This window comes from Streptomyces sp. JLBJ103 (assembly GCF_058215575.1).
Genome location: NZ_CM177089.1, coordinates 3758908 through 4668833, shown reverse-complemented (window position 1 = coordinate 4668833; position 909926 = coordinate 3758908). Strand labels below are relative to the sequence as shown.

Sequence of the window (909926 nt, the reverse complement as noted above, 5' to 3'; positions counted from 1 at the left end):
CTACCAGAAGAGCTCCGAGAAGGGCTTCTCCGGCGTCGACGTGGCCATCACGCCCGACAGCGACTCCGACGACAACAGCGGCAAGCCCGGTGAGGCGCCCCGGCTCGGCCAGCGGGTGCTGGACCGGGCGGCGCAGGTGCCCGGCGTCGCCTCGGCGACCGGCACCGTCTCCGGCTACACCGCCCTGTCCAAGAAGAACGGCGACCTCCTCGGCAGCGGCTTCTCCAACCTCGGCGGCAACTACTACCCGGGCAAGGACGGCAAGGACCCGCGGTACGCGCTGACCGACGGCCGGGCGCCGAAGGCCGCGGGCGAGGTGGCGCTCGACGCCAAGTCGGCCGAGCGCGGCCACTACGCGGTCGGCGACACCATCCGGGTGTCGGTGGACGGCCCGGTCCGCAAGGAGAAGGTCGTCGGCGTCTTCACCACCGACGACGGCAATGTGGCGGCGGGCGGCAGCCTCGCGCTGTTCGACACCCCCACCGCGCAGCGGCTGTTCGCCAAGCCCGGTCAGTTCGACGAGATCGATGTGAAGGCCGCGGCGGGCACCAGTCAGACCGCGCTGAAGTCCGCCCTCGACAAGGTCCTCCCCAAGGAGGCCAAGGCCGAGACCGGTCAGAAGCTGGCCGACGACCAGGCCGAGCAGATCAAGGCGAGCATGAGCGGGATGCAGACCGGCATGCTGGTCTTCGCCGGTATCGCGCTCTTCGTCGGCATCTTCATCATCGCCAACACCTTCACCATGCTGGTCGCCCAGCGCACCCGGGAGCTCGCCCTGCTGCGCGCGGTCGGTGCGACCCGCCGTCAGGTCACCCGCTCGGTGCTGATCGAGGCCACCGTCGTGGGCATCATCGCCGGCGTCACCGGTCTCGCGGCCGGTGTGGGCATCGGCGCCGGGCTGCGCTCGCTGCTCAACTCCACCGGGGCCACGGTCCCGGACGGCCCGCTCGTCGTCGACGCCAACACCGTGCTGCTCTCCATGGCCGTCGGCATCGTGGTGACCGTGCTCGCCGCCTGGCTGCCCGGCCGCCGCGCCGCGAAGATCCCGCCGGTCGCCGCGATGAACAGCGTGCACGCCCCGCCGAGCACCCGCGGTCTGGTGGTGCGCAACACCATCGGCGCGATCCTGGCCGCGGGCGGTATCGCGCTGGTGCTGGCCGGGGCCGGAATGGGTACCGACGGCAAGGGCCTGATGGGGACGGGCGCCGCTGTGCTGGTGGTCGGGGTGTTCGTGCTCACCCCGCTGCTGTCCCGGCCGCTGATCGCCGCCGCCGCGCCGGTGCTGCGGTTGTTCGGCATGCCCGGCAAGCTGGCCCGGCAGAACGCGGTGCGCAACCCGCGCCGTACCGCCGCCACCGCCTCGGCCCTGATGGTCGGCCTCACCCTGATCACCGGTATGACGGTGATCGCGGGCAGCGTCCAGAAGGGCATCGACAAGATGGCCACCGACGCGCTGAAGTCCGACTACGTGGTCAGCATGGGCGGCTTTGACGGCCAGCGGCCGCTCTCGCCGGACGTGGCCCGCACCATCGGCAAGATGCCCGAGGTCACCGCGTACAGCCCGCTGCGCCAGTCCGCCTCCCGGATCGACGGCGACACCAAGTTCCTGACCGGGGTCGACGGGAAGTCCATCACCGACCTGGTGAACGTGGACTTCACCCAGGGCTCCTTCTCCGGACTCTCCGGCAACAAGGCGGTCGTGGACGACAAGATGGCCAAGTCCCACGGCTGGAAGCTGGGCTCCTCGATCCCGGTGACCTACGAGGACGGCCGCCGCGGCACGCTCACCGTCCAGGGCATCTACACGGGCAACGAGATGATCCGCGGCATCATGCTGGACTCCGGGACGCTCACCCCGCACATGTCCACCATCACCGATATGCAGGTGATGGTGAAGACCAAGGGCGGCCCGTCGGAGGAGGCCAAGGACGCCCTGAAGAAGGCGCTCGGTGAGAACCCGGCGATCCAGGTGCAGAACAAGCAGGACATCTCCGACGGCATCGCCAAGTTCTTCACCCTGATGCTCAACATGCTCTACGGACTGCTGGGCATGGCCGTGCTCGTCGCCGTGCTGGGGGTCATCAACACCCTGGCGATGTCGGTCTTCGAACGGTCCCAGGAGATCGGGATGCTGCGGGCGATCGGCCTGGACCGGCGCGGCATCAAGCGGATGGTCCGGCTGGAGTCGCTGGTCATCTCGCTCTTCGGCGGAGTGCTGGGGCTCGGCCTCGGAGTGTTCTTCGGCTGGGCGGCCGGGGAGATGATCGCCAACGGGATGCCGACCTACGAGCTGGTGCTGCCCTGGGGCCGGATGGCGGTCTTCCTGCTGCTGGCCGCCCTCGTGGGCGTGCTGGCGGCGCTGTGGCCCGCCCGCCGCGCGGCGAAGCTCAACATGCTGGCGGCCATCAAGGCCGAGTAGCGCGGCGCCGAAAGCGGTGCCGAAGCGGTGCCGAAGCGGTGCTGAACCGGACGTCCCCGTCCGCCCTTTCATCGGGGCGGGCGGGGACGTCGCCGTCTCTCCCGCCGCGCTACTCCCGCCAGTCGCGGGCGCGCAGCGGCAGCCCGGACACCCCGTCACCGGGGGTGCGCACGGCCAGGACCTGGTTGACGCCGATCCGGTTGCGCTCGAAGGACAGCGCGCACGCGGCCATGTACAGCCGCCAGACCCGGGCCCGGCCCGGTGAGGTGAGCCGTACCGCCTCCGACCAGTGCTGCTCGAGGTTGGTCACCCAGGCGCGCAGGGTGAGCGCGTAGTGCTCGCGGATGGCCTCCATGTCGCGCACCTCGAAGCCCGCCTCCTCCAGCTGGGCGACGGTCCGGCCGACCGGGGCCAGCTCGCCGTCGGGGAAGACATAGCGGTCGATGAACTCGTCCACCCGGTACGCCTCTTCGTCCGGCTCCGGGCGCCGGGCGATCTGGTGGTTGAGCAGCCGCCCACCGGGCTTCAGCAGCCGGTGCAGGATGGCGGCGTACTCGGCGTAGCGCACGGCGCCGACGTGCTCGGCCATACCGATCGAGGAGATCGCGTCGAAGGGCCCGTCGACGACCTTGCGGTAGTCCTGGACCCGGATCTCGACCCGGTCGGTGAGCCCGGCCTCCGCGATGCGCTTGCGGGCGTACGCCGCCTGCTCCTCGGAGAGCGTGATGCCGACGGCGGTCACCCCGTACTCGCGCACCGCGTGCAGCACCATCGAGCCCCAGCCGCAGCCCACGTCCAGCAGCCGCTGCCCGGGTCGCAGGGCCAGCTTGCGGCAGACGAGGTCGAGTTTGGCGTGCTGGGCGTCCTCGAGCGTGCCATCGGGCCGGTCCCAGTAGGCGCACGAGTAGACCATGGAGGGGCCGAGCACCCGCGCGTAGAAGTCGTTGCCCACGTCGTAGTGGTGACTGATGGCCGCCTTGTCGCGGCGCAGGGTGTGCAGCGGCCCACGGCTCGGGGCGCGCACCTCCTCACCGGGCGGGGGCGGCGGCAGCCCCGGCCCGGCGAGCGCGATCAGGCCGAGGGCGGCGGAGCGCAGCGCGGGGTCGCGCAGCGCCTGGAAGGCGGCGGTGAGCCGGGACTGCCGGGGGCCAGGGCCGCGCTCCCACAGCAGCCCGGCGAGCGCGGCCAGGGCCTGGTACAGATCGCCCTCGATGTCCAGGTCACCGGCCACCCAGGCACGGGCCAGACCCAGCTCGCCGGGCCTCCACAGCAGTCGGCGCAGCGCCCGGCGGCGCCGTACGACAAGAGTGGGGGCGCCGGGCGGTCCGGTCTCGCTGTGGTCCCAGGCGCGGATCCGGAGCGGGAGCGGGGCGCCCAGCGTCTCCTCGGCCAGGGCGGCCAGTCGCCCAGCGGCGTCGGTCATGTCGCACACCTCCGTGATGGCAAGTCAGCGAAGATTTACTCACCACGTAAACACCATGGAACCATCCGTACAGTCCCGGCGACACGTCTGGAATCGGCAAAAGTCATCCCGCGCGCCGGTGGACGGCGGGGTGTGCGCATGACGAAGGGCGCCCGCCCCACGGATGGCGGACGCCCTTGGCGTCGGTTGTGCGTACGCGGACCCTCAGGTCAGGACGCGCCGGCCTTCTCGGCCGTCTCTGCCTTCTTCTCGGCCGGGGCCGGTCGCGCGGGCGCGGCGGCGGAGACCGGGGCGGCCGCCTCGTAGAACTCCTCGCGGGGGTTCTCGATGGCGCCCAGCGAGACGACCTCGCGCTTGAGGAACATCCCGAGCGTCCAGTCGGCGAGCACACGGATCTTGCGGTTGAAGGTCGGCATCGCCATACCGTGGTAGCCACGGTGCATGTACCAGGCGAGCCGGCCCTTCAGCTTGATCTTCATCTTGCCGAAGACGATCATCGCGACGCCCTTGTGGAGGCCGAGGCCCGCCACGGCGCCCTTGTTGGCGTGCTTGTACTCCCCCTGCGGGAAGCCGCGCATACCCGAGATCACGTTGTCGCCGAGCACCTTGGACTGGCGCAGCGCGTGCTGGGCGTTGGGCGGGCACCAGGCACCCTCGCCGACGGCGAGGTCCGGCACCTGGGCGTTGTCACCGGCGGCCCAGATGTAGTCGGTGCCCTTGACCTGGAGGGTGGCCTCGGTGTCCACGTGGCCGCGGGGGCCGAGCGGGAGACCGAAGCGGGCGAGGGCCGGGTTCGGCTTGACGCCGGCGGTCCACACGATGGTGTTGGAGTCGACCTCGAGACCGTTCTTGAGCACGACGTGGCCGTCGACGCAGGAGTTCATCGAGGTGTTGAGGTAGATCTCGATACCGCGCTTCTGGAGGTGCTCCAGACCCCACTGGCCGAGCTTCGGGCCGACCTCGGGGAGGATCTTGTCCGCGGCGTCGACGAGCACGAAGCGCATGTCCTCGCGCGAGACGTTGGGGTAGTACTTGGCCGCGTCGCGGGCCATGTCCTCGACCTCGCCGATGGTCTCCGCACCCGCGAAGCCACCGCCGACGAAGACGAAGGTGAGCGCCTTGCGGCGGATCTCCTCGTCGGTCGTGGAGTCGGCCTTGTCGAGCTGCTCGAGGACGTGGTTGCGCAGGCCGATGGCCTCCTCGACGCCCTTCATGCCGATGCCGTTCTCGGCGAGGCCGGGGATCGGGAAGGTACGGGAGACCGCGCCGAGCGCGACGACCAGGTAGTCGAAGGGCAGCTCGTACGCCTCACCGACGAGCGGCTGCACGATGGCGACCTTGCGGTCCTGGTCGATGGACGACACCCGACCGGTGAGGACCTCCGCCTTGGGGAGCACCCGCCGCAGCGGGACCACGACATGACGGGGGGAGATGCTGCCGGCCGCAGCTTCGGGAAGGAAGGGCTGGTACGTCATGTACGAGCGAGGGTCGACGACCGTGACAGTCGCCTCGCCGTACCGCATCTTCTTCAGGATGCGGCGCGCCGCGTACAGGCCAACGTACCCACCGCCTACTACGAGGATCCTGGGACGCTCCGTGGTGCTCATGATTCGAGTATCCAGTACCCCTTGGGGGCGGGCTCGTGAGCCCCTTCACAAGCTCCTGGGGGGTGTCTGCTACACTCCGCCGCCCCCGTGATCGACGCCATACTCCGGGAAGGGAACCGTCTGCCGATCCAGGACGTTCCCACCCCGCTGAACAGGGCTTGTGCATGAACGCGGGAGTAGCCCAGGACCCCGGGAGAGGGTCGGGCGAGATGACCGGAAGCTGCCAGGATGCGGGCAACGGCGGGACGGGCCCGCCAAAACGGCATCGGACGGCCATCGCAGGCGGCGACCGGGGCCCCTTTTCATGTGAAGGATTTCACGAACTTTCTCCCGGGCGGCATACGGAAGACCCCCGTAGGGGCCTCCGCAGCCGCTCATACGTTATTGATCCCGCTCAGGCGATGCTCCAGGCGATGCCGTCGAGGATGTCGTGTTCACTCACCACGACCTCCTGGGCGCCGGTCCTTTCCATGATCGAAAGCAGCACGAGCGCCCCGGCGGCGATCACATCGACCCGCCCCGGATGCATCACCGGAATCGCCGCCCGCTCCGCGTGGGTGGAGGTCAGCAGTTTGGTGGTGATCTCCCGGACCCGGTCGGCCGGGACCCGCGCGTGGTGGATCGCGGTGGAGTCGTACTCCGGCAGGTCCAGCGCGATCCCGGCGATGGTGGTGACGGATCCCGCGAGGCCGGTCAGCGTATGGCCGCCCGCGCCGGGGCGGCAGACACCGGTGAGCGGCACGGTCTCCTCGGCCAGGTCCAGCGCCCGGTCGATATCGGCCCGTATGGCGCTGATCTGATCCGGTGTCGGCGGATCGCTGATGGTGCCGTCGGTGACCAGATGGCGCTCGGTCATCCGGACACAGCCGATGTCGACGCTGCGGGCCGCGCGGACCGCGGTGTCCCCGGCGACGAACTCCGTGGAGCCGCCGCCGATGTCCACCACCAGATACGGGCCGCTCAGATGCTCATGCCCGGACAGCTCCTTGGTGGCGCCGGTGAAGGAGAACTCCGCCTCCTGGTCGCCGGTGATCACCTCGGGTCCGACGCCCAGGATGGCGACGACGCCGTCCACGAACTCCTGGCGGTTCTCGGCGTCGCGGGAGGCGGAGGTGGCGACGAAGCGGACCCGCTCGGCGCCCAGTTCGCATATCACCGCGGCGTACTCCCGGCAGGCCGCGAAGGTGCGCTCCAGCGCCTCGGGGGCGAGCCGTCCGGTGCGGTCCACGCCCTGGCCCAGCCGGACGATGGTCATCCGGCGGTCCAGCTCGGTCAGCTCACCGGTGGCCGGGTCGGCGTCGGCCACCAGCAGCCGGATGGAGTTGGTGCCGCAGTCCACGGCCGCGACGCGGGTCATCCGCCGTCCTCCCGCTCGCCGGGGGCACCGGACTCGGCACCGGATTCCTCCGTTCCGCAGGGTCCGACGCACGGGCCCTTGCGCCACCACTCGGGCAGCATCGCGACGGCCTCGTCGCCGAGCGGATTGATCCCGGGGCCGACCGCGAGCGCATGACCGACCAGCACGTGCAGACACTTCACCCGGTCCGGCATACCGCCCGCGCTGGGGAAGCCCTCCAGCACCTCGATGGCGTCGCGCCGGGCGATGTAGTCCTCGTGGGCGGCCCGGTAGGCGGCGGCCAGTTCGGGATCGGCGGCCAGCCGGGCCGTCATCTCCTTCATCACGCCCTCGGCCTCCAGCGTGCCGATCGCGGAGGCGGCGCGCGGACAGGTCAGGTAGTAGAGGGTCGGGAACGGCGTACCGTCCTCGAGCCGCGGCGCGGTCTCGACAACATCGGGGTTGCCGCAGGGGCAGCGGTGGGCGATCGCGCGCAGCCCGCGCGGCACCCGACCCAGCTGCTTCTTGACGGCGGCGATGTCCGCGTCGGTGGGCGCGGTGGGCTCCGTCTGCGGAGGGGGCGTATCCATGAGTGGGAGTGTTCTCTATCGATCGGTTTCGGACCGGGCGCGACCGGAGCACGAACGGTGCCGGATCAGCGGGGTGCGTGGGCCGCCTTCGGCTCGTCCGCCGTGTCCACGGCGTCCCAGAGGTTGGTGTACCAGGGGCGTCCGGCCATCCCCTGGTCGGTGGGCTGCTCGTTGTACGCGCTGCCGTCCACCACGCTGAAGCCGGTCTCCCCCGGCATCAGGAAGTGCAGCCGCTCCCGAGCCTGCTGCTCGGTGTAGGCGGGGTCCTGGAGCCGGGCCTTCTTCTCGCGCAGCTTCTTCACGTCCTTGCGCGTCTGCTGGGCCTCGCGCCGCTGGTCGGCGATCTGCGAGCGCTGGGAGATGTACTGCCGCATCGGATAGGCCAGCGCCACCACCATCGAGCAGACGACCAGCGCGAGCAGGGCGGCCCGGCCGGTGAGCCGGCCGCGGCGGCGACGGGCGCGCACCCGGTAGACCCGGGCGGCGGCGTGCTCGCCGAGCGCCCTGAGCCTGGTCGCGGTGGAGAACCGATCCGCCGGCACATCGCCTCCCCGGTGATGACTTCGCTTGAGTGACGCCGTCCCCGGCCACGGTACGGGACCGCGGCCGGGGACGTGCGTCAGACGTGTCTGCTACTCAGGTCGAACGCGCAACCGTGCCGAGCGCGTACCTCGCGTCTTCCGGCGGACGCGCGTCGGCGGTCAGCCCTTGAAGCGCGGGAAGGCGGATCGGCCCGCGTAGACCGCGGCGTCGTCCAGGATCTCCTCGATGCGCAGCAGCTGGTTGTACTTGGCGACGCGCTCGGAGCGGGCCGGGGCACCGGTCTTGATCTGGCCGCAGTTGGTGGCCACGGCCAGGTCGGCGATGGTGACGTCCTCGGTCTCGCCGGAGCGGTGGGACATCATGCACTTGAAGCCGTTGCGCTGGGCCAGCTCGACGGCGTCGAGGGTCTCGGTCAGCGAGCCGATCTGGTTGACCTTGACCAGCAGCGCGTTGGCGGTGTCGTTCTCGATGCCGCGGGCCAGGCGCTCCGGGTTGGTGACGAACAGGTCGTCGCCGACCAGCTGGACCTTGTCACCGAGCTGGTCGGTGATGGTCTTCCAGCCCTCCCAGTCCTCCTCGTTCAGCGGGTCCTCGATGGAGACCAGCGGGTACGCGGCGACCAGGTCGGCGTAGTAGGAGGTCATCTCGGCGGCGCTGCGGGACTTGCCCTCGAACTCGTAGGAGCCGTCCTTGTAGAACTCGGTGGCGGCCACGTCGAGCGCCAGCGCGATGTCCTGGCCCGGCTGGTAGCCGGCCTTCTTGATCGCCTCGACGATCAGGTCCAGGGCCTCGCGGTTGGAGTCGAGGTTCGGCGCGAAGCCGCCCTCGTCGCCGAGGCCGGTGGACAGGCCCCGCTCCTTCAGCACCGACTTCAGGGTGTGGTAGACCTCGGCGCCCCAGCGCAGGGCCTCGGAGAAGGACTCCGCGCCGATTGGAGCGATCATGAACTCCTGGATGTCCACGTTGGAGTCGGCGTGCGAGCCGCCGTTGAGGATGTTCATCATCGGGACCGGCAGCAGGTGGGCGTTGGGGCCGCCCAGGTACCGGAAGAGCGGAAGGTCGGACGCCTCGGAGGCGGCGTGCGCGACAGCGAGGGAGACACCGAGGATGGCGTTGGCACCGAGCGAGGACTTGTCCGGGGTGGCGTCCAGGTCGAACATCGCCTGGTCGATCAGGCGCTGCTCGGTGGCGTCGTAGCCGACGAGCTCGGGACCGATCTGCTCGATGACGGCGAGGACGGCCTTCTCCACGCCCTTGCCGTTGTAGCGGTTCTTGTCGCCGTCTCGGAGCTCGAGGGCCTCGAAGGCTCCGGTGGAGGCACCGGACGGAACGGCGGCACGGCCCGTGCTGCCGTCGTCGAGGCCGACCTCGACCTCGACCGTGGGGTTGCCTCGCGAGTCGAGGATCTCGCGAGCTACGACGACGTCGATGGACGGCACGAGGTTCTCCTTCGTATGTGTCTGCGGTAGCAGCACGAGCCTAACCGGACCGGAGGGCTGCACCCCCCGTTGCTCGTCCCGCGAGACAGGACGTGGCACAAAAAGGCAGATTTAGACGCGGATATCTGCATTTTCCATCAACCGATGAGCCCCGGCCGGGACACACCGCGGGGCGGCGCGCCCGGCCGGGGCTCGTGGTCGACGCGTGATCGACGGGACCCGACTCCGGCCCGTTCGGCCGGACCGGGGTCAGCTCAGCCGGACCGGGGTCAGCTCAGGTGGAGCTGCTGGCCCGGGTAGATCAGGTCGGCCTGCTCGATGATGTCCTTGTTCAGCTCGAAGAGCTTCTGCCAGCCGCCCTCGACCTTCTCGGCCTCGGCGATCTTGCCCAGGGTGTCACCGGCCTTGACCTTGTACTCGCCGTCGCCCTTCTTCACCGGCCCACGGGTCTCGTGGCGCGCGGCGCGGTCGGGCTCGGAGCGGGTCTCGGCCTTCGGCTGCGCGGGCTTGGGCTGCGCGGGCTTGGGCGCCGGGGCCTGCGACTCCTGCTGACCGGAGCCCGAGAAACCCGAGCCGGACGGGGTGCCGCCGGTGGTCAGACCCGTACCGCAGACCGGCCAGGCCCCCTTGCCCTGGCTGCCGAGAACCTTCTCGGCAATCTGTATCTGCTGGTCCTTGGTGGCCTTGTCGGCCGTGGGGGCGAACGAGGTGCCGCCGTAGGCGGCCCAGGTGGAGCTCGAGAACTGGAGTCCGCCGTAGTAGCCGTTACCGGTGTTGATGGACCAGTTGCCGCCGGACTCGCACTGCGCGACCTTGTCCCACTGGGCAGTGGTGGCGGCGGAGGCGGAGGTGGCCCCGAGGAGCGGGGCGGCCACGGCGGCGCCCGCGAGACCGGCGAGCGCGGCGATACGGGTGGCCTTGGACGGGCGGCGGTGCTTGCCGTTGGACTTGAGCATCGTTGGTTCGTTTCCTCACCGACGCCTACGAGGTGAGCTGTCGGGTTCGGACGTGAGTTGCCCGGCCGTTCACAAACGATCGACGAACGATCGACGATCGATCGCGCCCGGCTTCACCCCAAGCCGACGAGCCCGTGTCCACAGGCCATTCGGCACCTACCTTGGGTCCCCCGCTCCTGCCTTCGGCGCTGACGCGTCGGTTCCCCCCGACCGCCGGCAGGACTCGGCGTGACGATCGACGGTGCCCGCGGTGGCGAGCGGAAAGACGGTAATCACACCCACCGAGAAGGTTCAAACACCCCATTCACAGCGAGAGCTGCTGTAACTGATCTCACCCGGCCCACATCTACGCAGGTGGGACCGGGTGAGGAGAATCGGGCAGGGGGTGCGCTCCGGATTTTGCGACGAGATCTATATCTCATCGGAGCCAGATCGGGCAATTCACCCCGAACTACCGCCCCTTGGCGCTGAGATCCAGTCGCTGACCGGGGACGATCAGATCCGGATTGTCCCCGATGAGGCTTTCGTTGCCTTTGTAGAGGCCGTGCCAGCCGGTCGCGAGGTCCTGGCGCTCGGCGATGCCTGAAAGGCTGTCACCGGGCCGCACGGTGTAGCCGTCGTCCGAGGGCTCCTCGGCGCGGTCCGCGCCGTCCCGCGAGGCATGCCGTCCGGAGGGCCGCCGGGTCTCCTTGCCGCTGTCTCCCTCGTCCGGGTCCGCGGAGCCGCGGTGGCGTCCGGTGGGCGTGGGGTCGGCGCTCTCGTCCGGGGACTCCTCGCCCGGGGAATCCGAGGCGTCCGGAGACTCCGGGATGTCCGTGGAGTCGGCGCCCTTCGTGTGCGACGGGGAGGGCGACTGGGAGTCGGCGCCCTCTCCGCTGGGCGAGTCGGACGGGGAGGGCTTTCCGCGCTCCTCGTCCTGGCCGGGTGTCCGGCGCTGGTCGTCCGAAGAGCCGGAGGAGTCCGACGCGGCGCCGCGGTCCTCGGCGACGTCACCACGGTCCCCGGCGGAGTCACCGCGGTCCTCGGACGAGGAGCCGTCGCGCTCGCGGTCCTCCCCGTCGTTCCCGACGTCCCCGCGCTGACCGACGGACGGGGGCTGGGTGAAGCCGGGGTTCACCTCGGGGGCGTCACCACCGTCGGCGAGTCCCGCGTTCACCCCGCAGCTGGGCCAGGCGTCCGGGCCGCGGTCGTCCAGGATCGACTGGGCCACGGATATCTGCTGGGAGCGGCTGGCCAGATCGGGGCGCGGGGCGTAGGCGGTACCGCCGTAGCTCTTCCACATGTCCAGGGTGAGCTGGAGGCCGCCGTAGAAGCCGTTGCCCTCGTTGGCGCTCCACATCCCGCCGCTCTCGCACTCGGCGACCTTGTCCCAGGTGGCGGTGGAGGCGGCCTGGGCGCCACTGGCCCCGAAGAGGGGGATGGCGAGCCCGGCACCCGTTACGCCCGCCGCGACGACGATGGCCGGAGCCTGACGGGGGCGGCGGTGTCGACCGTTCCCGGAACGCATGTGGTGGCCTCTCGTGTCGGCGGCTGAGTTGTCGGTTGAACATAGCGACGGCACCCGATCATCACAAGCCGATGTATCCCAGGTCACGCCCCGGTCACGCCGCTGATCATTCGTCACTTATGTCGCCCGGCACGGGCCTTCGGCGGTTCAGCGGCCCGGGGAATTCCAGGTCACCGGAAGGGTGCGCAGTCCGCGCATGATCAGCCCACCGCGCCACCGCAGATCATCCGAATCCACCGCAAGCCGGATATCGGGCAGCCGCCGCAGCAGGGTGCCGATCGCGGTCTGCGCCTCCAGCCGGGCGAGCGGGGCGCCCAGACAGTAATGAATGCCGTGGCCGTAGCCCAAGTGCTGGTTGTCGGTCCGGGTGAGGTCCAGCACCTCGGGGTCGCGGAACCGCTCGGGGTCGCGGTCCGCGGCGGCCAGCACCACCAGCACCGGCTCCCCCTCGGCGATGCGCTCTCCGCCGATGGTCAGCGGCTCGGTGGCGAACCGCCAGGTGGCGATCTCCACCGGGCCGTCGTAGCGCAGCAGTTCCTCGACGCCCGCCGCGAGCAGCCGCTCGTCCCCTTCTTCCAGGGCCCGCTGGAGCCGCGCGCGTTGAACGGGATGGCGCAGCAATGCGTACATCCCGTTACCGATCAGATTGACCGTGGTCTCGAACCCGGCGAACAAGAGGATGAAGGCCATCGCCGCGGCCTCGTTCTCGGTGAGGTGCTCCCCGTGGTCGCTGGCCCGGATCAGCGCGGAAATGAGGTCCTCCTCCTCACCTTCCGCTCCGAGCGTCTCCCGCTTGCGGTGGATCAGTTCGGCGAGATACGCGCGGATGCGCTTTACCGCACGGGCCACTCCGCCGCGTGGCCCACCGCCGTGCCGGATCATGGAACCCGCCCAGTCCCGGAAGTCGTCCTGATCTTCGCGGGGCACCCCGAGCAGATCGCAGATCGCATAGATGGGAAGGGGGAAGGCGAACTCATGGATCAGATCGGCCTCCCCCCTTTCCTCGAAGGCGTCGATGAGCTGATCGGTCAACTCCCGTACCCGCGGGGCGAACGCGGCGACCCGGCGCGGGGTGAATGCCTTGGACACCAGCCGACGCAGCCGGGTGTGATCCGGCGGATCGATATTGAGCAGATGGGTCATCAGATCGGCACGCTGCTCGCCGGGGATACCCACCTTGCCCCGGGCATGCGCCGACTCACTGTGCGTCTGCGGGTTCTTGGACAACCGGGGATCGGCCAATGCCTGCCGGGCGTCGGCGTAGCGGGTCACCAGCCATGCCTCGACTCCACTGGGGAGCGTGGTCCTGCGGACCGGGGCATGTTCGCGGAGCCAGGCGTACGCGGGGTACGGATCGGCTGCGAACTCCCAGGTGAAGAGGGTGGGCTCGGGTACGTCACGGGGCTGCTCGGGCACCCCCCGACGATACCGGCCACCCCTGCCCCCTCCACCAATACTGCCCTTTTCGGCTGCATTCGGATGAACGGGCATCAATAACAATCAATGGAGATATGTCCTGAGAGCAGTCCTAGGAATATCTCCACACTCCCTCCACGAGTCGCCCGCAGACAGGGCTGATTGCCCGGATATGAGGGGGCTACGGCGGGCCTCTCTCCGATGTTGCTCCGCGCTCCGTATGACATGCCGTTACACCTGCTGACGTCGGTCAATGCGCGTAAAAAGAGCCATGGCTGAAATGGCGTCAGGTGCCGAATGGGACTGAGGCACATGCACGGGGCTACCGCTTGCTGGTGATACGATCACCGCGCTTGCCAGGCGAGCCAAGGGCGCGTAAGACACACGGCGATCCGGTAAATCAACCGGGAGGGTCCCCACTCTGAGGAGCATTATGCCGCCAGTCGGGCATACGGAGCCGTTTAGGCGCACCGCCGCCTGTGCGCTGCCGTCGGCAAGACGAGTGCGATGTCCCCGGACCCTGCGGGCGCCGTACGGGCGCTGAACCACCGCCACACGGGCGGCGGTTCACTGCCGCCCTCCGCCCCTCCGGAACCACCAGACGCGCTACCCCTCCCTTTCAGTCCCTGGCGGTCTAGTCGTTAAAGAGAGTCTCATGACGCAATACATACAGGATCCAGCACTCTGGGCCCTGATCGCAGGCACGCCTCTCGCTGCAACTGCCATATTCCGCGGGCGAAAGACGCAGGCGAAACTGCGCTCCGAGAAGGCGGAAGCGGAAAACCGCTACACGGATCTTGAGAACCATTACTCCACGGCGGTCCAGGAGGCTCAGGTCCGCGCGGAAGAGGCCACCAAGAGCGCGCTGAAATCCGCCATGCGAACGCTTCAGGGTCTCGCCAACGAGCAGCAGCTGGCCATTTCCAAGCTCCAGGACAGGTACGGCGAGCACCACATTCTCCAGGATCTGCTGGAGATCGACCACATGAACTCGCAGTTCGGCCGGCGCGCGCAGTCCATCGCCGTTCTCTGCGACGGCTGGCTGGGCCGTCAGCGGGCCGTCGCCTCGGTCTACGACGTGGTGCGTTCCGCGAAGGGCCGCATCCGCCACTACACCCGCGTCGACATCCGTTCCCAGAGCAATTTCGCGCTCACCAGCCGGGCCGTCGAGCCGGTCGCGCTGGCCCTCGCCGAACTGCTGGACAACGCGACCAGTTACTCGGCCCCGGACTCCCCGATCGACATCACCATCCGCACCGTTCCCAAGGGCGTCTGCATCATCATCGACGACGCCGGTGTCGGTATGAACGAGGAGGAGAAGAACCGGGCCGATCGGCTGCTGTCGGCACAGCGCGCGACGGGTGTGACGGGTCTGGGCAATCCGCCGCAGTTCGGCTTCGCGGTGATCGGTGTGCTGGCCAACCGGTACGGCTTCAACGTCTCCGTCGATTCGGCCTCTCCCTACGGCGGTGTGCGTGCCGTTGTGCTTCTTCCCGAGGACCTGCTGACCAATATGCCCGAGCCGGAAGAACCGCCGGTGTCCCATACGCCCACCGCAGCCGCGCCGGAGGAATCCGGTTCCACCGCCGGCGGTCTGCCGAAACGTCGCCGAAAGGGATCGATCTCCATCGTGCCGCGTGAAGATTCCGGCAATGCCTCGGTCCGGACCAGTGAGGAAACCGCGTCGATCATGGGCGCCTTCCAGCGCGGTACGCAGTCCGGTCGCTCCGCAACTCCGAACAGGGAAGGGCATGATCCTCAGTGAACAACGACCTGGCCTGGATGCTTGACAGCGCCCTGGAAGTGCCGGGTGCACGTCATGCGCTCCTGGTGTCCGCCGACGGTCTGCTGATGGCCCGCTCTCAGGACGTCCGGAAGGACGAGGCCGACACCGTGGCCGCCGCCATGAGCGGTATCCAGTCGCTGAGCCGCACCATGGGCGGCTTCTGCGGTGATCCGCAGATGAACTGGCGTCAGACCCTGGTGGAGTTCGACGGCGGCTGGGTCTTCCTCATCTCCGCCGGTGAGGGCGCGTATCTGGCGGTCTCGTCCGCCCCCGATGTCGACATGGCCGACATCACCTTCCGTATGCAGCAGCTCGTCGGGCAGCTCGGCAAGGTGCTGACCACTCCGCCTCGCGAAAACACGAGTATCCAGGCATGACAGCACCAGATGAGCAGGAGCCCGAGTCGGCCCAGTTAGTACGGCCGTATGTGATAACCAACGGCCGCGGCCGACTGGACAACGATCAGTTCAACCTGATCACTCTGGTCACCGCGTCCGACCAGGTCCGCCCGGGCCATCTCGATCCGGAGAAGCGCCGCCTGCTGGACCTATGCGCGGGAGGCTATCTCTCGGTCGCCGAGATAGCCGGGCACATGGGACTTCCGATCGGCATCGTCAAGATTCTGCTGTCCGATCTGTCGGCGGACGGCTATCTCCTGACCCGGGCCCCGGCACCTCCCGCCCAGCTTGTCGATGTTTCGCTCCTTCAGGAGGTACTGGATGGGCTCCAGGCCCGTTTCGGATGATGGCGTCTATCTCGCCGACCAGGTGCAGATCGCGGCCAAGATCCTCGTCGTGGGGCATTTCGCGGTCGGCAAGACGACCTTCATCGGCACCATGTCCGAGATTCCTCCGCTGCGCACCGAGGAGCGTATGACGCAGGCGGGTGCCCATGTGGACGACCTCATGGGCACCCGGGGCAAGACGACCACCACCGTGGCCATGGACTTCGGCCGTCTCACACTCAGCGACCGACTGGTCCTGTATCTCTTCGGAACACCGGGGCAGGAACGCTTCGTCCAGGTGTGGGAGGACATGACGCGGGGTGCGCTCGGGGCACTGATCCTGGTCGATCCGGAACGGCTGAAGGAATCCTTTCCGGTGATCGACCTGGTGGAGCAGTACGGGCTTCCCTATGCGATTTCCGTCAACCATTTCGACGGCACACCGGTCCGCCCCGATGGCGAACTGCGCGAGGCTCTGGACCTGTTGCCCGAGACCCCCATCGTCACCTGTGACGCACGTGACGAGAAGTCATCGGCCAACGCGCTGATGGCACTTGTCCGTTATCTACAGGAACGTACCCGCTAGGAGCAAGTATGGACACTCAATCGGACTTCACGGCGCCGCCGCCCGGCTGCCCCGCTCACCACACCGGGGAGCGGGTTCCGCTGTACGGGCCGGAGTTCGCGGCCGATCCGGGTGCCTTCTACGCGCATCTGCGCACGTACGGGCCGATCGCGCCGGTGGAGCTGTCCCCCGGCGTGAACGCCATGCTCGTCACCGACTATTCGGCGGCGCTTCAACTGCTCCAGAACCCCGACACCTTCCGGAAGGACGCGCGCCGCTGGCGCGAGTTCAACGAGGGCAGGGTCAGCCGGGACAACCCGGTGGTGCCACTGCTGGAGTACCGGCCGAACTGCATGTTCAGCGATGGCGCGGAGCATATGCGGCTCCGCCAGGCGGTGACGGACAGCCTGGCCCGGGTGGATTCGCACCGGCTGAGCCGGCATGTCGACCGCGTCGCCACCTACCTGATCGACCAGTTCATATCCCGCGGCTCGGTCGATCTACTCAACGACTACGCCAAGCTGCTGCCGCTCTTCGTCTTCAATGAGCTTTTCGGCTGCCCGGCGGAAATCGGTGACCGAGTCATCTTCGGCATCTCCGGAATATTCGACGGAATCAACGCCGAGAAGGCGAACGAAGTACTGACGCAGAGCGTTGGCGAACTGGTCGCGCTCAAGCGCAGCAAGCCCGGGGAGGATGTCACCTCCTGGCTTATGCAGCACCATGCCCAGCTGACCGATGAAGAGCTGGCGCATCAGCTCGTGCTGCTGCTGGGTGCTGGTGCCGAACCGCAGCGGAATCTCATCGCCAACGCCCTGCTGCTGTTGCTCTCGGACGAGCGTTACGCGGGTGGCGGCATGCTCGTCGAGGACGCCATGGACGAGGTGCTGTGGAACAGCCCGCCCATGTCCAATTACGCTCCGCACTATCCGGTGTCGGATGTGGACTTCGCCGGGACCCGACTGCATGCGGGCGACCTCGTCCTGGTCAGCATCGCGGGCGCGAATTCCGATCCGAGCCTCTCCGCCTCTCGCCAGGTGCTCAGCAAGCGCGCTCATCTGGCCTGGAGCGCCGGACCGCATGCCTGCCCGGCCAAGGACCCCGCTCAGCTCATCGGCCTGGTGGCCATCGAGAAACTCCTCAACCGGCTGCCCGACATCGAATTGGCGGTGCCCGAGTCGAGCCTGACATGGCGCCCCGGGCCTTTCAATCGCGGGCTGTCCACACTGCCTGCCCGTTTCACCCCCGTAGCGGCCCAAAAGCAGCCCTCCATGCCTTCTGTGCATGAAAGCTCTACGGCGAACGATTCCCACGGCCAACAGCGGAACAAGCCCGAAAAAGGCGGCTTGTGGAGCTCCTTCCTGGCCTGGTGGCGCGTATGACCTTTGCCACAGAGTGGTGCTGTTTTCCCACTGCATGAATGTTCTTTCGGCCGGGTATGCCATGACGCGAAATTCATGTTGGCCTAAATCCAATAAGGAGCTGTCGTGGGGCCTGTCGCCGTCGGCAACGCCGCCGATCGACGTCGTGCAGTGGTTTCACCCATATCCTGGCCGGGCGTACTGACTAATCGAACTCTCATTCCATCCATATCGCACTCCATACCAGGGGAGGCGCCGCCAGATACGAACGCCAGTGCGATAGGAATCGTCGCGGCACACCCCTTCCCCGCATCATGAGCGCCGGACTTTCCGGATTCCATCCGGACGGCCATGCGGAATCGCGGGCGCACACCGGACTGCTCGGCGACCTCGCCGCCGAGCAACTCCTCCGGCTGTGCGAAGTGGTGGAGCTGAGCGCCACGGACGCGACGGCCTACGCGCAGGTGCTGACCGACGCTCTCGGGCCGGTGGCCGAACGGCCGTTGGCGCTGCCGCCGCCCGCCCGGAGCTTCCTGTCCGACGACCACACCCCGGTCGAGTTCTCGCTCGCCTTCCTGCCCGGTGCCGCTCCGGGGCTGAGGGTGCTGCTGGAGCCGGGGTCCGGAAGCGACGACCTCGTGGAGAACGGCCGGATCGGCCTCGACTCCATCCGGGCGATGGCGGACCGCTGGGGTTTCGCCACCGACCAACTCGACCGCCTCGATGACCTGTTCTTCCCCGCTTCGCCCGAAGGGCCGCTGGCCCTGTGGTGCGCGCTGGAGCTGTGCCCCGGCGGCGTTCCCCGCGTCAAGGTGTACCTCAACCCGGCCGCCAACGGCCGGGACCGGACCGCCGAGACCGTACGCGAAGCGCTGGGCAGGCTCGGCCACCGTCAGGCGTTCTACGCCCTGCCCCCGGCCGACGCCTATCCGTTCCTCGCCCTGGACCTCGGGGACTGGGACACACCACGGGCGAAGCTCTACCTCACCCACCACGGGCTGTCCGCCGCCGAGGCCGGTGTCCTCCCCCGGAACACACCCCATCCGGGCCAGGAGCGGATCGAAGGGTTCTTCCGCACCGTCGGGGGCTTCCCCGAGGGCGGCGGGGGACGGCTGAGCGGACGCCCCGCCCTCTCCTGCCATTCCTTCACGGAGACGGCGACCGGCCTGCCCAGCGGCTTCACCATCCACGTCCCCGTCCGCGACTACGTCCGCCACGACGGACAGGCGCGGGAACGAGCGGTGGCCGTGCTGCGGTCGCACGGCATCGACAGCACCTGGCTGGACCGGGCGCTGGCCGCCGTGACCTCGCGCCAACTGGAGGACGGTGTGGGCCTGATCGCCTATGTGGCGCTGGTCCACGAACGGCACCGGCCGCCGCGGGTGACCGTCTACGTCTCCTCGGAGGCGTACGCGGTACGGCCGCCCCTCGAGGCACTTCCGTCCCACGAGCGTGCGGGCGCGGCGCTGTGACACACCACGAGCAGACTGAGCAAGAGAAAAGACAGGAGCAGAGATCAGCGTGGAACCGTACCGGATCAAGGTCGTCGAACCCATACCCGTGACGACGCGGGAACAGCGCGAAGAAGCGCTGAAGCGCGTCAACTACAACCTCTTCGACCTGCGCGCCGACGAGGTGACCATCGACCTCCTCACCGACTCGGGCACCGGTGCGCTGTCGGCCGCGCAGCTCGCCGCGGGCATGGCCGGGGATGAGTCCTACTCGGGCTCCCGCTCCTACTACCGGTTCCACGAGACCGTGACCGAGCTGACCGGCTACGCCCATGTCCTGCCCGCCCACCAGGGCCGGGCGGCCGAGCGCGTGCTCTTCTCGTCACTGCTGAAGCCGGACTCCATCGTCCTGGCCAACACGCACTTCGACACCACGCGCGCGAATGTGGAGCTCAACAACTGCGAGGCCCGGGACCTGCCGTGCCCCGAGGCCAAGAACCTGGACAGCACAGAGCCGTTCAAGGGGAACATCGACCTGGACGAGCTCCGCCGCCAATTGACCGGTCCGGACGCCTCCCGGATCGCCGTGGTGGTCATGACCATCACCAACAACGGCGGCGGCGGTCAGCCCGTCTCCATGGGCAACCTCAAGCAGACCGCGGCCCTCTGCCGCCAGTACGGCGTACCGCTGTTCCTGGACGCCGCGCGGTTCGCCGAGAACGCCTGGCTGGTGACCCGTCACGAGGAGGGCTACCGCGACCGCACCCCCCGCCAGGTCGCTGAAGAAGCGTTCCGCCTGACGGACGGCTGCATCATGAGCGCCAAGAAGGACGGCATCGTCCACATCGGCGGCTTCATCGGAATGAACGACCCCGAGCTCGCCCAGCGCTGCGAACTGCTCCTCATCGCCACCGAGGGGTTCGCGACCTACGGCGGTCTGGCCGGACGCGACCTCGACATGATGGCCCAGGGGCTGTCCGAGGTGACCGAGCCCGCCTACCTCGCGGAACGCGCCGACATCGCCGCCCACCTCGCGGATCGGGTCCGCTCCGCAGGGGTCGACATCGTCGAGCCGCCGGGCCTCCACGCGCTCTACCTCAACGCCGGGCGGCTGCTGCCGCACATCCCGCCCCACCACTACCCCGGTCACGCCCTCGCCTGCCGGATGTACCTGGAGGGCGGTATCCGCTCGGCCGAGCTGGGCTCCCTCTACCTCGGTGAGGAGGACGAAGACGGCAACCCGATCAAGAGCGCGCCGTACGAACTGGTCAGGCTCGCCCTGCCGCGCCGGGTCTACACCCGCAGCCACTACGACCACGTCGGCGAAACCCTGGCGAAGATCGCCAAGCAGCCCGATACGGTGCACGGCTTCCGTATCACGGACCAGTCGCCGATTCTGCGCCACTTCCGGGCCACCCTCGAACCGGTGCCCGCGGCGGGCTGACGTCACACTCCCGCGCAGCGCACGGGCCCGGCACCGGTGGACTCCGGTGCCGGGCCCGTAGCGTCCCGTCCGGCGGCACGTTCCACGGCGTCGGCGGACATGGCGCCCGAGTACCCTCAGGCACCCGCCGCCCGCCCGTCTCAGGCCGCCGCGGAGTCCTCCGCGGCGCGTATCGCGTCCCGGTAGGCGCGGGCCGCGGCCCGCAGGGCGGTCTCCGGCTCGATGCCCTGCTCTTCCGCACGCACCGCGAGCGCCAGCAGTTCGTAGCCGATGCCCTCGCCCTCCGGGAGCCGGACATCGAGCCCGGCCGTCCGGGCGCGGAAGGCCAGTTTGGCGGTGAGCGCCAGGGCGGGCTGACCGAGCGGCACCCCTTCGGTGACCGAAGTGCGCTGCTTCTCGGCCGCCTTGGTGCGCAGCCAGTGCGCCTTGACGTCCTCGGGGGTCTCGGCGGCCTCGTCGCCGAACACATGCGGATGGCGGTGGATCAGCTTGTCCACGATGCCGCCCGCCACATCGTCGATCGAGAACGGCGCCTCCGGGTCGTCCTCGGCGATCCGGGCGTGGAAGACGACCTGGAGCAGCACATCGCCGAGCTCCTCGCGCAGCGCCTCGCGGTCACCGTCCTCGATGGCCTCGACGAGTTCGTACGCCTCCTCGATACCGTACTTCACCAGCTCCGCGTTGGTTCGGGTGCCGCTCCACGGGCATTCGGCCCGGATCCGGTCCATGATCTGCACCAGGTCGAGCAGCCGCGCGCCCGGGAGGTCGTAGGAGCCGGGCAGCAGCTCCAGATCGGGCATGGATTCACGGCCGGAACCGGCCAGCCTCGCCAGCCCGTCGGTCAGCTCCGACTCCCCCTCCGCCGAGGTGATCACCACAACGCTCCGGCCGCCGCCGGTCCGGCAGTGGTCGACCAGCTCCCGCGCGGTCGGCACCGCCCGCTCCACCGTGATCCCCGCCTCCCGCAGATAGGGCAGCTGCGGATGGCCGGGGTCACCGCACAGCACCCGGTCCGCCTCGCGCAGCGCCTGCCACGCGGGCCAGGACAGCAGTCCGGGCGCCACCCGGTGGCTGGTGGTGAGAAGGACGATACGGCCGGTGGCGGCGGCGTCGGCCAGGGCTGCGGAGTCTGGTGCGGTCACCCTTGCAACGTAACTTACGCCTGCTCCGGGGAGCCGCCCGAGGTGCGCAGCCATGCCTCCTTGGCGATCACCGCGGTGCCCTGGTTGTCGTCCCACTTCCCGTAGCGCGGGTTGACCTGGATGTCGAGCGCCTTGGAGGTACGGGCGAAGACCGCGTTGACCTTGGTGGTGCCCAGTTTGCGCAGCAGCGCGCTGCGGGTGAGGTCCATCCGGACGGCCTGGTCGATCCGGTCCGGCGCGATGCCCTGCTCCACATAGAGGGCGCGCAGCGCGGCGGCGCCACCCGCCTGCTGCTCGGCGGCGCCGCGGGCCCGCTGCACCTCGCGGCGAGTGACGCCGACGCCGTTGTCCTTGCCCGCCCGCTCGATGACCCGGAACTGGATCATGCGGATCAGGGTGTCCTGGCTCAGCCTGCCGCCGGCCGCGAGGAGCTGGTCGGCCTTGGGTGAGCCGCGCTGCGCGTCCCGTACGTCCTTCACCTGCGCCTGGAGCTGCGAGACGGTGATCCGGCTTCCGTCCACGACGGCGGCGGCACCGGGGCGCGGGGCCTCTCCGCAGGCCGTGAGGAGCGGGGCGGAGAGCAGCAGGGCGGACGCGGCGGAGACGGAGAGCGCAGTACGGCGGCGGATCATTGAGCCTCCCGGCAGAGATCGTGCGGCGCGACAGACGATCTGGGTTTGATCGATGGTATGGAGTCGGCGCGGCCTAGGCCACTGCTTGGACAACGATTCACCGGCGTCTTGGTCAGCGCCGGGCCCGGCACCCGGTCTAACGGCCGCCGCGCACAGGCAGCCCGGTGTCCGGGCACCGGCCCAGCACCCGTGTCATCGCGTTCTTCTCCGCCCGCGTCACCCACACCCCGTACTTCTTCTTCACCGCGACCTGGTGCGCCACATAGTCACAGCGGTACGCCGTGTTGGGTGGCAGCCAGGTCGCCGCGTCCCCGTCGCCCTTGCGGCGGTTGGCGGAGGCGTCCACCGCGATCAGATTCAGCGGGTCGTTGGCGAACGCCACCCGCTTGTCCCGGTCCCACTGCCGGGCCCCCTTCTGCCAGGCGTCGGAGAGCGCCACCACATGGTCGATGTCGACCTTGCTGTGGCCGCGGACGAACCGCACGCTGCGGCCGGTGTACGGATCGTCGTCCAACGTGCCGGAGGCGACCAGGCAGTGGCCGCCGCGGAACCGCACCTTCTCCAGATCGCGCTTGAGGATGTCATCGCGCGTCCCGCAGCCGTTGTCATCGGTGTCCACCCATGAGCTGCCGAAGGCGCTGCGCTCATAACCCGTCTTCGGCGCCCGCCCCTTGACCGTGAGCGACGCCACTGCGGAGAGCGCCGGTCCCGACGGCCGGCCCCCTTCCGCCGAGCCGTCCTCGTCCCCGCCGGACCGGCAGCCGGCCACCGCGAACAGCACGGCCAGCGCCACCGCGGTGCCCCGCCCAAATCCCCCAAGCCGTCCAAGCAACCGACTCTCCCCCTTCGCGTATCTTTTCGCACAGACCGCCCACACGATAAGGACCCTGGATGGACACGGCCGCAGCAGTCCCGCCCGGCAGCACCACGGACGGGGCGACCGCCCCCACGGGCCGTACCGGGCTGCTCGCCAGGGCGAGTGCGCTGCGCGGACCGCGGCTGGACCCCTACGGGCTGGCCCTCGTCCTCTTCGCGCTCTACGCGACGCTGTCGGTCTGCCGCTACCGCCGGATGGCCAGCATGTCCTGGGACCTGGGCATCTTCGAACAGGCGATACGGGCGTACGCGCACTTCCAGGAGCCGGTGGCCGATCTCAAGGGCCCCGGCGCCAACATTCTCGGCGACCACTTCAGCCCCATCACGGCCCTGCTCGGCCCGGTCTACCGGGTCTTCCCCGGCCCCGTCACGCTGCTGGTGGCGCAGGCGGCCCTGTTCGCCGTCTCCGCCGTCCCCGTGACCCGTGTCGCCGCCCGGCTGCTGGGGCGTGGCCGCGGGCTGGCGATCGGTATCGCCTACGGGGCGTCCTGGGGCATCCAGCGCGCCGTGGACTTCGACTTCCACGAGATCTGCTTCGCCGTCCCGCTACTGGCCTTCTGTCTGGAGGCTGTGCTGCGCGAGCGCTGGTACGCGGCGATGCTGTGGGCCGCCCCGCTGGTCCTCGTCAAGGAGGACATGGGCGCCACCGTGGCCGCGATCGGCTTCGTCATCGTGGTGCGCACCTGGCGGACCCATGAGCAGCGGATCACCCCGCTCGCCGTCGGCCTCATGGTCTTCGGCATCATGGCCTCGGCCCTCGCGCTGGGCGTCATCATCCCCGGCTTCAACGGCACGGGCTCGTACGACTACTGGGACAAGGTCGGCGGCGGCGGCGACCAGACCGGCACCATCCCCCTCGGCACCGCGCTGCGCACCCTGTTGTGGATCCTGCTGCCGACCACCGGACTGCTGAGCCTGCGCTCCCCGCTGCTGCTGGTGGCCGTGCCCACGCTCGGCTGGCGCTTCCTCTCCCACGACGACCACTACTGGGGCACTGACTGGCACTACAGCGCGGTGCTGATGCCGGTGGTCTTCCTGGCTCTGGTCGACGCCGTGGCCCGGACCCGCGACAGCCGCCGGGCCTGGCTCGCCTCGTACTCCCGCCAACTGCCCGCCGCGGTGTGCGGGGCGGCCCTGGCGCTGTCGTCCGCCATGCCGCTGTACGACCTCACCAAGGGGGACACCTACGAGAAGTCCCCGTCGGTCAGCGCGGTGGAACGGCTGCTGGACCGGATACCGGACGGGGCGTCGGTGGAGGCCAACGTGGGGCCGATATCCCGGCTCACCGACCGCTGCCGGGTGCTGTGGGTGGGCGCGGCCCGCGGTGTCGAACCGGACTACATAGCCCTCCAGGAGCCGGAGCGCAGTATGGGCGAGGTGGTGCAGTACGCCCGTCAGCTGCACCCGGGCGCCACCTACGAGCCGTACGGCTCCGCCTCGGGCTACTTCGTCGTCAAGCGGCGCTGACCGCCGCCGCCCGGCCACGAGACAGCCGCGGACGAACGACGGCAGCTCGTGGCACTTCCCGCCGAGCGCTCAGCTCATCGGCTTCGGGGCGATCACGGCGAACGCCGCGCCCTGCGGATCCCGCACCACCGACATCCGGCCCGCCACCATGTCGAACGGCGGCTGAAGCACCGCCCCGCCCTCCGCGGAGAGTTTGGCCACCGTCCGGTCGACCTGCTCGACCGAGAAGTACACCATCCAGTGCGAGGGTGTGTCGGTCGACGCCCTCTCGGGCAGCGGCGCAAGCCCGCCCACCGTACGGCCGTCGACCGAGAGCGCGAAGTAGCCGTCAGCGCCCTCCATGGGGGTGGTCTCCACACCCAGCGCCTCGGCGTAGAACGCGGACGCCGCTTCCCTGTCACGGGTGTTGAGCTCGTTCCAGATCAACGCGCCCGGCTCGTTGACCAGTCCCGCACCGGCGAACCCCAGCGGCTGCCAGACACCGAAGACGGCCCCGGTGGGGTCGGCCGCCACCAGCATCCGCCCGAGGTCCATCACATCCATCACCGGCAGCAGCACGGTGCCCCCGGCGCGGCTGATCGCCTCCGAGGTGGCCTGGGCGTCGGCGGAGGAGAAGTAGGTGGTCCACACGGTCGGCGGCGGGGGCTCCTCGCCCATCGACTGGGCCGTCATGATGCCCGCCACCGGCCTGTCCTTCAGGGTGCACAGGGCATAGCCGCCGCTCTCCGGCGGGCCCACCTCCCCGGACCAGCCGAAGAGCCCGGAGTAGAAGTCCAGAGCGGCCTGCTGGTCGGGCACCATGAGATCGATCCAGCACGGTGTTCCGGGCTGGTAGGACGTGACTTCGGGCATGGCCGCCTCCCGGGTGCGCTCCGGCCGGCCCGGCGCCGGACGGGACCATCCGCTCTCCCCACCCTTCCCCCGATCCGTTCCGGCCGCCACTCGGCGCGGGCGGCCGGGACGGACGGGGCGGGAGCGGTGACAGAGCGCTTTGACAGAATTCCCTTCATGATCAATCAACGGGGGCAACAGCAGCCCTACGGCTATGGCCCAGCACCATCCGCGCCCTATGTCCCGCCGCATCCACCGCCGGTGCCCCAGCCACCACCGGCACCGCTCGTCCCCGAACCGGCCGGTGATGAGCGCCGCATGCTGGCGGCGACGGTCGACTTCCTACTCGCCTTCGGCGTCGGCACGCCGCTCGCCCTGCGGGTGCTCCCGCATTTCAAGGTCGAGGTGAACGACCTGGTCCTGTGGGTGGCCTGTGTGTTCGGGCTGTCCTTCGTCAACCAGGTCCTGGGGGCCTGGATCTTCAAGACCTCGCTCGGCAAGTGGATGCTGCGCATGCGGGTGGTGCGCGAACCGGACGCCGGGCGACCGGGCTTCTGGCGGCTGGTCCACCGCTGGCTGCTGGGGCTGACCTGGCTGCCGATGCAGCCGGTGCGCAGCCTGTGCTCCGCGGACGGCGATCCGTACGAAGACCACTGCAAGCTGGTGTATGTGCGGGTGAAGGATCTGCGGCGGCTGGGCCTCATCTGACCACGCGCCGACAACGCGCCGGGCGGCGGCCGGCCTTCGGGGCCGACCGCCGCCCGGCGGTGGTGAGGAGAGGGAGCGTCAGGCGCCGACGGCGCTGCCGGCCACCCACTCGTTCCAGTCCATGTTCCATCCGTTGAGGCCATTGTCCGGCTTGATGGTCTCGTCCGCGGAGTTCTTCACCACGACCACATCGCCGATCTGGGTGTTGTTGTAGAACCAGGCTCCGTCGGTGTTCGGGTCGCCCGCGCCCTTGGTGTCCGACAGGCCGACACAGCCGTGGCTGGTGTTCTGGTTGCCGAAGATGGACTTGGCGCCCCAGTAGTTGCCGTGGATGAAGGTGCCCGAGGTGGACAGGCGCATGGCGTGCGGCACGTCCTTGATGTCGTACTCGCCCTTGCCGTCGTCGCCCTTGAAGCCGACCGTGGCGCCGTTCATCCGGGTCTCCTTGAACTTCTCGGAGATCACCATCTGACCGTTGTAGGTCGTGTTCTCGGGGCTGCCCGCAGAGATCTTGATGGTCTTGAGGGTCTTGCCGTCGCGCACGACCTTCATCAGCTTGGTCTTGGCGTCGACCGTGCTCACCTGCGAGTGGCCGACCTTGAAGGTGACGGTCTTGTCCTGGACACCCTTGACCCCGGGCGACGCCTCGACGCCGTCCAGCTTCATCTTCATGGTGACGGTGGAGTTGGCCTTCCAGTAGTCCTTGGGCCGCAGGTCGAGCCGGGTCGGGCTGAACCAGTGGCCGACCACCTCCTGGCCGCTGCTGGAGGTGACCTTGATGTGGGACTCGATGGCCTTCTTGTTGGACACCTGCTTGTCGAAGTTGATCGACACCGGCATGCCCACACCGACCGTCGAGCCGTCCTCCGGCGTGAAGTTGCCGATGACGCTGTTGGTGGGCGAGATGGTGGTGAAGGACGAATGCTCCGTGGCCTTACGGCCCTTGGAGTCCTTGGCCGAGGCGGCGATCTTGTACTGGGTGGACCGCTCCAGCTGCCCGTTGGGCTTCCAGGTCGTCCCGTCGGGCGATATGGAGCCCGCCACGGTAGAACCGGTGGCCGCGGCGGTCATCTTGACGGAGGTGAGCTTGCCGCCGCTGACCTTGACCTGGGTGTCGCTGTTGATGCCCGCGCCGGTCTTACCGGTCTTCGGGGTGATCTTGATATGGGCGTCCGACGCGTCCTTGGCCGCCGCCTCGTCGACCTGTGACTGCGAGCCGCCGTCGTTCTTGGCGTCGTCCCCGTCGTCACCGCCGCCACACGCACCGAGCGTCAGTACACCCCCGAGCAGAGCGGCCACGGCCGCCAGCCCCCTACGGCGCTTGCCGTCCGTCATCACACGCTTCTCCATTTGACCTGGTCTTGACCTTGACCCCAGAAACCCCGGACCTAACCGACAAGAACGCCTGTACCTTTTGGCCGGTTCCTCGCACAGTAAAACTGTGCGCAAGGCCACTTAGCAAAGGCGCCGGTCAAGCCTACGACCCGCCGGTACCCATACCGGCGCACTCCAGTCCCCCCGGCGCCATATCACCGCGATCGGACCACCCACCCGCTCACAAAACCGGACAAACTACAAACTCTCGGTGTACACCCTTGCGCGGAGTGTGCGCAGCCGCCCGGACTCGCTTCCGTCCGGACCGTCGTTATCACTACGATCGGACCGACGACGGGGGTCAAGTCACCGCAGCCTCAAGGAGGATGCCGTAGTGTCCGCACGCCGACCGCTGCTGACGGCCGCCGCTGCCGGTTCGCTGCTGTGCGCCCTGTGGTTCGTCCCGTCGGCCAACGCCACGGTCGAGCGGACACAGTCGTCGGCCGCCCCCGCCGCCCAGCCCCGCACCGCGGGCCAGTCCGCGTCCGCCCCCGGGGAGAACCTCGCCGACACCGGCAGTGTGGACGTCACCCCGTATCTCGTCGGCGGTACGGCCTTTCTGGGGCTCGGGGTCGTCATGGTGACCGCCTCCGTGCGCCGGGCGCGCCCGGAGGCTTACTGATCGTCGGCCGACTCGGCCACCGTCCCTGCTACCGGCTCGTTCACCGGCCGCCGGTTCAGGCCAGCGGCCCGGTCACCTTCTCCACCGCCTCGGCCAGCTTCCCGGACCGTACGAAGACGTCGGCAGCGGCCAGGTCCGGCGCCAGATAGCGGTCCCCGCCGGGCCCCTCGACCCCGGCCGCGCGCACCGCCGCCAGCACCGCGCGGGTCGCGGGCGCGGGCTCCAGGCCCTCGCGCAGCTCGACCGCGCGGGTCGCCGCGACCAGCTCGACGGCCAGCACCCGGGAGAGGTTGTCCACCGCGGTCCGCAGCTTGCGCGCCGCGGACCAGCCCATGGAGACATGGTCCTCCTGCATCGCGGAGGACGGGATGGAATCCACCGAGGCGGGCACCGCCAGCCGCTTCAACTCGCTGACCAGCGCGGCCTGTGTGTACTGCGCGATCATCAAGCCGGAGTCCACGCCCGCGTCGCCCGCCAGGAACGGCGGCAGCCCGTGCGAGCGGTTCTTGTCCAGCAACCGGTCGGTGCGGCGTTCGGCGATCGAGGCGAGATCGGCAGCGGCCACGGCCAGGAAGTCCAGGACGTAGGCGACCGGCGCCCCATGGAAGTTGCCGTTGGACTCCACCCGGCCGTCCGCCAGCACCACCGGGTTGTCCACGGCGGCGGCGAGCTCACGGTCGGCGACCAGCCGGGCGTGTGCCAGGGTGTCCCGTCCGGCGCCCGCGACCTGCGGGGCACAGCGGATCGAGTACGCGTCCTGCACCCGCGGCGCGTCGTCCTGATGGTGTCCGGTGAGCCCCGAACCGGCCAGCACCCGCAGCATGTTGTCGGCGCTGGCGGCCTGACCCGGATGCGGGCGGATGGCGTGCAGCTCGGGCGCGAGCACCCGGTCGGTGCCGAGCAGCGCCTCCATCGAGAGCGCGGCCGTCACATCGGCGACGGTGAACAGCCGGGCCAGATCGGCACAGGCCATGACCAGCATGCCGAGCATGCCGTCGGTGCCGTTGAGCAGTGCGAGACCCTCCTTCTCCCGCAGCTCGACCGGCTCGATGCCGTGCTCGGCCAGCAGCTCGGCGGCGGGCCGCAGCGCGCCGTCGGGCCCCTCGGCCTCGCCCTCCCCCATCAGCGCCAGCGCGCAGTGGGACAGCGGCGCGAGATCGCCGGAGCAGCCCAGCGAACCGTATTCGTGCACCACCGGGGTGATCCCCGCGTTGAGCATCGCGGCCATCGTCTCGACCACGAGGGGCCGGACCCCGGTGTGGCCCGAGGCGAGGGTCTTCAGCCGCAGGAACATCAGCGCGCGCACCACCTCGCGCTCGACCCGCGGCCCCATCCCGGCGGCGTGCGAGCGGACGATGTTGCGCTGGAGCTGGACCCGGAGGTCGGGCGTGATGTGCCGGACGGCGAGCGCACCGAAACCGGTCGAGACCCCGTAGACGGGCTCGGGCTTGGCGGCCAGATCGTCAATCACCTGCCGGGCTCCGGCCACGGCGCTCAGCGCCTCGGCCGACAGCTCCACCCGGGCGCCGCCGCGCGCCACGGCTACGACGTCCTCGGCGGTTGTCCCGGACGTCCCCACCACAACAGTGTGCATATCCATATTCAGGCACCCTAGAGACTGAATCGCGACCTGTCACCTGTCGGACCGAAGGGCTTTGCGTCCGGCTTTGTGCAGGGCATTGCGTCGGGCATTGCTCGGGCATCGCGTCGGGCTGTGTGCCGGGCATTGCGTCGGGCATTGCGTCGGGCATTGCGTCGGGCATTGCTCGGGCTTTGCGTCCGCCCGTCCGGTACGGCCCCGGACCACCGCTTCACGGTCGGCGGCCACGGAAGCTGCGGCGCTCCGGGGGGTGGTCGGCGGCGGAGTCGGCCAGCCGGACCACGGGGTCGTCCGGGCCGCCGTCCCGCCCGGCGACGACCGGTTTCGCGGAACGGGCCGCCTTGGCCCGGTACTGGGCCGCGTCGGCCAGCCGGAACAGCCGCCGGGCCGACCGTATGGGGCCGATGGGATCGCCGGTGGACGCGACACCGCAGGCGACCCCCTCGCCCATCTCCAGCTCGGCGGCCCGGCGGCACAGCTCGTCCGCCACCCGCACCACCTCGTCGGCCGGGGGACCGATCCCCAGCAGACAGAACTCATCACCGCCCAGCCGGGCCACCAGGGCGCCGGGCAGCATGGCGCCGCACAGCGAGAGCACCGAGCCGAAACGTTCCAGCAGGCGGTCGCCCACGGCATGGCCGAGGGTGTCGTTGACCCGCTTGAGACCGTTGAGATCGCATACCACCAGGCTGACCACCGTGCCCTGCGCACGGTGCGCCTCCAGCGCCTGGTCCAGCCGGATGTCCACCGCGCGGCGGTTGCCGAGGCCGGTCAGCGGATCGGTGAAGGCCAGTCTGCGGACCTCCTCCAGCCGCTCGGTCTGGGCGAGACCGGCGGCGGTCACCGCGGCCAGCACGGTCGCGAAGTCGGCGTCGTCCCGACCGAACACCTCGCTCCCGGCCGGACGCGCCACATACAGCTCGCCCCACGCCCGCCCGTGCAGCACGATCGGCGCCACCACACAGCTGCCCCGCCCGCGCCGCCGCAGGGCGGCCACCCTCTGGTGGCAGTACGAGGCCGAGCCGGTGCGACGGCCCTCGGCCGTCTCCACCCAGGCGTGCGGCTCACCGCCAGAGGCCCAGCGCTCATGCAGGAACTCGGTGATCTCCGGGAACTGGTGCACCGGATACGACTCGTCCTCCGGCAGCGGCTCCTCGCCGTCCATCAGCTCGCCCACGTTCACCAGAACCCGCAGTCGGCCGCGCTCGCGCTCCCACACCGAAACCGCCGCGAACGTGCCGTCGAGGGCCCGCCGGGCGCTGTCGGCGGCGGCCCCGACCGCCTCGCGCGGGGTCTGCGCCGCCGCCATCGCCTGGGCGAGCCCCACCACGGCGCGCAGCCGCCCGTCGACACCGCCGGGACGCCGACCGGCCGCTCCGCCGGATCCGCCGTTCCCGTGGCCGCCCCCGTTGTCGCCGTAGTCGCCGTAGTCGCCGTTGTCGCTCACGACGGCCTCGCATTCTCGCCGCACCGCAGCTCTCGCTCTGCACTCCAGCGTAAGAACGTCGGAGACAATCCGCTGCGGGCCGTTCACCGCGGGTAGACGGCGGGCGGGCCGACCGGCAGGAGAGGGCCTACTCCCCCGGCCAGTCGGGGGTGCGCTTCTCGTTGAACGCGGCGACGCCCTCGGCCCGGTCCCCGGAGAATGCCACCGTGCGCCAGGCCGCGTCCTCGACCTCGAGACCGGCCTTCAGATCCAGGCCGTGGCCCAGCCGCAGGGCCCGCTTGGCGGCGCGCAGCCCGACCGGGGAGTTGGCGGCCATCCGCCGGGCCAGCTCCAGCGCCTCGGTACGGTCCTCGCCCTCCCCGGTCAGCCGGTCCACCAGGCCCAGCTCCCGGGCCTCCTCGGCGGGCACCCGGCGGGCGGAGAAGATCAGCTCGGCGGCGCGGGCGGCACCCACCCGGCGCGGCAGCAGCTGGGTGCCGCCACCGCCCGGGATCACCCCGACCGACACCTCGGGCAGCCCCACCACGGCGGTCGGATCGGCGACGATCACATCGCAGGACAGCGCCAGTTCGTAGCCGCCGCCCAGCGCATAGCCGTGCACGGCGGCGATGGTGGGCATCGGCAGCTCCAGCACCCCGGTGTAGGCGGCGCGCGAGCCCGGCCGGTGGCGCACCAGCTCGGCGTCGGTGAGGGAGTTGCGCTCCTTGAGGTCCGCGCCGACGCAGAAGGCCCGCTCATGGCTGGAGGTCAGCACCACCACCCGGGCCTCGCGGTCCTCCGAGAGGGCGGCACAGGCCGTGGCGATACAGCGCGCCATCTCGGAGGAGACGGCGTTCATGGCCTTCGGCCGGTCCAGGACCAGTTCGGCCACGAAGCCGTGCCGCCGGACCGCGACCCATTCGCCGTACCGCACCTCGTCGTGCTGCTCGCCCATCGGAAACCCTCCCGGTTAACGACCGTGAACCTGTCGCGAGCGATCATCGCAGCTCGACCCGCCATCCGGAACCCGCCCCCGGCCGCGCCCTCAGCGCGGACGGACCGACTCCAGGTAGTCCACACAGCGCCCCAGCAGCGCGACCAGCCGCTCCCGCTCCTCCTCGCTGAACTCGGCGGAGAGCCCCCGCTCCACCCGCACCGCACGGGCGTCCGCGTCGGCCAGCATCTCCTGGCCCCGCTCGGTGAGCCGGGTCTCCAGGACGTTCTTGTGCCACTCGTGCGGGGTGCGCTCGATCAGCCCGCGCTCCTGGAGGTTCTTCAGCAGCGTGTTCATCGTCGGCGGGGTCACCATGCACGCCCGCGCCAGCGCGGCGGCCGAGATACCCGGGTTCTCCGACAGGTGCAGCAGCGCCGCGTACTGCGGAACGGTCAGACCGGCGGGCTTCAGCACGGCGTGCTTGGTCGCGTTCAGCGCTTGCTCGGCTCGCTTGAGGTGGGAGCCCAGCCGCTCACTAGCGGGCATCGAGGTCATCTGCGCATCGTACGGCGGCATCAAAGATAAGTACCTTGACGATGATTAGTGTTCTAACTATGGTTCGAGTGCACCTCAAGCAGTGTGTTCAATCAACTCGAGAGGCTTCCATGCCCCGCACCCTTCCGCGCCGCACCCTGGCCGTCGCGATCACCGCCCTGGCCTCCGTACTGCCGCTGGCCCCCGCCGCCCAGGCCACCGCCCGCGCGGACACTCCGGCCGCGCGCCCGGCCGCGCACCACCCCGCCCAGCCCCGGATCTCCGCCGCGTACGAACTGCCCGGCGACCGGGTCTACCCCGAGGGCATCGCCGCCGATCCGCGCACCGGGACCCTCTACGCCGGATCGTTCGCCGACGGCACGGTCTACCGGATGACACCCGGCCGCCGGGTGGCCGAAGTCCTGCTCCCCGCGGGTACCGACGGCCGCACCACCGCCAACGGGCTGAAGGTGGACGGCGCCGGGCGGCTGTGGGTGACCGACTCCACGGCCGGAGTCTCCGTCTACGATCCGCGCACCCGCCGTCTGCTGGCCCGCTTCGACGTCCCCGGGCAGGGCGCCCGGTTCGTCAACGACCTGGCCATCGCCCCGGACGGCAGCGCGTATCTCACCGACAGCGCCCGCGCGGTGGTCTACCGGGTCACCCCGCACCAACTCGCCCACGCCCGCGCGCACGGCGGGCGCGCGGTCCTCACCCCGCGCTTCGACCTGAACGGCGCGATGGAGCCGCACGACCCGGGCACGTACACCCTCAACGGCATCGTCGCCGACCCCACCGGCCGCTATCTGCTCACCGTCGACATGACCGGCGGCGACCTCTACCGGCTGGACCTGTCCTCGGGCCGGATCCGCCGGGTGGCCCTGCACGGCGGCGATCTGCGCCTGGCCGACGGCCTCGAACTGCACCACGGCACCCTGTGGGCGGCGCACAACACCGGCAACGCGATCAGCCGCTGGCGGGTCTCGGCGGACGGCCACGCGGCCCGCCAGGAAAGCCGGTTCACCGATGAGACGCTCCAGGTCCCGACCACCCTGATACGCCGTCACGGCATGCTCTACGTGGTCCGCTCCCAGTTCGACAAGGGCGGCCCGCTGGGCGACGGCACACCGCAGACGCCGTTCACCGTCGCCGCCGTGACCGGCATCTGAACCGGAACCTGTCGCGCATCGGCGCCGGGCTCGACGGAGCCCTGCTCTAACGGAGGCGACGCCATCGCTTCAGCGCGGCCAGGACGGACGGCCTGCCCCGGGCCACGGAGGCGGCGGCCGGATCCGTCGGTTCGGCTCCCTCCAGCGGCTCCGGCGGCTCCGGCTCGGCCGCGTCGGTGTCGCCGTCGGTTCCGTCAGCAGACCGGAGGCCGAACGCCCCGTCGGCGAAGACTCCCGCCGCGTCGGCGTCGACCGAGGCCGCCGCCGTTGCCGTTGTCTCCCGATGCCCGGCCGGGCTCCCCGGCCCGGCCATCCCGCCACCGAACGCCGCCGGGCCACCGGCGGAGGCCGGTACGTCCGACTCCCCGGCCGAGGGCGACGCGGACACCGCCGGTGTCCCCGGCCCTTCGGCCGAGCCACCGTGTCCGGACGGCCCACCGGCGGGCTTGTCCACGGGGACTCCCGCCGGGCCGATCCCGGCCGGGTTCCACGGCTCGGCCGACGCGGCACCAGAGGGCTCCATCGGCCCACCGGCCGAAGCCGCCGGTGCCGCCGTGGTCCCAGTCGTTCCCGGCTCCGCCGCGGTGGGCTCGTCGCCGGGCCCGTCAGCAGGATCTTCCGCCGGAGCCGCCCCGGTCGCAGCAGATCCGGCGCCGGAAACCGCCGTTGGGCCGCCGGGCCAGGACGGTGCGGCCGGGCCCCCCGCCGGGGACTCCGGAGCCGCCGGAGTCGTCGCCTTCCGCTCACTCCCCGCGGGGGCCCGGTCTCCCGCGGGGACCGCGTCCCGGGCGGCGGACGTTTCCGCCGGTGGGAAGTGGGCCGGGAGGGCCACCAGGCCGCGCTGGTAGATGCCGGGGCGCCAGAGCAGTTCCTCCGGCGGGACGGCAAGTGCCAGGTCCGGGAGCCGGTCCAGCAGCCGTTCGATGGCCACGGCGGAGATCAGCCGGGCCGAGCTCCGCCCGGGGCACATATGCGGACCGGCGCTGAAGGCCAGATGGGCGCGGTTGCCCTGCGGGCTTCCCGCCACCCGCAGCGCGTCCTGGTTGGCCCCGGCGAAGCTGATCACGACGGGCTCGCCCTCGCGCAGCCGCACCCCGGCCAGGTCCACGTCGTGTCGGGGGAAGTGCACCGCCAGGTTGGCCAGCGGCGGGTCCGTCCACAGCACCTCGTCGAGCGCGTCCTCCACGAGGAGGCTGCCGCCGGAGAGCCCACCCGCGAACCGGTCGTCGGTCAGCAGCACCCGCAGCGCGTTGCCGATCAGGTTGATCACCGGCTCACTGCCGGAGGCCATCAGCAGGCCGAGCTGCTCGACGAGTTCCTCGTCGGTCAGCCGCTCCGGGTGGGCGATCAGCCAGGACGTGACATCGGCGGCCGGGCGGGCGCGCTTGAGGTCGATCAACTCCCGGAGGGCGTCGGCCACCAACAGGCCGGCGGAGCCGACATCCGTGCCGTCGAATATCTTCGCCATCCCCGTGAAGAGCCGGTCGGCTGCCTCGCGCGGACAGCCGAAGAGCTCGCCGAGGACCAGCAGCGGCAGCAGGGCCGCGTAGTCGCCGACCAGATCGGCTTCCCCGGTCGCGCAGAACAGGTCGATCAGGGAGTCGGCGATGCGCTCGACGTAGCCGCGCAGGGCGCCCGGGTCGATCCGGCTGGTGCTGTCGTCGATCGCCGCGCGGTAGCGGCGGTGCTCCTCGCCGTCCACCGCCGTGGCCATCGGCCGGTACCGGATCATCTGCGCGGCATGGCTGGAGTCGGGCACCCGGCCCTCGTTCCTCGCCCGCCACCGCCGGGGGTCCTTGGAGAACGTATCGGGGCGCCGCAGGATCTCCAGCGCGGTCTCGTAGCCCACGCACAGCGTCGCGGTGACGCCCGGGTCCAGCTCGACGGGGACCAGCGGGCCGTGGGTCTCCCGCAGCCGCCGGTAGACGGCGAACGGGTCCCGGCCGAACTCGGGGGTGTCCAGCGGTACCGCCCCGGTGCCGCCCTCGGCCCGCGCGGGACAGCGGGACGCCGGCACCGCTCCCGGCTGAGACTGGGGGCCGGGCTCATCGGGCTCGGTCACACATGGCTCCTGGCATCCGGGGGCGGATCGGACAGGCGGCGTACGGCGCCGGGGCGGTCAGCGCACCCGGTCCCGCCCACTCACCCAGACCCACTCGTGGATCTTGGCGCGCAGACTAGCCCACCCGGCTTCCGCGCCGGGGCCAGTTGTCATATCGGGCACGGTCAGCCGCGGCGGCTCAGCAGCCAGGGCTCCACGACCCCGAGACCACGTACCGGCCGCTGCCACATCGGCTGGAGCGCGAAGCGGTAGCCGGGGGGCTCCTCGCCCTCCTTCTCCGCGGCGGCGGCGGCCTCCGCGGCCTCCGCCTCCGACACCGGGGCCTCCCCGGTGCGGCTCAGCTCCTCCGCGAAGGCGCCGTCGACCAGGACCGCGTTCTTGGGCGCTATGGACGTGAGCCTGGCCGCCAGGTTCACCGTGGTGCCGAAGACATCGCCCATGCGCGTCGTGACGGTGCCGAAGGCGATCCCGACCCGCAGCTCGGGCATGGTCTCGTCGTGGGTGAGGGTCTCGATCAGCCGCAGCCCGATCTCGGCGGCGATGCCCGCGTCGTCGGCCGCGTACAGCACCTCGTCGCCCAGGGTCTTGATCAGCCGTCCGCCGTGGGCGGCCACCAGATCGGCGGCCGTGGTCTCGAACGCCTCGACCAGCTCGCCGAGCTCCTCCTCCTCCAGCCGCCGGGTCAGCCGGGTGAAGCTCACCAGGTCGGCGAAGCCCACCGCGAGCCGCCGGTCGACCATCTCGGCGTCGTCCGCGGCCTGGACCACCCGGCCGGTCGCCGCCGCCAGCTGCCGCCGGTAGACATAGACGAGGAACTCCTCCAGCTCCGGCAGCAACAGCTCGACCAGCGGATACGCGATCTCGGTGCGCGTCATCCCGGTCTCCTGCGGCTCGGTGAGCCCTTCCAGGAACGAGTCGATCTGCCAGTCGGCGAGCCGGGCGGTGGTCTGGCCGGTGGAACGGGCCACCTGGATCGCCATCGGCTCGCTCAGCAGCCCGGCCTCCACCAGACCGGACAGCCGCCGCAGGGCCAGGACATCGGCCTCGGTGAGCGCCTTGGCCTGGCCGATGTCGGCGAAGCCCATGGCCCGCCAGAACCGGGTGGCCAGCTCCACCGAGACGCCCGCGCTCCGGGCGGCCTGAAAGGGGGTGTAGCGCCTCTCGGCGCCGAGGATCAGCTGCTCCAGCCGGAGCGCGATCGGGTCCGGAGCGTCGGGGTCGGCTTCGGCGGTGTCCGCGGCGGCGGTGTCCGCGGCGGCGTGCTCCCGCGCCCCGGTGTCCCGTACGGCCGCGTCGGCGGCGTCGGCATTGTCGGCGGTGTCCCGCACACCGCCCTCCTCGGCCGTGCCGGAACCCGTGTCGTCGGCGGTCACCGCCCGCCCCCTGTCCGATCCCTGCGCAACTGCCTTCCGTTCCCTCTTCCGGTTCGGTTCCGGCTCGCCCACGGCCGCCCCGAACTGGACCGACCGCGACAACGATACGTCAGGTGTGCCGTAGCTCACTCTCCACTTGAGCCCTCATTCATCCCTCGGTACGGAGCGTAGATGCACGATGTCCCCGGCCGAGACCGGCTCCTGCACCCCGCCCTCGGTGGCCAGTACCAGCCGTCCGTCGCCGTCGACCGCGACCGCCTCGCCGACCGTCTCCCCGCCGCCCGGCAGTTCCGCGCGGACCCGGCGCCCCAGGGTGGCGCAGCCCGCCGCGTAGGTCTCCTGGAGTCCGCAGGGGCCGGGGTCGCCCTCGAACCGGCGCCATTCGCCGTACCACTGCTCGATGGAGCGCAGCACGGCCCGCAGCAGCGGGTCGCGGTCGGTGGAGACGGCGTTCGCCAGGGCCAGCGAGCCCGCGGTGGGCACGGGCAGTTCCTCGGCGCGCAGGGAGACGTTCAGGCCGAGCCCGATCACCACCGCGTCCCCGGCCCGCTCGGCCAGGATCCCGCCGAACTTCCGCTCCTCGCCGTCGATCGTCACCAGCAGGTCGTTCGGCCACTTCAGGGCAGTGTCCACGCCCGCCGTACGGCTCAGCGCCCCGGCGGCGGCGACCCCGGCGAGCAGCGGCAGCCACCCCCAGCGCACAGTGGGCACCCCGGCGGCCCCGGGCCGCAGCAGCACCGAGAAGAACAGCCCGGAGCGGACCGGGGCGGTCCAGGAGCGGTCCAGCCGGCCGCGCCCGGCGGTCTGCTCCTCGGCGATCAGCACGGTGCCCTCGGGAGCCCCGGCCGCGGCCTGGGTGACCAGGTCGGTGTTGGTCGAGCCGGTCGCCCGCACCACCTCAAGACCGGTCCACAGCCCGCCGGGGCGTACCAGGGCCTGACGCAGCGCGGTGGCACTCAGGGGCGGCCGTTCCAGATCGGACCAGCGGCCGTGTGGATCTTCCGGGCTCCCCGGGGTGTCAGAAGGCGTCATACGGGCCAGCCTAGGGTCAGGAGGTGTGGCCAACGACGCAGTGCCACCACGCAGTCCCGCCGATACGCTACGAGCCGGTAGCCCAGCCAGCTCAACAGCCACCGAACCGGTCCGAAACCGCTATCGACCCCGTCTATCGACCCCGTCTGTTCGCTGAATCCCCTGAATCCATCCCCAGGACGAGCAGGAGCCGCATCCCGATGTCCGAGCCGGAGATCGCCCCCGAGATTCCAGACCGTCACACCACCGCGGGGAAGCTCGCGGACCTGCAACGCCGCGTCGAAGAAGCGACCCACGCGGGCTCGGCGCGGGCGGTGGAGAAGCAGCACGCCAAGGGCAAGCTGACCGCGCGCGAGCGGATCCACCTCCTCCTCGACGAGGGGTCCTTCACCGAGCTCGACGAGTTCGCCCGGCACCGCTCCACCAATTTCGGCCTGGAGCAGAACCGGCCCTACGGCGACGGTGTGGTCACCGGCTACGGCACGGTCGACGGGCGTCCGGTGGCGGTGTTCTCCCAGGACTTCACCGTCTTCGGCGGAGCGCTCGGCGAGGTGTTCGGCCAGAAGATCGTCAAGGTCATGGACTTCGCGCTGAAGACCGGCTGCCCGGTCATCGGCATCAACGACTCCGGCGGCGCCCGTATCCAGGAGGGTGTGGCCTCGCTCGGCATGTACGGCGAGATCTTCCGCCGCAACACCCATGCCTCCGGGGTGATTCCGCAGATCAGCCTGGTCGTCGGCCCGTGTGCGGGCGGCGCGGTCTACTCCCCGGCGATCACCGACTTCACGGTGATGGTGGACCAGACCTCGCATATGTTCATCACCGGCCCGGACGTGATCAAGACCGTCACCGGTGAGGACGTGGGCTTCGAGGAGCTCGGCGGCGCCCGCACCCACAACACCACCTCCGGCGTGGCGCACTACATGGCCGGTGACGAGAAGGACGGCATCGAGTACGTCAAGACGCTGCTGTCGTACCTGCCGTCCAACAACCTCTCCGAGCCCCCGGCCTTCCCCGACGAGGCCGACCTCGAGGTCTCCGACGAGGACCGGGAGATGGACACGCTCATCCCGGACTCGGCGAACCAGCCGTACGACATGCACCAGGCGATCGAGCACGTCCTGGACGACAACGAGTTCCTGGAGACGCAGCCGCTCTTCGCGCCGAACATCATCACCGGCTTCGGCCGGGTCGAGGGCCACCCGGTGGGCATCGTGGCCAACCAGCCGATGCAGTTCGCCGGCTGTCTGGACATCGACGCCTCGGAGAAGGCCGCGCGCTTCGTGCGCACCTGCGACGCGTTCAATGTGCCGGTGCTGACCTTCGTGGACGTGCCCGGCTTCCTGCCCGGCACCGAGCAGGAGTTCAGCGGCATCATCCGGCGCGGCGCCAAGCTGATCTACGCCTACGCCGAGGCCACCGTTCCGCTGATCACCGTGATCACCCGCAAGGCGTTCGGCGGTGCCTACGACGTCATGGGCTCCAAGCACCTGGGCGCGGACCTCAACCTGGCCTGGCCGACCGCCCAGATCGCGGTCATGGGCGCCCAGGGCGCGGTCAACATCCTGCACCGGCGGACCATCGCCGCCTCCGACGATCCGGAGGCGACCCGCACCGAGCTGATCGCCGACTACGAGGACACCCTGCTCAACCCGTACATCGCGGCCGAGCGCGGCTATGTCGACGCGGTCGTGATGCCGTCCGAGACCCGCCGCCACATCGTCCGGGGCCTGCGCACCCTGCGGAACAAGCGCGAGTCGCTGCCCCCGAAGAAGCACGGCAACATCCCCCTCTAGAAGGGCTGATTCCATGATCCGAATCGTCCGTGGCAATCCCACCCCAGAGGAGTTGGCCGCCGCAGTCGCGGTGGTCCAGGCACGCGCGGCGGCCGCCGCGGCCGTCGCGCAGGGCGAAGGCGTACCGGAGGAGTGGTCCGACCCGGCGCGCACCCTCCCCAGCCGCCGGATGCCGCACCCCGGCCCCAAAGCATGGCGTACGACGTACTGGCCGGCCTGACCGAGCCGCCGGAGGGCCGGAAATAGTGTCCGAGCGCCGTGGCGCCTGAGTACGCGTACTCAGGCGCCACGGCGCTCGGCGTTCCAGTATCGGAAGCATGCTGTGGTCCGAGCCGCCCGATGAGCCGCCCGAGGAATTGCGGCGGGCGCAGGCCATGCTCCGGCGCGCCCGTGCCGTCCTGGCGATCGCTGTGATGATCGCGATGTGCATCCTGACGCTGCGGCCCTGACCGGTCCCTGAGCGGCCCCTGACCGGTCCCTGAGAGGCCCGGCCGGACGGGCTTGGGACCGCCTACTCTGGTGCGCATGACCGCACAGCGCACCCTCATTCTCGCGTCCGCCTCCCCTGCCCGGCTCGGGCTGCTGCGCCAGGCCGGGTTGGCTCCGAAGGTGATCGTCAGCGGGGTGGACGAGGACGCGCTGAGCGCGGCCACCCCCGGTGAACTGGCCCGGGTGCTCGCGGAGGCCAAGGCGGACGCGGTGGCGGCCCTTCCGGAAGCGTCACAGGCGCTGGTGGTCGGCTGTGACTCGGTGCTGGAGCTGGACGGTCAGGCGCTGGGCAAGCCCGCGGACGCCGAGGAGGCCACCGCCCGCTGGAAGGCGATGCGCGGCCGGGCGGGGGTGCTGCGCACCGGCCACTGTGTGATCGACACAGCGAGCGGACAGCGCACATCGGCCACCGCTTCCACCACCGTCCGGTTCGGCGAGCCGACCGACGCCGAGGTCGCGGCGTACGTCGCCAGCGGTGAACCCCTGCATGTGGCGGGCGCGTTCACGCTCGACGGCCGCTCGGCACCGTTCATCGACTCCATCGAGGGCGACGCGGGCACGGTGATCGGGCTGTCCCTGCCGCTGCTGCGGCGGCTGCTGGCCGAGGTCGGCGTGGGCATCACCGACCTCTGGACCGATTAGGCCCTGTCCGGCGGGTCGTTGAGGAGCAGCCCGCGGCGTCTGGTGCAGGAGGCACCTCGCGGCACTTCCCGCGGAGCGCTAGGCCCTACGCGGGGCTGGGGGCGTCCTGGCCGTTGCCCGCGGACTCGGCGGGCGCGGCCTCCTCCGCCGCCCCGTACGCCAGCAGCGTGAGCACGAGCAGCCCCAGCACCACCATCATGAAGCCGAACGCGGGCCAGCCGACCAGGCCGACCGAGAAGGCGCCCAACAACCCGTGCACCACGGCACAGGTGATGAGCAGAATGCGGCCGAAGCGGCCAGGCGCGCGGTCGCGGATCGCGACGCGCAGCAGCACCACACCGCACACCAGCAGATAGAGGCCGAAGACACCGCCCGCGACCCAGGTGCCCATGGACATCGCGTCCGTGTCGAGCCCGCCCATGGACATCTGCTGCCGGTCCACGACCAGGCCCAGGATCCAGTTCAGCAGCGCTATTCCGGCCGCTTCCAGCATCAGCGTCACGGCCGCTATCGCGGCCACTGGTCTGCGCGCCACCCCGCCCACCCTCTTCCGCTCGACACCGTGAACGCTACTAACGGGTAAGCGCGGCCGACAAGAGGCGTGCAATGGGCGGCGTCAACGGGGTGGACGAGCGAGGACCACGCGGCAAAAATTCCGCCGCTCGTTCGTAGGGATTCCACAAAGAAAGCTGAAGCGCCGCAGCAAGGCTAGGCAGAGACCTAGCCCACATCGTGTAGCGCGCCGCGGCCCCGAAAACCGGGCGTACGGTGGAGCGACGGGGGATTTGGCTTCCTGTTCGCGCCCGGGTTCACGCTCCGTGTGGTCAAGCTCACCCCCGGGGTCTTCTCGGCGCGAGGTGTTGCCAGTACCTAAACTCGGCTTGTTTCAAGGAGGGAGTCATCGTGCGCAAGGTGCTCATCGCCAATCGTGGCGAGATCGCTGTCCGTGTTGCCCGTGCCTGTCGGGATGCCGGGATCGCCAGTGTGGCCGTCTACGCCGATCCGGACCGGGACGCTATGCATGTGCGCGCGGCCGACGAAGCCTATGCGCTGGGCGGTGACACCCCGGCGGCCAGCTATCTCGACCAGGCCAAAGTCCTGACCGCCGCCGCCGAGTCCGGCGCCGACGCCATCCACCCCGGCTACGGATTCCTCTCCGAGAACGCCGACTTCGCCCAGGCCGTCCTCGACGCCGGGCTGACCTGGATCGGCCCGCCCCCGCAGGCCATCCGCGACCTCGGCGACAAGGTCGCCGCCCGCCACATCGCCCAGCGCGCCGGCGCCCCCCTCGTCGCGGGCACCCCCGACCCCGTCTCCGGCGCCGACGAGGTCCTGGACTTCGCCCGCGAACACGGCCTGCCCATCGCCATCAAAGCCGCCTTCGGCGGCGGCGGACGCGGCCTGAAGGTCGCCCGCACCCTGGAAGAAGTCCCCGAACTCTACGACTCCGCCGTCCGCGAGGCCGTCGCCGCCTTCGGCCGCGGCGAGTGCTTCGTCGAGCGCTACCTCGACAAGCCCCGCCACGTGGAGACCCAGTGCCTGGCCGACACCCACGGCAATGTCGTGGTCGTCTCCACCCGCGACTGCTCCCTCCAGCGCCGCCACCAAAAACTCGTCGAAGAGGCCCCGGCGCCGTTCCTGAGCGAGGAGCAGAACGCCGAGCTCTACCGCGCCTCCAAGGCCATCCTGAAGGAAGCCGGATACGTCGGCGCCGGAACGGTGGAGTTCCTCGTCGGCAACGACGGCACCATCTCCTTCCTGGAGGTCAACACCCGCCTCCAGGTCGAACACCCGGTCACCGAAGAGGTCACCGGCATCGACCTGGTCCGCGAGATGTTCCGCATCGCCGACGGCGAAGCCATCGGCTACGACGATCCCCCGCACCGGGGCCACTCCTTCGAGTTCCGCATCAACGGCGAGGACCCGGGCCGCAACTTCCTGCCCGCGCCGGGGGCGGTGACCACCTTCGTCCCGCCGATGGGTCCGGGGGTACGGCTGGACGCGGGAGTGGAGTCCGGCAGTGTGATCGGTCCGGCGTGGGACTCGCTGCTGGCCAAGCTGATCGTCACCGGCGCCACCCGTACCCAGGCCCTCCAGCGGGCTGCCCGTGCGCTGGCGGAGTTCCAGGTCGACGGCATGGCCACCGCCATCCCGTTCCACCAGGCCGTGGTGACGGACCCGGCGTTCACCAGTGACCCGTTCACCATCCACACCCGCTGGATCGAGACCGAGTTCAACAACACCATCGCCCCGTACGCCCCGACCGGCACCGACGAGGCCGAGGAGACCGGCGCCCGCGAGACCGTGGTCGTCGAGGTCGGCGGCAAGCGTCTTGAGGTGTCGCTGCCCGCGTCCCTGGGCGTGGTCTCGGCTCCGGCGGCCGCGGGTGCGAAGAAGCCGAAGCGCAAGGCGTCGAAGAAGTCCGGCTCCGCGGCCTCGGGCGACGCGCTGGCGTCCCCGATGCAGGGCACGATCGTCAAGGTCGCCGTCGCCGAGGGCGACACGGTGGCCGAGGGCGACCTCGTCGTGGTCCTGGAGGCCATGAAGATGGAACAGCCCCTCAACGCCCACCGCGCGGGCACCATCAAGGGCCTGAGCGCCGAGGTCGGCGCCTCCCTCACCTCGGGCGCGGTCATCTGCGAGATCAAGGACTGACACCCCGCGGAACGCCCGAGCGCCGCGGACCCGTTGACCGGGTCCGCGGCGCTCGTCGTTGTATGAGTCGTTGGGTCAGTCGTTGGGGCAGTCGTTGGGTCAGCGCACCACGTCCTGCGGAAAGGTCAGCTGGCCGCTCATCCACCGCAGGGCCGGGGACAGCTCGCGCCGCCAGGTGCGGAAGTTGTGGCTGCCCTTGTCCAGGATGATCGACTCCGCCCGCATCGGCGCCTTGACCGCCCCCAGGAACTCCCTGGTCTGCTGGTAGTTCGGCTCGCCCTTGCGGCTGGAGGTGACCAGCACCGAGACCTGCGGCCGGGGCAGGTTCCGCAGCCGCCACATCAGATCGTGCTCACGCTTGCGGCGCTCGCCCGCCTCCCCGCGGCCGAAGAGATCACCGGTGGTGGGGTCGTTGACCACCTTGTAGTCGGGCGAGAGGGCGGCTGCCGAGGAGTAGACGCGCGGATGGCGCATGGCCAGCTGGAGCGCGCAGGTGCCGCCCGAGGAGTAGCCCAGCACCCCCCAGGCGCTGGAGTCATGGCCGACCCGGTAGTGGCCCCGGAGCGCGTCGGGCAGGTCCTTGGCGAAGAACGTCTCGGCCTTCGGCCCGCCGGGCACATCCACACACTCGGTGTCGCGCGGCGGGGCGATGGTGGGCCGGACCATCACGATGATCGCCGGCTGCATGGCCCCGCTGCGGATCAGTCCGCCGGCGGTCTGCGGCACCCGCAGATGCTGCGCCAGCAGGAAGGACCCACCGGGGTAGCCGCTGATCGTCACCACGACCGGGAAGCGCTGCCGGTCGTACGCGCGCTGGAAGTACTGCGGCGGCAGATACACATACGCCGGGTTGACCACCTGGCTGCGGCGGCCCAGCAACCGCACCGACTCGACCTTGCCCACCCGGTCCGGCCGCCCCTCGGGCAGCCCGTGCACCCGGTCGAGACCCTGCGGCGGCGCGGGCTGCACCAGACCGCCCGAGACATCGGCCCGCTGTGCGCCACCGCCCTCCAGCTCGGACAGGGCCGCGGGGGCGGCGTCCTCCTCGCCCAGCAGCTCGGACCAGGAGCCGTAGAACTGGAAGTTGGCGTTGACGGCCAGGGCCAGCGCCGCCACGATCGCGGCTTGCGTCACCGCGATCGACCCGAGTCTGCCCAGCCAGGCCCGTACGCTCCGGCCCGCGAAGCGCGGCCACAGCCAGGCCGTGAGCGCGACGCAGAGCAGGGCGACGGCGATCGTCACATACTCGAGCGTTGGACTGGTCAGTTCCATTGCGATCTTCCACTCCCGCGCACCGCAACACACGGTGCTTTTGCCGTGATTGATGAGCGATGCGCCGAACGACGTTGCCTGATGCGGGAGTTGTTCGCGCTCCGTTCTCCCGATCACACCTGCCGTTGACCTCCCGGCCACCGTTCCGACATCCGGACGCAGCCGGTCCGACCGCTCATCCCGTGATGGCATGCTTGACCTACGGGCAGGTACGGCCACGGCAGGGAGGACCGCGATGGCGATCGAGACGGCCCCGGCGCAGACGCCTCCGCGCCCCATGCGCGCCGACGCACGGCGCAACTACGAGCGGCTGCTCGCCGAGGCCCGCACGGCTTTCACCCAAGCCGGCACCGATGCCTCGCTGGAGGACATCGCGCGCCGCGCGGGCGTCGGGATCGGCACCCTCTACCGCCACTTCCCCAACCGCACCGCCCTGATGGGCGCGGTCTTCCAGGGCGAGATCTGCGCCCTGCTGGCCCACTCCCGCGAGCTGGCCAAGGCCCCGCAGCCCTGCCACGCCCTGGTCGACTGGCTGCGCGCGATCGTCCACCACGCCAGCACCTACCGCGGTCTGGCCCAGGCCCTGATGGCCTGCTCGGCGGACGAGAGCTCGGAGCTGTCCCGCGGCTGCAATCTGCCGCTGCGCGAGGCGGGCAGCGAGCTGCTCGCCCGCGCCCAGCGGGCCGGGGCCGTACGGCCCGATGTGGTGATCGCCGACCTGATGCAGCTGACCAACGCCATCGCGCTCGCGGTGGAGCAGTCACCGGACGACCCCGAGCTGGTCGACCGGCTGCTGGCGCTGACCTTCACCGGTCTCAAGGCCCGCTGAGCCTCAGCGGCGGCGCGGTGCCAGATCCGCCACCCGGCCCGGCTGCTCCGACAGCGGCACCGCACTGCGCAGCGGGGGGCTGGGCGGATGCGGGTGGTTACGGCGCGGACCGGGCAGCGGCAGCCCCTCCTCACCCGCTCTGGGAGGAGGGCCCAGCCGCCCCGGGCGCCCCGGGCCACCGCCCTCACCGCCCGAGCCCGCGCCCGGTCCGGCCACGGAGATCTGCACCCCCTGGTCGGCCAGGGCCTGGAGCTCGGTCAGCGCCCGGTCGTCGTGGGCGGGCGGCTCATCGGTGACCAGCCGCGTGATCACATCGGTGGGCACCGTCTGGAACATGGTGTCGGTGCCCAGCTTGGTGTGGTCGGCGAGCACCACCACCTCCGCCGCGGCCTGGACCAGCGCCCGGTCCACGCTGGCCGAGAGCATGTTGGAGGTGGACAGCCCGCGCTCGGCCGTCAGCCCGCTGCCGGAGAGAAAGGCACGCGAGACCCTCAGCCCTTGCAGTGACTGCTCGGCACCGCTGCCGACCAGGGCGTAGTTGGAGCCGCGCAGGGTGCCGCCGGTCATCACGACCTCGACCCGGTTGGCATGCGCCAACGCCTGCGCGACCAGCAGGGAATTGGTGACCACGGTCAGCCCCGGCACCCGCGCGAGCCGGCGGGCCAGCTCCTGCGTGGTGGTACCGGCGCCGACCACGACGGCCTCGCCCTCGTCGACGAAACCGGCCGCGAGATCGGCGATCGCCGTCTTCTCCGCGGTCGCTAGATGGGATTTCTGCGGGAAGCCGGACTCCCTGGTGAAACCGCCCGGCAGCACCGCACCGCCGTGCCGGCGGTCGAGCAGTCCTTCTGCCTCCAGGGCCCGCACATCACGCCGGACGGTCACTTCGGAGGTCTGGACGACGCGGGCGAGCTCCCGGAGCGACACCGCTCCGTTCGCACGCACCATTTCAAGGATCAATTGGCGACGTTCTGCAGCGAACACGAAACTGACAGTAACGCCAACGACCGTCTGTTTTCAGCAGCTTGCACCAATTAGCAGAAGTTGTTCATCTGTGCGGCCAAGAGCTGCTATAAGGGGCCGACTACGCCTCGCCCTGCGTCTTGCGGGTGTGCAACTGCCGCGCCACCTCGGCGATCGAGCCGGACAGCGACGGGTAGACGGTGAAGGCCTTGGCGATCTGCTCGACCGTCAGATTGTTGTCCACCGCCAGCGAGATCGGGTGGATCAGCTCGCTCGCCCGCGGCGAGACCACCACACCGCCGACCACGATCCCGGTGCCCGGACGGCAGAAGATCTTCACAAAGCCGTCCCGGATGCCCTGCATCTTCGCCCGCGGGTTCCGCAGCAGCGGCAGCTTCACCACCCGGGCGTCGATCTTCCCGGCGTCCACGTCGGCCTGGGAGTAGCCGACCGTGGCGATCTCGGGGTCGGTGAACACATTGGCCGAGACCGTCTTCAGATTCAGCGGAGTGACCGCGTCCCCCAGGAAGTGGTACATCGCGATCCGGCCCTGCATGGCCGCCACCGACGCCAGCGCCAGCACCCCGGTGCAGTCACCGGCCGCGTAGACACCCGGAGCACTGGTCCGCGACACCTTGTCGGTCTTGATGTGGCCGGACTCCTTGAGCCGGACCCCGGCCTCCTCCAGGCCCATGTCGGCCGTGTTCGGGATCGACCCGACCGCCATCAGACAGTGGCTGCCGGTGATGACCCGCCCGTCCGCGAGCGTGACCTCCACCCGGTCCCCCACCCGCTTGGCGGCCTGCGCCCGCGACCGCGACATCACGTTCATCCCCCGGCGCCGGAAGACGTCCTCCAGCACCGCCGCCGCGTCCGGGTCCTCACCCGGCAGCACCCGGTCCCGGCTGGAGACCAGCGTGACCTTCGAGCCCAGCGCCTGGTACGCCCCGGCGAACTCGGCACCGGTGACACCGGATCCGACCACGATCAGCTCCTCCGGGAGCTCGTCCAGGTCGTACACCTGCGTCCAGTTCAGGATCCGCTCACCGTCCGGCTGCGCGTCCGGGATCTCCCGCGGATGGGCACCGGTCGAGATCAGCACCGCGTCCGCGACCAGCGTCTCCTCGGAGCCGTCCGCGGCCCGGACGACGACCCGGCGCGACCCGTCCAGCGACTGCGCCGGCTCCAGCCGCCCGCGCCCGCGCATCACCCGCCCGCCCGCGCGCGTGACCGACGCCGTGATGTCATGCGACTGCGCCAGCGCGAGCCGCTTCACCCGGCGGTTGACCTTGCCCAGATCCACCCCGACGACCCGGGCCGCCTGCTCCAGCGGCGGGGTGTCATCGGCCACGATGATCCCCAACTCCTCGTACGAAGAGTCGAACGTGGTCATCACCTCCGCGGTGGCGATGAGCGTCTTCGACGGCACGCAGTCGGTGAGCACCGACGCCCCGCCCAAGCCGTCGCAGTCGACGACCGTCACATCCGCGCCGAGCTGGGCAGCGACCAGCGCCGCCTCATAGCCGCCGGGTCCGCCACCTATGATCACGATCCGAGTCACATGCTCCATTGTCCCGCACCCGCCCGCCCGGCCACCCCGGGGGTAGGACACCCCTCTCCCGTACCCTCTGATCCATGTCGCTCTACGCCGCGTACGCCGGCAACCTCGACGCGCGGCTGATGTCCCGCCGCGCACCGCACTCGCCGCTGCGCGGCACCGGCTGGATCACCGGCTGGCGCCTCACCTTCGGCGGGGAGCAGATGGGCTGGGAGGGCGCTCTCGCGACCATCGTGGAGGCCCCGCGCTCCCAGGTCTTCGTCGCCCTCTACGACATCGCCCCCATGGACGAGGACTCCATGGACCGCTGGGAGGGCGTCGGCCTCGACATATACCGTCGTATGCGGATCCGCGTCCACACACTGGACGGCGACGAACCCGCCTGGCTCTACGTCCTCAACGGCTATGAGGGCGGCCTCCCCTCGGCCCGCTACCTCGGCGAGATCGCCGATGCCGCCGAGTCCGCCGGGGCACCCCACGACTACGTCATGGAGCTGCGCAAGCGCCCCTGCTAGCCGTGCGCCTAGCCGTGCGTGCGAATCACAATCCGAACACCGCGCCCGATTACGTCTACGCGCGTAGGCAGTAAGCGGCTACCCTCGACCGCGTGAACGCATCAGTTACTTGGGACAGCCAGGGCGACCCCCACGCCGCCGCCGACGCCGCCGCCGCGCGCCTGCGCGAGCTGACCGGCGCGGAGACCCACGACGTCGCCCTGGTCCTGGGCTCCGGCTGGGTCCCCGCCACCGACGCACTCGGAACGCCGGAGCACGAGTTCCCCGTCACCGAGCTGCCCGCCTTTCCGCCGCCCGCCGTCGAGGGGCACGCGGGCACGATCCGCTCGTACAAGATCAACAACAAGCGGGTTCTGGTCTTCCTCGGCCGCACACACTTCTACGAGGGCCGCGGTGTCGCCGCCGTCGCACACGGCGTCCGTACCGCCGTGGCCGCCGGCTGTAAGACCGTCGTCCTCACCAACGGCTGCGGCGGCCTCCGCGAGGGCATGCGCCCCGGTCAGCCGGTACTGATCAGCGACCACATCAACCTCACCGCCACCTCCCCGATCGTCGGCGCCAACTTCGTCGACCTCACGGACCTGTACTCCCCCCGGCTGCGCGCGCTCTGCCAGCAGATCGACCCCACTCTCGAAGAGGGCGTCTACGCGCAGTTCCCCGGCCCGCACTACGAGACCCCGGCCGAGATCCGCATGGCCCGCACCATCGGCGCGGACCTCGTCGGCATGTCCACCACCCTCGAGGCGATCGCCGCCCGTGAGGCGGGCGCGGAGGTCCTGGGCATCTCCCTGGTCACCAACCTCGCGGCGGGCATGACGGGCGAACCCCTCAACCACGAGGAGGTCCTCCAGGCGGGCCGCGACTCCGCCGCCCGTATGGGCAGCCTCCTGGCCAAGGTCCTCGACCGCGTGTGACCTCGCCGGTCGGGCGACCGGTGACCACGCTGGTCGGGCCCCTGACCTCGCCGGTCGGGCGACCGGACCACGGGCCCCGGGCCGTGCACGGGTGTCACTTGGCCTCGGCCGGGTGACTCCGGGCCGTGGGCCCTGGTGAATCCGGCACGGCCGGGGCGGCTGGGGCCGGAGCGGCAGGCACCTGCGGAGCCAGAGCGGTGCCGGGACGGTGCCCCATCGGCGGGGCCCGACGTGTCCGCCACCTCGCGGGCCGACAGGGCGCAGCCGCCACCGGGGACCCGCAGCCCGGCGTCAGCCCGCCTCCGGCGGGTACTCACGGATGAGCCAACTGCACAGCGCGAAGGCGCGCGGTCCGACCTGTCTCAGGGGTACGGCCCCGTGAGGTGCGCCCCGCCAGGGCGCCAACGGGTACACCCCACCGGGGCCGTCCCGGCGATGCACGCCAAGGCCCTGCGGGCCCCGGGGGCACGACCGCCGGTACAGCTACGCGGTTGCGCCCCGGACAAGCCGCTCTTCCAGGGCACGACCGCCGGGGCAGCGCGCCCAGGACGGAAGGCCCATCAGGATGAGGACCGCTGACCGGACGGACGCCAACCGCCCATCCACGTCCCGAACGGACGGCCCCACCCAGCCCCGGACCCACCAGCCACCGGCCACCGGCCACCGGGGGGCAGCCGCCGACGAGGCGGGAGGGGACGGGGGCGCAGGGGTGGGGTCCTGGACGCTGTCGTGCTATTTGTGGCGCCGATCTCCGGCCAGCACAACGTCCGAGGGCACCGGCGCCAAAAATAGACGGTCCAGGCCCCATCCCGGAGCCCCCGGACCCGCACCCGACAACGAACCCCCCGCGCACCCACCACGACCTCGCACCCAACCACCAGCCACCCCCAGCCACCCCCTGGAGACCTCATGGAGCCCGACCTCATCGCCCAGGCCCGCACTTGGCTCGCCGAGGACCCCGACCCCGACACCCGGGCCGAGCTCAGCGAACTCCTGCGCGCCGAGGCACTCGACGAGATCGCCGACCGCTTCTCCGGCACCCTCCAGTTCGGCACCGCCGGCCTCCGCGGTGAACTCGGCGCGGGCCCCATGCGTATGAACCGCACCGTTGTCATCCGCGCCGCCGCGGGCCTCGCCGCGTACCTCACGCACCAGAAGACAGACAGCGAAGCCGCTCCACTCGTCGTCATCGGCTACGACGCCCGCTACAAGAGCGCCGACTTCGCCCGCGACACCGCCGCCGTCATGACCGGCGCCGGCTTCCGCGCCGCCCTGCTCCCTCGCCCCCTCCCCACACCCGTTCTGGCCTTCGCCATCCGCCACCTCGGCGCCGTCGCGGGCATCGAGGTCACCGCGAGCCACAACCCGCCCCGCGACAACGGCTACAAGGTCTACCTCGGCGACGGTTCCCAGATCGTTCCGCCCGCCGACGCCGAGATCGCCGCCGAGATCGCCGCGATCGGCGGCCTCGACGACGTCCCCCGCCCGGACACCGGCTGGGAGACGCTGAACGACGACGTCCTGGACGCGTACCTCGCCCGCACCGAGGCCGTCCTCACCCCCGCCTCCCCCCGCACCGCACGCATCGTCTACACCCCGATGCACGGCGTCGGCCGCGACACCCTCACCGCCGCCTTCGCCCGCGCGGGCTTCCCGGCCCCGACCGTCGTCGCCGCGCAGGCCGACCCCGACCCGGCGTTTCCGACCGTCGCGTTCCCGAACCCGGAGGAGCCGGGCGCGATGGACCTGGCGTTCGCCACGGCCCGCGAGCTCGGCGCCGCCACCGACCCCACCGCCGGCCCCGGCGCCATCGACATCGTCATCGCCAACGACCCCGACGCCGACCGCTGCGCGGTGGCCGTACCGACCCCCGCCGGGGACTGGCGGATGCTGCGCGGCGACGAGGTCGGCGCGCTGCTCGCCACGCACCTGGTGCACAAGCGCGCCCGCGGAACCTTCGCGACGACGATCGTTTCCTCCTCCCTCCTCTCCCGGATCGCGGCCGCCGCGGACCTGCCGTATGCCGAAACGCTGACCGGCTTCAAGTGGCTCGCGCGCGTGGACGGGCTGCGCTACGCCTTCGAGGAGGCGCTCGGCTACTGCGTGGACCCGGACGGCGTACGCGACAAGGACGGCATCACGGCCGCGCTGCTGATCGCGGAGCTGACGTCGGAGCTGAAGGAGGAGGACCGCACCCTCTCCGACCTCCTGGACGACATCGCGCTCGCGCACGGTCTGCACGCGACCGACCAGCTGTCCGTACGCGTGGAGGACCTCTCCCTGATCGGCACGGCGATGAAGCGGCTGCGCGAACAACCGCCGACCGAACTGGCGGGCCTGGCCGTGACCACGACGGACGATCTGTCCCAGGGCACGGAGACACTGCCGCCGACGGATGGTCTGCGCTACTACCTGGCCGGGAACGGAACGATCCGCTCGGCCCGGGTGATCGTCCGTCCGAGCGGCACCGAGCCGAAGCTGAAGTGCTACCTGGAGGTGGTCGTGGACGTCCCGGGCGCGGATGCCCTGGACACGGCCCGCACGACGGCCGCTACGACGCTGGCGTCACTCAAGACGGACCTCGCGAAAGCGGCGGGCATCTGACAACGAACGCTGACAACAACCAAGGGCGGCCGCCCCAGCGGCCGCCCACGCACTCCACCGACCAACCAGCCATTCGTGCTTGGGTTCATCGAAATCGCCGGAGGCGGAGCCTCGGCTGTTCACATGACCTGTCCGTAGCGCGAGTGAGGTGCCTATAGGCACCCGGTCGCTTCCCGGTCCTGTTTCCGTTCTTCGGCGCGGGCGTGGATGATCTGTTCAAGCTGGATCATGTACAGCTCGACTTGTCCGGGCTTCATGACGAGGCGGGTGGGTTCGGTATGGCCGTCGTGGTGGTGGACGGTCACGGGCAGGACGGCTTGTTCGGCGTGGTGGTCGTACAGGGCGTCGTGCCGGTCGATGGTGATGTGTGAGATCACAGGGGTGGTATTCCGTTCGGTCGTTCGTGGTGGCGGGGGTGTTCGGGGTGGCTCCGGCCGTCTGCCACGGGGGAGCTCGGCGACCGGGGCTCGGGGGCCGTCCGGCCCCGTCCGCTCCTCGGGGCAAAGAGGCTCGGTGCGGACGGCCGTCTCAGGACCGCTTGAAGCGTTCGGAGTTGTTGTGGTCGCGGTGGAGGGGGCACTGGCACGGCGGCCATGCCTGTCCCAATGAGTAGGCGTCGCTGCTCTCCCCGGCGAGGACGGCCACGATCGCGCAGCGGGCGGTGACGATCCCATCGTGCGCCATGGTGTAGACGCGCATGGTCATCTTCGGCCGCTCGTCCCGGCCCGGCTGACTATCAGCGGCCATCAGCGGCCTCCCTCTCCCTTGACCGGCGCGAGGAGCTGGAGCAGGCTGCGCACGCTCCGTTTCACCGCGCCGAGGTGGTAGGCCAGTTCTTCCGGCGTGGCGTCGGCCAGGTCGAGGGCTTCGGCTCCTGCGAGGGTCTGTCCAGCGACGATCACCACCGCGTGTTCCAGACCTTCGCGGGTGGGCTTTCCGGCCGCGATACACGCGGGGCACAGGCCCGAACGCGGCACGGTGGGGTTGTGGGACCCGAAGTCGCCGGGGGTGGCGCACAAAGAACAGCCAGGCGCCGGGGCGGGCATGGTCCGGACGTTGGCGGTCACCGGATCACCAGCGCCCCGTGCGGGGCACACGCCGGCTCAACGCGGAACCCGCTGTTCTGACGCTGTTCCCGCCGCCGCTCGTGCGCGATCACGTAGGGCCGCACCAGCGCGGGCAGCTCGCCATCCGGCGGCAGGCACAGTTCGATGGTTGGGGCGTCGCCGTGCGGGCGCACGGGGGCCGGTCGTGGCCTGGCGGTCGCGGAGCTCCCGGCCCGTACCACGGGCCGGGAAGGTCCCGGATACGGCTTTGGGACGACCGAGACGGCCCGGTGACGGCCGGAGAGCCGTAAGGCACAAACCGCCCTCATCCAAACGAGTACACGGCGGGTATGGTCATGCATGTCGTCAACCTCCCGGGGTTGATGGCCATGCCCCCGGACCGTCGCCACGGTCGCGGGGGTCTGTCCTGTTCATCGGGTCAGGATTCAGCGCAGGAGGGTGTGGACCCATATCCGGGCGGTAATCTCACTGTGGGATGACTCTTCATCCCACCGCGATACCGGGGGAGGATCATGCCGACGGCACTCTTACCGATCGAACTACCCGAGTGGGCTTGGCAACGGGCTGAAGTCCGTGAAGCCTTACGGGGGCGCGACATGGGCGCCGTGTTCCGCCACGTCCAGCAATACGGCGGAGCGAGTCAAGCCCGGATCGCTACGGCGGTAGCCATGACGCAGGCACGGGTGAACGAGGTCATCAACGGACGCCGAGAGATCACACGCCTTGATGTATTCGAGCGCATCGCTGATGGGCTCAACATGCCGGACGATTCCCGGCACTTGCTCGGCCTTGCGTCTGCACGAGAGTCGCGCAGCAGCGGGCGCGCGTTCGACCTGGCTGCATTCCCGGAAGTTGTCCGGGTGTATTCCACCCAAGCCGCCGCGTCCGCGGATATCCGGCAACTGGCCGTATCGGCACAACAGTTGGATATTCTTGCGGTGCGTGGACTTGGCCTTATCGGGCTGAACGACTCCCTGCTTCGCTCGTCCCTCACTCGGCCAGAAGGACGGCAAGCGTCAAAGGTTCGCGTGTTGATGCTCGACCCTGAATCGCCCGCCCTTGCCGTGCGCGCGGCAGAAATCGGGGAATCGGCCGAATCACTCGCCGGAGGCGTCAAACTGGCCGAGGCTCGTTTGCGTGAGCTGTCGAGTGTCTGTGACCTTCAGGTATACCGCTACAGCATGCATCCAACGTGGCGAATCATCAGGCTGGACGGCACCATGTTCGTCTCTGCCTTCGACGCTGGCTGGGAGGGACATGAATCGGCTACCTACAAGGTCATGGAGACGCCGCATGGCCCGCTTTATCGAGGGTTTCGGCGAATGTTCGCGTCCATGGTTGAAACAGGAATCCGTACCGTCTGAGCGGAGGATCGTGCTTTGATCGAGGCTGAGCTGAAAGCGCGTGTACACAATCCCGAGTACGTCATGGGGCAGCTCGACCAAAAGACGGAGGGACGGGCAGAGGTATACCAAGACACCTACTACGACGCCCCGACGAGAAGTCTCGACGCGCAGGACCAAGAATTGAGGATCCGCACGATTCACGGACCGGATTCGACGCGTTCCGTTCTCACATACAAGGGTGCCCGAATTGATTCGGAGTCCGGCTCGAAGCCGGAGCACGAAACGCGCGTGGAAAACCCGGAAGCCGTTCACGCCATGCTGCGGGGCCTCGGATACGTTCCGGCGATCGCGTTCCAGAAGCGATGCCGAAACTACGAGTTCAGTTCTCGCGGGCGCAGCTTGCTCGCCACGCTGGTTCAAGTCCCAGAGATCGAAGGAACTTTCCTGGAAGTCGAGACCCTGGTTCCGGAAGAGAAGGAACTCTCTGCGGCGCTAGCCGATGTCCGGATCGTCATGGTTGAACTCGGCATCCAAGAGGACGACTTCACGTCAGAGTGCTACACGGACGCTGTAGCGGCCCGCCGTTCTCGTGGCGCGGGAGCAACCCCGCCTGCATAAGGCGCCCTGCCGCACTCCGATTCCTTGGCCCCCGTCACGGCGGGGGTCGTTGCTGTGCCGTCCACTCGGCCTACGGGCGCTCTGCCACAGTCGGGAGCTGCGTTGCGCCTGGAGTCCGAGGGCGATCGCGTCGCTTCGGCGTCCGACCACCGACGGCGATCGCAGCAGGCACCGCCGGGTCCTACGGCGCGAGCTACGAACAGATGGGAGCCGTGTGGGGCATCACCCGGCACACCTCCGGCAAGAAGTGGCCCGAAGCCGTCAGCCGCCCGGCGACCACAGCGGCGCGGACGAGCGGCGCACTCGAACTGTGCGGCGGAACGGCCGAACTGACGCAGGAGCCCTCGTCCGGCGGCCGGCGGTGGACCGGCAAAGGCGCGGACGGAATGCCTGGGGCGCCGACGCCGCCATCTGGTACGCGACGAAGGAGGAGGCCGCAGCCCATGCGGGTTCCTCAAGGAGCACGCCCTCAACCTGGCCCAGGGCCCTAGATGGCCAGCATGATCACCAGCAATACGGCCCCCGCCACCGTCGGCGCGATGACCTCGAACGCCCAGCGGACCTCCGGCGCCCCCTGCGCACCGGCCCGCGACGCCTGGATCTCGGCCATCTCGCGCAGATCGCCGATCGCCGCGTCGGAGGGCGCGCGCCGGTCCGCGTCGGTGTCGACCGTGATATGGGCGGAGGTACGGCCGTAGGGGTCTTCGGCGGCGGACCGGGCCTGCCGCCGCGCGGCCCGCTTGCGCTGCCGCAGCGAGACCGGGATCGCCCACAGCTGGTACTTGGCCCCGGCGGCCAGCACCTCGCTGGTGTAGCCCGCGCGCACTCCGTCGACCGAGGCCCACGGCAGGGTGATGGTGCGGAAGGGGTTGCGGACCAGCAGCCGGTCCGCGCCCGCGTACACCGCGGGGCGCACCGTGAAGGCGATGACAACCGGCACCGCGAACAGCAGCCCGGCCAGGGCCAGCCACGGTGTCCGCCCCTCACCCCGGATGATCGCGTCCATGCCGAGCCAGGCGCCGAGCCCGAGCAGCAGCACACCACCGGCGATACCGGCCGGGGACCGGTAGACACGGTCGGCGAAGGTGCTCTCCTGGCTGTCGTCCGAGGACAGCGAGGCGGAGTCACCGGCCACGTCACCGGCCACGTCACGGGCCGCGTCACCGGTCGCGCCACCAGCCGCGCCACCGGCGGTGTCCGGGGCGGAGTCAGGGCCTGAGTCAGGGGCTGAGTCATCCGGGCTCGTCATGGGGCCGATTCTGCACCACGCCCCCGCGACAATGGATCCGGGAGCCGAAGACCGGCCCATCCCGGCCCCGGGTCCAAGAGACCCCCGCCCAGGGGGTGACATCTGCTACGCGCGTAGATATGCTCGGCTGGTGACCATGCCCACCACAGTTCCCGCATACGGCAAAGAGGCCGCGGAGCGACTCGCGTCCATGGCGGACGTGACCGCCTCGGACGGCGCGCTGCGCCGCTTCCTGCACGGCCTGCCGGGCGTCGACGCGGTCGGCCTCCAGGCCCGTGCCGCGACCCTCGGCACCCGCTCGATCAAGACCACGGCGAAGGCGTACGCCATCGACCTGGCGATCTCGATGATCGATCTGACGACCCTGGAGGGCGCGGACACCCCGGGCAAGGTCCGGGCGCTGTGCGCGAAGGGGGTCAACCCCGACCCCACGGACCGTACGGTCCCCAAGGTCGCGGCGATCTGCGTCTACGGCGACATGGTGGCGACCGCCAAGGAGGCGCTGGCCTCCGCCGGTGGGAGCGACATCCACGTCGCCGCCGTCGCCACCGCCTTCCCCTCCGGCCGCGCCGCGATGCCGGTGAAGCTGGCCGACACCCGGGACGCGGTGGCCGCCGGGGCGGACGAGATCGACATGGTGATCGACCGCGGTGCCTTCCTCTCCGGCCGCTATCTGGAGGTCTTCGAGGAGATCAAGCAGGTGAAGGAGGCGTGCGCCCGGCCGGACGGCAGCGCCGCCCACCTCAAGGTCATCTTCGAGACCGGTGAGCTCCAGACGTACGACAACGTACGCCGGGCGTCCTGGCTGGCGATGCTCGCCGGGGCCGACTTCATCAAGACCTCCACCGGCAAGGTGGCGGTGAACGCGACCCCGCCGGTCACCCTCCTCATGCTCGAGGCGGTGCGTGACTTCCGCGCCACGACCGGCGTACAGGTCGGGGTCAAGCCCGCGGGCGGCATCCGCACCACCAAGGACGCCATCAAGTACCTGGTGATGGTCAACGAGACGCTGGGCGAAGAGTGGCTGACGGCCGACTGGTTCCGCTTCGGCGCCTCCAGCCTGCTCAACGATCTGCTGATGCAGCGCCAGAAGCTCCGCACCGGCCGCTACTCCGGTCCCGACTACGTGACGGTGGACTGAGACACCCATGGCATCCACGAACCCCATGGCCTCCACGGCCTTCGATTACGCGCCCGCGCCCGAGTCCCGCGCCGTCGTCGACATCGCCCCCTCCTACGGGCTGTTCATCAACGGCGAGTTCACCGAGGCCGCCGACGGCAAGGTCTTCAAGACCATCTCGCCCTCCTCCGAGGAGGTGCTCTCCGAGGTCGCCCAGGCCACCGCCGAGGATGTCGACCGCGCGGTCAAGGCCGCCCGTACCGCCTTCACGGCCTGGTCCGCCCTCCCGGGCTCCGAGCGCGCCAAGTACCTGTTCCGGATCGCCCGCATCATCCAGGAGCGCTCCCGCGAGCTGGCCGTCCTGGAGTCCCTGGACAACGGCAAGCCGATCCGCGAGTCCCGGGACGCCGATCTCCCGCTCGTCGCGGCGCACTTCTTCTACTACGCGGGCTGGGCCGACAAGCTGGCCCACGCCGGCTACGGCCCCGACCCCAAGCCGCTGGGCGTGGCCGGTCAGGTCATCCCGTGGAACTTCCCGCTGCTGATGCTGGCGTGGAAGATCGCCCCGGCCCTCGCCGCGGGCAACACGGTGGTGCTCAAGCCCGCCGAGACAACACCGCTCTCCGCCCTGTTCTTCGCGGACATCTGCCGCCAGGCCGGGCTGCCCAAGGGCGTGGTCAACATCGTCACCGGGGACGGCAGCACCGGCGCCGAACTGGTCGGCCACCCCGGCATCGACAAGGTGGCCTTCACCGGCTCCACCGAGGTCGGCAAGGCCATCGCCCGCACCGTGGCCGGTACGTCGAAGAAGGTCACGCTCGAACTGGGCGGCAAGGCGGCCAACATCGTCTTCGACGACGCGCCGATCGACCAGGCGGTCGAGGGCATCGTCAACGGGATCTTCTTCAACCAGGGCCATGTCTGCTGCGCGGGCTCCCGCCTCCTGGTCCAGGAGTCCGTCCAGGACGAACTGCTGGACGCCCTCAAGCGCCGGATGCGGACGCTGCGGGTGGGCGACCCGCTGGACAAGAACACCGACATCGGCGCGATCAACTCCGCCGAGCAGCTGGCCCGTATCCGCACCCTCGCCGAGGCGGGCGAGGCCGAGGGCGCCGAGCGCTGGGCCCCGGACTGCGAACTGCCCAGCTCCGGCTTCTGGTTCGCCCCGACGCTGTTCACGGGGGTCACCCAGGCCCACCGCATCGCCCGCGAGGAGATCTTCGGCCCGGTCCTGTCCGTGCTGACGTTCCGCACCCCCGAAGAGGCCGTCGCCAAGGCCAACAACACCCCCTACGGCCTCTCCGCCGGGATCTGGACGGAGAAGGGTTCGCGGATCCTGTGGATGGCGAACAAGCTCCGCGCCGGGGTGGTGTGGTCCAACACGTTCAACAAGTTCGACCCCACCTCGCCGTTCGGCGGCTACAAGGAGTCGGGCTACGGCCGCGAGGGCGGTCGCCACGGCCTGGAGGCATACCTCGATGTCTGACCGCAACGACCGACTCTCCGTGCTCAAGACCTACAAGCTGTTCGTCGGGGGTAAGTTCCCCCGGTCCGAGAGCGGGCGGGTGTACGAGGTGACCGACGCAAAGGACCGCTGGCTGGCCAACGCCCCGCAGGCGTCCCGCAAGGACGCGCGGGACGCGGTCGTCGCCGCCCGCAAGGCGTTCGGCGGCTGGTCGGGGGCCACGGCCTACAACCGCGGCCAGATCCTCTACCGCATCGCCGAGATGCTGGAGGGCCGCCGCGACCAGTTCGTCCGCGAGGTCGCCGATGCCGAGGGGCTTTCCAAGTCCAAGGCGGGCGCCCAGGTCGACGCGGCGATCGACCGCTGGGTCTGGTACGCGGGCTGGTCCGACAAGATCGCCCAGATCGCCGGATCCGCCAACCCGGTGGCCGGACCGTACTTCAACCTCTCCAGCCCCGAACCCACCGGTGTCATCGCGGTCCTGGCCCCGCAGGACTCGTCCTTCCTCGGTCTGGTCTCGGTCATCGCGCCCGCGATCGTCACCGGTAACACCGCGGTCGTCGTCAGCAGCGAGAACCACCCGCTCCCCGCCCTCTCCCTGGGCGAGGTGCTGGCCACCTCCGATCTGCCGGGCGGCGTGGTCAACGTGCTCTCCGGCCGCACCGCCGAGATCGCGGCCCCGCTCGCCGCGCACCAGGACGTGAACGCGATCGACCTCACCGGCGCGGCCCCGGAGCTCGCCACCGAACTCGAAACCGCCGCCGCGGAGAACCTGAAGCGGGTGGTCCGTCCACAGCCTGTGGACTGGTCCGCCGACCCCGGCACCGGCCGGATGCTCTCGTTCCTGGAGACCAAGACGGTCTGGCACCCCATGGGTGTATGAGCCCCTGAGCGTCCGCCCCCAACGGCCACCGCCCCCGCCCCCTTCCGTCCGAGGGGGCGGGGGCCGGTTGCACCGCGCCTTCGGCCACCGCAGCTCCGCCCACCGCGCGGCGGACCGCATTGGTCCCGACCCGGGAGGTCACAGGGGCGACACCATGCGTCACACTGCTGTTCCGTGACATTCCATCCCTCATCCGCCCGCGTCATCCTGCTCTCCGGCCCTTCCGGTTCCGGGAAGTCGTCGCTCGCGGCCCGCACCGGGCTGCCCGTGCTGAACCTCGACGACTTCTACAAGGAGGGCGACGACCCGACCCTCCCGAAGCTGGCGGAGGATGGAAGCACCGACTGGGACTCCCCGCTGTCGTGGGACGCGGACGCGGCGGTGGCGGCCGTCGAGGCGCTGTGCCGGACCTCGCGTACGGCGGTGCCGGTGTACGACATCCCGACCAGCGCTCGCGTCGGCGAAGAGGTGCTGGATCTTGGGCGTACCCCGCTGTTCATCGCGGAGGGGGTCTTCGCGGCCGACATCATCGGGCGCTGCGACGAGCTGGGGCTGCTCGCGGACGCGCTGTGTCTGCGGGGGCGGCCTTTCACCACCTTCCGGCGGCGGCTGATGCGCGATCTGCGGGAGGGCCGGAAGTCGGCGCTCTATCTGGTGCGGCGCGGCTGGCGGCTGATGCGTGCCGAGCGCGGGATCGTGGCCCGGCAGACCGCGCTGGGCGCGTACGCGTGCGGCAAGGACACCGCCATGGGGCGCGTCGCCGCAGCGGCGGCCGCCGGGCGCAGCGGTACGGCCGCGCGGTCCGCGTCCACCGTGACGGCGGGCTGACCCACCCCGCTTCCGCGCTGAAGCGCTCCGGCGCTCCCGTGCTCCCGTGCTCCCGGCGCACACAACAGCGCGGGGCCGGACGGACCCCCCGGCCCTCCGGTCCCGCGCTGTTGTTCCCCCGTATCCCCCGTGTTCCCCCGTATCCCCCGTTATCTTCCGTGGATCCCCCGATCCCCGGCTTTCCCCCGATTCCCCCCGATCCCCCGTACTTCCCCCGTATCCCCCGTTTCCCCCCGCCTTCGATCCCCCGCCGCCGTCAGGCGACCAGTTCGCCGAAGGACTCCTCTTCGTCACGGCCGAAGCTGAGGACCTCGTCCTCGCGCAGCCGCCGCAGTGAGCGCCAGATGCTGCTCTTGACCGTTCCGACACTTATGTTCAGTATGTCCGCGATCTCCGGGTCCGTACGGCCCTCGTAGTACCGCAGCACCAGCATCGTGCGCTGGAGCTCGGGGAGCCGGGCCAGCGCCTGCCACAGCACGGCGCGCAGCTCGGTGCCGCGCATCGCGTCGTGGTCGCCCGCCGTCTCCGGCAGCTCCTCCGTCGGGTACTCGTTGAGCTTGCGGCGGCGCCAGGCGCTGATGTGGAGATTGGTCATCGTGCGCCGCAGATAGCCGCCGACCGCCGCCTTGTCGCTGATCCGGTCCCAGGCCCGGTAGGTCGAGAACAGCGCGCTCTGGAGCAGGTCCTCGGCCTCGTACCGGTCACCGGTCAGGTGGTAGGCGGTGGCGTACAGGGAGGCGCGGCGCTCCTGGACATAGGCGGTGAACTCCGCCTCCGACGCAGTACGCCGCTCCCCCTTTGCCTCCCTGTACGAGCTTCCCCCGTTTCCCCCGTTCCCCCCGTTCCCCCCGAGGCCGCCGGTGCCCCCCTCGGCCCCCGTGTTCGCGTCAATGGCCACCATGTATGGAGGCCGCTGACGCCCGGCGCCGCGAGCGCACCCCCGCCCGCTCACGGCACCGGACTTCTCGCTGGTCCGGCCGGCGTCGTGAAGGCGTGTGCGAACTGCGCCGGCGTTGGTGAAGTGCAGTGTGCTCATCTCGCGCCCCCCGTCGGTGAAGCCGGTCCGTCCGGTCTGGTTCTGGTTGCTCCGGCCGGTGTTCCGCCCGGTGCACAGAAGACTTTGCCGGGCCAGTTTCATCGCGCTGTCTGTCGACTGTCACAGGCTCGTCACAGGGGATCGCACCGATAAACCCCCGGCGGTCGAACTACAGGCCCCTTGTAGGCCAGAATGACCAACGTGCCTTTCCTGTTGCTGATCGAGGACGACGACGCCATCCGCACGGCCCTCGAACTCTCACTGTCCCGCCAGGGCCACCGCGTGGCGACGGCGGCGACAGGCGAGGATGGCCTGAAACTGCTGCGTGAGCAGCGGCCGGATCTGATCGTGCTGGATGTGATGCTGCCCGGGATCGACGGCTTCGAGGTGTGCCGCCGGATCCGCCGCACCGACCAATTGCCGATCATCCTGCTGACCGCGCGCAACGACGACATCGACGTGGTGGTGGGGCTGGAGTCGGGAGCCGACGACTACGTGGTCAAGCCCGTGCAGGGGCGGGTGCTCGACGCCCGGATCCGCGCGGTGCTGCGCCGGGGCGAGCGGGAGGCGAACGACGCCGCGGCCTTCGGCAGCCTGGTGATCGACCGCGCCGCCATGACGGTGACCAAGAATGGCGAAGACCTTCAGCTCACCCCCACTGAGCTGCGGCTTCTGCTGGAGCTGAGCCGTCGGCCGGGCCAGGCGCTGTCCCGCCAGCAGCTGCTGCGGCTGGTGTGGGAGCACGACTACCTCGGCGATTCCCGGCTGGTCGACGCCTGTGTGCAGCGGCTGCGCGCCAAGGTGGAGGACGTGCCGTCGTCGCCGACGCTGATCCGTACGGTGCGCGGGGTGGGTTACCGGCTGGACGCACCACAGTGAGCGCAGGAGGGGCCCTGGACCGGGACGCGAGGCCCCGGGGCGGAGACGTAAGGAATTGAGCGCGGTGAGCGAGGAGCCCGGTCGTGCGCGGGGCTGGGCCGCGGGTCTCCTGCGGTGGCTGAGCCTGAGACTGCGGCTGATGCTGGTCTTCGGTCTGGTGGCGCTGGCCGCCGCCGTGTCCGCGTCGGCCATCGCGTACTGGCTGAACCGTGACGCGGTGCTGACCCGCACCCAGGACGCGGCGCTGGACGAGTTCCGCAAGGCGCTGAAAGAGGACACCGACCCGCTGCCCGCCCTACCGACGCGTTCCGAATTGCAGGACGCGGCGGACCGTATGTCGGACAACACCCAGAAGTACGAGGTGCTGCTGGTCTCCCGCACACGTGGCGGCGGGACCAGTGTGGTGGCCTCGGACGAGGCGCTGTTCACGCTGAAGGTGGTGCCCACGTCGCTGCGGCACGCGGTGGACGAGAAGCGCGCGGTGGACAGCTCCAACAAGGCCCCCTACCACCTCTACTGGCAGCGGATCACGCTGGACGGCACACCGTATCTGGTCGGCGGGGCGAAGGTGAACGGGGGCGGCCCGACCGGCTACCTGCTCAAGTCGCTGGACAGCGAGCGCCAGGACCTGAACTCGCTGGCCTGGTCGCTGGGGATCGCCACCGCCCTGGCGCTGATCGGTTCCGCGCTGCTGGCGCAGGCCGCGGCGGCCACGGTGCTGCGGCCGGTGCAGCGGCTCGGCGAGGCGGCGCACCGGCTGGGCGAGGGGCAGCTGGACACCCGGCTCCAGGTGTCGGGCTCCGATGAGCTGGCCAATCTCTCGCGCACCTTCAACCGCACCGCGGAGCGGCTGGAGCAGCGGGTGGCGGAGCTGAGCGCGCGGGAGGCGTCCAGCCGCCGCTTCGTCGCGGACATGTCGCACGAGCTGAGGACCCCGCTCACCGCGATCACGGCCGTCACCGAGGTGCTGGAGGAGGAGGCCGACTCGCTCGACCCGATGATCGCCCCCGCGGTGCAGCTGGTGGTGAGCGAGACCCGGCGGCTGAACGACCTGGTGGAGAACCTGATGGAGGTGACCCGCTTCGACGCGGGCACGGCCCGTCTGGTGCTGGACGACGTGGATGTGGCGGACCAGGTGACGGCGTGCATCGACGCCCGCGCCTGGCTGGACGCGGTGGAGCTGGACGCGGAGCGCGGGATCGTGGCCCGGCTCGATCCGCGGCGGCTCGATGTGATCCTGGCGAACCTGATCGGGAACGCGCTCAAGCACGGCGGCTCGCCGGTGCGGGTGTCGGTGCGGACGGACGGCGATGAAGGGGGCGAACTGCTGATCAGGGTGCGGGACCACGGTCCGGGCATCCCCGAGGACGTCCTGCCGCATGTCTTCGACCGCTTCTACAAGGCGAGCGCCTCCCGGCCCCGGTCGGAGGGGAGCGGACTCGGTCTGTCGATCGCCATGGAGAACGCGCATATCCACGGCGGTGACATCAGCGCGGCCAACTCCGAGGAGGGCGGGGCGGTCTTCACGCTCCGGCTGCCGATGGACGCCTCGCAGCTCGCCTCGGGCGAGGAGGAGCGCAAGAACGAAGGGGGCGCCCGATGAAGCGGGCGGTGAACCGGCGCCGGACCCGTCCGGCCGTCGCGCTGCTGACCGCGGCGGTCGCGCTGCTGGCCACCGGATGCGGTATCCGCGGTACGTCGGTGCCGGTGGACGCGGGGGCCGCGCCCTCGCGCGCCTCGTGCGAGGCGCCGGAGCCGGAACGGGTCGCCGAGGGCACCGGCCGGGTCTCGGTACGGATCTATCTGCTGTGCGGCTCACGGATGCTGTCGCTGAGCCGCAGCGCGCGGCTGCCGGAGAAGCAGCCGCCGCCGGAGCCGGTGCAGATCGCCCGCGCCCTGCTGGAGCAGTTGCGGCAGCCGCCCACGGCGGCCGAGACGGCGGCCGGGTTCTCCACCGCGGTGGAGGACTGGGTGCAGGTGTCCGGCCCTGCCTCGGACGATCCGGACCGGGCGCTGCGGCTGAACCGGCCGCCCGAGGAGCTCCAGTCGATGGCGCTGGCCCAGATCGTGTGCACCTTCGGGGAGTCCACTGCGGCGGACGAGCACCACCGGGTGGTGCTGGGCGGCCCGGAGAGCGACCGCGATCCGCTCAAGCGCTACACCTGCACCGAGGAGATGCGCCGCCATCCCGAGATCGCGGTCAACTCCGGGGTGCTGGTGTCCTGATCACACACCCGATCACACTCCTGATCACGCCCGCGATCACGCCTGAACGTTCCTCATCGCTCGTGATCGCGTGATGTTTCGTTACGTTTCCTCGCTCGGTCACCCCTGGTGGCGGTCCTCTCGGTAACAAGCTGCTGACCAGCGGGGTGCAGGCGGAACCGGCACCCCCGCACAGCGCGTCCTGAGATGCGTGCAGGGTCGTTCCGGCCGAAGGGCCGCCTTCCGCTACCGCGCCGCGGGCGTTGTACTCCTCGTCGCACACCTGACGTTCGTGTGCTGGCTGACCCTGCGCCCGCTCACCGTGCCGTGGGTGTCCGCCGAGACCCTGGAACCGCTGGCCACCATCCGGGCCGATCTGGCGCTCAGCCCGTGGGCCGCGATCCGCTCGATCGGGGGCGGACTGCTGCTGCTCGCGCCGCTGGGGGTGCTGCTGCCGCTGGCTGGGGGCCGGGTGGAGGCGTGTTCCCTGACCTCGCTGGCCCGTACGGCCTTCACCGGGGCGATGGCCGCCCTGGCGGTCGCGCTGCTGCGCAGCGAGGTGACCGGGCAGATCATGAACGTGGACTCGGTGCTGCTGAACACCGCCGGGGTGGCGCTCGCGCATGTGCTGGTGGTGCCGGCCGTCAGGGCCAGGATCCGCCGCCGGGCGGACCGCGAGCAGGCCGCGGCCCTCCCCCGGGAGGACGAGATGCAGACGGTGACCCCGACGATTCACAGGGTCGGGATCGCACCGTGGAGCGACGCCTCGACGGGCTGGCGACCCTAGCGTTGAAGGCATCGGGAAGAGCTTCCCGGGTACCTCGGCACCTCGGCCTTCGGTCCGCGACGGATCGCAACGGTTACGAGCGTCCGACGACACGACGAGGAGTCGCCATCATGGCCGCAAGCCTGGCCCGCCCCCGCCACCAGAAGATGATCGCCGGAGTCTGCGCGGGTCTGGCCCGCCGCTTCGGTACCACCCCGACCACGATGCGGGTGATCTTCCTGGTCTCCTGTCTGCTGCCGGGGCCGCAGTTCCTCCTCTACATCGCGCTGTGGATCCTGCTCCCGGCCGAGGACGGCCATCGCGAGGCGTATTGACGCGGACGCGAGGGGCGTGGTGACGCGGACGCGAAGTGCCCGCACCGCGCCTACAGACCCGCCTTCGCCAGCTTCTCCAGCTGCTTGTCGACGATCACCCGCGGCACCGGGAACGCGCTCAGCTTCTTGAAGTCCACACCCATGAAGAGGGCGACGGTCGAGCCGGAGCGCACCGCGACCACCCTCATCGGGATCTTCGTCCCCTGGGCGGAGGCGGTCAGCCCGTAGCCGACACTGTCGTCACCGGCCGCCTTGAGCGGCGTCGACCGCACCTCGCTGTAGCGCACGGTCCGTCCGCTGAGAGTGGTGGAGAACCCGCCCGCGCAGTCGGAGAGCGCGGCCTTCAGCTCGCGCATGAACGTCTTGGCGCCCGCCGGGCTGTAGCTGCTGATCCCGGCCGTGACGCCCTTGTACGGAGCCTTGTGACCGGTCACCCCGCGCCGCACGGTCTCCTTGGCCGCGGGGCTCGGCTCGTCACCGGTGGCGTCGGCGAGCGGCTGGCAGGCGCGATTGCGGGACTTCGGCTGGCCGCTGGCCCAGTTCTCGGCCTTGCGGCTGGTGACCCGATAGCCCTTGAGGTCGCCCTGTGCCAGGGCGACCTTCGCCAGCCGGGTCGCGGCGGGGGTGGCGGACCGGCGGTCGGCGGACGGGGTGGCCTTGGCATCGTCCGAACCGCCGCTGCACGCGGCGGTGAGGACAAGGAGGGGGCAGGCCAGGAGGGACGTCGGACCGATCGCTCGGATCCGCCCGGTCCGCCCCGCCGGTCTGCTCGTTCTTGTCAGCCCTATCCGCCTTATCCGCCTTGTCCACACGGGAGACACCCCCACAGTCGGCTGCCGGCCTGGCGCAGCGTGTCGGCAGATCCTGGCACAGGACACGGCCGGGCCGCACACCCCGGTACGGATGTGCGGCCCGGCCGTGTGCCGAGACGGAGGATCAGCCCAGCCGCAGGCCGTTGCCCAGCGCGCCCACCGGGAGCCGGCTGAACAGCCCCTGGTCGGGCTGGGCCTGGCCGGGGGCCGCGGGCTTGGCGGTGCCCTGGCCGGGGAGCTGGCCCTGCCCGGGGATCTGGCCGCCCTGTCCGGGGACCTGACCGGCGGCCGCACCGCCACTAGGCGCCGGAGCGGGACCGGCCGCGGACGCGGCGCTGCCTCCGGCAATGATGGCGACAGTACCGAGGGCAACAACGCCGAGGGTCTTGAGGGTTCCCTGCTTCATCAGAAATCTGTCCTTGAGACGGGGGCTTGTCCGATACGAGAACGTAGTCATGGATTTCGCCCGCCCGCAAACACGGGAAATCGACTTCCAGACGTGCGGAACGCATCGGACGAGCCTGTGGTCCCCGTCCGTAGAATCAGCTGTCCTTGGCGGGAGAATCGCTGGTCACGGCGGACACCGAAGCCACCTGCCGGAACAGCCATTCGGACTTCAATTCAGCATACCCAGGCTTGATCACGTCATTGATCATCGCAAGACGTTCACCAAAAGGAATGAAGGCCGATTTCATGGCATTGACCGTGAACCACTGCATGTCGTCCAGCGTGTAGTGGAATGTTGATACGAGATGCTGGAATTCAGCACTCATACTCGTCCCACTCATGAGACGATTATCCGTATTCACGGTGGCACGGAAATGCAGTCGGCGCAGCAGTCCGATGGGGTGCTCGGCGTACGAGCTGGCCGCACCCGTCTGGAGGTTGGAGCTCGGACACAGCTCCAGCGGGATGCGCTTGTCCCGGACGTAGGAGGCGAGGCGGCCGAGGGTGATGCTGCCGTCGTCCGCCACCTCGATGTCGTCGATGATGCGGACGCCGTGGCCGAGCCGGTCGGCACCGCACCACTGGAGCGCCTGCCAGATGGACGGCAGGCCGAACGCCTCGCCCGCGTGAATCGTGAAGTGGTTGTTCTCCCGCTTCAGATACTCGAAGGCGTCCAGGTGCCGGGTGGGCGGGAAGCCCGCCTCGGCTCCCGCGATGTCGAAGCCGACGACGCCGAGATCGCGGTAGCGATTGGCGAGTTCGGCGATCTCCAGGGCGCGGGCCGCGTGGCGCATCGCGGTGAGCAGCGCGCCGACGCGGATGCGGTGGCCGTTCTCCCGGGCCCGCCGCTCGCCTTCACGGAAGCCCTCGTTGACCGCCTCGACGACCTCCTCCAGGCTCAGCCCCCGCTCGAGGTGCTGCTCCGGGGCGTAGCGCACCTCGGCGTAGACGACGCCGTCCTCGGCGAGGTCCTCGGCGCACTCGGCGGCGACCCGGACCAGCGCGTCCCGGGTCTGCATGACGGCGCAGGTGTGCGAGAAGGTCTCGAGATAGCGCTCCAGCGAACCGGAGTCGGCGGCCTCGCGGAACCAGGCGCCCAGCTTGTCCGGCTCGGTCTCGGGCAGCGCGTCGTACCCCGTCTCGCGGGCGAGGTCGACGATGGTGCCGGGCCGCAGCCCGCCGTCGAGGTGGTCGTGCAACAGCACCTTGGGGGCGCGGCGGATCTGTTCGGGGGTGGGTTGGCGGGTGTGCTCGCTCGTCATCTGCGAAGCGTAGCCCCTACGCGCGTAGAACGGGGCGATAGATACGGAACAGTGACCCGCACGGGTAGTGGAGTACACCACTCCATCTGCGATCGTGTCGGCATGGCTCAGCAAGCGTTGCCCGAACGGGGCGCACGGCTGGGGCGGCCGATGGGCGCGGCCGCCGCACGGAGGACCGTACACGGTGTGGTGCTGCTGCTCCCGGGCGGGGAGCCGGTCGGCACGCGGCGCCCATCCCGGATGTCGGCGGCGTCGGTGCTGCCACTGGCCCGAAGACTGGTGCGGGCCGGTCAGGGCGAGGGCCTGGCCGCCCATGTCGTCCACTACCGGCGCCGCGGCTGGAACGGCTCGGCCGCGGACCCCGCCGCGGACGCCGAGTGGGCCGCGGACGAGGTGGGGCGGCTCTACGGCGACGTACCGGTCTGCCTCACCGGCCACGGCATGGGCGGCCGCGCCGCCCTGCGCGCCGCCGGACACCCGGCCGTCAGCACGGTGGTCGCCCTCGCCCCCTGGCTTCCGGAACCGGACGCGACCCTGACACCCGATCCGGTGAAACAGCTCGTGGGACGGCAGGTGTTGATCGCCCACGGGACCAATGACGAGCGCACCAACCCCGATCTGTCGTACCGGCTGGCGGAGCGGGCGAAGAAGGTCAACCGCGACGTGTGCCGCTTCGAGGTCCACACCGACGGCCACGGCCTGCACCAGCACCGCGCCGAAGTCCGGGCCCTCACCGCCGACTTCCTCCTCGGCTCCCTCTTCGCCACGGGCTACTCCCGCCCGGTCGCCGACGCCCTGGCGGCCCCACCGCCGCTGGGTCTGCGCATGCCGCTGGCGGTGGGGTTCGGCTCGACGCTGCGGCATTGAGGTCCGCTGCGAAAGCGCCGCGCCCCACCCGGGCGCGGCGCCGTACACCGGAGGGCGAAGGCGGAGGGGCCGCTCCGCTGGACAGGGGCGGGGCGGCCCCTCCGGGCTGGTGGGGTCAGGCTCGGGCGGGGATGCCGCGGAGGGCCCGGCGGGCCACCTCCGCGCGGCGTTCGGCCTGGGCCTTGCGGGTCGCGTAGAGCGTGATCGCCGCCGCGCCCGTCACGGCCACCAGGCCCAGCAGGACCGTGCCTGCCCATCCGGCCGCGTGGAAGGCGAGCGCGCCCAGCGTGCCGCCCGCGCTGCTGCCGATGTAGTACGACGCCTGGTAGAGCGCCGCGGCCTGGGCGCGGCCGGTCTTGGCGGTGCGGCTGACCGCCGAGGACGCCGCCGCGTGGCCCGCGAAGAAGCCCGCGGTGATCAGCACCAGACCCAGCAGCACCGCGCCGATCGAGTCCAGCAGGGACACCAGCAGTCCGGCCGCGGTGGTGGTCACGGCCACGTACAGGGTGCTGCGGCGGCCGAGGCGGCCGACCAGCTTGCCGGTCGCGGCCGAGGAAACGGTGCCCACCAGGTAGATCAGGAAGATCGAGCCGATCAGGGACTGCGAGAGGCCGAACGGTTCGGCCACCAGCCGGTAACCGATCACCGTGTAGACACCGCCGAAGACCGTCATGAACAGCGCGCCGATCGCGTACAGGCGGCACAGCAGCGGGTCGGAGAGGTGCCCGGCGACGGTACGGGCCAGGGCGCGCGGGCTCACCGCGGCCGGGGTGAAGTGCCGGGCCGGGGGCAGCAGCAGCCGGAAGGCGATCGCGCACAGCAGCGCCATGACGCCGACCGCGGCCAGCGCGGCCCGCCAGCCCCAGCCGTCGGCGACCCAGCCGGTGAGGATCCGGCCGCTCATACCACCGACGCTGTTGCCAGCCACGAACAGCCCGATCGCGCCGATCAGCGCCTTGGGCTGCACCTCCTCGGAGAGATACGCCATCGCCGAGGCCGGGATCCCGGCCAGGGCCGCGCCCTGGACCGCGCGCAGTCCGATCAGCCAGCCCAGGTCGGGGGCGAACGGCACCAGCAGGCCGAGCGCCACGGCGACCGTGAGCGAGATGGTCATCATCGCGCGGCGGCCGAACCGCTCGGACAGCGCGCTCAGCGGCAGCACCGCGAGCGCCAGGGCCGCGGTGGCCGCGGAGACGGTCCAACTGGCCTGGTCGGCCTGGACATGGAGATCGTCCGAGATCGCGGGCAGCAGCGCCTGGGTCGAGTAGAGCAGGGCGAAGGTCGCGAGCCCGGCGGTGAAGAGAGCGAACCGCATCCGTACGTAGCCGGGGCGGCCCGGACTCATCCGCTCAGGAGCGGGAGCGGGCACGGTAGCGGGCGCGGGCGCGGAAGCCGTGGAAACGGGTTCGGAGGACAGCGCGGGGGAGGCGTCCACACGGTGGTTCCCGGTGGACGCCCCGGTATCAGCAGGAGGCATGATTCGACCGTACGTACCCACGGCTGATGCGTCCAATGCACGGAATCGAGATAATCGTTCCAGCACAGCATGATCCGAGGTCAGGGGCGTACGTGTCACACATCAGTTACGAACACGACATTCCGGTGACAGCTGGAGTCGAGGAAGAGTCGTGGGCGGTGGCGCTCACCCCACGGCTCGCGCAGTTCGCCGCCGTCGCCCGTCACGAACATGTCACCCGCGCCGCGCAGGAGCTCGGAGTGCCGCAGTCGACGCTCAGCCGGGCGATCGTCCGGCTGGAGGCGGAGCTCGGCGTCGCGCTGTTCGCCCGGCGCGGCCGTACGGTGGCGCTCACCCCGGCGGGCCGGACGTTTCTGCGCTCGGTCGAACGGGCCCTCGCCGAGGTGGACCGCGCCGCCGAGACGGTACGGGCGGACGCCGACCCCGCCGCCGGGCGGGTCTCGTTCGGCTTTCTGCACACCCTCGGCTCGGAGACCGTGCCCGGACTGCTCCGCGCCTTCCGGGTGGACCATCCGCGGGTCCGGTTCCAACTGGTCCAGAACTACGGCGAGGCGATGATCGAGCGGCTGCGCGCGGGCGATCTCGATCTCTGTCTGACCTCCCCCGTCCCGGACGCCCCCGATCTTGTCGCGCGCCGTCTGGACGAACAGCGGCTGCGGCTGGTGGTGCCGGACGACCACCGGCTGGCGGGCCGCCGCCGGATCCGCCTGGCCGAGGCCGCCTCGGAGGTCTTCGTCACCCTCGAACCGGGCTACGGGCTGCGCCGGATCACCGATGCGCTGTGCGCCGAGGCGGGGTTCGCCCCGAAGATCGCGTTCGAGGGCGAGGAGGCCGAGACCATCCGCGGTCTGGTGGCCGCCGGGCTGGGGGTGGCGCTGCTGCCGCCCCCGGCGGTGCCGCGCCCCGGAGTGGCCGAGCTGACGGTCACCGCGCCGCGCGCGGTGCGGGAGATCGGCGTCGCCTGGCTGGACGGCCATCCGGACACTCCACCGGTGGCGGCCTTCAAGCGCTTCCTGCTGAGCAGGAGGGGTCAGTTGCTCGACTAACATCTGATCAACTCCCGCTTCCGACAGGTGAAGACGCGGAGTCGACAAGAGTTCTTTCTCTGAAAGGGCAAACGGGGACTTGCGATCCAACAGAAAACTGCGCATGAGCAAGAAGCGCCGGATATCCATCGTCGCGGTGTGCGCCGCGGCGGCGATCACCGGCGGAGTGCTCTCCTCCAGCGCGTTCGGCACCGACGACAAGGAACAGTCCGAGGCCGCACGGCCGTCCACGGCTTCGGCGCCGGTGACGGACAACGCCGGGACCGCCACCGACAACGCCACCTTCGACAACGGTGTGATGTCGCTCAAGGCGCCCGCCGCGCCGCACAAGGCCGCGGCCGCGGCAGCGGCACCCCACGGTGAGGGCTGGAAGCTGGCCGGTCCGGGCAAATCGCTGTCGACCGGCTACACGATCAAGTTCTATGACCAGAAGTCCGCGGACTGGCTGTCCCGTTACGCCAAGGCGTCGGCGACGGATCTCCGCCGGATCACCCATCTCCCGATCACCGTCGACACCAAGCCGGTCGGCTGGAACTACGAGCGGCCCAAGGGCGAGATCGTCATGGGCGTGCTCAAGCGTCCCTGCGTACCGCCCAAGGACGGCGGCAGCCACGGGTGGAAGGTCGTCCACGACGGCTCCGGCACCAAGAACCTCAGCTGCGGCTTCTACGCCTCGTCCGTGGCCGACACGGTGACCAGCGGCCATGCCTACATCGACAGCTCGTTCTTCACCACGGACGGCAAACCGCTGCCGTCCTGGGGTGAAACCTTCATGCGCAACCACATCAGCCATGAGATCGGGCACACGCTGGGCATGACGCACGCCAACCGCAGCGCCACCCGCGGCGACTGCGTCAAGGGCAGCGACTCCGGCGAGAAGCCGGTGATGTGCACCCCGGCCGAGGCGTACCCGGACAACCGCGCGGGCACCTACGTCCAGCAGTTCGACGTCCAGGGCCTGCGCTACCTCGCCAAGGGTGCCGGTGCCACCCTCTCGCCGCAGGGCAAGGTGACCGGCCTCGGGGGCAAGTGCCTGGACGTCAAGGGCGGCAAGGCCACCAACGGCACCCAGATCCAGCTCTTCCACTGCAACGACGGTGTCGCCCAGTCCTGGCTGCTGGAGCAGGACGGCACCTTCCGCGCGCTCGGCAAGTGCCTGGACAACGCGGGCAACGCGGCCACCAACGGCAACAAGATCCAGCTCTCCGACTGCACCGGCACGGCGTCGCAGAAGTGGTCGGTCAACGCCAAGGGCCAGATCGTCCATGTCGCCTCGGGCAAGGTGCTGGATGTGACCGGCGGTTCCACCGCCGACAGCACCAAGGTCCAGCTCCACTCGGCCAACAGCTACAAGCGCCAGGTCTGGGTCACCCCGAAGTAAGACGCGCACCCAGCGAGAGGGCCGGACGGGAAACTCCCGTCCGGCCCTCCTCTGTTGGACAGGGCCTAGGCGATGCGCTCCAGCACGATCCGCGAGGCGCTGAACTCCGTGTCCGCCGGGGCGTAGTCCACCGCGCCGTCCAGGGCCTGAAGGGCGTAGTCGAACTTTTCCGGGGTGTCGGTGTGCAGGGTCAGCAGCGGCTGACCGGCGGTGACGCGCTCACCCGGCTTGGCGTGGAGCTCGATACCGGCGCCCGCCTGCACTGGGTCCTCCTTGCGGGCGCGGCCCGCGCCCAGCCGCCAGGCGGCGACACCGACCGCGTAGGCGTCGAGACGGGTGAGCACCCCGTCGGCGGCGGCCTGGACCACCTGCCGTTCACGGGCGACCGGGAGTTGCGCGTCCGGGTCACCGCCCTGGGCGGCGATCATGCGCCGCCAGTGGTCCATCGCGGAGCCGTCCGCGAGGGCCTTGGCCGGGTCGGCGTCCGGCAGACCCGCCGCGTCGAGCATCTCCCGGGCCAGGGCGAGGGTGAGCTCGACCACATCGGCGGGGCCGCCGCCCGCCAGCACCTCGACGGATTCGCGCACCTCCAGGGCGTTGCCCGCGGTGCGGCCGAGTGGGGTGGACATGTCGGTGAGCAGGGCCACGGTGCGCACTCCGTGGTCGGTACCCAGGCCCACCATGGTGGTGGCCAGCTCCCGGGCGGCGTCGATGTCCTTCATGAAGGCGCCGGAGCCGACCTTCACATCCAGCACCAGCGAGCCGGTGCCCTCGGCGATCTTCTTGGACATGATCGACGAGGCGATGAGCGGAATGGACTCGACCGTCCCGGTCACATCGCGCAGCGCGTAGAGCTTCTTGTCGGCGGGGGCGAGACCGTCGCCCGCCGCGCAGATGACCGAGCCGACCTCGCGCAGCACGTCCATCATCTCGTCGTTGGACAGCAGCGCCCGCCAGCCGGGGATGGACTCCAGCTTGTCCAGGGTGCCGCCGGTGTGGCCGAGGCCACGGCCGGAGAGCTGCGGTACGGCGGCGCCGCAGGCGGCCACCAGGGGCGCCAGCGGCAGGGTGATCTTGTCGCCGACGCCACCGGTGGAGTGCTTGTCGGCGGTGGGGCGCGGGAGGGAGGAGAAGTCCATCCGCTCACCGGACGCGATCATGGCGGCGGTCCAGCGGGCGATCTCCGCCCGGTCCATCCCGTTGAGGAAGATCGCCATCGCGAGCGCGGACATCTGCTCGGGGTCGACCTCACCGCGGGTGTAGGCGTCGATGATCCAGTCGATCTGGCCGTCGTTGAGGCGGCCGCCGTCGCGCTTGGCTCGGATGACGGAGATGGCGTCCATGGTGGGGTGCGGCCCTTTCTCGCGTGGTGCGGGCGCCGGATGTCGGGGCGCCCGGGAAGGAGGGAGTGCGGCCCGGTGGCGGCCGGGCCGCACGCGTAGGCCCTGTCCTGCCGATCTTCGCGGGCCCGCGACGTCTGGCACCGCGCCTCGCCGCGTTGTCGGGGTCGTCCGAGTACGCCCAGTACGCGGACGACCCTCCTGCGATCCTCCCCCAGCTACCGCTGGGAGGGGCCCTCACCAGACGCCGCGGGCTGATCCACGAAGATCGACAGGACAGGACCTTAGCCTCGGGCGCCGGAGCGTCCGAGGTCGGCGGGGCCGAAGGCGTCCGGCAGCAGTTCGGCGAGCGGGCGGATGCCCGAGGCCGTGTCGACCTGGAGGCCGGGGCCGCCGTGCTCCCACAGCAGCTGGCGGCAGCGGCCGCAGGGCATCAGCACCGCGCCCTCGGCGTCGCAGCAGGTGAAGGCGGTCAGCCGGCCACCACCGGAGGCGAAGAGCGCCGAGACCAGGCCGCATTCGGCACACAGGGCGACGCCGTACGCCGCGTTCTCCACATTGCACCCGGTAACCGTGCGGCCGTCGTCGACGAGCGCCGCGGCGCCCACCGGGAAGCGGGAGTACGGGGCGTAGGCCCGGGACATCGCGTCCCGGGCCGCCGCGCGCAGCGACTCCCAGTCGGGAGCCGCCGCAGCGGGTGTGCTCATGTGCCCTGTCCCTTCCGGTAGGGCTTGTTGTTGGCCTTGGGCATCCGCAGCCGTTGTGAGGCCATCCCCATCACCAGCAGGGTGACGACGTACGGGGTACCGGCGACCAGGTCGTTGGAGACGGTGTCCGACAGCAGGTACCAGACGATCAGCAGGACGGCACCCGCACCGGCCACCGCGCCTCCGAGATAACTCTTGCGGAACAGCCGCCAGCCCGCCAGCAGAGCGAGACCGAGTGCCACCAGCAGGAGCAGTGCGTGCACGGTGGCACCGCCGTTGCGCAGCTGGAGGGCGTCGGAGTAGCCGAACAGGCCCGCGCCCATCGCCAGCCCGCCGGGCCGCCAGTTGCCGAAGAGCATCGCGGCGAGGCCGATGTAGCCGCGGCCGCCGGTCTGCCCCTCGTTGTAGATGTGCGAGCGGACCAGGGCGAGGAAGACACCGCCGAGTCCGGCCAGGGCACCGGAGGTGACCACGGCCGCGTACTTGTACAGGTAGACGTTGACGCCGAGGGACTCGGCCGCCGTCGGGTTCTCACCGCAGGACCGCAGCCGCAGTCCGAACGAGGTCTTCCACAGGACGAAGAAGCTGCCGATGACCAGCAGCACGGCCAGGATGGTCAGCACCGAGATCTCGGTGACCAGCCCGCCGAGGATGCCGGCGATGTCCGAGACCACGAACCAGTGGTGGTTCTCCAGGGTGGACAGCCAGTCGGACAGACCCGGCACGGTGAACGTCGGGAGGTCGTCGACCTGCGGGGACTGCTTGGGCGAACCGCCGATGTCGCTCAGCGGCTCGAACCAGCGCTTGGCCAGATAGGTGGTGGCGCCCAGCGCGAGGATGTTGATCGCCACACCGGAGATGATGTGGTCCACCCCGAAGGTGACGGTGGCGACGGCATGGACCAGTCCGCCGACGGCGCCGCCGAGGACGCCCGCGAGCACACCCACCCAGGGGTTGGTCTGATACCCGGCCCAGGCACCGAAGAAGGTGCCGAGGATCATCATGCCCTCGAGGCCGATGTTGACCACACCGGCCCGCTCGGCCCACAGACCGCCGAGGCCCGCGAGCCCGATGGGTACGGCCAGGCCGAGCGCGGCGCCGATCTGGCCGGCGGAGGTGACGCGGTCGAAGTCCGCCTGCTGGGCGGCGTCGACGAAGGTCCGCAGCACCGACAGGGCGACCAGTGCCCCGGCGACGATCAGCAGCACCTTGGCCAGGGACATCCGGGAGGCCGACCCCGCGGTCTTGCCCGGCGTGGTCGTGCTCTTGGTGGTGGTCACCGTGGCACTCATGCCGGCACCTCCTGCTTGTCACTCTTGGCGGCCTTGGCCTGGGCGGCGAGCTCCGCACCGACCTTCTGCTGCTGGCGCTTGAGGCCGTAGCGGCGCACCAGTTCGTATGCGATGACGACGCACAGGACGATCACGCCCTGCATGACGCCGACGATCTCCTTGTCGTAGCCCTCGAACTCCAGCCGGTTGGCACCGCGCTCCAGGAAGCCCCACAGCAGGGCGGCCAGTCCGATGCCGACCGGGTTGTTGCGGCCGAGCAGGGCGATGGCGATACCGGTGAAGCCGACACCGGTCGGGAAGTCGGCGGTGAACTGGTGGGTGTCGTTCAGCACGGTGGGCATGCCGATCAGACCGGCCATCGCGCCGGAGAGCAGCATGCTGGTGAGGACCATGCGCTTGACGTTCACACCGCTGGCCTCGGCGGCGGACTCGGAGCGGCCCACCGCGCGCAGGTCGAAGCCGAACCGGGTGCGGCCCAGCATGAACCAGAAGCCGACCCCGGCGAGGACGGCGACGACGATGAAGCCCCAGATCGGGTCCAGGTCGCCACCGGCCGGGATGGTGAAGAAGTGGCTGGACTCCGGCAGCGGCTCGGTGGCCACGATGTTGGTCTGCTTGTCCAGCACGCCCAGTCGGCCGTCCACCAGCAGATAGCTGATGAGGATGCCCGCGAGGGAGTTCAGCATGATGGTGCTGATCACCTCGCTGACGCCACGGTAGACCTTGAGCAGACCGGCGATGGACGCCCACATCGCGCCGACCAGCATGGCGACCAGGATGATCAGCGGGATCTGCACCAGACCCGGCAGCCCCATCGCGCCACCGGCGGCGGCGCCGAAGAAGGCGCCCAGCCGGTACTGGCCGTCGACACCGATGTTGAACAGGTTCATCCGGAAGCCGATGGCCACCGCGAGACCCGCCAGGTAGTACGTCGTGGCCTTGTTGAGGATGTAGACCTGGCTGTCGGCCTTCACCCCGTAGTCGAACATCACGCCGAAGGCGTCGAACGGCGCCTTGCCGGTCGCCGCCAGCACCACCGCGGTCAGCAGGAACGCGCTGACGATCGCCAGCAGCGGGGCCGCGATCGCGAGGAGCACCCGCTCCTTGTCGAACTTCTTCATCGGTCCTCTCCCCCAGCCGGGGCCGCGTCGGCCGGTTCGGCGGTCGCCGGGGCGTCGGTGTCGGCCGGAGCGTCGGTGTCGGTGCCGACCGGGGCGTCGGCGTCGGCCGCGCCCTCCAGATGGCCGGACGCCGCGCCGGTCATGGCCGAGCCCAGCTCCTCCGGGGTGATCGTGCAGGGGTCGGCGTCGGCGACCAGGCGGCCGCGGTACATCACCCGCAGGGTGTCGGACAGGCCGATCAGCTCGTCCAGGTCGGCCGAGATCAGCAGCACGGCCAGGCCCTCACGCCGGGCGGCGCGGATCTGGTCCCAGATCTGCGCCTGCGCGCCGACGTCCACACCGCGGGTGGGGTGCGCGGCGATCAGCAGCTTGGGGTGATGGCTCATCTCCCGGCCGATGATCAGCTTCTGCTGGTTGCCGCCGGAGAGGGAGGCCGCGGTGACCTCGATACCGGGGGTGCGCACGTCGTACTCGGTGACGATCCGCTCCGTGTCACGGCGCGCGGCACCCGGGTTGAGCAGCCCGCCCTTGCTGTTGGGCGCCTCGGTGACATGGCCGAGGATGCGGTTCTCCCACAGCGGGGCCTCCAGCAGCAGGGCGTGCCGGTGGCGGTCCTCGGGGATGTAACCGATGCCGTCCTCCCGCCGCTTGCGGGTGGGGGCGTGCGAGATGTCGGCGCCGTCGAGGGTGATGACGCCCGCGTCGGGGTCGCGGATACCCATGATGGCCTCGACCAGTTCGGCCTGGCCGTTGCCCTCCACACCGGCGATGCCCAGGACTTCGCCCTTGTGGATGGTGAGGTCGATGCCGTCGAGCACCGCGCGCTGCACTCCGTCCACATCGGTGGCGGTCAGCCGCAGTCCGTCGACGGTCAGCATCTTGTGGTCGGTGACGGTGGACTCGCGGGTCTCCGGGGAGGGCAGTTCACTGCCGACCATCAACTCGGCGAGCTGGCGGGGGCTGGTCTCGGAGGGGACGACGGAGGCCACCGTGGTGCCGCGCCGGATGACGGTGATGTCATCGGCCACGGTGAGGACTTCACCCAGCTTGTGGGAGATGAAGATGACGGTGAGGCCCTCGGACTTGAGCTCGCGGAGGTTGTCGAAGAGCGCGTCGACCTCCTGCGGCACGAGGACCGCGGTCGGCTCGTCGAGGATCAGCGTACGGGCGCCGCGGTAGAGGACCTTGAGGATCTCCACCCGCTGGCGGTCGGCGACGCCGAGGTCCTCCACGAGGACGTCGGGGCGGACCCCCAGCCCGTAGGCTTCGGAGATCTCCTTGATCCTGGCGCGCGCCTTGGCGCCGATGCCGTGCAGCTTCTCCGCGCCGAGGACGACGTTCTCCAGCACGGTGAAGTTGTCGGCCAGCATGAAGTGCTGGTGCACCATGCCCACGCCGCGGGATATCGCGTCCGCCGGGGAGTGCAGTTCGACCGTGGCGCCGTCGAGCGCGATGGTGCCCTCGTCCGGGCGTTGCATCCCGTAGAGGATCTTCATCAGGGTCGACTTGCCCGCGCCGTTCTCGCCGACGAGGGCGTGGACGGTACCGCGGCGCACGGTGATGTCGATGTCGTGGTTGGCGACGACTCCGGGGAACCGCTTGGTGATTCCTTGGAGTTCTACGGCGATGTCATGGACGTCACCGGCGGGGGCGCCCTTGGGTGGGCTGGCGGCTTCGATGGCGCACTCCTGAGGGGCGTGAGCGGTAGAACTGGCCAGAGCGCGCCGGGGGCGCGCCTGCGTCGGAAGCGACGGGGATGTGCCATGGACCCGGGCGGACGGCGGGTCCCCCCGGGTCCATGGCAGACGGTGATCAATCCTTGTAGGTGTCCGCCACCTTGATCTTGCCGTCGATGATCTTCTTCTTGGCTTCCTCGATCTTCGGCTTGATGTCGTTGATGAATCCGCCGGAGTACGAGAGGGAGACGCCGCCGCGCTTCAGGTCGTAGGTCTGGACGCCGCTCTCGGCCTTCTTGTCCTTGACCACGCTCTTGATGAAGTCGTAGACCGAGTTGTCCACGGTCTTGACCATGGAGGTCATGATCGTGTGCTTGTACTGGGCCAGGCCCTTGTCGTAGTACTGGTCGCCGTCGACGCCTATCGACCAGGTGCCCTTCTTCTTGGCGGTGGCCTCGATGGCGCCCGCGCCGGAGCCGCCGGCCGCCGAGAAGATCACGTCAACCTTGTTGGAGAGCATGCCCTCGGCGATGTCCTTGCCGCGGTCGGGCATGCCGAAGCCCTTGGCCGAACCGACCTGGACCCACTGGACGTCCAGCGACGCCTTGGGGTTGGTGTCCTTCAGGCCCTGCTGGAAGCCGCCCGCGAACTTCTTGATCAGCGCGCTGTCGGTGCCACCGATGAAGCCGACCTTGTTGGACTTGGTCTTCAGGCCCGCGGCCACACCGGCGAGGTAGGAGCCCTCGTGCTCGGCGGAGACCAGGCTGGCGACGTTCTTGAGGTCGACGACCGAGTCGACGATCGCGAAGTCGGTGTCCTTGTACTTCTTGGCGGCCTTGGTGAGCGAGGGGGTCCACGCGTAGCCGACGCCGACGACCGGGTTGTAGCCCTCCTCGGCGAGGCTGGCCAGCTTGTCGTAGCGGTCGGCGTCGGTGTCGCCGTCCTTCGCCGTCAGCTCGGTGCCACCGACCTTGAAGTCCTTCTTGGCCTTGTCGAAGCCCTTGGCGGCGGAGTCGTTGAAGGAGTGGTCGCCGCGGCCGCCCACGTCATAGGCGAGGCCGACGCCCTTGTCCTTCTTTCCTTCCGTCGAACTGCTTCCACAGGCGGTGGCGGAGAGTGCGAGAGCCGCGGTGGCGATGCCCACGGCAAATATCTTGGATACCCGGCGCACGAGGGTCCCCTCTTACTCGAAGCGCCTCCGTTGGCGCTGGCTCCGCGGCATCGTAACGCGCGTAGATGTCAGATAAAGCCCCCCTCCGAAGCTGTTATCGGATCGTCGCGAACGTGCCTTGACCGCAGGGTTGCGAAGGGGTCTCGGAGGGATCTACAGAAGGTTTCGGTCGAGCAGCGCAGCGGCGGTGAACAGCTCCACGCCGACGCCGATGGCGCCCTCGTCCACATCGAAGTCGCCGCAGTGCAGATCGCGCCGGGTGCTGTCGCCGGGCCGGCGGACGCCCAGCCGGGCCATGGCGCCCGGCACCCGCTCCAGGTACCAGGAGAAGTCCTCGCCGCCGAGGCTCTGTTCGGTGCCCTCGACCGCGGTGGAGCCGCGGCGGGCGACCATGGCGTCGCGCAGCAGCTCGGTGGAGCTCTCCTCGTTGACCACCGGCGGCACTCCGCGGATGTAGTTGATCTCCGACTTGGCGCGGTGCAGGGTGGCGATCTCGTCGACCGCGGCGTGCACCAGGTCCGGGGCCTCGCGCCAGGCGGGCAGGTCCAGGCAGCGGACGGTGCCGGACAGCTCGGCGTGCTGCGGGATGACGTTGCAGGCGTGGCCGGATTCCACCCGCCCCCAGGTCAGCGCGAGCCCGGAGCGGGCGTCGACCCGGCGGGCCAGCAACGCGGGCACCTCGGTGATCACCTTGGCGGCGGCGGTCACCAGGTCGGTGGTCAGATGCGGACGCGCGGTGTGGCCGCCCGGTCCGTCGAGGGAGATTTCCAGCCGGTCGCAGGCCGAGGTGATCGGCCCGGTGCGCAGCCCGATCCGGCCGGTCTCGACCTTGGGGTCGCAGTGCAGGGCCAGGATCCGGCCGACGCCGTCCAGCACACCCGCCTCGATCGCGTCGGCCGCGCCGCCGGGCAGCACCTCCTCGGCGGGCTGGAACAGCAGCCGCACCGGGCGGTGCAGCCGTCCCTCCCGGGCCAGCTCGGCCAGCACCAGACCGGCGCCGAGCACCACGGTGGTGTGCACATCGTGACCGCAGGCGTGGGCGCGGTCGGCGAAGGTCGAGCGGTAGGGGACGGTCTTGGTGTCCGGGATGGGCAGTCCGTCGATGTCGGCGCGCAGCGCCAGCAGCGGCAGCGCCGTCGACAGGCTGTCGCGCGGGCCGATGTCACAGATGAGACCGGTGCTGGAGGGGAGCACCCGCGGGGCGAGACCCGCCTGCTCCAGCCGCGCCTTGATCGCGGCGGTGGTGCGGAACTCGCAGTTTCCGAGCTCCGGGTGCATATGCAAGTCCCGCCGGAAGGAGATCAGTTCGGCACGGAGCGCATCGGGGAGCGCGCCGGGCAGTGCCGCGTCGGCGGAGGGTGTGGCATCGGTCTCATCGAGGGACATCAATTGCTTCACCTGAAGAAGCGTAGAACGGCAACCGGGTCGCCCGAATGTCGATCAACAAAACTTCAACCGGATCGGGGAGAGAAAAGTAATCCTCCCGGCGCATGATCTCCCTAGTCAGGGGGTATAACAGGCCGCTTTGTCGTGAGAAGTGCCACAGGGCCGTCCGAGCGACGTTGTCAGGAAGCTGCCATCGCGGTCCCGGGGGCCGAAGGTCTCCCCGGGGAGGACGCGGGCGGCGGCTGCGGCGCCGGAGCCGACGAGGGGCCGGGCGCCGGGGGCGTCGGCCGCGGCACCGTGGCCGACGGCGCCGGGCTCAGCCGCTGGACGTCCCGGGCGGTGCCGGTGACACCCGACAGGAACCCCTGGGCGCGCGGTGAGGCGTTGCTCGTCAGCCAGGCCGGGTCCACATCGCAGACGGCGACCTGCACCCCGGTGCCCACCAGTGCCAGCGGCAGGGTGTGCACCACGGTGGAGGGGAAGCTCACGATGGTGTGGCCGATGGGGCCCCGGCGCGCTATCAGTTCCAGCGGCAGATCCGGCCGTACGATCTCCAGCCCCACCTCGGACGAGACCCGGTGCAGCTTCTCGGTGCTCTCCCGGCGGTGGGCGAAATAGCGGGTGGCGCCGTGGGTACGGGCCAGCGCGGCGACCGCCTCCAGATAGCGCTCGAGGTCCACCACCCCGGTCTCCACCAGGGAGGTGCCCACCAGATCGGTGCCGCGGGTGAGCCGGGGCGGGCCGAAGCGGGTGCGGGTCCAGGCGAAGTCGTTGGCGATGACGGTCACTCCCGCGGGCGGCTCGACCGGCATGGAGCTGAAGACCTCGACCCGGCGCTTGGTGCCCGGGGTGAGCCGACGGCGTGCGGTGGCGGACACCGGCGCGAAGACCATGTCACGCGCCCCTCGGCTGCTGCCGCGGCGGTGCCAGCGCTCCAGCCGCTCCCCGTTGGCGAGCTGGGAGATGAACTCCATGGTGGCCGTGCCGTCGTCCACCACGACCAGGTCGCGGGCGCGGGTGAGGGTCAGCAACAGCTGGACGTAGCGCGAGAAGGGATCGCCGATGACGATCCGCCCGGCGCGACGCAGCGGTCCGCGCAGTCCGCCGATGGTCTTCAGCGGGGCGCCCGCCCCGCCGCGCGCGTTCTCCCAGCGCACCGTGATGTTCTCGTCCCGGGCGAGCTCGGCCATCCGGCGCAGCTGGCCACGGGTCATCGGATCGTGCGGGGAGAGCACCACCACGGTGAGGTCCAGGGCGTCGCCCAGCGGCGGCAGCCGGTCCGGCGCCGCGCCGGACTCGTCGGAACCACCGGAGCCACCGGAGCCGTCGGAACCACCGGCCGTGGCCGGTGCCGTACCGCGCAGCGCGTCCGCGTACGCCCACTCCAGCACGTTCAGCAGCTGGACCGGACTCTCCACGAAGGCGAGGGTGCTCAGGGGGGAGGAGGGGGCGGCGGGCATCGCACCGTCCACGGAGGGCATCGCACCGTCCAAGGGCAGGGCCCGGAACCGGCGAGCGGCCCCCGAGTGCTCGGGGCCGCCCGCCGTCTCCGGGCGCGGGCCGGTCTCACCGGCCGGTGGGTTCACGTCGAGGTGCCTCAGACCGCGACGGGCTCGCGCTCGGCGGCCTCGCCCTCGGCGATGACGCCCGGCACCCGGCGCAGCTTCTTCATCGGGCCGAGCTCGCTCTCGTAGACCTTCTTGATGCCGTCGCCCAGCGACTCCTCGACCACGCGGATGTCACGGACGAGGCGCGTCAGGCCCTGCGGCTCCACCGAAGCGGCCTGGTCCGAGCCCCACATGGCGCGGTCCAGGGTGATGTGGCGCTCGATGAAGGTCGCGCCGAGCGCGACGGCGGCCAGGGTGGTCTGGAGACCGGTCTCGTGGCCGGAGTAGCCGATCGGCACGTTGGGGTACTCGCCCTGGAGCGTGTTGATCACGCGCAGGTTGAGCTCCTCGGCCTTGGCCGGGTACGTGGAAGTGGCGTGGCAGAGCAGGATGTTGTCGCTGCCCAGCACCTCGACCGCGTGGCGGATCTGCTTGGGGGTGGACATGCCGGTCGACAGGATGATCGTGCGGCCGGTCGCCCGCAGGGCGCGCAGCAGCTCGTCGTCGGTCAGCGAGGCGGAGGCCACCTTGTGGGCCGGGACGTCGAACTTCTCCAGGAAGGCGACGGCCTCGGTGTCCCACGGGGAGGCGAACCAGTCGATACCGCGCTTCTTGCAGTGCTCGTCGATGGCGCGGTACTCGTCCTCACCGAACTCCACGCGGTGGCGGTAGTCGATGTAGGTCATCCGGCCCCAGGGGGTGTCGCGCTCGATGTCCCACTGGTCACGCGGGGTGCAGATCTCCGGGGTTCGCTTCTGGAACTTGACCGCGTCGCAGCCGGCGTCGGCGGCCACGTCGATCAGCTTGAACGCGTTCTCCAGGTCGCCGTTGTGGTTGATGCCGATCTCACCGGTGACATAGACCGGCTGGCCGGGCCCGGCGGTCTTGTCACCGAGGGTGCGGAGGCGAGAGATGGAGCTCACTAAGACAGTTCCTTTCCGAGAATCCACGAGGCGATCTCGCGGATCGCGCCGTCACCGCCGGGGGTGGAGGTGACCGCACGTGCGGCGCCGCGCACGACGTCGTGCGCACTTGCGACCGCCACGGGCCAGCCGACAAGGCCGAAGCACGGGAGGTCGTTGACGTCGTTGCCGACGTAGAGCACGCGCTCCGGCGCGATGCCCTGCTCCTCGCACCACTGCTTCAGTGCGAGATCTTTTCGGTCGATGCCGTGGAGCACGGGGACCTGGAGTTTGCGGGCCCGTGCGGCGACGACCGGGTTCTTTTCCGTGGACAGGATCAGCAGCGCCAGCTCCGCCCGGCGCAGGGCGGCGATCCCGAGCCCGTCGCCGCGGTGCACGGCGACGAGTTCGCGTCCTTCGGAGTCGATCAGCACCCTGTCGTCGGTCTGGGTGCCGTCGAAGTCGAGTACCACCGCGTCGATGTCCTCGCGGGTGGGGAGGGAGCCCGGCCGGTCCGCGTCCAGCAGCGGGGCCAGGGCACGGGCGCGGGCCAGGTCGTGCGGGTCGTCGACCTCCAGCACCCGGGCGGCGTCGGTGCGCACCAGCTCGGTGCGGCCGAAGAAGCGGTGTCCGGCCTCGCGGAAGCCGCGCGCGTCCATCGCGTAGGCGGCGCCGGTCTCCAGGAAGTCCTGGGGGCGGTCCTGACGGCGCGGGCGGTACGCCTTGTCGTGGTTCACGCCCAAGCCGCCTGCGGCGGCAGGGATCGGGTACGCGGCGCCCACCGTGGCGGCGGGGCTCGGGGCATCTCCCGCGCGCCCGGCTGCCGTCGGAACCGTGCCGCTCGGGCTGCCGGAGTCGGCCGCCGGTGCCGTCACGGCCCCCTCGTGCTCACCCTCGCGCCAGACGAAGCCGTGGAACGGGGCGACCGTCAGGGCGCTGTCGGCGCCCTTCTCCACCACCGCCGCGGCGACGCCGTCGATGTCCTCGCGCACCAGGAACGGGCTGGTGCACTGCACCAGCAGCACCACGTCCACCGGACCGCCGACGAGCGCCTCGTAGGCGTCCATCGCGTGGATCACCGCGGCCTCGCTGGTGGCGGTGTCGCCCGCGATGGCCGGGGGCCGCTGGATGACCTCGGCGCCCGCGCCACGGGCCGCGGCGGCGATCCCGGAGTCGTCGGTGGAGACGACCACGTCCGTCACCAGGCGGCTGGCCCGGCACTCCCCGACGGCGCGCGCCACCAGCGGCACGCCCCCCACGGCGGCGAGGTTCTTGGCGGGGACGCCCTTGGACCCGCCGCGGGCGGGGATCACGGCGAGTACGCGCCGGTCGGCGGAGGTGGGCATCGCGGCTCCTTCGGTGCTGATCGAGGTGGTCACAGCGCTGGTCACAGCTCCCCCATCCGACGGATGACGGGAGCCACGCGCTGTACGCCGTGGCGGTAGGCGCCGCGGGCCGCCTCGCGCATCGTGTGGCGCACCACCCGGCGCAGACCCCCTACCTGGGCCTCGTCCTCGGAGGTGGCGCCGGGGCGGGGCCGTCCGTCCGGCTCGAAGCCGTAGCGGGCGAGCCGTCCGGGCAGATAGCCGGGGGCGGTGGCGCGGGTGTAGTAGGGGTCGAGCGGCGGCAGGGTGTCCGCGGCGGCCAGTTCGGCGACCCGGTCCCGGGCGGCGTCGAACCAGGTCTCGTACGGCCCGTCGGCGGCGACGCCCTGGCGGGCCAGCCAGGCGGGGTCGGGCTCGGGCCGGTGTCCGGCGTCCAGCTGGTCCCAGGAGGCCAGGCAGCCGGAGCCGAGGAAGTGGTGGTTGCCCAGCGCCTCGCGGATCCCCAGATCGGTGAGGACGGCGGTGGGCACGCCCCGGTGCAGGGACTCCAGCGCGGCCGTGGAGCTGACCGTGACCAGCAGGTCGGCGGTGTCCAGGACCTCGCCCATGTTCCCGTACGCCAGGCGGAAGTTGGCGGGGACGCCGTCGCCGAGCCGGTCGATCAGCTTCTGGTAGGGAAGCTCCTCGATATGGGTGGTGTGCTCGCCGGGCTTGCTGCGCAGCTTGACCACCACCTCGCGGTCGGGGTGGCGGCGGGCGTGCTCCACCGCGCGGCGCAGCAGATAGGTGCGGTCGGCGCGGTTGTCGGGCACCGACGGCTGGACGGCGAAGACCACGGTGCCGCCGGGGTGGGCGCGGCCGAGCCGGGCCTTCTCGTCGTAGCGGGCGCCGCCGAGGAACGGCAGCGCGCACTCCACGACGCTGTCCGCCGAGGCGCCCACGCCCCGGTAGACCTCGCGGAACCGCTCCGCGTCATGGCGGGAGTTGGCGAGCACCACATCGGCGCCGTGGCGCAGCAGCAGACCGTCGGCCAGCTTCTCGTAGACCACGCCGACATAGCCGGTGACGACCACGGGGCGGCGGGCGGCGCCGCGCCAGGCGTGCGCCAGACCGTGCACCATGGCCTGGACGGCACCCCCGACCAGGGAGAGCACGATCACGTCGTAGTGTTCACGGTCCATCGCGCGGACGAATTCGGTGCCGGTCACCTCACGCAGCGCGTCGGCGCGCACCCCCACCTCGGCGAGCTGCCGGACGGTCGGCGTCGCGCGGCCGCGCAGCAGAAAACCGTCCAGGCGGCGGCCCGCCTCCGAGTCATCCGGGACGAGGCGCTGTGCGGTGAGCGCGCCCCATTTCCACCGGGTGTCGGAGTCGGCGAGCACGGCCACTCGCGGGGATGTAGGGATAGGTGAGGACACGTCGAAGACGCTAGGAAGCGATTTCGATTCACGGCCCAACGCAGCAGCAACAAAGGGTTAACAGCGCGTCGACGATTGGCGAATCGGCTGGCCGGAAGAGCCGGTTAACCGTTCCGACGTTCTTCGTTCACCTTCAGGTACTCCTCTGGTCAAGACGAATGCCAGACGGCGACCTAGCGTCACCCGCGTGGTTAAGCTCTCCGTCATCGTGCCGTTCTACAACGTGCAGACCTATGCCCCCGACACGCTCAGAAGCCTGCGTGCGAACGCGCGTGAGGGCTTCGAATTCATTCTCGTCGACGACTGTGCCACCGACGGGACGCCGGAGATCCTGGAGCGCGCCGAGCGCGAGCTGCCGGGGGCCGTCTACGTACGGCATGAGAAGAACGGCGGGCTCGCCACCGCGCGCAACACCGGGCTGGACGCGGCCCGCGGCGAGTACCTGACGTTCCTCGACGGCGACGACTGGCTGGCGCCCGGGTACTACGCCCAACTCCTCGCCGCCATGGAGGACTTGGAGTGCGACTTCGTCCGCACCGACCATGTCCAGTGCACCGCCCGCGCGCGTTCGATCGCCCGCGCGCCGCACGGCCGGCGCGGAGTGGTGATGAACCCGCGGGACGCGATCCTGCCCGCCGACCGCTCCACCTCCGTCGACTATCCCTACGCCTGGGCGGGCATGTACCACCGGCGGCTGCTGGACCAGGGGCTGCTGCACTTCACCCACGGGCTGCGCACCGCCGAGGACCGGCCCTGGATCTGGCGGCTGCACCGTGAGGCGCGTACGTTCGCCGTGCTCGGACTGCACGGGGTGTTCTACCGCCGCGGGGTTTCCTCGTCCCTCACGCAGATCGGCGATGTGCGACAGCTGGACTTCATTCGCGCATTCGATCAGGTCATCGAGGAAACGGCCCGGGACCGGGATGCCGACACCCTGCTTCCGAAGGCCGTGCGCACCTATTGCGCGATCATTTCCCATCACCTCGGAAACATCGAAAGATTCGAACCCCAAGTGGCCAGGAAACTCCGTTCCCTGTCGGCGGCCGCGATGAAACGCATGCCCCAGGACGTACTGAAGGACGCGCTGGATTCCATGGACTACGAGCGCGCCGCACGGCTGCGGCGAGTCAAGCGCCGCCCGGCGCCGGAGGTGGCGGCCTGATGTCCGGCTACACCCCCCGCGCCGCCCGTAAGCGCACCCAGATCTTCCTCGCCTCGACCCTCTACGGGGCGGCGACCCTCGCGGCCGCCATCGACGCGCAGAGCATCGAACCGGCCGACCGCCGGCTGCTGCTCATCAGCAACAACGCGGCCACCCCGGAGACCACCCCGGCCGTGGACGACATGCCCGGCTTCGAGCGGCTGCGCGACCGCTTCGACCGGGTGCTGTCCTGGAACGAGACGATCAGCCCGTTCCACCCCGGCGGCTGGTCCCCGCGCCCCGACGACGCCCCACTGTGGGAGCGCCATCTGCGGCTGCTGTGGAACCTCGGTGACGACGACATCGAACTGGTCCTGGAGTCCATCCAGGTCAACCCGGCGATGGCGGTCGCCAATGTCTTCCAGGGCGCGCCCATCGACGTCTACGCCGACGGTCTGATGAGCTACGGCCCGACCCGTAACAAGCTGGATCCGCTGATCGGCACCCGGATCCGGCGGCTGCTCCACCTGGACCTGGTGCCGGGGCTGCGGCCGCTGCTGCTCACCGAGTTCGGTGTGGAGCCGGAGATCCTGCCGACCGAGGTGTTCACCAAGGTGCTCGCCGAGGTCTCCGAAGCCGCCCCACGCGTTGTGGCCTCCGCCAGTGAGCAGATCGCCACCGGCGCCGGACCTGCGCTGATGCTCGGGCAGTATCTGTCCGCGCTGGACATCCTCACTCCGCAGGAGGAGGAAGAGCTCCATGTGCGGATGCTGCGCGGCATCGTGGCCCTCGGCCACCGCACGGTCGTCTTCAAACCGCACCCCACCGCCCCGGCCCGCTGGTCGCGGCTGCTGGAGAAGAAGGCGGCGGAGCTGGGCGCGGAACTGACCGTGCTGGACACCCCGGTACTGGCCGAGGTGCTGTACCAGCGGATGCGCCCGGTCCTGGTGGTCGGCTGCTTCTCCACCGCGCTGCTCACCGCGAGCGTCTTCTACGGGCTCCCCGTCGCCCGGATCGGTACCGAGGTGCTGCTGGAGCGGCTGTCGCCGTACCAGAACAGCAACCGGATGCCGGTGACCATCGTGGACGCGCTGCTGCCCGATCTGGAGGACCACCGCGCGGTGGCCGCCGGCGGGCAACCGGTCGACGAGCGCGCCGGACGGCGGCTGACCGGGCTGGTCTCCGCGGTCGGCTTCTGCATGCAGGCCAAGATCTACCCCGAGCTGCGTCCGGCCGCCGAGCGCTATCTGTCGGCCCATCTGGACGCCCACACCTGGCGCTACTTCAAGCGCCGCAGGCTCACCGCGCTCGCCCTGCCCGGCTCGGTCCCGTCCCAGCTGGCCTTCATCCCGCGCAACGAGGCGGTGCGCCGGGTCGCCCGCCGGGCCCGCGCCCTGAAGCGGTCCGCGCTGAAGCGGACGGCCACGGGATGAGCCGGATATCCCACCGGACACCCGCGCGCGACCACCATGAAGGAGTGACGGCGTGACGGCCGAGGACCGAACGCCCTCCATACGACGCCCGCGTCCGGGGGCGGACGCATGACCGCGACCACCGCCCCCGGCGCGGGCCCCGTATCCCTCGCACCCTCCCCCGCACCCCCGGCCGCACCGGGGGCGCGCCCCGCGCGCACCGCCCATCCACCGCGGCTGCGCGCCCTGGACGGACTGCGGCTGCTCGCCGCGCTCATGGTCGCCGCGTACCACTACGGCGGCCGCACCGGTGAGATCGGCCAGGCGTGGGGCACCTCGCCCCGTGAGCAGTTCCCCACCGCCTCGTCCTTCTTCGCCTACGGCTGCCTCGGCGTCCAGATCTTCTTCGTCATCAGCGGCTTCGTCATCTGTATGAGCGGATGGGGGCGGCCGCTGCGCGCGTTCTTCGCCTCCCGCGTCTCCCGGCTCTTCCCCGCCTACTGGGCCGCGATCATCCTGGTGACCGCCGTGTTCGCACTCCCCTGGGTCGCCTACGAGGCGGTCTCGCCCAGCGACGCGCTCGTCAATCTGACGATGCTGCAACAGCCGCTCGGGGTGGACCGGGTGCTGGGTGTGTGCTGGACGCTCTGGGCGGAGCTGCGCTTCTACGCGCTCTTCGCGCTGTTCGTCGTCCTCCCGGGCGCCAACCGCCGCCGCGTGGTGCTGTTCTGCGCCGTCTGGACCCTGGGCGCGGCCGTCGCCGAGGCGGCGAACCTGCCGCTGCTGGATGTGGTGCTGATGCCCGAGTACGCCTCGTACTTCATCGGCGGCATCGGCCTCTATCTGATCCACCGCTACGGCCATGACGCCGTGGCCTGGGGCATCGTGGCCATCAGCTTTCTGATCGGCCAGCACTACGCGATCGCCGGCCTCTGGCACCCGGCACATATGGACGCCTTCTCCTACCGGTCGTCCACGGGCATCATCGCCGTCGTGGCCTTCGGCTATGTGGCGGTGGCGCTGATCGCCCTCGGCAAGCTGCACTGGGCGAACTGGCGCTGGCTGACCGTGGCCGGGGCGCTGACCTACCCGTTCTATCTGGTCCATGAGCATCTGGGCTGGGTGGTGGTCGGGGTGCTGCACCGCAAGCTGGGCCTCCCCTCGTATGCCACCCTCGTCCTGACCGTGGTCCTGATGCTGGCCCTGGCCTGGCTGCTGTACCGCTTCGTGGAGCAGCGGCTGACCCCGGTGCTCAAGCGGTCGCTGTCCGCGGTCCGGATGCCGTAACCGACGTCCGGATGCGTAACCACCGTCCGGATGCGTAACCGCCGGCCGCGGTGCCGGGGCCCGTCGTCAAAGGGGCCGCCCCGGGCCTCAGCGCCAGCGCGGTGCGTCGGCACCCCAACGGCCCGGCGGACAGCGCCAGGTGAAACCCCCGCCGCCGGGCCGGGCGAGCGGTGAGCGGGCGTACCGCAGCGGGCCGTACGCGGAGTCCGTCTCCGCCAGCCACGGCGCCGGGTCATGGCCGGGCCCACTCTCCGGAACCGGGGTGACCCCGTGCATCAGCCAGGACGCGGTGCCCGCGAGCGAGAGGCGCAAGCGCCGCCCGGCGCCGCTGTCCTGGCGTGCGGTCAGCGCCCGCAGCACCGCCGCGGCGATCAGATAGCCGGTGCCGTGGTCCAGCGCCTGCGCGGGCAGCACCCCGGGACGGCCGTCCGGTCCGGCCTCCAGCGCGGCGATGCCGGTCCCCGCCTGGACCAGGCTGTCGAAGCCGCGACGGCCGGTCCACGGCCCGGACCAGCCCCAGGCGCACAGCTGGGCGGTGATCAGCCCGGGGTGGCGCTCGGCCAGGGTGTCCGGATCGAGTCCGAAGCGGTCCAGCGCACCGGGGCGGTAGCCGCTGACCACCACATCGGCGTGGGCGAGGAGTTCATCGAAGGTCCGCCGGTCCCGCGGGTCGCCGAGGTCCAGCCGGGTGGACCGTTTGCCGAACCCGGTGTCGGTGTGCGCGTCCGGGTCCTCGGGCAGCCGCGGGGTGTCCACGCGCAGGACGTCGGCGCCCAGCACGGCGAGGGTGCGGGTGGCCACGGGCCCGGCGATGACCCGGCTCAGATCGAGCACCCGGACACCCTCGGCGGGCAGTGGCGCGGCGGGCAGCGGACGCGGCCCGGCGTCCGGCCCCGGCCGGGACTCGATCAGCGGAAGTCCGTCCACCGGCATATCGGTGGCGGCGGGCTCCGCCATGGCCACGGCCAGGGCGCCCGCCGCGTACGCCGTCTCCTGTGTCTCGCGCGCCGGGCGAGCGGCCAGCTCCGCGCGCAGCCGCTCCACCAGCTGATCCGGCGTACCGCGTGCGGGGATACCGAGGGCGGCCAGCAACCGGGCGCGGTGGTGCGGGTAGTTGGCGTGGGTGCGGACCCAGCCGTCGGCCGCGCGCCAGAACCCGGACAGCGGCGCGAACGACACCGGCTGCCGTCCGGCGATCCGCAGCTCCCGCTCGCTGACGAAGGCCGTGGCCACCGCGGCCTCGGCCACCTGGATCTCGGCGAGTGACGCCACCGGCCGACCGGAGCGGCGGGCGTCCAGTTCGGCGGCGGCCAGCGAGCACACCCCCACGGTGGCGCGTGCCAGCTCCCGCACCGGCAGCCGGGCGGGCAGCGCACCGGCCGACGGCGCGTAGGTCACGGCGGCAGCCAGCTCCGGCGCTCCGCCGAGGGCGGCCCAGGCGTCCGCGGTCGTGGTGTCGGTCTCCCCGTTTCCCATGGGCAGATTCTGCGCCGGCAAGATCGCGGATATGCGGCGGCCGCGTGTGACAAAGAACGTGTGTGACAAAGGCGAGGGGCCCGCTCGCCGACCGGTGCGGTCGGCGAGCGGGCCCCTGGCCTATGCGCGGAGGGACTACTTCTTGAAGCCGTAGTCCATCAGCTTCTTGGCGTCGGAGGTGCGGGCGTCCACCGAGGTGGAGGCGAGCACCGTGCCGATGACCGTCTTGCCGTTCCGGGTGGCGGCGAAGACCAGGCAGTACTTGGCCTCGGGGCCGGAGCCGGTCTTCACGCCGATCGTGCCCGAGTAGCTGCTGAGCAGGTTGTTGGTGTTGCTCCACGACATGTAGCGGTAGCCGCCGGTCTTCGTGGTCACCTTCTGCTTGGTCGACTTGGTCTTCACGACCGACCGGAACGTCGAGTACTTCATCGCGTTGCTGGCGAGCTTGGTCAGATCGCGCGGGGTGGAGTAGTTCGCCCCGTGCCCAATGCCGTCGAACGAGTCGAAGTGGGTGTTCGTCATGCCCAGGCTCTTGGCGGTGGTGTTCATCTTGCCGATGAACGACTTCACCCGGGCCGACCGCGTGGAGCCACTGCCGAACTTGTCGGCCAGCGCGTACGCGGCGTCGCAGCCGGACGGCAGCATCAGCCCGTACAGCAGCTGACGGACGGTGACCTTGTCACCGACGATCAGCCGCGCCGAGGAGGCGTAGTTGTTGTCGACGATGTAGTCGCTGTACGCCTTCTGGACCGTCACCTTGGCGTCAAGGTTCAGGTTCGGCTGCGCGAGCACCACCCGCGCCGTCATGATCTTGGTGGTGGAGCCGGTGGAACGCCGGGTGTCGGCGGCCTTGGTGTACAGGCTCTTCCCCGTGCTGTTGTTCATCACATAGCCGCCCTTGGCGGCGATCGAGGGCGTGGCGACCGCGGCGGCCTGCGCGGTGGCGGAGAACGCCCCCGCCGCCAGCACGGCACCCGCGGTGACGACCGCCGCGGAGACGCGACGTACGCTCTTCATGCCGGTTCTCAAGATATTTTCTCCAAAATGCCCCTGCCGTACGGCGGCATAACAATGCCGCTCCCTCTGATGACGCGCGACAGGGGCCAATGGATGTGCTCCGTGCGGATGTTTTTCCAGAACTCTTCCGAACTCTTCCGCACGCTTTCGAACGCTTCAGAACACGTCAGCGCGTCAGAGCGTCAGAGCGGCAGCGCGTCAGAGCACGAGGGAGAGCAGCAGCACACAGCCGAGCCCGGTCACCGAGATGAGCGTCTCCATCACCGACCAGGTCCGCACGGTCTGTCCCACACTCATCCCGAAGTACTCCTTCACCAGCCAGAACCCCGCGTCGTTGACATGGCTGAAGAACAGCGAACCAGCACCGATGGCGAGCACCAGCAGGGCGGTGTGGGTGGTGGACATATCGGCGGCCAGCGGTGCCACCAGACCCGCGGCGGAGATGGTGGCCACCGTCGCCGAGCCGGTCGCCAGCCGGATGGCGACCGCGATCAGCCAGGCCAGCAGCAGCGCGGAGATGTTCCAGTCCTTGGAGAAGTCCAGGATCATCTGGCCGACGCCGATATCGATGAGCGTCTGCTTGAAACCGCCGCCCGCGCCGACGATCAGCAGGATCCCGGCGATCGGGGCGAGCGATATCTCCACGGTGGAGGTGATCCGGTCCCGGGTGAAGCCCGCGGCCCGGCCGAGCGTGAACATACCGACGATCACCGCCGCCAGCAGCGCGATCAGGGGCGAGCCGATGACGTCCATGGCTCGCTGGACCCCGTTCTCCGGGTCGTCCACCACGATGTCGGTGAGCGCCTTGCCCAGCATCAGCACCACCGGCAGCAGCACGGTGGCCACGGTGGCGGCGAAGCCAGGCCGCCGCTCCAGATCCTCCGACGGGCGCTGCGGGATCATCCGCTCCGGCGGGGTGACGTCCACCCAGCGGGCGGCGTACCGCGCGAACAGCGGTCCGGCGATGACCACGGTGGGCAGCGCGACCAGCACACCGAGGGCCAGCGTGACGCCCAGGTTGGCGTGGACGGCGTCGATCGCGGCCAGCGGGCCGGGGTGCGGCGGCACCAGACCGTGCATCACGGACAGGCCCGCGAGGGCCGGGATGCCGATGCGTATCAGCGAGTAGGTGCCGCGCTTGGCGACCATCAGCACCACCGGGATCAGCAGCACGATGCCGACCTCGAAGAACAGCGGCAGTCCGATCAGCCCCGCGATCAACGCCATCGCCCAGGGCATGGTGCGACCGCTCGCCTTCGCCAGGATGGTGTCGACGATCTCGTCGGCACCGCCCGAATCGGCGAGCAGCCGCCCCAGTATGGAGCCCAGCGCGATCAGCACCCCGACGCCCGCGACCGTGGTCCCGAGCCCGGCCGTGAAGCTGGCTATCGCCTTGTCCAGCGGCGCCCCCGCGGCGGCGCCCAGCACCAGCGAGCCGATGGTCAGCGACAGAAAGGCGTGCAGCTTGAACGTGGTGATGAGCAGAACGATGACGGCGATGCCGAGGAGTACGGCGATCCCCAGCTGTGCGTGACCTGCCGACGTGATCGGGTCGACGGTGTCCGCTGCCAGCATCTCAACGCTGAGTCTGGTCACGGCGGTTCCTTACGTAGCGGTACCTGACGGTGTCCTGGCGGTGTCAGTTCTGCGCGGCCCGCCGCCGCAGTTCGGCGGCGGCCCGCTCGGCGATGACCTCGGGCTCCGGGGAGATGTCCAGGGCCATGCCGTTCTCGTCCGGCTCGAGCGGTTCGAGCGTGGCGAGTTGGGAGTCGAGCATCCGGTCGGAGAAGAAATGGCCCGTGCGGGCCTTCATCCGCTCGGCGACCGTCGGGCGATCGCCGGTCAGATGAAGGAAGACGGCCTCGGGGTTTGCCGCGCGCAGCCGGTCCCGGTAGTCCCGCTTGAGGGCGGAGCAGCTGACCACACCACCGCGGTCGGCGTGGTCCCGGGCCCATGCGCCGATGGCGTCGAGCCAGGGCATGCGGTCCTCATCGTCCAGCGGGATCCCGGCCGACATCTTGGTGATGTTGGCCGGCGGGTGGAAGTCGTCGGCCTCGGCGTACGGCACGCCGAGCCGGTCGGCCAGCAGCGGCCCGACCGTGGTCTTGCCCGTGCCGGACACTCCCATGACGACAACTACCGGGGGGCTGTGCATCGCGGTGAAACCTCGCTGTCTTCGTCGACCTCGGCGCCGCGGCACACTCAACCCCACAGATACGACGTATTCAAGAGTCCGTGACTCAAAAGTCATACTTAATTGCTTCGGGCGTGGCACGTAGGCTGATCCCATGGACGATCAGGGGCCCAAGGGGCGGGGGCCGCATGCCCGGGTGCTACAGACCCTCGGGCCAGCGATCACAGCGGGTGACTATCCGCCGGGGACGGTGCTGCGCACCGATGAGCTGGAGCAGCGGTTCGAGGTCTCGCGTACGGTCGTCCGGGAGGCGGTACGGGTTCTGGAGTCCATGCATCTGGTGGAGTCCCGCCGCCGGGTCGGGGTGACGGTGCGCCCGGCCGAGGACTGGGACGTCTTCGACCCCCAGGTCATCCGCTGGCGGCTGGCCGGTCCCGACCGCCCCCGCCAGCTCCGCTCGCTGACCGCCCTGCGCTCGGCGGTCGAACCGGCCGCGGCGGCCCTGGCCGCCGAACACGCCACCCCCGAGCAGTGCGCCGAACTGACCGAGCACGCCCTCGGCATGGTGGCCACCTCACGGGGGCAGCAGCTGGCCGGATACCTGGTGCACGACATCGCCTTCCACCGGGTGATCCTGCGCGCCTCCGGCAACGAGATGTTCGCCCGGCTCGGCGATGTGGTCGCCGAGGTGCTGACCGGCCGCACCGAGCACCAGGTGATGTTCACCGACCCCGACCCCGAGGCGGTCACCCTGCATGTCCGGGTCGCCGAGGCGGTCCGGGCACAGGACTCGGAGCGGGCGGAGGCGTACACCCGCGAAATCACCGTGGGCGCGCTGCGCGAACTGGACATCCTGGCCCCGTAGATGAAACGGAACTGCCGGTTCGAGTGATTTGTTTGGCGCTCGTCACTCAGCGTGGCCGTCCGTGCCTAGGCTCATGAGGGCGGGGGTCTAGCTCGGGAGGTGGGCCGGTATGGAGGACGAGGAGAGCGCCGCTGTATTGAAGGCGGTCGGCCGTCAGATCAAGCTCTGGCGGGAGGCGGCCGGGCTGAAACAGGCGGAGTTGGGCGCGGCGATCGGGTACGGCGAGGAACAGGTCTCGGCGGTCGAGCGGGCGCGGCGGATCCCCAGTGTTGAGTTCCTGGACAAGGCGGATGAGGTGCTGGGTGCGAGCGGCAAGATCGCCGCGATGAAGACGGATGTCGCGGAGGCGCGGTATCCCAAGAAGGTGCGGGATCTGGCGAAGATCGAGGACGAGGCCGTTGAACTGGGCGCTTACGGCAACGTTGTTGTGCACGGTCTGCTGCAAACCGAGGACTACGCCCGCGCTCTGTTCGGTGAGCGACGCCCGTCGTACGGCGAAGACGAACTTGAGCGATTGGTAGCTGCACGCATGGCGCGGCAGGCGATCTTCGAACGGCGACCCGCTCCTCTGCTGACCTTTGTCCAGGAAGAAGCGGTGCTGCGGCGCCCGCTCGGCGGCAAAGTGGTATGGCAACGCCAACTCGAACGTCTGCTTGAGCTCGGGAGGTTGCCGTTCGTCGCGATCCAGGTGATGCCCACTGAGTGCCAGGATCACGCCGGACTCGGCGGCTCCCTCCAAGTACTGAAGCTCAACGACGGCGCGACGGTCGGACATAACGAAGTGCAGCTCACCAGCCGCCTGATTTCCGAGCCGAAAGAGGTCCAAGTACTAGAGATGCGCTATGGCATGATCCGGGCGCAGGCTCTCACGCCTCGGGAGTCGTTGGCCTTCATCGAGAAACTGCGGGGAGAGACATGACCCTCAAGCCCTTTGAGTGGATAAAGAGCAGCTACAGCACCAACGACGGCCCCGAGTGCGTAGAGGTCGCCTGGATGAAGAGCAGCTACAGCACAGCCGACGGACCCTCGTGCGTAGAGGTCGGCTGGGCCAAGAGCAGCCACAGCACCGACGATGGCCCGGCCTGCGTTGAGGTCGCCGCCGACCCCTGCGGCACCATCCACATCCGCGACTCCAAGCACCCCGACGGCCCCCAACTCGCCGTCTCCCCGGCCACCTGGACCGCCTTCGTCTCGTACGCCTCGACCGTTGCCTGACCTCGCCCCCTACGCCCGGAGCACCGTCCGGCTGCACCCACGGCGCGGCACCCCGGGCATCCGGGAGAGCCACATCGGCGGGCCTCTGTGGTGGCCCGCCGATGAGCCGTGGCCGGAGTGTGCCGAGCACAAGGACATCAACGGCAAGCCCCAAGGGCCGTACCCGCTGGTGGCCGTGGCTCAGCTGACCGCCACCGACTTCCCCGAGGCGCCGTTCCCCGCCGGGACGGACCTCGTCCAGCTCCTCTGGTGTCCCGACTGGCACGACCAACCCCACCCCGAGGGGTGGGGGCAGTTGTGCCAACTGCTCTGGCGGCGGGCCTCGGACGTCACCGAGCCCCTCACCGACCAGCCCGACCTCGAAGAGCACTGGGCATACGACGAGGACATGGTTCCGCGACCGTGTGTGCTGCGTCCGGAGCGCGCGGTGGAGTATCCCTGGGTGGAGGAGTTGCCCGACGCAATCCGCGAGCAGTTGGACGAGGACTGGTACCACGAGACGTTCCCACTGTCCGGCTGGAAGCTGGGCGGCAGCATGGGCTGGGCGACCACGGACATGCCGTCGTCACTGGAGTGCGGGACCTGCGGGCAACCACTCGCGCTGTTCCTCCAGTTCGACACCTATGAGGACACAGACAGCGAAAGGGACCGCGAGCCGACTGGGATGATCGTGGGGCGGGCCAGCCACGCCGGGCTGTTCCTCTGCTCCGCCGACCCCACCCACCCGCCGTCCTTCTTCACCCAGTGACCGAGGGCCAGCGCTCGTACCAGCGCTGGTCCGCCTCCAGCTGTGCGGCCAGCGAGATCAGTGTGGGCTCGCTGGCCGCCGGGCCGAGCAACTGGGCACCCAGCGGAAGGGTGTTGTCGGCGTCGGCGAACCCGGCCGGTACGTTCACCCCGGGCCAGCCCAGTACGTTCCAGGGCCAGGCGTACGGACAGGCCGCGATCATCGCGCGGTCGGTGCGCCACCCGGAGAGACCGGACATCGCCCCGATCCTCAGCGGCGGGGTGGCGGTCGTCGGGGCCAGCACCACATCGAATCCCCGCTGGTGGAAGATGGCCCCGACCCGGCGGTGCAGCCGCACCTCCGCGGCGCGCGCCCAGCGCAGCGGGCCGCCGCCCAGCAGTCGGCCGTGGCGGACGGCCGCTTGGGTGCGCACATCCAGCAGCGTCTGGTCCGGAACGCGCGCGGCCCATTCGTGAATGCCCGCGGTCGCGCGCGGCAGGAAGGCGAGCCCCACCATCCCGTAGCGCGGTTCGGCCTCCACGACGTCGTGGCCGAGGGCGGCCAGCCGCTCGGCGAGCCGCAGCACCGCGGCCTTGACCACCGGGTCCAGCTCCTTGTGCGTACCGGTGAACGCGGGCTTGAGCGAGAGCGCGATCCGCAGCCGCCCCGGATCGCGGTCCACGGCGCCCAGCAGGTCCACCGGCTCCGGCCGGTGCAGATCGCCCTGATGGTTGCCGCTGGCGGCATGCAGCAGCAGCGCGGCGTCGGCGACCGTACGGGCCAGCGGGCCGTTGCAGGTGATGCCGTTGAACGCCTCGGCGTCCGGCCAGGTGGAGATCCGCCCGCGCTGGGGCTTGATGCCCACCAGATGGGTCCAGGCGGCGGGGATACGGACCGAGCCCGCCCCGTCCGAGCCCAGCGCGCCGGGAACCACACCGGCGGCGACGGCCGCCGCGGCCCCGCCGGAGGAGCCGCCGGGGGTGTGCGCGGGGTTCCAGGGGTTGCGGGTCTCACCGAAGGCCGGGCCCTCGGTGAACGGCCACTGGCCCAGTTCGGGGGTGTTGGTCTTGCCGACGATCACCGCCCCGGCGGCCCGCAGCCGCCGTACGACCTCGCCGTCCTCGGCCTTGACGGGGAATTCCCCACAGCACCCGAAGGCGGTCGGCTCCCCCGCCACATCCGTGTCGTCCTTGATCGCGATCGGCACCCCGAGCAGCGGCAGCCGCTCCCCCGCCGCCAGCCGCCGGTCGGCCTCCTCGGCCTCCAGCAGCGCGGCCTCGGCCCGGATCCGGCGGAAGGCGTTGAGGGTGCTCTGCGTCGTGGCGATGCGCTCCAGCGACTGTTCGACCAGGACGCGGGAGGACACCTCACCATCGGCCAGCGCACGGGCCTGTTCGCCCAGACCCTTGGGAATGACGCTGGTCACCCTGGACCTCCTCGATTCGCACGGTGATCGGCGTGACCGTACTCGGCCTACGGGTGAGTTCGGCCACTCCCCCTTTACCCCACGTGGGTCGTCACGCACCCTGGGCTGCAAAGGGGGACCGATTCATCCCGTTCGTCACGATCATCTCCGAGCTCCGAGGACACCAGCATGACCGACATCGCGGCGCGCCGCATCGGCCTCCGCCGGCGCACCGGCGGCCCCACCGACGACGACCAGCTGAAGGAGCACATCGCGGGCTGGGCCCTCGTCATCGTGATCGCGATGCTCACCGTGCAGCTCGGGCTGTTCTAGGGCTGCCGCGACCGGGGTCAGCGCACGAACCGCAGCTCCGGACGGTCCGCCGACGGGCCGCGCAGGAGCCCCCCGTCGTCGCGGCCCCGCAGGCGGGCGTCGAAGAACGCCCGGACACAGGCCCGCTCCACGGCCACCGCCCGCTCCGGCTCGACCGTGCCGATCACCTTCGTGAGGGTCTTCTTCGGCAGGCCGAGCTGCCGGACGAGCTGCGGCAGCATCGCGACGACGTCGGTGTAGGCCGCATGGCGCGAACCGCGCAGCGTCAGGTCGGCGCGAGGGCCCGTGCTGTGGTCCCACAGCGCACCCCACGAGGGCACCGTGTGGTGGTCGTTGCCGTCCATGCCCATCAGCAGCACCGGCCGGTCCACACCGTCCTCGGCGGCCGTCGAGAGATTCCCCGGCTCGTGGTCCTCCCTGACGTAGGCCAGCACACCGTCCAGATTCGCGGCCGCCGCGATCCGGCGGTCATCGTGCATGGTCTGAACGGCCGCGAAGCCGCCCGCGGACTGCCCGAACATCCCGACGCCCGACACCTCCGCTCCCGCCGGGACCAGCTCCTCCAGCCGGTCGAGGACAAAGCGGGTGTCGGCCACCCGTACCGCGCAGGTCTTCTTCAGCAGTTCGACGAACGTCCCCTCGCGCTCGGCCCGCTCGTACTCCTCCGGCAGGCGGCTGGTCTCCACCCGGCCGTCCGGGAACTCGACCGCCGACGCGTCGAAGGTGTGGTCGACGCAGACCACCACGTATCCGCGCGAGGCCAGCTCATCGGTGAGGGTGGTGCCCATGGACCGCGGATCGCCGACGCCGGGCGAGTAGAGCACCACGGGGAGCCGGGCGGCGCCGCGCCGCGCGGCCGGGGCGCCCCGATGCGCGAAGGTCCGGGTCGCCGCCCAGTCGACGCGCCCCTTCGGCACGCCCTCGAAGGAGTTCAGCCGGTCGAAACCAGCCGCCTCGCCGGGCAGCATCTGCGGTGCCCGCGGGTACCCCTCGACGTCCCGGGCGGGGTAGCGGACGCTGACCATCAGTTCGCGCGACGGCCTGGACGTCACCCAGGGATCGGGCCGGGCGTGATCGACAAGATGGCGGGAGACGGTACCAACGGGGTACGGCCCGGTCGGGGCGGGCAGGGTCAGCCTGGCCCGCCCGCCGGAGCCGCGTGGTACGGCCCGCGCGGCGGGCGCGGTCACCGCCGCTCCCAGGGCGGCGAAGGCCGCGGCGGCCAGTACTCCTCGGCGGTCCGGCCCACGGCCGGAGGTGTGGGGATCCATACCGCAGAGGCTTCCGTCCGCACCGGCCGCGCCGCCATCGTGCTGGCTACCGTCCCGGGGTGGGGCCTACCCCCCCCTCAGTCCAGCATGATGCACCGCACCGTATGTCATAGTGGACCATCCGCAGACGCCAGGCGCAGGGAGAGACCATGATCACCGACGTAGCCGGCTGGCTGGAGTCCGCCGCCATCGACCCGGCCGTCCACACGCTGCGCCCCGACTACCGCGCGCTGCTGATCACCGCGGAGGGGCTGCGCCCCGGGCCGAGCGACGAGATCGGCGAACGGCTGCTGGCGGACGCCGAGTCGGCCGCCCGTGAGCGGTTCGGCGACGGGCCGGTGGAGGAGCATCCGCATCTCTCCGCCTGGCGGGAGGCGTTCCGCGGTTTCGGGGCGAAGCCGCAGCGCACCCGGCCCAGTGCGGAGGCCCTGTTGCGGCGGGTGGGCGCCGGACTGCCCCGGGTGGACCGGCTGACCGACCTCTACAACGCGATCTCGGTCGCCCATGCGCTGCCGCTGGGCGGTGAGGACCTCGACCACTACCGCGGTCCCGCGCGGCTGGTCCGGGCCACCGGTGAGGAGGTCTTCGAGACCACGGCCGGGGGCGAGGCCGCCGTGGAACACCCCGCGCCCGGCGAGGTGGTGTGGCGGGACGACGCGGGCGTCACCTGCCGCCGCTGGAACTGGCGCCAGTGCACCCGCACCCGGCTCACCCACACCACCACCCGGGCCTTCTTCGTCCTGGACGCGCTCGGTCCGCTGGACGACATCGCGCTGAAGAGCGCCGGTGATCAGCTGTCCGAGGCCCTGGCCGAGAGCAGCCCCGGGGTGCGGATCGCCTCCCGGCTGGTCACGGGCGGCTGATCCGCGGCGGCGCGCGGTGCGTCAGAACAGCGACTGCTGGCCCGGCGACGGCGGCTCGTCCGCACCGAACAGCTTCGGCGGAGTGGTGAGCAGCGGCGCGATCCGCCGCGACCCGGGGCAGGAGACCAGTTCGTAGTCCGAGCGGCGGCCTGGCGGATCGTGGCGGGCGAACCGCCCACCCACGACCGCGATCTCTCGGGTGCAGACCGGACAGGCGCGGCGGGGAGCAGACATGACCCCAGTGTCGCTCACCCGTCGCCCAGGTCGCGGGCGAGCCGCCGCGCGGACTCCCGGGTGCCCTCAGGTCGCTCAGAATGCGTCAGCGGGGACATACACGCCCCACACATCGCGCAACGCGTCACACACCTCGCCCAGCGTGGCCCGTGCCGCCAGCGCCTCCTTCATCGGATAGAGCACATTGGCCGTGCCCGGCTCGCTCTCGGCCGCCTTCTTCAGCGCCACCAGCGCCGTACGGACCGTCTCCCCGTCGCGCCCGGCGCGCAGCGCGGCCAGCCGCTCCCGCTGCCGGTCCTCGATCGCCGGGTCGACCCGCAGCGGCTGATAGGGCTCTTCCTCCGCCAGCCGGAAGCGGTTGACGCCGACCACGACCCGCTCGCCCGCGTCCTGCTCCTGCGCGATGCGATAGGCGTGGCGCTCGATCTCCTCCTTCTGAAAGCCCTGTTCGATGGCGGCCACCGCACCGCCCCGGTCCGCCACCCGCCGCATCAGGTCCAGGGCCGCGGCCTCGACGGCGTCGGTCAGCGCCTCGACGGCGTACGAGCCCGCGAACGGGTCGACGGTGGCCGTCACATCCGTCTCGTACGCCAGCACCTGCTGGGTGCGCAGCGCCAGCCGGGCGGACTTGTCGGTGGGCAGCGCGATGGCCTCGTCGAAGGCGTTGGTGTGCAGCGACTGGGTGCCGCCGAGGACGGCCGCGAGCCCCTGGACCGCGACCCGGACCAGATTGATCTCGGGCTGCTGGGCGGTGAGTTGGACACCCGCGGTCTGGGTGTGGAAGCGCAGCATCTGCGACTTGGGGTCGCGGGCACCGAACTCCTCGCGCATCACCCGCGCCCAGATCCGGCGCGCGGCACGGAACTTGGCGACCTCTTCCAGCAGGGTGGTGCGGGAGACGAAGAAGAACGACAGCCGTGGCGCGAAATCGTCGATGTCCATGCCCGCCGCGACCGCCGTCCGCACGTACGCGATGCCGTCGGCCAGGGTGAAGGCGATCTCCTGCGCGGGCGAGGCCCCGGCCTCCGCCATGTGGTAGCCGGAGATCGAGATCGTGTTCCACTTCGGCAGCTCGGCCGTGCAGTACTTGAAGGTGTCGGCGACCAGCCGCAGCGAGGGGCCGGGCGGAAAGATGTAGGTCCCGCGGGCGATGTACTCCTTGAGGACGTCGTTCTGGATGGTGCCGGTCAGCCGGTCGCCCGTCACCCCCTGTTCCTCGGCGACGAGTTGGTACAGGAGCAGCAGCAGCGCGGCGGGCGCGTTGATGGTCATCGAGGTCGAGACGCGGTCCAGCGGAATGCCGTCGAACAGCACCCGCATGTCCTCGATCGAGTCGATGGCCACGCCCACCTTGCCGACCTCGCCGTGGGCCAGGTCGGCGTCGGAGTCGTAGCCCATCTGGGTCGGCAGGTCGAAGGCGACCGAGAGCCCGGTGGTGCCGTGGTCGATCAGCTGCCGATAGCGGGCGTTGGACTCGGTGGCGGTGCCGAACCCCGCGTACTGGCGCATCGTCCAGGGGCGGGTGGTGTACATCGTCGGATAGACCCCGCGGGTGAAGGGGTACGCGCCGGGCTCGCCCAGCCGCTCGGCCGGATCCCGGTCGGTGAGCGCGTCCGGCCCGTACACCGGCTCGACGGGGAATCCCGACTCCGACTCGCGCGCCATGGGTCCACGCCTCCTGGTGGCTGATACCGGCTCTTGTGCCGGTACGGGGCCTCTCTCACAGCATGCGTCGATGTTCGCCGAACGGCAGCCCCGGGAAACATTCGGGGCGAAATATCAGTGGACCGGGTGGACTGGGGGGATGAGATGCACCGGAGGCCGGTGATCCGCGCCGCGCTCGCCACGGCCACGGCCGCGGCGCTGCTCGCGGGATGCAGGGCGGGGTCGGTGACCGCGGACGGACGGAGCCAGGACAGACCGCAGGCCAGGACGAGTGCGAGCGCGCCCGCGCGGGACGCCCCGCGGCCGCACCGCACCTTCACCCACAAGCCGCGGCACAAGGCCGAGCACAGACCGGTCCGGGCTCGTCCGGTGCGGCCCGAGCCCCGGGCGCCGGAGCGCGGTACCGCGCCCCGGGCCGCCCCGGCGGTGATCGCGGTGGGCACCAGTGGTGAGCGGGTGCGCGAGTTACAGGCGAGGCTGCGCCAGCTGGATCTGTTCGGCCGCAATCCGACCGGGTACTACGGCCCGGTCACCCGGGAGTCGGTGCTCTCCTACCAGCGCGGCCACGGGCTGGTGGCCACGGGTTCGGTCGACCGGCGCACCTGGAGCTCGCTGCGCTCCCGGAGCCGGCCGCCCGCGCGGGCCGAGCTGTATCCGCCGACCACCCTGCCGCCGGCCAAGCCCGACCGCCGCTGTCTGACCGGGCGGGTGCTGTGCATCAGCAAGAGCAGCCGCACCCTGTCCTGGATGATCGACGGGCGGGTGGTCTCGGCGATGGACGTGCGCTTCGGCTCGCAGTACACCCCGACCCGGGAGGGCCTGTTCCAGGTCAACTTCAAGAGCCGGGACCATGTCTCGACGATCTACCACACCCCGATGCCGTACGCGATGTTCTTCAGCGGCGGCCAGGCGGTGCACTACTCGGCGGACTTCGCCGCCCGCGGCTATGCCGGTGCCTCGCACGGCTGTGTCAACGTCCGGGACAAGAAGAAGATCGCCTCGGTGTTCGGCCAGGTGCGGGCCGGAGACAAGGTCGTGGTCTTCCCCTGAGACGGTCGTCTGAGACGGTCGTCACCCGAGAGAGAGTGGCGCGGGCAGGGCCGGGGGAACGTGCCCTGCCCGCGCCGGATGCGCGGAGCCGTCGGTACGGGGGGAACCTCGGCTCTCGCGCGGCCGATGACCAGTCGGCCCGTTTCTTACAGCGTCACCGCCGAAAAAAACGTCACACCTAAGACCTTGAGCGCTCAACCGGCGATCGGATCGGTCGTCTTCACGAGGCTTTCCGCTGCCCCGGAGCCGGTCGACGCCGCGCCGTCGGCCGGGGTCCCGGACGGTACGGACGGCGTCGCGGGCGGCGGCTCGGGGTGACGGTCGCCGGAGCCACCGTCCTCACCGGAGCCGCCGGGATCACCTTCGCCCGAACCACCGGACGCGTCTTCGCCGGAGCCGCCGTCGTTCTCGCCGTCGGAACCGGTGCGCGGCAACTGTGCGCCGTTGTCGATGAGGAGCTTGGTGCAGTAACCGTGGATGCTGGACCCGCCCGCGGACTTCTTCAGCTTGTACAGCGATCCGCGGTCCAGTCCGCTGCCCCCGCCGTACTCCGCGGCCAGATAGCGGCGGCAGGGGTCCAGCGCCCACGATCCGCCGTGCCGCCCGGTGCCCGGGGAACCGGTGGCGGGGTGACCCTTGTCACCCTTGCCCTTGCCATGGCCCTTGCCGCCCTCGGTCGGCGCGGTCGATCCCTGACCGCCGTTGGAGGACGGGCCGCTGGCATCGTTGTCGTCGGAGCCGCTGGGGCCGGGCGACGAAGGAGTGCCACCCTGGGAGATCTCCGGACGGACCGAACTGCTGTCCGGGGAAGGGTCACCCGGCGTGCTCACCGAGGGGGCCGGACCGCCGCCCTCACCGAACGGCGTGGGCAGTACACCCGCCGCGGCCGCTACCGCGAAACCGCTGAGCGCACAGCCCGCCAGCGCGGCCACCATGCCCGCGCGCAGCTGCCGCCGGGCACCGCCGAAGCGGCCGCCGCGCAGCATGCGCAGGACGCCGCCGGACCGCGCGGAGCCGGGCATGGCGGCTTCGGCCGCCGCCCCGGCGAACTCCTCACGGGCCGCCATGAAGGCGGCTACGGCCGCCTCCTCACCGGGAAGCGGAGACGCGCCGTCCCTGGGTCCGGCCGCGGGGCGGGTCGCCTCGGCAACGGCGGAGAGCACGGCGGCCAGCCGTTCCGCTTCGGCACAGGACTGGTCGTCCCGGTCATCTGGGACGCCGTGCTGCCCCACGACCGGTTCGCCACGAAGCAACCGCTCCGCGGCACTGTCATCCAGCCAGCTGTAGCGGTGGTCTTCGGCCATCACATGTCCTTCTGCGTTGGCGCGCACGAATCCGTCACACCCGCAGACTTCGCCACCCCCGAGTTGGTTGCGTTCCCAGGTGACTCACGTTGCACGGGAATCCCCTCGAGGATGGTCGGATCACCCCCCGCCCGGGGATCGATCAGATCGGCGAGCCTCCGCAGTCCGCGGTGGGCCGCGGTGCGCACAGCACCCGGCCGCTTGCCGAGCACCGAGGCCGCGCTTTTCGCGTCGAGGCCGAGGACCACCCGCAGCACCACGGCCTCGGCCTGGTCCTGCGGCAGCTGGGCGATGAGCCCGAGCGCGCGGCCGGTGCCCAGGGCCTCCATCGCCTCGCCCGCGGTGTCCGCCTCCGAGGCCCGGGTCTCCAGCTCCGTCTCGTCGCCGCCGATGGCCGGGCGACGACCGCGCATCCGTATGTGGTCCAGTGCGCGGTTGCGGGCTATCCGGGCCGCCCAGCCCCGGAAGCGGTCCGCGTCCCCACTGAAACGTTGCAGATCACGAGCTATCTGGAGCCACGCCTCCGAGGTGATGTCCTCCGCGTCGCCATCGCCGACCAGGGTGCGTACGTAGCCGAGGAGGCGAGGGTGTACCGACCGGTAAACGGTCCGGAAGGCGAACTCGTCCCCGTCCTGTGCCGCACGCACCGCGGCGGTCAGTTCCGCGTCGTCCCCCTGCACGCTCTCTTCCTGCCCTCGGAGGTTCTGAGGTCCGCGATCGCCCGCGATGGCCTAGCCGTGACCGTAAGGAGGGTACTGCTGGCCCGGCTGACCGGGCGGCGGCGGGGGCATCTGCGGGGCACCGTACGGCGGCTGTCCCTGCGGCGGGACGCCGTACGGCGACGGGCCGCCCGCCCCGTAGCCCGGACCGCCCATGCCCGGACCGCCCATCGGCGCCGCTTGCGGGGGCAGCGCCGCACGCTGCTCCTGCATGGCGGTGATCTGGCGGACCAGCAGCAGCGCCAGGACCGCCGCCGCCATCAGGATCACGGCCGCGAACATGTCGAAGGCGAGGATGTCATGCAGATTCTCGACGTCGTCCTTCGCCTCCGACAGGGAAGGGCGGTAGCTGTCACTCTCCACCTTGTTGCGGAGGGCGGAGTAGCGGATGTTGCCGATGCCGTTCGCGACCATGGCGACGACCCAGGTGACCCACCAGGCGTTGAGCAGCCCGCGGTTGGCCGCGGCGGGGCCCTGAGGGGAACTGGCGCGCCAGATGTCATTGGCGATCTGCTTGGGGAACCACAGGTTCACCACCGGGGTGAACCAGGCACCGGCCGCCCAGCCGGTGCTGAAGCGGTGCCCGCCCGGCGCGAAGACCTCGGCGTTCAGCCGCAGCTTCCGGAACCAGACGGCCCAGACCACGGCGATCGCGATGACGAGCAGCACAAAGATGACCCAGGTGCCGATGAAGAAGTCGTCCGCGTCGTCCAGGTCCTTCTGCGTGACCGACGTGGGGTCGTCGAGCATGTCGCCGATGACGCTCCACTGGCCTTCCCGGCCCATCAGCACCAGAATCAGCGCGGGCAGCATCAGGCTGAACAGCACGGTGAGCGTGGTCGCGAGCCCACGGCGCAGATCGACACCTCCGGCCGGCATTCCGACCGCGGGTGCGGCGGGGTAGCCTCCGGGCGCTTGCGGCTGCTGATACTGCTGCTGGAATGCGCCACATGCCGCGCAGCGTCCGTCGGGCCCGACGGCGACAGCGCGGCAGTTCCCGCACGGATACATGTTGAGTCCCCCTGGGAACGTGGCCCGCACCAGGCCACGCGCGAAGTTAAGCAATTCACCGCGCCCACGGCGCGGACCTGCACGTTACGGGCATCCGCCCGGTCGCGTCCAGAGCCGAAGGGCCCCCCGGACGCGCTCCGGGCACCCGAGGTTTCATCCCCACCACAGGTGTGACGTATTCGAGGCATGCGACGCTGTAGGGAGTGAGGGCTCCACGCGGGCCCACGCTGGACGGCGGCCGGGGCCTCTCCTGTGGGGGGTGGCGGCCCCGGCCGTCCTTCCTCCTCCCGCGTCTCAGACGCCTAGCCGATCGGCGAGCTTGGTGAAGTCAGCCCAGCTCAGCGGGGGCTTTCCGGGATCCCACAGCCGTTGGGCGAGCGCCGCGAGCGGCAGCCGGATGCCATGGGCGACCTGTGCCTGGGTCTGTGCCCCGGGCTGGTCGGACCAGACCGCGAAGCGTGCGCCGAGCACCCGGTCGGGTCGGGTCAGCTTCTTGTCGGCGACGGGCTTGGTGCCGCGCAGGGTTCCGGGCGTCCACTGTTCGTAGATGCGTTCGCCCGTGGGGTAGCGGAAGCCGTTGGGCTCACCGAGGACGTAGTAGAGGTACTCGTCGTTGAGGTTGACCAGCTTCCGGCCCTCGCCCAGATACGCCTCCGGCGGCCGGGCCGCCTCGTGCAGCCGCCCCGTCCAGTACTCGACCTGGATATCGCGGTCGGGGGTGACCACACCGCCGGGGAAGAAGCCGTCGTTCCACGCCTTGGGCTGCTTGCCCAGCGACCGCGCGACGGCCGCCCGGCCGTTCAGCCAGCCGGTGGCCAGGTCCTGGACCGTCGCCTGGGGTCCGTACTTCCGCTGAGCGGCGGCGGCCAGCTGCGGGAACGACGCCTGGGGGTCCTTGACGGTGAGCGCCAGATACTCATCGGCGCCCAGATGCCAGTAGCGGCCGGGGAACAGCGGCGCGTACTCGCGCATCAGCTCGTCCACGATCCGTGCGGCGGCCGGGTTGGAGATGTCCACGGCGCCGATGAACCGGGTCCCGGAGGCGTTGCGCAGCTGGAGCTGGGGGTGGGCGTCGATGATCGCGCCGAGGTGGCCGGGCGAGTCGATCTCGGGGATGACGGTGATGTGCAGCCGCTGGGCGAGGGCGACGATCTGCCGGACCTCGCTCTTGGTGAGATACCGCTCGGCGACGATCTCGGGGTGGGTGGTGCTCTGGAGGCGGAAAGCCTGGTCGTTCGAGAAGTGCAGCCCGAGCTGGTTGAGCTTGAGATCGGCCATCTCGCGCAGCCGTGCCTCGATCCACGCGGCGGAGTAGTACTTGCGGGCGATGTCGAGGTTGAGGCCGCGCTGGGCGCGGTCGGGCCAGTCGCGGATCACGCCCGCGGGGACGCGGTCACCGGAGCGCAGCGCCTGTTTCACGGTGCGGGTGCCGTAGAAGACGCCGGTGTCATCGGCGCCGGTGATCCGGGCGCTGCCGTTCTTGACGGTGAGGGTGTAGCCCTCGCGGCCGCCGCGCTGTCCGTGTTTCAGCGCCAGGGAGAGATCGCCGCGGTGGGGCTTGCCGGAGACGGCCTTGATGTCCAGCTCGTCGGCGATCATCCGGGCCTCGTCGGCGAGCGGGCCGTTGAGGTTGGCCACCACCCGGCTGTTGTCGCCGGGCCGCCAGCCGGATCCGGTCCCCGGGGCGAAGTCACGGACCGAGGGGATGGTGCGGGGCGGGCGGGAGTGCGTCGTGCCGGGCGCCGAGGCCGAGGGGGACTCCGTGGGCGAGACGGCCGGGGAATTGGACGGGGTGGATTCCGTGGGCTGCTGACAGCCGAGCGCTATGAGGACGAAGGTCGCGGCGGCACCGGCGACGGTGCCGCGGACACACGCGGCCCTGGTGGCTCTCCGGGGCATTCGCATGGCGCGAAACTCCTGCTTCAGGCGAAATCCGCCCGGCGCCTCGGCATCTCGTCCACTCCCTTCAACAAACGTCCCCGTACGGGTGAATTTACGCCCTCTGCGGCACACCGTCCTGTTCACCTCGTTAGCGTGTACTGCTCACACCCCCAGCACAGGCCCCTCATGCACCTCCTCAATGTCATGCCGCCCCCTTGAACCGCTCGCCTCATGTGCCCCAGCCACGCGCGTCCAAGGAGCCCACGCTGTCCAGGTCCAGGTCCCGTGACGGAGTCCACAGCCTCGACCGGCTCAACGCCGCCACCGCCGAGGCGGCCGAGGAGGCGCTGCTCGCCTGCTGTGGCAGCCGCCGCTGGGCACGGCTGATCGCGGCCCACCGCCCGTATCCGGATCTGGAGGCGCTGCTCGCCGCCGGGGACGAGGCCAGCTACGACCTGACCGCCGCCGATCTGGACGAGGCACTGGCCGACGAGGCGATGGTCGGCCATCCGCTCCCGGCCGCCGACAGCCTGGGCACCCTCGCCGCTCACACCGCGCTGCGGGCCGCTCACGCCGAGTACGAGCGCCAGTTCGGCCATGCCTTTGTGATCTGTCTGGACGGCCTGAACCCCGACGAGATGCTGGACCGGCTGCTCACCGGGATCCGCACCCGGCTCGGCAATGAGCACGAGACGGAGCGGAGCAACACCGCGGAGGAGCTGCGGCGGATCGCCCGTGGGCGGCTCGCCCGACTGATCCGGGAACAGTCGGTTTGCCGGGAATCATGCGGTTCCGGGCCCCCTGATCGGCCGTACGTGGCCCTTTGATCACACCTCCGTGCCTCTTTGATCACACCTGAGCACCCCCGGGCGGAGGAACCGACAACACGTCGCTACGATGGCCAGGGCCGGTGGACCGTACCCGGCCGGGCCAGACCGACAGTGAAGCCGGCAGGCCCCAATCCCCGCTTCCGGAGGGTTTTCCGTGCCGGCTGGAACGCTGTATCGCGGCCGGGAAGGTATGTGGTCCTGGGTGGCTCATCGAGTCACCGGCGTCCTCATCTTCTTCTTCCTGTTCGTACACGTCCTGGACACCTCGCTTGTCCGTGTGTCCCCCGAGGCGTACGACGACGTGGTCGCGACGTACAAAAATCCCATCGTCAACCTGATGGAGTACGGCCTCGTCGCCGCCATCCTGTTCCACGCCCTCAACGGCCTGCGCGTCATCGCCGTGGACTTCTGGTCGAAGGGCCCGAAGTACCAGCGCCAGATGCTGTGGTCCGTTGTCGGTATCTGGGTCGTGCTGATGGCCGGGGCCTTCTACCCCATCCTCCAGCACAGCCTGCGCGAACTGTTCGGGAGCTGACCCATGTCCGCCGAGACCACCACCCCCGCGAACGACGCGGTCAGCGCGTACGACGTGGATCACCCCGCCCCGGTCATCGAGCCGCCGCGGGCCCGCACCCGTAAGACGCCCAAGGCGACCCGCACCAACTTCGAGATGTACGGCTGGCTCTTCATGCGCCTGTCCGGCATCCTGCTGGTCGTCCTGGTCCTGGGCCACCTGCTGATCCAGCTGGTCCTCGACGGCGGCGTCTCCAAGATCGGCTTCGCCTTCGTGGCGGGCCGCTGGGCCTCGCCGTTCTGGCAGGCATGGGACCTGATCATGCTCTGGCTCGCCACGCTGCATGGCGCGAACGGTCTGCGCACGGTCATCAACGACTACGCGGAGCGGGACAACACCCGCCTGTGGCTGAAGGGGCTGCTCTACACGGCGGCAGGATTCACCATCGTGCTCGGCACTCTGGTGATCTTCACCTTCGACCCGAACATCCGCTAGGCCCCGGGGCTGAGGTATCCACTCATGAAGATCCACAAGTACGACACCGTCATCGTGGGCGCCGGCGGCGCCGGTATGCGCGCGGCCATCGAGTCGACCAAGCGCAGCCGTACGGCGGTGCTCACCAAGCTGTACCCGACCCGCTCCCACACCGGCGCCGCCCAGGGCGGTATGGCCGCCGCCCTCGCGAACGTCGAGGAGGACAACTGGGAGTGGCACACCTTCGACACGATCAAGGGCGGCGACTACCTGGTCGACCAGGACGCCGCCGAGATCCTGGCGAAGGAGGCCATCGACTCGGTCCTGGACCTCGAGAAGATGGGCCTGCCGTTCAACCGGACCCCGGACGGCACCATCGACCAGCGCCGCTTCGGCGGCCACAGCCGTAACCACGGCGAGGCCCCGGTCCGCCGGTCCTGCTACGCCTCGGACCGCACCGGCCACATGATCCTCCAGACGCTGTACCAGAACTGCGTCAAGGAGGGCGTGGAGTTCTTCAACGAGTTCTACGTCCTGGACCTGCTGCTCACCGAGGTCGACGGGGTCAAGCGCACCGCCGGTGTGGTCGCCTACGAGCTGGCCACCGGCGAGCTGCATGTCTTCCAGGCCAAGGCCGTGGTCTTCGCCTCCGGCGGCTGCGGCAAGTTCTTCAAGGTGACCTCCAACGCGCACACCCTCACCGGTGACGGCCAGGCGGTCGCCTACCGGCGCGGGCTGCCGCTGGAGGACATGGAGTTCTTCCAGTTCCACCCGACCGGCATCTGGCGGATGGGCATCCTGCTGACGGAGGGCGCCCGTGGTGAGGGCGGCATCCTCCGCAACAAGGACGGCGAGCGCTTCATGGAGAAGTACGCGCCGGTCATGAAGGACCTCGCCTCGCGTGACGTGGTCTCGCGCTCCATCTACACCGAGATCCGCGAGGGCCGCGGCTGCGGTCCCGAGGGTGACCACGTCTACCTGGACCTCACCCACCTGCCGCCGGAGCAGCTGGACGCCAAGCTGCCGGACATCACCGAGTTCGCGCGCACCTACCTGGGCATCGAGCCGTACACCGACCCGATCCCGATCCAGCCGACCGCGCACTACACGATGGGCGGCATCCCCACCAACGTCGAGGGCGAGGTGCTGTCGGACAACGACACCGTCGTCCCCGGCCTCTACGCCGCCGGCGAGGTGGCCTGTGTCTCCGTGCACGGCGCCAACCGCCTGGGCACCAACTCGCTGCTCGACATCAACGTCTTCGGCCGCCGCGCGGGCATCGCCGCCGCGGAGTACGCCGCCACGGCCGACTTCGTCGAGCTGCCGGAGGACCCGGCCGGGCTCGTCCGCGACCAGGTGGAGAACCTGCGCGACGCCACCGGCACCGAGCGGGTCACCGAGATCCGCAAGGCGCTCCAGGAGACCATGGACAAGAACGTCATGGTCTTCCGCACCGAGCAGACGCTCAAGGAGGCCGTCGAGGAGATCGGCCACCTCCGCGAGCGCTACAAGAACTGCGGCGTCCAGGACAAGGGCAAGCGGTTCAACACCGACCTGCTGGAGGCCATCGAGCTGGGCAACCTGCTCGACCTGGCCGAGGTCATGGCGATCTCCGCACTGGCCCGCAAGGAGTCGCGCGGCGGTCACTACCGCGAGGACTACCCGAACCGCGACGACGTCAACTTCATGCGTCACACCATGGCGTACCGCGAGGTGGGCGCGGACGGCGCGGAGTCCATCCGCCTCGACTACAAGCCGGTCGTGCAGACCCGCTACCAGCCGATGGAGCGTAAGTACTGATGAGCACCCCCACGCTTGAGAAGAACGCGGAGGCTCCGAAGGCGAGCGACGCCACCGCCGCGCACCTGGTCACGGTCACCTTCCGGATCCGGCGCTTCAACCCGGAGATCTCGGACCAGGCGGTCTGGGAGGACTTCCAGTTCGAGATCGACCCCAAGGAGCGCGTCCTCGACGGTCTCCACAAGATCAAGTGGGACCTGGACGGCACGCTGACGTTCCGCCGTTCCTGCGCCCATGGCATCTGCGGCTCCGACGCCATGCGGATCAACGGCCGCAACCGGCTCGCCTGCAAGACGCTGATCAAGGACATCAACCCGGAGAAGCCCATCACGATCGAGGCCATCAAGGGCCTTACGGTCCTCAAGGACCTGGTCGTGGACATGGAGCCGTTCTTCCAGGCGTACCGCGATGTGATGCCCTTCCTGATCACGACGGGCAACGAGCCGACCCGGGAGCGCCTGCAGTCCGCCGAGGACCGCGAGCGCTTCGACGACACCACCAAGTGCATCCTGTGCGCCGCGTGCACCTCCTCGTGCCCGGTGTTCTGGAACGACGGCCAGTACTTCGGCCCGGCGGCGATCGTCAACGCGCACCGCTTCATCTTCGACTCGCGTGACGAGGGCGGTGAGCAGCGGCTGGAGATCCTGAACGACAAGGACGGTGTCTGGCGCTGCCGCACCACCTTCAACTGCACGGAGGCCTGCCCGCGCGGTATCGAGGTCACCAAGGCCATCCAGGAGGTGAAGCGCGCGCTGATCACGCGTCGCTTCTGACCTCCACGGTCGCGCACCGTTCGCGGCGAGGGCCCCGCACTCCGGAAAGGGAGCGCGGGGCCCTCGCCGTTTCCGGGGCTCCGTCTGCGCCTGTCTATTTCTGGAGGCCGTCCCATCCCCAGCGCGGTGTCGGACCCGGGTCACCCAGATCCGCGTCGACGGGCTGCCCGGACACGCTCCGAGCGATCCCGGCACCCCACCGGAAGTACTCGGTCACCTGGTGGCGCAGCCGAGGATCGGGCGGCAGCTCCCGCTCCACCGCCCGGCTCATCAGCTCCACCCAGCGGTCGCGCTGCTCGGGCGTGATGGACCGCCCCACATGGCTGCGCAGCAGTCCCTGGTGGCCGCCGTGCTCCTCGGTGAACGCGGCCGGTCCGCCGAACACCTCGGCGAGCCAGACGGCGACGTGCTCGCGGTGGGTGGCGGTGAAGTCCGCGAAGACCGGCGCCAGCAGCGGGTCGGCGAGGACCTCGGCGTAGAAGGCGTCGCTCAGCCGCCGCAGCGCGGGCAGTCCGCCCACCGCCTCGTACAGGGTCGGCTCTCCCGTGCTCCCCCGTGAGCCGGTCATGGCGTCTTCTTCCCGTTCTTCCCGTTCTTCCCGGAGACCACCGCCGTGCGCTCGTAGTGCTTCATCTCCTCGATGTCGCCGATGAAGGGGCGGACCGAGTCGAGGAAGGGCCCGAAGAGCGGGCCGCCGCGGAAGCCCTGGAGATGGTCCTCGACCGAGGTCCACTCGATGCGCAGGATGTAGCGCTCCGGCTCCTCCACCCCGTGCGCCAGCTCGTAGGCCAGACACTCCGGGGACCGGTCGAGCTGTTCGGCGGCGGCCGTGTACGCCTTCTCGAACGCGGTGCGCCGTTCGGGGTCCTCGATGCGGTAGCGGATGTATTCGACGGTCACAGCCTGCTCCTTCGTCGGTTTGGTGTGGCCCCGTCACGCTAAGAGCGAGCCGTGTTGATCAACAAGCGCGGCTTGTTGTCGGTCCACAAGCCGCGCTTGTCGCCGGAGTTGGGCGGTCCCGGGGACACGGAGCGGCCGTAGCATGCGGTCCCATGGAACCCGAGCTACGGCAGATGCGGTATTTCGTGGCCGTCGCCGAGCGGCGCAACTTCACCCGCGCGGCCGATGATGTCTTCGTCGCGCAGCAGGCGCTCAGCCAGCAGATCAAGGCACTTGAGCACAGCCTCGGGGTACAGCTGCTGGAGCGCACTTCGCGTCGCGTCGAGCTCACCCCCGCCGGAGCGGCGTATCTGGCCGACTGCCGCAAGGTGCTCGCGGCCGCGGCGCGGGCCGGGCGGCGGGCCCGTGCGGTGGCGGCCGGGGAGGCGGGACGGCTGCGGGTGGCGTACACCCTGACCTCGGTGTACGAGACGGTCCCGCTGCTGGTCGGGCATCTGGCGGAGACCTGCCCCGAGTTGACGGTGGAGACGCGGGAGATCTTCGCCTCCGATGTGTGCGGTGCGCTGCGGGACGAGCGCTGCGATGTGGCGCTCGCGCCCGCGACCGCCCGGCCCCGCGGAATCGCCCATCGCACGGTGCGGTGGGAGGAGTTGATGGTCGCGGTGAGCGAGTCGCATCCGCTGGCCGGAACTCCGGCCGTGGATCCGGCGCTGCTGCGGAAGGAGACGTTTCAGCTGTGGCCCCGGGAGATGTCCCCGGGGTACTACGACACCGTGGTCGGGGTGTGCCGGGAGGCCGGGTTCGAGCCGGTGCTCGATCCGGCCGCCTCCGGCACCAACGCCTGGGCGCATATCGCCGCGGGCCGGGGCGTGAACCTGGTCGTCGCCTCCCTGGTGCGCCATCTGCCGCGCGGTATCGCGCTGGTGCCGCTCGCCGAGCCCCGGGCCGGCCTGGCCATCGAGGCGGTCTGGCGGGCCGACCCCCCGCATCCCGCGGTCGATCGCTTTCTCGACGCCCTCGCGCTGCTCGGCGAACGCCATGCATGGCTGCCGCCCGCCTCCGGCTGAGACGGCGCCTGCCAGGACTTCCGTGCTCTTCCCCGGTCGTAGCCCCGTTCCGAGGGAACCTCCCCGTTCCGAGGGAACCTCCGCGTTCCGTTCCGGCCCAGGACGACCGCACCTTTCCGGACACGGGCCGCATTCGTCGCGTCTCCCATTGAGCACATGCCGATGTCCGGGCGTACCTCCTGTGGGAAAGCCGTTGGGCGTGTTGTGGAGCAAGGGGTGAGACCATGACCAGCGCGGACCAGCCCGTTCACGGGGCGCGGGCCGTACGACCCGATACCGACCGCCGTCCGCTGAGTGAACTCCTCGACCGCGTGGGCCGTTTGGAGCCCGGCCGGGCGTCCAGGATCGGGCTGCGGCTGCTCGATGTCCTCGACGCGGCCCATACCAAGGGCATTACGCACGGCGATCTCAACCCGGCGCGGCTGCTGCTCCTGCCGGACGACGAGATCGTGCTCAGCGGCTTCGGCCCCACCGGCACGGATCCCTCCCGCCCGGTCACCGACCCCGCCTACGCCTCCCCCGAACAGGCGCGGGGCGACGGCGGAACCCCCGAATCCGATCTGTGGTCCCTGGGCGCGATCCTCTTCGTCATGGTCGAGGGCCATCCGCCGCACCCCGACTGGAGCGGGCTCGACGCGACCAAGGCCGGACCGCTCACCCAGGTGATCCAGGGGCTGCTGCGCACCGACCCGCAGGCGCGACTGACCGAACCGCTGGTCCGGCAGGCGCTGGCGCGGGTGGTGAACCACGACCAGCCCGCCGATGCGCGGACCATGGTGCGGATCCCCTGGCTGCACGGCACCTGTGAGGCGCTGTGGCCGAGAGGGCACCGTCGTGAGGGGCGAAAGGCCAGGCCCAGGGCGGCGTTGGCGGCCGGGCTGGCCCTGGTGTCGGTCGCCTCGCTGGTGGCGCTCGCCGCGAGCGGCGCGCTGACCACGGGCGACAGCCGCGCTTCCGGCCCCACCCGTTCCGCGGCCCCGCCGAACGGGGCGCAGCCGATGCTGCCGCGCGAACCTTCCCCCTCGAAGTCGTCGCCCACCGCCCCGCCGTCGCCCACTGCCCCGTCGTCGCCCTCCGCTCCGGCCGAGCCCTCCGCTCCTGCCACACCGTCCGATCCGCCCGGCACGGACGGGGGCGGGGGTGGTGGCGACGGCGAGCCCACGGGATTCGTCCGCTTCACCGCCGAGGCCGAGGGGTTCTCCATCGATCTGCCCAAGGGCTGGAAGCGGGTGGCGAGCGGCTCGCGCTTCCATGTGAAGTTCGCGTCCGAGGACGAGGACGACAGCCGGGACCTGGTCGTCACCTTCGGCAAGGGCTCCGATGACGACGACCCGGTCGAGGTCTGGAAGAGCCTGGTGCCGTCGCTGGAGAAGCTCTCCCCGGGCTTCCAGCGGGTCGACGACATCCGCAGAGTCGACTACCGCGACTGGAAGGCAGCGGACATGACCTGGTCCTCGGCCATCGGCGGTGATCCGTTCCGCACCCTCGGCCGCGGCTTCCTCGTCGGCGGCGGCCGCGGCTTCTCCATCCGGTGGACGACCCCGGCGGACGAGGCGGACTCGGCCGAGAACAAGAAGGCGCTGGACATCATCCTGAACTCCTTTGAGGAGACCAAGGACTCCAACGGCTCCAGGGACTCCGGCGACTCCAAGGACTGAGCCCCGCCGCCCCTCGGCGGGGACCAGGCATGGAGTTCTATACATGCGGTGTATACACATCGCGTATAGTGCCACGCATGCCTCAAGCGCACCTCCTGCCCATCAAGACGGCCGCCGCAGTCTTCCCGCTGCTCGCCCTGGTGTTACTGCTGCCGACCGCCGTGGTCCTCTACCGGCGCCATGGCGTCATCTCGCAGGGCCGGACGCTGTCGCTGTGCGGCTTCCTCTACTACGCGCTCACCGCCTGCTGCCTGACGCTCGTTCCGCTGCCGCGCCGGAGCGCCGACATGTGCACACGGTTCAGCGCCTTCGCCCAGCCCCAGGCGATACCGGGCAACACCTTCGCCGACATCTGGAAGGAGGCCCACCACAAGGTCACCCCCGGCGCGCTCGTCCTCCAGAACCCCGCCGTCGCCGGAGCCCTGCTCAATCTGCTGCTCCTGGTGCCGCTCGGCGTCTTCCTGCGCTACCACGTCCGCTGCGGACTGCGGGCCGCCACCGCGGTCGGCCTGGCGTCCTCGCTGTTCTTCGAGCTGACCCAGTGGTCCGGGGTGTGGGGGCTCTACGACTGCCCATACCGGCTCTTCGACGTGGACGATCTGCTCACCAACACGGCGGGCGCGGCCATCGGTTGGCTGCTCGCCGGACCGCTCGTCCGCGTACTGCCCCCGCTGGAGACCCTGGACGGCCGGGCGCTGGCGCTCCGCCCCGTGCCGTTCGGGCGGCGGCTGGTGGCGCTGATCGTCGATCTGGCGGGGTTCCTGGTGGTGGCGGGCGTGTCGGGCCAGATGCTCGCGTACGGGGACCCGGGGGTCCAACTGTGGTCGATGGCCGGGCTGTTCACGCTGTGGTTCGTCGTCCTCCCGCTGACGACGGGCGCGACACCGGGGAAGCGGCTGTTGCTGCTGCGGCTGGAATCCGCCGACGGCGGCCCGCTCACCCTCGGACGGCTGGCCGTCCGCTCGGCCCTCCTCGGGGCCGCTGCGCTGCCGCTGCTGGCGGGGATGGCGGTGGCCGCGGCGGTGCTGACGTCCGCGTCCGCCATGCCCGGAGTGACGGAGCTGACCGGCCTGTTGACGGCCACCCACCAGTTGGGCGGGGCCGAGAGCGTGGCCCGGGCGGCCTTCGCCATCGCCCCGAGCGACCTTCTGATCGCCCTGACGGCGTTCGCTCTGGCCTTGCGCTACGGTCTGAGCACCGTGCGGGACCCGGCGGGGCTGGCCCCGCACGAGCGGTTGTCGGGGGTGCGTACGGCGGCGCTGCCGCATACACGGGCGATGTTGCCGGATGCGGGGGTTATGTTGCCGGGTACGCGGGCGGTGTTGCCGGATACGGGGGCGGTGGGGGCGAAGGCGGCCGGAAGTCCGCCGCCCCGACTCCCCCTCCCCGTCACGCCTCCCCTCACAGCTCCCCTCACGCGTGACGCGATGCCAGTTCCACGACCGTGACGTCCGGCGGCGCCCCGACCCGCACCGGCGGCCCCCAGGCCCCGGCGCCACGGGTGACGTAGAGCTGAGTGTCGCCGTAGCGCTCGAGCCCGGCGACGGTCGGGTTGGCGAGCGCCGCGACCAGATCGCCGGGCCACATCTGCCCACCGTGCGTATGGCCGGAGAGCTGGAGGTCGACACCGTGGTCCACCGCGTCATGGATCACCACGGGCTGATGCGCCAGCAGCACCGAGGCCCGCGACCGGTCGCGGTCCCCGAGCGCCCTGCCGAAGTCCGGCCCCTCGCCCTCGTCCTCCCCCGCGATGTCGTTCACCCCGGCGAGATCGAAGCCGGGCAGTTCGGTCCGCTCGTTCTCCAGCGGGCGCAGCCCCAGCTCACGTACGTGATCGACCCATTGGCGGGCGCCGGAGAAGTACTCGTGGTTGCCGGTGACGAAGAACGAGCCGTGCCGGGCCCGCAGCCCCCGCAACGGCTCGGCCGCCGGCCCCAGATCCGCCACACTGCCGTCCACGAGATCGCCCACGACGGCGATGAGGTCGGGGTTGGTGCGGTTGATCGTCTCGACGACCCGCTGAGTGTGAGCGCGGCCCAGGATCGGCCCGAGGTGGATATCGCTGACCACGGCGATCCGGAACCCGTGCGCCCGCCGCGGCAGCTTGGCGAGCGGCACGGTGACCCGCTTCACCCGCGGCCCCCGCAATACGGTGGCCGTCCCGTACCCCACGGTCCCCACCGCAGCGGCAGTGGCCCCGACCGCAATCGCCCGCGCAACAAACAGCCGCCGCGAACCGGCCGGGCGCGGCGCTCGCCCGCCCCCGCCGGGTGCTCCCGGGCTTCCCGGGAAGTCGGGGGTGGTGGGGGCGTCGGGGGTTTCCGGGGCGGCGGAGGCCGCGGGGGCGCTGGGCGCGCCGGGGACGGCGAGGAGTTCTGGCGCGCCGGGGGCGTCGGGGGTTTCCGGGCGGCCGGAGGCGCTGGGCGCGCCGGAGGTTCCCGGACGGCCGGGAGCGACGGAGGTTTGCGGGCTGCCGGGGATGCTGGGCGCGCCAGAGGATCCCAGGTGACCGGGAGAGACGGATGTACCCGAGGCAGCGGGGGTGACGGAAGTCCCCGCGTGGCCCACGGCGTCGGGGCTACCGGAGGTGTTGGGGCCCTCCCCCGCGCCAAGCCCACCCGACATTCCCTCGGCACCTAGGGCACCCGAACTCCCCGAACGGCCTGGGACATCAGGACCGCCGGAAGCGGCGTGGGTTTCCGACCGGCCGGTGGCCGCGGAGGCGCTGGGCGCTCCCGCGGCAGTGAGGGCGCCAGGCGTACCGGGAGTATCCGACGCTCGGGGGCCACCGGGGACGTCGGGGGCGCCGAGGCTCTCCGGGGTGCTGAGCACCCCGTCGGCGGCGCCGGGCGTACCCGGTACGGCCGGGACACCGGACGTACCGGGGTCTCCGGGCGTGCCCGGTGGGCCGATCGGTGCGTCAATCGGTGCGTCAATCGGTGCGTCGATCTGTCTGTTGGCCCCCGCCACCGCAGACGCGCCGTCGGTCCCCTCCTCCCCGCCGGATGGCGCAACGCGCAGCAGGATCGGGCGCAGGACCTCGCCCACCAAGAGGGCGAGGGTCAGATAGAGGACCAGCGCGAGCCACAGGTAGCCGGGCCAGGCCAGCGCGCGCTGGAGCGCGAAGGGCGCTCCGGCGCGCCCCGCGATCAGCGCCCCGAACGTGGTCAGCGGCAGCACGAACGCCGCCACCGTGCCCGCCCGGCGGGCGAGCCCGCCGGGCGCCGTCGTGTCGCGGACCAGCCGCCGCCACAGATACCAGTGCACCCCGGCCAGCAGTCCGACGACGGCCAGTGCGATCAGGACGAAGACCACGACCATCCCCGGTTTTCTCCCCTTTTATCCGGACGTAACGGCTGGCGAACGACTACTCCGAGGAGTCCTTCCCGCGCAGAGCGCGCAGACCACGCAACCCGATCACCCCGATAGCCGTCCCCAAAAGAAACGAGGTGATCGCGAGCAGCAGATGCACCCAGAAGTACGCGGTGGGATCACCGGCGTCATCGAAGGCGAGTCCGCTGCTGTCCTTCCACAAATTTTTGACAAAGGTGAACCAGATGACCCAGCTCCAGACCCCGAAGGCGAGCAGGAACCAGGACACGGGGCGGCTGAGCTTCATGGTCTCCAGTATGGGCACATCCCCCGATACCTCCGCGCGGGGGTCTGCCCCCCATTCGACGGCGGTCCTGTCGCATGCGATAGCGACGGCGGGTACGTTCACCAACGTGCCGACATGTTCATATGCCTACACGCCCCCCGCGCCCCCCTCTGTCCCTGCGCGCCTCTCTGCCGCCACGGCCGCCCCCACTCCCCGGGCCGCCACACGACGCCGTACCGCCGTACCACTGACCGCCGCCGCAGCCCTCCTGCTGTCCGGCCTGCTCCCCGCCTTCCCGGCGTTCGCCGACGAACGCTCCAGCGGCGCCGAGGGCCCCGACGCCGTGAAGCCCCCTGCCCAGATGTCCACGATCGGCGGAAAGCGGCTCGGCCGCCCCGGCACCCAGGTGGATCCGAAGGCGGGCGCGCCGCAGCTGCCCAAGGAGCTCAGCGGGCGGTCCTGGATGGTGGCCGACGCCGAGTCGGGCGATGTGCTGGCGGCGCACAACGCCCACTGGCAGCTGCCGCCCGCGAGCACCCTGAAGATGCTGTTCGCCGACACCGTGCTGCCCAAGCTGCCCAAGAGCCAGACCCACAAGGTGCTGCCGTCCGACCTGGCGGGCATGGGCGAGGGCAGCAGCCTGGTCGGGGTCAAGGAGAACTACACCTACTCGGTGCACGACCTGTGGCTCGGCGTCTTCCTGCGCTCCGGCAACGACGCGGTGCACGTGCTGTCCGCGATGAACGGCGGCACGGCGAAGACCGTGCAGGAGATGCAGGCGCACGCCCGCCAGCTGAACGCCCGTGACACCCACGTCGTCACCCCGGATGGCTACGACGAGAAGGGCCAGGTCAGCAGCGCGTACGACCTCACGCTCTTCGCCCGCTCCGGACTCCAGAAGGCGGACTTCCGGGAGTACGCCTCAACGGCGACCGCGAAGTTCCCCGGTGAGTTCAAGAAGGGCAAGGCAGGCGAGAAGAAGACCCGCGAGAGCTTCGCGATCCAGAACACCAACCGGCTGCTGACCGGCTTCGGCATCCCGACCTACAAGGGCATCGCCGGGGTCAAGAACGGCTACACGACGCATGCGGGCTCCACCTTCACCGGGGTCGCCCAGCGCGGCAAGCGGGTGCTGCTGGTCACCGTGATGAATCCGCAGAAGTCCGAGCCGAACGAGGTCTACAAGGAGACCGCGAGGCTCTTCGACTGGGGGTTCAAGGCGGCCGACTCGGTGAATCCGGTCGGCACCCTCGTCCGGCCGGGCGAGGCGGGCAGCGGCCAGGACGGGACCTCCGGGCACGGGAAGGACGAGCACACCCAGGCGTCGGTCTCCTCGGGTCACGGCGGGTCGGGCAAGTGGACCGCGATCGGCATCACGGGCGGCACGCTGGCGCTGCTGGCCGCGGTGGCCTACGCGGTGCACCGCCGCTGGCCGCTGCGCCGCGGCCGCGGCTGAGCACACGGCACGGGTCAGCCCAGGGGATGGGCGGGACCGGCGGGCGGCTCGGGCTTCGGCTTGGGCGTCGCGTCGGACCCGCCGACCCCGTCGGACCCGCCGGACCCGGCTCCGTCCTCGTCGGCCCCGTCCTCGTCTTCGTTCTCGGCGTTCTCGGCGCCCGCCTCGTCGCTCTCCTCGGCTGACCCGGTGGCGGTCCAGGAGGCGCAGTACAGCGTCAGTTTGGCGGTGAAGTTGATCCACAGCAGCAGCGCGATGGGCACCCCGAACGCGCCGTACATGCTCTTGGCCGCCACGTCCCGCAGATAACTGCTCAGCAGCAGCTTGAGCAGTTCGAAGCCGATCGCGCCGATGAGCGCGGCGACCACGACGCGGCGGCGCGACGGCTCGACCCCGGGCAGCCAGGTCAGTACGTAGCACAGCAGCAGGAAGTCGGCCACGACGGCGACGAAGAATGCGGCGATCTGGAGCAGCCAGCCGCCGATGCCGCCCTCGGAGATGCCGAGCAGCCGCGCGACGTGGCCGACGGCTGTGCCCGCGAGCGTCGAGACGGCGAACGAGACGAGGGCGACGCCGCCGAGGCCGACCAGGACGACCGCGTCCTTGAGCTTGCGGGCCACCGGATTGCCCGAGTCCTCCTCCAGCTCCCAGACGGCGCGCAGGCACTCGCGCAGCGAACCCACCCAGCGCATACCGGTGAACAGCAGCAGCGCACCCGCGACGACCCCGATCGTGCCCGCGTTGTCGACCAGGCCGCCCAGGTCGAGCTGACCGGAGATACCGGGGATCTGCTCGGCCAGCTTCGTCTGGAGCTGATGCATCTGGGACTCGCTGAGCGTCGCGGCGCCGATCGCCGCGCCGACCGCGATGAGCGGGAAGAAGGCGAGAAAGCTGATGAAGGTGATCGCGGCGGCGAGCCGGGTCCAGTGGACGCGGTCCAGCCGTTCGTAGGAACGCCATGCATGGGTGCGCATCAGCTGGGCGATCGCGGGGCCGACGACTGGCAGCCGGGTCAACCATTCCATGATCAGCACCTACCCTTCTGCGCGGTCAATCCCCCTCGGCGCACACGGCGGGCGGCGCGGAAGGTCAGAGTCCGGGTTCCCCGGAACGCGGAGACATAGCGCGGCACGCCGCGGGAACGCCATGCCTCGCCAGGTCAGGACTCTCGCTCGGTCATGACTCTGGCCGCCGACGGGTCGTCAGTCGGCACACCGGCGCCCACCACACACCGTTCATCACTCGTTCCGGTGACCGGCCAGCGGTGAACGTGCTGACGCGGTGTCGGACCACCGGGTGACGGGCGGCGAACGGTCAGCGCAAGGGCGTGGCCGGGCGGGAGAGATCGGCCTGACGGGGCACCACCGGCGCACCGCCCTCCGGCGACTCACTCGCCTCGAAGGGGTACTCGCGCTCCAGCCGCCACACCCCGTCGGCGCCCTGCTCGTAGAGGGCGAAACCGGTGCTCGTCCAGGCCGCCTCGTAGTCCTTCAGCTCCGTGAACGCCCGGTCCATGGCCTCCTCGTCGATGCCGTGGGCGACCGTGACATGCGGGTGGTACGGAAACTGGAGCTCACGGGCGCACGGTCCGGACGCCGCCCGGATCCGCTCCTGGAGCGCGGCGCACTCCTCCACGCCCTCCACGATCTTGACGAAGACAACCGGCGAGAGCGGCCGGAAGGTGCCGGTCCCCTCCAGCCGCATCGGAAACGGCCGCCCTTCGGCGGCCACCCGGGCCAGATGGGCTTCGATGGCCGGCAGTGCCGAGCCGTCGACCTCGGTCGGCGGCAGCAGGGTGACATGGGTGGGGATGCCATGGGCGGCAGGGTCCCCGAAGCCCGCGCGCCGCCCCTGGAGGTAGCTGCCGTACGGCTCCGGGACCGCGATCGAAACGCCGAGCGTTACGGTCCCCACTGCGTTCTCCCTCCTGGCCCTCCCGGGCTGCTGGGCTCGATGCCACTGCACCGGTGCCAGTGTGGCGGCTGTGCCGCCTCCGCGGCTAGGTGCCTCGGTCCTTCGGCACACGGGTCCTAGGACCCCCTGGTCGGGGGCCCGTGGGCCCGGGTGTACGTCCGTGCTCGCCGTCAGGCCATCAGGGCTTGGCGGGCAGGAAGCCCACCTTGTCGTAGGCGAGGGCCAGCGTCTCGGCGGCGACGGCCCGGGCCTTCTCCGCCCCCTTGGCAAGGATCTTGTCCAACGTCCCGGGGTCCGACAGGTATTCCTGCGTCCGCTCGCGGAATGGTGTCACCCACTCGACCAGAATCTCGGAGAGTTCGGTCTTGAGCGCGCCGTAGCCCTTGCCCTCGTACTGGCGCTCCAACTCCGGGATGGCGGTGCCGGTGAGGGTGGAGTAGATGGTCAGCAGATTGCTGACGCCGGGCTTCTTCTCCTCGTCGAAGCGGATCTCGGTCTCCAGGTCGGTGACCGCGCTCTTGATCTTCTTCGCGGAGACCTTGGGCTCGTCGAGGAGGTTGACGATGCCCTTCGGGGTGGACGCCGACTTGCTCATCTTGATCGTCGGGTCCTGGAGGTCGTAGATCTTCCCGGTCTCCTTGACGATGTACGGGGCCGGGACGGTGAAGGTCTCGCCGAAGCGCCCGTTGAACCGGTCGGCGAGGTCACGGGTGAGCTCGATGTGCTGGCGCTGGTCCTCGCCGACGGGGACGTGGTTGGCCTGGTAGAGCAGGATGTCCGCGACCTGGAGGATCGGGTAGGTGAACAGGCCGACGGTGGCCCGGTCGGCGCCCTGCTTGGCCGACTTGTCCTTGAACTGCGTCATCCGCGACGCCTCGCCGAAGCCGGTGAGACAGTTCATAACCCATCCGAGCTGCGCGTGCTCGGGCACATGGCTCTGGATGAAGAGCGTGCAGCGGTCCGGGTCCAGTCCGGAGGCGAGCAGCTGGGCGGCGGCGAGCCGGGAATTGGCGCGCAGCTCGGCCGGATCCTGGGGGACGGTGATCGCGTGCAGGTCGACCACGGTGTAGAACGCGTCGTGGGTCTCCTGGAGCGCGACGTACTGCCGGATCGCACCGAGGTAGTTCCCGAGGTGGAAGGAGCCTGCGGTGGGCTGGATACCGGAGAGCGCACGGGGACGGTCGAGGGCCATGGCACCCATTCTCTCAGGTGTGGAACCCGACTCCGTCCGCCGGTGTATGAAAGGTGTGAGGACGACACAGAGGGCGCGGGAGGGGGACCTCGTCGCGCGGGACGAAGCGGGGATCATCGCGCGGGTGCGCGCCGGGGAGACCGAGGCGTACGCGGAGCTGATGCGGGCCCATGCACCGGTGGCGCATCGCACGGCGGTGCTGCTCGGTGCGGGTGCCGATGCCGAGGACGTGGTGCAGGACGCCTTTGTGAAGGCGTATCTCGCGCTGGGGAGTTTCCGCAGCGGGGCGGCGTTCCGGCCGTGGCTGCTGCGGATCGTCGCACGGGAGACCAGCAATGCGATCCGCTCGGCGCGTCGGAGGCGGACGGCGGTCGACCGGGAAGGGGCGCTGGGCGGGGCTGAGGCTGCCATACCGGAATCGGCCGGCCCGGCCGCGATGGCGATGGCGGGTGAGCGGCGGGCGCGGCTGATGACCGCACTGGACCAGCTGAGCGCACCCCAGCGGCGGGTGGTGATCCACCGCTATCTGCTGGATCTGGACGAGGCGGAGACGGCGGAGGCGCTGGGCTGGCCTCGGGGCACGGTGAAGTCCCGGCTGAGCCGTGCGCTGAGACGGCTGGAGCTGCTGCTCGGCCCGGACGACGAGGTGGAGCGGACCAGGGGAGGAGACCGAGATGTGCACGGTGTGCGTGGTGTGCGCGAGAGAGGGAGTGCGCGGGGCGTGCGGGGAGCCCGTGCCGCGCGGGGAGGCGGAGCATATGGCCGGAGTGCGGGAGGCGGGGCCGGACGGCGGCCCGGCCGGACTGCCGGAGGAGCACGGGCTGCCCGAGGAGCCCGGACTGCGCCAGGAGCACGGGCTGCCCGAGGAGCTGCGGGCACTGGGGCGCGCTCTGGACGGGCCGCCGGGCATGTCGCTCCGGGGCGCGCCGGATGAAGGCGAGACCGTGGTGGAGCGGGTGATGGCTCGGATCGTCGGCCTGCCGGTGCCGGTGCCGCCGGACCGCCGCCGGATCCGGGAGGAGCAGTGGTGGCGGGCCATACCCGGCCTGTCGGCCGGGCAGGGCACCGTCACCTCCGTCAGCCCTGGCGGCCCCGTTGCCCACTCAGCCGACTCCAGCGACTCCGGGGGCGCCGGGGGCGCCGGGGGCGCCGTCAGCCGGTCGGCAGACCCGGGGCAGGGTAGGCCGCCATCAGCTCGGCGACCTCGTTCCTGATCTTGGCGAGCCCGGCCGTGTCACCGCTCTTGGCGGCGGTCACCCCGCGGTCGATCCAGTCGGCCACGGTGGGCATGTGCTCGGTGCCCAGTCCGCGCGAGGTCAGGGAGGGGGTGCCGATACGGATGCCGGACGGGTCGAAGGGCTTGCGCGGGTCGAAGGGCACGGTGTTGTAGTTCACCACGATCCCGGCCTCGTCCAGGGCCTTGGCCGCGACCTTGCCCGGCACCTCCTTGGGCGTGAGGTCCATCAGGACCAGATGGTTGTCGGTGCCACCGGAAACCAGGTCGAAGCCGCGGGCGAGCAGCGCCTCGGCCAGGGCCTTGGCATTGCCGACCACGGCGTGGGCGTAGTCCCGGAAGGCGGGCTGGGCGGCCTCGTGGAGGGCCACGGCGATGGCGGCGGTGGTCTGGTTGTGCGGGCCGCCCTGGAGCCCGGGGAAGACGGCCTTGTCGATCGCCTTGGCATGGGCCTCGCGAGCCATCAGCATCGCGCCGCGCGGGCCGCGCAGGGTCTTGTGGGTGGTGGTGGAGACCACGTCGACATGCGGCACCGGGGAGGGGTGGGCACCGCCCGCGACCAGCCCGGCGATATGCGCGATATCGGCCACCAATACCGCGTCCACCTCGCGGGCGATCTCCGCGAAGGCGGCGAAGTCGATCGTGCGGGGCACGGCGGTGCCACCGCAGAAGATCAGCTTGGGCCGCTCCTTGCGGGCCAGGTCGCGGACCTCATCGAAGTCGATCATGCCGGTGTCCTGGCGCACCCCGTACTGGACACCGCGGAACCAGGAGCCGGTGGCGGAGACGCCCCAGCCATGGGTGAGATGGCCGCCCATCGGCAGGGACATGCCCATCACGGTGTCGCCGGGCTCGGCGAAGGCGAGATAGACGGCCAGATTGGCGGGTGAACCGGAGTAGGGCTGGACATTGGCGTGGTCGGCGCCGAAGACGGCCTTGGCCCGGTTGACCGCGAGGGTCTCGACCTGGTCGATGACCTGCTGGCCCTCGTAGTAGCGGCGGCCCGGGTAGCCCTCGCTGTACTTGTTCTGGAGCACCGTCCCCGACGCCTCGAGGACGGCCCCGGAGACATAGTTCTCGCTGGGGATCAGCCGCAGGGTCTCGGACTGGAGCTGTTCCTCGGCGCCGACGAGGGCGGCGAGTTCAGGGTCGGCCGCCGAAAGGGCGGGATGGGAGAGGGGCAGGCTCATGGCAATCCTCCGGGGCGATCGGGTGATCCGGTCGTGATCCCTTCGGTGCCCAGGCGGGCGGCACCTCGTGGCGCTGGGGCCGCGCCCCGCTTCCTCGTGGTCGGTTCCACGCTCGGCTCGCCAGTCACGGTGCGCACCCCCACTCTAGTAGGCAGCCCCTCCCTCGCCCGAAGGGAGCCCGCGTTGGCCACCCCGGATCCCCGCACCGAGCGCGCCCTGGAGGCCGCCGAGGCCCATAGCGCGCACAATTACCACCCGCTGCCGGTGGTGATCGCCTCCGCGGAGGGCGCCTGGATGACCGATATCGAGGGCCGCCGCTATCTCGATCTGCTCGCCGGATACTCCGCGCTCAACTTCGGGCACGGCAATCAGCGGCTGATCGAGGCCGCCAAGGCCCAGCTGGAGCGGGTCACCCTCACCTCACGCGCCTTCCACCACGACCGCTTCGGGGCGTTCTGCGCGCAGCTGGCCCAGCTGTGCGGTATGGAGATGGTGCTGCCGATGAACACCGGCGCGGAGGCGGTGGAAACGGCGGTCAAGACCGCCCGGAAGTGGGGCTACCGGATCAAGGGCGTTCCGGAGGGCCGGGCCAGGATCATCGCCGCGGAGAACAACTTCCACGGCCGGACGACCACCCTCATCAGCTTCTCCACCGATCCGGCGGCCCGTGCCGACTACGGCCCCTACACCCCCGGCTTCGAGATCGTCCCGTACGGCGATCTGACAGCGATGGAGGTGGCGCTCGACGCCGCGCCGGCGGACACCGTGGCCGTGCTGCTGGAGCCCATCCAGGGCGAGGCGGGGGTGCTGGTGCCGCCGCCCGGCTATCTGGCCGGGGTCCGGGAGCTGACCCGGTCACGGAAGGTGCTGTTCATCGCGGATGAGATCCAGTCCGGTCTGGGGCGCACCGGGGCGACCTTCGCCTGTGAGCAAGAGGGAGTGGTCCCGGATATCTATGTGCTGGGCAAGGCGCTCGGCGGCGGAGTGGTCCCGGTGTCGGCGGTGGTGTCCTCCGCCGAGGTGCTCGGGGTCCACCGGCCCGGGGAGCACGGTTCGACCTTCGGCGGCAATCCGCTGGCCTGCGCGGTCGCGCTGGAGGTGATCGCCGTGCTGCGGACCGGGGAGTTCCAGCGGCGGGCGGCGGAGCTGGGCGAGCGGCTCCACCATGAGCTGCGGCTGCTGCGGGAGGCGGGGCGGGTGGACGAGGTACGCGGACGGGGGCTGTGGGCGGGGGTGGACATCCCCGCCGACCGGGGCACCGCGCGGCAGATCTCCGAGCGGCTGATGGACCGCGGGGTGCTGGTCAAGGACACCCATGGCGCCACGATCCGGATCGCCCCGCCGCTGATGATCAGCGAGGAGGATCTGCTCTGGGGCCTGGCGCAGCTCACGGCGGTGCTGTCGCCATGAGACCGCGCCGACGCTCAGTCGCCATGAGACCGCGCCGAAGGCCCTGTCCGGTGGATCTCATCGGGCCCGCGACGCCTGGCACCGCACCTCGCCGCGTTGTCGAAAGTCGCCCGAGTACGCCCAGTACGAGGGCGATCCTCCCCCAGCTACCGCTGGGAGGTGTGCCCCCTCACCAGACGCCGCGGGCTGCTCCTCAAAGACCCACCGGACAGGGCCTAGAGGATCACATGCGGCAGAAAGCGGGCGTACTCATCGGTGACCAGCCCCGCGGACTCCCGGATGCCGAGCCCGGCCGCCTCGTCCTCCACGACCCACGCCCCGAGCACCACCCGGTTGCCGTCAAAGTCCGGCAGCGGCGCCAACTCCTGGTAGCAGCAGGGCTCGTCGCGGACCACGGGCTGCTCTCCCGGCCGGTGCACAGTGACCCCCGCGCCCTCCCGGCCGAGCAGCGGCTTGGCCACATAGCCCTTCGTCCGGGCCAGTTCACGAGGGCCGTCGAGATAGGCGGGCAGCAGATGCGGATGACCGGGGTAGAGCTCCCAGACCACGGCCAGCAGCGCCTTGTTGGACAGCAGCATCTTCCAGGCGGGTTCGATCCACAGGGTGGATCCGGTGCCTCCGCCGTTGTCGAGGGTGTCCAGCACCTGCGGGCCGAAACGGTCGGTGACCAGCCACTCCCAGGGGTAGAGCTTGAAACAGGCGCGGATGAAGCCGAGTTTGCGGTCCACGAAGCGCCCGGAGAGCCGCTGCCAGCCGATGTCCTCCATGGAGATCGCCTCGGTGGCCAGCCCCGCCTGTTCGGCCGTCTCGCGCAGGTAGGCCACCGTCATCAGATCCTCGCCCAGTTCGTCCCCGGCCGAGTGGGCGAAGTACAGGGGTGTGCCCGGCGGCAGCAGCGCGGCCTGTTTCCGCCAGGCGTCCACCAGCCGCTCATGCAGGGAGTTCCACTGGTCGGCGCCGGGGAACCGGTCCTCCATCCAGAACCACTGGGCGCTGGCCGCCTCCACCAGCGAGGTGGGGGTGTCGGCGTTGTACTCCAGCAGTTTCGGGCCCGAGACACCGTCGTAGCGGAGGTCGAACCGGCCGTAGACGCTGGGCTGTTCGGACCGGCGGTGCCAGGATTCGGCGATCAGCCCGGCCAGCCGGGGATCGTCGATGCCCAGCTCCTTGAAACGCTCCCGCTCCACGATGTGCCCGGCGGCCGCCAGACACATCCGGTGCAGTTCCTCGACCACCTCCTCCAGCGCCTCGACCTCGGGCAGCGAGAAGGAGTAGTAGGCGCTCTCGTCCCAGTAGGGGCGCAGCGAGCCGTCCGGGTAGCGGGTCAGCGGATAGATGACCCCCTGTTCCTCGACCGTGGACTGCCAGCCGGGGCGGGGGTCGATCGTATGGCGCTCCATGGTTCAGCCACCGCCCGAACCGGAGCAGCCGAAGCCGCCCCGGTCGGCGGCCTGGCTCTTGTCGAACGTGCCGTAGTCGGCCCAACGGCCGCTCACATCGGCGTCGTAGTACCAGTCGCCGTCCACGCTCTTCTTGCCGCGCTTCTTGGCGGTCGAGGAGCCCGAGCAGGCACCGGAGTCCACCACCCGATAGCCCTTCAGCGCGTCGTAGCTGTCGGGGTCCACACAGCGCTTGTCCGGCTCGGACCCACAGGACGTCAGGGCCGCCGCCAGCGCGCCCATGCTGCCCAGGATCACCGTGCTCGACCGCAGCCGACGTGGAATTCTGCGCTCCATCGCAATGCCTCCCCCGTGGTGTGAACCGCCCACCCTAAAGGGAGCGGTCGCACATCCGTCCGGCGGGGTCGCTCAGGGCATCGGCCCCGTCTCTTCCGGGAGACGATGGCCGCCGAGCGGACCTCGTACAACGGCCGGGCCCCGCTGCGTCCACCCGGTGGGGGAACGCAACGGGGCCCAGCCGGGAGTGCCCCAGGGGCGAGCCCGGTCAGATGCCGCCTACGGCAGCCACTTCTTCCAGACGGGCTTGTTCTCCTCGACCCACTTCTTCGCGGCCGCGTCCGCGGACATCTTGTCCCCGGCTATCATTCCGGCGACCTCGTTCTGCTGCTCGGTGGTCCACTTGAAGTTCTTCAGGAACTTCGCCGCCTTGCCGCCGTTCTTGGCGAAGTCGGCGTTGAAGTACTTCTGGAGCGGGGTCTTGGGGTACGCGCAGGTGATCTTCTTCGGGTCCGCGTCACACCCCGTCTTGTACTCCGGCAGCTTCACCTCGACCATGTCCACCTGGTTGTTCAGCCACTGCGGCGTCCACCAGTAGGTGAGGAACGGCGTCTTGTTCTTCACGTTCTGCTTGATCTGGGTGATCTGCGAGGACTCATTGCCCGCGTAGACCGTCTTCAGGTTCAGCTTCAGGTTCTTGATGATGGCGTCGTCATTGGTGACGTAGTCAGGCGAACCCTCGAGCAGCTGGCCCTTGCCCCCGCTCTCGGAGGTCTTGAAGTCCTTCGCGTACTTGTTGAGGTTCTTCCAGTCGGTGACGTCGGGGTGCTTGTCCGCGAAGTACTTCGGCACATACCACCCGATGTGGCCGGTGACGCCGAGGTCGCCGCCCTTCACCACGGTCTTCTGGTCCTTGAGGTACTGCTTCTCCTGCTTGGGATGGCCCCAGTCCTCAAGAATCCCGTCGATGTCCCCCTTGCTCAGCGCGTCCCAGGCAAGCACCTCACCCATCTGCTTGGTGTGGACCTTGTAGCCGAGCTCCTCCTCCAGGATGTACTTGGCCACGGCAACGTTGGCCTCGGCGCCGACCCAGGAGGGAACCGTCAGCGTCACGCTCTTGCCGCCGCCAACTTCGTCCTTTTTGCCCGTGTCGGCCGCACCGCACGCGCTCAGCGCGACCAAGCCGACGGCTCCGGTGGTGGCGACGAGAGTTCTGCGCACCCGCTTGCTGTTCATCATGGCGAATATGTTCCTTTTCTTCGGGGGTGTGGCACGGGGGATGACGGCATCGGCCGTCATGTTCACGGGACCTCAACTCTCCTTGCGGGTAGCGGATGTGGGCTGCGTGACCCGGTCGAGTACCAGGCCGAGACAGACGATGGCCACACCGGCCACCAGACCCACTCCGAGTTCTCCGCGCGCGAGGCCGAAGACCACGTCGTATCCGAGAGCCCCACCGCCGACCAGACCACCGACGACGACCACGGCGAGGACCAGCACCACGCCCTGGTTGACGGCGACGAGAAGCGCGGGCCGGGCCAGTGGCAACTGCACCTGACGCAGTTGCTGGGCTCCGCTGGCTCCCATGGAGCGGGCGGCTTCGAGGGCCGCCGGGTCGACCTCCTTGATCCCCTGGGTGGTGATACGGACGACGGCGGGCAGCGCGTAGGCCACCGCCGCGGTGATCGCCGCGACGCGGCCGACGCCCATCAGCGCCACGACCGGGATGAGATAGACGAACTGCGGCAGTGTCTGAAGCACATCGAGCACCAGCCGCAGCCGGCGTTCCACCCATCCGACCCGGGCCGCGAGAATGCCGATCGCGAAGCCCAGCAACAGGGTCAGCGCGAGGCCCACGAGCACCTGCGACAGCGTGTCCAGCGTCTTCGGCCAGACGCCCAGCACGCCGACCGCCGACATGGCCAGGACGGCGGTGAGCGCGGTGCCCCAGGTGCCGACCAGCAGGGCGAGAACAGCGACCAGCAGCAGCAACAGCCACCACGGGGCGTTCAGCAGCCCGTCGCGGAGCGGGTTGATCATCCACTCGGTGATGTGGTCGGCCCAGACCTTGGTACCGCCCAGGACGGGCACGTCCTGGTAGAGGTTGTCGGTGATCCACTCCTGGAACTTGTTGACCGGCGTGGAGATCTCGTAGACCCAGTCTTCCGGCCACAGCCTCGCCCCGGCCAGTCGGCCGGCCACGGTCGCCACCACCGCGCCGCCCGTCACCAGCGCCCAGGCCCGCCAGCCGTGCAGCAGCCGCCGGGCCCCGGTCGCTTCGGCCGCCGAGGTCGCGCCGAACCGTTCACCCGCAACCCCGGTCGTACGGTCCAGCCAGACGGCGATCAGGACGATCGGCAGGCCCGCGGCGAGTGCCTTGCCGACATCCGTCGTCGACAGCGCGGTGAACACCTCCTCGCCCAGACCGCCCGCACCGACGATGGACGCGATGACCACCATCGACAGCGCCATCATGATCGTCTGGTTGAGCCCGAGGAGCATCTGCTTACGGGCCAGCGGCAGTCGAGCGGTCCGCAGCCGCTGCCAGAAGCTCGCCCCCAGCGAGGACGACGCCTCCAGTACGCCCGGGTCGGCGCCGCGCAGACCGAGCGCCGTGAGCCGGGTCATCGGCGGCGCGGCGTAGATGACCGTCGAGAACAGCGCGGCCGGTGTGCCGGGTCCGAAGATCAGCACCATGGGCAGCAGGTAGGAGAAGGCCGGCATCACCTGCATGGTGTCGAGCACGGGCCGCAGCATCCGGTTGAAGCGCTCGGACAGACCGGCGGCGAGCCCGAGCAGCGCGCCGAGGACGGCCGAAACGGCGACCGCCACCACCATCAGCGCGAGGGTGATCATGGTGGGGTCCCACATCCCGAGCAGCCCGCAGACGCCGAACGCTCCGAGCGTGATGCCCGCGACCTTCAGACCGGCCCGGCCGAGACCTCCGGCCCGCCAGGCGAAGAGAACGGCGGTGGCGGTGACCCCGATCCAGCCCAGCGCGTCCAGCATGTTGTAGACCGCGTCGACCGCGTCCGTGGCCGCGTTGCTGAAGTACAGCAGGAAATACAGGAACAGCGGGTGGGAATCACGATTGTCGATGATCCACTGGTTCAAGGAGTCCAGCGGCCCCTTGACATCGTGAGTGAGCACGCTGGGCCAGGCGCCGCTGCCCCACAGCCCCGCGGCGATGGGTATCAGCACCGCGGCGAGGACGGTGAAAGGCACGAGCTTGCGCCCGAGGGGGTGGGCCAGCAACGCCTTGAGTCTTCCGGCCCGCTCGAGCGCGCCGTCCGGCTCTCTCTTCTCGAGGGACGTCTTGTCGGGGGCGGTGGTGGTCACGCTCATGCCGGGACCACCCCGGCCTCCACCCCCGCGACCACGGCGAGCAGCCGCTGGTGGTCGACGACGCCGATGCACTGGCCGTCCTCGACCACCCGGACCGGGCCACCGCTGCGGGCGGCCACCTCGATCGCCTCGGCCACGGTGACACCGGGGGCCACGGAGGCACCGTCGGTGGCCTCGTCGCCGTCCGCGGGCCGCATCGCCTTGCGCACCGTGATGACCTGCTCACGCGGCACATCGCGGACGAAGTCCCGTACATAGTCGTCGGCCGGGGAGTCGACGATCTCCTCGGGGGTGCCGAGCTGGACGATTCCGCCGTCGCGCATCAGCGCGATCCGGTCACCGAGCCGCAGCGCCTCACTGAGGTCGTGGGTGATGAAGACCATCGTGCGGCCCTCGTCGCGGTGCAGTCGGATGACCTCTTCCTGCATATCGCGCCGGATGAGCGGGTCCAGGGCGCTGAACGGCTCGTCGAACAGCAGCACCTCGGGGTCGACCGCGAGGGCGCGGGCGAGTCCGACACGCTGCTGCTGACCTCCGGAGAGCTGCCCGGGGCGGCGCCGCTCCAGACCGGTGAGGCCGACCTTCTCCACCATTTCGGCGGCCTTGGCGCGGCGTTCGACCTTGCCCACGCCCTGGATCTCCAGACCGTAGGCGACGTTGTCCAGCACCGAGCGGTGCGGCAGCAGCCCGAAGTGCTGGAAGACCATGGCGGCCCGGTGGCGGCGCAGATTGCGCAGCCGGTTCTTGTCCATGGCGAGCACATCCTCGCCGTCGATACTCAGCTCACCGGCGGTGGGCTCGATCAGCCGGGTCAGACAGCGCACCAGCGTGGACTTGCCGGAGCCGGACAGCCCCATGACCACGAAGACCTCGCCCGGCTGGACGTCGAAGGAGACATCGCGGACGGCGGCGGTACAGCCGGTGCGGGCACGCAGTTCCTCCGCCGACAGCTTCCCCTCGGCGGAGCCGGGTATGCGGTCGGCCTTCGGGCCGAAGACCTTCCACAGGCCACGGACGGAGAACACGGGTGCCGTGCCGTTGTTCTCGGACTTCTCAGGGGTTCCAGGGGTCTCGGGGACCAGGGTCGCGGACATCAGGCGTCACCTCCGGGAGCGGGTTGCGGGGCTCGTTCCCGGGATCGGTGCTGGTCCTGGGTGAGCAGTTCGGCGCACTTCTCGCCCACCATCAGAACGCCGATCATCGGGTTCACCGCGGGCATGGTGGGGAACACGGACGCGTCGGCGATGCGTACGCCGTCCAGTCCGCGAATCCTCAAGTCGGGGCCGACCACGGCGAATTCATCCGTGGTGGCGCCCATACGGCAGGTGCCCGCCGGGTGGTAGACGGTGTGCGCGACCTTACGGGCGTACTCGCTGATCTCCTCGTCCGAGGTGATCTCCGGCCCGGGGCACACTTCGCGCTTCAGCCAGCCCGCCAGCGGCTCCGCCTTGGCGATCTCACGGGCGATCCGGATGCCGTCGACCAGGGTGCGGCCGTCGTAGTCCTCCTCGTCCGTGAAGTAGCGGAAGTCCAGGGCGGGCTTCACCTCCGGATCGGCGCTGGTGAGGTAGAGCCGGCCGCGGCTGCGCGGCTTGGGGATGTTGGGGGTCATCGACACCCCGTGCTCGGGCTTCTCATAGCCCAGCCGCTCGGGGTTGTCGGTGAACGGGATCTGGTAGAAGTGGAACATCAGGTCCGGGCCCCGGGATTCGGGGTCGCGCCGGATGAACAGACCCGCGTCGGAGTCCATCGCGGAGTTGTCCGGGATCGGGCCGTCCGTCTCCCACACGATCACCGACTCGGGGTGGTCGAGCAGGTTCTCACCGACGCCCGGGAGGTCGTGGACCACCGGGATGCCCAGCGCCTCCAGGTCTGCCCTGGGGCCGATACCGGAGTGCATCAGCAGCCGCGGGGTGTCCACCGCGCCCGCGCAGACCAGCACCTCGCGCGCGGCCTCGACGAGGATCTCCTCGCCGTCCTTGGTGCGCACCCGCACCCCGGTGGCGCGGCCGGTCTCGTCCAGCTCCAGCCGGTACGCCCAGGTCTCCAGCATCAGATGGAGGTTGGGCCGGTCCAGGAAGGGATGGAGATAGGCGACCGACGCCGAGGAGCGCTTGTTGTTCTCCGGGTGGTAGGCGAGGTCGAAGAAGCCGACGCCCTCGTGGAACGGCTTCTTGTTGAAGCCCTCCACCCGCGGCACCCCGGCGGCGGCCTGAGCGGCCTCGACGAAGTCACGCGCGATGGCGTTCCGGTCCTTCTCGTCCACCGCCACGATGTTGTTGCGCAGCCGGTCGAAGTACGGGTCCATGGACGCGGCGTCCCAGCCCTCGGCACCGGCCTCGGCCCACTCGTCCCAGTCGCCGGGCAGCGGCTTGAAGGAGATCAGGGTGTTGTGCGAGGAGCATCCGCCGAGCACCCGCGCCCGGCTGTGCCGGATATGGGAGTTGCCGCGCGGCTGCTCGGTGGTGGGGTAGTCGTAGTCGAGGTCGCCGCCGAGCAGACCGAGCCAGCGGCGCAGGGTGAGCACATCGGGGCGATCGATGTCGGTGGGACCGCCCTCGATGACGGCGACGCGGATGTCCGGGTCCTCCGTGAGCCGGGAGGCGATCACCGATCCCGCGGTGCCGCCGCCGATGACGACGTAGTCGTAAGCCTCAGGTACGGGCATGGTGGGGGTTACTCCTCGCGGTCTTGCTCAGGGGCCCGCGACAGCGCGGGCCATGGGGCTGACGCCCCTTGGGGATGGTGTTTCTCGTTGTGGAACCGCCGGGCGCCCTCACCGGGCGCGGCCGGGTCCTGGCCCGGGTGGCGGGCCGGGACCGGCGGTGCCCGGAAGGGGCGCCGGCGGTGGGGTGTCAGCCGCCGAACCAGCGCACCGGGCTGGGCCGCAGGTTCTCGTAGACATGCTTGGACTCCCGGTACTCGGCCAGCCCGGACGGGCCGAGCTCGCGCCCGACCCCGGACTTGCCGAACCCACCCCATTCGGCCTGCGGGAGGTAGGGGTGGTAGTCGTTGATCCACACGGTGCCGTGCCGCAGCCGTGCGGCGACGCGGCGGGCCCGTGCGGTGTCGGCGGACCAGACGGCGCCGGCGAGTCCGTACTCCGTGTCATTGGCGAGTGTGACGGCCTCGTCCTCGGTCTGGAAAGACTCGACCGTCAAAATAGGCCCAAACGTTTCCTCACGCACCACGCGCATCTCGCGGTGGCACTGATCGAGGATGGTCGGCAGATAGAAGTAGCCGGTGGCGGGACGGACCGAGGACGCCTCGGGCTGCTTGCCGCCGCAGCGCAGCAGCGCGCCCTCCGCCAGGGCGGAGGCGACATACGCCTCGGTCTTGTCCAGCTGCTGGGCGGAGACCAGGGGGCCGCATTCGACGCCCTCCTCGGTGCCGCGGCCCAGCTTGATCTTCTCCGCGCGGCGGGCCAGCTCGGCCACGAAGCGCTCCCGCACCGACTCCTCGATGATCAGCCGGGCACCGGCGGAGCAGACCTGGCCGCTGTGGATGAACGCGGCGTTCAGCGCCTGGTCGACGGCGGTGTCAAAGCCCTCGGCAGTGGAGCAGGCGTCGGCGAAGACCACATTGGGGTTCTTGCCGCCGAGCTCGAGGGCGACCTTCTTCACGGTCGGCGCGGCTGCCTGGGCCACCTTGGTGCCGCTGATCAGGCCACCGGTGAAGGACACCAGGTCCACATCCGGGTGCTCGGACATCCGCGCGCCCACCGGGTCGCCCGGACCGGTCACCAGGTTGGCAACTCCGGCCGGAAGCCCGGCCTCGACCAGCAGCTTCACCAGGTGGACGGTGGACAGCGGGGTCACTTCGCTGGGCTTGATCACAAAGGTGTTGCCCGCCGCCAGCGCGGGGGCGATCTTCCAGCTGGCCTGGAGCAGCGGATAGTTCCAGGGGGTGATCATCGCGCAGACGCCGACCGGCTCATGGACCACGACGCTGTGCACATCGGGGGTACCGGCGTCCACTACGCGTCCGGCGGACTCGCCCACGACCAGCTCGGCGAAGTAGCGGAAGGCGTTGGTCACGTCGTCGACGTCGACCCGGCCCTCCTCCAGGGTCTTACCGGTGTCCTGGCTCTCGATGAGCGCGACGGCCTCCCGGTCGCGCTGGAGCAGATCGGCCACGCGCCGCAGCAGCGCGGCCCGCTCGGCCACCGGGGTACCGGGCCAGGGGCCCTCGTCGAAGGCCCGCCGCGCGGCGGCGATGGCCGCGTCGGTGTCTTCGGCGCCACCCTCGGCCACTACGGCGAGGGTCTTGGCGTCCGCGGGGTCGAGGACCTCCCGCTGCGCGCCGGATGCGGCCGCCCGCCACACCCCGTCCACATGAATGGTCTCGACTGCCGACACGTCGTTCTGCCTTCCGGTTCTGCGATCGTTCCCACTGGTCACACCAGCAACTTGGACCCCTAACCCGAAGGGGCGAACGTATGCGCACTTGATCAGGGAAAGTGACGGGGGTCACGTCACGTGGAGTTGCGTTCCGGTCACGGTGTAGTGCAGGAAGCGGTGGGACAGAAGGTATCCAGCGCCGCCTGGTGGATTTCCTGCTCGCTCGCCCGGTCCCCGGAAGGACCGATGACCAGCACCGCGTACATCGTGCCGCTGGGCGCGGCGAAGCGGCGGTCCATGATCCTGCGGTGGCCGTCGCTCTTGCTTTCGTAGGTGTACTCCAGCTGCGCCGGGTCCATGGCGGCGGTGCCGAGCGGAGCCAGGGTGACCTGCTCATAGCCGCGGTGGCGGGAGGCCAGCCGCTCGGCCTCTCGCGCCGACTCGTACGGGGTGGCCTCGGGGCCGTGCAGCTCAAAGATCTGGATCATGGTGCTGTCGTCGGGCGAGGTGTAGAAGACGCTGGGGCCCTCGACGGTGCGCAGCCAGCCGTCCGGGACGGCGAGGTGGAACCCGGCCGGGTCGCTCTGGGTGCTGTAGCCCGCGGGCGGATCACCGCCGGTCAGCACCGGGGACGACGGGGTCCCGAACGGGGTGGCCGACGCGGACGGCAGCCCCGGCAGATCCGTCGGCACATCCGTGGGCGCCGAGCTGGGCCCATCGGTTTCGGGGCCGGGCGTGGGCAGGTCATCGGCCGAGGGCGCGTCCGGGGCCGGTGCCCGTGAAGGGCTTTCGTCCAGCCCCGGCAGCGGAGCGGCCCGGTATCGGGTGTCCCCGTCACCGCCGAAGGCCACCCAGCCGGAGAACGCGACCCCGACGGCCAGGAAGATCGCCACGGCCAGCGCCTGGAAGACCCGACGGGTCTCGGCACCCGGCGGCGGTGGTGGCGGGGGCGGTGGCGATGCCCACTGCGGCGCACCAGCCGCGAGGGTGTCCTCCCACTGCCACGCGGCTTCCCGCTGCTGCCCCTCACCGCCGGGCCACTGCTGCCGGTCCCCCGGCCCCCCGTGCTCCATGAACGCCCCCCCATAGCGGAACTCTTCTGCCGATAAGGCGAGTTAGCCGACATACGGAGAACCCAGTATGAGGGACACCGCCCCAACTGCCACCGTCTCGATACCGGATACTTCGCCGGATGCGCGGCGGATCCCGCGCGCTGTGCTGTGCCGCGCTGCTTCGTCCTGACCTAGGGCTCCGATCCCGCCGGGCAGTACGCGGTGGGACAGAAGGCGTTGAGCACGATCTTCTGCCGCTTCCGCTGCTCCGGCCAGTCCGCGGCCGGGCCCGCCACCAGCAGCGCGTACTGCACTCCGTTCTCCTCGGAGAAGGCGCGGTCGAGAATGCGGCGCGGGCCGTACTTCTCGCTGCGGTAGCCGTATTCGAGCTCCGCGTCCGCCCCGTCGCCGGAGCCGAGCCGCTCGAGCCGGTAGCGGTGGTAGCCGGGGGTCTTCTTCCGCAGCCCCGACTCCGCCTGCCGCAGCGCCTCGTACGGGGTGATCTCCGGCTCGGTCAGCGCGAAGACCTGGATCAGACTTCCGGCGTCGGACGATTCGTAGAACACGCCCGTATCGCGCTTGACGCGCCGCCAGCCCACCGGGACATCAAGGGTGAACCCCTCCGGATCCCTGGTGCGCACATATCCCGTCGGTGCTCCGCCGCCCACGTCCGAGGAGACCGACGGCGATGCGGACGACGGCGATACGGACCACGGCGCCGACGGCGGCGCGGACGACGAGGATGCCGACGGAGACGGCACACCGTCCGCCCCGGGCCATCCCGCGCTCGGCGTGGAATCGCTCCGGGCCCGGTCCTCGCCGCCCTTCCCCTCCAGCAACTTCCAGACGCCGACGCCGATTCCACCGACCAGCAGCACGGCGAACACCGACAGCAGCACCACACCCTGATACGGCAAAGGCGGTCTGCGGCCCGGAGCCGGGGGCTCCGCACCCGCCCCCACCCAGCGCTGCGTCTCCTCGTCCCAGCGGGGGCCCTGCCCGCCGCCCGGCGTGGTCATCTCAGCCGCCCAGCAGCACGCCGACCGCCTGCCCCACGGCGACCCCCGACGCGAGCATGCCGATGCTGGCGCTGGCGTCCTGGAGCAGGGCGCGCATCCGGGCCAGCCGCCCGACCCCGGCCCGGCCGGTGCGCTGGATCTCGTCCTGAGCGGTGGCCAGTTCATTGGACAGCGCCTGGACCTCCGGACCGGGCACCACCCGCTCCAGGTCGGCGGCGAGCTGCCGGACCGCCTCCAGCAACTCCTCGTACGCCGGGTCGCACGGCGCCTCGCCCCGCGATGCGTTCACGATGTGGTTATGGTCGCCGAAGCCGACCGCGCTGCCACGCACACTGCCGATGCGGATGTCCCCGAACTTCCGCCCGCCGCCGGTGTCCGTGGCGCTGCCCGCCGTGCCGCCGGTGCCCGTGGCCCCGCCGTCCGTCGCGCTGTGCTCACCGTCCGCGTCAGCCGTCGTCATGGCCGCCTCCCGCTCCATTGCGTGGGGTGTTGCTGATCGTGTTGTGGTCGCCGAAGCCGAAGGCGCTGTTCTCGGCGGACTCGATGAAGATTCCGCCGCCGCTCACATTGATGACCTTCTGCTCGAACTCACCGGTCTCCCAACCGGCTTCGGCCAGCGCCTGCCGGACCCCGTTGGCCACCCGGTCCTCGACGCTCTTCAGATAGCGGCTGACATCCATCTCCTGGAACAGCGAGGCGCCGCTGTCACTGCCCAGCTCACGCACCGACGCCCAGGGGCCGTCGGGTATCGCGGCGTCATAAGCGCCCGCGTACATCCGCCAGAGGAAGGCGGCCGACTGGAAGAGCTGGATCAGCGCCCGGCCCGCCGCCGTGGGCGTATGCCCCAGCGCCCATAACGCCTTGCCCGGCAGCCCGCCCCGACGGTGGGAGTCGGAGATCCGGTCGACCGCGCGGAAGGACGGGCGGATCGGACGCAGCACATGAGGCGCGAACTCCAGCATCAGCATGCCGCCTTGGGTGTGCACCCGCACGAAGACGGTGACCACGACCTCTTCGCGCCATGCACCGACCCGGATCCGCAGGAAGTGGCGCCGGATCTCGCCGCCCTCCTCGACGGCCTCGGCCCGCTCCCGGGCGAAGTCCGCCTCGCCGTACGGCACGGAGGACCGGTTGCGCAATCCGGTGACCTTGAGGAACACACACTCGTCCAGCTCCAGACCGCGCAGCCGGTCGCGGACCCGGTCACCGGAGGCGCCGGGCGGCTGGGCGGGGAGCCGGGCGGGGCCAGCGGACACGCCCCCGGCGGACGGGGTGCGCAGCGCCTCCACCAGCGGCCGGATCCGCTCCAGGATCACGCGGTTGTCGAGCGGCAGGGCGGTGGTGCCCTCGCGCGGGCGGAGCTCCACGGCGAGGGTCCAGGTGGCATGGGCGGTGCCCGCGCCGAGGAAGGGATGCTGATCGTGGTAGAGGATCACCGGCGCGTGCTGCTCCCGCCGTATCAGGGCGCACACCCGCTGGAACCGGGTGCCCTCGAACCGCTCGGCCGGATCCGCGCCGGGGTCGGCGAAGGTGACCGGATCCAGCTCGGTGGCCAGCACCCGGGCCACATGCTCCCGGTGCAGGGCGACCGCACCGGCCATCGCGGCGGGGATCAGCAGCGCGAACCAGGCGTCGGTGGGATTCGCCCCGGGCAGCAGCACCGACGGCAGCACACCGGTCAGCCCGCCCGGATCAGGTTCGTCCGCGAGGGCAAGCTCAAGTGCGTCGGCCACATAGGAGATCAGCGTCAGCCATCCGGCCAGCCGCAGCACCGCGGCCGCCCGCCGCCGGTAGACCCCGACTTGGTCGGCCCCCGGATAGTCGGCACGGAAGGGGCCGGACGCGCCGCCCCTGGCCCAGGAGGCCAGCAGCAGCAGCCCGCTGGACAGCAGAAAGGCGAAGAAGAAGCTTCGGGCGAGCATGAAGTGCAGCAGCCATAACGCCGCCAGCAGCGCCGTCCAGCCCGCTTCCAGACGGCGGGCGCGCAGCGCATGGGCGAGCACTCGGGCCGCGTCGATCCCGAGGGACGGCGCCACGGAGCGCTCCTCGTGGACATACAGCTCGTCCACGACGGCATCCCGGAAGTCGTCGTCGAGATAGGTGCCCGCACACAGCAGCCGGGTCGCCTCACCTCTGGTGTGGGGTGAGTGCGATGAAGGGACGGGGCGCGCGGGCTCCGGCCGCAAGCGCGGCTGACGTACGGCATGATCGGCGCGACTGTCCCTGGCCATGCTCTCCCCCCGAGGCCGGCGTCAACTCCTCCCACGGTAGGGGAGGATGAGCCGTCATCACAGGGAATGGCCGAAGGGTCACTCTCCGGAGTGAATACCGGAGTGTGACCCTTCGGATGGCTGCCCGACGGAGAACGGGCGGGGACCAGGCGTCAGATGAGGCCCAGACCGCGCACCGCCTCGCGCTCCTCCTCGAGCTCCTTGACCGAGGCGTCGATCCGGGTGCGCGAGAACTCGTTGATGTCCAGGCCCTGGACGATCTCGAACGAGCCGCCCTTCGCGGTGACCGGGAAGGACGAGATCAGGCCCTCCGGCACACCGTAGGAGCCGTCGGAGACCACACCGGCGGAGGTCCAGTCACCGGCGTCGGTGCCGTTCACCCAGGTGTGGACGTGGTCGATGGCCGCGTTGGCGGCGGAGGCGGCCGAGGACGCGCCGCGCGCCTCGATGATCGCCGCACCGCGCTTGGCGACGGTCGGGATGAAGGTGTCGGCCAGCCACTGCTCGTCGTTGACGACCTCGGCGGCGTTCTTGCCCGCGACCTCGGCGTGGAAGACGTCCGGGTACTGGGTGGCGGAGTGGTTGCCCCAGATCGTCAGCTTCTTGATCTCGGCGACCTGGACACCGGTCTTCTTCGCCAGCTGCGACAGGGCGCGGTTGTGGTCCAGGCGGGTCATCGCGGTGAAGCGCTCGGCCGGTACGTCCGGGGCGGCGGCCTGCGCGATGAGCGCGTTGGTGTTGGCCGGGTTGCCGACCACGAGGACCTTGATGTCGTCCGCGGCGTGGTCGTTGATCGCCTTGCCCTGCGGCTTGAAGATGCCGCCGTTGGCCTCGAGCAGGTCGCCCCGCTCCATGCCCTTGGTGCGCGGACGGGCACCGACGAGCAGCGCCACGTTGGCACCGTCGAAGGCCACGTTCGGGTCGTCGGAGATGTCGATGCCGCGCAGCAGCGGGAAGGCGCAGTCGTCGAGCTCCATCGCGGTGCCCTCGGCGGCCTTCAGTCCCTGTGGGATCTCCAGGAGACGCAGCGCGACCGGCACGTCCGGGCCGAGCAGCTGACCGGAGGCGATACGGAAGAGCAGCGCGTAGCCGATCTGGCCTGCCGCGCCGGTGACGGTGACATTGACGGGAGTGCGGGTCATGGCGGTCTCCTGCGCTGTGTTTTCTGTCAAGATCTCTTGGTGTCGAGATACCTGCGTCAGGCTATCCGACGCCGTCGCGGGCCCGGTCTCCCGGGCCACTGTGTCACTGCTCACCGCACACACGCTTGGGCGGCCGCCTGCCAGGAGGGGGAGTGCAGGCGGCCGCCCATAGCCGCACCCGTGGGGGGGTCGGCCTGCGTTTTCCCCGATTCCACGGGGCCATTCCCAACGCATCCAAAATCGTCCGGACGAGTACCGAACGCCCCCGTCACCCGTTCGCGGCACGGTCCGTACAGCCGCGGACTCCGCTGGTCAGCGTGGCGCAGGCGGTGGCCTGCGCAGTGGTCTTCGCCGAAACCATCCGGGTGTACGCCTCCCCGCCGGCCTTGACCTCACCGCTCTGGCTGACCGACGCGCCGCCGCCCCCACCCGGGGCACTGACCCGTATCTGATCGCCGGTGGCCGCCCGGGTGATCCGGGCCCAGGCCGCGCCGCAGGTCTGGCTGTAGCGGACCTCGACGTAGGCGTTGCCCACGGTGAGGTTGGCGGAGGTGGTCGCCTTCGCCCCACCGCAGCCCATGACCTCCGGGTCCTTGCCGGTGCAGTCCTTCCCCGCGCACTTCACCCCGCGGGGCAGGCTGGGCGCGGTGGTGGCCGGGGCGGTCTTAGGGGCCGCGGCCGGCTTGCCGTCGTCGCCCGTGCCGACCAGGACCACGGCCCCGGCGACGAGCAGCAGCGAACTCACGGCGGCCCCGGCGAACAGCGCGATCCGTCGGCGCCCGCCCCGTCCTTCCGCGGAGGCGGCAGGGGCGGGAGCAGCGGCGGGGGCGCCAGGGGCCGAGGGGGCGGCACCCGGGTACGGCGCCGTCGGCGGGGCGGTGGCCGGGGCGGTGGGCATCCGCGGCCGCTCCGGTCCGGGCGGGGCGACCACGCGGTCGGCCTCGGCGCCATTGGCATCCTTGGCATCCTTGGCAGCCTTCGCGCCCTTCACGGTCTTATCCGAGGGATGACCGTTATTCTTCCCCTGCTCCGGGGCGAACTCCTCGATGGCCGCCCGCGCCTGGGCGACACTGATGGCCTCCATCGTCACGTCGTGCCGGTTCTCCGAACGGCTCCAGGCCCGCTCCGCCAACTCCCACAGCGTGATGAGGTGATGGGCCCCGGCGCCGGTCACCTCGGCCAGTGCCTCCACCGCGCGCTGCGGTGGCAGCAGACGCCCGTTGAGGTAGCGCTCCCATGAGCTCTTGCTGTAGCCGGTGCGGTCGGCGACGGCTACCACGCTCATCCCGCTGCGCTCGACGATCCTGCGCAGCTGACCGGTGAACTCCCGCACCTGCGGGTCGAGTTCCTCCGGCAGCTCCCTCCAGCGAGGCATTGCCTCCCCCTGTTCCCCCCGTGTGGATCTGGTGAATCTCCTGTGCTGGTACCGCGATTGGCACCCCAAGGATCCGAACTCCCTCTCCACGGGATGCCGTGGTCCAGGATGTCAGTTCCCCCGCCGGGGGCGCATTGCGGCTCTCGATATACGCCGAAAGCGCCCTCGCGCCCCAGCTCATCGTTGCGCAGCCGAGAACTCGTACCGGAATGGTCACTTCCGCGCCACAGGCCGCCCACGTCCATTGATCGCGCACAGCCAACGCACAACCCTGATGACCGGGCGGTCCGTCCTTCTTCGGGGGAGAGGGCGGACCGTCGCCGGGTCGAGGAGACCCACCACAGACGACGGCGGCCCGTCCTCCCACGGGGGAGAGGACGGGCCGCCGTATCTCAGAGCCTCGCGCAAGGGCCGCCGTACGCCCCGGCTGGGTCGTACGCCCGGCTAGGCCCTGTCCGGTGGGTCTTTGAGGAGCAGCCCGCGGCGTCTGGTGCCGTGCATGGCAAGGCGGAGGATCGCCCTCGTACTGGGCGTACTCGGGCGACTTTCGACAACGCGGCGAGGTGCGGTGCCAGGCGTCGCGGGCCCGACAAGACCCACCGGACAGGGCCTAGCGCACCGTGAAGTGCACCAGATCCTCCAGGAACGGAATCGTCACCATGGGATTCGGCTGAGCCATCAGGGACAGCAGCACGATCGCCGCGCCCAGCAGCCCGTACGTCAGCATGTCGGTGAAGCGCGACCGCACCGCGAGCATCCCGACCTCCGGCAACGCCCACCGCAGCGCCGCGCCCGCCAGCAGCGAGAGCCCGATCAGCACGGTGCCCGCCCGGAACGCGTCCAGGGCGACGATCAGCAGCCCCAGCCCCACACCGCCCATCACCGCGAGCAGCGGCCACTGGCGCACGGGCGCCGGAGCGCCGCCGGGCGCCGCCCGGCCACCGCCCTCGGGACGCGCGGTGTCCCGGGTGATCAGCGGAAACCGCCGCGACTTGCGGGCGGGCTGCCCGGTCTGCGGCTCCCCGGCCGCCGGTTCGCTCGCCTCAGCCGTCATGACCACCACCGCCGTGCGCCGCCTTTGCCGTGTGCTCGGCTGCCTCCACGACATTGACCAGCAGCTGGGCGCGGGTCATCGGGCCCACTCCGCCGGGGTTCGGCGAGATCCAGCCCGCGACCTCGGTCACCCCGGGGTGCACATCCCCGGCGATCTTGCCGTGCTCGTCCCGGCTGACGCCCACGTCGAGCACCGCGGCGCCCTGCTTGACGTCCTCCGGCTTGATCAGGTGCCGCACCCCGGCCGCCGCCACGATGATGTCGGCCTGGCGCAGCACCGAGGGCAGATCGCGGGTGCCGGTGTGGCACAGGGTGACCGTGGCGTTCTCGGAACGGCGGGTCAGCAGCAGCCCGATCGAGCGGCCGACGGTGATCCCGCGGCCGACGACCACCACATGCGCGCCATTGATCTCCACACCGTGGTGGCGCAGCAGCTGGATGACGCCCTGCGGGGTGCACGGCAGCGGGCCGGACTCGTTCAGCACCAGCCGCCCGAGGTTCATCGGGTGCAGTCCGTCGGCGTCCTTGGCGGGGTCCATCAGCTCCAGCACGCGGTTGGTGTCGATGCCCTTGGGCAGCGGCAGCTGAACGATGTACCCGGTGCACTCCGGGTCCTCGTTGAGCTCTCGGACCACCGCTTCGATCTCCTCCTGGGTGGCGGTCTCCGGCAGATCGCGCCGGATGGAGGCGATGCCCACCTCGGCGCAGTCGCGGTGCTTGCCCGCCACGTACCACTTGCTGCCGGGATCCTCGCCGACCAGGACGGTCCCGAGACCGGGGTGGACACCCTGCGCCTTCAGCGCCTCCACACGCTTGACGAGGTCGGACTTGATCGCGGCTGCGGTTGCCTTGCCATCGAGAATCTGGGCGGTCATGTCTCTTATCCTCCCGGATGCGGGGACGTCGGATCCAATCAGGTGCGGTCGGTACCGCGCAAAGGCCGCACCCCCAGGGCCCGGGAGTGCGGCCTTGCGAGGTTCACCGCTCAGTGGAAGAAGTGGCGCGTACCGGTGAAGTACATGGTCACGCCCGCCTTCTGCGCGGCCTCCACGACCAGCTCGTCACGGACCGAGCCGCCCGGCTGTACCACGGCACTGACCCCGGCGCGGGCCAGCACCTCGAAGCCGTCCGGGAAGGGGAAGAAGGCGTCGGAGGCGGCGTACGAACCGCTCGCCCGCTCCTCGCCCGCCCGCTCCACGGCCAGCTTCGCCGAGTCGACACGGTTGACCTGACCCATGCCGACGCCGACCGTGGCGCCGTCCTTGGCCAGCAGGATCGCGTTGGACTTCACCGCGCGGCAGGCACGCCAGGCGAAGGACAGCTCAGCGAGGCCGTCGGCGTCCAGCGCCTCCCCGGTGGCCAGGGTCCAGTTCGCCGGGTCGTCGCCCTCGGCCTGGAACCGGTCCTTGGCCTGGACCAGCGCGCCGCCCTCGACCGGGCGCTCCTCGACGGTCGCCTCGGGGGCGTCGGCGCAGCGCAGCACACGGATGTTCTTCTTGCGGGCGAGCACCTCGACCGCGCCGTCCTCGTAGTCCGGCGCCACGATGACCTCGGTGAAGATCTCGGCGACCTGCTCGGCCATGGCGACCGTCACCGGGCGGTTGACGGCGATGACCCCGCCGAAGGCCGACAGCGGGTCACAGGCGTGCGCCTTGCGGTGCGCCTCGGCGACATCGGCGCCGACCGCGATCCCGCAGGGGTTGGCGTGCTTGATGATCGCGACACAGGGAGCGGCGTGGTCGTAGGCGGCGCGGCGGGCGGCCTCGGTGTCGACGTAGTTGTTGTACGACATCTCCTTGCCGTGCAGCTGCTCCGCGTGCGCCAGGCCTTTGCCCGAGCCGTCGGAGTAGAGCGCGGCGGACTGGTGCGGGTTCTCGCCGTAGCGCAGCACCTGGGCGCGGGTGACGGTCGCGCCCAGGAACTCGGGGAAGCCGGAGTCGTCGGCCGCGGCGTAGTCCCGGGCGAACCAGTTGGCCACCGCGACGTCGTACGCCGCGGTGTGCTGGAACGCCTCGGCCGCCAGCCGCTTGCGTCCCTGAAGGTCGAAACCGCCCTCGGCGACGGCCTTCAGCACCTCGTCGTAACGCCCGGGGTTGACGACCACGGCCACGGACGGGTGATTCTTGGCGGCGGCGCGGACCATGGACGGCCCGCCGATGTCGATCTGCTCGACGCACTCGTCGGGCGAGGCGCCCGAGGCGACGGTCTCCCGGAACGGGTAGAGGTTGACGATCACCAGCTCGAACGGCTCGACGCCCAGCTCGGCCAGCTGGTCGCGGTGTGCCTCCAGCCGCTGGTCGGCGAGGATGCCCGCGTGGACCCGCGGATGCAGGGTCTTGACGCGGCCGTCGAGACACTCCGGGAAACCGGTCAGCTCCTCGACCTTGGTGACCGGGACACCCGCGGCGGCGATCTTCGCGGCCGTCGAGCCGGTGGAGACGAGCTGGACACCCGCCGTGTGCAGCCCGCGGGCCAGCTCCTCGAGCCCCGTCTTGTCGTAGACGCTGACCAACGCGCGGCGGATGGGCCGCTTCGTACCTTCGGCGGTCACGGGATCCTTACCTTTCGTCCCTCAATGCGGTAGCCGTGACGCGCCAGACGCCCCACGACCTCGACGAGCAGCGAGCGCTCGACTTCCTTGATCCGCTCGTGCAGAGCGGACTCGTCGTCCTCGTCCCGGACCTCGACCACGCCCTGGGCGATGATCGGGCCAGTGTCGACGCCGTCGTCGACGAAGTGGACGGTGCAGCCGGTCACCCGCACACCGTGCGCGAGCGCGTCGCGCACACCGTGGGCACCGGGAAAGCTGGGCAGCAGCGCGGGGTGGGTGTTGACGCAGCGGCCGCCGAAGCGGGCGAGGAACTCCTTGCCCAGGATCTTCATGAATCCGGCCGAGACGACGAGGTCCGGCTCGTATCCGGCGGTTGCCTCGGCCAACGCGGCATCCCACGCGGCCCGGCTGACGTGGTCCTTGACCCGGCATACGAAGGTGGGGATTCCGGCGCGCTCGGCGCGCTCCAGTCCCTCGATGCCCTCGCGGTCGGCGCCGACGGCCACCACCTCGGCGCCGTAGGAGTCCACGCCCTCCGCGGCGATGGCGTCGAGCAGCGCCTGAAGGTTGGTACCCGAGCCGGAGACGAGAACGACGAGGCGGGCGGGGCGCCCGGGGCGGGCGGAGGAAGGCGGGGAGGCCACGGCGGGGTTCTTTCTCGCGGGCGGTGCTGCCATTTGTATGGTCGTACAAGGCCGTGGACTCGAGAATTCCGGGGAACTCTACGAAGCCGCCGACCGTCAGCAACGATACCGGCACACCAAGCGGCCCCCGGGGGACGGGGGCGGGCACGGGAGGTAGCGTCTGGACTGCGAATCCAACTGACGCCGTGGGAACGACCGTCGCGCCCGCACCGCCGACCCGCCCGGCACCAGCCGACCGCGGACCCGGTGTGCAGGCGACGACACAAGGGGAAGACACACTCCAGATGCCGGACCGACGCCGCCGCGCGGCTCATCGCCTCACTCCGACTCCCGCCTCGACCGGGGGGCGGCGATGAGGCATGCCCGCACGTCGCGTACGACGCCGCTGATGCATGAGCAGCAGTCGCCGTCCTCCTCGCCTCCACCCTCCTCCCCCGGCGCGTCCGAGGGCGCTCCCGGGGCCTCCCCGGGCGGCTCCCCCGGAGCCCCGTCCGGCGGTCCGGGCGGCGGCAGGCCGGAGGACAATCCGTTCGCCCCGCCGCCGGCGGACAGGCCGGACCAGCCCTGGCAGCCGCGCCATCACCCGGACGGCGGCAGCGGCCCGAACGGCCCCGAGGGGCATAACGGCCAGAGCGGACACGACGGCCAGGGCGGCCAGGACGGTCAGGACGGTCAGAACGGCGGCCAGGACGGACAGCAGCCCCCGGCGTGGGGCAGCCAGTGGAGCAGCCGCCAGCCCGGCCGCCAGAGCGGCGGCTTCGGCAACCTCCCCGGCGCCAACCGCCCCAGCGGTCCCACCGGCCAGAGCGGCCCGCGCTGGGACCCCACCGACCCGGCCCAGCGCCGCGCGCGGTACGCCCTGCTCTCGGGTATGTGGGGATTCTTCTTCGCGCTGTTCAGCCTGCCGCAGATCGCGCTGCTGCTCGGTGCGCTGGCCCTGTACTGGGGCATCAGCGCGCTGCGGGCCAAGCCGCGGCGTCCGGCGCCGTCCCCAGCCCCCGCGCAGGCAGCGCTGAACGCACCTCCCCCGCCGCCCGGCGCCACTCCGGCCCGGCTGCCGGCGCCCGGCTCCGCCGGGTCGAAGCCGCAGTCCACGGCGGCGATCAGCGGTCTGGTGACGGGCGCGCTGGCGCTCGCCATCGTGGCCGCGACCTTCACCCTCCAGTTCGTCTACAAGGACTACTACACCTGTGTGGACGACGCCCTGACACAGACCTCCCGCCATCAGTGCGAGCGCCTGCTGCCCGAGCAGCTGCGGCCGCTGCTCAGCACCGAGGACTGACCGCACACCACGGCCCGGCAGGCGCGCTGTCCGCCTGCCGGGCCGTGATGTGTGTCCGGACGCCTTACGCGTCCCGGGCGCCGGGGGCGCTGTCCTCCGCGGCCGTCGTGGGGCGCGCGTCGCCGCCGGACGTGGGCTCCGCGCCCTCGCTCCCAGAGGTGCCGGACGCTCCCGACTCGGCCGGTGCGGTGGACGGCTCGGCCGCCACGGACGCGGTGAACTTGCGCCGGGAGGTCAGCCGATGGCGCGGGTGCGGTGCCGTGCCGAGGGCGGGCTGCGCGGGCGCCGGGCGGTCGGCCTCCATGCCGCCGTCCCCATCGTTCACACCGGTCACACCGTTCACAGCGGGAGCGCCGTTCGGACCGACGCGGCCGCCGTCTCCGTTCGTCCCGCCGATCACACCGTTCACCGGCGCGGCCGCGGCCGTGTCCTGGAGAGCGTACGCACCCGTGGGCACGCCCGCGCCCCGGCGGCGCACCCCGCGCTTCCGCTTCCCGCCCGCCGCGCGGTGCCTTCGCGGTCGCAGCCACTGCCACCACGGCTCGGACATCGCCTTGCGCAGATCGATGTCGTCCATGGGCGACGGCACATTCGGCTGTGCGGCCGCCTTCGCCACCGCCTCCGCGTGCACGGCCTCCCGCTCGGCCTTCCGGGCGGCCCGCTCCGAGGCGCGCGCCTGCCGCCTCCGCGCACGCAGCTCCGCGCTCGCCACCCGGGCCGCCTTCCACTCGTCCCACGTCGAACGCGTCGGAACGTACAGCCGGACCCAGCGCACCAGCACCGCTCCCGGCACCCCGATCAGCGCCGTCCAGCCGAGTGTGGCCCCGCCCGTACGCCACCAGTTGGGGCCCAGGTCGGAGAGGATGCCGATCCCCAGTGGGCCGCCGGAGACGGCGGCCAGCAGTGCCATCGCGGCCGCGCAGCCCAGCGCGGCCAGCCCGGCCAGCACCGTGGTCTCGGTCAGGGTCCAGGAGGGGCGGTCACCGCGGCCCAGCCGCCGCGCGGCCGCGATCCCGATGAAGAGGGCCAGCGACAGTCCCGCGGCGATACCCGTCAGCCAGATCAGCGGCACTCCCGTCCCGGCGCCGGGCAGCGCGGCGACCAGGGGGAAGTCCGGCAGCTTGGGGGTCGAGGTGACACCGAGCGGGGCGATCACACTGCCCCCGCCGACCGCGAATCCGGCGCCGACGCCGTATGCGGCGCCCCAGACGATCGCGTTCGGCAGCAGCGCCAGGCTCACCAGCAGCACCGCGAACCGCCCCGACCACACATCGCTGAGCTGGAGAAACGCCAGCTGGACCGCGCCGGAGTGGCTGAGCATCGAACCGGCGGTGAGCAGGGCCCCACAGCCCAGCAGCACCACCAGGGAACTCGCCGCGGCTCGGAGGGCGGCCATCAGCGGACGGCGTCGGCACCAGCTGCGTCCGCGCACCCACACCAGGACGCGTACGGCCGTCTCGGCACCCCGGATCCGCCGGAGCGGGGCCTTCAGCCGGGCCGGGATCCGTACCGGGAACCGACCGTCGGCCACCCACACCCCGAGGGCCGCGACGGCTCCGACGACGACCGGCAGATGCAGCAGCGCGCTGACCGCGTTGACGTGCAGCGGTCCGGACGCGGCGTAGACCACGGTCGCCACGCCCACCAGCAGATAGCCGCCGGTCACCCATCCGAAGGCGGTGCGCGGATCCCCGGCGGACTCCTCGGGCACCCACTGCCCGTCGCCCTCGGTGCCCTCCTGCTGGTAGACGGCGTGCTGTGCGGCCCGGTAGAGCAGCCAGCACGGCAGCAGGCCCACCACCAGCGGAATCAGTCCGACGGGCATCGAGTGCCCGGAGAGCGATTCGGTGCGGACGAGTTCCGAGCCATGGCCGAGCAGCCACAGGTCGGCGGCGACGTGCAGGGCCCCGTCGGGGCTGCTCACCGGGGAGGGGGAGGTGATCCACAACAGGAGTACGGCGACGGAGAGCGCGCCCAGGCCGAGCCCCGCGGCGACCACACCGCCGAGGAACCCTTCCCGGGCGGCGGCGGAGGGACGCTGGAGCGCGGCACGGCCGCGTGAGGACAACGTCGGGCTGCGATCGGTCGTCTGGGTCACGACGACCATGCTGCCAATAACAGCCGTTTCATCCCTACATCAAGCGATTAGTCGCCGTGTCGCGGTTAGTCCGCTTATGCGTCTTTTATTGACTCAAGGCCGAATGGGTGGGACCGACCCTGAGCCGAGTCGGCGGAACACCCCACCGAGGACCGATGAAAAAGCGCGGACCCGCACCACCCATGAGTGGTACGGGCCCGCGCCCGTGAGCCGTGAAACCGGCGCTACGACGGCGTCAGCCGCCCAGCGCGGCGCGCGCGAGGCGGGCGGTCTCGGACGGCGTCTTGCCGACCTTCACGCCCGCGGCCTCCAGGGCCTCCTTCTTCGCCTGCGCGGTGCCGGAGGAACCGGACACGATCGCACCCGCGTGGCCCATGGTCTTGCCCTCGGGGGCGGTGAAACCCGCCACATAGCCGACGACCGGCTTGGTGACGTTGGCCTTGATGAAGTCCGCGGCCCGCTCCTCGGCGTCGCCGCCGATCTCACCGATCATCACGATCAGGTCGGTGTCGGGGTCGGCCTCGAAGGCGGCCAGGGCGTCGATGTGGGTGGTGCCGATGATCGGGTCACCGCCGATGCCGACGCAGGACGAGAAGCCGATGTCCCGCAGCTCGTACATCATCTGGTAGGTCAGCGTGCCGGACTTCGACACCAGACCGATGCGGCCGGGCTTGGTGATGTCGGACGGGATGATGCCCGCGTTCGACTGACCCGGCGTGATCAGACCCGGGCAGTTCGGGCCGATGATGCGGGTCTTGTTGCCCTTCTTGCCCGCGTAGGCCCAGAAGTTGGCCGAGTCGTGAACGGCGATGCCCTCGGTGATCACGACAGCGAGCGGGATCTCGGCGTCGATCGCCTCGATGACCGCGTCCTTGGTGAACTTCTCCGGGACGAAGATGACCGTGACATCGGCGCCGGTGGCGCCGATGGCCTCCTTGACGGAGCCGAAGACCGGGACCTCGGTGCCGTCGAAGTCAACGGTGGTGCCGGCCTTGCGCGGGTTCACGCCGCCGACGATGTTGGTGCCCGAGGCAAGCATCCGACGGGTGTGCTTCTGACCCTCGGACCCGGTCATCCCCTGGACGATGACCTTGCTTTCCTTGGTGAGGAAGATAGCCATGGTTTCTGGTGACCTCGTCCCTTACTTCGCAGCCAGCTCGGCGGCACGCTCAGCCGCGCCGTCCATGGTGTCCACCTGCTGCACCAGCGGGTGGTTGGCGTCGGTGAGGATCTTGCGACCCAGCTCCGCGTTGTTGCCGTCGAGGCGCACGACCAGCGGCTTGCTGACGTCCTCGCCCTTGGACTTCAGCAGTTCCAGGGCCTGGACGATGCCGTTGGCCACCGCGTCGCAGGCGGTGATGCCACCGAAGACGTTGACGAAGACCGACTTGACGTCCGGGTCACCGAGGATGATCTCGAGACCGTTGGCCATCACCTCGGCGGAGGCGCCACCACCGATGTCGAGGAAGTTGGCGGGCTTCACACCGCCGTGCTCCTCACCGGCGTACGCGACGACGTCGAGGGTCGACATGACCAGACCCGCGCCGTTGCCGATGATGCCGACCTCGCCGTCGAGCTTGACGTAGTTGAGGCCCTTGGCCTTGGCCGCGGCCTCCAGCGGGTTCGCGGCGTCCTTGTCCTCGAGCGCCTCGTGCTCCGGCTGACGGAACTCGGCGTTGGCGTCCAGGGAGACCTTGCCGTCCAGCGCGATGATCTGGCCGTCGCCGGTCTTGACCAGCGGGTTCACCTCAACGAGCAGGGCGTCTTCCTTGATGAAGACGGTCCACAGCTTCTGGAGGACCTCCGTGACCTGGCCCGCGATCTCGGCCGGGAACTTCGCGGCGGCGACGATCTCGGCGGCCTTCTCGGCGGTCACACCCTCGATGGCGTCCACCGGGATCTTGGCGAGCGCCTCGGGGTTCTGCTCCGCGACGACCTCGATCTCCACGCCACCCTCGACGGAGGCCATGGCGAGGAAGGTCCGGTTGGTGCGGTCCAGCAGGAAGGAGACGTAGTACTCCTCCTTGATGTCCGCGGTCTGGGCGAGCATCACCTTGTGGACCGTGTGGCCCTTGATGTCCATACCCAGGATCTGGGTCGCCTTCTCCACGGCGTCGGCCGGGTCGGAGGCCAGCTTGACGCCGCCGGCCTTACCGCGGCCGCCGGTCTTGACCTGCGCCTTGACGACCGCGCGGCCGCCCAGTCGCTCGGTCACCTCGCGCGCCGCCTCAGGCGTGTCGATGACTTCACCGGCCAGCACCGGTACACCGTGCTTGGCGAAGAGGTCCCTCGCCTGGTACTCGAACAGGTCCACGCGCGTCCGTCCCTTTTCCTGGATATCGCGGTCGTTGTCTGCGCGGGCGTGCCGCGGGGGCAGCGTGAGGACGCGATCTTTGACGAGGGCGGCACACGTGCGCCGGGTACGCGGCATGTCCGCATCGCAGGTTATCCCTGTGAACCGGATGACCCTAAATCGCAGGTCACACTCGAGCGGTGATTACGGTCACAGATCGCTGCCATGGGTATCTATTTCGATGGTGCCTCGCCCGGCGGTGTTCTGTCGCCGTGGCGTCGGTGTTGCGCTGGGGTTGCGCTGGGGTTGCGCTGACGTCGTTCCGTCGTTCCGTCGTTCCGTCGTTGTTCCGGCGTTGTTCCGGTGGAAACGCCGCGACCGGGCAGCCCTCTCCCCAAAGAGAGCCGCCCGGTCAGCGACAGTCCCCTCCCCAAAGAGGACTGCCGTTCGGTACAGCGATCCGTACGGCCGGGCGGCCGCGCGGAGATCAGACGGTCGGCAGCTCGGCCGGAACGGTCGGGAGGTCCGCCGGGACCGTGGGCAGCTCAGCCGGAACCGTCGGCAGGCCCGCCGGGACCGTGGGCAGCTCAGCCGGAACCGTCGGCAGGCCCGCCGGGACGGTCGGGACCCCCGCCGGGACGGCGGGCAGAACCGGGAGCGCCGGGATGTTCGCGGCGTCGGTCAGGTCGGTCGGCACCGCCGGGAGCAGGCTCTTCGCGCCGGTCGTGGCGTTACCCGCCGTGACCTGGGCGTCGGCGACCGCGGAGGTGCCGAGGTCCTGGGCGAACGGCACCGTGCTGGTGGCCAGGTCCTGCGCGAACGGCACGGTGGTGACCACCACGCTGCGCACCACCGGAACGGCACCGGCGGCGGTGTCCTGCGCGAACGGAACGACGTTGGAGGCGGTGCCGAGCACGTGGCCCTGGGCGCTGCCGGTCACGTAGCCCGCGTACGGGGTCGCGTGGTCCGCCGCGTCACCGGCCAGCACACCGGCGTCACCGGCGGCGCGCTGCGCGACCGGGAGGACCTTGACCACGGTGCGGTGCACGGCGGGCGGCAGCACGTCGGAGGCGGCGCCGTCGACGGTCGGCCGGGCGGCGTCCACGGCGGCCTGCGCCTTGCCGGTCAGCTGCTCGGGACGGACACCCGCGCCGGAGAGGGCGCCCAGCAGTTCGTCGGCCGAGCCGGGGACGGCGGGCAGCTTCGGGGTGGCGGGGAGCTGGGCGGGCAGCTCGGCCGGGACGGCACCGTCGAGGGACGGCACGGAGCCCGCGGCGGGCAGCGCGGAGGTGTCGGGCACGGTCGGCAGCGAGCCGAGGGCCGGGATCTCCGGCGCCACGCCGGGGACCTCACCGGTGGGCAGGTCGACGTCGGTGGCCCGCTTGACCTTCTGCACGGCCTTGCCGGCCTTCTTGGCGACCTTGCCCGGGGTGGCGTGACCGGTCACACCGTCCACGGTCTTGGAGGCGTCCGGCACGCTTGGCAGACCGTCGGTGGCGGGCACGCCGCCCTTGACGGTGTCGGTGACCGTCGAGGTCGCGCCGTCGACGGTCTTCTTGGCGGTGTCGGTGACCTCGGAGGTGTCGGTGAGGCCGCCGGTCGCGCCCTTGACGGTGTCGGTGACCTTGTCGGTCGAGGCGGTGTCCCGGGCGGTATTGCTGACGCCGTTCACCGTGCTGGTGACACCGTCGGTGGACGGAACGGCGGGCAGCTCGTCGGCGCTGGCCGCGGCGGTGCCCAGGGCCCAGATACCGGTGGCAGCGGCGGCGACGAGGATCGAACGGCGGATGTTGTTGCGCATGGCGTGGAAGTCCTTCGAATTCACAAGGGGGTTGTCGGACGGGCAGACCTGACCCGCCCCCGCGCGGCAGGTCTTGTACAGACGGGGGTGAGGTCTGCCCTAGCCGGGGAATTCGAGGACTTCGTTGAACCGCTCGCGCGTCGGGGCCGAGCTCTCCGCGCGGATCGCACCGGGCCGCAGCCCGAAGTGGTCCGCGTCGGACGGCGGCAGAGCGGCATGGGTGTCCCCGCCACGGGGAGCGCCGCTGTCGCCGGTGTACTGGGAGACGGTCCCGAAGGGGGACCGCGGAAGGGGCAGCGGCGCCGGGGCGCCACCGTCCTCGGCCGCACCGGCGGACGCCCGGACGGCGGGACCGTGCCCGGCGTCGTCGGCGGTGCGCGGCGGGACGGTGACGGCCGATGCCGCCACGGGACCCGCCGGGGCCGTGGTGTGCGCGGACGTGTGGGCGCGCGGGGCGGAATCGCCCTGCGCGGCACGGTCCTTGCCCGAGCCGTGGCCCGTTGCCGAACCGTCGGAGCCCGCGCCGCCGGTGCTGCCCGCACCGAGGTCGGGCAGGTCCACGGGCAGGCTGTCGCCGGTGTCGCGCACCAGGTCACCGACCGGGTCGGTGACCTTCCGCGCCTCGCGCTCGACCGGCTCCCGGACGGGGCGTACGCCCTCGGCGACCGCTTCCCCGGTGGCGTCGGCCGCCTCGGCGGCCTGGTCCCGGGTGTGCTTCCCGGCCTGCTCGGCGTGGTGCCGGGCGGTATCGGCCTTGGCCTCGGAGGGGTCGAGCAGCCCGGAGGCGCTGGAGCTCTTGGCCTGATGAACCGGGGCGACCGGCTGTGCCCGCTCGGCGGCGTGAGCGGTACCGCCGAAGAGGAACGCCAGGGCCAGGAAGCCCCCGAGGAAGAACGCCGCCATCAGCGCTCGCCGCGCGGCCACGGTGCGCGGCAGGCGCACAGCGGCAGGCATGGCGAACACAGCGGACAAGAGCGGGCCTTCTCTCGGATATGAGGACGCGTCGGCTGGAGCGTAGGAGCGCACAGCCGTACAGACAGGACGAACGTGCCAACCGGACGGTCGGATTCACGTCCTGGGCGACGTGGATGATCCTTGCACGACCGCCTGGGGGCGGCGCAAGCCCCTGGTCACTGATGCATCGCCATGTCCGGTATCGGCAGTTGGCGCCGCTCGATCGCCGAGGCCATCACCTCCGGGAAGAGATCGGGAGTGCAAGCGAAGGCGGGTGCGCCGAGCGCGGCGAGCGCCGCCGCGTGCTCGCGGTCGTAGCTCGGGGCCCCCTCGTCGGACAGCGCGAGCAGTGTCACGAACTGCACCCCGGACGCCTTCATCGCCGCGACCCGCCCCAGCATCTCGTCGCGGATACCGCCCTCGTAGAGGTCGCTGATGAGCACGACGACGGTGTCGGCGGGCCGGGTGATCTGCGACTGGCAGTACGCCAGCGCCCGGTTGATGTCGGTGCCGCCGCCGAGCCGGGTGCCGAACAGGACGTCCACCGGGTCGTCGAGCTGCTCGGTGAGATCCACGACGGAGGTGTCGAAGACGACCAGGCGGGTGGCGAGCGAACGCATCGAGGCGAGCACGGCGCCGAAGACGGAGGCGTAGACGACGGAGGCGGCCATCGACCCGGACTGGTCGATACAGAGCACCACGTCCTTCTTCACTCCGCGCGCCGCGCGGCCGTGACCGATCAGCCGCTCGGGGACGACCGTGCGGTGCTCGGGGAGGTAATGGGCGAGGTTGGCCCGGATGGTGCGGTTCCAGTCGATGTCCCGGTGGCGCGGGCGGCTGATCCGCGCGGAGCGGTCGAGGGCACCGGTGAGCGTGGCGCGGGTGCGCGTCGCCAGCCGCTTCTCCAGATCCTCGACGACCTTGCGGACGACGGCCCGCGCGGTGTTCTTCGTGGTCTCCGGCATCGCCTTGTTGAGGGTGAGCAGGGTGCTCACGAGATGGACGTCCGCCTCCACCGCCTCCAGCATCTCAGGCTCCAGCAGCAGCGCCGAAAGACCGAGCCGGTCGATGGCGTCTCGCTGCATGACCTGGACCACCGAGGTGGGGAAGTACCGGCGGATGTCACCGAGCCAGCGCGCCACTTGGGGCGCGGAGCCGCCGAGCCCGGCGGACCGCGACCCGGCCGCGGCGGCCCCGCCGCCGCGCGCGGTGACGCCCGGGGCGCCGCCGGTGGAGCCGGGTCCGTCGCCGCCCCGGGCCCCGTACAGCGCTTCGAGGGTGCGGTCCATGGCGGCGTCGGTCCCGCTGAGCGAACAGCCGGTGCCGTCGGCCCCCTGCCCGCCCAGCACCAGCCGCCACCGCCGCAGCCGCTCGTGGTGGTCGGTGGCGGGTGTGTGCGTGGTCATCCGGCTGCCTCCAGCGCGTGGTGGTCGTCAGGGGCGGGGGCGGAGCCCAGGCCCAGCAGGAGCCGCACCGTCGGCTCGGCGGCCGCCGCGCGGCCCGCGTCCAGCCCCGGCCCGAACCCGGGCGCCCCGGGAGCGGCTTGACCGCGCGGCCCGCCGTCGGCGCTCCCGTCCGCCCCCGCCGGGCCGCGGCGCACCAGCTCGCCGAGGGTGCGGCGGACGCCCGTGTCGTAGGCGGAGAAGGTGCGCCGCAGCAGCGGCAGCACATCCGTGAACGCGTCGGCGGGCACGCCCGTCAGCCAGCGGTCGACGAGGCCGAGCAGCCGCCCGTCGTGGACCAGCAGCATCCCGCCGCCCGCCTCGCCGCCGAGGAACCCCTCGATCCAGGCGGCGGCTTCGGTCGGCGCGGTGCCGGGCGAGAGGGCGAGCCCCATCAGCCGGGCCGCCTCGTCCTCCGGGAGCCGCCCGTCGTCCAGCAGCAACCGGGCGGCCCGTCCCCGGAGCACCCCGGGGACACCGGGCACCCCGTCCCGCCCGGCGACCCCCCGCAACACCCCGGCCCACCGCCTCCGCAACGCAACGTCGCGGTCCGCGACGCCAAGCCCGCCCGTCGGCCCCTCGGCGGCGAGCGATTCCCGCTCCCGTACTTCTGCCGGTCCCGGGGCCGACGCGTCCTGAGCCGAATCCGGTTCCGAGACCGCTTCCGGCCCCGAGCCGGACGCAGGCGGCGATGTCGGCTCGCCCGCCGGTCCCGTCGCCGCAACACCGCCCGCCGTCGAGGCCGGTGCCGGTGCCGGAGCGGGCGCCGGTGGGTCCACCGGTCCTGGTCCGGCCGCACCGGAGGTCGCCGACGTCCGCGACGTCTCCGCCAGAAGGCCGATCGCGCGGTGGACGGCTTCCAGATGGGCGCGCATCTCGGACGCGCCGCCGGGGTCGAGGCCCACGCAGGCGGGCGGCAGGCCGACGAGGATGCGCTCGGCGAGACCGGCGGCGACCTCGGTGAGGGCGGCAGTGTCGGTGGCGCGCACATCGCCGTAGCGCACCGACCGCACCAACGAGGGCAGTGCCTGCGCGAGATGGCCGACATCGGTGTCGAGCGCCGCGCGGTCGGCGAGCGCGCGCATCACCACAGGCAGGGCGCCGGGGAGCGCGGCCAGCAGACAGCGCTCGGCCAGCTCGGTGACCTCCGCGAGCGTCGTCGCGCCGACGGCCTCCGACTCCGCCTTGGCGGTGGCCGCGGACAGCACGGTGGTGCCCCAGACACCGGCCTCCGCCACCCGCACCGCCAACTCCGGCTCCCAGCGCAGCCGCCATGTCTCGCGGAAGGTGCCGGTGCTGCCGCGGGAGGCGGCCGGGGTGCCCCACGCGACGCCGAGCAGCCGCAGCCGGTGCAGCAGACGGCTGCGCGCGGCGTCGTTCTCCTTGCGCAGGTCCAGCTCCAGTTCGCGGTCCTGGGCCTCCGGCTTGAGGCGCAGCGAACGCTGTGTCCGCGTCAGGTCGCGCTGAAGCGGTACGGCCGGTGCCGAGTCGGGCACCTCTCCGAGGACGTCCCCGACGATCAGCCGGTCCCGCACCAGCGCGAGCGGCACCTCCGCGCCCTCGCACATCACCGCCCGCACGGCGTCCATGGTCTCCGCGAGCCCCGGGAGCGGGCGTCCGCGCAGGGCCGCGAGGGTCTCGGCGAGCCGCACCGCCTCGATGACATGGGCCGACGAGACGGCCACGTCCTCATCCCGGAGCAGCCGGGCGACCTTCGTCAGCCATCGCTCCAACGGCTGGTCGGGGGCATGGAAGAGATGGCTGTACCAGCCGGGGGAGGCGATCCCGGCGCCGTAGCCGCTGTGCCGGGCCAGCCGGCGGTGGGTCCACGGCACCCAGCTGATCTCTGCCTTGACCTTCGGCAGTCCCCTGAGGAGCGTACGGTCGGCGGTCACCGTGGACCGCCGGGCGAGCGCGGGCACATGCCAGGCCCCGCAGACGACCGCGACCTCGGCACCGAACTCCCGCCGCGCGTCCCTCAGCCGAAGCCGCATATGGGCCTCCCGCACGGCGTCGTCCTCATGGCCGCCGTCGCCGTGCTCGGCCCGGAGCGCGGCCATGGCCTCGCCCACGGCGGCGAACGGCGCGGCGGGGGCAGCGGGCCCCGGGCCGGGACCGCCACCCCGGTGCTCCACGACGTCCTCCCACCAGCGCTCCGGATCGTCGTAACCGGCCGCCTCCGCGAGGGCCGCGAGCGGGTCGAGACGTACCCGCGCGGCCTGTTCGGCCTCCTCACAGGGTTCATCCGGTCCCGCATCCGCCTCCGGCTCCGGCCGCTCCTTGGCGGCCATGGCCAGGGTGTTCGCCGCCGGGAGGTCGATGAACCGGACGGGCACATCGCGGGCCAGCGCCCACTGGATCGCCGCCCATTCCGGCGAGAACCCGGCCAGCGGCCAGAAGCCCGCGCGCCCGGGGTCGTCCGCGACGTGTGCGAGCAGGGCGACGGGCGGGTGCATGGCCTCGTCGGCGGCGAGCCGGACGATCGCGTCCGCCTCCGGGGGACCCTCGATGAGCACCGCACCGGGCTCGTACGTGTCGAGCGCCGCCCGGACCGCACGCGCCGAGCCGGGCCCGTGGTGCCGCACCCCGAGCAGCAGCGGCCACACCGCGTCCCCACCGGCACCGCTCGCCGTCACGCGCTCACCTCACGGCAGGCGCGGTAGAAGTCCTTCCAGCCGTCCCGCTCGCGGACGACCGCCTCCAGATACTCCTGCCAGATGACCCGGTCGGCCGCCGGGTCGCGGACGACCGCGCCCAGGATGCCCGCCGCCACATCACCGGCGCGCAGCACACCGTCACCGAAGTGGGCGGCGAGAGCGAGACCGTTGGTGACCACGGAGATGGCCTCGGCCGTGGACAGCGTGCCTGAGGGCGACTTGACCTTCGTACGGCCGTCTGCGGTCACCCCCTGCCGCAGCTCGCGGAAGACCGTGACCACCCGGCGGATCTCGTCGATGCCCTCCGGGACCTCGGGGAGGTCCAGCGAACGGCCGATCTGGGCGACGCGCCGGGCCACGATGTCGACCTCGTCCTCCGGGGTCGCGGGCAGCGGCAGCACCACCGTGTTGAAACGGCGGCGCAGGGCGCTGGACAGCTCATTGACCCCGCGGTCGCGGTCGTTGGCGGTGGCGATGAGATTGAAGCCGCGGACCGCCTGGACCTCCTCCCCCAGCTCCGGGACCGGCAGCGTCTTCTCCGACAGGACGGTGATCAGTGTGTCCTGCACATCGGCCGGGATGCGGGTCAGCTCCTCCACCCGCGCGGTCATCCCCTCCGCCATCGCCCGCATCACCGGGCTGGGCACCAGAGCGTCCCGGCTGGGGCCGTGGGCCAGCAGCTGGGCGTAGTTCCAGCCGTAGCGGATGGCCTCCTCGGGCGTGCCCGCGGTGCCCTGGACCAGCAGGGTGGAATCCCCGCTGACGGCCGCCGCCAGATGCTCCGAGACCCAGGTCTTGGCGGTGCCGGGGACACCGAGCAGGAGCAGCGCGCGATCGGTGGCGAGCGTGGTGACGGCGACCTCGACGATACGGCGCGGGCCCACGTACTTGGGTGTGATCACGGTGCCGTCCGGCAGGGTGCCGCCGAGGAGATAGGTGGCCACCGCCCATGGGGACAGCCGCCAACGCGCCGGGCGGGGACGGTCGTCGGCGGCGGCGAGCGCGCTCAGCTCGTCCGCGAAGGTGTGCTCCGCATGCGGACGAAGGACCTCCGCGGCTCCCCCCACCACCCCGTCGGACGCGGTGGCGGTGAATTCAGTGGATTCGGTGGATTCGGTGGATTCGGTCCCGGACACAGTGACGGTCACAGCTCCCCCACAGACTCGTTCCTCGCTCCGTCTCCGGACGCGTGTTCCGGACGCTGAATCCACCCTGCACCACCCCACTGACAATTCCCCCCGGCCCAACAAAGCGGCAGGTCAAGGCAGTTGTCAGTGGGTGCTCGTACGGTCGTGGACATGAATCCGCAGGGGGAACGCTGGACGGCGGAGCAGGTGCTCGCGCTGGCTCCGGACGCCGCTTCGCGCACGGCGGGCGGCAAGCTGGCCACGGCCGGTCCGTGGTCGGGTGCGGGGGCGGGCGGCCGGGGCATATGGGGGGTGTGCGCGGGCAGTGGCAGCGCGCCGTACCGGACGGTCGTGGATCTCGACGGGCCGGGATACCGGTGCAGTTGCCCGAGCCGGAAGTTCCCGTGCAAGCACGCGCTGGGGCTGTTGCTGCTGTGGGCGTCGGGCGGCGAGGGGGTGCCGGAGGGCGGCGAGCCCCCGGAGTGGGCCGGCGGCTGGCTGAGCGAGCGGCGCGAGCGCGCGGCGGACCAGGCGGCGCGGCGACGTGCCGATGCCGGGCCGGGGGCTGGCGGGGGCACGGACGCCGGGGATCAGCGGTCCGGCGGGGGCGCGGGCGGCACCGCCGACCCCGAAGCGGCCCGGCGCCGCGCCGAGCGGCGCGCCCAGCGCATCGCCGCGGGCGCCTCGGAGTTGGAGCGGCGCCTCGCCGATCTGCTGCGCGACGGGCTCGCCGCCGCCGACCGCGCGGGATACGGGGCGTGGGACGAGACGGCGGCGCGGATGGTCGACGCCCAGGCCCCGGGCCTGGAGACGCGGGTGCGGGAGCTGGCCGCCATCCCGTCCTCCGGAGCGGGCTGGCCAGCGCGGCTGCTGGAGGAATGCGCGCTGGCTCACCTCCTCAGCCAAGGCTTCCTCCACATCGACCGGCTCCCGGCGGAGCTGGCCGCCACCACCCGCGCCCGGATCGGGATCACCCTGCCGGTGGCCGAGCTGCTGGCCACCGCCGAACCGGTCCGGGACCGGTGGCTGGTCCTGGGCCGCCAGGACAGTTCCGACGGACGGCTGACCACCCGCCGTGTCTGGCTCCGCGGGGAGCGCACCGGCCGGATGGCGCTGCTGCTGTCCTTCGGCGCGGGCGGCCGGTCCCCGGAGCCCGCCCTGCCCACGGGGCTGCTGCTGGACGCCGACCTCGTGTACTACCCGTCCACCCGCCCCCTCCGCGCGGCCCTCGCCGAGCACCGCGTCGCACCGCCGGACGCCAACACCGACACCGACAGCGACAGCGACAGCGACAGCGACAGCGACAGCGACAGCGACAGCGATCGGACGGTGCCGCCCGGCGGCGATGTGGATGCGGCCCTCGCCGCGTACGGCGAGGCGTTGGGGCAGGATCCCTGGCTGGAGGGCTGGCCGGTGGTGCTGTCCGGGGTCACCCCGGTCCCGGCGGACGAGGGCTGGCAGCTGGCGGATACGACGACCGGTCTCGCCCTGCCCGTCGATCCGCGCTGCGCCGGGCGCACCGACCTGTGGCAGCTGCTGGCGATCGCGGGCGGCCGCCCGATCACCGTCTTCGGGGAGTGCGGCCACCGCGGTTTCGTGCCGATCACCACCTGGGACCCGGAGCCGGTCCCGCTCACCGCCACCCCAGCGCGAGGAGGCCGACGTTGACGACCCGCACCGCAATCCCAGCCATGTCCTCCGACGCCTCCTGGAACGAGTCCTGGGACGACCTCGTGGCCGCCGCGCTGCTCGGCACCGAGCGCCGTACACCGCCCATCACCTCGCTGCCGGGGCAGGACACCGCCGCCGCGCTGCTGGACGCCGCCGCGCTCAGCACCGTGCGGCGGCGGGCCGGGCTGCGGCCCGCACCCGCGCGGCCCGTACCCGCGCCCGCGCCGCCCGACCCCCGCCCGGCCCTGCCGTCGGCCGCCCGCGCCCGGCTGGCGATGCTGCTCGCCGACCGTTCGGCGGCCGGGCGCGGCAGCCAGCGTTCGGCGCCCGACCTCGCCGAACTGCTTCCGCAGTGGCTCACCCTGGCCAACCACCACGGCTACCGGGCGCCGGACGCACTGCTGCCGGCGCTGCTCGACGCGGCGCGGGCCCGTACCGATCTGCGGCCCGAGGCTCTGACCCTCGGCGGGCCGCGCGCGCTGTGGCTGGCCCGGCTCAACGCCGAATGGAAGTTCGCGCTGCGCGGCGGGGCGGGCCGGGCCACCCTGCCCCCGGAGGGCACCGTCCCAGCCGTACCGCCCGACGGCCCCTCCCTCGCGGCGGGACCGGACACCCACGGCCGCTCCGAGGTCCAGCGGCTGTGGGAGGAGGGGCTGTTCGCCGAGCGGGTGTCCCTGCTCTCGGCGGCCCGCCACCGCGATCCGGCGGCCGGGCTCGCGCTGCTCAGCGGCACCTGGGCCACGGAGCGGGCCGAGGACCGGCTGATGTTCCTGGACTCGCTCCGTGACGATCTCTGCCCCTCCGACGAGCCGTTCCTCGAACAGGCCCTGTCCGACCGCAGCCGGAACGTCCGGGCGACCGCCGCCGAGCTGCTCTCCGCCCTGCCTGCCTCGGCACTGGCCGCGCGCATGGCCGAGCGGGCCCGGGGCTGTGTGTCCCTGACCGCCACCGGACGGATCGCCGTCGAGGCCCCGGCCGCATGCGACAGCGGAATGCAGCGCGACGGCATCGTGCCCAAGCCGCCCTCGGGGCGCGGCGAGCGCTCCTGGTGGCTGGGGCAGCTGGTGGAGGCGACCCCGCTGGACCGCTGGGCCGAGTGGTTCGGCGGGCTCGGCGCCGCGGAGATCGTGGCACTGCCGGTGGCGGACGGCTGGCAGGCGGATCTGCACGCGGCCTGGTGCCGGGCCGCCGTGCGGCAGCGCAGTGCGGAGTGGTCCCGCGCGCTGCTGGGGGCCCCGACCCTGCCGCCCTCCTCGGGTGACGCCGCCCCCGCCGCCTGGCGCGACCCGGCGAAGCTGCTGTCCGCGCTGCCGCCGGAGGAACGAGCCGGATGGGTCGCCGAGTTCATCGCCTCCCACGGTCTGTCCGACGCGTTCCGGCTGCTCGGGGTCTGTGCGTTGCCCTGGGCCGAGCCGCTCGGCCGGGCCGTGGTGGACGCACTCGACATCGCTCGGGACGCGGGCAGCTACCCATGGAGCTTCAGCGGGGTCATGGGCCTGGCCGAGCGCTGTCTGGACCCGGGCCAGGCGGACCGCCTGGAGGTGCTCACGGCGATACCGGACGAGGGTGAGGACGCGGCTCCGGGAGCGGGTGGCTACTGGTCGGAGGCGTTCCAGCGGCTGGTGGGCACGCTACGGCTGAGGGAAGCCATCCGCGCCGAACTCACCCCGCCCACGGGTTGAACACGCCCGCGCACCCGGTGCGTTACCGGGCCGGTGCGGCCCGGCGGATGCGTACGCCGGCGGCGTCGCGGCCGCCCGTACGGCGCGGAGGCTCAATGCAAAGGCCCGGCACGTCGGTGGCCGCGCGGTGCGAACCGCCGCGCGGAACGGCCGACCAGGCGGGGCCCGCGGCCCGGCCGCGCGGCGGCACACGGCGCGGTGAGCTACCGCCGTGCGTCGGGGCCGCGAGGCACCCGGCCCTACGAAACCGTGCGGGAGAGACGGCGCGGCGCCGAGCCATGCGGTTCCGCCGCGCGGCGAAGCGCCCTCGGACGGTCGGGCGCCGACACGGCGGGGGGAGCGGTGCGGCTCCGCACGCAACGAGATGCACCTCGGGCGGCCGGACACAGGGCCGTTGACTGGTAGTACCTACGCCGTCACACGGCGCGCGGGCCGCACAGCCGCGGCGGGGTCCCGGGGCGCGGCCCCGGGATGAGGCTCCGGCTCAGGCGGCCACCGGGCGGACGTTCTTCTGGACCCACTCCACGATGGACCCCGTCGTGGCGCCCGGCGTGAAGATCTCCGCAACGCCCTGCTCCTTCAGCGGGGCGATGTCGTCCTCGGGGATGATGCCGCCGCCGAAGACCTTGATGTCCTCCGCCTCACGCTCCCGCAACAGCTCCAGCACCTTGGCGAAGAGCGTCATATGGGCACCGGAGAGGATCGAGAGCCCGATCGCGTCGGCGTCCTCCTGGATCGCGGTGTCGACGATCTGCTCGGGGGTCTGGTGGAGCCCGGTGTAGATGACCTCCATACCCGCGTCGCGCAGCGCCCGCGCGATCACCTTCGCCCCGCGGTCATGGCCGTCCAGCCCCGGCTTGGCCACCACCACACGGATCGGACCGGTCACACCCATCACAGCCTCCAAGACCTAGCATGCGTCCGCGATCTGGCGCGCGCTCCCATGAACGCCGAACGCACCCATGTGAACGAACGTTATCTCCAGCATCCCCTACCCGGCAGTTTCGCGGCGCGCAGCGAGGGGGAAATCACACGTGGGACACGTTCACTGAAGGCCGTACCCGCATCCGCGATCGCATCAGCCGCAGAGACTTCGGACGCCGGGTCGGCCACACAAGGGGAGCCGCAGCGGGGACCGCCGCACCGCGCAGCGCCGCTCATCGCCATCGGCAGTTATGGGCATGGGCATGGCGCAGCACGGTGCGGCGGTGCGGTCATACCGCCATGACGTTCACCATGGCCATGACCTCACCCATGGGCATGGCCATGCTCACGGCCACGTCCACGGCTGCCCGTGCGGGCACACCGGGAGGTCGGCCGCCATGGGCCTCATATGCTTTCGGGCCATCACCCTCGACCTGGCGATCCTCGCCGGACATCTGGTGCTCTACCCGACCGGCATCCTGCCGGAGCGACCGCCCGTTCCGCCGCCGCCCGACGCCGCCGCCCGGCTCCCCACCGAGGGCCGGGCCCACCGCCCCGTCGTCCTGCTCCATGGCTTCATCGACAACCGCTCCGTCTTCGTCCTGCTGCGCCGCGCTCTGCACCGGCACGGCCGACAGCATGTCGAAGCGCTCAACTACTCGCCGCTCACCTGCGACCTGCGCACCGCCGCCGCGCTCCTCGCCCGCCATATCGAAGAGGTCTGCGCCCGCACCGGCCACAGCCGGGTCGATGTGATCGGCCACAGCCTGGGCGGACTGATCGCCCGCTACTACGTCCAGCGGCTCGGTGGCGATCTCCGCGTCCACTCCCTGGTGACGCTCGGTACCCCACACGCGGGAACGCGCGCGGCGCCCTTGTTGTCCGCACATCCGCTCGTGCGTCAGATGTGCCCGGACTCCGATGTGATAGCGGAGTTGCGGCAGCCTGCCCCCGAATGCCGTACGCGCATGATCTCTTTTTGGAGCGATGCGGATCAGTTGATGATCCCGGCGGAGACGGCCCGGATAGACCATCCGGATGTGATCTCCCGGAACATTCGCGTCAGAGGAATCGGACATCTCGCCCTACCAGTGCATTCCGCGGTCGCCGCCGGAGTCCTGGAGGCCCTGGACACCGCTGACGAGGCCCCGGCGGACACACCGGACACCTTCTCGGTGGCCTGACCGCGGCCCGGCCCAGGGACCCGACCGCGGCCCGACGGCGGCCCGACGACGGGAGCGCAAAGGCCGCGCGGGGACGGAAATTGCCGAACAATAATCGAACGCCCGGCCAAGGAAGCGCGTACAGTCCGCCGAAAGACGACCAAATGCCCTTTCCCATGATGCTCAAAACTTGCTGAAGATTGTCGCTGCCGCGTACCGCCGGGTACAGTCGCCGCTAATTCTCCTGCTGCCGAGGCGAAAGAGAAGTTGGTGGTGAACGACCGTCACCCGTCGGTGGGCTCCAACCCGGCCGACCCCGCTCCTGACGCCTCATATCCGTACTACGAGGCATACGGTCAGCAGCAGGACACAGCGCACGGCCACGTCGGGTACGACGGCTACTCCACCGGCAGCTTCGACCAACTCGGCGCCGCCTACGGCGACGGGGACCCGCTCTTCGGCGCGCTCCCCGGAAGCAACGGCTCCTACGACGGCTATGCCGCCGGGCACAGCGGCCAGTACGACGCCTCGCAGTGGGACGTCACCGGTCAGCAGATGACCGGTACGTACGACATGGGCCACTCCGGCCACTTCGAGACCGGCGCCTACGACACCACCACGATGTGGGCCGCCTCCGGCTATCAGCTGCCGACCGACATCCCGTCGCAGCCGACCGCGGAGACCGGTGGGCAGTGGGACATCCACGCGTGGGGCACCGACGCCACCGGCCACATCGAGATCCCCGCACAGTGGGACAACTCCGGCACGGCGTACGACACCACCGCGTTCGACGCCACCGCCCTACAGGACGCCACCGCGCTCCACGACGCCACCGGCCTCCACGACTCCGCCGCGCTCGACAACACCGGCTACGACACCGGCGCCTACGAGACCTTCGAGTCCTACGACTCCTGCGACGGCCCGGACATGACCTCGGGCGTCAACACCGGCCAGACCCAGTTCTGGGACACCACCGCCTTCGCCACCGGCGACGAGACACCGCAGGACACGCACCACGACGGGGCCCACGACGCACCCCACGACGACCACCCCGGCGTCCGCGAGGCCGAACCAGAACCCGAGGCGGCGGCCGAACACGAGCCCGCGCCCGATGCCGACGTGACGCTCCTGTCCGCGCCGTCGCCTTCGCGCACAGCGCAGTCCGCACGCCGTGGAAGCGGCGGCGGCAACGGCCGGGCCCGCCGACGCACCGTGTCGGCCCGCCCCAAACGCTCCGCGCTCCTCACCGTCGCCGTCCCGTCCGTCTGCGCCCTCGGCGTCAGCGCGGTGGCCGCCGCCTCCGTCGGGATGAGCAACGACAAGAAGGACAGTTCGGCCACCCAGGCCGCCCCCGCCGCGCCGCCCGTCAAGGCCGCCGCCGCCAACAGCAAGCTGGACAGCCAGCTCGCCGAAGTCCGCGAAGGCGCCGACGACTTCCGGGACCGCGCCAGCCGCACCCAGGAGCGCATCGACCTCCAGGCACGCCAGGCCGCCGAGAAGAAGCGCAAGGCCGTGGAGGCCGCGCGCAAGGAGGCACTGCGCCCCAAGTTCGCGCTCCCCGTCGCCGAGCACGGCCTGAGCGCCACCTACGGCCAGGCGGGCATCAACTGGATGTCCCTGCACACCGGTATCGACTTCCCGGTCAGCTACGGCACCCCCGTCATGGCCGCGACCGACGGCACCGTGCGGACCCAGTGGAACGACGCCTACGGCAACATGGTCATATTGACCAGTCCGGACGGCACGGAGACCTGGTACTGCCATCTCAGCAGCGCCAAGATCCGCTCCGGGACCGTCAAGGCGGGCGACACCATCGCCTTCTCCGGGGACTCGGGCAACTCCACCGGCCCGCACTTGCACTTCGAGGTGCACCCCGGGGGCGGGGCGGCCGTCGACCCGCTGCCCTGGCTGCGCGGCCACGGCCTCAACCCGTCGTAACCTCGACGCGCCCCCCGAACGCCCCCGTCGTCACCCCAGCCCCCGAAGTCCGCCCCTGAAGTCCGCCCCTCCAGCTACAGCTTCTCGACCGGCGCGTACCGCAGCAGCAGCCGCTTCGGCTTCTCGTCGCCAAAGTCGATCGTGGCCTCCGCGTTGTCCCCGCTGCCCTTCACCGCCACGACGGTGCCGAGCCCGAAGCTGTCATGGGTGACCCGGTCGCCGATGGCCAGGGAGACGGCTGGCCGCTCCTTCGCCCGCCGGGTGGCGAAACCGCTCGCCCCCGCGCGCGTCCGCGACGACCCACCGCCCGAGAGCCCGCCGCCCGAGAACCCGGAGCCGCCCGCGATGGCGCCCATGGACGCCGACGGGGTGGCCGGACCGGTCCGGCGCCACCGCACATACTGGTCCGGGATCTCCTCCAGGAAGCGGGAGGGCGGGTTGTACGCGGGCTGCCCCCACGCACTCCGCATCGTCGAACGCGTCAGATACAGCCGCTCGCGCGCGCGTGTGATCCCCACATAGGCGAGCCGCCGCTCCTCCTCCAGCTCCTTGGTCTGACCGAGCGCCCGCATATGCGGGAAGACGCCGTCCTCCAGACCGCTGAGGAAGACGACGGGGAACTCAAGACCCTTGGCCGTGTGCAGCGTCATCAGCGTGATGACCCCGGTGCCCTCCAGGTCCTCGTCCGGGATCTGGTCGGAGTCGGCGACCAGCGCGACCTGCTCCAGGAACTCGGCGAGCGTACCGGGGTTCTCCTCACCCCGGTCCTGCTCGAACTCCAGGGCCACGGCGGCCAGCTCCTGGAGGTTCTCGATCCGGGTCTCGTCCTGCGGGTCCGTGGACGCCTGGAGCTCCGCGAGATAGCCGGTGCGCTCGAGCACCGCCTCCAGCACCGTGGCCGGGCCCGCGCCCGACTCCACGATGGTGCGCAGCTCCTCCATCAGCGTGTTGAACCGCTTCACCGCGTTCGCCGAGCGGGCGGCCATGCCGTACGCCTCGTCGACCCGGCGCAGCGCCTGCGGGAAGGTGATCTTCTCGCGCAGCGCCAGCGCGTCGATCATCGCCTCGGCGCGCTCGCCGATACCGCGCTTGGGCACGTTCAGAATGCGGCGCAGCGGGACGTTGTCCTCGGGGTTGGCCAGCACCCGCAGATAGGCGAGGACGTCCCGGACCTCCTTGCGCTCGTAGAAGCGCACTCCGCCGACGACCTTGTACGGCAGCCCGACGCGGATGAAGATTTCCTCGAAGACACGGGACTGGGCGTTGGTGCGGTAGAAGACGGCGACATCCCCCGCCTTGGCGTCGCCCGCGTCCGTCAGCCGGTCGATCTCATCGGCGACGAACTGGGCCTCGTCGTGCTCGGTGTCGGCCACATAGCCGGTGATGGTGGCCCCGGCACCGGCCTCGGTCCACAGGTTCTTCGGGCGGCGGTTCTCATTGCGCTCGATGACCGCGTTGGCCGCGCTGAGGATGGTCTGTGTGGAGCGGTAGTTCTGCTCCAGCAGGATGGTCCGCGCGTCCGGGTAGTCCTCCTCGAACTGGAGGATGTTACGGATGGTGGCGCCGCGGAAAGCGTAGATGGACTGGTCGGCGTCGCCCACCACGCACAGCTCGCCGGCCGTGGTCTCCTCGGTGTCCGTGCCGACCAGCTCGCGCACCAGGGTGTACTGCGCGTGGTTGGTGTCCTGGTACTCGTCGACCAGCACATGGCGGAACCGGCGGCGGTAGTGCTCGGCGACATCGGGGAACGCCTGGAGCAGATTGACCGTGGTCATGATGATGTCGTCAAAGTCCAGCGCGTTGGCCTCGCGCAGCCTCGACTGGTACATCGCATACGCCTCGGCGAGCGTCTTCTCGAAGCCGTCCGCGGCCTGCCCGGCGAAGGTCTCCTCGTCGATCAGCTCGTTCTTCAGGTTGGAGATCTTGGCGCTGAAGGACTTGGGCGGGAACCGCTTGGGGTCCAGGTCCAGATCCCGGCAGACCAGCGCCATCAACCGCTTGGAATCGGCCGCGTCGTAGATCGAGAACGATGAGGTGAAGCCCAGCTTCTTGGACTCGCGGCGCAGGATGCGCACACAGGCGCTGTGGAAGGTGGAGACCCACATGGCATGCGCCCGTGGTCCGACCAGCTCCTCCACCCGCTCCTTCATCTCGCCCGCGGCCTTGTTGGTGAAGGTGATGGCGAGGATCTGGCCGGGGTGCACTCCGCGCGCGCCGAGCAGATACGCGATGCGGTGGGTGAGCACCCGGGTCTTGCCGGAACCGGCGCCCGCGACGATCAGCAGCGGTGAGCCGGTGTGCTCCACGGCGGCACGCTGCTGCTCGTTCAGCCCCTCGAGCAGGGCCGCCGGGTCCACGGCCGGCCGCGCCGCGCCGTCCCGGTAGTACGCCTCCCGGGGCACGCTCGGCACGGGCGCGTCGAAATCGCCGCTGAAGAGGTGGTGCGGTACGTCCTCACCACCGCCGGGACCGTGGTGCTCGGGGCCCTCGTGGTGCTCGTGGTCCTCGGGCGGTGGGGGCTCCTCGCCCGAGGGTCCGAGGTCCGCCAGGAAGCTGTCGTCAAAGAGGCTGCTCATCGCTCACCGAGTCTAGGCCGCGCCACTGACAGCCTACGTGCGAACATCACGAAACGGTTTCGGGCAAAAGGAACACCAGCCTTCACAGGAGCCCCACGAGTTGGCTACCGTCCTCCGTCAGGCAGTCCGAACACCTGTCGGCGAACCACGTCGGCACGGACGGCCTCCGCCGAGTCCGGCCACGTCGCGAGGCAGCCGGAGCCGGGGACCCACACGTTCCACCGGGGTGAATCGGCCCGGCGACGGCACACCGTGCCGCCCGGACGGGCCGTAGGGCAGCCTTCCGTTCCGCCCGAACCCGACAGCTAACCCGGTAGGCGGTCCACGGAAGGAGTCGCCTCCCTTGGCGTCGCACCGCAAGCCGCGGACCCGAATACCGGCAGCGCTGAACGGTCAGAGCCGCCGGACCGCCGTCGGGGTCACCACGGCCGCCCTGGCCTCGGTCACCCTGCTCTCCCAGGCGGCGAACGCCGCGCCCGGCGATCCCAAGCCCGCCACCCAGTCGATCGAAGAGGTCAAGAAGAAGGTCGACACCCTTTACCACCAGGCGGAGAGCGCCACCCAGGGCTACAACGCCGCCAAGGAGCGCACCGAGACCCAGCGCGCCAAGGTCGACAAGCTGCTGGACAGCGTCGCCAAGCGCACCGAGAAGCTCAACGAGGCCCGGCGCACGCTCGGCACCTACGCCGCGGCCCAGTACCGCAGCGGCGGCATGGCCACCAGCACCGCCGCCATGCTCTTCTCCTCCGACCCGCGCGACGTCTTCGACCAGTCGCATCTGATGGACCGGCTCACCGGCCGCCAGAAGGAGGCCGTCGAGGAGTTCCAGACGGAGCGCACCAAGGCGGCCAAGGAGCGCGCCACCGCCACCAAGAGCCTCGCCTCGCTGACCTCGTCGCAGAAGACGCTCAAGACGAAGAAGCAGGCCGTCCAGACCAAGCTGTCCGAGGCGCGGCGCCTGCTGTCGAACCTGACCGCCAAGGAGAAGGCACGGCTGGCGGCGATCGAGAAGGCGAAGCAGGAGGAGGCCCGGCGCAAGGCGGCCGCACTCGCCGAGAAGCAGCGGCAGGCGGAGGCCGAACGTCAGCGGCAGGCCGCGGCCGAACGTCAGCGGCAGCAGGAGTCCAACGACAGCTCCGGCTCGTCCACGCCGTCCGCTCCTTCCACTCCTGCCCCCTCCACCAGCACCAAGGCGGCGCAGGCGGTCGCCTTCGCCCAGGCACAGATCGGCAAGCCGTACGTCTGGGGCGCCACCGGCCCCAACTCCTTCGACTGCTCGGGGCTGACCCAGGCGGCCTGGAAGTCCGCCGGGGTGTCCCTGCCGCGCACCACCTGGGACCAGGTGAAGGTCGGGACGCGGGTGTCGACGTCCGACCTCAAACCAGGCGATCTGGTCTTCTTCTACGACGACATCAGCCATGTCGGGCTCTACATCGGCGACGGGATGATGATCCACGCGCCGAAGCCGGGTGACACCGTGAAGAAGGCGCCGATCACCGAAATGCCGATCTACGGCAGCGTGCGCCCCGCCTGACGTCCGGGCCGCGCCCCGTCGTGTGAGGGGCGGACCCTCGGCACCATGCATGGCACGCGCCCCCGTCCCAGCTGCGCAGCTGGGACGGGGGCGCGTGGCCGTACGCCGAGCGCGGGCCGCAGGCCGTTACGTGCCGGGCTTGCGGCCGTAGACGTAGACGTCGTCGCCGTTCCTCAGCAGGCTCCAGTACTTCTTGGCGTCGCCCTTACGCATGTTGACGCAGCCATGGGAGCCGGGCGGGGACCACACACTCCCCGCGATCGAGTGGAACGCCTGACCGCCGTCGAAGAACTGGCTGTACGGCATGGCGACGTCGTAGATCGTCGACCAGTGGTCGATGTCCCGCCAGTAGATCTTCTTCAGACCCGTCCGGGTCTCATAGCGGTCACGCCCCGTGCGCACCGGCACCGGTCCGTAGACCAGCCGGGAGCCGTCCTGGACCCAGCTCAGCTGGCGGGTGAGGTCAACGCAGGCGATCCGGCCCCTGTTGGTGGGGCACCTCCCCGCCGCGTTGGGGTTGTGGCCCGCCGCCCGCTGCGCGTTCTTCAGGCTCATCACCCCCCAGGTGATGGGCCCGGCATAGCCGATGGTCGGGCTGATGCCGTTGTTGATCTGGAACTTCTGGATCGCCAGGCAGTCGGTGCGCGACTGCCGTCCGTCCACCGGGCGGCCGAGGAACTTCTCGACCTTCTTCTGATACGGCCCGGCGCTCGTCGTACACGACGGTGCGGCCTGAGCCGGGGTGGCGAGGGCGACCGCGAGCGGCATCACCATCCCCGCCAGACCCAGCGCGACTCCCGTACGCCGTATCCGCCTGGTCCCGAACCGCCTGAAAAACCCTGGGCCCTTGTCGCTCGTGAGCCCTCTGTGCGCCCCCACTACCCCCATTACCCGCTCCCTCCGGCCGTCTTGTGCTCTTAAGACAGCTCGCGAGTGCAAAGGGTTGCGCACGAATTGATATGCGGTATCAAGCCGTTATTGATCGAAGTGGGCGGCGACCGGGGAAGATCAGGTCCACAGCACGGCGATGAAGATGTTCACGGTGGTGAGGGCACCGACCGCCCCGAACGCGGCCGACTCCACCTTCTCCTCGTCCCGCTTCACATAGACCAGGCACAGCACCACGATCAACAGCGCCAGCTTGACCCCGATCTTGATGTTGTTGACGGCGCCGCCGTCGGCCTGGTTGAGGCCGACCAGTGCCACTCCGGTCACCAGCATGGTCAGCGCCCCGTGCAGCATTCCGGGGGTCATCCGTGCGGTGCCCGCACTCATCTGCTTCATCTGGGAGAGAAATCCGCCCAGCAGCGCGGCTATACCGACGATGTGCAAACCGACAAAGGCATTGATGAGGACGTCCATACGCACGGACACTAGCGCCGCACATAGCACCACCTTTCACCTGGGTGGGCCCTGATCCCGGCTTCGGTCACGGCCACCACGCAGTGCCACCCACCCCGCACGTCCCGTGATCAGCCCATGGCACAGGAACGACGAAATGCGTCCATTCCCGTGCATCACCCCGCACCGCCCCCGTCCCCCGGCCTAGCTTCCTCCTCCAGATGGCAGTCCGCCTCCCGTCAACGGAGGGTCCCCGCCTCTTGGGTGGGCTGCCATCTCCCGGTCCCCGACAGACCAGCACCACCCGCTCAGCCAGGACTACCCACCCAGCCAGGACCACCAGCACCACCCACTCAGCCAGGAAGGTGTACCGCCGCCGTGGCGTCGCACAGGAAGTCGCGCAGCAAGCCCAAACGCTCGCTCGTCAGCAGCACCGCCCGGACGGCCGCGCTCCTCGCCCTCACCGGCGCCGCCTCCGCGACCACCCTCGAGGGCACCGGGCACGCCGACCCCCATCTCACCACCGCTCAGGTGAAGGCCAGGGTCGACCGGTACCAACAGGAGGCCGAAGAGGCCACCGAGAAGTACAACGGCGCCCGGGAGAAGGCCGACACGGCCCGCCGCGCACTGGGTGAACTCCGCGACGAGGCCGCCCGCAGAACCGCCCGGCTGAATACCGCGCGCAACACCCTCGGCGCGTACGCCACCGCCCAGTACCGGGCCGGTACCGTCGCCCCCACCCTCCAGCTCGCGCTGTCCTCCTCCCCCGACGAATACCTCCAGCGGGCCTCGCTCGCGGAGCGCGCGGCCGGGCGCCAGGCCGTCACCATCAGCGGCATCACCCGCCAGCAGAAGGCGCTGCGCCAGGTACGCACCGCGGCGGCCGACCGGCTGGCCGAACTGCGCGCCTCGCAGGAGGCGCTCTCCCGCCACAAACAGGCCATCGAGAAGAAACTCGCCGCCGCCGACCGGCTCCTGGACCGGCTGACCGCGGAGCAGCGCCACCGCCTCCGGGCCCAGGCCCACGAGCCCAGCACTGAGGCCACCCAAGCCGGCCACACAGCCCCGGCCCCCGCCGCCACCACCGCCACCACCGGCCGGGCCGCCCGCGCCATCGCCTTCGCCTACGGGGCCCTCGGCAAGCCGTACGTCTGGGGCGCCACCGGTCCCCACGGCTACGACTGCTCCGGACTCACCCAGGCCGCCTGGAGCGCCGCCGGGGTCTCACTGCCGCGCACCACCTACACCCAGATCAACGCGGGCCACCGGATCAGCCGCTCCCAACTGACCCCCGGCGACCTCGTCTTCTTCTATTCGGGCATCAGTCACGTCGGGATCTACATCGGCAACGGCCGCATGATCCACGCCCCTCACCCCGGCGCCCCGGTCCGCGTGGCCCCCATCGACCAGATGCCCTTCGCGGGCGCAACCCGCCCCGCGTAGCGCAGCGCCCCGGCGTGGGCTGCGGAAACGCGGCCGGTGGAGACTGGGGCCATGTGTGCCATGTCCTCTGAAGCCCCGGTGGTGCTGTCGGGTTACGGCCCGGTGGGCCGGGCCTATGCCGACCGCCTCCTGAACGCGTCCGGCGACACCCCGCTGCGGCTCGCCGCCGTCCGTACCAGCGCGGCCGAGCGCCCCGCGCCCCGGCTGGCGCCGGGCCCGCTGCCGCCGCTCGCCGAAACCCTGGAGCGTACGGGGGCGGTGGTGCTGGCGCAGGCGGTGCCGTCCTCTCCGGCGGTGCGTGAGCAGGCCGCCGCCGACGCGCTGCTCGCACTGCGCCGCGGGGTCCATGTCGTCTCCGCCACCAAGAGCCATCTGCTCAGCCACTGGGCCGAGTTGGGCCGAGCGGCGGCCGAGGGCGGCGCCCTGATCCGTATCTCGGGCGCCACCGGTGCCGCGCTGCCCGCCGCGGACATGGCCAGGACCGGGGTACGCGGCCTCGGTTGCCGTACGCTCCGCGCCTGCCCCACCGGCACCGCCACATTCGTCCTGGACCGCCTGGCCGCCGGGGACACCTTCCCCGCCGCCGTCGCCGAGGCCCGGCGCCGCGGTATCGCCGAGGCCGATCCGTCGGCCGACCTCTCCGGCGCGGACGCCGCCACCAAGGCCCGGCTGCTGGCAGCCCTGTTGTGGGGCTGGGACGCGGCGGCCGTCCGGACGGACCTCGACGGCGCGGTGATCGACGACGGTACGACAGAGGCGGCCCGCGTGGCCACCGAACGGGGCCACCGGGTGCGCGCCGTCGCGACCGCCTCGGCCGGGGAACCCCTCCTGGTCCGGGTCCGGCTGGAGGAGACCGTCCCCGGTGACCCGCTCCACGCCCTCCGGGGTCCGGAGAAGGCCGTGGTCTACGGCTGTGAGGCGGGTGACATCACGGTGAGCGGCGGGGCCTCCAGCCCTCTGGGGGCGGCCCTCGCCATGGTCAAGGACACCCTTGACGTCGCTGTGCCGAAGGGCTTCGGCTTCGGCTGATCCACCTGCGCGGCCGGCGCCTTTGGGAACGCAAGGACCCCGCCGCGACGGAAGGGCTCTTACGATGGTCAACGACCGGACAACGTAAGCAAGTTGTTCAGAGGCTGATGATTGGGGCGAACGAAGATGTCGGGCACGAACTGGATGTCATCAAAGTCGGAGTTCGCCCAGCCCCCGGTCGATCTGCGGACGGACATCCCCCACTCCGCCCGCGTCTATGACTACCTCATCGGCGGCAAGACCAACTACGCCCCCGACCGCGCCGCGGGCGACGCCTCGGCACGGGCCTGTCGCAGCCTCCCGATCTCCATGAAACAGACCCGGATCTTCATGCACCGGGTGACGCGTTACCTCGCCCGGGAACACGGCATCCGCCAGTTCCTGGACATCGGCACCGGTATCCCCACCTCGCCGAACCTCCACGAGGTCGCCCAAGAAGTGGCCCCCGAGGCGCGGGTGGTGTACGTGGACAACGACCCCATCGTGCTCACCCACGCCCGCCATCTCATGACCAGCACGCCGGAGGGCCGGACCGAATACATCGACGCGGACATCCGCAACGTCGACTCCATCCTCGGATCCCGGCAACTCCAGGAGGTCCTGGACCTCAAGCAGCCGGTCGCCCTGTCCCTCATCGCGATCATGCACTTCGTCCTCGACGAGGACGACCCCCAGGGGATCGTCCGCCGCCTGATGTCCGAGCTGGCTCCGGGAAGCTTCCTGGCCCTCACGATCTTCACCGGCGACTCCAACCCGGAGGGGGTCGCGGGGGTCGGCCGCGAGTACAACGAACGCGGTATCCCCCTCCAGATCCGCGACAAGGCGGAAACGGAACGGTTCTTCGAGGGCCTGGACCTGCTCGACCCCGGCATCACCCTCGTACACCACTGGCGCCCCGACGAGCGGGGCGCCAGTGAGGGCGTACGTGACGCGGACGTCTCGATGTACGGCGGCGTCGCCCTCAAACGCGACTGATGGCTATGAACTCGGCCCAGGCGGTGGGGGTGAGCGTCAGCTGAGGTCCGGACTCCTGCTTGGAGTCACGGACGTGGACGGTGTGGGGACAGGCGGCGACCTCTACGCAGGCGCCGCCTTCGCTGTTGCTGTGACTGGACTTGTGCCAGGAGGTGGCGACCTCGACGCAGTTGCCGCCCTGGGTGTCGCTGTAGCTGGACTTACGCCAGGACATGGCGACCTCGACGCAGGCGCCGCCGCCTGTGTCGCTGTAGCTGGACTTGAACCACACGAGTCCGTCGCTCATAGTTCCTCCGCCAACTTTCTGATGAAGTCCGACGAATCCTCAGGGCCGAGGGCCCGCCGAATGATCGTGGCATGCCGCTGCGTGACGATACTGACCTTCGCCGGGTCTGCGGACAACATGCCCGTCTCCTGAGCCTCCACGTAGGCGATGCGCTCGTGTTCCGCTGTCTCCAGCAGGACGAATGGCCCGTTAAGCCCGGGGTGAGCACCCCCGAGCCGCAGAACCTGGATGGTCACGTTCCGCCGCCCACCCATCTCCAGCAAGCGGTTCAACTGTCGAAGGTGGACATCCATCTCATCGACGGGGTAGCGCAGCGCCGCTTCCCCCATCACAAAGTTGAACGCCTTCGTCTGCTTGTCCAGCAGGGACTGGCGCTCCAACCGTGCCGCAAGTCGCTCATCGATCGTCTCGTCGTCCAGCACCGGAAGGTGTGCATGGAGCAATGCTTTGACCGTCTCCTCGGTCTGCAACAGACCCGGAATGAGCAAAGGTTCGTACCAGTTCAGCACGATCGCTTCGGCCTCGTACCGCATGAAATCCTGCGAATACGTCGGGAACTTCTCCGGCTTCAGATACTCATTCGCCGCGATCAACAACCCCCGCGCCCCAAACATCTGGTCCGCGACCTCAAGCACCCGCAAGGTCGGCTTCCGCCGCCCCTGCTCCATCGACTTGATGCTCTCGAACTCGTAGTTGGCCTCCTTCGCCAACTCCTCCCTCGTGACACCCGCCTGTGTGCGCCACATCTTGCAATGCTTCGGTGGATGTAGTTTCTGGCCACCCTCGGTGACCTGGCCGTTCGTCTCGGACTCGGCCACCGAGCGGGATGCGGTCCTACGCTTCCGGCAGGGACTGTGCCCCCGCCGCGATGTGCGCCACTTGGTCCCGGAACTCCCGGGTGATGGATTCGCGGGGGTATCGGTGATCAAGTTCATCGGCAAGTTCCCCGGCCACCGTCAGCAGGGATGGCAGGGACTTCCGGGGAGTCTCAAGGGCGCGTCCGGCGACAGTTACCGCTTCTTCCAGCTCGCCCGAGCGGGCGGCGGCGACACCGAGCGTGAGCCGGGCTTCCGCGACACGCATAGGCGAGACTTCGGTACCGTCCGGGCCCGTTCCCAGGCGTACGACTTCATCAGCATGAACGGCCGCGCGCTCGTCATTGCCGAGTAGGCGATACGCGTCCATCTCGTAGAAGTCCCACTTATCGGGGTCGATCACGAAGTGGTGCTCGCGGTGCTCCGGTCGGGGCAACCGTTCGAGGCGGGCACGTCCGGCGTCGAGCATGGCGCGGACCTGACGGGCGTCTCCCATGCGGGCATACGCCTTGGCGCCCTGGGCGTAGAGCTGCACGCCGATGCTGTGTGTCGAGTCGGCCTGGTGCCCGGCGTTGACGCAGTCGATTCCCTCTGAGTAACGCCCTTGGGTCAGCGCGAACCATGCACCGAGTTCCCACGACCATGCCGTGATCTCGCCGTGCCCGGCCTCCTGACCGATGCGCAGAGCGGCGGCGCGGCTCAGTTCTGCGGCCGGGCGCTGCCCCATGTCGTATTCGAGGCATCCGCCGAGAAGGAACAACCAGCCCGCCGACACGAGGAGTTCACGGTGCTGGGACAGGGTTGTGCGGCCTTGCAGCATGTCGGTGACATGACGGATACCCGCGCGCGTCTGGTGGTGGAGTTGATCGGCTGGCATGTAGGGGTAGGCGCGACACAACTGGTCGATCGCTTGGGCGATCGTGTCAAGGTCTGTCGGTCCCACATCGGTAGCGTGCGTGCGGCGTGCCAATTCTGCGACCTCCCACAGCGCGGGCTCTGGGGTCAGCATGCCCGACATGGCGGGGTGCCTCAACGCTGGGGTGGTGGCGTTCGGGGCGGAAGGCGCTTCCCATGGGCGGGGAGCTAAGCCGATCATCCCGCCGGGAATGCGCAAGGCATCCGCAATCTGTGGACACCGGCCTTGTCCGGCCCTACGTGGTGGCCCACGAGAGGCGGCACGGGAGCCACCGTGCGCAGGCGGTGGCGAGGTGAGCATGCGTCCCCGATTGCTGCCATGGCCGAGCCCGGCCGGGAAGCGGTGTTACCTCGTCTCGGACGAGGACGGGAGTAGTCATCTGTCCAAGCTGGCCGATGAGATGGAAGAGGTTCAGCTCAAGGTCGGCTCCGGACTCCTCGGCCACGCGGGCGAGATGCTCGCAGATCACAAGGTCGGCCAAGAGGAACTGCGGTTCCTTGTCAAGTGCCTGTCTGAGGCACTGCGTGATGCTCTCCGGGTTGCGGAGAGTCGTGGCAGGCGTCTGCCGGTGTCCGACGACGATGGATCGGCTGGAGCGAGTGAGGTGGACGAGTGAGCCCGGATCGGCGGTTCTCGTCCGGGTGGCGGCTCGAGGCCACCCGGGCGGGACTACGCGTGCGGCGTGATCTAGACGGGTGTCTCACGGTGCCATTCGGGATCGTCCGGCTGGGCAAGCATGTGGCACTCGCTCCGCTGGTGCTGTCCGTGGATGAGGCGGAACAGCTCCACGCGGGCCTGTGCTTCGCCCTCGCTCCGGAGACTCCGCCGGTGGATGCCCCCGAGTGCCGGAAGACAATCCGCTATCCCAGTGGGCGACAGCGGTACTGAGCCCTTCAGAACCGCACAGTCACAACACCCAGATACAACGCCGGACCACCCCCGCGCCTGGAAGCAAGTGGGGTGGTCCGGCTGGGGATCATGACGAACCCCGGTGCCGATGGTACCGGGGTCGTCGTCGTGTTTTCGTTCGACGCGGCCCGTGATGTTCAGTGTCAGGCGGCTTGCGAAGAAAGGGACTTGGGACGATGTGCGGCCCTGGGGACGACGGGTTCGACTGTGACGCGGCAGACCTGGACGCGGGGATGTGGGTGCGCGCAGTGGACTACATGAGCGGCTGGCGCGACGCGAGACAGTCCGCGGCCGAGCTGGACGACGCGCTACGGCTCGTCGGAGTGGACACGACTGGGGCACGACTGCGGGCCTCTGCCGGAACAGACGGGACGGGGGTGGTGCGGCTGGAGTTGTCGGCCGCGACGGCGCGTGAGATAGCGATGCTGGCGCGAGTGACGGCGGCTGGGCTGGGCAGAGCGGGGTGGCCGGTGGCGGGTCGCGCGGTGCCGTAAAGGTGCAGGTGGGCACCGCCGCCGGCCGTAGAGGCTTTGGGCGGGAGCTGCCACGGGGCGAGAGAACAGGGGCCTTACGCTGGCCCGGCGAATCGGGCGGGTCTGTGGACCTGCCCGCGTTTGCGACCGATCGGCCCCCTGTTCTTAGAGGCTCGCCCCGTGGTGGCTGCGTAAAGCCTCGGAGGCCGTCGGCCCCAGCCACAACGCCCCCAGCCCCGACGGCGGTCGGCCGTCTCCTGCGCACTCATCGCGCGATGGCGTGCGGGCGGTGGCCGCCCGACGGGACCGGCGGCCACGCCGCAGCCCGGAGAGGCGGCCGGACCGCCCGGCGCGCCGAATGGCGCGCCCTTGAGTAAGTGAAGACAAGTTTCGACACTTCGCCGGATGCCTGGCGATCGGTCGTCGGCAGCGGCGGGACCGGCTGGCCTCGCAGAGGTGTCATGACCTTCGGAGGGGGCGACCTCGATGGCTGCCCGGCGGGCCGGATGCGGGCCGTTCCTCCCGGCGTGGGTGTCGGTCCTGCCTGGGACCATGTAAGGACCAAAGACTAGCGCTCTGACCAGGGCGTCTATCGGAAAACGAACGAGAGGGGCACACATGATCGCCCGCTTGGATCCATCGGCCTACACACCCTGGAGGGTGCCCAATAACCGGCGACAACACGCCCACCCGCGCCTCCACCGAATCGTCCCTGCCCTCTGCCGGGCCGGAGAGAGACGGTCATGCGGGACAGGAAGCGAGCGACGCATCCGGCGCTTACGCGGCCCCTGCGGCCCCCTCAGACGATGCCGACGACTGGGCATGGGCCAGAGAGCACGCGCGGAAGGCTCCGAAGTGGTCTGACCGGAAGTGGCGGCGCATGAACGCGGCCATGCGGATCAACGTCTCGGAACGTGGGACCCCACGCTCTCGTCCACGCGCCTCGTGACGGGCCCTTGGCTGGCCCCGCTGTCACTCCTCGTCGGCGTACAGCGGGACCAGCCTGTCACGCAGCGGAATCCGCTTCCCCTTACCAGAAGGCAGGACAACAATGGCAGTGAAGGCGCGCTCTACGTAGGCGCGTTTCTCCGCAAGCGTGATATCAGCCCGGCTCCATTCTTTCGCCATCTCAATGGGCTTGCCCTGGGTGGCAAGCGACTTGCGTTGCCACGCGTTGCGGTTCTTGGTGAGTTGCTGCTCTTCGGCCTCGTATTCGGCGAGATCCTTGTAATAACGCTGTGCACTGATGAGTCGGTCTTTACGGGCCTGCCTCAGTTCCGCGATGTCCTCACCGATGTTCACTAGCTTCTGCTCGTCGGGCCAGACCTCCGGGGTCGTCACCGCCTCACGACTTGCCGCCTCTTCCTCGTGCTTGGCGATGACCAGCTTTCTCACCAGCTCATCGGCCTCGGGGCCGGGGATGAGTACGCCCCCGCACCCCCGCCCGGTCGCCTTCCCCGGGCACATGTAATAGAAGTAGCCCTCCGGCTTCTTCTTGGCCGGTGATGCTTTCATGGCCCGAAGTTTCGTACCGCAATCGTCCTTGCCACAGCGCAACGTGCCCGTCAGAAGGTAGGTGCGGGCATTGTGTCCCTGCCCTCTCATGGGCACCTCTTCGAAAATCGCCATGAGGGCCTGCCACTCGGAGGGGCTCAGTATTGCCTGCTGCTGCCCCACGACCGGGTTTCCCTTGTCGTCGTGGACGATGGCCGTGTGCCTGCTCTGCGTGCCTGTCTCCGCATCGACCTCGATGCAGTGCGCGAACGGTAACCGCAGATACGAGGGTTACTCAGCACCTTCCTGAGGATCTGCACGTTCCACTTCTTGCCGTTCGCCGTGATGACTCCCTCTCGGTTCCACTCGGACACGACCGCGTATCGGGGCGCACCCTCGATCAGACGGCGTGCCGCGTCGCGTAGGAACTTGGCCTCCTCCGGGTGGAGCGTGCGGCGGTCTTCCTGCCATCCGAAGGGGCGCGGCCCGCCCCCGGGGATTCCCTCTTGCTGCATGGCCTTGTGCTTCCGCTTTACTCGTCGGGCAGTGTCGGCCGACTGCTTGTTGGCCATCGCGACGATGACCCGCGCCATGGCGCGGCCGTTGTCCGTCAGGAGATCCAGCGTGCCGGTGATGTCGATGATCGGCCGGTGGTAGTGCTCCACGATCTCGATGGCGTCTTCGAGGTGTCGGGCATCACGGGTCAGGCGGTCGATGTCGTACACGATCAAGCCGTCGATGCGCTCCCCGTTGGGCGCCCGCCCCCTCTTGAGGTCCTCCAACGCCCCTTCGAAGACCGGCCGGATGACGCGGTGCACCACCCGCCCGTCAGGCAGGCGCACCGGCCTGCGCTTCCATGCGGAGGTGTCCGGTTCGGTATAGGTGTAGACGTATCGGCCCCCGCGCTCCGTGACGAACTCGCGGTTGTCCTTCTCCTGCTCGGCAGTGCTCTTGATGTCGCGTCCAGTTATGAACCGCGATGCGGCACCCTGGCCGTCCGCCTCTAACGGCTCGCCCTCCGCTTCCTCAGTCGAAAGCCGGGTCAGACCAGCCCAGTTCATGCCGTCCAGCTTGCCCCACTGCGCTCGTTGCACCAGTTCGCTCATGCGGGCGAAACTACATCCGCGAACTCACTGATTGAGCTGATTTCCGCAGTACCGCCAGGACATCGGCGGCTGGGAACTCCCTTCCATGACGGTCACCTACCTGGCCCTCCCTCCCTGAGTCACTTCACGTACGCGCACGCTCCGTACCTGCGTCGTTACTGCGCGAGCCTACGCCTGGCCAGCAGCATTCCGGCCATGAATGCCCCAACCCCCCACCTCCGAGGGACATCGAATGGCGTCTGCCCCGCCACCCCCGCAGCGTCGGTCGCGCCCGGACGCTCCTCCGCGAACAGGCGCGTTCCTGGAACCTCCCCAAGGAGCGGGCGGAGACGGCCGTACTCCTCCTCAGCGAGCTGATGACGAACGCGTGCAAACACGCCCGCGTCTCCCTAGGCCGGGAGCTCCGCGCACGCTGCGTAGTGGGTGACGAGAAGCTGCGGGTGGAGGTGTCGGACGCCAGCGACGTGATGCCTCAACCCCGACAGGCCCGGCCCGAGGACGAGTCGGGGCGCGGACTGGCGCTGCTCACCGCACTGGCGGACGGCTGGGACGCCGAGCCGCGCGCCTGCGGCATCGGCAAGACGGTGTGGTTCGAACTCAAGTTGCTCGAGGGGGCGTGAACGCGGTCGCGAGACCGTTCTCCAACAGCTCGAAGGCGCGCTCGGCGTCGCGGACCGCGTCCAGGTAGCGCGCGTCGGCGCTCTGACCGGAGGACACGCACGCGAAGTTGTCCTTGGACAGCGTCCACTGGACGGCGATGAGCTGGGCGGCGGCCACGTGGGCGACGAGGTCCGACACCTCCGTGGTGTCGCGCAGGGCCTTCGCGAGGGCTTGTTCACTGCCCACCTTGAAGCGCTGCATGCGGTCGACCAGGGTCGGGGTCTCGAAGATCAGCCCGGTCAGCGCGCGGACCGCGGGATGGTCGCAGAGACCGGTGATGGGGTCGCGGCGGCGCAGCCCGTCGAGGAAGTGCGCGCGGAGGGCGCCCGGCGGGGTGGTGTGCGGCGGACGTTCCCGCACCACCCGGGCGGGTTCGGTCTCGTGGTCGGCCAGGCGGTGCACCACGAGGTCTTCCTTGGCCGCGAAGTACGCGAAGAGCGTGCGCTTGGAGACCTCGGCGGCCTCGGCGATCTGGGCCACGGAGACCTCGGCGAAGCCGTGCTCCAGGAAGAGGGCGATCGCCGCTTCGGAGATCGCCGTACGGGTTCGCTGCTTCTTGCGCTCACGCAGTCCGGGCTGGTCGGTCACGGTGTCGACGATATCAGGTGCACTGCACTTGGTAGATTTCTGCACCTGGTATACATTCCTACTGAGTGAAGCGAACCGGGCGCTGTGATGACGGAGGCTGTGATGGAGGCTGTGATGACGGAGATCGAGACGGACGTCGTGATCGTGGGCGCGGGGCCGACGGGGCTGACGCTGGCCCACGAACTGGCGCTGGCCGGGGTCCGGGCCGTGGTGCTGGAGCGGCTGGAGGAGCGGCTGAAGCAGGTGAAGGGCGGGACCATCCAGCCGCGTACGGCCGAGATGCTGGAGCTGCGCGGGCTGCTGGCGCCGATGCTGGAGCGGGCCACGCCCCGGGACGAGACGGCGACCGGACACTTCGCGATGCTGCCGGTGGCGCTGGACTGCACCCCCTGGGACACCGCCCACCGGTACCCGATCGGGCTGCCGCAGTGGGAGATCGAGGAAGTGCTGGAGGAGCGGGCCACCGCGCTGGGCGCGGAGGTGCGGCGCGGGGTCGCGGTCATGGCGGTCGAGCAGGACGCCGACGGGGTGACGCTGACGACGTCGGACGGCGGCCGCGCCCGGGCGCGGTACGCGGTGGCGTGCGACGGCGGGCGCAGCACGGTGCGCAAGCTGCTGAATCTGGGCTTCCCGGGCCGCCCGGGAACGTACGCGGCGGTGCTGACGGACATCCGGCTGTCGTCGGCCTCCTCGCTGGTCCCGGCCACGGTGGGGCACATCAGCACGCTGACCCGGCAGACCGAGGACTACTGGTCGATGATGGTCCCGCTGGGCGAGGGGAAGTACCGGTTCACCTTCGGGAACCTGAAGACGCCGGAGACCGACCGGGACGCGCCGGTGACCGAGGAGGAGGTCGCCGAGGCGCTGCGGGCGGTGTTCGGGGAGGAGACGGTACTCGCCGGGGTGGACAACTCCTCACGGTTCACGGATGCCACCCGGCAGGTCGAGAGCTACCGAGCGGACCGGGTGCTGTTCGCCGGGGACGCGGCGCACATCCACCCGCCGCTGGGCGGGCAGGGGTTGAACCTCGGCGTGCAGGACGCGTTCAACCTGGGCTGGAAGCTGGCCGCGATGGTGCGGGGCGAGTCCACCGACGGACTGCTGGACAGCTACCACGCCGAACGGCACCCGGTGGCGGCCCGGGTGCTGCACCACACCTCGGCCCAGCGGGCGCTGTCCAACCCGTCCCCGAGCCCGGATGTGGCGGCGCTGCGCGAGATCATGACCGAACTGCTGCGACTGCCGGACGCCAACCGCCAGATGGCGGGACTGATGTCGGGGCTGTCCCTGCGCTACGAACTGCCGGGCACGCATCCGCTCACCGGCACCCGGCTGCCGGACACCGGACTGTCCGTGGCCGACCAGGAGATACGGCTGTCGGAGCTGTTCGGGGCGGGGCACGCGGTGCTGCTGGACCTGGCCGGGGTGGTCCCGGCGGAGACGCGACTCCCGGAGCGGGTGGACCTGGTCCGGGCGCGGGCCTTCGGTACGGCGCCGGATGCGGGCGTCCTGCTCATCCGCCCCGACGGCTACGTGAGTTGGGCAGCTGACAACGCCGACACCTGCCGTACGGACCTGCCCACCGCCCTGGCCGCACTCATCGGCGGAACGCCCGGCGCATAAGCGGGAGCGCACGGCACACGACATCGGATACGCTGCGGCGAATTTTCGAACGATCGTGCACTCAGGTGGGGATATACCGAAATGCGGCATGGGCGGCGGTTGGTGGCGGGGGCGGTCGGAGCCATGGTCCTGGCGGGGTCGCTGACCGGCTGTCTCTTCGAGACGGACGGCAAGGACGACAAGGCCGAGGCCCCGCCCCAGCCCAAGCTGGGCAACAAGGGCACCGCATGTGAACTGCCGGTGCGGTTCAGCCTGGAGAAGTCCTGGAAGGCCGAGGCCGTGGACGCGGCGGTCCAGGACCAGATCGGTCCGCTCGCGAAGCAGGGCCCGGTCACCCTCGTCTGCGAGGTGGACGCCAAGCCCGCGGGACACATCGGCTTCCTGCGCGTCTACACCGGCACCACGGGCGCCGCCGCCCCCGGCGGCGAACCCCGGGCCCTGCTGCGTGCGTTCGTGGCCGCCGAGAACTTCGAGAGCAAGGTCAGCTTCCGCGAGACCAAGGCCGGTGACCTGCCCGCCACCGAGGCGAGCTACTCCGTAACCGACCCGTCCGCCGGAGAGACCAGACGGCAGCGCGCCCTGGCCGTGATGACCAAGAGCGGTGGTGTGGTCATCCACCTCGGCGGACTCGACACCGACGAGCACAAGGCGATGCTGCCCGCCTTCCACCTGGCGAAGAAGTCCCTGGAGAAGACGGGCGGCAAGAGCGGCTGAGGGCTACGGACCGCTAGGTCCTGTCCTGTCGATCTTCGTGGATCAGCCTGCGGCGTCTGGTGCCGTGGATCGCAAGGCGGATGTACTGGGCGTACTCGGAAGATCCCGATAACGCGGCGAGGCAGGGTGCCAGGCGTCGCGGGCCCGCGAAGATCGACAGGACAGGGCCTAGTTGTCCACCCAGACGTGGCAGTCCGAACCCCTGGGCGACACCAAGGCGTGGATTCTCGTCACCGTCGTTCCTGAGTCTCGACGGAACCCGTAGTCCCCCTTCCGGTGTCGCCAGCCGCTCTCCTGGGCCTCAACGGCCGCGTTCGTCCCCCACATCTTCTCCATCGGCAGGCGCTCCAGCCCGTTCTTCTTGGAGAAGGCCCCCATCTCGGAACACGGAGCTTCGAACTCCAGGAAGAACGGATAGCCCTCCAACTCGCTGTTGGCCGAGTACTGCACGTCCTGCGCGCCCGCCGGAATGTCTACCCGGTGGTCGCGCAGGGCCTTTTCGAGCGAGACGTTGCACCCGCTGTCGAACCTGCCCGGCTTGATCTCCTGTCCGACCTTCGCTTTGAACTTCGGCAGATCGTTCATCACCTGGGCCGGGTTGATGGTCACGGCGTCACCACTGTTGGCGAGCCAGTGTTTGAACAAGTTGGATGCCATCGTGTTGTCCTGCACCGCCATGAAGGGAAGGGCGACGGTTGACGCCAGCCAGAAGGTGCGGCGATCGCCTGATCCGGGTTCCGCGCTTCCCCACTCGGGCCGGTAGAAGTCCTCACCCTGCACTCGGCCCTGGCCGCAGTCAGCGACGGTGAAGCCCTTCTCACCGGCGGCGTCGATCAGTCGAGTGATCTTCCGCTGTAAGCGGCGTAGTTCCCGGTTCGCGCCGTCGAGCACGTGGTAGATGCTGCTGGCTTCGGCATGCAGGTCATCGAATTCTTCTTGCTGTAGTCCAAGTGGTTGGAAATATTGGCGCACGCTTGCAAAACTGTCTTCACCTGGACCGACCAGGTCTTCAGTGCCTTGTCCAAGGCCGGCCCCATGGCGAATCCATGCTTCTTCAGACTGGCGGCCGCCTGTGTTGTGGAGCTGTCCCCGTGCTTGTCGGCCCCGATGCCGGCCAGATCGGCTTTGGCTTTCAACTCCCCGTGGAGACGGAAAGCTTCGGATCCAACAGCGCCTAAGTCATCCCCCCGCACCACGAGGTCACCGTCGACTCCCCCGGATCCGGTGGAGTCGAGGTGCATCCGGTCTGCCGCTGTCTTCTTGAGTTGGTCCCACTCCTGCCAGGTCATAGCGCCCCCGCTCCTGCAGGTTCATTCCCCCGAGCGCAGGCCGAATGGTGACCAAACTTGTCCGAGCCTGCCCCCCTTTCCGACATCGTGACATACGGGTCGATGAAACCAGCCGCACGCCGAAGAAAACCGGTCAGAGCGCTTTGCGGGCCCGCCCCGTCAGACCAGACGGCGGGCCGTCGCCCAGCGGGTCAGCTCATGGCGGTTGGAGAGCTGGAGCTTGCGGAGGACCGCCGAGACGTGGCTCTCGACCGTCTTCACCGAGATGAACAGCTGCTTGGCGATCTCCTTGTAGGCATAGCCGCGGGCGATCAGCCGCAGCACCTCGCGCTCGCGCTGGGTGAGACGGTCGAGGTCCTCGTCGATGGGTGGGGCGTCGCTGGAGGCGAAGGCGTCGAGAACGAAGCCCGCGAGGCGGGGCGAGAAGACGGCGTCGCCGTCGGAGACCCGGAAGATCGCGTTGACCAGGTCGGTGCCGGTGATGGTCTTGGTGACATAGCCGCGGGCGCCACCGCGGATGACGCCGATGACGTCCTCGGCGGCGTCCGAGACGGACAGGGCGAGGAAGCGCACCGGGCGGTCCGGGTCGGCCATCAGGGCGGCGCTGCGGCGCAGCACCTCGACGCCTCCGCCGCCGGGGAGGTGGACATCGAGCAGGACCACCTCGGGGCGGGTCGCGCCGATCACGGTGACGGCCTGGTCGACATCGGCGGCCTCGCCGACCACCTCGACACCGGTGCGGGCGGTCTCGCCGATCTCGGCCTGGACGCCGGTGCGGAACATCCGGTGGTCGTCGACGAGCACCACGCGGACGCGGCGGGCCGACGCGCTGTCGTCGGCGCCCGCGTCCGCGCCCGCCGCGCCGGTCGCGTCGCTGTTGTGGGTGCCGTCCGTCGCCTCGGTCATGTCGTCGCCCTCTCCATCTCCAGCTCCACTTCCGTGCCCCCGTCGGGCGCGGACCTCAGCCTGGCCGTGCCACCGTTGCGCTGCATCCGGCCGATGATCGACTCACGGACACCCATCCGGTCCTCCGGCACCGCGTCCACATCGAAGCCGGGGCCGCGGTCGCGCACGGAGATGAAGACCGTGGCCTCCTCAACCTCGGCGTAGACCTGGACGGCCCCGCCCTCGCCACCGTACTTGGCGGCGTTGACCATCGCCTCGCGGGCGGCCTGGATCTGCGCGCCGAGCCGCTCGTCCAGCGGGCAGTCGCCGACGACCACGACCTCGATCGGAACGCCGTGGTAGTCCTCGACCTCGGCCGCCATCTTCTTCACGGCCTCGGCCAGGGTGTCCGGCTCCTCGTCCTCGTCCTTGCCGGTGCCCTCGGGTTTGTAGAGCCAGGCGCGCAACTCGCGCTCCTGGGCGCGGGCGAGCCGGGCGACTTCGCGGGAGTCCTCCGCGTTCCGCTGGATCAGGGTGAGGGTGTGCAGCACCGAGTCATGGACATGGGCGGCCACTTCGGCCCGCTCCTGGGCGCGGATGCGCATCAGCCGCTCCTCGGAGAGGTCCTGGGTCATCCGGATCACATAGGGGCCGGCGAGCAGCGCGATGCCGACGAGCACGGCCAGAGCCGCCTGGAGCACCGCCCCCAGGTGCTTGGCCGAGCCCTGGAGCACCACGATGCCGGTCACCCCGGCCCCGACCAGCAGCACCCCCGCCGCGGCTCGGGCCAGCGGCAGCACCCGTTTGCTGCGGCTCAGCTCGACCCACTGGGCCCGGCGGGCGTTGTCCGCCTGCCGCCAGAAGAGGGCGACGCCGGCGCCGATCAGCAGCAGTGGCCAGATGTAGGTGTTGGCACGGCCCAGATGGAAGCCCTTGACGAAGATCCCCATCCCGATGAGGAGGGCGAGCAGCGCGAGGACCTGGCCCTTGTCGGGCCTGCGTGCCAGGATCCGGCGGCGGCCGTCGGGGCCCTGGGTGACCAGCGGGCGGGTGGTGGTCGTCTCCACGCCGCCGACACCGAGCGGGACGATGAACCAGAACAGGGCGTAGACCAGGGCGCCGAAGCCCTCGGCCATGAACAGGGCAACGAAGACGATCCGCACCCAGGAGACCGGCAGCCCCATGTGCCCGGCGAGCCCGCGCGCCACACCGCCCAGCAGACGCCCCTCCGCGCTGCGGTACAGCTTGCGCGGGGGCGGCTCGGCGGGGGTGGTCGGGGGCACGGCGGCGGTCATGCCCTCGATCGTCACACGGCTGGGGCGGGAGCGGTATCAGGGTCGCCCCTGATCATTCCCCGAGGCGGCACGCGGTCCGCGTTCACTTGGCGACGAAGCCCTCACGGACCACGTCGAAGATCGGGCGGTACTCCGCCCACTCCGCGTCCGGTGCGCTCAGATAGATCGCGTACTGCTTGCCGCCCTCCTCGCCGAAGCCGAGGTCGATCGCGCGGAACAACCGTGCCGTGCCCTGGAAGGTGAACTCCCACACCGCCGCGGGCTCGTCCCGGAATTTCGTCTTCTGGAGGCGCATCCGGTGGTAGATCGGATACTTCTGCTTGAACCCGACTTCGAGCTCCTCGAAGTGTGAGACCTGGTCCTTGGGCGCGAGGTCCAGGACATCGATCTCGAGCCTGGCGAGTCGCCCGGGGGCCAGGTAACGGACCTGCTGGGTCTCGTCGACGGCGCTTTCGGAGCCGGTGTCCCGGGTCCATCCGTCCGGCACCGGGAAGGAGACGCCGAGCTGCTTCTCCTTCACCAGGTGGTAGCCCTCGGGGGTCGGCGGCGGGGTGTAGGCGGGCTTCTTGGTGTTGCTGGGTGCCGAGGAGGTGCTGGCCTTGTCCCCCGAACCCTGGACGCCGGGCAGCTCCTTGTCCAGGCCGAAGACGTAGACACCGGCCGCGACCGCCACGACGGACAGTGCGGCGCCCGCCGCGATCCACTGCGGCCTGCGGCTCTTCTTCGGCAGGGGGGTGGACCCGGAATCGCCGTGCGCCGGGCCGGAGTCCGGGTGTCCGGGCCCCGGGGGCGCGCCCGGCGCTTCCTGGGCGGGCGCGTGGGCGGCGACGGCGGAGGTGGGCGGTGTGTGCGACGTGGGCGGCGTATACGACGTGGGAGGGGTGTGGGGTGTGGGCGGGGTGTGGGGCGTCGGCGGGGTGTACGGCGTGGGCGGCGTATGCGGCACCGGAGTGTGCGGTACCGGCGGCGTACCGGGCGTCGCGGTCACATGGGTGGTGGACCCCGACGGCGTCTCACCCGGCGGCGGGCCGAACCCCGGCAGCGGCAGCGCCGTCGTGTCCGCCTCCGAAGCCGGGATCCGCAGCGCCCGCTCGGTGTCCTCGGCCGACGGCCGCTGCTCCGGGTCCTTCGCGAGCAGCGCCTCGATCAGCGGGGTCAGCGGCCCGGCCTGCTTCGGCGGTTCCAGCGGGTCGACAGCGATGGCGTAACCGGTCTCGATGGCGGTGGGCTTGCGGAACGGAGCCCGCCCCTCGACCGCCTGATAGAGCGTCGCCCCCAGCGCCCAGAGGTCCGACGCGGGACCCGGTTTGCGACCGCGCACCCGCTCGGGGGCGATGTAGTCGATGGATCCCACGACCTCACCGGTCTTGGTGAGGGTGGAGGTGCCGGTGGCCATCGCGATGCCGAAGTCGGTGAGTACGACCCGGCCGTCGGGGCCCAGCAGGACGTTGCCGGGTTTGACGTCACGGTGCAGAACGCCCGCCGCGTGCGCGGCGCGCAGCGCGGCGATCATGCCGCGGCCGATACGTGCGGCGTCGGCGGGGGATATCTTCCCGCCGTCCTTGAGCAGATCGCCGAGCGTGGTGGAGGGCACGTACTCCATCACGATGCACGGCAACCCCTCGTGGTCCACGACGTCATGGACCACCACCACATTGGGGTGGGTGATGCGGGCCGCGCTGCGCGCCTCGCGCCGGGTGCGCTCGTGCAGCGTCGTCAGTTCGTCGTCGGTCAGGTGCATCGAGACGTGCAGCTGCTTGACCGCGACCTGGCGGCCCAGCAGTTCGTCCTCGGACCGCCACACCGTGCCCATCCCGCCGCGGCCGACTTTCTCGACCAGCCGGTAGCGACCGGCTATGAGCCGCCCTTCCTCCGACACCGCGTTCCCCTCCCGCTTACCCGGCCCGCTTACCCGGCCCGGCAGCCGCTACCGCGTCCCTCGTATGTTCGATGGGCCACGATAGCCGCCGCGACCTCCGGGGCGATGTCAGGGAAGCCCCAGGGTTGTGCCGGATGTCGCCGAGCGGACGGTCTTGTCACCATGGCCGTATGACCGATGCACCCACCGTGGCGGACGAGGCCGATGGCATGCCTGGTTCCCCCGATCCGCACGCGCACCCACCCTTGAGGCGCAGTCGTGACCACAAAGTGATCTCCGGGGTATGCGGCGGGCTCGGCCGGTTCTGCGATCTGGACCCGGTGATCTTCCGCGTGGTGCTGTCGGTGCTCGCCGTCGCGGGCGGTCTCGGCCTGATCGTGTATGGATTCTGCTGGCTGCTGGTCCCGCTCCACGGCGAGGAGGAGAACGAGGGGCGCAAGCTGCTCTCCGGCCGGGTGGAGGGGCCGGGGCTGACGGCGGTGCTGGTCGCGCTGGTCGGCTGCGGGCTGTTCCTGTCGATGCTCAACCAGAGCAACGTGATGTATTTCGCCGTCATGCTGTCCATCGCCGCGTCGGGCGCGGCCTATTGGTCGCACCACCGGCGCCAGGCGGAGAGCGTGGGCGCGGTCGACCCGGCCACGGCGCAGGCCGTCGCGGACGCGCCCCCCGAGACCCAGGCGCCGCCCACCCGGGGCGGCCCGGGGCCCTCCTGGTGGCGGGATCCGATCGTCAAGGACGGCACCACCGGGCCGATGGGCGCGGCCTCGGGCTATCTGTGGGGGCCGGACGACGGTCCGGACGAGGGCCCGGCGTATGCCCGTCGCAGGGAGGCGATGACCGAACGGGCACGCAGGGTGCGCGAGCGGATCTCGATCGGCGGCTGGACGTTCGTGGTCGCGGTCCTCACCGGAGTGCTGGGCGCGAAGCTGATGTGGTCCGACCATCCGCTCGGCACCAGCCTGGAGATCGGATTCGCCTGTGCGCTGGGGGTCTTCGGGCTCGCGATGGTGATCAGCTCGCGGTACGGCAGGACCGGGCCCGGCACGGTGATGCTCGCGGTGATCACCTGTGGACTGCTGGCGGGCGCGGCGGCGCTCCCCAAGTCCGTCACCCCGGACTGGTCGCGCAAGACATGGGCGCCCACCTCGGCCGCCGCTGTGGGGGACAGCTATGTGATGGGCGGCGGCGTCGGTGAGCTGAAGCTGCACCGACTGCCGTTGAAGGAGGGCCGCACGGTGACCACCAGGGCGGAGGTGGGCGCGGGCAAGCTGGCGGTCACAGTGCCGCGGGACGCCCGTGTGGAGCTCAGCATCCATGTCGGCCTCGGTGACATCCGGCTGCCGGGCGATGGCAGGAAGGACATTGACATCGAGCCGAACCGGGACCGGAAGGTGACGCTGGACCCGGCCGGAGGCGGTGAGCCCCACGGCACGCTGAAGCTGACGCTGGAGATCGGCCTGGGGAATGTGGAGGTGACGCGGTCATGAGGAAGCATCCGTTCGAACCGGCCAAGCTGGTGGCCGGGCTGGTGATGCTCGGGGTGGGGCTCGCCTATGCGATGGACGCGGCCGGGAGGTGGGACGTACGGCCGCAGGTGCTACTGCCGTTGGCGGGGGTCGGGCTCTGCCTGGCCGGGGTGGTGTCGGCCATGACGTACGCGATGCGCAGGCGGGGGCAGCGGACGGCCGAGAGAGAGGTGCCCTGACCGGCCCCCGGTCTGGCCATCCCTGGGGACCCGGCCGCCCGGACCGGCCGCCTAGGCCCTGTCCTGCCGATCTTCGCGGGTCCACGAAGATCGGCAGGACAGGACCTAGGGGAAGAGCTGCGATCCGTGCCTGCGGCGGCGCTTGGCGATCGCGACGTCCAGCGACAGATAGGGCGCACCGGCCAGCACCAGCGGCAGCCACGCCATCAGGTACATCAGGTCGTTGCCGTAGTAGTACGGCTCCGTCTGCCAGCTGACCGTCAGCCACAGGCTGAGCGAGATCATCGCCCCGCCGAACGCGGCCAGCCGGGACAGCAGACCGACCAGGGTGCCCAGTCCCACGGCCAGCTCGCCATAGGCGATGGCATAGCCGAAGGCGGAGGGATCCTTGAGACTCTGGTCGATCAGCCAGGGGATGGCCGCGGTGTCGTGGACCTGGCGCATCAGCGCACCGATCGAGCCGCTGCCGCTGTCGGCCAGGAAGGCCGAGTCGGTGATCTTGTCGATCCCGGCGTAGACGAAGGTGACGCCGAGGAAGAGACGCAGGGGCAGCAGCGCGTAGTGCGCGGCGGTGGCCCGCACCCCTACGGGCTGCCCGGCTATATCGCCGACCCCGCCCATGTCGCCGACGCCGTTGACACTGCCCGCACTGTCCGCGGGACCGCTTCCGATCGGACGCTTCGCATGGCTCATGACGACCGCCTCTTCCGGTTGACATCTCAACAATTCCATACGAAGAGGGAGGGCGACATGACTCAGACAAGAACGGTTTCGGACGGGGCCCGGTCCAGTCCGGGACGGCTTTCCGCCGAGGAATTCCGATCGGCCCGGGGCATCGGCCAGTTGAGGATGTGGATCCAGTCGGGGACGTCGATCAGTCGAGGACGTCGATCAGATAGCGGTTGGTCTCGGCGCCCGCCGCCGTGACCACCTGCACCTCCACCCGGCCCGGCTCCACATCCACCGGCACCGGCACGGTCAGCGCGGTGTCCGTCGGGTTGCCGAAGCCACCGGCCACCGGCACCAGAGGCACATGGACGTGGACCGCTCCGATCCGGACCACCATCCGGGCCAGCCCGTCCGGGTCCTGGGCGCCCGGCGGTACGAAGCCGTTGCCGCGGATCTCGATGTCGTCGCCGGTGCGGATCGGGGCGTCGCGATCGAAACCGCCCTCCTCGGGGCGGACCCGCACCACCGAAAGCACCGTGGGCCGTCCGCCCTCCGTGTACTTCCCGGCCAGGTACATCAGCGTGGAGACGATCGCCAACAGGGCCGGTCCCCACGGCAGATCGGGCAGCTGCCAGGGCTCGCGCGCCAGCCGGACGGCGGTGAAGGCGAGCGCCACGGTGTGGACGATCACGTACTGCGCGTCCGCGAAGCTGCCGCGGCCCGCGTCGTCGGTGAGCAGATCGGCGGCCCGCGGACGGACCGCGCGCACCTTCTGGAGCCGCTGCGCCCGCACCCGGGCGGCCACCACCAGCCGCGCCATCACCGCGGCGAGACAGCTCAGCCCGGTGACGGTGAGCAGCCCGGCGACGCGGCCGAGCGCGAGCCCGTCGGTCAGCTGGGGGCGGTCGCCGGGGTCGAGGGCGAGTTCGCCGCCGAGGACGAGCACCGAGAAGACGGCGAACGCGAGCCAGGCCGCGGCGACCGTACGGGAGGTGGAGAGCCGGTTGTCCTCGCCGACGAGCGGGGCGAGCAGGCCCCCGGCCGCGTGATGCAGCCGGGCGGCGAGCGTCAGCAGGACGGCCGTGACGACGGCGGCGGCGATCCCGGCGGTCCGCGCCACCGACCAACCGGTGCCGAGCGCGGTGGCCAACTGCCCGATCAGCAGCGCCGCGACCGCGCCCCACACCACCAGCAGGGTCCGCCGCCACACCGCGTCCCGCCACGCCGTGCACTCGGCGCGGCCGCTGTCGACGACCGTGCGGGCGGCCTGGGCGAGTTCGTCCGAGACCCACTGCCGGGAGGCCCCAGCGGAGTGCGCCAGCGCCGCCGGAAGGCCCTCTCCGGCCGCGAAGCGCTCCCGCATGGCCACGAAGGCGGCCACTGCCCTGCGGTGACCCTCTCGCGCACCCTGAGGACATTCACAGCCGGTGTGGCCGGGCCCGTGCGGGTGCCCCTCCACCGTCGTGGCGTTCTCCGCCGTCTCCACCGCCACGAGGGCCGCTCCGTCGTTCGCTCGTACTGTTTCGGCACCGCCGTTCGGATTCCGTACCGGGCCGAGCGGCGCCAACTGACATGTGACGAGAGGGAATTGTGCCGTACCGCGGGGGGTGTCAGCTCAACAGGTCCGGCTCGGCGCGGGTGATCTGGAGATACAGAGGTTGATAGTTGATCCACGCCACAAGATCGTTCCCAAGCTGCTCACGGAGCCGCGCGGCGCTCTCGTCGTCGATGAGGACCGGCCGGCCCGCGGCCTTCGCCGCCAGCTGAGCCCGGCACGAACGCTCCATCGTGATGAACCACCACGCGGTCGCGTCGACCGAGTCGCCCACCGTCAGCAGACCGCGATTGCGCAGGATGAGGGCCTTGTGGCCGCCGAGCGCGGCCGCGATCCGGCGTCCCTCGTCGTCGTCCACGACCACCCCGGTGGGGGCGTCGTAGAGCGCGTGGTCCTCGAAGAAGGCGCAGACCTCCTGGTTGATCGGCTCCAGCAGCTCACCGAGCGAGGACAGCGCCCGGCTGTGCACCGAGCGGCTGTGCGCGACCGCGACGGCGTCCGGCCGAGCCCGATGCACATGAGAGTGAACGACGAACGCCGCCTGGTTGACGTGATAGCGGCCCTCGACCACCTGGCCCACCTGATTGACCAGGATCAGATCGCCGACGGTGATGTGAGCGAACGGCATCCCGAAGGGGTTCACCCAGAAGCAGTCGGTCAACTCCGGGTCACGGACGGTGATATGGCCCGACACCCCCTCCTCGTAGCCGTACCGCCCGAACAGCCGCAGCGCCGCGGCGAGCCGCTCCTTGCGATAGCGCCGCTCATCGTCGGGGGAGGTGTGCTGCGGCGGCATGGTGATGTGCAGCTGGTCGGTGGGTATCGGCTCGGGCGTCGACCGGGGCATCGGCATGGGGGTATTCATGGCGGCTCGCTCACTCCTCGCGCTCCTGGGGGTGCTCGCAGCGGAAGCTACCTCCGGGTATCGCGGGAGGCCAGAGTCAGGGGTGCCGGCGATCGATCGCGGTGAGGTCGATCTCGATGGTGAACGGGACGGTCAGGGTGAGCGTGTCGTGGTAGATGCCGGTGGGTTGGTACGCCTTCGTCGTGGGGTCCAGCTCGTAGACGTAGACGCACGACATCCTCTGACCTGTACCAGGTGTTGAGGGGCCCGGCATCCGCCCCGGCCCGAAGGACCATGACATCGGGTTCCAGGCGATTCTTGTCGTCCAGCTTGACCGTCATCTCCCGCATGACGTCCAACGCTTCCGGCGCCTGGGCCAGCAAGGCATTCTCGAACAGTCGCATGGCACGTGAGTGGAATGCGGTCTGCGGACTCACGAGGACGAGACTTCCGTCGATCAGCTCCGTGTGCGGAGGAAGATTCGGAAGCCGGTCGAGGTCGTCCGCCGTCCAGCCGCCCTCGGGCGGGCGGATCCACTCGTACTGCTCGTCCAGCCCGTACTCGTGTGCGGCGCTCATGATTGCCCCCATGGGACGGAGTCTCGCCTCTGCGGTCAGAGTACCCAGCCCAGACGGCGACGCCGCCGCCCAACGAATGAGCGACGGCGTCGGCGTTGACCACGGGGAGGGAGAGGTCACTCCCACTCGATGGTGCCGGGCGGCTTGCTGGTGATGTCCAGGACGACCCGGTTCACCTCGTCCACCTCGTTGGTGATGCGGGTGGAGATCCGCGACAGGACGTCGTACGGCAGCCGCGACCAGTCGGCCGTCATGGCGTCCTCGGAGGAGACCGGGCGCAGCACGATGGGGTGGCCGTAGGTGCGGCCGTCGCCCTGGACGCCGACCGAGCGGACATCGGCGAGGAGGACGACCGGGCACTGCCAGATGTCGCGGTCGAGACCGGCGGCGGTCAGCTCCTCGCGGGCGATGGCGTCGGCCTCGCGCAGCAGGTCCAGGCGCTCCTTGGTGACCTCGCCGACGATGCGGATGCCGAGCCCGGGGCCCGGGAAGGGCTGGCGGTTGACGATCTCGCTCGGGAGGCCCAGCTCCTGGCCGACGTTGCGCACCTCGTCCTTGAACAGCCGGCGCAGCGGCTCGACGAGCTTGAACTCGAGGTCCTCGGGGAGGCCGCCCACGTTGTGGTGGGACTTGATGTTGGCGGTGCCGGTGCCGCCGCCGGACTCCACCACATCGGGGTAGAGGGTGCCCTGCACCAGGAACTCCACGGCCTCGCCCGCGGCGCCCGCCTCGGCCACCAGCTCGGCCTGGGCCTGCTCGAAGACCCGGATGAACTCCCGGCCGATGATCTTCCGCTTCTCCTCGGGGTCGGAGACCCCGGCGAGCGCGGACAGGAACCGCTCCTCGGCCTCGACGACCTTCAGCTGGATGCCGGTGGCCGCCACGAAGTCCTTCTCGACCTGCTCGGACTCACCCTTGCGCATCAGGCCGTGGTCAACGTAGACGCAGGTCAGCTGGTCGCCGATGGCCTTCTGGACGAGAGCCGCGGCGACGGCGGAGTCCACCCCGCCGGACAGCCCGCAGATCGCGCGCTTGGTTCCGACCTGCTCACGGATGGCCGCGACGGACTCCTCGACCACGTTGGAGGTGGTCCAGGTGGGCTCGAGACCGGCGCCCCGGTAGAGGAAGTGCTCCAGCACCTGCTGGCCGTGGGTGGAGTGCATCACCTCGGGGTGGTGCTGTACGCCGTAGAGCTTGCGCTCGTCGCATTCGAAGGCGGCGACCGGCACCACATCGGTGGAGGCGGTGACGGCGAAGCCCGCCGGGGCGGCCGAGCAGGCGTCGCCATGCGACATCCACACGGACTGCTCCTCGGGGGTGCCCGCGAAGAGCGTGGAGCCGGGCTTGGTCACGGTCAGCGGGGTACGGCCGTACTCCCGGGCGCCGGTGTTGTCGACCGTGCCGCCGAGCGCGACCGCCATCAGCTGGAAGCCGTAGCACATACCGAAGACGGGGATCCCGGCCTCGAAGAGCGCGCGGTCGACGCTGGGCGCGCCCTCGGCGTAGACCGACGAAGGACCGCCGGACAGGATGATCGCCTTCGGCTTCTTGGCGAGCATCTCCTCCACCGGCATGGTGGACGGGACGATCTCGCTGTAGACCCGGGCTTCGCGAACCCGGCGGGCGATGAGCTGGGCGTACTGCGCGCCGAAGTCGACGACCAGGACGGTGTCGGGGGCGGCAGCAGGGGACGCTGATGGCACTTCGGCGGCCTTCCGGCGGTGGTGATCGGGTGGTACTCGGGGCGCTCCGGTCCGCACAGGGAACCCGCACAGGGACTGTTCCGGCGCGTTGGACTTTCGATTCTAACGGGCTCATAATCGACGCCATGTCCACGCGCATGACCTTCGTCTTTACCTATGGCACCGGCCCGTCCGGCTGCCATGGTCGTGCTGCTTGAACTGACAAGCGACTTCCCAGGCGCCCCGGGCCGGCCAAGGCCCGGGGCGCTGGTGTTTCCTCCTCCGGGCTCTCCCGCCGGACTCCGGGTCCCGTCCCGACAGACCCGAGACACCCGACAGACCAGGAGATACGGATATGAGCACCACCGCGAGCAGTACGGCCGGGGCAGCGGACGCCACCGAGGTGATCCGCACCGCCCGTGAGCGGATCGACGCCCTCGACGGGCGGATCCTCGACCTCGTCCGGGAGCGGATGGATGTCTCGGCGTCCATCCAGCGGGCCCGGATCGCATCGGGCGGGCGGCGGGTGCACCTCTCCCGTGAGATGGAGATCCTCGACCGCTACCGGGAGGGGCTCGGCAAGCCCGGCACCACCCTCGCCATGACGCTGCTGGAGCTGTGCCGTGGCCGGGTCTGACGTTCCGCGCCATCACCCGTACGGCGCGTGACCGGCCCGCGAGCGGGCTCGTTGAGCCCGGTGCCGCGCCAGCCAGGAGCGGCCCGGAAAATCCACGCGTGGCTCAGATCCGCCGAAGCGATGAGACGCGCCCCCTGCGGTGATTCAGGCGGTGCGCGTCGTGGGACCTCGCTCCGGCGAGGTGACCGGTCGGCAGGGGACAGCAGCCCGGTCACCACCTCAAGGACGGTCGGTCCCGGGGACGCCTGGGACCGACCGTATCCGGTCGAAACGGTTGCGCCCGGCGCTCCGCATCCACCACGATGCAGGAAGGCGAAAAGCCCCGGGTCACCTCCCGTCATTGGTACAACCACGCGGGCGTGCGCCCCTCCACACTCCCCCCATGAAGTCCGGCCTCGAAGCCAGCGGCGCAACCCCCCGGCGCCGCTTCTCAGCACCGGCGCTGCCCTGACGCCGGTGCTGACCGCCTAGGGCCCCGGGGCGCCCGTCCCGCTCGGGCGCCCCGGGGCCCTTCGCATGCGCTGCCCCCGGATCTCGTCAGCGGTTCCGCGCCGGCTCCGATCCCTTCGTGACCGTTTCCCGGTTTCCTCCGACTGCTTTCTGACCGAGCTGCCGGATTCTGTGACCATTCTGTGAGCAAAAACGAAGGCAACCTTTCAGCCACCGAGCTGGTCATGTACGTGCAAACGCACGGCCATACCGCGCCCCCACCGCGACGGCCTTCCACCTGCGCACCGCCTACCAGCGATGCGTACGGACCCAGAAGAGGTCTTCATGAAGATTCGCCGCGTTCTGGCGACCGCCGCAGCCACGGCCGCCATCGCCCCCGCCGCGTTGCTCGCGGCTCCGGCCGCCTTCGCCGAGGAATCGCCTTCGGCCTCGCCGTCCGCGTCGGAGACCGCCACTCCCCCGGCCACGCCGACCCCGGACCCGACGGAGACCACGCAGACGCCGACCGGCGACCCCACCAGCCCCACCCCGACGGCCACCGAGAGCCAGACCACCACTCCCCCGGCCACGCCCACCGAGACGGCCACCCCCACCGGCAAGCCGACCTCCCCCACCGACGAGCCGACCGAGCCCGGTGAGTGCACGGACAACGAGGACTACAACGAGGACCCCGACCTCAGCACCACCCTCGTCGGCCTGCCCTCAAAGGTCGTGGCGGGCAGTGGGTTCCACAACTTCAGCTTCAAGGTCAAGAACGACTCCGACCGCACGTACAAGCGCGTGGACTTCGGCGTTGTCGCGGGCACCGTGCACCTCGACGACCTGGAGGGCACCGGCAAGTACCTCACCCTTCAGTACAAGGACCCGGACACCGGCGCGTGGCAGAACATCTCCACCGACGACAACGACCCGGGCGCGGGCTATGTCGGCTACACCGATGTGCGTCCGCACGAGACCCTCACCGTCGGTCTCCGGCTGAGCGTGGCCAAGAGCGCGCCCGAGGGCTTCGGTTACGCGATCAGCGTCGGTGTGTACGCGGACGACAAGGGCAACTGCGTCTACTCGACCGGTGAGTACTACGAGTTCGACGTGCTCGAGGCCGGTTCGAAGCCGGGCGAGGTGCCCCCGGCCGAGCCCAAGCCGCAGGGCGGCAAGAAGCCGCTGCCGCACAAGCCGGAGGGCAACACGGAGATCAACCCCAAGGGCAGCCTCGCCGAGACGGGTTCGTCCTCCGCGCTGCCGACGATTGCCCTGATCGGCGGTGTGGCCATGGCCGCGGGCGGTGGCGCCGTGTTCGTGGTCCGTCGTCGTCGCAGCGGCGCCGCCGCGTAACGGCCACCGGGCCGACGCGCGGGCACGGTAGTCGCAGCGAGGGGCCGCCCCCACCGTCGGGGGCGGCCCCTTCGCCGCGCGGACGTCAGCTACCGGGCCGGGCCGGGGGTACCACGGGCACCGGAAGCAGGGGCAGCTTCAGCGCCCCGAACGCGTCCGCCGGAACCGCCGGAGCGGTGGGCTCGACGGGCGACAGCCGCTGGTACGGCTCGCCCTGGGCGGGGCGCGGATCCGCCTCGCCCTTGTTCGGCCACAGCGACATGGCCCGTTCCGCCTGTGCCGTGATGGTCAGGGAGGGGTTGACGCCGAGGTTCGCCGAGACCGCGGCGCCGTCGACGACATGGATGCCCGGGTGTCCGTACAGCCGGTGGTACGGGTCGATCACCCCGTGCTCGGCGTCCGCACCGATCGGGCAGCCGCCGAGGAAGTGCGCGGTCAGCGGGGTGCCCATCAGCTCCCCGACATTGCTGCCCGCGAAGCCGTTGATCGACTCGGCGAGATGGCGGGCCGCCTCCGCGCCCTCGGGGATGTAGTCCGGGTTGGGCTCACCGTGGCCCTGCCAGGCGGTCAGCAGTCCCTTCCCGAGCCCCTTGGACTTGCGGTACGTGCGCAGCGAGTTGTCATGGGTCTGCATGACCAGGCCGATGATGGTCCGCTCGGACCAGCGCCGGTTGGACAGCGAACGCACCGCCATCGTGGGGTGCTTCAGATTGGCACCGAGGAACTGGAGCCAGCGCGGCACCCGCCCGCCGTAGGGGATCTGGAGGATGGACATCAGGCCCATCGCGTTGGACCCCTTGCCGTAGCGGACCGGCTCGATATGGGTGGTCTCGTTGGGGTGGATCGACGAGGTGATCGCCACCCCGCGGCTGAACTCGGCCTTCTGCTCCGCCGGGTTCCTGGCGCGGTAGCGGCGGTCGGTGGTCTGGGCACCCACCAGGGCCTCGGAGTTGGTGCGGGTGAGGAAACCGAGCCGTTCGGAGAGCCGGGGCAGCAGCCCCTTGTCCCGCATGGTGTGCAGCAGGGTCTGGGTGCCGTAGGTGCCCGCGGCGAGCACCACGTAACGGGCGCGCAGCGCGGTGGGCTTGCCCTTGCGCCGGTTGTCGGTGGGCACGGTGGTGACGCGGTGGCCGCCGTGCGGATCGTCGCTCACGGCCACGACCGTGGTCATGGGGTGGACGACCGCGCCGGCCTTCTCGGCGAGATAGAGGTAGTTCTCGTTGAGGGTGTTCTTGGCGCCGTGGCGGCAGCCGGTCATGCACTCACCGCATTCGGTGCACGCCTTGCGGTCCGGGCCGGCGCCGCCGAAGTACGGATCGGCCACCGTCTCGCCCGGTGCGGCCTGCGCGGCGGCGGAGCCGTCGGCGTCCTGGCCGTCTCCGAAGAAGACGCCGACCGGGGCCATGTGGAAGCTGTCCTCCACCCCCATCTTCCGCGCGGCGGACTTCAGATGGACGTCGGACGGGGTGAGCGTCGGGTTGAGCCGCACCCCGAGCATCCGCCGCGCCTGGTCGTAGTAGGGCCGCAGTTCGTCCTGCCAGTCGGTGATGTGCCCCCACTGCGGGTCCTCGAAGAACGGCGCGGGCGGTACGTACAGGGTGTTGGCGTAGTTGAGCGAACCGCCGCCGACCCCGGCGCCCGCGAGCACCATCACCTTGCCGAGCACATGGATGCGCTGGATGCCGAACAGTCCGAGGGCCGGGGCCCACAGATAGTTGCGGAGGTCCCAGGAGTTCTTGGGCAGGGTCGCGCGGGTGAAGCGGCGGCCCGCCTCCAGGACACCGACGCGGTATCCCTTCTCGGTCAGCCGGAGGGCCGACACCGAACCGCCGAAGCCCGAGCCGATGACGATGACGTCGTAGTCGTATCCGGCGTCGTCGGTGACGTCAGTGGCGTCAGTGGCACCGGCGGCGGGGCCGGTGTCGTCGGTGGCGTCAGTAGCGGAACCGGTGCTGTCGCCGTGCTCCTGGTGATGGACGGACTTGTCCCCTGACAACGGGTACCTCCGGTCGATACGTGCTGGTCAGCGCAGGCGCAGTGCCTTCATCGCGCGCAGGCTGCGGGTCATGAAGGCCGCGTACTTCTCATCCGTCATCCCGAAGGACGGGCCCAGTGGCATCAGCCGCTGGTGAGCGACCGTCTGCGCCTCGGTGAACTTGAGGATGCCCTCCGAGCCGTGTCGGCGGCCGAGTCCGGAGTCGCCCATGCCGCCCATGGGGGCGTTGACGCTGCCGTAGGCGGCCGCGTACGCCTCGTTGACGTTGACCGTTCCGGCGCGCAGCCGGGCGGCGACGGCCCGGCCGCGCCTGCCGTCCTTGGTCCAGACGCTCGCGTTGAGCCCGTACGGGGTGGCGTTGGCGCGCTGGACAGCGTCGTCCTCGTCGGTGAAGCGGTAGATCGAGACGACCGGGCCGAAGGTCTCCTCGGTGCACACGGCCATCGGCGGCTCCACACCGTCGAGGATCGTGGGCTCGTAGAAGTAGGGGCCGATATCGGGCCGGGGACGGCCGCCCGCGACGACCGTGGCGCCCTTGGCGACCGCCTCTTCCACATGGCGGGTGACGGTGTCCAGCTGGCGGTCGGAGACGAGCGAGCCCATCTCGGCGCCGTAGCCGAGGGCCTTGCCCAGCCTCATCGCCTTGGTGCGGGCGGCGAACCGCTCCAGGAAGGCGTCCGCGATCGACTCGTGGACGTACAGCCGCTCAATGGAGATGCACAGCTGCCCGGCGGAGGCGAAGCAGGCGCGCACCGCGCCCTCGGCCGCCTTCTCGATGTCGGCGTCGCGCAGCACCAGCATGGCGTTCTTGCCGCCGAGTTCGAGGGAGCAGCCCACCAGACGGGCGGCGGCGGCCTGGGCCACCCCGCGGCCGGTGCGGGTGGAGCCGGTGAACGAGACGTAGTCGGCGTGTTCGATGACGGCGGGGCCGACCACCGGTCCCTCGCCGATCACGATCTGCCACACCCCGGCGGGCATTCCGGCCTCGAGCATCAGCTCCCGCGCCCAGAGGGCGGTCAGCGAGGTCTCGGTGTCGGGTTTCATCACAACCGCGTTGCCGGAGACGAAGGCGGGTATCGCGTCGCCGACGGACAGCTCCAGCGGATAGTTCCAGGGCACGATCTGGCCCACGACCCCGCGCGGCTGGCGCAGTTCGGTGACCTTGGTCAGCGTGGGAACGACACCGACGCGGGCCTTGGGCCGCAGATAGCTGGGGGCCTTGCGGCCGTAGTGGCGGGCGGCCAGCACCACGCCCTGGATCTCCTCATGGGCGTGCAGCCGGGTCTTGCCGGTCTCCAGCTGGATGAGGTCCAGGATCTCCGACTGCCGTTCCAGCAGCAGATCGTGGAACCGGAGGAGGACGGCGGCGCGGCGGCGGACGGGCAGGGCAGCCCAGGCCCGCTGGGCCTCACGGGCCCGGGTGAAGGCGGTGGCGACGTCTTCCGGAGTGGACTCGGGCAGCTCGGCGGCGAGGACCTCGCCGGTGAACGGCGTGTGGTTGACGGTGCTTCCGCTGCCCACGACGCCCTTGGCGAGCCGGGCGACCAGCTCGGGGGTGACGACGTCGGCTGCGGTGCGGGTGCCCGGGGCCGCGACCGGATTGCCGTCGGCGGGGGCGGTGCTGGTGCCGCTCTGTGCGCGTGCGCTGTCCTGCGTCTCCGTCATGCGGCAGAGAGTAGGCTGCCGCGGCCGGTTTGGGTACCCGTCGGTAACTCGCCTTCACCGGTCACACACAATCGCGCCAGCGATTGCTGGCGCGACGTGTGTTCACAAGGCGGTCGGCCGCTCAGTCCGTGTCGATGCGGAACTTCTTGTTGATCTTGAGGTTCTTCAGGACGTCCTCGTACATCGTGTCGCCGGTCTTACGGGCATCACCCTGGGCGGGCATGCTCACCGTCAGCTGCCAGGCGATCTCTTTGTCGATGACGAACACATGGTCCCGGTACAGGTAGGGGATGCGGATGTCATCGCCGCTGGTGCCGGGCGCGAAGTAGGTGGTGTCGAAGTCCAGGGCGGGGTCACCCTCCTGGTCGGCCGTCCTCGACGGCTTCACCTTGGCCTCGTCCATCGACGACTGGGCGCCGCTCTCGTAGTACTGGCGGATCTGCCCGGCCACTCCCTTGTTGTTGGTGATCTGGTGCTGCGTATCGCTCACCGATGCCTTGAGCGTGATCGTGTAGACGCCGCTGGGGTCCGTGAAGGAGACCTCCGGAGCGGTGTCGTAGGAGTCGTTCTGAAGCCGCTTGTAGCCCTCGGGCGTGGCCAGGGTCGCGCCGACCAGGGACTGCTCATCGCGCACGGTCCAGCCGGACGGCAGCGGGCTCTCGCTCGCGAACGGCTTCGCGATCACCAGCACCAGGGCGGCGGCCACCACCAGCACCAGCGCGCCCAGACCCAATTGGGCCTTGCGGTTCTTGTGCAGGACGGGCGGCACGAAGCGGTTGCCGGAGGGCTCAGGCGCCGCGGACGGCGCCGCGCCGAATCCCGCGCCGACCGCCATCGTCGGAACGCCGCTCGCGGCCATGGTGGGCGCACCGGCCGCGGAGACGGTCGGCGTGTGCTGCGGCGGGCGGGCCGCGGTCTCCAGCGCCTGCCTGATCTCCTGGGCGGACGGACGCGCCGAGGTGTCCTTGCGCAGCATCCGCATGATGATGTCGCCCAGCGGGCCCACGGCACGCGCGGGCGTCTGCGGTTCGGCCTGCAACACGGCCTGGAGAGTGGATGGGGAGTGGCTGCGGCGGAACGGGGACATCCCCTCGACCGCCGTGTACAGCACCACACCCAGCGACCACAGGTCCGACTCGGGACCGGGCCGCTGGCCCAGCACCCGCTCGGGCGCGATGAATTCGGGCGAGCCGACAAACCCACCGGTCTCGGTGAGCCCCTGCTCGCCCTCGATCTGGGCGATACCGAAGTCGGTGAGGACCACCCGGTCGTCCCGGCCGAGCAGCACATTGTCCGGTTTGACGTCGCGGTGCAGCACACCGGCCTCATGGGCGGCGGACAGCGCGCCGAGTACCGCGAGACCGATCCGGGCCGCCTCGCGCGGGTCGAGCGTGCCCTCGGCCAGCCGACTGCCCAGCGACTGCCCGCTCACCAGCTCCATCACGATCCAGGGCCGCCCCTCCTCGACCACGACGTCGTGGACGGTGACGACGGAGGGGTGGTCGATCCGGGCGGCGGCGCGCGCCTCGCGCTCCATCCGCCGGTAGACCGTCTGCCGCTCGCTGTCCGGGAGATGGTCCGGGATCCGCGGCTCCTTGACCGCCACCTCGCGATCCATGACCTGGTCCTGAGCGCGCCAGACGGTGCCCATCCCGCCGTGGCCGAGCCGGGAGACCAGCCGGTAGCGCTCGCCGACGACCCGCCCGGCGTCCGGGTCCGAGGACCGGGCGGCGGGCGGCCGCTGCGCCGCGAGCTGGGTCGGCTCATAGGCGCTCACCGGCGACCGCGCCCCCTGGGGAGGCGTCTCCGGGGCGTCCGGCGGCCGCAGGGTGTAGCTGGTGGGCTCGTTCGCCCGTCCCCCGTCGTTCGTCATGGCCCAATCATTACCGGTCCGGTGGCTGAATTCGCCACCGGCCCCGGACTGGCGGAGGGCTCGTGACAAAGCCGTTGCGGCGGGGCTCAGTTCGCTGTGGCGGAACGTGTGAATGTGCGGACAGCGTTATCGAAATGCTGCTTTCCCACGCCTTTTTGCGCTACCGGGGCAGAGAGCCAGAGATCGACCATTACGCCGTTCTCGTCCCAGCTCAGATCGAACGTCTGCCGTGAGCCACCGTCGTCCGCGGACCCGTTCCAGATGAACGCCCAGAGGGCGGCGGGCCGTCCGTGATGGGTGGTCTCGATGACCTGGCCGCTGCGGTAGCCCGGGTAGTCCGAAGGCCCCTTGGCGTCCGCCTGCCTGCTCAGCCCCAGCGGGCCCTTGGGGTCCTGCTGCTGGATCTGCACACCGATCCGGAACTCCTTGCCCGGGGAGTAGTAGTAGATCCGGTCACCCTCGACGGAGCGGCTGTATCCCTCGGGTACGGCGAGCGAGAAGCCGAGCGGGTCCTTCACTCGCTCATAGCCCTTGGGAATGCCACCGGACGGGGATGCGCCGGGCTTCGGGGTGCGCGAGGCGCGCGAGTTCTTCCCGCCGTCATTGTGGCCGTTGTCGCTGGTGTGGCTCGAGGTGCCGCTCGCCCGCTTGTCGTCGCCGCCGTCGTTCAGCAGCGCCACCGCGCCCACGCCCGCTCCGGCGAGCGCCAGGACGGCGGCGACCGCCACCACCGCCTTGCGGCCACCGGGGAACCGGCCCCCGCGGCCCGACGTTCCAGCCTTGGCGGCCTTATCGGGCTTTCCCGACTCTCCCGACTTTTCCGTCTCTTCGGGCTTGGCAGTCTTTCCGGTGGTTCTGGACGCCGCCCCGGTGGCCGCCGCCGCACCGACCGGTACAACCCCGGAATCCGGCTCCGGAGCGGGGCCCGGCGCGGGGCCCGGCACCAGTGCCCGGCCCGGCCGCGGCTCGGTCCGCGGCAGCGGCATCTCCGGGGTGTCCGCCGACCCCACGTACGCCCGCAGCAGCCGAGCGGTCTCCTCCGTACTCAGCCGCTGCTCCGGCTCCCGCCGCAACAGCCCCTCGACGACCGGCTTCAGCCCTCCGGCCTCCTCGGGCACCGCGATCTCGTCGAAGACGACGGCGTGCAGCACCGCGGCCAGGGAGTCGCGGTGGAACGGGGACTGGCCGCTCACCAGCGTGCACAGCAGCACCCCCAGCGACCACAGATCCGACTCCGGTCCGGTCCGCCGCCCCGACATCCGCTCCGGCGCGGCGTATTCGGGCGAGCCGACGAACGAACCGGTCTCGGTGATCGTCGTGGCCCCCGAGACCTGTGCGATCCCGAAGTCCGTCAGCACCACCCGCCGGGTGCCCGACTCCATCAGCACATTGGCGGGCTTGAGGTCCCGGTGCAGCACCCCGCGGGCATGCGCCGCGCGCAGCGCGTCCAGCAGCGCCAGCACGATCCCGCCCGCCTCGCGCGGGCCGACCGGGCCCTGCGCGGCCAGCCGGTGGGCGAGCGAGACCCCGTCGACCAGCTCCATGACGATCCAGGCGCGCTCGTCCTCCTCGACCACATCGTGCAGGACGATCACATTGGGGTGCTTGATCTGGGCGACCGTACGGGCCTCGCGCAGCGTGCGCTCACCCATCAGTTGGGCGTCGAGGGCCGACAGCCCCTCGTCGTCCACATGCAGTTCCTTGACCGCGACGTCCCGGACCAGCAGTCGGTCCACCGCCCGCCATACCGTGCCCATGCCGCCGCGCCCGAGTCGCGACGCCAGTTCGTACCGGCCCGCGATCAGGTAACCCTCGCCCCCGAAGTTGCGCATGGCCTCATCTTGCCTCACGCCGGAAGCCGATCTTCAGGCACGGCCACGGCCGCCGTACCCGCCGCCATACCTGACAGAAGATGTCCGGTACGCGCTCTACCGTCGGCCCTATGACCGATGCGCACCCCTCCCGCCGTATCTCCGACGAACAGCGCCGCGCCCGGGTCGGGCGGCGCCATCTGCTGGCGCCGTCCACGCGCGCGGCCACCGTCGAGGAGGTCACGGACGCGGTGGTGGCCCTGCACGCCACCGACCCGGCCACCGTGTATCTGTCGGCGTGCGCGCGGCTGCGGGAGCCCCGGCCGGAGGCCGTGGACCGGGCGTTCTACGAGGATCTGTCGCTGGTGCGGCTGCTCTGTATGCGCCGCACCATGTTCGCGGTGACGGCCGGTCTCGCCCCCGCGGTGTACGCGGGCGCCGGGCGGGCCATCGCGGTCCGCGAGCGCGCCACCTTGGTCAAGCAGCTGCGGGAGCGTGCGACGGGCTGGGACGAGGAGCGGCTGGCCGCGGTCGAGAAGGAGGCCCTTGCGGCGCTCGCGGTACGGGGCGAGGCCACCACCTCCGAGCTGTCCCAGGACGTGCCCGCGCTGCGCGAGACGATACTGATGTCGCCGGGGAAGCCGTACGAGGCGAAGCAGAGCATCGGCAGTCGGCTGCTGCGGCTGCTGGCCGCCGACGGGCTGGTGCGCCGCTGCCGTCCGCGCACCACCTGGAACAGCAGCCTGTTCCCGTGGGCCCCGGCGGCGGCGCTGCCCGAGCTGCCGGTGCGCGAGGCGAAGGCGGAGATCGCGGGGCGCTGGCTGCGGTCCTTCGGACCCGCGACCGAGGCCGATCTGAAGTGGTGGACGGGATGGACGGTGACCGACACCCGGCGGGCGCTGGCCGACATCCGGGCGGTGGCGGTGGAGTTGGCGGCGGGGCCGGGGTTCGTGGCGGAGGGTGACGAGGAGCCGGTGGCGGAGTGCGAGCCGTGGGCCGCGCTGCTGCCGAGCCTGGATCCGACCGCCATGGGCTGGCGGATGCGCGACTGGTACCTCGACCCCGAGCAGGTGCCGGCGCTCTTCGACGGCACCGGCAACATCGGCCCCACGGTCTGGTGGAACGGCCGGATCGTCGGCGCCTGGACCCAGCGCGGCGATGGCGAGGTGGTGTGGCGGCTCTTCGCCGATGTGGGGCGGGAGGGGCGGACCGCGCTGGAGACGGAGGCGGCGCGGCTGAGCGGCTGGCTCGGCGCAACGCGGATCACCACGCGCTTCCCCACCAAGCTGGAGCGTGAGTTGACCCGCTGAGCGCTCCGCGGGGAGTGCCGTGAGGTGCCGTCGTGCGGCTGCGGCCTCGTCGTGGCCGGCCGCGCCTCGGCGGTGGCCGGGACCGGCGCGTTGTCGGATGATCGACGCGCCGCCGGAACACATGACCGGCCGCCCGCCCCGGCGGGCGATTGAGCCCGGTCACGGCGTGCGGAACTCTAGGACCTGCCGATGTCACGGGGCGGACCGCGGCCGCCCCCATCGACGCAGCGCATCGACGCGGACAGAGGACCGGCCGGACACCGGACCGGGGCGCATGAAGCCGCCCCGCGGCGGGGGTCCACGGGGCGGCGGTCCGGATGGGCGCGCAGGCGGCGCGCCACGAGACGTACGGGTCGCTAGCGGGTGACCTTCCAGGTACGCGAGTCGGTCAGCAGCTTCCGCAGCGCCGGGTCCTTCACCGCAGAGGTGGTGTCGGTCGCCCTGGCCTTCACGCGGTGGGCCTTGCCGTCGGAGGAGACGCCGAGGGACGCCGGGGTCACGGATGTCTTCCCGCGCGCGGAGCGCACCTCGTCACCGTCCACGTACCACTTCAGGGACGCCTTCTTCGGGATGTGCACCGTCGGCGTGGCCGTGCGCCGGATCGGCTTGTCGGTGGATGTCGGGCTGCTGACCACGCTCGCGTGGCGGTAGAAGCCCGCGATCATCGCCTCCCGGCCGGGCAGGCTGAACTCCCGGCCCAGGGTGCGCATGATGGAGTCCTCGGTGGGGCGGTTGATGCCCTTGGGGTAGTAACGCCCGCCCTCGTACGCGCCGACCGCGCCGCCGTCCGGCGAGGTCTGGCCCAGCCAGCGGTACCACTTCTTCTGCTGGTCGGCCATCTGGTCCGCGCTCAGCGTGGAGGCGTTGGCCTCCTCGGGCTCCGCGCCGGTGTAGGTGCCGTTGTCGGGATAGACGTACTCGTCGGCCAGCTTGCCGAGCGAGTGGCCGGTCTCATGGACGGCGACCTGGTCGGAGTCGGGGTGGTCGGAGGAGGCGGTGGCGATGCCGTCGTAGCCCACCTGCGAGCTGACGGTGTAGCCCGCGCCGCCGTACTTGGTGGAGTTGGAGAGCACGACCACCAGATCGGCCTGCGGGGCCTTGGCCGCGTAGGACTCGACCTTGTCGGTGTTGACGCACAGCAGCCGCTCGAGGTCGTCGCACCAGAAGTACGAGCCGAGAGCGGTGTCCTTGACGACGTCCTTGCCGGGGTCGCCGGAGACACCGGACTGGTTGGAGACGGCGTCCACGGACCACACGTTGAACAGGTCCCCGTAGGAGGCGTACGGCTCGACCGCGGAGATCTCCTTCCACTTGGCGCGCAGATCGGCGTGGAAGTCCTCCTGCTGGGAGGCGGTGTAGCCGTCGCCGATGAAGACGACGTCCACCTTGTCGTCGACCGGACCCTTGTTGATGACCGAGCCGACGTCCCCGTCGTCCGCCTTCTCGGCGGCGGACAGCGAACGGGCCGCGCGGGTCAGGCGCTTGGGGGTGGCGGCCGGGACCTCGGTGTGCCGGGGGTGGGCGCCGGGACGGCTGAAGTACTCGACCTCATGGGTGCGCGATGCGGGGTCGGCGGCCGCCGCGTCGGCGGAGTGCGGAGCGGAGGTGTCCTCTCCGCCCGTGGTCGCCGTCGCGGTGGCGGTGAGCGCCGCGGCCAGGGCGATACCCCCGACGGTCGCCGCGATGCGGCGAGGGACTCGTCCCCGTATGTGTCGTCGCACAGTGGCTCCCGAATTCAGTCCCGTAAGCGACCGATTAAGCACGGTTAATTAGCGGCTCAACCTACGGGGCCCGGAGGTGGGGAGCAACCAGAACGCGACAAGTCCCAGGGAAATCTGACATGGCGTCCGCCACACTTCGGCTTACCTCGATGAGCCCGCGCGGCCGCGTCACACCGCCTCGTCGCGGGCCAGCCGCAGCAGCCGGTCCAGCACCCGGCGGCCCCCGGCCCGCACCCCGTCGTGCTCGAACTCGTCCGTCACCCAGGTGCGCAGCCCCCGGATGGCGCGGGCGGTGGCGAGGGCGTGCGCGGTGTCCACATACAGGTCGTCGTGGTAGACGGCGGCGGCCACCGGCACGGTGTTGCGGGCCAGCCGCTCCGCGTCGTACAGCGGGCCCCAGCCGGTGCGCTCGGCCAGGAGTTCGGCGGTACGGCGCAGCGGGCGCAGCGCCGCGTGGGTGTCCAGCATCCAGGGGTGGACGGTCTCGGCGGTGAAGAGCACCGGACCGTCGCCCGCGGCCGCGGCTTCCGCGTCGAACCCGGGGAACTCGGTGCGGATCCGGTGCGCGGACCAGTCGGTGGCGCGGCCGTCCTGGGCGTAGATGGACTCGTGCAGCAGCGTGTAGAGGGGGCTGGCGGCGCGGGAGAGCACGGCCGCCACCCGCTCGCGGAACGCGTCGGCGAGCCGGGGTCCGTCGGGGGTCGTCGCGAACGGGTCCTCCAGCAGATGGTGGAGCTGATGGGAGCCGTCGCCGCCGCCGAGCAGTATGCCGAGCTGCTGAAAGGCGGCCGGGGTGAGCCGGGTGCCGTCCGGCAGCACCTCCTCGTGGGCGGCCAGATGCCGGACCACGGCGCGGACGGTCACCGCGTCGCCCGGGTAGCGGGCGTAGTGCGCCAGGGACGCGCGCTCCATACGCGGATACGCGGCGCGGTAGACCGTGTCGGCGTCGGCGTCGAGCGACGGCAGCCCGCCGGTGATCAGCACGGTGTCCAGCCCCTCGGGGGCGTGGGAGAGGTAACTGACCGCGCAGAAGCCGCCGTAGCTCTGCCCGAGCACGGTCCAGGGACGGCCTCCGGTGAGCCGCCGGCGTATCAGCTCGCAGTCGCGCACGATCGCGTCGGCGCGGAAGTGGGCGAGGTAGTCGGCCTGCCGCTCCGGGGCGCCGCGCAGCGGCAGGGTCTGCCGGGTGGCGGGGGTGGAGCGGCCGGTGCCGCGCTGGTCGAGCAGGAGCACGCGGTACTCGTCCAGCGCCCGGTCCAGCCAGCCGGAGCGGCCGACCGGGCGGGGTGCGCCGAAGCCCGGTCCGCCCTCGAGGTAGAGCAGCCAGGGAAGCCGGTCCCGTCCGGCGCCCGCGCGGTCCGCGGCGACGACCTCGCGTCCGTAAAGCCTGATCCGCTCGCCCTCCGGCGCCGTATGGTCGAGCGGTACCTCGAAGTGGTGGTCGGTGAGGAGCAGTCCTGGCTGACGGACGGTCGTCGTCTCGCATCCCGGACCGGCGGGAGCCAATTTCCTCGCCTCAAGCATCTTTTAATCCTCACGTAAATGGACTTAGCTCGGCGATTAAGCTACATCCGGGGAGAAGAGGGCACCGTGGCCGAAAGAAGCGCCGGGGACGGGCGGGCCGCGGCGGACGCGACCGGCGACATCGGGCGGCGGGTGCTGCGGCTGCGCACCGAGCGCGGGTTCACCCAGCGCCAGCTCGCCGAGCCCGCCTACACGGCCGCCTATGTCTCCACCCTCGAAACCGGCAAGGTCCGCCCCTCCGAGGCCGCCCTGCGCCATCTCGCCGGACGGCTCGGCGTCAGCTACGAGGAGCTGACCACTGGGCGCTCCCCGCGGGACGCCACCCGGCTGCGGGCCGGACTGACCGACGCACGGCGGGCGCTGGCCACCGGCTCCGCCGAGGACGCCGCCGCCCTCTTCCACGGGCTGCACGCCGAGGCGGAGCTGCTCGGCTTCGCCGAGGAGCGGGCGTCGGCGCTGCTGGGTCTGGGCGACTGCGCCCTGGAGACCGGTGAACTGACCGCGGCCCGTGATCACTTCGAGGCGGTGGAACGGCTGCTGGCCGAGGAGCCGCTGCCCCGGCGGGTGCCGGCCATCCGCGGCCGGGCCGTGGCCCATCTGCTGGCGGGCGAACTCCGCTACTCCTGCTATCTGCTGGAGAGCGCCATCGACGGGCTGAACGCCTCCGGGCTGCACGATCCGAACGCGCTGCTGCTGCTCTACACCGCGGCCATCGCCCCGTACATGGACATGGGGGCGCATGCCCGTGCGGTGCGCGCGGCCGAACTGGCACTCGCGCTGGCCCCCAACGTGGACGATCCGGGCCTGGTGGCGCGGATGCACCGCGGGGTGGCCCGCACCCTGATCGCCGAGGGCCGCACCGCGGAGGCCGACGCCTCGCTCGCCAAGGCCCAGGAGCTGTACGAACAGCTGCGGATCCACACCGACCTGGCGCACTGCCACTGGATGCGCGGCTATGTGCACGCCCAGGACGGCAATCTGGAGCGGGCGGAGCACGAACTGCGTACGGCGCGCGACATGCTGGCGTCCAAGCGGGCGGCGCTGTTCACCGTGCAGGTGGAGGTGGAGCTGGCGGACGTACTGCGCCGCCGGGGCCGCGCCGCCGAGGCGGAGGCCCTGCTGCTGCCGCTGCTGGACCGTTCCGCCGACGCGGAAGGGGAGGCTCCGGCCGGAACGGACGGGGCCGGGCCCACCGCCGGGCTCACCGCCGAGCGCGGCGCGGTGCACGCGGGCGGCGCCCACCGGCTGCTGGGGCTGATAGCCGACGAGCGGGGCGACGCGGACACCGCCGAGGAGCACTACTGTGCGGCGCTGTCCCTGCTGGAACGCACGGGCGCGGCCGGGGACCTGGCCGATCTGTGCCGGCTGCTGGGCGATCTGCTGCGGCGCGAGGGGCGGCTTGAGGCCGCGATGGACGCGTACCGCACGGGACTGGGCCATCGGGCGGCACCGGGCACCACGACACTGGGCCCGGCTCCGGCCGAACCGCCGGTGTGACAGGTGCGTCCTGTGCGACAGGCGCGTCCTGTGTGACAGGTACATCCTGTGCGACAGGAGCGTCAGAAAGACCGAAAGCCGGAGGCAACAGCCGGAGGAACAGCACGATGCACGGCGGCCACGCAGAACAGGAAAGCGCACCACGACGTGCGCGTGGACAGGCGCGTCACCGGGGTGATGCGCCCGCCGTCCGTGATTTCCGACCCCGGCGATGCCGGGCGAAGGCCGGTCCCTCCCCCCGCGGGGGGCCGGTCAGCGCTTGGTCTGCGCACACGGCGCGGCGGGCGGTCAAAGGGTGGACAGGCCGCCGCGTGTGGGGGTCGCGGCGGCCTGGGCGCGGCAGCGCCCCGCTGACTGGCCCTTGCCGGGACCGGTCAGGTCCGCGGCAGTCACTACGCGCCGAGAGGCCCTACGGCGCGGTGACAGGGCCGGGGTCCAGGTCGACCCCGCGGGGTGGTGCAGCATGTGCTCAAGTCTGCCCGGCGCACGGCCCGACCGGCATCCACCGCTGGTCTTCTCTCACCCCCGCCAACCGGAGGGGGTGCCTCCCCCAATCGGGCGGAGTGAAACGCTCCATTTTCCATCGGGCATACGGCAGGCTGTCCGGGCAATGGGCATGACAGCTGAGGAGAGTGAGCGGCCGGTGATCCGTGTTGCTGTAGTGGATGACGAGGCGCTCGTGCGCTCCGGCCTGCGGCTGATCCTGGGCACCGCCCCGGACATCGAGGTCGTCGCCGACTGTTCCGGCGCGGGGGCGGCCCAGACCGTACTGCGCAGCGAGGCCGATGTCGTCCTCCTCGACATCCGGATGCCGGACGCCGACGGGTTGACCGTACTGAGACAGTTGCGGGCCGCACCCCGCTCCCCCGCCGTCGCCATGCTGACGACCTTCGACGTCCAGGAGTACCTCGCCGCCGCGCTACGCGCCGGAGCGGCGGGCTTCCTCCTGAAGGACACCGATCCGGAACAACTCGTCCGCGCGGTACGGACCCTCGCCCAGGGCGGCAGCGTCCTGGACCCCGGTGTCACCCGCGCCGTGATCGGCGGCTTCCTCGCCGCCGAGGCCGAAGTGACCGCCGCCGAGGCCGTCGAGGCCCTCACCCCGCGCGAACGCGAAGTGCTCGCCCTCCTCGGCGAGGGCCTCGCCAACCCCCAGATCGCCGAGCGGATGGGGCTGGCCGCCAGCACCGTCAAGGACCATGTCCGGGCGGTGCTCGGCAAGCTCGGCGGTCTCAACCGTGTCCAGGCGGCCATCGTCGCCGACCGCGCCGGACTCATCGCCGGCCGCCCCCCTATAGGCGGGACCCGATGACAGTCTCCTCCGTCCGTCCCTCCCCCAGCCCGCTCTTCGAGGACATGCGGCCCCCGACCAGGCCGCCGCGGCGGCGGCTGCCGTCCTGGGCCACCCGCTGGGGCTCGCTGCTGATCCCGCTCGTCATGGCGGTGGCCGACGCGCTGCTCGTCAACGGCGTCACCTTCGACCTGGAGCTGAACGTCTCGCTGGTGGCCGCGGCCGCCCTGCTGCTGCGCCGCCGCTTCCCCGCGCTGGTCTTCCTCGCCACGCTGCCGGGGATCCTCATCGGCTACATCTGGTTCTCGCCGATGATCGCCCTCTACACGGTGGCCCGGTGCCGCCCGGACCGCAGACTGCTGGGCGTCCTGGCACTGCTGCTGGCCACCGCGCACTTCATACCGTGGCCGGTCTCCGACTTCGAGCCCACCGCCTACCGGGACAACACCCTCGTCCTGATCGACGCCTGTGTGACCTCGGTCGGCCCGATCGCGCTGGGGCTGCTGGTGCGCACCCGCAGCGAACTCGCCGCGCGGATCGACGACCTCACCCGCAGCCGCCGCCACGCGGACGAGCTGCTCGCCGAGCAGGTGCTGAGCACCGAACGGGCGCGGCTGGCGCGCGAGATGCACGACGTGGTGGCCCATCAGGTCAGTCTCATCAGCCTCCAGGCCGGAGCGGTGCAGATCAGCGCCGAGGACGCCAAGGCGCGGGAGGGCGCACGGACAATCCGCGAACTGTCCGTGCGCACCCTGGACGAACTGCGCCACATGGTCGGGATTCTGCGTGCGGCCGGAGGCGATCTGGAGGACCTCACCCCGCAGCCCCGGCTGGCGGATCTGCCCCGGCTGATCGAACTGAGCGCGCTGGACGTCGCCTACGAGGCGGACCCCGCCGGGGAGTCGGACGACGAGGAGGGCCGTACCGCCGAGGCGGTGGAGCGGGCCGCCTTCCGCATCGTGCAGGAGGCGCTGACCAACGTCCGCAAACACGCGCCGGGGGCGCGGGTGACGGTACGGGTCAGGGATCTGGAGAAGTCACGGGAGCTGCGCGTCGAGGTGCGCAACGGGCCGCCGGACGCGTCCGCCGCGTCGCCGGGACTGCCCGGTGGTGGACACGGGCTGGTCGGATTGCGGGAACGGGCCCAGCTGCTGGGCGGCACGCTCAAGGCGGGGCCGACGGACGACGGGGGCTTTGTGGTGCGGGCGGACTTCCCGAAATGCCCGCCGCGGGCCGGATGTTCGTGACGGCGTGAGAGCCGGGTGGTGGACGGGCGGGGCTCAGGCCGACAGGGGGCCGACCGCGTCCTCGTCGTCCTCGTCCGGCTCGGTCGCCGCGTCCAGGTCCGGGTGGACGTCGAACAGCCGCCGCACCCCGAGCGCCGCCAGCACCCGGTGGACGTGGGAACCGTGCGCGGCCCCCTGGGGCGGCAGGATCAGCCGCAGCCGGCCGGAACAGGACCGCATCAACCGACGCGCCGCGATGAGCACACCGACACCGCTGGAGTCGCAGAACCGGACCTCCGAGAGGTCCAGCACCAGCCAGTGGCGGCCCTCGGCAACCGCGTCGTGGACGTGCTGCCGGACCGCGGGCGACGTCACCAGGTCCATCTCTCCGGAGACCTGGAGTACGACCCACTCCCCCCGACGGTCCTCGATCACCTTCAACGTCACGCGCCCGAAGCCCTTCGCTCGCCGCTAACCGGAATTTTCTGTTCCCGGGCGGCTGCCCGCCCACCGCCGCATGAAACTTCCCCCTGGCACACGCCGTAGGGAATGACCCTATGCCCCGGCGAAGCGTTTCGTCTCGCCAATCCTGCGCAAAGTGAGGGGGTCAATACCATGTGCAGCCTGCTCGTGCCGCACTTTGCCGCATGGACGCTGTTGTGTCAGCTCCCGGCACTACATTCGATATGAAGGTTGGGCACAGTGCCTGGAGAGCCGGCCGGACGACGCAGGGATGGGGGCCGCATGCCGAACGACGCACCGCCCCGCTGGGACCGCAGGATGCAGCAACGACTCGCGCGCGGCGAAGCGGCCGCACTCGGTGAGCTGTACGACCGATTCGCCTCGCTTGTTCATCATCTCGCCCACCGTGTCCTGGAGGACGAGGAGGCGGCCGACCGCGTCACCCGCGAAGTCTTCGGCTACATCTGGGAGAACCCGGACGCCTATGACCCCAAGAAGGGTTCGATGCGCTCCTGGGCCGCCACCCTCGCCCACCGCCAGGCGGTGCAGCGGCTGCGCACGGCCCAGGCCGCCGCGGCCGAGGAGGGCCACGTGACCACCGAGGACATCGAGGAGCGGATCCGCGAGGCGTCCGTGGCCGCCCGCGCGGACTACATCGTCACATCGATGCCCGGCCCGCTGCGCGCCGCGCTGGAGCTGGCCTATTTCGACCGCCGTGACTACCGCCAGGCCGCGGCCGCCCTCGGGGTGAGCGAGGACGAGGCGAGACGCCGTCTGCGGCTGGGCCTCCAACTCCTCTCCACGGCCCATGTCCAGCCCCCGCGCGCCGTTCCGCCGCCCGGATACGGACGGGCGCTGTGAGCGGGTCCAGCGGTCCGGAGCCCTACGACGAGGACGCGTTCGGTGACGGCGCGTTCGGCGATCACCGCGGCGTGGGCCGTCACGGCAGGGGTTACCCCGGTGAGGGCCGCCGCCCTGAGGGCCGTTCCGGCAGCGAGGGTGACGAAGGTCACGCCCAGGGGCCAGGGGGCGGACGAGGCGGACCCGGCAGAGGCGATGAAACCGGCATTCCTCCTGAACCCACCGGACCGCCCCGGATACCGCCGCCCCGCACGGCCGCCGAGGACTGCGGCCACTGGCCGGGCACCCTGGACACCGGGATCCCCGCGCCACGGCGGCCCGGTACCGGGCCCGTGGATCCCCCGGCCGCCGTCCCCGGACCTCCGCCCGCCGCGCCCGGACCCGAGCCGGCGCCGGAGCCCGCGGCCGAACCGGCACCGGAACCTCCGCCGCAGCCCGCCGCGGTGCCGCGGCCGCCCTCACACGATCTGCTCCGCTCGCTGCTGGGCGCCTGGGCGCTGGCCGCCTGCTCCCCGGAGGAGACCGCAGCCGTCGAGGACCACCTCAACCACTGCAACTCCTGCGCCGAGGAGGCGCTGCGGCTGCGCGAGGCCGTCGGGCTGCTGCACTCCGAGCACAGCCTCGACCTCGACCCTCTGCTGCGCTCCCGGGTGCTCGCGGGCTGTCTGGGCCGCCGCCCGGCCCGGATCCCGGTGCCCGGCTGGGCTGCCGCATACGACGCCGAGGCCGCCCGGCTGGACGCGCTGCTGCGTGACATGGGCGAGGCCGAGTGGCGGGCACCGGTGCGGCTCAAGTGGTTCGACGGACAGCGGCTCACCGGGCGGGACACCACCGTCGGCGGGGTGATCGGCCATCTCATGGTGGTGGACGGCCTGATCGCCGCCGCCCTCGGCCTCCCCGACCCGCTCGGCGCCCCCGCGCCCGGCTCCCCGTTCGCGCGCACCGAGGCGTACTGGCGGACCGGGCCCGGAGCCGCCCTCGGCGCCGATCCGCCGGGGACGGTGCGGGAGTTGTGGCGTGAGCAGGGCCACGCCCTGGTCCGTACGGTGTCGTTCGCCGGGCGCGGGGTGTCCGACCTCGACGTGCCCTACGGCGACTTCACGCTGCCGCTGCGCGACGCCTTCCTGGACCGCGCCTTCGAGTGCTGGGTGCACGCGGGGGACATCGCCGAGGCCGTCGACTACCCGTACGAACCCCCGGCCTCCGCCCATCTCAAAGCCATGATCGACCTGTGCGCCCGGCTGCTACCGGGCACCCTGGCCGAGCGTCGCCGCGCCGGGCTCGCGGCCCCGCCCCGGCAGCTGGTGGCGGCGGGCTCCCCGGGCCGTACGCTCCATCTGGAGGTCGAGGGCATCGGCGGCGGCGACTGGTACATCCCGCTGGACTCCCCGGCCGCGCTGGCCTCGCCGGAGGAGGCGGTGGCGCATATCGCCCTGGACGGCGAGGCGTTCTACCAGCTGGCCGCGGGCCATGTGCCGCCCGCCGAGGCCGCCGCCGGACAGTCCGGCGACATCGAGGCCATCAGGGACGTGCTCTACGCGACCGCCTCGCTGTCCCGCCTCTGAGCGCGCGCCCCCGCGCGACCGGCCGCTCAGGCCGACCGCTCAGTCGAAGACGACTGTACGGTGGCCGTTCAGCAGCACCCGCCGCTCGCTGTGCCACTTCACGGCACGCGCCAGCGCCTGGCACTCCACATCCCGGCCGACCGCCACCAGCTGGTCCGGGGTCAGCTCATGGCCCACCCGCTCGACCTCCTGCTCGATGATCGGGCCCTCGTCCAGATCGGCGGTCACATAGTGCGCGGTGGCACCGATCAGCTTCACCCCGCGCGCATGCGCCTGGTGATACGGCTTCGCGCCCTTGAAGCTCGGCAGGAAGGAGTGGTGGATGTTGATGATCCGGCCCGAGAGCTGCTTGCACAGATCGTCCGAGAGCACCTGCATATAGCGTGCCAGCACCACCAGCTCCACCCGCTCGGTGCGCACCAGCTCCAGCAGCTCGGCCTCCGCCTGCGCCTTGGTGTCCTTCGTCACCGGGATGTGGTGGAACGGGACCCCGTAGGAGCCCACCAGCTCCTCGAAGTCGGTGTGGTTGGAGACCACCGCGGCGATCTCCACCGGCAGCGCCCCGATCCGCGACCGGAACAGCAGGTCGTTCAGACAGTGCCCGAACTTGCTGACCATGAGCAGGATGCGCATCTTCTGGTCCGCGCGGTGGATCTGCCAGTCCATCCGGAACGACTCGCCGACCGCCGCGAAGCTGGCGCGCAGATCCTCCACCCGCACTGGCGGGTCCGCGTTGAAGTGCACCCGCATGAAGAAGAGCCCGGTGTCGCGGTCCCCGAACTGCTGGCTGTCCTCGATGTTGCAGCCGGTCATGAAGAGGTAGCTGGACACGGCGTGCACGATGCCCCGCTTGTCCGGGCAGGACAGCGTCAGGACGTACTGATCGGGACTGCCGGACCGGTCGGCCCGGTCGGTGGCGGAATGCGACTCGCTCATGACTCCATAGCGTCGCACACCTGCGAAGATCCTCAGACCGCTTGCGTCATGATCGCCAGCACTTCGAGCGTCCGCGGTGGCTGGTCCGGATCCTCGCCGTCGTTGGTGGCGAGCCGTACATGGGCCTCCCGGGCCGCCCGGACCGCCTCCGGCCACCCGTGGTGGTCGAGATAGGCCGAGACCTGGGCGTCGGCACCCACCTGGTGCATGATCCTCAGCACCCGCAGCACGGCGACGTCGACGAGCGCCGCCTCCTGTGAGTCGCGGAAGATCGTCCCGACGTACTTCTCGGCGGACCAGTTGTCCAGCCAGGTGTCCTCGACCAGCCGGTAGACGGCGTCGGTGACATCCCCGTATCCATCCTGGCCGGCCAGCCAGCACTCCCGCTGGAAGACCGGATCGGCGAGCATGTGCAGCGCCGAGCGCACATTGCTGCGCCAGCGCCACCACGGCATGTCGTTGACAGGCATACCGCCCATGGTGCTCGAGCGACGGCCGCGACGGGAAGACTTCTCCGAACCTTGCACAGCCATCGATCGTACGTTCTTCACAACCACGGTCGAGCCGCCCCCCGGCTGTTCATCCTCCGGCCACCTCGCATTGGGTCGCTATAGCGGCGGAATTCCGCGCGCAAGGGCATTCTCGGTCGGTATGACCGTTCGGCGACGCCTGCACTCCCGCCCCTTCAAAGCCGCGGTCGCGGCACTGTGCATGGCGGTCGGCGCACCGCTGCTCGCCGGGTGCGGCAACCTGGCGGAGGGGGCCGAGGGCGAACCCATCACCGTGATGACCTGGGCACCGGAAGACACCAAGGCGACCAATATGCCGGGTATGCCCGCCATGGCGCAGGCATTCGCCCGCTGGGTCAACGACTCCGGCGGGATCAACGGCCGCAAGCTGAAGGTCGTCACCTGCAATGAGCGCAATGACGCGATCCAGGCCGCCCGCTGCGCCCAGCGGGCCAAGGAGGAGGACGCGGTCGCGGTCGTCGGCTCGTACAGCCAGCACGGCCGCTCTTTCATCTCCCCGCTGGAGGTCGCGGGCATCCCGTACATAGGCGGCTACGGGCTCACCCAGGAGGAGTTCGAGAGCCCGTACTCCTATCCCGTCAACGGCGGCCAGGCGGCGCTGCTGGTGGGCAACGGACGCCAGCTCGCCTCCGTCTGCAAGCGGGTCTCCCTCGTCCGCCCGGACACCATCGCGGGCGATGAACTGCCCGAGTTGCTCGACGCCGGTCTCCGGGCCGGAAATCGCCGGGCCGCGCACGACGTCCGGGCCCCCGAGGACGCGGGCGACTACACCCGGCAGGCCCGGAGCGCCCTGGAGGGCGTGGGCGCCGCGACGTCGCCGGGCGGCCTCGGCCAGGGCGCGAAGCTGGACGACGCCTGTGTCACCGCGGCGCTGGGCAACCGCACCGGCACCTTCTTCGACTCCTTCCGCCGGGTACAGGAGAACTATCCGAAGGTCCGCATCGCCTCCGTCCTGGGCAGTGTGCGGCAGTCCCTCGTCGACAGCACCGGCGGCGGCAACAGCGCCCTGGAGGGCACCTACGCCACCGGCTGGTACCCGGCCGCGGACGACCGGCGCTGGGCCACCATGAACAAGGTGATCAACAAGTACGCCTTCGACGACAACCGCATCGACCCCGCCGACCCCGGCACCCAGACCACCTGGATCGCCTACACGGTGCTGCGCTCGGTACTGAAGTCGCTGGACGGTCACAAGATCACCGCCAGTACGGTGCGCAAGGCGCTGGACCACGGCCACGCGGTCGACACCGGCGGGCTGACGCCGACGCTGCGCTGGGGCTACGCCGACATGCTGAACGTGCCCAACTACCCGCGGATCGTGAACCCGGACGTCACCTACCAGGTGGTGCGCGACGGACGGGTGGTCGCCGTGCGCAAGGGCTTCGTCAACGTGGGCAGGACGATGGAGCATTACCACCCCGCGGGCTGAAGCCCCCCGCGCGCGCAAAGGGGCGGGGCCGGTTAGCCCCGCCCCTTTGTGGCCCCTTGGTGGGTCTCACAGCTGGGTGGCGTCGTGCTTGGTGAGCCCGTACTTCGAGGCGATCGGGTTCCACAGCCCGGCCGCCTGCTTCTTGGCCGCGGTCGCCTGGCCACTGGCCCGCTCGGCCGCCGCCACATGCGGGGAGTTACGGGCCCTACCCTTGTGGCAGCCCTTCTTGCCCGCGACCTGATCGGCCCAGGCCGCGTACTGGTTGTCGGCCGCGGCCGAGGACTTCCACGCCTTGGTGAGGGACGCGGTCAGCTGCTCGTGGTTCGGCAGCTTGTCCACCGAGAGCTTGCCAAGCCGGGTCACCAGGTTGTTGCGCTGCCCCGCCGCCGTGCGCAGATTTGAGGCGGCCGTGGACAGGTTCTTGCAGGACTTGATGTTGCCGACGGCCGTGATCACCGACGCCCGGCTGTTGTTGCTGTCGGCGAGCAGCAGATCCAGCGCCTTCGCCTGCGGCTGCGCGGGGTCGGCAGCCTTGCTCGGCCCGTCGTCCCCGGCGCCCGGTCCGGCGCTGTTGAGGGTGGAGTTCTTGTCCTTCTCCTCGTCGTCACCGCCCGCGCTGAGCGCGGCCCCGGCGGCGAGCCCGGCGATACCGCAGCCCGCCACGACGATGCCGATGAGCACCGCGGGCGACAGACGGCGACGGCCGCCCCCGCCGCGGCGGCGGCCACCGCCCGGCTCCCCGCCGGAGGGCGGGAGAATCGGGCCGTGGGCGTCGAACTGCGGGAGCTGCTGGGTCTCATCGGGCGCGTCCGGGCCGGCACCGCCGTCGGAGCGGAACAGACCGTCGAACTCGGCGGGCGGCGGCCGGTCCCCGGGACGGCCCGGCCGGATGGCGAAGGGGGCAGCGGGGCGCGGCGGCTCGCCCGCCGGAACGGGCCCCGGGAGCACCTGGGTCTCCTCGGCGGCGTTCACCGGCGCCTGCGAGGGCATCGGCTGCGCCGCCCGCCCGCCGCGGTGCGCGCCCCGGTTGGGGCGTACCGCGCGCAGCTGGGTGGTGGACTCGGCGGGTGTTTCGGCCTTGGGGGCCTCGGGCGGCAGCGGTGCGCTGGCGGCCGCCTTGGGAAGCATGGTCGTCGGGGTGTCCTGGGGCGGCTGCGCCTGCCCCGGACCGCCGGGTCCCTGACCGGGACCACCGGGTATCGGGCCGGGACCGCCGGGTATCGGACCCGGGGCGCCGGGCGCCGGGCCGGAGCCGGGAATGGGGGGCAGATACTGGGTCGCCTCGGCGTCGGCTGCTGCGGGCTGGGGCGGCAGCAGCTGCGTCTCGTCGGCGGCGTCCGGGAACGGCTGCGCGGGTCTCTCCGGCGGCAGCGATCCCTGGGGCGCGGCCTGCCCCTGGGAGGGCAGCTGTGCCGAGGCCCAGCCCTGCTGCTGTCCGTACGGCTGCCCCTGCGGCGGCAGCGGCGCGGCCTGACCATAGGAGCCGCCCTCCGGCGACTGACCATAGGAGCCGCCCTCCGGCGGCAGCGGGTCCGCCGCCCACGGCTCACCAGGCGACGCGCTCTGCGCACTCTGCGCGCTCTGCGGCCCCCAGGGCTGACCCCATGCCTGGCCGCCCGCCGGGGCCGCCTGGTGCTGCTGATCCGAGGGCCGCTGGTCGCCCTGGGCAGGCAGCACGACGCCCTCGCGCACGGGTTGCGTGGGCTGGGCGGGCGGGGCCGCAGGCACCTGCGGCTCGTTCCCCTGTCCGCTCTGCGTCACCGGGACTCCTTGGCTGTGCGGAACTTACGCAATCGTCGGGTCACGCTACCGGTTCGCCGATGTGCCCGGAGCCCGCCGGAGCGCGCGGAGAGGGAGAGACTGGTCACCGCGATATCGGTCACACCGCTGTGACCAGGAACGATGCCCGGCACGCTGGCAACCAGCGGCCACCGCCGGACACCGGGCGGGACGGGACCTGCGGCACGGCGGCGAATGTCGCAATCCACCAATAAACACCGACCTGTACAGGCCCCATGCATGCCGCGCGGCCACCGCCGCGGGGAGGGTCAGGCGGCCTGCACCCCCAGCCGCGCCCCGAACTCACGCACCACCGGTTCGTCCCGGTACGGCTCCAATCGCTGCTGGAAGTCGTCCAGATACTCGGTACCGCGGCTGGACCGCAGCGTCCCCAGCAGATCCACCGCCTGGGTGCCGATCTGGCACGCCTGCTCCACCTCGCGCTCCTGTACGTGCGCCGCGGCCAGCAGCAGCAGCCCGATCGCCCGGCGCCGCACCCGCCCCTCCGGGTGGCCCTCCAGGGCCTCTTCGGCACGTCGCCGGGCCGACTCGGCCTGGCCGAGGTCGCGATGGCAGTGGGCGAGCTCATCCGCCAGATAGGCGCGGTCGAAGTGCTGGATCCACACCGGGTCGTCGCCGGACGCGCCACCGCTGCCGTCGGCCCGCTCCATGGCGTCCAGCGCCTTCCCGCCCGCGGCCTGACTGGAACGGGCGTCGCCCAGCAGGGCGTGGCCACGGGCCTCGGCGGCCAGGAACATCGCCTCGGCGCGCGGCGGCACCTGGCCGCGCGAACCTTCCTGCGCGGCCTTCGCCAACTGGGCGATCTCCCGCGGGTTTCCCAGCTGGGCGGCGAGATGGCTCATGCTGGCGGCGAGCACATAGCCGCCGTAGCCACGGTCCCCGGCGGCCTGGGCCAGCCGCAGCGCCTGGATGTAGTAGCGCTGGGCGAGTCCGGACTGGCCGGTGTCCACCGCCATATATCCGGCCAGCTCCGTCAACCGGGAGACCGCTCCGAAGAGTTCCCGGCCGACCGCCTCCCGGTAGGAACCGGCGAGCAGCCCGGAGACCACACTGTTCAGATAGTGGACAACAACGGGGCGGACATGTCCGCTGCCGTAGCGGTGGTCCAGTTCCACGAGCGCGTCGGTCGTGGCGCACACCGCCGCCACGTCGGAACGGCCCACCCGGGCCCCGGCCGTGCGCGCGACCTGGACATCGGCGCCAGTGATCAGCCAGTCGCGGCTGGGCTCGACCAGCGCGGAGGCGGCGACCGTGGACCCGCTCAGGAAGTCACGGCGGCCGACATCGCTCCGCCACAACTCACAGACCTGCTCTATGGCGCCCACGACGGTGGGCGAGAACTGGAGCCCGACACCCGACGCCAGGTTCTTGCCGTTGGCCATCCCGATCTCGTCGATGGTGACCGTACGGCCCAGTTTGCGGCCGAGCGCCTCGGCGATGATCCCCGGGGCGCGCCCCCGGGGCTGCTGTCCGCGCAGCCAGCGGGCGACCGAGGTCTTGTCGTAGCGCAGATCGAGACCGTGCTCGGCGCCGCACATGTTGACCCTGCGCGCCAAGCCGGCGTTGGAGCACGCGGCTTCCTGGATGAGCGCTTGCAGCCGTTCGTTCGGCTGTCGCGCCACAAGCGGCCTAGCGGCCATGGCTTACCCCCTGTGACTGCTGTGCGTTCTCGGCTCTTGCCGTCCCTTTTGATCAATGCCCCGCAGATATCGCGGATATACGGCGAATGCTGATGAATACGAACCTTGCCCGCATTGACCCCATCGACCGCATCGTTCGCGTACGGCACCGACACGAGACCGGGGCAGTCCCCCGGACGACGCGGCACGGCGGCCGGAAACTCGTACGCCCGTCACGGATGGTGGCTACCCGCTCACAGAGCCGCCACCGCATACGCGCCCCCGGCCGTGCACCCATGCGCCCCACATGACGTCGCCGCGCACCCCCGGCCTCCGGCCGCCCCCGCCCGGCCGGGTGCCCGGCCGTAACCCTTGTTGACGGCGGAAGTTGTCCTCTGCGTGGAAGAGACCATGGACGTGACAGGAACATCGCAGATCCCCCGGCAGCGCGGCGAGCGGCTGGTCGACACCGCGGTGCGCTATGCCGAGGAGCGGCACTGGGACGTGCTCGCCGGCGCCTGGCTGGAGCCGGTGGCCGGTGTGGAGCGCTGTTCCTGCGCGGCCGCCGACTGCCCGTCCCCCGGGGCCCATCCGCTCGGCCGGGACTGGGTGAACCAGGCGACCGGCAGCCCGGTCGTGGTCCGCCGGATGTGGGCCGCGAGCCCGCACGCGTCGATCCTGCTGCCCACCGGCCGCACCTTCGACGCCCTCGACGTCCCCGAGTCGGCGGGCTGTCTGGCGCTGGCGCGGATGGAGCGGCGGAACGTCGAGCTGGGCCCGGTCACCTCCACCGCCACCCGCCGGATGCTCTTCTTCGTCCTCCCCGGCGGCGCCGCCAAGACCCCCGAGCTGGTGCGCAATCTGGGCTGGCCGCCGGACGCCATCGATCTGGTGGCCCGCGGCGAGGGTGACTACGTGGTCGCGCCCCCGACCCGGGTCGGCCGCCACGGACCGGTGCAGTGGGCCCGCCGCCCCACCGCCGCCAACCGCTGGCTCCCCGACGCCGAGGAGCTGGTCAGCGCCCTCGCCTACGCCTGCGGACGGGACGGCCGGCGGGAGAGCGGCTGACGGACCGGATCCCTCCGGACCTCCCCCGCGTAGGGTGTTCGCCCACGGGGCACGACCGGCCCCGCACAACACATGACGTGGGAAGAACGGGGTGGAACCGGTGCCGGAGGACACAACTCGGCCGCGCCAGGAGGGCGCCGCCGCGGTACGGGTGAGTGGGCTGTGGAAGCGCTACGGCGAGCAGATCGCGGTCCACGGCATCGATCTGGAGCTGCCCGCGGGCCAGTTCATCGGCCTCGTCGGCCCCAACGGGGCGGGCAAGACCACCACCCTCTCGATGATCACCGGGCTGCTGCGGCCCGACTCCGGCACCGTCGAGGTCGCCGGACACGACGTCTGGCGCGACCCGGCCGAGGTCAAGGCCCGGATCGGGGTACTGCCCGAGGGGCTGCGGCTCTTCGAGCGGCTGTCCGGCCGCGAACTGCTGGCCTACACCGGGCGGCTGCGCGGACTGCCCGGGGCCGAGGTCGACAAGCGCGCCGCCCAGCTGCTGGACGTCCTGGACCTGGCGGGCGCCCAGAACAAGCTGGTGATCGACTACTCGACCGGTATGCGGAAGAAGATCGGCTTGGCCGCCGCACTCCTCCACAATCCGGAAGTCCTCTTCCTCGACGAGCCCTTCGAAGGCGTCGACCCGGTCTCCGCGCAGACCATCCGCGGAGTGCTGGAGCGCTACACCCGCTCCGGCGCCACCGTTGTCTTCTCCAGCCATGTGATGGAACTGGTGGAGTCGCTGTGCGACTGGGTCGCGGTGATGGCGACCGGACGGATCCGGGCACACGGACCGCTGGCCGAGGTGCGCGGCGACGCCCCCTCCCTCCAGAACGCCTTCCTGGAGCTGGTCGGCGCCCAGCGGCACGGCGCGGGCCATGACCTCGACTGGCTCGGCGGCGGTGCCCGATGACGGTCACCGATCCGCTGGGCACCACCGCCCCGGCGCCCCCGGCCGCCCCGACCGGATCGCTCACCCCGGTCTTCGTCACCCTGAAGCTGTCGCTGCTGCGCAACGGGCTGCGGCAGTCCGCGGGCCGCCGCGCGGCGTACATCACCTCGATCGTCTTCACGCTGCTCTTCGCCGCGCTGCAACTGCTCGGTCTGGTGCTGCTGCGCGGCCATGACCACGCCGCCGCGCTCGTCACCGTGCTCAGCGCGGTACTCGCCCTGGGCTGGGCGGTGGTGCCGCTGCTCTTCCCCGGCGGCGACGAAACCCTGGACCCGACCCGGCTGGTGATGCTGCCGCTGCGGCCGCGCCCGCTGATCGTCGCGCTGCTGCTGTCCTCCCTCATCGGCATCGGCCCGCTGTTCACCCTGACCCTGGCGGCGGGTTCGGCCGTGGCGCTCACGCACGGGGCGGCCGCCGCCCTGGCGGGCGTCGTGGCCGTGGTGTTGAACCTGCTGGTATGCGTGGCGCTGGCACGGGCCGTCGCCACGGCCAACATCCGGCTGCTCACCAGCCGCAAGGGCCGTGATCTGGCGCTGCTGAGCGGGCTGTTCGTGGCGGTCGGCCTCCAGTTCGTGAACGTCGGCTGGCAGCAGCTCTCCGGCAAGAACGGTCTTTCGGTGCTGGAGCCCGCCGCCGATGTGCTGCGTTGGGTGCCGCCCGCCGCGGCCGTCGACGCCGTCCAGGGGGTGAGCGACGGCGCCTACGCCACCGCCGCCGCCCAGTTCGCCCTGACCGCGGGCGCGCTGGCGCTGTTGCTGTGGTGGTGGCAGCGGAGTCTGACGCAGCTGATGACCGCGCCGGATGCCTCCACGCTCCAGGCGGACGCACCCGGGCGGGAGTCGGGGCGGCGGGACGCGGGCGGTCCGCTGGGGCGGCTGCTGCCCGCGGGCCGCACCGGCGTCGTGATGCACCAGACCCTCCGCTACGCGGTGCGGAACCCCAAGACCAAGGCCAGTTGGGCGACCTCGCTGGCGATCGGGCTGCTGCTGCCCGTCATCACCTGGCTCCAGGGCGCCGGGTCCGTCAACACCGCCCTCTGGGCCCCGGGGCTGCTGGGCATGCAGATGTACAACCAGTTCGGCCAGGACTCCTCGGCGTTCTGGATGGTCTCGCAGACGATCTCCTCGCGGCGGGACGCCTATCTGGAGCTGCGGGGGCGGGCGATGGCGATCGGCCTGGTCGCCCTGCCGTACACCACCCTCGCCCTGATCGTCGCCGCCACGGTCATGGACCGGTGGGACGCCGCGCCCGAGACGCTGGGGATGGGCCTGGGGCTGCTCGGCGCGCTGGTGGCGACCGGCGCCCTGACCTCGGCGCAGTTCCCGTACTCCATCCCCCAGGACAGCGGCTACAAGAACGTCGCGCCCGGACAGACGGGGATCGCGTGGATCAGCATCTTCGGCGGGATGATCGCGGGCGCGGTGCTCAGCGCACCGGTGCTGGGCATGACGATCTGGTTGCACCTCAGCGGTGCCCATGAACTCCTGTGGCTGGTACTGCCGGTGGGCGCGGTCTACGGCGCGTTGATCGCGGAGGCCGGGCTGCGGCTGGCCGCGCCGCGCACGCTGGCCCGGCTGCCGGAGATCCTGACGGCGGTGAGCAAGGGCTGAGGCGGTGCCGACGGCACCGCCTCAACTGGTGAAACGTCACTGCCGGTCGGGACCGGGGCCAGGGCTAGTCGAGGTACTTGCTGTAGACCCAGCCCCAGGCCCCGGCCCGGATTCCCGAGGTGGTCCGCTTCAAGATCTTTCCGTAGGACCAGCTGTTCTCGAAACCCCGGGTGCGGCAGTAGTACCGGAATGAATCCCCTCGGTAAAGGGTCCCTATCGCACGGTAACGCTGACCAGGGCCGGTACGGAATCGGGCGCCGCTGGTGTCGACCTTCAAATTGACATTCGGTGAATTGAACCGGCAGGCAGACGGCCCTACGGCCGACGCCGTGGGCGCCAGCGCCACCGAACCCCCCAACATCAGCACTGCCGAGAGTGCGACCATCGAGGCTTTACGCTTGATCTTCACGCAATCTCCCCCCGTGATCAGTTAATTCATTGCGCTCCGACGAGCGTAGCACCAGCCAATCGCGCTCCCCCGCAGCGGTAAAAGCGGGCGATTCCGGAGAAGTTGAATAACGGAAGAGGGGTGGATGAATATGAGGGAATGTCAGGCGAGGGCGTCACGAGTCAGCCTGGCGGCATCCGTATGGCCGGACAGCGCCATCGTCAGCTCGAACTCCCCCAGTACGCACCGGATGACATGCTGCACGCCCGCCTGTCCGTCCAGCCCCAGCCCGTATGCGTAGGGCCGCCCCAGCAGCACCGCGCGGGCGCCGAGCGCCAGCGCCTTGAACACGTCGTCCCCGGTGCGGATCCCGCCGTCGAAGAGCACCGTCAGCCGGTCACCGACCGCGTCCACCACTCCCGGGTGCGCCTCGGCGGCCCCGATCGACCCCGCCACCTGACGGCCGTCGTGGTTGGAGACGACCGCCCCGTCCATCCCCGCGGCCTCCGCGCGGCGGGCGTCATCGGGGTGCAGGATCCCCTTGAGCACGATCGGCCCGTCCCAGTGCTCCCGCAGAAACGCCAGATCCTCCCAAGTCTTCCCCGGATCGCCGAACATCCGCACAAAGTGCAGCACCGCCGCGTCCAGGTCCTCGTGCACCGGTTTGGCCAGTCCACCGCTCCCCGTCCCCCATCGCCTCGGCGACCTGCTCCATCGGCGTACTGGACGCCGAGGACAGCACAAACGCCCACCCCCTGCGCGGCCACCGCGCGGGCCGCGGCGGACTCCGCGTCCGGGTGCGTGATCGACAACCCCCCGATGGGCGCGAGGGCGAGAGGCGCGGCCAGCCGCGTACCCAGCAGCTCCACCGACAGATCCCGCCGACTGGTGTCCCGGAGCATCCGCGGCACGATCCGATACCGGTCCAGCGCCGCCCGGTTGGCCCGCTCGGTGGAGCCGCTGCCCGCGCTGCCCGCCACATAGCCGACCGGCCCAGGACCCAACCGCGCGGCGGCCACCGACGCCACAGCAGGCCCGATACGCACACAGGGCATGACGAATAACGTCGGGCCAACGCCCCAAGCCATTGGGGAATCCACCCGGTTCGGACACCGGCGACCTTAACGATCAGTTAAATGGCCGAGGAGCGGGCTGTCATGGACACCCCCTAAGATCTCCCTACGCGATCACGCCACGGGAGATCCGAAAAGGGGGCGTGATGGCGAAAGTTACTCGTATGGGGAGATCGACTTGTCGTTCAACAAGGTGACTTTGCTGCGCATCGGTGCGCCCGCGGCCATCCTGGCACTGGCGCTGACCGGCTGTGGATCTCATGGCAAAAAGAGCAGCTCGTCCAAGTCCAAGAAGCACAAGTCCAGCTCCTCGCACTTCAGCAGCGGACACAAGAGCGGGGCCAAGAAGAGCCGTTCGACCGCGAGCAAGCTGCTCAAGCCGGGGCAGTCGGCCTCCCGGGCGTTCCGGGAGGACACCGGCGTGAAGCCGTTCTACCGGATCGCCGCCCAGAAGGTCGCCATCGGCACCAATGCCGACGCCAAGGCGCTGGTCTCGAAGCCCGCGGACGCCAAGGGCAAGGTGCCCGCGGTGGTGTACGTGACCTACACCCACATCACCGGTGACGTCGTCCCGGAATTCCCGCGGGTCGGTGACTACGCCGATGTGCTCGTGGGCGGGCAGCGCGGGACGAAGGTCATCGGCGGCGTCAAGGAGCCGAAGGGCTGCGCGGACGCGGACGACGTCAAGAACTGGAAGGACGGCCAGAGCTACACCTTCTGCAACACCTTCCTCGTGCCCGAGCACCCGAAGTCCATCAGGGTGACCTGGACCGAAATCGGCGGCGACCCGTTCACCTGGAAGTTCTCATGACGGACCAGCCGCGGGGGCTGCTGCCGATCACCCGGAACGGTCTTGTCTCCGACCCCCGACTGGAGCGCGCGGCACGGCGGATCGGCGCCCGGCACGGGATGGACTACTTCGACGACGACGCCGTCCGCGCCATGTTCACCGAGCACAAGCGGCTGCTCGCCCGCACCGGCCGGGGCAGGGGCGTAACCGGCATCCTCGCCCTGCTCGTGGGGTTCTGCTGGCCGCTCTTCGTACAGCAGTCGCCCACCTATGTGGTGGCGTCGGACCCGTACTCGGGGCGGTCGGCCAAGGACGCGATCTCGCTGGGCGCGGCGGTGCTGCTGGTGGTGGTCGGCGTCTGTCTGGTGGTCTCCACCTACCGCGCCCATATGCGGCAGCTGCGCCACCCCCGGCTGACCGGCTACCGCCAGGTGCTGGCCGCCGCCACGGCCTACGGCGTACCGGTGGCACGGGTGCCGGACTGGCTGATCGGCAAGGACCGGAACGGCGGCCGGGCGAGGGCCCCGCTGCCCCGCTACGAAACCGGCCCCACCCCGGGAACTCCGGCGCCCGCACAGCCGGCGAACGGACAGCGGGTGCCCGAAAAGCCGGGCGCGGTCGCCGAGTACGAGCGCATCGCGGACCAGGGCGGCTGGCATGACGAGACCGGCTGGCTGCTGCTCTTCGCGGGCGGCGGCGGTCTGCTGTGGGCGGCCACCGAACTCGACTCCCTCCTGCCCGGCGTGCTGGCCCTCGGCGCCTGCACGGCGCTGGCGGTCTGGGTCTGGACGATCGGCGCCGCCCAGGGCAGGCGCAAGGACGCGCTGCGCGACCAGGCCCGCGCCTATGTCCAGGCGCTGATGACGGCCCAGGCGGCGGGCTCGGTGATCCCGGAGCTCTCACCAGAGCTCCAGGCGCTCATCGACGACTGACCCCGGCGGGAGCGCCCCGTGCGCTCCCGCCCCTCAGACCGGAAGCGCCGCGGCCAGGAAGGGCTCCACCACCCGGCGCCAGCCGTCCGGCTGGTCGTAGTGGACCAGATGGCCCGCGTCCACCACCTCCGCATACTGCCCGCGGGGCAGCACCCGCACCATCTCCTGGGCCTCGGCCCGGCCCAGCTCGCCATCCAGCCCCCGGACCACCAGCGTGGGGCACTCCACCAGCGCCAGATCTTCCCAATGGGCGTCATGGACCCAGGTCTCACGGGCCCTCAGCATCTGCCGCCGGGAGAAGACCGGCCGCCAGCCGTCCGACCGCTCGGCCATGACCTCGGCGAAGAACTCGCCCCGCGATGGACTCGGCCGCTCCAGCGCCGGATCGTCCTCGCCGAACCACTTCCGCACATCGGCCAGCGTCGCGAACGGCACCGGCCATGACCTGAACCACTCCGTCCACTCCCGCTGCGACGCCGCGCCCAGTGCCGAGGCCCGCATATCGCAGATGACCAGGGCCCGGACCAGATCGGGGCGATGCGCCGCGAGCTGCCAGGCCGTCAGGGCGCCCATCGCATGTCCGACAAGGGTGACCGGCGCCAGACCGAGCTGCTCGACGGCGGCCACCGCGTCCTCCACATAGGCGCCGCGGTCGAACGGCCCCTCAGGAGGCTTCTCACTGCGGCCGTGGCCGCGCTGATCCAGGGCGACGGGCCGATGGCGGGTGGAGAGCCAGCGGGCGGTCTCCGCCCAATGGGCGGCGCGGCCCATCAGCCCATGGAGGAGCAGCACTCCCGGCCCGCACGCTCCCGCCCGGCCGCGAGTCTTCGGCGGATCGGTGAACTCCCAGGCAGCGAGCCGGACGCCGTCGGCCCCGCTTACGTCGATGCGGCGCACCATGTGTGCTGGCACCTCCATCCCTCTCTCGAGCAAGCCCACAGTATCGAACCCTTATTCGAATGTGAGGGTGTCGCCGTGCAACACCCCTCGTTCGAGTGACCATGCTCAAGGATTGGTCGTCTCCGCCGAGGGGAGACAGCTAGCGGGAGGCGGACTGCTCGGGGAAGGGAGTCCGCGGGGGACGACCCTGGGAGCTCGGGGCTCCGGGTCACCACGGCTCCGGGTCGCACCGGCCGCGTTCGCGCGGTCCGCGCGGCCCGGGGCCCGGCGGGGGGACATGGGGAAGCGGGGCCCCGGCACCTCTCGGCGCCGGGGCCCTCGCTCAGGAATACCCGCCCGGCCCCACTGCCCGTCGGGTCCATTGGAGCCCCCTCCCCTGACCCCAGAAACGCCTCGGCGCGCGAGCATGCGCACGCATATGCGTCAGCGTCGCACGCGGCGGCGCGGCCCGCTCGGGGTTCCCTCAACTCCGGTGTCGGGAATATCCGTCGCCGCAGGTGGCGGCGGACGAACTCAGAAAAGGGGCAAAAGTGTCAGCGCTTGGCCACGAAGACGTGGGAGGCGATCTCCGACTCCAGCTCCGCCGCCTCGCCACCGCTGCCGACCAGCACACCACCCGGCGACTCGGTGACACTCACCACCGAACCCGGCTGCACCCCGGCCCGCCGCAGCGTGTACATCAGCTGGGCGTCCGTCTGAATGGGCTCGCCGATCCGGCGCACCACCACCGTCTTGCCCTCGGTGCCGGGCTCCAGCTCGCGCAGGCTCACCATGCTGTCGTCCAGGAACGGATCGGCCTCGGCCTTCTCGCCCAGCTCCTCCAGACCCGGGATCGGATTGCCGTACGGCGACTCGGTCGGATGGCGCAGCAGCTCCAGCACCCGCCGCTCCACCGCCTCGCTCATCACATGCTCCCAGCGGCACGCCTCGGCATGGACCTGCTCCCACTCCAGCCCGATCACATCCACGAGCAGGCACTCCGCGAGCCGGTGCTTGCGCATCACCCGGGTGGCCAGCCGACGCCCCTCGTCGGTGAGCTCCAGATGCCGGTCGCCCGCGACCGTCACCAGACCGTCGCGCTCCATCCGCGCCACTGTCTGGCTGACCGTGGGGCCGCTCTGATCGAGCCGCTCGGCGATCCGGGCGCGCATGGGGACCACGCCCTCCTCCTCGAGCTCGAGGATGGTGCGGAGATACATCTCCGTGGTGTCGATGAGTCCGGACATGCGTGCCCCTAGATGTGTCGTGCGGTGGCCCTGAGCCAATTCTGACGCATCCCACCGACAACGGGGCCGAGTCGACCCCTTCCATCCCGACGGAGGGGACTGCTATTGACAGCGTCATGATCCAAACCACGGACTCCGAAGCGGCCGGACGCTTCTTCGACGCCGCCATCGGCCTGCTGCGACGCGTACAGAACGAGGAATCCGAACAGATCACCGCCGCGGGCCGGCTGATCGCCGACACCGTCGTCGAAGGCGGCCGCCTCTTCGTCTTCGGCGCCGGACACTCCTCGCTCCCCGCCCAGGACGTCGTCTACCGCGCGGGCGGCCTGGCGCTGATGAATCTGCTCCCGGCCCCCGGTCTGGTCGGCGTGGACGTCATGCCGGCGACCCTCGGCAGCGCGCTGGAGCGGATCGAGGGGCTGGCCTCCACCGTCCTGGAGCAGAGCCCGCTCCGCACCGGGGACCTGCTCATCGTCATCTCGCTCTCGGGCCGCAACGTCCTGCCCGTCGAACTGGCGAGAACCGCCCGCGCACAGGGAATCACCGTGATCGGGGTGACCTCGGTCACCTACGCGACCGGCACGGCGCCCCGCAATCCGTCGGGCGACTTCCTGAAGGACCACTGCGACCTGGTCCTCGACAACAAGATCGCCGTCGGTGACGCCGAACTGACGTCGGACGGAGTCGGCGCCCCCTTCGCTCCGGCCTCCACGGTGGTGACGAGCGCCCTGATGCAGGCGGTGATCGCGACAGCGGTCGAGGAACTGGCGAAGAGCGGCAAGGAACCGCCGATGCTCAGATCAGGCAACGTGGACGGCGGCCACGAGTGGAACAAGCACGTGATGACCGACTACGCGGACCGCATCTTCTACCACCGCTGACGGGCAGCCGCCGACGAAACACGGATGGCGGGAACCCCGCCCACCGGACGGGCAGCCGCCGACGAAACGGGAGGGGACGGGGTCGCAGGGGTGGGGGCCTGGACACTCGGGGTCCCCCATGCCGAAGGCCAGGGGCGTATTTGTGGCGCCAATCTGGGGGCGGCATCACGGCCGAGGGCACCGGCGCCTGAACAGACGGTCCACGCCCCACCCCGGAGGCCCCGGCCCCGCACCCGCCACGCACCCCGGGCGCACCCGCACCCACACCCTCAGCAGCCGCCCACCCACCCAGCGAGGTCCATCGCCACAGCCACCCGCGCCGCCACATCCTCCGCGTACACCGCATCCGTACGGTCGAACGCCCGCCGCGTCGGCCCGCGCAGAAACGTGGCCACCCCCAGCGTGCGGCCGCGGCTGCGCAGCACCACGCAGAGCCCGTGCACGGTCCCGTCCGGCCATTTGCGGGTCGCCGTCCAATGCGCCAGCGCCACCTCGTCCGTCCGGGACGCACTGGTCCGTACCGCGCCGCACCGCGCCACCGCCTGGAGCGCCGGATGCCCCTCCGGGTACGCCACCGGGATCCCGCCCGGGACGGTCGGCGGACACGGCCCCGGGCTGTCGCACGGCGTCGCGACGACCCGCACCAGCCGAACGCCGTCACCTTCCGAGGGCATCCGGACCAGATCGATCAGCGCATGGTCCGCGAACCCCGCCAGCGCGAAGTCCAGGTGGACCGTGGCCGCCTCCATCGGGTCCTCGCACTCGGCCGCGGCCCGCGCCGCCCGGTGCAGCTGGCTGCTCCGGAAGCGCATCCGGGCGCTCTCCTGCTCGTGCGCCTTCACGTCCGTCACGTCCTGGAAGATCCAGGCCACCCCGAGCGGCACCGGCTCCTCGGTGAGCGGCGAGGCCAACCGCATGAAGCCACTGCGCCAGCAGCGCCGCAGCGAGGCGCCCCCGGGAGCCCCCGGGCCGACCGCCCGCACCACGGCCTCGCCCTCCTCGAGGTCCTCGATGTCCTCGTAGCGGATGGCATCCGCCATCTCCAGGTCCTCGTCCGCCTCGTGCAGCGTCACCCACAGCTCGGTGGGCGCGGGCGGGGCGCCCTCGGCCAGGACGTGCTGGAGGGCGCTCTCGACCTCCTCCACACCCTGGTCGAGAAGGTCCCCCAGCGGACGGCCGAGCACGGCCTTGCGCCCGGTGCGCAGGGCACGCGCCGCGCTGCCGTTCACCACGGCCACCCGCAGGTCGGCATCGACGAGGACCACGTTCCACGAGGCGTCCTCGAGCAGCGCCTCGCTCAGCGCGATCGACCGTTCCAGGTCGATCTGCGAGTGGACCTCGCTGAAGGCGCAGTACACCCCGCTGAAACGACCGTCCTCGCCGGACACCGGCGAGGCCTGGGTACGGACCAGGACCCGGCCGCCGTCCTTCGTCACCAGTGCGAATTCATGGACCTGGCGCGCCCCGGTGTCCAGCACCGCCATCAGCCGCCGCTGAACCTCGTCCGCGTCCGCCTCGCGGGCCGCCCACCCCGCGAGCCCCTTGCGGCCGACGGCCTCGGCCGCCGTCCAGCCGAGGACGCGTTCGGCCTCCCGGTTCCAGTGGGTCACGATGCCGTCGGCGTCGAACGCGCACAGCGCCGCGTCCATGCCGTCGAGCAGCGCGGCGAGCAGATCGGAGTCCTCCCGGTCGTCCCGGTCCTCCCGGTCGGGCCGGTCGGGGGCGGGCCCGGGGGCCGTGGACTGCGCGGGCACGGACCGCGCGGAACGCGCGGAACGGGCTGGACGCGCAGGTTCGGATCGTGGTGAAGCGGTCACCGGACACCCCCTGCTGGACGTGGCTGGCTGTGGTGATGCACGTCGGGATATTGAACTCGAACGTGACGCGCGCCACACCACAATCCACCAAATCGTTGCCTCCCAGAAATTCGCTTGTGTGTGGCACGGGAGGGTTTTTAGGGTGTGGAGTACACGAGAAGGGAGGTGGTTCGGCAGATGTATGAAATCCGGACGCGTGAGGTGGCTGCGGACTAGCGGTCCGTCGTCGCGCCCTGCGCATCGCCGGACTGGCGCACGAGTCATGTGCGCAGCCGGCCCAATCCCAAGCAGTCACCCGACCCGCGGGTCGCCGGTACGTCCGACCGGCCTTCCGGTGCCATACCGCACGGGAAGACGACCCGCGGGTCGTCTGCGTCTGCGCTCCGCGAGACGTGCCGCGAGGGGCCGTCATGCGTCTGCGGCTACGTCGTGGCTGGTCGCGCCCACGCGGCGGAGCCGCACATCGACACAGCCCCGCGCCCCTGGAGCCAGCCCCTCAGGGGCTCAGCCGCTCCACATCCCAGCGCCCGCCCTCCGCCGAGGGCCCCTCGGCCGACGGCACCCACACATACCGCAGCCGGTCGTGCAGCCGGTTCTCGCGCCCCTGCCAGAACTCCACCGTCTCCGGCACCACCCGGAAGCCGCCCCACTCCGGCGGCACCGGCACCTGCTCACCCGGCGGATAGCGGTCCGCCAGCTCCGCGTAGGAGCGGTCCAGCTCGGCGCGGGAGCCGACCACCGAGGACTGGGCGCTGGCCCACGCCCCCAGCTGTGAACCGTGCGGACGGGTCCGGAAGTAAGCCGCCGTCTCGTCCCGCCCGGTGCGCTGGACGGTGCCCAGGACGATCACCTGCCGGGCGATCGGATGCCAGGGGAAGAGCAGCGAGACCTGCGGGTTCTCGGTCAGCTCGCGGCCCTTGCGCGAGCCGTAGTTGGTGTAGAAGACGAAGCCGCGCTCGTCGAAGCTCTTCATCAGCACCGTGCGGGAGCTGGGACGGCCGGTCGCGTCCGCGGTGGCGACGACCATCGCGTTGGGCTCGAAGAGCCCGCTTGCCACGGCCTGTTCGAACCAGCGGGTGAACTGCTCGTACGGATCGCCCGCGAGATCGGCCTCGGCGAGGCCCTCGGCGCGGTAGTGCTCGCGCATGGCGGCCGGGTCGTACGTACGGGCAGACGCGGACGAACGGGCAGACGCAGCGGACGCGGCGGAAACTGACGGCTCCGGGTCAACGTGAGGCACGCGCATATCTTGCAACATCACCGGTCCGCCGCAGGGGTTACCCCGAAAGAGCTATGGCTTCCCCCACCACCGCGGGCCCATCGCGAGCCCATCGCGGGCGCTCATCGTCGCGAGCACTCTCCCCCATCGCGGGGGCCGATAACCCTCTCTCCGAGGGACGGAGGGTGTGCCGCTTCTCACGCTTCCCCATGGGTAGCGAAGCCATCAGACTGTGGCTGACCATGCGCCTGTCAGAGTGTGGTACCACACCTCTTCGGGCATGGCTGGGTGACCACCAGCCGCACGGGGCACACCACCGGATAGCAGGTACGGACCGCGAGCCGCGTCGACGCGGCCGTGGAACCGTCCCGGCGCCGGCGCCGACCACATCACGAGGAGCCGCCTGATGTCCGATTTCGTACCCGGACTCGAGGGAGTCGTCGCGTTCGAGACGGAGATCGCCGAACCCGACAGGGAGGGCGGCGCGCTCCGTTACCGAGGCGTCGACATCGAGGACCTCGTGGGCCATGTGTCCTTCGGCAACGTGTGGGGTCTGCTGGTCGACGGCGCGTTCAACCCCGGCCTGCCCGCCGCGGAGCCCTTCCCCATTCCCGTGCACTCCGGGGACGTCCGGGTCGACGTCCAGTCCGCGCTGGCCATGCTCGCGCCGGTCTGGGGTCTGAAACCGCTGCTGGACATCGACGAGGAGCAGGCCCGCGAGGACCTCGCGCGCGCCGCCGTGATGGCCCTGTCGTACGTGGCGCAGTCGGCCCGCGGCCAGGGGCGGCCGATGGTGCCGCAGCGCGAGATCGACAAGGCGGAGACCATCGTCGAGCGGTTCATGCGGCGCTGGCGCGGTGAGCCCGACCCCAAGCACGTCGCCGCCGTCGACGCCTACTGGACCTCCGCGGCCGAGCACGGCATGAACGCCTCCACCTTCACCGCCCGGGTCATCGCCTCCACCGGAGCCGATGTCGCCGCCGCGCTCTCCGGCGCGGTCGGCGCCATGTCCGGCCCGCTGCACGGCGGGGCACCCTCCCGGGTGCTGGGCATGATCGAGGAGATCGAGCGCACCGGGGACGCCGGGGCGTACGTCCGCCAGGCCCTGGACCGGGGCGAGCGGCTGATGGGCTTCGGCCACCGCGTCTACCGCGCCGAGGACCCGCGGGCACGAGTGCTGCGGCGCACCGCCAAGGAGCTGGGCGCACCGCGGTTCGAGATCGCCGAGGCCCTGGAGCGAGCCGCCCTGGACGAGCTGCACAACCGCCGCCCGGACCGGGTGCTCGCCACCAACGTGGAGTTCTGGGCGGCCATCGTGCTGGACTTCGCCGAGGTCCCGGCGCAGATGTTCACGTCGATGTTCACCTGCGCCCGCACCGCCGGGTGGAGCGCGCACATCCTGGAGCAGAAGCGGACCGGACGGCTGGTCCGGCCCTCCGCGCGCTACACCGGACCGGGCGCCCGCAGCCCGCACGACATCGAGGGCTACGGGGACATCTCGCGCTAGGCCCTGTCCTGCCCGCTCAGCACCCTGTCCAGGATGTCCGCCCACTGGGCGACGACCCGCTCCCGGCGCGCGCCGTCGTCTCTGAGCAGATTGGCCAGGCCCAGACCGCGGGCCATGTCCAGCAGGCCCTGCACGGTCTCCCGTACCCCCGGCACGGACTCGTCGGCGCCCAGCAGCTCCACCGCCATGCGGTGCGTCTCCCGGCCGAGCCGCGCCTCCAGCGCGGTCACCCGGGTGCCGAGCTGCTCCTCGTTGGCGGCCGCCACCCACAGCTGGAGGGCGGCCCGGAACAGCGGGCCGGTGTAGAGGCCGACGATCGCCCGCACCACCGCCCGGTTACGGCCCTCCCCCCGCGGAGTGGGGAGGGCCCGCAGCTCGGCCGAGCGCTCCTCGGCGACATGCTCCACCGCGGCCGTGAACAGGTCCTCCCGGGTCGGGAAGTGGTGCTGGGCCGCGCCCCGGGAGACCCCGGCCCGCTCGGCCACCACCGACACCGTGGACCCGGCCCAGCCGTACTCGGCGAGACAGGCCACCGCGGCTTCCAGCAGCCGCTGCCGGGTGGCGCGACTGCGGTCCTGCTTGGGGTCGCGCAGCACGGTACGGGGGCCGGTCGCCCGCGTCACCGCCCGGCCTCCGCCGCACCGGCCTCCGCCGCACCGGCCTCCGCCGCACCGGCGCCCGCCGTACCGGCCCCGGCCTCGTCCGCCGCACCCGGCACCCACGCCGGATCCCGGCGCTCCAGGAACGCCGTCATCCCCTCCCGCGCCTCCGCCGACCCGAACAGCCGTGCCGACAGCTCCGCCAGCGACTCGGCGTCCCGGTCGAACGTCCGCAGCACCTCCGCCGTCACCAGCCGCTTGGACTCCGCGAGGCCCTGCGGGGAGCCCCGGCGCAGGCCCTCCAGCACCGGCGCGAGCAGCGCGTCCGGGTCGCCGTCCGGGTCCGCCAGCGTCACCAGCCCGATCCGGGCCGCCTCGGCCGCGTCGAACTTCTCCCCGGTCAGGTAGTAGCGGGACGCCGCGCGGGCGTCCACCCGGGGCAGCAGCGGCAGCGAGATCACCGCCGGGGCCAGGCCCAGCCGCGCCTCCGTGAAGGCGAAGCTGGACCCCGTACCCGCCGCCGAGATGTCGCACGCCCCCAGCAGCCCGAGCCCCCCGGCCCGCACATGCCCCGCGACCCGGGCCACCACCGGCTTGGGCAGCTCCACGATCGACCGCAGCAGCGCCACCAGGCCGAGCGCGCCGGTGGTGGCCGGCGGCTCCTTCAGGTCCGCGCCCGCGCAGAACGTATTGCCGGTGTGGGTGAGCAGCACGGCCCGGGTGTCCCCGTCCCGTCCGGCCGCCGCCAGCGCCTCGTGCAGCTCGGCCACCAGCCGGGCCGAGAGCGCGTTGCGGTTGTGCGGGGAGTCGAGGGTCAGCGTGGTGATGCCGCGGGCGTCGGTACGCCGTACCAGCGGCGGAGGCGCGTCGGTCATGTCGCGGTCGAACTCCTTTCCCTGGCGCGCAGCTCGCGCCTGAGGATCTTGCCGGTGGCGGAACGCGGCACGGCGTCCGTGAACTCCACGCTGCGCACCTTCTTGTACGGGGCCACCTGTTCGGCAACGTAACGGATGAGGTCGTCGCCCGAGACGCGGGCTCCGGGCACCCGCACCACATACGCCTTGGGCAGCTCATTGCCCGCGTCGTCGGCCACCCCGATGACGGCCGCGTCGGCGACGTCGTCGTGGGTGAGCAGTACGGCCTCCAGATCGGCGGGCGCGACCTGGTAACCCTTGTACTTGATCAGCTCCTTGACCCGGTCCACCACATACAGCCAGCCATCGGCATCCACATGTCCGACGTCCCCGGTGCGTAGCCAGCCCTCCGCGTCGATCATCGCGTGAGTCTCCTCGGGCCTGCCCAGATAGCCCTTCATCGCTTGTGGGCCCTGGATGAGGATCTCCCCGTCCACCCCCACCGCCACATCCCGTCCCGACTCCGGGTCCACGATGCGCATCCGAGTGCTCGGCAGCAGCCTGCCCACCGTCCCCGGCGGGACGTTCTCCGCGCCCCGGGGCACCAGATGCGAACCCGGGGACAGCTCCGTCATCCCGAACGCCTGGAGCAGCGGCGGCACCCCTAACCGCTCGGCGCACGCCTGCGCCAGCCGCGCGTCCAGCGGCGCCGCCGCGCTCAGCACGAACCGCACCGACGACAGATCGCGGCCCTCCACCGCCGGATGCTTCGCCAGCGCCAGCACGATCGGCGGCGCCACGTACAGCGCCTGCGCCCGGTGCTTCTCGATCGCGGTGAGGAACTGCTCCAGATCGAACCGCGGCAGCACGATCACCGTGCTGCCCTTGCGCAGCGGCGCGTTCATCAGCGCCGTCAGTCCATAGCTGTGGAAGAACGGCATCACCGCCAGCACCCGTTCGTCCGGCAGCGTCGGCACCAACTTCTCCACCTGCGCCAGATTGGTCGCCACGTTCCGGTGGGTCAGCATCACCCCCTTCGGGGTGCCCGTCGTCCCCGACGAGTACGGCAGCACCGCCACGTCCTCCACCGGGTCGATCTCCACCACCGGCTCCGGCGCCGTGCACGCGAGCATCTCGCGCAGCGAACGGTGCCCGCTCGCCTCGTCGCACACAAAGATCTCGCGCACCCCACCGGCCCGCTCCGCCGCCTGGCGGGCCACCCCGAGCAGCGGCGACACGGTGATGATCCACCGTGCCTCCGCGTCCCTCAGCTGCTTGGCGAAATCCTCCGCCGTCGCCAGCGTATGCACCGTGGTGACGGCCGCGCCGGTGCGCGTCACGCCGTAGAACGCCGCCGGGTACATGATCGAGTTGGGACTGTGCAGCGCCACCATGTCGCCCTTGCCCACTCCGGTCTCGGCCAGCGCGGCGGCGATCCTCCGTGAAGCGTGATCGAGCTCGGCATAGCTCATGCTCGCCCCCGTCACCCCGTCCAGCAGCGCGGTCCGCTCACCGAACTCATCCGCCGCACGGGCCAGTACGGCCTCGTGAATGGGCAGATCGACGGGCGGGAGATCGGGATAGTCGCTGTGCAACACCATGGCGTTCCCCTCGAATCCGATTACCTTCCCGTGGGTCCTGCCCAACTCTCGTCCCGGCTGCGCGTGTTGTACGTCATCAGTACGACTTCGGCAGTCCCAGCGTCTGGTGCGAGACGAAGTTGAGGATCATCTCCCGGCTCACCGGCGCGATCCTCGCCACCCGCGACGCCGTGATCAGCCGCGCCAGCCCGTACTCCGTGCTCAGCCCGTTGCCGCCCAGCGTGTGCACCGACTGGTCCACCGCCTTCACCGCAGCCTCGGCGGCCGCGTACTTCGCCATGTTCGCCGCCTCCCCCGCGCCCGCGTCATCACCGCTGTCGTACAGATACGCCGCCTTCGCCGTCATCAGCCGCGCGAGCTCCAGCTCGATATGGGCCTGCGCCAGCGGATGCGCGATGGCCTGGTGCGCGCCGATCGGCTCCTTCCACACCTGACGGGTACGGGCGTAGTCCACCGCCTTCGCCAGCGCGAAGCGGCCCATTCCCAGCGCGAACGCCGCCGTCATGATCCGCTCCGGGTTCAGCCCCGCGAACAGCTGGAGCAGCCCCGCGTCCTCGTCGCCCACCAGCGCGTCCGCGGGCAGCCGTACGTCATCCAGCACCAGCTCGAACTGCCGCTCGTCCGCGGCCAGTTCCATCGGGATGTGGTGGTACGCGAAACCGGGGGTCTCGCGAGGGACGATGAACAGACACGGCTTGAGCTTCCCGGTCCGCGCGTCCTCGGTCCTGCCCACGATGAGGGTGGCGTCGGCGGTGTCCACCCCCGTGATGAACACCTTGCGGCCGGTGAGCACCCAGTCGTCGCCGTCGCGGCGGGCGGTGGTGGTGATCCGGTGCGAGTTCGACCCCGCGTCGGGCTCGGTGATCCCGAACGCCATCCGTACGCTGCCGTCGGCCAGACCGGGCAGCCAGCGGCGCTTCTGCTCCTCGGTGCCGAAGCGGGCGATGACCGTGCCACAGATGGCGGGCGAGACGACGAGCAGGAGCAGCGGGCAGCCCGCCGCGCCCAACTCCTCCAGCACGATGGACAGTTCGGCTATGCCGCCGCCTCCGCCGCCGTACTCCTCGGGGAGGTTGACCCCGAGATACCCCAGCTTCCCGGCCTCCTTCCACAGCTCGTCGATGTCGCCGCTGTGGCTCTGGCCGAGGGCGGCGACGGCGGCGCGGAGATCGGCGCGTTCGGGGGTGTCGGTGGGGGTGTGGTTGATGGTCATGTGCGGCTCCTCGTGGTTGCTGCCGTGTGGTTGCGGTGCGTTGTCACGGGGCGGGTCCTTGGGTCTCCGGCGCGGCGTCCTGGACCGGATATTTACGGCGCCGGTGCCCGGAGAAGTCCGGTGAGCCCCGGATTGGCGCCACAAATATCCGAAAGTGTCCAGGACACCACCCCTGCGACCCCGGCCCCTTACGTGCGCTCGTCCTCCGCCACCACCGCGAGCAGGGCGCCGACCTCGACCTGACGGCCGGTGGCCACATGCAGCGCGGTGAGTACTCCGGCGGCGGGTGCGGTGATGCGGTGCTCCATCTTCATGGCCTCCAGCCACAACAACGGCTGTCCGGCCTCGACCCGATCACCCACGGCCACTTCGGCGACCCGGACCACCGTGCCCGGCATGGGCGCCAGCAGTGAGCCCGGTTCGGTACGGGCGGTGGGGTCGGGGAAGCGGGGCAGGGCGGTGAAGGCGAAAGATCCGAGGGGCGAGTCGACATGGACGCGGTCGCCGTAGACCGCAACGTCGAACGTCCGCCGGATGCCGTCGACTTCGAGGACCACCCGGTGCGGATCGGCCCGCACGAGCCGGAGGTCCGGGAAGTGGTCGGCCACCAGACCGTCGCGGGTGAGCCGGTAGCGGACCTCGTGCTCGGTACCGTCCGGCTCGCCGCGGTAGGTCTTGATCTGCGGCTGGGAGGGGACATTGCGCCATCCGCCCAGTCGCCCGGCGATGGATGGGGGTTGGTCGGTCGCATCGGCTACTGCCGCCACCAAGGCAGCGAGCGGGGCCGACGCGTCATCCGCTTCGGTGAGCTCGTCGAGATGCCGCTCCAGGAAACCGGTATCCATCCGCCCCGCGATGAACTCCGGGTGGCGCAGGGCCCGTACGAGCAGCTCCCGGTTGGTCACCGGGCCATGGATGGAGGCACGCTCCAACTCGTGCGCCAGACGCCGCAGCGCCTCCGCACGGGTGGGCGCCCAGGCGATGACCTTGGCCAGCATCGGGTCGTAGTGGACGCCGATCTCGTCGCCGTCCACGATCCCGGAGTCGATACGCAGTCCCGGCGGAGAGCCGCCGACGAGACGGGAGGGGCCGGGGTCGCAGGGGTGGTGTCCTGGACGCTGTCGTGTATTTGTGGCGCCAATTTCGGGCCCACCCAACTTCTCGGAGGGCCGGCGCCAAAAATATACGGTCCAGGGCGCCGCCCCGGAGGCCCCGGAACCGGACCCGCCCCCGCCCCCCGGCGCACCCCCCACCAAGCCGAACCGATGCATCGCACCCGTCTGCGGCTGCCACCCCCGCCCCGGATCCTCCGCGTACAGCCGGGCCTCGACCGCGTGCCCCCGCGCCTCCGGCGGCGCCTCGCCCAGGCGTTCGCCCTCCGCGACGCGCAGTTGCAGCGCCACCAGGTCCAGGCCGTACACCTCCTCCGTCACCGGGTGCTCCACCTGGAGCCGGGTGTTCATCTCCAGGAAGTACGCGCGCTCCCCTGAGACCAGGAACTCCACCGTGCCCGCGCCCTCGTACCCGATGCTGCGTGCCGCGTTCGCCGCCGACTCGTGCAGTACGGTGCGCAGCGCGTCGCTCAGGCCCGGCGCCGGGGCCTCCTCGATGACCTTCTGGTGGCGGCGCTGAAGGGAGCAGTCGCGGGTGCCGAGGGTCCACACCGTGCCGTGGGTGTCGGCGAGGACCTGGACCTCGACATGGCGGGCGCCTTCCATATAGGGCTCGAGGAAGACCTCGCCGTCCCCGAAGGCGGAAGCCGCCTCCGCCCGCGCGGACTCGAGTTCGGCGGGGAGCGCGTCGAGGTCGCGCACCACCCGCATACCGCGTCCGCCGCCGCCCGCCGCCGCCTTGACCAGCAGGGGGAGGTCGGCGGCGGTGACGCGGTCGGGGTCGGCGGGGGCGAGAAGGGGGACACCCGCCTCGTGCATCAGCTGTTTGGCGCGGGTCTTGGACGCCATGGCCTCCATCGCGGCGGGCGGTGGCCCGACCCAGACCAGTCCGGCGTCCGCCACCGCGCGGGCGAAGTCGGCGTGTTCGGAGAGGAAGCCGTAGCCGGGGTGGACGGCGTCGGCACCGGCGGCGAGGGCGGCTTTGACGATGAGGTCGCCGCGCAGATACGTGTCGGCGGGGGCGTCGCCCGGCAGCCGTACGGCGGCATCGGCCTCGTGGACATGGGGGGCGTTGGCGTCGGCGTCGGAGTACACGGCGACGGTGACGATGCCGAGTTCTCGGCAGGTGCGGAAGATACGGCGGGCGATTTCGCCGCGGTTGGCGACCAGGAGAGAGCGGATCATTTTCCTCACATCCGGAAGACGCCGAAGCCGCGTGCGCCTTCGACCGGTGCGGTGTGGATGGCGGACAGGCAGAGGCCGAGCACGGTGCGGGTGTCACGGGGGTCGATGACGCCGTCGTCGTAGAGCCGCCCGGAGAGGAACATGGGCAGGGACTCGGACTCGATCTGCTGCTCGACCATGGCGCGCAGCCCGGCGTCGGCCTCTTCGTCGTAGGGCTGCCCCTTGGCGGCGGCGGACTGGCGGGCGACGATGGACAGGACGCCCGCGAGCTGCTGCGGCCCCATGACGGCGGATTTGGCGCTGGGCCAGGCGAAGAGGAAGCGGGGGTCGTAGGCGCGGCCGCACATGCCGTAGTGGCCGGCGCCGTAGGAGGCGCCGATGAGGACGGACAGGTGGGGGACGCGGGAGTTGGAGACCGCGTTGATCATCATGGCGCCGTGTTTGATGATCCCGCCCTGCTCGTATTCGCGGCCGACCATGTAGCCGGTGGTGTTGTGCAGGAAGAGCAGCGGGATGTCGCGCTGGTTGGCGAGCTGGATGAACTGGGCGGCCTTCTGGGACTCCTCGCTGAACAGCACGCCCTGGGCGTTGGCGAGGATGCCGAGGGGGTAGCCGTGCAGGGTGGCCCAGCCGGTGGCGAGGCTGGTGCCGTAGCGGGGCTTGAACTCGTCGAAGTCGGAGCCGTCGACGATGCGGGCGATGACCTCGCGGGGATCGAAGGGGATCTTGAGGTCGCCGGGGACGATGCCGAGGAGTTCGTCGGGGTCGTACTTCGGCGGTGCGGCGGGTCCCGGGTCGGGGTGGGCCTTGCGCCAGTTGAGGCGGGCGACGACGCGGCGGGCCTGGCGCAGCGCGTCGGGCTCGTCGGTGGCGAAGTAGTCGGCCAGTCCTGAGGTGCGGGCGTGCATCTCGGCGCCGCCGAGGGACTCGTCGTCGCTCTCCTCGCCGGTGGCCATCTTGACCAGGGGCGGACCGCCGAGGAACACCTTGGAGCGCTCCTTGACCATGATGACGTGGTCGGACATGCCGGGGATGTACGCGCCTCCGGCGGTGGAGTTGCCGAAGACCACGGAGACGGTGGGGATTCCGGCGGCGGAGAGCCGGGTGAGGTCACGGAAGAGCGCGCCGCCGGGGATGAAGATCTCCTTCTGGCTGGGGAGATCGGCGCCGCCGGACTCGACGAGGCTGACGACGGGGAGCCGGTTGAGGTGGGCGATCTCGTGGGCACGCAGGGACTTCTTGAGGGTCCAGGGGTTGCTGGCGCCGCCGCGCACGGTGGGGTCGTTGGCGCTGATCACGCACTCCACACCGGAGATCACCCCGATGCCGGTCACCAGGGAGGCCCCGACGGGGTAGTCGCTGCCCCAGGCGGCGAGCGGGGAGAGCTCGAGGAAGGGGGTGTCGGGGTCGAGGAGCATTTCGATGCGCTCGCGGGCGAGGAGTTTGCCGCGCTTGCGGTGGCGGGCGAGGTATTTCTCGCCGCCTCCGGCGAGCGCCTTGGCGTGCTCGGCATCGAGTTCACCGAGTTTGGCGAGCATCGCCTCGCGGTGGGCCGTGTAGTCGGCGCCGCCGGGGTCGAGCGCGGACGCGAGCACGGTCACAGAATTACCTCCGGTATGTCCAGGTGGCGTGAGCGCAGCCATTCGCCGACGGCTTTGGCCTGCGGGTCGAAACGGGCCTGGGCGGCGACGCCTTCGCCGAGCAGACCGTCCACGGTGAAGTTCAGGGCGTGGAGGTGGGGCAGGGCGTGGCGGGTGACGGGCAGCTCGGCCGTCTCCGGGAGCAGGGCGCGCAGCCGGTCGGCGGTGAGGGTGTGGGCCAGCCAGCGCCAGGCGTCCTCGGTGCTGGCCCAGACGCCGATGTTGGCGCTGCCGCCCTTGTCGCCGCTGCGGGCCCCGGCGACGAGGCCGAGCGGGGCGCGCCGGGTCGGGCCCGGCGGGAGCGGGGGCGGCAGGGGTGGTTCGTCGACGGGTGCGAGGAGTTGGCTGCCGGGGGCCGGGGGGATGGTGGTGCGGGTGCCGTCGGGGAGGACGGCGGTGTGGGTCACGGCGTCGGCGGGGATCGCGGCCGCCTCGAACACGCCGTAGGGGGAGGCTTTCCCGGGCGGTGCGGTGACATGGAAGCCCGGGTAGCTGGCGAGGGCCAGTTCGACGGCGGCCGAGCTGACCGCGCGGCCGACGGTGTCGGGGTCCTGGTCGCGGACGACAAGCCGCAGCAGGGCGCTGCCCTCTTCCTGTACGGCGGCGTCCGGGTGGTCGGTACGGGCCAGGGTCCAGCGCAGTTCGGCGGGGCGGCGGCGGGCGAGCGCGGCTTCCATCTGGCTCTGGACGAGCGCGGCCTTGGCCTCGATGTCGAGGCCGGTGAGGACGAACACCATCTCGTTGCGGTGGCCGCCGAGCCGGGTCAGCCCGGTCTTGAGGGTCGGGGGCGGCGCCTCGCCGCGTACACCGTGGACCCGCACCCGGTCGGGGCCGTCGGGGCTGAGCCGGACGGAGTCGAGGCGGGCGGTGACATCGGGGCCGGGGTAGCGGGCGCCCGCGGTCTCGTAGAGGAGCTGGGCGGTGACGGTGCCGGTGGTGACGGCGCCGCCGGTGCCGGGGTGTTTGGTGATCACGCAGGAGCCGTCGGCGGCGATCTCGGCGAGCGGGAAGCCGGGGCGGCGGATGTCGTGGTCGGTGAAGAAGGCGTAGTTGCCGCCGGTCGCCTGGGTGCCGCACTCCAGGATGTGCCCGGCGACCACGGCTCCGGCCAGCGCGTCCCAGTCGTCGGCGGCCCAGCCGAAGTGGGCGGCGGCGGGCCCGGTGACGAGGGCGGCGTCGGTGACGCGTCCGGTGACGACCACGTCCGCGCCGCCCTGGAGGCAGGCGACGATCCCGGCGCCGCCGAGATAGGCGTTGGCGGTGAGCACGCCGGGGCCCCAGTCGCGGGTGGTGAGCAGATCGTCGCCCTCGACATGGCCGACGCGGACGGCGATGCCCAGCTTGTCGGCGAGGGCGCGGATGGCGTCGGCGAGTCCGGCCGGGTTGAGTCCGCCCGCGTTGGTGACCAGCCGTACGCCGCGCTGGACGGCGAGGCCGAGGGTGTTCTCCAACTGCCGCAGAAAGGTGGTGGCATAGCCGCGGCCGGGGTCCTTCATCCGGTCGCGGCCGAGGATGAGCATGGTCAGCTCGGCGAGGTAGTCGCCGGTGAGGACGTCCAGCGGGCCGCCGGTGAGCATCTCGTGGACGGCGTCGAAGCGGTCGCCGTAGAAGCCGGAGGCGTTGCCGATGCGGAGCGGGGCGGGTGCGGCGGTCACGCTGCACCCCCGCCCGGGAGGCGGCCCTTTCCGGGCGGTCCGGCGAACGCCTGGGCGATGTCCAGCCAGCGGTCGGCGTCCGGGCCGTGCGCGGTCACGGCCACATCGGCGCGGTGGGCGCGCTGGGTGACCAGTAGACAGAAGCCGAGGGCGTCCCCGGTCACCCGCTGGGCCGCGTCCTCGGGACCGAAGGTCCACACCTCGCCGCCGGGGGCGGTGAGTTCGACCCGGAACTCCTCGGCGGGCGGCTCGATACCGCGCGCCGCGTACGCGTAGCCGCGCGCTCGCACCCCGATCCGGGCCACATGTCGCAGCCGGGCGGTGGGGACGCGCGTCACGCCGAGGGCGTCGGCGATGTCCTGGCCGTGCGCCCAGGTCTCCATCAGCCGTCCGGTGGCCATCGACTTCACGCTCATCGGCGGTCCGTACCAGGGCAGCCGGGCGCCCGGTGGTGCCTCGGCGAGCGTCCGGCACAGCCGCTCACGCCCTTCCCGCCAGCGCCGCAGCAGTTCCGCGGGCGGCAGCGCGGCCCCCTGCTCGGCGCCCTCGTCCACGAACCCGCCCGGTGCCGCCCGTGCCTTGCGCACCTCCGCCGCGAAGCCCTCCGGGTCGAGCGCGGCCTGTGCGGCGCGTTCGTCGGTCCAGGCGAGATGGGCGATCTGGTGGGCAACGGTCCAGCCGGGTGCGGGGGTCGGGGTCCGCCAGCCCGGGTCGTCGAGCCCGGCCACCAGGCCGTCCACCTCGTCCCCCTCGGCGCGCACTTCGCCGAGCAGGGCTTCCGTATCGGACACGCGTGGCTCCCGTCGTCGGGGGGTGTCATGCGGGCGTTGGGGGTGAGCGTGGCAGCACCGCGATAAACAATCAAGCATGCTTGCATGATTTTCGGCCGGAGATAGACGGCGACGGCCCCGCCGGGCCCGGGTGGGCGGCGGGGCCGTCGTGACGGGCTCGGGCGTCAGGGCAGATGCTCGGCGAGCACCTCGGCGAGGTGGCGGGCCGGGCGGCCGGCCAGTTGGTCGAGCTGGGTGCGGCAGGAGAAGCCGTCCGCCAGGACCTCGGCGGCGTCCCCGGCGGCCCGCACCGACGGCAGCAGCTGCTCCTCGGCGCAGGCGACCGAGATGTCGTAATGACCCGCCTCGAAGCCGAAGTTGCCCGCCAGACCGCAGCAGCCGCCGCTCAACTCACCCGTCAGCCCGGCGCGTTCGCGCAGTCTGCGCTCGGCGGCGTCGCCGAGGACGGCGTGCTGGTGGCAGTGGGTCTGGCCGACGACCGGACGGTCGACCACGGGGGGCCGCCAGTCGGGGGCGTGGTCCTCCAGGGCCTGGGCGAAGGTGGTGACGGACTCGGCGAGCCGGGCGGCGCGCGGATCGGAGCCGAGGAGTTCGGGCAGATCGGTGCGGAGCGCGGCGGTGCAGCTCGGTTCCAGGCCGACCACCGGGAGCCCGGCGTCCAGGGCGGGAGCCATGACGTCCAGGGTGCGGCGCATCACCGCGCGGGCGCGGTCGAGCTGACCGGTGGAGACCCAGGTCAGCCCGCAGCACACCGGTTTGGGCGGCACCACCACCCGCAGCCCGGCCGCCTCCAGTACGGCGACCGAGGCCCGGCCGACCGACGGGGAGAGGTGGTTGGTGAAGGTGTCCGGCCACAGCACCACGGTGCGGCCGGTGTCCGGGCGGCGGGCGGCCACGTCCCGGGCGTGCCGCCGCCACCAACGGGTGAAGGGCTCCTTCGGCAGCACCGGGAGGTCCCGTTCCGGGGCGATCCCGCCCGCCCGCTTGGCCAGGGCGGCCAGCGGGGCCACCCCGGAGGCCACGTTGGCCACCGGGGCGGCGCGCAGCAGGGACGCCGCGCGGAGCCACACCGGCAGCCAGCCCATCGAGTAGTGCGCGGCGGGCCGCACCCGCCCCTCGTAGTGGTGGTGCAGGAACTCCGCCTTGTAGGTGGCCATGTCGACCCCGACCGGGCAGTCACTGCGGCAGCCCTTGCAGGACAGACACAGGTCGAGCGCGTCGTGCACCTCCTGGGAGCGCCAGCCGTCGCGCACCACCTCGCCCGCGAGCATCTCGTGCAGCAGCCGGGCGCGGCCGCGGGTGGAGTGCTGCTCCTCCCCCGTCGCCCGGTACGAGGGGCACATCACGCCCGCGCCGGACACCGACTCATTGCGGCATTTGGCGACGCCGACACAGCGCCGCACCGCGGCCGAGAAGTCACCGCCGTCGTGCGGATAGCCGAACGCGACGTCGACCGGGCGGCGCGGAAGGGAGTCGAAGCGCAGATCCTCGTCGAGGCGCCGGGGCCGGGCGAGGACGCCGGGGTTGAGCCCGCCCTCCGGGTCCCACAGGTCCTTGAAGCGGGTGAAGAGGCCGACCATCTCCTCGCCGTACATCCGCGGCAGCAACTCGGCCCGCGCCAGCCCGTCGCCGTGCTCGCCGGAGAGCGAACCGCCGTGGGTGACGACGAGGTCGGCGAGGTCGGCGGAGAAGTCGCGGAAGACCCGCACCCCGGCCTCGCTCATCAGGTCGAAGTCGATCCGGACGTGGATACAGCCGTCGCCGAAGTGCCCGTACGGGGTGCCGCGCAGTCCGTGCTGCCCGAGCAGCGCCCGGAAGTCGCGCAGATACGCGCCCAGCCGGGCGGGCGGCACCGCGCAGTCCTCCCAGCCCGGCCATGCCTCGCTGCCGTCGGGCATCCGGGTGGCGGTCCCGGAGGCGTCCTCGCGCACCCGCCACAGCGCGCGCTGCCCGGCCGGGTCGGCCACGACGGTGTGGTCGGTGGTGGCGTCCGCGGCGGCGCGGGCGATCTCCTCGGCGCGGGCGTACGCCTCCTCCCGCGTTCCGCCGCCGACCTCCACGAACAGCCAGGCGCCGCCCTTGGGCAGCCCGGACGCCCCGGCCACCAGGTCGGCGGCCATGCCCTCGACGGTCAGCGGCCCGTACGGCAGCAGGGTGTGCGCGGCCTCGGCGGCGGCGCTCTCGTCGGGGTAGCCGAGCACGGCCAGCGCGCGGGCGGGGGGCGCCTCGACCAGCCGGACGGTGGCCTCGGTCAGCACACCGAGGGTGCCCTCGCTGCCGGTGAGGGCGCGGGCCACATCGGCGTGCTTCTCGGGCAGCAGCTCATCGAGGGCGTAGCCGGAGATCCGGCGGGGCAGCTCGGGGAAGCCGGTGCGCAACAGTGCGAGGTTCTCTCCGGCCAGCGACCGCATCCCGTCGCGCAGCCGGACGGGCAGTCCGTCCAGGCCCTGGGCGGCGCGCACCCGCTCGCCGCCGTAGGTCAGCACGTCCAGGGCGTGGACGTTGTCGGCGGTGGTGCCCCAGGCGACCGAGTGGGAACCGCAGGAGTTGTTGCCGATCATGCCGCCGAGGGTGCAGCGGCTGTGGGTGGAGGGGTCGGGGCCGAAGGTCAGTCCGTGGGCGGAGGCGGCTCCGCGTAGATCGTCGAGGATCACCCCGGGCTGGACGACGGCGGTCCGCGCCTCCGGATCCAGCGCGAGAATGCCCCGCATATGGCGGGTGAAGTCCAGGACGATGCCGAGCCCGGTCGCCTGTCCGGCGATCGAGGTGCCGGCGCCGCGGGCGACCACCGGCACTCCGCGCTCCCGGCAGGCGGCCAGCACCGCCGCCACATCGTCCGCGTCCCGGGGCGCGACCACACCGACGGGCACCCGCCGGTAGTTCGACGCGTCCATGGTCATCAGTGCCCGGCTCGCCGTGTCGAAGGAGACATCCCCGTTGACGGCTCGCCGCAAAGCATGCTCCAGTTCGCCTGCCTCATGATCAGCCATGCCCCCATGGTCCATGCCGAGGGCCCCGAAGAGAATGTCCAATTCCGATCGGATGCGGGTTCGTTCGGGGAGCGCTGCCACGGCCCGGTCGCCTCGGCGTCAACGGCATGCGGACGGGTGCGTCAATAGGGTGCGCACAACGACGTCAACAAGGCGTGGACAGATCGTCTCATTCACCGGACGGCGGGCGGGAGTGCGGGGACCGACGGACTAGGCTGCGGTCGTGGCTGAGATCCGGATTCCCGCTGACATCAAGCCCGCCGACGGTCGCTTCGGCTCGGGCCCCTCCAAGGTACGCACCGAGGCGCTCAGTGCCCTGGCCGCCACCGGCACCTCCCTGCTGGGCACCTCCCACCGCCAGCCCCCGGTCAAGAACCTGGTCGGCAAGGTGCGCGACGGAGTGCGCGAGCTGTTCCAGATCCCCGAGGGGTACGAGGTCATCCTCGGCAACGGCGGCTCCACCGCGTTCTGGGACATCGCGACGCACGGTCTGATCGACTCCCGTTCCCAGCACCTGTCCTTCGGTGAGTTCTCCTCGAAGTTCGCCAAGGCCGCGAAGCTGGCGCCGTGGCTGGACGAGCCCACCGTGATCTCCTCCGACCCCGGCACCCACCCGGAGGCCGAGGCCGAGGCCGGGGTGGATGTCTACGCCTTCACCCACAACGAGACCTCGACCGGTGTCGCCATGCCGATCCAGCGGGTGGCCGGTGCCGACGAGGGCTCGCTGGTGCTGGTCGACGCGACCTCGGGGGCGGGCGGCCTGCCGGTGGACATCGCCGAGACCGACGTCTACTACTTCGCCCCGCAGAAGTCCTTCGCCGCCGACGGCGGGCTGTGGATCGGGATCTTCTCGCCCGCCGCGCTGGAGCGCGCCGCCCGGATCCACGGGTCGGGCCGCCATGTGCCGGAGTTCTTCTCGCTGCCGACCGCGATCGACAACTCGCTGAAGAACCAGACGTACAACACCCCGGCGCTGGCCACGCTCTTCCTGCTCAACGACCAGCTGGAGTGGATGAACGGCCAGGGCGGTCTGGACTGGGCGGTGCGGCGCACCGCGACCTCCTCGCGGACGCTGTACGGCTGGGCCGAGGGGTCCAAGTTCGCCACCCCGTTCGTGACCGACCCGGCCAAGCGCTCGCAGGTCGTCGGCACGATCGACTTCAACGACGACATCGACGCCGCCGCGGTCGCCAAGGTGCTGCGGGCCAACGGCATCGTGGACACCGAGCCGTACCGCAAGCTGGGCCGCAACCAGCTGCGGGTGGCGATGTTCCCGGCGGTGGACCCGGCCGATGTCGAGGCGCTGACCGCCTGTGTGGACTACGTCATCGAGCAGCTCTGAGGCGTAGGCCCGATCCGGCGCAAAGGGGTCCGGGGTCGCTGCGGCGGCCCCGGACCCCTTTTCACGTCACACCACTCAGCGGCGGCGGAACAGCCTGCGCACTCCGAGGAACAGCACCATCGCCCCGCCGAAGGTGAGTACGGCCTTCGTCAGCGTGCTGTTCTTGTCATCCTCGCCGCGCCCGGCGTGGGAGCCGCCCTTGCCGCCGTTCTTCTTCTGCTCCTTGGCGGTCGCGTCGGGCAGCAGCTCCCCGTCGAGCGGCTCGGCGCTCACCCGGGAGTACGGACCCTCGGTGCCGTACATCAGGGTGCCGCCGTCCGGGCTGAAGGTGACGGACTCGCCCTGCCGCTGGAGCGGCAGCCCCGGCTCCTCCTTCAGCTCCTTGGGCTTTCCGTTCCGCCAGCGGTATTCGGCGGCCGTGAAGTAGCCGCGGAGCACCAGCCTGCTGCCGTCGGGGGCGAAGGCCCCGTCGGTGACCTCCATGTCGACGGGTGCGATCCGGCGGAAGACGTTCGTACCCGAGGGCGTGAGGGTGTCCGGCCCCTCGTACAGCCCGCCGTCCTCCTCGCTCTTGCTGGCGATGTAGACCTTGCCGGTCTTCGGATGGACCATCATCGCCTCGGCGTTCCGCGGCCCGCCCTGGTACTCGACGGTGAACTGGGTGGCCTTCACGGCCATATCGCGCAGCTTCTTGGGCTCGGGGAAGCGGTAGATCCACACATGGGACCACTGGCCGCCGAGGTTGTCGCCGATGTCGCCGACGTAGACATTGCCGTCCGGCCCGACCGAAACGGCCTCGACGTCCCGCGGTTTGCCCACTCCGCGCATCGTGATCCGCGCGACGGTCTTCCCCGTCCTGCTGTCCACGGCGTAGACGTACGGGCCGTCCGAGCTGTCGTTGTGCGTCCAGTAGACGCCGGGGTGGGCACGGCTCGCGGCGAGGCCGCTGGACTCGGCGATCCGAGGGTCCTTGATCTGGAAGGACGACGGTGACGAGTCGTCGGCCGCGGCGGGAGGGGCGGCGGACAGGGCCAGCAGGACGGCGGCACCGAGGAGAGACGGAAGCGGACGCATGGGCTCAAGCCTGCCATCCCGCCGGGCCGGGCCGGTCGGGAACCGGTCCGGCGGCCGGGGGCACCAGCCGCCCGCCGAGCCGCCCCGGTCCGCCGGAAGGAACCGGACGCATAACGCCACCCGTTACGGGAAGACAACGACCGGAATTCACCTGGGGAACTCAAAAGAATTCCTGAACCGCAGATAATTTGATCTGATCCCGGGATCATTTCAGCGGAAAATTTATCGGTCATTGGCGGCATAGCGGGCGGGCCCATTGCATTCAAGAAAGGGCCCGCTCTACGGTCTCTGGCCATGAGCAATTACAGCCAGTCCCCCTATGGGCAAACCGCGCCCGCATATCCGGGCGCTCCGCAGAACGGCGGTGCTGCCCCGGCGGCACCGTCCAAGAAGTTCGCGATCCTCGGGGCCGTCGGATCCGCCGTCGCGCTGGTCGGGTCCATGGTGAACTGGATCGTCTCCGGCGAGTCGGGCACGGACGGCGGCGTCAAGGGGATGGACGGCGATGGTGTCATCACGCTGATCATCGCCCTGGTCGCGGCGGTGGTCTTCCTCGCCACCCTGGCCCGCGCCAAGGCACCGCTCTACCTCGGCGGCGGACTTCTGGGCGTGGCCGCGGCGGTCGTCGCCGCCATCAACATGGCCGATCCGGCGCGTCTGCTCGCCCAGAAGCTGGAGGACAAGGGCATGCCCGCCGAGGCCGCCGAGAAGGCCGCCGAACAGGGTGTGGATCAGCTCGACATCAGCGCCGGCCCCGGAATCTACATGGTTCTGATCGGCGGTCTGCTGGCCCTCGCCATGGGTATCGTCGGATTCATGCAGGCCCGCAAGAGCAGCTGATTCACAATTCTTTCACGCTTCCGTCGCACCAGCTCGATCCGGCGGAATCCGCAGACCCGCATTTTGACCGCACGGGGGGTCAAAACGCGGGTCCTCGGGTTTTCCGGGACGGAATTCCCGCGGTGTGCTTTCCGCCGTATGCGGTCCGGGTACGTCCCCTCGCCCCCGGACCTGCCCCCTTGATTGGAGCGCACTCCAAGAGCTTGGCTGACTCCATGAAGTACACGCAGCTCGGACGCACAGGTCTCAAGGTCAGCCGACTGGTCCTCGGCACCATGAACTTCGGCCCGCAGACCGACGAGGCGCACAGCCACGCGATCATGGATGCCGCGCACGAGACGGGGATCAACTTCTTCGACACCGCCAATGTCTACGGCTGGGGCGAGAACAAGGGCCGTACCGAGGAGATCATCGGCAGCTGGTTCGCCCAGGGCGGCGGACGGCGCGAGAAGACCGTCCTCGCCACCAAGGTGTACGGGAACATGGGCGCCGGCGGCGAGGTCTGGCCCAACGACGACAAGCTCTCGGCCCTCAACATCCGCCGGGCGGTGGACGCCAGCCTCAAGCGGCTGCGCACCGACCACATCGACCTGTACCAGTTCCACCACGTGGACCGCTCCACCCCGTGGGACGAGATCTGGCAGGCGATGGACGTCCTGGTCCAGCAGGGCAAGATCCTCTACGTGGGCTCCTCCAACCACGCTGGCTGGCACATCGCCAAAGCCAACGAGACGGCGCGACGGCGTGGTTCCTATGGGCTGGTCAGTGAGCAGTGCCTGTACAACCTCGCCGAGCGGCGCGCCGAGATGGAGGTCATCCCGGCCGCACAGGACTACGGCCTCGGAGTGATCCCCTGGTCGCCGCTGCACGGCGGGCTGCTCGGCGGCGCGATCCGCAAGGAGCGGGAGGGCGGCGGCGGGCGTACCGCGTCCGGACGCAGCGCCGACGCGCTGAGCAACACCTCGGTACGCGAGCAGGTGCAGGCGTACGAGGACCTGCTCGACAAGCACGGTCTGGAGCCCGGTGAGACGGCGCTGGCCTGGCTGCTCACCCGGCCCGGGGTGACCGGCCCGATCGTCGGCCCGCGCACCGCCGAGCAGTTGGCGTCGGCGGTCCGGGCGTGCGAGCTGACGCTCGGCGAGGAGCTGCTGCGTTCGCTGGACGAGATCTTCCCGGGTCCCGGCCCGTCGCCGGAGGCGTTCGCCTGGTAGTGGCGCGGTGAACGGACCCGGCCCGGTGACCGGCGCGCGGCCGCGCCAGGGTCCGCCGTCAAAGGGGGCGTCCGGCCGCGAGCGGCGTCTTCGACGACGGGCCCTGGGGGTCAGCCCCCGAGCGCGGCCGCCACGGCGACGACGAGGAGCATCAGCACCAGCGCGCCGCTCATGATCATGTTTCTGGTCTTCGGGTCCACACCCCGAGATTAGCCGGGCCGCTCAGCGGCCGAGCGACCAGGCCACCATCACCTCGTAACGGGGCTGGCGCCCGGCGACTCCGGGGGTCGGCGGATGGCTGCGGACCAGGCTCAGTTCACGCACCGGCCACACCCGGCCCGCGAAGCCGGCCAGCTCGTCGACGTAGGGCGCGAGGCTGGTGGTGCCGCGGTTGCGGGCGATCGTCAGATGCGGGTGGTACGGCCGGTGCCGGTCCATCGGCACCCCGGCCCGGCGGGCCCCGGCCGCGGCGGAGTCGGCGAGCCCCTTCAGGGCCGCGCTGTCACCGTCCACTCCGACCCACACCACCCGGTCCGAGAACCGGCCGCCCCCCGCGAGCCGCAGCTCATGGGGCTCATGGCGATGGGCGGCGCGGGCCAGCCGGGTGTGCAGCTCGGGCAGCAGCCCCTCGTCCACCTCGCCGAAGAAGGCGAGGGTGAAGTGCCAGCCCGCCCGCTCGGTCCAGCGCAGCGCGTCAGCGCCCGGCAGCGCGCGCAGCGCGTCCACCCGGGCGGCCAGCTCGGCGACGGCCTCCTCGGGCGGCAGCACGGCGGCGAAGAGTCTCATCCGGCCAGTCTCGCGCAGTCGGCGCCGCGGCGGACGGCGCGCGGCAACCAAGTCCGGCCCGAGCCCGGCCCGAGCGCCGAGCGCCGAGGCCAGGCGTGGCCAGGGCCCTACCCCGCTGGGGCCAGCCGCTCTTCCTCGCTCCGCGGGACGAAGACCACACGAGGATGTCCCCGGCGCAGATCCAGCTTCATCCGCAGGCCCCCGGCCCGGACCAGGATCAGGCCCACCGCGACCGCGGCGGCGGCCGAGACCAGCCCGCCCGCGGCGAAGCCCACCCGGGCGCCGAAGGTGTCGGTCAGCCAGCCGACCAGGGGGCCGCCGATCGGGGTGCCGCCGACGAAGACCATCATGAACAGGCTCATCACCCGGCCCCGCATCGCGGGATCGGTCGCCAGCTGGACGCTGGAGTTCGCCGTGACGTTGAAGGTCAGGCTGAAGATGCCGATCGGCACCATCAGCGCGGCGAAGAGCCAGAAGACCGGGGTCACCGCCGCGGCCACCTCCAGCACGCCGAACATCAGCGCCGCCATGATCAGCAGCCGCCGCCGGGCCACCACCCGGCGGGCCGCCAGCAGCGCACCGGTGACCGAGCCGATCGCGATCAGCGAGTTGAGCAGGCCGTAGGTCCCGGGGCCCGCGTGGAAGACATCGTCGGCGAAGGCGCTCAGCCAGATCGGGAAGTTGAAGCCGAAGGTGCCGATGAAGCCGACGAGCACGATGGGCCAGATCAGATCGGGCTGACCGGCGACGTAGCGCAGCCCCTCACGCAGCTGCCCCTTGCCGCGCGGGGTCCGCTGATGCGTGTGCAGCTCGCTGGTGCGCATCATCAGCAGGCCGATCAGCGGGGCGGCGAAGGAGAGGCCGTTGATCAGGAATGCCCAGCCGCTGCCGACAGCGGTGATCAGCACACCGGCGATGGCCGGGCCGACCAGCCGGGCGGACTGGAAGTTCGCGGAGTTCAGACTGACCGCGTTGCGCAGGTCCTGCGGGCCCACCATCTCGTTGACGAAGACCTGGCGGGTCGGGTTGTCCACGACGGTGACCATGCCGAGCAGGAACGCGATCAGATAGACATGCCAGACCTGGACATGGCCACTGAGGGTGAGCGCGGCGAGCGCCAGACCACACAGCCCCAGCGCGGTCTGGGTGATCAGCAGCAGCCTGCGGCGCGGGTAGCGGTCGGCGATGACCCCGCCGTACAGGCCGAACAGCAGCATCGGCAGGAACTGGAGCGCGGTGGTGATACCGACTGCGGTGGAGGAGCCGGTGAGGCTCAGCACCAGCCAGTCCTGGGCGATACGGGACATCCAGGTGCCGGTGTTGGATATGACGGCGCCGGTGGCGAAGAGGCGGTAGTTGCGGACCTTCAGCGAGCGGAAGGTACCGCCCTTGGCGCGCCCTGCCACGGGGACGCCGGGGGTGCGGGAGTCGGAGTGGGGGTGCGGTGCGGGTGCGGAGTCTGCTCCGGGTCCCGTACTCAAGTGGCTTCGCCTCCTGATGGCTCGGGGTTCTTACAAATGCGCGAGCTTCTCCAGCACGGGCGCGGCGGCGCGCAGGGCGTCCCACTCCTCCTCGGACAGCTGTCCGACCAGCTCGGCCAGCCACGCATTGCGCTTGCGCCGGCTCTCTTCGAGCATGGCCTCCGCCCGCTCGGTCTGCGAGACGACCTTCTGCCGCCGGTCCTCCGGATGCGGCTCCAGCCTGACCAGCCCCTTGGCCTCCAGCAGGGCCACGATGCGGGTCATCGACGGCGGCTGGACATGCTCCTTGCGGGCCAGCTCACCGGGGGTGGCGCTACCGCACTGGGCGAGGGTGCCCAGGACCGACATCTCGGTGGGGCTGAGCGACTCGTCCACCCGCTGGTGCTTGAGCCGCCGGGACAGACGCATCACCCCGGACCGCAGGGCGTTCACGGCGGTCGCGTCGTCTGGCGGTGTCTCCGCCGAGGGCTGGAGACGGGACGGATCCGGCATGGTCTTTAGCGTAACTCATTACCTCACCTAAGGAAAATCTGGATGAAGCTTTCCCTCGCAATGTCACCCAAAAGAGTGAGGCAACTCCGAAACGTGACGTGCGGTGGGCTGCGGGGCGGCGATCCTTGGCCGTATGGGATCGAAGGTGCTCAGCCTGCGGATGGACGGTGAGCTGCTGGACCGGATCCGGCAGCATGCCGCAAAACGCGGAATGAGCGTCCAGGACTATGTCATCCGGACGCTCATTCGCGAGGACTTCGACGAGCGTTTCACGACGTCCGTCGACGAGACGGAGCGCTTCTACGGCCAGGTCGGCTGACCCGGCCGCGCCCCGGCGGCCGCCGGGGCCGCGCACTCCGGACGGGGCGGATCAGGCCGCCCCGAGCGCCTGCTCGATCGGGTGGAGCAGGAAGTAGACCAGGAAGCACAGCCCGACCACGCCCAGCAGCCACGGGATCTCCCGGGTGCGCCGGGTGGCGATCCGCAGCAGCAGGAAGGCCAGCACACCGATGCCGATCCCGTTGGTGATGCTGTAGGTGAACGGCATCGCGATCATGGTCAGGAAGGCCGGGATCGCGATGGTGAAGTCGCTCCAGTCGATCTCCTTGACGTTCGCCGCCATGATCAGGAAGCCGACGACCACCAGCGCGGGCGTCGCGGCCTGCGACGGAACCACCTGGGCCAGCGGGGTGAAGACCAGCGCGAGCAGAAAGAGCCCGCCGGTCACGATGTTGGCGAGCCCGGTCCGGGCACCCTCCCCGACACCCGCCGTGGACTCCACGAAGCAGGTGTTGGCCGAGGCCGAGCCGAAGCCGCCACCCGCGACCGCGATACCGTCCACCATCAGGATCCGGCCCATGCCCGGCAGCTGACCGTGCTCATCGGTGAGTTCGGCCTCCTCGCCGACGCCGATGATCGTGCCCATCGCGTCGAAGAAGCCGGACAGCAGCACGGTGAAGACGAAGAGACAGCCGGTGAGGATCCCCACCTCATGGAAGCCGCCGAACAGGCTGACATCACCGATCAGCCCGAAGTCCGGGGTGCCCACCACCTGCTCCGGGACATCGGGGACGGTCAGCCCCCACATGCCGTCCGGGATGTCCATGGCCGAGTTGATCACGATCGCGGCCACGGTCATGGCCACGATGCCGATCAGGATCGCCCCGCGCGTCTTGCGGACGACCAGCACGAAAGTGAGCGCCAGCCCCACCACGAAGATCAGCACCGGCCAGCCCTGGAGCTTGCCCTCGATCCCGAGCCCCATCGGCACGCTGGTCTTGGCCTTGTCCGGGTTACGGGTGACGAAGCCCGCGTCGACCAGGCCGATGAGGGCGATGAACAGCCCGATGCCGATCGCGATGGCCCGCCGTAGTCCGCCGGGGATCGCGTCCATCACCCGCTGCCGCAACCCGGAGGCCACCAGGATCATCAGCACCAGACCCGCCAGGACCACCATGCCCATCGCGTCCGGCCAGCTCATCTTGGGGGCGAGCTGGAGCGAGACCACCGCGTTGATACCGAGGCCCGCGGCGAGCGCGATGGGGACGTTGCCGATGATCCCCATGAGCAGCGTGGTCAGCCCCGCCATCAGCGCGGTGGCGGTGACCAGCTGGCCGTGGTCGAGATGCTGATGGAACTTGTCCTCGCCGGTCTGGAGGATGATCGGGTTCAGCACGACGATGTAGGCCATCGCAAAGAAGGTGGCCAGACCGCCGCGGAGCTCCCGGGAGACCGAGGAACCGCGCTCGCTGATCTTGAAGAATCTGTCGATGCCATGGGTGGGCGGTGCCGGGGTCTGCCGCTGGGCATCGGCAGGCGCGGGGGCCGAGGGAGACATGCAGGACCTCAGTGGTGCGTGAACATCAACGATGGGCCCTTGGATGATCGAACAAGAAGTGCCGACTCAGACCCGGAACGGTTCAGTATGAATCTATGAACAGCCGAACACCAAACGCCTGCTCCGAACTGCCCGGATGCGGCGGTATCCAGCCCGGATCGGCGTTTCTGCCCGGCGCTTAAGCTGTGCCCATGACGAAGTGGACCCCCAAGCACGAGGCGCCGCCGCCCCTGGAGGGCAACGTTGTGGCGACCATCACCGGCGGCACCATCGTGTGGTTCGTCCTCTTCCTCGTCCAGCTCCCCTTCTACGGCTGGTACGCCGACCACGGCCATCTGTGGTGGCTGGGGACCTGTCTGGCCGGGGGCGGCCTCGGGCTGCTCGGCATCTGGTACGTACGGGCCCGGGATGCCGCGATCCGCCGCTCCCGGAACGGCTGACGAGCTGCCGGGCCGGCGGCCGGTGTGCGACGCCCTGACAGGTGAGCGGTCCATCGCGCACGTACCGTCGAAGGCATGCCGGACCGGGCCGCCCCGGGACTGACCGCCGCCGAGGTCGCGGAGCGCGTCGCACGCGGTGAGGTCAATGACGTCCCGGTGCGCTCCTCCCGCTCGTTCACCGAGATCGTCCGCGCCAATGTCTTCACCCGCTTCAACGCGATCATCGGCGTACTGTTCCTGATCATCCTGGTCGTCGGTCCGCTCCAGGACGGGCTGTTCGGCTTTGTGATCGTGGCCAACACCCTCATCGGGATCGTCCAGGAGCTACGGGCCAAGAAGACCCTCGACTCCCTCGCCGTGATCGGCGAGGCCCGGCCCACCGTCCGCCGGGACGGGGTGGCCACCGAGATCCCCACCAGACGGATCGTCCTCGGCGACCTCATCGAGCTGGGCCCCGGCGACAAGTGCGTCGTGGACGGCGAGGTCACCGAGGCCGAGAGTCTGGAGATCGACGAATCGCTGCTCACCGGGGAGGCCGACCCGGTGCTCAAACAGCCCGGCGACACCGTGATGTCCGGCAGCTTCGTGGTCGCGGGCGGCGGCGCCTTCACCGCCACCCGGGTCGGCCGCGCGGCCTACGCCGCCCAGCTCGCCGAGGAGGCGTCCCGCTTCACCCTCGTCGCCTCCGAGCTGCGCAGCGGGATCAGCCGGATCCTGAAGTATGTGACCTGGATGATGGTCCCGGCCGCGGTCGGCCTGGTGATCAGCCAGTTCGTGGTGAAGGGGAACGACTGGCGGGGAGCGGTGCGGCGGACGGTCGCCGGAATCGTGCCGATGGTCCCCGAGGGCCTGGTGCTGCTCACCTCCGTCGCCTTCGCGATCGGGGTGATCCGGCTGGGCCGTCAGCAGTGCCTGGTGCAGGAGCTGCCCGCGATCGAGGGGCTGGCCCGGGTGGACGTGGTCTGCCTGGACAAGACCGGCACCCTCACCGAGGGCGGGATGGACGTCCGTGAGCTGCGGCTGCTGGACGGCCACGACATGACGTACGTGGGGCAGGTGCTCGGCGCGCTGGGCGCCAGTGACCCGCGTCCCAACGCCAGCCTCCAGGCGATCATCGACGCCTATCCGCGCCCGTCCGGAGCCGATGGCGACGGCTGGCGCTCCCGGGACGTGCTGCCGTTCTCCTCGGCCCGCAAGTACAGCGGCGCCACCCTCGACTCCCCCGGCGGCGAACGCACCACCTGGCTGCTCGGCGCACCGGAAGTGCTGCTGGCCGAGGGCGATCCGGCCCTGGCCCAGATCGACGAGCTGAACGCGCGCGGGCTGCGGGTGCTGCTGCTGGCCCGTACCGAGACCCGTACGGAGACCCGTACAGAGACCCGTACGGAGAGCGGCACCGAGAGCGGTGCGGGCGCGCTGAGCGGCGATGCCCCGGGCCCCCGGGCGGTCACCGCGGTCGCCCTCGTCGTCCTGGAGCAGCGGCTGCGGCCGGACGCGGCCGACACCCTGCGCTACTTCGCCGAGCAGCAGGTCGCCGCGAAGGTCATCTCCGGTGACAACGCGGTCTCCGTCGGTGCCGTCGCGGCCGAGCTCGGCCTCCCCGGCGCCGCGCGCGCCCTCGACGCGCGGCGGCTGCCCGCCGAACGGACCGGGATGGCGACGGCGCTGGAGGGCGGCACGGTCTTCGGACGGGTCACCCCGCGGCAGAAGCGGGACATGGTCGGCGCGCTCCAGTCACACGGCCACACCGTCGCCATGACCGGGGACGGCGTCAACGACGTGCTGGCGCTCAAGGACGCGGACATCGGTGTCTCGATGGGCTCGGGCAGCGAGGCCACCCGCGCGGTCGCCCAGATCGTGCTGCTCGACAACAGCTTCGCGACCCTGCCCTCGGTGGTGGCCGAGGGCCGCCGGGTGATCGGCAACATCGAGCGGGTGGCCCGGCTCTTCCTGGTGAAGACCGTCTATTCGGTGCTGCTCGCGGTGCTGGTGGTGTGCTTCCGGGTGGAGTACCCGTTTCTGCCCCGCCATCTGACGCTGCTGTCCACGCTCACCATCGGTGTCCCCGCGTTCTTCCTGGCGCTGGCCCCCAACAAGGAGCGCGCCCGGCCACACTTCGTCCGCAGGGTGATGCGGTACGCCGTCCCGGCCGGGTTGATCGCGGGCGCGGCCACCTTCGCCGCGTATCTGCTGGCCCGGCCCTACTACACGGGCCGGGGCGCGCTCCAGGCCGAGACCAGCGCGGCGACGCTGACGCTGTTCCTCATCGCGCTGTGGGTACTGGCCATCGTGGCCCGCCCGTACACCTGGTGGCGGATCGGTCTGGTGCTGGCGATGGGCGTGGGCTTCTTGATCGTGCTGGCCACGCCATGGCTCCAGCACTTCTTCGCGCTGCGCCTGGTGGGGGCGGTGATGCCGTGGGCGGCGGTGGGCATCGCCGTGGTGGCCTCGGCGGCGCTGGAGTGGGTGTGGCGCCGGATCGCCGCCGACGGTGACGGTGACGGTCGCGAGCACGACGAAGGCCATGCGAGTGCGCAGTGAGTCCCCCACCGCAATGCCGGGGCTCCACCCGCGATGTCGCGGTCTGAGCGGAACCCCACACGCTTCCCCAACTCACCAGTAATATAGGGGATATGACCGGTCCCCGCTTTCGCGCAGACGAAATCGACACCAGCAAGCCGCACTCGGCGCGCATGTACGACTACTTCCTGGGCGGCAAGACGCATTACACGGTCGACACCCAGGCCGCCGAGCAGGTCGAGGCCGTCTGGCCGGACGTCAAGCCGTGGACCCGCGCCAACCGGTCCTTCATGCACCGCGCCACACGCTGGCTCGCCGCCGAGGCCGGTATCCGGCAGTTCCTGGACATCGGCACCGGCATCCCGACCGAGCCCAACCTCCACCAGGTCGCCCAGGGCGTGGCGGCGGAGGCCCGGGTGGTCTACGCGGACAACGACCCCATCGTGCTGGCCTACGCCCAGGCCCTGCTGCTCTCCACGCCCGAGGGCCGCACCGCGTACATGCACGCCGACATCACCGAGCCCGAGGCGATACTCGCCGCGGAGGAGCTACGCGCCACGCTCGATCTGACCCAGCCGGTCGCCCTGTCGCTCAACGCGGTCATGCACTTCATCGCCAATGAACAGCAGCCGTACGACATCGTGCGGCGGCTGGTCGAGCCGCTGGCACCGGGCAGCTATCTGGTGCTCTCGCACGGCGCGCCCAACGCCCGCCCCGGGGTCTCGGACGCGGTCACCAACCTCTACCGCAGCAGCGGCATCCATGTGCAGGGCCGCACCCACGAGGAGATCCTGCCGTTCTTCGACGGCCTTGAGCTGGTCGAACCAGGTCTGGTGATGCCACATCGCTGGAAGCCGGAGAGCGAGCGGGCCCGGACCGAGGCGGAGGCCCTGGACCTGTGGATCTACGCGGGCGTGGCCCGCAAGCCCTGACGACGGCGCCGAAGCGCCGAGGTGCCGGGAAAGGCGAACGGCCCGGCCGCTGTCCCGGAGGGATGGGACGCGGCAGGGCCGTTCGCGGTATCACCGGTCAGGCCGTCAGCACTTCTTGATCTCGCCCGAGGACTCGAAGTGTCCCGAGTACGTCCACAGCGCCCCGCCGGCGTCCTGGACCGAGTACCACACGCCACCCGAGGTCTTGAGGTAGCACCAGACCCGGGCGGTCTCACCCCGCATGAACGTGCCCACCCTCCGGGAGTTGGAGGTGGCCTCCTTGTAGATCGGGGCTTCCTCGAAAGCCTTCAGCTCGATATAGCGCGACTTGGAGGCCGAGCCGCGGTCATCCGCGTGGGCCACCGGCGACACCGTCGCCGCCAGCGCGACCGCCGCTCCGACGAGCGCCGTCCCCCGTGCGAGCTTGCTCATGGGCACACTCCCTGTACGTCCGAACTGTCATCTGTCCGGACCCGGGGTCCCCGCACGGCCGGGTGTTCCCCCCGGCGCCGTGCCCCCGCGTCCTTCCGTCAGTCTGCCGGTGCGGGGGCCGGAGGGCGTTAGCGCTCGATCCACAGTTCGGTTGGCTCTGCGTCGACCCGTGTCCGCCGCGTCGGGCCCGCCCGGTCACCTGGCCCTGGGTCGTGGGTCGTGGGTCGTGGGTCGTGGACCTAGTCGAACCAGCGTGCCCGCGCCAGCTCCTCCGTACGCGTCAGATCCTCCAGCAGGGCCGCCACCTCGAAGCGGCGCGACCACTGGCCCGCGGCCCAGGCCAGCCCGGCCGCGACCCCCTCGACCGTCGAGGCGTGCAGGGTGCCGTCCACATACCGCCAGTCGAGCTCCACCCCGCTCTCCGTGTCGCCCGCGACGAGCAGTTCCTCGTGCTCGACGTACGACAGCGGGGCGGCCGGGAGGAGTTCGCGCACCGCCTCCGGGACCTCGTGCGGATCGCCGTGGGAGACCACCGGCGCCGGATAGACCTCGGTCAGCCGCCGCACCTGGAACAGTTCCGCCAGGTCCGCCGCCCGCGCGGGGCTCACCGGCAGCAGCGCCCGGCCGTCCGCCTGGGCCTGCGGCATCAGGTCCGGTGCGTCCGCGACCAGGGCCTCACCCGCGTCCACCACCCGCGGGCGGCCGTCCACCACGGCCCGCAGCTCGTCCGGCAGGGTCACCTGCTCGGGGTCCAGATCGGCCAACTGCCCGTAGAGCGCGCGCAGCTGGGCCGCGGTCACCTCGAGTTCGGGGTCGGCCAGCCGGGCCAGCAGCTCGGCCGCGCCGCCCGGCTCGTCCAGCAGGGCCGCCACCGAGGTCCGCACCCCGAGCGCCCGCAGCACCTGCTCGTCCTCGAACCCGGCCGCGTCCACCGCCTCGTAGAGCCCGGCCAGCAGCGGATCGCCGCCCGCCGCGCGCAGACCGGCGGGGCGGCGGCCGTCCAGCACCGGGTGGCCGCGCAGCCACCACGCGGTGTACGAACGCACGCTCTCCGTGGTGCCGTCCGGCAGCAGCACCCGCACCGGCGCGGTCAGCGCGTCGCGCAGCGGCGGCTCGGCGAGCATGGCCAGCGCCTGCGGCCAGGCGTCGTCGTCCACCAGGTCCAGGTCCCGTACGGCCACGATCTCGGTCGCCACCGGGGGCACCGGGGTCTCCGGCAGCCGGTCCAGCGCGTCCTCGCACCACACGTCCACCGCGTCCAGCACACCGACGTCGTCCGGCTCGGTGAAGTCGCCCTCGCGGGGCTCCAGCTCATCCGGGTCCAGCACCACATCGGTGGCTCGGGCGAGGGTGAAGTTCGCCAGCACCCCGACCGCGGTCAGCGGCTGTTCGCCCCAGCGCTCGGCCAGCTCGGCGTCGCAGGCGGCGAGTTCGCCCTCCCGCATCACCCGCTCGAAGGCGCTCCCGGGCAGGACCAGTTCCCCGGCGGGGGCCGGCTCCCCGTCCTCGTCCGGCAGCGCCAGCGCGGCCAGCCACGGTTCGTCGCCGGGCGCCAGCCGGGCCTGCTGGACGAGGCCGAGGACGGTGTCGGCCAGGGTGTCGGCGTCCAGCGCCGCGCCCAGCCCCCCGCCGTCCTCCAGATACGGGTCGTAGTCGTCCTCCGCCTCCAGCGAATGCGCCACGGCGGCGCGCACCTGGGGGGTGGTCAGTACGGCGCGCGGGGTGGCCGGGGTCGCGCCCAGCTTCTCCAGCAGCGGATGCGCGGCGTCCGGATGCGCGACCTTCAGGCCCAGCCGGGCCAGGGTGCGATGGGTTTCGGCGACGCCGTCGCCTTCTGCGATGTCGGTCTCCCCGGGCAGCGGGAGCAGCACCTGCCGGGGCCCGATCGTCGTCCGGCCGTCGGCCAGCGGCACCGGCAGCCCGCTGAGCCGGTCCGGGTCGGTTCCGGACAGCGCGTCGTACAGCCGCCGCCACCAGGACGGGTCGCGTTCCACCCCCGCCAGCCGGTCGATCACCTCGCCCAGCGGCACCCGCACCACGCCGAGCACCCGCAGCTCCGACCGCCGCTCGAGACCGGCGGGCAGCAGCGTCGGGAACAGCTCGGCCAGCACCTCGACGGTCGCGGCGCCCGCGCCCTCCACGAGCTCGGCGTCGCGGGGCCGCAGCGCGTACGGCTCGCCCTCCAGGGCACCGGGCGCGAGGACGTCGTCGTCCCAGCCGTCGAGGTCAGGGGCGGCCGGTCCCGGGGTGCCGGTGGCCGCACCCACCGCGGGCCCGCCCTCCGCCGCGTCCGGGCCGAGCGCGTCCGGCGAGCCCAGCCAGCCCGCCACCGGTTCGCGGCCGCTCTCGCCCGCCGCGGGCGCAGCCGCGCTGGGCAGGAACGGCACCCTCGGCAGCCGCTCCAGCACCCGCTGCCGCAGCTCACCGTCCAGCTCGCCCCGGCCGAGCTGTCCCGGGACCAGGCCGATCGTGCCGACCCCCACCGGATGCCAGTCGCGCAGCAGCGCCGCGTACGCCTCGGCCACGCGGTCCAGCAGGAAGTCCGTGAGCGGGCCGGGCGCGGTGTGGCGGCGGGTGGGCTCCAGCGGGAAGGAGGCGATCAGCAGCGCGGGCAGCCCCAGCGGCTCGTCCGTGGGCGTCGGCGCGTGCACGACCGGGGCCGTGGCGGGCCGCACCGGCGCGCCCTCGGCGTCCACCGGAACCGCCCAGGTCACCGACCACACCGGGCGCAGCCGCTCCTCCACCGGGCGGTCGGCGAGCAGCGCCGCGTCCAGCCGTCCGCCCGCGCTCTCGGTGCGCCAGCGCGTCGTACCGCGCTCACCGCTGTCCTCGACGACCGTGTACGGGCCCTCTGCGCGGCGCCGCAGCGTCCGTACGCCCTCGGGGGTCTCGACCACGACCTCCGCCAGGCCCGGCAGGGTCAGCAGCAGCGCGTCGTCGACCGCGGCGAGCAGCCGCTCGACGACATCCAGGGCCGCGCCGTCGCGCAGCGGCAGCACCACGACGGTGTCATAGCCGTCCGGGGCGGTGCCCTCGGCGGGCAGCGGCAGCCGCAGCAGCGGGACGTGCCCGTCCCGGCGGCGCAGCTCGTCCGCCAGACCGGGCGCGGCCTCGGCGGTGCGCAGGGTCAGCTCCCGGGCCTCGGCCAGCGACCAGCGGACCCCGCCGCTCCGGCCGACGACCGCGGGCTCGTCGCTCACCGCGAGTACCGCCGCGAACCCGACGCCGAACCGGCCCACGGCGCTCTCCGGCTCGTCCCGCTTGGCGGAGGCGCGCAGCGTGGACAGCGACTCGACGCCGGCGGCGTCCAGCGAGGCACCGGTGTTGGCGGCGGCCAGCACGGCCGGCTGGCCGTCGGTGGCCGGGTGCAGGGTGAGCCGGAGCCGTCCGGGCACCCCGGCGCGGGCGGCGGCGTCCGCCGCGTTCTGGGCCAGCTCGACGATCAGCCGGTCGCGGTGGCCGCCGAGCGCGAGGTCCTCCTCGGCGTTGGCGTCCTCCCGGAAGCGGGCGGGTGAGGCGGCCCAGGCGTCCAGCACGCCGCGCCGCAGCCGCGCGGTCCCGAACGGGTCCGCGTCCTCGGTCGCGCCTCGCACCATCGCCGTGCTGCTCACGTCTCGCCTCCGGAGTTCCTGATCCGTGCCCTGCGGTCCTGCTGACGGGTGCCCCCGCTGTCGGGTTCCCCACGAGATGCGATTCTCCACCGCCCCCGCCGGTCCGCCGGTCCGCCCACGAGGTGTCCATATCCGAACGCCCCTGGTGATGACGGACCCTAACGGCGAACGTACTCCCCCCGCGATCCACCCCACCGCCCCGGTCCCCACCGCGCCCGCCGCCGACGCGGCGGTCGGGGTCGGCAGGACGGCCGCCCGGGGCAGCCGCCCACGGGCCTCGGGGCCGGGCCCTGGGCTGGTGACATGCGGGGCCCCCACCGCGACCGATGCCGACGGCGGCGGGCGGGGCCGACGGGACGGCCCCGTGAGACTCGGCTTCTGGCCGCGCGGCGACGGACCGCGCCGTCCGCCAACGCCACCCGGCGCCGGTGGCCCGCTACCGAGACCCGGCAACGCGAAACCGGCCGGATATCGGCGTCGCGCACGGCAGCCGCCGCGCCCCGCCCCGCAGCGCAAGGCGGCACCGGACCAGTGTGAACACCCGGCCGTGGCTGCCGGGACGGCGCCGAGACACGTGACCGTGGGCTGAAAGCCATGGCCCCCTCGCCCGGGGCGGACCCGTGCGAGCCGACGCCGACCACCGGAGCCGGGCCCCAACGCGGCCAACGCCAACGGCAGCGGGCGGGGCGGCCAGGGCAGGCCCCCACGGGCCCCATGGCCAGGCCCGGCGGGCTGGCGACCGCGCCGCGACGCGAGTCCCCCGCCGGCCACCCGCGGACGGGGCGCCACACCCCACCCGCGGCGCAAGGCGGCACCGGACCAGGGCCCAGGCCGGATAGCCGACGGTCATCGCACGCCTGAGGCCATGCCCCCTCGCCCGGAGCGGACCCGTGCGAGCCGACGCCGACCACCGGGGCCGGGGCCCCCGGACCGCCGCCCGCGGAAGGCTAGGAGTGGCCCAGTTCCTCCGCCGGGGAGTCCGGCTCGACCGAGCCGCCCGTGCGGTCGGGGTGGAGGGGCAGCGGTTCGACGACCGTTTCGTCGAGGACGGGCTCGGCCGGGCGGGGCGGCTTCGGCATGACGGCGGCCTCGGAGTGCGCTCCGCAGCCGTACGCCAGGGAGACCACACGGCCGTCCGCCGGGCTGAACTCATTGGCGCACACGCCGAACGCCTGCCGCAGCGAGCCCGCAATCGGCACCAGGAAACCGCAGCTCGCGCAGGTGCCGGGGGCCGCCTGCGCCATCGGGGTCCGGGCGCCGAACGCGTCGTCCCAGCGGTCGGCGGCGACATGGAGGCCGTAGCGGGACAGCACCCGGGCGCGGCGCATGCCCAGCTCCTCGGCGACGGACGCGATCGAGCCGGTCGCGGGCGGTGCCCCCTGGGCGGCGGGCGCCCCGGGTGTCACATCGGCCTCTTCCACCGCGGCGAGCTGCTCCATCTCCTCGGAGACCAGGGAGTTGGGCGGCGGGGCGTCCTCGCCCGAAAAGCCCGCCTCCAGCCGCAGATCCTCGGCCTCGGTGGGGAGCAGATCCCCTGGCCCCATGTCGCCGGGGCGCAGCCGCTCGCTCCATGGCACCCATTCGGGCGCGAGCAGCGCGTCCGGGCCGGGCACCAGCACCGTCTCGTCCAGGGTGACGACCTTGGCCCGCGAGGCGCGGGTGACGGTGACCGCCCAGCGCCAGCCGCGGTAGCCGGGCTCGGGGCATTCGAAGAGGTGGGTGACGACGCGGTCTCCCTCCGCGACGGCGCCCACATGCTCGCCGACCGTTCCGGGCCGCGCCGCGTCCGCGGCGGCCTCGCGGGCGAGTTCGACCGCCTCGGCGCACAGACGGTCGGGGGTACGGCTTCGCATCGCAGCACTCACAGGATCGGTTCTCTCTTCCACGCCGTCGCAGCCGTCTGACGAGTGCGCCAGCCGATGGCCGGTCGGCGGGACTGCGGACGGAGCGGACCGTAGGACCGCGTCGACGTCCGCGCCCGTTCCGGCCTCGGGCGCACCTTGTACGTTCCATTCTGCGGGATGGCATCCCGGTACATGGCCAGGAACGACCGTCGGTGGCGCGCTACGCACGCTACCTTGTCCGGCCGGGCCGCCCCCACCCCCGTCCCACCCCGATCCTCCGTCATCCGCCCCATCCGAACCGCGTTTGCGCTGGACAGAGCGGGTTACCGAGGGACGACGAAAGCGTGGGACCGAACCGAACCGATCCGGAAAGCCGTCCAAGGTCTCACGTCCCGGCCGCGTTGGCTGCACCATGGTCAGGTGGCAGGCATGCGGTTCCACGGCAGCGGTCCGATCCAACGGTCGGGCCGCTGGGTCGCCCGCGCACTGCACCTCCCCTTCACCGCGACCGGCCGCGGCATCCGCCGGGCCACCCATGCGCACGGGGCCGGTGAGTCCGGGCTCGGCAAGCTGATCGAACTGCACGCGGTGAACTCGGCGGGCGACATGTTGATCACCGTCGCGCTTGCCTCCACGATCTTCTTCACGGTCCCGACCGACGAGGCACGCGGCCGGGTCGCGCTGTATCTGGCCATCACCTTGGCCCCGTTCGCCCTTCTGGCCCCTGTCATCGGCCCGCTGCTGGACCGCATTCCGCATGGCCGCCGCGCGGCGATGGCGGGCGCGATGCTCACCCGCGCGCTGCTGGCGCTGGCGATGGCGGGCGCGGTGGCGGGCGGTGGTCTGGAGCTGTATCCGGCGGCGCTGGGTGTGCTGGTGGCGTCCAAAGCGTACGGCGTGGTGCGGTCCGCGATCGTGCCACGGCTGCTGCCGCCCCGCTTCTCGCTGGTCAAGGCGAACTCCCGGGTGACCCTCGCCGGGCTGCTGGCGACCGGTGTCGCCGCGCCCGTGGGGGCCGGGCTGCATCAGCTGGGGCCGAGCTGGCCGCTGTACGGGGCGTTCGTGATCTTCATGGCGGGCGCGTTCCTGTCCTTCACGCTGCCGCACAAGGTGGACTCGTCCCTGGGCGAGGCGAGGGCACAGCTCACCTCGGGCGCGCATCATCTGCATCTGCCGGCCTCGGTGCACCGGCCCCGTCCCCGGACCACCACTCCTCCCCGACCCACGGCTCCTTCGGGCGCGCGGTTCGGACGCGGGTTCGGACGCGGGTTCGGCGGACGGTCCCGGGCGGCGCCCGGCGGGCGGTTCGGCGGTGCGTTCAGCTGGCTCTTCGGCGGGCCCTTCGGCGGACGCTCCGCTCAGCTCGGCAGTCCGCCCGGCGGCCGGGAGCGACGGCCCGGACTGCGCACCGTCGGCCCGTCCGTGCTGCACGCCCTCCAGGCGTGCGCCTCGCTCAAGGCGCTGTCCGGCTTCCTCACCCTCTTCCTCGCCTTCCTGCTGCGCGACCAGCCGGTGGGCGGGCTCAGCCCCGAACTGTCCCTCGGCCTGGTCGTGGTCGCGGCGGGCGGCGGCAACGCCTTGGGCACGGCGATCGGCGCCTGGCTGCGGGCCCGCGGCCCGGAGCGGATCATCGCGGTGGTGGTGACCTCGGCCCTCGGGGTGATCGTCGTGGCGGCCACGCTGTACGGCGCGGTGACGGTCGCCGCCGTCGCCGCCACGGCGGGCATCTCCCAGGCGCTGGGCAAGCTGTCGCTGGACGCGCTCATCCAGCGCGACGTACCGGAGGAGGTCCGCACCTCCGCCTTCTCCCGCTCGGAGACCACGCTCCAGATCGCCTGGGTCGTCGGCGGAGCCGTGGGCATCGCGCTGCCGCTCAACGGGGAGCTGGGGATGGCGGTCGCCGCGGTACTGGTGGCCCTGGGCGCCGCCGCGAGCGTACGGGGGCTGCTGTCCGCCGCCCGGCAGGGCGCGCCGCGCCCCCGGGTGGCCTGACGGGCGGGCTCGCGCGGGCCAGGAGCCGGGGCCGAACGGAAGCGGAATGGAAGGCGGAACGGAAGCGGAACGAGGGCCGGAGGCGGCGGCGAAACGCGTCGGAAGGAACCCCCGCGCGGGGTGATCGGAATGGACCGATAGCCTGCCCGCATGACCGCTGCGTTGTTTTCCAGGGGCAAGGGCCGCCGCGCCGCCACCGCCGCCTGTGCTGTTGCCCTCGGGCTCATCGCCCTCTCCGCCTGCGACAAGCCGACTCCGCTCGCGACGGTGACGGTCGGCTCGACCACCGTGACGGCCGAGGCCGCCCACGGCTGCTACAACGAGAGCGAGCAGCTCAGCAAGTCGGCGCTGGACAAGTGCCTGGCCAAGGCGCCGGAGAAGACGATCAAGGTGACCACCGGCGAGAAGGTGCGCATCGGCGTCGACCCGAAGATCGCCGAGTCCGGCTGGGCCGTGGTCGCCGGCACCCCGGTCATGAACCAGCCGAGCACGGAGACCTACCGCAGCTTCGACAGCGAGACCCTGCTGTCGCAGCAGAACCCCCAGACCGGGCAGGCGTCCCCGGTGGACAAGGTCACCCTCACCGTCGTCCAGGTGGACGAGGAGGGCAAGGGCAGCAAGCGGCCCAAGGGCCTGTGGCGCTTCAAGCTCGAGCGGGACTCCTGACGGACGACCGGCGCCGATGCGAGCGCTGATCGTCACGGCCGTCGCCGCGGAGCGGGACGCCGTGGTACGGGGCCTCGGACGCACAATCGCCGAGGCCGCCGCACCCACCGAAGTCGCCCTGCCCGGCGGCGTGCTGCACCGGCTGGAGTGGTCCGGCGCACCGGCCCTCTCCGTCGATGTCACGGCCGCCGGGGTCGGCCCGGCAGCCGCCGCGGCGGGCAGCGCCACCGCGCTGACCGCCGCCGCGCTCGCGCACGCCCCCTACGACCTCGCCGTCTCGGCCGGTATCGGCGGCGGCTTCACCGGCCCGGCCGGTGACCGGCCCGCTCCCCGCGCCCCGCTCGGCTCGGTCGTGATCGCCGATGCCGTGGTCGCCGCCGACCTCGGCGCCGAGACCGCCGACGGCTTCGCCGCCGTCACCGAGCTCGGCTTCGGCACCGTCGAACATCTGCCGCCCGCCGACCTCGTCACCGCCGCCACCGAAGCCGTGCACGCGGTCCGCGGCACCGTGCTCACCGTGTCGACCGTGACCGGCAGCGCCGAGCGGACCGCGGAGCTGCTGCGGCGTCATCCGCGGGCCGCCGCCGAGGCGATGGAGGGATTCGGCGTGGCGGAGGCGGCCGCCGCGCAGTCCGTGCCGGTCCTGGAGGTACGGGCCGTCTCCAATGCCGTCGGCCCTCGCGACCGGGCCGCCTGGCGGATCGGCGAGGCGCTCGAGGCTCTGGCGGTCGCCTTCGGGGATCTCGTCCCCGTCCTCAGAACCTGGAATCTGGAACCGGGCCCCGGCCCGGACTTCGTCGACCGGGAAGGAATCCGGCAGTGACCGAGCCCCTGAAGATCGCGTACTCCCCGTGCCCGAACGACACCTTCGTCTTCGACGCCTGGGCACACGGTCGCATTCCCGGGGCCCCACCGCTGGACGTCACCTTCGCCGACATCGACATCACCAACGGGATGGCCGAGCGCGGGGAGTTCGACGTACTGAAGGTGTCGTACGCCGAGCTGCCCTGGGTGCTGGACGAGTACGCGCTGCTGCCGTGCGGCGGGGCGCTGGGCCGTGGCTGCGGACCGCTGGTGCTGACCCGGGAGCCCGGCCGGGCGCCGGACCTGGCGGGGAAGACGGTCGCGGTGCCCAGCGAGCGTTCGACGGCGTATCTGCTGTTCCGGCTGTGGGCGGCGGCCGAAGTGCCGGAGGGCGTGGGGCAGATCCGGGTGCTGCCGTTCCACGAGATCATGCCCGCGGTGCGGGACGGCGCGGTGGACGCCGGACTCGTCATCCACGAAGCCCGGTTCACCTATCAGAACTTCGGTCTGCACTGCCTCGCCGACATGGGCGAGCACTGGGAGTTGACCACCGGGCTGCCGATCCCGCTCGGCGCGATCATCGCCAAGCGCTCACTGGGCGCCGAGCGGCTGCGCGCCATCGCCGATGCCGCCCGCACCTCGGTGCTGATGGCCTGGGACGACCCGCGGGCGTCCCGCCCGTATGTGCTGGCGCACGCCCAGGAGATGGACCCGGCCGTCGCCGACCAGCACATCGGGCTGTATGTGAACGAGTTCACCGCCGGACTGGGCGAGGACGGCTACGCCGCGGTGCGCGGGCTGCTGACCCGCGCGGCGGCCGAGGGGCTGGTACCGCCCCTCGGCCCCGATGCGCTGGCGTTCGTCTGACGTCTGCGTCCGTCTCCAGACGTCCGTCTCGATGACGTCCGTCTCCACGACGTCGCAGCGCCGCCTCTCCGGCGCCTCTTTGTCCGGAACTCGTCGCTGAACGTGTCTGATTCGTTACGCCCCGGGGTGACCTCGGGAGGTTCCGGAGTGGCTCGGGGCAGTCCCCGGGTGCCTACGCGCGGGCTCAGACGTCGAGCTGATCGGCCACCGCGCGCAGCATCCCCGCGATCTTGTGGCCATGTGCCTTGTCGGGATAGCGGCCGCGCTCCAGCTGCTGCGTCACGTTCTCCAGCAGGGTGGTCAGGTCCTGGACGATGGACGCGAGCTCATCCGGCTTGCGCCGCTGGGCCGCCGCCACCGAGGGGGCCGGGTCGAGCATCGTCACCGAAAGTGCCTGATCACCGCGGTTTCCCGCCACCACGCCGAATTCCACGCGCTGCCCCGGCTTCAGTGCGTCCACGCCTTCCGGGAGCACTGACGAGTGCACGAAGACGTCACCGCCGTCATCGCGGGAGAGAAAGCCGAAGCCCTTCTCACTGTTGAACCACTTGACCTTGCCGGTAGGCACGTCTGTCCTCGTCCTCGTCGCTCGTCGGAAAACACGGAAAAACAGCTCTGGATAGCACTACAGCGGGTCGTAGGACCCGCCACCACCAAGGCTAATGGTCCCGAGCCTGGTGACAAGACGTACCCGGATGGTTCCGGGTAGTTCGTATGGGCACTCAGGCACCGATCTACCCTGGTGCGGTGAGCAATGAAACCCCGCACCACGGAACCTCGCCCGGCCACACCGGAGACGGGCCCGGCGACCGGCTGGTACGCATCGGCGTGATCGTGTTCGCCGTCGGCGCCATCGCCACCCTCGCCACCGTCGCACCCATGTTCCTGGGCGCGGATCCGCTGCCGACGGCCGCGTACCTCATCTCCATGCTGATGGGCGTCGGCTTCGCACTCGCCGCGGCCGGAGTACTGCGGTCGATCGCGGCACAGCGGCGGGAGGCCACCCGCACCCCGGACAGCCGCGAAGCCTGACCGGGGTCAGCTCGCGGTCGACTCCCCGCTCCCGGACTCCCCGCTCCCGGACAGCTCCCCGTTGAGGTGGCGCTCCAGCCATGCCGGGAACGCCGTCAGGTCCTCGAGCACCACATCGGCCCCGGCCTGACGCAACTCCTCCGCACCGCACGGCCCGGTGGGCACCGCCACCGACAGCGCGTCCGCGACGCGCGCGCCCCGTATGTCACCGGTGTGATCGCCGACGTAGACCGTCGCCCCGTACTCGCGCAGCGCCTCCGCCTTGGCCTCGGCCCACAGCCAGCCGACGACCGCGTCCGGCACGATGCCCAGATGACTCAGGTGCAGCTTGGCGTTGGGCTCGTGCTTGGCGGTGACCACCACGCTCCGGCCCCCGGCCCGCCGCACCGCCTCGATCGCCTCGCGAGCGCCGGGCATCGCGGGCGTGGGCCCGACCGCGTACTCCGGGTACAGCTCGCGGTAGAGATCGCTGATCTCCGGGATCCGCTCGTCGGGGAACCAGTGTGCGAGCTCCTGCTCCAGCGGCGGCCCCAGCCGGGTGATGGCCAGCTCGGCGTCCACGAAGGTGCCGGTGCGGGCGGAGAGCTCTTCGTACGCCGCCTTGATACCGGGCCGGGAGTCGATGAGCGTCATGTCGAGGTCGAAGCCGACCCTCACCGTATGCGAAGCCATGCCCCTCATTGTGCCCTTCGCCCATGGACCGGTTCGTCGAGGCCGACCCGCCGCAGGGGTCAGCCCCGGCGCCGCGCCCGCCACACCAGGAACAGCACCGTGGCGACGGCCGCGGCCCGGACGACCACCGGCCAGGTGTCCGCGAGCGCGTCCTGCATCCCGTCCTTCGGGATCGGGTCACCCCACTTGCCCTTGCTGCGCCCCCAGAGCCAGGCCATACCACCGGCCGCGACCAGGCCGGGCATGACCAGCACCGCCCACTTCGCCTCGGCGCGGGAGTGCCGTCCGGTCGTGTACGCCAGCACCCAGCCGAAACCCAGCAGCAGGATGTTGCCCAGCACGGCGCCCGCGACCAGCAGCCCGATCGAGAGCAGCAGCAGGGGGCCGAGCCCCGCCAGCCACCCGGCCCCGGCCGCCGCGCCACCTCCGTCGTCCGCCGCCGCGGCCTCGCCGCGCCCGAACAGGGCACGCCGCAGCAACCCCCGGCGACGCGCCGGTGCGCTGCCGGAGTCCGCGTCCGCTTCGGCTTCCGCTTCCTCCTCGGCCGCGGCCCGCTCGGCGGCGTCCTTCGCGTACCGCTCCTGCCGTTCCCGTCGCTCCTGCTCGGCCGAGGTGCCGCCGAGCAGTTCGGGGATCTCGATCCCGCCGACGAACCCCTCCACGGCGCCGTACTGCGCGTCGTGCTGCTCGGGCTGGGCGAACGGGCCCGGCTCCACATGCCACCAGTCGGGGTTGGACTCGCGCGGGCCGAGCTCGTCCTCGCCCGCGAGGTGCGGCGGTGACGCGGCGGCCGAGCGCGGGGCCGGGATACCGGGGGTGTCGGGGGTGACGGGCGTGTGCTTGATCAGGTAGGTGCCGTCGCCCGCCCCGCCGTCCCTTCCGCTGCCGTTCCCCTCGCGCGGCGTGGGCACCTTGCCGGTCAGCCCGGTGCGTTCGGCGAGTCCGGCCAGCCTCTCCCGGGCCGCGCGGGCCGCGCCCGCCGCACCGCGCGGGGGCTCGGGGACGGCCGGGCCCGACGCGCCCGACGGGGCCGGTGCGGAGGTTCCGGAGGGGGTACCGCTCGGCGTTCCGGTTGACGCCCCCGTGGTCGCGCCCGCGCCCGGGTCGGGGGCCCGGCCGCCCGCGGCGGCCACCACGTCGGCGGGCGAGCCCAGCTTGGCGAGGATCCGCTTCACCCCGGCCGTGCTGTCCGTACCGCCGGTGGCCCGCCGGTGGTCGATATCGGCGCGGAGCCCGGAGACCAGCCGCATCCGGTCGCCCGACGACAACCCCTGCTGCTGGGCCAGGTCCCCGACGCGGCTCAGATAGTCGTAGACGAGCTTTTCGCTCTCGATCCCCACCAAGACCCCTGAGAATGCGCACGGTCGGCGTACCAAGACGGCTTCGACCGTACCGTGCGGGAGCGGTTTCCCGCCGCACCACCGGCCCCCGCCACCCCCCGGGTACTGTGGATCGAATGACCAGCTCGCGGAATCGGGAGGCGCGCGTGGCGGCAGAGACCGGCCCGGCGGACAGCGGCCGCGGCGCGCCGCGCACCCTCGCCGAGGAGTTGCGCACCCGCCCCGACGACGCCCTCGCCACGCTGCTGCGCGCCCGCCCCGACCTGCTGTCCCCGGTCCCCAACGACCTCACCCAGCTCGCCACCCGCGCCGGGACCCGCGCCTCGGTCGTACGGGCGGTGGAGCGGCTGGACCGGTTCGCGCTCCAGACCGCCGAGGCGCTGGCGGTGGCGCCCGACCCGTGCCCGTACGAGACGCTGCGCGATCTGATGACGGGGACGGACGAGCAGTCGGGCCCGCCGGCCGAGACGCCCCTGCCCGCCGAGACGCGCGCGCAGATCGCCGCCGAGCTGCCGCGCGCCGTGGCCACCCTGCGCGGCCAGGCCCTCGTCTGGGGCGGCGACGACCGGCTGCGGCTGGTCCGCACCGCCCGTGAACTGCTGGCCCCCTCCGCCGGCGCACCGTCTCCGACCGGACTCGGCCCCACCGTCCACGAGGCCGCGTCCGGGATGTCGCCGGGCCGCCTCCAGGAGCTGCTGACCACGGCCGGACTGCCGCCCACCCACGACCCGGTGACGGCCGTGGCCGCCCTGGCCGGGCTGTTCGCCGACCGCGCGCGGATGGCGGCGCTGCTGGCCCAGGCACCCGAGGGCGCCCATGCGGTGCTGGCCAAGCTGGTCTGGGGTCCGCCGTACGGCGAGGTGTCCGTGGCCTCGCCGACCCCGCCCGTCGCCTGGCTGCTGGACCGCGGGCTGCTGCTGCCGTCCGGGCTGCGCAATGTGGTGCTGCCCCGCGAGGTCGCCCTCCATCTCCGCGGCGGCCGCGCCCACCGCGCCCCCGAACCGCTGCCCCCGCCGCTGCCCCCCGCCGCCGAACACCGCCCACAGACTGTGGACAGCACCGCCGCGGGCCAGGCGTTCACCGCGCAGGCCACCGTCGAGGAGCTGATGGGGCAGTGGGAGAGCGCCCCGCCGCAGGTGCTGCGCGCGGGCGGGCTGAGCGTGCGCGACCTCAAGCGGACCGCCGCCGCCCTCGATGTGACCGAGCAGATCGCCGCCTTCTGGATCGAGCTGGCGTACGCGGCCGGACTGCTCGCCTCCGACGGCGAGACCGACGAGCGCTTCGCGCCCACCCCCGCCTACGACGAATGGCTGCGGCTGGCCCCCGAGGAGCAGTGGGCCGGGCTCGTCTCCGCCTGGCTCACCGCGACCCGTACGGCGGGCCTGGTCGGCGGCCGTGACGCCAAGGGCCGTACGCTCGCCGCGCTCGGGCCGGACCTGGACCGCTCCCCCGCCCCCGAGGTGCGCCGCCGTCTGCTCACGCTGCTCGCGACGCTCCCGGCCGGGGCCTCGGCGGACGCCGACGGGCTGCTGGCGCGGCTGCGTTGGGAGCGGCCGCCGCACCGGGGCACCGCGCCCGCTGTCCCGGCGCCCTCGGGTCCCGCGGGCTCCTCGGGCGCCTCGTCAGCATCCGCTTCCGGTTCTCCTTCCGCCGCCGGTCCGGGTTCCGGTTCTGGTGACGATCTGCGGTCACGGCTGGCCCGCTGGACCCTGGCCGAGGCCGAACTCCTCGGTGTCACCGGCCGCGCCGCTCTCTCCTCCCACGGCCGCGCACTCCTCGGCCTGCCGCCCGAGGGCCCTCCACCAAAGGGAACGGAGACCACGGCCGAGCAGCCGACCACCCCCGCCGAGACGGCCGCCGCGACCGCGAACGCCGCCCGCCTGCTCGCCCCGCTGCTCCCCGAACCCCTGGACCACGTCCTCCTCCAGGCCGATCTGACCGCCGTCGCCCCCGGCCCCTTGCAGCGACCGCTCGCCGAAACGCTGGGCGTGCTGGCCGAAGTCGAGTCCAAGGGCGGAGCCACGGTCTACCGCTTCACCCCCGCCTCCGTACGCCGTGCGCTCGACGCCGGCCTTACCGCCGACGATCTGCACACCTTCCTCGCCGCGCACTCCCGCACCCCGGTGCCCCAGCCGCTGGCGTACCTGATCGACGACGTGGCCCGTAAACACGGCCATCTGCGGATCGGCGCCGCCTCCGCGTATCTGCGCTGCGACGACGACGCGCTGCTCGCCGAGATCCTCGCCGACCGCCGATCCGCCGCGCTGCGACTGCGCCGTCTCGCCCCCACCGTGCTGGCCTCCCAGGCCCCGCCGGACGCGCTGCTCGACGGACTGCGCGCCATGGGGTACGCACCGGCGGCCGAATCCGCCGAGGGCGATGTGCTGATCACCCGCGCCGAGGCCCGCCGTACCCCGCACCGCACCGCGCCCACACCGGTGCCGGACGGCCCGCCGAGGCCCGACACCACCCTCCTCGGCGCCGCCGTGCGCGCCATCCGCGCCGGGGACCTCGCCGCCACCGCGCCCCACAAGCCGGTACCGGCGGCAGCGGGCGCGGCCACCGACGGAGCCGGGGCCGCCACCGGCCCGTCCGGCCGACTGCCGCGCACCACCTCCGCCGACACCCTCGCCACCATGCAGGCCGCGGCCCTCACCGGCTCCGCCGTCTGGATCGGCTACGTCAACGCGGACGGCGCGGCCAGTCAGCGGGTCATCGCCCCGGTCCGGGTCGAGGGCGGCTTCGTCACCGCGTACGACCACACCGCCGACGAGGTCCGCACCTATCCGCTGCACCGCATCACGGGCGTCGCCGAACTGGCCGACGAGGCCGGATAGCTCACGCCGCGGACGAGGACGAGGACGAGGGCTTGGTCCAGCGGTGCCACCAGTGGTGGCGCCGGGGGTGCAGCGCGCGGCCGAGCAGCCGTCCGATCAGGACGTAGCCCAGCAGGGCACCACTCGTATTGAGGATCACGTCGTCGACGTCGAAGGCACGGCCCTCGACGATCAGTCCCTGGGCCGTCTCGACCATCACCATCACCAGCCCGGTCACCAGCACCACCCGCACCGCACCCCGCGCCCTCGGCATCAGCATCGGCAGCAGCACCCCGAAGGGCGCGCCGAGCAGCACATTGCCGCCGATCTGCGTGACCGTGTCCTGAAAGGCGGGCTGGTCGAGGTACGCGCGCAGCGAGGCACCCGGACGCAGATTGGTGTGGACGAGGTCGGAGGAGCCCGGTGAGGGCACGAGCGTGGCCCTGGCGAGCGCCACCGCGAAACCGACCATGCAGACGAACGCCAGTAGCAGCACCAGCAGGCGTGCGGCTTGTGCCCACAGCGAATCGCGCTGAAGCGGCGGTCGCGTCGGCTCCGGCTTTGCCTCCGTCTTCGCGGACACCGCCCGCGTAGTCCTGGCCGCCGTCGCCGCCTTGGCCACTGTCTTCTCGGCCGGTGTCTTTGTCGCCGCCGCCTTCTTGGCCACCACCTTCTTGGCGGTCGTCTTCTTGGCGGTCGTCCTCTTCGCCGTGTCCGTCGGCGTCTTCTTCGCCGCCGCCGCAGCCTTCGTGTTCTTCGTCGTCGCGTTCTTCGCAGTCTTCTTCGGGGTCTTCTTCGGGGTCTTCTTCGCGCCGGTCGTCTTTGCCGCGCCGGTCTTCCGGATCTCCCACCCGGCGATCGTGACCACAGGGATCAACCTCCCACCGCTGTTCTCTGTCCCCGCTTGCCCCTGGCGGTGGGGAGTATCCCTGTGGCTCTGTGCGACCCCTCCGCTACATCCCCCACCCGTTTCCGCCCGATGAGGGACACTGGTTTTTTGGCCACCCGGCCGACCTCGCCCCCGGCCCGCCCGGCGGACCCCCAGCGACACGGAAGGATCCCGGCGCGTGAACGGACCCCTCATCGTCCAAAGCGACAAGACGCTCCTGCTCGAGGTGGACCACGAGCAGGCAGACGCCTGCCGCCGCGCCATCGCGCCCTTCGCCGAGCTGGAGCGCGCGCCCGAGCACATCCACACCTACCGGGTGACCCCGCTCGGGCTGTGGAACGCCCGAGCCGCCGGGCACGACGCCGAGCAGGTCGTCGACGCCCTCGTCGAGTACTCCCGCTACCCCGTACCGCACGCCCTGCTGGTCGACGTCGCCGAGACGATGGCCCGCTACGGCCGGCTACGGCTGCTGAAGCACCCCACCCACGGTCTGGTCCTGGAGACCAGCGACCGTCCGGTGCTGGAGGAGATCCTGCGGTCCAAGCGGATCCAGCCGCTGGTCGGCGCGCGCATCGACCCGGACACGGTGGTCGTCCACCCCTCCGAGCGCGGCCAGATCAAGCAGACGCTGCTGAAGCTGGGCTGGCCCGCCGAGGACCTGGCCGGTTACGTCGACGGCGAGGCCCACCCCATCGAGCTGCACGAGGACGGCTGGGCGCTGCGGCCGTACCAGAAGCAGGCCGTCGAGGGGTTCTGGCACGGCGGCTCCGGTGTGGTCGTCCTCCCCTGTGGCGCCGGAAAGACGCTGGTCGGGGCGGGTGCGATGGCCACCGCCAAATCGACCACGCTGATCCTGGTCACCAACACCGTCTCGGCCCGCCAGTGGAAGCACGAGCTGGTGCGCCGCACCTCGCTCACCGAGGACGAGGTCGGTGAGTACAGCGGTACGAGGAAGGAGATCCGCCCGGTCACCATCGCCACGTACCAGGTGCTGACCACCAAGCGGAAGGGCATCTATCCGCACCTGGAGCTGTTCGACTCCCGCGACTGGGGCCTGATCGTCTACGACGAGGTGCATCTGCTGCCCGCCCCCGTCTTCAAGTTCACCGCCGACCTCCAGGCACGGCGGCGGCTCGGTCTGACGGCCACACTCGTGCGCGAGGACGGCCGTGAGTCCGATGTCTTCTCCCTCATCGGACCCAAGCGCTTCGACGCACCCTGGAAGGAGATCGAGGCCCAGGGCTATATCGCGCCCGCCGACTGCGTCGAGGTCCGCGTCAATCTGACGGAGACCGAGCGGCTGGCGTACGCCACGGCCGAGGCCGAGGAGAAGTACCGCTACTGCGCCACCACCGACTCCAAGCGCCGGATCACCGAGGCGCTGGTGGCCCGGCACCGGGGGCAGCAGACGCTGGTGATCGGTCAGTACATCGATCAGCTCGATGAGTTGGGCGAGCATCTGGACGCGCCGGTCATCAAGGGCGAGACGACCAACGCCCAGCGCGAGAAGCTCTTCGACGCCTTCCGGCAGGGTGAGCTTTCGGTGCTCGTCGTCTCGAAGGTCGCCAACTTCTCGATCGACCTTCCCGAGGCCACGGTCGCCATCCAGGTGTCCGGCACCTTCGGCTCCCGCCAGGAGGAGGCCCAGCGGCTGGGCCGGGTGCTGCGTCCGAAAGCGGACGGCCATCCGGCGGTCTTCTACTCGGTGGTCGCGCGGGACACAATCGACCAGGACTTCGCCGCGCACCGTCAGCGGTTCCTGGCCGAGCAGGGGTACGCGTACCGGATCGTGGACGCGAACGAGCTGCTGGCGGACGAGGGCACGTAGGGGCGCCCGCTGTTGGGGACGCGCGCTGTGGGCGCTGTACTCAGTGTCGCTATTGGGGGCAGTGCTCAGTGTCGCTCTCGGGGCGGTGCTCAGTGCCTGGGTATCGTCACGCCCCGCGCGTCGTCCGCGTACGAGCCGAGCACGGCGACGCTGAACGCCGTGGCCGCGAAGACCCGTACCGCGCGGAGGGCTTGGCCCACCAGGTGGCGGGGGTGGGCGGCGGCGGCCGCGGCGCCGTCCTGGACAGTGCTTGCGGTGGTGCTGATGGCTGCGGTGGTCATGGTTTCAAGCATGCTCCGCCGGAGGCACGACGGCATCGACCTGCCGGTGTAATCGGCACCGTACCGACGTACGACCTCAGGCATACCGCCCCCTACGGGGGGAGGAGTCCAACCCTGAGGCGGACCCCTGCCACGGGATGACATCCGGGTGCACGAACCGGTGGCCGGCTGGTGGAAAAACCGTTCGCGACCGCGATCCGCCCTGGCTACAATCGCGCGTCTGCCGCCTCCCGATCACGGGGAGAGCCGCCGCCCGGTCGGAAACCGGTCGGCATCTCGAGCTCGTCGCACCTTTCTTCACTCGCTTTGCTGGACCCCGCCGGAGGCTACGCCGTGCCCTCGCACGCCCCTGACCCGACCGACCCGTCCGATGTATCCGATCTGCCCGACCCGACCGACGGGACCGACCCGTCCGGCCCGACCGACCCGTCCGGCCCGTCCGGCCCGCTCGCCCGGGAACGCTCCCACCTCGCCGCGTCCCGCGCGGCCCTGCGCGCCATGCGCGCCGACGTCGAGGCCCTCGACCTCCGCGACGTCACCGCCAACTGGGTCAACTCCGTAGCGCTGCAACACCAGGTCGAGGAGCGCATCAAGGCGCTTGCCGACCTCGCCGACACCCCGCTCTTCTTCGGCCGTCTGAACTATCTCCACACCCCGGGCGCGGAGGCGGCGGAGGGGACGGAGGAAACGGACGCGGCCGAGGGTGTCGACGGGGCCGTGGAGGAGCCGCCCGCCGCCGGAGACGGCTCATCGGACACGTTCTACATCGGACGGCGGCATGTGCACGACGCCGACGGCGACCCCATGGTCATCGACTGGCGCGCCCCCGTCTCCCAGCCCTTCTACCAGGCGTCGAAGAAGGCGCCGATGGACATCGCGCTGCGCCGCCGCTTCGGCTACACCGGTGGCGAGTTGACCGCCTACGAGGACGAGCGCCTCAGCGACCCGGCCGAGGCCGAGCACTCCAGCAGACTGCTCCAGGCCGAGATCGAGCGCCCGCGCGTCGGCCCGATGCGGGACATCGTCGCGACGATCCAGCCCGAGCAGGACGAGATCGTCCGCGCCGGAATCGGTGGCACCGTCTGCGTCCAGGGGGCACCGGGCACCGGGAAGACGGCGGTGGGCCTGCACCGGGTGGCGTATCTGCTCTACGCCCACCGCGAGCGGCTGGCCCGCTCCGGCACCCTCGTCATCGGCCCGAACCGCTCCTTCCTCCACTACATCGAGCAAGTCCTTCCGGCGCTGGGTGAGTTGCAGGTCGCCCAGGCGACCGTGGATGACCTGGTGGCCCATGTGGAGGTGCGCGGCACCGACACCGCCGAGGCGGCCCGCCTCAAGGGGGACGCACGGATGGCCGAGGTGCTGCGCCGCGCGCTGCGGTCGCATGTGACCACCCCGGCCGAGCCCTGTGTGGTGGTACGCGGCTCCCGCCGCTGGCGAGTGCCCGCATACGAACTGGAGGAGATCGTCCAGGAGTTGCTGGCCCGCAATATCCGCTACGGCGCGGCCCGTGACGCCCTGCCGCAGCGGATCGCCCACGCGGTGCTGGTCCGTATGGAACAGGCGGGCGAGGCACCCGACGACCGGGTCCAGGACGCGGTGGCCCGCAACACGGCGGTCAAGGCGGCGGTGAAGGCGATCTGGCCCGCCGTCGACCCGGCGAAGCTGGTCCTGCGGCTGCTCTCCGACGCCGACTTCCTGGCCGAGCACGCGGACGGGATCCTCGACGCCGATGAGCAGAAGGCCGTGCTGTGGGCCAAGCCGGCCCGCGGTGTGAAGTCGGCGAAGTGGTCCGCGGCGGATACGGTGTTGATCGACGAGGCAGCTGACCTCATCGAACGCACCCACTCCCTCGGCCATGTGGTCCTGGACGAGGCGCAGGACCTGTCCCCCATGCAGTACCGCGCGGTCGGCCGCCGCTGCACCACCGGCTCGGCCACGATCCTCGGCGACCTCGCGCAGGGCACCACCCCCTGGGCGACGGCCAGCTGGCAGGAGGCCCTGTCCCACCTCGGCAAACCGGACGCGGCGGTGGAGGAGCTGACCCAGGGCTTCCGGGTGCCGCGCGAAGTGATCGCCTACGCCTCGCGGCTGCTGCCGGACATCGCCCCCGACCTGACCGAGGCCACCTCCATCCGCGAGGCGGCAGGCGACTTCGCGGTGCGGGAGGTGGACCCGGCGGGGCTCGACGACGCGGTCGTGGCGGCTTGCCGGGAGGCGCTGACGCACGAGGGCTCGATCGGTCTGATCGCCGCGGATGCCCGGATCCCGGTGCTGGCGGAGCGACTTGCCGCGGCGGGCCTGACGTATCTCGCACCGGGCGAGGAGACCAGCGCGGAGGCCCGGCTCACCCTGGTCCCGGCGACGCTGGCGAAGGGTCTGGAGTACGACTACGTGGTACTGGACGAACCGGCGGCGGTCGTTGACGGTGAACCGGACGAACGGACCGGGCTGCGACGGCTGTACGTGGCGCTGACGCGGGCGGTGTCGGGGCTGACGGTGGTGCATGGGGCGGGGTTGCCGGAGCGGTTGCGGTAGGGGTGGGTGCGGAGCGGTTGGGGGGCGGGTGCGGGGCCGGGGCCTCCGGGGCGGGGCCTGGACCGTCTATTTAGGCGCCGGTGCCCTCGGACGTGATGCCACCCCAAGATTGGCGCCACAAATACACGTAGTGTCCAGGCTCCCGCCCCTGCGACCCCGCCCCCTCCTCGCCGTCGCCGTCTGCCCGTTCAGCCCACCGGAACGGGAACGTCCAGCGCGCTGCGCCACAGGCTGACGGTGGCGGCGTCCACGGGACCGTCCCATCCGTCGGGGCGGGCTGCACCGCCGATGTGGAAAGCGTCGATCCCTGCCGTGCGGAGGGCGGACAGATGGCCGAGGTGCAGTCCGCCACCAGCCATGATGCACGGCTCGTAGCCGGGCAGGCCGGTACGGGCTGCCTCGACGAGGAGCGTGGGCAGCCCGTCGTCGATGCCGAGGGCCGATCCGGCGGTGAGGTAGGTATCCAGACCGGGGAGGTCGGCGAGCTGTTTGCGGAGCGCGTCGCGGTCGGCGGCACGGTCGATGGCTCGGTGGAAGGTCCAGCGGCTCTCGTCGACGCCGGGCCCGGCACCGATGACGTCGGTGAGAGCGCGGACGGCGGCGAGATCAACGTCGCCGCTCTCGGTCAGGAACCCGAGAACGAACTCATCGGCCCCCTCGGAGCGGAGGGCGGCGGCGCTCCCGCAGAGGGCGTCGAGAGCTGCGGCGTCCCCGGCGGCGAAGCCGTCGGAGGCGCGGAGCATCACCCGCACCGGAATGTCCACGGCCGACCGGACGGCGGCAAAGGTCTCACGGGAAGGGGTGAGCCCATCGGCGGCCATGTCGGTGACCAGCTCGAGGCGGTCCGCCCCACCGGCCTGTGCGGCGATCGCGTCCGCCGGGTGGAGCGCGATCACCTCGAGAATTGGTCTAGACATGCTCTTCAGCTTGCCACACCCCACCTGGGACGAAACCGGTACCCCACAATTGGCTCATGTCCGCCCCTGCGCGCCACCCCGCCCATGACACCCTGCTCGCCCGCTGGACGACCCTGCTGACCAGCGCCCGCGAGGTCACCGAGCCCGCTGCGGCCCCGTACGGCGAAGACCTGCTCGCCCGCTGGGCCGAACCCCAGCGCAAGTACCACACGACGGACCACCTGATCGCGGTGCTGGACCGGATCGACGAGCTGCTGGCCCATGTCGCGGCCCCCGACCCCGACGCGATCCGCCTCGCGGCCTGGTTCCACGACGCGGTCTATCTGCCCGAGCGCTCGACGAACGAGGACCGCAGCGCGCGACTGGCCGAGCGGGCCCTCCCGGAAGCCGGCGTCCCCGACGCCCGTACCGAGGAGGTGGCCCGTTTGGTCCGCCTCACCACCGACCACGATCCGGCCACCGGCGACACCAACGCCGAAGTCCTCTGCGACGCCGATCTGGCCGTACTGGCGGGCTCCCCCGAGCAGTACGGCGCCTACGCGGCCGCGGTGCGCGAAGAGTACGGCTTCGTCCCCGACGACGCCTTCCGCGAGGGCCGCGCCAATGTGCTGCGCCATCTGCTGGGCCTGCCCCGGCTGTTCCGTACCGCGGTCGCCCACGACCGCTGGGAGGAGACGGCCCGGCGCAACATGGCGACGGAGCTGGAGCTGTTGGGGGCGTAGGTTTGCCCCCTCCCCGCTCTAGCCTCCGTCGCCATGCGACACCGGACCACCTTTCACAAAGTGGCCCTGTTCGCCACACGACTCGGCATGACGCACGAGGCGGAGGGCTGGTTCGGGTAAGAGCACCAGGGTCAGGCGACAGGGAACTCGCCGCGTATGACGGCGGAGACGAACGACGACCAGCCCTGTGCCGAGAGGATCAGCGCTGGGCCGTGCGGGGACTTGGAGTCGCGGACCGGGACGGTGCCGTGGGTCTGGGCGAAGGTGCGGGAGAACTCGACGCACTGGCCGCCGTTGGCGTCGCTGTACGAGGACTTGCTCCACTCGGCAGCGGTGAGATCCAAGTCGGCAACCATGCGCGGTACTCCTTCGCCAGGGTCTTGATCAGGGTCAGTGATCGATCCGGGGACGACGCATGCGCCCTGAGCAGCTCACTCGGTCTGACCGAAGCGCTGGAGCGGATTTAAGTGAGCGGGTGGGGTCGTCTCGTCCAACGCTGCGACCTCTCGCTATGTGATCACTGCCAGCGTCGCAGCAGGTCGCAGACTTGCACGCTGCCGTTCAAGGCGTCTCATTCTATTGGCCGTCGCGTTGCCCTGGTCACCAATTGACTACACACGGTGCCCATTTAAGGTCTCCGGGGAACAGCTGAGTGGAGCTGATGTCATGAACGGCCTACGCCTTCTGCCATGGTCCAGCCCAGAGGGCAAGCCCTGCTACTTGTCGACTGACGACGACAACAGCCGGTTGCGCCTGAAGGCAGACGAGATCGAGGCACTTCAGCTCGACATGGGCGCCCAACTGCTCGGGCACGCCAGGGCGCTGCTCGACGATGAGAAGGTAGGCGTCGGAGAACTTCGCTTCCTGGCCCGCCGACTGGTCGAGGCGCTGACGGACGCATTGCGGGTCGCCGAGAGCAGGGGTGGACGGCTCCTTGCGCCCGTCGAAAACGACACCGATGAGTTGGACAACGACCACCGCCGGGACGTTGGCTCCGCGCCTGAGATCCCTGCTGACGTCGTGGCCCCTCAGTGACAACCCGGGTAGCGGACCGGCCGACGGCACTCCGGAGCCTCAGCGGGTGGCGGCTGGCCATTGAGTGCGTAGCACAGCGCGGTGTGCAGGTGTTCAGCCGAGACAGGCGTCAAGCGGAGTTCGGCGGTGCCGACGCGGTGAATCGCATCTCGCTGTCCGTCTTCCGCTTCGATGACCAGGCGCTGGTCACCCCCCATTTGACCCGGCTCGTGGGGCATGACTCGCCACTGATGCATCTGCGGCGGAAGGCAGACGGCGGAATGTTCTCCCGGTTCGCGGAGCACGCGGAAGAGCTGTGGTCCGGTGGTGTACCGGTCTCGACGGAGCGGACACGGTAGCTGCCGGGAAACCCGCTCGGGGATGGAATGCCCGAGCCCCAGGCCGTGTTGTGCCCGGCATGTCCTCGCACGTCAGCGCTCGCGCCCCCATGCCCGTCGCCGTCTACGTCCTCGGGCTGTCCGTCTTCGCGCTCGGGACGTCCGAGTTCATGCTGTCCGGGCTGCTGCAACCCGTGGCGCGGGACATGGGGGTGTCGATTCCGACGGCCGGTCTGCTGGTGTCCGCGTTCGCGGTCGGGATGGTGGTGGGGGCGCCGGTGCTGGCGGCGGCCACGTTGCGGTTGCCTCGGCGGACCACGCTGATCGCGTTGCTCGCCGCCTTCGGGCTCGGCCAGGTGGCGGGGGCGGTGGCGCCGTCGTACGGGGTGCTGTTCGCGTCGCGGGTGGTGAGCGCGCTGGCGTGTGCTGGGTTCTGGGCGGTGGGCGCGGCGGTGGCGGTGTCGCTGGTGCCGGTGAACGCGCGGGCGCGGGCGATGGCGGTGATGGTCGGGGGCCTGAGCATCGCGAACATCGCGGGGGTGCCCGCGGGGGCGCTCCTCGGGCAACACGCCGGGTGGCGCGCCGCGTTCTGGGCGGTGGCCGGGCTGTCGGCGCTGGGTCTGGTGGGCGTGGTCGCGCTGGTGCCCCGTACGGAGGTGCCGACCGGTGAGGACACCCCGCGGCTGCGGAACGAGCTGCGGATCTACCGCGACCGGCAGGTCTGGCTCGCGCTGATCAGCACCGCGCTCAACGGCGGCGCCGTCTTCTGCCTGTTCTCGTATCTCGCGCCGCTGCTGACGGACGTGGCCGGGCTCGCGGAGAGCTGGGTGCCGACGGTGCTGGCGCTGTTCGGGGTGGGGGCGCTGATCGGTACGGCGCTCGGCGGGCGGATCGCGGACGCCCATCTGTTCGGCACGATGTACGTCGGCATAGCGGCCTCGGCCGCCGTCCTGGCCGTGCTGGCGCTCACCGCGCGGTACCCCGTCGCGGCCGTGACCCTCGCGCTGCTCCTGGGGTTCACCGCCTTCTTCACCGCGCCCGCGCTCAACGCCCGGATGTTCAACGTGGCGAACGCCGCCCCGACGCTGGCGGGGGCGACCACGACCGCCGCCTTCAACATCGGCAACACGGTCGGCCCCTGGCTGGGCGGACTCGTGATCAACGCGGGCTGGGGCTATCCGGCGGTGGCCTGGACCGGTGCGGTGATGGCCACGCTCGCCATCGGGTCGACCGCGCTCGCCTCCCGGGTCCACCAGGCGGAGAGCGCCACGCGCGTGGTCATGGGGGCGACCGCGGCGCGGGACACGGAGTCCGCGCGCGCCACGCACTGATACGCGGCGCCGTTCCCGCCAACGAGAGTCCCGCTCACCGGCGAGGTGCCCCTCCCGGCAAGGTCCTCACCACGGGTGCGCCCCCATCCCCGACGCGCCCCGTCGTGACGGGGGCCCGCGGCGGGGGCGTCCCTTACGCCCCTGCCGCGCGCCGCCGCTTCGGGCGGCGCAGACCCGCTGCCGTCAGCCGACGCAGCAGCTCCTTGCTGCCGACCTCCTCGGCCCCGGCCCGGACCGCCGCCTCGTAGAGCTCGCTCGGGATGTCGTAGTGGTCCCGTTCGAAACCGCGGCGGGGCGCGCCGATCCGGGACGCGAACGCGTGAAGCTCGTCGTATGAGACATCGCTGACCAGGTGCGACCACATCCGGCCATGGCCCGGCCAGGTCGGCGGGTCGATCAGTACGGCCATCAGAGGGTGGTTCCGAGCGAACCCACACGCGCCACCGCGACCGCCGTCTTGCCGCACACCCAGTGCGGATCCGGGCCCAACTCCGGCTCCACGTCGAGGGCGTGGAGATCTCCGCCCTCGGTGCAGACGGGGCACAGCGGCCAGCGGCCGTAACGCTCCAGCAGGGCGTCCTGGACGTCCTGGGCGACCAGTCCGGCCACATACGCGACGCCCTCGGGCCACTGCTCGACCCACCACCGCCGGTGCGCGATCGCGTCCTCGACGAGCGAGACGATGTCCGCCTGGGCGACATTTCCCGCCGCGAGATCGGCCAGGACGAGCGCACGCGCCGCGTGCAGTGCGTGTTCGAGCTTCATGGGTCCCATTGTCACCTTTGCTTCATTCTGATGCCCGCCCATCACCCTCCGTAGGCACTCCGCCAGTGGAGGGCGGAGGTGTCGTCGAAGGGTTGACGGATACCAGGAGCGGAAATAGTTTTCAGATGTGAGCAGTAAGCTGAAGGAAACTTTCACCCCGTCCGAGGCCCCCGCTCCCGCACCGGCCGCCCTCGCGGCGAAGGTCCGTACGCTGGCTCCCTCCATGACCCGCTCCATGCAGCGCGTCGCGGAGACGGTGGCGGGTGATCCGGCCGGTTGCGCCGCGCTCACCGTCACCGCGCTCGCCGAGCGGACGGGTACCAGCGAAGCCACCGTCGTACGCACCTCCCGGCTGCTCGGCTACCCCGGATACCGCGATCTGCGCCTCGCCCTCGCCGCACTGGCCGCACAGCAGGCGGCCGGACGGGCCCCGGCCGTCACGGCGGACATCGCGGTCGACGACCCGATCCCCGATGTGATCACCAAGCTGGCGCAGGAGGAGCAGCAGTGTCTGGCGGACACCGCCGCCGCACTGGACACCAGCCAGCTGGAGGCGGCCGTCTCGGCGCTCGCCACCGCCCGCCGGATCGATGTCTACGGTGTGGGCGCCTCCAGCCTGGTCGGCCAGGATCTGGTCCAGAAGCTCCTGCGCATCGGGCTGATAGCCCATGCCCACGCCGATCCGCATCTCGCGGTCACCAACGCCGTGCAGCTCCACTCGGGCGACGTGGCCATCGCGATCACCCACTCGGGCCGCACCACGGACGTCATCGAACCGCTGCGGGCCGCCTTCGAACGCGGGGCGACCACCGTCGCGATCACCGGACGGCCGGACGGCGAGGTGGCGAGTTACGCGGACTTCGTCCTCACCACCTCCACCGGCCGCGAGAGCGAGCTGCGCCCGGCGGCCATGGCCAGCCGGACCAGTCAACTGCTGGTGGTGGACTGCCTGTTCATCGGGGTCGCACAGCGTACATACGAGTCCGCGGCGCCCGCGCTGTCCGCCTCGTACGAGGCGCTCGCCCACCGGCACGACCCGCGCCCCGGCCACCGCTGACCACCGCTGACCACAGCCCGCACGGAAAGAGCCGCTTCGCATGACTTCCGCCGCCGACCAGGGCCGGAGCCAGAGCCCGGCACAGCTCCGGGCCCAGCTGGACACGCTCACCACCGAGGCGTTCCGCCCCGAACTCGCCGAGATCGACCGGCTCGAGACGCTGGAGATCGCCCGGATCATGAACGGGGAGGACGCCGCCGTCCCCACCGCCGTCGCCGCCCAGCTCCCCCGGATCGCCGCCGCCATCGACGACATCGCCGCCCGGATGTCCCGCGGCGGCCGGTTGCTGTACGCGGGCGCGGGCACCGCGGGGCGGCTCGGGGTGCTCGACGCGAGCGAGTGCCCGCCCACCTTCAACACCCCGCCGGGCCAGGTGCTCGGTGTACTCGCGGGCGGGCCGGAGGCCATGGTGAACTCCGCCGAGGGGGCGGAGGACAGCAAGGAGCTGGCCGCCGGGGACCTCGACCGGCTCGGCGTTGGCGAGGCCGACACGGTCGTCGGCATCTCGGCCTCCGGCCGCACCCCGTACGCCGTCGGCGCGGTCGAACACGCCCGCTCCAAGGGCGCGCTCACCGTCGGGCTGTCCTGCAACGCGGGCTCGGCGCTCGCCGCGGCGGCCGACCACGGCATCGAGATCGTGGTGGGGCCGGAGCTGGTCACCGGCTCGACCCGGCTGAAGTCGGGTACCGCCCAGAAGCTGGTGCTCAACATGATCTCGACGATCACCATGATCCGGCTGGGCAAGACCTTCGGGAATCTGATGGTCGATGTGCGCGCCTCCAACGAGAAGCTGCGCGCACGCTCGCGCCGGATCGTCTCACTGGCCACCGGTGCCCCGGACGAACGCGTCGAGAGCGCGCTCGCGGCCACGGACGGCGAGACCAAGAACGCCATCCTCACCATCCTGGGTGAGGTGGACGCGCCGACCGCCGAGAAGCTGCTCGGCGAGGCGGGCGGCCATCTGCGCGCGGCCCTGGAGGCAGCGCGGGCGCGCTGAGCGCTGCGCGGGAAGTGCCGCGAGGTAGAAACGCCGTCGGGGCGGCACCCCTGGGAGAGGGTGCCGCCCCGACGTACTCAGGACGGTTCGACCGACGAAGACGTCGATCAGAAGTCCATGTCACCGCCCGGCATACCGCCCGGAGCGCCCGCCGCGGCGGCCTTCTCCGGCTTGTCGGCGATGACGGCCTCGGTGGTCAGGAACAGCGCGGCGATCGACGCGGCGTTCTGGAGCGCGGAGCGCGTGACCTTGGCCGGGTCGATGATGCCCTCGGCGATGAGGTCCACGTACTCGCCGGTGGCCGCGTTGAGACCGTGGCCCGGGGTCAGGTTGCGCACCTTCTCCACCACGACGCCGCCCTCGAGGCCGGCGTTGACCGCGATCTGCTTCAGCGGGGCCTCGAGCGCCAGGCGGACGGCCTGGGCACCGGTGGCCTCATCGCCCTCGAGCTCCAGCTTCTCGAAGACCGACACGGTCTGGAGCAGGGCCACGCCGCCACCGGCGACGATGCCCTCCTCGACGGCGGCCTTGGCGTTGCGCACCGCGTCCTCGATGCGGTGCTTGCGCTCCTTGAGCTCGACCTCGGTCGCGGCACCGGCCTTGATGACGGCCACGCCGCCGGCCAGCTTCGCCAGGCGCTCCTGGAGCTTCTCGCGGTCGTAGTCCGAGTCCGAGGACTCGATCTCGGCGCGGATCTGGTTGACGCGGCCCTGCACCTGGTCGGTGTCGCCGGCACCGTCGACGATGGTGGTCTCGTCCTTGGTGACGGTGATCTTGCGGGCGCGGCCGAGCAGGTCGATGCCCGCGTTCTCCAGCTTGAGGCCGACCTCCTCGGAGATGACGGTGCCACCGGTGAGGATGGCGATGTCACCGAGCATGGCCTTGCGGCGGTCACCGAAGCCCGGAGCCTTGACGGCGACGGACTTGAAGGTGCCACGGATCTTGTTGACGACCAGGGTCGCCAGGGCCTCGCCCTCGATGTCCTCGGCGATGATCAGCAGCGGCTTGCCGGACTGCATGACCTTCTCGAGCAGCGGGAGGAGGTCCTTCACGCTGGTGATCTTCGAGTTGACGATCAGGATGTACGGGTCGTCGAGCGACGCCTCCATACGCTCCATGTCCGTCGCGAAGTACGGGGAGATGTAGCCCTTGTCGAAGCGCATGCCCTCGGTGAGCTCGAGCTCGAGCCCGAAGGTCTGCGACTCCTCGACGGTGATGACGCCTTCCTTGCCGACCTTGTCCATCGCCTCGGCGATGAGCTCGCCGATCTGGGTGTCGGCGGCGGAGATGGAGGCGGTGGAGGCGATCTGCTCCTTGGTCTCCACGTCCTTGGCCTGCTCGAGCAGCTGGGCGGAGACGGCCTCGACGGCCTTCTCGATGCCGCGCTTGAGGGCCATCGGGTTGGCGCCCGCGGCTACGTTGCGGAGGCCCTCCTTGACCAGCGCCTGGGCGAGGACGGTCGCGGTCGTCGTGCCGTCACCGGCGACGTCGTCCGTCTTCTTCGCGACCTCCTTGACCAGCTCGGCGCCGATCTTCTCGTACGCGTCCTCGAGCTCGATCTCCTTGGCGATGGATACACCATCGTTGGTGATCGTGGGGGCGCCCCACTTCTTCTCGAGGACGACGTTACGGCCCTTGGGGCCGAGGGTGACCTTGACGGCGTCGGCGAGCTGGTTCATCCCGCGCTCGAGGCCGCGCCGCGCCTCCTCGTCGAACGCGATGATCTTGGCCATGTGAAGTGGTCCTCCCAAGACTTAGGGGGTACCTCCCAGGCCGTCAGGCCGTGGGGGCGGATTGCTCCGGACCGCGCTGGCGCCCGCGACGGACGGCCTGCCTGCCGTGCGGTTCCTTGCCCCGTACAGCATTGGCGGGCCTCACCGACCCGGTCCTTCTGTCACTCTCACTCGGAGAGTGCTAACGCAATGATTAGCACTCGACCCATGAGAGTGCAAGCGCCCGCAGGGCGTCCATGGGGGGCGGTGGCCGGGTGACGGGTGGGCGCAAGCGCCCGAAGGGCGTCCATGGGGGGCGGTGGTCGGGCGACGGGTGGGCGCAAGCGCCCGCAGGGCGTCCATGGGGGGGCGGTGGCCGGGTGACGGGTGGGCGCAAGCGCCCGCAGGGCGTCCATGGGGGGATGCGGGCACCCGGAGGGGCGTCCGGAGCGCCAACGCCAGAGGGCCCGCACCCCCGTCGGGGTGCGGGCCCTCTGACACTTCAGTCAGCTGCGTCGCGTCGGCGCGTCAGCCAACGGCCACGCGGACCATGTCGGCCTGCGGGCCCTTCTGACCCTGCGAGATCTCGAACTCCACCCGCTGGCCTTCCTCGAGGGTGCGGTAGCCGTCCATCTGGATCGCGCTGTAGTGGACGAACACGTCCGCACCACCGTCGACCGCGATGAAGCCGTACCCCTTCTCCGCGTTGAACCACTTGACGGTGCCCTGAGCCATTCCTAACTCCCCTATTGCTGGCCCTTTTTGCGCAGGACCGCACTCCGCGGACCCGGGTCAGACCTCACCCACCCGGTCAGGAGGGTGTGCGCCGGAACGCGTCGACCGCCGCTGAATGTATCCGTCCCAACGCCCTGTGCAACAGGTCAATCGGACGAGAATTCTGGGCGCGGCCGATAGCCCAAAAGTGAAGGATTCTCACGAAGGGGGGACAAGTCGGGCCGGACATAGGGCACCAACCCGACAAATCATGCTCACATTTCGCGCACAACTTGACGGGTTCCGTATGCGGTTCCAGCCTTCGGCCTGTTCGGAATCAGGCCAACTGTATCGCGATTCCACACACGGAATCGCCCCGTCCGTTTTTCTCCGGACGGGGCGATTCCGATAGTGAAAAGGTGATCAGGGGTCAGCAGCCGCCCGCGACCGCCGGGATGATCGAGACCCCGGCGCCGTCCGGAGTGGCCGTCCCCAGGCCGTCCGCGAAACGCACATCGTCGTCGTTGACGTAGACGTTCACGAAGCGGCGCAGCTTGCCGGTGTCGTCCAGGACGCGTGCGGAGATGCCCTGGTGGTTCTTCTCCAGGTCCGCCAGCACCTCGGCGAGGGTCGCGCCCTCGGCGCTGACCTCGGCCTGACCGCCGGTGTAGGTGCGAAGGATGGTCGGGATTCGGACATTGACGCTCATACGAGGCCAGCCTCTCGGAACGAGTCAAGGGTGGGTCGGATGGTGGCGGAGGGGCCCGTGGTGGGGGCCACCGCGTCGAGGGTCTTGAGGCCGTCGCCGGTGTTGAGGACGACGGTCGTCAGGGCCGGGTCGAGGAGCCCGTCCTCGATCAGCTTCTTGGTCACGCCGACGGTGACCCCGCCCGCGGTCTCCGCGAAGATCCCCTCGGTGCGGGCCAGCAGCTTGATGGCGTCGACGACCTGCTCGTCGGTGACGTCCTCCACGGCCCCACCGGTGCGGCGCGCGATGTCCAGGACATACGGGCCGTCCGCCGGGTTGCCGATGGCCAGCGACTTGGCGATGGTGTTCGGCTTCTGCGGACGCACCACGTCATGACCGGCCTTGAAGGCGGCGGAGACCGGGGAGCAGCCCTCGGCCTGGGCGCCGAAGATCTTGTAGGGGCGGTCCTCGACCAGGCCGAGCTGGATCAGCTCCTTGAGCCCCTTGTCGATCTTGGTCAGCTGGGAGCCCGAGGCGATCGGGATGACGATCTGGTCCGGGAGCCGCCAGCCGAGCTGCTCGCAGATCTCGTAGGCCAGGGTCTTGGAGCCCTCGCCGTAGTACGGCCGCAGATTGACGTTGACGAAGCCCCAGCCCTCGCCCGCCGGGTCGCCGATCAGCTCGCTGCAAAAGCGGTTGACGTCGTCGTAGGTGCCCTCGATCCCGACCAGGTCACCGCCGTAGACGGCGGCCATGACGACCTTGCCCGCCTCCAGGTCGTGCGGGATGAAGACGCAGGAGCGGAAGCCCGCGCGGGCGGCCGCGGCGCCGACCGCGCCCGCGAGGTTGCCGGTGGAGGAGCAGGACAGGGTGGTGAAGCCGAAGGCGCGGGCGGCCTGGACGGCGATGGCGACGACCCGGTCCTTGAAGGAGTGGGTCGGGTTGCCGGAGTCGTCCTTGATGTGCAGCTCACCGGTGACACCGAGTTCACGGGCGAGGTTGTCGGCCTTGACCAGCTTGGTGAACCCTGGATTCAGGCTGGGTGTGTCCGCCACGTCCGCCGGGACGGGAAGGAGCGGGGCATAGCGCCAGATGTTGTTCGGACCGGCCTCGATCCGTCGGCGCAGGCCCTCCGGGTCGCCGGTCGGCAGGTCATACGCGATTTCGAGGGGGCCGAAACACGCCGTACACGCGAAGATCGGGCCAAGGTCGAAGCGCTCACCGCATTCGCGACAGGACAGCGCGACGGCGGGGCCGAAGGAGGGCGTGGGCAACTCGGAAGCCGGGGAAGCGGCGGGGGAAGTGGTCGAGCTTTCGACGGATTGCACAGCCATGGAGGCGAGGCCCTTTCTCCTCATCTTCCTCGGGACGCATTTCGCCACGAGACGGAATTGGCACCTTCCCTAGCTGGGAGCCTCGCTACGAGAACGAGACCAGCTGGAGGGTTGCCGGGGCTTCAACGGGCCGTTCCCTCTGCCCCTCTGGATGAGCGGTATGGCACCGGGCTCGGGCCCGGGCGTTTGTCCGCGCGATGGGCGCCATACAGCCGGGTCGACCCCGACATATGACGGTCCTGCGCGTTGTTCAAGACTGTAACCGAAGCCCCGGAGGGTTGAGACAGCCGTCCGAAGCGCGAGATGGATCACAGCGGCGATCACAAGTGATCACAGCAGCAGGGAGACAGACAGGTGCTGGATGAGGTGGAGCGCTGGCTGGACCGCCGCTCCTGGTCGGCCGACGACCGTCCGCTGGACCGCCTGCTGGCCGCCAAGCATGCCACGGGCAGCTCGGTGAGCGTGGTGCTGCCCGCGCTGAACGAGGAGGCGACGGTCGGGGAGATCACCGCGGTGATCCGCCGTGAGCTGATGGACGGGGCGGCGCCGCTCGTCGACGAGGTGGTCGTGCTGGACTCGGGCTCCACCGACCGCACCGCGGAGGTCGCCGCGGCGGCCGGTGCGACAGTGGTCCACCGCGACTCGCTGCTGCCGCGGCTGCCCGCGCTGCCGGGCAAGGGCGAGGTGCTGTGGCGTTCCCTGCTGGCCACCAACGGCGAGATCGTCTGCTTCATCGACGCCGACCTGCGGGAGTTCGACGCGCGCTTCGTCTTCGGGATCGTCGGTCCGCTGCTGACCGACCCGGAGGTGCAGTTGGTCAAGGGGATGTACGACCGGCCGCTGGGCGACGCGGCCGGACAGGGCGGCCGGGTCACCGAGCTGGTCGCCCGTCCGCTGCTGAATCTGCACTGGCCGCTGCTGGCCGGATTCGTACAGCCGCTGGGCGGGGAGTACGCGGCGCGGCGCTCGCTGCTGGAGCGGCTGCCGTTCCCCGTGGGGTACGGGGTGGAGCTGGGGCTGCTGGTGGACTCGCTGCACACGGTCGGCCTCGACGCGCTGGCCCAGGTGGACATCGGGGTGCGCAAACACCGCCACCAGGACGGGCAGGCGCTGGGCCGGATGGCCGCGGCCATCTACCGCACGGCGCAGCTGCGGCTGGCCCGCGGCCATCTGGTGCGGCCACGGCTGACCCAGTTCGACCGGGGCGAGAACGGCTTCGAGCCGCGTACGTCGGCCGTGGACACCGAGGAGCGGCCGCCGATGATCGAGATCCCGGAGTACGCGGAGCGGCGGGCGGCCTAAGCGCTCCGCGGGAAGTGCCGCGAGGTGCCGTCATTCGTCCGCGGCGGCGTCGTGGCCGGTCGCGCCCACGCGGCGGAGCCGCACACCGACACGGCCCCGCACCCCTTCGGGACGCAACCGAAGCGCACCGGACGTCAGCGAGGCCGCTGAGGACCGGGCCGCCAGGCGGGCCGCGCGCCCCTGCCGGACGCCGCGTACGCCCTATGGGCCGAGAGACCGCACGCACGTTTGCGCGGCGTGCTCGATGGCTAGGCTCGCGACATGGCTGCCCCGCGCACTGCCCAGATCCTCGTCGCCTCCAACCGCGGCCCGGTCTCGTATTCGCTGGGTGAGGACGGCACGATCTCCGCCAAGCGCGGCGGCGGCGGGCTGGTCTCCGGCCTCAGCGCGATCGGTCCGGACGCCGGTGCGGTGTGGGTGTGCTCGGCGCTCGGCGACGGCGACCGGGAGGCGGCCCGGCGCGCCGGGAGCGGTCATCTGGACGCCGCCGACACCGGCGGGCAGCAGGTGCGGATGCTGGACATCGCGCCGGATGTGTTCGCCGCCGCGTACAACGGCGTGGCCAACTCGGTGCTGTGGTTCGTCCACCACCTGCTCTACCAGACCCCGGTGGAGCCGGTCTTCGACGCGGAGTCCGCCGCCCAGTGGGCGGCCTTCGAGACGTACAACACGGCCTTCGCGGACGCGCTCGCCCAGGAGGCGGCCGAGGGCGCGGTGGTGCTGGTGCAGGACTACCACCTGGCGCTGGTGCCGGAGCTGTTGCGGGAGCGCCGCCCCGATCTGCGGATCGGCCACTTCTCGCACACCCCGTGGGCCCCGCCGGACTACTACCGGCTGCTGCCCGACGAGGTGGCGGAGGCGGTGCTGCGCGGCATCCTCGGCGGTGACCGCGCGGCGTTCCTCACCGAGCGCTGGGCCACGGCCTTCGCCGACTGCTGTGCGGCGGTGCTGGGCGCCGAGATCGTCCGGGACGGCGGCGGCACGGCCACGGCGGTGCGGTTCGGGGGGCGGGAGACCCGGCTCGGGGTGCACGGCCTGGGCGCGGACGCGGAGTTCCTGCGTGAGCGGTCGCGCGCGGCGGATGTGGACGAACGGCTCTCCGCGCTGCGGGCGCAGATCGGCCCCGGCCGGAAGACGATCGTCCGGGTGGACCGCACCGAGCTGTCCAAGAACATCGTGCGGGGGCTGCTGGCCTACCGGCGGCTGCTGGAGCTCCACCCCGAGTGGCGCGAGCGCGTGGTCCATGTGGCGTTCGCCTACCCCTCGCGCCAGGACCTCGCCGTCTACCGCGACTACACGGCCCGGGTGCGGACCGTGGCGGACGAGATCAACGCGGCGTTCGGCACGGAGGGCTGGCAGCCGGTCACCCTCCATGTGAAGGACGACTTCGCCCGCTCCCTCGCCGCCTACCGGCTGGCCGACGTGGCGCTGGTCAACCCCATCCGGGACGGGATGAACCTGGTCGCCAAGGAGGTGCCGGTCGTCTCCGAGCGGGGGTGCGCGCTGGTGCTGTCCCGCGAGGCGGGGGCCTACGCGGAGCTGGGCGAGGACGCGCTGGTGGTGAACCCGTACGACGTGGAGGGCACGGCGGCGGCACTGCACGAGGCCCTGCGCATGGACGACGCCGAGCGCGCCGCCCGCACCGGACGCCTCGCCGCGGCGGCCACGGCGCTGCCCCCGCAGCAGTGGTTCCTGGCCCAGCTGCGGGCGCTGGAGGCGTAGCGGCCCCACGGCCGCACGGCCGGAACGAGCGCGGCCGACCCCGGCACGGGTACCCACCGACCGCGGACGCCGCGGGCGGCACGGCCCGCCCGATCCGCGGCCGGGAGCGGAGCCGCACATCGACACAGCCCCACGCCCCTTCGGGGCGCAACCGCACCGCACCGGACGTCAGCGAGGCCGCTGAGGACCGGGCCGCCAGGCGGCCACGGCCTCCGTGACGTCCACGAGCGATACCGCGGTGCCCATGCGGCTGTCGACGACCAGGTGCGTCGAGCGTTGGTGGCAGCGCCTGGAGGAAGGAACGAGCCCGAGCCTCGCCGGAGCCGGACCCGAGCGGGATCCGGCCCGGCGGTCGGCGGCCGCCGGCCCGCCCGGATCGGTGAGCGCCGGTCCCGCGCTGCGCAGTGTGATCAGCCGCCGGTGCCGGTCGAGGTGTGCCCGGCCTCCGGCGCTCGGCGACCCGTGTGGTGCCCCCGTCCGGGGCGGTGTGCCGCGCGCCGCACCACGGACGGCCGTCGGGGCACGCGACGGGGGCGGACCGCCCCTCGTCACCGGCCGCGCGCGGCCGTCGCCAGCGCGTCCAGCAGGGACACCACGCCCGCCGGGCCGTCGACCACCAGGTCGGCGCGGTCCGCCAGTTCGGTCACCTCCGTGCTGCCGCTGCACACCAGGACGCCACGGAGGCCCTCCTCCCGCAGCCGCTCCACGGCGGCGAAGGCGGCCAGGTCGCCGAGGTCGTCGCCCGCGTAGAGGACGGTGTCGGCGCCGGTGGCGCGGATGTGGTCGGTGAGGGCGACGCCCTTGTCCATACCGGGCGGGCGCAGCTCCAGCACCAGGCGGCCCGGTTCGACGATCAGCCCGTGGCGTTCGGCCAGCGCGTACAGCGGGGCACGCAGCCGTTCGAAGGCGGCCTGGGGGTCCTCGGCGCGGCGGGTGTGGACGGCGACCGCGCGGCCCTTGTCCTCGGTCCACAGGCCCCGCCCACCGCCGTGGGCCTCGAGCACGGCGGGGAGTTCGGCCTTGACGGCGGCGACGCCCGGCGGCGGCGCGGGGGCCCTGAGCTCGCCGTCCGCCGCCTCCCAGCGCTCGGCCCCGTAGGCACCGAGCACCACCAGACCGGCCAGCTCCTCGACCCCGGCGAAGCCGCCGTAGTCCACCGCGACCCGGGCCGGGCGGCCGGTGATCACGGCGACGGAGCGCAGCAGCGGGGCGAGGCGGGCGAGCGCGGGGACCGCGCCGGGGTGGGCGCGGGCCTGGTCGGGGTCGGGCACGATCTCGGCGAGGGTGCCGTCGAAGTCGAGCCCGACGACGGCGCTGCCGGGCCGCTCGAGGAGGGCGGCGAGGCCCTCGCGCCCGGCGGCCGTGGTCGGTTCGGGAAGGGGGTGGCTGCCCATGCCGGTGACCCTACCCAGCCGGGCGCCCGGTCAGCGGCGCATCCGCCGCTCGTCCCGCACCCGGCGCAGACGGTTGACGGTGACGGGGTCGTGCTCCAGCGCCCGGGGATCGTCCAGCAGCGCGTTCAGCACCTGGTAGTAGCGGGTCGGGGAGATGCCGAGCCGCTCGCGTATCGCGCGCTCCTTGGCGCCGGGGCCCGGCCAGCCGCGCCGTTCGAGGGCGAGCACGTCCCGGTCCCGGTCCGACAGCCCGCCCGGCCCGGAGCCCGGCTCGACCTCCGGCTCCGGATCCGGCTCCGGCGCGGCGTCTCCCGTCACCTCCGTCATGCCCCCGAGTTCTCCATCGCGTCGGCCGCGCGCTGGATCTCGCCCAGCACGCTCGCCGGGTCGCCGCCCTTGGCCACCGTCGAACCGATCTTCTCCTTGATCAGCTTGCTGACGGCCGCCCAGGAGGTCTTGTCCGACGGGTAGAACTCGGCGCTCTCCAGCTCGCCCAGGAAGCGCCACAGCGACTTGTACTCCCGGTCGTGGAGCATCGTCTCCTGGACGGTGGTGGTCACGGGCAGCAGATCGTACTGGGTGGTGAAGCCCAGCACGTTTTCGTCGCTGTAGACGAAGTCGAGGAAGCTGCCGATCTGTTCACGGTGGCCGTGGGTGTTGAAGGCCATCAGCCAGTCGGCGACGCCCATCGTCGAGAGGGACTTCCCCTTGCGGCCGGGCAGCGCCGCGGTGCCGTAGCTGATGCCGTGGCCGGACGCCTGCTGCATCAGGGTGGGGTGGCCGTTGAGCATGCCGACCTCGCCGCGGGTGAAGGCGTCGAAGACGTCCTGCCGGTTGGTGCGGGCCGGGGAGCGGGGGCCGGTGAGGCCCTTGCCGACCAGCTCGTCCCGCAGCCATTCGAAGGTCGCGATGTTCTGGGCCGAGTCGATGGTGTAGCTGCCGTTGCCGTCGGTGTAGCCGCCCCCGCCGCCGAGCATCCACATCATGGTCTCGGCCTGGGTCTCCTCGGGGCCGAGGGGCAGGCCGTACGGGATGCGCACCCCGATCCCCTTGAGGGCCTCGGCGGCGTCCTTCAGCTGGGCCCAGGTGCTGGGCGCGTCGGATATCCCGGCCTGGTCGAAGAGCTTCTTGTTGTAGAAGAGCAGCCGGGCGCTGGCGACGAAGGGCAGCCCGTACTGCACCCGGTTGACCTCGCCCGCGTGGGCGATCGAGGTGATGAACCCGGCCTGGGTGGGGATGGAGAGCATCTGGTCGGCGCGGTAGAGCTTGCCGGCGGCCGCGTAGTCGGCGTACGCGCCGATCTGGGCGATGTCGGGGGCGTCACCGGCCTTGACCATCTCGGCGACGCGCTTGTCGACCTCGGTCCAGCTGTAGACCTTGACGTCGATCTTGACGTCGCTGTGCTTGCTCTCGTAGGCGCGGGCCATCTTCTCCCATGCCTTCTGGGAGCTGTTGGCGGCGCTGTCGCCGTAGTCGGCGGCGACCACCTTGAGGGTGACCTCACCCCCCGAGCCGCTGCCGCCGCCGCAACCGGTCAGCACCGGCGCCGTAGTCGCCGCCGCGACTCCAGCCGTCGTCAGACTCAAGAACCGTCGCCGCTGCACCGCTGCTTCCCACCCTGTTTGGCTTGATTCATCCTCGGGGTTGGTTCCCCGAGTACCCCCGGGGTTCGCCCCCACGGTCGAGCGAGTCTGCCTTGCAAACCTCCACAAGGTCTACACCATGGGCGTATCGCTTCGGTATCGGGGCCCCGCCTTCCCAGCTCACGCCCGTCCATGCGGATAAGTGGAATGTGTCACGCCGCCACAACTCCCTTGCGGAGCCCGGAATCAAGGGGCCGGGAGTCAAGAGGGAGAACGCGCCGAGGGCGGAAGGACCGGATCCCGGGTCCCCCTTCCGGGGAGAAGGCGGCGAGTGGACTAGACCTCTCACGGTGGATCGCGGGAGACTGTTTCCCGTGAAACACGTCATCGCCCTGGATGTGGGCGGCACCGGCATGAAAGCCGCCCTGGTCGGGGCGGACAACAGACTCCTGCACGAGGCCCGGCGGCCCACCGGACGGGAGCGCGGCCCCGAGGCCGTCGTCACCGCGATCCTGGACTTCGCCGCCGAGCTGCGCGCGGTGGGCGAGGAACGCTTCGGCGGACCGCCCGCGGCGGCGGGCGTCGGCGTACCGGGGGTGCTCGACGAGGCCCGCGGGGTGGCCCTCTTCGCCGCCAACCTCGGCTGGCGGGACGTCCCCCTGCGCGCGCTGCTCTCGGAGCGGCTGGGCGGGATCCCGGTCGCGCTGGCCCATGACGTCCGGATGGGCGGGCTGGCCGAGGGGCGGATAGGAGCGGGGGAGGGCGCCGACCGGTTCCTCTTTGTGTCGGTCGGCACCGGGATCGCGGGCGCCATCGGCATCGAGGGCCGGATCGACCCGGGGGCGCACGGCTCCTCGGCGGAGATCGGCCATGTGGTCGTACGGCCGGGCGGCCCGGTGTGCGGCTGCGGCGGGCGGGGCTGTCTGGAGACGCTCGCCTCGGCGTCCGCGGTCGGCCGCGCCTGGGCGGCCGCCAGCGGCGACCCCACCGCCGACGCCGCCGCCTGCGCCGAGGCCGTGACCTCCGGGGACCCGCGGGCCGAGGCGGTGTGGGGGGAGATGACCGGGGCACTGGCCGACGGTCTGGTGATCGCCCACACCCTGCTCGACACCGGGATGCTGATCATCGGCGGCGGACTCGCCGAGGCCGGGGAGACCCTGTTCGGCCCGCTGCGCGACGAGGTCGAGAAGCGCATCACCTTCCAGCAGTTCCCCCCCATCGTCCCCGCGGCCCTCGGGGACACCGCCGGATGCCTGGGCGCGGGCCTGCTCGCCTGGGATCTACTCGCCACGGAGGTTTCCGCCTGATGGTGCAGCGAACGGTTCTCACGGGCGCCCGGGTCGCGCTGCCGTCCGGGGTGGTCGAGAACGGACGAGTGACGGTCGAGGGCACCCGTATCGCCGCCACGGACAAGGGGCCGGAGACGGGGCCGGACACCGGGTCGGACACGGCCACCGCGCGGGCCACGGCGCGCGATCTGAGCGGCTGTTGGATCGTCCCCGGCTTCATCGACATCCATGTGCACGGCGGCGGCGGCGCGTCCTTCTCCGCGGGCACCGCCGAGGAGGCCCTCACCGCCGTACACACCCACCGGCGCCACGGCACCACGACCATGCTCGCCTCCACCGTCACCGGCGACCTGGACGACCTCGCCCGGCAGGCGTCGGTCCTCTCCGAACTGGTCCAGCAGGGCGAGCTGGCCGGGATCCACTTCGAGGGACCGTTCATCTCCCCGCACCGCTGCGGCGCCCACCAGCCCTCGCTGCTGCGCGCCCCCGACCCGGCGGACGTCCGCAAGCTGATCGACGCGGCCCGCGGCACCGCGCGGATGATGACCCTCGCGCCCGAACTGCCCGGCGGGCTGGAGTCCGTACGGCTGCTCGCCGACAGCGGCGTCATCGCGGCCGTCGGCCACACCGACTCCACCTACGAGGCGACGCGCGAGGCGGTCGAGGCGGGCGCCACCGTGGCCACCCACCTGTTCAACGCGATGCCGTCGCTGCTGCACCGCGAACCCGGCCCGGTCGCCGCGCTGCTGGAGGACGAGCGGATCACCATCGAGCTGATCGATGACGGCACCCATCTCCACCCGGCCGTGCTCCAGCTCGCCTTCCGCCGCGCGGGCGCCGATCGCGTCGCGTTCATCACCGACGCGATGGGCGCGGCGGGCATGAGCGACGGGCGCTATCCGCTCGGCCCGATGGAGGTCGAGGTCAAGGACGGGGTGGCGCGGATCAGCGACGGGCCGACGGCCGGATCGATCGCGGGCTCGACCCTCACCCTCGACCACGCCTTCCGGCGGGCTGTGACCGTCGACGGGCTGAGCGTCGGCGAGGCGGTGCGGGTGCTGTCCACCACCCCCGCGAAAGTGCTGGGCGTGGCCGGCCGGGTGGGCTCGCTGGAGCCCGGGAAGGACGCGGACCTCGTGGTCCTCGACGCGGACTTCCGGCTCCGGGGTGTGATGCGCCGCGGCACCTGGGTGGTCGATCCCGAAGTGAGCTGATATACCCCGGTGTTGAGGCACCCGGTCGCCACCGGGGGCTGGGCCGTGCGCCACGCCTTTGGCATGATCGCTGGACGGCGGGTAACACCCGCCGCACAGGACGGGCAGCGCCCGCCGCACAGCCGTACGCTTCAGCGAAGGAATCTCCGTCCGGCGGGGGGACGGGAGAGGGGATGCCAGGGTGATCCTGACGGTCACACTCAACACCGCCCTCGACATCACCTACCGGGTGCCGCAGTTGCGCCCGCACACCACCCACCGCGTCACCGACGTCGCCGAACGGCCCGGCGGCAAGGGGCTCAACGTGGCCCGGGTGCTGGCCGCGCTCGGCCATGACACCGTCGTCACGGGCTTCGCCGGCGGGGTCACCGGCACCGTGCTGCGCGACCGCCTCGCCGCGCTCACCGGGTCCGCCGCCGACGCCGGGGCCACGGCGCCCCGCGGCCGGATCACCGACGCCTTGGTTCCCATCGCCGGTACCACCCGGCGCACCATCGGCGTGGTCGACGGCTCGACGGGTGACACCACCCAGCTCAACGAGCCAGGACCAATCGTGACCACCCCCGAGTGGTCCGACTTCCTCACCGGCTACACCCGGCTGCTGCGCGAGGCCGCGGCCGTCGCGCTGTGCGGCAGTCTGCCGCCCGGCGTCCCCGTGGGCACCTACGCCCAGCTCCTCCGGGAGGCGCACGCCGCCGGGGTGCCCACCCTGCTGGACACCAGCGGGGAACCGCTGCGCCGCGGTATCGCGGCCCGTCCGCATCTGGTCAAGCCCAACGCCGCGGAGCTGGCGGGGCTCACCGGTGCCACCGATCCGCTGCGCGCCGCCCGGGACGCCCGGCGGCGCGGGGCGCGGGCGGTGGCCGCCTCTCTCGGCGCGGACGGCATGCTCGCGGTCACCTCGCAGGGCACCTGGAGGGCGCGTCCGCCGCGCCGGCTGTCGGGGAATCCGACCGGGGCCGGGGACTCCGCGGTGGCGGGGCTGCTGTCCGGCCTGGTGGAGGAGATTCCGTGGCCGGACCGGCTGGCCCGCGCGGTGGCCCTTTCGGCGGCGGCCGTACGGGCCCCGGCGGCGGGCGAGTTCGACCGCGCGGACTACGACGAGCTGCTGGAGCGGGTCGAGGTGACGGAGCACCCGGCGGCGGCGTGACCGGCCGGGTGCCCGGCGCGGGCGTCAGTCACCCGGCTTCTTGTTGGTCAGCCACATCTGGTCGAGGTTGGCGTTGCACGTGTCGCCCGCCTCGCAGGACACCGTGATCGTGTTGGTGCCCTCGCTGAGCTGGACCAGGGACCAGCTGTTGGTCCATCCCTTCTCCCAGTCGCCCTTCGGGCCGTGGGCGAAGTTGTCCATATTGACCGGGCGGGACTGCTTCTTGCCGTTGATCGTCAGCGTCATGCTCTGCTTCTCGCCAGGCACGCCGTAGCCCACGTACAGCCGGTAGGTCTTGCCCTTCTTGACGTCCACGCTCCAGCTCGCGGACGCGCCGGGGGTGTTGAGACCGGCGACGTACTGACCGCCCGCGGCCTTGGCGCCCTTGATGTCGCCAGCGACCACCGCGCCGCCCGCCAGCTTCATCTTCGCGCCGTCCTCGGTGGGCAGCTTCACGTCCGGCTTCGCGGTGGGGCCGGAGCTCTGGCGGGGCTTCTCGCTCTGCTCGGCGGTCGGCTCGCTGCTCGGCCCGGCCTGGTCGCCCTTCTTGTCGCTGTCGTCCCCATTGGTGATCATCGCGATGCCGATGCCGACGACGACCACCGCGACCACCGCGATCGCACCGATCAGCAGCCCCCGGCTGTTGGGGCCGCGACCGCCGCCACGGCCGCCGCTCGGGGCCTGGCCGGGCTGCTGCCGGGGTGCACCGCCGGGCAGGGTCTCGGGGGCGGCGTAGTGGGCGTTCTGGCGGCCGTAGCCGCCCTGCTGGCCATAGCCCTGCTGGCCGTAGCCCTGCTGCTGGCCGGGGGCCTGCCCGCCGTAGGTCCGCTCACCCACCGCGCGGACCTGGTTGTACGAAGTCCGGGGAACGCCGGGCTGAGCCGGACCGGGATAGCCGTAGCCACCGGTACGGGCACCCGGCTGCGCCGACTGGCCGGACTGCTCGCCCTCGGAGCGATACAGATAGGCGAACGGGTCGTCGTTCTCCGGCGTGTCCGAGCCGTTGTTGCCGGCCGTCATCCCTCGTCACTCCCCTGTGCATTGGCCATCGGCGTCACGATGCGTTGCGCCACGACTGCTCATACCAGGGCCGACAGGGCCTCGGCAGGTGGTGCGCTGTCCGGATGGCCAATATTCATGATCGGTTCACTGTCGGCGGCAGGGCCGCATCGGCGCAGCCTACCGTGACAGTGACGTACGGAACCGCCGCCCGGGTTCCACCAGGATGGGGCCAGGGTGGCCCCTGGGGCTACCCGGCCCGTCTGCGTTCCTTGGATCGGGAGCGCTTCTCGACATACATCCGCTGGTCAGCGGATTGCAGTACTTCCTCGGCCGTCATTCCGCACCCCGCCCAGCTGATACCGAAGCTGGCCCCGACCCGGACCGCCCGGCCGTCCACCCGGATGGGCGGGATGATCGCGTTCCGCAGGCGGACGGCGAGGTCCTGGGCGTCGGCGCGGCCGAGTCCGTCGGCGAGGACCACGAACTCGTCACCGCCGAGCCGGGCGACGGTGTCCCCGTCCCGCACGCCGTTGGTCAGCCGGCGGGCGACCTCGATCAGGACGGCGTCGCCCGCGTGGTGCCCGAACCGGTCGTTGATGGACTTGAAGCCGTCGAGGTCGCAGAAGAGCACCGCGAGCCCCTTGTGGCCGTCGTCGATGTCGCTGTCCTCGTCGGGCGGGACGGTGTGCACATGGCTGTCGAACGGGCCGCCGCCCGGAGCGGGCGGGCTGCCGAAGCTCTCGAACTCGTCGACGAAGCCGTAGCGATGGCCACCTGTGTCGGTCTGGGCGGCGACCGCGGCGGTCTCCGCCACCCCGCCCGGCAGCGGCGGGGTGCCGCACAGTCTGCTGCCGAGGCGGGCGCGCAGCTCGGCGCTGTTGGGCAGACCGGTCAGCGAGTCATGGCTGGCGCGGTGGGCGAGCTGGAGCTCATGGCGCTTGCGCTCCTCGATGTCCTCGACATGGGTGAGCAGGAACCGAGGGCCGTCGGCGGCGTCGGCGACCACCGAATTGCGCAGCGAGACCCAGACGTAGGAGCCGTCGCGCCGGAGGAGACGCAGCTCGGAGCGGCCGCCCTCGGCGGAGGTGCGCAGCAGGGTGCCGATGTCCTCGGGGTGGACGAGGTCGGAGAAGGAGCAGCGGCGCATCGCGGAGGCGTGGCGGCCCAGCAGCCGGCACAGGGCGTCGTTGATGCGCAGCAGCCGGCCGTGCTGGTCGCCGCCCATCTCGGCGATGGCCATCCCGCTCGGCGCGTACTCGAAGGCCTGCCGGAAGCTCTCCTCACTGGCGCGCAGGGCCTGCTGCTCGCGCTCCAGCCGGAGCAGGGCGCGCTGCATATTGGCGCGCAGTCGGGCGTTGCCGATCGCGATCGCGGCGTGGAAGGCGTACATCTGGAGCGCTTCGCGGCCCCAGGCGCCGGGGCGGCGGCCGTTGCTCGGGCGGTCCACCGATATCACGCCGATGAGCTCGCCACCGGAGGCGCCCGCCGCGTACAGCGGGGCGAACAGCCGGTCCATCGGATGCCATTCGTCGGCGAAGCGGGGGGCGGGGCCGGGGGTGTGCCACTGGGGGACGTCGTCGTCGTCGAGTACCCAGCCCTCGGTGTACGGAATGAAGCGCAGATCGCCCCAGCGGTCGCCCATGGACAACCTGCGGTCCCAGGAGGCGCGGGAGCCGACCCGCCCGGCCATCAGCGCCTCGGCCCCGGCACTGCCGCCGACGGCGGCGACCACGAGATCGCCGTCCGGGCGGACCAGATTGACGGCCGAGAGCTCATAACCGAGCCCGGTGATGACACCGTCCGCGACCGTTTGCAAAGTGTCAGCGAGGCTGCGCGCGGTATTCAGATCGGCGACCACCTGGTGCAGCTGCCGCATGGTCGCAAGGCGGATATAGGGCTCCGACTCGGTCTCCATCGCTCGCACTCCCCCGAGACCTCGACAGCAACTCCTGGCTTCTTGTCGTCCGATTGCCACGGCCACTGAATCACAGCGAGCTGCCCACTCGGTACACAGGGTCAACAATTACTGGCTGCTGTGACTCATGTCACAGAACGTATTCAACCCTTGGGGAGAGGGCATGGGAGCGCTCTCATCTTTCCGGTGCGCAAATTTCGAAATGACAATGCCTGGTCATCCCCGGCGTTCCCTGGTAACCGGGGCGACGACCGACGTAGAACCGAAGACCTAAGCCCGTTTTGGGTCTTGGGTCCGATGCACGGAAGAAGCACGTGACGTTAGCGTTCGGGACGTGTTTCCGACGACGCCTTCCGCCCCCGCCTCCACCCCCGCCGAGCCCTCCGTCCCCCATCCTGGTGGGGTGAGTGAGGACGATTTCCGCGCCGCGCTGTCGCGCCTCGCCGCGGGTGTGGTGCTGGTGACCGCACACGACCCGGAGGAGGGTCCACGCGGCGAGGACGTCGGCATGACGGCCACCGCGTTCATGTCGGTGTCACTCGATCCGCCGCTGGCGATGGTGAGCGTGCGCAACGGCTCCCGGATGGATGACCTGCTGGAGCGGCAGCCGCTGTGGGCGGTGTCGGTCCTGGCGGAAAACCAGCGCCATATCGCGGGACGATTCGCGATGAAGGGGCGTATCAGCGACAGACTGCTCTTCGAGGACATGCCGGTCGTACGGGGCGCGGAGAGCGGGGCGCCGCTCGCCGCCGCCGCGCTGGCCACGCTGGAGTGCCGTACCGAGCAGCGGGTGCCGGCCGGGGACCACACGCTGGTGGTGGGCCGGGTGCTGTCGGCGGCGACGCCGTCGGGGGCGGAGGGCGGCCCGCTGATGTACTTCCGGGGCCGCTACCGGACGATGGGCTGAGCGGGTGCGGCTGCATGCCGGTGGCGGCTGCGGCTGCGTGCTTGTCGCCGCTCAGTGCGGGTCCCGACTCGGCGGCGGCGGTTGGGCGCTCGTCACGACTCGGCGTGGGGCGCGGCTCCGGCCGGGTGCCGTTCGGTGCGGTGTGCCGCGAGTGCCGGTCACCGCGCGGTGGCGAGGTGCGCGGCTCAGTGCCTGGTACCGCTCGGTGCGGGCGCCGCTGAAAAAACGACCTCGCTGAAGTCCGGTGCGGTTCGGGTGCGTCCCGAAGGAGCGCGGGGCTGTGTCGATGTGCGGCTCCGCCGCGTGGGCGCGACCGGCCACGACGCGGCCGCAGACGCATGACGGCACCTCGCGGCACTTCCCGCGGAGCGCTCAGGCCCTGTCCGGTGGGTCTTTGAGGAGCAGACCGCGGCGTCTGGCGCCGTGGATCGCAAGGCGGAGGGTCGTCCTCGTACTGGGCGTACTCGGGCGACTTTCGACAACGCAGCGAGGCGCGGTGCCAGGCGTCGCGGGCCCGATAGGACCCACCGGACAGGGCCTAGTGCCAGTCGCGGCCGGAGCGGCCGCGCTTGGTGTCGCCGCGCTGCTTCTTCTCCCGCAGACGGCGCTCGTTGATACCGCGCGGAATCCGCGTAGGACGGCGCGGCCTCGGCGGTGGCGCGGTGGCCTCCGCGAGCAGCGAGGCGAGCCGGACGGCGGCCGTCTCGCGATTGCGCCACTGGGAGCGGTGCTCGGACGCCCGTACCGTCACCACCCCGTCGACGAGCCGCCCCGCAAGCCGCTCCAGCGCGCGCTGCTTCCACACCGGCGGCAGCGCGGTGGTGCGGGCGAGGTCGAAGCGCAGCTCGACCTGGCTGTCGCTGGTGTTGACGTGCTGTCCGCCGGGCCCGGAGGACCGCGAGAAACGCCACATCAGCTCGGCCTCCGGCAGGGAGACCGAGCCACGGATGACATAGGGCGCGGACATGCCCCCATGATCCCGTGCCCACCGGGGCCCCGTCACCTCGTTTTGTCCCGGCCCGCACGGGCTCGGCATCAGGATTCGGCAAAGAAAGTAAAGGGAGCTGGAACCCGACACCGCCCCGATGGCGTTGTGGAGGGTGACGGTAGCTTCGTCCGGTACGAAGCCCGACGCTCGGATCCATCGAGACCACGAAAGGGACTCCCCATGGCTGTAAGCCTGTCCAAGGGCGGCAACGTCTCGCTCACCAAGGAGGCACCGGGCCTGACCGCCGTCACGGTCGGCCTCGGCTGGGACGTCCGCACCACCACGGGCACCGACTTCGACCTGGACGCCAGCGCCATCGCGGTGAACACGAACGGCAAGGTCTACTCCGACCAGCACTTCGTGTTCTTCAACAACAAGGCCACTCCGGACCAGACCATCGTCCACACCGGTGACAACGTCACCGGCCAGGGCGAGGGCGACGACGAGCAGATCAACGTCAACCTGGCGGGTCTGCCGGCCGACATCGAGAAGATCGTCTTCCCGGTCTCGATCTACGACGCCGAGTCCCGCAGCCAGAACTTCGGCCAGGTGCGCAACGCGTTCATCCGCATCGTCAACCAGGCGGGCGGCACCGAGATCGCGCGCTACGACCTGAGCGAGGACGCCGCCACCGAGACCGCCATGGTCTTCGGCGAGCTCTACCGGAACGGCGCGGAGTGGAAGTTCCGCGCCGTCGGCCAGGGCTACGCCTCCGGCCTGGTCGGCATCGCCCAGGACTTCGGCGTCAACGTCTGACGTTCCGCCGGAACAGCCGGTGCATAACGGCATATAACGCCGAGGGCCGGATACCGTGGCAGCGGTATCCGGCCCTCAGTGTGAGCGGCCCACCGTGAGGAGAACCCCCGTGTCTCCTTGCGGTCACCGTCGGCCGTCGGCCGTCGGCCGTGACGTCCAGTATTCCGGGGCGGCTGCCGGGCGTCGTTCGCACAGCGTCCACTGTTATTGGCATGGAGTGGACAGCGAAACCGCCAACGAGGCCTGAGCGGGGCTGAGGAGGGCTCGCTGCCGGTAGTCCCGGGGCGGCATGCCGTAGGCGTTGCGGAACGCGCGGGTGAAATCGGCGGCGCGGGTGAAGCCCCAGCGGGTGGCGATGGCGTGGATGGCGATGGAGCCCAGCACCGGATCCGCGAGATCGCGGCGGGCCCGTTCCAGCCGCTCCTTGCGGATCCAGGCCGCGACGGTCTCGTGCTCACCCTGGAACAGCCGGTGCAGATAGCTGATCGAGATGTTGTGCGCGGCGGCGATCGTGGTCGGGGTCAACCTCGGGTCGTGCAGATTGTTTTGCACATGGGAGCGAATGCGCAGCACCAGACTCCGGGTGCGCGTTTCTGGCGGAAGGGCGCGGTCCGCCTCCAGTGTGTGCGCGAACAGCGAGGACAGCAGATCGACCAGGACCCTGCCCAGACGCGGGCCGTCGGACGGCAGATAGGAGTTGGTGTCCGACGTCACTTGGGTGAGGAATTGCATCAGCAAGGAGCCGAACCCCTCCCGTCCGGACATTCCGCGGCCGAACAGCCCGTCCATGGTGTGCTGCGGCAGGTGCAACAGCCTCTTGGGGATTTCGATCCCCAATCCCACGAAAGGTTCGGCCCCGTTGGAGCAATAGACGTCACAGGGCCGTGAGCTGTCGAAGGCCCGAATCTCATAGGGCCCGCACTCGCTCTTCTCGTTGCCCCAGGACGTGCGACGGGTGCCGCGCAGCGGAATTCCGATGTGGTACTGCTCGGGGTCGGACTGGCGAATGAGCTTCGCAGTCCGGCGATAGTGGAGGGCCTGGTGGGTCGTGGGCCACACATGGATCGCCCCGAGCTCCAGCACGCGCTGACGCGCCCGGTAGTCCGCCGCATCGGGGCTGTTCAGGTCCAGCGGCGCATGCGTCCGCCCGATCAGCTCGCACCAGAAGTCGAACCGGTCCGCCCCCGGCAGATCGTCCGTCCGGAACACGGTCTCGTTCAGCATCCTGTTGTCTTCTCCCCTCCTGACCTGCCGCGACGCCTTGGTCACACGCCGCACGGCAGGCTGCCACCCACCTCGGTCACGATCCATTCGAGTCCATCACAAGGCCATGACATGGCACCAACACAGCCGGGGTCGGGCCCTGTTGTCAGTGGTCAGTGCTGAACTCTCCCCATGGACGCTGAACAGCTGCTGACGAGGGTGGCCGCCCTCATATGGCCGGACGTCGGCGATCTGACCTGCGAAGAACCCGGGCACGGGGGAGGACACACCTGTCTGCCGGTCCCGGCCGGCACCCACCTGGCAGCCCTCGTGGACACCCTCGGCAGCCGCTACGGGGATCCCGTGACCGTGACCGAAGCGAGCGACCTCCCCTCGCTGCCCTCCGCCGAACGGACCAGCTGGGTCTGCGCCTGGCCGTTCGGCGGACGCTGGATCGCGTACGGCCGCCCCCCGCACGGCGAAACCACGCGCCCGGTTGTGACCGTCGCCCCGCGCACGACGCCGGGCCCGGACCGCCTGCCCGCGGAAGCGTCCTGGCTAGACCGTCTGACCGCCGTGACCGGCTGGGCGTCGGCGCGTCTCCCGGCGGTCAACTGGACCGCCATCGAGTCCCGGCTGAACACCGGCCTGCCGACCGACTACAAGCGCCTTGTAGAGACATTCGGCCACGGCCAATTCGACGGCTTCCTCGACGTCTTCTCCCCCGAGGAGATCATCCGCTACAGCGCATCCGCCGCACATCGCCCCCAGAACCCGTGGGAGCCGCATCCGCCCTTCCCCGCCCCGGGCGGTCTGCTGCCCTGGGCGGGCAATGAGCACGAGCAGTCCTTCTGCTGGATCGCCGACGGCCCCGACCCCGACCAGTGGCCCGTCTACGCCACGTACGCCGAACCCGAGGAGGGACACCGTTTCGACTGCACCGCCACGGAGTTCCTCTTCCACCAGCTCACCGACCGGCACCATCCCTTCCGTCTGCCGGTCGAATTCCAAGCCCACTGGTTCCAGAGCCACAACGCCCCGGGCGGGCCTCTGTGAACCGCCGTGGGCGGATGACGCGTTCCTACGCTCGGAGAAGAGCGGGCGCCACCGTCCGAGCCCGCTCATGCAATTCCCGCGCGGCGCGATTCTTGAGATGCGGACGGATCAGTCCCACCATCGCCCGCATGCGGTCATCCGCTCTGCCCGACTGGACGAGCGGGTAGTCGTCCAGGGCCTGGTGCCATGTCGCACAGGCCGCCTCCAGATGCCCCACCTTCAGCTGGCGCTCAGCGAGGATGGCCCGATGGCGGACCCGAGAGCGGCGATAGACGCTGTAACGCAGCTGGTCCGACTGCTCCATGGCCGCGAGTGAGCCGTGGATATCGCCCAGCTCATAGCGCACCTGACTGATGTGGTAGTTCAGGGAGGACGGGTCGTAGCGGCCGATCACCTTCCCCATGGACTCCGCCTTGTCCATGGCCGACTCCGCCTCACGAAGACGCAGGAGAGCCGTACCGCGGTCACCGATCTGCGCCGCGGCATGGGCCTGTTGACCCGCCAGGAACGCCCGCATCCTGGGACCGGCCTTGGGCGACGCCGATGCGGCGGCATCCGCCAGGCGCATGGCCTCGCGGCCGTGGCCGAGGTCAACCGCCTGGACGCTCATCCCGCGTAACGTCGTGCAGTAGGTCAGGTGGTCTTCCGAAGCACCGGCCAGCTCCAACGCTTTGACGTAATACCGCTGCGCCAGGCCGTGCAGGCCCTCGTCAACAGCCATGTATCCGGTCAGATAGCAGAGGTCGGAGGCAGCCGACATCATCGCTTTGCGAACGGTCTCGGAGGCGTCCGCCGTCAGATAGGGCGCGACGGTGTTCACCAGGAATGCCGCCGCCATGGGGCGGGTGTGACGTCCGCCGAACTGGTCGTCCACTTCGGAAATGCGCTCGGTCATGGCCGTGACCATCTCCACGTCCGCCATTCCGGCCCGCTGGATCTGCCCCTTCCCGGCGGCTTCCATCCGGCCCACGACATCGGGCCAGTGCGGCACGGTCAACGCGACGGAGAAAAGGCTCGCGCCGAGGACGCTGCGGCGTGAGGGGTCCATGTCCTGCCTCCCCAAGTCGACCAAAGTCTCCACGGTACTCAGGCAGGCGTTCGACTCGTCGGCGGTCACAGGGAACCCCGCTTCGGCGTGCGGGACCGGACGGCCCAGCTTCCGGGCGAACGCTTCCAGGATCAGCGGCCGGGTGGCCTCCTTGGGCATATGACCACGGAGCCACTGATGGGCGGAGGGTTCCCGGTACTTCTGCGGCGTACCGCGTTCGGTGCCGATGCGGTTGATCTCCTGAACCCACTGCCGCAACGTCCACCCGGTCGCCCGGAACAACCGCTCCAGACCCGCGTTGGGCTCCCGCTGGCTCATTCGCGCTCAACTCCTCGGCAAGGCGGGGCGCTTAAAGCTTTTAAAAGCTGCCGTGCACCTCACCGTACCGCGATGCGTAGCGGACCGGTTGCATAGAGCGAGAAGGGACCCCCGCGGCCGTGGCACCGGCCCGGGGGCATGGCCAACGCTGAAGAGGAGCGTCAACATGCGTGAGCGTATCGCTCGATTCATGGCGCGGTGGCGAGGGATGTTACGGCCCGTCGTCCTCAGCCACCTCACGATGCCGGAACCACCGCGGTCCACGCCGGTGCGCGTCGCCGCCCCGGCACACGTACCGGCCGCTGTCCGCCGCGCGGACCCGCCCACGCTGCGTCTGCCGCGCCTACCGGTCGGGGAACGTTTCCCCATCGTGTGGGACCCGGACCCGGTGCCGCTGTACATCCTCCAGCACGAGCGGCGGCAGACGCTGGGGGTGCGGTGAACGCCGCGCGGCCCCAACCGGGCCAGGAAGCCTACGACAGCGCCACGGGACGGGTGGGCATTCTCCAAGCCGTCTGCGACGTCAAGGAACTCATCTTCGACCCCCAGATGCCGGGCCCGCTCATCGCGTTCCTCCGCCCCGTGCAGGGCGGGCAGGAATGGACGGCTGACCCCAGGGACGTCACGTTCCCCGAGAGAGGACAACCGCGCCCCGGCTCCGACGACGAGTGCCACGAACCAGTCCGCATCAGGGAAGGAACACAACAATGACAGCAGTGGCGAACGACCAGCGAACCGGCCGATCACTGGTCAGCGAAGAACTGTTCAGCGGCATCGCCCACTTCGTGGCCGTCCACAACGAACAGCCCTGGGAACGGGCCGAGCGGATCGCCGACCAGGCGATCGCGTTCATCGCGACAGCCGCCACGGCGAGCACGGCCATGGTGCCGTCCGACGACGTGGACCTGGGCTTACACGCGTTCATCCTGCACACGGAGGAGTACGCGCGGTTCTGCCACGAGCACTCGGGACGCTTCCTGCACCACAACCCCGCTCCCGGCGGCGCCAGGCGCACTCGTGAAATGGTCACCGCCAGTGCCCATGCCATGAAGGCGGCGGGCTTCATGGTCTTCGACGCCCTGTGGACCGTAAATGGCGAGAACACGGCGCAGTGCGATTCCGACTGCGGGCGACCATACGGGCAGTCCAAGTAATCTCCGGCCGGTCACGTAAGACGGGCCGCCCCTCAGCCTGCGCCGAGGGGCGGCCCGTTTCTCGAGAGGACCGGATCCATGGCCACCGCCGAAGCGCCCTACGAGATCCCCACCAGCGTCTTAGCGGCGCTGGCTCCCGTGAGGAGGCGGTTGGTACTGAACCGTCGCGGATCAACCGTCTGGGACGTCGAGACGGAGCGGGGACGGTACGCCGTGAAGCTCGGACATCCCACCGCGCCGCACGCATGGACCGCGTTGGCTCCCGCCCGAGAGGGCGCCGTCCTACGGCAACTCGGCCGTGACGAGGTGAGTTACGGCGAGTGGGAGCACGGAACGTGGAATGTGCAGCCCTGGCACCAGGGCGTCAGCCTGTACGACGGGTGGCAACCGCACCGCGCCGAAGGGGCCTCATCAGAACCCGACCTCGGCGAAGCGCTCTCGTGCGCGGAGGTCGTGGCCGCCTTGCACACCACGGGATGGGTACACGGAGACGTCCAGCCCGCGCACTTGATCATCGGGCCGGACAGGACGGCGCTCATCGACCTCGCCCTGGCGCATGGCGGAGACATCCCTGCCCCCTACGACTTCCGCTTCCGGGGCTGTCTGGTCCACTACGAGAGCCCGGAGATCTCACGGAGCGTGCTGGCGACCGGGACGGCCACCCCAACCACGGCATCGGATGTGTACGCGCTGGGCGCCTCGTTCCTCATCAGCGCCACCGGGCTACGTCATGTCGCCTACCCCGACGACGCGAGCCGCGTGGAGCAGCGGCAGGCCATCGTGGAAGGACCGCATCGGCCGGTGGAGGTGCCCGGGGTGCTCGGCGGGCTCATCGAGGCCATGCTGAGCCCCGCCCCCGCCGACCGGCCGACGAGTGGCGAGGTCTGCGCGGAGTTGAGCGGCGGGCGGTGAGTCCGCCGTCGTGTCACTCGGTGGGGCCCGTCGCGTAGGCCAGGGGTGGGGCGATGGCCTGGGCGTCGGCGCCTTCGCCGACCCAGAGGCCGATGAAGAGGGCGGCGGTGGCCTCCAGGAGGTCCGCCCGGTCGAGGCCGCCCGCGGGGACCGGGTCGCAGCCGACGGCGCGGACCAGGTCGTGGACGAGGGCCACGGCCTCCGGGGCGTCGCCGCAGACCGGGACGGCGAGGGGGCGGCCGTCGAAGGTGGGCGGGGTCATCCGCCAGACGTCCTCGTGGCAGAGGTTGAACGCCTTGACGACATGGGCGCCCGGGGCCGCCGCGGCCAGCCGCTGGGCCGCCGAGGAGCCGCGGCCGGTCAGCAGCCGGAAGCCGGGGCCGACCGGGTTGGAGCAGTCGAGCAGCACCTTTCCGGACAGGGTCGGGCGCAGTTCGGCCGCCACTTGTTCGCCCGCGCCGTACGGGAGCGCGGCGAGGACCACCTCGCCGAACACCGCCGCCGCGGACAGTTCGCCGGATGTCGCGCCGGCTCCGACGCGGGTGGCGAGCCGTGCCGCCCGCTGGGCGTCGCGTCCGCCGATGAGCACCTCGTGTCCCGCCCGTGCCCAGTGGGTTGCGAGTGCGTCCGCCATGTTGCCCGTTCCCAGCACACCGATCTTCATCAAGCGTTCCTTTCCGTCCGTTCGTTGACCGCTTCGCAACGACAGTAGGAAGTCCGTCAGGCACCATCTGGTACGTGACGACCGATGCCTTCCTCGCCGACTGCCGGGCCCGCCTCGCGTTCGATCTGCTCTCCAACACCTGGAACGCCGTGGTGCTGTGGTCGCTGCGCGACGGCCCCGCGCGCCCCGTTGAACTGCGGGAGCGGATCGGGGGGATCAGCTCCAAGGTGCTGACCCAGACCGTGCGGCGGCTGGAGTTCAACGGGCTGGTGGAGCGGCACGCCTATGCCGAGGCACCGCCCCGGGTGGAGTACGGACTGACCGCGCTGGGGCGGACGTTGCTCGGCCCGATCGACACCTTCGGGGCGTGGGCCTTCGAGCACGGGGACGAGGTCATGGCGGCCCAGGAGCGCGGGGCCGGGTCCGTGTCCGACACCGCGTCAAGGAAATGAGCTACGGGGTCAAACGAATTGGCCATCCCGTGATTCCCGGGCCGGGCCGGGTAGATTGCCCGGGATCTGCCAGGGAGGACGGCTGGAAGCCGTCGCCGCGGCACGACGGAAGGGCGCATGTTCGCGCCAGAAGTCGCCATATTCCGGGCGCCGTTGCGCCCCAGAAGCTGACCGATTTCGCCTGCGCACCCACACTCGCGAGTCAAATTCTTGTTACGGACCTGTCAGAACCGGTCATTCAGTGACAGTCTCTGCTCGACCTCGCCACGCACATCGGCTGACACGTGGCAAGGCGCGTACCTCACGCACCACTCCTGCTGTACCGGGCGGTCCACCCACGGCCGTCCGCACCCCCTACGCAGGGCCGCGACCCGGCGGCCCCCAAGCAAGGAGACCGAGTGAGACCCAACGCTTCCTCCCCCCGCAGACGGACCGTCCGCGCGGCGGCGTTCATCGCCTCCGCCGCCATGGTGGTCATCGGTGTCCAGTCCGGCCAGGCCAGTGCCCAGCCGGACCGCGGCCGTGAGGCGGGCGCGTCCGCGCTGTCGTTGAGCGCGGCGCAGCGGACCACCGCGATCAAGGCGGCACAGGCCGACGCCTCCGCGCAGGCCGAGAGCCTCGGGCTCGGGGCGAAGGAGAAGCTCCTCGTCCGCGATGTCATCAAGGACTCGGACGGGACCGTCCACACCCGCTACGAGCGCACCTACGCGGGGCTACCCGTGCTCGGCGGGGATCTGGTCGTCCACGAGAAGAAGAGCGGCGCGCGCTCCGTCAGCAAGGCGACCGGCGCCCGGATCTCGGTGCGCAGCACGACCGCGGGGATATCGGCGGCCGACGCCGCGAAGGCCGCGCTGAAGACCGCGCAGAAGGTCACGGACAAGGCCGAGGTGAGCGACCCCCGGCGGAACCGGTCGCCGCGCAAGGTGATCTGGGCGGCCACCGGCAAGCCCGTGCTGGCCTGGGAGACCGTGGTCACCGGGACCCAGCACGATGGCACCCCCAGCGAGCTGCACGTGATCACCGACGCCGGCACCGGCAAGCGGCTGTTCCAGGACGAGGCCGTGGAGACCGGCACCGGAACCAGCCAGTACAGCGGTACGGTGCCGCTGGGCACCACCCGAAGCGGCTCCGGGTACAGCCTGACCGACGGCACCCGCGGCAACCACAAGACGTACGACCTGAAGCAGGGCACCTCGGGCACCGGCACCCTGTACACCGACGCCGATGACCGCTGGGGCGGCGGACGGCAGACCGCCGGGGTGGACGCCCACTACGGCGCCGGGCAGACCTGGGACTTCTACAAGAAGGTGCTGGGCCGCAACGGCATCCGCAACGACGGCGTCGGCTCGTACTCCCGCGTCCACTACGGGAACAACTACGTCAACGCCTTCTGGTCGGACTCCTGCTTCTGCATGACCTACGGCGACGGCTCGGGCAACACCCACCCGCTCACCTCGCTCGACGTGGCCGGTCATGAGATGACCCACGGCGTCACCGCGGCCACCGCCAAGCTCAACTACAGCGGTGAGTCCGGCGGTCTCAACGAGGCCACCTCCGACATCTTCGCGACCGCGGTGGAGTTCTACTCGGCCAACTCCGCCGACCCCGGTGACTACCTCATCGGCGAGAAGATCGACATCAACGGTGACGGCACCCCGCTGCGCTACCAGGACAAGCCCAGCAAGGACGGTGCCTCCAAGGACTACTGGTCCTCCTCGCTCGGCGGAATCGACGTCCACTACTCCTCCGGGCCCGCCAACCACTTCTTCTACCTGCTGTCCGAGGGCAGCGGCGCGAAGGTGATCAACGGCGTGAGCTACAACAGCCCGACCTACGACGGCTCGAAGGTCACCGGCATCGGCCGGGACAAGGCGGTCCGGATCTGGTACCGGGCGCTGACCACGTATCTGACCTCCACCTCGAAGTACGCCCAGGCCCGCACCGCCACCCTGAACGCGGCGCGCGACCTCTACGGCGCCACCTCCACCGAGTACAAGACGGTCGCGGCGGCCTGGACCGCCATCAACGTGCGATGACCGCGCGGTAGGACAGCACAGAGCCGTACGAAACAGACACGAAGCAGACACGAAGCAGGCAGCGGACCGCGCCGGAAACCGGTGCGGTCCGTTCCTGTTGTCGCCGCTGATCGGCACTTACGCTGCTGTCATGACTCAACAGGTACGCGGCGTGATCGCCCCCGGAAAAGGCGAGAACGTCAGGATCGAGACGATCGTGATCCCCGACCCGGGCCCCGGCGAGGCGGTGGTGCGGGTGCAGGCGTGCGGTGTCTGCCACACCGATCTGCACTACCGGGAGGGCGGTATCAACGACGACTTCCCCTTCCTGCTCGGCCATGAGGCAGCCGGGATCGTGGAGTCCGTCGGTGATGGCGTCACCGAGGTGGCGCCCGGCGACTTCGTGATCCTCAACTGGCGTGCGGTCTGCGGCCAGTGCCGCGCCTGCCGCCGCGGCCGCCCCTGGTACTGCTTCAACACCCACAACGCGTCCCAGCCCATGACGCTCACCGACGGCACCGCGCTGACACCCGCGCTCGGCATCGGCGCGTTCGCCGAAAAGACGCTGGTGGCCGCCGGACAGTGCACCAAGGTCGACCCGGAGGCGTCGGCGGCCGCGGCCGGGCTGCTCGGCTGCGGGGTGATGGCCGGAATCGGCGCCGCGATCAACACCGGCGCGGTCGGGCGCGGCGACTCGGTCGCCGTCATCGGCTGCGGCGGAGTCGGCGCCGCGGCGGTCACCGGAGCCCGGCTGGCCGCCGCCGGGAAGATCATCGCGGTGGATGTGGACGACCGGAAGCTGGAGTGGGCGCGCGGGCTCGGCGCCACCCACACCTTCAACGCCACACAGGGCGACGTCGTGGAGAAGATCCGCGAACTGACCGACGGCAACGGCGCCGATGTGGTGATCGAGGCGGTCGGCCGCCCCGAGACCTACCGGCAGGCGTTCTACGCCCGTGATCTGGCCGGCACCGTGGTGCTGGTCGGCGTCCCCACCCCGGAAATGAAGCTGGAACTTCCGCTGCTGGATGTCTTCGGCCGCGGTGGCGCGCTCAAGTCCTCCTGGTACGGCGACTGTCTGCCGTCCCGCGACTTCCCCCTGCTCATCGACCTCTACCAGCAGGGCCGGCTCGATCTGGACGCCTTCGTCAGCGAGACCATCGGCCTGGACGACATCGAGGAGGCGTTCGCCAAGATGCACCGCGGTGAAGTGCTCCGTTCGGTGGTGATGCTCTGATGACCCCGCCGCCCGTACGCATCGACCACCTCGTGACCTCCGGGACCTTCTCGCTGGACGGCGGCACCTGGGAGGTGGACAACAACGTCTGGCTCGTCGGCGACGACCACGAGGTCTATGTCATCGACGCCGCGCATGACGCGGACGCCATCGTCGAGGCCATCGGCGGCCGCAGGCTGCTCGGCATCATCTGCACCCACGGCCACGACGACCACATCGACGCCGCCCCGGCCGTCGCCGACCGCACCGGCGCGCCGATCCTGCTGCACCCGGAGGACGAGGTGCTGTGGCGGATGCGCCACCCGGACCGGGCGCCGGACAAGCCACTGGCCGACGGCGATGTGCTCACCGTCGGCGGCACCCAGCTGCGGGTGCTGCACACCCCCGGCCACTCCCCCGGTGCGGTGTGTCTGCACGCCCCCGCGCTGACCACGGTCTTCTCCGGGGACACGCTCTTCCAGGGCGGACCCGGCGCGACCGGGCGCTCGTACTCGTCCTTCCCGACGATCATCGAGTCGATCCGGGAACGGCTGCTGGCCCTGCCACCGCAGACCGTCGTCCGCACCGGGCACGGCGATACGACGACCATCGGCGACGAGGCCCCGCACCTCGACGAGTGGATCACCCGCGGGCACTGAGACCGCGGCGGACAGTGCGGACAGTGCGGACAGGGCGCCGGGGCCGGGACCCCGGCGCCCTGCGCGTCCGGTGCTGCCCCGGCCCATGACACCATCGACGGCGTGATCGACCTGGGCTACTCCCTCTCCCGCCGCTTCCCGGACCCGCCGCAGACGGACTACCGGAGCGCGGACCAGCACGCACTGCGGCACGATCTGTTCTGCGGTGATGTGTATCTCGCCGACACCCGCGACGACCGTGAACTGTCCACCGCCTGGGGCTGGGTGCCGGTGCTCGACTTCGCCTGGGCGCTGTGCGACATCGTGGAACGGCTCGACCGGGACCCGCGCGGCAGCCGCTCCTCGACCCCCGTCCACGCGGAGCTGGACTTCACCGAGTCCACCGACCGGCTGCTCTTCGAGCGGCGCTTCGGCTGGGTGGACATCACCGCCGACTGGGTTCCGGCCGGTGAGCCCCCGCTGACCTTCGACCACGCGGCGCTGCGCCGCGAGGCGCGCGACTTCCTGCACGACCTGATCGCCGACCTCGTCGATATGCACGAGGGTCTGGGAGACAACCCCGTGGTGTGGGACCTCCAGTCCCGTTTCCCCCGCGTCTGACCCCGCCGTCGGCCCCGGACCGAGGATCCGGAACTCCCCGTGCGGCGGGCGCGCTTGACCGTCACCTGCCAGCCGCAGGGCTGCACTCCTCCAGGCTTGGGCCTGTCAGCATCCTGACAGTTCGCTGAGTCTGACCGCCGCGTCGATCGTGTCGCATCCGTACTCCCGCCCGGGGTGCCGGGTGAGCCTGCCGACCGGCCCGGAGAGCGAGACGGCGGCGATCACCCGGCCGCCGGGGCCGCGGACGGGTGCGGAGACGGTGGCCACGGCGGGCTCCCAGCCGCCGAAGCTCTGGGCCCAGCCGCGACGGCGGACCTCGGAGAGCATGGACGCGCTGAACCGGGCGCCGCGCAGCGCCTCGTACAGCAGCTCGGGCTCCTCCCAGGCAAGGAGCACCTGGGCGACGGCCCCGGCCTTCAGCGGGAAGGCACTGCCGACCGGCACGGTGTCGATCCCGGTGCCATGCGCCTCCGCGGCGGCCACGCACACCCGCAGCTGACCGCGGCGACGGTAGAGCCGGGCGCCGGCGCCGGTGCGGTCGCGCAGGGCGGTGAGCACCGGTTCGGCGGCGAGCAGCAGCCGGTCGGTCCGCGCCTCGACGACCATGTCGCCCAGGCGCGGGCCGAGCGCGAACCGTCCGTCGTGGTCCCGGGCGACCAGCCGCAGCCGCTCCAGGGCGAGGGCCAGCCGGTACACGGTGGGCCGCTTGAGGCCGGTGGCGGAGACCAGGGTGGCCAGCGTGGCCGGACCACTCTCCAACACCCCCAGCAGCAGCGACGCCTTGTCGAGTACGCCGACGCCGCTTTCCAGCCGGGGCGGGCCGGCCTCGGGACCGGCCGCCCGCCGCGCCGCCGGGTCCGCTGTTGTTGTCATCGTCAAGGTGGCCATGGCAGGTGTCCTCAGCCGAGGTGGGCGGCCAGCGCGCGGAGGACGGCCTCCCGCTGCTCGGCCAGGTAGAAGTGGTCTCCGGGCAGCACCGTGAGGTCGAACCCGGCGGGGGCCACCGCGGCCCAGGCCCGCAGATCGGCCTCGGTGACATGGGGGTCGCGGTCGCCGACGAGGCCGACGACCGGGCAGCTCACAGGAAGCGGGGCGCGCGGCCCATAGGTGCCCACGGCCGTGAAGTCGGCGCGGAGCGCGGGCAGGACGAGCTCGCGCAGCTCGGCGTCCTCCAGCACCGCGGGCTCGGTGCCGCCGATCCGGCGGACCTCCTCCAGCAGGGCGCGGTCGCCGTGGAGATGGGTGTCCCCGGGCGTGACCCGGTGGGGAGCCTTGCGAGCGGAGACAGCAAGTGCGTCGAGACGGATACCGTGCCTGCTCTCCAGCCGCAGCGCCACCTCGTAGCCGACCGAGGAGCCCATGCTGTGGCCGAAGAGGATCAGCGGAACATCCGCGAACGGCAGCAGCGCGGCGCTGACTTCGTCGGCGAGCCGCTCGATGCTGTCGATGGCCGCTTCCTCCAGCCGCTCCTGGCGGCCGGGATAGCGGGTGGTGAGGAGCTCCACCCCGGGCAGCACACCTTCGGTGGCCGCCCGTCCCCAGCGGTGGAAGAAGCCCGCCGAGCCGCCCGCGTGGGGCAGACAGACCAGCCGTCTGCGGACCGCCCCTTCCGGTGCGTACCTGCGGAACCACCTGCTGTCGACACCGACGGCCATCGTCTGCTCGCCTCCCCGTGCGAGAAATCCGTGATGCACCCTACGGACCGGCCGACCCGGATTCCTCTGGTCTTGTCTAGCGGTGTGACTCGGTGTCCGGCAACGCGTCTTCATGAAGCTGCCAGCGGGGTTGCGGAAATCAAGAACGCGGTTCATCTTCGGCTGCCTGGGGGACGTACGGGTGGTGAGGTCATGCCCGGTGCGGCGACAGGCCCTGGTGCTCACCGCACGGTCGCGCTCAGCGTGGCTGCGTCCAGCCGCGGCCGGGGCCTCACGGGGAGAACGGTGACAGAGGTCATGTCCACGGGCGGGGACAGGGACAGGGACAGAGGCAGAGGTAGGGACAGCGGATCCGGAAACCGGCACGGCTCCCGGCGGCACACCGCCGCCAGGGCCGTATGCGGGGGTGCGGCGGCGCTGGCCGGAGCGGGTGGCGTGGTGTTGGGGGCCGTGACCGGGTGGGTGGCGGCCGTGTCGACGGGGGTGGCGGTCGGGGTCACGCTGCTGACGGTCGGGTGGTGGCCCCGCACCCGGGCGCGGCTCGGGGTGGCGGCCACGGTGGTGTCCGTGGTCTCCGCGGTGGCGACCGTGCTCTCGGGGGACGCGGGGGAAGACTCGCCGGTCGGGGTGCTGATGCTGGTGGAGTTCGCGGCGGTCACGGCGCTGGTGTTCCTGGTGGCCCGGTTCGCGCCCGCGCCGCAGGGGGTACCGCTGGTGCTGCTGCTGTCGGCCGCCGGGTCCACGGTGATCCTGCGGGTGGGAGCGTACGCGTCGTTCCTGGAGGCGTTCGGGCAGTGCGCGTTCATGGGGCTCGGGGCCATCGGCGCGGCCCTGGTCGCCGGGTACTTGCGGATGCTGGACACCCGGCGGCTGAACGCGGTGCGGGCCGCGCGCCGGAGCCAGCGGCTGGAACTCGCCCGGGATCTGCATGACTTCGTCGCCCATGACGTCTCCGGCATCGTGGTGCTGGCCCAGGCCGCCCAGTTGGTGGGGTCCGGGCAGCCGGAGCGGCTGATGCCACTGCTGCGGCAGATCGAGGCCGCCGGACAGCAGGCGCTGCGCTCGATGGACCGTACGGTGCACATGCTCGACGACACCGGAGCCACGGGCGGTGGGGCGGAGGCCCGGCCACGGGCGTATGGACTGGCGGACCTCACCGATGTGGTGGACCGGTTCCGCTCCTCGGGGCGGGCCGAGGTACGGCTCGAACTGGCGCTGACCGCCGAGGCCATCGCGCGAGTACCGCGCGAAGTGGCGGCCACCGCACACCGGATGGTGGTGGAGGCGCTCACCAACGTCCGTCGTCATGCCCGCACGGCCGCCACCGTACGAGTGCGGGTCGCCCTGGAGCGTTCCGGCGACGCGCTGGCCGTCAGTGTGGTCAACGGCGCCGAGGCCGTCGGCTCGGGCTCCGGCGGCCGTCTCGGCGAGGACGGCGACGGGCGCCGGGGCGGCGGGACCGGGCTGCTGATGCTGACCGAGCGGATCGAGGCGCTCGGCGGCACGCTCAGCGCGGGCCCGGACGCGGGGGGCGGCTGGCGGACGGCCGCCGTTCTGCCGCTCGCCGACGCCGGTAGTACGCCACGGTGACCACGCCCAGCAGCGGCCCCCAGGCCAGCAGGGGCGCGTAACAGGCGGTCTGGAGCCAGTACAACGGCCCGTAGGGATCGCTGATCTCCGCCAGGTTCTCCGGGGCGTTCCAGATGAACGCGCCGACGACGGTGACGCAGGTGACGGCCAGCGCGCCGAGGGACGCCGGAATCACCGCGCACAGCACGGGAATCCGCCTGCCGCCGAGTAACGGGACCCAACGCGGCACCACCTCGCCCCACGGCTGGACCAGCCCCAGCGTGAGCAGCCCGAGCCCCTCCGCGAACAGGCTGAGCGCGATGACGTACACCGTCATCCAGCCCGGGAAGTGGCTCTCGTGCAGATCCGAGGTGGGGGCGAAGCCCAGCGGCACACCGAACCCCATCGCGCACCGCCACAGTCCGGTGGGCAGCAGGGTGAACGGCACGGTGTGCGCCGCCCAACGGGCCGACCGCGAGGGGCGGGAGGACGGCGCGGTGTGGAGTGACCGGGACGACAGGTCCCGTTCGGTGCTCATCGTCATGGTGTCCCCTCCGTCGATCCGCCGGTGCGCTGCCAGCGTGACGGAGCGGGACAGGTCGCCACATCCACCGATCGGCAGGTCGTAACGGGTCCGGAGCCGGTACGGAATATGCCGTTCGGCAGAGGCTCGAACCAGCCTCGGAGCCGGATTCCCCGCCCCCGACGTTCCAGGGCTACGGTGAGCGCTGTGACCACCCGCATCCTGCTGGCCGACGACCAGGACACCGTCCGGATCGGCTTCCGGCTGATCCTCGACTCACAGCCGGACATGGAGGTCGTGGGCGAGGCCCGAGACGGCCTGGAGGCGGTCGAACTCGCCCGTGAGCTCCGCCCCGACGTGGTGCTCGCCGATATCCGGATGCCCAGGATGAACGGGCTCGAGGTCACCCGGCTGCTCACCGGGCCCGATGCCGAGGACCCGGTCAAGGTGATCGTGGTGACCACCTTCGACCTCGACGCATACGTACACACCGCGCTGCGCAACGGCGCCTGCGGCTTCCTTCTCAAACGCTCAGGGCCCACCTTGCTGGTGGAGGGGGTTCGGGCGGCGATGGCCGGGGACGCCTTGATCAGCCCCTCGGTGACGGTCCGCCTGCTGCGCCGGCTCCAGGAACCGCAGCTCCAGGAACCGCAGAAGCCGCGGCCCAAGCAGCCGGTCACAGCGCTGACCGAACGCGAGGTGGAGATCGCGAAGCTGGTCGCCCAGGGGATGACCAATGCCGAGATCGCGGCTGAGCTGTTCATCTCGGCCGGCACGGTCAAGACGCATATTGCCCACGCTCAGCGGAAGCTGGAGGTCCGTAACCGCGTCGGGATTGCCACGTGGGTCTGGGACAGCGACCACGTCGGCTGACCCCCCCCGTACGCCGCGCGCGCCCCCGTCATCCACACCCTGTGGACAACGCACCCCGGCCACTCGGACAACGGCTACTCGGACAACGGCCATTGGGACAACGGCTATTGGGACAACGGCTATTGGAACAACGGCCTTTCGGACAAAGGCCACTTGGACAAGTGGCTACTTGGACTTGGGAACGGTGGACGCCACATCGTCCAGCACCGCGTCCGTCACCAGACCGGTGTCCTCCAGGACCTCCATGTGATCGTTCACGGTGTTGTTGGCCTGCGTGGCCAGCCGCCGGATCATGGCGTTCTTGGTGGTGGCACGGACCTCGCCGATAGTGATGAAGATCTTGCCGTGCGAGGCGCGCAGCAGGTTTACGAAGGTCTGGTCGAAATCGCGCCCCTTGGCCGCCTTCAACTGGTCCACCCAGCCCTGCTGCTCGGCGCTGGCCTCATCGGGAAGCGGGACGTTGAGGGCCTTGGCGTCCTCGCGCGTGAGCTGGTCCAGCTTGCTGTGGCCGTCGAGCAGATGCATTCCGGCCCGTTTGATCGCCTCGCTGGAGGCTTGGCTCTGCGCCATCCGCCCGGCCGGTATCTCCCACAGCCCGGCCTGCCGAACCTTGACCAGGAACGTCTTGTCCAGCTCGGTGAGGCCCCCGGCCCCATCACCCGCCGCACCGCCGTTGCCCGCGGCCGGCAGGCCCCCCGCCACCGATTGCGCTTCCGAGTCATCACCACGCGACATCCAGATGGACACCCCCGCGACGATCGCCACCAGAGCGACCACGGCGGCGAGCACGCGGTTGACGGGAAAGGCGGCGCCATGGTTTCGCGCGTTCCGAGCGTTCCGGACGTTCCGGGCGTGAGATTTCATCATGCCTCCTGGGGGGCACAACGGTCCGTCACTGAGGAGCCGTGGCCGTGTGCGGAGATCGGCTGGACGACTGGAGTACGCACCACCCGGATCTTTGCACTCAGCAAAAGTCCCTCTTCGTCACGTGCGCTCAAAGCAAGCCCGAAGACGATCGACTTCCCCTACAATTCCCCGCCACAGAGAGCACTTTCGCGGCGGCCCGCCCCCGTGCACCCGCTCACCATCCCGCAACGCGGCGCCGTACCCCACCCTCGCCCATATGCCCGCCCGACGGCTCACCACCGGCTTCCGTGAACGCCCGCAACGCCTCGATCAGACCGCGCCGCTGCCCCACGGGCATGGCTTCCACGATCCCCGTGAGCTCCCCCTTGCGCCGCTGGGTGACCTCCTCCACCGTCCGCCGCCCGGTCTCCGTCAACGAGATCACACTCGCCCGGCGGTCCACCTCCGAGGCCCCGCGGGCCGCCATCCCGGCCGCCACCAGCCGGTCGATCATCCGCATCGCCGTGGACGGCTGCACCCCCAACTCCTCAGCCAGCCGGGACAGACTGAGTTCCCCGCTGTTCTCCAGCACCACCAGCATCCGGAACTGCGGCAGCGTGAGTGTCTCCTCCACCGCCGCCAACGACCGCGCCGAGACCGCAACCAGCAGCCGGGAGGCGACCAGCAAGGCGTTCACCATCGCCTCGACATCGGACTCGGGAACGGGCAGGGGCGAGCTCGTCGGCATGCGCCCTTTCTACCCCGGAGTCCCCGGAAATGTGGTGGCTCGTCGAACCAACCCGGCTGCTGGCTGCTGGGAACAGCGCGTCTGATGCCTCGCTCAGATCGGCCGATAGGCGGACGGCTCCGTGCCCGGTGGCAGCCCCCGGCTCATGGTGATGTAGACCGGACCGTACGGTGTGGGCGTCTGCAACGCCTCCCACTGATCGAGCTCGTTCGAGCAGTAGCGCTTCAACAGTTCGCGCAGAATGGCGAATTCCTCGTCCGACAGCGGTCCGTCCTCGATCGATTCCATCCCCGTACCCTCTCCTGGAAGGCCACGCCCATGCCCGCGTTCCCCGCACCCGATGGCACCGAACTCACCTATGACGTGGTCGGAGACGGACCTCCGCTGATCGTCATCCCCGGCGGCCCGATGCAGGACCCCGCCTATCTGGGCGACCTCGGCGGTCTCTCCGCCCACCGCCGGTTGATCAAACTGCACCTCCGCGGTACGGGCCGTTCGGCCACCCCGGAGGACCCCGCCACCTACCGCTGCGACCGCCTGGTCCCCGACGTGGAAGCCCTCCGCGCCCACCTCGGCCTCGACTGCGTCGACCTGCTCGCCCACTCCGGCGGCACCAACCTGGCCGTCCGCTACGCGGAACACCACCCGGACCGGGTCCGCAGACTGGCCCTGATCACACCCAGCCCCATGGCGCTGGGCATTACGATCACCCCCGACCTCCGCCGCGCAACGGCCCTCCTCCGCCAGGACGAACCCTGGTTCCCCACCGCGTTCGCCGCCCTGGAAGCGATCGTCTCCGGCACTGCCACCTCCGACTCCTGGCAGGCCATCGCCCCCTTCCGCTACGGCCACTGGGACGCCACCGCCCAGGCCCACCAGGCCGCGGAGAACACCCAGCGCAACAACGAGGCCGCCGCCGTCTACGCCTCCGAAGGCGCCTTCAGCCCTGACACCACCCGGACCGCCCTCAGCGACTTCCACCAGCCGGTGCTGCTCCTCGCCGGAGAGTACGACCTGAACTCCCCTCCCCCGTCCGTAGCCGCCCTCGCCGAACTCCTCCCCACCCCTCACTTCACCACCCAACCCGCCGCGGCCCACTTCCCCTGGCTGGACGACCCTGCCCACTTCGTGTCGACCACGACTGAGTTCCTGACCTGATCCAGGGGGAGGAGACAGCACATGACATCGACCGCGTTTCACCTCGGCGGGGATCTGACCGTACGGCGCCTCGGGTTCGGAGCCATGCACTTGCCGACGGAGCCCGGCCCGGCGCGTAAGACCTCTGTCGCGGTCGCCCGGCGGGCCGTGGAGCTGGGCATCACTCTGATCGACACCGCGTACATGTATGGCTGGGGAGCCAACGAGGAACTCCTGGCCGAGGCCCTGCACCCCTATCCGGAGGGGCTGCACATCACCACCAAGGTCGGTGTTGCCCCGTCGGGCCCGTCGGGCGAGTGGAAGCACGACGGGCGGCCCGCCGTTCTGCGCGATCAGGTCGAGCAGGCCCTGCGCCGGCTGCGCGTCGAGCGGATCGAACTGCTTCAATTGCACCGCATCGATCCGGAGACGCCACTCGCCGACCAGGTCGGCACGCTGCGGGAGCTGCGGACCGAGGGGAAGATCGGCCGGATCGGACTGTCCGAGGTCACCGTCGACGAACTCGACCAGGCACGGGAGATTGTCCCCATCGCGAGCGTGCAGAACCGCTACAACCTGCTCGACCGCGAACACGAGCCCGTGCTCGCGGCCTGTGCAGCCGCAGGCATCGCGTTCCTGCCGTGGCGCCCTGCCGCGTGGGGGGAGTCGGGGGCACGGTCCGAGGTCGCCGCCGTGGCCGCCGATGTCGACGCCACCCCCACGCAGGTTGCGCTCGCCTGGCTCCTCGGCCACTCACCGGTCGTACTCCCGATCCCGGGCACTGCCCGGATCGACCACCTGGAGGAGAACCTCGCCGCGGAAGGTCTCCACCTGCCCCAGGCCCACCGCGATCGCCTCGACCGGCTGTCCGAGCCGGGATAGGGCTCTGTCCCTGCTGCCAGCGCGCGGTGCGGTTCAGAGTTTGTCGGCGGCGCGGACCTGGTGGAGGTGGATGAGGACGTCGTAGGCCCGGCCGAGGGCGAGGGTGGGCAGGGGGTGGGAAGTGAAGGTTGAGCCGGCGTCGTAGACCGGCCGGGCGCGGTCGAGCCAGGCGCGGGCCGCGGCGGGTGCGGTCCGCAGGTCGAGGTAGAAGTCCCGGTACCCGACCCGGTCCAGGGTGTGCTCGTTCATGCCGGGGCGCGCCGCCGGGACGGTGACCGGCTTCCAGTCCCCTTCGAGGGAGGGCTTGGTGAGGAAGGAGCCACCGGCGAAGCTGAAGCCGATCGCGGCGTAGTCGCGGCCCAGGCGGTCGCGCAGCACGGCGCCCTGGGTCCGCGGGTACATGTCCGGATGGGTGGAGAGGTATCCGATGTGGCCGTTGTGGGCCGACAGCAGCATCTTGTGGCCGGTGTGGTGCTGCCACCACAGCACGTTGTCGGCCATGGCCTGGTCACGCAGGCGCTCGGCGGCGGTGACCGAGGCCGGGTCGGCGAGGTCGATGGCGGCGAAGGAGAAGGTCTGCGCGATGTTCCGGGCGTGCTGCACCGTCCACGCGTAGTCGTTGCCGCCGGCCTCCTGGTGCTCGGCGACCAGTTCAAATGCTGCCTGGGCGAGTGCGGCGTTCTCCTTGCGTTCCGCGACCGGCTTGCGCAGGTAGGCGAAGATGTCGTCGAAGGGGCGCAGCCCGGCGTACAGCTCGGTGAGCCGGGGCAGTGCCTCCGGCCGGGTTTTGCTGACGGACGACAGCACGCGCTCGAAAATGTGGTCGCCGAGCTTCGGCGCTCCGAGGTCGTCCCCCATGAAGTGGACCCGGTGGTCGGGGTGGCGGCGGTTGTGCTTGCGCATCCAGCCGATCAGACTGACGAACTCCTCGCGCTCCCAGGGGGATCCGGCCAGTGTCTCCTTCGCGATCCTTCGCGGGTCGCCGGGACCGCCTTGGAGGTACTCGTCGATCCTGAGCCCTGCCGACCAGCTCATCTCCAGGGCGAAGGTGGTGAAGCCGCACTTCTGGACAAGGTGCCGGAAGACGCGTTCCTTCATGGCGAAGAACTCGTGCGAACCGTGCGTGGCCTCGCCCAGCCCCACCACCTTGGCGTCCCCGACCATGGCGCTCAGCGCCCGCAGGTCTGCGGTCCGGCCGCCGGGCTCCGTGGAACGCAGCCGGTGCGCGGCCCGTTCCAGGGACCGCACGACGGCCGCCGCTTCCCGGTTCGCCGCGGCGGAGCCGGCGGGTACGGCCGGTGCCGCGGAAGCCACCGGGGCGGTCAGCGCCGTGGCGGCGAGCGCTGCCGTGAGTGCGAGCAGTTCTCGCCGGCCGGTCGTCTTCCGGTACCCGTGCATTCCGATCACTCCTTGCGTGCGGCGGCTCCGCGAGCCGTTGAAGTGATCTTCGCGTGCTGGGGCGCGGACCGCGCTGGGGTGCCCCACCGACTTGCTCCGGGGGTTAACCCCTGGTGCCCGGCCGGGGGTTAACCCCCGCTCCCCGCCGTTCACGCTCTCGGTGTCGGTGAGGCCGCGATCTGCGAGAGCCCCATAGGGGACGGACCGCAGGGAGCCCCCACTCGTCCGCGAGTCCCTCGGGCCACGTGGCGAGATCCAGCCAGAGGCGCCGCATCGGGGACGGGATGGGGATAGGGGGTTACCCCTACTGCACTCGGGCCCGCTACCCGGACCGTGTTCGGGCCCGCTGCCCGGATGGCCCGGTGAATCTTGAACAAGCAGGGTGGACGCATCCGGACTTACGTCCGGACTTACGTGGGAAGGAACTCTCTGTGTTCAGCTTGAAGTCGGTGCGCCGCCGCGCGGCGCGCACCACTGCCGTCGGCGCTCTTGCCGTCGCGGCGTGCGCCACCCTGATGACCGGCAGCGCCGGAGCGATCGTCAACGGGACCGATTCCACGGAGCGCTACTCGTTCATGGCGTCAATCCCGGAGTCGGCCCCGAAGCACGGGCTGTACGACGGTTCCTGCGGAGCGTCGCTGATCGATCCGCAGTGGGTGCTGACAGCGGCCCACTGCGTGCAGGGCGACGGCCTTGAGCTGGACGGCATCGTCCGGATCGGCAGCGAGCACCGGAAGTCCGGGGGCACCGTCCGGAACATCGAGCGGACCGTCGTCCACCCCGGCTATGCGAACGGCGACGGGGAGGCCGCCAACAAGGACGACATCGCTCTGGTCCGCCTCGACCGCCCGGTCACCGAGAAGCCCATCCGTATCGCGGAACGGGCCGGGCGACCGGGCACCCCGACCCGGATCCTGGGATTCGGCACCACCGTCGACACCGAGCTGAAGTTCGCGGAGCGGTTGCAGGAGCTCGAGACGCGCACCGGTGCCGACACCGAGTGCGCCCCCGGCTACGCGGACCGGACCCGGTTGTGCACGATCAGCCGCGTGCCCCAGGCCATGGCATGCTTCGGGGACTCCGGCGGACCGCAGCTCCAAAAGGGCAGGCACGGGCGGTGGGAGCTCATCGGAGCCACCTCGGGTCCCGGCGCCCCGGGGGTCGCGTGCTCGGCCGGGCCGGGCCTCTACACCAATGTGCCTGCCTACGCGGACTGGATCCGGAACACCATCAGGCACAACGCCTGATCCCTCCGCTTCTTCGTCGGGCGTTGAGACGACTCGCTCGGAGCGAAGCAAGGGTTGGAGGTCAGCGCGGCTCGCTGCCTGCCTCCTTCAGGGACAGACGGTTCATTCCTTCGGAGTGAGAGCGGCCACCTTCTCCGACACTCCTCGGTGAATGACCCACTGGCGGGCGGCCTCGGCCAGGTCATCGAGCCAGCTTGCCTCGGGGTACCGCGCTGCCTGCCGCCTGTTCATGCGCAGGGTGGCGATGGCGAACGCGTCGATCGCGACAGGGTCCGCCATCGCCCACCCCTCGCACTCAGGCGCCCACACCTCGGCTTGCTCCGCGGTGTGCCCGGCTGCGATGAGTTTGACGACAAGGCACGCGGGGTCGATAAAAGCGGCGCCCACGGTCGGCCATGACCAGTCCACGATCCAGTTCCGCCGCTCGCCGACCATGAAGTTGTCGGGGTTGACATCGGTGAACAGCAGAGTGTCGCCCAGGACCTCGCCGATCGCCGATGGAACACCTTCACCCCACACTCAGCGAGAGAGGTCATAGGGGCTGGGGCCGAGCCCCCAAGGGCGGGAAGCCGGTATTCGCCCGCAGATCAGTGCGGCCGCGGCTGATGTCGGCCCCACACAGCAAAACCCCCCTTACGAAGATCGTCCGGGGTGTTCTCGCAGCCCGCGCACAGAGCCGACTGTCAGGTTCGAACCGACGACCTTCGCCTTATAGGTTCGATCCAGATGGTGAACGGGGCCAGCGTGCTGAGCCGTATAGGGCGGTCGGATAGTTGCCGTTGCGTGCCTGGGGTCGCCGCTGTTCGCAGTCGTTGATGTCAGCGCTGGATGTCAGTCCAACCGATCCGTAGCCTCAACTTTTACGCCTCATCGGGGCTGGTAGTCCCAGAAGCAGTAGGCACACGCGCCACGTCCTTCCGCCGTGGCTTCGGCCAGCGCTACACGGCGCCGAGGATGAGTGTCCATGCCCAGACTTACCGCGTACTCCTGCCCTTCCTCCAGGGCCTTGCAAGCCGAAGAACGATGAAAGACTTCGCCCCCGGCTGTGATGTAGACGAACTTGACCAGCCCCTCGGGGGTAGGAGCGCAGTCCACGCACTGTTGGACGACTAAGTCGTGTATGCATCGCTCATCCATGCCGCCACGTTAATCAAGCGGTCTGACAAGAGCGTCGAAAGCTGAGGGAACCGGGACCGCAGCGCTCGACCGGCCCGCGCCGCGCATGCCCGAGTCGGCGGAGCGGGTTTGGGCGGTGGCCTGCCCGGTTTGGGGTCGGGCATGGTCAGGGGGCCGTACGCTGGCCCGGCAACTCGGGCAGGCTTTGCACCTTGGCGGTTGTAGATCTGCCGCTCACCATGGACGGTTCACCGCGCGAAGCCAACTCCCTCTCGCCGACGAGATGTCCAGCATGTCACCGCCGCCGGGCGGTCTGCGCTCAGACCCTCTCAGCCACCACCCGGCGATGCTTCGCCGTGAGCATCTCGACGTCTTCCACATCGGAGGTCAGGATCGTCACCCGGCCGCCCGGCTGGGCCAGTGCGGTCGCGCACAGCATCGCGTCGATGGCGTACTTGTGGCCGTGCAACCCCGCATCCCGCAACAGATCGGCAGCGGTCTGCGCGAGAGCCTGAGTGACCGGTTCCACGCGAAGGCGGGACAAGGTCCACTTCAATGCGGCGTCGTTGATCTTCGGATGGATGACCTCGACCAGGACCGCGGCGGAGGTGACGACCGGAAGGTCCGCACCGCGGGCGGCGATCAGCCACTCATGCACCTCGCGGTCACGCCGGACCGCTTTGGCCAGCCCTTCGCTGTCCAGAACGAGGGCGCCGCTCACACGGCCTCACCGGTGTCGGATACAGGAGTGGTGAGCCTGGCTCGCTTGGCCGCCACGGCCTCCGGATCGGCAGGGCCATTGACCTCGTCGAAGTCCGCGATCAGCTCGTCCAGACTGTCACGCTCGATCTGACGTTGCGCCGCCTGCTCCAGGTACGCGGAGACCCCCCGCTTGCCGACCCGTTCCCGGATCGCCCGCAGTGTCCCGGCGGACAGGGTGACGGAGATGCCGCTGCTGGGTCCGTCGCCGGGCGGGAAGTCGCTGTCATCAGCCATGGAACCCAGTATGGCATTCGCAATGCCATAGAGCATGCCCCTTGGTGACGTCCGGGTCCGAAATGTCAACGCCCCGGACGGGAGACCGTCCGGGGCGTTGTCCGTGCTCAGACACAGAGCCGACTGTCGGGTTCGAACCGACGACCTTCGCTTTACAAGTTCGATCACAAGCCGGTTCGTCCCAGGCTGAGATGGACCCAACTGGCGGGTGAGTGGTGGTCTCCGTCTACCGGATGCCGCCGACGTCCGCTGCTGTTGATGTCATCTGGTGATGTCAGAAGTCCGGCTCGGCTGCGTTCGATGGCGTTCACCGTAATTGCCGTCAGACTGTCGTCAGCTGCTCTGCCCCCCGTTGGACCCCGCCCAACGTAGATGTGCAGGCTCGGTCACTGCCGCACACGGCCGTCGCTCACCACACACCCGGTGGATTGCCGGGGCGATGGGCTCTGGGAGACAGGCTGGATCTCACGCTCTAGAAATGGTCGCCTGCGTGCTCCATACCGCTATCAATCACCGTGCAGTATCCGCCGCTTAATAGCACGGCCACGCCGAGAAGCATTCTTAATTCGAGGCATATCGTGGAATTTTCGGTGAGCTCGTTGACTGAATAGCAGGAAACGTGGTTGGAGGTCGAGCAGATTGCGCCCCAGCGGATCCTCGACAATCTTCGTTCTCATGATCTGCACATCAGTAATAACAGTTGGCATTCTCGCTACCGTAAGATCTCCAACACCCCCCTCGGTGATCAGCCGCACGACGAGATCTTGATTACGCCTAATCCTGCGTGAGCGGATCGCCACGTTTTTTCCACTCCAGGAAACTAGGTGGCGGGCGCGCTGGTCGGAGAGAATCACCCCATCTAGCTCTACCTCACAATTGAGGAATGTTGAGCCAGCGGTTTCGAAAACTATCGAGCCTTCACTGGCGTCTACGGAACTCTCATCGCGCGATTTCAGCATGAAGGCCACTAGGTGCATCTCTCGTACTGGCATTCCGTTTAGCCTGGTCGAAATGTGCGCCTCCGTAGCTGCCGGGGCGATATCGTCAAGAGGCAAAAACTTCTGAATCACCAGGGCTTTGGCTTCGATGCGGCCCGGTGCTGGCCAGTCTTCCATCCTCTCGAAGATCATGGACCTGACGTGCATTTTCAAGCGAATGCCGTCACCTTTCGGCTTCACGCGACCAAACGTCTCCACACCAGCAATCCGCCCACTGACCTCAATCCCATTGTCATCAACTGGCCCATTGAGTATTCCGGATAGAGTTACCTCATCTCCCGGATTCATCAGGAACGGCTTAATGCGCATGCAGCCATCATCAAGCTCAAAAGGGTTTTCGCCAAAGAACTCCGATATGGATCCTCGGTTCACCTTCATTGAGCCGCCAACAAAGTTGCAGCGATCCCCGAAGCGGATCGTCAGCGGGCTGGAGAAGTCACCCTTTAGGATCGGCGCTTTTCCTGTGTTAGCGAGCCTCATTTCGAACACGAGGGGTATTATGAGGCGTTGTCCATGTGGTTCGAGATTTACACTGATAGGTCCATCAATCAGACTCTCGATGGCATCTTCATCGCGCTGAAGTGTTAGCAACTCCCAATAGGCCGTGTAGTGTAGCCGTTTGAAAGTTCCGCCTCGCTTCTGCCATACGAGTGCCACCCAGGAAACAACGAGGGCCACTAATGCAATAATGGTTCCTATCGCGAATTCCACGAGTCTCCATCCCCTGGGCTGTCTCCGCCAACATTTGATCCTAGCGAGCACACTAGGTCGGTGGAGCGGGTTTGGGCGGTGGCCTGCCCGGTCTGGGGTCGGGCATGGTCAGGGGGCCGTACGCTGGCCCGGCAACTCGGGCAGGCTTTGGACCTGCCCGGAATTAGCACGAGTGGCCCCCTGGCCTTGCCCGACGCGGGACCCGGACCGGGGAGGTGCCTAAAGCCGTGGAGCCGACCCCCAGCCACGACGTACCTCTTCTCCTCAGCCAAGGTGCTTGCTGCTGGCGCGCGGCTCGGCGGTCGGGCCGGAGCGGGGCGGAGACAGGAGCGGCGGTCCGCGCCGCCGGGCCGCGCGCGGCGCGCTTGCGCGGCGCCTTGAACCCGTAGAGAAGGTTGTAACTCACCTCTTGTGCTTGGCGCGTTCGTGCTCGGCGATGGTGATGATGCGCTCGACGCCGTCGATCTGGTGACGGAGCTTGTTGAGCACGTCGATGCGGGCCGACTTGATGAGGTGGTCCGTGGTCGGCTGGGTGCCGGTGACGGTTCCGCTCGGGATCCAGAACCTCTTGTGGCTGCACTCGCGCACGATGTCCTGGCAGGTACGGATGACCCAGTTCATCGCCACGGTGATCTCGTCGCGGTGGAGCTGGTCGAGGTCCCAGCCGTCGTTGGTCTCGGGCCGGGGTGTCATTGGTCTGCCTTCTGGGGTGCGACGAGCTGGGCGGTGACGGTGCGGCCGTGCTTGCTGCCGGTGATGTCCAGGCGGCAGGCCAATGCCATGACGATGCTTAAGCCGCGGCCGTGGGTGTCGTACGGGTCGGCCTCCGTACTTCGGGGTTCTTCGGGGTGGCCGCCCTCGTCGGTTACGGAGATCGCGACGGTGCGCGGCAGCAGTGACAGGGTGAGCTGGAAGGTGCCGAAGTCGCTGCCGCTCGCGGTGTGGCTGACGGCATTGCTCCCCAGCTCGCTGACGATCAGCTCGGCATCGTCCGCACACGGATGTCCGCTCAAGATCTCCCGGGTCCAGCGGCGGGCCCGCGTCACTTCTTCTCGGAAACCTGGGCACATCAGCCCCCAAACTCGCGGGCTACTCATATACTCGTCCATACAAGTTCCTTCATGCTGGTAGGGGCGATGGATCGTGGGTTCGTGCTAGATGAGTCGCACGCCGTCGTGAGCGCGGACGGCCGGCGGGCTGGTGTTGTCGAGCGCGTCCAGGACGCGGATGGCGTATGCCTCGTCGGCGAGTTCGGTGACTTCTTCGCGGGTGGCCCAGCGCAGTGCGCGGGTTTCCTCGCCGGTGGTCGGGGCGCCGTCGATCGCTTCGCAGCGGAAGACCATGGAGACGATCAGGCCGGTCATGTTCTTGTAGACGCCGGTGAGGGTCGCGGGAAGCGCGATCTTGATCCCGGTCTCTTCGAGGACTTCGCGCTGTAGGGCGTCGGGGATGGTTTCCTCGCGTTCGAGCACGCCGCCGGGCGGCTCCCACTTACCGTTGTCCCGTCGCTTGATCAGCAGCGCTCGGCCCGCGTCGTCGACGATGACTCCGGCGACGCTCACGGAGTGCGGGCGCTCAGTGCTCACGTTCCACTGCCCTCTCGGCTGGCTAGGCTCTCCACCGTAGCAACACCGGTCAGCCGCTCGTCTAGATACCTAAAGGAGTACGCGCGAATGGCTTCTCTCACCTCTGTCCTGGGTGTATTGGACCCGACGAGCGACCGGGCCGTATTCCGGCAGATCGCCGACGCACTACGGGAAGCGATCGACAAGGGGCGCTTCCGGGAAGGCGACAAGCTGCCCTCGGAAACAGAGCTGGTCGACCACTTCGGCGTCTCGCGCATGACCGTCCGGAACTCCCTCTCCCTGCTCCAGCAGGAAGGGCTCGTGGTCTCCGAACACGGCAAGGGTGTCTTCGTCCGACCCCGGCCCCCGGTGCGACGGCTGGCCTCGGACCGTTTCGCCCGGCGCCATCGTGATCAGGGGAAGTCGGCCTTCACGGTGGAGGCCGAAGCCGCAGGGAGTCGTCCGGAGGTGGACGGCCTGGAGGTGAAGGAGGAGCGGCCGTCGCCGGACATCTCGGCCCGGCTGGGCTCGCCCCGCAAGGTGCTCGCTCGGCGGCGCCGGTATCTGCTGGACGGGCGACCGGTGGAGTTCGCCACCTCGTATCTGCCGCTCGACCTCGCCCGGAACACTCCGATCGCCCAGCCCAACCCCGGCCCCGGCGGTATCTACGCCCGGCTGGAGGAGATGGGGCACCGCCTGGACCACTTCGACGAGGAGATCCGGGCCCGGATGCCCTCTCCCCAGGAGGTGCGGACGCTCCAGCTCGCCTCCGGTGTGCCGGTGATCCACCTTGTCCGGACGGCTTACGACTCCGAAGGGCGTGCGGTTGAGGTCTGCGACACCGTGATGGCCGCTGACGCGTACGTCCTCGCGTACCAACTGCCTGCCAACTGACTGACGCCCGGGGCGTGGTGGCCCCGGAGCCACTTCTTCTGACTCGTACACACGAAGATGCATACTCGTATAGACGAGTGGGCAAGCTGTGTGGCAAGGTGGTCCTCGTTCCCGCTCGTTCGGGTTCGACCATCCCAACTCATCTAGACAACTAGGTGTGATGAAGTGCGAGGCAAGGAGAAAGTGTTGCGTTCCATCCGCGTTGAGACCTCCGGTGCCACGGTCCTGCTGACCGAGGCGCCGGAGCCGAAGATCAAGGACCGGCAGACCGGCGAGATCGCCAAGGACGCGCAGAGCGGCGAGAAGTTGATGAAGCTCGGCGTCGTCTACATCGATGGAGGGGAGTCCTCTCTCCTTCAGGTCACCGTGCCGGAGAGCGGTGTGACGGAGGGGCTGGCACTCGGTTCGCCGGTCACGCTGATCGGGCTGATCGCCCGGCCGTGGGAGACCGTGTTCAACGGGCAGCAGCGGCACGGGATCGCCTTCCGTGCCGACGCCATCGCTCCGGCCGAAATGCCGGTTGGGGCGGGGGTCTGAGCCCGATGGCCGACGTGCTGACGTTGATGGAGGTGGGTGGCCCGGTCACCGGAATGGTCGGCGGGGCTGCCTACCTCCGGGCCCGGCATCCGGCCGCGTACTGGTCCACGGTCGGCCTGCCGGTCTCCACGGCGAAGCTGCTGGGCTCGTACGGCTCCGTCATGGATGCCTGCGGGCTGACCGTCCCGCCGTCCCGGCTGCGGGCCTGGGCGACACACGCGCTCACCCACCGGGAAGTGCGCCCCGTCCCGCCCCGACGTGGGCTCATGCGCCCGACCTCGACCGGGCTGCGTGTTCGGCTGCGGCTGGCACCCGGGCAGGAACCAGCCGACGTCGCGGCCTCGGCTGAACGACTGCGGCATGCCTGGGGCGTTCACGGCGTGTACGTGGAGGTGGTGAAGCCGGGCGTCGTCGAACTGCGGCTGATCGGCTTCGACGTCCTCAGGAAGGTACGCATGCCCCGCAAGACCGGTGGTGGCTTCCTCAAGGTGCCGGTGGCGCTGAAGGAGGACGCGACACCGTTCGTGCGGGACTACCGGACCGTCCCGCACCAACTGACCCTGGGCGCGACGCTGTCGGGGAAGTCGATGTTCCTCCGGCACCTGATAGCAGGACTGGCCCGGCAACAGGTCGCACTGGTCGGAATCGACTGCAAGCGCGGCGTAGAGCTGGCGCCGTTCGCTCCCCGGCTGTCGGCGCTGGCCACCGACCCCGTACATGCGGCTGACCTTCTGCCCGTCCTCGTTGAACTGATGGATGACCGATACGACTTGATCAAAGCCCGGCAGGGCATCCCGCCCAGCACACCGGATGAAGAGATCACCTCTGACATCTGGGGCTTGCCGGAGGAGGAGCGGCCGGTGCCGGTGGTGCTGCTCGTGGACGAGGTGGCCGAGCTGTTCCTTGTCACTACGCGGAAGGATGAGGAACGGCGGGACGAGATGGTCACCCAGCTCATCCGGCTCGCCCAACTCGGCCGCGCGGCAGGCATCTATCTGGAGGTGTGCGGACAGCGCTTCGGCGCCGAGCTGGGCAAGGGCGCGACGATGCTCCGGGCTCAGCTGACCGGCCGCGTCTGCCACCGCGTGAACGATGAAGCCTCCGCCAAGATGGCGCTCGGCGACATCGCCCCCGAAGCGGTCGGCGCGGCCTGCGCCATCGCTCCTGAGCGTCCCGGTCTCGCGGTCGCCGGAGACACCTCCGGCGGCTGGTCCCGCATCCGCACCCCGTATCTCTCGCTCGCCAACGCTGCCGGAGTCTGCCGGGAGACCACACACCTCGTCCCGGACCTGCCCACGCTGGAACCGTTCCGGCCCGACACGCCGGCCGTTCCGGTGAGCGCTCTGACGTCACCGGTCCCGGCCAGCAAGTAGCCCAGCTCATCCCACGGTCGGCGCGACCACATCCGCGCCATGTCCCTACCCCTGCATGCCTGAAACCGATTGGAGTACCTGTGTCCCGTCCCTCCATCTCCGAGGTCTCCGCGCTTCTCGCTGACCTGGCCGCCTTCCGCACGTCCAGTGCCGGGAATCACGCGGAGCTGATGAGCCGCAAGGCGGACCTGCTGGAGCGCATCGCCGCCGCCCAACCCGATGACAGCGAAGCCGCCGAGGTCGCAGCGACCGCCCGTGCGCGTGCCGACGAACTCACGGCAGATGGCTGAACGGACTGAAAGGAGTCGCACCCATGCGCGCTCATCTGGCGCGGGTTGACGCGGTGCTCGTGCAAGCGGTCATCGCTGCCGCGCTGTCCTTCGCCCACCTGCACGACCTGGCCTCGGCGGCCGGACAGGATGGGTGGAAGGCGTGGGCCTATCCGGTCTCCGTGGATCTGCTGCTCGTGGCGGCCTGGAAGCGGCTGCGGTCCGGTTCGTCCAAGGCTGCGGGATGGTGCTGGTTCATCGTCGCCCTGGCCGCGTCGCTCGGCGCGAACGTCGCCACCGCTGGACTGCTCGACCTGGCCGACGTCCCCGACTGGCTGCGCATCCTCGTCGCCGGATGGCCCGCCGTCGCCTTCCTCGGCGGAACACTCCTCGCCCACACGAGTGCTCCGCTCAGCGACAGAGACAGCAGCACGACACCGCAGAAACGCGACCGGCGACCGCCCGCCATAAGGCGGACCCCCCACACAAGGCGGCAGGCTGGCGCGGTCGCCGATCTACTCGAAACCCGCACCACTCGGCCGGGTACCCAGCCGAGTGAACGGAGCGAAGCCAACGATAGCTGCAGTGGCGAAGTGCCTGACACGCAACCCGCTGTCGATGAACAAGCTGGTCCCGTAGAGGACTTGGCCGATCCACGGCTGGCAACGGTCAAGTTGCCACCCGCCCTTGTCGCCCACGCCCGAAAACTCGCCGACGAACACCACGCCCGTACCGGCTCACCCATGGACACACCGACGCTCCGCGCCCGCCTCGGCGTCCCGGCACCGCTGGCCGACGCCATCGCCGCCCACCTCTGAAAGGAGTCCTCCATGCTCCGCCGCTTCCGCAACATCCTCCGCATCGGCCCGGTCCGCATCGGCACCGCCAACGACCAACGCGGGCGCACGAAGCACACCGCCGTGTGCACCGCACCCCGCTGCGACTTCTCCGCCGACTACGACACCCGCGCCGCCGCCGAACTGGCCGCCCGCACCCACCGCTGCCCCGTCCGCTGAAAGGAGTTCGTCCGTGACCGTCAGCCTTCCCCTGGTCTTCATCCTGGGCGCCATCGCCTGGTTCGCGATCAAGTTCCTCGGCGTCCGCGTCTGGATCGCAGTCGTCATCGCACTGTTCGGGTTCTGGCTCGCCCACACCGGGCTTGCACCCCTCGTGGAGTCAGGTACGCGCTCCGGCGTCGACACCGTCAACCGCGAACACGACTAGACGAGTAGCTGAGAGGAGACCGCCGTGTTCCGACCGAAGTACCCCGAGGCCCCTACCCTGCCCACCGTCCACATGCCCGGCCCGACCACCCCGGCGACCCAGCACCACCACCCCCCGGCGGCCTGCGGGTGCCAGCACACCCCCACGCCCGCTCCCCGGACACCGCTGCTCGGACTCAACGCCGGAACCGTCGGCGCCGTGGTCACGGTCGGCATCGTCCTGACCGCGCTCCTGGCCGCCGTCGCCGTCACGGCCATCTCCGTCGCCTTGGCCGCCATCGTCATGCGCTCACTGCTGACCAGCCAGCGCCGCCGCTGACCCACACGAACACGACTGCCGGGGCGGCCTCGATACCGCCAAGCATCCGCCGCCCCGGCAGCCCAACCCCTCCCAACCACAGCCGAAAGAGGTGACACCCATCATCACCCGCACCACCCCGCCACCGCTGCCCCAACTCGGCAACCTGGCAGCCCTCGGCACCCTGCCCGCCCTACTCCGCCAACTCTCCGGCCTCGGCGGCTGCACCCACCCCATCCGCCTCGACGGCCACCGCACCGAACACGAGGTCAACCGGGAGACCGGCGAGATCGGCCGCGTCCTCCGCCACCTGGACTCCACCGACCTGACCGCCGGTCACCTCCTGGTCCGCTGCAACAACCGCCGCACCACTCGCTGCCCGGCCTGCGCCGAGACCTACCGCCGCGACACCTTCCACCTGATCACCGCCGGACTGCGCGGCGGCAAAGGCACTCCGGACACGGTCACCACCCATCCACGCGTCTTCGCGACCTTCACCGCGCCCAGCTTCGGCCCCGTCCACAACCGGCTTACCGGTCCGGCTGGCACGGTCCGTCGGTGCCGGTGCGGCGTCCGCCACGACCAGGAGGACGACGCCCTTGGAACTCCGCTCGCCCCGGACAGGTACGACTACGAATCCGCGGTGCTCTGGAACGCCCACGCGGGCATGCTCTGGCGGCGGTTCTCGATCTACCTGCGGCGGCAAGTCGCCAAGCGGGCCGGGCTCAGTCAACGATCCCTCCGCGACCACGCCCGGCTGTCCTTCGCCAAGGTCGCCGAGTACCAAAAGCGCGGCGCCGTCCACTTCCACGCCGTCATCCGACTCGACGGCCCCGGCGGAGGCGACACCCCGCCCCCGCCCTGGGCCACCGCCGAGCTGCTGACCGATGCCATCCGCGCCGCCGCGACCGACACCACGACCAGGGCACAGATCACCGGACCAGTCCTCGACGGCCGTGCCCACACCTTCGCCTTCGGTGACCAGCTCGACGTACGGCCCATCCGAGGCGCCGACCTCAACGGCGGCCAGGAGCTGACCGATCGGGCCGTGGCCGCCTACATCGCCAAGTACGCCACCAAGGGCGCCGAGACCGCGACCGGAGCCCTGGACCGGCCGATACGCCTCATCGCCGAGATCGCCGAACTTGACATCACGGACCACGCCCGGCGCCTCATCCGCACCGCCTGGGCCCTCGGCGCCCGCAAGGACCTGGAACACCTCCGGCTCCGTGCCTGGGCTCACATGCTCGGCTTCCGGGGCCACTTCTCCACCAAGTCCCGCCGCTACTCCACCACCCTCGGCGCGCTCCGCGATGCCCGCGCCGCCTGGCGGCGCGCCCAAGCCGCCGCCGGGCCGGAGCACGAGGAGAACACCCTCGTCCTCGCCCACTGGGCCTACGCCGGAACCGGCCTCACGGCCGCCGAGGAATGGCTCACCGCCACCATCACCCCCGCCCCCGGAACGGAAGGAGAACCAACCCATGCATGACGACCAGCTGTTGACCGTGCGCGAAGTAATGGCCCGGCTGCGACTCGGCCGTTCCACGATCTACGACCTCATCCGTTCCCGCCGTCTGCCCTCACTCACCATCGGCCGCTGCCGACGCATCCCAGCCCGTGCCGTCCACGACTACATCGCCAACGAACTGGAGGCGGCAGCCTGATGGCCACACAGCGCAAGCGCAACCCCAACGGCGCTGGAACGATCACCAAACGCAAGGACGGCCGGTACCAGGCAGCCGTGTACGTGCTCCAGCCGGACGGCACCCGGGCCCGCAAGTTCACGTACGGCAAGACCTGGACCGAGTGCGACAACAAGCGCCGGGAACTGCTCGCCAAAGTCGACGGCGGCATACCCGTGCCGACCCGTTCCGCCAAGCTCGCCGAGTGGCTGCCGTACTGGCTGGACAACGTGATCAAGCCGAACCGGAAGCGGACCACGTACAGCAAGTACGCGATGCACATACGGCTGTACCTGGTTCCCATGCTCGGGGCCAAACGGCTGGAATCCCTCGGCCCTCGTCACGTCCGGACGTTCCTCGCCGAGCTGGCGCGCAAGACCACGCCCGCCACGGCCAAGGAAGCCCACCGCGTGCTGCGTACGGCCCTCACCGCCGCCTGCCGCGAAGAACTCGTCACCCGCAACGTCGCGTCGCTCGTGGAGGCCCCGAAGGTGAACAGGCGCGAGACAACACCATGGTCTCTGGACGAGACGCTGAGGTTCCTGGAAGAGGCGCGCCGCGACCCGCTGTACGCGGCCTTCGTGCTCGCCATCGCGATGGGGCTGCGGCGCGGGGAGGTGCTGGGGCTGCGGTGGTCGGACGTGGACCTGGACAAGCGGGTGATCCGCGTGGGCAACCAGGTGCAGCGCATCGGCGGTGAGCTGTACCAGGACACCACCAAGACGGGAAAGATCCGGCCCGTGCCGCTCCCCCTCATCTGCCTGGCCGCTCTCCGCTGGCATCGGCTCCGCCTGGCCGGCGCTCCCGCGCCCAACGCGCTCGTCTTCACCACCCGTACCGGCCGCCCGATCGAACCGCGCAACCTCAACCGGTCCTTCTCCCGGCTCACCGCTGCCGCTGGTCTCCGGACGATCCGGCTGCACGACGCCCGGCACGGCTGCGCCACGCTGCTCACCGCAGCCGGGGTAGCTCCTCGCGTGCTGATGGAGATCCTTGGCCACAGCCAGATCAGCATGACCATGGACGTGTACACGCACGTCGCACAGGACACCCAGCGCGAAGCCATCAGCCACATGGACCGGCTGTTGAAGCGGCGGCCCAACCAAGACTGACCAGCAACGTTCACCCGCGTTGATGTCACTTGTAGATGTCAGAAGCCCCGGACGAAAGATCGTCCGGGGCTTCTTCCCTGCTCAGGCACAGAGCCGACTGTCGGGTTCGAACCGACGACCTTCGCTTTACAAGAGCGGTGCTCTACCAGCTGAGCTAAGTCGGCGTCCCCAGCAGTGTACCCATCCCGCGGGGGTGATCCGTTCGAAAATTCTGGCGCTTCGGCTAGAGACAGATCCCCCCTCCTCGGGATAGCGTCACGCCAATCCACGTCAGTGGACCAAACCACCTTTACTCGGATCGTCCGGCACGTTCCTGCCGGTGAAGGGATCAGATCGCCATGGCTACGGTCACGTACGACAAGGCCACCCGGGTGTACCCGGGGACCGACAAGCCCGCCGTCGACCAGCTCGACATCGCCATCGAGGACGGTGAATTCCTCGTCCTCGTCGGACCGTCCGGCTGTGGGAAGTCCACCTCGCTGCGGATGCTCGCCGGGCTCGAGGACGTCAACGGGGGCGCGATCCGGATCGGTGACCGGGATGTCACCCACCTGCCGCCGAAGGACCGGGACATCGCCATGGTGTTCCAGAACTACGCGCTGTACCCGCACATGACCGTCGCGCAGAACATGGGCTTCGCGCTCAAGATCGCGGGCGTCAACAAGACCGAGATCCGGCAGAAGGTCGAGGACGCGGCCAAGATCCTCGATCTCACCGAGTACCTGGAGCGCAAGCCCAAGGCGCTCTCCGGTGGTCAGCGGCAGCGTGTGGCGATGGGGCGCGCGATCGTGCGGGAGCCGCAGGTGTTCCTCATGGACGAGCCGCTGTCCAACCTGGACGCCAAGCTGCGTGTGCAGACCCGTACGCAGATCGCGAGCCTCCAGCGGCGCCTGGGGATCACCACCGTCTACGTCACCCACGACCAGGTCGAGGCCATGACGATGGGTGACCGGGTGGCCGTACTGAAGGACGGGCTGCTCCAGCAGGTCGACTCGCCGCGCAACATGTACGACCGTCCCGCCAACCTCTTCGTCGCGGGCTTCATCGGCTCCCCCGCCATGAACCTGATCGAGGTGCCGATCACCGACGGTGGTGTGAAGTTCGGCAACAGCGTGGTCCCAGTCAGCCGTGAGGCGCTCGGCGCGGCGGCCGACAAGGGCGACCGTACGGTCACCGTGGGTGTCCGGCCCGAGCACTTCGATGTGGTCGAGCAGAACGGCGCCGCCGCCAAGTCGCTGGCCAAGCAGTCCGAGGACGCCCCGGCCGGGCTCGCCGTCACCGTCAACGTCGTCGAGGAGCTCGGCGCCGACGGGTACGTCTACGGCACCGTCGAGGTCGGCGGCGAGGTCCGGGACCTGGTCGTGCGCGTCAACGGCCGCCAGGTGCCGGAGAAGGGCGCCCAGCTGCACGTTGTGCCGCGGCCGGGTGAGATCCACGTCTTCTCCACCTCGACCGGGGAGCGGCTCAGCGACTGAGGCCGCCCCTGCGGGAGTTCACGGCGCCGTTCGTCCGCTCGAGCGGACGGGCGGCGCCGTTGCTGTGGTGCGCGGCGCCATTGCTGTGGTGCGCGGCGCCGTTGGTTGTGCCGGGAGCGTGCGGCACCGCTTCGCTGGCTCGTCGCGTTGTCGATAAATTCCCCGACAATTACGGCATTTTGGACAGCGACGTCAACGCATCAGCCCCCGAGAGTGGCATTCCATCACCCACCTCAGTGACTGAATGTCGCCAAATCGTCGCTCCTCGCTACGATCACCGCGTACCGCAGTCCCGATCGACCCGCGAGGAACACCCCCGTGAAGACCCCCGTGAACTCCGCAGCCCGCCGCATCGGCAGAACTCTCGCCCTCGTCCTCCCCGTCGTCCTCGTCCTCTCCGGGACGCTCGCGGTCACCCGCGTCCCGTGGGCCTCGCCGAGTGCCGAGTCGCAGATCCTCACCGCCTCCGCCGACAGGGCCTCCACCCAGGCCGCCCATCGCGCCCCGCATGAGCTGCTGCGCGACCGGCTGCTCACCGAACTCCAGCAGAAGGACCCGGCGGTGGCCCTCACCCACCTCCAGGTGGCGACGAACGAGCGGCCCTCCCTCGCCAAGCACTGCGCCTCCATCGCCCGTGCGCTCGGCCGCGCCGCGGTGGCCAAGTACGGCGGCACCGCCCGTGCCCAGGCGTACGCCCGCCCCGTGTGCGACACCTCGTTCGCCTCCGGGATCACCCAGGCGTACCGCTGACCGCGCCCCCTCATCCCGCTCCACCTGCGACGGTCCCGGCACCGCATATGGTGCGGTCCATGACCGATGACGACGACCGCAGGCACGGGCATCACCCACCGGCCGCGCGCCCCACCCAAGCCGTCGTCCTGGCCGGAGGCCAGGGCTCGCGGCTGCGCCCGTACACCGACGACCGCCCCAAGCCGATGGTCGAGATCCCGGGCACCGGGACCCCGATCATCGGCCACCAGCTCGCCTGGCTGGCCGCCGAGGGCGTCACCGACGCCGTCGTCTCCTGCGGCCACCTCGCCGCCGTTCTCCAGGACTGGCTGGAGTCGGCGGATCTGCCGCTGCGGGTGACGACCGTCGTCGAGAAGGAACCGCTGGGCCGCGGCGGCGGGCTGAAGTTCGCCGCTGCCTCGCTTCCCCACCCCGACCGGCCCTGGTACGCCACCAACGGCGACATCTGGACCCGGTTCTCGCTTCGCGACATGGCGGACTTCCACCATGAACGCGGCGCGGTCGCCACCCTCGCGCTGGCGCGGCCGCGCATTCCGTGGGGCGTGGTCGAGACGGACGAGTTCGGCCACGTCCTCGACTTCATCGAGGCGCCGCCGTCCCCCTATCTCATCAACGCGGGTGTGTACGTCTTCTCCGCCGAGTTCATGTCCCTGCTGCCGAACCGCGGCGACCACGAGCGCACCACCTTCCCCCGCCTCGCGCGCGAACGCCGTCTGGCGGGCTTCCCGCTCCCCCACGGGGCGTACTGGCGGGCGATCGACACCGCCAAGGACCTCACCGAGGCCGCCAAGGAACTGGCCGCGGGCCCGGCCCCGCACGGCCACGGCCCCCTGAGCTCCTCCCCGCCCATCCCCCACACCTGAGTTCGGTGGTGCGCGGCCCGGCCGCGAGCGGTGTGCGGCTGGGCGGGCGCAGGGGCCCAGCCGCACCGCATACGTCAACGTCCTTTGCGGGCACGGCCGCTGACCGGTCGGCTACGGGACCTCGCCCTGCGGGAGCGCGCCGTTGCGCTCCAGTGTGGTGAGCCACTGGGTGACCACCGTGTCGATGAACTCCTCGGTGACCTGGCCGCGGTCGAGCAGGAGCCGGGCGAGGACCGGCCCGTAGAGCAGGGTGTACTCGGACTCGCTGATCTGAACGCCGGAGGGCTCCAGGAGCCCGTTGAGAGCGGCGCGGCGGTCCTGGCCGATGCGTACGAGGGCCTGGGCGCTGTCGGGGTCGTGATCGGCCTGGGCGGTGACGGCCAGTACCGCGGTGCGGGTGGCCGGGTCGCTGATGCCGTCGCGCAGGCTCGTCAGCCAGCCGGTGGCCACGGTGCGCACATCGCCGCCCCGCTCGGGATAGCCGACGTCGGGGCCTTCCAGGATCAGGTCGAAGAGGAGCGCGGCCCGGTTGGGCCAGTGGCGGTAGAGGGTCTGGCGGGTGACGTCGGCCCGCTCGGCCAGCAGGGCGTAGGTGAGCCCGGCCGGGCCGACCTCGGGCAGCAAGGCCCGTGTGACGGTCAGGACACGGTTGCGGGTGCGCTGGACGCGCGGGTTGTCCGGGGTCGGCCGGCGGCGATGGAGGGGCGGCTGCACGGCTCCCATCCTATCCAGGAATCATACGCATCGTGTGATTTGAGCCACAGCATGCATCACGCCATGCCTCACGCCATGCCTCACACACTGCGAGCGCCGCAGCGGAAAGGCGATCACAAGCCAGGAGCCCCGCCCTTCGGTGCGGGGCCCCTGCGCAAGGTCCGCGGACGTCAGCCGAGGAGGCCGCCCAGGGCGGCTTCACCGTCGTCGCTCTCGCCGTAGCCGCTGTACCCGTTGTCCTCCTCCGCCGGGGCGCCTTCCGGCTCGCCGCCGGTCATGCCGCCTCCGGCGCCGCCGCCGAGGGACGGCGGGCTCATCGTCGTCCTCGGGGCGACGGGAGCGCGATGCGGGGAGTGCGGGGTGGTGCGGAGGCCGGGCTCCGACTGGCTCGGGCTGCCCGAGCCGTCCATCGGCCCGGTGGAGCTCGGCTCTCCCGGGACCGACGGCGACGCCGAGGCGGACGGGCTCGGGCTCGTCCGCAGACGCTCGCTCGGAGACGGGGCGCCACTGGTGCCCACCGGGCCGCGCGTTCCGCCGCGCGGGCTCTCCATGGACTTCCTCGGCAGCGGCGAACCCGGCACGCTGTTCGTCGGCACATCCCTCGGCTCCGGCGCCCGCACCAACTCCGAGGACCGTACGGCGCCGCCCAGCGTCGAGCCGACCAGCAGGGTCAGCCCGGCCACGACCATCGCCATCACGGTGCCCCGGCGCAGCACCCGGCGCCGCAGGTCCCACAGCGCGGCGCGCGGGCCCAGCCGCCGCCAGGCCTCGCCCGCGAGGCGGGCATCGGCGGAGTACACCGGGGCGCCCGCGATGATCAGGGGGCTCCAGGCGGCGAGGTAGATGATGTCGGGGGCGTCGTAGACGGGGACCGTACGCCAGCTCACGGTCAGGATCAGCGCGGCGGAGAGCAGCGCGCCGAAGCCCGCCGCCAGCCGCTGCCACAGCCCCAGGATGGTGAGCACCCCCACCACGATCTGGAGGAACGCGACCGTCAGCCCGGCCCCCACCGGATGCTCGAGCGCGAGGTCGCGCAGCGGTTCGGCGATCGGCCAGGGGTGCAGCGACCGCAGCCAGGTGACCATCGAGCCGCGCTCGCCACCGTCGAAGTAGACGGGGTCGGAGAGCTTGCCCATCCCCGCGTAGACGGAGATGAAGCCGAGGAAGATGCGGAGCGGGAGGAGGACGATGCCCAGGTTCATCCGCCGCCCGGGGTAGTAGGCGTGGCGTACGGACTCGGAATGGCGGCGCTGGCGCGGAACGGCGGTCTGCCGGGTCTCGCCCGGCTCCTCGTAACGGACCCGGCCCTGAGCCGAGCTCCGGTCCCAGTCCCGGCCCCGGCCCCGGTCCCGGTCGGAGAACTCCCCCGCTCGTGGGGGGCGTTGTCCGGTCCCGCCGCCGGCTCCGGACCGCGGCACCGTCTCCGTACGCGGGCTGCGCGGCCCGATGACGGTGGGCGGGCTCTCGTCGAGCGCGATCCGCGGCAGCACTTGGGTGGCACCCACATCGTCGGCGCCCTCGGCCGACCCGGAGCGGGACCGGCCCTGGCCGACGCCGTCGGTCATGCTCTCCTCGGAGTACCGCACGGCCTGGAGGAGCCGGGTCGCCGCCGTGTCACCGCCGGGGCGGGTGCGACCGCTCCACACCACGGGCGGGCGGCGCCGGGCAGGAGCCGGGACGCGGCGGGCGAACCGGGCCGTGTCCGCCAGCGCGCTGCTCACCACCGGGGCACTGAGCTGCACCCGGAAGCTCGGGGCGTTGACGGCGACCTGCGCCGGATCGCATGGCACCTTGGCCATGGTCAGCTGCGGCTCGTCGTCGATTCCCGGCGCGCGTCCCGCCAAGGGCGTGCGGGCTTTTCTGGTCTCCACACTCAACTAACCGAGTGACTGGCGGGAAAGACACTGGCTGTGACCGTCTTGTGCTGTCCGAGGCCCGTCAAGTCAAGATCGTCGAGCGGGAGGCGCGGACGAGCGGCGCAGGCGAGCGGCGCAGGCGGGCACGCCGGAGGGAGCCGCACCGGGCGCCGCGCCGGCAGATCATCCCCTTACGCCCCGGCACACCGCGTCGCTACGCCCCGGGCGCGCATGCGCCGTTATCCGCGCCGACGCGCCGCCTCGTACAGCACCACACCCGCCGCGACACCCGCGTTCAGGGACTCCGCGCCGCCCGGCATCGGGATCCGGACGCGCAGATCACAGGTCTCGCCGACCAGTCGCGACAGTCCCTTGCCCTCGCTGCCGACGACCACCACGACCGGGCCGTCCAGCGCCTCCAGGTCCTGGAGTTCGACCTCGCCGTCGGCGGCCAGACCGATCACCGTGAGCCCGGCCTTCTGGTAGGACTCCAGCGCGCGGGTGAGGTTGGTCGCGCGGGCGACCGGGGTGCGGGCGGCGGTGCCCGCGGAGGTCTTCCAGGCGCCCGCGGTCATCCCGGCCGCGCGCCGCTCCGGCACCACCACACCGTGGCCGCCGAAGGCGGACACCGAACGCACCACCGCGCCCAGGTTCCGCGGGTCGGTGACGCCGTCGAGGGCGACGATCAGCGGGTCCTCGCCCTCGTCGAAGGCGGCGGCGCTCAGGTCCTCGGGGTGGGCGTACTCGTACGGCGGGACCTGGAGCACCAGGCCCTGGTGGTTGAGCCCGTTGGTCATCCGGTCCAACTCGGGGCGCGGGGCCTCCATCAGGTGGATACCGCCGCGGTCGGCGGCCAGCTTCAGGGCCTCGCGCACCCGGTCATCGCTGTCGATGAACTGCTGGACGTACAGCGTGGTCGCCGGAACGCCCTCGCGCAGCGCCTCGACCACCGGGTTACGGCCCACGACCAGCTCGTTGGTGCCCTTACCGGCGCCCCGGCGCGAGGTGGGGCGCCCCACGGCCTTGCGGGCGCGCGCGTTGGCCACGCGCTGCTTGACATGACCCTTGCGCATCTCGGCGGGCGGGGTGGGGCCCTTGCCCTCCAGTGCCCGGCGCCGCTTGCCGCCGCTGCCGACCGTCGCGCCCTTCTTGTTCGTCGTGCGTCGGTTCCTGCGCTGGCTGTTGCCCGCCATGAATGTCACCTATCTCTTCACTGCTCAGCGCTGCGCGGCAAGCGGGAAAACGTATGTACGGTCATCAGTGTGCCGCCCGGCGGGCCGGGCGGCACAAAGTCGGAGGTCAGAAGGGATCGAAGGGAAGCCGGGGGAGGCCGGAGCGGCCCCTCAGCGGCTGCCCAGTTCCCACCGCGGCCCCGACGGGGTGTCCTCGATCACCAGACCCGACTGCTGGAGCTGATCGCGGATCGCGTCGGCCGTCGCGTAGTCCTTGCGAGCCCGCGCGGCCTGCCGCTGCTCCAGGACCAGCCGGACGAGCGAGTCGACCACACCGTGCAGATCCTCGCCGCGGTCCGAGCCACCCGACCAGTGCTCGTCGAGCGGGTCCAGGCCCAGCACGCCGAGCATGGCCCGCACCTCTGCCAGCCGCGCGACCGCGGACTCCTTGTCGTCGGCGGTCAGGGCGGAGTTGCCCTGCCGGACTGTGGTGTGGACGATCGCGAGCGCCTGTGGCACCCCGAGGTCGTCATCCATCGCCTCGGCGAACGCGAGCGGCACCTCGGCCGCGGGCTCGACGGTGCCCGCCTTCTCCACCACGCGCTGGACGAAGCCCTCGATCCGGGCGAACGCGGACTCCGCCTCGCGCAGGGCCTCCTCGCTGTACTCGATCATGGACCGGTAGTGCGGGGTGCCCAAGTAGTAGCGGAGCACGATGGGACGCCAGCGCTTGACCATGTCGGAGACCAGCACCGAGTTGTCGAGCGACTTGCTCATCTTCTCGCCGCTCATGGTCACCCACGCGTTGTGCGCCCAGTACGCGGCGAAGTCATCGCCGAACGCCTTGGCCTGCGCGATCTCGTTCTCATGGTGCGGGAAGATCAGATCGATACCGCCGCCGTGGATGTCGAAGGCCCGGCCGAGGTACTTGTGCGCCATCGCCGAGCACTCCAGGTGCCAGCCCGGACGGCCGCGCCCCCAGGGGGTCTCCCAGCTGGGCTCCCCGGGCTTGGCCGCCTTCCACATGGCGAAGTCGCGGTGGTCGCGCTTACCGGTCTCGCCCTCGCCGGACGGCTGGCGCAGCCCGTCCAGCTCCTGGTTGGAGAGCCGGAGGTACTCCGGGAACGAGCGCACGTCGAAATAGACATTGCCCTCGGCGACATAGGCATGACCCCGGTCGATCAGGGTCCGCATCATCTCGATCATCTCGGGCACATGGCCCGTGGCCCGCGGCTCATACGTGGCGGGCAGGCAGCCGAGGATGTCGTACGCGCTGTTGAAGGCGCGCTCGTTCTCGTAGCCGATCGCCCACCACGGGCGGTTCTGCTCGACCGACTTGGCGATGATCTTGTCGTCGATGTCCGTGACATTGCGGATGAAGGTCACGTCGTAGCCGCGGTGCAGAAACCAGCGGCGCATGATGTCGAAGTTCAGGTTGGACCGGACGTGTCCGATGTGCGGAGCGGCCTGCACGGTCGCGCCACACAGGTAGATCGAGACGCAGCCCGGCATGAGCGGGGTGAAGTCACGGATCTGCCGGGCGCTGGTGTCGTACAGGCGAATAGTCACGCATCAAGGGTAGTGGGAAGCCGGGAGTGCCCTGCGACCGATCCGCCCCGGGGACACACAAGCGTGACACTCGGGGCGCTCCGGCCGATCTCCCGGCCCATCCCGGCCTCTTCCGCCGAGTCCCCGCGGCCGCCGTCCCGGCCGCCCGCGGGGCCCTTCGCTCAGAGGCCCTTCGCTCAGAGGGTGCCGACGACCTTCCTGGGCGTGATCCGCACCACGATCCGCTGGTTGTCCTGCGCGGCTGCCGGGTTGAACTCGGCGTACTTCTTTCCCGCGTACTTCAGCGACAGCTCGTCGATCAGCTCGTCGCCACCCTCGGTGGTGTACGAGGCGGCGCCGCGGATCTCGGCGTAGGTGTACGGGGAGTCGGCGGGCTGGACCAGGACCGACACCCGCGGATCCCGGTCGATGTTCCGCTGCTTCTGCCGCCCCATCGTGGTCGAGAACAGCAGCTCGTCCCCGTCACGCTTCACCCACACCGGTGACAGCTGAGGGCTGCCGTCGGGCTGGAGAGTGCCGACGATGATGAAGACGGGGCTGTCGAGGAGGCGCTTGAGGTTCTCGGAGAGTGCGGTGGCCACGGCGGATCCTTCCCTCACGACGGGTCATTCCCGGAGTCATCCCCGGGGTCAATCCCGGGGTCATTCAACTGAGCGGACCGAGCGGACGAAAAGCGGGTCGCTGGGTACCCGATTCCGTACGTACCCAACGCACCGTCAAAGCTCAGCACCCTCGCGGGGAACAGGGCCCGTACGGACCACGAGCGCCGTGGCGACCGCCGCGAGCCCCTCGGCCCGCCCGGTCAGCCCGAGGCCGTCCGTCGTGGTGCCGGACACCGATACGGGCGCGCCGACCGCCGCCGACAGCGCCTTGACCGCCTCCGCACGGCGCTTGCCGATCTTGGGACGGACGCCGATCACCTGGATCGCCACATTGCCGATCTCGAACCCCGCGGCCCGTACGATCCGGGCCGCCTCGGCGAGCAGGGTGACCCCGGCGGCGCCGGACCACTCGGGGCGGTCGGTGCCGAAGTGGGCTCCGAGGTCGCCGAGGCCGGCGGCGGAGAAGAGCGCGTCACAGGCGGCGTGGGCGGCCACATCGCCGTCGGAGTGCCCGGCCAGGCCGTATCCGCCGTACTCCGCGCTGTCCCACAGCAGACCCGCGCACCACAGCTCACGGCCCTGCTCGAAGGCGTGCACATCGGTGCCGATGCCCACCAGGGGCAGACCCACCGGGGACGGCGGGGACGGCGGGGACAATTCAGAAGCCATCGTTGGCCCTCCTGCGCGCGAGAACCGCCTCCGCCAGCACCAGGTCCAGCGGCCGGGTCACCTTGAACGCCTCTTCATGGCCGGGCACCACCACGACCTCGACACCGAGCCGCTCGACCATCCCCGCATCGTCCGTCGCCCCGTCGCCCTCCAGGGCGACCTTCTCGTGGGCCTCCACCAGCGTGGCGCGGTCGAAGCCCTGCGGGGTCTGGACGGCGCGCAGCCGGGCGCGCTCGGGGGTGCCGACGACCGGTTCGGGCTCACCGGCCCGCTCACCGGTGCGCGGCTCGACCTGCTTGACGGTGTCGGCCAGCGGCAGCGCGGGGACGACGGCGGGCGCCCCGTCCCGTACGGCGGTGATGACCGCGTCCACCGTGTCCACGGGGACCAGCGGCCGCGCGGCGTCGTGGACCAGCACGGTGGAGACGTCCTCGGGTACGGCGGCCAGGCCCAGCCGCACCGACTCCTGACGGGTCTCCCCGCCGGGGACGACCACCACATCGGCGCTGCGGCCGGTCAGCGGATAGGCGTCCAGCAGCCGCTGGACCTCGTCGGCGCCGTCCGGCGGGGCGACCACGACCACAAGGGAGACGGAGCGGGATCCGGCCATAGCCCGGACGGCGTGAACCAGCATCGGCATACCGTTCAGCGGGCGCAGCGCCTTGGGCGCGCCGGGGCCGAGCCGCACGCCACGGCCCGCGGCCGGGATCACAGCGGCGGTACGGGCGGGGCGCTCGGGCGCGCCGGAGTCGCCGGAGTCGCCGGGACTCATGGTTACGGACATTGAGTTGGCGTTCAGGTTTGCTTCCTCGACCGAAATGGGTATGGCCACAGCGTGCCGGGCGCGATGCGCCGACCAGCCCCTTCCGTGACGACTGGTCGAGCCAGTGCCCAGGGCCCGGCACACCTTCGCATCATCTGCACCGCGATCCACCTGCACTGCGACGCAAGCACATCGCGTCACCAGCACACATCGCATCACAAGCGCATACCGACACCGGCACACAGTGCAGCGGACCGGGACCCCAGAGTCCCGGTATGCACACATGCCGCAGCGCCCGGCGACAGACGGCTTAGGACATCAAGTCTGAGTCACTCGGGCACCGCGGCATTGATGTGTCAGGACGCGAGAACCTCATCAAGCAGGGCCTCGGCCTTGTCCTCATTGGTGCTCTCGGCGAGAGCCAGCTCGCTCACCAGGATCTGGCGAGCCTTGGCGAGCATGCGCTTCTCACCGGCGGAGAGTCCGCGCTCACGCTCTCGGCGCCACAGGTCACGCACAACCTCGGCGACCTTGATCACGTCGCCGGAGGCGAGCTTCTCGAGATTTGCCTTGTAACGACGGGACCAGTTCGTCGGCTCTTCCGCATAGGGTGCGCGCAGCACCTCGAAGACCCGGTCCAGCCCGTCCTGGCCGACCACATCACGCACACCGACGAACTCCGCATTGTCCGCCGGCACGCGAACCGTCAGGTCACCCTGAGCGACCTTCAGCACCAAGTAGGTCTTGTCCACGCCTTTGATCTGGCGAGTTTCGATGGCCTCGATCAGCGCGGCCCCGTGATGGGGATAGACCACGGTGTCGCCAACCTTGAACGTCATGTGACAGGTACCCCTTCCGTGGCTATCCAGGGTAACACGGGAACGCCTTCTTCTGAATGGCGTTTTCGCAGGTCAGGGCATATCTCAGGGCTTGACAACAGCGACCGGAACGTGCTGCGAGCGGTTGGCGGAACCGGGTATTCGCAGGTGGGAGCGGCTGTACGGGCGGACCGAAAGCCATGCGTTACCCGTCCCGAGAAGGTGCCACGAGCGACCGTACGTCCCGTTTTGCCGGAGTCCAGTCGATGGACTTCCGCTACTCCGTTCGGGCCAGGAGGTGTCAGATCCGGCCCCGATTCACGAATTGATCACGAGAGGACCGGATCACTCCGTTGATCAATTCCGGGACATCCACGGATTCCTTACCGATAATCTCCGGGCCGGATCAACGAACCGATATTCAGGACGGCTCCAGAAGGGCCCCCAGGCCCTGCCCCGCGTCCAGGAGGCGGGTCGGGTGCGAGGCCAAGAGGGTGGATCGGTAACCTAAGCCCGCTGATCCAACCTTTTACCTCGTCCTAGGAGATGCCGCCGCCGTGAGCAGCAGCCTTCGACGCGGCGCCCTCGCCGCCGCCGCCATCGTGGTCTCGGTCGCCCCGCTCTCCGCCTGCGCGGCCGGGAACGACGCGCAGACGCAGGAGATCAAGCCCGACAACGCCGCGACGTCCGTCGGCACCATCAAGATCCAGAACGTCAATGTGGTGACCCAGCCGGACCTCAAGGCCAAGGGCCCGGCCGTCGTCACCGGCAAGATCTTCAACGTCGGCACGCGGAACGAGACCCTCAAGGACATCACCCTTCCGGGCACCGGCGCGAGCGTGAAGCTCGCCCCCGCGAAGAAGGGCTCCGGCCCGATCGTGGTCCCGGCCGGCGGCTCGGTGATCCTCGGCGGCAAGGGCAACCCCTCCGCGGTCATCGCCAAGGGGCGGGAGGCCGCCCGGGACGGTGACGCCCAGCGCGTCGTCTTCGACTTCAACCGCACCGGCGACGTCCCGATCACCGCGTTCGTCGTCCCGGCGCGGCACTACTTCGAGGGCTGGGGCCCGTCCGAGGTGCCCACCGCCACGCCGGGCAAGCCGTCCGGCACACCGACGGGCACCCCGTCCGACGAGGCGAGCCATGGCACCAAGCCCGGGGACAAGCCGTCCGGTTCGGCCTCCACCAAGCCCGGCGGCACCACCAAGCCCGGTGGTACCGACCAGACCAGTCGCCCCGGCAACGACATCGCCTCCGGCGAGCCGACGTCGAACGCCCACTGATCTCACGGAGAGGGCCCCGGAAGCAGTCGCTTCCGGGGCCCTCTCCGCACACCTCGGCCCGCCTGGGCCGCGGTCCGGCCTACGGCTCGAACTTGTAGCCCAGACCGCGCACGGTGACCAGGTACCGCGGGGTGCCCGGGTCCGGCTCGATCTTGGCGCGCAGCCGCTTCACATGGACGTCCAGGGTCTTGGTGTCGCCCACGTAGTCCGCGCCCCAGACGCGGTCGATCAGCTGCATCCGGGTCAGTACCCGGCCCGCGTTCCGCAGCAGCATCTCCAGCAGGTCGAACTCCTTCAGCGGGAGGTCCACCTTGCCGCCGTCGACCGTGACCACATGCCGGTCCACGTCCATCCGGACCGGTCCGGCCTCCAGGGCCGCGGGGGTGACCTCCTCGGGCTCGCCGCGGCGGCGCAGCACGGCTCTGATCCGGGCCACCAGCTCGCGGGAGGAGAAAGGCTTGGTCACATAGTCGTCCGCGCCTATTTCCAGCCCGACGACCTTGTCGATCTCGCTGTCCTTGGCGGTGACCATGATCACCGGAACATTGGAGCGGCCGCGCAGCTGCCGGCACACCTCCGTACCGGGCAGCCCCGGCAGCATCAGGTCGAGCAGCACCAGATCGGCGCCGTTCCGCTCGAACTCATCGAGCCCCTCGGGGCCTGTAGCCGCGATCGCGACCTCGAATCCTTCCTTGCGGAGCATGTACGACAACGCGTCGCTGAACGATTCCTCGTCCTCGACGACCAGAACTCGGGTCACGGAAGGACCTCCGGGGCAGAAAGTGGTTCATTGGAGAAGGTCTCGTACGGCCGGTCCTGGTCCGCTTCCTCACCATCGAGGTCGGCCCCGGTCTCGTACGACTCGCTCGACGAGCGGTCCCGGTCCCGCGCCGCACCGGCTTCCGGGAGTCTCAGGGTGAAGGTGGAGCCCTGTCCTTCGGCGCTCCACACCGTGACCTCCCCGCCGTGCGAGGCGGCCACGTGTTTGACGATGGCGAGACCGAGGCCGGTCCCGCCGGTCTGCCGTGAGCGGGCGGGGTCGACGCGGTAGAAGCGTTCGAAGATCCGCTCGCGGTCCTTCTCGGAGATGCCGATGCCCTGGTCGGTGACGGCGATCTCGATCAGATCGCCCCCGGTCGCGGGGATACGGCGGGCGGCGATGCCGACGCGGGTCCGGGCCGGGCTGTAGTTCACCGCGTTCTCGACGAGGTTGCCGAGCGCGGCGGCCAGCTGGCCGCGGTTGCCCCAGACGTGCAGTTCGGCGGTGCCGCCGGTGGCCATGGTGATGTGCTTGGTGCCCGCCTGATGGCGGCAGCGGTCGATGGCCTCGGCGACCAGCTCGTCGACCCGGACCGGCTCGGCGTCCTCCAGCGGGTCGTCGTTCTGCACCCGGGAGAGATCGATCAGCTCCTGGACCAGGCTGGTCAGCCGGGTCGCCTCGACCTGCATCCGCCCGGCGAAGCGGGTGACCGCCTCGGGGTCGTCGGACGCGTCCATCACGGCCTCGGACAGCAGGGACAGCGCGCCGGTCGGGGTCTTGAGCTCATGGCTGACATTCGCCACGAAGTCGCGCCGGACCGCTTCGATCCGGCGGGCCTCGGTGAGGTCCTCCACCAGCAGCAGCACCAGCCGGGAGCCGAGCGGAGCCACTCTGGCCGATACGGCGAGGGCGTCGCCGCCCCGGCCGCCGCCGCGCCGCGCCAGATCCAGCTCGATCTGGCGGATCTCGCCGTCCCGCCGGGTCTCACGGGCCATCGCCAGCATCGGCTCGACGGCCAGCTTGCCGCCGCGCACCAGGCCCAGCGCATACGCGGCCGAGCTGGCCTTCACCACGGCGTCCGCCTCGTCGAGGACGACCGCGGACGACCGCAGGACCGAGAGGACGGTGTCCACACCGGGCGGCAGCACGGCATCCGTGTGCAGCGAGGAACGCGTAGGCTTCGCCTGTTCGCGCTCGCTCCAGCGGAACGCCAGCATGGCGATCACACCGGTGCAGAGCCCGGCGAGCGCCGCCACTGCGGCGATCGCCGCGTTCACGTTCATGCATCCAGGTTATGCGGGGCACCGGACCCCACTACAGCCCTGCGGCGATCCCCTCGAACAGACGTTGCCGAGAGTTCACCGGGGGGTCGGTGCCGGTTCACCCCGGACCGTCCGCCGAGGGGGTCGGGCACGGTGATGCGAGGGGCATGTTGCCGAGAGTTCACCGAGGGGTCCGGTGTGGTTCACCTCCGATGCCGGAGCAGGACGCGTTTCGGCCGGAACGTGGGAGTGTGGGGGCGCGGGCGCGAGTCCACGTCTGCCGGTCGGAGATCGATCAGATCTCCACGGAGATCCGTCAGCGAGAGTCAGTGAGAGAAGGTCAGTGATGCGGGACGCGTACCACGAGGAGCTGGATTCGATCGGGGAGGGCCTGGTCGACATGGCCCGGCTGGTCGGTTCGGCCATCGGCCGTGCCACCACCGCCATACTGGACGCGGATCTCAAGCTCGCCGAGAGCGTCATCGCCGCCGACGAGAAGGTCGACGATCTCCAGCGCGAACTCGAGAGCCGTGCGATAGCCCTGCTGGCCCGGCAGCAGCCGGTCGCCACCGATCTGCGGATCGTCGTCACCAGCCTGCGGATGAGCGCCGACCTCGAGCGCTCCGGCGACCTCGCCCAGCACGTCGCCAAGCTCGCCCGGCTGCGCTTCCCGAACACCGCCGTCCCCCGCGATCTGCACGCCACCATCCTGGAGATGGGCCAGCTCGCCCAGCGGCTGATGGCCAAGGCGGGCGAGGTCATCATCACCAAGGACGTCGACCTCGCGCTCCAGCTGGAGCAGGACGACGACGCGATGGACATGCTCCACCGCACCCTCTTCCAGCACCTGATGGACGACCGCTGGAAGCACGGCATCGAGACCGCCGTCGATGTGACCCTGCTGGGCCGCTACTACGAGCGGTTCGCCGACCACGCGGTCTCGGTCGCCAAGCGCGTCGTCTACCTGGTCACCGGCGAGCACGCGGACGAGCTCGCCCAGCAGCAGGACACCGTCGAAGGGGCGTGACACCGCCCCGTCCGCATGCCTCCGCGCGCCGTCCGTGCGCCCCTGCGCACGGACGGTGGAACGGCACCATGAGCAGCAGGTGACCTTCTCGAGGAGGCGACACATGGCGGACCTCGCCAAGCCCAGCGTCACGCCCATTCCCGCCGCCCGTCCGGCGGCCGACCGGCGCCCCCCGCTCCCCCCGCTCGCCGCCTGCGGCTGCGGCTCGAGCTGCGGCTGCGGCTGCCAGTCCGGCGGCCCCTGCCAGTGCGGCGGCTGCTGCGGCTGACCCATCCGTACGCGAGGAGGGCCCGGGACCGCGATGCGGTCCCGGGCCCTCCTCGTGCTCACGGCGGGAGGCTATGCCCCGGCGCTCACGGTGTCCGCGTGCGCCACGGTGTGCCGCGTGCGGGCGGGACGGTGAGAACCCGGCCACGCCGGATTCCATGGGCGGGCAACCCCGGGGCCTCGTCTCGCGGTTCTGACTGATGAAGCCATCGTCCGGCGCCTGGCAGCTGCCTGTCGGCGCCACCGCTCACCGCCCATGGAGACCGTCTGTGAAGCACAACGACACAGCCACGGCTGCCCGCGGCCGCCTGCTTCGAGCCCGCACACTCGCCGTGTCCACGGCGGTCCTCTTCCTGCCGCAGGCCATGGCGGGGAGCCTCGCGTCCGCCGCGCCCCTCGAGACGTCGGACCAGGAGCCGCGGGGCGTCGCTGCCGTCACCTACAACCTGGGTGACCAGGCCTATCGGTTGCCGGGAAGCGGGGAACCGGTCGAGATCGCCGCGACCGTGCACTACCCGAAACCGTGGCCGTATCGCGGAACGCGCCGACGAGACCGCAAGCCGCAACGCGTCAGCTTCAGCCACCACATCGACCTGAACAAGGTCGGCACCATGGGCCACTCCCGTGGCGGCGCAGGCGTGACATGGCAGGCAGCCGATCGTCACAAGGCCCAGTGGCCCGCCGGCGTCAAGGTCAGGGCGGTGATGGCGCTGGCTCCCGCCTACAACGTCATGACCGAGGACATGTCCGCGTACGAGATCACGAAGACCCCCATGGCCGTGATCCGCGGGACCTGCGACGGTCAAGTCGGCCGTGATGCCTTCTCCTTCGCCGCCGACGCGACCGCCAGGAGCTCCGCCGGGTTCCACAAGGTCGAGATACACGGCGCGAATCACAACTACTTCAACACACAGTGGTCGCCGGACAGCGGAGAGGTCGCCGCCGATGACGATGCCGGTCACGACGACGACCACCCCGGCCAGTGCACCGAACCCGGTGGCTCCACCTATGAACCCCAACTGACCGAAGCCCGTCAACGCCAGGTCGGCACCGCCCACATCGACGCCTTCTTCCGGCGGTACCTCACCGAACGACAAGCCGATCCCGGCTCGGCCGCTAGCCGTGGGGCGCTGAGGGCCCAGAGTGGGCCCAGGCCGTGAAACGCCCCCGATCTGCTCCATAGGCGCAGGTCGGGGGCGTGATCACAAACTTGCTCCTGCTACCCCTGGGTCTTGCCGGGGATCTTGGGGAGCCGGCAGAGGTTGTGGCCAGGGCAGGTGCTCGCGGTGTGGGTGACGGGTCACTTCTCGGCGCGCAGGGTACCGAGCAGCCCGTGTTCCTCGTCTTCGATTCCCGCGGCGAACCAGACGCTCTCCCTGCCGCCGGACTGGTCGGTGCCGCGTTGCAGCCCCCACAGGCCGGGGATCACGATCGGGTTCCCTTCGGGGTCCTCCAGGGTGCCCTCGAACCGGCCGGTCCTCAGGTCGAAGGCGTTGATGCGGCCGTCTCCGAAGTTGCCGACGAGCAGGTCACAGGAGAACTTCCCGAACCCCGCGGGTGCCGTTTCCAGGCCCCAGGGCGAGTTGAGCACCCCCTGGCTCGCGAAGCGCCTGAGCAGCTTGCCCTCGGTGTTGAACACGTTGATGAAGCCGTTGCCCGGACCGGGGACGTCGTCTTCCCTGTCCGCGTCCTGCAAGGCGTACGTCACGAAGATCTTCTCGCCGATCTTCTTGATGTTGAACGGCGCGAAGCCGGCGGGCAGGTTCGGGTCCTGGAACCGGTCGTCGGCAGGCAGCAGGTTGAAATCCGTGTCGAAACTGTCGACGCGGGCGTCACGGAAGTTCGCGACGAGGAGGCGTGGCTCGCGGTGGTCGCGGTGGTCGCGGCCCTTCTCGCCCGCTCTGCCCTTCCTGTGGTTCCCCCTGTCCTTCCTCTCGCCCGGCACCAGCGTCAGGCCCTTGAAAACGGCGTTCGTTCCGTCGCTGGGCTCGAACGCTACCTGGACGGCGTTCGGGCTCACGTCCGGGTTGAACGCGAACAAGGCGCCGCCCTCCCCCGCGAAGATGAACCGGGCGGGGCCGGACCTCCCGCCCGCACTGAAGCGGAAGTTGTCGGTGTCGTTGCGTACGACCCCGGTCGGAGCGGCGCCGTCGGGGAACGGCACGACCAGCGGGGAGATGTTGACCGGCTGATCGTCCACGGCGCCCGAGTACGCCGTGGCCTTGTCGGAGCCGTTGTCCGACACGAGGATCTCACCGCTGTTCTTGCGGGCCAGACCCCAGGAGTTGACCAGGTTCGGATCGAACTTCTCCGCCCTGCCCACGATGTCGGAGACGAGGTCGCGCTCCCGGAAGCCGTGATCGGCCTGGTGCGGGTGCGGCGTGTGCCCCGCGCTGGGCGGCGCCGCGGCGGCGAGCGCTCCGACCGTGCCCAGGGTCAGCATGACCGCCGTCAGCCGCCGCATGCTGGGGCGGGGTCTATGGGCCGTTGCCTGTGATGCCATGCACATGCTCCTGTTCCAGTGCGGGTCCCACTTGGGACAAACTGGTAGAAGTCATCTCATGTGCCGCAATCTGTCCGTTATCGACACGCGAAGCACGTCACCCGACACGCCCTGCAATGTGGGCTCACGCCCCATCGCTGACGTCGGCGTTCCGAGGTCTGACGACCCAGAGACGGCCCCGACCCACGCACAAGCCCCCTGCCCGCGAAGAAACCGCGGACAGGGGGCTTGATCAGTCAGGGTTACTTCTTCTTGCCCTGGTTCTTGACCGCCTCGATGGCCGCCTTCGCGGCCTCCGGGTCGAGGTAGGTGCCGCCCGGGGTGATGGGGCGGAAGTCGGTGTCGAGCTCGTAGGAGAGCGGGATGCCGGTGGGGATGTTCAGGCCCGCGATGTCGGCGTCGGAGATGCCGTCCAGGTGCTTGACCAGCGCGCGCAGCGAGTTGCCGTGGGCGGCGACCAGGACGGTGCGGCCGGTGAGCAGGTCCGGGACGATGGCGTCGAACCAGTACGGGAGCATGCGGACGACGACGTCCTTCAGGCACTCCGTCTGCGGGCGCACCTCCGGCGGGAGCGTGGCGTAGCGCGGGTCCGAGAACTGGGAGTACTCGTCGTCGCGGGGCAGCGGAGGCGGCGGGGTGTCGTAGGAGCGGCGCCAGAGCATGAACTGCTCCTCGCCGAACTCGGCGAGGGTCTGGGCCTTGTCCTTGCCCTGGAGGGCGCCGTAGTGGCGCTCGTTGAGGCGCCAGCTGCGGTGGACCGGGATCCAGTGGCGGTCGGCCGCTTCGAGGGCGAGCTGCGCGGTGCGGATGGCGCGCTTCTGGAGGGACGTGTGCACCACGTCGGGGAGCAGGCCGGCGTCCTTCAGCAGCTCACCGCCGCGGACGGCTTCCTTCTCGCCCTTCTCGTTCAGGTTGACGTCCACCCAGCCGGTGAACAGGTTCTTCGCGTTCCACTCGCTCTCGCCATGACGGAGCAGGATCAGCTTGTACGGTGCGTCGGCCATGCGCTCGAGCCTACTGGACCGGTCGGAGGGGGTCGGTGGCGTACCAGTGGGCGGACTCCGGTAATCCGGTAGCGGCTCGACGACGGGATCCGTAAGGTGCGTTCAACTAAGTAGGAACTTACATTGCGTGATGGGTGCGCATGGATCCACGGGGGGTCACCGATGTCGCCGAAGTCCGTTGTCCGGCTGCGACAGGCAGCGAAGGAGAGTGTGTCGGGGCTGCCCCGGGCGTTCTGGTGGCTGTGGACCTCCACACTGGTGAACCGGCTCGGCGGCTTTGTCGCCACCTTCCTTGCCATGTACCTGACTGTCGATCGCGGCTACTCGGCGACCTTCGCAGGACTGGTCGGAGCGCTGCACGGACTGGGCGGGACGGTGTCGGCGGTGGTCGCCGGGGTGCTGACCGACCGGCTGGGGCGGCGGCCCACCCTGCTGGTGTCCCAGCTCTCGACAGCCGTCACGGTCGCCGTGCTCGGCTTCGTCCAGAACCCGGTCGCCATCGCGGTCGTGGCCTGTCTGGTGGGCATGACGAGCAACGCGTCCCGGCCCGCGGTGCAGGCGATGATGGCCGACATCGTGGCGCCCGAGGACCGGATCCGGGCCTTCGCGCTCAACTACTGGGCGATCAACCTCGGCTTCGCCTTCTCGGCGATGGCGGCCGGGCTGATCGCCAAGCACGGCTATCTGACCCTGTTCCTGAGCGACGCGGCGATGACCCTGCTCTGCGCGGTCATCGTCTTCGTCAAGCTGCCGGAGTCCCGCCCGGAGCGGAACGCGGACGGGCCCGCCGCGGACGGGCCGGAGATCGGGCTCGGCACGGTGCTGCGCGACCGGCGGTTCATGGCCGTCGTCGCGCTGTCGTACCTGCTGGCGATGGTCTTCCTCCAGGGCTTTGTGGCCCTGCCGGTGGCGATGGGCGAGGACGGGCTGTCCAGCTCCGACTATGGGCTGGCCATCGCGACCAACGGCGTGCTGATCGTGGCCGTACAGATCCCCGTGACCCGCTTCATCGAGCACCGTGCTCCCGCGCCGCTGCTCGTCGCCTCCGCGCTGCTCACCGGATGCGGTTTCGGACTCACCGCCTTCGCCGGATCGGTGGGCATGTACGCGCTGGCCGTCACCGTCTGGACGCTCGGCGAGATCATCAACTCCCCCACCCAGATGGGTCTGGTGGCCCGGCTCTCCCCCACCCATGGCCGCGGCCGCTACCAGGGGATGCACGTACTGTCCTGGTCGCTCGCCTCGCTGACCGGTCCGCTGCTGGGCGGCACGGTCATCGACCACTTCGGCGCGGACACCCTGTGGGCGGGGACCGCGGTGGTCGGGGTCGTGGCGGCCGCCGGGTACGCGGCGCTGGGGCGCAGACTGCGGACCCGGCCGGTGGAAGCCGCGGATGAGGTGAAAGGCGGGGCGGCGGTGGTGGTGCGGGACGCCGACACCGTCGGCTGACAACCCGAGCTCGCGTGCTCCCGGGCTAGGTCCTGTCCTGTCGATCTTCGTGGATCAGCCCGCGGCGTCTGGTGAGGGGCCCCTCCCAGCGGTAGCTGGGGGAGGATCGCAGGAGGGTCGTCCTCGTACCGGGTGTACTCGGACGATCCCGACAACGTGGCGAGGCGCGGTGCCAGGCGTCGCGAGCCCGCGAAGATCGGCAGGAGGAGGGCCTAAGGCGTAGGGCGTGGCAGGAGCGAGTTGATGTCGATGCTCGGCAGCCGCGGCGACGGCAGCCGGAGGTCGGTGGGCAGCGCCGGGCCGGTCGGGAGGCTGTGCGTAGGGAATCCGGTCGGGAGGCCGTACGTGGGGAATCCCGTCGGCAGACCGTACGTGGGGACGGCGCCCGGAGCCGGGTCCGAGCTGTAGGGGCCGCCGGGCTGTTGGGTCCAACGGGTCACCGGGGTCCCCGGATACGTCACCTCGCCCCGGCCGATCCACAGCACAAACGTCAGCCCCGTCACCCCCAGCAGCACCGTGAGCGCCAGGGTCCGTACCGCGCCGATACGCCGGCGCGCGGGCGCGGACACCTGGGGGGCGATGCTGACCTCCCGCACCTCCTCCCGAGGCGCGCCGTCGGCCGCGCTGGTCCCGGCCCGGTCGGGCAGGGGGCTGCGTTCGTCCACCCCGAGGGCGGCCAGATGCAGCCCCAACCGCTGGGTCTGGCCGGGGAGTTGGACGGCGGTCTCGGCCCAGGAGCGGATCGTCTCGGGCGCGATGCCGTCGGGCGGAACGAGGGTGCCCGGCCCGGTCCAGTGCATCGCCCAGTACGCGGTGCCGCCCGCCACCAGCTGCGCCCCGATCAGTACGGCCAGCGCGGCGGCCAGCGGTTCCAGCGGCTCACGCGCCACCGACCCGGCCGGGTCAAGAGCCGGGTCAAGACGGGAGTTAAGGGCGCGGGCGAGCGGCATCCTGCGGCCGCTGTCCACCAGCCGCAGCACCCGATGGATCGTCAGGGGGCCGGGCCGCTCCCCGCCCGCCTCCTCCTTCTCGACCGTGCGCACCGCCTCCGCCAGCGGGGTCAGGATCCGAGTCGCGCGCTGGGCGGCCAGCAGGGCGAGCCAGTCGCGCCAGGGCACCGTCTCCCCCGCCCCGGAGAACAGCGACCGGCCCAACTCGGCCACGTAGCGGGCGGGTACGGCCACGGTCTCCGGACCGTCGGTGTCCGGTGCGGCCGGGCCCGGGGCCCCGGGGAGGCGTTCCAGTCGGCGGAGGCGGGTGGCCAGATCCGGGTGCGGGTCGTCGGGGTCGGCGGGCCGCCGCATCGCCTCGCTCAACAGCTCGGCCATCAGCTCCCGCAGTTCGGGCGCCTCGGCCAGCCGGGCGAAGATCCGGAACGGATCGTCCGGCACACAGCCGCGCGCCCGGCGCATCGGGATCAGGAACTCCGCGATGAACTCCGGCCACAGCCGCTCCAGTACGGCCGTGGAGCGCAGCGCGGCAGCCACCGTGTCCGCCCCGGTCACCCGGGCGGCCTCGCGGTCGGCCTCCAGCTCCTGCCGCCGCCGCACCGGCCGGGTGAGCCAACGGAAGACCCGTGCGTACAGACCGACCAGCGCCCGCGGGCCGCCCGCGTACATCCGCACCAGGTCATTGGCGGCCGAGGCGTCCAGGATCGCCTGCCGTGCGGCGTCGAGCCCGGCGGTACCGCGGTGGGCGAGGGCGCCGAAGCGGTTGTGGCGGCGGGAGTAGTGGCCCAGTTCATGGGCGAGGACGGCGCGCAGTTCGGCGGGCGGCAACCCCGCCAGCAGGGGCATCCCCAGACAGAGGGTGCGGGAGCCGGGCACCAGCCCCAGGAACGAGGCGTCCTCGGTCACGGACGCGTTGACCTCCGTGGTCAGCCGGATGTGGTCCGGGCGCCGGGTGCCCACGGCGAGGGCCAGTTCCTCGACCACGGCCCATAACCCGGGCGCCCCGCGCCTGCTGACCCACACCGTGCCCGCGGGCGGTCCGGCGGGCCGGGCGGTACGGATCACCGCCCACACCATCCCGGCGATCACCGGGGCGAACGCGGCACACAGCAGGATGATGTTGGTCGGGGGCGTGGTGGCGGCCGGCTGTCCGGCGCTCCACAACGCCACCACCAGGATGCCCACCCACAGCAGCACCATCACCGCGACCAGCGCGTAGAACCCCGCGAGCAGGGCCATGGCCAGTAGGACGCGGACGGCGGCGATCACCGGCGCCCCCGGCCGGAACCCAGTCCGCGTCCCCGATCGCGCTCCTCCGCGCACAACCCGTCCAGCAGCCATCTGGCGGCGGCCGACAGCGCCGCGCACAGTGGGTCGCGCGGGCTCAGGCTCATCAGCCGCTCGCCTTCGCGGTCGGAACCGGGCGGGATGCTCAGTAACAGGGTGAGCCGGGCGCGGGCCTTGTGCAGATTGCTGCCCACGCCCCGGGTGGTGATCCCGAGTGCGGTGGATATCTCCTGGTAGCTCATGCCCGAGGTGGCCATGACGATCACCTCGCGCTGACGCGGCGGCAGGGTGGTGAGCGCGCGCAGGGTGGCCAGCGCCTCCGAGGTCTCCTCCACCGTGGCGGTCGGGGAGGCCGGGACGGTCAGCTCGGCCGGCTTCCAGCGATTCCGCCAGCGCCGCCCGTCACGCGCCAGCTTGCGCCGCATGGTGGTGAGTACCCAGCCCTCCGGCGAGGGGCAGGACCGCACCGTGGGCCAGCGCTCCATCGCCTCGATGTACGCCTCCTGGAGGGCATCCTCGACGCCCTGCCGATCGCGGCCGAACCGCATCAGGGCGTGGGCGGTGAGCCGGCGGTTGGTGCGGGCGTAGAACGCGTCGAACTCCTCGTCGCGCGTGGTCTCCTCGGCCGTGTCGCTCATACCGGACCCCCGCCCCGCACATCCGCGCCCCGCACATCGGCTCCGACGCCCCGGCCGCTCTCCGCGTCCGGCCGGCGGACGGTCAGCGCCGCGCCGTCCGCCCGGTGGTCGGTGAGGACCGTGCCCGGCCCCGACCCGCGTACCAACTCCACCAGCAGCCGCGCCCGGATCCGTTCTCCCGAACGCGCCGCCAGCCAGCGAATGACGTCCCCCATCAGCCGCAGCACCCCCACCGTCACGACCGTTGCCACCGTGAGCCACGGATTGTCCATGAGCACCGTTGTGTCTCCCCTTCATGGTTCCCGGCTGGACGCCGGTTCACTATGAAGAGCCGTCACGGAGCGGTTTTCTTCACCGCGACTTCGAAGATTTTCAACGGCGGGCGGCGGGTGGGTCAGCCCGTCACGTCGCGCGTCAGGTTGGTGAACGCCTCGAGGTTCCGGGTGGACTCACCGCGCGCGGTACGCCATGCGTACTCCTTGCGGATCGCGGTGGCGAAGCCCATCTCCAGCAGGGTGTTGAAGCTGCCGTCCGCGTTCTCCAGGACGGTGCCGAGCAGCCGGTCCAGCTCGTCCGGGGTGACGGCGGCCAGGGGCAGCCGCCCGACCAGATAGATGTCGCCCATCGGATCGATGGCGTAACTCACCCCGTACAGCCGGGTGTTGCGCTCCAGCAGCCAGCGGTGGACGGTGTCGTGGTTCTCGTCCGGGTGCCGGATCACAAAGGCGTTGATCGAGAGGGAGTGCCTGCCGACGCGGAGCGAGCAGGTGGTCGACAGCTTGCGGGTGCCCGGGAGTGTGACGACGTACGTCCCCTCGGACGGGCTCTCCCACTCCAGCTCGGCGTCGCGCAGCGTCTGCTCGATCACGGTCCTGGCGGCGTCGGCGTCGGCTCCGCTACCGGCACCGGTGGCGTTGGTGTTGGCGTCACCCATGGGCCGATCGTAGGCGACGCCGCTCACGCATCGCCTCCATGTAGACCTCCGCCGTCGCCGCGGCGGCCGTGTCCCAGCCGAAGGCCCGCGCGTGCCGGGCCGCCGCCGCGCCCATCCGCTCCACACGCCCCGTCTCGTCCGCGAAGGGACGCAGGGCGCGGGCGTAGTCGGCCGGGTCATGGCCGCCGACCAGGGTGCCGCTGACACCGTCGCGCACGGCCACCGGCAGACCGCCCACCGAGGCCGCCACCACCGGGGTGCCACAGGCCTGCGCCTCGATCGCCACCAGTCCGAACGACTCGTTGTAGGACGGCATGACCAGCACCGACGCCGCCCGGTACCAGTCGGCCAGCTCGTCCTGGGCGACCGGCGGCTGGAACCGCACCACATCGCAGATCCCCAGCCGCGCCGCCAGCTTCTGGAGCCGCTCCGGCTTGGCAAGACCGCTGCCGCTCGGCCCGCCGACCACCGGCACCACGAGTCGCTCGCGCAGCGACGGATCCTCCTCCAGCAGGTGGGCCACCGCGCGCAGCAGGATGTCGGGGGCCTTGAGCGGCTGTATGCGTCCGGCGAAGAGCGGTATCAGCGCGTCGGGCGGCAGTCCGAGCCGGGCGCGGGCCGCCGCCCGGCCGTCCGCCGGACGGAACCGCTCCAGGTTCACCCCCGGGTGCACGATCGCCAGCCGGTCGCGCGCCGCCTGATAGTGGCGCACCAGCTCCTCCGCCTCCTCGGCGGTGTTGGCGATCAGCCGGTCGGCGGCGCTGACGATCTGCTGCTCGCCGATGACCCGGGCCGCGGGTTCGGGGGTGTCCCCGGCTGCTAGGGCGGCGTTCTTGACCTTGGCCATGGTGTGCATGGCGTGCACCAGCGGTACGCCCCAGCGCTCGGCGGCCAGCCAGCCGACATGGCCGGAGAGCCAGTAGTGGGAGTGGACCAGGTCGTAGTAGCCGGGGCGGTGGTCCGCCCACTGCCGCATCACCCCGTGGGTGAACGCGCACAGCTGCGCCGGGAGGTCCTCCTTGGCCAGCCCCTCGTACGGACCGGCGTCCACATGCCGCACCAGCACCCCGGGCGCCAGCTCGACGGAGGGCTGGAGCCCGCCGTTGGTGGCCCGGGTGAAGATCTCCACCTCGATGTCGAGGGCGGCCAGCCGCCGGGCGAGCTCCACGATGTAGACGTTCATCCCGCCCGCGTCGCCGGTGCCCGGCTGGTGCAGGGGGGAGGTGTGCACGCTGAGCATCGCGATCCGCCGTGGCCGGCGCAGCACGCGCCGGAAGCGCGCGTGGGGATGGCCGCCGAACGTCACAGAGGATCGGCCTCGCAGACCGCCGAGGCGGGAAGCGTGCTGGCTCACCGCGCGATACCTCCTACCCAGGGGCGTGCTGCCCCTTCTCACCGTTGCAACCGTCAACACCGGAACGCCTCGTTCCCATTTCCGCTTTTGCCAAAGTGTGACGTTCGAGCAGCGGGACGGGTGCGGTGCGTGACCGCCGACCGGACGGTCGGCCCTCCCGAGTCACCCCATAAGCTCTCGCCATGCCCGCCCGCGTACCGCCGCCGACCCGCCCGATCGGTTCGGCGACCCGCGGGACCACCAATCCGAACCGGCTGCGCCGCATGGACCGCTGGATCGCCGCCGCCCACGGGCCCGCCCTGCGCCGCGCCGAGGCTCCCGTCGCGGTCGACCTCGGCTACGGCGCCGCGCCCTGGACCGCCGTCGAACTGCTGGCCCGGCTGCGCACGGTACGGCCCGGCGCCCGGGTGGTCGGGGTGGAGATCGACCCGGTGCGGGTCGATGCCGCCCGGCCGTACGAGCGCGAGGGGCTCGCCTTCGCCCACGGCGGCTTCGAGGTGCCGCTGCCGGACGGCGCCCGGCCCACGCTCATCCGGGCGGCCAATGTGCTGCGGCAGTACGAGGAGGGCGAGGTCGCCGAGGTGTGGCGGCGGCTCTGCGCCCGGCTGGCCCCGGGCGGCCTGCTGGTGGAGGGGACCTGCGACGAGATCGGGCGGCGGCACGTCTGGGTCGCCCTCGCCCCGGACGGTCCGCGCACCGTGACCTTCGCGGCCCGGCTCGGCTCCCTCGAACGCCCCTCCGACCTGGCCGAACGGCTTCCCAAGGCGCTCATCCACCGCAATGTGCCGGGCGAGCCGGTGCACACCTTCCTGCGCGACTTCGACCGCGCCTGGGCGGCCGCCGCCCCGTACGCGGCGCTCAGCGCCCGGCAGCGCTGGATACGCAGCGCCCAGACGCTCCGCGCCGCGGGCTGGCCGCTGGTGGACGGGCCCCGGCGCTGGCGGCAGGGCGAGCTCACGGTCCGCTGGGACGCGCTGGCGCCGCGGCTCTGACGCTCAACGGCTCACCGAGGTCCGTGGCTACGACAGGGGCACCGCGGCCAGCAGCGCGTCTATCAGGAAGCGGTCATGGTCGTACGTCAGCCGCAGCCGGGCCGCGGAGGGCGGCAGCCAGACCAGCCGGTCGACCTCGCGGTTGGGGACGAAGGGCTCCTCGTGGACCGCCTCCGCCGCCCAGTAGCGGACCTCCTTGGGACGGCCCTTGGCCAGATAGCGGAGGGTGGGCAGCGGGGCGCCGGGTGCGCAGCCCATCCCGGTCTCCTCCGCGACCTCGCGCACCGCACCGCGCAGCGCGTCCTCACCCCGCTTGAGCTTGCCCTTCGGATGCGACCAGTCGTCGTAGCGGGGGCGGTGGACCAGCGCGATCTCCAACCGCCCGCCGTCGGGGGCGCGCCGCCAGAGCACACAGCCCGCCGCGAGGACGGGCGGGGCGGGCGCCCCCGCGCCGCCGTTGGCCGAGCCCTGGGAATTCCGCTGAGCCATCTGCTGTCCCGCCTCCCCGGTCGCCGCGGATAGCTGGTGCCTGCTCGTGCGTATTCGTGTCTGCCTGTACCTGCTCGGATCTGCTCGTGTCTGTACGTGCCTGGTCGTGCCTGGTCGTGTCCGGTCTTCAGGTCGCTCTGGTCGCCGTGCGCCGCCAGATCCGGCCGAACGCGAAGCGGGCCGCCTCCACCTCATGGCGCTGATCGGCGTGCAGCACGCCGAGCGCGTACGCCGTGGCCGGGGCGATCCGCGGGGTACGCGCCGCCGCTGCCGCGGCGGCGGCCGCCTCGGACGCGTCGCGGTGGCGCTCCAGCGCCTGTGCGGCGGCCAGCAGCCGTACGGACAGCCGGGGCTCCACCGGGCCGTTCACCAGCCCGGGTCCGGCCGCCTCGTCCGGGGCCGTCGGCGGCTTCGGCGGCTCCGCCAGCTCCAGCACCTCCAGCGCGTAGCGGCGCATCCGCAGCAGCCGGCGCACCTGGTGCCAGGGCGCGTCCTGCTCTTCGCTGGCGGGCGGGGCGTCGGCGGCGGGCGTCGCGGCGAGCCCATGGATCAGGGCCTCGGCGTTGTACGGGTGTCCGGCGCGGCCCAGCGGCAGCCCGTCCACCGCCTCGGCCAGCCGCCGGTGCGCCAGCTCGGCGAGAGGGGGCAGCACCTGCTCGGCGGGGCGCTGGGCGACGGTCTCGTCGAGCGGCACCTCGGAGGCGAGCAGCGCCACGGTGTCGGCGACCGCATGGCAGCGGGAAGAGCCGAGTGCCTGGAGGGCCGCGGTGTGGGCCCGGGTCCGGGCCAGGGTGAGCTGGCGTTCCAGCAGGGCCCCGGCGCGGGCTGCCCCCACGGTCAGCCCGGCGCCCCGGCCCCCGTCCGCACCACCGGCCCGCTGGGGGGCGGTGGGACGTCCTGTGCTGTCCGGTCCGTCGGCGCGCTGGTCGGACCGTTTGTCCGGCCGTTTGCCGACCGCCGTACCGGACGTCTCCTCGGTCCCCTCCGCCGGGTCCGCGCCGTCCGCCGTGCCCCGGCGCGGGGCGGGCGCCGGGTCCGGGGCGCCGGTGGCGAGGGAGACACTGCGGCGGGCGGCCCGTGCGGGGCGGGCCGTGGCGGCCGTGCTTCCGGCGGACGCCGTCGTCGTACCCCCGCCGCCGGCCGCCTCAGCTGCCGTACCTGCCGCGGCTCCCACCGCGGCCGCTTCCTCCGCCGGGGGCCGGTCCGGCGGGCCGCCGGTACCGGAGAGGCGGTGGAGGGCACCGCGCAGCCGGGACAGCCGCTCGGTGTACGCGTGCTCCAGCGCCAGCGTGCCGGACAGCCAGGCCAGCTCGGCGCGGAGCTCATCGGACCAGGCGGTGTCGGTGAGCGGGCGGTAGACGGACAGCGCGCCGCTGATCCGGCGGGCGGCCCGGCGCAGCAGCCGGGCGGCCTCCTCGGCCTCCTCACCGTCGGAGCCTGCCTCGCGGTGCAGCCGCAGACTCCGCAGGAAGTCCCCGGCCTGCGCGTTCAGATAGGCCGCGAGCACCTCCCCGGCCATGGGCGGGTGCGTGTCCGGGACCGGGTCCGCGATGCGCTCCGCCGTGTCGTACCCCCCGGGCCCCCCGGGGTGCGTGCCACCTCTGGTGTCCTGGGGGCCGTCCGGACCGGCGCCACGGGGCGGGGTGCCGGGCGGCCGGCCGGCGTCCGTCCTCCCGACCAGCGGCAGGTCATGTCGTTGAGCCACGCCGTCGCCTCCGGGCGTCTATGAGCATTTCCTGTACGTTCCGCAACGGCTGTCCGTCCGCGTCCGTGGCATGCCGCGTCCAGTCGCCGTCCGGGCCCAGATGCCAGGAGGCGGTGGAGTCGGACATACCGGTCTCCAGCAGGCGGTTGAGCGACGCCCGGTGGGCGGGGTCGGTGACCCGCACCAGCGCCTCTATCCGGCGGTCCAGATTCCGGTGCATCATGTCGGCGCTGCCGAGCCACACCTCCGGCTCACCACCGTTCCCGAACGCGAAGATGCGCGAATGCTCCAGAAAGCGCCCCAGGATGGAGCGGACCCGGATGTTCTCCGAGAGTCCCGGCACGCCGGGCCGCAGCGCGCAGATCCCGCGCACCCAGACGTCGACCGGCACCCCGGCGCGCGCGGCCTGGTAGAGGGCGTCGACCACGGCCTCGTCGACCATCGAGTTGACCTTGATCCGCACCGAGGCGGGGCGGCCCGCGCGGTGGTGGGTGATCTCCTTGTTGATACGGGTGATCAGCCCGTCGCGCAGCGACTTGGGGGCGACCAGCAGCCGCCGGTAGGTCTCCCGGCGGGAGTAGCCGCTCAACCGGTTGAACAGGTCGGACAGATCTGCGCCCACCTTGGGGTCGGCGGTGAGCAGCCCCAGGTCCTCGTAGAGCCGTGCCGTCTTGGGGTGGTAGTTGCCGGTGCCGACGTGGGAGTAGCGGCGCAGGGTGTCGCCCTCCTGGCGGACCACCAGCGACAGCTTGCAGTGGGTCTTCAGCCCCACCAGGCCGTAGACCACGTGGCAGCCGGCCTCCTCCAGCTTGCGCGCCCACTTGATGTTGGCCTGCTCGTCGAACCGGGCCTTGATCTCGACCAGCACCAGCACCTGCTTGCCGGACTCGGCGGCGTCGATGAGCGCGTCGACGATCGGCGACTTGCCCGAGGTGCGGTAGAGCGTCTGCTTGATCGCGAGGACGTCCGGGTCGGCCGCGGCCTGCTCCAGGAACGCCTGGACGGAGGTGGAGAAGGAGTCGTACGGGTGGTGCAGCAGTACGTCCCGCTCGCGCAGCGCGGCAAAGATGTCGGGGGCCGACGCGGACTCCACCTCGGCCAGATCACGGTGGGTGCCCGCCACGAACTTGGGGTACTTCAGCTCCGGCCGGTCCAGCGCCGCTATCCCGAAGAGCCCGGTGAGGTCGAGTGGGCCGGGCAGCGGATAGACCTCCGCATCGGAGATCTTCAGCTCGCGTACCAGCAGGTCCAGGACGTACGGGTCGATGGACTCCTCGACCTCCAGCCGCACCGGGGGCCCGAAGCGGCGCCGCAGCAGCTCCTTCTCCAGGGCCTGGAGCAGGTTCTCCGTGTCGTCCTCCTCGACCTCCAGGTCCTCGTTGCGGGTCACCCGGAACATGTGGTGCGCGAGCACCTCCATCCCCGGGAACAGCTCCTCCAGATGCGCCGCTATCACGTCCTCCAGCGGCACATAGCGCTGCGGCGACGCCTCCAGGAACCGGGAGAGCAGCGGCGGAACCTTCACACGTGCGAAGTGATCATGGCCGCTCACCGGGTTGCGCACCACGACGGCGAGGTTGAGCGAAAGCCCCGAGATGTACGGGAAGGGGTGCGCCGGGTCCACGGCCAGCGGGGTCAGCACGGGGAAGATCTGCTGCCGGAAGAGGGTGAAGAGGCGGGACTGCTCCTTCTCCGTGAGATCCGGCCAGCGGATCAGATGGATGCCCTCCTCGGCCAGCGCCGGGGCGACGTCCTGCTGGTAGCAGGCGGCGTGCCGGGCCATGAGCTCACGGGACCGGGTCCAGATCTGCTCCAGCACCTCACGCGGCTGGAGCCCGGAGGCGGAGCGGGTGGCCACACCGGTGGCGATGCGCCGCTTCAGGCCCGCGACCCGGACCATGAAGAACTCATCGAGGTTGCTGGCGAAGATCGCGAGGAAGTTGGCCCGCTCCAGCAGCGGGGTCGCGGGGTCCTCGGCGAGCTCCAGCACCCGCTCGTTGAACGCCAGCCAGCTGCGCTCACGGTCCAGGAACCGCCCCTGGGGCAGCTCACCGTTCTCCGCGTCCGGACCGGAGCCCTCGTAGACGTCCGGGTCGGCGTCGAGGTCGGGGTCGAGCGACCGCACCGGCGGGACGGCAACGGCATGCGGCCGGTGGGCCGCGATCGAACCGACCGAGGGCTGGGGCTGAGGCTGCGGGTGAACCGGTGCCTGACCGCTGGAGTGGCTCATGACCTCATTGTTCCGCGCCGGAGCGGAAGACGGCGTGGCGGACGCGGGTGCGACTGCGGCACGGAGCCTCCGGATCGACGAATGCGGCACAGCGGACTGCATTCAGTGATGCTCGCAACCGAGATTGAACCGTCGGTAACGAAGACATGGCGCGTAGGAAATCGGGACCCGACCCACAGGCAACTCGCCCCACAGGCAACTCGACTCACAGGCGACTCGTCGCACAGGCAACGCGGCCCACATGCGTCCCGCCGAAGCCCGCCCACGCGGCGGCGGGGGCTCGTCCCCGGGCTCCCGCCCGGCGGCGGGGGTCCGGTGCGGGTGCGTCGGACCCCGGCGCGGACCCCGGCCCGGCAGACGCGCGTCCGGCCGCGAGGGGCGCGGCCCGGACCCTACCCCGACTCCCGCTCCCACATGCCTCGGGGCCTCGGCCAGGGCCCAGCCAGGGACACGGCCAGGGGCGTACGGGCCCGCCCCGGAGACGGCCGAAAGGCCCCGGAGGCGTCCGGGGCCTTTCGGAAACACTCTTTCGGAAACACTCCCGGCGGGGCTCAGGTCTCCGTGCGGTACATCAGGTCCGTCTCGTGGGTGACGAAGCCCATCCGTTCGTAGACGGAGACGGCCGCGCTGTTGTCCGCGTCCACGTACAGCATCGCGGTCGGCAGCCCTTGCGCGGCCAGGTGGCGCAGGCCGATCGCGGTCAGCGCCCGGCCGAGGCCGCCGCCCTGGGCGTCCGGCCGCACCCCCAGCACGTACACCTCGCCGAGGCCCTCCTCTCCGTGCACCTTGGTCCAGTGGAAGCCGACGACCTCGCCCGCGCGCTCGGCGAGGAAGAAGCCCCGCGGGTCGAACCAGACCTCCCCCATACGGTCGTCCAGATCACGCTGGGTGAGTGAGCCCTGCTCGGGGTGGTGGGCGAAGGCCGCGGCGTTGGCCGCCAGCCAGGCGGCGTCGTCCTCGCCGGGACGGAAGGTCCGTACGGTGATCCCCTCCGGCAGCGTGGGCTCGTCGATGCCCAGCTCCGCGGGCGACCCCAGGGGCCGCCGCATCTGACGCAGCTCACGGAACAGGGTCAGCCCCAGCACCTGGGCGAGATGGCGGGCGGAGGCATGGCCGCCGTGCGCCCACACCCGCAGCCGCTTGCCGGACTCCCTCAGCAGGGTCACCCCCAGCGCCCGGCCGTGCCCCTGACCACGGCGGGCTGGGTGGACGACCAGTTCGGCGGCCGGGGCCTCCACCGGGTCGGTGTCCTCCAGCTGTGCGTAGCCGACCAGCTCCCCGCTCGGCTCGCGCAGCACCAGATGCCGTACCCCCGGCCGCTGCCCCCGCAGTTGCAGCCGACCCTGCTCGGACACCGCCTGCTGGCCGTCGGTGCGCGCGGCTTCCGCGATCAGGCGCAGCACATCCTGGACCACAGCGGGCGGGAGCTCCTCGAGGACCTCGATACGCCGGGCGCCGGCCGTCTCGTTCACCACGTCATTCATGGTGCCGAGCCTACGACTCGGCCGTGCCGCCCCGGCGTTCCCCGGCGAGGGACATTTCCCCCCAATGGGCGAACCACCGGGTAGCGGTCTTCCGTACGCAACCAGCTCGTAACCTCATCCCCCTGCCCCGCTACGCGCGTTGACCGTATGCTTCGGCCGACCGACCACCACGGGTAAGAGGGGGAGACATGCCAGCGAGACCTCAACGGCGCGGGACGGCACGCCGGTTGGCCACGGGGGTCGCGGTCCTCGCGGCCACGGCCGGCGCTCTGTCCGCCGCGAACCCGGCGGGCGCCGACACCACGGCCGCGCCGGGCCACCGGCAGGACCGCACCGTCGATGTACAGCTGCTGTCCTTCAACGATCTGCACGGCAACCTGGAGCCGCCGCAGGGCTCCTCGGGCGCCGTGACCGAGACCCAGGCCGACGGAACCACCAAGTCCGTCCCGGCGGGCGGTGTCGAATACCTCGCCGCCTCGCTGCGCAAGGCCCGTGCGGGCCATCCGTACTCGGTCACCGCGGCCGGTGGCGACATGATCGGCGCCAGCCCGCTGCTGTCCGGTCTCTTCCACGACGAGCCGACCATCGAGGCGCTCAACAAGCTGGATCTGGACGTCACCTCGGTCGGCAACCACGAGTTCGACGAGGGCCGCGCCGAGCTGACGCGGATGCAGAACGGCGGCTGCCACCCCAAGGACGGCTGCTTCGAGCAGGGCAAGAAGTTCAAGGGCGCCGACTTCCCGTATCTGGCGGCCAATGTCACCGACGAGAAGACCGGCAAGCCGCTGCTGAAGCCCTACACGGTCTGGAAGCACAAGGGCGTGAAGATCGGCTTCATCGGCGTCACGCTGGAGGGCACGCCGGACGTCGTCACCGCCGACGGCGTCAAGGGACTGAAGTTCCACGACGAGGTCAAGACGGTCAACAAGTACGCCAAGGAGCTGTACCGCAAGGGCGTGAAGTCGATCGTCGCGCTCATCCACGAGGGCGGGATGCCCGCCTCCTCCTCGTACAACTACGACTGCGACAGTCCGGGCGCGGGCGACGGGGTCTCCGGCCCGATCGTCGACATCGCCAAGCATCTGAGCCCGAAGGTCGACGCCCTGGTCACCGGCCACACCCACCAGGCGTACGCATGCACCATCCCGGACCCGTCCGGCACCCCGCGCACCGTGACCTCGGCCGCCTCCTTCGGACGGCTCTACACGGACACCACGCTCACCTACGACCGGCGCACCGGCGACATCGTCCGGACCTCCGTGAAGGGCGCCGACTCGGCCAACCACGTCGTGAGCCGTGAGCAGCCCAAGGCCCCGGACATGACCTCGCTGATCGGGCGCTGGAACAAGCTGGCCGCGCCGATCGCCAACAAGCCGGTCGGCTATGTCTCCGCGGAGATCCCCGGACGCGGCTCCACCGCCTACGAGACGCCGCTCGGCGATGTCATCACCGACGGCCAGGTGGAGGCGCTCTCCCCCGCGGACAAGGGCGGTGCGCAGCTCGCGCTGATGAACCCGGGCGGTATCCGCTCCGATCTGGCGTACGAGGCGTCGGGCAGTGAGGGGGACGGTGTGGTCACCTACGGCGAGGCGTTCACCGTGCAGCCCTTCACCAACATGATGAACGTGCTCGACCTGACCGGCGCCCAGCTGATCACCGCGCTCCAGCAGCAGGTCAGCGGTGCCAATGAGAACAGCCCGAAGATCCTTCAGGTGTCCAAGGGCTTCACCTACACCCTGGACCTCACCAAATCCGGCAAGGACCGGATCGACACCGGCTCGGTGAAGCTGAACGGTGAGCCGATCGACCCGGCCAAGACCTACCGCGTGGCGATGAACGAGTTCCTCGCGGGCGGCGGCGACGGCTTCCCGGTCTTCAAGGAGGGCAAGAACAAGCTGGTCGGCGCCTCCGACCTGGAGGCGTTCACCTCCTACCTGGGCGCCCACTCCTCGGCGTCCTCCCCGCTGGCCCCGCCGGCCGCGGACCGTATCACCGTCAAGAAGTGACCCCGGCACGACGGCTCGGCCCCCGGACGGCGGGGGCCGGGCCGTTGTCGTTTTCCCGTTCCCCCGGCTTTCCGTCCGCTCTGCCCGGCGTCGATAGATTCGCGGCATGGAGCAGATGCGCAGGACGCTGCGGTCCGACGATGTCGAGGCGAGGATCCGCGAGGACATCGACGCGGGGACGTACCGGCCGGGCGACCGGCTGCCCGACCCCGAGGAACTCGCCACCGAGCTGCGGAAACTCACCAAGGCGGTCGACTCCGCCTACCGGCGGCTCGTCGAGGACGGGGTGCTGATGGAGGGGCTGCTCGAACCCGGATTCTTCGTCGCCGACCCCGCGGCCGACCCCGCCGTACGCACCCTTCTCCAAGCGGTGCGCGGCAATCAACTCCGGCTGGAGCGGCTGGAACAGCGGCTCGGTGAGCTGACCGAGCGAGTGGTCTCCGTGGAGCGCGGGCTGCGGGCGGTCCGCCGTGAAAGCGGCGGCTACGACCAGCAGTTCTGACCGCGGCCCCACTGCGCGGGCCACCGGCGAAACCCTCGTACGGGCGCACGCACCCACCCGCCCATGCCTCTGCCCGCCCTGTGAACCCCCCGCGCCGGACCCCCGGCCCGTCCTACCCTGGAGGCTTCGAAACGGCCGACACCGCCACGGGGGGACCGGGGCTCTATGGATCCCGCAGCCAACAGAGTCCGACTCGCGCCGGACGTCGTCGTACCGCTGATCACACAGCTCTTCGCGGCCGAGGGGCCCGGCGGGCCACCGGCCGACCGTCCGGTGCGCATATCCGCCCTGGTCTCCTTCCAGGGCGATCGCCGGACACTCACCGAACGCGATCTCACCCGGATCGCCGGCGCGCTGGTCGCCGAGGCGCTGCGGGAAGCCGCTCCCGCCAAGGCGCTGCGGGAAGCAATTCCCGCCGAGGCGCGGAACGGCCGGGACGGCGAGGCGGAGCGGGTGGTCACCGATGCGCTCGCCCGCAGCCTGCACGCCCTCGGCACCGTCGACATGGACGACGTACGGGCGGTGCGGCTCGGGCCCGAGGCGTTCGCCCGGCATCTGGCGGTCGCCGCCCCGGACGCCGATCGCGAACTGCCGCCCGGCGCCGCCCGGTTGCACACCGCCGTCCTGTACGCGGTGTGCGACGAGATCCTGCGCTTCCTCGTCCGGCGGTCGGCGTTTGTCGCCCGCGGCCTCGCCGAGCGGGCGGCCGGCACGGACGCCGCGTTCGAGGAGGTCTACGCCCGCGGGATCATCGCGGGCCATGACCACCTGACGATCTACGGCATCGACCTGGCCCACTCCCCCGACACCTGGCCGCTGGACACCGCCTACCTCAGCCTGGAGACCGAGACCGACGCGGGGCCCACCGCCCCCGCGGAGCAGGCGCTCGCCAGCCACGACCGGGTGCTGCTGTGGGGGGTGGCGGGGTCGGGCAAGACCACGCTGGTGCAGTGGCTGGCGGTCTCCGTGGCCCGCGGACGGCTACCCGGTCAGCTGGCCCGGCTGCGCGGCCGGGTGCCGTTCGTCCTGCCGGTGCGCCGGTTCCGGCAGGGCGGCTTTCCACCGCCCGACCGCTTTCTGTCCGCCGTCCGCCACCCGCAGGCGGACACCCAGCCCGACGGATGGGCCGAGCGGGTGCTGTCCGCGGGCCGCGGGCTGCTGCTGGTGGACGGGATCGACGAGGCACCCGAAGGCGACCGGGAACAGCTGCGGCAGGCGCTGCGCGAACTTCCCGCGCGCTATCCGGGAAACGTCTGGCTGGTCACCTCCCGCCCGTCCGCCGTCCGCGAGAACTGGCTGGCCGCCGAGCGCTTCACGGAACTGAAGCTGGCCCCGCTCAGCTCCGAGGGCGTTACCGCTTTCATTCAGCGCTGGCACGCCGCGGCGCGCGAGGACGGCACCGATCTGGACCGGCTGGGCTCATATGAGGAAACGCTGCTGGACGCCGTGCGGATATCCCGTGAACTGGGGCGGCTGGCCACCAATCCGCTGATGTGCGGACTGATCTGCGCCCTGCACCGGGACCGCCGCGGCTATCTGCCGCGCGGCCGCAAAGCCCTCTATGACGCGGCCCTTTCCATGCTGCTGGAACGCCGGGACCGCGAGCGGGCCATGGTGCCGCCCGATGGAATCGACCTGCCGCAGGAACCGAAGATCCGGCTGCTCCAGAAGCTGGCGCACTGGATGCTGGTCAACGGACGGTCCGAAATGGACCGGGCCGTGGCCCTGGAGACCTTCGCCCAGCACCTTCCCTCCATTCCCCATGCCGCACGGCAGGGCGAGCCGGAGGAGATCTACCGGCATCTGCTCCACCGCACCGGACTATTGCGCGAGCCCACCCCCGGGTCGGTCGATTTTGTGCACCGCACCTTCCAGGACTATCTGAGTGCGAGAGCGGTGGTGGAACGGCACGATTTCGACTTCCTCATCGACCACGCCCACCTGGACGACTGGGAAGAAGTGATCAGAATGTCGGTCGCTCTGGCCCGCCCCGATGAATGCGCTTACCTCCTGGAAGGGCTGCTGGCCGCCCGAAAGGGCACCCGCCCGGTCCATGCCCGCCATCGCAAACTGCTGGCCGCCGCTTGTCTCGAACATGCGACGGAGCTGGACCCCGCGGTGCGTTCCCGAGTGCACCGCTATACCCGGGATCTGGTCCGTCCGACCTCCCTGGAGGCAGCTCGCGCACTGGGCTGGATCGGCCCTATCGCACTGGAAATGCTGCCCGATCCCACCGGCGTATCCGATGAGGAAGCCCATCGTCTGGCCGTCACCGCCACCTCGATAGCCGACGACCGCGCCATCGACTATCTGACCCGGCTGCGGGACCGTACGTCCTGGGCGGTGCGTTCACAGCTCGCGCGGGCCTGGCGGCGCTATGACACCGATCGCTACGCGGACGAAATCATCGCGCATCTCGAGGAAGGCGAACTCGACTTTCCGGTGTCCGACGCGGCCGAGCTCAGCGCGCTGCGCCGGCTCGGCGGCCGTCCCTGCGTCCAGATCGCCGGGGCCTTCACCCCGGAGCAGCTGACCGAGGGCCTGGTCGCCGAGCGGCTGACCGAGCTGTGGCTCTCCTACGACCTGGGGGACGGTCTGGACCTGAGCTGGCTGGCCGCCTTCCCCCGGCTGCACACCCTGCGGTTGAGCCCCCGCAACGCGGGGGTGACCGGAGTGCCCGCGGGCGTCCAGGTCATCGTGACGGGCAGCTGAGGGCCCTCACAGTGCCCGTACGGGCGCTCTCAGCCCCTACGGGCAGGGAAACGGGCGGGAACGCGCGAAGGGGCCGTGACGCCGTCCTGGACGGTGCCACGGCCCCTTCGCGGCCCTTGGGACAGGGCCTTGAGGTGCCGGGAGGGCTTACGCCTCCTTGCTCAGGTTCGGGCCCGCACCACCGGTGGCGGACTCGATCGGCGGGGTGTCGGGCAGCGCCGACTTCTCCTCGCCGCGGAAGGTGAACGTCTTCTCCTCACCCTCACCCTCGGTGTCCACGACCACGATGTGGCCCGGACGCAGCTCGCCGAAGAGGATCTTCTCCGAGAGCACGTCCTCGACCTCGCGCTGGATCGTCCGGCGCAGCGGCCGGGCGCCCAGGACCGGGTCGTAGCCACGCTTGGCCAGCAGCTTCTTGGCCTCGCCGCTGAGCTCGATGCCCATGTCGCGGTCCTTGAGCCGCTCGTCCACCTTGGCGATCATGAGGTCGACGATCTGGATGATGTCGTCCTCGGTGAGCTGGTGGAAGACGACGGTGTCATCGACACGGTTCAGGAACTCGGGGCGGAAGTGCTGCTTCAGCTCCTCGTTGACCTTGGCCTTCATCCGCTCGTAGCCGGTCTTCACATCGCCCTGGGCGGCGAAGCCCAGGTTGAAGCCCTTGGAGATGTCCCGGGTGCCGAGGTTGGTGGTCATGATGATCACCGTGTTCTTGAAGTCCACGACCCGGCCCTGGGAGTCGGTAAGCCGACCGTCCTCCAGGATCTGGAGCAGCGAGTTGAAGATGTCCGGGTGGGCCTTCTCGACCTCGTCGAAGAGGACCACGGAGAACGGCTTGCGGCGCACCTTCTCGGTGAGCTGGCCGCCCTCCTCGTAGCCCACATATCCGGGCGGGGAGCCGAAGAGCCGCGAGACGGTGTGCTTCTCGCTGAACTCCGACATGTCGAGCGAGATCATCGCGTCCTCGTCGCCGAAGAGGAACTCGGCGAGGGTCTTGCTGAGCTCGGTCTTACCGACACCGGACGGGCCCGCGAAGATGAAGGAGCCGCCGGGGCGCTTGGGGTCCTTGAGGCCCGCACGCGTACGCCGGATGGCCTGGGAGAGCGCCTTGATGGCGTCCTTCTGGCCAATGACGCGCTTGTGCAGCTCGTCCTCCATGCGCAGCAGCCGGGAGGACTCCTCCTCGGTCAGCTTGAAGACCGGGATGCCGGTGGCCGTGGCCAGGACCTCGGCGATCAGCTCCTCGTCGACCTCGGCGACGACGTCCATGTCGCCGGCCTTCCACTCCTTCTCCCGCTTCGCCTTGGCGGCCAGGAGCTGCTTCTCCTTGTCGCGCAGGCCCGCGGCCATCTCGAAGTCCTGCGAGTCGATCGCGGACTCCTTCTCCCGGCGCACATCGGCGATCTTCTCGTCGAACTCGCGCAGGTCCGGCGGTGCGGTCATGCGGCGGATCCGCATCCGGGAACCGGCCTCGTCGATCAGGTCGATCGCCTTGTCCGGCAGGAAGCGGTCCGAGATGTACCGGTCGGCCAGGGTGGCGGCGGCGACCAGGGCCGAGTCCGTGATCGAGACGCGGTGGTGCGCCTCGTAGCGGTCGCGCAGGCCCTTGAGGATCTCGATGGTGTGCGGCAGCGAGGGCTCGGCCACCTGGATGGGCTGGAAGCGCCGCTCCAGGGCCGCGTCCTTCTCCAGGTACTTGCGGTACTCGTCGAGCGTGGTCGCGCCGATGGTCTGGAGCTCACCGCGGGCCAGCATCGGCTTGAGGATGCTGGCGGCGTCGATCGCGCCCTCGGCGGCACCCGCACCCACCAGGGTGTGGAGCTCGTCGATGAACAGGATGATGTCGCCGCGGGTGCGGATCTCCTTGAGCACCTTCTTCAGGCGCTCCTCGAAGTCACCGCGGTAGCGGGATCCGGCGACCAGGGCACCCAGGTCGAGGGTGTAGAGGTGCTTGTCCTTGAGGGTCTCGGGCACCTCGCCCTTGACGATGGCCTGGGCCAGGCCCTCGACGACCGCCGTCTTGCCGACGCCGGGCTCGCCGATGAGGACCGGGTTGTTCTTGGTGCGGCGCGAAAGCACCTGCATGACCCGCTCGATCTCCTTCTCGCGCCCGATGACCGGGTCGAGCTTGGATTCGCGGGCGGCCTGGGTGAGGTTGCGGCCGAACTGGTCCAGGACGAGCGAGGTGGAGGGAGTGCCCTCCGCCGGGCCGCCGGCGGTGGCGGCCTCCTTGCCCTGGTAGCCGGAGAGCAGCTGGATGACCTGCTGCCGGACCCGGTTCAGATCGGCGCCCAGCTTCACCAGGACCTGGGCGGCGACGCCCTCGCCCTCGCGGATCAGGCCGAGCAGGATGTGCTCGGTGCCGATGTAGTTGTGGCCGAGCTGAAGGGCCTCGCGGAGCGACAGCTCCAGGACCTTCTTGGCACGGGGAGTGAAGGGGATGTGACCGGACGGGGCCTGCTGGCCCTGGCCGATGATCTCCTCCACCTGCTGGCGGACCGCCTCGAGCGAAATCCCGAGGCTCTCCAGGGCCTTAGCGGCGACACCCTCACCCTCGTGGATCAGGCCCAGGAGGATGTGTTCGGTGCCGATGTAGTTGTGGTTGAGCATCCGGGCTTCTTCCTGAGCCAGGACGACAACCCGCCGCGCACGGTCGGTGAACCTCTCGAACATCGTTAATCGCTCCTCAGAGCGGTCAGAAAGATCGGGGACGATCCCCTCCCTGTCCTTCCGCATGCTAGTCCCGCAACCCGGGACAGCTCATTCCAACTGCCGACAACCGTCCGGATCACCCCCGCTCGCGCGGGGTGAACAGCCACTGGCTCCTGCCCGAACAGCCGACAACTGCTCCAACCCGATGGTGCGAGACGATGTTCCCGCAGGCCAAGCGTCTACGCCCACCGCCAGTACGCCGATGGCGAACGCCGCTTCCACCCGACACGAGGACCGCCCCTCCCACTAGGGATGTCTTACCCGCAAGGACTCACACTCCATGCCGCGCGGGCTGGTTCCATCCGCTACGGGCGAACAACCTTGCGCCCTTTCACCGCTTCCGCGCCTCCCCGATCGTGCACACAGTGCATTCGTTCCCCTACGGGACGTAACCTTCACGAAAGGAGGCAGTTGCTCTGGGCATGATCTCCACCGCCCGGACCTCAGCGGTCCCGCCCGCCGCCCCGGCCACCGCCCGGTCCCGGTGGTACGAGCGCGAGCTGGGGTGGCCGACGACCGGCAGCGATCCCGTCGAACTGCTCACGGGGGTGGCGTTCGACGTGCTGGAGCTGCCGGTCGCGGCCGGTTTCGCCATGCTGCGACGGGTGCCGAGGACCGGTCCGGTCGCGGTGGAGGGCCCCTGGATGCGGCTGCTGGTGGCCGCCGGCGGCGCCGACGAGCTGCCGGGACTGCTCGACTGGCTGGAGTGGGGCGGGGTTCCCCTGGATCTGACCGCGCTCGGCGCCGGCGGCCGGATCACCGCTCCGTGCCCCACCTCTTCCTGGCCGCCGCCCGCGGCGCCGGGAGAGTGGCGCCCGCAGGAGGCCGCCGTATGGCTGCGGCCTCCCGAGCCGGGGGGCGAGGTGGAGCCGACCCTGCCGCGGACAGGTTTCGGGGGCGATGGGGGCGCCCCCGACCTCGTGCGGCTCGTGGCCGCGGCGGCTACCGAGTGCCACCGTGCCCGGTTGCTGCGCGCCCGCCCGCTGCCCAGGCAGCGACGAGCCGGGGAAGGGTGACGCGCTCAGGCGTTGGCCTTCTCGTAGGCCTCGCGCACGGTCGCCGGAACGCGGCCGCGGTCGTTGACCTCGTAGCCGTTCTCCTTCGCCCAGGCGCGGATCTTCGCGGTGTCCTGGCTGCCGCCGGCCGCCGCACGCGCCTTGCCGCGGGCGCCGGAGGCCCGGCCACCAGTGCGACGGCCGCTCTTGGTGTAGGGCTCCAGGGCATCCCGGAGCTTGTCCGCATTGGAGGTGGTGAGGTCGATCTCGTAGCTCTTGCCGTCCAGCGCGAACGTCACAGTCTCGTCCGCCTCGCCGCCGTCGAGATCGTCGACAAGAAGGACCTGAACCTTCTGTGCCATGAGGTTCCTTTCAGGGAAAGCGGGGGGTTCGGGGCGCGGCGTTGGCCGCTGATGTCTCACCCCCCAGGTAATTACACTACGGGGGAATAGCAAACCGCCTTTCCCGAAAAAACACAAACCCCCCGGGAAGGTTCGACTGATCCCACCAGCGGGAAGCCTGTATGAACCCGATGTTCCGGAGCTATGTGATAGGGGAGCGATTCGGACATAGGGCCCGCGATCACAGTTGCAGAAGCATCCGGCTGTTGCCAAGGGTGTTCGGCTTCACCCGTTCGAGACCCAGGAACTCGGCGACACCCTCGTCATAGGAACGGAGGAGCTCCGTGTAGACATCCCCGTCGACCGGCGTCTCGCCGATCTCCACGAAGCCGTGCTTGGTGAAGAAGTCGACTTCGAAGGTGAGGCAGAAAATGCGCCGTACCCCGAGCCAGCGCGCCGTCTGCAACAGCTTGTCGAGCAGCAAGTGGCCTACACCACTGCCCTTGAGAGCGGGATGCACGGCGAGAGTGCGAACCTCCGCGAGGTCTTCCCACATGACGTGGAGTGCGCCGCAGCCAATGACCTCCGCGTCCTCATCCCGCTCCGCGACCCAGAACTCCTGGATGTCCTCGTAAAGCGTCACAGTCGCTTTGTCGAGCAGGATGCGATCGCCCACGTAGGAGTCGATGAGGCGGCGCACGGCCCGCACATCGCTGGTCCGGGCTCGGCGGACGGTGACTACTTTTGATAGTGCGGAGGACATGCCCGGACGCTATCGCCCCGCGTCATCGCCCTGACTCACCGGGGCTCTCCCCGGGCTCCCCGAGTTGTGCGACGCGCATGGCATCGCGCAGTGCATCTCGCTGCTCTTCGGACATCATCCCGAAGAACGCGACGAGGGCGGCCGCCGGGTTGTCACTGGCCGACCACGCTTCGTTCATCAGTGCGGCCGAGTAGGCGGCCCGGGTGGAGACGGCCGCATATCGATAGGCGCGGCCTTGAACCTCCCTGCGGAGCCAGCCCTTCTGATGGAGGTTGTCCATTACGGTCATGACCGTCGTGTAGGCGATCGAGCGTTCCCGCTGAAGGTCTTCCAGGACTTCCCGCACGGTGACCGGGCGGTTCCACTTCCACACCCGGGTCATGACCGCGTCTTCAAGCTCTCCCAATGGCCGAGGCACACCGTGAATAATAGTGGGAAATGTCCTGAATGTCGGGAGATGCGCGCACCAAAAGGCGCACGCCCCGGGACGTGGTGCGCCCTCGGGACGTGCAGGTGAAACGTGGTGTGCGGCGGTGGACGAAGTCCGTCAGGGGGCCTTGGGCCCCGCCGCCCCGCGGTCCGCCTCGGCGCGGGCCAGCACCGCGTCCACCGCGGCGTCCTCCTTGGCCTTGTTGGCGCCGCCCTGGCTCTTCACCATCGTCACGATCAACGCGATGAAGGCCACGGCCATCACCACGGACGGGACCAGCGCGGAGACATAATCCATGGCTCCCGGCCTCCTTCTGCTCGAGACCACCAGATTACGCGGGGCTCCGTGGCCGCCCGGAGCCGGGGCGGCCACGGCGGGCGTGGATCATCCAGGAGGCTCCGGCGACGGTCAGGCCGACCGCACGGCGGACACCGGCCCGCCCTCCGCTCCGGTGCCGGGTCCGGCTCCGGCGGTGAGCCGTGAGTCCTCCTCCGGCGGCGGTGAGGGGCGGCGCCGCTTGGGCGGGAAGACCTCCGCGGGCGTCGGCACCGGGCGGCCCGGGCGCGGGGTGCCACGGGGCGGCTCCTCCCGTTTGGGTCCCTCGCGGTCGCCGCGGTCCGGTGCCGCGGGCTTCTTGCGCGGCTCCTTGGGCTCGTCGGCGCCCTCCGTGGCTCCGCCCGGCAGGGCGCGCAGCCTCGCCGCCACGGGGCGGGGGCGGGGCCGCAGCACGGCCACCGAACGCTCCGCGAGGCGGGCCCGCACACCCCGCTCGGCGATCCGTTCGCAGTGGCCCAGAAGCGCCCGCCGGCGCTCGACCTCACCACCGCCGGCGGCCGATCCGCACAGTGCGCGGAGCGCGGCCAGGTCCTCCGGGAGCGGCTCGTAACCGGCCTCCAGAGCGCCCTGGAGCTGCTCCAGGTATCCGGCGGCGGCACCGGGGAGGGCGGCGCGGTAGCGGGCGAGCTCGGCGAGCAGGAACGCTCGCAGCCGCCCGCCCTCGCGGACCGCTTCGTCCACGGCCTCGGCGAGGCGGAGAAAGTCCTGGATCTCCTCCGCCCGGTCCGGGCCGAGGGGTCCGGGAGAGGGGGTGACGGGGTGGGGTTGGAGGGCGATGGCGAGGGCGCGTCGGAGCACACGCAGCTCATCCGCGCTGAACGCCATTCCGCCGCGGGATCCGTATGGCGTGGGCATGGGGCGACTTTAAGTGCTAAGCGGACAAATTTTGCGAAGCGCAGGAAAGTGCGGCGCGTTGCGGATCCGATCCACCCCCTGGAGTGGACGCCACCGCAGGTGGGAGCGGGTGTGGGCACCGCGCGCTGCCCGGTGCCGGGTCCGGCGCGAAACGGCGCGCGGGGCGGGCGACGGGCCCGGGATCCGCCGCCGGAGCGGCCCGCGGGACAGGCCGGCGCACACCGCCGCCGGGGCCTTCCAGCGGTTCCGCTTGTCAATACGGAATTCGAAGAGTTGTGTTTCCGCCGAGCGCCGCTCGATGGATGGCCGAGAGCCGTCGAAGCCCCGGGGAATTAGCCGGAGGGGTGCCGATCCGGGCCGGAATTTCGGAATGGGTCCGAGTTCGCAGGTGACGACGGTGACGACCTATTCCACGGGCCACCGCTCCCGACCGGAGCCGGGGAGCGGCACCCGTTTACCGCTCAGCTCCGGGAGATGTTGCGCTCGTAGACCAGCCGGAGGCCGATCAGAGTCAGCCAGGGCTCATGTTCGTCGATCACCGACGATTCACCGAGCACCATCGGGGCCAGCCCACCGGTGGCGATGACCGTCACCTCCTCCGGGTCCTCCGCCAGCTCCCGCGCCATCCGCCGGACGATCCCGTCGACCTGGCCCGCGAAGCCGTAGAGGATGCCGGACTGCATCGCCTCGACCGTGTTCTTCCCGATCACGCTGCGCGGCCGGGCCAGCTCGATCTTGCGCAGCTGGGCGCCGCGTACACCAAGCGCCTCGACGGAGATCTCGATACCCGGGGCGATCACCCCGCCCACGTACTCACCGCGTGCGCTGACCGCGTCGAAGGTGGTCGCGGTGCCGAAGTCGACCACCACACACGGGCCTTCGTACAGCTCGACGGCGGCCAGCGCGTTGATGATCCGGTCGGCGCCGACCTCCTTCGGGTTGTCCATCAGGATCGGCACACCGGTTTTCACCCCCGGCTCGACCAGGACGGACGGCACATCGCCGTAGTAACGGCGGGTGACCTCGCGCAGTTCGTGCAGCACCGAGGGGACGGTGGAACAGATCGAGATCCCCTCGATGCCGTCGCCGAGTTCCTCGCCGAGCAGCGGATGCATCCCCATCAGCCCCTGGAGAAGCACGGCGAGTTCATCGGCGGTGCGGCGGGCGTCGGTGGAGATCCGCCAGTGCTCGACGATCTCGTCACCGTCGAAAAGCCCCAGGGTGGTATGCGTATTTCCGACGTCGATGGTCAGCAGCATGGCTCAGTTCACCTCGGCCTCGCGCAGGTCCAGGCCGATGTCGAGGATCGGGGACGAGTGGGTGAGCGCGCCGACCGCCAGATAGTCGATGCCGGTCTCGGCGTACGCACGGGCGTTGGCGAGCGTCAGCCGCCCGGAGGACTCCAGGGCGGCGCGGCCCGCGACCAGCTCGACGGCCTGACGGGTCTGCTCCGGTGTGAAGTTGTCGAGCAGGATCAGATCCGCGCCCGCGTCGAGAACCGGCGGGATCTGGTCGAGGGTGTCGACCTCGACCTCGATCGGCAGCTCCGGGAACTCGGTGCGCACGGCGGTGAACGCCTGCGCCACACCGCCCGCCGCGACCACGTGGTTGTCCTTGACCAGCGCGGCGTCCGACAGCGACATCCGGTGGTTGACGCCGCCGCCGCAGCGCACCGCGTACTTCTCCAGCGCGCGCAGTCCCGGGGTGGTCTTGCGGGTGTCGCGCACCTTCGCCTTCGTCCCCTCCAGGACATCCGCCCAGGCGCGGGTCGCGGTCGCGACACCGGACAGCCGGCACAGCAGGTTGAGCGCGCTGCGCTCCCCGGTGAGCAGATCGCGGGTGCGGGTGCGGACGCTCAGCAGCTTCTGCCCGGCCTCGACCCGGTCGCCGTCCTCGACATGCCGCTCGACCTCGAACGCGTCGGTGCAGACGACCGAGAGGATCGCCTCGGCGACCCGCAGCCCGGCGACGGTGCCCGCCTCCCTGGCGGTGAAGTCGCCGGTGGCGACGGCGTCCTCGGGGATGGTCGCCACGGTGGTCACATCCACCCCCTGGTCGAGGTCCTCCTCGATCGCCATATGAGCGATGTCCTCGACCTGGACCGGGTCCAGACCGGCGGCGGTCAGCAGCGCGGCGAGATCGGGGTCGAGGCCGCACTCCATCGGGTCCAACCCGTAGGCGCCGTCGCGTTCGGCGGTGGCGCTGTCGCAGCCGCACGCGTCACCGCAGCCGCCGCCCGCCCCCTCGTCGGCAAGGCCGGTCGGGAGCAGCGGGAGGGCCACTGGCAGTCGGCGGTCGTCGGAGGTGCTGCTCACGGATGGGACTCCGTCTCGGTTCGAGGGGTGGGTGGGGCGACCGCGGGGCGGACGGGATTGGGGAACGACGCGGAGTCCGTCGTACGGACGTCGAGGGAGCCGCCGGGCCGCAGGGTGACCAGCAGATGGCGGCGCCAGGCGGCGTCGTCCCGCTCGGGGCGGTCCTCGCGCCAGTGGCAGCCGCGGGTCTCCTCCCGGCGCCGGGCGGCGGCGACGAGCACCCGGGCGACGAGGAGGAGGTTGGTGGCCTCCCAGGTCTCGACGCCGGGCTCGGCCGTCTTGCCGTTGTGCCGCAGCTCGTCCACGGCCTCGTCCCGGACCTGGTCCAGCCGCTCGGCGGCACGGGCCAGGCTCTCGGCGGAACGGAGCACCCCCGCACCGTCGGTCATGATCCGCTGAATCACGTACCGCGCCTCGGAGGCCAGCAGCGGCGAGGCGGTGTCCGCGGCGGGCCGCGCGGGTGCGTCCGGCCCGGACACAGCCGGTTCGGACACGGCAGGCTCCGGCGGCGCGTCCAGGACGGCGGTGATGTCCGCCGCGATGCGCTCGGCGAAGACCAGGCCCTCCAGCAGGGAGTTGGAGGCCAGACGGTTCGCGCCGTGGACGCCGGTGCAGGCGACCTCACCGCAGGCGTAGAGACCCACGACGGAGGTACGCCCGTGCAGATCGGTGCGGACGCCGCCGCTCGCGTAGTGGGCGGCCGGGGCGACCGGAATGGGCTCGGTCACCGGGTCGATGCCGTTCGCCCGGCAGGCGGCGAGGATGGTCGGGAAGCGCTGCTCCCACATCTCCGCGCCGAAGTGCCGGGCGTCCAGGTACATATGCTCGGCGCCCTGCTCGAGCATGCGCCGCAGGATGCCCTTGGCCACGATGTCGCGCGGGGCCAGCTCGGCCAGCTCGTGCTGACCGCGCATGAAGCGCACTCCGTCGGCGTCGACGAGATACGCGCCCTCGCCCCGCACCGCCTCCGAGACCAGCGGCTGCTGGCCCTCGGCCTCCCGGCCGAGCCACAGCACCGTGGGGTGGAACTGCACGAACTCCAGGTCGGAGATCTCCGCCCCGGCGCGCAGCGCCAGCGCGACCCCGTCGCCGGTGGAGACCGCGGGGTTGGTGGTCGCGGAGAAGACCTGGCCCATGCCGCCGGTGGCGAGGACGACCGCGGGCGCGTGCACCGCGCCCACGCCGTCCCGCTGGCCCTCGCCCATCACATGCAGGGTGACGCCGGAGGCGCGGCCGTACGCGTCCTTCAGCAGATCCAGCACCAGCGCGTTCTCGACGGTGTCGATCCCGGCCGCGCGGACCGCGTCGACCAGGGCCCGGGAGATCTCCGCGCCGGTCGCGTCGCCGCCCGCGTGGGCGATCCGGCGGCGGTGGTGGCCGCCCTCGCGGGTCAGCAGGATCTCGCCGGTGGTCTCGTCGGCGTCGAAGCGGGCGCCGGTGGCGATGAGCCGGCGCACCGCGCCGGGGCCCTCGGTCACCAGGGCCCGGACCGCCTGCTCGTCACAGAGCCCGGCGCCCGCGACGAGGGTGTCGTCGAGGTGCTGCTCGGGGGTGTCGCCCTCGCCGAGCGCGGCGGCTATACCGCCCTGGGCCCAGCGGGTGGAGCCGTCGTCCAGCCGGGCCTTGGTGACCACGGTGACCTTCGCCCCGGCGGCGGCACAGCGCAGCGCGACGGTCAGCCCCGCGACCCCGGAGCCGACCACCACGACATCGGCCTCGGTGGCCCAGCCGGGGGCGGGGGCGCGCAGCGCGCCGACGGACGGGGCGGCGGCCGGGGCGGCGCCGGGGCCGCCGGGCTGCCGCGGCTCGTCGTGCCGTATGGCGTCGGCCGTCATCGGGTGCTCCACGGGGCCGCGAGGGCTCGGCTCGGGCACGCGCCGGGGGTACGCGGGCGTGCTACGGGCAGAGGGGACGTCGGGCACTTCATCAGGCTTGCCTCGCAGGGTCGCTTTCGTACGCATCCCCCGGGCCGCCGTCTCGTCGGGCGGCTCCGAACCACAGGCGGATGTTGTCGATCAGACGGGTGGTGCCGACCTTGGCGGCGACGGCCAGGACCGCCTCGCCGGTGTGGTCGTCGGGGGCCTCGGAGAAGTCCGTAGGGTCGATGAGCCCGACATAGTCGAGCGCGAGGGGCGGTTCGCAGTGGCTCGCCTCGTCGAGCACCGCGCGGGCGGCGGCCCGTACCGCCGCGGGTGAGGCGGCCGCTATGAGCCCGTCCGGCACGCCCGTACACGCGGGGGCACCGGATGGCCGCCCGGCCGCCCAGGGGCCGCGCGGCCGCTGCGGTACGTCCCGCGCGTCCGGACCGTCCGGTGCGCCGGGACCGTCCTGTGCGCCGGGGGCGGCCGGGACGTCCGCCGGGGCTTCGGCGTCCGCACCGCGTCCCGCCGCCGACCGACCCGCGTCCCGCCCGGCGAACAGCGCCCGGGACAGCGCCAGCGCGGTGCGCCGCTCGTCCTCCGAGAGGTAGCGGTTGCGGCTGGAGAGGGCGAGGCCGTCGCCCTCCCGGACGGTCGGCACGCCGACCACCTCGACCGGGAAGTTGAGGTCCTCCACCATCCGCCGGATCAGCGCGAGCTGCTGTGCGTCCTTCTCGCCGAAGAACGCCACGTCCGGGCGGGTGAGATGGAGCAGCTTGGCGACGACGGTCAGCATCCCGTCGAAGTGGCCGGGGCGGGACGCGCCCTCGTACCGCTCGCCCAGCGGCCCCGCGGCGAGCCGGATCAGCGGCTCACCGCCGGGATACACCTCGTCCAGGCGCGGGGCGAAGACGATGTCGGCGCCCGCCGCGGCCGCGACCTCCAGATCGGCGTCGAGGGTGCGCGGATAGCGGTCCAGGTCCTCGCCCGCGCCGAATTGCAGCGGGTTCACAAAGACGGTGACGGTCACCAGGCCCTTGGCGCCGACCCGGGCGCGGGCGGCGCGGATCAACGAGGCGTGTCCCTCGTGCAGCGCGCCCATGGTCATCACCACCGCGGCCCGCCCCGGTACGGCGAAGTGGGCGACCGCGACGTCGAAGTCGGCGCGGCGGGTGTACAGCTCGACATCCGGCTCACCGGGTCCGGCCCTGGTCCACAGCTTCGGGCTCATGCTCCCGTCCCTCCCCGGCCCGGCCCCGGTACGTCCGAGACATCCGACAGAACGCCCAGCAGGTCTTCCGCCAGCTCCGGCTTGAGCAGGCCGTGGGCGAGCGCGCGGTCCGCCGTCGTACGGGCCATCGCCAGATATCCGGCGACCGCCTGCGGGGCGTGCCGCCGCAGCTCGGCCACATGGGCCGCGACCGTGCCCGCGTCACCGCGCGCGACCGGGCCGGTGAGCGCTGCGTCACCGCTGCGCAGGGCGTTGTCCAGCGCGGCGCCGAGCAGCGGGCCGAGCATCCGGTCCGGGGCGCCGACTCCCGCGCCGCGCAGCAGCTCCATGGCCTGAGCGACCAGTGTGGTGAGGTGGTTGGCGCCGATGGCCAGCGACGCGTGGTAGAGCGGGCGGGCCTCCTCCTCGATCCACTCGGGCTCGCCGCCCATCTCGATCACCAGCGCCTCGGCCGCCAGCCGCAGCTCCTCGGGGGCGGTGACGCCGAAGGAGCACCCCGCCAGGCGCTGCACGTCGACCGAGGTGCCGGTGAAGGTCATCACGGGGTGCAGCGCGAGCGGCAGCGCACCGGCCCGCAGCGCGGGCTCCAGCACCCCGACTCCGTACCGCCCGGAGGTGTGCACCAGCAGCTGGCCGGGGCGCACCGCGCCGGTCTCGGCCAGCCCGGCGACCAGCTCGGGCAGGGCGTCGTCGGGGACGGTGAGGAGGACCAGCTCGGCCCGCGCCAGCACCTCGGCGGGCGGGACGACGGGAACCCCGGGAAGCAGATCGGCGGCCCGGCGCACGGAGGCGTCGGAGACACCGGAGGCGGCGACGGGGCGGTGCCCGGCCAGGCGCAGCGAGGCGGCGAGAGCCGGGCCGACGCGGCCCGCGCCGACGACCCCTACGGTGAGCCGGGCCGGGCGCTCCTGCGGCTCGGGAAGTGGATGTGCGTTCACGCGACAGCGGCCTTCCGTTCCAGTCCTCAGGGGGTACCGGACGATTCCCCGCCATGCTACGCGAGTGTCCCGGGGCGGCCCGGGTGCGTCCCCAGCCCTGTGGAAAACCCTGGTCGGGGGGACTCCGCTTGCGCCATCATCGGCCCATGGCGGACAGCGGCGGCACAGACGACGTGATCAGCGCGGACGACGAACAGCGGGCCGCGCGGGAGCGCAGACGCGCGGCCTGGCGCGGCTCCGCGCGGACGCTCGCGCGCGGTGCGGCGGAGCACCGGATCGGTGAGCGGCTGGCCCGGCTGGCGGCCGAGCCGCCCGCCGGTTACGACCTGGACGCCGGGGTGGACCTCTACGGCGACGGCATCGTGGAGGAGCTGGAGCGGCGGGTGGCCGGACTGCTCGGCATGGAGTCCGCCGCGTTCTTCCCCACCGGCACCATGGCCCAGCAGATCGCGCTGCGCTGCTGGGCGGGGCGCACCGGCAGCCCTGTGGTGGCGGTGCATCCGCAGGCGCACCTGGAGGTCCACGAGCGGGACGCCTATCTGACGGTGAGCGGACTGCGCGCGGTGCGTCCGACGACCGAGCCGCGGCTGCCCACCGCCGAGGAGATCCGCGACCTCGACGAGCCCTTCGGCACCCTCGCCCTCGAACTGCCGCTGCGCGACGCGGGCTTCGTACTGCCCGCGTGGGACGAGCTGGTGGCCGTCGTGGCCGCCGCGCGGGAGCGGGACGCGGTGGTCCACTTCGACGGGGCCCGGCTGTGGGAGTCCACCGTCCACTTCGGCCGCACGCTGCCGGAGATCGCGGGCCTGGCGGACACCGTGTACGTGTCGTTCTACAAGTCGCTCGACGGGCTCTCCGGAGCGGCCCTGGCGGGGCCCGAAAGTCTGATCGCGGAGGCGAGGGCCTGGCGGCACCGGTACGGCGGCGCGCTGTTCCAGCAGTGGCCCGCCGTGCTCAGCGCGCTGGCCGGGCTGGACCGCGAACTGCCGAGGCTGCCGTCGTACGTGGCGCACGCCCGGGTCGTGGCCGGGGCGCTGCGCGAGGCGTTCGCCGCGGCGGGGGTGGCGTGGTCGCGGATCCACCCCGAGGTGCCGCACACCCACCAGTTCCAGGTGTGGCTGCCGTATCCGGCGCCGACGCTGGACGAGGCGGGGGTGCGGCTGGCGGAGGAGACCGGGACCACGCTGTTCCACCGCTGGCACGAGCCGGGCCCGCCCGGCCTCGCCATGACGGAGGTGACGGTCGTCTCACCCGCACTGGACTGGACGGCCGACGACGTCACCGCCGCGGCGCACGCCTTCCTCGCCCGGGTCCGGGAGGTCGCCGCGGAAGCCGGCTGAACCGCCGCGGCGCAACATCCCGGCCAGCCGCTCCCGGAGGCCCGGGAACCGCGCGGCGGGGCGGGCCGCCGCGCGGTACTCGCGCAGCTCCCGCAGCGTGCGCCAGTCGTTCCGGCCCGGTGCGGGCGGGGCGGGTTCGCCGCGCTGGGCGGCCCGGTACAGATCGAGTGCGTACTGCTGAGTGATGGTCATGACCCGAGATTCCGCCCGGCCGCGGCGCCCGGTCACGCCGATTGACGATCGCCGTCAATCGACGGCCGCGACTGGCCGGAACTCCCGCACCATGGGGCCATGGCCAACGTCATCGACATCGCCGGACTGCCGCCCGAGCGCATCGTCTTCAGTCCGTCCCCGCTCGCCGAGCTGGGTGCCGCGCTCCATGTGCTCTCCGAGCCCGGCCACCACCCCGGGCTGCACGGCTGGGCCACCGCCACGGCGTCGGGCCTGAAGCCGGATCTCGCGGACCGGCTGCACGAGGCCGACTTCCTGTGGCGTTCGGCCCGCTGCGACCTGCTGCTCCCGGGGCACCCCGGGGCCACGCTCACCGAGGAGCTGGACGCGCTGGACCGGGTCGACGACGAGACGTATCTGACGGCGGCCTTCGAGATCAGCTGCTCCACCACGTACACCCGGTGCAGGCCCTCGCCCCTGGTCGACGCGGACGCGCGGGCGCGGGTCCGGGAGATGGCGGCGGCCCGCGGCCCCCGTCAGGCGGCCTTCACCGACCGGATGCTGGACGACCCGGCCGGGCTGCGGGTGTGGTTGCGGCGGCTGCTGGAGGACTGCCAGGAGGCGTTCTTCGCCGACACCTGGCAGCGGGTGCGGATCCAACTGGCCGCCGACGCCCGCCACAAGGGTGAGCTGCTTCAGCGCAAGGGGCTCACGGCGGCGCTGACGGCGGCGTCGGCCGCGCTGTCGCTGTCCGATGACGGCGACCGCGTCCTGGTCGACAAGCTGGCCGCCGGGCGGACGACAGCCTCGGGCGACGGCCTCACCCTCATCCCGACCGCCTTCGGCTGGCCGCATCTGCTCGTCGTGCACGCGCCCGGCTGGCGGCCGGTGATCCAGTACCCGGTCGCCTCGCCCGAACTCCCCGCGCCCGCGGCCCTGGAGCTCGTCCAGCACCGTATGGAGGCCCTGTCCCACCCGATGCGGATGCAGCTGTGCCGCATGCTGGCCCGCGGCCCACACACCACCGGGGAGCTGTCCGAGGCATACGGCATCACGCCGCCGGAGGTCTCCCGCCACATCTCCGTCCTCAAGAAGGCCGGTCTGCTCACCACCCGCCGCCGCGGCCGCTACGTCCTCCACCAACTGGAACTGACGGCGGTGGCCCGGCTGGGCACGGACTTCGTGGAATCGGTCCTCCGCTGAGGTGCCTGCCGGGAATCCCGGGGAACCTCCGCGTCCCCCGACGGCCCCCGCCCAACCCGGCCCGGCACCGACGGCGGCGCCCACGAGGCGGCAGACCCGCCCCGCCACGCGGGTGCCCTGGAGACCCCGGCGCCGGACCCGGCGAGCAGCCGACGACGTGGCGGCGGAGTGCCTACGCGACCCCAGCCGCCACCGGCACGGCACAACCCGCTCCCGCCATCCGCGGGGGCGGGGCCCCGCGTCCCCCGACGGCCCCGTAGTCCGGCCCGGCCCTCGAGGCACATCCCCGAGAACGCCCCGGCGGGGCCTGCCCGCCACGCCGCCGTACGCCGAGACGTGCCTCCGCCCGATCCAGCCCAGCGCCGACGGCGGCGCCCCGAGGCGGCAGACCCGCCTCGCCACGCGGGTGCCCTGGAGCCCCCGCGCCTTCCGGCGCCTCGCCCCGGCGCCAGAACCGGGTGGGGAGTTGACGTGGCTCGCGCGGGAACGCCCCGGCGGGGCCTGCCGCCACCGCGCGGGCCCCCGCAACGTGCCCAGCCCACCGGCCGCGCGGGCCGTACCTGCCCGGGGCCCGCAGCCGTGCCCCGGGCAGGTCAACGCACGGCGCCGTACGCCCAGATGCGCCCCCGCGCGGCACGCTCCCCACCGCGTCCCCCGCCCGACCCGGCCCCGGCGCGCCGACGGCGGCGCCCACGAGGCGGCAGACCCGCCCCGCCACGCGGGTGCCCTGGAGACCCCTCGGGTCAGGCGGCTGTCGTGTGGAGGAGGAGCTTGCCCGTGGTGGTGCGGGTTTCGATCAGGCGGTGTGCCTCGGCGGCCTCGGCCAGGGGGAATTCGGCCGTGACGGGGAGTTCCACCTTGCCCTCCGCCACCGGGCGGAAGGCGCGCTCCGCCAGGGTGCGCAGGGCCTGCGGGTTCTCGGCCGCTAGGTTGAGGATGGAGAAGCCGGAGACCGTACGGGCGCCCGTGTACAGCTCGCCCGGACCGGCCTGCCAGGGCGCCTGGCCGCTCGCGTTGCCGAACGAGACGAGGCGGCCGAAGACCGCGAGGGCGTCCAGGGTGCGGCGGAGGGTGTCGCCGCCGACCGGGTCGAGGGCGAGGTCCACCCCGCGTCCGTCCGTGGCCCGGCGGACGTCCTCGGGGAAGCCGTCGCCGACGAACACCTCGTCGTAGCCGTACTTCAGCGCCTCCTCGGCCTTCTCCTGGCGGGAGACCGCGCCGTAGACCTTCCCGGCCCCGGCCAGCCGGGCCATCTGTCCGGCCACCGTGCCGACGCCGCCCGCCGCGCCCTGCACCAGGACGGTCTCGCCCGCGCGGATGCGCCCCACCTCGTGCAGCAGGGCCTGGACGGTGGGCACCACGGTGGGGAGGGTGGCCGCGGTGCGCGGCGAGACGCCGTCCGGCAGGGCGAAGACGGTCTCCGCGGGTACGGCCACGACCTCGGCGTACGCCCCCGACGTCATGAACGCGGCGACCTCCTGGCCGACCCGCAGCCCGGTGACGCCCTCCCCCACCGCGCGGATCCGGCCGGACGCCTCCAGGCCCGGGGTGAACGGGAAGGCGGAGACGCGGTAGCCGACGGAGCGGGCCTTGATGTCCGCGAAGTTGATGCCCGCGTAGGCGACTTCGACGGTCACCTCGCCGGGGCCGGGCGACGGTTCCGCCACCTCGGTAAGGCGCAGTACCTCCGGCCCGCCGAGCTCCTCCACAACGACCGCACGCATGCCGGACTCCTCCGCCTAGACTGTTCAATCAATAGCGAACAGCCGCGAGTGTACGTATTTCATCGAACACTCAGCAAAGGGCGGCTCGCAGCAGACGGCAGAGCGACAGAACCGCGGAGGAGAGCGATGAGCCACCGAGCCGCGCCCGAACACACCCACCCCGACGACGTCCCCGTGCAGACCGCGCTCGCGGCGCTCGCCGATCCGGTGCGGATCCAGCTGGTCCGCGAACTGGCCGGGGCGGCCGACTGGGAGCGCACCTGCGGCACCTTCGACGTACCGGTGGGCAAGGCGGCGCTCAGCCACCACTTCTCCGTGCTCCGCGCGGCCGGGCTGATCGAGCAGCGCGACGCGGGCCCCAAGCGGGTCAACCGGCTGCGGCGGCCGGAGTTCGACGAGCGCTTCCCGGGTCTGCTCGACCTGGTCCTGCGCGACGAGGAGCGCGGGGCCTGACCGGCCGCAGGACCTCTCGGACAGGCCACCCGGACAGGCCACCCGGACAGGCGGACAGGCCACCCGCGAACAGGCCCCCTCAGGCTCGCGGTCCGCCCGCGCGGATCAGCCCCGTCTCGTACGCCATCACCACCACCTGCACCCGGTCGCGCAGCTCCAACTTGGTCAGGATGCGGCCCACATGGGTCTTCACGGTGGCCTCGGACAGCACCAGCCGCGCCGCGATCTCCCCGTTCGACAGCCCCTGCGCGACCAGCATCATCACCTCGCGCTCGCGCTCGGTCAGCCGCCCCAGCTCCGGCCGGGCCGTGCCGCCCGCCCTGCCGAGACCGCCGCCCGTCTCCCCCAGGCCCGGCAGCATCGGCGCGAAGCGGTCCAGCAGCCGCCGTGTGGTGCTGGGCGCCACGACCGCGTCCCCGCTGTGCACCGCGCGGATCGCCGCGAGCAGTTCGCCCGGCGGCACATCCTTGAGCATGAACCCCCCGGCTCCCGCCTTGAGCGCCGAGAAGGCGTACTCGTCGAGGTCGAACGTGGTCAGGATGAGCACCTTCGGCGCACCCTCCCGCTCACATATGCGCCGGGTCGCCTCCACCCCGTCCAGCTTCGGCATCCGGACGTCCATCAGGACCACGTCCACCTCGGTGGAGCGCAGCACCTCCAGGGCTTCCACACCGTCGCCCGCCTCCGCGACGACCTCCATATCGGGCTGAGCCGCCAACACCATCCGGAAGCCGGTGCGCAGCAGCACTTGGTCATCGACGAGCATGACGCGGATCGACATCCGGTCGGTCCCTTCCCTCGTGGCCTGTGACACGGCACCATCTGGTCCCGCACGGGCGAATCTATGCCGATGTGTAGTGGGGGTACGCCTGGACCTCCGCGTTCGCCCGGTCCGGCGCCCGGCGTACGGCGCCCTGCGAACGGCTGCGGGGCGTCCGGCGTCCTGCGGACCGCCGCCGCGCGGCGGCCCGCTCAGCCGGTCGGCTTCAGCGGCAGCAGGGCGCTGACCCGGAAGCCGCCGCCCGGCCGCGGACCCGCGTCGAGCGTGCCGCCCACCATGCCGATGCGCTCCCGCATCCCGATCAGCCCGTGCCCCTGGCCGTCGGCCCCGCCATCCTCGTACATCTCGCGCCGCGCGCCCCGTCCGTCGTCCTCCACCAGCAGCCCGAGCCCGTCGTCGAAGTAGGTGATGCGCACACTCGCGCCGACGTCCGGGCCGCCGTGCTTGCGGGTGTTGGTCAGCGCCTCCTGCACGATGCGGTACGCGGTCAGCTCCACACCGCTGGGCAGCTGGCGCGGGCTGCCCACGACCTTGAAGTCCACCGGCAGCCCGGCGCCGCGCACCTGCTCCACCAGCTCGTCGATCTGCTCGACGTCCGGCTGCGGCACATAGTCGCTCTCCTCGCCCGGCTCCCCGGTGCGCAGCACCCCCAGCAGCCGCCGCATCTCGGCGAGCGCCTGGCGCCCGGTGCCCGAGATCGTCTCCAGCGCCTGCCGGGCCTGCTCGGGCGAGGCGTCGAGGACATACGCGGCGCCGTCCGCCTGGACCACCATCACCGACACGTTGTGCGCGACGACGTCGTGCAGCTCACGGGCGATCCGGGCCCGCTCGGCGGCCACCGCCACCTTCGCCTGCGCCTCCCGCTCCTTCTCCAGCCGGGCGGCGCGCTCCTCCAGCTGGGCCCAGTAGGCGCGACGGGTGCGCATCGAGTCGCCGAGCACCCAGGCCAGCACGAATGGAATGGTGACGAAGATCGTCGAGACGAGGGCCTGCCATTCGGTCTCCCGCTCGTCCGGCCAGCGCAGGGTCGCCAGAGCGGTCGCGCTGAGTGCCCCGACGAGGGCGAAGCGGGAGTAGCCGCGCGACGCGCTGGCCGCCGCGGTGTAGACGATCATCAGCAGGGCGATATCGGCCGGGTTCGGCAAGATGCCCAGCGCGATCTGGAGGACCCCGCAGACGGTGGCCAGCACCAGCATCTTCTCGGGGGCGCGGCGGCGCAGCGCCATGGTCGTGCACAGGGCCGCGATCACCGGCAGCGCGCCGATCCGCGGCTCGGCCCCCAGGGACGCCTCCGCGTACCAGAGCAGACCGACGCCGAAGAGAAGGACGGCCCAGAAGGTGTCCACCCCAGTCGGGTGACGGCGGAGAAAGTCGTAGAGGCGCTGCACGTCACCCAGCGTATGCAGGTCGGATACCCCGATGGGTCAGTCCGACGGGCGATCCGTGCCGCCGCGCCCTACTCCGGAAGGTGGATACGGCTCCGTTTCGCCGTACCTCTAGCGTGGCGGTGTGGCGAACGACATGCGCGAATGGAGCGGCTGGCGCACCGCGGCCGAACGCGCCCTCTACGGAACGGAAGGCTTCTTCCGGCGCGCGGAAGGACCGGCCGGGCACTTCCGCACCTCCGTACATGCCTCGCCCCTGTACGCGCGGGCCGTCGCGGAGCTGCTGGGCCGGGTCGACGAGGCACTGGGGCGGCCGGAGGAGCTGGCGCTGGTGGACATGGGCGCGGGCCGCGGCGAACTGCTGACCTCCGTCCTCGCCCTGGCACCCGGGATGCCGCACGGGCGGGCCGCGCGGCTGCGCCTGTGCGCCGTGGAGCGGGCGCCGCGCCCCGCCGAGCTCGACGGCCGGATCGAGTGGCACGACGCCCCGCCGGACGGGGTGACGGGGCTGCTCTTCGCCAATGAGTGGCTGGACAACGTCCCGGTGGACATCGCCGAGACCGACGCCGAGGGAGGTCCGCGCCTGGTCGAGGTCCGCGCGGCGGACGGCACCGAACGGCTCGGCCCGCCGGTGCACGGCGCCGACGCCGACTGGCTTGCCCGCTGGTGGCCCCTGGACGGCGCGGAACCGGGCAGCCGCGCCGAGGTCGGCCGGCCGCGCGACGAGGCGTGGGCACGGGCCGTGGGGTCGCTGCGGGCGGGGCTCGCGGTCGCCGTCGACTACGCCCACGAGCGCGCCGCCCGTCCCCCCTTCGGCACGCTCACCGGCTTCCGTGACGGCCGCGAGGTGCGTCCCGTCCCCGACGGTTCGTGCGATCTCACGGCGCATGTGGCACTGGACGCGTGCGCGGCCGCCGCGGGCGGGGAGCGTCCCCCGCGGCTGCTGTCCCAGCGGGAGGCGCTGCACTCCCTGGGCGTCGACGGCGGCCGTCCCCCGCTCGCCCTGGCCTCCCAGGACCCCGCGGCGTACGTCCGGGCGCTCAGCGCGGCGGGCGAGGCGGCGGAGCTGACCGATCCGGCGGGGCTGGGCGCCTTCGGCTGGCTGCTCCAGCCGGTGGGTCCCGCCTGCGCGGGCCCCGGCGGACCGCTGTAGCCCCTCCCGGTGGACCGCCGGAGGCTCCCCACCGGACGGACGCGGCTCGGCGGCGGCGGACCAGGGACGGAGCCCTGGCGGGGCGCTCCGGGCGAGCTGACAGACTGGTCCCATGACGGAGACGACAGTCGGCATCGGCGGCGCCGCGGAGAGCACCGACATGGTGCTCAACATCGGTCCGCAGCACCCCTCCACCCATGGGGTGCTGCGGCTGCGACTGGTCCTGGACGGGGAGCGGATCGAGCACGCCGAGCCGGTGATCGGCTATATGCACCGCGGTGCCGAGAAGCTCTTCGAGGCGCGCGACTACCGCCAGATCATCATGCTCGCCAACCGTCACGACTGGCTCTCCGCCTTCTCCAACGAGCTGGGCGTCGTCCTCGCCGTGGAGCGGATGCTCGGCATGGAGGTCCCGGAGCGCGCGGTGTGGACACGCACCCTGCTCGCCGAGCTGAACCGGATCCTCAACCATCTGATGTTCCTCGGCTCCTACCCCCTGGAGCTGGGCGGGATCACGCCGATCTTCCACGCGTTCCGGGAACGCGAGGACCTCCAGCACGTGATGGAGGAGGTCTCCGGCGGCCGGATGCACTACATGTTCAACCGGGTCGGCGGTCTCAAGGAGGACCTCCCGGCGGGCTGGCTCGGCAGGGCCCGCCAGGCCGTGGCCGAGGTGCGTTCGCGGATGGACGTCTACGACCGTCTGGTGCTCGGAAACGAGATCTTCCGCGGCCGTACCCGCGGGATCGGCACCCTGAGCCGTGAGACGGTCCATGCCTACGGGGTCAGCGGACCGATCGCGCGCGGCGCGGGCGTGGACTTCGATCTGCGGCGTGACGAGCCGTATCTGGCCTACGGGGAGCTCCAGGACACCCTGAAGGTCGTGGTGCGCGAGGAGGGCGACTGCCTCGCCCGCTTCGAATGCCTGCTGGAGCAGACCCACAACTCCCTGGAGCTGGCCGACGCCTGTCTGGACCGGCTCGCCGAACTGCCGCCGGGGCCCATCAACCAGCGGCTGCCCAAGGTGCTCAAGGCGCCCGAGGGCCACACCTACGCCTGGACCGAGAACCCGCTCGGCATCAACGGCTACTACCTCGTCTCCAAGGGCGAGAAGACGCCCTACCGGCTGAAACTCCGCTCGGCCTCGTACAACAACATCCAGGCCCTGACGGAGCTGCTGCCGGGCACGCTAGTGGCCGACATGGTGGCGATCCTGGGCTCGATGTTCTTCGTCGTCGGCGACATCGACAAGTAACGGACGGCCGGGGGACAAGCGGCGCGGCCGCCCATAGGGGCGGCCGCCGCTCCTTCCACGATCACGAGATCGCGACGGATCACGAGATCGCGCTGCGCAGCTCCGCGATCTCGATCTGCTCGGTCTCGTCGTGCGCCGTCAGGTCGATGACCTCACCCGCGGCGCCCTTCTCCGACTCGGCCATCGTCTCCGCGCCGATCACATCGGCGAGATCCTCCTCGGCCGCCGCGTCGGCGGAGGCGTCGGAGGCGTCGGAGGCGGATCCGGCGGCCTCGGGCCCGGACTGCTCCGGCCGCCGCGCCTTCGGCTGCTTCTTCTGGGTGCCGAAGTAGTCGAAGCCGGAGTCGGTACGGGCCGCCGCGGTGCGGGCGGTGGTGTAGGGCACCACCGCCGAGGCGACCGTACGGGCGTGGCTGCGCGGCTCCGGCGGGCCGTCACGCTCGTCGGCCGCCGGGGACTTCCCCGGCGAGGCGGCACCGTCCCTGTCCCGGTCCTCGCCCCGGTCGTCCTCACCGGCCGCGGCCGTGTCGCGCTCCGTGGCCTCCTGGCCGGCGGACGGCCGTCGGCGCTCGCGCTCCTCCTGCTGGCGCCGCGCGTTGGGCACCAGCTTGCTCAGCGCCTCGTTGGCCTTGACGTACGCCTCGGGGGTGGGCGCGGAGGTGGCGGACTCGGTATCGGGCGCCTCGGGCTCGGAGGGCGCCGCCTCCAGCTCCCGCGCCGGGGTCGCGGCCTCCAGCGCGAGCTGTCGGCGGCCCTCCAGGGCGCTGGCGCGCTCGGTCTCGGCCGTGGCGTACCGGCGCAGCAGCTCGGCGTGCTCATTGCGCAGCCGGGCCAACTCGGACCGCTTGGCGCGCAGCTTGGCGTTGAGCGCGGCGCGGAGCTCGGCCGACTTCTCGGCGTCCGCCTCGAGGTCCGCGATCCGCTCCTCGTACTTGAGCTCCTGGCGTGCGGTCTCGCTCACGGCCTCCGCGACCCGGCGGCCGGCCGCGCGGTCCCAGCGGCGCATCAGCACCGCTCCGACGACCGCCGCGGCCGCCGCGGTCGCGACGAGCCCACGGATGACGACCGTATCGCCGACCAGCCAGGCACCGCCGGCGCAGGTTATTGACGCACCGGCGACCGACAGCGGAGTGAGAAGCCTGTGCAACGGTGGGGATTGGCGGTGGCGTCCACGTGGCATGGCCCGAAACTTACCTTGCATACGGGGCGTTTGGGTGCCCGCCGGGCCAGATCTGTTGTCAATCCGTTGACAAATACGGCCGGGCCGCCGGGCCTGCCCGCTCTCGGGCAGGCACTCCCGGGCGGCGGTGGTCCTACTTCACCAGCCCCTTGTCCTTGAGGTAGTCGGCGGCGACATCAGCGGGCTTGAGCCGCTCGGCATCAACCTTCTTGTTGAGTTGGGTGAGATCGGCCGTCGTCAGTACGGCGCTCAACTTGTTCAGCGTGTCGGCGATCTTCTTTGATCCCGCCGACTTCGCATTCACCACCGGAAGGACGTTGTCCGCGTTCTGGAGATTCTTGTCGTCGTCCAGCAGGACCAGACCGAACTGGTCGAGAGTGGCGTCCGTGGTGGTGGTCAGGAGCATCTGGTCCTTGCCGTCCTTGACCGCCTGCTTGGCCTGGACGCTGCCGATGTCCAGCGGGTCGATACCGGCGACATCGATGCCGTAGGTCTTCTCCAGACCCGGCTGACAGAACGGCCGCTTCGGGCATTCGTCACCCGCCGCCAGCGTCACCTTCTGCTTGGACTTCCCCAGGTCGGAGAGGGTCTTGAGCTTATGTTCCGTCGCGAAGTCCTTGGTGACCGCGAACGCGTTCTGATCCACCGCCTTACCTGGCTCGAGCACCTTCAGCCCGCGCGCCTCGGCCAGCTTCTTCAGCGCCGCCACGGTGTCGCCGACGTCCGAGGAGGCCACCGGGTCGGCATTCGGCCCGTTCTTCTTCTGGTTGAGGAATTCGGCGAGCGTCGCCGCGTACTCCGGCACCACATCCATCTGACCCTTCTCCAGGGCCGGTTCATACAGCTCGCGGGTGTCGACCGTCTTGAGCGAGGTGGAATATCCGGCGTCCTCCAGAAGCCCCGCGTACAACTCGGCGAGGATCTTCGATTCGGCGAACGAGGCGGTTCCGATCACCAGTGAGCCCTTGCCCGGTTTCCCGGAGCTGTCACCACCGCCGGACTTCTCCAGGCTCTCGCCGCCGCAGGCGGTCAGACCGGCCGCCAGCGCCATGACACCCGCCGCGGCTCCCGCCACCCGATAGATCTTGCTCATGGGTTTCCCATCCATAGATTTCCGGACGTTCTCCGTCGTGGGGCGTCATCGGCCCACCACTGCTGCTACGGCGCCCCGTCAGCGCGTTGTGAGGACCGGCGACTTCGGCGACTGGTCGGCGGGCGGCAGAAAGGCCGCCGGAGACCGCTTCCCGGTCCTGCGCCGCATCGGGTCGAGTACCAGCCCCAGCAGCACGAACACCCCCTCGACCAGCAGAGCGAGGGCCGCCACCAGCACCGCCCCGGCCACCACCTGAGGAGTGTCGGTGAGCCGGAACCCGGCCGTGATGATCCGGCCCAGACCGCCGCCGCCGGGCAGCGCCGCCAACGTCGCGGTGGCCACGACCTGCACCGCCGCGGTCCGTACGCCCGTCATGATCAGCGGGAAGGCGAGCGGCAGCTCGACCCTGCGGATCAGCTGGCCGCCCGTCATCCCCATGCCCCGGGCGGCCTCGACGACCTCCCGGTCCGCCTCGCTCACCCCCACGTAGGCATTGGTGAGCAACGGCGGAATGGCGAACAGCACCAGCGCGATGATCGTGGGCCACTGTCCGTGCGTCCCCAGCGGGCTGAGCAGGAGCAGCACCAGCACCGCGAAGGTGGGCACCGCGCGGCCCGCGTTGGAGATGTTGACCGCGATCACCCCGCCCTTGCCGAGATGCCCGAGCACCACGGCGATCGGCAGCGCGACGGCGCAGGCGATCGCCAGACAGACGAACGTCAGGAACAGATGCTGGCTCAGCCGGTGCCACACCCCGTCGGTGCCCGACCAGTGAGACCCGGTGGCCAGCCAGTCCCACGCCTCGCCCACGACGCCCATCACGCGGCCCTCCTCCTCTTGCGAGCCCAGGGCGTCAGCAGCCGCTGGACGCCGAGCAGGGCCACGTCGGCCACGACCGCCAGCGCCACGCACAGCACCGAGGCGGTGAGCACCTGCGCCTTGAAGAAGCTGCGCATCCCCTCGTAGATGAGGTTGCCGAGCCCGCCGTACCCGATGATCGCGCCGACCGTGGTCAGCGAGACCGTGGAGACGGTGGTGATCCTCAGCCCCGCCATCAGCGCGGGCAGCGCGAGGGGCAGCTCAACGCCGAACAGCAGCCGCAGCGGCCCGTATCCCATTCCGCGGGCCGCCTCCCGGGCCTCCTCGGGCACCGAGGCGAGCCCGGCCATGATGTTGCGCACCAGGATGGTCAGCGAATAGAGCACCAGACCGGCGATCACGACCGCGGCGGACACCCCGAACACGGGCAGCAGCAGCGAGAACATCGCCAGCGACGGCACCGTGTAGAGGATCGTGGTCATCCCCAGCACCGGCCCCGCCACCACCCGCCAGCGGCGGGCCAGCAGGGCGAGCGGAAAGGCGACCAGCAGTCCGATCGCGACCGAGGCGAGGGTGATCCAGACATGCTGGAGTGTCGCGTCCGTCAGCTCCTGACTGCGTGTGCGCACATACTCGCCGCATATCCACTCGTTGCTGATCAGACAGTTCCGGTCCGCCATACGCTCACCTCCCCCGTCGGGCCGCAGCCACCTGGTCGTCACAATTCCTGGTGACCCTAACCCCGGGAGATGACAATCTCGTCCGATCGCCACACAACAGCAACAATGTCTGCCACGAATGCGGCAACAATGGGGAGCCATGATCCGGTTCGAGCATGTCACCAAGCGCTACGCCGACGGCACGACGGCCGTTGACGACCTGTCCTTCGAGGTCGCGGAGGGCGAGCTGGTCACGCTCGTGGGGCCCTCGGGCTGCGGCAAGACCACCACCATGAAGATGGTCAACCGGCTGATCGAACCGACCTCGGGCCGGATTCTGGTGGAGGGCGGGGACATCGCCGAGGCGGATCCGGTCCAACTACGTCGCCGTATCGGCTACGTCATTCAGCAGATCGGTCTGTTTCCGCACAAGACCGTACTGGAGAACACCGCAACCGTTCCCCATCTGCTGGGCTGGCAGCGCAAGAAGGGTCGGGACCGCGCCGCCGAACTGCTCGACCTGGTCGGGCTCGACCCGTCCGTCTACGGCGACCGCTACCCCGACCAGCTCTCCGGCGGCCAGCGGCAGCGGGTCGGGGTGGCCCGCGCGCTCGCCGCGGATCCGCCGGTGCTGCTCATGGACGAACCGTTCGGGGCCGTCGACCCGGTCGTCCGTGAACACCTCCAGACCGAATTCCTGCGACTTCAGTCACAGGTGCGAAAGACCGTGCTCTTCGTCACCCATGACATCGAAGAGGCGGTCCGGCTCGGTGACCGGATCGCGGTCTACGGCTCGGGGAAGATCGAACAGTTCGACACCCCGGCCTCGGTGCTGGGCGCGCCCGCCACCCCGTATGTCGCCGACTTCGTCGGGGCGGACCGCGGACTGAAGCGGCTCTCGGTCACCCCCATCGAACCCGGCGACCTCGAACAGCCCCCGGTGGTCCACCTCGACGACCCGCTGTCCAAGGCCGCCGCCCGGCTGGCCGCGGACGGCGCGCGCTGGGCCGTCGTCCTGGACGACGCCGACCGGCTGCACGGCTGGATCCCCGCGGACGCGGCCGACGGCACCAGGGGGACCGTCCGGGACCACGCCCGCCGTATGGAGGCGTGGCTTCCGGTGGGGGCACCGCTGAAGCAGGCGTTCAGCCAGATGCTCCAGCACGACGCGGGCTGGGTCGCGGTCCTCGACGGCGAACGCTTCCTCGGTGTCCTCACCCCGGCCCGGCTCCATGAGGCGCTGCGCCGCTCGATCGACGCCGACGCGGGCGGGATCGCCCGCGGGGACGTGAACCTCCAGACGGTGGCGGACGCCTGAGGAGTCCTGGGCGCGTCCGGTGCCGGGCGTCCAGGGCGGTCGTCACGACCAACCCGGCGCCCGGCTCCGGCTCAGCGGTCGCTGAGCCGGCCGCCCATCCACTCCAGCGCGGCGGGGACCTCACGGCGCCAGGTGTTGAAGTTATGGCCCCCGGTCTCCAGGATCATCGACGAGATCCGGGTCGGCTCGCCACGCCGGTTCAGCGTCTCCACCTTGTTCACGAACCGCATGGTGGCCCGGTAGTTCTTCTCGCCGTGCTGGCTGCTGGAAACCAGCAGCGACACCGGCGGCGCGGGCTTGTGGTCCAGCCGCCACATCAGGTTGTTCTCGCGCTCCAGCTTCTTGCTGCCGCCGAACAGATCGCCCGTGGTCGCGTCGATCGGCGCCTTGTACATGGGCGAGAGGCCCGCGGCGGCCGAGAACGCGTCGGGGTGACGCATCGCCATCTTCAGCGCGCAGTAGCCGCCGGTGGAATTCCCGATGACACCCCAGTTACGGGCCTCCCGGCCCACCCGGTAGTGCTCGGACACCGCCTTCGGCAGGTCCTTGGTGAAATACGTCTCGGTCTGCGGACCGCCGGGCACGTCCACGCACTCGGTGTCCCGGGGCGGGGCCACGGTCGGTCGCATCATCACCAGGATGGTCGGCTGCATCCGCCCGTTCTTCGCCAACTTGTGTGCGTTCTGCGGGTACTTCAGACCGTTGATCAGCGCTTCGGTGGTGCCCGGGTATCCGGTCAGCACCAGGGCGGCGGGAAACTTCCGCTTGGCGTACTCCGGTTTGAAGTACTCCGGCGGCAGATAGATGTACGCGGAGCTGGCGATCTTCGAGACCGGCCCCTGGATGTTCACCTTCTCGATGCGCCCGGCGGCCTTCGGCGAGGAGCCCCCGTCCACCTTGACATGACGGGTTTCGGTGACCCGCACCCCGTTGCCCGGGGTGTCATGGTTCACCACCACACCGGGTGTGTCCTCTGTTCCGAACAGATCCGACCACGAACCGTAGAAGCCGAAAGACTGGTTGGCAAACAATCCGAAAGCCGCGAACACCGTGAGCTGAGTTGCCACTAGCATGCCGACTCGGCCGAGCACGACGGTCACCCCGCGCCCGGCCAGTCGGGGCCACAGCCATATCGTGGCCGCGAACAGCAGCACCGCGGTGACCACAGCAATGATCACGATGTTGTTGCTCGTGAGACCCATCACTATCTTTCTGCCGGGCGGCAGGCTCCCCCGTGCCGCGGATGGAACCCCGCCCCCTCAGGCGCCGTCTTGATGGGCGCAAATCGTGCAGATGCTGCGTCAGAGAACCAAAGATCCTCTTGACCGAAGCGACGGGAATGCAAATGTCTGACAGTCAAGATGCCGAAACGTCCGGACGGGTTCCCCTCCGGATACGGCGTGTGCTGCGCGGACCGAGGCCGGAGGCGGTACCAACCGCCGTCGGCACCGCGTGCACGCTGATCGGGCTGATGGACCTCGTCTTCCCACGGCTGCGCTACACCCGGGTGCACGCCTTCGCCGAGGTGCTGCCGGGCGCGGTCAGCTCCCTGGCCGCCGCGGCATCCATCGTGGTCGGTTTGCTCCTGCTCATGCTGGCTCACGGGCTGAAGCGGCGTAAGCGCCGGGCCTGGGTCGCGGCCGTGGGGCTGCTGCCCGTCGGCGCCGCCGCCCAGCTGCTCCACCGTCACTCGATCTGCGGTGCCGTCCTCTCGCTCGTCCTGATGGGCGTACTGCTGCGGTACCGGAAGGAGTTCGCGGCACTCCCCGACCCGCGCAGCCGCTGGCGGGCTCTCGCCAACTTCGTGATCATGGGTGCGGTCAGCATCGGTCTCGGACTGCTGATCGTCCGGTCACACCCGGACACGGTCGTAGGGAAACCGTCCTTCAGCGATCAGCTGGCGCATGTGCTGTGGGGGCTGTTCGGCTTCGAGGGACCCATCGACTACCGCGAGGGCGCCGACTACACCGTCGGCTACTCCCTTGGCGCGCTCGGCCTGCTGACCGTCGCCACCACCGCCTATCTGGCCTTCCGCCCCGAGCACCCGGCCGCCCGGCTGACCTCCGAGGACGAGGAACGGCTGCGGGCCCTGCTCACCACCCACGGCGGCCGTGACTCCCTCGGCCACTTCGCGCTCCGCCGCGACAAGGGCGTGGTCTTCTCCCCCAGCGGCAAGGCCGCCGTCTGCTACCGCGTGGTCTCCGGTGTGATGCTCGCCAGCGGTGACCCGGTCGGCGATGTCGAGGCATGGCCCGGCGCCATCGCCCGCTTCATGGACGAGGCCCGCGCCCACTCCTGGACCCCCGCGGTGATGGGGTGCAGCGAGACCGGCGGCGAGGTGTGGACCCGCGAAACCGGACTGGACGCCCTGGAGCTCGGCGACGAAGCCATCGTCGACGTCGCCGACTTCACCCTCTCCGGCCGCGCCATGCGCAACGTCCGCCAGATGGTCAAGCGCATCGAACGGGCCGGATACGAGACCCGGGTGCGCCGCGCCGCCGACCTGGAGCCGGAGGAGCTGGAGGCCATCCGGCGCGCCGCCGCCGACTGGCGCGGCACCGACACCGAGCGCGGCTTCTCCATGGCGCTGGGCCGGATCGGCGACCCCGCCGACGGCGACGCCGTCATCGCCACCGCCCACAAGGCCGCCGAGGACGGCGCCGAGGACGGCCCGTACGGGGACCTCAAGGCCGTACTGCACTTCGTGCCCTGGGGCACCGACGGAATGTCGCTGGAGCTCATGCGGCGCGACCGCAGCGCCGACCCCGGGATGAACGAGCTGCTGATCGTCGCCTCCCTCCAGGCCGCCCCGCAGCTGGGTGTGAAGCGCGTCTCGCTGAACTTCGCGATGTTCCGCTCGGCGCTCGCGCGCGGCGAGAAGCTGGGCGCGGGCCCGGTGCTGCGCGGCTGGCGCGGACTGCTGGTGTTCCTCTCCCGCTGGTTCCAGATCGAGTCGCTGTACAAGTTCAACGCCAAGTTCCAGCCGCGCTGGGAGCCGCGCTTCGTGGTCTTCCGCAACACCCGCGATCTGCCGCGGATCGGACTGGCCGCGATGCAGGCCGAGGGCTTCGTCTCGCTGGCGCTCCCCCGGCTGCTGCGCCGCGGACGCCGCCCCGAGCCCCGGCCCTGCGCCCACCCGCCCGCCACCCGCGACCGGGAGCTGGAGCAGGCCGCCTGAGCACACCCCGGGATTCCCCGCCCGGGAATCCCGCGCGGGATGCCTGCTCACCCACGTCCCCCGCCCGCCCTCCGGCTTGCGATCCACGGCACCAGACGCCGCGGGCTGCTCCTCAAAGATCCACCGGACAGGGCCTAGCCTGGGGTCATGACGACGTTGCGTGGGCGGGGCCGGGTGGCCGGACTGCCGGAATGGGACCGGTGTGCGGTGATGGGCGTGGTGAACGTCACGCCCGACTCCTTCTCCGACGGGGGCCAGTGGTTCGACCCCGAGCTGGCCGTCAAGCGCGGCCTTGACCTCATCGCAGCCGGGGCCGACCTGGTGGACGTCGGAGGCGAGTCGACCCGTCCGGGCGCCGTGCGCGTCGACGAGGCCGAGGAGCTGCGCCGGGTGGTTCCGGTGGTCCGGGAGCTGGCCGCGGCCGGAGCCGTGGTCAGCGTGGACACCATGCGGGCCACGGTCGCCGAGCGGGCCGTGGAGGCCGGGGCGCGGTTGGTCAACGATGTGAGCGCCGGAGGCGCCGATCCGGCGATGGTGCCCACGGTGGCCGCGGCCGGAGTGCCCTTCGTGGTGATGCACTGGCGCGGCCAGTCGATCGACATGAACAACCGGGCGGTCTACCGCGACGTCGTCGGCGAAGTCGTCGCCGAGCTGCGCACCGGCCTGGAGCGGGCGGTCGCGGGCGGTATCGACCCGGAGCGGATCGTGATCGACCCGGGCCTCGGCTTCGCCAAGGAGGCCGAGCACGACCTGACGCTGCTGGCGCATCTTTCCGCGCTGCGCGAGCTGGGCCGCCCGCTGCTGGTGGCGGCCTCCCGGAAGCGGTTCCTGGGGCGCGTCCTGGCCACCGGCGACGGCACTCCGCCGCCCGCCCGGGAGCGGGACGCCGCCACCGCCGCGGTCACCGCGATCGCGGCCCGCGGGGGCGCCTGGGCGGTCCGCGTCCACGAAGCACGGGCCAGCGCGGACGCGGTGCGAGTGGCGCGGGCCATCGAGGCGGCCGGGGACGCGGCGGGAGCACTGTGACTTCCCTTACGGACAGCGAGCGGGTGGAACGGGCGAACACCGCGCTGTACGAGGCCATGGAACAGGGCGACCACCCGGCGCTGGAGCGGCTGTGGCTGGACGCGCCGGACACCGAGGTCTCCTGTGTGCACCCCGGCTGGCCGGTGCTGCGCGGCCGGGGCGAGGTGCTGCGCTCCTACGCGCTGATCATGGCGAACACCGACTACATCCAGTTCTTCCTGACCGATGTCGAGGTGTCGGTGCTGGCCGACACCGCCCTGGTGACCTGCACCGAGAACATCCTCAGCGGCGCTCCGGCGGAGGAGGAGGGCGAGCTCGGCCCACTGGTGGGACAGCTGGTGGTGGCCACGAACGTGTTCCGCCGGACGGAGGACGGCTGGAAGGTGTGGTCACACCATGGCTCCCCGGTGCTGGCGGAGAGTGACGAGAACGGCCCGGAGGGGCCGGAAGGACCGGATGACGACGGACGGCTGATGCCGGACTGATGGACCCCGTTCGAGCCCCACGAGGTGCGGGTAGGGGTCTGTGACGCGAGGACGCGGAGCGAGCGAGCCGCGACCCCGTGGGCGGGTGCCGCCGGTGCCCGCAGGTAGATTCGAGGGAGGTACCCCGGCAGACGGCTGGGGACGGGTGGTGCGTTCCGGACTCTTCGGGACGTGCCCGCGTACCGACGACCGGCAGGAGTGATTCGGGTGGATCGTGTCGCGCTGCGCGGCCTCAAGGCTCGCGGGCACCACGGGGTGTTCCCCCATGAGCGCGAGGAGGGCCAGACGTTTGTCGTGGACCTGGTGCTCGGCTTGGACACTCGGCCCGCCGCGGCCGACGACGACCTGACCAAGACCATCCACTACGGGGAGATCGCGGAAGAGGTGGTGGACGTGGTGCGGGGTGAGCCGGTCGATCTGATCGAAACACTCGCCGAGCGGATCGCGGACCGCTGCCTCAAGCACGACGTGGTACAGGAGGTCGAGGTGGTGGTGCACAAGCCACAGGCCCCGATCACCGTGCCCTTCGACGACGTGACCATCACCATCACCCGGAGCCGAGTATGAGCAGCAGCGATCCGACCGTGCAGCCCGTTCCCACCTCCGTGGTGGAGCGGGTCGACGCAGCCGATGTGACGTTGAGCAACCCCAAACGGGCGGTGATCTCGCTCGGCAGCAATCTGGGCAACCGCCTGGAGACCCTCCAGGGCGCCATCGACGCGCTGGAGGACACCCCGGGGCTGCGGGTCAAGGCTGTGTCGCCGGTGTACGAGACGGACCCGTGGGGTGTGGAGCCGGGCACCCAGGCCACCTACTTCAACGCGGTGGTGCTGGTGAAGACGACGCTGCCGCCCTCCTCGCTGCTGGAGCGCGGCCACGCCATCGAAGAGGCGTTCGAGCGGGTGCGGGACGAGCGCTGGGGTCCGCGCACCCTGGACGTGGACATCGTGTCGTATCAGGACGTGGTCTCCGACGACCCGACGCTCACCCTCCCCCACCCGCGGGCGCACCAGCGCGCCTTTGTCCTGGTGCCGTGGAACGACGTGGACCCGCAGGCCGAGTTCCCGGGCCGGGGCGCGGTCTCCGGGCTGCTGACCGAGATCGGCCAGGACGGGGTATGGGTCCGTACGGACCTGGAACTGCGCCTGCCCGAATAGACGTTGATCTCCCGGTAGGTTCGGGAGATGGTGCACGTACGAGTTGAGGGGCGACCGGTCGGTGAGGCAACTTCGGATCGGGGTGCTGGTCGGGCTGTTCGCCGTGGCCGGTGTGGTGTCGTGGGCGGGGGCCCGGTTGTGGGACACGCTGGGCTCGCTGCCGAGCGTTCCGGTGGCAGCGCCGATTGTGCTGGCTCTGATCGCGGTGGTGCTGACCGCGACCGCGCTGTCCCTGCGCGCCCGGCTACGCGCCCAGCGTGAGCGCCGTCCCGGCGCCAAGGGCGTGGACCCCCTGGTGGCCGCCCGCGCGGTCATCTTCGGCCAGGCCAGCGCCTTGGTCGCGGCGCTGATCTCTGGCATGTACGGCGGTGTGGGCGCCTTCCTGGCGATGGAGCAGCTCGATGTCCCGGCCCGCCGGGACCAGGCCATCTACGCCGCGCTCTCCGTCCTGGCGGGTGCGGGTGTGGTCGCCGCCGCGTTCTTCCTGGAGCGCGTCTGCAAGCTCCCCGAGGACGACGAACACAACAACGGCAACGGCAACGGCCCCAGCGCCACCGCCCGCGCCTGACCCGAGGAGGCGGGCGGCTCTTCCCGCGGAGCGCTCAGCGGGCCATGATCAGGCTCATTGCCTCGGCCCTGGTGGCGGAGTCGCGCAGCTGACCGCGGACGGCCGAGGTGAGGGTCTTGGCGCCGGGCTTGCGCACTCCGCGCATGGTCATGCACATGTGCTCGCACTCCACCACGACGATCACGCCGCGCGGCTCGAGTATCCGCATCAGGGAGTCGGCTATCTGCGTGGTCAGCCGCTCCTGGACCTGGGGACGGCGGGCGAAGACATCCACCAGCCGGGCCAGCTTGGACAGCCCGGTGATCTTGCCGTCGTGGGAGGGGATGTAGCCGACGTGGGCGACGCCCACGAAGGGGACCAGGTGGTGCTCGCAGGAGGACATCACCTCGATGTCCTTCACCAGCACCATCTCGTCATGGCCCAGGTCGAACGTGGTGGTGAGGACGTCCTCCGGCTGCTGGCGCAGCCCCGCGAAGATCTCCTTGTAGGCACGGGCCACCCGCCCCGGGGTCTCCCGGAGCCCTTCCCGGTCCGGGTCCTCGCCGACGGCGATGAGAAGCTCACGGATCGCGTTCTCGGCGCGCTTCTCGTCGAATTCGCCGATGCGGCCCTCACCGTCCAGCGTCACCGGGTCGATCATGTTGCCTCGTTCCTCACGCACAAATGCGGAAATGCCGCGTCAACAGGCTAGAACCTGGCTGACGCGGCATTCATTCCGGGGCCGTCCAGGGGCGGGACGCCCCTGGACGGCCCGGGATCAGTTCTCCGGTCCGGAGCCCGACTCCTCGGAGCGCTCCGGGGTCTCCTCCGGGGCGGTGGTCTTCGCGAGGGAAGCCGCCGAGGTGGACTGGGCGCCGTTGGCCGGGGCCAGCTCCTTGGGGGAGAGTACCGGCGGACGGGTGGAGGGGGTACGCCGCGAGGAACCGGTCCACGCCGGGCGGGCCGGGCGCTTGACGATCGGGGCGAAGATCTCGGCGATCTCCTCCTTGTTCAGCGTCTCCTTCTCCAGCAGCGCCAGGACGAGGTTGTCCAGAACGTCGCGGTTCTCGACGAGGATCTCCCACGCCTCGTTGTGCGCGGCCTCGATGAGCTTCTTGACCTCCTCGTCCACCAGCGCGGCGACCTCTTCCGAGTAGTCGCGCTGGTGAGCCATCTCACGTCCCAGGAACGGCTCGGAGTTGTCGGAGCCGAACTTGATCGCGCCGAGCCGCTCGGTCATGCCGTACTGGGTGACCATCGCGCGGGCCGTGGCCGTCGCCTTCTCGATGTCGTTGGAGGCGCCGGTGGTCGGGTCGTGGAAGACCAGCTCCTCGGCCGCCCGGCCGCCCATCATGTAGGCGAGCTGGTCGAGCATCTCGTTGCGCGTGGTCGAGTACTTGTCCTCGTCCGGCAGGACCATGGTGTAGCCCAGGGCCCGGCCGCGGGAGAGGATCGTGACCTTGTGGACCGGGTCGCTGTTCGGAGACGCCGCCGCGACCAGGGCGTGACCGCCCTCGTGGTACGCGGTGATCTTCTTCTCCTTGTCGCTCATGATCCGGGTCCGCTTCTGCGGTCCGGCCACGACACGGTCGATCGCCTCGTCCAGGAAGTGGTTGTCGATCAGCTTCTTGTCGCTGCGGGCCGTCAGCAGGGCGGCCTCGTTCAGCACGTTCGACAGATCGGCACCGGTGAAGCCGGGGGTACGGCGGGCGACAGCCGACAGGTCGACGTCCGGTGCGACCGGCTTGCCCTTCTGGTGGACCTTGAGGATCTCCAGACGGCCCTGCATGTCGGGACGGTCGACGGCGATCTGCCGGTCGAAGCGGCCCGGGCGCAGCAGCGCCGGGTCGAGGATGTCCGGCCGGTTGGTGGCGGCGATCAGGATGACGCCACCCTTCACATCGAAGCCGTCCATCTCGACGAGCAGCTGGTTCAGCGTCTGCTCGCGCTCGTCGTGGCCGCCGCCCATACCGGCGCCACGGTGTCGGCCGACGGCGTCGATCTCGTCGACGAAGACGATGGCCGGGGCGTTGGTCTTGGCCTGCTCGAACAGGTCACGGACCCGGGAGGCACCCACACCCACGAACATCTCGACGAAGTCGGAGCCGGAGATCGAGTAGAACGGGACGCCCGCCTCGCCCGCGACGGCGCGCGCGAGCAGCGTCTTACCCGTACCGGGCGGGCCGTAGAGCAGCACGCCCTTGGGGATCTTGGCGCCCACGGCCTGGAACTTCGCGGGCTCCTGGAGGAACTCCTTGATCTCCTGGAGCTCCTCGACCGCCTCGTCGGACCCCGCCACATCGGAGAAGGTCGTCTTCGGGGTGTCCTTGGTGATCAGCTTGGCCTTCGACTTCCCGAAGTTCATCACCCGGGAGCCGCCGCCCTGCATCTGGTTCATCAGGAACAGGAAGACCACGACGATCAGCACGAACGGGAGCAGCGAGAGCAGGATCCCGACGAAGGGGTTCTGCTTCGACGTCGAGACGTTGTACCCGTCGGGGATCCCGTTGTCCTTCTGGGCATTGGCCTGAAGAGTCCTGGCGAGGTCGACGCCCTGGTCACCGATGTAGGTGGCCTGGAGCTTGTCGCTGCCCGAGATCTTCGCGACGTTGTCCTTGAGCTTGATCTTGATCTTGTGCTCGTCGCCGGTCGTCAGCTCGGCGGACTGGACCTGGTTCCGGTTGATCGCCTTGACGACCTGGCTGGTGTCCACCGACTTGTAGCCGCCGGACGAGCCGACGACCTGCATCAACACGACCACGGCGAGGACGGCCAGCACGATCCACATGACCGGCCCACGGAAGTAGCGCTTCACGTCCATCCATACGGGGCGAAGCCGCCCCGTCCCTCCTGCCACAGTGAGGCACGGCAGCCCTGGAGGGGGCGCCTGTGCGTGCGGTGTATTGCGGTGTATTTGTGGTGTATGAGCTGTGTGATCCTCAGTCTCGAAAAAGACTGACCTTCGGACGGTACCCCAGCATTGTCACCCGACGCCGCCGTGGACTGTTAACAAAACCGCCTTCCCATGCTCCAACGGCGGGAAACCGCGACAGGTTCCCCGCCGGGCGCGGCGCGGCGCCGGGGCGGTTCAGCCGCCGTAGACGTGGGGCGCCAGGGTGCCGACGAACGGCAGATTGCGGTACTTCTCGGCGTAGTCCAGACCGTAGCCCACGACGAACTCGTTCGGGATGTCGAAGCCGACCCACTTCACATCGATGGCGACCTTGGCCGCCTCCGGCTTGCGCAGCAGGGTGCAGACGTTCAGCGAGGCGGGCTCGCGCGAGCCGAGGTTCGACAGCAGCCAGGACAGCGTCAGACCGGAGTCGATGATGTCCTCGACGATCAGGACGTGACGGCCCTTGATGTCGGTGTCCAGGTCCTTGAGGATCCGCACCACGCCCGAGGACTGGGTGCCCGCGCCGTAGGACGACACGGCCATCCAGTCCATGGTGACGGGAGTGGACAAGGCGCGCGCCAGGTCCGCCATCACCATCACCGCGCCCTTGAGGACACCGATGATGAGCAGGTCCTTGCCCGCGTATTCCGCGTCGATCTCGGCGGCCAGCTCGGCCAGCTTCGCGTTGATCTCTTCCTCGGTGATGAGAACCGACTTCAGGTCGGTGCCCATGTCCTTGTCGTCCACCCGCGCCACTCTCGTTAGGCAATCCGGCAATTCGGCGGGCGGCTCAGCCCTGCCGGATGACCAGTCTGCCACCCTCCCGCCGGGCCTCGACCCGCCCGGGGAGGTTGATGGCCCGCTGGCCGCGCCAGCCGGTGATCAGCCGGTCCACCTCTTCGATATGGCGGGCGAAGAGCGAGCCGGCCGGGGCGCCCGCGGCGATGGCGGCGCGGCGCAGCACCCGGCGGCGGACGGCGGTGGGCAGCCGGTGCAGCCCCACGGTGTCCAGCTCGACCGTGCCGCCGCCCTCGGCGGGCACCTCGGCGGCGGTCACCACATCGGCCTCGGCGCGGGCGGCCCAGGCGTCCAGGGCGTCGGCGTCGTCACGGGAGAGCTGCGCGGTGCGGGCGAGCGCCTCGACGACCCCCTTGCCGAGGGCCTTCTCCAGCACCGGCAGTGCCTCATGACGGACCCGGGAGCGGGTGTAGGTGGGGTCCACGTTGTGCGGGTCGTCCCAGACGGGCAGCGACTGGGCCAGACAGGCCTTGCGGACGGTGTGCCGGTCGAGCTGGAGGAAGGGGCGGCGGTAACGGCCGCCCGCCCCGGAGACACGGGCCATTCCGGACAGCGAGCGGATACCGGAGCCGCGGGCGAGGCCGAGCAGAACCGTCTCGGCCTGGTCGTCACGGGTGTGGCCGAGCAGGACGGCGGCGGCGCCGTGGCGCTCCGCGGCGGCGTCGAGAGCGGCGTAGCGGGCGTCGCGGGCGGCGGCCTCGGGGCCTCCGTCCCGGCCGACGTCGACCGCGAGGGACTCGACCGGCGCGAGGCCGAGCTCGCGCAGGCGCTCGGCGACCTCGGCGGCGCGGACGTCGGAGCCCGGCTGGAGGCCGTGGTCGACGGTGACGCCGCCGGCCCGCAGGCCCATCCGGGGGGCCTCGAAGGCCAGCGCGGAGGCGAGCGCCATGGAGTCGGCGCCGCCGGAGCAGGCGGCGAGCACCAGCGGCCCGTCACCGGGCGCCGACCGGGTGCGCGGTCCGGCGGCCGGGCGGGAGGAGGGCGGGGTCGGAGCCGAGGAGGCGACGAGGACGTCGTGGAGGACGCGGCGCACCGCCAGGCGTATCGCGGCGACCGCTGGATGGGGACCCATGTCCGTTTCCCATCTGTCATGCGAGGGGGTGCCTCGGGGGGCGTACGTGATGTCGTCACGCAGAGTATGTCGATGGTGACAGAAGCGAGCTGTTCCCCGAGCATCGCACGCCTACCCGTGGCTCACGGTCCCTCGGACGAGTGATTAAGGGGGGCATTCCGCCGCCGCCGAGTGTGCCGGTTCTACGACTCCGCCCTACGGTGCACCCGCGCGACCCACTCCGCCGGTTTGTTGATCTCCGACTTGGTCGGGAGCGTGTTCGGGGACGTCCAGACCCGGTTGAAGCCGTCCATGCCGACCTGGTCCACCACGGCCCGTACGAACCGCTCACCGTCACGGTACTGCCGCAGCTTGGCGTCGAGCCCCAGCAGTTTGCGCAGCGCCTGGTCCAGCCGTCCGGCGCCGCTGGCCCGCCGCTTCTGGAACTTCTCGCGGATCTCCGCGACGGAGGGCACCACCTCCGGGCCCACCCCGTCCATCACATAGTCCGCGTGGCCCTCCAGCAGCGACATCACCGCGGTCAGCCGGGCCAGGATCTCCCGCTGGGTCGGCGTCTGGACCAGCTCGATGATGCCGCCCACGCCGCGGTCCCCGTCGACATCCCGCTCGGTCCGGCCGCCGCCGACGGACTGGACGGCCTCGCGCAGCCGCTCCAGCAGGGTGGCCGGATCCACATCGGTCTCGCCCAGGAACGCCTGGATCTCGGACTCGATGTGGTCGCGCAGCCACGGCACCGCGGTGAACTGGGTGCGGTGGGTCTCCTCGTGGAGCGCCACCCACAGCCGGAAGTCGTGTGGGTGGACGTCCAGCTCGCGCTCCACATGGACGATGTTGGGGGCCACCAGCAGCAGTCGACCGCCGCCCGCGGCCCCGGGCAGCTCACGGCCGGCGGGCGCGAAGGTCTCGTACTGGCCGAGCACCCGAGAGGCGAGGAAGGACAGCAGCATCCCCAGCTCCACGCCGGTCACCTTGCCGCCGACCGCGCCCAGGACGGCCCCGCCGGGCAGTCCGCCGCGCCGGTCCTCCATCTTGCCCAGCAGTGGCTTGAGGATCTGGCGGAAGCCCGCGACGTTGGCCCTGATCCAGCCGGTGCGGTCCACCACCAGCACCGGGGTGTCGAAGTCCGGACCGCCGTGTACGGCCATCCGGGTGAACGCCCGGACGTGCTCCTCCGACGACTTGGCGTGCCGGCGCAGCTCGGCGACGACGGCACGCGCCTCGTCCCGGCTCACCTCGGGTCCCGGGCGGACCAGCCGGGTCGCGGTCGCGACCGCGAGATTCCAGTCGACCATCTCCACACCACCGATGCTCGTCATGGCTTCACGGTACGTGGCCCGCGTCGCATCCGGGAGGAGACGGCGGCCCGCACACCCGGTCGCCGGGGACCACCGTCGCCCCGGTCAGCGGCAGCCGCAGTTGGCCAGGGCCGATGCCATCCGGTCCAGGGCGCGCTGGGCGCCGTTCGCGTCGGTGGTGCCGTTGGTGATGAAGGTGAAGACCAGCAGCCGTCCGTCGGCGTCGACCACCGTGCCCGCGAGGGAGTTGATACCGGTGAGGGTGCCGGTCTTGGCGCGGACCACACCGCGCCCCACCGAGTCCTCGGCGTAGCGGGTGCGCAGGGTGCCGTTGAAACCGGCCACCGGCAGTCCGGTGAGGACCGACCGCAGTTCGGAGTGGTCGCGGTCGGCGGAGCGCACCAGCGTCCGGGCGAGCAGGGCGGCGGAGACACGGTCGGCGCGGTCCAGCCCGCTGCCGTCGGCGATGCGGACGCCGTCCATCGGCAGCTTCAGCTTCCGCAGCCGGGCGGTCACCGCCCGGGCGCCGCCCTCGAAGCTGGCGGGCTGTCCGGCGGCGATGGCGGTCTGCCGGGCCAGGGCCTCGCCGAGGTCGTTGTCGCTGTTGGTCAGCATCCGCTCGACGAGCGCGGACAGCGGCTGGGAGCGGACGGCGGCCACCGCCTGGGGGGTCTTCCCGGCCTCCTGGGAGCGCGGTTCGCCCTTCACCGCGATACCGCGGGCGCGCAGCATCGACGCGAAGGAGCCGGCCGCGTCGGCGGCCGGATCACCGGCGCGCGGGGCCGGGCCGTGGTCGCTGTTGTCCTGCCGCCCCTCGTCGGCCATGAGCGGGGTCACCGGCGCGATGTTCTCGTTGACGCCGATGGGGTGCAGCTTGGGGCCCGAGTAGAGCGAGGTGTCGTAGCCGAGCCGGACCGTCCGGGTGCCGCGCTTCTTCAGCGCGCGGGCGGTGTCGTCGGCCAGCTTCCGCAGTGAGGCGGGCTGGTCCGGGCCCTTCACGGCGCGGGCGGTGAGCGTCGGGTCGCCGCCGCCGACGAGCACGATGCCGTCCTTCCCGGCTTCCACGACGGTGGTCTTGATGCGGTAGTCGGGACCGAGGGCGGAGAGCGCGGCGGCGCCGGTGGCCACCTTGATGATGGAGGCGGGCACCGCGGCGCTGTCGGCCTTCGCCCCGAACACCTGGCGCCCGCCGGCGACGTCCATGACGGCCACCGAGCGCCGGTCGCCCAGGGCCGGGTCGTCCAGCAGCGGTTCGAGGGTGTCGGCGAGCCCGGCGCCGGTGGGCGGCGGCACCGCGTCCTCGCCGGTGTCCGGCGACGGCTCGGCGGTGGGCGCGCCGAGGGCGGCCAGCACCGGGGAGGCGCTGGGCGCGGGCTTGTCCCCGCCCTGACGGTCGTCACCGATCGCCGGTCCCCCGGCGGCGCGGGCGCGTTCGGCCGTACGCTGGCCGGCTTCCCACGGCCCGGCCACCAGCACCGAGCCGATCGCGACCGCGAGGCCCACCGTCGCGGAGACCGCCGTCAGCCGCACGGTGTGCCGCTGTTCGCGCGTGGTCTGCCGCCACTGGTTCCGCACTTCGCTCCGCCCGCGGCTCAGCCACTCCCTGACCTGCCACGATCTGGCTTCAGGCACGATCGACCAGCCCCTTTCGCCACCACACACCTGCGTGGGGGACACTTAATCACCAGACGTATGTGTTGATCATGGAGGAGCCACCCGTGGAGTTCGACGTCACCATCGAGATCCCGAAGGGTTCGCGGAACAAGTACGAGGTGGACCACGAGACGGGGCGCATCCGTCTCGACCGTCGGCTCTTCACTTCGACCAGCTACCCCGCGGACTACGGCTTCGTCGAGAACACCCTCGGCGAGGACGGTGACCCGCTGGATGCCCTGGTCATTCTCGACGAGCCGACGTTCCCCGGCTGTCTGATCAAGTGCCGTGCCATCGGCATGTTCAGGATGACCGACGAGGCGGGTGGCGACGACAAGCTGCTCTGCGTCCCGGCCTCCGACCCGCGGGTAGAGCATCTGCGTGACATTCACCACGTTTCGGAGTTCGACCGCCTGGAGATCCAGCACTTCTTCGAGGTCTACAAGGACCTGGAGCCCGGCAAGTCGGTCGAGGGGGCCAACTGGGTGGGACGCGCCGAGGCCGAGGCCGAGGTCGAGGCGTCCGTCAAGCGCCTCGAGGCGTCCGGCGGCCACTGAGCCCAAGCACCGCGGACGGGCCGGATCGCATCCGGCCCGTCCGCTGTTTTTTTGCTGAATTCCGGGGGATTTCCGGGGTGATGGAGCGGGACACCCGGGGCTAGAAGCCGCGGGTGCGCTTGGCCGCGCGGCGGCCGGACGGTTCGATCGTGGCGCCCGGCAGCTTGAGGAAGAGCCGTGCGGACTCGTTCCCCAGATTCACCCCGATGGCAATCGCCAGGGCCAGTGCGGCCGCCTGGGTGAGATGGGCGACCCCGCGGTCCAGATTGCCCTGTGCCAGGGCGAGCAGTCCGAAGTAGGTCGCGCTACCGGGCAGCAGCGGCCCGATCGCCGCCGTGACGTACGGCAGCGCGGAGGCGAAGCGGTAGCGGGACTGGAGCTGGCCGAAGAGGCCGACCAGCCCGGCGGCCACCGTGGTGGCCGCCACCGGCGGCACGTTGGCGGTGTCGGCGAGCGCCGCGTAGACCACCCAGGCCACCCCGCCGTTGAGCGTGGCGAACAGCACGGTGTGACGTTCCTGCTGGAGCAGGATCGAGAACGTCAGGGCGAGCAGCATCGCCGCCGCTATCTGGATGGGCGGCCGCTCCACATGGCGCAGCGCCGCCTCCGGATTGAGCTTGGCGTCCAGTTGGAGGCCGCCGTACAGCACCGTGAGCACCCCGCACACGATGCCCACGATGAGGTAGCCGACTTCCAGGAGCCGGGCGGCGGCGGTGATGTAATAGCCGGTCAGCCCGTCCTGGACACCCGCCACCAGGGCCCGCCCCGGTATCAGCGCGAACAATCCACCGGTGATCACCGCGGACGACTGGAGCCCGGAGCCCACGAGGCTGAGCGCGACACCCATCGCGGCGGGCGGCATCGCCGCGGCCACGAACTGGTAGAACTCCGGCAGTCCGCGCCCGGAGGCCAGCCACGCCAGCCGGTCGCCGAGCATCGCGCCGACGGCCGCGGCGAAGAACACCGGCCATTCACCGCCGACCAGCATGCTCGCCGCTCCGGCCAGTCCGCCGCCGGCCACGGTCAGCGCCCAGCCGGGGTACGGGTGGCGGTTACGGCGTATCTCAGCCAGCCGCCGGTACGCCTCCTCCAGCGTGATGTCCTCGTGCGTGGTGATGTCGTCGACCAGCCGGAAGACCGCGGAGAGCCGGGTGTAGTCGGTGGCCCGGCGGCGCACGGTACGGCTGGCGGTGACCGGGTCGTCCACCAGCGAGGGCTGGTAGCTGACCGACAGCAGGGTGAAGGTCACCGTGGGCTCGCAGCGGTCGAGCCCGTACGCGTGGGCCACGCCGAACATGGCCGCCTCCACGTCCTCGGCCCCCTCACCGCCCGCGAGCAGCAGCTCGCCGATGCGGAGGGTGAGGTCGAGCACACGGGGCACGGCGGGACCGGTGTCGCCCTCCTGCCGCTCGACGCGCTCGGGGACCGGGCGCTCGCTGAGCGGCATCCGCAGCATGGTGCGCATACGGTCCTGCCAGGGCGCGTCCTTGGTCAGCCGGACGACGGGTATCCCGCCGGGCGGGGTGAAGGCGGGGAAGCCACCCGTGGTCGAGTTGCCGTTCTGCGAGGTCTTCACCCCGCCCGGCGGGGCGAACGCCGAGCCCTCCGGCTCGGCGGCGGGCTCGGCGGCCAGCCCCTCCGGGACGGCGAACTCCGACGTCGGATGCTCGTCCTCGGGGGCTGGCGGCAGTGGCAGTCCCAGGGGCGGGGTGAAGGCACTGTGCGCCTCATCGGACTGCGGTTTGCCGTTCCCCGCCGTGTCCGTCTCCACGGCCCCGCCGCGTTGTCCCTGCTGTCGGTCCGACCCCACGTCTCCTCGCTCCTCGCCGGCCTCCTCGTGCATGTCCGGGCAGCCGAACGCTCAAGCGACGGCGGCACCGCAGCCCATTGTGCGGGGCGGTGAGATCGAACGGGAGTGGGGGCGGTGGTGAGGCCGATGTGAAGCGGGGTGAAGCGGGCTGAACGGGATGTGACCGGCGCGGACGGTGGCTCTGAGGCCCAGGGGTCAGCGCTTGGCGTGGCGTCCGCGCGGCGCCTGCGAGGGAGCTCCGGCGCCCGGCTGCCCCCCGGCCGCGCCCTGCTCGGCGGATCCGTCGGCCGCGCTCTTCTTGGCCTTGCTGCGGGCCCGCAGGAACTCGATGGCGATCGGGATCACCGACAGCAGCACGATGCCGATCAGAATCAGCTCGATATGCGCGTGGACGAAGTCGACCTTGCCGAGCGCCGCGCCGAGCAGGGTGACACCGGTGCCCCACAGCACCCCGCCGATGATGTTGAAGATGATGAAGGAGCGGTAGTTCATCCGGCTCACGCCCGCGATGATCGGCGTAAACGTCCGCACGATGGGCACGAAGCGGGCCAGCACCAGCGACTTGGGCCCGTACTTCTCGAAGAACTCGTGCGCCTTCTCCACGTTCTCCTGCTTGAAGAGCTTGGAGTCGGGGCGGCGGAACAGCGCCGGGCCCACCTTCCGGCCGAAGAGATATCCGGCCTGGTCACCCAGGATCGCGGCGGCGGCGATGGCGACGCACACCAGCCACAGATCCTGCTTGATCACATCGGTGGTGACCAGCAGTCCGGTGGTGAACAGCAGCGAGTCGCCCGGCAGGAAGAAGCCGATGAGCAGGCCGGACTCCGCGAAGACGATGGCGAGGACGCCGAGCAGACCGAAGGTCTCGATCAGATAGTCCGGGTCCAGCCACTGGGGGCCGAGCGCGAGAGTGGTCACGGGTGACAGGCTCCTGGGTCGAGGGAAGCAGGCTCGTGCGAGGCCCGGCCGCAGGTCGGGGCGGACTGGTTGCGGTGTTCTTCGCAGTGTGCCGCCAAAGCTATCAACGCCGGGTGCATGCCCTCGGTTCCCACCGGCCCGGGTGGGGTGCCCGGAGGGTCCGGAGAGGGATCTCCGGACCCTCCGGGCGGCTCAGGCGCCGCCGTGTCCCGCGCGGCGCGCGTTGGCCAGGATCGCGTCGCGGAGATAGGCGGCCAGCCCCGTCCGCACCGCGTCGTAGGTGGCGGTGAAGCGCTCGTCCGCCACAAACATCTCGCCCAGACAGGTATGGATCTCGTAGGTGCAGTCGTAGTACCAGCGGACGATCTGCTGCCGGTGCTCCTCGGCGAGGTCCATCGCCGCCTCGGACTCCGGCGGGGTCCCGGCCTCCAGGAGGGCGGCGAAGTCCTGGTTGAGCCGCTCGCCCTCCTCCTTGATCCGCAGGAGGTCGTCCTTGCCGTAGGTCGCGTACCGGCGCATCGACTCCTTGTACGCCTCGGTATGGCCCCAGCGCTGCTCGGCCTCCTCCGCGTACTGCTCGGGGTCGTTGTCGCCGAAGACCTCGAACCTCTCCTCCGGGGTGAGTTTGACGCCCATCTTCCGTGCCTCCATGGCGTGTTCGACGGCCGCGGCCATCTGCCGCAGCTTCTCGATCCGGTCGGTCAGCAGCTTGTGCTGACGCCGCAGGTGGGCCTGCGCGTCCACGTCCGGATCGTCGAGCAGGACCGCCACCTCCTCCAGTGGAAAGCCGAGCTCCCGGTAGAACAGGATCCGCTGGAGCCGGTCGAGGTCGGCGTCGTCGTACCGCCGGTGCCCGGCCGGGGTGCGGGCGCCGGGGCGCAACAGCCCGATCTCGTCGTAGTGGTGCAGGGTGCGCACCGTGACGTTCGCGAAGCCCGCGACCTCTCCCACGGAATAGCTCATGGTCCGCTTCCGCTCTCCTGGTGTCGGGGTACCGGTCGTGCTCTCGGTACGGGCTCCACGGTGCGCCCTCACGTCACGTGAGGTGCAAGTCCGGATGGCGAAACCCGGATGAGCCGCCGTTTCGGTCACTGGCATCCTGCTGATTGTGCTCGGGATAACGGATCTTTCGACGTATCTGGCGGGACTGGCGCTGATCATCCTTCTGCCAGGCCCGAATTCGCTCTATGTGGTGTCCGTCGCGGCCCCCGTGTCGCCTATCGGGCGGCGGCGGGTGTGGTGTGCGGGGACACGGTGCTGATGGCGCTGTCGGCGGGCGGGGTGGCCTCACTGCTGCATACCAGCCCGCTGGTGTTCGACGTGGTGAAGTTCGCGGGCGCGGGCTATCTGACCTGGCTCGCGGTGGGCATGCTGCGCGGGGCGCGGGCGCTGTGGCGGCGTGGTCCGGGGGCCGTTCGGGCCGCGGACGAGGGCGCGCAGGGCGCGGTGGGTACGGCGGACGCGGCGGCGGCCGAGGGGAAGCCCGCGGAGCGGCCGTACCGCCGGGCGCTGGTCATCAGCCTGCTGAACCCGAAGGCGATCCTCTTCTTCATCTCCTTCTTCGTGCAGTTCGTGGACCCCGAGTACGCCCATCCGGCACTGTCGTTCGTGGCGCTGGGCGCCTGGGCGCAGCTGTTCAGCATCACCTATCTGTCGGTGCTGATCTTCAGCGGCACCTATCTCGCGGCCACCTTCCGGCGGCGCAGGCGGCTGACCGCCGGTCTGTCGGCGGGCGCGGGCGCGGCGTTCCTGGGCTTCGCCGCGAAGCTGTCGCTGAGCAGCGCGGGTTAGCGGCCGGGGCGGCGCCGCTCCCGGACGACACCAGGGAGCGGCGCGGGACCGAGCCTTACGCCCCATATGCCCGTATTTTCGGGAAGATGGCACTTCATCGAGGCTCCAGCGTCAGGCACCGCGGAGAAGAGCGGCCCCGCTTCTCCGTCAACCCCTTCTACGGCGCGGCCGACCCGGTCAGCGGCATGGCCGCCGAACCACCGCGCCACCGCCTCCCGGACGGGCCGATGGCGCCCTCCACCGCGTACCAGTTCGTCCATGACGAGCTGATGCTCGACGGCAACGCCCGGCTGAATCTCGCCACCTTCGTCACCACGTGGATGGAGCCGCAGGCGGGCACGCTGATGGCCGACTGCCGGGACAAGAACATGATCGACAAGGATGAGTACCCGCGCACCGCCGAACTGGAACGGCGCTGTGTGGCGATGCTCGCCCGGCTGTGGCACGCCCCCGACCCGGACGCGGTCATGGGCTGCTCCACCACCGGGTCCAGCGAGGCGTGCATGCTCGCCGGGATGGCCCTCAAACGGCGCTGGGCGAAGCAGAATCCGGTGCGCTATCCGGCCACCGCCAAGCCCAATCTGGTCATGGGCGGCAATGTCCAGGTGTGCTGGGACAAGTTCTGCACCTTCTGGGAGGTCGAGGCCCGGCAGGTGCCCATGGAGGGCGACCGGTTCCATCTCGACCCCCAGGCCGCCGCAGATCTCTGCGACGAGAACACCATCGGCGTCGTCACCGTGCTCGGCTCGACCTTCGACGGGTCCTACGAACCGGTGGCCGAGGTGTGCGGGGCGCTGGACGACCTCCAGGAGCGCACCGGACTGGACGTACCGGTCCATGTGGACGGGGCCTCCGGCGCGATGGTGGCGCCGTTCCTCGACACCGACCTGGTCTGGGACTTCCGGCTGCCGCGCGTCTCCTCCATCAACACCTCCGGCCACAAGTACGGCCTGGTCTACCCGGGGGTGGGCTGGGCGCTGTGGCGCACCACCGAGGACCTGCCGGAGGAACTGGTCTTCCGGGTCAACTACCTCGGCGGGGACATGCCCACCTTCGCGCTCAACTTCTCCCGGCCCGGGGCCCAGGTGGCCGCCCAGTACTACACCTTCCTGCGGCTGGGGCGGGACGGCTTCCGGGCCGTCCAGCAGAACTCCCGCGATGTGGCCCGCTCACTGGCCGAACGGATCGAGGCGCTCGGTGACTTCACCCTGCTGACCCGCGGCGACCAGCTGCCGGTCTTCGCCTTCACCACGGCGGAGGGGGTGGACACCTTCGATGTGTTCGACGTCTCGCGGCGGCTGCGGGAGTGCGGCTGGCTGGTGCCCGCGTACACCTTCCCGCCGAACCGCGAGGACCTGTCGGTGCTGCGGGTGGTGTGCCGCAACGGCTTCACGATGGATCTGTCCGACCTGTTCATGGACGATCTTCGGAGTGTGCTGCCGGATTTGCGGACGCAGTCGAAACCGCTGGGACGGCCGACGTCCGCCGCCACCGCCTTCCACCACTAGGTCCGGTCCTGTCGATCTTCGTGGATCAGCCCGGCTGGGACGCGGTGTTGAGCAGCAGCTCCGCTCTGCGGCGTACGGCTTCCAGGGCTCCGGGTCTGCGGCCGGGCACCCGGCCGCGCAGATCGATCAGCTGCGGTGCGAGGGCGCTGGCCCTCCCCGGGTCCTGGATGAACTGCCACTGGTGGTGCGCCCGGTCCACGGCCCCCTCCACCTCGGGATGCCCGGCCGGTTCGCCGTTGCCCAGCCGGGCGTCCGCCACCGCGAGCCACAGCTCACAGGCGCGGGCGGGGTCGCCGGCCAGCCGGGCGAGATCGGCGCGGACCTCCAGCCAGTGGATCGCGCCGGTGGATCGGGGACCGGCCGCGCGCAGCGCCTCCTGCTCCCAGGCCGCCGCCATGGAGGCGGCCTCGCTGTGCCGCCCGGAGTGCGCGGCCTCGAAGATGGCGGCGTGCGGATCCGGCACCGGGGCGGATCCGGGGGCGGACGGCGGCCCCTGCCGTACGGGGTCGTGGGGTACGGGGTCGCGTACGGGGTCGTGCGGTACGGCGGCGCGTACGGGGTCGTGCGGTACGGCGGCGCGTACGGGGTCGTGCGGTACGGCGGCGCGTACGGGGTCGTGCGGTACGGCGGCGCGTACGGCGGCATCCGGCACCGTGTTCACCGGCCGCTGAGACGTTTCGCCTGACCCGTCCAGCAGCAGTGCGGGCCCACCGCCGAGCCCCGCCTCCGCGACGGCACGCTCGTGCAGCAGGGCGTACGGCAGCGGGTCGGCGGCGCCACCCGCCGCACCGCCCGCGACGCCGCGCAGCACATCGGCCAGCGCGCGGCTGTAGACCGGCACCGCCAGCTGCCGCTTGGGCGGGGCCGGGGCCACCGCGCCGTACAGCCTCAGCCCGGACGTGAGCCAACCGGTACCGCCGGAGGCCCCGGAGAGCCCCGGCCACGCCGTCTCGTCGGCCACCAGATCGGCCAGCACCGTGGTGTTGCCGGGCGGCCGCTGGGCGAGCTCGGCGGCCAGCCAGTGCCACGGCAGCGCCGTGTACCGGGCCGTCCGCGCAGTGGTGCGCGCCAACGCCAGATGCGGTAAACGCTGTTTGGCGTCCACGGTGAGCCGGCCCGCGAGATAGATCAGCACCGGGCCCGGATGGGCAGCCGCGGTCCGCAGATGGGTCAGCACGGTCTGCGGGTCGGCGGGGTCGACGAGTTGGACCACGCTGGCGCCGCCAGGCGTGCCCAGCAGCGCCGCCGGAGGCACCGCCGCGAGCTGTGGCAGCGCGGCCGCCGCGTCCATCATGCGATGCTTTCCGGACGGTCCGGCCGCGATCAGCAGGGCGTATCCCGGCCCCCCGGCCGTGGCCGCCCCCATGCCCACGCTGTCGTTCCCCATACCTGCACCGTATCCGCAACCACCCAGCACCGGTGACGATGTGACCGAGGTGGCATCCGGGCACGGTGCGCCGCCGTCACCGGGTGAGCCTCCGGTAACGTCCCACGGCCAGCGGGAAGAAGACCGCCACCAGCAGCAGCGGCCAGCAGACGGCGAGGAGTTGGGCGTGGTCGGTGGCCCAGGAGCCGCCCCCGGCGCCCGGGTTCCCGAACAGATCGCGGACCGCGGCGGCCGTCGCCGACATCGGGTTCCACTCCGCGACCGCCCCCAGCCACGCGGGCATGTGCTCGGGCGCGGCGAACACATTGGAGAGGAAGCCGACCGGCCAGACCAGGATCTGTACGGCCTGGACGAGTTCGGGCCGTCCGGCCACCATGCCCAGGTGGATGCCGATCCACAGCATCGCGAAGCGCAGCCAGAGCAGCAGCCCGACCGCGTACAGCGCGTCCCCGATCCCGCCGTGCCAGCGCCAGCCCATCGCCAGACCGACCCCGATCAGCGCGCACAAGCTCAGCGCGGACTGGAGCATGTCCAGCACGCTGCGCCCGACCAGCACCGCCGAGGGGGCCATGGGCATGGAGCGGAAGCGGTCGATGACGCCCTTGTTGAGATCCTGGGTGACGGCGAGCATCGTCCCTTCCAGACCGAAGGCCATGGTGAGGGCGAGCACCCCGGGCACCAGGAACTGCTTGTAGTCGCCGCCTCCGGGGACGGTCATCCCGCCGCCCAGGAAATACGCGAACATCAGCAGCATCATCACCGGGAAGACCAGGTTGACGACCACCTGGACGGGCTGGCGCGCCCAGTGGGCGAAACCGCGCCGGGTCATGGTCCAGGAGTCGGCGAGGGCCCAGAGCAGGGTGCCCGAGGGCCTTGGGGTGGTGTCCGTCGCGGTGGTCATACGCCCACCCCTTCCTTGGTGGTGTGGTCCTTGGTGTCGTCCGTGGTGTGGTCCTTGGTGTCGTCCACCGACTCCTCCGCCGCCCCGTCCGCGGCGCTCCTCCCGGTGAGATGGAGGAAGACCTCGTCGAGGGTGGGGCGGCGCAGCACGATGTCCTCCGCCTCGATCCCGGCCGCCGCCAGGGCCCGTACGGTCTCGGTGAGCGCGGCGACGCGGTTCTCGACACGGGCGGCGACCCGCCGCCGGTCGGCGTCGGTCTCGACCTCGTCCCGGTCCGCGCCGGTGGCCTGGCCCACGACCGAGGCGGCGGTGCCGAGTTGACCGCCGTCGCGCAGCACGACCTCGATGCGGTCCCCACCGATCCGGGCCTTGAGCTGGTCGGCGGTGCCATCGGCGATGGCCCGGCCGTGGTCCACCACGCAGATGCGGTCGGCGAGTTGGTCGGCCTCCTCCAGGTACTGGGTGGTGAGCAGCACCGTGGTGCCGCCGCCGACCAGGGAACGGACCGCGTTCCACACCTCGGTGCGGCCGCGCGGGTCGAGCCCGGTGGTCGGCTCGTCCAGGAACAGGACCTGGGGCCGCATGATGAGGCTCGCGGCCAGGTCCAGCCTGCGCCGCATCCCTCCGCTGTACTGCCCGACGGCCTTGTGGCCGGTGCCGGTGAGGCCGAACCGCTCCAGCAGCTCGTCCGCGCGGGCGCCCGCCCGGCGGGCGCCCAGGTGGTAAAGGCGGCCGAACATCTCCAGGTTCTGCCGACCGCTCAACTCCTCGTCCACCGCGGCGTACTGGCCGAGCAGTCCGATGCGGTAGCGGACCTGGTCGGGGTGGCGCCGTACGTCGTATCCGGCGACCTCCGCACGGCCGCCGTCGAGCCGCAGCAGGGTGGCCAGAATCCGTACGCAGGTGGTCTTGCCCGCGCCGTTGGGACCGAGCACGGCATGCACAGTGCCCTGGGGAACGGTGAGGTCGAGTCCGGCGAGGGCCGGTTTTCCGCCGTAGGTCTTCCGCAGTCCTTCGACCACGATCGCGGGATCGCTGCCGGTCAAGGTCTTCCCCTCTCGGTGTGCAGTAGTCAAATTTGACTAAGCGGCTCTGGAAGGTACTCCCCGATCCCGGGACTAGTCAAACTTGATTAATGGATGGATCTCTCGTCGGCGTCCTGGGCGGAGACGTCCCGAGTGGGGGCGTCCTCAGCGGGGCCGTCCTCAGCGGGGGTGTGCGCGGCGGGGGTGTACTCAACGGGTGGCCCCGCCCCCTCCATCAGCACATCCACCGAGCGCTTCCCCTCGCCCGCCATCACATAGGCCCCGCCCTCGAGGCGCTCGATCAGCCCGCGGGTCCACTCGGCCCCGCTGTCGGCGGAGTGCAGCCAGAACTTCATGATCTCGCCGATATGGCCCCACGCGTCGGGCGACGAACCCTCCGGGGGCATCCAGTGCCGGGTCACCTCGTCCCGCCACCCCTCGAGCGCCGCCACCCGCTGCTTGAGCAGATCGATGGCCTCGGCCCGGGTGAGGTCGACGATGAAACCCACCCCGGCCGTCAGCTCGTCCAGCTTCTGACCGTGCTCCAGCAGGGACTTCCGCAGCAGCCGGAAGTACTCCTCCTCCCCCGCCTCGGTCAGCTCGTACTCGGTGCGCGGCGGGCCGCCGGCGGTACTCGGAGCGATGTCATGGGCACGCATCAGCCCTTGCTTCGCCATCTGTTTGAGAGCGTGGTAGATCGATCCGGGCTTGGCGTTGGACCACTCATGCGCGCCCCAGAACTCCAGGTCGTTGCGGACCTGATAACCGTGCGCCCGCCCGTGCTGGCGCACCGCTCCCAGCACCAGCAGCCGGATCGCTGACATCGCCCGATCTCTCCATCCCGCCGTTGTCCCCACGGCCCTCTTGCTGCGTCCAGGCTAGGCCCTGGACGCAACGGGCCGGGCGGGGCGGACCCGGCGAGCGGATCAGGAGGTGACGGAGGGGGTGCCCGTCTCGTCGATGAGGACGAAAGCGGTCTTGCCGTCGAGGGTCTCCCGGATGACATCCGCGTGACCGGCGTGCCGGGCCATCTCCTGGATCAGAGTCAGCAGCAGGAACCGCATCGACCGCTCACTGCCCTGGGGGAACCACGGGGCGCGGGGCAGCGGGAAGGTGCCGTTCAGATCCGGCAGCGAGCGGATGAACTTCTCGGTGCGCTCCGCCACATCGTCCCAGAAGGCGAGCAGGCTCTCGACGGTCTGGCCCTCCTCCAGCTCAAAGCTGAGGTGCCAGTTCTCGTGGTTGCGCACGATGGTGTGCGGTACGCCCTTGGCGTCCTCGACCCAGCCCTGCTCGACCTCGGCGACATGCTTGAGCAGCCCCACGAGCGACAGTTCGCTCGCGGACGGCTTGCTGCTCGCCTGCTCGGCGGTCAGACCGTGCAGGGTCCGGCGGATCGCGCCGCGCTGCGCGTCCAGAAAGCCCAGCAGGGCGCCGGCCTCGTCACCGTGGGCTTCCTGACTCACCAGAGTGGGCATGGGGTCCGCCTTCCGTCGGTTCCGCCGACCGGAGTGTTCCGGTCTGGCTGATGTCTTCGACAGTAGACAGCGATGCGGTCAGCTTCTGTCCTCATCGATCGGAGGGACCAAAAACCTGGCAGACCCCGGAACCCGGCGGGCCCCGGAACACCATGGATCAGAAGGGGAACTGGCTCCGTCCGTGCTGGATGGAGATCCACTTGGTGGTGGTGAAGTCCTCGATCATCGACTCGCCGTTGAGCCGTCCCAGCCCGGAGAACTTCTCCCCGCCGAACGGCACGATCGGCTCGTCGTGCACGGTGCTGTCGTTCACATGGATCATGCCGGTGTGGATGCGCCGGGCGAACCGCACACCGCGCTCGATGTCGCCGGTGTGCACGGCGCCGCTGAGCCCGTAGTCCGTGTCATTGGCGATCCGCACGGCCTCCTCCTCGCCGTCGAACGGGATCAGCACCACCACCGGGCCGAAGATCTCCTGCTTGAGGATGGTCGACCCCTCCGGGACCCCGCCCAGCACGCTCGGCTCCACCAGGGTGCCCTCGGTGCGGCCCCGCACCAGCGCGGTGGCGCCCTCGGCTATGGACTGGTCGACCAGGGAGCTGATGGTCTCGGCCTGGCCCTCGTTGATCAGGGGACCGATGTGGGTGGTCGGATCGCTGGGGTCGCCCACCTTCAGCGACTTCACCTTGGCCACGAACTTCTCGGTGAACTCCCGCTCCACCGCGCGGTCCACCAGCACCCGGTTGGCCGCCATACAGACCTGCCCCTGGTGGACGAAGCGGCTGAACACCGCCGCGTCCACCGCGTAGTCGAGGTCCGCGTCATCCAGGACGACCAGTGCGCTGTTGCCGCCCAGCTCCAGGATCGACCGCTTGAAGTGGGAGGCGGCCACGGTGGCCACATGACGGCCGACCTTGTCCGACCCGGTGAACGAAATGACCTTGGGCACCGGGTGCTCGATCAGCGCGTCACCGATCTCCGCGATATCCGTGACCACCACATTGAGCAGTCCGGCGGGCAGCCCCGCCTCCTCGAAGACCTTGGCCACCAGACCGCCGCCGCAGATCGGGGTGTTCTGATGCGGTTTGAGGACCACCGCGTTGCCCAGAGCCAGCGCCGGTGCCACCGACTTCAGCGAGAGCAGGAAGGGGAAGTTGAACGGGCTGATGACGCCCACGACCCCGACCGGCAGCCGGTAGAGGCGGTTCTCCTTGCCGTCGACCGGGGACGGGATGATCCGGCCCTCGGGACGCAGCGCCAGCTGGATGGCCTCCCGCAGGAACTCCTTGGCCAGGTGGAGTTCGAACCCCGCCTTCACCTGGGTGCCACCGCACTCCGCGATGATCGTCTCGGTGAGCTCCTTCTCGCGGTCCTCGATGATCCGCAGCACCCGCTCGAAGACCTGCCGCCGGGCATAGGGGTTGATGGCACCCCACGACGGCTGCGCCCGCTCGGCCGCCCGATAGGCGAGATCGATCTCCTCGACGGTGGCGACGGTGATGGACGCCAGCTTCTCCCCGCTGTAGGGGTTGAAGTCGACGATGTCCCAGGATCCGTTGCCGCCGCGCCACTCACCGTCGATGTACTGAAAGGCCAACTCGGAGAAGTAGGACATGCCATCCCTATCTGGAGGACGCGGTGCCAACGTCAACGACACCCGCGCACGGGTGGGGGGTCATGGGCGCCATGGGGGTCATCCTGACGCTACGTCATCCTACTGGTGCGTCAGCCGCCGTGAAGGAGTTCTCCGAGCAGTTCCCGGCTCTCGCGCGGTGACAGACTGTCCGCACTCAGCCGCGCCAACACTCGCTCGTACTGCGCCACTTCATCACGTTTGTCCAGGTAGAGCGCGCTGGTGAGCTGTTCCAGATAGACCACGTCGGGCAGGTCGGACTCCGGGAACCGCAGCAGGGTGAACGCCCCGCTCTCCGCCGCGTGGCCACCGAAGGAGAACGGCATCACCTGCAAGGTCACATTCGACTGCTCCGAGACGGCGATCAGATGGCGCAGCTGGGCGCGCATCACCTCGCGCCCGCCGTACGGACGGCGCAGCGCCGCCTCGTCCAGCACCGCGTGGAAGGCCGGGGCGCGCTCGGAGACCAGCAGCTTCTGCCGCTCCAGCCGCAGCGCCACCCGGCGGTCCACCTCGGCGGCGGCCGCCTGGGGCTGGCCGCGGGTCACCACGGCATGGGCGTAGGCCTCGGTCTGGAGCAGCCCGTGGATGAACTGGAGCTCGTAGCAGGCGATATGGGAGGCCGCCCCCTCCAGGCCGACATAGGTCTGGAACCAGCCGGGCAGCACATCGCCGTAACTGTGCCACCAGCCAGTGAGGTTGGCCTCGCGGGCGAGCCCGAGCAGCGCCGCGCGCTCGGCCTCGTCCGTCACGCCGTAGAGCGTCAGCAGATCCTCGATATCGCGCGCCTTGAAGCTCACCCGGCCCAACTCCATGCGGCTGATCTTGGATTCGGAGGCACGGATCGAGTAGCCCGCCGCCTCCCGCGTGATGCCCCGGGACTCGCGCAGCCGCCTGAGCTGGGAGCCCAGGAGGATACGGCGCACCACCGATCCACTCGACTCACTTGCGGTCATCTGCGTGACCCTCCCTGTACGGAACTCACCCTTCCAAGGCGACCCCGCGGCCCCTGGGGCTGAAGTCTGCCACTTCCCAGGTTCCACGCTGTACACATGTCGTCACTCAGCAGGGCCATGTACGCATCATTCCGCAGGAGGAAAGACGTGTAAATGCGGTCACTGTCCCTCAAAAAAGCGCCGTGCACGTGCATCTGCCCTTGCATCTGCTCTGCGCATTCGGAACCATAGGGTTAGCGCACGTGCAAGCTCGTACGAGATCTGGCCAAGAGCCATCACGGCCACGGATGCAGGAGTGCTCGCATGGGGAGCGAAGGATCGAGCCTGCTGGAGCCCTTGTGGCGAGGGCTCCCTCCGATCGACCCCTCCGGCATCGCCGGATCCGTCTCCTGCCCATTGCCCTCCCGCTTCGAAGCGGTCCGCGGCGCCCGTCAGTTCACCGGTTCCACCCTGCGCCAATGGGGTCTGCCCGAGCTGTTCGACGAGGTGGCCCTGGTCGTCTCCGAGCTGGTGACCAACGCCCTGCGGTACGGGCTGCCCAGCGGGGCGGCCGACGGTCTCACCGGCGCCCGGGGTGACGGCGAGAGCGATCCGCAGGTGCGGCTCCATCTGATGCACTGCCCCAGCCGGCTGGTCTGCGCGGTACGCGACCTCAGCGAGAAGGGCCCGGTGGCGGGTGAGGCGGACTGGGCCGAGGAGTCCGGGCGCGGGCTCCATCTGGTGGAGTCCTTCACCGACGGCTGGGGCTGGCATCCACTGGCCGGGCCACTGCGGGGCAAGGTCGTCTGGGCCCTGTTCCGGCTGCCCCGCCCCTGACCGGGACGTGAGGGCCGCTAGGCCCTGTCCTGCCGATCTTCGCGGGCCCGCGACGTCTGGCACCGCGCCTCGCCGCGTTGTCGGGATCTTCCGAGTACGCCCAGTACGAGGACGACCCTCCGCCTTGCGATCCTCCCCCAGCTACCGCTGGGAGGTGCCCCCTCACCAGACGCCGCGGGCTGATCCACGAAGATCGACAGGACAGGACCTAGTGGTGGGCGGACTCCGGTGGCGCCGTGGTGATGCCCAGGGCGTGCAGCTGGAAGTACCGGGTCACATCATGCATGGTGACGATCCCCTCCAGATGACCGTGGTCCACCACCAGCACCGGCATTCCTCCGCCGCCCGGCCGCGCCCGATCCAGCACCTCGGTCAGCAGCTCGTCGGATGTGGCCACCGTGCACCGTGACAGCGGTACGGCCGCCTCGCGCACCCGCCGACTCTCCCGCTCCGCGGGCGGCACGTTCGCCAGGGCACGCAGCTGCACCATCCCGCTGGGCCGTCCCTCGAAATCGAGCAGAGGCAGTACGGAATGGCGGGAATGGGCCGCCACCTCGTCGATGAACCGTCCCACGGTCAGCCAGTCCGCCCCGGTGGCCACCGGCGTGGACATCGCGTCGCCCGCCCGCACCCCGCGCAGCGCCGTGGCCAACCCGGCCCGCTGCCGCTCCGCGTTGGCGATGACGACCATGAACAGTCCGATCAGCGCGAGCCACAGACCGCCGCCGTTGCCGCGCAGGAAGGAGATCCAGCCCAAGGCGATGAGCAGCACCCCGAAGACCTGACCGCTGCGCCCCGCCGCCCGGTCGGCACGCTCCCGGTCACCGGTGCGCCACCACATCACCGCCTGCACCACCCGGCCCCCGTCCAGCGGAGCCGCGGGCAGCAGATTGAACACACCCAGCAGCAGATTGGCCCAGCCCAGCCAGACCAGCAGGGCCGCGGGCACGCCCCATCCGGCGAACGCGTTCACCCCCAACCCCGCACCGATGCCGATTCCGCCGAGCAACAGGCTGGTGAGCGGGCCGCTGATGGCCACCAACAGGGCGATCCCGGCGGTGCGCGGCCGTCCCATCTGGGTCACTCCGCCCAGCGCCCACAGCGTCACGTCCTCGACCGAGACGCCCTTCCGGAGGGCGGCCACGGCGTGCGCGGCCTCGTGCAGCAGCAGGCTGCCCATCAGCAGCACGGCGCCGACGAGGCTGGCGACGGCGTACACGGCGGCCGTCCGTCCGGGAGTCCACGCGGGCAGCGTCTCGCGGCCGAGGCCGTAGGCGAGCACGGCGATCAGCACCGGGACGCTCCAGTGCATCCGCAGTGGCACCCCGAGGACATGTCCGACCCGGACCGAGCCCTTCATCGCCGCCGTCTCACATCAGGTGGGCCCCCCGCCGTCACTACCAGTGTCGCTCAGCCGTGTGGGATCGGCGCCGCGCGCACCCACGTGATCAGCCCAGACCGGCCGGGTCCTGTGCCAGGTGGTCGAATTCTCCGTCCTTGACCCCGAGCAGCATCGCCTCGACCTCGGCGGGGGTGTAGATGAGCGCCGGGCCGTCCGGGAAGCGGGAGTTGCGCACGGCAACATCACCGCCGGGCAGTTTGGCGAACTCCACACACGCCCCTTGGGAATTGCTGTGTCTGCTCTTCTGCCAGGCGACCCCCTGAAGGTCCGCGGCCGCCATGCCGTTGTACGGGTGGTCGCGCACAGGGCTCTCCACTGTTCGTGCAGCTGACAACTGCCCGGATCATAGCCGCGTTCCTTTGCTAATGCATGGGCAAACGCACTGGCGTTTGCACAGGTAGATGCATCAGCAGATGCACGTGCACCACGCGTATCCGGTTGATCACCCGGCAATCGCGTCTCCTGCCCTGGGCAGAGCAGAACAGTCGTCATCTCTTCTTCCCTGTCCTCTAGGACGTCAACGACGCACCCCGGGTTGGCCGCTCTCCCACCGAGTTGCCGCCGGGCTGTCCGGGCCGCGGCCGGGGCCGTTGTCAGTACCCCCTGCAAGACTCACGGTCATGCGGTGGGCAGTGGCGGAGACGGACGACGGGGGTGTTCGTCTCTGCCCGCTGGACGCCGAAGGAGGAGCCGCCGGGCCGGAGGTGGAGGTCACGGCGGCTCAGGGCGGGATCGCCGAGGCGGTGCGGTCCCGTCCCGACGCCGACCGCTGGGTGTGGCGGTCCACCGCCGAGATCTATCCCCGGCTGCTCGCCGCCGGAGTGCGGGTCGAGCGGTGCTGGGACACCGAGGCCGCCGAGGCTCTGCTGCTCGGCCACGAGGGGCGCTCGGGCACACCGCGCTCCCTGGCCGCGGCCTGGGCCCGGCTGCGCGGGATGCCGGTCCCGCCCGATCCGCCGGTGCGGACGGCGGAGACCCAGCCCTCGCTGTTCGAGCCCGGCCCGCCGCCGCTGCCGCCGGGCACCGATCCGCTCGCCGCCCTGCTCGCGGTGTACGCGCACCAGTTGACCCGTACCGAGGCCGCCGAGCACCCCGGCCGGATGCGGCTGCTGATCGCCGCCGAATCCGCGGGCACGCTGGTCGCCGCCGAGATGAACCGCGCCGGGGTGCCCTGGCGCGCCGACCGCCACCGGGCACTGCTGGACGAGCTGCTCGGCGAGCGCTATCCGGGCGGTCTCGAGCCCCAGCGGCTCGCCGAGCTGGCCGACGAGGTCTCACGCGCCTTCGGCGGCGCGCGGGTACGGCCGGATCTGCCCGCCGAGGTGGTCAGGGCGTTCGCCCGCGTGGGCATCGCGCTCGGCTCGACCCGCGCCTGGGAGCTGGAGCGGATCGACCATCCCGCCGTGGAGCCGCTGCTGCGCTACAAGAAGCTCTACCGGCTGCACACCGCCCACGGCTGGGCCTGGCTCCAGTCCTGGGTGCGCGACGGCCGCTTCCGCCCCGAGTATCTGCCCGGCGGCACCGTCTCCGGCCGCTGGACCACCCATGGCGGCGGGGCGTTGCAGATCCCCAAGGTGGTGCGGCGCGCGGTGGTGGCCGACCCGGGCTGGCGGCTGGTGGTCGCTGACGCCGACCAGATGGAGCCGCGGGTGCTCGCCGCCATCTCCCGCGACCCCGGGCTGATGGAGGTCGCGGGCAGTGGCCGCGACCTGTACGCCACGCTGTCCGACCGCGCCTTCGCGGGCCGCCGCGACCTCGCCAAACTGGCCCTGCTCGGCGCCATTTACGGACAGACCTCGGGCGACGGGCTCAAGCATCTCGCCGCCCTGCGCCGGCGCTTCCCCGCGGCCGTGGACTATGTGGACGACGCGGCCCGCGCGGGTGTGGAGGGCCGGTTGGTGCGCACCTGGCTGGGCCGCACCTGCCCGCCCGCCGCTGGCGCCGACGGCGAGGAGTTCGCCGACGAGGCGGGGCTGCCGCGCGACCAGGACGAGGAGCCGTCGTACGGCAGCACCGCGAGCGCCCGCGCCCGCGGCCGGTTCACCCGGAACTTCGTGGTGCAGGGCAGCGCCGCCGACTGGGCCCTGCTGGTCCTCGCGGCGCTGCGGCGATCCCTGCTCTCGGCCGGGCTCCGCGCCGAGCTGGTCTTCTTCCAGCACGACGAGGTCATCGTGCACTGCCCGGAGGAGGAGGTCGAGGCGGTGCGGGAGGCGATCGCCGGGGCCGGGGACTCGGCGGGGCTGATCGCCTTCGGCCGGACTCCGGTGCGCTTTCCGTTCACGATGGCGGCGGTGGAGTGCTACGCGGACGCGAAGGACTGAGCGGCGCCCGCGCCCCGCGCCCCGCGCGGGCCTCCCGCCGAGGCACCGCGCGGTCACGGCTCGGATCACCCCACGCACCGGTGCTCCGCAACCACCGCCTGCACCCGCACCGCACCACCCACGCGGGACACGCACCGCACCACCGCGCAGTGAAGCCGCCGGACGGACACGCACCGAGACACCACACCGGCACCACTCGGACCACCCGCGCACGGCGGCGCTCCGCAACCACCGCGCAGGACGCGCACCACACCACCGCGCGGGCGCCCAACCGAACCAACCCACCGGTGCGCACACACCACCACGCGGGAGCACATACGGAACCACCCGCGCGGCGCGCACGGAGTCGCCGCGCGGGACCGTACGGATGAGGGGGACCGGCCTCGCCCAGGCGGCGCAGCCCCGCAGGCGCCCGCCCTGATCATCCGCACACGATGATCACAGGGCCGCCGGGGGCGGCGGCCCGCCACGCCGCCCACAGGGAGACCTGCCATGAGCATCAGCCTCGAGCGACTGCGCCGCTGCTCCATCGCCGTGGACCTCGGCGCGAGCAGGACGCGGGTCTATCTCAAGCGCACCGGGGTCATCGTGGACGAGCCGACCGTCGCCGCCGTGAACACCCGCACCGGCGGTCTGATCGCGGTCGGGACGCTCGCCGAGCGCATGACGGGCCGTACGCCCGCCCATATCCGGGTGGTCCGCCCCGTCTCCGGCGGCACCGTCATCGACATCGCCATGGCCCAGCGGATGCTGCGGCTGCTGGTCGGCAACAAGCTGCGCCGCGCCTGGCGCCGCCGCCCGCTGTTGAGCGCCGCCGTCTGCGTTCCGCACGACGCCGATCCGCTGGCCCAGCGCGCCGCCATGGAGACGCTCACCGGTATCGGCGCCCGCCGGGTGGAGCTGGTCGACACCCTGATCGCCGCCGCCGTGGGCTGCGGACTCCCGGTGGAGCGCCCCGAGGCGACGATGATCGCGGTGTGCGGCGCGGCCACCACCCAGGTCGCGGTGTTGTCCCTGGGCTCGATCGTGGCCGCCGAGCGGGTGCCGGTCGGCGGCGACATCGTCGAGCACGCCCTCGTCCAGCATCTGCGCAATGAACACGCGCTGATCCTGCCCAGCCAGGCCGTCCGTCCGCTGCACCAGGCCCTCAGCGGCGAAGAACCCGTCGGGCACGAGACCGAGGTGCACGGCCGGGACGTGGCCACCGGGCTGGCCCGCTCGGTATGGGTGGACGTCGAGAGTCTGCGCACCGCCCTGCGTACCCCGCTCACCGGGCTGCTGGACTCGATCGGCACGGTGCTCCGCCGCTGTCCGCCCGACCTGGTGGCCGATCTCGCCGACCGCGGGATCATGCTGGCGGGCGGCAGTGCGTTGCTCCCCGGTCTTGACTCGATGCTGCGCGAGGCCACCGGCATGCCGCTGAACATCGCCGACCGCCCCGGTGTCTGCGCGGTGGAGGGGCTGGGCGCGATGCTGGACGGCAAGGTGCAGCCCATGATGCTCGAGGCCATCGTCTCCTGAGCCGCCCTGCGGACCCTCCCACGCGCCCTCCCGCAGCCCTCCCCTGAACGTGCTCGGATTTTTCTTCGCGACGCGTTGAGCAGCCGCCCCCTCCTGTCCGTAGTGATGGAGGAAGAGGCCGAACGGCCGCCCACCCCCCCGGGGCCCAGACCGGGAGTCGCCAAGATGTTGTCCAACTCAGGTCAGGTCCTGGAGGTTCGTGTGCAGGACGATGCCGCCGTGGCCGATGAGCGCCCGTCAAGATCCCATCGCGGGACACCGGACGAGCAGCTCATGCGCGCGCTCTACCAGGAGCACGCCGGGCCGTTGCTCGCGTTCGTTCTGCGCCTGGTGGCGGGCGATCGGCACCGTGCGGAGGACGTCGTCCAGGAGACCCTGGTACGCGCCTGGCGGAACGCGGACCAGCTGTCCCGGGCCACCGGTTCGATCCGGCCCTGGCTGGTCACGGTGGCGCGGCGGATCGTCATCGACGGCCACCGCAGTCGGCAGGCCAGGCCCCAGGAGGTCGACCCCTCCCCGCTGGAACTCATGCCGGCGGAGGACGAGATCGACCGGGCGCTGCGGCTGATGACGCTGACCGACGCGATGCACGACCTCAGCGACGCCCATCGCGAGGTGCTGGTCGAGACCTATTTCAAGGGCCGGACGGTCAACGAGGCGGCGGAGACGCTCGGCATACCCAGCGGGACGGTTCGATCCCGGGTCTTCTACGCGCTGCGCTCCATGAAGCTCGCGCTCGAGGAGAGAGGAGTGACGGCATGACAGCGCAGGCGCACCACGCGGGACATGACGCCGTTGGGGCGTATGTGCTCGGCGTGCTCGACGAGGTGGAGGCCACCGCCTTCGAAGCCCATCTGGCCGGCTGTGAGCAGTGCGGACGGGAACTCGACGAGCTGACCGGACTGGAACCCCTGCTGGCGGACCTGGCCGCGGACATCCCGGGGATCCACAGCGCCCCCGGCCGCACCGCGCTGACGGGTCACACCCCGCATGCGTTCACCGCCACCCCCACCGCCATCGACACCCTCACCGCACGTCCCGGCCCCGCCCTGCTGAACCGTATGGTCGCGCGGGTCGCCGCGGCCCGCAGCAAGCGACGGCGGCGCGGCCTCTACCTGGTCGCGGCGGCGGCCGCGTTGATCGTCGGCGGGCCGCTCGGCACCATCGCGGTCACCTCGGACTCCGGTAAGGAAACCACGGTCGCGGCCAGTCCGAAGGCCGCGTTCGCCAAGATGCCGGTCAAGGTGCACGGCACCGACCCGGACACCAAGGTGAACGCCTCGGTCGCGCTGGAGGACAAGATGTGGGGCACCGACGCCGTTCTTCAGCTGAAGAACGTCAAGGGTCCCTTGGATTGCAGTCTGATCGCGGTCGGCAAGGACGGTCATGAGCAGGTCATGACAACCTGGTCGGTGTCGAAGTGGGGCTACGGGATGGAGGACAGCCCCCACAAGGAGGCCAGAGACCCGCTCTGGGCCCACGGCGGAGCAGGCATGAAGCTCGCCGACATCGACCGCTTCGAGGTCCGCACCACCGACGGAAAGCGTCTGGTCTCACTGAACGCGTAGCATGCGTCAGGCCACTCGGATTGCCGAACGTACCGCGCGACGCCGTGAGCGGGATGTTACACAGAGTGTGATATGTCGTCTTTCGCGTCCCCGGGGGGTCCGGATCCGAGGAGGCACCTGTGGCTGACCCGGACACCCATCAGCAACGCATGTTCGCCCAGTACGTACTGCCCGAGATCGAAGTGCTGCTGCGCGTGGCGATGTCTCTGACCGCTCAGCGCGCGGACGCCGAGGATCTCGTGCAGGACACGTTACTACGGGCGTACCGAGCAGTCGGGCGTTTTGACGGGAGACATCCACGGGCCTGGCTGCTGACGATCATGCGGCATGCGGAGGTGAGCCGGCGCCGCCAGCGCCGGCCCCGGCTGCTCGACGACCCCGACACCGAGCTGGAACGGCTGACCCCCGCCCTCGACGCAACACCCGAGGAGCTGGTGGTCGACACGGCCTTCGACGAAGCCGTGGACGCCGCGTTCACGGCGCTACCGCTCCGTGACCAGCAGGTGGTGCGGCTGGTGCATGTGGACGGGCTGTCCTACGCGGAGGCCGCACAGGTGCTGGACGTGCCGAAGGGCACGGTGATGAGCAGGCTGCACCGGGCGCGCAAGCGGATCCGCAACCAGTTGCTGGCCACGGGACTGGAATCACAGCGAGGTGGGCCATGAGCAGATGGACTTGGTGGCGCGACACCGACCGGCGCCGGAGCAGACAGTGCCCGGTGGACGGGTCGATGCTCCAGTCGTATCTGGACGGTGAGCTGGACGCCGAGGGCGCGGGCCAGGTGCGCTCGCATGTGGCGGAGTGCCACGCCTGCGCCCGTGAGTTCTCCGTCTACCAGCGGATCAGCCGCGCGCTGGCCGCTCGGGCGGACGCGGGCACGGACGCAGCGACGCTCGGGCGGCTCCGGGAGTTCGCGGACTCCGTCGCGGAGCGGGAGAGCCAGGAGCCAGGGACGGCGCAGGGCGCGGAGCGCGACGCGGGGCAGAGCGCAGTGCACAAGGCCGGAGGCTGACGAGTCCCGTCCCGGGCTCCGGCCGAGGTCCGGACCCGAGGCCCGGATCCGGAGTCCGATCGGGGCCCGGGTTCCGGTCCGGGTCCGGGATACGGCCCGGGTCCGGCCCGGCCGCGGTGCGGGCGGCGGCCCGCTCCCGCGCGGTACCGCGCAGCAGCGCCACCGTGATCAGCACGGTCCCGGCGGCCAGCGCGACATCGGCGAGGTTGAACACCGGACCGCGCGCGGCCACCGTGATCCAGTCGATGACGGCTCCGCGCAGCGGGCCCGGCGGTCGCAGGGCCCGGTCCGCACCGTTCCCGATGGCGCCACCCGCGATCAGCCCCAGCCCCAGCGCTGCTCCACGGCTGCGGGTCCGTAGCCCCGCCCCGGCCGCGGCCAGGGTGGCCGCGGCACCCGCGAGGGTGATCAGGGTGATCAGCACCGGCCGCCCGTGCCCCAGCCCGAAGGCCACCCCGGTGTTCTGGACCAGGAGTACGCGGAACGGTCCCAGACCGGCCTGCGGCCCCACCCTCCCGCCCCAGGCGGCCAGCACCAGCGCCTTGGTCACCTGGTCGGCCGCGATCACCGCGAGCACGGTGACCGGGAAGAGGATCCGGCCGGTGGACGGACGGGACTGTCTCATGGGAAGGAAACCCGGTCGGCGGACGCCCCGCTTCCCTTTTCCTCCCCTTTCGCCTACCCGGCTCTGCTACACGGAGTGACACCCCGGACACGACGGAGGGCCCGCAGGCGGTGCCTGCGGGCCCTCGCTGTCCTATCGCCGTGATGGCGTGGTACCAGCCGGGGTCACTCCGACTTGTTCCCCTTCTTCGCCTCCAGCAGAGGCGTCTGGTACTTGGACAGCATCTTCATCTTGTTCTTGTCGACGGTCTTCCAGTCGTTGTTCAGAACACCACCGGTGTCACCCGAGTTCGGGTTCCACGACCAGTACGTGTAGCTGATCTCGTGCTTCTTCAGGTAGTCCATCAGAGCGTTCTGCCAGACGGCTTCCTTGCTCTTGCCGGCGGTCTTCTTACCACCGAACTCACCCAGCAGCACGGGGCCGATGTTCTGCTTCTTGATGTAGGCCCAGTGCTTCTCCCAGATGCCAGGCATGTTCTTGGGGAAGTTCTTCTCCATGAACCAGCCCTGCATGTAGACACCCGGACCGTAGTCGTGCGCCGAGTAGACGACCTTGTTGTTCTCCTTGAGCTTCACCGGGTACTTCTTCACACCCTGGAGGTCGCCACCCCACCAGAACTGCTCGTTCTTGTGGCGGTCGGTGCCCTCGACGAAGATCAGCCAGTTCTTGTTGACCTTGTGGATCGCGTCACCGGCCTTCTGGGCCGCCAGACGCCAGTCGGTCTTCGGGTTGCCGTCGCCCCACGTGGCCTGACCACGCGGCTCATTGTGGAGGTCGGCGCCGATCACCCGGTCGTTGTCCTTGTAGCGCTTGGCGAGCTTGACCCAGTCGGAGAGCCACTTCTGCTCGGTCAGGCTCTGCGAGTACCAGAGCTCACTCTGGCCCTGCGCGTCCGGACGGTGCTGGTCCAGGATCACCCGGATACCACGGTCGGTGGCAGCCTTGACGATCTTGTCCATGATCTGCTGGGGCTTGAGGCCCTTCAGGTCGGGGTTCAGCTTGTAGTTGACCCCGGTCACCTTGGCCTTGGCGTCGAACATGTCGTTCGCGTACGGCAGGCGCAGGGTGTTGAAGCCCTTGTCGGCCATCTGGTCCAGCATGGACTCGTAGCCACGGCTCCACAGACCGTGCGGCGCACCGGTACCGGTCTCGAAGCCGAACCAGTTCACACCGGTCAGGACGACCTTCTTGCCCTCCGAGTCCACGATGTCACCCTTCTTGGTGGACAGCGGACCCTCGGAATCGGCGCCGGCGACCTTGTTCGACGCGGCGGCGGTGGTGGTGCCGGTCGAGTCGTCGGAGTTCACGGCGAAAGCGGTGACAGTGCCACCCACGGCAGCGGCAGCGACGACGGCCGTCGCGATACCCACACGCAGACGCTTGGAGCGCGGAATGCGCGACGTCTTAGTGGTCTCGCCGTTGGTCGGGGCGTTGTTCTGATCCATGGGGGAATTCATTCGCTGATGCTCCTGAGGAATTCGGGTACTGCGGTCTTGAGGACGCTGGTTACTGTTGTCGGAGATTCCAGACATTCCATTTGTGGGTCGGAGACGGCGGTTAGCCGGACAATCCGAGCGCTCGGAAGGAGTTCGCCGATCAGGCGGTCCAGCCGTTGTGCTTGCCAGCTCGGCTCGTCCACGTCGATCAGCACCACATCCGGCTGCATGTGTCGGGCCAGAGAAATTGCTTCACGGGCCGACCCAGCTATTCCGGATAGCTCCAGTCCGGGCTCCTCGACTACGAGGTCTGCGAGAGCACTCAGCATTAGAGCGTGGTGCTCCACGACGAGAACTCTGTGCATCGATGGAGCTCCTTCGGTTTTGTCCTTTCGCTCCACGACATTAGGGAATGAACCAGGGTCGAATCACCGTACGCACGATCGAAATTTGGCTACTTCAATTGCAGGAATTCAGGGCACGCCAAACGGCCGAATTCCGCCTACCTCAGTTGAGGTAGAGGAATTCGGCCGTTTCGTATGGGTTATGTCCGATTTGTGGGGGTGGTTCAGGGCGCACTGGGGCCGGAGAGGGGCCCGAGGGGCGGTGCGGAGGAGCCCTGGAGCGGTCCGGGAGAGCCCCGGAGAAGGGCATGAAAAAAGCCCGGCCGGTGGCCCGGCCGGGCTTGTTGTTGCAGGTCAGCGATGGGTCAACCGGTCAAGCGGTACGCATAGCCGGGAACGAAGATCCCCGCGCCCGCGACACAGCCGTCCGCCTGCCCCGGATGCTTCACCCAGAGGAAGGCGTCGACCCCGGGCAGCCCCGTGGCGGTGGTGGGCGCGGTGCCCAGCTTGCGGCCCGGGGGGTCGCAGAAGCGGTGGTGCCGGGTGGGTCCGGCCCCGTTGCGGCTGGTGTCGATCACCATCCCCAGCCGGGGACGGCCCAGGTCCCGGATGACGGACCGGCCGTAGCGCACCTCGTCACGGGTTTCGTTGAAGTTGGAGACGTTGAGGGCGATGCCGTCCCCGTACCGGTCGGCACCGGCGTCCCGCAGCCGCTCGGCCATGGTGCGGGCCGGCTGCCAGCCGGAGTTCCCGGCGTCGTAGTAGACCCGGGCCCGGGGGGCCCGCCGCTGGAGCACGCTGCCCGCGTAGGAGAGTGCCTCGAACCGCTCCGCGCGCTGCCGCCGCTTGAGACAGCCCATGTGCGCGAGTGCGTCCGGTTCGAGGATCACCAGGGCGGGGCCGTCGCCGATCCCCCTGGTGAAGGCGTCCATCCAGCGCTGGTACGCCGCCACGTCCCCGATACCGCCGGAGCTCAGCTGCTCGCAGTCGCGCAGCGGGATGGAGTAGGTGACGAGGACCGGCAGCCGCCGCTCGGCCGCGGCCTGCCGGACCAGGCCGCGGGCCCGCTCCTCGACCAGCGACTCATTGGTCTCGGTGAACCAGGCGGCCTGTGGCCGGGCGGCTATGTCTCTGCGGATCGCCGCCGCCCGCCGGTCGCGCGGATGGTCGCGCACCCACTCGGCGGCCGGGTTGTGCGGGTCGGTGTAGAGGCGGGCCGTCGCCGGGAAGAAGGGCTTGGCCACCGGGAGTGACCGCGGGGGCGGCCGGCCGGGGGCGGACCGGGGCGTGAGCAGCGACTGCATGATGGCCGCGGCCATGGCCGCCTCCACCACCAGCACCATCACGGCGAGCTGCACCAGGCCCCGGACCGTCCACCGGGTCGTGCGCCGACGCGTCGCCGGGCGGTCTCCGCCGGCCCGGCCGCGTATCGTCACGGGCATCGCTCGGCCCGCCGGTCAGCCGTTGCGGGAGTTGTTGCGCGGGGGCCTGCGGCGGCTGATCAGCACCACCGCCAGGACCGCGAGCACCACCAGTACTCCGGCCACCACTCCTATCGTGACCAGGGCGGATTCATCATCCGACGGTTGCTCGGCGGAGGCGGGCTTGGTCCGCGGACGGTGCCCGGCGGCGGAGAGATCGGTGGAGGCGGACGGTGCGGCACGGTCCGCCAGCGCCTTCGCCGGGGCGATCCGCCCGAAGCCATGGGCCGGATTGTGGCCCGTCGATCCCTTGCGGTCGGCGGTGTCGATCAGCTTCTGGACCACCTGGCGAGAGTTCCAGCGCGGGTGCTCCGAGCGCAGCAGGGCGGCTCCGGCCGCGACCCAGGGGGCGGCGTACCCGGTGCCGTCACCGGTCCAGTAGTTGTTGTTACGGGCCGTGGTCAGGATGCCGACACCGGGCGCGGCCAGCGTGAGCTTCCCGCCGCGGTGGGAGGAGGTCCACACCGCGCCCTTCTTGTCGGTGGCCACCACGGCGACCACCCCGGGCAGCGCGGCCGGGTAGGTGGAGCCGTTGCCGTCCTTGCCGTTGTCGCCCGCACCCGCCACCACCACGGCGTCCTGGGCGAGGGCGTACTTCACCGCGGACCGCAGGGCCGGGGTGGGCCGCTTGAAGGAGACGGCCACGTCGATGACCCGCACACCGTGGCTGGCGGCATGCCGGATGGCCTTCGCGGTGGCGTCGGCCAGCGGTTTTCCATCGCGGTAGACGCCCAGCGGCATCACCTGTGCCTCGGGCGCGAGGCCGTACACCCCGTCGCCGCGGTAATTGCGGCCGGTGCCGACGATGATTCCGGCCGTCTGGGTGCTCTGTTCCGCCGCGCGGCCGTCGTCGCGGGTGCCGGAGCCGCCGGAGCCGCCCGCGAAGTCCTTTCCGCGCACGATACGTCCGCGCAGATCGGGGTGGGTCGCGTCAACACCAGTGCCGATGACCGCGACGGTCACTCCGGCACCCTTGCTGAATTTCCAGGCGCGCTCGGCCTTGAGCGTGTTCAGCGCCCATTCGGAATTCTGGAGACCTCCGGAATCGGATTCACTTGCCGCGGCCGGCATGGCCATAGCGAGGGTCATCAGCACGATGACCGCTCCGGCCCGGCCGGCGAATCGATGGCGTGACATCACGTGACCTGACATTACGTCACCTACTCTCTTCGCACGGGACGCAAGGCCGTCGGGCCCATTTCATCTTGGGCATCCCCCGGGGGTACTGACACCCGCGGGAGAGGGAAGAGCAGGTCCCTTCTTTGGGGGACCGCCCGGGAGGCACGGTCCCCGCTCTCCCCAAGACGGGGGAGCAGAGAGATCCGCCGAAGGTGTACCAACCGCTCCCCCGACCGCGGGTACTACCTCCTTTTCGGGTGACGCACTCTTGGACTCACTGGCCGAAAGAGCCTCCTGTCGAGGGAGTCGCGATGCAGCGTTTCCGAACGTTCAGCGAGCGCACCGGCGAGCCGGGCGAACGGGCGGAGGTCACCGTCCGGAGGCGGACCGGAATGTTCTCGCGAATCCTCTCGGTGCGGAATCTGCCGGTGGGCCTGTCCGGTCTCGCCGTACGCTTCGCGGTCGTCGGCGGGGGCGGCGTCCTGGTGAACACCGCGGTCCTCTATGCGCTCTATCACTGGGTCGGAATTCCGCTGCTGGCGGCGTCGTCGATCGCGGTGGAGCTCGCGGTGGTCCACAACTATCTGCTGAACGACCGGTGGACCTTCGCGGCCCGCACCCGGTCCGCCGGACGATTCGTCAAATTCAATGTATCCGTACTGGGCGGACTCGCGGTCAATGTCCTCATCGTCTGGTCGCTGGTCCGCGCGGGAATGCATCTACTGCTGGCGAATTGCTTCGGTATCGGAGCCGCGTTCGCGGTCAATTTCGCCACCAGTACGGGCTGGGTCTGGGGGAGGCGAAGCCGATGATTGTCGCGGCCATCTACTTCGTGCTGGTGTCGGTGTCCATCCTGCTCACCGTGCAGTCGACTCATGTCCTCTATCTCATGCTCTACACCTGGGACCGGTCCGACGCCGAACGGAGGGCCAGGGCGCCGGAGTCGTTTCTGCCGCCCCATCTCTCCTTCAGCGTCCTGCTGCCCGCCCGGCATGAGGAGGACGTCATCCAGAGCACCATCGAGCGCGTGGTGCGGGCCGACTATCCGCCCGACCTGCTGGAGGTCTTCGTGATCTGTTCACAGGACGACACCGGCACGGTGAAAAAGGCGGAAGAGAAGATCGACGAGCTGAACCGCGAAGGGCTGCACAATGTGCGCGTCGTGGTCTTCGGCGACAAGCCGATCAACAAGCCGCACGGACTCAACGCGGCCCTTCCGCACGCCACCAAGGACGTGGTGACGATCTTCGACGCGGAGGACGACATCCACCCGAAGATCTTCAGCCTGGTCAATACGGTCATGGTCCAGGAGCAGGTCAAGGTGGTCCAGGCCGGGGTCCAGCTGATGAACTACCAGTCCAACTGGTACTCGACGCTGAACGTCCTGGAGTACTTCTTCTGGTTCAAGAGCCGGCTGCACTACCACGCCCACTACGGCTCCATTCCACTCGGCGGCAACACCGTCTTCTTCGCCCGTGAGCTGCTGATACGGCTCGGCGGCTGGGACGACCGCAACCTCACCGAGGACGCCGATATGGGGCTGCGAATCTCCGCCATGGGCGAGAAGGTGCGCGTGGTCTACGACGACCGGTATGTGACGAAGGAGGAGACCCCGCCGACCCTCGGCCATTTCATCCGGCAGCGCACCCGCTGGAGCCAGGGCTTCATGCAGACCCTGAAGAAGGGCACCTGGAAGGAGATGCCCACGCGCAAACAGCGCTGGCTCGCCTTCTACGTCCTGGCCTTCCCCCGCGGACAGGCACTGCTGGGTCTGTATCTGCCGCTGTCGCTGGGGATGATCCTAATCCTCAAAGTGCCGGTCCTGATCGCGTTGTTCTCATATCTGCCCGTGCTGCTGCTGGCCGCGCACTTCCTGGTCCAGGTGGTCGGTCTCTACGAGTTCACCGGCGCGCACGGTCTCGAAGCCTCGCCGAAGACAGTCGTACGGATGGCCATCGCCTGGTTCCCCTTCCAGATGGTGCTGGCCTACGCCGCGCTGCGCGCCATGCGGCGGCAGCTGATCGGCCGCCACGACTGGGAGAAGACGCAGCACGTGGGCGCCCACCGGGCGCCGACCGAGGAGGCGGAGTCGCGTGTCTGACAACACCAGGCCCCCGGAGCCGGTCGCGGTCGGCGACGCTCCCCGGCGCCCCGCGCGGCGCCGCCGTCCCCGCTTCTCCGTGGAGCGCGGCTGGTTCCCCCCGCTGGGTGGCAAGGGCAAGGCCGCCCTGGTCTTCGCGCTGCTCACCGGAGCCCTCACCCACGGCTACCACCTGTTCCGCTATCCGCTGTACCTCACCGACGAGGGCATCTACATGCAGCGGGCGTGGTCGCTGGTGCGGGAGACCAGCCTGTCCCCGTACACCTATGACTACGACCACGCCCCGATGGGCTGGATCACGCTGGCCGGGTGGGTCTTCCCGCTGCCGAACCAGTTCGAGACCTTCGGGAACGCGATCAACACCGGTCGTTTTCTGATGCTGCTGGTGCATGTCGCGAGCGTGTATCTGCTCTTCGAGGTCACCCGGCGGCTGTCCGGCAGTGTGCTGGCCGCGACCGTGACCACGTTCTTCTTCAACGTCTCGCCGATCGCGGTCTACTTCCAGCGCCAGGTCCTGCTGGACAACCTCATGATGTTCTGGCTGCTGCTGAGCCTGTTCATGCTGCTGCGCCGGGAGACCACCATCAGATCGGTGTTCGGCGGCGGGCTGGCCCTGGGGATCGCGCTGATCACCAAGGAAAACGCGATCTTCTTTGCGCCCAGCTTCATGTATCTGCTCTACCGACGGGTCAAGGGATCGCCCAGCCAACGGTTCACCGGCTCCCTGTGGCCGTTCGCCACGGCGGCCCCGATCGGCGCCTATGTGACCTACGCGCTGCTCAAGAACGAGCTCATGCCGAGCAGTCTCGACTTCGATCTGAACAACCCGCCCGCGGACCACGTCTCGCTGCTCTACACCCTGTGGTGGCAGCTCAACCGCAACCAGGGCAACCTGCTCAGCCACAACGGTCTGCTGCACACCAGCTGGCTGCCGCGGGACGGACTGCTGCTGGTGGCCGGGTTCATCGCCATGGTGATCTGCCTGTTCTGGGGACTGCGGGACCGGAAGCGCAATCTGGGCTTCCTGATCGCCGGGACGCTGGCCTTCGGCTACAGCTTCTACCTGCTGCGCGGCAGTGTCGTGCTGGACTTCTACGTCACCCCGCTGATCCCCATGTTCGCCATGAACATCGGCATGGTCGTGGACCGGATGCTGAAGGCTTCCTATTCCAGTCGACTGCTTCAGCGGGCGCATTCCACGGTGCGGGTCGCGCTGCCGGTGATGGTGGCCGTCATTCTGCTGGCGGCACCCTCCACCGGATATCTCATGACGACCAACACCGAGGGCGTCACACAGATCGCGGACCAGTACCAGTCCAAGCTGAATTTGACCGGGATGCAGCATGCGCAGATCGCCTGGATACGCAAGAACGTACCGTCCAACGCGCGCATCGTCATGGACGACGACCTCTGGGGCGAATTGCATGACGTACGTCCGTTCTATCCGTATGCGCATTCCCACTGGAATGCTTCCTCGGACCCCGACCTACGGGACAAGCTCTTCAAGAAGAGATGGCAGAACATCGACTACATCATCATGTCGAACAAGATGCGCAAGTCCATCGCGGCAAACAACTCGGACGGCCGGGAGAACTGGATACTGCAAGCGCTGCGGAATTCTGACCGGGTCTGGTCGGACACCCAGGGCAATATCAAGCTGGAAATCTACCGTGTGCAATAGCCATGGGAAGAGGAGGTGAAGGCCATGCCTGAGTACGACGACGACTGGGATGTTCCGGAGGACGAGGACAGGGATGTTCCCGAGAACGAGGGAGACACCCCGGACCGGAACAGCGACCGGAACAAGAAGAAGATCACCTGGAAGACGGTCCTGCTCGCGCTCGTGGTCTTCGCGATCGTCGGATCGCTCGTCCAGGTCATCGCGCGCGGCGGCTTCGGAGGCGCCCTGAACACCACCGGCAACGGCGGGGGCGGCTCCGCGAAGAAGGAGCGGTCCGAGCAGGAGGTGCGGCCGCCGAAGCCGCCCAAGACCATCCGGCTGGGCAACCAGCGCATCCCGCAGTCCTCCGGCCCGATCATCGTGATCAACCCGGGCCTGGTGACACCGGGCAGCAAGGCCGCGGTCGAGGGCGGTGGCTTCGACAAGAAGGCCACGGTGGACATCCTGCTCAAGGCCCGGAAATCGGCCACCAAGGGCCGTCCCATCGGCAGTGTCAAAACGGACCGCTACGGCTCTATCTACGCCCGGTTCACCCTGCCCGAGTCGGCCGGCAACCGGCCCACCACCCTCGTCGCCCAGCAGCGCGGCAGCACCAAGGCCGCCGAGGCCCAGGTGGTCACCGGTGGCGCGGTCGGCACCGCCAGGATCAACAAGATGGTCGGGCGGCCGGGCGATGTGGTGTCGGTCAGTGCCCATGGCTTCCGCCCCGGTGAGGCGATCGACGTGTTCTGGGGGCGGACCACCGGCACCCCCGTGACCACGCTGCACACCGACAGCGGCGGCGGTGTGGGCCGCGCGGACATCAAGGTGGGCGTCGCCCCGACCGGCTCCAGCACCCTGGTCCTGGTGGGCAAGCGCAGCAAGACCACGGCCACCGCGCCGTTCCAGATGCTCGCGATGTACCCCACGATCAAGTCCTCGCCCTATGCGCTCAAGGCCGGTCAGCGGCTGACGCTGTCCGCCAAGAAGTTCGCGCCCGGCGAGCGGGTGCTGGTCTACATCAACTCCACCGGCGGTCTCCCCGCCTTCACCGCCCAGGCGAACGAGATGGGGCAGATCCGCGATGTGGCGTTCAACGTGCCGTACGGCCTCAAGGGACGGCAGACGCTGATGGCGATCGGCGACCAGAGCCGGGCCGTGGTCCGCTCCGGCTTCACGGTGCTGCCGTACACCCCGTCCGCCGAGCCCAGCGCCTTTGGCGGCAGGGCGGGCACCACGCTCAGCTTCTACGTCTCCGGCTTCGCCCCGGGCGAGACGGTCGACGCCTACGCCGGCTCGGCCGCCAACAGCCAGCGGAAGATCGGGACGTTCCAGGTCGACAGCCGGGGCAAGGCGTCGGCGGTGGGCTCGTACAAGATCACCGCGGCGGACGAGAACGGTGTGTCCTTCCAGCTCATCGGCAAGAAGAGCGGCGGCGTGGCGAAGGCCAGCATCAATATGTCGTCCGGCCAGGGCCAGGGGCACTAGGGACGGGAACGACACCCGAACGAGAACGTGGGCCGGGGTCGCACCGGCCGGCAGGGGGCGGGGCCCACGTTCGGGAAAAGCGGTCACGCAAGGGCCGCGGGACGGCTCGTCGAGGCCGAGAGCGCCGTAGATGTACCATGCGTCCTGGAGTGTCCTATGAGTGTTATTTTCGGCCCGAACTCGCGAAGAGTCCTGCAATTCCTGACCCATATCGAGGACCTCTCGCCGGAGGAAATCGACCGGGTGGCCGATCTGTGGAAGCAGACCTCCAGCCAGACCCGTGCCGAGGGATGGGCGGAGGTCCACCGCACCACGACCGATGTGGAGCGGTACCGGATCCTTGTGGCCGCCTCGGTGGCCCGCCGGGCCGCCCTGGACACGGCGCAGCACCACCACCGGAGCGACTGGGCCTTCTGGGCCGCGGTGTGGGACGCCGCGGCGGCCGTCGCGGTGTGCGACCGCATCGGAAGTCACTACAACGTGCTGGTCGCGCCGCTGGCCGCGGTCATGCCGTCACTGGCGCACTGCCGCCGCGATGAACTCAGCGCCCGCGAACTCCAGGGTGCCGTCCTCAAGGGAGGTGGGTAGCGATGGGCGACAACCGGATCGACGTGGTGGTGGCGGATGACGACCCGGCCGTCCGGGAGGCACTCGCGGATCTCATCGACTCCCACCCGGACCTGGAACTCGTCGGGCTGGCCATCAACCACGAACAGGCCGTGCGCTCCGCGGTCGAGCACCGCCCCAAGGTCGTGATCATGGACGTACACATGCCCAAGGGCGACGCCCCGGGCAGTGTCCGCGCCATCCGCGACCAGGTCCCCGGCGCCCGGGTGGTCGCGCTGTCCGCCCACGGCGACCGCGAGACCGTCCTCAACATGCTCGCCGTCGGGGCCAGCGGCTATCTGGTCAAGGGCACCCCGGCCGAGGAGATCATCGAGGCGATCACCCGGGCCTCGCGCGACCAGTTCAGCATGTCCGCCGAACTGCTCGCCGACTGCGCCGAACCGATGCGCCGCGCCGACCGCTCCTCCTGGCGCTTCGAGGACCTGGTGGGCAGCCGCCTGGAGGAGTCCTACCTCGAACTGCTCGGCCACGCCCCGTGCGGCGTCCTGGTCCTCGGCTCCCGCGGCCGGATCGAGTACGCCAACGCCCACATCCGGCACATGTTCGGCTACAGCTCGGCCGAGCTGCGCGACAAGCGGCTGCGGGACCTGGTTCCCGAACACTTCCGGGCCGCCTCCGAGCAGCTGATCGGCCGGGTCTTCACCGCACCGTCCGCGATGTCCGGCCGCCGCCGCGACGGCGCCGAGTTCCCCGCCCAGTTCAGCGGCGGCCACCTCCAGGGCAAGCGGCCCCGGTGCGTTGTCTTCGTCTCCGACCTCAGCCAGCTGCGGGCCGCCGAGAGCCGGTTCCGCCAGCTCATCGAGTCCTCTCCGGACGCGATGGTGATCGTGGACTCCGCCGGGCGGATCCAGGCCGCCAACAACCGCACCGAAGCCCTCTTCGGCTACGACCGCGACCATCTGATCGGCCGCGCCGTGGAGGCGCTCCTCCCCGACCAGCCGCTCACCATCTCGCTGCGCGAATGGGACGACACCGTGGAGCAGCCGGTCGGCCACAGCATGGAGCTGGTGGGCCGCCGCAGCGACGCCAAGCAGTTCCCGGCCGACATCAGCATCAGCCCGCTGCGTACCGAGGAGGGGCTGCTGACCGTCCTCACCATCCGGGACATCACCGAGGTGCAGCGCGCCCAGTTCGTCCTGGAGCGCAGCCTGGAGCTGCTGGAGGTCACCGACCGCGACCGCCAGGCGCTGCTGAGCCATCTGGTCCACGCCCAGGAGGCCGAGCGCGGGCGGATCGCCGCCGATATCCACGACGACACCATCCAGGTGATCACCGCGGCCAGCCTCCGGCTCCAGCAGCTGCGCCGACGGCTGCGGGACCCCGAGGAGCAACGGGTGATGGAGAAGCTGGACGAGACCCTCAAGCTCTCGCTCAGCAGACTGCGGCAGCTGATCTTCGATCTGCGCCCCTCCAGCCTGGAGCACGGCTGTCTGGCCGGGGCACTGCGCGGACTGCTGGAGCAGATACGCACCGAGACCGGGATCACCTACCGGCTGGAGGACCGGCTCACGGTCAAGCCCCCGCCGGAGACCATGGCGCTGATCTACCGGACCGCGCAGGAAGCCCTGATGAACGTGCGCAAGCACGCGCGGGCGAAGACGGTCCATGTACAGCTGCTCGGGCTGGACGACGGCTGTCTGGTGCGGATCGTCGACGACGGCGAGGGCTACAACCCGCTGGAGGTGGAGTCCCGCCCCGGCCATCTCGGCCTCTCCCTGATCCAGGAGCGGGCCCAGATCGCGGGCGGCTGGTGCCGTATCGAGAGCGCGCCGGGATCGGGCACCACCGTGGAGTTCTGGGTGCCGCTCGGTGAGGTGCGGCCCCCCGCCCTCGACCCGCTGGGTCCCCCGGAAGGGGACGTGCAGCCGTGACCGCACCGGCCGATCTGACCAAGGTGCTGATCGTCGAGGACCACCGGGTGGTGGCCGAGGGGCTGTGGGCCCTGCTGGCCGAGTACGGGGACCTGACGGTGGTCGGCTGGGCCGACTCGGTCGCCGAGACCGTGGCCATGGCCACGGAGCTGAAGCCCGATGTGGCACTGGTCGACTTCCGGCTGCCCGACGGCACCGGCGCCGACGCGGCCGCCAGCATCCGGGCCCAGGATCCGTCGACCGCCATCGTGATCCTCAGCGCCGACGCCAGCGACTCGGCGCTGCTGGCCGCGGTGGAGGCGGGCGCCTGCGGCTATCTGCTCAAATCGGCGAGCGGCGACGAGATCGCCGGGGCCATCCGTTCGGCCGCCGAGGGCGAGACCCTCATCCCGGCCAGCACCCTGGTGGAGGTGCTGGCCCGGCACCGCGAGACCGCCCGGTCCTCCGCCGAGCAGACCGAGCGGCTGGAGTCCCTGACCAAGCGCGAGCAGGAGATCCTCACGCTGATGAGCCAGGGGCTGGACAACCGGGCCGTCGCGGAGCATCTGAGCATCAGCTACGCCACCGTGCGCACCCATGTGCGCAAGATCCTGGAGAAGCTGGAGGCGCGCTCCCAGCTGGAGGCGGTCGCCAAGGCCGCCGAGTTCGGCTTCAAGCCCGCGCAGCCCGACCGTCCCGAGTCCGCCGGCTGACGCCCCCGGGGGAGGCCGTCGGGGAGGCCATCGGTCCGTACGCCCCTGCGGGCCTCCACCGTATGGGGCGGTGCCAGCAGGGGACCAGATGGGGGACAAAGTCCCCCTTCAGGTGGAATTCCCGGCACACCGAGTCGGGTTCCCTCCCCATGCGAGTCCTTACGCGGATCCGACGGCCCCCGAGCCGGGGCCCCGTCCTCCGTCCGCCCCGACGGTCACGTTCGCCGCGGTGATCGCGACCGTCCCGTTCCCCGGGCAGGTGAGCCAAATGGCGCTTCGCGTTCTCATCGCCGACGACCATGCGGTGGTCCGCCAGGGTCTGCGCATGATCCTCGGGCTCGACAACGACATCAAGGTGGTCGGTGAGACGACCAACGGCCGGGAGGCCGTACGGCTGGCCCGGGAGCTGTGCCCCGACGTCGTGCTGATGGACCTGCTGATGCCCGTGATGGACGGGGTCTCGGCCACCGCGGAGATCCGCCAGGACCTGCCCGAGGTCGAGGTGGTGGCGCTGACCAGCTCGCTCGACGACGCCATGGTCATGGGCGCGGTACGGGCCGGGGCGATCGGCTTCCTGCTGAAGAACGCCGAGGCCGATGACCTCAGGAACGCGGTCAAGGCCGCCGCCGCGGGCCAGATCCATGTCTCCCCCGCCGCTATCTCCCGGCTGATGGGCCAGGTCAGGGACCCCAGCGGCCCGGAACAGCTCACCGAGCGGGAGACCGAGGTGCTGACCATGCTCGCCCGCGGCAAGGCCAACAAGGAGATCGCCCGCGATCTGCGGATCGGCCAGCAGACGGTGAAGACCTACGTCAGCCACATCCTGACCAAGCTGGGCGTGCACAGCCGGACCCAGGCCGCGGTCTACGCGGTGCAGTCGGGCCTGGTCCCGGCCGGTGAGATCAGCCCGCCCGAGGAGCTGGAAGCGACGACGACGAGGGAGCAGTGGTGGTCGGCGTGATCGGCGGACACAGGATCCTGGCCGGGCGGCGACGGCGCGCCAGGACGGCGCTCGCCGAGGTCACCGAACACCTCCTGGCGGGCGAGACCGGCGATACCGTGCTGCGACTGGTCGCCCGCGGACTGCGCGAGGCGCTGGGCGCCGATATGACCCGCGTGATGGTGCTGGAGCCCGGCGACGTCCTGACGGTACGGGTCACCGACGGCGCCCCGGCGGTCGCCCCGCACGGACCGCTGACCCCCGGCGGCTCCGCCCCCGCCCGCCAGGCGATCCGTGCCGGACGGCCCACTCTGTCCGGCGGTGAGCGGCGGCCGCCCCGCTATCGCCGGGTCCCCCATGACACGGCCCTGACCTCGGTGCTGGAGGCGCCCCTGGTGGTGCGCGGCCAGCCGGTGGGGGTGATCGAGGTGGCCAGCCGTTCCGGCGGACGCCGGCTCACCCGCGCCGATGTGCGGACCGTCGAGCGGTTCGTGCCGAGCGCCGGGCACGCGGTCGCCCGGATCCGCCAGCGGGACCAGCTGCGCCGGCTGGCCTCGGCCGCTGCCGGACACAGTGCCGTACGGCGCACCCTGGATTCCCTGGCCGCGGGTGCGGTGGCCCGTACCGGCGCCGCGAGCTGCACCGTCTATCTGCTGGAACCCGGCACGGGGACGACGCTGCGGATGGCGGGCGGCGGCCACGGCCACACCCCGCCGTCACGCAGACCGGCGCTGGAGGCGATCACCGGAGCGGCCCCGGTGATCCACGGCGGCAGCGGCGGCACGGCCGGTGACGGCCCCGCCCGGGGCGCGGTGGCGGCCTGGCCGCTGCTGCGTGAGGGCACCGCGATCGGGGCGATGTGCTGCCACTTCCCCGCGGGCCGAGACCCCGCCGACGCCGATCTCACCGTCCTGGAGGTGATCGCCGGGCATGCGGTGTGCGCCGTGGAGCGGGACCGGCAGGGCTCGGCCGCCCAGGAGAAGGCGGTGCGCGAGGAGCGCCGGCGGATCTCCCGCGAACTGCACGACTCGGTCTCCCAGGCGCTGTACGGCATCGCGCTCGGCGCCCGTACCGCCCGGGAGCTGCTGGAGCGCGATCTCGCGGGACCCGCCGGACTGGCCGAACTCGCCCAGGTCGCCGAGCCGATCGAGTACATCCGGCGGCTCGCGGACGTCGCCATCGCCGAGACCCGGACGCTGCTGTGCGAACTGCGGCCCGAGTCGCTGGAGGCCGAGGGGCTGGTCGCGGCGCTCACCCGGCATGTGGAGGCGCTGCGGGACCGGTACGGCATCGCGGCCGAGGCCCGGCTCGGCGACGAGCCGGAGACCACGCCCGAGGCCAAGCACGCGCTGTTCCGGATCGCCCAGGAGTCGCTGCACAACGTCGCCAAGCACTCCCGCGCCCGGAACGTCACCCTCCATCTACTCAGTGGTCCGGGCACCGTGACGTTGACGGTCGCCGACGACGGTGTCGGCTTCGACTGCCAGGGCTCCTTCCCCGGTCATCTGGGGCTGCTCTCCATGCGGGAGCGGGCCCGCGAGGTCGGCGGCACCCTGAACGTGGACAGCAGCCCGGGCCGGGGCAGCCGGATCCGGGCCACCGTCCCGACCGGCCCTTGAGCCCATATTTCTGACGGTATATGAGACATTTCTGTGCATGCAGCCGACCGTGTGGGACCGCACGCTGGACGCCGGGCTCAGCGCCGGGCACACGGCGGTCGAGGAGGGCCTGTTGCGGGCCACCCGGAGCGATGTGCCGTTCATCACCGAGGCCGCGCGGCGGCGTCTGAGCTCGCGCGGCCCGCGCCTGATGCCGCTGCTGGTGCTGCTGGCCGCGCGGTTCGGCGATCCGGAGGCGCCCGGGGTGGTGCCCGCGGCCGTGGTCGTCGAGCTGACCCACCGGGCGACGCAACTCCACGACGAGATGTGGGACGAGACGGGCGTACACCGCCGGGGCCCCGGCGCCGCCGGTCCCGCCCCGGACGCCAACTGGGACAACACGGTGGCCGTCCTCACCGGCGACTTCCTCTTCGCCCGAGCCTCGCATCTGCTGGCGGGGCTGGGCCCGCGGGCCGTACGGCTCCAGGCCGAGGCGTTCAAACAGCTGGTCACCGGCCAGATCCTGGAGACGGCGGGGCCACCGGACGGCCATGATCCGGTCGCTCACCACCTGGCGGTGCTGACCGGCCGGTGCGGTTCGCTCACCGCCGTCTCCGGGCGGCTCGGCGCGATGACCGCCGGGGCCGGTCCGGCCGTCACCGACGCCCTCGACCGCTACGGCGAACGGCTGGGCGTCGCCCACCGGCTGGCCGCCGAGGCGGGCCCGGCCCTGCCCGCGGATGCCCTGTCCCGGGACGCCGTGCCCGCGGACGCCCTGTCCCAGGACGCCGTGTCCCCGGGCCGCCGCCCCACGCTGCCGCTTCTGCTGCTGCGGTCGCGGGGAGCGGCGGCGGACAGCGGCGAGAACCGGGACGGGAACGCGGACCGGGAGCTGTACGCGCTGCTCACCGCCGGGTCCCCCGAACGGGAACGGCACGCGGAGGCGATGGCCCGGCTGCGGGCCCATCCGGTGCTTGCGGAGGTCCGCCGGGAGGCGGTCCGCCAGGCGCACGCGGCCCGCACCGCCCTGTCACCGCTGCCCGACGGCCCGGCGAAGTCCGCGCTGGACGAGCTGTGCCGGGCGGTGGTGCGGCGGGCCACCGCCGACGGGGACTGCCCCGTTCACGACGGCTGATCTCCGCGCAGCAGCGCCTCACCGAAGCGGCGCAGCCGCGAGAGCGCGTCGGGGTCCAGCGGCTCCCGGCGCCGTACCAGCGCCCGCCTGATCTCGCGCTGCCCGCCCGCCGTACCGCATCGGCACCTCGTACCGACGCCCGTGGGCCGGGCCCTTCGTCGCCTCACAGCGAGGAAACCCGCCGGACGCGAGCGAGAATTCCACCACCGAGCCGCTGGGCCGCCGCTATGGCTCCCATACGTTGTGGCTGATCACCAGCATCGACTGGAGCTGCACCCCGGCGGCGTAGGCGCGGGCCGGGTCGGGTGGGGTCGCGCACAGCCGCTCCCACAGCGCGTCCAGCCACCCCTGCGCCCCCTCGTCGGTCAGCGCGGCGACCGCGAGGGGCGCGGCGAAGGCGGGCGACCAGCCCTCCCCGTAGACCGTGCCATCGAGGTGATAGCCACAGCCGATCCGGGCCGGATCGCCGCCGGTCGCCGTCCGCGCCCACCGGCTGATCCGGCGCGCGGCCATCCCTGACCGGGGATCGCCGCCAAGCGCCGCGTCGGTGCCGAGGCGCCAGGGGACGCGGCAGGCGTTCCAGTGGTGATCGCCGTCGTGCGGACTCTCCAGGACCCGCGACGGCGCGGGGCGGGGGCGGCCGGTGGTGGTGTCCACGACGAAGTCGGGGAGCAGCCCGGTTTCCGGGGCGTAGTGCCGCTGGAGGGTGTCGGTCAGCGTGAGCTGCGCGTCCAGCACCTCGTCCCAGAAGGGGTCGCGAGTGGCCGCCCGGAACGCCCTGAGGTGACCGGGCATCCCGTCGGACGTCCGCGAAACGCCGTCCCAGCCGCCCGAGGACCAGTCCCCCAGCTTCATCAGCCGGGTCGCCGGGTGCACCTCGCTCTCCTTGACGGCCTCGATACGCCGCAGCGCGAGGGCGGTGTAGTCGCCGCCCCACTGGCGCCCGGCGAGCAGCAGCCCGTACGCGATGTCCAGATCGCCGTCGGTCGCGGAGGCCGTACCCCCGACGTCGTGTCCGGCGCCGTCCTGCTGGGCGGCGTGCAGCTCCGGGTTGTTGACGGAAGGGTGGGCGCGCACATGGCGGAGGATGCCGTCGAAGACGCTCCTGGCGTCGGGGTCGGCGCCCGCCATCAGCGCGGTGATGACCAGGCCGTAGCCCTGGGCCTCGGCGACGTACGGATGGGCGGCGTCGGGGGTGTACACCGCGCACCGGCCGTCCTCACCGCCGATCCCCCGCCGGACGAAGCACGCCTTCCACCGCAGATAGTGCTCGAGGACCCGGCGGTCGGCCACCGCCGGGTCACCGGAGGGCCGCAGGGTCCCCGGCGGATACGGACGGGTGTGGCTGCCAAAGGGGACGGCCGCCGCGAGGCCCTGTCCCCTTGTCATCGCAGCCGACTTGTCATCGCAGCCGACTTGTCATCGCAGCCGACTTGTCATCGCAGCCGGCGCCGCCGGGTCCGGCGTGCCCAGCCCAGCACCGAGAAGATCACGTCGGCCACGAACAGCACCGCGCCGATGACCAGCAGATAACCCAGCCCCTCCACCGTGGTGCCGATGATCCCGAGCGCCATGGCCACGATCACGAGGAACAGGAACAGTGCCACGGCGCGACGTCTCCTCGGGTCAGCGGCGAGCCTTGGGCAGCGGCAAGCCGTGGGTCAGCGGCGGGCGAGCCGCCGTTCACCGGCGGCGGCCTGGTAGGGCTTGCCGTAGTACTGGAAGATCGTCCCTTCCTGCTCCGCGGGCAGGATGTCGTCCGTCCCGATCGACGGGGCCTTCTTCACCAGCGACCGGTCGTACGAGACCCTGACGTACCCCGGCCCGACGATCGCGTCGTCGACGGGGACGAACACCAGGCGGTGGCGGGTGGGCATCCCGGTACGGACGGTGGCCATATACGGTTCGTCGTTGGTCGTGGCCACATAGATCGCCTCGAGCGAACCAATCTTGCGGCCCTGCTCGTCGACGACGGCGCGGTCGCGCCACTCACGGATATCGGCTGGCTGGATCATGACTCATCACCCTCTGACCTCTGTGCTTCAAGGCTGCCTCGCCTTTCCGCACCACGCCACGCCATCCATCCACAGGGGGTACGCCGCCGTACGCCGTAGGGGCCCGGCCGGAGATTCCGGCCGGGCCCCACGCATCGGCTATGCGGCTATTCAGCGAGCAGTCCGCGGCGCAGCCGGGTGAGCGCCTTCGTGAGCAGCCGTGACACATGCATCTGGGAGACACCCAGCTCGGCGCCGATCTCGGACTGGGTCATCTCGTCCCCGAACCGCATCTGGAGGATCCGCCGGTCCCGCTCGCCGAGCTGCTCCATCAGCGGCTTCAGCGCGTGCAGGTTCTCCACGTTCTCCATGGCGGGATCGAGCTCGCCGATCCGGTCGGCGAAGGTGGTCACCCGGGTGGTGCCGTTCTCATGGTCGGCGGGGGCGTCCAGCGAGGTGGTGAGATAGCCGTTGCTGGCCACCAGTCCGTCGAGAACCTCCTCCTCACTGAGGCTCAGATGCTCGGCCAACTCGGCGGTGGTCGGCGACCGGTCCAGCCGCTGGAAGAGCGCCTCGTTCGCCTTGGCCAGGTCGATCCGCAGCTCCTGGAGCCGACGGGGCACATGCACCGCCCAGCTGGTGTCCCGGAAGAACCGCTTGATCTCCCCCACGATGTAGGGGACCGCGAAGGTGGTGAACTCCACCTCACGGGTCAGGTCGAACCGGTCGATCGCCTTGATCAGACCGATCGTGCCGACCTGGACGACGTCCTCCATCTCCACCGAGCGGTTCCGGAACCGCCGGGCGGCGTAGCGGACCAACGACAAGTTGAGCTCAATCAGGGTGTTCCGCACATATTGGTATTCGTGCGTCCCCTCTTCGAGGTCCGTCAGCCGGTCCAGGAAAGTCTTGGTCAGCGCCCTGGCATCCTTCGGCGCGACCTTCGAGGGGTCCGCCACCGAGGGAAGGCCGGCAAGCTCAACTCCACTGTCCTGCTCAGCTTCGGCTGCCGTCATAACTGACGAGACCACGGGTGCCGTGCCGTTCACGTCGCACTCCCTGTATCGGCTGCATGCATAGGCTGATTGGAGACGCGTGTACCCACCCTCTACACCTTCATTCCTAGAAGTCTCGGCGGCATGCCGGAAGCGGTGCGGATCGCCCGGCGTCCGGCCCACCCCGCAGCGGCCACGCCTGACCCCTCGTCAGCACCATCGCCCACGCCGCGCCGACCCGCGGCCGGGCACGAAACAGGCCCCGCGTAGCCTCCCGCGCCACGCCGACGGTCCGGCTCCACCAGCCTGCCTCGCCCCCCGGGACCGACCAGCGACCCGCCCACTCTTCCCCACCCGCGTGCCCGACCGAACGACACGCGGGCCTCTCGTCCAGTCACGTCGCGACGAGGCACGTCTCAGCCGCAGCGACCCGGACCACAGAGACGATCCGGCGGCGGGTTCGACACGCGAACTTCTTGAGAGTTTCGACACTCCTGTCACGCCTATGTCACAGCCTGTTGAATCAACGTTGCGACCAGTTGGCGTACTTGGAAGGATGGCCCTGGGAACGACCTTTTATCAGCTCGGCGAGGGGGCCGGATGAAGTTCGACATGGGGGCGCAGACCCTGTCGACCTTGCAGTCGAAGTCGCGCGGTTCGAGTGATGATCTCGGTGCGTTGATTCGTCAACTGGTGCAGGCAGCGGAACCGTTGGAGGGAAAGTTCAACGGTTCGGGCAAGGCGGCGTTCGACTCGTTCAAGGCGCGGTCGGACGAGATCTCGCAGTCCCTGCACAGTGCGCTGTCCTCGATCCTGGGTGGACAGTCGGGGATGGACTCGGCATTCGGCTCGGGTGACCAGGAACAAGGTGACAACGCGCGGACGCAGATGTCCGCGGCCAACTTCGACGCGGCGCGTTTCTCCGGCCGTTGATGTTCGGCCGCTGACCGCGATTCCTTCGAGTCCTCTGAGTTCAACGGGGAGTGAGCATTCATGGCTGCCGGCAGTGACCGCCGCTCGTACGACACGGGCGCGTCCGCGGACGCACAGGGCAACATCCAGGCGGTGATCGCCCGCCTGGAAGAAGTGATCACCGCGCGCGACGCCCAGGTGAAGGCGGCGATGGCCGACTTCAGGGCGGACGGTGTGGCGGACGAGTACCACGGCAAGGAGCAGCGCTGGAACCGGTCCTCGCAGGAGGTCAAGAACATCATCCAGCTGCTGAAGACAACACTGGAGAAGAACGACGGCACCGCGCAGCACACGCTGTCGCGTGCGAAGGCCGCGGTCGACAACATCGGCTGAGGCGCGTAGCCGACGACGGCTAACGCTGACGTTCGCTGGGGGGCTCATGACGGGCTGGGATCTGAAGCCACAGGGTATTTCGGGCGTACTCAAGACTACGGGTGAGTTCGCGGCGAAGATCGAGACGCACGCGAAGTCGTACGGCAGCCATCTTCAGTCGGCGGCGGAGAATGCCGGCACCATCAGTGCCGACGCCGGCAAGGGAGGGGAGAAGGCCAAGGGGGGCCTTGTCGCCCTGGCCCTCTCCCAGTTCTCCGAACACGCCACACCCGATCTGAAGTTCATCGCGGCGCGGGCGGGCAAGTCGCTGAAGGGCGCGATGAATGCCACGACCGAATACCTCAACGGCGACCTTCAGATGGCCGCTCAGGCCCAGCACAAGGCGCTGCGCGACCCTGATCTGGACCCGAAGAAGCCGGGGATACAGACCAAATGATCAAGCCTGAGGAGATTCCCCAGTACACCGGTGATCTGGATCTTCTGGAAAAGGCCTGCACCGGACTGAAGAAGGACGCCGGTCATATCCGTACCGTCGGCGCCGATGTCCACAGTCACTTCCAGGGTCTGTCTGCCTACTACAAGGCGCCCGAGGCCGAGCAGCTCTTCGCGACCACCCAACCGGTCAAGGACCGCGCCGATGGCTTCGCCGATGACGTGGGAACGGTCGCCACGGCCCTGTCGGAGTACGCCACCGAGATCCGCCCCCTGGTCACCAAGCTGGCCAACCTCAAGACGAAAGCCACCACGTTCGTGGGCGACCACGAGGGCGACGACGACTGGCAGTACGACGAAGACAAGGTCGACGAACACAACCAGCTGCGCGATGACATCACCCGGACCGTCGCCGCGTTCTGGGCCGCCGAGCGCACCTGCCACAACAAGATCACCGCGCTGTTCCACGGCGCCCAGATGGTCGCCGGAGACGGATCGGACCGCAAGAACCAGTACGGGTTCAACGCGGACGACATGGCGAAGGCCAAGCTCCCCTGGGGCGACCCGGTGGAGGAGAAGCACCACGCCTGGGAGATCGGCCACTGGGTCAAGTCCTTCGTCTGGGACGGCCTGATCGTCGACGGCGTGTGGGGCACCCTCAAAGGCCTGGGCACCCTCGTCGGCTTCGGCGGCTGGGACGCCATGGGCCAGGCATGGAAGGGCCTGGCCCAACTCGCCACCGGCCTGGCCATCACTGCCATCCCCGGCGCGAGCACCCTCTTCTGGGCCCTCCCGGACGACGAACTCCCCTCCTGGCTGCGCGACTCCCGCACGGCCATGAAGGAGACCGGCAAAGCCCTCGTCGCCTGGGACGAATGGGGCAAGAACCCCGGCCGCGCCGCGGGAGCGGTCACCTTCAACGCCCTGACCACCGTCTTCACCGGCGGCGCGGGCAGCGCGGCCTCCGGCGCGGGCAAGGCGGGCGCCGTCGCCAAGACCCTCGCCGCCGCAAGCAAGGCGGGCAAGGCCATCGACCCGATGACCTACATCACCAAGGGCGCGGGCGCGGGTCTGTCCAAGATCGGCGACATCGCCAAGGGGCTCAAGGGGATCGAGTCCATCGACCTCCCCCAACTCCCCGACGGCACGGTCCACATCCCCGAAGGCTCCTACCTCACCCCCGACGGCAAGGTCCACCTCCCCGACGGTTCCGGTTCGCCCATCCCGGACGACGCGGTCAAAATCCCCAAGGACAGCGTCGCCCTGCCCGACGGCGGCCTCCTGCCCCCGGGCAGCGTCAAACTTCCCGGCGAAGGCGCTCCGCGCTTCATGGACACCGACGGCAACATCTACAAGTCCGACGGCTCCCTCGCCCACGACGCCGCCCACGCCCCCACGGACATCGTGGACCGCCCGGCGGCCGGCTCCGACATCCCCAAGGTGGACAGCCCCACCCGCCAACCCGACCTCGTCGCCACCGGCGCCCGCACCCCCGACAACGCGGCCCACATCAACCTGGGCGGCAGCCTGGACGACATCGGCCGCGTCGGCGACGACCTGCCAGGCGGGCGCGTCGGCGACCACCTGCCAGGCGGCGGAGTGGGCGACCACGTGCCGGGCGGCCGGGCCGGAGACAACCTCCCCGGCGGCCACGCGGGCGACAACCTCCCCGGCGGCCACGCCCACGACCACGGCCCCGGCCCATCGGCCAGCCACGAACCGCCCAACGGCGGCCACGGCGACGGTCCTGGCGCGGGCGGCGGCCACGATGGACCTACCGGCGGGCACGGCGAAGGCGCCCCTGCGGGTGGCCACGGAGAAGGCCCCGGAAGTTCCGACAGTGGTGGGCATGGGCCCGGAGGAAATGGTCCGGACGAACCGACTGCGCCTGGCGGGTTCGGTGACGAGAGCACCGGCGATCCACACGACTGGGAGCGGCCGCGCGACGAATCCGGACCCTTCGAGCGCGGCGGTGAGACCGAGCAGAAGATCCGTGAGCAGTTCCGACGCCCGCCCCCGAAGCCGGACGACCTGGACCGTGTACTGGCCAATCTCGCCGACAATCCTGCCGGACAAGAAATCGCCGACACCATTGCGTCCGGCAGGTTCAACGGTGCTGTCGGCTACAAGCAAGTGGTGTCCAGCCTGAGCCACGCGGACAAGATGTCCGGCGGAATCGAGCAGCTCCGCCTCGGCAACCGGCTACACGAGAGCGGCGTCCACGACATCTCCTTCGAGGTTAAGGGAGATGTCGAAATCAAGCCCGGGGTGAGGACCGGTAGCGAGACCGACCTCGATGTCATGGCCCGCGATGCGGACGGCAACGTCCATGGTTATCAGTTCAAAGAGATCCAGAATCCGAAGAAGGCCGTCAAGAAGATCTTCGACAACATGAAGCAGTTGGAACATTCGGGCGCTGACTTCAAGACCTTCGTTGTCGACACCAAGGGCACGCTGGCCGACCACGTCACCCTCAGAACAGAACAGCGCCTTACAGACGTCTACGGTAAGAAGGGCGTTCAGTTCATCATTCGCGTGGAAGATGGGGTTATTGTCGTCCCGCCCCGCGGTAAGTTCATGCCGGAGGGAACACTGTGATCGCTAGCACTCCTGTAGCCCGATGGACCTGGGGACGGGACGGTCAGGACCGGGACATGATCGTCGCTTGCCTCCACGCGGCACTGACTGCCTATTCCGTCCTGGCGGACCACCAGCTCGTGGTCGGTCCTCCGACGGTGTCCGTGTCCGTACACGAGGCCGGGGACTCGAACAGTCACCTCTTCAAGGAAGAGTTCGTGGTCGACGAGCCGTCGCCCCCAGCGGAGGTCGCCCAGCAGTTGGCCACGCGGGTCGAGGCCGCGCTGCGCCCCGGAGAGGTCGGGGGGGTAGACGCCCATGTGAACAGCCCCGGTGTGGTCCTGGCCGGGGAGGCGGACCCTCATGAAGAGCGAGTGTGCCGACTCGGGGTCTCCGCGTTTCTCGATTACCTCACCGTCGATCTGGTGACGTCTTCGGATGCCTGGATGCCGTACGACCTCAAAGGCCGTCCCCAGCCCGCCGTGTACGCGGCGAACGCTCCGCGGCTGTCCGCCACCCTCCGCGATCTCTCGGAGGCGCTCGACATGGAGACCGATCCGGACGACCCGACCTACTTCGGCAAGCCGACCGAGTTCGGCGTCGAAAACTACTTCGACGACGACGGCACAGCGTCCGACGTGTGGTCCAGCTTCGAGGTCCTCACTCGGTACGACACGTTCACACACACGCCCGGATTCGGTCGCATCGGCTACAAGCGCAACGCGGACGGCGAAGTCCAGTACGTTCCCGTGCGAAGTGAGCGCCAGGTACTCGGGTACCTCTGGGCCTCCGACGCCGAGAACGCGGCGAGCTTCGAACCACGGGACGTCGGGGACGACGACGTGTACAAGGAGGGTCTCAAGTGGCTGGACCGGCTGCGCTCGGCGTACGACCGAGGTCTGTCCCCCTCCCAGGCCCTCGCCGAGCTGGCCGACCTCTCGGAGGACGACAAGCCCGGCACGTGTGACCTGGCATCGTTGCGAGGGCTCACGAGCGAAGACTGACCCTACGGGGCGACCACGCCCTCCACGCCCCTGTCCGGCCCCGCCCCTTAGACGTCGTTTCACTTGGTGAGTCGGCGGTAGCCGATGAGGGTTGCGGCTATGCCGACGAAGGCGAGGAAGTGCTCGGCCTTGCGTTCATAGCGACGGTGCAGGCGGCGGCATCCGGCGAGCCAGGAAACCGTCCTTTCGACGACCCAACGGTGGCGACCCAGCCGGGTGGAGGACTCGATGCCCTTGCGGGCGATGCGGTGGCGGATGCCTCTCTTACGGAGCCATCGACGCAGGTGGTCGTAGTCGTAGCCCTTGTCGGCATGGAGCTTGGCCGGACGCCGGCGGCGCGGGCCGCGCCGGGAGCGGATGGGCGGGATCCCGCGCACGAGCGGTTCCAGTCCGAGGCTGTCGTGCATGTTGGCGCCGGAGACGCCCAGGGATAGAGGTAGCCCGTTGCGGTCCGTGATCAGGTGGATTTTCGATCCGCTCTTGCCGCGATCGGTCGGATTCGGTCCGGTCAGTGGCCCCCTTTTGCCGCCCTGACGCTGACGGAGTCGATCGCACACCGCGACCAGTCCAACTCGCCGCGGGCACCGAGCTCGTCGAGGATGACGCGGTGGAGCCTGGCCCATACCCGGTCCCGGCTCCACTGGGCGAAGCGCCGGTAGACGGTGGGCCAGGCCGGCCCGAACACCGGCGGCAGCTGCCGCCACGTGCAGCCCGAGGTGGCCACGAAGATGATCGCTGCCAGGCATGCGCGGTCACCGGCCCGTCGGCGGCCGCCGCCTTGCGGGCGTATGACCTCCGTCGGCGGGACCACCCGCCGGAACAGCACCCACAACTCGTCCGGCACCAACCGCTCAACCAGATCCGTCATGCACGGCTCAACGAGCGATCACGCCATCAGAAACGACGTCTTATTACCCCCTCCCGGGAGACCCGGCGGACCCGTCCGGCTGGCAGGACTCCGAACGCCTCATGGTCGAGCAGTTCCGCGGCCATACCGAGCTGCGCGCACTCGACGTTGTCAGCTGCGCGGGACACGTCCCCGGTCCCCAGCGCCCCGAACACGAACGACGCCTTATACGTTCTGATGAGTAACATCAATGCGGCCCAACTAATCGAAGCGACCATCGATAATGGTCCTGAACCAAGCAATGAACGTTTGATGGGGCTCGCGATTCGAGCCCCAGGTCGTCGATCTGTCCGTCACGACGGGCCCCTGCGGTCCGTTTGTCACTGTGTCCGTTCACCATGACATTTGGGGCTGGTTCGTTTTCTCCGGCCGACCGCATCCGGAGGTTCAGAGCCGGAAGGCGCCACGGCTGGCCGATGCGCTGCGTGCACTCGAATCCGCCCTCGGCATGGAGGTTGAGACGGGTGGGGCGACCTACTTCGGCAGTGCTGTCGGATACAGCGTCAGCACCCCCGACGCAGACGACGACGGAATGAGACCAAACCTGACGAGAAAGCTCTGACTACCACCAATAGAAGGTTCCTCATCGACTACATCCGGAGGAACAGGCCATGAGGACGGCATCGGCGACAGCTCTCGCCGAGCGGCTGGAGAACGTGGACTGGGTCGGAACGTTCGATCGAACCCATTCACGGGTGGCGCTCATGCGCGAGTTCATGCGGCGGTCTGCTGTGTGGGCGCGGGAGACGAGGTCCGGTGAGTGGCCCTTCTTCGATATCGCCAGCCACATTGACCCGGCCGCTCGGGTCGATGCCGACGTCGTCAAGGTGCTTGCCGGAAAGATCGGTCTCCAACAGCCGGTGGTTCTTGAGACCGTCGCATCGGCTCTCCACTTCGCGGTTCTGACAGATCTCCATCAGTACCTCGTGGATCTTCCGGCGCCCTTCGAGCCGCTTGTGCGGATGTTCGAGCGGGGTGGCACGTTCGCCCTCGATGCCGCCGGATACATGGAGGTCGACACCGCCGCCATCCCCAAGGGGAGCATGGAGCAGTCCTTGGAGCGGAGTCCGCTCAACCTGGACGAGACGAGTCTGAACGCGCTGGACGACCGACCCGGTCTGTACGGCCCGCGCACGATGGCTTACGTTGCACAGAGGCAGTGAGGAGAGGAATCCCAGACCAGTGGCACGGGATTACGACAGCCAGCTCCTGGAGTCAGTCGCGGTACGCCGCCGCAGAATGCGGGACGCGCTGCTGTTCGGCGCTCAGCGGGCGCGGCGTACAGCGGATGAGCGGATCGGCAAGATGTTCGCCGGAATCGCCATCGCCGCCGTCCTGTGCGCGGGTTGCGTCGGATGGTCGTTCCTCCAGCACACCTTGCAGAAGCAGAAGGACGAGCAGGAGAAGCGGCAGCGCCAGGAACAGCAGTATCAGCAGCCACCTCAGACACCTGACCCCAAGAACTCCGGCAAGTCCGAGAAATCCGATAAGGGTTGACATTGATACCGACCGCATTCACGCCCTCGACGTCGCGACGATAGGTTCCCCCACGTGGTGAACACAGCATCGACTTCCCGGGCGCAGCTCAGCCGGGTGACGCTGATCGGCGAGCACCGCCGGGCCGATATCGTCCTACCGTCCGACGCTCCGATCGGGCAATTGCTGCCGGACATCCTCCAGTTGCTGGACGACCGGGCCGCATCGCGGCCGATGACCCGGCAGTTGATCACGGCCGACGGCTCCGCGCTGCCGCATGACGCCACGCTCTCCTCGGCCGAGGTCGCCGACGGGGCCGTGCTGCGGCTCGTACGGGCGCATGCGGCGCCGCCCGCGCCCGTGGTGCACGACGTCACCGACCTCGTGGCGGACGACCTGGACCTCCAGACCTGGCGCTGGCGCCCGGCCGCGCGCCGGATCAGCGCGGGTGTGGCGACCGTGGTCTTCGCGGTGCTCGCCGGACTGCTCGCCCGCCGCGAACTCGCGCTCGACGCGCTCGCGGGCGCCCTCGCCGTCGTCGCGCTCGTCCTCGCCGCGGCCGGTGCGGCCGCCGCCAAGGTCGGGCGGGGCAACCGCGGGCTCGCCACCGCGCTGCTGATCACCTCCGGCGGACTCGGCGTCCTGGCCGCGTGGACCGCCGCCGACGCCCACGGCTGGCCGGGGACCACGCGGCTTGCCGCCGTCGCGGGCGCGGTCGTCCTGACGCTGGTCCTGCTCGGTTACTTCTCACCGCTCGGCCGCGGCGGCCTCGTCGGCGCCGCGGCCACCACCGGGCTCGCCATCGCGTGGCAGGCCGTCGCCGCCGTGCAGGACAACACGGCCCGGCTCGGCGCCGTGATGGCGGTCCTCTCCGTGCTCCTCCTCGGGCTGCTGCCCCGGTTCGCCCTCATGGCCTCGGGCCTCACCGCGCTCGATGACCGCCGCTCCGCCGGTGCGTCCGTCAGCCGCCACCAGGTGGGCAACGCGCTCGCGGCCACGCACCGCGGTCTCGCCCTCGCGACGATGGTCACCGCGGCCTCCGCGGCGGCCGGCGCCTGGCTGCTCACCCGGGCCGACGAGCCGACCGTGTGGACGATGACGCTGTCCTCGGTCGTGGCCCTGGTGCTGCTCTCCAGGGCGCGCGCCTTCCCGCTGATCGCCGAGGTCGTCACGCTGATCGCCGCCGCCTCGGCGCTCGTCGTACGTCTGGTGGTCGTGTGGATGGGGCATACCGGGGGCACCGGACCGCTCGCCGTACTGTGCGCGGCCGCCGTGCTGCCGCTGCTCGTCCTGGCGGTGCAGCCGCCCGAGCATGTGCGGGTCCGGCTGCGACGGGTGGCCGATCTGACCGAATCCATCGGCGTCGTGGGACTCTTCCCGCTCGCCGTCGGTGTGTTCGGCGTCTACGGACAGCTGCTCAACAAGTTCTGAGTCGATCGCGCAGCCCTCCGGGCGGGGTGGCAGGTGGGAAAGAGGGCCGAGATGGCGAACGCGGACAACTGGCAGAGCGATGTGCTGCGCACCCTGCGGGACAACAGCGCCCCGATGGACGCCCCGGTGGATGCCCGGGGGGACGCCCGGGGTGACGCCCCGGTGGATCCCCCCGTGGCGGCGCCACCCCCCAACACCCCGCGACACGACACCACCACCCCACCCCCGAGCGCGCCCCACCCGGCCCCGCCGCCCCCGCGCACCCCCGACTCCCGCCCCGTGGTCGATGCCGCCCTCGCCGCCGCCGCGCACCGGCCGCGCCACGGCGAGCACCTGGCCTCGCGCGCCGTGCGCACCCTGCGCCGTACCGTCTCCACCTCGGCCGCGCGCGAGGTCGCCGAGACCACCGCCACCGCCGAGATCCTCCAGCAGCCCGTGACCACCGGCCGCCAGATCGCCGTCACCTCCATCCGCGGTGGCGCGGGCAAGTCGACCGTGGCCGCGCTGCTCGGCATGACGTACGCGCACTACCGGCAGGACCCGGTGCTCGTCGTCGAGGCCGACCCGGCGCTCGGCTCACTGCCGTCGCGGCTCGGCGCCGAGTCGCTGCGCTGGACCACCGGCGACCTGGCCGGGATCGTGGAACCGCAGATGTCCCTGCTCGACGTCACCGGCTATCTCGTCCAACTGCCGGGCAACGCCTGGCTGCTCCCCGGCAGCCAGGGCCAGATCGGCGCGATGCTCGACACCAAGGCGTACGAGCGGGTCATGGTCTCGCTGCGCCGCTACTTCGGCGTGACCGTCGTCGACTGCGAGACGCTGCCCGCCGAGGTCGCCCGGGTCGCTCTCTCGGCCGCCCAGGCCCGGGTGCTGACCGCACCCGCCACCCTCGAGGGCATCGCCAGCACCCGCGCGGTGCTGGAGTGGATGCAGGGGCTGCCCCGCCACATCCTCGCCGGAACCGTCGTCGTCCTCACCGAACTCGTCCCGCACTCCGGCATCGACCTCGCCAAGGCGGCCCGGCAGCTCACCGCCACCGGAGCGAGCGTCCGGGTGCTGCCGTACGACCGGCACTTGGCGGCCGGTGGCCCGATCCGCACCGAACGCCTCGCCCACGCGACCAGGGAAGCCACCGCCGCCCTCGCCGCGGACGCGTTCCGGCTCTCCCAGCAGCGCCGCTGATCCCGAGGACGGACGCCGATGAGTACCCGACTGATCCACCGCCCGGCCCGGACCACCCGCCCCCCGGCCCCCTCCGAGGCGCGCACCATCGAGGCCCCGCCCAACCTCCCCGAGGGGAAGTCGGGCAACATCGCGATGTCGCTGCTGCCCGTCGCCGGTGTGCTGTCGTCCGTCGTGATGATGACGGTCGTCCGCAACAGCCAGTTCGCCGGGCTCGGCGCGATCATCGTCCTCGTCACCATCATCGGCTCCCTCGGCCTGGTCTTCTCACAGCGCGGCAAGGCCCAGCGCACCCGCCGCACCCAGCGCGAGGCGTACCTCACCTATCTCGAAGACCTCCGCGAGGAACTCGCCCGCGAGGAGCGCGAGCGCAGGGAGCGGGCGGATGTGCTCAACCCGCCGCCGGACGCCCTGTACGACATCGTGCGCGACCCGGCCCGGCTGTGGGAGCGCCGCCGTCCGGACGGGGACTTCCTGCGGGTGCGCGTGGGCACCGGTGAGATGCCGGTACGCGACCTCGCCCTCGGCCAGCAGGGCTCGTCCGTCCTCACCCCGCCCGACCGCTTCATGCTCAACGAGGCGTCGGCGCTCATGGCCCGCTTCCGCAACGGCACCGAACTCCCGCTCACCGTGGCCCTGGACCGCGTCGGCAACATCAGCGTCATCGGTCCGCGCGAGGACTGTCTGCGCGTCGTACGCGCCCTGCTCGTCCAGACCGCCGCCACCCACGCGCCGGACGACGCGGGGATGGCGCTCGCCGTGCCGGGTGAGCGGATGGCCGACTGGGAGTGGGCGAAGTGGCTGCCGCATCTGCTCGACACCGAGCAGTTCGACGGGCCCGTCGCGGCCCGTCGCATCGCCCCCTCACCGCCCCAGCTCGCCCGGCAGATCGGCCCCGAGCTGCGCCGCCGTGCCTCGTACGCGGCCGAGGTGCGCCGCGGCCTGTCCGGTGTGGACGCACTGGCCATGACCTCACGCCTGCTCGTGGTGGCCGACGGGCACGGCGAGGACGCCGTCGACCTGCCGCGCCCGGACGACGCGGTGGGCTTGCGCGAGATGGGCGTCACGGTGCTCCATCTCCTCGAGCAGCGGATCCAGGAGCCGGGGCAGGTGAGCGTCCGGATCACGGTCGACGGCGACCAGGTCGTCATCGAGGATCTGCGCGAGAAGGAGCCGATCAGCGCCCACGGCACGGTGGACGAGGTGGGCATCCCGTTCGCCGAAGGGCTGGCCCGGATGATCGCGCCGCTGCGGCTGTCCGCCGAGTCGCTCGTCGACGCCCCGCTGTCCGGCCCCGTCGACTTCGCCGGGCTGCTCGGCATCGACGATGTGGCCCGGCTGGATGTTTCACGCCTGTGGGCGCCGCGCGGTGAACGCGCCTTCCTGCGCGTGCCGATCGGCATCAGTGACTCCCACGAACCGGTCCTGCTCGACCTCAAGGAATCGTCCGAGCTCGGCATGGGGCCGCACGGGCTGTGTGTGGGCGCGACCGGTTCGGGAAAGTCGGAGCTGCTGCGCACCCTCGTCCTCGCCCTGGTCGCCAGCCATCCCCCCGAGGACCTCGCCCTCGTCCTCGTCGACTACAAGGGCGGCGCGACGTTCGCGCCCTTCGCCGAACTGCCGCATGTCGCGGGCGTCATCACCAACCTGGAGAACCAGGCGGGTCTGGTCGAGCGCGTCCACGCCTCGCTCGCGGGCGAGGTCAAGCGCCGTCAGCAGGTCCTCAAGGACGCGGGCAACCTCGCCGACATCGGTGACTACGCCGCGCTGCGCGCCGCGAAGCGGCCCGACCTCGAACCGCTGCCCCATCTCTTCGTGGTCATCGACGAGTTCGGCGAACTGCTCACCGCAAAACCGGACTTCATCGATCTGTTCCTGTCCATCGGTCGCATCGGCCGCTCCATCGGGGTGCATCTACTGCTGTCCAGCCAGCGCATCGAGAGCGGCAAGCTCAAAGGTCTTGACACCTATCTCTCGTACCGGCTGGGCCTGCGCACCTTCTCGGCCGACGAGTCCCGTACGGTCCTGGACACCACGGACGCCTTCCACCTCCCGCCGCTGCCCGGCTTCGGCTTCCTGAAGGTCGACACCAGCCACTACGAACGCTTCAAGGCGAGTTATGTCTCCGGCGCCTACCGCGGGCCCGTCCAGCGGGACGAGGAGGAGGACATCGGACCGCTCGCGCTGGAGTACCAGGCGTACAACACGCTCGCCGAACCGGAGAATCCGGGCGAATCGGAGCCCGCGATGCGGCGCCGTGAGACCGGGCCGACCGAGCTGGGCGTCATGGTGGCGCAACTCGCCGACGCCGCCGCCCCGGTGCGCCGTATCTGGCTGCCCCCGCTGCCCGACGCCATCGCGCTGGACACGGTCGCGGGCCCGCTGGAGGTCGGCGCGCGCGGTATGCAGCTGGCCCACCCGTCACCCGGCCGCCGCCCCTCATCGAGCGCTTCGCGCGCCCCGTCCGACGGCGGCGGACAGCTCCGGATACCGCTCGGGCTGCTCGACGACCCCACCAAGCAGTGGCAGGGCCGGTGGTACCTGGACCTCACGGTGGCGGGCGGCCACGCCGCCGTCATCGGCGGCCCGCAGTCCGGCAAGACCACGCTGCTGCGCACGCTCGCCCTCTCCCTCGCGCTGACCCACACCCCGCAGGAGGTCGGTGTCTACGCCCTCGACCTGGTGGGCGGAGGACTCCAAGCACTGTCCGGGCTGCCCCATGTCGGCGGTGTCGCGGGACGCGCCGACCGCGAACGCGCCGGGCGCACCGTCGAAGAGGTGCGGACCATGCTCGCGACCCGCGAGGACCTCTTCCGCCGGCACGGCATCGACTCCGTCGAGCAGTTGCGCTCCCTGCACGCGGCCGGGCAGCTGCCCGAGCTGGGCTCCGCCGAGATCGTGCTGGTGATCGACGGCTTCGGGGCGCTGCGGGACGACTTCGAAGAACTGGACGACGCGGTGGTCGACCTCCTCAAGCGGGGTGGCGGCTACGGGGTCCATGTCGTCGCGGCCATGCTGCGCTGGAACGACGTCCGCATCGCCACCCAGTCGAACTTCGGCACGCGTATCGAACTGCGTCTCAACGACCCCAGCGAGTCCAGCATCGACCGCAAGCTCGCGCAGACCCTGGCGCCGGACGAGCCCGGCCGGGTGCTCACCGACGGCAAGCTCTTCGCTCAGGTGGCGCTGGCCCGTACGGACGGGCTCGCCGACACCGCGGAACTGGGCGCCGTCCTGGAGCGCACCGCCCGCACCATCCGCGCGACCTGGAGCGGTGAGGTCGCCCAGCCCGTGCGGGTGCTCCCGCACGTCCTGGAGCCCGGTCTGCTGCCGGGGCCGGCCGCCGAGCCCGAGCGGGTGCCGATCGGCCTGGATCAGACGGCGCTCGCGCCGGTGACCCTCGACCTGTTCCAGCACGACCAGCATCTGCTGGTGCTGGGCGACAGCGAATGCGGCAAGACGAACCTCCTCAGGACGATCGCCCACGGCCTCATCGAGCGCTACGGCGAGGACGATCTGGTCTTCGCCGTGATGGACCCGCGGCGCGGGCTGCGCGGCGCGATCCCCGAGGAGTTCCGCGGCGGGTACGCGTACAACGCCAGGATGTGCGGGGGCCTTGCCGCCGGTATCGCCACCGAACTCGAGAAGCGGCTACCCGACGAGAACGCGGACAACGCGGACACCGAGGACCTGGAGCCGGGCAGTTGGGGCAGCGGTCCGCGGATCGTGGTCCTGGTCGACGACTACGACGTGCTGACCACGGCGGGCCAGGCGCCGCTCGCGCCGTTCCTGCCGTACATCCCGTCGGCGGTCGACATCGGCCTCCACTTCGTCCTGACCCGCCGGGTCGCGGGCTCCTCGCGCGGGATGTACGAACCGCTGGTGCTGGGCCTGCGGGAATCGGGGGCCTCGGCACTCGTCATGGCGGGCGACCGCAGCGAGGGGCAGCTGTTCCCGGGGGTGTACGCCGCACAGCAGCCCGCCGGGCGTGGCGTCCTGATCCAGCGTGGCCGGCCGAACCGGCTGATCCAGACGGTGTACACGGACGGGTGACATCGAAGGCGCTCCGGCAGGCACTCCAGGCACTCCAGGCACTCAGGACGAGAGAGGACCGGACAGGAACCCCATGACCAAGGACGTCGTCACCCTCACACAGAAGATGCCCGACCCGTTGAGCGTGCTCGCGGGTCTGCTCGCCGGAGGACCCGACAAGCTGGTCGGGACGACGGGTGAGGACGCCGTCGTACAGCTCTGTGACGCGGAGGGGCGCCCCTTGGTCTCCGTGGAGGCACCGGTGCTCGTGCATGTGGCGGGCGAGGCCCAGCGGTTGCTCGGGGCCACTGAGCCTCCGGTGCCGTTCTGGTGGACCGAGGCCCGCGCCACCACCGGTGTCGAGGAGGCGGAGCGGCTCGCGGGGACCTTCGCCGCCCGGCTCGCCTCCCTGTCCGGTGGCTCCGCCTGGCCGCCGGAGGCAGCTCGTTCCCTCGCCGTGGTGGAGTCCGACGGGGTGAGTGTGGCGAAGACGCCCGCAGCCGCGCAGCCCGCCGTCGATGTCCTCACCGACAAGGTGGCCGTGGTCATCCAGGACCGCCCGGTGGTCGCCATGACGGCCTGGCTCTCGGACGCGCTCCGCGCCACCGCCCGCGCCGAACTCGGCCTCCAGATCGTCACGTCACCGAAGGCCCGGCTCTCCCCCGCCGTCCGCAACAGCCTCGGCGGCTGGCCCTCGCGCTGGGTCGTCCAGGACGAGCGGGAGGGCTACTACGACGGCCTCTCCGGCGCCGTACTGCGCTGGCAGAACGGCCTGTTCGCCCCGGTCGAGGCCGCGGACGCCACCCCCGAAGAGCCACGCACCCCGGTGGCCGCCGCCTACCAGGCGTTCGCCGACACCGGCGAACGCCAACTGGCCATCACCTTTCGCACCGTTCACCCCGCCGATGACCGCCTTGTCCTCGGCGGTGCGCTGGAGTCGGTCTGGCGTGAGCTGACCGGCGAACCCCCGGCCGGCTGGGGCACCGCCGAACCCGCCAACCTGCCTTGGTCCCTACGGCAGTTGACCGACCTCGCCCACGACCGGGCGCCCGAACCCACCTGGCTGGTGGTCGTCGGCTCCCCTGCCCGCCCCGGCCTGGCCACGGTCCGGATCAGCCGCACGACGGCGGGTGTGGAGGAGGACGTCACCCTGGCCTTCGGCTACGGCCCGGACGAAGAACCCCCGCTGGACGCCCTTCCCCGGACCGCGGAGATCCTGGCCACCCGCCACCACCTCCAATCCCTGCTCCTCCAGCTCCGCAAGGCCCGCCGCGACCTGATGGTCCCGCCCCGCTTCGAAGGCCCCGGCGTCCCACTGGCCTTCGTCCTCGGGGCGGAAGAGGTCCGCGAGCTGCCCGGCGACCGGGCCCGCCGCACGCCGCTCCCCGACCCACCGCTCCCCCTCGGCCCCGCGACCCGCCCCGCCCTCTACTACCGCCTCCCGGGCGACCCGGCGGACCTGTCGGGCTGGCAGGACTTCGAACGCCTGATGCGCCACCTCAAAGGCGCGTAACACCACCTCAAAGGCGCGTAACGCCACCGGCCCACCCCGCGCCCGCCCCGTCCCGCGACGCGTGTCTCGACAGGCGGGCTGAGTCCGGGCGGCTGGGACGGCGCGGATACTGTGGGCCGCTATGACAGGTATTGATCATTCCGTTGCCCCCTTCGCCGTCCACATTCCCGACGCGGAGCTCGAAGTGGAGCCCCTCGCCGCCGAGCAGATCGTCTCCGGGGACCCGGTCGTCACCGGGAAGGTCCTGTGGGAGTCCCCCGACGGCAAGCAGCTTCGCGGCATCTGGCAGATCACCCCGGGCGTGGTGACCGACACCGAGGCCAACGAGCTGTTCGTCGTGGTCAGCGGGCGGGCCACGATCGAGTTCGAAGGCGGGACGGTCATCGAGGTCGGGCCGGGGGACGCCTGCGTGCTGCGCGAGGGCGACCGTACGACGTGGACCGTGCACGAGACGCTGCGGAAGGCGTACCACATCAGCCTCTGACCACGGACCACTCCACGCGCCGCCGCGCCCAGGGTGCACCCTCGGTACCGTTCATCAGTGGAAGCCGCTACTGATGGTTGGGACGTCGTCGAGAGCGCTCCCACGGCGAACAGCGGCGAGCGCGAAGTCACCTCGACGAGTACACCGACGAGTTCTCGACCAGCACGAGGTGGAACAGGACGCCGAGCGCGCCGAGTGGGGCGAGATCACGCAAGACACACATCAATCGGTCATGCCGAAGGTCGAACTGCGCGCATGTTCCCCCGGGGTGCCTCACGCACGCCCCTACCGCCCCCGCCCGACCCCGAGTCGACGGGACCGGGGGCGTCCGACGGGACCAACGGCCAACGCGATGGCCACACAATGGCCACAACGGGGGTGCGAAGATCCTTGAGTTCCAGCCCCGCAAGGTCACAGCATAAGAAAAAGTCCAGGTCAGCCAGAAGCTGACCTGGACTTCGTCGGAGCCGCCTAAGGGAATCGAACCCTTGACCTACGCATTACGAGTGCGTCGCTCTGGCCGACTGAGCTAAGGCGGCAGGCCGCGGTGCCAGATTGGCATCAGCAGCGCCGCCAAGTCTACACAGTTTCGGGGGGTGCTCCGTACGGGGCCGGGTGGGGGTCGGGGAGGGGGCGTTCGGGCTGGTCAGTGGCAGCGCTTGGTGGGGGCGGGCGGGCGGCCGGAGATCAGGTAGGTGTCGATCGCGTCGTCGATGCAGTGGCTGCCGCGGCCGTAGGCGGTGTGGCCGTCGCCCTCGTAGGTGAGGAGGGTGGCGGAGGAGAGCTGCCGGGCGAGGGAGCGGGCCCAGGGGTAGGGGGTGGCCGGGTCGCGGGTGGTGCCGACGACCAGGATCGGGGCGGCGCCCTTGGCGGTGAGGGCGTGGGGGCGGCCCGTGGCGGGGACGGGCCAGTAGGCGCAGTTCAGGGCGGACCAGGCCAGGGCACCGCCGAAGACGGGGGACGCCTTCTTGAAGGCGGGCAGGGACCGTTCGACCTCGGCCTGGGTGCGGAAGGCGGCGGGGAGATCAAGGCAGTTGACGGCGGGGTTGGCGTACATGAGGTTGGTGTAGGAGCCGCCGGAGTCGCGCTCGTAGTAGAGGTCGGCGAGGTTCAGCAGACCGCTGCCCTCGCCGCGCATGGCCGCGCGGAGGGCGGTGCGCAGTTGGGGCCAGGAGCTCTCGTCGTACATCGCGGCCATCACGCCGGTGGTGGCCAGGGACTCGCCCAGCCGACGGGATCCGCCGGTGGCGACGGGGCGGGAGTCCAGGCGGGCGAAGAAGGAGCCGAGGCGGTCGCGGGCGTCCGCGACGGAGCGGGTGCCGAGGGGGCAGCTGTCGCGGCGGACGCAGTCCTTGGCGAAGGCGGTGAAGGCGGTCTCGAAACCGGCGGTCTGGTCGAGGTTCGTCCGGCGGGCGGACAGCGCCGGGTCGAGGGCGCCGTCGAGGACGAGACGGCCGACGCGGGAGGGGTAGAGATCGGCGTAGGTGGCGCCGAGGAAGGTGCCGTAGGAGGCGCCGACATAGGTGAGCCGGTTGTCGCCGAGCGCAGCGCGCAGCAGGTCCATGTCGCGGGCCGCCTCGACGGTCGAGACATGGGCGAGGACCTTGCCGGAGCGGTCGGCGCAGCCGCGGGCGAACTTCTTGTAGGCGGCCACGAGCCGGTCCGTCTCGGCGGGGGCGTCGGGTGTCTGGTCGGTCTGGGTGTAGGTGTCCATCTGCTTGTCGCTCAGACAGCGGACCGGGTCACTGGCGGCGACACCGCGCGGGTCCATGGCCACCATGTCGTACCGGGCCCGTACCCGCGCCGGATAGCCGAGCGCGGCGAAACTCTGGAGGTAGCCGATCGCGGAGCCGCCGGGGCCGCCCGGGTTGACCAGCAGCGAGCCCAGCCGCTGACCGGAGCGGGTGGCCTTCTTCCGGGAGACCGCCAGCTTCAGATCGCGGCCCTGGCCGGGGCGGGCGTAGTCGAGCGGGGCCTTGAGGGTGGCGCACTCGAAGCCCGCCTCGCCGCATCCACGCCATTGCAGGGTCTGTTCGTAGTACGGCTTGAGGGCGGCCGGAACGCTGGGGGTCGGCTGCGCGGCGGCGGTCGTCGAGGAACCGGAGGAGCAGCCGGAGAACAGCAGGGCGGCGGCCGCGAACGCGGCGCCGAGCGTGCGGAGCGTACGGCGGCTGATGTCCATCGGCGGATCCCTCGGTTCGCGGTCGCGGAGCGCGGGGATCACCGGCGGCCGGCACGACGCGGGGTACGCCACGGCCGACCTGGGGCCCCTGACGGAGCGTATCCATTTGACTACGCTCCATGCGCGCACCGCCCAACCCGTACGAGTGACGCAGCATTCGCGGACGCCGGGACGCGACTCAGCCCGCGCGCAGCGCCATGGTCATGGCCTCGACCGCCAGCAGCGGCGCCACATTCCGGTCCAGCGCCTCGCGGCACGCGCTGACCGCCTCGATGCGGCGCAGCGTCCGCTCCGGCTTCGAGCCCGACGCGACCCGCTCCAGAGCGTCCCGTACATCGGTGTTGGCCAGCGCGACCTGGGAGCCCAGCTGGAGCGCCAGCACATCCCGGTAGAAACCGGTGAGGTCGGTCAGCGCCTGGTCGAGGCTGTCGCGCTGGGTGCGGGTGGCCCGGCGCTTCTGACGGTCCTGGAGCTCCTTCATGGCTCCGGCCGTACCGCGCGGCAGCCGGCCGCCCGTACCGGCGGCGGCGCCCAGGGCGGCCCGCAGCTCCTCGGTCTCCTTGGCGTCGACCTCCTCGGCCATCTGCTTGGCGTCCTCGGCCGCCGCGTCGACCAGCTCCTGCGCCGCCTTGAGGCAGCCACCCACGTCGGCCACGCGCAGCGGCAGCTTCAGGACCGCGGCGCGGCGGCCGCGGGCCCGCTCGTCGGTGGCCAGACGGCGGGCGCGGTCAATATGGCCCTGAGTGGCGCGGGCGGCGGAGGCGGCCCGCTCGGGTTCGATGCCGTCACGGCGGACGAGGATGTCCGCGACGGCGTCCACGGGGGGCGTACGGAGGGTCAGCAGACGGCAGCGGGAGCGGATCGTGGGCAGCACGTCCTCCAGCGAGGGCGCGCAGAGCAGCCACACGGTGCGCGGCGCGGGCTCCTCGACCGCCTTGAGCAGGACGTTGCCCGCGCCCTCGGTGAGCCGGTCGGCGTCCTCCAGGACGATCACCTGCCACCGGCCGCCCGCGGGCGACAGCTGGGCCCGCCGGACCAGGTCGCGGGTCTCCTTGACGCCGATGGTGAGCAGGTCCGTGCGCACCACCTCCACATCGGCGTGGGTGCCGACCAGGGCGGTGTGGCAGCCGTCGCAGAAGCCGCAGCCCGGGGCGCCGCCCAGGGCCCGGTCGGGGCTGACGCACTGGAGCGCGGCGGCGAAGGCCCGCGCGGCGGTGTCCCGGCCGGAGCCGGGCGGACCGGTGAACAGCCAGGCGTGCGTCATCCGCGACGCCGCGCCCGGCTCGGCGGCCGGGGCGCCGTCCGCCGCCTGCGCCGCCGTGACCAGGGCGTCGGCATCGCGCGCGGCAGCCATGAGCTGGGCCGCCACTCGGTCCTGCCCGACCAGGTCGTCCCACACCGCCATGGCTGCCTCCGCCCCTTGTGCTCAACGCATCCCATTGTGGGCCACCCTTCGGACACTCACGTCCACGGCCGGAACGCCCCGAAGCGAGAGGCCCACGGAGCGGCCGGAGCCACCCCGTGGGCCTCTCGATCGAACCGGCCGAGCCGCCGCCGTCAGCGGCGCCGTCCGCCGTCCTCGTCGTCGTGCGGGCCGAGCAGTTCGTCGGCCAGGGTCGGCAGATCGTCCAGCGGGGTCTCCTCCGCCCACTCCGGGCGGCGGCGCTTACGGCGCGGAGCCGACGACTCGCCCTGGTCCTCGGCCCGGTCCTGCGGCCCCTGGGCGTGGCTCTCACCGTGGCCGTGGCCGTACTGGGGCATCTCGCGGGTGCGCTCGTTCCCGTGGCCCTGGTCCTCCTCGGACCGGAACATCCACGGCGGAACCCGGTCCGCCGCATCGGCGGAGCGCTCGTCCCGGACGGACGGCAGCACGGCCGTCTCGTCGGCCGCGTTCGACGGCTCCGGTGGGGCGGGCGGCTTGGGGAGAACGGTCGTCTCCTCCACGTCCGGACTCTGCTGGGGGCGCACCGGCGGCAGCACGGCCGTCTCGTCCGCGTCCCGGGCCGGGGTGCTCCGGCCGGTGGCCGCGGTCCGCGGGTCGACGCGCGGTGTGCGGACGGTCGTTGTCGCGTCCGGCCCGACCGCCGCGCTCGAGGCGCCGACGGCGCCCGCCGGGCCCGACGTGTCATCCGCCTCGCCACGGCCCGGACGAGCCGGGGGCGCGGGCGGTACGGGAGGTGCTGCGGGGGATACCGGAGGTGCCGCGGGCGGCTGCGGCGCCGGACGGTCGGGACGGGCCGGAGCCTCGGTCTCCACCGTCGGCGCGTCGTCCGCTGCGGCGCTCCCGCCACCCGAGGCGTTCGCCGCCGTGCGGGCCTGCTCCGCCCGCAGCAGCGCCTCCTCCGCCTTGCGCTGCTCCTCCCGGCGGCGAGCCTCCGCCTCGGCTCGCTCCTGAGCCTCCGCCTCCGCCTGGGCGCGGCGCCGCTGCTCCTCGGCGGCGCGGGCGCGGTCCTCCGCCTCGATACGCCTGCGGTCCTCCTCGGCACGCCGGCGCGCGTCCTCGGCCCGCTTGCGGGCCTCCTCCGCCTGCCGTTCGGCCTCGCGCCGCCGCGCCTCCTCCAACTCGCGGCGCTTGCGCTCCTCCTCCTCTGCGCGCGCCTTGGCCAGCGCCGCCTGGCGCTCGCGCTCCAGCCGCTCTTCCTCCGCCTTGCGGGCGGCCTCCTCCTCGGCCTTGCGGCGGGCCTCTTCCTCGGCGGCCTTGCGGGCCTCCTCCTGGGCCTTCACCTCCGCCTCGGACAGCGGCAGCATCCGGTCCAGCCGGTGGCGCACCACCGAGGTGATCGCCTCGGGCAGCTGCCCGGCGTCCACGACCAGGTAACGGGCCGGGTCGGCGGCGGCGAGGGCCAGGAAGCCGGCCCGTACCCGCTGGTGGAACTCGGCGGGCTCGGACTCCAGCCGGTCCGGGGCCTCGGTGAAGCGCTCGCGCGCGGCCTCCGGCGAGACGTCCAGCAGCACCGTCAGATGCGGCACCAGGCCATTGGTCGCCCAGCGCGAGATCCGGGCGATCTCGGTCGCGGAGAGGTCGCGGCCCGCACCCTGGTAGGCGACGGAGGAGTCGATGTAGCGGTCGGAGATGACCACCGCACCGCGCTCCAGGGCCGGACGGACCACGGAGTCGACGTGCTCGGCGCGGTCCGCCGCGTACAGCAGCGCCTCCGCGCGGTGCGAGATCCCCGCGGACGAGACATCGAGCAGGATCGAGCGCAGCCGCTTGCCGATGGCGGTCGCGCCCGGCTCGCGGGTGACCACCACCTCGTGGCCCTTGGCCCTGACCCACTCGGCCAGCGCCTCCACCTGTGTGGACTTACCCGCTCCGTCACCGCCCTCGACGGCGATGAAGAAGCCGGTGGCGGCCGGGGCCTCGTCCGCGTCCCCACCGCGCAGCGCCTCGCGCAGATCCCGCCGCAGCGGCACGCCCTGCCGGTCGTCGGTACGGCCGAGGACGAGCGCGGCGACGGGCAGCAGCAGGGCGCCGACGAGCATCAGCGTGAAGGCCGCGCCGCCGTGGGCGAAGACCCATTCGCCGCTGCCGAGCCGGTGCGGCCCGATGACGGCGGCGAGCAGCGGGGCGGCGACCGCGCCGAGCCCGACGAAGACACGGACGACGGCGTGCAGATGCTCGGTCATCCGGGGCCGGCGGGACTCCTCGGACTCCTGGTCCAGAAGCGCGTGGCCGGTGTGCGCGGCGACTCCGGCGGAGACCCCCGCGACCAGGGCGATCATCAGGACCGTGGTGGCGTCGTGCACCAGGCCCGCCGCGAGCAGCGCCAGCCCGGTCAGCGCGATCGACAGCGCGAAGAGCCTGCGCCGGGACAGCCCCGGGAGCACATGCGGCGCCCAGCGGATGCCGAGCGCCGGACCACCGCTGAGGACCAGGACGAGCAGCGCGTAGCCGACCGGGCCACCGCCCAGGTCGACCGCCTGGAGCGCGGCGACACCGACGGCCGCGGCGATCGCGGCCGCCACCCCGGCGCAGGACAGCACCAGCAGCGGTGCGGCGCCGGTACGGCCCTTGTCGGCGCCGGTGCCGGACGCGGCGCGCGGACGGCGCAGCCCTTCGAGGGGCGAACGGGTGCGGGGCGTCTGTACGACGGGCAGCTCGACGAAGTAGAGGATCGAGACGGAGGCGGCGAAGAGCCCGGCGCCGACGTACGAACCCAGCGCGGCCTGGTGGTCGTGGAACCACGCCAGCCCGGTGCCCAGCAGCCGCGCGAAGAGCGCGACGACGAGCAGCCCGGCGGCGGCGAGCGGCAGCGTCAGGAAGTTGGTGCGCAGCGAGAGCCTGCGCAGCGCGTCGAGGTGGTCGGGCAGCGGGCGCACGGCCGCGCCCTCGGCGGGCGGGGCCGGGAGCAGCGCGGGGGCCGCGTCGTCCTTGGCGACGGTCCAGAAGCGCTCGGCGACACCGACGACGAAGGTGGTGATGAGCAGCCAGGCGACGGCGTCGTCCGGGGTCCACTCGATCCACAGCGGGGCGATGAGCAGCAGGACCAACCGCACCCCATCGGCGCCGATCATGGTCCAGCGGCGGTCCAGCGGGCCGGCGGGGGCGAGCAGCGAGGAGACCGGGCCGAGCAGGGCCGCGCCGAAGAGCACGGTCGCCAGGAGCCGGGCGCCCAGGACGAGGGCGACCGCGAGGGCCGCTCCGCGATAGCCGCCGCCGAAGGAGTCCGCGGCGACGGACGCCTGCAACGACAGCAGGACGAGCACCAGCACGGCAAGCGCGTCTCCGGCGCCGCCGACGAGTTGGGCACTCCACAGCCGTCGCAGCGGCGGATAGCGCAGCAGGGCCCGAACGGCACGCTCGCGGGAGTCCGCGGCCAGTGCGCCGGAAGTGGGGGTCACGTCCGTTGGCTGCTCTCGCGTCATTCCGCCAGCCTATCCGGATCACGCAAAACCGCGTGCCCCCGGCCGAACAAACGGGCGGGGGCGCGGCGGTTGCGGTGAAATGAGCCGGGGCTATTCGGCGTTGGCCGTCGACTTCTTGGCCGCCGTGGTCTTCTTCGCGGCGGTCTTCTTGGCGGCCGTCGTGGTCTTCTTCGCGGCCGTCTTCTTGGCCGCGGTCTTCTTGGCCGCCGTCTTCTTCGCGGCGGTCTTCTTCGCCGTCTTCTTGGCGGTCTTCTTGGCCGGGCCCTTGGCACGCTTCTCCGCGAGCAGCTCGAAGCCGCGCTCGGGCGTGATGGTCTCGACGTCGTCGTCCCGGCGCAGCGTCGCGTTGGTCTCGCCGTCGGTGACGTACGGGCCGAACCGGCCGTCCTTCACTACCACCGGCTTCTCGCTGACCGGGTCGTTGCCCAGCTCCTTCAGCGGCGGCTTGGCCGCGGCCCGGCCGCGCTGCTTGGGCTGGGCGTAGATCGCCAGCGCCTCGTCGAGGGTGATGTTGAAGAGCTGGTCCTCGCTGTCGAGCGACCGCGAGTCCGTGCCCTTCTTCAGGTACGGGCCGTACCGGCCGTTCTGCGCGGTGATCTCGGTGCCCTCGGGGTCGGTGCCGACAACGCGCGGCAGCGACATCAGCTTGAGGGCTTCCGCCAGGGTCACCGTGTCCAGGGACATCGACTTGAAGAGGGAGGCGGTGCGCGGCTTGACCGCGTTCTTGCCGGTCTTCGGCGTGTCCTCGGGCAGCACCTCGGTGACGTACGGGCCGTAGCGGCCGTCCTTGGCGACGATCATGCGGCCGGTGTCCGGGTCGTTGCCCAGCTCGAAGTCACCGCTCGGCTTGGCGAGCAGCTCCTCGGCGTACGCCACGGTCAGCTCGTCCGGCGGCAGGTCGTCGGGGACGTCCGCGCGGTGGCCGGTCTGGCCCTCGGTCTGGGACGGGCGCTCCACATACGGGCCGTAGCGGCCGACGCGCAGCACGATGCCGTCGCCGACGGGGAACGAGGAGACCTCGCGGGCGTCGATCGCGCCCAGGTCGGTGACCAGCTCCTTGAGGCCGCCGAGGTGGTCGCCGTCGCCGTTTCCGGCTTCGGCGGCGGCACCCGCGCGGCCGTCGGCGGTCTCGCCGAAGTAGAAGCGCTTGAGCCACGGCACGGCCTGGGCCTCACCGCGGGCGATGCGGTCGAGGTCGTCCTCCATCTTGGCGGTGAAGTCGTAGTCGACCAGTCGGCCGAAGTGCTTCTCCAGCAGGTTGACCACGGCGAAGCTCAGGAAGGACGGCACCAGCGCGGTGCCCTTCTTGAAGACATAGCCGCGGTCGAGGATGGTGCCGATGATCGAGGCGTAGGTCGAGGGGCGGCCGATCTCGCGCTCTTCGAGCTCCTTGACCAGCGACGCCTCGGTGTAGCGGGCCGGGGGCTTGGTGGCATGGCCGTCGGCGGTGATCTCCTCGGCGGCGAGCCGGTCGCCCTCGGCGACCTGCGGCAGACGGCGCTCGCGGTCGTCGAGCTCGGCGTTCGGGTCGTCCGCGCCCTCCACGTACGCCTTCATGAAGCCGTGGAAGGTGATCGTCTTGCCGGAGGCGGAGAATTCCGCGTCCCGGCCGTCGCTCGCCTGCCCGCCGATCTTGACGGTGACCGACTGGCCGACCGCGTCCTTCATCTGGGAGGCGACGGTCCGCTTCCAGATCAGCTCGTAGAGCCGGAACTGGTCGCCGGTGAGGCCGGTCTCTGCCGGAGTACGGAAACGGTCTCCCGAGGGGCGGATGGCCTCGTGCGCCTCCTGGGCGTTCTTGACCTTGCCCGCGTAGGAGCGCGGCTTGTCCGGCAGGTAGTCCGCGCCATACAGCTGGGTGACCTGCGTCCGCGCCGCCGCCACCGCGGTGTCCGACAGGGTGGTGGAGTCGGTACGCATATAGGTGATGAAGCCGTTCTCGTACAGCTTCTGCGCCACCTGCATGGTGGCCTTGGCGCCGAAGCCGAGCTTCCGGCTGGCCTCCTGCTGGAGGGTGGTGGTGCGGAACGGCGCGTACGGCGAGCGGCGGTACGGCTTGGACTCGACGGACCGCACCGTGAAGGCGGTCTCGGCGAGGGCCGCGGCCAGGGAGCGGGCGTTCTGCTCGTCCAGGTGCAGGACGCTCGAGCCGTCCTTGAGCTGCCCGGTCGAGGTGAAGTCGCGGCCCTGGGCGATCCGCCGACCGTCGACGCTGGTCAGGCGGGCGCCGAAGGTACCCGGATCGGTGGCGTCACCGGTCCGGCCGGTGGCGAAAGTGCCGGTCAGGTCCCAGTACTCGGCGGAGCGGAAGGCGATGCGCTCGCGCTCGCGCTCGACGACAAGCCGGGTGGCCACGGACTGCACACGGCCCGCGGACAGCCCGCGCATGACCTTCTTCCACAGGACCGGCGAGACCTCGTAGCCGTAGAGGCGGTCGAGGATCCGGCGGGTCTCCTGGGCGTCGACCAGGCGCTGGTTCAGCTCGCGCGGATTGGCCACGGCCTCGCGGATCGCGTCCTTGGTGATCTCGTGGAAGACCATCCGGCGGACCGGGACCTTGGGCTTGAGGACTTCCTGGAGGTGCCAGGCGATGGCCTCGCCCTCGCGGTCCTCATCGGTGGCGAGGAAGAGCTCGTCCGATTCGGCGAGCAGTTCCTTGAGCTTCTTGACCTGGCTCTTCTTGTCCGCGTTGACCACATAGACCGGCTGGAAGTCATGCTCGACGTCCACACCGAGACGGCGCACCTCGCCGGTGTACTTGTCGGGCACCTCGGCCGCACCGTTCGGCAGGTCCCGGATGTGCCCGACGCTGGCCTCGACCACATATCCCGGGCCCAGATAGCCCTTGATCGTCTTCGCCTTGGCAGGCGACTCGACGATGACGAGTCGGCGGCCGCCCTGTGCGGTCTCGCTGGTGGTCGGGGACAACTTCGCTCTTCTCTCCGGTCGACGCCTCGGTGAACGGGCACTGCAGCGCGGGTAACGCGTACACGGCCACCACTTCGGTGACGCTGCGGAGTGTGACGGTACCTCCCGCCCCCGTGTCAAACGGAAAAAGCCCGCAACGCCACTCGAACGGTAACCCGACAAGCGTCCTGTCTGCCGCCCGGACCGTCACAAGCCACCGTGGAAGGCCCTGTCAGGCGTAACCCAGACACCAGATCCCGCCGCCGAGAGCGGCGATGCCGAAGAGAAGGGAGAGCGCCGCAGAAGCGACAGGGCTCACACCGTGCGCGACCGGCTGACGCAGCCGCAATCGCGCCACTGTCCACAGCAGCAGCGCGGCGCCGAACAACATGAATGCCGTTGCGGCGAAGATCGCAGGTCCGCTCTCCATGGCCGGATCCTGGCACGCGCGGAAGGCGTCCGCGCGAACCTGGGGTGAACAGCGCGCGACCGGCCTTTTCGGCCATGTTCACCGGGGTCGGGCACGGCATACGCCCCGGCGTGTCCCGGTACGGACCGGCCGGGTCCGCGGCCGTCCGCGGCCGTCCGGGGCCGTCCGGGGCCGTCCGGGGCGCCGCGGGAGATCGTCCGGGGTCACGCACAACGCACCGCCGAGCATCCCGTACAGACCGCACAGGACCGTGCATCCAGGGCCTTCCGTGGTCCGTACGGCAGGTTCCTGCCAGATGGCGCGGAGGTGCGGGGCGGGCGCACCGGCGCACGCCCCGCCACGGCTACGCGCCCTGAGGCCCGCCAGGGCCGTCCGCCCCGCTCACGCCGCCGGCGCCCTCGATGCCCTCGGCGTCCCCGGCGTCCTCCGCTCCGACCGGCTCCAGAAAGCCCTGCCCGACCAGGAGCCGGATGGATTCCGGGGTACGGTCGCGCAGCACCACCGGGTCCTCCCCGAGCAGCTGGGCGATGGCGTCCAGGATCCGGCCCGCACTGAGAGTGCCGTCACACACACCCGCGAAGCCCGCGCCGACCGTGTCCACCTTGGTGGCACGCCGCATTCCGCGGTTCTGCCGCAGCACCACATGCTCCGGGTCCTCCGCCCCCGGCAGCCCCACCTGCTCCTGCACGACCTCCTCCGCCAACCGGAAATGCCCGGCCAGCAGCGCCGCGTCATCATGCGCCCGCAGGAAGTCCTGCCGGGCGAAGTGGGCCGCGACCGTGTCACCGAGCGGCTGCTCGACCGGGTGCGGCCACTCCTCCACGGTCACCGACGGCCGGTCGGCGCCGGACCTGCGCAGGGTGATCCAGCCGAAGCCGACGGCCTTGGTGCCGCGTGCCTCGAACTCGTCCAGCCATGCGTCGTAACGCGCCGCGTACGCCTCCGGCCCGGCCAGGTGCTCGCCCGCGTCGCGCAGCCACAGCTCGGCGTACTGGGTGATGTCCTGCACCTCGCGCTGCACGATCCAGGCGTCACAGCCGCTCGGCACCCAGGAGGCCAGCCGCTCGCGCCAGTCCTCCCCCTCGATGTGCTGCCAGTTGGCGAGCAGCTGGCACCAGCCGCCGTCGGTGAGGTGGTCGGCGGACTGCCGGACGAGGGTGCGGCACAGATCGTCCCCGGCCATCCCGCCGTCCCGGTAGACCAGCCGGGAGTCCTCCGGGGAGCGCGGGGAGATCACGAACGGCGGGTTGGACACGATCAGGTCGTACCGCTCTCCGTCCACCGGCTCGAAGAGCGAGCCCTCGCGCAGATCGGGCTCCGGCGCACCGGACAGGGCGAGGGTCAGCCGGGCGATGGCCAGGGCGCGCGGATTGCGGTCGGTGGCGGTCACCCGGTCGGCGTGGCGGCTCGCGTGCAGCGCCTGGATCCCGGACCCGGTGCCGAGGTCGAGGGCACGGCCGACCGGGGCGCGCAGGGTGAGCCCGGCGAGGGTGGTGGAGGCGCCGCCGACCCCCAGCACGAGCTGGGAGCGGTCCACGGCGCTCCGCGCGCCGCCGGGTCCGCCGATACCGCCCGCACCGCCGACCGCGCAGCCCAGGTCGGAGACGATCCACCAGTCCTGGCCCTCCGGCCCGCCGTACGGCCGTACGTCCACGGTGGCGCGCACCTCGTCGCCGTCCCGCACCAGCCAGCCGTCGGCGAGGCAGTCCTCGACGGGCAGGGCCGCGGCCGCCCTCCCGTACGGCACGGGGCACTGCAACAGGAAGAGCCGCACCAGCGTCTCCAGCGGGGAGTCACCGCGGGTGGCGCGGAGCGCCGGGACGGTCTCGCTGCGGGCCAGGGCGGCATAGGCGGACGCGCCGAGCAGGTCCAGCAGACCGTCGGCGGTGAAGGAGGCGGCCGACAGCGCGTCACGGAGACGGGCGGTGCGCCCGGGGTCGGCGGCGGGGAGGCGGAACGAGGGCTGGTGCGTACTCACGCCCCCATTGTCGGGGCAACCGCCGACGGCCCGCGACGACCGCGACGGCGCGCGCCACGGTGGCCGGGTGGGGCGGCGCGGCGGGGCCGGGGCGACGGTCCCGTGGATGACATCACGTCACCGGCAGGGCTGACGGACCGACAACGGGGGCGTGGCGCGGGAGCGTTCCCTCCCGGCATCCACGTCTACGAATCCGCTTCGTGGATGCCGTGGTGCCGGGCTCCGCTCAGGACTGCGTGGCCGCGCCGCCGGTCGGCGTCTTCGGCTTCTGGCAGCCGGGCTGCTTGGCCATCGCCTCGCCGACCTTCCCCTCCTGCAACTGCTGGAGGGCCTTGTCACCCGACTTGCTGAGCCTGTCGAGCTCATCGGCGACATCGTTGAGCCCCGCGGCGAACTTCGACTTGTCCGAGGTGTCGAGCTTGTCGACGCTCTTCTGCAAGTCCTTGTAGGCGGTGGAGGTGGCGTTGAGCTCCTTGACCGCCTGCTCCTGGGTCTTCTTGCCGTTGTCGACCGGCGGCGGGCCCGCCTTCTCCACGGCCTTGGCCAGCGCCGCGTACGACTCGGAGATCTGTTGGAACGCCTTGGAGTCCGTCTCCTGGAGCTTCTTGGAGTCCTGCTCGTCGGCGGCCGCCTGGATCGAGGCGTTGGCTCCCTGGATCTTCTTCAGCTGCGGCTGTACCTCGTCGCAGACCGACTTGGCCCAGGCGTTGACCTTCTTGTCCTCCTCGCCGCCGCCGTTACCGCCGCCGCAACCAGTCAGCGCCACGACGAGTGCCGCACCGCCGGACAGCGCTGCCACTAGCTTCTTGTTCACCGGATTGGTCCCTTCCATGGCTCTCGGCCCCGGAACATACACGGCGATCCAGCGAGGACCCCGGGCCGAGCGCCCCTTGTGAACCCTTTTGAAGCCATTTGCATCAAGCTCGGTGTGCTGTCCGCCTCACTCCGCGGAGGGACATCCGGTGGGCATGCGTGCGGGCGGACGGTGTGCCGGTGCACACCACCCGCCCGCATGTCGTGAGGGCTCTCACAGCCCCATGACCGACCCCGGGGTCAGGACACCACCGCCGCGTCGGCTGACTTCGCCACACGCTCGGAGTTGCCTTCGTCACCCACGGCGATGCCGCGCCGCTTGGAGACGTAGACCGCTCCCACGATGATCACGACGGCGGCCACCGCGATGACCGCGCGCAGTCCCGGACTGGCGTTGTCCCCGTACGAGAACTTCACCACCGCCGGGGCGATCAGCAGCGCCACCAGGTTCATCACCTTCAGCAGCGGGTTGATCGCCGGGCCCGCGGTGTCCTTGAACGGGTCGCCGACCGTGTCGCCGATCACCGTGGCGGCGTGCGCCTCACTGCCCTTGCCGCCGTGGTGCCCGTCCTCGACCAGCTTCTTCGCGTTGTCCCAGGCACCGCCGGAGTTCGCGAGGAAGACAGCCATCAGAGCGCCGGTGCCGATCGCCCCGGCCAGGAAGGAGCCGAGCGCGCCGACCCCGAAGGTGAAGCCGACGGCGATGGGGGCCAGGACGGCGAGCAGACCCGGAGTGGCCAGCTCGCGCAGGGCGTCCTTGGTGCAGATGTCGACGACCCGCCCGTACTCCGGCGTCTCGCTGTAGTCCATGATCCCGGGCTTCTCACGGAACTGCCGACGCACCTCGAAGACCACCGCACCGGCCGACCGCGACACCGCGTTGATCGCCAGCCCCGAGAAGAGGAAGACGACGGCGGCGCCGAGGACGAGCCCGACGAGGTTGTTGGGCTGCGAGATGTCCAGACTGAGATTCATCTCACCGGCCACGCTCGCGTGCACCTCGTCGATGGCCTCGGCGATGGCGTCACGGTACGAGCCGAAGAGCGCGGCCGCGGCGAGCACCGCCGTCGCGATGGCGATGCCCTTGGTGATCGCCTTGGTGGTGTTGCCGACCGCGTCGAGGTCGGTGAGCACCTGGGCGCCCGCGCCCTCGACATCGCCGGACATCTCGGCGATGCCCTGCGCGTTGTCGGAGACCGGGCCGAAGGTGTCCATCGCGACGATGACACCGACGGTGGTCAGCAGACCGGTACCGGCCAGCGCGACCGCGAACAGCGCCAGCATGATCGAGCTGCCGCCGAGCAGGAACGCGCCGTAGACACTCAGCCCGATCAGCACCGCCGAGTAGACCGCGGACTCCAGGCCGACCGAGATACCGGAGAGCACCACGGTGGCCGGGCCGGTCAGCGAGGTCTTGGCGATGTCCCGGACGGGACGCCGGTTGGTCTCGGTGAAGTAGCCGGTGAGCTGCTGGATGAGCGCGGCCAGCACGATGCCGACCGCGACGGCGACGAGCGCGAGGACCCGCGGGTCGCCGCTGTGGCCGAGGATCTCACGGTCGGTGACCCCGTCGAGATCCGCGTAACTGGACGGCAGATACGCGAAGACCACGGCCGCCACCAGCACCATCGAGATCACCGCGGAGATGAAGAAACCGCGGTTGATGGCGGTCATCCCGCTGCGGTCGGAACGGCGCGGGGCCACCGCGAAGATCCCGATCATGGCGGTGACCACGCCGATGGCCGGGACGAGCAGCGGGAAGGCCAGACCGGCGTCGCCGAACGCGGCCTTGCCGAGGATCAGCGCGGCGACCAGGGTCACGGCGTAGGACTCGAAGAGGTCCGCGGCCATGCCCGCGCAGTCGCCGACGTTGTCGCCCACGTTGTCCGCGATGGTCGCGGCATTGCGCGGGTCGTCCTCGGGGATGCCCTTCTCGACCTTGCCGACGAGGTCGGCACCGACGTCGGCGGCCTTGGTGAAGATGCCACCGCCGACCCTCATGAACATCGCGATCAGCGCGGCACCGAGACCGAAGCCCTCCAGCACCTTGGGCGCGTCGGCGGCGTAGACGAGCACCACGCAGGAGGCGCCCAGCAGGCCGAGGCCCACGGTGAACATGCCGACCACACCACCCGTCCGGAAGGCGATCTTCATCGCCTTGTGCGAGACGGCCGTCAGATCCACGCCCGACTGGCCGGGCCCGGAGGAAGCGGAGTCTCCATTGACGGATGTGCCGGGTGAGGCGGAAGCGGCGGGAGTGGCTTCACGGGCTGCCGCGGCGACACGCACATTGCTGCGCACCGCGAGCCACATCCCGATATAGCCGGTGGCCGCCGAGAATCCCGCGCCGATCAGAAAGAACACCGAACGCCCGATGCGCTGCGCCCAGTCGTCCGCAGGCAACAGCATGAGCAGGAAGAACACCACTACGGCGAATGCGCCGAGGGTACGCAGCTGCCGGGCGAGATAGGCATTCGCGCCTTCCTGCACGGCCGCGGCGATCTTCTTCATGCTGTCCGTGCCCTCGCCGGCCGCGAGGACTTGTCGTACCAGCACCACCGCGACCGCGAGTGCCGCGATCGCGACAGCGGCGATCACCAGCACGATCACACGGTTGTCATCGGTCAGCTCTGCGGCGGCCAGGGTTGGGGTGAGGTCCAGCTGATGAGGGGTGAGAGGCCCCGCCATTCGTCCTCCTTGACGTTTGGCACATGGGCGCGCAGCAGTTCTGCGACCGCAGAAGAGCCGCCACGCTCAGGCGTCCTGAGCTCGGGATGTGGACGGATTGTAGGGAGCGTCACACGATCAAAACAGGGCGCCGTAATAGGAATTCGCCTGCACCAGCGAAGATCAATAGGTTTGAGGCCCGTGAATTCGCCCGGAAGGGGGACGGTCGACAATTCACTGACGGGTGTCAAATGATCTCTATAAATGATCTCGGTGCACTATGAAAAGTGCTGATCAGGGCATTACCACAGCTGATCACGACAGCCCGGCGGACGAGTGGTGCGGAAGATCACCGAGAGGTCGTGGACGCCTGTGAGGGGCAGCGGAGAGGGCGCGGGGCCACGCGCAGGCGGGGCCTGAAGGTCATCAAAAGGTCGCGGGTTCAGGACGGCCCGAGACCGGCAGGGGCAGAGGCGGGACACGGACCGCAGGGCAAGCGCCGAGTGCGGGGACGTCTGGCCGGGGCCGCCAGGCCGGGGCCGCCAGGCCGGGGCCGCCAGGCCGGGGCCGCCAGGCCGGGGCCGCCAGGCCGGGGCCGCCAGGCCGGGGCCGCCAGGCCGGGGCCGCCAGGCCGGGGCCGCCAGGCCGGGGCCGCCAGGCCGGGGCCGCCAGGCCGGGGCCGCCAGGCCGGGGCCGCCAGGAGAAGAAGAGACCGCACCCGACATCGCGCCGAGGCACAAAGCCAGCCATCGCGCACTGGGCAGCCGTCAGCATCAGCGGAGCCTCGCGATGGCCGCGCCACCGCGAGGGCACAACAACGCGCACCCGAACGTGGCGGCACGGCACAGCCGCGCCAGGCGGAGGCTGTGCCAGACGAAAGGGCCGACCCGACACCTTGCCGGGGCGGCTACGACAGACAGCCGGGCCGGCGACCCGACAACACCACCGCCGTGGCGGCCCTACGACACCAGGGAGTCAGGAGAGGTCGGCCAACTCATCCGGATCACTCCACCGGTCTCGCTGGTCGTCACCTCGACGTCGTCGACAAGCCCCTTGATCACGGCCAGGCCCATCTCGTCCTCACCCTCGGGCTCGGACTCCTCGTCCCCACCGGGGGCGCCGGGCGCCAGAGCGGCCGAGGTCGGGGACTCATCACCGATCTCGATGGAGAACTTCTTCTCCTCCTCGGTCAGCGCCACCCGTACCGGGGCGTCCACCCCATAGCTCAGATGGAGCCCCACCGCACGGGTGCACGCCTCGCCGACAGCGAGCCGCACCTCGTCGAGCACGGCCTCATCCACCCCGGCCCGGCGCGCCACTGCCGCAGCGACCAGTCGGGCGGTCCTGACGTGCTCGGGCAACGCGCTGAAGCGGAGTTCGACGGTGGCCATGCCATCCCCCTCGGGCGTATGGGCGTGCATGTCGGGGGACCGGGCGATGGCGCCCGGTTCCCCCTTCGGTGTCTTCCTGCGACGACTGAGTCAGTCGGTCGCCGCGACAGCGTCCTCGACCGAGGTGTGAATCGGGAACACCTTGGTCAGGCCGGTGATACGGAAGATCTTGAGAATGCGCTCCTGGTTGCACACCAGGCGCAGTGAGCCCTCATGGGCACGTACGCGCTTCAGCCCGCCGACGAGCACGCCGAGCCCGGTGGAGTCGAGAAAGTCGACGCCCTCCATGTCGACGACCAGGTGGTAGCTACCGTCGTTGACAAGCTCGACCAGCTGCTCGCGCAGCTTGGGCGCGGTGTATACATCAATCTCGCCACCGACCTCGACGACCGTGCGGTCGCCAACGGTCCGAGTCGACAGGGACAGGTCCACGGATCCTCCAGCACCTTGCATCGAGCGGTCGCCCCCCATGGATCGGCAGCCGCGATGGCATTCAATCACTTACCAGCAGGCGTGCACGACGCCTTGAGCCCATTGTCCGTCAGACCAGTGACACACTCGGTGTCGATGGCCCACAACCAACTCCCGCGACAGGCAGGCATACGCCCCTCACCTCGGGCTGTCCTCGATCGGCTCGGCACGGGGGCGGGCCGAGGCACGCGCATCACTCATACGGAGCACTTGCCCCCGCGTCTCGGAAGCCATGCCGACTGGCCTTCGCCGATCCGGCCGGAAGTGATCGAGGCCATCCGGGCCGCCGGAATCGGCCGTCCGTGGGCTCACCAGGCGCGTACGGCCGAGCACGCGCTGCGCGGTGATTCGGTGGTGGTCGCCACCGGAACCGCTTCCGGTAAATCCTTGTCCTATCTTGCACCCGTCCTCAGCACTCTGCTGGATGGTTCCGAGGAACCCAGCGGGCGGGGAGCGACCGCGCTGTATCTCTCGCCCACCAAGGCGCTGGCCGCCGATCAGCGCCGCGCGGTGGCCGATCTCGCCGCCCCGCTCGGCACCGCGGTCCGCGCCGCGGTCTACGACGGCGACACGCCGGTCGAGGAACGCGAATGGGTGCGGCAGTACGCGAACTACGTCCTCACCAACCCCGACATGCTGCACCGGGGCATCCTGCCGGGCCATCCCCGGTGGTCCTCCTTCCTGCGCGCGCTGCGCTATGTGGTCATCGACGAGTGCCACACCTACCGGGGTGTCTTCGGCTCCCATGTCGCCCAGGTGCTGCGCCGACTCCGGCGGGTCTGCGCCCGCTACGGCTCCTCGCCCGTCTTCCTGCTCGCCTCGGCCACGGCCGCCGATCCCGCCGTGGCGGCGACCCGGCTGACCGGTCTGCCGGTCGTGGAGATCACCGAGGACTCCTCGCCCCGCGGCGAGGTCGTCTTCGCCCTCTGGGAGCCGCCCCTGACCGAGTTGCACGGCGAGCAGGGTGCCCCGGTGCGCCGCACCGCCACCGCCGAGACCGCGGACCTGCTCACCGATCTGGCCGTCCAGGGCGTTCGCACGGTCGCCTTCGTGCGCTCCCGGCGGGGCGCGGAGCTGATCGCGCTGATCGCCCAGGAACGGCTGGCGGAGGTGGACCGCTCGCTGCCGGACCGGGTGGCCGCGTACCGGGGCGGCTATCTCCCCGAGGAACGCCGTGCCCTGGAGCGCGCGCTCCACTCCGGTGAACTCCTCGGGCTCGCCGCGACCACTGCCCTGGAGCTCGGCATGGACGTGGCCGGTCTGGACGCCGTCGTCCTGGCGGGCTATCCCGGCACCCGCGCGTCCCTGTGGCAGCAGGCGGGGCGGGCCGGGCGCAGCGGACAGGGAGCTCTCGCCATCCTCGTGGCCCGGGACGATCCGCTGGACACCTATCTCGTCCACCACCCGGACGCGCTTTTCCGTCAGCCGGTCGAGTCGACCGTGCTCGACCCGGACAACCCGTACGTCCTGGCGCCGCATCTGTGCGCGGCCGCGGCCGAGCTGCCGCTCACCCAGGCGGATCTGGAGCTGTTCGGCCCCGCCACCGAGGAGCTGATGCCGCAGCTGGAGCAGCGCAAGCTGCTGCGCCGCCGGGCGACCGCTTGGCACTGGACCCGCCGTGAGCGTGCCGCGGACCTCACCGACATCCGCGGGGCGGGCGGCAGCCCGGTCCAGGTCGTGGAGGCGGCGACCGGTCGACTGCTGGGCACCGTGGACGCCTCGGCCGCCCACAGCACGGTCCACGAGGGCGCCGTCCACCTCCACCAGGGCCGGAGCTACTTGGTGAAGCAGCTCGACCTCGACGACTCGGTCGCCTTGGTGGAGGAGGCCAGCCCGCCGTACTCCACCACCGCCCGCGACACCACGGCCATCTCCATCCTGGAGACCACCACCGAGATCCCATGGGGGGACGCGCGGCTGTGCTTCGGCTCGGTCGAGGTCACCAACCAGGTCGTGTCCTTCCTCCGCCGCAAGCTGATCACCGGTGAGGTGCTCGGCGAGTCCAAGCTCGACCTCCCGCCACGCACCCTGCGCACCCGCGCCGTGTGGTGGACCGTCACCGAGGATCAGCTCGAGGACGCACGGGTGCACCCGCAGGCGCTCGGTGGTGCCCTGCACGCCGCTGAGCACGCCTCCATCGGCATCCTGCCGCTCTTCGCGACCTGTGACCGCTGGGACATCGGCGGGGTCTCGGTGCCGCTCCACCCGGACACGCTGCTGCCCACGGTCTTCGTCTACGACGGGCACCCCGGCGGGGCGGGCTTCGCCGAGCGTGCCTTCCACACGGCCGCCCGCTGGCTGACCGCCACCCGCGAGGCCATCGCCGTCTGTGAGTGCGAGGCGGGGTGCCCGTCCTGCATCCAGTCGCCCAAGTGCGGCAACGGCAATGACCCGCTCGACAAGAGAGCCGCGATCCGTCTGCTGACGACGCTGCTCGCCGGAGCCCCCGAGCAGATCGCCGCCGCGGGATGACGCGCTCCGCTCCCCGGCCCCCGACCGCACCGCGCGGGTCGGGTCCGGCCGCCGCTCGGGGCCGTCGGTGACGGTTGCGGCCACGGGCCCGGCCCGCGCCCTGGCCCGGAGAGTGAACGGCCCGGCGCGCACCTCCGCCGTGAGATCGGCGATCTCCCCGCTCAGGGCGCACCGCACCACATGGGCTCCCTGGGCGGAGGCGACCCGTCGGGCGAGGCGGCACGCCGCGCCCTTCCCCTCCAGGCCGTGATCGGCGGCCGCGAGTGCGGCCAGATCTGCGGCGGCGCCCGCGCGGTGGCGGGCCAGCATGGCCTGCCCGGCGGCCAGTACGGCCGCGAACACCGCGCAGACGGCTGTGGTCGCCACTACGGCCCAGACCGTCGCCGATCCGCGGTCGTCCGTCCCCCTCACGGCACCGTCCCCCGTACCCCGGCCGCCTCCGGCGCAGGGCCGACGGCGTCCTCGGCGAGGGCGGCCGCCTCGCCCCGCAGACCCACCGCGAGCGGACCGGGCCCGGCCGAGCGGGCTTCGACCCGCACCCGCACCAGATCGCCTTCCCGCCACAGCTCGACACGGGCTCCGCGCGGGGCGGCCGACCGGGCGGCGGCCACTGCGGCCGCCTTCGGCTCCGAGCGCGCCGCCGCCCTCGCCCCGGCCCGCGCCGCGTCAACGCACTGCAACTGCGCCGCCGCGGCCATCAGGCCCCAGATCAGCATGAGCGAGAACAGCGCCAGCACCGGGAGTGCGATGGCGGCCTCCGCGGTGACATAGCCGCCGTCCCGGCCCGTGCGGGGCGGGACGGGGGTGCCCCGCGCGCCGCACCCAGCGCGCGGCCCCCTCCAACCGGCCTCCTCCAGCCGCGGTTCCCCAGATCCGCGCGCCGAGCCAGAACCGTGCGCCGAGTCATCGCGCGCCCAGTCAGAACCGCGCATCGAGCGCCTGCCCGATCACCGACTCGAGCGCGCCGCTGACACTTCCGCTCGTCACCACCTTGTAGAGCACCGCGGCAAAGGCGCATGCCGCGATCGTCCCCATCGCGTACTCGGCGGTGGTCATGCCCGCCTCGGCCCTGGCGCACATCGCCACATACCGCCGTGTCCACCACTGCTTCACCATGTCCGTCCCCCTTGTGATCGTCGTTTGCGGTCGTCGTTGTGTTGTCTCGTGGTCATCTCGTGGTCGTCGTCGGCTCCGATCGCCGGCCGTTCGCCGCCGGTGCTCCACGGCGGATCCAGGACGCCGCGCTCAGCCGCGGCCCATCAGTCCGCCCGCGAGCCCGACCATCACCGGAGCCAGGCCGATCAGCAGATACGCGGGCAGAAAGCAGACCGTGAGGGGCGCGGTGGCTCGTACGGCGGTGCGGTCGGCCCGTTTCACCGCCTCCCGGGTCCGTTCGGCGCGGCATTCGGCGGCCACCCGGGAGACCGGCTCCACCGCCGGTGCTCCTGTCGTCCCGGCTCGCTCCAAGGCGCGCGCCAGCCCTCGCGCTCCAGGAAGAGCGCCCATCCGCCCCCAGGCATCGGTCGGTTCGCCTCCCAGCCGCAATTCCGCCGCCGTCCGGGCCAGCCGCTCGCCGACCGGGCCGCCCAGCGACACACCCACCGCCTCCGCCGCTCTGCGCGGCCCCGCTCCGGCCGCCAGGCAGGCGGTCAGCAGATCGGCCGCCAGCGGAATCTGCCGTGCCGCGGCGGCCTCGGTACGACGGCCGTGAGCGGAAGGGCCGCCGAGGGCCTGACGGCGCCGCTGCCAGCGCCGGACGCCGTACGCGGCGGCGAACCCCAGCACCCACCCCGCCGGTCCCTCGACCACCACCGGACCGGCCAGCAGCGCGCCGAAGGAGGCCGACCACGCCAGGGCCGCGCCCTCACCGGCCGCGGTGCGCCGGCGCTCCCATGGCCGCGGCCGCTTCGGCGGTCCGCTCCCGTGTCCCGGCAGCAGGGCCACGAGCCGACGCCGGGCGGTCCGCTGCCGATGGGACTCGAGCACGGCCATCACCGTGCACAGGACGGCCGCCGCGACGGACAGCACGATCCCCAGCCTGTGGACAACATCAGCGCTCATCGGCCACGGCCCCGGAGGAGGCGAGTGCCGACCGCACCAGCCGACCGGTCCAGAACAGCCCCGCCCACTCCAACAGCCCGCCCAGCAGCAGACAGCCGAGACCGACCGGGGTGTGCAGCAGCACATGCAGTGGATCGGCGCCCAGCGCACTGCCCAGGACCAGCCCGACAAGGGGCAGCCCGGCCAGGGCCATCGCGGTGGCCCTGGGCCCCGCCAGCTTGGCGCGCAGATCCTCCCGCTGGTCGCGCTCGGCGCGGAGCGCCGCGGCCACCCGGTCGAGCCCGGCGGCCAGCCCCGCACCCTCGTCGACCGCCACCTGCCAGCAGGCAGCCACCCCGGTCAGCCCCTCGGCCCCCGGCGCGCGGGCCGCTCTGCGCAGCGCTTCGGGCACATCGCCGCCGAACCGGGCGGCAGCCGCCACCAGCCCCCATCGCTCCCCGAGGTCGCTCGTGGACACGGCGAGCAGCGCCTCGCCGGGCTGCCGCCCGGCACGCAGCTCGCCCGCCACCGCCGAACACAGCTCGATCACCCCGGCGGCGCGCCGCTCGCGGACCCGTCCGCGCTCCCGGCGCCGCAGCCACCGGCCCATGACCGGCACGGCCGCCACCGCGAAGAGCAGCGGCAGGACCGATGCGCCCAGCAGCGCGACCAGGCCCCCGGCCGGGAGACACAGCAGCTCACGGCCCATCCGTCCGCCGTACCGGACTCGCCATCGCTCCCGCACCCCGGCGGCAGCCTCTGCCGCCCTTCGCGCCGGATCCGGCGCGAAGGGTGCGGCCGATGCGACGGGGGTGCCGCCCACGAACAGCAGCCTGGCGCGGCGCAGCTCCCGGTCCCGCTTGGCGAGCAGCCACACGGCCGCTCCCGCGCACAGCACAGCGGCGCACAGCGCCAGCGCTCCACGATCCGCTTCCACGCCCGTCATACGGCGCCTCCGCCCCGTTCGCAGCGGCTCCGGAGCCGCTGCCAGCCCTCGGCCCGTTCGAAGCCGTACGGGCCCCACAGGGCCGCGGGCACGGTGGTGACATAGCCTCCGCGGTCCCGGTCGAGGACATGCAGCTCGGCGATCCTGCGCCGCCCGCCGCGGTCCCGCACCAGATGGACCACGACTGACAGGGCGGCAGCCAGCTGGCTGTGGAGCGCGGCCCGGTCGAGGCCCGCGGTCGAACCGAGCGCCTCCAGCCGTGCCGGAACATCCCCGGCCGTATTGGCGTGGACCGTGCCGCATCCGCCCGAGTGCTCCCCTTAGCCATCCACGCTTTCCACTCGCTCGGAAAGCAAGAGAAGGAGGGGGCAGCATGACAACCGTCGTGATCTATGACCGACTGTCCAGACTGTTCGCAGAAGAGGCACCAGACCACCGAATTTCCGCCTGCAAGGCATACGCCGAACAGCGCGGGTGGAAGGTGGTACACGTCGCCACAGACACCAACGTCAGCGGAGCAAGCCGACTCGAAGACCGCCCCGGTATGCGTGAGGTTCTTTCCTGGCTTCCGCGCGCTGACTACGTGCTTGCCGCGAAGCTGGACAGGTACGCGCGGAGCGTCTTGGAGTTTCAGCGGCTCTTGCGCGCTGCCGACTCCACCAGCACAACTATCGTAACGGCTGACGGGGTTGTAAGCCCGGAAAACGCGTCCATCATCATCAACGTTCTTGCGGCGTTCGCAGAGTATGAGCGAGACATGATTACGGCGCGCATCACAGCGAGCAAGGAACACTTCCGGCAGCGCGGGAACCACCTAGGCGGACTGGCCCCGTATGGCTACGCCGTAACCGGCTCGGTCAATAACAAACGATGGGGCATTGATGAGTCAGCGGCGGCAATTCTGCGGGAGTGCGCTGACAAGCTCATCAACCACGGGGCTTCGCTGACTGGGCTTACGCGGGAACTGAACGCACGCGGAATCCTGCCCCCAGCGGAACACGCGCGGCAGCGCGACGGCCGTAAGCTTCGTGGTGGCACATGGCACACAACCACGCTCCGGGACGTGCTTTACACCCCAGCGGTACGCGGTTGGCTCGTTCAGGCTGTGCCCGGCAAGAAGCGTGCCGCTATCCACAATCAGCCCGTGCTAGACACCGAAGGCAAACCCGTATCCGCTGGCCCGGAACTCCTCAGCGCTGAAACCTGGTCAGCCGTCCGCGCGATCCTTGACGGCAAGGCCAAGGGGCGCGGAGCGGAGCGCACTGGAAAAGCCCTGTTGTTGCACGTGGCTATGTGCTCCGAGTGCGACGGACCCATGTACCGGCAGCGCCGTGACGTAAACGGCAAGGACTACAGCACCTATGTATGCCGGAACGGTGTAGGCAAGCGGGGAATTCATAAGCCCAACGTCATCACAGCGCACTACCTTGACGAATTGGTGGCCGCCGACTACTTGAAGCGGTTCGGCACCTTAGCGCTCATGCGTTGGGCGGAGCCTGACGGCAGCGCGGTACTTCAACTCTCCGAAGTGACAGCGCAAATCGAGCGACTTGCCGGGAACCTCGCACAGCTTGACCCGAACGGCACTGCGGCACGCGTGGTCATTGGTCAGCTAACGGCGCTGGAAAAACGGCAAGCCGAATTGCAGGCTGAGGCAGCGCAAGCCGAAGGCCGTTGGGTGCCCGCTGGCGGGACTATCGCTGAGCAATGGGAACGGCGGGACGACGAAGGCCGACGAAGCTTGCTGCGGGACCTAGGGGCGTGCGTGCGCGTTCGCCCGGCAACGCCCGGAGCACCAAAGAGGTTCGACCCACAGCGAGTAACGCCGACCTACGAGGGTCCGGCGTGGTGGCGAGAACTTGACCCGGCTGACGCGCACCTTGCGGCTATCGCACTGGAAGAGGAATTGACTTCCGCCTGAGAAACGGCGGACGAAGAAAACGCACCGGTCCGGCGACGACTTGGCGGAAGTACCGGACCGGTGCCCCCTCATAGGAGAGAGGACCACCAGGATGTCACAGACCACGGAACCCCTGTACGGCGAATCGGCGCGCGCTGTCGGCAAGGCACTGCTCAGGACGTGCGGAGCGCGTAAGCCCGGATGGGAGAACGGACCCGCCATCGGTCGTCACCGCATCCCGTGCGTTCTCGACAGCGGGCACCAGGGCGGACACCGTGACGCGCTGGGGCAGGAATGGGCGGCTACCGCCGAGAGCCCCGAAGTCAGCAGCGCGCGGCGCATTCTCGCTGAGGCTGACGCGCTGGACTTCAACGACACGCGCGCCATGGCAAGCGCCATCGGTTCGCTTCGTGAGGCACTGCGCATGGTCCTGGAAGGTGTCGACTCATGAGCGATGCCGAAGAACTTGCCTGGTATCGCGAGTGCGAGTGGCAACGCATAACGCGGACGCTGGAAGCCCTGTACGCCCGTCAGACGACCGAAGGGGAGTCGGTCCTACTCCGGCAGCGCATAGGTCGGCTTGAGGCGCTGCAACAAGCACTCATGGGCCGCCCGGCGGCACTGGCCCAGTAACCGCCCCTCGAATCAGCCCCGTTCGGCCCCTGGTGGTCAGGCGGGGCTTCTTCGTGCCCGTGCGGCCTTGAGGGCGCCTGTGGCTGCCTCTGACCCTCGACCGACGGCAGGCGGATAGCCGTTCAGGCGAGCGCTGGGGGCTTCGATAGGAACAGCGAGGGGTGCGATGTAGAACATTATCTGACACACCGTCAGATCAATTACTCTGACCAGCAAGAATGTAGAAGTGTAGAAATGCCCCGCTCTCCGATTCTGCTCTAGAGTTCTCTAAGCAAAACCAGAGAAGACCCCCAAACCTACACTTCTACACATGAAAATTCAGAGAAAAAGAAACCTCGTGTGATCTGTGCCACAAGGGGTCTTGCTTAACTTCGCCATTTACGCAGGTGAGAGCGTTATTGCCACTTTTCGCTCGGCAATCAACTCCCTAGACCTACTTTGAGGGCGCGCTACCGGCCTTCAGTACGGGTGGCAGCCACACCAGACCCGTGACGCAGCATCCCAGCTATGGGGGTCATCCATAGCCATCAACCAGCCCCCGGGCATGGGTTGAGTAATCAGAAGACGCGTGGCTGCCTCTTCGATTGCTCCCCGTGCCTGGGGGCTTTTTTCGTATCCGCGCGCTGACGAATCAGCGGTGCAGCCACAGCGAAGGAATCTCAGCATGCCTACGGCACTATCTGAGTACAAGGCAGCCCATAAGCGAGTCGTTGAGGTGAAGGGTCCGGCCAGTCACAAGCCCTGTGAGTTCTGCGGAACCTTCGCGGCTGAGTGGTCGTACAACCACCTGGACGCTAACGAGGTTTACCGAGAGGGCTACTTGTGGAGCGAGAACACCGGATTTTACATGCCGCTGTGTAAGCGTGACCACCGTGCCTATGACCGGGCGTTCAGGCAGCACGGTAAGGCGGTTCTCCCCGCTGTTGCTGACGCACTGCGCGAAGCCGGGCGGGACCGGTACGACGAAGAGCACAGGAAGGGCGTAGAGGCTTCCACATTCAACGCGTGGCGAGTTCGGGAAACGGGTCTCGGGAACCTCAGCGCTGAGGAGTCCGCCGCTCTGGCCGACTGAGAAAGCCTTCGGAAGCGGGTCGAATGTGGACGTGAGACCTGCTAAGCGCTGTACCAGGGCAGGGGGCTGTTTTCGCGAAAGGCTGCCCCGTGCCCACCTTTTGGTATGTGACGTGCGTACCGCATCACGAGATTTGCCAAATCCGAGTCGGCTCGGACCTGCCAGAAACCGGAGAAATCCATGGACCCACTTGCGGCGCACCATGCGCTGAGCGTCATTGCGGCGCACACCACCACGCCAAGGGAAGCGCGAGAGCGTGAAATCGTATTCCAGAGCTTCAACGTTCTCAGTGAGATTGCCCGGCTGTACCACGAAGCGACGGTGACCAGTGAGGCTCACTGAATCCGACCGGGCGCATATCCCGGAATTCACGGCCGTCGTAGGCGAAGCCCTTGAAGACTTCCCGAACGCTGACGCTGGGGTGACGCTGCTATACGGCGCTTGTGCGGATGTTGCGAAAGCTCAGGGCTCCGACTTCATGCCACTGGGCAACTTTGTGCGTCTATTGGTGGCCACGGGCTACAAGCGTACTCAGCGGCGCTATGGCAGGCGCTTTATAGGAATTCGACCGAAGGACCCGGGCCTACACGACCGGGTTTGGTACTGGAACTGACCCGCATACGGAAATCCGTAGGTGGCCCGATCAAGAAAAGAGCCTGATTGATGACTGATACCCCCTGGTACATGCGCAGTGCTGACACGATTTCCATTGATAAGGGAAGCCCGGAACGCAACCGAAAGCATGTCGAGTCGCTCGCTGAACTTGCCAGCGAAGAAGCCGACACCGTAACCGCCCACATGCGACGTCTTGAGGCAAAGGGAGTGGACATCCCCGCTGAGTCGCGAATGAGCATGGGCTACGCGACCAACGCCCGTAAGGCTGCCGCTCAGCTTGACGCACTGCCGTCCGATTTGGCGCCTTCGGTTTCTGAGACTGATCTGACCCCCGAACAGCGCATTGCGCGCGGATATGGAGCCTGAGCATGACTGACCTACAGAAGGCCCGTGCTGCCGCCCAGAAGGCCGCTGAGGAACTAGCCGCCCTTGAGGCTGCCGAAGCCGAGAACGCCGCTCAGAAGGCCGCTCAGCGACTCGAAGAGCAGAAGGGCGCTGCTACGCGGTTCCTCGCTGATCTGCCGGACCTTGAGCGACGCGTGAAGGGTGAGAAGCCCAGCGCTGCCGACATGGCCACAGCCCTTGAGGCGGGCACCCTTGGCGCGCTTGTCGCTGACTTCCTTGCCCGGCGCGATGCTGTCAGCACCCTTCGGGACCACGCCCGGCAGTGCTCTCGACTTCTTGGAGAAGACGACAGCAGAATTGCCGAGATTCGGTACGTGGACCCGGCGGAGGAATTCCGACGCTGGAATGAGGATGCCATCGCTGAGCTTCGACGCACGAAGGCGAACAGCCTTGCCTCTGATGTGCTCAGCGCTTACGGGGTGGAATAGCCATGGCGCTTGACGCTCTCGACCCCGGGCCGAACGGTGATTACCCCGCATTCCCACGACTACCCGATGGTTCGCCTGCCTGGTCTGACCGTTGCCCCGCTGAATACCACGGTGGCCGGATGCCCCGGGGCATGACCACGGTGATGCGCAACGGCCGGTGTTACCTCATTGACCAGACTCCGCGTGACGCCAACGGCAACCCTGTTGATCCGCCGGTCATTCCGCCTTCCTGAACAGCGAATAGGGCCGTGTCACCCACCAACGACATGGCCCTTACGCTGCACATGCAGGGCGCTTAGCTCAGACTGCCGTCATCGTCCAACGCAGCCCGTGCCAGGGAAATGAAGTTATCGAGCGCTTCGACCAGTTTTCCAAAATTTTCTTCAATGCTGGACTGCTCAGTTAGCATGCGCGGTTCGTAGCCGTTGTCCCGAAACCACTGCAAACGCCCTACCGCAAGAGCTGAAAGCCGCGCCAATTCCTCAATTTCCTTACCCGCTACAGCAACGCTCTCGGGGCCAACTAAACCCACTTCTACCCATTTTCCTTGCAGAGCCTTGAAGGTGTCATTACAACGTTGCACTGTTTCGTCAGTGACCGAATTAGGATACAAGTCAAAGTCTTTGAATGTATCCAGTTGATCTCTTAGGTTCGAAGCATAGGAGATGAAGTCCCTATAGACATCGTGACGCGGCTCTCTACGCTGCCGCTGATGTTCAGCACGTGCTGCAAGGCGGGCCGTCTGTCTCTGATACACACCCGTGCATATAGCTGTACCAAGTGTTGCTGTCGAACCTGCCAATGCGCCGAGCGCTGCGGCTAACCCTGCATCCATGGCGTCATGTTCGGGCCAGGCAGCGCAGTGAGTCAAGAGCGTCTACCAAGGGTGTGCTGACGCAACCAGGCACCCTCAGTCGGCTGAATTCGACAGATTCTCTGCCCCGCGCTTATCCCGCTCAGTGACGTTGCCCCCCTTGTGCTGGCGCTAATCACCACACCCCCACCTCCGGATATCCATAGGTGGCTTCCTACTATCGGAGTACAGATATGCCAAGGAAACCTCGAACACCATGCAGTCAGCCGGGGTGCAGTGAACTGACCAACAGTGGTCCATGCCCTGAGCACAAGCGCCAACGTGAGGAACAGCGAGGCAGCGCGAGTAAACGCGGCTATGACGTTGGCTGGCAGCGCAAGCGCAAGGCGTACTTGTACGCAAACCCCTGGTGCGTGCTGTGCAGTCGCGCGGCAACCGTCGCTGACCATTGGCCGCTGAGTCGAAAGCAATTGCAGGCAAGGCATGATCCGAACCCCGATGCGCCCAAGCACCTTCGGCCACTGTGTAAGTCATGCCATGACAGCGAGACCGCGAAGAACCAGCCTGGTGGCTGGGCGGCCGAGAAGGCAAAGCCCCGGCCGAAGCCTGATGACGTTCCGCCGTTCTGATATCCGCTGAGCCCTACCCCCTGGGGATGACCCCCTTCCCTTCCGCAGATTGACCGGCAGGGAGGCAGCGCGCTCACATGGCTAATGGATATGTTTCCGTCAGACCCAGAAAGGGGCTGTAATGCCCGCACATCGCAAGCCGCACCTAAAGTCCGTGCGCGAAGGCACGTACCGGCCTGACAGACAGTCCGAAGGAATCCGCTTCACTCCCACTGACCCGGTTGAGCCTGACTGGAACGACCTAATCCCTGGTGCGAAGCCCGCCGCTAAGCGCATGCGTGCTGATGCTGCGGATATCTGGGCGCGGACTGTTCCGGCGCTCATTGCCAGCGCTGGACTGACCGACCCCCAGGGCTTCGCTGCTGTCGAATTCGTTATGACGGCTGTCACGCTGCGAGAGGTAAACCGGCAGATTGCCCGCGATGGCCTGACGATTGCTGGGGCACGCGGGGAAACCATAGTGCGGCATCCACTACTGTCCAGCGTTCCTCAGCTTCGAATGGCGCTGATACGCCTTGCCGGTGAGTTGGGGCTTACGCCTTCCGCTGCTACGAAGCTCGTTGCCCCGGGAACTGCCAGCGATGATGACGGCATTTGGGACTGATCACGCCTGATGCCGAGATTCACGCTGCTGTCAAGCGCCTACTACGAGACTGCCGCAACGACATACGGAAGGCGGCCGGTAAACCGCCCCTCAAGGAGACTGCCGCATGACCCTTCCGCTTTATGCCCGCATTGCCGCTGTCATCGGTCGCCCCGTTGTCCTCTTGGCCGCTCTCGCCATGTCTGCCCCTGGTGAATATCAGCTAGCGGTCATGGCCGGTTGATCGCCGGACATTGCTTGGCTCATGCCTGTAAGCCTGTCCGTTTACACTACCGTTGCTGCGGTCATTGCTACTACTCGTCCAAAGGGCGTGACCGGTCGCGTGTCCGCGCTCATTGGCGCTGGAATGGCGCTGGCTCTCGCGCTGGCCGCTCAGGTGACCGCTCATCTAATCGCGTCCGGCTATATAGACACGTCCGCTTTCCTGGTTGCCGCTACTTCCGCTGTTCCTCCGGTCGTTGTCGCTCACATGCTGCACCTGGCGGCAGTGCCTAGAACGGCTTCTGAGAGCCTGCCGGAGCCTTCGGCGAAGCCTGAGACCAGCTAGGGGGAGAACGGGCCGGAGAATGGCGCTGAGAGACCTTCTGTGGCCGATCCTCTGGCCGTTGCTGATGAGTTCTGGTCTGACTTCGCGGACAGCGAGACGGATACCAGCGGCAAGGGTTCTCCGGCGCCCGACGAAATCCGCGCGGCTGTGGCCGTTCTCTCCGCTGATGGCCGGAGCGTGACCGGTCGCATGGTGGCCGACCATTTCGGCCTGTCCGAGAGGACCGGTCGCCGGTATGTCTCATGGCCACTTGACCTGAGCCCCGATCTTCCCTTCGCTGGGAGGAGCGGGGCTCTTTCTTGTCATCTGACGATGCGTCAGATGATCTAGGTTCGCGTGTCCGTCCGGGCAGGCAGGTCCGGGATTTTCAACTTTTGGCCTGAAATATGGCTGTTGCCTGGTTTCCTGTTCCTGCAAATCTTCCCCCTGGTCACAGCGCACGCATCGGGGAAGGCTGTAACGGGAACACCCCCGAGGATGGGAGGCGCGATGAAGCTCCGGATGATCTCGAAAGAGTGTGACAAGAAGGACTGCCCGACCCTCTACGCCACGGACAGGGGGACGCTTCTGGTTCAGGGTGACAGGCCGGAAGACCACGGGCTGACGCTGCCCGCACACGAGGGGGTAGTTGAAATCCCCCTGTCTCTGATCAAGAAGGCAATTGCTGATGGGCTCCTCTAAGTCCCTGTCGGACCTCTTCGACTCGTTCGAGCGCGAAGCGTTCCGACTCGAAACGCTGGACGACTACAGCAAGTCGGGCAGCGTCGAAGCGTACGATGCATTCCTGGCCGGAGAGGGCAAGCCGGAAGGCTATAACTCCGATTGGGTGTCTGAGGTTAGCGGCCACGTGAATGAGGGAAAGCGCGTCTACCGCGTGCACATCCTCTCTCGCCCGCTGACTCCGTATCTGCGCTTCGAATTGGGGTGGGGCTACCGGACGAACATGCTCGGGGGTGAAGAGTTCTTCATTCTCGACACCACAGAGCAGCCTAACCCGCTGGAAGGCGTAGAGGACTTCTGGCTGTTCGATGAATCCGCCATTGGCGTACTGCGTTATAACGACGCGGGAAAGTTCCTCGGGTCCGAAGTGCTTTCCGACGAACGAGCGGCAGAGTTCATCGCGCACAGGGACAAGGCTCTCAGTCTCGCACAGCCGTTCACGGAATGGTGGGACAAGTACAGCGGTGAATAAGGGAGAGCTGGGCGCAGCACTCCGGGCACTGCGGAAGGCTTCTGGAAAAGAGGCCAAAGCGGTTGCCCGGAGTTCTGTCATGTCTGTAAGCAAGCTCAGCAAGATTGAAACCGGGAAGCTTTCACCATCTGCCGCTGACGTTGAGCGCATTCTTACGGCAATTGGCGTCTCGGATGAAGTGAAGGCGGAATACCTTGAACAGGCACGGGCTGAGGTCACAGAGGCTACGGCGTGGCGTCTTATTCAGCGAATGGGGCTGCACAGGGCGCAAGAGCAGGTGAGAGCACTTGAGGCGCAGATGACCCGGCTAAAGGTATTCCAACCTGCCCTGATTCCGGGGCTTCTGCAAACTCCGGAGTACATCCATGCCATTCTGTCACGCCATGGTCTCACAGATGATGTCCTCAACAAGACCGCTCGTTCACGGCTAGAGCGTCAGCGCGTGCTGTACGACGTGAACAAGGACCAACAGTTCGTTATAACTGAGAACGTCTTGCGCTGGCGCATTGTCTCACCCGGCAGGATGGCGGAGCAGGTTGACCGGCTTATCTCGTTGTCGCGACTGTCTAACGTTGACGTGGCCGTTGTTCCCTTCTCGGCTCAACAGAGCGATATTGCGAATCATGCGTTCGTGATGCGGGATGAGCGAACGGTTACGGTAGAGACTGTTCACGCTGAGATTGTAGTGACGGACCCGAGAGACGTAGCTGAGTACGTAGAGAAGTTCGAACGTTTCTCCGCTGTGGCATTGCATGGGGACGAAATGCGGGCAATGCTTGAGGAACTACGCAACGAGCTTTTGAGGGAACAGGAAAACGGCTAGTTGGGCTTGCCTGTCGGTCATAGGCTGAGGTTATCCACTGTCGAAGTCAAGGCAGGTCCCTATGACTGAGCCTTTCCGCATTGAAGTCTCGAACGACCCCCGTCCGCAAGACCTAAGCCAACTTCAGTCCGCGTACGTCATGCACAGGCAGGAATGCCGGACGTGCACCCCTGGTAGGTCGTGCGAAATGGCTAAGCGTCTGGAAAAGGCCCGTGACGCTGCGGGGGTATCTTCATGAGCAATTGCGCTGAGTGCGCCCGGTTGGAGCGCGAGAAGGAAGAGGCACGCCGTAATAACGACCTGAGCCGAGTCACTGACTGTGACGTGTTGCTCAAGCGGCATCCGTACCACAGCGAGAAGCCTGCCGCCGCTGGAAGGGGGCGGGCATGAGTCGCGCTACCTTCCGCTTTCGTGAATACACAATCCGGCCGGACCTTCGGCCAGAAGCGGACCCGATCACGTCTGCCATGGAGTGCAAGACGTGCAAGGAGAGCGGACCGACAACAGAAGAGTTCGAAGAGGGCACGGCATGGGCCGCTAAGCACCTCAAGGCCAATCCTGATCATCTGGATTACCGAGAGATCATTACGCGCCCGTACCGATTCGAAGCCGGAGCGTGGCAGTGAGCACCGCACAAGAGCGAGAGATCATCCCGCCTACCGATCAGTTGGCAGTCACGGCCGGGGATGACGTGATGACCGTACACAGGCTCAGGGACGGCAAGCCCCTGTGTGGCGCTGTCGGCAAGCTGGACTACTGGCAGCGTCGTGTGACGTGCTCAGCGTGCCTGTCCAGCGAGTAGCCCCGACCCACTGAGGACGGCCAGCAAGGCTCAGCGGGTCGGACGAGCCCCCGTCGTGTGCTCCCCCGGCACATGGCGGGGGCGTCCGCATACGCGCTGACCTGCATCTTTGTATGTACGGTTTGACAAGACACCCACCTTCGTGGCCCGTGTTCAGCGCGCCGAGGAGATCGGTCACCTCAGGGCCTCTCACCTCCCCGACCACCAGCCGGTCCGGGCGCATCCGCAGGGCCTGGCGCACCAGGTCCCGCAGGGTGACCTGGCCCCGGCCCTCCTGGTTGGCCGGGCGGGTCTCCAGCCGGACCACATGCGGATGGTCGGGCCTCAGCTCGGCCGAGTCCTCGGCCAGGACGATCCGCTCATCCGGTGCCACCAGCCCCAGCAGGCTCGACAGCAATGTGGTCTTGCCCGATCCGGTGCCCCCGCTGATCAGGAACGACAGCCGGGCGTCCAGCATCGCCCGCAGCAGGTCCGCGCCGCCGGGCGGCACCGTCCGGGCCGCCACCAGCTCATCGAGGGAGAACGCCCGCGGGCGCACCACTCGCAGCGACAGACAGGTGGAGCCGACCGCCACCGGCGGGAGCACAGCGTGCAGCCGTGTGCCGTCCGGCAGCCGGGCGTCCACCCATGGCCGGGCGTCGTCCAGCCGCCGCCCGGCGACCGCGGCGAGCCGCTGGGCGAGCCTGCGCACGGCGGCGGCGTCGGGGAAGGTCACGGCTGTGCGCTCCAGCCCCGAACCCCGGTCCACCCACACCTCGTCGGGAGCTGTGACCAGGACGTCCGTGACATCGGGGGCGGCGAGCAGCGGCTCCAGAGGGCCGGTGCCGACCAGCTCGGAACGCAGAGTCGCGACCACTGCGAGCACTTCTGTGTCGCCCAGCAGCCGCCCCTCCTCCCGGAGGGCCGCGGCCACCCGGGCGGGGGTGGGCTCGGCTCCGCTCTCGGCGAGCCGCAGCCGCACCGCGTCCAGCAACTCCTTCGGTGCGGCGCTCATGCGGGCACACCCCCTTCACCGGCCAGGGCGCGCGCCCAGAACTCGGTGCAGAACCGGCCGAGCGGTCCGCGCGCACTGGCTCCTGGGGGCTCCCCGCCGTCCAAGGCGGCCGACAGGCCGGGCTCCGGCGGCAGTTGACCGGCCAGCGGCAGCCCGAGCAGACCCGCGATCTCCTCGTCGTCGAGCTCGGGCCCGCACGGGCCCCGCACCACCGCACGCAGATCGGGCAGCACCATCCCCACCGTGGACGCCACCCGGTGGGAGGCCGCCACGGCCCGCAGCTCCGGGGGGACGACCAACAGCCCGAGGTCGATCTGGGCCAGAGCCTCGGCCGTGGCGTCGTCGATCCTCCGGGGCAGATCCACCACCACGACTCCGCCCCGCCGCCGGGCCGCGGCCAGCACGGCGCGCATCGCCGAGGCGGGAATGACCACCGCGTCGCCACGGTCCCAGCTGAGCACCCGCAGGGAGTGCAGCTCGGGCAGGGACTCCTCGAGCGCGCTCCCCGCGACCCGGCCTCTCGATTCGGCGAAGGCGGGCCATCGCAAGCCCTCCGCGCCCTCGCCACCGAGCAGCACATCGAGACCGCCGCCCAGCGGATCGCCGTCGATCAGCATCGTGCGCCGGCCCGCGCGGGCCGCGCTGACGGCCAGGGCACAGGCGAGAGTGGAAGCGCCGGCGCCACCGCGCCCGCCGATGACCCCGACGGTCAGAGCCTGCCGCCCCACCCCCTCGGCGACATCGGCGATCCGGTCCACCAGCCATGTCTCCGCATCAGGCAGAAACGCGACATGATCCGCGCCGAGATCGACGGCCCGCCGCCAGATGCCGTGGTCGTCGAGGTCGCGCCCGATGAGCAGAACCCCTTCCCTGCGGGCGCGGCCGCACAGCCGGGCGGCTGAGTCGTCGCCGACGAGGATCAGCGGGGCGCCCTCCCAACTGCCTCTGCGCGTGGGCGCCCCATGTGCCACTTCCGGCTCCGCTCCGGCCGCCGCGCACAACCGCAGCAGATCGTCGAGAAGTTCCTCGTCCTCGGTCACGATCAGCGGTCCGTTCCGCTGTTCTTCGGGCGCCGTCGGTCGTTCCGGTGTGATGGATGCAGCCACGATCCCCTCCCCATATCCGTTACGCGCACTCACTCCCGCTAACGGCGAGCGCGAACTTCGCGGAGAATCACGATGCGGCGATCCAGAAAATCTTGGGGATCTTGGTCCAAATCTGTGGACAACTCATCAGCTGTGAATATCCCAGTCACCTAAACCAGTGACTTCCGGAGAGCAGCCTGGCGATTACGCACGGTTACCGTTCAGGCTGATGGGGAGGAAGGCCAGCGAGGACCCATGGGAAGGAGCCCGATCCGGTGAGCACACCGAAAAAGCGTCCGGACATGCGACGACCCCCGCCGGGGGGGAGAGCGGGGGTCGTCCCCACGGCCGACTCGGGGGGGGAGGAGTCGGACCGGGTTAGCACGGTCGCGAACGATCCGTGACTTCCATGGTGTACCCGAGAGCCTTCTCAGGCAAACCCACGCGCCTCAGCTTACGCCGAATGGTGGGCCCTATGCTCGGCGTCGTGGAAAACCACTCCTTGCCTCGGACAGCCGCCTTCTTTGACCTGGACAAGACGGTCATTGCGAAGTCAAGCACGCTCACCTTCAGCAAGTCCTTCTACCAGGGTGGTCTGATCAACCGCCGTGCCGTACTGCGCACCGCCTATGCACAGTTCGTCTTCCTCGCGGGCGGCGCAGATCACGAGCAGATGGAACGGATGCGCGAGTACCTCTCGGCACTGTGCCGCGGATGGAATGTCCAGCAGGTGAAGGAGATCGTCGCGGAGACCCTGCACGATCTGATCGACCCCATCATCTACGACGAGGCCGCCTCACTCATCGAGGCACATCACAGCGCCGGACGCGACGTGGTGATCGTCAGCACCTCGGGAGCCGAGGTCGTGGAGCCGATCGGCGAGCTTCTCGGCGCGGACCGCGTGGTGGCCACCCGCTTGGTCGTCGAGCATGGGGTGTTCACCGGCGAAGTGGAGTACTACGCCTACGGCCCGACCAAGGCGGAGGCGATCGCCGAGCTCGCCGAGTCCGAGGGATACGACCTCTCGCACTGTTACGCCTACAGCGATTCGGCCACCGATCTGCCGATGCTGGAGGCGGTTGGCCACCCCCACGCGGTGAACCCGGACCGCGCCCTGCGCCGCGAAGCAGCCGCCCGCGGCTGGCCGGTGCTCTCCTTCAACCGCCCGGTCCGGCTGAAGCAGCGCCTCCCCGCACTCTCCATGCCACCGCGTCCGGTGCTGGCCGTGGCCGCCGCGGTGGGCGCGGCCGCCGCCACCGCCGGTCTGGTCTGGTACGCCAATCGGCGCCGCGCACTGTATGCCCGGATTTGACCGGCAATAGCAAAGATCTGCGGCAAGGGGTTCCGCTTGGCCGCTCGCAGGAGTAGAAAGGAATCGACGGCCCGCGAGACCAGGGGATCCGGGAGGAAACCCCCAGACGCACCAAGGCCCCACGGACCGAGCACGAATGTCGGGCACCCACGCGACGCCGACCCGTCGATTACGGGCCAGCCGCACCAGGTAACGGGCAAAGATCCCGGCCTGATGGGCAAATATCTGTGCACGCATGGTAACCCGACGGACGTGCCAGCGGCGGTACCCCCGTGGTACCGCCGCAACTCTGTGTCCGGCCCAACTCGGCCCCGGCCGCGGGCCGTTCGAACGACGTTCCGCTGTCAGGCTGCTCCGCGCTGCAACGCCTCGCACACCGCCGTACTCTCCCGCACCCCGAGCTCAACCGCCCGCCCGCAGTGCGCGATCCACGCCGCCATCCCCTCCGGCGTCCCGGACACATAGCCCTCCAGAGCCGCCACATACGCCGCGGCCCCCTGCTCGGCGTGCCCCACTTCCGCGGGACAGATCGACTTCGGGTCCAACCCGCTGCCGACCAGCACGATCCGCTCGGCCGCCCGCGCCACCAGGCCGTTACAGGAGACAAAGGGCCGCAGCGCGAGCAGTTCGCCGTGCACCACAGCCGCCGTCACCAGTGCCGGCGCCTCGGTCCCCGCGAGCAGCAGCCGCGCCAGTCCGTCGAGCCGCCCCGCCACCTCGTCCGCGCCCGGCGGTTCCGGACCGACCAGCACCTCGTCCACCCGTTCGCCCGCCTGGCGGGGCCGCCCCACGGCGTCGTCCACCCCGGTCCCCCCGGCCGCGACCAAGTGCAGCCGGGCCAGCACCCGCAGCGGCGACTGCCGCCACACGGTCAGCAGTTGTCCCGCCTCGGCGGTCAGCCGCAGCGCCGCACCCACCAGATGCGGCTCGCCCACAGCCCCGAAGTCGGTGCGGCGGCGCACCTCTTCCAGCGCCCAGTCGGCCCCGGCCAGCGCCGCGGAGCCACGCGCTCCGCGCAACGCCGCCTCGGAGGTGACCTCATTGCTGCGGCGACGCATCACACGATGACCGTAGACTCGGTCCACAGCCGTGCGTACGGCGTCCACGGACTCGGCCACACCGGGCAGCGCGGCCAGGGCGGCGAGCGGATCTGTCGTACTCATGAGTACGACCCTACGCACCCGCTGCCGGGCGCCCCTCGTTGGAGTGGTCTTCTTCACGTAAATCCCTCATGGAAGAGGATCACTCACCTACGCTAGGTGAACATGAAGATCGCTTTCGTAGGCAAGGGTGGCAGCGGTAAGACAACGCTGTCGTCGCTGTTCATCCGCCATCTCGCCGCCACCCGCGCCCCTGTCGTCGCCGTCGACGCCGATATCAACCAGCATCTGGGCGCGGCGCTCGGCCTCGACGAGACGGAGGCCGCCGCCCTGCCCGCCATGGGCGCCCATCTTCCGCTGATCAAGGACTACTTGCGCGGTGAGAACCCCCGGATCGCATCCGCCGACACCATGATCAAGACGACGCCGCCGGGCGAGGGGTCACGGCTGCTGCGCATCGGCGAGGACAACCCCGTCTACGAGGCGTGCGCCCGGACCGTCCGGCTCGACGACGGGGAGGTGAGGCTGATGGCGACCGGCCCCTTCACCGAGTCCGACCTCGGTGTCGCCTGCTACCACTCCAAGGTCGGCGCGGTCGAGCTGTGTCTGAACCATCTCGTCGACGGGCGGGGGGAGTTCGTCGTCGTCGACATGACGGCGGGCAGCGACTCCTTCGCCTCCGGGCTCTTCACCCGCTTCGACATGACGTTCCTGGTCGCCGAGCCCACCCGTAAGGGCATCGCCGTCTACCGCCAGTACAAGGAGTACGCCCGCGACTTCGACGTGGCGCTGCGGGTGGTGGGCAACAAGGTGCAGGGCCCCGACGACCTCGACTTCCTGCGCGCGGAGGTGGGCGACGACCTGCTGGTCACCATCGGCCACTCCGACTGGGTCCGGGCGATGGAGAAGGGCCGCCCGCCCCGCTTCGAGGAGTTGGAAGAGCCGAACCGCGAGGCGCTGCGCACCCTCCACACGGCGGTGGACGCCTCGTACGAGCGGCGTGACTGGCAGCGCTACACCCGCCAGATGGTCCACTTCCACTTGAAGAACGCGCAGAGTTGGGGCAACGCGAAGACAGGGGCCGACCTGGCCGCCCAGGTGGACCCCGCCTTCGCGCTGGATGAGTTCGCCATGGGCGCGGCGACTACTCCCGCTCCCGCCTAGCCGATTCATCCTCTTCGGAACCCTGATCGCTGCCCGAGTCCTGGTCGCCACCGGAATTCCGGTAGCGCTCGGACTCCCCGTAGCCGTCCGGCTCCTCGTTGCGGCCGGACTCCCGGGAACGCTCGGGCTCTTCACCGCGCTCGGACATCAACTCTCGGCCGGACGTGTTGTTCCGGTCGGAGCGTTCCTCCCGGCCGGAGTGCTCCCGGTCCACGTCGCGCTCCCGGCCGGAGCCGTACTCCCGCTCAGCGTCATCCCGTTCGCGCCCGTAGCCGTCCTCCCGACCGGGACCGTCATCCCGGCGGGGGCTCTCATCCCGACCGGGACCGTCATCCCGGCGGGGGCTCTCATCGCGGCCGGGGCTCTCATCACGGTCGGGGCCCTCGTCGCGTCCGGGACCGTCCTCCCGGCGAGGGCCGTCGTCCCGGCCGGGCTCGTCCTGCCGCCTGGGCTCGTCCTCCCGATCGTCGCCACTCTTCCGTCCGTGATCGCCCTTCCCTCCGTGATCGTCTTCCCGATCCCTCTCGGCCGGGGCGGACGAGCGCGGGAAGGTCGGCTCGGCGGCGAGGTAGCGCTTCCAGCCGCCCTCCGGCCGCTGGCCGACGTCCACCGCCCGCAATTTCTCCAGGACCATGGGATTCTGCGCGTCCAGCCAGTCGGCCAGTTGCTTGAACGACACGCAGTAGACGCCCTCGCGCGGACAGACCTCCTTGATGACCTCCTCGACGGCGTGCATATAGGTCCCGCCGTTCCAGGACTCGAAGTGGTTGCCCACGAACAGCGGTGCGCGGTTGCCCTCGTACGCCCGGTCGAAGGCGGCGAGCAGGCCGTCGCGCATCTGGCGGCCCCATGCGGCGCGCTTGGACTTCTTGCCGTTGGTCGAGGAACCCGACTGGTTGGCCAGGAAGTTGTAGTCCATCGACAGGGTCTCGTACGCCCGGCCCGGTACCGGGATCTGCTGGAGCGGGAAGTCCCAGATGCCGTTGATCTTGCGGGGCCAGACCTGGAGGCCGCCGACGGAACTCGCGTCGTAGCGCCAGCCCATCTTCTTCGCCGCCCGCAAGAGGTTCTTCTGCCCCTCCAGGCACGGGGCACGGCCGCCGACGAGTTCCTTTTCGTAGTCGAAGGGCAGCGGGTCCTCGTCCTTGAGGCCGGTGTTGGTCTTCCAGTCCTTCACGAACTCCTCGGCCTGCCGGGTCTCGCTCATCCACTCGCTCGGCGTCCAGGTGCCGACGCCGTCGTCGGAACCGCAGAAGTGGCCATTGAAGTGGGTGCCGATCTCGTTGCCGTCGAGCCAGGCGCCCCGGAGCTGTTCCACGGTGTCCCGGACGCCCTTGACGTCGTTGAAACCGATGGCCGAGGTGCCGCGCGGATGTCTGGGCGGATCGTAGAGGTCCCGCTTTTCGGTGGGGAGCATGTAGACGCCGCTGAGGAAGTACGTCATCGTCGCGCCGTACTTCTTGCCGACTTCGCGGAAGTGGGAGAACAGCTTCTGCGCATCCTGGCCGGCGCCGTCCCACGAGAACACGACGAACTGCGGTGGCTTCTTGCCGGGTTCGAGCGTATCGGTCCTGAACTGATGGGGCTGCGGACCGGTGTAGGCGGTCGAGCCGTCACCGATGAGCCGGAACGACTTACCGGCGTGGTCCGGGTGCTTCGGCACGGCGGGGCCCTTCTGCGGACGTTCCCTGTCGTGCGAACCTCCGCTGCCCGCCGCGTTCTGTCCGTCCCCGGAGTCTCTCGAGCAGTTGGCCAGCGCCGCCAGTGCCGTCATCACGGCGAGCCATGCAGTGACGTTTCTCCTGACCCTCATACCGCCACCTCGTCCCTCTTGTCTCCCTTGACCCGGGAGCTCCGGCCGGATGGGAGCCAACCTCGCACGGATCAAGAAGAAGGCAGAGCATGACAAGGCATTTCAAATGACTATTCACCCGATAGATGGAATGTCGGCACAGCTCACCCCGAAATACTTCCCGCGGACTTTACTCAGAATTACCATTCATTTACCAACGCTTGGGAGTCGGCGATACAGCAGACCGTGGCGCCTCAGACCGCCTCCCATGACCGTGTTGCGTCCGCGACCACGAAGCCCCGGAGAGGACGGGAATGGTGAAACTCTTGGACCGGCTCGGCGGAACCTCACGCCGCACGGCTCTCTCCGCCTCGATCGCCGTCTTCCTGATCGCCGTTCCCCTCTCCCTGGGTATCGCACTGGTCGCCGGAGCCCCGCTCGAGGCCGGGCTGATGGCCGCCCTCGGCGGCGGAGCGGTCTCCGTGCTGCTCGGCGGTGTTCCGCTGCGCCGGGAGCGGAGCGGCGGGGGCACCATCCATGGTCCGAACGCCCTCGACGGGCAGGCCGGCCATGGCGGGCGAGCGGGGCGGCCGACCGCGGAGCCGATCACTGTCCGTGGCTGCCGGCCATGGACACCGTGGCGGGACCACCGGTGCACCCACCCCGGCTCGGCAGAGGGGCCGGGCGGCAGACCCGACGGCGGCCAACTGCTCGGCGGGGTCAGCGCGTTCCAGCGCAACACCGCACCGCTGGTGCGCGAGGAGCTGGCCCGGCTGGCGCGCGAAGGGCAGCGGCCCCGTCAGCTCTTCCTCACCTGCGCCGACTCCCGTCTGGTGACCAGCATGATCACCTCCAGTGGGCCCGGCGATCTGTTCACCGTGCGCAATGTGGGCAATCTGGTGCCGCCACCGGGCACCGATGACTCCTGCGATTCGGTGGGCGCGGCGATCGAGTACGCGGTGGAGGTGCTGAAGGTCGGCAGCATCACGGTCTGCGGCCACTCCGGATGCGGGGCGATGCAGGCGCTGCTCGGCTCGTCGACCTCGGCCCCGGTCAAGCCGTCGTCGGCGCCCGAGCCCCCCAAGTCGGCCGAGACTCCCGAGACGGCGGAGGCCGCAGAGGCTGTGGAGGCCGCGAAGAAAGCGGAGGCCGCGGATCCACCCGGGAGCTCAGCCCCGCCCCGGCCCCAGGGCGCGGACCCGGTCGACCGTGGCGGCGGGCAGACCCCGCTCGCGCGCTGGCTGCGCCACGGGCGGCCAGCGCTGGCCCGTATGGAGCGGATCGGGCGACTGGGCCGCGGCGAGGTCGCGCTGGCCGACCGGCCGGTGGCCGACGATGTGGAGCGGCTGGCGCTGATCAATGTGATCCAGCAGCTCGACCACCTCCGGGCACATCCCTGTGTCGCCCAGCGGGTGGCGGAGGGCAATCTGACGCTGCACGGGATGTACTTCCATGTGGCAGAAACCCAGACCTACGTCCTGGAGGCCGGTTCCCGCCGGTTCCTGGCCGTCCGGGCGGGCGACGGCGTGCCGATGACCAGCCCCTGTGTGAGCGCGAACGGCGACGGGGTGTACAGCGAAGCCGCCCCGGGTGCGCTGGGGGTGAGGTGATCAACAACCCTCATTACAGGTCTAAACCAATTTTCGACAACCCTTGTCAGGGAGTACCGCGGGCTGATGAGCTATGGCCCGGGACACAACGGACACCCTGGGATTGGGAGATGTCGTGAGCAACGAAAGCCTGGCCAACCTTCTTCGGGAGGAGCGTCGCTTCGCGCCGCCCGCCGAGCTTGCTGCCAGCGCCAATGTCACTGCTGAGGCGTATGAGCGGGCAAAGGCGGACCGCCTGGGCTTCTGGGCCGAGCAGGCCCGTCGGCTGACCTGGGCGACCGAGCCGAATGAGACACTCGACTGGTCCAATCCGCCGTTCGCGAAGTGGTTCGCCGACGGCAAGCTCAATGTCGCGTACAACTGCGTCGACCGCCATGTCGAGAACGGTTTGGGCGACCGCGTCGCGCTCCACTTCGAAGGGGAGCCCGGCGACACCCGCTCCCTGACCTACGCCGAGCTCCAGCGTGAGGTCTCCCAAGCGGCGCACGCCCTCACCGAGTTGGGGGTCCAGGCGGGCGACCGGGTCGCCATCTATATGCCGATGATCCCCCAGACCGTGGTCGCGATGCTGGCCTGCGCCCGTATCGGCGCCCCGCACTCCGTGGTCTTCGGCGGCTTCTCGGCCGACGCTCTCGCCACCCGCATCCAGGACGCCGACGCCCGCGTCGTCATCACCGCCGACGGCGGCTACCGCCGCGGCAAGCCGTCCGCGCTCAAGCCCGCCGTCGACGAGGCCCTGACCCGCCCCGGTACGGAGCATGTGCGCAGCGTGCTGGTGGTCCGGCGCACCGGCCAGGACGTGGCCTGGAGCGAGGGCCGCGATGTGTGGTGGCACGAGATCGTCGACCGCCAGCCGGAGCAGCACACCCCCGAGGCGTTCGATGCCGAGCACCCGCTGTTCATCCTCTACACCTCGGGCACGACCGGTAAGCCGAAGGGCATCCTGCACACCACCGGCGGCTATCTCACCCAGGTCTCCTACACCCACCACGCCGTCTTCGACCTCAAGCCGGAGACGGACGTCTACTGGTGCACCGCGGACGTCGGCTGGGTCACCGGCCACTCGTACATCGTCTACGGCCCGCTCTCCAACGGCGCCACGGAGGTGCTCTACGAGGGCACCCCGGACACCCCGCACCAGGGCCGCTGGTGGGAGATCGTCCAGAAGTACGGGGTCACCATCCTGTACACCGCCCCGACCGCGATCCGCGCCTGCATGAAGTGGGGCGACGACATCCCGGCCAAGTTCGATCTGTCGTCACTGCGGATCCTCGGCTCGGTCGGCGAGCCGATCAACCCCGAGGCCTGGATCTGGTACCGCAAGCACATCGGCGCGGACCAGGCGCCCGTGGTCGACACCTGGTGGCAGACCGAGACCGGCGGCATCATGATCACGCCCCTGCCGGGCGTCACCGCCACCAAGCCCGGCTCGGCGCAGGTCCCGCTCCCGGGCATCTCCGCCACCGTCGTCGACGACGATGCCAACGAGGTGCCGAACGGCGCGGGCGGCTATCTGGTGCTCACCGAGCCGTGGCCGTCCATGCTCCGGACGATCTGGGGTGACGACCAGCGGTACCTGGACACCTACTGGTCCCGTTTCGAGAAGCGCTACTTCGCGGGCGACGGCGCCAAGAAGGACGACGACGGCGATATCTGGCTGCTCGGCCGGGTCGACGATGTGATGCTGGTCTCCGGCCACAACATCTCCACCACCGAGGTCGAGTCGGCGCTCGTCTCGCACCCCAAGGTCGCCGAGGCCGCGGTGGTCGGGGCGACGGACCCGCAGACCACCCAGGCCATCTGTGCCTTTGTGATCCTGCGCGGTAGCGCGGCCGAGGACGAGGGCCTGGTCGAGGAGTTGCGGGCGCATGTCGCCAAGCAGCTCGGCCCGATCGCCAAGCCCAAGCGGATCCTGCCGGTGGCCGAGCTGCCGAAGACCCGCTCCGGCAAGATCATGCGCCGTCTGCTGCGCGATGTCGCCGAGAACCGCGCCCTGGGCGATGTCACCACGCTCACCGACTCCTCCGTCATGGAGCTGATCCAGAGCAAGCTGCCTGCCGCGTCCAGCGAGGACTGAGCGGCCAGCTCTCCGGACCAGGTCAGCGCGGTGTACAGATAGGGGGCGCTCCCGCCCGGCGGGAGCGCCCCTCACCTATCCGGGTTAAAGTTGAGATCCGTCGCGTCAAAACCGCGACAAGAGTGAAGAGGCGAGCCGGGAAGTCTGGTCGGCACACACCACCTGTGTATCTGCCCCACCGACCTCAGGAGGCCCGCACGTGGCCGCGCCCGCCCGCCGCACCTTCCTCGGACGTCAGTCGCTCCCCGAGCGGACGTTCGTCACCGACGCACTGCGCACCGAGACCGTCGGCGGCGTCATCCTGCTCGTCGCCGCCATCGCCGCGCTGATCCTCGCGAACACCCCGCTCAGCGGTTTCTACACCGACGTCAAAGAGTTCTCCTTCGGCCCCGAGGCGCTGCATCTGCATCTGTCGGTCGCCTCCTGGGCCACCGACGGTCTGCTGACCATCTTCTTCTTCGTGGCCGGGATCGAGCTCAAGCGCGAGCTGGTCGCCGGAGAGCTGCGCGACCCCAAGGCGGCCGCACTGCCCGTGGTCGCCGCCGTGTGCGGGATGGCCATACCCGCGCTGGTCTACGTCGCCGTCGGCGCGGCCGGAGGCGGCAGCCTCCAGGGCTGGGCGGTACCGACCGCCACCGATATCGCCTTCGCGCTCGCCGTCCTCGCGGTCATCGGCACCGCGCTGCCCGCCGCCCTGCGCGCGTTCCTGCTCACCCTCGCCGTGGTCGACGACCTCGGCGCAATCCTGATCATCGCGATCTTCTTCACCAGGAACATCCACCTCCTCCCCCTCGTGCTGTCCTTCGCCGGACTCGCCCTCTTCTGGCTGCTGCACCGCAAGGGCGTACGCGGCAGCTATGTCTACGTACCGCTCGCCGTGGTGATCTGGGCCCTGATGCATGCCAGCGGGGTGCACGCCACCGTCGCGGGCGTCGCGATGGGCCTGATGCTGCGCTGCACCGTGCACGACGGCGAGGAGCGCTCCCCCGCGGAGCGCATCGAGCACCGGGTACGACCGTTGTCGGCGGGCCTGGCGGTGCCGCTGTTCGCCCTGTTCGCCGCCGGAGTGCCCATATCCAGCGGTGCGGTCGCGGACGTCTTCACCCGCCCCGAGACGCTCGGCGTTGTCCTCGGACTCGTCGTGGGCAAGACCGTCGGTGTCTTCGGCGGCTCCTGGCTGGCCGCCCGCTTCACCAAGGCCGAGCTCAACGAGGACCTGGCCTGGGGCGATGTGCTCGCGGTCGCCTCACTCGCCGGAATCGGCTTCACCGTCTCGCTCCTCATCGGCGAACTCGCCTTCCCCGGTGACCCGGTGCTCACCGAGGAGATCAAGGCGGCGGTGCTCATCGGGTCGCTGTGCGCCGCGCTGGTCGCGGGCGTCCTCCTCAAGATGCGCAACAACACGTATCGGCGACTGTGTCAGGAGGAGGACCGGGACGACGACATGGATGGCATCCCCGACATCTATGAACTCGACAGCCCGGAATACCACCTTCGGATGGCCGCGATCCATGAGGCGAAGGCCGCCGAACACCGGCGGCTTGCCGAAATGGCCGCCGCTGGGGACTCCGACGACGATGGTCCGGCATGATCTGAGAGGCTTGACATCCGCGGAATCGCGCAGAAGAGGCAGCAAGCGCGTACAACGCGGCACATCGCAGCGAGCGGAAGACGTACAAGAGCAGAGGGAGATGGCGATGAGCGCAGCCGACGACGGCGGCAACCGCAGCCTCGGCCAGCTGGTGGCCTCGGCGACCACCGAGCTGTCCGCGCTGGTGCACGACGAAATCGCGCTGGCCAAGGCCGAGCTCCGGGTGGGGGTCAAGCGCGCCGCGGTCGGCAGCGGTGCCGGTATCGCGGCCGGGGTGCTGCTGCTGTTCTCGCTGCCGGTGCTCAGCTTCGCCCTCGCCTACGGTCTGCGCTCCTGGACCGGTCTCGGCCTCGCCTGGTGCTTCCTGATCGTGGGCGGTATCTACTGGCTGATCGCCGGAATCCTGGGCCTGCTGGCGCTGGTGAAGTTCAAGAAGGTCAAGCCGCCCAAGAAGTCCATCGCCTCGTCCAAGGAGACGGCCGCGGTCCTGGGGAGCGTCAAGCCGCATCCGCGTGCATCGAGCAACGGCGGACGCTCCGCACGGGATGTGACACGCTCGTCGGCATGACCGTCCCTGATACCTCCGCGTCGGTCGTACGGCTCGACGGCCCCTGGACCCACCGGGACATCGCGGCCAACGGCGCGCGTTTCCACATCGCCGAGCTGGGCGACGGCCCGCTGGTGATGCTGCTCCACGGCTTTCCGCAGTTCTGGTGGACCTGGCGGCACCAGCTGACCGCACTCGCCGACGCCGGCTACCGCGCGGTCGCGATGGATCTGCGCGGGGTGGGCGGTAGCGACCGTACGCCCCGTGGCTACGACCCGGCCAACCTCGCCCTCGACATCACCGGGGTGGTGCGCTCGCTGGGTGAGCCGGACGCCGCGCTCGTCGGCCATGACCTGGGCGGATATCTGGCGTGGACGGCCGCGGTGATGCGGCCGAAGCTGGTCCGGCGGCTGGCGGTGGCCTCGATGCCGCACCCGCGCCGCTGGCGCTCGGCCATGCTCGCGGACGTCCGGCAGAGCGCCGCCAGCTCCCACATCTGGGGCTTCCAGCGGCCCTGGCTGCCCGAGCGCCAGATGGTCGCGGACGACGCGGCGGCCGTGGGAGAGCTGATCCGCGACTGGTCCGGTCCTCAGCTGCCCGATGACGAGACCGTCCAGGTCTACCGGCGGGCGATGTGCATCCCCTCGACCGCGCACTGCTCGATCGAGCCGTACCGCTGGATGGTGCGCTCGCTGGCGCGACCGGACGGTTTCCAGTTCAACCGGCGGATGAAGCGTCCGGTGCGGGTGCCGACGCTGCACTTGCACGGATCACTCGACCCGGTGATGCGCACCCGCAGCGCGGCAGGCTCCGGGGAGTATGTGGAGGCGCCGTACCGCTGGCGGCTCTTCGACGGGCTCGGTCACTTCCCCCATGAGGAGGACCCGACCGCCTTCTCCACCGAGCTGATCAACTGGCTGAAGGACCCCGAACCGGACCGCTGAGATTCTCCCCTGGGGATCGTCGGCGGGTGGCTCACCAGCCTCCAGTGGAGCACGGCCGAGCACCGCTGAGTGGGGCCCGGTGTGCGGATAGCGACCACCCCATGGCGACCGTGCGAACAGGTGTCTTACGAACAGCCAATTGCCTGGCGCATAGGCCAATTGCCGCAGCCAGCGGCGATTACGGACCTTGGGCCAGGGGCAGACTCCGGCGTATGGGCTGGACTCACGACTACCGTGACGCACCAAGCGGCCGCGGCTCCGAAGCCGCCGCTGCTGCCAATGCCGCGCTGAGCGTTTCCGAGCGGGGCGGCTCCGGGCCTACCCAAGGCCATGACCCCCATATCGGGATTCCCCGCATCATCCGCCGCCGTGCCCGCTGGGTGTCGGCACGGCTGCGCCATCCACGCGGCCGCTAGGCGTCAAAGGCACCACCACCGTCACCGACGGTAGCTGCGACGTGCCCGACAGAATGAGGGCGCACCGCTGGGGGCGCGCCCCGTACTGCGTAGCCCCTGTCCGGTGGGTCTTTGAAGAGCAGCCCGCAGCGTCTGGTGCCGTGGATCGCAAGGCGGAGGATCGACCTCGTACTGGGCGTACTCGGGCGACTTTCGACAACGCAGCCGGGGGCACCTCCCAGCGGTAGCTGGGGGCGCGGTGCCAGGCGTCGCGGGCCCGACAAGACCCGCCGGACAGGGCCTAGAGGGCGCACCCCTGGCTGTCCACCGGCTGCTCGGCCGAACGCCCCTGCTGGGCGTCCTGGGCCACCTCGTCCGCCGTCAGCGCGTACCCGGTGTCCGCGTCGTCGAGGGACTTGGCGAAGACCACGCCGTACACCCGGCCCTCCGGGGTGAGCAGCGGGCCTCCGGAGTTGCCCTGGCGCACGGTCGCGTACAGCGAGTACACATCGCGGTTGACGGTGCCCCGGTGGTAGATGTCCGGGCCGTTGGCATCGATACGGTCGCGGACCCGCGCCGCGCGTACGTCGAAGGCGCCGTTCTCCGGGAAACCGGCGACGATCGCGTCATCGCCGCTGGTCGCGTCCTCCTGGGCGAACTGGAGCGCCGGTGCGCTCAGCGAGGGCACGTCGAGGACCGCGATATCGCGCTTCCAGTCGTAGAGCACGACCTTCGCGTCGTAGAGCCGGCCCTCGCCGCCTATCTGGACGGTCGGCTCGTCGACCCCGCCGACGACGTGCGCGTTGGTCATCACCCGGTGCGGGGCGTAGACGAAGCCGCTGCCCTCCAAGACCTTGCCGCAGCTGGGGGCGGTGCCCACCACCTTCACGATGCTCTGCTGGGCGCGGGTGGCCACCGGGGACTGCGCGAGCGCGGGGTCCGGCTGGGGCACCGAGGTGATCCGCTCGTTGGCGAAGGGCGCGAAGACCTGCGGGAAGCCGTTCTGGGCGAGCACCGAGGAGAAGTCGGTGAACCAGGTGTTCGCCCGGTCCGGGACGACCTGGTCGACCCCGAGCAGCACCTTGGAGTTGCGGACCTCCTTGCCGACCGTGGGGAGCGAGGTCCCGGCCACCAGGGAGCCGATCAGCCAGGCCACCATCAGCATCGCCAGCACGTTCACCAGGGCGCCGCCCGTGGCGTCCAGGGCGCGCGCCGGTGACCAGGTGATGTACCGGCGCAGCTTGTTTCCCAGGTGGGTGGTGGCCGCCTGCCCGACCGAAGCGCACACGATCACCAGGGCGAGCGCCACGACGGCGCCGAATGTGCCGGGGGACGCTCTGTCGGTCGCCCCGTCCCAGATGACCGGCAGCAGATAGACCGCGACCAGCCCACCGCCGATGAACCCCGTCACCGACAGCACGCCGACGACGAAGCCCTGGCGATAGCCGATGATCGCGAACCACACGGCGGCGAGCAGCAGCAGGAAATCCAGCACATTCACCGAGACACCGTCTCATGCACGCCAATCGAGCGGGACGCGCTTGGCTCGGTCCCAGGGCCGTTCCCATCCCGCGAAATGCAGTATGCGATCGATCACTCCGGCGGTGAAACCCCAGACCAAAGCTCCTCCGACCAGAAACGCGGGCCCTGTGTGACCACTCGGATGCGCTGTGGTCGCCCGATTCGCCGGATCCGTGAGATCCGCCACGGGCACGCTGAAGACCCGGGCCGTCTCCCCCGGATCCACCGGCCCGACCGGGCTCGGCCGGTGCCACCAGCCCAGCACCGGTGTGACCACGAACCCGCTGACCGGGATGTAGAGCCGGGGCAGCACGCTGAACACCTGGACCCCCGCGGGGTCGAGCCCGGTCTCCTCCTCGGCCTCGCGCAGCGCGGCGCGCAGCGGGCCCGGACCGTCCGGATCGCCGTCCTCCGGGTCGAGCGCACCCCCGGGGAACGAGGGCTGGCCGGCGTGGGAGCGCAGCGAACCGGACCGCTCCATCAGCAGCAGCTCGGGACCGTGCGCCCCCTCCCCGAAGAGCACCAGCACGGCGGACGGGCGGCCTCCGGCCCGGGGCGGCAGAAACCTGCTCAGCTGGGACGGCTCGATCGTCTCGGCCGCACGGGCCAGGGGCAGCAGCCACTCGGGCAGCCCCTGCGCGCTGACCCGCACCTCTCCGCCGTATGTGCTCGTCACTCGGCGGCTCCCAGCGGGGCCGCGGGCGGGCCCGGGTAGTCGGCCGGGGGACGCAGCCGCTGACCGGGCTGGCCACCCATCTCGTACTTCAGCAGCTTCTTCGCCTTGTCGGGGTCCGTCTCGCCCTCGCCGTACGCCGGGCAGAGCGGGGCGATCGGGCAGGCGCCGCAGGCGGGCTTGCGGGCGTGGCAGACACGGCGGCCGTGGAAGATGATGCGGTGCGAGAGCATCGTCCACTCGCTCTTCGGGAAGAGCGCGGCGATCTCCGCCTCGACCTTCTCCGGATCCTCCTGATCGGTCCACTTCCAGCGCCGCACCAGCCGCCCGAAGTGGGTGTCCACGGTCAGACCCGGCACCCCGAAGGCATTGCCGAGCACCACATTGGCCGTCTTGCGGCCGACGCCGGGCAGCGTCACCAGGTCCTTCAGCCGGCCCGGCACCTCACCGCCGAAGCGGTCGCGCAGCGCGGCGGACAGGCCCAGCAGCGACTTGGCCTTGGCGCGGAAGAAGCCGGTCGGCCGGATCAGCTGCTCCAGCACCTCGGGGTCGGCGGCCGCCATGTCCTCGGGGGTCGGATAGGCGGCGAAGAGCGCCGGGGTGGTCTGGTTGACCCGCAGATCGGTGGTCTGGGCGGACAGGACCGTGGCGACCAGCAGCTGGAACGGGTTGTCGAAGTCCAGCTCGGGATGGGCGTACGGATACACCTCGGCGAGCTCGCGATTGATCCGCCGGGCGCGGCGGACGAGCGCGAGACGGGACTCGGTCTTGGTGTCGCCGGACGTCGGCTTGGCGTTGGACGCAGGCTTGGCGTTGGACACCGGCTTGGCGTTGGACGCAGGCTCGGTCTTGGCCGCAGGCTTCGTTTTGGACCGGGCCGGAGACGCGGACGTGTCCGTGGAGGTGGTGGTTGATTTGCCCGCCTTCGCCACTTTCGTCGACTTGGCGCGCCGCTGTTCGCCGACAGCGGAATTGCGAGGTGCGGTCACCCGTCCGGCCCCCTTGCCCTGTGCTCTCACCGGCGTATTGGACACCCGGCCAGCCTAAGCCCAGGCGCCGACATCCGGCCCGAGCAGAGCGGAGAGGCGCTCAATCGGACCCCTGCCGTTCGGTCCGGAAGGCCGGTGCGTCAAACTTGTGATTGATCGCACTGTTTTACCGTCCGGCATCATGGGGACGACGGTCCCCTGTGCATGTCGACAAGGAGAGACTCGTGGACGACGTTCTGCGGCGCGCCCCGCTCTTCGCGGCGCTCGATGACGAGCAGGCCGCTGAGCTGCGCGCCTCCATGGGAGAGGTCACCCTCGCGCGGGGTGACGCACTCTTCCACGAAGGGGACCCCGGCGACCGCCTGTACGTGGTCACCGAGGGCAAGGTGAAGCTGCACCGCACCTCTCCCGACGGCCGCGAGAACATGCTGGCCGTGCTCGGCCCCGGCGAGCTGATCGGCGAGCTGTCGCTGTTCGACCCCGGCCCGCGCACCGCCACCGCCACCGCCCTCACCGAGGTGAAGCTGCTCGGCCTGGGTCACGGCGACCTCCAGCCGTGGCTGAACGCCCGGCCCGAGGTCGCGTCCGCGCTGCTGCGCGCCGTGGCACGCCGACTGCGCAGGACCAACGACCAGATGTCCGACCTGGTCTTCTCCGACGTCCCCGGCCGTGTCGCCCGCGCGCTGCTGGACCTCTCGCGCCGCTTCGGCGTGCAGTCGGAGGAGGGCATCCACGTCGTCCATGACCTGACCCAGGAGGAGCTGGCCCAGCTGGTCGGCGCCTCCCGCGAGACGGTCAACAAGGCGCTCGCCGACTTCGCGGGCCGTGGCTGGCTGCGACTGGAGGCCCGTGCCGTGATCCTGCTCGACGTCGAGCGCCTCGCGAAGCGCTCCCGCTGACAGGACGATGCGGGACCGCATCACGGAAGTTGCTTCCCGCATCACGGAAGCCAGAACCGAAGGGCCCCTGCCGGATCTCCCGGCCGGGGCCCTTCGGTTTGTCTCTCCCGTTTCGCCTCGTCCAGGGAACGGGCGCGGAGCGCGCTCAGGGCGCCCGGGAACGTTCCCTGGCGGATGAAGGCCCGACCTGGCCCGTGACCACTCCCCGTACGCCTCCGTGCGCCTTCGCGCGGGCGCGTACTGTCCCGCAGGGGGCGCGCAGTCTGACGAGCGCCCTGCTCGAGCGCCCGCGCCCTGTGCCCTGTGCCCTGCGCTCCCCGCCCCGCTCAGATCAGCCCGTGCTCCCGCAGATAGTCCAGCTGAGCCCGGACCGACAGCTCCGCCGCGGGCCACAGCGACCGGTCCACATCCGCGTACACATGCGCCACGACCTCATCGGGTGTGCGATGTCCGTCCTCCACAGCGGTCTCCACCTGCGCCAGCCGGTTGGCCCGGTGCGCGAGGTAGTACTCCACCGCGCCCCGCGCGTCGTTCAGCACCGGCCCGTGGCCCGGCAGCACCGTGGACACCCCGTCGTCCACCGTCATCGAGCGCAGTCTGCGCAGCGAGTCCAGATAGTCGCCCAGCCGCCCGTCCGGGTGCGCGACCACGGTCGTACCGCGCCCGAGCACCGTGTCACCCGTGAGGACCGCCCCGTCGGCCGGGAGGTGGAAGCACAGCGAGTCGGCCGTATGGCCGGGCGTGGGCACCACCCGCAGTTCCAGCCCGCCGGTGGTTATGACATCCCCCAGCTCCAGCCCCTCGTCCCCCAGCCGCAGCGCCGGGTCCAGGGCGCGTACCCGCGTCCGCGTCAGCTCGGCGAAGCGCGCCGCGCCCTCCGCGTGGTCCGCGTGGCCGTGGGTGAGCAGCGTCAGCGCGACGCGCTTGCCCGCCCGCTCCACGGTGGCGATGACCTCGGTGAGGTGGGCATCGTCGAGCGGCCCGGGGTCGATGACCACGGCGAGGTCGGAGTCCGGCTCGGCGACGATCCAGGTGTTGGTGCCGTCCAACGTCATGGGCGAGGGGTTCGGCGCCAGGACGCAGACGGCCCGGTCGGTGGCCGGGCCGCCGATCGCGCCTCCGCGCGGCTGACCGGGCAGCGAGGCTGCGTTCGTCATGCGGAGGATCCCCCCGTGGTGCCCGTGGTACCCGTGGTACCCGTGGTACCCGTGGTACCCGTGGTACCCGTGGTGCCTTCCGGGCCCGCCGGACCAGCCGGACCCGTCGCGCCCGTCGCGCCCGTCGCGCCCGTCGCGCCCGTCCAGATGTGCTTGGTGAACTCGTCGTGGCCCGGCCAGCTCAGCACCAGCTCACCGTTCTCCAGCCGCGCCTGCGCGAGGACCGGGGTCAGATCGCGGTCGGCGGCCGCGGCCAGCGCCTCGCCGACCGAGCCGTACGGCCGCAGCTGGCGCAGGGTCGCGATGGTCGGCGGCATCATCAGCAGCTCACCACGGTCGTAGCCGTCGGCCGCCGCACCCGGCCGGATCCACACCGTCCGGTCCGCTTCCGTGGAGGCGTTGCGGGTGCGCTGCCCCCGCGGCAGCGCGGCCACGAAGAACCAGGTGTCATAGCGGCGCGGTTCGAACTCCGGGGTGATCCAGCGGGCCCAGCAGCCCAGCAGGTCCGAGCGGAGCACCAGCCCTCGGCGGTCGAGGAACTCGGCGAACGACAGGTCGCGGGCGACCAGCGCCGCGCGGTCCGCCTCCCAGTCGTCGCCCGTGGTGTCCGCGACGACCGTGTGCGGGGTGGGCCCGGCGAGCAGCACGCCCGCTTCCTCGAAGGTCTCGCGGACCGCCGCGCACACGATGGCCTGCGCCTGCGTCCCGTCGTTCGCGTCGAGCCCCAGCCGCTGCGCCCACTGGGCGCGCGAGGGCCCGGCCCAGGCGACCATCCGCTCGTCGCGCGGATCGACGGAGCCGCCCGGATAGGCGTACGCGCCTCCGGCAAAGGCCATGGAGGCGCGTCTGCGCAGCATGTAGACGGCGGGGCCACCAGGGGCGTCCCGCCCGTCGCTGACGGATTCCCCGGGCCCCGCGGACTCGCCGCGCTCCCCGGTCTCCCCCGTCTCCCCCGTCTTCTCGGTCGCGCCGGTGTTCCCGGTGTTCCCGGTGTTCACGGTGGTTCCGGTGCCCCGGGTCGTCCCGATCCCGCCGGTCGCTTCGTCGGTTCCCCCATCACCCCCGGCATCCTGCGCGGCACTCTCGAGCCGCTCGGATGCGTAAACGCCGTCCCCGTCCCGCCCGTCCTGTCCGTCCCGCAGCAGCAGCACGGTGGCGGCCCGGCGCGGCGTCACCGGTGTGAGCTCTCCGGCCGACAACAGCCGGATCCGCTCAGGCCACTCGGGCGGGTACCACTGGCCATTCGTAGTGGACATGGCCGGATGCTATGCGTTTGTGGGCGGATGTTCGAGGGGCACCCACCGCCCCCGACCGGGACCGGTGGCCGGATCCAGATGATGCGCCGACCGGACCGGTCCGCGACCTCCACCTGAGTCCGGCCTCGCCCCGTGCCGCTAGTCCGCGACCTCGACCTGGATCTCGACCTCGACCGGCGCGTCGAGCGGCAGCACCGCCACACCGACCGCGCTGCGCGCGTGCACACCCGCGTCGCCCAGCACCTGGCCCAGCAGCTCGCTTGTGCCGTTGACCACACCCGGCTGCCCGGTGAAGTCCGGTGCCGAGGCCACGAAACCGACGACCTTGACCACCCGCACGACCTTGTCGAGATCGCCCACGACGGACTTCACGGCGGCCAGGGCGTTCAGCGCGCAGATCCGCGCCAGCTCCTTGGCCTCCTCCGGGGTCACCTCGGCGCCGACCTTGCCGGTCACGCCCAGCTTGCCCTCGACCAGAGGCAGCTGACCCGCCGTGTAGATGTACGAACCGGTGCGGATCGCGGGCACGTACGAGGCGAGGGGCGCCGCGACCTCGGGCAGCGTCAGACCGAGCCCGGCGAGCTTGTCCTCGACGGCGCTCATGCCTTCTCCCGCTTCAGGTAGGCCACCAGCTGCTCGGGGTTGTTCGGCCCCGGAACGACCTGGACCAGCTCCCAGCCGTCCTCGCCCCAGGTGTCCAGAATCTGCTTTGTGGCGTGTACCAGCAGCGGCACGGTCGCGTATTCCCACTTCGTCATGAGCCCGACTGTAATGCCTCTCCGCCGGGGCCTCGTGCGTAGCCCGTGGGGCGACTGGTTAGGCTCCCCAGTGTGAGCAGGCTCCATGTCGTCAGTGGCAAGGGCGGAACCGGCAAGACCACGGTCGCCGCGGCACTCGCGCTGGCCCTCGCGGCCGATGGCAAGCGCACGCTGCTGGTTGAGGTCGAAGGCCGCCAGGGCATCGCGCAGCTCTTCGAGACGGAAGCGCTGCCCTACGAGGAGCGGAAGATCGCTACCGCGCCGGGCGGTGGTGAGGTGCACGCTCTCGCGATCGATCCGGAGTACGCCCTCCTCGACTACCTCCATATGTTCTACAAGCTGGGCTCGGCCGGACGCGCCCTCAAGAAGCTGGGCGCGATCGACTTCGCGACCACGATCGCCCCCGGGCTGCGCGACGTGCTGCTGACCGGCAAGGCGTGCGAGGCGGTCCGCCGCAAGGGCAAAGACGGGAAATTCGTCTACGACTCCGTGGTCATGGACGCCCCGCCCACCGGCCGGATCACCCGCTTCCTGAACGTCAACCACGAGGTGGCGGGGCTGGCCCGGACCGGCCCGATACACAACCAGGCACAGGCCGTGATGCGCGTCCTGAAGTCTCCCCAGACGGCGGTCCACCTGGTGACGCTGCTGGAGGAGATGCCGGTCCAGGAGACCGCGGACGGCATCGCGGAACTGCGCGCCGACGGCCTGCCGACCGGCGCGGTCGTCATCAACATGGTGCGGCCCGCGATCCTCGACCACGACGCCGTCGAGATCGCCGCGAACGGGCAGCGCGCGGCGGTCGCGAAGGCGCTCTCGCAGGCGGGTCTGGGCGGCGCGCGCCGTGGCGGCCTCGCCGAGCGCCTGGTCGATCCGTTGCTGGAGCAGGCGCGCGAGCATGCGGAACGGGTCGGGCTGGAGCGGACGCAGCGGGCCGAACTGTCCGATCTGGGGCTGCCGCTGCACGAGTTGGAGCTGCTCACCGACGGCATCGACCTGGCCGGGCTCTACCGGCTGGCGGCGGATCTGCGCAAGCAGTGGCCGTCGTGAGCGCGGCTGTTGCGGCTGTGGTGAGCGCGGCTGCTGTGAGGGCGACGATCGTGAGGGCGGCTGTGGTGAGCCCGATCTCAGGCAGGCGCGGCGTGGACAGGCCGGGCCGCGCGGGCGAGACGGTCGGCAGGGGCTTGATGGGCGGTACGAGCCGTACGCAGGAGGCGGCATGAGCATGGACGTGGCACCCCGGCTGGAGACCGACGCGCTCCTGGACGACCCGCAGACCCGCATCGTGGTGTGCTGCGGCTCCGGAGGCGTCGGCAAGACGACCACGGCCGCAGCCCTGGGCGTACGGGCCGCGGAGCGCGGCCGCAAGGTCGTGGTCCTCACCATCGACCCGGCACGTCGGCTGGCCCAGTCGATGGGCATCGACGCACTCGACAACATCCCGCGGAAGGTGGCGGGCGTCGGCGACGAGAACGGCGGCGAACTGCACGCCATGATGCTGGACATGAAGCGGACGTTCGACGAGTTCGTCGAGGCGCACGCCGATCCCGAGCGCGCCCGCGCGATCCTGGCGAACCCGTTCTACCAGTCGCTCTCGGCCGGTTTCGCGGGCACGCAGGAGTACATGGCCATGGAGAAGCTCGGCCAGTTGCGCGCCCGCGACGAGTGGGACCTGATCATCGTCGACACTCCGCCGAGCCGCTCGGCACTGGATTTCCTGGATGCGCCGAAACGTCTCGGCTCGTTCCTGGACGGCAAGTTCATCCGGGTGCTGATGGCGCCGGCGAAGGTCGGCGGCCGGGCCGGGATGAAGTTCCTGAACGTGGGCGTCTCGATGATGACGGGCACGGTCAACAAGGTGCTGGGCGGACAGCTGCTGCGCGATGTACAGACGTTCGCTGCCGCAATGGACACGATGTTCGGCGGATTCCGCACCCGCGCGGAGGCCACCTACCGGCTGCTCCAGGCTCCCGGTACAGCCTTCCTGGTGGTGGCCGCCCCGGAGCGGGACGCCCTGCGCGAGGCCGCGTACTTCGTCGAACGGCTGGGGGCGGACCGGATGCCGCTGGCCGGGCTGGTGCTGAACCGGGTGCACGGCAGCGGGGCCGAACAGCTCTCCGCGGAACGGGCGCTGGCGGCCGCGGAGATCCTCTCCATGGCGGACGTCGCCACGGACCCTGCGACAGCTCCGGATCCGGAACCAGAAACGGAAGCAGAAGTGGATCCGGACGCGAGTGATCCGGCCAACTCTGGCGACGGCGAAGAAAATCTTGCCGACGGCGGATTTGTCGATCGTGACTCAGGGAAGACTCAAGCGCGGAACCCCTCGGCAGCGGACCCCGACGTCTCCCCCACGTCGGCGGACACGTCGGCGGAGCGGCTCGCCGCGGGACTGCTCCGGCTGCACGCGGAGCGTATGCAGGTGCTCGGACGCGAGCAGCGTACGCACGACCGCTTCACGGCGCTGCACCCCGAGGTTCCGGTGGCCCAAGTAGCCGCACTCCCCGGAGATGTACACGACCTGGCAGGGCTGCGGGCGATCGGTGAGCGCTTGGCGGTCCCGATGGAGCGCCCCCAACGCGCGGGCTGACCCCCAGCAGTCCCAGCAGCCCCAGCAGCCCCAGCAAGGAGCAACCACCCAGCAAGCGGCGCCTACACACACGTGCCGACGCACATGTGCCGGGCACAGGACAGCAACGCCCTGTGCCCATACGGAATTGCGTGCCCGTACGGCGATGCAACGCGCCCACCACCCCCACCACACCCGCGCCGAGGCCGAGCCCGAGGGCACCCCCCATGGCGCCCTCGTCAAGCTCATGCTTCGCGCTCAGAGTGGGCAGACCCCCCTGGGCCGCGGGCCGCATCGCCCGTCCTCCAGGACATGCCTCACCCCGCCACCGCTATCCGACGGCGGCGAAGCGCTCGTACTCCTCGTCGTCGAAGGGCAGGATGCCCGCACTCCGCTCATACTCGGTGCGCGCGGTTTCCAGCAGCCTGCGCCAAGAGGTCACCGTCGGCCGACGGCGCAGCAGTGCCCGCCGCTCTCGCTCGGTCATCCCTCCCCACACACCGAACTCGACACGGTTGTCCAGAGCGTCCGCAAGGCACTCGGTGCGCACCGGGCATCCGGTGCAGACCGCTTTGGCCCTGTTCTGTGCCGCGCCCTGGACGAACAGTTCATCTGGATCAGTAGTGCGGCAGGCGGCCTGCGCACTCCAGTCGGTTACCCAGCCCATGCTGGCGCCGTCCTCTCCCGAATCGGAGCTCCCCCACGGCGACTAACGGCATATGCACCGTCGCCAGTTGAGGACGTTACGGAAGGTGGGCAGGGCGCAACACCCCCTGCGGGCCCAATCTTGGATGGCCCGAACGGACTATGGGTACGCGGCAGATCACCCAACGGAGTGAGCTGGCGACATTTGCGATTACTAGTGCAAATCCGGGCAGTTCACCCAAGGAAGAAAGGGCAGCTCAGGACAGAGGGCCGCAATCCGGGCAGGTCTCATCACTCACGTGAGTGAGGGTGGGGGTGTGGCACAGCCGTGCGTCTGTGGCTGGCGCGAAACAGCTTATGCGAACACCCGGTCCCCTGTCCGGCGATTCGGCACGTAGGCTGCCCCTCATGGGTAATACGCGCTCGGGCGGGGGGCTCTCCACCGCTCAACAAGCCGCGAAGTTCCTCGGCGTCAGCGCGCTGGCCGGCGCGGTCATGGCCGGGCTCGCGCTGCCCGCGGTCGGGGCGTTCGGCCTTGCCGCCAAGGGAACGGTCGGGGCGTTCGACGAGATTCCGGCCAATCTCAAGACTCCGCCGCTCAGCGAGCGGACCACCATCCTGGACGCCAAGGGCGGCGAGATCGCGAAGGTCTACTCCCGCGACCGCACCATCGTGAAGCTCAAGGACATCTCCCCCTATATGCGTCAGGCGATCGTCGCGATCGAGGACGCGCGCTTCTACAAGCACGGGGCGGTCGACCTCAAGGGCATCCTGCGCGCCGTGAACAAGAACGCCCAGAACGGCGGCGTCTCACAGGGTGCGTCCACCCTTACCCAGCAGTATGTGAAGAACGTCTTCGTCGAGGAGGCGGGCAACGACGAGAAGAAGGTGGCCCAGGCCACCCAGCAGTCCATCGGCCGCAAGATCAAGGAACTGAAGTACGCGATCCAGGTCGAGCAGGAACTGGGCAAGAAGCGGATCCTCGAGAACTACCTGAACATCACCTTCTTCGGGCAGCAGGCGTACGGCATCGAGGCCGCCTCCCAGCGTTACTTCAGCAAGCCCGCCAAGGACCTCAAGCTGGAGCAGGCCGCACTGCTGGCCGGTCTCGTCCAGTCGCCCAGCCGCTACGACCCGGTGGCCAACCCGGAGACGGCCAAGACGCGGCGCGACACCGTGCTCCAGCGCATGGCCGAGGTGAAGGACATCAGCCAGGCGCAGGCCGAGGCGGCCAAGAAGAAGCCGCTCGGTCTGAAGGTCAGCCGGCCCCGAAGCGGCTGCATCACGGCCGTCCACGGCGCCGGCTTCTTCTGTGACTACGTCCGCGAGGTGTTCTACAACGACCCGACCTTCGGCAAGACCCGCGAGGCGCGCGCCAAGCGCTGGGACCGGGGCGGCATGACGATCCGCACCACGCTGGACCCGCAGGCACAGAAGTCGGTCCAGAGTTCGATCAAGTCGCATGTCTACCAGTCCGACCGGGTCGCCACCGCCGTCTCGCTGGTCGAGCCGGGCACCGGCAAGGTGCTGGGGATGGGCCAGTCCCGGCCGTACGGCTTCGGCAAGGACGAGACGCAGATCAACCTCTCCGCGGACAAGTCCATGGGCGGTTCGAACTACGGCTTCCAGGTCGGTTCGACCTTCAAGCCGATCACCGCCGCGGCCGCCATCGAGCGGGGCACCAAGCCGTACAAGCGCTACTCCTCGCCGTACAAGATGGAGTACCCGAGCCCGGTCAGCACCTGCAAGGGCACCTGGACCAACAACGAGGGCGCGACGGTCGAGAACGAGAACAAGAGCGAGGTCGGCCCGTACGGGATGAAGGAGGCGACCGCGAAGTCGGTCAACACTTACTTCGTCCAGCTGATCAGCGAGATCGGGGTCTGCCCGGTGACGACGCTGGCCGACAAGATCGGCGCGAAGCGGGCCGACGGCAAGGAGCACCACCAGGTGCCCTCCCTCACTCTCGGCACCGAGGGCTTCTCCCCGCTCACGATGGCCAACGCGTACGCGACCTTCGCCAACCGCGGTGTCTACTGCTCCCCGGTCCTCATCGAGTCGATCACCGGGCCCGGTGGCAAGGCGCTGAAGGTCCCGAAGTCCACGTGCAAGCGCGCGATGTCGCAGAAGACCGCGGACACCATCAACACCCTGCTGCGCGGTGTGGTGGAGGACGGCACCGGCAAGCAGGCCGGGCTCCAGAGCCGGTCGAGCGCCGGAAAGACGGGTACCACGGACGAGCGAAGGGCCGCGTGGTTCGTCGGCTACACCCCGAACCTCGCGGGTGCGGTGTGGGTCGGCGGCCCGGGCGCCGAGGGCGTGAAGATGGAGAACATCACCATCGGCGGCGTCTACCACGACAAGGTCTACGGCGCGGACACCCCGGGTCCGATCTGGAAGGACGCGATGACCGGCGCACTGGAGGGCAAGCCCGCGCCCGGCTTCGCCACCGTCCCGATCAACGACCCGGACGACCACAGGCCGGACCGCCACGACAAGCCGGGCCATGACAAGCCGGGCCGCGGCGACAACGGTGGAGACGACCCCTGGCCGGACATCTCCCTTCCCCCGGACCTGATCGGCGGGGGCCACAACGGTGGCGGACACGGAGGCAAGAGGGACGGCGGCTTGCGCCTGCCGTAGGAACGGCGACTGAGCGCTGAGGGGGCCGGGCATGTCATGCCCGGCCCCCTCAGCGTGTCTGCGCTCACGGCCCCACCAGCGAAAATCCCGCGAACCCCGCGAACCCCGCGAACCCCGCGAATCCCGGGGCTCCCGGGCTCCGGGAAGATCGCCGGGGGAAGCCGGAGGAAGCCGGAGGAAGCCGGAGAAAGAGGTCTCAGCCCGCGAGCTGGCGCTTCACCGCGGCGGCGACCCGGCCGCCCTCGGCCCGCCCGGCGATCTTGGGGTTCACGATCTTCATCACGGCGCCCATGGCCCGCGGCCCCTCGGCACCCGCCGCCGCGGCCTCCCGCACGGCCTCGGCCACCAGCGCGTTCAGCTCGTCGTCCGTCAGCGGCTTCGGCAGGTACTCGGCGAGCACCTCGCCCTCGGCCTGCTCCCGCGCGGCCTGCTCGGTCCGCCCGCCCTTGGCGAAGGCGTCGGCCGCCTCGCGGCGCTTCTTCGACTCACGCGCGATGATCTTCTCCACCTCGGCATCGGACAGCTCACGGGCGCTCTCACCCGCGACCTCTTCCTTCTGGATCGCGGTGAGGGTCAGCCGGAGAGTGGAGGAGCGCAGCTCGTCGCGCGCCTTGATCGCCGCGGTGAGTTCGTCCTGCAACCTGGACTTGAGCGTGGTGGTCATGGCGTCGAGTCTGCCAGTACTGGCCGGGAATCACCCGAAGATTTCTCCCCCACTCGCGTTCTGCGACCATGGTGACCATGCGCGCGCAATACGGAGTACCTCTGGGAATCACGGCGGTCGGCGCAGCCGGCCTCGCCTACGCGGTCGGCTTCGAAGTCCGGTCCTTCCGGCTCCGACGGATCACCGTCCCGGTGCTCCCGAGCGGAATGCGGCCCCTGCGCGTCCTCCAGATCTCCGACATTCACATGGTCAGCGGCCAGCGCAAGAAGCAGCGCTGGCTCCAGTCCCTCGCCGGACTGCGCCCCGACTTCGTCGTCAACACCGGCGACAACCTCTCGGACCCCGCGGGCATCCCGGAGGTCCTGGACGCGCTGGGCCCGCTGCTGGAGTTCCCGGGCGCGTATGTCTTCGGCTCGAACGACTACTACGGACCGAAGCTGCGCAACCCCGCCCGCTACCTCTTGGAAAAGGCCACCGGCCGCCACGGCCTCAACGGCAACGCCCCGGTCGTCGGCGCGATCCACAACCCCTGGCACGAGCTACGCGACGCCTTCGACGCGGCAGGCTGGGTCGGTCTCTCGAACACCCGGGGCCGGCTGAAGCTGAACGACATCGAGATCGCCCTCACCGGCCTGGACGACCCCCACATCAAGCGCGACCGCTACGCCGAGGTGGCCGGCGGCCCGGAGACGGACGCGGACCTGTCCCTGGCCGTGGTCCACGCCCCCTACCTCCGCGTCCTGGACGCCTTCACTGCCGACCGCTACCCCCTGATCCTCGCGGGCCACACCCACGGCGGCCAGCTGTGCATCCCCTTCTACGGCGCCCTGGTCACCAACTGCGACCTGGACACCCAGCGGGTCAAGGGCCTCTCCAGCCACCAGGCCGGGGGCCACACCTCCTACCTCCACGTCTCCGCGGGCTGCGGCACCAACCGCTACACCCCCATCCGCTTCGCCTGCCCCCCAGAGGCCACCCTCCTCACCCTCACCCCCCAGACACCCTGAAACCGGACACCCCCGCCCCCACCTGCGAGAGCCCCGAAACCGGATTTCGTCTCTGGCCAGCGGTCCGCTAAAGTAGAGCTCGTTGCTTCGGGGTGTAGCGCAGCTTGGCAGCGCGCTTCGTTCGGGACGAAGAGGTCGTGGGTTCAAATCCCGCCACCCCGACTGAAGGAACACAGGTCAAAGGGCCTATCCGCTTCTCGCGGATAGGCCCTTTGCGTGCGTGGGGCCCAACAGGGGGCCAACCTGTTTGGATCAAGCTTGGGGCGGGCGGTGGATGCTGCCCAGCCAGAGGACGTCGCGGGCGCGCGTCATGGCCACGAAGAGCTGGCTGCGGGAGAGCTCGTTCCGCTCGCGTTCGGTCTCGAGGGTCTTCGGGGCGGTGGTGGAGAGGGTGGCGCGGTGGTCGGGGAGGAAGACGCGTTTGAACTCCAGGCCCTTGGCGCGGCGGTAGCTGCCGAGTTTGACGGCGTCGACGGGGCGGCCGTCGTAGTGCTCCAGGAGGCGGGCCGGGATACCGGCGCGTTCGAGGAGGCGTTGGTACTGGCCGATGGCACGGGTGGAAGGGCACAGGACCGCGGAGTCGGCGCGGGCTCCGGGCGGGAGGTCGCCGAGTGCGTCGAGGAGCGCTTGATCGTGCTCGGCCCGGGTGGGCCGGGAGACGTGGATCACCTGTCCGTCGTGGTAGGTGAGGTCGACGTCGCGGCGGCCTGAGGTGGGCAGACCGTCGATGTCCTCGAAGGTGTCCTGCTCGACGACGGCGAGTGCCGCGTCGAGGATCTCCTTGCTGTTGCGGTAGTTGGTCCGCAGGACCTGCGCCCGGTCGCCACGGATGTCGATACCGGCGTCGGACATGCGGAAACCGCCCGGGTAGACGGCTTGTTGACCGTCGCCGACCAGGAGCAGCCCGTTGGGGGCGTCGCCGACGAGGCTGTGCAGCAGCCGGACGCCGACGAGGGTGAGGTCCTGGACCTCGTCCACGATCACGGCGGTGTGGCGGTGCTGCCCGGTGCGGCGGCGCGCTTCCGTCAGGGCGAGGGAGAGGACGTCGTTGAAGTCGTGCACACCGCGTTCGGCGCGGAGCGCCTCGTATGCCTCGAACAGGGCCCATACGGCTTGCCGGTGGTTCCGTCGCAGGCTGGTACGGCGGCGTAGGCGGGGCACCGTGGCGTACTCGTCGAAGGAGGTGATGCCACGGCCCTTGATGACATGGGCGATCTCCTCCCGCCAGTACGTCGGCGTCGGGTCGATCTCGGCGAGGCAACTGTCGCGGCCGACATGCTTCCAGGCGAGGCTGAAGGCGGTCTCGGCCTTGTCGCCGTTCAGCCGGGCCTCGACGCCGCAGTCGCGGAGGAACTCCCGCGCCCAGGAGTGCAGGCTGCGAAAGTCGACCCGGTCGGCGACGGCGGGGGACATGGACTTGAGGAAGGTCGCCTGCACCCGGGGGAGGTTGTTGGCGAAGGTGACGTACAGGACGCGGCCGTTGGTGCGCCGGACGAGATGGGCCGCGCGGTGCAGTCCGACGACCGTCTTGCCGGTGCCGGCCGGGCCGCTGATGCGTGCGGGGCCGGACCAGTTTCGGCGCACCAGGGCGACCTGATCGGGGTGGAGGAAGGTCATCCACTGTTCGATCGGGGCCCGCAGCGCTTCATCGAGAGCCGCCTCGCGCAGTCCTTCGAGGTCGAACAGGCCGTCCGCTGAATCCGCCCGGGGGCCGATCGGTTCCGACGCCCCCTGGGGTATGGACGATGTCTCGTACTCGGGGAAGACCTGCTCCAGATGGTTGGCGATGGCGTTCACGGTCGGGGCGGGCACCCGGCGGCGTTCGGAGAGCAGGGCCGGGCCGACCTCGCGCTCCCCCAACAGCCGGATCCTGCCCAGCTCGGCGTGCAGACGATGCCCCGCGAAGACCATGAGGGGCTGGACGGCGACCGGGGACATCCCGAGCGACGCCACCGCCGATTCGGCCACCTTCGTCACGGCCAGGAGCCGGGTGGCGTGCTCGTCGCGGGACGCACCGTCGGCGACGAGCCGTCCGTCCAACGCCTGTGGGGCCGAGCGCCAGTTCTTGACGTCGATGACGAACACGCCGCCGGGGCCGATGAGCAGCATGTCCACATTGGCGGCGCGCGTTCCCGGCCATCGGCGGTCCACCAGCAGCCGCCAGCCGCGCTCGGTCAGCACTAACAGCTGTGCGGCGACCCGGCGTTCGCCCTCACTGGCGGCTTCCCATCTGCGTGCCTGCCGTCGGGCCGCCTGCCACTGCTCCCTGAGCAGCCGCTCCTGCCGTCGTGCCTCCTGCGCTCGCCGCGACGCGGATCCACCAGCTGCCATGCACGCCCCCTCACGCACCCTCGTACGCAGAGTAATGATCATAAAGCGGTGGGCGAACACACGACAGGGCGCAAGCCGGCAGGGGCGGCCAGGTGGCGGCTATTGGCGGCTCAGGGAGCGGCTGATGCCCGCGGCGATGGTGGTGGCCAGGATCCAGCCGGTGACGATCAGGGTGTAGGAGAGCCACTGGTACCAGCCCTGGGGGGCGAAGGCCTGCTCCTGGCCGAAGCCGATGATCGGGAGGAGGAGATCGACGGTGTAGAAGAGGGCGTTGAAGTCGGGGGCCTCGTCGGGCTTCAGCGGGCGGGGATGGTGGAGGGCGAAGGTGAGGGCGCCGGTGAGGAGGAGGGCCAGGAGCCAGCAGGCGGCGCGCATGGGGCGGAAGCCGTAGCCGACGGTGAGGTCCTGGACGTGGCCCCAGAGGCGGGCGTAGCGGGGGAGGGTGTGGCGGTGGCGGCGGAGTTTGGCGAGTTGGACGGTGCGTGCGGCCGCGTCGTCGCCCGCGGTGCGGTAGGCGGTCGTCAACTGCTCGTAGAGGTACGGGAGATAGCCACCCTCTTCGTGTTCGAGCAGGGGCAGGCGCTGCTCGGCGGGAAGGTGCGGGGTCAGGCTCCGATAGCTGAGGCCGTCCATCCGGACGCGGTCGGGCCACACCTCCGGGGCGATGTGGAGGAGGTCGAGCTGGGCGCCGCGCAGATTCAGGACGCCCTCGATCGGGGCGGCTTCGCGCAGCCACAGCTCGCCGATGGTGGCACTGCTGGCGCGCAGGGCCTGGCCTTCGGGGTGGGAGAGCCGGACGTAGGCGAAGTTCAGGTGGCGCGGGATCCTGGCGCCGCTCAGATTGACGCGGCCCTGGGCCCGCATGCGCATACCGCGCAGATCGGTGCCAACGGTCAGGTTCTCGGCGTGCAAGGCGGTGCGGCCGGGGGCCAGGAGGTGGGCGTCGTCGAAGTTCACGTCGCCGTCGACCGTGGCTCCGTTCAGCCGGATCAGGCCATGGGCGACGAGGCCGCGGGCGACGATGTCATGGCCGACGAGGGCCTGGTTGAGTTCCAGCACGGCTTCCGGGGGCTCACCAGGGTCCGGTTCGGCCGGGCTGAGCGGGGATTCGAGGCGGGCTCCGTCGAGGAACACGGCTCCGCCGATATGCGCTCCCGCGAGCCGGACCGGGCCGGTGGAACGGCAGCCGGTCATCAGCAGGGCGCCGTCCACCCGAATGGCTCCGGCGGTGAGTCCGGGCAATACGGAATGCTTGAATACCAAGGTCCGGAATTGGGCGCCGTACAGGGCCGGAGGGTTCTCGAAAACGCAGTGCCGCAAGCGGACCGGGTGCTCGATCGTTCCGTAGCGGAGGTCCAACTGCCCGGTGATTCGAGCGCCGAGTACTTTCAGAGCGGGTATCTCACCCTCTCTTACCGGACCGTCGAGCAGTAAAGCCCGCAACACCTCGGCCCGTACGGTCCGTTCGGGTCCCCATTCCGTGCCGGGCTCGGGGTCGTCCTCACCATCGGCGCGGAAATCGACGCCTTCGCCCAGCGGAAATGCTTCCCATACGCGGCGTTCCGCGGGCGTCAGGTCGTTGATCTCCATCGGCGGGATGGTGTCGCGCGGGCGTTCGGGGTGTCAACTCCCCTTTTTAGCGGACGAGATGGAGGCCCCCGGGCCGGAGACCGGGACCGGTGCGCAGACGCGAGTTGGGACATCGCCCCGCCCCCGTCACTTCCGGTTCGTGTCGTCCGCGGCTCTCCAGCCCTGCCGGTGCAGTACCGCAGATACATCCGGCGCCTGGTAGTGGTCCCCCTTGAGGACCTTGCCGTCGGCCCGGAGAGTGGGACGCCCGTCGGGGCCCAGCTTGGTCATATTGGCCCGGTGAATCTCGGCGATCACCGCGTCGAGATCGATCCCATGGACAAGCGCGGTGCCGTACGCGACATAGACCACGTCGGCCAGTTCATGGGCGAGATGGGCGAGGGTGCCCTCGGCAGACGCCTCGGCGACCTCGGCGACCTCCTCGGCCAGCAAGTCCTGGCGGTGCGCGGCGAGTTCGGATGAGACCGCGGTGGGCGTCGTCCGGGCGTCGAGACCGAAGGCCAGATGGAATGCGCGGACCAGATCGGCGGGAGAACGATGCACCAGCCGATCGTACGCGGCCGGGCGCCCGTTCCGTTTCGTTCCGTTCCGTTCCGGCCGGGCGTCCGGCCTCCGCTCATGAGCGGCCGAGCGTGTCGTACTCGTCCGCCGCCGTCTCCTGGGGCTCCTCCGCCGCGGGTGCCGCACCGCCGTCGCCTTCGGTCCGTTCCGCGTGCTCCGCCCGTTGGGCCCGTTCAGCCTGTTCGGCCTGTTCGGCCCGTTCAGCCCGCTGCTTCGCGCGGCGGGCGGTCAGCCGGGAGACGAGGGGTTCGGTGCCACGGGCGGTGAGCGGGCCGAGCACAACCATGATCAGCACATACGCCGTGGCCAGCGGCCCGAGCGAGGGTTCGATCCCGGCGGTGACGGCGAGCCCGGCGATGACGATGGAGAACTCGCCGCGGGCGACCAGCGTGCCACCGGCCCGCCAGCGGCCCCGGGACGGGATCCCGGCTCGCCGCGCCGCCCAGTAACCGGTGGCGATCTTCGTACCGGCGGTGACCACGGCCAGCAGCAGCGCGGGCAGCAGCACCGGCGGAATGCTGGCGGGGTCGGTGTTCAGACCGAAGAAGACGAAGAACACCGCGGCGAACAGATCCCGCAACGGACTGAGCAGATTGTGCGCTCCCTCGGCCACCTCCCCGGACAGCGCGATACCGACGAGGAACGCCCCCACGGCCGCCGACACCTGAAGCTGCTGGGCGATTCCGGCCACCAGCAGGGTCAGGCCCAGCACCACCAGCAGCAGCTTCTCGGGGTCGTCACTGGAGACGAAGCGGGAGATGACCCGGCCGTACCGGACGGCCAGGAAGAGCACCAGCCCGGCGACGCCGAGGGCGACGGCCAGGGTCGCACTGCCCGCGGCCAGGCCCACCCCGGCCAACAGGGCGGTGACGATCGGCAGATAGACGGCCATGGCCAGGTCCTCGAGGACCAGGATGCTCAAGATCACCGGCGTTTCGCGGTTGCCGAGCCGACCCAGGTCCCCGAGGACCTTGGCGATCACACCCGAGGAGGAGATCCAGGTGACCCCGGCCAGCACCACCGCGGCCACCGGCCCCCACCCCAGCAGCAGGGCCATGGCGGCGCCGGGCAGCGCGTTGAGCGCGGCGTCGACAAGTCCGGCCGGGTACTGCGTCTTGAGGTTGCTGACCAGATCGCTGGCCGTGTACTCGAGGCCGAGCATCAGCAGGAGCAGGATGACGCCGATCTCGGCGCCGATGGCGACGAACTCCTCGCTCGCGCCGAGCGGCAGCAGTCCACCCTTGCCGAAGGCCAGACCGGCGAGGAGATAGAGCGGAATCGGGGAGAACTGGAGCCGTCCGGCCAGCCGTCCCAGCAGCCCAAGGCCCAGGATCACCGCGCCGAACTCGATGAGGAAGACAGCGGAAGAGTGCACGGCTCACTCCCGCCCGAGTATCGCCGCGGCCGTGTCCACGCCTTCGCGGGTGCCGATCACGATCAGGATGTCCCCGCCGGCCAGCCGGAAGTCGGGGGCGGGGGACGGGATCGCGCCGGAGCGGCGCAGCACCGCCACGATCGAGGCGCCGGTCTCGGTCCGCATCCGGGTCTCACCGAGCACCCGCCCGTTCCAGTACGAGGCCGAGTCCAGCTCGATCCGCTCGGCCACCAGGCCGAGTTCGGTGGTGGAGAGGAGGTTCGGACTGTGATGGGACGGCATCAGGGCATCGACGAGAGCTTCCGCTTCCTCGGCCGTCAGCCGTGTGGACAGTGCGCAGGCGTCCGGGTCCTCTTGCTGGTACGCGCTGAGCGTGCGCCCGCCGTCGCGATGCGCGATCACCGACAGCCGGCGCCGCTCGCGCGTGGTCAGGTCGTAGCGCACACCGATCCCGGGCAACGGCGTACTGCTCATCCGCGGAGCGCCCACAGTTGATCCTCCTCCTTGCCGCGCCTTTCGCGCCCAGCCACTTCTGCCATCCTGATGAATGGTAAAGAATAGGTAATGGCAGGCAGTCGGCCAGGGTCGCCGGGACGTTCCCGCCCCGTGGAATCGGCCGCGGCCCGCCGCGTCACGGGCCCGCCACGTCCCGTGGCCGCCGTGGAGCGGTCGGGCCGCGGGAGTGACGGGTTCCGGGCGCGGCGGAGCCTCGGGAGTGGTTGGCTGTCGAGAGTGGCCGATCGACGGGTGCGGCCCGGCGGCGACGATGAGGCGGCGAGCCATGAAGAGGACGGTGACCACGATCGAGTGGAGGCAGCTCAGCTCCGGTGTACGGCCCGTCCCCGAACCCGTCGCCACCCCGGTCATCTGGGTCGCCGCGTTCGTCGGGGCGCTGCTGCTGGTGGCGGTCGTCAACTTCCTCGGTGGCCACGGCCGCCCGGGCTTCGCCTTGATCGCACTGTCCTTGCTGGCCGCACTGCTGGGGGTGTGCGCCCGTTTTGTGGCGGCCCCGGGCACGGCGGCCCTGTGCTGGCTGTTTCTCAACGCCTTCGCCATCCCGCCGTCGGGGGAGCTCACCTGGGCGCAGGGCCGTGATACCGGATGGCTCGCCTGTCTGCTCGCCGCGGCCGTCGCCGGGACCGCCCTCGCGCGGATCGTCAACGCCCGTGCCGGATACCGGCGGATCACGCCGCACGGGCACGGCGCCTGGCCGTCGGACTGAACGGCGCCTGGCCGTCGGACTGAACGGCACCTCGCCGTCGGACTGAACGGCACCTCGCCGTCGGACTGAACGGCACCTCGCCGTCGGACTGGACGGCACCTCTCGTCGGACTGAGCCGTTCCGGCTGCTGTCGGAGCGGCGCGCACGGACCGAACCGGACCGCGTTCGCCGTACCGCGCACGGACCGAGCCGATGACGTTACGCCGAGACCCCGCCGCCGCGAGCACCTCCCGTCGCATACGGGAGGCGATGCCTAGGGTGGGCACGTCAGCGGAGATCGCCCCCAAGGCTCTCCCGGCCTTCGTCTCCGCTCCCGGAGTGGTGCACCCATGAGCCTCAGCATCCGCAATCAACTCCCCGCCACCGTCATCGCCGTGACCCCGGGCGAAGCCATGGCCACGGTCCAGAGCCGACTGGCCGGTGGCCAGATCGTGACGGCCGCGGTGACCCTGGGCGCCGTCGAGGAACTCGGCATCGTGGCGGGGGCCCGGGTGACGGCGTTGGCCAAGGCCACCGAGGTCGCGTTGGCCACCGGTGAGGTCTCGGGGCTGAGCATCCGCAACCGGCTTCCGGGCACGGTCTCCGGCCTCGCGCTCGGGGCGGCCATGGCCACCGTTGTCATCACGCTCGACGGAGGCGGGGAACTCACCGCCGCCATCACCCAGGACGCGGTGCAAGACCTCGAACTCGCCGAGGGCACCCGTGTCACCGCCCTGATCAAGTCCACCGAGATGTCGCTCGCCACGATCGATCCCATGCAGCCCATGTAGCCCATGTAGCCCATGAATTCGGGCCATTTCGCCGCCGCCCTCAGCGCGGTACGCATACGGCGGGGCCGACAGGGGCTGTAGCGCATTCCGGGGCGTGCGAGGGACAATTGCGGATATGACCGAGCGCAAGCCACCAGGCATCAGCTTCGAGACATGGGCGGACCGGCAGATCCGCGAGGCGGAGGAGCGCGGCGACTTCACCGATCTGCCAGGATTCGGAAAGCCCCTCCCCAACCTCAACCGCCCCTATGACGAGTTGTGGTGGGTAAAGGAGAAGATGAACCGGGAGAATCTCTCCTTCCTGCCGCCGACGCTCATGCTGCGCAAGGAGGCGGAGGACGCGCTCGCGGCGGCCGCCGAGGCGCCGTCGGAGCGCGCGCTGCGGGAGTTGCTCTCGGAGGTCAACGACAAGATCCGCGCAGCGATCCGCCGACCGCCGCCGGGCCCACCACTCAATCTGGCGCCCATCGACATCGATGAGGTCGTCAGGGAATGGCGGGAGCGGCGAGCGGCCGATGGGACCGATGATCCAGCCGACCGGAAGACCGGCTAGGTCCTGTCCTGTCGATCTTCGTGGATCAGCCCGCGGCGTCTGGTGAGGGGGCACCTCCCAGCGGTAACTGGGGGAGGATCGCAGGAAGGTCGTCCTCGTACTGGGTGTACTCGGACGATCCCGACAACGCGGCGAGGCGCGGTGCCCGTCGCCGCGGGCCCGCGAAGATCGGCAGGACAGGGCCTAGATCGACCGGGAGACCGACTGGGCCTCCCTCCTACTCCTCGTTGCCGTACGGCTGGGTGAGGATTTCCATCGCATGGCCGGACGGGTCCAGGAAGTACAGCCCGCGCCCGCCGTGATAGTGGTTGATCTCACCCGGCTGCTTCCGGTGCGGATCGGCGTAATAGGTGATGTCCCGGTCCTGGATTCGCGCGAACGCCGCGTCGAACTCCTCGTCGGAGATGAGGAACGCATAGTGCTGCATGGCGATGGACTCGGCGGGAATGGTGGCGAAGTCCAGGGTGACGCTGTTACTGGTCTGCACCGGGATGAACGGGCCCCATTCGGCCCCGACCTCAAGATCCAGGATATTCGCCAGGAATTCGGCGGATTCCCGCTTGTCGCGGGCGTGGATGATCGTGTGATTCAGCTCGACTGACACGGTGGAATGCCTCCGTACGGCAGTCTCACGGGCACCTCCATGTCTCACCCGGTCGGTGACCGACACGCGATGCCGTACTTCCGATCGTAGGCGGCAGCAATCTGCGGCGTCGAGACCATGACCGTTTGTGACCGATTTCCGCGCTCCGTAGCCAGCGCGCTTTCCCTGCACCCGCGCCCCGGGCGCACGGGCCACCTCGGCGCGTGAGCGGGCGGCGCCCGGGTACTCCCGGAGAGTCCGCTTCTTCCCTTCAGGCCCATGGGGAGCACCATGGCGACGATCGAGAACACCCGTCGCCCCGAGACGGTCATCCACACCGCCGGGCTGACCAAGATCTATCCGCATACGGACTTCGCCGCCGTGGACCGGCTGGATCTGGAGGTCTACCACGGCGAGATCTTCGGGCTACTCGGCCCCAATGGAGCGGGCAAGACCACCACGGTCGGGATGCTCACCACCCGTGTTGTCCCCACGGCCGGTTCGGCGTACATCGGCGATATCGATGTGATCGCCCATCCCGCGCTGGCCAAGCAGGTCATCGCGGTCGTCACCCAGCAGAACACCCTGGACCGTTCGCTCACCGTCTGGGAGAACCTCTACTTCCACGGGCTGCTGTTCGGGATGTCCGGCAAGGGGTCACGCCAGGTGGCCGACCGGCTGCTGGAGGAGTTCCGGCTCTCGAAGTGGGCGTCGTCCTCGGTGTACGCACTGTCCGGCGGGATGGCGCAGCGGCTGATGGTGGCCCGTGCGATCTTCCACCGCCCCGCCGTGCTGTTCCTCGACGAGCCGAGCGCCGGTCTCGATCCACAGAGCCGTATCGCCCTGTGGGAGATTCTGGACCGGCTGATCGCCGACGGTCAGACGATCCTGCTGACCACGCACAACATGGACGAAGCCGATCAGCTCTGTGACCGGGTGGCCATCATCGATCACGGCCGGATCCTCGCCCTGGACACCCCCGCGGCCCTCAAGCAGAGCGTGGACGCCGACACCGTCGTCACCGTTCTGGCACGCGGTGACGCGGATGCGCTCGGCGAGCTGCTGACCCGTGAGATCGCCGAGGTGGTCCGGAGCCGGCCGGTCAAGGGCGGGGTCGAACTCCAGGTCAAGGGCAATGACCGGCTGCTGCCCCGGATCGTCAACGCCGCGGAGAACGGCGGCTTCCGGCTGATCGACCTGTCCGTCAGCGCGTCCACACTGGAAACCGTGTTCATCTCGCTGACCGGGAAGGAGCTGAGGGACGAATGACCGCGGCGAGCGGTCGCCCCCGCCCCACCCCCGGTCCGCCGGAGGGCCGCATCGCCGTACGTCCCGCCCGGTCCGCGGCGGCGGCCGGCCGTTCCGCCCTGGCCGCGCTCATCCGGCGGGATCTGACCGTTCTGATGAAGAACTTCGGCGAATTCGTGGGCCGCACGCTGATGCAGCCCTTCCTTCTCGTCTTCGTCTTCCTCTACGTCTTCCCCACCATCGGACAGGGCATCGGATCGAGCGGCGGTGAAGCCGGGGAATCCGCGTTCGCGACCGTTCTGGTGCCGGGGGTGGTCTCCATCGCGATCATGTTCCAGGGGATTCAGTCGGTGGCGATCCAGATGTCGCAGGAGTTCGGCTTCACCCGGGAAATCGAGGACCGGGTTCAGGCGCCCTGCCCGATCTGGCTGGTGGCGGTCGCACGGGTGCTCTCGGGAGCGGCCCAGGGGCTGATCTCGGCGATTCTCGTCTTTCCGATCGCGGCGGTGGTGCACGCCCCCGGGGTGCGCGCCGATCTGTCGGTCCACTGGTGGGTCGTGATCACCCTGATCCCGCTGGCCTGTATCACCATGACATCGCTGGGGCTGCTGCTCGGCACCTCGTTCGAGCCGCAGAACATCGGAGTCATGTTCGGCTTCATCGTGCTGCCGCTGGTGTTCCTCGGGGGCACGTACTACCAGTGGACCAAGCTGTCACTCGTCCATCTCGGCGGATTCCATTGGCTTCAGATCCTGGTGCTCGTCAATCCGCTGATCTACATCACCGAGGGCATGCGGGCGGGGCTCACCCATGCTTCACATATGCCGCTCTACGTTGTTTATCCGGTGCTGGTGGGCTTCTGTGTGGCCTTCCTCGGCTTCGGCCTCCGGAATTTCCGCCGTCGGGTGCTCTCGTGAATCCGATGCCCCAGCCCGTATGGACACCGGGTCACGGACGGACACCGGGCCACGGACGGGCACCGGGTCAGGTCCGCGGGAGCGCCGCCACGCTGAAGATTCCGCCCTCCGGATCCCGTAGCGCCGCGATCCGCCCATAGGGAGTGTCGGCCGGCGGGGAAATCATGCTGCCCCCGAGTTCCACGGTGCGGGCGGCCACGACATCGACGTCCACCACCTGGAAGTAGACATGCCAGCGAGGCCGGACATTCGGGTCGGGCGCGGCCTCCAGTGCGCCGCCGCGCAGCCCCGCCACCGCCTTGCCGTCGATGTGCAGCACCACCCGGTCGTGCTCGAACCGCACATCGAGCCGCTCCCGCTCCTGCGAGTCCCAGCCGAAGACTTGGCCGTAGAAGAGCGCGGCGTCGAACGCGTCACGCGTGCGCAGCTCCAGCCAGACGGGCGCCCCGGGGCGGCGCTCGCCCCACCAGGCGGAGGTGAGATCACCCTCCCAGATGCCGAAGACCGCACCCTCCGGATCGGCCGCCCAGGCCACCCGGCCGCTGCCGAACTCCAGCGGCCCGACCGCGACCGTGCCCCCGCGCTCCTGGGCGCGCTGGGCCACCTCGTCCGCGCTGTCCGCGGCGAAGTACGTGGTCCAGGTGACCGGAAGCGTCATCCCGGCCGACGGCGACGACGCCCCGATGCCGACGGTCGGTACGCCGCCCTCGGTGTACGCGATGGTGTAGCGGCCGTGGCCCTGTCGGGTGGGCCGGAAGCCCCAGCCGAAGAGATCACCGTAGAAGGCGTGCGCGCGGTCCAGATCCGCTGCCATGAGACTGACCCAGCACGGCGCCCCCTGGACAGCGCGGAATCTCTCCCGCAAGACCGCTCACCTCACTCCGCTTCCCACTCCGCCATGCTCCACGCAGCCCTCACCGCACGGGCATCCCGCCCGGTATCTCCACTTTCCTCCGGATCTCCGGACTCCGCCACCGCGACCCTCCGGGCCGAGGGCCGCGCCGCCGGACTACCGCCGGACTTGCCGCCGGACTGCCGCCGGACCGACGGGTGAACGGGCGGACGAGGGCTTTGTGGCGTATCACACCGATGCGGGCTTGGCGCCTGGGGACGGCCGCCCTGCGGAGGCAGTGCAGTATTGCGCCATGTCGAATCTCCGCTCAAACATCGTCACCTGGCTGGGCCGCAAGTACTTTTCGAGGTTTCACAGAAACGGCTTCGACCTGTCCAAGATGTCGTTTCTCCCGGACGCCACCCTGGCGCCTCTGAGGCGTGAGGGACTCGACCCCGTTGCCGATCTGTCCCGGACCAGGGCGAAGGAGCCCATCAGCAAGCTTCAGCTCCCCTTTGGGATAAATGCCTGGCTTGTCACCGGATATGACGAGACCAAGGCCGTGCTGGGGAAGGCGAAGGGCTTCAGTTCCGATTTCACCAATCTCGCGGAGCGGAACATCGGGGTCGCCGCGCAGCAGAATCCGGGCGGCCTCGGCTTCAGCGATCCACCCGTGCATACAAGACTGCGCCGCCTGCTGACACCCGAATTCACCATGCGGCGGCTCAGCAGGCTCACCCCTCGCATCCACGCGATCGTGGAGGAGCGCCTCGACGCGATGGCCGCGGCGGAGGGGCCGGTCGATCTGGTGGAGGCGTTCGCGCTCCCCATCCCGGCCCTGGTCATCTGCGAGTTGCTGGGCGTTCCGTACGAGGACCGGGAGGACTTCCAGCGGCACAGCACGGCCCGTTTCGACCTCTTCGGCGGGGCGAACGCCTCCTTCGGCGCGATGTCCGACCAGCTCGCGTATCTGCACGGCATCGTCCGCAAGCAGCGCGAGACTCCGGGCGACGGACTGCTCGGCATGCTGGTGAAGGAGCACGGTGACGATCTCGACGACCAGGAGCTCGCGGGCCTGGCGGACGGGGTGCTGACCGGTGGTCTCGAGACCACCGCGAGCATGCTGGCGCTCGGCACGCTCGTCCTGCTCCAGGCGCCCGACCAGTTCGCCGCGATGCGCGACCAGGACGAGGTGGTCGACCCGTTCGTGGAGGAACTGCTGCGCTATCTCACCGTGGTGCAGGTGGCGTTCCCACGCTTCGCCCGCGAGGACATGGAGATCGGGGGCACGAAGATATCCACAGGCGATCTCGTGCTGTGCTCGCTCAGCGGAGCCAACCGCGACGAGAAGCTGGGCCCGGACATGGAGCGCGTCGATCCGCACCGGCAGTCCTCGTCCCACCTGGCCTTCGGCCACGGCATCCACCGCTGCATAGGCGCCGAACTGGCCCGTATGGAACTCCGGGCGGCCTACCCCGCGTTGGTGCGGCGCTTCCCGCACATGCGGCTGGCGGTCCCGGCGGAGCAGCTCTCGTTCCGGAAGCTGTCCATCGTGTACGGCGTGGACGAACTGCCGGTGGTGCTCGGGTAATCGCCCCGGTGGCGATGAGGAAGGGCGGCGAAGGGGCGGGAACAGGGCGGGGAGAAGGAGAGCGAGGGGGGACGGAGTAGGGGGACGACGGTCAGAAGCGCTCGGCCATCTGCTCGCGCTCCAGCGGGGGTTCGTACGGCGTGGGCCAGAAGTCGGTGATGGTCTGGATCCGGCCGTCCGGCGCGGAGGTGAAGAAGCTGATGCCCTGGGTCTCCTCCTCGTCCACGGTGAACCGGACCCAGGAGACCGCCTGAGTGCTGTCGGCGACGACGCGCTCGACCTCAAGGCTCCACTCACCCAGGTACTCGGCGTTGAAGCGGACCACACCGTCCCGGCCGACCACCCGCTCGCGGGTCTGCGGCAGCTCGTAACGGACATCGTCGGCGAGCGTGGCGCCGAACGCCCGCCAGTCCCTGGCCTGGGCCGTCGCCCAGTACGTCTCAACAGTCGCGCTTATGTCGCCCATCAGTCCCCCTCCATGTACGCAGGCCGTTCGTCCCCGTCGCGAACGTTATCCACAGGCGCGGGGGGACGCCAGCGCGAGATGGCGGTGCGACGCAGAATGGGGGGCATGACTGAGAGCACGGAGTCCATGCCGGACTGGGAGAAGCGCTTCCGGGCGCCGCGAGTGAGCCTGCCCGACTGGGCGGAGGACGCTCCGGACCGCTCGCTGTTCGTCTCGAACGCCACGGGTACGTACGAGCTGTACGCGTGGGACCGGGCCACCGGTGCCCAGCGGCAGGTGACGGACCGGCCGAACGGGACGACGGATGGGGTGCTGACCCCGGACGGACAGTGGATCTGGTGGTTCTCGGACACCGACGGCGATGAGTTCGGGGTGTGGCTGCGGCAGCCGTTCGACGGCTGCGCGGACCGGGGCGCGGCGGAGGCGGGCACCGCGGCGGGCGGAGACCGCGCGGCGGGCGGAGACCGCGCGGCGGGCGGAGACCGCGCGGCGGGCCGGGTGCTGGCCGACGAGCCCGCGGCGGCCGGTCTTGAGCCCTCCTATCCGGCCGGGCTCGCGCTCGGCCGGGACGGCACGGCGGTCATCGGCCGCTCCACCGACGACGAGGGCTCCACGATCCATGTGGTGCGGCCGGGAGCGGAGCCCGAGGAGATCTACCGCCACCGGGAGTCGGCCGGGGTGGGCGATCTCTCCCACGACGGCTCGCTGATCGCCATCGAGCACACCGAGCACGGTGACGCGATGCACTCGGCGATCCGGGTCGTCCGGCGGGACGGCACGGCCGTCGCCGAGCTGGACGACACCAAGGGCGGCACCGAGGAGCTCGGGCTCTCGGTGATGGGGTTCGCGCCGGTCGAGGGCGACACCCGGCTGCTCGTCGGGCATCAGCGGCGCGGCCGCTGGGAGCCCGTGGTGTGGGATCCGCTGACCGGTGTGGAGACGCCGCTGTCGATCGATCTGCCGGGAGACGTCGGGGCGGACTGGTTCCCGGATGGTTCGGCGCTGCTGGTCGAGCACAGCTATCAGGCGCGCAGCGAGCTGTGGCGGTACGACCTCGGCTCCGGTGAGCTGACCTGGATCGAGACGCCCGCGGGCACGATCTCCGCCGCCTCGGCGCGGCCGGACGGCACGGTGGAGTTCCTGTGGTCGTCGGCCGAGCAGCCGCCGCGGGTGCGCTCGACGAGCGGGCGGACCGTGCTCGACCCACCGGGGTTCAAGGCCCCGGCCTCCGTGGCGGTCACCGACGCATGGGTGGACGGGCCGGGCGGTCCGGTGCACGCGCTGGTGCAGAAGCCCGAGGGCGAGGGCCCCTTCCCCACCGTCTTCGATATCCACGGCGGGCCCACCTGGCACGACAGCGACGCGTTCGCGGCCGGTCCGGCGGCCTGGGTGGACCACGGCTTCGCCGTGGTCCGGGTCAACTACCGCGGTTCGACGGGTTACGGGCGGGCCTGGACGGACGCCCTCAAGCACCGGGTCGGGCTGATCGAGCTGGAGGACATCGCGGCGGTCCGGGAGTGGGCGGTGGCCTCCGGGCTGGCCGACCCCGAGCGGCTGGTGCTGGCGGGCGGCTCCTGGGGCGGCTATCTGACCCTGCTCGGGCTGGGCACCCAGCCCGAGGCGTGGGCGCTGGGCCTGGCCGCGGTCCCGGTCGCCGACTACGTCACGGCCTACCACGACGAGATGGAGGCCCTGAAGGCGATGGACCGCACCCTGCTCGGGGGCACCCCGGAGGAGGTGCCGGAGCGCTTCACGGCGTCCTCCCCGCTGACCTACGTCGACGAGGTGCGGGCCCCGGTCTACATCTCCGCGGGGGTGAACGACCCACGCTGCCCGATACGGCAGATCGACAACTATGTGGAGCGGCTCAAGCGGCGCGATGCCCCGCACGAGGTGTACCGCTATGACGCGGGGCACGGCTCGCTGGTCGTCGAGGAGCGGATCAAGCAGCTGCGGCTGGAGATCGAGTTCGTCCAGCGCCATCTGGCACCCTGGCCGGGTTCTCCGGCGGGGCTCCAGGCCAGGACCTAGGCCCTAGCCTGCCGAGTTCTCCGCCGGCGTCTGCTCCGGCCGGTCCTCCGGAGTCCGCTCCGGCTGCTGTGCGGGAGCCTGTGGTGCCGGGTCCTCCGACGGGATGAGGCCGAGCGCGAGGTCGCGCGCCGTCTCGGCCTCGCGCCGGAACAGTCGGAACCACATGAAGACCACGAACCCCGCGAAGACGAACCACTCACCGGTGTAACCGAGGTTCTGGAACGCCTTGAGGTCAAGCCCGGTGCCCGCGGCCACCACGGGGGGCACCGGCTTCAGGGCCCCGGTCGCCTCGGAGGAGGTGATCCACGCGTCGTACACCTCGTACGGCACCAGATTGACCAGCGAGGCCGCGCTGATCATGCCCAGCTGCCCCTTGGGGAGACCGCCGGAGCCCGCCGCGCCGCTGCCCTGGTGCTCGGTTGCCTGAAGGGCCCCGGTGACCGTCACCTCGCCGGTCGGTGGTGCGGGTACCTTCGCGGCGGCGGCCTTGCTGTCGGCGTCCCCGGGAAGCCAGCCGCGGACCACGGGCAGTGCCTTGCCTCCGTCGGTGCGCAGCAGGGTCAGCACATAGAAGCCGTCGCGGTCGTCCAGCCGCCGGTCGGGCACGAGGAGTTGGTGCTCGGTGTCGTATCGGCCGGTGGCGGTCGCCCGCCGCCCCGCGGTCTCCTCGCTGACCGGCAGCAGCTCGCTCAGCGGCCGGGCCGCGGCACGCCGGGCACCGGATGCCCGGTCCTCCTGCTGCTTGTGCGTGTCGACGCGCGCCTCGAACCGGCTGAGCTGCCAGCTGCCCATGAACAGGCAGAACGGGATCGCCAGCACGGTGAAGACGTTGATCACCCACCAGCGGGGCGTCAGCAGAAACCGATACACACCACCACGGTACGGGCCCCCGGGTGCGCCTCCGGCGTCGCCCCCGGTGGCGGAGCAGTGCCGGAACGGCCGGGCGGGCCGTTCCGACGCTGCCGAGCTCGTCAGGAGACGGCCAGCAGTCCGGTGCGGTAGACCGTCCCCGCGCAGGCCCCGCTGACGGTCACGGATCCGGCCGCCGGGTCGCCCGCCTCCGGCGTATGGCTGACCAGGACGCTCGCGGCCGGTGGCTCCTCACCGCCCGGGGTGCCGCCCGGTTCGCCCGCGTCGGGGTCGTCCGGGGGCGAACCGTCCGGGGGTGTGCTCTGGCCGGGGGTCGGAGTGCCCCCGTTGGTGGAGCAGCCGCTCGTCCCCCCGCCCGACGCCGGGATCCACGCGAACCGCACCTCGTACGCCTGGCCCGGCTGAAGGATCAGCGTGCCCGGCTGGGTGGCGGGGTCGGGCAGATCCGTGGCCGCGTCGCCCGCCGTATGGTCCACCACGAAGATGCGCGCGGCGTCCGCGCCGCTCTGCGCGCTCGCGTTGACGGCACCGCTGCCCTCCACCGTGCACGCACGGTCCGAGACGTTCGAGACACGGAAGGAGCCGTAGACCCGGCCCTCGGCGTCCGCGCTCCCGGCCGACCCCGCACCGCTGCTGAGCTGGGTGCGAGTACAGGTGGGCGACGTGGCGTTCAGCGTGCCCGAGGGGTCGGGCGCGGTACCGCCCGAGTCGTCCTTGGGGTCCTTGGTCGGCTTGTCCTTCTTGTCGCCGTGACGCCGGTCGTGCTGGTCCGTCTCGACGCGGTCGGACGGCCGGTCGGTGCCCTGGCCGCCACTGCCGCCGCCGCGCTGGCCCCCGGCGGTCCCCGGGGTGCGGTGGCTGCTGCCCGCGTAGGCCGGACGGTCGTTCGTACCGCCGCTGGTGGTCGCGACATGGACCAGCGCCGGAAGCGCGGCACCGCCGAGCACCACGGCCGCCACGGCCCCCACGAGGGCCTGGCGGCGCCGGGTGCGGCGGATGGGCACGGCACGCCGCAGCTGCTCCAGGGAGCGCGGTGCGGGCGCGAGATCGTCGACCGCGCGGTGCATCAACAGCCGCAGCGCCGCTTCGTCCACATCACCGGAGTCCGTATCGCCGAGCTCAGCACTGTCGGGCTCAGCACCCTCGGACCGCGCGCCCTCGGACTCCGTACCGCCGGGCTCCGTACCGCCGGGCTCCGTACCCGGCGCACTCTCCGGGCCGTCGTCCGTACCAGCCGCGCCGTCCGCGCCCTCGGGCGCGACGGCGTCCAGGTCACGGTCGCGGCCGCTGTCGGGTTCGGGCCCGTGGCCGTCCCGCCGGTCGGGGTTTCCCGGGCCCGGCTTCTGTGTGCTGTCGTTCATGCCGGAGCCTCCATGGCGACGCGAAGCGCCGCGATGCCACGCGAACCGTACGCCTTGACCGAGCCGAGCGAAATGCCCAGCGTCTCGGCCACCTGGGCCTCGGTCATATCGGCGAAGTAGCGCAGCACAAGGACCTCGCGCTGGCGGCGCTGAAGTCCCCTCATCGCCTTGATCAGTTGGTCGCGCTCAAGCTGTTCGTACGCCCCTTCCTCGGCACTGGCCATATCGGGCATCGGCTTCGAGAGCAGCTTCAGCCCGAGGATGCGGCGGCGCAGCGCGGAGCGGGAGAGATTGACGACCGTCTGCCGCAGATAGGCGAGGGTCTTCTCGGGGTCCCGGACTCTCTTGCGCGCCGAATGAACACGGATGAACGCCTCCTGCACGACGTCCTCGCAGGACGCGGTGTCATCGAGCAGGAGCGCGGCGAGACCGAGCAGCGACCGGTAGTGGGCGCGATAGGTCTCGGTGAGGTGATCGACTGTGGTGCCCGCTGCCATCGCGTCGTCAGTGTCCTCGCGCCCTGTTGTGATGTGCGCGGGACGGGCAGTCGGCCATGGCGCGATCACCGGCATACCGCCTGGAGCACGCCGCCGCGGGGGTTGTACCGCCGCGCCGCCGTGCCCAGGAACCGTTGCGATGCCGAATACCTCTGCCACGCCTGTTGGACACGCTGCCCCCTGTCAGGGTTGTACGCCCGAGGCACCGCTTTTGACGACGCATCGAATGCCCCCATGCGCACCAACTCTTCCCCTATGACCCAGTTTCCACAGCGCCCCGCCAATGGGCGGCTGGAAAGACGCTCCCCGCACGCCGCGGGTTGCTGCGTGCGGGGAACGAATTCGCCTGCCATGTCATCGGCCCAGGTCGTCGGAGCCCGGCCGGTCACATGCGCACAGGATATTCACATCCCGCCGAGGGTGCGCTGCGGAAACGTCACTTTACGCCGTCACTCCGCAACGGTGCGCGGCGGTACCGGTGTACGCGGACGGGCACGCGACATGAAGGTGCCTCACCAGAAGGTGCTTCACCAAGGGGCCGGAACGTGCCTCGCCAACGGGCGAAGGGCCGCTGGATCCTGGGGCCGCTCGATCCCTGGGGCGCTGGACCCTGGAGCCACTCGATCCTGCGACCGCTAGACCCCGGTCAGCTCCGCCGCCACGACCTCGGCGATCTGCGCGGTGTTGAGCGCGGCGCCCTTCCGCAGGTTGTCGCCGCAGACGAACAGCTCCAGCGCCTTGGGGTCGTCCAGCGAACGCCGTACCCGGCCCACCCATGTCGGGTCGGTGCCCACCACATCGGCCGGGGTGGGGAATTCACCCTCCGCCGGGTTGTCGCACAGCACCACGCCCGGCGCGGCCGCCAGGATCTCGTGCGCCGCCGCCACCGTCACCTCGTTCTCGAACCGCGCGTGCACGGCGAGCGAATGCGTGGTGATGACGGGAACGCGCACACAGGTCGCGGTGACCCGCAGCTCCGGCAGACCGAGGATCTTGCGGGACTCGTTGCGCACCTTCAGCTCCTCGGAGGACCAGCCGTCCTCCTTGAGCGAGCCCGCGAACGGCACCACGTTGAGCGCCATCGGCGCGGGGAACGGCCCGGTGTCGCCGACCGCCCGCCGTACGTCCCCGGGGTGCGTACCCAGGTCCGTACCGGCGACCAGCGCCATCTGCTCGCGCAGGGTGTCGACGCCTTCCTTGCCCGCGCCGGACACCGCCTGGTACGAAGAGACGATCAGCTCGCTCAGCCCGAACTCGGCGTGCAGCGCGCCCAGCGCGACGATCATCGACAGGGTGGTGCAGTTGGGGTTGGAGATGATGCCGCGCGGGCGGACCCGAGCCGCGTGCGCGTTCACCTCCGGGACGACCAGGGGGACGTCCGGATCCATCCGGAACGCGCCGGAGTTGTCGACGGCGACCGCGCCCTTGCCGGCCGCGATCGGCGCCCACTGCGCCGAGACCTCGTCCGGCACATCGAACATCGCGACGTCGACGCCCTCGAACGCCTCCTCGCTCAGCGCGACGACCTCGACCTGCTCTCCCCGGACGGTCAGCTTCCGGCCGGCCGAGCGCGCCGAGGCGATCAGCCGGATCTCGCCCCAGATGTCGGCGCGTTCGGAGAGGATCGAGAGCATGACGGTGCCGACGGCGCCGGTCGCGCCGACAACAGCGAGTGTCGGCTTCCGGCCACCGGCGGCACCGCCAGCGCGGGTCATCGGCCGGTCCCTCCGTACACGACGGCCTCGACGCTGTCACTGTCCAGGCCGAACGCGCTGTGCACGGCGACGACCGCGTCCTTCACATCGTCGGCGCGGGTGACAACCGAGATGCGGATCTCGGAGGTCGAGATCAGCTCGATGTTGACCCCGGCGTTCGACAGCGCCTCGAAGAAGGTCGCGGTGACGCCAGGGTTGGTGCGCATACCGGCACCGACCAGCGAGATCTTGGCGACCTGGTCGTCGTAGCGCAGCGAGTCGAAGCCGATCAACGCCTTCGCCTTGGTCAGCGCCTCCATCGCCTTGTGGCCGTCCGTCTTGGGCAGCGTGAACGAGATGTCGGTCAGACCGGTCGACGCGGCGGAGACGTTCTGCACCACCATGTCGATGTTGATCTCGGCGTCGGAGATGGTGCGGAAGATGGCCGCGGCCTCACCCGGCTTGTCCGGCACCCCGACGACCGTGACCTTGGCCTCGGACGTGTCGTGTGCGACCCCGGAGATGATCGCCTGCTCCATGCCTTGCTCTCCTTCTCCCGCCTCCGGCCGATTGCGCACCCAGGTGCCGACATGACCGGAGAAAGACGACCGTACGTGGATGGGGATGTCATAGCGGCGCGCGTACTCGACGCAGCGCAGATGCAACACCTTGGAGCCGCTCGCGGCGAGCTCCAGCATGTCCTCGTACGGAATCTCGTTGATCTTGCGAGCCTTCTTCACCACGCGCGGATCGGCGGTGAACACGCCGTCCACGTCGGTGTAGATCTCGCACACCTCGGCGTCCAGGGCCGCGGCCAGTGCCACCGCGGTGGTGTCCGAGCCGCCCCGGCCGAGGGTGGTGATGTCCTTGCTCTCCTGGGACACGCCCTGGAAGCCCGCGACGATCGCGACGGCACCCTGCTCGAGCGCATCGCGGATGCGGCCGGGCGTGACGTCGATGATCCGCGCTTTGTTGTGGACCGCGTCGGTGATGACTCCCGCCTGGCTGCCGGTGAACGACAGCGCCTCGTGCCCCAGGTTTTTGATCGCCATCGCCAGCAAGGCCATGGAGATCCGCTCTCCCGCGGTCAGCAGCATGTCGAACTCGCGGCCGGTGGGGATCGGGGATACCTGCTCGGCGAGATCGATCAGCTCGTCCGTCGTGTCGCCCATGGCGGAAACCACGACAACGACCTGGTGGCCGTTCTTCTTGGCTTCCACGATTCGCTTGGCGACCCGCTTGATGCCCTCGGCATCGGCAACGGAGGAGCCTCCGTACTTCTGCACGACAAGGCCCACGTGCGCTCCTCGCAGCTCTCAATAATGCGGTCGGCTCAGTCTAACGAGCGGCCGGAATTTGCCGGTCCAATGTCACATAGCGAGACACACGACTCACTCAGTGATCAGCTGGACCAGGGGGACCGGGAGGATCAGGCGGTACAACATCCAGGTACCGGCGTCTCTCCCCGCATCCCACACCACTCGCTCAGCGACCAACCCTGCCCGCTTCCGGGCGATGCATACAGAAACGTAATTCAGCTCACAGGGCGGGACAGCAGGTGGACAGTCGGTGCACGGTCGGTGGAACGTCCTGGGCACGGGCTTGAACACGTACGTGAGCAGGTACGCGAGCAGGTACGTGAGCACCGCCCCGGACTACCCCACGGACCCGCCCCCGGAACGCCCCCGACCCCGTGTTCCCGGCCGCCTCAGCGCTGGGCGGAGCGGATCCCGAGCGGCGCCGCGATCTCGGCCGCCATGACCCGCCCGGCCTCCTCGGCGAGCTCCTCGTCACCGCCCGTGGCGCCGCTGTCGGTGTCCAGCCCGTCCAGCTCGTCGAGCGGGCTGTCCAGCCGGACGTGCGCGACCAGCGACTGGAGGGCGCGCAGCGCGGCGGAGGCCATCGTTCCCCAGTTGGACAGGTACGAGAACTGCCACCACCACAGCGCCTCGCTGATCCGCCCCTCGCGGTAGTGGGCCATTCCGTGGCGCAGATCGGTGATGATCCCGGCCAGGTCGTCGGAGATCCGGCTGGCGACGGGCTCGGCGCGCGGAACGTACGGGTCGAAGACCTCCGAGTAGACGTCGACCGGCTCCAGCAGCTGGGCGAACCGCTCCCGCAGCTCATCGACGTCCGGCTCCGGGCCGGCGTCCGGCTCGTACCGCTCGTCCGGGACGAAGTCCTCGTGCGCCCCGAGCCGCCCGCCCGCCAGCAGCAGCTGGGACAGTTCGAGCAGCAGGAACGGCACAGCGCTGTCCGGTTCGTCGCCCTTGGCGACTTCGGTGACCGCGACGATGAAACTCTCGATCTGGTCGGCGATCTGGACCGCGAAGTCGTCCGGATCCGGATGGGCGTCGTGCAGCGTTGCGTCAGACATCGAGAAGTCTTCTCCCTTCGAAGGCACGACCCAGCGTGACCTCGTCGGCGTACTCCAGGTCTCCCCCGACTGGGAGACCACTGGCCAGGCGTGTGACCTTCAAACCCATGGGTTTGACCATGCGCGCGAGGTACGTGGCGGTGGCTTCGCCCTCCAGGTTCGGATCGGTGGCCAGGATGAGTTCGGTGACCGTCCCGTCCGCGAGCCGGGCCAGCAGCTCCCTGATCCGCAGATCGTCCGGGCCCACGCCCTCGATCGGGCTGATCGCTCCGCCGAGCACGTGGTAACGACCGCGGAACTCGCGGGTCCGCTCGATCGCCACCACATCCTTCGGCTCCTCGACCACGCAGATGACCGCCGGGTCGCGGCGCGGGTCCTGGCAGACCCGGCACTGCTCGGCCTCGGCGACGTTTCCGCACACCGCGCAGAACCGCACCTTGTCCTTGACCTCGGTCAGCGCATGAGCGAGGCGGCGGACGTCGGTCGGCTCGGACTGGAGGATGTGGAAGGCGATCCGCTGAGCGCTCTTGGGACCGACGCCGGGCAGCCTGCCCAACTCGTCGATGAGGTCCTGGACCACGCCCTCGTACACGCCTTCATCCAATCTCGCGCCGACGCGCGGTGGCTGTACTTCACATGAATATTCGGTTTCGCTGCCCGACCGGAGCCGTCAGGCCCCGAAGGCACCCCGAGCCGCCCCGAGTCCGCCCCCGAGTCGCCGCCCCCGAAGACTCCGTACGCCCCCGGAGAAGAGGCTCCCGCAGCCTCAGAAGCAGCCTCAGAAGGGGAGACCCGGCATTCCGCCCAGCCCCTGGGCCAGCGGGCCGAGCTTCTGCTGCTGGAGCTCCTGCGCGGCGTGGTTCGCGTCGCGGACGGCCGCGACGACGAGGTCCGCGAGGGTCTCCGTGTCCTCAGGATCCACGGCCTTGGGATCGATGACCAGGCCCTGGAGCTCACCGGCCCCGGTCACCGTCGCCTTCACCAGGCCACCGCCCGAGGAGCCCTCGACGGGGGTCCGGGCCAGCTCCTCCTGGGCCGCGGCGAGGTCCTGCTGCATCTTCTGCGCCTGCTGCAACAACTGCTGCATATTCGGCTGCCCACCACCGGGGATCACGAGTTCGCTCCTGGCTGTCGACGGTGTCGTTCTGTCGTTCCTTCGATAGCCCGAGCCTACGTGCTCGGAGGGCACCTCGCTCTACGCCGTACGGAGGAGGCCACGGGTACGGGTCATACGCGACGGCGAGGTGGAATGAGCCCGTGGAGTGAGCCCTGATGGGGCGGGGAGGAGACGTGGCGGCGGGGGCGCGGGGCGCATGGTGAGGCGGACAGTGGGGGCGCACGGTAGCCCGGGGCGGAGCCCTGACGGGCAGACGCGGACTGCGCGCCGCCGCGTGGCCGGGCGCACGCCGGCGGCGGGCCCAACGGTGCGGGCGCACCTGATGGGCTCACGCCGGAGCCGGCCACGCTCGCGCGGCGAGACCCGGTGGAGAGTCTCGCGGCAACGGGCACGGTGGGGCACGGGGCTGGACGCGGGCCGGGGTGGGACTGGGCGCGGACCGGGCACGGACCGGGTCGGCGCCTGGGCCGCGTGGAGCCGGACGTACTCAGGACCTACTCGTTCACGATCTCTTCGACGACCGTGGCGCCAAGCTCGCGCACGATGAGGTCATGGCCGCTCAGCGCGGTGTCATCGAGATCCGGATCGTCCTCGGCCGGGACGTCGTCCTCGGGCGAGATGGGCGGCGGCTCGGGCTCCCGGTACGCCGACGCCTCGGCGGGCGGTCCTCCGGCACCGGGCCGCGGGGCGGGCTCGGGTGCGGAGGGCGCGGGAGCGGTCGGCCGGGAGGCGGACTGCTGCGGCGCCACGGACTGGCCACCGCCGAAACCACCACCGCCACCTGCGCCGCCTGCGCCGCCACCGCCAGATCCGCCGAAGCCGCTGCCGGAACCACCGCCGTAGCCCCCACTGGAGCCATAGCCACCTGAGCTTCCGCCGCCGAAGCCGCCGGAACCGCCCGGTCCACTCGCGCCCCCGGCAGCACCGGCACCACCACTGCCGCCGCCGGAAGGATCGATGATGGTCTCGATCCGCCACTGCACACCGATGGAGTCGCTGAGGGCCTGCCGCAGCACGTCCTCACTACCGCCGCTGACGAAGCTGTCGCGCGCACCGGCGTTGGAGAAGCCGAGCTGGAGGGTGGTGCCGTCGAATCCGGACACGGTCGCGTTCTGACTCAGCAGGATCCAGGTGAAGCGGCGGCGGTTCTTGACCGCCTCCAGGATGTCCGGCCACATCTGGCGCACCTGTACGGCTCCCTGCGCCATGTTCGGGGCGTTCTGCGCGCTCTGCGAGTTCTGCGCGGGGGCCGCCGGAGCCGGGGCAGGGCTGGTGGGCTGAGCGGGCGGGGTGCCACCGGCCGCTGCCGCCGTGGGCCAGCCGCCGGGCTGACGGCCCTCCCCCGCGGCATCCGCGCCGGGCCGGCCACCGCCGGAACCGGGCGCCGAGGCGGTGGGCCAGGCCCCCGGCCGGGCGGCTCCGCCGCCGCTTTCGGGGGCCGCGGGAGACGCGGCCGCGGGAGGCTGCTGGGCGCTGGCGGGCCATGCGCCCGGCCGGGCCCCGGCACCTCCACCAGCGGCACCGCCGCCTCCGGCGGGTGCGGACGGCTCCCCCGAACCAGAGGCCGGAGCACCGGAAACGGGGGCGTCCGGAGCGGGACCCCGACCGCCCATCGCCGCACGCGCGGCGGCGGGACCGGCCGGTCCCGCCGGACCGGCCGCCGGATCCGCCGGGACATGGGCGTCGGGCCCCGGTACGTACCCCATCGCGGGCGAAGCGGCGGCGCTCGCACCACCGCCACCGGGGCCAGGACCGGCCATCCCACCACCACCGCCGAGGCCACCGAGGCCGCCCGCCATGGCACCCCGCTCCAGCCGCTCCAGCCGCGACTGGACCGACCGCTCGTCGTCGAACGCGGCGGGCAGCAGCACCCGCGCACAGATCAACTCCAGCTGGAGCCGCGGCGAGGTGGCGCCACGCATCTCCGTGAGCCCCTCGTTGACCAAGTCGGCCGCGCGGCTCAGCTCGGCACCGCCGAAGACCGACGCCTGCGCCTGCATCCGCTCGACCACATCGGCCGGGGCGTCGATGAGACCCTTCTCCGCCGCGTCCGGCACGGCCGCGAGGATCACCAGATCGCGCAGCCGCTCCAGCAGATCGGCGACAAAGCGCCGCGGGTCGTTGCCCCCCTCGATCACACGGTTGACGACCTCGAAGGCGGCCGCCCCGTCCGTCGCCGCGAAGGCGTCGACGATCGCGTCCAGCAGCGAGCCGTCCGTATAACCGAGCAGCGCGGTGGCCATGGCGTAGGTCACACCGTCGTCAGCCGCGCCCGCGAGGAGCTGGTCCATCACCGACATCGAGTCCCGCACGGACCCGGCGCCCGCACGGACCACCAGCGGCAGCACACCGTCCTCGACCGGAATGGCCTCCCGCCCGCAGACCTCCCCGAGGTACTCGCGGAGCGTCCCGGGCGGCACGAGCCGGAAGGGGTAGTGATGGGTACGCGACCGGATGGTGCCGATGACCTTCTCGGGCTCCGTGGTCGCGAAGATGAACTTCAGATGCTCGGGGGGCTCCTCGACCACCTTCAGCAGGGCGTTGAACCCCGCCGAGGTGACCATATGGGCCTCGTCGATGATGTAGATCTTGTAGCGACTCGACGCGGGCCCGAAGAACGCCTTCTCGCGCAGCTCCCGCGCATCGTCCACACCACCGTGGGACGCGGCGTCGATCTCGATGACGTCGATCGACCCCGGACCGTTCCGCGCGAGATCCCGGCACGACTGGCACTCCCCGCACGGCGCCGGGGTGGGGCCCTTCTCACAGTTCAGACAGCGGGCCAGGATGCGCGCGCTGGTCGTCTTGCCGCAGCCCCGCGGACCGCTGAACAGATACGCGTGGTTGACCCGGTTGTTGCGCAGCGCCTGCTGCAACGGGCCGGTGACATGCTCCTGCCCGATGACCTCCGCGAAGGTCTCGGGGCGGTAGCGGCGGTACAGCGCGAGGGACGACACGCTTACGACGATATCGGTGCCCACCGACAACCGAAGCCGCCCGCTCCTCCACCGCCCCCACCAACGCAAGGGCCCCCCACGCACCCGCCAGAGCTCACTTACCCTTGCTGCCTTCCGGCCCTGGGGGAGTTCGGTGAGATAGCGCCACGTGAGGGGCTGGCCCCCACCCTAGCGGATCGACCGGGGTGGGAACGAGTTCGCGAGCACGGCATCCGGTCTTGTATTGTTCTCCGCGGAGGATTCGCCTAGAGGCCTAGGGCGCACGCTTGGAAAGCGTGTTGGGGGCAACCCCTCACGAGTTCGAATCTCGTATCCTCCGCCAGCCCAGAGGGCCGGACCGCGCAAGCGGTCCGGCCCTCTGGCGTATGTCCGTCTCAGTTGGCTTCTGGCGGTTCCCGGCCTTGGGGACCAACAGAACAGCGAGCAACGCCAAGCACTTGATCTTGCCGCGTTCGCCTACAGCTCGAACGTCAGCTGCCCGCCGGTTTCGAGTGCGCGGTACGACGGGCCCGGGCCCGGGTGCGGGCGTGCTTCGCGACCAGGCGGGTGTGACCTGGTTCCTCAGTCCTCCTTGGCGTCTCTTCCCTGGTCACGGTCGTGTTAGTCGGATGTTAGTGGGGCGGCAGTGTTGCGGTAGTGGCCCCGGTCAGAGTTGTTGTCGTACCGAGCAGACCACGACACCGGCCGCTCCTGGGGGACCCGAAATGCGCTCCAACACCACTGCCCGCATCGCCCGCCGTCGCACCCTCCGCGTCGCCGCCGCAGCCCTGACCGCAGCCGCCGCCCTGACCCTGACGGCCTGCAACAACGACACGAAGTCCGCGGGCCAGGCCGACACGGCATCGGCCGCGTCCAGCAGCTCCTCGGGTTCTTCCGGCGGTGCGCAGGGTTCCGACGGAAAGGCCACCGAAGGCGGCGGCAGGGCGCACGCGGGCGTCGAGCGCTGCCACAGCCAGGACCTGGAAGCCGCGTTCGCCACGGGTGAGGACGCGCTCCCGGTGCCGGAGGATGGCGAGGGCGGCGCGACGACCGCCACCATCGTCCTGATGAACAAGGGCACCAGCTCCTGCAAGATCGGCGGTTTCCCCGGTGTGGACCTCACTTCGGTGAACGGCGGCGAGCGCTGGTCCCTGGCCCGCTCCTCGGACAAGTGGAGCCCGGTGGAGGTGGAGGCCGGCCAGAGCACCGAGTTCACCCTCAACCTCGCCTTCACCAAGGAGGAAAAGGGCTTCTACCAGCCGGCCTGGGTCGAGATCACCCCGCCCAACGAGACCAAGTCCCTCAAGATCGAGTGGCCCTGGGAGACCGACAGCCTTGTCGACCAGCGCAGCGCCACCCACCCCGGCACCTTCGTCAACCCCATCGGCTGACCAGCTCAGTGTTGCGTCAGGAAGGTCCGCTGCCCCGGTGCATCACACCGGGGCAGCGGACGCCCTGCCTTCCCGGTGTTGTGGGGAAGACAGGGCGCCAGGCGTGCCTACTGCTCGTCGGTCAGCAGGCGCCTGCGCCCGCTCGTGGTCACCGAGGCTGGTAAGCGGTGGCCAGCACGGAGATGGTGACCTGATCGGGCAGGAGGCCGTCATCGGTCAGCTCTGCACGGCTCATGTGGCGTGCGCTCGGCGTCATCGCCACCAGGTCCAGGGTCTCCCGCCTGGCCAGGGTCGCGGGGTACTCCACCTGTTCGGTGACGGCGGCCTCGAAGAACGGGTCCAGCACCTGGTGTAGGCGCTGTTCCTTGGCCGGGTCGATCGTGACCATCGCAGGCACCCGGCCGCGCAGCTCGGCCAGGTGCCGCCCGGTGGGACGGATCACGATCAACCGGCCGGTCGGGCGCAGTACTCGGTGAAACTCAGCCGGGTTGCGCGGGGCGAACACATTCAGCACGAGATCGGCTACCCCGTTGGCCAACGGGAAGGGACGGAAGACGTCCCAGGCCACCGCGGCGGCTCGGTCATGGGCTCGGGCTGCCGAGCGCAGCGCGCGCACCGATGTGTCCAGACCCAGACCACGGGCGCCGGGCAACAGGTCGAGAACGCCGACCAGGTAGTAGCCCGTGCCGCACCCCACGTCCACAACCGTGGCGTGCTCAGACACGGCGTCGGCCGCCAGGTGAGCCCCAACTTCACGGATGGGCGCGTAGGCGCCGGTGGACAGGAATCGGCCCCGGGCCTGGACCATGGCCGCGTCGTCGCCGCTGATGGCGCGGGTACCCGTCAGCAGGCTGGCGTAGCCGTGGCGGGCGATGTCGAAGGTATGGCCCACCGGGCAGCGCAGTGCGCCGCTGTCGGGGTGCAGGTGGCCCGTGCGGCACGTTGGGCAGCGCAGCAGGTCGAGGGAGAGTTCGAGGGCAGGGGGAAGCGACACGGGCACGAGGCACTCCTGGCAAGGGTGAAGGGAAGAGACCGTGCCTGCACGCGCGCTCAGAGCGTCATTGCCTCAGGAAGGAACGGGCAGCGTCGGGAACGTGGTTCACGCAGCAGGCACACCAAGGAGGGCGACGCCGTCCGGCATCGCCCTCAACGCCTTCCGATCACAGGAAGCAGCAGTGCGGGGTGCTCATGAATGCCATGTCATGAGTCTACGAGCATCGGCGAAGCCCTTCATGCCTCATCGGAGTTGAGAAAAACGTCCCAGCAACCAGCGAGCTGGTCAACAACGCTGTAAAGCACTCTGGGCCCGAAGCCGTCTCGTTCGACATCCGACTCTGCGACGGCCTCGTACGCATTGATGTCTGTGACGCAGGCTGTGAGCCCCCACGGCTGAGACTTGCTGGTGAGGTCGACGAGCACGGTCGTGGTCTGCTCATCGTGACCGCGCTGGCCGCCCGGTACGACGTGGAGCTGACGCCCACCGGTAGGTGCTGGGCCGAATTCGAAGTACCCCTGGAATCGATTGTCGACGCGAAGGCAGCCGCTGCTGCTCCTTCACGTCCCCAGGGCACCTGACAAGTTCGGACCTGATCCACCGGCGTTCTGAGGCGTTGACAGTGGTCGCGGAGCGCGGGGTGAGCGTCTCGAGGTTTTCCAGGCCGCGTGAATTCGCCGATCCCGGTTCGGCGCTGAGAAAGGGGATGCGGGGTGCCGTCGAGCACGTCGATGAAGTGGGCGTGAGCGTCCCACAGGGTCACGGCGAACTAGGCGGCTTCGCGGGGGAAGACTTTGAAGCGACAGTGGCTTCCACTTCGTTGCGTACCGCGGCTCCGGTGTCGGCGCTGCGGATGGTGGCTCCCGATGGGCCGCCACCGCACCTGCTCCCCGTCTGGCTCCGCAGACCATACACGGCCAGGCAGAGCCGAATATCCGTCTCCTAGGAGTTTCCCAAGAACCTCCCGCAATCAGCACGTGCTGAGCCACGGGAAGGGAAAAGCACAGTTAGTCTCGGACCGCGCAATCGACCAGATACAGAGGAGAGCGCTCAATGAAGCACACGCTCAAGAGAATTGTGGCCACTGGCGTCGCCGCGCTGGCTCTGTCCGCGGTCATCCCCATGAGCTCGGCATCGGCAATCAGCCGTGTGGACTGCACCGACAACGGCTTCGTCTGGATTACGAAGCTGCACTCAGGCGACCCCGACGTGTGCTTCGCCAACGCGGGCTCTCTGGACGTCAACATCTACGACGTGAACCGCGTGTATTCAGGGAACAACAATGTCAAATTCACGTCGGACGGCATCGAGACCACCATGGGCAAGAATGAGATACGTCGCAACATCGATAACAATGGGCATATGACGCGGATTGAGATCTGGTAAAGGCTACCAGCTCCCATGGAGCGCCGATGGCCTCCGCGATATCCCGCACCACGTTGTCGGGTTCGCGGGGGCCATCGGGCCAGCTACGGCCGTTGCCTATCCACTGCGTTCGCAGTCCTGCCGCCCTTCCGCTTCCATGTCGGTGTCGCGGTTGACACCGACCGTCCATCCTCCGGCACTCAACTCGGCATCGCGCGCTGAGGCAGCGGCCTCGAAAAAGCGGTACGCAAGTTTACGGGCCCTCGCCTCTCCCGAGACACAAACCCCGTGAAAGAGCAGCCGAAGACCGGTTGCCTCACGCTTGGCACGATGGATACCGTCAGCCCCAGTCGCCGCGAACGCCCGAGACCTATGGATCCGAGCTCGCCAACCTGCAATTCAGCCACTGGGGCGGGCGCAGGCCGCATAGGAGATCGCCGCCTTTCTCCGAACAACTTCTCCTACACTCGCTGCTGATGCTCTCCACGAATGAATTGGGGAACCAGCTGCCCAGTTGTGCGCTGCCGGGACTTACCCAAGGCACGACAAGAGAGAGCGAAGTACCTGTCCGCAGGGAGTCCTTCTCAGCATCCGGGCGACGCACGAGGAAAAGCGCCCCCGTCGCCCCTCCCGGAGCAGCGAGCGTCAGGCCGCGGTCTTGGCCGCCGGGGCCGCCGTCCGGGTCGGCTGGTGGACGACGCGGCGGCGTCGGGTGGGGAGGCCGACCGTGGGGTTGGCGACGCTCCAGGCGGCACCCTTGCAGATCAATTCCTTGTAGGTGGCGGCGAGACGTCCGGTCAGGGCCGCCCCACGGGCGCGGTCGTCCGCGGTGACGTACTGGATCAGCCCTTCCTTGCGGCCCAGCGAGATGCACTGGTTGAAGTAGCGGAGCGGCATGTTCGGGAGCTTGTCTCCGGTCAGGCGCGCCGCGATCGTGTCGGCGGCCTGCCAGGCCATGGGGACACCCGTGGCGCACGACATGCGCAGCGGTTTGTCCCCGGGCCCCATGGCCATGGCCGCGTCGCCGATGGCGTACACGTCCGGGTGCGAGACCGAGCGCATGGTGCCGTCGACGACGATCTGACCGGTGTCGGTGACCTCCAGGGTGGTGGCCTTCGCGATCGGGTGGACGGCGAAGCCGGTGGTCCACACGGTGACCGCGGCCGGGAGGGAGGTGCCGTCGGCCAGGATGACGCGGTCGGCCTCGACGGCGGTGACCGCGGTGTGCTCATGCGCGGTGATGCCGAGGTTGTCGAAGACCTTGCGCAAGTGGCGGCGGCCCTTGGGGGAGAGCCAGTCGCCGAGGCCGCCGCTGGCGGCGAGGGCTACGTCGAGGTCGGGGCGGGACTCGGCGATCTCGGTCGCGGCCTCCAGCCCGGTGAGGCCGCCACCGACCACGACCACGGGCGCGCCGGCGTCCAGGCGGGCCAGGCGCTCGCGCAGCCGGAGCGCTCCGGGGCGGCCGGCGATGTCGTGGGCGTGCTCGGCGGTGCCGGGGACACCCTGGTCGTTCCAGCCGCTGCCGAGGGCGTACACGAGGGTGTCGTAGGCCAGTTCCTCGGCGCCGCTCGCACCGGCGACCCCGACGGTCTTGCGGTCGGCGTCGACACCGGTGACCTTCGCGAGCCTCAGGTCGACACCGGTGCCCGCGAACGTCTCGCTCAGGGGCCGGGGTTCGAGGTCCTGGCCGACCGCGAGCTGGTGCATCCGGACGCGTTCGACGAAGTCGGGTTCGGCGTTGACGAGGGTGATGGCGACGTCTTGGCGGTGCAGCCGCTTGGCGAGGCGCCCGGCCGCGGTGGCTCCGGTGTATCCGGCTCCGAGGACGACGATGCGGTGCTGCATTTCCTGGCTCCTGTCGTGGGCGAGTTCGGCGGGTCCGCCCCTTGAACCGGGCGGTCCGCCGTTTCCTGACAGGAATGCGATGTGAAGCAGCTCACATCGCGGGTCAGAAGACTGTGAGCAGGGGTTCGCCGTGGTCGGCGGACGCCCACCGCTCCGTAGCGCGTTCGAGCTTGTCGGGGTTGGCCTGGAGGCGGAACGCGGCGACGCCCTCGGCGGTGATCTCCAGGCACATGACACCGATGACCCGGTCGTCGACGACCACCACGAGAGCCGGGCCGCCGTTGGCGGTCATGGCGTAGACCTCGGGCGAGCCGCCGACCAGGGCGCGCTTGGCCTTGCTGGGTTTGAACAGGCCCCGCATAAACTTCGCGACCGCGAGGGCGCCCTCGAACGCCTTGGTACGGGCCGGGACCTTTCCGCCGCCGTCGCCGATCGCGATGGCGTCCTGGGTGAGCAGACGGACGAGCGGTTCGGTACGGCCGCTGGTGGCGGCGGCGAGGAACTCGTCGATGATGCGCCGGGCGGTGGCCTCGTCGATCTCGGTCCGGGCCTTGCCGTCCGCGACGTGCTTCTTGGCGCGGTGGAATATCTGCTGGCTCGCCGCCTCGGTGAGGTCGAGGATCTCGGCGATCTCCCGGTGCGGGTAGTCGAAGGCCTCCCGCAGCACGTACACCGCGCGCTCGTTGGGGGACAGCCGCTCCAACAGGGCGAGGACCGCGTACGAGACCGATTCGCGCTGTTCGGCGGTGTCGGCCGGGCCGAGCATCGGATCCCCGGGGAGCAGCGGCTCGGGAAGCCAGTGGCCCACATAGGTCTCGCGCCGCGCTCGGGCCGAAGTCAGCTGATTGAGGCACAGGTTGGTGAGCACCTTGGTCAGCCAGGCCTCGGGGACCTCGATGCGGTCGACGTCGGCGGCCTGCCAGCGCAGGAATGTCTCCTGCACGGCGTCCTCGGCCTCGCTCGCGGAGCCGAGGAGGCGATACGCGATGGCCTCCAGGCGAGGCCGGGAAGCCTCGAATCGCTCGACGTCGTTCATCGTCAGGGCCATGGCCCGGATCCTAGCCCTCGCGGTGCGCGACGGCCGGTGCGTTGTGGCCCCGCGGGACGCGGTGTGCGGTGTGCGTCGCATGTGGGGGTGGGGTGGTCAGCCCACTACCCCGAACGCCGCCTCGGTGACGTCGCGTTCCAGTGCCGCCCGGTGGAACTCATAGGTACGGATACCGGAAACCTTGATCACCAGGCAGTACCGCTCCATCGACACGAGGGCCGCGGCCACCTGGGCGTGCTCGCGGCGGAGGAAGTGGATGGCGGCCTGGGTGGCCACGGCGCTCTGACCGCAGACCAGGATCACCGGGCGGCTGGACTCCTCCGGGGTGAACTTGGCAACGAGGGCGTACTCCTCGTTGCCGCGGTCGAAGAGATACTGCTCGCCGCCGACCGAGAAGGCCACCGAATCGGGCCGGTCGCTGTAGGGGTGGATGGTCACCCCGGGCAGATGCGTGGCGAGGTGGCCGCCGCTGCGGACGTTGGCGTCGCCCAGCGGGCCGCCGACACAGAACTCCGTACGACCGCCGTTGCTGCCGCGGAAGTCGCCGGATGCCATCGTGACCTGGCAGCCCAGCTCCCCGGCGAGCATGGACAGTTCGACGACGGCCCGGACGTCGCGAGGGTGGGCGGTGCCCGGCTCATGGTGTTTGTTGCCCATGACGATGAGGCAGGTCTCGCCGGGGGCGACCCCGAAGAAACCCGCCTTGCGGTGCAGTCTCCGGGTGCGTTTGCCGCGTTCCCACAGCCAGACGAAACCACCGCCGAGCAGACTCGTCACCAAGCCGATCACGATGTTCGCCAGCACCGACAGCATCGCGTTCCCCCTCCCTCCCGCGCCACGACCCCGTGGCCGCGTTACGACCCCGCGGCCGCGTTACGGGTCCGTGGCCGCGTTACGAGTCCGTGGTCGCCAAGCGCTCGTACTGCTGGGTGTAGCGCTCCAGCGGATCGCCCTCCGCGTTCCAGGGCCAGGGGGTCGCCACGCCCGTGGTGGCGCGGAGGACGGTCGCGGCCTCTTCCATGCGGCCGGACTTGACCAGGGCGAACGCCAGGACGTTGAGATCGGCCAGGGCCGTCGCATGGCTGAAGAATCCGGGGCTGGGCCAGTCCTGGGCCGCGCGGTCGAGGACCGAGGCCACCTCGGGGCGGCGCCAGTGGTCCCCGGCGCTGATCGCCGCCAGGCCGCCGGTGGCCACGGCGCGCTGGTGGCCGCGGACGATGGAGGTCATCTCCAGTCCGGCGGCGGGGGCGTCGGCGGGCATGCCGTAGCGGATCGAGTCGAGCAGATCGACGACCTGCACCGTGGAACCGCATTCGTCCGGGGAGAGATAGCCCAGGGCCTGGAGGTGCGCCTCGCGGTTCCAGGGATCGCGGGCCTTGATCTCCCGCCAGACCGCGGACAGTTCCTGGTAGGGCCGTCGCTCATAGCGCAACGAGGCCAGGTACACGACCCAGGGGGTGGGGTCGGCGGGGAGCAGGTCGGCGGCCTGGAGGCAGGTGGCGCGGGCCTCGCCGAGGTCGAGCGATGAGCCCTGCCGGCCCGCCTGGACCAGCTCCGACCATGCGTGCAGCAGTAAGGCGTTCTGGTCGTTCGGCTGATGACGCCGCCAGATCCCCGGCAGGGCCCGCCCGGCGGACCCGGCGAGCACACCGAGCCGGTGCGCCTTGCGGTCCCAGTCCTCCCCGGCGTCCTCGACGACCCGGGCCACCTGGGCGATCACTGTGGTATCGAGTTCGCCGCGGGCCCAGCTCGTTCCGAGGCGCTGCCGGACGCGGCCGAGGGGGACGTCGTCGAGTTCGGGGACCAGACGGGGGCGGCTGCCCTTGCGGCGTCTGAAGACGGGCATCTCGGTCGGCGACCTTCCAGTGGTGGGGGAAGGCCGGCGGTGTGCCTCGCACACCGCCGGCCCTCGGGCGTCACCCGGCCGCCGCGCTCGGCTACCGGGCCCTGGCCGTGTCCTCCTCGGTGACGGTGTGCACCGCGGCGCGGGCGGTGGCGGGGCGGAGGCGCTCGCGGATCAGTGCGATGGCGACCACCAGGGCGGCGACCAGTACGGACAGCAGCACCTGGATCCTTCCTCCGCCCTCACTGTCGTCGGTGAGCATGTAGACGAGCACAAACGAGATCATCCCGATCGTCACCCATGTGAGGTAGGGGAACAACCACATTCGCACCGAGAGCTTCTCGGGATCCTCGCGCAGGATGATCCCCCGCATCCTCAGCTGGGAGAAGCAGATGACCAGCCACACGAACAGCGCGACGGCACCGGAGGAGTTCAGCAGGAACTGGAAGACGGTGTCCGGCCACAGGTAGTTGAAGCCGACGGCGACGAATCCGAAGACGACGGAGGCGATGATCGCGGCCTGCGGGACGCCGCGGGCGCTGGTCCGGGCGAAGGAGGCCGGGGCGTCGGAGCGCTGGCCGAGCGAGAAGGCCATCCGGGAGGCGGTGTAGAGGCCGGAGTTCAGGCAGGAGAGCACCGCGGTCAGCACGATGACGTTCATGGCCTGGCCGGCGTGCGGAATGCCCATCACGTCCAGGGCGGCGACGTAGCTCCCCTTGTCGGCGATCGACTTGGAGTCCCACGGCAGGACGGACACCACGACCAGGATCGAGCCGAGGTAGAAGACGGCCACCCGCCAGATCACGCTGTTGGTGGCCTTGGTGACCGCGCGCCGCGGGTCCTTGGACTCACCGGCGGCCAGGGTGACGATCTCGCTGCCCATGAAGGAGAAGACGACCAGCAGCACACCGTTGAGGATCGCGCCCGGGCCGTTCGGCAGGAAGCCGCCGTGTGCGGTGAGGTTGCCGAAGCCGGTCGCGGCGCCCTCGGATCCGGGCAGCACACCGGCGATCGCCAGGGCGCCCAGGACGATGAAGGCGGCGATGGCCACGATCTTGATGCCCGCGAACCAGAACTCGAACTCGCCGAAGGAGGCGACCGAGGCCAGGTTGGTGGCGGTGAGCACGGTCATCACGATCAGCGCCCAGGCCCACTGCGGAACGGCCGGTACCCAGCCCTCGAGGATCACCGCGCCCGCGGTCGCCTCGACGGCGAGCACCACGACCCAGAAGAACCAGTACAGCCAGCCGATCGAGAAGCCCGCCCAGCGGCCCAGCGCCCGGTCCGCGTAGGCGGAGAAGGAACCCGAGGTGGGGTTGGCCGCGGCCATCTCGCCGAGCATCCGCATCACGAACACGACCAGCACGCCGACCAGGGCGTACGAGAGCAGGATGCCGGGGCCGACCTTGGCGATACCGGACGCCGAGCCGACGAAGAGGCCCGCGCCGATGACGCCGCCGATGGCGATCATGGACAGATGGCGGTTCTTGAGTCCGCTCTGGAGCCCCGAATCGTGCGGAGCGCCGCCGCCCGGGGGACCGGAGGAGCCCGACGGCGAGGAGGGAGAAGCCACGGAAGCAGGGGGACGTGTAGTCATCGCGACATCCATTGCGTGGTGGGTGAGGGTTTCGGCGGACCCGGCGGCCGGGATCGCGTCATCAGCGGTGCGCATGAGGGGAGGTCGGTGCGCAGGGGGGTGTCGGCCAGTCGCGGCCCCATCGGGCGAGGGGCTCGAGGCCCGAGGCCCGGGGACATGAAGCGGCTCGGTCTACGGGCAGCGGCTCGGTCTTCGGCTGTGGGCGCCGGCACCTACGCGGAGGACACGGCGCTGACCCGTGCGTTCCGCGCGTCGCTCCGTCTCCTTGTGGGAGATGAATCGCAGCGACTCGGGATGAATGTGCGCAAGCGTAGGCAGGAGGGGGAGGCGGCGTACCTGTGAGGTTCGCCAATATCCCCGTCAAGAACTGTGCGAGCGGCCAATGCGTTCACCGGAAGCCCCGGACTCCCGGGTTCCGTGCGCTCCTCTCCGGTCTCCCGGCCGGGCCGGGGCAAGGTACGCGCGTACAACGCGGCGGCCCGCACGTTGGCCTGCCACACAGCATGAGGGCCCCGGCCCCGGCCTAGCGTGAGTGCCCAAGCCGACCGGGCCGACGCCGACCGAGCCCATCCAAGCAGCCGACCGAGCTGACCGAGCCGACCAGGGAGCCCGAGGAGCCAGCGCCATGGACACGTACAACGGGGCGGGGACGGGTACGGGCCCGGGGAGCCGGAGCGACCGGATCGTGGTCATCGGCGCGACGACGCTGGCGCGGCGGGTCTGCGCGGCCGTCACGGAGAACGGCCGCCCCGTCCAGCACCTCGCCGCCCCCGACGACCAGGACCTGCGGCGCGCGCTCGCCGTACGGCCCGCCGGGGTCGCGGTGCTCGTCGGCGACGACCTCTCCGCCCTGCGCTACGCCTTGGCGGTACGGCATGTCTGCGACACGGTCCGGATCGTCGCCACGGTCTTCGACCGCACCGTGGCACGGCAGCTCCAGTCGCTGCTGCGGCACTGTGTGACGGTCTCCCCCGCCGATCTGCTCGCGCCGTCGCTGGCCGGGCCGTGTGTGGAACGCGGTGTGCTGGCCGTGTGGGACGACGGGCAGGGCCCGGTCGCGGTCCGCCGGACGGACGGCCGTCTGGTGGAGACGGCCTGGCGGCGCAGTCCGGCGGCCCGGCGGCGTGCCGTGTTCGGGCGGCTGCGCGGCCAGTTGCAGCCCCATGACGCGGACGCCCGGCTGCTGCTCATCGGGCTGCTCGGCATCGCCGCGGTGCTGGCCCTGGACTGGCTGTGGCTGGTGAGCGCCTTCCACAAGCCCGCGAGCACCGCCTTCCTGGAGGCCGCCCGGGTCGTCGCCGGGGTCGGGCCCGCCGCCCCGCACGACGGCCACCCGGGATACGAGGTGATGTCCGGGGTGGCCATGCTGGTGACGGTCGGTTTCACCGCCCTGCTCACCGCGGGCATCGTGGACCGGCTGCTCGGCGCCCGGCTGGTCGGTGTGCTGGGGCGGCGGGTGCTGCCGCGCGCGGGTCATGTCATCGTCGTGGGGCTCGGGCAGGTGGGACTGCGGCTGTGCCAGACGCTGCGTCAGGTGGGAGTGCCCGTCATCGGGGTGGAGCGGGAGCCCGCCGCCCCCAACCTCCGTCTCGCGCGGTCGATGCGGATCCCCGTGGTGCTCGCGCACGGCGAGGACCGTGAGGTGCTCGCCCGGCTCGGCCTGGGCCGGGCGGACGCGCTCGCCGCGGTCGGCTCCGAGGAGCTGGACAACATCGCCGTCGCCGTGGCCGCCCACGGGGTGGCTCCGGAGGTGCGGGTGGTTCTGCGGGCCGGTGAGGACGAGGCGATCGCCGAAACCCGCGCACTGCTCCCCCTGGGCCTGACCCGCGACATCATCCGCACCAGCGCCGCCTATGTGACCGCCCATCTGACCGGCCCGCCACCGCGCCGGGTCATCGCCGACGCCGACTGCGACTACGTCGATCTGCCCGGCCGCGGCCTGGTCGGCTGGCCCGTCCCGGCCCGGGACGACTGCGACCACGTCGACACCGCCGGTACGCCGGGCCCGGCCGCCCCGGGGTCCGACGGCCTCGTACCGCTCCCCAGGGCCTGACGGGCACCGGGCGCCGCCCTGCGACCCGGCACAGCCCCGCCGCAGGGCGGTGGCGGTCGTGCCGTACGAGGTGAGCCCGTCCCCAACGGGCCCCGGGGCAGGGTGAGTCGGCCATGGCGGCGCCGGGCTGCGGCGGTGGCGCCCAGGCCCTGTCCGATGGCTTTGAGGAGCAGCCCGCGGCGTCTGGTGCCGGGGGCACCTCCCAGCGGTAGCTGGGGGCGCGGTGCCAGGCGTCGCGGGCCCGATGGGATCCGCCGGGCAGGGCCCGCGGGGGTCGCTCAGGCTTCGGACGGCGGGAGGCGGAGCTGAAGCATGGCCAGGAGGCGCTGGTCGGCGCGGGTCAGGTCGAGGCCGGTCAGTTCCTCGGCGCGGCGGATCCGGTAGCGCAGGGTGTTGGGGTGGACGTGCAACTCGGCGGCGGCCGCCCGCACGTCACCGAACGCGTTCAGATACGCCAGGATCGACGCCGCCAGCTGCCCCCGGTGGCGGTCGTCGTGGTCGACCACGGCGGTCAGCCGGGGGTCGCGCATACCGGGGCGTTCGGCGAGCAGTCCGAGGATCTCGCTGACCAGCACCTCCGCCTGGATGTCCGGCAGCGCCGCGACCGTCGTGGCCACCCCGGCGCGCACCATCGCGTCCAGGATGCGGTCCGCCTCGCGGCGTGAGGCGGGGACGTCGGCGAGCCCCGGGACGATACGGCCGACGGAGCCGCGCAGCGGCAGCCCCAGGTGGCGGTGTGCGGCCTCGACGATCTCCTCGCCCCAGCTCCGCAGCGTTCCCAGGTCGATGCTGCGCGGCAGCTGGGGCAGCAGGACGTAGATGCGCTGTTCGAGCGGGGTGACCAGGGCGCTGCGGTGGCGGGCGGCGGTGTGGACCGAGATCAGGTTGGTGACCTCGGCGCGGGCCAGCTCCGGGCCCGTGGCCCCGGCGGTGTCGTAGGAGAAGCCGAGGACGACGGCGGGGCGGCCCGGGTCCACGCCGACATGGGTCGCGAGCGGCTGGGGTCCGGTGCTGCCTTCCAGGAGCCCGGCCGAGAGGGTCGCGGTGAGCGTGACGTCCGCGGACAGCTCCCGGCGGCGCCGTACCAGGTGGAGCGCGGCGACGCGGGCCGCGCCGGTGAGGGCCTGTTCGGAACGCTCGGTCAGCGGCGTCGCGCCCTCCTGCACCCAGATGGTGCCCAGCTGCCGGTCGCCGGAGCGTACGGCCACCGCGAGACGGCGCCGGATGCCGAGTTCCGGGTGGCTCTCGATGGAGATCACCTCGTCGGAGGCGCGCAGCCGCTGGAACACGCCCCACCGGCGCAGCCGGGACAGATACGCCTCGGGGCCCTGCCAGCCGAGGATGGACAGCCGCCGCAGCTCGTCGACCTCGTCGGAGTCGGTGGAGCGGGAGTAGGCGAGGACGCGGTTGGCGGTGTCCTCGATGCTGACGATGCCGCCGGTGAGGACGGCGGTGGTCTGGGCGAGCGAGAACAGATCGCCCTCGCCGCCCTCGAACCCGACCCCTTCGAGGTCGAGCGGTACGTCCTCCAGGGCCGCGCGGGCCAGGGCGTCCACCTGCTCCCAGCGCGCTTCCCGCCGTACGGAGAGCAGGGCGACCCCGGCCTCCACGGCGGCCTCGGTGAGGGCGGCGGCCTGGCCGGGTGCGTCCAGTTTGACCGCGACAGCCGCGGCCCCGCCCCGTCCACCGGCCCGCAGCGCGGGGAGGGCGGCGCGGCCGCGGACGCCGATCGCGAGGACCAGCTCGCCGGGGTGGGCGACCGGCTCGTCCTCGGGGTCGAGCAGGGCGACGCGGCGGATGGCGACATCGAGCCCGGCGGGGGCGGCCTGGAGCTCCACCAGGGGTTCGCCCAGGGACATCAGCATCTGGCGCAGGCTGATACCGCTGCCGGGGTGGGGCGTCTCGGCCGCTGGATCCATGATCGACGCCTCTTGCTCGGGGTTCGGGGCCCGCGCTCGTACCGTGACACTGTGGTCACCGGGCGCGAGGCCGCTCCGCCGCGCCGGGGGAACGACGCCCACAGTACTGATGTTTTCGGCCGGGGCAACCGCCGATGACGATCTAGCCCGCCGCAGGTCAGCGCGGTGCCCGCGGACCGGTCGACTACCGAGGAGTAGGCCACCTCCCGGTACGCGGCTGACGCGCGTACGCCGGTGACTACCGCGTGTACTCCAGCCCCAGCCTCCCGCAGACCGCAAACGCGGACTCCACTGACAACAGCCGTCCCGCGCACGGCACATCGACGGGGGCGCCTAACCCTGCTCGGCCGCGTCCGCCCCCGCCGTGCGCGCCGCGTCCGCGATCGCCTGCAAGGCGGCGAGATGGCGGGTGAGGGCGGTGCGGCCGGCCGGGGTGAGGGACAGCCAGGTGCGCGGACGGCGGCCTACGGCCCCCTTGCGGATCCGGAGGTATCCGGCCTCGTCGAGGGCGGTCGCGATCCGGCTGACGCTCGCGTCGGACACCTGGCAGTAGTCGCGTACGGCGGCGAACTCGGCCTCCGCGCAGCCCGCGAGGAAGGCCATCATCGTCAGCCGGGTGGGATGGTGGATGACCTCGTCGAGCGCGGGCGGGGTGGAGCCGGTCACTCGGTCCGCCCCGCCTCCGCCGTACCGGACCCGGCCGGATCCGGTGCCGACAGCCGCGCCTCGGCCTCCGCGATCAGCCGGTTCTTACGGGTCTCGCGCCACCAGAGCGCGGCACCGCCGAGCACACCTCCGGTGATCGCGCCGGCGGCCCAGCCGACGGCGAGGTACACCGCCCAGCCCAGCCCGTAGGCGGCCACCGGCGCGCCCTCCCGCACGGTGCGCTGGCGGGTAGTGCCGGGCGGCGGCCAGGCGATGACGTTCATCCGGCGGACGCGCAGCACGCACATCACAGGGAAGACGGCCAGCGCCACGATCCCCACGGCTCCGAGGACCGTCCGCCAGACCGCGCCGTCCGAGGCGTACGTCCAGGGGCCGACCGTGAGGGTGATGCCGACCGCGTGAGTGAGGGCGGCCGTGGGCGCCCACCACGCGGGCGTGGGCTCCGGCGTACTGGCGCGCAGCCGGGCCCGCTCCGCTGCCCGGAGGGCCCGTGCGGCGTCGGCCGGGGCGGCGTACTGACTGTGGGACATGGGTGTCTCCGATCGTTCCCCTGCGAGGGAAGAGCCCCTGCGGGCTGCTTCCATCTTGCCATCTACTTTTGCGATGCAAAAGTAGTTTCACACGAGAGCCACCCAGGCCCGTCCTCCGGACAACCCGAGGGCGGTCCTCCGGACAACCCGAGGACCGTGGTCCACCGACCGGTGGACCACGGATTCAACCGGCCGGGCCTGTCCGCGGTGTGCACCCACTGACCAGGATCGATGGCATGAGACAACTCCCTGCGCGGGCCGCCCGGTTGAGTGCCCGGCACCCCTGGCGGACACTCACCGGCTGGCTGCTGTTCGTCGCGCTGTGCCTCGGTGTGGGCAGTGCCCTCGGTACGAACAAGGCCACCACCGAGGACTACCGGGTCGGCGAGGCGGGTCGGGCCGAGGCGATGGCCGCCGAGGGACATCTGCAACGCAAGCCCGTGGAACACGTCCTGATCACCGCCCGGTCCGGGGCACTGAACCGCGCCGCGGCCGACGCCGCCGCCCGCGAGGTCACCGACCGGATGCGGAAGCTTCCCGAGGTGGCGGGTGTGGCCGCGCCGGTCCGTTCAGCGGACGGCACGGCGCTCCGGGTCGACATCACCATGAAGGGCGAGGAGCTCAACGGCGACGAGCATGTCGACGCCCTGCTGGCCCGGACCGCGGAGGTCCGGCGGGACCATCCGGGGCTGCGGATCGAGGAGACCGGCAGCCCCTCCATCAGCAAGGGCGTCGACGACCAGCGCGACAGCGATCTCGCCCTGTCCGAGGCGATCACCGTGCCCCTCACCCTCCTCACCCTGCTGGTCGTCTTCGGCTCGGTGGTGATGGCGGGTGTACCGCTGCTGCTCGCGCTGTCCTCGATCGCCGCGTCCGTGGGCCTGTCCATGGTGGTCTCGCACCTCTCCCCGGACGCCGGGGTGGGCACCAATGTGATCCTGCTGATCGGGATGGCGGTCGGCGTGGACTACACGCTCTTCTTCCTCAAACGGGAACGGGAGGAGCGGGCCCGCTCCGGCGGCCGCCTGGACACCCCGGCGCTGATCGAGCTGGCCGCGGCCACCTCGGGGCGGGCCATCGTGGTCTCCGGGCTCGCGGTCGCCGCCTCCACCGCCACCCTCTGGCTGGCCTCGGACGTGATCTTCTCCTCGCTGGCCACCAGCACCGTCGTGGTGGTCCTGGTCGCGGTGGGCAGTTCGCTGACCGCCCTGCCCGCCCTGCTGATGCTGATCGGCAGGCGGGCCGAGCGCCGGGCGGCCCGGAAGGCGGCCCGGGGCAAGCGGATCCGCGAGCGCCGGACGTCCGGTACCGGCGACGGCCGGATGTGGCGGGCGCTGATGCGGCCCGCGACCCGGCACCCGCGCCGTACGCTCTGCCTCTCGGTGCTGGTCATGCTCGGTCTGGCGCTGCCCGCGCTCGATCTCCATCTCGGGGTGATGGACCAGGACACCCACTCCCGCGCGGTCCCCGCGATGCGGGCGCACGACCGGCTCAATGCCAGGTTCCCGGAGCTCCGCGTCACCCACCAGGTCGTGGTGCGCGCCGATCCGGCCCGCGCCGACGACGTCCGCCGGGCCCTGGCCGACCTCGGCCGACGGGCGGACGCCGACCCGCTGTTCGACGGCAGCGGGACCCCGCACACCTCGGCGGACCGGCGGATCAGCGTGCTGGAGCTGCCCGTGCCGTACTCCGGGGGTTCACAGCAGGCGCAGGACTCGCTGGACCACCTCAGGGAGGACTATCTGCCCTCCACCGTGGGGGCGGTGGCCGGAGCCGAGGCCGCGGTGACCGGGGATGTGCCGCGCGCCGTCGACTACCTCGATCACCAGAACCGCAAACTCCCGCTGGTCATCGGCTGTCTGCTGCTGCTCACCTTCGGGATGACGGTGTGGGCGTTCCGCTCGGTGGTCCTTGGACTGCTCGGGGTGGCGCTCAACCTGCTGTCCGCGGCGGCCGCGTTCGGCCTGCTGGTCCTGGTCTTCCAGGGGGACTGGGCCGAGGGGCTGCTCGGCTTCACCTCGACCGGGACGATCGGGTCCAGGGTGCCGCTGTTCCTGTTCGTGATCCTCTTCGGGCTCTCGATGGACTACCAGGTGTTCGTCGTCAGCCGGATCCGGGAGGCGGCGCTGCGCGGGGCGGACATCCGCACCGCCGTACTGGAGGGAATGCGCAGTTCGGCGAGTGTGGTGACCAGTGCGGCCGTGGTGATGGTGTCGGTGTTCGCCAGCTATGTCCTTCTGCATCTGATCGAGATGAAGCAGATCGGGTTCATCCTGGCCACGGCCGTACTGCTGGACGCCTTCATCATCCGGATCATGATCCTTCCCTCGGCCATGATGCTGCTGGGCCGGGCGAGTTGGTGGCCCTCGCGGCTGTCCCGGAAGGCCCCGGAACCCGCCCCGCGGTCCGTCCCGCCCGGATACGCGGAGATAGATTGACGCGCATGCTCCCCTGGTCACGAGGTACCGGCCGGCCGGATCCGGCGGAGGGCACCCCCGGGCGGGCCGGTGCGGCCGGTACGGGCAGTACAGCCCTGGGGCTGCCCACCGGTCCGTTCTGGCTGAGGACCCTGCACCGCTGGAACGCCGTCGGCTGGCTGCTGTTCGGGGCGGTGGCCCTGATCAGCGCGGTGACGGGGGAGCCGGGCCACCGCCGGATGTGGTGGCTGGCGCTGGTGCTGCTCCTCGCGCTCAGCTACGCGCTGCTGATGCGGTTCCCCGGCAACCGGGTCCTGCGGCCGCACACCTATCTGTGGCTGCTCACCCTGGGGTTGGGCCTCCTGTCGTATCTGCGGGGCGGCTATGTGGCGCTGTTCATCGTGGCGGTGCCGCACTACTGGATGTTCGGCAGGACGCCCCGGGTGTCGATCGCCCTCAGCGGGCTCGCCTCCGCGCTGACCGTCGCCGGGAGTTCGCTCCGGGAGGGTTGGGACATCCGGTTCTTCGGCTCGACCGTCGTCTCCACCGCCGTGGTCTTCACGGCCAGTTGTCTGATCGGGCTGTGGATACGCTCGGTGGTGGCGCAGAGCGATGAACGGGCCCGGCTGCTCTCCGCGTTGGAGCGCACCCAGGCCCAACTGGCGGCGGCTCACCAGCGGCAGGGCGCGGCGGACGAACGCGAACGGCTCGCCCGGGAGATCCATGACACCCTCGCGCAGGGCTTCGCCTCCATCGTCGTGCTCGCCGAGGCGGCGCGGGCCGGACTGGAGACCGGCGATCCGGTGCGCAGCGGCCGCCAGTTGCGCTCGATCGAGAACACCGCGCGGGAGAATCTGGCCGAGGCCCGGGAGCTGGTGGCCTCGGGTCAGGGCAGCACCGTGGCCGCGGTCTCGGCCGCCGGCACCCTGCGCCGCACCGTGGACCGGTTCGCCGAGGACACCGGTCTGGAGGTGACCGCCGAACTGGCGGACGTGGTCTGTGACCAGCCGACCCGGATCGCGCTGCTGCGCTGCACCCAGGAGTCGCTGGCCAATGTCCGCAAGCACGCGGCGGCGTCCGCCGTGGGCGTGGTGCTCAGCGCGTACGACCACCGGGTCGAGCTGGAGATCACTGACGACGGGCGGGGGTTCGTCGTCGCCGAGGCCGGGGGGTACGGGCTGAACGGTATGCGCAAACGGCTCGCCGAACTCGGCGGCGACCTCCTGGTCACCAGTTCCGTCGGCGACGGCACCCGCCTGCTCGCCGTGATCCCGCTCAGCGACGAGGTGTGAAGTGACAGCGGACAGACTCACGGTCGTCGTGGCGGACGACCACGCGGTGATGCGCGCCGGGGTGATCGCACTGCTGACGCCCGACGCGGGGATCGACATCGTGGGCGAGGCGAGCGACGGCGCCCACGCCATCGAACTCGTCGAACGCCACCGGCCGGATGTGGCCCTGCTCGATCTGCGGATGCCGGTCCTGGACGGGGTGGCCGCCACCACCGAGATCGTCGCCCGCCGGCTGGGCACCCGGGTCCTCATCCTGACCATGTACGACACGGACGCCGATATCGAGCGCGGGGTCGAGGCCGGTGCCATCGGCTATCTCCTGAAGGACACCACCCGGGAACAGCTGGTGGACGCCATCCACGCGGCGTCCCGCGGTGAGACGGTGCTCGCGCCGCGCGTCGCGGAGAAGCTGGTGGCCCGGATGCGGCGCCCGGTGCAGGCCACGCTGACCGCGCGCGAACGGGATGTGCTGGGCGCCGTCGCCGACGGTCTGTCCAACGCGGACATCGGACTGCGGCTTTGCATCGCGGAGGCCACCGTCAAGACCCATCTGCTGCGTATCTTCGCCAAGCTGGATGTCGACGACCGCACCCGCGCGGTGGTCATCGCCCTGGAGCGGGGGCTGCTCCCCCGCTCCGAACCGCGCTGACGCGGGGCGTTCAGTTCAGCGGCGCCTCGGCCGGGGCGGGCACACCGCTGGTGACCGGCTTGCGGAGCAGCAGCAGCGCGGCGTCGTCGTGGAGCCGTCCGCCCACATGGTCCAGCAGATCGTCGTGGAGGGCCGCGAGGGTCCGGGACGGCTCGTCGCAGAGGTGCCGCGGCACCCGCTCCATCAGGGGGAAGTACTCCCGGCCGCGGTCCCGCGCCTCGATGACCCCGTCGGTGTAGAGGAGCATCTGGTCCCCGTCGTCGAACGGCACCACCTGGAGGCTGGGCAGCTCACCGCCCAGCGACGCCAGGCCCAGTGGCGGGGCCGGGCGGGTCGGCTCGACGGCCACCACACCGGAGCGGTTGACCAGCAGCGGCGGGGCATGGCCGCAGTTGACGACCTCCATCCGGCCGGACCGGGGGTATCCGGCGACCACGGCGGTGACGAAGTCGTCGGATGCGAGATTGCGTGCCAGGCTGCGTTCGATCCGGCCGACGACGTCCAGCAGATCCGGCTCGTCGTAGGCGGCCTCGCGGAAGACACCGAGCACCAGGGCGGCGGTGGACACCGCGGGCAGTCCCTTGCCCCGCACATCACCGACGATCAGCCGGACCCCGTACGGGGTGGGCACCAGCGCGTAGAGATCGCCGCCGACCCGGGCCTCCGCCGCGGCGGCGCTGTAGCGGACCGCCACCTGGAACTGGCCTACGCGTGCGGGCACTGGCCTGAGCAGAGCGTTCTGCGCGGCCTCGGCCACTGACCGGACGGCCGCCAGCACCCGTTCCCGGCGCCGCCGCAACAGACTGGCCAGACAGCTCGCCAGGGTCACGGCGGCCACCGCGGCCAGCATGATCGCGCGGCCGCGTACCCCGGTATCGCTCTGGGCGCTCAGGAAGCCGCCGACGGCCACGGCCAGCAGACCGATCCGCAGCACCCCCCACGGTCCGCAGATCGCGGCGGCCAGCGCCGGGCCGACGGCGAGCAGCGGCAGCCAGCTCATCCCCGATCCGGTGAAGGCGTCCAGCAGGGCGACGCCGCAGATGATCAGTACGGGCACCGCGGCAGCGAGTTGGGCGGGGGCATGGGGCCGGTCCGGGTCGCTCAGGAGGTATCGGGCCTGGATCATGTCCTGTTTCGCTGCTCTCTTTCCCACTCGGACAGGGACAAACGGACTGCTTTTGTCCGTTTCATCCAGGGAAACAGCGATTCCATACCCGGGCAAGGGCCACGTTTTCAGATAGTGAGCGAGAGGCTCCTGCTCACCCGGTCCGCGGTGGGGAGCAGCCACTTCCGGACCCGTTCCAGCCGCTTGTCGTCACGGTGGGTGAGCGGGGTGATCCGGTCCGCCCGCAGGGAGATCCCGAGCGAGCCGAGCCGGTCCCCGCTGTACACCGGCACCGCGAAGCAGACCGTGCCGAGCGCGTATTCCTCCAGGTCGGCGACGAGGGAGCCCTGCGTTCCGGCGTCGAGGCGGCGCAGCAGCTCGGCGGGGCGGGTGACGGTGCGGGGCGTGAGATCGGCGAGCGGATGGCGGGACAGGTAGTCGTGGCGGGCGTCGTCGTCCAGCTCGCGCAGCACACATTTGCCCAGCGCGGTGGCGTGCCCGGCGTCCTCGAACCCCACCCACAGATCGACCCGCGGCGCCCGCGGACCGTCCACGATCTCGGCCACCCGGATCTCACCGTCCTCGTAGAAGGTGAGGTAGGCGGCGGCCGACAGCTCGTCGCGCAGTGCGGCGAGGGCGGGGCGGACCCGGGCCAGCAGCGCCTGGTCCTGGCTGCCGCTCTGGAGGGAGTGCAGCTTGTCGCCGATCACGAAGCCGCCGTCGTCCAGCCTGGTGACATAACCGTCGTGCACCAGGGTCCGCAGCAGGTGGTATGTGGTGGCCAGGGGCAGCCCCACCTCACGTGCCAGCTGCTTCGCCGGCGCACCGCCCTCATGTGCGCCCACGGCTTCCATCAAGCGGAAGGCTCGCTGTACGGATGTGATCAGCGTAGGGCCCGCCTGAGCACCCATACGACCAGCTTGCGCCCCTCGCACCGGGCAGGCAAGGGCCGTCCGGCGCCGCGGACCCCCGCGGTTCCGCCGATCACCGCGGCGGCCCGGCCGCCGGGGTTACGGACGCGCCCCCGCCGTCAGCCGGATCCGTACGGCCGAGGTGCCCAGGCCGGTCGGAGCGCGCCAGCCGGGCGGCCCCGTCACCGCGCCCGCGGCCGGGGGCGCGGGCCGGTGGCGCAGCTCCTCCTCCCGGTAGCGCGGGGCCTCGCGGTGCCAGTTGAGGATCCCGGTCATCCATTGACCTCCTCCATCGCCCTGAAGAGCGAGGATTCTCCGTCTGTGGGTGGTCCTCGTAGGCCCCGGGGACCGCCCGCTCCGGGTGGGTTCCTGCTTCCTCCCCACGTACGCGGGGGTTGTGCGCGCTGCCAGGGCATTCCCTGGTCTTATGTGCGCTCCACAGGCGTTTACCGTCACCGTTACCGGCGTCGGGCCCCCGGTCCGGGGGTGGGTGGTGATGTTGCCGCGAGGATGCGGCGGCCTTCATAGCGGACGTTTCGTCCTGCGTTCCAGTCCCGGTCGTGCCGGGTGCGGCAGGTCGGCTCGGAGCATGTCCAGGTGCGGACGTTGAGCGGCTTGGGGCCGTCGCGGTGTCCGCAGGCGGAACAGATCTGGGAACTGGGGAAGTCGCGGGCGACTTTGGTGAAGGACCGGCCTCGCCGGGTCGCCTTGTATTCCAGCATCCCTACGAACTGGGCCCATCCGGCGTCGTGCACGCTCTTGGCCAGCCGTGTGCGTGCCAGACCTCGCACGTTCAGGGTCTCCGCGAAGACGGCTTGGTTCTCGCTCGTCAGCTTGTGGGACCACTGGTGATGGAAGTTCCGGCGCGCATCGGCCACGGCGGCGTGAGCGCGGGCGACCTTGATCCGGGCCTTGTCCCGGTTGTTCGATCCTTTCCTCTTCCGCGACAGCTCCTGCTGCCGCTTCCTCAGCTTCTTCTCCGCCCGCCGCAGGTACTTCGGGGAGGCGATGTGCGTGCCGTCGGCCAGGACCGCGAAGCGGGTCAGGCCCAAGTCGATGCCCTGGTCCCCATCGGTCGGGGGAAACACGTCCTGGGCGGGGTCGGTCTCCACGACGAACGACACCCAGTACCGGCCGGACCGGTCCTTGACCAGCGTCGCGCTCGACGGCGCGGACGGGAGATCGCGGGTCCACTTCACGCGCGCGTCGCCGATCTTCGGTAGACGGAGCCTCCCGTCGTCCAGCAGCCTGAAGCGGTCGGAGATGGTGAACCGTGCGGTCTGCCGGTTGTCCTTGCGGGACTTCCGCTTGGGGGGTGCGACCTTCGGGCCCGGACGCTTGCCGGTCTTGGAGTCCTCGTGCGCCTTCCACGCCTTGTCGAAGTCGCGCAAGGTCTGCTGGAGCACGCCGACCGGCGCGTCGGACAAGAACGCGCGATCTTCGGTCTTTTTCGCCTCGGTGATCAGGTGCTTGCCCAGCTCAGCGGCCTTGGGGATGCCCCAGTACGGACCCTGGGCGAGACGGTTCTTCGGGTTGCCCAGCAGCTTGTTCGACCGCTTGCGCGGCGTCACGATCGCCCATGCGTCATTCCAGATCACGCGCTTGCACCCGAACACCCGGGCGGCGCGGATGCGCTGGCCTGGCGTCAGGTAGGCACGGTACTGATAACGAAGCTGCACATTGATCACCGTACTCAGCTGGTTTATAGCTGAGGTCCGATCGATCAGAACTGGTGGACGTTGTGCGTTCCTTTCTTCATGCGCACTTGGTTTTTGTGACGAAGTACCGACATAACGTCTTCTCCGGCCAGCATCTGACGCGTATGGAGGAGATCATGCGGGCCGTCTGCGAGGACTTCGAGACAGAGGTGGTCGAGTTCAACGGCGAGGACAACCACGTGCACCTGTTGGTCAACTTCCCCCGAAGGTCGCCGTGTGCAAGCTGGTCAACAGCCTCAAGGGGGTCAGCTCCCGCAGATTCCGGCAGGAGTTCCCCGACCTCGTGCGGCACTACTACCAAGCGAACAAGCTGTGGTCCGGCTCGTACTTCGCCGCCTCCGCAGGCGGGGCACCCATCAGTGTGCTTCATCAGTACATCGAGCAGCAGAACCGACCCTTGTAGGTGATGGACGCCGTTCCGACCCTGGCGGCGGAACGGCTCTCCCTGCCCTGCTCCGCAGGAGAATGCCTTCACCACCGGGCTGAAGGCCCGGCGCCCCCGACCGCCTACTCGGCAGCACAAATCCCGGACATAACCGCCCAAAAGGGCGGCCTGGACCTCCGTAGCCAGGCCGAAGTCATCGCAGCGCGCAGGGAGTTCATGCGCACGACATGCTGGAACTTCCGCAGCCGCATACCAGTCCGTCACCAGGGACAGATCCGCGGCGGAGCAGTCGGGGTGGGTGTAGGCGCACAGCAGGGCGTAGTCGTGGGCGTCGAGGTCCTTCTGCTCCCAGATGCCCGAGCCCTCGAGCATGCCCATCTCACGGGCCCACCGGGTGGAGTGCTCCCGCGCCTCCTGGACATGAGGGTTCAGCCGCGCCGGATACGGCATGGAGAAGTCGGGGAGTCGAAAGGGCTGTGTCACTGGTGGGCCGGCACCTCTCCGTGCGACGGATGCCCGGGGCCGTACGAGCTCCGGGCGGAACGGCTGCGCCCTACCCGAGGCCCCGACCGGTTACCCGACAGCCGCATTAGTCACATGAACGGCCGGTGGTTTTCGGCCCGTTGGCCGGTCCCGGAGGCCCGTTGGCCGGTCCCGGATGCGTGGAGGGTGCCCGCTCTGCTCACCTGGTGCGGCACCGTTCGCGCCGGGGCGGACGGCGGCGCCTCGGGGAGGGTGGGCCGGAAGGCCCACTCCATCCTCGGCTCCATCGCGAACCGGAACAGCCGCTGTACGGGCGGCGCGCACAGTGCGGTCACCACGGCCACAGCCAGCGCCGTCACCGCGATCTCACCCGCCGGCCGGTGCACCCAGGGGTGGTCGTACCAGCCCCAGAAGCGGGAGCCCTTGATGAGAAAGCCGTGCAGCAGATAGCCGTACAGCGTCCCCGCGCCCAGCGCGGTGCACCACATCCGGCGACCGGGCACCCAGGCCAGGAAGCAGGCGGTGAGCAGCATCGAGCAGCCGAAGAGCGCCAGTGTCATCACCGCCCCGCTCCACCACGGCGCGCCCAGCTCCTGGGCGCTGTCGCGGCGGTAGAGCCAGGCCGGGTTCATCCGCGGCACCGCCCAGTAGGCGAAGACCAGCGCGGCGGCGAACACCGGCACCGACAGCCGTCGCACCACGCGCCGCCGCACCATCCGGACGTGCTCGGGCCGCAGATGGAGTCCGAGGACGAAGAACGGCAGGAACTGGAGCACCCGTTGGAGGTCGAGATCGTCGCCGATGCCGGGGGAACAGGCGGCGAACGCCGCGATGGTGAGCGCCAGGGCGAGCGGACGGCGCGCGATCCGCCACAGCGGTGTGGTCAGCCGCCAGACGAACAGCGCGATCAGAAACCAGGTCAGGTACCAGGGGTCGAGCAGGCTGACCGGATGCGACGGATCGTCGTCCGCCCAGCGCTTGAAGAGGCTGTACGCGGCCTCGAAGAGGACGTACGGCACGGCGACCCCGGTGACCAGGCGGCGTACCCGGTCCGGGCGGAGGTCGAAACTACGCGAGAAGTAGCCGGAGATGAGGATGAAGGCCGGCATGTGGAAGGTGTAGACGATGAGGTAGAGCGCGGCGGCCGCTCTGCTGCCGCTCCGCAGCGGCTCCCATGCGTGACCCATCGCCACCAGCGCGATCGCCAGGTACTTGGCGTTGTCGAAGAACGCGTCACGGTCCCGACGTCCGGGACGTAAGGATGCGGAGTGAGGCATTCCACGGACCCTAGTGGCGCCCGCGCGGCCACGCCCGGAATGGCTCACCTCTCGCGTACCGGCGTTTGCGCGCCCTTCGGTTCTGTTAGCTTCTGCACTGCTGGAGATCTACAGAGCTGTAGATTCGGACGCCCGACCGACGACCCCGATGGAATCGACGACCCCGATGGAGTGGTCATGGCCCTGTGGGACCGCATCAAGGACTCCGTCCAGACGATGCAGAGTCAGCTGCTCGCCAAGAAGAACGACGTGCAGAGCGGAGCGTTCCGCGACGCGGGCGTGGCGATGTGCGCGCTGGTGGCCGCGGCGGACGGTGCGGTCGACCCGGCCGAACGGCAGCGTGTCGCCCAGCTGATCGCCCTCCATGAGGGGCTCCAGAACTTCCCCGCCGAGGACCTCCTCCGGCGCTTCGACGCGTATCTGGACCGGCTCGTGGCCGACTTCGACCGCGGCAAGGCCGACGTGCTCCAGGATGTCGCCAAGGCGCGCAAGAAGCCCGCCGAGGCGCGCGCCGTCATCCAGCTCGGCATCGTCATCGGAGGCGCCGACGGCGACTTCGACACGACCGAACAGACCGTGGTCCGCGAGGCGTGCCACGCCCTGGATCTGCCCCCGGCCGAGTTCGACCTGTAGCGGCCGGACGGCGCCAGCAGCGGCAGGACGGGAAGAACCGGCGGCGGCACCGGGAGACGCCCGTCGCTCAGCCCTCCTCCGGCTCCTTCTCCGCGGCGTCGTTCAGCAGCTCACGCAGCAGCCCCTCGTCGTCGTGGCTCAGCCCCCGCACAAAGCCGGCGAGCACCGCGCCCCGGTCGTCCTGGCCGTCCAGCACCCGCCGCATCCGCAGCGCCGCGAGCCCCGCCTCGTCCGAGGCCGCGCGCCAGACGAAGGACCGGCCCGCGCGCTCACGGGTCACCGCCTGCTTGGCCCGCAGCCGGGACAGGATCGTCATCACCGTGGTGTAGGCGAGATCGCCGTCCAGCCGCTCCCGCACCCAGGCGGCGGTCACCGGGCCGGGCGCCCGGTGCAGCGCCCCGAGCACCTGCGCCTCCAGTTCGCCCTGGCCGCGTCGACGGGGACGCCGGGGCCGGTGGCCGGGCCCGGCGGTCCGGTCCTGGTCCGTCACACCGTCTCCTTCCCGCCCTTGCCACCACACCGCCCGCACCCGCCGGGCGGCGATACATCGTACAGACACACCCCGGCCCCGGCCGGGCCCGCGCCCACCCCTTTGGCCCGGCTGTACGCGCGGGCCCCGACCCGGTCGCCCATGCTGGCCGGAGGGGGACGTCCCGCCGCCGGGGCCGCCCGCCGAGGGACGCGGGACGGCGCCGACGGCCCGAGGTGTGGGAAGGACAGGGTCCGGATGAGGATTGTTGTCGATCTCAACCGCTGTCAGGGATACGCGCAGTGCGCCTTCCTCGCCCCCGACGTCTTCACCATGCATGGCGAGGAAGCACTGCTCTACAACCCGTACGCGGACGACACCCAGCGGGAGAACGTGGCGCGCGCGGCGGCGGCCTGTCCGGTGCAGGCCATCCTGGTCGAAGACCTCGAAGGGGCCGCGGGGGCGGCCGGGCACCCGGAGCGAGCGGAGCCGACCGGTGTCCGGTGACGGATCGCTTGAGGCGCTGCGGCGCTCGGGGCGGATCGTGATCGTGGGTGCCTCACTGGCCGGGCTGCGGGCCGCGGAGACCCTGCGCGAGGAGGGGTTCACCGGCTCCCTCACACTGATCGGCGACGAACCCGACGAGCCGTACGACCGCCCGCCGCTGTCCAAGCAGGTGCTGCTGGGAAAGGCCGCCGCCGACCACACCGCACTGCCCCGCCGCCGCGCGGTGGACGCCGAGTGGCGGCTCGGGGTGGCCGCCACCGGCCTCGACATGTCGGCCCGCCGGGTGCGGCTGGCCGACGGCGACGAGGTGCCCTACGACCGGCTGATGATCACCACCGGGGTGCGCGCCCGGCCCTGGCCGCATCCGCTGGAGGCCGAACTCGACGGGGTCTTCGTGCTCCGCACCCGCCAGGACGCCATCGCGCTGAACCGGCGGCTGACGGCGGTGCCGCGGCGGGTACTGGTCATCGGCGCGGGGTTCACCGGTTCGGAGATCGCCTCCGCCTGCCGGGAGCTGGGGCTCGAGGTGACCGTCGCAGAACGCGGGCCGACGCCGCTGGTGGGGGCGCTCGGCGGGGTGGTCGGCCAGGTCGCCGCGGAACTCCACCGTGCCCACGGGGTGGATCTGCGCTGCGGGGTGATGGTCACCGGTCTCGAGGGCGACCCGGCCGGGCGGCTGCGCCGCGCCCATCTGTCCGACGGCACCGCCTTGGACGTGGACGTGGCGGTGATCTCGCTCGGCGCCTCCCGCAACACCGAGTGGCTGGCCGGGTCCGGGCTCGCCGCCGGGCCCCGGGGGATCGCCTGCGACGCGGGCTGCCGGGCCTTCGACGTCCGCGGCATCGTCACCGACGACATCTTCGCGGCCGGGGACGTGGCCCGGTCCCCGCATCCGCTCTTCAACTACCAGTTCCTGTCCCTGGAGCACTGGGGCAACGCGATCGCCCAGGCCGAGATCGCCGCCCACAACATGATCAACGCCAGCGCCGACCGGCGGCCACATCTGTGGATCCCGGCCTTCTGGTCCTCCCAGTTCGGGGTGAACATCAAGTCGGTCGGGGTGCCGTCCCTCGGCGAGGAGCTCCTGATCGCGCAGGGGTCGCTCGCCGAGCACCGCTTCACCGGCGTCTACGGCTACCAGGGCCGGGTCATCGCCGCCGTCACCTTCGACCAGACCAAGTGGCTGGAGCATTACCAGCGCCTGATCGAGACCGCGGCCCCGTTCCCACCGCCGGGGACCACCGTGGACCGCCGCGCCGAGGGGCTCCGCCCGGTCCCCGCCGACTTCCCCGACCCCTCGCTGCCCACCCACGGGCCGACCGTCACGCTCAGCGGCTACTCGCCCACCGACCGACGGATCACCTTCACTCCCGCGCGGGCCTGACCGAGCCCGATGATCGAAGGATCTCAGCCATGACGCAAGGCTCGCTGCTGCGGAAGATCACCGACTACGCCAACCGCGCCGACCCGTACCCCGTCTACGCCGAGCTGCGCAAGACGCCCGTGGTGCAGGACGAGGAGGGCCCGTACCTCGTCAGCACCTACTGGGAGATCCACGGGCTGCTGCACGATCCGCGGCTCAGCTCCGACGCTCGCAATCTGAACCCCCAGGCCGCCGGGGCGCTCGCCGACGAGGAGGACACCGCGCTGCCGCCCGCCTTTCTGCGGCTCGATCCGCCCGAGCACGACCGGCTGCGGCGGCTGGCGATGACCCCCTTCGGCCCGCCGCACACCCCGCGCCGCATCCACGCCATGCGCGGCGAACTCTCCCGCATCATCGGCGAGCTCATCGACGGCTTCGCGAACCACGACCGGATCGACCTGGTCGACCACTTCTCGTACCCGTTTCCGGTGACCGTGATCTGCCGGTTGCTGGGCGTACCGCGCGAGGACGAACCGCGCTTCCACCACTGGGCCGAGACCCTCGCGGCCGGTCTGGACCCCGCCCCGGACGAGGACGCCGCCGAACGCCGCCGCATCACCCAGCAGGCGCGCAGCGAACTCGGGCTCTATCTGGCCGAGTTGATCGAGGAGCGGCGCCGCGCGCCCGGCGACGACATGCTCTCCGCCCTGGCCGCCGGACACGGCCCGGAGGGGCAGATGACCCAGGCGGAGCTGCTGAGCACCGCGTCGCTGCTGCTGGTCGCGGGTCATGAGACCACCGTCAACCTGATCACCAACGGCATGCTGACGCTGCTGCGCAATCCGGACGTGCTGACCCGACTGCGCGCACGTCCCCAGCTGGCCACCCCGCTGGTGGAGGAGTTGCTGCGGTTCGAACCCCCGGTGCAGCTGCTGCCCCAGCGCACCCCGCTCGCGGACATCGACATCGCGGGCGTCACCATCCCCAAGGGCGCGTCGGTCTGGCTCGTACTCGCCTCCGGCAACCGCGATCCACAGCGCTTCCTGGAGCCGGACCGGTTCGATCCGCAGCGCAGGGACAACCAGCACCTCGGCTTCGGCAGCGGTATCCACAGCTGTTTCGGCGCCCCGCTGGCCCGGCTGGAGGCCCAGCTCGCCCTGACCGAGCTGGCCAGGCGGCTCGACAAGCCGCGGCTGCTGGAGGACCCGCCGGAGTACCGGCACAACGCGGTACTGCGCGGCCCCCGCCATCTGCCCGTGGCGTTCGACGGACTGCGCGGGCGGGACGACTGACGGAGCGGGACCGAGGGCGGGCCGCCGCCGGAGCCGCCGGGGCGGGACACGACGCCGCGGGAGGACGACCCCGTGGCCCGCCCGCGGACACAGGACGCGGCAGAGCGCTGACGAACCGCTGCGGACGGCCCATGGGCACGCCGTCACCCTGCCAGGGCCGACCCGCGCCCGCTCGCCCCGCCGGTCACGGCCGCGGCTGAGCCGAACCGTTCGCCTCCGCCGTGGCGGCGATGTTCCGGGCCATCCCACCGAAGACCAGGGCGTGCCAGGGCGAGACACCCCACCAGTACAGATGTCCGGCCAGCCCGCGCGGATGGAACACCGCGCGCTGCCGGTAGACCGTCCCGCCCGCCGGGTCCTGGTCCACCCGCATCTCCAGCCAGGCCAGGCCCGGCAGCCGCATCTCGGCCCGCAGCCGCAGCAGCCGCGGCGGCCGGACCTCCTCCACCCGCCAGAAGTCGAGGCTGTCCCCGACCCGCAGCCGCGCCGCGTCCCGCCGCCCCCGGCGCAGCCCGACACCCCCCATCAGCGTGTCGATCCAGCCGCGCAGCGCCCAGGCGAGCGGAGTTGAGTACCAGCCGTTCTCCCCGCCGATGCCCTCCACCACCCGCCATACGTCCTGCTGCGTGGCGGCCACCGGGCGCTCGCGGTAGTCGGTGTAGAGGCTGCCGCCCGCCCAGTCGGGGTCGGTCGGCAGCGGATCGCTGGGCGCGCCGGGGGTGGCGGCGGAGGACCAGCGAGTGGCCACGTCCGCGTCGCGGATCCGGCGCAGGGCCAGCTCCAGCGCACGGTCCACACCGATCGGACCGCCGGGCGGATCGGGTACGTACCGCGCGATGTCGCGCTCGGCGCACACCACTTCATGCCGCAACGACTCCACCAGGGGGCGTGCGATGGCGCCCGGTACGGGGGTGACCAGGCCGACCCACAGGCTGGACAGCCGTGGGGTGAGAACCGGAACCGGCAGGATGATCCGTCTGGGCAGTCCGGCGACAGCGGCGTACCGCACCATCATGTCCCGGTAGGTGAGCACGTCGGGACCGCCGATGTCGAAGGTGCGGTGCACCTCGTCCGGCAGCTCCGCGCACCCCACGAGCAGCCGCAGCACATCGCGGACGGCGATCGGCTGGGTACGGGTGCGCACCCAGCTCGGCGTCACCATCAGCGGCAGCCGTTCGGAGAGATAGCGCAGCATCTCGAACGAGGCCGAGCCGGAGCCGATGATCACCCCCGCGCGCAGCACCGCGGTCGGTACCCCGGAGTCCAGCAGCACCCGGCCGACCTCGGCGCGGGAGCGCAGATGCGGGGAGAGCGCGGATGCGGGCACCCCGGCCGGGGTCAGCCCGCCGAGATAGACGATCCGCCGTACCCCGGCGGCGCGGGCCCGCTCACCGAAGATCCGGGCCGCGCGGCGGTCGGTCTCCTCGAAGCCGGGGCCGGTACCGAGTGAGTGGACCAGGTAGTAGGCGACGTCCACGCCTTCCATCGCCGCGTCCAGGGATGCCGCATCGGTCACATCGCCGCGGACGGTCTCCACCCGCGGGGCCCATGGATGATCACGCAGCTTCCCGGGCGAGCGGGCGACACAGCGCACCTCATGGCCCGCGGCCAGCAGCTCGGGCACCAGCCGTCCGCCGATGTAGCCGGTGGCTCCGGTGACCAGACAGCGCATGCGGCCATGCTTGGACGCGAGAAAGCCCGGCGCAAGTGGAGGCGGCGGGCGCGTCCGGGCCGGGCAGCACAGAACCTACGAGGTGGGCTCCCTTCGGCGGCATTGCCCGTATCAGGTAGTGGAGGTCGCCTTCCGGTCTCCCCGACCTTCAGGCCTCTCAGCCAGACCATCTAGGAGGCGTTCCGGAGGGCCAAAGCCCTCTGTCCTGAACGTCTCTCCGGTCGAGCTCCCTCGCTCGCCCCGTAGGCTGCTATTCAGGTTACTCCCGACCCCCCTGACCGCCTAGTCCCTTTTGAAGATAATTTCGCCCAATTTTCCCCTGCCGCGAAGTGGGCCGCGCCCTGGCACTCCGGCGCCTTGGCTGCGCCGGGAGCCGCTTGCCCGGTAGGCTTTCCGTGTGATCTTCAAGCGCATCGGAAACGGTCGGCCCTACCCCGACCACGGCCGGGAAAGCACCCGCCAGTGGGCGGATGTCGCCCCACGCCCGGTACGTCTTGACCAACTGGTCACGACGAAGCAGCAGCTCGACCTGGAGACGCTGCTCGCGGAGGACTCGACCTTCTACGGCGACCTCTTCGCCCATGTCGTGAAGTGGCAGGGCGACCTCTATCTGGAGGACGGGCTGCACCGCGCGGTCCGCGCCGCGCTCCAGCAGCGCCAGGTCCTCCACGCCCGCGTCCTCGAGCTGGGCTGATCACCGCCCCCTGCCGCGCCCGGCCCCACGCCCTGCGCGCCCGCCACTGCGGCCCGGGTTGGCCCTTTCGGGTTGGCCTGAGCACTAACCATTGATCATTTAGTAGGCATCGCCACCAGGCCGCACTACGCTGCGCACATGAGCATGCTGACCCCTCCCGGCATGGGCGGTAAGTACCGCATCACGGGCGACCGCTACCCGCGTATGAGGCGACCGCGCGGCCGTCGGCGTCTGGTGATCGCCGCGCTCGGCTCGGCGGTGGTACTCGGCCTGGTCGGCTGGGGAACGCTCCAGCTCATCGATGTCTTCTCGGGCGGTGACGGTGACACCGTGCGCACCGCGCGGGGCACCGCGGACTGCAAGCGCGACCAGCGCCGCGAGGAGCACCCGCGGACCGGCCGTACGGCCGCCTCGCTGCCCGAGCCCGCCGACATCACCGTCAACGTCTACAACGCGACCCCGCGCTCCGGCCTCGCCAAGGACACCGCGGACGAGCTGAAGAAACGCGGCTTCAAGATCGGCAAGGTGGGCAACGCCCCGTCCGAGTACGACAAGAAGGTCAAGGCCGCCGGGATGCTGCTCGGCGCCCCGGACGCCACCAAGGGCGCGTTCAACGTGCTCAGCACCCAGCTCGACGGGGCCGAGACCAAGAACGACGCACGCAGGGGCAAGGACGTCGACCTGATCATCGGCTCCGCTTTCAAGGACCTGGTGAAGCAGAAGGACGCCGACAAGGCCCTGGCCGCTCTGGCCAAGCCCGAGCCGGCGCCCTCGGGTTCACCGTGCGACTGACGGCACCGCGGCCCCGGCCGCCCGCCGCCCCGGCTCCGGCCTAGCCCGCGGCCCCGTACATCCGGTCGCCCGCGTCACCGAGCCCCGGGACGATGTAGCCGTGCTCATTGAGCCCCTCGTCGAGGGACGAGGTGACCACCCGCACCGGCGCGCCCGCCAGCTCGCGCTCCATGACCGCCACGCCCTCCGGCGCGGCCAGCAGACACAGCGCGGTCACATCGTCCGCACCCCGCGCCATCAGCTCCTTGATCGCCGCGACCAGCGTCCCGCCCGTGGCGAGCATCGGGTCCACGACATAGACCTGACGGCCGGAAAGGTCGCTGGGCATCCGGGTGGAGTAGGTGGACGCCTTCAGCGTCTCCTCGTCGCGGACCATGCCGAGGAAGCCGACCTCGGCCGTCGGCAGCAGCCGCATCATCCCGTCGAGCATGCCCAGACCGGCCCGCAGGATCGGCACCACCAGCGGGCGCGGATGCGACAGCCGCACCCCGGTCGTCGGCTTCACCGGGGTCTCGATGTCGACCGGCTCGGTGCGCACATCGCGCGTGCCCTCGTACGCGAGCAGGGTCACCAGCTCGTCGGCGAGCCGCCGGAACGTGGGGGAGTCGGTGCGCTTGTCGCGCAGCGTGGTGAGTTTGTGCGCCACCAGCGGGTGGTCGACGACATGGATCCGCATGGCATCGACACTAACCGAGCCACGGCCCCCGGCCAGCGCCGGTGACCCCCCTACCTCACCCTGACCGCAACAACAGTTCGTCGCGGTACTGGCATCAAACCGCCGATTCGGGGGAAAGTGGGCAGGAGCGCCCGGTTGCCATCCGGGCGGGGACTCGGCCCAAGGGGTGATGTGACCCATGGCAGAGAGGGAGAAGGAGAGCGCTGACGAGCGGCGCCGCCGCCGCGACCGCTTCCTGCGGGCGCTCAACGAGGCCCGGGAGATAAGGAATCAGGTCCGGCCGCAGCTGGCCCGTTCGGCCCGGATGCGCCAGGCGATACACATGCGCACGTTCGGCTGGTGAAGCCCCGATGAGCGTTCGTGCCCCGCCGGAGGCAGCCTCCGGGCCGGTGCACCCCGGGTCCGCGTGAGCGACATCTCTTTGGACTGGTGCACGACGCAGCGCGGAAGACCTCTCGCGAAGCGACGGTTTCTGCCACGATTCCGATTGGGGCGGGACACTGTCCCGCCCGCCCCGGCACGCCTATGACCAGTGGGAGAGTCACGGTGTACTTCGCCGCATTGCTCGCGCGCACCGCAGAAGGGTGGGAAGCGAGCGACACAGAGCTCGATGATGTGGAGACCCTGACCGATCTGATCGAACTGGCCCGTGGAGCGTCCAAGGACGACGACACGGTTCTGGCCTTCCTCGAGCACGAAGACGCGTGGTTCGGCGTCGTCCGCGTGGACGGCGAGGACGACCCGCACATCTATGTATCCGACGCGGCCGCGGCCGCCCGCACCTCGTACGGTTCGATGCTCACCGACGAGCTGCTCGGCCGTGACCCCGACGACGACCTGGACAGCCTCGTCGACCTCGACGGCACCGAGGACGGCGAGCCGGACCGGGACGACAACGAAGACGCCGACTCCGACGCGCCGGTCCCGGTGGGCCCGCTCGGCGACGGCGACATCCTGGCCGACCTCGGCATGGAGGAGAAAGAGCTGAAGGCCCTGGAGGGGGACGCGCTCGAATCGATCGCCGACATGCTGGGATGCAGCATGGAAGGGCTGGAGGCGGTGCGCTGACCGCGGTCCGCGGCCACCCCCATCCCGTCGCCCACACTGGTGTCATGACCGATCCGCTGACCGGCGTCCCGCCGGGCCCCGACCCCGACCCCCTGCGCGACCCCTGGCGCACCCCGATGCGCCTCGCGCTGGAGGAAGCCGTACGGGCCCCGGAAACGGGGGATGTGCCGGTCGGCGCCGTCGTGCTGGGCCCGGACGGCGCGGTGCTCGGCCGCGGCCGCAACGAGCGCGAGGCCCACGGCGACCCCACGGCCCACGCCGAGGTCCTCGCCCTCCGGGCCGCCGCCCGCTGCCTCGGCAGCTGGCGCCTGACCGGCTGCACCTTGGTGGTGACCCTGGAGCCGTGCACCATGTGCGCGGGCGCGATCGTCCTGTCCCGCGTGGACCGCCTGGTCTACGGCGCGGTCGACGAGAAGGCCGGTGCGGTCGGCTCCCTCTGGGACGTCGTCCGAGACCGCCGTCTCAACCACCGCCCCGAGGTCATCTCCGGGGTCCTCCCCGCCGCATGCGCGGCCCCCCTCACCGCGTTCTTCCGCACGCCCTGACCGGCCCCCGCCGGGAACCGATTTCGGTTCCCGGCCACCCGTCCGCTAGGCTCTCTCTCGGTAGCGTGTCCGAGCGGCCTAAGGAGCACGCCTCGAAAGCGTGTGAGGGGGCAACTCCTCCGTGGGTTCAAATCCCACCGCTACCGCTCGAAGAACGCAGGGCCCCACCCGCACGGGTGGGGCCCTGCGTCGTATTCCCTCTCCGTTCTTCGTCCCAGTCGGCCCGCGGCGCGAGCCGGGGAGATCCACGCCACATGCGCTCCTGTCACATCGTGCCGAGTCGTTCCGTCATAGGTGTGTAGCCATCGACAACGACAGAGGAGCCCACCATGGATGCCCGTTTGAACGTCTACGGCAGCCCGACCGCCGGCAAGTTCGTGAAGCGCCTCGTCTCGGCGGGCCAGGTGATCTCGGACTCGACGCTGCCCGCCGCGACGGAGGAGCTGGTGAAGCTCCGCGCGAGCCAGATCAACGGGTGCGGTTTCTGCACCGATATGCACACCAAGGAAGCCATCGCCGCCGGTGAGACGTCGGTGCGCCTCCACCTGGTCGCGGCGTGGCGGGAGGCCACGGTCTTCACCGAGGCCGAGCGCGCCGCGCTGGAGTTGACGGAACAGGGCACCCGCATCGCGGATGCGGCCGGTGGGGTCACGGACCAGGCCTGGGCGGACGCCGCCAAGCACTACGACGAGGAGCAGCTCGCCGCGCTGGTGTCCCTCATCGCCCTCATCAACGCCTTCAACCGAATGAACGTCATCGTCCAGCAGCCCGCCGGCGACTACCAGCCCGGCCAGTTCAGCTAGGTCCCGTCCGGAGGCTGGTGCCATCGCGTACCAACACCAGCCTCCGGGACCGGGCGCGACCCCGGAAAGTCGGGAGCAGTAGGGGCGAGGACAGAGCCCGAACAGACAAAGGCCCTCTCCATCGAGAGGGCCTCAGAGCTGCGCAACTCCGCGTACATATTCACCCAGCAGGGCCGCCGGCTAATTTCGCTGGACCTGCTTCCGCGGAAGGATGAAGCCGAAGAGCTTATAAAGCACGGCACGACTCGCCGCTCGAAGCGCTTCGTTCTGTTCGGCCACGACACGTTGACGAGCTTCGGCATAGCTGTCACCACGCAAGACACTTGCACGCCGCTCCATATAGGCATCGGGATCTGCTCTGTATTCTTCCATCAGAGCATCCACGCCTTTGACCGGGGAGTCACCGAGACTCCCCGGTTCACTTTTGTGCCGCAAGTTGCCGCTCATTGCTCCCCCTAAAACATTCAGGCTAATACGGTTCGCGCATTCCCCCTGGTTTCACACTGGCGCATAGCCTCTATCAAAATAGACCAGCCAATTCCAGTCGTCAACGACTTGACCCCTTTTGGAGCAAGCGTCCGTCGCGTGACTGGCGGGACCCGTGGTCACACTGAGTATGTTCCCGCAGGTGGCAGCGGCCATGCGGCAGTTGGCCAACATCTTCCACACATCGTGTCACTGGTGCTACCCTCCGTCGCCATGGCAACTCGATGGTGGGGGCTCGGTCGAGGCACTGCTGTAGCGGGGGCGCTGAATGTTCTTGCCTACATTGCCGCGGCACTCGCAGGTTTGTACGAATGGGGCTGGATCTTTTGGCTCATCGTCGGCGGTGGAGCACTGGCGACGCTCACCGTGATCTTTTTGGCGGCGCGCGGGGTGAAGACCGAGAAGCAAACCGCGCTTTTAGCCGGTCAGGAGCAGCGACGCATGCTCCAGGAGATGCTGGTTCCCATCATGGAGGTCTTCGGGGAAATCGCTATCGCGACGACAGCCCAGCGCAGGCGTTCGCTCCAGGGGGACATGAAGCAGGTGGTGATCAGGGCGGCACGCTCCATCGGCCCGCCACACACACGTGCATGCCTGCTCGATGTAACGGGCAGCTCGGGCAACCGTGAACTCAAATGCCAAGCCGGGATGTGGGCCGGCCGGCAGGAGACACCGCGCACCACCTTCAAGGAAGGTACGCCCCGGGGAGATCGACTACTGCGGAGCATGGACAAGCGCGAACCGCTGTTTGTTCCCGACCTGCTCTCCGAACCTCCGGAATACCAGCCTGATACACAGACGTACAAGACCTTCATAGCGGCTCCGATCGCTCCTGCCATCAATCACGACGCGTTCGGAATGCTCACCATCGACAGCCCGGTGAAGGGCGATCTGACGGATCATGACATCAAGATCATCGAGATCTTGGGGCAATTGCTCGGATCCGCCTTGGCCATTAAGCGCTGAGGGGGACTCGGCCGATGGTCCGTTGCCCGGCACACGGGTGGTCGACGACCTGCGTCGAAAGCGTCCGGAGATGTTCGGTCAACGCTCCGGGCGGTATCGAGATTCTGATCGATCCGGCCGATATCGAGGCGGCCAGGCGCAGCGCCGGATCCGATGAGCCGACCAACGGGTTCACCATCGCGGTGATCATCCGTGCCCGGTTGGCCGGACTGTTCGACGCGAACATGGTGAACCGCGCCGAACGGTGACGAAACCCTTCGTGATGTCCGGGCGAGCGCGCAACCGGCCCCGTGGAACGGGCCGTTGATTCAGGACGCGGAGTCGTCGCCGTCGTGGCGGCGGCCGCCCGCGGCGATCAGGCCCTCGAGTCGGTCGAAGCGCTCGTACAGGGCCTCGGCATCGGCGGAGAGTCGGCGCTCACCGCCGAGGACGCGGTCGTGGACGGCCTCGGCCAGCCGGTGCTGGCGTTTCTGCTCGCGGCCGACGAACCAGGCGGCGATGGCCGCGGTGATCATGCCGTAGGTGGTGATGCCCACGAACATCACCACACAGGCGACCAGCCGTCCCCAGAGGGTGACCGGGTAGAAGTCGCCGTAGCCGACGGTCGTCGCCGTCTCGGCCGACCACCACAGCGCCTTGGGATAGCTGGTGAGGTTCGCGGAGGGGGCGCCGCGCTCGGCCGCCACCACGGCGTATGAGCCCAGCAGCATGACCGCGCCCAGGACGAGCGTGGCCACCGCGGCGGCCTGGGTGTGCAGCGGCCGGTCCCCCGGCCGAGCAGCAGGTTGATCGCCCTGGTCAGGAATCCGGGCAGGACCATGGCCACCATGCTGCCGCCCGGGGCGGCCGACGAGTGGCCGGGGCGCGCGGCCGGCGTCCGCGGATCGCACCGAACGGACGCCGGTCGGGAAGCGCTCCTCGCTCAGAACCTCACGGACCCGACGGCGGAGGCTGCGGCGGGGGCTGGGTCTGGTTGGGGTCGGGCTGCGGCGGCGGCTGGTTGGGGGGAGGCTGCTGCGGAGGTGGCTGGTTCGGCGGAGGCTGGTTCGGCGGAGGCTGGTTCGGCGGGGGCTGGTTGGGAGGCGGCTGGTTCGGCGGGGGCGGGGGCTGCGGCTGGCTCTGGTTCGGATCCGGCTGCGAGGGCGGCGGCTGCTGCTGGTTCGGGTCCGAGGGCTGCGGCTGGGGCTGCTGGCCCGGGTCGGTCGGCTGCTGGCCCGGGTCGGTCGGCTGCTGGCCCGGGTCGGTCGGCTGGTCCGAGGTCTGTGCGTCCGGCATACCGCCGGACGGCGAACCGGACGGCCGCTTGGTCTCCAGCGGAGTGATCGTGTCGGACGGCATCTCGCCCGGCTTCGGCGCCTCCCGCAGGTCCGGCGCGCCCTGCTCGCCCGGCATCGCCAGATACGGCGGGAAGTCGGCCTTCGCCAGGACCGTGTCATCGGACTGCGAGTCCCCGCCCGAACCGCCGTCACCGAGCGGCCGCTTGAAGAGCTCGGACTTGCCCGCCACCGCCAGCATCACGACCCGCTTGACGGCCTTCGAGGCCGGTTGGATCTCGGTGACCGTGCTCTTGGAGAAACCGGTCCACTCCGGGCCGGTGAACGTCGGGCGGGAGTCCCGCGGCGGAGCCGCCATCCGCACCGGGCTGCCGCAGTTGCACTTCACCACGGGCTCCCCGCGCTGGTTGACGAAGACCGCCGTACCCGCCTGGAGAACGGCGGACGAGGGCTTCGCACCGGGACGGGAGCCGTAGACCTTCGCATAGGTGTCGGACCGCAGCACGGCGCCGGTCAGCCGGTCGACATAGTCCGCGATGGCGTTCGTCGAGCCGATGTGCTGAATACGGCTCCAGGTGGCCGCCTTCTTCGGGTCGGTCTGGAGACCGCGGATCAGCTTCCCCCGGTCACAGGACTGCCGGTCGGGCGCCCCGGCGTACAGACCCGGGGTGCTCCCCAGGAAGGCCCGGCCTCCGTTGGAAGGTGACTCCAGATCGTTCCGGTCCTGACCGACGGACCGGGTGAACGCCGGGACCGAGGTCTTTCCGACCGGTTCTCGGCGGAATTCGACCGCCGCCACCTTCCCGGACGCCTTTCCGGAGGGGGAGACCATCCCGACGACCACCACGGCGGCCACCACGGCGACAAGTCCGACGACGAGAGCTGAGCGGCGCGAGGTGAGATGCCATGTGCTCGAGCGCATTTCCCACTCCTTCCCTTCCTCGGCCCCATGCTGCGCTCGCCCGGCAGGCCCCCGCGTCCCCCGAATCCTTGACATCCCACCCCACTTTCGGGGGAGTTGACCGCCCGACGCGACCGATCCACCCCGCCCGGCCGCCCGTCACCAAGCGCCCCGCAGACGCAGAACCGCCCCCGGACCGATCTCTCGGCCCGAGGGCGGTCGCCGCCCCTCGCGGTCTGGTGCGCCGGTCCCGGCGGTCGGCGGGGATGTCGATGAGGGGAGGTGAGTAAGGGGAGGGGACGGGTCCGATGGTCCGTACGCATCCCCCGGCTCTCCCAGTGCACCACGGATGGCCCGCTCGCGCGCGTCGAACCCGGAAGCCCCCGCCCCTGCCCGCATCCGCTTCGTCTCCGTTCCGTCTCCGCTCCGTCTCCGCTCCGTCTCCGCTCGGCCGCGAGTGTCGCCCATATCTACACTGAACGGACGTAACACCCTACGGCGGCCGAGCGGGATGCAGCAGAGGAGGATCCAATGAGCGGCCCTGTCGTAGCGGGGGTCGACGGATCGCGGCGCAGTCTCGCCGCGGCGGAGTGGGCCGCCCGGGAGGCGGCGCACCGCGAGGTCGCCTTGCTTCTGGTGCACGCCTGTCCGCCGCTGCCGCGCCGGGTCTCCCCGGTCCCCGGAGTGGACGCCTGGCAGCACGTGGGGACGGAGATGCTGGAGCAGGCCGTGGCCGGGTTCGCGGCCCGCCATCCAAATCTCCAGGTCACCGGTCGGCATACCGACTCCGAACCGGACGAGGCGCTGCTCACCGCCGCCGCGGACGCCGGACTGCTGGTCGTCGGGACACGGGGCTGGGGCGGTTTCGACGAGCTCGCGGTGGGTTCGGTGGCACTCCGGGTGACAGCCGCCGCGGACTGCCCGGTGGTGACCGTGCCGGGCCCGCCCCGGCAGACGGATCAGGCCCGGGGCGGTAACCGCGAGGTGCAGCTCGGCTTCAACGCACACGCCCCGGCGGACGCCACGGCCAGCTTCGCCTTCCGCGCCGCCAGGGAGCGGGACGCCCTGCTGCGAGTGGTGCACGCCTGGGCGCTGCCCCCGGCGTCCCCCTCCGCCTGGATGCTGAGTGTGCTGGAGGAGGACCGCGGGATGTGGGAGGACCAGGAGAGCCAGGTGGTCTCGGACGCGCTGCGCGGCTGGCGGGAGCGGTATCCGCAGGTCTCGGTACTGCCCGATGTGGTGCTGCTCAATCCGGCGCAGGCGCTGGTGCGGACGTCGGGGCGGGCGCGGCTGCTGGTCCTCGGGCGCCGTACGGGCCACAGGGTGGCGGAACGGCGGCTGGGGCCGGTCGCCCACGCCGTACTGCACCACGCCCGCTGTCCAGTGGCGGTCGTACCGCACCCCGCCTGACGCACCCCCGCCTGACGCACCCCCTCCCGAGGCACCCCCCTGACGCGCGCCCGCCTGCCCCCTGACACACCCTGGCCGGTCGTCAGCCGAAGAACACGCCGAACTCGGCGTAGAGCGAGGGGTCCACGGTCCGGGTGCCGGCCGCCGCCTCGGCGAGCGGGATGCGCACGATGTCGGTGCCGCGCAGCGCCACCATCGTCCCGAAGTCCCGCTCCTTGACCGTGTCGATGGCGCGCAGCCCGAAGCGGGTCGCCAGCCAGCGGTCGAAGGCGCTCGGCGTCCCGCCGCGCTGGATGTGCCCGAGGACCGTGGTGCGGGCCTCCTTGCCGGTGCGGTCGGAGATCTCACGGGCCAGCCACTCCCCGATCCCGGACAGCCGTACATGGCCGAACTCGTCGAGCGTGGAGTCCTTGACCACCATCTGCCCGGCCTTGGGGACCGCTCCCTCCGCGACCACCACGATCGGCGCGTACCTGATCTTGAACCGGTTCTCCACCCAGCCGCAGACCTGTCCGACGTCGAAGGGCTGCTCGGGGATGAGGATGACGTTGGCACCGCCCGCGATGCCCGAGTGCAGCGCGATCCAGCCCGCGTGGCGCCCCATCACCTCGACAACCAGGGTGCGGGTGTGGGACTCGGCGGTGGTGTGCAGCCGGTCGATGGCCTCGGTGGCGATATTGACGGCGGTGTCGAAGCCGAAGGTGTAGTCGGTGCCCGCGACGTCGTTGTCGATGGTCTTGGGGACGCCGACCACACCGATCCCCTCGTCGGCCAGCTTGGCGGCGACGCCGAGGGTGTCCTCGCCGCCGATCGCGATCAGCACGTCCACCGCGTTCTCGGCGAGTGTCCGCCGGATCCGCTCCACTCCGTCCTCGCTGGCCAGGGGGTTGGTCCGGGAGGAGCCGAGGATGGTTCCGCCGCGCGGCAGGATTCCGCGTACGGCCTGGACGTCCAGCGGCACGATGCCACCGTCCAGCGCACCGCGCCAGCCGTCCCGCACCCCGACGAAGTCGAAGCCGTGCACCTCCACGCCCTGGCGGACGATGGCGCGGATCGCCGCGTTGAGGCCGGGGCAGTCGCCTCCGCCGGTCAGCACACCGACACGCATCTCCGCTCCCTCCTCCTCCGCTGTTGCCGCCCTCCCACCTCCCAGAATCCACCCATTTACGCGAGGGCGCCCACCTCGGTGAGCACGGCCCACGAGACGCCGCTCCGATGATCGGACTGGTACGACTGTTGTTCCCGGGGTGTGGATAGACTCACGCGATGCCGCAGGGGACGACCGGGGAGGGCAGCACGGGATGGCACAGGCGAAAAAGATCGCGCTCTACATGCTCATCGTCTTCGTGCTCTACACGATCATCAAGACCCCGGCGCGTGCGGCCGACCTGGTCCAGATAGGGTTCGAGGGCATATCGGACGCCGCCAAGAGCGTCGGCGAGTTCATGACCGAACTGGTCCAGTGACACCCCCGCCCCTGGAGGCCCCCCGTGATTCGCCACCTGGTCCTTTTCAAGCTCAACGACGGCGTGACGCGCGATGAGCCGCGGGTACGGGCCGGGGTCCGGGCGTTCGAGGAGCTCGGTGGCACCATCCCCGAGCTGGAGCACTGGGAGTGCGCCTGGAACATCACGGACCGGCCGATCGCCTATGACTACGCGATCAACTCCGCGGTGGCCGACCTCGACGCCCTGAAGTGCTACATCGAGCACCCGGCCCATCAGGCGGCGGCCGCGCGGTGGCGGGAGTTCGCCACCTGGGTGATCGCGGACTACCCCTTCTGATCCCGTTCCGGACGCCTTCTGGTTCTGTTTCCAACGCCTCCTGAGCGCCTTCTGACCGCCCTCTGAAGGCTTCTGATCCTGCTCCGGCCCCCTTCTGTACTGCTTCACGATCACATTTGCACCACTACGTGGCAATTTCGCCATCAACACGTAGTAAAGCGGTGCTTGCACACAGTGCACATGTCTTGTGATGCTATGACCGCTTTGCCGGGTGAGTACATCGTGAAGGGGTGGCGTGACCGTGTCGGCCCGTACCGCGCCCAGAACCCCTCCCCAGGGCGATGGCGGCAGCGAGAGCGGCAGAAGCCGCGGGGCTGACGCCCGAGCGCTCACCCAGGTGCTCTTCGCCGAGCTCTCCGGCCTCGACCCCGGAACCCCCGAGCACTCCCGGGTGCGCGCCGCGCTGATCGAGGCGAATCTGCCACTGGTCCGCTATGCAGCCGCCCGCTTCCGCAGCCGTAACGAACCGATGGAGGATGTGATCCAGGTCGGCACGATCGGCCTGATCAACGCGATCGACCGGTTCGACCCCGAGCGCGGGGTGCAGTTCCCGACCTTCGCGATGCCCACCGTCGTGGGCGAGATCAAGCGCTACTTCCGGGACAACGTCCGCACCGTCCATGTGCCGCGCCGACTGCACGAGCTGTGGGTACAGGTCAACGGCGCCACCGAGGATCTGACGGTGCTGCACGGCCGCTCCCCCACCACGGCCGAGATCGCCGAGCGGCTCAAGCTCAGCGAGGACGAGGTGCTCGCCTGTATCGAGGCCGGGCGCTCATATCACGCCACATCACTGGAGGCCGCCCAGGAGGGCGACGGGCTGCCGGGGCTGGTCGACCGGCTCGGCTACGAGGACCCCGCACTGGCCGGAGTGGAACACCGTGACCTGGTGCGCCATCTGCTCGTACAGTTGCCCGAGCGTGAGCAGCGCATCCTTTTGCTCCGTTACTACAGCAACTTGACCCAGTCTCAGATCAGCGCGGAGCTCGGCGTCTCCCAGATGCATGTCTCCCGGCTGCTGTCCCGGAGCTTCGCCAGACTGAGATCCGCAAATCGGATCGAGTCCTAATCACGACGGGCGATGCCCACCCCGGTGGCTCGGGGGACTAATGTCGACTTGGCGCTACAGCGCGTTGCCGACATGTGACATTCTGCTGGAACCGCGTTTGCCGTGGCTGAACCTCCGGTATTCAGGGGGAGGCTGCGTTGCACGCGCGCAGCGCGCAGCTGGGATCCGTCCGCGACCTCAAGGGGGTGGCATGTCCGTAGAACTGGGCAGCTCGAAGGTGCTCACCAATGACGCACCGCACGCGCTTGACGACTGCGACACCATCGACACCCGCACCCTCTCCCGCTCCCTGTTCCTGCGGCTCGCCGCACTCGACCGGGACAGCGTGGAGGCCACCTACGTACGTGACACCCTCATCGAGCTGAACCTCCCTCTGGTCCGTTACGCGGCCGCCCGGTTCCGCAGCCGGAACGAGCCGATGGAAGACATTGTCCAGGTCGGCACCATCGGTCTGATCAAGGCGATCGACCGGTTCGACTGTGAACGCGGCGTGGAGTTCCCGACCTTCGCGATGCCCACCGTCGTGGGTGAGATCAAGCGCTTCTTCCGGGACACCAGCTGGTCGGTGCGGGTGCCGAGGCGGCTCCAGGAGCTGCGGCTTGCGCTGACGAAGGCAAGTGACGAGCTGTCACAGAAGCTGGACCGCTCCCCGACCGTCACCGAACTCGCCACGGCGCTCGGTGTCTCGGAGGAGGACGTGGTCGACGGCCTCGCGGTGGGCAACGCCTACACGGCGAGCTCGCTGGACTCCCCCTCCCCCGAGGACGACGGGGGTGAGGGGTCGCTCGCGGACCGCCTGGGGTACGAGGACAGCGCACTGGAGGGCGTGGAGTACCGGGAGTCACTCAAGCCGCTACTCGCCAAACTCCCCCCGCGCGAGCGGCAGATCATCATGCTCCGCTTCTTCGCCAATATGACGCAATCGCAAATCGGCGAAGAGGTCGGGATCTCCCAGATGCATGTCTCCCGGCTGCTCACCCGGACCCTGGCACAGCTGCGCGAAGGGCTCATCGCGGACTGAGCCCCAAGGCCATCGGCCCGTCCGGGTACGGTTGCCGACCGCCGCCGTACGGCAGCCGACGCACATCTGTACACCTGACGGGTCGTCAGCCACACTGGCCCGATGCGACACGCAGCGAGCCGGACAACGGGCCGCCGAGGCAAGGCGATCGCCTCCTCGGCGGTCGCGCTGTGCCTGGGGGCACTGCTCAGCGGCTGCGGCGGTGGCGGCGACGGCTATGTCGCGGCCGGAGCGGCCGGGCCCGACGGTGAGCGGACGGCGAAGGCCGTACCGCCGAAGGGCGGCGTCAAGCTGACGCCGCTGGACCAGGACGACGAGCGTGGCGGCCAGGACCGCGAGGGCGATGGCCGCGAGGGCGACGGACGCGGTAAAGGGAGGGCGGACCGGGGCGGTACGCCCTCCGCCACGGCCCCCGGTGAACGCGCTGGAGGCGGTTCGGGCGACGCGGACGGATCGGACTCGGCGGGCCATGGCGGCGGACGAGGCGGCTCCGGCAGCCACGACCGCCCGGACGGCGGCGAACCCGGCGAAGGCTCCGGCTCGGGGTCCGGTGGCGGCTCCACGCCCCCCGCACCCTCCACCCCCAAACCCCCGAAACCCCCCGAGCCGCCCACGACCCCCTCACCACCGTCCGGACCGGCCGCGCTCGAAGTGGTCGGCGACCCCGAGCGGGCAGCGGCGGACCAGCGCTGGTGCGAGAAGGTGACCGTGCGGTTCCGCAACACCGGCGGTGCGCCCGTGACTTCGGGAACCGTCACCTTCGCGACGCACATCATCGACTCGATCGGCATCGACTGGGCGACTCGCGAGTCGAAGGAAAAGCTGCCCGCGCCGATCGGCGCGGGTCAGAAGAAGGAGAAGACCTGGACGGTGTGCGTGGACGCCTGGCGAGTGCCGCTGGGCATGCACATCGAGACGCGGGACGTCGAGGTCACCTGGAAGCCCGAGTCGCAGCAGTAGCCGCAGGGCCCGGTCACACGAGCGCAGCCCGGGGGCCCCGCCGTACGCCCCGGCCCTGAAGGTGTCCTGAAGCGCGCCTCGAAGTCCGGCCGCCGCGTTCAGCCGCGGCGCTCGCTCAGGAGAGCGCCAGCCAGGCCACCCCGGCGACGACGGCGATCGCGACGATCACGCCGACGATCACGCCGATACGGGACCCACCGCTCGACGCGGTGGTCGGCTGCGGCTGCCGTCCGCCGTCGTCGACGAAGGCGCGGAACATCTGCGTGGAGCCGGCCGGGTCATGGTTGCCGCTGGGGCCCTGGGGGTTGTTCGCCATGGCCCCCGACCCTAGCGAACGTGTGTTATCCCGCCCACCCCCGGGGCCCCGCGGTCCCTGTGACCCCATGCACCCGACCGCTCCCATCCAATCGAGGCGTCTACTCGGCGAACCGAGTCGTTGTGCCTTCCGTCTCACCGAACCTGGACGGCCCTGTGCTGGTGAAGCTCCGGCCGGAGCTTCACCAGCACAGGGCCGTCTTCGCGGTACTCAGTTGGCTATGCCGACGGGGTGGACCTGGATCTTGTCGTCGTACGGGCCGGCCAGCTTCAGCGCATCCGCGGGCCACTTCAGGGACACGCTGTGGGTCTCGTTCGGCGGCGTCACGATGATGTCGGTCGGGGACGCGAGGCTGTCGCCACTGAAGTCGACCTTGTACGAGATGCTGAAGGTGGCGGTGTCACCGGGCTTCAGGTCGGTGACGCGGGGCTGCTCACCACCGCGGTGGACAGGGGCGGACGTGCCATCGACGTCCTTTAAGTCGACACCCGCGAAGCCCGTCGCCGAGCAGGTCTTCGCGCCCTTGTTGGTCATCTGAACGGTGACCTCACCCACCGTCTCGTCGGGCGAGCTGTCCACGGCCTCCATGGTCAGGTCGCTCGTGCGGCAGAACGTGCTCTTCCCCCCGCCCTTCGCCGCACCGTTCCCGGAGTCGGCACCGGGCGAGGTGTCGTCGCCGGAGCCCGACTTGGCGCTGTCCGGCTGGCCATCGGTGCCCTGCGCTCCGGCGGAGGAGCCCGCGCTGCTGGACACGGCCGCAGGCTTCGAGGCGGTGTCGTCCGAGTTGTTACAGGCGGTCAGAGAGAAAGCGGCGGCTGCGGTCAGGGCCGCGGCGGCGACGCGCAGGGTGCGGCGACGGGCGGTGCGGACAGTGGTGCTGGAGCTCATTTCGGTTCCCCCCGGGGCGGTTTGTGTCGGTCTCTCCTCGGTACGTCACCCACTCTGGTCGAGGCCACTATTGGGAGGCTGCCGCTCCACTAACACCCGGCTAACACGGCCCAGCGTTCGTCCGTGGACGCCGGCGACGCCGGTCATCCCAGCCGAGCGGCGGCAGCTCCGGGCCCTTTAACAAGCTGCTTGAGTCTTTAACGGCTATTTACCGCCCAGACCGCCTTTTCATTTGCCTGTAGCAACTAACTTCTTCTATGGTTGCCTCAAGCAACTGATCACCATCCGGGAGGTGCCATGGCCGCGCAGAGTCAGTACGAGGAGCTGGCCCGGCATCTCAGCGGCGTCGGCGCCGTCAAGCGCGGCCTCAGCCGGATGCTGCCCGCCGACTGCCCGGCGGGCCCCGCGGCGGTCCTGATGCTGCTCGACCGCTACGGCGAGATGCGCATGAGCAAACTCGCCGAGATGCTCGACATCGATATGTCGGTGACCAGTCGGCATGTGGCACATGTCGCGGACCGCGGCTGGGTGGACCGCACGCCCGATCCACTGGACCGGCGATCGCGGCTGCTGAGCATCAACACCCATGGGAAAGAACTGCTCAGGCAAGTGTCCGAGCGCTACACGGAAGCGCTGGCCCACTGTCTGAGCGACTGGTCCGACGACGACGTCGGCCGTCTCAATGAACTTCTCGCCCGGTTGCGGGCCAGCTTCGGGGACACCCGCTGCCGGGCCCTGCCCCTCCAGGGCGTGAGCACAACCCGTACACCATCGCAACGATAAGGAACGTCATGGCAACGACCACACCGGACGGTGGTGTGCGGGGACCCGCGGGGCACCCCGCCCACGCCAAGCACGGCGGAGGAGGTCACCGGGCCCACCACGGCCACGGTTCCGGCTCCTCGGAACCGATGACCCACCGGCAGATCATGGAGGCCCTGTCCGGGCTGCTGCTCGGGATGTTCGTGGCGATCCTGTCGTCGACGATCGTCTCGACCGCGCTCCCCGAGATCATCGCCGACCTCCACGGCAGCCAGTCCTCGTACACCTGGGTCGTCACCGCCGCGCTGCTGTCCATGACGGCCACCACTCCGCTGTGGGGCAAGCTCTCCGATCTGTTCAGCAAGAAGCTGCTGGTCCAGTCGGCCCTGCTGATCTATGTCGCGGGCTCGGTGGTAGCCGGTCTGTCGCAGAACACCGGAATGCTGATCGCCTGCCGGGTGGTCCAGGGCATCGGCGTCGGCGGACTGTCCGCCCTCGCCCAGATCGTCATCGCGGCGATGATCTCCCCGCGTGAGCGCGGCCGGTACAGCGGCTACCTCGGCGCCACCTTCGCCGTGGCGACCGTCGGCGGCCCGCTGCTGGGCGGTGTGATCACCGACACCGACTGGCTCGGCTGGCGCTGGTGCTTCTACGTCGGTGTGCCGTTCGCGATCATCGCGCTGATCGTGCTCCAGAAGACCCTGAAGCTCCCCGTCGTGAAGCGGAACGTCAAGGTCGACTGGGCCGGTGCCTTCGTCGTCAGCGCCGCGGTCTCCCTGCTGCTGATCTGGGTGACCTTCGCCGGCGACAAGTACGACTGGATCTCCTGGCAGACCTACGCGATGGTGGGCGGCTCGCTCGCCCTCGCGCTGATCTTCATCTTCGTCGAGACCAGGGCGAGCGAACCGATCATCCCGCTGCGGCTGTTCCGCAACAAGACGATCACTCTCGCCTCGCTGGCGTCGCTCTTCGTGGGTATCGCGATGTTCGCCGGAACCGTCTTCTTCTCCCAGTACTTCCAGCTGGCACGCGGCAAGTCGCCGACCATGTCCGGCGTGCTGACGATCCCGATGATCGGCGGACTGTTCCTCTCCTCGACCGTCTCCGGCCAGGTCATCACCAAGACCGGTCGCTGGAAGGCATGGCTGGTCAGCGGCGGTGTGCTGGTGACCGCGGGCCTCGGGCTGCTCGGCACCATCCGGTACGACACCCCGTACTGGCACCTGGCCATCTATATGGCGCTCATGGGCCTGGGCATCGGCATGATGATGCAGAACCTGGTGCTGGCCACCCAGAACCAGGTCGCCACAGAGGACCTCGGCGCGGCCAGCTCCGTTGTCACCTTCTTCCGCTCCCTGGGCGGTGCGGTCGGTGTCTCCGCGCTGGGAGCGGTGCTCGCCAACCGGGTCACCCACTACGTCAAGGACGGCCTGGCCGACCTCGGCCCCAAGGGCGCGGCGCCGGCTCACGCGGGCACCGGCGGCGGGGGCATCCCTGACCTGGACAAGCTGCCGCAGCCGCTGCGGACCGTCATGGAGAGCGCCTACGGCCACGGTGTCGGGGATGTCTTCCTCTACGCCGCGCCGGCCGCGCTGCTCGCCCTGCTGCTGACCCTGTTCATCAAGGAGGTCGCACTGAAGACCAGTTCGGGTTCCCAGGAGGCCGGTGCGCCCGGTGCGCAGGCCCCCGCCGCGGCCACCGACGCCCCGGCGGCCACCACCCCGGTGGCGACCGAGGCCGTGATGGCCGAGACCGCCGCCGCCGAGGTCGCGCACCTCGAGCCCGCGCTGGTGGGCGCGCCCTCCGCCGAGGTGCCCGAACCGGGCTCCGACGGCGCATTGGCCGCCGAGATCGCCCCGCAGCGCCTGGCCGCGTTCGCCTCCGCCGCCCAGGGCGGCGGCTCGAACCAGCCGCCCCGGCAGGGTGTGTACGGCTTCGTGCGGAGCGGGGACGGCAGCGCCGTACCGCGGGCCGCGGTGACGCTGATCTCGCTGGCCGGGCGGCAGTTGGGCCGCTCGGTGGCGCACACCGACGGTTCCTACGCCCTGGACACGCCGGGCTCCGGCTCCTACGTCCTGATCGCGGCGGCCGACGGCCACCAGCCGCAGGCGTCCACGGTCATGGTCGGTCAGGATCCGCTCGGTTTCGACATCGTGCTGTCGGCCACCAGCGGTCTGGTGGGCACCGTGCGCGGTGCCGCCGACGGCCGCCCGGTGGACGGGGCGATGGTCGTGGTCACCGATGTCCGCGGGGAGGTGCTGGCCTCCGGAAAGACCGGTGAGCAGGGCGACTTCGGCTTCGAGGAGCTGATCGCCGGAACGTTCACGATCGCGGTGAACGCGGCCGGCTTCCGGCCCGCGGCCCTGCCGGTCGAGGTCGGCGCCCAGGGACTGACCCGGATGGAGATACCCCTCCAGGCGGGCGCCCGGGTGCAGGGCACCGTACGGGCCGGGGCCGGACAGCGGCCGCTCGCCGACGCCCGGGTCACGCTGGTGGACGCCGCTGGGAACGTGGTCGCCACCGCCACCACCGGGACGGACGGCGGCTACGCCTTCACCGACCTGCACGCGGGTGACTACACCGTGATCGCGAGCGGCTATCCGCCGGTCGCGGGCGCGCTGACGGTCTCCGGGGAGGGCATCGACGGACACGACGTCGACCTCGCCCACCCCGGCGACTGAGACCCCGGGCCGGGGCGTGGACGAGCGGAGACACGCCCCGGCCCGGACCGGGCCGGCGGAGTTGTCCGCCGTGACCCGGAACCCGGATCCGGGCGGCGGTGTACTAAAGGCAGGGGACGGCCTCACACCGGCGCCCGGATCCGGCGCACACAGGACCACCGGCGCACAAACAACCTCTGGCGCACACAAGGCCAGAGCCACGGGAGCGAGAGCGAGAGGCGGCATGACGACCACGGAAGCGGGCACAGGCGGGACGGCGGGGCTACGGGCCCGGATCCGCACACGGGACGGCTGGGCGGTGCAGCACGCGGTGCTGACCGTCACGGATATGACGGGGGCGCAGGTGTTGCGCGCCCAGGCCGCCGAGGACGGCTCGGTGCGCACGGAGGAGCCGCTCGCGGCCGGTCCGTACACGGTCATCGCCACCGCCGTCGGCTATGCGCCGGTCGCCTCGACGGCCATCGTCACCGGCTCCGGGCGGGCCGATGTGGGCACGGTGGTGCTGGCGCGGCAGGGCGGGGTGGAGCTGCCGCCGCCGGGTGTGTGGACACTGGACCCGGCGCATTCCGCGGTGACCGCCACGGCCCAGCATCTGGGGATATCCAGTGTGCACGGCCGGTTCACGGAGTTCGGCGGGCGGATCGAGATCGCCGAGGCCGTCGAGAAGTCCAGCGTGGAGGCGGTGATCCAGGCGACCAGTATCGATACCGGAAACCGGATGCGGGACGGCCATCTCATATCGCCCGACTTCCTGAACGTGGAGCAGTACCCGGTGCTCACGTACCAGGGCTCGCATCTGAGCGCGGCGGGCGCGGACCGCTGGACGGTGCACGGTGAGCTGTCGATGCACGGCATCGTGCGGGAAGTGGATCTCGACCTGACGTATCTGGGCACCGGCCCGGATCCATGGGGCGGGGTGCGGGCGGCCTTCCGGGCCACCGCGGAGCTGCGCCGCGAGGACTTCGCGATGAACTACAACCAGGTGGTCGCGGCGGGTATCGCGGCGATCGGCACCACGCTGCGGGTGGAGCTGGACATACAGGCGGTGCAGGGCGAGGAACTGCCCGTGGTCTAGGGTCCCCTCGGCCGGGGGGCCGGGGTCGCTGCCAGGGCCGGGGGGAGGGGCCGGGCCGACACCGGGCCGGGGGCTCACCCCTCGCGGGCTCCTCGGGCGGCATCATGCGGGGCGGCTTCGCGCGGAGCGGCGTCGTGGGGGGCGGCGTCGCGCAGGGCCTCGATACCGGCGATCGCGATGTCCAGCGCGAAGGTGAAGTCCCGGTCCCGCATCTCATCGACGCCGATCTCGCCCTGGGCCGCGAACATCTCCCGGGTGCCGTCGAAGTCGGGGCGATCCTTGACCGTGGTCATCACCTCCTGGAGCAGCTCGTCCTGGGCGATCCCCTCCTCCCGGCAGCTGACGGCGAACCGGCCCTCGAGGGTGCTGAATCCAAAGACGAAGTGGGTGACGAGCGCGAGGGCGCTGGACACCTTGTCCATCGGCAGCCCGCTATTGCGCATCACTTCCTGCGCGGCATTGGTGAAGACCATCGCGTTGGGGCCGATATTGAGGTAGTCGCCCATCAGCGGGGACAGCCAGGGATGGCGGACCAGTACCTTCCGCGATTCCTCGGCGAGTTGGCGCAACTGATCACGCCAGTCCCGAGGCTCGGCGGGGAGATGGTCGTGGACCTCCGCCAGTTGCGCCGCCCTGTGCGACTCCGGCTGCGACGCCGGTGGGCTCACCACTCGGGACTTCGCCGATGCCACGGCCTCGATGGGGAGCACGATCTCGCCCATGGCGGCGTCGAGGGCGAGTTCCAGCAGATGGTCCTTGGTGTCCACGTACCAGTAGACGGACATGGCGGTGACCCCGAGCTCCGCCGCGAGCCGCCGCATCGAGAAGCCCGCGAGCCCTTCGGCGTCCAGCAGCCGGATCGTCGCCGCGACGATCTTCAGACGGTCGAGCCCGACCGGCTGCTGATCTCCCTTGCGCCTGGGAGGCTTGCGTTCGGAGAGCCATACGCTGGACTGCGGACGGATGGCACGGCTGCCGTTTGCCATGGCGCGCTCTCCTTCTCCGATGCGCTGTCGCCACGTGCCCGGGGACCCGGACACACGGCGGGTCATACATGTCCGATGCTATGCCGCCGGGGCGGTGCGTGAAGATCGTTCGGCCCGGCCGAGCAGCAGTGCGGCCAGCACCCCGCCCGCCAGCACCGCCACCGCCCCGACCAGCTGACTGGTTTCGACACCGGAGGCGAAGGCATCGCCCACCACTGCCCGCTCCTCGGGGGTCCGGGCGGCGGCGACGGCGGCCGGAAGCGACCCCGCCCCGGCGGCGACCGCGGGCAGCAGCGATGCGAAGCGGGAGTTCAGAACGGCGCCGAGGACGGCGACCCCGAGACCGTTGCCGAACTCGGTGAGGGTGCCGTTGACCCCGGCGCCCACGCCCGCCTTCTCCGGCGGAATGGCCGACATGATGGCCGCGGCCATCGCGGGCATGGCCACGGCGATGCCGGTGCCCATCACCACCAGCCCGAGGAGCATCCCGCCGTAGCCGTCCCTGCCGAGCTCCGCCACGGCGGCGAGACCGGCCGCCAGCAGCCCCATGCCGATGATGACGGTCAGCGGGGTGCCGAGCGCGGGCAGCAGCCGGGCGCCCAGACCGGAGAGATTGATCAGCACCACCGCGAGGGCCAGCGGCGCGGTGCGCAGCCCTGCGTCCAACGCGTCGTAGCCGAGCACAAATTGGAGATGCTGGGTGAGCAGAAAGAGCGAACCGCCCATCCCGAAGGCCACGAGGATGCCCCCGGCGACGGCGCCCACAAAGCGGCGATTGCGGAAGAAATGCATATCCAGCATGGGATACGGGATATGACGCTCCCACAGTGCGAACCCGGTCAGCACACTGATGCCGATGAAGGCCGAGCAGAGCACCCGTTCCGAGGTCCAGCCGTGTTCCGGCCCGGAGATGATCGCGAAGACCACGCCGGTCATCCCGACCGTGGAGAGCAGCGCGCCGAGTAGATCGGGCCGGTCGCCGGTGGGATTCCGGGACTCGGGCACCAACCGCACGACCGCGATCAGGCCGATCAGCGCCACGGGGAGATTGATGAGGAAGATCGAGCCCCACCAGAAGTGCTCCAGCAGCGAGCCACCGATCAGGGGTCCGGCGGCGAAGCCGAGCGAACTGACCGCGCCCCACAGTCCGATCGCCTTGGTGCGTTCGGCCTCGTCGAAGACCTGCACCACCACGGCGAGCGTTGTGGTCATCAGCAGCGCCCCGCCGACGCCCATCCCCCCGCGGGCGGCGATCAGCTGACCGGGCCCCTGCGCCAGGGACGCGGTCAGCGACCCCACACCGAACAGCACCAGCCCGGCGACCAGCATCTTCTTACGCCCGTAGCGGTCGGCGGCGCTGCCCGCGGTGAGCAGCAGTCCGGACTGGACCAGCGAATAGGCGTTGATCATCCACTGGATGTCGGCGGTGGTGGCGTGCATCTCCTCGGTGAGGGAGGGGACCGCGACATTGAGGATGGTGTTGTCCAGCAGGACGGTGAGCTGAGCCAGACAGATGACACCGAGGATCAGCCAGCGCCGTGGATGCCCGCCGGAGGGTCTGTCCGATGGAACGGTGGATGCGGAGTCGGCGGTCGAGGCGGTCATGGGGACTCCTGGGAACAGGCTTGTACGGTGTATGACAGTTCTTGTCATACACCGTACAAGGCTCGCTCTACGACGTACAGTGAATTTATCCGAGGGCAGCCTCCAGCATCAGGGCGTCGAGGTCGTCGACGGCGAGGTCAGGTCGTAAAGGGTGGTGTCGCCGACGGTGACCTTCTTGAAGGAGCTCTCGACCCACGAGGTGATCTTGGAGGAGGTGCCGGTGCTGCCAGGCCCGGGTTCGCCGCCCCACCCGGTACCGGAGGCGATGAAGTAGTGGATCTTGCCCTGCTTCACATACTCCTTGAATTGGGCGAGGGTCGGTGAGGGGTCACTGCCGTTGAAGCCACCGATAGCCATCACCGGTTTCTCGGTGGCGAGTTGGTAGCTCGCGGCGTTCTGCGAGCCGATCGCCGCCGCGGCCCAGGTGTAGTCGTCGGCATCCTTCGCCAGTGCCGCCTTCTCCTGGGAGCCGACCTCGCGACCACCGAGCAGTCCGCCCATGCCGCCCTTCATGCCCCCTTCCATGCCGCCGCCCTGGCCACCGCCGCGCGGGAGGCTCTGGCCACCCGGGCCGCCCTGCTGTCCGTTCGGACCCGGGGCGCCCCCGTTGCCGTTACCGCCGTTCTGCTGGGGCGTACCGCCGCCCGGGAAGCCGCCGCCCGGGAACGCCCCGTTCTGGCCGCCCGGTTGACCGCCCTTGTTCGAGCCCTGTTGACCGCCCGGCATCCCCGGTGGCCGGCCCGGGAAGCCGCCGCCCCCGGGCCCGCCCCGGCCGCCCGACACCGCGGGACCGGCGGTCACGATCGAGCCGCCGTGCGGAGTGTCGACCGTGTTCAGCGTGTACGCCACCGGCCCGGCCAGCGCCGTCGCGAGGCCCAGCCCGGCCACCCCCAGCGCGACCCCACGGCCCAGCCGCGTCACCAGCAACAGCCCGGCGCCCGCCACCAGTCCCCCGATCAGCACCGCCCAGCGCAGCCACGGATACCAGTCCGCGGACCGGCCCAGCAGGACGTACGCCCAGACAGCCGTGACCGCCACCGTGACGCCGAGCACCGCCGGAGCGAAAGCCCCCGAGGACCGCCGCTCCCACAGCAGCACCGCCCCCATGCCGACGATCGCCGCGATGTACGGCGCGAGCGCGACGTTGTAGTACTGGTGGAAGATCCCGGACATAAAGCTGAAGGTGGCGAACGTCATCAGCAGCGCCCCGCCCCACACCAGGAACGCCGCCCGCCGCGGGTCCGTGCGCCCGGCCCGCCGGGTCAGCCAGACCCCCGCCAGCAGCAGGATGAACGCCGCGGGCAGCAGCCAGGCGATCTGGCCGCCCATGTCGGAGCCGAAGAGCCGGTCGATACCGGTCTCGCCCCACATACCGCCACCGGCGGCACCGCGTCCGCCGCCACCGACACTTCCGGTCTCGTCGCCGCTGATCCGTCCCAGGCCGTTGTAGCCGAAGGTCAGCTCCAGAAAGCTGTTGTGCTGCGAACCGCCGATGTACGGACGCGACGACGCGGGCCACAGCTCGACGATCGCGACCCACCACCCGCCGGAGACCACCATCGCGGCCCCGGCCAGCAGCAGTTGCCGGATCCGGCGGCCCAGCCCGGTCGGCGCACACACCACGTACACCAGCGCCAGCGGCGGCAGGATCAGCCACGCCTGGAGCGTCTTGGTCAGAAAGCCGAGCCCGAAGCAGACCCCGCCCAGCACCAGCCAGCCTGTACGCGCGTCCTCCAGGGCACGCAGCACACACCACACCGCCGTGACCATCAGCAGACACAGCAGCGCGTCGGGGTTGTTGAAGCGGAACATCAGCGCGGCGACCGGGGTGACCGCGAGTACCGCGCCCGCGATGAGCCCAGCCACCACGCCGAACCGGCGCCGTACGGCCGCGTACAGCACCCCGACCGTCGCCACGCCCATCAGCGCCTCCGGTACGAGGATCGCCCACGAGCTCAGCCCGAAGAGCCGCACCGACAGCGCCATCGGCCACAGCGCGGCCGGAGGCTTGTCGACGGTGATGGAGTTCGCGGCGTCGGAGGAGCCGAAGAAGAACGCCTTCCAGCTCTCACTGCCCGCCTGCGCGGCGGCCGAGTAGAACTGGTTGGCGTAGCCGGAGGCGCCCAGGCTCCACAGATAGAGCGCGGCGGTCACCGCCAGCAGCCCCCACAGCGCGGGCCGCGCCCACCTCGGATCCCCCGTACGCGGTGCCCCGGGAGACGGCACGGCACGCCCGATCTGTCCGGCGCGGTCGTCGTAGGTGGTGGTCATCGGTCATCCCTGAAGTCGCGGCGGTCCGTGAAGTCGCGGTCGGTGCGGTCGGTGGTGGCGGTCCCACGGTCGCGGTCACGGTCGCCGCCGCGGTCGCGGTCCGAAGGAAAGACCCAGGCCCGGAAGAGCAGGAACCGCAGCACGGTCGCGGCGAGGTTCGCCGCGATCAGCACGGCCAGTTCGGTGCCGTGCGAGGGGGTGCCGGGCGCGGCGGTGAGCGCGGCCAGCGAACCGCTGGTCAGCACGAGGCCGATACCGAACACCACCAGCCCCTGCGCCTGATGGCGCACCGCCCGGTCCCGTCCGCGTACCCCGAAAGTGAGCCTCCGGTTGGCCGCGGTATTGCCGAGCGCGGACAGCAACAGCGCCAGCGCGTTGGCCATCTGCGGACCGGTGCCGAGCCGGAAGGCGGAGTACAGCAGCAGATAGACGAGGGTGCTGAGCACGCCCACCACACAGAAGCCGACGAACTGCCGGGGCAGCCCGCCCGGCACCCCGCTCAGTTCACGGTCGCGCGGATCGTCCCCGAAGGGCCGTCGCACCCGGTCCAACGGCAGCGCACCGGTGGCCAGCGCGCGCCCCACCCGCCAGACGCCCTTGAGGTCATCGGTGGCGGTACGCACCAGATGCACCGTGCTGTGCGGGTCGTCCACCCAGTCCACCGGCACCTCGTGGATCCGCAGCCCCGCCCGCTCGGCCAGCACCAGCAGCTCGGTGTCGAAGAACCAGCCGGAATCCTCGACCAGTGGCAGCAGCCGCTCGGCGACGTCCTTGCGGATCGCCTTGAAGCCGCACTGCGCGTCCGAGAAGCGCGCGGCCAGACTGCCGCGCAGGATCAGGTTGTACGCCCGCGAGATCAACTCCCGCTTGGGCCCGCGCACCACCCGCGAACTGCGGGCCAGCCGTGAGCCGATCGCCAGGTCGGAGTGGCCGGAGATCAGCGGGGCGACCAGCGGCAGCAGCGCGTTGAGATCCGTGGACAGATCGACGTCCATATAGGCCAGTACGGGCGCCCCGGACAGCGACCACACCGTGCGCAGCGCCCGCCCCCGCCCCTTCTGCTCCAGCCGGACCGCCGTGACCTCCTCGAGCGTGTCGTCCAGGCGGGCCGCGATCTGGGGGGTGCGGTCCGTACTGGCGTTGTCGGCGACGGTGATCCGGAAGGGGTAAGGGAAGGTGCGGACCAGATGGTCATGCAGCCGTCGTACGCACCGCTCGAGGTCGGCCTCCTCGTTGTAGACGGGGACGACGACGTCGAGCACCGGTCGGCCGTCCCCGGCCACCACCGGTCGGCGGGCGGGCAGCGTCCCCAGGGGTGTTCCGGGCGATGCTCCGGGAAGGGTGTGAGAAGCGTCGGTTCGCATGAGCCGACCTTCGCGAGCGGCGCTGTCACGGCTGTGTGGTCGGCCTGTGGTCCACCTGTGAGTCCACGACGCCCCATGACATCACCCCATCACGTCACCGGCAGGGACCCTGGTCGGCGACCGCAAAGGCTTGTACGCACGGGCAGGTGGACACCGAACACCGTGCGCCCCGGGGCGCTTTCCACCGTCACCGTGCCCCCGTGCGCCGCCACCACCGCGTGCACGATGGCCAGCCCCAGCCCCGTACCGCCCGCGGTCCGCGAACGCGAGGCGTCACCGCGCGCGAAGCGCTCGAAGACATGCGGCAGCAGCTCGGGCGGAATACCGGGCCCGTTGTCCTCGACCTCCAGCGAAACGCAGGCGGGCGGGCCCCCGGACGTGCCACCGCCGCGCAGCACCCGCGCCGTGACCACCGTCCCGGCCGGGGTGTGCGTACGAGCGTTGCCGAGCAGATTGACGAGCACCTGGTGCAGCCGGGCGGCGTCACCGTGGACGACCGCCGGTTCATCGGGCAGCTCCAGCCGCCACGCATGGTCAGATCCGACCGCGCGGGCATCGCTGACGGCGTCGACGACCAGGGGCGAGAGATCGGCCGCCGCGCACTCCAGCGGACGGCCCGCGTCGAGCCGGGCGAGCAGCAGCAGATCCTCGACCAGGACGGTCATCCGCCCGGCCTCGGACTCGACCCGGCCCAGGGCGTGCCGGGTGTCCGGTCCGATCTCTTCCCGGCCGCGTCGGGTCAGCTCGGCGTAGCCACGGATCGAGGCGAGCGGCGTCCGCAGCTCATGGCTGGCGTCGGCGACGAACTGCCGTACCCGTGTCTCGCTCTCCTGCCGCGCCGCGAGCGCCGACTCCACATGCCCCAGCATGCGGTTGAGCGCCGCGCCCACCTGACCGACCTCGGTCCGCGGATCGGCCTCGGACGGGGGAACGCGTTCATGGAGCGCCACCTCTCCGCTGTGCAGGGGGAGTTCGGAGACCCGGGTCGCGGTCGCGGCCACCCGGCGCAGCGGGCGCAGCGAGATGCCGACCATGGCGACACCGGCGATCCCGGCCGCGACCAGCCCGGCGGCGGTCACACAGACCTCGACGAGGATGAGGGTGTTGACGGTCTCCTGCGTCTGGCCGAGCGGGTGGGCCAGCACCATCCCGTTCTTCACCTCCCCCGGCTGGGCGATCACGCGATAGTCCCCGAGGCCGGGCAGTTCGACGGTGTGGACGTGTCCGTCCCGCGCCACGGACGCGAGGGCCTTCAGCTGGCCGCCGGTCAGCGGGTCCACCCGGCTCTCGAAGTCCAGGGCGGAGGTCATGGGGGTGTCATTGCTGCGGCCCGCCTGGGCGATGGTGCCGCGTTCGTCGAACCGCGCCCCGACCGTGCCGATGGGCTGGCCGGGGGAGGCGATGAACATCACGTCGTCTTGGGGTGGTTGGCCGGGCCTGTCCAGGAAGCGCCCGACCGAAGCTCGCAGATCGTCGTCCACCTGGCCCTGGAGATAGGACCGCAGGGCGATGGTGGTGACCGAGCCGATCACCGCGCAGACCACCGCGATCAGCGCGACCGCCGAAACCACCAGACGGGTGCGCAACGACCAGGGACGGCGTACCCCGCGCCGTCCGGGCGCCGCCCCTGCCGTACACGCACCTCCCGCCGTACGCACCACCACGGCCCTACTCCCCGGGCTTGAGCAGATACCCGGCTCCCCGCCGGGTATGGATCATCGGGGTGCGCCCCGCGTCGATCTTCCGCCGCAGATAGGAGATGTAGAGCTCGACGACGTTGGCCTGTCCGCCGAAGTCATAGCTCCAGACCCGGTCGAGGATCTGCGCCTTGCTGAGCACCCGCCGCGGATTGCGCATGAGATAGCGCAGCAGCTCGAACTCGGTCGCCGTGAGGTGGATCTCCTGCCCCCCGCGCCACACCTCGTGGCTGTCCTCGTCCAGCACCAGGTCGCCGACGGCCAGCACGCACTCGGCCCGCGCGGCGGCCGCCCCCGATCTGCGCAGCAGCCCGCGCAGCCGGGCGACGACCTCCTCCAGGCTGAAGGGCTTGGTCACGTAGTCGTCGCCACCCGCCGTCAGCCCGGCGATCCGGTCCTCGACCGCGTCCCGCGCGGTCAGGAACAGCACCGGGACATCGGGCAGCTCACGGCGCAGCCGCCCCAGCACCGCGAGACCGTCCATGTCCGGCAGCATGACGTCCAGGACAACGGCGTCGGGCCGCAGCTCGCGCGTGGTCCGTAGCGCCTCGGCGCCGTCGCCCGCGGTGCGCACCTCCCAGCCCTCGTAGCGCAGGGCCATCGACAGCAGATCGGCGAGGGCCGACTCGTCGTCCACCACCAGCACCCGTACGGGACTTCCGTCGGGTCGCAGCAGCTCGGTACGCCCTGGGGGCGGGGTCGCCATCATGGCCGTAGCCTCCTGGACCGGTCTGAGAGCTCCCTTTCGGCAATCTGTGAAAAGTCTGAGAATCCGGTATGAGCGGGCGAGCCGGCGGCGGAGGAGCGACGAGGGTGAACCGCGTAGGCCGAACGGGCCACCCAGGGAATTTCCGGAAAGGATCACCAGGTTCCCAGGGCATGGCTTCTCATCCCGCACTCGGCACCATCGGCATCTGGACCGGCGCCCTCCACTCCACCGACCCCGCAAAACACTCGCAGGTCAGGGAGGCGGCGGCCGAAGTGGACGACCTCGGCTTCGGCGCACTCTGGCTCGGCGGCAGCCCCAGCCCGGACGAGGCCGCCTTCCTGCTGGACGCGACCTCCCGGATCACCGTGGCCACCGGCATCCTCAACATCTGGGACCACGAGCCCGGCTATGTGGCCGAGCGGTACGCCGCCATCGACGCCACCCACGACGGCCGCTTCCTGCTGGGCCTCGGAGTGAGCCACGGCCAGCTGGTCGATCGGTACGCGCGCCCGTACTCCGCGATGCAGGACTACCTCACGGCGCTGGACTCGGCGCCGACCCCGGTCCCCGCCTCCCGCCGCGTCCTGGCCGCCCTGGGCCCGAAGATGCTGGAGCTGTCCCGCGACCGTGCCGCCGGGGCGCATCCGTACCTCGTCACCCCCGAATTCACCGCCTCGGCGCGGGAGATCCTGGGGAACGAGGCACTGCTCGCCCCCGAACTCAAGGTGGTCCTGGACCCGGACCCGGAGCGTGCCCGCGCCACCGCCCGTCACTACCTCTCCTTCTACCTGGGGCTGCCCAACTACACCAACAACCTGCTGCGGCTGGGCTTCTCGGAGAAGGACTTCGCGGACGGCGGCAGCGACCACCTCATCGGGTCCGTCTTCGCCCTGGGCGACGCCGAGGCGGTCCGCCGCCGGGTGGACGAGTTCCTGGCCGCGGGCGCGGACCATCTGGCGATCCAGGTGGTGACGGCGAACACGTTCGAGGACATGCCGCGAGCGGAGTGGCGCACCCTGGCCGAGGCGCTGCCGCTGCGCGGATGAGCGGCTGAGCCGACGCGGCGGCGGTCAGCTCCCGAACCGCGTCATATCCCGAACAGCCGGGCCGCGTTGCCGTAGCAGACCGCGCGCAGCCACTCCTCGTCCTGGTCGAGCCGGGTCAGGACCTCCAGGGCATGTCCGTACGGATAAGGGAGGTTGGGGAAGTCGCTGCCGAAGAGGACCCGGTCGCCCAATGCCGCGAGCCGCCCCCGTTCCGCCGCCGGGAAGGGCCAGCGGGTCTCGATGAAGTCGGTGAAGGCCATGGTGGTGTCCAGGTGCACACCGTCGTACCGTTCGGCCAGCACCATGAAGTCCCTGTACTCCGGCAGCCCCATATGCGCGATGATCAGCCGCAGCCGGGGATGGCGGGCGAGCACCGCGGCCACCGGCTCGGGGCCGGTGTGCTTGCCCGGCGCCGGGCCCGAGCCGCAGTGGATGACCACGGGTGTTCCGGTCTCGGCGAGCAGCCCCCACACCGGGTCGAGCAGCGGGTCGCCCGGGTCGTAACCACCCACCTGCACATGCGCCTTGAAGACACGGGCGCCGTTGTCCAGCGCCTCCCGCACATAGCCCTCGACGCCCGGCTCGGGGAAGAAGGTCGAGGTGTGCAGACAGTCGGGCGTACGCTCCGCGAACCCGGCCGCCCACCCGTTCAGCCACGCCGCCATGTCCGGCTTGTGCGGATAGAGCATCGACGTGAAGGCCCGCACCCCGAACCCGCGCAGCACCGCGAGCCGTTCGTCCTCCTCGTCGCGGTACACAACGGGCCAGGGCATGCCGACGAGCGGCTCGACCGCGTCGAAGTACGCCCAGACCTTGTCCAGTACGCGCTGAGGCATGAAGTGCGTGTGCACATCGATGAGTCCGGGCAGCCCGAGCCCCTGCCAGAACTGCCGAACAGCCTCTGATGCGTCTGGTGCGTCCGCCACGTCCGCCATGTCTTCCGCGCCTGGATCACTCATACGGGTCACCGTACGACCGTGCGTCCCACGCTCGCCTCCCGGGCCCCGGCCTCGCCGTCGCGTGTGCAACAGCCGCGTTGCAGCCCCGCTGCGGGACCATGACAGCCGTGACCAGGGATTTTGCCAACCGCATGATGGAGTGAGGTACAAGATCCCTGAAGTACCGGATCCCTGCGGGATCCTTGGGTGGGCCCGACCCGCGCCACCACCGGCCAACGGCGCCACCGCAACCACCGCCACCACCGCCCGAGGGCACCGTCGCCCAACGGCCCACCGCCTGACGGCAGCACAGTCTGCTCTGATCACAACGGGGGACAGCCATGCACCACATACCGGTCCGCACGCGTACCGCAACCGCAGTCGCCTGCGCGATCGGTGCCCTCGGCATCGCCTCCCTCACCACCGGCTGCGCCGACGGCGGCCTGGCCGAGCGGGCGCGGCCCGCCGGTTCCGCGCACCAGGCGGCCGACGACCACGGCCGCAAGACGCTCGCCCTCGGCACCCCCACGTCCGTCATCTACAAGCGTGGGTCGGACCATCAGCGCGGTGTCCTGGAGGTGACGACGGTGAGCGTACGGAAGGGCGGACAGGCCGATCTACGGAAGGCGGGGCCGCGGGCCGAGACGCGGACGGCACAGCCGTACTACGTCACCATGCGCTTCGAGAACACCGGCGACCACTCCCTCCACTACCCCTTCCTCAACGCCCCCACCGGGCTGAGGGACAGCAGCGGTACGGACGACCAGCCGCTCGTCACCGACAAGGAGGTGGCGGCGTGCCCGGGGAAGGACCCGGACGATTTCGCGGTGGGCGCGCGGATCACCCTGTGCAAGGTGTTCCTGGTGCCGAACGGGCTCAGGCCGACGGCAGTGACGTACAGCACAGGCGATGCGGCCAAGCGACCGGTGCGGTGGAAGATCAGCGACGCGGACGCGGCAGGTACGGCAGGGTCTACGGGCACGAGGCGCACAACGGATGTGGCGGGAGACACAGGAAGGACCAGGGCGAAGGGCTGACCGCCCCGGCCCCAGGGCCCCTGCCCTAGGCACCAATGACCGAGGGCCCGGCACAGAAACTGTGCCGGGCCCTCGATGAGGAGTAGCGGGGACAGGATTTGAACCTGCGACCTCTGGGTTATGAGCCCAGCGAGCTACCGAGCTGCTCCACCCCGCGTCGATGTCTGTAACCCTACGTCATTCGTTCCGCCGAGGGAAATCCATTAAGGACGGCCGGTTACTTTGCAACGACCAGGTCCCGGCCCGGCTGCGAACGGATCCCCCCGGCTGACCGGCACGTTTGTCGAGGCCATGATGAGGCGCGGCATCACGCGTCACCGCCGCAACACCGTCACCACGACACAACTCACACTTCACAACGGGGAACCGAACCATGCACAACCGATCCGCCCGCCGTACACGGCGCACCGCCGCCGCCCTCCTCTGCACCGCCGGCCTCGCGCTCGGCGCCACCGCCTGCAACGAGGACGCCGCCCAGGACTCGGGCAGCAGCGCATCCCCCGCCAAGGACAAGAAGCCGACCGCCCCGGCGAGCAAGGGGACGGACACGGGGGACAACGGCAGCAAGGGCGACCAGGGGTCCGGCAGCAACGGCGGCAACGGCGTGGACGCCGACGCCAACAAGACCATCCCCCTGGGCCAGACGTCCGCCCTCACCTACAAGCGCTCCAACAAGACCGCCACCCTGGAGGTCACCGCGAAGAGCGTGGCCAAGGGCTCCCAAGCGGATCTGTCCGGGCTGAGGCTGGACTCCGAGGCCAAGGGACTCCAGCCGTACTACGTCACGATGGCCTTCAAGAACATCGGTGACAACTCCCTCAAGTACCCCTTCCTCATCACCCCCACCAACCTCCGCGACGGCAAGGGCAATGGGGCCAAGACCCTCATCGCCCCGGATGACGCCGTGAAGTCCTGCCCGGGCAAAGACCCGGACAACTTCGGCCCCGGCGCGAACGCCACCATCTGCAAGATCTTCCTGCTCCCCAAGGGGGAGACCCCGTCCGTGGTGCTCTACAACGGCGACTTCGACAAGGGTCCGGTCTACTGGAAGGCCACCAAGGACTGACATCCTTCCCCTTCCCCTTCCCCTGACCACCGATGTGGCCGGTTCCCTCGGCGGAACCGGCCACATGGCTGTCAGCCCCGGTGCCACGCCCCATGGGGCACCACCCCGACCTATAGAGTCCGTTCACACACGTTCACGCACGTTCACGCACGTTTACTCACTGGGTTGAGCTGGGGGAGCTCTGACATCCATGGAATCGACACCCATCGTCCTCGTCCACGGGACACGCTTCAGCGCGGGCCAGTGGAGCTACCAACTCGACGCGCTCCGCCGCCACTTCCCGGTCACCGCCGTCGATCTCCCTGGCCACGGCGCCCGTTCCACCGAGCCCTGGAGCCTCAGCGCCGCTGCGGAGATCGTCGCGGCCGCCGTGGACTCCCTCGACCGCGGACCGGCCCTGGTCGTCGGGCATTCGCTGGGCGGCTATGTCGCGCTGGAGTTCGCGCGGCGCTTCCCGGAACGGCTGCGCGGACTGGTCCTCGCCGGGGCCAGTGCCACCACCCGGGGCCCGTTGACGGCCCCCTACCGCTTGGTCGCCGGCCTGGTCCCCCGCATCCCGGCCGACCGGCTGACCCGCTGGAACGACCGATTCCTGCGCCGCCTCTATCCCCCGGAGGTGGTGGGCGCCACCATCCGCTCCGGCTACGCCTTCCACACCCTCCCGGCCGCCTGGGGTGAAGTCCTCGGCCGCTTCGACGCGAGCGCGATGCGCCACGTCGCCGCCCCCGTGCTGATCCTCAACGGTGAGAGGGACCCGCTCTTCCGCGCCGGAGAGCGCGAGTTCGCCCGCGCCCACCCCAACGCCCGTATCGAGCTGATCCCCCGGGCCCGTCACCTCTCCAACTTCGACGCCCCGGCCGTCTTCACCGATGCCATCCGCCGCTTTGCCCGCGAACTCCCCACCGGCTGACGCAACTTCGGCTGTCAGTGGCTGCCCCTACCTTCGCCGTGTGACCGAACCCTCCTACCTCACCGCTGTCCGGGAGTCGTACAACACCGTCGCCACCGCCTACACCGAACGCGTCCCGCCCCCCGCCGAGCTGGATCCACTGTCCCGCGCGATGCTGGCCGCCTTCGCCGAACTCGTACGGACCGCCGACCGCGGCCCGGTGGCCGACCTGGGCTGTGGCCCCGGCAGGGTCACAGCCCACCTCGCTCAGCTGGGCGTCCGGGCCTTCGGTATCGACCTGTCGCCCAACATGATCGAACTGGCCCGAGAGGCTTATCCGGACCTGCGGTTCGCCGTCGGTTCCATGACCGCCCTCGACATCGAGAACGGCGACCTCGGCGGCATCCTCGCCTTCTACTCCACCCACCACACCCCGCCGGAGCTGCTCCCCGTCGTCTTCGCCGAATTCCATCGCACCCTGGCACCCGGCGGACATCTCATGCTGAGCGGCTACGTCGGAGACAACGAGCGGCTACGCTTCACCCGCGCCTACGGCGACCACCCCGTCTCCTTCGAGTCCCACCTGCTCCCGCCCCATCACCTCGTCGACCTCCTCATTCAGACCGGGTTCACGCTCACCGCGCAGCTGACCCAGCCACCCGCCGACGGCGCGAAGAGAACGGTGGCCTGCTTCCTGGCCCATAAACCGGCATGACCCGACGAGATCCATACCGATGGGGTCGGCCTCCGCCAGACCGACCGCGGTCCGTTCCTCCGTGGACGATCGGCGGCGTCCGCCACCAACGACGCACCATGCCGGATGCACAGCGCGAGCCAACCCGGAGCGGCAACGCCGCTGCCGCGGCCGCGCGACCGGTACAGGCATCGGTGTGCGGCCGTGATGACAGCGGCGGAATCGGCGCGTCCGGACGGGCAGCGACACCCGCTGCCGCCCTACGGGCGACCCCATATGACAACGCCACCAACCCCAGTCCCACCAGTATTCATCGTCGTTGCGGGCGCCGCCGAAATAGGTGAACTATGGACGCTGCGGTTGAGCACACCGCAAGGTCCACAAAGCTGTCCAGGTCAGTACAGACCCTATGAGAGGGGACATGGCATGAGCACCATGGCGGCCGACCTCATCGGCGAAAAGCTGGGGCGAAAGTTCCAGGCACTGGACCGCAACAACGACGGCTACCTGGAGTGGGAGGACTGCCAGCTGCTCATCGACCGCTACCACCAGGTCTTTGACCTCGGCAAGGACGACACCCGTGGCGCGAGCCTCCAGGCGTTCTTACAGATGTACTGGCAGGAGCTGCTGCGCCACTCCGGCGCCAAAAACCAACGCCTGAGCCAGGAGGAGTTCGTCCAGGCCAGTCGGCTCGCCACCGTCGACACCAGCCGGGTCAACATCGTCGACGGCAGTGCCCACGCCATCTTCGACTGCGTCGACGCCGATGGCGACAACCAGATCACCAAGGACGAGTTCGCGCACTACCTGAAGGAGGTCTGGCAGCTCACCGCTCCGGACGCGCTGGACACCTTCACCGTGCTCGACGCGGACGGAGACGGAGTCATCTCGCGCCAGGAGTTCGTCCGGGCGACCCGCGAGTACTTCTTCTCCGCCGACTCCAACGCCGCCGGCAGCCTGTTCTTCGGGCGCATCTAGCACCGGAACCGGATCAAGTCGGCAGGTCCCACTCGGCCCCGCCCTCGTTGGGCTGTCACACATAAGCCGGAGGCCCCTTCCAGTGATCGGAAGGGGCCTCTGAGCCGTGAACAACCGAGACGCCAATTTTCTCGCTCGGCAGCCAAGCTTGTGGCACGTGAGACGAGGCAGGGAAGGCAAGCACCCTGCGAATATGAGGCGTACCAGTGAGTAATCCTATCAACTTTCCACGTTTTAAAGCGGGTTGAACCTCGGAGGAAACTGCTAAATAACCCCTACCGGGAGGGATAAGGCGCGAGACCTCGCGCAAAATCCATGCTGCGAGGGGTTTTTCTGTCTACCCAGACTGTTACCTAGTCACTGCTGAAACGGCTTAGGAAAGGTCTCGCTCAGCATCGCCGGGCGACCCCGAGGGTGGCTCCCTCGGTCTCGCCCGGCACCTCAAATGGCCTCGCCCCGATCGGGACGAGGCCATTGTTCTTCCTGGTCAGCAGCGCGTGCGCGGGGACCGACAGGTGGTAGCGCACGGTGACCATTCCAGAGGTGGTGCCACCCATCGCCGATATCGAGAAGCGCAGCGCAGTGCAAGTAACCACGCCGCTGGGCGTGCGTCGGGGAATGGGTCAGGATGTGAGGTGACGTTCCGTCGGAACCGGAATGATTCCCTCTGGATGGGCTTTAGTTGGACCTCTGCCTCTCGTCGGATACTCTCTGTCGATAACCGGTGGCGGAGGAGCCCTAGCCAGGTTCTCGCATGCCGTCGGCAGCAAGTGCAGAGACCTTTCCGTTCACCACGTCGTTGCGGTCGAGTTCTGGTCGCTGATCGGTGCTCGACCGCACGTTCGTCGACGCTCCTTGGAGAGCCGTTGTTCAGCATCAAGCCGCTCGACGCGGTGGTGTTGATCTTCATGATCGCACTGATATCCGCTTGCTACGCAATTCGCCGACTGGAAAACAAGCCCGCCCGCGTCGCCACCGTAATCCTTGCGCTCGCCGCGTTAGTAGGTGCTCTGGCGCCTGTCGTCAGGCTCCTGATCGGGGGGACGGGACCCGCTTCCACACACGTCGTTGTCCCCTCTGTACCCGACGAAGCCGCGTCCCCTGTGGCGTCGCCGTCGCGATCCGGTTCGGCAGGAGGGGTAGGGAAGTGACGAGTCCACCTTGGGGTGAAGCGGAGGCCGTCGTGCGCTCCCCCGAGATTGAGATGATCCGGAACTACTTCGATCGATATGGCCTCCCGAAGGAGACGATGGCTGCTCTTGAGGATGCCTGTAGGGGGCGGAACTACCCCCGCGGCGGCAGCTTTGCCAACGGAGGGCGATACGTCCGCTTTGTAGTCCAGGGGTGCGTATCCGAGCACACCCCGGCGGGCGAGACACGTCTGTGGGGCAGGCATGCCGTCATCGGCGATCTCTACGTAGGTCGCCGGTTCGTGAAGAGTGGTCGGCTTCGGCCTCCTCGTGGGCGCGGCCAGTTCTTGTCTGATGCACAGGCGATCGTCATCGGCACGGGAGCTCTCCACACGATGGCGTTGCACGACCCCGCCGTGATGCGCGTGATCAACGCCCTCAACATGGAGCGGAACGCGGTGATGGAGGAGGTGTACGCCGCTGACCGAAGGTCCCCGACGGCCCGCGTGGCCACGCTCCTCGACTATCTACTCGACGATGGGAGCTCGTCCAGATTCAAGTTGGTCAGGAAGACGGAGCACGATGGAAAGGTCGTCGTGATGGGCTTCGACAGGTCTCTGGCCATTGAAGGCCCCTCGCAGTCTCAGATCGCCGAAGCCTTGGCTCTTGGGCGTGCCACCGTCGAGAAGGTCATCGCGTCTCTGCGTAAGGATGGTGTTCTCGCGACCCCAAGTCCCGGCCTGCGCACCAACCGCTACTACGAGGTCAAAGACCGTGACAGGCTGAAGGAGATCGCGCTGGGGGCATGACGCTGTCCTCCACCACCCGACGTTGACGCAACGGGGCGGCCCCGGTCCCGGTAATCGCCCGGCTCGCCCCGCTGCGTGAGACAGCTTCTGCGCTCACTTCGAGTCCTCAGCGCTCCGGCTCCAGTGGCAGGCTGGGCAGTTCCCTGGGCCGCCGTGCTGTGCTACGGCCATGCCCAACCATAAGGGGCTGGCGACCGGTAGAGCAGTTGTCCGGTCCGGCCGGGTGACACCGCGCGCGAACGGGTGATTCAGGTGCTTTTCCTTGTTTCCAGGTGGAAGGGAAAAAGTGGCATTCATGCGCGAAGAGCACGCATGAGCACTTGGGAGGAAATATGCCGATACAAGCGAGCACGCTCGTGCGCGGCTGCTCGGTGCTGGTCACCGCCGCGGCGACCGTCGCCATGCTGGCCGCCCCTGCCGAAACCACCGAAGCCAAAGCCCACGACGGGCGGCCAAGCGACGGGCAGGCGGCCGAGAGCAGGCAGATCGCGTCCTCGGTCCTGGACGCGGACAAGAACGTCAAGTTCACCCTGACCGCGATCCGGTCCACGGTCGACCCGCTGAGGGCCACCGTCCGGCTGAAGGCCTTCGCCCGGCAGCACGGCCGGTTCGTGCTGTCGGACGAGGTACGGGTCGGTGCGGTGGACAGCTTCTTCTGGTTCCCGGTCACCGGGCGAGGCGCGATCTGCGAGTTCTCGACGGCGAGCACCAACCCCGCGCCCGTCACCACGAGCCTGCTGATCACTCCAGCGATCGGCTGCTCGCCGCCCCAGCACTTCGAGCTGCGGGACGGGAAGTTCAAGACTGACGGCCACCGCGCGCGGACCCCGCACGGCGGAGTGAGCACCGGCGGTGGCGGCATGGCCGAACGGACGGCCACCCAGGGAACTCCGGCCGGTATCTAAGGGGTTGCAAGCCAAGGCCGTTGAACCGAGGTCCGGCTCGGTAGCTTCGCCACCGAGCCGGACGCCGTCACCATCCGGCAGACGTAGGGCGGTTCGGCGGTGTTGGTGTCGTTCGGTTACACAACAAGCATTCCGCGTACACCGTTCTGTACAAGGATTCCAGTCGTCGCCACAACGACCTGGTTCAACGGAATGTACGAGGGAATGCCATGCACCGTTCCATCGCGGCCGCCGCGGCGGTCGTCACACTCACCGCCACCCTTGTGGCATGCGGCGGTTCGGACGAGGGCAGCAAGGCCGGCCCTACGAAGAACACCGGCTCCAGCGGCGCCGCGAAACCCGGCGGTGAGCAGTCGCCTGACGCCGGGCCCAGCAGCGCACAGCCGCCGGTCGGCAAGCTCGGCGACACCCTCGCGCTGGAGGGAAGCCCCACCAACCTGGACTCCAAGGGCACGGGCCGGTCCGACTTCACGTTGAAGAGGTACGTGGACCACGCCCAGGCGAAGGTCGACTACTTCAAGGCTCCCGCCGGGAAGCGCCTGGTCGCAGCGGAGTTCACGATCGTCAACACCGGCCAGGGCACCTCCCACTACAGCGCGCACAACGAGGCGAAGGTCGTCGACTCGACCGGTAAGAGCTACGTAGGCAAGCCCGGATCCCCCACCGCCGGCGAGTCCCTGGACATCCCTCTGATCCTCCGGCCGGGCAAGCAGGCTTCAGGTTGGGTGATCTTCGACGTGCCGGAGGACGTGAAGATCACGGCCGTGACGTACCAGATGGACGCCAACGGGCTCGACGAGGAACGCACGGGCAAGTGGACCCTCGGCTAGTACGCCAGCCCGGTTCCGCGAACTTGCGGTCCCATCCGTAAGTCTCCCGAGCGATGCCACCCATCCGCGGCTGGGCCGAGCGTGGCCGGGCGCGTGCAGCTGCACACGTACTGCCACCGAATGATGCGGCCTCATATGGTGTGGCGTCAGATCCGACAGCGTGGGCGGTGTGACGCCTGTCATCGGAACAATCCCCTGTGGCCCAGTCGCACCGCGCGCTTAGCATCTGCGCAGCGAGACCACTGCTTCGTAGTCATTCAATTCAGAGAGAGCAACACGCATGCATAAGTCCATACGCCGGGCGCTCATCGCCGCCCCCGTTTCCGCCGCCGCTTGCCTCGGCCTCGCCTTCACGATCGGCGCGGCCACGAGTTCGGCCGCCACCAACAACGTGAGCGAGCGATACGCCCAGGGCTCCATGTCGTACAACTCGGCCACCGACACCGTCACGGTCAAGGACCTCAAGGCTGACGGCCGCACCTTCGCCGTCAGTCTCTTCGGGCCCGCCTCGGACAACGTCCGCGTGTGCAAGGTGGGCGGCAAGGGCCATTCCAAGACCTGCGACTTCAACTTCAACAGCGGTCGGCTGAACGTCCTGGTCTTCACCGAGCGGGGCAACCAGCACTGGGACATCGACAAGTTCCACATGGACGCCTGATCCACGGATCCGCGCACCGGGCCACCGGTCGCCCCGCTCCTCCACCACCTCGCTCGTCGTACGAGATCATCCCCACTCGTCCATCGTGGGCCGGATCTTCGTCGACTCCTGGTGGTCCACATCGGGGGGGCGCGGCGGCTCGGGGCCGCCACGGACACAGATTGGGACCAGGCAGCACCGGAGGATCGCAGTGCGGGATGCGCGCAGCCAACGCACGCTCGGATGGAGCGGAGTCCCGACAGCGGTCTGACGAGCCGCGCGGCGGTTGCTGTCACCGTTGCTGTCAACGCATACGCAAGAGGCCCCTTCCATTACTGGAAGGGGCCTCTGAGCTGCTGCGCGCTCGGCAGGATTCGAACCTGCAACCTCTTGATCCGTAGTCAAGTGCTCTATCCGTTAAGCTACGAGCGCTTGGCTTCCCGGCGGTTTTTCTTGCCGGTCGGCGTTGCGGGGACAACATTACATGAGCTGCGGCGTCACGCGAAATCCGTTTGCCGCACCACCTCTGACCTGCGAAAACTACTATTTGAGGGCGGCGCACCCGCCGTCGAGGCGCGTCGGCGAGGCGAGAGGTGATCCAGGTCAGGGGCGCGATGACCCTTAGGGTTTTTACTCAGTGCATTCGACCGGATACCAAAAGTCACACGTCCTATCGGCGGCAGCAGACCACCGCAAACACAGGAGCCCCGGCCTATTTCGGCCGGGGCTCCTGGAGAAGCGGAGGCTGAGGGATTTGAACCCTCGATGGGCTTTAAGGCCCAAACCGCATTAGCAGTGCGGCGCCATAGACCAGACTAGGCGAAGCCTCCAGCACACCAGTCCCATCACGCGAGCGCGATGTGGTGTGTGCAGATGATGTCACAGCCCAGCGGGATGTCACCAATCGCGCCCTACGGTACTCGGCGGGCGGGCACCACCGCAAAGCCCTATTGGCGGCGCAACGCGCGCGGCGGCGGCGCGTTAGAGGGGGCAGGGGCAGCGCGCCCCGGATCGATCACACCAGGAGTGCCCCCATGCCCCTGCTGCACCGCATCGCCGTCACCGCTGCCGTCACCGCCGCCGCCTCCGTCGCCACACTGGCCCCCGCATGGGGGACGCCGCTGCCGCTTCCGCTGCCGATCGACGTGGAGAGCGCCGACCGGCTGGCGATCACCGTGAGTGAGACCGGGGACCCCGCGGATGCCGCGCGGTATGTGCTCTCCTGCCACCCGACCGGCGGCACGCATCCGCGGGCGCGGGCGGCGTGTGAGCAGCTGGACTCGCAGACAGAGTGGGGGCGGGACCCCTTCGCGCCGGTGTCGCCCGGGGCGATGTGCACGGGGATGTACGGGGGGCCGACCACCGCGTGGGTGAGCGGGCAGTGGGCGGGGCGGCCCGTCAACGCTCGCTTCGATCGCACCAACGGGTGTGAAATCGCCCGATGGAACAGACTCTCCGTGGTTTTGCGGGCCTCTGGAAGCTGATGGGTGGTGATGGGAGTGGACCGGGGGATTGGCCCAGGATGGAGAAGGGCCGCCTCCCGGAGAGGTTTGTCCGGGCGTGCGTCGAGACGCGTACGTCGTGCTGCGAGCTCCCTCTCATCTACCGTCGCGCCCGCCGCAGGTGCCCGTAGACTCCCCTAGAGACACTCCGCAGACGGGGCAGCAGAATGACCGCGAGTGTCGGCAAGGTGCGGTAGTCAGGGAGGAAGCGTCGTCGTGAGCAGCAGGCCATCCCGAGGCGCTGCTCGCCTCGCAGCGATACTCGACGCCCTTCCCGACGCACTGCTGCTGGTCAACTGCAATGGCACGGTCGTCAACGCCAACCACATCGCGCTCGAGTCCTTTGAGACACCGGGTACCGCCCTGGTCGGTCGTGGTCTGCTCGATCTGCTCCCCTCCTTCGATCCCAATCGCATTCCCGGGTCGATGCGGCGCCCCGCGGACGCGGAGCGGACGAGCGGCACCAAGCCGACCCGGATGATGGCCCGGCGCACCGACGGGGCGCAGTTCCCCGTCGAGGTGACCAGCGCCAATCTGGAGGACGGCCGGACCCCCTACGCCGATCAGTACAGCTACACCGGCGATGAGCTGCTGATGCTCATCGTGCGCGACCTGACCGGGACGCTCGACACCGAGGCCGAACTCGGCCGCCAGCAGCGCCAGACCGAGATGATCCTGCGCGCGGCGGCGGAGGGCGTGGTCGGCGTGGACACCGAGGGCAAGGTGGTCCTCGTCAACCCGGCCGCGGCGCAGATCCTCGGCTACCGGGCCAGTGACTTGGGCGGTCAGGAGCTTCACTCTCTGGTACACCACTCGCGCCCGGACGGTTCCCCCTTCGCGTACGAGGAATCGCCGCTCGCCGACTCCCTGCGGTCCGGTCGCAAGCACCGGGTGCGCGGTCAGGTGCTGTGGGCCAAGGACGGCAGCCAGGTCCCGGTCGATCTGACGACCGCGCCCGTACGGGACGGCGAGCAACTCGTCGGCGCCGTGCTGACCTTCACCGACCGGCGCGCCGAGCAGGCCCTGGTCGCGGCCCACACCGAGGAGGTCGAGGGCCTCACCTCCCAGCACGCCGAGGAGCTGGAGAGCCTCACCGCCAAGCACACCGCGGAGCTGGAGGAGCTCACCACCCAGCACGCCCAGGCGCTGGACGACCTCCGGGCACAGCTGGCCGGGGAGCGCGAGCGGTACGCGGAGCAGCTGGAGTCCCTCACCGGCCGGAACACCCAGTTGCTGGCCGTGCTCGACCAGTCGCTGCGCGGGCCGCTGCTGGAGCTCCGCCGCGAGCTGGGCGTCCTGGCCGACGACCCGGCCGGACAGCTGTGGCCGGAGGCCAACCAGATCCTGCACCACCTCGCCGCCGGGTACACCCGGATGACCACGCTCGTGGACAACGTCCTGAGCTATCAGCGGCTCGACGCGGACGGCGAGGAGCTGACCCGGCGCGCGGTCTCCATGGACGAGGTCGTGGCGGCGGGTGTCGAGGGCGCGGTCGAGCTGATCGGTCCGGGCCGGGCGCAGTTCGCCGTGCACGCGCCGCCGATCGAGGCCGAGGTGGACGCGGATCGGCTGGCTCAGGCGCTCACCCATCTCGTCGCGGATGTGGCCGGTGTCGACTCGACCGGTAAGGCGGCCTCGGGCGGCGCGGCGTCAGGGGACTCCACGATCGTCGTCGCGGCGGCGCAGCGCGGGAACGTCATCAGGATCGAGGTACGCGGGCCCTACGCGGGCGGCGACCCGGTGCACGAGCCCATCGTGCGCGGGATCGTGCGCCGGCACGGGGGCGTGCTCCAGACCCATGAGATGCCGGGTATGGGCGGACACGCCTATGTCCTGGAGGTACCGATCTCGGCCGCCGCCGCGGACCAGGAGCGCGCGAACGCCGCGTCGAGCGCGGAGCGCGGCGACGGTACGCAAGGGCAGGGCACTTCCGGCGGCGGCACCTCGGGGGGCAGTACCTCCGGTGGTGGCACGGCCGGGAACGGCACCTCGGGCGGTGGCACGGCCGGAAACGGCACCTCGGGCGGTGGCACGGCCGGGGACGGCACCGGCCATACGCCGACCGGGCGCCGCCGGGCCCGTCCGCACCCCGACGAGACCCCGGCCCCCGGCACGGCAACCCAGGACACCAACGGCAGCGGAACGCAGAACGGCGAGCAGAGCGCGGGCGCTCCGGCCGAACAGCCCGCCGTGGGTGGCGGCGACACCGGCGCGCACCCGAACGAGCCGCGTCCGACCGGGCGCCGCCGAGCCCGTCCGCACCCCGACGAGACCCCGGCCCCCGGCACGGCCACCCAGGACACCAACGGCAGCGGAAGCGGCCACCACCGCCACGCCCGCGCCGACGACGCACCGGAGGCGGCTGATCCGCAGCCGGTCGGCCCCGCCGGTATGGGCGTGGTGCCACCTCAGGGCATGGCCGGGCAGGCCCCCGGCGGGCGGCGCGCCCGGCGCGGCGCCCCGGCCCAGGAGAACGGCGCGGCCCCCCGGTCCGCCTTCGCGCTCCCCCCGGCGGCGGCCGACGCCACCGACCCGGCGCCGCAGCAGCAGGTTCAGCCGGGCGCCATGCCCGCGCTGCCCGCCGCCCGCAGCCCCGAGCACGAACCGCAGCAGCACGAGCAGCAGCGGGAGCGCGAGCGGCAGCAGGCGCAGTGGGGCGAGGCCCCGCAGGACACCAACGGCGGCCGGCCGCAGCAGGCTTCCACGCCGACCGGGCGGCGCCGGGCCCGCCGGGCGCTGGCCGAGGCCCCGGAACGGCCGCTGTCCGACGAGGAACAGGCCCATCCCCAGGGGCAGCCCACGGAGGAGCCAGGCGCCGCCCGGTCCCCCTTCGCGCTGCCGCCCGCCGCGGCCGACCGGAGGCCGGAGCACGACGGGCTGCCGCCGGAGCTGGGCCCGGCCGGGCTGGTCCCCGCGCAGCACGGTCCCCGCGGCGCCGCTCAGCCGCAGGGCGGTGGCGGTCTTGCCGTACGCGGCGAGCCCGTACCCCCCCACGGCGGCCCCGGGCAGGGTGAGTCGGCCATGGCCGCGCTGCCCGCCGCCCGCGGCCCCGAGCACGAACAGCAGCACGAGCAGCAGCCCACCGGGCGGCGCCGGGCGCGCCGACCGCTCTCCGAGGAGCAGCCGGGTCCCGCTGCCCCGCAGCAGAGCGGTCCGTCGTCGGGTCAGTGGTCGGCCGCGCCCGCGCGTCCCGACTCCCCGCCGCTGCCCGCCGAGGCACCGCCGGGCGCGGACACCACACAGGGGCGCGCGATCAGCGTGCGCACGCTGGGACAAGGGGTGCCGTTCGCCCAGCAGGCCGGTGAGCATGCCACCGGGCAGCATCCAACGGGTCAGCACCCCATCGGTCAGCAGCCCACCGGAGTTCAGCGCCCAGGTCAGCCGCAGGGCGGCCGTCCGCAGGGGCAGCAGCCCGCGCCTCAGTCCCAGACGCCCTCCGGCGGCACGGCCACGACGGGGTCGGGCCGACGGCGCAAGCTGGCCGCCCGACCCGATGTGCCGGGTCCGGACCAGGGTGGTCCGGACCCCGAAGCCACGGCGGCCACCGGCCGGACCTCGCAGCCTCAGGCCGGGACACAGCCGGGAGCGCCGTCCGGCGCACAGCCCGCGACGCCGTCGCGTCCGCAGCCCGGAGCGGGCGCGCAACCGCATCGCGCGCCGGGGCCGCAGAGCTCGGGCCGGGCCTTCGCGATCGGCGCGCCGGACGAGGGCGCCGAGGGCCCGGAGCCACTGGACGGGCCGAACGGCGCGATCGAGATCGTCGACGACCGCACCCCGCCCCTGGACGACGAACTGCCCCCGGAGCCGCTGGACAATCCGCGCCGCCTCCTCGTGTGGCCCGCGCCGGACATGTCCACGCAGCAGGCGCTGAGCGACCGCGGCTACCGCCCGGTGATCGTCAACTCCCGGGAGGAGGTGGACGCGCAGATCGCCGCGTATCCGGCGGCGCTCTTCGTCGACCCGCTGACCGGACCGATCACCCGTACCGCGCTCCAGTCGCTGCGTACGGCTGCGGTCGCCGCCGAGGTGCCGGTGCTGGTGACGGCGGGGCTCGGCCAGGCGACGCGGGAGGCGGCGTACGGCGCCGACCCGGCCGTCCTGCTCAAGGCGCTCGCCCCGCGCGACAGTGAGCAGCACCCGCCGCGCGTACTGCTGATCGAGGAGCACGAGCCGATCGCGGCGGCGCTGACGGAGACGCTGGAGCGGCGCGGGATGCAGGTCGCCCGCGCGGCGACGGACGCCGACGCGGTGTCGCTCGCCGGGCAGATGCGGCCGAACCTGGTGGTGATGGACCTGATGCAGGTACGCCGCCGCCGGGCCGGGATCGTGGACTGGCTGCGTGGCAACGGTCTGCTCAACCGCACCCCACTGGTCGTCTACACCTCGGCGGACATCGACCCGGGGCAGCTGTCGCGACTGACGTCGGGCGAGACCGTGCTGTTCCTCGCGGAGCGCTCGACGAGCGCGGAGGTACAGGACCGGATCGTGGACCTGTTGGCGAAGATCGGCACCAACTGACGCGGTGCGTCGGCGAGCGAGGGGCGTGAGCCCGTCCCCGGCCCGCCCGGGGTACGAAGACCCCGGCAACGCCCCCGGAACGAAGGACGCGGCCGGCCCGGCCCGGCCCGCGCCCCTCGCCCCACTCCCGGGTCCGGCTCCGGGCCAGGTCCGGGTCAGTCGAGCTCGGTCACGTCCAGCTCCTCGTCCGCGTACTGCTTCCGCAGCAGCTTCTTGTCGAACTTGCCCACGCTCGTCTTCGGCACCGCCGGGATCAGCGTCCAGCGCTCGGGGAGCTGCCAGCGCGCGATCCGCTCGGCGAGGAAGGCCCGCAGGGCCTCGTAGTCGACGGTGGCGCCCTCCTTCAGCACCACGGCGGCGAGCGGGCGCTCGCCCCACCTCTCGTCCGGAACGGCCACAACCGCCGCCTCCGCGACCTCCGGATGGCCCATGAGCTGGTTCTCCAGCTCGACCGACGAGATCCACTCACCACCGGACTTGATGACGTCCTTGGCACGGTCGGTCAGCGTCAGATAGCCGTCGGGCGTGATGGTGCCGACGTCACCGGTCTTCAGCCAGCCGTCCTCGGTGAACTTGTCTTCGGGGCGGAACGGCTCACCTGCCGAGCCTCCGTAATACGCCCCCGCGATCCACGGGCCGCGCACCTCCAGCTCGCCCGCCGTCGTCCCGTCCCACGGCACCCGACCGCCGTCGGGCGCGGTCAGCCGGGCCTGCACGGAGGCCGGGAAACGGCCCTGGCTCATGCGGTACGGCCAGGCGTCCTCGTCCGGGACTCCGGCGGGCGGCTGGGCCAGGGTGCCCAGCGGCGAGGTCTCCGTCATGCCCCAGGCGTGCACCACACGGATGCCGTGGCGCTCCTCGAACTCCTTCATCAGGGCGGGCGGGCAGGCCGCACCGCCGATGTAGACATTGCGCAGACAGGCCACGTCCCGCGGCTTCGCGTTCAGCTCGGCCAGCAGCCCCTGCCAGATGGTCGGCACGGCGGCGGCGATGGTGGGACGCGCGCTCTCGATCATCTCGGCGAGCGGCTCGGGCTGGAGGAAGCGGTCGGGCATCAGTATGGAGGCGCCCGCCATGAAAGCGGCGTGCGGGGTGCCCCAGGCGTTCGCATGGAACATCGGCACCACCGGCAACAGGGTGTCGCTCCCGGAGATCGCGAACGACTCGGCGCTGTTGACCTGCATCGAGTGCAGATAGATCGAACGGTGGCTGTAGGCCACCCCCTTGGGGTCCCCGGTCGTCCCCGAGGTGTAGCAGAGCACGGCGGCCTCGCGCTCGTCGAGCTCCGGCCAGTCGTAGTGGGCGGGGCGGCCCTCGATCAGCTCCTCGTACTCATGGACCCGCGCACCGCATCCGTCCAGGAGGGAACGGTCGCCCGGACCGGTGACCACGAGGTGCTCGACGGAGCCGAGACCGGGGAGGAGCGGGGCGAGCAGCGGCAGCAGCGAACCATTGACGATGATCACGCGGTCGGCGGCGTGGTTCACGATCCAGGACAGCTGCTCGGCCGGCAGCCGGAGGTTGAGGGTGTGCAGCACGGCGCCCATGGACGGCACCGCGAGATAGCACTCCAGATGCTCGCCGTTGTTCCACAGGAGCGTGCCCACGCGCTCACCGCGCTCGACCCCGAGCTCATCGCGCAGCGCATGGGCGAGCGCCGCGGATCGCCCGCCGACCTCACGGAAGGTACGGCTCCGGGGCGCGCCCTCGCCGGTCCAGGTGGTCACCTGGGCCGTGCCATGCACCACCGAACCATGCATGAGGATGCGGGTCACGGTCAGCGGTACGTCCTGCATCGTGCTGAGCACCGGGGCCTCCAGGGTTCCGGTTACGCGCGGGTAGAGATGCCGCTGATTTTGCTGCCGACCGGCTGGTCTGTCATCCCCTGTGGATAACTCCGCTGTGGAAAACCCCGCCCCGCATGAACAGCCCTGGACTGCGGCGTGGACGTGACGATCGGGCCCGGACCGCGCGCGACCGGGGAGGCCGTCAGGCCGCGCAGCAGAGGTCCGGGTCCTCGCGCAGCTTGCCGAGGGCGCGCGAGACCGCGCTCTTCACCGTGCCGACGGACACCCCGAGCACCTCGGCGGTCTGGGCCTCGCTCAGGTCCTCGTAGTACCTGAGGACGACCATGGCCCGCTGGCGGTCCGGCAGCCGGAGTACCGCGCGCCACATGGCGTCGCGGAGCACCTGATGTTCGGCGGGGTCGGGAGCGGGGACCGGATCCGGCTCGGGCAGCTCCTCGCACACGAACTCGTCAACCTTGCGCTTGCGCCATTGCGAGGTGCGGGTGTTCACCAGCGTACGTCGCACATAGCCGTCCAGCGCTTTGTGGTCCTCGATGCGCTCCCACGAAAGGTACGTCTTCGCCAGCGCGGTCTGGAGCAGGTCCTCCGCGTCGAAGGCGTTGGCGGTCAGCGCGCGGGCGGTGCGCAGCAGAACCGGTCCCCGCGCCTTGACGTACGAGGAGAACGACGGGAACGCGGCAGTGGAAGCGCCCGTACACACGGTCGTGGTCATGGCTCAACGCTATGAGCGAGCAGCCCGTAGCGGATCGGCCAGAGGTGCCGAAGCCGAGTCCCTCTCAGGTTGTAGGGGCGGGGCCCGCAGCACCTCCTGAGGGGGGATGGAGCAGGGCGAGGGTCGGGGATTCACCGGAGGGGTGGAGTCACTCGACGATCGCGACCGGCGCGTCCACCTTGTTGCGGTCGATCCGCAGCGTCCGGCCGCCGTAGGTGGCATCGACATTGCCCCTGTACTGGTGGACGCGGCGGTGCGGCTGCCAGGCGGCCCCGGCGAGGGCCGGTTCCTCGTTCAGCGACGCCTTCGTGGTCCAGCGGGCGAACCACATGACGGAGGGGAGGTCATCGACTCCGTCCTTCCGGGCCTGTTCCAGATGGCGCACCCCGGACTCGGCGCTGCTGTAGAAGCCGGGGAAGAAGCCCTGTGCGGCGACTTCGCGGTTCCAGGCGCGGATGAAGGAGAGCGTGGTGGCGGCGCAGCCGGTGTGCGACTGGTCGTATGCCTCCATGTCGAGATAGAGCGCGCTGCGCTCCTTCATGCCCAGCGCCTTGGCACGGGCCACCGCGTCCCTCGCCTCCGCGCGCCCCTGCGACCAGGGGGAGCTGCCGATTGGCACATGCGTCTTGTCGATGTTGCGGACGCACGGCGACTGGGAGCCGACGTAGACGGGCAGCGCATGCCATCCCAGGGCCGTGGCCCCGCGCATCCAGGAGGCGGTGAGATGGGGCTGACTCGGGCAGGCCCGGCCGCGGCCGCCGAAGTAGACGCCCAGGGCGCGGTAGCGGGAGCCTGCCCAGGCGCGCAGGGTGCTCAGGGGCGGGGTGCGGCAGGTGTCGAAGGCCCAGCCCGTGAAGACCTTGGCGCCCAGCTCTCGGGGGTCGGGGAGGGCGGACCCCGACGAGGAGAATCCGCCGTCCTCGGACCGGGCAGGGAGCGCGGCCTTGGACGAGACAGGGGCGGCACCGGTGATCAAGGCCAGGGCGGTGACCAGACCCGCGGTCCAGCCCGTGATCGCCCAGCCACTCTGCTTCCTTCGGCTCATATGACAAATGAAGGAGGATGGCGGACGGCCGAAGCCGCAGACACGCGCGCGGTTCAGCCGTCTGCGCCGAGGAGAAGCCCGGATGTCGGTACCCCGGTGCCCGCGGTGACCAGGACGCGCGAGGCGTGCGGGACCTGGTTGACCGAGGTGCCGCGGATCTGCCGTACGGCCTCCGCGATGCCGTTCATCCCGTGCAGATACGCCTCGCCGAGCTGGCCCCCGTGCGTGTTGAGGGGCAGCGCGTCCTCGGCGACGAATCCGGCCGCCTCGCCCCGCCCGCAGAAGCCGAACTCCTCCAGCTGCATCAGAACAAACGGGGTGAAGTGGTCGTAGAGAATGCCCACATCGATCTCGGCCGGGGTGAGACCGCTGTCGCGCCACAGCCGCCGCGCCACCACGGCCATCTCGGGCAGCCCGGTGAGATCGTCGCGGTAGAAGCTGGTCATCTGCTCCTGACCGCGCCCCGCCCCCTGCGCCGCGGCCGTGATCACCGCAGGCGGATGGCGCAGGCCGCGGGCCCGCTCGACGCTGGTGACCACGATGGCCTGGCCGCCGTCCGTCTCCTGGCAGCAGTCGAGCAGCCGCAGCGGTTCGACGACCCAGCGGGAGGCGGCGTGATCGGCCGGGGTGATCGGCCGGCCGTAGAAGTACGCGGCCGGGTTGGTGGCGGCGTGCCGCCGGTCGGTGACGGCCACATGGCCGAACACCTCGGGAGTCAGACCGTAGATGTACAGATAGCGCTGTGCGGCCATGGCCACCCAGGACGCCGGGGTGAGCAGACCGAAGGGCAGCACCCAGCCGAGCGCGGTCCCCTCGGCCGAGGGTTCGCGGTGCTGCACCCCGGCCCCGAAGCGGCGCCCGGAGCGCTCGTTGAACGCGCGGTAGCAGACGACAACATCGGCCACACCCGTCGCGACGGCGAGCGCGGCCTGCTGCACGGTGGCGCAGGCGGCGCCCCCGCCGTAGTGGACGCGGGAGAAGAACGACAGCTCGCCGATGCCGCACGCCTGGGCGACGGTGATCTCGGGGCTGGTGTCCATGGTGAAGGTGACCAGACCGTCCACATCGGCGGGGGTGAGCCCGGCGTCGTCCAGGGCGGCCCGGACGGCCTCGGCCGCGAGCCTCAGCTCACTGCGGCCGGAGTCCTTGGTGAACGCGGTGGCGCCGATACCCACGACGGCCGCGGTGCCGCCCAGTGTGGCGGCCCTGCGGGCGCTCATCGGGGGTCCTCCGCGGATCCGGGGGCTCCGGTCGGCCCGGTGGACTCCATCGGGGCGGCATCGGCGGGCAGTTGCACGGTGACCGTGCCGGTCACATGGTTGCCGATGCGGTTCGCGCCGGTCACCGTGACCTCCGCGGCACCGTCGGCGACCGACGTGACCTCGCCGGTCAACACCATCTCATCGCCGGGGTAGTTGGGCGCCCCGAGCCGGATCGCGACCTTCCGCAGCCGTGCCCGCGGTCCGAAATGGTCGGTGATGTAGCGCCCCACAAGACCATTGGTGGTCAGGATGTTCATGAAGATGTCCGGGGAGCCCTTCTCCTTGGCCGCCTCGGCGTCGTGGTGCACATCCTGGTAGTCCCGGGAGGCGAGAGCGCCGGAGACGATGAGGGTCCGGGTGATCGGGATGCGCAGCGGTGGCAGCGCGTCGCCCGCGCGGACGGTCATACGGCCTCCTCCACCGTCGCCCGGAACACCGGGAGCTCCATGGTTCCCTTGGCGTCGTCGACCCGCAGGAACTCCAGCTCGACGGGCATGCCGATGCGCACCTTGTCGTACGGCACCCCGGTGATGCCGCTGACCATCCGCACCCCCTCCGCGAGCTCGATCAGCCCCACGGCGTAGGGCGGGTCGAAGGCGGGGAAGGGCGGGTGGTGCATCACCACATGGCTGAACACCGTGCCGCGGCCGGATGCCTCGGCCGTCTCCCACTCCGGTGAGCCGCACCGGCCGCAGCCGGGCAGCCAGGGGAAGCGGAGGGTGTCGCAGTCGGTGCAGCGCTGGAGGAGCAGCCGGTGCTCGGTGACGCCCTCCCAGAAACCGGCGTTGTCCCGGTTGACGACGGGGCGGGGGCGCGCCGCCTCCGCCGCCGACTCGGGCTTCGGCTTTGGCTTTGCCTTCGACTGTGGGGCCCGGCGGACGGGGGCGTACTTGAGGACACGGAAGCGGTGCGTCCCGACCAGCTCATCGCCCACATGGATATCCATCCGGGTGGTGACGAAGTGCCCGGACCCCAGCGCGGTGTTCTTGCGCGGGGAGACCGACTCGATCACCGCGTCGAAACGGACGCGGTCACCGGGCCGCAGCGGACGCGGATACTCCTGCTCGCAGTCGGTGGCCACGATCGAGGTGCAGCCCGCGTCGTCGAGCAGCGCGAACAGCTCGTCGTACGCCCGCGTCCGGGTCGAACCGGCCGGGTGGCCCGCCAGTCCGCCCATGGTCCACGCCTGGAGCATCGTGGGCGGCGCGATGTCCGGATAGGCGGGGCTGGTGTCGCCCATCGCCTCGCACCAGTGCCTGATCATGGGCTCGTTGACGGGGTCCCGGCCCTCGCCGCCCTGTACGGCCATCCGCCCCTCGAACGCCTTGAGGCGCTCGTACAGCTCGTCGGCCACGGGTTTCCCGGCCGTCCTCTCACCGGTCATGGGCAGTGGACCCCCTTGACGGGACCTCGACGGGACGCCCCTGGGCGGGACGGCGATGCATGACTGACCTCAGCGAAAAGCTTTCTGACTATCCGTCAGATCATTCAGGAGTGTCAAGCACGACGGCACGCACGGCCGCGCGGCGGCACCGATGTGCCACCGCGCGGCCGTACGACCTCACCCGTCCCCTTGGGTCAATGAACCACCACTGTTCGCTCTCGTCGGTCCGAACACCGTCTCTGCCCCCAGTGCCCCCCGGTATCCCCCACCCCCTCGCTACGTCCCGCTCCTCGGTGGCGATCTGCCTCCGTGCGACCGGGGCACGACCCCGGACCTCCACTCGGTGGGGATGGTGCGGATCTCCGCCATCTCGCTTCCTCTTCCTCCGACGCTGGGAAACCATCGCGGAAGCAGAGTTGCCCCACCGCATCCCGGAACAAGCGCACTGGACACCGCAATTACCACGCAAGCATGAGGAATCAGAGTTAAACGTGCCGAGCGCCCCCACTCCTTGGGAGCGCGCCCATGCACCACCCGCTCCACCCTCCACCGCACCGCGCGGGAGCGGCGAAGAACCGGTTCCGCACACTTTCGGCCATCCTTACCGCGTTCCCCGACCCCCTTCCCATTACCGAACACTTGTCCGAAAGTGGGAGTCATGGCGACCATCGCACTCGCCCACGCTCTCGCCGCCGCGGCGCGCGGCTTCCGTGTGCTCCCGCTGACCCGCGCGAAGCTGCCCGCCGTGCGCTCCCCACACCACCGCGACCCCGAATCCCCGCCCTGCCGCGGCACTTGCGGCCGACTGGGCCATGGCATCCATGACGCCTCCGCGGACCCGGAGACGGTCCGCGCGCTGTTCGCCGCCGCCCCCTGGGCCACCGCGTACGGCATCGCGTGCGGATGCGCTCCGCACCACCTCATCGGCGTCGACCTCGACGTCCGGCCGAACGGCCGCGCGGCACCACAGAGCCCGCGGGACCCCGAGGACTACACCGGTCGGAACGGCACCGACGGCCCCGCCGCTCTCGCACGCCTCGCCCGCGAGCACGGCTTCACCGTCCCCCGCACCGTCACCGTGCTCACCCCGGGCGGCGGCCGTCACCTGTGGCTGAGCGGCCCGCCCGGCCTCACCGTCCCCAACTCCGCGGGCCGCCTCGCCCCCGGTATCGACATCCGCGGATCGGGCGGCTATCTCGTCGGCCCCGGTTCGGCCGCCGCACACGGCGGCTACCGCCTCGCCCCCGGTTCCCCCGTCTGGACCCCCGCCCCCGCCCCGCCCGCGCTGCTGCGACTGCTGCGGCCGCCGTCTCCCGCCCGGCTGCGCGCACCGTCCGGGCGCCGCCCGTCCGAGCGGCCTCCCGCCGCGCTCACCGCCCTCGTACGGTTCGTCCGCGAGTCCCGCGAGGGCCAGCGCAACGACCGGCTGTTCTGGGCGGCCTGTCGCGCCTACGAGACGGGCGCGGGCACACAGCTGGCCCCCGACCTGGTCCAGGCCGCCGTCGACACCGGGCTGACCTGCCGCGAGGCCCGGGCCACGGTCGCCTCCGCCGCCCGCAGCGCGGCCCGCCACCTCCAGCCGCCGGCCGTCTGGCCGCCACCCCTCGGACACGCGTGAAGGGCGGCGGAGGGGACCCCCGGCACGGCCGAGGGCGGCGCGATCCCGTGGTAAACGGAATGTGAGCCGTGCATTACGCGATCGAGGGGCACTATCGTGACCACGCGACGAGGCGCTCCGTGCACGCACCGCACACCACTCGCCGGTCCTTCCGCCCTCCGGGCGGACAGTGATGGGGCTCCCGCTCTCCCCGTGACCGGCCGCTCGCCTCCGGCGCACCGGCAGCGAGGCGCGAGCAGGGGGAGCATTGCACGAGCTCTATGCACAGGAGTGGTTCGCGCGGATCGCGTTACCCCTCGCCGCCTGCGCGCTGGTCACCTGGATCTCGCTGATCCACCGTTTCGCCGACAAGGGCAGGCTGCTGGGCACCGCGCGGTCCACGGCACTGTGCGTCGCGATCACCGGATGCACCTGCGCGGCGGCGCTGATCACCATCACGCTGCTGCTGCCGCACGCGGCCGATGTGCCGCCCGCAGTGGCCGCGGCCGCCGCGGGCGGGGCGCTCGCCCCGCGCGTACGCCAGCAGCAGAACCAGCAGTCCACCCCGCCCTTCGTCGCGGTGATCACCCTGGGCATCGCGGTGCTTCTGGACCGGCTGGAGCGGCGGCTCGCCCATGACATGTACTGCCACTGCCACCGGCTGGTCCGGGACTTCGGGACGGTCGCCCAGCTGCGGATGTTCGCCTTCGACTCCCGTGGGTACCTGCGCGGCTCCACTCCGGTGACCAAGGAGCGGACGGCGATCAACACCTTGTACGAGGAGGTGGATCAGTACCTGGACGACGCCGCCAAGGTCGAGGCGGACATCGAGGCGAGCTGTCGGCAGCGTGAGCTCCAGGACTTCCCCGTCGAACTGCACAGCGCCACCCGGGAGGAGGCGGAGGACCGCCGTCAGGCGCTGGCCATGGCCAAGGAAGCCTGTGTGAAGATGCTGGAGTTCGGCTATCGGACGGGCAAGCGGAGCGCGGACCGCGACCTCGAACGGCTGCGGGACCTGGCGCTGGCCGAAGAACCGCTGACGGCAGCGAGCGCACCGCACCCCTGATCCGCGCGCCCCGCACGGCCGTTCATGGATTCATGGGGCGTAGACGAAGGAGTCGTCGCCGCGGCCGAGGGCGCGACGGCCGCCGTCGTTCTTGGGCTCAACGAAGCTGATCTGCACGTCCAGTTCAAGCGCTTCGGCCACCGCGGCCAGGCTTCTCAGGGTCAGATTCTCATCCCCGGACAGTATTTGACTCACTCGCCCCGGACTGACGTCCATGAGCCTGGCCAGATCCGCTCTGCTCATATCCCGCTTGCCCAGCAACCCCGCCACTTCCACGGTGGCTTGACGGGCCAGCCGGGCCCCGGCGGCCTCCCCCTTCGGTCCCTTGCCCTTCCACGGCATGACACATCACTCCCAGCCGCCGCTGTCGACGAGCCTCGCTCGTCCTTCAGCCACAGGTTCCCACCTTTAGCTACAACTAAAAGCCCACTTCCCCGTGTCCCGCATCCCAACTGCCCGCCAGTCGGCCGATCCCATGGCCCTGACCTGCAACGACGACCCACACCATAGGTTTTCGGCCAGATCGCCGCCCGGCTTGGCGCCGCCCTGTGGCCGCCGGGCCGGGCGGCGACGGTCAGAGTCGGAGCAGTACCCGCTGAGTAGGGGCCCTCCTCAGCGGGAACCCAACGCAGTGCGCGCCGCCGCTATGAACGCGGACTTTCCCGCCTCGAGATGCTCGTTCACCTCGATGTCGCCGATCTCCCGCCGCACCGCCTGATGGGCTTCGACTTTGTCAGCACTCAGCAGAATCAGAGCGCATCTCGCGCATCTCCTGGCCAGGTCCAACCCGCCGCCCGCATCGCACGGGCCCGCTGTATTCCCGCTTCTCTTCGAGTAGCCGCTTCTTCCGGATTCCAGTAGCTGCCTGTCGCGGTGGTCTGATCGGGGTGCTTCCGGTAGAGGACGCTCGGTTCGGCGATGAACTCACCAGCTGCGACGACCTCCGCGGCAAGAAGGAGGCCCACCCCTTCAGCTCCGGTCAGCGCATGCCAGCCCCCTAGTGCGAGCACCAGAGAACGGTGAGCGGCAAACGTGGTCGTCTGCACCGACAGGCGGTTTTCCACCACTTCCTGGTAAAACCGGCCGGGCTCCACCGGGCCGCCCAGAGGGTCGCGCGGTCCCGGTGAGGTACTGCCGTCCTGGTGGAGGTCAAGACATGCGGATACGCACCATGGAACGCGCTCCAAGGTCTCGATGTCGCGTTCCAGCGCTCCTGGCAACAACACGTCGTCGGCGTCCAGAGTCCGGACCAACTCGCCGGTCGCACGGGTAAGGGCATGCGTTCGCGCCACCGCGACGCGCGCGGGCAGTCCGGATTCGATGGAAATCCGAGGATCCTCGGGGAGAACGGCGGCGGCGATCCCGGTGTGCCCGTCTTCTTGAACGCACCATTGCCATTCCCAGTCACCGGGCAGTTTCTGCTCGCGCAGAGATTGGTAAGTCTCGTCGATGTAGTGATGGCCACCGCTGTACACGGAGGTGATGACGCTGATCGTTGGCATAAGAAATTTCCCCCTCGGAAGCCCGGGACGTGACCGCCAACGATCACGGTAGTAGGTAAAAGTTGACCTGATACAGCGTCAATTCGTTCGTGAGCGCACATACATGTCGATCCATCGGCAGCAAAGGCGGGGCGAGGGGAAGTCCCAGAACGTGATGACCTGGCGATGTCCGGGTAGGACACCGCCGCAGGCTCGGGCTCGTCGGCCCCCACATGGCCCCTGCGCAGCATGGCCCCTGCGCACGGGTCGAACCGGGGACACCGGAGCGGCAGGATGAGACGAGGCACACGCAGAAGGGGTGCCCCTGAATCAGGGGCACCCCTTCTGACCAGCTATGACGCCGGTCTCGGCGGAGGCTGAGGGATTTGAACCCTCGGTGACATCGCTGCCACGACGGTTTTCAAGATCTCTCGCCGGTTTGCCAGGCCGGACGCTCCGCCGCAGGTCAGACGCGCGCAAGCATCCAGGCGGAGCCGTCGTCATCGTCGTCGTGCCCGCTACGTGCCCCAGGAACGGGGTCGTGCCCGCTGAGCCAGGAGTCGGCCGCTTGCCGAGGTGCCAGAAGACCGCCACCATCTACCTGGCCGGGCTCACATCGCAGGCATCTTCCTCTGGTCCGCCCGGTGATCCAGTGGGGACTACGATCTGGCGATCTCTTGCCGGAGCTGGTGGGTGAAGCGACGCAGGAGGTCCAACGTCTCTCGGAACTCGGCCCGGCGGTCGTCCCTGCCGTCGGTGGGCCGGGTGCTCCAGACCCGACGCGCGAGGGCATCGGCGAGATCGACAGTGTCGTTGGAGCAGAGCAGGTAGAGGGCTGAGCGTGCTTCCTGCAGCCGGTTCGCCAACTCGTTGGCTCCCGGACCGTCGTCACTCAGCTGTGTTTCCTTCAGGTAGTCCAGTAGCTGAACTACAGCCGTGTTGAAGCCGATCCCGGCTTTGAGCTTCTGTTCGCGGAGCCACATGCGGTCCTGTCGGCGCGCGGTGAACCACGACCCGAACACCACCCCTATGAGGCCGATAGCGGCCCCGATGGCCACGGACAGTATGTTCTCCACGGTCAGCTCCCCCCACGTAGAGCGACGCCAGGCTGCAGAGGCCGTCGGAGGCGCCGCACCCGATGAGCGCGCTCACATGCCAAGGGTTCGGTGATCCGAACGAAACGGCCTAGTCAGTGCGATGCATATCGGAACCGGTGATCCCCCGCACTGCGGCGGCCCTGCCAGCGGCAGGAGCGGACAGCAAGATCACCGGCCCATGTCCCCAAACTGGTCAGCACCCGGGGCAGCAGCAGCCTAGCCCGATGCCACCAGCCCGACAGCGGATTTTCCGCAGCCTCACGTCTCGTCCAACCACTCGTCTGCAGCAGCGGCCACCTGGTCGTCGCGACCGGCGACCGGCCGGGCGTAGTGCCGGGTGGTGACGCTCGCGTTGGAGTGACCGAGCCGATGGGCAGCGGTCATCACGCCGTACCGGTCGGCGACCCACGTGCCGTGCGAGGCTCGCAGATCGTGTGGAGTCACGTCGGTCAGCCCGGCCGCCGACACGGCGGGGTCGAAGTACGCCTTGCGCCACTGGTTGTAGCGCAGCGGCTTGCCGCCCGGGGTCGTGAACAGGAGCGCGTCATCTCCGCCGGGCAGGGCCTCCAGGTACCGACCGAGCCGCTTTGCGAGCGACGGGCCGACCCGCAGCAGTCGCTTCTGATGAGACTTCGGTGTGTCGAAGACCAAGGTGCCGTTGGCCTCCGCCAGGTTCTCATCGACCAGGACGAAGCCGCCGGACACATCGATGTCCACGCGGCGGAGTGCGAACGCCTCGCCGACGCGCAGTCCCGCGTACGCGAGGAGCGCGATCAACAGGTCATGCGGCTTGTCGGCACTCCGTACGATCCGCGAGGCTTCGAGCGGCGTGAGGATGTGCGGCTCGGTCTGCGGCATCCGAGGCAGCTTCACGCCCCGGCACGGCGTCTGCGGGATCATGTCGTTGTCGACAGCCGCCCGCATGATCTGCGACAGGACCCGGTACGCCTGCCGGATACGTGAAGCGCTGAGCCCCTTGGTCTTCATCGCGCCGACCCACTCAGTGATCGTGATCGGCCGGAGGGTCGACAGCTCGCGGTCCCCGAGTGCCGGATTGATCAGCGAGTTGATCAGCGACCGGTACGAGGCTTGCGTCTTGTGCTTGAGCTGCGGCGAGACGGCAGCGAGCCAGCGGGCAGCCCAGTCGCGTACGGTCGTCTGCCCCTCGACCGGATCGAGCCAGCGCCCCTCTTCGATCTCGATGCGCTTCCGTATCAGCCAGCGATCAGCGTCCGTCGACGTCGCGAAGGTTCGATCCGCCGGACGCAGGACACCGTCAGGTCCCGGATACCGAGCCTGGAACCGGCCGGAAGGCAGCTTGCGAACGCGTCCAAAGTCCCGGCGGGACTTGCGCTTGCCAGCCATCAGGCAGCCCTCCTGAGCCCCGTATGCCGCAGGGCGATCGGTTCCACGGTGTTGGCGCCCACGAACGCTTCTACGGCGCTCTCAGGGATGCGGACGTGCCGCCCGACCTTGACGAAGGTGATGCGGCGTTCCTCGATGAGTCGGCGAGGGAAGCGGACGCCCGTACCGAGCCGCTCGGCGACCTCGTACACGGTGAGGAGTCGGTCCATGGTCACCACTCCCCCTCGTTCGCCAGTGCGTCACGAGCTGTCTCGCGGTTGAGTTGCAAGCCGCGGTGGATGGTGGCGGCGAGGGCGGATTCGCCCGGGGTGTGGCCGTGCCCTGCGTATTGCCAGTCGACCAGGACGAGGACGGTGTCCGGCTCGGCGTAGTCCAGGCCGAGGGTCGCGGCCTCTTGGGCGGCCCGGTAGTCGGCGCGTGCCTGGCGCAGGGTGCCCAGGGTGGTGGAGTAGCGGCGGGACTTGGAGGAGAAGTGTCCCCGGAAGCCGAGCATGTGCGCCCAGGCCCACAGGCGCCGGTCAGGGTAGAGCGGATCGAGCCGCTTGCAGGCTTCGATCAGACGACGGGTGTGGTCGGGAACGTGGTGGCGGTCGAGTTCGGAGAGTTCGCCGATGCGGCGGTCCAGGGTGCCGGTGGTCTCGGCGGCTTTGGTGGCGTACTTGGCGACGTAGGAGGCGACGGCCTGTTCCGTGATGTCCGAGCCGTCGCCGAACGCCTTCACCGGCCGTACGTCGAGCTGGGCGCCCCAGCGGAAGGTGCGAGCGGGCTGATCCTTGACGGCCGGAGCTGAGACAGAGGTGTAGGCATGCGTGACGGCAGCGTGGATGGCATCGGTGAGGAGTTGCACGGTGGACCAGGACGGTGGCGCGGTGTTGGGTCCATCGGGGCCGTCAAGGCGGATGACGGCATGGAAGTGGATGGCGCCGCGCTTCTGGAACTCGGCGACCTTGCCGTACGAGAGGCGGGCGCACTCCTTCAGCTCTCGCTGGGTGATGCCAGCACGGGCGGCGATCTCCCGGCGGAGCCGGTTGGTGAAGCGCTGCCAGAGCTGTCCCACGTGGTTGTTGAACAGCACGGCGCCCGCGTAGTCGTAGGTGGCCGGTTCGAGGGCGGTGCCCAGCTCCGGTGCGTCTGGAGCGTGGTGGGTGCCGCAGCGGCAGGCACCATGGTCCGGGCGGTTGTGGACCGGCCCGAAGGAAGGGGCGGTAAGGGTGGCGAAGACGCGGGGGTGGTCGCGCACGGTGTCGCGGATGTCTCGGCGGTCGTCCCCGGCCAGGCCAGCGCGGATGAGGTGGTAGGTGTCGCCCGCGTACGTCCAGGCGCAGGCGGGGCAGCGGGAGGCGCGACGGTTGCCGCAGGCGACGCGGAGCCGTCCGCCCGGCTCGTTAGCGGTGGTGTAATGGTGCAGCGTGGCACCGGTCGTCTTGTCCTTTTGGGTCACCCAGCCGCGCAGGTGGATGGGGTCGGCGCAGCCGCCGGTACGGCGGATCTGGTCTTCCCAGCGGGTGTAGTCAGGGGCCGAAGCCACCCTCAGCAGGTCGCCGAGGGTGGTCGGGTCGAGCACGTCAGACACGGGCGCCCTCCTGGTCACGACGGACAATGTGGGTGCCGGTGCCGTGGCAGGCCGGGCAGTCGGCGGTGATGGTGTGGAGGTGGCCGTACTGATCGCGTCCGCCGGTGGTGATGGCGGCGGAGGCGAAGCCGTCGCAGTTCGGGCAGGTACGGGGCGTCGGGCTGGTGCGCTGCGGCATGCTGGGACTTCCTTCCGGTTCAGTGGATCGGACAGGGACGGCGCCCGGGCGGCGGATGCTTGGCGGTATCGGAGCCGCCCGGGGGCCGGTTCAGCGACGCTTGGTGTCGGAGGCGAGCAGGGAGCGCAGGACGACGGCGCAGACGGCGACCGAAGCGCCGGTCACGGCGACGGCCAGGAGCATGGAGACCAGCACGGCGCCGACGACCAGGACCACGGCCGTGCCGCCGCCGACGAGGGCTATCGCGGTGCCGGGGGTGAGCTGCACGACCGGCCGGGTAGAGGCCGGGGCGTTGGGTGTCGGCGGCGGGGCTGGAGTGCCAGGGGTGATGGTCGGCTGGATGACGGTCGGCGTCTGCGGGGTGACCAGGCCGGTGGGCTGGGGCATGGTCGGGTGCTTAGGCCGGAGCATGTGCTGTTCCCCTTCCTGCGGTTACTTGACGGCGGTGTCGATGACAGGGGCCAAGAGGCTGTCGGCGAGGAGGTAGCCGCCGAGGAGGAATACGGCGATGAGCCACCAAGGCGGACGGATGAGCTTGACGCCGAGCCAGCCGACGACGATCAGGGCAAGCCAGAGCGGGACGTCCATGGCAGAACCTCCGGTCAGTTGATGCGGCAGCGGTGGGTGCGGGCGGCGAGCTGGGCGGCGGACCGGCTGGAGTAGTCGGCGGACCAGCCGCAGCGGTCGTTGGTGCACACGGCGGCGTGCACGGTGCGGCCGTGCCGGTCGCGGTGGGTGCCGATCTGCACCGGGCCGATGCGCATCACCGAGTGGAAGTGGTCGCGAGCGGGCATCTCAGTCGATCTCCGTTCGTGTGGTCGTCGGGTCGGGGAAGCTGGCACGGATACCGGCGGCGGTGGCCGGGTCGGTAGTGCGCTGGGCGGCTTCCTCGGCGAGCAGGTGGGCGAGGAAAGGCCGATCTGCGGCGGCCATCTCGCGAGCGCCGTCGAGGTAGTCGGCAGCGGTCAAGTCAGCCGGGGCGCGAGTCATGGGGCGTCGCTTCCTTTCGAGGTCAGGCGAGTTGGGCCGCGATGGCGTCGGCGAGCTGGGGCGGCACGCCAAGACGGGCGCGGAGGGTGTCGGTGTCGATCGGGACCCCGGTGCGGGCGTGGTGGTCGTCGGCGACCTTGCGGGCGTGGTCGACCAGCGCGGCCGGGACCGGCGCGGCGGGAGCAGCGGGCGGGGTCGGGGTGGTCTGAGGCTCGGAGACGGGAGGCACGGCGGGTTCCTCGACGTCGGCCACCGGCCCGAGTGCGGGTTCGGGCTTTTGGTCGTCCTCGACGGCCAGGGGCTGGGGTGACGAGTCGGAGCGCGCCGACGCTTCCGGTTCCGTGTGAGCGGTGGTGTGGGCAAGGAGGGTCCCGCCCATGAAGGCGAGGGCGGGCCAGGCGGCGACGAGGATGCGCAGCCAGGCAGGGACGTGGTGCATGTCGAGGAGTCCGGCGGTGGCGACGTTGGCGCCGAGGGAGGCGGCCAGGGCGATGAGGAACCAGCACCAGGCCAGCCGGGTGGGTCCGCCGGTGCGCAGTCGTCGCCAGGCGGCGACCAGGAGCAGGTCGACGCTGATCGGGTAGGCCCAGGCTTTCCAGCCGTCCTGTCCGGCAGCGGCGGCCAGATCGTGCAAGTGGGCGAAGGACAGCGCCCCGGCGATGACGGCCTGGACCAGGACGGCGTCGACACGCAGGCGGGCCATCACGGGTTCCTTCCTGTCGTCAGGCATGGGAGGGGTAGGGACCTGGCGCAAAGACGGTCACGCCGACCGGAGAAGAGGGTGAGGGTCAGGCAGTGGCGGGGGCTGTCTTGGACAGCCGGTCCCAAGCCGAGGGCACCGCTGCGGTGGCGGGCCGGAAGGCCGCCAAGGCGGGCACGTCAGGAGTGCGATGGGCGTGCCTGTTGCAGATGTTCGCGGCCTCGCGCAGCGAGGTGTGCGGGGCCCGGACGCGGTGCCAGCCGCCGGTCGAATCGGCCGCGATGGCCAGGCCGCGGGTCTCGGCCGGGATCTGGATCGCTGCCAGCACGGCGTCGGGGGCGACGTCGCCGAAGGCCATGTTGGCGGACGTTTCGTCGTTGACGCGGTGGGCGGTACGGCCGGTGAGCTGGGCGCGCAGCATGGTGATGCCCTTGCCGAGTTCGGAGCCGAAGCGCTGCCCGCAGATCTCCAGGTAGATGCCGGCCGCGCGGCCGAGCTGGGCGAGGCGGACCAGGGCAGTGATGATCCGGTCCCGGCGCTTCTCCTCATCCTTGGTGGCGTACAGGGCGAGTTCGGCGACCTCGTCGACCAGGACCACGACCGGTACCGGCCGGATGTCCTCGGGCAGGTCCCAGATGTCGGCGGCGATCTCCGCATCCGGCACGGCGACGCTGATCCTCTGCTCGGCCCGGATGAGCTGGTACACCTCCTCCATGTGCGTCACCAGCGCCTCCAACAGTTCCAGGGCTGTGTCGGGGTTGTCGGCGAGCGCCGAGAACCGGCGGGCCAGCGGGAACAGCTCCACGCCCTGCTTGCAGTCGATGCCGACCAGGGCGACATGGTGCGAGGCGAGACCGGCGACCAGGTTGCGCTGGTAGACGGACTTGCCGGACTCCGTAGCCCCGAGGGTCAGCCCGTGTGGGACCGCGCGGTAGTCGCGGTAGTGCACCGAGCCGTCCTCTCGCAGGGCGACCGGGATGCGCATCGGCCGGGTATCGAGCCGGGCAGGCATCTGCACCCGCTTGAGCACGTCGTAGCCGGTCATCCGCACCTCCACCACACCCGAGCGGATCTCACGGGAGGTGACCCCGTACAGGCCGAAGGAGTGGCGGAGCCGGTCGGTGGCGGCGGCGACATCGAAGGCGTCCTGTCCAGGCTTGAGCTTGAGCCGCAGCATCAGGCCGGTGCGGGTCGGGCGCAGACGAAGGATGCGCGGCGGGCGGAACTCCGGCGCCTCCCGACCAGTCATCCGGGCCAAGGCCAGACGCCAGCGGGCGGGCGGGACGGTCAGCCCGCAGGCGTCCATGACCGAGGCGTAGCGGACCAGGACCCGCACGGTGGCGAAGGTGACGCCGAGGGAAAGCCAGTACCAGGCGGGGCGCCGCCACCGCAGGAGACCCGCAGCAGCGACGACCACCACAGCGACCATGAGCCAGGTCATGATCAGGCCGCCTTCGCGCCCGAGGCGGCGAGCGAGGTGACCGCGACGGCGCGGAAAGCGATCCCGTGCCGCTTCTGACCGTTGAACTCGTTCTCCCATGGCCGGGCGATCAGGCCCGTGAGCGCGACCGGGGTGCCCATGGCCAGGTCACCGGAGATGCCGGTCTCCGGGACGGCGACGGACAGGATCTCGACGTCGTCGTTGGCCGCGAACATCACGTCCACGGTCATCAGCTTCACACCGTCCGCGTCCAAGGCGATCTCACCGGTACGGCGGTCACGGATCTTCGGCTGGGCGGGCTTGGCGACCATCACGGTCGCGGCGGACGTGTCGACGGGAATCTGACGCATGATGGATGTCCCTTCAGGGGCGGGAGCGGCGTACTTGCTTGGCGGTGGGTCGCCGCTCCTGAACGTTGATTGAATGCCGCAGCAAACCTGCGGAGTGTTCGCGCTTCCAACTGGTGCGCACCAGAAGGTTGCATCTGGTGCGCACCAGATGTCAAGCATCGTCGTTGGTCCGGCGTCTCAACTCGCCTGACTGCGACAGTTCCAGGGAAGCGCGCCGAGCAACGTCCCGGTAGACAACACGGGTTAACAGCAGACCCGTTAACCCCTGCCGACCTGGGCCGATGTAAGGCATGCTGCTGTTACGGCTCAACACCCCCGACGCGGAGCGGCAGTACGCGATGAGTGGACTCAAAGCAGCGAGGACGGCACGGGCGTGGTCACAAGAACGTCTTGTGCGGGAGATCGAACGCCATGCGCGCCAGCACATGCTCACCGTCGCCTCAACCGCGAGTTTGCGAGTGTACGTATCCGAGTGGGAGAACGCCCGACGGACGATCTCCAGCCACTACGCCAAGATCCTCCGCGCGTTGCTCGGGATCACCGACGACGAGCTGGCGGGCGGATCGCAGTCGCCGCTGGCACTCGCCACGGCCGACGGGTACGACGAGCTGATAGGCCGGATCGACGAGGCCAAGAACGTCAGCCTGACGATGGTCAAGACGTTCATGGACCAGACCGAACTGCTCCGGACCGTTGACCGGCAGATGGGCGCTGCCACTCTGGTCGACCAGATGACCGCGCACCTGACGCGGCTGGAAGACGCCCTCACCTTCGCGGTACTCCCGGACACCCGACGCCCGGTCGCCCTGGCCCTGGCCGGAGCTGCCACCCTGGCGGCCTGGCAAGCCCTCGACGTCGGGGCCGTGGAACGAGCTTGGCGTCACTACGAGCTGGGGAAGCACGCCGCCCAGGAGGCCGAGGAGCCCATGTACCTCGCGCACGCCACCGCCGAACAGGCATACGTGCTGTGTGACGCCGGACGTCCTGAGATGGCGGTGCAGCTGGTCCGAGATGCGCAACGTCTCGGCGGAAAGGGCATGTCTCCACGCCTCAGAGCTTGGCTGTACGCAGCCGAGGCGGAGATCTGCGCCCGAGCTGGGCTTCAGGCCGAGTGTCAGCAGGCTCTTGAACTCGCGATGCGACACTTGCCCGCAGGAGAAGACGCCCGCGACCCAGACATGCTGAGCATCTTCCTGAACGAAGGCCACCTCACCAGGTGGCGCGGGAGCGCTCTCGCCCTGATCGGCAACGAGGAAGCAGTGAGCAGCCTGTACGCCGCGCTGGAGACGGCCGACCCCACGTTTATCAGGGCATCGGCGGGGCTCCACTGTGACTTGGCCCAGGCCCACTTGGCCCGCGGCGAGCACGACCAGGCGCAGAAGCACCTGCGGCAAGCCCAACTGGTGGCAAGCCGGACCAGGTCAGTACGTCACAGGCGCCGGATCGAGCAGCTCACTCAGCGGTTGTAGGCGGCGCGCCGGCACCCCGTGAAGCGAGCACATGAAGGAGGGCGACCAAGGTGCCGGACCCCATCAGCTCACCACGAGCCATCAGCCCGGGAACGTCGGACAGAGGCACCCAGGCGATGTGTCCGGCCTCTTCCAGATCGGTCGGCTCACCGACCAGCTTCGCGCCATGACCGACGAAGATTTCATGCGGCGAGTCGACCATGCCGACCATGGGCTGGTAGGTGACCACATGCTCCAATGCATCCGGCCGCCAGCCGGTCTCTTCCTCGACCTCGCGCAGGGCGGACTGAAGGGGTTCCTCCCCCTGGTCGACGATGCCGCCCGGCAGCTCCCAGCCGAAGGCGTCAGGGACGAAGCGGTACCGCCACATCATGAGCACCCGGTCTTGGTCATCGATCACGGCGGCGATGGCCACATGGTGGAGCTTGACGACATGGTGCTCGAAGCGCTTCACGCCGGGCGGTTCCACGTCAACGAGGTTCAGCTTCACCCATCGGTTGTCGTAAACCGTCCGCTCACCGTGGATCTTCCAGGGCTCGACGTCCGCCGGCGCTTCGGTGGTCACTGACCGATCCGGCACCCGGTAGGAGCTACGGCCGTGCACCTCGACGACGCCTTCAGCCAGGAGCTTGGCCAGCACCTGGCGCAGGGCAGTACGGCCGATCTCCAGATCCTCCGACAGGGTCCGCTCGGACGGGAGCTTGGAACCTGGCGAGTACTTGCCCGTAGCGATCCACTCGCGGATCGTGCGGTAGACCCGCTCCGACTTCGGTCCCATCCTGTGAGCACGCTCCTGCCGTCACTGGTGTTCGTCGGATGTAGCTACACCAGGGTATGCCGACTCAATTGAGTCGCATCGACCGACCAAGAGGATCAACCAGAGCGCGGTAGAACTTTCCCTACTCGATCAAGGCCCGCGCAAGCGCGGGCGCGCGCCGCCTCTGCGGCGCGGCCTGCCTCCTGTCTGCGCCCCGGCTGGCCGCGCCCGGCGGCGCGCTACGTACAGCGGGCAGAAGCGAGGAAGTCAGCCGTAGGTTAAGAACATGCCTCCGGCGGGGGCGCTCAGGCTCCAGGATGCCGGGGCGCCGCTCGCGAGTGCCAGTCGCTTGGTGGCGAGCGTGGGGAGCTCCCATCCCGTCCGCCGTCGACCCAGGCAAAGCCGAGCAGTCGCGGCCCAGGGCGTCAAGGTCGTTCGTACAGTGGCGCGCTCCACCTTGACGCCCTGAACCACGCCCGCTCCACGGTGTGTGGGTCGACGGCAGACGGGATGGGAGCTGGGGAGGGGGGTGGGCTGAGGCTGACGGGCGTCCTCTCCAGCTATGCGCTATATCGGCTGCTTTAGGGATCTGTCCGGACTAGGCTCACCCGGAGCAACCGATCGGGGGTCCCATGCGAGCGACTGAAGAAGAGAAGCAAGACATCCGGCTGTACGTGGAGGACCAGGCACGCGAGACGGTCGTGCATCTGGAAAAGGTCGCGAGTGAGATGGTCGGACCTGCCCGCCACGACATCTGGGACGTACATTGCGAGGACAGCCGGTGGTGGGTTGTCACGAACGCAACCAAGCTCTACAGCCAGCAAGACTTCAAGAGTCGCGACGTGGTTCTCACGTTTCACGTTGGCCTCATGATTCGCATGACGTATCTCCAGGAACGTGACGTGCCCTTCACTCCCGAAGCGGCCGATCTCCTGCCCGGATCTTGGCGTCGTTGGGAGCAAGCCTTCACCGCCTACGACGGTGGCGATGAGGCCGAGGATTTCCAGGCTGTGGGGGTCCGGCTCCGTGAGTGCCTCGTCTCGTTCGTGGGGGAGACCAGCTCCGACGACCTGGTGCCGGACGGCAAGGAGCGACCGAAGAACGCAGACTTCCGATCTTGGTCCGACCTGCTGGCTAACCGTCTTGCCGAAGGGGCATCCGCAGCCAAGCTGCGGTCCTACCTGAAGAAGATCGCAGTTGAGACCTGGGAATACGTCAACTGGCTGACGCATGCCAAGAACGCTGTCCGAATCGATGCGGAGATTGGACTGAAGGCCGTAGAACACGTCCTCGTGATGTTCACGGAGGCGCGTCTCAGACTTGGCCAGGCAGCAACACGCTGTGATGAATGCGGCTCCTACATGGTTGTCGCAGGAATCTGTTCACACTGCGATTGGGAAGACCCGAACTACCAACCCCCCGAACGCCGTCCAGTCTCCAAGGAGGAGATGGAGAGGCGTCTGGCAACTCCGTGCACACCAAGCTCAGACATCTCAACATTCATGAGCCCCCACGACGCCTGACAGGCGGGGGCTGGGGGACGTACAGCAGCGAAGTGCAGCAACCCCACCGACTGCACCATCCGTCTGGGTCTTTCGCAGTCCATCTGACCAGCCCAGCGGCTCTCAGGAACCACGCCGCCCGTAGTTCGCATCGAGGGGCGCCTTTGCCCACGGGCCGCACAGGACGCCGTTCTCTTCAAGATGCAGGGGCTGAACCTGGCCAGTACTGTCATTGATGAGGACATTTAAAGACTGTCGTCCTGGGGTGATCGACATATGTCAGTAGTGGCTTATGGGGGTTCGACCCCATGGACCCGAGTTATTACCTGGTCGCTCTGTGTCAGCATTCTGTCTTTGATCATCGTCTCTTGGTCACTAATTACTGGCGACGATGATCGAACTCCCGCCCAGGTTTTTGGGGGTGTAGAGTTTCTGCTAGCAGGCGTTGTGATCATGGTTGGTGGCGTGGTAGACCTCCTCACCAGCCAGGAAACACGGCGTCCGCGGTCGCGTGCAGTCACCTTGAGTGCGGGCCTCGTGATGGGTATCCCGGCAATCGGGTTCAGTGAGCGGCTGAGTGCCCTCGGTGATCAGACACCATCCGGAACATACCTCGGAATAACGATCAGCCTATTTGTTGTCTTCGTGTTCTGTGGTACCTATGCAGTCTGGCTAGCAGCAGGTGGGTAGAACATGTCGCTTACGTTGATCGTCATATTCGCCGGAGTGGGCACCATCCTACTTCTGATCGCCGTCTTCGTCGGTCGGTACGAGGGGCGCCAGCCGACCCCAATGGCCCACGGCGCGACAGCGATGGTGGGTGGCATGTCGGGCAGGCAGTCGTCGATTAAGTCGGCCAAGAAGCAAGTGCATGCCGATGTTGTCCCCGACGCTAAGGCCACCGTGGCTGCCGCTCGCGAGAGGGTCAACTTGCAAGGGACCTCCCAGAAGGGTGGCGCGGCTGCATACCAGAAGGGTGGCGCGGCTGCGTACCAGAAGGGTGGCGCGGCTGGGTACCCAATGAAAGACGTGGCTACTTACAAGAAGGGCAACCCGTCCCACAAGCAGGGCACCCAGCGGCCGAAGCGCCGGACGGGATGATGGGGGTCTTGTCAAGGGCGAGTGTGGCAGCTGACACCAACGCCTGACACCAACAGAGGCGGACAGCGGCGGTCGGCGCCGGACCTGAGCGGACCATCGGTCGAGACATTCCGTCGGTGGACAGGTGTCCCCGGCTACCGGTGATCGACCTGATAAGGATGAGGCCAGACTTCAAGGCCTTGGCCTACACCGGCGCCAGCCAGACCATCGGCTGGCGCCCTTCACCTTGACTCAGTCGTTTGAGACTCCACCGCCACTCACCCAGATGCAGGGAGCGATCAGGCTGGCCCATCGCCTCTGTCTAGATCGCGCAAGAGCTCTGGCGAGTCGGCTACAGCCTTACGCGTCCGCTCCCTGGCTGCCGCAAGTCGCCTCTTCCGGAACCACCGGGACCGCTGAGGATGCCAGAGAGCTTGGTAGATCATCTCGGCGGCCTCGTTCAGGCCTTGCAGATGATGGCGTTCTAGCCACCCACCCCCCTCGTCGGGGCCACCGTGCCGCTCGTAGTTACGACGACTCTGCCCGTAGAACGCCAACCTGGTAGTCACGTACCAACTTGATAGATCACGAGGCACCCCGGCGATCATGGAGGCTGATTCGAATGCGTGCAGGGCCCTCCGGAGCCGAGGCCAGGCCTCGGGGTCATCAGCACGCCAAACAAGCTCATCCAGTTCCGTCATAGCGCTCCGAACGTCTGCACGAGCTTTACGACGTTCGGGGCTTGCAGTCACGTATTGGGCTACCACCTGGCCTGCAACGCCACCGACGCTGCCCGCACCAAGCAATTGCAGCCACCCAACAAGATCAGCCATCAGGCGACGGTACAGGCAACTTGAATCCACAGTCCTCTACGCTCGTAGGAAGCGGGAGGGGAAGCATGGAGAACTGGAAGCTCGCGCTGGAGTACGTCAAGGTCCTGGTCTGGCCGTTGTTATTGGCTACGCTCGCCATATCGTTCCGGCGTGAAATCCGGCTGCTGCTGCGTGACCGCGACGTCCAGGTAGAGGCACGGGGAGCGAACATCGCGTTGACTCGGGCCTCCACTGAGGCTGAAGCCGCCCTTGAGCAACGGGCGGACGTCCGAGCCGGTGGCTCAGAAGCTGCGACCGGTGTGGACGAGGTACCTAGCACGGACACGGCCGCGGCCACCTACGCAAGGCTTGCCTCCCAAGCTTTGGAGTCTCTCAGTGACGACTTACTCCCCGTTTTTCCTGTGAAACGCACGCGTGGAGACTCGTCGAACGAGAACGAAACGCTCGTGCGGGCCTGGAACCAGCTCGCCGATGATGCGAAGGTACTCTGCACTGTCTTCCCCAACGTCCGTCAGAACGTGAACCAATTCATCCCCTTGGCACGACAGAGTCGCGACCATCGGTGGAGGGATGTCGGAAGATCCTGGGACTCCCTTCGATGGGGGCTGCTCAAGTTTGCCTACGTAGAGCACCCCTACCCGTACGCTGCTTCTACCCGCGACACAGCGCCCCCTGCCGAGGCCACCGTTGTAGACATGTACCTCTCATCGCAGCATCTGGTGCGAGAGAAGATCCGCACTCTGCTACGTGAAGCCGCGACTACCGGCACCGCACGAAGCGCCGACAGCGGCTGAGGGCAATGGAACCGCTCCCCGTACGCGCACCATAAGCGCACGAGGTCGAGCGGGAAGCAGCGAGGAACCACGGTGAGTGCAGCAGTGCCAGGCTGAGCCCTTTCTCCTGCGTTCACCCAGGTCAGTGCCTGAGCAGACCGCAAATGCCCCCAGCTTCCCAAGCTGATAGCCCAACTGCTCAGTACGGCCGCGTAATCTCGTGCTCGTTCAACGCAGCCTCGTACCGCGCCAACAGAGCATCCAGGCCCGCCAGAAGAAGGCCTCTGGAGTCCCGAGCTTCGTCCACGTCACCTCGCTCGCATGCCTCCACCACCTCGGCCACGGCACTGCGGAGGATGTGAAGGGAGTCGCCCTGCACCAGAACCCCGGGGAACCGTCGGCCGGAGAGGCGAACCACAGCGTCGTTGCTGCCATCCGTGAACAGCTCGGCCTCTATACGCTCCATCGGACCATCCAACCTGACATCACCAGATGACATCAACGACTGCGGACGTAGGCGCCTTGAGCGATCACACACGCCACACCGGCAGGACTGCGAGGGCCGTGTGAGAACCGCCGGATCGAACTCCTAAAGCGGTGCTCACTATTGTGGGGCTCCACGTCGCCGATTCCCCCATACGTCCCCCAGAGGGAACTAGGACCGACGGATTTAGCTGGTCAGAGGATCTCAAGTCGGCCCGCAGTAAGTCTGCCGACAGGGCTCCCTTGAGCAGTTCAGAGGATTGGGCACCGATGCGGCAGTGGTTGTTGGCGGGTGGTGTCAGGGGTGAGTGCTGGCGTGTTGGAGGGCTTGGATGGATTGGGTGATGAGGGTGTGGATTCTGTTTTGGATGACGGTTTCGTCGAGGGAGGTGAAGGAGGTGTAGGGCAGGAGGCGGCGTAGGCGTTTCGTGGTGTCGCGGACGACGGCGCGGCGGGGGACAGGCAGGGTGGTGAGGTGGGGGGCGGTCAGTTCGCGGGCGAGGGCGCGGGCGAGGGGTGGTGTGCCGCCGATGGTGCGGCGTTCGAAGATCTGGTTGAGGTCAGACTCGGTGAGTCGGTCGAGCAGGTCGTAGCGGGTGGCGCCGTCGCGGGTCTCGGCGAGGGCATGGGCCTGCCACCACAGGCGGGCGAGGGTGTGACGGACCAGGCCGGTGCCGATCCAGCGTTCGGGGGTGCGGGTACCGAAGCGCCAGGCGGTGACGTCGGGGACGAGGCAGGTGGCGAGGTAGGTCCACATGTCGCCTTGGCCAGCCTCGGCGGGGGTGATGTCCATCGTGGTGTGCAGGGCTTTAGCCGCAGCGCGGTCGAAGAGGATCTTGTTGTGGTCCGCAGGCGGGGTCGGCTGACCGGCGCGCCGTGCACAGTCGCGCAGGGTGTCGGCGAGATGGTCGAGGTGGGCTGGGGTAACGGGGGTGCCACCGGTGGTGCCGTAAAAGGCGGTGGCGGAGTGGCCAGCGTGGTTCTTGATGTCCTGTGGGGTCAGAGTCGTGTAGTGGGCCAGGAGCGTCGTGGCCTCGGCGGGGGTGATCCGTGGATACAGCAGGCTCATGGCGTCTCCCCGCGCATTTGATGCTGGCGGCGCAGGGCGCCCTGCAGGGCAGCCGCGAAAACGGAGGGTTCGGCCTCGCGCCACGTAGCCACGGTTTGCAGTGACGCGCCGTGGAACAGATTGGAGACCAATACCGTCAGGCTTTCTGCCAGGCTGCCAGGTTCGTCAGCCGCGTCGGTGACGGCGTCGCGCCAGGCGGGGCGCAGGCAAGCTTCCACCAGTTGGCGGGCGACGTCGTCGTACATCGTCTCGAGCAGACGGCGCTGCATCGAGTTGGGGGCTGCTGCCCGGGTGGCGGCGATGACCAGTTCGGTGTCGGTCCGGTTGAGGTAGAGGCGGATGCCGCCGGTGACGGGGACGGCGGGGTCCTCGGGCAGGCCCAGCGCCCATCGGGCGTCCTCGTCGAAGCCGTGCAGCGCGAAGTCGATCACAGAGATCGGGAAGCGAGAGGCGCCACCCTCCAGGCGGGCTTCTGCGCTCTGCTCGCACAGGATCTCCCCGGCGTGGCGGGGGGTGAAGGGGGGCGCCGCCTCGGGGCGGGGGACGTCGTCGGCGAGCACCAGGCGTGTGTGGATCACGAGGGTGCCGCCGAGGTCGGTGCCCGACAGTTTGATCTGCACGGTCAGGTTCGTCGCGCCGACCACGAGGCGGCGGAACGCCGATCCCGTGTAGTGCGCGGCTGAGGAGTGCCAGTCGACGACCAAGGCAAGCGGGGTGTCGGCGGGCAACCTGCAGTCGGCCAGCGCCCGAGGGTGGTCGACGGTGACATGACGGGAAAGGGTGAGGTCGGCCTGGGGGTCCCAGTCCGACAGCAGCGCGGGCAGCTCTCGGGTGCCCTCGGCGTCGTCGATCTGCCAGGGGCCGCACGTAAGGACCTGGGGGGCGGGCTGCAGGAACGGCATGACGTCGTGTGCCATCAGCGGGATCCTTCCTGCACGAGGTGGGCGCTGACGCGGACTCGCGTGGCGGCGCCCGCGACGGGGCGCACCACCACCACCCAGTCGCGTCGGTCGGCAACGGTGAGGGTCAGAACGTCGCCCTCGCGCATCTCCGCCGCGTCGGAGCTGCGGAAGCCCACCACTTCCGGGCCGATCGCGCCGGCCGGTGGATCGTTCTCGCTGCCGTGGTCCAGGGCCACTGAAGCCATCGCCAGGACGCGGATGGGGGCGGCGGCCGAGGCGACGCTGATATCGGTGATGACGTAGAAGGCGCCGTCGATCTCGACGAGTCGGGGCGGGGCGAGGGTGCGCAGTAGGCTGCCCGTTCCCCCGCCCCTTGGCCGCCCTGGGGCGGGGGGCGGATGGTCGGCGCCCTGGCCGCTGCCGGTGGGCACCAGGGAAGCGAAGCGGTGAGACAGGGCGCCCAACGGCGGTTGGGAGCCAGCGGCCGACACCCGTTCGGGTTCGGCGAGGGCGTACTCGCGCATGCGGTTGTCGATCGTGCGCAGCGCCGAGCGCACCAGCCTCCTGGCGTCGGGGTCGGGCATGTTCTTAGGCACCCAGGCGTCGTGGGTGGGCGGTTCGGCGGCAGCGAAGGCGTCGTCCACCCCCACCGCGGTGCGGAAGACCGCGCCGTAGGAGACGTCGCTGTCGGGGAGTTGGGGGCCCGGTCGGTAGTGCACCACGAGGCCCGCCTGCCGCATCAGGGCGCAGTGGTGCATGGGCCCCTCGGATGGGGCGGCTATGTCCGTCCAGTGCGGGCGCACCGGTGTCATGAACGCCTCGAGGGTGAAGCGGCCGAGGTCGACGGCGGGATTCCTGCTGCGCACGTGACGCCCGTCGGTGTAGGCGCTGCGATGGGCGCGGATGAACGGCTGCAGCCGGGGGACCCCGTCCGGGTCGGGCAGGTCCAGCGGCCGGCCATCGACGCTGACGCGGCAGCGCATGCGCGCGGCGCCCGGGGCGTTGTCAATCATTACGGGCCACAGTTCCCAGAGCATGGCGGAGCCGAGGAATCGGGCGGCTTCCTCCATCGTGCGGGGGCGCTCGGGTTCGTCAGCCTCCACGGGGGCGCTCGAGCCGAGCCGGGCGCCCACGATCACGATGTCGGTGCCCAGTTCGTCGCCAGCGCGCGCTGGCAGGCCCAGGGCGCCGGCTACGGCGTCGGCGTCCTCGTCCAGCAGCGGGTCGGGGATGTTGTCCCCGGCGATGCGTCCCCACCAGTGGCGGCCGGTGTAACGGCGCTCGGCGTGGTCGAAGCCGGTTCCCAGCGCGGCGGCAATCAGGCGGGTCTGCACGCGGTCCTGCCACCGGCATCGGGTGCGCACCAGGACGGTGCCGGCCGCGCTGGTGGTGAAGAGCACGCCCTTGCCGAATCCGTACGTCCCTCCGCTGTGTGCGCGGCGGTTAGTGCGGCCGATGTCGCGGACCAGTCCCACAAAGTCCGTGCTGCCGTGGTGGACGCGGTCGCCGCGCAGCGGTCCGCCCAGACCGCCGGTGCCGCGGTCGCTGACGGTCAGCAGCACGGTGTCGGGGTCGTGCAGCACTGCGGCCAGGCCCAGCGACGTGTCGTCGCCGAACACCGGCAACAGGGCATCGATCCAGGGCGCCAGGCCGGTCTCGCCCGGTCGGGCGAGTGCGAGATCGAAACCGACCTCCCCGGTGCCCAGGCGGGCGTCCCAGGTGTTTTGCGCGGCCTCCCGCACCAGGACTTGCAGGGGGTCCAGGTCGGGGCGGCCGAGCTGTTTGCGGATGCCCTCCGCGTCGGAGGCACCCTCAGGTGCGGAGGGTTGGGCCCACCACACGGGAGCATTCATGACGTCGACCGCCCCTCGAGCCGGGCCACGACCTGTTCGTGGTCGAGGGCGTCGGGCAGTCGGTCGGCCACGTCCAGGGTGTAGCGGACGGCGTCGATGCCGGGCGGCAGGGGACCGCGCAGGTCGGCCGGTGTCAGGGCGGGGAAGCCAGCGTCGACGGCGAGCCCGAGCAGCCGAGGCCGGCCGTAGCGCGCGCCGGCGTACAGATCCGCGTCCTCTGTGCTGTATCCGGCCTTGGCCAACTGCTCGATCACGCCGCGGGAGTCGGCGGCCGCAGCCACCACACGCTCGGCGAGCTCGGGCAGCGACGTGCCGGTCGCGTCCTCGACCAGGCGGACCAGGACCAGCGTCAACCGGCCGCCGGGCGGAGGGGCCAGCTGGTCCAGACCGTGGATCTCCACGGTGGAGCCGCCCCGACCCAGCGTCTTGACCTCCACATCCCAGGTGCCAGGCAGGCGGAAGTCGTGGGGCACCCGGTCGGGCCCGGTCCAGATCTGGGTGGGCCGCAGGAACGCGTCGCCGTGCAGGACGTGCTCCAGCACGGTCAACTCTCCGAACAGACCGCGCTGTTCGGAAGTCGCCAGCCGCCCTCCGCGGCCCTGGAACATCTCCCGCCAGGCGTCCAGGGTCTGCCAGCAGGTGTGCGCGGGAGCGCCGCCGTCCTCGGCCAGGCGCTGCAGGACCTCACTGACCACGTCGTCGAAGAGGTCGCCCAGGTCCGTGCGGTGGCATATTAGGTCCGCGTAGTGCTGCACCCGGCCCTCGACCCGCAGACTCTCCCGCTTGAGCCGCACGTGCGCCGAGCGCAGGTCCTCGTGGACCTCCTCCAGGCGGGCGACGGGCAGCAGCAGATGGCGATCCCCCCGCGCGTCCAGCCCCACCTGCACCTCGCCCGCCGTCACGGCCAGGCCGATCGGCGCCATCGTCATGTGCTCGCCGGCTATCCGCCTCGCCCCCACCACCGGCCAGGTGAACCGCAGCTCGCGCCGCCAGTCGGTGTCCGCGCCGCTCATGCCTCGTCCGCCTCGTCGTCGAGGGCGTTGGCCTGGTCGTCGTACTCCGCGTCGTCGATCGCCTGATGGTCGACGCCCACCTGCACGTACCGGTTGGCGACCTTGTCCTTGGAGTTGCCGGGGAAGACGAAGGCGGCGCCAACGACGTGCTCGACGGCCTGAAGCGGCCGACGCGTGTCCCGGTTGGCCTCGTCGGGCGGGGAGTCCTTGGCGATCGGATACAGAAGCAGCAGACCCCGATCCTGGAAGTCCGGGTGGTCGTTGCGCAGCGCCACCAGGCCCTCCTCGAACCGGCGCCGTGCCTCGGCCGCGGGCACGTCCATGTCGACGACCCGGTGCTCCTTCGTCATCAGCGTCTTGATGTCGGCCTTCGCACCGCCGCTGTCCTTCAATTTGGACCGGTTGATGGTGCCGACCCGCACCCGCTCGTCGAACTCCACCACGTGCCGGGCGTCTGCGGCAGGGCCGCCCATGACGGCGACGGTCCAACTGAGCAGGCTCTGCGGCGAACGCCGGTTCTCGGTCTCAATGTAGGCGCGGATCAGACGCGGCTCGAGGTCCGGCGAGTCCTCGTGTACCTGATAGCTCTCCAGGAAGTGCAGGACGTGACGCACGTCCACGTCGCGCAAAAGCACCTCCCCGGTGCCGCGGTCGTCCAGCGCCGCGCCGTCGCGCAGCGCGTCGCCGACCAGGGTGTGAGCCGCGCACAGGTTGCCGGCCAACCACTCCCGCTCGCCCTCGGGGAAGTAGCGGGTCTGCACCCGGCGGCCGCCGTAGGAGGCGTACGCCGTCCGGGCCCGCCCCATCTTCGCCGTCACGTTCAGCACCGGATGCGTGCGGATACGCACCCCCACCTCGCCGGGCGGGATGTCGTCCTCCTCATAACGCCTGATGTCCAGGCGGATTTCGTGCTCGACCGTCGCCAGATGCCGGAAGTACTCCTTGAGCTGCTGCGTCATCCAGATCCGGGGCAGGTCCTCGTAGCCGGGACGGAACCCGAACCATCGGCCCATCTGCAGCAGCGTGTCGTAGGTGCGGGCCGAACGGACGAAGAAGCTCACCACCAGCCCCTCGAGCGTCAAGCCCCGCGAGAGGGTGTTGCCACCCACCGCAATCGCCACCACCGGCTCGGGCCGGGAGTAGTCCAACCGGTCGCGGCTGCGGTGGTTGTCGAGGACCACATCGGTCTGCGCCACGATGCCGGGCAGGTGCTCGCGCAGATCGTCGAAGGGGACGAAACGATTGCCGAACTGAGCGGCGGGAACCTTGCGGCTCTCCTCCTCCCACTGCCGGCGCAGCCGTCCCACCACCTCCTCGTCGTCCTGCTCCAAGGCGTCGACCATGGCCTGGCGCATCCGCTTCAGCGGCTCCCGGTAGGCCTCGTGCACCACCGTCTGCATGCTGGGATGCACGAGCATGGTGGAGTGCTCGTGGTCCCCGCGGCAGCGGCGGGCCGCGGTCGCCAGCCAGAAGTAGTGGACCGCCGCGGTCAGTTCGTCGGTCATGGTCGGGCCGAAGCCAACGGTGTCTGCTCGCCGGCGCGGCCGCAGCCGGTCGACCGTGGCGGCGGGAACGATGCGGATCATGTCGTGGCCGTCGAGATCACTGCCCGTCGCTTCGCCCTCCACCGCCTCCCGGCCGAAGATCTTCTCGGCGCCGAAGTACCCGTCCGGCTGGGGCAGGCTGAGGATAAACGTCTCCGGGTACAGATCACCGGCTGAGGGGTCGATGAGGACGTTGGCGAAGGGGGTGGCGGTGTAGCCCAGGTAGGTCCGCTTGTCGAACAGGTCGAGCAACTGGCGGATCTGCGGATTGATGATGGGGGTGTCCACGCTCGCCTGGTCGGCCTCGTCGTCGATAATCAGCACCGGCAGGTCGGCGAACGTCCCGGCCTTGACCGCAGGCCTGAGCCACTCGATCAACCGCTGCAGCCGTTTGTGGTTCTTCTTCACCACGCACAGGGTCACCCCGGTGCCGCTTTGATGCAGATACGCGGCCGCCTTGGAGTTCTGCTCCTCGAAGTCCGCCTCTGCGGACGTCAGGGTGAACCACCCGTCGTCCTTGCGGGCCAACAGCTGATCGGCCAACCGCTCCTGGGTCTGCCGGCGCAACCCGTTGTGAATGCCGGACAGCACGATGATCAACCGGTACCCCACGTCGGCCGCCTTCGCGATCACCGCCGTGTAGTTCGTCGTCTTGCCCGACTGCACGTGCCCGACGACCAGGCCCTTCGTCAAGAACGTCGCGTGCGAGGGGTCGTTGGTGTACGCGATGATCTTCGAGGAGGCCTCGTCCAGCACCTCCAGGCGATCCGTGGGCCAGCCGTCCTGTCGCAGGAACTCGGCGTACGGCACCCAATAGGGATCGTCCGCCAACGGCCCCGGATACCAGGGCTTCATCCCTGGCGCGGCAAGGATCTTCGGCGGGTATCCCACCCGGACCGATTCCGCACGCCTTTGAAACTCCCGGACGTAGCCCTCGATCTCGTCCGGGTCGAACCGCTTCTGGAACTTGAGCACCGTCTGCTCCAGACCATTGCGCTGAGCCTGAGCTGCAAAGACCTCGAAAAAGTCATTCACGGACCAGACTCTAGGGCAACCTACTGACACACGTGCGTACTTGGGGGACTCCAGGGACTCGGGGTGTTTCCCGAACAGGTCGGCCCCTGGGTCGGTGCGTTCCATGCGCCGTGGCGTCCGCCCGGGCCGAGGGCTGGTAGGGGCAAGTGGTGGGAGGGGGTGAAGGCGGTGCTATCGGCTCCTCGCCCGTCAGTACGAGGAAACCGTCGATGAGCTGGCCTAGTCCCCGCAGCCGTTCATTGCGGTCTGACAGGCACGACGGCTAGGCCTGCTCGAAGGGTAACTGCCGCCCCGTTTCAAAACCCAGTTTGAGAAGGCCGTAGTCCCCTGCCAGGCTAAGTTGCGTGACCGAGAGCGCCTTCTACTCCGACCGTGCGGGACTTGGTAAGGCACGCGTCAGCGAGACCATCTCCGCCGAAGCGTGGGCTGGACTTACCGCACTGATCCAGCAGCGTATCAACGACGGCTCACTCGCGCGGGCCTTTCCCCTATACGCCTGCCCTGACGACCCCGGCCGCAACACTGTCACCGGCACGGACGAGGAGAAGTTCCTCCGTTCCCTCACAGCTCATGTTCCTGACCTGGTCGTACCCCCCGTGACGCCTGATCCAGGTCAGGACGGCAAGCCCGCGGAGACTGCTGCCGGCTGGCCCTCCGGAGAGTCCCACGTGGCGCAGCACCCGAGATCCCCGCTGCATCCCGACAAGGTGCCGGACACGGCTACCGCACTGGACCTCATTGACTTCGTTGCCCTCCATATCGACCAGCCGACCCGCCGTTCCTCCCATAACTGGAACTTTGATCACACCCACTACTCCTTCCAGCAGCACGACCTCTATGACACCGAGCTAACGCCAGGAAAAGATCAGTTGCGGCACGACATCGATCTGCTGTTCGCAAGGAACGGCATCGCATACACGGTCGGTGACGATATGCGTGTCCGGCGCCTCGGACCGCCTGAGGCGCTTCCGTTGATCTCCGATTTCAGACCCTCGACCGGCGACCCCCAGCTAGACAGCAAGCTCAAGGACGCCATGGAGCGCTTCCTCTCCAGAGATTCGGCCGACCGGAGGGACGCTCTTGAGAAGCTCTGGGATGCTTTCGAACGGCTCAAGACGCTGGAACTTGGCGGCGGCTCTCTCAAGAAGTCATCAGTCAGTCAACTACTCACACGCGCGGCCTCCGGCTCTGAGCCGTTCCGCGATCTGCTGGAAGCAGAGTTCAAGACTCTGACGGGGATCGGCAACGATTTCACCATCCGGCATCACGAGCACGACAAGGAGGACGTTCCTACGGACACCGCTATCGACTATCTCTTCGTGCGGCTTGTCTCTGCTATCTCCCTTGTCCTTCGTCATACGGGACGCATGGCCTCATGACTGCCATGACGACAGACGGCCTACTGCGCTCGCTCGATGAGTGGACATCCCCCAGGCGTCCCCCGACGACCTCAATTTGCAGGCACAACTGCAGCTCACAAGTGATGGGCGGAGCCCGCTGTAAATCTGCTGACTCACCCCGGAATTTCTGCTTGAAGGGCTGATGCATGCGGCCCCTCCGGAACCGCTGCAGTACAGCAGCGAAGTACAGCAACCCTCGTGACCGCAGGCGACCGCCAACACCCCACAACGACCCATTGACCAGCTCACCTGACCACGATGACCTCGGAGCCGAGAGTTCGGGACGAAGCGCAGACCGCACCAGATGCGCACCAGATAGGGCGGTACACAGCGGTCAACGACGGGTACTGCGGCAGGCACGGCAGCTTGCCACCAGTGCTCGTTTTCGCTGGTCAGCGGCATGATTCGCGTCGACAGCCCCTTGATTCCCAAGCTCATGGGCGCAGAGCCTGGCCCTCTTGAGTTCCTAACGGACGTCAAGTAGCTCATGGTGTTCTTGAGGGTTGGTTCGTAGGGTGGTTGTCGACGGGCCGGTTGCCGGAGCACTTCGTGACTCCTTCTCGCGCCGGCTCGTCGTTGGGTTCTTCAGCTGCTGGGATCGGCGTCGGACGTGGACCTTCGCTCGGGCGGCCTTGTCGACCTTGTAGCGGGTCGCGCAGATCTGTCGTCCCTCGGCCTCGGTGATCTCGCGGCCGTCAGTGTCGCGGAGCTCGTAGAGGGTGCCGTTGCGCCAGCAGGCGGCCAGGCGGGTGATCAGTGCGGCGGCCAGTGTGCACAGGGCGGAGTTGTGGTGTTTGCCCTTGTTGGCGACGAGATCGTGGTAGCGGGCGGCCAGGGTGGGATCGACGTGCCGGGCGATATCCGCGGCCTTGAACAGGGTCTCGCGTAGTCCGGGATCTCCTTGGCGGGTGGGCGGTCCGTTGCGGCCGGTCAGTCCGGACTGGCTGACACGGGGGACCAGGCCGGTGAAGGCGCGGATGCCGGCCAGGCTGGCGAAGCGGTTCGGATCTCCGCGCCTGCCCAGGATGCCCGCGGCCGTGGTCACGCCGAAGCCGGGCCCGGAGGCGATGACCTGGCCTGGGTCGGCTTCTTCGTAGAGGACGGCGATCCGGTCCTCCAGGGTGGTGATCTGCGTGTTCAGGTGAGCGGCCATATGGGCCTCGCCGGCGATGTCCTCGGCGAGTTCGGCGAAATCCAGGGCGTCGTCGGGCCAGAGCTTGAGGGTCTGCTGGGCGGCGTTGACGATCTGTTCGGCGTGCTCCTCGCGCCACTGTCCGCGGCTGTGCCGGATCAGCATGGCGGCCAGTCGTTTTCGGCCCAGCCGCCGGATGGCGTGGGGGTCGGCGCCGGTCTTCGCCAGCACGGCCAGAGCCGCTTTGGAGTAGGCACCGGTGCCCAGGGCATCGGCCCAGGCGGGTCCGAGCAGCTCCAGCAGGGCATCGAGCCGGTAGAAGGTGGCGGTGCGGCGTTCGACCAGCGTGCTGCGGCGGCGGACGGCTCGTCGCAGTGCGTTGGCGGGACCTGTGTCCGACAGCTCCCGCAGCCCTTCGGGGTGCAGCAGCGGAAGCCGCGCCAGGACCCGGGAGTCGAGGCGGTCGTTCTTGGTGTGCTTGGAGTAGTAGTCGCGCAGGTCCGCCGACTGTTCCGGTGGCACCAGGACGACCTTGGCGCCGCGGTGCTGGAACCACGCGGCCAGTGGGGCCCAGGCGTTGCGGGTCGGCTCCATGATGACGACGACGTCGTCGGTGCCGGGCAGTCCGTCCCATAACCGTTCGAGGTCTTCGGGCGTGGTCGTGAAGCGCCGTCCGGAGAACTGGATCTCTCCGGTGGCGTCGGTGCAGGTGGCCCGGTGCGAGGCCCGGCAGGCCACATCGATTCCCAGGTGCAGTCTCAACAGGCTTCCCGTCTGGTGCAGCGGCAGGCTGACGCTTGTCCAGCCCCTCCACCACGACCCGCGTGGCACGTGTTCCGCAGGGTTGTGCTGACCGGACATTCGGTAGCAGCGGTCCGCGCTCGCCGCGGCCACGAGTTCCCAACAGGGACGCACGTGCGTCGGGAGGTTCAACCAGCCGTCGATCAACGTTGAGAAGTCGCCTGCAAGCAGACGCTTCGGTCAGTGATCCAGCCGTGCCGGAAGAACCGGACCCGACGCACCCTACGCAGCCCCCGAAGATCCCGGAGGGCCATCTCCAAAGCTAAATGTCCAGCCCCTCCACCACGACCCGCGTGGCACGTGTTCCGCAGGGTTGTGCTGACCGGACATTCGGTAGCAGCGGTCCGCGCTCGCCGCGGCCACGAGTTCCCAACAGGGACGCACGTGCGTCGGGAGGTTCAACCAGCCGTCGATCAACGTTGAGAAGTCGCCTGCAAGCAGACGCTTCGGTCAGTGATCCAGCCGTGCCGGAAGAACCGGACCCGACGCACCCTACGCAGCCCCCGAAGATCCCGGAGGGCCATCTCCAAAGCTAAATGTCAGTGCCAGCCACTACTGTCGTCGAAGATCGTCAGGTCGGTGCTGTTGCAGGGGGACACATGGGTGGTCAGTTACATGTTGGTCAGGTATATCGCTATGCCACGGGCAAGGACCCCGGCCCTGCGGTGCTTGAGGGGTATCCCAACTTCCACCACGTGACCCACTCACCCAAGCTCCCACGAGCCTTGCTCGAGGCTGGGATCAATGGGATGGCAAAGGTACGCGCGCCAGATGGGGACAGGCGGCCGGTGATTCTGATCCGGTCGAGCCCCTGGAAGGCTGGCACCGAGCAGACGCCTTGGCACGACGTGTTCGACATGGACAACGGGCACGTCCGCTACTTCGGCGACCACAAAGCAACTACCACCGTCGAGCCCGGAAAGACCAACGGCAACGCTGCCCTGCTCGATGCCTTCACCGGACACCAGGGGCACACTCCGGAGGAACGGGCCAGCGCCGTCCCGTTGCTGCTGTTCCGCGCGGTCTCTCGCAGCGGGCGAGTCAAGGGGCACGTCGAGTTCTGCGGGCTGGGCGTCATCGAGCGGGCAGAACGACTGGTGCAGTGGGGCGGCAGCGAGCACACCACATTTACGAACTACGTCTACGACATCGCCCTCATCGACCTCACCCACGAGGACGACAAGGTCTCATGGGAGTGGATCGACTCCCGCAGGAACAAGACCGTGAGCGACACAGCGTCACTCGAACACGCTCCACGGGCATGGCGCGAGTGGATCAAACACGGCAACTCGGCGCTACCTAGGCTTCGCCGGCGCGTTGCTCGCGCCAAGGTAACCAAGGTGCCCGAGCAGCGGCCCAGACCGGGCACTACCGAGGCCAAGGACCTGGAACTGATCTACAAGTACTTCGATGGGCGCAAGCACGACTTCGAGGCCGTCGCCTCCGCGGTCGCAGCCCGTGTGCTGCGCGGCGCCGGCAACAGCTACGTTGACGGGTGGCTCACTCGAAGGTCCGGGGACGGAGGAGCAGACTTTGTCGGGCGGCTCGACATCGGCAGCGGATTGGCCGGCACCAGTCTCGTCGTCCTCGGGCAGGCGAAGTGTGTCAAGCTCGACAGCCTTGTGACGGCCGAGCAGATTGCTCGCGTCGTCGCCCGACTTCGACGCGGCTGGATCGGCGTGTACGTCACGACCGGGGCGTACTCCGTGCCCGCACAGACCGAAATGGTGGAGGACCAGTACCCGATCGTCCTGATCAACGGAATGGATCTGGCCCAGGAGCTCAAGAGTATGGCCCGGGACGACCACGGCGGAGACCTCGAAGCCTGCATCGAGCACATACTGACGGTACGAGAGACCGCGGTCACAAACCGGCGTCCGGAAGAAATTCTGCTGGAATAGCCATAGGTGTGCGCGGCCTATTCGTGGACATCGGAGCCGCATCGAAGCCCTCACTGCCCCCTGACCAGTGGCAATCCGCCGGACGCACGGGGCCTCCGGAGAAGAGCGAGCTCCGCAAGCTTCCAGGTCACCCCATCAGCGAGAACCACCTCCGGTACCAGCGCGCTCTGCTATGGCCAGTACCCCCCGATCGCACGGGAGGACACGTATAGCTGACGTAAGGGAGCACGGCCGTGAGTCAGAACTGAGCTGCGTCAGCCAAGTTCGCGAGAACTACTTGATCGCTTTCCTCACTCTTCCAGAATTCGAGTTTCCCGAGCACATCATCCGCCGGTGGTTCCCATCCGAAAGCGGCACTTAGCACATGGATGGCAAGACGAGGTGGAACAGCGTTACCGATTTGTTGACCGACATCATTTCCAGACCACGGATAATCGCGGGGGAATGATTGCAGTCTGCCAGCTTCCGAGAAGGTGAAACGCTCGAGCTCTTCGCCAGTCTCGGAAACTAGACGATTACGAGAGATCTTTCCCGTTACCGTGGCTGAAGGTTCCCATGATCCGCGACGACCTCGCGCCTTAGGGTCTCCTCCCGTGCCATAATTGGAGATTACCAGGAAGGGGTAAGGGCGATTCAAGACCTCTCCCATGCTCACCCAAGGATCTAGTCGGTTGTCGCCAATCTCACGCTTAACACCCTTCCGATATGGCCGATGAGTCACCTGGGGAAGGCTCATCTTCTTAGCATCTTTGTGGGCAATAAGAACGGCTCTTTTACGGGTTTGCGGAACTCCGTACTCCTCAGTTCGCAGGATCCCGCTGTCCGTGGCGTACCCTTCGGCCTTCAGGACGTCTTCGTATGCTTCCCAGACTGGAAGCACGGCCGGGACCTGTTCAAGCACAATCGCCTTATACGGCTTATTGCTGTCGATCGCCTCTAGAGCCCAACGCAAGGGTTCCAACACGAGCCCGGTTCGCTCATCCTCCATTTCTGCCAGGTCGCGATTAATCTGATCACGAGACTCCCGGGCGACGATGCGCTTGATGAAGGCCAGCACATCGTCGAGTGCTCGTCGCCCAGCGCCACCACCGGCGACCGTGAAAGTCTGGCATGGTGGCCCGCCTGCGAGGACATCTGCATCTGGAAAATCCGAAGGTCCGTAGTCTCGGACATCGCCTTCAATCGTCGCCAGGCCGGCCGCGCGCCGGGTCATGCAAGCTGCGCCATCCCACTCGATTCCCACCGTCGCGACACCGAGCTTCTCTGCTGCCACGTCGAGCCCGCCGGGGCCAGCAAAGAGGTCCACGATCTGGGTAGGTTGCACTTGGCCTCCAGGCTGCGTTGCGGTCTGATCTGGCACATCAGCCCCACAAGCGATCGTTCGACAGCGATCGATGAGCGTACCCGACGGCACTGACAGCGGGACTCATGCAGCAAGATCATCCGTCCATGTCTTGCACACGCCGCAGGCTGAGCCCCTGTGGGGCAGGGAGCGGTAGCCATTGCGTCACACACCGAGCACCAGTAAATTTTTAAGGCGGTCAGAACAAGAAATCTGCGTCTGAAGTTTCCCCCTGCGCCACCGATTCATCGGGAATGGCGACCCAATCCCCGGGCCCCAAAATGAATCCATGACCTTTCGCCACGGCTCGGTCATTGACCCACTTACCGCACAGCAGTAGAAGTCCTTTCTCTACAGCCTTCTCCTTGATTGCGCGAGCCCTGCGCATAGGATCTTGATTCCCCGCGCACACGGTAAGCATGACACTTCTCTCGATTACTATCTTGGGTAGATAGGTGAACAACCTGAGCAGCCTCACCTCTTGCCCCCGCCCGAGCTCGAAGACGTGATCTACCTGGCTCTCAGTAAGAAGAGTAAGAGGGTTTACGGGAAGCTGAGTCCAATCGTACAGAGGAACACCCCATTGATTGCGGGCGTCGACAGCGATGCCGCGCTTCCCGTCCTTATTTCCTTTACCTCGATAGAGCCACGACGTATGGGTTCGAATCAGCCAGCTTCGATGAACGTTGTCTTTCAGGCGCATCTGAGTACAGATACAGAGGTGGCAGTGCGCTTCTGTCGGGATCGCCCAATTGTCGCCCACCGTACTCTTCAAGTCGACTGGCACACTAGCGATCTCAACATCAAGTGGCTTAGCTTTATTCCATTTAAAAACGCGCTGCACTTCGTATTCAAGCTTCGCCCCCACGGACGCGCGCTCCCCTGGGTGGACATCCTTTGAAAGAAGGTCGTAGCGGCCAGTACGCGCGCCATCGAGGACGTAGTCAATTGATGAGCGGATGGCTTCTGTAAAGCCAGTGGCCAAGTCGTACTTCCCGAGCTCCCCAAGGACGAGTTGAAGCTCCCTGTCGTCGGAGGGGTCACGCAAAACCCTTCCTTCCGAACGGCAGTCCTCGCTCATGCACGCCGAGCCCAACGGCTGTAGCTTCAGTTTCCCCATGGCTGCCCCACCCTCACGACCTAGTTCGATGTCACTCGCAGCCTAGCCAGGGGGTCTGACAGTCCCCGGCCAGCAAGGCTGTGGAAGGCGTAGTTAGCCGTGGACCACACATGGACGAGCCGCTCACACCTGCTCAATTGCAGGTTGCTCATCAGGCCAGAGGCGTGGGTCAGCAGGGCCCTCCGGAGCCGATTCAGCACACGCGCTCGCCCATGGCTGCCGTCATCGCTACGTGCCACGATGTCGTGTCACGCGGGGAGGGAGCTTCCATGAGGTTTGACCAAAGTCTGGCGGACAAGCTCGACGCGACGATGCTCGCCCTGCTTCTACCGGAAGACGCAGTGAAGTCACTGGGCAGGTGGCTGACCGACCCGGAGAGAGGCTGGCGGTATCGGTACGGAAGCGGGGGTCACACCATTCCGTACTCGCCTTCCAGTTGGGTGGCTGTAGATCCTTGGCCCAATGCCCTAGCTGACCGGTCAACGGTTGCTTCAGCCTCCGTGAGTCGGGCCGATGTCGTGGCCACCGTCCGAGCCGCAGAGCAGCCACAGAGTTGGGCAGAGGCGTTCGTAGCCACCCAGGTGTGGGGTTACGGCATCAGGGGGTACGGCCCGTACCGTACAGGCCAGGTACTCGCCCAGCCAGGTGCTGCAGAAGCCTTAGCAGAAGCCGTATCGCTGCTCGCTGACGAAGGCGCGTTGGCGGCCTACGAGAGGTTGCAGGTGTTGGACGGTCTTGGGCCAGCCTTTCTTACCAAGTTCCTCTACTTTGCTGGTCAGGCATTGCCGCAGGTGCAGGGGCCGCGCCCACTGATCCTCGACAGCGTGCTTGCTGGGGTCCTCCGTCGGCATGCCACGAAGATCGGGGGCGTCGCTGGCTACGAGTGGGCTGCGACGATCGCCAATCGGATCTGGCGTAACCGCAACTGGACCCCCCACCGATATCACGTGTACCTCCAGTGGATGTACGCGTCCACCGAGCAACTGACAGCGGCATTAATCGACTGGCCCGTAGCGCCGGACGTCCTCGAACTGGCTCTCTTCAACGCCGCCTGGGCCCCCACATGACCGGACACCGGGGGGGTGTGACAGAGCAGGTCGTGCTCGATCGTGCTGTCGAAAGCCAGCTAGCGTAAGACCACTTCTGTCGTACGTTCGAACGCAAGAAAAGCAGGGAGGACTCGAACCATGTCCGAGGCTCCCTGCTGTACTGCGCATGGCTGCTAGCCAGAACCCACGGTGGCAAGTCGACCGGGCGTTCCCCTGAGGGTGCTACTCAGGCGTTGCCAGACGGCTCCCGCGGCTGGTCGCCACGCGCAGCACGTCCCGCAGAGCGCCAGCCAACTGCGCGGCGACGAGCTTCAGATTCTCCAGATCTTCGGTCTCGTCGTCGAGTACCTCAACTGTCTGCCCGAGCAGTTCGGCCGCCATCCCGAGTTGCACCGACTCGATATGGTCCGCCAGGCGGGACATGTAGCCCTCCCGGTCGTCGGTGTCCAGGTAGCACGGCTTGCCCTCTGGCCCAGCCCACGGGAGAAGCCTCAGTTCGTTCTGTGCAGTCATCCCTGCGTCTGCCTCTCGGTGGATCTCGCTACTGGATGTCGGCGCGCCGCCGGGTGCCCAGTCGCTCATTGCTTCGCCTCCGCTGGCCGGGCCTGGCCGGACGCCGAGTGGCACGGGCAGTGACACGCCTCGTAGATCAACGGCACGTCGACCGGTGCTGGGGCTGGAGAGGACTCCGCGCAAGCCTGGTGCGTGCCGATCCGGCAGGCGGGCGAGCGGTAGGGGGCGGCCGGGCTGAGGGTCTGCCGTCGAGAGGGCATCAGCAGCCCCCCAGAAGGGCCGACCGGGCCTCGGTCGGAAGGTGGGGAGTGACGATAAGTGTCGGGTGCTGTCGTGCACGCCTTTCCCAGGCCAGCACGTACGGGCGGACGAGCGCGGTTTCCTCGGCCGTGAGCGAGTAGCGGTGCCTCGCCCAGTCGGCGGCCCGCTCCAGGATGAGCGTCGGGTCGTCGGCGGGTGCAGAGAAGGTGGGCACGGCAGCCGGTCGGGAGGGCGTTAAGGGGCGGCGGTGCCTGCCCTTGGAGAAGTGCCGTGCCCTGGTGAGGGAGACGGCACGGCGGATACGGTTGAGCACGCTGAATCAGCTCCTATCGCTGATGGCTCGGTCCCCCGACATCGCCCGTCGTGGGGACCGGTTTGTCTACGACCGCCCGGAGAGTGCGGCCGTTCCGGCAGGTGGCGAGGAGCCCGAACCGATCGGCCTCGGCCAGCGCCGCCAGGACCTCCTTCCATGACTCGGCGGAGAGTGATTCCGGCACCTCCGCTTCGACCGACGTGAACCGGGCGTGCTCCTCCACGCGCGTGGGGAGCCCGACGGCGGACAGCCGGGCGGCGATGGCCGCCGCGCTAACTCCCGAAGCGGGCACAGGGCAGCCTCCGTCAACTGGCGATCACTTTCAGTGAAGCTAGTTAACTAGATTAGAGCTAGTGGACTAGATTTTCCATATGCCTGAGCAGCCGCCCTATCTCCGCGTCGCCGACGAACTCCGGCGGCGGATCGCGGAGCACGTATGGGAGCCGGGAGACCGCCTGCCGTCCCGCGCCCAGATCGGCCAGGAGTGCGGGGTGGGCGAGAACGTGGTCCGCCGGGCGCAGGAGCTGTTGATCTCCCAGGGTGTGCTGGAGGGCCGAGCCGGATCGGGCACCTACGTCGCCGAGCCCCGGCAGCGGGTGCGGGTCGTCCGGTCATCGGCGCGCGAGCAGCCTGAAGGGTCGCCGTTCCGCGCGGACATGAAGGCCGTCGGCAAGCACGGCGACTGGGAGAGCCGGACCGACGCCAAGGTGCCGGCCCCGGCGGACATCGCGGCGCGGTTGGGTATCACCGAGGGCGAGTTGTGCGTCCGGACGTCGTACGAGTTCCTGGCCGACGGCAGGCCGGTGCAGTTGTCGACGAGTTGGGAGCCGTACGACCTCACCGCGGGCACACTCGTCGTCCTCCCCGAGGGAGGGCCGCACGCCGGGGCGGGCGTTGTGAACCGCATGGCCGTCATCGGAATCACCGTCAGCCATGCCGTCGAGCAGCCGGAGCCGAGGCAGGCGACCGCCGAGGAGGCGTCGCTTCTCGGCGTCCAGAAGGCCGCGCTCGTCACGCACATCCGGCGGACGTACTACAGCGACCAGGGGCGGCCGGTGGAGACGGCGGACATCGTCGTACCCGTCGCTCGCTGCGAAATCGTGTACGAGATTCCGATCAATCGGTAGGTGTTCGGCCGTGCCCCTTCCGTGCCCGATCGGTCGGGGAATCATGGGGAACGGCGGCGCTTGGTGGGGAGCACGCATGGCGACGGCCCCCGACCGTCATTCCTGGTCAGGGGCCGTTCACTTGCGGAGGCTGAGGGATTTGAACCCTCGGTGACATCGCTGCCACGACGGTTTTCAAGACCGTTCCCTTAGGCCGCTCGGGCAAGCCTCCCCACGTCGCCCTCGGGTGACGTGGGGATCAGCCTAGCGCGTCAACTGTCACCCTTGCGCTTCCCCAGGGTGACATCGACCGTGGACTGCTTGCCGTCCCGCTTGTAGGTGAGGGTGACCTTGTCGCCGGGCTGGTGCGTCCAGATCTCGCTGATCAGGGTGGGGCCGCTGTCGATCACCGTGTCGTCGAGCTTGGTGATCACATCGCCGGACTTGAGGCCCGCCTTGTCGGCCGGGCCGCCGGGGACGACGGCGGGGGTGCCGCCGGCGCCGTTTGAGGCGATGGTGGCGCCCGCGCCGGTTTCCTTCATGTTCACCGTGGCCTCGATCACCGGGTAGACCGGCTGACCGGTTTTGATCAGCTGCTGGGCGACGTTCTTCGCCTGGTTGATCGGAATGGCGAAGCCGAGGCCGATGCTGCCGGACTGCTGCGACTCACCGAGGCCGTTGCCGCTACCGGCCGACTGGATGGCGGAGTTGATGCCGATAACGCCGCCGTTGGCGTTCAGCAGGGGGCCGCCGGAGTTGCCCGGGTTGATGGAGGCGTCCGTCTGGAGGGCCGACATGTAGGAGGAGTTGCCTCCGCCGCCGTCGCTGGAGGCGACCGGGCGGTTCTTGGCGCTCACGATGCCGGTGGTGACGGTGCCGGAGAGGCCGAAGGGGGCGCCGATGGCGACGGTGGCGTCACCCACGGCGACCTTGTCGGAGTCGCCGAGGGGCAGCGGGTTCAGCTTGGCGTCCGAGGCGTTCTTCAGCTTGAGCACGGCGACGTCGTAGCCCTGGGCGCGGCCGATGACCTGGGCCGCATACCGCTTGCCGTTGGAGAAGGTGGCGGTGAGCTTGCCCTGTTCGGCGGCGGAGGCGACCACGTGGTTGTTGGTGAGGATGTGGCCCTGCTTGTCGTAGACGAAGCCGGTGCCGGTGCCGCCCTCGCCGTTGCTGCCCTTGGCCTCGATGGTGACCACGCTGGGCAGGGTCTTGCCCGCGATGTTCGACACCGAGCCCGGCGCGCGGCTCTCGGACTTCGGATTGCCGAAGGCGGAGACGGTGGTGGTGTCGCTGTCGTCGTGGTCGGCGGCCAGATAGCCGATGCCCCCGCCGATACCGCCCGCGACCAGCACGGCGGCCAGTGCGGCGGCGATCAGACCGCGCGGCTTGCGCTCGGGTGCCCCGGACGGCGGCACCGGAGCGGTCCCCCACGGCCCGCCCGGTCCGCCGCCCGAGCCGCCCTGCGGCTGTCCGCCGCCGGCGGTCCACCACGAGGCGGACTGCCCCGCGGTGGTGTCGCCACCCGGGCCGGAGCCCGGAGCATGGGGAGCCGCGCCATCGGGCTCGGTGCCCTCGCCGGCATCACCGGAGCCCGTACCGCCGGAGCCGGACGCGGCCGGTGGCTGGGCCGGGGGCGCGGCTATCGGTGCGTCCTGGGGGGCCGGAGCCGCGCCCGCGGTGGGCTCGAAGTCCGGCGCGGGAGGCACCGCGGGGTTCTGTTGCGGCGCCGGAGGAGCCTGGTGCGGTCCGGCCGCAGGCGGTACGGCAGCGCCCTCGTTCTCGGTGCTCACAGCTGTCTCCTCAGGTGCACGACAGTTTTTCCATGACGGCCCACGCGTACGCATTACCGTCGTCAGCTTTTCCCACGGCGCGTCAGACGGCCGTAAGGAGCGGTGGCCCGGTGGACTACCACCCTTTATCCCGGACAAATCGCCCTGCCGCCATTCCGGGCAAGGATCGACGGGGCCACGTCCACCGGCTCACACCGGGCGGTGGCACCATAACGCGGTGACCTATGCGCGCCCTGCCCGGGACATCCGCCCCGGTCCGCACACCATGTCCGTCGTCGCCCACCGCGGGTCCTCCGAGGACGCACCGGAGCACACCCTGGCCGCGTACCGCCGAGCGATCGAGGACGGCGCCGACGCCCTGGAATGCGATGTCCGGCTGACCGCCGACGGCCATCTGGTCTGCGTGCACGACCGCCGCGTCAACCGCACCTCCAACGGCCGCGGCGCGGTCTCCGCGCTCGAGCTCTCCGATCTCGCGGCGCTGGACTTCGGCTCCTGGAAGGGCCAGGCCACCGACAAGGAGGCACCGGACCGGGACCACCGCGACTCCACCTCGGTGCTCACCCTGGACCGGCTGCTGGCGCTGGTCCGGGACGCCGGGCGCCCGATCGAACTGGCGATCGAAACCAAACATCCCACCCGGTGGGCCGGTCAGGTCGAGGAGCGGCTGCTCACCCTGCTGCGCCGGTACGGCCTGGACGCACCGCCGCCCGAGGGCCCCTCGCCCGTGCGGGTGATGAGCTTCTCCGCGCGTTCGCTGCACCGGGTGCGGGCCGCGGCCCCCGCCCTGCCCACCGTCTTCCTGATGCAGTTCATGCTGCCGCGTCACCGGGACGGGCAACTGCCGCCGGGGGTGCGGATCGCGGGGCCGAGCATCCGGATCGTACGGAACCACCCGGGCTACGTGGAGCGCGTGCGGCGCATGGGGCACCGCGTGCACGTCTGGACCGTCGATCAGCCGGAGGATGTGAACTTGTGCGTCGAGCTCGGGGTCGACGCGGTGATCACCAATCGCCCCAAACAAGTTCTGTCCCAACTCGGTCGTACATAGTGGGCATGACAAGGCGTGCACCGGCGCGTTCGGTACGCCTTCGATCGTGACGAGTGCGTCACACCATGCCACTTGGCCTGTTTCCGCTCCAGCCCGTTGGGGCATCCATCCCGTGGCGTGCGGCTAAGGAGGTCTCGGGGGTGGCGTTGGTGGTGGCACGGCAGGTGCCGACGTCGTCGACCATGGCCGTACCCCATGGTCCTGCGGGTGTCCGCGCGGCAAGACAGTGGATGCGTGGCGATTTGAGCAGGACTGGGGTATCGGAATCGGTCATAGACGACGCTGTATTGATCCTTTCGGAATTGCTCAGCAACGCATGGCGTCATGGCCGCCCATGGCGCTCCGACCATGGTGACGACACGGTCCGGGCGGCCTGGAGCGTGGACAAGGGCGAGCGGCTGACCGTCGAGGTTACGGATGGCGGCGGATCCACAAGACCTCTTCCGGCCAAACCCTCTGTCACCGCGCGCGGTGGCCGTGGGCTCAACATCATCCGATCGCTGGCCGACGACTGGGGCGTCCGGGACGGCGTCGGCGAAGTCACGGTATGGGCGCTTCTTCCGGCCGACGACGGTTTTATGAAACGGGTCGCGCTCCCGGCCGACCTGGACCCGCAGCTGACCACGGGGCCGGCGAACGGCCTCGGCCCCGAGCTCACTCCGGACATCGCGCCGGACATCGCGCCGGACATCGCGCCGGACATCGACAGGGCCGAGCTCGAGCGAGCCGCCGACGCGGCCCTCGCTCCACGGGCGGACCTCGTTCCGCGGTCGGCCGCCCCGGGGGCGCCGGAAGCCGACATGGACATCGATCCCGATTTCGACCGCGAGCTGGGCTTCGCCGATCTGGACGAGCTCGCGTAACCGACGCGGCCCATCGCGCCGACGAGGTTCGGCCAAAGGGCTAGGTGTCTTGCCCTGTGAGGTTGGGGACGCGGCTGGCGGGTGGTTGGCCCTTCAGCGCGGTGTGTCCGCGGTGGTGATTGTAGGTGTGCAGCCAGCCGGGGAAGGCTTCGCGTCGCTCGGTCTCTGATCGGTAGGGGCGGGCGTAGGCCCATTCGTCGAGCAGGGTGCGGTTGAGGCGTTCGACCTTGCCATTGGTCTGGGGGCGGTAAGGCCGGGTTCGCTTGTGGGTGATCCCAGCCGCCGCGAGGGCTTCGCGCCAGTCGCGTGAGCGGTAGCAGGCGCCGTTGTCGGTCAGAACCCGCTCGACGGTGATCCCGCACGAGGTGAAGAATGCCTGGGCCCGGGTCCAGAAGGCCGTCGCGGTCTCCTTCTTCTCGTTGCCGAGGATCTCGCTGTAGGCCAGGCGGGAGTGGTCGTCGACGGCGGTGTGGATGTAGCTGTAGCCGGCGTTCTTGCGGGTCTTGCGCCCCGCTTGGCGGCCCAGCATCTTGTGGCCGCCACCGTCGGGGATGTTGCCGAGCTTCTTGATGTCCACGTGGATCAGTTCGCCCGGCCGGTCGCGTTCGTAGCGGCGTATGACGTGTCCGGTGGCCCGGTCCAGGTGTGTGAGCCGGGCCAGCCGGTAGCGGGTCAGCACGCGGTGCACGGTCGAAGGCACCAGGCCCAGCAGGTGGGCGATGCGGGCCGGGCCCCACCGGCGCTGGAGGCGGACCTTGATGATCCGGCGTTCGGTGCGGGTCGGGGTACGTCGTGGGCTCGTGTGTGGCCGGGAGGACCGGTCGGTCATACCTGTCTCGCCGAGCAGACAGTAGCGGTCCGCCCATCGCTGGGCTGTGGTCGGTGAGACCTGGAAACGTTCGGCGGCACGGCGCAGGGTCCAGCCGTCCTCGACCACACAGCGGGCGAGGCGAAGACGGCCGGTCTCAGTCAGGGGTGCATTACGGTGGGGCAAGAGGGCCTTCTCGGTGCTCGGTGGAGATGTCGCAATCCACACCGAAGCCGGAAGGCCCTCACTCGTTCAAGACCACCAAGCCGTGCCGTCCATCACCAACCTCTGTGGACAGAACAGCTAGGCTCGCGCCCGTACGAGCAAGCCTGCCGCACGATCGGGAGACAGCCACGCCATGGCCAAGAAGCGCCGCCCCCAGACGAAGGCCGCAGCCCCCCGGGCCACGACGGGCGACATCCCGGTGGTGGGCGCGCGCGAGCCCTGCCCCTGTGGCTCGGGCCGTCGTTACAAAGCCTGTCACGGCAGGGAAGCCGCCCACGCCGTCACCGAACTGGTGCAGCGCCCCTTCGAAGGGCTCCCCGGCGAATGCGACTGGGTGGCCCTGCGCGAGCTGGTGCCCGCCGCCACCGTCGAACTGAGCCTGGCCGAGGGGCTGCCCGAGGGCGTGCCGTCGGTCACCCTCGCGACCGTGCTGCCCATGGCCTGGCCGGCGCTGCGCCGCGACAGCGGCGCGGTGCTGATCGGCCTCCAGAACGACACCCCCTCCGGTGACATCAGCCGCGACCTCGCCGACACCCTGCGCCGCGCGCTGACCGCCGAACCCGGCACTCCGGTCTCCGCCGAGCGGGCGCCCGGCGGCGGTCCGCGGCTTCAGGATCTGCTCGACCCGAAGGGCACTTTCACGCCGACCCTGCACGAGGGTTTCGAGTTCTGGCTCGAGGACGCCGCGAACGCGAGCGGGGAGGTCGCCGCGTCCCTGGAGCGGGCCAACGCCGCCGCCATCCCGACCGCCCGGCTGTCGGGCGTGGACGCCGCCTACTGGTGCCAGACCCCGGAGAAGAACCACCTGCGCTGGGTGATGTCGCACCCGGAGGAGAAGCTGCTGGACGCGCTCGCCCGGCTGCACGCCGCCGGCGCCTCCTCGCTCGGCGAGAACACCCGGCTGGTGGGCTCGTTCCGGGCCCACGGACTCACCGTCCCGGTATGGGACCTGCCCACCGGGATGCGCGCCGAGGACACCGAGAAGCCCGCCCAGGAGCTGGCCGAGCGGCTCGGTGAGGCACTCGCCTCCGACGCCCCGCTGACACCCGAGCAGCGGCGTGCCCGCGGTGGTCTCACCAACCGTCAGGTGACGCTGAGCTGACCGTCACAGCCGGGCGGTAACACCCCCGCCCGGCACACGTGACCCTGCTCACAACTCACCGTTACGGCCTGGAAGTACGCGTCCGGAAATCCGCGATCGAATTTGCTAACCGCCGATCTCTTGTTACGGTTCTAAAAGCCCGGTCGCTGGTGCATCCCCCGTCGCCAGCGACCGGGCGCTTCCATGTCCGGAGCCGGACGCGATCGCGGACAGCCGGCGGACATGACGCGCGGCGGCGCGGACCCAGGTCGGCCGGTGCTGCCCGACGGGCGATCAACACGCTACGGCGCCACGGGAGTTGCCCTCGCGGCGCAGTCGGCCTCCAGGGCCCACGGAGCCCCGTCCCCGCCCCTCGGGCGCACCAGGACGCCAGGACACGAGAACACGAGGACACAACGGCGACGCGGTGGAGCAACCGCCCCACCGCGTTGTCCTTCTGTGAATGTGCGGTTGTGCAGGGATGCGCACAGCCGCATCAGCGAACGTCCGCCGGCGGGGCGGCCGTCCTGCCGAGGGCCCGGCCTCAGTAGGCCAGTCGGCTGCCCCCGTCGGGCGCGCTGCTGCTCGCCTCCACCAGGGCGTCCACCACCGCGGACACCTCGGGCAGCCAGGGCCGCCCGCCACGCCGCAGCGGCGCGCGCTCCCAGCGCACCCGCCCCGGGCCGGTCTGGGACGGCGGCAGCGCCAGATAGCCGCCCTCGCCGTGGAACCGCAGCGAGCTGGGCACCCAGTCCTGGCGGTTCAGCAATTCGCCGAGCTCTTCGAGGGAGTACGGAGCCACCAGCAGCGACCAGCGGGTGGGCGTGGCGACCACCGGACCGAGCCGCACCCCCGCCCGGTCGAAGTCGGCCAGCGCCCGTGCCCCGGAGACAGCGGGCAGGCTCACCGCGCAGGGGCCGCGGCCCCCGGTGGCCAGCAGCAGGGGAGCGGTGGGGCGGTTGGTCCACCACCAGCGCACCATGCGCGGGTCGGTGGTGGCGGCAAGGAGCACGGGGTCGAACGGGTGGCCGCCCGGCACCACGCAGTCCGGGTCGGGACAGCCGCACACCCGTGTCCGTCCACCACCGGGCTGGAGGCCGATGCCCGGCAGTACGGGCCACTGCCACTCGGTGGCGCAGGTGAGCGCCGCGCGGAGCAGCGGCGAGCGTGCGCCACGCCGCAGCGAGAACTTGCGTCGCCTTCCGAGGATCTCGCGCATGAGCGCTCGTTCCTTTCCGTTAACGCCGAGGGCTGTATCCGTCGCACTTCGCACTACATGGCACTACGTGGCGCTGTACGGCATCGTTCGGCCCGTCACAGCACGTGGATCACAAGTCACTGCGCGTACAAGGCAGCGCATCACGCCGCAGGCCGAGCGTGGAACGTGGCGAGGGGTGGCGCGCGCATGGCGCTTGCCGTCCTGGTGGTGCGTTTCCTCGCCACTCGGGGATGGGCGCGGCCGTTGTCGTCTATGACGCCTGGACCGGCCGCGGGGTTCCGGGGCGAAACGAACTGCCCCCGTCCCTTCCCGATGTGTACCCGCCGCGGTGGAGACGACGCGCTGTCGATTGACGTCAGTCGACCCTAAATTGACAGCCTAACGACTTTTTTTCAGCCAAGTTCAATTCCCCCCAGACACCAACAAGACCACCGGGACAATGCTGGACATCGCCTCTTCGGTGCGTGTACATCTGGAGACAGTAGCGGCACAGTAGCGGCGCAGCACGACAGGGGGTTTGCGATGCTATTGAGCGAGCCGGACGCGGCGGGCGAAAGCAGCGGCCCATGAACTTCCCCCACCTGCCGAAAGTGGCTGGAATCGATTCTTCCCTCCCGGCGCCCACGCAAACTGCCGACCCCATTGCGCCGCCTGCCGCCGTTCCGGACCCCGGTCCGGTTGTTCAGGACCGCCTCGCCGGCTGGGTGTCGGACCTCACCACCCTCCATGAGCTGACCGAGCGGCTGGCCCGCACCGACACGCTCGACGACGCGCTGCACGAACTGCTGCGCGCGGGTGCCGCCCTGGTGGGTGCCCAGCGCGGTCTGGTGGCTCTCGAACCGGCCGACGGGCTCGGCCCGGTGACCACCATCGGCCTCGGTCTCGGCCACGCCGACCTCGGCCAGATCGAGACCATCCCGCGCGGTTCCGCCTCCGCCGGCCATCTGCTCGACGGGCTGCCCGAGCCGGACGGTGAGCGGAGCGCCGCTGTCACCCATCCCGACATCGCGAGCGAGGCCGATCTCGACCCCCGCCACCGTGAAGTGGCGGCCCGCCTCGGCTTCGCCGCCAGCTACGCCGTACCGCTGGACACCTTCCCCGGGCCCGACGACCCCGGCGCCGTCACGCCGCCGGGCGGGGTGCTGCCCTCCCCCGCACCCGAGGCGGGCACCGTCACCGGTGCGGTCGCCACCGCGGCCCCGGGCGCTCCGGGTGACCCCGTGGTGAGCGCGTCCGGTCCCGTCCATCACCGCCTGGCCCGTGCCGCCGAGGGCGTACCGGGGATCGCGGCCGCCGTGGGCGCCGCCCGCCCGGCCGGACGGCTCGGCGCCGCCGCCTGGCTCTACGACGAACCCGCCGAACCCGGGGAGCGGCAGCGTCATCTGGTGGGCCTGTACTGCCGTTACGCCGCCGCCCACCTCGTCCGTCTCATCGAGCTCGGCCGGGCCCGCGCCGCCGTGGCGACCGTCCAGGAGGAGCTGCTGCCCACCCGGCTGCCCCGGGTCCCCGGCGTCCGGCTCGCCGTCCGCCACCACCCCGGTCCGTACGGCGGCGGGGACTGGTACGACGCGCTGCCGCTGCCCGACGGCGCGCTCGGGCTCTCGGTCGGCGGGGTGACCGGCACCGGGCCGAGCGCCGTGGTCGCGATGGGGCAGCTGCGGGCCTCCCTGCGCGCATACGCGGTGATGGAGGGCGAGGATCCGGTCGCCGTCCTCTCCGATCTCGAACTGCTGCTGCGCCTCACCGAACCCGCCCGCTCCGCGACCGCCCTGTTCGCGTACTGCGAGCCCGGTCCGCGCCGGGTGGTGCTGGCCGGGGCCGGACACTGCCCGCCGCTGATCACCGGTGAGCGGCGCACCGAGTTCGTGGAGACCACGCTGTCCGCGCCGCTGGGGATGCTCTCCTGCTGGGAGGCTCCGAGTGTGGAGCTGGAACCCGCCTGTGGAGAAACGCTCCTCTTCTACAGCGACGGGCTGCTGCACCGCACCGGAGAGCCCATGGACCGCGCCTTCGCCCGGCTCCAGGCGGCCGCCGCGAGCGCGCACAAGGCGGTCCGCGGCGACCCGGAGGCACTGCTGGACCATGTGCTGCGCACGATGCTGCCCGGGGGTGTGGACGCCGGGGACGGCACGGAGGACGTGGTCCTGCTCGCCGCCCGCTTCGACTGAGCCGCCCGCTGCTGCGCCCCCGCGTCGGCTGAGCCCTCCGCCGCGGCCGGGCCGCCGACCCCCGACCGCGTACCGGGTGATGCCGGTGGCACCGGCGCGACGTGGCGTTCTCCGCCCTCCCGGCCGTCGGGTCCCCCCACCTACCATGGGAGAGGTCCAGTTCGAGGAGGATGTCGTGACCGAGGAGCACACTCCTGAAGCCCTGGAGACCCCAGAGGCCGAGGAGCAGCCCATCAAGCAGCGGAAGAACGGCCTTTACCCGGGCGTCTCCGATGAGCTCACCGCGAACATGAAGTCCGGATGGGCGGACACCGAGCTGCACGACCTGGAGCCCATCGAGCAGGCTCCGCACACCGCCCGCCGCCGTGCCGCGCTCTCCGCGCGCTTCCCCGGCGAGCGCCTGGTCATCCCCGCGGGCAACCTCCGCACCCGGTCCAATGACACGGAGTTCCGGTTCCGTGCCGCCACCGAGTACACCTACCTCACCGGCGACCAGACCGAGGACGGCGTCCTGGTCCTGGAGCCGGACGCGGGCGGCGAGGGCCACACCGCGACGCTGTATCTGCTGCCCCGCTCCAACCGGGAGAACGGCGAGTTCTGGCTGGACGGCCAGGGTGAGCTGTGGGTCGGCCGGCGCAACAGCCTCACCGAGGCCGAGCGGCTGTTCGGTGTGCCGGTGAAGGACGTGCGCACGGTCGCCGACGAGCTGAAGGCCGCCACCGGCCCGGTCCGTATCGTGCGCGGCCATGACGCCGGTCTCGAGGCCGCGCTGACCGACAAGGTCACCGGTGAGCGCGACGAGGAGCTGCGCGTCTTCCTCAGCGAGCAGCGGCTGATCAAGGACGAGTTCGAGATCGGCCAGCTCCAGGCGGCCGTGGACTCGACGGTCCGCGGCTTCGAGGACGTCGTCAAGGTGCTGGACAAGGCCGAGGCCACGTCCGAGCGCTACATCGAGGGAACGTTCTTCCTCAGGGCCCGGGTCGAGGGCAACGACGTCGGCTACGGCTCCATCTGCGCCGCCGGGCCGCACGCCACCACCCTCCACTGGGTGCGCAACGACGGCCAGGTCCGCTCCGGCGATCTGCTGCTGCTGGACGCGGGCGTGGAGACCCACACCCTCTACACCGCCGATGTCACCCGCACCCTGCCCATCAACGGCACCTTCAGCCCGCTCCAGCGCACGATCTACGACGCGGTGTACGAGGCGCAGGAGGCGGGCATCGCCGCGGTCAAGCCGGGCGCCAAGTACCGCGACTTCCACGACGCCGCCCAGCGTGTGCTGGCCACCAAGCTGGTCGAATGGGGCCTGGTCGAGGGCCCGGTCGAGCGGGTGCTCGAGCTGGGTCTCCAGCGCCGCTGGACCCTCCACGGCACCGGCCACATGCTCGGCATGGATGTGCACGACTGCGCCGTGGCCCGCACCGAGACCTATGTCGACGGCACCCTGGAGCCCGGGATGTGCCTCACGGTCGAGCCGGGGCTGTACTTCCAGGCCGACGACCTGACCGTGCCCGAGGAGTACCGCGGCATCGGCATCCGGATCGAGGACGACATCCTGGTGACGGAGGACGGCAACCGCAATTTGTCGGCCGCGCTGCCGCGCCGGGCCGATGACGTCGAGGCGTGGATGGCCCGCCTCACCGGCTGACCTCACGGCTCCGCGACGCGTATCGCAAGGCCCCAGCGGGGGAGCGGCACCGCCGCTCCCCCGTTTCGCTGCCGTCAGCCCCGGCCGGGCACCTTGTGGGTGGTCACCGCGATCCGGTTCCAGGCGTTGATGGTGAAGATCAGCGCGATGAGCTGGGCGAGCTCGGCCTCCCCGAAGTGGCGGGCGGCCCGCTCGTAGACCTCGTCCGGGACACCGCCCGGCAGCAGGGTGACCGCCTCGGTGAGCGCGAGGGCGGCCTGCTCCTTCTCGGTGTAGAACCCGGCCTCGCCCGCCTCCTCCCAGACCCCCACCAGGTTGATCCGCTCAAGTGCCTCGCCCGCCTTATGGGCGTCGGTGGTGTGCATATGGAGGCAGTAGGCGCAGTGGTTCAGCTGCGAGGAGCGGATCTGCACCAGCTCCACCAGGGCCGGGTCCAGGCCCTCCCGCGCGGCGGCGTCCAGACCGATGAGGGCCTTGAACGCCTTGGGGGCCGCCTTGGCGAAGTCGACCCGTGCGGGACGGGTTCCGGTCGCCGTGGTCGCTGCTGTTGTCGCCGTCGTCGTTGCTGTCATACCGATGAATCTAAGCCTCGATGCGACAGGCTGTAGGGTGCATTTCCATGGCAGAATCGCGGGTCAATTCGGCGGAGATCCTCGGCAGTGACCTCCATCTGGAGCTGACCCGCGCGGGCAGCCGCCGCACCGCGCTGATGGGCGCGCTGCGCGAGGCGATCCGCGACGGACGGCTCGCCCCCGGCACCCGGCTGCCGCCCTACCGCTCCCTCGCCGCCGATCTCGGCATCGCCCGCAACACGGTCGCCGACGCCTACGCCGAGCTGGTCGCCGAGGGCTGGCTCACCGCCCGCCAGGGCTCCGGGACCCGGGTGGCCGCCCGTACCGCACCGCCCCCGCCCCGGCGCACCGGAGGCCGGGAACGCGGCGGACCTCGTGCCGCGACGGCACCGGGCACCCGCAGACGCCGGGCAGCGCCCGCCCCGCGCCCCACCCACAATCTGCTCCAGGGGCAGCCGGACGCCTCCGCCTTCCCCCGCACCGCCTGGCTCGCCTCCGCCCGCCGCGCCCTGACCGCCGCCCCCAACGAGGCGTTCGGCCCCGGCGATCCGCACGGCCGCCCCGAGCTGCGCCGTGCCCTCGCCGGCTACCTCGCACGGGCCCGCGGGGTGCGCACCGACCCGGACCGGATCGTGGTCTGCTCGGGCTTCGCCCATGCCCTGCGGCTGCTCAGCGGCACCAAGGTGCTGCGCCCGGCGCTGGCCGTCGAGTCGTACGGGCTGGCCTTCCACCGCTCGCTGCTGTCCGCCGCCGGGGTGCATACGGTCCCGCTGGCGCTGGACGCGCACGGCGCCCGCACCGAGGAGCTGGCCTCCCACCCGGGGCTTCGGCCGGTACGGGCGGCCCTGCTCACCCCCGCCCACCAGTTCCCGACCGGCGGTCCGCTGCACCCCGAGCGCCGCGCCGCGGCCGTCGATTGGGCGTGCACCAGCGGGGGACTGGTCCTGGAGGACGACTACGACGGGGAGTTCCGCTACGACCGCCAGCCGGTCGGCGCCGTCCAGGGGCTCGACCCGGACCGGGTGCTCTATCTGGGCTCGGTCAGCAAGAGCCTCTCCCCGGCGCTGCGCCTGGGCTGGATGGTCCTCCCGGACCATCTCGTCGATGTCCTGCTGGCCACCAAGGGTGAGCGGGAGGGCTGGGCGAGCGCGCTCGATCAGCTGACGCTCGCGGATTTCATCGAGTCCGGCGGTTACGACCGCCATGTGCGCCGGATGCGTCTGCGCTACCGGCGCCGTCGGGACGCGCTAGTGGCCACGCTCGCCGAGCGCGCCCCGCACATCCGGGTCTCCGGCATCGCCGCCGGGCTGCACGCGGTGCTCGAACTCCCGCCCGGCACCGAGCAGTCCGCCGTCCAAGCCGCCTCCTGGCAGGGGCTGGCCCTCGACGGCCTGGCCGGCTACCGGCACCCGGACGCGACCACACCCAAGCTGGAAGGGCTGGTCGTGGGCTACGCCACCCCGCCCGAGCACGCCTTCCCGGCGGCCCTGGACGCCCTGTGCCGGGCCCTGCCGCCCGAGCAGCCGCCCCCGAAGACCGGCTGAGCGACGGCCCACGCCATGGCGCGCCCGGTCAGGACGCCTTGAGCAGGGAGTCCTCGCGCCACTTGAGGATCTTGTCGAAGCTCACCACCACCCCGCCGCGGCCCGGCCGGTCGCGATAGCGGACGTGGTCGGTGAGGGCCTCGATGAGAAACAGCCCCCGCCCGTGCTCCGCCTGCGCGGGAGCCGGGCCGTGCGGATGCTGGGGTCTGCGCGGAGTGGCGGGCCGCCGCTCACTGCGGGTGCGCGAGCCGCGACGGACGGTGCCGCGCTGAGTGAATCCGGGCCCCGAGTCGGTGACCTCGATACGGCAGGTGTCGCCGTCGATGAAGGCCGTGACCCGGTAGTCCCCGCCGGTGCCGTCGGCTCCCCCGTGCTCCACCGCGTTCGCACATGCCTCGGAGAGGGCGACCGACAGGTCGTAGGAGATCTCCGGGTCCACCCCGGCCGTCTCCATCGTGCCGAGGAGTAGTCGTCGTGCGAGGGGAACGCTCGCCGCCTCGCGGGGCAAATGGAGTGACCACCAGATGCTCATGCTCCAGCCTCCCGGCCGCGGCTCGACATACCGTTACGTATTGCCTGGGTCCATGGTCCGTAAGCGTGCGATTGACGTGACTCCGCTCATTCGGCGGACGCGCACGGCAGGCGCACCGGTGTATGGACCTGTCCCGGTGTGCGCCGGTACGCCCACCCGCCGTAGGTAACGCATTTGCCCAGTGGGATGATGGCGCGGCCATGGCTTCCTCTGTCGCCCGTGCGGGCGCCGATCTGCGCATGCTGCGGGCCGCGGTGTTCACCGCGGTCTGCGTTGTGCTGTCCGCGGCCGGGCATGTGTTCGCCTCCTGCGCACCCGTGCCGCTGTGGACGGTGGGCGTGGGCGCGGCGGCGCTGTTCTCGGTGGCGGTGCCGCTGGCCGGGCGGGAGCGGTCGCTGCCCGGGATCGCCGGGGTGCTGGCCGTGGGCCAGCTGGTCCTGCACACCGTGTTCGGACTCGGCCAGCAGCAGGCGGCCGCCGCCCTGCGGGGCGACGGACACGAGGGCCGGGTGATCGGCCTGGCCGCTCAGCTGCTGTGCGCCCCCGTGCCCGGCCGGATGGACGCCGCCACCGCGCACCGGATCGTGGAGCGCGCGGGCATCGACCCGGACTCGGTGCGCGACGTGCACGCCGCGCACACCATGCACTCCGCGCCCCTGGGCGCCGTACCGGGCGCCGAGCACGGCCCCGGTCTTGACAGCCTGCTGCCGTCGCTGCCCATGGTGCTGGGCCATCTGCTGGCCGCCGTCGCCATGGGCTGGCTGCTGCGCCGCGGCGAGGTGGCCGTGTGGCGGGCGGTGCGGCTCTCGGTCGACGGAGTGCGCGAGGTGGCCGAGGTGACGCTCGTCCGGAGTCTGCGCGCCGCGCTGCGGCTGGTGCGGACCCTGCTGACCGGGCTGGCCGGACTGGCCGGGCTGTCCTCGGCCCCGCTCCGGCGGCCGCGTACGGCCGAGCGCGACGAGGGCGCCGTCACCGCCCTCGTACTCCAGCACAGCGTGATCAGACGGGGTCCGCCGCGCCACGACCTCGCGGCCTGACCGAAGCGACGCTCCTCCAGCAGGTCCGGAGGGCGGCCGCGGCCTCGCCGCATGCGCGCCACCCACTGATCATCCGTATCCGGATCCCTGGAGTACTCCCATGAACGCCATGCGTCTTCCTCGTCTGCCGGTTCTCGGTGCCCTCACCGCGGGCGGCCTGGTGCTGCTCGCCGCGGGCCCCGCCTTCGCGCACGTCAGCGTGCAGCCCGGGGAGGCCGAGAAGGGCGGCTACAGCACCGTCAGCTTCAAGGTGCCCAACGAGCGCGACGACTCCTCGACCACCAAGCTCGAGGTCACCCTCCCCACCGATCACCCACTCGCCTCGGTCATGCCACAGCCAGTGCCGGGCTGGAAGGTGAAGGTCACCAAGACCAAGCTGGCCAAGCCGATCGAGATGCACGGCGAGAAGATCACCGAGGCGGTCAGCAAGGTCACCTGGACCGGCGGAAAGATCGAGCCGGGCCAGTTCCAGCAGTTCCCCCTCTCCGTCGGCCAGCTTCCCGAGGACGCCGACCAGCTGGTCTTCAAGGCGCTCCAGACGTACGACGACAAGGACGTCGTGCGCTGGATCGAGGAGCCCAAGGAGGGTGAGGCCGAGCCGGAGAACCCGGCGCCGGTCCTCAAGCTGGTCGCCCCGGCCGAGGGCTCGGACGGGCACGGCGGCGCTGCCTCCGATCACAAGGACGACGACAAGGGCGAGGACAGCGAGAAGACCGCCGCTGACTCCGACGGCGACAGCAGTGACACCACCGCCCGGGTGCTGGGCATCGCGGGCATCGTCATCGGCGCCGCCGGGGTCGCCTTCGGTGTTCTCGCGAGCCGCCGCCGCTCCGCCTGACCCACCAAGGTCCACGGCGTGACCGCGCGTCCTGACCCGACCGCGCGGTCCGCCGGGGCGGCGGGCCCCTCCGGCCCGCCGCCCGGACATCACCTGCACAGCACCGATCCACACCTCTCACGGGAGAACAGCTCCATGCGCACCACCATCCTGGGCACCGCTGTTGTCGCCGCCGCGGCTCTCACCCTGACCGCCTGCGGCGGTTCCGACAGCGACGGCGACAAGGGGAAAGCGACCGCCGCCGAGGTCAAGGGCGGCCAGCAGTCGGGGAAGGCGATCTCGCTCGACAAGGGCAAGGAGAAGCCCAAGCCGGACCTGGTCCTGACCGACACCGACGGCAAGAAGTACGACCTGATCAAGGAGACCAAGGGCCGTCCCACCCTGCTCTTCTTCGGCTACACCCACTGCCCCGATGTCTGCCCGCTGTCCATGAGCAACCTCGGCATCGCCGAGAAGAAGCTGTCCAAGGCCGAGCGGGAGAAGCTCCGCGTCGTCTTCGTGTCCACCGACCCGAAGCGCGACACCCCCAAGCGGATCCGCACCTGGCTCAACGCCCAGGGCGGCAAGGACTTCGTCGGTCTCACCGGCGACTTCGACACGGTCCAGGCCGCCGCCCGGACGCTGGGCATCTACGTCGAGAAGCCGAAGAAGGAGAAGGACGGCAGCATCACCGTCGGCCACGGCGCCGAGGTGATCGGCTACGCGCCCCAGGACAACAAGGCGCACTGGATCTACACCACCGACACCACCGCCGAGCAGTACACCAAGGACCTGCCGAAGATCGTCAAGGGTCAGAACCCGTGACCGGCGGCGCCTCTGTCCGCAGGGCGGTCGCCACGGCGCTCGCCCTCGGTCTGTCCGCGGCGATCGCCGCCTGCGGACCCGGTGACGGGGACGGCGGCGGGAGCGGCGCGGAAGGAAAGGAGGGCGGCGGCCGTCCGAAGCTGTCCGTCAGCGGCGCCTATCTCCCCCGGCCGTCGATGGACGACATGGCCACGGGCTTCTTCACCGTACGGAACACCGGCGACGGCGCGGACAAGCTGACCTCCGTCACCACCCCGCTCGCCTCCGACGTCACGCTGCACCACACCGCGGACAACCGGATGAAGCAGGTGAGTTCGCTGGACGTCCCGGTGAACGGGCGGCTGGAACTGGCCAGCGGCGGAGATCATCTGATGCTGACAAAGCTGACCCACCGGCCCAAGGTCGGTGAGAAGGTCGAGTTCACCCTGCATTTCGCGAACTCCGACCCCATCGAGATCAAAGTCCCGGTCGAGCCGACGACGTACCGCCCCAAGGACTGACGCCCGATGCCCTCGCTGACCTCCCCGACCTCCACCGGGGCCGCCAGGACCCCCCGCTCCGTCACCGCCCGGCGGCTGACCGCGGTCTGCGCGACCCTGCTCGCCGCGCTGCTGTGCGCGCTGAGCGTCGGCGCGAACACCGCGTCCGCGCATGCCGCGCTCACCTCGACCGACCCGCGCGACGGATCGGTGGTGAAGACCGCGCCCTCGGAGGTCACACTGAACTTCTCGGAGGGTGTGCTGCTCTCCGACGACTCGGTGCGTGTGCTCGACCCCCAGGGCAAGCGCGTGGACACCGGGAAGCCCGGCCATGTGGCCGGCAGAACCTCGACCGCCGCGATCAAGCTGCACTCCGGGCTGCCGGACGGCACGTTCACGGTGGCGTGGAAGGTGGTCTCGGAGGACAGCCACCCGGTCAACGGCGCGGTCACCTTCTCCATCGGCGCCCCGTCCAAGACCAAGGTCAAGGTGTCCAAGGGCGGGGAGTCCGACACCACCGTCGGCACGCTGTACGGGATCGGGCGCTACGCGGCCTACGGCGGTTTCGCGGCCCTGCTCGGCGCGAGTGTGTTCGCCGGGGTCTGCCGCTCCTCCCGGTCGGTCCGCAAGATCGCCGTCGGTGGCTGGGTGACGCTCTTCGCCGCCACCCTGGCGCTGTTGCTGCTGCGCGGCCCGTACACCGACGGCAAGGGGATCGGCGCGGTCTTCGACCTCGGCGGGCTCGGTGATGTGCTGGCGACCAAACCGGGCGCGGCGATGCTGTCGCGGCTGCTGCTGCTCGGCGCGGCGGCGGTCTTCCTGGCGGTGCTCTTCGGTACGTACACCCGGCGCACCGAGGAGGCCGAGGCCGCGAAGGCGGCGGGCGATGACGAGAGTTACGCGGAGCTCGACCACGGGCGCCGTCAGGACCTGGCCTTCGGGCTCGGCTTCGGCGGCACGGTGGTCGCGGTCGGGCTGGCCGCGACCTGGGCGATGGCCGAACACGCCTCCGTCGGCATCCAGAAGGAGCTGGCGATGCCGGTGGACGTGGTCCATCTGCTCGCGGTCGGGGTGTGGCTGGGCGGCCTGGCGTCACTGGCGGTGGCGCTGCGCGCGGGCGAACCGGTCGGGCGGACGGCGGTGCGCCGCTTCTCCCGGCTGGCCTTCGGCTCGGTGGTGGCGCTGGTGCTCACCGGCGTCTACCAGTCGTGGCGCCAGGTGGGTTCGTGGAAGGCGCTGACCGGCACCGAATACGGGAAGTGGCTGCTGCTCAAGGTCGGTCTGATGGCGGTACTGGTGGGAATCGCCGCGGTCTCGCGCCGCTGGACGGGCCGTCTGATGGACACCGCGCAGAACGACGCCGAGACGGACGAAAAGGCCAGTGGCAAGGCGAAGGCGAAGGCCAAGGTCACGGCGGCGGCGTCGGCCGGACGAGCGGGCCGTACCGCCGACGCCGGTACCGGCTCCGCCTCCGGCTCCGCCGGGAAGGGCGACGCGTCGGAGGACGGCACCGGCGCCGACGCCGCGGACGACCCCGTACGCACCGCCCAGCTCGCCCGCCAGCGCGCGGCCATCGACAAGACCGCCACCCAGCGCACGCGGGACGCCGATCCGGTGCGCAGCGGACTGCGCCGCTCGGTGCTGGCCGAAACGGTCGTGGCCGTGGTGCTGCTCGCGGTGGCCACCGTGCTCAGCGGCACCCAGCCCGGCCGGGCCGAGAGCGGGCAGCCCGCCGCCGCTGCCGCGCCCGATCCGCTGGGCGTCGACCCGGTGAGCGTGGAGATCCCGTACAACACCGGGAGCAAGAGCGGCAGCGGCAAGGCCGTGGTCATGCTCGACCCGGCGCTCGCCGGGGACAACTCGCTCCATGTCTTCCTCCTCGACCGGGCCGACCGGCCCGTGGACGCCGAGGAGGTCAAGCTGTCCCTGACCCTCAAGAAGAAGGCCATCGGGCCGCTCCGGGTACCGCTGAACCACCTGTCCACCGGACACTGGAGCACCGCGAATGTGCGGCTGCCCCTGGGTGGCGACTGGCGGATCTCCCTGACCGTACGCACCTCCGACATCGACCAGGTGACGGAGACCAAGAACGTGAAGATCGCGCAATGAGCACTGAGCAGCCCACTCGGCGAGAGCCGGAAGACAGCCCCGGGACGGACGTCCGGACCGACTCCCCGCAGGACGCGTCGCAGAGCCCCGGCGCGCGGATCTCCCGGCGCCGTCTGCTGGGCACGGCGGGCGCCGCGGGCGCGGCCGGGCTGGTGGCGGGCGGCGCCGCCGGTGCGTACGCCGCCGAGGCCAGGCGCTCGGATCCGGAGCCGCTCACCTCGGTGGGCAGCACCACCGTGTCCTTCCACGGCAGACACCAGGCGGGGATCACCACCCCGCTCCAGGCCCACGGTCATCTGGTCGCCTTCGACCTGGCCCCCGGCGCGGACCGCACGGCGGCCGCCGCGCTGCTGCGCCGCTGGTCGAGGACGGCCGGACAGCTGACCGAGGGCGAGACGCCGCCGGACGACACCGGGATCGCGCTCGACGCGGGCCCCTCCGCCCTCACCGTCACCTTCGGTTTCGGCCGGACCTTCTTCGGCCGGGCGGGGCTGAAGGACCAGCTGCCGGAGGCGCTGGCTCCGCTCCCCGACTTCGCCTCGGACGCGCTGGACAGGGGGCGCAGCAACGGCGATCTGTGGATCCAGATCGGCGCCAACGACGGGCTCGTCGCCTTTCACGCGCTGCGCGCGCTCCAGCGCGAGGCGCGCGGCACGGCCAGGCTGCGCTGGCAGATGAACGGCTTCAACCGCACACCCGGCGCCACCGGCCATCCCATGACGGCCCGCAATCTGATGGGCCAGATCGACGGCACCAACAACCCCAAGCCGTCGGACGAGGACTTCCAGCGGCGGATCTTCGTCCCCGCGAAGGGCGAACCCGCCTGGATGGCACACGGCTCCTACGCGGTGGTCCGGCGGATCCGGATGCTGCTGGACTCCTGGGACCACCTCTCCCTGGAGCGCCAGGAGAAGGTGGTCGGACGCCGCAAGTCCGACGGCGCCCCGCTGTCCGGCGGTACGGAGGACACTCCCGTCCGGCTGGACAAGGTGAACGGCGACGGCTCGCTGGCCATCGCCGGAGCGGCCCATGTCCGGGTGGCGGCGCCCGCGTCGAACCAGGGCGCGGCCATGCTGCGACGGCCCTTCTCGTACCACGACGGATTCCGTGAGGACGGGGCGCCGGACGCCGGGCTGCTGTTCATCGCCTGGCAGGCGGATCCGATGAAGGGGTTCGTTCCGGTGCAGCGGAAGCTGGACCTGGGCGACGATCTCTCGCGCTTCCTGCGGCACGAGGCGAGCGCGCTGTTCGCGGTGCCGGGCGGCTGCGCTCCGGGAGAGTACGTCGGTCAGGCACTCTTGGAAGGATGAGCCGCCGAATCCACCCGGCCCGCCGGATCCCGCGGAACCGCCGGGCCTCCCGGGCCTCGGGCTGTCCCCGGTCGGCGGCGCCGTGCGGGTGCCGCTGGGTATCGTGGCAGTTCTCGTCAGATCACAGGGAGCCACCGTGATGTCGGCCAACCGCTATACGTACCTGGGCCCCGAGGGCACCTTCACCGAGGCTGCGCTGCGGTCCATGCCGGAGGCCGCCACGCGCGAGCTGGTCCCCATGGTCTCGGTCCCGGCCGCCCTGGACGCCGTGCGCACCGGCGCGGCGGCGGCCTCCCTGGTGCCGATCGAGAACTCGGTGGAGGGCGGGGTCAACGCGACCCTCGACGAGCTGGCCACCGGCGAACCGCTGATGATCTACCGCGAGGTGCTGCTCTCGATCAGCTTCGCGCTGCTGGTCCGGCCGGGCACGGCGCTGACGGACATCAAGACGGTGACCGGGCATCCGGTCGCCCAGCCGCAGGTGCGCAACTGGCTGGCGGGGAATCTGCCGGACGCCCAGTGGGAGTCGGCGGCCTCCAACGCGGACGGTGCCCGGCTGGTGCAGGAGGGACGGTACGACGCGGCGTTCGCGGGCGAGTTCGCGGCCCCGAGGTACGGTCTGGAGCCGCTGGTCAGCGAGATCCATGACGCGCAGAACGCGATGACCCGCTTTGTGCTGGTCGGCCGTCCCGCGCGGCCCGCCGCCCGGACCGGGGCGGACAAGACGTCCGTGGTGATCTGGCTCGGCGACGACCACCCGGGTGCGCTGCTGGAACTGCTGCTGGAGTACTCGGCGCGCGGGGTCAACCTGATGCGGATCGAATCCCGCCCGACCGGGGAGGGCATCGGCCGCTACTGCTTCTCGGTGGACTGCGAGGGGCACATCACCGACCGGCGGGTGGGCTCGGCGCTGATGGGGCTGAAGCGCATTTGCCCGAAGGTGCGCTTCCTGGGCTCGTATCCGCGGGCGGGCGTGGAGTCGGCGGAGATCGCGCCGCTGCGGCACGGCACCTCGGACGAGGCGTTCACGGAGGCGGCGGAGTGGCTGGCGCGCTGTCAGGACGGGCGAGCCTGAACTTCGCGGACGCCGGTTGACGGCGCCGTCCCCAGGGTGACGGGGAAAGTTATCCACAGGCTGCGCCCGTCCGCTGGGGATAAGTCGACAGACCAGTCGGACATTGTCGACAGATCGCCGCAGTCGACCCATTCCTTGTCATCGCTGGACAGAGGGCATCCGTCACCACAATTCGATTGACCAACTCTTTGGAGTGAGCCATTCCCCTCTCAAAGAGTGTGTGAACGAGGTTTGATAGGGGAATCCATCGCCGAGCACTCGCGGGACCAAATGATCACCCCGACATCCACAGATCTCGCGCACAGGCTGTGGATAACTCACGGCGTCCGGCCCGCCCCCTGTGGACAACTCGCGGTCAACTCGCCCCGCGCACAAGGAAAACCGTCACCCCGAGCCCTTCGCTTTGCCCCTTTTCGGGGAATGCATACATATTCCTTGACGACGGGCGTCACAGAAATTCCCCCGGTTTCCCACAGCCACTAAAAGGTGCAAATAAGGACACAAAGGAATATCGCGTCGAGGGCGCGAGGTCACACCGGTAACCTGGTGGGGTGATTGACCTTCGCCTGCTCCGTGAGGACCCCGATCGTGTGCGCGCCTCCCAGCGCGCTCGTGGAGAGGACGTCGGCCTCGTCGACGCGCTCCTGACCGCCGACGAGCGGCGCAGGTCCTCCAGTGTCCGCTTCGACGAGCTGCGCGCCGAGCAGAAGTCGCTCGGCAAGCTCATCCCCAAGGCCGCCGGCGACGAGAAGGCCGAGCTGCTCAAGAAGGCCGGCGAGCTGTCCGCGGCGGTCAAGGCGGCCGACGCCGAGCAGGACGAGGCCGCCGAGGAGACCCAGCGGCTGCTGATCCAGCTGGGCAACCTCGTCCACCCGGAGGTCCCGGTGGGCGGCGAGGACGACTTCCGCGTCCTGGAGACGGTCGGCACCCCGCGCGACTTCGCGGCCGAGGGCATCACCCCCAAGGACCACCTGGAGCTCGGCGAGCTGCTCGGCGCGATCGACACCGAGCGCGGCGCCAAGGTCTCCGGCTCCCGCTTCTACTACCTGACGGGCGTCGGCGCGCTGCTGGAGCTCGCCCTGGTGAACGCGGCGATGGCGCAGGCCACCGCGGCGGGCTTCACCCCGGTGCTCACCCCGGCGCTGGTCAAGCCGAAGGCCATGGAGGGCACCGGCTTCCTCGGCCAGGCCGCGGACGACGTCTACCGCCTCGACAAGGACGACCTCTATCTGGTGGGCACCTCCGAGGTGCCGCTGGCCGCGTACCACATGGACGAGATCCTGGACGCGGGCGAACTGCCGCGGCGCTACGCCGGGTTCTCCTCCTGCTTCCGCCGCGAGGCCGGGTCGTACGGCAAGGACACCCGGGGCATCTTCCGGGTGCACCAGTTCGACAAGGTGGAGATGTTCGTCTACACCACCCCGGAGGAGGCCGAGGCCGAGCACCAGCGGCTGCTGGAGTGGGAGAAGCAGTGGCTGAGCTCGCTGGAGCTGCCGTTCCGGGTGATCGACCTGGCCTCGGGTGACCTGGGCTCCTCGGCCACGCGGAAGTTCGACTGCGAGGCGTGGATCCCGACCCAGGGCAAGTACCGCGAGCTGACCTCCACGTCCAACACCACCGAGTTCCAGTCGCGTCGGCTGTCGATCCGGATGCGCGAGGGCAAGAAGGTGCGCCCGCTGGCCACGCTCAACGGCACGCTGTGCGCAGTGACCCGGACGATCGTCGCGATCCTGGAGAACCACCAGCAGGCCGACGGCTCGGTGCGGGTGCCCGAGGTGCTGCGGCCGTTCCTGGGCGGACGCGAGGTGCTGGAGCCGGTCACCCGGTGAGCGACGCACGCGCGGACGCCGGGCCGCAGAGCGCGGAGACGCTGCCGTACCGACTGATCGCCACCGACCTCGACGGGACCCTGCTGGGCCCCGCGCACACCGTCTCGGCGCGTACGCGTGCCGCGCTCGCCACGGCCACCGCCGCGGGTGCCGCGCACATCGTCGTCACCGGGCGGACCGTGCCGGTGGCCCGGCACATACTGGACGACCTCGGTTACCAGGGGCTCGCGGTGTGCTCGCAGGGCGCCCAGCTCTACCACGCGGGCGAGCACCGGCTGCTGACTTCCGTCACCCTGGACCGCAAGCTGGCGGTGCTGGCGCTGGAGAAGATCCAGGCGGAGATCGGCCCGCTGGCCCTGGCCGCGGCCCGTGACGGTCTCGACGGCGAGATACTGTTCGGCCCCGGTTACCGGATGGGTTACGACATGGAGCCCGCCTCCGTCACCGACCCGGACGCGTTCTGGACCGCACCCATCAGCAAGCTCTACATCCAGCACCCCCGGCTGGACGACGACGCGCTCGCGGACGCCGCCCGGATCGCCGCCGGAGGGCTGGTCGGGGTGACCGTGGCGGGCACCGGTCTGGTGGAGCTGCTGCCGCTGGGGCTGACGAAGGCCACGGGGCTGTCGCTGGCCGCCCGGCGGCTGAAGGTGACCGCGGCCGACACCATCGCCTTCGGCGATATGCCCAATGACATCCCGATGCTGAAGTGGGCGCGGCACGGCGTCGCGATGGCCAACGCGCACGACGGGCTCAAGGCCGTGGCCGACGAGATCACCGCCTCGAACGCGGAGGACGGGATCGCGGTGCTTCTGGAGCGGCTCTTCCCCATCGCGTCACACTGACCGGGTGGCCCACGGGGGTGGGCCACTCGGCGTCGGTACGGCGCTGGGCTCAGCCGCTGCGATGCGCTCAGCGGCTGCGCTGGGCTCAGCCCAGGATCTTCACCGCCTGGTAGTACGTCCACGCGGTGCTGTTGCAGGCGGCCTTGCTGGCACCGCCGTAGTTGTTGCAGACGCGCTTGAGGTCCTCGTAGAAGGCGCTGTCGATCCGGGCCTTGTTGGCATCGAAGATCCCCATAGCCTTGTGGTTGCGATAGCCGAAGTCATGGCGGGCACAGGCGGTCTGGAAGGGGAAGCCGAACGGGTTGTCGGGCGATGAGCTGCAATAGTCGGTCGACCAGTCGAAGGCGTAGGCGGCCCAGGCCCCTTGGTTGTTGCGGGCCGAGAGCCAGGCGTTGTAGCTGTCGGCACTGGTCTGGGTCCAACTGGCGAGCACCTGCTGTTTGTCCGCGGGTACGGCCTGGGCGGGAGAGGCGAGGGCGACGGTGGCGGCCGTGGTGACCGCGGTGGCGGCAAGACTCATGGCAAGACGACGCATGTGAGGGGTTACCTCCGTCTTTTGCGTTGTGACGCGCCATCACTGCTTTTGTGAGTGAGGGAAGATGGCGCGACGTGGGGGGAGTACCTGCTTTCAGAGTTCGACAGGTCCCTGACAAGCGTCAAGATCTGTACGGTCGTCTGGATGAACAGAATTCAACCATTCAGGATTCAGAGATTCCTACCAACTCGCCTTTTCACCAAGGGCGTTGGTGCCTCAGCCCTCGCTCAGAGGGGACGCCGTGCCGCACCGCGTGGAGCGACCGGCAGCGGCCCCGGTCCCTTGACCCTCCGGATCATGGGGGAGCTCTCCATATGCCGTATGGCGGGCAGCGCGGCGATCCGCGTCGTCAGATAGCGGTAGAACGCCGGAGCATCCGCGCAGACCACGATGGCCAGCAGATTGTTGGGGCCGGTGGTCGCGCCGGCGAACGCCACCTCCGGATGGTCCGCGAGCGCCCGGCCGGTGGCCTCCAGCTCCGACGGTGGCACCGACAACCACAGGGCGGTGACGATGCCCGTCCGGAACACCTGGTGGTCGTAGTCGACATCGAAGTAGAGAGTGCCGTCGGCGCGCAGATCGGCGAGCCGACGGCGGACGGTCGACTGCGACCAGCCGGTGGCAGCGGCCAGTTGGGCCAGTGGCGCTCGCCCGTCCTGCCCGAGCACCCTCAGCATCGTGCGGTCGTCAGCGGCGAGCGGCCCGCGGGGGCCCCGCGAACGGTCCGGCTCGGGCAGCCGCAGCCGCTCGGCCTGCTCGTCGGTGAGCGCTCCGGACTTGGTGATCAGACCCTGCGAGCCGCCGTAGAACTCATGCAGCACACAGTGTGCGCTCACGCCCACCACCCGGGGCGTCTGGGGCAGTTTGCGCAGCAGCAGTGTGTCGCTGTCCGCTTCGGTGGCTGCCCGCGTCAGCGCGACCACCTCGGTGCCCTCGGACATCAGGCTGACCCATGAGGTGTCCTCGCGGCGGGCCAGTGCCTCGGCCACCGCCTCCGCGGTGTCCGGCATGCACTGCACCCGCACCAGCCAGACCAGTTCACCGAGCGCGGCGGGATCGGTGAGTCCCAGCACCCGGATCGTCCGTGTGGTGCGCAGCCGCGTGTAGCGGCGCGCCACGGTCTGGTCGGACACGCCCAGCACCTCGGCGATCCGGGAGAACGGAGCCCGCCCATCGAGCTGGAGGGCGTACACCAGCGCCCGGTCCAGGTCGTCGATGTTGTCGGATTCCATCGCAGCACGCTAGCCGGTGTCGGATAGCGCCGTGTTCCCGGGGCGGGCTGGAGCATTTCCGGAGCCCCGGCGACGGTGAGGAGCACGGGGGTGCGGCGTACGGGCCGGGCCCCGGCCCGATGTCCCGGAGTACCTGATGCGCAGCCCTTGGTGGCCACTGGTGGCCATCACCCTCGGCAATTTCATGTTGCTGATAGACGTCACGATCGTGAACACGGCGCTGCCGGAGATGGCGCACGGCCTTGATGCCTCCTTCACCTCTCTCCAGTGGGTGATGGACATCTACGCGCTGGCGCTCGCCGCGCTGCTGATGACGGCCGGTTCGGCCGCCGATCTCTTCGGCCGTCGGCGGCTGTACCTGGCGGGGCTCACCGTCTTCGCCCTCTCCTCGCTGGCCTGTGGGCTGGCGCCGGACGCGGGGGTGCTGATCGCCGCCCGCGCGGTGCAGGGGGTGGGGGCCGCGGCCATGTTCGCCACCAACACCCCGCTGCTGATGGCCACCTACAGCGGCCGCGCCCGCGGGATCGCCTTCGGGGTGTGGGGCGGCACCAGCGGGGCGGCCGTGGCAGCCGGGCCGGTGCTGGGCGGTGTGCTGACCGAGTACGCCGACTGGCGGGCGATCTTCCTGGTCAACCTGCCGCTGACGGCACTGGCGGTGTGGATCACGCTCCGTACGGTCGGCGAATCGCGCGGTGCGCCGGGGGCGCGGATCGACTGGCCGGGCGCCGCCGCCTTCACCCTGTGCGCCGGGTCCCTCACCTATGGGCTGATGCGGGGTGGTGAGGAGGGCTGGGCCGACACCGGCGCGGTCGCCTCGCTGGTCACCGCGGCCGTCGCGCTGATCGTGTTCATCGCGGTGGAGCGCGGGGTGCGGCAGCCGCTGCTGGATCTGCGGCTGCTGCGCCGTCCCTCCTTCGCGGTGCTGATGGCCGCCGCTCTGCTGCTCCAGGCCGCCGCGTTCCCCTATCTCACCTATGCGGGGTTGTGGCTCCAGTCGGTGCTGGAGCTGAGCCCGGTGCGGGCAGGGCTCGCGGTGACCCCGATGGCCGGGGCCTCGCTGGTCGTCGGCGCGGCGGGCGGACGGCTGCTGGAGAAGGTCGCCCCGGGGCGGGCACTGGGCGGCGGACTGCTGCTGATCGGTGCGGGCGCGCTGCTCAACGCCGCGCTGCTGGAGCCTGGTTCGGGCTGGCAGGTGCTGGTCCCGGGGATGATCACGGCCGGTTTGGGGGTCGGTCTCGCCATGCCGGTCCTGGTCTCCGCCGCCCTGGACGCCGCCCCGCCGGAGCGCGCGGGAATGGCCAGCGGCGCGGTCAACACCTTCCGGCAGCTGGGGTACGCACTCGGCATCGCCGTGCTGGGCACGGTGTTCGCGTCGCGAGTCCGCGAGGCGGTCGATGCCGACGGAACCGTTCCGCCCCGGGCTGCCGGACAGGCGGCCGAGGCGATCAGCGGCGGCCAGGCCGACGCGGTGATCGCCGCGGCGCCCCGGGGACAGCGCGATGCGGCACGGACCCTGGTCCACGAATCGTTTGTGACCGGACTCGACCGCATCTGCCTGATCTCCGGAATCACCGCCCTGGCCGCGGGTCTGCTGGTGCTGGCGGTGGTCCGAGGCCGCCCCGCCTCCGCGCACCCCACATCACCGGACACCAAGGCCCCCACCGAAACGGTTCCCGCTTAGGTCCTGTCCTGTCGATCTTCGTGGATCAGCCCGCGGCGTCTGGTGAGGGGGCGCCCCCCAGCGGTAGCTGGGGGAGGATCGCAGGAGGGTCGTCCTCGTACTGGGCGTACTCGGAAGATCCCGACAACGCGGCGAGGCGCGGTGCCAGGCGTCGCGGGCCCGCGAAGATCGGCAGGACAGGGCCCAGCCGCCGCGGCCGAGACGATAGGCGGCGTACGTGTCGGCGGCTTGCGCCGAACCGGCGCCCGCCTCAACAGCGCCCGCACCGCCGTCGCGGTGCGGGCGCCGGGCCGCGGCCAAGGCCCGTCGGTAGAGGGGCGGGTCGGCACCCGCCCCGGGTGCACGCCGTACGGTCCGGATCCGGTCGGGCGTGGCCGGGAGCGGGTTGCCGCCCTGGGCGCCGCATAGATCGTCGTCCTGATCCCAACTCCAAGTCAATCCTCAGGATTTCTTCCAAACCCCTTAGCAGTAGCTTGGGTTGATGACCTTGGACGATCTCCGCGCTTTCACGGCCGTCTGCGACTCCGGCAGCCTCAGTGCCGTCGCCCGCGATCTGGGCTGTACCCAGTCGGCGGTGAGCCAGCGCGTCAAGCGGCTCGAACGCGAGCTGGGAATCGTCCTGTTGGAGCGACGTCCGCGCGGAGTGGCGCCCACCCAGGCCGGGTTGATCCTGCACCGGGCGGCGGCCGACGGACTGGTCGGCCTCGACCACGCGCTGCGGCGGCTGCGCGACCTGCGGCAGGGCGGCGGCGGTACGGTGCGCGTCACCACCGGGGCGACGACCGTACGGCACTTCATGTCGGCCGGGGTGGTGGCCTTCCGGCGGCGCCATCCGCGGGTGAACCTGGAGTTCCAGACCGAGAACTCCAGCCGCCGCTGCTTCGAGGCGCTGGCCGCCGGCACCGCCGATCTGGCCTGGATCACCATCGGTTCGCCGGCACGCGGTATCGAACCGCGGCCAGTTCTGGAGCTGCCGTGGGTGCTGGCCGTCCACGCCGGTGATCCGCTCGCCGAGCGCACCGAGATCGGTCCCGGGGAGCTGGCGTCCATCCGGCACATCCGGCTGCCGGAGAACTCCGTCTCCCGGCACCGGTTGGAGGAGCACCTCACCCGCCAGGGCACCGAACCGGTCTCGACCACCAGCGTGGCCGACTGGGACACCGCCATCCTGCTGGCCGAACTGGGGCTGGGGCACGCCGTGGTGCCCGCGCTGCCGGGGTGGCGGGAGCCGGTCGCCCATCCGGCACTACGGCTGATCCCGATCCCCTCACTGCCGCCGCTGGCCACCGGGTGGGCGGCACGACGGTGGGACGCGCTGAGCCCGGTGGCCGTGGAGTTCGCCGAGACGGTCGCGGCGGAACTGACGGCGGACGGCCCACGGGCGCGACCGGTGGCCGGGCCGGAGCCGGATCCCGGCGTCACCCGTACAGCGCGGTGACCGAGGCCGCCGCGGCGGCCAGTTCGGCGCGGACCTCGGGCGGATCCAGCACCTCCACCTCCGCCCCGAACTGGAGCAGGTGGCGCGTCGCGACCAGCTGCGGATAGGCGAGGTCCACCTCGGCCCACTCCGCATCGCCCCCGATCTCCTGCGCCTGTGCCACCAGCGAGCCCACGATCCGCAGGAAGCGGTCGAGCCCGCTGCGCCGCACCCGGGCCCGTACCCGCAGCGGCATCGGCCGCTCCTCGATCCCGCGCCGCAGCTCCTCCCACACCTCCTTCAACTCGGCACCGGGGCGGCGGCGCACCGGTGCGTCGACGAGCGACGCGGCGGCGACGCGGTCGGCGCGGAAGAGCCGAGGGGTGCCGTCGCGGTCGGCGACCAGGTACCAGACCCCGGCCTTGGCGACGAGCCCGTAGGGGTCGACGGTGTAGTCGTTCAGCGCGGTCTGCCCGCCGTGGCGGTAGCGGATACGCAGTCTGCGGTCGGTCAGTACGGCGGTCTGGAGTACGGCGAGATCGGCCTCCGGCGCGGGGTGGGACCACCAGCGGCCGGGGTCGACGAGGATCCGGCGGCTCGTGAGCTCGGCGGCGGGCCGGTGCGCGGCCGGGAGCGCGGCCATCACCTTGCGCAGGGCGGAGCCGAGGGCGCTGTCGAGGCCGAGCGCGGCATGGGTGCTCTGCGCGACCAGGACGAACAGCGCCCTGGCCTCATCGGAGGTCAGTCCGGTGACATCCGTGCGGAAGCCGGGGAGCAGGGTGATTCCGCCGTGCCGGCCGCGTTCGGCGTAGACCGGCACCCCGGCGGCGGACAGGGACTCCACATCGCGGTAGATGGTGCGGGTCGAGACCTCCAGCCGCTCGGCGAGTTCCACGGCGGTGACCCGGCCACGGGTCTGGAGGAGCAGCAGGATCGAGAGCAGCCGGTCGGATTTCACAGGAGTGAGCCAAGGAAACGCCGGGGCCCGGTGTCAACACCGGTGGCGACAACACACCGGTGGCGGCGGCCGTCTCCACGACCGCCGCCACCGGCGACAACAGGGGGTGCGTCCGAACGGCTCACTCCTCACCGGCGACGGTGAGCGTGCGCAGCTTGCTGCCCGCGTACCAGGTCGTCGCCACGGTCACGGCGACCAGCAGCACCACGGCGGTGGGCAGTCCGACCGCCGAGGTGATCAGATCGCCCTCGCCGATCTTCTGGGCCAGGGCCAGCGCCCACTGCTGGACACTGAGCGTGCGCGCCCCGGAGATCAGGCTGCCGAACAGCGCCTCCCACACCAGGGCGTAGAGCAGGCTCGCGACCACCGCATGCCGGGTGACGGTGCCCAGCAGCAGGAAGATCGCGCTGTAGGCGACGGAGGCCACGGCGGCGGCGACGGCGTAGGCGACCGCGAGCTGATGGCCGTTGCCGTTCAGGATGAAGCCCGCGAGCAGGGTGGGGATCGCGGAGAAGGCGGCCGTGACGCCGATCGCGACGATCAGCTTGGTGACGATGATCGTGGGCCGCTTCACCGGCTTGGCCAGCAGATAGAGCACCGAACCGTCGTCGATCTCCGGGCCGATCGCGCCGGTACCGGCGATCACGCCGATCAGCGGAACCATGGTGGCGATCGCGAAGCCGCCGAGGATGCCGTCGGCCGTGCCGTCGTCGGCACCGGTCAGTACCCGTACCGCCAACGCGATGATCAGCAGCAGTGCGGGCAGTGAGAACAGGATCAGCGCACGGCGGCGGCCGAGCAGGGCCCGGTAGGTGAGCCGGGCGACGGTCGGATGGTAGAGCGAGGACATCGCTGTGGGCTCCTTTCAGGCCGCGACGAGGTAGGAGAAGACGCTCTCCAGGGACTCGTCGGAGGGCGAGACCGTGAGGAGCCGGATGCCCTGGTCGCGGGCGACCCGGGGCAGCAGTTCGGTGAAGCGGGTGAAGTCGACGGCCTGGATGTGCAGTCCGCCGTCCACCCCGCCACCGGCATCGACCTGGATACCGGTGGTCGACGGATCGGCGATGAGGGCCGCCGCGAGCGCCCGGTCGTCGCTGGAGCGCACCAGGTAGCGGTGCGGACGGTCGGTCATCAGACGGCGGATCTTGCGGAAGTCACCGGAGGCGGCATGCCGTCCGGCGACGATCACCTCGATATGGGCGGCGAGTTGCTCGACCTCCTCCAGGATGTGCGAGGAGAACAGCACGGTCCGGCCCTCGGCGCCCATCCGCCGCAGCAGCTCCATCAGCTGCATGCGCTGGCGCGGGTCCATCCCGTTGAACGGCTCGTCGAGCAGCAGCACCGACGGCTCATGGACCAGGGCGGAGGCCATCTTCACCCGCTGGCGCATGCCCTTGCTGTAGGTGGAGATCTTCCGCGACCCGGCGTAGTCCATCTCGACGGTGTCCAGCGCCTTGCGCGCGGCGGCGCGCGGATCGGGCAGCCCGTGCAGTTCGGCGTTGGCGATGACAAATTCGCGGCCGGTGAGGAAGTCGTACATCCCCTCCCGCTCGGGGACGAGCCCGATGTGGCGGTACACCTGCTCATTGCGCCAGATCGGGGCGCCGTCGAGGGTGACGGTCCCGGTGGAGGGCGCCAGGAACCCGGCCATCATGTTGATCAGTGTGGACTTGCCCGCGCCGTTGGGTCCGAGAAGGCCGGTGACCCCGGGGCCGATCGTCATGGTCACGTCGTTGACGGCCACGACGTTCCCGAACCAGCGGGAGACATTGTCGATGGCGATCGTGGTCACAGCCCGACCTTTCGGTAGCGGCGCATCAGCAGGCCGTACGAGCCGGCGGTCAGGCCGAGGAGGACGAGGAGGTAGACAAGGCCGGTCCCGGTGCCGGGGCCGAACTCGCCGGGGAAGGCGGAGGTGGCGCCGAGGAACGCGGTCTGTACCCCGTCGACGAGGGTGATCGGCGAGAAGAGGCCGAGCCAGCTGACCGCGTCGGTGTTGCCCTGGTCCCAGGCGATGGCCTGAATGGTGCTCACCGCGCCGTAGGAGATGGTCAGTACGGCGATGACGGCGGCGACACCGAAGCCGCGGCGCGGTGTCATGGCGGCGATGACCAGGCCGATACCGGCGAAGAGGAGCGAGAGCAGAGCCACGGAGACCAGTCCTTGTGCGAAGCCCTTCGTCTGGTCGGCGAAGTCCAGCTTGGCGAGCAGGGCCCCGATGTAGAGGATCAGCAGGGGCATCGCGGTGAGGAAGAAGAGCGCGGACGCGAGGGCGGCGAACTTGGCCACCACATAGTCCTCGGTCTTGATGGGCCGGGAGAAGTAGAGCGGGATCGTCTTGAAGCGCAGATCGCGGGAGACGGACTGCGGTGCCTGGGCGGCGGTGTAGAGGCCGATGACGGCCTGGAGCATGATCGCGTATCCGGTGTACTCCACGGGGAGCTTGTTCGCCTTGGTGGCGACGGCCACCGCGACGATGATCGCGGCGGGCACGCACATCACGGCGAGCATCAGCATCGGCCCGACCTTGGACTTCGCCGAGCGACCGAGGCCGTAGGCGCCGCGCAGGCTCTGGGAGAAGAGCGAGCGGCGGGCGTAGGCGCGGCCCAGACGGGCGCCCTCGTAGTGCCGGTAGCCGATGTTGTGGATGACGTCGGTGCGCTGCTGGGGCACGGTCTCAGGCGGCATCGACGGCACCTCCCTTCCCGTGGGCGCCGGTTGCGTCCGCGCCGGAGGTCCCCGTGGTGTGGTCGGAGGAGTTCGCGGAGGCGTCCGCGGAGTCGTCGGAGTCGTCGGAGCGGAAGATCTCCGCGATGCGGTGGCGGCGCTGTTCCATCCGGACCAGGCCGAGGCCGAGTTCGGCGATGGCGTCGCGGACCGTGTCGTAGGTCCCCTCCCCGGCCACGTCGACCAGCAGCACATGGTCGGAGGCGGGCGCCCCGTCGGCGCCGCGTCCGGCGGGCTGGACGGTGAGCCCCGCGCGGTCGAGCGCGGCGCGCAGCACACCGGTGCCGTCCGGGTGCTCGGCGGTGTCGGTGACCTCGACCGCGAGGGAGGCCGTGACCTGGGTGAAGTCGCTGGTGGAGCTGGAGCGGAGCAGCTTGCCGCCGTCGATGACCACCACGTGGTCGCAGGTGCGCTCCAGCTCGCCGAGCAGATGCGAAGTGACCAGGACCGAAATGCCGAAGTCCGTGTAGACGCGGCGGATGAGGGCGAGCATGTCGTCCCGGCCGACCGGGTCGAGGCCGTTGGTCGGCTCGTCCAGCAGCACCAGCCGCGGGTCGTGCACCAGTGCCTGGGCCAGCTTGACCCGCTGCTTCATACCCGTCGAGTAGCCGCCGATGGGTCGGTACCGCTCCTCGTACAGGCCCACATGGCGCAGGGTGTCGGCCGTGCGCTCCCGGGCGGCGGACGGTGGCAGCCCGGACATGCGCGCCATGTGGACGACGAACTCGGTGGCCGAGACATCGGGCGGCAGACAGTCGTGCTCGGGCATATAGCCGACGCTCTCGCGGATGGTGCTGCCATCCTTGGCCACGTCGAGGCCGAGCACGGTGGCACGCCCCTCGCTGGCGGGGGAGAGACCGAGCAGGATCTTGATCAGGGTGGACTTGCCGGCACCGTTGGCACCCACCAGGCCGGTGACGCCCGGTGTGATGTCGACGGAGAGCCGGTCGAGAGCGGTGACCCTGGGGAACCGCTTGCTCAGGCTTTCGGTGGCGATCACAGTCACGTGTTCGACAGTAGTGGGCCGAGCCACACTCGACGTCAGTCCTGACGGCTGGATTTCCCTAGTCCTCGGGTCGCACGTGCCCGTAGGGGAACGGCACCCCCAGGAGGGGGTTACCCCGGGTATCCACAGGGGCGGACGGCCCTCTTGACGGCGATTTCGAACGCCGAGCATGGTCGTCCTGGCACGGTTCGCCGGTTCATGCGTGGAAAGCGCCGTGAAGACGCCGTTCATGCGGGGACGACGCCGGGTTCATGCGCGGAAGCCGATGTCCGCGCGGAAGGGGAGGACAGCGTGACGGACGGGATCGCGGCAGCGGCCGAGCGCACGATCCGCACGGGAGAGGTGGAGCTGTGCGTCGCCGAGCTCGGTGATCCCGCGCGGCCCACGGTGGTGCTGCTGCACGGCTATCCGGACAGCAAGGAGGTGTGGGCCGAGGTCGCCACCCGCCTCGCCTCCGACGGCGCGGGCTTCCATGTCGTGCTGTACGACGTGCGCGGCTGCGGCCGCTCCACGGCCCCGAAGCCGCTGCGCGGCGGCTTCACCCTGGAGAAGCTCACCGATGACTTCCTGGCCGTGATCGACGCGGTCTCCCCGGGCCGGCCGGTCCATCTGGTGGGCCACGACTGGGGCTCGGTGCAGTCCTGGGAGTTCGTCACGGTCCCGCGCGCCCAGGGGCGGATCGCCTCGTTCACCTCGCTGTCGGGCCCCTGCCTGGACCACTTCGGCCACTGGATCAGAAAGCGGCTGACCCGGCCCACCCCGCGCCGTATCGCCCAACTGCTGGGCCAGTCCGCCCGCTCCTGGTACGTGGGCGCGCTGCATACGCCCCGGCTTCCGGAGGCGCTGTGGCGCGGTCCGCTCGGCCGGTCCTGGCCGGGCGTTCTGGAGCGCGTCGATCGGGTGCCGAGCGACGGCTATCCGACCGCGTCGCTTCCCGATGACGCCGCCCACGGCGCCTGGCTCTACCGGGACAACGTCCGCGAGCGGATCCGCCGACCCCGTCCGGACGCCTATGCCCACGCCCCGGTCCAGCTGATCGTCCCGACCCAGGACCCCTTTCTCTCCCAGCGGCTCTACGACGATCTGGAGAGCTGGGTGCCGGATCTGACGCGGCGCACCCTCGCCGCCCGCCACGGCATGCCCCGCTCCCGGCCGGACCAGCTCACCGCGTGGATCACCGAGTTCATCACCTCGGTGGAGGAGGGTGCTCCACGCCCCGGGGCGGCCTCGCCCGGTCCGTACGCCCAGCGGTTCGGCGGCCGGCTGGTGCTGGTGACGGGCGCGGCGGGCGCCGTCGGCCGGGCCACCTGCCTCGCCTTCGCCGCGGCGGGAGCCCGGGTGATCGCCGTGGACCAGGACGCGGAGGCCGCGGCGCACACCGCCTCGCTGGCACGCTCGGCCGGTGCGCCGCACGCCTGGGCCGAGGCCGTGGACATCGCGGACGAGCGAGCCGTGGAGAAGCTGGCCCACAAGGTCTCCGCCGAGTACGGCGTGGTCGATGTGCTGGTCAACGATGCCGAAGTGGGGCTCTCCGGCGCCTTCTTGGACACCTCGGCGGACGCCTGGCGCCGGGTGCTGGACACCAATCTGTGGGGCGTCATCCACAGCTGCCGGGCCTTCGGCGGCCAGATGGCCGACCGTGGCCAGGGCGGCCATATCGTCAACACGGCGTCGGCCGCCGCCTTCCGTCCGTCGCGGACGCTGTCCGCCTACGGCGCCTCCCAGGCGGCCGTGGTGCGGCTGAGCGAATCCCTGCGCGCCGAGCTGGCGGGCCGGGACATCGGCGTCTCGGTGATCTGCCCCGGCTATGCCCGCACCCGGGACGACCGGCCCGCCCGGCTGCTGGCGCCCCGTGCGTACCCACCGGAGAAGGTCGCGGACGCGATCCTGCGGGCCGTGCTGCGCAATGCCGCGGTGGTGCCGGTGACACCGGAGGCGAAGGCCGCGGCCGTGCTGTCCCGGGTCGCCCCGGTATCGCTGCGCGCGGCCGCGCGGCTGGGGCGGCGGCCGAGGTGAGGCGGTGACGCCCTAAGGGACACGGGGGCGCCGGGCGGTGACCTACAGGCCCGGCGCACCCCAGACCGGGAACCAGCGGCTCAGGTCCTCCTCGATCCGCAGATCGTCCCCGAGCATCGCCCGCACCTGGAGTTCGAGTCCGTTGTCCCGCTTCTCCCCACCGCCCGGCAGCGGTGCGAAGGGGTAGAACGTGCCTCGCTTGTAGAGGTACACCAGCGCCAGCGAACGGCCGTCGGCCGCGTTCCGGAAACCGAGCAGGGAGCACAGCAGCTGCGGGCCGAACCCCCCGTCCTGGAGCAGGGTGTTGACCGCGTGCAGATCGTTCACCAGGGCGGCCACATCGTCCGGCGGCTGCCGGGCCAGCAGCCAGGTGTAGCCGTATCCGTCCCGGCCGAACTCCACCGGCACCCCGCCCCGTCCGGTGTCCGAGTCCAGCAGCTCCGATACATCGCGCTGGAGCTGAGCGAAGGCACCGCCCTCCACACTGGCGAAGCACACCGACCCCAGCCCGGTGGGGGTGAACCCCGCCCCCGCCTCCAGCGTGACCGCGGCCCCCGGCAGCCCGAAGAGCCGGTCGAGATCGGGGCGTACGGGCTTGCTGCGGCCGAGGACGACGTCCCAGAACCCCACGCTCCTCAGCCCCTTCCCGCCTGGCCGAGCTGCGCCGAGATCCGGCCGAGCTGGTCGAGCCGCTGCTCCAGCGTCGGATGCGAGGACAGCAGCCGGCTCATGCTCCCCCCGGAGAGCGCCGGGGCGAACCAGAACGCGTTGTACGGCTCGGCCTTGCGCAGATCCCGGGTGGGGATCCGGGCCATCTGCCCCGTCACCTTGGTCAGCGCGGCGGCGAGTGCCGAGGGCCGCCCGGTCAGCAAGGCGGCGGCCCGGTCGGCGCTCAGCTCGCGGTAGCGGGACAGCAGCCGGGTCAGCAGAAAGCTGATCGCGTAGACCACGGCACTGACCAGCGGGATGAGCAGGACGGCGATGGCGGTGTTGTTGTCGCGACCGCCGCCGCGGGTGAGCCCGCCCCACAGCGCGACCCGGGTCATCATCCCGGCCAGCACCCCGAGGAACGAGGCGATGGTCATCACCGCCACATCACGGTGGGCCACATGCGACAGCTCATGGGCGAGCACCCCCTCCAGCTCGTCCGGCTCCAGCCGCCGCAGCAGACCGGTGGTCGCGCACACCAGGGCGCTGCGCTGGTTGCGGCCGGTGGCGAAGGCGTTGGGCACATCCGTATCGGCGATCGCCACCCTCGGCTTGGGCATATCGGCGAGGGCACACAGCCGGTCCACCGCGCCGTGCAGCTCGGGCGCCTGCTCCGGAGTGACCTCCCGCGCGCCCATGCTGTAGGCCGCGATCCGGTCACTGAACCAGAACTGCGCCACGAACAGCCCGCCCGCGAGGATCAGGATCAGCGGCCAGGCGCCCCTCACCAGCGCCAGCAGCACACCGACGAAGACCACGTAGAGCAGACCGATGAAGAACATCGTGGTCACCATGCGGGTGGTCAGCCCTCGGTCCGGGGCGTATCGGGTACGCGCCATGAGTGCCTCCACAGGGACTGCGGCAGCGAAATCCTCTATACCCGATTCTGCCCCTTATGCCGACCTTTACCGCTTGTGGCGGTCCTCACCGCCGTGCGGGGCCCTGTCACCGCGGGGACCGCCTCTCACCGCCCCTCACCCGGTGCCGAGCTGCGCCGCGCCCTCCGTGGCGATCTTCTCGAAGACCCGCTGGTCCGCGGCGAAGATGGAGTCCGGGATCGGCCAGTGCAGCACGATCTCGTCGAAGCCCAGCGCCGCATGCCGCCCGGCGAAGTCGACGAAGGCGTCTACCGAGGCCAGCGGCCCCGCGCCGTCCGGGGTGAAGCCGGTGAGCAGGATCTTGTGGAGATCGCCCGCGTCCCGCCCGGCCTCGGCGCACGCCTTGGCCAGCCCCTCGACCTGGCGGGCGATGGCTTCCACCGAATCGGCCGGGGTGCCGGTGGCGGACACCTTCGGATCCCCCGTGGTCACCCACGCCTGGCCGTGGCGCGCGGCCAGCCGCAGCCCGCGCGGACCGGTCGCGGCCACCGCGAACGGCAGCCGCGGCCGCTGCACACAGCCCGGGATGTTGCGTGCCTCCTGCGCGCTGTAGTGCTCGCCCTCGTACGTCACCGCGTCATGGGTCAGCAGCCGGTCGAGCAACTCGACGAACTCCCCGAACCGGTCCGCCCGCTCCCGCGGGGTCCACGCCTCCTCACCGCCGCGGCGCAGCGCCGTCGCGTCGAAGCCGGAGCCGCCCGCCCCGATCCCGAGCGTGATCCGCCCGCCGGAGACATCGTCGAGGGTGATCAGCTCCTTGGCGAGCGTCACCGGATGCCGGAAGTTGGGGGAGGTCACCAGGGTGCCGAGGCGCAGCCGCGAGGTGGCCGCCGCGGCAGCCGTCAGCGTGGGCACGGCCCCGAACCAGGGGCCGTCGCGGAACGGCACCCGCCAGGACAGGTGGTCATAGGTGTACGCGCCGTGGAAGCCCAGCTCCTCGGCGCGCTGCCACAGCTCCCGGCCGCCCTCGGACCAGCGCTGGACGGGAAGGATCACGGTGCTCAGTCGCATACGACCGAGCCTAAGCGGTCCGGACGACAGCGACGGACGGCAACGGCTGACCCGTGGTGGCCGACGGGTGGCGGCCGACAGCGGCTGACGGCGGCCGCGAAGAGGGCGGCCGAGGGAAGGCGGCGTAGGGCCCGGCCCACCGGGCATACGTACGCACCCGATCCCCTTCGCACACCGATGCGCGGCATATGCGGGAGGATGGTTGCCGTGACTCCAGCAACCGAGCGGCCCGGGACCCCGGCCACAGACCGTTCCGGCACCGGCTCACCCCGGCCCCGGCTGATCGCCACCGACCTCGACGGCACCCTGCTGCGGGACGACAAGACGGTCTCCGACCGCACCGTTGAGGCGCTCGCCGCGGCCGAGCGTGCCGGCATCGAGGTCTTCTTCGTCACCGGCCGCCCGGCCCGCTGGATGGATGTGGTCAGCGCCCATGTGCACGGACACGGCCTGGCGATCTGCGCCAACGGCGCCGCTGTGGTCGATCTCCACCAGGGCGGTCGGCTGATCAAGGTCCGCCCGCTGGATCCCACCCCGGCCCTCGCCGTCGTCGAGGCGCTGCGCGCGGCGGCTCCGGGCACCTCGTTCGCCGTCGAGCGGACCGAGGGCATCTTCTACGAGCCCGCGTACCCGCCCTTCCACCTCGACCCGGGCGCGATCCACGCCCCCGCCGAGAAGCTACTCGCCGACGGCTTCGCCCACGCCGACCAGCCGATCATCAAGCTGCTCGCGCACCACCCGGAACTGGCCCCCGACGTCTTCCTCGAACTGGGCCGCTCGGCCGCCGGCGAGCACGGCTCCTTCACCCGCTCCAGCCCGACGGCCCTGCTGGAGATCAGTGGCCCCGGTGTCAGCAAGGCCAGCACCCTGGAGCAGTGCTGCGCCGAGCGCGGTATCAGCGCCGAGGAGGTCGTGGCATTCGGCGATATGCCCAACGACCTGGAGATGCTGACCTGGGCGGGCACCTCGTACGCGATGGCCAACGCCCACCCGGACGTACTGGCCGCGACCACCCAGCGCACCGCCGCCAACACCGAGGACGGCGTCGCCGCCGTCATCGAGCGGATCCTGGCCGGCTAGGCCCTGTCCGGATCGGTTACCCGAACTGCCCCCGGCCGTGTGGCCGGGGGCAGTTCGGGTAGGGCCGCGACCGGGCCCCGGACTACCAGAAGACGACGAGGTAGCCGTTGCCGCCGTCGTGACCGTCGCCGCCCATGCCACCGCTGGCCTCACCACCGCCGCCGGGCTGGCCGCCGTCGCCGCCCTCGCTGTTGTTCGTCGACGGCAGCTGGACGATGCCGTCCACCGCCTCGCCCCCCGCAATCCCCTGCCCACTGTTGCCGGGCAGGTTCACACCGCCGGTGGAGCAGCTGCCGGTGCCGCCGACCCCGGGCGTACCGTCAGCACCGTCGGTGGCGGTGCCGCCACCGCCGCCGCCACCGCCCGTGCCGCCCGTGGCGGCGAGCTGGACGACGCTGGCGGGCGAGCTCAAGGTGGTCGCGGTACCGGTCGTACCGGTCGTTCCGGCTGTGCCACCGCTACCACCGGAGCCGCCGGGGCCACCGTTGCCGTGGACACCGCCGGACCCGGTGTCCACGGCATAGGGCTGGCCGGGAGTGACCGGGATGACGCACCAGGTGAAGCCGCCCGAGCCACCGCCACCACCGGTGCCGCCTTCCCCGTCGTTCGGCGCGCTGCCGCCGCCACCGCCACCACCGCCGCCACCACCGGCGCCCCACGCCTGGACATGCACCGAGGTGACGCCCGGGGGAGGCGTGAACGTGCCATCCGCGGTGAACTGCTGCAACCCGTGCAGAACGGGCGGCATGGTGGGCGGGTGGATGGGCGGGTAGGGGCGCGGGTGGATGGGCGGGTGAGGGTGGCCGCCCCCTCGCGGCCCGTCGTCGGCCTGTGCGGCAGGCGCAAGGATCCCGCCGGAGACGGCGAGCACCGCGGCGGCGGTGGCGAGGAGGACCCGACGGCAGGTCCGGGAACGCTGGGGAGTTGAGCTCTGACTCTTCACGTCGATGACTTCCTTCCCCGCGCCGAACCGGCGGCGCTCTCACGGCCGTCGGCTGTCACGGAGTGCGATGGGTTACGCGAGGACCGGACGGCCCGCGAGCCTCATCCCACAGTCGCCCTCGGGGTACCGCATGCTGACGGAGCGATAGTTGCGCCTCACAGGTGAGGAGGTCCACTGGCCGGACTAGCGGACCCGCGCCGGCGGTGCCGCTCCCGCCGCTACAGCGGTACCTCCCACACCACCGCCGTGCCGCGGCCGCCCTCACCGAGCCCCGGCCCCAACTCGCTCGATCCGTCCAGCGACTCGGCCCGGCGCACCAGATTGGCCAAACCGCTGCGCCGTCCGTCCGCCGGAACGCCCACCCCGTCGTCCGCGACTGTCAGCCGTACCCCCGCACGCCCCCGCGTCAGCCGCGCGGTGGCGTCCACGACCACCTCGACGCGCCCCGCCCGCGCATGCCGCACCACATTGGACAGCGCCTCGCGCAGCGCAGCGATCAGATTCCCTCCGGCCAATTCGCCGACCCGTGCGTCGACCTCGCCCACGAAGCTCAGCGACGGCTGGAAGCCCAGCGGCACCGCCGCCGCCCCCACCTCCCGCAGCACCCGGGCGCGCAGTCCGGCGGGGGGCTGCGCCGGGCCCTGCCGCAGCGTGAAGATCGCCGTCCGTACCTCCTGGATGGCCGCGCCCAGCTCCTCCACGGCCCGCTCGATCCGCTCCCGTACCTCCGGCGCGTCCGACCGGCGCTGAGCGCTCTCCAGTGTCATCCCGGTCGCGAACAGCCGCTGGATCACGAGGTCGTGCAGATCGCGCGCGATGCGGTCCCGCTCCTCCAGCACCGCGAGCCGCTCACGGTCCCGCTGCGCCTCGGCGAGCACCAGCGCCACCGCGGCCTGCGCCGCGAACTGACCGGCGAGGGTGCGCTCAGCGGCGGTGAACGGACGGGCGCCGGGCGCCCGCGGGGTGGCCAGCACCCCCAGCACCCGGTCCCCGCCGCTCAGCGGCAGCAACATGCTCGGCCCGAAGCGGCCGAGCACCCCGGTGATCAGCCGCGGCCGGGCGGCCGGATCGTCGAGGAACACCGGCTTCCCGGCCAGCAGCCGCGGGACGGCCGGGGAGCGGGCCGGGACGACGGTGCCGAGCAGCGCCGACGGATCCTCGGCGTCCGCCGCCACGATCCGCAGACCCCCGGACGGCTCGGGCAGCAGCACCAACCCCGCTGCGGAGCGGGCGAGCTGACGGGCCTTCTCGGCCACGACGGCCAACGCGTTCTCGGCATCGCCGGAGAGCAGGGAGTGGGTGACCGCCACCGAGCCCTCGATCCACCGTTCGCGCTGCCGAGTGGCCTCGTGGAAGCGGGCGTTGCCGATGGCGATCCCGGCCTCGGTCGCGAGCACCTTGACCATGTGCAGGTCCGAGACGGTGAATTCGCCGCCGTCCCGCTTCTCGGCGAGGCACAGATGGCCGAAGGTCTCCTCCCCGACCCGGATAGGCACCCCGATGAACGAGTGCGGCAGCGGATGGTCCAGCAGAAATTCGGCCGGATGCGCTCCGGGCGGCAGCCCGGCGAACAGCGCCCCGCACCGCTCCCGGTCCGCCTCGGTCGCCCCGTAGCTGACCACCCCGGCCGGTCCCTGGCCCGCCGCGTCGTTCACCCCGATCACGGCGCAGCGCGCACCCGCCAGCTCGGCGGCGGTCTCCGCGATCCGGTCGAGTACGGTGCGCAGCTCCAGCCCGGTACCGATGGAGCGCATCGCCTCCAGCAGCCGCGGCAGCCGCGCGGTCAGCTCGGTGGACAGCCCCCGCAGCCCGCGGGTCGCCTCCGCGGCGACTTCCAGGGGATCCGGAGTGGGGGCTGCGGCCACCATGGCATCGAGCGTAATGAATGCCGCCCGGGCATGCCCTGCCGCCGAACCCGGCGGTCAGCCGGACGACCACCACCGCGCCCCGTCGCGCCGAGCGTCTGCCGCCGGAGCCCGTCCCCCGAGCGTCGGGAACCGTGGGCTCAGCACCGGCGCCGCGTGCGGCACCCCGGCGATGTGCACGTGATCTGGCCGGGCGGCATGCCACGTGTACCGGAGTCCCACGGCCGTCCCCGCCAACCGCCGCCCTCTTCCCCGGGACAGGCCGCACGCCCCCGGGCGAAACCGGCCGCCGACCGGGGGCGGCACCGCCGGTGCCCGTCCTCGGAGGGCACGCCCGAGTACGCCTACGACGGGGGCGAACCTCCGCCTTGCAAGCCTCCCCCGGCTACCGCCGGGAGGTGCCCCCGCACCAGACGCCGCTCACGGCCGGGAACCCCCTTTGACGACGGCCCTAAGCCACGCCGCTGCCCACGGGCTTCCGGTCCGCCGCCGCGTCCGAGCCCGCGGACCGGCGGCCTTCCGCGGCCTCGCGGTCCAGCAGGCGGCGGTAGGGGCCGTCGGCGGTGGCCAGCTCCTGGGGGGTGCCACGCTGGACGGCGCGGCCGCCGTCCAGCACGATCACCTCGTCGACCGCCTCCAGACCCGCCAGCCGGTGCGTGATCAGCACCGTGGTCCGGCCGCGGGTCGCGGACAGCAGGTCGGCGGTCAGCGCGTCGGCCGTCGGCAGGTCCAGATGCTCGGCGGGCTCGTCCAGCACCAGGACCGGGAAGTCCGCCAGCAGCGCCCGCGCCAGGGCGAGCCTCTGTCGCTGGCCGCCGGAGAGCCGGGCGCCCAGCTCACCGGCCATCGTGTCGAGGCCGTCCGGCAGCCCGTCCACCCACTCCAGCAGCCGGGCCGCGGCCAGCGCGGCCCGCAGCTCGTCGTCGCCCGCGCCGGGACGGGCCAGCCGCAGATTCTCCCGCAGCGAGCTGTCGAAGACATGGGCGTCCTGGGCGCAGAGCCCGACCAGCCGCCGTACCTCGTCCCCGTCCAGGGCCGTGGCGTCCCGGCCCGCCAGGGTGTACGTACCGCCCTCGGTGTCCAGGAAGCACAGCAGCACCTGGGCCAGGGTGGTCTTGCCCGCACCGGACGGACCGACGACGGCGACCCGGCGGCCCGGGGTCAGCTCCAGGTCGAAGCCGTCCAGGGCGGGCGCCCGCCGCCCCGGGTGGCGGGCGGTGACCCCGCGCAGCACCAGCGGGAACGGTGCCTCCGGCGGCTTCTCCCGGGCTCCCTCACCGGGCTCCCGCACCGGCGGCGGCGCGTCGGTCACCTCGTACACCCGCTCCGCGGCCCGCCGCGTCCGCTGCCGGTGCCGCACCGCGAGCGGCAGGCCCGCGACCGCCTCGAAGGCGGCGAGCGGGGTGAGGACGACCACGGCCAGCCACACCCCGTGGATCCGCCCATCCGCCACGGCCGCCACCCCGGCCCAGGCCGCGGCGGCGACGGTCAGCCCGCAGGCCAGCGCCGAGAGCCCGGCGCCCACGCCGGTGGCGGCGGCCCCGCGCCGGGCGATCCCGGTCAGCGCCCCGTCGGTCCGCCGCACCGCATCCAGGCGGCGCGGCAGCGCGCCCGCGACCGTCAACTCCGGGGTTCCGGCGAGCAGATCCACAACCTCGGCGGACAGCGCTCCGCGCGCCGGTGCCAGCCGCCGCTCCGCGCGCCGAGTGAGCGCCCCGGACAGCAGGGGCACCCCGACCCCGGCCACCAGCAGCCCGGCCGCCAGGGCCGCCCCCGCCTCGGGCTGCACCCACGCGGTGAACCCGACCGAGGCCGCGGCCACCGTCACCGCGCTGCCCACGGGCAGCAGCCAGCGCAGAAAGTAGTCCTGCACGGCGTCCACATCGGCCACCAGTCGGGAGAGCAGATCGCCGCGCCGGGCCCGGCCGAGCCCGGCGGGCGCCAGCCGCTCCAGCCGCCGGTAGACGGCGACCCGCAGATCGGCCAGCAGCCGCAGCACGGCGTCGTGCGAGACCAGGCGCTCGGCATAGCGGAAGACGGCGCGGGCGATCCCGAAGGTCCGGGTCGCGGTGACCGCCACCATCAGATAGAGCACGGGCGGCTGCTGGGCGGCGCGCGAGATCAGCCAGCCCGAGACGGCCATCAGCCCCACGGCGCTTGCCAGGGCCAGACTGCCGAGCAGCAGGGCGAGGGCGAACCGGCCGCGGCGGCCGCGCGCGGTCGCCCGCACTCGCGCGAGCGCGCCTCGGCCGCTGCCGGCCGCCACCGGACCGTCCGGCTCGGCGGCCACGGTGTCGTCCGGCGGCTGCTCCGCCCCCGCACCGGGCGCGCCCGGCACCGCGCCCCCCTCGTCATGGGTCCGCATATCAGCCCGCGCGCCGGACACCTCGGCCGCGCCCGGCAGCGCGTACGCGTCCGCCCACGCCGCGTGCACGGCGTCCGCACCGCCACTCGCACCCGCACCGGGCCCGGTCGACCACTCCCCGCCCGGAAGACTCAGCACCCGGTCGGCGAGCGGCAGCAGCGCCGGGCGGTGTACCACCATCAGCACCGTGCGGCCGACGGCCAGCCGCCGGACCGCCTCGACGACCGCCGCCTCGGTCTCGCCGTCCAGGTTCGCCGTCGGCTCGTCCAGCAGCAGGACCGGCCGGTCGGCCAGGAACGCCCGCGCCAGCGCGATCCGTTGCCGCTGCCCCGCGGACAGGCCCGCGCCCAGTTCGCCGAGGCGGGTCCCGGTTCCCTCCGGCAGCGCGGAGACGAAGCCGAGCGCGCCCGCGTCCCGCAGTGCGGCCCGTACGGCCGCGTCAGAGGCATCCGGCCGGGCCAGCCGGACGTTCTCGGCGATCGTCCCGGCGAAGAGATACGGCCGCTGGGGTACCCAGGCGATCTGCCGTCGCCAGCTCTCCGGGTCCAGCGACGCGAGGTCCTGTCCGCCGAGCAGAATCCGGCCCGCGGACGGTTCGGCGAAGCCGAGCACGGCGTTCAGCAGGGTGGTCTTCCCGGCCCCGCTGGGACCGACCACGGCCACCGTCTCCCCGGGCCGGACCCGGCACGATGTCGCGGCCAACGACGGTTCGGTGCGCCCGGGGTGGCGCACCACCAGCCCCTCGACGGTCAGCGCGGCCTCCCGGGCATCGGGGGCGTCCGCCGTCCCCGTGGCCGAGGGCTCACGCTCCAGCACCGCGAACACCTCGTCCGCCGCCGACAGCCCCTCGGCGGCCGCGTGGTACTGCGCGCCCACCTGTCGCAGCGGCAGATACGCCTCGGGCGCCAGCACCAGCACCACCAGTCCGGTGTACAGATCCATCTCGCCGTGGACGAGCCGCATTCCGATGCCGACCGCGACCAGTGCGACCGAGACGGTGGAGAGCAACTCCAGGGCGAAGGAGGAGAGAAAGGCGAGCCGCAGGGTCTTCAGAGTGGCCCGCCGGTAGTCGGCCGTGATCGCACGGATCGACTCGGCCTGGGCCTTGGCCCGTCCGAACACCTTGAGCGTCGGCAGCCCGGCGACCACATCGAGAAAGTGCCCGGAGAGCCGGGACAGCAGCCGCCACTGACGGTCCATCCGATCTTGGGTGGCCCAGCCGATGAGCACCATGAACAGCGGGATCAGCGGCAGGGTGACCACGATGACCAGAGCGGAGATCCAGTCCGCGGTGACGATACGGGCGAGCACCGCCACCGGCACCACCACCGCCAGCCCCAACTGCGGGAGGTAGCGCGCGAAGTAGTCGTCGAGCGCGTCGACCCCGCGGGTGGCCAGGGTGGTGAGCTCACCGGTCCGCCGTGAGTCCAGCCAGCCCGGACCCAGCCGGACCGCCCGCTCCAGCAGCCGCAGCCGCAGCTCCGACTTGACCGCCGCACTCGCCCGGTGGGCGGTCAGCTCGGTGAGCCAGGAGACGGCCGCCCGGCCGAGTGCGACCAGGGCCAGCAGGATCAGCGGGCGCGTCAGCGCGTCCACGCCCTCGCCGTGCTGGAAAGAACCGACCACCACCTCGGCGATCAGCATCGCCTGGGCGATGACCAGAGCCGCCCCGGCCAGGCCCAGCGCCACGGACGCGGCGAGGAAGAACCGGGTGGCCCGGGCGTACCGCAGCAGCCGGGGGTCGATTGGTTTCACGTGAAACACGCCCTCCCGCGAGGCTCAGTGAGCACTCGGCTCGGGGATGTGCTGGGTACCGATGCGCTTGCGGAACACCCAGTACGTCCACGCCTGGTACGCCATGATCAGCGGCGTCATGATGACCGCGACCCACGTCATGATCTTCAGTGTGTAGGGGCTGGAGGCCGCGTTGGCCGCCGTCAGACTCCAGCGCGGATCGAGCGAGGACGGCATGACGTCCGGGAAGAGCGCGAGGAAGAGCATGGCCACCGCCGCCGCGACGGTCACCCCGGACAGGGCGAACGCCCAGCCCTCACGCCCGCGTTGGTTCATCACCAGGGCCACGGCCAGCGCCAGGGCCGCGATCACCACGGCCACCAGGCTCCGCCCGTTGCCGCTGTTGTGCTGGGTCCAGATCAGGAAGGGCAGCGCGAGAGCCATGGTGGCCAGGCCGAGCCGGCCCGCGAGGCGCCGCGCCCTCCCCCGGATGTCACCGGTCGTCTTCAGTGCGGCGAACACGGCGCCGTGGAAGGTGAAGAGCACCAGCGTCACCATCCCGCCGAGCACGGCGTACGGGGAGATCAGATCCGACAGACCGCCGGTGTAGTTCTTGTCCGAGCCGATCGGCACCCCGCGCACCAGATTGGCGAAGAGGGCGCCCCAGAGGAACGCGGGCAGCAGCGAGCACCAGAAGATCGCGTTTTCCCAGGTGCGCTGCCAGCGCTCCTCGGGCCGCTTGTGCCGGTACTCGAAGGCGACACCGCGCAGGATCAGACAGACCAGAACGGCCAGCAGCGGCAGATAGAAGCCGCTGAAGAGCGTGGCGTACCAGTCGGGGAAGGCGGCGAAGGTCGCCCCGCCCGCGGTGATCAGCCACACCTCGTTGCCGTCCCAGACCGGGCCGATGGTGTTGATCAGCACCCGGCGCTCGGTGCGGTCGCGCGCCAGCAGCTTGGTCAGCACGCCGATGCCGAAGTCGAAGCCCTCGAGGAAGAAGTAGCCCGTCCAGAGGAAGGCGATCAGCACAAACCAGATGTCGTGCAGGTCCGGTGACATAGCTCTCTCAGTTCTCTTCTACTCGTCTCTTCCGCCCGGTCCGTCAGTACGCGAAGGTCAGCGGCTTGTCGGCATCGGCGTCAGCCTCAGCCCCGGCGGGCCCGCCGCCCGGACCGCCGGAGGGCAGCCGGAGCGTGGGGTCCTTCGCGGGCGGCTTCTCGTCGGTGTCGGGTCCGGCCTTGGCGTACTTGGCCAGCAGCCGGACCTCGACCACCGCGAGCACGCCGTAGAGCAGGGTGAAGACGCCCAGCGAGATCAGCACCTCGGTCTGGCTGACTCCGGGGGAGACCGCGTCGGCGGTCTTCATCAGGCCGTAGACCACCCAGGGCTGGCGGCCCATCTCGGTGAAGATCCAGCCGAAGGAATTGGCGATCAGCGGAAAGCCCATGGTGAGGATGCCGATCCGCCAGGACCAGGTGGTGAGCAGCGGGCTCATCTCACGCTTCTTGGTGAGCATCAGCCGCGGAACCTCGTACTCGCCGGTGCGGAAGGCGGGGTCCAGCCATCGCTTGCGGCGGGTCGTCCACAGCCCGATCAGCCCGGCGACGAACGAGGTCATCCCGAAGCCGATCATCAGCCGGAAGCCCCAGAAGGTCATGAAGATGCTGGGGATGTAGTCCTTGGGGTCCCCGCCGTAGGCGGCGGCCTCCTTCTGCGCGATGTCGTTGATCCCGGGCACGGCGTCGGTGAAGTTGCTGTGGGCGAGGAAGGAGAGCGCCGTGGGGACCTCCAGCTCCACGCTGTTGTGCCCCTTGCCGACGTCGCCGACGGCGAAGACCGAGAAGGGGGCGGGCGCCTGGGTCTCCCACAGCGCCTCGGCCGCGGCCATCTTCATCGGCTGCTGCTCGAACATCACCTTGCCGAGCTGATCACCGCTGATCGCCGTGCCAAGACCCGCGATGACGGCCACGACCAGACCCACCCGCAGCGAGCTCCGCATGGCGCCGATCTGCTTGGTGCGCTTCTCGCCCAGCTCCTCGCCGCGCAGCGTCGCGCGCTTGGCCCGCCACAGATGGAAGGAGGCGATACCGACGACGAAGGCACCGCCGGTGAGGAAGGCCGCGGTGAGCGTGTGGAAGACGACGACCAGGGTGGTGTTCTGGGTGAGCACCGCCCAGATGTCGGTGAGCTGTGCCTTTCCGGTGGCCTTGTCGATCGAGTAGCCGGTCGGATGCTGCATCCAGGAGTTGGCCGCCAGGATGAAGTACGAGGACAGCACGGTGCCGAGTGAGACGATCCAGATGCAGGCGCAGTGGATCTTCTTCGGCAGCTTGTCCCAGCCGAAGATCCACAGCCCGATGAAGGTGGATTCGAAGAAGAAGGCGAGCAGCGCCTCCATCGCCAGCGGGGCACCGAAGACATCACCGACGAAGCGGGAGTAGTCCGACCAGTTCATCCCGAACTGGAACTCCTGCACGATGCCGGTGACGACCCCCATCGCGATGTTGATCAGGAAGAGCTTTCCCCAGAACTTGGTGGCATGGAAGTACTTCTCCTTGCCCGTGCGGACCCAGGCGGTTTCCAGACCCGCGGTGATCGCGGCGAGAGAGATCGTCAGCGGAACGAAAAGGAAGTGGTAGACGGTGGTGATTCCGAACTGCCATCGCGCAAGCGACTCCGGCGCCAGAGCCAGATTCACGGGGATCTCTCCTTACGGTCTTGCCTGCGCCCCCGCGGGAGCTTGTGAACGTATTCACATTCACAAGCAATGATACGCATATGCCTTCGACCCCTCCCACCTGGGGGTGGTAGGGGTCGAAGGGGGTACGTAGGGATATCCTTTGCGCTTCGACGAGGGACCGGTGGACCCCTTGACAGCGCGGGGGCGGTGCCCTCGGTGCTGGCTCAGAGCTCCTTGCGGAACCGCTCGGCGACCTTCAGGAAGATGTCGTTGGCCTCCTGCTCGCCGATGGTCGCGCGCATCCCCTCACCCGGGAACGGCCGCACCACCACACCCGCCGTCTCGCACGCCGCCGCGAAGTCGGCCGTCCGCTCCCCCAGCCGCAGCCAGACGAAGTTCGCCTGCGAGTCCGGGACCGTCCAGCCCTGGCCGATCAGCGCCTCCCGCACCCGCGTACGCTCGGTGACCAGCGCCTCCACCCGCTCACGCAGCGTGTCCTCACTGCGCAGCGAGGCGACCGCCGCGTCCTGGGCGAGCTGACTGACACCGAAGGGCACGGCGGTCTTGCGCAGCGCCGCGGCGACCGGCTCATGGGCGATCGCGAAGCCCACCCGCAGCCCGGCCAGGCCGTACGCCTTGGAGAAGGTGCGCAGCACACACACATTGGGCCGGTCCCGGTAGAGCTCGATGCCATTGGGCACCCGGTCGTCCCGGATGAACTCGATGTATGCCTCGTCCAGCACCACGAGCACATCGGACGGCACCCGGTCCAGGAAGCGCTCCAGCTCGGCCCGGCGCACTACCGTGCTGGTCGGGTTGTTGGGGTTACAGACGAAAATCAGCCGGGTGCGGTCGGTGATCGCGTCGGCCATCGCATCCAGATCGTGCTCCTCGGCATCGGTCAGCGGAACCCGCACCGATGTCGCCCCCGCGATCTGCGTGATGATCGGATATGCCTCGAAGGACCGCCAGGCGTAGATCACCTCATCGCCCGGTCCGGCCGTGGACTGGACCAGCTGCTGGGCCACCCCGACCGAGCCGGTCCCGGTGGCCAGATGGTCCAGCGGTACGTCGAAGCGGCTCGCCAGCTCGGCCATCAGACCGGTGCATGCCAGGTCGGGGTAGCGATTGAAGGAGGCGGCGGAGTCGGCCACCGACTCCAGCACCCCGGCCAGCGGCGGATAGGGGTTCTCGTTGGAGGACAGCTTGAAGGCGCGCGGACCGCCCGCGGCGGCCGGCTTGCCGGGCTTGTACGTCGGAACGTCATCCAGCACGGCGCGCAGCTTGGGGCTCTTCTCGGTCACCGACAGTCCTCCTCGACCCATCCCGTCCCGTCCCGTGCGCAGCGGTCGCACACGGCAATACTGCACACCTTATGAGGATTCCCCCGTCTCGCGTACCCGCTGGAGCGGACCGCGTAGCCGCCGTCCGAGCCCGCGTACCCACTGGGGGAGCGCCCCGTTTTTTGATGCGCGCCGGTGGCGAGCGCCGTGGCGCGCGTCACCCATGAAGGTGAGTTGAGACCTGTTCGAGACATGGGTCAATCAGCAGGCGTGGATATGCCAGAGGCGATGAGAAAACCTCCGAATCCCCCAACTGGCTTCAGTTCCAAGGGGATTGAGGAATGCGCTCATGCAGAAACGTGCCTTCCGAATACCGATGGCGAATTCGCGCAGACTCCCCGCGCGCGCCCTACTATCGGCTGGCCATGACAGCAGCAGGGAAGCACCAGGTGGGCCGGTCGACCGGCCGCCGGTTAGGGCGGGCGGGCATCCGGGACGTGGCCGCCGCCGCCGGGGTCTCCATCACGACCGTCTCCGACGCGCTCAACGGCAAGGGTCGGCTCCCGGACGCCACCCGCCGCCATGTCCGCGAGGTCGCCGAGCGGCTGGGCTACCGCCCGTCCGCCGCGGCCCGCACGCTCCGTACCGGCAAGTCCGGCCTCATCGGCCTGACCGTGACCACGTACGGGGATGAACCTTTCACCTTCACCGAGTTCGCCTACTTCGCCGAGATGGCGCGGGCCGCCACCTCGGCCGCGCTCGCCCGCGGCTACGCCCTCGTCATCCTCCCCGCCACCTCCCGTCACGACGTGTGGTCCAACGTCGCCCTCGACGGCACGGTGGTGATCGACCCCTCCGACCACGATGCGGTCGTCACCGAGCTGCTCCGCCAGGGCATCCCGGTGGTCAGCGACGGCCGCCCGGCCGGCACCCTCCCCGTCACCGCCTGGGTGGACAACGACCACGAGGCCGCCGTACTCAGCCTGCTCGACCATCTCTCCGAGGGCGGCGCCCGCCGGATCGGGCTGCTCACCGGGACCTCCACCGACACCTACACCCGGCTCTCCACCACCGCGTATCTGGACTGGTGCGAGCGCGTGGGCCAGGACCCGGTCTACGAGGAGTACCCCGCTCACGACCCCTGTGCCGGGGCCGTGGCGGCCGACCGGCTGCTCGCCCGCCCCGACCGCCCGGACGCGGTCTACGGCCTCTTCGACCCCAACGGCACCGATCTGCTGGCCGCCGCCCGCCGCTACGGACTGCGTGTCCCCGAGGACCTGCTGCTGGTGTGTTGCAGCGAATCGGCGGTCTACCGGACCACCGAGCCGCCCGTCACGACCCTCTCACTCAAACCGCGCCGGATCGGCACCGCGGCCGTACAGTTGCTGATCGACGCCATCGAGGGAGTCGACACCGACCGCCCCGTGGAGCAGGTCATACCCACGGAATTGATGGTGCGGGCGTCGTCACAGCGCCGTCCGCCGCGTACGACGGTCAGCGCGCCGCGCAGCCGTGCCGGAGGCTGATCTGAGAGCGACTCAAGGATGACCCGAGCAGGACCTGGGGCCGATGGACTTCCCCTACCGGGCCAATCCGGGATAAAAGTCCGTCCAAGCAGGATCGAGCACCGATTGACAGCCCCCTGGTGCGTCACAAGCCCTCAGTGTCATTCCTATGATGGGCGGACGACACCGCGGACCGCCGTCGACCAGGCAAGGTCCACAAGGTGGCACGGCGGCGCGATGGTGGAGGGGTCGATGACTCAGGGGGCCGGTCTGGAAGCCACGGCAGGGACCACGGCGGCGAACCCGCCCGTGCCCGCGTACGGGGCGTCCACGCCGCCCGGAACGGTTCCACCCGCGCCATCCGTGCCCTCGGCGCCCGCCCCGTCGGTGCCCGTGACACAGGCGCGGGTGCCGCGTGGTGAGTCACCGGCGCCCACGGCACCCTCCGCGCCCGCCTCCCCGGCGCCCGCGCCGTCCGCGCCGGAGCCCACCCCGGCAACGCCCGCCCAGGCGCCGCCGCGGGAGTACACACCGACCGAGCGGCTGCCCGTCATGGGACCGGGCCACACCCTCCCGGACACCCCGCTGGTCCCCCCGCAGGACCGCCCCACCGTGGCGCTCACCCCGGTGCCCGAGCCCGAGGAGGGACCGCTCGCCGAGAGCGAGGGGCCCGGCCCGCTGTACGTCGTGGGCGATGTCCACGGCTACTACGACGAGTTGCGCGAGGCGCTCGCCGCCGAGGGCCTGATCGACGCCAAGGGCAACTGGTCCGCGGGCAACACCCGGCTGTGGTTCCTCGGCGACTTCACCGACCGCGGCCCGGACGGCATCGGGGTCATCGACCTCGTGATGCAGCTCTCCGCCGAGGCAGCCGCCGCCGGGGGCTACTGCAAGGCCCTGATGGGCAATCACGAACTGCTGCTGATCGGCGCCAAACGGTTCGGGGACACCCCCGTCAACTCCGGTGCGGGCACCGCCTCCTTCCAGGCCGCCTGGCTGCTCAACGGCGGCCAGCGCACCGATATGGAGCGGCTGGAGGACCACCACCTCCAGTGGATGTCCCGGCTGGACGCGATGGCCGAGGAGGACGGCCATCTGCTGGTCCACTCCGACACCACCGCCTATCTGGAGTACGGCGACTCGATCGAGGCGGTCAACGACACCGTGACCGAGACGCTCCAGCGCGCCGACGCCGACGAGTGCTGGGACCTGTTCCGCAAGTTCACCAAGCGGTTCGCCTTCCGGGACGAGGACTCCGGCCCGATGGCGGTCCGCGAACTGCTCGACGCCTACGGCGGGCAGCGCATCGTCCACGGCCACAGCCCGATTCCGTATCTGCTCGGCGAGGTCGGCTCCGAGGACGACGAGGACGACGGCGGCGCGCCGGTGGTCGAAGGGCCGCATGTCTATGCCGACCAGCTCGCCGTGGCCATGGACGGCGGTGTCACGATGGCCGGAAAACTGCTGGTCGTGCAACTTCCGCTGGACGACTGAGGATTCAGTGGGCGCTTCGGTGGGCAGGTAGTGGGTTTCATCGGCGCGGGAGCAATTCGAGAAACTTGCTGTCACCTCGCGCCGGATCGGCTCTACCATCGGCTTATCCGTCGCAGGCTCTCCTCCGTTTCCGCCCGACTGCCCGGTGAAAGCCAGGCTTCAGGGCCCTACGGAGTATCGGGGGATGCACCATGAAAAGCGCTCCGCACCTGCTGACCGAGGACCGCCCGGAATTCGAGCGCGTTCTCGACGAGGCACTGCGTACCGCGGACCTCTATCCGGACCTCACCGGCGCGGGGCGGCTGACCGCCGACCAACTGCGCACGATGGCGCTCGGCGCCACGACCGCCATAGCGGCGTGCGCCGCGCCGGAGTACCAGGACTTCGTGGAGGCGCGCGCCCGGCTGCGCGAGCCCGACCCGCCCCGCCCCCTCTCCGGAGGTCCGGACGCGGCGGAAGGCGACGCTCCGGCGGGCCTCGCCGGGGCGGTGCAGGACGCCGCGGGGGCGGGGCTGGTGGCGATGCTCGCCGTGCTGGCCCCGGTACTCGCGGGGACGGCCGCGATCATCTTCCTGCTCGTCGGCTATGTGCTGAGCGTCCTGGACCCCGCACCCTCCATCGCCCACCCCATGGTCACCGCGGGCTGGTTCTTCGCCACGCTCGCCGCCGCGGCCATGCTGATCGGCGCCGTCGGTCTGCTGCTGACCGCGGTGCGCAACGGCTCCAGCGCCGTCAGGGGCGGGGCGCGCAGTGAGCAGATGGAGGAGATGGACCGGGCGAAGGAGGTGTGGCGGCAGGCCCTGATGGAGCGCGGTGTGCTGCCGTTCCTGCGCGAGGCGCTGGCGAATCCGTCGGCCCCCGCCCAGGCGCCCGGGGCCTATGTCCCCAGCAGGTCGGAGGCGGTCGGCCGGACCCCGCATCTGGGATACAGCCGCCCCGGTTTCAGCACGGACGACGAGGGCCCCAGGGCCCGCCCGCGCTACAGCAGCCCGGACTACACCAGCCCGGACTACGGCGGGCCGGAGCACCAGCCCGACTGAGCGGATGGGGACTCGGTTCCAGCATGACCCGGTTCCAGCATGACTCCGTACCACCGCACCGGCCACCCGGCCGCGTTGCCGCCCGAATCCGCCCGGTCTAGGCTCGAATTGACCAAAGGTGCACCTCGATCGATGACATCGACAAGAGGGGCAGTGGGATGCCTGCGACGAAGAAGATCCTGGTCGTCGTCACCAATATCGACGAGTACGAGAACGCCGGGATGCGGACCGGGCTGTGGCTCGGCGAGCTGACGCACTTCTGGGACGTCGCCGAGCGGGGCGGCTACAGCATGGACATCGCGAGCCCGTCCGGCGGCAAGGTGCCGATCGACCCGGAGAGCCTTTCCCACGAGATGCTGGCCGAACTGGGCACCGGCAAGCGCTATGCGGACCGGGCGTTCATGGATCTCCTCGATGACACCAAGAAGATCTCTCAGGTACACCTGGAGGACTACGACGCCATCTACCTCACCGGCGGCCACGGGGTGATGTACGACTTCCCGCAGAGCCAGGACCTGGAGGACCTGATGGCGCGGTTCTACGAGACCGGCCGGGTGGTCTCGACCGTCTGCCACGGCGCGACCGGGCTGCTCAATGTGACGCTCAGCGATGGGGAACCCCTGGTCAAGGGGAAGCGGGTGACCGGCTTCTCCTGGCCGGAGGAGCAGCTGGCGCAGCGGGCGGACGCGGTGCCCTACAGCCTCCAGGAGGAGCTGAGGAAGCTCGGCGCCGACTACAGCACGGCCGCCACGCCGTTCGACACCTATGTGGTCGAGGACCAGCGGCTGATCACCGGCCAGAACCCGGGCAGCGCACGGGCGGTGGCCGAGGCCGTGGTCAACCGGCTGGAGGCCGCCTGACCCGCGGCGGGCCGGGGGGTGCCGCGGTGGCGGTGAGTCGCAGCAGTGTCTCCCCGGTCGCGTACAGCTCGATCAGCAGCGGGCGCAGCGCCCGGCCCGCTTCGGTCAGCGCGTAGCGGGTGCGCACCGGGAAGCCGCGCTGTCGCTCGACCGTCACCAGACCGCGCTCCCGCAGGGAGCGGAGCCGTTCGCTGAGCACCTTGGCGGACAGCTCCGGCAGCAGGGCGCGCAGCTCGGTGAAGCCGCGCGGTCCGCCCATCAGCTCACGGAGCAGCAGGGTCGTCCAGCGCCCCGAGATCGCGGCGAGCGCGGCCTCGACCGGGCAGTCCGGTTCGGGCCGACGGGTCCGGCCGGACCGGCTCGGCACCAGGTCCTCGTCCCAGTCCTGGCGGGGCTCCCGGTCGTGGTGATGGGTTTCCGTTTGGTGACCCACATCGGCGGACGCTTGGCTGGCCGTATGACGCATTCCCCCAGTGTGCGGCTTGCGACCGAGGCCGCCGGTCACCCCCATGCCTTCGCCGAGGCCTTCAACACTTTCGACCCCGAGGCCCTCGACCAGGTCTACGAGACCGACGCGGCCTTCGTCCCCGAGCCGGGCCGGATGGTCACCGGGGCCGAACGGCTGCGCGCCAACGCGGAGTTCCAGCGGCTGCGGGTGCCGATCCGGGTCATGCCCCGCCATACGTACACCGTCGGCGATCTGGCCCTCCTGATCGTGGACTGGATCGTGGCGGGCACCGCGGCCGACGGCAGCGAGGTCCACATCGAGGGCACGGCGACCGACGTCGCCCGCCGCGGCCCCGACGGCCACTGGCGCTACGCCATCGACGTCCCCTTCGGCACGGCCCCCGCCGCACCCGCCTGACACCGAGGCCCACCGCTGAGCGGCCCCGGCTCTGAACGGAGCCGCTCAGCGGTGGACAAGGACAGCATCGGGCCGGGGACGGCTGCCGCGGTCAGTCCGCGATCGGCAGGTAGACGCGGTTGCCCGCCTCGGCGAACTCCTTCGACTTCTGGAGCATCCCGGCCTCGATCTCGTCGCTCGAGGCACCGTCCGTGCCGAAGCGCTCGCTGATGTCCCTGCTGATCTTCATCGAGCAGAACTTCGGACCGCACATCGAGCAGAAGTGCGCCGTCTTGGCGGGCTCGGCCGGGAGGGTCTCGTCGTGGAAGGAGCGTGCGGTGTCCGGGTCGAGGGCCAGGTTGAACTGATCCTCCCAGCGGAACTCGAACCGCGCGTCGGACAGCGCGTCGTCCCACTCCTGGGCGCCCGGGTGGCCCTTGGCCAGGTCGGCGGCATGAGCGGCGATCTTGTAGGTGATCACGCCGGTCTTGACGTCGTCGCGGTCCGGCAGGCCCAGGTGCTCCTTGGGGGTGACGTAGCAGAGCATCGCCGTGCCCCACCAGGCGATCATCGCCGCGCCGATGCCCGAGGTGATGTGGTCGTAGGCGGGGGCGATATCCGTGGTGAGCGGGCCCAGTGTGTAGAAGGGCGCCTCCTCGCAGATCTCCTGCTGGAGGTCGACATTCTCCTTGATCTTGTGCATCGGGACATGGCCCGGCCCCTCGATCATGGTCTGGACGCCATGCTCCTTGGCGATCCGGTTGAGCTCGCCGAGGGTGCGCAACTCGGCGAACTGCGCCTCGTCGTTGGCATCCGCGATCGAGCCCGGTCGCAGTCCGTCACCCAGCGAGTAGGTGACGTCGTAGGCCGCGAGGATCTCGCAGAGCTCCTCGAAGTGCGTGTAGAGGAAGCTCTCCTTGTGGTGGGCCAGACACCACGCCGCCATGATCGACCCACCGCGCGAGACGATGCCGGTCTTGCGGCGGGCGGTCAGGGGTACGTACGGGAGCCGGACGCCCGCGTGCACCGTCATGTAGTCGACGCCCTGCTCGGCCTGTTCGATGACCGTGTCCTTGTAGATCTCCCAGGTCAGCTCCTCGGCCTTGCCGTCCACCTTCTCCAGGGCCTGGTAGAGGGGCACGGTGCCGATGGGAACGGGGGAGTTGCGCAGCACCCACTCACGGGTGGTGTGGATGTTGCGGCCGGTGGACAGGTCCATGACCGTGTCGGCGCCCCAGCGGGTCGCCCAGGTCATCTTCTCCACCTCCTCCTCGATGGAGGACGTCACGGCGGAGTTGCCGATGTTGGCGTTGACCTTCACCAGGAATCGCTTGCCGATGATCATCGGCTCGATCTCCGGGTGGTTGACGTTGGCGGGGAGGACGGCCCGGCCCGCCGCGATCTCCTCCCGGACGACCTCGGGGGAGACGTTCTCGCGGACCGCCACGTACTCCATCTCGGCCGTGATCTCGCCCCGCCGGGCGTAGGCGAGTTGGGTCACCGGGGCGCCCTCCCGGCCACGGCGCGGCTGGCGCGGACGGCCGGGGAAGACCGCGTCGAGATTGCGCAACCCGCCCCGGGGCGAGGTGTGTTTGAGCCCGTCGTCCTCGGGCCGGACCGGACGGCCCGGGTACTCCTCGGTATCGCCGCGGGCGACGATCCAGTTCTGCCGCAGCGGGGCCAGTCCACGGCGGACGTCGGTGTCGATCTGGGGGTCGGTGTACGGGCCGGAGGTGTCGTACAGCGTCACATCGCGGCCATTGGTGAGGTGCACTCGGCGGACCGGGACCTGGATGTCCGGGCGCGCACCCGTGACATATCCCTTGTGCCACCCGATGTCGGCGGCGTTCTCGCGCATGCGTGCATCCTGCTGAGTCATGAGACCCACTCCCTACGCCGGCATTACCCGGTAACAGGTTCAGCGGTCGGCGCAGCTGTCGCGTCAGCGCCCTCTCAGCCCGGTGCTCCGAGCTCCCGCGTTTGCAAAGGTGCCCCCACGCTAACGGTTCCCCGGCGGAACTGAACAGGGGGCCCGTCCCTCTCGCGGCGAGTTGCGATGATGCGGGTGTGACCCCGACGCCACAGCACCCCCAGGCCGGACGGGACGGCAGGCCCGGCCCGCCGCCCGCCCAGGACCACCACGACGACCACCGCGGCGACGCCCACGGCCATGCGCACGGCGCTGGTCACGGCCACAGCCATGCGCACGCCCACGGCCCGGCCACCCCCGTCTCCGCCCGCCTCCGCAAGGTCATCGCGGCGGTGCTCATCCCCTTCGCGGCGGCCGTGGCCGCCGGGCTGATCGTGCTCTGGCCGGGCGGCACCCCTGAGCATGCGGCGGGGCAGCGCAGCGGACTGGGCTTCGACCAGCAGACCGTCTCCGGACGGGTGGTGAAGGTCGAGGAGATCAACTGCGCGGACGCGGGCGCCCAGCCGCAGCAGCCCGCCGAACCGGGTCAGGGCGGCGCGGCGCAGAACGGGAGCGGCGGCGGCGCGGGCGGTGAGAAGGGCCGCTGTGAAAAGGCCACCATCGAGGTCACCTCGGGCAAGGACAAAGGCCGCCAATTCCCCGAAATCATCAGGCCCGACGCCTCAAGGAAGCTCACGTCCGGGCAGGAGCTGAAACTGGCGTACTCGCCCAAGGCACCGGAGAACCTCCAGTACTCCGTCGCCGACGTCGAGCGGTCGATGCCGATGGCACTGCTCGCCGGGCTCTTCGCGCTCGCCGTGGTGGCGGTCGGCCGGCTGCGCGGGGTCTTCGCGCTGGTGGCGCTGGCGATCAGCTTCGGGGTGCTGACGCTGTTCATCCTCCCGGCGATCCTCCAGGGCTCCAATCCGCTGATGGTCGCGGTCATCGGGGGCAGCGCGATCATGCTGCTGGCGCTGTATATGTGCCACGGGCTGACGGCCCGGACCTCCGTGGCCGTCCTCGGCACCCTGGTCTCCCTGCTGCTGATCGGCGTTCTGGGCTCGGTGTTCATCGGCTGGGCGAGTCTGACCGGCAACACCGACGACCAGACCGGTCTGGTGCACGGCCTCTACCCGGACATCGAGATAAGGGGACTGCTGCTGGCGGGCGTGATCATCGGCTCGCTCGGGGTGCTGGACGATGTGACGGTCACCCAGACCTCGGCGGTGTGGGAGCTGCGGGACGCGGATCCCACGGCGAGTCGTCGGAAGCTCTACGCGGCGGCGATGCGGATCGGACGGGATCACATCGCCTCCGTCGTCAACACGCTGGTGCTGGCGTACGCGGGCGCGTCGCTTCCGCTGCTGCTGCTGTTCTCGATCGCGGACAGCGGTGTGGGGACGGTGGCGACGAGCGAGATCGTCGCGGAGGAGATCGTGCGGACGCTCGTGGGCAGCATCGGGCTCGTCGCCTCGGTGCCGGTGACCACGGCGCTGGCCGTGCTCGTGGTCTCCGCGGACCGCACACCGTCGGCCGCGGCGGGGCGCGGAGGGACCACGGATCAGGCGGACGTCCCGGGGCAGCCGGGACCGCGCGGTGGCCGGGGCGGGCGCGGCAAGCGCCGCCGGGCGCGGGCGCGTTGAGGCATGGACCCCGGCACGGGCGCGGCAACGCCCGTGCCCCCCGCGGGACTTACGGATGCCCCGCTATCCCGCGTACCGGTCCTCGGCGAGGATGCGGTCCAGCTCCGCGTCGAGATCACCGACCGGATCGCAGGCCTTGGGCTCCTCGCCGAACGGGACCAGCCGGTCCGTACGGTCCAGGAAGGCCACCAGCGGGGCGGCTCCGGCCCGGAACAGGGCCCGTTCACCGCCCACTTGGAGTCTGATGAAGACGTCGGAGAGACCCTCGGGCGCGGCGGGGGCGATCCGCACATCTCCCTCGCCGGTGGGTCTGCTCAGCCCGTCCAACAGCAGCTCACGGGCGAACGCCCAGCTCACCGGGGCATCACCGGGCAGATGGAAGGTGATCTCCACCGCGTACGGATCGCTGCTGTCGTAGGACAGCTCCACCGGGATCCGGAAGGAGAGGTCCTGCGAGACCAGGAAGGTCATGGTCACTTCCGCCTGGACTGTGTCACGCATGTCACGCATCGTTCGCCGCCCCGAGTTGTTTGCGAGTGGCCAGGTGTGAGCCGATCGGCAGGGAGTTGAAGGCTTGGCCGACTCTGGAGCGTAGCGACTCGATTGCGGGGCGGAGTCGGTTTGCCTCATGTGAGGGAATGGAAATCGCCAGAGTTGCCATGGCGGAGGGGGAGTGCGGGTCCGCTAAGGCGGTCGGCCGGAGCGGTGCGGGCGGGCGATCGCGCATGTCACGCCGATCCGGGCGGCACCGGCCCGGAGCGCGGGAGTTCGGGGCCGGCTCACCGACCGTATCGATGTTCGCTGTCGTCAACAGGCACCCCCGGGGTGTGTTGCGAGGCAGACGCCGAGTAGAAGAACGCCGAGGACTCGCACTCTAACGGGAGGGGTGCCACGGGGCCGGTGTCCGCCCCGCGATGTCCCTCGCGCGGCGTACCCGCGCGGGAACCGGGGCCGCTCACCGGCCGCGCGCTCAGCGGCGGAAGCGCGCTCAGTGGCGGAAGCGCACGCGATGGCGGAAGCGCACGCGGTGGCTCACCAGTCGCCGCGGGAGGACGAGGAGGAGCTGAACTTCCGCACCAGGTAGATCAGACCGGCGACCAGCGCCACCAGCAGCAGCACCCTGAAGATCAGCCAGACGACGAACCCGACCACGGACATGATCAATCCGCCGAACACGGCCAGGACGAGGACCGGTATCGCGATCCAGGTCACCCACCACGGCAAGCCCTGGAATATGCCCTTCGTGGCCACTCTGATCCCTGCTTTCGTCGTGAGCCCGGTCGGTCCTCGGTGCGATCGCCGACGGCCGGGTCTCCCCTGCCATCGATGCTAGGGCGGAACGGAAGCCCGTGGAGGGCCCGCGACCCCCGTCCTCCCCTGACCGGACCCCTACGGGACCCCGGGCCCCGCCTCAGCTCTCCGGTGGAGAGAACACCACCATGACCCGCAGGTCCTCGGTGATGTGGTGGAACTTGTGGGCCGCACCCGCCGGTACGTACACCACGCTGCCGCGCGCCACCTGGGTCGTCTCCATCCCGACCGTGATCGACGCCCGGCCGCTCAGCACGAGGTACACCTCGTCCTGACCGTGCGGCGACTGTGGGTCGCTCTGGCCCGCGTCCAGCGCGTACAGCCCCACGGACATGTTCCGCTCACGCAGGAATTGCAGATACGCGCCGTCGTTCGCGGCCCGCTCCGCCTCCAGCTCATCCAGCCGGAACGCCTTCATCTTGCTCTCCACCCCTGCCTGCCGGGCCCCTGACTGTTGGGGGGCCTGTCTGCGACGATCCCATCCATGAAGAATTTTTTCGTCAAGACGCTCGCGAACGCCGGCGCCCTCGGCGTCGCCATCTGGCTGCTCAAGGACATCACGCTCACCGGTGAGAACACCGGCCGCAAGGCGATCACGCTCATTCTTGTCGCCCTGGTCTTCGGGGTGGTGAACGTGGTGGTGAAGCCGATCGTCAAGCTCATGGCGTTCCCGCTGTTCATCCTGACCCTCGGGCTGATCACCCTGGTGATCAACGCCCTGATGCTGCTGCTGACCTCCTGGACGGCCGGAAAACTGGATCTGACGTTCCATGTCGACGGCTTCGGCACCGCCGTACTCGGTGGACTGATCGTTTCCATAGTCGCCTGGGCGCTCCACATGGTGCTGCCCGACGACGACTGATCACGGCCGGGGATGATGGGAGGCATGAGAGTTCCGTCGCCCTACCGTGTCTGCTTTGTCTGCACTGGCAACATATGTCGCTCCCCGATGGCCGAATCCGTCTTCCGCGCCCTTGCCCAGGAGGCCGGGCTCGACGGCCGGGTCGAGGTGGACAGCGCGGGCACCGGCCCCTGGCACGAGGGTGACGGGGCCGACCACCGCACCGTCGCGGTGCTCACCGCCCACGGCTATGAGCAGGACCACATCGCCCGGCAGTTCCGGGCCGAGTGGTTCGACCGCCTCGACCTGGTGATCGCCCTGGACAGCGGCCATCTGCACGAGCTGCGCGCACTGGCCCCGACCCCGCGCGACGCCACCAAGGTGCGGCTGCTGCGCGGCTACGACCCGGACGCCGATCCGGACGCGCCGGGCGGCCTCGATGTGCCGGACCCCTACTTCGGCGGGACGGACGACTTCGAGCAGTGCCTGGAGATGGTCGAGGCCGCCGGCGGCGGACTGCTGGAGGCAGTCGAAAGGGCCCTCGCCGCCGTGGAGACGCCAACGGAGACGCCCACGGAGACGGCCGCGGCCCCGAGCACGGCCGAGAGGGGCGGCGAGCCCGCCGCCGGGAAGGAGGCCGTATGACCGGCGACGGCACCCGCGCGGTACGCGCCGGACTGCCCGAGGCCGAGCCCTACCAGCCGACGCTGCCGGGCCCGGTCTTCGCCGCCCACTACCACCTGCCCGGGGACGCCACCGGCCCGTACACCTACGGCCGGGACACCAACCCCACCTGGACCCTGCTGGAGCGGGCGATCACCGAGCTGGAGTCCCCGGACTCCGGCGCCGAGACGGTCGCCTTCGCCTCCGGTATGGGCGCGATCTCGGCCGTCCTGCTGTCCCGGCTGCGCCAGGGCGACACGGCCGTCCTGCCCTCCGACGCCTATCAGCTGCTGCCCGCGCTCATCGAGCGCCTGGAGGGCTACGGCGTCGCGGTCCGCACCGCGCCCACCGCGAACGACGCCCAGCTCGCCGCCCTGGACGACAGTGTGAAGCTGCTGTGGCTGGAGACACCGTCCAACCCGGGCCTGGACGTCTGCGACATCCGCCGCCTCGCCGACGCGGCCCATGCGCGCGGTGCGCTGGTGGCCGTGGACAACACCCTCGCCACCCCGCTCGGCCAGCGCCCCCTGGAGCTCGGCGCGGACTTCTCCGTCGCCAGCGGCACCAAGGCGCTCACCGGCCACGGCGATGTGCTGCTCGGCTATGTCACCTGCCGTGACCCGGAGGCGGCCGCCTCGGTGCGCGCCTGGCGCAAGACGGTCGGCGCGATCCCGGGCCCCATGGAGGCATGGCTCGCACACCGCGCGCTGGCCACCCTCCAGCTGCGTGTCGACCGGCAGTCCGCGACCGCCCTGGCCCTCGCCGAGGCGCTCACCAGCCGCCCCGAGATCACCGGGCTGCGCCACCCCGGACTGCCGGACGACCCTGCGCACCGGTTGGCGGCGGCGCAGATGCGCGGTGGGCGCTTCGGCTGTGTGGTCTCGTTCACCCTCCCGGACAAGGAGCACGCGGAGCGCTTTCTGACCGGGCTGCGGCTGGTCGACAACGCCACCAGCTTCGGCGGGGTGCGCTCCACGGCGGAGCGGCGCGGACGGTGGGGCGGCGACGCGGTCCCGGAGGGCTTCATCCGCTTCTCGGTGGGCGCGGAGGACCCGGACGATCTGATCGCCGATGTGCTGCGCGCGCTCGACGCGGCCCGCACCCCGACGGATGGCTGAAAGCCGAGGGGCAGGCATGCGCGGGCGGGCGTCTCAAGCCTCCCCCCTCGTGGCTCGAGACGCCCCGGTGCTCCGCATGGAGAACCGCTCGATTAAGGCTAGTTGACTCAGCGTCAGTGTCCAATCACAGTAGCGACATGGACCTATCGGCATTTTTATAGTTGTCCTGCGGCGGAGGTGCGTCGAGGCGAGGGGAACGCATGGATCTGGCCCTCTTACGCACATTCGTCATGGTGCACCGGGCCGGGTCGTTCACCCGTGCCGCCGGACTGCTCGGGCTCTCCCAGCCCGCCGTCACCGGCCAGATCCGCACCCTGGAGAGACAGCTCGGCCGTCCACTCTTCCGCCGCACCGCGCGCGGCGTGGTCGCCACCACCGTCGGGGATGAACTGGCCCACAAGGTCGCCCCGCATCTGGACGCGCTCCTGGAGATAGCCGAGGCGGGCCTCGACAACGCCTCTCCCCTGCGCACCCTGCATCTCGCGGGGCCACCGGAGTTCACCGCGCTGCGCGCCCTGCCCGCGCTCACCGCGCTCGTCGCCCAGGGGCTCGCCGTGCGGTGTGCCTTCGGCAGCACCGAGGAGCTGTTCGAGGGGCTGAGCGCCGGCCACCACGATCTGGCTATCGCCACCTCCCGGCCGCGCGGACGGCTGCTGGAGGCAGCGCCGCTGTGCGACGAGGAGCATGTCCTGATCGCCTCCCCGCGCTGGGCCGCCCGGCTCGGCGGCCCCGCTGTGATCCAGGCCAAGGGCGCCGGTGTGCTGGAGGCGCTGCCCGTCGTGGAGGTGCACGAGAGCCTGCCGCTGGTCACCCGCTACTGGTCGACCGTCTTCGACAGCCGACCGGTCACCGCCGGCACGGTCATCGCACCCGATCTGCGGGCCGTGCTCACCTGCGTCGCGCGCGGCGCCGGACTCGGTGTGCTCCCGCGCTATCTGTGCATGGACGCGCTGGACGCCGGGGAGGTCGTGGCGCTGCTCAACCCGCCGGTGCCCCCGCTGCGCACCTATTTCCTGGCGGTACGGACCGGAGCGCTCGCGCTGCCGCATATCGCCAAGGCGTACGACTGGCTGCTGCGCTCCGCTGTGGACTGGTGAGTAGCTGGTTTCATCGGGGGACGGCTGCGGCAGATGTCCTGCATGACCGAACGACCCGTGGTCAAGCGCACCGCCCGTGCCATCCTGCTCGACGGCGAGACCGAGCCCCGGATGGTTCTGATCAAGCGGACCAAGCCCGGTCGGGCGCCGTACTGGATCACTCCCGGCGGCGGTGTGGAGCCCGAGGACAGCACCGTCGTGGACGCCCTGCACCGCGAGGTGGACGAGGAGCTGGGCGCGAAGGTGACGGATGTGGTGCCCGCCTTCGTCGACACCGTCCCGTACCCGGGTGAGGGCGAGGAGGGGCCGGAGGGCGTGAAGGTGCAGCACTTCTTCGTCTGCCGGCTGGCCTCGATGGACCTGTCGCGGCGGCACGGCCCGGAAGTGGACGAGCCTCGCGGGGAGTACGAGGTGGTGCGCATCCCCTTCACCCGCGAGGGCATCGCCTCGGTCGAGGTGGTGCCGCCGTCGCTGCGCGCCTATCTCGACACCAACATCGAAGGGGTGCTCGCGCTGCTCGCCGACGACCTCGGCTGAGCCCCCGCCTGCGCCGTCCCGGCCGCGCTAGGGCCCAGGGCCTAGCGGAACCAGCCGCCGAAGGGCGGCTGGCCGCCCGCGTGCGCCGCCCGCTGCCGCGCCTCCGCGAGTACCCGCTCGGCCTCCTGGCGCCACGCCTCGGGGCGCGACGGCTCCGGCGTTCCCTCCGCCGACCGCTCCCCGGCCGTCCGGGTCGCCGGGCGGCGGCGTCCCGCACGCGCCGCTGCCGCGGCACCGAAGAAGTCGCCGCCCTTGCGCTTGACGTCGTCCGTGCCCCAGGCCCGCTCCTGGCCGTGTTCGGCGCCCTCTTGGTCATGGCTGCCGTGGCGCCGCTGGGCGGGCACCTTCTGGAGATGGGGGATGTGCTTGGCGCAGTGGATGTACGCCTCCTCCACCGTCACCTCGACCCATACCGCCGCCCGCCGCCCCGGCACCGGGTCGACCGGAAGGCCGGGGTGGGCCGCGCGCATCTCGGCGTCCTCCACCACCCGGGCCCGGCCGTTGACATGGAGACCGATCCGGTCCCGAAGGAAGTCGATCATGAGGATGCCGAGGTGCGGGTTCTCCTCGATGTTGCCCATGCTGGCGAGGACACCGTTCCCCCGGTACTCGGGGTAGGCCACGGTGTGCTCGTCGATCACCCGCAGGAACCCGGGCGGCCCGGCCCGGAAGGTGCTGTCGCACTCACCGTGCCGGTCGGCGGTGGCCAGGAAGAACATCTCCTGACGGCCGATGAACTCCCGCATCCGGACGTTGAGGTGGTCGAGCACCTGCTCGTCGTAGAAGCGGTCGGCGCGGTCGGCCGTGCCCAGACGCGCCTGTAGCAGGTGTTCACCGTCGCTGCCCGGACGTCCGGTGCGTACTGGGTGCTCCTCGCTGTCCACCGTCTCTCGTCCCCGTTCCCGATCGCCATTGATCGTCGCGCTGACCGTTGAAGTTGTTGAACGCTGCTTCCCGACCGCTGGTTTCCAGCTGTTGGTATCTGGCTGTTGGTATCTGGCCGTCGTTCCGGCCCGTTCCTAACCTCCCGCCGCCACCAGTTCCTCGAGCGAGTCGTGCCGTATCCGGTCCAGCGGGATGCCGACGCCCCGCAACGCGTCGACACCGCTGCGGATCATCCCGGGCGGCCCGGAGAGATACGCGTCGAACGCGCCCCACGGGCCGTACTGCCGCACGGCGTCCGGGAGTCTGCCGCTCAGTCCGTTGGTCGGTCCGTCGGAGACGACCGGGCGGACCGAGAGCCAGGGGTGTGCCTGCGACAGCCGCAGCATGGTGTCGATGTCATAGAGATCGTGATCGTTGCGGGCGCCGTAGAAGACCTCGACCGTCCGCTGCCGACCGTGCTCGGCGACGTCCTCGACCATCGCCTTGATCGGCGCGATTCCGGTGCCGCCGCCGAGGCAGAGCAGTCCGTTGTCGCTGGTGTGGTCCACCGTCATCGAACCGGTGGGCGGGCCGAGCCGGATCACATCGCCGGGACGGGCCCGGTTCACCAGCGCGGACGACACCCACCCGGCCGGAATCGCCTTGATATGGAAGGAGAGCAGTCCGTCGGAGCGCGGCGCGGCGGCGAACGAGTAGTGCCGCCACACCCGCGGCCACCACGGCGTCTCCACCGAGGTGTACTGGCCCGCGAGAAAGGGGTACGGCTGGTCCGGCCGGACGGTCAGCACGGCGATGTCGGAGGTGCGCCGCTCATGCTCGACCACCTCGGCGTGCCACCACGGCGGTGCCTTCCGCTCGTCCTCGGCCGCCGCGTCGATCATGATCTGGGAGATCGCGGTGTAGGCGCGCACCCACGCGGCCTCGGTCTCCGTGCTCCAGGAATTCACCGCATAGCGGGTGAGCGCGCCGATCAGGCACTCGCCGACCGCCGGGTAGTGCTCGGGCTGGGTGCCGTACTTACGGTGCCCGCGGCCGAGCCCGGCGAGGTACCTGGAGAGCACATCGGGGTCGTCGACCAGCTTGGCGGAGGTCAGCAGCGCGTTGAAGAGCCGGTCGCGCTGGGCCTCCATGGCGGCGGGGAACAGCGGCCGCAGCTCGGGGTGCTGGACGAAGAGCAGCGCGTAGAAGTAGGCGGTGACCTTGTCGCTCACCGGCTCGATCTCGGCCATCGTGCGGCGCAGCAGGATCGCGTCGGGAGAGGCGCCATCGGGCGCGGGGAAGGCGGCGCCGGAGGCCGGGGTTCCGGGTGCCACGGTTCCGGGTGCTGAGCTTCCGGGTGCCGGGCGGACGTTCGCGGGGGTGGCCGCCTCGTCGGAGCGCTGATGCTCCGCACGCCGGGCGGCGGGCGGAACGGTCCCGGCCGGTGGGGCGGAGGGGGCCGGGGCCGCGGGGGCGGATCGCGCCGCGGAGTTGCCGGGCCGCGCGGGAGGCGGCGGCGGGGCCTGGGGGCGTCGTTCGGCTCCCGTACCGACCGGCCGTATCGGGTTCATCGGCCGCCGTGGCGCTCGCTCCTCGGCCTCCCGGTCCGGGGCGCCGCGGCCTGGGGTACGGGGCTGGTCCTCGGCCGGTTTCCTGCTCGGGGTGAACCAGCCCCATTCGCCACTGTTTCCGCCGGAACCGTCGTTACCGGCCGACGACGTGGTGGTCGGAGCGTCCATGGTTGCCTCGCCTCGAACATCTTTCTGTCGGTCTTCGCACTTTCGCAGACGGAAAGCGCCCGCAATTCACCGCTCTGGCGCGCTGGTTCATGTGAGATCGATCCTGGCGTCCCGCTCCATAACTCGCTGTCCACGCAGCTTGCCACGCGTGTTCTCGGCATCGGCAACATGCCCGAAGTCCAGGAAACAGGGGCTGCGCTCCCGTTACGCTGGTGGGCCGGGCTGGCCACTTGAGGCCGGTCCCGCCGCAGCGTCCTGGGCAGAACCGGACTCGACCCTACCGGGCGCCGTTAAATGCACAAGCCCCACACAGGGGACCCTCCATTACACCCGACAACTCTGGTAAAACCCGTAGTTACTGGCAGTTGGCTGTCAATTCGTAGGCACCCCGAAGATCGTGTCCGCTATACGTACACGATGCGATATCGCTCACATGGTGGTCGGCGTTCACCGCGACCGAGTAGGGAACTACGGCGAACAGCTCGGCGTCCGACATCGAATCGCCGTAGGCCACACAGTCGGCTCTGGTCAACCCGAATGTCGCGCACAGGTCATCGGCGATACGCACCTTCGAGGCCGGTGTGAGGATGCCCGCAGGATCCAGCGGCTCCCGGAACGGCACCGAAGGCCAGGCCGAACCATGCGCGGCGTCCGCACCCCACTCCAGCAGCCGTTCCACGAAGAAGCCGGGCGAGAGCGAAATCACCGCACAGCGCTCACCGCGCGCCCGGATGTCCGCCCACACCTCGCGTATCCCGGTCAGCCACGGCGCCCCCTCGAAGGCCGCCGTCACCTGCTTCTCCGTCAGCTCCGCCCACAGCGCGACGGCCTTCTCCGCGAACTGCGCGGTGCTCAGCCGCCGCTCCGCGAAGGCCCGTTCCAACTCGTCGATCTCTCGCTCCAGGCCGAGCTGACGGGAGATCTCGATGGCCGCGGCCGAACCTCGGATCAGCGTCCCGTCCAGATCGAACAGATGCAGTCTGGTCATGGCAGCCGAGCGTAGGTGCACAGGCCGCGGGACCGCCTCCGGGAGTAGCCGGGGATACTCCCGCCGTCAGACGCCCCAACCGCCGCGCCGCGCGACCGTGAGGGGCATGCAGCAGCTCAAACGCCCCGTCCGCCGGGCCCTCCTCGTTGTCCATGTCGTCGTCTCCGTCGGCTGGCTGGGACTGTCCCTGGGGCTGCTGGCCCTGGGCATCAGCGGCGCCACGGCCGGATCGGCCGAGTCCTCCGGGGCGGCGTACCGGTCGATGAACGTCATCGGCGACTGGCTCCTCATCCCCATCAGCCTGCTGGCCCTGGTCAGCGGAGTGGTCCTGTCCCTGGGCACACCCTGGGGGCTGGTCCGGCACCGCTGGGTCGCCGTGAAGCTCTGGCTGACACTGATCACCACCGGCGCCACGGCCTTCGCCCTGCGCCCGACCATCAATGACGCCGTGGCCGATGTCGCGGCGGGCCGGGAGGTGGGTGACCCCGCGAGTCTGGTGGCGGCCCCGGCGGTCAGTCTGAGCGTCTATGTCTTCCTCACCGCGATCTCGGTGGTGAAGCCGTGGGGGCTCACGGCGCGGGGACGGCGGCTGCGCGCGGCCCGCCGCCGATGACACGGTCCGTCGGTGTGGCCGCGTCTGCCCGGCCGACCGCCGCGGGATCTCCACCCACGTCAGCCCCGAGGGGCTGAGGCTGCTGGAATTGGTCGCCGCCGTCGAAGGGCTCTGGGCCCCGGCGCCCGCGTAGGCCCTGTCCGGTGGGTCTTATCGGGCCCGCGACGCCTGGCACCGCACCTCGCCGCGTTGTCGAAGGTCGCCCGAGTGCACCCAGTACGAGGACGATCCTCCTGCGATCCTCCCCCAGCTACCGCTGGGAGGTGCCCTCTCACCAGACGTCGCGGGCTGCTCCTCAAAGACCCACCGGACAGGGCCTAGCGGCTGCTGACATCCGGTGGAGGGCTCCGCGCGCGGTGGCCGTAGGCTCACGGTCGTGAGCGACTTCCGGATCCGGCGCGCGACCGCCGACGACATCCCCGACATCGTGGCGATGCTGGCCGACGATCCGCTCGGCGCCCGGCGCGAGTCCCCCGACGACCCCGCGCCCTACCGCGCCGCTTTCGAGCAGCTGGACCGGGACCCGAAACAGCGGCTGGTCGTCGCGGTCCGGGACGGCCGGACCATCGGCACCCTCCAACTGACCTTGGTCCCCGGGCTGTCGCGGCGCGGTGCCACCCGCTCGATCATCGAAGCCGTCCGGATCCACGCCGACGAGCGCGGCAGCGGGCTCGGCACCCGGCTGATCGAGTGGGCCGTCGAGGAGTCGCGCCGCGAGGGGTGCGTCCTGGTGCAACTGACCTCGGACGCCACCCGTACCGACGCCCACCGCTTCTACGAGCGGCTCGGCTTCGAGGCCAGCCACGTCGGCTTCAAGCTCCCGCTGGTATGAGGGGCCCGCTGGTATGAGGGGCGGGGCCGCCAAGGGCTGCTGAGCAGTCGGAGCGCGGTGAGGCCGACGGCCTCGGCCGCGCGCTTCACCTCGGAGCAGGACGGGCCAGGCGGCCCCGTTCGGGAACCAGCCTGCGCCGCCGCGAGCGGCCCACCCAGCCCTCCGCCGTACGTACCACCGGCAGGGTCGGGCTACGGAGTTGTGGGGGGCAGAGGGGGGTCAGACGGCGTCAGAGGGTGCGCCAGCCACCCGGGTCGATACCGCCGGGCACCGCGCCGTCCGGGGCGTACGGCTCCCGCGTGAACACGAAGGTGCCGAGGTCGAGATGGGCGGGGGCGCCGTCCTCGCCCGCCACCACACGCAGGGTCTCCCCCGCGTGGTAACCGTCGAGCCCGGTCCAGGTGCCGTCCGGTTCGGCCCGGAAGCGTGATCCGCGGCCCTTCCCGCCGACCGGGGACAGCTCCAGCGCGCGGTCGGCGCGCAGCCGCAGCACATAGGGGGTGGCGCCCCAGTACCAGGGCCCGGTGAGCGCCAGCAGCGCCGGATCGGCCTCCGGCAGCGGCCGCCAGGGGGCAGGGATCCGCGGCTCGTGCTCCGCCACGATCCGCACCAGGTCGTCGGCGACGGCGCTGACGGACGGCCCGGCGGTGGCGTTGGCCAGTGCGATCCCGGCGAGCCGGTCCTCCGCGCTCACCCACAGGGTGGCCAGGAAGCCGGGCATGGAGCCCACGTGGCCGTACAGGAACCGTCCGCGGCGCCGCGCGAGCTGCATCCCGAGGCCGTAACCGCCGTCCCAGTCCTGGCTGTCGGGCGCGGCGGCGGGCGTCCGCATCTCGGCCAGCGTCCCGGCGCCGAGCACCCGGTCGTCCCCGTCGAGGAGGAAGGCGGCGAACCGGGCCAGATCCGCGGCGGTGGACCACAGCTGCCCGGCCGGGGCCATCCGCCCGGTGTCCTCGGCCGGTTCGGGCAGCAGCACATCCGCCCAGGGGTGCACGGCCCATCCTCCGGCGTACGGGGAACGCGGCTCCAGGGACGTACGCGCCATCCCCAGCGGCTCCAGCACCTCGTCGCGCAGCACCTCGCCCCAGGGCGCGCCGCGCAGCTTCTCGACGAGCGCGCCGAGCAGCGCGAAACCGGGGTTGGAGTAGTGATGGCGGCGACCGGCGGGGTGGACCAGCGGGCGGTCGCCGAAGAGGTCCGCCGTCTCGGGCCGCAGAGTGCCGGGGGTCCGCTCCCACCAGGGGCCGCGTGCCTCGGCGGCGAGACCCGAGGTATGGGCGAGGAGCTGGGCGACGGTCGCGCCCTCCGCCTCCAGCACCTCCAGATGCTTGGCCAGCGGATCGGCGAGGTCGAGCAACCCCTCGTCACGCAGCCGCATCACCAGCACGGCCACGAAGACCTTGGTGAGCGAGCCGATGCGGTACTGGGTGTCGGCGTCCGGCGCGAGGCCGTCCACACCGCTGCGCGCCCCCGACCACACCAGCCGTCCCTCCCGCATCACGGCGCCCACGAGCGAGGGGGCCCGGCCCTCGCGCTGGCCGACTGCGACACGTCGCAGCAGGGCGCGGCGGGTGGCGGGCAGCAGGTCCGCCCAGGCGGCGGCGTCATCCGGTGCGGTCATGTCCGCACCCTACGGCCGGGGCACCGGGTGCGGAATCACTTCTGGCCTTGACGCCGAGGTCAAGGTCTACCGTCCTTGCATGCGGATCGGAGAACTGGCCGAACGGGCGGGGACCACCACCCGCACCCTGCGCTACTACGAGTCGCTCGGGCTGCTGCCCGCGCGGCGCACAGGCAATGGATACCGCACGTACGACGAGGACGATCTGCGCCTGCTCCAGGAGATCCGCATGCTGCGGGACTTCGGTATCGGACTGGAGGAGACCCGGCCGTTCCTGGAGTGTCTGCGCTCCGGGCATCCGGCCGGTGACTCCTGCCCCGCCTCGCTGGAGGTGTACCGGCGCAAGCTGGCCGAACTGGACGACTGCATCGCGCGGCTGACCGGCGTACGGCAGCGGGTGGAGGAGCAGCTCGCCCAGGCGGAGCGGGCGCGCGCGGCGCTGGCGGCGGAGGCGACGGCGCCCGGGGGAGCGTCCGAGCCGCGCTGCGCGCTGACGCCGCCGCACCTATCCGCCAAGGCCCCTACGGGAGAAGGAGACTGAGATGACGACACAGACGCATACCGGGGGAGGACGGACGGGAGCTGGGGCAGTGGCCACGGTCACGGACAGGACATTCGCGGCGGAGGTGCTGGCAGCCGGGGTGCCGGTGCTGGTGGAGTTCACCGCCTCGTGGTGCCCGCCGTGCCGGATGATCGCGCCGGTGCTGGCGGAGATCGCCCGGGAGGAGGCACACCGGCTGAAGGTGGTGGAGCTGGACGTGGACGAGAACCCGAGCACCACGGCGGCGTACGGAGTGCTGTCGATGCCGACGCTGATGGTGTTCCGGGCGGGCGAACCGGTGCGCTCGATGGTCGGCGCCCGGCCCAAGCGCCGGCTGATGGAGGAGATCGCGGACGTGCTGTAGCGGGGCGGAGGGGGAGATCGGTCTCGGCGAGGAAGCGCAGTGTGGTGCGCAGACGTTCCTTGACCGAACCGGACTCCTCCAGCATGGAACCGTGACATCATTCTTGACTTCTAAGTTCAAGAACTGTCTACGGCCGACCGAGCCCGGCTGCCGGTTCACGGCCTTGTGCACACCCCTATGAGAGCCCGCTGGGCAGGCCGCACCGCTCCGATAGCATGTTCGAGCTCACGACGTTCGCCCCCCATTCCTCCGTCGTTCACCAGAAAACCATGCCATCCAGCGCGATGAGTACTCAATTAACCAACATCGAGCAAATCGGCCAAACAATTGATATCTAGAGCATCGCGGGTGTTTTCGCGAATAAGCCACAGAATGACGTTCGCTGCGTGGCGCCGACCGCGAACGATCCTGTGGGCCACGGCGGGTGTGGTGACCCTCGGATTCCTCATCGCGCTGGAGATCACCGCACGTCACTACGGTCTGCCGGGGCCGATCACCAACCAGGCGCAAGAGGTGATCCTCGCGCCCAAATCGGGGCCGCTGCTGTACGCCGGTATGGCGTTGATGATGGTGGTGCTCACCTGGCGGCAGCGGCTCATCGCGACCGGTGTCGCGATCGGCATCGATGTCGTCTTCGTGCTGGTGCGGTGGGCGGCCGACGTGAAGGTGACCGACGGCCATTTCTTCGGAAACGGCGCGTTGTGGGTGATGTTGGGCTATGCGGTCATCGCTGTCACCCACCGCACCGGCCGGGAACGTGTTCTGCTGCTGAAGGGCGTCGGGCTGGGTCTGCTGCTGGTGGCCGGCCGTAAGACCGGCGATACCTGGCTGCTCATCACGGCGAAGTCCCGCCCGACGGTGCTCGACCAGTACCTGGCAACCGCCGATCACGCACTGGGCAACCCGTCATGGCTGGTCGGCCGGATCGTCGAGGCCACCGGCCCGATCGGCACCCATCTTCTCGACTGGGTCTACATTCAGCTTGCGGTGGCCGCGGTCGTCGTCACGGCGTACCAGCTGCGGAACGTGGCGGTCGAGCGCCGCTTCCCGAGCCACCATCTGGTGCGCACCTTCCTGGTGATCGGCCTCCTCGGGCCGGGCATTTACATGATCTTCCCGGTGGTCGGGCCGATCTTCGCCTACGGCCCGGGCGCCTTCGGCACCGGCGGCGTGCACTGGGCGGTGGCCGACCTGTGGCCGCACACACCGCCGCCGATCAGCATCCCGCACCCGATGCCGTACGACGAGATCACCCCACGCAACTGCATGCCCAGTCTGCACACGGCATGGGCTACCGCGATCTTCATGCATTCCCGCAAGGGCCCACGGGTTCTGCGCTTCGCGGGCACGTTCTGGCTGATCGCCACGCTCGGCGCGACGCTGGGCTTCGGCTACCACTACGGCGTGGATCTCATCGCCGGCGTGGTGTTCGCGATCACGGTCGAGGCGGCTCTGCGCTCGCTCGCACGTGGCTGGGACCGGTCAGGAATCCAGCTGGTCGCTTACGGCGCAACGGTCTTCGCCGCGCTCTTGGTGTCCTATCGCTATCTGCCGGTGGAGATGGCCAGGCATCCGTGGGTGGCCGGACCCCTGCTCCTTCTGGCGATGGCCTCAGTGATCTACGGCTACATGCGGACCACCAGACTGTGGGAACCGAAGGCCGCACCGGCGCTGCAACCGGAGCCGCAGCCCGAACTGGTGTGACAACGACACGATGTGTAGGTTCTCAGCCGCTGTGTCATGCGGCGACGCCGTGGCCTGGACGTTTTCAGGCTGTCTCACGTCGTGTCATCTGCCTGCTGTCTCAGCGTCGTGTCATTTCCTCAAGTGAGTGCGAAACGACCGGCAAGCTCGTCACGTCTGGTCCGTGCCATCAGCTGTGTGGGGAAGCAGGGGGAACAGTCGGGCGATGAGAGCCACCGGTCGAGCGCCGTCAGGCCGGGCCAGGGGGCGTTGTTCGCGGTCCTGGTAGGGCGCGAGCGCCCGTCGGATCACGTTCGCGACCTTGATCATCTCTTCAGGTGTCAGGTAGGCGACGGCGCTGAAGGCTTCGTCGTGGCGCCATTTGGGCGGCGCTTCATCTCGCTGGGTCAGCCATCGCTGCCAGCTCTCGTCCTCCAGGCCGCGGGCCAAGTCGCCGAATTGCTCCTCCATAGGCCCGTCGGCAGCGGGGGTGTGCTGCTTCAGACGCCAGGGACGTGCGCGGCCCCCACTGTGGGGTGCCTCTTCGATGTATCCGTGGCGTTCGAGCTGGCGCAGGTGGAATGAGCAGAGGCCTGAGCTGTAGCCCAGCTGGGAGGCGGCTTCGGTCGCCGTGACGATGCCGACTTCGGCGAGCAGGTCCAGCAGGGCTGTGCGGACCTCGTGCTCGCGCAATTCTTCGCCGGTGCTGGCTGCCTGGTCGTCCGGGATGTTGACGTCATCTTCAGTCACTTTGCAAAGTTTGCTACTTTGCAAAGAGCTTGGCAAGCAGTAGTCCTGCTGAAGGCAATCAGCTGCGGTGACCTCCGCGGCATCTGTGGCGTGCGCAAAAGGGAGACAGCCATGTCTGTTCGTCACGAGCGGTCCCGTTCCGTCGACCGACGAGTCCGTGTTCAAGGCCACCCGGTGGACACCTATCCGGCTCTGCCGCCAGAGGCAGGACGGGGTTCGGTTCGCAGGGTCACGGTGGTCGGTGAGGAGGTACTGAGCCGTCCATGCCGGGAGGTGACCGAGTTCGGGACTCCGGAGTTGTCGGCGTTAATCGACGACATGTTCCTGACCATGTATGTCGCCGACGGCGCCGGCCTGGCCGCCAACCAGGTTGGCGTTGACCTGCGCCTGTTCGTGTACGACTGCCCGGACGACTATGGAATCCGGCATGTCGGTCACATCATCAACCCGGTTCTGGACCTGCCCGATCCGGGTAGCCGCCGGCTCATTGACGACTTCGAGGGCTGCCTGTCGGTGCCCGGTGCAGGCATGGCGGTTCCCCGCACCGATCGTGCTGTCGCCCGTGGGTTCGACAAGGATGGCAACCCTCTCGTCATCGAGGGACTGGGGTACTTCGCCCGGTGTCTGCAGCACGAGACCGATCACCTCGTGGGCCATACGTATCTTGATCGGCTCTCCAAGCGGGACCGCAAGGACGCGTTGAGACAGATGGAAGACCGCCGGGAGGAGGTCTTCGCCCAACGCGCGATCAAGGCCGCCCGCCTGGGCCAATGAAACGCTTGGCGGCAGCGGCCACTCTTCTACCGAAGGGTGTGGGCCGCATCCTGCGGCCCCGTTCAGCACGTTCGATCAGGGGTCGGCCCAGGTCCTTTTCGAGCCGGTTGATCTGGGTTGTAAGTGTCGATTGGTGAATGCCGAGGGCTCGGGCGGCTTCGGTGACGGTGGGGTAGGGCAAGGCGGCAGCGAAGCGTTCGAGTCGCTGCCGGGTATTTGGGCTGGTCAGGGCAGCGCGCAGAATGGCGGGGGCATCTGTGGCCTGCTCGGGGGCACGGAGGGCGGTGTGGTGGCTGGCTCCGCCGCGTGGCCGTAGGGGGATGTTGTGGGTGTGAGCCCAGCGGGTCATGTTCGCGGTGCTCATGCCGGTTTCGCGGGCGAGGTCCGGCAGAGTTCGCCGACGGTGGACGTACTGCTCGATGAGCCAGTCCCGTTCGACGGCGCCCCGGCGTTTGTAGTCCTGTGGACCTTCGCGAAGCGGGATGCCGTACTCCCTGGCAAGGTCGGTCAGCACTCTGCGAGAGAAGCCCGTGAGGGTGGCGATCTGCTGGAGAGACCGATGTTCGTCGAGGTAGAGCTGAGTGAAGCGCTCTTCCGGGACGGTTTGCCGGGCTTGCTGCCGGATGCGGCCGGTAGCTCTCGCGGCGTTCTCCGTCAGCGGGGGTGCGGGGGCTGGGTGTTCGTCGAGGACATGTCGGATGGCCTCGACGGTTGTGCCCAGGGCTTGGGCGGCGTGCTGAACGGGGTGCTGGCGTTCTCGGACGAGTTGGTGCAGGCGGGGTAGGTCGATGTTCGCCGGGTCGGGTCCGGGAAGGGAGAGTCCGGCCAGCAGCGTGGTGGGAGGCTGCCAGGTCGCGGGCTCATCGTGGATGTGGTGCGAGGCCAGGAAGTTGAGGGCTTCCTGCTGGAGTGCGTGTGCGAGTTCGGGGGTCTGAAGGGCGGTGAACCTCAAGGACGTCGCCCGGAACTCTGCACTGTCGAGCCCGCCCGGATCGTCGGGGGCAGACTCGGTGGGCAGGCCGCTCAAGCGTCTGAAGAGCTGGCTGCGGGCGATGCGTTCGCGTCGGCCGGTCCCCGGCGGTGTTCCGGTGCGGCGGCAGATCTCCAGCCAGCGGCCGTGGGGAAGCAGGCCGGCGTAGTCCAGGAGCCGGCGACGGCCGTAGTCGATGGGGGTGTCGTCGGCGTCGAGGTGGCCGGCGAGCCGATCCAGGGCGGTAACGATGTCCGGCCATTGCGGAAGGTCGTCGAGTTCTTGGAGGAGGCGTGAGATCTCGATGCCGTCGATCACGTCGCCGACCAGCCTGGCGGCCTGGTCCAGGGAGGTGCGGCTGTCGGGGATCAGCAGCAGGACGGCGAGGACGGGGGCCAGGGCACGTGCATGGATTCCTGCAGGTGGTGTGAGCCGGACTGCCCAGGGCGGCCAGAACATCGTGGGGATCTTCTTGGCCCGTTGCTCGATGTCCCGGGTGGTCTTTGTCGGTCGGCGGGGAGTCTCGGTCGTGGTGCGGTAGCGGAGGTGCTCGCTGGGGCGGAGGGAAGGAGCGAGGGCGGCCAGGTGCACGGACTGCAGCACCGGGCTGATGCCCCGGCCCCAGTCGTCGATGCTGGTCACCGAGATCTGCGCGAGTTCCTCGCGTACTTCGTCCAGCAGGCCCCGCAGGGCCTCGCCGGCCGGATGGATTCCTGGCTGTTCCAGGATGCCCAAGGCCATGGTGACCGCGACGGCGGCATCCACGGCTCGCGGCGGGGCCATGAATCCTGGGCGGTCCGCCGCCTGTTCGGCGTGCGAGACGACCCGATCGGTGGCGAGGTGCACTTCTGCGATATCGGCCGGTATCCGTTCGCGCAGGACAGCAGCGAGAAGGTCGCTCAGGACGCGGATGCCCAGGGCCCGGATGTCGGCCAGCACTGCCGGTGTCGGCTGCGGAACGATCCGGTAGGGGCCGAAGGCCGCCGTCGCCCCGTTGATGATCCCCATCACCCGGTCCTGCGCCATGAGAACCGGATGGCCGGAAGACAGGAGAAGCGTCGAAGCACGGGTGAGATCGGTGCCGCAGCCGGCCGTAACCGGACCGCCGGGGCGGATCGGCGGATTGCCGCAGAGTTCCGGTTGGGGGACGGATCGGCCTGAATGGGGCCGCTGCCGCGGAACCCGCCCGCAGTGCGGGCAGCGGTCCGCCAGCAGGCGGCGGTGCTGGGTGCAGGCGAAGGAGAAGCCGAGCCTCCAGGACAACTGCCAGCGACCCTCGCTGGAGCGGAGACAGTCCCGGCAGAACCGGGACCCCCGGCCGCGCCCCCAAAGGACATGCCGCGACACGGCCCGGCCTGCGGCACTCATCTGCAGGGCCCGTCCGTCATAGTGCGCCAGGGTCATCGCAGCGACCGCCTCCGGGGCCGTCCCGGTGGCGTGCGCGACGGCGGCGGTCAACTGCTCGTCGAGGAAGATCGTCCAGTCCGTCGGGATGCCCCGGAACTGATTTCCAGCGCTCTGCCGGACCGGGAATCCGAAGTGCAGCAGGACATCGCCGAGCGTGGTCTCCATCCGTCTGGCCGTCGCCTCCAACCAGGAGTCCAGGGCCTCGCCCGGCACGGGCGGCAGCCGGATCGGCAGGGTGCGGGCCGACTGCCTCATGCGGCTCGTCGGCCCCGGGACCGCGGACGGCTGGTCAGCCGCTTCTTCTCCAGCGCGGCCTGAAGTTCGAGGCGGGCAGCCTCGGACGCCTCATCGTTCTTCACCCGGTCCATCAGCTCCTGGTCAAGACGTTCCACGCCGGTGCGGACCGCCCGCTGGCAGCCGCGGTTGATCAGCGTCATCAGCGAGCCGATGTGTCCGGTGCTGCGGGCGAAGAGGTAGTCCGACAAGTCGTCCGCGAGCATGCCGGGGTGCTTGTCGGCAAGCACGACGCGCTGTTCGAGGGCCAGCAGCATCTGCCGCCATTCCCGGCGTCCGGCCTCCGCGTCGATGGTGAACGGGCGAAGCCCGAGGCGGGTGGTGCGGCGGCCGGTCTGGGCCAGAGCCGTGTCGCGGCCGTTCGTTCCCTCGCCGAACAGGCCCTTCTCCGCGAGTTCGACCCCCACCATCAGCAACGTCACCGGGAACTCGTTGGCGATCCACTTCAGGTGGTTGCTCACCTCGATGCCGCTCTTCTGTCCCCATTTCAGGAAGTGCAGATCGTCCAGAACCACCAGTCGGACATCGCAGCACAACACGCAGTCCAGCACCCGCCGTCCGAACTGGGCGGTGGTGCCCCGCCCCGTTCCGGGGTGGCCGAAGAACTCCAGCATGGCCCGGTTGAGGTCCTTCATCCCGGTGTTCCCGGTCAGCCCGACCCGGCAGACCGGGATCCGTTCGTGCCCCTGACTCGTGAACGGGCCCGACTCCTCGATCTCCCGCTGGTGGAAGTCGCGGGCGAAGGCAAGCACCGAGGTCGTCTTGCCCAGCCCCGGGAACGCGTCGACGGCCACCGCCCCCTTGGCCTTGTCACCGTCCTGCTCATTGCTGTCGACAATGTCCCACAAGTCCTCGTGGAGTTCTGCCAGTTGTGGCGTCTTGACCGGGCCGATGTTCGCGTGCCACTTCCGGCGCTGCCGGTTGTAGTCAGCCCTCTCTTGCGTGTCCAGGGACTTCATCTGCTTGCGGGTCAGAAGATCAGGTCGGCTGCGGCGAGGGCTCTCAGCGAACGCCTTGAAGTCCTCCTTCCGGGACAGGGCGAGACTGTCCGGCTCCGGAACACGCTCCTCGCTCACACGTCCTCCAGAGCATCGGCGTAGAAGTCGTTCTCCTCGGCGAGGTCCTCCAGATCGGCCTCGTCGTCATCACCCGTTTCCACCACCGCATCGGGCTCCTCCGGCTTCGGCGTCTCCGCGTCCTGGCCAAGGGCCTTGCGTACGGACGGAAGCGAGACGACCGTCTCCGCCTCACTCTCCGGAAGTTCAATGCCGGCCTGCTCGCGCGAGAGCCGCAGGGCCATGCGCCGCTCGGCGATCGTGGTGCCCAGCCCGAGGTTCCACCGCTGAAGCAAATCGGCGACGGCCAGCCGATCGTCGGGAAAGCGATACTTCGAGGCGGCCAGCTGCCGGGCGAATGTCAACGCGTCCTCACTCAGCGGCATCTCGGCCGACGGCGCGTGCTCCCAGGTCAGGGTGTGCCATTCGCGGGTTGTGGCCTTGCGGAAGTAGACCTTGGTAATGTCGTCGGGGTCCACTTGGAACGGCCAGCCGTTCTTGACCGGACTGTCGTAGGGGCTGCGGATGCCCGGCTCGGGCAGGCCGGGGCCGCTGTAGCGGCGGCGGCCGATCTCGACCCCGTAGTGCTGGACCGTGCGCCACTTCGTCTGCAGGAACTCATAAGCGAGGTCCCGGTCGCGGGGTGCTTCGATGTAGCCCGCCCGGGCCATGCCGTGCTCGAACATCTTCGCCGGGGACATCCGCAGTCCCGGCAGGCCCGGATCGACCAGGCTGGAGTGCGGCCTGCAGTGATAGACCGCCGCGGTCCACTCCCGGATGATCGCCTCAAGCTCGTCGAGGAAGAAGAACGCGTCGTCCTCCGGGTTCTCGCCCCGCGAGTGGATGTCGGGCCCCTTGTAGCCGGGCAGCACCTGCAGCAGCCCCTCCCGCAGGGTCCGGAAATAACGCTCCACCGGACCTTTATCGCGGCCCGTCCGCAGTCGAGCCGGCTGGATAAAGATGCCCATCCGGCGGCAAACACTGGTCAGATGCTCCGAGACGTAGACCTTGCCGTGATCGACCACCAGCGTCTCGGGGACCAGAGGAGGTGAGGCCAGGCCCGGCCCGGTGGCGCCCTCGACGTCGACCAGGACGGTGCGGGGGATGCCGTGCTCGGGCCAGACCGCGTGTCGCGGCCAGTCCCGCCCCGCCGGCCTCGGCCGAAACGACTGGAAGAGCACCGCGCTGACATCCACCGCTTTCGTCGAGACCGGCGTCAGCCGGATCCCCGTGATGCAGCGGGTGTACCAGTCCATCCCGACACTCAATTCGGCCTGCACCCACTTCAGCGTCAGCGGGTCGAACGCGAAGACGTCCAGCCGAGTGGAATCCATCAGCAGGTACTCGCCCGGCCGTGTCGGCCGCAACTTGCCGTACGGACCCTCCGGCCGGTCCGCGATGTCTCGGTTCCGCTTCGTACTCAGCCGAAACAGCGGGTGCCGCCGCTCCAGCTCCGTGAGCACCCGGTAGGCAGTGGCTTGGCTGGGCTGAGGGACGACGTCGGGACCGAACCGCGCGATCAGCCGGGCCCGAGTCCGGTCGATGACCATCTTTCGTGAAGGCTTCGACTCTCCCGTGTGCTCGACCATGACTTCCAGCGCGGTCTCCACCCATCGGTCATCGGCCCTGCCGAAGGGCCGTGCCTGGGAACTTGTCCGCTGGACCAGGCCGGCCTCACCGTGTCGGCGGTAGTCGGCGACCCATCGTCGAATGGTGCGATCGGTGACGCCGAGTTCCGAAGCCTTCGCCGCATAGCGTGCCTCCAGCGACAGCATTGGCGTGTACGGAGCTCGCGGTTCGCCTTCACGTGCCAGTTCAGCGCTGCCGGACCGATATCCCGTGAGAAGTTCCCGAACGTGCTCGGCCCGCTCCAGGATCTGCCGTTTGTCATCCTCGTCCAGCTGCCCCAGCACCACTGAAGCGATCTCCTCGGCGTCCTCCGAGGACGGTCCCGGCCCTTCGGGAATGAGGATGGCCCGGTCAGAGAAGAGCAGTTCCCGCAAAGAGAGACGCAAGAGCCTGCCCTGGCCGTCCTTGAGAACGACCTCGTTGCCGGCCGTGGTGGCAGCCATCTCGACCACCTCGACGGTCTCCCCGTCGTAGCGGAAGTGCGTACCGACACCGACCCGTGCCCCCGCCCTGCTCACGCCGTCCTCCTCAGTACGTGCGCCGAGCTAAGCGGCCGGTCGAGATCAACCGTGAACTCGCGCGTCCACAGCAAGTGATAGACCGCAGAACGGACTTGCTCCTCCGGGTGACCAGGCAGGCTGGCCGCCGCGCGTCGCAAAGAGACTCCATCGAGTTCAGCGCCACGGAGTTCGTCGACGAGCCCACGATCGAACAGCCAGTCCCTGCGGTAGCCCGACAAGAAACGGACGTTCTCCAGCTCAGCCGCAGGTGGCTCGCTCCAGACCTCGTAACTCCACCCGCGAACCTCCACCGCCTCACGGGTCCAGCCGAAAGTGAAGGCCACCTCCGGCTTGGACAACCGGTGCAGTGGCTTCACATCCACGATCACAGGCCCCTCATCGGTGACCAGAAGATAGTCCGGGATGTGCTTGCACACGGCCCCGTCCACATCGGCCTTGAGCAGAAAGGGCTGGGCCACGATATGCCGTACGGACGGATCGAAATCAGCAAAGAGGAGCCTCGCCAGTTCGAGGCGCGACTCGTAGATGACGTGGTCGCGCATTGTGGCGGACCAGTAGGTGCCCGAGTAGTGCCGCTGGCCTCGGTACCAGCGGAAGGTCCGCCACGGGTCCGCCGCCGCAAGCCCGTCGATCGAGGAAGCAGTCCACTCCCGGTTCTCAAGCAAGCTGCCGTTCGGGCCCCGCAGGCTCACGGTGATCGATCCCGGGCTCAGCCCTGCCGCCATAAGTCACCCCCCGGATCGCAGGCAGTCCCCTTCACGGACGCTACGTTCGCATCCGCGGGAGGCTCGCAGGCCGGACCTGAGGCAGGGTCACCCAAACGAGTGATGGCGATGAGCAGCGATTCTCAATCCCGTGTCAGATCGGCCACCCAGATGACATTGCAACTGAGAAAATGACACGAGATTTGAGAACCTACAACGATGGCGTCAGGTCTGGGCCATGTCGACGAAGCGCGAGTAGTGGCCCTGGAAGGCGACCGTGATCGTGGCCGTCGGACCGTTACGGTGCTTGGCCACGATCAGGTCCGCCTCGCCCGCGCGCGGGGACTCCTTCTCGTAGGCGTCCTCGCGGTGGAGCAGGATGACCATGTCGGCGTCCTGCTCGATGGATCCACTTTCCCGGAGGTCCGAGACCATCGGCTTCTTGTCGGTGCGCTGCTCGGGGCCACGGTTCAGCTGGGAGAGCGCGATGACCGGCACTTCCAGCTCCTTGGCCAGCAGCTTCAGGTTTCGCGACATGTCCGAGACCTCTTGCTGACGGCTCTCGGGGCGCCGGGCGCCGCCGGACTGCATCAGCTGGAGATAGTCGATGACCACCAGCTGGAGGTCATTGCGCTGCTTCAGCCGACGGCACTTGGCGCGGATCTCCATCATCGACAGGTTCGGTGAGTCGTCGATGTAGAGCGGGGCCTGGGAGACATCCGGCATCCGGCGGGCCAGCCGCGTCCAGTCCTCGTCGGTCATGCTGCCGGAGCGCATATGGTGCAGCGCCACCCGGGCCTCGGCGGACAGCAGACGCATCGCGATCTCGTTGCGCCCCATCTCCAGCGAGAAGATGACGCTGGGCATGTTGTTCTTGATGGAGCAGGCGCGCGCGAAGTCCAGCGCCAGGGTGGACTTACCCATGGCGGGACGCGCGGCGATGACGATCATCTGGCCCGGGTGCAGACCGTTGGTCAGCGAGTCGAGGTCGGTGAACCCGGTGGGCACTCCGGACATCTGACCGCTGCGCGAACCGATCGCCTCGATCTCGTCGAGCGCGCCTTCCATGATGTCGCCGAGCGGCAGATAGTCCTCGCTGGTGCGCTGCTCGGTGACGGCGTAGATCTCCGCCTGGGCGTTGTTGACGATCTCATCGACATCGCCGTCCGCCGCGTATCCCATCTGGGTGATGCGGGTACCGGCCTCGACCAGACGGCGCAGTACCGCGCGCTCATGGACGATTTCCGCGTAGTACTCGGCGTTGGCGGCGGTGGGGACCGACTGGACGAGGGTGTGGAGATACGAGGCGCCGCCCACCCGGGCGATCTCACCGCGCTTGGTCAGCTCCGCGGCGACCGTGATCGGGTCGGCCGGTTCGCCCTTCGCGTACAGGTCCAGGATGGCCTGGTAGACGGTCTCGTGGGCGGGGCGGTAGAAGTCATGGCCCTTCAGGACCTCCACCACATCGGCGATGGCGTCCTTGGAGAGCAGCATGCCGCCGAGCACGGACTGCTCGGCGTCGAGGTCCTGCGGCGGAACGCGCTCGAAACCGGCGCCCTCCCAGGCGCTTCCCCCGTCTCCGTCGCGCCCGCGCTCATGCTGGTCGCCACGGCCCCGGCCGCCGCCCTCACCGCGCCCGAACCGGGGGGAGGGGAATCGCTCGGCCGGACCGGAGTCCGCCCACGGGTCGTCCATGGGCTCGGGCACGCTCACCCCGCCACCTCCTCCCGTCCGCGGTAGGAACCTCGCCGTGTCCTCTTTCATAGAGCACGGCTACGACATAACTGAGCGGCCGGCTTCCGGTCACGACGCGTCGAGTTCCGGTGGATTCGAGGGACGGAAACGGTGGCGGGCGCCGGACCACGGTAGGCCCGTGGGGACCGCCAGCCAACTTGGTTATCCACAGGCCATGTGGATGATGTGAGTCATCCTGTGGAGAACTCCCGTGAACCTGTGCACGGGTCGGGGGACAGCGCTGTGGACAAACACACAATCACCCTGAAGTCACCCGCCTGACCTGCGGTTTCTCTATCCAGGGGCTGTGCAGAAGAAAAACTTTCGCACCCGGCGCAAGATCACGACAAAGGGCGCAGAGGAGAGCGCTGCGAGCGCCGTCATGTAAGGACTGCAAACACCTTGCATCTCTTACCTGTGGAAGATTACATTGCCCTCATGACACAGGCCCCCACGAGTACCCGGAGCACTACTCGGAGCAGCGTCCGGCGCCATGACCGCGAGATCCTCGCACTCGCCGTACCCGCCTTCGGGGCACTCGTGGCGGAGCCCCTCTTCCTCATGGTCGACAGCGCCGTGGTCGGTCATCTGGGCACCGCCCAGCTCGCCGGGTTCGGGGTGGCCGCCGCCCTGCTGTCCACCGCTGTCAACGTCTTTGTCTTCCTCGCTTATGCCACCACCGGGGCCGTGGCCCGCCGCGTCGGCGCGGGCGATCTGGCCGGAGCCATCCGCCAGGGCATGGACGGCATCTGGCTGGCCCTGCTGCTGGGCGCGGTAGTTGTCGCCCTCACATTTCCGGCCGCCCCCGCGCTGGCCGAACTCTTCGGCGCCTCCGACACGGCAGCCCCGTACGCCACCACCTATCTGCGTATCAGCGCCCTCGGCATACCGGCGATGCTCGTGGTGCTCGCCGCCACCGGGGTGCTTCGCGGCCTCCAGAACACCCGCACCCCGCTGTACGTGGCCGTCGGAGGCTTCGCGGCCAACGCCGCGCTGAACGCCACCCTGGTCTATGCGGCCGGGCTCGGTATCGCGGGCTCCGCCTGGGGCACGGTGATCGCTCAGAACGCCATGGCCGCCGTCTATCTCGTTGTGGTCGTCCAGGGAGCCCGGAGGCACGACACCTCACTGCGGCCCGACGCCGCCGGGATCAGAGCCTGCGCCCATGCCGGAACGCCGCTGCTGATCCGAACCCTCTCGCTGCGGGCGGTGATGCTCATCGCCACGGCGGTGGCGGCGCGTCTCGGCGATGCCGATATCGCCGCGCATCAAGTCGTGCTCAGCCTGTGGACCCTGCTGGCCTTCGCGTTGGACGCCATCGCCATCGCGGGCCAGGCCATCATCGGGCGCTATCTGGGGGCGGGCGACGCCGAGGGGGCCCGCGCCGCCTGCCGTCGCATGGTGCAGTGGGGTGTGATCTGCGGGGTGCTTCTCGGAGTGCTGGTGATCGCGTCCCGGCCGCTGTTCATCCCGCTGTTCACGACCGATCCCGTGGTACGGGACACCCTGCTGCCCGCCCTGCTGGTCGCGGCCGTCACCCAGCCGATCTCGGGTGTGGTGATGGTGCTCGACGGCGTGCTGATGGGCGCGGGCGACGGTCCGTATCTCGCCTGGGCGATGCTGATCACGCTGGCGGTCTTCGCCCCGGCGGCGCTGCTGGTCCCCGCGCTCGGCGGAGGACTCACCGCCCTGTGGTGGACCATGACCCTGATGATGGCGGTCCGTATGGTCACCCTGTGGCTGCGAGCCCGCTCCGGCCGCTGGATCGTCACCGGCGCCGTCCGCGCCTGATCGGATGGCCGGGCCCGCGCCCGCGAGACGGCGGAGGACCTTGACCTCGCCGCGGCGGCGGACCTGGACCACCGGACGACAACCACGCATCAACCCGATGCCGCCGGCGGAAGGTACACACCCCGCACAGCACGGAACCCAAAGCGCTCCCCACAGCGGAGGGCCGCACCCCCCCACGGGGATGCGGCCCTCTCTTACGCTCAGTGGAGCGCCAGGGTCACGCGGCGACGACCTCGACGCCAACCTTGGCGGCAACCTCGGCGTGCAGACGCACGGACACCTGGTGAGCGCCCAGGGTCTTGATCGGCGACGGCACCTCGATACGGCGCTTGTCCACGTCCGGGCCACCCGCGTCCTTGATCGCCGAGGCGATGTCGGCCGGGGTGACGGAGCCGAACAGACGGCCGGCGTCGCCCGCACGGGTCTTCAGCTGCACCTTGACGCCCTCGAGCTGAGCCTTGACCTCGTTGGCCTGCTCAATCGTGGCGATCTCGCGGATGCGACGACCGCGGCGGATCTGCTCGACGTCCTTCTCGCCACCCTTGGTCCAGCGGATCGCGAGACCGCGCGGAACCAGGTAGTTACGGGCGTAACCGTCCTTGACGTCCACGACGTCACCGGCGGCACCGAGGCCGGAGACCTCGTGGGTGAGGATGATCTTCATGAATCGGTCACCCTTCCCTTATCGCGCGGTGGAGGTGTAGGGCAGCAGCGCCATCTCACGGCTGTTCTTCACGGCCGTGGCGACGTCACGCTGGTGCTGGGTGCAGTTGCCGGTGACCCGGCGGGCACGGATCTTGCCGCGGTCGGAAATGAACTTCCGCAGCAGGTTCGTGTCCTTGTAGTCGACGTAGGAGATCTTCTCCTTGCAGAACACGCAAACCTTCTTCTTAGGCTTGCGAGCAGGCGGCTTCGCCATTGTCTCTCTCCAGTGTGATCAAGAAGTTTGTGCTGGTCGCCCGGACCAGGCCACGCGTTGTTTCACGTGAAACCGCGTGAAACAACGCCCACGGGCCTAGAAGGGCGGCTCGTCCGAGTAGCCGCCGGAGTTGCCGGAGCCGCTGGAGCCGCCGCCCCAGCCACCGCCGCCGCCCTGGCCGCCACCGGCGGGTGCGCCGGTCGCCCAGGGGTCGTCGGCCGGAGCGCCGCCGCCCTGCTGCTGGCCGCCGCCGGGGCCACCGCCCCAGCCACCGCCGCCGCCCTGGCCGCCACCGCCGCCGTAGCCACCCTGTCCACCGCGTCCGGTGGTCTTGGTGACCTTGGCTGTGGCGTTGCGCAGGCTGGCGCCGACCTCATCGACATCCAGCTCGTAGACCGTGCGCTTGATCCCCTCGCGGTCCTCGTACGACCGCTGCTTCAGACGGCCCTGCACGATCACGCGCATACCGCGCTGAAGCGACTCGGCCACGTTTTCCGCGGCCTGACGCCACACCGAGCACGTGAGGAAGAGGCTCTCGCCGTCCTTCCACTCGTTGGTCTGCCGGTCGAACGTACGGGGAGTGGACGCGACGCGGAACTTCGCGACCGCCGCACCGGAGGGGGTGAAACGCAGCTCGGGATCGTCGACGAGATTGCCGACGACCGTGATGACGGTCTCGCCTGCCATTGGGGTACCTCTCGGCGTACTGCTGGGCTGCTTGCTACTCGTTGCGATACGGCCCGGAGACCGATGAACGCCTCAGCGCTCAGTGGGTCTCGGGACGGAGGACCTTGGTCCGGAGGACCGACTCGTTCAGGTTCAGCTGGCGGTCGAGCTCCTTGACGACCGCAGGCTCGGCCTGGAGGTCGATGACCGAGTAGATGCCCTCGGGCTTCTTCTTGATCTCGTACGAGAGACGACGACGGCCCCAGGTGTCGACCTTCTCGACCTTGCCGTTGCCCTCACGGACCACGGAAAGGAAGTTCTCGATCAGCGGGGAGACAGCGCGCTCCTCGAGATCGGGGTCGAGGATGACCATCACCTCGTAGTGACGCATGTGGAACCCACCTCCTCTGGACTCAGCGGCCACGGTCGTTCCGTGGCAGGAGGGTCGTAATGCGTTCCGCGACAGTGCCTGTGCAGACACCACCGCAGACGGTACACACTACCCGCCTACTGCCTCCCGCTTGAAATCCGGGCGACTCACACCGCAATCTGTACACATCGGATGTGAGCGGCGTTACAGTTCGCCGCCCTGCCTTATGGGCCTACCTGGAGGTGCCCCATGGCACAGGCAGCACGACCGCGGCACGGCTTGCTCTCCTTCCTGGACACCGACGGCAAGTCGCACCCCGTCGAGAACACGCTCGCCGTGACCACTCTGGCGATCGGCGTGATCGCCTTTGTGACGGCTCATTTCACCGGCCTACACCTGCTCAGCTCATGGGCCGGGCTGGTCGGGATGATCGCTGGTCTCTGGGGCCAGCTGATCTCCGCGACCACCGGCGAGCGCTTCCTGTTGATCATCGGACTCGGTGCCTCCGCCGTGGGCTTCTACCTCGGTATGGCGCACGGAGGGCTCTTCGGCGGCCTCCTCGGCTGATCCCGGCCGGGCCCGGGTTGCCCCCGGGCCCAAACGGGGCACGTCCCGGTCGCAGTAGGCTTCGGCGCGAGAGCCGGAGCCCCGACCATGGGGACAAACCTGCCGAGGAGCGCCCCGCATGAGCCTGACCCTGAGGACGATCAGCCGAGAGCAGCATCTGGCATATATCCAGAGCCTGCCCTCGGCCAGCCACATGCAGGTCCCGGCATGGGCTGACGTCAAGTCGGAATGGCGCTCGGAGAACCTCGGCTGGTTCGACGCGACCGGCCAACTCGTCGGCGTGGGCCTCGTCCTCTACCGCCAGCTGCCCAAGATCAAGCGATATCTCGCCTATCTTCCCGAGGGCCCGGTCATCAACTGGTACGCGCCCAACCTCGAGGACTGGCTGCGCCCGATGCTCGCCCACCTCAAGCAGCAGGGTGCGTTCTCCGTGAAGATGGGCCCGCCGGTGGTCATCCGCCGCTGGGACGCCACCGCGATCAAGTCCGGTATTCAGAACCCGGATGTGAAGCGGCTGCGCGATGTCGAGGCCACCCATATCGAGCCACGCGCCTTCGAGGTCTCCGACCGGCTGCGGCGGATGGGCTGGCAGCAGGGCGAGGACGGCGGTGCCGGCTTCGGTGACGTCCAGCCGCGCTATGTCTTCCAGGTGCCGCTGGAGAACCGCTCCCTGGAGGATGTCCACAAGAGCTTCAACCAGCTGTGGCGCCGCAACATCAAGAAGGCCGAGAAGGCCGGTGTGGAGGTCGTCCAGGGCAGCTACGAGCACTTGGGCGAGTGGCAGCGGCTGTACGAGATCACCGCGGAGCGCGACCGCTTCCGTCCCCGCCCGCTCAGCTACTTCCAGCGCATGTGGACGACCCTCAACTCCGAGGACCCCAACCGCATGCGGCTGTACTTCGCGATGCACGAGGGCGAGGCCGTGGCCGCCGCCACCATGCTCATCGTCGGCGGCCATGTCTGGTACTCCTACGGCGCCTCCGCCAACCACAAGCGCGAGGTCCGGCCCTCGAACGCGATGCAGTGGCGGATGCTCCGCGACGCCTACGCGCTCGGCGCGACCGTCTACGACCTCCGCGGCATCAGCGACTCGCTCGACGAGACCGACCACCTTTTCGGACTGATCCAGTTCAAGGTCGGCACGGGCGGGCAGGCTGCCGAGTACCTCGGCGAGTGGGACTTCCCCCTCAACAAGCTGCTCCACAAGGCGCTTGACATCTACATGTCCCGCCGCTGACCCCGATTTCCTGCTTCCCCACAAACGCTGCATACCTCCAATACACCGCGGCAACGAGAAAGGTTCCGGGACCGGCCAATGGCGCTCACCCTCTACGTCGACACCGCGCGCTGGCGGGCGCATCAGCAGACTGTGCTTCAGCAGTTCCCGGGGATCGTCCCGGTCTGCAAGGGCAACGGCTACGGCTTCGGCCACGAGCGGCTCGCCGAGGAGGCCGCCCGTATCGGTGCCGACATCCTCGCGGTCGGGACCACCTACGAGGCCGCCCGGATGAAGGACTTCTTCAGCGGTGACCTCCTGGTGCTCACCCCGTTCCGCCGAGGGGAGGAGCCGGTACCGCTGCCGGACCGGGTGATCCGGTCGGTCTCCTCGGTCGACGGTGTCTACGGCCTCGTGAACGCACGCGTGGTCATAGAGGTCATGAGCAGCATGAAGCGCCATGGCATCACCGAGCAGGACCTGCCGCAGCTCCACGCCGCGATAGAGAACGTCCGGCTGGAAGGCTTTGCCATACACCTCCCGCTCGACCGCACCGACGGCATCGACGCGGTCGAGGAGGTCATCCACTGGATGGACCGACTGCGGGCGGCGCGGCTGCCGCTGCACACCATGTTCGTCAGCCACCTCAAGGCCGATGAACTGGCACGGCTCCAGCAGCAGTTCCCGCAGACCCGCTTCCGGGCGCGCATCGGCACCCGGCTGTGGCTGGGTGACCACGAGTCGACCGAGTACCGTGGCTCCGTGCTTGATGTGACCCACGTGGCCAAGGGGGACCGCTTCGGCTACCGCCAGCAGAAGGCGGCTTCGGACGGCTATCTGGTGGTCGTCGCGGGCGGTACCTCGCACGGCGTCGGTCTGGAGGCACCCAAGGCGCTGCACGGGGTGATGCCCCGCGCCAAGGGTGTCGCGCGCGCCGGTCTGGCGACCGTCAACCGCAATCTGTCCCCGTTCGTCTGGTCGGGCAAGCAGCGCTGGTTCGCCGAACCGCCGCATATGCAGGTGTCGATCCTGTTCGTGCCGGGCGATGTCCCGGCGCCGCAGGTGGGGGATGAGCTGGTGGCCCATCTGCGGCACACCACCACGCAGTTCGACCGGCTGCTCGACCGCTGAGCCCTCGTCGCCGGGACCGGGCTCCTCGGGGAGCCCGGTCCCGGCCGTACGAGAAGCTCAGTCCCGTCCGGCGCCCCACTTGATCATCGCGGCGGCCTCGTACTGCGCGGTGCGCCGGGCCTCCCCCAGCACGAACACATCCGGCGCCCGGTCCAGCACGCCTCCCGACGGATCGTCCGACCCGTCCTGGCGTACCGGGTCCCGGTCGGGCACCAGCGCGTCCCGCACCACCATTGCGCACAGATAGAGCGTGCCCAGCAGATGCAGGGCGATCGCCAGCTGGTACCCCTCGGGGGGCAGTCCTCGATGCTGATCACCGCTGCCGGTGTACGCGAGGTACATCCAGATCCCGAGGAAATACATCACCTCGCACGCCTGCCACACCAGGAAGTCCCGCCAGCGCGGCCGCGCCAGGGCCGCCAGCGGGATCAGCCACAGCACGTACTGCGGTGAGTAGACCTTGTTGGTGAGCACGAACGCCGCGACGATCAGGAAGGCGAGCTGGGCCAGCCGCGGGCGCCGCGGGGCGCACAGCGCGAGGGCCGCCACGCCGGCGCAGGCCAGCACCATCAGCGCGGTGGCATAGGTGTTGACGTCGTCCATAGGACTGCCGCTGCGCTGCGAGATGATCAGCCACAGCGACCCGAAGTCCACGGGCCGCTCCTGGCTGAAGGTGTAGAACATCGTCCAGCCCTCGCGCAGCTGCGGTCCACCGCCGTGCCAGCTGACCATCACGGGGACGTTCACCAGCAGCCAGGCCCCCACGGCCCCGCCCGTCGCCGACCAGAAGGCCCGCCATCGCCCCGCGCGCAGACACAGCAGGAACAGCGGCCCGAGCAGCAGCACCGGATAGAACTTCGCGGCGGTCGCCAGCCCGAGCAGGATCCCGGCCTTCAGCGGACGGCCGCGCGACCACATGAGCATGGCCGCGGCCGTGAGGGCGACCGCGAACAGGTCCCAGTTGATGGTGGCGGTCAGCGCGAAGGCGGGGGCCAGGGCGACGAACAGCCCGTCCCAGGGGCGCCGCCGATGGGTACGGGTCACGCACACCGCCATGACCGCGGCGCAGACCATCAGCATGCCCGCGTTGACCATCCAGTAGATCTGCTCGCGGTGCTGCATGGCGCTCTGGCTCGTGCCGTGGCCCGGGGTGAGCCAGGAGGCGACCTCCATGAAGAGCCCGGTGAGCACCGGGTACTCCAGGTATTCCATCCCGCCCGAGATCTTCCGCGGAATGGAGTTGAAGTACGGGACGAGGTTGTCCGCGAAGCCCCGGCCGCTGTAGAGGTGCGGGATGTCGGAGTAGCAGGCATGGGTGTACTGGGTGGTGGCACCGAAGAACCAGCCGCCGTTGTAGCACGGCAGCTTCTGCACCATGCCCAGGGCGAACATCCCGATGGCGACGAGCGCGATGATCCGCACCGGCGTCCACCAGCTGGTGCCGAGCAGCGCCCGGCGCCCGGCCGGACCGCCGATCACCTCGCTGGCCGCCGCGGCGACCGAGTCCTCGGCGGTCGGCCGTACGGGCTGGGCCTGTGGGTCCTCGCGCACGCTCATGGAGCCATCCTGCCGTACGGCCCACAAGGGTGGTGCCAGGACCGCCCGGGCGGTCCTGAGCGGCCCCAGGAGACCACGGGAAGCCCGCGGAAGGGCCTGGCGGCCGTACGTGGACCCTCGACCCATCGGCCGGGAGAAGGGCCGCCAGCAGCCCGATGGGGCGCGGAAGGGCCCGGAACGGCGGCGGCCGCGCCGGAGCGGAATGCGCTCCGGCGCGGCCGCCGGTTCGGGTGAGAGGCGGAGGGAGGAGCTATTCCTCCCTGCGGTAGCCGGTCGGGCCACCGAAGATGCCGCCGTTCGCGTCACCGGGTGGTGTTGTACTCGGCGTGGGTGACTCGCCCCCTGGACCGCCGCCCGGGCCTCCGCCCGGACCGCCGTTGTTTCCTCCGTTGCCGTTGGCCCCGCCGTCGTTGCACTTGATGTCCAACGGGTCACAGGTCTCGGTGGGGGACTGACTCTCGGAGGGCGTCTCCGACGGCGTCTCCGAGGGCGTCTCCGACGGAGTCTCCGAGGGCGTCTCGGACGGCGTCTCCGTGGGCGTCGGGCTCGGGCTCGCATCGTTGCCGAAGACCTTCTCGCCGATCGGCTGGGCCGCCGGGAAGCTCTTGGCCGGCTTGCCCTTCATGGCCTCGCGCATGTAGTCGGCCCAGATCTCGGCCGGGTACGACGCTCCGTGGATCGACTCCTGGCCGCCCACGCCGCGCATGGAGAGGAACTTCTGGCTCTTGGCCTTGTCGTTCACCCGCCACATGCCGATCGCCGTGGACAGCTGCGGGGTGTAGCCGGAGAACCACGCCGACTTGTTCTCGTCGGTGGTACCGGTCTTGCCCGCCACCGGGCGGCCGATCTGCGCCGAGGTGCCGGTGCCCTTCTGGACGACGTTCTCCAGGACGTCGGTGACGTTGTTCGCCACGTTCGCATCGAAGGCCCGGGTGCGCTTGGCCTTCTCCTTGTGGTTGTAGACCTCGCCGTCCTTGTCGTTGATCTTCTCGACCGAGTACGGCTCGGCCTGCTGGCCGCTGGCCGCGAAGGTCGCGTACGCCCCGGCGAGCCGGATGGCACTGGGCGCGGAGGTTCCCAGGGAGAAGCTCGGCGTGATCTCGGACAGCTGCTCCTTGGCGAGACCCGCCCGCAGCGCCGCGTCCCGCACCTTGTCGGTGCCGACGTCCATGCCCAGCTGGATGTAGGGCGTGTTCACCGAGAACTGCATCGCGGTGCGCAGGGTGATGCGGCCCTTGTCCTCGTCACCGTCGTTTCGCTGGTGCCACTCCTTGTTGTGCTTGTCGCGCCAGATCTCTCCGTTGTAGTCGCGCAGGGTGAGCTTGTTGTCACCGTTGTAGACACTGCTCGGTGAGACCAGGGTGCGCTGGGAGGCGGGCTGCTCTCTTCCGCCCTGCGGATCCCGTTTTCCGTCGGTCATCGCCGCGGCCAGGACGAAGGGCTTGAAGGTCGACCCCACCTGAACACCGGTGTAGTCGGCGTTGTTGCGATAGTGCTCCAGCGCGTTCTTGCCACCGTAGATGGCCATGATCTTGCCCGTCTTGGGCTCCACCGAGGCACCGCCGAACTGCACATACCTGTCGCGGGCGCGCTTCGTATCGAGGTTCTCCTTGGACACCTTCTCGACGGCCTTCTTGAGCTGGCCGACCTTCGTGCGGTCGAAGGTGGTGTGGATCTGATAGCCGCCCCGGTCCAGCTCCGTTTTGGAGATTCCGGTTTTGGCGACGATGTAGTTGTCGGCCAGTTCGGTCAGATAGCCGATCTGGCCCTGCTTGTTCGTCGCGACCTGCGGATCCCGCGGATTCGGGAAGCCCTTGGCGATCCACTTCTCGGCCTCGGCCTCGGACATCTTGCCCACCTGGGCCTCACGCCTGAGGATCCAGCCCCAGCGCGCCTTGGCCCGCTTCAGGTTGGCGGACTTGTCGGCGTTGGGGCCGTAGCCGCCGTTCGGGTCGTAGAGGTTCGGACCGTTCAGCGTCGCGGCGAGGAAGGCCGACTCACTGGGCGTCAGTTTCCCGCAGTCCTTGTCGTAGTACGCGCGGGCCGCGGCCTGGCAGCCGTAGGCGCCGCGTCCGTAGTACGCGGTGTTGAGGTACCCGGCGAGAATGTCGGGCTTCTTCTGGGTGGCGCCCACCTTTATGGAGATGAACAGCTCCTTGACCTTACGCGTCAGCGTCTGCGACTGGTCCAGATAGGTGTTCTTGACGAACTGCTGGGTGATGGTCGAACCACTCTGTGTCGCACCGCCGCGCGCCATGTTGACGACCGCGCGCGCGATACCCATCGGGTCGACGCCGGAGTCCTGGTAGAAGCTGGCGTTCTCCGCGGAGATCACCGCGTTCTGCATGGACTCCGGGATCTGGCTGAGCGGCACGATCTGGCGGTTGAGGTCACCGCCGCCCGAGACCACCATCTGCTTGCCGTCCGCCCAGTAGTACACGTTCTTCTGGGTCTTGGACGCGGCCTGGGCGGTGGGCACCTCCACCAGCCAAATCCCTATGCCCACGGCGCCGAGAAGCACCGCGAAGAAGAAGATGAAGGTGCCCGTCACCAGCCTCCAGGACGGGACCCAGCGCCGGAAGCCCGACTTGCCCGCCCGGGGGTAGTCGATGAAGCGCTTCTTGGGGGGCTGACCGCTGCCACGGCCCGCGCCCGGATCGGCCGCTCGTCTGCGGCCACCGCCACGCTGGGCGGCTCGCCGGGCGTCCGCCCGGCTACCCACGGGACGCTCTTCCCCGCGCCGGCCGGACCCCGACCCGCTGGCGGAATGATGCGTCGGTGCTGCGCGACGGCCGGACGACTGTTGTCCGGCTCGCCGAGCCGCTGCTCGTCCACCGCCCTGGGGTTGTGGCGGCTTGCGACGGTGCTCGCTCATGGAACGACTACTCCTCGGGCAGGCTCTATCGCCTGAAAGCGGCAGATGGCTTCCGGTCCCCCCAATGTGCAATCCGGCTACGCGGGGCAACCGGACGCACTGCATCCGGGACGACGACGCATCGGAGCGTCGCATGGTTCCCGTTGGTCTGCATGGCGAACAGAGTACGCACGGTCAAAACCCACCCACCCGCCATGTTCACTCCATAACCGTCAGATTGAGTCCCACGAATTGATGATGTGACGCCGTTCACCGTGGTCCCTCTTGTCCCACCAGGATCGTGGTTCTATCGTCTGGATGTATCGAGCCGATACATCAGCTCGGCATAGTGGCTCAGGAGACAGGGGAGGCGGACATGAGCAGACGCTCCGGCGTGCTCGAGTTCGCCGTCCTCGGCCTGCTCCGCGAGTCTCCGATGCACGGATATGAGCTGCGGAAACGCCTCAACACCTCGCTCGGGGTGTTCCGTGCGTTCAGTTATGGCAGCCTCTACCCCTGCCTCAAGACGCTGGTCGCCAACGGCTGGTTGATCGAGGAGCCCGGCAGCGCCCCCGAGGAAGCCCTCGCGGCGACCCTCGCCGGGCGCAGGGCGAAGATCGTCTACAGATTGACCGCGGAGGGCAAGGAGCGCTTCGAGGAGCTGCTCGCCCACACCGGGCCGGACGCCTGGGAGGACGAACACTTCGGCGTCCGTTTCGCCTTCTTCGGTCAGACGTCACGTGATGTGCGGATGCGGGTGCTGGAAGGACGGCGCAGCCGTCTCGAGGAGCGTCTGGAGAAGATGCGTGCCTCCCTCGCCCGCACCCGTGAGCGCCTGGACGACTACACCCTCGAATTGCAGCGCCATGGGATGGAGTCGGTGGAGCGCGAGGTCCGCTGGCTGAACGAGCTGATCGAGAGCGAGCGGACCGGGCGCGATCAGCGCAGCGGTACCGCCGGGCAGGACCGGACACCGGAGCAGGAGCCGGACCGGTCGCCGCATCAGGACCAGTCAGGAGATACGGGCGGCCTGCCCCGGCACCGGGGTGGTTCCCGGCCGGATCCGTCCGATGACACCGCCATATGAGGCCCCCGCAATCCGAGCAGGGCTTCGTCCAGTACACACAGGGAGCAACCGGAATGGGTTCGGTTCGTGTAGCCATCGTCGGCGTGGGCAACTGCGCCGCCTCGCTGGTGCAGGGCGTCGAGTACTACAAGGATGCCGACCCGGACACCCGCGTGCCGGGTCTGATGCACGTGCAGTTCGGCGAGTACCACGTCCGCGACGTGGAGTTCGTGGCCGCGTTCGACGTGGACGCGAAGAAGGTCGGCCTGGATCTCGCCGACGCCATCGGCGCCAGCGAGAACAACACCATCAAGATCTGCGATGTGCCGTCCACCGGCGTCACGGTCCAGCGCGGCCACACGCTCGACGGTCTGGGCAAGTACTACCGCCAGACCATCGACGAGTCCGAGGAGACCCCTGTCGACATCGTGCAGGTCCTCAAGGACAAGCAGGTCGACGTTCTGGTCTGCTACCTGCCGGTGGGTTCCGAGGACGCCGCGAAGTTCTACGCGCAGTGCGCCATCGACGCCAAGGTCGGCTTCGTCAACGCGCTCCCGGTGTTCATCGCCGGTACCAAGGAGTGGGCGGACAAGTTCACCGAGGCCGGTGTGCCGATCGTCGGTGACGACATCAAGTCGCAGGTCGGCGCGACCATCACGCACCGCGTGATGACGAAGCTGTTCGAGGACCGGGGCGTCATCCTGGACCGCACCATGCAGCTGAACGTCGGCGGCAACATGGACTTCAAGAACATGCTCGAGCGCGAGCGCCTGGAGTCCAAGAAGATCTCCAAGACGCAGGCCGTCACCTCGCAGATCCCCGACCGGGAGCTCGGCGAGAACAACGTCCACATCGGCCCGTCCGACTACGTGGCCTGGCTGGACGACCGCAAGTGGGCGTACGTCCGTCTCGAGGGCCGCGCGTTCGGAGATGTCCCGCTGAACCTGGAGTACAAGCTCGAGGTCTGGGACTCCCCGAACTCGGCAGGTGTCATCATCGACGCCCTGCGCGCCGCGAAGATCGCCAAGGACCGGGGCATCGGCGGTCCGATCCTCTCCGCCTCCTCGTACTTCATGAAGTCGCCGCCCGTGCAGTACTTCGACGACGAGGCCCGGGAGAACGTGGAGAAGTTCATCAAGGGTGAGGTCGAGCGCTAGGAACATGCTCGCCGCATGATCACGGGCCTTCGGGTAATACACCCGGAGGCCCGTGTGGTGTGTGATGGTGGCGTCATGCCTGTTGTGCGTGATCTCCGCGTACTGCTGCAACTTCGCGACTTCCGCCATCTCCTGGCCGTCCGCTTGCTGTCCCAGTCGGCTGACGGGGTCTACCAGGTCGCGCTGGCGACCTATGTGGTCTTCTCTCCCGAGAAGGAGACCTCCGCCACGGCCATCGCCTCCGCCATGGCGGTGCTGCTGCTCCCGTACTCGCTCCTCGGCCCGTTCGCCGGGGTGCTGCTGGACCGCTGGCGCCGTCGGCAGGTCCTGCTCTACGGCAATCTGCTGCGCTCCGGGCTGGCCGTCGGAACCGCCGTTCTGGTGCTCGCCCAGGTACCGGACGCGCTCTTCTACGTCTCCGCCCTCTCTGTGACGGCCGTGAACCGCTTTGTGCTGGCCGGGCTCTCGGCCGCGCTGCCGCGTGTGGTGGACAGCCCGGAGCGGCTGGTGATGGCCAACTCCCTGTCGCCGACCGCGGGAACGCTGGCGGCCACCCTGGGCGGCATGGTGGCGTTCATCGTCCGTCTGTCGGGCCCGGGCGGCTCCTCCTCGGACGCGCTGGTCGTCCTGCTGGGCGCCGCGCTCTATCTCGCCGCGGGACTCGCGGCACTGGTGATGCCGCTCAATCTGCTGGGCCCTGATCCGGCCGTACTCCAGCCCCGGCTGCGTACCGCACTGCTGAGCACCGCACAGGGTCTGGTCGCGGGGGTGCGGCATCTGCTGAAGCGCCGGGATCCCACTCTGGCGCTGGCCTCGATGACGCTGATGCGCTTCTGCTACGGCGCGCTCACGGTGATGGTGCTGATGCTCTGCCGCTATGAGTGGGCCGGTAACGAGGCCGACGGGCTCGCCCTGCTCGGTCTGGCGGTCGGCGTCTCCGGCGCGGGCTTCTTCGCCGCCGCGTTGATCACCCCATGGGCGGTGGGCCGGCTCAGCGCCATCGGCAGCCACTCCCGCGCCGATGGCCGGCTCTCCTGGATCATGGTGTGCGCGGCAGCGGCCGCTCTTCTGGAACCGGGTCTGGGGCTGCCCTTCGAACCCGCGCCGATGCTCGTCGCCGCTTTCATTCTCGGACTCACCACCCAGGGAGCGAAGATCGCCACTGACACCGTGGTGCAGTCATCGATCGACGATGACTTCCGTGGCCGGATCTTCTCCCTCTATGACGTCCTGTTCAATGTCGCCTTCGTGGGCGCCGCGGGCGTCGCCGCCGTCATGCTGCCGCCCGACGGGGTCTCGTCCCTGCTGGTGGTCTGTGTGGCGCTGCTTTACGCCGCCACGGCGACCCTGGTCCTGTTTCACGTGAAACAGGACCAGGGGAGGACGGGGCAGCGCGATGTTTCACGTGAAACGTAGACCTGCCGTTGCCCTCAGTCCTGCGACTGGGCCGCCCACCACTCCTTGAGCGCGGCAACGGCGGCGTCCCGCTCCATGGGGCCGTTCTCCAGCCGAAGCTCCAGCAGATGCTTATACGCCTTGCCGACCTGCGGCCCGGGGGCGATACCGAGGATCGTCATGATCTCGTTACCGTCCAGGTCCGGGCGGATCGAGTCCAGCTCCTCCTGCTCCTGGAGCCGCGCGATGCGCTCCTCGAGCCCGTCATAGGCGCGGGAAAGCGCCGCCGCCTTGCGCTTGTTGCGGGTGGTGCAGTCCGAGCGGGTCAACTTGTGCAGCCGGTCCAGCAGCGGTCCCGCATCGCGTACATAGCGGCGCACCGCGGAGTCGGTCCACTCGCCCGTGCCATAACCGTGGAAGCGCAGATGCAGTTCAACCAGATGTGAGACGTCCTTCACCATCTCGTTGGAGTACTTCAGCTTGGTCATCCGCGACTTGGTCATCTTGGCGCCCACCACCTCGTGGTGGTGGAAGGAGACCCGGCCGTCCTTCTCGAACCGGCGCGTCCTCGGCTTGCCGATGTCATGCAGCAGGGCCGCCAGCCGCAGCACCAGATCCGGTCCGTCCTCCTCCAGATCGATGGCCTGCTCCAGCACGGTCAGCGAGTGCTCGTAGACATCCTTGTGCCGGTGATGCTCATCACGCTCCAGCCGCAGCGCCGGAAGCTCCGGCAGAACACAGTCGGCGAGCCCGGTATCGACGAGCAACCGCAGCCCCTGGCGCGGACGGGCCCCCAGAACCAGCTTGTTGAGCTCTTCACGCACCCGCTCGGCCGAGACGATCTCGATACGGCCGGCCATGGACGTCATCGCGGCAACGACGTCGGGGGCGACCTCGAAGTCCAACTGAGCGGCGAACCGTGCGGCGCGCATCATCCGCAGCGGATCGTCGGAGAAGGACTCCTCGGGCGTTCCCGGCGTTCGCAGCACTCGGGCGGCCAGGTGCTCCAGGCCGTTGTGCGGGTCGATGAACTCCTTCTGCGGGAGCGCCACCGCCATTGCGTTCACGGTGAAGTCCCGACGGATCAGGTCCTCCTCGATGGAGTCTCCGTAGGACACCTCAGGCTTCCGAGATGTCCGGTCATAGGCTTCTGACCGATACGTCGTAATTTCAATCTGAAAGCTCTGCTGTGACCCGTTTCCGCTGGGAGCGTCCTTCCGGCAGCCGACCGTGCCAAAGGCGATGCCGACCTCCCAGAGAGCGTCCGCCCAGGGACGGACGATCTTCAGTACGTCGTCGGGCCGGGCATCCGTCGTGAAGTCCAGGTCATTACCGAGGCGGCCGAGCAGCGCGTCCCGGACCGAGCCGCCGACGAGGGCCAGCCGGAAACCGGCCTGCTCGAACCGGCGGGCGAGATCGTCAGCGACGGGAGAGACCCTCAGCAATTCGGCCACGGCACGGCGCTGCACCTGGCTGAGCTCATTGGTCGACTGCGGGGATCGGCTGTCATTGTTGGCATTCGGCACAACAGCACAGGGTACGTGGCCGCGCGCCTCGGAGCCTCCAGATGATGGGCGCAACCGATCCCGTAACGATCTTGTGGAGCTCTCCACAGCACTTCGTCACAGCGGGCATCGTTACCATTCCGTGGACGCACATTGCGACGACCACTGACGACCACTGACGACGAGGGACGGGCGAGCGCGTGGCCGATGCGGCAGACCACCGGGGGACCACTTCCGCTCGTGCCCGTCGATGGCTGCGGCGCACGGCGGCCTTCCTTGCGGCCGTACCGGTGCTCGCGGGCGCGACGCAGATCCCCGCGTCGCCCGCCGCCCACGCGGCGCCGGCGGAGCACACAGCCGGGACGGCACACACGGCCTCCGTGGCGCTGCCCGAGAGCAAATTCACCCGCTCACACTCCGTGGACGTCTCCATCACCTCGATGACGCCCACCGCGCCGGAGAAGGGCGACACCCTCACGGTCGGCGGAACCGTCACCAACGGCACCAAGACGGCGATCTCCGCCGCCCATGTCGGCCTCCATGTGGGTCAGCCCCTCAACGGCCGCAACGCGATCGACGATGCCGCCCGGCGCACCGGCTACACCCAGGGTGCGGACGGCACCGAGATCGGCGGCAAGTACATCGAGAAGATCGGCAAACTGGCGGCCGGTGCCAGCCGTGACTTCTCTCTCTCCATACCGGTCGACGAGCTGGACCTCGGCCAGGACGGCGTCTATCAGCTCGGGGTCTCCCTGACCGGACAGACGCAGAACCGGCCCTGGCCGCAGGTGCTGGGGATCCGGCGCACCTTCCTCCCCTGGCAGACCAGCGCGGCCGAGAAGAAGTCCCAGCTCACCTTTTTGTGGCCGCTCATCTCCGCCACCCATGTGACCCCTCGTACGGAGAACGACGAGGACCGCACCCCCATCTTCCGTGACGACAGTCTCGTGAAGGAGCTCTCTCCCGGCGGCCGGTTGCAGCAGATGGTGACGTTGGGGAAGAGCCTCCCCATCACCTGGGTGATCGACCCCGATCTGCTCGCCACGGTCGAGGCGATGACCAGGACGTACGAGGTCGAGGACCCCAAGGGCGGGGACGACACCACACCGGGCCGCGGGCAGGCGGTCGCCAAGCAGTGGCTCAACGACCTTCAGAAGGCCGTCGAGGACCATCAGGTGGTCGCGCTGCCCTTCGCCGACCCCGATCTCGCCTCCCTCGCCCACCGCGGCAAGAACTCCGGCGCCCTCGGCCACCTCCAGGACGCCACCGAGCTCGCCTCCTTGACCGTGCAGACCGTCCTCGGGGTGAAGCCGCGCACGGACTTCGCCTGGCCGGTGGACGGAGCGATCGACTCCTCCGTCGTCGATGTCGCCACCTCCGCGGGCGCCCACAACGTCATCGCCCGCAGCGACAGCCTCCGCGAGACCGGCGGCCTCTCCTACACCCCGACCGCGGCCCGGCAGATCGGCGGCGGCAACACGGCGGTGGTCGCCGACGCACGGCTGTCCACCGCCTTCACCGGCGACATGTCCACGCCGCAGAACTCCACACTGGCCATCCAGCGGTTCCTCGCCCAGAGCCAGATGATCAGCCTCCAGGCGCCGGACAGGCAGCGCAGTATCGTCGTCGCGCCGCAGCGGATGCCCACCGCCAGCCAGGCACAGGCGATGGCGGCGGCCCTGAAGGGTCTCCCCGGACAGTGGAGCGAGCCCCTCGACCTGGGCCGGGCCGCGAAGGCCAAGCCCGACCCGAACGCCACCCAGCGGGTGCCCAGCTCCCGCGCGTATCCCCGAGCGCTGCGGAAGCAGGAACTGCCCTCCCAGGCGTTCGACGACATCCAGAAGACGCAGGGCACGCTCGACATGTTCGAGCGGATCCTCACCGCCGAGTACCGGGTGGTCCCCCCCTTCGGGAACGCGATCCGGCGCGACATGTCCACCTCGTGGCGCGGTGAGACCCAGCACGCGACGGGATTCCGGCAAGAGGTGCAGAGCTATCTGTCCGGGCTCACCAAGAAGGTGCGCCTGGTCCCGAAGACGGACATGACGCTGTCCGGGCGGAGCGCCACCATCCCGGTGACCGTGCAGAACAACCTGGTGCAGGGAGTCGAGCTGCGGCTGGTCCTCCGCTCCCAGCAGGGCAACCGCCTGGCGGTCGGCGAACCGCAGGTCGTCACCGTCGAGGGCGGCCACAGCCAGTCCGTGAAGTTCGGCACCACGGCGAACGCGAACGGGCCGGTGTGGGTTTCGGCACAGCTGGAAACCCCGGACGGACAGCCGTACGGCGCCGAGATGAAGTTCCAGGTCAATGTCACCGAGATCACCTCGACCGTCATCCTCGTGATCGCGGGCGGTGTGCTGCTGCTGGTCCTCGCCGGCATCCGGATCTACGTCCAGCGCAAGCGGTCCGCCGCCGACGGCGATGACGAGGGCGATACGGACCTGGACGCCGAAGACGGAGAGAGCCCCGAGGACGCCGGGAGCGAAGCAGCGGAGACCGACGAATGTGACGCGTCACACGCTCTCGTGCCCGAGCAGCCGAGTGACCCGGCGCCGGACACCGGATCGCAAAGCGCTGACCCGTCCGGCTCGGGTGAGAAAGTGGAGCATTGAGCAAAGCCCGGGCCGACCGGCCGCAGCGGACGATGAGGTGGGGTAGCGATGAACGCGCCATATGACGGTGATGGCCAGGGGCCACCACCGCCACAGCCGTCCCCTCACACCCCCCACGACCCGTACGGAACGCAACCGCACCAGCAGGATCCGTATCTGGGCGACGCCCAGGCCCCCGCGGCCGATCCCCGTCAGACGTACGGCCAGACGCACTACACGCAGGATCCCTATCTCCAGGATCCGTACGTCACCGGCACCTACACGCCCTACCCCCACGCGTCCGCCTCGCAGGACGCGTACGGCCATGATCCGCTGACGGATCCGCTGTACGACCGGGCCGCGCCCGCCGCGCCGCCGCAAGGCGGCCATCCTCAGCAGCCCTACCCCCCGCAGGCCGCCGCGCCGCGGGGCCACGATCCGCGTGCCTGGCCGGCCGCGGCCGGCCAGGCACCCGCCGGCCCGCCGCAGCAGCAGTACGCCGACCCCGCGGCCCCGGGATACCCGGGCACGGACGTCGGCGGCGGCTACGGGGCGGGGGAGCAGCCGCAGCGGGATGCCTTCGCACATCTCTACCGCGATCAGCAGCCCTACGAGCCCCGGCCCTCCCAGGGCCACCCGCAGAGCCCCCCGGGCTATCCGTCCGCGCCCGCCCAGGGCCAGGCTCCGGTGCCCGGGCCCGCACGGCCCGAGCGCCCGGCCGACCCCGCGTCGGCGGCCGCGCCCACGGTGGCCGCACCGGTGATCACCGAGCCCGCCGCCGACGAGGCCGCTCCCAAGCGTTCCGGCGGACGTGCAGCAAGCCTGCTCCAGTCCAGTGCGCTGATGGCCGCCGGAACGCTGGTCTCCCGGCTGACCGGCTTCGTCCGGCAGATGGTGATCATCGCGGCGCTCGGCGCTGCGACCCTCGGCGACACCTACGCCGTCGCCTACACCCTGCCGACGATGATCTACATCCTCACCATCGGCGGCGGTCTGAACTCGGTGTTCGTCCCGCAGCTCGTCCGCGCCATGAAGGAGGACGAGGACGGCGGCGTCGCGTACGCCAACCGCCTGCTCACCCTGGTGATGGTGGTCCTCGGCGTCCTGGTGACCGTGGCCGTGTTCGCGGCCCCGCTGCTGGTGCGGATGATGTCCGCCGACATCGCCGACAACCCCCCGGCCAACGAGGTCGCGGTCACCTTCGCCCGTTACTGCCTGCCCACGATCTTCTTCATGGGCGTGCATGTGGTCGTCGGGCAGATCCTCAACGCCCGCGGCCGCTTCGGCGCGATGATGTGGACCCCGGTCCTCAACAACATCGTCATAATCTTCACCTTCGGCCTGTTCATCTACGTGTTCGGCACGGCCAGCAGCTCGAAGATGGAGGTCAGGACCATCACGCCGGAGGGCATCCGGCTGCTCGGTGCCGGCACCCTCCTCGGGCTGGTCGTCCAGGCGCTCGCGATGTTCCCGTATCTGCGCGCCTCGGGGTTCCGGTTCCGGCCGCGCTTCGACTGGCGCGGCCACGGCCTCGGCAAGGCCGCCAAGCTGGCCAAGTGGACCGTCATGTTCGTCCTCGCCAACCAGGTGGGTGTCGTCGTGGTGACCCAGCTGGCCACCTGGGCCGGTTCCAAGGCCGACAACCAGGGCTTCCCCGGCACCGGCTACCTCGGCTACTCCAGCGCGCAGCTCATCTGGGGCATGCCCCAGGCGATCATCACCGTCTCGGTGATGGCCGCCCTGCTGCCCCGGATCTCCCGCGCGGCCGCCGACGGGGACGCGGGCGCGGTCCGTGACGACATCTCACAGGGCCTGCGCACCTCCGCCGTCGCCATCGTGCCGATCTCCTTCGCGTTCGTCGCGCTCGGCATCCCCATGTGCACCCTGCTGTTCGGCGCCTCCGGCACCGAGGCGGCCCAGTCCATGGGCTACATGCTGATGGCCTTCGGCCTCGGCCTGATCCCCTTCTCGGTGCAGTACGTGGTCCTCCGCGGCTTCTACGCCTACGAGGACACCCGCACCCCCTTCTACAACACGGTGATCATCGCCGCCGTGAACGCCGCCGCCTCCGCCCTGTGCTTCGTGGCGCTGCCCGCCCGCTGGGCCGTCGTCGGCATGGCCGCCTCCTACGGGCTGGCCTACACGATCGGCGTAGGCGTGGCGTGGAAGCGCCTGCGCGTCCGTCTGGGCGGCGATCTGCACGGGCGCCATGTCGTGCGCACCTACACCCGTCTCGTGGGCGCCAGCGTCCCCGCAGCCCTCCTCGGCGGTGGGGCGGCCTACACCATCACCCAGTCCCTCGGCTCCGGCCTGACGGGCTCCGTAGCCTCCTTGGCGGGTGGCGGTCTCGTTCTTATCGCGGTCTTCTACATTGCGGCGAAACGGATGCGGATCGAAGAGCTGACGGCCATGGTCGGTATGGTGCGCGGACGACTCGGTCGCTGATCATTGAGCACAACCATCGTCCGCCGTCGTGTGTCGTGCATAGCGGCGGACTGTGGGCACAATTGTCTTGGCTCGGACCAGGTGCAACGGATGGGGAGGCAGGAACGACGGTGGCGGAACGGAGCACGGCTGCCGTCGACGTGGCCGACAGCGGTGATGAGGAGCCGCTGACCGCCGAGGCGGGCAAGGCCACGGCCGACGGGGCGGGGACGGAAGAGAAGGCCGGCAAGGACACAGAGGCCGCTGGCACCCGGGAGACGGGCGCCGCGGCCGACGCGAACCCACCCGAATTGCACAGCGGTCACAAACTCGCCAGACGGTACCGTCTGGAGGAGTGCGTCACCCGTCTGGACGGATTCAGCAGTTGGCGTGCGGTGGACGAAAAACTGCGCCGCGCCGTCGGTGTGCACATCCTCCCGGCCGACCATCCACGGGCCCGGCCGGTCCTCGCCGCCGCCCGCTCGGCGGCGCTTCTGGGCGACCCTCGCTTCGTCCAGGTCCTCGACGCCGTCGAGGAGAACGACCTCGTCTACGTCGTCCACGAATGGCTTCCGGACGCCACAGAACTCACCACCGTGCTCGCCGCAGGGCCGCTGGAGCCGCACGACGCCTACCAGTTGGTCAGCCAGGTCTCCCAGGCGATGGCCGCCGCCCATCGCGAGGGTCTGGCCCATCTGCGCCTCAACCCTGGCTCTGTGCTGCGCACGGAATCCGGTCAGTACCGCATCCGCGGTCTGGCCGTGATGGCCGCCCTCCGCGGTATCAGCGCCGACCACCCCCAGCGCACCGACACGGAGGCGATCGGCGCGCTGCTGTACGCCGGGCTCACCCAGCGCTGGCCCTACGAGAAGGACGCCTACGGGCTCTCCGGGCTCCCCAAGGGCGTCGGCCTGATCGCCCCCGACCAGGTCCGCGCCGGAGTCCACCGCGGGCTGTCCGAGCTGGCGATGCGCGCCTTGGTCAACGACGGGGCCACCGCCTCCCGTCAGGACCAGCCCTGCACCACCCCCGAGGAGCTGGCCAAGGCCGTCTCGGCCATGCCGCGCATCCGGCCGCCCGAGCCCGCCTTCACGCCCTCTCCGGCCTATCAGCGCACCACGTACCAGCAGGGCGCCTACGGCCAGCCGCCGACGCGTGGCGGCACCTCCCGCACTCCCATGCCCTCTCCTATGCCTCCGCCGCCTCCGTTGCAGAGCCGCACCGGAAAGGCCCTCAAGTGGGCCGTCTCCGCGCTTCTGATCGCGGCCCTCGGCCTGGGCAGCTGGCAGCTCGCCGACACCCTGCTGAAGGACGAGAACAAGCCGGACCCGGGCAAGTCCACCAGTGAGAAGGACGACGACAAGGCCCCGAAGCCCGTGGCCAAGGCGCTCAGCATCGACCACGCCACGGTGTTCGCTCCACTGGGCAGCCCGATCAAACCGGAGGACGTGGGTAAGGCCGTGGACGGCAAGGCCGATACCGCCTGGGTGACCGGCGCGTTCTACGGCTACCCCAACTTCGGTAATCTCCCGCTGCGCAAGCAAGGAAGCGGCATCGTCGTCGACCTCGGCAGTGTCAAGAGCGTCTCCGCCGTTGACGTCAACTTCTACCGCGCCGGCCACAAGGCGGACATCCTGGCCGCTGACGCGGACGCCTCTGCCGCCCCCACCTCGCTTGAGGGCTTCTCTCACCACATCACGAATGTGAAGACTGTGGACAAGCAGCTGTCCACCACGCTCGACAAGCCCGTGCGGACGCAATACGTACTGGTCCGCATCACCGAACTACCGCCGACCACCCCGAGTGGCTACCGTGGCGGCATCTCGGAGATCAAGGTCAAGGGCTGACCTCCGTCAGTCAGCCATAAGGGGAGGGGGCTCGACGTTGGACGACGCCACCATCGGCGAGGCGAGCGACGCCGAGCTCCTTGCCTGGCATGTGAAAGGCGACCCGGACGCCTTCGGCGAGATAGTACGGCGCCACCGCGACAGACTCTGGGCGGTGGCGCTGCGCACCCTCGGCGACCGCGAGGAAGCCGCCGACGCGGTCCAGGACGCGCTCGTCTCCGCCTACCGTGCCGCCCACACCTTCCGCGGCCAGTCCGCCGTCACCACCTGGCTCCACCGCATCACGGTCAACGCCTGTCTGGACCGGGCTCGTAAGACGGCCTCCCGCCGCACCTCCCCGGTCGCCGACACCGACCGGCTGGAGCAGCTTCTCGAACCGCATGAATCGGCCGCCGCCCCTGCCGAGCGCGGCGATCTCCACCGCGAGCTCCTCCAGGCACTGCGCACCCTCCCCGCCGAGCAGCGCGCGGCCCTAGTCCTGGTCGATATGCAGGGCTATCCGGTGGCGGAGGCGGCGGCGGTCCTGGAGGTCCCCACCGGTACCGTGAAAAGCCGCTGCGCACGGGGACGCGCACGGCTCCTCCCACTGCTGTCGCATCTCCACCCCAATGGGAGGGGTAGTACCTCTTCGGGCGGGGCAAGGAACCGGACGCAGGGGACGTCCGTCCCACCGACGGCAGGACCGAATGACACAGATGCCGTGAAGGGCGGAGGTGGGCGAGCGTGACATCCTCGACGGACACGGACGAGCACCCGGACGTCGCGGAGATCTCCGCACTCACCGAGGGGCTGCTCTCTCCGTCCAGGACCGTCGATGTGCGCACTCACCTCGAAGGCTGTGTGCTCTGCGCCGATGTACGGTCCTCACTCGACGAGATCCGCTCACTGCTCGGCACCCTCCCGGGCCCGGTGCAGATGCCCGCCGATGTCGCGGGCCGTATCGACGCTGCTCTCGCCGCCGAGGCGCTTCTCGACGCCACCGCCCCCGAGACTTCCGAGGGCCGTGCGGATGTTTCACGTGAAACTCCGGAGCCGTCGGCGTCGCCCCAGCAGGTTTCACGTGAAACGGCCGAGGACAGCGATCACGCGGCGGGAGCGTCCAAGCCGTCCGTGACCGCTGACCGGCCCGCAGGACGGCCACGAGGCGCCACCGGGCCAGGACGTGGAACCACCGGCCCCGGCGCCCGCTTCGGCCGTACCCGCCGCTGGCCCAGGGTTCTCCTCGGATCCGCATGCGCCGTGGCCGTCATCGGCCTGGGCACGTTCTTCATCCAGGAAGCGACCTCGGGAGACGGCACCGGCTCCGACCCGAACGCCAGCCGCAACTCCACGGAGCACCAGGACACCGTCTCGGCCGGAACTCTCAAGGACCGGGTCCACGAGATGCTCACCGACCGTAAGACCGCCGCCTCGCCCGGTGGTACCTACAAGAGCACCCCCGATGTGCCACTCCGTGCCGAGGACCCGAAGGTCCCGTCCTGCGTACAGAAGGGCATCGGCCGTACGGAGCCGGCGCTCGCCGCACAGCAGGACACCTACGACGGCAAGGCCGCCTACATCGTCGTGCTGCCGCACCCCGCCGACAGCTCGCGTGTCGATGCCTTTGTGATCGACGCGTCCTGTGTCTCGTCCTCACCGTCCTCCACCGGCAAGCTCCTGGAGACCCACACCTACCCACGGGGCTGAGGAACGGCCCACACGGGCCCCGCCGGAGCGCCACCCGGGAATGCCGGACCCGTAGGATCCGTTGGGTGGGGTGGCAGCGTTTTCCGGGGAATCCCGGGGGCCGCCGCCCAGTCAGCAGTGGCAGTCGGCAGAGACAAGGAAGACATCCGTGAGCGACGTCCGCAACGTGATCATCATCGGTTCCGGGCCCGCGGGCTATACAGCCGCGCTCTACACCGCCCGCGCTTCCTTGAAGCCGCTGGTCTTCGAAGGCTCCGTGACCGCCGGTGGTGCTCTGATGAACACCACCGACGTGGAAAACTTCCCCGGCTTCCGTGACGGGATCATGGGCCCGGACCTCATGGACAATATGCGGGCCCAGGCCGAGCGCTTCGGTGCCGAGCTTGTCCCGGATGATGTGGTCGCGGTCGACCTCAGCGAGGACATCAAGACCGTCACCGACTCCGCGGGCACGATCCACCGCGCCAAGACGGTCATCGTCACCACCGGCTCCCAGCACCGCAAGCTGGGTCTGCCGCGTGAGGACGAGCTCTCCGGCCGCGGTGTCTCCTGGTGCGCCACCTGTGACGGGTTCTTCTTCAAGGACCAGGACATCGCCGTCATCGGCGGTGGTGACACCGCGATGGAGGAGGCGACCTTCCTGTCGCGCTTCGCCAAGTCCGTCACCGTCGTCCACCGCCGGGACTCCCTCCGGGCCAGCAAGGCGATGCAGGAGCGCGCCTTCGCCGACCCCAAGATCTCGTTCATCTGGGACAGCGAGGTCACCGAGCTCCACGGCGACGGCAAGCTCTCCGGTCTGACCCTCCGGGACGTCAAGACGGGCGCGACCTCCGAGCTGCCGGTGACCGGACTGTTCATCGCGATCGGCCACGACCCGCGCACCGAGCTGTTCAAGGGCCAGCTGAACCTGGACGATGAGGGCTACCTCAAGGTGGACGCTCCCTCAACCCGTACGAATCTCCCCGGTGTCTTCGCCTCGGGCGATGTGGTGGACCACACCTACCGGCAGGCGATCACCGCGGCGGGCACCGGCTGTGCCTCCGCCCTGGACGCCGAGCGTTACCTCGCCGCCTTGGGCGACGGCGACGCCACCGTCTGACTCCGCTTCCCACCCCTGCACCAACCCACTAAGGAGATAGCCATGGCCGGTGCCACGGTCACCGTGACGGACGCCGACTTCGAGGAGACCGTCCTCAAGAGCGACAAGCCGGTACTCGTCGACTTCTGGGCCGCGTGGTGCGGTCCGTGCCGCCAGATCGCCCCGTCCCTCGAGGCGATCGCGGCCGAGCACGCCGACAAGATCGTCATTGCCAAGCTCAACATTGACGAGAACCCGGCCACCGCCGCCAAGTACGGTGTGATGTCCATCCCGACGCTCAACGTCTACCAGGGCGGCGAGGTCGCCAAGACCATCGTCGGCGCCAAGCCGAAGGCCGCGATCGAGCGCGATCTGGCCGACTTCATCGGCTGAGCCCTCAGCCACCCACACGAAGGGGCCGCCCCGGAGGGCGGCCCCTTCGTGTTTCACGTGGAACTCTCACAGCGGACGGAGCGCCGGCTCCTTCTGAACCGCACCGAGCAGCCGGTCCAGGGCCAGTTCGACGTCCTCCTTCCAGGAGATCGTCGTCCTCAGCTCCAGTCTCAGCCGTGGATAGCGCGGATGAGGGCGGACGGTCTTGAAGCCCACCGCCAGGAGGTGGTCGGCGGGCAGGACACACGCCGGTTCCTTCCACGTGGCATCCCCGAACGCCTCGATCGCCTTGAAGCCCCGGCGGATCAGATCCTTGGCGACCGTCTGGACCATCACCCGTCCCAGCCCCTGCCCCTGGTAGCCAGGCATCAGCCAGGCCGTCATCAACTGCACGGCATCGGCCGCGACCGGGCTCGTCGGAAAGGCCGTGGACCGGGGGACATAAGCGGGAGGCGCGTAGAGCACAAAGCCCACCGGCACCTCATCGACATAGACCACCCGGCCGCAGGATCCCCACTCCAGCAGAACGGCCGAGATCCACGCTTCCTTCTCCAGCTCCGGCCGACCGGCCCTTACCGCGGCTTCGCCGCTGACGGGGTCGAGCTCCCAGAAGACACAGGCGCGACAGCGCTTGGGGATGTCCGGGAGGTTGTCCAGCGTGAGCGGTACGAGCCGACGCCCCATGAAGCCAGTCCCTCACTTCCATGGCCAGCCGCGGCACGGGCGGCTGACAGAGCACTACGCTCCCTGAGCAGACTGCCGACAAAACCGCCGACAGCTCCCAGGCCCAATCCTGTGGCCACCAGTCCGGTGCGGCTCACCGATCGCATGGCCCTGCCCTCCATAAGAGGCGCCTCCACATGGATCCGCCATACCTGGTCGCATCGTATCCGCGCGGCGAATGCACCGATACCGAGCTGAGGCAAAGAGCGGGTCGTGTTCCGAGATCATCGGAACACGACCCGCCCCGCACTGCCATTCCGTACGGCGGAGCGCCGTACGGCCAGTGCCTTACTCGTCCTCGTCATCCGCCTCTGCGAGAGGCAGCTCCAGCACCGGTCCCTCGCCGGGGGCGAGAGACCCGAGAATGCGCTCCAGATCCTCTATCGAGGCGAACTCGACGACGATCTTTCCCTTCTTCTGGCCCAGGTCGACCTTCACCCGGGTCTCGAACCGGTCGGAGAGCCGTGACGCCAGATCGGTGAGTGCGGGGGACACCCGGTTACCCGCGCGCGGACCCTTGCTCTTCGGTGTCCCGCCCGAGCGGGATCCCATCAGGGTGACGATCTCCTCGACCGCACGCACCGACAGTCCTTCGGCGACGATGCGATGCGCCAGCCGGTCCTGCTCCTCCGCGTCCTCCACGGAGAGCAGGGCTCGCGCATGCCCGGCGGAGAGCACCCCCGCCGCGACCCTGCGCTGGACGGCCGGGGAGAGCTTCAGCAGCCGCAGCGTATTGGAGACCTGGGGACGCGAACGCCCGATCCGGTCGGCCAGCTCGTCATGTGTGCAGCTGAAGTCCTTCAGCAACTGGTCGTAGGCGGCCGCCTCTTCCAACGGATTCAGCTGGGCCCGGTGCAGGTTCTCCAGCAGCGCGTCGAGAAGAAGCTTCTCGTCCTCAGTCGCTCGGACGATCGCCGGAATCTTCTCCAGCCCCGCCTCACGGCAAGCCCTCCACCGGCGCTCACCCATGATGAGCTCATAGCGCTCGGGCGCCAGCTGCCGCACCACAACGGGCTGGAGGAGACCGACTTCCTGGATCGAGGTGACCAGTTCGGCGAGAGCGTCCTCGTCGAAGACCTCACGCGGCTGGCGAGGGTTGGGGGTGATGAAGTCCAGGGGCAGTTCGGCGAAATGGGCTCCGGCGACTTCTTCCGTCATCGCCACCGGAGCCCCCTCGGGCTCCGGTTCACGCGGCGCTGGCTCGGTTTCCTGTGAAACACCGTTGGTGGCCAGTGCGGCCACCTTGGCCGCCGCTACCCCACGCTCCTGGGTGAGCATCGGGACCGCGGTCGGTGAGGTGGTGCCCCCGGACGTGGTGACCGTTCCCGCCCCCGCCAGGGGTCCGGAGTTGTCCGCCCCCTTCGGCGCGGGAGGGATCAAGGCACCGAGCCCACGGCCCAGCCCTCTGCGTCGCTCACTCACTGAATCCCCTCCTGCATGCTGTGCTGGTCGTGCTGGCTGATCTCGGGAAGAGCATGAGCGTGCTGGCCGTCATACTGCACACTCACTCCCCTGAGCGCGATCTCTCTCGCCGCCTCGAGATAGGAAAGCGCCCCGCTGGATCCCGGGTCATAGGTGAGGACCGTCTGCCCGTAGCTGGGGGCCTCGGAGATCCGCACCGATCTCGGGATGCTCGTTCTGAGGACCTCACCGCCGAAGTGGCTGCGGACCTCGTCCGCCACCTGCGAGGCCAGCCGGGTACGGCCGTCGTACATCGTGAGCAGGATGGTCGAGACATGAAGCTTGGGATTGAGATGGCCACGGACAAGATCCACGTTCCGCAGCAGCTGGCCGAGCCCCTCGAGCGCGTAGTACTCGCACTGGATCGGGATCAGCACCTCAGCGCCCGCGACCAGAGCGTTGACCGTGAGCAGTCCGAGCGAGGGCGGGCAGTCGATGAGGATGTAGTCCAGCGGTTGCTCATAGGCCTGGATGGCCCGCTCCAGCCGGCTCTCCCGCGCCACCAGCGAGACCAACTCGATCTCGGCACCGGCGAGATCGATGGTGGCCGGAGCACAGAACAGCCCCTCCACATCCGGGACCGGCTGCACGACATCGGACAGGGGCTTGCTGTCGACCAGGACGTCGTAGATCGAAGGGACCTCGGCATGGTGGTCGATCCCCAGGGCCGTCGAGGCATTGCCCTGCGGGTCGAGGTCGATCACCAGCACACGACCGCCATGCAGAGCGAGTGAGGCTGCCAGATTGACCGTGGTCGTGGTCTTTCCGACCCCGCCCTTCTGGTTGGCCACCACGATCACCCGGGTCTGCTCCGGTCGCGGCAGCCCCTCACCGGCCCGGCCCAGGGCTTCTACCGCCAGCTGCGCGGCACGGCCAATGGGGGTGTCGTCCATGGGGGGCGGTGTTTCACGTGAAACATCCTCCCCCGCCGATTCGGTACGGGGGCCGGGGACCGGATCGGTCATCGGCCCCGCGATGTTGGCGTCGGACCGCAAGGATTCACTCTCCTCGACATCAGGCTCGCGATGAACAGAGCCTGCCATGCTTTTGGGGTCGTGAACCAGCGAGGCCCGTTCTCCTGTGGATGAATCCACGTCCTTACGGGGTCGGCGGTCGCGGGGCGAGGCCGCCGCACGACCGCGACTGATGATTCCATGCAGCAGGGAGCGACGTTTCACGTGAAACACGATGCATGGATGGACCTGGCGATCTGCCGCGACACTCCGGTTTGCGTAGTTTAGGCAGCTTGTATGGAGCACTCCGGCCCTCCGTACGGAGGGCACTTCACATACGAATCAGATCGGCTGCGCCACCGGACCAGCTCAGGGCCTGCGCCGCGGACTCCGTCGCGCCGCCTTGGCTCGCTTGGCGGCGAAGCGCACACCTCCGGGGCTCTCCCCGACCTCGACCCGCACCACGGTGGACAGCGGGTCAACCACTCCCTCACCGACATGCAGCACCGAGGTGTCCACTACACCCAGCTTGCCCAGTGCCGCACGGGCGTGCTTGAGCTCTTCCTCGGCGGTGTCGCCCTTCAGCAGGAGCATCTCTCCGTAGGGACGCAGCAACGGAACTCCCCAGCCCGCCAGCCGGTCCAGTGGAGCCACCGCCCGTGCGGTCACCACATGGACCGGAGGCAGCTTGCCCAGGACCTCCTCGGCACGGCCGCGCACCACCGTCACATGGTCGAGTCCCAGCAGCTCCACCACTTCCTGGAGGAAGTTCGTACGCCGCAGCAGGGGCTCCAGCAGCGTGATCCGCAGATCCGGCCGGGTCAGGGCGAGCGGGATACCGGGCAGCCCGGCACCCGAGCCCACATCGCAGACGGTGACCCCCTCCGGCACCACCTCGGAGAGCACGGCGCAGTTCAGCAGATGCCGCTCCCACAACCGCGGCACCTCGCGCGGGCCGATCAGCCCGCGGGTGACCCCGACATCGGCCAGTAGCTCTCCGTAGCGGACAGCCTCCGGGAAGCGCTCACCGAATACCTCCCTCGCCTCGTCGGGCGCCGGGGGGAGCTCCGCTGCTTCCGTCACGGGGACCGTCCTTCCGTACCGAACACTGTGGCTGAACGCTGATGCAAGGCTGACAAGATTCGGCCCCGTCTGCGCGCAGACGGGGCCGTGTGCAGTGAAGCCGGACCGGGTCAGGCCGGAAGCACGACCACGCAACGCTGGGGCTCCTCGCCCTCGGACTCGCTGCGCAGCCCTGCGGCGGCCACCGCGTCGTGCACGACCTTCCGCTCGAAGGGCGTCATCGCCTTGAGCTTCACCGGCTGACCGGTGCCCTTCGCCTCTTCCGCTGCCTTGGTGCCGAGCGCGGTGAGCTCGGTGCGCTTACGGGCCCGGAATCCGGCGATGTCGAGCATCAGCCGACTGCGGTCGCCGGTCTCCCGGTGGACCGCGAGGCGGGTCAGCTCCTGAAGAGCCTCCAGCACCTCGCCGTCACGCCCGACCAGCTTCTGGAGATCACGGCTGGTCGATTCGCTGATGATCGACACCGCTGCACGATCGGCCTCGACGTCCATGTCGATGTCGCCGTCGAGGTCCGCGATGTCCAGCAGCCCCTCGAGATAGTCGGCGGCGATCTCCCCTTCCTGTTCCAGGCGGGTCAGGGTGTCGACACCCTCGGCGGCCGGGGTGGTGCCTTCCGTCACGGATGGACTCCTTCGTTACTTCTTGGAGGGGTGCTTGGGGCGCTGCTGGCCCTTGCGCTGCCCGGACTTCGTGGTGCGGGAGGAGCCGCCGCCGGCCGGCTTGCCGTCCTGCGCCGCCTTCTTCTCCGGCTTCTGTGCCTCGCCCTTGCCGGACTCCTTGGCAATCGAGGTTTTGGCGGTGCCACCGGACTGCGCCCTGGCGCGGCCCTGGCCCTGGGTGCTGCCCGAGGTGCGCTGCGACTTGGTCTGGCGCTTGGGCTGCTGACGGTTGGCGCGCGCGGCCTCGGCGGCCTCCTTGGCGGCGACCTCGGCGGGCTCCTCCTTCAGCTTGCCCTGCGCCCGCAGCCGCTCCTGGCGGGCCTGGAAGGCGACGCTGCCCGGGGTGGGGTTCCGGCGGATGACGAACATCTGCTGGCCCATGGTCCAGACGTTGGTGGTCAGCCAGTAGACGAGAACACCGACCGGGAAGTTGATGCCGAAGACGGCGAACATGACCGGGAAGACGTACATCAGCATCTTCTGCTGCTGCATGAACGGCGTCTTCACCGTGAGGTCGACGTTCTTGGTCATCAGCTGGCGCTGAGTGAAGAACTGCGAGGCCGACATCAGGACGATCATGGTGACCGTCACGATCCGGACGTCCGTCAGCGAGGCGCCGAGCTGCTCGACCTGGGCGGCGGACGACATGAACTTCACGGACAGCGGGGCGCCGAAGATGTGGGCGTGACGGGCGCTCTCCAGCAGCGGCTGGTCGATGAAGGCGACCGTCTTGCCGTTCGCGATGTGGTTGAGCACCTGGTAGAGCGCGATGAAGAACGGCGACTGCGCCAGGATCGGGAGACAGCTCGAGAGCGGGTTGGTGCCCGTCTCCTTGTAGAGCTTCATCATCTCTTCGGACTGACGCTGCCGGTCGCTCTTGTAGCGCTCCTGGATCGCCTTCATCTTCGGCTGGAGCGCCTGCATGTTCCGGGTCGCCTTGATCTGCTTCACGAAGAGCGGGATCAGGCAGATCCGGATCAGCACCACGAGGGAAACGATCGACAGACCCCACGCCCAGCCACTGTCCCGGTCGAAAATGAGGCTGTAGAACGAGTGGAACTGGACGATGATCCAGGAAACTACGTAATAAAGAGGGCCGAGGATCGTGTCCACGAATCAGGCTCCTTGGGCATTGGGCTGGGTCTCGGGCTGTGCGGCAGGCTCCACAGCCGGATGCCCGCCGAGGCGGTTCCGCAGCCGCTGGTGCCACACCGGACGCTTCCGGGGCGGAACGTGGTCGACGCCACCGAGCGACCACGGGTTGCAGCGCAGGATGCGCCAGGCCGTCAGCGCCGTTCCTTTCACCGCGCCGTGCCGGTCAATGGCCGTGTAGCCATAGTGCGAGCACGACGGGTAGTACTTGCAGACCGGTCCCAGCATGGGGCTGATGGTCCACTGGTACAGCTTGATCAACCACAGCAGCGGGTACTTCATCGCGGCACCCCTCCCAGTAGCCGCTGCACCGCCGTGTCGAGATCGCGGGCCAGCTGGTCGTGACCCGCCTCACCCGCACCGGGCAGTGCCCGTACGACCACAAGGCTACCTGCGGGAAAACGATCGAGTCGGTCCCGCATGAGATGGCGCAGCCTCCGCTTCACCAGATTGCGGACGACGGCGCCGCCGACCGCCTTGCTCACGACGAAACCCGCACGCGCCGGGGGAGCACTCCCCCCGGATGCGTGCGGGTCCCTGTCACCGCTGGTGAGGCCGCTGCGAAAGTGCACGACAAGGAGCGGGCGACCGGCCCTGCGTCCTCGGCGTACCGCGGCCGCAAAGTCCTCGCGCCGCCTCAGCCGATTCTCGGTAGGCAGCACGTCATGGACCTTGAGGTCAGGCTGTTCAGGCCGACAGGCGGGCGCGACCCTTGCTGCGGCGGGACGCGAGAATCGCGCGGCCGGCACGGGTGCGCATACGCAGCCGGAAGCCGTGGGTCTTCGCGCGGCGGCGGTTGTTCGGCTGGAAGGTGCGCTTGCTCACTCGGGGGCTCCAGTAATGAATCGGGTGGTGGCGGGAGATCGCCTGGCTGTCACCGTGCGCCCACGAGTAGCTCGCAATACGCCCGAGTGCACCGCTTCACGATCGTGGATCATGGTGTCCGCGATCTTTGCCCATCGGAGGCAGGCGGCAGCAGCCATCGACAACTCGACCTGGTTACGGTACGCGCGGTTACGCCATCCGGTCAAACCGGTGGACGCCACACCCACGCCACCCGCCCCGCCACGTCACCTGGGGGCAAGGGAACGCTCGGCGACATCGCATGGCACATTTGTACACACCCTGTGGACAACGACTTGAACCGTGCACCCCGGCCTGACTACCGTGGCCAGGCTCCGATTCCTTCACGCCCGTCCCGAGAACCACACATTCGTGGGACCTGTCGGCGTCCCCCCACCCAGCGAGTGAGAGAAGCGTGCCCTGTGGCTGATGTACCCGCCGATCTTGCCGCAGTGTGGCCACGTGTGCTCGATCGGCTGCTGGGAGAGGGCACGGGACAGGGCGGACAGGGTGTCGAGGCCAAGGACGAGCACTGGATCAAGCGGTGCCAGCCGCTGGCGCTCGTCGCCGACACCGCTCTGCTGGCCGTCCCCAATGAATTCGCCAAGGGCGTCCTGGAGGGCAGGCTCGCCCCGGTGGTCAGCGAGACGCTGAGCCGGGAGTGCGGCCGCCCCATCCGTATCGCGATCACCGTCGACGACTCCGCCGGTGAGCCGGTCGTCCCGCAGCAGCCCCAGCGGGAGCAGCGCGAGACGTATGAGAGCCGGGATCCGCGCGAGGCGTACGAAAGCTACGACGGCCGGGAGCACTACGGCCGCCCGGCGGCCGCCGATGAGCTGCCCACGGCCCGCCCCGCCTACCCCGGCTATCAGCAGCCGCGCCCCGAGCCCGGCGCCTGGCCGCACCAGCGGGACGACTACGGCTGGCAGCAGCCCCGGCTCGGCGGCTTCACCGAGGCCGACCCCTATTCCTCGCAGCCCCCCTCCGGCTACGACCAGCCGCCGTACGACCAGCAGCCGCCGCGCGGCGACTACCGGGGTCCGGGCATGGAGCGCCCCGGCCCGGGCGGGGGTCCCAGTGGCCTGGGTGCCACGGGCGGCACCGGCGTTCCTGGCGGCGGCCCCGGCGCGGCCCCCGAGCGTCTGTCGTACGAGCAGCAGCGCCACGATCTTCCCGATCCGCTGGAGCGCGCCCGCGGCGGACCGCCCGTGCTGCCCTCCCAGACCGGCGCGCCCGGCCCCTTGGCCGCACAGCCCGCGCCCGCGTCCGGACCCGGTGAGCCGACCGCGCGGCTGAATCCCAAGTACCTCTTCGACACCTTTGTCATCGGCGCCTCGAACCGCTTCGCGCACGCCGCGGCGGTCGCGGTCGCCGAGGCGCCGGCCAAGGCGTACAACCCGCTGTTCATCTACGGGGAGTCGGGGCTCGGCAAGACGCATCTGCTGCATGCGATCGGGCACTACGCGCGCAGCCTCTATCCCGGCACCCGGGTGCGCTATGTGAGCTCGGAGGAGTTCACCAACGAGTTCATCAACTCCATCCGCGACGGCAAGGCGGACGCGTTCCGCAAGCGCTACCGCGACATGGACATCCTGCTGGTCGACGACATCCAGTTCCTGGCGAGCAAGGAGTCGACGCAGGAGGAGTTCTTCCACACCTTCAATACGCTCCACAACGCCAATAAGCAGATCGTGCTGTCCTCGGACCGGCCACCCAAGCAGCTGGTGACCCTGGAGGACCGGCTCCGCAACCGCTTCGAGTGGGGGCTGATCACGGATGTGCAGCCGCCGGAGCTGGAGACGCGTATCGCGATCCTCCGGAAGAAGGCGGTGCAGGAGCAGCTGAACGCACCACCCGAGGTGCTGGAGTTCATCGCCTCGCGGATCTCCCGCAACATCCGTGAGCTGGAGGGCGCGCTGATCCGGGTGACGGCCTTCGCGAGCCTGAACCGGCAGCCGGTGGACCTCGGTCTCACCGAGATCGTCCTGAAGGACCTGATCCCCGGCGGCGAGGACGCGGCCCCGGAGATCACCGCCACCGCGATCATGGCCGCGACAGCCGATTACTTCGGGCACACGGTGGACGACCTGTGCGGCGCCTCGCGCAGCCGGGTGCTGGTGACCGCGCGGCAGATCGCGATGTATCTGTGTCGGGAACTGACCGATCTGTCGCTGCCCAAGATCGGCGCGCAGTTCGGCGGCCGCGACCACACGACCGTCATGCACGCCGACCGCAAGATCAGGGCGCTGATGGCCGAGCGACGCTCCATCTACAACCAGGTGACCGAGCTGACGAACCGCATCAAGAACGGCTGAAAGAACGGCTGAAAGAACGGCTCAAGGAACGGCTCGAAGAACGGCTGTCGGCGCGGCACGCACACCTGCCGCGATCCGCTCTCAGGGCGCTCCGGGACAACAACTCCCGGGGCGCCCTTCGTCGTTCGGTGCCCGGGGGCCGTTCGATTCCGCGTCGGGGCGAAGCGATTCTCCACAGATGTGCGGCGAATCCACCGTCCACACCCTGGGGACTGGTGAGTTGTCCCGATCGCATCCACAGGCTGGGCTGTGAGGATGGCATCGACCGAGGTCAGCCGGTTGTGGAATTGTGGCAAACCCGAATCCACAGACTGTGGACGAGCGCGTTGCCCACAGGGCGTGGAGCGAGTTGTCCACTGCCCGCCCACAGGCGGAAGGCGGTTGCCCACAGCTTTTCCCCATCGTCGTCCACTGTTCGGCAACGAAACGGACACGGTCACCGGCTCGAGTGAAAGGCATCACACCAAGGGGGCCGGTTGGGCTGTGGGGAAGCTGGGTAAAACTGGGGACAGCGTTGGGGAGAACCGGGCCCTGTCTGTGCATCGCATGTGCAGAACTCTCGGGCATCCACAGATCGCCCCGGTTGTCCACGGCCTCCGCCCACAGGCCCAGTGGATAAAAAACCGCTCTTGGCCTGGGACAACGGAGTTTTCCACGGTTTCCACAAGCCCTACTACTACGACCACAGAGTTGTAGCGGGGAAATCGCTTCGAAGTGGGACCTGTGCACAACCTCGGACCCAGCCGCCCGACACCCCGGGCGCCGACTTGACCCCGAGCCGCACCGACTGTCGGCGGCGTACGTCAGACTGGTCCCCGGCGACTCAGCCGACGACGAAGGCCAGCAGGGCGAGCCAGCAACAGCAGGAGGCGGTTCCGGTGAAGATCCGGGTGGAGCGCGATGTACTCGCGGAGGCAGTGGCCTGGACGGCCCGCAGCCTTCCGGCCCGTCCGCCGGTGCCCGTCCTCGCGGGCATCCTGCTCAAGGCGGAGGAAGGCGCGCTCAGCCTCTCCGGCTTCGACTACGAGGTCTCGGCCCGTGTCTCCGTGGAAGCCGATGTGGAGGACGACGGCACGGTCCTCGTCTCCGGCCGTCTGCTCGCCGACATCTGCCGATCCCTCCCCAACCGCCCGGTGGAGATCTCCACCGACGGTGTGCGCGTCACCGTCGTCTGCGGCTCGTCGCGGTTCACCCTCCACACACTGCCTGTGGAGGAGTACCCGGCGCTGCCGCAGATGCCCACCGCGACCGGCACCGTCCCCGGTGATGTCTTCGCCGCCGCTGCCGCCCAGGTCGCCATCGCGGCCGGCCGTGACGACACCCTCCCGGTGCTCACCGGCGTCCGGATCGAGATCGAGGGCGACACCGTCACCCTGGCCTCCACCGACCGCTACCGCTTCGCGGTCCGTGAGTTCCTGTGGAAGCCGGAGACCCCCGATATCTCCGCGGTCGCCCTGGTGCCCGCCAAGACGCTCCTCGACACCGCCAAGTCGCTGACCAGCGGCGATACCGTCGCGCTCGCGCTGTCCGGTTCAGGGGCCGGTGAGGGTCTGATCGGCTTCGAGGGCGCCGGGCGGCGTACCACCACCCGGCTGCTCGAAGGTGATCTGCCCAAGTACCGCACCCTGTTCCCGACCGAGTTCAACTCCGTCGCGGTGATCGAGACCGCCCCGTTCGTCGAGGCCGTCAAGCGTGTGGCCCTGGTCGCCGAGCGCAACACCCCGGTGCGGCTCAGCTTCGAGCAGGGCGTGCTGATCCTGGAGGCCGGTTCGAGCGACGACGCACAGGCTGTGGAGCGCGTCGACGCCCAGCTCGAGGGCGACGACATCTCGATCGCCTTCAACCCGACCTTCCTGCTGGACGGCCTCAGCGCGATCGACTCCCCGGTCGCCCAGCTCTCCTTCACCACGTCCACCAAGCCCGCCCTGCTGAGCGGCAAGCCGGCCATGGACGCCGAGGCGGACGAGGCGTACAAGTACCTGATCATGCCCGTCCGGCTGAGCGGATGAGTGCGAGCGAATGAGCGGGCGTAGCCCACAACTGTGCGGCAACCCTCGGGCGTAGGCTCGGCCTCAGGTGCGTTTCGCAATGTCTACGGCATAAGGATCAACTGATGGAGCTCGGTCTCGTCGGCCTCGGCAAGATGGGCGGCAATATGCGCGAGCGCATTCGCCGCGCAGGCCACACCGTGATCGGATACGACCGCAACCCGGATGTCGCCGATGTCCACAGCCTCGACGAGCTTGTGGGCAAGCTCAAGGGGCCGCGCGTGGTGTGGGTCATGGTCCCGGCGGGCGTTCCCACCCAGATCACCATCGACGAGCTGGCCGAGCTCCTCTCGCCGGGCGACATCGTCGTGGACGGCGGAAACTCCCGCTGGACCGACGACGAGAAGCACGCCGAGCAGCTCAACGCCCGGGGCATCGGCTTTGTCGACTGCGGTGTCTCCGGCGGCGTCTGGGGCCTGGAGAACGGCTACGCGCTGATGTACGGCGGTGCGCCCGAGCATGTGGCCAAGGTCCAGCCGATCTTCGACGCGCTCAAGCCCGAGGGCGAGTACGGCTCGGTCCACGCGGGCAAGGTCGGCGCGGGCCACTTCGCCAAGATGGTCCACAACGGCATCGAGTACGCGATGATGCAGGCCTTCGCCGAGGGCTGGGAGCTGCTGGAGGCCGTGGACTCCGTCACCGACGTCCGCGAGGTCTTCCGTTCCTGGCAGGAGGGCACTGTCATCCGCTCCTGGCTGCTGGACCTGGCCGTCCGCGCCCTCGACGACGACGAGCACCTGGCCCAGCTGAAGGGCTACGCGGCGGACTCGGGCGAGGGCCGCTGGACGGTGGAGGCCGCGATCGACAACGCGGTGCCGCTGCCCGCGATCACCGCGTCGCTGTTCGCCCGCTTCGCCTCCCGCCAGGACGACTCCCCGCAGATGAAGATGATCGCCGCGCTGCGCAATCAGTTCGGCGGCCACGCGGTCGAGAACTCGAAGTAATCCGCCCCCACGGGGGCACAGCACTGCCGGGGGAGGTCGGCGCAGCCCACCATGCATGTCACGCATCTGTCACTCGCCGACTTCCGCTCGTACACCCGGGCCGAGGTCGTCCTCGGCCCGGGTGTCACCGCCTTCGTCGGGCCCAACGGCGAGGGGAAGACCAATCTCGTCGAGGCGGTCGGCTATCTCGCCACCCTGGGCAGCCACCGGGTCTCCTCCGACGCCCCGCTGGTGCGGATGGGCGCCGAGCGGGCCGTCGTCCGGGCCGCGGTGGTCCAGGGCGACCGGCAGCAGCTCGTGGAGCTCGAGCTCAACCCCGGCAAGGCCAACCGCGCCAGGATCAACCGCTCCTCGCAGGTCAGACCGCGTGATGTGCTGGGCATCCTGCGCACGGTCCTGTTCGCGCCCGAGGACCTGGCTCTGGTCAAGGGCGACCCGGGCGAGCGCCGCCGCTTCCTGGACGAGCTGATCACCGCCCGCGCTCCGCGGATGGCCGGGGTCCGCTCCGACTACGACCGGGTGCTCAAGCAGCGCAACACCCTGCTGAAGACCGCCGCGCTGGCCCGGCGGCACGGCTCGCGCGGCGGTGGCGGGGATGCGGCGCTGTCCACCCTCGACGTCTGGGACCAGCATCTGGCGCGGGCCGGTGCCGAGTTGCTCGCCCCGCGCCTGGAACTGATCTCCGTCCTCCAGCCGCTGGCCGAGAAGGCGTATGAGCAGCTCGCCCCGGGCGGCGGACCGGTCCTGCTGGAGTACCGCTGCTCGGCGGGCGAGGACCTGGCCGCGCCCATCGGCCGCGAGGAGCTCTACCAGCGGCTGATCACCGCGCTCACCGAGGCGCGCAAGCAGGAGATCGAGCGCGGTGTCACCCTGGTCGGCCCACACCGTGACGACCTTCTCCTGAAGCTGGGCAGGCTCCCCGCGAAGGGCTACGCCAGTCATGGCGAGTCCTGGTCGTACGCCCTCGCGCTGCGCCTGGCCTCCTACGATCTGCTGCGCACCGAGGCCGGTGAACCGGTCCTGGTGCTCGACGATGTCTTCGCCGAGCTGGACGAGCGGCGCCGGGAGCGGCTGGCCGAGCTGGTCGCTCCCGGTGAGCAGGTGCTGATCACGGCGGCGGTGGAGGACGACGTTCCACAGCTGTTGACGGGCGCGCGCTACGCGGTGTCCGGGGGCGAGGTGCGGCGCGTATGACCGACGTCCCGCAGCCGCCGACACCGCCCGAGCACTCGGGGGTCGATCTGGCCCGGGTCGCGCTGCGCGCCGCCAAGGAGCAGGCGCGGGCGCGCGGTGCCGCGGTCCAGCAGAAGAAGCAGGCGCGCCGCGGGGGCTTGCGCTCCGGCGCGCGCGCCGACGGCCGCGATCCGCTACCGCTCGGCGCCGCCATCAACCGGCTGATCACCGAGCGCGGCTGGGAGGCCCCGGCCGCCGTCGGCGGGGTGATGGGCCGCTGGCCGCAGATGGTCGGCCCGGAGGTGGCCCAGCACTGCGAGCCGCAGCGGTACGACGAGGACGCCCGGGTGCTGACGGTGCGCTGCGACTCCACGGCCTGGGCGACCCAGCTGCGGCTGCTCGCCCCGCAGCTCGTGGCCCGGCTCAACGCCGATCTCGGCCAGGGCACCGTGAAGTTGATCAAGGTGCTGGGCCCGGGTGGTCCGCCCCGCCGCTACGGCCCGCTGCGCTCTCCGGGGTCCACCGGACCGGGCGACACCTACGGCTGAGCACGCCCCGTCAACGGCTGAGCACAGGGTGACGGCTGAGACCCCGGTCACCGTAGCCGGTGGTTGACAGCCAGAAGCGCTGAGTGGCGGTGTGAGCCTCTTGGAGCCCGTCCCCAGATATGGGGAGTCGGTGGCGACCGGTTCAGGGCGGCACATGCGGACTCAGGCGCCAGCAAGCCCCCATTCTTGTCGGCGCTACCGGTAGACTGAGCGGGTACACCGTCGCTTGCGCGCCGAAGCGCTCGCGGACACATGTTGAACGACGCAGCCGCTCCCGCCTGCCCCGGAGACGGCTTGTGCTGTGCCAGAAAGGGCGCTTCGTGGCCGATTCCGGCAACCCCATCGAAAACATTCCGTCCGATGACGGCGAGGGCCTGGCCCCGCCGTCGTACGACGCCAATGCGATCACCGTCCTGGAAGGTCTGGACGCGGTCCGCAAGCGACCCGGTATGTACATCGGATCCACTGGCGAACGCGGTCTGCACCACCTCGTCCAGGAGGTCGTCGACAACTCCGTGGACGAGGCGCTCGCCGGTCACGCGGACACCATCGAGGTGACGATCCTGGCCGACGGCGGGGTCCGCGTCGTCGACAACGGCCGTGGCATCCCCGTGGGCATCGTCCCCTCGGAGGGGAAGCCGGCCGTCGAGGTCGTGCTGACCGTCCTGCACGCGGGCGGCAAGTTCGGCGGCGGCGGTTACGCCGTCTCCGGCGGTCTGCACGGCGTCGGCGTCTCCGTCGTCAACGCGCTGTCGACGAAGGTGGCGGTGGAGGTCAAGACGGACGGCTACCGCTGGACCCAGGACTACAAGCTCGGTGTCCCGACCGCGCCCCTGAATCGGAACGAGCCCACGGACGAGACCGGCACCTCGGTCACCTTCTGGGCCGACGGGGACATCTTCGAGACCATCGAGTACTCCTTCGAGACGCTGGCGCGGCGGTTCCAGGAGATGGCGTTCCTGAACAAGGGGCTGACCATCTCGCTGACCGACCAGCGCCAGGCCCACGTGGACGAGGAGGGCAAGCCGCTCTCCGTGCGGTACCACTACGAGGGCGGCATCGTCGACTTCGTCACGTACCTCAACTCCCGCAAGGGCGAGCTGGTCCACCCCACCGTGGTCGGCTTCGAGGCCGAGGACACCGAGCGGATGCTCTCCCTCGAAGTGGCGATGCAGTGGAACAGCCAGTACACCGAGGGTGTCTACAGCTTCGCCAACACCATCCACACTCATGAGGGCGGTACCCACGAGGAGGGCTTCCGGGCCGCGCTGACGTACCTGATCAACAAGTACGCGCGCGACAAGAAGCTGCTCCGCGAGCGGGACGACAACCTCACCGGTGAGGACATCCGCGAGGGTCTGACCGCGATCATCTCGGTCAAGCTGGGCGAGCCGCAGTTCGAGGGCCAGACAAAGACCAAGCTGGGCAACACGGAGGCCAAGACCTTCGTCCAGAAGATCGTCAACGAGCACCTCGCCGACTGGCTGGACCGCAACCCCAACGAGGCGGCCGACATCGTCCGCAAGGGGATCCAGGCGGCGACCGCGCGGGTCGCGGCCCGCAAGGCGCGCGATCTGACCCGCCGCAAGGGGCTGCTGGAGACGGCGTCGCTGCCGGGCAAGCTCAGCGACTGCCAGTCCAACGACCCCGAGAAGTGCGAGATCTTCATCGTCGAGGGTGACTCCGCCGGCGGCTCGGCCAAGTCCGGCCGTGACCCGCAGTACCAGGCGATCCTCCCGATCCGAGGCAAGATCCTCAACGTCGAGAAGGCCAGGGTCGACAAGATCCTGCACAACAACGAGGTCCAGGCGCTGATCTCGGCCTTCGGCACCGGTGTGCACGAGGACTTCGACATCGGCAAGCTCCGCTACCACAAGATCATCTTGATGGCGGACGCCGATGTCGACGGCCAGCACATCAACACCCTGCTGCTCACCTTCCTCTTCCGCTTCATGCGGCCGCTGGTCGAGGCCGGGCACGTCTTCCTGTCCCGTCCGCCGCTCTACAAGATCAAGTGGGGCCGGGACGAGGTCGAGTACGCGTACTCCGACCGCGAGCGGGACGTGCTCATCCAGGCCGGCCGTGAGCAGGGCAAGCGCATCAAGGACGACTCGGTCCAGCGCTTCAAGGGTCTGGGCGAGATGAACGCCGAAGAGCTGCGCGTGACCACCATGGACATCGATCACCGTGTGCTCGGCCAGGTCACCCTGGACGACGCGGCGCAGGCCGACGACCTGTTCTCGGTCCTGATGGGCGAGGACGTCGAGGCACGGCGCTCGTTCATCCAGCGCAATGCCAAGGATGTCCGCTTCCTCGACATCTGAGTCGGCCCCCAGCCGCAGACGACAGAAGGACTTGACCAGCAATGGCCGACGAGAACACCCCGAACACGCCTGAAAACCCCGCCGAGGGCGCCGGAATCCGCGTGGAGCCGGTGGGTCTCGAGACGGAGATGCAGCGCTCCTACCTCGACTACGCGATGAGCGTGATCGTGAGCCGTGCGCTGCCCGACGTCCGGGACGGCCTCAAGCCGGTGCACCGGCGCGTGCTCTACGCGATGTACGACGGCGGGTACCGCCCCGAGAAGGGCTTCTACAAGTGCGCCCGTGTCGTCGGCGATGTCATGGGCACCTACCACCCGCACGGCGACTCGTCCATCTACGACGCCCTGGTGCGACTGGCCCAGCCGTGGTCGATGCGCATGCCGCTGGTGGACTCCAACGGCAACTTCGGCTCCCCGGGCAACGACCCGGCAGCGGCCATGCGGTACACCGAGTGCAAGATGGCCCCGCTGGCCATGGAGATGCTCCGGGACATCGACGAGGAGACCGTCGACTTCCAGGACAACTACGACGGCCGTAACCAGGAGCCCACGGTTCTGCCGTCCCGTATCCCCAACCTGCTGGTCAACGGCTCGGCGGGGATCGCGGTCGGTATGGCCACCAACATCCCGCCGCACAATCTGCGCGAGGTGGCCGAGGGTGCCCAGTGGTTCCTGGCGAACCCGGAGGCCACCTCGGAGGAGCTGCTCGATGCTCTGATCGACCGGATCAAGGGCCCGGACTTCCCCACCGGGGCGCTGGTCGTCGGCCGCAAGGGCATCGAGGAGGCGTACCGCACCGGCCGTGGCTCGATCACCATGCGCGCGGTCGTCGAGGTCGAGGAGATCCAGGGCCGTCAGTGCCTGGTCGTCACCGAGCTGCCGTACCAGGTCAACCCGGACAACCTGGCCCAGAAGATCGCCGACCTGGTCAAGGACGGCAGGATCGGCGGCATCGCGGACGTCCGCGACGAGACCTCCTCGCGCACCGGCCAGCGCCTGGTCATCGTGCTCAAGCGAGAGGCGGTCGCCAAGGTCGTCCTGAACAACCTCTACAAGCACACCGATCTGCAAACCAACTTCGGCGCCAACATGCTGGCGCTGGTCGACGGGGTGCCGCGCACCCTCTCGCTGGACGCGTTCATCCGCAACTGGGTCACCCACCAGGTCGAGGTCATCGTCCGCCGGACCCGCTTCCGGCTGCGCAAGGCCGAGGAGCGGGCGCACATCCTGCGTGGTCTGCTCAAGGCGCTGGACGCCATCGACGAGGTCATCGCGCTGATCCGGCGCAGCGACACGGTCGAGATCGCGCGCGGGGGCCTGATGGGCCTGCTGGAGATCGACGAGATCCAGGCGAACGCGATCCTGGAGATGCAGCTGCGGCGGCTGGCCGCTCTGGAGCGCCAGAAGATCGTCCAGGAGCACGATGAGCTCCAGGCGAAGATCGATGAGTACAACGCGATCCTGGCCTCGCCCGAGCGGCAGCGGCAGATCATCAGCGAGGAGCTGACCGCGATCGTCGAGAAGTTCGGCGACGACCGGCGCTCCAAGCTGGTCCCCTTCGACGGCGACATGTCCATCGAGGACCTGATCGCCGAGGAGGACATCGTCGTCACCATCACCCGTGGCGGCTATGTGAAGCGCACCAAGACCGAGGACTACCGCTCCCAGAAGCGCGGCGGCAAGGGGGTGCGCGGTACGAAGCTGAAGCAGGACGACATCGTCGACCACTTCTTCGTCTCGACCACCCACCACTGGCTGCTGTTCTTCACCAACAAGGGCCGGGTCTACCGGGCGAAGGCGTACGAGCTGCCGGACGCGGGCCGGGAGGCGCGCGGCCAGCACGTCGCCAACCTGCTGGCGTTCCAGCCGGACGAGCAGATCGCCCGGATTCTGGCGATCCGTGACTACGAGGCGGTGCCGTATCTGGTGCTCGCCACAAAGTCGGGTTTGGTGAAGAAAACGCCGCTGAAGGATTACGATTCGCCTCGCTCCGGCGGTGTGATCGCCATCAACCTCCGGGAGATGGAGGACGGTCGCGAGGACGAGTTGATCGGCGCCGAATTGGTCTCCTCCGCGGATGACCTGCTGTTGATCAGCAAGAAGGCCCAGTCCATCCGGTTCACGGCCACGGACGAATCGCTGCGGCCGATGGGCCGGGCGACCTCCGGTGTGAAGGGCATGAGCTTCCGCGAGGGTGATGAACTCCTCTCGATGAATGTCGTGCGGCCAGGTACGTTCGTCTTCACCGCCACCGACGGCGGGTACGCGAAGCGGTCGAACGTGGATGAATACCGCGTCCAGGGTCGCGGCGGCCTCGGAATCAAGGCCGCGAAGATCGTGGAGGACCGTGGTTCCCTCGTCGGTGCGCTGGTGGTCGAGGAGTCCGACGAGATTCTGGCCATCACGCTCAGTGGCGGTGTGATCCGTACGCGGGTCAGCGAGGTCAGGGAGACGGGCCGTGACACCATGGGCGTCCAACTGATCAACCTGGGCAAGCGCGATGCCGTCGTGGGTATCGCTCGTAACGCCGAGGCCGGTCGTGAGGCTGAAGAGGTCGAGGAGGAGTCCTCCGAGGCCGGGATCGAGGCAGCCGAGGGGGCCGCGCCCGAGGCGGCCGAGGGCTCCGCGCCCCCGGCGGACGAAACCGAGGAGTAAGTCGTGAGTGGAGCCACGGGTGCCGCGGGCGGCGGTGCGGACGCCGGAAGGCGGCCCGGACCGGGAGCCCCGTCCTCAGCGGGCGGGGCGTCCGCTCCCGACGGCGCCCGTGGCCCGGCCGCCGACTCCCAGCAGGGCACGGTGACCGAAACCCGCAAGCTGCGGCCCCAGCGGCCGCCGGAGCCGGATGAGCGGCAATCGGCGAGCCCGCTGCCCGGTGAACGGCCCTCTGGCGGGGCGTCCGCACAGCCGTACCACCCGCCGCAGGCATACGCCCCGCCGTCCGGTGGCGGTAAGGCTGCCGGGGGCCGGGCCACCACGGGTGTCCGGCGCCCCCGCACCGGCGCGGGAGCCCGTCCGGTGCCGCGCACCCGCAAGGCGCGACTGCGGGTCGCCAGAGTGGACCCGTGGTCGGTCATGAAGGTCAGCTTCCTGCTCGCGATCGCGCTGGGCATCTGCACGGTGATCGCTACGGCGGTGCTGTGGATGGTCATGGACGCCATGGGCGTCTTCAGTGCCGTGGGCGGCACGATCAGCGAGGCCACGGAGTCCCAGAAGGGCACCGGGTTCAACCTGGAGACCTTCCTGTCGCTGCCGCGTGTCCTGGGGTTCACCTCGATCATCGCCGTGATCAATGTGGTGCTGGCGACCGCGCTGGCCACCCTGGGCGCGTTCATCTACAACCTGTCCGCTGGCTTCGTGGGCGGTGTGGAGCTGACGCTCGCCGAGGACGAGTAGCGGCCCGCCCGTTACCGATTTTGGGACAGGGCTGGTGGTGCGCTAATCTTTCGGTGCAGCGCGGGGCTATAGCTCAGACGGTTAGAGCGCTTCCCTGATAAGGAAGAGGCCACAGGTTCAAGTCCTGTTAGCCCCACCGATACGAACGGCCCGGACGGAGGATCTCTCCGCCGGGCCGATCTCGTAACGGCGCCCGAGGAGTTGATGTCCGGTTGTTGCCGGGCCGATGGCCGGCATAGGTCACCGAACGGTATCGATCGGTGTGTATCATCGGGCGCCAGAGGTCCCCTACGTCAAGAAAGACGAGGTAGCGCGGTGAAGAAGCTCCTCCTGGTCGCACTGGCCGCCATCGGCGGGCTCCTCGTGTACCGCCAGATCCAGGCGGATCGCGCCGAGCAGGATCTGTGGACGGAGGCGACCGACTCCGTGCCCGCAGGTTCGGGCGTGTGACCCCCACGAGTCCCGGTACGGGGCCTCGACCGCTGGAGCGGTCGGGGCCCCGTCCGCTTTACTGGCGACCGTGGCGGGGATGATGCGCGGGGGCTCGGGGATCTGCTGACGGGGCCGTTGTGTTCACTCTCGCAAACGAATGGCTTGCACACGCAAACCGGTCGGGTTCGCGGCCACGGCCGGTACGACGAGGAGTGACGCGCGATGAGGGACCGCAGCAGGGTCAGGTCGGGCCTCGCCGCGGTGGCGGCGCTGTGTGCGGTGGTGACGACGCAGGGGCAGGCCCTGGCGGCGCCCGCCGACGCCGGCGCGGGACCCCGGGGGTACGACACCCAGGGCACCCGGATACGTGGCGCCGGGGACGCCGCCGGTGCCCCGGCGCTCGACTCCGGACGCACCTACACCGACAGCGTCGGACCGGGCGAGAAGCGGTACTACGCCGTCAGACTCGACGCGAAGTCGGCCGCCTATGTCTCCGCGGTCGCCGCTCCCCGGCCAGGTACGGGTGGAGCCTCGTTCCGCGACGGCGTCCGGGTCACCCTCCAGAATCCGGCGGGCGGCACCTGCGACGCCAAGGCGCCCCGGGGCGAGAGCAACGGCGTGGCCTACCCCCTGGCCGACCATGTCACTCGGCAGATGGACAACGGTCTGCTGGCGTCCTGCCGTAAGGCGGGGCGCTATCTGGTCACGGTGGAGCGTCAGGCCGGGGCGCAGGACCCGGCCCGCTGGCCGTTGGAACTGCGGCTGATGGTGGAGCCCCCGGTGAAGGGCGGGTCCACGGGCGGGGCGCCGGAGGGGAGTTGGCGGACCGATCCGCCGCAGCTGCCGAGCGGCACTCCGCGGCACCACGAGGGCGGCCGGGGGTTCGGTGACGCGCCGACGGTGTCCACAGGGGTGTGGAGGGATGACTTCCGGCCGGGCGAGACGCATTTCTACCGGGTCCCGGTCGACTGGGGCCAGCAGCTCTCCGCCGTCGCCGAACTGCCCGCGGACGGCGAGGACGAGAGCTCCTCACTCCCCGACAACACCGTGTCCCTCCGGGCGTACACCCCGGCGCTCGGGCTCGCCGAGCGCGGCACCGTCGGCTTGGGGAAGGCCAGGGCTCCGGGGACGCAGCTGAGCACCGCGCCCGTGGCCTACGGAAACCGCTATGCGAAGGCCGACTACTCGGTCCGTGCGATGAGCGTGGCAGGTGGGTACTTTCTCGCGGTCACACTCAGCCCCACCGAGGTGGCCCCGCAGGTGAAGGGCACGGTGCCGGTCACCGTGCGGGTGCGGGTCGCGGGCACCGCGCGTGGTGGGCCGGACTACCAGGGCGACGCGCTGAAGCAGGGCTTCGGCCTCACCGACGCCGACAGGAAGGCGGCGCGGCAGGGGACGTTGTCCGTGGGGGACGACGCGATGTCCGTGTCGGACGGCGACGGGACCAGGTCCACGCTCCGGCTGGTGGGCTGGACGGGGCTCGGTGCGGGAACGGTCCTGCTGGCCGGGCTCGGCACCTGGACCGTGACCGCGCGCCGCCGTACGGCGGCGGGGGAGCCGGATGAGGGGGCGCTCGGCGGGGCGGCGGATGAGGTCGCGCCGGGTCCGGGCGCGGGTACTGGTCCGGATGCCGGTCAGGGTGCCCAGGCGGGTGCTCCGGCGGTGGGGGAGCCGTCGACGGGACAGCAGCGGTACGGGCCGCCGCCGGGCTGGTAGCGGGGCGGCGGCAGCGCGTTCTCGCGGGCGGCGCTGCGTGCCGGGGCCTTGGCCGGGCTCAGCCCGCGACGATCAGTGCCCAGGTACCGACGACGAAGCACACGGCAGCGGCGATCAGGATCGAGACCGTCGCCTTCCGGGACGGTCCGGGACGCCGTGCGGCCCTGCGTGGAACCCGCGGCTGTTGAGCGGTGTATGGACGAGTAGAAGGGTGAGCGAGTGGCGTCGCGGAGGGCGTCGCGGTCGGTACGGGGGTGGGCGTATGGAGATGAGGAGAGCCCGGCGGCTCGGGATGGTGCGCGGGCAGCGGTGGCTGTACGGGCGGCTGAGGGGCCTGCGGCAGTGGGGAGACGGTCGAGGGCGTCGCGGGGGTGTGCGGCTGGGAGGCCGACAGCTGAGCCGCCGGGTGATGGGGTGTCAGGGGATGTGGCGTCGGCGGGTGCTGCGGAGGCAGCGGTCCCTGAGCGGGATGGGCCGGTGCCCCGGGCCGCTGCTCCTGCGGCTGCGACGGGGATTGCGGCTGGGGTTGGGGCTGTGGACGGGGCGGCGGGAGGGTGAAGCTGCCGGTGTCCGACATGGAGGGCTGTGGGGCAGCGGGTTCGGCGGGTTCCTCCGGTTCGGCGGCGGGCCGGGAGCCGTGCGCCGCGTCGGCGGTCTGCGCCGTCCGGGCCGCCTCCGCGGCCTCGGGGGACGGATCCGCCTTGGCATGGCGGCGCCCCGGTCGGGTCGGACCGGCGGGTCCGAATCCCGTGGGCAGCGGACCGAGCTGATCGAAGATCTCGATCGCCTCGTCGTCGATATCGGCCTCGGGCAGCGACTCAAGAGCGGTCGCCAGTGCCTTGCGCGCCCCGGCAGCCGTCCGGAAGCGGTCGTCGGGGTCCGGTTGCAGCAGCCCCGCCACCACCTGCCACAGCGGCTCCGGCACCTCCGCGGGCGGGTTCGGCACCCCCTGCTCGCTGAAGCGCGTCACCAGCGCCTCCGCGTCCGGCTTGTGCCCGCTGAGCAGATAGAGCGTCACCAGTCCGACGGCGAAGAGGTCCGCCGGGAAGTCGGGGTCGTCGCCCATCATCTGCTCCGGCGCGAAGTAACCGGGCGTGCCCATCACATAGTTGGCCTCGGTGAGCCTGGGTTCACCCTTGGTCAGCGCGATGCCGAAGTCGGACAGCCGCACATGCGGCCGTCCCGTCCCGGTGGCCTCCAGCAGGATGTTCGCGGGCTTGATGTCCCGGTGCACCACACCCTCGGCGTGTACCGCGGCCAGCCCGGAGAGCAACTGGTCCAGCAGGGTGCACACATAGCGCGGCGGCAGCGGGCCGTAGTCACCGATGAGATGGGCGAACGAGCCGCCGCCCACCAGATCCATGGTGAACAGCACCTTGTCGTCGTCCGCCGCCCAGCTCGCGGGCGCCAGCACATGGGGATGGTCGATCCGCAGCGCCTGTTCCCGGACGAAGCGCAGCAGCGTATGGGCGTCGCGTTGTTGGAGCACCTTCGCCGCCACATACCGCCGCCGGCGGTGGTCCCAGACCCGCCAGACGGCGCCCACTCCCCCGCGCCCGATCGGGTCCACCAGCTCGTACCGGCCCGCGAAGATCTCACCCATCGCGCCGTGCCCGCCCCGTCATCGACTCGTCAGCAGTCCATCAGACCGTCAGCTCTGGTGCGCCTCGTAGTGCGCGACCGCCTCGGCGGTCCGCCCGGCGCCGTATACACGGAGAAAGTCTGCCAGCTCGGGATGGGTGGGGGCGAGGGAGTCCGCGGCATCGATGATGTCCCCCGCGGCGGCCACGGACCGCAGCAGCGACTGGATCTCACGGACCACGCGCCGCACGGTCGGGGCACCCGTGCTGGCCGCGGTCTGGGTGGAGTTGAGGACCGAGCCACCCGCGCTCTTCTTGATCTCCTCCATGCGCTCCGCGGCCTCCGCGGCGCTGACCCTGCCGTCCGCGGCCTGGCTGGACAGCTCCTGGAGGGCCTGTACGCGCTGGACCACCGCCGGGTTGCCGATCTTTGCCCGCTGACCGCTCATGAGCTGCGACAGCATGGGCGCGGAGAGCCCGAGCACGGCGGCGAGACGGGCCTGGTTGAGACCGAGATCGTCGATGAGACGGCGAAAGAGCGCCCCCAGCGGTTCCCCGTACCAGCTGCGCTGCAGCTCCCGTGCACGCGCCGTGGCATCCTGCTGTGTTGCGTCCATCTGGTCTCCCCTTCGCTTCGCTGCCGCGAATCTTGCGTGGCATCCTACGGAGAGCGGTACGTGCGAGCGATACCCGGTCGGGAAAGGCTGCCGACACCAGGTATCCTGATCGGCGACGGGGCCTTAGCTCAGTTGGTAGAGCGCCGTCTTTGCATGGCGGATGTCAGGAGTTCGACTCTCCTAGGCTCCACGTCAGTAGAGGTCCCCTGACCTGCGGAAACGCACGTCAGGGGGCCTCTCGCTGTTTCTGGCGTCGGCGCCGGTCTGTTGTGCCGCCCCCGTACGGCGTAGAGCAGGAATCGGGATAAAGGCGATGGAAAGGCGAGCTTCACCGTCATGTGGAGCGCGGTCTGCATTTATCTGCATCTAGGCGATCACACGGTTTGACGGTTGCCGGGGGATCGTGCGGGCACCACCGGTCGGAATTCAGCCAACAGACCCTTCAGAACGTCCGGTTCGGCTCGTCCGTAGCCCCAGGCGGTCCAGGGGGCCGCGTCGCCGCCCGGCGCGGAGGTAAGTGCGTTCCGCGCAGCGGACATTGGCGAGCGGGTGGGTGGTGAGGTTCGTTGTGCGGCCGTGGGCCGCGGCCCCGGTGTTGCCACTCCCGGCGTTGTTCCGCGCAACACCCGCGCGATCCTCCAGGCTGTCGCTCATAACTCGGGCAAGCCGCCCGGGAATCGTCTGATCGGCGTGAACCGCCGTGGAGGGGGACGAGATGGGTGAGCTGCATCCGCTGGGGGACAATCTGCCCGAGGAGTGCCGGGCGTTCGCCGTCGAGCTGAGACGGCTCTTCGACGGGCTGGGGGTCTCGGTGCGCAGATACGCCGTGCGACGGCACCGGGATCCCAGTACGGTTTCGCGCTTCCTGAGCGGGACGCGCATCCCGCCGTGGGAGTTCGTCTTCGATCTGTTCACGGATCTCGCGGCCCGGCGGGGCGCCGCCGTCACTCCCGCCGCCATCGAGCTGATGCGTGATCTGCACCGGGCCGCGGTGCGCACCAGCCGGTCCCCCGCCCACGCCATGGAGATCCTCCAGGTGCAGCTGGCGGACGCGGACCGGGCGGCGCGGTGTTCGCTCGCCCATCAGGACGCGCTGGGCGAGGTGCTGCTCGACCGCAAGCACCGCATCGCCGACCTGGAGGTGCGGCTGAACCAGGCAGAGGCGGCCTGGGCCACCGAGCGTGCCCGCGCGGACGCGCTGGAACGGGGATTACCGGACCGCGAGGAGTTGATCAAGGAGCGGGACAAGCTGGAGCGAGAGGTGCGGCGGCTCACCGAGGAGCTGACGGAGGTACGCCGACGCGGACGGCTGGCGGAGGACCGCTGTCTGGTGCTGGAGCGCCAGCTCGCCGTGGTGGAGGCCCAGCGCCCCGCCGCGGTGCCGCGGCCGGACGGGGAGCCGGGCGTCACGGTGGGGCCGATGGCCCCGCCCGGCGGTGGTCCGCGTCCGAAGGTCCTGGTGGTCGACGACCAGCCGAACAATCTGCTGGCCATGGAGGCCGTGCTCGCCACGCTCGACCAAGAGCTGGTGACCGCGACCTCCGGTCAGGAGGCTCTCAAGGCGCTGCTCGATCATGACGACTTCGCGGTGATCCTGCTCGATGTGCAGATGCCGGAGATGGACGGCTATGAGACGGCCGCCCACATCAAGCGGCGCCCGCGGAACCGGGACATCCCGATCATCTTCCTGACCGCGATGGGCGCCGATCCGGAGCACTCCTCGCGCGGATACGCGGCGGGGGCGGTGGACTACATGGCCAAGCCGTTCGACCCCTGGGCGCTGCGGGCCAAGGTGTCGGTCTTCACCGAGATCTTCCTGGAGCGGCGGCAGCGCCGCGCCGGTGAGCGCGGCCCGGGGGAGTGACGGGGAGGGACGCCCGGACATGGCGGAGGGGCGGAAGACCCCGGTCCTCCGCCCCTCGGCGCGCTACGTGCCGCTCCGCCACCGTTCTCCGGCCCACCGCCGACAGGCGCCACCGGCAGACTCCTCGCCCACCGGCCGACCGGCGCCCACTGGTACCGACGGGTGACCGTCAGCGCTGGTCGTCGTCCTTGTCCGCCTCGGCCTCAGCCTCGGCCTGCTTGGCCTGCACCTCCGGGTCCAGGGAGTCGCGGCCGTCCACGGTCGTCAGCCGCTCGCGGTCGCCCACCTCGGTCGCTGCCGGGGGCTCCACCAGCCAGTCGGGGTTGGCCTGCCGGTCCCACCACTTCCAGGCGGCGAAGAGACCCGCGCCGATCAGCCCGATGAAGGTGGCCCGCTTGGCCGCCCGTGCGGCCCGGGCCCGGCGGCGGCGCTTTCTGGCCAGCTTCTCGATCTCGGCGGCCGTCACATGGGTGCGCAGCGCGGCAACGGCCGCCGCCGTGCGGATCAGGGCCTCCTCGCGGGCGGGTCCGGCGGCCGCGCGAACTCCGGCCACCGCGTTCTCCACCCGGGGCGCGGTGTACTCGGCGGCTTGCTGGGCGGCCTTGCGGGTGCGTTTGGCGGCACGGGTGGCGGCCGCGTCCACCTTGGGCGGCAGACTCCCCCGGGCCTGGGATAGCCGTGGCGCGATATGTGCGTGGTACTGCGTACCGGCGCTGCACCGGGCCTGGTGTGCGGCGTGCGAGACCTTCGGCGCCAGCCGCACGCGCGCCTGGTGCGCGTAGCGGGTGGCGGTGTCCTTGGCCGTGCCGGCGTAGGGCGCCACCGCCTCCGCGGCGTGCAGGACGCCGCTCTTGGCGGTGCCGGTCGCGGCTCGCACGCTGTCAATGCGGGTCACGGGATCCTCCTCCTCGGTGGCGTTGGTCATTGCTCCGGGGTTCAGAGTTCTGTGCTCAACCTGCGCAGTTTCGTGTTTCCATCCCAAGAAAGATCATGCCTGTTTGTGGAGATCATGCCCGTTCGCCGCACGCACAGCATGTGAGGCCGGGCATCCGGGTCATAGCGGAGATTCTTCCGGAAACACCGTGGTTCGGCGCGCCGTAGGGGGCCTTCACGGATACCCCTCGCCCTCGGGTCCGTGCGAGGATCAGGAGACGGAAGTGAAAACGATGGAAGGTAGATCGTGGCCGAGCAGCTTTTCGCCACTCTGAAGACGAACAATGGCGACATCGTGGTCCGGCTGCTGCCGAACCACGCGCCCAAGACGGTCAAGAACTTCGTGGAGCTCGCCGAGGGCAGCCGCGAGTGGACCCACCCGGCCACCGGCAAGAAGGCCAAGGAGAAGCTCTACGACGGCACCGTCTTCCACCGGGTCATCAGCGGCTTCATGATCCAGGGCGGTGACCCGCTGGGCAACGGCACCGGCGGCCCCGGCTACGAGTTCGGCGACGAGTTCCACCCGGACCTGGCCTTCAACAAGCCGTACCTGCTGGCGATGGCCAACGCCGGTCCGGGCACCAACGGCTCGCAGTTCTTCATCACCGTCGCCCCGACCACGTGGCTGACCGGTAAGCACACCATCTTCGGCGAGGTCGCCGACGAGGGCAGCAAGAAGGTCGTGGACACGATCGCGGCCGCCGGGACCAACCCGCGCACCGACCGTCCGCTCCAGGACGTCGTGATCGAGTCCGTCGTCGTGGAGACCCGCGAGGGCTGATCTCCCCGCACGGGAACTCCATGCCCCGCTTGTCCGTGTGAACAAGCGGGGCGGAGGACGTGGCCGAGCGTGTGGACAGGGGGCGAGAGGACACCATGGAGGACCAGGCGGTCTGCTGTTACCGGCATCCGCAGCGGGAGACCGGCATCACCTGTATCCGCTGTGAGCGCCCGATCTGTCCGGAGTGCATGATCAGCGCCTCCGTCGGATTCCAGTGCCCGGAGTGTGTGGGCGGCCGCGTCTCTGCCGGGGCGAGCCCGGCGGCGCACGGCCCCTCTCCGCGCGCCTCCCAGCCGCGCACCATAGCCGGCGGCGTGATCACCTCCGACCCACGGCTGGTCACCAAGATCCTGGTCGGCCTCAACCTCGTCATATGGCTCGCGGTGCTGGCGGTCGGCGACCGGCTGGTGAACGACCTGGACCTGGTCGGCTATGCCGCCCTGCCCCATAGCGGCGAAGCGGCAGGAGTCGCCGACGGGCAGTGGTACCGGCTGGTGACCTCGGTCTTCCTCCACCAGGCGCCGATGCACATCGCCTTCAATATGCTCTCGCTGTGGTGGATCGGCGGTCCGCTGGAGGCCGCGCTCGGCCGCGCCCGCTATCTGTCCCTCTATCTGCTCTCTGGTCTCGGCGGAAGCGCGCTGTCCTATCTGCTCGCCGCGGAGAACCAGCCTTCGCTGGGCGCCTCCGGCGCGATCTTCGGCCTGCTGGGCGCCACCGCCGTGCTGATGCGGCGGCTCCAGTACGACATGCGGCCGGTCATCGCGCTGCTCGCGCTGAACCTGCTCTTCACCTTCACCTGGGCCGGTATCGCCTGGCAGGCCCATGTCGGCGGGCTGGTCGTCGGCACGGCGGTGGCGTACGGCATGGTGCATGCCCCGCGTGAGCGGCGGGCAATGGTGCAGTGGGGGACCTGCGCGGTGATGCTGATCGCGATGGTCGCAGTGATCTGGATCCGTACGCTCCAGATCCCCACCTGAGCTCAGCGGGCCCTTCGAACGGGTCTGGCTCGGTCAGTTGTCCACAGCAGGCGGTGGATCTTGCGCACCCTGTGGAGAACATCTGTACGTGCCCCTGCTGACCTGCATTTTCGCAGGAAAGTGCAGGTGTGAACGATCGAACAGGGATGCCTCACCGGTCACACCGGCGTCAACGCGGCAGAGGTTATCCACAGATCTTCTGAGTTTTCCCCGCCTGTGGATAACCCTGTGGACAGAGGTCGGGCAGCGCTGCCGAAGGGGCCGCGGAGGGGCCTACTTCCACTGCGTCGAGACGACGAACCCCGCGGCGATGAAGCCGAAGCCGACGACGATGTTCCAGTTGCCCAGCGCCTCGATCGGCATGTCCCCACTGGTCATGTAGAAGACCACGATCCACACCAGGCCGATCAGGAACATCGCCAGCATCAGCGGCGCCACCCAGCGGCGACCGCTGTTCAGGTTGATGTTCGCCGCCTGCTTCGCCGGAGGCGGGGTGAAATCGTCCTTCTTGCGGATCCGTGACTTCGGCACGAGGAACTCTCCTGTCGATGCGCTGCGTGACCGCGCGGGATATAAGCGGACGGCGCCGGGGCGGGACAGCGATGGGGGCCACTTCCCTCCCCCACACGTCAGTTAGCGTAGTCCTTCCGCGGCGTCGTAAGGAGTAAGGGTACGTTGAGCAATTCCGCTGACTCCCCCACCCCGGGCTTCCGCCGCCCCGCCCTCCGCCCCGCCCGGCTGCTGACCGCCTCGGTCTTCGCGCTCGCCGGACTCATCTTCTGGACCAGCTTCAACACGGCCCAGGGGACCAACATTCGCAGTGATGAATCGATGCTGCGGCTGTCCGACCTGATCCAGGAGCGCAGCCGCAAGAACCACACCCTCGATGACAGCGCGGCCCGGATGCGCTCCGAGGTCGACGCTCTCGCCCGCCGGGGCGACGGCAGCACCAGTGCCGAGCGCCGGAGACTGGCCGAGCTGGAGAAGACCGCGGGCACCAGGAAGCTCACCGGCCCCGCGCTCACCGTCACCCTCACCGACGCCCCGCCCAACGCCACCGCCCTGATCCCCGGCGTCCCCGAGCCGCAGCCCAACGACCTCGTGATCCACCAGCAGGACCTCCAGGCCGTGGTCAACGCGCTGTGGCAGGGCGGGGCCAAGGGGATCATGGTCATGGACCAGCGGCTGATCGCCACCAGCGCGGTGCGCTGCGTCGGCAACACCCTGATCCTCCAGGGCCGGGTCTACTCACCGCCCTACAAGATCACCGCCGTTGGTGACCGGGGCAAGCTGCGCACCGCGCTCGCCGCTTCCCCCGCCATCCAGAACTACCGCAGCTACGTCGACGCCTACGGCCTCGGTTGGAAAGTCGACCAGCACGACACGGTGACTCTTCCCGGCTACTCCGGCACAGTGGACCTGCATCAGGCACAGCCCATCGGGTAGCGCTTGGGGGGCCGGTGACCACTCGGCTGATCATCAGAACGCTCAGTGAACTCTGCGTCACCATCGGCACCTTGATCATTCTCCTGGTGGTCTATCTCCTCTACTGGACCTCCGTCCGTGCCGACCGCGCGATGGACAGCGAGATCGACCACCTCCAGGACCGGTGGTCCACCGGCTCCGTCACCGCCGGGGGCGCTCGCACCCCGGCCGCACCACCCCGCTACGAGCCGGGCGCCTCCTTCGCGGTCATGTACATCCCTCGGTTCGGCACCGGCTGGGCCAAACCCGTCCTCCAGGGCACCGACGCCGACACCCTGAAGAAGGGGCTGGGCCACTACTCCCGCACCACCCGCCTCGGCGCCACCGGGAACTTCGCCGTCGCCGGGCACCGGCGCACCTACGGCGATCCGTTCAAGGACTTCCCCGCGCTGCGCCCCGGCGACGCGGTGGTGCTGACCAACGGCACCACCTGGTTCACTTACCGCATCGACCGGCGCCCCTACCGCACCCGCCCCAGCGACACCGAGGTGATCGACCCGGTGCCGCGGGCCTCCGGATTCCGCCGCCCCGGCCGCTATCTGACGCTGACGACCTGTGACCCGGAGTGGGGGCACAGCCATCGGCTGATCGCCTGGGCGCACCTCGACGCAACCCGCCTGGTCGCCGAGGGCAAGCCCGCCGCTTTGTCCGGCTGACCCTCCCGGGCGGCCCTCGGCCCTTTACTCTGGTGCTGCACTCCGGTGCTGCAATCGACTTCGTCATCAGTGAGTAGGGATGGCATGTACGGCTGGATCTGGCGGCATCTGCCGGGGAACGTATGGGTGCGGGCGCTGATTTCGCTCGTGCTGGTGTTGGCGATCGTCTTCGTGCTCTTCCAGTACGTCTTCCCGTGGGCGGAGCCGCTGCTGCCGTTCAACGACGTGACGGTCGACGAGGGAATGGCGGTTCGGCGATGAGCGCGCGCATCCTGGTCGTCGACAACTACGACAGCTTCGTCTTCAACCTCGTCCAGTACCTCTACCAGCTCGGCGCCGAGTGCGAGGTGGTGCGCAACGACGAGGTCGCCCTCGCGCACGCCCAGGACGGCTTCGACGGCGTACTGCTCTCCCCCGGGCCCGGCACCCCCGAGGAGGCAGGGGTCTGCGTCGACATGGTGCGGCACTGCGCCGCGACCGGCGTACCGGTGTTCGGCGTCTGCCTGGGGATGCAGTCCATGGCCGTCGCCTACGGCGGAGTCGTCGGTCGCGCCCCGGAGTTGCTGCACGGCAAGACCTCGCTGGTCACCCATGAGGAAGCGGGCGTCTTCAAGGGGCTGCCGTCCCCCTTCACCGCCACCCGCTACCACTCGCTCGCCGTCGAGCGGGGCACCGTCCCGGACGAGCTGGAGATCACGGCCTGGACCGAGACGGGTATCGCCATGGGGCTGCGCCACCGTGAACTGCGCGTCGAGGGCGTGCAGTTCCACCCCGAGTCGGTCCTCACCGAATGGGGCCACCGCATGCTCGCCAACTGGCTGGTGGAGTGCGGCGACAGCGGAGCGGTGGAGCGGTCCGCGGGGCTCGCCCCGGTGGTCGGGGCGGTCGGCGGCAAGGCAGGCGAGTGACCGCACTGCGCCCCGAGCGTGAGGGCGCGGCCTACGACGCCCAGGAAGCCGCCCCGCGCGCGTCGTACGAGCCAGCGGGGCCGTACGACGCACAAGGGGGCTCCGACGCGTTCGCGGCGTCGGTGGAGCGGCCGGACGACTCCCAGAACGACCCGCGGCCCGGGGCGGCCCCGCAGGGGGCCACCGGCCACACCCTGGGCACCGCCTCGCTCCCCGGGCGGCCCCCGGATCCCGCGCCCGCCAGACGCCACCGCCGCCCTCCCCCCGAGGAGAGCGCGCCGGGCGGCCCCGCCGGTCCGGCGGAGACGGTGCCGCTGGACGGCGTACCACCCCCGACCGGTCGGCGCCGCCGCCGACCGGCCGCCACAGGGCCCGGTGAGGCGGAGGAGGTCCCCAGGCCACCCACGGGGCGCCGCAGAGCGCGAGCGACCCCCTCAGAGCCCCGTACGGCCGACGAGACCGCCGTCTTGCCCCCCGTCGCCGCCCCCGCGCCCGCCGCGTCGCCGCGGGGCGATGACGAGACGGTGGCACTGCGCACCGTGGCGCCCCGGACCGCACCCCCCGGCAGCGACGAGACCATGCCGCTGCGGAAGGTCGGCTCCGGCACCACGGCCCCAAGCGGCACACCGGCCCCAACCGGCACCACGGCCCCAAGCGGCATACCGGCCCCAACCGGCACCACGGCCCCAAGCGGCATACCGGCCCCAACCGGCACCCCTGGCACGCCGGGCACTTCCGATGGGCCGCCGCCGCCCGGCGGCCGCGCCGCCCGCCGCCGGGCCGCCCAGGAGGCCGCCCGGCGCGGAGTGCGGCGCGGCGGCGCCGCGAGCGGCCCGCGAACGGGCGCCACCGCACCCTCCGGCACCGCGCCCCGCACCCGTATGGAGGCCAAGCGCGCCGCGCGGGCGCGCAAGGACAGTCCCGGGGTCGTCATGAGCCGGGTCGTCGGCGAACTGTTCATCACGCTCGGCGTGGTGATGCTGCTCTTCGTCACCTATCAGCTGTGGTGGACCAACATCCGGGCCCATCAGCAGGCCAACGGCGCCGCCAACAACCTCCGCAAGCAGTGGGACGAGAACGGTGACGGCGACCGCGCGCCGGGCGCCTTCTCCCCCGGCCAGGGGTTCGCGATCATCTACATCCCCAAGCTGGATGTGAAGGCCCCGATCGCCGAGGGGATCGACAAGCACAAGGTGCTCGACCGCGGCATGGTCGGCCACTACGCCAAGGGCAAGCTGAAGACCGCGATGCCCTGGGACAAGAAGGGGAACTTCGCGCTCGCCGGGCACCGCAACACCCATGGCGAGCCGTTCCGCTACATCAACCATCTCAAGCCCGGCGACGAGATCATCATCGAGACTCAACGCCGCTACTACACCTACGAGATGGACGACATCCTCCCGCAGACCTCCCCGTCCAACACGGGCGTCATCGGGCCGGTGCCGGCCGGTTCGGGCTTCACCAAACCGGGCCGCTACATCACGCTGACCACCTGCACCCCGGAGTTCACCAGCACCTACCGGATGATCGTGTGGGGCAAGATGGTCGACGAGCGCCCGCGCAGCGAAGGGAAGCCGGACGCGCTGGTCGAATGAGCGCGCCTGAGCGGGAACAGCCAGAAAAGGGGTACGACGCGGTGGCACGGACCGACCACGACCAGCGGCGGGGCCGGGCCCCCGATCCGCCCGCCCAGCCCACCGGCCGGACCACCCGCGGGCGGATAGCGGCTGCCATCGGCGTGCTGGGCGAGCTGCTGATCACCGCGGGTCTGATCCTCGCACTCTTCGTCGTCTACTCGCTGTGGTGGACCAATGTGCTCGCCGACCGTGAGGCGAAGAAGCAGGGCGACCGGGTACGGCGGCACTGGGCGGAGCAGGGTCCGGGCAGGCTGGACACCAAGGACGGCATCGGCTTCCTGCACGTACCGTCCATGCACAACGGCGAGGTGCTGGTCAAGGAGGGCACCAGCACCACGACCCTGAACGACGGTGTCGCGGGCTACTACACGGACCCGGTCAAGTCCGCGATGCCCTGGGACAAAAAGGGCAACTTCGCCCTCGCCGCCCACCGGGACGGCCACGGTGCCAAGTTCCACAACATCAACAAGGTCCACGATGGCGACGCGGTCGTCTTCGAGACCCGTGACCGCTGGTACGTCTACCGGGTCTACGCGACGCTCCCCGAGACCTCGAAGTACAACGTGGACGTACTCGACGCGGTCCCCAAGGAGTCGGGCAGGAAGAAGCCCGGCCGCTACATCACCCTCTCGACCTGTACGCCGGTCTACACCTCGCGAAACCGCTACATCGTGTGGGGCGAACTGGAGCGCACCGAGAAGGTGGACGCACGCCGTACGCCCCCCGAGGAGCTGCGCTAGCCGGCGGAGTCGTCAGGACCACGGGGAAGCCCCCGGCGCCCTCCCAGGAGGGCGCCGGGGGCTTCCCCGTCGCTGAGCTCGGCCGAGCCCGCGGCGGACTATCCGGTGGGGGTGGCACCGCTCGGGCCGCCGAAGATCCCGCCGTCACCACCGCCGGGGCCACCGCCAGGACCACCGCCGCCGTTGTCGCCCTGACCGGCGACCGTGATGAGGTTCACGGACTGGCCCTTGGGTACCTCGGTGCCCGCGGTCGGCTGGCTGGTCACGACGGAAGCGGTGTCGTCCTGCGGACCGGCGATGCTGCCCACGTTGAGCCCGAGTTGCTTCAGGGCCTTCTTGGCGTCCTTGAGGCTCTGGCCGGCCAGGTTGGGCACCTGCACGTTCTCCGGCGTCGCGGCGGCCTTGGCGACGGTCAGGGTGATCTGCGAGCCTGGCGCGACCTCCTGGCCGCCCTTGGGCGTCTGATCGGTGACCGTGCCCTCCTCGACATCGCCGTTCTCGGCCTCGATGACGTCGACCTTGAGGCCCTTCTTCTGGAGCGCCGTCTTGGCGTCCTCGAGCTTCTTGGTGGTGACGTCCGGGACAACGATCTTGGACTCGGCCGCGGCCACGGTCAGCGTGACCGTGCTGTTCTTGGCGACCTTCGTACCGCCCGTGGGGTCCTGGCCGAGCACCGTACCGGCGGGCTGCGGGGACTCCTTCTGCTGCGGGACGACGTCGAAGCCCTTGGCCTTCAGCTGCTGCGTCGCGGACGCGATCTGGATCCCCGTGACGTCGGGGACCTCGACCTTGGCCGCGGGCTTGGCACCCTTGGACATGGTCAGCCGGACCGTGCCGTTCCGCTCGATCTCGCCGCCGCCGTCCGGATCCTGCGAGCAGACCGTGTTCTTGGGCTCGTCGCAGAACCTCGTGCCGGCCTTCTCGACCTTGAAGCCGCCGTTCTTTCCCTGCTCCTTGGCAGAAGCGAAGGTGTCGCCCTTCAGGGACGGAACCTCGACCTTGCTGTTGTCGTTGCCCCCGCTGAAGATCGACTTCCCGATGAAGATCGCGCCGACCAGGACCAGTATCCCGGCGAGCACCAGCAGGATCGTCGAGAGATTGCTCTTCTTCTCCGGCGGCCCCCCACGGCCGCGGCCCCGGTCGGACCGCTCGTCGTAGCCCATCCCGCCGTCGTCGTCGCGCATCGGCGGCAGCATCGAGGTCTGCGCCCCGGAGTCCTGCGGGCGCAGCATGGTTGTGGGCTGGTCGTCGGCGCCGTAGCCGACCGCGCCGAGCGCCGCGGTGGCGGCGACCGGCTGGCCGTCCAGCGCGGCCTCGATGTCGGCGCGCATCTCGTCGGCCGACTGATAGCGGTAGTCCGGGTCCTTGACCAGCGCCCGCAGGACGATGGCGTCCATCTCCGGGGTGATCTCGGGGTCGTACGCGCTCGGAGGCTGAGGCTCTTCCCGGACGTGCTGGTAGGCCACGGCCACCGGGGAGTCGCCCACGAAGGGCGGACGCACGGTCAGCAGCTCGTAGAGCAGACAGCCGGTGGAGTACAGGTCACTGCGGGCATCGACGGTCTCGCCCTTGGCCTGCTCGGGGGAGAGGTACTGGGCGGTGCCGATCACGGCGGCCGTCTGCGTCATGGTCATACCGGCGTCGCCCATGGCGCGGGCGATGCCGAAGTCCATCACCTTGACCTGCCCGGTGCGCGTCAGCATGACGTTCGCGGGCTTGATGTCGCGGTGGACGATGTTGTTCCGGTGCGAGTACTCCAGGGCCTGGAGGATGCCTGTGGTCATCTCCATGGAGCGCTCGGGGAGCAGCTTTCTGCCCGAGTGAAGCAGCTCACGCAGCGTGGAGCCGTCCACGTACTCCATCACGATGTACGGGATTGAGACCCCGTCGACGTAGTCCTCGCCGGTGTCGTAGACCGCGACGATCGCCGGATGGTTGAGCGAGGCGGCCGACTGGGCCTCTCGGCGGAACCGGGCCTGGAAAGACGGGTCGCGGGCGAGGTCCACCCGGAGCGTCTTCACAGCGACAGTGCGGCCGAGGCGGGTGTCATGGGCGAGGTAGACCTCCGCCATGCCACCGCGGCCGAGCACCGAGCCCAGCTCATACCGGCCGCCGAGGCGACGCGGCTCTTCCATAGCTACTCCAGCCCTCTTCCGTCATTCCCGACCGCACCTGTGGGGGCCGGTCAAGTGCTGCTCGCGCATACCGTACCCGGCACATCCGACGCGACCCGGCCACAGCCGCTACTTGATACCGGACCGGTACGGCGACGTGCGGGATTGGTATCAGGGCGTGACCGGCGTCACTTCTCGCTGTCCAGTACCGCCTTCATCACGTCCTTGGCGATCGGTGCGGCGAGCTTGCCGCCCGCGATGTCGTTGCGGACGGTGTCGGAGCCCTCGATGACGACCGCGACCGCGACCGGGGAGCCGTCGTCGCCCTTGGCGTAGGAGATGAACCACGCGTAGGGGTTCTTGCTGTTCGCGACACCGTGCTGAGCGGTACCGGTCTTGCCGCCGACCTCGACGCCCGGGATCTGGGCGTTGGTGCCGGTGCCCTCGTCGACGACGGTCTTCATCATGTCCTGGAGCTTGCGGGCGTTCTCCGGGGAGACCGCCTGGCTCATCTCCTCCGGCTTGTTCTGCTCGATGGTGCTCAGGTTGGGGGCGCGCAGCGAGTCGATCATGTACGGCTTCATCAGCTTGCCGTCATTGGCGATCGCGGCGGCGACCATGGCCATCTGGATCGGGGTGGCGCGGGTGTCGTACTGGCCGATGGCGGACATCGCGTTGGACGGCCGGTTCATGTCCTCGGGGTAGACGCTGGCGTTGGCGCGGACCGGCGTGAAGATCTCCTTGCCGAAGCCGAACTTCTCGGCCTGCTCCCGCATCTTGTCCTTGCCGAGGTCGTCACCGAGCTTGCCGAAGACCGTGTTGCAGGAGTAGCGCAGGGCCTGCCGGAGGGAGGCGTCCTTGCAGGGGATGCTGCCCTCGTTGTCCAGGTTCTTGGTGGAGAGCGGAAGCCGCCAGGGGAGCGGCGAATCGGTCGGCGCGTTGATGTCCGTGTACTTCCCGTTCTCCAGCGCCGCGGCGGCGGTGACGACCTTGAAGGTGGAACCGGGCGGGTAGGTCTGCCGCAGCGCCCGGTTGAGCATCGGGTCGTCCTTGTTGTCCTTCGGCTGGAGCGCTTTGTACACCTTCGCGTCATCCTTGCCCGCGCCCGCGATCTTCGAGGGGTCGTAGCTCGGGGTGCTGGCCAGGGCGAGGATCTTGCCGGTGCGCGGGTCGAGCGCCGCGACGGCGCCCTTCTTGTTGCCCAGACCCTCGTACGCCGCCTTCTGTGCCTTGCCGTTCAGGGTGGTGATCACGTCACCGCCGCGCTGCTTCTTACCGGTGATCATGTCGATCGTCCGGTTGAAGAACAGGCGGTCGTCGTTGCCCGTGAGGAAGGGGTCCTCGAGCTTCTCGATCTGGTTGGCGTCGTAGACCTGGGAGGCGTAGCCGGTGACCGGCGCCCACATCTTGCCGTTCTTGTACGTGCGCTTGTACTTGAAGTCGGTGCCGTTGGTCGCGACGGAACCGGTGATCGGCTGGCCGTCCACGATGATGTTGCCGCGTGGCTGGCTGTAACGGGCCATTAGTACACGGTGGTTGTGCTTGTTGTTCTTGAGCTCGTCGGCCTGGACGTACTGGATCCAGTTGTCCCTGATCAGCAGGGCGAGAACCAGCAGTCCACAAAAGATCGCGATACGGCGCAGGGGCTTGTTCACGGGCGGACCACCTGAGTCATCTCGGCGTCTGTGGACGGAGCGGGGGCCGGGGCGGGTCGGCGCGCGGTGTCGCTGATCTTGATAAGGATCGCGACCAGGGCCCAGTTGGCGAGGACCGAGGAACCGCCGTACGCGAGGAACGGCATGGTCATACCGGTCAGCGGGATGAGCCCCATCACACCGCCCGCCACCACGAAGACCTGGATGGCGAAGGCCGCGGACATGCCGATCGCGAGCAGCTTGCCGAACGGGTCGCGGGCGGCCAGGGCGGTCCGTACGCCCCGCTCCACGATCAGGCCGTACAGCAGCAGGAACGCCATGGTGCCGGCCAGACCCAGCTCCTCGCCGACGGTGGCGAGGATGAAGTCCGAGTTGGCGGCGAAGCCGATCAGGTCCGAGCTGCCCTGGCCCAGACCGGTGCCGAAGACACCGCCGGAGCCGAAGGCCATCAGCGCCTGGGCGATCTGGTCGGTGGTGCCCTTCTCGAAGGCCGCGAACGGGTCGAGCCAGGCGTTCACACGCTCTTGGACGTGGGGCTCGAAGGTGGCGACGCCGACGGCTCCGGCCGCGGACATCAGCAGACCGAAGACGATCCAGCTGGTGCGCTCGGTCGCCACGTACAGCATGACGACGAACATGCCGAAGAACAGCAGCGAGGTACCGAGGTCGGTCTCGAAGACCAGGATGAGGATGCTCATGCCCCAGACCACGAGGATCGGACCGAGGTCACGGCCGCGCGGCAGGTACAGCCCCATGAAGCGGCGGCTGGCCAGCGCCAGCGCGTCCCGTTTCACCATGAGATAGCCAGCGAAGAAGATCGCGATGACGATCTTCGCGAACTCGGCGGGCTGGATGGAGAAGCTGCCCACGGTGACCCAGATGCGGGCACCGAACTTGGCCGGGAAGAACATCGGCATGACCAGCAGCACCAGCGCCACGGCCATGGAGATGTAGGTGTAGCGCTGGAGGATCCGGTGGTCCTTGAGCAGGATCAGCACGCCCACGAAGAGGGCGACACCCATCGCCGAGTACATCAGCTGTTTGGGCGCCGCGGCGGTGTAGACCTGGTCGATGCTCGCGGCCCGCTGGGCCAGCCGCCTGGACTGGTCCAGCCGCCAGATGAGTACCAGACCCAGCCCGTTGAGCAGAGTGGCGATCGGCAGCAGCAGCGGGTCGGCGTACGGCGCGAACTTCCGCACCACGAGGTGGCCGACCCCGGCCAGCAGACCGAGCCCGATGCCGTAGCTGAGCATGCCCGAGGGCATCTCGTCGCTGAGCGCCAGGCCCGCGTTGGCGTAGGCGAAGACCGGAATGATCACCGCGAAGACCAGCATGGCGAGTTCGGTGTTGCGCCGACTGGGCGGCCCCACCGTGCTGATCGTGGTGGTGTTGGAGGTGCTGCTCATACGTGGACGGCCCCTTACGGCTTCACTGCTGGGCGCTGCTGCATTGCGGGACCAACTCCCTCTCCTTCTCCGAAAGGGTGGGGCCGGGCTTCGGAGTGGGAGACTTCGTCGGTGTCGGCTTGGAGGTGGCCTTGGCGGCCCGCGTCTGCACCTCGTTCGTCTTGCTGTCGTTCTGCGCCGGCCCGCCGCTCCCGGCGGATCTGCCGGTGTCGGGCGTCGCCTTGTCGGAGCCGCCGCTGTCCCGGTTGCCGCCGGTGAGGTCCTTCTGCCGGTCCTCGGCCTTCTTCTGGGCGTCCGCCTTCCGGCAGGCCCCGGCGAGGGTGGCGAGATCCTTGGTCTTGTCCCGGGCCTGGCCGAGATTGCTCACCGCGATGGTGTCCTCCACCCGGCCGCGCTGGTCGGTCGGGAGGTACTTGAGTTCGATCTCGCGGTGGTCCTCATGGACCTTGTTGAGCTTGATCCAGGCGAGGTCCTGGCTGATGCCCTGGTAGATCGCGACATGGTCGCCATTGGCGCCTACGTAGTACTGGGTCTGGGTCCAGCGGTAGCCGCCGTAGAGCCCGCCACCGATCACGGCCAGGCCCAGCGCGATGTACAGCGAGCGCTTGATCCATGCCTTGCGGCCGCTCTTCTTGGTCAGATCACCGCTGGCGTAGTCCCCGTAACTGCCCTCGGGCGCCATGTCGACGTCCGGTCCGCTTCCGGGCGGGCCGAACCCGCCCTGGGCGTCGCCCTGATGCGGAACGGAACGGTTGGACCGCCCGAGCTCTGCCGCGCGGCCGGCGGGGGTGGAGGCGGCACCGCCGTCACCCAGGGGGACCTGGTTCTCGGCGACCGCGCCCACGATGACCGGGGTGTCGTTGAGCTGCGCGGCCGGGGTGTCGTTGCCGTCCACGTCCAGGACATCGGCGACGATGCAGGTGATGTTGTCGGGGCCGCCGCCGCGCAGGGCGAGCTGGATCAGCTCCTGCACGGTCTCCTGGGGGCCCTGGTAGCTGGCGAGGGTGTCCTCGAGCGTCTGGTGGCTGACCACTCCGGACAGACCGTCGGAGCAGATCAGATAGCGGTCCCCGGCTCGGACCTCACGAATGGAGAGATCGGGCTCGACGTGGTCGCCGCTGCCCAGGGCGCGCATCAGCAAGGAGCGCTGCGGGTGGGTGCCCGCCTCCTCCTCGGTGATCCGGCCCTCGTCGACCAGGCGCTGCACCCAGGTGTGGTCCTGGGTGATCTGGGACAGCACGCCGTCGCGCAGCAGATACGCGCGCGAGTCGCCGACATGCACCAGGCCCAGCCGCTGGCCGGTCCACAGCAGGGCGGTGAGCGTGGTGCCCATGCCCTCCAGCTGCTGGTCCTCCTCGACCATCACGCGCAGCTGGTCGTTGGCCCGCTGCACGGCGCTGCCCAGGGAGGTCAGGATGTCCGAGCCCGGGATGTCGTCGTCGAGCTGGACGAGGGTGGAGATCACCTCGGAGCTGGCGACCTCGCCGGCGGCCTGGCCGCCCATGCCGTCGGCGATGGCGAGCAGCCGGGGCCCGGCGTAACCGGAGTCCTCGTTGCCCTCCCGGATCATGCCCTTGTGTGATCCGGCCGCGAAACGCAGTGACAGGCTCATGCGCACCTCGCCCGTCGGCTCCGGGTACAGCCCCTTGCCAACCACGCTGCCCACCCTCCGGTCGTCATGGTCCTACTACTTCCGCAGCTCGATGACGGTCTTGCCGATGCGGATCGGCGCGCCGAGCGGAATCGGTGTCGGTGTGGAGAGTCGGGTCCGCTCGAGATAGGTGCCATTGGTGGACCCGAGGTCCTCGACGATCCACTGGCCGTCACGGTCGGGGTAGATCCTGGCATGCCTGCTGGAGGCGTAGTCGTCGTCCAGCACGATTGTTGAATCGTGCGCACGGCCGAGGGTGATGGTCTGCCCCTGGAGGGCGACCGTGGTGCCGGTCAGCGTGCCCTCGGAGACCACCAGCTTGGTGGGGGCGCCGCGGCGGCCGCGGCCCCCCGACTGCTGGCGCTGCGGCGGCGGAGTGGCCTGCTGCCGCTGTTGCGCTTGCTGCCGGTCCGGGGCGCCGCGTCGCGCCGCACCGCGCTGGGTCACGCGGGTCCCGAACAGGTCGCTACGGATGACCTGAACGGCCACGATGACGAACAGCCACAGTACGGCGAGGAAACCCAACCGCATGACCGTGAGGGTCAGCTCTGACATTGCCCCCGCTTCACCCTTCGGCTTGCCGGTAAACGATGGTGGTGCTGCCCACGACGATCCGCGAGCCGTCGCGGAGCGTAGCGCGCGTGGTGTGCTGTCCGTCCACCACGATGCCGTTGGTCGACCCGAGGTCCTGAACGGTCGGTGGGGTACCGACCCGGATCTCGCAGTGTCGGCGGGAGACACCTGGGTCGTCGATCCGCACGTCAGCGTCGGTGCTGCGGCCCAGCACCAGAGTGGGCCGCGAGATCTGGTGGCGGGTGCCGTTGATCTCGATCCAGCGCCGTGTCTGGCCCTGGGGCTGCGGGCCGGGGCCCGCTCCGGTTCCGCCGGTGCGGGGCACCGGACGGGCGCCGGGGGGCGCGGCGGGCATCGGCGGCGCACCCGCCGGCTGGGCGGGGTAGCCATGACCACTGGAGCGCTGGTGCGGGGCACCGGCGCCGCCACGGGCCGACGCGGCGGCCGCCTGCGGGTTCTGGGACTCGCTGGAGGCCAGCGTCCGGCTGCGCACCCGGTACAGGCCGGTGTCGAGGTCCTCTGCCTTTTGCAGATGGACCTTGATCGGGCCCATGAAGGTGTAGCGCTGTTGCTTGGCGTAGTCGCGCACCATACCGGACAGCTCGTCGCCGAGTTGTCCGGAGTACGGGCTGAGGCGGTCGAAGTCGGGCGCGCTCAGCTCGACGATGAAATCGTTGGGGACGACGGTCCGGTCGCGGTTCCAGATAGTGGCGTTGTTGTCGCATTCGCGCTGGAGCGCGCCCGCGATCTCCACCGGCTGGACCTCGGACTTGAACACCTTGGCGAAGGTGCCGTTCACGAGTCCCTCGAGTCGCTGCTCGAAGCGCTTCAGTACTCCCACGGGGCACCTCCTTCCTCAGTCGTGCTCAGTGTCGTCCTGGTACTGCTTACTGATCGTATCCACGCGTCGGGAAATCGGGTGGTTCCCCTTCCTGGCCCTGTGGAGCAGTGTCACCTCTCACAGGATCGTAGAGGTGCCCTCACGACAGTGTCCCGCAACCGCGACGCTCTCAGAGAGGGCGGGGGCGGGGCCATCGGATACAGGTGTGATTCCACCCTGCACAGCGTGCTAGTGTTCTGGATGTCGGAAGGCGCACCGCCCCGAACCGGACGGATCCAAGGATCCACCGGGAAGCGGAGGAGCATCCTACGGCAGCACCCATGCGCGGGTGGCGGAATAGGCAGACGCGCTGGATTCAGGTTCCAGTGCCCGAAAGGGCGTGGGGGTTCAACTCCCCCCTCGCGCACCAGTCGAAGCGGGCCTCTCCAGAGTGACAAAAGTCGCTCGGGAGAGGTCCGCTTCGCGTTTGGCTCCGGATGTGCCGGCGGTCCGGGTTCGTCGGTGGACGAGCCTCCTGGCACGGTAAGGGCCTCCCTGGTCCAGGGAGGCCCTTAGTGCCGTCAGTGCCGTCAGTGCCGTCAGTGCCGTCAGTGCCGTCGTGGCCGGGCGGACCGGGAACGGGGCGGCTCGGTTCGGTCGGGTGGACCGGAGCGGTTCAGGCGGCGAAGCGGGAGGCGAGGACCTTGGCCTTGGCGGCCGCGTCCTCGTGGGCCTTCGCCTTGGAGGCGTCCGCCAGCTCGATCAGGTTGGCCATGGCCGGATTGGTGCGGGCCAGCGTGAGCTCCGGCACAACGAACTCGACCTTGAGGCCGAGCGCGCCATTGAGCGCCTTGTCGAGGTAGGTCGTGACGAATTCGAAGCTCTCGCGCGGGGTGCCGGGGCCGTAGCCCCCGCCACGGCTGGCGACGACGACCGCCGGGGTGCCGGAGGTGGTGGTCTGCTCCGCGCCCGCGGTGCGACCCATGATGATCACGTGGTCCAGCCATGCCTTGAGCGTGGAGGGGATCGTGAAGTTGTACATCGGGGCGCCGATCAGGACCGCATCGGCCTGCTCCAGCTCACCGGCCAGGGTCTCGCGGAGCGCGAAGGCGTCGTGCTGCTCAGGAGTGCGGTCATCGGCGGGCACGAATCCGGCGTGGGCGGCGGCCCCGTCGAGGTGGGGCAGCGGCTCGGCGGCCAGATCGCGGTAGATCACCGTGCCGTCCGGATGCTGGGCCTCCCACTCCTTGCGGAAGGTGGCGGTGACGGCGCGGGAAGCGGAGGCGTCGCCGGGCAGGACGGACGAGTCGATGTGCAGAAGCGTGGGCATGGGGTGTCTCCGTGTGACGAGGCGCGGCGTAGGCCGCTCTTTTCTACGTACCTACTGATAGCACAGTAGCTTACTTTTTCGCAGTCCCGAACGACGGCGCAGTAGTCTGTATTCCATGGCGGACGGCGGTGGGTGCGAGCAGCGCAACGAGCAGACGTGCAAGCAGGTCGATTCCTCGATGACGCGCGTCTTCGAACTGTTCGGAAAGCGGTGGACCGGGCTGATCGTCGCGGTGCTGACCGAACAGGAGGCGTACTTCGCGGATCTGCGGAGGGCGATCCCCGGAATCAGCGAGCGGATGCTGTCGGACCGGCTCACCGAGCTGGCCGCGGCACGGCTGGTGGTGCGGGAGGTCGATGCGGGACCGCCGCTGCGGGTGGCCTACCGGCTGACGGACACGGGCCGCGCGCTGGAGCCCGCGCTGAAGGAGCTGGCGCGGTGGGCGGAGAACCATCTGCCCGAGGGTGGCGGCTGCCCGGAGCAGTTCCGTCGCTGAGCGCTCCGGCGCTGCGGCGCTGTGGGCTTGTTGCTTGTTGTTCCTGAGCGTGTGAGCTGGTGCTTCGGCACGTTCGAAAAGGTTTTCCACAGGCTCTGACGGGCCGGTGCGACGGGCGGTACGGTCTGGGCAGTCGATGTGATCGGGCCGTCGGAGCCGGTCGGACGCTCGGTGCGGTGCGGATGCCGCCGACGCGTGGGCGACGGCGGACGAGGGGAAACGGGGGGCGCCATGACGGGCGATGAGAGCGCCGGAAGCGGCGGGGGCGACAGCGGCACGATCGGTGCGGCCGTGGCCGTGGGTGCGGGCACGATCGGCGCGGATGTCGCGGATGTCGGTGGCGCTGCGCGGGCGGGCGGAGTGGTCCGCCGGCTGCCGCTGGTGCCGGGTTTCGCCGCCTGGCACGGAGATCAGCCGTCACCCAAGCAGGAGGGGAAGGCGTTGCGGAAGCGGGTGCCGCGCTCGGCGCATGCCGAGGCGCCGCCCGCCGTCGGCCGGCCGGACGCGGTGACGGCGGTCGAGCGGTCCAACGCCGGACGGCTGCCGGAGCTGACCCCGATACGGGTGGGGCGGATGGTCGCCACCCCCTTCTCCTTTCTCCGCGGTTCGGCCGGGCTGATGGCGCACGATCTCGCGGCCACCCCGGTGACCGGCATAGGCGCCCAGCTGTGCGGAGACGCCCACGCCGCGAACTTCGGGCTCTACGGAGACGCCCGTGGCGGCCTGATCATCGATCTCAACGACTTCGACGAGACCGTGCACGGGCCGTGGGAGTGGGATGTGAAGCGGCTCGCGACCTCGCTGGTGCTCGCCGGGCGGGAGGCCGGAGCGGACGAGGACGTCTGCCGGGCCGCGGCCCATGACGCGGTGGGGGCCTATCGCCGCACGGTGCGGTTGCTGGCCAAGCTGCCCGCGGCGGACGCGTGGAACGCGATCGCGGACGAGGAACTGGTCTCGCACACGGACGCCAGGGATCTGGCGGGGACGCTGGAGCGGGTGGCCGAGAAGGCCCGGCGGAACACCAGCGCGCGGTTCGCCGCCCGCGCCACGGAGGCCGTGCCGGAGGAGGATTCGCCGGGCAGGCCCGGGGCCCGCCGATTCGTGGACGCGCCGCCGGTGCTGCGGCGGGTGCCGGATGACGAGGCGGCGGCGGTGGCGTCGGCGCTCGCCGAGTATCTGGGGACGCTGTCCGAGGACCGGCTGCCGCTGCTCGCCCGGTACGAGGTGCATGACGTGGCGTTCCGCGTCGTCGGGACGGGCAGCGTGGGCACGCGGTCGTATGTGGTGCTGCTGCTCGACCACCGGGGCGAGCCGCTGGTGTTGCAGGTGAAGGAGGCCCGTCCGTCGGTGCTGCTGCCGCATGTGCGGGCCGCCGGGTTCGCGGTGCCGGAGGCCGGACACGAGGGGCGGCGGGTGGTCCACGGCCAGAAGCGGATGCAGGTGGTCAGCGACATCCTGCTGGGCTGGACCACGGTGCGGGGGCGGCCGTATCAGGTGCGGCAGTTCCGGAACCGCAAGGGGAGTGTGGACCCGGCGGCACTGGCCGCCGACCAGATGGATGACTACGGGCGGATGACCGGGGCGCTGCTGGCGCGGGCACACGCCCACAGCGCCGACCCGCGGCTGCTGGCCGGTTACTGCGGCAAGGGGGAGGAGCTGGACGAGGCGGTGGCCGCCTTCGCGGTGGCGTACGCCGACCGCACCGAGGCCGACCACACGGAGCTGGTCGCGGCGGTGCGCTCCGGGCGGGTCGCGGCGGAGCTGGGGGTGTGAGGTTCGGGCGGGGCCGGGGGCCGGACGTAGGCTGAGCGGGTGACGAACCCGGAAGCGCAAGCGCAGGCACAGCGGTCGGTGTCCGAAGCCGAGCCCCAGGCGGAATCGCAGGACGGGTCCGGGGAGCCCCGGTCGGCCGAAGAGGCGCAGGCCACCGAGCGCCTCGAGCGGGCGGTGCGGGCGGCCGAGCAGGCGCTGATCGAGTTCGAGATCGCGGTGGAGACCTTCCGGGTGGAGGTGGAGAACTTCTCCCGGCTGCATCACCAGCGGCTCGGGCCGATGTACTCGCGCCTCGACGAACTGGACGCACTGATCGCGGAGGCGGTCGCGCAGCGCACCGGTGACCCCGTAGACCTGCGCAGGGCGCGGGAGGCGCGGGGGCTGGTGCAGCCGATGCCGGGCGTGGAGGAGCTGTTCCACGGCTGGATCGACTCCGACGGCCTCTCACCGGAAGCGGCCGCGATGCTGACCGAGAAGCCGGTGCAGCCGCCGCCGCGGGTGCGGCCGAGCGAGGAGGCGCGCCGGATCTACCGGGAGCTGGCCCGCAAGGCGCATCCGGATCTGGCCGAGGAGGAGGCCGAGCGGGAGCGGCGCGGGGCGTTCATCGTGCGGGTCAACACCGCCTATGCGGCCGGGGATGTGGAGACCCTGCGCGCGCTGGCCGACGAGTGGGCGGCCGGACCTCCGCCGCCGGAGCGGCGCGCGAGCCGCAGCGAGGAGCTGTACGCCCGACTGGAGTGGCTGGCCGAGCGCAAGGAGATGCTGGCCGCCGTCGCCGCCGAGCTGGAATCCAGCGCGATCGGCGCGATGATCAAGATGGCGCCGGAGGATCCGGACGGGCTGCTGGACGAGATCGCCGAGCAGTTGCTCGCCCAGGTCTCCGAGAAGGAGGCCCGGCTGGCGGAGCTGGCGCGGTAGTAAGTTTTCTGTCGGCTGACGGATGCCGCAATGGTGTATGAGAGGTGTGTGTGATGCATTTTGCCCAGCTTCCCCAGGTGGAGGCCGCGGCCGTTCCCGCCGACGGCTTTCTGCTGGACGTCCGGGAGGACGACGAATGGGCGGCCGGGCATGTCGAGGGCGCGCTGCACATTCCCATGGGCCAGGTCGTCGCCCGGTTCGGTGAGCTGACCGAGGCGGTGGGCGACGGTCGGCGGGTGCATGTGATGTGCCGGGTCGGCGGCCGTTCCGCGCAGGTGACGCAGTATCTGGTCGCGCAGGGCCTGGACGCGGTGAACGTGGACGGCGGCATGCTCGCCTGGCACGTGGCGGGCCGCCCCATGGTCTCCGGCCAGGACAACAGCCCCGAGGGCGCGTTCGTCCTCTAGGCCCTGTCCTGCCGATCTTCGCGGACCCGCCCCGCCGGATACCGGTCCGGGCCGTGGGACGCGCCGACCGAGCTCGGTCCGTGCCCGTCGCCGGTGCCCGGCCTGTGGCCGGGCGGGCGCGGTCGTGGTGGGTTGGTGCGTCGCCGTTGTGTCGTGCGGTGCGGCCCGCCTGCCCCGGCGGGGCAGGCGGGAGCGCTCATATCAGCGTTCGTTCACGGGAGTTCGGCCCGCCCGGGTCCGGCCCCCGGGGCCATCTGTCGCCCGGCACAGGGCGTTCGGGACACCCGGCCCGGCCCGTGGCGCCTGACCGGGGGAGTTCGAGCCCACCGGGGCCGGACGGGGCGTCAGGCGACGGGGTGGGTGGCGAGCAGGGTGCCAAGGGCTTCCTCGTACGCGGCGGCCGGGCCGAGCGACAGCTCCAGCTGCTTGGCCCAGGCGTGATAGCGGTGCAGCGGATAGTCGGTGACCGCGCCGAACCCGCCGTGCAGATGCTGCGCGGTCTGCACCACACGCCGTACCCCCTCGGCGGCCCACATCTTGGCGACGGCGACATCCGCCCCGACCGGAAGGGCGCCGCCCGCCGTCGGCCGCTCCTCCTCTCTGCCGAGCCGCCAGGCGGCCTGCCAGAGGGTGGCCTCCATCGCCCGCAGATCGATATAGCGGTCGGCGGCCTGGACGGCGACCGCCTGGAAAGTGGCGAGCGGATGGCCGAACTGCTCGCGCCCGCTGACATAGGAGCTGGTCATCTCCAGCACCGCGGTGCCCAGTCCCAGGGCGAGAGCGCAGGTGCCGGTAGTGAGGACGTCCCGCAGCCACTCCCAGGCGCCGTCCGCGGTGAGCACGTCGGCGGCGCACAGCCGCACCCCGTCCAAGCGGATCTCGGCCTGCCGCTCACCGCTGGTGGACACCTGCTCGTCGAGGACAACGCCGTCCTGGCGGCGGGGGACCAGTGCGAGGACCGTGCGGCCCGCGCCGGTATGGGCGGGGATCAGCACCCGGTCGGTGCCATGGGCCCAGGGGACCGCGGTCTGGACGCCGTCCAGCACCCAGCGGTCGCCGTCCTGACGAGCCTGGACGGCGAGTTCGGCCGGGTCATGACCGGTGCGCCCGTTCGGCGCGACGGTGAGCGCCAGCTCACCGCGCACCACCCGGGGCAGAACGTCGGCGCACAGCTCCGCGCCGCCGTACTTCTGCACGGCCAGGGCCGCCGCACCGGACTCCAGCAGCGGTACCCGGGCCAGCACCCGGGCGGACTCCCGCAGCACCAGGCACAGGGCGATGAGGTCCAGCCCCGAACCGCCGTGCCGCTGGTCGAGCGTCAGGCCGAGGAGATCGCCTTCGGCGAGCCGCTTCCACAGCGCCCGGTCGAAGTCCTCCGCCACGGCGCCGCGGATCAACGCGGGGCTGGGCACACTGTCCGGTTCGACGGAGGCGAAGACGGCCTTCGCCGCCTCGACGGCCGCCTGCTGCTCCTCGGTGAAAGTGAAGTCCACTGTTCGTCCTCCCGCGCCGCGGCTCTGTCCGACGGCCGGTCAAGATAGAACAGGTTCTACAAGAAGGGAACGGTCACCACCGCGCTTCAGCGGTCGAAGTCCAACTCCACCCGCTCACCGACCGGATGGGACTGACAGGCCAGCACATAGCCCGCCTCCACCTCGTCCGGCTCCAGCGCGAAATTCCGGTCCATCCGCACCTCACCGGAGACCAGGAACGCCCGGCAGGTGCCGCACACCCCGCCCTTGCAGGCATACGGTGCGTCAGTGCGGTTGCGCAGCACGGTCTCCAGCAGCACTTCCCCGTCCTGCACCGGCCAGGTGCCCGAGCGCCCGTCCAGGGTCGCGGTCACCGAACTGTGCGAGGCGATATCGACCGGACGCGGCGCGGCAGAGGCGGTCTCGTCGGCGGTGTCGACATGGAAGATCTCTTGATGGACCCGGCCGCGGGCCACCCCCAGGCCGCGCAGCGCCCGCTCGGCGGCGCTCACCAGCCCATGCGGACCGCAGAGGAACCAGCCGTCCACCGACTCCACCGACAGCAGCGCGGGCAGCAGCCCGGTCAGCCGCTCCTCGTCCAGCCGCCCGGAGACCAGCCCGGTCTGCTGCTCCTCCCGGGAGAGCGCGCACACCAGCTGGAACCGGTCGGGCCAGCGGTCCTTGAGGTCGGCGACCTCCTCCAGGAACATCGTGGACGCGGCGGTGCGGTCGCTGCGGATCAGACAGAAGCGGGCCTCGGGCTGCCGCTCCAGCAGCGTCGCGGCGATGGAGAGCACCGGGGTGATACCGCTGCCGCCGACCACCGCGGCGAAATGGCCCGGCCGGGGAGCGAGCACAAACCGGCCCGCCGGCGCCATCACCTCCATGACCTCGCCGACCGCCAGCTCCTTGAGGGCATAGGTCGAGAACTCGCCACCCTCGACCAGCCGCACCCCCACCCGCAGAAACTCCGGGCCCTCCGCGTCGGGCGCCGGTGTGCAGATCGAGTACGTACGCCGGATCTCGGTGCCGTCCACGAACCGCCGCACCGCGATGTGCTGTCCGGGGACGAAGTGGAAGGTCTCCCGCAGCGCGGGCGGCACCCGCAGGGTGACGGCCACCGCGTCATCGGTGAGCCGCTCGACCGCCACCACCCGCAGCGGGTGGAACGCGCCATGGTGTGTGGTGGCCTCCACCACCGCTTCCGCGGCCATCACAACTCCTTGAAGTGGTCGAACGGTTCACGGCATGCCTCACAGCGGCGCAGCGCCTTGCATGCGGTGGAGGAGAAGCGGCTGAGCAGCTTGGTCTCGGTGGAGCCGCAGTGCGGGCAGCGCACCGCCAGGTCGACGGCGACCGGCCCGCCCGCCTCCGCCCGCCGCGGCGAGGGCGGCGCTATTCCGGCCTCGGCCAGCTTGCGCCGTCCCTCCGGGCTGATCGCGTCCGTGGACCAGGGCGGGGAGAGCACCGTATGGACGGTCACCTCGGGGATCCCGTGGTCATGGAGCACCCGCTCGATATCGGCGCTCATCGACTCCAGCGCGGGGCAGCCGGTGTAGGTGGGGGTCAGCTCGACCTCGACCCGGCCCGGCCCCAGCACCCGCAGCCCGCGCACCACACCCAACTCGGCGAGGGAGACCATGGGCAGCTCGGGATCCGGCACGGAGCCCGCCAGCCGCCGCAGCTCCTCCTCGAGCGCGGTGGTGCCGGAGGCATGGGCTGCCGGGGTCACCATGTCGCCCCCGGGTGACTGCGGTGCAGATGCTGCATCTCCGCCAGCATCCGGCCGAACGATTCGGTGTGGATGCCCTGCCGCCCGGCACCCGCGGCCCACGCACCCCGCCGCGGCCCCTCGGGCACGGCCAGGGTGGCGCGCTCCAGGACCGAGGTGAGGCGGGCCAGCCATGCGGTGTGCAGGGTGTCCCACTCCACCTCGCACCCCTCCACCGGCTCGAACAGCTCGCCGGTGAACTGCCACAGGGCTTCCAGCGCCACCCGCATCCGCTCACGGCTTTCGGCGGTGCCGTCGCCGAGCCGCAGCGTCCAGTGCTCGGCGTGGTCGCGGTGGTAGGCGACCTCCTTGACGGCCTTGGCGGCGAGCGGGGCGAAGGGACCACCGCCCCGGGCCAGCCGCTCGTACAGCAGCTCCTGATAGGTGGAGAAGTAGAGCTGGCGGGCGATGGTGTGGGCGAAGTCCCCATTGGGCTGCTCGACGAGCTGCACATTGCGGAACGCCCGCTCCTCGCGCAGATAGGCGAGCTCGTCCTCGTCACCGGCCAGGGAGAGCAGCACCCGGGCCTGGCCGAGCAGATCGAGGGCGATATTGGCGAGCGCCACCTCCTCCTCCAGCACGGGGGCGTGGCCCGCCCACTCTCCGAGCCGGTGGGAGAGCACCAGCGCGTCATCGCCCAGGGCGAGGGCCGCGGTCACAGGTGCTGCACCCCTTCCGGGATCTCGTAGAAGGTGGGGTGGCGATAGGGCTTGTCGGCGGACGGCTCGAAGAACGGGTCCTTCTCGTCCGGCGACGAGGCGGTGACCGCGGTGGAGGGCACCACCCAGATCGACACGCCTTCCGAGCGGCGGGTGTACAGATCGCGGGCATTGCGCAGGGCCATCTCGGCGTCCGGCGCGTGCAGACTTCCGGCGTGGGTGTGGGAAAGCCCGCGCCTGCTGCGGACGAACACCTCCCACAGCGGCCACGCACCGCTCGGGCCACCACTCATGACTGTTCCTCCCCGTGCTTGGCCGCGTACGCGGCGGCTGCCTCGCGCACCCAGGCGCCTTCCTCATGGGCCCGGCGCCGCTGGGAGATCCGCTGGGCGTTGCACGGGCCGTTGCCCCGCAGCACCTCGTGGAACTCGTTCCAGTCGATCGCTCCGAAATCGTGGTGACCCCGCTCCTCGTTCCACCGGAGATCGGGGTCGGGGAGGGTCAGACCGAGCGACTCGGCCTGCGGGACGCAGATGTCGACGAAGCGCTGGCGTAGCTCGTCGTTGGAATGGCGCTTGATCTTCCAGGCCATCGACTGGGCGGAGTGGGCCGAGGCGTCGTCCGGCGGGCCGAACATCATCAGCGACGGCCACCACCAGCGGTCCACCGCGTCCTGCGCCATGGCGTGCTGGGCCTCGGTGCCCTTGCTGAGGGCGAGCAGCAGCTCATATCCCTGGCGCTGGTGGAAGGACTCCTCCTTGCAGATCCTGACCATCGCGCGGGCGTAGGGGCCGTAGGAGCAGCGGCACAGCGGGACCTGGTTGGTGATCGCGGCGCCGTCCACCAGCCAGCCGATGGCACCGACATCGGCCCAGGCCAGCGTGGGGTAGTTAAAGATCGAGGAGTACTTCTGGCGGCCGGAGTGCAGCTTGTCGAGCAGCTCGTCCCGGCTGGTGCCCAGGGTCTCCGCGGCGCTGTAGAGATACAGGCCGTGGCCCGCCTCGTCCTGCACCTTGGCCATCAGGATCGCCTTGCGCCGCAGCGAGGGGGCGCGGGTGATCCAGTTTGCCTCCGGCTGCATGCCGATGATCTCGGAGTGGGCGTGCTGTGCCATCTGCCGGACCAGCGACGCCCGGTAGGCATCGGGCATCCAGTCGCGTGGCTCGATGCGCTCGTCAGCGGCCAGAGCGGCGTCGAACACCGCCTCGTACGCCCCGGCGTCCGCCGCCATCGTCGTCATGCGCAGCCCCTTCGCCATCCGTCCCCACCGACCGGCCAACCGACCGACCGATCGTTCGGTTCAATGGTGAGCCGCCGGAACGTAGGGTGTCAAGCCTGTGGATAACGCCGAGGGCGCTGTGCCGGCGGTTCCGCATGGGTACCGTTCCGGGGCGTAGGGGTCGCGGAGCGCGCGGCCGGACGGGCGGGCGCGAGCACCGGACACCATCGGGAGCGGGGCGGTATGGCGGAGTCGGATACGGACGACGAGACGGCGGGACGGCTCGCCGCGCTCTCCCTACCCGCTCAGCTGATCATCGCGGTGGCCACCGCGGTCGCGGCCGTCGCGGCCGCCATCCACCTCGGGATGGCGTTTCTGAACGTCTCGCCGCCCAATACGCTCAGCAAGCAGCACGGCGAGGCCATCGAGGACTACATCTATCCGGAGTTCGAGCGGAACTGGAAGCTCTTCGCTCCCAACCCGCTTCAGCAGAACATCGCCGTACAGGCCCGCGCCGAGATCCGCACGCCCGACGGCGGCACCGCGACCACCGGGTGGAGAAACCTCTCAGCAGAGGACGGCGCGGCCATCCGCCACAACCCGCTGCCCAGTCACACCCAGCAGAACGAGCTGCGGCGGGCCTGGGAGTTCTATGTCTCCTCGCATGATGAGCAGGACCGCTCGACCGGGGCCCGCGGCCCGCTCTTCGAGCAGTACATGCGCCGGATCGTGATGCTCCGCCTGGGCCCGGAGGAGGGCGGCGGCACCGTGGAGCGGGTGCAGGTGCGGTCCGCGACCACGCCTCTGGCCGCACCGCCGTGGAGCGACGAGAAGATCGACACCAAGACGCTCTACCGCGTACTGCCGTGGTGGACGGTGACCGGCGACGACCTTCCGGAGGCGAAGAGCCGGTGACCGTGCCCGCTGTCCCCGCGCACTCCCCCGAGCCCGACCCCGCGTCCGGCTCCGCAACCGTGTCCGGCCCCGACCCCGCGTCCGGCTCGGGAACCACGTCCGGCGGCACGCCTCCGGCCGCACCGGAGCGGCCGTCCGCCGGACCCGGCACCCGCGCCCAGCTGGGCGCCCGGCTGCATTCCGCCGTGGCCCGCGGTCATGCCCGCATCAGCGGCTCGGCGCTCGGCCCGTACCAGACCGCGATCGTCCGGATCGGCTTCTCCTTCACCTGGCTGCTCTTCCTGCTGCGCGAATGGCCCCACCGCCGGGAGCTGTACGGGCCCGACGGCCCGATGAGCTGGGACATGGCCCACCGGCTGCTGGACACCAACCGCGCCTTCAGCGCGCTGATATGGACCGACAGCACTCTCTGGTTCGAGACCGTCTACACCCTCGGCATCGTCTCGAGCGCGCTGCTGCTGCTCGGCTGGCGCACCCGCACCATGTCCGTCCTGTTCATGCTCGGGGTTCTGTCGCTCCAGAACCGCAGCGTCTTCATGGGGGACGGCGGTGACAACCTCATCCATCTGATGGCGACCTATCTGCCACTGACCCGGTGCGGGCAGGTGTGGTCGCTGGACGCCCGCCGGGCGGCGCGGCAGAAGGAGCCCTCCCGCGATACGACGGGCATCGTGCTCTGGGCCGTGCTGGGGCTGGTGCTTCTCTGGGCGCAGCTGTTCACCGACGCCCGGCTCTTCCTGACGGCCGACGGGCCGCTGCCCGGCGTCGGCTGGGGCACCGTTCTGTGGGGGCTGTGGATCGTCCAGGCCGGCTGGTGGCTGGTGCGGCGCTACGCACCGGGGGAGCCGCGCACCGTCCTGGATGTGCTGGCCAATCTGGCGCACAACGGCACCCTGCTGGTGATCATGGGCGAGGTGTGTCTGCTCTACGCCTCGGCAGGCTGGTACAAGATCCAGGGCTCGCGCTGGCAGGACGGCACCGCCCTCTACTACCCGCTGCATCTGGACTACTTCGCGCCCTGGCCTGGTCTGGCCGACTTCATGGCGTCCAATGGCACGCTGGTGCTGGTGCTCACCTACGGCACCGTGATCATGCAGGTCGCCTTTCCCTTCACCCTGCTCAACCGGCGGGCCAAGAATGTGATGCTCGTCCTGCTGATGATGGAGCACCTGGGCATCGCGGTCATGCTGGGGCTGCCCTTCTTCTCGCTCGCCGCGATCGCCGCCGACGCGGTGTTCCTGCCCACGGCCTTTCTGCTCTGGAGCGGAGCGAGGGCGGCCCGGGTCCGGGACCGGGTGCTGGCGCCGGTCCGGCGGCTGCGCGGGCCACGGGCTCCGGAGGGCGCTGAGGAGCCCCAGGCCCGTACGCTCATCGGGTGAGCAGCGACATCCACCCCGGCGACATCAACCCTGGCGCCATCAGCCCAGGCGGCATCCCGGCCGACGCCATCCACGCCGGCGACATCCGCCCCCAGGAACCGGTCCAGTACGACGAGGGCTTCACCCCCGAGGTCGGGGTCGGCCCGCACCCCCGCCCCTGGCCGTCCGGGGACCGCTACGACCCGGAGCTGCTCGAACACGGTGACCGCCGCAATGTCGCCGACCACTACCGCTACTGGACCCGTGAGGCGATCGTCGCCGATCTCGACACCCGCCGCCATGACTTCCATGTGGCCATCGAGAACTGGAGCCATGACTTCAACATCGGGAGCATGGTGCGCACGGCCAACGCGTTCCTGGCGAAGGAGATCCATATCGTGGGGCGGCGCCGCTGGAACCGGCGCGGGGCCATGGTCACCGACCGCTATCAGCATGTCCGCCACCACCCGGACACCGCCGAGCTCACCGCCTGGGCGGCCGCCGAGGGGCTTCCGGTGATCGGGATCGACAACCTCCCCGGGGCGGTGCCGCTGGAGACCACCGGACTGCCGCGCCGCTGTGTGCTGCTCTTCGGCCAGGAGGGGCCGGGGCTGACGGAGGAGGCCCGCCGCCACGCGGCCATGGTGTGCTCGATCGCGCAGTTCGGCTCCACCCGCTCGATCAACGCGGGCGCGGCGGCGGCCATCGCGATGCACAGCTGGGTGCGGATCCACGCGGCGGCCGGCTGAGCCGCCGCGCGGACCTGGCCGGCGCCTACGCCTGGCGCCGCACCTCGATCATCCGGAAGCGGTTCGCCACAAAGGCGCTGTCGCACAGCGTGGCATTGGCCGACGGATTGCCGCCGGAGCCGTGGAAGTCGGAGAAGGCGGCCGTCTGGTTCACATAGACCCCGCCGGTCAGATTCAGTGACAGCTGGGCGCACTCCTCCCAACACGCCTCCTCGACCATCCGCTCCACCTCCGGTGAGGTGGTGTACGCGCCGACGGTCATCGCGCCCTTGTCCCGGGTGGTCCGCCGCAGCAGGGCCACGGCGTCCGCCGTGGAGTCGACCGCGACGGCGAAGGACACCGGGCCGAAGCACTCGGTCAGATACGGCGCGTCCCCGTCCGCCGCCTCCCAGAACTTCCGCGCCCCGTCCGCCTTCACCATCAGCGGTGTACGGACCGTGGCGTCCGGGAACTCGGGGTGGGGCACGGCCCGCGAGGCGAGCGCGACACCGCCGAGGCCCGGCGCGGCCTCCAGCCGCTCCTGCACCCGGGGACCCACGATCGCGCCCAGCAGCGCGCTCGCCCGGGCGTCATCGCCCAGCAGCCCCTCGACCGCCGCCCCGAGGTCGGCCACCACCTCGTCGTACGACTTGGGCCCGGCGTCGGTGGTGATGCCCTCCCGGGGGATGAGGAGATTCTGCGGGGTGGTGCACATCTGGCCGCTGTAGAGGGACAGCGAGAACGCCAGATTGGCCAGCATGCCCTGGTAGTCATCGGTGGAGTCGATGATGACCGTGTTGACCCCGGCCTTCTCGGTGAAGACCTGGGCCTGGCGGGCGTGGGTCTCCAGCCAGTCACCGAAGGCGGTGGAGCCCGTGTAGTCGATCACGCGGATCTCGGGGCGCACCGCCAGGACCTTGGCGATGCCCTCGTCCGGCCGCTCGGCGGCCAGCGCCACCAGATTGGGGTCGAAGCCCGCCTCGCGCAGCACCTCGCGCGCCGTCCGGACGGTCAGCGCCAGCGGCAGCACGGCCTGCGGATGCGGCTTGACCAGCACCGGATTGCCGGTGGCCAGCGAGGCGAAGAGCCCGGGGTAGCCATTCCAGGTGGGGAAGGTGTTGCAGCCGATCAGCAGCGCGATACCGCGCGGGACGGCGGTGAATGTCTTGTTCAGCCGCAGCGGGTCGCGCTTGCCCTGCGGCTTGGACCACTCCGCCGCCTCCGGGGTGCGCATCTGCTCGGCGAAGGCATAGGCCACCGCCTCCAGACCGCGGTCCTGGGCGTGGGGGCCGCCCGCCTGGAACGCCATCATGTACGCCTGGCCACTGGTGTGCATCACGGCCTGGGCGAACTCATGGGAGCGGGCGCTGATCCGGGCCAGGATCTCCAGGCACACCAGGGCGCGCGCCTCCGGACCGGCATCCCGCCAGGCGGGCATCCCCGCCTTCATCGCCGGGAGGAGCACATCGATATCCGGGTGCGGATACTCCATGCCCATCTCCACGCCGTACGGCGAGACCTCGGAGCCCGTCCAGCCGTCGGTGCCCGGCTGGTCCAGGTCGAAGCGGGCGCCGCGCAGGGCTTCGAACGCGGCGAGGCCCTCGGGGATCCCCAGGCTCGGGCGGGCCGTCTTGCCTTCCGGGCCGTAAGCCTTCGGATGCTCGGGGTGCGGGGACCAGTACGCGCGGGTACGGATCGCCTCCAGTGCCTGGTCAAGGGTGGGGCGGTGCATCTCGGTCAACTGCGCTGTGGTGAGTCCGGTGGTCACGACTGACCAACTCCTCGTCGAGCTGGGATTGAGCTGGGCTGGGATGGTCGACAGAGTTAGATTAACCGAACGATCGGTCGGGACAAGAGGGCCTGGCGAACCTGTGGATAACTTCGTCCGAGAGGATCAGCGGCATGACTGCGATCGACCGGGGACCGGCGCACACCAGCACCGTCGCCGTCATCGGCACCGGCACCATGGGCCAGGGAATCGCCCAGGTGGCGCTGGTCGCCGGGCATCCCGTACGGCTCTGTGACGCCGCCCCGGGCCGGGCCGGCCAGGCCGTGGAGGCCATCGCCGCCCGGCTCGGCCGGCTGGTCGACAAGGGCCGCCTCCCCGCGGCAGACCGGGACGCGGCACTCGGCCGCCTCACCGCCGTGGCCGCGATCGAGGAGCTGGCCGACGCGGATCTGGTCATCGAGGCGATCCTTGAGGAACTGGGCGCCAAACAGCAGCTGTTCACCGCGCTGGAGTCCGTTGTCTCCGACCGCTGTCTGCTGGCCACCAACACCTCCTCGCTCTCCGTCACGGCCGTCGCCGGTGCCCTGCGCCTCCCCGGCCGCCTCGTCGGCCTGCACTTCTTCAACCCCGCCCCGCTGCTGCCGCTGGTCGAGGTCGTCCGCGGCGCCGCCACGGACCGGGTCGCCGCCGACCGTGCGTACGACACCGTCGCGGTCTGGGGCAAGACCCCGGTCCGCTGCGCCGACACCCCCGGCTTCATCGTCAACCGGCTCGCCCGCCCCTTCTACGCCGAAGCCTTCCGGGTCCATGAGGAGCGCGCCGCCGACCCCGCCACCATCGACGCCGTGCTGCGTGAGTCCGGCGGTTTCCGGATGGGCCCCTTCGAGCTGACCGATCTGATCGGCCAGGACGTCAATGAGGCCGTCACCCGCTCGGTCTGGGAAGCCTTCTTCCACGATCCGAAATTCACCCCCTCCCTCGCGCAGCGGCAGCTCGTGGACGCCGGGCGCCACGGACGCAAGTCCGGCCACGGCTGGTTCGACTACGCCGAGGGCGCCCAGCGCCCCGCCCCGCACACCGCCGAACCCTGCGAGGCCCCCGAGAAGGTCGCCCTGCACGGGGATCTGGGGCCCGCCGCCGCCCTCGTCGGGCTCATCGAGGAAGCCGGGATCACCATCACCCGCGAGCCCACCGGGGGCCATCTCGCCCTGCCCGACGGCACCCGTCTGTCGCTGACCGACGGCTCGCCCGCCACCACCGACCCCGCCGCCTGCATCCGCTTCGACCTCGCTCTGGACTACCGCACCGCGTCACGGATCGCCCTCGCGCCGTCCGAGGCCGCCTCCCCGGAGTCCGTACGGACGGCGATCGGGCTGTTCCAGGCGCTCGGCAAGGAGGTCAGCGTCGTCCGGGACGTCCCCGGCATGATCGTGGCCCGCACTGTCGCGATGCTCGTGGACTTCGCCCTGGACGCCGTCGCCCGCGAGGTGGCGAGCCCGGAGGACATCGACACCGCCATGCGGTCCGGTGTCAACTACCCGCGCGGCCCGCTCCAGTGGGGCGACGACCTCGGCGCCCCCTGGGTGCGCGACACTCTGCGCAATCTCCACCACTCCTTCCCCACCGGCCGCTACGCGCCCTCCCAGGCGCTGATCCGGCGTGCCGCCGCTCAGGAAAAGCTGCTCTAATCATGACCATGGCCAAGCGCGACACCTACACGCCCGAATCGCTGCTCGCGGTTGCCGTCGAGGTGTTCAACGAGCGCGGCTACGACGGCACCTCCATGGAGCATCTGTCCCGCGCCGCCGGAATCTCCAAGTCGTCGATCTACCACCACGTCAAGGGCAAGGAGGAGCTGCTCCGGCTGGCCATAAGCCGTGCGCTGGACGGCCTGTTCGGCATCCTCCAGGAGCCGGGTGCCCGCGAGGGCCGCGCGGTGGAGCGGCTGGAGCACGTGGCCCGGCGCACCACCGAGGTGCTGATGGCCGAGCTGCCCTATGTGACGCTGCTGCTGCGTGTCCGGGGCAACACCGACACCGAGCGCTGGGCCATGGAACGCCGCCGCGAATTCGACCACCAGGTCGCCGAACTGCTCAAACAGGCCGCGGCCGACGGGGACCTGCGGGCGGATGTGGACGCGCGGCTGGCCACCCGGCTGCTCTTCGGAATGATCAACTCGATTGTCGAGTGGTACCGGCCGGGCCGCGGCGGCGCCGCGACCTCCGGCGAGGTCGCCGACGCCGTGGTCCGCACCGCCTTCGCGGGGCTGCGCACCCAGGGCGAGGGGCGCCAGGGTCCGTCGTGACGACGGGCCCTCGCCCCGGGCCGGCGCGGGTCACGGCTCGGAATCGAGGTCCGTCTCCTCGAACACCAGCAGCGTCCGGGTGCTCAGCACCTCCGGTATCGCCTGGATCCGGGTGAGGACCAGCTCGCGCAGCGAGCGGTTGTCCGGGGTGTGGACCAGCAGCAGCACATCGAAATCCCCGCTGACCAGGGCGAGATGGGCCACTCCCGGAAGCTCCCTGAGCTGCTCGCGCACCGTGCGCCAGGAGTTCTGGACGATCTTCAGCGTGATGTAGGCGGATGCGCCCTGCCCGGCTCGCTCCTGGTCCACCCGGGCGCTGAAGCCGCGGATCACCCCGTCGTCGATCAGACGGTTGATCCGGGCGTAGGCATTCGCGCGTGACACATGTACCTGATCCGCCACGGAGCGTATCGAAGCCCGGCCGTCCGCCCGGAGGAGACGGATGATGTCGCGGTCGATGGAGTCCAGTGGCCGTGCGGGCGGTTTGCCGTCCGAATGAGCCATCTGTTCGTCCCGCATACCGCCCCGCCTCCCCTTCATGGACATCCTGTCTTCATCTCAAGGGGTGCGGAACCGTTTGTCCACAGGCTGGGGTCGCCTGTAGCCAAAATGCGTCGGCGACCGAACAATCGGTAGGGAGGGGTGCCGCTGTGGCCTGCCTCACGTTCCAGCTGTCCGCCCGCCTGTCTTCCACCTACCCCCCTCGAGCGAGGTGCTGAGTACCACCTCCCTCAAGTCCCGGAGGTCGCGTCATGACGGTCCTTGAGCAGCCCGGTGCCTATCGGCCCACTCCCCCGCCCGCCTGGCGTCCCCGCGTCGATGCCGCGCCGCTGCTGCCGGATGCCGAGCCGTACCGCCTGCTGGGCACCGCCGCTGCCGCTGACGTCCCCGCCGACCTGCTCACCAGGCTCCACCGCGAGCTGGTCCACGGCCGCCGGTACAACGCGCAGGCCACCGCCCTCACCCGGCAGGGCCGGCTGGCCGTCTACCCCTCCTCCACCGGACAGGAAGCCTGCCAGGTCGCCGCCGGACTGGTGCTCGAGGAGCGCGACTGGCTCTTCCCCAGCTACCGCGACACCCTCGCGGCCGTCGTCCGCGGCCTCGACCCGGTGCAGGCGCTCACCCTGCTGCGTGGCGACTGGCACTCCGGTTACGACCCCCACACCCATCGCGTCGCCCCCCTGTGCACCCCGCTCGCCACCCAGCTGCCGCACGCCGTCGGGCTGGCCCACGCCGCCCGCCTCAAGGGCGACGACGGGGTGGCGCTCGCCCTCGTCGGCGACGGCGGTACCAGCGAGGGCGACTTCCACGAGGCCCTCAACTTCGCCGCCGTCTGGCAGGCCCCGGTCGTCTTCCTCGTCCAGAACAACGGCTTCGCGATCTCCGTCCCGCTCGCCAAGCAGACCGCCGCGCCCTCCCTCGCCCACAAGGCCGTCGGCTACGGCATGCCCGGCCGCCTCGTCGACGGCAATGACGCGGTCGCCCTCCACCGGGTCCTCGACGAGGCCGTGCGCCGGGCCCGCGGCGGCAAGGGCCCCACCCTCGTCGAGGCCGTCACCTACCGCATCGAGGCCCACACCAACGCCGACGACGCCACCCGCTACCGGACCGACGCCGAGGTCGAGGCATGGCGGGCACACGACCCGATAGCGCTCCTCGAGGAGGCCATGCGGGACCGTGATCTGCTCGACGACCGGAGGGTGGAAGCCGTCCGCGAGTCCGCGGAGCGGCTCGCCGCCGATCTGCGCGAGCGGATGAACCAGGAGCCGGTCGTCGACCCCATGGAGCTCTTCGAGCACGTCTACGCCGACAAGACCAGCCAGCTGCGCGAGCAGGCGGCCCAGCTGCGCGCCGAGCTCGACGCCGAGACCGGGGCCGACGAGTCCGAAAAGGGTGCACGATGACCACCGCCACAGCCGCCGGGACCGGCACCGCCCGCAAGCCCGCCACCATGGCCCAGGCACTCGGCCGCGCCATGCGCGACGCCATGGCCGCCGACCCCTCCGTCCATGTCCTCGGCGAGGATGTCGGCACCCTCGGCGGTGTCTTCCGCATCACCGACGGGCTCGCCAAGGAGTTCGGCGACGACCGCTGTACCGATACGCCGCTGGCCGAGGCGGGCATCCTCGGCACCGCCGTCGGTATGGCGATGTACGGGCTGCGGCCCGTCGTCGAGATGCAGTTCGACGCCTTCGCGTACCCGGCCTTCGAGCAGCTCATCAGCCATGTCTCGCGGATGCGCAACCGTACGCGCGGCACCATGCCGCTGCCGATCACCGTGCGGGTGCCGTACGGCGGCGGTATCGGCGGGGTCGAGCACCACAGCGACTCCTCCGAGATCTACTACATGGCCACCCCCGGCCTCCAGGTCGTCGCCCCCGCGACCATCGCCGACGCGTACGGGCTGCTGCGCGCCGCCATCGCCTCCGACGACCCCGTCGTCTTCCTCGAGCCCAAGCGCCTCTACTGGTCCAAGGGCGACTGGTCGCCCGACCGGCCGGACGAGGTCCCGCCCATCGGACGCGCCGTGGTCCGGCGGCCGGGTGGTGGTACGGCGGCTGGTTCCGGACCGGGCCGGAGCGCCACGCTCATCTCCTACGGGCCCTCCGTCCCCGTCTGCCTCGAGGCCGCCGAGGCGGCCCGCGCCGAGGGCTGGGACCTGGAGGTCGTCGACCTGCGCTCGCTCGTGCCCTTCGACGACGAGACGGTGTGCGCCTCCGTACGCCGCACCGGCCGCGCGGTTGTCGTGCACGAGGCCACCGGCTTCGGCGGCCCCGGCGGGGAGATCGCCGCCCGGGTCACCGAGCGGTGCTTCCACCACCTCGAGGCGCCGGTGCTGAGGGTCACCGGGTTCGACATCCCCTATCCGCCGCCCATGCTGGAGCGGCACCATCTGCCCGGTGTGGACCGGGTGCTGGACGCCGTCGCCCGCCTCCAGTGGGAGTCGGAGTTCACCGAGGGGAGGGCCGTCTGATGGCTGTGGTGCGGGAGTTCACCCTTCCGGATCTGGGGGAGGGGCTCACCGGCGCGGAGATCGTGCGGTGGCTGGTCCAGGTCGGCGATGTTGTCGCCATCGACCAGCCGGTCGTCGAGGTCGAGACCGCCAAGGCCATGGTGGATGTGCCCTGCCCGTACGGCGGGGTGGTCACCGCTCGCTTCGGCGAGGAGGGCACCGAGCTGCCCGTGGGCGCGCCCTTGCTCACGGTCGCCGTTCCGGACGCGGCGGATGAGCCGGGGGCGGATCGGGGTTCCGCGGGTGCTGGGGCCGCTTCGGGTGGGGCCGCCGCTGACGGTGGGTCGGGCAATGTGCTCGTCGGGTACGGCACGACCGCACCGGCCGCGCGCCGTCGCAGGGTACGGCCCGGCTCGGTCTCCCCGGCCGCGGTGTCCCCGGCCGGGGTCTCCCCGGAGGCCGGTGCCGGTGCTGGTGCTGGTGCCGGTTCCGGTGCCAATGCCCTTCAGATCACCGATGACCGTCTTGCCGATAGGCCCGTCCCCGTGATCTCACCCCTGGTGCGGCGGCTCGCCCGTGAACACGGGCTCGATCTTCGCGGGCTCACCGGCTCCGGTCCGGATGGGCTGATCATGCGTGCCGATGTCGAGCGGGCGGTGCGGGGTTCGGCGGTGGACGGCGTCGCGGTGGGTGGCGTCGCCATAGGTGGCCTCGCGGCGGACGGTGTGGTGGCGGACGGCCTGGCCGTGACCGCGGCTTCCGCGGCGCGGGAGGAGCGCGTGCCGTTGCGGGGTGTGCGGGGTCTGGTCGCCGACAAGCTGGCGCGGAGCCGTCGGGAGATCCCCGACGCCACCTGCTGGGTGGACGCCGACGCCACGGAACTGCTCGCCGCCCGCGCGGCGATGAACGCCGCCGGGGGCTCCAAGGTCTCCCTGCTTGCCGTCCTGGCCCGTATCTGCACGGCGGCGCTTGCCCGTTACCCCGAGCTCAACGCCACGGTGGACATGGAGAGCCGGGAGATCGTCCGGCTCGCCGATGTGCACCTCGGCTTCGCGGCCCAGACCGATCGCGGGCTGGTCGTACCTGTCGTACGCAATGCGCATGCCCGGAGCGTCGAGCAGCTCTCCGCGGAGATCGCCCGGCTGACCGAGGCCGCCCGCGCGGGGTCGCTGGCCCCGGCCGAGCTGACGGGGGGCACGTTCACCCTCAACAACTACGGCGTCTTCGGGGTCGACGGATCGACGCCGATCATCAACCACCCGGAGGCGGCGATGCTCGGCGTCGGCCGGATCGTCCCGAAGCCGTGGGTGCACGAGGGCGAGCTCGCGGTGCGGCATGTGGTGCAGCTGTCGTTCACGTTCGACCACCGGGTGTGCGACGGGGGGACGGCCGGGGGGTTCCTGCGGTATGTGGCCGACTGTGTGGAGCGGCCGATGGTGCTGTTGCGGGGGCTGTAGCGGCAGGACAGGGCCTGGGCGGCGGGTGCTCCCGGGTGCGCGGTCGGACGCGGGCCCAGGGGCTCCGGGACCAGGCCCCGTGCGTCGGTGGGCGCGGCTGGGCGCGGCTGGGCGTGTGTGGGCGTGTTCCGGGAGATGCCTCTGTGCGCCGGTGGGGGTGCGGTTGGGGCGCGCTGATCGGGCGATACTCGCGGGGTGACTCCAGGTGCGTATGACGCTGTGATCCTGGCCGGGGGCGCCGCACGGCGGCTCGGTGGGGCGGACAAGCCCGCCGTGCGGGTGGGCGGACGGGCGCTGCTCGACCGGGTGCTGGCCGCCTGCCGGGGTGCCGGGGAGACCGTCGTGGTCGGACCGCGCAGGCCGACCGCGCGGCCGGTCCGCTGGGCGCGGGAGGAGCCCCCGGGCGGCGGGCCGGTGGCCGCCCTGTACGCCGGCGTACGGCACACCAGCGCACCCGTGGTCCTCGTCCTTTCCGCCGATCTGCCCTTCCTCACCTCCGAGACCGTAAAAGCCCTGCTCACCAGCCTGGGGGAGGGCGACGGCGCGGTGCTCACCGACTCCGCCGGACATGAGCAGCCCCTGGTCGCCGCCTACCGCGCCGAGCCGCTGCGCCGTGAGATCGCGCTCCTCGCCGCGGAGCACGGCGGCCTCTCCGGGCTTCCGCTCCGTCTGCTCACCTCCGAGCTCTCCCTGGGCCTCCTCCACCACCCCACCGCGTCCTTCGACTGCGACACCTGGGAAGACATCACGACGGCCCGCGCGCGGATCAGGGAGCATGGAGTCGTGCTGGATGAATGGATTGCCGCGGTCAAAGCCGAACTCGGGATCGACCTCGATGTCGATACCACCCCCCTTCTCGACCTGGCCCGGGACGCCGCGCACGGAGTCGCCCGGCCCGCCGCCCCGCTGACCACCTTCCTCGTCGGCTATGCCGCGGCCCAGCAGGGCGGTGGACCCGAGGCGCTGGCCGACGCGATGCGCAAGGCGTCGGCGCTGGCCGCCCGTTGGGCCGATGAGACCGGGACACCGGAGCAGTCGGCGGGATGACACGGCGCGACCGGACGGGGGACGACGAGGCGCTCGACCGCGAGGTCGACGAGGCGCTGGCGCTGGCCAACAACGAGCGTGAGGCGCCCGCGGCCCCGGCCGAGGACACCGACGCGGAACGGGACTGGGCCAGCCCGGCCCTCGACCTCGCCCGCGGACGTACGCCCCCGGAGCGCGAGCGGAGCCGGACCGGCCGCCGGGACCGGTCACCGGGGCGCGGCCGCCCGTCCTCGGGCGGGGCCGGGGGTGCGGGGGCGGAGGACCTGGACCCGTCGGGGTCCTCCACGCCGCAGGCCAGGGGTGCGGCGCGGCGCCGATCGACGGCCGACCCCGCGTCCGAGGGCACCGGCGCCCGAACGCGACGCTCCAGGACCCCTGCACCGCAGGACCCGTACGGGGAGGACCACTCCGGCCCACCCCTCACCCCCCGCACCTGGTCCGACGCCCGCGCCACCGCCGGTGCCGCCGCGGCCGCCGTGCCCGCCACGGTCGTTCGGCCGCTCGCCGATGCGCTCGGGCATGTCCTCGCCGAGTCCCTGGCCGCCCTCACCGACCTCCCGCCGTTCGACACCTCCGCCATGGACGGCTGGGCCCTCGCCGGTCCCGGGCCCTGGCGGCTTCCCCGCCACAACCGCCTCGACGATCACCTCGACGAACGCCTCGACGAACGCCTCGACGAAGGCGACGAGCACTTCCAGAAGCCCGGCGTCCCCGGTGAGTCCGGCACGCCCGGCGCGAACGAGCACGGGATTCTCGCCGGGCACGCGGCCCCCGCCCCGCTGCCCGACGGCCATGCCGTCCGCATCGCCACCGGCGCCCGGATCCCGCCCGGCACCACCGCCGTCCTGCGCTCCGAGTACGGCACCGACACCGGCGACGGCTGGCTCCACGCCGCCCCCGCCCACCCCGTCGCCCTCGGCCAGGACATCCGGACCCGCGGCCAGGAGTGCCGCATCGGCGATCATCTGCTGCCCGCGGGCACGCCGATCACCCCCGCCGTGCTGGGGCTCGCCGCCGCCTCCGGCTATGACGAGCTGGCCACGGTCCGCGGCCCCCGCGTCGATGTCCTTGTCCTCGGCGATGAGTTGCTGGCCGAGGGGCGGCCCCGGGACGGCCGGATCCGGGACGCGCTGGGCCCCATGATCGGCCCGTGGCTGCGGGCGCTCGGCGCCGAGGTGCTGGCGACCCGCCGACTGGCCGACAACGCCGACGCGGTCCACGCGGCGGTGGCGGAGTCGACCGCCGATGTGGTCGTCACGACGGGCGGCACCGCTGCCGGACCGGTGGACCATGTGCATCCCACACTGCGCCGCCTCGGCGCGAAGCTGCTGGTGAACGGGGTGCGGGTACGGCCAGGGCATCCGATGCTGCTGGCACGGCTGGCGCCCGGACGGCATCTGGTCGGTCTGCCGGGCAATCCGCTGGCCGCCGTCTCCGGTCTGCTGACGCTCGCCGAGCCGCTGCTGCGCACGCTCGGGGCCCGCCCGGCGGCCGAGTCGCGCTGGATGCCGCTGGCCGCCGCCGTGCACGGGCATCCGGTGGACACCCAGCTGGTGCCCGTGGCGTTCCGGCGCGGGGCGGCGCTTCCGCTCCGCTTCACCGGTCCGGCGATGCTGCGCGGTATCGCCGCGGCGGACGGACTCGCGGTGATCCCGCCGGGCGGTGCGGAGCGCGATGACGAGGCCGAGGTGCTGGCTCTGCCCTGGTCGGGAGGGTACGGCAGCGCGCCGGTCACGCCCCCGGCCGTCACCGTCAGGGACGAAGACGGCATACCCACCCCGGAGGCCCCCGCGTGAAGCTGCCCAGCCAGGACGCGGCCGCCCGTACCCCGGAGGACACCAGCCACCGCGTCCGCCTGCCCCACTTCCCCGCGGGCCCGCTGCGCCAGGTCGTCCGCAGGGTGCTGCTCGCGCTGTTGGTGATGGTGCTGACCGTGGCCATCGTCTACGCGGACCGCACCGGCTACCACGACAACTCCGACAAGAGCGTCGACTTCCTGGACGCCGTCTACTACTCGACCGTCACGCTGTCCACCACCGGCTACGGTGACATCGTCCCGTACAGCGACAGCGCACGGCTCAGCAACATCCTGCTGGTCACCCCACTCCGCGTGATCTTCCTGATCATCCTGGTCGGCACCACCCTCGAAGTCCTGGCCGAACGCACCCGCGAGCAGTACCGCTTGAACCGCTGGAGGTCCGCGTTGCGCGATCACACCGTTGTCGTCGGCTTCGGGACCAAGGGGCGGTCCGCCGTGCAGACGCTCTGCGCGACCGGGCTGCGCAAGAACCAGGTGGTGGTCGTCGACCCCAACCACAAGGTCATCGAGGCGGCCAACGCGGAGGGATTCGCGGGCGTGGTGGGCGACGCGACGCGCAGCGATGTGCTGTTGCGGGCGGAGGCGCAGCGGGCGCGTCAGTTTGTGATCGCGACCCAGCGGGACGACACCGCGGTGCTGGTCACCCTGACCGCCCGCCAGCTCAACAAGCACGCCAACATCGTGGCCGCGGTGCGGGAGGAGGAGAACGCGCCGCTGCTGCGCCAGTCGGGGGCCGACGCGGTGATCACGAGCGCGAGCGCGGCGGGCCGACTGCTGGGGATGAGTGTGCAGAGTCCGACCGCGGGCGCGGTGATCGAGGATCTGATCCAGCAGGGCAGCGGCCTCGACCTGGTGGAACGCACGGTGGTCAAGGCGGAGGTGGGCCGTTCGGTGCGGGATACCGACGACCTGGTGGTGTCGGTGCGGCGCGGCCATCGGCTGCTGGCGTACGACGACCCGGACGCGAGCCCGCTCCAGGCGGCCGACCGGCTGATCACGATCGTACGTGCGCCGACGCCGCAGGAGGAGTGAGCGGCCGGAGTAGCCTCGCGGCCATGTATGCGATCACGATTCCCGAACCCGGTGGCCCCGAAGCCCTCGTGTGGGCGGAGGTGCCCGACCCGGTACCAGGTGAGGGGGAAGTCCTCATCGATGTGGTGGCCAGTGGCGTCAACCGTGCCGATCTGCTGCAACGTCAGGGCGTCTATCCCCCGCCGCCCGGCGCCTCTCCCCACCCCGGTCTCGAGTGCTCGGGCCGGATCGCCGCACTGGGCGCGGGGGTCACCGGCTGGGCGGTGGGGGACGAGGTGTGCGCGCTGCTCGCGGGCGGCGGATATGCCGAGCAGGTGGTGGTTCCCGCGGGGCAGGTGCTGCCGTTGCCGGAGGGGATCGACGTGGTCACCGCGGCGGCGCTGCCCGAAGTGGCCGCGACCGTATGGTCGAACGTCTTCATGATCTCCCATCTGCGGCCCGGCGAGACGCTGTTGGTGCACGGTGGCTCCAGCGGAATCGGCACCATGGCGATCCAGCTGGCGAAGGCGATCGGGGCGCGGGTCGCGGTGACCGCGGGAAGCGCCGAGAAGCTGGCGGCCTGCGGTGAGCTGGGGGCCGACATCCTCATCAACTACCGCGAGCAGGACTTCGTGGAGGAGATGCGCCGGGGCACCGAAGGCGCGGGGGCGGACGTCGTCCTGGACATCGTCGGCGCCAAGTACCTCGCCCGGAACGTGGAGACGCTCGCCGTGAACGGCCGGTTGGCGATCATCGGCTTGCAGGGCGGGGTGAAGGCCGAGCTGAACCTCGCCACCCTGCTGGCCAAGAGCTGTGCGGTGATGGCCACCGGGCTGCGCGGTCGCTCGCTCGCGCAGAAGGCGACGATCGTCGCGGCGGTGCGGGAGCACGTCTGGCCGCTGATCGGCAGTGGCCGGGTCCGGCCGATCGTGGACCGGACGATTCCGATGCGGGAGGCCGCGGAGGCGCACCGGCTGCTGGACTCCAGCGAGCATGTGGGCAAGGTGCTGCTCACGGTCTGAGCGGCCGCCCCCGGGGCCGGAACGCGGAACTCCAGCCCTGGGAACGCGGAAGCCCAGCCCCCCCGGAACGCGGAACTCCAGCCCTGGGGGCCGGAACGCCGAGCCCCGGGGCCGGAACCCGGACAGCGGCGCCCGAAATGCCTGGTATGTCGCTCCATGTGAATCTGAACCCGTTACGCACTGGTTCAGCACGGGAGAGTGACGACCGTGAACCCTGCGCTCCGCACCCTTCCCGCCGCGGTCCTGCTGGTGGGGGCCGTGCTGTCGGCGGCCCCCATGGCGCGGGCCGACGACGGCGGGCTGGCCGGTACCCACGCCGGGGAGGGCCGAACCCACCCGGGCCGGGCCGATACCTCCACCGCCTCGCCCCCGGACGACGATGGCGGGGTGAGCGAGGAGGAGGGCGGCAGGTCCTGGCAGCTGGTGCCCCGGTGGACACCGTCCTCCCTGACGGCCCCGGAGACGGGTGAGCCGCCGATGGCCCGGGATCTGGCGCCGTCGGAGCGCCGTTACGAGACACGGCGTACGGCGGCCGAGCCCGGCGACCAGGCGATGCGGGTGCTGCCGCTGGGCACCGGGCTGGCGCTGACCGGACTCGGGCTGGGGCTGGCGTTCCTGGGGCTGCGGCTGCGCCGTCAGTGATCGCCCGCCCGGGATTCCGGGGCGGACGGGGCCCCTCGCCCCCCGCACGGGGTGCCGGTACGGAACAATGGGGGTATGAACCAGCCGATGAACGAACGATCGCAGGAGAGCCCGCACGTCCTGGTCGTCGGTCCGGACGGCATGGCGCTCGGCGGTGTCACTCCTGGTGAGGGCAGTGGTGACGACGAGTCGCGCGAGGTTCCCGTGACGGACATGGTCGAACAGCCGGCGAAGGTCATGCGGATCGGCAGCATGATCAAGCAGCTTCTGGAGGAAGTCCGGGCGGCACCTCTCGACGAAGCCAGCCGGGTCCGGCTCAAGGAGATCCACTCCAGTTCGGTGAAGGAGCTGGAGGACGGGCTGGCGCCCGAGCTGATCGAGGAGCTGGAGCGGCTGTCGCTGCCCTTCACGGACGAGGTGGTTCCCACCGAGGCGGAACTGCGCATCGCCCAGGCCCAGTTGGTCGGCTGGCTGGAGGGTCTGTTCCACGGCATCCAGACGACGCTGTTCGCCCAGCAGATGGCGGCGCGCGCCCAGCTGGAGCAGATGCGCCGGGCGCTGCCGCCGGGGGTCGGAGGGCTCGAGGAGGACGAGGGCATGCCGCAGCACGGCGGTGCCCGTTCGGGTCCCTATCTCTGACGGTTTCCGCGGTCTGCCGCGTGGCGGGCCGCCCTGGGACGAGTGCCCGGGACGGCCCGTCGTCCTCTGCGGCGTTCCCCGGGAAATTCAACGCGGCGGCCCGCCCACTCGGCTGGAAGCCGGTCCACCCGAGTCGGTGGACCGGCTTCGCCGCGATATGAAGCCCTCGGGCCGGTGAACGGCTCTCAGGCGGTGCGGATCAGTTGTCCGGCATACCGGTGGAGACGGTCAGATCGATGGTGTCCGTGTCCGGGTCGTACGGCTCGGAGTTCCGGTACGTGTAGTTGAGGACGGTGCCCTTGCCCCAGAGGTTCTCGTCCTCGGTGGTGACGCGGTACTTCCAACCCGCCTTCTGAATGCACTTCTTGACGGAGTCGATGTACTTGTTCTGGAAGTCCGGCACCGAGTAGGTGCCCTTGTCGTCGCTGTGCTCGTACGCGTCCGTGCATTCTTCGGGGTCGATGGTCATGTTCTTGTTGCCCATCCGGAAGCCCGCGGGGGTCGCGGTGGGCTTCTTGGTGGGCTTCTTGCTCTCGTCGTCCTCCGAGCCACCGCCCCCGCTGAGCGCGATCACCAGGACCAGGCCGATCACCGCGATCGCCGCGACGACCGCGGAACCGATGATCACGCGCTTGTTGCTGCCGCCGCCCCCGTTGGAAGGTGCCGGGGACGGGGAGGGCGAGACGTTGTACGGCGGCGGGGTGGAGGGGCCGCCGGTGTAGGCGGCCGTCGGGGTCTGGAAGCCCTGCTGGCCCACCGCCTGGGTGGGCGGTGGGGTGGACGGGCCGAAGGCGCCGAACTGGCCGGTGGGCTGCGGCGGCTGGTACGGCGTCTGCACGCCGCCCTGGCCCGCGGTGGCGGCCTGCTGCTGGTCGACGGGCGGGAAGACCGCCGAGCCGACACCGGAGCCGCTGCGGGCCGGCGGGCCGCCGCTGATGATGATCGGCGAGGCGCCGGTCTGGCCGGTCCGGGAGACCCGGGAGCACTCGTCGCGCATCGCCTCGGAGGTGGGGAAGCGCTCGTTCGGGTTCTTCTTCAGCGCGCGGGCGACCAGCGCGTCCACCGCCGGGGGGATGGACTGGTTGATCGTGGACGGCGCGACCGGCTCCTCCTGGACATGCGCGTAGGCGATGGCCAGCGGGGAGTCCGCGTCGAAGGGCAGCCGCCCGGTCAGCAGCTCGAAGAGCATGATGCCGACCGAGTACAGGTCGCTGCGGGCGTCCACGCCGCGGCCGAGCGCCTGCTCGGGGGAGAGGTACTGAGGGGTGCCCACGACCATGCCGGTCTGGGTCATGGAGGTCACACCGGACTGCATGGCGCGGGCGATGCCGAAGTCCATGACTTTGACCACATTACGCTTGGTCATCATCACGTTACCGGGCTTGATGTCCCGGTGGACCAGGCCCATTTCGTGGCTGATCTCCAGGGCCGCCAGGACATCGGCGGTGATTTTCAGTGCCTTTTCGGTCGGCATCGCGCCGTATTGGTGGACATCGGCGTCCAGAACCGAACGCAACGGCTGGCCCTCGACGTACTCCATGACGATGTACGGCATCAGCGAGCCGTCGATGGAGTCCTCGCCCGTATCGAATACCGAGACGATGTTGGTGTGCGTGAGCTTCGCAACAGACTGCGCCTCGCGGCGGAAACGCTCCCTGAAGGACTGCTCGCGCCCCAGCTCGGTGTGGAGGGTCTTGATGGCGACCTGACGGTCCAGCACTGTGTCGTAGGCCAGGTGCACGGAGGCCATGCCGCCTTCACCCAGCAGGTCACGAAGTTCGTAGCGGCCGTTCGCCAGGGACTGTCCCTGGTACCGGCCTGGTGCGCCCTGCTGGCTCATTTCCTACATCCCCCTCGGCGCACTCACTGTTCTGACGCGCACGTTTCAACGCATTGATCTTCGAGTTCTGGATATCGTGGCCAAGTCTGCCCCAGGCCACGGACACGTCAAGCCGCGTGCCCGTTCCGTAACCGGATGCGCAAGAACCCGTCACGCGATTTGCAACGCTTCATCGTCAACGGGTTTGATGGCCGGTCCATCACGAACCGATGCGCGGCGTGAAGGCTGTAGCGTGCCTAGCAGGAACCGTACCGCCCGCGGGCGGGGCGATGTCGACCAGACCCCCACCGAGAACGAGACGGCGAGGACCGATGGCACAGACCCAGAGCGCCCAGGGGCCTTCCGAACCTGAGGCCAGCGGGGCCGGAATGTCCGACTCGCCGGAGATGTGGGGTAATAGCGGCCTTGTCGGCGATGGCCGATATCGCCTTACGCACCGCCTCGGCCGCGGTGGTATGGCCGAGGTGTTCGGCGCCGAGGACCTCCGGCTCGGCCGGACGGTCGCGGTGAAGCTGCTCCGCGCCGACCTGGCCGAGGACCCCGTCTCCAAGGCCCGCTTCACCCGTGAGGCGCAGTCGGTCGCCGGGCTGAACCACCACGCGGTGGTCGCGGTCTACGACTCCGGCGAGGACGTCGTCGGCCAGAGCACCGTGCCGTACATCGTCATGGAGCTGGTCGAGGGCCGGACCATCCGTGATCTGCTGCTCAACGCCGAGGCACCGCCGCCCGAACAGGCGCTGATCATCGTCTCCGGGGTGCTGGAGGCGCTCGCCTACAGCCATCAGCACGGCATCGTGCACCGGGACATCAAGCCCGCGAACGTCATCATCACCAACAGCGGCGCCGTCAAGGTGATGGACTTCGGCATCGCCCGCGCGCTGCACGGCGCGCAGTCCACGATGACCCAGACCGGCATGGTCATGGGCACCCCGCAGTACCTCTCCCCGGAGCAGGCCCTCGGCAAGGCCGTGGACCACCGCTCCGATCTCTACGCCACCGGCTGTCTGCTCTACGAGCTGCTGGCGCTGCGCCCGCCCTTCACCGGCGAGACCCCGCTGTCCGTCGTCTATCAGCACGTCCAGGACACCCCGGTGCCGCCGTCGGAGACCTCCGACGGGACGGTGCCGCCGGAGCTGGACGGCCTGGTGATGCGCTCCCTCGCCAAGGACCCGGACGACCGGTTCCAGAGCGCCGAGGAGATGCGCGGGCTGGTGCAGTACGCGCTCCAGATGCTGCACGAGGCCGGCGGCCACAGCGGGATGTGGAACACCGGCCCGGTCACCCAGCACCTGGGCGGCTCCACCCCCGCCATGGGCATGCACGGCGTCGCGGGGACCACCGCACTGCCGCACCCCGGCCACGGCGACACCTCCCAGCAGCCGATCATCCCCACCCGTGGGGGCGGTGACGACGACGGCTACGGCGGTGGTTACGACAACGGCTCCGGCGGACGCCGCAAGGGCCGCGGCAAGGTGTGGCTGATCGCCGCGCTCGCGGTGATCGCCATCCTGGCCGGTGTCGCCTTCGCCCTCCAGGCCGGGAAGAAGGGCGGCGGGGACGGGCCGGACAAGTCCCCGGCGACCGATCAGCAGAAGGAAACCTCGCGCCCGAGCGACAAGCCGACCAAGGAGACGACCGAGCCCACGCCGTCCGACGAGAACACCGAGGACCAGGGCGGGGACTGGACCCCGAGCGAGCAGCCGACGCCCTCGTACTCGGACGACTACCCCACGGACAAGCCGACCGGGGAGCCGACACAGGAGCCCACCGGCGAGCCGAGCGACGGGGAGACCACGCCCGGCGGTGGGGAGACCACCGCGCCGACGGACGAGCCGACCGAGGAGCCGACCACGCCGGACGTGCCGACGGACGACCCCACCGGCGCGGCGGGGGGCTGATCCGCTCACGGGACATCACGGACGGCCGGGGCCCGGTGCCCCGGCCGTCCGCTGTGTTTGGCCTCGTACGGGCGACTCGTCGGTCGGCCCCGTGCCAGTCGCGGCCCCGTCAGTCGCAGAAGGCGTCCCGGACCGCCTCGTACTCCCGGGTCCACCACACCACCAGCGCCGCGGCGGCCGGAAACTGGTGATCGGCGCGCCGGTCCCCGCGCTGATAGCGCCAGCGCAGCATCCAGAAGTCATTGAGCCGCTCCCACCACACCCGGTGGACCGCCGCGGCCATCTCGGCGGCCCCCGCGCCCGCCGTGCAGCGGTAGGCCCGCGCATAGGAGCGGATCTTGGGGAGCTCCAGGGTGCCCCCGGGGCGTACAAAGAAGATCGCGGCGGCGCGTACCGCCTCCTCGGCGCGCGGCTGCACCCCTAAGCGGTCCCAGTCGACGATGGCCGCCGGTTCCGTATCGCGGTAGAGCAGATTCAGCGGGTGGAAGTCGCCATGGACCCAGCCCGTGGCCGGTACCGCGTCCGCCTCCGGCCGCCGGTGGGCGTACCGCTCGACCAGGGTCCGCCGTTCGACCAGCCGGTGTTCGGCGAGCTCGTCGAAGGTGTCGCGCGGGCGATGGCCGCGGACCAGAGCCAGCAGTTCGTCGATGACCACGCGGGTGTCCTCGGGCGCGGCCGAGGGGTCCGGGGGCTGCCGGTCGTGCGTACGCGCCCGCATCACCCGCTCCAGACCGGTGTGCACCACCCCGAGCAGCCCGCCCAGTCGCCAGCACTGGGGGGCGGTCAGCTCACCGCCGTCCCGGTGCCGCCCGTCCACCCAGGGGTGCAGGGCGTAGCAGCGCCCGCCGATGACCGCGACGGTGTGCCCGTGGGCGTCGGGGACGGGCGGCGCGACGGGCAGCCCGAGCGCCTCCAGCCGCTGGGTCGCCCGGTGCTGGCGGGTGATGGCGGCGCGGTCGGCGTCGAGGTGGTGCTTGAGGAAGAACCGGCCGCGGGTGGTGGTCAGGTGGTAGCCGCGGTTGAGCAGTCCCTGGGTGAGCGGGCGGCAGGACAGCGCCTCACCGGTGGAGTCGTAGCGGCGGAGCAGGGCGCTCAGGGTTTCCCCGTCGGGAGCGGGCTCGGCGGAGGGGACATGTGAGCGCGGCACTTGCCAGATGTTAGATCACGCGGCGTCACGGACCGGGCGCGCGGTGGTGCGCGGGGGCGGGGCGGTGCGGTGGTGCGCGGGGGTGGGTCAGGCACGGTAGTGCGCGGGTCGGCACGGTGCGGGGTGGACGGGGAGCCCGGTGCCCGGGGCGCCTCAGTGTTTCTGGGTCTCGGCCTGCATCCGGGCCACATACGCCGCGGCCTGCGAGCGGCGCTCCATGCCCATCTTGGAGAGCAGACTGGAGACATAGTTCTTGATGGTCTTCTCGGCGAGATGGAGCCGCTCGCCGATCGCCCGATTGGTCAGTCCCTCCCCTATCAGCAGCAGGATCCGGCGCTCCTGTTCGGTGAGCGAGGCCAGCCGGGCGTCGGGTTTGGCGACACCGCCGCGCAGCCGGTCCAGGACCCGGGCGGCGGCGACCGGGTCCAGCAGGGAGCGGCCCGCCGCCACGTCGCGCACCGCGGCGAGCAGTTCACCGCCCCGGATGTCCTTCAGTACATAGCCCGAGGCGCCCGCCATGATGGCGTCGAAGAGCGCCTCGTCGTCGGCGAAGGAGGTGAGCATCATGCAGTGGACGGACTCGTCGCGCGAGCGGATCTCCCGGCAGACCTCGACCCCGCTGCGGTCCGGCAGCCGGACGTCGAGCACGGCGACATCGGGACGGGTGGCCGTGATCCGGACCAGCGCTTCGGCCGCGGTGCCCGCCTCGCCGACCACTTCCATGTCCGGCTCGCTCGCCAGGAGCTCTCGGACACCGCGCCGTACGACTTCATGGTCGTCGAGTAGGAAAATCCTGATTTTTCCTTCATCGCGCACGGATCTAGTCTCACACACCAACTCTTCCCGTGCCTTTGTCCAGCGGGATACCGTGCGCTTGTCCGGCGGACTGCAGGGCTGTGACCAGTGGATGTGTCCCCATCGGCGCGATTTACTTGGAAATCCAAGCAAAATTGCAGGTCAGGTGGGGTTTCGCAGACATGCGACGCACTGGGTAACGTGCCTTTTGCAGGGCCAGCCGCCGGGAAACCTGTCACGCCCGGCCGGGCTTCGACGCACCCACCCCGTGCGCCGCAGCCCTGGACGGGCGAGCCGCAACTGGCCGCCGGCGGATCCCGGAGGCCGGACAGACGGAGGAGCAACGTGACCGTGGAGAGCACTGCCGCGCGCAAGCCGCGCCGCAGCGGAGCCAAGCGCACGAGCGCGGGGAACGCCAAGAAGCAGGCGGCGGGCCAGACCGATCTCGTACAGCTGCTGACCCCCGAGGGCGAGCGGGTGGAGCACCCCGAGTACTCGATCGACCTCACCCCCGACGAGCTGCGTGGCCTGTACCGCGACATGGTGCTGACGCGCCGGTTCGACGGCGAGGCCACCACCCTCCAGCGCCAGGGCGAGCTGGGCCTGTGGGCCTCGCTGCTGGGCCAGGAGGCGGCGCAGATCGGTTCCGGCCGTGCGCTCCAGGACTCCGACTACGTCTTTCCCACGTATCGCGAACACGGTGTGGCCTGGTGCCGGGGTGTCGACCCGACCAATCTGCTGGGGATGTTCCGCGGGGTGAACCACGGCGGCTGGGATCCCAACAGCAACAATTTCCACCTCTACACCATTGTCATCGGCTCGCAGACGCTGCACGCCACCGGCTACGCGATGGGTGTCGCCAAGGACGGGGCGGACACCGCGGTGATCGCCTACTTCGGTGACGGCGCCTCCAGCCAGGGTGATGTCGCCGAATCCTTCACCTTTTCCGCGGTCTACAACGCCCCGGTCGTCTTCTTCTGCCAGAACAACCAGTGGGCCATCTCCGAGCCCACCGAGCGCCAGACCCGGGTGCCGCTCTACCAGCGCGCCCAGGGCTTCGGCTTCCCCGGTGTCCGGGTGGACGGCAATGACGTACTGGCCTGCCTCGCCGTCACCAAGGCCGCCCTGGAGCGGGCGCGCACCGGTCAGGGCCCGATGCTCATCGAGGCGTTCACCTACCGCATGGGTGCCCACACCACCTCCGACGACCCGACGCGCTACCGCTCGTCCGAGGAGCGCGAACTGTGGGAGACCAAGGACCCGATCCTGCGGCTGCGCACCTATCTGATCAAGCAGGGGCTGGCCGACGAGGAGTTCTTCGCCGGCCTCGAGCGGGAGAGCGACGCGCTGGCCAAGCGGGTCCGCGACGCCGTACGGGCCATGCCCGACCCCGAGGACATGGCGCTGTTCGAGCACATCTACGCCGACGGCCACGCCCTCGTCGACGAGGAGCGGGCCCAGTTCGCCGCGTACCAGGCTTCGTTCGTCACCGCTGAGGAAGGCATCTGACATGGCAGCCGAGAAGATGTCGCTCTCCAAGGCGATCAACGCGTCGCTGCGCACGGCGCTCGAGAACGACCCCAAGGTCCTCATCATGGGTGAGGACGTGGGCAAGCTGGGAGGCGTCTTCCGGGTCACCGACGGGCTCCAGAAGGACTTCGGCGAGGACCGGGTGATCGACACCCCGCTCGCCGAGTCCGGCATCGTGGGCACCGCGATCGGGCTCGCGCTGCGCGGCTACCGCCCGGTGGTGGAGATCCAGTTCGACGGCTTCGTCTTCCCCGCCTACGACCAGATCGTCACCCAGCTCGCCAAGATGCACGCGCGTTCGCTCGGCAAGGTCAAGCTGCCCGTGGTCATCCGCATTCCGTACGGCGGCGGCATCGGCGCGGTGGAGCACCACAGCGAGTCGCCCGAGGCGCTGTTCGCCCATGTCGCCGGGTTGAAGGTGATCTCGCCGTCCAACGCCTCCGACGCCTACTGGATGCTCCAGCAGGCCATCGGCAGCGACGACCCGGTGATCTACTTCGAGCCCAAGCGCCGCTACCACGACAAGTCCGAGGTCGACACCTCGGCGATCCCCGCCCCCCTGCACGCCGCCCGGGTGGCGCGGCCGGGCACCGACCTCACGCTGGCGGCCTACGGCCCGATGGTGAAGGTGTGTCTGGACGCCGCCGCGGCCGCCGCCGAGGAGGGCAAGTCGGTCGAGGTCGTGGATCTGCGGTCGATGTCCCCGATCGACTTCGACACCCTCCAGGGCTGTGTCGAGCGGACGGGCCGGCTGGTCGTGGTCCACGAGGCACCGGTCTTTCTGGGCACTGGCTCGGAGATCGCAGCACGGATCACCGAGAGGTGCTTCTATCACCTTGAGGCCCCGGTGTTGCGGGTCGGCGGCTTCCACGCGCCGTACCCGCCGTCGCGGCTCGAGGACGAGTACCTGCCGGGGCTTGACCGGGTGCTCGACGCCGTAGACCGTGCGTTGGCGTACTGAAGGGCTTGAGGAGATCGTGACGATGACCGCAGTCGAACAGCGCTTCCGTGAGTTCAAGATGCCCGACGTGGGCGAGGGGCTCACCGAGGCCGAGATCCTCAAGTGGTACGTGGCCCCGGGCGACACCGTCAGCGACGGCCAGGTGGTGTGCGAGGTCGAGACCGCCAAGGCCGCCGTCGAGCTGCCCATCCCCTTCGACGGGGTGGTGCACGAGCTGCGCTTCGGCGAGGGCATCACGGTGGACGTGGGCACGGTGATCATCTCGGTGGACACCCAGCCGGGCGCCGGTGCCGCGCCCGCGCCCGCCGCCGCGCCCAAGGCTCCCGAGGCCGCCCCCGAACCCGCCGAGCCCGAGGGCCGCCAGGCCAACCTGGTCGGCTACGGCGCGGCGCCCTCCTCCACCAAGCGCCGGCCGCGTAAGCCGGTGCCGGGCCAGCAGCCGCCGCGTACCGCGCCCGCCGCCCCCGCCGCGCCCAAGGCCCAGGCCCCCGCGCCCGCCCCGGTGGAGACCGGACCCGAGCTCAACGGCCACGGGCCGCGCCCCGGCGCGGCCCGTCCGGCGGCCAAGCCCCCGGTCCGCAAGCTGGCCAAGGACCTGGGCATCGACCTGGCCACGGTCACCCCGACCGGCCCGGACGGGATCATCACCCGCGAGGACGTCCACGCGGCGGCCGAGGCCGTGCCCGCGGCCGAGGCGCCCGCCGCCCTACCCGCGGCCCCCGCCGAGGTCATGGCCCCGGCGGCCCGGGAGCGCCGGGTGCCCATCAAGGGCGTCCGGAAGGCCACCGCGCAGGCCATGGTCAGCAGCGCCTTCACCGCGCCGCATGTGACGGAGTTCGTGACCGTCGACGTCACCCGCACCATGAAGCTGGTCGCCGACCTCAAGCAGGACCCGGACATGGCCGGGGTGCGGGTCAACCCGCTGCTGCTGGTGGCCAAGGCCCTGCTGGTGGCCATCAAGCGCAACCCGGACATCAACGCCTCCTGGGACGAGGCGAACCAGGAGATCGTCTACAAGGACTACGTCAACCTGGGCATCGCGGCGGCCACGCCGCGCGGACTGATCGTCCCGAACATCAAGGACGCGGGCGCCAAGACCCTGCCCGAACTGGCGTCCGCTCTCGGCGAGCTGGTCGCCACCGCCCGTGAGGGCAAGACCAGCCCGGCGGCGATGTCCGGCGGCACGGTGACCATCACCAACGTCGGCGTCTTCGGCGTGGACACCGGCACCCCGATCCTCAACCCCGGGGAGTCCGCGATCCTCGCGTTCGGCGCCGTCAAGCTCCAGCCGTGGGTCCACAAGGGCGAGGTGAAGCCGCGCCAGGTGACCACCCTCGCGCTCTCCTTCGACCACCGGCTGGTCGACGGCGAGCTCGGCTCCCGGGTGCTCGCGGATGTCGCGGCCATCCTGGAGCGCCCCAAGCGCCTCATCACCTGGGGCTGATGCCCTCTTCACCTGGGGCTGATCCCCGCTTCTCCGACACGGCCCGCCTGCCCCGCGCAGGCGGGCCGTGCCGCGTCCGCATCGCGGACGGGGGATCGTTGTGAATACCTGATGTATCTATGATGTGCTCATCATGAGTCCCACCGATACGGCCACCAAGCCGCCCGCTGCCGCCGAACGCGTCTACATCCATGTCAAGCAGGCTGTTCTCGACCGCCGTTACGAGGGCGGCACCCTTCTGAGCGAAGGCGAACTGGCCGAGGCCGTCGGGGTCTCCCGCACTCCGGTGCGGGAGGCGCTGCTGCGGCTGGAGGCCGAGGGGCTGCTCAAGCTCTATCCCAAGAAGGGCGCCCTGGTGCTGCCCGTCTCCGCCCAGGAGATCGCGGATGTGGTGGAGACCCGGCTGCTGGTCGAGCAGCACGCGGTCGCCAAGGTGGTCCCGGCCGCGGAGCCGCTGCTGCTCCGGCTGGAAGAACTGCTGGAGGAGCAGAAGGGACATGCGGCGGCCGGGGACCTCGCCGCGTTCGCCGTCGCCGACCGCTGCTTCCACGCAGCGATCGTCCGGGCCGCCGGGAACGGCATCCTGGCCCAGCTGTACGACCAGCTGCGGGACCGGCAGCTGCGGATGGGGGTCGCCACCATGCACGCCGAACCGGACCGTATCGCCAAGAACATCACCGAGCACACCGAGATCCTGACCGCCCTGCGCGCCGGGGACGCGCGCTCGGCCTCCGCCACCGTGCAGCGCCACATCAGCTGGGTGAACAACCTGGCCCGGGGCGAGGCACGATGACCACCGCCCGGTTGCCCGGGGATCCACCCGGAGGGCGCCGCGCCGTCGCCGTCTGGGGCCTCGGCGTCGGCGTCTACTTCATCGCCATCACCTATCGCACCAGCCTCGGGGTGGCGGGCATCGACGCCGCCGAGCGCTTCCACATCAACGCCTCGGCGCTGTCCAGCTTCTCCATCCTCCAGCTGCTGGTCTACGCCGGGATGCAGATACCCGTCGGGCTGCTGGTGGACCGGCTCGGCACCCGTACCGTGCTGGCCCTCGGCGCCACGCTGTTCACCACCGGACAGTTCGCTTTCGCGCTCTCCCACTCGTATCCGATGGCACTGGCGGCGCGGGCGCTGCTCGGCTGCGGGGACGCGATGACCTTCATCAGCGTGCTGCGGCTGGGGTCGCGCTGGTTCCCCGCCCGCCGCGGACCGCTGATCGCCCAGATCGCCGCGCTGATCGGCATGGCCGGAAACCTGATCTCCACCCTGGTGATCGCCCAGGCGCTGCACAGCGCGGGCTGGACCCCGACCTTCGCGGGCAGCGCGGTCGGCGGGGTGGTCGTACTCGTCCTGGTGCTGGTGTTCCTCAAGGACCACCCCGAGGGGTACGAGCCCGTCGCCGCGCCGCGCGGCGGCAAGGGCTTCGTCCGCCGTCAGATCGCCGCCGCCTGGCGGGAGCCCGGCACCAGGCTGGGCATGTGGGTCCACTTCACGACCCAGTTCCCCGCCATGGTCTTCCTGCTGCTGTGGGGAATGCCGTTCCTGGTCGAGGCCGAGGGGCTGTCCCGCGCCACGGCGGGTGAGCTGCTGACCCTCGTGGTGCTCTCCAACATGGTGATCGGCCTGATCTACGGTCAGGTCATCGCCCGCCACCACGCGGCCCGCGCCCCGCTCGCCCTCGGTACGGTCGGCGCCACCGCCCTGCTGTGGGGCACCGTGCTGGCCTGGCCGTCCGCCCACGCCCCGCTGTGGCTGCTGATCACCCTGTGCGCGGTGCTCGGCTCCTGTGGGCCGGCATCGATGATCGGCTTCGACTTCGCCCGCCCCGCCAATCCGCCCGAGCGGATCGGGACCGCCTCCGGCATCGTCAACATGGGCGGCTTCATGGCCTCCATGACCACGCTGCTGGCCGTCGGGGTGCTGCTCGACCTGACCGGTGACAACTACCGGATCGCCTTCGCCTCGGTCTTCGTCCTCCAGACGCTGGGCGTCTCCCAGGTGCTGCGGCTGCGCGGGCGCGCGCACCGCCGGGAGCGCGAACGCGTCGTCGCGAGCCGCGTCGAGGCGGTGCACGTACCGGCGTGACCCCGCCGTCCGCCGGGTACGGTGCGACGGTCGTGTACGGTGCGACGGTTGTGTACGGCGTGACGGTTACGGTGTGACGGCTCCTTACGGTGTGACGGCGAAGTGGCCGAGGATCGCCTCGGCCAGCTGCTGGTCGCCCTCGACCTTCAGCCGCTCGCCGACCGCCTCGGGCCGCACCCGCCCGCAGGCCAGCCGCAGATACGTCTCCCAGTCCAGGGTGAGCGTCACGGTCGGGCCGAGCGAGACGCTGCCGTCGATGGTGCCCTTGCCGTCCGCGTCCACCCGGACGGTCCGCATGAACTCCAGCGGGCCGTGCACATCGAAGACCACCGCCGAATGGGGCGCCGCGCCCGCGTCCTTGGCGACCACCTTCGGCAGCGCCGACAGCAGGGTGTCGCGGGCGATGAGGGCACCCGGGGAGTCCAGATTGCCGGGCTGGTTCAGCGCCCGGCGCAGATCCTGCTCATGCACCCAGACGTCGAACGCCCGCCGCGTCAGGGCGGCTTCGAGGGACATCTCGGTGCCGCCGGGGACGCGCACCACGGTGTCCGGCGACCGCTTCTCGTTCCGCAGCTGACGGGACCGCCGGATGACGGTGTACTCCAGCTCGGAGGTCATCTCGGGTGCCGTGTGGCAGCGCCGGACGTCGACCTGGACCTCCATGTACCGCGACATCTCGTTGGTGACGTGGTACAGATCACGCGGCAGCGTGTGGATGGGGCGGGGGTCGCCGAGCATCTCGCACTCGATTCCGATCACATGCGAGACGATGTCCCGCACCGACCATCCCGGGCACTCGGTACGGCGGTTCCATTCGGTCTCGACGAGCGGATTCACCAACTCCGATATAGCGTCGATGGAATGGGTCCAGGCGTCGATGGAGGTCTGAAGGCTGGAATGGACGGTCACGGGACCCCTCGGGCGGTTGGTGCGCGGGCTGGGTGCTGGTGTGTGGCTTCAAGTTACGCTGCCCATGAGCGCCAGGGCAGTGGTTTCGGGTCCGATCGTAGGCCCGGTTGACGGTCTCCAACGCTGAGAGCGGTGGTAGTGTGCGCGCCTCTTTGGTCCAGATCGACGTAGACCCGGACGAGTCCCCCGAAAGCCGCCGCGACCGCGCCGCCGCCATCATCCGCACCCGGAGCGGCTCCGATCTGGTGGTGCTGCCCGAACTGTGGACGCTCGGGGCATTCGCCTACGACTCCTTCGTCAGCGGCGCCGAGCCGCTGGACGGCCCCACCGCCCGCGCCATGGCCGCCGTCGCCCGGGACGCCGGGGTCTGGCTCCACGCGGGCTCCATCGTCGAGCGCGCCCCCGACGGCACCCTCTACAACACCGCGCTGGTCTTCTCCCCCGACGGCGCCCTCGCGGGCTCCTACCGCAAGATCCACCGCTTCGGGTTCGACGAGGGCGAGGCCGTGATGATGGGCGCGGGCGAGGAGGTGGTCACCACCGGTCCGCCGGACGCCACCCTGGGCCTCGCCATCTGCTACGACCTCCGCTTCCCCGAGCTCTTCCGGCTGCTGACCGAGGCCGGGGCCAAGGTGCTGGTGATCCCGGCCGGGTGGCCCGCCCGCCGCCGCGAGCACTGGCGGCTGCTGGCCCGCGCCCGCGCCGTGGAGAGCCAGGCGTACGTCCTGGGGTGCTGCTCCACCGGCACCCACGCCGGGGTGGAGCAGGCCGGGCACAGCATCGTCGTGGACCCGTGGGGCGAGGTGCTCGCCGAGGCGGGCACCGCCGAGGAGGTGCTCACCGTCGAACTGGACCTGGACCGGGTCACCCAGGTCCGCACCGACCTCCCGGTGCTCCGCGACCGCATGCTGGGCCTGCCCGAGCCCGCCACCCGGACCCGGGGGAATGCCACGGCCGGGGGCTGATGTTTGATGGCGATATGGCTCCACGTGCACGCGTCCGCGCCCCCGAACTGACCGGCAAGGGCGGCTGGCTCAACACCGGCGGCAATGACCTCACCCTCGCGGATCTGCGGGGGCGCATCGTGATCCTGGACTTCTGGACGTTCTGCTGTGTGAACTGCCTGCACGTCCTGGACGAGCTGCGCGAGCTGGAGGAGAAGCACCGCGACACCGTCGTGATGGTCGGGGTGCACTCGCCGAAGTTCGTCCACGAGGCCGACCACCAGGCCGTCGTGGACGCCGTCGAGCGCTACGGAGTGCACCACCCGGTCCTCGACGACCCCGAGCTCGCCACCTGGAAGCAGTACGCGGTACGCGCCTGGCCCACCCTCGTCGTCATCGACCCCGAGGGCTATGTGGTCGCCCAGCACGCGGGCGAGGGGCACGCCCATGCCATCGAGACCCTGGTGGGAGAGCTGGCGGCGGAGCACTCAGCCAAGGGCACGCTGCGCCGCGGCGACGGGCCGTATCTGCCGCCCGAGCCGGTCCCCACCGAGCTGCGCTTCCCCGGCAAGGCGGTGTCGCTGCCCGGCGGCACCTTCCTGGTCTCCGACACCACCCGGCACCAGCTGGTGGAGCTGGCCGCGGACGGCGAGACCGTGGTGCGCCGGATCGGTGACGGCACCCGCGGGCTGGCCGACGGCGGCCCGGAGCGGGCCCGGTTCAGCGAACCGCAGGGACTCGCGCCGCTGCCCGACGGTTCGGTCGCCGTCGCCGACACCGTCAACCACGCGCTGCGCCGCTTCGACCCCGCCACCGGTGAGACCACCACCCTCGCCGGGACCGGCCGCCAGTGGTGGCAGGGCTCGCCCGCCGAGGGGCCCGCCCGCGAGGTGGATCTGTCCTCGCCGTGGGACCTGGCCTGGTTCGCCGACCGGCTGTGGATCGCCATGGCCGGTGTCCACCAGCTGTGGACGTACGACCCGGAGTCCGGGACGGTCCGGGCCGCCGCCGGGACCACCAACGAGGGCCTGGTCGACGGGCCCGCCGAGGAGGCGTGGTTCGCCCAGCCCTCCGGGCTGGCCGCGGCCGGGGACCGGCTGTGGATCGCCGACTCCGAGACCTCCGCGGTCCGCTGGGTCGAGCGGGACGGCGACGGCTTCGCGGTCCGCACGGCGGTGGGCACCGGACTCTTCGACTTCGGCCACCGGGACGGCGACGCCGGGCAGGCCCTGCTCCAGCACCCGCTGGGCGTCACCGCGCTGCCCGACGGCTCGGTCGCGATCGCCGACACCTACAACCACGCGCTGCGCCGCTACGACCCGGCCACCGGCGAGGTCACCACCCTCGCCACCGATCTGCGCGAGCCGTCCGGCGCGGTGCTGGTGGACCGGGACCTCGTGGTGGTGGAGTCGGCCCGGCACCGGCTGACCCGGCTGCGGCTGCCCGAGGAGGCCGTACGGGTCGAGGCGGTGGCGCACCGCACCCAGCGTGCGGCCACTGCGATCGCCCCGGGCACGCTCCGGCTGGACGTGGTCTTCCAGGCGCCCGCCGGGCAGAAGCTGGACACCCGCTACGGCCCCTCCACCCGGCTGCTGGTCTCCGCCACCCCGCCCGGTCTGCTGGCCGAAGGGGACGGCGCGGGCACCGAGCTGAGCCGGGACCTGGTGCTGGCGGACGGGGTGACCGAGGGCGTGCTGCATGTCTCGGCGATGGCCGCGTCCTGCGACGACGATCCGCGGAACGAGTACCCCGCCTGCCATGTGCACCAGCAGGACTGGGGCGTTCCGGTCCGGGTCGCCGAGGGCGGCGCGGTACGGCTGCCGCTGGTGCTCGCCGGGATGGACGAGCCCTCCTGACCCATCGGCCCGGCAAGCCCTCCTGACGGTCCCGGGGCGGGACATGACGGGACGGCCCCCGCGGGGGAGCCGGGGGCCGTCGGTCGTCGGGCAGCCGCAGGGGAGTCGGCTGCCGGGATGTTCAGGTGGCGGGTGTCACCACTCCAGCGCGTTGGAGCTGTCGCTCTGCCAGTAGCTGACCTTCGCGTTGTCGTCGATGTACACCGAGCCGCCGGGCAGCGACACGGAGGTGGCGGCGTCGGAGCCCTTGAGGTACACCTCCAGCTTGGTGACCTTGGTGCCGTTCGTGCCCGAGCCGTCGGCGCTGGAGGTGAGGATGCCCGCGTAGCCGCTCTCGCCGGGCGCGAGGGTGACGACGGCCTGCGGCTTGGTCTCCTCGGCGATCGGGGTGGCCGCCTGCCCGTCGTCGAACCGCAGCGCGGGGGCCTCCGGGAGGTTGCAGGTGACACCGGATTTGTTGGTGGCCTGGAGCAGCAGGTAGTTGACCGGCCGGGGGGCCTTGGTGACGGTCATCGACAGCTTGCTCGGGTCACAGGTGCCGATCTTGGAGTTGGAGCCGGAGCCGCCCGTCGCGCCGCCGCTCTTGCCGCCGGCGGAGGACTTCTCGTCACCGCCCGCCTGGGCGCCGCCCTGGGCACCGGCGTCGGCGCCGCCCTTGGCGTCGGAGCCAGGGACGGCGGCCGAACTCTCCGCGGAGCCGGAGCGCTTGACCCCGTCCCCTTCGTCGCTGTTGCAGGCGGCCAGGGTGAGCGCGGCGGCCATGAGGGTCGCGCTCGCGACGGCGGTGCGGATGGTGCGGGCGTTGGTGGCGCTGATCGACATGGTGGTTCCCCCCAGTGGGACGTGGCCGTCTTGCGGTACGTCTCAAGACTGTCCGGCCCCGCTGGCGTACGACTGCTGTACCGCTGCCGTCCCGCTAACGTCTCACTAACGCGCCCCGCTAACGGCCCCTCCTGGTGTCATCCGGCTAACGCGCGGTTCCCTCACCGGGGTTGGCCACCTCCGGTGGGCCCGCCCTCGGTGCCGTCCCCGCTGCCGCTGCCCTGGGCGAAGAGCTTCACCAGGTCGCTCATCACGTAGCGATTGGTGGCCTCCTCGTCCAGCAGATGCATCTCGGCGAGCCGGTCCAGGGCGTCCTGGATCAGCTCCGGGTCCGCCCCGGACAGAGCCGCCGCCTCCGCCGTGTTGACCTCCCGGGCGAAGCCGGTGCCCAGGGTGCGCAGCAGCGCGGCGTCGTCTGCGGAGAGCCGGGCCACCGAGTTGCGCAGCGCGGCGGCCACCCCGGCGTCCTCCGCCGACAGCAGGGCGAGCCTGCGCCGCTCGTCGCGCAGGGCGGTGGCCAGCCGGGCCAGCCGCCAGCGCGGCCGGGCCATCAGCTGGGCGGAGGCGGCGCGCAGCGCCAGTGGCAGTCCGTCGCACAGCGCCACCAACTCCCGTGCGGCGGCGGGGTCCTCGCCGACCCGCTCCGGGCCGAGCAGCGTGCCGAGCAGCGAGATGCTGTCCTCGGGGCCGAGCGCGTGCAGCCGCAGCGGACGGGCCGCGTCGGTGGCGATCAGCCCGTCGAGCCTGCTGCGGCTGGTGACCAGCGTGGCGCAGTGCGGGCCGCCGGGCAGCAGCGGCCGCACCTGGGCGGAGCTGCTCGCGTTGTCCAGCACCACCAGCAGCCGCCGGCGGGCGACCAGCGAGCGGTAGAGCGCGGAGGCCGCCTGGGGCGAGGACGGAATCTGCTCGGCCGGGGTGCCCATGGCGAACAGGAACTCGCGCAGCACCTCCAGCGGCGCCGTCTCCTCACCGCCGCTGAAGCCACGCAGATCCGCGAAGAGCCGTCCGTCGGGGAAGGCGCCCGCGTAGGCGTGGCCCCAGTACACCGCGAGGCCCGTCTTGCCGACTCCGGCGGGTCCGGTGACGAGCGTGATGCCGCCCTCGGACGGGAAGCCGCCAGCGGCCCCGCCATAGCCGCGGTCCGGTTCGGCGGACAGCGTCAGCCGGGTCAGCTCCGCCAGCTCCGCGGTCCGTCCGAGGAACCCGGCCGGGGGCCGGGGGAGCAGCTCGGGCACCGGCGCTCCGGTGGCCGCGGCGGGGGCGGCGGGGGCGGCGACGGGGTGCGCCGGGGTGGCGGGCACCGGCTGGACCCCGGGGTGCCCCGCGCCGTCGGTGCCGCCGCGTCCCGCGTCCGCGCCCGGCCCGGCCCGCAGGATCTCCTGGTACGCGCCGGTCAGCCGCTCCCCCGGGTCGACGCCCAGATCGTCGGCGAGCAGCTCGCGGGTGCGGTGGAACCAGGCGATCGCGTCGGACTGCCGTCCGGTGCGGTACAGCGCCAGCATCAGATCCGCGATCAGCCCTTCGCGCAGCGGCTGGGTGAGCGCGGCGGGGTGCAGCACACCCGCGGCCCTGTCGTGTTCGCCGAGCGCCCCGTACGCGCGCGCCAGCGCTTCCACGGCGGTCAGTCGCCGTTCCTCCAGGGCGTGGGCCGCGGCGGCGAACGGCGGGCTGGCCACCGTCCCCGTCAGCGCCGGGCCGTGCCACAGCCCGAGCGCCTGGCTCAGCAGCTGGACGGCGTCGGCCGGGGCGGCCTCGGGCTGGGCGCTGGAGACCAGATGGTCGAAGCGCTGGGCGTCGACCATCCCTTCGGGCAGCCGCAGCAGATAGGCAGAGCCGTGGGTGGAGAGTTCGACGCCGAGGTCACCGGCGCCGTGCTCGGCGAGGACCGCGCGCAGCCGGGAGACATGGCCCTGGATGACGGTCTTGGCGTGGGCGGGCGGCTCGTCCTCCCACAGGCTGGCGGTCAACTGGTCCATGGAGACGGTCGAGTTGGGCCGCAGCAGCAGCATGGCGAGCACACTGCGCCGTTTGGCCGCCCCCAGCGGGAGTTCGACGGCCGCTGCCGGGGGGCCGGTGGTCACCGTCACGGGGCCCAGCAGGGAAAAGCGCAACTCAGCCCTCCAGGAATGCGGTCAGCGCTTTGGCGAGCAGCCTGGGGTCCTGTGCCCCGCAGAGCTCGCGCGCCGAGTGCATGGACAGGATCGCCACACCGATGTCGACGGTGGAGATGCCGTGGCGGGCGGCGGTGATCGGACCGATCGTAGTGCCGCACGGCATCGCGTTGTGAGAGACGAAGCTCTGCCAGGGCACTCCGGCGCGCTCGCAGGCGGCGGCGAAGACGGCTCGTCCGGAGCCGTCGGTCGCATAGCGCTGGTTGACGTTGACCTTGAGGATGGGGCCGCCGTTGGGGCGCGGGTGGTGGCCGGGCTCATGGCGCTCGGCGTAGTTGGGGTGGATGGCGTGCCCGGTGTCGGAGGACAGGCAGAAGCTGCCCGCGAAGGCGCGCGCCCTGTCCTCGTGGCCGCCGCCGCGGGCGTAGACCGACCGCTCCAGGACATTGCCGAGCAGCGGGCCGTCGGCGCCGGTGTCGGACTGGCTTCCGTTCTCCTCGTGGTCGAAGGCGGCGAACACGGGGATGGCGTCGAGGTCGGTGCGGGCGGCGGCGGCCACCAGCGCGGCCGTACCGGCGTGCACGGACAGCAGATTGTCCATCCGGGGACCGGCCACCAGTTCGCGGTCACGCCCGAGGTAGGCGGGCGGTTCGACGCTGTGCACCATCAGGTCCCAGCCGCCGATCTCGTCGGCCGCGACGCCGGTCTCGTCGGCGACGAAGCGGATCAGATCGCCTTCCTCGACCTCGCCCAGACCCCAGATCGGCGTCATATGGCGCTGCTTGTCCAGCTTGAGGCCCTCGCTGTTGACGGACCGGTCCAGGTGTACGGCGAGTTGGGGCACCCGCAGCAGCGGGCGGTCGACGGTGACCAGCCGGTGCGAGCCGTCTCTGAGGGTGATCCGGCCGGAGAGGCCGAGGTCGCGGTCGAGCCAGGTGTTGAGGAGGGCGCCGCCGTAGATCTCGACGGCGATCTGGCGCCAGCCGTGCGCTCCGGTGTCGGGAATCGGCTTGACCCGCAGATTGGGAGAGTCGGTGTGAGCGCCCACAATTCGGTATGGAGTGGACGGTCTCGCCCCCTCTGGCACGTACCACGCGATGATCGCTCCACCCCGCAGCACATACCGCCCGCCCGCCTCTCCATCCCAGGCGGCGGTCTCCTCGACCTGCCGGAAACCCGCGTTTGCCAGGCGCTGAGCGGCGTTTCCTACTGCGTGGTAGGGCGATGGGCTGGCGCGGAGGAAGGCCATCAGGTCATCGGTGTGGCCGCGGTCGATGCCGGGGTGTGCGCTCATGTGCTCAGCATAGATTCGGACCGGCCCGGCGACCGGCGAGTGGCGGGTGGATCCATCCGTGGGGTCGTGTTGCGCCGATCTGATGAAAGCACGTCAGCTAACGCTATGAGTCCGGCAAATCGGCCCATATTCCCCGTGACCGCTCCCTCGTACTGAGTCGCACGCAAGGGGATACACCGGATGCGCGTTCTACGACACGTCCTCGTCGTCCTGGGGTCGCTGCTGCTGCTGTGCAGCGCTGGTTCGGCCGTGGCGCAGCCCGCCGCCGGGTTTGTCGCCATGGGACTGGTTCCCTCGGCCGCCGAGGTCGGTCCGCAAGACCCGCGCTCCCCGGACAGCCGCCCGGACGACGGGTACGGCCGCCAAGCGCCCTGTCCCACGAGGGACCGGGTCGGCGGGACGAACGCCGCGCCCAATCCCCCGCTACAGCGGTACTTCCAGGGCGACTGGCGGCTGGGCCCGGCCTCTCTGCCCCGCAACGGCGCGATCGGCCGGATGCTGGAGGGCTACCAGCGGCTGGACGGCTATCGCTCCTCCGCCGCCTTCCTGGACTGCTACTGGAACGAGACGACCAACGGCTGGTGGTACCCGTACCCGGACGGCTGGACGCTGCTCAACGGTGAGCCTCTGAAGACCACCGTCACCCTGAAGGCCGGGCAGCGGGTCGACCTCTTCGGCAGCGGCTTCGGTCACTTCCTCGCCCCGGCCGGTACGCCCTTCACCGAGCGCGCGCTGCCGCCGAGCAACCTCAACACCCTCGACCCGGCCTATCCGTTCGGCTATCACCTCTACAAGGTCACCAAGCCCTTCCTGGTGGAGGCCGGTCCGATCCGGCCCTGGTTCGGCCAGCCGGGACAGGGGCTCCAGTATCTGACCGGACCCTCGATCCCTCAGCTTGTCGCCGCCGGGAACCTCACCCCGCTCAACTGACGGCGGATGCTGGTTGTCGTGGACCGATCGGAACTGATCCGCGTCCTCCATGAGGAGCAGGTGCCGGACGCGCTGTACGACATCCCGGGAGCGCATGACATCCCGGTCCAGCCGGACGCCTACTACTTCCTGCGCCCCGCGCCGGACGGCGGCTGGACGACCGGGCTGCGGGAGCGCTCGGTGGAACGGGATCTGAGCCGGTTCGCCACCGAGGACGAGGCGTGCCGGGATCTGCTGGCCAAGCTGAGGGCGCGGCCCCGGCCACCCGGCGCCGGGAGCGCGTCGGTCGAGGAACTCCTCGCCGAGGGAGAGGAGATCCGCCGCCAGGCGTGGGAAGAGGTGGAACGGGCGCTGCGCGAGCGGCCGCCCGACAAGGAGTGATAGCGGGGAGCGGCAGCGCAAGGAGTGGTCACCGCACGGAAGCCGGCCGCCCCGGTCAGGGGGCCGGCCGGCTTCCACCGCCGCTGGACGGCTTCGCTCAGGCTGCGCGAGCCGGTGTCACCGGGGGATCAGAACGCGGACTCGTCCAGGTCCATCAGGCTCTTGTCGACCGACTCGGCCAGAGCGCGCTGGACGGAGACGCCCGGCAGGACCTCGTGCGCGAAGAACTTCGCGGCCGCGATCTTGCCCTGGTAGAAGGAGATGTCCTTCGCGGAGGCGGTGCCGACCTTCTCGGTGGCGACCGCGGCGCCCTTGAGCAGCAGGTAGCCGATGATGACGTCACCGGAGGCCATCAGCAGCCGGGTGGAGTTCAGGCCGACCTTGTAGATCGACGTGACGTCCTGCTCGGTGGCGGTCAGGTCGGTGAGCATGGTGCCCACGATCGCTTCCAGGTCCACCGCGGCCTGGGCGAGCTGGTCGCGGGCCGGGGCCAGCTCCTCGCCGCCGACGGCCTCGGCCAGGAACTTCTTGATCTCCTCGGAGATGATGGTCAGCGACTTGCCCTGGTCCCGGACGATCTTGCGGAAGAAGTAGTCCTGGCCCTGGATCGCCGTGGTGCCCTCGTAGAGGGTGTCGATCTTGGCGTCCCGGATGTACTGCTCCAGCGGGTACTCCTGGAGGTAGCCGGAGCCGCCGATGGTCTGGAGCGACTGCGCCAGCTGCTCGTACGCCTTCTCCGAGCCGTAGCCCTTGACGATGGGCAGCAGCAGGTCGTTGAGACCGTGGACATCGGAGGCGTCCTCGCCCGCGGCCTCCTTGACCAGGATGTCGTCCTGGACGGAGGCGGTGTAGAGGACGAGGGAGCGCAGGCCCTCGGCGTACGCCTTCTGCGTCATCAGCGAACGGCGCACGTCCGGGTGGTGGGTGATGGTGACGCGCGGGGCCGCCTTGTCGGTGAAGGCCGCCAGGTCGGCGCCCTGCACCCGCTCCTTGGCGTACTCCAGCGCGTTCAGGTAGCCGGTGGAGAGGGTGGCCATGGCCTTCGTGCCGACCATCATCCGCGCGAACTCGATGATCTTGAACATCTGGCGGATGCCGTCGTGCTTCTCGCCCAGCAGCCAGCCCTTGGCCGGGCCGTTGGCGCCGAAGGTGAGCTCACAGGTGTTGGACACCCGCAGACCCATCTTGTGCTCGACGTTGGTGGCGTAGACGCCGTTGCGCTCGCCGAGCTCACCGGTCTCCCAGTCGAAGTCGTACTTGGGGACCACGAACAGCGACAGACCCTTGGTGCCGGGCCCCGCGCCCTCGGGACGGGCCAGCACGAAGTGGATGATGTTCTCGGAGAGGTCGTGCTCACCGGAGGTGATGAAGCGCTTCACCCCGTCGATGTGCCAGGTGCCGTCCTCCTGCTGGACCGCCTTGGCGCGGCCGGCGCCCACGTCGGAGCCCGCGTCCGGCTCGGTCAGCACCATGGTGGAGCCCCACTGCTTGTCCACCATCAGCTGAGCGATCTTCAACTGCTCCTCGGTGCCCTCGTCGTGGAGCACAGCGGCGAAGGCCGGGCCGGAAGCGTACATCCAGATCGGGGTGTTGGACCCGAGGATGGTCTCGGCCGAGCCCCACAGCAGCGAGCGCGGGCAGGAGGTGCCGCCCAGCGACTCCGGAATGCCCAGGCGCCACCACTCGGCGTCCATGTACGCCTGGTAGCTCTTCCTGAACGACTCGGGCACCGGCGCGGTGTTGGTGGCCGGGTCGAAGACCGGCGGGTTGCGGTCCGAGTCGGCGTAGGAGGCGGCCAGCTCGTTCTCGGCGAGCCGGGATATCTCGGCGAGCACGCTCTTCGCGGTCTCGACGTCCATCTCCGCGAACGGACCGGTGCCGTACAGCTTGTCGCGGCCGAGCACCTCGAAGAGGTTGAACTCGATGTCGCGGAGATTCGACTTGTAGTGCCCCATGGCGACGGCTCCGTAAGGCTCGGGAGGCAGGGACCTCTGATGTAACGCGTATCGATGCGATCTCAGTGGCCATGATGCTACCCGTGGGTAATAAAGGGCAACCCTCAAACGGTCAACTGTGACTCAGTACGCTTCGGTGTATGTACGGCTACGACCAGAACGCGAGCGCAGGGCAGGGTTACGCCGCTCCGCCACCTCCGCCGCAACAGCAGCCGCCGCTGTCGCACCACCCCCAGCCGGGTGCCGGCTACGGCGAGCAGCCGCTGTACCCCGAGCCGTCGCCGCCGTCGCTGGCCGACGCGGTGCGTGCCTTCACCACCGGCTCGATGTCGGCGGAGGACTTCCAGCAGATCTTCGCGAGCTCCAAGGTCTACTGCCCGCGCGGTGACAACCCCGGCTTCCTCGCGCTGCACAACACCCAGCAGCCGGTGATCCCGATGTTCACCTCGCTCAAGGAGCTGCGGCGGTACGCGGGCAAGGAGTCCAAGTACTTCGTCATCACCGGCGCCGAGGTGATCGATCTGCTGCCCACCGGCTACGGCTTCGTCCTCGACATGGAGGGCGAGCACCGGATGGTCTTCGACGCCAAGGCGGTCGAACAGATGGTCGATTTCGCGATGCGGCGCATGTACGGCTAGTACGGCCGGATGCCGCTGATGCGGCGATAAAGGCACTCTTGCGGGTCGTTCACCCTTCAATTAAGTTGAATGGTGAACGACCAAGGAGGCCGTCATGCCCGCAGTGACCGTGGACAACCCGCTGACCCTGCCCCGTGTCGCAGCACCGGCCGGGGCACGGCACCGCCCCGTGCTCGCCGTCAGCACCGCGCCCGGCGGTTTCGAGGGGGAGGGTTTCCCGGTGCGGCGCGCGTTCGCGGGCATCGACTACCAGCACCTCGACCCGTTCATCATGATGGACCAGATGGGCGAGGTGGAGTATGCGCCCGGCGAGCCCAAGGGCACTCCCTGGCACCCCCACCGCGGCTTCGAGACCGTCACCTATCTGATCGACGGCACCTTTGTGCACCAGGATTCCCACGGCGGCGGCGGCACGATCAACGGCGGCGACACCCAGTGGATGACCGCGGGCTCCGGGCTGCTGCACATCGAGGCCCCGCCGGAGGCGCTGGTGATGAGCGGCGGGCTGTTCCACGGACTCCAGCTGTGGGTGAACCTCCCGGCCAAGGACAAGATGATGCCGCCGCGCTATCAGGACATCGGCGGCGGCAAGGTCACACTGCTGACCTCCTCCGACGGCGGCGCCCTGCTGCGGCTGATCGCGGGCGAGGTCGACGGCCACCGGGGCCCGGGTATCACCCACACCCCGATCGCCATGCTGCATATCTCGCTCAACCCGGGCGCCGAGCTGACCCTGCCCTGGAACCCCGGCTTCAACGCCCTCGCCTACGGGCTGGCCGGCCGCGGCACCGCCGGTCCGGAGGGGCGGCCGTTCCGCACCGGGCAGACGGTGGTCTTCGGCGGCGGTGACGCGCTGACCGTACGGGCCGACGCCGTCCAGGAGTCGCGCAGCCCCAACTTCGAGCTGGTGCTGCTCGGTGGGCAGCCGATCCGCGAACCGATGACGCACTACGGCCCGTTCGTGATGAACACCCGCGCGGAGCTGGCCCAGGCCGTCGAGGACTTCCAGGCCGGACGGCTCGGCCGCATACCCGCCGACGAGAGCTGACGCGAGCCGACGGGGGCTACCCGGCGGGGAGCCCCTCCGGGGCCTTCTCATGCAGCTCGAACCAGATGCACTTGCCGTCGCCCCGGGGATCGACCCCCCAGGCATCGGCCAGTATCTCCATCAGCAGCAGCCCGCGGCCCGACGAGGCCAGCTCACCCGGGCGGCGGCGGTGCGGCAGCTCGTCGCTGCCGTCGGCCACGTCGAGGCGCAGCCGCCGGGTCCCGTGCCGCCCGCTGACCTCGGCGACCAGCAGGGCGTCGCCGTCGGTGTGCACCAACACGTTGGTGACCATCTCGCTGAGCAGCAGCACCGCCGACTCCACCTGGTCCCGGTCCGTCCAGTCGTGCAGCATGTCGCGCAGCTGCTGCCGGGCACCGGCTATCCGCTCCGGCTCGGCCTGCGCGACGGTGACCGCGGTCCGCCGCACCGGCGCCGAGCCCGGCCCGACCAGGCACACCTCGGCCTCGCGCCGGATCAGCAGCAGGGCTATGTCGTCCTCGCGGCGGTCGGCGAGCGGGCCGGTGGAGCGGTGGGACGGCGGCCCGTGCACCGCCTGCACCAGGGCCTCGGCCAGCGATTCGAGATCGTCCCCGCCGCCGGTCGCGCCGGGCTCACCGGTCTGGGGGGTCGGCCGCTCGAAGACCTCCCGGATCCGGTCCCAGCCGGTCTCCAGGTCGTGCCCACCGGTCTCGATCAGTCCGTCAGTGCACATCAGCAGCGTCTCGCCGGGCTCCAGCACCACCCGGGTGGTGGGGTAGTCGCTGTCCGGGTCGATCCCCAGCGGCAGTCCGCCCGCCGTCGGGGGGAGCACCATCGTGCCGTCCGCCAGCCGCACCGCCGGATCGTGATGACCGGCGCGGGCGATGTCGAGGGTGCCCGCGACCGGATCCACCTCCATATACAGACAGGTCGCGAACCGCGGGTCCCAGCCCTCGTCGGCGCCCGTCCAGCCGGTGTCGCCGAGCCCGGCGAGAAAGCGGGAGGCGCGCGAGAGCACCGCGTCCGGGTGGTGCCCCTCGGAGGCGTAGGCGCGCACCGCGATCCTGAGCTGCCCCATGATCCCGGCGGCCCGTACATCGTGCCCCTGCACATCGCCGATCACCAGCGCGGTGCGGCCCGAGGGCAGTGCGATCACGTCGTACCAGTCGCCGCCGACCTGGAGCCCGCCGCCGGTGGGCACATAGCGCGCGGCCACCGCGAGACCGGGGATATCGGGCTTGCGGGCGGGCAGCATCGAGCGCTGGAGCCCGTCCGCGAGTTCGCGCTCGGTCTCCTGGAGGGCGGTACGGGACAGCGCCTGGGCGAGCATCCGGGCGATCGTGGTCAGCACCGAACGCTCATCGGGCGAGAACGACACCGGATGGGCGAACCCGGCCATCCAGGCGCCGATGGTCCGCCCCGCGACGATCAGCGGCAGATAGGCCCAGGAGTGGCGGCGGCGGGACCGGGCCAGCGGCCAGGCGGTGGGGAAGCGCTCGCGGTAGTGGTCCGGCGAGGGCAGATAGACCGCCCGCCCGGTGCGGACCACCTCGGCGGCGGGGGCGTCGTGGTCCATGGCTATGTCACCGGAGGCATGC

Annotated in this window: 812 protein-coding genes, 12 tRNA genes, 1 other RNA gene, 14 pseudogenes and 4 riboswitches (2 of these 843 only partly in view); of the genes and pseudogenes, 390 read left to right on the top strand and 449 right to left on the bottom strand. The window is 70.5% G+C overall.

The features are described 5' to 3' along the window. Positions 1-2419: the 3' portion of an ABC transporter permease gene (locus AC4BEG_RS20610; protein ID WP_490701222.1), read on the top strand. 128 nt of this gene lie to the left of the window's left edge; only the last 2419 of its 2547 coding nucleotides appear in the window; its start codon lies beyond the left edge, outside the window; the stop codon is at positions 2417-2419. Between the two features lie 109 nt (positions 2420-2528). On the opposite strand, the gene AC4BEG_RS20605 is transcribed toward AC4BEG_RS20610, so the two are convergent. From AC4BEG_RS20605 to AC4BEG_RS20565, 9 genes are all read right to left on the bottom strand, one after another. Then, positions 2529-3842 (bottom strand): class I SAM-dependent methyltransferase, encoded by a 1314-nt coding sequence (locus AC4BEG_RS20605; protein ID WP_490701221.1) that lies wholly within the window; start codon positions 3840-3842, stop codon positions 2529-2531. 209 nt (positions 3843-4051) lie between these two features. Continuing rightward, on the bottom strand, positions 4052-5449 hold the full coding sequence (locus AC4BEG_RS20600) for an NAD(P)/FAD-dependent oxidoreductase (protein WP_490701220.1): 1398 nt from the start codon (positions 5447-5449) through the stop codon (positions 4052-4054). A gap of 394 nt (positions 5450-5843) precedes the next feature. Beyond that, complete coding sequence (locus AC4BEG_RS20595; RefSeq protein ID WP_490701219.1) at positions 5844-6806, bottom strand: Ppx/GppA phosphatase family protein; 963 nt, start codon at positions 6804-6806, stop codon at positions 5844-5846. Further along, entirely contained in the window at positions 6803-7375 is a 573-nt protein-coding gene (locus tag AC4BEG_RS20590; RefSeq protein ID WP_490701218.1) for a DUF501 domain-containing protein, read from the bottom strand. Before AC4BEG_RS20590 ends, AC4BEG_RS20595 begins: the two co-directional genes overlap by 4 nt. A 65-nt stretch (positions 7376-7440) precedes the next feature. Then, complete coding sequence (locus AC4BEG_RS20585) at positions 7441-7917, bottom strand: FtsB family cell division protein (protein ID WP_490701217.1); 477 nt, start codon at positions 7915-7917, stop codon at positions 7441-7443. A gap of 159 nt (positions 7918-8076) precedes the next feature. Further along, the gene (eno, locus tag AC4BEG_RS20580; protein WP_490701216.1) at positions 8077-9357 is read right to left on the bottom strand and encodes a phosphopyruvate hydratase; all 1281 of its coding nucleotides are present in this window, start codon (positions 9355-9357) and stop codon (positions 8077-8079) included. Positions 9358-9626: 269 nt separating this feature from the next. Beyond that, the gene (locus AC4BEG_RS20575; protein WP_490701215.1) at positions 9627-10313 is read right to left on the bottom strand and encodes a transglycosylase family protein; all 687 of its coding nucleotides are present in this window, start codon (positions 10311-10313) and stop codon (positions 9627-9629) included. A gap of 7 nt (positions 10314-10320) precedes the next feature. Next, positions 10321-10511: riboswitch (cyclic di-AMP (ydaO/yuaA leader) on the bottom strand. Between the two features lie 253 nt (positions 10512-10764). Beyond that, on the bottom strand, positions 10765-11820 hold the full coding sequence (locus AC4BEG_RS20570; protein ID WP_490701214.1) for a transglycosylase family protein: 1056 nt from the start codon (positions 11818-11820) through the stop codon (positions 10765-10767). A 147-nt stretch (positions 11821-11967) separates the two neighbouring features. Next, a complete protein-coding gene (locus AC4BEG_RS20565) occupies positions 11968-13311 on the bottom strand; it encodes a cytochrome P450 family protein (RefSeq protein ID WP_490701213.1) in 1344 nt (447 codons plus the stop codon). A 580-nt stretch (positions 13312-13891) separates the two neighbouring features. Between AC4BEG_RS20565 and AC4BEG_RS20560 the strand changes: the two genes are divergently transcribed. The 7 genes from AC4BEG_RS20560 to AC4BEG_RS20530 all read left to right on the top strand — a co-directional run bounded on the left by AC4BEG_RS20560 (position 13892) and on the right by AC4BEG_RS20530 (position 20567). Then, on the top strand, positions 13892-15001 hold the full coding sequence (locus AC4BEG_RS20560) for an ATP-binding protein (RefSeq protein WP_490701212.1): 1110 nt from the start codon (positions 13892-13894) through the stop codon (positions 14999-15001). Beyond that, positions 14998-15399, top strand: coding sequence for a roadblock/LC7 domain-containing protein (locus tag AC4BEG_RS20555; RefSeq protein WP_490701211.1), 402 nt, complete (start codon positions 14998-15000; stop codon positions 15397-15399). The genes AC4BEG_RS20560 and AC4BEG_RS20555 overlap by 4 nt, the downstream gene beginning before the upstream one ends. Continuing rightward, entirely contained in the window at positions 15396-15767 is a 372-nt protein-coding gene (locus AC4BEG_RS20550) for a DUF742 domain-containing protein (protein ID WP_490701210.1), read from the top strand. Before AC4BEG_RS20555 ends, AC4BEG_RS20550 begins: the two co-directional genes overlap by 4 nt. After that, on the top strand, positions 15742-16332 hold the full coding sequence (locus tag AC4BEG_RS20545; protein ID WP_490701209.1) for a GTP-binding protein: 591 nt from the start codon (positions 15742-15744) through the stop codon (positions 16330-16332). Before AC4BEG_RS20550 ends, AC4BEG_RS20545 begins: the two co-directional genes overlap by 26 nt. Before the next feature lie 8 nt (positions 16333-16340). Next, the gene (locus AC4BEG_RS20540) at positions 16341-17693 is read left to right on the top strand and encodes a cytochrome P450 (RefSeq protein WP_490701208.1); all 1353 of its coding nucleotides are present in this window, start codon (positions 16341-16343) and stop codon (positions 17691-17693) included. 293 nt (positions 17694-17986) lie between these two features. Beyond that, entirely contained in the window at positions 17987-19144 is a 1158-nt protein-coding gene (locus tag AC4BEG_RS20535) for a tryptophan dimethylallyltransferase family protein (RefSeq protein ID WP_490701207.1), read from the top strand. Positions 19145-19193: 49 nt separating this feature from the next. Then, positions 19194-20567 carry a tryptophanase gene (locus AC4BEG_RS20530; RefSeq protein ID WP_490701206.1) on the top strand — a complete coding sequence of 458 codons (1374 nt, stop codon included), beginning with the start codon at positions 19194-19196 and terminating at the stop codon, positions 20565-20567. Positions 20568-20707: 140 nt separating this feature from the next. Here the strand turns inward: AC4BEG_RS20530 and AC4BEG_RS20525 are convergent, their stop codons facing one another. The 3 genes from AC4BEG_RS20525 to AC4BEG_RS20515 form a co-directional block, all read right to left on the bottom strand. Next, on the bottom strand, positions 20708-21763 hold the full coding sequence (locus AC4BEG_RS20525) for a nucleoside triphosphate pyrophosphohydrolase (protein WP_490701205.1): 1056 nt from the start codon (positions 21761-21763) through the stop codon (positions 20708-20710). Beyond that, positions 21724-22341 carry a SurA N-terminal domain-containing protein gene (locus AC4BEG_RS20520; protein WP_490701204.1) on the bottom strand — a complete coding sequence of 206 codons (618 nt, stop codon included), beginning with the start codon at positions 22339-22341 and terminating at the stop codon, positions 21724-21726. Before AC4BEG_RS20520 ends, AC4BEG_RS20525 begins: the two co-directional genes overlap by 40 nt. Before the next feature lie 136 nt (positions 22342-22477). Beyond that, positions 22478-23173 carry an HNH endonuclease family protein gene (locus AC4BEG_RS20515; RefSeq protein WP_490701203.1) on the bottom strand — a complete coding sequence of 232 codons (696 nt, stop codon included), beginning with the start codon at positions 23171-23173 and terminating at the stop codon, positions 22478-22480. Positions 23174-23232: 59 nt separating this feature from the next. On the opposite strand from AC4BEG_RS20515, the gene AC4BEG_RS20510 reads away from it, so the two are divergent. After that, the gene (locus tag AC4BEG_RS20510) at positions 23233-24684 is read left to right on the top strand and encodes a DUF2079 domain-containing protein (RefSeq protein ID WP_490701202.1); all 1452 of its coding nucleotides are present in this window, start codon (positions 23233-23235) and stop codon (positions 24682-24684) included. Between the two features lie 69 nt (positions 24685-24753). On the opposite strand, the gene AC4BEG_RS20505 is transcribed toward AC4BEG_RS20510, so the two are convergent. Beyond that, on the bottom strand, positions 24754-25536 hold the full coding sequence (locus tag AC4BEG_RS20505) for a VOC family protein (RefSeq protein ID WP_490701201.1): 783 nt from the start codon (positions 25534-25536) through the stop codon (positions 24754-24756). Positions 25537-25692: 156 nt separating this feature from the next. Here AC4BEG_RS20505 and AC4BEG_RS20500 point away from each other — a divergent pair, with 156 nt between their 5' ends. Continuing rightward, positions 25693-26223 carry an RDD family protein gene (locus AC4BEG_RS20500; RefSeq protein WP_490701200.1) on the top strand — a complete coding sequence of 177 codons (531 nt, stop codon included), beginning with the start codon at positions 25693-25695 and terminating at the stop codon, positions 26221-26223. 78 nt (positions 26224-26301) lie between these two features. Here AC4BEG_RS20500 and AC4BEG_RS20495 read toward each other — a convergent pair whose 3' ends face one another. Then, a complete protein-coding gene (locus tag AC4BEG_RS20495; protein WP_490701199.1) occupies positions 26302-27573 on the bottom strand; it encodes a L,D-transpeptidase in 1272 nt (423 codons plus the stop codon). 358 nt (positions 27574-27931) lie between these two features. On the opposite strand from AC4BEG_RS20495, the gene AC4BEG_RS20490 reads away from it, so the two are divergent. After that, positions 27932-28219 carry a hypothetical protein gene (locus AC4BEG_RS20490; protein ID WP_490701198.1) on the top strand — a complete coding sequence of 96 codons (288 nt, stop codon included), beginning with the start codon at positions 27932-27934 and terminating at the stop codon, positions 28217-28219. A 55-nt stretch (positions 28220-28274) separates the two neighbouring features. Here AC4BEG_RS20490 and hutH read toward each other — a convergent pair whose 3' ends face one another. The 4 genes from hutH to AC4BEG_RS20470 all read right to left on the bottom strand — a co-directional run bounded on the left by hutH (position 28275) and on the right by AC4BEG_RS20470 (position 32734). Further along, entirely contained in the window at positions 28275-29819 is a 1545-nt protein-coding gene (gene hutH / locus AC4BEG_RS20485) for a histidine ammonia-lyase (protein WP_490701197.1), read from the bottom strand. Positions 29820-30030: 211 nt separating this feature from the next. Beyond that, positions 30031-31128, bottom strand: coding sequence for a GGDEF domain-containing protein (locus tag AC4BEG_RS20480; protein WP_490707145.1), 1098 nt, complete (start codon positions 31126-31128; stop codon positions 30031-30033). Between the two features lie 265 nt (positions 31129-31393). Further along, on the bottom strand, positions 31394-32200 hold the full coding sequence (locus AC4BEG_RS20475; RefSeq protein ID WP_490701196.1) for an enoyl-CoA hydratase/isomerase family protein: 807 nt from the start codon (positions 32198-32200) through the stop codon (positions 31394-31396). A gap of 90 nt (positions 32201-32290) precedes the next feature. Next, positions 32291-32734, bottom strand: a complete 444-nt coding sequence (locus tag AC4BEG_RS20470; protein ID WP_236076281.1) for a MarR family winged helix-turn-helix transcriptional regulator — start codon at positions 32732-32734, stop codon at positions 32291-32293. 110 nt (positions 32735-32844) lie between these two features. Between AC4BEG_RS20470 and AC4BEG_RS20465 the strand changes: the two genes are divergently transcribed. Continuing rightward, positions 32845-33882, top strand: coding sequence for an SMP-30/gluconolactonase/LRE family protein (locus AC4BEG_RS20465; protein ID WP_490701195.1), 1038 nt, complete (start codon positions 32845-32847; stop codon positions 33880-33882). Between the two features lie 46 nt (positions 33883-33928). On the opposite strand, the gene AC4BEG_RS20460 is transcribed toward AC4BEG_RS20465, so the two are convergent. From AC4BEG_RS20460 to AC4BEG_RS20450, 3 genes are all read right to left on the bottom strand, one after another. Continuing rightward, on the bottom strand, positions 33929-35944 hold the full coding sequence (locus tag AC4BEG_RS20460; protein WP_490701194.1) for a cytochrome P450 family protein: 2016 nt from the start codon (positions 35942-35944) through the stop codon (positions 33929-33931). A gap of 164 nt (positions 35945-36108) precedes the next feature. Further along, positions 36109-37317 carry an adenylate/guanylate cyclase domain-containing protein gene (locus AC4BEG_RS20455; RefSeq protein ID WP_490701193.1) on the bottom strand — a complete coding sequence of 403 codons (1209 nt, stop codon included), beginning with the start codon at positions 37315-37317 and terminating at the stop codon, positions 36109-36111. 144 nt (positions 37318-37461) lie between these two features. Then, entirely contained in the window at positions 37462-38349 is an 888-nt protein-coding gene (locus tag AC4BEG_RS20450) for a biotin--[acetyl-CoA-carboxylase] ligase (protein ID WP_490701192.1), read from the bottom strand. Between the two features lie 200 nt (positions 38350-38549). Here AC4BEG_RS20450 and AC4BEG_RS20445 point away from each other — a divergent pair, with 200 nt between their 5' ends. The 4 genes from AC4BEG_RS20445 (at position 38550) to AC4BEG_RS20430 (ending at position 41276) form a co-directional block, all read left to right on the top strand. Continuing rightward, on the top strand, positions 38550-40145 hold the full coding sequence (locus tag AC4BEG_RS20445) for an acyl-CoA carboxylase subunit beta (protein ID WP_490701191.1): 1596 nt from the start codon (positions 38550-38552) through the stop codon (positions 40143-40145). A gap of 13 nt (positions 40146-40158) precedes the next feature. Beyond that, positions 40159-40365, top strand: coding sequence for an acyl-CoA carboxylase subunit epsilon (locus AC4BEG_RS20440; protein WP_201880937.1), 207 nt, complete (start codon positions 40159-40161; stop codon positions 40363-40365). Positions 40366-40462: 97 nt separating this feature from the next. After that, on the top strand, positions 40463-40594 hold the full coding sequence (gene mmpB / locus AC4BEG_RS20435; protein WP_490701190.1) for a morphogenic membrane protein MmpB: 132 nt from the start codon (positions 40463-40465) through the stop codon (positions 40592-40594). 76 nt (positions 40595-40670) lie between these two features. Continuing rightward, complete coding sequence (locus AC4BEG_RS20430; protein WP_490701189.1) at positions 40671-41276, top strand: Maf family protein; 606 nt, start codon at positions 40671-40673, stop codon at positions 41274-41276. A gap of 85 nt (positions 41277-41361) precedes the next feature. On the opposite strand, the gene AC4BEG_RS20425 is transcribed toward AC4BEG_RS20430, so the two are convergent. Then, complete coding sequence (locus tag AC4BEG_RS20425; RefSeq protein WP_490701188.1) at positions 41362-41811, bottom strand: hypothetical protein; 450 nt, start codon at positions 41809-41811, stop codon at positions 41362-41364. Between the two features lie 368 nt (positions 41812-42179). Between AC4BEG_RS20425 and AC4BEG_RS20420 the strand changes: the two genes are divergently transcribed. Then, the gene (locus AC4BEG_RS20420; protein WP_490701187.1) at positions 42180-43931 is read left to right on the top strand and encodes an acetyl/propionyl/methylcrotonyl-CoA carboxylase subunit alpha; all 1752 of its coding nucleotides are present in this window, start codon (positions 42180-42182) and stop codon (positions 43929-43931) included. 99 nt (positions 43932-44030) lie between these two features. Here the strand turns inward: AC4BEG_RS20420 and AC4BEG_RS20415 are convergent, their stop codons facing one another. Further along, on the bottom strand, positions 44031-45203 hold the full coding sequence (locus tag AC4BEG_RS20415) for an alpha/beta hydrolase (protein WP_490701186.1): 1173 nt from the start codon (positions 45201-45203) through the stop codon (positions 44031-44033). A gap of 235 nt (positions 45204-45438) precedes the next feature. Between AC4BEG_RS20415 and AC4BEG_RS20410 the strand changes: the two genes are divergently transcribed. Further along, positions 45439-46032 (top strand): TetR/AcrR family transcriptional regulator, encoded by a 594-nt coding sequence (locus AC4BEG_RS20410; RefSeq protein ID WP_490701185.1) that lies wholly within the window; start codon positions 45439-45441, stop codon positions 46030-46032. Between the two features lie 3 nt (positions 46033-46035). Here AC4BEG_RS20410 and AC4BEG_RS20405 read toward each other — a convergent pair whose 3' ends face one another. Together AC4BEG_RS20405 and AC4BEG_RS20400 are read right to left on the bottom strand one after the other, a co-directional pair. Beyond that, a complete protein-coding gene (locus AC4BEG_RS20405; protein ID WP_490707144.1) occupies positions 46036-46980 on the bottom strand; it encodes a DeoR/GlpR family DNA-binding transcription regulator in 945 nt (314 codons plus the stop codon). A 136-nt stretch (positions 46981-47116) separates the two neighbouring features. Next, entirely contained in the window at positions 47117-48565 is a 1449-nt protein-coding gene (locus AC4BEG_RS20400; protein ID WP_490701184.1) for an NAD(P)H-quinone dehydrogenase, read from the bottom strand. Between the two features lie 65 nt (positions 48566-48630). Between AC4BEG_RS20400 and AC4BEG_RS20395 the strand changes: the two genes are divergently transcribed. The 4 genes from AC4BEG_RS20395 (at position 48631) to AC4BEG_RS20380 (ending at position 52957) form a co-directional block, all read left to right on the top strand. Further along, positions 48631-49068, top strand: a complete 438-nt coding sequence (locus AC4BEG_RS20395; protein ID WP_176182514.1) for a gamma-glutamylcyclotransferase family protein — start codon at positions 48631-48633, stop codon at positions 49066-49068. Positions 49069-49160: 92 nt separating this feature from the next. Then, a complete protein-coding gene (locus AC4BEG_RS20390) occupies positions 49161-49982 on the top strand; it encodes a purine-nucleoside phosphorylase (RefSeq protein WP_490701183.1) in 822 nt (273 codons plus the stop codon). A gap of 909 nt (positions 49983-50891) precedes the next feature. Beyond that, on the top strand, positions 50892-52586 hold the full coding sequence (locus AC4BEG_RS20385; protein ID WP_490701182.1) for a phospho-sugar mutase: 1695 nt from the start codon (positions 50892-50894) through the stop codon (positions 52584-52586). A gap of 203 nt (positions 52587-52789) precedes the next feature. Beyond that, positions 52790-52957, top strand: a complete 168-nt coding sequence (locus AC4BEG_RS20380; RefSeq protein ID WP_490701181.1) for a hypothetical protein — start codon at positions 52790-52792, stop codon at positions 52955-52957. 157 nt (positions 52958-53114) lie between these two features. Here the strand turns inward: AC4BEG_RS20380 and AC4BEG_RS20375 are convergent, their stop codons facing one another. Together AC4BEG_RS20375 and AC4BEG_RS20370 are read right to left on the bottom strand one after the other, a co-directional pair. Beyond that, positions 53115-53333 carry a hypothetical protein gene (locus AC4BEG_RS20375; protein ID WP_490701180.1) on the bottom strand — a complete coding sequence of 73 codons (219 nt, stop codon included), beginning with the start codon at positions 53331-53333 and terminating at the stop codon, positions 53115-53117. Next, positions 53333-53653 carry a hypothetical protein gene (locus tag AC4BEG_RS20370; protein ID WP_490701179.1) on the bottom strand — a complete coding sequence of 107 codons (321 nt, stop codon included), beginning with the start codon at positions 53651-53653 and terminating at the stop codon, positions 53333-53335. Before AC4BEG_RS20370 ends, AC4BEG_RS20375 begins: the two co-directional genes overlap by 1 nt. A gap of 512 nt (positions 53654-54165) precedes the next feature. On the opposite strand from AC4BEG_RS20370, the gene AC4BEG_RS20365 reads away from it, so the two are divergent. Continuing rightward, positions 54166-55017 carry a helix-turn-helix domain-containing protein gene (locus tag AC4BEG_RS20365; RefSeq protein ID WP_490701178.1) on the top strand — a complete coding sequence of 284 codons (852 nt, stop codon included), beginning with the start codon at positions 54166-54168 and terminating at the stop codon, positions 55015-55017. A 15-nt stretch (positions 55018-55032) separates the two neighbouring features. Continuing rightward, the gene (gene cyaB, locus AC4BEG_RS20360; protein WP_490701177.1) at positions 55033-55617 is read left to right on the top strand and encodes a class IV adenylate cyclase; all 585 of its coding nucleotides are present in this window, start codon (positions 55033-55035) and stop codon (positions 55615-55617) included. A 487-nt stretch (positions 55618-56104) separates the two neighbouring features. Here the strand turns inward: cyaB and AC4BEG_RS20355 are convergent, their stop codons facing one another. Then, positions 56105-56866 (bottom strand): PH domain-containing protein, encoded by a 762-nt coding sequence (locus tag AC4BEG_RS20355; protein ID WP_490701176.1) that lies wholly within the window; start codon positions 56864-56866, stop codon positions 56105-56107. A gap of 136 nt (positions 56867-57002) precedes the next feature. Between AC4BEG_RS20355 and deoC the strand changes: the two genes are divergently transcribed. From deoC to AC4BEG_RS20335, 4 genes are all read left to right on the top strand, one after another. Further along, positions 57003-58007 (top strand): deoxyribose-phosphate aldolase, encoded by a 1005-nt coding sequence (gene deoC / locus AC4BEG_RS20350; RefSeq protein WP_490707143.1) that lies wholly within the window; start codon positions 57003-57005, stop codon positions 58005-58007. A 7-nt stretch (positions 58008-58014) separates the two neighbouring features. Further along, the gene (locus tag AC4BEG_RS20345; RefSeq protein WP_490701175.1) at positions 58015-59472 is read left to right on the top strand and encodes an aldehyde dehydrogenase family protein; all 1458 of its coding nucleotides are present in this window, start codon (positions 58015-58017) and stop codon (positions 59470-59472) included. Next, positions 59465-60334, top strand: a complete 870-nt coding sequence (locus AC4BEG_RS20340; RefSeq protein ID WP_490701174.1) for an aldehyde dehydrogenase family protein — start codon at positions 59465-59467, stop codon at positions 60332-60334. The genes AC4BEG_RS20345 and AC4BEG_RS20340 overlap by 8 nt, the downstream gene beginning before the upstream one ends. 174 nt (positions 60335-60508) lie before the next feature. After that, positions 60509-61162 carry an ATP-binding protein gene (locus tag AC4BEG_RS20335; protein ID WP_490701173.1) on the top strand — a complete coding sequence of 218 codons (654 nt, stop codon included), beginning with the start codon at positions 60509-60511 and terminating at the stop codon, positions 61160-61162. A gap of 256 nt (positions 61163-61418) precedes the next feature. Here the strand turns inward: AC4BEG_RS20335 and AC4BEG_RS20330 are convergent, their stop codons facing one another. Beyond that, positions 61419-62198 carry a SigE family RNA polymerase sigma factor gene (locus tag AC4BEG_RS20330; protein ID WP_490701172.1) on the bottom strand — a complete coding sequence of 260 codons (780 nt, stop codon included), beginning with the start codon at positions 62196-62198 and terminating at the stop codon, positions 61419-61421. A gap of 201 nt (positions 62199-62399) precedes the next feature. On the opposite strand from AC4BEG_RS20330, the gene afsQ1 reads away from it, so the two are divergent. The 5 genes from afsQ1 (at position 62400) to AC4BEG_RS20305 (ending at position 66383) form a co-directional block, all read left to right on the top strand. Then, positions 62400-63077: a two-component system response regulator AfsQ1 gene (gene afsQ1 / locus AC4BEG_RS20325; RefSeq protein ID WP_362435696.1), complete on the top strand. Its 678-nt coding sequence runs from the start codon at positions 62400-62402 to the stop codon at positions 63075-63077. Positions 63078-63141: 64 nt separating this feature from the next. Next, a complete protein-coding gene (locus tag AC4BEG_RS20320; RefSeq protein ID WP_490701171.1) occupies positions 63142-64680 on the top strand; it encodes an ATP-binding protein in 1539 nt (512 codons plus the stop codon). Continuing rightward, positions 64677-65303, top strand: coding sequence for a hypothetical protein (locus AC4BEG_RS20315; RefSeq protein ID WP_490701170.1), 627 nt, complete (start codon positions 64677-64679; stop codon positions 65301-65303). Before AC4BEG_RS20320 ends, AC4BEG_RS20315 begins: the two co-directional genes overlap by 4 nt. A gap of 190 nt (positions 65304-65493) precedes the next feature. After that, on the top strand, positions 65494-66069 hold the full coding sequence (locus tag AC4BEG_RS20310; RefSeq protein ID WP_490701169.1) for a VanZ family protein: 576 nt from the start codon (positions 65494-65496) through the stop codon (positions 66067-66069). Positions 66070-66179: 110 nt separating this feature from the next. Continuing rightward, complete coding sequence (locus AC4BEG_RS20305; RefSeq protein WP_490701168.1) at positions 66180-66383, top strand: PspC domain-containing protein; 204 nt, start codon at positions 66180-66182, stop codon at positions 66381-66383. 50 nt (positions 66384-66433) lie between these two features. Here AC4BEG_RS20305 and AC4BEG_RS20300 read toward each other — a convergent pair whose 3' ends face one another. The 3 genes from AC4BEG_RS20300 to AC4BEG_RS20290 form a co-directional block, all read right to left on the bottom strand. Continuing rightward, positions 66434-67195, bottom strand: coding sequence for a hypothetical protein (locus AC4BEG_RS20300; protein WP_490701167.1), 762 nt, complete (start codon positions 67193-67195; stop codon positions 66434-66436). Between the two features lie 124 nt (positions 67196-67319). Then, on the bottom strand, positions 67320-67601 hold the full coding sequence (locus AC4BEG_RS20295; RefSeq protein WP_490701166.1) for an ATP-binding protein: 282 nt from the start codon (positions 67599-67601) through the stop codon (positions 67320-67322). Between the two features lie 136 nt (positions 67602-67737). After that, complete coding sequence (locus tag AC4BEG_RS20290) at positions 67738-68904, bottom strand: adenosine deaminase (RefSeq protein ID WP_490701165.1); 1167 nt, start codon at positions 68902-68904, stop codon at positions 67738-67740. 102 nt (positions 68905-69006) lie between these two features. Between AC4BEG_RS20290 and AC4BEG_RS20285 the strand changes: the two genes are divergently transcribed. Next, the gene (locus AC4BEG_RS20285) at positions 69007-69771 is read left to right on the top strand and encodes a dienelactone hydrolase family protein (RefSeq protein ID WP_490701164.1); all 765 of its coding nucleotides are present in this window, start codon (positions 69007-69009) and stop codon (positions 69769-69771) included. A 115-nt stretch (positions 69772-69886) separates the two neighbouring features. On the opposite strand, the gene AC4BEG_RS20280 is transcribed toward AC4BEG_RS20285, so the two are convergent. Next, entirely contained in the window at positions 69887-71248 is a 1362-nt protein-coding gene (locus tag AC4BEG_RS20280; RefSeq protein ID WP_490701163.1) for an MFS transporter, read from the bottom strand. Positions 71249-71283: 35 nt separating this feature from the next. On the opposite strand from AC4BEG_RS20280, the gene AC4BEG_RS20275 reads away from it, so the two are divergent. Next, positions 71284-72294 (top strand): LysR family transcriptional regulator, encoded by a 1011-nt coding sequence (locus AC4BEG_RS20275; protein ID WP_490707142.1) that lies wholly within the window; start codon positions 71284-71286, stop codon positions 72292-72294. Positions 72295-72397: 103 nt separating this feature from the next. After that, a complete protein-coding gene (locus tag AC4BEG_RS20270) occupies positions 72398-73675 on the top strand; it encodes a ricin-type beta-trefoil lectin domain protein (protein ID WP_490701162.1) in 1278 nt (425 codons plus the stop codon). Positions 73676-73740: 65 nt separating this feature from the next. Here AC4BEG_RS20270 and AC4BEG_RS20265 read toward each other — a convergent pair whose 3' ends face one another. The 11 genes from AC4BEG_RS20265 to AC4BEG_RS20215 all read right to left on the bottom strand — a co-directional run bounded on the left by AC4BEG_RS20265 (position 73741) and on the right by AC4BEG_RS20215 (position 87584). Beyond that, positions 73741-75018, bottom strand: coding sequence for a thymidine phosphorylase (locus tag AC4BEG_RS20265; RefSeq protein ID WP_490701161.1), 1278 nt, complete (start codon positions 75016-75018; stop codon positions 73741-73743). Between the two features lie 281 nt (positions 75019-75299). Next, positions 75300-75722 carry a cytidine deaminase gene (locus AC4BEG_RS20260; protein WP_490701160.1) on the bottom strand — a complete coding sequence of 141 codons (423 nt, stop codon included), beginning with the start codon at positions 75720-75722 and terminating at the stop codon, positions 75300-75302. Continuing rightward, the gene (locus AC4BEG_RS20255) at positions 75719-77014 is read right to left on the bottom strand and encodes an ABC transporter permease (RefSeq protein ID WP_490701159.1); all 1296 of its coding nucleotides are present in this window, start codon (positions 77012-77014) and stop codon (positions 75719-75721) included. The genes AC4BEG_RS20260 and AC4BEG_RS20255 overlap by 4 nt, the downstream gene beginning before the upstream one ends. Beyond that, positions 77011-78135, bottom strand: a complete 1125-nt coding sequence (locus AC4BEG_RS20250) for an ABC transporter permease (protein ID WP_490701158.1) — start codon at positions 78133-78135, stop codon at positions 77011-77013. The genes AC4BEG_RS20255 and AC4BEG_RS20250 overlap by 4 nt, the downstream gene beginning before the upstream one ends. Continuing rightward, entirely contained in the window at positions 78132-79814 is a 1683-nt protein-coding gene (locus AC4BEG_RS20245) for an ABC transporter ATP-binding protein (protein ID WP_490707141.1), read from the bottom strand. The genes AC4BEG_RS20250 and AC4BEG_RS20245 overlap by 4 nt, the downstream gene beginning before the upstream one ends. 133 nt (positions 79815-79947) lie before the next feature. After that, entirely contained in the window at positions 79948-80982 is a 1035-nt protein-coding gene (locus AC4BEG_RS20240; protein ID WP_490701157.1) for a BMP family lipoprotein, read from the bottom strand. Between the two features lie 153 nt (positions 80983-81135). After that, positions 81136-82368, bottom strand: a complete 1233-nt coding sequence (locus AC4BEG_RS20235) for an amidohydrolase (protein WP_490707140.1) — start codon at positions 82366-82368, stop codon at positions 81136-81138. 179 nt (positions 82369-82547) lie between these two features. Then, positions 82548-83828, bottom strand: coding sequence for a hypothetical protein (locus AC4BEG_RS20230; protein ID WP_490707139.1), 1281 nt, complete (start codon positions 83826-83828; stop codon positions 82548-82550). Between the two features lie 137 nt (positions 83829-83965). After that, positions 83966-84898: an N-acetylneuraminate synthase family protein gene (locus tag AC4BEG_RS20225; RefSeq protein ID WP_490701156.1), complete on the bottom strand. Its 933-nt coding sequence runs from the start codon at positions 84896-84898 to the stop codon at positions 83966-83968. Next, positions 84898-86223, bottom strand: coding sequence for a cytidylyltransferase domain-containing protein (locus AC4BEG_RS20220; RefSeq protein ID WP_490707138.1), 1326 nt, complete (start codon positions 86221-86223; stop codon positions 84898-84900). Before AC4BEG_RS20220 ends, AC4BEG_RS20225 begins: the two co-directional genes overlap by 1 nt. 41 nt (positions 86224-86264) lie before the next feature. Continuing rightward, complete coding sequence (locus AC4BEG_RS20215) at positions 86265-87584, bottom strand: DUF6716 putative glycosyltransferase (protein ID WP_490707137.1); 1320 nt, start codon at positions 87582-87584, stop codon at positions 86265-86267. A gap of 223 nt (positions 87585-87807) precedes the next feature. On the opposite strand from AC4BEG_RS20215, the gene AC4BEG_RS20210 reads away from it, so the two are divergent. From AC4BEG_RS20210 to AC4BEG_RS20200, 3 genes are all read left to right on the top strand, one after another. Then, positions 87808-88782 carry a glycosyltransferase family 2 protein gene (locus AC4BEG_RS20210; RefSeq protein ID WP_490701155.1) on the top strand — a complete coding sequence of 325 codons (975 nt, stop codon included), beginning with the start codon at positions 87808-87810 and terminating at the stop codon, positions 88780-88782. Beyond that, positions 88782-90194 carry a polysialyltransferase family glycosyltransferase gene (locus AC4BEG_RS20205; protein ID WP_490701154.1) on the top strand — a complete coding sequence of 471 codons (1413 nt, stop codon included), beginning with the start codon at positions 88782-88784 and terminating at the stop codon, positions 90192-90194. The genes AC4BEG_RS20210 and AC4BEG_RS20205 overlap by 1 nt, the downstream gene beginning before the upstream one ends. A gap of 108 nt (positions 90195-90302) precedes the next feature. Continuing rightward, entirely contained in the window at positions 90303-91460 is a 1158-nt protein-coding gene (locus AC4BEG_RS20200; RefSeq protein WP_490701153.1) for an acyltransferase family protein, read from the top strand. 87 nt (positions 91461-91547) lie between these two features. On the opposite strand, the gene AC4BEG_RS20195 is transcribed toward AC4BEG_RS20200, so the two are convergent. The 4 genes from AC4BEG_RS20195 to AC4BEG_RS20180 all read right to left on the bottom strand — a co-directional run bounded on the left by AC4BEG_RS20195 (position 91548) and on the right by AC4BEG_RS20180 (position 96108). Further along, the gene (locus tag AC4BEG_RS20195; protein WP_490701152.1) at positions 91548-92936 is read right to left on the bottom strand and encodes a CoA transferase; all 1389 of its coding nucleotides are present in this window, start codon (positions 92934-92936) and stop codon (positions 91548-91550) included. 135 nt (positions 92937-93071) lie between these two features. Then, the gene (locus tag AC4BEG_RS20190; RefSeq protein ID WP_490701151.1) at positions 93072-93953 is read right to left on the bottom strand and encodes a D-alanyl-D-alanine carboxypeptidase family protein; all 882 of its coding nucleotides are present in this window, start codon (positions 93951-93953) and stop codon (positions 93072-93074) included. 198 nt (positions 93954-94151) lie between these two features. Beyond that, positions 94152-95549, bottom strand: coding sequence for a GntT/GntP/DsdX family permease (locus AC4BEG_RS20185; RefSeq protein ID WP_490701150.1), 1398 nt, complete (start codon positions 95547-95549; stop codon positions 94152-94154). A 43-nt stretch (positions 95550-95592) separates the two neighbouring features. Beyond that, entirely contained in the window at positions 95593-96108 is a 516-nt protein-coding gene (locus AC4BEG_RS20180) for a gluconokinase (RefSeq protein WP_490701149.1), read from the bottom strand. A gap of 133 nt (positions 96109-96241) precedes the next feature. Here AC4BEG_RS20180 and AC4BEG_RS20175 point away from each other — a divergent pair, with 133 nt between their 5' ends. The 4 genes from AC4BEG_RS20175 to AC4BEG_RS20160 all read left to right on the top strand — a co-directional run bounded on the left by AC4BEG_RS20175 (position 96242) and on the right by AC4BEG_RS20160 (position 98915). Then, on the top strand, positions 96242-96952 hold the full coding sequence (locus tag AC4BEG_RS20175) for a FadR/GntR family transcriptional regulator (protein ID WP_490701148.1): 711 nt from the start codon (positions 96242-96244) through the stop codon (positions 96950-96952). Between the two features lie 109 nt (positions 96953-97061). Beyond that, positions 97062-97871, top strand: a complete 810-nt coding sequence (locus AC4BEG_RS20170; protein ID WP_490701147.1) for a helix-turn-helix domain-containing protein — start codon at positions 97062-97064, stop codon at positions 97869-97871. Then, positions 97868-98167, top strand: coding sequence for a DUF397 domain-containing protein (locus tag AC4BEG_RS20165; RefSeq protein ID WP_490701146.1), 300 nt, complete (start codon positions 97868-97870; stop codon positions 98165-98167). Before AC4BEG_RS20170 ends, AC4BEG_RS20165 begins: the two co-directional genes overlap by 4 nt. Beyond that, positions 98160-98915, top strand: a complete 756-nt coding sequence (locus tag AC4BEG_RS20160; protein WP_490701145.1) for a YwqG family protein — start codon at positions 98160-98162, stop codon at positions 98913-98915. Before AC4BEG_RS20165 ends, AC4BEG_RS20160 begins: the two co-directional genes overlap by 8 nt. Here AC4BEG_RS20160 and AC4BEG_RS20155 read toward each other — a convergent pair. After that, entirely contained in the window at positions 98905-100320 is a 1416-nt protein-coding gene (locus AC4BEG_RS20155) for an amidase (protein WP_490701144.1), read from the bottom strand. The genes AC4BEG_RS20160 and AC4BEG_RS20155 overlap by 11 nt on opposite strands. Positions 100321-100488: 168 nt before the next feature. Between AC4BEG_RS20155 and AC4BEG_RS20150 the strand changes: the two genes are divergently transcribed. Continuing rightward, positions 100489-100632 (top strand): SCO1431 family membrane protein, encoded by a 144-nt coding sequence (locus tag AC4BEG_RS20150; protein WP_201870760.1) that lies wholly within the window; start codon positions 100489-100491, stop codon positions 100630-100632. Positions 100633-100649: 17 nt separating this feature from the next. Here AC4BEG_RS20150 and AC4BEG_RS20145 read toward each other — a convergent pair whose 3' ends face one another. Continuing rightward, the gene (locus AC4BEG_RS20145; protein WP_490701143.1) at positions 100650-101903 is read right to left on the bottom strand and encodes an alpha/beta hydrolase family protein; all 1254 of its coding nucleotides are present in this window, start codon (positions 101901-101903) and stop codon (positions 100650-100652) included. Positions 101904-102052: 149 nt separating this feature from the next. Between AC4BEG_RS20145 and AC4BEG_RS20140 the strand changes: the two genes are divergently transcribed. Further along, the gene (locus AC4BEG_RS20140) at positions 102053-102766 is read left to right on the top strand and encodes a B3/B4 domain-containing protein (RefSeq protein ID WP_490701142.1); all 714 of its coding nucleotides are present in this window, start codon (positions 102053-102055) and stop codon (positions 102764-102766) included. A gap of 21 nt (positions 102767-102787) precedes the next feature. Here AC4BEG_RS20140 and AC4BEG_RS20135 read toward each other — a convergent pair whose 3' ends face one another. Then, entirely contained in the window at positions 102788-103000 is a 213-nt protein-coding gene (locus AC4BEG_RS20135; protein ID WP_201870757.1) for a hypothetical protein, read from the bottom strand. Between the two features lie 75 nt (positions 103001-103075). Continuing rightward, on the bottom strand, positions 103076-104665 hold the full coding sequence (locus AC4BEG_RS20130; RefSeq protein ID WP_490701141.1) for an acyl-CoA mutase large subunit family protein: 1590 nt from the start codon (positions 104663-104665) through the stop codon (positions 103076-103078). A 144-nt stretch (positions 104666-104809) separates the two neighbouring features. On the opposite strand from AC4BEG_RS20130, the gene AC4BEG_RS20125 reads away from it, so the two are divergent. Further along, positions 104810-105715: a L,D-transpeptidase family protein gene (locus AC4BEG_RS20125; protein WP_490701140.1), complete on the top strand. Its 906-nt coding sequence runs from the start codon at positions 104810-104812 to the stop codon at positions 105713-105715. Between the two features lie 194 nt (positions 105716-105909). Here AC4BEG_RS20125 and AC4BEG_RS20120 read toward each other — a convergent pair whose 3' ends face one another. The 4 genes from AC4BEG_RS20120 to AC4BEG_RS20105 form a co-directional block, all read right to left on the bottom strand. Continuing rightward, the gene (locus AC4BEG_RS20120; RefSeq protein ID WP_490701139.1) at positions 105910-107019 is read right to left on the bottom strand and encodes a hypothetical protein; all 1110 of its coding nucleotides are present in this window, start codon (positions 107017-107019) and stop codon (positions 105910-105912) included. Continuing rightward, positions 107019-107699, bottom strand: coding sequence for an RNA polymerase sigma factor (locus tag AC4BEG_RS20115; RefSeq protein WP_490701138.1), 681 nt, complete (start codon positions 107697-107699; stop codon positions 107019-107021). The genes AC4BEG_RS20120 and AC4BEG_RS20115 overlap by 1 nt, the downstream gene beginning before the upstream one ends. Positions 107700-107750: 51 nt before the next feature. Next, positions 107751-108617 (bottom strand): DUF4328 domain-containing protein, encoded by an 867-nt coding sequence (locus tag AC4BEG_RS20110; RefSeq protein WP_490701137.1) that lies wholly within the window; start codon positions 108615-108617, stop codon positions 107751-107753. Between the two features lie 426 nt (positions 108618-109043). Continuing rightward, on the bottom strand, positions 109044-110654 hold the full coding sequence (locus AC4BEG_RS20105; RefSeq protein ID WP_490701136.1) for a beta-N-acetylhexosaminidase: 1611 nt from the start codon (positions 110652-110654) through the stop codon (positions 109044-109046). Positions 110655-110845: 191 nt separating this feature from the next. On the opposite strand from AC4BEG_RS20105, the gene AC4BEG_RS20100 reads away from it, so the two are divergent. From AC4BEG_RS20100 to AC4BEG_RS20080, 5 genes are all read left to right on the top strand, one after another. Beyond that, positions 110846-111457 carry a 2-oxo-4-hydroxy-4-carboxy-5-ureidoimidazoline decarboxylase gene (locus AC4BEG_RS20100; protein WP_490701135.1) on the top strand — a complete coding sequence of 204 codons (612 nt, stop codon included), beginning with the start codon at positions 110846-110848 and terminating at the stop codon, positions 111455-111457. A gap of 157 nt (positions 111458-111614) precedes the next feature. After that, complete coding sequence (sdhC, locus tag AC4BEG_RS20095) at positions 111615-111995, top strand: succinate dehydrogenase, cytochrome b556 subunit (RefSeq protein WP_201870751.1); 381 nt, start codon at positions 111615-111617, stop codon at positions 111993-111995. A gap of 3 nt (positions 111996-111998) precedes the next feature. After that, complete coding sequence (locus AC4BEG_RS20090; protein ID WP_201870750.1) at positions 111999-112469, top strand: succinate dehydrogenase hydrophobic membrane anchor subunit; 471 nt, start codon at positions 111999-112001, stop codon at positions 112467-112469. A gap of 24 nt (positions 112470-112493) precedes the next feature. After that, positions 112494-114248, top strand: a complete 1755-nt coding sequence (gene sdhA / locus AC4BEG_RS20085) for a succinate dehydrogenase flavoprotein subunit (RefSeq protein ID WP_490701134.1) — start codon at positions 112494-112496, stop codon at positions 114246-114248. Beyond that, positions 114248-115021: a succinate dehydrogenase iron-sulfur subunit gene (locus AC4BEG_RS20080; protein ID WP_490701133.1), complete on the top strand. Its 774-nt coding sequence runs from the start codon at positions 114248-114250 to the stop codon at positions 115019-115021. The genes sdhA and AC4BEG_RS20080 overlap by 1 nt, the downstream gene beginning before the upstream one ends. A gap of 94 nt (positions 115022-115115) precedes the next feature. On the opposite strand, the gene AC4BEG_RS20075 is transcribed toward AC4BEG_RS20080, so the two are convergent. Together AC4BEG_RS20075 and AC4BEG_RS20070 are read right to left on the bottom strand one after the other, a co-directional pair. Beyond that, positions 115116-115589 carry a group II truncated hemoglobin gene (locus AC4BEG_RS20075; RefSeq protein WP_490701132.1) on the bottom strand — a complete coding sequence of 158 codons (474 nt, stop codon included), beginning with the start codon at positions 115587-115589 and terminating at the stop codon, positions 115116-115118. Then, positions 115586-115921 carry a putative quinol monooxygenase gene (locus AC4BEG_RS20070; protein ID WP_490701131.1) on the bottom strand — a complete coding sequence of 112 codons (336 nt, stop codon included), beginning with the start codon at positions 115919-115921 and terminating at the stop codon, positions 115586-115588. Before AC4BEG_RS20070 ends, AC4BEG_RS20075 begins: the two co-directional genes overlap by 4 nt. A 152-nt stretch (positions 115922-116073) precedes the next feature. On the opposite strand from AC4BEG_RS20070, the gene AC4BEG_RS20065 reads away from it, so the two are divergent. The 3 genes from AC4BEG_RS20065 (at position 116074) to AC4BEG_RS20055 (ending at position 120094) form a co-directional block, all read left to right on the top strand. Next, complete coding sequence (locus AC4BEG_RS20065) at positions 116074-116988, top strand: LysR family transcriptional regulator (RefSeq protein ID WP_490701130.1); 915 nt, start codon at positions 116074-116076, stop codon at positions 116986-116988. A gap of 224 nt (positions 116989-117212) precedes the next feature. Further along, positions 117213-118646, top strand: a complete 1434-nt coding sequence (locus AC4BEG_RS20060; protein ID WP_490701129.1) for a serine/threonine-protein kinase — start codon at positions 117213-117215, stop codon at positions 118644-118646. Between the two features lie 77 nt (positions 118647-118723). Then, positions 118724-120094, top strand: coding sequence for a VanZ family protein (locus AC4BEG_RS20055; protein ID WP_490701128.1), 1371 nt, complete (start codon positions 118724-118726; stop codon positions 120092-120094). Here the strand turns inward: AC4BEG_RS20055 and AC4BEG_RS20050 are convergent. Together AC4BEG_RS20050 and AC4BEG_RS20045 are read right to left on the bottom strand one after the other, a co-directional pair. Continuing rightward, positions 120060-121967 carry a metallophosphoesterase gene (locus AC4BEG_RS20050; protein ID WP_490701127.1) on the bottom strand — a complete coding sequence of 636 codons (1908 nt, stop codon included), beginning with the start codon at positions 121965-121967 and terminating at the stop codon, positions 120060-120062. The genes AC4BEG_RS20055 and AC4BEG_RS20050 overlap by 35 nt on opposite strands. A gap of 46 nt (positions 121968-122013) precedes the next feature. Further along, complete coding sequence (locus AC4BEG_RS20045; RefSeq protein WP_490701126.1) at positions 122014-122265, bottom strand: SCO4848 family membrane protein; 252 nt, start codon at positions 122263-122265, stop codon at positions 122014-122016. Positions 122266-122275: 10 nt separating this feature from the next. Here AC4BEG_RS20045 and AC4BEG_RS20040 point away from each other — a divergent pair, with 10 nt between their 5' ends. Further along, positions 122276-123700 (top strand): D-alanyl-D-alanine carboxypeptidase family protein, encoded by a 1425-nt coding sequence (locus AC4BEG_RS20040; RefSeq protein WP_490701125.1) that lies wholly within the window; start codon positions 122276-122278, stop codon positions 123698-123700. A 14-nt stretch (positions 123701-123714) separates the two neighbouring features. Here the strand turns inward: AC4BEG_RS20040 and AC4BEG_RS20035 are convergent, their stop codons facing one another. The 3 genes from AC4BEG_RS20035 to trpS all read right to left on the bottom strand — a co-directional run bounded on the left by AC4BEG_RS20035 (position 123715) and on the right by trpS (position 126806). Then, positions 123715-124725, bottom strand: a complete 1011-nt coding sequence (locus AC4BEG_RS20035; RefSeq protein ID WP_490701124.1) for a YihY/virulence factor BrkB family protein — start codon at positions 124723-124725, stop codon at positions 123715-123717. 289 nt (positions 124726-125014) lie between these two features. After that, positions 125015-125614: a 2'-5' RNA ligase family protein gene (locus AC4BEG_RS20030; RefSeq protein ID WP_490701123.1), complete on the bottom strand. Its 600-nt coding sequence runs from the start codon at positions 125612-125614 to the stop codon at positions 125015-125017. A 178-nt stretch (positions 125615-125792) separates the two neighbouring features. Continuing rightward, entirely contained in the window at positions 125793-126806 is a 1014-nt protein-coding gene (gene trpS / locus AC4BEG_RS20025) for a tryptophan--tRNA ligase (RefSeq protein ID WP_490701122.1), read from the bottom strand. A gap of 55 nt (positions 126807-126861) precedes the next feature. On the opposite strand from trpS, the gene AC4BEG_RS20020 reads away from it, so the two are divergent. After that, positions 126862-127740 carry an RNA polymerase sigma factor gene (locus AC4BEG_RS20020; RefSeq protein WP_490701121.1) on the top strand — a complete coding sequence of 293 codons (879 nt, stop codon included), beginning with the start codon at positions 126862-126864 and terminating at the stop codon, positions 127738-127740. Positions 127741-127958: 218 nt separating this feature from the next. Here the strand turns inward: AC4BEG_RS20020 and glyA are convergent, their stop codons facing one another. Further along, positions 127959-129230 (bottom strand): serine hydroxymethyltransferase, encoded by a 1272-nt coding sequence (gene glyA, locus AC4BEG_RS20015; RefSeq protein ID WP_490701120.1) that lies wholly within the window; start codon positions 129228-129230, stop codon positions 127959-127961. A gap of 40 nt (positions 129231-129270) precedes the next feature. Continuing rightward, positions 129271-129368: riboswitch (ZMP/ZTP riboswitch) on the bottom strand. Between the two features lie 45 nt (positions 129369-129413). Between glyA and rocD the strand changes: the two genes are divergently transcribed. Further along, a complete protein-coding gene (gene rocD / locus AC4BEG_RS20010; protein ID WP_490701119.1) occupies positions 129414-130640 on the top strand; it encodes an ornithine--oxo-acid transaminase in 1227 nt (408 codons plus the stop codon). A gap of 215 nt (positions 130641-130855) precedes the next feature. Here rocD and AC4BEG_RS20005 read toward each other — a convergent pair whose 3' ends face one another. The 17 genes from AC4BEG_RS20005 to purN form a co-directional block, all read right to left on the bottom strand. Further along, on the bottom strand, positions 130856-132040 hold the full coding sequence (locus AC4BEG_RS20005; RefSeq protein WP_490701118.1) for a glutathionylspermidine synthase family protein: 1185 nt from the start codon (positions 132038-132040) through the stop codon (positions 130856-130858). Between the two features lie 3 nt (positions 132041-132043). Next, positions 132044-132376, bottom strand: a complete 333-nt coding sequence (locus AC4BEG_RS20000) for a hypothetical protein (protein WP_490701117.1) — start codon at positions 132374-132376, stop codon at positions 132044-132046. Between the two features lie 219 nt (positions 132377-132595). Then, the gene (locus tag AC4BEG_RS19995; protein WP_490707136.1) at positions 132596-133552 is read right to left on the bottom strand and encodes an ABC transporter substrate-binding protein; all 957 of its coding nucleotides are present in this window, start codon (positions 133550-133552) and stop codon (positions 132596-132598) included. A 75-nt stretch (positions 133553-133627) separates the two neighbouring features. Further along, complete coding sequence (locus AC4BEG_RS19990) at positions 133628-135661, bottom strand: ABC transporter permease subunit (protein WP_490701116.1); 2034 nt, start codon at positions 135659-135661, stop codon at positions 133628-133630. Beyond that, on the bottom strand, positions 135658-136755 hold the full coding sequence (locus AC4BEG_RS19985) for a quaternary amine ABC transporter ATP-binding protein (RefSeq protein WP_490701115.1): 1098 nt from the start codon (positions 136753-136755) through the stop codon (positions 135658-135660). Before AC4BEG_RS19985 ends, AC4BEG_RS19990 begins: the two co-directional genes overlap by 4 nt. Next, positions 136755-138329, bottom strand: a complete 1575-nt coding sequence (locus AC4BEG_RS19980) for a GMC family oxidoreductase (RefSeq protein WP_490701114.1) — start codon at positions 138327-138329, stop codon at positions 136755-136757. The genes AC4BEG_RS19985 and AC4BEG_RS19980 overlap by 1 nt, the downstream gene beginning before the upstream one ends. 187 nt (positions 138330-138516) lie before the next feature. Further along, the gene (locus AC4BEG_RS19975; protein WP_490701113.1) at positions 138517-140019 is read right to left on the bottom strand and encodes an aldehyde dehydrogenase family protein; all 1503 of its coding nucleotides are present in this window, start codon (positions 140017-140019) and stop codon (positions 138517-138519) included. A 137-nt stretch (positions 140020-140156) separates the two neighbouring features. Continuing rightward, on the bottom strand, positions 140157-141074 hold the full coding sequence (locus tag AC4BEG_RS19970; RefSeq protein WP_490701112.1) for a serine/threonine kinase C-terminal domain-containing protein: 918 nt from the start codon (positions 141072-141074) through the stop codon (positions 140157-140159). 170 nt (positions 141075-141244) lie between these two features. Next, complete coding sequence (locus tag AC4BEG_RS19965; protein ID WP_490701111.1) at positions 141245-142072, bottom strand: serine/threonine kinase C-terminal domain-containing protein; 828 nt, start codon at positions 142070-142072, stop codon at positions 141245-141247. 1 nt (position 142073) lies between these two features. Continuing rightward, positions 142074-142532, bottom strand: coding sequence for a hypothetical protein (locus AC4BEG_RS19960; protein ID WP_490701110.1), 459 nt, complete (start codon positions 142530-142532; stop codon positions 142074-142076). Then, positions 142519-144303 (bottom strand): AbeC-like domain-containing protein, encoded by a 1785-nt coding sequence (locus tag AC4BEG_RS19955; RefSeq protein WP_490701109.1) that lies wholly within the window; start codon positions 144301-144303, stop codon positions 142519-142521. Before AC4BEG_RS19955 ends, AC4BEG_RS19960 begins: the two co-directional genes overlap by 14 nt. A gap of 152 nt (positions 144304-144455) precedes the next feature. Continuing rightward, positions 144456-145445, bottom strand: coding sequence for a malate dehydrogenase (locus AC4BEG_RS19950; RefSeq protein ID WP_490701108.1), 990 nt, complete (start codon positions 145443-145445; stop codon positions 144456-144458). A 268-nt stretch (positions 145446-145713) separates the two neighbouring features. Beyond that, positions 145714-146820: a helix-turn-helix domain-containing protein gene (locus AC4BEG_RS19945; RefSeq protein ID WP_490701107.1), complete on the bottom strand. Its 1107-nt coding sequence runs from the start codon at positions 146818-146820 to the stop codon at positions 145714-145716. A 610-nt stretch (positions 146821-147430) separates the two neighbouring features. Beyond that, on the bottom strand, positions 147431-147874 hold the full coding sequence (locus AC4BEG_RS19940; RefSeq protein ID WP_490701106.1) for a DUF3017 domain-containing protein: 444 nt from the start codon (positions 147872-147874) through the stop codon (positions 147431-147433). Beyond that, positions 147864-148748 (bottom strand): bifunctional methylenetetrahydrofolate dehydrogenase/methenyltetrahydrofolate cyclohydrolase, encoded by an 885-nt coding sequence (locus AC4BEG_RS19935; RefSeq protein WP_490701105.1) that lies wholly within the window; start codon positions 148746-148748, stop codon positions 147864-147866. The genes AC4BEG_RS19940 and AC4BEG_RS19935 overlap by 11 nt, the downstream gene beginning before the upstream one ends. A 110-nt stretch (positions 148749-148858) precedes the next feature. Further along, entirely contained in the window at positions 148859-150424 is a 1566-nt protein-coding gene (gene purH, locus AC4BEG_RS19930) for a bifunctional phosphoribosylaminoimidazolecarboxamide formyltransferase/IMP cyclohydrolase (protein ID WP_490701104.1), read from the bottom strand. After that, positions 150421-151101 carry a phosphoribosylglycinamide formyltransferase gene (gene purN, locus AC4BEG_RS19925; protein WP_490701103.1) on the bottom strand — a complete coding sequence of 227 codons (681 nt, stop codon included), beginning with the start codon at positions 151099-151101 and terminating at the stop codon, positions 150421-150423. The genes purH and purN overlap by 4 nt, the downstream gene beginning before the upstream one ends. A gap of 355 nt (positions 151102-151456) precedes the next feature. Here purN and AC4BEG_RS19920 point away from each other — a divergent pair, with 355 nt between their 5' ends. After that, positions 151457-152350 (top strand): hypothetical protein, encoded by an 894-nt coding sequence (locus AC4BEG_RS19920; protein ID WP_490701102.1) that lies wholly within the window; start codon positions 151457-151459, stop codon positions 152348-152350. A gap of 64 nt (positions 152351-152414) precedes the next feature. Here AC4BEG_RS19920 and AC4BEG_RS19915 read toward each other — a convergent pair whose 3' ends face one another. The 8 genes from AC4BEG_RS19915 to AC4BEG_RS19880 all read right to left on the bottom strand — a co-directional run bounded on the left by AC4BEG_RS19915 (position 152415) and on the right by AC4BEG_RS19880 (position 164665). Beyond that, the gene (locus tag AC4BEG_RS19915; protein ID WP_490701101.1) at positions 152415-154457 is read right to left on the bottom strand and encodes a cell division protein PerM; all 2043 of its coding nucleotides are present in this window, start codon (positions 154455-154457) and stop codon (positions 152415-152417) included. Between the two features lie 226 nt (positions 154458-154683). Then, positions 154684-155568 carry a succinate--CoA ligase subunit alpha gene (gene sucD, locus AC4BEG_RS19910; protein WP_490701100.1) on the bottom strand — a complete coding sequence of 295 codons (885 nt, stop codon included), beginning with the start codon at positions 155566-155568 and terminating at the stop codon, positions 154684-154686. 21 nt (positions 155569-155589) lie between these two features. After that, positions 155590-156762, bottom strand: coding sequence for an ADP-forming succinate--CoA ligase subunit beta (gene sucC / locus AC4BEG_RS19905; protein ID WP_490701099.1), 1173 nt, complete (start codon positions 156760-156762; stop codon positions 155590-155592). A 466-nt stretch (positions 156763-157228) separates the two neighbouring features. Then, the gene (locus AC4BEG_RS19900; protein ID WP_490701098.1) at positions 157229-158542 is read right to left on the bottom strand and encodes a hypothetical protein; all 1314 of its coding nucleotides are present in this window, start codon (positions 158540-158542) and stop codon (positions 157229-157231) included. Between the two features lie 99 nt (positions 158543-158641). After that, positions 158642-159496: a hypothetical protein gene (locus AC4BEG_RS19895; RefSeq protein ID WP_490701097.1), complete on the bottom strand. Its 855-nt coding sequence runs from the start codon at positions 159494-159496 to the stop codon at positions 158642-158644. Positions 159497-159672: 176 nt separating this feature from the next. Continuing rightward, positions 159673-160902 (bottom strand): VWA domain-containing protein, encoded by a 1230-nt coding sequence (locus AC4BEG_RS19890; RefSeq protein WP_490701096.1) that lies wholly within the window; start codon positions 160900-160902, stop codon positions 159673-159675. Further along, positions 160899-163574: a DUF5682 family protein gene (locus AC4BEG_RS19885; RefSeq protein ID WP_490701095.1), complete on the bottom strand. Its 2676-nt coding sequence runs from the start codon at positions 163572-163574 to the stop codon at positions 160899-160901. The genes AC4BEG_RS19890 and AC4BEG_RS19885 overlap by 4 nt, the downstream gene beginning before the upstream one ends. Further along, on the bottom strand, positions 163571-164665 hold the full coding sequence (locus tag AC4BEG_RS19880) for an ATP-binding protein (protein WP_490707135.1): 1095 nt from the start codon (positions 164663-164665) through the stop codon (positions 163571-163573). Before AC4BEG_RS19880 ends, AC4BEG_RS19885 begins: the two co-directional genes overlap by 4 nt. A 228-nt stretch (positions 164666-164893) precedes the next feature. Between AC4BEG_RS19880 and AC4BEG_RS19875 the strand changes: the two genes are divergently transcribed. Continuing rightward, on the top strand, positions 164894-166390 hold the full coding sequence (locus AC4BEG_RS19875) for an SWIM zinc finger family protein (RefSeq protein WP_490701094.1): 1497 nt from the start codon (positions 164894-164896) through the stop codon (positions 166388-166390). A 23-nt stretch (positions 166391-166413) separates the two neighbouring features. Next, complete coding sequence (locus AC4BEG_RS19870; protein WP_490701093.1) at positions 166414-168075, top strand: DUF5691 domain-containing protein; 1662 nt, start codon at positions 166414-166416, stop codon at positions 168073-168075. Between the two features lie 484 nt (positions 168076-168559). On the opposite strand, the gene icmB is transcribed toward AC4BEG_RS19870, so the two are convergent. Next, on the bottom strand, positions 168560-168970 hold the full coding sequence (icmB, locus tag AC4BEG_RS19865) for a coenzyme B12-dependent isobutyryl CoA mutase small subunit (RefSeq protein WP_201870712.1): 411 nt from the start codon (positions 168968-168970) through the stop codon (positions 168560-168562). Positions 168971-169397: 427 nt separating this feature from the next. On the opposite strand from icmB, the gene AC4BEG_RS19860 reads away from it, so the two are divergent. Beyond that, on the top strand, positions 169398-170183 hold the full coding sequence (locus AC4BEG_RS19860) for an esterase/lipase family protein (protein WP_490701092.1): 786 nt from the start codon (positions 169398-169400) through the stop codon (positions 170181-170183). 252 nt (positions 170184-170435) lie between these two features. Then, on the top strand, positions 170436-172100 hold the full coding sequence (locus AC4BEG_RS19855; RefSeq protein WP_490701091.1) for a M23 family metallopeptidase: 1665 nt from the start codon (positions 170436-170438) through the stop codon (positions 172098-172100). 74 nt (positions 172101-172174) lie between these two features. Here AC4BEG_RS19855 and pcrA read toward each other — a convergent pair whose 3' ends face one another. Then, positions 172175-174676 carry a DNA helicase PcrA gene (gene pcrA / locus AC4BEG_RS19850; protein WP_490701090.1) on the bottom strand — a complete coding sequence of 834 codons (2502 nt, stop codon included), beginning with the start codon at positions 174674-174676 and terminating at the stop codon, positions 172175-172177. Positions 174677-174833: 157 nt separating this feature from the next. Then, positions 174834-175011: riboswitch (cyclic di-AMP (ydaO/yuaA leader) on the top strand. An 8-nt stretch (positions 175012-175019) separates the two neighbouring features. Here pcrA and AC4BEG_RS19845 point away from each other — a divergent pair. Further along, positions 175020-176210 carry a C40 family peptidase gene (locus AC4BEG_RS19845; protein ID WP_490701089.1) on the top strand — a complete coding sequence of 397 codons (1191 nt, stop codon included), beginning with the start codon at positions 175020-175022 and terminating at the stop codon, positions 176208-176210. Between the two features lie 126 nt (positions 176211-176336). On the opposite strand, the gene AC4BEG_RS19840 is transcribed toward AC4BEG_RS19845, so the two are convergent. Both AC4BEG_RS19840 and AC4BEG_RS19835 read right to left on the bottom strand, forming a co-directional pair. Continuing rightward, positions 176337-176984: a L,D-transpeptidase gene (locus AC4BEG_RS19840; protein WP_490701088.1), complete on the bottom strand. Its 648-nt coding sequence runs from the start codon at positions 176982-176984 to the stop codon at positions 176337-176339. Between the two features lie 234 nt (positions 176985-177218). Continuing rightward, the gene (locus AC4BEG_RS19835) at positions 177219-177572 is read right to left on the bottom strand and encodes a hypothetical protein (protein ID WP_201870706.1); all 354 of its coding nucleotides are present in this window, start codon (positions 177570-177572) and stop codon (positions 177219-177221) included. 357 nt (positions 177573-177929) lie between these two features. Between AC4BEG_RS19835 and AC4BEG_RS19830 the strand changes: the two genes are divergently transcribed. The 3 genes from AC4BEG_RS19830 to AC4BEG_RS19820 all read left to right on the top strand — a co-directional run bounded on the left by AC4BEG_RS19830 (position 177930) and on the right by AC4BEG_RS19820 (position 180998). After that, complete coding sequence (locus AC4BEG_RS19830; RefSeq protein ID WP_490701087.1) at positions 177930-178994, top strand: C40 family peptidase; 1065 nt, start codon at positions 177930-177932, stop codon at positions 178992-178994. Between the two features lie 60 nt (positions 178995-179054). Then, positions 179055-180023: a homoserine dehydrogenase gene (locus AC4BEG_RS19825; protein WP_490701086.1), complete on the top strand. Its 969-nt coding sequence runs from the start codon at positions 179055-179057 to the stop codon at positions 180021-180023. A gap of 144 nt (positions 180024-180167) precedes the next feature. Next, positions 180168-180998 (top strand): SAM-dependent methyltransferase, encoded by an 831-nt coding sequence (locus tag AC4BEG_RS19820; RefSeq protein WP_490701085.1) that lies wholly within the window; start codon positions 180168-180170, stop codon positions 180996-180998. Here the strand turns inward: AC4BEG_RS19820 and AC4BEG_RS19815 are convergent. From AC4BEG_RS19815 to AC4BEG_RS19805, 3 genes are read right to left on the bottom strand one after another with little or no spacing between them, the layout of a single operon-like run. Next, positions 180985-181284 carry a DUF397 domain-containing protein gene (locus tag AC4BEG_RS19815; protein WP_490701084.1) on the bottom strand — a complete coding sequence of 100 codons (300 nt, stop codon included), beginning with the start codon at positions 181282-181284 and terminating at the stop codon, positions 180985-180987. The two genes, AC4BEG_RS19820 and AC4BEG_RS19815, sit on opposite strands and share 14 nt — an antisense overlap. Further along, positions 181281-182102, bottom strand: a complete 822-nt coding sequence (locus AC4BEG_RS19810; RefSeq protein ID WP_490701083.1) for a helix-turn-helix domain-containing protein — start codon at positions 182100-182102, stop codon at positions 181281-181283. The genes AC4BEG_RS19815 and AC4BEG_RS19810 overlap by 4 nt, the downstream gene beginning before the upstream one ends. Positions 182103-182118: 16 nt before the next feature. Beyond that, entirely contained in the window at positions 182119-183315 is a 1197-nt protein-coding gene (locus AC4BEG_RS19805; RefSeq protein ID WP_490701082.1) for an NsdA family TPR-like regulatory protein, read from the bottom strand. Between AC4BEG_RS19805 and AC4BEG_RS19800 the strand changes: the two genes are divergently transcribed. From AC4BEG_RS19800 to AC4BEG_RS19790, 3 genes are all read left to right on the top strand, one after another. Next, positions 183314-183631, top strand: a complete 318-nt coding sequence (locus AC4BEG_RS19800) for a hypothetical protein (protein WP_490701081.1) — start codon at positions 183314-183316, stop codon at positions 183629-183631. The genes AC4BEG_RS19805 and AC4BEG_RS19800 overlap by 2 nt on opposite strands. Before the next feature lie 89 nt (positions 183632-183720). Continuing rightward, the gene (locus AC4BEG_RS19795) at positions 183721-183903 is read left to right on the top strand and encodes a hypothetical protein (protein WP_490701080.1); all 183 of its coding nucleotides are present in this window, start codon (positions 183721-183723) and stop codon (positions 183901-183903) included. A gap of 197 nt (positions 183904-184100) precedes the next feature. Then, positions 184101-184418: a hypothetical protein gene (locus AC4BEG_RS19790; RefSeq protein ID WP_490701079.1), complete on the top strand. Its 318-nt coding sequence runs from the start codon at positions 184101-184103 to the stop codon at positions 184416-184418. 951 nt (positions 184419-185369) lie between these two features. On the opposite strand, the gene AC4BEG_RS19785 is transcribed toward AC4BEG_RS19790, so the two are convergent. Together AC4BEG_RS19785 and AC4BEG_RS19780 are read right to left on the bottom strand one after the other, a co-directional pair. After that, positions 185370-186074 carry a recombinase zinc ribbon domain-containing protein gene (locus AC4BEG_RS19785; RefSeq protein WP_490701078.1) on the bottom strand — a complete coding sequence of 235 codons (705 nt, stop codon included), beginning with the start codon at positions 186072-186074 and terminating at the stop codon, positions 185370-185372. Then, positions 186050-186997 carry a recombinase family protein gene (locus tag AC4BEG_RS19780; RefSeq protein ID WP_490701077.1) on the bottom strand — a complete coding sequence of 316 codons (948 nt, stop codon included), beginning with the start codon at positions 186995-186997 and terminating at the stop codon, positions 186050-186052. The genes AC4BEG_RS19785 and AC4BEG_RS19780 overlap by 25 nt, the downstream gene beginning before the upstream one ends. Positions 186998-187155: 158 nt before the next feature. Here AC4BEG_RS19780 and AC4BEG_RS19775 point away from each other — a divergent pair, with 158 nt between their 5' ends. Continuing rightward, the gene (locus AC4BEG_RS19775; protein WP_490707134.1) at positions 187156-187617 is read left to right on the top strand and encodes an ATP-binding protein; all 462 of its coding nucleotides are present in this window, start codon (positions 187156-187158) and stop codon (positions 187615-187617) included. On the opposite strand, the gene AC4BEG_RS19770 is transcribed toward AC4BEG_RS19775, so the two are convergent. Beyond that, positions 187595-188245, bottom strand: coding sequence for a TetR/AcrR family transcriptional regulator (locus AC4BEG_RS19770; protein WP_490701076.1), 651 nt, complete (start codon positions 188243-188245; stop codon positions 187595-187597). The genes AC4BEG_RS19775 and AC4BEG_RS19770 overlap by 23 nt on opposite strands. A gap of 114 nt (positions 188246-188359) precedes the next feature. Here AC4BEG_RS19770 and AC4BEG_RS19765 point away from each other — a divergent pair, with 114 nt between their 5' ends. Then, positions 188360-189868 carry an FAD-dependent monooxygenase gene (locus AC4BEG_RS19765; protein ID WP_490701075.1) on the top strand — a complete coding sequence of 503 codons (1509 nt, stop codon included), beginning with the start codon at positions 188360-188362 and terminating at the stop codon, positions 189866-189868. A gap of 81 nt (positions 189869-189949) precedes the next feature. Continuing rightward, complete coding sequence (locus AC4BEG_RS19760; protein ID WP_490701074.1) at positions 189950-190582, top strand: lipoprotein; 633 nt, start codon at positions 189950-189952, stop codon at positions 190580-190582. A 168-nt stretch (positions 190583-190750) separates the two neighbouring features. Here AC4BEG_RS19760 and AC4BEG_RS19755 read toward each other — a convergent pair whose 3' ends face one another. The 5 genes from AC4BEG_RS19755 to AC4BEG_RS19735 all read right to left on the bottom strand — a co-directional run bounded on the left by AC4BEG_RS19755 (position 190751) and on the right by AC4BEG_RS19735 (position 195930). Next, positions 190751-191473: a hypothetical protein gene (locus AC4BEG_RS19755; protein ID WP_490701073.1), complete on the bottom strand. Its 723-nt coding sequence runs from the start codon at positions 191471-191473 to the stop codon at positions 190751-190753. Further along, positions 191416-191871 (bottom strand): hypothetical protein, encoded by a 456-nt coding sequence (locus AC4BEG_RS19750; RefSeq protein WP_490701072.1) that lies wholly within the window; start codon positions 191869-191871, stop codon positions 191416-191418. The genes AC4BEG_RS19755 and AC4BEG_RS19750 overlap by 58 nt, the downstream gene beginning before the upstream one ends. A 159-nt stretch (positions 191872-192030) precedes the next feature. After that, positions 192031-192777 carry a LuxR C-terminal-related transcriptional regulator gene (locus AC4BEG_RS19745; RefSeq protein WP_490701071.1) on the bottom strand — a complete coding sequence of 249 codons (747 nt, stop codon included), beginning with the start codon at positions 192775-192777 and terminating at the stop codon, positions 192031-192033. Then, the gene (locus AC4BEG_RS19740; RefSeq protein ID WP_490701070.1) at positions 192774-194051 is read right to left on the bottom strand and encodes a PspC domain-containing protein; all 1278 of its coding nucleotides are present in this window, start codon (positions 194049-194051) and stop codon (positions 192774-192776) included. The genes AC4BEG_RS19745 and AC4BEG_RS19740 overlap by 4 nt, the downstream gene beginning before the upstream one ends. 82 nt (positions 194052-194133) lie before the next feature. Next, the gene (locus AC4BEG_RS19735; protein WP_490701069.1) at positions 194134-195930 is read right to left on the bottom strand and encodes a serine/threonine-protein kinase; all 1797 of its coding nucleotides are present in this window, start codon (positions 195928-195930) and stop codon (positions 194134-194136) included. A 170-nt stretch (positions 195931-196100) separates the two neighbouring features. On the opposite strand from AC4BEG_RS19735, the gene AC4BEG_RS19730 reads away from it, so the two are divergent. Further along, positions 196101-197417: a PspC domain-containing protein gene (locus AC4BEG_RS19730; RefSeq protein WP_490701068.1), complete on the top strand. Its 1317-nt coding sequence runs from the start codon at positions 196101-196103 to the stop codon at positions 197415-197417. Continuing rightward, positions 197414-197635, top strand: coding sequence for a hypothetical protein (locus AC4BEG_RS19725; RefSeq protein WP_490701067.1), 222 nt, complete (start codon positions 197414-197416; stop codon positions 197633-197635). The genes AC4BEG_RS19730 and AC4BEG_RS19725 overlap by 4 nt, the downstream gene beginning before the upstream one ends. A gap of 105 nt (positions 197636-197740) precedes the next feature. On the opposite strand, the gene AC4BEG_RS19720 is transcribed toward AC4BEG_RS19725, so the two are convergent. From AC4BEG_RS19720 to guaA, 5 genes and pseudogenes are all read right to left on the bottom strand, one after another. Next, entirely contained in the window at positions 197741-198256 is a 516-nt protein-coding gene (locus AC4BEG_RS19720) for a DoxX family protein (RefSeq protein ID WP_490707133.1), read from the bottom strand. Between the two features lie 253 nt (positions 198257-198509). After that, entirely contained in the window at positions 198510-199796 is a 1287-nt protein-coding gene (locus AC4BEG_RS19715) for a hypothetical protein (RefSeq protein ID WP_490701066.1), read from the bottom strand. A gap of 118 nt (positions 199797-199914) precedes the next feature. Then, positions 199915-200724: a class II aldolase/adducin family protein gene (locus AC4BEG_RS19710; RefSeq protein ID WP_490701065.1), complete on the bottom strand. Its 810-nt coding sequence runs from the start codon at positions 200722-200724 to the stop codon at positions 199915-199917. 76 nt (positions 200725-200800) lie between these two features. Then, positions 200801-201281: pseudogene (locus AC4BEG_RS19705) on the bottom strand (Uma2 family endonuclease). A 116-nt stretch (positions 201282-201397) separates the two neighbouring features. Continuing rightward, positions 201398-202984, bottom strand: coding sequence for a glutamine-hydrolyzing GMP synthase (gene guaA, locus AC4BEG_RS19700; protein ID WP_490701064.1), 1587 nt, complete (start codon positions 202982-202984; stop codon positions 201398-201400). Between the two features lie 334 nt (positions 202985-203318). Between guaA and AC4BEG_RS19695 the strand changes: the two genes are divergently transcribed. Continuing rightward, a complete protein-coding gene (locus tag AC4BEG_RS19695; protein WP_490701063.1) occupies positions 203319-203600 on the top strand; it encodes a chorismate mutase in 282 nt (93 codons plus the stop codon). Positions 203601-204374: 774 nt separating this feature from the next. Then, positions 204375-205382: an LAETG motif-containing sortase-dependent surface protein gene (locus AC4BEG_RS19690; RefSeq protein ID WP_490701062.1), complete on the top strand. Its 1008-nt coding sequence runs from the start codon at positions 204375-204377 to the stop codon at positions 205380-205382. A gap of 85 nt (positions 205383-205467) precedes the next feature. On the opposite strand, the gene AC4BEG_RS19685 is transcribed toward AC4BEG_RS19690, so the two are convergent. The 4 genes from AC4BEG_RS19685 to AC4BEG_RS19670 form a co-directional block, all read right to left on the bottom strand. Then, complete coding sequence (locus AC4BEG_RS19685) at positions 205468-207234, bottom strand: GMC oxidoreductase (RefSeq protein WP_490707132.1); 1767 nt, start codon at positions 207232-207234, stop codon at positions 205468-205470. A gap of 171 nt (positions 207235-207405) precedes the next feature. Then, complete coding sequence (locus AC4BEG_RS19680) at positions 207406-209043, bottom strand: succinic semialdehyde dehydrogenase (RefSeq protein ID WP_490701061.1); 1638 nt, start codon at positions 209041-209043, stop codon at positions 207406-207408. 121 nt (positions 209044-209164) lie between these two features. Continuing rightward, complete coding sequence (locus tag AC4BEG_RS19675) at positions 209165-210916, bottom strand: serine/threonine-protein kinase (protein WP_490701060.1); 1752 nt, start codon at positions 210914-210916, stop codon at positions 209165-209167. An 86-nt stretch (positions 210917-211002) separates the two neighbouring features. Continuing rightward, the gene (locus AC4BEG_RS19670; RefSeq protein WP_490701059.1) at positions 211003-212748 is read right to left on the bottom strand and encodes a serine/threonine-protein kinase; all 1746 of its coding nucleotides are present in this window, start codon (positions 212746-212748) and stop codon (positions 211003-211005) included. Positions 212749-212858: 110 nt separating this feature from the next. On the opposite strand from AC4BEG_RS19670, the gene AC4BEG_RS19665 reads away from it, so the two are divergent. After that, positions 212859-214037 carry a winged helix DNA-binding domain-containing protein gene (locus tag AC4BEG_RS19665; protein ID WP_490701058.1) on the top strand — a complete coding sequence of 393 codons (1179 nt, stop codon included), beginning with the start codon at positions 212859-212861 and terminating at the stop codon, positions 214035-214037. 356 nt (positions 214038-214393) lie between these two features. Here AC4BEG_RS19665 and AC4BEG_RS19660 read toward each other — a convergent pair whose 3' ends face one another. Together AC4BEG_RS19660 and AC4BEG_RS19655 are read right to left on the bottom strand one after the other, a co-directional pair. Beyond that, a complete protein-coding gene (locus tag AC4BEG_RS19660) occupies positions 214394-215758 on the bottom strand; it encodes a M64 family metallopeptidase (RefSeq protein ID WP_490701057.1) in 1365 nt (454 codons plus the stop codon). 168 nt (positions 215759-215926) lie between these two features. Next, positions 215927-217282: an alpha/beta fold hydrolase gene (locus AC4BEG_RS19655; protein ID WP_490701056.1), complete on the bottom strand. Its 1356-nt coding sequence runs from the start codon at positions 217280-217282 to the stop codon at positions 215927-215929. 66 nt (positions 217283-217348) lie between these two features. Between AC4BEG_RS19655 and AC4BEG_RS19650 the strand changes: the two genes are divergently transcribed. The 3 genes from AC4BEG_RS19650 to AC4BEG_RS19640 all read left to right on the top strand — a co-directional run bounded on the left by AC4BEG_RS19650 (position 217349) and on the right by AC4BEG_RS19640 (position 221317). Further along, entirely contained in the window at positions 217349-218779 is a 1431-nt protein-coding gene (locus AC4BEG_RS19650) for a helix-turn-helix domain-containing protein (protein WP_490701055.1), read from the top strand. Between the two features lie 643 nt (positions 218780-219422). Then, a complete protein-coding gene (locus AC4BEG_RS19645) occupies positions 219423-220091 on the top strand; it encodes a response regulator (RefSeq protein ID WP_490707131.1) in 669 nt (222 codons plus the stop codon). Further along, the gene (locus AC4BEG_RS19640) at positions 220088-221317 is read left to right on the top strand and encodes a sensor histidine kinase (RefSeq protein ID WP_490701054.1); all 1230 of its coding nucleotides are present in this window, start codon (positions 220088-220090) and stop codon (positions 221315-221317) included. The genes AC4BEG_RS19645 and AC4BEG_RS19640 overlap by 4 nt, the downstream gene beginning before the upstream one ends. Before the next feature lie 33 nt (positions 221318-221350). Here the strand turns inward: AC4BEG_RS19640 and AC4BEG_RS19635 are convergent, their stop codons facing one another. Beyond that, complete coding sequence (locus AC4BEG_RS19635) at positions 221351-221743, bottom strand: STAS domain-containing protein (RefSeq protein ID WP_490701053.1); 393 nt, start codon at positions 221741-221743, stop codon at positions 221351-221353. Positions 221744-222040: 297 nt separating this feature from the next. Here AC4BEG_RS19635 and AC4BEG_RS19630 point away from each other — a divergent pair, with 297 nt between their 5' ends. Together AC4BEG_RS19630 and AC4BEG_RS19625 are read left to right on the top strand one after the other, a co-directional pair. Then, positions 222041-222619 carry a sigma-70 family RNA polymerase sigma factor gene (locus tag AC4BEG_RS19630; protein WP_490701052.1) on the top strand — a complete coding sequence of 193 codons (579 nt, stop codon included), beginning with the start codon at positions 222041-222043 and terminating at the stop codon, positions 222617-222619. Further along, positions 222616-224184, top strand: a complete 1569-nt coding sequence (locus AC4BEG_RS19625) for a zf-HC2 domain-containing protein (RefSeq protein ID WP_490701051.1) — start codon at positions 222616-222618, stop codon at positions 224182-224184. Before AC4BEG_RS19630 ends, AC4BEG_RS19625 begins: the two co-directional genes overlap by 4 nt. A 39-nt stretch (positions 224185-224223) precedes the next feature. On the opposite strand, the gene purU is transcribed toward AC4BEG_RS19625, so the two are convergent. Both purU and AC4BEG_RS19615 read right to left on the bottom strand, forming a co-directional pair. Then, the gene (gene purU / locus AC4BEG_RS19620) at positions 224224-225120 is read right to left on the bottom strand and encodes a formyltetrahydrofolate deformylase (RefSeq protein ID WP_201870678.1); all 897 of its coding nucleotides are present in this window, start codon (positions 225118-225120) and stop codon (positions 224224-224226) included. A gap of 32 nt (positions 225121-225152) precedes the next feature. Continuing rightward, on the bottom strand, positions 225153-225653 hold the full coding sequence (locus AC4BEG_RS19615; RefSeq protein ID WP_490701050.1) for an SCO4402 family protein: 501 nt from the start codon (positions 225651-225653) through the stop codon (positions 225153-225155). A 118-nt stretch (positions 225654-225771) separates the two neighbouring features. On the opposite strand from AC4BEG_RS19615, the gene AC4BEG_RS19610 reads away from it, so the two are divergent. Beyond that, on the top strand, positions 225772-227079 hold the full coding sequence (locus AC4BEG_RS19610; RefSeq protein WP_490701049.1) for an ABC transporter substrate-binding protein: 1308 nt from the start codon (positions 225772-225774) through the stop codon (positions 227077-227079). Positions 227080-227145: 66 nt separating this feature from the next. On the opposite strand, the gene AC4BEG_RS19605 is transcribed toward AC4BEG_RS19610, so the two are convergent. Continuing rightward, entirely contained in the window at positions 227146-228840 is a 1695-nt protein-coding gene (locus tag AC4BEG_RS19605; protein WP_490701048.1) for a hypothetical protein, read from the bottom strand. 287 nt (positions 228841-229127) lie between these two features. Continuing rightward, on the bottom strand, positions 229128-230519 hold the full coding sequence (locus AC4BEG_RS19600; RefSeq protein WP_490701047.1) for an NsdA family TPR-like regulatory protein: 1392 nt from the start codon (positions 230517-230519) through the stop codon (positions 229128-229130). A gap of 390 nt (positions 230520-230909) precedes the next feature. On the opposite strand from AC4BEG_RS19600, the gene AC4BEG_RS19595 reads away from it, so the two are divergent. The 3 genes from AC4BEG_RS19595 (at position 230910) to AC4BEG_RS19585 (ending at position 234119) form a co-directional block, all read left to right on the top strand. Continuing rightward, positions 230910-231566: a bifunctional DNA primase/polymerase gene (locus tag AC4BEG_RS19595; RefSeq protein ID WP_490701046.1), complete on the top strand. Its 657-nt coding sequence runs from the start codon at positions 230910-230912 to the stop codon at positions 231564-231566. Between the two features lie 100 nt (positions 231567-231666). Further along, a complete protein-coding gene (locus tag AC4BEG_RS19590; RefSeq protein WP_490701045.1) occupies positions 231667-232470 on the top strand; it encodes an ABC transporter ATP-binding protein in 804 nt (267 codons plus the stop codon). Beyond that, positions 232467-234119: a transporter gene (locus AC4BEG_RS19585; RefSeq protein WP_490701044.1), complete on the top strand. Its 1653-nt coding sequence runs from the start codon at positions 232467-232469 to the stop codon at positions 234117-234119. The genes AC4BEG_RS19590 and AC4BEG_RS19585 overlap by 4 nt, the downstream gene beginning before the upstream one ends. 64 nt (positions 234120-234183) lie before the next feature. On the opposite strand, the gene AC4BEG_RS19580 is transcribed toward AC4BEG_RS19585, so the two are convergent. Both AC4BEG_RS19580 and AC4BEG_RS19575 read right to left on the bottom strand, forming a co-directional pair. Beyond that, a complete protein-coding gene (locus AC4BEG_RS19580) occupies positions 234184-234528 on the bottom strand; it encodes an SH3 domain-containing protein (RefSeq protein WP_490701043.1) in 345 nt (114 codons plus the stop codon). A gap of 141 nt (positions 234529-234669) precedes the next feature. Continuing rightward, a pseudogene (locus AC4BEG_RS19575) lies at positions 234670-235514 on the bottom strand (alpha-hydroxy-acid oxidizing protein); the annotation flags it as partial. A 244-nt stretch (positions 235515-235758) separates the two neighbouring features. Here AC4BEG_RS19575 and AC4BEG_RS19570 point away from each other — a divergent pair. Both AC4BEG_RS19570 and AC4BEG_RS19565 read left to right on the top strand, forming a co-directional pair. Continuing rightward, positions 235759-236391: a hypothetical protein gene (locus tag AC4BEG_RS19570; RefSeq protein ID WP_490701042.1), complete on the top strand. Its 633-nt coding sequence runs from the start codon at positions 235759-235761 to the stop codon at positions 236389-236391. Then, the gene (locus tag AC4BEG_RS19565) at positions 236388-237302 is read left to right on the top strand and encodes a hypothetical protein (RefSeq protein ID WP_490701041.1); all 915 of its coding nucleotides are present in this window, start codon (positions 236388-236390) and stop codon (positions 237300-237302) included. Before AC4BEG_RS19570 ends, AC4BEG_RS19565 begins: the two co-directional genes overlap by 4 nt. Positions 237303-237335: 33 nt before the next feature. Here AC4BEG_RS19565 and AC4BEG_RS19560 read toward each other — a convergent pair whose 3' ends face one another. Continuing rightward, the gene (locus tag AC4BEG_RS19560) at positions 237336-238202 is read right to left on the bottom strand and encodes an alpha/beta fold hydrolase (RefSeq protein ID WP_490701040.1); all 867 of its coding nucleotides are present in this window, start codon (positions 238200-238202) and stop codon (positions 237336-237338) included. A gap of 533 nt (positions 238203-238735) precedes the next feature. Next, positions 238736-239428, bottom strand: a complete 693-nt coding sequence (locus AC4BEG_RS19555; RefSeq protein WP_490701039.1) for an iron-dependent transcriptional repressor DtxR — start codon at positions 239426-239428, stop codon at positions 238736-238738. 116 nt (positions 239429-239544) lie between these two features. Between AC4BEG_RS19555 and AC4BEG_RS19550 the strand changes: the two genes are divergently transcribed. Next, positions 239545-240309, top strand: coding sequence for an SIS domain-containing protein (locus AC4BEG_RS19550; RefSeq protein WP_490701038.1), 765 nt, complete (start codon positions 239545-239547; stop codon positions 240307-240309). Positions 240310-240578: 269 nt separating this feature from the next. Here the strand turns inward: AC4BEG_RS19550 and AC4BEG_RS19545 are convergent, their stop codons facing one another. Both AC4BEG_RS19545 and pdxH read right to left on the bottom strand, forming a co-directional pair. Continuing rightward, positions 240579-242063, bottom strand: coding sequence for a PAS domain-containing protein (locus AC4BEG_RS19545; protein ID WP_490701037.1), 1485 nt, complete (start codon positions 242061-242063; stop codon positions 240579-240581). Positions 242064-242622: 559 nt separating this feature from the next. Next, the gene (gene pdxH, locus AC4BEG_RS19540) at positions 242623-243273 is read right to left on the bottom strand and encodes a pyridoxamine 5'-phosphate oxidase (RefSeq protein WP_490701036.1); all 651 of its coding nucleotides are present in this window, start codon (positions 243271-243273) and stop codon (positions 242623-242625) included. A 478-nt stretch (positions 243274-243751) separates the two neighbouring features. On the opposite strand from pdxH, the gene AC4BEG_RS19535 reads away from it, so the two are divergent. Continuing rightward, positions 243752-244852: a citrate synthase 2 gene (locus tag AC4BEG_RS19535; protein WP_490701035.1), complete on the top strand. Its 1101-nt coding sequence runs from the start codon at positions 243752-243754 to the stop codon at positions 244850-244852. On the opposite strand, the gene AC4BEG_RS19530 is transcribed toward AC4BEG_RS19535, so the two are convergent. The 9 genes from AC4BEG_RS19530 to AC4BEG_RS19490 form a co-directional block, all read right to left on the bottom strand. After that, positions 244849-245475, bottom strand: coding sequence for a TetR/AcrR family transcriptional regulator (locus AC4BEG_RS19530; RefSeq protein WP_490701034.1), 627 nt, complete (start codon positions 245473-245475; stop codon positions 244849-244851). The two genes, AC4BEG_RS19535 and AC4BEG_RS19530, sit on opposite strands and share 4 nt — an antisense overlap. Next, the gene (locus tag AC4BEG_RS19525; RefSeq protein ID WP_490701033.1) at positions 245472-246326 is read right to left on the bottom strand and encodes an enoyl-CoA hydratase family protein; all 855 of its coding nucleotides are present in this window, start codon (positions 246324-246326) and stop codon (positions 245472-245474) included. The genes AC4BEG_RS19530 and AC4BEG_RS19525 overlap by 4 nt, the downstream gene beginning before the upstream one ends. Then, positions 246323-247906 carry an AMP-binding protein gene (locus AC4BEG_RS19520; protein ID WP_490701032.1) on the bottom strand — a complete coding sequence of 528 codons (1584 nt, stop codon included), beginning with the start codon at positions 247904-247906 and terminating at the stop codon, positions 246323-246325. The genes AC4BEG_RS19525 and AC4BEG_RS19520 overlap by 4 nt, the downstream gene beginning before the upstream one ends. 76 nt (positions 247907-247982) lie before the next feature. Next, a complete protein-coding gene (locus tag AC4BEG_RS19515; protein ID WP_490701031.1) occupies positions 247983-249119 on the bottom strand; it encodes an acyl-CoA dehydrogenase family protein in 1137 nt (378 codons plus the stop codon). 188 nt (positions 249120-249307) lie between these two features. Then, positions 249308-251416 (bottom strand): acetyl/propionyl/methylcrotonyl-CoA carboxylase subunit alpha, encoded by a 2109-nt coding sequence (locus AC4BEG_RS19510; protein WP_490701030.1) that lies wholly within the window; start codon positions 251414-251416, stop codon positions 249308-249310. A 5-nt stretch (positions 251417-251421) separates the two neighbouring features. Next, positions 251422-253017, bottom strand: coding sequence for an acyl-CoA carboxylase subunit beta (locus AC4BEG_RS19505; RefSeq protein ID WP_490701029.1), 1596 nt, complete (start codon positions 253015-253017; stop codon positions 251422-251424). Continuing rightward, positions 253014-254711: an acyclic terpene utilization AtuA family protein gene (locus AC4BEG_RS19500; protein ID WP_490701028.1), complete on the bottom strand. Its 1698-nt coding sequence runs from the start codon at positions 254709-254711 to the stop codon at positions 253014-253016. The genes AC4BEG_RS19505 and AC4BEG_RS19500 overlap by 4 nt, the downstream gene beginning before the upstream one ends. Continuing rightward, positions 254708-255502, bottom strand: coding sequence for a TIGR03084 family metal-binding protein (locus tag AC4BEG_RS19495; RefSeq protein ID WP_490701027.1), 795 nt, complete (start codon positions 255500-255502; stop codon positions 254708-254710). The genes AC4BEG_RS19500 and AC4BEG_RS19495 overlap by 4 nt, the downstream gene beginning before the upstream one ends. A gap of 164 nt (positions 255503-255666) precedes the next feature. Then, positions 255667-258492: an FAD-binding and (Fe-S)-binding domain-containing protein gene (locus AC4BEG_RS19490; protein ID WP_490701026.1), complete on the bottom strand. Its 2826-nt coding sequence runs from the start codon at positions 258490-258492 to the stop codon at positions 255667-255669. A gap of 223 nt (positions 258493-258715) precedes the next feature. Here AC4BEG_RS19490 and serC point away from each other — a divergent pair, with 223 nt between their 5' ends. Beyond that, complete coding sequence (gene serC, locus AC4BEG_RS19485) at positions 258716-259834, top strand: phosphoserine transaminase (RefSeq protein ID WP_490701025.1); 1119 nt, start codon at positions 258716-258718, stop codon at positions 259832-259834. 75 nt (positions 259835-259909) lie between these two features. On the opposite strand, the gene AC4BEG_RS19480 is transcribed toward serC, so the two are convergent. Next, complete coding sequence (locus AC4BEG_RS19480) at positions 259910-260908, bottom strand: hypothetical protein (RefSeq protein ID WP_490701024.1); 999 nt, start codon at positions 260906-260908, stop codon at positions 259910-259912. 294 nt (positions 260909-261202) lie between these two features. On the opposite strand from AC4BEG_RS19480, the gene AC4BEG_RS19475 reads away from it, so the two are divergent. Together AC4BEG_RS19475 and AC4BEG_RS19470 are read left to right on the top strand one after the other, a co-directional pair. Then, a complete protein-coding gene (locus tag AC4BEG_RS19475) occupies positions 261203-261748 on the top strand; it encodes a hypothetical protein (protein WP_490701023.1) in 546 nt (181 codons plus the stop codon). 215 nt (positions 261749-261963) lie between these two features. Further along, positions 261964-262959, top strand: a complete 996-nt coding sequence (locus AC4BEG_RS19470) for an aldo/keto reductase (protein ID WP_490701022.1) — start codon at positions 261964-261966, stop codon at positions 262957-262959. Between the two features lie 222 nt (positions 262960-263181). Here the strand turns inward: AC4BEG_RS19470 and thpR are convergent, their stop codons facing one another. From thpR to AC4BEG_RS19455, 3 genes are all read right to left on the bottom strand, one after another. Further along, positions 263182-263745, bottom strand: coding sequence for an RNA 2',3'-cyclic phosphodiesterase (gene thpR, locus AC4BEG_RS19465; RefSeq protein ID WP_490701021.1), 564 nt, complete (start codon positions 263743-263745; stop codon positions 263182-263184). Positions 263746-263852: 107 nt separating this feature from the next. Further along, positions 263853-265226, bottom strand: a complete 1374-nt coding sequence (locus AC4BEG_RS19460; protein ID WP_490701020.1) for an MFS transporter — start codon at positions 265224-265226, stop codon at positions 263853-263855. A 30-nt stretch (positions 265227-265256) separates the two neighbouring features. After that, complete coding sequence (locus AC4BEG_RS19455; RefSeq protein WP_490701019.1) at positions 265257-265718, bottom strand: MarR family winged helix-turn-helix transcriptional regulator; 462 nt, start codon at positions 265716-265718, stop codon at positions 265257-265259. 133 nt (positions 265719-265851) lie between these two features. Here AC4BEG_RS19455 and AC4BEG_RS19450 point away from each other — a divergent pair, with 133 nt between their 5' ends. Beyond that, positions 265852-266037: a ribbon-helix-helix protein, CopG family gene (locus AC4BEG_RS19450; protein ID WP_201870639.1), complete on the top strand. Its 186-nt coding sequence runs from the start codon at positions 265852-265854 to the stop codon at positions 266035-266037. Positions 266038-266088: 51 nt separating this feature from the next. Here the strand turns inward: AC4BEG_RS19450 and AC4BEG_RS19445 are convergent, their stop codons facing one another. Beyond that, positions 266089-267555 (bottom strand): NCS2 family permease, encoded by a 1467-nt coding sequence (locus tag AC4BEG_RS19445; RefSeq protein WP_490701018.1) that lies wholly within the window; start codon positions 267553-267555, stop codon positions 266089-266091. A gap of 191 nt (positions 267556-267746) precedes the next feature. Between AC4BEG_RS19445 and AC4BEG_RS19440 the strand changes: the two genes are divergently transcribed. From AC4BEG_RS19440 to AC4BEG_RS19430, 3 genes are all read left to right on the top strand, one after another. After that, on the top strand, positions 267747-267995 hold the full coding sequence (locus tag AC4BEG_RS19440) for a DUF2530 domain-containing protein (protein WP_490701017.1): 249 nt from the start codon (positions 267747-267749) through the stop codon (positions 267993-267995). A 75-nt stretch (positions 267996-268070) separates the two neighbouring features. Continuing rightward, entirely contained in the window at positions 268071-270536 is a 2466-nt protein-coding gene (locus tag AC4BEG_RS19435; protein WP_490701016.1) for a cation-translocating P-type ATPase, read from the top strand. 92 nt (positions 270537-270628) lie between these two features. Beyond that, positions 270629-271447, top strand: coding sequence for an SAM-dependent methyltransferase (locus AC4BEG_RS19430; RefSeq protein WP_490701015.1), 819 nt, complete (start codon positions 270629-270631; stop codon positions 271445-271447). A gap of 105 nt (positions 271448-271552) precedes the next feature. On the opposite strand, the gene AC4BEG_RS19425 is transcribed toward AC4BEG_RS19430, so the two are convergent. From AC4BEG_RS19425 to AC4BEG_RS19415, 3 genes are all read right to left on the bottom strand, one after another. After that, entirely contained in the window at positions 271553-271879 is a 327-nt protein-coding gene (locus AC4BEG_RS19425) for a hypothetical protein (RefSeq protein WP_490701014.1), read from the bottom strand. A gap of 239 nt (positions 271880-272118) precedes the next feature. Next, complete coding sequence (locus AC4BEG_RS19420; RefSeq protein WP_490707130.1) at positions 272119-275475, bottom strand: sacsin N-terminal ATP-binding-like domain-containing protein; 3357 nt, start codon at positions 275473-275475, stop codon at positions 272119-272121. Positions 275476-276437: 962 nt separating this feature from the next. Continuing rightward, positions 276438-277343 carry a DUF3027 domain-containing protein gene (locus AC4BEG_RS19415; RefSeq protein WP_490701013.1) on the bottom strand — a complete coding sequence of 302 codons (906 nt, stop codon included), beginning with the start codon at positions 277341-277343 and terminating at the stop codon, positions 276438-276440. Between the two features lie 420 nt (positions 277344-277763). Between AC4BEG_RS19415 and AC4BEG_RS19410 the strand changes: the two genes are divergently transcribed. The 4 genes from AC4BEG_RS19410 to AC4BEG_RS19395 all read left to right on the top strand — a co-directional run bounded on the left by AC4BEG_RS19410 (position 277764) and on the right by AC4BEG_RS19395 (position 281663). Continuing rightward, entirely contained in the window at positions 277764-279326 is a 1563-nt protein-coding gene (locus AC4BEG_RS19410; RefSeq protein WP_490707129.1) for an MFS transporter, read from the top strand. A gap of 150 nt (positions 279327-279476) precedes the next feature. Continuing rightward, positions 279477-279992: a hypothetical protein gene (locus AC4BEG_RS19405; protein WP_490701012.1), complete on the top strand. Its 516-nt coding sequence runs from the start codon at positions 279477-279479 to the stop codon at positions 279990-279992. 16 nt (positions 279993-280008) lie between these two features. Continuing rightward, positions 280009-280815 carry a futalosine hydrolase gene (locus tag AC4BEG_RS19400; RefSeq protein WP_490701011.1) on the top strand — a complete coding sequence of 269 codons (807 nt, stop codon included), beginning with the start codon at positions 280009-280011 and terminating at the stop codon, positions 280813-280815. Beyond that, positions 280812-281663, top strand: a complete 852-nt coding sequence (locus tag AC4BEG_RS19395; protein ID WP_490701010.1) for a 1,4-dihydroxy-6-naphtoate synthase — start codon at positions 280812-280814, stop codon at positions 281661-281663. The genes AC4BEG_RS19400 and AC4BEG_RS19395 overlap by 4 nt, the downstream gene beginning before the upstream one ends. Before the next feature lie 184 nt (positions 281664-281847). Here AC4BEG_RS19395 and AC4BEG_RS19390 read toward each other — a convergent pair whose 3' ends face one another. Continuing rightward, positions 281848-282231 carry a cold-shock protein gene (locus AC4BEG_RS19390; protein ID WP_490701009.1) on the bottom strand — a complete coding sequence of 128 codons (384 nt, stop codon included), beginning with the start codon at positions 282229-282231 and terminating at the stop codon, positions 281848-281850. 146 nt (positions 282232-282377) lie between these two features. On the opposite strand from AC4BEG_RS19390, the gene AC4BEG_RS19385 reads away from it, so the two are divergent. Next, on the top strand, positions 282378-282695 hold the full coding sequence (locus AC4BEG_RS19385; RefSeq protein WP_490701008.1) for a hypothetical protein: 318 nt from the start codon (positions 282378-282380) through the stop codon (positions 282693-282695). Positions 282696-282701: 6 nt separating this feature from the next. Here the strand turns inward: AC4BEG_RS19385 and AC4BEG_RS19380 are convergent, their stop codons facing one another. Next, entirely contained in the window at positions 282702-283367 is a 666-nt protein-coding gene (locus AC4BEG_RS19380) for an HAD family hydrolase (RefSeq protein WP_490701007.1), read from the bottom strand. A gap of 59 nt (positions 283368-283426) precedes the next feature. Beyond that, a complete protein-coding gene (locus AC4BEG_RS19375) occupies positions 283427-284707 on the bottom strand; it encodes a hypothetical protein (RefSeq protein WP_490701006.1) in 1281 nt (426 codons plus the stop codon). A gap of 116 nt (positions 284708-284823) precedes the next feature. On the opposite strand from AC4BEG_RS19375, the gene AC4BEG_RS19370 reads away from it, so the two are divergent. After that, positions 284824-287544 carry a helicase-associated domain-containing protein gene (locus AC4BEG_RS19370; protein ID WP_490701005.1) on the top strand — a complete coding sequence of 907 codons (2721 nt, stop codon included), beginning with the start codon at positions 284824-284826 and terminating at the stop codon, positions 287542-287544. Between the two features lies 1 nt (position 287545). Here the strand turns inward: AC4BEG_RS19370 and AC4BEG_RS19365 are convergent, their stop codons facing one another. After that, positions 287546-288391, bottom strand: a complete 846-nt coding sequence (locus tag AC4BEG_RS19365) for a VanZ family protein (protein ID WP_490701004.1) — start codon at positions 288389-288391, stop codon at positions 287546-287548. 199 nt (positions 288392-288590) lie between these two features. On the opposite strand from AC4BEG_RS19365, the gene AC4BEG_RS19360 reads away from it, so the two are divergent. Next, complete coding sequence (locus tag AC4BEG_RS19360; RefSeq protein ID WP_490701003.1) at positions 288591-290240, top strand: DNA repair helicase XPB; 1650 nt, start codon at positions 288591-288593, stop codon at positions 290238-290240. 89 nt (positions 290241-290329) lie between these two features. Here the strand turns inward: AC4BEG_RS19360 and AC4BEG_RS19355 are convergent, their stop codons facing one another. After that, on the bottom strand, positions 290330-290521 hold the full coding sequence (locus AC4BEG_RS19355; protein ID WP_490701002.1) for a hypothetical protein: 192 nt from the start codon (positions 290519-290521) through the stop codon (positions 290330-290332). Positions 290522-290854: 333 nt separating this feature from the next. Between AC4BEG_RS19355 and AC4BEG_RS19350 the strand changes: the two genes are divergently transcribed. Then, complete coding sequence (locus AC4BEG_RS19350) at positions 290855-293059, top strand: HelD family protein (RefSeq protein ID WP_490701001.1); 2205 nt, start codon at positions 290855-290857, stop codon at positions 293057-293059. 188 nt (positions 293060-293247) lie between these two features. On the opposite strand, the gene AC4BEG_RS19345 is transcribed toward AC4BEG_RS19350, so the two are convergent. Next, positions 293248-293976, bottom strand: a complete 729-nt coding sequence (locus AC4BEG_RS19345) for a copper homeostasis protein CutC (RefSeq protein ID WP_490701000.1) — start codon at positions 293974-293976, stop codon at positions 293248-293250. A 56-nt stretch (positions 293977-294032) separates the two neighbouring features. Here AC4BEG_RS19345 and AC4BEG_RS19340 point away from each other — a divergent pair, with 56 nt between their 5' ends. After that, positions 294033-294698 carry an HD domain-containing protein gene (locus tag AC4BEG_RS19340; protein ID WP_490700999.1) on the top strand — a complete coding sequence of 222 codons (666 nt, stop codon included), beginning with the start codon at positions 294033-294035 and terminating at the stop codon, positions 294696-294698. A gap of 131 nt (positions 294699-294829) precedes the next feature. Here the strand turns inward: AC4BEG_RS19340 and AC4BEG_RS19335 are convergent, their stop codons facing one another. Continuing rightward, positions 294830-295054, bottom strand: coding sequence for a DUF397 domain-containing protein (locus tag AC4BEG_RS19335; RefSeq protein WP_490700998.1), 225 nt, complete (start codon positions 295052-295054; stop codon positions 294830-294832). A gap of 364 nt (positions 295055-295418) precedes the next feature. On the opposite strand from AC4BEG_RS19335, the gene AC4BEG_RS19330 reads away from it, so the two are divergent. From AC4BEG_RS19330 to AC4BEG_RS19320, 3 genes and pseudogenes are all read left to right on the top strand, one after another. Next, a complete protein-coding gene (locus AC4BEG_RS19330; RefSeq protein WP_490700997.1) occupies positions 295419-295733 on the top strand; it encodes a hypothetical protein in 315 nt (104 codons plus the stop codon). Between the two features lie 131 nt (positions 295734-295864). Then, positions 295865-296071: pseudogene (locus AC4BEG_RS19325) on the top strand (XRE family transcriptional regulator); the annotation flags it as partial. An 89-nt stretch (positions 296072-296160) separates the two neighbouring features. After that, a complete protein-coding gene (locus AC4BEG_RS19320) occupies positions 296161-297381 on the top strand; it encodes a Cmx/CmrA family chloramphenicol efflux MFS transporter (RefSeq protein WP_490707128.1) in 1221 nt (406 codons plus the stop codon). 133 nt (positions 297382-297514) lie between these two features. Here AC4BEG_RS19320 and AC4BEG_RS19315 read toward each other — a convergent pair whose 3' ends face one another. Next, positions 297515-297790 carry a DUF4031 domain-containing protein gene (locus tag AC4BEG_RS19315; protein WP_490700996.1) on the bottom strand — a complete coding sequence of 92 codons (276 nt, stop codon included), beginning with the start codon at positions 297788-297790 and terminating at the stop codon, positions 297515-297517. Continuing rightward, complete coding sequence (locus AC4BEG_RS19310; protein WP_490700995.1) at positions 297790-298146, bottom strand: DUF8819 family protein; 357 nt, start codon at positions 298144-298146, stop codon at positions 297790-297792. The genes AC4BEG_RS19315 and AC4BEG_RS19310 overlap by 1 nt, the downstream gene beginning before the upstream one ends. Positions 298147-298273: 127 nt before the next feature. Between AC4BEG_RS19310 and AC4BEG_RS19305 the strand changes: the two genes are divergently transcribed. Further along, positions 298274-299203, top strand: coding sequence for a MurR/RpiR family transcriptional regulator (locus tag AC4BEG_RS19305; RefSeq protein WP_490700994.1), 930 nt, complete (start codon positions 298274-298276; stop codon positions 299201-299203). Positions 299204-299243: 40 nt separating this feature from the next. Then, on the top strand, positions 299244-300200 hold the full coding sequence (murQ, locus tag AC4BEG_RS19300) for an N-acetylmuramic acid 6-phosphate etherase (protein WP_490700993.1): 957 nt from the start codon (positions 299244-299246) through the stop codon (positions 300198-300200). Positions 300201-300307: 107 nt separating this feature from the next. Here the strand turns inward: murQ and groL are convergent, their stop codons facing one another. The 4 genes from groL to thrC form a co-directional block, all read right to left on the bottom strand. Then, complete coding sequence (groL, locus tag AC4BEG_RS19295) at positions 300308-301933, bottom strand: chaperonin GroEL (protein ID WP_490700992.1); 1626 nt, start codon at positions 301931-301933, stop codon at positions 300308-300310. A gap of 507 nt (positions 301934-302440) precedes the next feature. Further along, positions 302441-302647, bottom strand: coding sequence for a cold-shock protein (locus AC4BEG_RS19290; RefSeq protein ID WP_009716982.1), 207 nt, complete (start codon positions 302645-302647; stop codon positions 302441-302443). 409 nt (positions 302648-303056) lie between these two features. After that, positions 303057-303335, bottom strand: a complete 279-nt coding sequence (locus AC4BEG_RS19285) for a MoaD/ThiS family protein (RefSeq protein WP_490700991.1) — start codon at positions 303333-303335, stop codon at positions 303057-303059. Further along, a complete protein-coding gene (gene thrC / locus AC4BEG_RS19280) occupies positions 303332-304648 on the bottom strand; it encodes a threonine synthase (RefSeq protein WP_490700990.1) in 1317 nt (438 codons plus the stop codon). The genes AC4BEG_RS19285 and thrC overlap by 4 nt, the downstream gene beginning before the upstream one ends. Before the next feature lie 17 nt (positions 304649-304665). After that, a riboswitch (SAM riboswitch) is annotated at positions 304666-304806 on the bottom strand. A gap of 196 nt (positions 304807-305002) precedes the next feature. Here thrC and AC4BEG_RS19275 point away from each other — a divergent pair. Further along, a complete protein-coding gene (locus tag AC4BEG_RS19275; RefSeq protein ID WP_490700989.1) occupies positions 305003-305950 on the top strand; it encodes a glucosyl-3-phosphoglycerate synthase in 948 nt (315 codons plus the stop codon). A gap of 261 nt (positions 305951-306211) precedes the next feature. Continuing rightward, a complete protein-coding gene (locus tag AC4BEG_RS19270; protein ID WP_490700988.1) occupies positions 306212-307672 on the top strand; it encodes an alpha,alpha-trehalose-phosphate synthase (UDP-forming) in 1461 nt (486 codons plus the stop codon). Positions 307673-308220: 548 nt separating this feature from the next. Here the strand turns inward: AC4BEG_RS19270 and otsB are convergent. Genes otsB through AC4BEG_RS19255 form a run of 3 tightly spaced genes read right to left on the bottom strand, consistent with a single transcriptional unit; the run spans position 308221 to position 310670 of the window. Continuing rightward, complete coding sequence (gene otsB, locus AC4BEG_RS19265; protein WP_490700987.1) at positions 308221-309066, bottom strand: trehalose-phosphatase; 846 nt, start codon at positions 309064-309066, stop codon at positions 308221-308223. A 30-nt stretch (positions 309067-309096) separates the two neighbouring features. Further along, entirely contained in the window at positions 309097-309393 is a 297-nt protein-coding gene (locus AC4BEG_RS19260) for a DUF3263 domain-containing protein (RefSeq protein ID WP_490700986.1), read from the bottom strand. Next, a complete protein-coding gene (locus tag AC4BEG_RS19255) occupies positions 309390-310670 on the bottom strand; it encodes an extracellular solute-binding protein (RefSeq protein ID WP_490700985.1) in 1281 nt (426 codons plus the stop codon). Before AC4BEG_RS19255 ends, AC4BEG_RS19260 begins: the two co-directional genes overlap by 4 nt. A gap of 353 nt (positions 310671-311023) precedes the next feature. On the opposite strand from AC4BEG_RS19255, the gene AC4BEG_RS19250 reads away from it, so the two are divergent. The 3 genes from AC4BEG_RS19250 to AC4BEG_RS19240 all read left to right on the top strand — a co-directional run bounded on the left by AC4BEG_RS19250 (position 311024) and on the right by AC4BEG_RS19240 (position 314302). Then, positions 311024-311956, top strand: a complete 933-nt coding sequence (locus AC4BEG_RS19250; protein ID WP_490700984.1) for an ROK family protein — start codon at positions 311024-311026, stop codon at positions 311954-311956. Beyond that, positions 311956-313152 carry an N-acetylglucosamine-6-phosphate deacetylase gene (gene nagA / locus AC4BEG_RS19245; protein ID WP_490700983.1) on the top strand — a complete coding sequence of 399 codons (1197 nt, stop codon included), beginning with the start codon at positions 311956-311958 and terminating at the stop codon, positions 313150-313152. Before AC4BEG_RS19250 ends, nagA begins: the two co-directional genes overlap by 1 nt. A 181-nt stretch (positions 313153-313333) precedes the next feature. Next, on the top strand, positions 313334-314302 hold the full coding sequence (locus AC4BEG_RS19240) for a 1-phosphofructokinase family hexose kinase (RefSeq protein WP_490700982.1): 969 nt from the start codon (positions 313334-313336) through the stop codon (positions 314300-314302). Positions 314303-314326: 24 nt separating this feature from the next. Here the strand turns inward: AC4BEG_RS19240 and AC4BEG_RS19235 are convergent, their stop codons facing one another. Beyond that, a complete protein-coding gene (locus tag AC4BEG_RS19235) occupies positions 314327-315322 on the bottom strand; it encodes a carbohydrate-binding protein (protein ID WP_490700981.1) in 996 nt (331 codons plus the stop codon). 229 nt (positions 315323-315551) lie between these two features. Continuing rightward, the gene (gene cdgB, locus AC4BEG_RS19230; RefSeq protein WP_490700980.1) at positions 315552-317219 is read right to left on the bottom strand and encodes a diguanylate cyclase CdgB; all 1668 of its coding nucleotides are present in this window, start codon (positions 317217-317219) and stop codon (positions 315552-315554) included. Between the two features lie 403 nt (positions 317220-317622). On the opposite strand from cdgB, the gene AC4BEG_RS19225 reads away from it, so the two are divergent. Then, positions 317623-318126, top strand: a complete 504-nt coding sequence (locus tag AC4BEG_RS19225; protein ID WP_490700979.1) for a flavin reductase family protein — start codon at positions 317623-317625, stop codon at positions 318124-318126. Positions 318127-318664: 538 nt separating this feature from the next. Here the strand turns inward: AC4BEG_RS19225 and arfB are convergent. Next, positions 318665-319093, bottom strand: coding sequence for an alternative ribosome rescue aminoacyl-tRNA hydrolase ArfB (gene arfB, locus AC4BEG_RS19220; RefSeq protein ID WP_201870599.1), 429 nt, complete (start codon positions 319091-319093; stop codon positions 318665-318667). A gap of 201 nt (positions 319094-319294) precedes the next feature. Here arfB and AC4BEG_RS19215 point away from each other — a divergent pair, with 201 nt between their 5' ends. After that, on the top strand, positions 319295-319870 hold the full coding sequence (locus tag AC4BEG_RS19215; RefSeq protein ID WP_009716966.1) for a TerD family protein: 576 nt from the start codon (positions 319295-319297) through the stop codon (positions 319868-319870). 204 nt (positions 319871-320074) lie between these two features. Here AC4BEG_RS19215 and AC4BEG_RS19210 read toward each other — a convergent pair whose 3' ends face one another. After that, entirely contained in the window at positions 320075-321094 is a 1020-nt protein-coding gene (locus tag AC4BEG_RS19210) for an AraC-like ligand-binding domain-containing protein (RefSeq protein WP_490700978.1), read from the bottom strand. A 171-nt stretch (positions 321095-321265) separates the two neighbouring features. Here AC4BEG_RS19210 and AC4BEG_RS19205 point away from each other — a divergent pair, with 171 nt between their 5' ends. Further along, positions 321266-322129, top strand: coding sequence for an SMI1/KNR4 family protein (locus AC4BEG_RS19205; RefSeq protein WP_490700977.1), 864 nt, complete (start codon positions 321266-321268; stop codon positions 322127-322129). Between the two features lie 25 nt (positions 322130-322154). Here AC4BEG_RS19205 and AC4BEG_RS19200 read toward each other — a convergent pair whose 3' ends face one another. Further along, positions 322155-323495, bottom strand: a complete 1341-nt coding sequence (locus tag AC4BEG_RS19200) for an NsdA family TPR-like regulatory protein (protein WP_490700976.1) — start codon at positions 323493-323495, stop codon at positions 322155-322157. Between the two features lie 166 nt (positions 323496-323661). Here AC4BEG_RS19200 and AC4BEG_RS19195 point away from each other — a divergent pair, with 166 nt between their 5' ends. From AC4BEG_RS19195 to AC4BEG_RS19185, 3 genes are all read left to right on the top strand, one after another. Next, positions 323662-323937 carry a hypothetical protein gene (locus AC4BEG_RS19195; protein WP_490700975.1) on the top strand — a complete coding sequence of 92 codons (276 nt, stop codon included), beginning with the start codon at positions 323662-323664 and terminating at the stop codon, positions 323935-323937. Between the two features lie 265 nt (positions 323938-324202). Further along, positions 324203-324649: a glycine-rich domain-containing protein gene (locus AC4BEG_RS19190; RefSeq protein WP_490700974.1), complete on the top strand. Its 447-nt coding sequence runs from the start codon at positions 324203-324205 to the stop codon at positions 324647-324649. Positions 324650-324727: 78 nt separating this feature from the next. Then, positions 324728-325561: a serine/threonine-protein kinase gene (locus AC4BEG_RS19185; RefSeq protein ID WP_490700973.1), complete on the top strand. Its 834-nt coding sequence runs from the start codon at positions 324728-324730 to the stop codon at positions 325559-325561. A 13-nt stretch (positions 325562-325574) separates the two neighbouring features. Here AC4BEG_RS19185 and AC4BEG_RS19180 read toward each other — a convergent pair whose 3' ends face one another. After that, entirely contained in the window at positions 325575-326225 is a 651-nt protein-coding gene (locus AC4BEG_RS19180) for an NADPH-dependent F420 reductase (protein ID WP_490700972.1), read from the bottom strand. A 74-nt stretch (positions 326226-326299) separates the two neighbouring features. On the opposite strand from AC4BEG_RS19180, the gene AC4BEG_RS19175 reads away from it, so the two are divergent. From AC4BEG_RS19175 to AC4BEG_RS19155, 5 genes are all read left to right on the top strand, one after another. Beyond that, entirely contained in the window at positions 326300-326677 is a 378-nt protein-coding gene (locus tag AC4BEG_RS19175; RefSeq protein ID WP_490700971.1) for a winged helix-turn-helix transcriptional regulator, read from the top strand. 398 nt (positions 326678-327075) lie between these two features. Further along, on the top strand, positions 327076-328713 hold the full coding sequence (locus tag AC4BEG_RS19170) for a M4 family metallopeptidase (protein ID WP_490700970.1): 1638 nt from the start codon (positions 327076-327078) through the stop codon (positions 328711-328713). Positions 328714-328843: 130 nt separating this feature from the next. After that, a complete protein-coding gene (locus AC4BEG_RS19165; protein WP_490700969.1) occupies positions 328844-329929 on the top strand; it encodes an S-(hydroxymethyl)mycothiol dehydrogenase in 1086 nt (361 codons plus the stop codon). Next, positions 329929-330567: an MBL fold metallo-hydrolase gene (locus AC4BEG_RS19160; protein WP_490700968.1), complete on the top strand. Its 639-nt coding sequence runs from the start codon at positions 329929-329931 to the stop codon at positions 330565-330567. The genes AC4BEG_RS19165 and AC4BEG_RS19160 overlap by 1 nt, the downstream gene beginning before the upstream one ends. A 102-nt stretch (positions 330568-330669) precedes the next feature. Beyond that, a complete protein-coding gene (locus tag AC4BEG_RS19155; protein WP_490700967.1) occupies positions 330670-331167 on the top strand; it encodes a hypothetical protein in 498 nt (165 codons plus the stop codon). Positions 331168-331272: 105 nt separating this feature from the next. Here AC4BEG_RS19155 and AC4BEG_RS19150 read toward each other — a convergent pair whose 3' ends face one another. Further along, on the bottom strand, positions 331273-332055 hold the full coding sequence (locus tag AC4BEG_RS19150) for an IclR family transcriptional regulator (protein ID WP_490700966.1): 783 nt from the start codon (positions 332053-332055) through the stop codon (positions 331273-331275). 11 nt (positions 332056-332066) lie between these two features. Further along, positions 332067-332822 (bottom strand): thioesterase II family protein, encoded by a 756-nt coding sequence (locus AC4BEG_RS19145; protein WP_490700965.1) that lies wholly within the window; start codon positions 332820-332822, stop codon positions 332067-332069. Positions 332823-333272: 450 nt separating this feature from the next. On the opposite strand from AC4BEG_RS19145, the gene AC4BEG_RS19140 reads away from it, so the two are divergent. Then, positions 333273-334412, top strand: a complete 1140-nt coding sequence (locus tag AC4BEG_RS19140; protein ID WP_490700964.1) for a sensor histidine kinase — start codon at positions 333273-333275, stop codon at positions 334410-334412. Here the strand turns inward: AC4BEG_RS19140 and AC4BEG_RS19135 are convergent. Continuing rightward, on the bottom strand, positions 334330-334935 hold the full coding sequence (locus AC4BEG_RS19135; protein ID WP_490700963.1) for a hypothetical protein: 606 nt from the start codon (positions 334933-334935) through the stop codon (positions 334330-334332). The genes AC4BEG_RS19140 and AC4BEG_RS19135 overlap by 83 nt on opposite strands. 186 nt (positions 334936-335121) lie before the next feature. Between AC4BEG_RS19135 and AC4BEG_RS19130 the strand changes: the two genes are divergently transcribed. Further along, positions 335122-335787 carry a response regulator gene (locus AC4BEG_RS19130; protein ID WP_490700962.1) on the top strand — a complete coding sequence of 222 codons (666 nt, stop codon included), beginning with the start codon at positions 335122-335124 and terminating at the stop codon, positions 335785-335787. A 165-nt stretch (positions 335788-335952) separates the two neighbouring features. On the opposite strand, the gene AC4BEG_RS19125 is transcribed toward AC4BEG_RS19130, so the two are convergent. From AC4BEG_RS19125 to AC4BEG_RS19115, 3 genes are all read right to left on the bottom strand, one after another. After that, positions 335953-336576 carry a DUF4142 domain-containing protein gene (locus AC4BEG_RS19125; RefSeq protein ID WP_490700961.1) on the bottom strand — a complete coding sequence of 208 codons (624 nt, stop codon included), beginning with the start codon at positions 336574-336576 and terminating at the stop codon, positions 335953-335955. A 292-nt stretch (positions 336577-336868) separates the two neighbouring features. Beyond that, a complete protein-coding gene (locus AC4BEG_RS19120) occupies positions 336869-337381 on the bottom strand; it encodes a MarR family winged helix-turn-helix transcriptional regulator (protein ID WP_490700960.1) in 513 nt (170 codons plus the stop codon). A gap of 93 nt (positions 337382-337474) precedes the next feature. After that, positions 337475-337669, bottom strand: a complete 195-nt coding sequence (locus tag AC4BEG_RS19115; protein ID WP_490700959.1) for a hypothetical protein — start codon at positions 337667-337669, stop codon at positions 337475-337477. A gap of 30 nt (positions 337670-337699) precedes the next feature. Here AC4BEG_RS19115 and AC4BEG_RS19110 point away from each other — a divergent pair, with 30 nt between their 5' ends. Both AC4BEG_RS19110 and AC4BEG_RS19105 read left to right on the top strand, forming a co-directional pair. Beyond that, entirely contained in the window at positions 337700-338539 is an 840-nt protein-coding gene (locus tag AC4BEG_RS19110; protein ID WP_490700958.1) for an alpha/beta fold hydrolase, read from the top strand. 21 nt (positions 338540-338560) lie between these two features. Continuing rightward, on the top strand, positions 338561-339400 hold the full coding sequence (locus AC4BEG_RS19105; RefSeq protein WP_490700957.1) for an aldo/keto reductase: 840 nt from the start codon (positions 338561-338563) through the stop codon (positions 339398-339400). Positions 339401-339433: 33 nt separating this feature from the next. Here AC4BEG_RS19105 and AC4BEG_RS19100 read toward each other — a convergent pair whose 3' ends face one another. After that, on the bottom strand, positions 339434-340798 hold the full coding sequence (locus tag AC4BEG_RS19100) for an erythromycin esterase family protein (RefSeq protein ID WP_490700956.1): 1365 nt from the start codon (positions 340796-340798) through the stop codon (positions 339434-339436). Between the two features lie 431 nt (positions 340799-341229). Between AC4BEG_RS19100 and AC4BEG_RS19095 the strand changes: the two genes are divergently transcribed. Next, complete coding sequence (locus tag AC4BEG_RS19095; protein WP_490700955.1) at positions 341230-342045, top strand: S1 family peptidase; 816 nt, start codon at positions 341230-341232, stop codon at positions 342043-342045. Positions 342046-342147: 102 nt separating this feature from the next. Here the strand turns inward: AC4BEG_RS19095 and AC4BEG_RS19090 are convergent, their stop codons facing one another. From AC4BEG_RS19090 to AC4BEG_RS19060, 7 genes are all read right to left on the bottom strand, one after another. Further along, a complete protein-coding gene (locus AC4BEG_RS19090; protein ID WP_490700954.1) occupies positions 342148-342564 on the bottom strand; it encodes a hypothetical protein in 417 nt (138 codons plus the stop codon). A gap of 916 nt (positions 342565-343480) precedes the next feature. Beyond that, on the bottom strand, positions 343481-343882 hold the full coding sequence (locus AC4BEG_RS19085) for a PIN domain-containing protein (RefSeq protein ID WP_490700953.1): 402 nt from the start codon (positions 343880-343882) through the stop codon (positions 343481-343483). Continuing rightward, positions 343879-344157, bottom strand: coding sequence for a hypothetical protein (locus AC4BEG_RS19080; RefSeq protein WP_490700952.1), 279 nt, complete (start codon positions 344155-344157; stop codon positions 343879-343881). The genes AC4BEG_RS19085 and AC4BEG_RS19080 overlap by 4 nt, the downstream gene beginning before the upstream one ends. Positions 344158-344663: 506 nt before the next feature. Beyond that, on the bottom strand, positions 344664-345866 hold the full coding sequence (locus AC4BEG_RS19075) for a hypothetical protein (RefSeq protein ID WP_490700951.1): 1203 nt from the start codon (positions 345864-345866) through the stop codon (positions 344664-344666). Positions 345867-346268: 402 nt separating this feature from the next. Further along, the gene (locus AC4BEG_RS19070; protein ID WP_490700950.1) at positions 346269-346559 is read right to left on the bottom strand and encodes a hypothetical protein; all 291 of its coding nucleotides are present in this window, start codon (positions 346557-346559) and stop codon (positions 346269-346271) included. After that, on the bottom strand, positions 346556-346879 hold the full coding sequence (locus AC4BEG_RS19065; RefSeq protein WP_490700949.1) for an ATP-binding protein: 324 nt from the start codon (positions 346877-346879) through the stop codon (positions 346556-346558). Before AC4BEG_RS19065 ends, AC4BEG_RS19070 begins: the two co-directional genes overlap by 4 nt. A gap of 141 nt (positions 346880-347020) precedes the next feature. Continuing rightward, complete coding sequence (locus AC4BEG_RS19060; protein ID WP_432015008.1) at positions 347021-347428, bottom strand: NUDIX hydrolase; 408 nt, start codon at positions 347426-347428, stop codon at positions 347021-347023. A 111-nt stretch (positions 347429-347539) separates the two neighbouring features. On the opposite strand from AC4BEG_RS19060, the gene AC4BEG_RS19055 reads away from it, so the two are divergent. From AC4BEG_RS19055 to AC4BEG_RS19005, 11 genes are all read left to right on the top strand, one after another. After that, the gene (locus AC4BEG_RS19055; protein ID WP_490700948.1) at positions 347540-348325 is read left to right on the top strand and encodes a GntR family transcriptional regulator; all 786 of its coding nucleotides are present in this window, start codon (positions 347540-347542) and stop codon (positions 348323-348325) included. 186 nt (positions 348326-348511) lie between these two features. Next, positions 348512-348862: an SCO3933 family regulatory protein gene (locus AC4BEG_RS19050; protein WP_490700947.1), complete on the top strand. Its 351-nt coding sequence runs from the start codon at positions 348512-348514 to the stop codon at positions 348860-348862. A gap of 5 nt (positions 348863-348867) precedes the next feature. After that, complete coding sequence (locus AC4BEG_RS19045; RefSeq protein ID WP_490700946.1) at positions 348868-350235, top strand: FtsK/SpoIIIE domain-containing protein; 1368 nt, start codon at positions 348868-348870, stop codon at positions 350233-350235. Positions 350236-350315: 80 nt separating this feature from the next. Then, complete coding sequence (locus AC4BEG_RS19040; RefSeq protein WP_490700945.1) at positions 350316-350525, top strand: hypothetical protein; 210 nt, start codon at positions 350316-350318, stop codon at positions 350523-350525. Between the two features lie 23 nt (positions 350526-350548). Beyond that, entirely contained in the window at positions 350549-351322 is a 774-nt protein-coding gene (locus AC4BEG_RS19035; RefSeq protein ID WP_490700944.1) for a DUF2637 domain-containing protein, read from the top strand. 12 nt (positions 351323-351334) lie between these two features. Beyond that, a complete protein-coding gene (locus AC4BEG_RS19030) occupies positions 351335-351520 on the top strand; it encodes a mobile element transfer protein (protein ID WP_479180024.1) in 186 nt (61 codons plus the stop codon). A 13-nt stretch (positions 351521-351533) separates the two neighbouring features. Further along, entirely contained in the window at positions 351534-351728 is a 195-nt protein-coding gene (locus AC4BEG_RS19025) for a hypothetical protein (protein WP_176181651.1), read from the top strand. Between the two features lie 24 nt (positions 351729-351752). Continuing rightward, positions 351753-352046 (top strand): hypothetical protein, encoded by a 294-nt coding sequence (locus AC4BEG_RS19020; protein ID WP_490700943.1) that lies wholly within the window; start codon positions 351753-351755, stop codon positions 352044-352046. A gap of 163 nt (positions 352047-352209) precedes the next feature. After that, positions 352210-353514 carry a replication initiator gene (locus AC4BEG_RS19015; protein ID WP_490707127.1) on the top strand — a complete coding sequence of 435 codons (1305 nt, stop codon included), beginning with the start codon at positions 352210-352212 and terminating at the stop codon, positions 353512-353514. Then, positions 353507-353689 (top strand): helix-turn-helix domain-containing protein, encoded by a 183-nt coding sequence (locus AC4BEG_RS19010; RefSeq protein ID WP_490700942.1) that lies wholly within the window; start codon positions 353507-353509, stop codon positions 353687-353689. The genes AC4BEG_RS19015 and AC4BEG_RS19010 overlap by 8 nt, the downstream gene beginning before the upstream one ends. After that, positions 353689-354819 (top strand): site-specific integrase, encoded by a 1131-nt coding sequence (locus AC4BEG_RS19005; RefSeq protein ID WP_490700941.1) that lies wholly within the window; start codon positions 353689-353691, stop codon positions 354817-354819. The genes AC4BEG_RS19010 and AC4BEG_RS19005 overlap by 1 nt, the downstream gene beginning before the upstream one ends. 91 nt (positions 354820-354910) lie before the next feature. Here AC4BEG_RS19005 and AC4BEG_RS19000 read toward each other — a convergent pair. Then, positions 354911-354983: transfer RNA gene (locus AC4BEG_RS19000), tRNA-Thr, on the bottom strand. Positions 354984-355157: 174 nt separating this feature from the next. On the opposite strand from AC4BEG_RS19000, the gene AC4BEG_RS18995 reads away from it, so the two are divergent. The 3 genes from AC4BEG_RS18995 (at position 355158) to AC4BEG_RS18985 (ending at position 357907) form a co-directional block, all read left to right on the top strand. Then, the gene (locus tag AC4BEG_RS18995; protein WP_490700940.1) at positions 355158-356294 is read left to right on the top strand and encodes an ABC transporter ATP-binding protein; all 1137 of its coding nucleotides are present in this window, start codon (positions 355158-355160) and stop codon (positions 356292-356294) included. Between the two features lie 330 nt (positions 356295-356624). Then, positions 356625-357044, top strand: coding sequence for a hypothetical protein (locus tag AC4BEG_RS18990; protein WP_490707126.1), 420 nt, complete (start codon positions 356625-356627; stop codon positions 357042-357044). Between the two features lie 59 nt (positions 357045-357103). Next, complete coding sequence (locus AC4BEG_RS18985) at positions 357104-357907, top strand: nucleotidyltransferase family protein (protein WP_490700939.1); 804 nt, start codon at positions 357104-357106, stop codon at positions 357905-357907. 111 nt (positions 357908-358018) lie between these two features. On the opposite strand, the gene AC4BEG_RS18980 is transcribed toward AC4BEG_RS18985, so the two are convergent. From AC4BEG_RS18980 to AC4BEG_RS18945, 8 genes are all read right to left on the bottom strand, one after another. Continuing rightward, complete coding sequence (locus AC4BEG_RS18980; protein WP_490700938.1) at positions 358019-358621, bottom strand: TetR/AcrR family transcriptional regulator; 603 nt, start codon at positions 358619-358621, stop codon at positions 358019-358021. 170 nt (positions 358622-358791) lie between these two features. Beyond that, positions 358792-360420: a DoxX family protein gene (locus tag AC4BEG_RS18975; RefSeq protein WP_490707125.1), complete on the bottom strand. Its 1629-nt coding sequence runs from the start codon at positions 360418-360420 to the stop codon at positions 358792-358794. A 296-nt stretch (positions 360421-360716) separates the two neighbouring features. Beyond that, positions 360717-361670 (bottom strand): 23S rRNA (guanosine(2251)-2'-O)-methyltransferase RlmB, encoded by a 954-nt coding sequence (gene rlmB, locus AC4BEG_RS18970; RefSeq protein ID WP_490700937.1) that lies wholly within the window; start codon positions 361668-361670, stop codon positions 360717-360719. A 150-nt stretch (positions 361671-361820) separates the two neighbouring features. Beyond that, the gene (cysS, locus tag AC4BEG_RS18965) at positions 361821-363218 is read right to left on the bottom strand and encodes a cysteine--tRNA ligase (protein WP_490700936.1); all 1398 of its coding nucleotides are present in this window, start codon (positions 363216-363218) and stop codon (positions 361821-361823) included. Between the two features lie 176 nt (positions 363219-363394). Continuing rightward, a complete protein-coding gene (locus AC4BEG_RS18960; RefSeq protein ID WP_490700935.1) occupies positions 363395-363799 on the bottom strand; it encodes a PPOX class F420-dependent oxidoreductase in 405 nt (134 codons plus the stop codon). Positions 363800-363934: 135 nt separating this feature from the next. Then, positions 363935-364489: a 2-C-methyl-D-erythritol 2,4-cyclodiphosphate synthase gene (ispF, locus tag AC4BEG_RS18955; protein ID WP_490700934.1), complete on the bottom strand. Its 555-nt coding sequence runs from the start codon at positions 364487-364489 to the stop codon at positions 363935-363937. Further along, positions 364479-365261 carry a 2-C-methyl-D-erythritol 4-phosphate cytidylyltransferase gene (gene ispD / locus AC4BEG_RS18950; RefSeq protein ID WP_490700933.1) on the bottom strand — a complete coding sequence of 261 codons (783 nt, stop codon included), beginning with the start codon at positions 365259-365261 and terminating at the stop codon, positions 364479-364481. Before ispD ends, ispF begins: the two co-directional genes overlap by 11 nt. A gap of 347 nt (positions 365262-365608) precedes the next feature. Further along, a complete protein-coding gene (locus AC4BEG_RS18945) occupies positions 365609-366091 on the bottom strand; it encodes a CarD family transcriptional regulator (RefSeq protein WP_009716930.1) in 483 nt (160 codons plus the stop codon). Between the two features lie 536 nt (positions 366092-366627). Between AC4BEG_RS18945 and AC4BEG_RS18940 the strand changes: the two genes are divergently transcribed. After that, a complete protein-coding gene (locus AC4BEG_RS18940) occupies positions 366628-367350 on the top strand; it encodes a DUF461 domain-containing protein (RefSeq protein ID WP_490700932.1) in 723 nt (240 codons plus the stop codon). 79 nt (positions 367351-367429) lie between these two features. On the opposite strand, the gene phoP is transcribed toward AC4BEG_RS18940, so the two are convergent. Further along, positions 367430-368110 (bottom strand): two-component system response regulator PhoP, encoded by a 681-nt coding sequence (gene phoP / locus AC4BEG_RS18935; RefSeq protein WP_176182212.1) that lies wholly within the window; start codon positions 368108-368110, stop codon positions 367430-367432. Further along, on the bottom strand, positions 368107-369393 hold the full coding sequence (gene phoR / locus AC4BEG_RS18930; protein ID WP_490700931.1) for a two-component system sensor histidine kinase PhoR: 1287 nt from the start codon (positions 369391-369393) through the stop codon (positions 368107-368109). Before phoR ends, phoP begins: the two co-directional genes overlap by 4 nt. 325 nt (positions 369394-369718) lie before the next feature. Between phoR and phoU the strand changes: the two genes are divergently transcribed. The 3 genes from phoU to AC4BEG_RS18915 all read left to right on the top strand — a co-directional run bounded on the left by phoU (position 369719) and on the right by AC4BEG_RS18915 (position 371826). Next, positions 369719-370399, top strand: coding sequence for a phosphate signaling complex protein PhoU (gene phoU, locus AC4BEG_RS18925; RefSeq protein WP_490700930.1), 681 nt, complete (start codon positions 369719-369721; stop codon positions 370397-370399). A 103-nt stretch (positions 370400-370502) separates the two neighbouring features. Continuing rightward, positions 370503-370667, top strand: a complete 165-nt coding sequence (locus AC4BEG_RS18920) for a hypothetical protein (RefSeq protein WP_490700929.1) — start codon at positions 370503-370505, stop codon at positions 370665-370667. A gap of 268 nt (positions 370668-370935) precedes the next feature. Beyond that, positions 370936-371826 carry an alpha/beta hydrolase gene (locus AC4BEG_RS18915; protein ID WP_490700928.1) on the top strand — a complete coding sequence of 297 codons (891 nt, stop codon included), beginning with the start codon at positions 370936-370938 and terminating at the stop codon, positions 371824-371826. A 140-nt stretch (positions 371827-371966) separates the two neighbouring features. Here AC4BEG_RS18915 and AC4BEG_RS18910 read toward each other — a convergent pair whose 3' ends face one another. Continuing rightward, a complete protein-coding gene (locus tag AC4BEG_RS18910; protein WP_490700927.1) occupies positions 371967-373169 on the bottom strand; it encodes a TIGR03118 family protein in 1203 nt (400 codons plus the stop codon). Positions 373170-373411: 242 nt separating this feature from the next. Then, positions 373412-374173 (bottom strand): phosphoglyceromutase, encoded by a 762-nt coding sequence (locus AC4BEG_RS18905; RefSeq protein WP_490700926.1) that lies wholly within the window; start codon positions 374171-374173, stop codon positions 373412-373414. A gap of 162 nt (positions 374174-374335) precedes the next feature. Between AC4BEG_RS18905 and AC4BEG_RS18900 the strand changes: the two genes are divergently transcribed. Continuing rightward, positions 374336-375622, top strand: coding sequence for an MDR family MFS transporter (locus AC4BEG_RS18900; protein ID WP_490700925.1), 1287 nt, complete (start codon positions 374336-374338; stop codon positions 375620-375622). A gap of 212 nt (positions 375623-375834) precedes the next feature. Here AC4BEG_RS18900 and AC4BEG_RS18895 read toward each other — a convergent pair whose 3' ends face one another. The 5 genes from AC4BEG_RS18895 to mshA all read right to left on the bottom strand — a co-directional run bounded on the left by AC4BEG_RS18895 (position 375835) and on the right by mshA (position 380785). After that, positions 375835-377841, bottom strand: coding sequence for a M48 family metalloprotease (locus AC4BEG_RS18895; protein ID WP_490700924.1), 2007 nt, complete (start codon positions 377839-377841; stop codon positions 375835-375837). Continuing rightward, positions 377838-378497, bottom strand: coding sequence for an RNA polymerase sigma factor (locus AC4BEG_RS18890; protein WP_490700923.1), 660 nt, complete (start codon positions 378495-378497; stop codon positions 377838-377840). The genes AC4BEG_RS18895 and AC4BEG_RS18890 overlap by 4 nt, the downstream gene beginning before the upstream one ends. After that, complete coding sequence (locus AC4BEG_RS18885) at positions 378494-378769, bottom strand: hypothetical protein (RefSeq protein WP_490700922.1); 276 nt, start codon at positions 378767-378769, stop codon at positions 378494-378496. Before AC4BEG_RS18885 ends, AC4BEG_RS18890 begins: the two co-directional genes overlap by 4 nt. Positions 378770-378891: 122 nt before the next feature. Further along, on the bottom strand, positions 378892-379431 hold the full coding sequence (locus AC4BEG_RS18880; RefSeq protein WP_490700921.1) for a type III secretion system chaperone family protein: 540 nt from the start codon (positions 379429-379431) through the stop codon (positions 378892-378894). Then, entirely contained in the window at positions 379424-380785 is a 1362-nt protein-coding gene (gene mshA, locus AC4BEG_RS18875) for a D-inositol-3-phosphate glycosyltransferase (protein WP_490700920.1), read from the bottom strand. The genes AC4BEG_RS18880 and mshA overlap by 8 nt, the downstream gene beginning before the upstream one ends. 182 nt (positions 380786-380967) lie before the next feature. Here mshA and AC4BEG_RS18870 point away from each other — a divergent pair, with 182 nt between their 5' ends. Further along, the gene (locus AC4BEG_RS18870; RefSeq protein ID WP_490700919.1) at positions 380968-381777 is read left to right on the top strand and encodes a class I SAM-dependent methyltransferase; all 810 of its coding nucleotides are present in this window, start codon (positions 380968-380970) and stop codon (positions 381775-381777) included. 27 nt (positions 381778-381804) lie between these two features. Here the strand turns inward: AC4BEG_RS18870 and AC4BEG_RS18865 are convergent, their stop codons facing one another. From AC4BEG_RS18865 to mshD, 4 genes are all read right to left on the bottom strand, one after another. Continuing rightward, entirely contained in the window at positions 381805-382266 is a 462-nt protein-coding gene (locus AC4BEG_RS18865; protein WP_490700918.1) for an NUDIX hydrolase, read from the bottom strand. A gap of 127 nt (positions 382267-382393) precedes the next feature. Further along, positions 382394-383785 carry a CHAD domain-containing protein gene (locus tag AC4BEG_RS18860; RefSeq protein ID WP_490700917.1) on the bottom strand — a complete coding sequence of 464 codons (1392 nt, stop codon included), beginning with the start codon at positions 383783-383785 and terminating at the stop codon, positions 382394-382396. A 169-nt stretch (positions 383786-383954) separates the two neighbouring features. After that, positions 383955-386201: an RNA degradosome polyphosphate kinase gene (locus AC4BEG_RS18855; protein ID WP_490700916.1), complete on the bottom strand. Its 2247-nt coding sequence runs from the start codon at positions 386199-386201 to the stop codon at positions 383955-383957. A 551-nt stretch (positions 386202-386752) separates the two neighbouring features. Continuing rightward, positions 386753-387685 (bottom strand): mycothiol synthase, encoded by a 933-nt coding sequence (gene mshD, locus AC4BEG_RS18850; protein WP_490700915.1) that lies wholly within the window; start codon positions 387683-387685, stop codon positions 386753-386755. A gap of 188 nt (positions 387686-387873) precedes the next feature. On the opposite strand from mshD, the gene AC4BEG_RS18845 reads away from it, so the two are divergent. The 3 genes from AC4BEG_RS18845 (at position 387874) to AC4BEG_RS18835 (ending at position 392905) form a co-directional block, all read left to right on the top strand. Further along, positions 387874-389691, top strand: a complete 1818-nt coding sequence (locus AC4BEG_RS18845; RefSeq protein ID WP_490700914.1) for a bifunctional metallophosphatase/5'-nucleotidase — start codon at positions 387874-387876, stop codon at positions 389689-389691. A gap of 106 nt (positions 389692-389797) precedes the next feature. Further along, positions 389798-390193 carry a GntR family transcriptional regulator gene (locus AC4BEG_RS18840; protein WP_490700913.1) on the top strand — a complete coding sequence of 132 codons (396 nt, stop codon included), beginning with the start codon at positions 389798-389800 and terminating at the stop codon, positions 390191-390193. A 165-nt stretch (positions 390194-390358) separates the two neighbouring features. Continuing rightward, positions 390359-392905, top strand: coding sequence for an NACHT domain-containing protein (locus AC4BEG_RS18835; protein ID WP_490700912.1), 2547 nt, complete (start codon positions 390359-390361; stop codon positions 392903-392905). 147 nt (positions 392906-393052) lie between these two features. On the opposite strand, the gene AC4BEG_RS18830 is transcribed toward AC4BEG_RS18835, so the two are convergent. Then, positions 393053-395578, bottom strand: a complete 2526-nt coding sequence (locus AC4BEG_RS18830) for an ATP-dependent Clp protease ATP-binding subunit (protein ID WP_490700911.1) — start codon at positions 395576-395578, stop codon at positions 393053-393055. A 461-nt stretch (positions 395579-396039) separates the two neighbouring features. On the opposite strand from AC4BEG_RS18830, the gene AC4BEG_RS18825 reads away from it, so the two are divergent. Then, entirely contained in the window at positions 396040-396633 is a 594-nt protein-coding gene (locus AC4BEG_RS18825) for an SCO3374 family protein (RefSeq protein ID WP_490700910.1), read from the top strand. A gap of 5 nt (positions 396634-396638) precedes the next feature. Here AC4BEG_RS18825 and AC4BEG_RS18820 read toward each other — a convergent pair whose 3' ends face one another. The 10 genes from AC4BEG_RS18820 to AC4BEG_RS18775 all read right to left on the bottom strand — a co-directional run bounded on the left by AC4BEG_RS18820 (position 396639) and on the right by AC4BEG_RS18775 (position 405680). Next, positions 396639-396974, bottom strand: coding sequence for a histone-like nucleoid-structuring protein Lsr2 (locus AC4BEG_RS18820; RefSeq protein ID WP_490700909.1), 336 nt, complete (start codon positions 396972-396974; stop codon positions 396639-396641). Positions 396975-397194: 220 nt separating this feature from the next. Further along, on the bottom strand, positions 397195-397716 hold the full coding sequence (locus AC4BEG_RS18815) for an amino-acid N-acetyltransferase (protein WP_490700908.1): 522 nt from the start codon (positions 397714-397716) through the stop codon (positions 397195-397197). A gap of 22 nt (positions 397717-397738) precedes the next feature. After that, the gene (locus AC4BEG_RS18810) at positions 397739-398098 is read right to left on the bottom strand and encodes a BlaI/MecI/CopY family transcriptional regulator (RefSeq protein ID WP_254885713.1); all 360 of its coding nucleotides are present in this window, start codon (positions 398096-398098) and stop codon (positions 397739-397741) included. Between the two features lie 165 nt (positions 398099-398263). Beyond that, positions 398264-398443, bottom strand: a complete 180-nt coding sequence (locus tag AC4BEG_RS18805; protein ID WP_490700907.1) for a hypothetical protein — start codon at positions 398441-398443, stop codon at positions 398264-398266. Positions 398444-398554: 111 nt separating this feature from the next. After that, the gene (locus tag AC4BEG_RS18800; protein ID WP_490700906.1) at positions 398555-399337 is read right to left on the bottom strand and encodes a hypothetical protein; all 783 of its coding nucleotides are present in this window, start codon (positions 399335-399337) and stop codon (positions 398555-398557) included. 461 nt (positions 399338-399798) lie between these two features. Further along, on the bottom strand, positions 399799-400596 hold the full coding sequence (locus tag AC4BEG_RS18795; protein ID WP_201870547.1) for a type III pantothenate kinase: 798 nt from the start codon (positions 400594-400596) through the stop codon (positions 399799-399801). A 3-nt stretch (positions 400597-400599) separates the two neighbouring features. Continuing rightward, positions 400600-401652 (bottom strand): carboxylating nicotinate-nucleotide diphosphorylase, encoded by a 1053-nt coding sequence (gene nadC / locus AC4BEG_RS18790; protein ID WP_490700905.1) that lies wholly within the window; start codon positions 401650-401652, stop codon positions 400600-400602. Further along, positions 401649-403487 carry an L-aspartate oxidase gene (locus AC4BEG_RS18785; RefSeq protein WP_490700904.1) on the bottom strand — a complete coding sequence of 613 codons (1839 nt, stop codon included), beginning with the start codon at positions 403485-403487 and terminating at the stop codon, positions 401649-401651. The genes nadC and AC4BEG_RS18785 overlap by 4 nt, the downstream gene beginning before the upstream one ends. Before the next feature lie 91 nt (positions 403488-403578). Further along, complete coding sequence (gene panC, locus AC4BEG_RS18780) at positions 403579-404742, bottom strand: pantoate--beta-alanine ligase (protein WP_490700903.1); 1164 nt, start codon at positions 404740-404742, stop codon at positions 403579-403581. After that, positions 404739-405680 (bottom strand): Rossmann-like and DUF2520 domain-containing protein, encoded by a 942-nt coding sequence (locus tag AC4BEG_RS18775; protein WP_490700902.1) that lies wholly within the window; start codon positions 405678-405680, stop codon positions 404739-404741. The genes panC and AC4BEG_RS18775 overlap by 4 nt, the downstream gene beginning before the upstream one ends. A 146-nt stretch (positions 405681-405826) precedes the next feature. Here AC4BEG_RS18775 and AC4BEG_RS18770 point away from each other — a divergent pair, with 146 nt between their 5' ends. Then, a complete protein-coding gene (locus AC4BEG_RS18770; RefSeq protein WP_490700901.1) occupies positions 405827-407020 on the top strand; it encodes a threonine aldolase family protein in 1194 nt (397 codons plus the stop codon). Here AC4BEG_RS18770 and AC4BEG_RS18765 read toward each other — a convergent pair. After that, on the bottom strand, positions 406928-407212 hold the full coding sequence (locus tag AC4BEG_RS18765; RefSeq protein ID WP_490700900.1) for a hypothetical protein: 285 nt from the start codon (positions 407210-407212) through the stop codon (positions 406928-406930). The two genes, AC4BEG_RS18770 and AC4BEG_RS18765, sit on opposite strands and share 93 nt — an antisense overlap. A 99-nt stretch (positions 407213-407311) precedes the next feature. On the opposite strand from AC4BEG_RS18765, the gene AC4BEG_RS18760 reads away from it, so the two are divergent. Beyond that, the gene (locus AC4BEG_RS18760; RefSeq protein WP_490700899.1) at positions 407312-408394 is read left to right on the top strand and encodes a DUF5937 family protein; all 1083 of its coding nucleotides are present in this window, start codon (positions 407312-407314) and stop codon (positions 408392-408394) included. Between the two features lie 743 nt (positions 408395-409137). Here the strand turns inward: AC4BEG_RS18760 and AC4BEG_RS18755 are convergent. Beyond that, on the bottom strand, positions 409138-410118 hold the full coding sequence (locus AC4BEG_RS18755) for a quinone oxidoreductase family protein (RefSeq protein ID WP_490700898.1): 981 nt from the start codon (positions 410116-410118) through the stop codon (positions 409138-409140). Positions 410119-410244: 126 nt separating this feature from the next. Here AC4BEG_RS18755 and AC4BEG_RS18750 point away from each other — a divergent pair, with 126 nt between their 5' ends. Beyond that, positions 410245-410571 (top strand): ArsR/SmtB family transcription factor, encoded by a 327-nt coding sequence (locus AC4BEG_RS18750; RefSeq protein ID WP_490700897.1) that lies wholly within the window; start codon positions 410245-410247, stop codon positions 410569-410571. Positions 410572-410650: 79 nt separating this feature from the next. On the opposite strand, the gene AC4BEG_RS18745 is transcribed toward AC4BEG_RS18750, so the two are convergent. Continuing rightward, positions 410651-411352, bottom strand: a complete 702-nt coding sequence (locus AC4BEG_RS18745) for a response regulator transcription factor (RefSeq protein ID WP_490700896.1) — start codon at positions 411350-411352, stop codon at positions 410651-410653. Positions 411353-411543: 191 nt separating this feature from the next. Beyond that, on the bottom strand, positions 411544-412740 hold the full coding sequence (locus tag AC4BEG_RS18740; RefSeq protein WP_490700895.1) for a sensor histidine kinase: 1197 nt from the start codon (positions 412738-412740) through the stop codon (positions 411544-411546). 133 nt (positions 412741-412873) lie between these two features. Here AC4BEG_RS18740 and AC4BEG_RS18735 point away from each other — a divergent pair, with 133 nt between their 5' ends. Further along, positions 412874-413890: an SAM-dependent methyltransferase gene (locus AC4BEG_RS18735; RefSeq protein ID WP_490707124.1), complete on the top strand. Its 1017-nt coding sequence runs from the start codon at positions 412874-412876 to the stop codon at positions 413888-413890. A gap of 112 nt (positions 413891-414002) precedes the next feature. Continuing rightward, a complete protein-coding gene (locus AC4BEG_RS18730) occupies positions 414003-415145 on the top strand; it encodes an NADH-quinone oxidoreductase subunit D (protein WP_490700894.1) in 1143 nt (380 codons plus the stop codon). Between the two features lie 79 nt (positions 415146-415224). Here the strand turns inward: AC4BEG_RS18730 and AC4BEG_RS18725 are convergent, their stop codons facing one another. From AC4BEG_RS18725 to AC4BEG_RS18710, 4 genes are all read right to left on the bottom strand, one after another. After that, complete coding sequence (locus AC4BEG_RS18725) at positions 415225-416325, bottom strand: hypothetical protein (protein ID WP_490700893.1); 1101 nt, start codon at positions 416323-416325, stop codon at positions 415225-415227. Between the two features lie 133 nt (positions 416326-416458). Beyond that, positions 416459-417418, bottom strand: coding sequence for an ABC transporter substrate-binding protein (locus AC4BEG_RS18720; RefSeq protein WP_490700892.1), 960 nt, complete (start codon positions 417416-417418; stop codon positions 416459-416461). Positions 417419-417496: 78 nt separating this feature from the next. Beyond that, positions 417497-418237 (bottom strand): ABC transporter permease, encoded by a 741-nt coding sequence (locus AC4BEG_RS18715; RefSeq protein WP_490707123.1) that lies wholly within the window; start codon positions 418235-418237, stop codon positions 417497-417499. Beyond that, positions 418237-418917 carry an ABC transporter permease gene (locus tag AC4BEG_RS18710; RefSeq protein WP_490700891.1) on the bottom strand — a complete coding sequence of 227 codons (681 nt, stop codon included), beginning with the start codon at positions 418915-418917 and terminating at the stop codon, positions 418237-418239. The genes AC4BEG_RS18715 and AC4BEG_RS18710 overlap by 1 nt, the downstream gene beginning before the upstream one ends. Before the next feature lie 139 nt (positions 418918-419056). Here AC4BEG_RS18710 and AC4BEG_RS18705 point away from each other — a divergent pair, with 139 nt between their 5' ends. Further along, complete coding sequence (locus AC4BEG_RS18705) at positions 419057-420214, top strand: betaine/proline/choline family ABC transporter ATP-binding protein (protein WP_490700890.1); 1158 nt, start codon at positions 419057-419059, stop codon at positions 420212-420214. A 71-nt stretch (positions 420215-420285) separates the two neighbouring features. Here AC4BEG_RS18705 and AC4BEG_RS18700 read toward each other — a convergent pair whose 3' ends face one another. Continuing rightward, positions 420286-421416 (bottom strand): alpha/beta hydrolase, encoded by a 1131-nt coding sequence (locus AC4BEG_RS18700; RefSeq protein ID WP_490700889.1) that lies wholly within the window; start codon positions 421414-421416, stop codon positions 420286-420288. A gap of 143 nt (positions 421417-421559) precedes the next feature. Between AC4BEG_RS18700 and AC4BEG_RS18695 the strand changes: the two genes are divergently transcribed. The 6 genes from AC4BEG_RS18695 to AC4BEG_RS18670 all read left to right on the top strand — a co-directional run bounded on the left by AC4BEG_RS18695 (position 421560) and on the right by AC4BEG_RS18670 (position 426628). Further along, positions 421560-423392 (top strand): phosphatidylglycerol lysyltransferase domain-containing protein, encoded by a 1833-nt coding sequence (locus tag AC4BEG_RS18695; RefSeq protein WP_490700888.1) that lies wholly within the window; start codon positions 421560-421562, stop codon positions 423390-423392. 147 nt (positions 423393-423539) lie between these two features. Then, the gene (gene folP, locus AC4BEG_RS18690) at positions 423540-424418 is read left to right on the top strand and encodes a dihydropteroate synthase (protein WP_490700887.1); all 879 of its coding nucleotides are present in this window, start codon (positions 423540-423542) and stop codon (positions 424416-424418) included. Further along, entirely contained in the window at positions 424415-424903 is a 489-nt protein-coding gene (locus AC4BEG_RS18685) for a nuclear transport factor 2 family protein (protein ID WP_490700886.1), read from the top strand. The genes folP and AC4BEG_RS18685 overlap by 4 nt, the downstream gene beginning before the upstream one ends. 207 nt (positions 424904-425110) lie before the next feature. Next, positions 425111-425470 carry a dihydroneopterin aldolase gene (folB, locus tag AC4BEG_RS18680; protein ID WP_490700885.1) on the top strand — a complete coding sequence of 120 codons (360 nt, stop codon included), beginning with the start codon at positions 425111-425113 and terminating at the stop codon, positions 425468-425470. Then, positions 425467-426060 (top strand): 2-amino-4-hydroxy-6-hydroxymethyldihydropteridine diphosphokinase, encoded by a 594-nt coding sequence (folK, locus tag AC4BEG_RS18675; RefSeq protein WP_490700884.1) that lies wholly within the window; start codon positions 425467-425469, stop codon positions 426058-426060. Before folB ends, folK begins: the two co-directional genes overlap by 4 nt. A gap of 61 nt (positions 426061-426121) precedes the next feature. Then, positions 426122-426628: a DUF3180 domain-containing protein gene (locus AC4BEG_RS18670; RefSeq protein ID WP_490700883.1), complete on the top strand. Its 507-nt coding sequence runs from the start codon at positions 426122-426124 to the stop codon at positions 426626-426628. Positions 426629-426662: 34 nt separating this feature from the next. Here AC4BEG_RS18670 and folE read toward each other — a convergent pair whose 3' ends face one another. The 6 genes from folE to dacB form a co-directional block, all read right to left on the bottom strand. After that, positions 426663-427268, bottom strand: coding sequence for a GTP cyclohydrolase I FolE (gene folE, locus AC4BEG_RS18665; RefSeq protein WP_490700882.1), 606 nt, complete (start codon positions 427266-427268; stop codon positions 426663-426665). A 117-nt stretch (positions 427269-427385) separates the two neighbouring features. Then, on the bottom strand, positions 427386-429428 hold the full coding sequence (ftsH, locus tag AC4BEG_RS18660; RefSeq protein WP_490700881.1) for an ATP-dependent zinc metalloprotease FtsH: 2043 nt from the start codon (positions 429426-429428) through the stop codon (positions 427386-427388). 267 nt (positions 429429-429695) lie between these two features. Continuing rightward, positions 429696-430235 carry a hypoxanthine phosphoribosyltransferase gene (hpt, locus tag AC4BEG_RS18655; RefSeq protein WP_490707122.1) on the bottom strand — a complete coding sequence of 180 codons (540 nt, stop codon included), beginning with the start codon at positions 430233-430235 and terminating at the stop codon, positions 429696-429698. Positions 430236-430293: 58 nt separating this feature from the next. Further along, positions 430294-431373 (bottom strand): tRNA lysidine(34) synthetase TilS, encoded by a 1080-nt coding sequence (gene tilS / locus AC4BEG_RS18650; RefSeq protein ID WP_490700880.1) that lies wholly within the window; start codon positions 431371-431373, stop codon positions 430294-430296. A gap of 182 nt (positions 431374-431555) precedes the next feature. Continuing rightward, positions 431556-432689 (bottom strand): zinc-dependent metalloprotease, encoded by a 1134-nt coding sequence (locus tag AC4BEG_RS18645; RefSeq protein WP_490700879.1) that lies wholly within the window; start codon positions 432687-432689, stop codon positions 431556-431558. 84 nt (positions 432690-432773) lie between these two features. Beyond that, positions 432774-434300 carry a D-alanyl-D-alanine carboxypeptidase/D-alanyl-D-alanine endopeptidase gene (dacB, locus tag AC4BEG_RS18640; protein WP_490700878.1) on the bottom strand — a complete coding sequence of 509 codons (1527 nt, stop codon included), beginning with the start codon at positions 434298-434300 and terminating at the stop codon, positions 432774-432776. An 86-nt stretch (positions 434301-434386) separates the two neighbouring features. Here dacB and AC4BEG_RS18635 point away from each other — a divergent pair, with 86 nt between their 5' ends. Continuing rightward, on the top strand, positions 434387-434878 hold the full coding sequence (locus tag AC4BEG_RS18635; RefSeq protein WP_201870848.1) for an inorganic diphosphatase: 492 nt from the start codon (positions 434387-434389) through the stop codon (positions 434876-434878). A 100-nt stretch (positions 434879-434978) separates the two neighbouring features. On the opposite strand, the gene AC4BEG_RS18630 is transcribed toward AC4BEG_RS18635, so the two are convergent. From AC4BEG_RS18630 to AC4BEG_RS18620, 3 genes are all read right to left on the bottom strand, one after another. Further along, a complete protein-coding gene (locus AC4BEG_RS18630) occupies positions 434979-436688 on the bottom strand; it encodes a threonine/serine exporter family protein (RefSeq protein ID WP_490700877.1) in 1710 nt (569 codons plus the stop codon). 195 nt (positions 436689-436883) lie between these two features. Further along, a complete protein-coding gene (locus AC4BEG_RS18625) occupies positions 436884-437606 on the bottom strand; it encodes a DedA family protein (RefSeq protein WP_490700876.1) in 723 nt (240 codons plus the stop codon). Between the two features lie 192 nt (positions 437607-437798). Beyond that, a complete protein-coding gene (locus AC4BEG_RS18620) occupies positions 437799-438569 on the bottom strand; it encodes a MerR family transcriptional regulator (RefSeq protein WP_490700875.1) in 771 nt (256 codons plus the stop codon). Positions 438570-438714: 145 nt separating this feature from the next. Here AC4BEG_RS18620 and leuE point away from each other — a divergent pair. Both leuE and gad read left to right on the top strand, forming a co-directional pair. Then, positions 438715-439397, top strand: a pseudogene (leuE, locus tag AC4BEG_RS18615) (leucine efflux protein LeuE). Positions 439398-439483: 86 nt separating this feature from the next. Continuing rightward, the gene (gad, locus tag AC4BEG_RS18610; RefSeq protein ID WP_490700874.1) at positions 439484-440905 is read left to right on the top strand and encodes a glutamate decarboxylase; all 1422 of its coding nucleotides are present in this window, start codon (positions 439484-439486) and stop codon (positions 440903-440905) included. A gap of 25 nt (positions 440906-440930) precedes the next feature. Here gad and AC4BEG_RS18605 read toward each other — a convergent pair whose 3' ends face one another. The 7 genes from AC4BEG_RS18605 to AC4BEG_RS18575 form a co-directional block, all read right to left on the bottom strand. Continuing rightward, positions 440931-442292: a hypothetical protein gene (locus tag AC4BEG_RS18605; RefSeq protein ID WP_490700873.1), complete on the bottom strand. Its 1362-nt coding sequence runs from the start codon at positions 442290-442292 to the stop codon at positions 440931-440933. A gap of 76 nt (positions 442293-442368) precedes the next feature. After that, positions 442369-443193 (bottom strand): ABC transporter permease, encoded by an 825-nt coding sequence (locus AC4BEG_RS18600; RefSeq protein WP_490700872.1) that lies wholly within the window; start codon positions 443191-443193, stop codon positions 442369-442371. Next, complete coding sequence (locus AC4BEG_RS18595) at positions 443190-444239, bottom strand: ATP-binding cassette domain-containing protein (RefSeq protein WP_490700871.1); 1050 nt, start codon at positions 444237-444239, stop codon at positions 443190-443192. Before AC4BEG_RS18595 ends, AC4BEG_RS18600 begins: the two co-directional genes overlap by 4 nt. Before the next feature lie 86 nt (positions 444240-444325). Beyond that, positions 444326-445042, bottom strand: coding sequence for a PadR family transcriptional regulator (locus tag AC4BEG_RS18590; RefSeq protein WP_490700870.1), 717 nt, complete (start codon positions 445040-445042; stop codon positions 444326-444328). 102 nt (positions 445043-445144) lie between these two features. Beyond that, a complete protein-coding gene (locus AC4BEG_RS18585) occupies positions 445145-445696 on the bottom strand; it encodes a DinB family protein (protein ID WP_490700869.1) in 552 nt (183 codons plus the stop codon). A 157-nt stretch (positions 445697-445853) separates the two neighbouring features. After that, on the bottom strand, positions 445854-447311 hold the full coding sequence (locus AC4BEG_RS18580; protein ID WP_490700868.1) for an aldehyde dehydrogenase family protein: 1458 nt from the start codon (positions 447309-447311) through the stop codon (positions 445854-445856). 110 nt (positions 447312-447421) lie between these two features. Beyond that, on the bottom strand, positions 447422-448285 hold the full coding sequence (locus AC4BEG_RS18575) for a Sco1979 family transcriptional regulator (protein WP_490700867.1): 864 nt from the start codon (positions 448283-448285) through the stop codon (positions 447422-447424). A gap of 303 nt (positions 448286-448588) precedes the next feature. Here AC4BEG_RS18575 and AC4BEG_RS18570 point away from each other — a divergent pair, with 303 nt between their 5' ends. Then, positions 448589-449101, top strand: a complete 513-nt coding sequence (locus AC4BEG_RS18570; RefSeq protein WP_490700866.1) for an ATP-binding protein — start codon at positions 448589-448591, stop codon at positions 449099-449101. Positions 449102-449309: 208 nt separating this feature from the next. Here AC4BEG_RS18570 and AC4BEG_RS18565 read toward each other — a convergent pair whose 3' ends face one another. Both AC4BEG_RS18565 and AC4BEG_RS18560 read right to left on the bottom strand, forming a co-directional pair. Next, complete coding sequence (locus tag AC4BEG_RS18565; RefSeq protein WP_490700865.1) at positions 449310-450461, bottom strand: site-2 protease family protein; 1152 nt, start codon at positions 450459-450461, stop codon at positions 449310-449312. Positions 450462-450549: 88 nt separating this feature from the next. Beyond that, positions 450550-450783 (bottom strand): DUF397 domain-containing protein, encoded by a 234-nt coding sequence (locus AC4BEG_RS18560; RefSeq protein WP_490707121.1) that lies wholly within the window; start codon positions 450781-450783, stop codon positions 450550-450552. Positions 450784-451123: 340 nt separating this feature from the next. Between AC4BEG_RS18560 and AC4BEG_RS18555 the strand changes: the two genes are divergently transcribed. From AC4BEG_RS18555 to AC4BEG_RS18530, 6 genes and pseudogenes are all read left to right on the top strand, one after another. Continuing rightward, positions 451124-452824 carry a bifunctional 3'-5' exonuclease/DNA polymerase gene (locus AC4BEG_RS18555; RefSeq protein WP_490700864.1) on the top strand — a complete coding sequence of 567 codons (1701 nt, stop codon included), beginning with the start codon at positions 451124-451126 and terminating at the stop codon, positions 452822-452824. Between the two features lie 492 nt (positions 452825-453316). Next, on the top strand, positions 453317-454345 hold the full coding sequence (locus AC4BEG_RS18550) for a rod shape-determining protein (protein WP_490700863.1): 1029 nt from the start codon (positions 453317-453319) through the stop codon (positions 454343-454345). A 165-nt stretch (positions 454346-454510) separates the two neighbouring features. Then, complete coding sequence (locus tag AC4BEG_RS18545; protein WP_201870505.1) at positions 454511-455107, top strand: sigma-70 family RNA polymerase sigma factor; 597 nt, start codon at positions 454511-454513, stop codon at positions 455105-455107. Beyond that, positions 455104-455913, top strand: coding sequence for an anti-sigma factor family protein (locus AC4BEG_RS18540; RefSeq protein WP_490700862.1), 810 nt, complete (start codon positions 455104-455106; stop codon positions 455911-455913). The genes AC4BEG_RS18545 and AC4BEG_RS18540 overlap by 4 nt, the downstream gene beginning before the upstream one ends. 119 nt (positions 455914-456032) lie before the next feature. Then, positions 456033-456578: an RNA polymerase sigma factor gene (locus tag AC4BEG_RS18535; RefSeq protein WP_490700861.1), complete on the top strand. Its 546-nt coding sequence runs from the start codon at positions 456033-456035 to the stop codon at positions 456576-456578. Then, positions 456575-456691 (top strand): annotated as a pseudogene (locus AC4BEG_RS18530) (hypothetical protein); the annotation flags it as partial. The gene AC4BEG_RS18535 and the pseudogene AC4BEG_RS18530, both read left to right, overlap by 4 nt. A 64-nt stretch (positions 456692-456755) precedes the next feature. On the opposite strand, the gene AC4BEG_RS18525 reads toward AC4BEG_RS18530, so the two are convergent. From AC4BEG_RS18525 to AC4BEG_RS18505, 5 genes are all read right to left on the bottom strand, one after another. Next, positions 456756-457550, bottom strand: coding sequence for a signal peptidase II (locus AC4BEG_RS18525; RefSeq protein WP_490700860.1), 795 nt, complete (start codon positions 457548-457550; stop codon positions 456756-456758). A 164-nt stretch (positions 457551-457714) separates the two neighbouring features. Further along, the gene (locus AC4BEG_RS18520; protein WP_490700859.1) at positions 457715-458995 is read right to left on the bottom strand and encodes a glycoside hydrolase family 5 protein; all 1281 of its coding nucleotides are present in this window, start codon (positions 458993-458995) and stop codon (positions 457715-457717) included. 8 nt (positions 458996-459003) lie between these two features. Beyond that, the gene (locus AC4BEG_RS18515; RefSeq protein WP_490706957.1) at positions 459004-459351 is read right to left on the bottom strand and encodes a response regulator; all 348 of its coding nucleotides are present in this window, start codon (positions 459349-459351) and stop codon (positions 459004-459006) included. A 344-nt stretch (positions 459352-459695) separates the two neighbouring features. After that, on the bottom strand, positions 459696-460688 hold the full coding sequence (locus tag AC4BEG_RS18510) for a glycoside hydrolase family 6 protein (protein ID WP_490706956.1): 993 nt from the start codon (positions 460686-460688) through the stop codon (positions 459696-459698). A 99-nt stretch (positions 460689-460787) separates the two neighbouring features. Beyond that, a complete protein-coding gene (locus AC4BEG_RS18505) occupies positions 460788-461948 on the bottom strand; it encodes a S8 family serine peptidase (RefSeq protein ID WP_490706955.1) in 1161 nt (386 codons plus the stop codon). A gap of 293 nt (positions 461949-462241) precedes the next feature. On the opposite strand from AC4BEG_RS18505, the gene AC4BEG_RS18500 reads away from it, so the two are divergent. The 10 genes from AC4BEG_RS18500 to AC4BEG_RS18455 all read left to right on the top strand — a co-directional run bounded on the left by AC4BEG_RS18500 (position 462242) and on the right by AC4BEG_RS18455 (position 474042). Beyond that, entirely contained in the window at positions 462242-462742 is a 501-nt protein-coding gene (locus AC4BEG_RS18500) for a GtrA family protein (protein WP_490706954.1), read from the top strand. Beyond that, positions 462739-464031, top strand: coding sequence for a glycosyltransferase (locus AC4BEG_RS18495; protein ID WP_490706953.1), 1293 nt, complete (start codon positions 462739-462741; stop codon positions 464029-464031). The genes AC4BEG_RS18500 and AC4BEG_RS18495 overlap by 4 nt, the downstream gene beginning before the upstream one ends. Further along, positions 464024-465712, top strand: a complete 1689-nt coding sequence (locus tag AC4BEG_RS18490; RefSeq protein ID WP_490706952.1) for a glycosyltransferase family 39 protein — start codon at positions 464024-464026, stop codon at positions 465710-465712. The genes AC4BEG_RS18495 and AC4BEG_RS18490 overlap by 8 nt, the downstream gene beginning before the upstream one ends. A gap of 24 nt (positions 465713-465736) precedes the next feature. Continuing rightward, positions 465737-467179, top strand: coding sequence for a hypothetical protein (locus AC4BEG_RS18485; protein WP_490706951.1), 1443 nt, complete (start codon positions 465737-465739; stop codon positions 467177-467179). Between the two features lie 156 nt (positions 467180-467335). Beyond that, complete coding sequence (locus AC4BEG_RS18480) at positions 467336-467767, top strand: hypothetical protein (RefSeq protein ID WP_490706950.1); 432 nt, start codon at positions 467336-467338, stop codon at positions 467765-467767. Positions 467768-467769: 2 nt separating this feature from the next. Beyond that, a complete protein-coding gene (locus AC4BEG_RS18475; RefSeq protein ID WP_490706949.1) occupies positions 467770-469677 on the top strand; it encodes a PAS domain S-box protein in 1908 nt (635 codons plus the stop codon). Next, positions 469674-470369, top strand: coding sequence for a response regulator (locus AC4BEG_RS18470; protein ID WP_490706948.1), 696 nt, complete (start codon positions 469674-469676; stop codon positions 470367-470369). Before AC4BEG_RS18475 ends, AC4BEG_RS18470 begins: the two co-directional genes overlap by 4 nt. Before the next feature lie 268 nt (positions 470370-470637). Continuing rightward, entirely contained in the window at positions 470638-471330 is a 693-nt protein-coding gene (locus AC4BEG_RS18465; protein WP_490706947.1) for a response regulator, read from the top strand. Continuing rightward, positions 471318-472928 carry a sensor histidine kinase gene (locus AC4BEG_RS18460; RefSeq protein WP_490706946.1) on the top strand — a complete coding sequence of 537 codons (1611 nt, stop codon included), beginning with the start codon at positions 471318-471320 and terminating at the stop codon, positions 472926-472928. The genes AC4BEG_RS18465 and AC4BEG_RS18460 overlap by 13 nt, the downstream gene beginning before the upstream one ends. A 37-nt stretch (positions 472929-472965) precedes the next feature. Beyond that, positions 472966-474042 carry a polyprenyl synthetase family protein gene (locus tag AC4BEG_RS18455; protein ID WP_490706945.1) on the top strand — a complete coding sequence of 359 codons (1077 nt, stop codon included), beginning with the start codon at positions 472966-472968 and terminating at the stop codon, positions 474040-474042. Here AC4BEG_RS18455 and AC4BEG_RS18450 read toward each other — a convergent pair. From AC4BEG_RS18450 to AC4BEG_RS18430, 5 genes are all read right to left on the bottom strand, one after another. Further along, complete coding sequence (locus tag AC4BEG_RS18450) at positions 474030-474209, bottom strand: hypothetical protein (protein WP_490706944.1); 180 nt, start codon at positions 474207-474209, stop codon at positions 474030-474032. The genes AC4BEG_RS18455 and AC4BEG_RS18450 overlap by 13 nt on opposite strands. Before the next feature lie 58 nt (positions 474210-474267). Then, positions 474268-475431 carry a glycosyl hydrolase family 8 gene (locus AC4BEG_RS18445; RefSeq protein WP_490706943.1) on the bottom strand — a complete coding sequence of 388 codons (1164 nt, stop codon included), beginning with the start codon at positions 475429-475431 and terminating at the stop codon, positions 474268-474270. 47 nt (positions 475432-475478) lie between these two features. Continuing rightward, positions 475479-475649 (bottom strand): hypothetical protein, encoded by a 171-nt coding sequence (locus AC4BEG_RS18440; protein WP_490706942.1) that lies wholly within the window; start codon positions 475647-475649, stop codon positions 475479-475481. A 54-nt stretch (positions 475650-475703) separates the two neighbouring features. After that, entirely contained in the window at positions 475704-476057 is a 354-nt protein-coding gene (locus AC4BEG_RS18435) for a PRC-barrel domain-containing protein (protein WP_490706941.1), read from the bottom strand. 146 nt (positions 476058-476203) lie between these two features. After that, entirely contained in the window at positions 476204-477052 is an 849-nt protein-coding gene (locus AC4BEG_RS18430) for an RNA polymerase sigma factor SigF (RefSeq protein WP_490707120.1), read from the bottom strand. A 579-nt stretch (positions 477053-477631) separates the two neighbouring features. On the opposite strand from AC4BEG_RS18430, the gene AC4BEG_RS18425 reads away from it, so the two are divergent. From AC4BEG_RS18425 to AC4BEG_RS18405, 5 genes are read left to right on the top strand one after another with little or no spacing between them, the layout of a single operon-like run. After that, positions 477632-477964: a hypothetical protein gene (locus tag AC4BEG_RS18425; RefSeq protein WP_490706940.1), complete on the top strand. Its 333-nt coding sequence runs from the start codon at positions 477632-477634 to the stop codon at positions 477962-477964. A 60-nt stretch (positions 477965-478024) separates the two neighbouring features. Further along, on the top strand, positions 478025-478336 hold the full coding sequence (locus AC4BEG_RS18420) for a pore-forming ESAT-6 family protein (RefSeq protein ID WP_176182112.1): 312 nt from the start codon (positions 478025-478027) through the stop codon (positions 478334-478336). A gap of 46 nt (positions 478337-478382) precedes the next feature. After that, positions 478383-478772: a DUF6507 family protein gene (locus AC4BEG_RS18415; protein ID WP_490706939.1), complete on the top strand. Its 390-nt coding sequence runs from the start codon at positions 478383-478385 to the stop codon at positions 478770-478772. Beyond that, on the top strand, positions 478769-481366 hold the full coding sequence (locus AC4BEG_RS18410; RefSeq protein ID WP_490706938.1) for an ICP22 family protein: 2598 nt from the start codon (positions 478769-478771) through the stop codon (positions 481364-481366). The genes AC4BEG_RS18415 and AC4BEG_RS18410 overlap by 4 nt, the downstream gene beginning before the upstream one ends. Positions 481367-481422: 56 nt before the next feature. Continuing rightward, positions 481423-482349 (top strand): hypothetical protein, encoded by a 927-nt coding sequence (locus AC4BEG_RS18405; RefSeq protein ID WP_490706937.1) that lies wholly within the window; start codon positions 481423-481425, stop codon positions 482347-482349. A 59-nt stretch (positions 482350-482408) separates the two neighbouring features. Here the strand turns inward: AC4BEG_RS18405 and AC4BEG_RS18400 are convergent. After that, a protein-coding gene (locus AC4BEG_RS18400; RefSeq protein ID WP_490703778.1) for an IS5 family transposase occupies positions 482409-483217 on the bottom strand; the annotation gives its coding sequence in 2 pieces (ribosomal slippage) (positions 482409-482875 and positions 482875-483217; 810 coding nt in all). Between the two features lie 650 nt (positions 483218-483867). Between AC4BEG_RS18400 and AC4BEG_RS18395 the strand changes: the two genes are divergently transcribed. The 7 genes from AC4BEG_RS18395 to AC4BEG_RS18365 all read left to right on the top strand — a co-directional run bounded on the left by AC4BEG_RS18395 (position 483868) and on the right by AC4BEG_RS18365 (position 493374). Further along, complete coding sequence (locus AC4BEG_RS18395; RefSeq protein ID WP_490706936.1) at positions 483868-484419, top strand: hypothetical protein; 552 nt, start codon at positions 483868-483870, stop codon at positions 484417-484419. 19 nt (positions 484420-484438) lie between these two features. After that, positions 484439-484753 (top strand): hypothetical protein, encoded by a 315-nt coding sequence (locus tag AC4BEG_RS18390; protein ID WP_490706935.1) that lies wholly within the window; start codon positions 484439-484441, stop codon positions 484751-484753. A gap of 54 nt (positions 484754-484807) precedes the next feature. Then, the gene (eccD, locus tag AC4BEG_RS18385; protein ID WP_490706934.1) at positions 484808-486163 is read left to right on the top strand and encodes a type VII secretion integral membrane protein EccD; all 1356 of its coding nucleotides are present in this window, start codon (positions 484808-484810) and stop codon (positions 486161-486163) included. 51 nt (positions 486164-486214) lie between these two features. Beyond that, the gene (locus tag AC4BEG_RS18380; RefSeq protein ID WP_490706933.1) at positions 486215-487345 is read left to right on the top strand and encodes a MinD/ParA family ATP-binding protein; all 1131 of its coding nucleotides are present in this window, start codon (positions 486215-486217) and stop codon (positions 487343-487345) included. Positions 487346-487363: 18 nt separating this feature from the next. Further along, a complete protein-coding gene (gene eccCa, locus AC4BEG_RS18375) occupies positions 487364-491398 on the top strand; it encodes a type VII secretion protein EccCa (RefSeq protein WP_490706932.1) in 4035 nt (1344 codons plus the stop codon). A gap of 73 nt (positions 491399-491471) precedes the next feature. Continuing rightward, positions 491472-492890: a DUF6177 family protein gene (locus tag AC4BEG_RS18370; RefSeq protein ID WP_490706931.1), complete on the top strand. Its 1419-nt coding sequence runs from the start codon at positions 491472-491474 to the stop codon at positions 492888-492890. A 121-nt stretch (positions 492891-493011) separates the two neighbouring features. After that, positions 493012-493374, top strand: coding sequence for a cupin domain-containing protein (locus tag AC4BEG_RS18365; protein ID WP_490706930.1), 363 nt, complete (start codon positions 493012-493014; stop codon positions 493372-493374). A gap of 465 nt (positions 493375-493839) precedes the next feature. Here AC4BEG_RS18365 and AC4BEG_RS18360 read toward each other — a convergent pair. The 11 genes from AC4BEG_RS18360 to bldG all read right to left on the bottom strand — a co-directional run bounded on the left by AC4BEG_RS18360 (position 493840) and on the right by bldG (position 511040). Then, a tRNA-Thr gene (locus tag AC4BEG_RS18360) sits at positions 493840-493913 on the bottom strand. Positions 493914-494020: 107 nt separating this feature from the next. Then, positions 494021-495556: an alpha/beta hydrolase gene (locus AC4BEG_RS18355; protein ID WP_490706929.1), complete on the bottom strand. Its 1536-nt coding sequence runs from the start codon at positions 495554-495556 to the stop codon at positions 494021-494023. A gap of 178 nt (positions 495557-495734) precedes the next feature. Next, positions 495735-496961 (bottom strand): DNA polymerase III subunit delta', encoded by a 1227-nt coding sequence (locus AC4BEG_RS18350; RefSeq protein ID WP_490706928.1) that lies wholly within the window; start codon positions 496959-496961, stop codon positions 495735-495737. 152 nt (positions 496962-497113) lie between these two features. After that, positions 497114-500422: a dTMP kinase gene (gene tmk / locus AC4BEG_RS18345; RefSeq protein ID WP_490706927.1), complete on the bottom strand. Its 3309-nt coding sequence runs from the start codon at positions 500420-500422 to the stop codon at positions 497114-497116. Between the two features lie 90 nt (positions 500423-500512). Further along, entirely contained in the window at positions 500513-503350 is a 2838-nt protein-coding gene (gene topA / locus AC4BEG_RS18340) for a type I DNA topoisomerase (protein ID WP_490706926.1), read from the bottom strand. Between the two features lie 211 nt (positions 503351-503561). After that, complete coding sequence (locus AC4BEG_RS18335) at positions 503562-503759, bottom strand: hypothetical protein (protein ID WP_490706925.1); 198 nt, start codon at positions 503757-503759, stop codon at positions 503562-503564. Between the two features lie 343 nt (positions 503760-504102). Next, a complete protein-coding gene (locus AC4BEG_RS18330; protein ID WP_490706924.1) occupies positions 504103-505737 on the bottom strand; it encodes a DUF7059 domain-containing protein in 1635 nt (544 codons plus the stop codon). Positions 505738-505963: 226 nt separating this feature from the next. Next, on the bottom strand, positions 505964-506551 hold the full coding sequence (locus tag AC4BEG_RS18325) for a small secreted protein (RefSeq protein ID WP_490706923.1): 588 nt from the start codon (positions 506549-506551) through the stop codon (positions 505964-505966). 239 nt (positions 506552-506790) lie between these two features. Next, positions 506791-509238 (bottom strand): sodium-translocating pyrophosphatase, encoded by a 2448-nt coding sequence (locus AC4BEG_RS18320; protein WP_490706922.1) that lies wholly within the window; start codon positions 509236-509238, stop codon positions 506791-506793. A gap of 938 nt (positions 509239-510176) precedes the next feature. Next, positions 510177-510608 (bottom strand): ATP-binding protein, encoded by a 432-nt coding sequence (locus AC4BEG_RS18315; protein ID WP_490706921.1) that lies wholly within the window; start codon positions 510606-510608, stop codon positions 510177-510179. Positions 510609-510698: 90 nt separating this feature from the next. After that, the gene (gene bldG / locus AC4BEG_RS18310; RefSeq protein ID WP_009716787.1) at positions 510699-511040 is read right to left on the bottom strand and encodes an anti-sigma factor antagonist BldG; all 342 of its coding nucleotides are present in this window, start codon (positions 511038-511040) and stop codon (positions 510699-510701) included. Between the two features lie 54 nt (positions 511041-511094). Between bldG and AC4BEG_RS18305 the strand changes: the two genes are divergently transcribed. Continuing rightward, positions 511095-513551 carry a DEAD/DEAH box helicase gene (locus AC4BEG_RS18305; RefSeq protein WP_490706920.1) on the top strand — a complete coding sequence of 819 codons (2457 nt, stop codon included), beginning with the start codon at positions 511095-511097 and terminating at the stop codon, positions 513549-513551. 144 nt (positions 513552-513695) lie between these two features. Here AC4BEG_RS18305 and AC4BEG_RS18300 read toward each other — a convergent pair. From AC4BEG_RS18300 to AC4BEG_RS18275, 6 genes and pseudogenes are all read right to left on the bottom strand, one after another. Continuing rightward, positions 513696-513893, bottom strand: a pseudogene (locus AC4BEG_RS18300) (Rv3654c family TadE-like protein); the annotation flags it as partial. 65 nt (positions 513894-513958) lie between these two features. Next, positions 513959-514408: a TadE family type IV pilus minor pilin gene (locus tag AC4BEG_RS18295; RefSeq protein ID WP_490707119.1), complete on the bottom strand. Its 450-nt coding sequence runs from the start codon at positions 514406-514408 to the stop codon at positions 513959-513961. Positions 514409-514469: 61 nt separating this feature from the next. After that, positions 514470-514667: a DUF4244 domain-containing protein gene (locus AC4BEG_RS18290; RefSeq protein WP_490706919.1), complete on the bottom strand. Its 198-nt coding sequence runs from the start codon at positions 514665-514667 to the stop codon at positions 514470-514472. A gap of 129 nt (positions 514668-514796) precedes the next feature. Continuing rightward, positions 514797-515579: a type II secretion system F family protein gene (locus AC4BEG_RS18285; protein WP_490706918.1), complete on the bottom strand. Its 783-nt coding sequence runs from the start codon at positions 515577-515579 to the stop codon at positions 514797-514799. A gap of 22 nt (positions 515580-515601) precedes the next feature. Next, the gene (locus AC4BEG_RS18280; protein ID WP_490706917.1) at positions 515602-516537 is read right to left on the bottom strand and encodes a type II secretion system F family protein; all 936 of its coding nucleotides are present in this window, start codon (positions 516535-516537) and stop codon (positions 515602-515604) included. Then, positions 516534-516851 (bottom strand): annotated as a pseudogene (locus tag AC4BEG_RS18275) (TadA family conjugal transfer-associated ATPase); the annotation flags it as partial. The pseudogene AC4BEG_RS18275 and the gene AC4BEG_RS18280, both read right to left, overlap by 4 nt. Positions 516852-516910: 59 nt before the next feature. Here AC4BEG_RS18275 and AC4BEG_RS18270 point away from each other — a divergent pair. The 7 genes from AC4BEG_RS18270 to AC4BEG_RS18240 all read left to right on the top strand — a co-directional run bounded on the left by AC4BEG_RS18270 (position 516911) and on the right by AC4BEG_RS18240 (position 521590). After that, a complete protein-coding gene (locus AC4BEG_RS18270; protein ID WP_490706916.1) occupies positions 516911-518458 on the top strand; it encodes a recombinase family protein in 1548 nt (515 codons plus the stop codon). A gap of 91 nt (positions 518459-518549) precedes the next feature. Then, on the top strand, positions 518550-518888 hold the full coding sequence (locus tag AC4BEG_RS18265) for a hypothetical protein (protein ID WP_490706915.1): 339 nt from the start codon (positions 518550-518552) through the stop codon (positions 518886-518888). Further along, a complete protein-coding gene (locus AC4BEG_RS18260) occupies positions 518885-519070 on the top strand; it encodes a hypothetical protein (RefSeq protein WP_490706914.1) in 186 nt (61 codons plus the stop codon). Before AC4BEG_RS18265 ends, AC4BEG_RS18260 begins: the two co-directional genes overlap by 4 nt. Positions 519071-519734: 664 nt before the next feature. Further along, on the top strand, positions 519735-520142 hold the full coding sequence (locus tag AC4BEG_RS18255) for a hypothetical protein (RefSeq protein WP_490706913.1): 408 nt from the start codon (positions 519735-519737) through the stop codon (positions 520140-520142). 180 nt (positions 520143-520322) lie between these two features. Then, complete coding sequence (locus AC4BEG_RS18250; protein WP_490706912.1) at positions 520323-520484, top strand: hypothetical protein; 162 nt, start codon at positions 520323-520325, stop codon at positions 520482-520484. Between the two features lie 321 nt (positions 520485-520805). Then, a complete protein-coding gene (locus tag AC4BEG_RS18245) occupies positions 520806-521123 on the top strand; it encodes a hypothetical protein (protein ID WP_490706911.1) in 318 nt (105 codons plus the stop codon). A gap of 2 nt (positions 521124-521125) precedes the next feature. Further along, positions 521126-521590 carry a hypothetical protein gene (locus AC4BEG_RS18240; RefSeq protein WP_490706910.1) on the top strand — a complete coding sequence of 155 codons (465 nt, stop codon included), beginning with the start codon at positions 521126-521128 and terminating at the stop codon, positions 521588-521590. A 295-nt stretch (positions 521591-521885) separates the two neighbouring features. Here the strand turns inward: AC4BEG_RS18240 and AC4BEG_RS18235 are convergent, their stop codons facing one another. Further along, complete coding sequence (locus AC4BEG_RS18235) at positions 521886-522425, bottom strand: hypothetical protein (RefSeq protein ID WP_490706909.1); 540 nt, start codon at positions 522423-522425, stop codon at positions 521886-521888. Between the two features lie 729 nt (positions 522426-523154). Here AC4BEG_RS18235 and AC4BEG_RS18230 point away from each other — a divergent pair. The 6 genes from AC4BEG_RS18230 to AC4BEG_RS18205 all read left to right on the top strand — a co-directional run bounded on the left by AC4BEG_RS18230 (position 523155) and on the right by AC4BEG_RS18205 (position 526825). Next, positions 523155-523637, top strand: coding sequence for a P27 family phage terminase small subunit (locus tag AC4BEG_RS18230; protein WP_490706908.1), 483 nt, complete (start codon positions 523155-523157; stop codon positions 523635-523637). 586 nt (positions 523638-524223) lie between these two features. After that, the gene (locus AC4BEG_RS18225) at positions 524224-524514 is read left to right on the top strand and encodes a helix-turn-helix domain-containing protein (RefSeq protein WP_490706907.1); all 291 of its coding nucleotides are present in this window, start codon (positions 524224-524226) and stop codon (positions 524512-524514) included. Positions 524515-524673: 159 nt separating this feature from the next. Further along, positions 524674-524865, top strand: a complete 192-nt coding sequence (locus AC4BEG_RS18220) for a hypothetical protein (protein ID WP_490706906.1) — start codon at positions 524674-524676, stop codon at positions 524863-524865. Then, positions 524849-525376, top strand: coding sequence for a DUF6879 family protein (locus AC4BEG_RS18215; protein ID WP_490707118.1), 528 nt, complete (start codon positions 524849-524851; stop codon positions 525374-525376). The genes AC4BEG_RS18220 and AC4BEG_RS18215 overlap by 17 nt, the downstream gene beginning before the upstream one ends. A 28-nt stretch (positions 525377-525404) precedes the next feature. Beyond that, on the top strand, positions 525405-526199 hold the full coding sequence (locus AC4BEG_RS18210; protein WP_490707117.1) for a helix-turn-helix domain-containing protein: 795 nt from the start codon (positions 525405-525407) through the stop codon (positions 526197-526199). 386 nt (positions 526200-526585) lie between these two features. Next, entirely contained in the window at positions 526586-526825 is a 240-nt protein-coding gene (locus tag AC4BEG_RS18205) for a DUF7848 domain-containing protein (protein ID WP_490706905.1), read from the top strand. An 84-nt stretch (positions 526826-526909) separates the two neighbouring features. Here AC4BEG_RS18205 and AC4BEG_RS18200 read toward each other — a convergent pair whose 3' ends face one another. Together AC4BEG_RS18200 and ssd are read right to left on the bottom strand one after the other, a co-directional pair. After that, positions 526910-527995: a TadA family conjugal transfer-associated ATPase gene (locus tag AC4BEG_RS18200; RefSeq protein WP_490706904.1), complete on the bottom strand. Its 1086-nt coding sequence runs from the start codon at positions 527993-527995 to the stop codon at positions 526910-526912. After that, positions 527992-529101: a septum site-determining protein Ssd gene (gene ssd, locus AC4BEG_RS18195; RefSeq protein ID WP_490706903.1), complete on the bottom strand. Its 1110-nt coding sequence runs from the start codon at positions 529099-529101 to the stop codon at positions 527992-527994. The genes AC4BEG_RS18200 and ssd overlap by 4 nt, the downstream gene beginning before the upstream one ends. Before the next feature lie 454 nt (positions 529102-529555). On the opposite strand from ssd, the gene AC4BEG_RS18190 reads away from it, so the two are divergent. After that, a complete protein-coding gene (locus tag AC4BEG_RS18190) occupies positions 529556-530392 on the top strand; it encodes an HAD family hydrolase (RefSeq protein ID WP_490706902.1) in 837 nt (278 codons plus the stop codon). Between the two features lie 344 nt (positions 530393-530736). Here the strand turns inward: AC4BEG_RS18190 and AC4BEG_RS18185 are convergent, their stop codons facing one another. Next, positions 530737-531555 carry a Fic family protein gene (locus tag AC4BEG_RS18185; RefSeq protein ID WP_490706901.1) on the bottom strand — a complete coding sequence of 273 codons (819 nt, stop codon included), beginning with the start codon at positions 531553-531555 and terminating at the stop codon, positions 530737-530739. Between the two features lie 102 nt (positions 531556-531657). Here AC4BEG_RS18185 and AC4BEG_RS18180 point away from each other — a divergent pair, with 102 nt between their 5' ends. Continuing rightward, positions 531658-532656, top strand: a complete 999-nt coding sequence (locus AC4BEG_RS18180; protein WP_490706900.1) for an ATP-binding protein — start codon at positions 531658-531660, stop codon at positions 532654-532656. On the opposite strand, the gene AC4BEG_RS18175 is transcribed toward AC4BEG_RS18180, so the two are convergent. Further along, on the bottom strand, positions 532637-534469 hold the full coding sequence (locus tag AC4BEG_RS18175) for a polysaccharide deacetylase family protein (RefSeq protein ID WP_490706899.1): 1833 nt from the start codon (positions 534467-534469) through the stop codon (positions 532637-532639). The two genes, AC4BEG_RS18180 and AC4BEG_RS18175, sit on opposite strands and share 20 nt — an antisense overlap. Before the next feature lie 527 nt (positions 534470-534996). On the opposite strand from AC4BEG_RS18175, the pseudogene AC4BEG_RS18170 reads away from it, so the two are divergent. From AC4BEG_RS18170 to AC4BEG_RS18145, 6 genes and pseudogenes are all read left to right on the top strand, one after another. After that, positions 534997-536058: pseudogene (locus AC4BEG_RS18170) on the top strand (carbonic anhydrase); the annotation flags it as partial. A 115-nt stretch (positions 536059-536173) separates the two neighbouring features. Further along, positions 536174-538135 (top strand): acetate--CoA ligase, encoded by a 1962-nt coding sequence (acs, locus tag AC4BEG_RS18165; protein WP_490706898.1) that lies wholly within the window; start codon positions 536174-536176, stop codon positions 538133-538135. A gap of 199 nt (positions 538136-538334) precedes the next feature. Continuing rightward, positions 538335-539726: a Na+/H+ antiporter NhaA gene (gene nhaA, locus AC4BEG_RS18160; RefSeq protein ID WP_490706897.1), complete on the top strand. Its 1392-nt coding sequence runs from the start codon at positions 538335-538337 to the stop codon at positions 539724-539726. A 106-nt stretch (positions 539727-539832) separates the two neighbouring features. Continuing rightward, positions 539833-540294, top strand: coding sequence for a phage holin family protein (locus AC4BEG_RS18155; protein WP_490706896.1), 462 nt, complete (start codon positions 539833-539835; stop codon positions 540292-540294). Continuing rightward, on the top strand, positions 540291-541217 hold the full coding sequence (locus AC4BEG_RS18150; RefSeq protein WP_490706895.1) for an alpha/beta fold hydrolase: 927 nt from the start codon (positions 540291-540293) through the stop codon (positions 541215-541217). Before AC4BEG_RS18155 ends, AC4BEG_RS18150 begins: the two co-directional genes overlap by 4 nt. 212 nt (positions 541218-541429) lie before the next feature. Continuing rightward, positions 541430-541633, top strand: coding sequence for a hypothetical protein (locus tag AC4BEG_RS18145; protein ID WP_490706894.1), 204 nt, complete (start codon positions 541430-541432; stop codon positions 541631-541633). A 280-nt stretch (positions 541634-541913) separates the two neighbouring features. On the opposite strand, the gene AC4BEG_RS18140 is transcribed toward AC4BEG_RS18145, so the two are convergent. The 3 genes from AC4BEG_RS18140 to nth are packed head-to-tail and all read right to left on the bottom strand — an operon-like array spanning position 541914 to position 544627. After that, positions 541914-543113, bottom strand: coding sequence for a MarP family serine protease (locus AC4BEG_RS18140; protein WP_490706893.1), 1200 nt, complete (start codon positions 543111-543113; stop codon positions 541914-541916). 12 nt (positions 543114-543125) lie between these two features. Beyond that, a complete protein-coding gene (locus tag AC4BEG_RS18135) occupies positions 543126-543809 on the bottom strand; it encodes an NUDIX hydrolase (RefSeq protein ID WP_490706892.1) in 684 nt (227 codons plus the stop codon). Then, positions 543806-544627 (bottom strand): endonuclease III, encoded by an 822-nt coding sequence (gene nth, locus AC4BEG_RS18130; protein WP_490707116.1) that lies wholly within the window; start codon positions 544625-544627, stop codon positions 543806-543808. Before nth ends, AC4BEG_RS18135 begins: the two co-directional genes overlap by 4 nt. 392 nt (positions 544628-545019) lie before the next feature. Here nth and AC4BEG_RS18125 point away from each other — a divergent pair, with 392 nt between their 5' ends. Beyond that, the gene (locus AC4BEG_RS18125; RefSeq protein ID WP_201870436.1) at positions 545020-545694 is read left to right on the top strand and encodes a Crp/Fnr family transcriptional regulator; all 675 of its coding nucleotides are present in this window, start codon (positions 545020-545022) and stop codon (positions 545692-545694) included. A gap of 326 nt (positions 545695-546020) precedes the next feature. Here AC4BEG_RS18125 and AC4BEG_RS18120 read toward each other — a convergent pair whose 3' ends face one another. From AC4BEG_RS18120 to sp36, 5 genes and pseudogenes are all read right to left on the bottom strand, one after another. Next, a complete protein-coding gene (locus AC4BEG_RS18120; RefSeq protein WP_490706891.1) occupies positions 546021-546851 on the bottom strand; it encodes an MBL fold metallo-hydrolase in 831 nt (276 codons plus the stop codon). After that, positions 546848-547849, bottom strand: a complete 1002-nt coding sequence (locus AC4BEG_RS18115; protein ID WP_490707115.1) for an NUDIX hydrolase — start codon at positions 547847-547849, stop codon at positions 546848-546850. The genes AC4BEG_RS18120 and AC4BEG_RS18115 overlap by 4 nt, the downstream gene beginning before the upstream one ends. Positions 547850-547984: 135 nt before the next feature. After that, a pseudogene (locus tag AC4BEG_RS18110) lies at positions 547985-548107 on the bottom strand (NUDIX hydrolase); the annotation flags it as partial. Positions 548108-548245: 138 nt separating this feature from the next. Then, complete coding sequence (locus tag AC4BEG_RS18105; RefSeq protein ID WP_490706890.1) at positions 548246-548710, bottom strand: RidA family protein; 465 nt, start codon at positions 548708-548710, stop codon at positions 548246-548248. Beyond that, positions 548707-548865 carry a Sp36 family protein gene (gene sp36 / locus AC4BEG_RS18100; protein ID WP_003967454.1) on the bottom strand — a complete coding sequence of 53 codons (159 nt, stop codon included), beginning with the start codon at positions 548863-548865 and terminating at the stop codon, positions 548707-548709. The genes AC4BEG_RS18105 and sp36 overlap by 4 nt, the downstream gene beginning before the upstream one ends. A gap of 72 nt (positions 548866-548937) precedes the next feature. Between sp36 and bagA the strand changes: the two genes are divergently transcribed. After that, on the top strand, positions 548938-549915 hold the full coding sequence (gene bagA, locus AC4BEG_RS18095; protein ID WP_490706889.1) for an ATPase BagA: 978 nt from the start codon (positions 548938-548940) through the stop codon (positions 549913-549915). 169 nt (positions 549916-550084) lie between these two features. Continuing rightward, entirely contained in the window at positions 550085-551455 is a 1371-nt protein-coding gene (gene bagB, locus AC4BEG_RS18090) for an ATPase BagB (RefSeq protein ID WP_490706888.1), read from the top strand. Positions 551456-551765: 310 nt separating this feature from the next. On the opposite strand, the gene AC4BEG_RS18085 is transcribed toward bagB, so the two are convergent. Next, positions 551766-552101 (bottom strand): WhiB family transcriptional regulator, encoded by a 336-nt coding sequence (locus AC4BEG_RS18085; RefSeq protein ID WP_030829787.1) that lies wholly within the window; start codon positions 552099-552101, stop codon positions 551766-551768. A gap of 386 nt (positions 552102-552487) precedes the next feature. Between AC4BEG_RS18085 and AC4BEG_RS18080 the strand changes: the two genes are divergently transcribed. Further along, positions 552488-554722 carry a transglycosylase domain-containing protein gene (locus tag AC4BEG_RS18080; protein ID WP_490706887.1) on the top strand — a complete coding sequence of 745 codons (2235 nt, stop codon included), beginning with the start codon at positions 552488-552490 and terminating at the stop codon, positions 554720-554722. 196 nt (positions 554723-554918) lie between these two features. On the opposite strand, the gene AC4BEG_RS18075 is transcribed toward AC4BEG_RS18080, so the two are convergent. Further along, positions 554919-555386 carry a GatB/YqeY domain-containing protein gene (locus tag AC4BEG_RS18075; RefSeq protein WP_490706886.1) on the bottom strand — a complete coding sequence of 156 codons (468 nt, stop codon included), beginning with the start codon at positions 555384-555386 and terminating at the stop codon, positions 554919-554921. A gap of 77 nt (positions 555387-555463) precedes the next feature. Between AC4BEG_RS18075 and AC4BEG_RS18070 the strand changes: the two genes are divergently transcribed. Together AC4BEG_RS18070 and AC4BEG_RS18065 are read left to right on the top strand one after the other, a co-directional pair. Continuing rightward, positions 555464-556393, top strand: a complete 930-nt coding sequence (locus tag AC4BEG_RS18070; RefSeq protein WP_490706885.1) for a metallophosphoesterase — start codon at positions 555464-555466, stop codon at positions 556391-556393. Between the two features lie 88 nt (positions 556394-556481). Next, positions 556482-556555, top strand: a tRNA-Pro gene (locus tag AC4BEG_RS18065). 90 nt (positions 556556-556645) lie between these two features. Here AC4BEG_RS18065 and AC4BEG_RS18060 read toward each other — a convergent pair. The 5 genes from AC4BEG_RS18060 to AC4BEG_RS18040 all read right to left on the bottom strand — a co-directional run bounded on the left by AC4BEG_RS18060 (position 556646) and on the right by AC4BEG_RS18040 (position 562724). Beyond that, complete coding sequence (locus tag AC4BEG_RS18060; protein WP_490706884.1) at positions 556646-558724, bottom strand: nuclease-related domain-containing DEAD/DEAH box helicase; 2079 nt, start codon at positions 558722-558724, stop codon at positions 556646-556648. Positions 558725-558823: 99 nt separating this feature from the next. Continuing rightward, complete coding sequence (locus tag AC4BEG_RS18055; protein ID WP_490706883.1) at positions 558824-560314, bottom strand: membrane-associated oxidoreductase; 1491 nt, start codon at positions 560312-560314, stop codon at positions 558824-558826. Between the two features lie 126 nt (positions 560315-560440). Then, on the bottom strand, positions 560441-560857 hold the full coding sequence (locus AC4BEG_RS18050) for a pyrophosphohydrolase domain-containing protein (RefSeq protein WP_490706882.1): 417 nt from the start codon (positions 560855-560857) through the stop codon (positions 560441-560443). 73 nt (positions 560858-560930) lie between these two features. After that, on the bottom strand, positions 560931-562250 hold the full coding sequence (locus AC4BEG_RS18045; protein ID WP_490706881.1) for a cation:proton antiporter: 1320 nt from the start codon (positions 562248-562250) through the stop codon (positions 560931-560933). A 3-nt stretch (positions 562251-562253) separates the two neighbouring features. After that, positions 562254-562724 (bottom strand): cation:proton antiporter regulatory subunit, encoded by a 471-nt coding sequence (locus tag AC4BEG_RS18040; protein WP_490707114.1) that lies wholly within the window; start codon positions 562722-562724, stop codon positions 562254-562256. A gap of 307 nt (positions 562725-563031) precedes the next feature. On the opposite strand from AC4BEG_RS18040, the gene AC4BEG_RS18035 reads away from it, so the two are divergent. The 3 genes from AC4BEG_RS18035 to AC4BEG_RS18025 all read left to right on the top strand — a co-directional run bounded on the left by AC4BEG_RS18035 (position 563032) and on the right by AC4BEG_RS18025 (position 564795). Then, a complete protein-coding gene (locus AC4BEG_RS18035) occupies positions 563032-563472 on the top strand; it encodes a hypothetical protein (protein ID WP_490706880.1) in 441 nt (146 codons plus the stop codon). A gap of 329 nt (positions 563473-563801) precedes the next feature. Continuing rightward, positions 563802-564242: a TOBE domain-containing protein gene (locus AC4BEG_RS18030; RefSeq protein ID WP_490706879.1), complete on the top strand. Its 441-nt coding sequence runs from the start codon at positions 563802-563804 to the stop codon at positions 564240-564242. Between the two features lie 115 nt (positions 564243-564357). Next, positions 564358-564795 carry a DnaJ family domain-containing protein gene (locus AC4BEG_RS18025; RefSeq protein WP_490706878.1) on the top strand — a complete coding sequence of 146 codons (438 nt, stop codon included), beginning with the start codon at positions 564358-564360 and terminating at the stop codon, positions 564793-564795. A 217-nt stretch (positions 564796-565012) separates the two neighbouring features. On the opposite strand, the gene AC4BEG_RS18020 is transcribed toward AC4BEG_RS18025, so the two are convergent. Then, positions 565013-565399 (bottom strand): VOC family protein, encoded by a 387-nt coding sequence (locus AC4BEG_RS18020; protein WP_490706877.1) that lies wholly within the window; start codon positions 565397-565399, stop codon positions 565013-565015. 270 nt (positions 565400-565669) lie between these two features. On the opposite strand from AC4BEG_RS18020, the gene AC4BEG_RS18015 reads away from it, so the two are divergent. Together AC4BEG_RS18015 and AC4BEG_RS18010 are read left to right on the top strand one after the other, a co-directional pair. Further along, a complete protein-coding gene (locus AC4BEG_RS18015) occupies positions 565670-566647 on the top strand; it encodes an ATP-binding cassette domain-containing protein (protein WP_490706876.1) in 978 nt (325 codons plus the stop codon). Then, a complete protein-coding gene (locus AC4BEG_RS18010; RefSeq protein WP_490706875.1) occupies positions 566644-567543 on the top strand; it encodes an ABC transporter permease in 900 nt (299 codons plus the stop codon). The genes AC4BEG_RS18015 and AC4BEG_RS18010 overlap by 4 nt, the downstream gene beginning before the upstream one ends. Positions 567544-567610: 67 nt before the next feature. Here the strand turns inward: AC4BEG_RS18010 and AC4BEG_RS18005 are convergent, their stop codons facing one another. Further along, positions 567611-568357 carry a VOC family protein gene (locus AC4BEG_RS18005; RefSeq protein ID WP_490706874.1) on the bottom strand — a complete coding sequence of 249 codons (747 nt, stop codon included), beginning with the start codon at positions 568355-568357 and terminating at the stop codon, positions 567611-567613. A gap of 331 nt (positions 568358-568688) precedes the next feature. Here AC4BEG_RS18005 and AC4BEG_RS18000 point away from each other — a divergent pair, with 331 nt between their 5' ends. Then, entirely contained in the window at positions 568689-569966 is a 1278-nt protein-coding gene (locus AC4BEG_RS18000) for a cytochrome P450 (RefSeq protein WP_490706873.1), read from the top strand. Positions 569967-570057: 91 nt separating this feature from the next. On the opposite strand, the gene AC4BEG_RS17995 is transcribed toward AC4BEG_RS18000, so the two are convergent. Continuing rightward, positions 570058-570432 (bottom strand): nuclear transport factor 2 family protein, encoded by a 375-nt coding sequence (locus AC4BEG_RS17995; RefSeq protein ID WP_490706872.1) that lies wholly within the window; start codon positions 570430-570432, stop codon positions 570058-570060. A gap of 105 nt (positions 570433-570537) precedes the next feature. On the opposite strand from AC4BEG_RS17995, the gene AC4BEG_RS17990 reads away from it, so the two are divergent. Next, positions 570538-572463, top strand: coding sequence for a S9 family peptidase (locus AC4BEG_RS17990; RefSeq protein ID WP_490706871.1), 1926 nt, complete (start codon positions 570538-570540; stop codon positions 572461-572463). Positions 572464-572466: 3 nt separating this feature from the next. Here the strand turns inward: AC4BEG_RS17990 and AC4BEG_RS17985 are convergent, their stop codons facing one another. From AC4BEG_RS17985 to ffs, 10 genes are all read right to left on the bottom strand, one after another. Continuing rightward, complete coding sequence (locus AC4BEG_RS17985) at positions 572467-573333, bottom strand: SURF1 family protein (RefSeq protein WP_490706870.1); 867 nt, start codon at positions 573331-573333, stop codon at positions 572467-572469. Positions 573334-573434: 101 nt separating this feature from the next. Beyond that, positions 573435-574694 carry a hypothetical protein gene (locus AC4BEG_RS17980; protein WP_490706869.1) on the bottom strand — a complete coding sequence of 420 codons (1260 nt, stop codon included), beginning with the start codon at positions 574692-574694 and terminating at the stop codon, positions 573435-573437. Beyond that, complete coding sequence (locus AC4BEG_RS17975) at positions 574691-575266, bottom strand: SigE family RNA polymerase sigma factor (RefSeq protein ID WP_030829843.1); 576 nt, start codon at positions 575264-575266, stop codon at positions 574691-574693. Before AC4BEG_RS17975 ends, AC4BEG_RS17980 begins: the two co-directional genes overlap by 4 nt. 560 nt (positions 575267-575826) lie before the next feature. Next, complete coding sequence (locus tag AC4BEG_RS17970) at positions 575827-576906, bottom strand: aspartate-semialdehyde dehydrogenase (RefSeq protein WP_490706868.1); 1080 nt, start codon at positions 576904-576906, stop codon at positions 575827-575829. After that, on the bottom strand, positions 576903-578183 hold the full coding sequence (locus tag AC4BEG_RS17965; protein WP_201870406.1) for an aspartate kinase: 1281 nt from the start codon (positions 578181-578183) through the stop codon (positions 576903-576905). The genes AC4BEG_RS17970 and AC4BEG_RS17965 overlap by 4 nt, the downstream gene beginning before the upstream one ends. Before the next feature lie 410 nt (positions 578184-578593). After that, positions 578594-579262 carry a DUF5063 domain-containing protein gene (locus tag AC4BEG_RS17960; RefSeq protein ID WP_490706867.1) on the bottom strand — a complete coding sequence of 223 codons (669 nt, stop codon included), beginning with the start codon at positions 579260-579262 and terminating at the stop codon, positions 578594-578596. After that, positions 579255-579854, bottom strand: a complete 600-nt coding sequence (gene recR / locus AC4BEG_RS17955) for a recombination mediator RecR (protein WP_176182031.1) — start codon at positions 579852-579854, stop codon at positions 579255-579257. The genes AC4BEG_RS17960 and recR overlap by 8 nt, the downstream gene beginning before the upstream one ends. Before the next feature lie 186 nt (positions 579855-580040). Next, a complete protein-coding gene (locus tag AC4BEG_RS17950; RefSeq protein WP_201870403.1) occupies positions 580041-580376 on the bottom strand; it encodes a YbaB/EbfC family nucleoid-associated protein in 336 nt (111 codons plus the stop codon). 497 nt (positions 580377-580873) lie between these two features. Further along, the gene (locus AC4BEG_RS17945; protein ID WP_490706866.1) at positions 580874-583336 is read right to left on the bottom strand and encodes a DNA polymerase III subunit gamma and tau; all 2463 of its coding nucleotides are present in this window, start codon (positions 583334-583336) and stop codon (positions 580874-580876) included. Between the two features lie 65 nt (positions 583337-583401). Continuing rightward, an RNA gene (ffs, locus tag AC4BEG_RS17940) (signal recognition particle sRNA small type) lies at positions 583402-583496 on the bottom strand. A gap of 74 nt (positions 583497-583570) precedes the next feature. On the opposite strand from ffs, the gene AC4BEG_RS17935 reads away from it, so the two are divergent. Together AC4BEG_RS17935 and AC4BEG_RS17930 are read left to right on the top strand one after the other, a co-directional pair. Beyond that, positions 583571-583658, top strand: a tRNA-Ser gene (locus AC4BEG_RS17935). A gap of 382 nt (positions 583659-584040) precedes the next feature. After that, positions 584041-584706, top strand: coding sequence for a DUF4232 domain-containing protein (locus AC4BEG_RS17930; protein WP_490706865.1), 666 nt, complete (start codon positions 584041-584043; stop codon positions 584704-584706). A gap of 148 nt (positions 584707-584854) precedes the next feature. Here AC4BEG_RS17930 and AC4BEG_RS17925 read toward each other — a convergent pair whose 3' ends face one another. Beyond that, a complete protein-coding gene (locus AC4BEG_RS17925; protein ID WP_490706864.1) occupies positions 584855-585706 on the bottom strand; it encodes a putative RNA methyltransferase in 852 nt (283 codons plus the stop codon). 239 nt (positions 585707-585945) lie between these two features. On the opposite strand from AC4BEG_RS17925, the gene AC4BEG_RS17920 reads away from it, so the two are divergent. Together AC4BEG_RS17920 and AC4BEG_RS17915 are read left to right on the top strand one after the other, a co-directional pair. Then, positions 585946-586281 carry an ATP-binding protein gene (locus tag AC4BEG_RS17920; protein ID WP_490707113.1) on the top strand — a complete coding sequence of 112 codons (336 nt, stop codon included), beginning with the start codon at positions 585946-585948 and terminating at the stop codon, positions 586279-586281. Between the two features lie 472 nt (positions 586282-586753). Beyond that, on the top strand, positions 586754-587086 hold the full coding sequence (locus AC4BEG_RS17915) for a beta/gamma crystallin domain-containing protein (protein ID WP_490706863.1): 333 nt from the start codon (positions 586754-586756) through the stop codon (positions 587084-587086). A gap of 624 nt (positions 587087-587710) precedes the next feature. Here AC4BEG_RS17915 and AC4BEG_RS17910 read toward each other — a convergent pair. The 5 genes from AC4BEG_RS17910 to AC4BEG_RS17890 all read right to left on the bottom strand — a co-directional run bounded on the left by AC4BEG_RS17910 (position 587711) and on the right by AC4BEG_RS17890 (position 593398). Further along, positions 587711-588910, bottom strand: coding sequence for an NAD(P)/FAD-dependent oxidoreductase (locus AC4BEG_RS17910; RefSeq protein ID WP_490706862.1), 1200 nt, complete (start codon positions 588908-588910; stop codon positions 587711-587713). A gap of 103 nt (positions 588911-589013) precedes the next feature. Continuing rightward, the gene (locus tag AC4BEG_RS17905) at positions 589014-589958 is read right to left on the bottom strand and encodes an RNA polymerase sigma-70 factor (protein ID WP_490706861.1); all 945 of its coding nucleotides are present in this window, start codon (positions 589956-589958) and stop codon (positions 589014-589016) included. A gap of 96 nt (positions 589959-590054) precedes the next feature. Further along, entirely contained in the window at positions 590055-590771 is a 717-nt protein-coding gene (locus tag AC4BEG_RS17900) for a hypothetical protein (RefSeq protein ID WP_490706860.1), read from the bottom strand. Positions 590772-590850: 79 nt separating this feature from the next. Next, positions 590851-591804 carry a hypothetical protein gene (locus AC4BEG_RS17895; protein WP_490706859.1) on the bottom strand — a complete coding sequence of 318 codons (954 nt, stop codon included), beginning with the start codon at positions 591802-591804 and terminating at the stop codon, positions 590851-590853. 91 nt (positions 591805-591895) lie between these two features. Next, positions 591896-593398, bottom strand: coding sequence for an amino acid permease (locus tag AC4BEG_RS17890; protein WP_490706858.1), 1503 nt, complete (start codon positions 593396-593398; stop codon positions 591896-591898). 625 nt (positions 593399-594023) lie between these two features. Between AC4BEG_RS17890 and AC4BEG_RS17885 the strand changes: the two genes are divergently transcribed. Next, positions 594024-595451, top strand: coding sequence for an NAD-binding protein (locus AC4BEG_RS17885; protein WP_490706857.1), 1428 nt, complete (start codon positions 594024-594026; stop codon positions 595449-595451). A gap of 278 nt (positions 595452-595729) precedes the next feature. Here AC4BEG_RS17885 and AC4BEG_RS17880 read toward each other — a convergent pair whose 3' ends face one another. The 3 genes from AC4BEG_RS17880 to AC4BEG_RS17870 all read right to left on the bottom strand — a co-directional run bounded on the left by AC4BEG_RS17880 (position 595730) and on the right by AC4BEG_RS17870 (position 598566). Further along, positions 595730-597370 (bottom strand): PucR family transcriptional regulator, encoded by a 1641-nt coding sequence (locus AC4BEG_RS17880; protein WP_490706856.1) that lies wholly within the window; start codon positions 597368-597370, stop codon positions 595730-595732. A 333-nt stretch (positions 597371-597703) separates the two neighbouring features. Continuing rightward, positions 597704-597976, bottom strand: coding sequence for a transcriptional regulator (locus AC4BEG_RS17875; RefSeq protein WP_201872624.1), 273 nt, complete (start codon positions 597974-597976; stop codon positions 597704-597706). 56 nt (positions 597977-598032) lie between these two features. Then, positions 598033-598566: a hypothetical protein gene (locus AC4BEG_RS17870; RefSeq protein WP_490706855.1), complete on the bottom strand. Its 534-nt coding sequence runs from the start codon at positions 598564-598566 to the stop codon at positions 598033-598035. Positions 598567-598802: 236 nt separating this feature from the next. Between AC4BEG_RS17870 and AC4BEG_RS17865 the strand changes: the two genes are divergently transcribed. The 3 genes from AC4BEG_RS17865 to AC4BEG_RS17855 are packed head-to-tail and all read left to right on the top strand — an operon-like array spanning position 598803 to position 602924. Then, positions 598803-601004 carry an MMPL family transporter gene (locus AC4BEG_RS17865; protein ID WP_490706854.1) on the top strand — a complete coding sequence of 734 codons (2202 nt, stop codon included), beginning with the start codon at positions 598803-598805 and terminating at the stop codon, positions 601002-601004. Between the two features lie 5 nt (positions 601005-601009). After that, a complete protein-coding gene (locus AC4BEG_RS17860; RefSeq protein ID WP_490706853.1) occupies positions 601010-602275 on the top strand; it encodes a sensor histidine kinase in 1266 nt (421 codons plus the stop codon). Between the two features lie 49 nt (positions 602276-602324). Next, the gene (locus AC4BEG_RS17855; protein WP_490707112.1) at positions 602325-602924 is read left to right on the top strand and encodes a response regulator; all 600 of its coding nucleotides are present in this window, start codon (positions 602325-602327) and stop codon (positions 602922-602924) included. A 10-nt stretch (positions 602925-602934) separates the two neighbouring features. Here AC4BEG_RS17855 and AC4BEG_RS17850 read toward each other — a convergent pair whose 3' ends face one another. From AC4BEG_RS17850 to AC4BEG_RS17835, 4 genes are all read right to left on the bottom strand, one after another. Next, positions 602935-604050 (bottom strand): PP2C family protein-serine/threonine phosphatase, encoded by a 1116-nt coding sequence (locus AC4BEG_RS17850; protein ID WP_490706852.1) that lies wholly within the window; start codon positions 604048-604050, stop codon positions 602935-602937. A 107-nt stretch (positions 604051-604157) separates the two neighbouring features. Continuing rightward, on the bottom strand, positions 604158-604940 hold the full coding sequence (locus AC4BEG_RS17845; RefSeq protein ID WP_490706851.1) for an IclR family transcriptional regulator: 783 nt from the start codon (positions 604938-604940) through the stop codon (positions 604158-604160). Positions 604941-605039: 99 nt separating this feature from the next. Then, on the bottom strand, positions 605040-605216 hold the full coding sequence (locus AC4BEG_RS17840) for a hypothetical protein (protein ID WP_490706850.1): 177 nt from the start codon (positions 605214-605216) through the stop codon (positions 605040-605042). 182 nt (positions 605217-605398) lie between these two features. Further along, positions 605399-606619 carry an RNA-guided endonuclease InsQ/TnpB family protein gene (locus AC4BEG_RS17835; RefSeq protein WP_490706849.1) on the bottom strand — a complete coding sequence of 407 codons (1221 nt, stop codon included), beginning with the start codon at positions 606617-606619 and terminating at the stop codon, positions 605399-605401. A gap of 29 nt (positions 606620-606648) precedes the next feature. Between AC4BEG_RS17835 and tnpA the strand changes: the two are divergent. Continuing rightward, positions 606649-607061: pseudogene (gene tnpA / locus AC4BEG_RS17830) on the top strand (IS200/IS605 family transposase). A gap of 231 nt (positions 607062-607292) precedes the next feature. Here tnpA and AC4BEG_RS17825 read toward each other — a convergent pair. Together AC4BEG_RS17825 and AC4BEG_RS17820 are read right to left on the bottom strand one after the other, a co-directional pair. Beyond that, a pseudogene (locus tag AC4BEG_RS17825) lies at positions 607293-607526 on the bottom strand (germacradienol/geosmin synthase); the annotation flags it as partial. A 110-nt stretch (positions 607527-607636) separates the two neighbouring features. Next, positions 607637-608803, bottom strand: coding sequence for an acyltransferase family protein (locus AC4BEG_RS17820; protein ID WP_490706848.1), 1167 nt, complete (start codon positions 608801-608803; stop codon positions 607637-607639). A 177-nt stretch (positions 608804-608980) separates the two neighbouring features. On the opposite strand from AC4BEG_RS17820, the gene AC4BEG_RS17815 reads away from it, so the two are divergent. Beyond that, positions 608981-609436: a tellurite resistance TerB family protein gene (locus AC4BEG_RS17815; RefSeq protein WP_490706847.1), complete on the top strand. Its 456-nt coding sequence runs from the start codon at positions 608981-608983 to the stop codon at positions 609434-609436. A 67-nt stretch (positions 609437-609503) separates the two neighbouring features. Here AC4BEG_RS17815 and AC4BEG_RS17810 read toward each other — a convergent pair whose 3' ends face one another. Continuing rightward, on the bottom strand, positions 609504-609926 hold the full coding sequence (locus tag AC4BEG_RS17810) for a BlaI/MecI/CopY family transcriptional regulator (RefSeq protein ID WP_490706846.1): 423 nt from the start codon (positions 609924-609926) through the stop codon (positions 609504-609506). 237 nt (positions 609927-610163) lie between these two features. Between AC4BEG_RS17810 and AC4BEG_RS17805 the strand changes: the two genes are divergently transcribed. Genes AC4BEG_RS17805 through AC4BEG_RS17795 form a run of 3 tightly spaced genes read left to right on the top strand, consistent with a single transcriptional unit; the run spans position 610164 to position 613067 of the window. Then, positions 610164-610412 carry a ferredoxin gene (locus AC4BEG_RS17805; RefSeq protein ID WP_201872495.1) on the top strand — a complete coding sequence of 83 codons (249 nt, stop codon included), beginning with the start codon at positions 610164-610166 and terminating at the stop codon, positions 610410-610412. After that, the gene (locus AC4BEG_RS17800) at positions 610402-611796 is read left to right on the top strand and encodes an NAD(P)/FAD-dependent oxidoreductase (protein WP_490706845.1); all 1395 of its coding nucleotides are present in this window, start codon (positions 610402-610404) and stop codon (positions 611794-611796) included. Before AC4BEG_RS17805 ends, AC4BEG_RS17800 begins: the two co-directional genes overlap by 11 nt. Positions 611797-611825: 29 nt before the next feature. Continuing rightward, entirely contained in the window at positions 611826-613067 is a 1242-nt protein-coding gene (locus AC4BEG_RS17795) for a cytochrome P450 (RefSeq protein WP_490706844.1), read from the top strand. Positions 613068-613251: 184 nt separating this feature from the next. Here the strand turns inward: AC4BEG_RS17795 and AC4BEG_RS17790 are convergent, their stop codons facing one another. Next, positions 613252-614739: an SDR family oxidoreductase gene (locus AC4BEG_RS17790; protein WP_490706843.1), complete on the bottom strand. Its 1488-nt coding sequence runs from the start codon at positions 614737-614739 to the stop codon at positions 613252-613254. A gap of 397 nt (positions 614740-615136) precedes the next feature. On the opposite strand from AC4BEG_RS17790, the gene AC4BEG_RS17785 reads away from it, so the two are divergent. Both AC4BEG_RS17785 and AC4BEG_RS17780 read left to right on the top strand, forming a co-directional pair. Beyond that, positions 615137-615433: a type II toxin-antitoxin system VapB family antitoxin gene (locus AC4BEG_RS17785; RefSeq protein ID WP_003986294.1), complete on the top strand. Its 297-nt coding sequence runs from the start codon at positions 615137-615139 to the stop codon at positions 615431-615433. 138 nt (positions 615434-615571) lie between these two features. After that, positions 615572-616225 (top strand): LytR C-terminal domain-containing protein, encoded by a 654-nt coding sequence (locus tag AC4BEG_RS17780; protein ID WP_490706842.1) that lies wholly within the window; start codon positions 615572-615574, stop codon positions 616223-616225. A gap of 40 nt (positions 616226-616265) precedes the next feature. Here the strand turns inward: AC4BEG_RS17780 and upp are convergent, their stop codons facing one another. Then, positions 616266-616901 carry a uracil phosphoribosyltransferase gene (upp, locus tag AC4BEG_RS17775; RefSeq protein WP_490706841.1) on the bottom strand — a complete coding sequence of 212 codons (636 nt, stop codon included), beginning with the start codon at positions 616899-616901 and terminating at the stop codon, positions 616266-616268. Between the two features lie 178 nt (positions 616902-617079). On the opposite strand from upp, the gene AC4BEG_RS17770 reads away from it, so the two are divergent. The 5 genes from AC4BEG_RS17770 (at position 617080) to AC4BEG_RS17750 (ending at position 619317) form a co-directional block, all read left to right on the top strand. Further along, entirely contained in the window at positions 617080-617244 is a 165-nt protein-coding gene (locus AC4BEG_RS17770; RefSeq protein ID WP_490706840.1) for a hypothetical protein, read from the top strand. Between the two features lie 203 nt (positions 617245-617447). After that, the gene (locus AC4BEG_RS17765) at positions 617448-617969 is read left to right on the top strand and encodes a tRNA adenosine deaminase-associated protein (RefSeq protein ID WP_490706839.1); all 522 of its coding nucleotides are present in this window, start codon (positions 617448-617450) and stop codon (positions 617967-617969) included. 44 nt (positions 617970-618013) lie between these two features. Next, on the top strand, positions 618014-618514 hold the full coding sequence (gene tadA / locus AC4BEG_RS17760) for a tRNA adenosine(34) deaminase TadA (RefSeq protein WP_490706838.1): 501 nt from the start codon (positions 618014-618016) through the stop codon (positions 618512-618514). A gap of 59 nt (positions 618515-618573) precedes the next feature. Continuing rightward, positions 618574-618660: transfer RNA gene (locus AC4BEG_RS17755), tRNA-Ser, on the top strand. A gap of 183 nt (positions 618661-618843) precedes the next feature. Further along, positions 618844-619317, top strand: coding sequence for a carboxymuconolactone decarboxylase family protein (locus AC4BEG_RS17750; protein WP_490706837.1), 474 nt, complete (start codon positions 618844-618846; stop codon positions 619315-619317). Between the two features lie 180 nt (positions 619318-619497). Here AC4BEG_RS17750 and AC4BEG_RS17745 read toward each other — a convergent pair whose 3' ends face one another. Further along, entirely contained in the window at positions 619498-619764 is a 267-nt protein-coding gene (locus AC4BEG_RS17745) for a hypothetical protein (RefSeq protein WP_490706836.1), read from the bottom strand. A 252-nt stretch (positions 619765-620016) separates the two neighbouring features. Between AC4BEG_RS17745 and AC4BEG_RS17740 the strand changes: the two genes are divergently transcribed. After that, positions 620017-620769 carry a GAF domain-containing protein gene (locus tag AC4BEG_RS17740; RefSeq protein ID WP_490706835.1) on the top strand — a complete coding sequence of 251 codons (753 nt, stop codon included), beginning with the start codon at positions 620017-620019 and terminating at the stop codon, positions 620767-620769. Positions 620770-620783: 14 nt separating this feature from the next. Further along, positions 620784-621017 (top strand): hypothetical protein, encoded by a 234-nt coding sequence (locus AC4BEG_RS17735; RefSeq protein WP_490706834.1) that lies wholly within the window; start codon positions 620784-620786, stop codon positions 621015-621017. A 60-nt stretch (positions 621018-621077) separates the two neighbouring features. Here AC4BEG_RS17735 and AC4BEG_RS17730 read toward each other — a convergent pair. Together AC4BEG_RS17730 and AC4BEG_RS17725 are read right to left on the bottom strand one after the other, a co-directional pair. After that, a pseudogene (locus tag AC4BEG_RS17730) lies at positions 621078-621589 on the bottom strand (potassium channel family protein). Between the two features lie 110 nt (positions 621590-621699). Then, positions 621700-622965: a DUF6777 domain-containing protein gene (locus AC4BEG_RS17725; RefSeq protein WP_490706833.1), complete on the bottom strand. Its 1266-nt coding sequence runs from the start codon at positions 622963-622965 to the stop codon at positions 621700-621702. 510 nt (positions 622966-623475) lie between these two features. Between AC4BEG_RS17725 and AC4BEG_RS17720 the strand changes: the two genes are divergently transcribed. Beyond that, complete coding sequence (locus AC4BEG_RS17720; RefSeq protein ID WP_490706832.1) at positions 623476-624354, top strand: universal stress protein; 879 nt, start codon at positions 623476-623478, stop codon at positions 624352-624354. A gap of 82 nt (positions 624355-624436) precedes the next feature. Here AC4BEG_RS17720 and AC4BEG_RS17715 read toward each other — a convergent pair whose 3' ends face one another. Beyond that, entirely contained in the window at positions 624437-625462 is a 1026-nt protein-coding gene (locus tag AC4BEG_RS17715) for a 6-phosphofructokinase (protein ID WP_490706831.1), read from the bottom strand. 193 nt (positions 625463-625655) lie between these two features. Here AC4BEG_RS17715 and AC4BEG_RS17710 point away from each other — a divergent pair, with 193 nt between their 5' ends. From AC4BEG_RS17710 to AC4BEG_RS17690, 5 genes are all read left to right on the top strand, one after another. Next, a complete protein-coding gene (locus tag AC4BEG_RS17710; protein WP_176181969.1) occupies positions 625656-625820 on the top strand; it encodes a hypothetical protein in 165 nt (54 codons plus the stop codon). 24 nt (positions 625821-625844) lie between these two features. Further along, complete coding sequence (locus AC4BEG_RS17705) at positions 625845-626138, top strand: Dabb family protein (protein WP_490706830.1); 294 nt, start codon at positions 625845-625847, stop codon at positions 626136-626138. A gap of 235 nt (positions 626139-626373) precedes the next feature. Then, positions 626374-627207 carry an RNA polymerase sigma factor SigF gene (locus tag AC4BEG_RS17700; protein WP_490706829.1) on the top strand — a complete coding sequence of 278 codons (834 nt, stop codon included), beginning with the start codon at positions 626374-626376 and terminating at the stop codon, positions 627205-627207. 190 nt (positions 627208-627397) lie between these two features. Beyond that, positions 627398-628228, top strand: a complete 831-nt coding sequence (locus AC4BEG_RS17695; protein WP_176181966.1) for an RNA polymerase sigma factor SigF — start codon at positions 627398-627400, stop codon at positions 628226-628228. Positions 628229-628330: 102 nt separating this feature from the next. Further along, positions 628331-629188 carry a hypothetical protein gene (locus AC4BEG_RS17690; protein WP_490706828.1) on the top strand — a complete coding sequence of 286 codons (858 nt, stop codon included), beginning with the start codon at positions 628331-628333 and terminating at the stop codon, positions 629186-629188. 115 nt (positions 629189-629303) lie between these two features. Here the strand turns inward: AC4BEG_RS17690 and AC4BEG_RS17685 are convergent, their stop codons facing one another. Next, on the bottom strand, positions 629304-629504 hold the full coding sequence (locus AC4BEG_RS17685) for a hypothetical protein (RefSeq protein WP_490706827.1): 201 nt from the start codon (positions 629502-629504) through the stop codon (positions 629304-629306). Between the two features lie 210 nt (positions 629505-629714). Then, positions 629715-630392, bottom strand: coding sequence for a DUF4232 domain-containing protein (locus AC4BEG_RS17680; RefSeq protein WP_490706826.1), 678 nt, complete (start codon positions 630390-630392; stop codon positions 629715-629717). A gap of 297 nt (positions 630393-630689) precedes the next feature. On the opposite strand from AC4BEG_RS17680, the gene AC4BEG_RS17675 reads away from it, so the two are divergent. The 3 genes from AC4BEG_RS17675 (at position 630690) to AC4BEG_RS17665 (ending at position 634910) form a co-directional block, all read left to right on the top strand. Beyond that, positions 630690-631175: a MarR family winged helix-turn-helix transcriptional regulator gene (locus tag AC4BEG_RS17675; protein ID WP_490706825.1), complete on the top strand. Its 486-nt coding sequence runs from the start codon at positions 630690-630692 to the stop codon at positions 631173-631175. 128 nt (positions 631176-631303) lie between these two features. After that, positions 631304-633835, top strand: coding sequence for an MFS transporter (locus tag AC4BEG_RS17670; protein ID WP_490707111.1), 2532 nt, complete (start codon positions 631304-631306; stop codon positions 633833-633835). 223 nt (positions 633836-634058) lie between these two features. Continuing rightward, positions 634059-634910, top strand: a complete 852-nt coding sequence (locus AC4BEG_RS17665; protein ID WP_490706824.1) for a YceI family protein — start codon at positions 634059-634061, stop codon at positions 634908-634910. Positions 634911-634984: 74 nt separating this feature from the next. Here the strand turns inward: AC4BEG_RS17665 and AC4BEG_RS17660 are convergent, their stop codons facing one another. The 6 genes from AC4BEG_RS17660 to AC4BEG_RS17635 all read right to left on the bottom strand — a co-directional run bounded on the left by AC4BEG_RS17660 (position 634985) and on the right by AC4BEG_RS17635 (position 643542). Then, a complete protein-coding gene (locus AC4BEG_RS17660; RefSeq protein ID WP_490706823.1) occupies positions 634985-635896 on the bottom strand; it encodes a TetR/AcrR family transcriptional regulator in 912 nt (303 codons plus the stop codon). Positions 635897-635974: 78 nt separating this feature from the next. Further along, complete coding sequence (locus tag AC4BEG_RS17655; RefSeq protein ID WP_490706822.1) at positions 635975-637501, bottom strand: MFS transporter; 1527 nt, start codon at positions 637499-637501, stop codon at positions 635975-635977. A gap of 108 nt (positions 637502-637609) precedes the next feature. After that, the gene (locus AC4BEG_RS17650; protein ID WP_490706821.1) at positions 637610-639772 is read right to left on the bottom strand and encodes a mannosyltransferase YkcB-related protein; all 2163 of its coding nucleotides are present in this window, start codon (positions 639770-639772) and stop codon (positions 637610-637612) included. Further along, entirely contained in the window at positions 639769-641136 is a 1368-nt protein-coding gene (locus AC4BEG_RS17645; protein ID WP_490706820.1) for a bifunctional glycosyltransferase family 2/GtrA family protein, read from the bottom strand. Before AC4BEG_RS17645 ends, AC4BEG_RS17650 begins: the two co-directional genes overlap by 4 nt. Before the next feature lie 89 nt (positions 641137-641225). After that, positions 641226-642794 (bottom strand): HAMP domain-containing sensor histidine kinase, encoded by a 1569-nt coding sequence (locus AC4BEG_RS17640; protein WP_490707110.1) that lies wholly within the window; start codon positions 642792-642794, stop codon positions 641226-641228. 10 nt (positions 642795-642804) lie between these two features. After that, complete coding sequence (locus tag AC4BEG_RS17635; protein WP_490706819.1) at positions 642805-643542, bottom strand: response regulator transcription factor; 738 nt, start codon at positions 643540-643542, stop codon at positions 642805-642807. Between the two features lie 170 nt (positions 643543-643712). On the opposite strand from AC4BEG_RS17635, the gene AC4BEG_RS17630 reads away from it, so the two are divergent. After that, on the top strand, positions 643713-644588 hold the full coding sequence (locus AC4BEG_RS17630) for an LLM class F420-dependent oxidoreductase (protein WP_490706818.1): 876 nt from the start codon (positions 643713-643715) through the stop codon (positions 644586-644588). Between the two features lie 41 nt (positions 644589-644629). Here AC4BEG_RS17630 and AC4BEG_RS17625 read toward each other — a convergent pair whose 3' ends face one another. Then, on the bottom strand, positions 644630-645523 hold the full coding sequence (locus AC4BEG_RS17625; RefSeq protein WP_490707109.1) for an amidohydrolase family protein: 894 nt from the start codon (positions 645521-645523) through the stop codon (positions 644630-644632). A gap of 344 nt (positions 645524-645867) precedes the next feature. On the opposite strand from AC4BEG_RS17625, the gene AC4BEG_RS17620 reads away from it, so the two are divergent. After that, positions 645868-646563, top strand: a complete 696-nt coding sequence (locus tag AC4BEG_RS17620; protein WP_490706817.1) for a hypothetical protein — start codon at positions 645868-645870, stop codon at positions 646561-646563. A gap of 83 nt (positions 646564-646646) precedes the next feature. On the opposite strand, the gene AC4BEG_RS17615 is transcribed toward AC4BEG_RS17620, so the two are convergent. Next, a tRNA-Met gene (locus AC4BEG_RS17615) sits at positions 646647-646720 on the bottom strand. Positions 646721-646936: 216 nt separating this feature from the next. Here AC4BEG_RS17615 and AC4BEG_RS17610 point away from each other — a divergent pair. The 4 genes from AC4BEG_RS17610 to AC4BEG_RS17595 all read left to right on the top strand — a co-directional run bounded on the left by AC4BEG_RS17610 (position 646937) and on the right by AC4BEG_RS17595 (position 650190). Then, positions 646937-647629 carry a hypothetical protein gene (locus AC4BEG_RS17610; RefSeq protein ID WP_490706816.1) on the top strand — a complete coding sequence of 231 codons (693 nt, stop codon included), beginning with the start codon at positions 646937-646939 and terminating at the stop codon, positions 647627-647629. A gap of 190 nt (positions 647630-647819) precedes the next feature. Continuing rightward, on the top strand, positions 647820-648539 hold the full coding sequence (locus AC4BEG_RS17605; protein ID WP_490706815.1) for an alpha/beta fold hydrolase: 720 nt from the start codon (positions 647820-647822) through the stop codon (positions 648537-648539). Between the two features lie 40 nt (positions 648540-648579). Then, positions 648580-649233 (top strand): class I SAM-dependent methyltransferase, encoded by a 654-nt coding sequence (locus AC4BEG_RS17600; protein WP_490706814.1) that lies wholly within the window; start codon positions 648580-648582, stop codon positions 649231-649233. Positions 649234-649638: 405 nt separating this feature from the next. Next, on the top strand, positions 649639-650190 hold the full coding sequence (locus AC4BEG_RS17595) for an EF-hand domain-containing protein (RefSeq protein WP_490706813.1): 552 nt from the start codon (positions 649639-649641) through the stop codon (positions 650188-650190). Positions 650191-650579: 389 nt separating this feature from the next. Here the strand turns inward: AC4BEG_RS17595 and AC4BEG_RS17590 are convergent, their stop codons facing one another. Further along, positions 650580-650786, bottom strand: a complete 207-nt coding sequence (locus tag AC4BEG_RS17590; RefSeq protein ID WP_490706812.1) for a hypothetical protein — start codon at positions 650784-650786, stop codon at positions 650580-650582. Positions 650787-651373: 587 nt separating this feature from the next. On the opposite strand from AC4BEG_RS17590, the gene AC4BEG_RS17585 reads away from it, so the two are divergent. The 4 genes from AC4BEG_RS17585 (at position 651374) to AC4BEG_RS17570 (ending at position 654522) form a co-directional block, all read left to right on the top strand. Next, positions 651374-652129, top strand: coding sequence for a Crp/Fnr family transcriptional regulator (locus tag AC4BEG_RS17585; protein ID WP_490706811.1), 756 nt, complete (start codon positions 651374-651376; stop codon positions 652127-652129). A 332-nt stretch (positions 652130-652461) separates the two neighbouring features. After that, positions 652462-653034 carry a hypothetical protein gene (locus AC4BEG_RS17580; protein WP_490706810.1) on the top strand — a complete coding sequence of 191 codons (573 nt, stop codon included), beginning with the start codon at positions 652462-652464 and terminating at the stop codon, positions 653032-653034. A gap of 209 nt (positions 653035-653243) precedes the next feature. Next, a complete protein-coding gene (locus AC4BEG_RS17575; protein ID WP_490706809.1) occupies positions 653244-653864 on the top strand; it encodes a DUF4352 domain-containing protein in 621 nt (206 codons plus the stop codon). Positions 653865-654144: 280 nt separating this feature from the next. Beyond that, positions 654145-654522, top strand: coding sequence for a hypothetical protein (locus AC4BEG_RS17570; RefSeq protein ID WP_490706808.1), 378 nt, complete (start codon positions 654145-654147; stop codon positions 654520-654522). 338 nt (positions 654523-654860) lie between these two features. Here the strand turns inward: AC4BEG_RS17570 and AC4BEG_RS17565 are convergent. Together AC4BEG_RS17565 and AC4BEG_RS17560 are read right to left on the bottom strand one after the other, a co-directional pair. After that, positions 654861-654933 (bottom strand) — tRNA-Arg (locus tag AC4BEG_RS17565). A 307-nt stretch (positions 654934-655240) separates the two neighbouring features. Next, positions 655241-655331: transfer RNA gene (locus tag AC4BEG_RS17560), tRNA-Ser, on the bottom strand. A gap of 204 nt (positions 655332-655535) precedes the next feature. Here AC4BEG_RS17560 and AC4BEG_RS17555 point away from each other — a divergent pair. Both AC4BEG_RS17555 and AC4BEG_RS17550 read left to right on the top strand, forming a co-directional pair. Then, positions 655536-655985, top strand: a complete 450-nt coding sequence (locus tag AC4BEG_RS17555; protein WP_490706807.1) for an SSI family serine proteinase inhibitor — start codon at positions 655536-655538, stop codon at positions 655983-655985. Positions 655986-656219: 234 nt separating this feature from the next. Further along, positions 656220-660521 (top strand): response regulator, encoded by a 4302-nt coding sequence (locus AC4BEG_RS17550; protein WP_490706806.1) that lies wholly within the window; start codon positions 656220-656222, stop codon positions 660519-660521. A gap of 155 nt (positions 660522-660676) precedes the next feature. On the opposite strand, the gene AC4BEG_RS17545 is transcribed toward AC4BEG_RS17550, so the two are convergent. The 6 genes from AC4BEG_RS17545 to AC4BEG_RS17520 all read right to left on the bottom strand — a co-directional run bounded on the left by AC4BEG_RS17545 (position 660677) and on the right by AC4BEG_RS17520 (position 666732). Then, positions 660677-662329, bottom strand: coding sequence for a long-chain fatty acid--CoA ligase (locus tag AC4BEG_RS17545; protein ID WP_490706805.1), 1653 nt, complete (start codon positions 662327-662329; stop codon positions 660677-660679). Positions 662330-662510: 181 nt separating this feature from the next. Continuing rightward, entirely contained in the window at positions 662511-663041 is a 531-nt protein-coding gene (locus tag AC4BEG_RS17540) for a SigE family RNA polymerase sigma factor (protein ID WP_490706804.1), read from the bottom strand. Between the two features lie 148 nt (positions 663042-663189). Beyond that, the gene (locus AC4BEG_RS17535; protein WP_490706803.1) at positions 663190-664086 is read right to left on the bottom strand and encodes a DUF1906 domain-containing protein; all 897 of its coding nucleotides are present in this window, start codon (positions 664084-664086) and stop codon (positions 663190-663192) included. 53 nt (positions 664087-664139) lie between these two features. Beyond that, positions 664140-665306, bottom strand: coding sequence for a lipid-transfer protein (locus tag AC4BEG_RS17530; protein WP_490706802.1), 1167 nt, complete (start codon positions 665304-665306; stop codon positions 664140-664142). Continuing rightward, positions 665303-665755, bottom strand: a complete 453-nt coding sequence (locus AC4BEG_RS17525; protein ID WP_490706801.1) for a MaoC family dehydratase — start codon at positions 665753-665755, stop codon at positions 665303-665305. The genes AC4BEG_RS17530 and AC4BEG_RS17525 overlap by 4 nt, the downstream gene beginning before the upstream one ends. After that, a complete protein-coding gene (locus AC4BEG_RS17520; RefSeq protein ID WP_490706800.1) occupies positions 665752-666732 on the bottom strand; it encodes a bifunctional MaoC family dehydratase N-terminal/OB-fold nucleic acid binding domain-containing protein in 981 nt (326 codons plus the stop codon). Before AC4BEG_RS17520 ends, AC4BEG_RS17525 begins: the two co-directional genes overlap by 4 nt. 658 nt (positions 666733-667390) lie before the next feature. On the opposite strand from AC4BEG_RS17520, the gene AC4BEG_RS17515 reads away from it, so the two are divergent. Together AC4BEG_RS17515 and AC4BEG_RS17510 are read left to right on the top strand one after the other, a co-directional pair. Beyond that, positions 667391-668350: a bifunctional DNA primase/polymerase gene (locus AC4BEG_RS17515; RefSeq protein ID WP_490706799.1), complete on the top strand. Its 960-nt coding sequence runs from the start codon at positions 667391-667393 to the stop codon at positions 668348-668350. A gap of 247 nt (positions 668351-668597) precedes the next feature. Next, positions 668598-669395, top strand: coding sequence for a hypothetical protein (locus tag AC4BEG_RS17510; protein ID WP_490706798.1), 798 nt, complete (start codon positions 668598-668600; stop codon positions 669393-669395). 30 nt (positions 669396-669425) lie between these two features. On the opposite strand, the gene AC4BEG_RS17505 is transcribed toward AC4BEG_RS17510, so the two are convergent. The 14 genes from AC4BEG_RS17505 to AC4BEG_RS17440 all read right to left on the bottom strand — a co-directional run bounded on the left by AC4BEG_RS17505 (position 669426) and on the right by AC4BEG_RS17440 (position 678570). Further along, on the bottom strand, positions 669426-669737 hold the full coding sequence (locus AC4BEG_RS17505; protein ID WP_490706797.1) for a helix-turn-helix domain-containing protein: 312 nt from the start codon (positions 669735-669737) through the stop codon (positions 669426-669428). 407 nt (positions 669738-670144) lie between these two features. Further along, the gene (locus tag AC4BEG_RS17500) at positions 670145-670897 is read right to left on the bottom strand and encodes a glycosyltransferase family 2 protein (protein ID WP_490706796.1); all 753 of its coding nucleotides are present in this window, start codon (positions 670895-670897) and stop codon (positions 670145-670147) included. 638 nt (positions 670898-671535) lie between these two features. Further along, on the bottom strand, positions 671536-671952 hold the full coding sequence (locus AC4BEG_RS17495; protein WP_179935390.1) for a hypothetical protein: 417 nt from the start codon (positions 671950-671952) through the stop codon (positions 671536-671538). A gap of 279 nt (positions 671953-672231) precedes the next feature. Beyond that, the gene (locus AC4BEG_RS17490) at positions 672232-673338 is read right to left on the bottom strand and encodes a tyrosine-type recombinase/integrase (protein ID WP_490706795.1); all 1107 of its coding nucleotides are present in this window, start codon (positions 673336-673338) and stop codon (positions 672232-672234) included. After that, positions 673338-673547 (bottom strand): excisionase family DNA-binding protein, encoded by a 210-nt coding sequence (locus tag AC4BEG_RS17485; protein ID WP_490706794.1) that lies wholly within the window; start codon positions 673545-673547, stop codon positions 673338-673340. The genes AC4BEG_RS17490 and AC4BEG_RS17485 overlap by 1 nt, the downstream gene beginning before the upstream one ends. A gap of 2 nt (positions 673548-673549) precedes the next feature. After that, positions 673550-674929 carry a replication initiator protein RepSA gene (repSA, locus tag AC4BEG_RS17480; RefSeq protein WP_490706793.1) on the bottom strand — a complete coding sequence of 460 codons (1380 nt, stop codon included), beginning with the start codon at positions 674927-674929 and terminating at the stop codon, positions 673550-673552. Next, entirely contained in the window at positions 674904-675089 is a 186-nt protein-coding gene (locus AC4BEG_RS17475; protein WP_490706792.1) for a hypothetical protein, read from the bottom strand. The genes repSA and AC4BEG_RS17475 overlap by 26 nt, the downstream gene beginning before the upstream one ends. 90 nt (positions 675090-675179) lie before the next feature. Further along, entirely contained in the window at positions 675180-675500 is a 321-nt protein-coding gene (locus AC4BEG_RS17470) for a SpdD-like protein (RefSeq protein WP_490706791.1), read from the bottom strand. A 21-nt stretch (positions 675501-675521) separates the two neighbouring features. Beyond that, positions 675522-675677 carry a hypothetical protein gene (locus AC4BEG_RS17465; protein WP_490706790.1) on the bottom strand — a complete coding sequence of 52 codons (156 nt, stop codon included), beginning with the start codon at positions 675675-675677 and terminating at the stop codon, positions 675522-675524. Between the two features lie 14 nt (positions 675678-675691). Beyond that, positions 675692-675883 (bottom strand): mobile element transfer protein, encoded by a 192-nt coding sequence (locus AC4BEG_RS17460; RefSeq protein WP_179935397.1) that lies wholly within the window; start codon positions 675881-675883, stop codon positions 675692-675694. A 1-nt stretch (position 675884) separates the two neighbouring features. Beyond that, positions 675885-676079, bottom strand: coding sequence for a hypothetical protein (locus AC4BEG_RS17455; protein WP_490706789.1), 195 nt, complete (start codon positions 676077-676079; stop codon positions 675885-675887). 22 nt (positions 676080-676101) lie between these two features. Then, entirely contained in the window at positions 676102-676782 is a 681-nt protein-coding gene (locus AC4BEG_RS17450) for a DUF2637 domain-containing protein (protein ID WP_490706788.1), read from the bottom strand. Positions 676783-676867: 85 nt separating this feature from the next. After that, on the bottom strand, positions 676868-678220 hold the full coding sequence (locus tag AC4BEG_RS17445; RefSeq protein WP_490706787.1) for an FtsK/SpoIIIE domain-containing protein: 1353 nt from the start codon (positions 678218-678220) through the stop codon (positions 676868-676870). A gap of 2 nt (positions 678221-678222) precedes the next feature. Next, positions 678223-678570 (bottom strand): SCO3933 family regulatory protein, encoded by a 348-nt coding sequence (locus AC4BEG_RS17440; protein WP_179935401.1) that lies wholly within the window; start codon positions 678568-678570, stop codon positions 678223-678225. A 425-nt stretch (positions 678571-678995) separates the two neighbouring features. Between AC4BEG_RS17440 and AC4BEG_RS17435 the strand changes: the two genes are divergently transcribed. Then, entirely contained in the window at positions 678996-680039 is a 1044-nt protein-coding gene (locus AC4BEG_RS17435; protein ID WP_490707108.1) for an NsdA family TPR-like regulatory protein, read from the top strand. On the opposite strand, the gene AC4BEG_RS17430 is transcribed toward AC4BEG_RS17435, so the two are convergent. Beyond that, positions 680023-680817: an NUDIX domain-containing protein gene (locus AC4BEG_RS17430; RefSeq protein WP_490706786.1), complete on the bottom strand. Its 795-nt coding sequence runs from the start codon at positions 680815-680817 to the stop codon at positions 680023-680025. The two genes, AC4BEG_RS17435 and AC4BEG_RS17430, sit on opposite strands and share 17 nt — an antisense overlap. Positions 680818-681428: 611 nt before the next feature. Here AC4BEG_RS17430 and AC4BEG_RS17425 point away from each other — a divergent pair. The 3 genes from AC4BEG_RS17425 to AC4BEG_RS17415 all read left to right on the top strand — a co-directional run bounded on the left by AC4BEG_RS17425 (position 681429) and on the right by AC4BEG_RS17415 (position 685005). Beyond that, positions 681429-682319, top strand: coding sequence for a hypothetical protein (locus AC4BEG_RS17425; protein WP_490706785.1), 891 nt, complete (start codon positions 681429-681431; stop codon positions 682317-682319). Positions 682320-682991: 672 nt separating this feature from the next. Further along, positions 682992-683399 (top strand): hypothetical protein, encoded by a 408-nt coding sequence (locus AC4BEG_RS17420; RefSeq protein ID WP_490706784.1) that lies wholly within the window; start codon positions 682992-682994, stop codon positions 683397-683399. Positions 683400-684276: 877 nt separating this feature from the next. After that, positions 684277-685005, top strand: a complete 729-nt coding sequence (locus AC4BEG_RS17415) for a hypothetical protein (RefSeq protein ID WP_490706783.1) — start codon at positions 684277-684279, stop codon at positions 685003-685005. 178 nt (positions 685006-685183) lie between these two features. Here the strand turns inward: AC4BEG_RS17415 and AC4BEG_RS17410 are convergent, their stop codons facing one another. The 6 genes from AC4BEG_RS17410 to AC4BEG_RS17385 all read right to left on the bottom strand — a co-directional run bounded on the left by AC4BEG_RS17410 (position 685184) and on the right by AC4BEG_RS17385 (position 692988). Further along, positions 685184-685450 (bottom strand): DUF6959 family protein, encoded by a 267-nt coding sequence (locus tag AC4BEG_RS17410; RefSeq protein ID WP_490706782.1) that lies wholly within the window; start codon positions 685448-685450, stop codon positions 685184-685186. Positions 685451-685765: 315 nt separating this feature from the next. Continuing rightward, positions 685766-686536: a DUF6339 family protein gene (locus tag AC4BEG_RS17405; RefSeq protein WP_490706781.1), complete on the bottom strand. Its 771-nt coding sequence runs from the start codon at positions 686534-686536 to the stop codon at positions 685766-685768. Further along, entirely contained in the window at positions 686533-687453 is a 921-nt protein-coding gene (locus AC4BEG_RS17400) for a hypothetical protein (RefSeq protein WP_490706780.1), read from the bottom strand. Before AC4BEG_RS17400 ends, AC4BEG_RS17405 begins: the two co-directional genes overlap by 4 nt. Beyond that, positions 687453-689291: a hypothetical protein gene (locus AC4BEG_RS17395; RefSeq protein WP_490706779.1), complete on the bottom strand. Its 1839-nt coding sequence runs from the start codon at positions 689289-689291 to the stop codon at positions 687453-687455. Before AC4BEG_RS17395 ends, AC4BEG_RS17400 begins: the two co-directional genes overlap by 1 nt. Then, a complete protein-coding gene (locus tag AC4BEG_RS17390; protein ID WP_490706778.1) occupies positions 689288-690304 on the bottom strand; it encodes a PD-(D/E)XK motif protein in 1017 nt (338 codons plus the stop codon). Before AC4BEG_RS17390 ends, AC4BEG_RS17395 begins: the two co-directional genes overlap by 4 nt. Next, entirely contained in the window at positions 690301-692988 is a 2688-nt protein-coding gene (locus AC4BEG_RS17385) for a Z1 domain-containing protein (RefSeq protein WP_490706777.1), read from the bottom strand. The genes AC4BEG_RS17390 and AC4BEG_RS17385 overlap by 4 nt, the downstream gene beginning before the upstream one ends. 239 nt (positions 692989-693227) lie before the next feature. Between AC4BEG_RS17385 and AC4BEG_RS17380 the strand changes: the two genes are divergently transcribed. Further along, positions 693228-694262 (top strand): hypothetical protein, encoded by a 1035-nt coding sequence (locus AC4BEG_RS17380; protein WP_490706776.1) that lies wholly within the window; start codon positions 693228-693230, stop codon positions 694260-694262. Between the two features lie 487 nt (positions 694263-694749). Here the strand turns inward: AC4BEG_RS17380 and AC4BEG_RS17375 are convergent, their stop codons facing one another. Beyond that, the gene (locus AC4BEG_RS17375) at positions 694750-696177 is read right to left on the bottom strand and encodes an IS110 family RNA-guided transposase (RefSeq protein WP_490706775.1); all 1428 of its coding nucleotides are present in this window, start codon (positions 696175-696177) and stop codon (positions 694750-694752) included. A gap of 788 nt (positions 696178-696965) precedes the next feature. Between AC4BEG_RS17375 and AC4BEG_RS17370 the strand changes: the two genes are divergently transcribed. Next, positions 696966-698117, top strand: coding sequence for a restriction endonuclease (locus AC4BEG_RS17370; protein WP_490706774.1), 1152 nt, complete (start codon positions 696966-696968; stop codon positions 698115-698117). A 238-nt stretch (positions 698118-698355) separates the two neighbouring features. Here the strand turns inward: AC4BEG_RS17370 and AC4BEG_RS17365 are convergent, their stop codons facing one another. Next, positions 698356-699441: a DNA cytosine methyltransferase gene (locus AC4BEG_RS17365; RefSeq protein WP_490706773.1), complete on the bottom strand. Its 1086-nt coding sequence runs from the start codon at positions 699439-699441 to the stop codon at positions 698356-698358. Positions 699442-699658: 217 nt separating this feature from the next. Next, on the bottom strand, positions 699659-700579 hold the full coding sequence (locus AC4BEG_RS17360; protein WP_490706772.1) for a NaeI family type II restriction endonuclease: 921 nt from the start codon (positions 700577-700579) through the stop codon (positions 699659-699661). A gap of 269 nt (positions 700580-700848) precedes the next feature. On the opposite strand from AC4BEG_RS17360, the gene AC4BEG_RS17355 reads away from it, so the two are divergent. Then, positions 700849-701646: an 8-oxoguanine DNA glycosylase OGG fold protein gene (locus tag AC4BEG_RS17355; RefSeq protein WP_490706771.1), complete on the top strand. Its 798-nt coding sequence runs from the start codon at positions 700849-700851 to the stop codon at positions 701644-701646. A 204-nt stretch (positions 701647-701850) separates the two neighbouring features. On the opposite strand, the gene AC4BEG_RS17350 is transcribed toward AC4BEG_RS17355, so the two are convergent. The 3 genes from AC4BEG_RS17350 to AC4BEG_RS17340 all read right to left on the bottom strand — a co-directional run bounded on the left by AC4BEG_RS17350 (position 701851) and on the right by AC4BEG_RS17340 (position 703007). After that, positions 701851-702141, bottom strand: coding sequence for a hypothetical protein (locus tag AC4BEG_RS17350; protein ID WP_490707107.1), 291 nt, complete (start codon positions 702139-702141; stop codon positions 701851-701853). 259 nt (positions 702142-702400) lie between these two features. Beyond that, positions 702401-702715, bottom strand: a complete 315-nt coding sequence (locus AC4BEG_RS17345) for a hypothetical protein (protein ID WP_490706770.1) — start codon at positions 702713-702715, stop codon at positions 702401-702403. Positions 702716-702728: 13 nt separating this feature from the next. Then, positions 702729-703007 (bottom strand): hypothetical protein, encoded by a 279-nt coding sequence (locus tag AC4BEG_RS17340; protein WP_490706769.1) that lies wholly within the window; start codon positions 703005-703007, stop codon positions 702729-702731. Positions 703008-703086: 79 nt separating this feature from the next. Between AC4BEG_RS17340 and AC4BEG_RS17335 the strand changes: the two genes are divergently transcribed. Further along, positions 703087-703842 carry a GntR family transcriptional regulator gene (locus AC4BEG_RS17335; protein WP_490706768.1) on the top strand — a complete coding sequence of 252 codons (756 nt, stop codon included), beginning with the start codon at positions 703087-703089 and terminating at the stop codon, positions 703840-703842. Positions 703843-703966: 124 nt separating this feature from the next. On the opposite strand, the gene AC4BEG_RS17330 is transcribed toward AC4BEG_RS17335, so the two are convergent. Both AC4BEG_RS17330 and AC4BEG_RS17325 read right to left on the bottom strand, forming a co-directional pair. Then, positions 703967-704053: transfer RNA gene (locus tag AC4BEG_RS17330), tRNA-Ser, on the bottom strand. Between the two features lie 40 nt (positions 704054-704093). Further along, on the bottom strand, positions 704094-705611 hold the full coding sequence (locus AC4BEG_RS17325) for a S1C family serine protease (protein ID WP_490706767.1): 1518 nt from the start codon (positions 705609-705611) through the stop codon (positions 704094-704096). 265 nt (positions 705612-705876) lie between these two features. Between AC4BEG_RS17325 and AC4BEG_RS17320 the strand changes: the two genes are divergently transcribed. Next, positions 705877-706662, top strand: a complete 786-nt coding sequence (locus AC4BEG_RS17320) for a glycerophosphodiester phosphodiesterase (protein ID WP_490707106.1) — start codon at positions 705877-705879, stop codon at positions 706660-706662. 53 nt (positions 706663-706715) lie between these two features. Then, positions 706716-707264 (top strand): annotated as a pseudogene (locus tag AC4BEG_RS17315) (ATP-binding protein); the annotation flags it as partial. Positions 707265-707565: 301 nt separating this feature from the next. Here the strand turns inward: AC4BEG_RS17315 and AC4BEG_RS17310 are convergent. Beyond that, on the bottom strand, positions 707566-708519 hold the full coding sequence (locus tag AC4BEG_RS17310; protein WP_490704309.1) for an IS481 family transposase: 954 nt from the start codon (positions 708517-708519) through the stop codon (positions 707566-707568). A gap of 172 nt (positions 708520-708691) precedes the next feature. Between AC4BEG_RS17310 and AC4BEG_RS17305 the strand changes: the two genes are divergently transcribed. After that, on the top strand, positions 708692-709660 hold the full coding sequence (locus AC4BEG_RS17305) for a DUF5926 family protein (protein WP_490706766.1): 969 nt from the start codon (positions 708692-708694) through the stop codon (positions 709658-709660). A 523-nt stretch (positions 709661-710183) separates the two neighbouring features. Here AC4BEG_RS17305 and AC4BEG_RS17300 read toward each other — a convergent pair. After that, a complete protein-coding gene (locus AC4BEG_RS17300; protein ID WP_490706765.1) occupies positions 710184-710858 on the bottom strand; it encodes a bifunctional DNA primase/polymerase in 675 nt (224 codons plus the stop codon). 566 nt (positions 710859-711424) lie between these two features. Between AC4BEG_RS17300 and AC4BEG_RS17295 the strand changes: the two genes are divergently transcribed. Together AC4BEG_RS17295 and AC4BEG_RS17290 are read left to right on the top strand one after the other, a co-directional pair. Further along, the gene (locus tag AC4BEG_RS17295) at positions 711425-713026 is read left to right on the top strand and encodes a GAF domain-containing SpoIIE family protein phosphatase (protein WP_490706764.1); all 1602 of its coding nucleotides are present in this window, start codon (positions 711425-711427) and stop codon (positions 713024-713026) included. Positions 713027-713171: 145 nt separating this feature from the next. After that, complete coding sequence (locus AC4BEG_RS17290) at positions 713172-714674, top strand: aminopeptidase P family protein (RefSeq protein ID WP_490706763.1); 1503 nt, start codon at positions 713172-713174, stop codon at positions 714672-714674. A 74-nt stretch (positions 714675-714748) separates the two neighbouring features. Here the strand turns inward: AC4BEG_RS17290 and AC4BEG_RS17285 are convergent, their stop codons facing one another. After that, the gene (locus tag AC4BEG_RS17285) at positions 714749-715246 is read right to left on the bottom strand and encodes a carboxymuconolactone decarboxylase family protein (RefSeq protein WP_490706762.1); all 498 of its coding nucleotides are present in this window, start codon (positions 715244-715246) and stop codon (positions 714749-714751) included. 47 nt (positions 715247-715293) lie between these two features. Between AC4BEG_RS17285 and pdxR the strand changes: the two genes are divergently transcribed. Beyond that, positions 715294-716790 (top strand): MocR-like pyridoxine biosynthesis transcription factor PdxR, encoded by a 1497-nt coding sequence (gene pdxR / locus AC4BEG_RS17280; protein ID WP_490706761.1) that lies wholly within the window; start codon positions 715294-715296, stop codon positions 716788-716790. 28 nt (positions 716791-716818) lie between these two features. Here pdxR and AC4BEG_RS17275 read toward each other — a convergent pair whose 3' ends face one another. Beyond that, positions 716819-717322: an ATP-binding protein gene (locus tag AC4BEG_RS17275; RefSeq protein ID WP_490706760.1), complete on the bottom strand. Its 504-nt coding sequence runs from the start codon at positions 717320-717322 to the stop codon at positions 716819-716821. A gap of 200 nt (positions 717323-717522) precedes the next feature. Between AC4BEG_RS17275 and AC4BEG_RS17270 the strand changes: the two genes are divergently transcribed. From AC4BEG_RS17270 to AC4BEG_RS17230, 9 genes are all read left to right on the top strand, one after another. Continuing rightward, positions 717523-718359: a hypothetical protein gene (locus AC4BEG_RS17270; RefSeq protein WP_490706759.1), complete on the top strand. Its 837-nt coding sequence runs from the start codon at positions 717523-717525 to the stop codon at positions 718357-718359. Between the two features lie 109 nt (positions 718360-718468). Next, positions 718469-719197: a YcnI family copper-binding membrane protein gene (locus tag AC4BEG_RS17265; RefSeq protein WP_490706758.1), complete on the top strand. Its 729-nt coding sequence runs from the start codon at positions 718469-718471 to the stop codon at positions 719195-719197. A 135-nt stretch (positions 719198-719332) separates the two neighbouring features. Next, complete coding sequence (locus tag AC4BEG_RS17260; protein WP_490707105.1) at positions 719333-720001, top strand: SCO family protein; 669 nt, start codon at positions 719333-719335, stop codon at positions 719999-720001. Then, positions 719998-720501 (top strand): copper chaperone PCu(A)C, encoded by a 504-nt coding sequence (locus AC4BEG_RS17255; protein WP_490706757.1) that lies wholly within the window; start codon positions 719998-720000, stop codon positions 720499-720501. Before AC4BEG_RS17260 ends, AC4BEG_RS17255 begins: the two co-directional genes overlap by 4 nt. Positions 720502-720507: 6 nt before the next feature. After that, positions 720508-722589, top strand: coding sequence for a copper resistance CopC/CopD family protein (locus tag AC4BEG_RS17250; RefSeq protein WP_490706756.1), 2082 nt, complete (start codon positions 720508-720510; stop codon positions 722587-722589). Further along, positions 722586-723899 (top strand): iron uptake transporter deferrochelatase/peroxidase subunit, encoded by a 1314-nt coding sequence (gene efeB / locus AC4BEG_RS17245; RefSeq protein ID WP_490706755.1) that lies wholly within the window; start codon positions 722586-722588, stop codon positions 723897-723899. The genes AC4BEG_RS17250 and efeB overlap by 4 nt, the downstream gene beginning before the upstream one ends. Before the next feature lie 139 nt (positions 723900-724038). Continuing rightward, complete coding sequence (gene pheA / locus AC4BEG_RS17240; protein ID WP_490706754.1) at positions 724039-724974, top strand: prephenate dehydratase; 936 nt, start codon at positions 724039-724041, stop codon at positions 724972-724974. A 551-nt stretch (positions 724975-725525) separates the two neighbouring features. Continuing rightward, on the top strand, positions 725526-726803 hold the full coding sequence (gene serS / locus AC4BEG_RS17235) for a serine--tRNA ligase (protein ID WP_490706753.1): 1278 nt from the start codon (positions 725526-725528) through the stop codon (positions 726801-726803). Next, positions 726800-727648 (top strand): HAD family hydrolase, encoded by an 849-nt coding sequence (locus AC4BEG_RS17230; RefSeq protein WP_490706752.1) that lies wholly within the window; start codon positions 726800-726802, stop codon positions 727646-727648. The genes serS and AC4BEG_RS17230 overlap by 4 nt, the downstream gene beginning before the upstream one ends. Positions 727649-727733: 85 nt before the next feature. Here the strand turns inward: AC4BEG_RS17230 and AC4BEG_RS17225 are convergent, their stop codons facing one another. Together AC4BEG_RS17225 and AC4BEG_RS17220 are read right to left on the bottom strand one after the other, a co-directional pair. Then, positions 727734-728183: a phospholipase gene (locus AC4BEG_RS17225; RefSeq protein ID WP_490706751.1), complete on the bottom strand. Its 450-nt coding sequence runs from the start codon at positions 728181-728183 to the stop codon at positions 727734-727736. A 227-nt stretch (positions 728184-728410) separates the two neighbouring features. Beyond that, positions 728411-729415, bottom strand: coding sequence for an Lrp/AsnC family transcriptional regulator (locus AC4BEG_RS17220; RefSeq protein ID WP_490706750.1), 1005 nt, complete (start codon positions 729413-729415; stop codon positions 728411-728413). 136 nt (positions 729416-729551) lie between these two features. Between AC4BEG_RS17220 and AC4BEG_RS17215 the strand changes: the two genes are divergently transcribed. Both AC4BEG_RS17215 and AC4BEG_RS17210 read left to right on the top strand, forming a co-directional pair. Continuing rightward, on the top strand, positions 729552-731096 hold the full coding sequence (locus AC4BEG_RS17215; RefSeq protein ID WP_490706749.1) for an MFS transporter: 1545 nt from the start codon (positions 729552-729554) through the stop codon (positions 731094-731096). Positions 731097-731577: 481 nt separating this feature from the next. Continuing rightward, entirely contained in the window at positions 731578-732534 is a 957-nt protein-coding gene (locus AC4BEG_RS17210) for a LysR family transcriptional regulator (protein ID WP_490706748.1), read from the top strand. Here the strand turns inward: AC4BEG_RS17210 and AC4BEG_RS17205 are convergent. The 5 genes from AC4BEG_RS17205 to AC4BEG_RS17185 all read right to left on the bottom strand — a co-directional run bounded on the left by AC4BEG_RS17205 (position 732515) and on the right by AC4BEG_RS17185 (position 737231). Next, complete coding sequence (locus tag AC4BEG_RS17205) at positions 732515-733471, bottom strand: helix-turn-helix transcriptional regulator (protein WP_490706747.1); 957 nt, start codon at positions 733469-733471, stop codon at positions 732515-732517. The two genes, AC4BEG_RS17210 and AC4BEG_RS17205, sit on opposite strands and share 20 nt — an antisense overlap. Before the next feature lie 121 nt (positions 733472-733592). Then, the gene (locus AC4BEG_RS17200; RefSeq protein WP_490706746.1) at positions 733593-734321 is read right to left on the bottom strand and encodes an ABC transporter permease subunit; all 729 of its coding nucleotides are present in this window, start codon (positions 734319-734321) and stop codon (positions 733593-733595) included. 15 nt (positions 734322-734336) lie between these two features. Then, the gene (locus AC4BEG_RS17195; protein WP_201872344.1) at positions 734337-735263 is read right to left on the bottom strand and encodes an ABC transporter ATP-binding protein; all 927 of its coding nucleotides are present in this window, start codon (positions 735261-735263) and stop codon (positions 734337-734339) included. Next, positions 735260-736159 (bottom strand): ABC transporter permease, encoded by a 900-nt coding sequence (locus AC4BEG_RS17190; RefSeq protein ID WP_490706745.1) that lies wholly within the window; start codon positions 736157-736159, stop codon positions 735260-735262. The genes AC4BEG_RS17195 and AC4BEG_RS17190 overlap by 4 nt, the downstream gene beginning before the upstream one ends. Beyond that, positions 736149-737231 (bottom strand): ABC transporter ATP-binding protein, encoded by a 1083-nt coding sequence (locus tag AC4BEG_RS17185; RefSeq protein WP_490706744.1) that lies wholly within the window; start codon positions 737229-737231, stop codon positions 736149-736151. The genes AC4BEG_RS17190 and AC4BEG_RS17185 overlap by 11 nt, the downstream gene beginning before the upstream one ends. 264 nt (positions 737232-737495) lie before the next feature. Here AC4BEG_RS17185 and AC4BEG_RS17180 point away from each other — a divergent pair, with 264 nt between their 5' ends. Next, entirely contained in the window at positions 737496-739220 is a 1725-nt protein-coding gene (locus AC4BEG_RS17180; RefSeq protein WP_490706743.1) for an SDR family oxidoreductase, read from the top strand. Positions 739221-739262: 42 nt separating this feature from the next. Here AC4BEG_RS17180 and pspAB read toward each other — a convergent pair whose 3' ends face one another. The 3 genes from pspAB to AC4BEG_RS17165 all read right to left on the bottom strand — a co-directional run bounded on the left by pspAB (position 739263) and on the right by AC4BEG_RS17165 (position 741817). After that, entirely contained in the window at positions 739263-739850 is a 588-nt protein-coding gene (pspAB, locus tag AC4BEG_RS17175; RefSeq protein ID WP_490706742.1) for a PspA-associated protein PspAB, read from the bottom strand. A 5-nt stretch (positions 739851-739855) separates the two neighbouring features. After that, positions 739856-740767: a zinc metalloprotease HtpX gene (gene htpX, locus AC4BEG_RS17170; protein ID WP_490706741.1), complete on the bottom strand. Its 912-nt coding sequence runs from the start codon at positions 740765-740767 to the stop codon at positions 739856-739858. 135 nt (positions 740768-740902) lie between these two features. After that, the gene (locus tag AC4BEG_RS17165; protein WP_490706740.1) at positions 740903-741817 is read right to left on the bottom strand and encodes an LLM class flavin-dependent oxidoreductase; all 915 of its coding nucleotides are present in this window, start codon (positions 741815-741817) and stop codon (positions 740903-740905) included. A 198-nt stretch (positions 741818-742015) separates the two neighbouring features. Between AC4BEG_RS17165 and AC4BEG_RS17160 the strand changes: the two genes are divergently transcribed. Further along, complete coding sequence (locus AC4BEG_RS17160; protein ID WP_490706739.1) at positions 742016-742897, top strand: Cof-type HAD-IIB family hydrolase; 882 nt, start codon at positions 742016-742018, stop codon at positions 742895-742897. A gap of 82 nt (positions 742898-742979) precedes the next feature. Here the strand turns inward: AC4BEG_RS17160 and AC4BEG_RS17155 are convergent, their stop codons facing one another. The 6 genes from AC4BEG_RS17155 to hisC form a co-directional block, all read right to left on the bottom strand. Continuing rightward, a complete protein-coding gene (locus AC4BEG_RS17155; protein ID WP_490706738.1) occupies positions 742980-743840 on the bottom strand; it encodes a hypothetical protein in 861 nt (286 codons plus the stop codon). A 218-nt stretch (positions 743841-744058) separates the two neighbouring features. Next, the gene (locus AC4BEG_RS17150; RefSeq protein ID WP_490706737.1) at positions 744059-745708 is read right to left on the bottom strand and encodes a sensor histidine kinase; all 1650 of its coding nucleotides are present in this window, start codon (positions 745706-745708) and stop codon (positions 744059-744061) included. 448 nt (positions 745709-746156) lie between these two features. Then, complete coding sequence (gene cydD / locus AC4BEG_RS17145) at positions 746157-749825, bottom strand: thiol reductant ABC exporter subunit CydD (protein WP_490706736.1); 3669 nt, start codon at positions 749823-749825, stop codon at positions 746157-746159. A 24-nt stretch (positions 749826-749849) separates the two neighbouring features. Further along, positions 749850-750863 (bottom strand): cytochrome d ubiquinol oxidase subunit II, encoded by a 1014-nt coding sequence (gene cydB / locus AC4BEG_RS17140; protein ID WP_490706735.1) that lies wholly within the window; start codon positions 750861-750863, stop codon positions 749850-749852. A 43-nt stretch (positions 750864-750906) separates the two neighbouring features. Further along, a complete protein-coding gene (locus tag AC4BEG_RS17135; protein ID WP_490706734.1) occupies positions 750907-752502 on the bottom strand; it encodes a cytochrome ubiquinol oxidase subunit I in 1596 nt (531 codons plus the stop codon). A gap of 206 nt (positions 752503-752708) precedes the next feature. Next, on the bottom strand, positions 752709-753788 hold the full coding sequence (gene hisC, locus AC4BEG_RS17130) for a histidinol-phosphate transaminase (protein ID WP_490706733.1): 1080 nt from the start codon (positions 753786-753788) through the stop codon (positions 752709-752711). Positions 753789-754192: 404 nt separating this feature from the next. Here hisC and AC4BEG_RS17125 point away from each other — a divergent pair, with 404 nt between their 5' ends. From AC4BEG_RS17125 to AC4BEG_RS17110, 4 genes are all read left to right on the top strand, one after another. Then, entirely contained in the window at positions 754193-755293 is a 1101-nt protein-coding gene (locus tag AC4BEG_RS17125; RefSeq protein WP_490706732.1) for a LacI family DNA-binding transcriptional regulator, read from the top strand. A gap of 216 nt (positions 755294-755509) precedes the next feature. Beyond that, on the top strand, positions 755510-756766 hold the full coding sequence (locus AC4BEG_RS17120) for a metallophosphoesterase (RefSeq protein ID WP_490706731.1): 1257 nt from the start codon (positions 755510-755512) through the stop codon (positions 756764-756766). Between the two features lie 191 nt (positions 756767-756957). Then, positions 756958-757806, top strand: a complete 849-nt coding sequence (locus tag AC4BEG_RS17115) for a hypothetical protein (protein ID WP_490706730.1) — start codon at positions 756958-756960, stop codon at positions 757804-757806. A 158-nt stretch (positions 757807-757964) separates the two neighbouring features. After that, positions 757965-758666: a type 1 glutamine amidotransferase domain-containing protein gene (locus AC4BEG_RS17110; RefSeq protein WP_490706729.1), complete on the top strand. Its 702-nt coding sequence runs from the start codon at positions 757965-757967 to the stop codon at positions 758664-758666. On the opposite strand, the gene AC4BEG_RS17105 is transcribed toward AC4BEG_RS17110, so the two are convergent. Further along, entirely contained in the window at positions 758644-759132 is a 489-nt protein-coding gene (locus tag AC4BEG_RS17105) for a winged helix-turn-helix transcriptional regulator (RefSeq protein ID WP_490706728.1), read from the bottom strand. The two genes, AC4BEG_RS17110 and AC4BEG_RS17105, sit on opposite strands and share 23 nt — an antisense overlap. Between AC4BEG_RS17105 and AC4BEG_RS17100 the strand changes: the two genes are divergently transcribed. Continuing rightward, positions 759124-759531: a YybH family protein gene (locus AC4BEG_RS17100; RefSeq protein ID WP_490706727.1), complete on the top strand. Its 408-nt coding sequence runs from the start codon at positions 759124-759126 to the stop codon at positions 759529-759531. The genes AC4BEG_RS17105 and AC4BEG_RS17100 overlap by 9 nt on opposite strands. Before the next feature lie 91 nt (positions 759532-759622). Here AC4BEG_RS17100 and thiC read toward each other — a convergent pair whose 3' ends face one another. Further along, complete coding sequence (thiC, locus tag AC4BEG_RS17095) at positions 759623-761389, bottom strand: phosphomethylpyrimidine synthase ThiC (RefSeq protein WP_490706726.1); 1767 nt, start codon at positions 761387-761389, stop codon at positions 759623-759625. A 188-nt stretch (positions 761390-761577) separates the two neighbouring features. On the opposite strand from thiC, the gene AC4BEG_RS17090 reads away from it, so the two are divergent. Further along, positions 761578-763062: a YibE/F family protein gene (locus AC4BEG_RS17090; RefSeq protein ID WP_490706725.1), complete on the top strand. Its 1485-nt coding sequence runs from the start codon at positions 761578-761580 to the stop codon at positions 763060-763062. A gap of 63 nt (positions 763063-763125) precedes the next feature. Here the strand turns inward: AC4BEG_RS17090 and AC4BEG_RS17085 are convergent, their stop codons facing one another. From AC4BEG_RS17085 to AC4BEG_RS17075, 3 genes are all read right to left on the bottom strand, one after another. After that, entirely contained in the window at positions 763126-763563 is a 438-nt protein-coding gene (locus AC4BEG_RS17085; RefSeq protein ID WP_490706724.1) for an SsgA family sporulation/cell division regulator, read from the bottom strand. A 531-nt stretch (positions 763564-764094) separates the two neighbouring features. Next, positions 764095-764313, bottom strand: a complete 219-nt coding sequence (locus AC4BEG_RS17080; RefSeq protein ID WP_490706723.1) for a DUF5326 family protein — start codon at positions 764311-764313, stop codon at positions 764095-764097. A gap of 160 nt (positions 764314-764473) precedes the next feature. Then, the gene (locus AC4BEG_RS17075; protein WP_490707104.1) at positions 764474-764791 is read right to left on the bottom strand and encodes a cupin domain-containing protein; all 318 of its coding nucleotides are present in this window, start codon (positions 764789-764791) and stop codon (positions 764474-764476) included. Between the two features lie 66 nt (positions 764792-764857). Here AC4BEG_RS17075 and AC4BEG_RS17070 point away from each other — a divergent pair, with 66 nt between their 5' ends. From AC4BEG_RS17070 to AC4BEG_RS17050, 5 genes are all read left to right on the top strand, one after another. Beyond that, complete coding sequence (locus tag AC4BEG_RS17070) at positions 764858-765235, top strand: phage holin family protein (RefSeq protein ID WP_490706722.1); 378 nt, start codon at positions 764858-764860, stop codon at positions 765233-765235. 24 nt (positions 765236-765259) lie between these two features. Then, a complete protein-coding gene (locus AC4BEG_RS17065) occupies positions 765260-765859 on the top strand; it encodes a low molecular weight protein-tyrosine-phosphatase (RefSeq protein WP_490706721.1) in 600 nt (199 codons plus the stop codon). Continuing rightward, positions 765856-766995, top strand: a complete 1140-nt coding sequence (locus AC4BEG_RS17060; protein ID WP_490706720.1) for a cystathionine gamma-lyase — start codon at positions 765856-765858, stop codon at positions 766993-766995. The genes AC4BEG_RS17065 and AC4BEG_RS17060 overlap by 4 nt, the downstream gene beginning before the upstream one ends. A gap of 200 nt (positions 766996-767195) precedes the next feature. After that, positions 767196-768092 (top strand): LysR family transcriptional regulator, encoded by an 897-nt coding sequence (locus AC4BEG_RS17055; protein ID WP_490706719.1) that lies wholly within the window; start codon positions 767196-767198, stop codon positions 768090-768092. A 42-nt stretch (positions 768093-768134) separates the two neighbouring features. Beyond that, positions 768135-768629 carry an NUDIX domain-containing protein gene (locus AC4BEG_RS17050; protein ID WP_490706718.1) on the top strand — a complete coding sequence of 165 codons (495 nt, stop codon included), beginning with the start codon at positions 768135-768137 and terminating at the stop codon, positions 768627-768629. Between the two features lie 41 nt (positions 768630-768670). On the opposite strand, the gene AC4BEG_RS17045 is transcribed toward AC4BEG_RS17050, so the two are convergent. The 3 genes from AC4BEG_RS17045 to AC4BEG_RS17035 all read right to left on the bottom strand — a co-directional run bounded on the left by AC4BEG_RS17045 (position 768671) and on the right by AC4BEG_RS17035 (position 772220). Next, positions 768671-769513, bottom strand: coding sequence for a pyridoxamine 5'-phosphate oxidase family protein (locus AC4BEG_RS17045; protein WP_490706717.1), 843 nt, complete (start codon positions 769511-769513; stop codon positions 768671-768673). Positions 769514-769648: 135 nt separating this feature from the next. Continuing rightward, on the bottom strand, positions 769649-771232 hold the full coding sequence (locus AC4BEG_RS17040) for a globin domain-containing protein (protein WP_490706716.1): 1584 nt from the start codon (positions 771230-771232) through the stop codon (positions 769649-769651). A gap of 355 nt (positions 771233-771587) precedes the next feature. After that, positions 771588-772220: an HAD family hydrolase gene (locus AC4BEG_RS17035; RefSeq protein ID WP_490706715.1), complete on the bottom strand. Its 633-nt coding sequence runs from the start codon at positions 772218-772220 to the stop codon at positions 771588-771590. A gap of 106 nt (positions 772221-772326) precedes the next feature. On the opposite strand from AC4BEG_RS17035, the gene AC4BEG_RS17030 reads away from it, so the two are divergent. After that, the gene (locus tag AC4BEG_RS17030) at positions 772327-772833 is read left to right on the top strand and encodes a DUF2269 domain-containing protein (protein ID WP_490706714.1); all 507 of its coding nucleotides are present in this window, start codon (positions 772327-772329) and stop codon (positions 772831-772833) included. 376 nt (positions 772834-773209) lie between these two features. Further along, positions 773210-773665, top strand: coding sequence for a GNAT family N-acetyltransferase (locus AC4BEG_RS17025; RefSeq protein WP_490706713.1), 456 nt, complete (start codon positions 773210-773212; stop codon positions 773663-773665). A 229-nt stretch (positions 773666-773894) separates the two neighbouring features. Here AC4BEG_RS17025 and AC4BEG_RS17020 read toward each other — a convergent pair whose 3' ends face one another. Next, positions 773895-775286, bottom strand: a complete 1392-nt coding sequence (locus AC4BEG_RS17020) for a serine hydrolase domain-containing protein (protein WP_490706712.1) — start codon at positions 775284-775286, stop codon at positions 773895-773897. A gap of 79 nt (positions 775287-775365) precedes the next feature. Between AC4BEG_RS17020 and AC4BEG_RS17015 the strand changes: the two genes are divergently transcribed. The 3 genes from AC4BEG_RS17015 (at position 775366) to AC4BEG_RS17005 (ending at position 777895) form a co-directional block, all read left to right on the top strand. Further along, complete coding sequence (locus AC4BEG_RS17015; protein WP_490706711.1) at positions 775366-775827, top strand: MerR family transcriptional regulator; 462 nt, start codon at positions 775366-775368, stop codon at positions 775825-775827. A gap of 1 nt (position 775828) precedes the next feature. Beyond that, positions 775829-776191, top strand: a complete 363-nt coding sequence (gene trxA / locus AC4BEG_RS17010; protein WP_490706710.1) for a thioredoxin — start codon at positions 775829-775831, stop codon at positions 776189-776191. 372 nt (positions 776192-776563) lie between these two features. Next, positions 776564-777895 (top strand): phosphatase PAP2 family protein, encoded by a 1332-nt coding sequence (locus tag AC4BEG_RS17005; RefSeq protein ID WP_490707103.1) that lies wholly within the window; start codon positions 776564-776566, stop codon positions 777893-777895. 150 nt (positions 777896-778045) lie between these two features. On the opposite strand, the gene AC4BEG_RS17000 is transcribed toward AC4BEG_RS17005, so the two are convergent. After that, positions 778046-778624, bottom strand: coding sequence for a winged helix-turn-helix domain-containing protein (locus tag AC4BEG_RS17000; protein WP_490706709.1), 579 nt, complete (start codon positions 778622-778624; stop codon positions 778046-778048). Positions 778625-778735: 111 nt separating this feature from the next. Between AC4BEG_RS17000 and def the strand changes: the two genes are divergently transcribed. Then, a complete protein-coding gene (gene def / locus AC4BEG_RS16995; protein ID WP_490706708.1) occupies positions 778736-779398 on the top strand; it encodes a peptide deformylase in 663 nt (220 codons plus the stop codon). Here def and AC4BEG_RS16990 read toward each other — a convergent pair. The 5 genes from AC4BEG_RS16990 to dnaB form a co-directional block, all read right to left on the bottom strand. Next, positions 779373-782030 carry a TniQ family protein gene (locus tag AC4BEG_RS16990; RefSeq protein ID WP_490706707.1) on the bottom strand — a complete coding sequence of 886 codons (2658 nt, stop codon included), beginning with the start codon at positions 782028-782030 and terminating at the stop codon, positions 779373-779375. The genes def and AC4BEG_RS16990 overlap by 26 nt on opposite strands. Then, positions 782027-783145, bottom strand: a complete 1119-nt coding sequence (locus AC4BEG_RS16985) for an AAA family ATPase (protein ID WP_490706706.1) — start codon at positions 783143-783145, stop codon at positions 782027-782029. The genes AC4BEG_RS16990 and AC4BEG_RS16985 overlap by 4 nt, the downstream gene beginning before the upstream one ends. Further along, a complete protein-coding gene (locus AC4BEG_RS16980; protein WP_490706705.1) occupies positions 783142-785271 on the bottom strand; it encodes a TnsB C-terminal domain-containing protein in 2130 nt (709 codons plus the stop codon). Before AC4BEG_RS16980 ends, AC4BEG_RS16985 begins: the two co-directional genes overlap by 4 nt. Further along, positions 785268-785999 (bottom strand): TnsA-like heteromeric transposase endonuclease subunit, encoded by a 732-nt coding sequence (locus tag AC4BEG_RS16975; RefSeq protein ID WP_490706704.1) that lies wholly within the window; start codon positions 785997-785999, stop codon positions 785268-785270. Before AC4BEG_RS16975 ends, AC4BEG_RS16980 begins: the two co-directional genes overlap by 4 nt. Positions 786000-786203: 204 nt before the next feature. Further along, positions 786204-787691, bottom strand: coding sequence for a replicative DNA helicase (dnaB, locus tag AC4BEG_RS16970; RefSeq protein WP_490706703.1), 1488 nt, complete (start codon positions 787689-787691; stop codon positions 786204-786206). 459 nt (positions 787692-788150) lie between these two features. On the opposite strand from dnaB, the gene AC4BEG_RS16965 reads away from it, so the two are divergent. After that, entirely contained in the window at positions 788151-789503 is a 1353-nt protein-coding gene (locus AC4BEG_RS16965; protein ID WP_490706702.1) for an MATE family efflux transporter, read from the top strand. Positions 789504-789720: 217 nt separating this feature from the next. Here the strand turns inward: AC4BEG_RS16965 and rplI are convergent, their stop codons facing one another. The 4 genes from rplI to rpsF form a co-directional block, all read right to left on the bottom strand. Beyond that, positions 789721-790167, bottom strand: coding sequence for a 50S ribosomal protein L9 (gene rplI / locus AC4BEG_RS16960; RefSeq protein WP_176181834.1), 447 nt, complete (start codon positions 790165-790167; stop codon positions 789721-789723). Positions 790168-790185: 18 nt separating this feature from the next. Then, on the bottom strand, positions 790186-790422 hold the full coding sequence (gene rpsR, locus AC4BEG_RS16955) for a 30S ribosomal protein S18 (RefSeq protein WP_003978893.1): 237 nt from the start codon (positions 790420-790422) through the stop codon (positions 790186-790188). Positions 790423-790518: 96 nt separating this feature from the next. Further along, entirely contained in the window at positions 790519-791109 is a 591-nt protein-coding gene (locus tag AC4BEG_RS16950) for a single-stranded DNA-binding protein (protein WP_490706701.1), read from the bottom strand. A gap of 79 nt (positions 791110-791188) precedes the next feature. Continuing rightward, complete coding sequence (rpsF, locus tag AC4BEG_RS16945) at positions 791189-791479, bottom strand: 30S ribosomal protein S6 (protein ID WP_030827724.1); 291 nt, start codon at positions 791477-791479, stop codon at positions 791189-791191. A gap of 228 nt (positions 791480-791707) precedes the next feature. Between rpsF and AC4BEG_RS16940 the strand changes: the two genes are divergently transcribed. The 3 genes from AC4BEG_RS16940 to AC4BEG_RS16930 all read left to right on the top strand — a co-directional run bounded on the left by AC4BEG_RS16940 (position 791708) and on the right by AC4BEG_RS16930 (position 794372). After that, a complete protein-coding gene (locus AC4BEG_RS16940) occupies positions 791708-792025 on the top strand; it encodes a hypothetical protein (RefSeq protein WP_490706700.1) in 318 nt (105 codons plus the stop codon). Positions 792026-792143: 118 nt separating this feature from the next. Beyond that, a complete protein-coding gene (locus AC4BEG_RS16935; RefSeq protein ID WP_490706699.1) occupies positions 792144-793262 on the top strand; it encodes a lipid II:glycine glycyltransferase FemX in 1119 nt (372 codons plus the stop codon). A gap of 78 nt (positions 793263-793340) precedes the next feature. Beyond that, positions 793341-794372: an alanine racemase gene (locus tag AC4BEG_RS16930; protein WP_490706698.1), complete on the top strand. Its 1032-nt coding sequence runs from the start codon at positions 793341-793343 to the stop codon at positions 794370-794372. Positions 794373-794429: 57 nt separating this feature from the next. Here AC4BEG_RS16930 and AC4BEG_RS16925 read toward each other — a convergent pair whose 3' ends face one another. After that, on the bottom strand, positions 794430-795929 hold the full coding sequence (locus tag AC4BEG_RS16925; protein ID WP_490706697.1) for a glycosyltransferase family 87 protein: 1500 nt from the start codon (positions 795927-795929) through the stop codon (positions 794430-794432). A gap of 250 nt (positions 795930-796179) precedes the next feature. Next, positions 796180-798804 (bottom strand): transglycosylase domain-containing protein, encoded by a 2625-nt coding sequence (locus AC4BEG_RS16920; protein WP_490706696.1) that lies wholly within the window; start codon positions 798802-798804, stop codon positions 796180-796182. A 355-nt stretch (positions 798805-799159) separates the two neighbouring features. On the opposite strand from AC4BEG_RS16920, the gene AC4BEG_RS16915 reads away from it, so the two are divergent. The 3 genes from AC4BEG_RS16915 to AC4BEG_RS16905 all read left to right on the top strand — a co-directional run bounded on the left by AC4BEG_RS16915 (position 799160) and on the right by AC4BEG_RS16905 (position 802422). Then, positions 799160-799870, top strand: coding sequence for a PadR family transcriptional regulator (locus AC4BEG_RS16915; RefSeq protein WP_490706695.1), 711 nt, complete (start codon positions 799160-799162; stop codon positions 799868-799870). A gap of 53 nt (positions 799871-799923) precedes the next feature. Continuing rightward, the gene (locus AC4BEG_RS16910) at positions 799924-801006 is read left to right on the top strand and encodes an inositol-3-phosphate synthase (RefSeq protein WP_490706694.1); all 1083 of its coding nucleotides are present in this window, start codon (positions 799924-799926) and stop codon (positions 801004-801006) included. 75 nt (positions 801007-801081) lie between these two features. Next, positions 801082-802422, top strand: a complete 1341-nt coding sequence (locus AC4BEG_RS16905) for an MFS transporter (protein WP_490706693.1) — start codon at positions 801082-801084, stop codon at positions 802420-802422. Positions 802423-802436: 14 nt separating this feature from the next. Here AC4BEG_RS16905 and AC4BEG_RS16900 read toward each other — a convergent pair whose 3' ends face one another. Further along, positions 802437-803927, bottom strand: a complete 1491-nt coding sequence (locus AC4BEG_RS16900) for a CCA tRNA nucleotidyltransferase (protein ID WP_490706692.1) — start codon at positions 803925-803927, stop codon at positions 802437-802439. A gap of 179 nt (positions 803928-804106) precedes the next feature. Here AC4BEG_RS16900 and AC4BEG_RS16895 point away from each other — a divergent pair, with 179 nt between their 5' ends. From AC4BEG_RS16895 to trxA (AC4BEG_RS16865), 7 genes are all read left to right on the top strand, one after another. Beyond that, on the top strand, positions 804107-806518 hold the full coding sequence (locus AC4BEG_RS16895; RefSeq protein WP_490706691.1) for a DUF6049 family protein: 2412 nt from the start codon (positions 804107-804109) through the stop codon (positions 806516-806518). A 48-nt stretch (positions 806519-806566) separates the two neighbouring features. Next, positions 806567-808942, top strand: a complete 2376-nt coding sequence (gene murJ, locus AC4BEG_RS16890) for a murein biosynthesis integral membrane protein MurJ (RefSeq protein WP_490706690.1) — start codon at positions 806567-806569, stop codon at positions 808940-808942. A 110-nt stretch (positions 808943-809052) separates the two neighbouring features. Beyond that, positions 809053-810768 carry a protein kinase family protein gene (locus tag AC4BEG_RS16885; protein ID WP_490706689.1) on the top strand — a complete coding sequence of 572 codons (1716 nt, stop codon included), beginning with the start codon at positions 809053-809055 and terminating at the stop codon, positions 810766-810768. 37 nt (positions 810769-810805) lie between these two features. Next, entirely contained in the window at positions 810806-811495 is a 690-nt protein-coding gene (gene sigM, locus AC4BEG_RS16880; RefSeq protein ID WP_490706688.1) for an RNA polymerase sigma factor SigM, read from the top strand. Beyond that, positions 811492-812454, top strand: coding sequence for an RsmA family anti-sigma factor (locus AC4BEG_RS16875; protein ID WP_490706687.1), 963 nt, complete (start codon positions 811492-811494; stop codon positions 812452-812454). Before sigM ends, AC4BEG_RS16875 begins: the two co-directional genes overlap by 4 nt. Positions 812455-812602: 148 nt before the next feature. Beyond that, positions 812603-813553, top strand: coding sequence for a thioredoxin-disulfide reductase (trxB, locus tag AC4BEG_RS16870; RefSeq protein ID WP_490706686.1), 951 nt, complete (start codon positions 812603-812605; stop codon positions 813551-813553). A 42-nt stretch (positions 813554-813595) separates the two neighbouring features. After that, on the top strand, positions 813596-813925 hold the full coding sequence (trxA, locus tag AC4BEG_RS16865) for a thioredoxin (protein WP_009716492.1): 330 nt from the start codon (positions 813596-813598) through the stop codon (positions 813923-813925). Between the two features lie 66 nt (positions 813926-813991). On the opposite strand, the gene AC4BEG_RS16860 is transcribed toward trxA (AC4BEG_RS16865), so the two are convergent. From AC4BEG_RS16860 to rpmH, 9 genes are all read right to left on the bottom strand, one after another. Next, on the bottom strand, positions 813992-814609 hold the full coding sequence (locus AC4BEG_RS16860; protein ID WP_009716491.1) for a GNAT family N-acetyltransferase: 618 nt from the start codon (positions 814607-814609) through the stop codon (positions 813992-813994). Positions 814610-814936: 327 nt separating this feature from the next. Continuing rightward, on the bottom strand, positions 814937-816070 hold the full coding sequence (locus tag AC4BEG_RS16855; RefSeq protein WP_490706685.1) for a ParB/RepB/Spo0J family partition protein: 1134 nt from the start codon (positions 816068-816070) through the stop codon (positions 814937-814939). Further along, complete coding sequence (locus AC4BEG_RS16850) at positions 816067-817152, bottom strand: ParA family protein (RefSeq protein WP_490706684.1); 1086 nt, start codon at positions 817150-817152, stop codon at positions 816067-816069. Before AC4BEG_RS16850 ends, AC4BEG_RS16855 begins: the two co-directional genes overlap by 4 nt. 279 nt (positions 817153-817431) lie before the next feature. Then, positions 817432-818145, bottom strand: coding sequence for a 16S rRNA (guanine(527)-N(7))-methyltransferase RsmG (rsmG, locus tag AC4BEG_RS16845; protein WP_490706683.1), 714 nt, complete (start codon positions 818143-818145; stop codon positions 817432-817434). A 110-nt stretch (positions 818146-818255) separates the two neighbouring features. Beyond that, positions 818256-818765, bottom strand: coding sequence for a Jag family protein (locus AC4BEG_RS16840; RefSeq protein WP_201872198.1), 510 nt, complete (start codon positions 818763-818765; stop codon positions 818256-818258). A 15-nt stretch (positions 818766-818780) separates the two neighbouring features. After that, complete coding sequence (gene yidC, locus AC4BEG_RS16835) at positions 818781-819917, bottom strand: membrane protein insertase YidC (protein ID WP_490706682.1); 1137 nt, start codon at positions 819915-819917, stop codon at positions 818781-818783. A gap of 3 nt (positions 819918-819920) precedes the next feature. Continuing rightward, the gene (yidD, locus tag AC4BEG_RS16830; RefSeq protein ID WP_030827780.1) at positions 819921-820238 is read right to left on the bottom strand and encodes a membrane protein insertion efficiency factor YidD; all 318 of its coding nucleotides are present in this window, start codon (positions 820236-820238) and stop codon (positions 819921-819923) included. Then, complete coding sequence (gene rnpA, locus AC4BEG_RS16825) at positions 820235-820618, bottom strand: ribonuclease P protein component (RefSeq protein ID WP_201872194.1); 384 nt, start codon at positions 820616-820618, stop codon at positions 820235-820237. The genes yidD and rnpA overlap by 4 nt, the downstream gene beginning before the upstream one ends. Positions 820619-820643: 25 nt before the next feature. Beyond that, on the bottom strand, positions 820644-820781 hold the full coding sequence (gene rpmH / locus AC4BEG_RS16820) for a 50S ribosomal protein L34 (protein WP_003956500.1): 138 nt from the start codon (positions 820779-820781) through the stop codon (positions 820644-820646). A 926-nt stretch (positions 820782-821707) separates the two neighbouring features. On the opposite strand from rpmH, the pseudogene dnaA reads away from it, so the two are divergent. From dnaA to AC4BEG_RS16765, 11 genes and pseudogenes are all read left to right on the top strand, one after another. Beyond that, positions 821708-823114 (top strand): annotated as a pseudogene (gene dnaA, locus AC4BEG_RS16815) (chromosomal replication initiator protein DnaA); the annotation flags it as partial. Between the two features lie 878 nt (positions 823115-823992). Beyond that, positions 823993-825123 carry a DNA polymerase III subunit beta gene (gene dnaN, locus AC4BEG_RS16810; RefSeq protein WP_490706681.1) on the top strand — a complete coding sequence of 377 codons (1131 nt, stop codon included), beginning with the start codon at positions 823993-823995 and terminating at the stop codon, positions 825121-825123. Positions 825124-825227: 104 nt separating this feature from the next. Beyond that, a complete protein-coding gene (gene gnd / locus AC4BEG_RS16805) occupies positions 825228-826106 on the top strand; it encodes a phosphogluconate dehydrogenase (NAD(+)-dependent, decarboxylating) (protein ID WP_490706680.1) in 879 nt (292 codons plus the stop codon). Positions 826107-826157: 51 nt separating this feature from the next. Further along, positions 826158-827300 carry a DNA replication/repair protein RecF gene (recF, locus tag AC4BEG_RS16800; protein ID WP_490706679.1) on the top strand — a complete coding sequence of 381 codons (1143 nt, stop codon included), beginning with the start codon at positions 826158-826160 and terminating at the stop codon, positions 827298-827300. Continuing rightward, complete coding sequence (locus AC4BEG_RS16795) at positions 827297-827827, top strand: DciA family protein (RefSeq protein ID WP_490706678.1); 531 nt, start codon at positions 827297-827299, stop codon at positions 827825-827827. The genes recF and AC4BEG_RS16795 overlap by 4 nt, the downstream gene beginning before the upstream one ends. A 296-nt stretch (positions 827828-828123) precedes the next feature. Beyond that, on the top strand, positions 828124-830151 hold the full coding sequence (gyrB, locus tag AC4BEG_RS16790) for a DNA topoisomerase (ATP-hydrolyzing) subunit B (RefSeq protein WP_490706677.1): 2028 nt from the start codon (positions 828124-828126) through the stop codon (positions 830149-830151). Positions 830152-830192: 41 nt separating this feature from the next. After that, on the top strand, positions 830193-832805 hold the full coding sequence (gene gyrA / locus AC4BEG_RS16785) for a DNA gyrase subunit A (protein ID WP_490706676.1): 2613 nt from the start codon (positions 830193-830195) through the stop codon (positions 832803-832805). Between the two features lie 3 nt (positions 832806-832808). Further along, positions 832809-833543 (top strand): DUF3566 domain-containing protein, encoded by a 735-nt coding sequence (locus AC4BEG_RS16780; RefSeq protein WP_490706675.1) that lies wholly within the window; start codon positions 832809-832811, stop codon positions 833541-833543. Between the two features lie 62 nt (positions 833544-833605). Continuing rightward, positions 833606-833679 (top strand) — tRNA-Ile (locus tag AC4BEG_RS16775). 179 nt (positions 833680-833858) lie between these two features. Beyond that, the gene (locus AC4BEG_RS16770; protein WP_003958712.1) at positions 833859-833993 is read left to right on the top strand and encodes a DLW-39 family protein; all 135 of its coding nucleotides are present in this window, start codon (positions 833859-833861) and stop codon (positions 833991-833993) included. 204 nt (positions 833994-834197) lie between these two features. Beyond that, entirely contained in the window at positions 834198-835691 is a 1494-nt protein-coding gene (locus AC4BEG_RS16765) for a hypothetical protein (RefSeq protein ID WP_490706674.1), read from the top strand. 58 nt (positions 835692-835749) lie between these two features. Here AC4BEG_RS16765 and AC4BEG_RS16760 read toward each other — a convergent pair whose 3' ends face one another. After that, the gene (locus AC4BEG_RS16760) at positions 835750-837294 is read right to left on the bottom strand and encodes a serine/threonine-protein kinase (RefSeq protein ID WP_490706673.1); all 1545 of its coding nucleotides are present in this window, start codon (positions 837292-837294) and stop codon (positions 835750-835752) included. A gap of 48 nt (positions 837295-837342) precedes the next feature. Then, positions 837343-837888: a helix-turn-helix domain-containing protein gene (locus AC4BEG_RS16755; protein ID WP_490706672.1), complete on the bottom strand. Its 546-nt coding sequence runs from the start codon at positions 837886-837888 to the stop codon at positions 837343-837345. A gap of 117 nt (positions 837889-838005) precedes the next feature. On the opposite strand from AC4BEG_RS16755, the gene AC4BEG_RS16750 reads away from it, so the two are divergent. Then, positions 838006-838078, top strand: a tRNA-Ala gene (locus tag AC4BEG_RS16750). A gap of 525 nt (positions 838079-838603) precedes the next feature. Then, a complete protein-coding gene (locus AC4BEG_RS16745; protein ID WP_490706671.1) occupies positions 838604-839752 on the top strand; it encodes a response regulator in 1149 nt (382 codons plus the stop codon). A 169-nt stretch (positions 839753-839921) separates the two neighbouring features. On the opposite strand, the gene AC4BEG_RS16740 is transcribed toward AC4BEG_RS16745, so the two are convergent. Then, complete coding sequence (locus AC4BEG_RS16740) at positions 839922-840647, bottom strand: DUF5324 family protein (protein WP_490706670.1); 726 nt, start codon at positions 840645-840647, stop codon at positions 839922-839924. Between the two features lie 285 nt (positions 840648-840932). Here AC4BEG_RS16740 and AC4BEG_RS16735 point away from each other — a divergent pair, with 285 nt between their 5' ends. Both AC4BEG_RS16735 and AC4BEG_RS16730 read left to right on the top strand, forming a co-directional pair. Next, positions 840933-841466: a peptidylprolyl isomerase gene (locus AC4BEG_RS16735; protein WP_201872157.1), complete on the top strand. Its 534-nt coding sequence runs from the start codon at positions 840933-840935 to the stop codon at positions 841464-841466. A gap of 95 nt (positions 841467-841561) precedes the next feature. Continuing rightward, positions 841562-842446: a rhomboid family intramembrane serine protease gene (locus AC4BEG_RS16730; protein WP_490707102.1), complete on the top strand. Its 885-nt coding sequence runs from the start codon at positions 841562-841564 to the stop codon at positions 842444-842446. 273 nt (positions 842447-842719) lie between these two features. On the opposite strand, the gene crgA is transcribed toward AC4BEG_RS16730, so the two are convergent. Then, on the bottom strand, positions 842720-842977 hold the full coding sequence (crgA, locus tag AC4BEG_RS16725) for a cell division protein CrgA (protein WP_490706669.1): 258 nt from the start codon (positions 842975-842977) through the stop codon (positions 842720-842722). A gap of 144 nt (positions 842978-843121) precedes the next feature. Between crgA and AC4BEG_RS16720 the strand changes: the two genes are divergently transcribed. The 6 genes from AC4BEG_RS16720 to AC4BEG_RS16695 all read left to right on the top strand — a co-directional run bounded on the left by AC4BEG_RS16720 (position 843122) and on the right by AC4BEG_RS16695 (position 847872). Further along, positions 843122-843892 (top strand): DUF881 domain-containing protein, encoded by a 771-nt coding sequence (locus AC4BEG_RS16720; protein WP_490706668.1) that lies wholly within the window; start codon positions 843122-843124, stop codon positions 843890-843892. A 14-nt stretch (positions 843893-843906) separates the two neighbouring features. Continuing rightward, positions 843907-844587, top strand: coding sequence for a class E sortase (locus AC4BEG_RS16715; RefSeq protein WP_490706667.1), 681 nt, complete (start codon positions 843907-843909; stop codon positions 844585-844587). 84 nt (positions 844588-844671) lie between these two features. Next, positions 844672-844848, top strand: coding sequence for a hypothetical protein (locus tag AC4BEG_RS16710; RefSeq protein ID WP_490706666.1), 177 nt, complete (start codon positions 844672-844674; stop codon positions 844846-844848). Continuing rightward, the gene (locus AC4BEG_RS16705) at positions 844845-845495 is read left to right on the top strand and encodes an aminodeoxychorismate/anthranilate synthase component II (protein ID WP_490706665.1); all 651 of its coding nucleotides are present in this window, start codon (positions 844845-844847) and stop codon (positions 845493-845495) included. Before AC4BEG_RS16710 ends, AC4BEG_RS16705 begins: the two co-directional genes overlap by 4 nt. Further along, positions 845492-847090, top strand: a complete 1599-nt coding sequence (locus AC4BEG_RS16700; protein WP_490706664.1) for a class E sortase — start codon at positions 845492-845494, stop codon at positions 847088-847090. The genes AC4BEG_RS16705 and AC4BEG_RS16700 overlap by 4 nt, the downstream gene beginning before the upstream one ends. After that, positions 847087-847872: a class E sortase gene (locus AC4BEG_RS16695; protein ID WP_490706663.1), complete on the top strand. Its 786-nt coding sequence runs from the start codon at positions 847087-847089 to the stop codon at positions 847870-847872. Before AC4BEG_RS16700 ends, AC4BEG_RS16695 begins: the two co-directional genes overlap by 4 nt. Positions 847873-847970: 98 nt before the next feature. Here AC4BEG_RS16695 and pknB read toward each other — a convergent pair whose 3' ends face one another. The 6 genes from pknB to AC4BEG_RS16665 form a co-directional block, all read right to left on the bottom strand. Further along, positions 847971-850007, bottom strand: a complete 2037-nt coding sequence (gene pknB / locus AC4BEG_RS16690) for a Stk1 family PASTA domain-containing Ser/Thr kinase (protein WP_490706662.1) — start codon at positions 850005-850007, stop codon at positions 847971-847973. A gap of 167 nt (positions 850008-850174) precedes the next feature. After that, the gene (locus tag AC4BEG_RS16685) at positions 850175-851641 is read right to left on the bottom strand and encodes a peptidoglycan D,D-transpeptidase FtsI family protein (RefSeq protein WP_490706661.1); all 1467 of its coding nucleotides are present in this window, start codon (positions 851639-851641) and stop codon (positions 850175-850177) included. Continuing rightward, positions 851638-853047 (bottom strand): FtsW/RodA/SpoVE family cell cycle protein, encoded by a 1410-nt coding sequence (locus tag AC4BEG_RS16680; RefSeq protein ID WP_490706660.1) that lies wholly within the window; start codon positions 853045-853047, stop codon positions 851638-851640. The genes AC4BEG_RS16685 and AC4BEG_RS16680 overlap by 4 nt, the downstream gene beginning before the upstream one ends. Positions 853048-853069: 22 nt before the next feature. Continuing rightward, the gene (locus tag AC4BEG_RS16675; protein ID WP_490707101.1) at positions 853070-854659 is read right to left on the bottom strand and encodes a PP2C family protein-serine/threonine phosphatase; all 1590 of its coding nucleotides are present in this window, start codon (positions 854657-854659) and stop codon (positions 853070-853072) included. A gap of 75 nt (positions 854660-854734) precedes the next feature. Continuing rightward, positions 854735-855253 (bottom strand): FHA domain-containing protein FhaB/FipA, encoded by a 519-nt coding sequence (locus AC4BEG_RS16670; protein ID WP_201872141.1) that lies wholly within the window; start codon positions 855251-855253, stop codon positions 854735-854737. A gap of 10 nt (positions 855254-855263) precedes the next feature. Then, the gene (locus tag AC4BEG_RS16665; protein WP_490706659.1) at positions 855264-856112 is read right to left on the bottom strand and encodes an FHA domain-containing protein; all 849 of its coding nucleotides are present in this window, start codon (positions 856110-856112) and stop codon (positions 855264-855266) included. Between the two features lie 322 nt (positions 856113-856434). Between AC4BEG_RS16665 and AC4BEG_RS16660 the strand changes: the two genes are divergently transcribed. After that, positions 856435-856521 (top strand) — tRNA-Leu (locus AC4BEG_RS16660). Between the two features lie 246 nt (positions 856522-856767). Here AC4BEG_RS16660 and AC4BEG_RS16655 read toward each other — a convergent pair. Beyond that, on the bottom strand, positions 856768-857421 hold the full coding sequence (locus tag AC4BEG_RS16655; protein ID WP_490706658.1) for an FMN-dependent NADH-azoreductase: 654 nt from the start codon (positions 857419-857421) through the stop codon (positions 856768-856770). Between the two features lie 115 nt (positions 857422-857536). Between AC4BEG_RS16655 and AC4BEG_RS16650 the strand changes: the two genes are divergently transcribed. From AC4BEG_RS16650 to AC4BEG_RS16635, 4 genes are all read left to right on the top strand, one after another. Next, a complete protein-coding gene (locus AC4BEG_RS16650) occupies positions 857537-857917 on the top strand; it encodes a winged helix-turn-helix transcriptional regulator (RefSeq protein ID WP_490706657.1) in 381 nt (126 codons plus the stop codon). 231 nt (positions 857918-858148) lie between these two features. After that, the gene (locus AC4BEG_RS16645) at positions 858149-859690 is read left to right on the top strand and encodes a DUF2252 domain-containing protein (protein ID WP_490706656.1); all 1542 of its coding nucleotides are present in this window, start codon (positions 858149-858151) and stop codon (positions 859688-859690) included. 39 nt (positions 859691-859729) lie between these two features. After that, a complete protein-coding gene (locus AC4BEG_RS16640) occupies positions 859730-860608 on the top strand; it encodes a hypothetical protein (RefSeq protein WP_490706655.1) in 879 nt (292 codons plus the stop codon). Positions 860609-860661: 53 nt separating this feature from the next. After that, entirely contained in the window at positions 860662-861015 is a 354-nt protein-coding gene (locus AC4BEG_RS16635) for a rhodanese-like domain-containing protein (RefSeq protein ID WP_490706654.1), read from the top strand. A 344-nt stretch (positions 861016-861359) separates the two neighbouring features. Here the strand turns inward: AC4BEG_RS16635 and AC4BEG_RS16630 are convergent, their stop codons facing one another. From AC4BEG_RS16630 to paaA, 6 genes are all read right to left on the bottom strand, one after another. After that, positions 861360-862508, bottom strand: coding sequence for an acyl-CoA dehydrogenase family protein (locus AC4BEG_RS16630; RefSeq protein WP_490706653.1), 1149 nt, complete (start codon positions 862506-862508; stop codon positions 861360-861362). Between the two features lie 86 nt (positions 862509-862594). Beyond that, entirely contained in the window at positions 862595-863701 is a 1107-nt protein-coding gene (locus tag AC4BEG_RS16625; protein WP_490706652.1) for a 2Fe-2S iron-sulfur cluster-binding protein, read from the bottom strand. Next, complete coding sequence (gene paaD, locus AC4BEG_RS16620; RefSeq protein WP_490706651.1) at positions 863701-864222, bottom strand: 1,2-phenylacetyl-CoA epoxidase subunit PaaD; 522 nt, start codon at positions 864220-864222, stop codon at positions 863701-863703. Before paaD ends, AC4BEG_RS16625 begins: the two co-directional genes overlap by 1 nt. After that, positions 864216-864917, bottom strand: coding sequence for a 1,2-phenylacetyl-CoA epoxidase subunit PaaC (gene paaC / locus AC4BEG_RS16615; RefSeq protein ID WP_490706650.1), 702 nt, complete (start codon positions 864915-864917; stop codon positions 864216-864218). The genes paaD and paaC overlap by 7 nt, the downstream gene beginning before the upstream one ends. Further along, the gene (gene paaB, locus AC4BEG_RS16610) at positions 864914-865210 is read right to left on the bottom strand and encodes a 1,2-phenylacetyl-CoA epoxidase subunit PaaB (protein ID WP_201872114.1); all 297 of its coding nucleotides are present in this window, start codon (positions 865208-865210) and stop codon (positions 864914-864916) included. Before paaB ends, paaC begins: the two co-directional genes overlap by 4 nt. Next, entirely contained in the window at positions 865207-866157 is a 951-nt protein-coding gene (paaA, locus tag AC4BEG_RS16605) for a 1,2-phenylacetyl-CoA epoxidase subunit PaaA (RefSeq protein ID WP_490706649.1), read from the bottom strand. Before paaA ends, paaB begins: the two co-directional genes overlap by 4 nt. Before the next feature lie 222 nt (positions 866158-866379). Between paaA and AC4BEG_RS16600 the strand changes: the two genes are divergently transcribed. From AC4BEG_RS16600 to AC4BEG_RS16590, 3 genes are read left to right on the top strand one after another with little or no spacing between them, the layout of a single operon-like run. Further along, positions 866380-867051 carry a DUF5819 family protein gene (locus tag AC4BEG_RS16600; RefSeq protein WP_490706648.1) on the top strand — a complete coding sequence of 224 codons (672 nt, stop codon included), beginning with the start codon at positions 866380-866382 and terminating at the stop codon, positions 867049-867051. Further along, positions 867048-868430 carry an HTTM domain-containing protein gene (locus tag AC4BEG_RS16595; RefSeq protein ID WP_490706647.1) on the top strand — a complete coding sequence of 461 codons (1383 nt, stop codon included), beginning with the start codon at positions 867048-867050 and terminating at the stop codon, positions 868428-868430. The genes AC4BEG_RS16600 and AC4BEG_RS16595 overlap by 4 nt, the downstream gene beginning before the upstream one ends. Before the next feature lie 53 nt (positions 868431-868483). Continuing rightward, entirely contained in the window at positions 868484-869158 is a 675-nt protein-coding gene (locus tag AC4BEG_RS16590) for a TrmH family RNA methyltransferase (protein ID WP_490707100.1), read from the top strand. A 25-nt stretch (positions 869159-869183) separates the two neighbouring features. Here AC4BEG_RS16590 and paaN read toward each other — a convergent pair whose 3' ends face one another. After that, positions 869184-870869, bottom strand: a complete 1686-nt coding sequence (gene paaN / locus AC4BEG_RS16585; RefSeq protein WP_490707099.1) for a phenylacetic acid degradation protein PaaN — start codon at positions 870867-870869, stop codon at positions 869184-869186. A gap of 170 nt (positions 870870-871039) precedes the next feature. On the opposite strand from paaN, the gene AC4BEG_RS16580 reads away from it, so the two are divergent. Next, entirely contained in the window at positions 871040-872554 is a 1515-nt protein-coding gene (locus AC4BEG_RS16580; RefSeq protein ID WP_490706646.1) for a 3-hydroxyacyl-CoA dehydrogenase, read from the top strand. Between the two features lie 2 nt (positions 872555-872556). Next, positions 872557-873171, top strand: coding sequence for a TetR/AcrR family transcriptional regulator (locus AC4BEG_RS16575; RefSeq protein WP_490706645.1), 615 nt, complete (start codon positions 872557-872559; stop codon positions 873169-873171). A 30-nt stretch (positions 873172-873201) separates the two neighbouring features. Here the strand turns inward: AC4BEG_RS16575 and AC4BEG_RS16570 are convergent, their stop codons facing one another. Then, complete coding sequence (locus AC4BEG_RS16570) at positions 873202-873690, bottom strand: Lrp/AsnC family transcriptional regulator (RefSeq protein WP_490706644.1); 489 nt, start codon at positions 873688-873690, stop codon at positions 873202-873204. 233 nt (positions 873691-873923) lie between these two features. Here AC4BEG_RS16570 and pdhA (AC4BEG_RS16565) point away from each other — a divergent pair, with 233 nt between their 5' ends. The 9 genes from pdhA (AC4BEG_RS16565) to AC4BEG_RS16525 all read left to right on the top strand — a co-directional run bounded on the left by pdhA (AC4BEG_RS16565) (position 873924) and on the right by AC4BEG_RS16525 (position 883761). After that, positions 873924-875075, top strand: a complete 1152-nt coding sequence (gene pdhA, locus AC4BEG_RS16565; protein WP_490706643.1) for a pyruvate dehydrogenase (acetyl-transferring) E1 component subunit alpha — start codon at positions 873924-873926, stop codon at positions 875073-875075. Next, entirely contained in the window at positions 875072-876145 is a 1074-nt protein-coding gene (locus AC4BEG_RS16560; protein ID WP_490706642.1) for an alpha-ketoacid dehydrogenase subunit beta, read from the top strand. Before pdhA (AC4BEG_RS16565) ends, AC4BEG_RS16560 begins: the two co-directional genes overlap by 4 nt. Continuing rightward, on the top strand, positions 876145-877581 hold the full coding sequence (locus tag AC4BEG_RS16555; protein ID WP_490706641.1) for a dihydrolipoamide acetyltransferase family protein: 1437 nt from the start codon (positions 876145-876147) through the stop codon (positions 877579-877581). The genes AC4BEG_RS16560 and AC4BEG_RS16555 overlap by 1 nt, the downstream gene beginning before the upstream one ends. A gap of 195 nt (positions 877582-877776) precedes the next feature. Further along, positions 877777-878628 carry an NTP transferase domain-containing protein gene (locus tag AC4BEG_RS16550; protein ID WP_490706640.1) on the top strand — a complete coding sequence of 284 codons (852 nt, stop codon included), beginning with the start codon at positions 877777-877779 and terminating at the stop codon, positions 878626-878628. Beyond that, complete coding sequence (locus AC4BEG_RS16545) at positions 878625-880424, top strand: molybdopterin molybdotransferase MoeA (protein WP_490706639.1); 1800 nt, start codon at positions 878625-878627, stop codon at positions 880422-880424. Before AC4BEG_RS16550 ends, AC4BEG_RS16545 begins: the two co-directional genes overlap by 4 nt. Next, complete coding sequence (locus tag AC4BEG_RS16540) at positions 880421-881479, top strand: potassium channel family protein (RefSeq protein WP_490706638.1); 1059 nt, start codon at positions 880421-880423, stop codon at positions 881477-881479. Before AC4BEG_RS16545 ends, AC4BEG_RS16540 begins: the two co-directional genes overlap by 4 nt. 23 nt (positions 881480-881502) lie before the next feature. After that, positions 881503-882480, top strand: a complete 978-nt coding sequence (locus AC4BEG_RS16535) for an NAD(P)H-quinone oxidoreductase (RefSeq protein ID WP_490706637.1) — start codon at positions 881503-881505, stop codon at positions 882478-882480. A gap of 207 nt (positions 882481-882687) precedes the next feature. Then, the gene (locus tag AC4BEG_RS16530) at positions 882688-883122 is read left to right on the top strand and encodes a hypothetical protein (protein ID WP_490706636.1); all 435 of its coding nucleotides are present in this window, start codon (positions 882688-882690) and stop codon (positions 883120-883122) included. A 75-nt stretch (positions 883123-883197) separates the two neighbouring features. Then, positions 883198-883761, top strand: coding sequence for a bacterial proteasome activator family protein (locus tag AC4BEG_RS16525; RefSeq protein WP_490706635.1), 564 nt, complete (start codon positions 883198-883200; stop codon positions 883759-883761). A gap of 199 nt (positions 883762-883960) precedes the next feature. Here AC4BEG_RS16525 and AC4BEG_RS16520 read toward each other — a convergent pair whose 3' ends face one another. Next, a complete protein-coding gene (locus AC4BEG_RS16520; protein ID WP_490706634.1) occupies positions 883961-885601 on the bottom strand; it encodes a protein kinase domain-containing protein in 1641 nt (546 codons plus the stop codon). A 311-nt stretch (positions 885602-885912) separates the two neighbouring features. Here AC4BEG_RS16520 and AC4BEG_RS16515 point away from each other — a divergent pair, with 311 nt between their 5' ends. Beyond that, positions 885913-887499 (top strand): protein kinase domain-containing protein, encoded by a 1587-nt coding sequence (locus AC4BEG_RS16515; RefSeq protein WP_490706633.1) that lies wholly within the window; start codon positions 885913-885915, stop codon positions 887497-887499. Between the two features lie 109 nt (positions 887500-887608). Here the strand turns inward: AC4BEG_RS16515 and AC4BEG_RS16510 are convergent, their stop codons facing one another. Next, on the bottom strand, positions 887609-888646 hold the full coding sequence (locus AC4BEG_RS16510; protein WP_490706632.1) for a phosphotransferase: 1038 nt from the start codon (positions 888644-888646) through the stop codon (positions 887609-887611). 153 nt (positions 888647-888799) lie between these two features. Beyond that, positions 888800-889462 (bottom strand): response regulator, encoded by a 663-nt coding sequence (locus AC4BEG_RS16505; protein WP_490706631.1) that lies wholly within the window; start codon positions 889460-889462, stop codon positions 888800-888802. Between the two features lie 324 nt (positions 889463-889786). On the opposite strand from AC4BEG_RS16505, the gene pdhA (AC4BEG_RS16500) reads away from it, so the two are divergent. From pdhA (AC4BEG_RS16500) to AC4BEG_RS16480, 5 genes are all read left to right on the top strand, one after another. Continuing rightward, on the top strand, positions 889787-890950 hold the full coding sequence (gene pdhA, locus AC4BEG_RS16500) for a pyruvate dehydrogenase (acetyl-transferring) E1 component subunit alpha (protein WP_490706630.1): 1164 nt from the start codon (positions 889787-889789) through the stop codon (positions 890948-890950). 1 nt (position 890951) lies between these two features. Further along, positions 890952-891932: an alpha-ketoacid dehydrogenase subunit beta gene (locus tag AC4BEG_RS16495; RefSeq protein ID WP_490706629.1), complete on the top strand. Its 981-nt coding sequence runs from the start codon at positions 890952-890954 to the stop codon at positions 891930-891932. Between the two features lie 22 nt (positions 891933-891954). After that, positions 891955-893376: a dihydrolipoamide acetyltransferase family protein gene (locus AC4BEG_RS16490; protein ID WP_490706628.1), complete on the top strand. Its 1422-nt coding sequence runs from the start codon at positions 891955-891957 to the stop codon at positions 893374-893376. 133 nt (positions 893377-893509) lie between these two features. Further along, entirely contained in the window at positions 893510-894169 is a 660-nt protein-coding gene (locus tag AC4BEG_RS16485) for a GntR family transcriptional regulator (protein WP_490706627.1), read from the top strand. Continuing rightward, a complete protein-coding gene (locus tag AC4BEG_RS16480) occupies positions 894166-895461 on the top strand; it encodes an MFS transporter (RefSeq protein WP_490706626.1) in 1296 nt (431 codons plus the stop codon). Before AC4BEG_RS16485 ends, AC4BEG_RS16480 begins: the two co-directional genes overlap by 4 nt. A gap of 84 nt (positions 895462-895545) precedes the next feature. On the opposite strand, the gene AC4BEG_RS16475 is transcribed toward AC4BEG_RS16480, so the two are convergent. Further along, the gene (locus tag AC4BEG_RS16475) at positions 895546-896370 is read right to left on the bottom strand and encodes a maleylpyruvate isomerase family mycothiol-dependent enzyme (RefSeq protein WP_490706625.1); all 825 of its coding nucleotides are present in this window, start codon (positions 896368-896370) and stop codon (positions 895546-895548) included. A 140-nt stretch (positions 896371-896510) separates the two neighbouring features. Here AC4BEG_RS16475 and AC4BEG_RS16470 point away from each other — a divergent pair, with 140 nt between their 5' ends. Continuing rightward, positions 896511-897335 (top strand): carbon-nitrogen family hydrolase, encoded by an 825-nt coding sequence (locus tag AC4BEG_RS16470; protein WP_490706624.1) that lies wholly within the window; start codon positions 896511-896513, stop codon positions 897333-897335. 14 nt (positions 897336-897349) lie between these two features. Then, positions 897350-899170, top strand: coding sequence for an NHL domain-containing thioredoxin family protein (locus AC4BEG_RS16465; RefSeq protein WP_490706623.1), 1821 nt, complete (start codon positions 897350-897352; stop codon positions 899168-899170). Between the two features lie 135 nt (positions 899171-899305). On the opposite strand, the gene AC4BEG_RS16460 is transcribed toward AC4BEG_RS16465, so the two are convergent. The 3 genes from AC4BEG_RS16460 to AC4BEG_RS16450 all read right to left on the bottom strand — a co-directional run bounded on the left by AC4BEG_RS16460 (position 899306) and on the right by AC4BEG_RS16450 (position 903397). Next, on the bottom strand, positions 899306-899992 hold the full coding sequence (locus AC4BEG_RS16460; protein ID WP_490706622.1) for a DUF4232 domain-containing protein: 687 nt from the start codon (positions 899990-899992) through the stop codon (positions 899306-899308). A gap of 161 nt (positions 899993-900153) precedes the next feature. Beyond that, on the bottom strand, positions 900154-902103 hold the full coding sequence (locus AC4BEG_RS16455; RefSeq protein WP_490706621.1) for an AfsR/SARP family transcriptional regulator: 1950 nt from the start codon (positions 902101-902103) through the stop codon (positions 900154-900156). A gap of 1 nt (position 902104) precedes the next feature. Then, positions 902105-903397, bottom strand: a complete 1293-nt coding sequence (locus AC4BEG_RS16450; protein WP_490706620.1) for a M18 family aminopeptidase — start codon at positions 903395-903397, stop codon at positions 902105-902107. A 180-nt stretch (positions 903398-903577) separates the two neighbouring features. Here AC4BEG_RS16450 and AC4BEG_RS16445 point away from each other — a divergent pair, with 180 nt between their 5' ends. Both AC4BEG_RS16445 and AC4BEG_RS16440 read left to right on the top strand, forming a co-directional pair. After that, entirely contained in the window at positions 903578-904327 is a 750-nt protein-coding gene (locus tag AC4BEG_RS16445) for a TNT domain-containing protein (protein ID WP_490706619.1), read from the top strand. An 18-nt stretch (positions 904328-904345) separates the two neighbouring features. Beyond that, positions 904346-904708 carry a hypothetical protein gene (locus tag AC4BEG_RS16440; protein ID WP_490706618.1) on the top strand — a complete coding sequence of 121 codons (363 nt, stop codon included), beginning with the start codon at positions 904346-904348 and terminating at the stop codon, positions 904706-904708. Positions 904709-904836: 128 nt separating this feature from the next. On the opposite strand, the gene AC4BEG_RS16435 is transcribed toward AC4BEG_RS16440, so the two are convergent. Next, on the bottom strand, positions 904837-906663 hold the full coding sequence (locus AC4BEG_RS16435; RefSeq protein WP_490706617.1) for an acyl-CoA dehydrogenase: 1827 nt from the start codon (positions 906661-906663) through the stop codon (positions 904837-904839). 140 nt (positions 906664-906803) lie between these two features. Between AC4BEG_RS16435 and AC4BEG_RS16430 the strand changes: the two genes are divergently transcribed. Continuing rightward, on the top strand, positions 906804-907301 hold the full coding sequence (locus AC4BEG_RS16430; RefSeq protein WP_176181725.1) for an SseB family protein: 498 nt from the start codon (positions 906804-906806) through the stop codon (positions 907299-907301). Between the two features lie 94 nt (positions 907302-907395). Next, positions 907396-908349 (top strand): pirin family protein, encoded by a 954-nt coding sequence (locus AC4BEG_RS16425; RefSeq protein WP_490706616.1) that lies wholly within the window; start codon positions 907396-907398, stop codon positions 908347-908349. A gap of 16 nt (positions 908350-908365) precedes the next feature. On the opposite strand, the gene AC4BEG_RS16420 is transcribed toward AC4BEG_RS16425, so the two are convergent. After that, on the bottom strand, positions 908366-909926 hold the 3' portion of the coding sequence (locus AC4BEG_RS16420) for an ATP-binding SpoIIE family protein phosphatase (RefSeq protein WP_490706615.1). 593 nt of this gene lie beyond the right edge of the window; 1561 of the gene's 2154 nt are visible here — the last part of the coding sequence; its start codon lies beyond the right edge, outside the window — the gene reads right to left on this strand; it ends in the stop codon at positions 908366-908368.

What these genes read in the sequence shown, in the direction of transcription:
- AC4BEG_RS20605 (WP_490701221.1), bottom strand. Translation starts at nt 3,842, where the DNA reads ATGACCGACGCCGCTGGGCGACTGGCCGCCCTGGCCGAGGAGACGCTG.
- AC4BEG_RS20600 (WP_490701220.1), bottom strand. Translation starts at nt 5,449, where the DNA reads ATGAGCACCACGGAGCGTCCCAGGATCCTCGTAGTAGGCGGTGGGTAC.
- AC4BEG_RS20595 (WP_490701219.1), bottom strand. Translation starts at nt 6,806, where the DNA reads ATGACCCGCGTCGCGGCCGTGGACTGCGGCACCAACTCCATCCGGCTG.
- AC4BEG_RS20590 (WP_490701218.1), bottom strand. Translation starts at nt 7,375, where the DNA reads ATGGATACGCCCCCTCCGCAGACGGAGCCCACCGCGCCCACCGACGCG.
- AC4BEG_RS20575 (WP_490701215.1), bottom strand. Translation starts at nt 10,313, where the DNA reads ATGCTCAAGTCCAACGGCAAGCACCGCCGCCCGTCCAAGGCCACCCGT.
- AC4BEG_RS20570 (WP_490701214.1), bottom strand. Translation starts at nt 11,820, where the DNA reads ATGCGTTCCGGGAACGGTCGACACCGCCGCCCCCGTCAGGCTCCGGCC.
- AC4BEG_RS20565 (WP_490701213.1), bottom strand. Translation starts at nt 13,311, where the DNA reads ATGCCCGTTCATCCGAATGCAGCCGAAAAGGGCAGTATTGGTGGAGGG.
- AC4BEG_RS20560 (WP_490701212.1), top strand. Translation starts at nt 13,892, where the DNA reads ATGACGCAATACATACAGGATCCAGCACTCTGGGCCCTGATCGCAGGC.
- AC4BEG_RS20550 (WP_490701210.1), top strand. Translation starts at nt 15,396, where the DNA reads ATGACAGCACCAGATGAGCAGGAGCCCGAGTCGGCCCAGTTAGTACGG.
- AC4BEG_RS20545 (WP_490701209.1), top strand. Translation starts at nt 15,742, where the DNA reads ATGGGCTCCAGGCCCGTTTCGGATGATGGCGTCTATCTCGCCGACCAG.
- AC4BEG_RS20540 (WP_490701208.1), top strand. Translation starts at nt 16,341, where the DNA reads ATGGACACTCAATCGGACTTCACGGCGCCGCCGCCCGGCTGCCCCGCT.
- AC4BEG_RS20535 (WP_490701207.1), top strand. Translation starts at nt 17,987, where the DNA reads ATGAGCGCCGGACTTTCCGGATTCCATCCGGACGGCCATGCGGAATCG.
- AC4BEG_RS20525 (WP_490701205.1), bottom strand. Translation starts at nt 21,763, where the DNA reads ATGGCTGCGCACCTCGGGCGGCTCCCCGGAGCAGGCGTAAGTTACGTT.
- AC4BEG_RS20520 (WP_490701204.1), bottom strand. Translation starts at nt 22,341, where the DNA reads ATGATCCGCCGCCGTACTGCGCTCTCCGTCTCCGCCGCGTCCGCCCTG.
- AC4BEG_RS20510 (WP_490701202.1), top strand. Translation starts at nt 23,233, where the DNA reads ATGGACACGGCCGCAGCAGTCCCGCCCGGCAGCACCACGGACGGGGCG.
- AC4BEG_RS20505 (WP_490701201.1), bottom strand. Translation starts at nt 25,536, where the DNA reads ATGCCCGAAGTCACGTCCTACCAGCCCGGAACACCGTGCTGGATCGAT.
- AC4BEG_RS20500 (WP_490701200.1), top strand. Translation starts at nt 25,693, where the DNA reads ATGATCAATCAACGGGGGCAACAGCAGCCCTACGGCTATGGCCCAGCA.
- AC4BEG_RS20495 (WP_490701199.1), bottom strand. Translation starts at nt 27,573, where the DNA reads ATGGAGAAGCGTGTGATGACGGACGGCAAGCGCCGTAGGGGGCTGGCG.
- hutH (WP_490701197.1), bottom strand. Translation starts at nt 29,819, where the DNA reads ATGGATATGCACACTGTTGTGGTGGGGACGTCCGGGACAACCGCCGAG.
- AC4BEG_RS20480 (WP_490707145.1), bottom strand. Translation starts at nt 31,128, where the DNA reads ATGGCGGCGGCGCAGACCCCGCGCGAGGCGGTCGGGGCCGCCGCCGAC.
- AC4BEG_RS20475 (WP_490701196.1), bottom strand. Translation starts at nt 32,200, where the DNA reads ATGGGCGAGCAGCACGACGAGGTGCGGTACGGCGAATGGGTCGCGGTC.
- AC4BEG_RS20470 (WP_236076281.1), bottom strand. Translation starts at nt 32,734, where the DNA reads ATGACCTCGATGCCCGCTAGTGAGCGGCTGGGCTCCCACCTCAAGCGA.
- AC4BEG_RS20465 (WP_490701195.1), top strand. Translation starts at nt 32,845, where the DNA reads ATGCCCCGCACCCTTCCGCGCCGCACCCTGGCCGTCGCGATCACCGCC.
- AC4BEG_RS20450 (WP_490701192.1), bottom strand. Translation starts at nt 38,349, where the DNA reads ATGACGCCTTCTGACACCCCGGGGAGCCCGGAAGATCCACACGGCCGC.
- AC4BEG_RS20445 (WP_490701191.1), top strand. Translation starts at nt 38,550, where the DNA reads ATGTCCGAGCCGGAGATCGCCCCCGAGATTCCAGACCGTCACACCACC.
- AC4BEG_RS20440 (WP_201880937.1), top strand. Translation starts at nt 40,159, where the DNA reads ATGATCCGAATCGTCCGTGGCAATCCCACCCCAGAGGAGTTGGCCGCC.
- mmpB (WP_490701190.1), top strand. Translation starts at nt 40,463, where the DNA reads ATGCTGTGGTCCGAGCCGCCCGATGAGCCGCCCGAGGAATTGCGGCGG.
- AC4BEG_RS20430 (WP_490701189.1), top strand. Translation starts at nt 40,671, where the DNA reads ATGACCGCACAGCGCACCCTCATTCTCGCGTCCGCCTCCCCTGCCCGG.
- AC4BEG_RS20415 (WP_490701186.1), bottom strand. Translation starts at nt 45,203, where the DNA reads ATGGAACTGACCAGTCCAACGCTCGAGTATGTGACGATCGCCGTCGCC.
- AC4BEG_RS20410 (WP_490701185.1), top strand. Translation starts at nt 45,439, where the DNA reads ATGGCGATCGAGACGGCCCCGGCGCAGACGCCTCCGCGCCCCATGCGC.
- AC4BEG_RS20405 (WP_490707144.1), bottom strand. Translation starts at nt 46,980, where the DNA reads ATGGTGCGTGCGAACGGAGCGGTGTCGCTCCGGGAGCTCGCCCGCGTC.
- AC4BEG_RS20400 (WP_490701184.1), bottom strand. Translation starts at nt 48,565, where the DNA reads ATGGAGCATGTGACTCGGATCGTGATCATAGGTGGCGGACCCGGCGGC.
- AC4BEG_RS20395 (WP_176182514.1), top strand. Translation starts at nt 48,631, where the DNA reads ATGTCGCTCTACGCCGCGTACGCCGGCAACCTCGACGCGCGGCTGATG.
- AC4BEG_RS20385 (WP_490701182.1), top strand. Translation starts at nt 50,892, where the DNA reads ATGGAGCCCGACCTCATCGCCCAGGCCCGCACTTGGCTCGCCGAGGAC.
- AC4BEG_RS20375 (WP_490701180.1), bottom strand. Translation starts at nt 53,333, where the DNA reads ATGGCCGCTGATAGTCAGCCGGGCCGGGACGAGCGGCCGAAGATGACC.
- AC4BEG_RS20365 (WP_490701178.1), top strand. Translation starts at nt 54,166, where the DNA reads ATGCCGACGGCACTCTTACCGATCGAACTACCCGAGTGGGCTTGGCAA.
- AC4BEG_RS20355 (WP_490701176.1), bottom strand. Translation starts at nt 56,866, where the DNA reads ATGACGAGCCCGGATGACTCAGCCCCTGACTCAGGCCCTGACTCCGCC.
- deoC (WP_490707143.1), top strand. Translation starts at nt 57,003, where the DNA reads ATGCCCACCACAGTTCCCGCATACGGCAAAGAGGCCGCGGAGCGACTC.
- AC4BEG_RS20345 (WP_490701175.1), top strand. Translation starts at nt 58,015, where the DNA reads ATGGCATCCACGAACCCCATGGCCTCCACGGCCTTCGATTACGCGCCC.
- AC4BEG_RS20340 (WP_490701174.1), top strand. Translation starts at nt 59,465, where the DNA reads ATGTCTGACCGCAACGACCGACTCTCCGTGCTCAAGACCTACAAGCTG.
- AC4BEG_RS20330 (WP_490701172.1), bottom strand. Translation starts at nt 62,198, where the DNA reads ATGAGCACACTGCACTTCACCAACGCCGGCGCAGTTCGCACACGCCTT.
- AC4BEG_RS20315 (WP_490701170.1), top strand. Translation starts at nt 64,677, where the DNA reads ATGAAGCGGGCGGTGAACCGGCGCCGGACCCGTCCGGCCGTCGCGCTG.
- AC4BEG_RS20305 (WP_490701168.1), top strand. Translation starts at nt 66,180, where the DNA reads ATGGCCGCAAGCCTGGCCCGCCCCCGCCACCAGAAGATGATCGCCGGA.
- AC4BEG_RS20295 (WP_490701166.1), bottom strand. Translation starts at nt 67,601, where the DNA reads ATGAAGCAGGGAACCCTCAAGACCCTCGGCGTTGTTGCCCTCGGTACT.
- AC4BEG_RS20290 (WP_490701165.1), bottom strand. Translation starts at nt 68,904, where the DNA reads ATGACGAGCGAGCACACCCGCCAACCCACCCCCGAACAGATCCGCCGC.
- AC4BEG_RS20285 (WP_490701164.1), top strand. Translation starts at nt 69,007, where the DNA reads ATGGCTCAGCAAGCGTTGCCCGAACGGGGCGCACGGCTGGGGCGGCCG.
- AC4BEG_RS20280 (WP_490701163.1), bottom strand. Translation starts at nt 71,248, where the DNA reads ATGCCTCCTGCTGATACCGGGGCGTCCACCGGGAACCACCGTGTGGAC.
- AC4BEG_RS20275 (WP_490707142.1), top strand. Translation starts at nt 71,284, where the DNA reads ATGCACGGAATCGAGATAATCGTTCCAGCACAGCATGATCCGAGGTCA.
- AC4BEG_RS20270 (WP_490701162.1), top strand. Translation starts at nt 72,398, where the DNA reads ATGAGCAAGAAGCGCCGGATATCCATCGTCGCGGTGTGCGCCGCGGCG.
- AC4BEG_RS20265 (WP_490701161.1), bottom strand. Translation starts at nt 75,018, where the DNA reads ATGGACGCCATCTCCGTCATCCGAGCCAAGCGCGACGGCGGCCGCCTC.
- AC4BEG_RS20260 (WP_490701160.1), bottom strand. Translation starts at nt 75,722, where the DNA reads ATGAGCACACCCGCTGCGGCGGCTCCCGACTGGGAGTCGCTGCGCGCG.
- AC4BEG_RS20255 (WP_490701159.1), bottom strand. Translation starts at nt 77,014, where the DNA reads ATGAGTGCCACGGTGACCACCACCAAGAGCACGACCACGCCGGGCAAG.
- AC4BEG_RS20250 (WP_490701158.1), bottom strand. Translation starts at nt 78,135, where the DNA reads ATGAAGAAGTTCGACAAGGAGCGGGTGCTCCTCGCGATCGCGGCCCCG.
- AC4BEG_RS20235 (WP_490707140.1), bottom strand. Translation starts at nt 82,368, where the DNA reads ATGTCCCTCGATGAGACCGATGCCACACCCTCCGCCGACGCGGCACTG.
- AC4BEG_RS20230 (WP_490707139.1), bottom strand. Translation starts at nt 83,828, where the DNA reads ATGCCCGCCGCCCCCTCCTCCCCCCTGAGCACCCTCGCCTTCGTGGAG.
- AC4BEG_RS20220 (WP_490707138.1), bottom strand. Translation starts at nt 86,223, where the DNA reads ATGCCCACCTCCGCCGACCGGCGCGTACTCGCCGTGATCCCCGCCCGC.
- AC4BEG_RS20205 (WP_490701154.1), top strand. Translation starts at nt 88,782, where the DNA reads ATGTCCGGCTACACCCCCCGCGCCGCCCGTAAGCGCACCCAGATCTTC.
- AC4BEG_RS20200 (WP_490701153.1), top strand. Translation starts at nt 90,303, where the DNA reads ATGACCGCGACCACCGCCCCCGGCGCGGGCCCCGTATCCCTCGCACCC.
- AC4BEG_RS20195 (WP_490701152.1), bottom strand. Translation starts at nt 92,936, where the DNA reads ATGGGAAACGGGGAGACCGACACCACGACCGCGGACGCCTGGGCCGCC.
- AC4BEG_RS20190 (WP_490701151.1), bottom strand. Translation starts at nt 93,953, where the DNA reads ATGAAGAGCGTACGTCGCGTCTCCGCGGCGGTCGTCACCGCGGGTGCC.
- AC4BEG_RS20180 (WP_490701149.1), bottom strand. Translation starts at nt 96,108, where the DNA reads ATGCACAGCCCCCCGGTAGTTGTCGTCATGGGAGTGTCCGGCACGGGC.
- AC4BEG_RS20175 (WP_490701148.1), top strand. Translation starts at nt 96,242, where the DNA reads ATGGACGATCAGGGGCCCAAGGGGCGGGGGCCGCATGCCCGGGTGCTA.
- AC4BEG_RS20170 (WP_490701147.1), top strand. Translation starts at nt 97,062, where the DNA reads ATGGAGGACGAGGAGAGCGCCGCTGTATTGAAGGCGGTCGGCCGTCAG.
- AC4BEG_RS20165 (WP_490701146.1), top strand. Translation starts at nt 97,868, where the DNA reads ATGACCCTCAAGCCCTTTGAGTGGATAAAGAGCAGCTACAGCACCAAC.
- AC4BEG_RS20150 (WP_201870760.1), top strand. Translation starts at nt 100,489, where the DNA reads ATGACCGACATCGCGGCGCGCCGCATCGGCCTCCGCCGGCGCACCGGC.
- AC4BEG_RS20145 (WP_490701143.1), bottom strand. Translation starts at nt 101,903, where the DNA reads ATGGATCCCCACACCTCCGGCCGTGGGCCGGACCGCCGAGGAGTACTG.
- AC4BEG_RS20140 (WP_490701142.1), top strand. Translation starts at nt 102,053, where the DNA reads ATGATCACCGACGTAGCCGGCTGGCTGGAGTCCGCCGCCATCGACCCG.
- AC4BEG_RS20135 (WP_201870757.1), bottom strand. Translation starts at nt 103,000, where the DNA reads ATGTCTGCTCCCCGCCGCGCCTGTCCGGTCTGCACCCGAGAGATCGCG.
- AC4BEG_RS20130 (WP_490701141.1), bottom strand. Translation starts at nt 104,665, where the DNA reads ATGGCGCGCGAGTCGGAGTCGGGATTCCCCGTCGAGCCGGTGTACGGG.
- AC4BEG_RS20125 (WP_490701140.1), top strand. Translation starts at nt 104,810, where the DNA reads ATGCACCGGAGGCCGGTGATCCGCGCCGCGCTCGCCACGGCCACGGCC.
- AC4BEG_RS20120 (WP_490701139.1), bottom strand. Translation starts at nt 107,019, where the DNA reads ATGGCCGAAGACCACCGCTACAGCTGGCTGGATGACAGTGCCGCGGAG.
- AC4BEG_RS20110 (WP_490701137.1), bottom strand. Translation starts at nt 108,617, where the DNA reads ATGCCGGCCGGAGGTGTCGATCTGCGCCGTGGGCTCGCGACCACGCTC.
- AC4BEG_RS20105 (WP_490701136.1), bottom strand. Translation starts at nt 110,654, where the DNA reads ATGCGAATGCCCCGGAGAGCCACCAGGGCCGCGTGTGTCCGCGGCACC.
- AC4BEG_RS20090 (WP_201870750.1), top strand. Translation starts at nt 111,999, where the DNA reads ATGTCCGCCGAGACCACCACCCCCGCGAACGACGCGGTCAGCGCGTAC.
- sdhA (WP_490701134.1), top strand. Translation starts at nt 112,494, where the DNA reads ATGAAGATCCACAAGTACGACACCGTCATCGTGGGCGCCGGCGGCGCC.
- AC4BEG_RS20080 (WP_490701133.1), top strand. Translation starts at nt 114,248, where the DNA reads ATGAGCACCCCCACGCTTGAGAAGAACGCGGAGGCTCCGAAGGCGAGC.
- AC4BEG_RS20075 (WP_490701132.1), bottom strand. Translation starts at nt 115,589, where the DNA reads ATGACCGGCTCACGGGGGAGCACGGGAGAGCCGACCCTGTACGAGGCG.
- AC4BEG_RS20065 (WP_490701130.1), top strand. Translation starts at nt 116,074, where the DNA reads ATGGAACCCGAGCTACGGCAGATGCGGTATTTCGTGGCCGTCGCCGAG.
- AC4BEG_RS20060 (WP_490701129.1), top strand. Translation starts at nt 117,213, where the DNA reads ATGACCAGCGCGGACCAGCCCGTTCACGGGGCGCGGGCCGTACGACCC.
- AC4BEG_RS20055 (WP_490701128.1), top strand. Translation starts at nt 118,724, where the DNA reads ATGCCTCAAGCGCACCTCCTGCCCATCAAGACGGCCGCCGCAGTCTTC.
- AC4BEG_RS20050 (WP_490701127.1), bottom strand. Translation starts at nt 121,967, where the DNA reads ATGGTCGTGGTCTTCGTCCTGATCGCACTGGCCGTCGTCGGACTGCTG.
- AC4BEG_RS20045 (WP_490701126.1), bottom strand. Translation starts at nt 122,265, where the DNA reads ATGAAGCTCAGCCGCCCCGTGTCCTGGTTCCTGCTCGCCTTCGGGGTC.
- AC4BEG_RS20040 (WP_490701125.1), top strand. Translation starts at nt 122,276, where the DNA reads ATGGGCACATCCCCCGATACCTCCGCGCGGGGGTCTGCCCCCCATTCG.
- AC4BEG_RS20035 (WP_490701124.1), bottom strand. Translation starts at nt 124,725, where the DNA reads ATGGAATGGTTGACCCGGCTGCCAGTCGTCGGCCCCGCGATCGCCCAG.
- trpS (WP_490701122.1), bottom strand. Translation starts at nt 126,806, where the DNA reads ATGGCCCTCGACCGTCCCCGTGCGCTCTCCGGTATCCAGCCCACCGCA.
- glyA (WP_490701120.1), bottom strand. Translation starts at nt 129,230, where the DNA reads ATGAGCCTGCCCCTCTCCCATCCCGCCCTTTCGGCGGCCGACCCTGAA.
- AC4BEG_RS20005 (WP_490701118.1), bottom strand. Translation starts at nt 132,040, where the DNA reads ATGGAGCGCCATACGATCGACCCCCGCCCCGGCTGGCAGTCCACGGTC.
- AC4BEG_RS20000 (WP_490701117.1), bottom strand. Translation starts at nt 132,376, where the DNA reads ATGGAGCGCAGAATTCCACGTCGGCTGCGGTCGAGCACGGTGATCCTG.
- AC4BEG_RS19995 (WP_490707136.1), bottom strand. Translation starts at nt 133,552, where the DNA reads ATGAACAGCAAGCGGGTGCGCAGAACTCTCGTCGCCACCACCGGAGCC.
- AC4BEG_RS19990 (WP_490701116.1), bottom strand. Translation starts at nt 135,661, where the DNA reads ATGAGCGTGACCACCACCGCCCCCGACAAGACGTCCCTCGAGAAGAGA.
- AC4BEG_RS19985 (WP_490701115.1), bottom strand. Translation starts at nt 136,755, where the DNA reads ATGTCCGCGACCCTGGTCCCCGAGACCCCTGGAACCCCTGAGAAGTCC.
- AC4BEG_RS19980 (WP_490701114.1), bottom strand. Translation starts at nt 138,329, where the DNA reads ATGCCCGTACCTGAGGCTTACGACTACGTCGTCATCGGCGGCGGCACC.
- AC4BEG_RS19970 (WP_490701112.1), bottom strand. Translation starts at nt 141,074, where the DNA reads ATGGAGCACGGGGGGCCGGGGGACCGGCAGCAGTGGCCCGGCGGTGAG.
- AC4BEG_RS19965 (WP_490701111.1), bottom strand. Translation starts at nt 142,072, where the DNA reads ATGACCACGCCGGGCGGCGGGCAGGGCCCCCGCTGGGACGAGGAGACG.
- AC4BEG_RS19960 (WP_490701110.1), bottom strand. Translation starts at nt 142,532, where the DNA reads ATGACGACGGCTGACGCGGACGGTGAGCACAGCGCGACGGACGGCGGG.
- AC4BEG_RS19955 (WP_490701109.1), bottom strand. Translation starts at nt 144,303, where the DNA reads ATGGCCAGGGACAGTCGCGCCGATCATGCCGTACGTCAGCCGCGCTTG.
- AC4BEG_RS19950 (WP_490701108.1), bottom strand. Translation starts at nt 145,445, where the DNA reads ATGACCCGCACTCCCGTCAATGTCACCGTCACCGGCGCGGCAGGCCAG.
- AC4BEG_RS19945 (WP_490701107.1), bottom strand. Translation starts at nt 146,820, where the DNA reads ATGCCTCGCTGGAGGGAGCTGCCGGAGGAACTCGACCCGCAGGTGCGG.
- AC4BEG_RS19940 (WP_490701106.1), bottom strand. Translation starts at nt 147,874, where the DNA reads ATGACGGCTGAGGCGAGCGAACCGGCGGCCGGGGAGCCGCAGACCGGG.
- AC4BEG_RS19935 (WP_490701105.1), bottom strand. Translation starts at nt 148,748, where the DNA reads ATGACCGCCCAGATTCTCGATGGCAAGGCAACCGCAGCCGCGATCAAG.
- purN (WP_490701103.1), bottom strand. Translation starts at nt 151,101, where the DNA reads ATGGCAGCACCGCCCGCGAGAAAGAACCCCGCCGTGGCCTCCCCGCCT.
- AC4BEG_RS19920 (WP_490701102.1), top strand. Translation starts at nt 151,457, where the DNA reads ATGCATGAGCAGCAGTCGCCGTCCTCCTCGCCTCCACCCTCCTCCCCC.
- AC4BEG_RS19915 (WP_490701101.1), bottom strand. Translation starts at nt 154,457, where the DNA reads ATGGTCGTCGTGACCCAGACGACCGATCGCAGCCCGACGTTGTCCTCA.
- sucD (WP_490701100.1), bottom strand. Translation starts at nt 155,568, where the DNA reads ATGGCTATCTTCCTCACCAAGGAAAGCAAGGTCATCGTCCAGGGGATG.
- AC4BEG_RS19900 (WP_490701098.1), bottom strand. Translation starts at nt 158,542, where the DNA reads ATGCGCAACAACATCCGCCGTTCGATCCTCGTCGCCGCCGCTGCCACC.
- AC4BEG_RS19895 (WP_490701097.1), bottom strand. Translation starts at nt 159,496, where the DNA reads ATGCCTGCCGCTGTGCGCCTGCCGCGCACCGTGGCCGCGCGGCGAGCG.
- AC4BEG_RS19890 (WP_490701096.1), bottom strand. Translation starts at nt 160,902, where the DNA reads ATGACCACGCACACACCCGCCACCGACCACCACGAGCGGCTGCGGCGG.
- AC4BEG_RS19875 (WP_490701094.1), top strand. Translation starts at nt 164,894, where the DNA reads ATGAATCCGCAGGGGGAACGCTGGACGGCGGAGCAGGTGCTCGCGCTG.
- AC4BEG_RS19870 (WP_490701093.1), top strand. Translation starts at nt 166,414, where the DNA reads ATGTCCTCCGACGCCTCCTGGAACGAGTCCTGGGACGACCTCGTGGCC.
- icmB (WP_201870712.1), bottom strand. Translation starts at nt 168,970, where the DNA reads ATGGGTGTGACCGGTCCGATCCGTGTGGTGGTGGCCAAGCCGGGGCTG.
- AC4BEG_RS19860 (WP_490701092.1), top strand. Translation starts at nt 169,398, where the DNA reads ATGGGCCTCATATGCTTTCGGGCCATCACCCTCGACCTGGCGATCCTC.
- pcrA (WP_490701090.1), bottom strand. Translation starts at nt 174,676, where the DNA reads ATGAGCAGCCTCTTTGACGACAGCTTCCTGGCGGACCTCGGACCCTCG.
- AC4BEG_RS19840 (WP_490701088.1), bottom strand. Translation starts at nt 176,984, where the DNA reads ATGGTGATGCCGCTCGCGGTCGCCCTCGCCACCCCGGCTCAGGCCGCA.
- AC4BEG_RS19835 (WP_201870706.1), bottom strand. Translation starts at nt 177,572, where the DNA reads ATGGACGTCCTCATCAATGCCTTTGTCGGTTTGCACATCGTCGGTATA.
- AC4BEG_RS19825 (WP_490701086.1), top strand. Translation starts at nt 179,055, where the DNA reads ATGTCCTCTGAAGCCCCGGTGGTGCTGTCGGGTTACGGCCCGGTGGGC.
- AC4BEG_RS19820 (WP_490701085.1), top strand. Translation starts at nt 180,168, where the DNA reads ATGTCATCAAAGTCGGAGTTCGCCCAGCCCCCGGTCGATCTGCGGACG.
- AC4BEG_RS19815 (WP_490701084.1), bottom strand. Translation starts at nt 181,284, where the DNA reads ATGAGCGACGGACTCGTGTGGTTCAAGTCCAGCTACAGCGACACAGGC.
- AC4BEG_RS19800 (WP_490701081.1), top strand. Translation starts at nt 183,314, where the DNA reads ATGCGTCCCCGATTGCTGCCATGGCCGAGCCCGGCCGGGAAGCGGTGT.
- AC4BEG_RS19805 (WP_490701082.1), bottom strand. Translation starts at nt 183,315, where the DNA reads ATGCTCACCTCGCCACCGCCTGCGCACGGTGGCTCCCGTGCCGCCTCT.
- AC4BEG_RS19790 (WP_490701079.1), top strand. Translation starts at nt 184,101, where the DNA reads ATGTGCGGCCCTGGGGACGACGGGTTCGACTGTGACGCGGCAGACCTG.
- AC4BEG_RS19780 (WP_490701077.1), bottom strand. Translation starts at nt 186,997, where the DNA reads ATGAGCGAACTGGTGCAACGAGCGCAGTGGGGCAAGCTGGACGGCATG.
- AC4BEG_RS19765 (WP_490701075.1), top strand. Translation starts at nt 188,360, where the DNA reads ATGACGGAGATCGAGACGGACGTCGTGATCGTGGGCGCGGGGCCGACG.
- AC4BEG_RS19760 (WP_490701074.1), top strand. Translation starts at nt 189,950, where the DNA reads ATGCGGCATGGGCGGCGGTTGGTGGCGGGGGCGGTCGGAGCCATGGTC.
- AC4BEG_RS19750 (WP_490701072.1), bottom strand. Translation starts at nt 191,871, where the DNA reads ATGACCTGGCAGGAGTGGGACCAACTCAAGAAGACAGCGGCAGACCGG.
- AC4BEG_RS19745 (WP_490701071.1), bottom strand. Translation starts at nt 192,777, where the DNA reads ATGACCGAGGCGACGGACGGCACCCACAACAGCGACGCGACCGGCGCG.
- AC4BEG_RS19740 (WP_490701070.1), bottom strand. Translation starts at nt 194,051, where the DNA reads ATGACCGCCGCCGTGCCCCCGACCACCCCCGCCGAGCCGCCCCCGCGC.
- AC4BEG_RS19730 (WP_490701068.1), top strand. Translation starts at nt 196,101, where the DNA reads ATGACCGATGCACCCACCGTGGCGGACGAGGCCGATGGCATGCCTGGT.
- AC4BEG_RS19725 (WP_490701067.1), top strand. Translation starts at nt 197,414, where the DNA reads ATGAGGAAGCATCCGTTCGAACCGGCCAAGCTGGTGGCCGGGCTGGTG.
- AC4BEG_RS19720 (WP_490707133.1), bottom strand. Translation starts at nt 198,256, where the DNA reads ATGGGCGGGGTCGGCGATATAGCCGGGCAGCCCGTAGGGGTGCGGGCC.
- AC4BEG_RS19710 (WP_490701065.1), bottom strand. Translation starts at nt 200,724, where the DNA reads ATGAATACCCCCATGCCGATGCCCCGGTCGACGCCCGAGCCGATACCC.
- AC4BEG_RS19695 (WP_490701063.1), top strand. Translation starts at nt 203,319, where the DNA reads ATGAGCACCACCGCGAGCAGTACGGCCGGGGCAGCGGACGCCACCGAG.
- AC4BEG_RS19690 (WP_490701062.1), top strand. Translation starts at nt 204,375, where the DNA reads ATGAAGATTCGCCGCGTTCTGGCGACCGCCGCAGCCACGGCCGCCATC.
- AC4BEG_RS19680 (WP_490701061.1), bottom strand. Translation starts at nt 209,043, where the DNA reads ATGACGGAGACGCAGGACAGCGCACGCGCACAGAGCGGCACCAGCACC.
- AC4BEG_RS19675 (WP_490701060.1), bottom strand. Translation starts at nt 210,916, where the DNA reads ATGACGAACGACGGGGGACGGGCGAACGAGCCCACCAGCTACACCCTG.
- AC4BEG_RS19670 (WP_490701059.1), bottom strand. Translation starts at nt 212,748, where the DNA reads ATGCGCAACTTCGGGGGCGAGGGTTACCTGATCGCGGGCCGGTACGAA.
- AC4BEG_RS19665 (WP_490701058.1), top strand. Translation starts at nt 212,859, where the DNA reads ATGACCGATGCGCACCCCTCCCGCCGTATCTCCGACGAACAGCGCCGC.
- AC4BEG_RS19655 (WP_490701056.1), bottom strand. Translation starts at nt 217,282, where the DNA reads ATGCTTGAGGCGAGGAAATTGGCTCCCGCCGGTCCGGGATGCGAGACG.
- AC4BEG_RS19640 (WP_490701054.1), top strand. Translation starts at nt 220,088, where the DNA reads ATGACAGTCTCCTCCGTCCGTCCCTCCCCCAGCCCGCTCTTCGAGGAC.
- AC4BEG_RS19630 (WP_490701052.1), top strand. Translation starts at nt 222,041, where the DNA reads ATGCCGAACGACGCACCGCCCCGCTGGGACCGCAGGATGCAGCAACGA.
- purU (WP_201870678.1), bottom strand. Translation starts at nt 225,120, where the DNA reads ATGAGCGAGTCGCATTCCGCCACCGACCGGGCCGACCGGTCCGGCAGT.
- AC4BEG_RS19615 (WP_490701050.1), bottom strand. Translation starts at nt 225,653, where the DNA reads ATGGCTGTGCAAGGTTCGGAGAAGTCTTCCCGTCGCGGCCGTCGCTCG.
- AC4BEG_RS19610 (WP_490701049.1), top strand. Translation starts at nt 225,772, where the DNA reads ATGACCGTTCGGCGACGCCTGCACTCCCGCCCCTTCAAAGCCGCGGTC.
- AC4BEG_RS19600 (WP_490701047.1), bottom strand. Translation starts at nt 230,519, where the DNA reads ATGGCCGCTAGGCCGCTTGTGGCGCGACAGCCGAACGAACGGCTGCAA.
- AC4BEG_RS19595 (WP_490701046.1), top strand. Translation starts at nt 230,910, where the DNA reads ATGGACGTGACAGGAACATCGCAGATCCCCCGGCAGCGCGGCGAGCGG.
- AC4BEG_RS19585 (WP_490701044.1), top strand. Translation starts at nt 232,467, where the DNA reads ATGACGGTCACCGATCCGCTGGGCACCACCGCCCCGGCGCCCCCGGCC.
- AC4BEG_RS19565 (WP_490701041.1), top strand. Translation starts at nt 236,388, where the DNA reads ATGACGGACCAGCCGCGGGGGCTGCTGCCGATCACCCGGAACGGTCTT.
- AC4BEG_RS19560 (WP_490701040.1), bottom strand. Translation starts at nt 238,202, where the DNA reads ATGGTGCGCCGCATCGACGTAAGCGGGGCCGACGGCGTCCGGCTCGCT.
- AC4BEG_RS19555 (WP_490701039.1), bottom strand. Translation starts at nt 239,428, where the DNA reads ATGTCCGGACTCATCGACACCACGGAGATGTATCTCCGCACCATCCTC.
- AC4BEG_RS19550 (WP_490701038.1), top strand. Translation starts at nt 239,545, where the DNA reads ATGATCCAAACCACGGACTCCGAAGCGGCCGGACGCTTCTTCGACGCC.
- pdxH (WP_490701036.1), bottom strand. Translation starts at nt 243,273, where the DNA reads ATGCGCGAGCACTACCGCGCCGAGGGCCTCGCCGAGGCCGATCTCGCG.
- AC4BEG_RS19535 (WP_490701035.1), top strand. Translation starts at nt 243,752, where the DNA reads ATGTCCGATTTCGTACCCGGACTCGAGGGAGTCGTCGCGTTCGAGACG.
- AC4BEG_RS19525 (WP_490701033.1), bottom strand. Translation starts at nt 246,326, where the DNA reads ATGACCGACGCGCCTCCGCCGCTGGTACGGCGTACCGACGCCCGCGGC.
- AC4BEG_RS19520 (WP_490701032.1), bottom strand. Translation starts at nt 247,906, where the DNA reads ATGGTGTTGCACAGCGACTATCCCGATCTCCCGCCCGTCGATCTGCCC.
- AC4BEG_RS19515 (WP_490701031.1), bottom strand. Translation starts at nt 249,119, where the DNA reads ATGACCATCAACCACACCCCCACCGACACCCCCGAACGCGCCGATCTC.
- AC4BEG_RS19510 (WP_490701030.1), bottom strand. Translation starts at nt 251,416, where the DNA reads ATGATCCGCTCTCTCCTGGTCGCCAACCGCGGCGAAATCGCCCGCCGT.
- AC4BEG_RS19490 (WP_490701026.1), bottom strand. Translation starts at nt 258,492, where the DNA reads ATGGCTGATCATGAGGCAGGCGAACTGGAGCATGCTTTGCGGCGAGCC.
- AC4BEG_RS19480 (WP_490701024.1), bottom strand. Translation starts at nt 260,908, where the DNA reads ATGCGTCCGCTTCCGTCTCTCCTCGGTGCCGCCGTCCTGCTGGCCCTG.
- AC4BEG_RS19475 (WP_490701023.1), top strand. Translation starts at nt 261,203, where the DNA reads ATGAGCAATTACAGCCAGTCCCCCTATGGGCAAACCGCGCCCGCATAT.
- AC4BEG_RS19470 (WP_490701022.1), top strand. Translation starts at nt 261,964, where the DNA reads ATGAAGTACACGCAGCTCGGACGCACAGGTCTCAAGGTCAGCCGACTG.
- thpR (WP_490701021.1), bottom strand. Translation starts at nt 263,745, where the DNA reads ATGAGACTCTTCGCCGCCGTGCTGCCGCCCGAGGAGGCCGTCGCCGAG.
- AC4BEG_RS19455 (WP_490701019.1), bottom strand. Translation starts at nt 265,718, where the DNA reads ATGCCGGATCCGTCCCGTCTCCAGCCCTCGGCGGAGACACCGCCAGAC.
- AC4BEG_RS19450 (WP_201870639.1), top strand. Translation starts at nt 265,852, where the DNA reads ATGGGATCGAAGGTGCTCAGCCTGCGGATGGACGGTGAGCTGCTGGAC.
- AC4BEG_RS19445 (WP_490701018.1), bottom strand. Translation starts at nt 267,555, where the DNA reads ATGTCTCCCTCGGCCCCCGCGCCTGCCGATGCCCAGCGGCAGACCCCG.
- AC4BEG_RS19440 (WP_490701017.1), top strand. Translation starts at nt 267,747, where the DNA reads ATGACGAAGTGGACCCCCAAGCACGAGGCGCCGCCGCCCCTGGAGGGC.
- AC4BEG_RS19435 (WP_490701016.1), top strand. Translation starts at nt 268,071, where the DNA reads ATGCCGGACCGGGCCGCCCCGGGACTGACCGCCGCCGAGGTCGCGGAG.
- AC4BEG_RS19430 (WP_490701015.1), top strand. Translation starts at nt 270,629, where the DNA reads ATGACCGGTCCCCGCTTTCGCGCAGACGAAATCGACACCAGCAAGCCG.
- AC4BEG_RS19425 (WP_490701014.1), bottom strand. Translation starts at nt 271,879, where the DNA reads ATGAGCAAGCTCGCACGGGGGACGGCGCTCGTCGGAGCGGCGGTCGCG.
- AC4BEG_RS19420 (WP_490707130.1), bottom strand. Translation starts at nt 275,475, where the DNA reads ATGGTGCGAGGCGCGACCGAGGACGCGGACCCGTTCGGGACCGCGCGG.
- AC4BEG_RS19415 (WP_490701013.1), bottom strand. Translation starts at nt 277,343, where the DNA reads ATGCGAAGCCGTACCCCCGACCGTCTGTGCGCCGAGGCGGTCGAACTC.
- AC4BEG_RS19410 (WP_490707129.1), top strand. Translation starts at nt 277,764, where the DNA reads ATGCGGTTCCACGGCAGCGGTCCGATCCAACGGTCGGGCCGCTGGGTC.
- AC4BEG_RS19405 (WP_490701012.1), top strand. Translation starts at nt 279,477, where the DNA reads ATGACCGCTGCGTTGTTTTCCAGGGGCAAGGGCCGCCGCGCCGCCACC.
- AC4BEG_RS19400 (WP_490701011.1), top strand. Translation starts at nt 280,009, where the DNA reads ATGCGAGCGCTGATCGTCACGGCCGTCGCCGCGGAGCGGGACGCCGTG.
- AC4BEG_RS19385 (WP_490701008.1), top strand. Translation starts at nt 282,378, where the DNA reads ATGGGCACTCAGGCACCGATCTACCCTGGTGCGGTGAGCAATGAAACC.
- AC4BEG_RS19380 (WP_490701007.1), bottom strand. Translation starts at nt 283,367, where the DNA reads ATGGCTTCGCATACGGTGAGGGTCGGCTTCGACCTCGACATGACGCTC.
- AC4BEG_RS19370 (WP_490701005.1), top strand. Translation starts at nt 284,824, where the DNA reads ATGACCAGCTCGCGGAATCGGGAGGCGCGCGTGGCGGCAGAGACCGGC.
- AC4BEG_RS19355 (WP_490701002.1), bottom strand. Translation starts at nt 290,521, where the DNA reads ATGACCACCGCAGCCATCAGCACCACCGCAAGCACTGTCCAGGACGGC.
- AC4BEG_RS19345 (WP_490701000.1), bottom strand. Translation starts at nt 293,976, where the DNA reads ATGTCTAGACCAATTCTCGAGGTGATCGCGCTCCACCCGGCGGACGCG.
- AC4BEG_RS19340 (WP_490700999.1), top strand. Translation starts at nt 294,033, where the DNA reads ATGTCCGCCCCTGCGCGCCACCCCGCCCATGACACCCTGCTCGCCCGC.
- AC4BEG_RS19335 (WP_490700998.1), bottom strand. Translation starts at nt 295,054, where the DNA reads ATGGTTGCCGACTTGGATCTCACCGCTGCCGAGTGGAGCAAGTCCTCG.
- AC4BEG_RS19320 (WP_490707128.1), top strand. Translation starts at nt 296,161, where the DNA reads ATGCCCGTCGCCGTCTACGTCCTCGGGCTGTCCGTCTTCGCGCTCGGG.
- AC4BEG_RS19315 (WP_490700996.1), bottom strand. Translation starts at nt 297,790, where the DNA reads ATGGCCGTACTGATCGACCCGCCGACCTGGCCGGGCCATGGCCGGATG.
- AC4BEG_RS19310 (WP_490700995.1), bottom strand. Translation starts at nt 298,146, where the DNA reads ATGAAGCTCGAACACGCACTGCACGCGGCGCGTGCGCTCGTCCTGGCC.
- murQ (WP_490700993.1), top strand. Translation starts at nt 299,244, where the DNA reads ATGACTTCCGCCGCCGACCAGGGCCGGAGCCAGAGCCCGGCACAGCTC.
- groL (WP_490700992.1), bottom strand. Translation starts at nt 301,933, where the DNA reads ATGGCCAAGATCATCGCGTTCGACGAGGAGGCGCGGCGCGGCCTCGAG.
- AC4BEG_RS19290 (WP_009716982.1), bottom strand. Translation starts at nt 302,647, where the DNA reads ATGGCTCAGGGCACCGTCAAGTGGTTCAACGCGGAGAAGGGGTACGGC.
- AC4BEG_RS19285 (WP_490700991.1), bottom strand. Translation starts at nt 303,335, where the DNA reads ATGAGCGTCAATGTCCGAATCCCGACCATCCTTCGCACCTACACCGGC.
- thrC (WP_490700990.1), bottom strand. Translation starts at nt 304,648, where the DNA reads ATGGCTGTGCAATCCGTCGAAAGCTCGACCACTTCCCCCGCCGCTTCC.
- AC4BEG_RS19270 (WP_490700988.1), top strand. Translation starts at nt 306,212, where the DNA reads ATGGCTGCCCCGCGCACTGCCCAGATCCTCGTCGCCTCCAACCGCGGC.
- otsB (WP_490700987.1), bottom strand. Translation starts at nt 309,066, where the DNA reads ATGGGCAGCCACCCCCTTCCCGAACCGACCACGGCCGCCGGGCGCGAG.
- AC4BEG_RS19260 (WP_490700986.1), bottom strand. Translation starts at nt 309,393, where the DNA reads ATGACGGAGGTGACGGGAGACGCCGCGCCGGAGCCGGATCCGGAGCCG.
- nagA (WP_490700983.1), top strand. Translation starts at nt 311,956, where the DNA reads ATGGTGCAGCGAACGGTTCTCACGGGCGCCCGGGTCGCGCTGCCGTCC.
- AC4BEG_RS19235 (WP_490700981.1), bottom strand. Translation starts at nt 315,322, where the DNA reads ATGACGGCCGGCAACAACGGCTCGGACACGCCGGAGAACGACGACCCG.
- cdgB (WP_490700980.1), bottom strand. Translation starts at nt 317,219, where the DNA reads ATGGAGACCGAGTCGGAGCCCTATATCCGCCTTGCGACCATGCGGCAG.
- arfB (WP_201870599.1), bottom strand. Translation starts at nt 319,093, where the DNA reads ATGTCCGCGCCCTATGTCATCCGTGGCTCGGTCTCCCTGCCGGAGGCC.
- AC4BEG_RS19215 (WP_009716966.1), top strand. Translation starts at nt 319,295, where the DNA reads ATGGCTGTAAGCCTGTCCAAGGGCGGCAACGTCTCGCTCACCAAGGAG.
- AC4BEG_RS19210 (WP_490700978.1), bottom strand. Translation starts at nt 321,094, where the DNA reads ATGCTGAACGAGACCGTGTTCCGGACGGACGATCTGCCGGGGGCGGAC.
- AC4BEG_RS19205 (WP_490700977.1), top strand. Translation starts at nt 321,266, where the DNA reads ATGGACGCTGAACAGCTGCTGACGAGGGTGGCCGCCCTCATATGGCCG.
- AC4BEG_RS19200 (WP_490700976.1), bottom strand. Translation starts at nt 323,495, where the DNA reads ATGAGCCAGCGGGAGCCCAACGCGGGTCTGGAGCGGTTGTTCCGGGCG.
- AC4BEG_RS19195 (WP_490700975.1), top strand. Translation starts at nt 323,662, where the DNA reads ATGCGTGAGCGTATCGCTCGATTCATGGCGCGGTGGCGAGGGATGTTA.
- AC4BEG_RS19190 (WP_490700974.1), top strand. Translation starts at nt 324,203, where the DNA reads ATGACAGCAGTGGCGAACGACCAGCGAACCGGCCGATCACTGGTCAGC.
- AC4BEG_RS19185 (WP_490700973.1), top strand. Translation starts at nt 324,728, where the DNA reads ATGGCCACCGCCGAAGCGCCCTACGAGATCCCCACCAGCGTCTTAGCG.
- AC4BEG_RS19180 (WP_490700972.1), bottom strand. Translation starts at nt 326,225, where the DNA reads ATGAAGATCGGTGTGCTGGGAACGGGCAACATGGCGGACGCACTCGCA.
- AC4BEG_RS19165 (WP_490700969.1), top strand. Translation starts at nt 328,844, where the DNA reads ATGACTCAACAGGTACGCGGCGTGATCGCCCCCGGAAAAGGCGAGAAC.
- AC4BEG_RS19160 (WP_490700968.1), top strand. Translation starts at nt 329,929, where the DNA reads ATGACCCCGCCGCCCGTACGCATCGACCACCTCGTGACCTCCGGGACC.
- AC4BEG_RS19150 (WP_490700966.1), bottom strand. Translation starts at nt 332,055, where the DNA reads ATGGCCACCTTGACGATGACAACAACAGCGGACCCGGCGGCGCGGCGG.
- AC4BEG_RS19145 (WP_490700965.1), bottom strand. Translation starts at nt 332,822, where the DNA reads ATGGCCGTCGGTGTCGACAGCAGGTGGTTCCGCAGGTACGCACCGGAA.
- AC4BEG_RS19135 (WP_490700963.1), bottom strand. Translation starts at nt 334,935, where the DNA reads ATGACGATGAGCACCGAACGGGACCTGTCGTCCCGGTCACTCCACACC.
- AC4BEG_RS19120 (WP_490700960.1), bottom strand. Translation starts at nt 337,381, where the DNA reads ATGCCGACGAGCTCGCCCCTGCCCGTTCCCGAGTCCGATGTCGAGGCG.
- AC4BEG_RS19115 (WP_490700959.1), bottom strand. Translation starts at nt 337,669, where the DNA reads ATGGAATCGATCGAGGACGGACCGCTGTCGGACGAGGAATTCGCCATT.
- AC4BEG_RS19110 (WP_490700958.1), top strand. Translation starts at nt 337,700, where the DNA reads ATGCCCGCGTTCCCCGCACCCGATGGCACCGAACTCACCTATGACGTG.
- AC4BEG_RS19105 (WP_490700957.1), top strand. Translation starts at nt 338,561, where the DNA reads ATGACATCGACCGCGTTTCACCTCGGCGGGGATCTGACCGTACGGCGC.
- AC4BEG_RS19100 (WP_490700956.1), bottom strand. Translation starts at nt 340,798, where the DNA reads ATGCACGGGTACCGGAAGACGACCGGCCGGCGAGAACTGCTCGCACTC.
- AC4BEG_RS19080 (WP_490700952.1), bottom strand. Translation starts at nt 344,157, where the DNA reads ATGGCTGATGACAGCGACTTCCCGCCCGGCGACGGACCCAGCAGCGGC.
- AC4BEG_RS19070 (WP_490700950.1), bottom strand. Translation starts at nt 346,559, where the DNA reads ATGACACCCCGGCCCGAGACCAACGACGGCTGGGACCTCGACCAGCTC.
- AC4BEG_RS19055 (WP_490700948.1), top strand. Translation starts at nt 347,540, where the DNA reads ATGGCTTCTCTCACCTCTGTCCTGGGTGTATTGGACCCGACGAGCGAC.
- AC4BEG_RS19045 (WP_490700946.1), top strand. Translation starts at nt 348,868, where the DNA reads ATGGCCGACGTGCTGACGTTGATGGAGGTGGGTGGCCCGGTCACCGGA.
- AC4BEG_RS19035 (WP_490700944.1), top strand. Translation starts at nt 350,549, where the DNA reads ATGCGCGCTCATCTGGCGCGGGTTGACGCGGTGCTCGTGCAAGCGGTC.
- AC4BEG_RS19030 (WP_479180024.1), top strand. Translation starts at nt 351,335, where the DNA reads ATGCTCCGCCGCTTCCGCAACATCCTCCGCATCGGCCCGGTCCGCATC.
- AC4BEG_RS19010 (WP_490700942.1), top strand. Translation starts at nt 353,507, where the DNA reads ATGCATGACGACCAGCTGTTGACCGTGCGCGAAGTAATGGCCCGGCTG.
- AC4BEG_RS19005 (WP_490700941.1), top strand. Translation starts at nt 353,689, where the DNA reads ATGGCCACACAGCGCAAGCGCAACCCCAACGGCGCTGGAACGATCACC.
- AC4BEG_RS18995 (WP_490700940.1), top strand. Translation starts at nt 355,158, where the DNA reads ATGGCTACGGTCACGTACGACAAGGCCACCCGGGTGTACCCGGGGACC.
- AC4BEG_RS18985 (WP_490700939.1), top strand. Translation starts at nt 357,104, where the DNA reads ATGACCGATGACGACGACCGCAGGCACGGGCATCACCCACCGGCCGCG.
- AC4BEG_RS18975 (WP_490707125.1), bottom strand. Translation starts at nt 360,420, where the DNA reads ATGGCCAAGGTGCCATGCGATCCGGCGCAGGTCGCCGTCAACGCCCCG.
- rlmB (WP_490700937.1), bottom strand. Translation starts at nt 361,670, where the DNA reads ATGGCGGGCAACAGCCAGCGCAGGAACCGACGCACGACGAACAAGAAG.
- ispF (WP_490700934.1), bottom strand. Translation starts at nt 364,489, where the DNA reads ATGGCTTCTGAATTGTCCCCGCCGTCCCCGCCGTCCCCGGTGGGTCTG.
- ispD (WP_490700933.1), bottom strand. Translation starts at nt 365,261, where the DNA reads ATGAGTCCCGGCGACTCCGGCGACTCCGGCGCGCCCGAGCGCCCCGCC.
- AC4BEG_RS18945 (WP_009716930.1), bottom strand. Translation starts at nt 366,091, where the DNA reads ATGACGTTCAAGGTTGGCGACACCGTGGTCTATCCCCATCACGGGGCC.
- phoR (WP_490700931.1), bottom strand. Translation starts at nt 369,393, where the DNA reads ATGAACGTGAACGCGGCGATCGCCGCAGTGGCGGCGCTCGCCGGGCTC.
- phoU (WP_490700930.1), top strand. Translation starts at nt 369,719, where the DNA reads ATGCGGGACGCGTACCACGAGGAGCTGGATTCGATCGGGGAGGGCCTG.
- AC4BEG_RS18920 (WP_490700929.1), top strand. Translation starts at nt 370,503, where the DNA reads ATGGCGGACCTCGCCAAGCCCAGCGTCACGCCCATTCCCGCCGCCCGT.
- AC4BEG_RS18910 (WP_490700927.1), bottom strand. Translation starts at nt 373,169, where the DNA reads ATGGCATCACAGGCAACGGCCCATAGACCCCGCCCCAGCATGCGGCGG.
- AC4BEG_RS18905 (WP_490700926.1), bottom strand. Translation starts at nt 374,173, where the DNA reads ATGGCCGACGCACCGTACAAGCTGATCCTGCTCCGTCATGGCGAGAGC.
- AC4BEG_RS18900 (WP_490700925.1), top strand. Translation starts at nt 374,336, where the DNA reads ATGTCGCCGAAGTCCGTTGTCCGGCTGCGACAGGCAGCGAAGGAGAGT.
- AC4BEG_RS18890 (WP_490700923.1), bottom strand. Translation starts at nt 378,497, where the DNA reads ATGAGCGACACGGCCGAGGAGACCACGCGCGACGAGGAGTTCGACGCG.
- AC4BEG_RS18885 (WP_490700922.1), bottom strand. Translation starts at nt 378,769, where the DNA reads ATGGACAATCCGTGGCTCACGGTGGCAACGGTCGTGACGGTGGGGGTG.
- AC4BEG_RS18880 (WP_490700921.1), bottom strand. Translation starts at nt 379,431, where the DNA reads ATGGGTGACGCCAACACCAACGCCACCGGTGCCGGTAGCGGAGCCGAC.
- AC4BEG_RS18870 (WP_490700919.1), top strand. Translation starts at nt 380,968, where the DNA reads ATGCCCGCCCGCGTACCGCCGCCGACCCGCCCGATCGGTTCGGCGACC.
- AC4BEG_RS18865 (WP_490700918.1), bottom strand. Translation starts at nt 382,266, where the DNA reads ATGGCTCAGCGGAATTCCCAGGGCTCGGCCAACGGCGGCGCGGGGGCG.
- AC4BEG_RS18860 (WP_490700917.1), bottom strand. Translation starts at nt 383,785, where the DNA reads ATGGCCGGGGAGGTGCTCGCGGCCTATCTGAACGCGCAGGCCGGGGAC.
- AC4BEG_RS18855 (WP_490700916.1), bottom strand. Translation starts at nt 386,201, where the DNA reads ATGAGCCACTCCAGCGGTCAGGCACCGGTTCACCCGCAGCCTCAGCCC.
- mshD (WP_490700915.1), bottom strand. Translation starts at nt 387,685, where the DNA reads ATGAATGACGTGGTGAACGAGACGGCCGGCGCCCGGCGTATCGAGGTC.
- AC4BEG_RS18845 (WP_490700914.1), top strand. Translation starts at nt 387,874, where the DNA reads ATGCCAGCGAGACCTCAACGGCGCGGGACGGCACGCCGGTTGGCCACG.
- AC4BEG_RS18840 (WP_490700913.1), top strand. Translation starts at nt 389,798, where the DNA reads ATGGAGCAGATGCGCAGGACGCTGCGGTCCGACGATGTCGAGGCGAGG.
- AC4BEG_RS18835 (WP_490700912.1), top strand. Translation starts at nt 390,359, where the DNA reads ATGGATCCCGCAGCCAACAGAGTCCGACTCGCGCCGGACGTCGTCGTA.
- AC4BEG_RS18830 (WP_490700911.1), bottom strand. Translation starts at nt 395,578, where the DNA reads ATGTTCGAGAGGTTCACCGACCGTGCGCGGCGGGTTGTCGTCCTGGCT.
- AC4BEG_RS18825 (WP_490700910.1), top strand. Translation starts at nt 396,040, where the DNA reads ATGATCTCCACCGCCCGGACCTCAGCGGTCCCGCCCGCCGCCCCGGCC.
- AC4BEG_RS18820 (WP_490700909.1), bottom strand. Translation starts at nt 396,974, where the DNA reads ATGGCACAGAAGGTTCAGGTCCTTCTTGTCGACGATCTCGACGGCGGC.
- AC4BEG_RS18815 (WP_490700908.1), bottom strand. Translation starts at nt 397,716, where the DNA reads ATGTCCTCCGCACTATCAAAAGTAGTCACCGTCCGCCGAGCCCGGACC.
- AC4BEG_RS18810 (WP_254885713.1), bottom strand. Translation starts at nt 398,098, where the DNA reads ATGACCCGGGTGTGGAAGTGGAACCGCCCGGTCACCGTGCGGGAAGTC.
- AC4BEG_RS18805 (WP_490700907.1), bottom strand. Translation starts at nt 398,443, where the DNA reads ATGGATTATGTCTCCGCGCTGGTCCCGTCCGTGGTGATGGCCGTGGCC.
- AC4BEG_RS18800 (WP_490700906.1), bottom strand. Translation starts at nt 399,337, where the DNA reads ATGCCCACGCCATACGGATCCCGCGGCGGAATGGCGTTCAGCGCGGAT.
- AC4BEG_RS18795 (WP_201870547.1), bottom strand. Translation starts at nt 400,596, where the DNA reads ATGCTGCTGACCATCGACGTCGGAAATACGCATACCACCCTGGGGCTT.
- AC4BEG_RS18785 (WP_490700904.1), bottom strand. Translation starts at nt 403,487, where the DNA reads ATGACGGCCGACGCCATACGGCACGACGAGCCGCGGCAGCCCGGCGGC.
- panC (WP_490700903.1), bottom strand. Translation starts at nt 404,742, where the DNA reads ATGAGCCCGAAGCTGTGGACCAGGGCCGGACCCGGTGAGCCGGATGTC.
- AC4BEG_RS18770 (WP_490700901.1), top strand. Translation starts at nt 405,827, where the DNA reads ATGGCGGACAGCGGCGGCACAGACGACGTGATCAGCGCGGACGACGAA.
- AC4BEG_RS18765 (WP_490700900.1), bottom strand. Translation starts at nt 407,212, where the DNA reads ATGACCATCACTCAGCAGTACGCACTCGATCTGTACCGGGCCGCCCAG.
- AC4BEG_RS18760 (WP_490700899.1), top strand. Translation starts at nt 407,312, where the DNA reads ATGGCCAACGTCATCGACATCGCCGGACTGCCGCCCGAGCGCATCGTC.
- AC4BEG_RS18755 (WP_490700898.1), bottom strand. Translation starts at nt 410,118, where the DNA reads ATGCGTGCGGTCGTTGTGGAGGAGCTCGGCGGGCCGGAGGTACTGCGC.
- AC4BEG_RS18750 (WP_490700897.1), top strand. Translation starts at nt 410,245, where the DNA reads ATGAGCCACCGAGCCGCGCCCGAACACACCCACCCCGACGACGTCCCC.
- AC4BEG_RS18745 (WP_490700896.1), bottom strand. Translation starts at nt 411,352, where the DNA reads ATGTCGATCCGCGTCATGCTCGTCGATGACCAAGTGCTGCTGCGCACC.
- AC4BEG_RS18735 (WP_490707124.1), top strand. Translation starts at nt 412,874, where the DNA reads ATGCGCGAATGGAGCGGCTGGCGCACCGCGGCCGAACGCGCCCTCTAC.
- AC4BEG_RS18730 (WP_490700894.1), top strand. Translation starts at nt 414,003, where the DNA reads ATGACGGAGACGACAGTCGGCATCGGCGGCGCCGCGGAGAGCACCGAC.
- AC4BEG_RS18725 (WP_490700893.1), bottom strand. Translation starts at nt 416,325, where the DNA reads ATGCCACGTGGACGCCACCGCCAATCCCCACCGTTGCACAGGCTTCTC.
- AC4BEG_RS18720 (WP_490700892.1), bottom strand. Translation starts at nt 417,418, where the DNA reads ATGAGCAAGATCTATCGGGTGGCGGGAGCCGCGGCGGGTGTCATGGCG.
- AC4BEG_RS18715 (WP_490707123.1), bottom strand. Translation starts at nt 418,237, where the DNA reads ATGGGCGTCGTGGGCGAGGCGTGGGACTGGCTGGCCACCGGGTCTCAC.
- AC4BEG_RS18710 (WP_490700891.1), bottom strand. Translation starts at nt 418,917, where the DNA reads ATGGCGGACCGGAACTGTCTGATCAGCAACGAGTGGATATGCGGCGAG.
- AC4BEG_RS18705 (WP_490700890.1), top strand. Translation starts at nt 419,057, where the DNA reads ATGATCCGGTTCGAGCATGTCACCAAGCGCTACGCCGACGGCACGACG.
- AC4BEG_RS18700 (WP_490700889.1), bottom strand. Translation starts at nt 421,416, where the DNA reads ATGGGTCTCACGAGCAACAACATCGTGATCATTGCTGTGGTCACCGCG.
- AC4BEG_RS18695 (WP_490700888.1), top strand. Translation starts at nt 421,560, where the DNA reads ATGTCTGACAGTCAAGATGCCGAAACGTCCGGACGGGTTCCCCTCCGG.
- folP (WP_490700887.1), top strand. Translation starts at nt 423,540, where the DNA reads ATGACGACGTTGCGTGGGCGGGGCCGGGTGGCCGGACTGCCGGAATGG.
- folK (WP_490700884.1), top strand. Translation starts at nt 425,467, where the DNA reads ATGAGCAGCAGCGATCCGACCGTGCAGCCCGTTCCCACCTCCGTGGTG.
- folE (WP_490700882.1), bottom strand. Translation starts at nt 427,268, where the DNA reads ATGATCGACCCGGTGACGCTGGACGGTGAGGGCCGCATCGGCGAATTC.
- ftsH (WP_490700881.1), bottom strand. Translation starts at nt 429,428, where the DNA reads ATGGACGTGAAGCGCTACTTCCGTGGGCCGGTCATGTGGATCGTGCTG.
- hpt (WP_490707122.1), bottom strand. Translation starts at nt 430,235, where the DNA reads ATGGGCACCGACCTGAAGTCGGTTCTCATCACCGAGGAAGAGATCAAC.
- tilS (WP_490700880.1), bottom strand. Translation starts at nt 431,373, where the DNA reads ATGGGTCCCCATCCAGCGGTCGCCGCGATACGCCTGGCGGTGCGCCGC.
- AC4BEG_RS18645 (WP_490700879.1), bottom strand. Translation starts at nt 432,689, where the DNA reads ATGACGAGCATCGGTGGTGTGGAGATGGTCGACTGGAATCTCGCGGTC.
- AC4BEG_RS18620 (WP_490700875.1), bottom strand. Translation starts at nt 438,569, where the DNA reads ATGAGCTATTCCGTGGGAGAGGTCGCGGGCTTCGCGAACGTCACGGTG.
- gad (WP_490700874.1), top strand. Translation starts at nt 439,484, where the DNA reads ATGGCACTTCATCGAGGCTCCAGCGTCAGGCACCGCGGAGAAGAGCGG.
- AC4BEG_RS18605 (WP_490700873.1), bottom strand. Translation starts at nt 442,292, where the DNA reads ATGGGGAACGACAGCGTGGGCATGGGGGCGGCCACGGCCGGGGGGCCG.
- AC4BEG_RS18600 (WP_490700872.1), bottom strand. Translation starts at nt 443,193, where the DNA reads ATGACCACCGCGACGGACACCACCCCAAGGCCCTCGGGCACCCTGCTC.
- AC4BEG_RS18590 (WP_490700870.1), bottom strand. Translation starts at nt 445,042, where the DNA reads ATGTCAGCGATCCGGCTGCTGGTGCTGGGAGCGGTGCGCCAGCACGGG.
- AC4BEG_RS18585 (WP_490700869.1), bottom strand. Translation starts at nt 445,696, where the DNA reads ATGCCCACTCTGGTGAGTCAGGAAGCCCACGGTGACGAGGCCGGCGCC.
- AC4BEG_RS18580 (WP_490700868.1), bottom strand. Translation starts at nt 447,311, where the DNA reads ATGTCCTACTTCTCCGAGTTGGCCTTTCAGTACATCGACGGTGAGTGG.
- AC4BEG_RS18575 (WP_490700867.1), bottom strand. Translation starts at nt 448,285, where the DNA reads ATGACCGCAAGTGAGTCGAGTGGATCGGTGGTGCGCCGTATCCTCCTG.
- AC4BEG_RS18570 (WP_490700866.1), top strand. Translation starts at nt 448,589, where the DNA reads ATGGGGAGCGAAGGATCGAGCCTGCTGGAGCCCTTGTGGCGAGGGCTC.
- AC4BEG_RS18565 (WP_490700865.1), bottom strand. Translation starts at nt 450,461, where the DNA reads ATGAAGGGCTCGGTCCGGGTCGGACATGTCCTCGGGGTGCCACTGCGG.
- AC4BEG_RS18560 (WP_490707121.1), bottom strand. Translation starts at nt 450,783, where the DNA reads ATGGCGGCCGCGGACCTTCAGGGGGTCGCCTGGCAGAAGAGCAGACAC.
- AC4BEG_RS18555 (WP_490700864.1), top strand. Translation starts at nt 451,124, where the DNA reads ATGCGGTGGGCAGTGGCGGAGACGGACGACGGGGGTGTTCGTCTCTGC.
- AC4BEG_RS18550 (WP_490700863.1), top strand. Translation starts at nt 453,317, where the DNA reads ATGAGCATCAGCCTCGAGCGACTGCGCCGCTGCTCCATCGCCGTGGAC.
- AC4BEG_RS18545 (WP_201870505.1), top strand. Translation starts at nt 454,511, where the DNA reads ATGTTGTCCAACTCAGGTCAGGTCCTGGAGGTTCGTGTGCAGGACGAT.
- AC4BEG_RS18540 (WP_490700862.1), top strand. Translation starts at nt 455,104, where the DNA reads ATGACAGCGCAGGCGCACCACGCGGGACATGACGCCGTTGGGGCGTAT.
- AC4BEG_RS18525 (WP_490700860.1), bottom strand. Translation starts at nt 457,550, where the DNA reads ATGAGACAGTCCCGTCCGTCCACCGGCCGGATCCTCTTCCCGGTCACC.
- AC4BEG_RS18520 (WP_490700859.1), bottom strand. Translation starts at nt 458,995, where the DNA reads ATGGATCAGAACAACGCCCCGACCAACGGCGAGACCACTAAGACGTCG.
- AC4BEG_RS18515 (WP_490706957.1), bottom strand. Translation starts at nt 459,351, where the DNA reads ATGCACAGAGTTCTCGTCGTGGAGCACCACGCTCTAATGCTGAGTGCT.
- AC4BEG_RS18505 (WP_490706955.1), bottom strand. Translation starts at nt 461,948, where the DNA reads ATGTCACGCCATCGATTCGCCGGCCGGGCCGGAGCGGTCATCGTGCTG.
- AC4BEG_RS18500 (WP_490706954.1), top strand. Translation starts at nt 462,242, where the DNA reads ATGCAGCGTTTCCGAACGTTCAGCGAGCGCACCGGCGAGCCGGGCGAA.
- AC4BEG_RS18495 (WP_490706953.1), top strand. Translation starts at nt 462,739, where the DNA reads ATGATTGTCGCGGCCATCTACTTCGTGCTGGTGTCGGTGTCCATCCTG.
- AC4BEG_RS18485 (WP_490706951.1), top strand. Translation starts at nt 465,737, where the DNA reads ATGCCTGAGTACGACGACGACTGGGATGTTCCGGAGGACGAGGACAGG.
- AC4BEG_RS18480 (WP_490706950.1), top strand. Translation starts at nt 467,336, where the DNA reads ATGAGTGTTATTTTCGGCCCGAACTCGCGAAGAGTCCTGCAATTCCTG.
- AC4BEG_RS18475 (WP_490706949.1), top strand. Translation starts at nt 467,770, where the DNA reads ATGGGCGACAACCGGATCGACGTGGTGGTGGCGGATGACGACCCGGCC.
- AC4BEG_RS18465 (WP_490706947.1), top strand. Translation starts at nt 470,638, where the DNA reads ATGGCGCTTCGCGTTCTCATCGCCGACGACCATGCGGTGGTCCGCCAG.
- AC4BEG_RS18455 (WP_490706945.1), top strand. Translation starts at nt 472,966, where the DNA reads ATGCAGCCGACCGTGTGGGACCGCACGCTGGACGCCGGGCTCAGCGCC.
- AC4BEG_RS18445 (WP_490706943.1), bottom strand. Translation starts at nt 475,431, where the DNA reads ATGACAAGGGGACAGGGCCTCGCGGCGGCCGTCCCCTTTGGCAGCCAC.
- AC4BEG_RS18435 (WP_490706941.1), bottom strand. Translation starts at nt 476,057, where the DNA reads ATGATCCAGCCAGCCGATATCCGTGAGTGGCGCGACCGCGCCGTCGTC.
- AC4BEG_RS18430 (WP_490707120.1), bottom strand. Translation starts at nt 477,052, where the DNA reads ATGACGGCAGCCGAAGCTGAGCAGGACAGTGGAGTTGAGCTTGCCGGC.
- AC4BEG_RS18425 (WP_490706940.1), top strand. Translation starts at nt 477,632, where the DNA reads ATGAAGTTCGACATGGGGGCGCAGACCCTGTCGACCTTGCAGTCGAAG.
- AC4BEG_RS18420 (WP_176182112.1), top strand. Translation starts at nt 478,025, where the DNA reads ATGGCTGCCGGCAGTGACCGCCGCTCGTACGACACGGGCGCGTCCGCG.
- AC4BEG_RS18415 (WP_490706939.1), top strand. Translation starts at nt 478,383, where the DNA reads ATGACGGGCTGGGATCTGAAGCCACAGGGTATTTCGGGCGTACTCAAG.
- AC4BEG_RS18410 (WP_490706938.1), top strand. Translation starts at nt 478,769, where the DNA reads ATGATCAAGCCTGAGGAGATTCCCCAGTACACCGGTGATCTGGATCTT.
- AC4BEG_RS18405 (WP_490706937.1), top strand. Translation starts at nt 481,423, where the DNA reads ATGATCGTCGCTTGCCTCCACGCGGCACTGACTGCCTATTCCGTCCTG.
- AC4BEG_RS18395 (WP_490706936.1), top strand. Translation starts at nt 483,868, where the DNA reads ATGAGGACGGCATCGGCGACAGCTCTCGCCGAGCGGCTGGAGAACGTG.
- AC4BEG_RS18380 (WP_490706933.1), top strand. Translation starts at nt 486,215, where the DNA reads ATGGCGAACGCGGACAACTGGCAGAGCGATGTGCTGCGCACCCTGCGG.
- eccCa (WP_490706932.1), top strand. Translation starts at nt 487,364, where the DNA reads ATGAGTACCCGACTGATCCACCGCCCGGCCCGGACCACCCGCCCCCCG.
- AC4BEG_RS18370 (WP_490706931.1), top strand. Translation starts at nt 491,472, where the DNA reads ATGACCAAGGACGTCGTCACCCTCACACAGAAGATGCCCGACCCGTTG.
- AC4BEG_RS18365 (WP_490706930.1), top strand. Translation starts at nt 493,012, where the DNA reads ATGACAGGTATTGATCATTCCGTTGCCCCCTTCGCCGTCCACATTCCC.
- AC4BEG_RS18355 (WP_490706929.1), bottom strand. Translation starts at nt 495,556, where the DNA reads ATGGACATCAGCCGCCGTACGCTCCGCACGCTCGGCGCCGCGTTCGCG.
- AC4BEG_RS18350 (WP_490706928.1), bottom strand. Translation starts at nt 496,961, where the DNA reads ATGGCGGTGTGGGACGACCTGGTCGGGCAGGACCGAGTGGCGGCCCAG.
- tmk (WP_490706927.1), bottom strand. Translation starts at nt 500,422, where the DNA reads ATGACGCGAGAGCAGCCAACGGACGTGACCCCCACTTCCGGCGCACTG.
- AC4BEG_RS18335 (WP_490706925.1), bottom strand. Translation starts at nt 503,759, where the DNA reads ATGGAGAGCGGACCTGCGATCTTCGCCGCAACGGCATTCATGTTGTTC.
- AC4BEG_RS18320 (WP_490706922.1), bottom strand. Translation starts at nt 509,238, where the DNA reads ATGGCGGGGCCTCTCACCCCTCATCAGCTGGACCTCACCCCAACCCTG.
- AC4BEG_RS18315 (WP_490706921.1), bottom strand. Translation starts at nt 510,608, where the DNA reads ATGGCCACCGTCGAACTCCGCTTCAGCGCGTTGCCCGAGCACGTCAGG.
- AC4BEG_RS18305 (WP_490706920.1), top strand. Translation starts at nt 511,095, where the DNA reads ATGGCATTCAATCACTTACCAGCAGGCGTGCACGACGCCTTGAGCCCA.
- AC4BEG_RS18290 (WP_490706919.1), bottom strand. Translation starts at nt 514,667, where the DNA reads ATGGTGAAGCAGTGGTGGACACGGCGGTATGTGGCGATGTGCGCCAGG.
- AC4BEG_RS18280 (WP_490706917.1), bottom strand. Translation starts at nt 516,537, where the DNA reads ATGACGGGCGTGGAAGCGGATCGTGGAGCGCTGGCGCTGTGCGCCGCT.
- AC4BEG_RS18270 (WP_490706916.1), top strand. Translation starts at nt 516,911, where the DNA reads ATGACAACCGTCGTGATCTATGACCGACTGTCCAGACTGTTCGCAGAA.
- AC4BEG_RS18265 (WP_490706915.1), top strand. Translation starts at nt 518,550, where the DNA reads ATGTCACAGACCACGGAACCCCTGTACGGCGAATCGGCGCGCGCTGTC.
- AC4BEG_RS18260 (WP_490706914.1), top strand. Translation starts at nt 518,885, where the DNA reads ATGAGCGATGCCGAAGAACTTGCCTGGTATCGCGAGTGCGAGTGGCAA.
- AC4BEG_RS18255 (WP_490706913.1), top strand. Translation starts at nt 519,735, where the DNA reads ATGCCTACGGCACTATCTGAGTACAAGGCAGCCCATAAGCGAGTCGTT.
- AC4BEG_RS18250 (WP_490706912.1), top strand. Translation starts at nt 520,323, where the DNA reads ATGGACCCACTTGCGGCGCACCATGCGCTGAGCGTCATTGCGGCGCAC.
- AC4BEG_RS18245 (WP_490706911.1), top strand. Translation starts at nt 520,806, where the DNA reads ATGACTGATACCCCCTGGTACATGCGCAGTGCTGACACGATTTCCATT.
- AC4BEG_RS18240 (WP_490706910.1), top strand. Translation starts at nt 521,126, where the DNA reads ATGACTGACCTACAGAAGGCCCGTGCTGCCGCCCAGAAGGCCGCTGAG.
- AC4BEG_RS18235 (WP_490706909.1), bottom strand. Translation starts at nt 522,425, where the DNA reads ATGGATGCAGGGTTAGCCGCAGCGCTCGGCGCATTGGCAGGTTCGACA.
- AC4BEG_RS18230 (WP_490706908.1), top strand. Translation starts at nt 523,155, where the DNA reads ATGCCCGCACATCGCAAGCCGCACCTAAAGTCCGTGCGCGAAGGCACG.
- AC4BEG_RS18220 (WP_490706906.1), top strand. Translation starts at nt 524,674, where the DNA reads ATGAAGCTCCGGATGATCTCGAAAGAGTGTGACAAGAAGGACTGCCCG.
- AC4BEG_RS18205 (WP_490706905.1), top strand. Translation starts at nt 526,586, where the DNA reads ATGAGTCGCGCTACCTTCCGCTTTCGTGAATACACAATCCGGCCGGAC.
- AC4BEG_RS18200 (WP_490706904.1), bottom strand. Translation starts at nt 527,995, where the DNA reads ATGAGCGCCGCACCGAAGGAGTTGCTGGACGCGGTGCGGCTGCGGCTC.
- AC4BEG_RS18190 (WP_490706902.1), top strand. Translation starts at nt 529,556, where the DNA reads ATGCTCGGCGTCGTGGAAAACCACTCCTTGCCTCGGACAGCCGCCTTC.
- AC4BEG_RS18185 (WP_490706901.1), bottom strand. Translation starts at nt 531,555, where the DNA reads ATGAGTACGACAGATCCGCTCGCCGCCCTGGCCGCGCTGCCCGGTGTG.
- AC4BEG_RS18180 (WP_490706900.1), top strand. Translation starts at nt 531,658, where the DNA reads ATGAAGATCGCTTTCGTAGGCAAGGGTGGCAGCGGTAAGACAACGCTG.
- AC4BEG_RS18175 (WP_490706899.1), bottom strand. Translation starts at nt 534,469, where the DNA reads ATGAGGGTCAGGAGAAACGTCACTGCATGGCTCGCCGTGATGACGGCA.
- AC4BEG_RS18155 (WP_490706896.1), top strand. Translation starts at nt 539,833, where the DNA reads ATGAGCGCAGCCGACGACGGCGGCAACCGCAGCCTCGGCCAGCTGGTG.
- AC4BEG_RS18150 (WP_490706895.1), top strand. Translation starts at nt 540,291, where the DNA reads ATGACCGTCCCTGATACCTCCGCGTCGGTCGTACGGCTCGACGGCCCC.
- AC4BEG_RS18145 (WP_490706894.1), top strand. Translation starts at nt 541,430, where the DNA reads ATGGGCTGGACTCACGACTACCGTGACGCACCAAGCGGCCGCGGCTCC.
- AC4BEG_RS18120 (WP_490706891.1), bottom strand. Translation starts at nt 546,851, where the DNA reads ATGACGAACGCAGCCTCGCTGCCCGGTCAGCCGCGCGGAGGCGCGATC.
- AC4BEG_RS18105 (WP_490706890.1), bottom strand. Translation starts at nt 548,710, where the DNA reads ATGAGCGCCGTCGAGGACAAGCTCGCCGGGCTCGGTCTGACGCTGCCC.
- sp36 (WP_003967454.1), bottom strand. Translation starts at nt 548,865, where the DNA reads ATGACGAAGTGGGAATACGCGACCGTGCCGCTGCTGGTACACGCCACA.
- bagB (WP_490706888.1), top strand. Translation starts at nt 550,085, where the DNA reads ATGAGCATGGACGTGGCACCCCGGCTGGAGACCGACGCGCTCCTGGAC.
- AC4BEG_RS18085 (WP_030829787.1), bottom strand. Translation starts at nt 552,101, where the DNA reads ATGGGCTGGGTAACCGACTGGAGTGCGCAGGCCGCCTGCCGCACTACT.
- AC4BEG_RS18080 (WP_490706887.1), top strand. Translation starts at nt 552,488, where the DNA reads ATGGGTAATACGCGCTCGGGCGGGGGGCTCTCCACCGCTCAACAAGCC.
- AC4BEG_RS18075 (WP_490706886.1), bottom strand. Translation starts at nt 555,386, where the DNA reads ATGACCACCACGCTCAAGTCCAGGTTGCAGGACGAACTCACCGCGGCG.
- AC4BEG_RS18070 (WP_490706885.1), top strand. Translation starts at nt 555,464, where the DNA reads ATGCGCGCGCAATACGGAGTACCTCTGGGAATCACGGCGGTCGGCGCA.
- AC4BEG_RS18060 (WP_490706884.1), bottom strand. Translation starts at nt 558,724, where the DNA reads ATGGCAGCTGGTGGATCCGCGTCGCGGCGAGCGCAGGAGGCACGACGG.
- AC4BEG_RS18055 (WP_490706883.1), bottom strand. Translation starts at nt 560,314, where the DNA reads ATGGAGATCAACGACCTGACGCCCGCGGAACGCCGCGTATGGGAAGCA.
- AC4BEG_RS18040 (WP_490707114.1), bottom strand. Translation starts at nt 562,724, where the DNA reads ATGAGCAGTACGCCGTTGCCCGGGATCGGTGTGCGCTACGACCTGACC.
- AC4BEG_RS18035 (WP_490706880.1), top strand. Translation starts at nt 563,032, where the DNA reads ATGAAGAGGACGGTGACCACGATCGAGTGGAGGCAGCTCAGCTCCGGT.
- AC4BEG_RS18030 (WP_490706879.1), top strand. Translation starts at nt 563,802, where the DNA reads ATGAGCCTCAGCATCCGCAATCAACTCCCCGCCACCGTCATCGCCGTG.
- AC4BEG_RS18025 (WP_490706878.1), top strand. Translation starts at nt 564,358, where the DNA reads ATGACCGAGCGCAAGCCACCAGGCATCAGCTTCGAGACATGGGCGGAC.
- AC4BEG_RS18015 (WP_490706876.1), top strand. Translation starts at nt 565,670, where the DNA reads ATGGCGACGATCGAGAACACCCGTCGCCCCGAGACGGTCATCCACACC.
- AC4BEG_RS18010 (WP_490706875.1), top strand. Translation starts at nt 566,644, where the DNA reads ATGACCGCGGCGAGCGGTCGCCCCCGCCCCACCCCCGGTCCGCCGGAG.
- AC4BEG_RS18005 (WP_490706874.1), bottom strand. Translation starts at nt 568,357, where the DNA reads ATGGCAGCGGATCTGGACCGCGCGCACGCCTTCTACGGTGATCTCTTC.
- AC4BEG_RS18000 (WP_490706873.1), top strand. Translation starts at nt 568,689, where the DNA reads ATGTCGAATCTCCGCTCAAACATCGTCACCTGGCTGGGCCGCAAGTAC.
- AC4BEG_RS17995 (WP_490706872.1), bottom strand. Translation starts at nt 570,432, where the DNA reads ATGGGCGACATAAGCGCGACTGTTGAGACGTACTGGGCGACGGCCCAG.
- AC4BEG_RS17990 (WP_490706871.1), top strand. Translation starts at nt 570,538, where the DNA reads ATGACTGAGAGCACGGAGTCCATGCCGGACTGGGAGAAGCGCTTCCGG.
- AC4BEG_RS17980 (WP_490706869.1), bottom strand. Translation starts at nt 574,694, where the DNA reads ATGAACGACAGCACACAGAAGCCGGGCCCGGGAAACCCCGACCGGCGG.
- AC4BEG_RS17975 (WP_030829843.1), bottom strand. Translation starts at nt 575,266, where the DNA reads ATGCCGGTGATCGCGCCATGGCCGACTGCCCGTCCCGCGCACATCACA.
- AC4BEG_RS17970 (WP_490706868.1), bottom strand. Translation starts at nt 576,906, where the DNA reads ATGACCCGCGCTGGCGGTGCCGCCGGTGGCCGGAAGCCGACACTCGCT.
- AC4BEG_RS17960 (WP_490706867.1), bottom strand. Translation starts at nt 579,262, where the DNA reads ATGTCTGACGCAACGCTGCACGACGCCCATCCGGATCCGGACGACTTC.
- AC4BEG_RS17930 (WP_490706865.1), top strand. Translation starts at nt 584,041, where the DNA reads ATGCGCTCCAACACCACTGCCCGCATCGCCCGCCGTCGCACCCTCCGC.
- AC4BEG_RS17915 (WP_490706863.1), top strand. Translation starts at nt 586,754, where the DNA reads ATGAAGCACACGCTCAAGAGAATTGTGGCCACTGGCGTCGCCGCGCTG.
- AC4BEG_RS17910 (WP_490706862.1), bottom strand. Translation starts at nt 588,910, where the DNA reads ATGCAGCACCGCATCGTCGTCCTCGGAGCCGGATACACCGGAGCCACC.
- AC4BEG_RS17905 (WP_490706861.1), bottom strand. Translation starts at nt 589,958, where the DNA reads ATGGCCCTGACGATGAACGACGTCGAGCGATTCGAGGCTTCCCGGCCT.
- AC4BEG_RS17900 (WP_490706860.1), bottom strand. Translation starts at nt 590,771, where the DNA reads ATGCTGTCGGTGCTGGCGAACATCGTGATCGGCTTGGTGACGAGTCTG.
- AC4BEG_RS17895 (WP_490706859.1), bottom strand. Translation starts at nt 591,804, where the DNA reads ATGCCCGTCTTCAGACGCCGCAAGGGCAGCCGCCCCCGTCTGGTCCCC.
- AC4BEG_RS17890 (WP_490706858.1), bottom strand. Translation starts at nt 593,398, where the DNA reads ATGACTACACGTCCCCCTGCTTCCGTGGCTTCTCCCTCCTCGCCGTCG.
- AC4BEG_RS17885 (WP_490706857.1), top strand. Translation starts at nt 594,024, where the DNA reads ATGGACACGTACAACGGGGCGGGGACGGGTACGGGCCCGGGGAGCCGG.
- AC4BEG_RS17880 (WP_490706856.1), bottom strand. Translation starts at nt 597,370, where the DNA reads ATGGATCCAGCGGCCGAGACGCCCCACCCCGGCAGCGGTATCAGCCTG.
- AC4BEG_RS17875 (WP_201872624.1), bottom strand. Translation starts at nt 597,976, where the DNA reads ATGATGGCCTTCCTCGCGGGCTGCGCGGAGGCCGAGTTCGCCGCCGTA.
- AC4BEG_RS17870 (WP_490706855.1), bottom strand. Translation starts at nt 598,566, where the DNA reads ATGTCCCACAGTCAGTACGCCGCCCCGGCCGACGCCGCACGGGCCCTC.
- AC4BEG_RS17865 (WP_490706854.1), top strand. Translation starts at nt 598,803, where the DNA reads ATGAGACAACTCCCTGCGCGGGCCGCCCGGTTGAGTGCCCGGCACCCC.
- AC4BEG_RS17860 (WP_490706853.1), top strand. Translation starts at nt 601,010, where the DNA reads ATGCTCCCCTGGTCACGAGGTACCGGCCGGCCGGATCCGGCGGAGGGC.
- AC4BEG_RS17855 (WP_490707112.1), top strand. Translation starts at nt 602,325, where the DNA reads ATGCGCGCCGGGGTGATCGCACTGCTGACGCCCGACGCGGGGATCGAC.
- AC4BEG_RS17850 (WP_490706852.1), bottom strand. Translation starts at nt 604,050, where the DNA reads ATGATCCAGGCCCGATACCTCCTGAGCGACCCGGACCGGCCCCATGCC.
- AC4BEG_RS17845 (WP_490706851.1), bottom strand. Translation starts at nt 604,940, where the DNA reads ATGGGTGCTCAGGCGGGCCCTACGCTGATCACATCCGTACAGCGAGCC.
- AC4BEG_RS17840 (WP_490706850.1), bottom strand. Translation starts at nt 605,216, where the DNA reads ATGACCGGGATCCTCAACTGGCACCGCGAGGCCCCGCGCTACCGGGAG.
- AC4BEG_RS17820 (WP_490706848.1), bottom strand. Translation starts at nt 608,803, where the DNA reads ATGCCTCACTCCGCATCCTTACGTCCCGGACGTCGGGACCGTGACGCG.
- AC4BEG_RS17815 (WP_490706847.1), top strand. Translation starts at nt 608,981, where the DNA reads ATGGCCCTGTGGGACCGCATCAAGGACTCCGTCCAGACGATGCAGAGT.
- AC4BEG_RS17805 (WP_201872495.1), top strand. Translation starts at nt 610,164, where the DNA reads ATGAGGATTGTTGTCGATCTCAACCGCTGTCAGGGATACGCGCAGTGC.
- AC4BEG_RS17795 (WP_490706844.1), top strand. Translation starts at nt 611,826, where the DNA reads ATGACGCAAGGCTCGCTGCTGCGGAAGATCACCGACTACGCCAACCGC.
- AC4BEG_RS17790 (WP_490706843.1), bottom strand. Translation starts at nt 614,739, where the DNA reads ATGCGCTGTCTGGTCACCGGAGCCACCGGCTACATCGGCGGACGGCTG.
- AC4BEG_RS17780 (WP_490706842.1), top strand. Translation starts at nt 615,572, where the DNA reads ATGAGCATGCTGACCCCTCCCGGCATGGGCGGTAAGTACCGCATCACG.
- upp (WP_490706841.1), bottom strand. Translation starts at nt 616,901, where the DNA reads ATGCGGATCCATGTCGTCGACCACCCGCTGGTGGCGCACAAACTCACC.
- AC4BEG_RS17770 (WP_490706840.1), top strand. Translation starts at nt 617,080, where the DNA reads ATGGCAGAGAGGGAGAAGGAGAGCGCTGACGAGCGGCGCCGCCGCCGC.
- tadA (WP_490706838.1), top strand. Translation starts at nt 618,014, where the DNA reads ATGACCGATCCGCTGACCGGCGTCCCGCCGGGCCCCGACCCCGACCCC.
- AC4BEG_RS17750 (WP_490706837.1), top strand. Translation starts at nt 618,844, where the DNA reads ATGGATGCCCGTTTGAACGTCTACGGCAGCCCGACCGCCGGCAAGTTC.
- AC4BEG_RS17745 (WP_490706836.1), bottom strand. Translation starts at nt 619,764, where the DNA reads ATGAGCGGCAACTTGCGGCACAAAAGTGAACCGGGGAGTCTCGGTGAC.
- AC4BEG_RS17740 (WP_490706835.1), top strand. Translation starts at nt 620,017, where the DNA reads ATGGCAACTCGATGGTGGGGGCTCGGTCGAGGCACTGCTGTAGCGGGG.
- AC4BEG_RS17735 (WP_490706834.1), top strand. Translation starts at nt 620,784, where the DNA reads ATGGTCCGTTGCCCGGCACACGGGTGGTCGACGACCTGCGTCGAAAGC.
- AC4BEG_RS17725 (WP_490706833.1), bottom strand. Translation starts at nt 622,965, where the DNA reads ATGCGCTCGAGCACATGGCATCTCACCTCGCGCCGCTCAGCTCTCGTC.
- AC4BEG_RS17720 (WP_490706832.1), top strand. Translation starts at nt 623,476, where the DNA reads ATGAGCGGCCCTGTCGTAGCGGGGGTCGACGGATCGCGGCGCAGTCTC.
- AC4BEG_RS17715 (WP_490706831.1), bottom strand. Translation starts at nt 625,462, where the DNA reads ATGCGTGTCGGTGTGCTGACCGGCGGAGGCGACTGCCCCGGCCTCAAC.
- AC4BEG_RS17710 (WP_176181969.1), top strand. Translation starts at nt 625,656, where the DNA reads ATGGCACAGGCGAAAAAGATCGCGCTCTACATGCTCATCGTCTTCGTG.
- AC4BEG_RS17695 (WP_176181966.1), top strand. Translation starts at nt 627,398, where the DNA reads ATGTCCGTAGAACTGGGCAGCTCGAAGGTGCTCACCAATGACGCACCG.
- AC4BEG_RS17690 (WP_490706828.1), top strand. Translation starts at nt 628,331, where the DNA reads ATGCGACACGCAGCGAGCCGGACAACGGGCCGCCGAGGCAAGGCGATC.
- AC4BEG_RS17685 (WP_490706827.1), bottom strand. Translation starts at nt 629,504, where the DNA reads ATGGCGAACAACCCCCAGGGCCCCAGCGGCAACCATGACCCGGCCGGC.
- AC4BEG_RS17680 (WP_490706826.1), bottom strand. Translation starts at nt 630,392, where the DNA reads ATGAGCTCCAGCACCACTGTCCGCACCGCCCGTCGCCGCACCCTGCGC.
- AC4BEG_RS17675 (WP_490706825.1), top strand. Translation starts at nt 630,690, where the DNA reads ATGGCCGCGCAGAGTCAGTACGAGGAGCTGGCCCGGCATCTCAGCGGC.
- AC4BEG_RS17670 (WP_490707111.1), top strand. Translation starts at nt 631,304, where the DNA reads ATGACCCACCGGCAGATCATGGAGGCCCTGTCCGGGCTGCTGCTCGGG.
- AC4BEG_RS17665 (WP_490706824.1), top strand. Translation starts at nt 634,059, where the DNA reads ATGACGACCACGGAAGCGGGCACAGGCGGGACGGCGGGGCTACGGGCC.
- AC4BEG_RS17660 (WP_490706823.1), bottom strand. Translation starts at nt 635,896, where the DNA reads ATGGCAAACGGCAGCCGTGCCATCCGTCCGCAGTCCAGCGTATGGCTC.
- AC4BEG_RS17655 (WP_490706822.1), bottom strand. Translation starts at nt 637,501, where the DNA reads ATGACCGCCTCGACCGCCGACTCCGCATCCACCGTTCCATCGGACAGA.
- AC4BEG_RS17650 (WP_490706821.1), bottom strand. Translation starts at nt 639,772, where the DNA reads ATGACCACCACCTACGACGACCGCGCCGGACAGATCGGGCGTGCCGTG.
- AC4BEG_RS17645 (WP_490706820.1), bottom strand. Translation starts at nt 641,136, where the DNA reads ATGCGAACCGACGCTTCTCACACCCTTCCCGGAGCATCGCCCGGAACA.
- AC4BEG_RS17635 (WP_490706819.1), bottom strand. Translation starts at nt 643,542, where the DNA reads ATGATGGCGACCCCGCCCCCAGGGCGTACCGAGCTGCTGCGACCCGAC.
- AC4BEG_RS17630 (WP_490706818.1), top strand. Translation starts at nt 643,713, where the DNA reads ATGGCTTCTCATCCCGCACTCGGCACCATCGGCATCTGGACCGGCGCC.
- AC4BEG_RS17625 (WP_490707109.1), bottom strand. Translation starts at nt 645,523, where the DNA reads ATGGCGGACGTGGCGGACGCACCAGACGCATCAGAGGCTGTTCGGCAG.
- AC4BEG_RS17620 (WP_490706817.1), top strand. Translation starts at nt 645,868, where the DNA reads ATGCACCACATACCGGTCCGCACGCGTACCGCAACCGCAGTCGCCTGC.
- AC4BEG_RS17610 (WP_490706816.1), top strand. Translation starts at nt 646,937, where the DNA reads ATGCACAACCGATCCGCCCGCCGTACACGGCGCACCGCCGCCGCCCTC.
- AC4BEG_RS17605 (WP_490706815.1), top strand. Translation starts at nt 647,820, where the DNA reads ATGGAATCGACACCCATCGTCCTCGTCCACGGGACACGCTTCAGCGCG.
- AC4BEG_RS17595 (WP_490706813.1), top strand. Translation starts at nt 649,639, where the DNA reads ATGAGCACCATGGCGGCCGACCTCATCGGCGAAAAGCTGGGGCGAAAG.
- AC4BEG_RS17580 (WP_490706810.1), top strand. Translation starts at nt 652,462, where the DNA reads ATGCCGATACAAGCGAGCACGCTCGTGCGCGGCTGCTCGGTGCTGGTC.
- AC4BEG_RS17575 (WP_490706809.1), top strand. Translation starts at nt 653,244, where the DNA reads ATGCACCGTTCCATCGCGGCCGCCGCGGCGGTCGTCACACTCACCGCC.
- AC4BEG_RS17570 (WP_490706808.1), top strand. Translation starts at nt 654,145, where the DNA reads ATGCATAAGTCCATACGCCGGGCGCTCATCGCCGCCCCCGTTTCCGCC.
- AC4BEG_RS17555 (WP_490706807.1), top strand. Translation starts at nt 655,536, where the DNA reads ATGCCCCTGCTGCACCGCATCGCCGTCACCGCTGCCGTCACCGCCGCC.
- AC4BEG_RS17540 (WP_490706804.1), bottom strand. Translation starts at nt 663,041, where the DNA reads ATGACCACGACCGTGTGTACGGGCGCTTCCACTGCCGCGTTCCCGTCG.
- AC4BEG_RS17535 (WP_490706803.1), bottom strand. Translation starts at nt 664,086, where the DNA reads ATGAGCCGAAGGAAGCAGAGTGGCTGGGCGATCACGGGCTGGACCGCG.
- AC4BEG_RS17530 (WP_490706802.1), bottom strand. Translation starts at nt 665,306, where the DNA reads ATGAGCGCCCGCAGGGCCGCCACACTGGGCGGCACCGCGGCCGTCGTG.
- AC4BEG_RS17525 (WP_490706801.1), bottom strand. Translation starts at nt 665,755, where the DNA reads ATGACCGTCCGCGCGGGCGACGCGCTGCCACCGCTGCGCATCCCGATC.
- AC4BEG_RS17520 (WP_490706800.1), bottom strand. Translation starts at nt 666,732, where the DNA reads ATGACCGGTGAGAGGACGGCCGGGAAACCCGTGGCCGACGAGCTGTAC.
- AC4BEG_RS17515 (WP_490706799.1), top strand. Translation starts at nt 667,391, where the DNA reads ATGGCGACCATCGCACTCGCCCACGCTCTCGCCGCCGCGGCGCGCGGC.
- AC4BEG_RS17505 (WP_490706797.1), bottom strand. Translation starts at nt 669,737, where the DNA reads ATGCCGTGGAAGGGCAAGGGACCGAAGGGGGAGGCCGCCGGGGCCCGG.
- AC4BEG_RS17500 (WP_490706796.1), bottom strand. Translation starts at nt 670,897, where the DNA reads ATGCCAACGATCAGCGTCATCACCTCCGTGTACAGCGGTGGCCATCAC.
- AC4BEG_RS17490 (WP_490706795.1), bottom strand. Translation starts at nt 673,338, where the DNA reads ATGGCTGGCAAGCGCAAGTCCCGCCGGGACTTTGGACGCGTTCGCAAG.
- AC4BEG_RS17485 (WP_490706794.1), bottom strand. Translation starts at nt 673,547, where the DNA reads ATGGACCGACTCCTCACCGTGTACGAGGTCGCCGAGCGGCTCGGTACG.
- AC4BEG_RS17475 (WP_490706792.1), bottom strand. Translation starts at nt 675,089, where the DNA reads ATGCCGCAGCGCACCAGCCCGACGCCCCGTACCTGCCCGAACTGCGAC.
- AC4BEG_RS17470 (WP_490706791.1), bottom strand. Translation starts at nt 675,500, where the DNA reads ATGCTCCGGCCTAAGCACCCGACCATGCCCCAGCCCACCGGCCTGGTC.
- AC4BEG_RS17465 (WP_490706790.1), bottom strand. Translation starts at nt 675,677, where the DNA reads ATGGACGTCCCGCTCTGGCTTGCCCTGATCGTCGTCGGCTGGCTCGGC.
- AC4BEG_RS17460 (WP_179935397.1), bottom strand. Translation starts at nt 675,883, where the DNA reads ATGCCCGCTCGCGACCACTTCCACTCGGTGATGCGCATCGGCCCGGTG.
- AC4BEG_RS17455 (WP_490706789.1), bottom strand. Translation starts at nt 676,079, where the DNA reads ATGACTCGCGCCCCGGCTGACTTGACCGCTGCCGACTACCTCGACGGC.
- AC4BEG_RS17450 (WP_490706788.1), bottom strand. Translation starts at nt 676,782, where the DNA reads ATGGCCCGCCTGCGTGTCGACGCCGTCCTGGTCCAGGCCGTCATCGCC.
- AC4BEG_RS17445 (WP_490706787.1), bottom strand. Translation starts at nt 678,220, where the DNA reads ATGACCTGGCTCATGGTCGCTGTGGTGGTCGTCGCTGCTGCGGGTCTC.
- AC4BEG_RS17440 (WP_179935401.1), bottom strand. Translation starts at nt 678,570, where the DNA reads ATGCGTCAGATTCCCGTCGACACGTCCGCCGCGACCGTGATGGTCGCC.
- AC4BEG_RS17435 (WP_490707108.1), top strand. Translation starts at nt 678,996, where the DNA reads ATGCTCACCGTCGCCTCAACCGCGAGTTTGCGAGTGTACGTATCCGAG.
- AC4BEG_RS17430 (WP_490706786.1), bottom strand. Translation starts at nt 680,817, where the DNA reads ATGGGACCGAAGTCGGAGCGGGTCTACCGCACGATCCGCGAGTGGATC.
- AC4BEG_RS17425 (WP_490706785.1), top strand. Translation starts at nt 681,429, where the DNA reads ATGCGAGCGACTGAAGAAGAGAAGCAAGACATCCGGCTGTACGTGGAG.
- AC4BEG_RS17420 (WP_490706784.1), top strand. Translation starts at nt 682,992, where the DNA reads ATGTCGCTTACGTTGATCGTCATATTCGCCGGAGTGGGCACCATCCTA.
- AC4BEG_RS17415 (WP_490706783.1), top strand. Translation starts at nt 684,277, where the DNA reads ATGGAGAACTGGAAGCTCGCGCTGGAGTACGTCAAGGTCCTGGTCTGG.
- AC4BEG_RS17410 (WP_490706782.1), bottom strand. Translation starts at nt 685,450, where the DNA reads ATGGAGCGTATAGAGGCCGAGCTGTTCACGGATGGCAGCAACGACGCT.
- AC4BEG_RS17405 (WP_490706781.1), bottom strand. Translation starts at nt 686,536, where the DNA reads ATGAGCCTGCTGTATCCACGGATCACCCCCGCCGAGGCCACGACGCTC.
- AC4BEG_RS17400 (WP_490706780.1), bottom strand. Translation starts at nt 687,453, where the DNA reads ATGGCACACGACGTCATGCCGTTCCTGCAGCCCGCCCCCCAGGTCCTT.
- AC4BEG_RS17395 (WP_490706779.1), bottom strand. Translation starts at nt 689,291, where the DNA reads ATGAATGCTCCCGTGTGGTGGGCCCAACCCTCCGCACCTGAGGGTGCC.
- AC4BEG_RS17390 (WP_490706778.1), bottom strand. Translation starts at nt 690,304, where the DNA reads ATGAGCGGCGCGGACACCGACTGGCGGCGCGAGCTGCGGTTCACCTGG.
- AC4BEG_RS17385 (WP_490706777.1), bottom strand. Translation starts at nt 692,988, where the DNA reads ATGGAACGCACCGACCCAGGGGCCGACCTGTTCGGGAAACACCCCGAG.
- AC4BEG_RS17370 (WP_490706774.1), top strand. Translation starts at nt 696,966, where the DNA reads ATGGCAAAGGTACGCGCGCCAGATGGGGACAGGCGGCCGGTGATTCTG.
- AC4BEG_RS17360 (WP_490706772.1), bottom strand. Translation starts at nt 700,579, where the DNA reads ATGGGGAAACTGAAGCTACAGCCGTTGGGCTCGGCGTGCATGAGCGAG.
- AC4BEG_RS17355 (WP_490706771.1), top strand. Translation starts at nt 700,849, where the DNA reads ATGAGGTTTGACCAAAGTCTGGCGGACAAGCTCGACGCGACGATGCTC.
- AC4BEG_RS17350 (WP_490707107.1), bottom strand. Translation starts at nt 702,141, where the DNA reads ATGACTGCACAGAACGAACTGAGGCTTCTCCCGTGGGCTGGGCCAGAG.
- AC4BEG_RS17335 (WP_490706768.1), top strand. Translation starts at nt 703,087, where the DNA reads ATGCCTGAGCAGCCGCCCTATCTCCGCGTCGCCGACGAACTCCGGCGG.
- AC4BEG_RS17320 (WP_490707106.1), top strand. Translation starts at nt 705,877, where the DNA reads ATGTCCGTCGTCGCCCACCGCGGGTCCTCCGAGGACGCACCGGAGCAC.
- AC4BEG_RS17305 (WP_490706766.1), top strand. Translation starts at nt 708,692, where the DNA reads ATGGCCAAGAAGCGCCGCCCCCAGACGAAGGCCGCAGCCCCCCGGGCC.
- AC4BEG_RS17300 (WP_490706765.1), bottom strand. Translation starts at nt 710,858, where the DNA reads ATGCGCGAGATCCTCGGAAGGCGACGCAAGTTCTCGCTGCGGCGTGGC.
- AC4BEG_RS17295 (WP_490706764.1), top strand. Translation starts at nt 711,425, where the DNA reads ATGAACTTCCCCCACCTGCCGAAAGTGGCTGGAATCGATTCTTCCCTC.
- AC4BEG_RS17290 (WP_490706763.1), top strand. Translation starts at nt 713,172, where the DNA reads ATGGGAGAGGTCCAGTTCGAGGAGGATGTCGTGACCGAGGAGCACACT.
- AC4BEG_RS17285 (WP_490706762.1), bottom strand. Translation starts at nt 715,246, where the DNA reads ATGACAGCAACGACGACGGCGACAACAGCAGCGACCACGGCGACCGGA.
- pdxR (WP_490706761.1), top strand. Translation starts at nt 715,294, where the DNA reads ATGGCAGAATCGCGGGTCAATTCGGCGGAGATCCTCGGCAGTGACCTC.
- AC4BEG_RS17275 (WP_490706760.1), bottom strand. Translation starts at nt 717,322, where the DNA reads ATGAGCATCTGGTGGTCACTCCATTTGCCCCGCGAGGCGGCGAGCGTT.
- AC4BEG_RS17270 (WP_490706759.1), top strand. Translation starts at nt 717,523, where the DNA reads ATGGCTTCCTCTGTCGCCCGTGCGGGCGCCGATCTGCGCATGCTGCGG.
- AC4BEG_RS17265 (WP_490706758.1), top strand. Translation starts at nt 718,469, where the DNA reads ATGCGTCTTCCTCGTCTGCCGGTTCTCGGTGCCCTCACCGCGGGCGGC.
- AC4BEG_RS17260 (WP_490707105.1), top strand. Translation starts at nt 719,333, where the DNA reads ATGCGCACCACCATCCTGGGCACCGCTGTTGTCGCCGCCGCGGCTCTC.
- AC4BEG_RS17250 (WP_490706756.1), top strand. Translation starts at nt 720,508, where the DNA reads ATGCCCTCGCTGACCTCCCCGACCTCCACCGGGGCCGCCAGGACCCCC.
- efeB (WP_490706755.1), top strand. Translation starts at nt 722,586, where the DNA reads ATGAGCACTGAGCAGCCCACTCGGCGAGAGCCGGAAGACAGCCCCGGG.
- pheA (WP_490706754.1), top strand. Translation starts at nt 724,039, where the DNA reads ATGTCGGCCAACCGCTATACGTACCTGGGCCCCGAGGGCACCTTCACC.
- AC4BEG_RS17225 (WP_490706751.1), bottom strand. Translation starts at nt 728,183, where the DNA reads ATGCGTCGTCTTGCCATGAGTCTTGCCGCCACCGCGGTCACCACGGCC.
- AC4BEG_RS17220 (WP_490706750.1), bottom strand. Translation starts at nt 729,415, where the DNA reads ATGGAATCCGACAACATCGACGACCTGGACCGGGCGCTGGTGTACGCC.
- AC4BEG_RS17215 (WP_490706749.1), top strand. Translation starts at nt 729,552, where the DNA reads ATGCGCAGCCCTTGGTGGCCACTGGTGGCCATCACCCTCGGCAATTTC.
- AC4BEG_RS17210 (WP_490706748.1), top strand. Translation starts at nt 731,578, where the DNA reads ATGACCTTGGACGATCTCCGCGCTTTCACGGCCGTCTGCGACTCCGGC.
- AC4BEG_RS17200 (WP_490706746.1), bottom strand. Translation starts at nt 734,321, where the DNA reads ATGTCCTCGCTCTACCATCCGACCGTCGCCCGGCTCACCTACCGGGCC.
- AC4BEG_RS17190 (WP_490706745.1), bottom strand. Translation starts at nt 736,159, where the DNA reads ATGCCGCCTGAGACCGTGCCCCAGCAGCGCACCGACGTCATCCACAAC.
- htpX (WP_490706741.1), bottom strand. Translation starts at nt 740,767, where the DNA reads ATGGCGCGTACCCGATACGCCCCGGACCGAGGGCTGACCACCCGCATG.
- AC4BEG_RS17165 (WP_490706740.1), bottom strand. Translation starts at nt 741,817, where the DNA reads ATGCGACTGAGCACCGTGATCCTTCCCGTCCAGCGCTGGTCCGAGGGC.
- AC4BEG_RS17160 (WP_490706739.1), top strand. Translation starts at nt 742,016, where the DNA reads ATGGTTGCCGTGACTCCAGCAACCGAGCGGCCCGGGACCCCGGCCACA.
- AC4BEG_RS17150 (WP_490706737.1), bottom strand. Translation starts at nt 745,708, where the DNA reads ATGGTGGCCGCAGCCCCCACTCCGGATCCCCTGGAAGTCGCCGCGGAG.
- cydB (WP_490706735.1), bottom strand. Translation starts at nt 750,863, where the DNA reads ATGTCACCGGACCTGCACGACATCTGGTTTGTGCTGATCGCCTTCCTC.
- AC4BEG_RS17125 (WP_490706732.1), top strand. Translation starts at nt 754,193, where the DNA reads ATGACAGCAGCAGGGAAGCACCAGGTGGGCCGGTCGACCGGCCGCCGG.
- AC4BEG_RS17120 (WP_490706731.1), top strand. Translation starts at nt 755,510, where the DNA reads ATGGTGGAGGGGTCGATGACTCAGGGGGCCGGTCTGGAAGCCACGGCA.
- AC4BEG_RS17115 (WP_490706730.1), top strand. Translation starts at nt 756,958, where the DNA reads ATGAAAAGCGCTCCGCACCTGCTGACCGAGGACCGCCCGGAATTCGAG.
- AC4BEG_RS17110 (WP_490706729.1), top strand. Translation starts at nt 757,965, where the DNA reads ATGCCTGCGACGAAGAAGATCCTGGTCGTCGTCACCAATATCGACGAG.
- AC4BEG_RS17100 (WP_490706727.1), top strand. Translation starts at nt 759,124, where the DNA reads ATGACGCATTCCCCCAGTGTGCGGCTTGCGACCGAGGCCGCCGGTCAC.
- AC4BEG_RS17105 (WP_490706728.1), bottom strand. Translation starts at nt 759,132, where the DNA reads ATGCGTCATACGGCCAGCCAAGCGTCCGCCGATGTGGGTCACCAAACG.
- thiC (WP_490706726.1), bottom strand. Translation starts at nt 761,389, where the DNA reads ATGACTCAGCAGGATGCACGCATGCGCGAGAACGCCGCCGACATCGGG.
- AC4BEG_RS17085 (WP_490706724.1), bottom strand. Translation starts at nt 763,563, where the DNA reads ATGCGTGACACAGTCCAGGCGGAAGTGACCATGACCTTCCTGGTCTCG.
- AC4BEG_RS17075 (WP_490707104.1), bottom strand. Translation starts at nt 764,791, where the DNA reads ATGAAGGCGTTCCGGCTGGATGAGCTGGAGGCGGAGCGGGCCGCGAAC.
- AC4BEG_RS17070 (WP_490706722.1), top strand. Translation starts at nt 764,858, where the DNA reads ATGAAGAATTTTTTCGTCAAGACGCTCGCGAACGCCGGCGCCCTCGGC.
- AC4BEG_RS17065 (WP_490706721.1), top strand. Translation starts at nt 765,260, where the DNA reads ATGAGAGTTCCGTCGCCCTACCGTGTCTGCTTTGTCTGCACTGGCAAC.
- AC4BEG_RS17060 (WP_490706720.1), top strand. Translation starts at nt 765,856, where the DNA reads ATGACCGGCGACGGCACCCGCGCGGTACGCGCCGGACTGCCCGAGGCC.
- AC4BEG_RS17055 (WP_490706719.1), top strand. Translation starts at nt 767,196, where the DNA reads ATGGATCTGGCCCTCTTACGCACATTCGTCATGGTGCACCGGGCCGGG.
- AC4BEG_RS17050 (WP_490706718.1), top strand. Translation starts at nt 768,135, where the DNA reads ATGACCGAACGACCCGTGGTCAAGCGCACCGCCCGTGCCATCCTGCTC.
- AC4BEG_RS17040 (WP_490706716.1), bottom strand. Translation starts at nt 771,232, where the DNA reads ATGGACGCTCCGACCACCACGTCGTCGGCCGGTAACGACGGTTCCGGC.
- AC4BEG_RS17035 (WP_490706715.1), bottom strand. Translation starts at nt 772,220, where the DNA reads ATGACCAGACTGCATCTGTTCGATCTGGACGGGACGCTGATCCGAGGT.
- AC4BEG_RS17030 (WP_490706714.1), top strand. Translation starts at nt 772,327, where the DNA reads ATGCAGCAGCTCAAACGCCCCGTCCGCCGGGCCCTCCTCGTTGTCCAT.
- AC4BEG_RS17020 (WP_490706712.1), bottom strand. Translation starts at nt 775,286, where the DNA reads ATGACCGCACCGGATGACGCCGCCGCCTGGGCGGACCTGCTGCCCGCC.
- AC4BEG_RS17015 (WP_490706711.1), top strand. Translation starts at nt 775,366, where the DNA reads ATGCGGATCGGAGAACTGGCCGAACGGGCGGGGACCACCACCCGCACC.
- trxA (WP_490706710.1), top strand. Translation starts at nt 775,829, where the DNA reads ATGACGACACAGACGCATACCGGGGGAGGACGGACGGGAGCTGGGGCA.
- AC4BEG_RS17005 (WP_490707103.1), top strand. Translation starts at nt 776,564, where the DNA reads ATGACGTTCGCTGCGTGGCGCCGACCGCGAACGATCCTGTGGGCCACG.
- def (WP_490706708.1), top strand. Translation starts at nt 778,736, where the DNA reads ATGTCTGTTCGTCACGAGCGGTCCCGTTCCGTCGACCGACGAGTCCGT.
- AC4BEG_RS16990 (WP_490706707.1), bottom strand. Translation starts at nt 782,030, where the DNA reads ATGAGGCAGTCGGCCCGCACCCTGCCGATCCGGCTGCCGCCCGTGCCG.
- AC4BEG_RS16975 (WP_490706704.1), bottom strand. Translation starts at nt 785,999, where the DNA reads ATGGCGGCAGGGCTGAGCCCGGGATCGATCACCGTGAGCCTGCGGGGC.
- AC4BEG_RS16965 (WP_490706702.1), top strand. Translation starts at nt 788,151, where the DNA reads ATGACACAGGCCCCCACGAGTACCCGGAGCACTACTCGGAGCAGCGTC.
- rplI (WP_176181834.1), bottom strand. Translation starts at nt 790,167, where the DNA reads ATGAAGATCATCCTCACCCACGAGGTCTCCGGCCTCGGTGCCGCCGGT.
- rpsR (WP_003978893.1), bottom strand. Translation starts at nt 790,422, where the DNA reads ATGGCGAAGCCGCCTGCTCGCAAGCCTAAGAAGAAGGTTTGCGTGTTC.
- AC4BEG_RS16950 (WP_490706701.1), bottom strand. Translation starts at nt 791,109, where the DNA reads ATGGCAGGCGAGACCGTCATCACGGTCGTCGGCAATCTCGTCGACGAT.
- rpsF (WP_030827724.1), bottom strand. Translation starts at nt 791,479, where the DNA reads ATGCGTCACTACGAGGTGATGGTCATCCTCGACCCCGATCTCGAGGAG.
- AC4BEG_RS16940 (WP_490706700.1), top strand. Translation starts at nt 791,708, where the DNA reads ATGGCACAGGCAGCACGACCGCGGCACGGCTTGCTCTCCTTCCTGGAC.
- AC4BEG_RS16935 (WP_490706699.1), top strand. Translation starts at nt 792,144, where the DNA reads ATGAGCCTGACCCTGAGGACGATCAGCCGAGAGCAGCATCTGGCATAT.
- AC4BEG_RS16930 (WP_490706698.1), top strand. Translation starts at nt 793,341, where the DNA reads ATGGCGCTCACCCTCTACGTCGACACCGCGCGCTGGCGGGCGCATCAG.
- AC4BEG_RS16925 (WP_490706697.1), bottom strand. Translation starts at nt 795,929, where the DNA reads ATGAGCGTGCGCGAGGACCCACAGGCCCAGCCCGTACGGCCGACCGCC.
- AC4BEG_RS16920 (WP_490706696.1), bottom strand. Translation starts at nt 798,804, where the DNA reads ATGAGCGAGCACCGTCGCAAGCCGCCACAACCCCAGGGCGGTGGACGA.
- AC4BEG_RS16915 (WP_490706695.1), top strand. Translation starts at nt 799,160, where the DNA reads ATGAGCAGACGCTCCGGCGTGCTCGAGTTCGCCGTCCTCGGCCTGCTC.
- AC4BEG_RS16910 (WP_490706694.1), top strand. Translation starts at nt 799,924, where the DNA reads ATGGGTTCGGTTCGTGTAGCCATCGTCGGCGTGGGCAACTGCGCCGCC.
- AC4BEG_RS16905 (WP_490706693.1), top strand. Translation starts at nt 801,082, where the DNA reads ATGCCTGTTGTGCGTGATCTCCGCGTACTGCTGCAACTTCGCGACTTC.
- murJ (WP_490706690.1), top strand. Translation starts at nt 806,567, where the DNA reads ATGAACGCGCCATATGACGGTGATGGCCAGGGGCCACCACCGCCACAG.
- trxA (WP_009716492.1), top strand. Translation starts at nt 813,596, where the DNA reads ATGGCCGGTGCCACGGTCACCGTGACGGACGCCGACTTCGAGGAGACC.
- AC4BEG_RS16860 (WP_009716491.1), bottom strand. Translation starts at nt 814,609, where the DNA reads ATGGGGCGTCGGCTCGTACCGCTCACGCTGGACAACCTCCCGGACATC.
- AC4BEG_RS16850 (WP_490706684.1), bottom strand. Translation starts at nt 817,152, where the DNA reads ATGGCAGGCTCTGTTCATCGCGAGCCTGATGTCGAGGAGAGTGAATCC.
- yidD (WP_030827780.1), bottom strand. Translation starts at nt 820,238, where the DNA reads ATGAAGTACCCGCTGCTGTGGTTGATCAAGCTGTACCAGTGGACCATC.
- gnd (WP_490706680.1), top strand. Translation starts at nt 825,228, where the DNA reads ATGGAGCTCGGTCTCGTCGGCCTCGGCAAGATGGGCGGCAATATGCGC.
- recF (WP_490706679.1), top strand. Translation starts at nt 826,158, where the DNA reads ATGCATGTCACGCATCTGTCACTCGCCGACTTCCGCTCGTACACCCGG.
- AC4BEG_RS16795 (WP_490706678.1), top strand. Translation starts at nt 827,297, where the DNA reads ATGACCGACGTCCCGCAGCCGCCGACACCGCCCGAGCACTCGGGGGTC.
- gyrA (WP_490706676.1), top strand. Translation starts at nt 830,193, where the DNA reads ATGGCCGACGAGAACACCCCGAACACGCCTGAAAACCCCGCCGAGGGC.
- AC4BEG_RS16765 (WP_490706674.1), top strand. Translation starts at nt 834,198, where the DNA reads ATGAGGGACCGCAGCAGGGTCAGGTCGGGCCTCGCCGCGGTGGCGGCG.
- AC4BEG_RS16760 (WP_490706673.1), bottom strand. Translation starts at nt 837,294, where the DNA reads ATGGGTGAGATCTTCGCGGGCCGGTACGAGCTGGTGGACCCGATCGGG.
- AC4BEG_RS16755 (WP_490706672.1), bottom strand. Translation starts at nt 837,888, where the DNA reads ATGGACGCAACACAGCAGGATGCCACGGCGCGTGCACGGGAGCTGCAG.
- AC4BEG_RS16745 (WP_490706671.1), top strand. Translation starts at nt 838,604, where the DNA reads ATGGGTGAGCTGCATCCGCTGGGGGACAATCTGCCCGAGGAGTGCCGG.
- AC4BEG_RS16730 (WP_490707102.1), top strand. Translation starts at nt 841,562, where the DNA reads ATGGAGGACCAGGCGGTCTGCTGTTACCGGCATCCGCAGCGGGAGACC.
- AC4BEG_RS16710 (WP_490706666.1), top strand. Translation starts at nt 844,672, where the DNA reads ATGTACGGCTGGATCTGGCGGCATCTGCCGGGGAACGTATGGGTGCGG.
- AC4BEG_RS16705 (WP_490706665.1), top strand. Translation starts at nt 844,845, where the DNA reads ATGAGCGCGCGCATCCTGGTCGTCGACAACTACGACAGCTTCGTCTTC.
- AC4BEG_RS16695 (WP_490706663.1), top strand. Translation starts at nt 847,087, where the DNA reads ATGAGCGCGCCTGAGCGGGAACAGCCAGAAAAGGGGTACGACGCGGTG.
- pknB (WP_490706662.1), bottom strand. Translation starts at nt 850,007, where the DNA reads ATGGAAGAGCCGCGTCGCCTCGGCGGCCGGTATGAGCTGGGCTCGGTG.
- AC4BEG_RS16680 (WP_490706660.1), bottom strand. Translation starts at nt 853,047, where the DNA reads ATGAGCAGCACCTCCAACACCACCACGATCAGCACGGTGGGGCCGCCC.
- AC4BEG_RS16675 (WP_490707101.1), bottom strand. Translation starts at nt 854,659, where the DNA reads ATGAGCCTGTCACTGCGTTTCGCGGCCGGATCACACAAGGGCATGATC.
- AC4BEG_RS16670 (WP_201872141.1), bottom strand. Translation starts at nt 855,253, where the DNA reads ATGTCAGAGCTGACCCTCACGGTCATGCGGTTGGGTTTCCTCGCCGTA.
- AC4BEG_RS16655 (WP_490706658.1), bottom strand. Translation starts at nt 857,421, where the DNA reads ATGCCCACGCTTCTGCACATCGACTCGTCCGTCCTGCCCGGCGACGCC.
- AC4BEG_RS16650 (WP_490706657.1), top strand. Translation starts at nt 857,537, where the DNA reads ATGGCGGACGGCGGTGGGTGCGAGCAGCGCAACGAGCAGACGTGCAAG.
- AC4BEG_RS16645 (WP_490706656.1), top strand. Translation starts at nt 858,149, where the DNA reads ATGACGGGCGATGAGAGCGCCGGAAGCGGCGGGGGCGACAGCGGCACG.
- AC4BEG_RS16635 (WP_490706654.1), top strand. Translation starts at nt 860,662, where the DNA reads ATGCATTTTGCCCAGCTTCCCCAGGTGGAGGCCGCGGCCGTTCCCGCC.
- AC4BEG_RS16625 (WP_490706652.1), bottom strand. Translation starts at nt 863,701, where the DNA reads ATGGCCGCGGAAGCGGTGGTGGAGGCCACCACACACCATGGCGCGTTC.
- paaD (WP_490706651.1), bottom strand. Translation starts at nt 864,222, where the DNA reads ATGGTGACCCCGGCAGCCCATGCCTCCGGCACCACCGCGCTCGAGGAG.
- paaB (WP_201872114.1), bottom strand. Translation starts at nt 865,210, where the DNA reads ATGAGTGGTGGCCCGAGCGGTGCGTGGCCGCTGTGGGAGGTGTTCGTC.
- paaA (WP_490706649.1), bottom strand. Translation starts at nt 866,157, where the DNA reads ATGACGACGATGGCGGCGGACGCCGGGGCGTACGAGGCGGTGTTCGAC.
- AC4BEG_RS16600 (WP_490706648.1), top strand. Translation starts at nt 866,380, where the DNA reads ATGGCGGAGTCGGATACGGACGACGAGACGGCGGGACGGCTCGCCGCG.
- paaN (WP_490707099.1), bottom strand. Translation starts at nt 870,869, where the DNA reads ATGCACCGCCCCACCCTTGACCAGGCACTGGAGGCGATCCGTACCCGC.
- AC4BEG_RS16580 (WP_490706646.1), top strand. Translation starts at nt 871,040, where the DNA reads ATGACTGCGATCGACCGGGGACCGGCGCACACCAGCACCGTCGCCGTC.
- AC4BEG_RS16575 (WP_490706645.1), top strand. Translation starts at nt 872,557, where the DNA reads ATGACCATGGCCAAGCGCGACACCTACACGCCCGAATCGCTGCTCGCG.
- AC4BEG_RS16570 (WP_490706644.1), bottom strand. Translation starts at nt 873,690, where the DNA reads ATGCGGGACGAACAGATGGCTCATTCGGACGGCAAACCGCCCGCACGG.
- pdhA (WP_490706643.1), top strand. Translation starts at nt 873,924, where the DNA reads ATGACGGTCCTTGAGCAGCCCGGTGCCTATCGGCCCACTCCCCCGCCC.
- AC4BEG_RS16560 (WP_490706642.1), top strand. Translation starts at nt 875,072, where the DNA reads ATGACCACCGCCACAGCCGCCGGGACCGGCACCGCCCGCAAGCCCGCC.
- AC4BEG_RS16555 (WP_490706641.1), top strand. Translation starts at nt 876,145, where the DNA reads ATGGCTGTGGTGCGGGAGTTCACCCTTCCGGATCTGGGGGAGGGGCTC.
- AC4BEG_RS16545 (WP_490706639.1), top strand. Translation starts at nt 878,625, where the DNA reads ATGACACGGCGCGACCGGACGGGGGACGACGAGGCGCTCGACCGCGAG.
- AC4BEG_RS16535 (WP_490706637.1), top strand. Translation starts at nt 881,503, where the DNA reads ATGTATGCGATCACGATTCCCGAACCCGGTGGCCCCGAAGCCCTCGTG.
- AC4BEG_RS16525 (WP_490706635.1), top strand. Translation starts at nt 883,198, where the DNA reads ATGAACCAGCCGATGAACGAACGATCGCAGGAGAGCCCGCACGTCCTG.
- AC4BEG_RS16520 (WP_490706634.1), bottom strand. Translation starts at nt 885,601, where the DNA reads ATGAGCCAGCAGGGCGCACCAGGCCGGTACCAGGGACAGTCCCTGGCG.
- AC4BEG_RS16515 (WP_490706633.1), top strand. Translation starts at nt 885,913, where the DNA reads ATGGCACAGACCCAGAGCGCCCAGGGGCCTTCCGAACCTGAGGCCAGC.
- AC4BEG_RS16495 (WP_490706629.1), top strand. Translation starts at nt 890,952, where the DNA reads ATGGCAGCCGAGAAGATGTCGCTCTCCAAGGCGATCAACGCGTCGCTG.
- AC4BEG_RS16490 (WP_490706628.1), top strand. Translation starts at nt 891,955, where the DNA reads ATGACCGCAGTCGAACAGCGCTTCCGTGAGTTCAAGATGCCCGACGTG.
- AC4BEG_RS16485 (WP_490706627.1), top strand. Translation starts at nt 893,510, where the DNA reads ATGAGTCCCACCGATACGGCCACCAAGCCGCCCGCTGCCGCCGAACGC.
- AC4BEG_RS16480 (WP_490706626.1), top strand. Translation starts at nt 894,166, where the DNA reads ATGACCACCGCCCGGTTGCCCGGGGATCCACCCGGAGGGCGCCGCGCC.
- AC4BEG_RS16465 (WP_490706623.1), top strand. Translation starts at nt 897,350, where the DNA reads ATGGCTCCACGTGCACGCGTCCGCGCCCCCGAACTGACCGGCAAGGGC.
- AC4BEG_RS16460 (WP_490706622.1), bottom strand. Translation starts at nt 899,992, where the DNA reads ATGTCGATCAGCGCCACCAACGCCCGCACCATCCGCACCGCCGTCGCG.
- AC4BEG_RS16450 (WP_490706620.1), bottom strand. Translation starts at nt 903,397, where the DNA reads ATGAGCGCACACCCCGGCATCGACCGCGGCCACACCGATGACCTGATG.
- AC4BEG_RS16445 (WP_490706619.1), top strand. Translation starts at nt 903,578, where the DNA reads ATGCGCGTTCTACGACACGTCCTCGTCGTCCTGGGGTCGCTGCTGCTG.
- AC4BEG_RS16435 (WP_490706617.1), bottom strand. Translation starts at nt 906,663, where the DNA reads ATGGGGCACTACAAGTCGAATCTCCGCGACATCGAGTTCAACCTCTTC.
- AC4BEG_RS16430 (WP_176181725.1), top strand. Translation starts at nt 906,804, where the DNA reads ATGTACGGCTACGACCAGAACGCGAGCGCAGGGCAGGGTTACGCCGCT.
- AC4BEG_RS16425 (WP_490706616.1), top strand. Translation starts at nt 907,396, where the DNA reads ATGCCCGCAGTGACCGTGGACAACCCGCTGACCCTGCCCCGTGTCGCA.